Source organism: Fibrisoma montanum, assembly GCF_003583365.1.
In the GTDB taxonomy this organism is placed as follows: Bacteria; Bacteroidota; Bacteroidia; order Cytophagales; family Spirosomataceae; genus Fibrisoma; species Fibrisoma montanum.
Window position 1 is genome coordinate 286,479 of the sequence record NZ_QXED01000002.1, and the last position, 713,606, is coordinate 1,000,084.

The following is a 713,606-nucleotide window of genomic DNA, read 5'->3' on the forward strand; positions in this document are numbered from 1 at the left end:
ATCATCGTCTGTTAAATCGCCGTAGGCTTGCTTGATTTTACCTTTCAGTTCGTTCCAGCCGCCTTTGATTGTTGTCTCATTCATAACCGTGTAGCGTTTATAGTTGAGTAATAGTCGACTCACCCTGAGTCTATACTATAAACTACGAGCGGGCCGTAATGTTTTTTGCCGCCGGTTGCTTCGGTACCTGAGCGCTGATGTGACCGGCGATTTTAGCCGAGTCAATGTTGAGGTTGTAGAGGATACCGGTGAGTGGTGTCGTGAAGCCCAGACAGTACAGCCCCCGCAGATCCGGCTGGTCGAACCACAAGGCTTTCGGATACCCCCGCTCGTTCAGAACCTGTGCCGACACGTCGTTTCCCAGCATAGCCGCCAGCCCCGGCCGGTAGCCGGTCGCCAGTATGATCGCGTCGAAGGGGAGCTCCCGGCCGTCGGTGAACGTAACGGTTTTGGCGTTGATCTGCTCAATAGCGGGCACTACCTTGATCGTCCCGGCTTTGATCTGGTCGAGCGTACCGATGTCGATGACCGGAATGACGCCCCGGCGTGTGTCGTACGAAGGCGCGTGAGTTGGTTTGCCCAGGCCGTAGGCCGACACATCGCCGACGGTCAGCCGCTGCGACAGCCGCGCCATGAAGTCGTAGAACCAGTTCGGAAACCTGCTCAGGAAGATCGCCGTCGGCTGAGCGGGTCGCCCAAACACCTCGCGCCGGACAATATTGATCGGCCGCCGGACCGAAATAAACGGCCGGGCACCGTGTTCGAGCAGGTCGAGGGCAAGTTCTGCCCCGGTGTTGCCCATGCCCACAACCAGTACGTTCTCGTCGCGGAAAGCGGCCCCGTTGCGGTAGTCGCGGCTGTGCCAGATGATGCCCCGGAAGTTGCGCTGTCCGGGCAGGTCGGGCAGGTTCGGTTCGCGGTTGTAGCCTGTGGCAATGACCACCCGCTCAGCCTCGAACACATCGGTCCGGGTCTGCACCTGCCACAAACCGGCGTCGTTCCGGCGAATCGATACGACCTGCTGGTTGAAATGGGGGCGAATGTTAAAATGCTCGGCGTACCGTTCAAGGTATTCGACTACCTGAAGTCGCGATACGTAGGTCGGGTACTCGGCCGGGTAGGGGAAGTGCGGCAGAGCCGAGTGTTCCTTAACCGTATGCAGGTGCAACCGGTCATAGTGATTCCGCCAGGCAAACCCTACGTAGTCACTGGCTTCCAGCACCGTGAAGGGCAGGTTGCGGTGGGCCAGCTGCCCGGCCATGGACAGTCCCGCCGGCCCTGCACCGATGATGAGTGTGTGCATTGTTTAGTTTGGAAGTTTGTAGTTCGTAGTTTGAGGTTGGCTAATGTCGAAGTTGTGGAAGCGTCAGCTAACTACAAACAACAAACTTTATAAACAATCATTTTACCCGGGTCCAGGTCTGGGTTTTGCCAATCAGCGAGATCCCCATGTAGCCGCGAACGTCCAGCGTATTGGGGCTGGTCAGGGTCATTTTGCAGTTGTACTCCTTGCCGTCTTCCGGATTGTAGATTTTACCGTCGCTCCAGACGTTATTGCCGTCGTACTTGAAATTGTACATGATATTGAGGTTCATGATCGGCCGATTCCGCTTGGCAGCGTCGGCGTTCTTGATATCCGTTTTAGGCTTGCCGGTCGTTGGGTCATTGGGTTCTTTCAGCCAGACCAGTTTGCCGAAGTACGTTCCCCCCTTTTTGTAGATTTCGACGTGGCCTTTTTTCGTGCCGTTCAACCACGTACCAACAACGGCATCGGATTCATCAGCCGGTCGGAAAGAGAACAAAGAAAGTATGACAATGAACGCGGGAATTGCAACACGAAATGACTTCATAAGCTTACTGAACTTGTAATTAAACGTTGATTTTTTGGTACTAACGTAAATAAGTGGATCGCGATTACATGGATTTATTGATTAGGTAGATTTTTGTGGGAAATTTTACGGTTATCGTGCCGTCCGACGGCGATGCAAAATCAATACGCTCATGTTCAAACGCGATCCCAACAGAATTTACCCGACCGAGACCGAATCGCGGGCTATTATCCGATTTCAGGACTGTGATCCACTGCAGCACCTGAACAATTCCAAGTACTTCGATTATTATTTCAACGCCCGCGAGGATCAGGTAGCTAAGTTGTATGACTTTAACCCCGGCCAGCTATTTCGGGAGTTTAAGACGAGCTGGGTGGTGTATCAGCACCAGATTGCTTACGTCCGGCCGGCGCTGGTCAGCGAGTGGGTACGTATCATGTCGCGGGTTATCTTCTACAACGACGATACGCTCGTAACGGAATTTTACATGACCGACGATGCCAAGTCGCACCTCAAGAACGTGCTCTGGATGACGTCTAAATACGTTAGTGTGGAAACCGGCAAGCGCATTTCGCACCACCCGGCCGTGATGGAACTGCTCGCAACCATCCTGGTCCCGAACGTCGATTTTGTCAGTCTGAATTTTAACGACCGCATCCGGCACATTAAACACCAGTTGCAGCCCGTAGCCTCAATCTAATTATTTTCAGTACCTTGTTCTGGTTGTCGTACCGAACAGCTCATCAGTACGACAACCAACTCCGAACCGCTGCGATACCCTAACCAATGAAACTCCTGAACAACCTGACCGTCCGTGTCCTGATTGCCATTACGCTCGGTATCCTGACGGGCTATTTCTTCCCCGAAACGGCCACAAAGCTGAAGCCCCTCGGCGACCTGTTCATCAACCTGATCAAGATGGTGATTGCGCCGATTATCTTCCTGACCATCGTGTTGGGTATCAGCAACATGGGCGACCTCAAGAAAGTCGGGCGGGTTGGCGGTAAGGCGCTCCTGTATTTCGAAATCGTTACAACGGCGGCTCTGATTATCGGGCTGGTCGTTGCCAACCTGATCCGGCCGGGTGAGGGCGTGCAGACGGGGGCCGTGCAGGGGGGCGATGTAAGCCAGTACGCCGAAAAAGGCAAGGGTATGGACTGGGGCGAGTTTTTTCTGCACATTGTGCCGAGCAATGCCGTCAAAGCCTTTGCGGAGGGTGATATTCTACAGGTGCTGGTGTTCTCTATACTGTTCGGCGTCGGTCTGACGCGGATGGGCGATAAAGGCCAGCCGCTGATCCAGACCTTCGAGCGGTTGTCGCGGGTGTTCTTCAATATCCTGAACGTGGTGATGGTGCTGGCTCCGCTGGGCGCATTCGGCGGGATGGCGTTCACGATCGGTAAGTACGGGCTGGCTACGCTGCTGCCCCTGGCGAAGCTGATGGGTACGGTGTATACCACCATGATCCTGTTCATTTTCGTGGTGCTGAACCTGATTCTGCGTTACTACAAAGTCAGCCTATGGGCAGTGCTGAAATTTATCAAAGAAGAACTGCTGATCGTGCTCGGTACGTCCTCGTCGGAGTCGGCGCTGCCGCAGGTGATGGATAAACTCGAAAGTCTCGGCTGTTCGCGCTCGGTGGTCGGACTGGTTATCCCGGCCGGTTACTCGTTCAATCTGGACGGTACCACGATTTATCTGGTGATGGCAACCGTGTTTCTGGCGCAGGTTTTTGGGGTGGACCTGACGCTGGGGCAGGAGCTGACCATCATCGGCATTCTGATGGTGACCTCCAAGGGAGCCGCGGGCGTAACGGGTAGCGGTTTCATCGTGCTGGCCAGTACGTTAACGGCCGTTCAGGTCATTCCGGTCGAGGGGCTGGCGCTGCTGCTGGGTGTCGACCGGTTCATGTCCGAAGCCCGCTCCATCACCAACATCATCGGCAACACCGTCGCCACCATCTTCATTGCCAACAACGAAGGCGAGTTCGACCGGCGGAAGTATAACCGCGTACTCGGCCGGGAAGAGGAAGAGGTGTTGACGAACTACAAGTATTAGACGAGAAGCGATGTAAGACGCCCGGCTGAATGGGCTTGTTGTCAGTCCGGCCGCGACATGAGGAACGGAAAAATCGTCTTGTTTTTATCGCCTTCCAGTATGCCTAGGCAGGTTTGACATCCGACAATTGATAAGGTTGAAAAATTTTAGAAAAATTCGGAGAGGTATTTAAACCATTTCAAGGGCGGCTGTTCAAAGGGACAAATACAACCTGAAAACAATTCCGATCCCATGAAACGAGTCATGATGATGGCGGTGGCAGCAATTGGGCTGCTCACCGCCGGGGCAGCCACTGCTCAACGCTACGACTATCCCAGCCCACAGCGCCCGACTTATAATAACCCCTATCCTCAACAACCGGGTTATGGCCGTCAGGAATACAATTACGATTTCAGTGACGAACACTTTGAAGAGCACCTCGACTGGTGGGACCGCAACCTGAATTTATCCCGTCGGCAGGAGCGTCAATTGCGCCGAATCCACGAAAGCTACGACAATCAGCGGTTCAATCTCCGCGACCCGCGCCAGCGCGACGCGTTTCGGGATATGCAGCGCCGTCGATTCTACGACATGATGGCGGTCCTAACGCCGAACCAGCGGGCCGTCGTAGTCGAGCGGCTACGTCCCTACGAACGCCGGGGCCGGGGCTACGACCGCGGACCCTACTACGGCCGGCGGTACTAAGGCAGCGCATAAAGACCAATGGGATCAGGGTTCTCTCTGGTCCCATTGGTCTTTACGTATATAGGTCAACGTTTAATTGTAAGCTCTTTTTCTATTTCCTCCAACGACTTACCTTTTGTTTCGGGGATACGCACCCTACGAAGAATAGGTCAGTGAAAGCAATTAAGCTTAAGTCGGTTTAAACTTATAGTCAATTGAGGAAGTGAACGCGCGTCATGAATTCACTGGCTGTCCACAGGCGTTTTGCCAGCTCCCGGTTTTTAGAGTATTCGTCGGAGTCGACTACAACCGGATAACCTCGCATCTGCTGAAATCCGTCGGGACCAACAAACTCACCGCCGTTGATGGCGGTATCCAATGCAGCATATAGCACCGACAACGCGCCCTGCTGGGCCGGCTGTAAAAAAAGATTGCCCAGCGGCCGAATGAGCGCCGGGAAATACTGATCCAGATTCGTTTTGGAAAGACCCGGATGGGCGGCTACTGAGCGGGTGTCGTAGCCAGCATCCGACAACCGGTGTTGTAGTTCGAAGGCAAACATCAGGCAGGCCCGCTTGCTTTGCCCATACGCTTTAGTGCGGCTGTAGCCCTTCTCCGCATGAAAATCGCCAAACTGAATCTCTGCCCATTTGTACGACAAACTGCTTAGTGTGACAATCCGGGAGCCAGGGATGCGGGTCATCAGCGGCAGCAATCGACCCGTAAGGGCAAAATGGCCCAGATAATTCGTTGCCAGTTGATTCTCGAAGCCATCTTCAGTAACCTCGTAGGGCGACATCATGATTCCGGCATTGTTGATGAGCAGGTCCAGCGTTTGATGCTTAGTACTAAACTGAGCAGCAAAATCTTCGACGCTGCGGAGGCTGCTTGTGTCGAGCAGCAGGCAATTAACTCTGGCTTTGGCATATTCGTCGATGATTTTAGCCCGGGCTTCATCCGCTTTCTGCCCATTGCGGCAGGCCAAAATGACTTCTATATCCTTTTTAGCCAATCCCAGAGCGACTTCGTAGCCTATACCGCTGTTGGCACCGGTAACAATGGCAACCCGCCCGGGCTTCGGCTTTACCTGTTGTAGGCTCCATTTAGTACTCATTTTTTTCGGATTATAGTGCTTCAAACAGGTTGATGGCCTCTGGTTTTGAGCCGGGGTTATACCGAATCACCGAAGACTCGAACTTAGGTTTTCCGAAGGGTCGATAATTGTTGCCAAATCCGATTGGTTCTTTCGGGATATTCAGAAAGTTCTGGTCTAACGTTCCGTTTTCGTTTTTGTCCTGATAAATAGAAACAGCATACTGTCCGGGCGGAACAGTGAAAGAAGCGGTTTTTGTAGATTTGTCAGCAGGTAGCGTAAGTTTACGAAACGGCGTTTTGAGCCAGTCTGCCTTGTCCTTATAAAGTTCAACCACAATTTTTCCACGGTTGGGCTGAACATTGGTAATCTCAATCAATAACGACGGTTGCTGAAGCGTGGGGCGGGCTGCCGACAGCATCAATGCGAGAAAGCCTGAAAGAAAGATTGGCGTCATACAGCGAAGCATAAAGTTGATTGCAGGGATAAAAACCTTTGTCGGTAAATAACGCTGCAAAGGTGGAGAAGACTACTGACCCGCCGTTGTCAGAAATCATGCCTGTACCCGGACAAATCTTGCGTGAGGGTGTTTCTATACTCGGAAGGTGTCTGACCGGTCAGCTGCTTAAAAAACCGACCGAAATAGGATGGGTCCGAAAAATTAAGGGCAAAGGCAACCTGGGCAATGTCTTTTGAGCGATCCTGTAGTAGCAACTTGCTATGAATGATCACCATTTCGTTGATGTGCTGTTTTGGGGGTTTATTCGTAGCCCGGTTAACGCACCGGTTGAGATAATTCTCCGAAACGGCCAGTGAATCGGCGTAGAACGCTACGTCCCTGTTTGTCGAAAAATGTTCATACAACCGCTCTTTGAACAGCATGGTTATTTCGGATGGCCGGTCTGGTCTGGAGCGGGCTGCGGCCGATGCTTCCGCCAATTTCAGCCATATAGCCCGGAGAAGAACCACCCTGATTGCTTCAGCATGGGGGCTGGTGTTCTGTTGGTTGAGAAGCAGCTCACAGCAGTTGCCTAACCATTCCAGATCGGCGCCGGAAACCGAGTGCTTTGGATGAAATGTAAACCGGTGAAGCAAGTTGCTGTCGGCAAAAAGCTGGGGTAGTAGCCGACTTTCCATGTAAATGAAGTACCCGTCTGTGTTTGCCTCAATAGAGTGGATGGCATTCAGGTGGCCCTCCCGGATGAAGAGGATATCGTTCGGGTACAAGTCAAAAAGGGTATTGTCGATCTGTTGTTTGCCCCCGCCTTCGGTTATGAGCAGTAAAAAGTTGTACTCGGCCCTGAATAAGGGGCTTGGGGTTATTACACCCGCCGGAGCCATCGACAGCGGATAAATTTGGATGCTGTTTGCCGAAAACGCAAATTTATCCATGGTGATGGCCATGAACTGATTCACAAACCCTTTGAAGGTTACACGCTCATGATGCTTATCAGTCATACATGGGCCAAAATAAGCCATGTTCAGCCAAAAACATAACAGTCCATCAGGCCAATGAACATTGGCGTCACGGGTTCCGTACAATGCCTGATCTATACCTGTTAGTAAGTGGCCGTTTCGCTGGATGCCCGACCTTTCTGAACGGAGAAGCGGTGTGCAATGTGAACTTGTTCGATGCTCGAAAACGGCTTCTGCCGCAACATACCAGTCTGGTACCTGTTAATCAGCCCAAACGGGTCAACTCGTGCTCAATTTCCTCTAACGACTTACCTTTTGTTTCGGGGATACGCACCCGGACGAACAGGAAGTAGATGAAACACAGCACCGCATGAATGCCGAACGTAGTGGGTAGACCCAGATACTCCTTCATGACCGGAAACGAAGCTGTGGTGAAGAAGTTGGTAATCCATAACGCCAGCGTAGCCAGCGCCATGGCGTTGCCCCGGATACGATTCGGAAAAATCTCCGACAAAGCCACCCAGGTAACCGGCCCCAGCGTAGCCGAATAAATGGCGATGAAGGCCAGTACGAACAGCAGTACCCAGGCACCGGGCAGCTGCCAGTAAAAAGCGCCTGCCAGTGCCAGCGCATCCAGACAAAGCAGTGCTGAGCCGTACTGCAACAGCTTTTTGCGTCCCGTTCTGTCAATCGTACCGATGGCTACGAAGGTGAAAATGAAGTTGATAACCCCGATGATGATGGATTGCAGAAAGGCCGAATCCTGCGCCATACCGGCCTGACTGAACAGTTCCGGCGCGTAGGAAAACAGCGAATTCTGCCCGACGGCCTGCGAAAACACGGCCACCACAATGCCAATGAAAACGATTGGCCATAAATCCTTTCTGAACAAGTCACTAACCGACTCGCGGGCTTCCCGCGAAAAGCTGGTCTCGATCTGCCTCGCTTCGCTCTGCGCATAGGCCCGGCCACCAATCCGGTTCAGTACGGTTTCGGCCTCTTCGTTTCGCTGCTTGCGAATCAGCCAGCGCGGACTTTCGGCGACGAAGAACAGGCCAATAAAAAACAGCAGCGACGGCACCGACTGCGACGAAAACATCCACCGCCAGTTGTTGTCGCCGGTGTTCAGCAGCAGGTAGTTGGACAGGTAGGCCAGCAGGATGCCAATCACAATCGATAACTGGTAAAACGACACCATCCGACCGCGCATGGGAGCCGGTGAAATCTCGGCAACGTACATGGGGCAGACCAGTGCAGCGGCTCCAACCGCTACGCCACTCAGCATCCGAAACGCGATGAACGACACAAAGCTTCCGGCCCAGCCCGTACCGGCGCCCGTCAGGGCAAACAGCAGCGCGCACAGCATCAGGAGTTTCTTCCGCCCCAGCGAGTCGCTAAGTTTGCCGCCCAGTAACGCCCCGATGGCCGCGCCCAGGTTGATGCAGCCCACGGCCCAGCCCGTCTGGAACTCATCAAGGGCAAAGTGCCGGGTAAAAAACGGGACCGTACCCGAAATGATGACCAGATCAAAGCCAAACAAAACGCCACCCAATGCCGCAATCGCACTGATCAGGTAAACGTATCGTCGGTTGACGGACACCTGCGCGGTGCTGACATCGGACTGGGCCTGGATGATAACTGCCATTGGTTGAGGGGTTGGTTAGTTGTACGTATGCCTTGTCATTCGTGTCCTGTTCACCATAGGGACAATAAACGGCCAGGGAACACTTACTGGGACAGCGAATAACCACGAATTGACTGGCTTACTTCAGGGATACGTCGGCTTCTTTGCTGAGAAAGTCAGCGCCTTCTTCTACTAAACCGGCTGCGTTCCAGGTCAGCAGCGCTTCGTTGGGGACCACGTCAATGGGCGTGATGCTCGACATCGACGAAGCTGAATCGTTGTAGCCAATGTTGGCCTGGCGGTTGTAGCACGAAATCATCGACCAGCGCGGCTTGTCCGACAGGTTGGCTTCCGAGCGGTGCAGGATGTTGCTGTGGAAAAAGAGGACGTCGCCCGCCTTGAGTTCCACGAATACGTGCTCCATTGTTTTCAGAGCCAGGTCAACGTACCGCTGCGACGCGCCAACCTGTTCGCCCGCGAAGCCGTGCTCAACGCGCCCCATCTTGTGCGAGCCTTTGATGACCTGCAAACAGCCGTTTTCCTGATTAGCGTCGGTAATCGCCACCATGACGGACATCATCTGGTCGGGCAGCAAAAACTCGTTCTTGTACCAGTAGCCGTAATCCTGGTGCCATTCCCAGGCCCCGCCGACCCGCGGCTCTTTCTGCATCAGCTTGGAGTGAAAGTGGCAGACCGTAGCGACGGACGGCGTCGAATCCGGGTTGTCGAGCAGCTTGTCCACCGACTCCACGAGTTGCTGGCTGCGGGTGAGCAGACCGTACACATCATCGCCGGGTTTGTACCAGAGCGATAGTTTGCTTCGTTTGCCGGTGCTGTCGTTGACGTTGATGGCATGTTTACTGACAGCACTGTCTTCGATTGCCACCTGATACAGTTTCTCAACTTCGTCTGAACTCAGAAAATTCTTGATGATCAGATAACCATCCTGGCGATACTGCTGGATTTGTTCCGGGGTCAGTGGTTGATTGGTCATGATAATTGACGTTTAGCGTTTTATTTCGTATTTGTAGTCAGTAGCGTATCCGTAACTTCAAAGAGTTCACCGGAGTACGGAGCCGTCAGCGTTACGGGAAATCCGGTGGTCTGCAAGGCTTCGCCGGTAAGCGTGGCTACCACCTTCCCGGTCGTTGTTTTAATCTGGTACGTTCGTTTAGGCTCCAGGTAGTTGATGATCACCTGACGTGTCTTTTCGACCGCGCCGTGCCGGAAAACGCCCACCATGCCTCCGCTTTTGGCGTCGGTGTTGATGCGCTGGAAGCCATCCCACATGCCTTCCATCGGCTCCCCAAATCCGGCCAGATCCTGCCGGTAACTCATGATCTGGTGCTTGTTTTCCATCAACTGGAGCCAATCGGCGTAGGCCCGGTATTTTTTCAGATCAGCCGCCGATAACTTCCGGGGATCGCCCAGCATGATGGGCAGAGCGCCCGCCAGCGACTTGATGTGCATGTCCCAGCCGGTATCCTGCATCTCCGGATTGCCAATGACCAGCGCGGTAGCCGGAATAGCCGGGGACCGCCACCAGGCCATGTTCCTGACGCGTAGATCGACTTTGGCATCCGGACCGTTGAAGTTGGATAACCAGTTGCCTTCGGCGTGTTTCAGCATGGCGTAATCGATCAGCTGCAAGCCGCCCATCGTCTCGAACGTGCAGTCGATGAACAGGTTCGGCTTGGCAGCGTGCAACTCATCAAAAAGCGCCCAGACCTCTTCGTAGTTAGTATACAGTGACTCGTGGTGATCGTTGTGCCCTTTGTGATTAGTAGCATAGCAGCCCGTTACTTTGTTGCCGAACCGGTACGTGCTGGTGACCACCGTAAAATCGAGCTTCAGGTATTCAAGGCCGTAGTCGAGCGCCAGTTTGAGCAGTACGTCCTTAATGTACCCCCGCCAGCCGGTGCCAAAGCAGGCCGTCCGCATGTTAGCCGCATCTTCGTGCAGATTGGTAGGCTGTTGCTGTTCGTCCAGTACGAACCATTCCGGGTGCGCTTTGTACACTTTGCTGTCGGGCGAAGCGCTGCCCACGCTTACCCACATCCCCGGCTTCATGCCCAGCGATTTGATGTAATCGAAAACGGGCTTCAGCCCATTGGGAAACTTCTTCCTGTCGATGACCCAGTCGCCGTAATTGTCCGCCCAGCCATCGTCAATCACGAATTCTTTCATACCGGCATCGGCGGCCGCTTTGGCCAGTTCCATGACCAGTTTTTCGTCGATGTTCTGACGAAAAGGTACCCACGTATTATAAACGAAGGTGGGCTTTTGGTCCAGTTCCGACAGTCGTGTTCCCAGATGTTTCCGGACGAAATCCGGCACGGCGGTATTAAGAATTTCGTCTGGGTCTTTGTGGTTGTTGTAAACGATGGTGAAAACCTGCGGTGTTGTAAATGACTCGCCTTTGCCAATGTATTTCCGAAAAGGAAATCTGGCTTCTTTGTGCGTCAATCCGCTCAGAATGGCTGGTTCATTCCAGAATACAGAAGTATGTTTGACTACACCGGCGGCTTCGTTACCAATCACAATGCCCTGTTGCCAATCACTGTTGTGAACCGTCAGCAACGCATCCTGCATGTTACCATCATAAGGTCCAATGGAACGTCTCCGGCCGTAGTCGTGGCAAATCCAGCTAAACGTAGTGGCCTTATACGGGGTTACAATAAACTTCTCCACATCGACCGACTCCAGGCGTACAGGTTCGTTATCCAGATTCTTGACGGTCAGGCTTTTCCGAATAACCGGCAGGTTGGGATACAATAAGAAGTTTACGGTCAGTTCGACGGTGCCGTCTTTACTCTGCAGCGTGACAGCCGCTCCGTCGCCCTGTTTTGCATCGGTAATTTTTTGAACAGCTACCAGCTTCCAATCCCCTGAACCTGTATACGGCTTGCCGTTCAGCTCAAACTGAAAGTCAGGATTCGTTTTGATGAAATAGTTGAATTCTCCATCAACCGGTTTGTACTGAGTAGTTAAAAAGCGGCCATCGGAAGCCGGCAGTTTGATCGTGCGCTGAACGAGTCCGTTGGAAAGGACCAGTTCGGTGGTTGTCCATCTGGCAAAGGGTGGGGAAGTCGGCGCAGGAACGGCTGCCACCACATACCGGCCGAGTGCCGTCAGAAGAAGTATCGTACAGAGAAGCCGCATGATCTGTAGCGTAAACAGCTATGGTTTAAGGAGTTTTGGTATTGCATTATACACTCTCAAAATTCGGTTTTTCGAAGAATCGGCAGATGAAGTATTTTGGCATAAACATGGATTATTTTACCTTTCAGCCGAAAAGCAGGATGTAGCAGGCGATGAATAGCGTAACGCGAAAAAGCCGGGGATTTGCCGGGGAGCGAATTATTGAAATTCCCCGGGATGCGCTGGAGCGGTGCCGCACTATGCCGTTGATCAACAGTCTGTTTATTACCCGCATGGGATTCTATCCAAAAGCCCGGTACCATTATTACCAGCGCCCCACCGGTATCTCGCAGGTAATTTTGCTGTACTGTACCGACGGGCAGGGATGGATTCAGCTACCCAATCACCGGGTCTTACTGACGGCCGGAGAGGTGTTTGCTATTGCGCCGGCTACTCCGCATTCCTACGGCGCAGATGCCGACAACCCCTGGACAATCCACTGGTTTCATTTCAGCGGTACGCACTGCCAGCAGGTGATGAACACGGTCATGGACGAGCGTAGTAGTACGCCCCACGCGTTTCGGGTACCGTATTCTGAAGAACGGATCGCGTTGTTCGACCGAATGTTCGATACGTTTCTGAAAGGATACAGCACCTCGAATCTGCTGTTTGCTAACCTCACGCTGCCGTATTTCCTGGCCTCGTTCGTGCTGCCCGAAAACTTCCAGCCCGAACTTGGTACATCCGTTATGTCGCCCACCGACAAGGCTATCCTGTATATGCAGGAGCACCTGTCACAAACTATTACGCTGGATAATATTGCTCAGTCGGCCCATCTGTCGGTTTCGTTTTTCTCCCGAAAATTCAAGCAGGATACCGGCTACGCACCCATTGAATATTTTAACCACCTGCGAATTCAGCGGGCCTGCCAGCTGTTGCACTTCGGTGACCTGCGCATTAATGAGGTCGCGTCGCAGTTGGGTATCGATGATCCGTTTTATTTCTCACGGCTTTTTAAAAAACACATGGGTGTTTCGCCGGCAGATTATAAAAAGAGCGAAGGAATCCAGCGCAGAACGTAGTGGGATCCAGCGCAGAACGGCGCAGGTACCGGCGTGCTACGCGACGGGAATGAGGAGTATTCGCCTGCTGGTGCCTTATGGTGAGGTGATAGCCAGCGTGCAATTGGCTGCCATTGTGTTTACCTGATTAGCCTGCTTATGATTCGGTATTGTCTTCTTTCTCTTTTACTCTCCTTTGCGGTGGGGAGCTGGGCGCAACAGAACCAGCCAGCGCCGAAACCGCTGCCCAAACTGGCCCGACCAAGCGTGGCCCGACCGAACGCGGCCCGACCAAGCGTGGCCCGACCCCGCAACGTTATTTTTATCCTGTCGGACGATCACCGGTACGACTTCATGAGCTTCATGAAACCGGCTATTGCGCCCTGGCTGGAAACGCCGAATCTGGATCGTATCCGGCGCGAAGGAGCGCATTGCCCGAAGGCGTTCGTGACAACCGCCCTGTGTTCGCCCAGCCGGGCCAGCATTCTGACAGGTATGTTTTCGCACCAGCATACAGTGGTTGATAACGTAGCCCCCGAGCCGCCCACGCTGACGTATTTTCCGCAGTATTTGCAGCAGGCTGGTTACCAGACAGCCTTCCTGGGCAAGTGGCACATGGGCGATGAAGACGACCGGCCCCGGAAAGGGTTCAATCACTGGGTGAGTTTTCGGGGGCAGGGCGTGTACTATAACCCCGTCCTGAACGTAGATGGCAAACAGGTCGAACACCGCGACAGTGCCTACATCGCCGATGTACTAACCGACTATGCGCTGAATTTTCTGAATCGACGCGATAAAGACAAGCCCTTTTTTATGTACCTGTCGCACAAATCGGTACACCACCAGTTCCAGCCTTCGCGTACGGACCGGAACCGGTTTGCCCAGTCGCCGATACAGTACCCGGCCTCGTTTTATCAGACCGATCCGCGCAACCAGAATCCGGAAACCAAAGAAAGCGGGGTACCGCACTGGGTCAGGCGGCAGCGTTACAGCTGGCACGGCGTTGATTACCTCTACCACGGCTCCACTACGTTCGATTCGTTCGTGCGCGACTACTGTGAAACCCTGCGGAGCATGGATACCAGTATTGGCCGGGTGTTGAAATACCTCGATGATAACGGCCTGGCCGACAATACGCTGGTAATCTACATGGGCGACAACGGCTTCATGTTCGGCGAACACGGCCTGATCGATAAGCGGACCGCCTACGAAGAATCCATGCGGGTGCCGTTTCTGGTACGTTGTCCGGCGCTGATCAAAGCCGGCACCACCGTGCCGCAGATGATTCAGAACGTGGACGTAGCACCGACCATTCTGGAACTGGCCGGGCTGCAGAAAGCCCCGCAGATGGTGGGACGCTCCATCATGCCCCTGTTGCAGGGGCAGTCGGTGCCGGACTGGCGGGATAAGATTTTCTACGAGTATTACTGGGAGTATGATTTTCCGCATACGCCCACGGTCCACGCCGTCCGTACCGATCGCTACAAATACGTTCGTTACCACGGCATCTGGGATACCAACGAGTTTTTCGATCTGGAAAAGGACCCGAACGAGATGAATAATCTCATCAAAGACCCGCAGCACCAGACTACCATCAAGGAAATGGCCGGTCAGATTTACGACTGGCTCGAACGTACCGGTGGCATGGAAATCCCTCTGAAACGTACGGTCAAACCGCGTTTCGGCGATCACGAAAATAAAAATACGTACTAGACAAAGCCGGCGCTGCTTAGCCGGCTGCTGAGATAGGCCTCACGGGCGCGAACTGACCGGATGCTGCTGCAACTGCAAGGCATTCAGTGGGTTCGCGCCTGTTTTTTAGGCTCCACTTATCCCTGTCATAGGCCATTCGTGCAAATAAGGGTTGTATGATTTGTCATTGTTTCGTAATTTTCTGGGAAACTGATTTAACAAAATCGTATGTTATCATTTCGACAAATCATCTTGACAGCTTCGGCAGTGGCAGCGCTGGTTCAGGCCGCCTATGCCCAGCCTTCGCCAGATAAAGCGAAAATGAACGAGAATCCTTTTTTACAGCCGTACACGACACCTCACCAGACGGCTCCGTTCGACAAAGTAAAGAACGAATACTACCTGCCTGCCCTCAAGGAAGGACTGGTACAGGGCCGTAAGGACGTCGACGCGATCGTCAACAACACGGCCAAGCCAACCTTTGATAACACGATCGTGGCCCTCGAACGGAGTGGCGATCTGCTGGGTAAGGTAGCCTCGGTGCTGTTTAACCTGAACAGCGCTGAAACTACCCCCGATCTTCAGAAAATTGTTCGGGAAGCGTCGCCCCTGCTGACCGAATTCGGCAACGACGTAACCCTGAACGAGAAGTTGTTCAAGCGGGTGAAAGCGGTATACGACCAGCGGGCCTCCCTAAAACTGGATACAGAAAGCAAAATGTTGCTGGAAAAAACCTACAAGCGGTTTGCCCGGAACGGTGCTAATCTGGACGAAAAAGGAAAAGAACGGCTGCGGGCTATCGACAAGGAACTGGCCCAGCTCTCGCTGCAGTTCGGCGAAAACGTCCTGAACGAAACCAATGAGTTCACAATGGAAGTAACCGACGAGAAAGACCTCGCCGGGCTGCCGGAGTTTGCCCGCGAAGCGGCTAAGGCTACGGCCAAGCAGAAAGGCAAGGAAGGCTGGGTATTCACCCTTCAGGCGCCGAGCTACGGACCGTTCATGCAGTACGCCGACAACCGCGAACTGCGGAAGAAACTGTTCCTGGCCTATAACTCACGGGGCTTTCAGGGCAATAAGAACGATAACCAGGAGATCATCAAGAAGATCGTGAATCTGCGTTATGAGCGGGCTAACCTGCTGGGCTACAAAACCCACGCCGACTTCGTACTGGAGGAAAGCATGGCCGGTTCAAAGGACAAAGTGCAGAGCTTCCTGACCGAACTGGTGTCGTATGCACGCCCGGCGGCCGAAAAGCAATACGCTGAACTGACCACCTACGCCAAAGCGCACGGTTTCCAGGGCGACAAACTGGAGCAGTGGGACAACAGCTATTACGCCGAAAAGCTGAAGAAAGAGAAGTATTCGCTCGATGACGAGATGCTGAAGCCGTACTTCAAGCTGGAGAACGTACTGGATGGCGTGTTCACCGTAGCTAATAAGCTGTACGGCCTGACTTTCAAAGAAAACAAGAGTATTCCGGTATACAACCCGGAAGTGAAGGCCTACGAAGTATTTGACAAAGACGGTAAGTTCCTGGCCGTGTTCTACGGCGACTACTTCCCGCGCCCGGGCAAGCGGGCCGGTGCCTGGATGAACGACGTTCAGGGCCAGAAGGTCGAGAACGGCGTTAACATCCGTCCGCACATCGTGAATGTCTGCAACTTTACGCGGCCGACCGACACCAAGCCCTCGCTGCTGACCTTTGGCGAAGTGACCACGCTCTTCCACGAGTTCGGTCATGGCCTGCACGGTATGCTCGCCAACGGAAAATACGAGAGCCTGAGCGGGACGAGCGTAACCCGCGACTTTGTGGAGTTACCGTCGCAGGTGATGGAAAACTGGTGCTACGACCCCGAAGCCCTGAAGCTGTTTGCCAAGCACTACCAGACCGGCGAAGTGATTCCGGCCGAGCTGATCGAAAAAATCCGCGCCAGCCAGAACTTCATGGCCGGCGTAGCGAACCTGCGTCAGTTGCGTTTTGGTCTGGTCGATATGTACTGGCACAGCCAGCAGCCGACCAATGAGTCGGTGACGGAGGTAGAAAGCAAAATCGATTCGCTGGTGAATCTGTATCCGCCGGTGAAGGGGATTGCCTTCAGCCCCGCCTTCTCGCACATCTTCGCGGGTGGCTATTCGGCTGGTTACTACAGCTACAAGTGGTCGGAAGTGCTGGATGCTGATGCGTTTGAGTTCTTCAAGGAAAAAGGCGGCCTGAACAACCGTGAGGTGGCCGATAACTTCCGCAAAAACGTACTGGAAAAAGGCGGTACCGAGAAGCCGATGGAGCTCTATAAGAAATTCCGGGGACGTGAACCATCACCGAAAGCGATGCTGCGCCGAAGCGGCCTGATTCTATAAAGCGGTTGCGTTCAAAAAAACACTGAGCCACTCCCACTGGGGGTGGCTCAGTTAGTTTATAGACCTGGAATAGTCACTTAATGTTTATGAAGTCAATAGGTTTGCTATGGATAACTATATATTAAATAATTAATAGACAAAAAACTTCGATATAAATAGGTACGTATCTATATTTATTACAAAGTAATCATGCTTTTAATTATAAAAACCAGGTATGGAAAATAACTACAACGTTAGAAAAGGTCTGTTCTCTGCGAAGCTCCGCCACGCTGCTCTCTGCGTACTGAGTCAGTTATTGCTGTTATGGGTATCGACCAACCGGGCACAGGCCCAAACGTATCCAGCTAATTTTAGCCAGGTACTGGTTGCCAGTGGCATCAATCAGCCGACGGTGGTGGTGCCTGCGCCGGATGGACGCATGTTTGTTGCGGAGCAGACGGGGGCTTTGCGCGTTATCAAAAACGGGACGCTGCTGCCCACTCCCTTTCTTCAGTTAACTGTCAATTCAGAAGGTGAACGTGGTTTGCTGGGTATTGCGTTTGACCCAAATTTCGCGTCTAACCAATACCTCTATCTGTACTACACAACATCGGTCGGCACAATCCACAACCGAGTAAGCCGGTTCACCGCTCAGGCCAATGGCGATCAGGTGGTGCCTGGCAGTGAAACCGTGCTGCTGGATATGGAACGGCTGGAAGCGGCCAACCACAATGGCGGGGGGATTGCTTTTGGCGCCGACGGAAAGCTGTACATCTGCGTTGGTGAAAACTCGAAGCCCGATAGCGCACAAACCCTGACCAATCACTTGGGCAAAGTCCTTCGCATCAATTCGGACGGATCGATACCGGCCGACAATCCCTTTGCGAATGCACCGCTCGACGTGACCAGACGCATCTGGGCGTATGGCCTGCGTAACCCCTATAATATTGCCGTTCAGCCCGGTACAGGACGGATTTTCGTTAATGACGTGGGGCAGGATAGCTGGGAAGAAATCAATGACGCTACGGTCGGGGGCCGCAACTTTGGCTGGCCACTGGCCGAGGGTCCCAGTGCTAACCAGAACTTCGTTAACCCGGTGCATGCGTATCCGCACTCGAATAATGTAGAAATTGGCTGTTCAATCACGGGTGGTACGTTCTTTAATCCTGCCACAACCAATTACCCGGCCGTATACATCGGGAAGTACTTTTACCAGGATTTCTGCCGGCCCTTCATCAACCTGATTGACGTGGCAGGTGACCAATCGGCGTTTGCCAACAGTATTCCTCCATACGGGGTTAGCATGGCCACCGGCCCCGATGGTAATCTGTATTTTCTGAGCCGGGGAGATGGGGCCCTGTATAAGATTGTGTACACTGGTCCGAACGAACCTGAACCCCCAACCGATTTTGCAATCACCGGCGTTACGCTGAACAGCTGTAATGAGGTATCGCCCGGCCTGCGTGCGTTGACGTTTACGCCACAATACACCGGCCAGTCTGGCCGACCCATTACGTTCCGGGTGGTCAATGAGTCGCTGCCTACCACAAATCCTGGTCCGTATACCATAAACCTTTATACCGATAATCCATCCATCCAGCTGAGGGCGCGGCAGGATGGTGTACCGGGCGAGGTTGGTTTTACGTACAACTGGCTGGCGGCCTGTAACGGTAGTGAGCCGGGGCCGGGTAACGTTGCGCCCGTTGTGGCGACTAGCATCGGGGCGCAATCGGGCCAGGTTGGTCAGCCTTTTTCGTTCATACTACCGGCCAATACGTTCAGTGATCCCAATGGCGACGCGCTGACGCTGTCGGTGACCGGCTTACCGGCCGGGCTCAACTTTGTCTCACCGAATACAATCAGCGGAACACCGGGTGCGCCGGGTGTATCAACAGTTACGGTAACGGCCACCGATCCGGGCAGCTTGTCGGTCAGTACGCAGTTCACGCTGACGGTTAATCCGGGTTCGACCAATCCGCCATCGGGTTTTGCGATCACCGGAGTGACCCTTAACGGCTGCGAAAGTCTATCGGCTGGTGAGCGCAGGCTGACGTTTACCCCTCAGTACAGCGGACTAAATGGCCAGCCTGTCAGCTTTTCGGTTGTTAATGAGATGCTGCCCACTACCTCGCCGGGACCGTACTCCATCCGACTTTATACCGACAACCCCACGATTGTGCTGAAGGCCCAGCAGGCTGGCTCACCTGGTGAAGCCAGCTTCTCTTACAACTGGTTAAGTGGTTGTGCTGGTGGTGCACGCCGGATGGCCGAACGGGCCGAGACGCTGTCGGTACGGGTGCTGGGCAACCCTGTATCGTCAGAAACCGTCGATGTGGAGGTACGGGGTGTGGCCGGTCAGCGGGTGCAGGTCAAGGCGCTGGACAGCCGCGGTCAGGTTGTCGGGCAGGCGAGTGTACATCAGGTCGGAACGGTTGAGCGAGTTACCGTACCACTGGGCCGCCCGGCGGGTATGTATCTATTGCGGGTCAATACGTCGACGGAGCAGCGAACACTGAAGGTGTTGAAGAATTAAGTTGACAATACGGTTCAAAACGACTGGATTTCTGCCTGTTTGCGGGCGGGAATCCAGTCGTTATTTTTTATATGTAATACTCAGTATATCAGATAGTTATTCTGTAAGTAATATTAATTATTAATTGCACGTTTATGGTCTTATTTTTGTTTTCTTATTAGACAAATCAAGCAAAAAATGCCAAACTGGTTTCTCGGAAAAATTCGCTATCAGCAACCTATCGATGACTCGAACGTTGGGACGCGAAACGAAGAATTTATCAAGCAAAAGACCGTTACGGAAGCTTACCTGATCGACGCCGTGTCGTATACGGATGCCGAAACGCGACTGTATCAGAACATCGCGGCTAATACGCCCGACTTCGAAATCACCAATATCAATCGGATGAAACTGGCCGATGTGTTTCATATTGAGGACGGGGGCGAAACCTGGTACAAAGTAAAGGCGGTTTTCACAATAGAAGACCTGAAGACAGGTAAGGAAAAGAAGTCGCCGAGCGTGATGCTGGTCAATGCCGAAACCGTTAAACAGGCGTATGATCGCGTAGAAGAGGGGCTTCGCACGGCCCTCGATCCGTTCGAAATTACGGACGTTAACCTGACGAAGATTCTGGATATTTTCCCCTATACGGAAGAAGAACAGCGAAATCTTCGGCCAGTGGCCGAAGTGGCCGCTCCGGCAGAGTAACAAAAAAGCCCTTGATCAAGGGCTTTTTTGTTACTGCACACGTATGCCTGTGAGGAACTACTGCGCAGCCATTTGATGATTTCCGGCCACTACCCGTTTCCGTCCCCGCGAATCAATGATTTCGACCGACTTCACCGTGGGCCCAACCGTGAGCTGGCGGGCCGACTGCGACAGAAACGAGTTCCCATAACAGAATTCAACTTTCTGCTTTTTCTGATCGCCGTACACCAATAGGGCGGCTACGTCGGTAGGTTGCAGACGAATAACCCGGTCTGGTTGGTTCTCGCGGAAAAGGCAGAGCCGCCCCCGATTTTGTGTTGCTACCAGGAGTGTTTGTCCCTGCGCGTTGGTAAGTTGAGCCAGCCCTTTGGCATTACCCGGTACGTAGAAGCCGCTGGCCGCGATGGATTGTGGTGTAAAGCCGCCCTGCCCGTTACCTTTCAGCCACAAGCCGTTCAGGGCGTCGTAGCGGCCCATCAGGACTTCCCCGCTGTAGTCGTTACCGACCAGCACAACATCCAGGTTACCATCGTGGTCGACATCGTCGGCCACCATGCCGAAGATAGGCGCCAGCTGAGCCTGAGTAGGCAGCGGATGCAGCGCGAAGGTGCCATCGCCCCGGTTTTCGACGTAGGCCGACTGCAGGTAGTTGGCTTCCAGCACCAGGGCTTTCTCGCGCTCTTCGGGTTTCAGCAGTTTGTCAATGCTGGCCTGCGTAAAGTCTTTGTACAACGGAAAACGCGCCCGCATCGAAATCATCTGCTTGATGAGGTCGTCGCGGCCGTGGAAAGTGAACTCCCGGCGCTGCCCGTTCTCGTCGGGGATGAAGATGGTCGGTATGGCGTCGTAAAACCCGTTGTTGTCAAAGTCGCCGGCGTATAACCGGACGGGTTCGCGATCACTGGCCCGCATCCGGGCGTTAAGGCCAAGGTTGCCGGCTATGTAATCCATATCGCCGTCGCGGTCGAAATCGCCGGCTACCAGTGAGGTCCACCAGCCTTTAGCATTGGCGAATGAGGGAATGGGTGAATGAGTGAATTGGTTGCCACCATTATTTTTAAAGATAGTCAGCGGCATGAACTCTCCGGCCAGCATCAGATCGGGCCAGCCGTCGTTGTCGTAGTCGGTCCAGAGGGCATCGCAGACCAGACCAAGGTTGTCCAGGCCGGGCGCTACGGCTTTTGTCACGTCGGTGAACTTCGGCTGTCCTGGTTTGGAGTCGTTGCGGAAAATGAAACTGGATACGGGTTTCGGATAATGGTCCGGCTCCACGCGACCGCCCACAAACAGGTCCAGATCGCCATCCCGGTCAAAATCCATGGCTTTTACGCACGACTTACTGGTCGTATTGGCGGGCAACGCCGACTGGGCCAGGGTAAAGCCGCCCCGACCGTCGTTGAGGTACAGGCGATCCTGAAACGTCGGCGTGTTGGCGTTGCCTTCTACGCTGCCGCTGGCGACGTAGAGGTCCAGATCGCCATCCAGATCAGCGTCGAAGAGTACTGTACCCATGTCTTCTTCGGTTTTGCCCGGATTTGCCAGTTGTGCGTTCGGCACCGATGCGTAGGGGGAGAAAGGCGCGTTTGCCGGGCCGGGCAGCAGGTCTTTCTGCACAAATTTGCCCTGGGCGGTTTGCAGGAAAAAAGCGCCTTTGCGAAGCCGTGAACCGCCAACGAAGATATCATCCAGCCTGTCGCCGTTGACATCGCCGACTGACACGGCCGGGCCAAACTGCGACAGTTTGTGGGGCAGCAGTTTCTGGACGTTGAAGTCGATGTACTCCGGCTCTTCGTGCGTGTAGGCAATCGACAGCGAATCCGTTATTTCCGTAAAAGGGGGTGTGGCAGGCTCTGTTGACCGGGTCGGCGTTTCGCGGGCGTTACGTACGTCGACCGACAATACCTGATTGGTCTTGACATTCCGGAACGTTTGCTGGCGAGCCGGCTCAGCACCGTGGGCGGGCCATATAACGCGTACTTCATCAATGGTGGCTACGTCGCCCAGACCAAAGTGAGCCACCGGTTCAACCGTCGAGAGGTAGCCGCGGTAGGGGCTGTGCTCGTAGACCTGGCGCTGTAACTCGGTGCCTCTTTTGTACCGGATGGCAACGGTCGCGCCCAGACCCATTCGGTTCTGCGCCGGGCCGGTGAATGAAATCCGCAGATAATTTCCCGGTTTGTTCCTGTCGCCGATCAGGTTGTTGCGGTACACGAAGGCCGAGTCGTTGATGTTGTTGACCACGTAGTCCAGATCGCCGTCGTTGTCCAGGTCGCCGTATGCTGCGCCATTTGAAAACGAGGGGGTATCCATGCCCCATTCCTTCGTTACGTCTTCAAACGTCAGATCACCCTGCCTGTTCCGAAAGGCGTAGTTGCTGATTTTGATGACCGGAATCTGCTCCAGCATGAACGACTTGGTCGACACCGACGAACTCTGCGCCCGGAACGACACGAAATCACGGTCCGTAATGTCCTTTGGAAACCCGTTGGTAATGAGCAGATCGCGGTAACCGTCGTTGTCCATATCGACGAGATTGGGTGCCCAGCTCCAATCGGTCTCGGCTACGTCGGCCAGCAGGCTTATCTCGCTGAACACCGGCTGTTTGGTTTGCGGATTGATGCCCTGATTCAGTTGGAGCGTATTCCGGACGTACTGATAACCGTAGCCGTACTGCTCGTTGTTGAGGTAGTTCTGGTAGTTATTAGGCCCGATGAGCATCTTCTTTCGGTAGTTGTCGCGGGGCAGCATATCGACTGCTACGACATCGGGCAGGCCATCGTTATTGATATCGGCAATGTCGTTGCCCATGGCCGAACTGCTCGTATGTTTGAAATACCGGCCCGACTGCTCCGAAAACGTACCGTCATGGTTGTTGATGTACAGCAGGTCGTCCGTCAGGTAATCGTTCGTGACGTAAATATCCCGCCAGCCGTCGTGGTTAATATCGGTGATGTTGATGCCAAGGCCATAGCCTTCGTGCAGAATACCGGCCTGTTTCGATACGTCGGTGAAAACAGGGTGACCACGTTTCGCATCAAAGTCGTTCCGGTACAGCCGGTCGGTGGTAGGAGAGGAGCCGTCGTTAACCTTGTCGCGGTACGCGTTAGGATAGCTTTCGATGGTGTTGGTCAGAACGTACAGGTCCAGGTCGCCATCGTTGTCATAATCGAGAAAAGCCGAGTTGGTCGAATGGCTGTCGTCGGCAACACCGTACTCGCGGGCCATCTCCCTGAACACGGGTATGCCCTGCCGAACGCCCTGATTGATGTAGAGCAGGTTCTCGCGCCGGCGGGCTACTTTGCTCACCGTTGCGCTGACGTATATATCCAACCGTCCGTCGTTGTTGATATCAACGAGCGATACGCCCGCGCACCACTTCCCATCACCGCCAACGCCGGCCTGTTTGGTAACGTCGTCGAATTGAAGATCCCCTTTATTAATGAATAGTCGATTGGCCACCTGATTGCCGGTAAAGAACACATCGGCCAGCCCGTCGTTGTTAAAATCACCGATGGCCGTTCCCCCGCCGTTGTAGATATACTCAAAATCAAGAATGTTCATCGTATCATTGTCGACAATACGATTGGCGAACGTAATACCGGTTTGCTCGGCAGGAAGCTGCGTGAACAGGGTAGCGTTCAGGAACTGGCATGAGTTACTGAGCCAGCCGGTTGCGCTAATGAAGACAAGAAGGGTAAAGCGTCGGAACATCACTTTATGACATAAAAAAAAGCTAAAATACAACATATTGCCCAGATAGTCTTCAATTGAGTAAACACCCTGAAGAAATACTCAAAGAATGGCTAATCTGACTGTGGAATCGTTTGCATAGGTATAAACCATCGGTTGGCCATTTTCCCGGAAATGTTAAAAAATAATAAGTTTGTTACTTAAAATAATACTATTCACAGACAGTATGCATAAATTTATTCACATTCTGCTTTGAAATAGAATTTAACTAACATAATATTGTTGGTGATTTTCTACCCTTTTAACACTAACCTACATGAACGCAAAGTTTTACAGGTTCTTCAGAGTGACTGTTCTGAGTGCCGTTGCGCTGCTTTGGAGCATGACTGTATTTGCTCAGGATCGCCGAGTCACTGGTAAAGTAACGGGACCCGACGGCCCAGTCCCCGGTGCTAACATTGTACTGAAAGGTACCAGCACCGGTACGTCTACGGATGCCAATGGAACGTACACCATCAATGTACGTGGCAATGATCCAGTCCTTGTTATCTCGGCTATTGGTTCCAAAAGCCAGGAGGTAGCCGTGGGCAACCGCTCAACGGTAGACGTAACCCTTGCCGACGATGCAACGGCACTGGAAGAAGTCGTTGTAACGGGTTACACGACTGACACCAAACGCGAAACCACCGGTGCCGTTTCGACGGTAAAAGCTCGTGCCCTGGCCGTTACCCCTTCCGGTAACGTAGAGCAGCAGCTTCAGGGTCGCGTTGCCGGTGTGACCGTTATTACGAATGGTCAGCCGGGAACGGCCAGCCAGATTCGGGTTCGTGGTTTTGGTGCCTTTGGTGGTAACGAACCGCTATACGTAGTAGATGGGGTGCCCGTGGGTTCTACCGACTTCCTCGCGCCCGACGACATTGAAACGACAACCGTACTGAAAGACGCAGCATCGGCTTCTATTTACGGTGCCCGTGCGGCCAACGGTGTAATTGTGTACACCACGAAAAAAGGGTCACGTACGGCCCGCAAACTGTCAGTGTCTTACGATGGTCAGTACGGGATCACAGATCCGGGCAGAGGCCAGGAGATGCTGAATCCGACCGAGTTTGCGCAGTGGACCTGGCAGGCTTTCCGCAACTCTGGTTATAAGCCAGGCGACAAGGAATGGACCCACCCTCAATTTGGTAGCGGTCCTGAGCCGGTCATCCCGGACTACATTCGTGTAGGTAATCAGTCTGGTGTAGTTGGCTCGGTTGATTTGGCCGCTGAGCGTGCTAAATATAACGTGAACCCCACGGCTGGCCCTGTTTATCAGGTTGTACGTGCCAACAAAGAAGGTACGGACTGGTATGACGCCATTACCCGCGTTGCCCCCGTACAGCGCCACGGTCTGAGTTTCGCGGGCGGTTCAGATTACAGCCGGTATTACATCGGTTTCAGCGCGCAGGACCAGAAAGGTATCCTGCTGAACAACAGCTTCAAGCGGTACACGTTCCGGGCTAACACGGAATTTGATCTGTCGAAGCGCGTTCGCATCGGCGAAAACCTCCAGTTCACGTACCGCTCCGTACTTGGTCAAGGCGGTCAGGGTGGAGGCCAGGGTGTAGCGGCTGACGAAAACTCAATCCTGGGTGCTTTCCGGATGCCGACGATCATTCCCGTGTACGACGAATTCGGTGGCTACGCCGGTACGGCAGCCCGGGGCTTCAACAATCCGCGTAACCCGGTAGCTGAGCGGGATAACCTGATCAACAACCGCGACTTTAACGGGAACGGCTTCGGTAACATCTACATCGAGTACGATCCGATCGCTAACCTGACGCTGCGGAGCAGCCTTGGTGGACAGTATAACAACTTCTACGGCTTTGGCTACTCGCGTCTGCAGTACGAAAACTCGGAGAACAACTCCAGCTTTGGGTACAACGAATACGGTGGGTATGCATTCTCGTGGGTGCTGACAAATACCGCCAACTATAAGCGCCGGTTTGGTATCCACAACATCGACGTACTGGTTGGTCAGGAGGCTCTGAACACAGGCTCAGGCCGTAACATCAACGGTAACGGTCTGAACCCCTTCTCGACCGACCCGAACTACATCACGCTGAACACGGTATCGGCAACGGGCCGGGTTGTGGGCAGTAACCAGTTCAAGGGCGTAAACTTCTATTCGCTCTTTGGCCGGGTTAACTATTCATACAACGACAAGTATATTGTTACTGGTTTGCTTCGTCGTGATGGTTCAAGCCGGTTTGGTGCCAACAACCGCTACGGGGTGTTCCCGGCTGCATCGGCTGCCTGGCGGATCTCGGCAGAAGAATTCATGAAGAATGTGCCGTGGGTAACTGACCTGAAAATTCGTGGCGGCTACGGGATCATGGGTAACTCGAACAACGTAGACCCGAACAACCAGTTCACGCTGTATGCCTCGAACCTGGGCAACTCCGCTTACGACATCAACGGTACAAACAGCAGTACCCTCGAAGGTTACTACCGCTCGCGGATTGGTAACCCGAACGCCAAGTGGGAGACCAGTGTCACGACTAACTTGGGTATCGATGGGTCATTCTTCAATAACCGCCTGGAGGTAATCTTCGACATCTGGCGGAAAGATACAAAGGACCTGCTGTTCAACGTGCCTATTCCGGACGTTATTGGTACTCCCTATACATCAGCGCCTTCGGTAAACATTGCCAAAATGCGTAACCAGGGTATCGACCTGCAGGTAATTACCCGCGGCAAGATTGGATCGGAAGTTGGCTACGAGGCTAACATAACGGGTGGTGTTCTTAGCAATGAAATCGTTTCACTGGCACCCGGTCTGACCTACATTACCTACATTAACCCGGGTTTCCGCGGTATCAATCCGATCCGGAACCAGTTGGGCTACTCGATTTCGTCGTTCTACGGCTACAAAGTGACTGGTCTGTTCCAGAGCCAGGAGGAGGTTCGCTCAGCCCCTGAACAGGACGGTGCTGCCCCGGGTCGTTTCCGGTATGCTGATATTAACAACGATGGTAAGATTACTCCCGACGACCGTACCTACCTCGGTAGCCCGGTTCCGAAATTTACGGGCGGTCTGAACCTGAAGTTTACGTACAAAGGCTTTGATATTGAAACCTACGCCTATACTTCAGTAGGTAACAAGATCTTTAATGTATCGAAGTGGTTTACTGACTTCTATCCGTCGTTTGCGGGAGCTGCTATCAGCGCCCGGGTACGCGATTCCTGGACACCACAGAATCCGGATGCCAAACTGCCGATTTTCGAATCTGCTTCAAACTTCAGCACGAACTCGCAGTCGAACTCGTACTACGTTGAAGATGGTACCTTCTTCCGTCTGCAAAACCTGTCAATCGGTTATAACCTGCCTGCCGGTTTCCTGAGCCGTATTGGTCTGCAGCGGGCGCGGATTTTTGCCTCAACGAACAACCTGTTCACGATCACGAAATACCAGGGGCTGGATCCGGGCGTAGGTGGTAACGCCGACACGAACTTCGGTATCGACGTAGGTAACTATCCCATCACACGTAGCTTCCTGGGCGGTTTGAGCATTGGTTTCTAATCAACTTGTATGGGGAGTTGAACCCGACTATAAACGTCGGGTTCAACTCCTGACCTGAAAACCTACAGATCTAAAATCGTTTGAAATCAAACATGAATACGTACATCAAAAAAGGAGCGATTGGCGTAGCGACCACCGCAGCACTTACGCTCGGTGGAGTCGCCTGTCAGGATAAGTTTCTGGAAATTCCAGCCACCGGCCAGTTGAGCAATGCCCAGTTAGCGTCTAAGAATGGAATCGAAGGGTCACTCATTGCCGCCTATTCGATGCTGAACGGCCGTGGTGACCGCTTTGCCAGTGCTTCAAACTGGTTGTGGGGTAGCATTCGCGGAGGGGATGCCAACAAGGGTACTGACCCGGGTGACTTTTCGTCGATCAACCCAATTCAGCGCTTCGAAACTATCTCTACAGGCGATGTGGCCGGTTCGTGGCAACGCAAGTACGAAGCGATCAGCCGGGTCAATGCAACGTTGCGCCTACTGGCTTCGGCTGGTCCTGACGTTTCCGCGGCCGACAAAACCCGGATTACTGCTGAAGGCCGGTTTCTACGTGGCTTCAACTACTTCGAACTGAAGCGCTTGTATAACAACACGCCGTACATCGACGAAACGGTTGACTACGCTGCTGGCATTGAAAAAATTAAAAACGATGTCGATTTGTACCCTAAGATCGAAGCCGATCTGAAATTTGCGTACGACAACCTGCCCGAAACACAGGCGGCTGTTGGCCGGATCAATAAGTGGGGTGCAGGAGCCATGCTGGCCAAGGTGTATCTGTATCAGAAGAAATACGCTGAAGCTAAAGCCCTGTTTGATCTCGTTATTGCCAACGGTAAGACGTCGAACGGCAAGAAGTATGGACTGGTGCCAAGATATGCTGATGTCTTCAAGGCGTCGAATGACAACAACGAAGAGTCAGTTTTTGCCATTCAAGCTGCCGCTAACACGGGTAACGTAAATAACGCTAACCCGGAGTTTGACCTGAACTTCCCGTACAATACGGGTCCGAACGGTCCTGGTAACTGCTGCGGATTTTTTCAGCCGAGCTTTGAGTTGGTTAACTCACACAGAACGAATGCAAACGGACTACCGTTACTGGATGGCTCATATAATTCACCTGCTAATGAGGTGAAGAACGACCAAGGCATTCAGTCTAAAGATCCGTTTACACCTGACGCTGGTAATCTTGATCCTCGCCTTGACCACGCAGTTGGTCGCCGGGGTATTCCTTATCTGGACTGGCAGGATTTCCCTGGTTACGACTGGATTCGGAAGCAGGATTACGGCGGGCCGTATTCACCAAAGAAGTTCGTCTACTATAAGTCAGACGTTGGGTCGCTCCAGGATAACAGCTCATGGACGCCTGGTTATACTGCGCTTAACTTCCCAATCATGCGGTTTGCCGATGTGCTGTTGATGGCAGCCGAGGCTGAAATTGAAGTAGGAAGTCTGGAGAAGGCACGTGAATACACAAACATGGTGCGTAAGCGGGCGGCTAACCCGGCTGGGTTTGTTACGAAAGGTGGGCAACCGGCTGCTAAATACGTGATCAATGAATATCCTGCTGCCAACTTTGCTAGCAAGGAGTTAGCTCGTACAACTGTTCGATTTGAACGCAAAATCGAGTTGTCAGGCGAAGGCCATCGGTTCTTTGATCTGGTGCGGTGGGGTATTGCCGAACCAACCATCAATGCTTACCTAACCTACGAAGGTGCCAAACTGCCTGTGGCACTGGGTGGTGCTAAGTTTACGCCGAACCAGGATGAGTATCTGCCAATTCCGCAGGCCCAAATTGACCTGCAGGGTAAAGACGTATTGAAGCAGAACCCTGGTTATTAATAACCGTTAACTAATTGAAAAACGGGCTGGTACTCTGTATCAGCCCGTTTTGTATGAATACACATTAAACGCTCATTAAAAAACACTTGACTATTTGCACAACATCATCTACATTTGACGCGATATGAAACGTGCTCTGTTCCAATGGTTCAATGTCCTGATGGCCTGCGTCGTGCTGCTGAGCAGTACCGGCTTCGGCCTGATTGAACATACGTGCCAGATGCGGGGTAAAAAGCGGATGATGGTAACGGTCGTCAGCCAGCACAAGCAGAAAGGCTGTGCGGCTGAACACGCTACAACTACCGCCAGGCAGACAGGGGACAACCTGCCTGCGCTTGACAGGGCAGCCTGCTGCGACGAGGATCAACAGTACGAAAACGTTGACGTTTCGTCGTCACTGAGTCAACTGGTAGCCAAGGTGGTCAAGACGGTTACGGAAGCCGTCGCGACCGGTGTTGTGACCATGCTGGCCTGGCTGGTCGACTGGATCTTTGATCGGGAGTCGTCAACCCCAGTCGCTTCCGCATCATCTCCCCCCATTCTCTCCGGGCGCGACATCCTTGCGCTGGTACAGAGTCTGTTAATCTGATTCGCTGATTGGAATGCATAATGCCGGTGTTCGCGAGACACGGGCTTCTTGTGTTTTTCTTATCAATCAACGAACTCATGCGACTCTTATTAATTCTAATCGCCCTCCTGTACTACGGACCGGGATGGGCGCAATCCGATTCTACACAGGCCGGCAACGTATCGGTCAATCCAACCACATCCATTCGGGGAACCTCCGTTCGGGGAACCGTACGTGAAGTTAGCAACGGCAGACAAGTGCCTCTTGTTGGAGCCACGGTGCTGTGGGTCGGTACGCCAACGGGTACGGTCACGGACTCGGCCGGGCGTTTTCAACTGCCAATGGTGCCCCAGGCCCGGCGAATAGCGGTGAGTTACGTCGGCTACCGGTCGGATACTCTGACGCTGACCGACCCGGCGCAGGAAGTGGCCATTACGTTAAAAAGTGAGGCTACGCTGCAGGAGGTTACGGTATCCGGTACGTCCGGGCAGATCGACCGGATGAACCCCATCCAGACCGAACTGCTTACTCAACGAACGCTGGCCAAAGCGGCTTGCTGTAATCTCTCCGAAAGCTTCGAAACCAACGCGTCCGTCAGCGTACAGTACAGCGACGCCGTGACCGGCGCGAAGCAGATTCAGTTTCTGGGCCTGGGCGGCCAGTACGTCCAAACCAATGTCGAGAACATCCCGACGGTTCGGGGGCTGGCCACGGCTTTTGGCCTGAATTACATCCCCGGTACGTGGATCACCTCAATCGATGTCGGCAAGGGGGCCGGATCGGTTGTGAACGGCTACGAAGCCATGACGGGCCAGATGAACGTGGAGTTACAGAAGCCTGACAGCCAGCAGAAAATTTTCCTGAACGGCTACGCCAACAGCTTCGGCCGACTGGAAGGCAACGTGAACTGGTCGCAGCCGATAAGCGAAAAATGGAGCGTTGGCGTACTGGGTCACGCCAGTACGTTGCGGACAGAAATCGATCAGAACAACGACGGTTTCCGGGATTTGCCGCTGTATACGCAGGTGAATGGCATCAACCGCTACAAGTATAGCAGCGACCGGTTCATGGCCCAGTTCGGGGTAAAGGCGCTGTACGAAGACCGCGACGGTGGGCAGTTAAACCGCGTCACGAGTCCGCTTCGCTACGTGTTCGGCAACACGACCCGGCGGCTGGAGTTCTTCTCTAAAATGGCCAGGCTGTACCCCGAAAAGCCGTACAAAGGATTAGGGTTTATCCTGAACGGCGTCCATCACCAGCAGGATGCCCAGTTCGGCTTCCGGCCGTATGCCGGGCGGCAGCAGACGTTGTACGCCAATCTGATCTACCAGTCGATCATCGGCAACACCAACCACGCGGTCAAAACCGGTCTTAGCTACCTGCTCGACGATTACCGCGAGACCTTCGCCGGTGCCGGGACCACATCTACCCGGACGGAATCGGTGCCGGGGGCGTTTGTTGAGTACACGTATACGTACCCCGAGCGACTGGTGCTCGTACTGGGCGGCCGGTTCGACTACCACAACCTGTTCGGGGCGCAGTGGACACCCCGGGTTCACGCGAAGTATACGCTGAGCGACAACCTCACCCTGCGGGCATCGGCGGGCAGAGGCTTCCGCGTGCCAAATGCCCTCGCCGAAAACTTCGGGTATCTGGTGAGTTCGCGGGCCATCCTGAACGAAGCAGACCTGCGCCCCGAAATCTCCTGGAACTACGGCCTCAGCCTGGTCAATGAGTTTGAGGTGCTGAACCGGAAGGTCACGCTGTCGGCCGACTATTATCGGACCGACTTCCGGAACCAGCTGGTAGTCGACCTGGATCATCCGCGTGAGCTGCATTTTTACAACGTACAGGAGCGGTCGTTTGCCAACAGCTTTCAGGTCGAACTGAACGTACAGCCGGCCAGGCGGTTTGAGGTTAAAGCGGCCTACCGGCTGTTCGACGTGCGGCAAAGCATGGGGGGCGTTTTTGGCGAAGATCGGTTGCTGCCCCGGATGATGGTCAGCCGCGACCGGGTCTTGCTCAATGCCGGATATGCCCTGCCCTACGACAAGTGGAAGTTCGACGCTACGTTGCAGTGGAACGGCCCGAAACGGATACCGTACCTGCGCGAAGGGTACGTTCATACGTCGTACACGAACATGCCGCTGGCGTACGCACCGGGTTTCTACAACCTGAACGCGCAGGTGAGTCGGGCGTTTCGCAGCGGTTGGGAAGTGTACCTGGGGGGCGAGAACCTCACCGGTTTCCGGCAACTGAACCCGATTGTAGCGGCCAATGATCCGTTCGGGCGGAATTTTGATGCGGCTTCGCAGGTCTGGGGACCAATAACGGGCCGGATGGTGTACGTAGGATTCCGGTTTAAACCAGCCATCTGATGATACTGACTGTTCGAAATATGGTGTGCGACCGCTGCAAACGGGTGGTGCGCGAAGAACTCGAAAAGCTGGGACTGGTTGTCGGCCGGGTCGACCTGGGCGACGTGGAGGTGGACGAGCTGCCCGCGACCGTCACCCTCGACAGCGTCCGGCAGACGTTACAGGCCAATGGCTTCGATCTGGTCGATGATCGTAAACAGTCGCTGGTGGAGCATATCAAGGTGTTGCTGATCAATGAGATTCAACACCTGAAAGGTGAGCGTCTGCCGACCGAAAATTACTCTGATTTTCTGGCCCGGAAGCTCGGCTACGAGTACTCATACCTCAGTGGCCTGTTCTCCGCCGGCGAAGGGCAGACGGTGGAGAAATACATCATTGCCCTGAAAATTGAAAAGGTCAAAGAATGGTTGCGGTACGATGAACTGACGCTGAGCGAAATCGCCTGGCGGCTGGGCTACAGCAGTGTGCATCACCTTTCGAACCAGTTTCGGCAGGTGACGGGCCAGACGCCGGGACAGTACCGCAAAGCCGCCCATGCCGACCGGCGGCCGCTCGATTCGGTCTGAAAGCCACGAATCTGCACAGCAAGCGGGAAATTATGTAAAAACTACGGCGAAGCTGAGTGGTTATTTTGTCATACCACTGTTGGTAGACAACTCCAATCAAGTTCGTTATGGAAAACATGACCCAACACACCGAGCACGTCGACATCTGTTTCGACTGCGCCGAAGCCTGTGAGCGCTGCGCCACGGCCTGTCTGCAGGAAGAAAACGTACAGATGATGGCCGACTGCATCCGGCTCTGCCGCGACTGTGCCGATTTCTGTACCATGTGCGCCCGGCTGACCGCCCGCGATTCGCAGTTCATGAAGCAGTTTATGGTGCTCTGCGCCGACGTGTGCGATGCCTGCGCCGATGAGTGCAGCCGGCACGACGACGAGCATTGCAAGGCCTGCGCCGAAGCCTGCCGCCGTTGTGCCGACGACTGCCGGCGGATGTCGGCCAACGCCTGACGACATCAGACGGGATGATGCTACGCTACATGAGTATCATCCCGTTGTTCAACACATACAACAAAGCTGATGAACCAGTATGTATTTATAGGACTATTCCTGCTGACTGGCTACGTCGCTGCGCAGTCAAACTCAACGCAGCCCCAGCATCATCAGGGACACTCAATGCCCACTGAGAACCGACCGGCGGTAAAGGAGCCATCGGGTGAATTAAAACCGGATTCGGCTGCTCACGGAACCCATGATGAGCAGCCTGGTAACAGTGCTATGGGGCAAAGCATGAATAGGATGATGAGCCATCTGTACTCCCGCAACCTGCCCATGAATCGCAACGGTTCCGGTACGAGCTGGCACCCCGACAACACGCCCATGTACGCCTACATGCTGCATACCCGCACGCAAAATGGCCAGGGCTGGATGTATATGCTTCACCACAGCCTCTTCATTCGTCACACTAACCAGAACTTTAATAACCACGGTAAACGTGGACGGGACATGCAGTTTGACGCACCTAACTGGGCGATGGGCATGGCCCAGCGGTATGTAGGCCGTCGGGGTTTGTTTGCCGCTAAAGCAATGCTGTCGCTTGATCCGCTGCTGGTGGGCGCAGCTGGCTATCCACTGGTGTTTCAGTCGGGAGAGAGTTATCAGGGACGCCGGTTAATCGACCGCCAGCACCAGCACGACCTGTTTGCCGAACTGTCGGTAGGATATAGTCATGCATTTAGCCCGCATTCGGATGCATTCATATACGTTGGCTTTCCCGGCGAACCGGCCTTGGGACCACCCGCCTTTATGCACCGGATTTCGTCGTTCAATAATCCTGATTCACCCCTCGGCCACCATTGGCACGATGCTACACATATTACCTTTGGCGTTGTCACGGCGGGATATCGGCTGGGCATAGCAAAAGTTGAAGCATCGTCGTTCACCGGCCGCGAACCCGACGAAAACCGGCTGGGTTTCGATCGTCCCCGCTTCGATAGTTATTCGTTCCGGCTGTCGGTAAATCCGTCGCCCTCCCTGGCGCTACAGGTATCGCATGGCTTCCTGAAAAGCCCCGAAGTCGCCGAACCGGATGAGAATGTCAACCGTACCACGGCATCGTTGTTGCACAGCAAACCCTTAGGTAACTCCCCCGACCGGTACGTGGCCTCCGCGTTGGTGTGGGGCATGAACAGCCACGATGGGCTGCACGAGAACGCCTACCTGGCCGAAACCAGCCTGCAATTGAACCGCGTGGCTTTTTATGGCCGGTATGAAAACGTATCGAAGTCGCCCGAAGAGCTCGAGCTGGAAAGTGATGTGCCGAATCAGACGCTCCTGACGATCAATAACCTCACGCTGGGAATGAACTATCGGCTTATCCGGTACGCTATGACTGATCTGGTGGTTGGGGCGCAGTTAACGGGTAGCTTACCCGAGAAGTCGTTGCAGTCTATCTATGGCAGCATGCCGTTATCCGGGCAAATCTACCTCCGGCTGACGCCGGGCGTTCTGATGATGGGTGGTCAGTCAGGGTCTACTAATCGAATGGGTAATCACGGGCACCATATGAATTAAAATTTCGTTCTATATTTACCGTAAAGCACACAAACTATGTATCGTACATCATTGCTGGCCTTCCTGACTGCCTTTTTCCTGCTGGGAAACCTATCGTTTGCCGCCGGATCGTTGACAGACGACGATAAGGAGAAAGAGATAAAGATTAAGACCTCGGCCGTCTGCGGCATGTGCAAAGCCCGTATTGAACGTAATCTGTCGTTCGAAAAGGGCGTTAAGAACGCGGCTCTTGACGTAAAATCGAAAGTGGTTACCATTACATACAACCCGAAGAAAACGGATGTGGCCAAATTAAAGGCTAACATTGTTAAAACCGGGTACGACGCTGACGAGCTACCTGCCGATGAGGTTGGTTATAACAAACTGCCCTCCTGCTGTAAGAAGGGTGGTATGGATCATCAATAGTTGGTTTGATTGCCACCAAAAAAGCCGTTCAGCAATGCTGAACGGCTTTTTTGGTGATAGTAGTTGTGAAACTAGTTTATTTCTCGTGCGTCGCGAAGGAGTGTCGGAACCAAAGCGTGCATGAACTGGCAAAGCGAGACAATTGCGTCATAAAGCTGGGTTGAGCAGGCCGGGCTGACGATAGGTCGGACACGGTGTTGTTATCCAGCTTGAAGTATAAAATGTGGTCATCGGCAGCACGAACAATGGCCATGGCATCGCTGGGGCTAACCTGATGTTTTGTTATCAGGCTGCTCAGGTGCCGCCTGGCATCTTCCAGCGTGTTCGTATACGTAAAAGCAGGCGTCTGGCCGTTGTAATGAATTGCGATGAACTGGTTCATGGGTGGGGTTGGCTTGTTGATGCAATATTACAGGTGCCGGGAGAAGTCGTAATTAAGGTCGGATTAAATTCAGGACAAAATAAATTAATTGTTGATTAAAGTCCTTGAATAACAACGTAGTAAGTAGACTAAAGGCAGGTTGGCTAGTACGCTCACAACCGAATGCTGACTAGATAAACCGGTTGCAGGTCGATCGTTTCTTTTACGCCATTCCGGGTTTCGGCCGTTATTTTGTCAAGCTGGATCACGTACCGATCGCCGGATCGGGCCTGAGCAGCCAGTGAGGCAATGGAGCCGGTACCATTCGCCAGACTGACAAAACCAACGCGCCGGCTGTCACGTACCAGACTGACAACTACCTCACCGATTGTTACGTAAGGTGCGTAGCTTTTAGAGGCAGCATCAGTAATTTTTCCTTGCCAGGCCATCAGCGTATCCGTCTTACTCGCAAACACGTCCTGCCGGCCAAAATCGATGGTCCGATTGTTTAAGGACAGAAAAAGCTGCGGTTTTGGCGGCTTGCTTACCTGATTCGTTGTACCCTGAGCCAGTAGGTTCGTGCTCAGTAAAAGACAAAGCAGAAGGGAACCGAGTCTTTTCATGATATTTGCAGATTAGTTTAGACAACGTAGTAACGTAGCGGGAACTATATTATTAGTTAAAGCTGTGTTTTCTGCTTGAATAGCCGACCATGGTATTCCACAATACAAGATCATTTGCTCAGGAACTCGATCGTACAGATCCACTACGTCACTTCCGCGATCGTTTTTTCATTCCGGAGCGCGAGGGTAACGCCCTGATTTATTTCTGTGGCAACTCACTTGGGCTACAGCCCAAGGCTGTTCGGGAGGCCGCCGATGCTGAACTAACAACCTGGCAGCACCTTGGAGTGGAAGGGTGGTTTGACGGGGAAACGCCCTGGTTAAGTTACCACCGAACCTGCAAAGAAGCTTTGGGGCAGATTGTCGGTGCGGAGCCGGTGGAGGTTTGCCCTATGAATGCCTTGACGGTAAACCTGCATCTGCTGTTAGCGTCATTCTACCGGCCAACGCCGACTAAATACAAGATTCTGACCATTGCCGGCGATTTCCCGTCTGATCAGTATGCCCTCGAAACGCACGCTGCGTTCCGGAGCTATCCACCTGCCGATGCGATCATTGAAGTGTCGCCCCGGACCGACGGACTGATTCATACGTCTGACATCCAGCGGGCCATTGCCGAACACTGCGATTCTCTGGCGCTGATCTGGCTGAGTGGACTCAACTATTATACTGGTCAGGTGTATAACATGGCCGTTATTGCCGAAACGGCCCGGCACTATGGTATTCCGGTTGGGTTTGATCTGGCTCATGCCATCGGGAACGTACCGCTGCAACTCCACGACTGGGGCGTTGATTTTGCGACCTGGTGCTCCTACAAATACCTGAATGGTGGCCCCGGAGCGATCTCGGGCATTTTTGTGCACCAGAAACACCATGACCGTAATCTGCCCCGGCTGGCGGGCTGGTGGGGCTACCAGGAAGAAACCCGGTTCGCTATGACCAAAGGGTTTGTGCCGATGCACGGAGCCGATGGCTGGCAACTCAGTACGCCCAACATCGTGGCGCTGGCAATGCATCGCGCTGCGCTATCCATCACTGCCGAGGCAGGCATGCCCCAGCTACGTCGAAAAAGCGAACAACTGACCGGTTTTCTCGAACATGTTCTGCTGGAAGCCGGATTCGGACGATCGGATGAGGCTGGTTCGTTGCCGTATCAAATCCTGACGCCCGCTGATCCGAATCAACGCGGTTGTCAGCTGTCGTTACTGGTACGCGACAACGGGAAGGCTCTGTTTGATCGGCTGGCATCAGGCGGCCTTATCGGCGACTGGCGCGAGCCCAACTGCATTCGGCTGGCCCCCAACCCACTCTACAATACGTTTGACGAAGTATGGCAGGTTGGGGAAGCCCTAGGCCGGGTTTCCATCGGTTGACGAGAGGTCTGATTCGGTCAGGTGTGGCATCGTCGTCAGGTCCGGTAGCTGCTTTTTCATGAAAGCATACGACCCTCGGAAAATGTGTCGAATGACAGCCTCAATCTGTCCCCAGGCGGCATCATCGTCGAGGTCGAGACCAAACGGTTTCTTATGCTGCTGCTTAAAGACCGTAAGCGTAATCATGGCACTGTGCATGAACGTAGCAAAGGCAAGGCCGTAGGGAGCTTGAATGAGATCACTGATCTGTTTAATGATGGCCCCCAGGTGCTGCTCACGTTCGGCAAACACATTGGCCGGGTAGTCTTTGCTCAACAGGGCCGCCTTGAGCAGCTCCTGCGCCCTGGTATCCCGCCGAAACCGCCGGTATTCGTCGATGAAATAATCTGCACAATACTCGAAGATTTCTTCCAGCGTCGCGTTGTGCAGCCGTTCCATATCGATTGCGGAGGATGTCAGGTTAAGCTGAAGGTGCTGTAGATAGGCGTCGAGTAATCCCTGTAACCCACCAAAATAGCGATAAATCAAAATCTTGTTTACGCCGGCCCGGGCCGCAACTCGATTAATGCCAATTTTATCGTAGCCTTCTTCGGCAATCATGAGGCCTACTGCTTCAATCAGGCGCTGCTCAGTCTGTGCTCGATCTCGTTGCATTGATTCGGAGTGGATTTCAGATGTCATATATAACGCAACAAGTGGACACATTTCATCTAGATTTAGCAAACGGGACAAATCCTATGATAAGGCATTCATTGAGCAGGAAAGACGCCCGGAATTGGTGATTATGTTGTAGAAGAGTCGCCTACAAACCGAATGTTGCGCTTTAGCCCTTCCAGTTTGGTTCGTTTGACGGCCGATCGGCGAAATACCTCCCGAAACACCTCTTCGGTAATGTCTTCCCAATCGTTCCGCGAGAAAGTAGTCAGGTCGGGGTGGGGTGCGAATTCGGGCGTCTGATGCGGGCGGGCAAAGCGGTTCCAGGGGCAAACGTCCTGGCAGATGTCGCAACCAAACACCCAGTTGTTAAACTTGCCCCGAACGTCGTCGGGCAGGGCTTCCTTTAGTTCGATCGTAAAATAAGAAATGCACTTGCTGCCGTCTACTACGTAAGGCGCCACAATAGCCTCGGTAGGGCAGGCGTCGATGCAGCGGGTACACGTACCGCAGTAGTCGGCCATGGGGCTGTCGGGCTCCAGGTCAAGGTCCAGAATCAGTTCCCCAATGAAAAAATAGCTGCCAATCTCACGGTTGATCAGGTTGGTATGTTTACCGACCCAGCCCAGTCCGGCGCGTTTGGCCCAGGCTTTGTCCATCACCGGAGCCGAATCGACAAACGCCCGGCCGCCCACCTCGCCGATCTCCGTCCGGATGAACGCCATCAAGTCTTTCAGCTTGTCTTTTATGACAAAATGATAGTCGGTGCCATAGGCGTATTTCGACAGTTTATAGTCATCGTCGCCCTCGGGGAGCCGCTGCTCCGGGTAGTAATTGAGCAGTAACGTAAGTACGGATTTGGCGTCGTCGACGAGCAGCCGAGGGTCGAGCCGCTTGTCGAAATGGTTAGCCATATAATCCATCTGGCCGTGCATGCCGTTCTTCAACCAGGTTTCGAGCCGGGGCGCTTCGTCTTCCAGAAAATCAGCCCGGGCAATACCGCAGAAGTCAAAACCCAGCTCAAGGGCTTTGTGCTTAATCAGTTGAGTATGCCGGATGGTTGCTGTATTCATGCTGTGGCCTGTTCTTGAGTAAACGGAAATTTGGCCTCAATAAATTCGATACTATACAAGAATCTTATGTAAATGAACCTGTCAGCTTGTCAGTAGACGTGGTTTTGGCAACTTTATTGCGCATCTTTGCTCATGGATTTCTGGAAGAGAAAGAAGAGTTCTTTTATGGAAAATAAAGACATTTTGGACGAGCAATCGTCTGCCAATACCGAACAACCTGACAACGTTACCGAAGAAACAACTGCTGCTGAATCGAGTACGCCTACAACTGACGAAGCCGTGACAATCAACGGCGGAATGCCCGAGGAAGCGCAACCGGCTGAACCGTCGGCAACTGACACCACCGCCCGCGAACTGGCCGAACTGAAGGACAAATACGTTCGGCTCTACGCCGATTTCGAAAACTTCCGCCGGCGTACGGCCAAAGAGAAGCTGGACCTGATCAGCGATGCCAACAAAGGGCTGCTGCTCGCCCTGCTGCCGGTGGTCGACGATTTCGAACGGGCCATGCAGTCGCTGGAAACTACCTCCGACGTTGCTGCGTTGAAGGAGGGGGTATCCCTGATTTACAACAAGCTCTATAAAACGCTGGAAAGCAAAGGCCTGAAGCCGATGACGTCGAAGGGAGAGCCGTTCGATGCTGATCTGCATGAGTCGGTGACGCAGTTTCCGGCCCCAACCGACGACCTCAAAGGCAAGGTGATTGACGAGATTGAAAAAGGGTACTACCTGAACGATAAAGTAATTCGATTTGCTAAGGTTATTATTGGCAGTTAATTGAATGATTGAGTTGTCGAATGATTGAATTGCGTAGCCTGGCCACCAATTCAATCATTCGACAACTCAATCATTCAATCGTTAAGATATGGCAACGAAACGCGACTATTACGAGATACTGGGCGTTGACAAGAATGCGTCGGCGGAGGATCTGAAGAAGGCTTATCGGAAGATGGCCATCAAATACCACCCGGATAAAAATCCGGATGATCCGACCGCCGAAGAGAAATTCAAGGAGGCTGCCGAAGCGTACGACGTCTTGAGTGACCCTCAGAAAAAGGCCCGCTATGATCAGTTTGGTCATGCTGGCATGGGAGGGGCGGCTAGTGGCGGCTACGGACCCGGCGGCCCGACGATGGAGGATATTTTCAGCCAGTTTGGCGATGTGTTTGGCGATGATTCACCGTTCGGCAGCTTCTTCCGGGGAGCGGGCGGACCGGGTGGTCAGCGGCAGCGCGTCCGGCGGGGCTCAGACCTGCGCATTAAACTGAAGCTGAATTTGCAGGAAGTTGCCAACGGCGTCGAAAAGAAAATCAAAGTAAAACGCCACGTGTCCTGTACGACCTGTGGTGGAAACGGCTCCCGCAACGGCACCGCCGTGCAGACCTGCTCGACCTGTAATGGTACCGGGCAGACCCGCAAAGTGGTGAACACCATGCTGGGGCAGATGGTCTCGACCAACACCTGCCCGACCTGTAACGGCGAAGGCAAGATCGTAACCGAGCGCTGTGACGTTTGCTTTGGCGAAGGCCGCGTATTGCAGGAGGATGTAATCCCAATCAAGATCCCGGCTGGGGTGGCCGAGGGGATTCAGCTCTCGGTAGGTGGCAAAGGAAACGTACCACCGCGCGGGGGCGTTGCGGGCGACCTGCTCATCGTGATCGAAGAGGAGGAAGATGCCGACCTGAAGCGCGATGGCAATAACGTCGTGTTTGATCTGTACGTCAGCTTTGTGGATGCCGCCATCGGTACCAGCGTGGAAGTGCCAACCATCGATGGTCGCGCCCGCATTACGCTGGAGCCCGGTACGCAGAGCGGTAAAATCCTGCGCCTGAAAGGAAAAGGCATTAAAGAACTGAACGGCTACGGACGCGGTGACCAACTGGTTCATGTAAATGTCTGGACGCCCAAAACGCTGTCGTCCGACGAGCGGGCCATGCTGGAGAAACTGCGGAATTCACCAAACTTCCAGCCCAAGCCGAACAAGAACGAAAAAGGGTTCTTCGAGAAGATGAAAGATTTCTTTCACGGTTAATTACCGGCCCCAAGCTGATATATAACTAACGACTATTTAAAGCCCTTGTACGTAGCGTATGAGGGCTTTTTCGTTTATATCCTATGTGTTCTTTATAGCTTTGATATTGGTTTATTTACCTGTACTTTGTACCTTTAGTGGCTACTGATTCCGTTTTTACTTTAGGATGAGGTACAAAACTCAGGTGTAAGATACAAGCCATGAAAGTAACCCTACGTGAGAAGCCAATTAGTGATGCCCGTAAAAGTCTCTACCTGGATTTCTATCCACCTATTCCACATCCGGAAACTGGCAAGCCGACACGCCGGGAATTCTTAGGGCTGTATATCTTCGAAAAGCCACGGACCGAACTGGATCGACGGCACAACAAGGAAACAAAGCTGTTAGCTCAGAATATTTGCGCCGGTCGACAGCTGGAGGTTCAGGCTGGTAACTACGGCTTTTTGAAAAAGAAGCTGAACGTAACGACTGACTTTCTACAATGGTTCAAGGATCAGGCCGATAAGCGGTTTAAAACCAACCAGACTAAAGCGCGGGGCAACTGGCTGTGTGTTTACCATCATCTGCATATTTTTAGTAATGGTCGTTTGCCTGTCGATGCCGTTACCGAAAGCTTTTGTCGACAGTTCAAAGAGTACCTGCTAACGGCTAAGAACCTTAACACGCAGCGGCTTAATAATCAAACCATATCCTACAGCACGGCCGTCGGTTACTTCATCATCTTTAAGACGGCTATCAAGCGGGCGGTTCAGGACGGGGTACTGGCCAGCAATGTAGGAGAGAAGGTAAAGCCATATAAGCCCAAGGCTGCTGAGCGTACCTTTCTTAGCCTGGCCGAACTACAGGCCATAGCAAAGACCGATTGTGATATACCTCAGCTTAAACGAGCTGGGTTGTTTTCGGCCTTGACAGGCTTGCGTTACAGCGACATTGAAAAAATGACTTGGAGCGAGGTGTATGACGATGCGAACGGTCCATATATACGATTCATTCAGCGAAAGACCCAGGAAACCGAAACGTTACCCTTAAGCTCCCAGGCCCGGGCCCTCCTTGGTGAGCGTGGACGGGATGCTGAGCGGGTTTTTCCTCACCTGCTGTATTCCTCTCATCAGAACAATAAACTGCAGCAGTGGGCTACCAGCGCCGGCATTAACCGGCCGATCACGTTCCATGCTTTCCGGCATACGTTCGCAACGCTCCAGCTTCAGAACGGTACCGACATCTATACCGTCTCCAAACTATTAGGCCATCAGGACCTGGCTACTACGCAGATCTACGCTCGGATCGTCAATGAACAGAAGCGGGCGGCTGTTGATCGGATTAAACTAGATATGTAAAATACCGTTGCTATGTGGAGTATTTCCGTAGATGAGCACGCCTTAGACCTGCAAGAGGAAGCGTATGAAATTCGGGCAAGCTTTGTTAAACAAGTAGAAAAAGTATTGGACAATTGTCTGGATGATGATGAGCTCATATCCTGCCTGACTCGTTTCAACTGTATTTATCTTGAAGTATGGAATGAGCCTATCTGGCGGGACCACCATCTCAAAACGTTTGTCGAGTTTGCCCAATGGGAGTTGCAATTTGGCAATTGGCAAGGGTTAGATGGCTCTAAGTACGCCCGAAGCTGGGCGATGAATTGGATGGAAGATTGGACTGGCCAGCAAATTGTAGATATATGCGCCCGTCGGATAAGTCAAAAAGAAAACGAACATAATAAACAAAAAAATGACAGTGCATTAGGAGGAATAAGTTTTGCAGAATATTTAGATGCAGAAAACCGCGAGAATATTGTGAAAAGCCGTGAGGAAATAATGCAGTTTCTTATTGAAACGTATACTGGCAAAAGCCCAAAGGATTTTGCTTACATGCTGTATGCTTTGGATGGTCTCGAATTAATCAAACCCATCTTAGGACATAATCAAACCGCTTTGCATAAAGCACTAGTTACCTCTTTTGGAAATGTAGGTGGCCGATCCACATTACATACAAATATTCAACTTCTTCAAAGAGCAGAAATTAACGAAGAACTCCAGATAAAACGCCATAAACTGACAATTAACAATTTTTTGACTAATCATTGACAGTCAGAAATACAAATTAACCATACCTCAAATTTGACCCATCAACCAAACTTGATGGGTCTTATGGCAAGTGAAAAAGATCTGATTACCGAAAACCCCTTTGCGATACTGGTCCGACGAATGAACCGTATAGAATCGCAGAACGAGCAAATTTTATGTTATCTACAAGGTAAGGAATCATCTTCAGCCTCTTCAGATGAGATCTTAACCATTGACCAGGCTGCTGATTTCCTGCATCTAACAACTCAAACTATTTACGGCCTTGTCTCTGACCGTAAGATTCCGTTCTCCAAACCTACTGGATCTCGGCTATACTTCTCACGCTTAGAACTTATCGAGTGGCTGAAATCGCACAGAACAGCTACTGTTGACGAACAGGCTCAGCAGTATAATCAATCACGGTCAAGCCGCGGCAATCGCAGAGGGAAGGGGCAGGTAGCATGAAAAAGCTCCATCACGTCAAAGCTCCTGATGACCCTCAGCAGAAGCGTACGTTAATAGACCTGATTGTTGCCACTCTAAAGAGCCATGGCCGTAACGTAAGAGGGGTTTATGATCACTTAAGCTTAGAGGAACTGCAACATGGTGGTCTAAAAGGTCTATTACAACGACGGCCGTTAGATGGCGTTCGTTGTGAGATCGGCGGCAAAACCATAACCATTGAGGTTTTGTCCGGCCGTCAGGGTGAGCAGCCTGACGCCAATGGGCTACGGTTTGCCACGAATAACTACCCAAACTTCTGGAACTGGTTTCAAGTCGTTCTAACAACGTCTGGCCAGCATCCTCGTATTTCGTCACGCTCCTCAAAACTTAGTCTAAGCTTACGGGCCGACTTGCGAAGATTGCCCCACACTAAAAAAAGATAGCCGCCATGAGTGAAGTCCAACCGTTCACCCAGGCGGCTAATCAAAGTCAAGTGCCTAAACAACAGGGTGAAGTTACGAAAAATATTAAAGTTCCACCCGGCGGGTCGCTCAATAACCTGACGTCAGCTCCGGCAACAAGTAACGTTCCTACAACCGATTTGCCTGACTTTGATCGGATACGGCAGACAGCTAGGGTAAAGCCATCGGAGCAGTACGAACGGCCGGCTGTGTGTTTAACCGTTGAGGAGGGTGACAGCAAAAGCATTGTTGCCACTTTGGGCAATTTCTCCTTGCTCATCGGGAAGGCAAAGGGCGGGAAAACCTTTACAATTACCATCGCTGTCGCTGCGGCTATCAAGCAGGATCTTGTACTAGGATGCATTCGAGGTACTCTTCCCGCTGATCGTCCGATAGTACTTTACTTTGACACAGAGCAAGGGCGTTACCATGTCTGGCGGGTAGTCAAGCGGATCTGTGCGTTAAGCGATATGGCCGAGCCCCCAAACCTGCAGGTGTATGCTTTGCGGTCTTATCCCACGCAAACCCGTCGGAAGTTCATTGATTGGCTGATCAACCAAACCCCGAATATAGGCCTGGTTGTAATCGACGGCGTTCGTGATTTAGTCTACGATATCAACGACGGACAGGAGGCAACAGAAATCGCCAACGACCTCTTGCGCTGGACTGAAGAAAAGCGCATCCATATCCTAACCGTCCTTCACCAAAACAAAGGCGATACCAATGCAAGGGGACACTTAGGTACAGAGCTGGTCAATAAAGCTGAAACGGTCATCACCTTAAGTAAAGATCCGTACGATAGAGACGTCAAAATCGTCGCACCAGAGTTTTGCCGGGATAAAGAGTTTTCACCGTTCTCGTTCGCCATTGATGAGCAAGGGTTGCCCTACCGGGTTGGTGACCTTAACTCTAGCAGCCAGTTTCCCGGCCAACCAGGCCATACTGTTTATCCCCACCGTCGATTAAAGCCCGGCAAGTTAACCCCCGCTACCATGGAGACGCATGAGAGCATCTTAGCCAAAGTCTTCAATGAACAAGAACCGACCGGGTATGCTGAAACCTGGCGCCGGATCAAGGGAGCCGCCGAATACTTAGGACAGCCAATCACGGATGCCTTGGCCAAAGAAGTGCTGACTTATTATCAATCTCAGGGATGGGTAAGAGCTATCAAGCCCGCCAAAGGGTATCCGGTTTATTCTCGAATCACTACAGATTCATTATCTGACCCGACAACCGTTCTCAAACCGGTTTGAAGTTGTTCAGACTAGTTTAGACTGATTTACAAACTAGGTTAAAGTAAGTGGTTTTTTTATGCGCCTATATATAAGGCGCTTAAACCACTTTCCCAAACCACTTGTGATTATGCAAAACGTTCTAGATGTTAAGGTTAGTTGGTTTGAGCGAGATAGCGCTCCTGATAAACCACGTGGACCGGTTAAGCTTTCCTACTGGGTTACTCGTCGATCGGCTCAGTTGGAAGCCCTCGTCGACCGGATTCGTTCCACGGCCGACGAGGGTGAGCGTAAAACGTTGAAGCGATCACTGATCGGCTTTACACCCCATGGGACATTTCGACATCGCAGCGGGAAGGGCTTCGTTCAGCATAGCGGCATAATATGTCTGGATATTGACGGCAAAGACAATGCCCACCTTGGCGATTTCGACCAGCTAAAAAGCTACCTCAGTCAGATTAAAGAAGTAGCCTATTGTGGTCTGTCTGTCTCCGGGAAAGGGTACTTTGTTCTCATCCCTATCGCTTATCCTGAACAACACGAAAAGCAGTTTGATGCCCTGGTCTGGGCATTTGCTCAGATGAATATTAAGGTCGATACGTCGGGCCGTAATTTAGACCGGTTCCGTTACTACTCCTATGATCCGGATGCGTATATCAATTCACAAGCCCAACGCTTTACTGGTTTAACCAAACCACCAGTAAAAGCGGTACGGCCGGTACCGACTTACAGCATCAACACAGATAAGGGGGTGCTGCTGGAGCGGTTAGCCAATATGGTACGGAATGCGGCCGATGGCCAGAAACACCATGAGCTTTTAAAAGCGGCCAGACTAGCCGGCGGGTTGGTAGCTGGTGGTCAGCTGGCAGAAGATGAAGCGGCTGAGGTGTTAAATCAGGAGATCGCCAACCGACCTGATGTACGTGATGTGCAGGCTGCTTACAAAACGATCCGGGATGGTATTACCTATGGACTAAGCGATCCGATTTACGCAGAGGAGAGGCCAGCTCAATCTGATCAGAGTTTACCTCAACCTATCCATTACTTTCCTTCATTTGAAATACTGACCGTTCAAATGGTCGACCAATACCCGGCCGAATGGGACGAGCCTGGCCAGCCGACCTGCCAGCTCGTTAGTAGTCCACGCCGGGAAGCCTTCGCCCGGTTATTAGGAGTCCGAGTTGAGGATTTAGATCTAACCACCTTCACACAACCCGCCCTATGACCACCAAACAACTACGGCAGGCCATTGCCCGCCTATATCCCGATACATACAGCCGCTGGAGCTGGAAGCGCCTGCTGGCTGACTTTGTTGACCGTCACCTGAAGGCTTATATAGAGGAGGTAAAACGGGCCATAGTCAGCGGCCATCCAATTCCGGTTATACCCGATGACCTACGGGCCGCGGCTCCACTGCTGGCCAGACAACAACAGCTGACCTATGATGAGCTTGCCCTTAGTTGCTATATGCTGCAGCTGGAACTGGAAACAGCCAGACAGGAACGCGATCACCTGAAAAGACAAGCCGACCGGATGCACACTATAGCGATTAATTCCCAGCAGGTAGCTGAGGAAAGTGTTACCCTACTGAAAAACCTGACCAACTGGAACCCCGACAGCCGGCTAAATTAAACCCGTGCCAACCATGACCACTCTGCAAATTGAACTGGCCAGCCGGTATCCGGATGCCTTTCAGATCGACACCTGGCAGGAACTGCTGCCCCGTTTCGTCGACGATCAGCTCGTGATCCATTATGCCAGGTTAAGCCGGTTTTATGACCAGTGGAACCGCTGGCAGGCTAACCCACAACTGGAAGCCGAACCCCAACCGATTCCGCTGTCGGCTGAACTACTGGAAGCCTGTGAGCTACTGGCTCAGCAGGATCAAAAGACTTACCAGGTTCTGGCCATGCAGTACCAGGTACTACAGTACGATAAACTGCAGCTACATAAGGCCCTGGAGCACGCTCACCGGATCATTAAGCATCTGCACCGGCACTATCACGAGCTGGTACCTGATGATCTGGCAAACCGGCTGAATTAAAGCGACACCGTAACGGGTCAAATCAGTTGGGTACGTTCGGCAAATTATGGGTAACTTAGAGCTAGGTACCAGCAACCATCAAATGAGCAATTACACCGCGAACGAAATAGAACCGATGGGTCAGAAAAAGGGGGAGTGGCTGGAACCGCTGACGCCTTCGCTATCGGCCTGCGCGTTTTGTCAGCACTGGCGGGCCGATGCGTCGTGTTCGGCCTATCCGGACGGCATTCCCGACCGGTGGCTGTTTAGCGAAGCGGTGCACGATCAGGTTGAAGCCGATCAACTGTCAACCGTTGTATTCAATGCCATTGCCGGCTTTCATTAAGTAGTTCAAATTCCAAGCTATTCTCTATGGACAACAATCAGCCACCCGATAACACCGATCCCTTAAAAGGCCTAACCACCCGTGAGCGCAAGTTTGTTCTACTCTACTGCCAATATCAGAACGCAGCCCGGGCCGCTCGGGAGGCTGGCTATTCGGCTCGTTCAGCCAAGCAGATTGGCCATGAGAACTTGACCAAACCTTACCTTTTAACCGCTATTTCAGCGGTGATGGATCAGTACGGCATGCCAGTCGGTGAGTGCATTGGCCGGCTAACCAAGTGGGGTAGAGGGAGTTTACGCCCGTTCATTACCGAAACCGGCGAGATTACTCTGACCACTGAAGAGGCTCAGGACAATCTCGAACTGCTCAAGAAAGTAAAGCACCGTAAAGAAGTGCGAACTACGGAAGAAGGCGAAACCATTGAAACGACCACCATTGAGATCGAACTGCACGATCCTAAAGATGCCGTCGATAAGATGATGCAGGTTCACGGCCGCTATAAGCAGGTGCCGGGCGATGCGGGTGGTAAGCCCCGGGCGGTGTATACCCTGCCCGATGGCACGACACTGGAGTTTTAACGTAGTCCCCAATGGATAAGCAAGCTAATCGTATTTTGTCAGCACCTGCCTGTTATTTCTGCGCCCACATGCGGGCCGGAAAGGCGGGTGTATACTGTTCTGCCTATCCAGATGGCATTCCCGCCCGCATCAGAACACGCGGGTTTGTTCATGATCAGGTAGAGCCCGATCAGGTCGGCACAGATGTGTTCGAACCTATGAAGGAAGAAGTCGAGGTATAACTCTACTTCCCTCTATTAGTACGCTTACCTTGGCCTTCCCCGGCCGCAATAGGGGTAGTATCTTGGCCTCCCCGGCCGTAATGGGTTAATCTTGGCTAGCCTGGCCGCAAAAGGCGTCTCACTTCAAAACCCATTATACCATGGCACAAGAGATCACTGCCAAATACAATCTCGATCTGTCGGAATTTTTCGACGGCATGGATCAGGTCAGCGACCGCCTTGATAAGGCCGATAATCGGCTGCAAAGTTACCGGCGGCAAAATCCGTTCGCGGCCGTCAATCAATCCGCTACACAGTTCAATCAGACGCTTGGACAACAGATACAGATCTACCAGCGGGTGCAGGCGGTAGAGAACTCCCTGCTGGCCGAACGCAAGCGGATGGAGAATCAGCTCAAAGACCTCAAAAGCCGGCAGCTTGAATTCCTGGCGGCCGGCCGGTACGGTGAGCTCAAAACCCAGATTGGTCAGGTCGAAGCGGCCCTACGCCGGATGAACGCTACGCTGGGGGAATCCTCCTCCCTTTGGGACCGGATCAAGACGAAAGCCGCCGGGCGCCTGCAGGGCGTGGGTGATTTCCTGTCGGGGCGTAGCCTGGCCGGTGGGCTGGCACAAATGGCGGGCGCGGTGGGCATTACCCTCAGCGTTGCCGATGCCGCTCGAAAGGCTGTCGTCGACTGGAAAGAGTTCGGGGCCAAGCTCTCGGAAGTATCGGCCATTACCGGTGTAACGGGTAAGGCGCTGGACTACCTGGCACAGCGGGCCCTGCAACTTCAGGACGATACCGGCATTGCCGCTACCGAGATCCTGCAGGCCTTTCAGAACATCGGCTCGATTAAGCCTGAACTGCTGGAAAATCAACAGGCGCTGGCTGATACGACCCAGGAGGTTATTGCCCTCTCGCAGGCGTCGGGGCTGAGTCTGCCTGATGCTGCGAAAGCGGCCTTGGGTAGTTTAAACCAGTTCAGCGAGGGAGCCGATCAGGCCAGTCGGTTTGTGAACGTCTTGGCCGCTGGAGCGCTCAAAGGGGCCTCTGAGATCAACGAAACGGCCGACGCTTTACAGAACTCGGGAACGGCCATGAAAGCGGCCGGTCTGAGTTTTGAACAGGGCAACGCGCTGATTCAATCGCTGGCGGGGGTAATGATCAAAGGTAGCGAAGCCGGTACCGGTCTTAGGAACGTACTGGTCAAACTCGAAACGCAGACCGACAAGAACCTGCGCCCGTCGGTGGTCGGGCTGGATCAGGCCCTGGAGAACGCGGCTAAGAAGTTTGATACAACCACCAAGCTGCAAAAGGTCTTTGGTGATGAGAATATCATCGTAGCCCGGCGCGTACTGGACACCCGGGAGGAGATTACCAAGATGACCCAGGCAATTACGGGAACTGACGTTGCCTATGAACAGCAGCGAAAGCGGATTGACAACCTGGCCGGTGATCTGGAAAAAGCCAGTGCCGCCATCACGGGTTTTTTCACCGCGGCTGGCCAGAGTCAGGACGGCTTTATGCGCCGGTTTGTGCAGAACTTCACCCGGCAGGTGCAGGACCTGACCAAAGGTAGATCCGAGTTGGTCGCTTTCTTTCGGGGCCTGAATCCGCTGAACGGCGGAGGGTTTTATTCGGCCGTGCGGGATGCCAATCGCCAACGGGAGTCCAATCAGATTGCCGATGCGTTGAAGAAAGAAACCGAAACCATCGTTCGGGATGCCCGCCGGTCGGTCAGCGAACAAACCCGGGCGCTGGAGCAAACCTTGACCCAACAGGGCCTCAGCGTACCTAAAGCGCAGAAAGCCGCGGCTGAGCGCGTCAAACAGCTACGGGATGAGGAGTACGCTCAAACCCGGGCCGATCACAACCGACTGCGGGCCGAATATGAACGGGCCGCTGCTAGTGAGCGTAGTCAGTTCGACAAACGCTTTGCCGATTCTCGTAAGCGCATCCTGGCCGCTCAGACGGCCCAAAAGCAGGCGACTGGTGAACTGGCCCGACTCAACCGGCAGGAAGCCGAACGGGCCGCTACGCTGGCCAATCTGGTCAACGAAGGGCCTACCGACGAGCAGAAGCAAAAGCAGGCTAAAAACCAGCGGGATGCCGAACGGGCAAGCATCGAGCATTACAAGTTGCTTCAATCAGCTCAGGACGACTACCTGAAGGAATTCAATGAGTTGCAGGAGAAATACGGGAAGGACCGGCTGGATAGCCTGCAAAAAGATGGGGAGGCTTATATCCTGGAAAAGGCCAAACTCGATAAAGTAGAAATCGAAGCCGAGCGTAAGCATCTGGAACGGCTGCTGCAACTGGCCGCGTCGAACAAAACCCGCATCAACAGCTTGACCGGCAAGCGCGAGATCGTACCCGATCAGTCGGTGAGTCTGGAACGCAATGCGCCCGACATCGCCCGGCAGTTTCAGCAGCGTACCAACGCCGTCGACGTGGAAGCCGACCGGCAGATTCGCGTACGTCGTATCCGGGAGCAGCGCGAACTGCTCAACACCCTGCGCGGCACCAATGAGCAGGAGCTGGCCCTGTTTGATAACAAGTGGGCCGAGATTCTGGCCCTCGAAGAAAAGAACGCGGGCACGTACGCCGAGATGTACAACCAGTACCAGAATGCCCGGGTCGATTACGTCAAACGGGGCAATGCCGAGGAGCTGGCCGCCTACGATGAAAAGTGGGAGCGCCTCTTGGCCGCCGAGGAAAAGAACGCTCCCAAGTACGCAGCGTTAGTAAAACAGCAGGCCCGGGAACGGCGCGATTTGATCTACGATCAGATCATCCGCGATGCCAAGGCGATCGAATCCATTGCCCTGTCGAACATCGAACTGCGTACGAAGGGGAATGATGAAACCGGTACGAGCTTTATCAAGCGTAATCAGATCGATGCCTTACAGGCGCAGGAGTTTGCCGCTGAACAGCAACTTACGGCCCTGCAAGGGCAGGCCAATCCGGCCAATACGCCGGAGATCAAACGCCTGGAAGCTTACGTAAAAGCCCTCAAGGATAAACGCAAGGAGATTCAACTGCTGAGCCCGGCCAACCGTGACGTCTGGGACTTGCTGGGTATTAGCAAAAGCTTCAAAGATGAAACCGAACGCGAAATCTTCCTTCGTTCGGTAGATGCTGTATTTCAGGCCGTGCAGGGCGCAACGCAGGCCATGATCGAAGCCAGTGAGCAGCGCATTGCCGCCATTGACCAGCAGATTCAAGCCAAGGAAGAACAGGTCCGTATCGAAGAGGAACGCGATAAGGAAGGGGCCGCTAACAACCTGAAACTGCGTAGGGCCGAGCTAGAAGATTTAAAGCGTCAGAAGGCCGAAGAGGAGGCCATTAAACGCAAATCCCAGCAGGTGCAACAGGCGCTTGATCTGGCTACGATGATTTCCTCACAGGCCGTAGCCGCGGCTAACCTGTTTCAGGCCTCCACCGAAGCCGCCAAGCAGAACGCCAAGCTGGGTCCCATCGTGGGCGTCATTGCGGCCGTGGCTGGAGTGGCTACTATCATTGCGACGCTGGTAGCGGCCCGTCAGAAGATCAAAGCCCTGTCGGCTACCCAGCTGCGCGAAGGGGGCCGGATTCCGCTGTCGGGCCGCACCCACGAGCGGGGTGGTCACCGCATCGACGGCACCGATATCGAAGTCGAGCGGGGCGAATGGGTAACCAATGCGAAGAGTTCGGAAAAATACGATTCGGTACTGGAAGCCCTCAATCAGGACAACCCACATAGAGCGTTACAGGAGTTGGCCGCAAAGGGTTTTGGTTTGCCGGAGGTAATTATTAAGCAGATTAGCCATCCGGACTTTGGCCCGGGTACGAACGACTTTTCAGCGCTCAAACGAAGCATCGATGAGATGGGCAGGCAGGTAAGTACGGTGCTGGCTAAAATCGAAAGCAACACCAAACCCGGTAAGCAGATTGTGCCGCTGGCTAACGGCAAGATCATGATCGTCGATGGTAGCCATACCAGCTTTCAGGATCCGCCAAAGTGAAGCTGCGTAAAGGCTGGTCAGGTTGCTGCCTGGCCAGCCTTTACCGTTGGCTCACTGAGTATCAAAGCGTACGTGTAGAGCTGGTAAGTTTGTAGGTTAAAACTAATATGACTGTTAAGCGTAATTCACCAAAGTAAAACGTATATTGCCCATGGTTCAACCATCAGAGGATATGTCAGAGATTGCCAAGCAGGTAGGCCAACGAATTAGACAAGCACGGGAAATGAAGGGGTTGACACAAAAAGAGCTGGCGAGCGCTTTAGGGGTGTCAGAAGCGGCTGTGTATAGATATGAGCAAGGGCAGAATTTTACATTAGATACTTTATGTAAAATAGCGAAAGCTGTTGGAGTGACGGTAGAGGAGCTAGTAAAAGGATACTGAAATTTTTTTCTCCTTAACCCAACATATATATTGGGTTTTATTATCTTTACAGAGTCAAGCGACAACAAAAAACCCCAACGCTTTACATTCTTGGCGGAATCAGCATTGGGGCATGTGTCACACTTAAACGCATAGTTCAAATGAACACAGAGCAAAATTACAACAATCCAGCGCACAGCGCAACCACCACCGAACCGTCTAACAGGCCCGTTGACCGTTCGACCCGCCCCGTATCACGTTCCATTGCGGACCTACACGATGACATTGTAAATGATGTAGGTGGTTACCTCAACTTTGAGTCTTTGCAAAGCACGCTTGATAACGTGTTGACTGCTCAACAGTGTTATCTTGAATCCTTTACTGGTATTGCTGAGGATCACGATAAAAATAAGCAATACACCATCTCCACCAACACAGTTGAGGTTGTATTCTCTCTTGGTAGGCTGGCGGTTTTTCTGGTGGGCATCGGTGAGAAGATGATGCTGGCGCGGGAAATTGCTTTAAAGGATCAAATTCCAAATCAAAAGAAAGACAATGAATCCGGCAGCTAGTATAGCCAACCCGGAGCCGGTTGGCTGATGTGCTTTGATACGCAGTGCATATTACTAAACAACAATAGTGCTGATACACACTTACGGACGTGTGTCAGCACTATATAAAACCCCAATAGACCTTATGCCATCTACCCCTGAACACCCCACTGTCACGGCCCAACGCCGGGCTGAACTGCTTGACTGTATTCGTGACAACGCCGTCAACCTGGCCGATGCCGTCCGACAGGCTAAGGCCGAAGGCCTACGTATTCGCTTAGATCAAGGCACGGACGATAGCGGCCAGTTTTGCATTAACGTAGTTCAAACCGTCTAATCATGGATCTACTCACCGCTTTTGCTCAGTTGCCTGAACTGGTTCGCAGTTTTACCCAGCTTCAAAAGGATATGGCTGACATCAAATCCCGTATTGACCCTCATCCAGATATACTGACCGTACCGGCTATTGTTGAGCGGTCTGGTTTTTCACCCAATGTCGTCCGTAGCTGGATTAACGAAGGTCGCCGGATTCCCGGCACGAACCGTGTCGAAAAGCTCCGTATCATGGACGGCATTACGGATGGCCCTTACCGCATTCGATGGGAAGAATGGCGACGATGGTTAGCTCTCTTCCCTGACATTCAGGCTTGAGCTACTAACTGGCTGGTAACAACTTTAACGACGACTTAATACTGTGGCTCAGCTATCGCTGTAGTTCTGCAAATTCACTCGGTTCAACTCTGAGCAACCAAACTTAAGTTAATCGATACCAAAAACAGAGGTATATATTAATTTTAAAACTTCCGTGAAAACAAACCCTGAGGTTCGCATTCCGTTTTCGGCATCATGTTGTCTGGTCTGCGTACACTCGGAACCGAAAGGAAAGACGTTGACCTGCCCGGCCTACCCCGATGGCATTCCCAGGCGGATCGATAACCGCAGCTATACGCACGACCGCATTGAAGCCGATCAACAGGGCACGCTGGTCTTTGAACCCGATCCGGTTTTTACACCATAAACCAAATTATGACACAAGAGTACATCCTGCTTACACCCGCTCAACTATCTAAACTGCTTAAGCAAACAATCGTGGCTGAGTTAGACGCTTTTAAAGCAATGGCGGTTCCTCATCCGGACGTGCTGAATATTCAAGCTATCGTTGAACGGAGTGGCTTTTCGTCCGATACCGTTCGCGGCTGGATTCTTCAGGGTAAACGTGTACCGGGTACCGGCCGGGTTGAGAAGCTCAAAGTGATGGACGGCATAAGCGACGGTCCTTACCGTATTCGTTGGGAAGAATGGCGACGGTGGCTCTCGCTGTTCCCCGATATTCAAGCCTGAGATGTTGGTTTAGTAAAGTTGCACGCCATGAGGTTGCAGTCCACAGATCCTGATAGCCAAGTTATTTCTGCGTACAAACCAGCAACTGTAAATCCTAAATCATCTATCCAATGACACAAGAATATATTTTACTGACACCGGCTCAGCTAACTTAACTGCTAAAACAACCCCTTGCCACTGAACTGGAGCACTTCAAAGCAATAGCATCTCAGCAGCATCCGGATATACTGAGCGTTCAGGCTATTGTCGAACGAAGCGGCTTTTCGCAAAATGTGGTCCGGAGCTGGATAAATGAAGGTCGGCGCGTGCCGGGAACGGGACGCATTGAAAAGCTAAAATCATTGATGGTATCAGCGACGGGTCTCACCGCGTCCGCTGGCAGGAATGGCAGCGCTGGCTTAGTCTGTTCCCCGATATTCAGGCATGAGACAGTCGGCAACTTTAACCCATGCTTAATGCCCTAGTTCGGTTGGCGAGATAGCTTTGCATCAACATTCACTCATAATGAATGTACGGTGTACTTCTCAATGACCTGACGTAATACGTTGGGTCATTTTTGTTGGCTGACAGCTACTCGTTAACGCTTCCGTATACCAGTCAAGGCACTACCTCTCAGTTGATTTTAAAGCCCTTACTTCAATATAATTGTAGCTTGAAGTCGACATTCTCAAGCAGTAGGTTTATGAAAATAAAGATCGAGATTGACTTAACTGATACTAACGTCAGATACCGTCAGCAATGCACCCAGGACGTTGCTGCGGGCAGCAGCGAAAAGATTGCGACGGCGGCCCAAGTGTTGATTGCCCAGATGTATAGCATACTGAAGACCAATGAGGCCCCGGCCGTCCACGAAGGGCCCCATTCGGTAGATGCCTGAGCACTTAGGCCTTTGGTGGAAAAAGCGTAAGTTTGTCTAGTCACCACATAGCTGGTTACAGCTTGTTGGTGTGGATAGGTTTATAAAAGCCTGGCTTTGTTAAGGTCAGGCTTTTTTGTTAGTGGGCCGGTATAAGCAGATTTTCTAGTCAGCGAAGCCTGTTGCTATTTTTCGCCATTTGGCACCATTTACGCTTATCACGCTTCGTATTAACAAAACACCCCGTGTATCTCACGGGGTGTTTTGTTAATAGGGGCTAAAAACAAGCCTGGCTACCGGCTGGATTTGGCAGAAGCGCCATCAGAAAGCTGGGCAGCTAACCGAAAGCGGGTTGTCAACGTAGCTAGTTGATCTTTGTCGATCCAGACTCGTGACTTACCTACGGCAATCAAGGTCTTATTGTCATTGTCACCTGTTTTTTCTTTCATCACAAACGCATACTGAAAGTCCTTGATCCCCGTAGCGGTTAACTCACCCGATAGCACTGCCAACGTTTTATAAGGAATGCTGTTGGATACGCCTTCATCTTGTGAGAAAATGGTGAACTTATTGGCGTTGCCAGCGATGAACGCCCCTTTTCCGTTCCCCTTGTCGCTGCCGTTGTTGGTAAAGTCATATTTGATGTCACCAGCGTCAGTTTGGTCGTAAAACTGATACTTGTAGTCATTGATGATCTTGCCTTTCTGCCATGGATCTTCAGGTCCATAAGGGCTCAGCATCTCAAAGGGAGATGCCTGGTAAGCACTGTTTGTTAAAAGCTTGGGAGGAACCTTGCCTTCGTTGATGGTCATGCCTTTTGAGCGTAGATCCTCAATGACCGTTTGTGGAATGATGTTCTGAATCTTGGTCGTAAAACCCTTCGTCGGATCGTCGTCGGCTTTTTTCTTGCAGGAGGTGGCGAAGAGCACAACAAACAGAAGGGGCGCGGCCCATATAGACCGCGGACAAGCAGTAATTTTAGTAAGCATGTGGATAGATTGTTAAAATTGATAACGTCACAATGATACACAGAAGACAAATGAAAACCTCCTCTACAGCTGCCCAAACGCTCTCTAAGCCGCTATATATGAGGTTTATGGCGGTTATAGTCTTTCCATATTTACTAAGCGGCCAATTCTGTTAACGGTTCGACCAGCAAGAACCAGATCAGCATCAGACCCATAGCTAAAAACACAAGAGCCGCCAGGCCGTACTGGATGCGGTGTCGCCACCCCTGCGTAGTCGTTTTGGCTTCATGAACAAACAGTCCGCAGGCGAGCAGTTGTAAGACGGCGGATAGACTGATAAGTACAATTTTTACCATATACAAGCGGGTATAGCGAGTAGGTAATGTACTCATAAGGCCTACCTGCAACAAGCTGAAGTTGAGTAAACGCTTCTGTTTTACACAAGCGGAGGTAAGAGTATATAAAGAGACTATGAAGCCCAGCCCAATTTAATCTAAGGTTAATACGCTGGTTGCGTGAGGAAAATATCTTTGCCCAGCGACATCCGGTTCATAACGGATGTACGGTGGGATACTCAATGGCCTGGTGGTATGCATCAGGCCATTTTTGTTTCAGCTTGGTTGGTAGTGTCTAATGATAATACTTGTAAATATTCATTGCTTACTTGTAATTTTCGAAAGACAACCCTCGTTTACTATAACCATGAAAAAACAGCTTTACTTCACCTTCCTGTTATTGCTTCTGTTTGCCCAGCACAACGCTCGGGCTCAGACGAATTATGTAGCCGCTACCGGCAATGTAGAAAGCCCGGGGCTACAGAACACATTAGTAGGCGTACAGGCCAGTAACGGTGCCCCAAATGGTGACGGCAACACGCTCGTGGGTTATCAATCGGGCTATTCACAGACACAAAGTTTTTTTAACACGTTTGTTGGCCGTCAGTCTGGCTACTCCAACACGACAGGAAGTAACAATGTGTTCGTGGGCAGTTCAGCAGGTTATTCGACTGCTTCGGGTAATGGAAATACTTTTGTTGGCAGCCAGGCAGGTCAAAACAACAATGGTAATAACAATTCATTTTTTGGCAATCAGGCTGGCTTCGCAAATACGTCAGGGAATAGCAATGTGTTCTTTGGCAATCAGGCTGGCTCTTCGAATACAACCGGCGGGTCTAATGCTTTCATTGGGGGCAATGCCGGACGAAGCAACATAAATGGAATCTTTAATGTGTTTCTGGGCCAAAATGCCGGCTCAAATAACACAGCCGGCAGGCAAAATACCTTTTTAGGGGGTATAAGTGGATTTTCAAATACATCCGGAAACAATAATACACTAGTGGGTTACCAAGCCGGTGCCTCTAATACGACGGGACAGAACAATACGTTTATTGGTGTCGATGCAGGCATCAGTAATACCACCGGATATGGCAACGCCTACATAGGTATCGGAGCAGGATCGAACGGAGTAACCGGCAACCTCAATGTAGCGGTGGGTGATTCAGCAGGGTACAGTAACACAGTTTCGAGTAACGTCTTTGTTGGCTCTAAAGCTGGTTATGCAAATGTTAGCGGTAGCCAGAACACATTTATTGGCTTTCAGACAGGTTTCCGCAACACGGCAACCGCCAACCTGTTTGTCGGCTACCGGGCTGGAGAGAATAACACTACAGGTCAGTTTAATTCGTTCCTGGGCGTACAGGCCGGCTTGAACAACAACACCGGCTCCTCCAACTACTTCTTTGGCACCAACTCCGGAGCAGCCAATACCAGTGGTACGGGCAATTACTTCCTGGGCGATAACGCTGGGGGCGGCAACATCACCGGTGGTTTCAACATTTACATTGGTGCCAATGCTGGTAATGGTGTCAACGTCAATGGCTCCAACAACCTAGCCATAGGTTTTGAAGCGGGTCGGGCCAACGTAGCGGGTATCAACAACACCTTTTTAGGCTTCCGGGCCGATGCCGGAGCCAATGGGCTAAGCAATGCGACGGCCATCGGTAACAACGCCCGTGTTAACGTCAGCAATGCCGTTGTGCTGGGCAATGGGGCTAACGTGGGTATCGGCAACTCAGCCCCTACCGCTCGGCTTCATGTGACGACGGGCGCCGCTAACCAATCAGGTGTGCGACTGGAAAACCTGACCAGCGCTTCACCGGCTAGCCTGACCAACCAGACCAAGTTCCTGACCGTCGACGGCTCGGGTAACGTTATCCTGGCCAGCACCACCAGCGGAGGGCGGGAAGCGGCCACCGAAAGCCTGTGGCAGCGCAACGGGCGTTTCCTGACCAGCTCAGCGGACAACGCGGTAGTCATTGGCCAGAATGTAGGTAAAACTCCGGCCGGCTACCGTTTGTACGTGGCCGATGGGATCCTGACTGAGAAGGTCAAAGTAGCCATCAAGAACTCGGCCGACTGGTCAGATAAAGTTTTTGCCCCAACCTACTCGTTGACGCCACTAGCTGAGGTGGAGCAGTACATTAACACCCATCAACATCTGCCGGGTGTACCCTCAGCCGATGAGGTCGTTAAGAACGGGGTTGACGTGGGTAAGATGGATGCCAAGCTCCTGGAGAAGATTGAGGAACTAACGCTGTACTCGATTCAGCTGGAAAAGGGTAACCAGACTCAGCAGCGTTTAAATGATAAGCAGCAGCAGATGTTGCAGCGGCAACAAGCCGAAATTGACGAACTCAAGAAGCTGGTTCAACAACTCCTTCAGCGTAAGTAAAAGTCAGATGTGATCGAAGAAAGCCCGTTTTAATGAACGGGCTTTTGTTTTTCAGTTGGTACGTTCAGGGTTGTGCTGCCCTCAAGGTAGATAATTAACCCGCTAGTTGCTGGTAGCGGCTATGAATCTTATCACGCGTCCGCTTCAGGCGCATCTTGACGGCCGATGCTCTGATGCCTAATTGCTGGGCAATGGCTTCAATACTTAGCTCCTCTTCGTACCGGAGCCGCAGCAGCGTCCGCTCAGCCGCCGGTAAGCCATTGACAACACCCTTTAGCTGCTGTATACGTTCTTCCGTCCCAGCTTGTTCGTTCTCATCGATGCAATCGTGTTGGTCGCCCTCAAAGGCCTGCGTGCTGATGCGCTTGCCTCGCTGGTGCTGATCGGCGCAGTAGTTGTAGGTCACCGAGTAGAGCCAGGTGGAAAAACGGGAGTTTCCCTGAAACGAGCTTAGCTTGGCAAAGACTTTCAGAAAGATGTCGTGGGTAAAGTCCTGGGCCTGCTCGCCGTCTTTGGTAAAAGTCAGGCAGCGGTGGTAGACTTTGTTGACGTAGCGGCTATAGAGTTCGTCAAAACACGCCGAAGGATTAGTGGGTAAGTGCTGCTCGATGAGGGCTTCGTCGGTCAGAGGTGGTATCATGTACTGGCCAGGTAAACAGTCGATGAGTGATTAAGTGATCTATCTTTCCTTTAGCCATATTTAGGTAAAGAGTGCATTTACGGGCAATGCCAACACTTGGATGCATGATCCTTGAAGAATGTAAGAAGTTCTTTAAATGCTTACAATTGAAATACTTACCCTTTGATAGCTTGTATCTATGAGGGCGTATTAACTTGAACGGATCATCTCCGGCGGTCAGACTGGCATTGATCAGATGGCTCTGGAAGTAGCCCGGTCCTTGGGCGTACCAACCGGTGGCATGGCTCCGAAAGGTTGTCTAGTAGTTGAGATTGAGTACTAATCAACTTGATACAGTTTACATCAAAAAGGATCGTGCTCGTTCGTTAAGCACGATCCTTTTTAATAAACCGTAAAGACTTTTTATCGAGGCACGTAGTCTAAGGCATCGATTAACGTAATTGCCTCTTGATAGCACTCACCGACAACTTCGCCATAAGAATTGTATTGGCAGGCTCCGTAAATACGATCAACCAAGATTGATTGTGTACCGCCCGGGATGGTAAGGGTATTGTTATTTATACCACCATACCGATCATGTTTCCGGTATTGAATAGGTAACTGGTTTGGTAATGACAGTGGGATTGTACAGGCATCATCAGCAAAAACTTGGAAGTAAACATCGTAAGTTATTCGCTGAGTGCCTGACGGATCCGTATAGCTTTCAATGACGTTGTAAAAAGGCCGTACTCTGGGGCCAAAATACATTCGATTTATAGTTTCGATGTCTCCTCCGGATAGACCGTTGCGTTGTACGCCAAAAGTAGATCCATCCAGGCGCGTAATAACCGGTTGAGTGCCGCCGGGCTCAAAAGAGGCATACATCATAACGGAGCCAAAGTCCAGATCACCAAATTCGAAGCCAGCAAAGCCCAAATCTGGGTATCTATTGTAGTTAACAGGGGCAGCCGCTGGGTTAAGCGAGTTGTTGATGTTGACAATTACAAAGTTGTCTCGATCTGCTCGCTGATGTTCGTGAAACAGGCCCAAGGCATGCCCTATCTCATGAATGGTGTTGCCAGTAGAGCATCCGGGCGCTAACGTAATTGTCTGTTGCCCGCCCCGTCGGCCCACAGCCGAGGAACAGCCGTTACCAGGGACGAACTCAACGTAATCAGGTTGGTTTGTGCGTTGTACAAACCGAATCCCGGTCACCCCTTGCCAGTGGTTAATGGCATCTGTCACCCTGCCTTGATCAGTAAGGTTGGGGTTAATCGTATAGTATACTACACCCCCAGGCCATAACTGAGCACTATTAACTAAACCGGTTCTGGCTCCTTTCAGCTTAAGCACACTCTGCTTGTAAGCCTCCATTTGCTTGGCAGAAAAGCGCATGTCCCCAATGGTGTACTCGTCGCCTTTCTTGATAAAACTGACGTTTTCTTTCCCTAAGTTCAATTGAACGGCAACGCCAGGGTCCTCTGGATTGTAGACCTCCCAGGCGGTAGGATCATCTAGAACAGGTTTGGGAGTTGTTCGGGGACTAGCTGCCTCTCGGTCGTCATTACAGGCTGATAACCCTGCCAATAAAAGAAAGATGTAACAGTAAGACGTTTTCATTTAGTTTAAGTTGATTAAGAGTTAAATAATCCCTTAAACTTATACAGTTTATTACCTATTTAGAGTATTTTATATTATTATGTAAATGTTATGTTGTATTATATATATAATTATTATTCTAAAATTACTTATACGAAAGTAGCGATTATTACTTTGTCTATGAGCGGATTACTAACTCCAGAGGGTTACGCCTGTAGTTTTCAATCTCCAGAATTCTGAGTATAAATGATCAAATAAATATAAACCGATAAATTATTGTACGGCCTTCTAATCAGTTATCAATTTGATCAGAGAAGTGTATACAAAACTCTTCTAAACTTTAAATACAGCCAGTTAGTAACAAGTTTTGCCTCTACCGTTCACTCAATTTGTAACCTATTACACAGAGTATGTCCCAAAATTATAAGAGACTGTCCCAAAACTGTAAGCGTCTATACACTACTATTTCTCAAATTTGTACCAAGTATTAGCAGCGTAGATATGCCAATATAAATCGCTGGCCACTCACTTACCTTTTAGTACTATATCCTATAAACCTGCGTAACCAGTCCACATTATGAAAAGCAAGTTTTGCATCTTGGCTTTATTCACCCTGCTCAGTTGTGTCGGTGGTGGTGACCCGTCTCCTTCAAGCAGTAAAACCAACCGATGTGGTTGTTCGAAGTACAACAAATCTCAGTGCGGTTCGCATTTGTCTTGTTATTGGAAAGTTGGCACTGGCTGCACCTGCTAACCAATGGGATTTTCGTATCGTCGACGCGTTAGCCTGGGAGGGGGGACCAGCGTCAACTTCAGTAAGTCAGGAGTCTCGTTTAGCCAACGTACATCGTGGGGTAGCATCAGTAGCCGAGGGATTAGTTTCCGAACTGGCGTTCCAGGCTTAAGCTACCGAATGAATTTTGGTCGGGGCAAGAACGCCGGCTATGCTCTTCTGGCCTGGCTAATGGTGCTGGCCGTTATTGGGCTTATAACTGCGGCTTACTATGCGTTGCTGGCTTCGGCTTGGCTTCTGGCCAAAGGCTTTGAATGGAGCCGCTTTGCTTACTACCAGATCCGAACCAATCTCTTACGGAGAAAATTGGACGAGCATCCATTAGGATCAATTCTTCTTGGGCAGTACGACTATACAGGCGTTGATGTAGCACCCGATCAGCAGCCGTATTTCCTGCTGAAAGAGCAGCAGTTTCGAAAGTGGCTTTATAGTGAGCTGTATCCTTTCGCCCCCGACCTACAAGGCCAGATCTTGAAGTATCAGTATAGCGTACTGACTGGCGAATTTGAGATCAGCGGCTTTGATAATGAGCAGTTAGCTAACCGCATTACTAGTTATTTGTCTGACGTCCCATCCTATCAATTAACTTAAAGCCAACCTCTTTATAGGTATGAAAAAGCTGTATATGGTCCTCAGCTTCTTTTTGTTGCTGTTCCTTACCAATTGCACTCAACGCATTCAACACAGCAAAGAAAAAAGCATTGAGCAAAGTAATGACGAAGACCTTGTCCAATATAATTATGTAGTCTCGATCTCCTCGCCCTTGTTTGAAGAAGCATCCACTGACAGCCGACAATTAGATGACTTGATGCCAGGTGATACAATCAGTTGTACAGGCAAACCAATAGAACTAACTGAATGGCGGCTTGTGGAATACAAGGGGTATCGCGTATACGCTTATAACCCTTACGTTTATGCGGTGGCTTCAAAACGTTATCCCAAAGGAACCAAGATCAGCTTCAAACCTGCTACTGATTATCCGGTTCAAGTTGCTTCACAGGAAGTGAGTTCCCCTAGTTCTGGCTATACGCCCTCAACCGGAGCCACTATTCACACGGGACCGCGTGGAGGTCGGTACTACATCAACCGCAACGGCAACAAGACATACATAAGCAGTAAGCGAAGCTCGAGCAGCGGTAGCTATCGGAGCCGTAGTAGCAGTTACCGTTCAGGTGGAGGCTATCGCCGTCGTTAGGTAAGATCATGAAGCGATTAGCACTACAGATAGGTGTTGTTCTGATCTCAGTAACGTCGGTATTCAGCCAACAGCCTGGCACGTACAACCATCCGCGTAAGCAAGTTCGTAAGAAGCCAGCCGCGGCTGCCGTGCTCATCTGTAGTAGTCGTTCAGCTTATGCCTACCACAGCTACGAGTGTCACGGCTTGGCCAGGTGTCGATCCGGAGTACGTCGAGTTAGCGTGAGTGAAGCCAGGAGCATGGGGTACCGGCCGTGTAAGAATTGTTATTAATAAAGCACAAAACATAAATCAATTAAAACATGGGATCAACAGGCACCGGAAATTTTAGCGATTATCCAGGTAGCTCAAGCAGCGACGGAAAGACAGGAGGTAAAAGTGGTCAAGATTTATGCTCTCAAGCATTTTCTACAGCCTTAGAAGATATAGAACGAAGCGATTATTATTTAAGACATCAAAAGCTACCCTCCGCTGGGACAGAAGTCTATGTTCAGAAACAAAAAAGACTTGTTGTAACAACCAAGGATAATGTAGTAATAGGGCACTTGCCTACAAAATATAACTACTTAGCCGGATGTATGGAAGGGGGATTAAATTTCCAAGGATTAGTAACAAACGCTGCATCCAGCCCGATTTCAAAAATTATTGTAGATATAGCTCCCGCCTAGCATTAATGAAAGAGAATATTTGTTTAGTTGGCGAAATTATTGTCGACCTTACTTTAAAACCTGAAAAAAAGCTGAGGTTAGGTGGTATCTTACATGCTGCGAGAGCTTTATGGGCCGTTGATGCCCAATATGATTTGCTTTATTTTGCTCCCGCTTATTTACATAATCAAATAAAAAAGTTTGCTTCACTGCATGGAGCTAGTAATGTGATATGTATAGGTGAAGTCGAAGGAGCTCCAAATATTATTTTAATCGAAGAAGCAAAAGAAGTTGGAAACCAAGGATATGAGTTAATCCTTGAAGATGAGTACGATGTCAGATACAATCTCTTTGAGTTGAAAAAATACCTGCAAAGAGGACTATGCTCTGATATAGTGATATTTTCTGGACAATTTAACTTCGAAAAAATTGTAAAAGAACTGGAAGGTTATGATGCACGCTTCCATGCAGATATAGCTAATGCTTTTAAAAATATTTCACCGCTAAAAAAGTGTAATGTAAGATTTGAAACTCTATTTATTTCAACTTCATCAAATTTATTTTTAAGTTTTTTTAACTCTGACGTAGAAGCTTTAAATAATTACTTACTATCTAATCACTGTAATAATTTATTGTTCAAGCAAAATCGTGGAGGGGCTGTACTTTTCGAAGGGGATGGTCAAGAAAATTTTATAGGCGCTCAAATTCGTAAAATATCGCATTCTGTAGGCGTTGGAGACTGCTTTGATGTAATCTATGTAAACGCAAAAAGGAATCTCAACTCAACAGAGGCTCTGTCTTACGCTTCCTGGATTGCTGCTGATTATGCTACCACTTCTTTTCCCGATGACTTTAAAGCACTTACAAAAAAGACTTTATTATTAGACAAAAATTTTATTTTAGAAAATAAAGGTATATATCTTCCTTGGTCTTTACGAACGTCCATTAATATATATATTGCTGGAGCAGATTTTGACTTCAAAGACACGGCATTTATCAATGCTTTATATGAATGCCTCAAATATCATAACTTCTCGCCAAGAAGGCCAGTTCAAGAAAACGGCCAAATGGAAGCGGATGCCTCTCTATCAAGACGCCAAGAATTATATGAAAACGACCTCAAAATTCTTAAAGAATGTCAAATAGTGATTGCTGTATTAACGGATAATGACCCTGGCACGTTAGTTGAGATCGGAATTGCAAGTGCTTGGCAAATCCCAATTTTACTATTTGATCCATACAATATGGCTAAAAATTGTATGCTTACGCAGTCATGTAATTTTATAACAAATTCAATGGATGATTTAATTGACGAGGTGTTTAGACTTTCAATACGACTATAATGGCTTTAAACAATAGTATTCTTTTAGCATCTGGTGGGTTAGACTCCACAACGTTAGCCTACTGGTTAAGAAGTAATGAAATTGATTTTTTACCAGTATTTATTAATTACGGGCAACATTGTGCTTCAACAGAATTGGAGACTTTACGCCAAGTTCTTCCCGGAAAATTAGCTAAGAAAATCGAAGTAATTGACGTATCTGCTGTATATAAATACAGTCAATCTCTTTTAATAAGAGAGCCTGATTTATGGAATGATAAAGTTGATTATAAACGCCTCTATTTGCCTTACAGAAGCTTATTACTTTTAACTGTCGGAGCTTCTTTCGCTCAAAGTATTAATTGTAACAACGTCTATGCTGCTTTCATCAACAGTAATCATGCCCAAGAAATAGATTGTTCAGCTCAATTCTTTAATTCATTGGAGACTGTTTTTGAAGATTATGGTGGTGTTAGTATTATTATGCCGTTCAGATACATGAGTAAATATGAAGTAGCTCAATTGGGCATTGAGCTTAAAGCTCCAATAGGAAAAAGTTTTTCATGTCAAGCTTCAAGTGATATTCCATGTGGAGCTTGTCCTAACTGTGTTGATAGATTAGAAGCTATACAGTCGTTATAATATACAATTATGAAAGCTTTAATAAATGCTAGAATCCTTGCAGACTACATTCTTAATCTTTCAAATTTTTGTATCACTGACAGGGAGGAAAGAGTTTCTTACAATCACATAGGTGCGCTTTTGGCTGATGTTATCTTGCAATCTGGTTTGAATTATAAGCATGTGGTTTTTCCTAGAGTCCAACGAATATTAATTGAATATTCAGAGTATAATACTACAACTTCATTTCATAAACTGTTAGACGAAAACGGACCAAGATATGTAATAAATTGGACGCACCCTGAGAAAATAAATAGAATTATGTCTGTTATTAGCCTTTTAAAAAAGTATGGCATAAGAAATGAAGATGAATTTAAATTTTGGCTTACCTCAGAAGAGAACGTTGAAATATTATTAGCACTTAAAGGGATAGGTCCTAAAACGATCGACTACTTAAAAGGGTTACTCAATATTCCAGGTGTAGCAGTAGATAGACACGTAAAAGCTTTTATAGCGCAAGCTGGTCTCAGATTGAACGATTATAGTGAGATAAAGAAAACTGTCGAATTCTCAGCTGATCTATTAGGGATTTCAAGAAGTAGTATAGATTACAGCATTTGGGTTTACATGAGCGAAAAACAATATATTATTTCTAAAAACAAGTAATAAGAGTGGTATCTATAGAGGCAATAAATCAATATTGTTCTCTAATATTAGTTCTATGTCTTGTGGAACGTTCTTTAACAGGTCCAACCGAGTCCGCTTCTCCACCTCATCCACGCTAGTCCGATAAGTACCCCACGACTGTTCACCCACTGCGTTTGTGTTATCCATCCAAACGGCAATAACCCTCGTCTGAGCGTTGATCCGGTTTAAGTCGTCAGTTCCTACTGGTAGCACTACAATCACTTTCCAGAGGGCAGAGGGAACCGTAATACGATTGATACCGATAACCCGAGCCGCTCCGTTGTCGCCTGTACCTCCTATGCCTGATGTACCTGCTATGATATAAAGCTCGTTGCCTTCGCTGACTAGCTTACGGCAATACTCCTCCAGCAACCTCCAGGCTTGCCGGTTATGCTGCGGAGCCTGCGGTACGATGTTCGACAGTAAGAACGTTGACCGGTTCTCCTCGGCCGTACTATCCCGATCATCTGAGGGGCAGAGGTGGCCACGGTCAAAGCCGGTATTGGTGTAGTCGCCATGCACCGCCCGGTCCCATCCGCTGGGTAATGACGTATCGGTTATAAAGTTTCCAGCGTACCGGCTGGCACTGCCTTTCCAGGCTGCACTTAAATGCCATGAACACCAGTTAGCCAGATTGCGGTTTCTGTTGTAGGAAAGCGTGTAGGTCGGCCTGACGATTAGATAAGCAGATTCGCTGGAAGGTTCAGCCTTGGCGCCGTCAGGATTACCTAGCGCTAGGTTATCATCCCGGGTAGGGAAGTTGGCGGTAGGGGTAGGGTCAGTCCCTTTTTTGCATTCAGTAAGAAGAAAGACTAACGATAAAAGCAACCACAGACGGATGGTTGATAGACGCATGATTTGAGTTGTGAGTAAGTTGTTGTACCTGACGTTGTACCAAAGAACAAAAAAGCCGATCAACACAATAGTTAATCGGGTATATTTCAATCAGTTAAGTGACCATGGGGAGACTCGAACTCCCATACCTTGAAGGCAAACCGAGTAGTATTATTTTTTTCTTTAGTCTAAGATTGGTCATCTAAAGCCTTTTCAATACCAAGGCGGACAATAATCCTCATATCTTCAGATGCGTTTTTTATTGTAATTCTTTTAAAAAAATCTTGAGGAGTCATTGATATATATAATTGGCCAAATATTTGCTTAGAACAAAACGTAGCCATCGAAATAACATCAGTGAAATCTATGATTATAGACTCATTATCTATGAGCATAGCATTAATATCTTCAAGTATCTGGTTGCCTAACTCACTTTCACTTATAACACGGCCATATTCTGACAAAGTTATCGTTTGCATATTATTGAAAGTTTATTTCGATTAAACTATTATTTGGAACCAATTCTTGCCGTATTATGTCAGAAGGAGTTATTGGTTTAGCTAGAGGCAAATGTAGAAAAATAAATGTGCCTTGCCAAAAACCACCTCTATTTATACTTTTTCGCTTGCCATACTCGTTAATGTAATACACACCTTCTGAATATAAGTGAAAAACTCCATTAATTCTTGTAACGATTTCGTCAATAATCCAAAGCCCGTATCCCATGTGATTTGTTTTTGGCTTGGAAGTAATTCCTTTCGTCAAAGCTTTAGCTAACAGTTTTTCGGGTGTACTATTACTTGAGAATTGTTTAGAATTCATCAATGTAGATATTACACCACGTCCAGTATCAGCGCATGAAATTTCAATTTTGTCTTTATTGCCTTCTGCAACAAGGATTGAATTATTATCATCAACTGCATGTTCCCAAAAATTGCCAATAATCTCACTTATGCAGCCAAAAATCATATCTACAGCTTTTGAATTGTCATGATAGAAAGTATTAAGTTCTGGAGCAAATTTTTTTTGGAGCATTTCATTTACGTGTTTGTGCTCATTTTTTAACAATGGTTGTGGTGCAATAATTAAATTGCCTTCTGTTTTAAATTCTAGATAACCGTAAGACTTATTTGAATGATGGTTTTGAATATATGAATTTAATAATTCTAAAAATCCATAATGTTTGAAAACGCTTTCTAGAAAAAACGAATCTCCTGAAATATATGATCCTACAAAACATCTGTTTTTAAAAGCATAATCTATTAGTTTGTAAAGTACTAGAACTCCCAACATTGAAATTCTTTTCAGTTGTTTCAGATCATATTCGAAATCAGTTCTGTTTTTACCAGCAGACTTAAACATATATTCTGTTTGTAAGAGAACAGGCAATATGCTATTATGATTTACAAAATTTCGAGGAAATATAATTTTAGCCATTAGAATTTACTTTTAAAGTCTTTCATAAAAATCTTTTCTCTTGCAATATCTTTGTTGGTATTGCTGACAAGTATAGTAGAAAAATAATCACAACAATTTCTAGCAATTTGCTCCTCGTTATCTTTTAGGTAAATTGAATTTTCATTAATATACTTAGATGTTATCTGCAACTCCCTTTGAAGTGTAACATCATCATTGAAAATATTTCTTAGCAGATCCATTTTTCTATACAACTCGTGCATTATTTCTATTCTTTTAGATTCTTTAATGTTGTCAGAATGAACGCGCGTTTCGAGTCGCTTTAATTTGTACTGAACCCAAACATTTATTAAACTGACAAGAATATTTACCCCGACAAACACCAGTATTGTAATTAACAAACTATGGCTCTTTTCAAATTTCTCAACTAAATCTTTAAGGATTCCGCTATCAAGCATGTTTCTGTAACTAATTAAAAGTTATGTTAATGTAATCCTTATGGGTACGAAAATCGGCAATTATTATGAATTCCCCTTAGCTCCATCTCCAGAAAATTCAACTCACTCTTTATTAAAGCTTGCTCGCTCTTTCATTTCAACAAAAATTTCTTGTGAAGCTTGATTTACATCTTGTTTTGCATTAAAACTGTTTTGTTCGTCTGTCTGTACGAAAAGAGCCATAACTTATAAAAGCACAGAAGCGCAAGGACCAGTTCTTGAGCCTGTTGATAACTAATGAATGATGGCCGGTTATTAATAAGCCGGATCATACGGCCAAACTTGTCCTCAACCGATTTATTGAACGGACGTTCAATGGCCTCAGCATCGTTCAACTGAAGACGTGAAAGGGTCGCTGGATCCCGAATAGTATAGAAGTCCAATGAGTAGCCTACCTGCGAGCACGAAAATTCTTTAATCTTAGGAGGAGTACTGCTTGATTGGTTGCTCACTATATGTAATAAGCGTCGTGAGTTCTCTAAGCTCTTAAGATATACCTTTGGAACGAAGTGCTGATTCAAGGGTCTTGACTATAACAGTGTGTAACCGAAATATACGAAGATTTTGCGCTACATATTCAGGCAAGCTGCTGCAAAATGGCCTCTATTTGTACCTTATTAAGATATATAGGTCATAAATTATTGATTATCAATAAGTATTCAATTATTTCACGGGTAATGGAGGCAACATACAATGAATAGAAAGCCTTGGTAGTCACTATCAAGGCTTTCTATTTTTAAGCGTCTTTCGGTATTTTATCGTGCATTATGGCGGATAAACAATGATGTTGATTGCTTACCCTCTATAATGCGCGTTAGTTTAGAAGGGCTTTTGCCAGTAACCACTATTGATTAACTGGTACGCTTGTTCAACCTGACCATATATGCACGAAACCTTACTACTCTGCCTGGCGCTGCTGCTGGCAGTCTCGCTTTTCGTTATGTTGGGACAACGTCTGCGGGTTCCGACGCCGATTTTTCTGGTAATAGGAGGGCTGGCCGTCAGCTTCATTCCTGGTGTTCCCCGGATTGACGTTGATCCGGAACTGATCTTTCTGATCTTTCTGCCACCCCTGCTCTATGAAGCGGCCTGGTTTACGTCCTGGAAAGAGTTCTGGCGCTGGCGACGGATCATAATGGTGATGGCGTTCGGCCTTGTTATCGTCACGGCTTCTGCCGTAGCGTACGTATCGTCGGCGATGATTCCCGGCTTTACGCTCGCACTGGGATTCCTGCTGGGGGGAATCATCTCGCCACCTGATGCCGTGGCTGCTACGTCGGTGTTGCGCACGATCAACGTGTCCAGGCGGGCCATCAGTATTCTGGAAGGCGAAAGCCTCATCAACGACGCATCCAGCCTGATCGTGTTCCGGTTTGCCGTGGCCGCGGTGCTGTCGGGCACCTTTGTCTGGCAGGAAGCTGCCACTGATTTTGTGCTGGTTACGGTGCTGGGTGTAGCGGTTGGCCTGGGGGTCGGTGGCGTGTTCTACGTCATTCACCGGTGGCTGGTCACATCGACCCGTATTACAATCCTGCTGACGCTCATGACCCCGTACATCATGTACCTCACGGCCGAGCAACTGCACGTATCCGGCGTGATGGCGGTTGTCAGCGGGGGGCTGCTGTTATCCAATCAGAGTCACCGGATTCTGAATCATACTACCCGAATTCAGGGGATGGCCATGTGGTCAACGGTCGTCTTTACCCTCAACGGGCTGGTGTTTATTCTGATCGGGCTGGAACTGCCGGTTATCATCAACGCGCTGGGCGGCTATTCGAAAACCGAGGCTATTCTGTACGCCCTGGCTATTAGTGTGCTGGTCATTGTTGTTCGATTGGTCGTAACCTTGTTCTCATCCTGGTTCACTTGGGTTGTAGGAGGAATAATTCCGGTGGCAGACCGGAATCCGGGCTGGCGTGGACCAATTATTGTTGGCTGGGCCGGCATGCGTGGTGTCGTATCCCTGGCGTCGGCGCTGTCCATTCCGCTGCTGCTGGCCAACGGCCAGCCGTTCCCGCATCGGAATCTGATTCTGTTTATCAGTTTTGTGGTAATTCTGGTTACGCTTGTTTTTCAGGGTTTAACCTTGCCCCTGATTATTCGCTGGGTGAAATACGAAGACCCGGATCAGCGGATGCCGGAAGAAGAGCAGGAGTCGATGATCCGGCTGAAACTGCTGAACGTAGCACGCGACCGGCTGAATGAGAAATATGCCCTCGAAATACTGAACAACGAGCTGGTGAGCAACCTGAAAAACCGAATCGACAGTGATCTGTACCTGACGTCACAGCACCTGGATTCGCTCGAATGCAACGCCGAGCAGGTAAACCAGTACAATCAGATACTGACTGATGTTATTGCCGCAAAGCGCCATGAATTACGCCGATTGCGCCGGAAGCAGGAATTCGACGACGAAGTGATCCGGAAGGAAGAAGCCCGGATCGATCTGGAAGAAGAAAAGCTGGACCACCCGATTCATTGAGTAAGGATGGGCAGCTAAAAAAACGCCCCGGTCACGAAAGTGGCCGGGGCGTTTTGCTGGCAAACGTACTGATCAGCCGAACGCATTGATATGCTTCTGGAAGATAGCTTCAAACTTACTGGCCGCGGCCGTCTGCTTGGATTCGCGGCAGGCTTCGACGATGGTTTGCAGCGTATACAGATCAGCGTCGGGATTACCGAACCGGCCCTGACCCGACCGGATGTATGTCAGGTTCTGGTCGACGCGGGTAGCCATTGTGTTGGCAATGTCGAGTGCCTTTTTGGTTTCGCCTACGGCAAACAGGAACCGGACGTAGTTCGACGAAATCTGGTCGTACGGAATGCTCTTGTCCGGCATCACCTGCAGCGAGTAGTTCAGGACCTCGCGGGCTTTGCTTTCCTTGCCTTCGCGAATCAGTTGATCGGCGAGACGGAAGAACGCGATCCGGGCCGAAATGGCCGGGGGACCCTTATAGGTTTCGTCGTAATACACGTGCTCGTTATCCAGACCGCGCCAGAAGGTTTTCTTCATCATGTTGGTATACATGATGTCGGAGTTAACGTACCCATCCGTAGCACCTGGTATGGCCACCGGCATCAGGCGGTACGCATACCCTTCCAGCTGCATGTAGTTCTTCAGATTCAGGTAATTGTCGCTGGCCAGGGTGCTGGAGAAATACAGCGGACGCTGCCAGTTGTTCGTCGCGATCATATCCAGCATGATCAGGTCGGGCTTGTACAGGTCTTTCTTGCCGATGGTCCACTGCAGCGTGTCTTTGATGAACGGACGCAGGTTTGCCGGAACAAAGTTTGCCTTGTCAATCGCGGCTTTGTCGAGCGGCATGAACAGCACCGACGACGGCAGGATACTGGTCATTTCGCCGGTGGTCAGCGGCACCTGAACGGCCTGACTATTGGTCTGAATCAGGTTGATGTACTGCTTCAAGTCAATGCCGTTTTTCACGCCACCCACTTCGTAGAACGGAATGATGTCGTTCTTGCCTTTATTGAACTGGTCGAATTCGAGCGAGATGGGCAGGGCTTCCGACTCGTAGGTCTTCCGCTTCATCTGCTGGATGTACCACTCGGTTCCGAGCAGGCTGAGGTTACACACCCGCACGTCGCGCCGGAAGCCTTCTACTTCCTGCACGTACCAGAGCGGGAACGTATCGTTGTCTCCGCCGGTGAACAGAATAGCGTTCGGAGCGCAGGAATTCAGCAGGTTTTTGGCGAAGTCGACCGAATGGTAGCGGTTCGAGCGGTCGTGGTTATCCCAGCTTTTGCTGCCCATCATAACCGGCAGCAGCAGGCAAAGCCCCACAACCAGACCATTCCGCATGGTGTCGGCTTTAACGTACTGCCGTAACCCCTCGGCAATGGCCATCACGCCCAGACCGAGCCAGATGGCGAAGAAGTAAAACGAACCTACGTAGATGTAGTCCCGTTCGCGGGGTTCCGACGGGGGCGAGTTCAGAAACACCTGCAGCGCAATGCCCGTGAAGAGAAACAGCAGCCCGACAATCAGGAAATCGCGCCGACGGCGAAAGTACTGGAACACAATGCCGAACAGCCCCAGCAGGAACGGCAGCATATAGAAATTGTCGCGGGCTTTGTTCGTTTTAAGCAGATCGGGTACGTTGTCGTTCGATGACCAGGGCAGCAGGTAACCGGCCCCTTCTTCGTCGCTCTCGCGGCCGGCAAAGTTCCACATCAGGTAGCGCCACCACATGTGGCCAAGCTGGTAGCTAAACAGAAACTCAAGGTTGTCGCCCATGGTTGGCTTCTGCCCTTCGGCCAGGCCGAGCATCTGGCGGTACAACTGCGGGTGGTTCTGCTGGTTGCTGTATACGCGGGGGAACAGCATCTCATCGCCCGGCTGGTAGATGTATTCCGGCTGGTGGTCAAACACGACGTACTTGTTGCCTTCCTTTTTCCAGATGGGAGCGCCCTCTTTCTGGTCGATGGGCCGGGCGGTGAAGACCGGGCCGTAGATCAGCGAGCGGCTGCCGTACTGCTCCCGCTTCAGGTACGACAGGAAGTTCAGGGCGTCGTCGGGGTTGTTTTCGTTGATGGGTGGGTTGAAATCCGCCCGAACCAGTACCTGGATGTACGACGAGTAGCCGATCAGCACGAACGCCAGCGCCAGCAGCGAGGTGTTCAGAATCGGGCGCTTCTGACGAACTGACCAGATGATAGCGTAGGCCACCGCAGCCAGGAACAGGACGATGAAGAAGGTCATGCCCGAGTTGAACGGCAAGCCAAGCGTATTGACGAAGAACCGTTCCAGGGCGAAGGCCATACTGGGCAACCCCGGAATGATACCTGAGTTGATGATCCCCAGAATAACAAGACCAATGCCAAACGCAATGGCTCCTCCCCAGAACGACGGCTTGGCGGTTTTCTTGAAATAATAGATCAGAGCCAGCGCGGGCAGCGTTACGAGGTTCAGCAAGTGAACCCCGATGGACAGACCGGTCAGGTAGGCAATAAAAATCAACCAGCGATTGGCGGCTGCCTCGTCGGTGATGCGCTCCCAGCGGAAAGCGGCCCACACCACAATGGCCGTAAAGAACGACGACATGCCATACACTTCGGCTTCGACGGCCGAGAACCAGAACGTATCGGAGAACGTATAGGACAGCGCACCGACGGCACCGGAGCCAATGACAATGATTTTATCCGCCAGGGTATAGTCGCTTTCGACTTTGCCCAGCAGTTTCTGCGCCAGCATCGTGATGGTCCAGCACAGGAACAGGATCGTAAAGGCACTCGCCAGTACGGACGCCATGTTGACCCAGAACGCCACTTTAGCCAGATCGCCGAGGGACATCAGAGAAATGACCCGTCCGAGCAGCAGGAAGAACGGCGCTCCTGGAGGGTGCGGTACCTGAAGCTTGAACGCACACGCAATGAATTCACCGCAGTCCCAGAAACTGGCCGTCGGTTCAACGGTCATGCCGTAGGTAAACAGCGCCACCGCGAAGGTAAACCAGCCTGTGAGGGTGTTCAGGCGTTGGAATGATTGCATACAGTTAATAGTTAAACGAAGGCTACTTTAGTATAAACATTGCCCAAAAATAGCAAAAGAAAGCCCCCGCCGGGCAGCAGGGGGCTGTTAAAGTTTGTTAAGGCTTTGCTGGTCGTCAGAAGCCGGTGTATACCTCGCCCCGGGCGGCCTTTACGGTGTTCTGCATCAGCGAACAGATCGTCATCAGCCCAACTCCGCCCGGAACGGGCGTAATGTAGCTGGTCCGGGGGGCCACCTCGTCGAATTTTACGTCTCCTTTGAGCGCGAAGCCGCTTTTTTTGGTGGCATCCGGTACGCGTTCCAGACCTACGTCGATCACCACTGCGCCATCCTTCACCATATCGGCAGTAATGAATTCCGGACGACCCAGGGCGGCAATCAGGATGTCGGCCGAACGGCAGATGTCGGGCAGGTTCTGCGTGCGGCTGTGCGTGATCGTAACGGTACAGTTGCCGGGGTACGTATTGCGCTGCATCAGAATGGCCATCGGCAGCCCCACGATCTGGCTCCGGCCGACCACGACGCAGTGCTTGCCGGCGGTTTTGATGTCGTAGCGCTTCAACATTTCCAGAATCCCCTGTGGCGTAGCCGAGATATAAGCCGGAAGTCCTTTCGCCATGCGGCCAATGTTGATCGGATGGAAGCCGTCCACATCCTTGGCTGGGTGGATGGTTTCCATCACTTTATCGGCGGAGATGTGGTCGGGGAGGGGGAGTTGCACAATCAGCCCGTCCATATCGGGGTTATTGTTTACGTCACGCACCGCATTGAGCAGTTCCTCTTCCGTAACCGTATCGTCGAAGCGGATCAGCGTCGATTTCATGCCTACTTCTTCGCAGCTTTTCATCTTGCTGGCGACGTAGGTTTCACTGCGGCCGAGGGTACCGACCAGTATGGCAACGAGGTGCGGAATCTTGCCGCCCTGTTCGCGGATCTGGGCCACTTCGGCCGCGATTTCCTGTTTAATCTGTGCTGATAGAAATTTGCCGTCGAGGAGTTGCATGGGCATATCTTTGCGTTCTTAGCGAAACCTTTGCGTCGTAGCAGCTAAAAAATTACCGCAACGACGCAAAGGATGGCGCAAAGGTCGCAAAGGATTAGCAACTACCCATATTTTTCCTGCCACTCCTTTTTCAGGCGTTTGTAATCGTCGTCTTCGCGGGCCTGCAGGTATTTTCCGTAAAAGATCCGGGCGCTTTCAGCCTTGACGGGGTCTTCGTCGCGGGGGAGCTGATCGCGCCCGTGCGCCCCGGAGCGACCTTTCTGATCGGCGGGGACGGGACCGTCGTACTTCTGACCGGTTCGGTGGTTGGCGTAACGCCGGGAGCGGGTGTAGCCCATTTGCAGAAACTTTCTGGCCATGTCCATGCCCACGAAATCGCCTTTTGTCTTGTACTCCAGAAAAAGCTGGTAAATAGTTTCGGACGATTCGCGGGCGATGTCGGGCGTTTTAAATTTCCAGTACGGCAGAATCTCTGACTTGTAGGGTTCTACCAGCAGTACGCCCTGTTCACCCTTCCCGACACGGTATAGTTCAGGATGCTCGCGCAGGTTCAGGTTCCGGTAGTCGAGGTCATAGTTGAAGGCCTTGTCCAATTTTGCCATCGTCGTTGCGTATGGGTTGTACGTAGGGTAAACTAAGTTTGGTAACTTTCGCCAAAAACCAAGCGGTATGATCTGGCATAATGAACCGGCAAACTGGTCGGAAGATGGCGATATGGTACAGGTACGGGTGGAGGGTGGTACCGACTTCTGGTGCATTACCCACTATGATTTCGTCCGCCACAACGGCCATTTTTACTATAAAGAACAAGCCGGCGATTTTGTTGCCAGTGTGAAGGTGACCGGCCAGTATGCCGACCTCTACGATCAGGCCGGACTGATGCTCCGGCTCGACGAACAGCACTGGATCAAGACCGGCATCGAATACGTTGACGAACGCCAGAATGTGAGCGCGGTCGTAACCCGCGAATTCTCCGACTGGTCGGTCAGCCCGCAGGATCACAATCCGCCTACTGTTTATCTGCGCCTGACCCGGCAGGGCGATGCCGTCCGGATCGATTACTCGTTCGATGACTTTGTGTACCACATGCTTCGGATGGCCTATTTTCCGCCGGCTGTTCCGGTGCAGATCGGTCTGATGGCAGCCGCGCCCGATGGCCGGGGTTTCAACGTAACGTTCGAGCGGTTTACGGTGCTGGATATTTCGTGAAACGTAGGAAGTGACGCTACAGAGCTATTGCCTGATTATTCGAAAGGTTCGTTGTCGGTTACCGGCTTGCGCCCTGAGAATGTAGACTCCGGCCGGATAGGATGCCATCGGGATAATGCGGGTACCTCCATTTTTGATTGGCGTTTCCTGTTGGAGTATGTACTGGCCATTTATGTTTGTCAGCGTTAATGAAAGGGTATCTGCTTCGCAGGCAAACACACTCACCCGAATATTGTCGCTGGTTGGGTTTGGAAACACAATGGCTTCCAGGACGGTTTCGTCATAAGACTGCCCGAAAACCTCAACGGTCATCTTGGCTTTACCAGGAACAATGGTACCATAGCCGCAGGTTGGTGTATAAACATCTAGTAAACAGTATTGCTGAGAGGTGTCCACCTGCGGGCGTATCACATGCGTCGTGCTGGGAGCGCCGAAGCCGTCCACGACGCTGTAGTAGGCGCTGGCCAAGGCGTACCGAAACGGTGGGATTCCTGTAAAATTGATCACTATAGTTGCTGAATCGCCTTTGTTAAGCTTCTGATCAGTGCTACTGATTAAGGCCGTTACGGGTGGAGAGATCGCAATAGGGTAGGCCGTTGATGACCCCACTACCGCTGGACTGCTGGAAGTGACTCGCATGCGGTACGTACGACCGGTTGGCTGATTAGCGGGTAGCGTAAACCGGAATTCTGAACGAGCACCCGGCGGGTTGGAGACAACGGTTTGGTAATTCTGACCTGTCGAGTCAGACAATTGCAGGGCGAAAACATTATCGGCGTTGAAACTTCCAGTTGGTTTGAAGCTTACGATGGATTCCTTTGCAGCGCATAGCGTATTGAAGTTACTTGTGTAGTCAATGTCGATCGACGGGTTGGTACGGGGTATAACAACTACAGTGGCTTCGCCGGAAACGGTCCCATTACCGCACTGGTTCGAAACCATGTTCAATCGGTAGGTGGTCGTCTGTGTTGGTTTAACTTCCACTGTTCCCGTTTCAAAAAAGCCCTTGATTAACTGGCCATTCGTAAATTGAACACTTCTTTCAGAGCCGTCACCCGTTACAACTATGGGAATGTAGGCAGATTGGCCTGGGTAGATCGTGGTGGTGCTTGGAAGAAGCTGAGCCTGGGGTAATTGCGCTATGGATACATTGTCAATATCATACTGAAAAGCAGGGTTTGAAGAGATCATCGTAATCGATCCGGACACGAGTGTCGGCATTGTCGTCGGCAGGGTAAAGGTAATCGGGCCCTGCAGTTGTTTGGTCTTGGCAAGCACATAAGCGTCGCCATAGGGGAATGAACGAAAAACAAATGTAAACGCATTGTCAGCGGCAAACTCGCCAACGGTTTTGTAGTTCAGCCGCATGGTACGGTTGCGGCAAAGCGGATTGTTATCCAGCGAAAATTGCTTGATAGCGGGTTGAAAACTAACCTCCACGCGTCCCTCGACCGGCATGTACCCGCAGGCGCTCACGGCTTGCCGTACAGTAAAAACGCCGGCCTGATAGAAGGGTACGTTCACCGTACCTTCAGATTGATTGTAGGAAGTAAGGGCTGTTCCATTGTTTAGCCAGATCAAAGCAGGTCGGGCTCCCTCTGTAAGGGCTACGGTTCCATTACTGGCATCACTGTTCCGATCAATTTGCAACTTGCCATCAATACCGCCCGTAAGCCGAACGCTGCCCACTTTGTTAATAAATATTGAGTATTCAACATCTGATGTTGCCGACAAAACCGAATCGCCCAGCATCACTACCAGTTGCACACTATACTGACCAGTAGGATTAGGGACCGAATCAACCCGGATGGTGGCTGGAGACACCGGGTCCAAAACTGTAAGTTTGTGCAGGAACTTCCTCCCGGGGCCAATCAGTCGGGCTTCCAGCCGGGCCGCGGCCGGAAAATTGCCGCGTTGTAGATAAGGTAATCGCAAAATGGCACCTTCGCAGCGGATATGGCGCTGAGAGCGTGATGACAGGTCGCCAGCTGACAGGATTTCGGGTTTGACATCAGCCTGCGTTACCTTTTTGGGGATCATTACCGGCGAGTTCTGAAGAACAACGGGTACGTTGCAGCCACCGGAGGCCGACACCAGGCTGTAGGAGGCAGGGGTTTGATTTGATACGAACACATTGGTTTCGTACGTATCACTGGTACGTTCCAGTCCGTTGGAGAGCCGGAAGGAAAACGGAGGACGGCTTTCGGAAAAACGGACAACAAGTGTTATAGGTTGATCAGAGAAGCTATTTTCTGAATAGGATAAATTTACCACCGTGCGGCCGGTTATGGCCACGCGAACCGGTGAACTGGTCTGGCCTGTTGCCACTGATCGGGCCCTCAGCCAATATATTCCTGATTGTGCGGGAAGTTTCAGGCCAAGTTGCCCCGGCCGTACGGAACCGGTCAGATACGTATCCGACCAAACACCTTCCTGGGCTGAATATTCAATGCGGTAGGAGGGAGTATCGGCCAGATTTGTGACCCGGATACTTACTTGTATCGAATCGCCCGGGCAATAGTCGGCTGTCGTAGTCTGTGGATAGAAGGTGGGCAACTGCAGGGCCAGCACAGAGGCTGTTGGTTGCCTGACGCGGAGTTCAACCCCGCCCGCTATCGAGCCCAAACCGCATTCGTTGCGAACCGATGTTAAATTGTACACAGTACTTGCTTTATCTGCATACACGTATACGAATTCATCTGCATCAGCACGTGTACGTAGCCGAACAGACTGACCATCCGACAACGTAGCGACAAACTGGCTGGATGTGGTACCGGTTTCAAGGGCCAGAACACGCACGCCCGGCCTGTCATACGTGTAACTGGCTAATTGAGTCGAGTAAGGCTCACTGATTTTTAGACGGGCAACAGGTGGAGCTTTGATTGTCAGCGAAAAGGTAGAAGAACGGTCTGCCAGCCCATCTGTAACAGCGGCCAGAGAGTAAGCCCCCGGTTTAATGGAAGGAGGTATCTGAAAACGCAAACGCTGCCCGTCCAGGATGGTGGCCGTAATACTGGTTGTGCCCAGGAGCAGGGGGATCGTTGAGCCAGAAGCTATGAGAAAGTTGGCGTGGTAATAGGCCGTAACGGATGCACCTGTGCAGGCTTCGTAACTGTTCAGCGAATCAAGGATGATCCCTGGTCGCACGTTTACCGTGTAACTGACTGGTCTATCAATCGTGGCAAATCCGCAAATAGCCGATTGAACGGCGCGTATTGTGTAAACCGTGCGTTGTGTTGGATAGACCACCCGACTGATCACACCTGCTGACGTGTAAGGATCATTTTCGGCGATGTACCCATCTTCAAATACCATTCGCGCATAGAGAGCGTCATAGGTACCACTTAACATAGCCCGGCTACCAAACGGAATGGTTTGAACCGGATTACTGATGGAAAAGGTGTTTGTTCGGGTGACCTGCACAAAATCGGTGCCTGGAATATCGGCGCGTAATTTGGGGGAGTCAGATCGGATGGAGACGTGATACTGTCCAGGTTTAATCGTGCCCGGGGCCGTTATATCGAATATACCCACCGACGATGTTGGTGAAACCGAGGCCCGGTATGACTGGCCGGTCGATCCCATGGTTGGGGTTAGTATGGCATACAACGTGATCGTGGCGGGTAGGGGTTTCTCAGTGACCAGTTTGATCGAAAAAGGCTTACCGGCACAAACGTTGGTTGTGCCAAACTGAAGGATATGAATAGCAATTGGATTGACAGCAGCAGAGAGGGTTTTCGGCGATACGTTGCCGATGCCACATTGATTTGACACCTGGCTGACCTGGTAAGTAAACGACTTCTCAGCTAATCGCATAATCTCGTTTGAGAAGTCACTCATCGTATGAGTGCTGCTATCATTGAGCGTAACCCGATATGGGCTGCCTCCGCTGAGCTGCAGTTGAAACCTGAGTGCGCTCAACGGGTTCACTTGCAGGCTATCCGTGCTGATCCCGTTTGGGTACAATGGGCTTTGTTGTAGTCCTTCTGTTTTGGCACTGATCAGGCCAGCGGTTGGTAAACTGAGCACATCAACCTCGACAGTATTGGAGGTTAACATTGGGTTAGTGGTAAGGACCCGAAGGTATGCTTTGCGTTCAGCTGGTAGACTACCGGGGAGGGTTGTTTCAAGGGTGGCTGCAGCTACAAAGCGGCTACTGAGTGATTGCCAGTTCGCTCCATCAGTACTTACCTGAGCAGTGAATTGATTATCGGCGGCAAATTCATTTTTTGTTTCAAGATCCAACCGAATCGGCTGGTTACGGCAAGCCCGGCCGACGCTACTGATAGAAAGCTGTTGAGCAAAACTCAGAGAGCCGATTTGAATCAGGAGTAGTGTAAAAATAAGAAAGCGCATATGCGGTGTGAATGGATCAGGCATTGCGCGAAAATTAGATAATAAAGTTTTATAAGCATGATAAATGTCTCAACTATTGTTTGCGGTGGGTTGATAGCCTGGTAGGTATTACGGGGCCAGCCATTGCCTGCCTGTTTCGTCGCCCTGGTACGTAAACTGCGCCCGGGTCTGTCCGGCGCGGCTCAGGTGCAGGTAGTCCATCCGGAGCACCTGACAGGCAATCACCGCGAAGTTGACGCGCCCCGCTTCGCTTTCTTCCTGACTCGGAAGCTCTTCGCCCAGTCGCTCCGGAAAGCCAGGATAAGGACCGGGTTGCCCGCTGCCGGGCTGCTGCTCGGACAGGTACGTTTTGCGGCCACCGACCCAGAGTTTCTGCCACTGCTCATCGGCTACGTTATCGTTGAGGTGAATGGTGGTCCGGACCACCAGCCGGAGCTGGATTTGCCGGTCGTCGTCCCAGAATAACAGCGTAGCCTGTGGGTTGGCTTTTAACTGAGTCACTTTGCCGGCTCGCCGGTCGGTGTGAAACCAGATGCATTTCTGAACCTCATCGGCCTGCCGCAGAACAACGGTTCGGGCGTCGGCACCATCATCCAGGCGGGTGGCTATGGTACAGGTTTTAAACCCGTCTTTTTTTCGTTGCGGGGCGGAGACAAGCTGCTTCCAGGCGTCGCGTTCGAGGTCGGCGAGGGTTCGGGGAAGATTGTCGATGACGACGGTCGGTTGATTAGTGGGGTTCATAGATAAATTCAGGGAGTTCGTCGGTAATGCTATACGATCTACAACCGACGGTGTAAGTTTGTAGTTATGAATTTGGTGGAGAACGTTCGGACAGAACACGACACCACAACCCTGATGTGCTATCATATTTCGCTGGCCGTAGATCAACCTGAACTGGAAAACCGCTTCAAAGCGAAGCTGGAAGCGGGCGGCTCGTCCGCGGGCGGTTCGAAACCAACGGCCGGTTTGTTACCTGTGTATCACGCCAATGCGTATCAGTTTCCAGCCTGGCCGATTGTGACGCGGCAGGAACCTGACAAACTGCAGCTGTTTCGCTGGGGACTAATTCCTCGCTGGGCCAAAAGCATCGGAGATGCCGACGAGATCCGGACCAAAACAATCAATGCCCGCTCGGAAAGTATGTTCGAAAAGCCTTCGTACCGGTCGGCAGCGCAGGCTGGTAAGCGGTGTCTGATTCCGTCAACGGGCTTTTACGAGTGGCACACCATTGGCAGTAAGAAGTTCCCGTTTTTCATCAACCTGAAGGACCAGCCGATCTTCTCCATTGCCGGTCTGTACGACGAATGGGCTGACCCCGATACCGGTGAGATCATGCCTACCTATACGTTGCTGACGACCGACGCCAATCCGCTGCTGGCCGCCATTCACAACAGCAAACAGCGAATGCCCTGCGTACTGACGCCAGAGGCTGAACAGGCCTGGCTGCACGAGGATCTGAGCGAGAAAGACGTACTGGACCTGCTGACCAGCGTGTACCCCGCCGACCGGATGCACAGCCACAGCATAAGCAAGCGCATTACGTCGCGAACGGAGCCCAGCGACGTGCCCGAAGTTATGGCTCCCTCAACGTACGCCGAACTGGCCGATAAGCCCGAATTGTTTGCCTGACCGCTGTATCCTTCTGTACCGGTAGTTTGCCGCTTATGTAAATTTCCAAGGTAAATCGTGTTTAAATCAATTATAACGTAAATCAAATTGTCTTTTTTTAGTGTACGAGTGTATTGAGTGCCTCCGCTAAGACAAGTTTCTTCGACAAATCGCTTCTATGAAAAATTTACTACTTACACTGCTTCTGGGTACGTCGACGGTTGTGGTTCCGAATGTGGCTCAGGCGCAGTTTCCTTCGTTTCCAGGCGGTGGAGGCCAGCGCCAGACGCCACCGGCCATTCCCGGAACGGCCACCGATGACTCCCCTCGCGGCAATGCAAAGGTGACCGGCATCGTGGTGGATTCTACGACCAACAAACCCATTGAATTTGCGAGTGTTGCGCTGATCAATCCCCAGACCAAAAAGCCGATCGATGGTACGGTCTGCGACGAAAAAGGACGCTTTACGCTCAATAAACTACCCCAGGGTGAGTTTAACCTGCTCATTTCCTTTGTGGGCTACCGGAACAAAGCCGTTAACGGCCTGAAGATTGACCGGAAAGGGGCCGACCTGAACCTGGGTACCATTGTGGTTTCGCCCGACATCCGGACGCTCAAGGAAGTCGAAGTGGTTGGGCAGGCGGCCATCGTTGAAGAGAAAGTAGACCGGCTGGTGTATAATGCCGATAAGGACGTTACCAACAAAGGCGGGGACGCATCGGACGTAATGCGGAAAGTCCCGCTGCTGTCGGTTGACCTTGATGGGAACGTATCGCTGCGGGGTAGCCAGAATGTACGGGTGCTGATCAATAATAAACCCTCTACAATCGTTGCCAGCAGCGTAGCGGATGCCCTGAAGCAAATCCCGGCCGACATGATCAAATCGGTGGAGGTGATTACGTCGCCTTCGGCCAAGTATGATGCCGAAGGGTCTGCCGGTATCATTAACATCATTACGAAGAAAAATAATTTGCAGGGCTTCACCCTCAATCTGGATTCGGGTGTTGGTAACCGGGGCGCTAACCTGGGGTTGAGCGGTAACCTGCGGACGGGCAAGATGGGCTTCAGCCTGAACGGTTTTGGTCGGACCAACTACAACGTGCGGGGCGCTTTTGAAAACGAACAGCAGACCTTCGACAGCCGGGGAACCACCACGACTACGCAGATTGCGAACAGCCGGAATCAGGGCATCTTTGGTCAGTATACGCTGGGCTGGGATTACGATCTTACCAAAAACAGCGCCATTACGGCCAGCCTGCGGTATGGAACGCGAAACAACATTCAGACCCAGGACAACCTGCTGACCCGGACGCTCGGACCGAGAGATTACTTCCCGCGCATCAATGCCCGCGACGTAAGAACCAAAGACCTGTCGGGTACGGTCGACGCGAACATTGATTATACGAAAACCTACAAACCGCAGCAGGAACTGAGCGTATCGGCCCAGTTCAGCCGCAACAACCGGAACAACGATTTTACGGCCGAGATTCTGAACGGGGGTAACCTGACGTCGATCATCGCCCGCCAGCAGAACCTGAACGACAGCTACAACCAGGAAACGACCCTTCAGGCCGATTACCAGACGCCCGTTAAAAACAACCAGTTGTTTGAATTTGGGGGTAAAGGAATTTTCCGGCAGGTAGAAAGTAGTTTCCGGTATAACTACGCCAATGGCCCGAACGAACCGTTCCAGCAGGATCTGTCCCGTCAGGGCAACACCCTGAACTACGATCAGAACATCGCAGCCGGCTATCTGTCCTACACGATCACAACGAAGAACAAGTACACGATTAAAGCCGGGGTGCGTGTGGAGCATACGGTGATCAACGCCAGCTTCAATCAGCCGCAGGAGATCGAGCAGCCCAACAGCCTGTCGACCACGACCGGCAGCACGCTCGACATCCCGGATTACACGAACGTAGTACCGAGCATAAATATTTCGAAGGCGCTGAAAGGCGGCCGGACCATCAAGCTGGCTTATAACCGCCGGTTGCAGCGGCCGGGTATTCAGTTTCTGAACCCGAACGTAAACGCGGCTAACCCGCTCAACATCACGCAGGGTAACCCGACGCTGTCGCCGGAACTGACCGACAACCTGGAGTTCAGCAGCAGCGCCTACATCAAGAGCGTGTACGTAAACGGTACGTTGTTCTACCGCCGAACCAATAATTCGATTGAAAGTATTCGGGACACAATCAGTAGTGCAGACATTACAAACCCGACGCTCGCTCGCCCAATCCGCACAACCTACGCCAACATCGGCCGTCAGGAAGCATACGGTGTCAACATCTTCGGGAACGCCACGCTGTTCTCAAAATGGCAGATTGGCGGGGGCTTAGACCTGTTCTATTCGTATCTGACCAACAACAGTGCGATCCAGATCTACAACGCCACCAATTCGGGCTGGGTCGTTACAGGCCGGCTGTTCACGAGCCTGAACCTGAAAAACGGATGGGGTGTGCAGGGCTTCGGCTTCATGCGGGGCCGTGAAATTCAGTTGCAGGGCTACCGGGGCGGTTTTGGTTTCTATAGTCTGGGTGTGAAGAAAGATTTCAAGAACAAGCGGGGCAGCTTCGGTATCGCGGGCGAAAACTTCTTCAACAATCCGTTCGTGATCCGGTCCGAGTCATCGTCGCCGATATTCTCGCAGCGCAGCCTGACGAGCCTGTACAATGCTGGTGTCCGGGCCAACTTCAGCTATCGGTTTGGTAAACTCAGCTTCGACCAGCAGCAGGGCCGTCGCCGGCGCAACGGTGGCAACGACGACCTGAAAGATGAAGGTGGCAACGACAACGGTGGTGGACAGCCCCAGGGCCAGGGTGGCGCACCGGGCGGTGGTGCCCCCGGTGGTGGCGGTGGTAACCGCGGAGGTGGCGGTGGCCGGCCACGGTAACCGTAGTCAATACGATCATAAGCGGTCGGTCAGTGGTGGATACGTATCCACCACTGACCGACCGCTTGTTTTACAGCATGGCAGCTCCGAAAACGCCTGCGCTGTCGCCGAGTTTCGGTTTCAGGAAGCGGGTGTTCACGATGCCGTTGTTGAACACATATTTTTTGGCTCGTTCAACGCCCTCCGTGTACAGCAGATCGACGTTGCCGACGCCCCCGCCCAGCACAATAGCGTCGGGATCGAGAATGTTGATGATAACGGAAATCCCCCGCCCAAAATACTCCAGCAGCCGGTCGACTGTCTGCGAAGCAAAGGGATCGATGCCGGCCTTGTGTCGTTCCACGATGTCCGGCAGTTTTCGGTCTTCGCCACTGATGGCTTTATAGTACCGTTGCAGAGCCGGGCCCGACAGCACCTGCTCCACACACCCCTGCTTACCGCAGAAACACGGGTAGCCGTTTTCTTCGAGGATGTTATGGCCCCATTCGCCCCCGATGCCGTGTAGTCCATTCACAACAAAGGGCTGGTTGTCTTTACCCCGGAGCACAATCCCCCCGCCGACGCCCGTACCCATGATCACTCCAAAAACGGTGCGGTAATCGGGGACTACGTCCGGAACGATCCCCAGCGTGGCCTCGGCCAGTGCAAAACAGTTGGCATCGTTAGCCACCTCGACCGGAACCCCCAGCAGCCGGGCCAGATCCTGTTTCATGGGTTTGCCGTTGAGCGAGGTTGTGTTGCAGCCTTTCATTACCTGCAGTGATGGGTCGAAGGTGCCGGGTGTGCCAAAACCAATGTGGTCGGGCTGATAGCCCGTTTCGGCTTTTAACTGGTCGATCAGAACGCCCACGCGGGACAGGATATGGTCGTAGCCCAGGTGAGCTTCCGTATCGATACGTTTGCGAATAATGACGGCGTCGGGCGAGGGCGCCGACAAAATAGCGCCTTCGATTTTGGTGCCGCCCAGGTCAATGCCCCAGTATGTCTGCATGCGGAAAAAAGAGTTTTGGTCGGAAAGATATTACTTTTTTTACCGTTCAGCGGGATAAGTGCCCGTCTCTTAGGGAGTGCCCGGCAGGCGTTTCATTGCCTGCCGACATTTCTCTACTTTTGCGACCAGTTATCTTTATACAACCTCAACATGGCCATTCAAAACGGGCTGAAAGCCCCGGAGTTTACGCTTTTCAGCAGCGACAAAAAGGAAGTTTCACTAACCGGTTTTGCCGGCCGCAAGCTGGTAGTTCTGTTCTTTCCACTCGCTTTTTCCAGCGTGTGTACGGCCGAACTCTGCGAGATGCGGGATAACATCAGCCTGTATACCGACCTAGACGCCGACGTAGTGGCCATCTCGGTCGATTCGCCCTACGTACTGGCCCGGTTCAAGGACGACCAGCATCTGCCCTTTCAACTGCTTTCTGACTTTAACAAGGACGTATCGACTGCCTACAATGCGCTGCACGAAACGTTTTCCTACAACATGCGGGGTGTCAGCAAACGGGCCGCTTTCGTAATTGATCGCGAGGGCGTAATTCGCTACAATGAAGTGCTCGAGAACCCCGGCAAGATTCCCAATTTTCAGGCCGTACAGGACGCCCTGCAAGCAATCGAGTAACCATTCCGGGCAGCAGGCGGTCTGCTGCCCAACCCCAACAGACGATGGCCTGGTATCACCATTTTTTTTACGGTCTGCCGCAGGAGGCCTGGCGGGCCGCTCAGTCAGACGAAGCCACGCAGCTGGATCTGGAACTTCTGGTCGAAACGCTGGAATTTGGCCCGGGCGATCGGCTGCTTGACGTTTTCTGTGGCTACGGTCGTCATGCGCTGCCCCTGGCCCGGATGGGTGCCCACGTAACAGGCGTCGACATCTCCGCCGAATACATTGACGAACTTCAGGCCACAGCTACGGCCGGCCGGCTGTCCATTGAAGCGCTTTGTGCCGATTTTCAGACGGTACCGCTGGATGGCGAGTTCGATGCTGCCTACTGCCTGGGCAACAGTTTCAGTTTCTTTCCCCGGTTCGGGATGCAGGCGTTTCTGGCACGGATAGCCGCGTTGCTGCGGCCGGGCGGCCGGTTTCTGGCGCACTCGGGCATGATTGCCGAGGTGGTACTGCCCGACTACCAGGAACGTAACTGGCTGCCTGTGGGTGAGGATATTCTGTTTCTGGTCGAGAACGAATACCATCCGCTCGAAAGCCGGATTGATTCACACCTGACCTACGTTCGGAATGGCGAAACACAGACCCGAACCGCCGAGCAGTACATCTTTACGCTGGCCGAATTAATTCAGTTATTTGGGGAGGCTGGTATGACGGTGCTGGCGGCTTACGGAACCGTCGATGGTACGCCGTTCGAGCTGGGGGATGAGGCCGTGTGGCTGCTGGCGGAGAAACGGTGACGCCCGTAAGCTCTGTTTAAAATTTAGTTAAAATTTCACGTATCGGTCTATGCACAATTGTTTATAAGACAGATCGTTAGCGAAAATTTTTCGGTTGTTTGTGATGACTTTTTCCGAAAACGCCGTATAAAGGGTAGTGATTGCCGACTTAAATTACTAGTTTTCAGCGAATTTAACACCGTTAACTCATACAAATAACCGATACCGAATGGAAGCTATCGAGCGAAAGCCGCGCAGCCGGGAGCAAACCCGTTCTGGAATTGTCTTAACGGCAAAAGACATTGCCCGCCGGGAAGGCTGGCAGGCCGTTTCAATTCGTAAAATTGCTGATGCTATTGAATACAGTGCGCCCATAGTCTACGAATATTTCGATAGCAAGGACGTCCTGCTCGACGAGATCCGGAGTGAAGGATTTCGCCATCTGCGGCAGGAATATGAGCGCATTCTGAAACTGTATCGCGATCCCGAAAAACGGCTCTATGAAATTTCGCTCATCCAATGGGAATTCGCCCGTCGTCAGCCGGAGATTTACCAGGTAATGTATAATCTGGATGGGGCCTACTGTACGCTGCCCGTGTATCAGTCAAGCGAAATGCAGGCTGTCAGCGACATTGTCAGCGACATCATCTTCTCGTTCATTCCGAAATCAAAGGAAAGCATCCGCAAGCTTTATTTTGAGTGGTGGTCTATCTCGCACGGCATGATCATGCTGACGATGCTGTTGAAAGACCAGCAACCAATTGAGCAGTCGGAGCAGGTGTATCGCGACACCATGCGCCGGTTTGTTCGGGGGCTTCGGTAAGTCAAACCGACCGGGAAGCTGTTACCTACTGAGCGCACTGAACTATTTCGGTGCGCTTTGCTTTTTTCAGGCAAATAACCCGCAACGTATGACAACGCAAAAACCACGTATCATTTATATCTATGATGCGCTCTGTGGCTGGTGTTATGGCTTCAGTCCAGTTATTCGTCGGTTCTATGATACCTACGCGGATACGTTCGATTTCGACGTGCTGAGCGGTGGGATGATGACCGGTCCCCGCGTTCAGCCTATTGGGGTGTCGATGTCGTACATTGAACAGGCCTATAAAGTGGTTGAGGAGCATACCGGTGTGCAGTTCGGTGAGGCTTATCTGGACAAGATCCTCAAGCCTGGTACCTACCTGTCGGATTCGGAAAAACCGGGTATGGCGATGACGCTTTTCAAAGCGCTGCAAACCGGTCGGCAGCTTGAATTTGCCGGAACGCTGCAGAAGGCGCTATATTACGACGGTATTGATCTGAACGTTGATGCAAACTATGGCCCGCTGGTAGAACCGTTCGGCGTAGACCCTGATGAGTTTACTGCCCATATTGCTGATCAGGCCATAAAAGAACAGACCTGGGCCGAATTTAACGTAGTGGCTCAATACGGTATTAACGGGTTTCCGTCCGTTATCGTTGATGCCGGCAACAAGCTGTACCTTATTGCACGCGGCTACGTTCCCTATGAACGACTGGATGATGCAATTAAACAGATAACCACAACCTGATTAACTACTGATAATTTGAATACCGTAGTTTTGTTAATTTTGTGCAATCGATTGCAGCCTGTGCTTTTATTTAGTTAATATTGCCTTTATACAATTCGTGGACACATCCTTGTATGATTGGAAAGATTAAATCTATTGTTCCAGCGCTGGGTCTGACCCTGCTTGGAACCGTTTCTGGTTTTGGTCAGCAGCAGGCCAGAACTGCTCCTAAGCTCTTATCAAAGCCGCTGGTCAGCCACATCTACACCGCCGATCCTTCAGCGCATGTTTTTAACGGCCGAATCTACATTTATCCGTCTCACGATTACGAAGCGGGCGTACCTGAAGATGACCTGGGCAGCCACTTTGCCATGCGTGATTACCATGTGCTGTCGATGGACCGCATTGATGGCAAAGTAACGGACCACGGCGTTGCGCTGGATATCAAGAATATTCCCTGGGCAGGCAAGCAATTATGGGCTCCCGATGCTGCGTATAAGAATGGTACCTACTATCTGTATTTTCCCGTTAAGGACAAGCAGGGCGTATTTCGCATCGGCGTTGCTACCAGTAAGTCGCCGACCGGGCCGTTCAAGGCTGAACCGGCTCCTATGAAAGGAAGTCTGAGTATTGATCCGGCCGTATTTACCGATGCGAACGGCCAGGCGTATATGTACGTTGGCGGTATCTGGGGCGGGCAGCTCCAGCGCTGGCGCAGCGGGAAGTATGATCCGAACGGCAAAGAACCGGCCGCTGCCGAACCCGCTCTGGGACCTAAAGTGGCCCGGTTGACCAAGGATATGCTGGAGTTTGACGAGCCACTAAAAGAAATCAAGATTCTTGATAAAGCCGGTAAGCCGCTGCTCGCCGGCGACAACAAACGTCGGTTCTTTGAAGGGGGCTGGATGCATAAATACAAGGATAAATACTATTTCTCGTATTCAACCGGCGACACTCACTTTCTGGCCTACGCAACCGGAACCTCACCATACGGGCCCTTTACGTACCAGGGCGTTATTCTGACACCCGTGCAGGGCTGGACGACCCACCACTCCATCATTGAGTTTAAGGGAAAATGGTACCTGTTCTACCACGACACCGAATTGTCGGGGAAGACGCACCTGCGGAACGTCAAAGTGACCGAGCTGACGCGCAAACCGGATGGTTCCTTTGAAACAATCAATTATCCGGCCTCTACCAAATAGATTAATCAACCTGAATAGCATGTCTGAAATTAAGCTTACACTGGGCGATACGGCCTACTTCCCCTTTGTCGACAAGCCCATCGCCTTCGAAGGGCGTGACTCCGACAACCCCCTCGCCTTCAAGGTCTACGACCCCAACCGTCTCATCCTGGGACGGCCCATGAAGGACCTTTTCCGCTTTGCCGTCGCCTACTGGCACTCCTTCTGCGGCACCGGCAACGACCCATTCGGACCCGGCACCAAGCACTTCCCCTGGGATGCCCTGGCCACCAACGACCCCCTGGCAGCCGCCCACCACAAGATGGATGCCGCCTTCGAGTTCATCACCAAGATGGGCATCGAGTTCTACTGCTTCCACGATGTCGATGTCGCCCCCGAAGGCAAGTCCAACGCCGAGTTCGAAGCCAACTTCCGCGCCATCGTCGACTACGCCAAACAGAAGCAGGCCGCCAGTGGCGTCAAGCTGCTCTGGGGCACGGCCAACCTCTTCTCCCATGAGCGCTACATGAACGGGGCGGCCACCAACCCCGACTTCCACGTGCTGGCCCACGGGGGCTGGCAGGTCAAGAACGCCATCGATGCCACTATCGAGCTGGGCGGCTCGGGCTACACCTTCTGGGGAGGCCGTGAGGGCTACATGTCCTTGTTGAACACCAACATGAAGCGGGAGACCGAGCACCTGGGCCGCTTTTTGCAGATGGCCCGGGACTACGCCCGCCAGCAGGGCTTCAAGGGGGCCTTCTACATCGAGCCCAAGCCCATGGAGCCCTCCAAGCACCAGTACGACTTTGATGCGGCCACGGTGGTGGGCTTCCTCAACCGGCACGGGTTGGCCGATGACTTTGAGTTGAACATCGAGACCAACCACGCCACGCTGGCCAACCACACCTTTGCCCATGAGCTGCAGGTGGCGGCCGATGCGGGCATGCTGGGTTCGATCGATGCCAACCGGGGCGACTACCAGAACGGCTGGGACACGGACCAGTTTCCCATGGACCTCTATGAGCTGACCGAAGCGATGCTGGTGATCCTGGAGGCAGGCGGCTTGAAGTCAGGCGGGGTGAACTTCGACGCCAAGACGCGGAGGAACTCGACCGATCTGGAGGACTTGTTCATTGCGCACATCGGGGGCATGGACGCCTTTGCGCGGGCGGCCGTGGTGGCGGAGGCCATCCTGGAGAAGTCGCCGTACCGCAAGCTTCGTCAGGAGCGGTATGCGAGCTATGACAGTGGTGAGGGGGCACGTTTTGAGCGGGGTGAGCTGACGCTGGCGGATCTGCGGCAGTATGCACTGGAGCAGGGCGAGCCGCGGCAGATCAGCGGCAAGCAGGAGCTGTTCGAGGCCATCATCAATCAGTACATCTAAAGGATAGTGAACAAAAAGCAGCCGGGTCGTCAGAAGACGACCCGGCTGCTTTTTGTTATTTTGGATAACTCCTATTCATTCAATTGGCCGGAATAATAGAAACGTTACCCTGGCAAACCGGTAAGCGGTTGACCTGAAACTGGTGTCATTTACCGCTTTTCAGCGACGAATGGCGGACGACCAGTTCAGAATGGAGAATGATCTTGTTCGTTGTCTGAATGTCCAACAGGCCGTTCAGGTGGTTGATCAAACTTTGGGCCGCGACTTCGCCCATTTTTGCCCCGGGATAATGAATCGTAGTCAGGTCCGGCTCGACAACCTGCGACACCGGGTCGTCGTTGAAGCCCACTACGGCAATATCGTCGGGAACCGAAACGCCCAGCTTCTTTAACGTAATCAGACAGCAGACCGCGCAGAAATCGTTGGTCACAAAAACGCCGTCGGGGCGTTCGGGCATGGCCTGCATGCGTTTAGCGGCTTCTGTACCCGCTTCCTGACTGAGGTCGGTGATCATCACAAGCGATTCGTCGAACGGTAATCCATGTTGCCGCAGTGCCTGCTGATAGCCCGTTAACCGATCAGCGTATACGTTCCGCTTCAGGTTGCCCGTTACGTGTACAATCCGTCGGCATCCCTGTTCAATCAGGTGCGTTGCGGCATCATAGCCGGCTTTAACGTTGTCGATGACAATGCTGGTGCATTGCTTGTGCTCAATAACGCGGTCAAAGAACAACAAAGGAATACCCTTCTTGATAAAAGCCTCAAAGTGGTCGAATTTATCGGTATCGTAGGCAACGGACACCAGCAGCCCATCGACCCGGCTGTTAAACATGGTCTTGGCGTTGGCAATTTCTTTCTTAACCGATTCCAGTGACTGGCTGATAATCAGGTTGTAGGAGGCTTCGTTGGCTACTTTCTCCATTCCGGCCAGCACGGTCGACATGAAGTTACTGTTCAGGCGGGGTACAATGACGCCAATTGTATTAGTCCGTTGTCGACGCAGGTTGCTGGCGAACGTATTGGTGCGATAGCCCATCTGCCGCGCCATAGCCGTGATCAACGTTTTGGTATCGCTGTTAATGGCCGGATGGTCGTTCAGCGCCCGGCTAACCGTTGCGGGCGACAACTTGAGCCGTTTAGCAATGTCATATATAGTTATTTCTTTCTCCATGAATGTATACGGGCAATCGTATTCGTGGTTAGGTATAGCATTAATTATGCAATCGATTGATAGCACTTGTTAAATATTATTCCAAAGTACGTATTTATTTAAGCCGTTCCCGCGCTTCTGCCTGACTTTTGATTGCGTGATTATTGAAAGGGTACATAAATAGGGTTAAATCAGGGCATTTGTCTTCTTTTCAGCACCATAATCAGCAAAATAGTAATACAAGGATAAAATACCAGATCAACTCAGTTGATAGAAACAAGCGGTTGATTATTGACTTGAAAAAGGCTGTAGCACCGAAAAATGAAACGAAAATCAAAAATTTTTATGCAATCGGTTGCAAAAGATCAGAAATTGTAGGATTTTTAGACGCTAAATGTAGACGAATCAGCTAGGATCGTCGGCCTGTTCTAAAAATCCATACGTAGTAGCAGTAAGGACTAACCAATGATGACCCGTTAATTATGGAAGTTTTACCTCAACAAACACAACCCGCTCTGCCGGTTCGACTACCCGGATCTGCAAAGCGTATCCTGTTATTCCTATTTATATGCCTCAGCAGCGTGGCGGCATTTGCCCAGACCAGCCAGGTGAAAGGGGTGGTTCTCGACGAAACCAACCAACCGCTGCCCGGCGTCAGTATTCTTGTTAAGAACACCCAGCGAGGGACGGCGGCCGACGCCAATGGTCGGTTCACCATTGCCGCCGAACGCGGGAATATCCTGGTCCTCTCGCTGGTTGGCTACGCCAGTCAGGAGGTAACCGTTGGTAATCCGGCGGAGGAACTGCGCGTACAGCTTACACCGGCCAACAACCAGTTGAACGAAGTGGTCGTGGTTGGTTACGGTACCCAGCGCCGTTCGGACCTGACGGGGTCGGTCGTATCGGTGGATGCCAAAGCGTTGAAAGAAGTGCCCTCGGCCAACGTACTGCAGGCATTGCAGGGCCGTGCGGCCGGGGTTGACCTGGCTCGTACGGGTACGGCGCCGGGTGCCGGTGCTCAGCTCCGGATTCGGGGTAATCGCTCGCTGAGTGGGTCAAACGACGCCCTGATTGTGGTAGACGGTGTACCCTACGGTGGCAGCCTGAACGACCTCAATACCGACGACATTGCGACTATCGACATTCTGAAGGATGCGTCGGCCACGGCCATCTATGGGTCACGAGGTTCAAACGGCGTATTGATCATCACCACCAAGCGCGGTCGGGCGGGAAAACCGCAGGTCAGTTACAACGCCTACGCCGGTCAGAATACCGTGCTGGGCCAATACCCGATGCTGAACGGTGCTGAGTTCAAAGCGATGCGCGATCTGGCGCAGTACAGCGCCGGGTACTCGCCCGACGAAACGGCGGGTATCGCAGCCGGAACCTCTACCAACTGGCAGGACCTGCTCTATAAAAAAGGCTTCGTTACCAACAATGAGCTCAGTCTGTCGGGCGGAACGGACAACACGCAGTACAGTTTTTCCGGCGGTTATTACAAAGAAACGGGGGTAATCACGGGGCAGTCGTTCGAGCGGTTTTCCCTGCGTACGTCGATTGATACCAAAATCGGAAACCGCGTAAAAGTTGGGCTGACAAACCTGAGTAACCTCAACTACACCCGTGGGGAAGGGGTGAATCCGATCTACAACACACTGCGGCTAAGCCCGCTCACTTCGCCTTACCTGCCAGACGGTTCACCTAACCTGCGCCCGCTGCAGGGAACAATCGATGAACTGTCGAGCATGAACCCGATTACGCTGGAAGACGAAAATGCCATTGTGCAGCGTCGGCGTCGGATCACTACGTTCAACAGTCTCTATGGCGAAGTGCAGATCATTGACGGGCTCAAGTACCGGCTGAACGTCGGTCTGGATTTCCGGCAGGAAAACTTTGGCAGCTATACCGGGCCGAATACGATCATCAACCCCGGCTCGACCCTGCCGACGCAGAACAGTGCGGCCGTACAGAACGGTGAGTCGTACCGCTACACCATCGACAACATCGTGACCTACGACAAGGTGCTGGCTGAAAAACACCGCCTGACGTTCACGGGTTTGTACGGCGTTCAACAGGATCGCGGCTTTACCAACCGGGTCGAAGCGACGGGTCTGCCCGCCGACTACATCCAGTATTATAACCTGAATCTCGCCAGCGGTACGCCCGTAGTGCCGGCGGGTGGCAATAACAGCTTTAACCGGAGCGGTCTGGTGTCGATCATGGCCCGGGTGAACTACGTGTTCAACGACCGCTATCTGCTGACGGCTACGTTCCGGCGCGACGGCTCGTCGGTGTTTCCCGAAGGTACGTGGCTGAATTACCCCGCCTTTGCTCTGGGCTGGAACATCAGCAACGAAGATTTTATGAAGGAACTGACGTTCATTTCGAACCTGAAGCTGCGGGCCGGTTACGGGATCACGGGGAACCAGGGCATTCCGTCCGGAGCGACGCGGGGCAGTCTGTCGACGAACCGCTATAACTTCGGTACCGTCAACTCGCTGGGCTACTTTGTGAGCAGCCTGGGCAACCGCGACCTGCGCTGGGAATCGACGAGCAACACCAACCTTGGCGTTGATTTCGGCTTCTTCAACAACCGCATCACCGGCTCAATTGACCTGTACCGGCAAGTTACGGACCGCCTGCTGGTGCAGAAAAACCTGCCCCTCAGCAACGGTGCCAACAGCTACTGGACCAACGCGGCCAAAACCCAGGGACAAGGGGTTGAGGTAGTGCTCAGCACCGTAAACGTTGACAACCGGACGGCCGGCTTCAAATGGACAACCGACCTGAACTTTGCCATTAACCGGGAGAAAATCGTAGCGCTGGAAGACCCTGCCAAAACCCAGGACATCGGCAACGGCTGGTTCGTCGGACAACCGCTCAACGTCATCTACGATTATAAGAAAATCGGTATCTGGCAGACCAGTGAGGCTGAGCAGGCCAAGCAGTTCAATGCCGTGCCGGGACAGATTAAGCTCGAAGACCTCAACGGCGACGGTCGGATCACCGATGCCGACCGTACGATTGTCGGCTCGTTCCAGCCGAAGTGGATCGGTGGGATGACGAACCGGTTTACGTATAAAAACTGGGACCTGACCGCTACCATGAACGCCCGCATCGGCAACACACTGGTGGCGACGTATTTCCAGAATGACGGAACGGGCACGGGGTACGCTTTCCTGAACAACGGCCGGGTGAACCAGGTGAAATTTGATTACTGGACAGTGAACAACCCGACCAATGCGTTCCCGCAACCGGCTCCGGGCGACCGTATTAATTACTCCTCGACGCTGGGGTACCACGACGGCTCGTTTGTTCGGATGCAAAGCCTCAGCCTGGGCTATACGGTACCCAATAGTTTCCTGAATAAGATCGGCTTCGGATCGGCGCGGGTTTACCTCACGTCGCGGAACCCCTTCCTGATCTACTCGCCGTTCGTAGCCAATGGACTGGGTATCGATCCCGAGGGAACCGGTACTGGTGGGGCAGTGCCGACGCAGGGAGCCAGCAGCGGTACGGGCGTATCCACGCGGGCAATCACCGTTGGGTTGACAACTCCGCCGACCCGCCAGCTGCTGATTGGTGTAAACCTTAAATTCTAAATTACTGCTCCCAACTCGTTCAATCAGGTTGGGGTAGCCAAATGCAAATACATCATGACAATCAATAGAAAATTAAAACTAAGCAGTGTGGCTCTGACGTTGATGGCCCTGCTGTCGACAAGCTGCCAGAGTGTACTCGATCAGGAGTTTCGCTCAGAACTGGGCCCCGAGTTCTTCGCCACGGCCGGCGGACTGGAGGGCGGTATTACGGCCTCGTATTCGATCATGCGTTTCTTCTGGGGCTCAGAAGGGTTTACCTACACCGCCAACGCTGGTACGGATGAGTCGATTCTGGGAGCCAGCGACGGCGACCGGACGTACTTCGAGTATGCCAACATCCTGCCGTCGAACGGGAACATTACCGGTATCTGGAACAACGCCTATCAGGCCATTAACAACCTGAATGGAGTGCTGAAATTTGGACCGAGCGCGAACATTGACGCGGCTCGTCGGACAACCCTGCTGGCCGAAGCCAAATTCCTGCGGGCGTTCTACTACTTTGAACTCGTAAAGACGTTCGGAGACGTACCACTGAGCCTTCAGTTTATCGACGTACCGACTACATCGGCGGCCCGGGCACCCATCGCTGATGTGTATGCCGCGATCATTAAGGACCTGACCGAGGCTATTCAGGAGCTGCCCAACACGGCTACTCCCTCAAAAGGCCGGGCGGCCAAGCCGGCTGCGCTGCACCTGCTGTCGAAAGTATACCTGACTCGCGGCTGGTCGGCGGCTGCTCAGCCAACGGATTTCCAGAACGCCTACACCACGGCTAAGCAGTTGATCGACAACCAGGCTACGTATGGGGTAGGGCTGGAGCAGGATTTTGCGAACGTACACCGCGAAGGCAACGAGTATGGTAAAGAAGTGCTGTTCGTCGTAGACCGCAACACCGATCCCAGCTACGCAGAAAGCCAGTTCAATAACTCGCCCCAGATTGCAAACGGCAACAAAGAGAACCGGTCAAACTTCTTCTGGGTGTCGCTGTATACCAACGCCCTGAACGTCAACGCGGGGATCAGCGGAGCGCCAAATAACACCATCGCCGTGATGGACCGCGATTTGCGCAATGGTCGGCCGTTCCGGCGGTTCCGGCCGACCAATTACACGCTGAACACGGCTTTTGGCGATCGCGCGAACGATTCGCGGTATTTTAAAACGTTTCAGTCGGCCTGGATTTTCAACCGGACGGTGCCCGTGACGACTTCCCGCGGTACGTTGGCAGTTGGCGATACGGCTATCTGGATGCCAGGGGTAGAAGTGACCGAAGCCCAGCGCCGGGCGTTCAAGGGGGTAATCATTGCGCCGTCGCAGTACACCGCTGACCTGCACCCGACCATGACGAAATATGCCGCCGTAAACCGACTGACGGTCAATGAGTCGTCGTACCGGCCGTATATCCTGTTCCGGCTGGCGGATACGTACCTGCTGGCGGCTGAAGCATACATCAAGGATAACAAACCCGCCGAAGCAGCCACACTGATCAACGCCGTCCGGCAGCGGGCCGCGTACCGGGCGACCAACACGGCCGCGCAGAACACAGCCGCAGCCGCTGCGTTGACCATTACCCCAGCGCAGGCCACGATTGACTTCCTGCTCGATGAGCGGACGCGTGAGCTATACGGCGAATACGTGCGCTGGCAGGATCTGGTTCGGACGCAGACGCTGAAGACCCGGCTGGAACGCTATAACCCAACACCGGGCTTCCGGGATTTCCACGTGCTGCGGCCTATTCCGCAGTCGCAGATTGACCTTACGACCACCGGTCCGAAGTTTCCGCAAAACCCGGGCTACTGATCGTCACGACGACGTAGACCGGCACCGATAATTGATTAATCATAGGTTTTGTAATGCGCACACTCCCTGACATTCGGCAGGGAGTGTGTTTTCTCAAATAGGAAAGCATGCTGGCCAGCATGCAGCGTTCTGTAAACCGATTGCATAAGATAGGTAGAAGACAGGTGCAACCTGCTTATTCACATCAAATTCTAAACCCTAAATTCCAGACAAAATCTATGAAGCTGGCATGCATTACAGCAAGTTTACTCTGCCTGTTTGGTAGCCTGACGGTGTCGCTGGGACAACAGATTTCCCGCGAGGATCTGATCGCCATGACGCCGGAATGGAAAGGTGAGCGCTATCCTGACGGTCGCCCGAAAGTACCCGATTCCATTCTGAAGCGGATGAAAATGGTAACCCACGAAGAAGCCTGGGCTGTTCTCCGTAACGAAAACTACAAGTACCAGTACGCGGATGGCTGGAAAACCATCAACCCCGACAGTGTGCTGGTTGGACGGGCCGTCACGGCGACGTTTATGCCCGGTCGGCCGGACGTACACCGTTTTCTGGACAAGAAAGGCCACGAGAAAGACGGGCGCGTGAAAGCGCAGAACACCTGGCCAATTGCCCTGCTCACCAAAGGCGATGTGTACGTAGTGGATCAGTTCGGGATGCACGAAGACGGCCCGACCATCGGCGATAACCTCGGCAACGACATTTACACAAAAACCGGCAACGGCATCGTATACGAGGGGGCCATTCGCGACGTCGACGGGCTGAAGGAACTGGGCGGGTTTACGTCTTTTTTCCGGTCATACCACCCGTCGCACCACCTCAACGATCCCAATGGCGCCCTGAACACAACGCTGGTGAGTATCAATCAGCCGACGCGCATCGGCAAGGTGATGGTGATGCCCGGTGATATTGTGCTGGGTCGCGATGGGGGCGTGATTTTCATTCCGCCCCACCTGGCCGAAAAGGTGGTAAAAACCTCTGAGATCGTTCGGCTGCGCGATATGTTCAGCCACCAGCGGCTCCGCGAGCAGAAATACACGTCCGGGCAAATTGATACCCGTTGGTCGGCCGACATCGAGAAGGATTTCTCGCAATGGCTCAATACGTACATCGACAAACTGCCCGTCCCGAAAGAGCAGATTCAGGAATTTTTGAAAACCCGTACCTGGTAAGTCAGACACCTAAACCCTCATAAAACCATGAAATCAACTACTTACCAGTCGGAAAACAAGTCGCTCGGCCGGCGTTCATTTTTAACCAAAAGCGCCCTGGCCAGTGCATTTGCCGCTACGTCGATGTCGTCGTTCGGCGAGGGCCTCGAAACAGCCCTTGATCGTACCCCGCAGTCGTCGGCCCCGTCGGATCTGAAAGTTACGGACATCAAATGCGGCTACATCCGTAACGGACACAGCCTGTTTGTGAAAATACACACCAACCAGGGGATCTGGGGCTGCGGTGAAGCCGTTGACGCCACGCCTGGAACGTACCACCTGGTGAAGATGATGGGGCAGCGGATTAAAGGTAAAAGTCCCCTGAACGTCAACCGCTTGTTTGAAGATGTGCGCAAGTCGGGCTTCTTCGAAGGGGCGCAGTCGGGGATGTACATCGGGGTGCTGTCGGCGGTCGAAACGGCGCTTTGGGATCTGGTCGGGAAAGCGCTTGGCTTACCGGTCTACCAGCTGCTGGGCGGCAAATACCGCGACAGGGTGCGGGTGTACTGCGATACGGGTGCCTACCGGGAAACCGACACCAGCCCCGAATCATTTGGCAAAAGCGCCAAACGGGCCGTCGACATGGGCTTTACGGCCGTTAAGTTCGACATCGACGAACGCAATGACCCGAACAAATACGACGCGTATAACTGGACGGCAAGCCCCGGCGAACTGGAGCGGATGTATAACCAGATTTCGGGAGTTCGGAAAGCCATCGGCTCAAAAGTCGACATCTGCGTCGATATGCACGGTCGCTACGACGTAACGACCGGTCGGCGGGTGGCCAAGATGATGGAGCCGCTGAACCTGATGTTTCTGGAGGAGCCCATTCCGGCCGAAAACCCGGAAGCGTACCGGCAAATCCGCGAAGCAACCAACACGCCGATCTGCGCGGGCGAAAACCACTACCTGGCGCATGGTTTCCGGCGGATGCTCGAAATTGGCGCGGTAGACATCATCATGCCGGATTTACAGAAGGCCGGCGGACTGGGCGAAGGGCAGCGGATTGCCAACCTGGCTAACCTGTACTACGTGCCGTTTGCCCCGCACATGGTGGCTTCGTACCTGGGCGCTATGGCGTCGAGCCACGTGTGCGCGTCGGTGCCGAACTTCCTGATTCTGGAGTGGCAGATTTACTTCCACGAGGACCCGATGTTCAAGGACATTGTGACGTTCGACGGCCCGATGGTGAAAGATGGCTTCATTCCGCTGTCCGAAAAACCGGGTATCGGCGTCGAAATCAACGAAGAAGGGATGCGTAAATACGCCACCAAGGACGTACCGTTTTTTGTGTAGATAAACGCTTGCCCTAACCCCGCAGTGGGGTTAGGGCATCACTAAAAGTTAGTTCTGATGAACCGTCTGCTTTTTCTCACGCTGTTTACTTTCGGCTTAATTGCCAACGCCTTTGGTATCGACCCTGACACCTACGTTTCGAGCCGGAATGGCCAGGGACGGTTTGCGTTGTCGGAGGGCGGAAAGTCGGCACCGCTGGTCGTAAGTACCGCTGAGTATGCAGGCGTAATCCGGGCCGTCAGAAACTTACAGACCGACATCAGGCAGGTAACGAACGCCGAACCGACGTTGGCCACAAACCAGCAGACAGCCGCTAAGCAGGTTGTTCTGATTGGTACGATTGGCAAAAGCCCGCTGATCAATCAACTGATAAAAGCCCGGAAGCTCGACGTATCAGCCGTAGCGGGCAAGTGGGAAACGTTCATCATCCAGACCATCGAGAAACCGCTGCCGGGCGTTGATCGGGCGCTGGTCATTGCCGGTAGCGACAAACGCGGCACGATCTACGGGATCTACGACCTTTCGGCGCAGATTGGCGTATCGCCCTGGAACTGGTGGGCCGACGTACCGGCCGCGCAGCAAGCCAATTTGTACGTATTACCCGGTCGGCATACGCAGGGAACACCGGCGGTGAAGTACCGGGGTATTTTCATCAATGACGAAGCACCGGCCCTCTCGGGCTGGACAAAAGAGAAATTCGGTGGTTTCAACCACACGTTTTACGAACACGTATTTGAGCTGATTCTGCGCTTAAAAGGCAATTACCTCTGGCCGGCTATGTGGGGAAATGTCTTCTACGACGATGATCCGCTGAACCCGAAGCTGGCCGATGAATACGGCGTGGTGATCGGCACCTCGCACCACGAACCGCTGATGCGGGCGCACGACGAATGGCGACGCTACGGCAAAGACAAAGGCCCCTGGAATTACCAGAAAAACGATTCGACGCTGCGGGCGTTCTGGAAAAGCAGTATTCAGCGGATGGGCACCAACGAAAGCATCGTCAGCATTGGGATGCGGGGCGATGGCGACGAGCCCATGAGCCGCGAAAGTAACATTGCCCTGCTGGAACGTATCGTGGCCGACCAGCGGAAAATCCTGACGGAAGTAACCGGCAAGGATGCCTCGGCAACCCCGCAGCTCTGGGCTCTGTACAAGGAAGTGCAGGACTACTACGACAAAGGCATGCGCGTTCCCGACGACGTAACGTTGCTGCTCTGCGACGACAACTGGGGAAACATCCGAAAGCTTCCGGCACTCGGGGCACCAAAACGCAAAGGCGGCTACGGTATCTACTACCACTTCGATTATGTGGGTGGACCCCGTAACTACAAATGGCTGAACACCAATCCCATTGCCCGTACGTGGGAGCAGATGAACCTGGCCTATCGGCATGGCGTCGACCAGATCTGGATCGTGAACGTCGGGGATATCAAACCAATGGAGTTCCCGATTGAGTTCTTCCTGGATTTCGCCTGGAACCCGGACAAATGGCCGGCCGACAAGCTGAACGACTACACGCGGTTGTGGGCCGAAAAGCAGTTTGGCAGCCGGCACGCGGCCCGCATTGCCAACATCCTGACCCGATACACGCAGTACAACGCCCGCCGGAAACCGGAGTTACTGTCGCCCGATACCTACAGCCTGACCCACTACCGGGAGGCCGAAACGGTCGTGGCGGATTATAACCAGCTGCTGGCCGAAGCCGAATCGATTGCCAAAGAGCTGCCGGCTACGTATCAGGACGCTTTTTTTCAACTGGTGCTCCACCCCGTAAAAGCCTGTGCCAACCTGAACGAGTTGTACGTGACAACGGCCAAAAACCGGCTGTACGCCAAACAGGGCCGGGCATCGACCAACGTACTGGCTGAGCGCGTGAAGCAGTTGTTCGAGAAAGATGCGCAGATTACCCGTTACTACAACGATACACTGGCTGGTGGCAAATGGAGCCACATGATGGATCAGACTCACATCGGCTATACGTACTGGCAGCAGCCGGAAAAAAACGCAATGCCGAAGGTCGAAACCATCACGGTGCCTGCCGCGGCTGAGATGGGGGTGGCCGTTGAGGGGACCGAAAGCTGGTTCCCGGGCTCCGGAGATGAACTGACGCTGCCCACGTTCAGCGCCTATCAGCGTCCAACGTATTACATCGACCTGTTCAATCGCGGACAGGGTACGTTCACCTACACTGCCGAAGCCGGTGCTCCCTGGGTGAAACTAGCTGCTCCGGCCGGAACGATCGCTACCGAACAGCGACTTTGGGTAAGTGTCGACTGGGCGAAAGCACCCACGGGCACGAACCAGGCCCCCGTTACGATAACCGGTCCGAATGGGAGCCGGGTGGTAGTTCGGGTGGTGGTCAGTAACCCCGTATCGCCAAAGCCCGGCGACGTAAACGGGTTTTTGGAGAGCAACGGCTACGTTGCTATTAATGCCGAACACTACAGCCGGGCCGTCGGAACCGCAGCGATCAACTGGCAGCGCATTCCGGCTGTTGGCCGAACGGGGGATGGTGTAACGGTGTCGCCCGTTACGGCCCCTGGTCAGGACAAACTGGCTGGTGATTCGCCCCGACTGGAGTACCGCGTGTACCTGGCCGACAGCGGAACGGTTCGGGTGCAGACGTACCTGTCGCCGACGCTCAACTTCAACGACAACAAGGGGCTGCGGTACGCCATCTCGTTCGACGACGAAGCCCCCCAGATCATCAACATCCACGCCAGCGAAACCAACCGGGTCTGGGAGCAATCGGTCGCCAACAACATCCGCGTGCTGACGTCCCGGCATACGCTCAGCAAACCCGGCGAACACGTCCTGAAGTTCTGGATGGTCGATCCGGCGGTGGTTGTCCAGAAACTCGTTATCGATCGGGGTGGGGTAAAACCGAGCTACCTCGGGCCGCCCGAAAGCGTACACGCACCAGCACTGAGCGACCTGAGCAAGTCGTCCACTAACTGACCTACTCCTTGCCTATCATGCGTAAAACTCCACTCATTTACGGTTTACTGCTGGCCATGCCGATCGTGGGCCAGGCTCAGTTTGGTCCCCGAACACCCGAGCAGGACAGCCTGTTTGCCCGCCAGCAGCGCAAAACTCAGGCCGACCACCGAGCCATGATGGCCGCGCTGAATATCAAAGAACTGCGGCCGGGACCATCGGGGAATCCGCAGGCGCCAAACGCAGCCAACGTAGACGAAAGCAAGGCTACAACCTACACCGCACTGCCCGATCCGCTGACGCTGAAAAACGGCAAAAAAGTCACGACTGCCAAAGAATGGTGGCAGAAACGGCGGCCCGAAATTGTGGAGGACTTTGACCGGGAGGTGTACGGGCGTATGCCGGCCAATACCCCAAAAGTCACCTGGGAGGTGGTCAGCTCAATAGATACCGTCAACGGCGGCTACCCTATCAAACTGAAGCAACTGGTCGGCCACGTCGATAATTCGGCGTATCCGGCCATCAAGGTCGACATTGAACTTACCCTGGCAACGCCCGCCAGGGCGACCGGACCGGTGCCCGTCATGATGAGCTACGGCTTCCGGTTCCCGGCCGGGTTCCGGCCTCAGCAACCGCCCGCATCCACGACGGCCCCGGCGCCACTTACCTGGCAGCAGCAACTGCTGGCTAAAGGCTGGGGGTACGCCGTGATTTACCCCACCAGCTACCAGGCCGACAACGGTGCCGGCCTGACGGAGGGCATTATCGGCTTAGTCAACAAAGGACAGCCCCGCAAACCCGACGACTGGGGAGCGCTTCGGGCCTGGGCGTGGGGCGCCAGTCGCGCTCTGGATTATTTCGAAACCGACAAGGCCGTTGACGCCAAACAAGTTGGTATTGAGGGCCTGTCGCGCTACGGAAAAGCCGCTGCGGTCACGATGGCCTACGAACCCCGCATCGCCATTGGCTTCATCGGATCGTCGGGCGAAGGGGGTGTTAAAATTCATCGGCGCACCTTTGGCGAGCAGGTCGAGAACGTAGCATCGTCGGCCGAATACCACTGGATGGCGGGTAATTTTATCAAATATGCCGGCCCGCTGACGCCGAACGACCTGCCGGTTGATGCGCACGAACTGGTTGCTCTGTGTGCCCCACGGCCGGTATTTATCAGTTCTGGTTCGCCTAAGGTGGAAGGGCAGTGGGTCGACGCGAAGGGCATGTTTCTGGGGGGCGCCTATGCCGGGCCGGTCTACGAACTGCTCGGCAAAAAAGGACTCGGTACAATGGAGTTTCCGCCCATTGAAACGGCGCTTGTTGACGGCGACGTTGCGTTCCGGCAGCACAGTGGCGGGCATACCACCGGCCCCAACTGGCCGACCTTTCTGCAGTTTGCAGATCGATACGTGCGCGTGAAAGGTGAAACCGCCAAACGGGGTGGAAAGTGACGACGAAAAGACGACAAATCAGTTGACATGCAAACCATTGATATAGACTACAGCCTGTCGGCCAGCGGTAATTTTCTGGACGAAAACTTTGTCCTCGACAGCGAAACCGCCCGTTACCTGTATTTCGAATTCGTGCAGAATTTGCCCATCGTGGATTACCACAATCACCTGCCCCCCGATGAGGTCGCGACGGACAAACGCTACGCCGACATGACGGACTTGTGGCTCAAAGGTGACCATTACAAGTGGCGCGCCATGCGGGCAAACGGCATTCCGGAGCGGCTGATTACGGGCGATGCCGGCAACGCCGAGAAGTTTCAGGCCTGGGCGCAGACCGTCCCGTATACCATGCGTAATCCACTGTACCACTGGACGCACATGGAGCTGAAACGGCCGTTTGGTATCAGTCAGCTGTTGAACGAAACAAGCAGTCGGGCGATCTATGAGCAGTGCAATGAACAGTTGCGGCATCAGTGGTCGGCGCGTTCCCTGCTCCAGTACCACAACGTCAAGGTAGTTTGCACCACCGACGAGCCCACCGACGATCTGCGGTATCACCAACAATTTGCCGCCGAACGCGCTGCCAACGGCGAAGAAGGCTTGACAATGCTGCCTACCTTCCGGCCCGATGCGCTGTTTCCGGTTGCGGGCACAGCCTGGCGGGAGCGGATAGAGCAGTTGTCGATCAGCAGCGGCCTGGCCATCACCGACCTGGATTCGTTCGTGCAGGCGCTGGCCCGGCGGGTTCAGTTCTTCCACGAGACGGGTTGCCGGGCCGCCGATCATGGACTAGCCCAGATGCCACCCGTCGTGGACCGCACGACCGAACTGGACAAGGCCTTCAACCGACTGTTGACGGGGCAGATGGAAGCTGATCCGATCCAGCTCGAACAACTGACCGGCTACGTACTGCTCGAACTGTGCCGGATGTATCACCAGCGGGGGTGGGTGCAGCAGTTTCACCTCGGTGCTCTGCGGCAGGTCAATACGCGGATCACCCGGCAGCTCGGCATTAACGTAGGCGTCGATTCGATGGGCGATCTGCCGCAGGCCAACCGCCTGGCGTCGTTTCTCGATGCGCTGGACAAAACCGATAAGCTCGCCAGAACGGTGCTGTATAACCTGAACCCGGCCGATAACGATGTCTTTGCGACAATGGTCGGTAACTTTCAGGATGGGAGCGTAGCCGGCAAGATGCAATGGGGCTCGGCCTGGTGGTTCCTCGACCAGAAAGATGGGATGGAAAATCAACTGAACATTTTGTCGAATATGGGCTTGCTGAGCCGGTTTATTGGCATGGTAACCGATTCGCGCAGCTTCCTGTCGTTTTCCCGTCACGAGTATTTTCGACGAATTCTGTGCCGTCTCATCGGTAGGGATGTGGAAAATGGTCTTTTACCTAAAGACCTCAATTGGCTGGGGCAATTGGCAGCCAACATCGCTTACCATAACGTCACTAAGTATTTTGATTGGGAAAACTAACTCCTCGCCGAACGGAATTGCACCCCACGGCACGGTTACGGACGGAAGCCAGGCTTCCGGTATCGGCCAAACAGGCGGCAAGAGTAGCTACCGGTGGTTCATCGTAGCCCTCCTGTTCTTTGCTACAACGATCAACTACCTGGATCGACAGGTAATCAGTCTGTTGAAACCCATTCTCGAAAAAGAATTTAGCTGGACCGAATCCGACTACGCCAACATTGTGACCGTGTTCACCTTCTTCTACGGTGGCAGTACCCTGTTTGTGGGCTATCTGATCGATAAAATCGGCACCAAGATTGGCTATATCGGGGCTATTTTCGTGTGGAGTCTGGCGGCCATGGGGCATGCCCTGGCGGGCGGTACGTTTGGTTTCATGGTGGCGCGGGCGCTGCTGGGTTTTGGCGAGGCCGGTAACTTCCCGGCGTCGATCAAGACGGTTGCCGAGTGGTTCCCGAAGAAAGAGCGGGCCCTGGCCGTAGGTATCTTCAACTCGGGCGCTAACATCGGGGCCGTGGCGGCTCCTGCCGTAGTGCCCTGGCTGGCACTCATCGGCGGCTGGCAGATGGCCTTCATCGTAACGGGTGCGCTGGGTTTTATCTGGATCATTGTCTGGTGGCTTTACTACGAAGTACCGGCCCGTCATCGGCGCGTTAGTCCGTCAGAACTGGCTTATATTACGTCGGATGCCGCATCGACCGACATCATTGGCGAAGAGCAACCGGCTACCCGCTACCCTATTTTTGCGAACAAGGCCATCTGGGGATTCATGGGCGGTAAGCTCCTGACCGACCCGATCTGGTGGTTTTTCCTGTTCTGGCTGCCGTCGTACCTGGCCAATATCTACAACCTTGATCTGAAAAAGCTGGGGGCTCCCCTGATGATCATTTACCTGGCCGCTACCATCGGCAGTGTCGGCGGTGGGTGGTTATCGTCGCGGCTCATCCACATTGGCTGGAACCCGACGCGGGCCCGGCAGATGGCCATGGCGTTGTTTGCCCTGTGCGTTACCCCGGTCATGCTGATCAGTCAGATGGGCAGCATGTGGCCCGTCATCGCCATTTTGTCCCTGGCCGTAGCGGCTCACCAGGCGTGGTCGGCCAACATTTTCACCGTAGCCGCCGACCAGTTTCCGAAGCAGGTGCTGAGCCGGGTGGTTGGTCTGGGAACCATGGCCGGAACGCTCGGCGGGGTTGTTTTTCCGATTGCTGTCGGGCGGATTCTGGACCACTACAAAGCCCTCAACCAACTGTCTGAAGGGTACTACATTCTGTTCTACGTTGCCGGGCTGGCTTATCTGGTAGCCTGGGGCCTGCTGTATGCCTTTGTGTTCCGTCATGCTGCTAAACGTAACGAATCCTCGTAGCAGGAATTTTATATAACGTATCTATTCGCTTTACTTCATGAATCTTGAGTTCAGTTTCCTTGATTACGCTATCATTGGGGCTTACTTCCTGATTGTCTTTGCCATCGGCTTCTATTTTGCCCGCCAGGAACGCTCCTCTACCGAGTATTTCCTGGCCGGGCGGCATGTCGGCTGGTTTGCCGTCGGTGCTTCGTTGTTTGCCTCCAATATCTCCACCGAACACTTTATCGGCCTGTCGGGTACGGGCTACGTATCGGGCCTGGCGACCGGTAATTTCGAATGGTCGGCCAGTATCTGTCTGCTGATTCTGGGCTGGGTGTTCGTGCCGTTTTACCTGAAATCGGGCGTGTTCACCATGCCGGAGTTTCTGGAACGGCGCTACTCGTCGGCCAGCCGCTGGTACCTGAGTTCGGTGTCGATTATCGCCTACATCCTGACCAAGATATCGGTGCACCTGTTTGCGGCCGGTATTCTGCTGAAGCAGGTGATGGGCTGGGACATCTACACGTCGTCCATTCTGCTGGTGGTCGTGACAGGCATCTACACCATTGCCGGTGGTATGAGTGCCGTAATCTACACGGAACTGATTCAAACATTCATTTTGCTGGTCGGGGCTATTGCGCTGACCTGGATTGGACTGGACAAAGTCGGTGGCTGGAGCGAACTGGTTGCCAACGTACCGGCCGGCCACTTCGAGATGTTCAAACCCATGAGCGATCCGGAATTTCCGTGGACGGGGGTGATCATTGCGCCCTACATCGTAGGAATCTGGTACTGGTGTACGGACCAGAGCATCGTGCAGCGGGTGCTGGCGGCCAAGAACATCGACCATGCCAAATCCGGTACGGTGATGGCGGGTTTCCTGAAAATTCTGCCGGTGTTTATTCTGGTCTTGCCGGGCCTGATTGCCTACGCGCTGCAACAGAAGGGCATGCTCCTGCCCGGTCAGAAAATCAGCCCGAACGACGTATATCCGGTCATGGTGAAAACCCTGCTGCCGTCGGGCTTCCGGGGGCTGGTGGTGGCATCGCTGCTGGCGGCTCTGATGGCGTCGCTGGCGGCCGTGTTCAACAGTGCCTCTACACTGATGACCATTGATGTGTACCAGAAATTCCGGCCGGAAGCATCAGAAAAGAGCCTGGTGAACTTTGGCCGAATCTCGACGGTCGTGCTGGTTGCGGTGAGCCTGTTCTGGGTACCGCTGGTGTCGGTACTGTCGGACCAGTTGTACGTCTACCTGCAAAGCGTGCAGGGCTACATCAGCCCACCGATTGCCTGCGTGTTTCTGGTGGGCCTGCTGTGGCCACGGGCTAACGCCAAAGGGGCCGCCGTGGTGTTGTGGACGGGATTTGTGCTGGGACTGCTTCGGTTCGTACTGGAGATTATTCATAAATCGTCGCCGTTCACGAACCCATTTCTGCGCACGGTGATCGAGATGAACTTCATGCACTTTGCCATTCTGCTGTTCGTTATCTCGATCCTGCTGCTGATTGTTGTCAGCCTGGCAACCGAACGCCCAGCGCAGGAAAAGCTCGACGGTATGACGTTCGAGTACGCCCGCAATGTGGAATTGAACGAAGAGTACAAAATTGAACGACCCGCACACCGTCAGCAAAACCTCGTGGCTTCGGCTATTCTGGGGGTGATGCTGCTGGTCTTGTGGATTGTGTTTTTCTAATACTATGGGAATGCTACAAACGATGCGTTGGTTCGGGCCGAATGACCCGGTTTCGCTGATGGACATTCGGCAGGCGGGTTGCTCCGGCGTTGTGACGGCGCTGCATCAGATTCCGGTCGGCGCAGTCTGGTCGGTGGAGGAAATCGAAAAACGAAAGCAGCTCGTCGAAGCTGACAACGACCGCTACGCACCGCTCCACTGGGCCGTGGTCGAAAGTCTGCCCGTACACGAAGCCATCAAGAAAGGAGAGCCGGAACGGGCCGGCTATATCGAGAACTACAAGCAGTCGATTCGAAACCTGGCGGCTTGTGGTATCCAAACGGTCTGTTACAACTTCATGCCCGTGCTGGACTGGTCGCGGACGAACCTGAGCTACGAAATGCCGGACGGGTCGCGGGCGCTGCGGTTCGTTTGGGAAGACTTCGCCGTGTTTGATCTGTACATCCTGAAACGACCGGGGGCGGAAGCGGATTACGAACCGGAAATCATCGAATCGGCCCGCGAAAAATTTGCGCAGATGACCCCGGAGCGGGTGCTGGAACTGTCGGCCATTGTGTTGCTCGGTCTGCCGGGATCGGAAGAAAGCTTCACGATGGATACGTTTCAGGGCCTCCTGAACGAATACGCCCGCATCGGCGATGCTGAGCTTCGCGAGCATCTGTATTACTTCATTCAGGAGGTAGCCCCGGTGGCTCAGGAAGTCGGCGTAAACCTCTGCATCCACCCCGATGATCCCCCGCGCCCGTTGCTGGGATTACCGCGGGTTGTCAGTACGGAAGCCGATCTGGCGCAGCTCATGGCCGCCTGCGACGTAACGGCCAACGGTATTACGTTCTGTACGGGTTCGCTGGGCGTTCGGCCTGACAACGATCTGCCGGGCATGATCCGGCGCTTCGGTGAGCGCATTCACTTTATCCACCTTCGGACCACAAAGCGGGAAAAAGACTCCCGAAACTTCCACGAAGCCGACCACCTGGCCGGGGATGTCGACATGTACGCCGTCGTGAAAGCGCTGGTCCTGGAACAGCAACGGCGGGAACGGCTGGGCGTAGGCGAACCGTCGATTCCCATGCGGCCGGACCACGGCCACCAGATGCTCGACGATCTGCACAAGAAGACGTATCCCGGCTACTCGGCCATCGGTCGCCTGCGCGGACTCGCTGAGCTGCGCGGATTGGAACTGGGGATTACGCGGGCGCTGGAGGAGGCTGTCATTCTTCCATCAGCGGGCGAATTAATCGCCCGTTCGTGAAAGAGTCACATTCGAAATTGAAAGAACAAATGATTACTTGTCGTGAATTGAACAGGCTGTGGGCAACGTATTTGACGGCCTTGTTTTTACTACTCTGCCAGGGTTCTGGTTACGAAGCGCGGGCCGATGACGGCTATCGGCTGTGGCTGAAATATGACCCGATTGCCAACGCATCGCAACGGGATGCGTACGCTCGGGCGATGCAGTTCATTGCGGTCAATGCAGCTACGCCAATGGTCCGGTCGGCGACCGACGAGTTGCGGATGGGCCTGCAGGGACTGTTGGGAAAGGCGGTGCCGGTAGTGACGGGTGCCGGCAGCCGAACCGGTGGGATTGTGCTGGAGGTAACGCCCGGTGTGTCGGTAGCAAACGACGAAGGCTACCGGATTGAGAAACGGCAGAACAACATTGTGATTTCGGCTAAAACCGATGCCGGTGTGCTGTACGGAACGTTTGCGCTGCTGCGTCATCTGCAAACAGGCCAGTCCATCGATCCGCTTACGCTGGTTAGCAGCCCGAAGGTGAAGTTTCGGATGCTCAACCACTGGGATAATCCAAACGGCACCATCGAACGGGGGTATGCGGGTGGGTCGCTCTGGAAATGGTACGAATTGCCCGAAACGATTGACCCACGGTATAAAGACTACGCCCGGGCCAATGCGTCGCTGGGCATCAACGGCACCGTTGTCAACAACGTCAACGCCAGCCCTCGCTTGCTGACGGGCGAATACTTGCAAAAAGTGGCGGCTCTGGCCAACGTGTTCCGGCCGTATGGAATCAAGGTTTATTTGTCCGTGTATTTCGCGGCTCCCAAAACGCTCGGTGGCCGAACGGGCGCCGGCGTAAAAACCTCCGACCCGCTCGATCCGCAGGTTCGGAAGTGGTGGGCCGACAAGATAAAGGAAATCCACCGGTACATACCCGACTTCGGTGGGTTTCTGGTGAAAGCCAACTCAGAGGGCGAGCCCGGCCCGCAGGATTACGGCCGCACCCATGCCGACGGAGCCAATATGCTGGCCGAAGCCATGAAACCCTACAACGGGATTGTGATCTGGCGGGCCTTTGTCTACAAAGCGGATCCTAAGGCCGATCGATTTAAGGCGGCTTACGAAGAGTTTACTCCGCTCGACGGGCAGTTTGACCCAAAGGTCATAGTGCAGGTGAAAAACGGTCCCATCGACTTCCAGCCCCGCGAACCGTTTTCCCCTTTATTCGGCAATATGCCCAAAACTCCGCTGGGTATGGAGTTTCAGTTGACACAGGAATACCTCGGTTTTGCGACGCACCTGGTCTACGAAGCGCCCCTGTTTAAAGAGTGCCTGGACTCCGATACCTACGTAAAGGGCAAGGGATCAACGGTTGCCAAAGTCGTGGACGGTAGTCTGCACGGCTACACACAGACGCTCATGGCGGGGGTTGCCAATACCGGCACCGACCGCAACTGGACCGGCCACCCGCTGGCGCAGGCCAACTGGTATGCCTTCGGACGGCTGGCGTGGGACCACACCCTGTCGTCGGAAGGCCTTGCTGATGAATGGGTGAAAATGACCCTGACGCGTGAGCCATCGGCCGTGAAGCGCATTACTACTATGCTGCTGAAATCACGCGACATCTACGTCGATTACAACACACCGATGGGCTTGTCGCGCCCGTGGGCTGGCGTGCATTTCGCGCCCGAACCCTGGCAGGACAAAAGCCCCCGCCCGGACTGGACAGCCGTGTATTATCACCGGGCCGATTCAGTGGGCGTAGGCTTCGACCGGACGGCCAGTGGCAGCAACGCCCTGGCGCAGTACCAACCCGAAGTACGTCGGCAGTGGGAAAACCCGCAGACCTGTCCGCTGCCGTATCTGCTGTGGTTCCACCACGTACCGTGGGGCCAGAAGCTGTCGACAGGCCGCACGCTCTGGGATGAACTCTGCACCCGTTTTTACACCGGAGCCGACTCGGTACAGTGGATGCAGCGGGAGTGGGCGCAGGTCAAACCAGCCGTCGATCCCGTCCTTCATGCCGATGTAGCCGGGCGGCTGGCTACCCAGCACCGGGAGGCTATCTGGTGGCGCGACGCCTGGGTGCTGTACCTTCAGGAATACGCCCGCAAACCCATTCCGGCCCCGTTCAAAAAGCCGGACCGTACCCTCGAAGAGGTCAAACAATTAGTCGATATCTATCTGCTGCGGTAGTAGGTATAAACAAGCGAAAACTTTTATACAAAACCCTAACTCATAAAGCCATGAGCAAAGTAGACGAATCAGCCTTGTCGAGACGGAATTTTCTGAAGACGAGCGCTCTGACTACGGCGGTTATCAGCGGTTTCCCCACGATTGTACCGGCATCCGTATTCGGTAAAAACGCACCGAGTAATCGAATCAATGTCGGCGCTATTGGCACGGGCCGTATCTCGCGGGGGCACGACATACCTGGTGTCTGGCAGTATGATAACGCCCTGATCATGGCGGTGTGTGATGTGGATAGCAAACGGGCCGAGGATGCGAAGAAACTGGTAAATGGCTATTATACGAAGAAGACGGGTAAAGACTACGACGGTGTCAAAGTCTACACGGATTACCGCGAACTGCTGACTAACAAAGATATTGACGCGGTACTGGTCAGTACGCCCGACCACTGGCACGCACCCATCGTGATTGACGCAGTACGGGCCAAAAAGGACGTGTACATGCAGAAGCCGGCGTCGCTCACCATTTCGGAGGGCCGCATGATGGCCGATGCCGTGAAGCAGTCGGGTCGGATTGTGCAGGTAGGCAGCCAGCAGCGGTCGTCGGAGCAGTTTCGGTACGCGGCTGAACTGGTACGTAACGGACGGATCGGGCAACTCAAAACGGTGTACGTTGGCTTACCCGGCGATCCGTCGGGGGACGAAGAAGCCGAAATGCCGGTGCCCAAAAACCTGAATTATGATATGTGGCTCGGCACAACGCCGGAGGTGTATTACACCGAAAAGCGGGTGCATCCGCAGGTAGGCTACGACCGGCCGGGCTGGTTACGTTGCGAACAGTTTGGCGCGGGCATGATCACCGGCTGGGGGTCGCACCACATCGACTGTGCTCACTGGGCCATGAATACCGAATTCACCGGCCCGATTGAAATTGGGGGCAAAGCTGATTTTCCGAAGAGTGGACTGTGGGATGTTCACGGCATTTTCCGGACGGAAGCCCTATACGAAAATGGCGTTCGAATGATCGTAAGCAACGAACTGCCCAACGGCATCCGGTTCGAGGGGACCGACGGCTGGGTGTTCGTGTCGCGGGGCGATGCGTCCGTTACCGCCAGCGACCCCATTGCGAAACAGAATGCAGCCAAGAAACTGGACGCCAGCGACCCCAAACTGCTCACGTCGGTGATCGGTCCGAACGAAACCCACCTGACGGTCAGCAAAGAGCACCACGGTAACTGGCTGGAAAGCATCATCAGCCGGAAAGAACCGATTGCGCCCGCCGAAATTGGCCATCGTTCCTGTTCGGCCTGCTTGCTGCACCACGCGGCCATGAAACTCAACCGAAAGCTGTACTGGGACCCGAAGGCCGAGCAGTTCAAAAACGACCCGGAAGCCAACAAGTTGCTGTCGCGCCCGCAACGAAAGGAATACGCGATCAAAATGCTGGCGAGCAACAAAGCACGTTAGTGGGTCAGCGCAAGAGGCCGTAGTCATGACCGTAACCCGAACCGTCCGGGCAACCCCGCTTAGTTCGGGTTACGGTAAGATGCACCCATATAATTTCTCGATACACATGAAACTGTTTGCTGCCGTTTACCGCTGTTTTTTGCCTATGCTCATAGTCGCCGGGAGTTCTGCGTTGGCGCAGGATGCGCAAAAGAAAGCCGCGTTTCAACTGGTTACGTTAGACCCCGGTCACTTTCATGCCGCTCTCGTGCAGAAAAGTATGTATCCGGAGGTCAGCCCTGTGGTGCGCGTATATGCGCCGGCGGGACCTGATGTCAAACTGCATCTGGACCGAATTCAGTCGTACAACAAACGACCCGAAAACCCGACGCGCTGGGACGAGAAGGTATACACGGGCAACGATTACTTCGAGAAGATGCTGACTGAGAAGGCCGGTAACGTAGTTGTCATCGCTGGAAACAATCAAAAGAAAACCGAATACATCAAAAAAGCCGTCGACGCCGGTTTCAACGTACTGGCCGATAAGCCCATGGTGATCGACGCCCGGAACTTTGATCAGTTGAAGGACGCGTTTGCCTCGGCCGCCAAAAAGAACGTACTGCTGTACGACATCATGACCGAGCGCTTCGAGATCACGACGATGCTGCAGCGCGAGTTTTCCAGGCTGCCGGCGGTCTTTGGTACGCTCGAAAAAGGGACGCCCGACAATCCGGCCGTAACGAAGGAAAGCGTTCACCACTTCTACAAATACGTATCGGGCAGCGTGCTTCAGCGGCCGGCCTGGTTCATGGACGTAGCGCAGCAGGGAGAAGGAATCGTAGACGTAACGACCCACCTGGTCGACCTGGTGCAGTGGGAATGCTTCCCGAATCAGGTCATTGACTACAAAAAAGACATCCGTCTGAACACGGCCCGCCGGTGGACGACCGACATGACCCGCAGCCAGTTCCAGACGATTACAAACCAGTCAGGTTTCCCGGATTACCTGAAAAAAGACGTAGTAAACGACACGCTGTTGAAGGTGTACAGCAACGGGGAAATCAACTACCAGCTTCGGGGTGTACACGCGAAGGTATCCGTGACCTGGGCCTACAAAGCACCGGAGGGCGCCGGTGATACCCACTATTCCATTATGCGCGGTACGAAAGCCAATCTGGTAATTCGGCAGGGCGCTGAGCAGCAGTACAAGCCAACGCTGTACATCGAGCCCCTGGCCGAAAACCCCGCTTACGAAAGCAGCCTGACTGCCGCTGTCCGAACGCTTCAGCAAAACTATCCCGGTATTGAGGTGAAAAAGCTGAAAACCGGCTGGGAGGTCATCGTTCCGGAAAAATACAAAGAGGGCCACGAAGCCCATTTCGGCCGGGTAACGGAAAACTACCTGACGTATCTGAAAGCGGGTAAGTTGCCGGACTGGGAAGTGCCTAACATGATCGCAAAATACTATACGACAACCCAGGCACTGGAGATGGCTAAAAGCGAACGAGCGAAATAGCTAACCGATTGCTCCATAATTCAAGCATCCATTCACTCTTTCGCTCATTCACTCATTAAATCATGAACGACTTACACGCAAATCGACGGAATTTTATCAAAACGGCGGCTGGCATAGTCGTAGCGCCGGCTATTCCGAATGAGTTTTTAAACCCATCAAAGCCGGTTATTGAAAGCCCGGCCCTACTCCGCCCGAACCAACACGTAGCGCCCCGAATCCGGTTTGCCGTGATCGGGGTGAACCACGGCCATATCTACGGGCAGGTGGGTGCGGTGATTCGTGGTGGTGGCGAACTGGTATCTTTCTACGCCAAAGAGCCGGATTTAGCCGCGGAGTTCGCCAAGCGCTTCCCGCAAGCCAAAGCCGCCCGCAGTGAGCAGGAAATCCTGGACGATACCTCCATACAACTCGTGCTTAGCTCTATCATTCCGGATGAACGCGCACCGCTCGGCATCCGGGTGATGAAGGCCGGTAAGGATTACATGGTCGATAAGCCCGGCATCACGACGCTGGAGCAACTGGCCGACGTCCGGAAGGTGCAGAAGGAAACGAAGCGTATCTACTCGATCATGTACAGCGAACGTCTGGAGAATCGGGCCACGGTGAAAGCGGGCGAACTGGTGAAGTCAGGTGCCATCGGCAAGGTGATTCAGACGGTAGGCCTGGGGCCGCACCGGATGAACCCCAAGAGCCGGCCCGACTGGTTTTTTGACAAAAAGCGGTTCGGCGGTATCATCTGCGATATTGCTTCCCACCAGTTCGATCAGTTTCTGTATTTTACCGGCTCCACCAATGCCGAGGTAGTAGCCTCGCAGGTCGGGAACGTGCATTATCCGCAGTACCCAAATTTCGAAGATTTTGGCGATGTCATGCTCCGGGGCAACGGCGGTACCGGCTACATCCGGGTCGACTGGTTCACGCCCGACGGCCTGAAATCGTGGGGCGACGGCCGCCTGACCATCCTGGGTACCGACGGGTTCATTGAAATCCGGAAGAACATTGACCCGGGCGGACGCGATGGGGGTAATCACCTTTTCCTGACGGATCACAAAGAAACGCGCTATATTGATTGCAGCAAGGAACCGCTGCCCTACGGCGAGCAACTGGTGAACGACGTTGTTAACCGCACCGAAACGGCTATGTCGCAGGAGCACTGCTTTCTCGCGACGGAACTGGCGCTCAAGGCCCAGAAACAAGCCAAGCGCATTGATCTGAAAGTATAACGTCTGCTGGTCTGATGAACCGATATAACGCTCTGCTGCTGGGTTTCCTGTTCCTGTGGCTGACAACCATAACCGCTGCGTGGTCGAAAGACGACGTCAACTGGAAGAAAGTGAAGGTGCTGGTCTACACCAAGAATGGGAAAGGCTATGTCCACGACAACATTCCAAACGCCGTGGAGTGCATCCGGAAGCTTGGCCAGCAATACGGTTTCAAAGTCGACGTATCGGACCAGCCAACCGTTTTCACGGAAGATAATCTGAAACAGTACACTACGCTGATTTTTCCGAGTACCAACAACGATGTATTCGACACCGATGCGCAGCGGCTGGCGTTCCGGCGCTACATCGAAGCGGGTGGCGGGTTCGTCGGCATTCACTCCGTAATGGGGACCGAACGCAACTGGTCCTGGTTCAAACGCATGATCGGCGGCACGTTCGCCTGGCACCCGCCTTTCCAGAAGATCAGGGTCAACGTAATCGACACGAAACATCCGTCGATGGCGGGGCTGCCGAAGGTGTGGGAGAAGGAAGACGAGTTCTACTTCTCGAAGGATATGTCGCCGGGGCCAACGGTCATTATGGCCAACGACCTGACGTCGCTGAACCAGGGTGAGCCGGAAAAGATCAAAATGTTTGGCGGAACCTACACACAGCTGTACCCATCGGCCTGGTACTACCATTTCGACGGCGGCTATACGTGGTGTACCACGCTCGGGCATCACAAAAAGGACTACGAAGACCCTACGTTTGTACAGCACATTTTTCAGGGCATTCGCTACGTGGCTGGGCAGGTAAAAAAGATTGATTTTAGCAAAGCCTACGCCGATTCGCGGGATACACCCATCCAATAGTGAACCGGTCTGTGCTTTTACTTACTTGGTACAATGGAACAGATAGAAACAAAAACCAACGGACAACTGGTAGACAAGCCAACCCATGCCACCGCGTTCTCACTGGAAGGCAAGCTAGCCCTGATTACGGGCGGGGGGAGTGGTATTGGCTTCGACATTGCCCGTTGCATGGTACAATCCGGGGCCAATGTGGTGATTACGGGCCGTCGTGAACAACCGCTTCAGGAAGCCACCGAAACCCTGGGTGACCGGGCGCATTTTTTGGTCAACGACGTAACGGTCCGCGAGTCGCTCGACGGGTTGGTCGAAACCATCGAAGCGACGTACGGACCCATCGATATTCTGGTTAATAACGCCGGCATTAACATGAAAAAACCGGCGCTGGAGGTTTCCGACGAGGACTTCGACCGTGTTGTGCACACCAACCTGAACTCGGTATTCAGCCTGACCAGGGCCTGTGCGCAGCGGATGGTTGATCGGGGCAGCGGTTCGATCATCATGATTTCGTCGATGGCGGCCTACTACGGGATCGACCGGGTGGCGGCCTACGCAGCGTCCAAATCTGCCGTTGAAGGGATGGTAAAAGTCCTGGCGTCGGAGTGGTCGGGGCAGGGCGTACGCGTCAATTCCATAGCGCCCGGATTCATCGAAACGGCCATGAGCAAAACCGCCATGAGTGGCGACCCCGACCGCTTTGCCCGGGCCATGCGCCGGACGCCGATGGGCAAGTTCGGCAAGCCCGAAGACATCGGCTGGGCGGCTGTGTTCCTGGCTTCGGATGCCGCCCGCTACATCACCGGGGCATCGTTGCCCGTGGATGGCGGAAATTCCATTGGGTTCTAACCGTATCGATGCCTTATCCGGGGTTTTGGAAGCGGCCTTTACCGGGATCGTTTACCACGGATGATTGATAAAACGTACTAAAACAACAAGGCCCCTGATTTGCGTCAGGGGCCTTGCTGTATGATGGGTATTGATCGCTTTACTGTTTCAGCACCTTAATCACCTGCTGCTGCGTCGACGTAGTAGCCTTGAGGAAATAAATACCGGTCGACGGCCCCAGTTTCAACGAAGCCCGCTGGGTCGATGAGCTTCCATTGATCATGAGCTCACTCAAGGCCTGGCCCTGGCTGTTGAGCGTTTGCAGACGGACCGGCTGACCGGCGGCTCTACGTACCTCAACCTGAACCGTTTCAGAAAGGGTCGGATTGCCCAGCACCGACAGGCTCAGGGGTGACTCCAGGTCTGCCGCACCCCGACGGCTGTTGGCGCTCGGACAGGCCGCCAGCCAGTTGAATGGGTACGTAGTAGCTCCCGGCGTTCCGGCCTGCTCAGCCCGCAGCGTTACGGTCGGGTTGTCGGTGTACAACGTCAGGGTATACGGGCCTGATGCCGTGGTCGGCAACGACTCGTTTACGACCGAGAACGTAACAGCCTGCCCGTTCAGCCCCGAATACTGGGGCGTAAACGTTACGGTACGTTGGGACGGCGTCACCGTGGTGCAGCTAACGCCCGTTACGGCCGTGATGGCAAACGTACCCGAAGGCGTCGGCGTTGGGCCGGTAGCGCAGGCCTGGCGGAAATTCCAGACGGCGTACGTTGTACGGGTTGCCTGATCCTGAATGGCCAGTGTGTTCTGGTTCGCATCGAACGAATACGTATACGGCGTTCCTAACTGACCATTTGCCGTAACCCCGTTGATGAACAGCGGAGGCACACCCGGCGTGTAGGACCCGTCTTTGTTGCCGACCACAAAGTCAACCCCTGTCAGCGTTGATTCGGTGTATTTACAGGTGAAACTGGTGATGGCGAGCAGCGAGGCATTTTGCACGTAGTCTCTCAACCAGACGAGCGCAGGGCGTTCGGCGCCGTTTTCGAAGGCAATGAAGGCGCCCTGAGCCGTTCGCCAGTGGCCAGGCCGGTAACCCCAGAGCGATATACCTTTCACGGCCGGGTGCTCCCAGAAAATCGGAAAAACACGCTGGTATTCCTGCAGCTGGATTTCATCCGTCGCCCCATCGATGTCAAACTCGGTGATATAGATAGGTAAGCCAGTTGCTGCAAACAGGTTGAGGTTCGCCCGAAGGGCATCCGCCGACGCGAACCGGGTTGAAAACGCGTGGCTCTGCATACCGATAGCATCAATCAGGTTTTCGGCTTTCAGCAGGTTAACAATCGTCAGATACCGCTGGCTGTTGGCGTTGTTGGCTTCAACGTTGTAGTCGTTGAGCATCAGCTTGGTCGTCTTCGGGAAATACTCGCGGGCCAGTCGGAAGGAGGTCAGGATCCAGTCCCAGCCGGTTGTACCGCTGCCGCCCAGCGCGTTGATGTAATTACCACCACCGCTGCCCGGCTGGTTTGGCGGATCGTTGGTCGGTTCATTGACGACTTCCACAATATCAATGGCGGGGTAGCGCTGCGCCACGGCCGCGAACCACTCTTTGATTTCCTCCAACTGCTCGGCCGGCGGCAGGTTTTCGATCCACGAAGGCTGCTGGTTACCCCAGATCAGCACGTGGAAACGGAACGGATAACCGTTGTCTTTGGCCAGTTTATAAGCCGCGTCGAGTTCCGTCCAGTTCATGACATCCCGCGTCGCTTCGACCGATCCCCATTTGCCGGCGTTTTCGGGAACGACCTGGTTCCAGTAGGCCGTAAAGTTGGTGATTTGCGGAGCGCTGTAAACGCCACCCAGCGTTTTAGGCTTGCCCGTTGCAATTGGCGGGCCCGTTGGGGTAAACGGCGGGGGCGGAGGATTGGTCGTGCCCGGTTGACCGTTGTCCAGGTTGGCTACGGTATAGCGAACCCCCACCGGACCAAAAGCGAACTTGTCGAAGTCAAGCCCGTTTTCGCGACTGCCAATCTGGAACGTCTGCGTCAGGTTGCCGGCAGGAACCGTCAGGCGAACCCCGGTGAAGTCGGAGATCCGTACCCATTTCCAGGTGCTGTTGCCGGCGGTGCCATTCCCCTCGACGTAGGCTGTCAGAGCCGTGAAGCCTGCCGAGGCCAGCCCATTCGCCAGGGCCCAGTCGTTGCTGTTCGTCGCCGACTTGCTGCCGAACGAATTAGCCTGGTAGAAACTATCGTCGTTGAAACCACCGGCGCCTACCCGAACGCGGGCGTAGAGTTCATACGTACCAGCGGCAGGAAACGTGACGGTGTACGAAAGGATCCGGCTGGCTGTGCCTGGATTCTGGGTAGCGGCAAAGTCGGCCACAACACGCACAAATTGAGTCCCTGATTCGTTCAGGGTGCTAAATACCGGCGGGTCGGCCGGCGGAATGGTACCGGATTCCGCCTGGACGGTAATTGGCTCATTCTGAGCTAGTGAGACAAAAGAGAGACTGGTGATCAGCCCCAGGGTAAGTAACGTAGTTTTTCTTAACATAAGTGGTAAAGGAATAAAAGGTTGCACGTCGAGAGAACCGTTTTGAACCAACGGATCAAATTTGTAATGAGTAAAAGGCAATGCAATCGGTATCAACGAGTACCTGATTGACAGGCACCCAATTGAAAAAGTAAGAAGCGCTGATCAGCAAGAATGTGAGTGTAATTAAGGTGCCATAAATATAGGACAGATCATTGTTAACTTGCAATCGATTGCATAAGATTTTATATAAAAATTTGGTTTTTATAAAGTTGTATAGACCAGAAGCGCATAAGGAGAGCCGTTGATGTAGAGCAAGGCAGTACATTTGGCCAGGAAAACAGGAAATTTGTATCATTCACCCATCGCTATGCAACGTACCATTGCCGTAATCGGGGCAACCGGCATGCTCGGCCGACCCGTAACTGACCAGTTTATTAAAGCTGGATTTACCGTTCGTATCGTGGCCCGTGATGTGGTCAAAACCCGGCGGCAGTTTCCGCAGACGGAGGTAGTTCCCGGCGATCTGGCAAATCCGGCCAGTTTGGTCGATGCACTGCGGGACGTGGATGTGGTTTATCTGAACCTGTCGGTGAAGCAGGATGAGAAGCCTGCCGATTTTCATACCGAAACCGACGGATTAACCAACCTGATTCAGGTAGCCAGGCAGGTGGGGGTGAAACGTATCGGGTATCTGTCGTCGATCATCATGCGCTACCAGGGTACCAACGGGTTCCACTGGTGGGTGTTTGACATCAAACAGGAGGCCGTGCGGCTGATCAAAACGTCCGGGATTCCGTACAGTATTTTTTATCCGTCCTGCTTCATGGACAGCCTGTTCTACACCCAGAAACAAGGCAGCCGGATTCTGATGGCCGGGCGGTCGCCGGTGCGGCCGTGGTACGTAGCGGGGAGCGATTACGGCCGGCAGGTGGCGAAGGCGTTTCAGAAGGCCGCCGATGGTCAGAATCAGGAATACGTCATTCAGGGTCCAGAAGCCCTGACCCAGCACGAAGCCGCCGAACGGTTCGTTGCCGCCTACCCGAAGGAAAAGCTGACCGTTACGACGGCTCCGCACTGGATCATGCGCCTGGCAGGTACATTCGCAAGGCAGATGGACTACGGTGCGCACATTACCGAAGCCCTGAACAAGTACCCGGAAGAATTTGAGGCCGGCGCTACCTGGGCCGATCTGGGCGAGCCCCGAACCACAATAGAGCAATTTGCCAAATCACTTTGAGTGGAAAAAGGCACTCAACCGGCTACCACATGGCGATTATCCCGGATGACATCCAGTTGGCCGATAAGCCCATCGGTAGCCAGTTCGTAGTGAACAAGTTCGCCAATGTCCAGGCCTCTCCGGCGTTGTAGGTAATAACCAGTTTATCGATAGTAGCCTGGGGGTAGCACATCAGTACAGGCCGTCGATGGACAGATAGCGCTCGCCGGTATCGTAGCAGAATGTCAGAATGCGGCTGCCGGCCGGAAGGTCCGGGAGTTTTTTGTGCACAGCCGCCAGCGAGGCCCCCGACGAAATGCCGATGAAAATGCCTTCTTCCCGGGCCGCCCGCTGCGCCCAGGTAAACGCTTCCTCCTTACTGACCTGGATCGTGCCGTCGAGAACGTCGGTATGCAGGTTATTGGGGATGAATCCGGCTCCAATGCCCTGAATGGGATGCGGTCCGGGCGCCCCTCCACCGATAACGGGCGAGAGTTCCGGCTCCACGGCGTAGGTTTTCAGGTTCGGAAATCGCTCTTTCAGTACCTCGGCAACACCCGTGATATGTCCGCCGGTACCAACGCCGGTGATCAGGGCATCAAAACCTTCCGGAAAATCGTTCAGAATCTCCTGGGCCGTCGTACGCTTGTGAATGGCAATGTTGGCCGGGTTGTCGAACTGCTGCGGCATCCATGCATTGGGCATGGCCGATACCAGTTCGTGCGCCCGGGCGATGGCTCCTTTCATGCCCAGTTCGCGGGGAGTCAGGTCGAACTCGGCTCCGTAAGCGGCCATGATGCGTCGGCGCTCAACCGACATCGATTCAGGCATGACCAGAATTAGTTTGTAGCCCTTCACGGCCGCGACCATAGCCAGACCAATACCGGTATTGCCCGACGTCGGTTCAACGATGGTGCTGTCGGACGTAAGCACCCCCCGCTGTTCGGCGTCTTCGATCATGGCCAGTGCAATGCGGTCTTTAATGCTGGCACCCGGGTTCGCCCGTTCGAGTTTCATCCAGACCTCATGGCCCGGATATAAGCGATTGAGCCGGACATGGGGCGTCTGGCCAATGGTTTCTAGAATCGTGTTGGCTTTCATGGGAGAAGAAAACGCCGGCCACGAGTTAACGTATCGCTAACCGGTAGCCGGCATTTGTTAAATCACAAAATTAATGGGCTCGGAGTCTTCCAGGGATTTCAGTCTGACCTCAGTCTGGTGCTGATTGTACACCAAGGAGTAGGGCTCAACGCTTTCGGTCAGCCAGACGTTGCCGCCAATAACCGAATCGTGACCCACGACCGTCCGACCGCCCAGAATGGTCGCGTTGGCATAGATAACAACGTTGTTTTCAATCGTCGGGTGGCGTTTTTTCTGCGCCATTGATTTGGCTACGTGCGTGGCTCCGAGCGTAACGCCCTGGTAGATCTTCACATTGTCGCCAATCACGGTGGTCTCACCAACGACAACGCCCGTACCGTGGTCGATAAAGAACGAGCGTCCGATTGTAGCCCCGGGGTGAATGTCGATCCCGGTATGCCCATGCGCGTATTCGGTCAGCATCCGGGGAAGGAGCGGCACGTTGAGGTTCAGCAGTTCGTGGGCAATCCGGTACACGGCAATCGCGTAGAAGCCAGGGTAGACGGCAACCACTTCTTCAACACCCACAGCGGCCGGGTCATTGTCCGAAATAGCGTGCGCATCCAGCAGCAGGTGATCGTAGATCGTGGGAAGGCTGTCAAAAAACGCGTCGGCGATGGCCTCGGGGTAGTTGGGCAGATGACCCGACAGCGGCCGCAGCAGGCAAACGAACTGATCGTACAGTTTTTGGTACGTTTCGTCGACGTGTTGCGTAACGGACTGGCATTCCTGCGTAACGGGGAAAAGCAGCCGCATCAGTTCATCAATGAATCGACCGGCATCGGGCCGGGAAGGAAGTTTGTAGCGGTATTGCGCACGCTGGGTGAGCAGATGGTCCAGAAAAGACGACTTATCGGTTGTCATGAGGCTGTGTTAAAAAATCGTTGCGAAGAACGAAGAAGGTTGTACGCATCGTTTTAGGATAGTGGAACGGGTGCCCCGTTGTGAGGAGGATCAACAACATCGTCCGCTGCTCGTCGTCAGGTCTTTTCTCATACGTTGCAGGCAAATATTTCATTTTGAAACAAAAAGTAGGCCGCAAAGTTCGTACGGCAAAACTGGCGTTGAATTTGTTTACGCTTTATCAGCTCAATATATTAACTGGACATGTTAGGCAAAGCACTAATAACGCTTCTTTTTTCACTGGCTGCTACGTCGGGTTTCTCCTGGCTGGTTGCCTGGGCGTGCCGCTCAGACAATACTAAGGAAACAGCGGCAACGGCCACAGCCGCCACCAAAGCTCCGGCGGCTGTACGCGTGGTGGATGCATACCCCAAACTTAAATTTGATGCTCCGGTGGAGTTCACCCACGCCAACGACGGCACAAACCGCGTGTTTGTGGTGGAGCAACCCGGACGAATCCGGGTGTTTGACAATAACGCCAGTACGTCGTCGGCTGGTACATACCTCGATATCCGCAATAAGGTAGCGTACGGTGGCGAAATGGGGCTGCTCGGGCTGGCGTTTCACCCGAAGTTCAGCGAGAACGGCTACTTCTACGTCAACTACACGAAAGACAACCCGCGCGAAACGGTGGTGAGCCGGTTCCAGGCTCCGAAAGGCGCTGCAACCGTTGATCCGGCTACGGAGGTAGTGCTGTTCAAGTTCCGGCAGCCGTATTCCAACCACAACGGCGGCAAGGTGCTGTTCGGGCCGGATGGGTATCTGTACGTCAGCACGGGCGACGGCGGCAGCGGGGGCGACCCGCAGGATAACGGGCAGGACCGTACGAACTGGCTGGGTAAGATCATCCGCGTGGATGTGAACAGTAAGGAAAAAGGCAACTACGGTATCCCCGCCGACAATCCTTTCAAAGACAACAAAGACGGCTACCTGGAAGAAATATACGCGTATGGGCTGCGTAATCCCTGGCGCATCAGCTTCGATGAGGAAGGCCGGCTGTGGGCGGGCGATGTAGGCCAGAACGAAATCGAAGAGGTGGATATCATCACCAAAGGCGGGAATTATGGCTGGCGGGTGAAGGAAGGAAAATCGAACTTTAAGTCGACCAGTAAGAATGCACCCTCTACGTACATTGCGCCGGTCTGGCAGTACTCACACAGCAACGGCGATGTATCGGTGACGGGCGGTACGGTGTATCGCGGGCAGCAGAACCCCTCCCTGAAAGGTAAATACGTGTATGCCGATTACGCCAGCGGTCGGGTGTGGACGTTGACGCCCAAGGGTAATGAAGCTACCAACAATCAGGAGATCATCAGCCGCGCGGGTACAATTTCGGCTTTTGGCGAAGACCAGAAAAATGAACTGTATCTCTGCAATCACGGCGAAGGAAAAATCCTGAAACTGGCTTCCAACTAGTCTGTTCCGCCCTACGTTCTGACAACACCCCGGCAACAAAAACGAGCCTATACATTCACAGCCCGGCCAGATGGTCGGGCTTTTTTGCGGTAAAACCCGTAACTTGTCCAGGCTACAAGGCTCATCCTTCCGACTTATGAAATTACTCCTCATTGGCTGGCTGACCGTCTGCCTGGGCGGTCCGGCATTTTCCCAATCGGGCTCGGGCCCCAGCCGCTACTCCATCGAAGACGTACTGTCGGCTCCGTACTGCGCCGGCCTGGTGGGCGAACCGCAGGCCGGTCGGATAGCCTGGGTCAGTGCGCAGGAGGGTATACGAACGGTATTCGTACACAACGTGCGATCGGGTCAGACAACAGCACTCACCAATTACCAGACCGACGATGGGCAGGACATCAGCGACCTGCACATCTCGGCCGATGGGCGCTGGCTGGCGTTTGTGCGGGGTGGGGCCAAAAACAGCGAGGGAGTAAGCCCCAATCCAACGAGTAGTCCAGCCGGGGCCGAGCAGGCTGTTTACCTCTTACCCACCGATGGCAGCCGAGCGCCGGTGCGGGTGTCGCCCGGTAACCAGCCGGTCTTTTCGCCTACGGGCAAACGGCTGTTGTTTGTGCAGGGCGGTCAGGTGTATCTGGCGGAGATTCCCGGCCTGTCGGCCGACAAACCAGTCAATGCACCCGTGCGGCTCTTTACGGCCCGGGGGAGTCAGTCGGACGTAACCTGGTCGCCGGATGGCGGGCGGGTCTTGTTTTCGAGCGTTCGGGGCTATCACAACTTTATTGGCGTGTATGACCTCAGCCGGAAAGTCATTACGTGGCTTGCGCCGGGCGTCGACCGGGATCAATCGCCGGTATGGTCGCCGGATGGAAGTCAGGTTGCTTTTATTCGGGTGCCGGGCAAGAAACACGGCGAAATGGAGAATGTACAGGGGGGACACCGATTCGCGATCTGGGTAGCCGACGTAGCCACGGGCGAAGGCCGGACGCTTTGGCAATCGCCCGCCGACGATGGCGGATTTGCTCAGGATTACCCCGCTGAGCCGCTGCGCTGGACGGCATCCAACAAATTGCTGTTCTTTTCCGAACACGAGGGCTGGATGCACCTGTATGCCCTGTCGCCAACGGGCGGGAAGCTCACGGACATGACACCCGGCGCGGCCGAAGCCGAAGAAACGGCTGTGCCGGCCGATGGTCGCTACGTATACTACAGCACCAATCTGAACGATATTGACCGGCGGCACATCTGGCGGGTTGCGCTGACCGATGCTGGACCCGTAACGCCCGAACCGCTCACGACCGGTACCGGCATAGAAACCGATCCTGTCGTGGTGGGCGATCAGTTGTTTTACCGGTCGGCATCGTGGAATCGGTCGACAGGTATTGCGAAACGTAGGGTAGGGGACTCCAGCCAGACGCTGCTGTTTCCAGCCGAACCGGCTCCGCGTTTTCCGACGATGGCGCTGACGGAGCCGAAACAGATCGTTTTCAAAGCCGCCGATGGGGTAGAGGTTCACGCCCAGCTCTTTCTGCCCAATTCCACATCCCAGACGCCCCGTCCGGCTCTGGTGTTTATGCACGGCGGCCCCATGCGGCAGATGCTGCTGGGCTGGCATTACCGGGGCAGTTACTACGCCAACGCATACGCCATGAATCAGTATCTGGCCAGTCAGGGCTACGTCGTGCTATCGGTGAACTACCGGGCGGGCATTGGCTACGGTCGCGCGTTTCGGCGGGCCGACCGGCAGGGACCGCGCGGAGCCTCCGAATACCAGGATATTCTGGCCGCGGCCAAATACCTGCAAAGTCGCCCTGATGTGAACCCGCTTAAAATCGGTCTGTGGGGCGGGTCGTACGGCGGCTACCTGACGGCGCTGGGTTTGGCTCGCAATTCCGATCTGTTTGCCTGCGGGGTGGATATTCACGGCGTTCACGACTGGGCCTGGCGCGGCAATCACTTTTCGCCCGGTGGCGGCTGGGCTATCGGTGAGGCTGAAGCTAAAGTTGCGTTTGAATCGTCGCCGGCGTTCAACCTCGATTTCTGGCGGTCGCCGTGCCTGTTCGTCCACGCCGACGATGACCGGAACGTGACCTTTGCTGAAACTGTCGATCTGGTGCAGAAACTTCGCGACAAGGGCGTACCAACGGAAGTCCTGATCTTCCCGGACGACGTGCATAGCTTTCTGTTACACAAAAACTGGGTTCGTACGTACCAGGCGCTGGACGTTTTCTTCCGAAAGCACCTGATGAGTCAGCCGGAGAAACCTTTAACCAGTGAAAAATAAGATGCTGACCGCGTTCATGAACAGTCCGCTTGGCCCCGTCCGGATTACCGGCGACGAGCAGGGCGTAGCGGCTATCTCCTGCGTGGTTGTTACGTTGCCGGACCCCATACCCGACGTACCTGAGCCGTTGCAGGCGGCCGTTCGGCAACTAACCGAGTACTTTGCGGGAACGCGGCAGACCTTCGACTTCGCCCTCAACCCGTCGGGTACGGTGTTTCAGCAGAAAGTCTGGCAGGCCCTGCTCGACGTACCGTTCGGCACTACGCTGTCGTACCTGGCTTTGACCCGTCGAATCGGCGATGAGAAGGCCATCCGGGCGGTGGCGGCTGCCAATGGGAAGAATCCGCTGTGGATTGTCGTACCGTGCCACCGCATCATCGGCTCCAACGGCAGCCTGACGGGCTACGCGGGCGGGTTGTGGCGCAAACAGTGGCTATTGACGCATGAAGGCGTCCGACCGGGGGCAAACCAGGGGCAGTTAAGCTTGTTTTGATGCCTGTCGGCCGGCAGGTAAAGTAATTGACCATCAGCCTGAACAGGCAGTTACCCTTTGAGCAAGAGCTGGACGTGTCCGGCTGTTCAGGCGCACGGAAGGCGGTTCTGTCGTTTTCGTCGGGAAGAAGCCGAACACTGCCTGCTGCGTCAGGCTGCGATGTATCAACTGTATCAACGAGCACATGATTTCAGGAGCCATTTCTTCAGACCAGTCGATCTGGAAACGGATCGGCCAGTTCATCTACCTCATCCTTGCCATCTCCGGCATTTTACTCGATAGAATTACCCCCCTGCGGGTGTTGCTCTGGACGCTGATCGCAGCTAACATTTTGTTTCTCTGGTTTTTCAAAGATTGGGTAACGCTGGAGGCTGTCATCCTCTTTTTCGTAGCCATGTTCGTGATCCGTTACGCCATGCTGTTTGGGTCGTTCGGGCAAAAGGGGCTGGCCCCGTGGCTTATTCATCGGTTTGGAGAAAAACAGGGCTACGCGTATTACGAAAACCTGACGGCATTTTTGTTTTTTTACCGGGGCACCAGCTTCAATCTCTTGGTCGAATACACGGCCGACAGCCTGCTGATCCCGCTCTGGCTGGAACCCTGGGCTACCGGTCTGGCGCTGGTTGGTATGATCGGTGCATCCATCATCAACCTCTGGGCAACAGCCATCGTCGGGATTGATGTGTACTACTACAAAGACATGTTTCTGGGACGGGCTGTGGGTAAATTTGAAGTACGTGGCCCGTTCCGGTATTTCAGCAATCCGATGTACGGCATCGGGCAGTGCAATGCCTACGGGGCGGCTCTTTATTACGGCTCAGTGTGGGGGTTGCTCGGTACGTTGCTCAATCAGGTTCTGATGTACGTGTTCTATTTCAGGTTTGAGAAACCCCACATCAAGCGATTATTTGCCGGGTCAGATGCATCCCTTCCGGCTAATTTGTAACTTGTAAACAGATTCCACCGTATCAAAAACCGAAACAGTTAAACCCCTATTTGCTGTCTGTGAACTGGATTAAAGACCTAAAACCCATTCATTGCCTGGTTCTGCTTTGCCTGTTGCTGTCGGGATGTTTTCGGCGGTTCCAGATGACCGAGCGTGAGGTCCGGGCTCATTATGCTGGCCGTTCGGTGAAGCCCCGGTTTCATACCCTGGAAACCGATAGTACCAAACTGTTCGTCGCCAGTATCGGGGCTGATACGTTGCCGCCCCTGCTGCTGATTCACGGTGCGCCCGGAGCCTGGTATGGGTACCTTCGCATGCTGGACGACAGCCTGTTGCAGCAGCGCTACCACATCCTGTCGATTGAACGGCCGGGCTACGGAAAGTCGCGGAAAAGGCGCCGGGCCGTTACGTCCATTAATCAGCAGGCCGCGTGCATCAGCCAGGCCCTGAGCCTGAACTGCTCCCGGAAACCAGCCGTCGTGCTGGGCCGATCTTACGGCGCACCCATTGCCGCGCGGCTGGCTACCCTGCACCCCGACCGGGTTGGCCATCTGTATCTCGTTTCGGCGGCTATTGACCCGGATAAAGAAAAATTCTTCTGGTTTTCGGGCTGGGGGCGGATGCCGTTCGTAAAGCTGTTTCTGCCCCGCTCGCTGAACATCGCAACGGCCGAGAAGTATAGCCACGCGGCAGAGCTGCGCCAGCTGCTGCCCTGCTGGACGCAGCTCTGCATGCCCGTTACGGTGATGCAGGGCGGTAAGGACTGGATTATTGACCCCGGTAACTTTGATTTTGCCCGGCGCGTACTGGCCAATACGGACGCTCGGTTCATTTATCTGCCCGATGCCGGGCACGTGATTACCAGCTCGCACCACGACCTGGTCGAGGAGTTGCTGCTGAATACGGCCGATAGTCTGTACCAGCAGTCTGCACTCAGCGCGCGTCGGCCCTGATTGGCAGAATGGCCGGGCTGTAACACGCGGTCGACTGGTTCAGGGGTGTAAAAAACTGAACGTACGATTCTGGTAATACGGCAGCTTCACGTGTTTCTCAATCTCCGAAAACGACTGATAGGGTGCCGTGGCAATCAGGGAATTGATCAGCCAGACGGGAATGTCGCCCCCCGGATCAACCTCGAAAAAATAGTCGATCTGAAGCCGGTTGGTACCAATTTGCTGAATTTGCCATTGTGATCGCCATCTGGGTATACGGACTACCCCTTTCTTTTCCGGCACCAGGCCCGGTACGTTGTCGGCTTTGATGTAGACGGTGCCGGTCGTCTTATCCTGGCTCAGTACCATGTGCATCACGACGTCCCGGTCCGATGCGGGCCAGGGCAGGGCTGACCGATGGTAGTAATACAACTCCCGGTCGCTGACCCGCCGGATCACGTAGGCGTCTACGGTCCGGGCCATGATTTCCCGGTAGTGTTCGATCCCGGAAACGTACGCAACCAGCTGCGGTACCGTAGCGTTGACTTCGCAGTGAACTTTAACTGCTTTCCGGCGACTGTTGGGGAGCGGGCGCGAATAGACCTGAATGCCGTTTTTCGCTTTTTCCAGTTTCCATCCCGCCGGCTGAGGATTTGATTCCGTGCCTTGTGCCAGCAGACACGCTGAAGACCAAATCGTAAGCGAACAGGCCAGAAGCCAGAATCTCTGCCGGTAGATCAGCATAATCGATGTCGGGTAAACTGGCCGTAGCCGCGGGTGGGTAAGCCCGAAGATAGCTGAAAACGGTCAGATTGTCTGAAAAAGCGGCCATTTCCTACCGTACGTAACCCCAGGCCCGCCGAACGTAAACTCTGAATTTCGGACTGAACCCAGCCTCCTAATTTTGGGCATAACCAAACCCAAATATGTCTACACAAATGAGAACGTTCTTCCTGCTCAGTGCGGTGCTGGTCATCTTCCCGTTCATGGTAGCCACTGCCCAGTCTGCTCTCTCTGACTCCAGTTCCAGTGTCGTTCCATCGTTTTTCCGGCTTTATTTCCTGGAACTTGTCATGCATGAAGCCCGTGGGGGATTCGAAATAGGAACTGCTCCAAAACAGGCCCTCGTGATCGATGGTAGTTACTTCTGGGGCTTTCCGTCGGCGCGGGGGCTGGGTCGCCAGCCCGGATGGGCCATAAAAGCCGATTACCGGTTTTATAAAACAAAACCCAATCGGCGTACACGCTTTTTCTATGGTCCCAACTTAATGTGGAAACAGCAAACCTATGTCTAAGAATACATCAACGGGTTAGCGATCAAAGGGCACCGTTCCGTTGTTGCTCTTAATGTAAAAACGGGGATAGATTTTCCACTGGGCAAGGCTGATCAGCCGCGGCTTGAACTATTTACTGGAGCCGGCTTACGGTTTCAGTCCGTAGGCCAGGAAAGCGAATACAGTTCAAACGTATTGACCCCTTCGAAAGGAGATAAAACGACGATCCGTTTTGTTGGAGACTACACAGGCCCTGACATCATGCCGAACAGATAGTTCGGCATACTGCTGAAGTTCTGAATATACCGGCAAAATGTTTCAGTGATAAGGTCAGCGGGCCGGGCCGGTGCTGAATCGGTCCGCTGGCTCGCCGGGGCGTACCTATTAGTAAATACATTTCAACCGGCGGTTCGGCACCCGTATCTTTCGCATAATCATGCATTATTGTGCCGCTATGATACGTCCAACTATCTACTTCCTCTTTATACTGTTACTGCCCGGTCAGTTGCTGGCCCAATGGAAGCCGCTGGGTCCTTACGGCGGCCCGATTGAGATCCTCGAATCCAACGAGAAGGTGACGCTGGCCTCCGGTCCGACCGGCAGTTTTTTCCGGTCGACCGACGGGGGGAAAAACTGGCAGATCACGACCCAGGGTTTGCCTAACTCGCCCATTACGGCTGCGTTGGTAACGGATTCGCTGATTCTGGTCGGTACCGGTGGTACCGGGGTGTACCGATCAATCAACGGTGGAGTCACCTGGTCAGCGAGTGGTCGTTTTGATGCATCGCGGACCAGCGGGCAGCCCCGGGCCTACGGTTTCCTGCGCGTGGGGCCGTTCCTGTACGCTGCCACGGCGGAGGGCGTGTTCCGCTCGTCGAACAATGGTGTCAACTGGCGCGAGGTCAGCAATGGTCTCTACACCCGCGACGGTATTTTCTCGTTGGTGGCTATTCCGGGCAGCCGGGCGCTTCTGGCCGGTACGGGCCTTGGCATCTACCGTTCCATCGACGACGGTGAAACCTGGGCATTGATACGGTCGCCGATTACATCGGCCAGCCGTAACGCGCTGGAAGGAGACGTGTATGCGCTTGAGCAGGGGGATGGGGTAATTATGGCCGGTTCGTACGGGCAGGGCTTTATTCGCTCGCTCGATCAGGGTACAACCTGGACCGCGTCAAACACCGGTTTGCCGTTCGGTACGTCGGTCTACGTCATTAAAGTAAAAAATGGGGTGGTGTACATCGGAACCGATACCGGCATCTACCGCTCAACCAACAAGGGTACGACCTGGGTGCAGATGGAAAATTTTCCGTCTGATGCGCCCATATCCGGCCTTTCGTTCATTGGAAACTCATTGCTGGCGGCTACGAATAGCGAGGGGCTGTTCCGGACGGACAATGCCGGCCAAAGCTGGACCGAATCAAACGCCGGGCTGCTGGCCGATACCGAACTGCTCGTAACCAGCGGCAATAAACTCTGGTGCGTTTCGGGCGAGAACGTAGTCCGGTCGCTGGACGGAGGCAAGACCTGGAAGATTGTTCGGTACAAGATGACCGCAGATGAGCTGATTCAGGACCTCAAACGCGACGGTAATACGTTGTACCTGACCAACCGGGATCTGTACCGCTCTACCGACGACGGCGACACCTGGCAGAAAGTAAACCAGCCCCTGGCTATTCCGGATGGGGTGTTTCTGACCTCGATCTGGGTAGCTGGCAACGATATTCTGGCTGCGACGCTGAACGATGGCATCTATCGGTCGACGGATGGGGGTCGGGTCTGGCGGGCTTTGTCACGCGATGGGTTACCCACGGCTGCCAACCTTCGCCCTACGTTCATTACCAACGTAAGAAACACCCTGTACGTCGGCTTTTCCTCGGCCGGCCTGTTTCAATCGACCAACAACGGAACAACCTGGGAGCGTGTGAAAGGCATCCGCGAAAATGCCGATGTCTGGACGCTGGCGACCGTAGGCGATACACTTTACGTAGGTACAAACAGCGAGTCGCTATACCGCTCAACGGATAAAGGGCAGACCTGGACGCGGGCCGACAAAGGCATCACATCATCGACGGTTCGGTCTATCCTGCCAACGCCGACCGGTATTTTTGTCGGTACGTTCAAAGGGGTGGGTGTGACGACCACGAAAGCGGCATTCTGGCGACGGTACAACAACGGACTGCCGCTGCTGCAGGCCAGCCGCGAAAACGTAGCGGCCGAAGACCTGCGCATGTTTCCGCTGACGACGGAGAACAACCAGTTGTATGGCTCAACGCTGTATGGCGTCTGGACGCGTCCCCTGAATGAGCCGCCCTATATCACACCGGAGCCGGTCGTATCGACCACCTGTGTCAACGGGCTGATTCAGATCCGGTACCGCATCAGCGATACGTTCGAGGAGAAAAACCAGTTCACTATTCAGGTGTCGGGGCCGGATGGGGTGTACTCGACTACGCTCATTACGCCGTTGGCAGGCTGTGCTTCGCCGGGACAGGCAACGGATCAGGGGTTCTTTGGGTGCCCGATTGATTTGCGGATGCCGACTGGTACGGCCGCCGGCGACAATTACCGCATGCGCATTGTCGCGTCGAGCCCGGCAACACAAAGTACCGATATCCCTATCAAGCTGACGCCGAACCCAATCCCGTCAAAACCGGTGATAAAAGTGGACAGCTCAAAACTTACGACAGTCGATGCGGCTTTTGCGTACCAGTGGCTGCTCAACGACCGGCCCGTTCCGGGGGCTACCAGCCGTATCTTTGACCCCAGAAACTTCCCGGGAATTTATGCCGTTCGGGTGGCCAATGAATGTACCGGCACCGCCGTGTCGGATCAGCTGGCCTACCTCATTACAGCCACCGAACCGACGTTCGATGATGAGGTGAGTGTTTTCCCGAACCCCGCCGACGATGCCCTGACGGTTCAGCTGCCCCGGGCGGTGAAAGGAACCCGGCTGCGGCTGCTCCGGCCCGACGGAGCGTTGCTGAACGAACAGACGACCGCGACTACGCAGCATAAACTGTCGATCGGTGCATTACCGGCCGGTTTGTATCTGCTTCAGGTCAAACAGGGCGACCGGCAGACCGTGAAACGGGTTCTGAAAAAATAGCCTCTGACGCAATCTGTAAAGCCAGGCCCCGCCGAATACATCAGCGTATTTGGCGGGGCCTGTTGATTTGTTACCGGACTACTTACCTGGAAGCCCCCAGATTTCGCGGCAACTGCCGATGGATTTGGAAACAACAATAGGAACCGTTAGTTCGTCCAGGACCGTGCGGTCTGCCAACTGATCGGGTTGTAACGTACGGGTTGGCGAGTAGGGACTGGTCGAGGTTAGGGTATTCGTGAGGATAAACGCTACGGGCAGCACGTATTTGCCAACGTGTTCAGGTTTTAAAACCGGTAGTTTTCGCAATCCCTGTTTGACGGCCTGATCGAAGCCGTAGTCGTCGTTTTCGGGACCAAGCGATGTGATGTTAATTACGTCCCCGCGTTCGGTCAGCTCAAAGCCGATGTACACGCGACCGTAAGCACCGGCGTTCCACGCACGGCTGGGGTAATTGATGCGGTTGCGCAGCGTCTGCATGAACACCGGCTCAGTGCTCAGGGCGGGTTTATTAACGGACGTGGCGGCTGTGAGCGTGTCATAATACGCCAATGCGCTGATAACCGTTTCGGTTGTAAGAGTGGTGGGAATACGTTCGGCCAGTTTTTCGGCCTGATCGTACAACACATTCAAAAGCGAAGAGCGAGTCAGGTCAATCGGCTCTGGTTGGGCGTCTCCTTTCTGGATATAGTATATTTTCCGAGTCTGATACGAGCCATCGAACACATTGCCTTTGCCAAAGGCATCGGCAACTCTTGTTGTAACCAGGTGCCGCTGTACGTTTAGCAGCAACTTGGTCCGCCCGTTGTTCAGCACCGCCAGATAACCGCGACCGACCGAACCGGGTTGTCGTCGGGTAAACAATAATCCATTAATGCTGAAGGATTCAGGAGTTGCCACGCGATTTGTCGAGCTTCCATTCAGCCGGTAGTATACTTTCTGATCAACTAAACTGTAAGCAAGCTGGCACGTAATGGGCTGGCCTGACTGGTCTATCCAGATGGTGCCCTGCTGCCACATCGGATACGTGAAATATTCGCTGCCGAGGTAAACCGTTTGCTTGTGGTACGATTTGATTTCGTTGGGCCGTGATGTAGAGTAAACCTGACAGGTAGTGATGATTCGCCCGGCGGAGTCCTGCGAAACGTCACACTGTCCACTGGCTGAAAGACGGATCAAACATGAAAGCGAAAGCAATAGTACAGTGCGGATCATGGCATAGTGAAATGAAGGTTGACACGGGCAATCAGAACAGCTCAGGTTATCAGCAGGCCCTAGTATCGGCCGATTGCCCTTCAGGGACTAATCTCCTGGCTATTCTATACATTAGGCGAATAGTACAAATAAATCATTAAAAGAGTAAACAGAAAGTCAACTTTTTATGCCCGATACAGAGTAGCGTTTTCAGATCAGATCGGGTTTTGTACCAGACGCTTTATCGTGCTCTTTTTGCGTCTCGTTGAACCGTAATTCCGTTTCACCTGCCTTGCTGCTGGGCCTGGAGGGGCAGGCCATCATCTTTGGGTCAGTAAACAACTTAGCTGATGGCTTACTATGAAAACGGTTAAAAAAATTCTGAAACGATTCGGGCAGGGCCTGCTGGTTCTCCTGCTTCTGATTGGTGGCTTCTGTGCCTACGTTGCCCTGACACCACCGCGTACCTACGATCCACCCGTTGCGCCCGACATTAAAGTAGAGGTGACAGAGGCCCGGATTAAACGGGGCGAAACCATTGCCCAACTACAGTGCATTGCCTGCCACGGCGATAACGACAATCGGCTGACCGGCAAGCACCTGGATGATATTCCGCCCATGTTTGGCAATATCTACTCCCGTAACATCACCCAGGACAAAGAGAAAGGAATCGGCAACTGGACCGACGGCCAGATCATTTATTTTCTGCGCACCGGCATTCGTCCCAACGGTACAACGGCCTTTATGCCGCAATACGGTCTGATGGCCGACGAAGACATCAAGTCGGTGGTGGCGTGGCTGCGGTCCGACCGGTTTCCGGTACAGCCTTCAAAACAGGAAGCCCCGCCGGCCGAGTACAGCTTCGTGGCTAAAATGCTGTTGTGGACCATCATCAAGCCGGGTGAATACCCGCAGCAGACCATTGGACTACCCGACACGACCAAGTCGGCAGCGGTTGGCAAATACATTGCAACGGCCGTTGCGGATTGTTACGGCTGCCACTCGGCCGACTATCTGGATCTGGACAAGCAGAATCCGGAACGGACGAAAGGGTATTTCGGCGGAGGCAGCAAATTCAATGGGGAGGATGGTAAACCCATTCTGTCGGCCAACCTGACCTTCGACGATGAGACCGGCATTGGTAGAAAATACACGAAAGAGCAGTTCATCCGGGCCGTGAAGCACGGCGTTCGGCCCGACGGCTCGGTATTACGTTATCCCATGAGCCCGATGGTGGCGCTGTCGGAAAAGGATATTGCGGCCGTGTACGACTATCTGAAAACGGTACCTAAAGTACGCAACGACATTGCCGGGAAGTCGGCGGAACTGCAACTGGCCGAAAAGTAAGCCCGCTAACCGGGCCGTCAGATACGGGGCTGGCCGGGTGCTGGCTCAAAGGCGGGCAGGTATACAAAGAACGTAGCGCCCTGTCCCGGCTGGCTTTCCGTTGTGATTGCGCCCTGGTGGTTCTGCGTAATCTGACGGACCGTAGCCAGCCCCAGCCCCGCCCCTTCGTACTGCCGACGCCCATGAAGCTTGCGGAACGCCTGGAAAATAAGGTCGGCATCTTGTGGATGAAACCCAATGCCGTTATCGCTGACCTGAATCTGCCACCAACCCGTTGCCTGCGGAACCGTACTGGTGAGATACGTACACGGTTCCGGAAGCTCATCGGGCCGGAGTCGGGTGCTGTCGATCCGGATAATAGGCGGTACATCGGGTCGCCGGAACTTGATGGCATTAGCCAGCAGATTCTGGAAAAGCTGCTCCAGCTGAAACGCACTCCCCAGCACGGTCGGTAAGTTGCCCATCGTGATGGTGGCCTGCTGTTCACTGATCGAAACATCCAGATTCTGCAGAACCTGTAGTAATACGTTCGGCAGAGCAACCGGATTAAACACGTCCCGGGCGTTCGTTATCCGCGAAAACTCAAGCAGACTGTCAATCAACTGCATCAGGCGGGATGAGGCAGTCTGCATGCGTTTCAGCAGGTCCAGGGCTTCGGGAGGCAGGGTTCCGCCATATTGATTGGACAGCAGATCGCCGAACGCCTTGATTTTGCGCAGCGGCTCTTTCATGTCGTGCGATGCTACCGACGCAAAGCGTTCCAGATCGGCGTTGGATCGATACAGCGACTGGTTGGTTTCCCGTAGCAGGGCAGCCTGTTCGGCCAGTTCCAGCTGCTGCTGTTTGAGTCGCGTAATGTCCTGATAAGTGAACAGGACGTACTGATCAGTTTTTACCAGACTGCCCTCCACCCACACGTCGATCTGGTCGCCAAGAAAGCGCCGTTCGACCCGTTGCGACTCACCCGTCAGGCAAACCCGTACCAACTGATCAAAGAAGCCCTGCGCGTAAATGTCGGGAAACAGTTCGGACAGAAGGTGCCCGATCATGTCTTCTACGTTGCGCCCCGTCGTGTGCGCATTGGATGCATTGGTAACGACGTAGCGGAAGTCGATAATGGCACCGGCCGCATCGAGGACCGGTTCGTAAAGGACCAGTCCGGCGGGCGAATTATCCACGATCGTATGCAGTAGCTGGGCCTGTTGCAGCGACTGCTGCCGTAGTCGGCGGGAATCGGTAATATCGAGTGCCGTAATGACCAGCCCTTCGCCCTGTTTCACAACCGATACGTCGACCCATTTGACTGAGTCTCCGATGATATGCTCCCGCTCAAACCGTTGGGGTTCACCCGTCAGCCAGGCCGTTATGTACCTGGTAAACAGGCCCGTAGTCCGGAAATAGGGAAATAGCTGCAGCATGGTCGTTTGCCTGAACTGGTCAGGAGTCAGGTTAACCAGCTCGTGGGCTTTGCGATTCCCCCAGATGTATTGAAAGTCGGCCACTTCGCCGTTTACCAGGATCGGACAGCAATACAGAAAAGCCGAAAGAGTACCTTCCATCAAGGCATCAAGCACATCCAGATAGGGCTGTTGAGTTGGTAAAAGATCAGTACGAGCTTCTACTTTTCTTATGTCAGGCACGGTAGAAATTGACACGATCAATCGTTATTTATTTTAGGTAAAATTTTAACAGGTAGTTACTCAAAAGTAAATATAGGCTACTTTGAGAAAGCGTCAAAATGAATGAAACGAGTACGGGTGTGGTGGGTAACAAAGCTGTTTGGTACTGCATCAACAGGTGGGTAATAAGTAAACATAGCTAAGGTACTATTTTTTTTGTTATTGGTACTTAATGAGTTCTGCGTTGCAAATCGTCTGATCAGACTGGAGACTTCTGGTCAACGTGAGACGTACCGAAGCCGCTGAGCCTTTGTCTGATTCGCAAAAGCGATGTTTGCTTATACAGTAGGTATAGTAACATTTTAACTTGGTATTAATGAGTGAAATTACTTAAAACCCGAACTTTGATCTGTTAACAACCACTTTACCACCAACCATCACTAATCGCTATGTTCACGGCTACCCTTCCGAGTACGGACCCTTCTCAAAATCCCATTCATTCAGTCACTCCGCACTGGCCAGATCTGCTTAACGTGCCTCAAAACTAATCATTCAGCTGATCTGTCAGTCACCTACCATGAAATCCCTGAATGACGAGGAACTGGTCCGCCTGTACGTTGATACGCACCAAAGCGATTATTTTAACATTCTCTACGAACGCTACGTAAACAAAGTTTATAGCCGCTGCATGTCCTTTTTTAAGGATCATGAAACGGCTCAGGACCTTACGCAGGATATCTTCGTTCGGGTTTTTACCCGCCTTGACAACTTTCAGCAGCGGGCTGCCTTTTCGACCTGGCTATACTCAATTTCGTACAATCACTGCATGGATCACATCCGGTCCGGCAAACGGCTGAATACGCTTCCGCTGGACGGTGAGTTTGCTGATGAAGTAGCCGACGTCGACGAGTCATCGGCGCTGCACGCCCGGCTGCACCAGTTGTCGCAGTTTGTCGACGATCTGCCTCAGTTTGAACGTAATCTGCTCCAGCTGAAATACGAGCAGGGTAAGAACGTGCAGGAAATCAGCGAAGAATTAAAACTGAGTGAGAGCGCCGTAAAGATGCGTCTGAAGCGGACCCGCGACAAGGTACGTGAACTACACACCAGACGAGCCCGGGCGTAGCCTGCTCCCGGCCCGATTCGCTAACGTGTTTGCTCTAGGTCAGCAGCCCTGGATTGTCGGTTGTCCTAAAAATAGTTAAAAGGTTGGCCCAGTAGCAATTTTCCGGCTCCGGTTCTGGTTGAGCCTGTAACTCCTTTTGGTATCAGGTAGCGGGCTTACGGTAGTGGTTGTATCTTCGCGGTGGCGAGTTACAAACGGTTGAACTGACCGGCCCGAACCTGATCTGCCTGCATAGGGTTTTAAAGCAGGAGGGTAGCTACATGGCTCAATCATGATCTTAAGAACGGAGAATTTAATAAAGAAATACGGTTCGCGACTGGTGAATAACAACGTGTCGTACCAGGTCGAACAGGGTGAAATTGTAGGTTTACTTGGCCCGAACGGAGCCGGCAAAACTACGTCCTTCTATATGGCGGTTGGGCTGGTGAAACCCAACAGCGGCAAAGTATTCATCGACAACACCGACGTTACGGACCTTCCGATGTACAAGCGGGCACGACTGGGGCTGGGGTATCTGGCTCAGGAAGCATCGGTTTTTCGCGATTTGTCTGTCGAAGAAAACATCCTGGCCGTACTGGAAATGACAAACCTGCCCCGCCGGCAGCAACGCGATAAAGTTGAGGAACTGCTGGATGAGTTCAGCCTGACGCACGTCCGGAAGAGCAAAGGCAAGGTGTTGTCGGGGGGAGAGCGTCGGCGGACAGAAATCGCACGGGCGCTGGCGGTGGATCCCAAGTTTATTCTGCTCGACGAACCCTTTGCGGGTGTTGACCCGATTGCGGTGGAAGACATCCAGAGCATTGTGGCCAAACTCAAACACCGAAACATCGGCATTCTGATCACCGACCACAACGTAAACGAAACCCTGTCGATCACCGACCGGGCGTACCTGCTGTTTGAAGGAAAGATTCTGAAACAGGGTACCGCCGAAGAGTTAGCCAACGACGAACAGGTACGTCGGCTGTATCTGGGGCAACATTTTGAACTGAAGCGAAAAATCTGACGCAACGAACCTCTAAAACCTGAGTCATCCCAGAGGTAGCGTGACAAGTCAGGTTTTAGAGACTCAATCAACTCCGGCGGGTGCTTGTAAACCACAGACGAGCAAGCCTTTCGTGTCAGTCATACATGGCCATCTGCCGGAAAATCTTCAACGAGCCGCCCGGCTCCCGACGCCAGATTCGGATATCTTTCCCGGTACTCACCCCCGACCAGTCCCCATTTTTGACAAGGGCGATGTGGCTGGTATACTCAATAACAAACGGGCCCAGCTCATCGATCTGATCGTTACGACTCGCCTGCTGCTCAAAAACTGGCAGTTGGTTGACAGGCTCCTTCAGAAAGGCGTCGATCTCCGGGTTGGGTTTTATAAAGTCCGAATGCCACTCCGGAACTGCCACCTACTCAAGAACAAACCGTTGCGGCACGCTACGGCAGCCTGGCTTCGTCGGCCATACAGAACAGCCAGAGTATATGTAATGCATCGCTGATCAGAAAAAATATAGCTAGGTATTATTTCGTACGAAAAATTTCCTACCTTTGGCTGACTGAACAATTGAAGCGGGTATGGAACCTACCAAGTCAGAACTGGAAATACTACAAGTACTGTGGCAGCACGGACCGTCGACGGTCCGATTCGTCAATGATACGCTTAATGAGCAGAAACGCCAGGTTCAGTACTCCTCAACGCTGAAGCTGATGCAGATCATGGCCGAAAAGGGGCTATTGGTCCGCGACCAAAGCAGTATGAAACACATTTATAGTCCGGCAGAAGAGGAGGGGAAAGCCAAAAAGAAACTGCTGGACCGCTTCGTGGACTCAATCTACAACGGCTCGGCCACCAGCCTGGTGATGCAGCTCTTCGGCAATCGCAATACTTCCAAGGAAGAGCTGGCTGAGATCAAAGAGTTTCTTAAAAAGCTCGACCAATAAAGATTGATAAGCCCGAACGACTTTATCTGTTTTTATCATGAATCGTTTCCTCTTCGATCTCCCCCTTTCTCCTGAATTCATTCAGGCCCTGAGCTGGACATTGCTCCATTCATTATGGCAGGGACTCGTGCTGGCGATCCTGACGGGTCTGGTACTGCTTACGCTCAGAAAAGCCAGGCCAGCACTACGTTACCATGTACTGCTGGCCCTGCTGGGACTGTTTATGGCCGTCAGTGCGGTCACCTTCTGGCTGGAATACCCCCAGACTGCTGACACAATCGTTCAGTACGCGGAGCAGCCCGGTACGGAAATAAGCAGCCGGCAGGCTGGTAAAACGGACCTGTGGCCCGACAGAGAGCGTCAAATAACCCACCTGATGGACTTCGGTAGCCGGCATGCGCCCCTGATCGTAGCTGTTTGGTTCGTGGTCTTTCTGCTCAAAACCTTGAAGGCCGGTATGGGGCTTTATTCCATTCACTGGCTACGGCACCATGGGACGCGCCCGGTGAGCAGAGAGTGGGCTGAGCGGGTAACCGAACTGGCCCGTAGGCTGAAGCTCCGGCAGGCGGTGCTTTTTGCCGAATCAGAACGAGTAACCGTGCCGTTGGTAGTCGGCTTCCTGCGCCCCCTTATTTTGGTGCCCGCGGGGTTCCTGACTCAGTTGCCTTACCAGCAGGTTGAGGCCATATTGTTGCACGAACTGGCGCACATTCACCGCAAAGACTACCTGGTCAACCTGTTTCAGAGTCTGGCTGAGCACATTTTCTTCTTCAATCCGGCCGTCTTATGGCTGTCGTATCTGCTCCGTCAGGAGCGCGAACACTGCTGCGACGAGCTGGCGATCGGAGTGACGCAGAACAGAAAATCCTTTGTGGAGGCACTGGTCCAGTTTCAGGAGTATAAGCTGATGCAGCCGGTCCATACGCTGGCTTTTGCAGGCCGTCGCAACCACCTGCTGGATCGTATCAAGCGAATCATGTACAACAACAATAAACCTTTAGAAGCCGTGGAAAAAGTATTTGTAAGCACCAGTCTGCTCGCCATCACCCTCTTGTCAGTGGCCTTTTCTCCCACTTCGCCCTCAGCGGCACCCCAGCCCAAAGCCCCGAGTCTCCCTGTCCGGCAGACAGTAGTCATTTCTTCCCCTTCACCGGTCGCCCCCACAGCGGCTATCGTTACGCCCCCGGCAACGCCTATCGTTACCCCCAAAGCAGCGAAAGCAGCGTCTGTCGTTACACCACCAGCCGTTGCCGATACGATTCAGCCCGGAACAAAAAAGAAGCAGGTGGGTAAGGCCCTGTCAACCTACCACATGTCGTTCAACGGCAAGCGGTATGAGATTGTGGAACAGGACGGAAAAATAACGGGCCTGACCATAGATGGAACTGTCATTGCTGAAGACAAAATTGAATCGTACCGTTCTGAACTTGAGCCGGTGATGGCCCAGGTACGGGAGCATCAGAAGCAGGCTGAATTGCACCGGGCATACGCCGAGGAGCATCGGCGGGAAGCTGAAGAACACCGCAGGCAGGCCGAAGTGCAGCGTGCCGAGGCCCAGGCACAGCGGGTAACGGCCCGTCGTGACGCCGAAGAGATGCGGACACAGGCTGAAAAGAATCGTAAAGAGGCCCAGGCGATGAGAGCTTCGCAGGAGCAGTACCGGGCACAGGCTGATGCGGCCCGCCGTCAGGCCGACGAAGCCCGTCAGATGGCCCAGGTACGGAGGAGGGAAGCGGATGAACACCGGGCGAAAGCGGAAGCCCACCGGGCCGAATATGAGAAGATGCAGAACGGGTTGATTACCGATTTGATCCAGGAGGGGGTCATCCAGAGCAAAGAGAATATGTCGTACCGGTTGAATGAAGACGAATTAGTCGTAAACGGCCAGAAGCAATCTGATGCACTACACCAGAAGCTGAAGAACAAGTATCTGAAAGAGTCGAAAGGTGAACTGTTCCACAACTGGCAGGGGAAGAGTGGTATTATGTATAGCCGATAGTTAGTTTGCTGGTCAATGCTTTGAGATCATAATCCCCACTTGTTCGAACAAGTGGGGATTATGGCGTTAAAGCCGGGCATTCCATTGGGATATACGCTATCAATCCGGTCAGGGGAGAGGTAATCGGAACCAGAACCAGGCAACGAAATCGATCCTCTTTCGGAACCCATAAAGCTACCCGTATCCGTCGCTTTCGGTTCGGCTCGAGACCGCATCGTTCCACCATCAGCGCGTAGCGCGGGACTACCGAAACAACACCACCGAACTACTCTACCGCACCTGAGTCCAGGGTGCCTTACTGTTTTTCTACTGCTAATGGGACTTAGTTTACGAGCAGTAACGACAGCCACTGGTGCGTAAACACCTGTTTGAAACCGTTCTGTGGCTTGGGCTGGCCACTTTTTGTTTTTCTGACCAAACTCATCGACCTACAAATCATTTAATTTCTGATCAAGAGTCGGCTGAACGTAGCGCAGCTATGATTCGTCTTGTTCTGGTTCATTGTGATGGCGTCCTGTCCCGAATAGATGTTCGTTTGATTGAGTTTCCTAAAGCCGTTGACGAATTCGTATAGTGTTAGTTGTTAGTTTGCGGACTGCACCGCCCTGAAATTATCGGTTGGATTCCAGTCAATCAGTAAGTAGCGTGGATCGATACCAACTTTAGCGAGTCGGTCAGGAAGGGTCAACATGATCGTCTGCTTGCCCGATTTAATTCGGTGCTTTTGCAGATAAAGCGGTCTGCCTACCTCCTGTCCCACTTCGGCGGGTGCGAAGACGCCGATTTCCACCCAGTCCGTCATCGGTAATGTAGTCTCTCTACCAGCGCTGTCAACGACCAGCTTGCGGGCCTGCAAGGCGAGGGTTACCTGCCACTTGCCGCCTTTGATGGGTTTGGCGGTGACTGTCTCCGTCGACAGCTCCCAAAAGGTATTGGCCTTGAACAGGTCGTGCAGCAGCGGTTGTAGCGAATCCGGCGCTACCGTCTGCAACTCCCGGTAAAGGTCCAGCGACGTGGGTCGGGGAAGCGTTCCGGGGCGGTGATGTGCCAGCAGGTTCCGGAGCGCCCCGTTTACGTGGTCCCGACCCATGTATTGGCTCAGCGCGTACAGCGCCAGGGGTCCTTTGCGGTACATCTGATACCAGTCGTCCGCCTGCAGGAGCGGTAAGGCGGCCCGGGTACGCGGGGTTTCGTTCTCTTCCCGCAGAAAGCTCAGGAGCCGCCCGAGGTACTCCGGACCGTATCGATCTTCCAGTACGCCCATGGCCGAGTACCACGCCAGACTCTCGGTGATCAGGCCGGCGCCCTCTACATACGCTTGTTTGAGCTGGTTTCCCCACCACTGGTGTGCTACCTCGTGCGCCACCACGGCCGTCACCAGATCAAAGCCCCGCGGATCCGCGGTTGGATTCAGGAGAAAAAAGCCTTCCTCGGCCGTAATGTTGATGGGCGCAGCGTGGTGGCCGAAGCCGTAACCCGGATGGGTCACAAAGCGGAGTTGCCGGTGCGGGTAGGGCCCAAACTGCCTGGTGTAATAGTCCAGCGAAGCCTGCGCGCTCCGCACCATCCGCTCCGAATTCTCGGTAAGCCCCGGCGGATAGAAAATCTGGATGGAAATCTCCGGCTGCGGGCTTCCCGACGGATTTCGCCATGTTCCTTCCTGCACCGCGTAGCTGGCCGAGAAAATCGCATATTCATTCCGGATGGGAGCCTCCGTGGCATACTGGAAGTAGCGACGGCCTTCTTTGGTCCAGGTCCGGCGCAACGTTCCCGGCGCCACCACCGTCTGGTCTGCATCCGTACCCACGATGGCCTCAAAGCGGATCTGCTCGGCAAACGGGGCATACCGCCGGGCCGCTACGTCATAGAGCGAGGCCGTGGCTGGCCGGGGTTCCAGGCCATACGCTTTGCGGGCACCGGCCTCATCCAGTTCCCGATACGGCTGGTACCCAATGACCGGAAGCCACTCCATGTTCCGGAAGCTGGTGCCGTTTGCTAGTATCTGGGCGTCTGCACCGTTGTTGGTGAAGCCCTGCGGTTGGTACGTTACCCCAAAGCGCAGGCGAAGCGAATCGCCGGGGTGAAGGGGCTTCGTCAGGGCGTAGATTCGGTAGCCAAGTTCCTCGTCCACAAGTACTTCCTTTAAGGGTTGATCAGCGCTTGTCACGCTTGTTTGAACACCCGTCCCCGTAGCCAGATGCACCGAGTCGATGGGTGCCGCGCTGTTATTCGTCAGCAGGTAGGTGCCTTGTATCTGCACGGTTCGCTGCCTGGAATAGATTTCGACCTGGAGGATTACGCCGGTCAGCAGGGGCTGAGGTACGTTCTGGTACCGGCGGTAACGCTGCTCGTAGGCTGCCCGCTGCGCCATGGTGGCGGAACTGCTGGTGTAGTCATGCAGTACGTTGGTGTTGTAGAAAATAAAACCCCCGAATGCCAATATGACACCCGTTGCCGCCCCTGATACCCAGACCAGCGAAGTTGTGAAGCGCCGACGGGCCAGCCGAAGCCGTGAGGCCACACTGCCTTCCCGGCTCCGCACCCAGAAAAGCACCGCCACTACCGCCAGCAACAGCGCCCACGCGGCCCAGTAACCTTTAAACCACAGCCAGGGCACCAGCGTGGGCCCGAAGCCAGCCATGTCAGTATACGTCCAGGATGGGCTGGCGGCAAAAATGAGCAGCTTGTGCTCAATTCCCAAGGTCGGCGCAAAGGTGATGGCCCCGTAGACCACAAGGGCTACCAGATGACCCACAAACTTCTGATTCACCAATACGTGTACGCAAAGGGCCAGCAGGGCAAAAAGCAGATAATCGACCAACTGCAGCCCGAACAGGACTGGTACGAACAACCCTATGACAGGACTGCCACCGCCCAATGCCACCTGCGCCACTAGTCCGGCCGTCATCACGAAGATCAGCCACATCGGCAGCACCAGGCTCAAGGCCAGAAATTGACTCCCAAAAAGAACCCATTCCGGCACCGGTACTACGTTCGCCAGTTCACTCAGGCCGGTTTCCCGTTCCCGCCATACCAGTTCGCCGGCGTAAAAAATGGTGAGCAGGGCGATGAGTGTCCAGAAAAACTTTGGTTCCGTCAGTGGAGCCGTCAGCAGATGCAGGATAAAGTCAGTTCGGGGCAGTAAGGGCGTGCCCCGACCTTTCAGATTGCCGCGTATGGTTAATCCGAACAGCAGGGCCAGAATAGCCAGCAGGGGCAAACCGGCCTTGCTTTTAGCGAGCGACAGAAAGGCGCTCCAGGTAATCAGGCGTAACTGACGCAGCTGCGTAGCAAGGCCGTACGTTCCTCTTTCAAGCGGCTGCGTGTCTTCGGCTTTCCAGTTCAGGCTCTCCTGGTCAGCCACACTGGATGCCAGCAGTTGACGGGTTTTCTGCCGCTGGGCGGTTTCGGGTAAGATAAACTGGAAACGGAAATAGGTAAACGCCAGCATACCCAGCGAAATACCCAACCACAGCAGGCGGTTGGTGAGGAAAGAGCCTTCCAGCAGCAGCAAGCGCGTATTCTTCTCCAGCGGACTCCAGTCATTGTTCAGATGGTCCAGCACCGGGCCAAAGCTCATCGGATCAGCCAGATTGCCCCATTGTCCCACCTCCGGCAGCACCGGCCAGATCAGGTAAGCAGCCGCGAACAGGGCTGCTCCGGCCAGATAGCTCCCCAGGGCCCGGCGGCTGAGCGTCGCCAGCGAGAACTGAATGGCGGTGGCAAAAAAGGCGTTGGGCAACGCGATAAAGCAAAACGTAGTGAGGTAAGCCGCTACCCGGAATGGCCCCAGAATGTCGGCCTCCACCCCGGAACAGTGCATGGCCAGCAACAAGCCCGCCGGAATGGCGAGCAGGATAAGGACACTGAGGGTAAAGGCGGCCCCGAACCGCCCGCCCAGATAGGCGACTTTGCTGGCGGGGGTGGTGTAGGTGAGCGAATGCATGCGGGTCTGTACGTCGCGGGTTGCGGCATCGCCTGCTACGGATGCACCGATCAGAAGCCACTTTACGCTGCAGATAACCGTGACGGATGCCATGACGATGGGCGCATTGAGCAGAAAATACCCGTCCCGCGCATCGGACGCATAATTGGCGATAACAATCAGGAAAGCGATGATCAGAATAACCGCGAAGTAGAGCCAGGTCGTGGCCCGGCGGAACTGGTAGCGGAATTCCAGCGCAAAAATTTGTCTGAATTTCATAGCGCTATACCCTCCGTTTTTGGCTGCTGACTTGTTTGGCCGAAGCACCCCGTCAGGGCACTGAAATAGACATCCTCCAGGTCCGGCTCCACCGGGTCAAATCCGTTGCCGGGACTTTCCGGGCTGTACACATGCGCTACGGTGCGGCCACTCAACCGTTTGGCCGAAATGATCCGGTGCTCCCGCTCCAGCGCAGGCAGAGATTGTTTATCAGTCAGCTTGCGCCAGATCCGGCCTTTGAGGGCGGCCACAGCTTCCAGTGGTTTGGCTTCCAGCAGAATCTGTCCTTTATCGATGATGGCCATATTCGTGCATAGTTCAGCCACATCAGCCACAATGTGCGTGGAAAGAATCACTACGCTGTTTTCCCCTACTTCGCTGAGCAGATTGAGGAAACGTACCCGTTCGGCGGGGTCGAGGCCCGCTGTTGGCTCGTCGACGATCAGCAATCGGGGGTTGCCCAGCAAGGCCACCGCCACGCCAAAGCGTTGCCGCATACCACCGGAGTAGCCACCCAGCTTCTGCTTACGCTTGTCCCACAGATTGGTTTGTTTAAGTAAGGCCTCGGTGGCTTCTCTGCGCACGGCCCGGTTGGTGATGCCTTTCAGCACCGCGAAGTAGTCGAGCAGTTCTTCGGCACTGGCTTTGGGATACACACCGAACTCCTGAGGCAGGTAACCCAACGTCTGGCGCACGGCTTCCTTCTGGTTGACCACATCAATATCGCCCAAAACGATCTGCCCTTCATCGGGCTCCTGCAACGTAGCGAGCGTACGCATGAGGGTTGATTTGCCCGCGCCGTTGGGGCCGAGCAGCCCATACATACCCGGTGGAATAGTCAGGGAGACGTTGGTCAACGCCTGCACGGCATTGGAATACCGTTTGGAGACATTACGGATGGTTAGGCCTGGTGGGTGCGCTTCCATTGGATCGGCAAGTGTTACAGTTAATCGTCAGGAGTGAGGACAGTGAAGCACGTTGAGGATGCTTTCCTGCGCTGTTTTCTACGAAGCAATGGACACCGGATCGGAACGCGAAACGAGATATACGAAGGCGGTGAAGTAATCGACCAGGGCTGGCTTTGCTTCCGCCAACGTATGGCAGGCTCTATTGCATAGCTCGTAGATCAGGATTGGCATCTGGTCGAGAAGATGACCTGCGTACGGCAGGAAAAAATAACTTTGTTCTATGGAGCGGATCAAAAAAATCTTCCGGCTGATTCACCTGTCTCTCTGGGGCTTATTTACCTTTTTGGTGGGTTTGCAGTTGGGGAGCGAAGGCGACACCCACTGGCTCAGCACCACCGCGGGATTTGTTGCAACCTGTACCTATGTTTTTTACACTCATTTCTACGTACTGACCCGCTATGCCGGTAAGCGAGGGCGCAGGGGCTATTGGCTCAGCCTGGCTGGGGTTCTGTTGACCGGGCCTTTCCCTTTTTTGTTTTTCCACCACAAAGCGCTGGCTACCTGGTCCCTTTTCTTAAATTACTACGGTATGCAGCTGCTTTCAACGGTACCCGTTTTTGTCTTCCTGAGCTGGCTGGCCAGGGTCACCGAAACTCTGGTTGTTAATACCATCAGGAAAGAGCAGTTGGAGAAGCAGGCTGCCGAGACAGAATTGCATTATCTAAAATCGCAGATCAATCCGCACTTCCTGTTCAATACCCTTAATAACATTCACACGCTGGTGTATAAACAGGCACCCGCAGCCCCGGAGGCTGTTATGCAGCTGGCCTCGTTGATGCGCTATATGATTTACGAGTCCAATGCGGCCACGGTTCCGCTTTCGAGGGAGATGGGTTATTTGCGGGATTATGTGAGTTTGCAGCAGCTCCGCTACAAGAACAGTCCGGTGGTGGACCTGCAGATAGAGGGGGAGACCGACTCCTGCTACGTGGCTCCCCTGTTGTTCATCCACCTGCTCGAAAACGCTTACAAACACAGCCCCGCCCGGCTGGAACCCGGCGACCTGAAGGTACGGGTCGCGGTCAGGGAAGACAGCCTCGCCTTCAGTGTGCAGAACCCAATCGGAAAGCATGTGGCCAAAACGCTGGACGAACCGGGTGGCATCGGGCTGCCCAATGTCCGGAAAAGGCTGGCGTTGTTGTATCCTGACCAGCACTCGCTGACCATTCAGAACACCGGCGAAACCTTTACGGTCGTTCTCACCATTCGCGGTCTTCATTCACAAACTCATGAAAGAAAAGCTCACCTGCTGCATCATTGAGGACGAGCACCTGGCCCAGGAAATACTGGAAGAGTACATCAGCAAAGTCCCGTTTCTGGAGTTAAAAGGTGTCTACGACAGTCCCCTGGAGGCCGCCGGCCCGCTGGCGGAAAACAAACCCGACCTGCTGTTTCTGGACATCAGCATGCCGGATCTGGATGGGCTGAGTTTCATCCCGATGCTGAGCCCCAAACCCATGATTATCCTTACTACCGCCTACGATCAGTACGCGCTGAAGGCCTACGAACTGGAGGTGAAGGACTACCTGTTGAAACCCTTTACGTTTGAGCGGTTTTACAAAAGCGTTCTGCGTCTGTACCAGCAGCAAAGTCCCCGCCATAGCGGGGAAAAGAAGGAAGAAAGAACGGAAACGAAGAACGGGCCGGGGTATATGTTTCTCAAGGTGGGCCACCGCATCCAGAAAGTGGCTATTGGCGATATTCTTTTTGTGGAGGGTATGAAAGACTATTTACGGATTCATACCGCGGACGAGAAGATTATGACGCTGTTGAGTTTCGCCAAGCTGGAAGAGCTGTTACCCGCCGAGGCTTTTGCCCGCGTGCACCGATCCTTTCTGGTCGCAATTGACAAAATCGACCACATCGAGAAAAACCGGATCTGGATTGCTGACCAGATCATCCCCATCACTGATACGTATGCCGAGGCTTTTTATAAGCTGCTGAAGGGGTTACAATAGGGGGGCTTAGCTCGAATCAAGAATCGGTCAAAAGGGCGGCAACTTTCAACCAACAATACGTTCATCTCTGGCCCCAGGAGCGCTCTACCCTATGGCTTTCTGTGGTGCATTATCAACGCGGCTTTTTTTGCAACAAGGTTTTAATGATGCGTCCTGCCTGGTTTAAGGCTGAAGTTCAAGTCGATACGTGTTCAATTGGCTGGGGCCGAACGGCACGTTGAGGCTGCCTTTCGTCGGAGATACCGTGCGTTCGTTGGTCTCAATATGGGTTGTCTGCCAGGCCCGCCTGATGGGTCGGGCCAGTTGAAGCCCTGGCGTAACGGCCGTATTGGTTACGTTCCAGAAGCGGGTAAGCAGGCCGTTGTTGATACCTTCTTCGCTGGGTTTCAGGCTCCAGAGCAGCACATTCCGGTCGGTGACCGTTAACAGTGAATAGGTCGCGGCTGGGTAACTGCCAGCTGAGCCTGTCACGACACCGGTTACTAGTGGGTTCTGGTGTTCGAGTGAAAAACGCATGGCGGCCAGCGCATCGAAAGCCGATTGATGCGTGGTGAGCGCAAACTGGTAGCGGAAGGCAGTAGCTCCGTTTTGTTTCAGAATGCCAAGTTTTGGCCCGTCAACCTGTCCGCCCGCCAGCGCGTTCAACTGGGTCGACGTTTCCCACAGCGAATCGGTTGTGCTTTGGCCCAATTTAAAGAAACTGCAATCCATGTTGGATACCGTTACGCCATAAGCAGCCTCGCTCAGATCAGCGAAATGATTGAACGTTAGCCAGTCGTAGCGGCCCAGTGCGCTGGTGCCGTTTCGGGCAGCATAATGACCGCCACGCGTTTCTTTTTTTGCCGTGAGAATCGCACCCAGTTCTTCATGGCGAGTCGTGGGTTTGGTTAAGTTGAGTGAAAAGGCCCAGGTTTTTATCGAATCAAAATTGGCCTGGATGCTGTCTTCAATCTCGATACGCCGACTGTTTTTGTACAACGTCACCCGGACGGTATGCGCAATCGGATCGTTGGAAACTGCTTTGAGCGTTACGGATACGGCTCCCGCATTGTCGACCTCGACCGTATTGCCAGCATCCGGATTTGTTGTGCCCAAATCATTTAACAACCGTCCGTCAATTGACTGGATAACGTTTCGGTTACCAGCGCGCAGATCCACCAGTTCGCTGATAACGCCTGATTTGCGCAGGCGAAGCCGGTAATAGCCATTCTGTATGGTTTCGCCGTTCACCTGAGCAGCCAACGGTTGTCGGGTTGGAGCGCCGGTCCGAATCTCAAAGACTTTGTAACCCACCGAGGGTATGTTCTCAGCCCAGATGCGTAGATACGGCCGGCCCCCTTTACGAATCACCTGACTGGTTGCTTCGATGTTGGTCTGTACGTCAATCACCTTCACCGGATCGTTGCCAACAAAGGCAAAATCAGCTACATCGCTGCGAATCCAGCTAAGCGGGTTGAACACATAAAACCGAATTGCCGTACCGCTTACAGCCTTCACGTGGCTCCCCAGCGCAGTTACTGATCGGTTGTAAAGCGTGTCGACATAACCGGTGATGTAGTTCTTCTGCTTGGTCTGCCAGTCGGCCCGCTCCTGGCGGGTAACCGGCCCGTCGGCGGTCCAGTCATGTTCCCAATACAGCCCATACGCATCCCAGGCCTGCTTTCGGGCGGGCGTCAGGTCGCGGGCAAACGTAGAATCTTTCAGCGACACGAACGAGGCCAGGGCTTCGGCGGTGCGTAGCTTCTCGGTAGCTCGACGGACCTGGGCCGTGGTTTCATTCATCGATGCCGGGTACAGATCCCACTCGTTGCCATAGCTGACCGACTCGCCTGGTAGGTTGGGGTAGCTTCGGTCAACATCTCGAAAAAAGTCTTCTTCGTTCGACACCCGCACCCGGCGGTTGGGTGTCGTACCGGTCTGTGCCGCCCTGATGAAATCGGGTGCGACAAACGTACTGAGATCGTCCCAGCCGTAGCCAAACGCCCCGGCTACGTTGTAAGGATAGGTTGAGCTCGCCGAAACGGTGTCACAAAGAGTCGTCAGGTCATTAATCGTGCGGGCAAAATTAGCGGCTATACCCGCTGTTTTACGTTGCGGCCGGGTTTCGGCATACCCGCCGACCCCGCTATTTTCTCCGGTCAGGTTGTACCACTTCATGATGACGCTGCGCCGGTCGGGGCCCATATACCGGTACAACTGGTGGTTCCGGTGAGCCAGACTGGCATTGGCAATCCGGCTCGCACAGCCACACACGCCCCGCCAACTGTATTTGGCGCCCGCTCCCGCCCAAAGCGAACTCAGCCCCATCGGCAGCGTCTGATTTTCCATGCATACCGCCATCGAAAACCGCAGCCGGGACGCCGGACCGCTATACTGCCGTTCGAGCTGCCCGGCGTAGTACATGCCCCGCAGGACGGCTTCAGTCGGCTGCCCGCCATACGTACTAACCAGTGCATTTAACGGACTGCTGATGTGCCCTGATTTGAGGTAGCCTATCAATCGATCAAACTGGGCCGGACTGCGATACTTCTGATACGTCCGCAGCCAGTAGCTGCCGTCGCAGTTGAAGCGGGCCTGGAAGTCGTCGGGGTTGTTGCGGGTCGAATCAATCTGGCCCATGTAGTAGTCCAGCATGTGCACAAAAGCCGAGTCGTACTGCGCTTCGTTGCCCGTCCACATGTAGTCGGTATGGTCGTCGTTGGCCAGATACAGCCGTTTGACGGGCTGCGCCTGAGTAGCCAAAGCGGATGTTAATAAAAAGACGACGGGAAGAAGTGCTTTCATAGTTATTACTACACGCAGAGGAACCGAGAACTTAGTGAGTTTCAAAGACAGGAGCTGGCAGCACCCGGATTCCGCTCAAACACATTGGTTTGGGCCACCGCGATCATCGCTATAAGAGCGTGCTCTCCGAAAAACGGCACATAGTGTGTTTTCTGAAAATAAATAAAAACTGGATTTCTTAGCAAGGTATTTCGTAAGTAGTTGTAATACAAGGGTTAAGGTTATCGTAAGCTTAATATTTAGGTAATATCCGGTTTTCTAATTTTAACCGCTTATTCATCTGTTTATCTACTAACCAATCACCCTTGTATGAAGAGACTTTTCCTGTTTGCGTTGCTGGTGCTCGGCCCCTTGCTGTCGTTTGCTCAGCTGGCGCCCGGTAGTATTGCCTTTACCGGCATAAATGGCGACGGTACCGACGATCTGGCGTTGGTCGTACTTGATGCAATTCCTGCCAACACAACTATTTATCTTCGGGACTCTGAATGGACTGGCTCGTCGTTTCCGCTAAGTGACGAAGGCCGAATCACCTGGACTACCGGTGGGGCCGTAATTCCGGCTGGTACGGTCGTAACGTTCACGAATGTAAACAATGCTGCCCCAACGGTAAGTGTTGGATTGGCTTCTCAGGTTGGCAATCCCGGTATTTCCAACGATGGTGATGGCGTTTTTGCTTTCCTCGGATCTGACGATAATACCCCTACTACCTTTCTGGCGGCCGTGGCTACCAATGGGGCCGGTAGCTTCGGCACCCTCAGCGGGACGGGCCTGTCGCTCGGCAGTACGGCCGTGGCTCTCAGCGGTGAAGTCGCCATTGGAATTTACAACGGTACCCGAACCGGTATTTCGCGGAGTTGCCTGCCTTCCGTTATCAATAACTCCGCTAACTGGCAGACTCAGATAAACAGCGGTGGTAATCAGGCGGCCGACGGTACGGCACCCGACGTGCCCTTCAGCACAACGGCGTTTACCTTCGGTGCATCATGCCCGCTGCCAACCGTAGCGTTCAGCGTAGCGAGCCAGACAGTGAATGAGAATGCCGGTCAGGCCACCGTGACGCTTTCAATCACGAATCCGGGCAGCCAGAGTGCGTCTGTGCAGCTTTTTGTGTCGTCGGGATCGGCCACGAACGGCAGCGACTACAGCCTGTCGGTGCCGCAGACGGTGACCTTCCCGGCATCGTCATCCGCTAGTCAGACCGTTGTGATTCCGGTTACAGACGACGCAACGGCCGAAGCCGATGAATACATTTTGCTGCGGTTGCAGAATCCAATTGGCGCGCAGATCGGTTCCGGCAACTCGCAGGTTGTTTTTATCCGGGACAACGACAAACCGGCACCGACCAGCAGCGATCCTGGTTTTCAGCTTCAACTGCTGACCAGCTACCGCAACCCAACGGCGGGGTCGTCGGAGATTGTGACGTTTGATAAAGGCAGCAGGCGCCTGTTCATTGCGAACTCGATTGGCAATAAAATTGACATTGTCAACTTCGATAACCCGTCTGCGCCTACGCCCGTTTCGTCCATCGACGTATCGGCGCTGGGTGGAAGCATCAACAGCGTAGCCGCCCGCGACGGCATTGTGGCAGCCGCCATTGAAAGTGTGCCGAAGACCGACAACGGTAAAATTGTATTCTTCGACGTTAACGGAAACAAACTGAGCGAAGTAACGGCCGGGGCACTGCCGGATGCCGTATTCTTCTCGCCCGATGGTCGATACGTCGTAACACCCAACGAAGGCGAACCGTCGAATGATTACCAGACTGATCCGGAAGGGTCGGTAACGATCGTCGACATCAGCGGAGGGGTGGCTAATCTGACGCAGGCCAACGCTACCACGGTAAGCTTTGCCTCGCTGAACGGCATGAAAGCCATGCTGCGCAGCATGGGCGTCCGGCTGTTTGGTAAGAAAGGGGGCGTTGTCGACGGTAGCAGCGTGGCCGAAGACCTGGAGCCGGAATATATTACGTTTACGCCCGATTCGAAACTGGCGTACGTAACGCTCCAGGAAAATAACGCGATCATCGTTATTGATCTCGTTAACAAAACGATCGCGACCAAAGATGGCCAGCCGTTCATTAAGCCGCTCGGCCTGAAAGACCATAGTCAGGTGCGCAATGCCCTCGACCCGACGGATCAGGGCGGGAATCAGGTGTTGATAAACGCACCAATTTTTGGTATGTACATGCCGGATGCCATTGCAACGTTTACGGCGAATGGTCAGACGTACTTTGTGACGGCCAACGAAGGCGATGCCCGCGAGTATGATCCCGTGCTGATTGAAGAAACCCGGATTGGCTCGCTTAATCTGGACCCAACGGCCTTTCCCAATGCGGCCGATCTGAAGAATAACCTGATCTTAGGCCGCCTGAACGCGACAAACCAGACGGGCGATACGGACGGGGATGGCGATATTGACAAAATTCACGTACTGGGCAGCCGATCGTTTACGGTATGGGATGCCAACGGCAATCTGGTGTGGGACAGTGGCGATGATTTTGAGCGCTATACCCGCGATAACTTCTCGAACCTGTTCAACGTCGACAATGGTACGTCGGTGGCTACCAAGAACCGGAGTGATAACAAAGGACCTGAACCGGAAGGGATCACCACCGCTCAGATTGGCAGCAAAACGTACGCGTTCATTACTCTGGAACGTACGGGGGGCGTGATGGTCTACGACGTAACGACCCCGACGGCTCCGCAGTTTGTGACGTACACGGTGAACCGGAGCGTACCGCCCAATAACGCGACCGACGATCGCGGTCCGGAAGGCGTAATCTTTATCTCAGCCGCCGACAGCCCCAACAGTAAGCCACTTGTGTTGCTGGCGAACGAAACCAGTAACTCTATTTCGGTCTATCAGATCAACGGTGTGCAGAGTCAACAGCCGCTGGCCCTGATCGATCCTTTATACAACTGCGCTACGGGTGAAATTACGTTCCGCAGCGAAGGAGGGGATGGTTCACCCGTTGAGTACATGGCGATCGGCGTAAAACCGTACAGCACCAACCCCAACGGGGTTATCGAACAGGAGAAGCGCAACGACCCTAACAGTGGTACGGTGGTAACGCTGATGGCCCGCCAGAGCGGGGTAGTGGTCATGCGTGACTTTGATTTTGGTGCCTTCTGTAGTGGTACTAACCCCTCGCAGCCACTGGCGCTGATCGAACCGCTTTACAACTGCCAGACCGGTGCCATCACCTTCCGCACGACGGGCGGTAACGGTACGCCGATCGAGTTCCGGTCGGTGGGTATCAAGGACTGGTCGACCGACCCGAATGGTGTGATTGATGCCGCCAAGCGTAACGACCCCAACAGCGGCACGGTGGTAACGCTGATGGCTCGTCAGAGCGGGGTAGTGGTCATGCGCGACTTTGATTTTGGTGCCTTCTGCGGGGGTACTAACCCCTCGCAGCCGCTGACGCTGATCGAACCGCTCTACAACTGCCAGACCGGTGCCATCACCTTCCGCACGACGGGCGGTAACGGTACGCCGATCGAGTTCCGGTCGGTGGGCATCAAGGACTGGTCAACTAACCCGAATGGGGTCATCGAACAGGAGAAGCGCAACGATCCCAACAGTGGTACGGTGGTAACGCTGATGGCCCGCCAGAGTGGGGTAGTGGTCATGCGTGACTTTGATTTCGGTGCGTTCTGTCGGCAAAGCGCCCGCGTGGCCGCTACGGAAGCCGTTGAGTCGCTGAACGTACGGCTGCTGGGTAACCCGACCAGGGAGGACGTAGTTGCTGAAATCAAGGGGGCCGCCGGTCAGACATTGACCGTGTCGCTGACGGATCTCAACGGCCGGGCCGTCGAAACGAAAACCATTGACAAAGCCGCCCCAACCGAGTGGGCTGTGTTCGACATTCGTCGGCAGTCGACGGGGATACTGTTGCTGAAAGTAGCTACGCCCAAACAGACCAGAACGGTCCGGGTTGTGAAGCAATAACACGTAAAGGTTATCTTTTTTGCACAACGCCCCGGTCGTCTGGCCGGGGCGTTGTGTTAACCCAGCACCTCCCGCAGCACGGGCAGTGATTTAACCTCGCCCAGCGAATCGATGTGGATCTTGTAGTACGATACCAGCGCATCCAGCAGTTCATTCCGGGCCGATCGGCTTAGTTTGATCGGCGTACCCAGTGGCTGGCGTAACATAGCGTTGAGTGCGCTGGTCAATTCATCGTCGGCCAGAAAAGGTACCGAGTTTTCGTGGAGCTGCTCTTCAAACTCACGGGCGCTCTCGGGGCCAAAGCCCAGGAAAAACGACAATTTGAGCAGGAACGTCAGGTGGAAATTTTCGTAATTCGTCCGGGCATCTTCCAGAAACAAGACCGAATCGATCAGAAACCGGAACAGCACCGGGTTGCCGGCTTCTTCCTTCAACGTCTTGGTCAGCATTTCCGTTACGAAAATGGCCATGCTCGATTTGGCCACTTCAAACGGAATGCTTTGAAATGGGTAGTTTGTTTTGGCTTCCGATAGCCGGTGCAGATCGCGGTCGTCTTTGTAGTAAACAACCATTTCCAGGAGCGTCAGGGGCTGGAACAGAGCGATCTTGTTTGATTTGCTTTTCGCCGAACGGACACCGTTGACTATATAGCTCTGGAGGCCAAATTCTTCGGTATAAACGCGGGCTATGATGGAGGTTTCGCGGTAACGCAGGTAACTAAGGGCAATGCCCCGGGTCTTTTGCAGCATACGGTTCTTTAGGCACGGAACAGCTTTGACTATATCCCGTGACCGTTAATCGGATCGTTACTAATATAACAAAATTGACTGGATTTTTCGTGGGTTTACCTTATAATTGGCGAATTTCCGAACCTTCGCATGAAACTTTACAAAACCCGCCACGGCATCGTCGTCGAACATGACCGTACCGACAGACCCGCCCAATTCCACCGCGCCCCTTCCGACGACTGGGACTATCTGGTTAATCAGGACGACCTTTACCAGTTTCTGGAACAGGAAGTGCCTTCGTCCGCAGCGTCGGACGATTATCAGAACTGGATCAAGTCAGACCTCCTGGCGCCCATCGGCCAGCAGGAAGTCTGGGCGTCGGGGGTGACGTATCTCCGCAGCCGCGATGCCCGCATGGAGGAGTCCAAAAAAGCAGGTGGTGGCGACTTCTACGACCGGGTGTACGATGCCGAACGGCCTGAATTATTTTTTAAATCGACCGCCACGCGAGTGGTTGCTCCCGGCGACAAAGTACGTATCCGGCAGGATTCCACCTGGAACGTACCGGAGCCGGAACTGACCCTGTTCATTACGTCGGGCGGCAAGATTGTGGGCTATACCTGCGGCAACGACATGAGTTCCCGAAGCATCGAGGGCGAAAACCCGCTGTATCTGCCTCAGGCCAAGACATACGACGGAAGCGCGGCTCTGGGCCCCTGCCTGTACGTTCCCGGGAAGCCCATTGCCGCCGATGCGACGATCCGGCTCCAGATTATGCGGAACAACCAACCGGCTTTCGAAAACAGCATCGGTATTGATCAGATGAAACGCAAACATGATGAGCTGGTTTCGTTTCTGTTTCGGGAGTGCTCGTTCCCGAATGGCTGCTACCTCATGACGGGTACGGGGATTGTGCCGCCCGACGATTTCACGCTGGAAAAAGGCGACGTCGTCCGGATTACGATCGATGGCATCGGAACGCTGGAGAATCCGGTTGGCTAACCATCAGGACTGGCTTTTCGGAGCCTGAATAGAGATTGTTTTAGCGGAGCTGTAGCAACGGCTCCGCTTTTTTATTGGTCAGTAAAACTTCCCCGGTTTGCTGATGCATATGCCACCCTGCGCCAGTTGGTTGACAAACTGCCGGGGCGAAATGCCCATGTATTGCTGAAAATCCTTAATCAGATGGCTATGGTCGTGGTAGCCAAATTCATATACCAGCGATAGCCAATCTACGGAGGTTGTCGGTTGTTGACAAAGAAATGCCACTACCTTCTTGAACCGCAGGAACCGGGCCAGCTCTTTGGCCGAGTAGCCAAGCTGTTTCTGGAGCGTTGATTGAATCGTGCGGGCCGAAACGTTCTGTTTGGCCGCTAACATTCTGACCGGCTCAACGGCCGCATTGTTGAAATAAGGAATGCTTTCCAGCATCGAACTCGTTGTCGAATCGACCGGGGCGGCATGCGTCAGGGCGTATTCATTGAGCAATCGCAACCGATCCGCCAGAGTGGTTATCGGGGCTAGTTGAGCCCACAACTCACTAAAGCAGCTTTTATTCAGCAGTACGTCGGGATCGTGGATGTCTTCGGCTTTCAGTGTCTGCATGGGCACGTGCAGCAACCGGTAAAAGCCGTTCAGCGTGAAGTTCACGACAATCAGGTCGGCTCCGGTGGGGAGTTCATACGTCAGCGTTTTCTGCAAGGGTCCCAACACGGCCGTCTGGCTAATAACGTAGGGTGCATCGCCCAGCCAGACGGGAACAGCAGGCCCGAAATTGAACACCAGCAACATCTCGTAATTCGGGAATAATTGCTGCCGGAGCGGTGCGTCCTGTGCCTTCTGCTGAACGCAGTAGTAGTGGCTGAACACGGTCGCCAGTCGTTCGTCGGCCTCAATCAGTTGGCTGCTCATCGAATAAGAACCGTTTCGTTTTCTTACAATTTTGCCCGGCTGTGGTGGCGGACCTTTGTCCTGTCAGAACGAAAAAAATCATATTTCGGCTCACTCAGGTCAAAATAAGTTCTGGCGCTGATCCTGATGGAGCCCTAAACGTCAAAACGTATGAATGCTACCGCAATGTCACAAAACGAATCCACTGCGCCTGCCATTCTGATAACCGGGGCAACGGGCAGTGTTGGATCAGAAGTAGTTAAACTACTGGCTGAACAAGGTACTACTTTTCGGGTAATGGTTCGATCGGCCAACGATGCCGAACGGCTATCAACGCTACCGGGAGCCGAGGCTGTGTTGGGAGACTTCAACGAACCGGCTACGCTGGCCAAAGCGCTGGCGGGCATAAAGCACGCTTTTTTGCTGACTAACTCCTCAGAGCAGGCCGAAGCGCAGCAGGTATCATTCGTCGCTGAAGCCCAGCGGGCCGGGGTTCGGCACCTTGTCAAACTATCGCAGTTTGCGGCTGATCGAAACTCCCCCGTGCGGTTTCTGCGCTACCATGCGGTGGTTGAGCAGGCGATTCGGGAGTCAGGTATAGCCTTTACGTTTCTGCGCCCGAATCTGTTCATGCAGGGCCTGCTAGGCTTCCGGGAGCCGATTATGCACCAGGGTAAGTTCTTTGCTGCCGTAGGCGATGCCCGGATCACCGCCGTTGACGTTCGCGATATTGCCGCCGTTGCCGCAGCCGCTCTGACGGAGCCTGGTCATGAAGGCAAGATATACAACATTACCGGCCCGGAAGCCCTGACCCACGCGGAGATGGCCGATCAATTGTCCGATGCGCTCGGTAAGCCTGTCACCTTTGTGAATGTACCACCGGTTGCCATGCGTCAGGCCCTGATAGCGGCTGGTTTCCCAGATTGGCAGACCGATGGACTGCTCGAAGACTACGCGCATTACAGCCGCAACGAAGCGTCGGGGGTATTTCCGGATGTGGAAGAAGTTACCGGTAAAGGAGCCCGAACATTTGCGGATTTTGCCCGGGATTACGCGGTTTTTTTCTGAGTACGTCAGATAATTGCTAACGGATCAGTTAGAACGCTGATGGTCATGATCCTTATGATTAATCATGCTAAAATCATAAGGATCATGACCATCAGCGTTCTATATGTATTAGTAGAAACGATAGCGTATCTGTCTTTTCAATAACTCAAGCGTAACAAATAGTAGTACCTGATTATGCAGCGACGATCCGTATTGAAAAATCTGGCCATCGGCGTTGGCGGGCTGGTGAGCCTACCCGCCTGGGCCTCCGGCTGGACACCTGAATCGATTGGACGGGTATCGACCGTAGCGCTCAACGAAGAAGCGCTACTGGGCGAACTGGTCGAAACCTTTATTCCGCAAACCGATACGCCCGGAGCCAAAGCACTCGGGGTACACCAGTTTGCGTTGCGCATGATTCGGGATTGCTACGATCCGTCAGCGCAGACTATGTTGCAGCAGGGACTGGCGCTGATGGATTCCACCGCTCAGCAGACGCACGGCAAAGGGTTTATGAAGTGCGATGCGACCCAGCGGAAAGACGTACTGACCAGACTGGCGGCTTCGACCGATCCCGTTGGCAAACCGTTCGTCGACATGGTTAAAGGGTTGACGATCCGGGGGTACACAAACTCTGAGTTTTATCTGGTGAATGTGCAGAAGTATGTGATGGCGCCCGGTTTCTACCACGGCTGTGTGCCGGTGCAGAAAATTGCCGTGAACGGTACCCGGTAAGTTGGTTTCCCACTTTTTCCAAGATGTCAATGGCTTATCTAAACATAGATTCAGTTAAAGCGCGTACGTTCGACGCAATCGTGATTGGTTCGGGGATCAGTGGCGGCTGGGCGGCTAAAGAGTTGACCGAAGGCGGACTGCGGACGCTCGTACTGGAGCGTGGTCGCGACGTGAAACACATCACCGACTACCCGACCACGATGATGCAGCCGTGGGAATTTCCGCACGGTGGACAGCTTTCTAAAGAATACCGGGACGCCAACCCGATTGCCAGCCGTTGCTACGCGAACCGGGAGGACGCCAGTCATTTCTTCGTCAAGGACGCCGAGCATCCCTACGTGCAGGAAAAGCCGTTCGACTGGATTCGGGGCTACCACGTGGGCGGAAAATCGCTGATGTGGGCACGGGGAACGCAGCGCTGGTCGCAGTACGATTTCGACGGCCCCGCCCGCGACGGTTTCGCGGTGGAGTGGCCGATTGGCTATACCGACATCGCGCCCTGGTACAGCCACGTCGAACGGTTCGCCGGGATCTCAGGCAACAAAGACGGCCTGCCGCAACTCCCCGACGGCGAATTCCTGCCGCCCCATGAGCAATCGTGCGTGGAGAAGCACTTCACCAATGAAATGGCGAAGCACTACAACGGAACGCGGCCGGTCATCATCGGCCGGTGCGCGCACCTGACCAAGCCGCAGCCCATTCATTATCAGCAGGGCCGGGCGCAGTGCCAGAATCGGTCGTTGTGCCAGCGGGGTTGCCCATACGGCGGGTATTTCAGCAGCAACTCCTCTACGTTGCCCTGGGCGGCTAAAACCGGTAAGCTGACGCTCCGGCCGGATTCGGTTGTGCATTCGATCATCTTCGATGAAAAGAAAAACAAAGCGTCTGGCGTGCGAGTCATCGACGCGCATACGAAGCAGATGACGGAGTACTACGCCCGGATCATCTTTGTCAATGCGGCCTGCCTGAACAGCAACCTGATTCTGATGAATTCCAGATCGAACCGGTTTCCGAACGGACTGGGCAACGATAACGGTCTGCTGGGGAAATACATGGCGTTCCATAATTTCCGCACAACCATTTCGGCCGAGTACGAAGGGCTGCTGGAGTCGACCACCGAAGGCATTCGACCCAACAGCAGCTATATTCCGCGGTTCCGCAACGTATTCAAGCAGGAAACGACCGGTCCGGCGTCCCAGTTTCTGCGGGGCTACGCGGCCGGGTTTGGTTCTTCGCGTATGACAAGTGCCGATACGTCGGGCGTAGGTGAAGAACTGAAAGCCAGTCTGATGCAGCCCAAATATGGTAACTGGCGCGTCAACTCGTGGATGATGGGCGAAACGATCCCCAAAGAAAGCAGCTACGTAACGCTGGACTCAAATCTGACCGATCCGTGGGGAATTCCGCAGTTGAGGATATCGGTTGGCTACGACGATAACGACGAGAAGATGATTCGTGATTTCCACGAGCAGATGACCGAAATGTTGACCGTTGCGGGCTTCATCAACATCCAGACCCATGATGTGCCGGAAAAAGCCCCGGGCCTGGATATCCATGAGATGGGGGGCGTCCGGATGGGTAAAGACCCCAAAACGTCACTGCTCAACAAGTGGAACCAGTTCCATACCTGCAAAAACGTGTTCGTGACGGACGGGGCCTGCATGACGTCGACCTCGACCCAGAACCCGTCGCTGACGTTCATGGCCATTACGGCGCGGGCGGCCAATTACGCCGTGAAAGAGCTGCGGAAGGGAAATTTGTAGTGTAGACAGTCAAGCGCCCGCAACGTTGCGGGCGCTTGACTGTCTGATGGTTAAGGAACGCGCGATGCCTTCGGATCCGGCTTGCCATCCCGGTCGCCGGTAACAAAGCCTTTTCCGTAGATTTTACCACCGTTGGCGAGCAAAATACCCGACAGGTGGGCCGTTGCCATTGACGTTCCTTCCGAGAAAAAGGTATAGTTGCCGTTGTGCACTGTTGATTTAATGCTTACGCCCGGAGCAGCAAAATCGATCGGTGGATTTCCTGAGCAGGATACTTTAGCAAAAACGCCCTTATTGTCATGGGCCGATGCGGTAAAAATATTCGGGCCGTTCACCCGCCCCGGTGAAAACAAGTTGGCATCTGTTACATTGTAGGTATTTCCGGCTGAAATAGCAATGAAAACGTTTACCGACTGCGCTAAACGCAAAACGGCCTCATCAGCGGGGGCCGCGTTCTCCGAGCCGACACTTAAATTAACTACGTCGCCCGCTTTAGCGTTGGCAGCAACAAAATCGATACCGGCAATAAAGGTAGAAAGCGTGATATCCGTGAAGCGGTGACCCACTTTAACCGGAATTACGGTAGCGCCCGCAGCAATACCAACAACACCGTACGTGTTATTCTTGGCCGCAATAATTCCCGCCATGTGAGTGCCATGCCCATGATTGTCGTCCAGTGACGTAGACCCTTGGCCGGATGTTACAAAATTTTTACCGCGACTGGCATTTACATTCAGGTCTGGGTGGTCGAGGTCGATTCCCGTATCGACAATCCAGGCTACGTTATTGCCCGTGTAGCTGGTTGGGCCACCCACGGCCGTGATGCCCCAAGGTACCTCCTGCTTAGCCGACGACCGGGCACCGGCTTCGTCAATACGTGTTGGCTCCGTTGTCACCATAAGCCGGTCTGACTCAATTCTGGCGACGTAGGGGCTTTGCCGAAGCTGTTCAACCTGTTCAGCAGTAAGCCGGGCCGAAAAGCCTGTCATAACCGATGTGTATACCTGCTCAACAAGGGCTGGTTTAAGCTTGATCTGGCTCAGCAGGCGGGTGGCCTGTTGCCGCATGACCGAAACACGATCCTCGTAGGTCCCCGATAGCCGGGCGTTACCAAACGGAAGTTCTTTAAGTGTGACGATATACTGATCTTTAATAGCTAGGGGGGTGGTCAGATCAGTAACCGGATTAGAAGACCGGCAGCCAAAAAGTAGTATGGCACAAACAAACAGTATGGAGGCTGTTTTTGACAATAAATTAGTAAACATCGTTTCGGATATGTGTACGGTGGCTCGTTTAAATATGATGCTGAAAATTAATAAGAATCGTGCTAACAACGAATTTATACAACCGTGCTGGATAGACTTTTCACAGTAATTTAATCTGTAATCTATAGAGGTAAACTATTGATTAGTAAAGGCTTATTGCAAATAATAACTTTACCCAAAAGTTGTTACTTAAACAGATGAGTTAATTGCTGACTACGCGGATGCGTTCACGAACAATAGCCACTTTTTCGCGAAGCTGTTCCAGATCGGTGTCCATGACCGTTACGTGGCCCATCTTCCGGAACGGCTTGGTTATGGCCTTTCCGTAGAAAAACGGGAATACGCCCGGCAGGGCCAGCAGGTTTTCCAGGCCTTCGTACCGGGCGGGGCCGGTGTGGCCGTCTTCGCCCAGGAGGTTCACCATAGCGGCCGGCTGGTAGGAAGTCGTATCGCCGAGGGGATAGTTCAGGATGGCCCGCCAGTGCTGTTCAAACTGCGACGTTACGTTGGCCCGGATGGTGTGGTGGCCGCTGTTGTGGGGGCGGGGCGCGACTTCGTTGATCAGCACATTCCCTGCTTTATCCAGGAACAGTTCAACCGCCAGCAGCCCCACAATGCCAAAGGCGTCGGCAGTTCGGCGGGCGATGTTCTGCGCCTGTTCATTCACTGCAGCTGAAATATCGGCTGGTGCAAAGAGGTATTCGACCAGATTCAGTTCAGGATGAAACACCATCTCGACGGTCGGGAACGTACTGACGTCGCCCCGTTCGTTGCGGGCTACGATGACCGCCAGCTCTTTTTCGAAATCAACGGCTTTTTCCAGCACGCCCGGCGCGTCAAACGCTTTTTCGACATCAGCCACGGACGCAATACGCTGCACCCCCCGTCCGTCGTAACCGTCGCGGCCCAGTTTGTGGAAGGCAGGCAGGAAATCGGCTGATTTAGCTACGTCAGCGCGGTTTTCGGTCAGGATAAAATCAGCCGTAAGCAGGCCGTGGTCGCGGTAAAATTGTTTCTGTAACCGCTTGTCCTGAATAGTCCGGATAACCGACGGCTGGGGGAACACCCGCTTGCCTTCCCGTTCGAGGGCATCGAGGGCGTCGACATTGACCCGCTCAATCTCGATGGTCAACACATCAACGGCCTGGCCAAACCGGTATACCGTATCGTAATCAGTCAGCGAACCGTGGGTGAATTGTGAGCAAAGATGGCGGCAGGGCGCGTCTGCATCAGGATCGAGAACATGAACGCGCAGGTTCCAGTCGATAGATGCCTGCAGAAGCATCAGGCCAAGCTGGCCTCCGCCAAGAATACCAATCGTGGGTGTCAAAACAGTTTGTAGTTTGTGGTTTGTAGGTAAACGGTCAGGGTGCCGTTCACTTCATGGTGCAAACTTCTAACTACAAACCACAAACTACAAACCATAACTCACAAATTAATCCCTCCGCGTAATATCTGAGCCGCCAGATTCCTTCTTCGCTACTATCCTGGCCGGACCGTAGTAATACAGGTCGCTGCCGCCGGTAGCCAGCATGGTAAGTTCCTTGGTCGCGTTGACGTACACGTCGGAGCCGCCGGTCGAGCGGGCGTTGCAGACGTCGGCAGTCAGTTTGCGGGCGTCGAGTTCGGAACCGCCCGAACCGTCGGCATTCAGCTTGCGCACGGAGCCCTGCAGGATGACATCGGCACCGCCCGAAGCCGCTACGTTCAGCTCATCGGCTTTCAGGGTCAGTTTAACATCAGAGCCACCCGATGCATCCAGATCGAGGTTTCGAAACGAAAGACTGCCTTCGCCAAGCACGTCGGAGCCTCCACCTGCCTTCAACTCAGTTAGTTGTTTGACCGTTACGTAGGCTTTCACGTAGCGGTTGCGGCCAAAGTTGAAACCCATCGACCCTTTGCGGTCGATAGATAGGAATAAAATGCCGTTCTTTACTTCCGAACGGACCTCGTCTTCCTCGGCTCCTTTGACATCGAAAGTCAGTTTTTCGGTATTGCCCTGACGGAGATATACATCGATACCACTGCTGACGTGCAGGCCGGTGAAACCCGGAACAGGCCGGTCTTTCCGCCACGTGTCGTCGCTACGTATCAACCCCGGAAGGAGTAGAAACAGGAGAGTGATTGATTTCATGCGGTAGTTGATTGGGTAGATGTCTGGAAGATGCTAAAAAAGCCGGTCACGTTGCACGGGGAGCCGAAAAAAATGTCCGCTTTTGAACAGCGCCCTGTCCGGCAGCGGACGAGCCTATTTTTTATACTTTTGTAAATTATTGTAAGATAGTGACTTACAAGGCTGGCACGAGGGTTGTCGAAGGTTGGACAGCTCATTTGCTGTCCTCTTAACCGAAACAGTCTATACACGAACTACCTGCGCATGTCTACTTTACTCTCGCTTCGCAACGTATCAAAGTTTTACCCGGCCGGATTCGGACGGGTCTACGTCCTTCGCAACATCAACCTCGATATTGCTGAGGGGGAATTTATTTCCATCATGGGTCCGTCGGGATCGGGTAAATCAACCCTGCTGCACATCCTGGGGCTGCTTGAGGAGCCATCGGAAGGCGAATACCTGTTTCAGGATGAACCCGTGCAGAAGCTGTCGGAGAAAAAACGGACCGAACTGCACCGCACCCGAATCGGCTTCGTATTTCAGGCGTATCACCTCATCGACGAACTCACGGTCTACGAAAACATCGAGACGCCGTTGCTGTATAAGGGCCTGAGCGGGTCGGAACGGAAAAGCCGGGTGGCCGAACTCCTCGACCGGTTCAATATGGTGGCTAAGAAAGACCTCTTCCCGACGCAGCTCTCGGGAGGCCAGCAGCAGCTGGTAGGCATTGCCCGCGCGCTGGCCGCTAACCCGAAGGTCATTTTCGCCGACGAACCGACCGGCAATCTGCATTCAGACCAGGCCCGCGATATTATGGAGCTATTCCGGGAACTGAACCAGAAAGACGGCGTAACGATCGTTCAGGTAACCCACTCGGAGGTGAACGCTGGCTACGGCAACCGCATCCTGACCTTGAAAGACGGCTGGCTCGAACCGGAAAAAGCGGTGCTTAACTCGTAAAAATCCGTCGGATCTCCGCTGCTTGCGCGCTGTCAAACTGTCCGCTGAAGACCTGAATCCCGATTGCGTTAGCCGCAAAAAGAACATCCGCTGATTCGGCGAGGGAGGGGGGAAACAACCCCTCCTGGGTGTCGGGCCATGCGCGCAGCAGTTGCCGACGAGCAATGCCGTTTACGCAGCCGGTGTGCAGGGAGGGGGTAAACAACGTCCCGTTCCGGAACCAGAACAGATTCGACGCTACGCACTCCGCAACGGAACCGTCGGTGCTGAGCAGGACGACATCATCCAGCTTATGCGCCTGCCGATGCAGACCCGCCAGCACGTACGGGAGCGCGTTGAGAGTTTTAAACGCCGAAATCACTGATTCCGAAAGCCGTACGTCCTCATAGATGCCAATGCGGGGTTTAGCCGTAAGCATAAACGGTTGGCCTGGTTGGGCGGTGATGAGCCAGTCAACCTCGTTGCTGGTTGGCGTATAGAGCCCTCCGGGACGGCGCCAGACCTGGATTTTGACCCGTGCGGCTTGCATACTCAGCCCATTCCGTCTGATCAGATCAAGGGTCTGTTCAGACAACTGCTCAAGCCCGGCCGCCGGCTCAGACAACTGCAGGGCGGCCATGCCCTTCGTCAGCCGGTCGAGGTGGTCGGCCCAGAACCACAGCCTGCCCGACTCGTACCGGATGGTTTCAAATAACCCGTCGCCGTACAGAAACGCCCGGTTGTCGGGCAGAAGCTGAAACGTCTGCTGGTTAATTATATCCGAATTATAGACCAGATACATGCTTTTTTTTAACCGTTTGTCCTAAAACGGTAGATTGACCGAAGTTTACTTTGTAACATTGAAACATCAAAACACGACGTATTATGTTCGTTGCGTGGAAACGATCAGGTTGGATGACTGCCTGGCTGCTGGGTGCTGGCTTAACGGTAGCAGTAGCTCAACCTGCCCCCAATACCTCTAATCGCCTGAGCCTGGAACAGTGTGTTGACATTGCCGTGAAAAATAACATTCAGGTTCGCCTGGGGCAATTGACCATAGAAAACACTGATCTGCAACTGAGGCAATCCCGGAATAACCTGCTGCCGACGGCCAGTTTTGTCGCTAATCAGTCGCTGAGTGGTGGTGGTCGTCAGATTGACCCGTTTACCAACGCCGTTATTCCGCAGTCGACGGTTAATACCAGCAACTACGGGTTGAGCGGTGGCTTTACTATATTCAACGGCTTCTTTTTGCGGAACACCGTCAAGCAGAACGACCTGGCGCTGCAGGCCAGCCAGAAAGAATTGGCAGCAACGCAGAATACGGTGGCGCTGAACGTCGTGCAGCAGTATCTTAACGTTCTGACGGGTCAGGAGCAATTGATTGTGGCGCAGCAACAGGCGGCTGCTACCCAGGCGCAACTGGATCGTACGCAGCGGCTGGTTAACGCCGGCTCCGTGCCCGAAGCGAACCTGTTTGAAGTGCGGGCGCAGCTGGCGAATGACGAGGTGGCGATTGTGAACGCCCAGAACCAGATTGATCTGGCTAAGCTGGCGTTGCTGCAGGCCATGAACCTGCCGCTGGGACAGCCCATCGACGTGGTTTCGGTAGCCGTGCCAGATCCGTCGGTTGCTCCTTATGAAGCAACGCCCCAGCAGATTTATGAAATTGCGCTGGACAATATGCCTGACGTACAGGGGGCCGAACTGCGGGTGAAAAGTGCCGTAGCCGGCGTGCAGGCGGCCCGGGCTAACTTTTACCCGATTCTTTCTGTTAATGGCAACCTGAATACATTGTTTACCAGTACGGCGACCCGTACTACGTCTATTGATACGACCAACATCAGCCTTCAGCCCAGCGGTCAGTTTGTTATTCTGAACAACGAGCGATTGCCCGTTGTAAGCCCGATTCCGCGTTCGACCCGGGCGCAGGTTCCGTATGTCGACCAGTTGACGAATAACCTGAACCGGTCGGCTACGTTGAGTCTGCGGGTGCCGATTGTCAATGGGTTCCAGGCCAGAAACCGGGTGGGGGTTGCCAAGATTCAGCAACTGAATGCGCAGCTTCAGGCAGAAAATATCCGGTTGCAGCTGCGTCAGAATATTGAAACGGCCTATACGAACATGCGGGCGTCGGCCAACCGGTACCGGGCTACCCAGGCATCGGTTGTTTCGCTGGAACGCGCCTTCCAGGTAGCCGAAAGCCGGCTTAATGCGGGCGCTATTAACGCAACAGACTATAACGTAGCGAAATCGAACATCGATCGCGCGCGGGCCAGTCTTGTGCAGGCCAAGTATGATTATGTTTTCCGAACCAAAATTTTAGATTTTTACCAAAATAAACCGTTATCGTTTTAAGGGGTGAGCAAGGGAATTGGGAGAAACGGGACAGCCCGTTACTTTCGTGGTCTTGTTCGCCCAATTCTCTAACCTATGAAACGTAAGTCGAACCGCATCTGGTGGGTATTAGGCGGAGTGGTGGTAGTGCTCATTGTGGGACTGGTAGCGGCCAAGCAGGCTGGTATCATCGGCAAGCCTAAATCAACCGAAGTAGATTTTGCAGTAGCTAAGCTAACCGACATTACCGAGCGAGTCAGTGCTTCGGGGCGGGTGCAGCCTGAAGTAGAAGTTAAAATCAGCCCCGACGTATCGGGAGAGATTATTGGGCTGTATGTGAATGAGGGCGATCCCGTTAAAGCCGGGCAGCTGTTGTGCCGGATCCGTCCCGATAACTACGAATCGCTGATGTCGCGGGCACGGGCAACGGTCAATCAAAGCCGGGCGCAGTTTGAGCAGTCGAAAGCGTCGGTCGCTCAGTCGGAAGCCCGCTTAATCCGGGCCAAAGCCGATTACGAGCGTAACCGTAAACTGTTTGCTGATAAGGTGATCTCCTCGGCCGACTTCGAAACCGCCGAAGCGAATTACAATGTAGCCAAGCAGGAAGTTGAAGCGGCCCGGGCCAACGTACGGGCTGCGCAGTTTAACATCCAGAGTGCCGAAGCGGGTCTGCGCGACGCCAGCGAAAACCTGCGCAAAACCACCATCTACGCGCCTGTTGGCGGTACCATTTCCAAACTGAACATCGAACTTGGCGAACGCGTTGTCGGTACGTCGCAGATGGCCGGTACCGAACTGATGCGGATCGCCAACCTTCAAAACATGGAAGTGCGCGTCAACGTCAACGAAAACGACATTGTGCGGGTAAACCTGGGTGATACGGCCGACATTGAAGTGGACTCGTACACAACGGCGGGACGGAAATTCAAAGGCGTTGTGACGGAAATTGCCAACACCGCCAACGGTTTGGCCAGTTCGTCGGGTACGGCCGCAGCCTCGCTGTCGACGGACGCCGTCACTGAGTTTGAAGTCAAGGTGAAGATTCTGAATAACTCCTACAGCGATCTGCTGGCCGAAAAAGACAAGAAAGGGTACCCGTTCAAGCCGGGTATGACGGCCTCCGTCGAGATTATTACGGACCGGAAGAACGGGGTGCTGGCTGTGCCCATCGCGGCCGTGACGACCCGGGGTGCCAGTGGAGCCGATGCCGCTACGCAGGCCGGTTCCGACGAGGATGACGAGGAAGTCAAACCAGCGAATCAAACGCCAGCGTCGGCCGAAAAGAAGCAGCAGATTACGGAAATCGTATTCGTCAATCAGGGCGGAAAGGCCGTACAGCGCGTAGTGAAAACCGGCATCAGTGATTTCGACAACATTGAAATTAAATCGGGTCTGAAAGCCGGTGAACAGGTAATAGCCGGACCGTTCCTGGTGGTATCCAAACGGTTGAAAGACGGTGATCTGGTGGTTAAACGCGATCCGAACAAACAGAAAAAGAAAGAAGAGGCTGAAGAATAGCGTCTGCCTTCGTCGGAACAAACGCCCGGTTAACTCGCCGGGCGTACGCATTTAAGTGGAATCCCAAATCACTAAGATGCTCATGGTCGCCTACACGCCTACTATAGCTAGGATCGTGATGCGGGAAGGGTTTGAAGAGTTTGTGAGAGTGGGACAAGCGACCAGTTGATTATAATAGACGGTTTATTCTGCTCCCTGCAAGCCGCTCCTTAACTCGTTCAGCCTGATTTATTTTCTGACACTTTAACAACTCTTCATTACGAGTTTGATATGTTGATGACAAACGACCTTCATAAGCTAACGACTTGCAATTAAGAGTTGTCTCATCGTTACCTGACAATCGACCATTTTTAAACAAGGCAAAGCCTTTACCGGAAGCTATTCGATAATAATTAGTAAAGACATAGCGGTCATGATATGCTTCCCTAATAATTGTTAAGTTGACTGGATAAGGAAACGTAGTTTTGAAATAAGTCATTAAGTTATCGTACTGTCCTTGAATAGGGCGAAAATCATTCTTAGAATCGTATCCAATCAACGTGATATCAAATCTGAATCCCTCTGCTAACGAGCTTGGCATAAGATTAGCACAGATTGACTTGATATTTTCAAGGTTTGTGTCATTAGAAAATAAGTAGTTGTCAGTTAACACAAGTGCATTGCAAGGATGCTTAACTTTATTTAAAATAGACCAATCCCGTTGAATACGATCAATACGTAATTCTTCTGCGTAAAACAAAAAATCTGCTTTTTCCAAACAATCTGTTGAAACATAAAAACAACCAAATTGCTCGTCAATAGTTAGCGATAACCCATCGATAAAGAATAATCTTGGTTCACCTGTTTCATGGAACGCTTGGTTTTGACAGGCTGTAGAAAATGTAAAGTCTGAAGCCGTGATATTTTGCGTAATCTGTCGGAGTAAGGTCTTTACGTCGCGCTTAGCCGGATCGTTATAGGCTTCATCAATATCTACATCAACGATTACTTCAACATTTGAACGTGAACTCTTTAGCAAATTTTTAATATAGAAATGCCGGTCGGTCTGCTCTTCGTACAGAAATAGGTTCTCAAGGAAAGCTAAGTTAACATACACTTTCATATCAGTTATGGCGACTTTTATTACGCTTTAACTTAAGTAATTCTAATTCCCAATGAGCAGCTTCATCAAAGAACCCCGGCCCGAAATCATCGGACAAACTGCCATCTTCAAGTATATTTATCTTTTTCACCTGCTTCTCACCGGGTGGTATGTTGTTTGGATCGTTAAAATAGTAAATGACTGTATCTTCCGGCTTGATTGTGCCTTTTGCAGTTAAGTATTGAAGTTTACGAATAATATACTCTGAGTGGGTTTCAACGATAGAATGGACCCCGCGAGATGCTCCCTGCGCAAACAAGTCCGCTAATAAACTCTGAAGTTTAGGATGTAGATTAGCTTCTGGCTCCTCCAGAAGAAGTGTAGAATTGATCACATAATAACCTTTCTTATGTTCTTTAACGTAATCATAATTTTCCATAGCCTTGACCGCGAACAAAATGATCAGTGATACAACTTGATTGTAGCCAAATCCAAAATCTCTTAATCGATGTCCATTTAATGTGAGGAAGTATAATTCTTTATCTTTATCATGAGTTAAATTAATTGTGCCTTTAATGTCAAGTATTTCACTAAAAAAGTTAAGCATATCGTTATGTTCGTTTTGAAAGTGTTGATATTGTGTGAAATTTTTAAAAAGATATATAATTTCATCTTTATCTTCCTCGCTGTAATAACTCTTCGTCTGTTTCCTTAGAGTAGTGAAGTAGTATAATTCTTTTAATGCTATATCATCATTATTATATGCATTTAGAACTTGTGTTTCGACAAATTTCGCCATAGTAGTCTCTACAAGAGAAGCCATCTTTGCAGAATTGTCTACGTCAAATCCAACAGTTAAAAACCAATTTATTATTCCATTTAAGTCAACTTTATAAAATGACAACAAGCTTTTATATTCTTCATATAAGGCATTTTTATCTATTTCAATGTTTAATTCGATGCCAGTATACTCAATATTGTTTTGGTCAAAGTATGGTTTTAAACAATAGCTCTTTTTTACTTCCTGGTCAAATATTATTGGATTAAAATAAATATGATCAGGTGAAAATTTGATAATTAATTCTCTTTTTCCTGTGTAAAGGCTTTTACTAAAAGCTTCAAGTCGATTATTAAAAACACGAAATGAAAATCCTTCTCGAAGAGGGGGTGTTCCAATATAGGTGCTATTAGTTATTACTTCGTTGATAAATCTTGATAGTGGTTCGCTGTCATTTATAAAATTAAGTGGGCTGGTTGGTAGATAGTATGTGAATATATCATTATCGATACTACGGCTTTTTATTGAATTTGTATTGAATAAACCATGGATGTGACCATCAAGAGTAAGAAAACTGTTGCCTAAGGAGTCATTTCTTAAGGGTAATATGTTTTTTTCGTAATTGTCTTTAAGCAGTAATAACGCCTTAAGTAGCGAACTCTTCCCTGAATTATTAGGCCCTACCAACAACGTAATCGGCGCAAAATCAAACCAGGTGTACTCTTTGAATACGCGGAAATTTTCTAAACCGAAACCGGAGAGGTGTGGCATATTATTTTATTTGCTAATGAATGGATTAATGACCGTTAGGTCGGAGATGTGAGAGAAATCGTCGGCGTTGTTAGTGTATAAGTCAAAGTCGTTTAGCAGGGCGGTAGCCGCTATAATCGCATCGCCAACCGACATCTTTCTGGCTTGGCGTAACAAGATTGCTTGATCAATTACGGTGTCGTCAATTGCCAGCACGGTTGTCGTTTTGAAGACACCCTCCAGATAAGCTTTGTCATCATTGGTTAGATTACGATAGCCTAACGCTTCTAACTTTGTTATGATTGAAACACACGATGCCTTATCCAAAATCAGCGGACGAAGGAAAGAAAACTCCGTTTTTGCTGCATATATGACCAAATTAGAATCAAGTATTCTCATTCTTCGTCTCGAAATGGTAATTTACGGTCCTGGCGTGACTCATGCAGGTGTTCAAGCATAGCGTCAAGGTCCAGATTGGGACTACCCTGCATTACTCGTTTTCGAGCTTCCTCTCGTTCCTTATTACTCAATGGAGCCTGATTTGCCATCGGCGTTCGCGGTTTGATTGCAATCAATTCTAAATCAGCCAGATCTTCCAGCAGCTTTATTGCTTTTGGATTCAGAATTTCGACGGAGTAGATTGGCATAATTACATCAGGTTTACTTCTATTTGCAAAATACATAAAATCTCATTTACCCCGCCAACACCAGCCGTTCCCGCGTTCGCGTTATGCCTATGTACTGATAGTTCAACCTGGGTGCACTGGTAGGCGTCCAAGAGTTGAGCAGCGTCGTATTGAACTTGCTGCCCCGTGAAGTTGAATCGTGAACCGAAATCTCATATACTGGAGTTCGGTAAAGACGTAGTCGTTAGCCAGGCTGTTTTGCAGGGACGTATCCAGACAATCTTGCGACAGGCCACGGAGAATTACGGTAGCCAAACGCGCTAATCATTTTTCCACTTCCTGCTTTTTGGCGTAATTCACCACATGAAGCAACAAAATCCTGTCCGCCTGACCATGGTGGGCGGGGGGAGTTGGGCCACGGCGCTCATTAAAATTCTCTCCGAAAATAACATCAGCATCAAGTGGTGGCTTCGAAAGGAGTCGGATGCAGAACACATCAAAAAGTTTGGTCATAACCCCAGCTACCTTAGTGATGTGCTGATCAACACCCGGAAGGTGAAGGTCTGCACCCGGATCAAAGATGCGTTTCGGGATAGTGATTACGTTGTGCTGGCCGTCCCGGCTGCGTTTGTCAGCGATGCCTTGTCGGGCATAAAGCCTGAGCATTTTGCCGGCAAGTGCGTTATCTCGGCCATCAAGGGCATGATCCCGTCGGCCAATCAGCTCGTGACCGATTGGGTGCGGGAACAATACGACGTGCCGGCCAACCGCATTGCCGTGATTGCCGGGCCGTGCCATGCCGAAGAGGTGGCCCTCGAAAAACAATCGTACCTGACCATTGCCTCGCAGGACGTAGCCTGTGCCGACGAAGTGGCCGCTATGCTGAGCTGCCGTTTCGTGCAGACTTCAAGCGTGGATGACATCTACGGGATCGAGTACAGCGCCGTCATGAAAAATATCATCGCGCTGGCCTGCGGTATCACCCACGGACTCGGCTACGGCGACAACTTTCAGGCCGTACTGGTGTCTAACGCGATGCAGGAGATCAAGCGGTTTGTCGACGCCATTTTCCCAAAGCACCGCGACCTGAGCGGGTCGGCCTACCTCGGCGATCTGCTCGTGACGGCTTACTCACCTTTCAGCCGGAACCGTACGTTCGGGACGCTGATCGGGCGGGGGTACACCATTCAGTCGGCGCAGATGGAAATGAACATGATCGCCGAAGGTTACTACGCCGTTAAAAGCATCCACGCCATCAACCAGCAGTTTCGGGTCCACATGCCCATCACCGACGCCGTGTACAACATTTTGTACGAACGGGCTTCGCCTACTCTGGAGATGGAAGGCGTGAAGCGGCTGTTGAACTAGCCGCTTCACGTTTCGTTTACTGCTTCATTACTTTCCAGATGGCCTGCTTGCCGTCGGTGGTTTCTATCCGGAGAATGTACTGGCCGGTGGGCAACGTACTAATGTCCCATTCGGCTCGCCGAAGCCGCTGGTCAATGGCTTGTCGGCGGACTTCCCGGCCCTGGGTGTCGTTCAGGTGCAGCGATGATAGGGGGGCCGCCGAACTAGTCAGTTCAATAATCAGCCGGTTCGTCGTGGGGTTTGGAAACACCGAAAGGCCTTTGATGGTCAGGGGTTCGTTGGCCAGAGCCAGCGCACTGACAACGACCGAATTCTTAACCGTTCCGCTAGCGCAGTTGGCATCACTGAGGTTTGTAAGCGTCAGGCTGTAATTCGTCGGCTGCGTGGCCCTCAGCACCGTCGTATAAGGCGAAGTGGCCGTCTGAATGCTTTGATTATCCCAGCGGGTAAATCGCCACGGGGCTGCGCCGGTCAGGGCAACGGAAACCCGGGCGCTGTCGCCCAGTACGAACGTCGGCTTGTTGCTGCTCAGTTCGGCCGTGGGTAACGCAGATACCGTAATCTGGATGGAGTCGCGGCTAAGCAGGGCCGGCTGGGTAGCTTCCAGGTATACTACGTAGCGACCGGGAGCCAGCGTAACCGGCAGCACAGTCGCTACCGTTGCCGTGCGGGTAGCGGCCGTATACCGGGTCGTCTGCCCGCCCGATTTGACGATCACAGCATATTGGTTGCCAACCCCGGCTTTACCCAGCAAGCTGTAGGTTGCAACCAGTGAGTCGCCGGGGCAGTAGGTACTCTTGTTCAGTCGGGAAAGCGACAGCCGGGGATTGACCGTGATGCTGAGCGTAGTGTCAGTGCCGGCGCAGCTACCCGTGTAGCAGCTGCTCCGATACGTCGTGTTAGCCTCGGGCTTGACCACCAGCCGGTTCGATCCACGTACCAGCCGATTCGTGACCGTTTCGGCCTCACTGGTCCATGACCAGACAACATCCGTACACCCGGCGGCCTGTAGCGTTACGCTTTCGCCGTATTCAACAGTCTGTTTAGTCGTCGACAGCGTAGGCTTCGGTGCGTTGGCGCAGGCTGTGTACCGGAGCAACTGGAAGGGCCCGCCAAACCACACGTTGCCGTGAATATCGGCGGTCATATCGCCCAGGTTAGTGTAATACGGCATGTCGGCCAGTTTCTGCCACGTAGTGCCATTATAGCGGTATAAGGTGCGGGGTACTGAGTTATTGATCACATACAGATTTCCCTGCGGGTCGTTGGTTAGATTCAGGGCGTACGAAATCGGGATGGCCGGACTGGTCAGCGTCGTCCACGACTGGCCGTTGAAGCGGGCGAGGGCTGGAAAGGGGAACGTAGTATGCGACTGCGACACCCACAGGTTTCCTAATCCGTCGACAGCCATACCGAGCAGGTATCTGCCCAGTTGAGGGGTGTTGCTATTGCTGAACGTCTGGGTGGTTCGTGTAACGAGGTCAACCCGGATCAGTTCGTCGACACTCTGGTCCGGGTTGTTACTGATAAACCAGACAGCACCAGCCTGGACCAGCGTTCGGCTTATGCTTCGATTCGAGGGCAGCGCATACAGACTGGTTAAGCTATCGCCTTTCTGCTCCTGCAACCCGTTATAGCTAATAAACAGCTTGGGATTCGCATTAAAGCGGTTAATGCCGTATTTACCCGTTGTAAAGGTAGTCCGTTCCGTAAGGGCACCGTCCTGTTCCGATAATTTGCCCAACTGGTTGAACACCAGCGGGAAGCCGTCCTTGAAAATATTGATTGACACCCGGTTGGTTACCCATACGTTGCCCGAGCCATCGACGCTATGAGCCAGGGAACTGTTCCCGACCTTACCACTGGTGCCATTGCGGTCATACATAGTCAATTTCAGGCTGTCCTGCGTGATGCGGGTAAGGCCATTGGAACTACTGTACCAGATGTTGTTGCCAACTGAACTGACCGGCCCATAGGCTGTACCCTGCGGCCAGGTCGGCATGGTTGAGCTACCCACAAACGCCCACCGGTCCGAAACCGTCGCCGAACCCGTCCGAAACGACTGCACCAGCCGGGTCAGCAAGCCTACAGGGCGGGTGGCTAATTCAGTATTAAACTCCTCCAGCTTCAGGTAATAGGTTGTGTTGGGCGACAATTTCTCAAGCAGACCCGAATACGTATAACTGCCGGTAAACGACTTGGTATACACAGGCTTAGTGAATAACGAATCGGTAGCGAGGGTAGCAACAACCCGACTGCTTTGGCCGGTTGTGGTATAATACAGGTACGGGACCGTCAGCGGAGCCAGGTCGCTTGCATTATTGTAGAAAGGGAATATGAGGTAGTACGGCTCCGGATTCACCAGGTAACGGCCCGGCGCCGACCACGGGCCCGGTCGACCGTTGACCACCGCCCGAACCCGCCACCGAACAACGCCGAACCGGTAATTTGAGACCGAGAAAGCTGCCTGTGGACGCGTATCGGTGGATGGGTATTTGAATAGCTCATCATTGCCGTCCGTAATCTGAATTTCGTAGTTTGTTGCTCCATCGACCGGCTGCACCGAAAACTGCCGATTGCCCTGGTTGAGCGAGAACCGCTGATCGGGGGTTGGAGACAGCAGAAGCGGAGCTGCAATTGTGTTTGTTGGGGCAAGCTGCAACTGGCCGGCTGCTGACCAGGCCGACGTACCAAACGAGTTACTGGCCCGGACCCGAACGTAATACGTCTGTCCCGGCGATAATTTGCTGAGCAGATAGCCGTTGACACTGGCGGTATCGCTGACGATTTTCTGGGCGAAGTTCGCATCGGTGGCAACCTCAATGTCGTAGCGGTTGGCGGCCAGCGCACTCGCCCAGGTCAAAAAGGGCGTACCGTACAGGGTTTCCTGCGTGCGCAGAGCCGGAACGGTAGGCGCGGAGGTAACCTTCGCAAAATTCCTGACGGCATGATCGGTCATCAGCGTCTGACACAGCGGATGGAACGTCAGCAGTGAGCCGCAATAGCTCATAATCGTTCCGGGAATAGTCTGGAGCGAGCCCGTGTAACAATCGCCGGTGTTAGTAGCCTCGACCGTCGAGCAGAAATCGATTGGACCACCCGGCCACGAGCAGTTGTGGGTATGGGGTGAGCCGAACGTATGCCCAAACTCATGGGCAATGGTGTTCAGATCACCCTGGTTAGCCGAAATAATCTGAGCACCACCCAACGAACCCAGTCCGCCCGCGCCCGACGATTGCTTCGTAATGAAATAAATGCGTTTGTCGTACGGAACCTGCCGGAGTTGAGTAGTAGTGGTCCAGATGCGATCCATAATTGGCCATAAATCATACAGATTCTCTTTGCCTTTGTACGGGTCCGGTTCGGTGTCTTTCCAGATGTGGAAGAAAACGACGACCAGCTGGGTGTTGATCTCGCGTTCGTAGATACGCGACGTTTGTTCGATCTTGTCCAGAAAGAAGCTCTTGATTCGATTGGTGTCCTTGTCAAACTCTACGTACGTGTCGGAATCAATTTCAACAGCTACCCGGCAGATGTTTCGTTCGCCGGCCGCTTTACGGGCGCGCTGCTGGGCCATCAACTGAGGGAGCCGACCCATCAGCCGCACGGTGCTGTCGGGCAGGACGCGGTCGTTTACTCCGCAGGGCAGGAGGTTCTGGGCGGATGTGTTGAGCCAGAAAAAAGAGAACAGGCCCAGCAAAGCCAGTCGGTAGAAGAGAGTCATAGTATGGGTGTGGATATGGTAACGGATAGGTAACGAAAGTAAAGAAGATTTCAACGATCCGTTCACGCATTTATCGTTCGGTAGCTAGTAGGACGGAAGACCCGGTACAATGCAAAAGGACACCCAGATCTGGGTGTCCTTTTGCATTGTACCGGGTCTTTTTACGGTTATTTTACAGGAATAATCTGATTTTTTCCGCTGTTTCGGCCAACTCTTCCTGCGTCGGTTTCATCTTGTTATTAAAGTTTATATCGGCCATGCTGTTGAGCGGAATCAGGTGTACGTGGGCGTGGGGCACTTCAAGCCCGATTACGGCCACGCCGATTCGCTTGCAGGGGATGGCTTTTTCAATGGCTGGAGCGATCTTTTTGGCAAAGGCCATCAGGCCCGCGTACAAGTCATCGTCCAGAGCAAAGAGATAATCAATTTCCTGCTTCGGGATAACCAGCGTATGACCCGTCGTGGTGGGCATTACGTCCAGGAAGGCGAGGTAGTCGTCGGTTTCGGCAATCTTGTGGGCCGGAATCTCACCGGCAACGATTCGGGAGAATATTGAAGGCATTTTGTGGTTTGAGGTTTGTAGTTTGTGGTTTGAAGTTAATGCAGACACCTACAACTTCAAACTACGAACTACAAACCTCAAACTATGCGCTTACCGGCCTATATCAACTACGACAAATTCCATAACACCCGCCGGCACTTTAATTTCGGCTTTGTCGCCTACTTTTTTACCCAGCAGGCCTTTACCAATCGGTGAACCCACCGAAATCTTGCCGGTTTTCAGGTCGGCTTCTTCTTCCGATACCAGCGTGTAGGTCACTTCGGCACCGTTCTTCGTGTTTTTGATCTTCACCGTCGACAGTACGGACACCTGCGAGGCATCAATGGTCGATTCATCCAGAATACGGGCGTTGGCGACGATATCTTCCAATTTTGAAATTTTAAGTTCCAGCAGCCCCTGCGCGTCTTTGGCAGCGTCGTACTCAGCGTTTTCGCTGAGGTCACCTTTATCGCGGGCTTCGGCAATCTGGCGGGCAATATCGGCCCGGCCTTTGGTTTTCAGATCATTCAGCTCCGCTTTGAGCCGATTGAGTCCTTCTTCGGTGTAATACGAAATCTTTCCCATGAGTTTACTTACTCGTTACAAATTTTTCACATTGGTTTAGGAGCCCTCCCGTCGTCGGTTACTGCGCGTAAGCCCGTAAAAAACAAAAGAACGGCACACTGTCCGTTCTGCAACCAAAAAGGGTTTTCTTTGCAGCTACGTCAGAATCGTCGTCGGACCAGTCGGTAATATGGATCGTTCGATCTTCGCATAAACGATAGCCGGACGTTTTGAGCGCCCGGCCGTTCGTAAGTCTGCGACAAAAATAATAATACTTCCGTGCGTTGACAATACACTACCGGCCAACGACGCAAAAACATAGGAAACGGTTAACCAGACGCTGGTTGCTGGCCACTGGAGAGTATACCAAAGACGGTCGAATGATCAAAACTGGGTGTACCGCATAGTCAGCAGCCGGGTCCTGATAAGTATGGCTCTTCGTATTATTTTCATGGGTACGCCCGATTTTGCCGTTGCCAGTTTGCAGCGGCTCATCGACGCGGGCAAACACGTAGTGGCCGTCGTTACGGCTCCCGACCGACCCTCAGGCCGCGGACTGCAGGTGGTATCGTCGCCGGTTAAGAAAACCGCCGAAGCCGCTGGTATCCCGGTGCTGCAACCCGAAAAGCTGCGCGATCCGGAATTTCTGGAGCAATTACGTAGCTACGCGGCCGATCTGCAGGTGGTCGTAGCGTTTCGGATGCTGCCCGAGGTGGTGTGGGCCATGCCGACCATCGGTACGTTTAACCTCCATGCGTCTCTACTGCCGCAGTATCGAGGGGCCGCACCGATTAACTGGGCCATCATCAACGGCGAGACCGAAACCGGCGCTACAACGTTCTTTATCGAGAAGGAAATCGATACGGGGCAGATGATCTTCCAGGATCATGAGCCTATTCAGCCCGACGATACGGCCGGTACGCTCCACGACCGGCTCATGGAGCGGGGAGCCGACCTGGTACGTAAAACGGTCGACGCCATTGAGGCCGGAGAGTACCCACGGATTCCGCAGCCGACCGCTACGGACCTGAAACCGGCCCCGAAACTGAACCGCGACAATACCGAAATCAACTGGAATCAGCCGACCGACGTAGTGCGGAACTTCGTGCGGGGGCTGACGCCGTACCCGTCGGCCTGGGCGATGTTGAACGAGAAATTTTTCAAAATTTACGGGGTGTCGGAGGCTACTGAGCCAACCGGTGATGCCGCTGTTTCGGCTGAGCCGGGTCAACTCTATACCGATACCAGGAAGGTTATTTTAGTTCGGGTGGCCGATGGCTGGCTGTCCATTGATCAGTTGCAGGCCGAAGGCAAACGACGCATGACCGCCGAGGAGTTTTTGCGGGGTAATCGGCTTTAGTCATAGCTAGCTACGACTGGAATCTGCCCGCGGGTGTGCCTGTAACCGATGAAAATCTGCGTAAACACAAAACCGAACAGTTCATCACCCTGTTGAAACGGTGCCGGCCGGGTATTACGTACATTATTCTGCACGCTACGGATGCCGGCCCTTCGTTCACATCCATTTCGGGCTCGGGGCCAACCCGCCGGGGCGATATGCTGGCCATGATGGACCCGGCGCTGAAAGCCTTTGTGGAGCAGGAAGGTATTATTGTTACGACCTGGCACGAACTAAGCAACCGCCGGGCGAAAAGTCAGGCAAAGCGATAACGTATATGAAAATCAGTATGATAGCAGCCGTTGCGCAGAACGGGGTCATTGGTCGAAACAACGATCTGCCCTGGCACCTGCCCGACGACTTTGCGTTTTTCAAACGAAAAACCCGCCACCATCCGGTCATCATGGGGCGCAAATCGCTCGAAGCACTCGGCAAACCCCTGTCCAACCGAACGAATATCATCCTGACCCGCGACCAGAACTTCACGGCTGAGGGCGTTACGATTGTGCACACGCTGCAAGAAGCCGTAGACGCTGCAAAAGCAGTCAATGATCAGGAGATTTACATCATTGGGGGAGCGGAGATTTACCGGATGGCGCTGCCGATGGCTACGACCCTCTATATCACCGAAATTGAGAAGGCGTATGAGGGAGACTCCTACTTCCCGGAGTTTGACCGGGCCGACTGGCAGGAAGTAAGCCGACAGCATCACCCCGCCGATGAGCGCCATGAAGCCGCCTTTGATTTTGTGGAATACGAACGGAAACCGACCACCGTGGCATGAAAAAAGCCGGCCCCAGGGAGACCGGCTTTCTCGTTACGTTTACCGGGCTATATACCTCGTCCCTGAATCAGACGAAGCACCACGGCGATGATTGCAATAACTAATAGGATGTGAATAAGGCCTCCCAGTCCAAAGCTATTGAATCCCAGGAAACCCAGCAGCCAGATGATGATCAGAATGACTGCGATGGTGTATAGTAAATTGCCCATTGTTGTTTTGTGAAACGTTGAGTGCACAGTTTCGACTCTCTAACTATCTTGCTGGCAGTATGTTGCAAAATGGTTCAGTAACTTATTAAATGTATGGTTTTGTCTAATAGTACAAGGCATTAATGTACTTAATGACGTGGCATGATTCATAACGATCCCTGGGCATTTCTACGAACCCATACGGCCGCCCGCATTGCACAGGGCCGCACCGGGCACAGTCTGCCCACCCGGGCTCTGCTCAACTTTCAGCTCGATCATGCCTGCGCCCGTGATGCTGTGTATTCGCAGTTGGACACCGAAACGCTCTGCAATCAACTGGACCAGGTGCAGGCCGGGGCATTACGGCTCCATAGTCAGGCTGCCGACCGGCGTCAATTTCTGCAACGGCCCGACCTGGGCCGGCGGCTCGATGTCCGGTCGGCGGAACTGATCCGGGCCAGTGCCGGGCAACACTCAGACGTTTCGCTGAGCCTTGTGCTGGCCGACGGGCTCTCCGCTACGGCCGTGAACCGCCACGCGCTGCCGGTTCTGGCGGGATTAGTTGCCGAAAGCCAGCGAGTTGGATGGAGGCTTGTGCCGCTGTGTCTGGTTGAGCAGGGGCGCGTTGCCATTGGCGATGAGATTGCCCACGGTCTGGGCGCTGACCTGGTAGTTGTGCTGATCGGCGAACGGCCGGGATTATCATCGCCCGATAGCCTGGGCGCGTACCTGACGTACCGACCGCGCCCCGGCCTGACCGACGAATCGCGGAACTGCGTGTCGAACATCCGGCCCGAAGGATTACCGTACGACTTTGCCGTCCGGAAGCTGATGTATCTGCTGACCGAGATGAGCATCCGGCGCCTGTCGGGGGTGGACCTGAAAGACGAGATGCCTATGCATACACTACCTGATATTTCTTCCCGGGCAGTGAGCGCACAAACCCCCGAAACTCCAGATTGAGCAGCACCGATGCCAGTCGACCCATCGGAATCTGGCTCTTCCAGCTTAATTCATCAATATGCAGATCGGCACTTTGCCGCAGCAGCGCCACGATCTGACTTTCCTCTTCCGTGATGTCGAGCGGTAGGGCAGGGGCCTGTTGTTTGCGTGGTTCACTGACCGCAGGCTGATCCCAGTTGAGGGCTTCGATCAGATCGGGCGGGCTGGTGTAAATCTGCGCTTTGTTCTCCCGAATCAGCTTGTTGCAACCCTGCGAGAACGTCTGCGTGAGCTGACCTGGTACGGCAAATACGTCGCGATGGTAGTTGTTAGCGTACTCGGCCGTGATTAATGCCCCGCCTTTGGCCGCAGCTTCGACCACCACAATGGCGTCGCTCAGGCCCGCGATGATGCGGTTACGGGCCGGAAACAGGTGGGCGTCGGGTTTGGTGCCGGGAATGCTCTCGGTCAGTAATCCGCCCTGTTCCTGCATCTCCTGCGCCGTTTTCTGGTGCACAGCCGGGTAGATAACATCCAGTCCACTGGCCATCACGCCGATGGTAGGGAGGCCGTTGAGCAGGCTGGCGCGGTGGGCGGCAACATCGATGCCGTAGGCCAGCCCGCTGATGACGCTGACCCCGTAAGGCACCAGGCTCTGGATGATCTCGTCAGTGATGCGCCGACCATAATCAGTGGCCTGTCGCGTACCTACCAGCCCGATGGTTCGGGTTGCGTTCAGGTCGCCCTGGCCCCGATAGTACAGCAGGGCGGGCGCGTCGTAGAGCGGTTTAAGGCGCGACGGATAACCGGCATCGGTGTAGAACAGCGCTCGGGCGTTCAGTTGCTCCAGCCGGCGAAGCACCTGCTCGGCTTCGGCCTGCAGGCCGGGTTTGAGAACGGCGCGGGCCGTCACCTCGCCGATGCCTGGAATCTTCTGGAGTTTGGCCGGCGACGAGCGAAACACATCGGCCGCTGAGCCGCAGTAGCTAACAAGCTGACGGATAAGGATGCTGCCCACGCCGGGGGCGAGGGTCAGGGCAATGGGGTGTAAAGAATCAGTCACGAATCGGTGGGTAATGTGGCTCGAACGTAAGCCAATGCAAGTTTAGTGATTTTATGAATGGCGTTATTTTATGCAAGTAAACACATGTAATTTTTTTGTTATAAGCGACTCGCCAACTTTAGCAGTCATGTAACATTGGTGTAATATTCAGGTAATGGGTGCTGGGTTACTTTGTGTAAACTTTTCACATACGTATACCAGCTATGTACCGTAGCACACGTTTACTCTCAACGACTACCGCTTTATCGCTGATGGCGATGGCGGCCTGCACGGATCACCGCGATCCAAATAGTCCACCGATCACCCTCCAGAACACGTCCGTGACGCCGGCGCTGGTTCGGCCAATTGCCGGAGCGGGCGGCCGGTTAAACGCCGACGCCATCAAGATTTATTCACTCATCAGCAGTGACGACAGACTCGAACAGTCGCCTAACTTCGTTTTTGGTGGCTCGGCCGACGGAGCCGGTATGTTCCAGAACCCGGATGGTACCTACTCCATCATGGTCAACCATGAGGATAACTTCTCTGTATCGCGCATCACGCTCGACAAATCGTTCAAGCCAGTTAAGGGCGAATACGTACTGAACTCCGACGGTGGGCAGTGGCGCCTGTGTTCGGCAACGCTCGTGACACCGGTCGAACACGGATTCGGGCCGTATTTCATGACCTGTGGCGAAAGCGGTGAAGAGTCGCGTACGCACGCGCTACGCGTCGATGCCGATCCGCAGCAGGCAGCCATCACGCGCGAAGTTGAAGCGCTGGGCCGCTGGAGCGCCGAAAATGCGGTGCCGCTACCTAAGACGGCTTATCCGGGCAAAACGGTGATCATCATCGGCGACGACGATTCGGCTACCAACGGTGGTCAGGTGGCGCTGTACGTATCCGACCGCCCCGGCGACCTGGAAAACGGCTCCCTCTACATGCTGAAGCGCAAGGATAACAACCAGCGTGAGATGGACATGAAGACCGGCGATGTACACGATGTTGAATTCGTTAAGATCGAAAATCATAAAACCCTGTCGGGAGCGCAGATCAACGCCAAAGTAAACGAACTGAAAGCCATGAAGTTCGGCCGCGTTGAAGACCTCGACTACCGCAAAGACAACGTAGGCCGTGAGCTTTATTTCAACGTAACGGGTCAGGCGACTACCGGTGCCAATGCCGACTATTCACGTACGAAATACGGGCGCGTGTACAAACTGGTGCTGGACTCGAACGACCCCCTCAAGGGTAAACTTCAGGTGGTGCTGGACGGCGACGACCGGAACGGTATTGCGAAGGAGTTTCAGAACGTCGACAACATCTGCGTAACCAAGAACTATCTCTACACGCAGGAAGATCCGAACGGATACGGGGATGAAAAGCACGATTCGTACGTATATCAGTACAACCTCGCCACGGGTGCGATGACCAAAATTCTGGAACTGGATCACCGCCGGACGGCTCCGGATGCGGCCAAATACAACGTAGGAGGGACGTCGAAATTCGGCGACTGGGAATACGGTGCCATGGTTGACATCTCCGACGTAACGGGTCGCCCGAACACCTTCATGCTGTGCATTCAGCCCCACACCTGGACGGATGCAAAATACGCCGGTGTCGATGGCGGCACAAAGCGTAGAACCGAGCGCCAGGCCAGCCAGATCGTTATTGTCGAAGGACTGCCCCGGTAAATCAACTGACGTATACTAATAATGCCTGACTGGTTTCCGCGCCGGTCAGGCTTTTTATATCCGGTTCATCAACGCTATGATTTCAATACCCAAAGACACCAGAACCAATTCTCGATCTCGGCTCCGGCCGCTTGCCTGGCTGGCCCTGGGCGCGGCTGCACTGATTGCCCTGTATGGCTGGCTGCGGCCCCAACCCGCTCCGGCCGAGGCCGTGAAGGCGCAGTTTATGCAGGACATTACTGAGCTCGACAGCGCCGTTAGTCAGCTTCAGCGGGTCATCGGGCAGCGCCGGCCGGCAGCGGTTGTGCAGTCGGCGTTTCGGCAGGCGCGGCTGGCCTACAAACGGGTTGAATTCATATCGGCGTACTACAGCCCCGAAACGACCCGGGCGCTCAACGGGCCGAACATCCCGGAGGTGGACGACGACCTGCGGGTCAACGCACCGGAAGGCTTTCAGGTGCTGGAGGAACTGGTATTTCCCACCGTTGACCCTGCCAGCTACGACGAAGCGCTTCAGCAGGCGAATCTGCTCCGTTCGAACGTAGGACGGCTCCGGAAAATCTCGCAGACCAACGAACTCACCGACAGTCACGTATTTGACGCCATGCGGCTGGAGGTATTTCGAATCATTACCCTCGGCATTACCGGCTTCGACTCGCCGGTGGCGTTTCACTCCCTGCCCGAAGCCGTCAGTGCGCTGGAAAGTTTGCGGGAGCAACTGGATCATTATCAACTGGCCGATCAGCAGCCAGACCTCGCCCGGCGGTTGGATAAAACCTTTGCCGGTGCCGTGCAGGCGCTCCAATCGGCCCGGAGTTTCGACGACTTCGATCGGCTTACGTTCATTAAACAGGAAGCGAACGTACTGAGCGGGCTCATTGTCGACGCTCAGAAATCCCTGCACATCCCGGCTTTCAACGAATCACGCCTGCTGTCGACTACGGCTCGTACGCTTAACGATACGAACGCATTCGACCCGAGCTACTTCGTGAATTTCAGCGAGCAGCGGGCTACCCCCGGCCGGGTGGCGCTTGGTAAAATGCTGTTCTACGACCCGATTCTGTCCGGTCAGCCGGGACGTACCTGCGCGACCTGCCACCAGCCCGACAAGGCGTTTACGGACGGTGAACCCAAAAGCCTGGCGGTGGGCGTTGGCGGTCGACGTATCGCCCGCAACGCCCCGACTTTGCTCAATGCAGCTTTGCAGGCTGCGCAGTTTGCCGATTCACGGGTGGTGTATCTGGAAGATCAGGCCAGCGACGTAATCCAGAACGTGGACGAAATGCACGGATCACTGCCCAGGGCCGTCCAGGCGTTGCAGAAAAATCCGACGTACAAGGCGCTCTTTGCCACAACCTACAAGGAGGGCGTAACGGAGCAGACGCTGAAAAATGCCGTGGCCAGCTACGTCCGGTCGCTCGTCAGCCTCGACTCGCGGGTGGACCGCTATCTGCGCAATCAGCCGGCGGCCTTGACGAATGAAGAGAAGCTTGGCTTCAACCTGTTCATGGGCAAGGCCAAGTGCGCGACCTGTCACTTTTTTCCCTTGTTCAACGGTACGGTGCCGCCGGGGTATCAGGAAACGGAAAGTGAGGTACTTGGTACGCCGGCCACTCCCGATGGCAAACACGTTGATCCGGACGTTGGAAAATTCGTGCTGACCAAACGCGAGCCGCATCGCTACGCCTTCAAGACGCCGACCGTCCGGCACGTAGCGAAAACCGCGCCTTACATGCACAACGGCGTGTACCGGACACTGAACGAGGTAGTTGAGTTCTACAACAAGGGCGGAGGGAACGGTTTAGGGTTTAATCTTGAGAACCAGACATTACCGTTTGATAAACTGAATCTGACGGACGGCGAGCAACAGGCACTGACAGCGTTCATGAAGGCACTCTGATCGCAATGTTAATATTGCCTTCATATTGAAGTAATATGCGGTTGGTAGATTTGTATAAAAGTTTTTATACTTTTTTTAACAAATTATGCGCTACAGCAATCGTTTACTTACTACCACTACTGCTTTATCACTGCTGGCAATGGCAGCCTGCACCAGCGAGGAAAACCCGAACGTTGGAAGTACCGGCGTCGTGTTCAAAGACTATTCCGTAAACCCGTCGCTGGTGAAAACCATGCCGGGTTTTGAAAACCTGCAGGTTAACACGCTCATCAGCTCAGACGACAAACTGGAACAGTCGCCGAATTTCGTGTACGGCGGCCAGCCCGACGGTGCTGGTCTTATGAAAGACCCCAGCGGCAACGGCTACATCTTCGTGACCAACCACGAGTACCTGCGCTCAGCGTCACGGGTATTCCTCGATAATACCTTCAAGCCGGTAAAAGGCGAGTACATCGTTGACTATGAAGGTGGTACATGGCGGCTTTGTTCAGCCACCCTGGCCACTCCCGAAGAGCACGGCTTTGGCCCGGTGTTCCTGACGGCCGGTGAAAGCGGTGCTGAGTCGCTCGTACACGCGATCAGCCCGACCGGTGCGGCCGATAAGAAGAACAAAGATCGCGTGCTGCCCGCTTTAGGGAAAGCGTCGATGGAAAACGCCGTACCGCTGCCGAAGGATGCATTCGCCGGTAAGACGGTGATCATCATTGGCGAAGACGACGCGAGTGGGCAGGTACTGGCCTACGTATCAAACACGGTAGGTGATCTGCAGAACGGCAAACTGTACTTCCTGCGGGCGAAAAACCAGGACCCGGTTGAAACCAGCATGAAAGTTGGCCAGACCTACGACGTGGAGTTTGTCGAGGTGGACAACGCCAAAACGTCAACGGGGGCTCAGATTGCCACCCAGTCGGTTGAGAAAAAAGCCATCCAGTTTGCTCGCGTGGAAGATGTTGACTACCGCAAAGGTGGTGGCGCTGCCAGCCGCGAGATCTACTTCACGGCAACGGGGGTTGCTCAGAACGGCGGTACGCAGCCCGTAGCCGGCAAAACCATGTGGGGTCGGGTGTATAAATTAGTGCTGGATGCAGCCAATCCGCTGGTTGGTAAGCTGACACCGGTCATTGATGGTGAGGTTGATCCGGGCAACAGCATCGTGAACCCTGACAACCTGTGCGTAACGGAAAACTACGTATACATCCAGGAAGATGGTGACTCATTCTATCCGGCCAACAAGCATGATGGTCGCATCTGGCAGTTTGCCATTGCAACGGGTCAGAACAAGCCGGTGATCGAAATGAATCACCGCCGGACAGAATCGACATTCAACACCAAGTACAACTCGGTTAATTCACAATTGCTGAGTTCGTGGGAATACGGTGCCATGCTGGATATTTCAAACATCGTTGGTACACCGAATACGTTCCTGGTTAACCTGCACCCGCATACCTGGCGTGACATGAAATACAGCAACGCCGATGGTAGCTCGGTGACGAAGGCTACCAGCCTTACTGACGGCGCAACTGGGGCTTATGCCGAAGGTGGTCAGACAATCATTGTTCGCGGCCTGGCCCGTTAATTCTTCAACTTCAGTACGTATAACCCTTCGACCACGCGGTCGAAGGGTTATTTGCTTCATTCGACTATGCAGAATAATCCGATTCGGCTCCTGCTGACGTTACTGGGCGTTACGGCCGTTTTGGTCATTTTACTGGGCATGATTGCCCACTTTAATCGCCCTGTGCTGTCGCCGGTTGAGCAGACAAAGCAACAGGTTAGCCGTGACTTACAGCAACTAGCCGACCTGACAAAGCGTCAACTGCTCCCCCTGGCCGAGCACAGCCAGTCGGTTGATTCGCTCCGGCGGGCGTTTCTGGCCTGTCGTTCAGCCTACAAGCGCGTAGAGCCCTTTACCGAATACTTCTTCCCCGCTACGTCGCGGTTGGTCAACGGTCCACCCTTGCCGGAGGTCGAAGCCGAGGAAAACAAGCTGTTTGAGCCGGAGGGTTTGCAGGTCATTGAAGAACACCTGTATCCGGCCTTCGATCCGGCCGGCCGGGCTGACCTGGTGCGGGAGGTGAAAAAACTATCCAGCGAACTGGCGCGCTACCAGACGCTCTGGGAAGCTACCGACTTTACAGACGCCCACATTTTCGACCTCCTGCGGCTCGAAGTATTCCGTATTGTTTCGCTCGGCATGGCCGGGTTCGATACGCCGATGTGCCAGACCGCTATGCCCGAAGCGGCCGTCGCGCTGACGTCCATGCGGACGTACCTGAGTCTGTTCGAGACAGATTCGCCGGGCTACGCGGCCCTGGACAGGCAGCTACAACAGGCAGCCGACTATCTGAATCAGCACCCTGATTTTGACAGCTTCGACCGGGCGCATTTCATCACGACCTACGCCAATCCGTTGTCAAAACAACTGCTGACGTATCAGCGGGCGCTGGGCATCGAGCCGTTCAAAGATCGTCGCCCACTTCGTCCCGACGCCGAAACGTTGTTCGCGGCCAACGCTTTTGATCCGGATGCTTATGCCGCTACGGTCGACGCCCGCATGAATCCGGCCAAGATCGAACTGGGTCGGCGGTTGTTCGCTGACCCGGTGCTGTCGGCGAATAACCAGCGGGCGTGCGTAAGCTGCCACCAGCCCGACAAAGCCTTTACGGACGGATTAACGAAAAACAAAACCCTGACGGGGCAGGGGCTCATTGGTCGCAATACGCCCACGCTGCTCAATGCGGCCCTGCAAGCCGGGCAGTTTTACGACCTGCGGGCATCGTCGCTGGAAAACCAGTCGTTCGACGTAGTGCACAATGTTACCGAGATGAACGGCTCGCTGGAACAGGTAGCCAAAAAGCTACGGGTCGACCCATCGTACGTGGCCCAGTTCAGGAAAGCGTTTCCGGAAAAAAACGGGGCGATTGAACCGTTCCAGATTCAGAATGCGCTGGCCAGCTATGAGCGAACGCTGGTGTCGTTCGATTCACGCTTCGACCGGTACATGCGGGGACAGAAAACGGCGTTGTCGGCCGAAGAAATTCACGGCCTGAACCTGTTTATGGGCAAGGCCAAATGCGGAATCTGCCATTTCATGCCCTTGTTCAACGGGACGGTGCCGCCCGGCTACACAGACAGCGAATCAGAGGTGATCGGCGTTCCGGCCACCACCGCAGAAACGGAAATAGACCCCGATCTGGGACGGTATGCCCACACCAAACTGGATGTACTGAAGTATTCTTTCAAAACCCCGACCCTTCGGCACGTAGCGAAAACCGCGCCCTACATGCACAACGGCGTGTACCGGACGCTCGACGAGGTAGTTGAGTTCTACAACAAAGGGGGCGGCAACGGCCTGGGCTTCAACCTGGCGTATCAGACCTTGCCGGAAGACAAGCTAAACCTGACCGCCACCGAAAAGAAGGCCTTGGTGGCGTTTATGAAGGCGTTGTAAGGAAACGTAGCGATGGCCCGTGTGGGGTCAGGTTTTGAGCCCGGCACCACACGGCCGTTTCAATTTCGCAGGGGCTTCCGGGCGAAGCTGACCATCTGCCGGGCGTAGGCTACCGGTCCGACGTACGTAACGATGTCGGCGTACATCTGGGCGTCCTTCAGAAACCCTTTTACCGGCCCACTTTTGTCCATTTTGTAGGTGTTTGTCGCCGACCACGGAAACCACCGCACTACTTTGTGGTGCTGCTGCATATACTCGTTGATGGCCACTTCCAGTTGAAACCCCTCCACCGGCTGCTGAAAGATTGCGTCGAGGTCCCGCTTGCGGATGATCCGTTCGCCCGATAACAGGATGTCGCCCCGGTTGAACTTAACGAACCAGTCGGCATGGACCCGGCGGAGAATCACCATATCGACTTCATCGTGGTTCCGGATGGCCCGGATCGCCTGCTCCAGTTCGGCGGGGCTGATGGCCTGCAAATCGGCGTCCATGAGCAGCACCAGTTCTTCGCTTACGGCGGCTAATCCAGCCTTGATGGCCCCCGCTTTTCCGTGGTTTTCGGTTAGTCGGATCACGTCAATATGGGGCCAGCGGGCCTCAATCTCCGGACAACAGTCCTCGTCTGACCCGTCGTCGATGCAAATGATCTGCGTAATCGAACGAACCTGCGTAACTACGTTCAGGACGTCGAAAAGCCGGTTCCCTTCGTTGTAAAAGGGAATCAGACACGCGACGTTTCGTGTCGTTTTCATGGGCGTTGAGTGTTTGCCACAAAACTATCCGGAATGGCCGTTAGTTTTGCGGCACCTGTAAAGTGCAGGTTAACGGTCCCGTCTATGTTACCCTACCAACCTCCGATTATCTTCTCCGAAGAACAAGTACTGAGCCGCAGCCGAGCGTTCTACGAGTATGTGAACCGTCGCCGGACGGTGCGTGACTTCTCGGACCGGCCCGTGCCGCGCGAGGTGATCGAGCAACTGATCATGGCCGCGTCGACGGCACCATCGGGGGCGAACAAGCAACCGTGGACGTTCTGCGCAGTGGGCAATCCGGCCCTGAAGCAGCAGATTCGGGAAGCGGCCGAAGCCGAAGAATACCGGAGCTACAACGGGCGGATGTCGCCGGAGTGGCTGGCCGACCTGGCCCCGCTCGGGACGGACTGGCGAAAGCCTTTTCTGGAAACGGCCCCCTGGCTGATTGTGGTGTTTCGGCGGATTTATGAACCCGTCGGTGAGCAGAAGCGCAACAACTACTACGTGATGGAGTCGGTAGGGCTGGCCTGCGGATTTCTGCTGGCGGCCATTCACGACGCGGGGCTGGCAGCCCTCACGCATACGCCCAGCCCGATGGATTTCCTGACAAAGCTGCTGGAGCGTCCGGCCAACGAAAAGCCGTTTCTGCTTATTCCGGTGGGGTACCCGGCTCCGGATGCGCTGGTTCCGGATATTCATCGGAAGCCGGCTGATCAGGTGATTGTATGGTATTGACGGCTTCCGGATCGGCCGGGTCGAGACTGTCGCGAACCTGCTGCAGAAACCCCTTGATTTCGGTCAGCCGGGCAATGATCCGGGCGTTTTCGCGCTGGCGGGCGGTGCGGGTTTTGAGGTAGTCGCGGGCACCGGCCAGTGTAAAGCCTTTACCGTCAATCAGCTCAAAAATCTCCTTCAGGTGTTCAATGTCGGCCTGCGTGTAGACGCGGTCGCCGGCGCGGTTTTTCTTCGGCTTGAGCGATGGAAACTCAGTTTCGTAGAAGCGTAGTTTGGACGTGTTCGTACTGAACATGTCGGCTACTTCCCGTATGCCGTAGTATCGTTTGCCCGGATGCTCCATACGACAAACTTCCTGACCTTCCTGAAAAAACGCAAGTTTTGGCGTAAATTTGCGGCCTGATTGTTTGTAGTTTGTGGTTTGTGGTCCGTAGTTCGTTTCACCAGGGATTGCCTGCGTCCGATTAGTACGAACCACAAACTGCTTAACAGTTTACTGAAAACATGACTTCCCACGAAATACGCCGGCATTTTCTCGACTTTTTCCGTTCCAAAGACCACCTGATTGTTCCCTCGGCTCCGCTGGTTGCTAAAAACGACCCGACGCTGATGTTCAACAACTCGGGCATGGCGCAGTTTAAGGACTTCTTTCTGGGCAACGGAACGCCCCCGTCGAAGCGCGTCGCGGATACGCAGAAATGCCTGCGGGTGTCGGGAAAGCACAACGACCTGGAGGATGTGGGCTTCGATACGTACCACCACACCATGTTCGAGATGCTCGGCAACTGGTCGTTCGGCGATTACTTCAAAAAGGAAGCCATCGAGTGGGCGTGGGAACTGCTGACCGAGGTGTACAAACTGCCGAAAGACCGGCTCTACGTATCGGTCTTTCAGGGCGATGAGCGCGATGGCGTACCGTTCGACCAGGAAGCGTTCGACCTCTGGAAGCCCATCGTCGGCGAAGACCGGATCATCTACGGCAACAAAAAGGACAACTTCTGGGAGATGGGCGATACGGGGCCGTGCGGTCCCTGCTCCGAAATTCACGTTGATCTGCGCCCGCAGGCCGATGTCGACCAACAGCCCGGCAAAGAACTCGTCAACGCTGACCACCCGCAGGTTGTCGAAATCTGGAACCTGGTGTTCATGCAGTTCAACCGCAAAGCTGACGGGTCGCTGGAGCCGCTGCCCGCCCGCCACGTCGACACGGGCATGGGCTTCGAGCGGTTGTGCATGGCCATTCAGAGCAAGCTGTCGAACTACGACACCGACGTATTTACGGGTACGATCCGCGTCATTGAAGAACTCAGCGGCCGCTCGTACGACGCCAAAATGAAAGCGTCTGACGGAACGTCTGACGAGGAACAGCGCATGACGGCCGTAGCCATGCGTGTGATCGCCGACCACATTCGGGCCGTATCATTCGCCATTGCCGACGGTCTGGTGCCGTCGAACGCCAAGGCGGGGTATGTAATTCGCCGGATTCTGCGCCGGGCCATTCGCTACGGGTACTCGTACCTGAATTTGACCGAGCCGTTTATGACCAAGCTCGTGCCGACGCTGGCGATGCAGTTTGCCGACGTATTCCCCGAACTGAACGCCCAGCGCGATTTCGTCGCTACGGTGATTCGGGAAGAGGAGATTGCCTTCCTGCGGACGCTGGGAACGGGTTTAGGTCGGCTGGATCAGATCATCGGCCAGTTGACGAGCGAAGGCAAAGCTACCATCCCCGGCGACACAGTCTTTGAACTGAACGATACGTTCGGCTTCCCGGCTGACCTTACCGCGCTGATTGCCCGCGAAAAAGGCCTGACCATCGATGAAGAAGGCTTCCAGAAAGCGCTGGCCGAACAAAAAGCCCGTTCGCGGAAAGATGCTGCCTCGTCGGCCGGGGATTGGATCGGTGTTAATGATGAAGGACAGGCGTCTGTATTTGTCGGTTACGATCAGACCGAAACAACAACCCGTATTGTAAAATATCGCAAGGTTCAGAATAAACAGGGAACGCAGTACCAGATCGTACTGGCCGAAACGCCGTTTTATGCAGAATCTGGTGGGCAGATTGGGGATGTGGGGACGTTAACGTTGAGATTAGGCAGCCAGGACTTGGTGACATTGGATGTAGTGGATACAAAAAAGGAAAATGACCTTGCCATACATCTAGTCAGTCCTAAACCAATTCCAACCCTCGCTTATTATGCGGCTGGAGATAACTCGTTCTCGCGATCTGAAACGCTCGGTGATGATGAAGAACAGCTGGAACAACTGCTCAAGCTTTCTGATACAGTTGTTGCTAAGATAGATTCCGAACGGCGGATGTTGACCTGCAGCAACCACTCCGCTACGCACCTGCTGCACGCGGCTCTGCGTGAGGTGCTGGGGACGCACGTAGCGCAGAAAGGCTCCTACGTTGGGCCGGATGCCCTGCGGTTTGACTTCTCGCACTTCCAGAAGGTGACCGACGAGCAACTGGCCGAAGTTGAACGCATCGTCAACGAAAAAATCCGCGAAGACATTAAGCTCGACGAAAAACGGAACGTACCGATCGAAGACGCCAAAAATATGGGCGCTACGGCCCTGTTCGGCGAGAAATACGGCGACTTTGTCCGCGTCATTACGTTCGACCCCAATTACTCCGTCGAACTTTGTGGCGGTACGCACGTACCCTCCACGGGCCACATCGGTCTGTTTAAGTTCACGTCGGAAGGGTCGGTATCGACCGGTGTCCGGCGGGTGGAAGCCAAAACCGCCCTTGGAGCCGAAGCGCTGGTAAACGAGCAGTTTGCTACCGTCAACGAACTGAAGGAGTTACTGAAAGCACCGAAAGACCTGGTGAAAGCCGTACAGTCGCTGCTGGAAGAACGTAGCGCCCTGCAAAAACAGGTCGAAGCACTCCAGAACGAGAAGGTGCAACAATTGAAGAACCAGTTACTCGACAAGATCGAAGCCGTAAATGGGCACAGTGTTCTGGTGGAGAAGGTCGACGTACCGTCGGCTGATGCGCTCAAGCAACTGGCCTACGATCTGAAAGCCAAGGTGGATAACCTTGCGCTGGTGCTGGGTGCCGACATCAACGGCAAGCCACAACTGGCCGTAATGCTGCCCGACGAACTGATCAAAGGCAAAGGGCTGAATGCCGGGCAGGTCGTGAAAGAACTGGCCAGGAACATCAAAGGTGGTGGGGGCGGTCAGCCGTTCTTTGCTACGGCCGGCGGCTCCGATGCCTCCGGGCTGGATGCGGCCCTGGCGCAGGGAAAACAACTGCTGGCGCAGTAACGGTCAGGTATATAAGTCGGCCGGTTGGGCACTCGCCCAACCGGCTTTTTTTAAGAAAAGCGCCTGGTATCAGCTGAAGTGCTGATTGACAATTGCCTGAAGCATGGCCTTCGTCAAAGGTTTCGACAGATACCCTTTCACTTCGTTGAACTGGCTGGCCCGGGTGGTATCGGCCGGGAAGAGCGAGGTAGTCAGCATAAGCAGAACCACGCGGCTTTGCAGGCTAGGGTCGATCTGCCGGTAGTGTTCGAGGAACTCAAAACCGTTCATACCGGGCATATTGATATCCAGCAGAATGATATCCGGCCGGATGTAGTCCGGGTGGTCGGTATCAGTCAAATACGCCAGGCCCAACTGTCCATTTTCGGCTACGCGAACGGTTTCGCAGAGTCCGGTTTCTTCGATGATCAGCTGATGGAGGTAATTATCGTCGGGGTCGTCGTCAATTAAGAGAATGCACCGAATCGGCCTGGGCATACTGATGGAGGTGTTTTATGACTTTGGGAATGGTAAAGTAAACGGTAGTGCCGCTGCCGACGACGCTATCGAGCCAGATCTGACCGCCGTAAATATCAATAACCTTTTTACAGGTAGCAAGTCCGATGCCGGTTCCGGAGTATTCGTTTCGGCCGTGCAGCCGTTGAAAAATCTGAAATACCCGCTCGAAATACTGCTGTTCGATGCCGATGCCATTGTCGCTGATAGCGAACCGGTATTGTTGAATCTCGTCCATAACCTGGATTTTGACGTAAGGAGCTACGCCGGGACGCCGGTATTTAAGAGCGTTGGTAATCAGATTCTGAAAGAGTTGTTTCAGATCGGTTCCGTGTCCCATGATAGTCGGCAAAACGGATTTGTCGATCGTGGCACCGGTCGCCTGGATTTCGGCCTGCAGCTCTTCAGTAATCTCATTAACCAATCGGTTCAGATCGACGGGTATGTAGGCCATGTCGCTGCCCACCCGCGAAAATTCCAGTAAATCCCTGATCAGATGCCGCATCCGTTCGGCAGCCGCCGACGATACCGTAATGAGTCGCCGGGCATCGTTGTCGAGCTGGTTACCGTGTTTGGCTTCGAACAGCGTCAGGTAGCTGGTGATGGTTTTCAACGGCGACTGCAGATCGTGGGAGGCAACGTAGGCAAACTGCTGGAGTTCCTGATTGGAGCGGGTCAGCTCCTGCATGGCCAGTTGCCGGTACGACAGTTCGCGGTCGTATTCGCGGGACGTGCGCAGCCCAACGGCCTCCTTGAAATAGCGAACCAGCGCAATCACCGTCGCCACGGACACGACACCCGTGAAAAAGCGGATCAGGGCGTTGATCCGGTAGGCCGGTAGCCAGAACATCATGGCGTCGATAAGGTGCGTAAGGCCGCAAAGAAGAATAAACGCACCAAACAGCCAGAATACACCCGGAAGCGGTACGCCCTTTTTTATGATGACAAACCGGATCAGAATCAGCGGAATTGCCATGTAGGCCAGCCAGATGGTCAGGTCCGAGAGAATGTATAACCAGCCGTGAAAGTCGGACCAGGTTCCGCAAAGCCATCGGGGAGGCCAGTCGCCCATATCCGTCAGGCGACGAAAGAAATCAAAAACTTGCTCCATGAGTGAGTTACAAACGAGTACAGGGCGTGTATAACTTGCCTGACGTCGACTGACTGTGCGTACGGGTCGCGGGGACTACAGGCAGTTTGCACGTATAAAACTACCAAATAATACCATAAACAGCAGGTCCGCCGAAAGAGATGTGATGAAAGTTTTAGTATGTTTGCCTACTACGTTTTTTATACACTCGCTACATGAAAAAACAACTACTAATGCCAGCTTTTCACTCCAGCCCTCCGTTCTCATTCAGCCTGCAACAGGCTGTTACCCTACAGACTGCCTCTCAGGCTGTTTGTCTATCTTCCTGACCGACTTCGTATACATTATCCCGTTCGATCAGGAGTCGGCGGCCGAAGGGCAATACGGTCAAATTGTGTCGGTTGTTAAGACGAAGTAATCGGTAGTTCGCCAATTTTCGTATGTATACAAATAGGCTCCGTTGGTATTCGGGGTACTTGACCACCTACTACGCTATTTGAGTTACGAGAAAGGAAAATAAACCACGGGTTGGTTGCCCGTGCAGACACACTTTTCCGGTAATGTCATAGCCACTGCCAGTGCAACGCTGATCCGTTCCCACCGATCTGTTACGGCACCATACCTGTCGTTACATTAGATGCAGATACGTAGAATCAGGATCTGCAAACCCAAAGAACAGTGTCGCCGTTGTAAACAGAGGTACGGCACTCGAAACGTACAGTTCTATCCAACTAATGTGCAAAATCGGAGTTCGCCGGATGGTGACTTCTGGTTGTACTTTACACTCTATGGACCCGATCAATATATTAATTGTTGAGGATGAAGCTATTTTGAGAATGGACTTGTCGCAACGGCTGTCGCAGATGGGGTATCAGGTTGTTGCCGTGGCCGATAACGGCCCCCGGGCCCTTGCATTGTATCAGGAACACTCTATTGACCTGGCGCTGCTCGACATACATATTCTGGGCGAGTGGGATGGTATTGAAACGGCCCGTCGGATGCGGCAGATCAGGCCGATACCCGTAATTTTTCTGACGGGGCTGACCGATAACGATACGTTTGCGCGTGCGCGGACGGTGTCGCCGGCTGCCTATATCTCCAAACCCTTCAATGATTTCAGCCTGCGGAGTGCCATTGATCTGGCCGTCCAGAATTTTGCTCTGCCGCCCGCTACCGATGAATCGGCTACGGAGTCGACTGCTGATCATACCCTTCCGGAAGGAGCCGAACCGATTGGGAAAGGGGAATTGATTCTGCATACCAGGGAATACGTGTTTATCAAGCAGAATTACCGGTTTACGAAGTTCCGGATCGACGACGTACTGTATCTGCATTCCGAAGGCAACTACACGGACATCATCACGAAAGAATCCAAATACACGCTTCGGCTGGTGCTCGGTAAAGTACTGGAAAAGCTACAGACCCCCGACATCGTGCGTACGCATCGTTCGTACGCCGTGAACCTGCGGCACGTTGATTCGTTCAGTGAACACGAAATTTACATCCGATCGCACTGCATACCCGTCGGGCGGAGCTACCGCGGGGAGTTTATGAAAGGATTCGAGTTTAAGTAAGGCGCTTACTGGTCAGGTCCGGCCTTCGGGCGCGAACTGACCTAAAATACGCAGCCGGTCCCGACAATGGCGTAAATTTTCGTACCTTTGCGGTTAAAATTCAAGGGAGAACGACTCAATGATTACGGTACAAAACGTCTCACTCCGCTATGGGAAGCGGGTGTTGTTCGACGATGTCAATATTAAATTCAATCCCGGCAACTGTTACGGTGTCATCGGTGCCAACGGAGCCGGGAAGTCTACATTTCTAAAAATCCTGTCGGGCGAAATTGAGCCGCAAACGGGTTCGGTAAGCATCTCGCCCGGCGAACGGATGTCGGTCCTGAAGCAGAACCAGTCGGCCTACGACGAGTATCCGGTGCTGCAAACGGTGATTATGGGTAACCAGCGCCTGTATGACATCATGCAGGAAAAGGAAGTGCTCTACGCCAAGACCGACTTTACGGATGCCGACGGCGAACGGGCGGCTGAACTCGAAGCGGAGTTTGCCGAAATGAACGGCTGGGATGCCGAGTCGGATGCGGCTGCGTTACTGAGCGGTCTGGGTATCAAAGAAGATATGCACTACGCGCAGATGTCGGACCTGAACGGTTCGGAGAAGGTGCGCGTCCTGTTGGCGCAGGCCCTGTTTGGTAACCCCGACATCCTGCTGCTCGACGAGCCGACCAACAACCTCGACGTAGAATCGAGCATCTGGCTGGAGAACTTCCTCGCCAACTTCAGCAACACGGTGATTGTGGTTTCCCACGACCGTCACTTCCTCGACCAGGTCTGTACGCAGATTGTCGACATTGACTTCAGCAAGGTGAAGCTTTTCGCCGGAAACTATTCGTTCTGGTACGAGTCGAGCCAGTTGGCCCTGAAACAACGGCAGGATCAGAATAAGAAGGTAGAAGATAAGCGCAAGGAACTGGAAGAATTTATCCGGCGCTTCTCGGCCAACGCATCGAAGTCGAAGCAGGCCACCAGCCGGGCCAAGCTGCTCGAAAAACTGACGATTGACGACATCCAGCCGTCGTCGCGGAAGTACCCGTACATCAATTTCAAGCCCGAGCGCGAAGTGGGCGACCAGATCCTGACGGTCGAAAACCTGAGCTACACGGCTGAAGATGGTACTAAGCTGTTCGAAAACCTATCGTTCCGGGTGAACCGCGAGGATAAGATTTTCTTCTACAGCCGCGACGGACTGGCCGTTACGGCCCTGTTCGATATTCTGGCGGGTGAGCGCAAAGCCAACTCCGGTAGTTTCAAGTGGGGAATTACGATTACCCATGCCTATTTCCCTAACGATGCAGGCCGCGAGCATTTTTTTGATGTCGATCTGAACCTGGTTGACTGGCTGCGGCAGTACTCGGCGGAGAAAGACGAGAGCTTCATCCGTGGTTTTCTGGGCCGGATGCTGTTCTCGGGTGAGGAATCGCTGAAAAAAGCAACGGTGCTGTCGGGAGGTGAAAAAGTCCGGTGTATGCTGTCGCGGATGATGCTGTCGGGCGCGAACGTCGTGATGCTCGACGAGCCGACCAACCACCTTGATCTCGAATCGATCGAAGCCGAAAACCGGGGTCTGATCGACTTCAAAGGACCGGTGCTGTTCACGAGCCATGACCACCAGTTTGTACAGACGATCGCCAACCGGATCATCGAAATCACTCCGAACGGCATCATCGACAAGCTGATGACCTACGACGACTACCTCTCCGACGCCCGCGTGAAGCAGCAGCGCGAGGAGTTGTACGGAGCGGTGGTGTAAGTTTAAAGCACATACTATTGTTTGAAAAGCCGCGCCAGCAGAAGCTGAGCGCGGCTTTTTGCTGCCTGAAGCCAGGCCGGCGGAGTGGTGGCTGGTTGTTTTTCCGCAATAGAAATTGAAAATCGTTTGAAGGTAATTGGTTTAGGTTAAGTATATTAAGCCATCTTTTGTAGTTGCCTTATCCCTGCCTTAGCGTTTGATTTCCCCGCTCATGAAGTTACTGTCACTCGTCGTGCTCCTGTTCCTGATCGGGGAGCAGGTACTGGGTCAGGCCGTGGTTCGTATTGACAGCTTACCCGCACAGGGCGTAGTGCTCAATCAGGGCTGGCGGTGGCAGGCGGGCGATAATCCCAATTGGGCGAAGGCAGACGTGGATGATCGGCACTGGCCGACTATCGATCCGACCCAAAACATCACTGAGCTGGCCCAAATCCAGCAAACGTCCATCGGCTGGCTGCGGCTGCATCTTCGGTTCGATTCTACCTTAACCAGCCAGGTGATCAGCCTGCTTGTTGATCAGCAGGTCGCTTCGCAGATTTACCTGAACGGACGGCTCATTGGTCAGTTTGGTCGGGTAAGCGCCAATCCGGACCAGGTAGAAGCTTACAATCCATCCGGAGCGGATCAGGCTCTGTGGCAGGCCACCCATTTTCAGGTAGATACTCAGCCTCACCAGGTGCTGGCGGTACGTTTCGCGCGGCAACCGAAAATTCCTTACTTTAAATTTTGGGGTCAGCCGATTCCCTTTCTGCTCATCAAGCTCCACCAGGCGGACCAGCGCAACCAGTATCGCATGGATAGCGTCGGTAATTTTGATGCTACGTTTCTGGACTACTTCAAGGGGGGACTGTTTCTGATCCTGTCCCTGCTGCATCTTCTGTTTTATAAATGGTATCCGGCCCAGAAAGTTAATGCCTGGTTTGGGCTTTATTGCTTCCTGGCTGCCTGGGCTTATCTGAACCAACCCCTTATTTATCAATACGTTCATAGTGTGCCTCTACGGATGTACGGGGCCGTTGGGCAGTTGGTACTTTACTTTGGGGGGCATCTGGCTTTTCTGGGAGCCGTTTATATCATTTTTGATAAACGCATCGGGGTGCTGTTCTACACCGCCCTTCTGGTCTTTACCGTTTATGTTATCCTGTTCGCCTTACAGGTAAATATGCCCGATGGGCTGAGCATTTTACTGGCCCTGCTGCTGACAGATGTTCAGGCAACCCGACTGCTGTTGCTGGCCGCCCGTAAACGGGGGCCGGAATACTGGATTCTTACCATGGGGGGGATCGGTTTCATCGTCTTTCTGATTGCCTACATAGCCGTTCCGTTCTTACCCGTAACGGTCTTCACTAAACACATCCTACTGCATGTGTTTTATAATTTCAGTACGCTCAGTTCCCCGGTCAGTGTGACCCTGTTTCTGGCTACACGGTTTGCGCAAACCAACCACTCACTGGCCGAAAAACTGTTGGAGGTCGAAGCCCTATCGGCTCAGACGCTGGCGCAGGAACAGGAGAAACAACATCTGCTGACCACCCAGAACGAAACCCTTGAAGAGCAGGTAAGCATCCGCACTGCCCAGTTGAGTCAGTCCCTGAACGAGTTGAAAGAAACGCAGGCACAACTGATTCAGAAGGAAAAACTGGCCAGTTTAGGGGAACTCACCGCCGGCATCGCGCACGAGATTCAAAACCCATTGAACTTCGTCAATAACTTTTCGGAAGTGAGCACTGAGCTCATTGAGGAACTGAAAGAAGGGCCGTTTCAACAGCTGCCTGAATCCGACAAAGAACATGCCGGGGAAATTCTGAGTGATCTGGAACAGAACCTGCAAAAGATCACCCAGCACGGCAATCGGGCCAGTCGGATTGTCAAGGGCATGTTAGAACACTCCCGCAGCAGCCCCGGGGAGCGTCAAGCCACCGACCTGAACGCGTTGGCAGATGAATACCTACGACTGGCTTATCAAGGACAGCGGGCCAGAGACAAGGCGTTTCAGTGTCGGGTAGTGACCAACTTTGATTCCGCGTTAGGCCGGGTAGACGTAGTACCGGCGGAGATAGGCCGGGTACTGCTAAATTTGTTGACCAATGCATTTTATGCGGTCAATGAGCAGCGCAAAGCGGCTTCCGCAGACTATACGCCCACCGTTTGGGTCAGTACCTTGCAAAAAGCAGAACCAGGTGGACAGCGGGCGGTCGAAATCCGCATAGCCGACAACGGAACGGGCATAGCGGAATCCGTGAAGGCCAAGATTTTTCAACCTTTCTTCACGACTAAACCCACCGGCGAGGGGACGGGCCTGGGGCTGTCACTAAGCTACGATATCATCACCCAGGGCCATCAGGGTTCCTTACAAGTTAGCAGTGAAGAAGGGCAGGGGACTGAGTTTATGATTCAGCTTCCTCAACTGGAAAAAGTTTGATGGTCACCTGTAGGGTGGAAGGTAAGAAACCAATCAGCACATCAACTGTTGGAATACGGTACCACGGCTATCACCGTCAGCGGTCAACCCAATAGCCTCAGTGATAACTTGATAACCAATAGTGAGCTGGGTCAGGGCCTGCATGAAGCCGCAGCGCGGGGAGCGGTGGAGCGGTAGTGTAAGTCCGCCATCTTGCCAGATGAACTTTGTGGCAAACCATGGGCTTCAACTGATTGCTCCCGGTTTTGGTGTTTTTTATCCTGGTGAAGTTTATAACTTAGCTGAAAAAGCCTGCTATGCCGATGCCCTTTTCGCACTTTGTTGAATCAGTGGCTACCGAATTCAAACAGGAGCTTCAAACTATGTACGGCGACCAATTCATTGGCTTGGTTCTGTTTGGTTCCTACGCTCGTGGTGACTATCAGCCGGAATCAGACATGGATTTTGCTGTCGTGCTGAAAGATCCTGCTACTCGACCGGCGGCCGAAATCGTCCGACTAGCTCCCCTCAGTGCTGAACTTAGTCTCAAGCATGGCGTCTTGGTTTCAATCTTGCCCGTATCTGAGCAGAAACTCAATACGTCCGGGCAGAGTGTATACGAAGCCATTCGGCAGGAAGGGATTCAGTTATGAGCAAATTGTATGAAGCTCAGCGGGCCTTAGAACGAGCTGAGGATACGCTACATGAATCGGCTCATGACTTAACGGGTGGTTTTACAATTGCAGCGGCAAACCGTGCCTATTACGCTATTTTCTATTGCCTCACTGCTTTGCTATACACCGAGGGTTTACATACAAAGCGTCATTCCGGAGCCCAGGGGAAGTTTCATGAATTGTTTATTCGAACCGGTCGATTTCCCCGAGAAACAATCGTATGGGTACAATTAACGTTTCAGCTTCGTCAATCGGGCGATTATGATTTAGAAGCGGACATTACTGTTGAAGAAGCTCGCCAATCGCTTGACTACGCCCATGAGTTTTACGCGCTCACAAAGGAGTATGTGGATGACCACATAAAAAGCCGACAAACACCGTAGAGGTTTACAAGAACCATGCTGTGGCATAAGTGATGTCGGGACGCGATAGCACGGTAATCATTGGCAGCAGCCAATCTAATGGCCTCATTTATAACTTAATAACCAATAGTGAGCTGGGCCGGAGTGCCAAAAAAAGACTGAACGACTACGTTCCGGCCTAGTTGTAACTCGCCCTGATCCTTAATTAATCGGCTCTTCATTCAGAATGTCCCGGTGAATCTGTCCGGGCAGCAACCGATACACAGGAATCTTTACGCGAAACTGCTTGCAAAATCGTCGGATGGCTTCGTCGATTTCTGCGTGCGAATACCGCGACGAAAAATGGCCCAGAATCAGGATGTCGATGCGCAGGTCGGCTACGATTTGCAGCACGGACTCCAGCGTACTGTGTCGGTTGCGGTTCATGTCTAGCCCCGCAAACTCGTCATTAGTTAGAAACGTGGCCTCGTGAATCAGGATGCCGGTAGTATCCCACTGCTCAAAATTTTCTATGGGTGTATCGCCGGAGTAGGCTAGTAGGTTCGTGCGGACTTCATACGTCATGTTTTCCCTGCCAATGTCGCTGGCCAACTGACGGAGGGTTTCGCCGGGCAGGGATAACAGATCCGGTTTCAGCTTGTGCCTGACCTGATAGACCTGATAGCCCAGGCTTTTTACCTCGTGCGGCTGCGCCCGGATGACGTGGTTATTACGTACTGATTTTACAAACGTATCGTTCTGAATCTCGACGTGTTCGTCGGCGCGGACGGGCGTCCAGCGGGTTTGCTTCACCCGTTCGTCCAGTTGCTTACTGAAGGTTTCCAGGGCCGGAAACGACCCTGAATCGGCGGGGAAGAACAATTGCGGAAAGCCTTCCCGCGCGTTGAGTTCATTTAGTCGCAGCAGGCCCGTTACGTGGTCGCGGTCGGCGTGGGAAATGAAAATGTGGTCGATCTTGCGGGATTTTTGGAGTAAGGAAGCTGATACGCCATCTCCGGCGTCGAAGAGCAGGCGAAGTTCTTCAATGAAATACCAGGTCGAGAACAGGGCCGTTGAGTAGCCGGTTATGGTCAGAGTCATTTGCTCGGGGAAACAATTGGTAATGTATGTCAGCAACCCGATGCCCGGCCGGATGTTTACTAGCTGACGGTGAGCAAGACCCTGCGGGGTTAGTAGCCGCCGATATTCCGCCGAAAAAATACGTAGCGGCATCACCAGCGCTTTGACCGGTCAAACGTTGGTGAAAAGCAACCGCCCGATGTCTGTACTTTTTGTGAACTGGTCCGCAATACGGCTTCCAGAACTGTATAGCCAGATTATATGAAACAGCCGATAACCGGTTGATAACTACAACTTTGTTTTTATGAAGCCTTCGGCTAAATAGAAACATGGCATAGTCCTTGTCCGGTCTAATGTCAAAGGACTGGCGTATAAGTAATTTACAATCAGTAATTTATAGAAGGGTTATTCTATGCGTGGCCGGTTCTCACCAACTTGTAACAAACGGTTGTATGCACGTTGACGCAGTAAAAGCACAGAGTAGTACCACCGAACCGCTTCGCCAGAATCATACCTGGATTACTACGTTGGATCGGTATCCGCTGGGGGTTTGCCTTACGCTTTTCGGTATTGCCACCGCCGTTAACCTCTACAAACCGTTTCACATTGATGATACCTACCATCTTGAAGCCGCGCAGTGGATTCAACAACAGCCGCTCAGGCCAATGTCGGGTCAGATAAACTGGTATCAGCATAAAGAGCCAATGTACCAGGCTAATCAGCCTCCCCTGTATTTCTACCTGATAGCCGCCGTCGGTAGTCTGTTTGGCTACGCTGAGGTAAGCCTTCACCTGATGCAGGCTTTCTTTACGTTTCTGGCTATCTACTTTTTTCAGCAGATTGCCCGGCTTCTGCGTGTTGAGAACGGCGGATTGCTGACCGCTTTCTTTACGCTTTCGCCGGCTTTTCTGGTCAGTCAGAACCTGATGGTCGATGTGCCGCTGGTGGCCCTCATGCTTGCCTTTTTCTATGTGCTATTAACACCCCGTATGCCTACCGACCGGATGCGGTATCTGCTTGCTGGTGCTACGTTGAGTGTCTCGCTGCTGATCAAATACTCAAGCATACCATTGGTGGTTGTACTGCTGGTCATTATTCTGTTCAGAAAGCACTATGCGTACCTATGGGCTGTGTTGATACCTATTGGGGTGTTGGCGGTATGGTCGTACGCCAACCTTCAGGAATACGGCTCCATTCATCTGTTGGATCGACCGCGGGCTTCCTGGTCATTTGGTCGTTTTGCTCATACGATAAAAATGCTGCTCATTGGGCTGGGTGCTATTTCGCCATTTACCCTGCTGTTCTACCTAGGCTTGATTCGGCGGCAACGCAGCCCGCCTACGGCCTGGGTAGTCCTGCCTTTGGGTGGTATGGTGGGTTTTGTGATGGCAACTTACACGCAGGTTATTTCTGAACAGGTGGCGTACCGGCTGCTATACGGCTTATTTCTGCTCAATGGCCTGGGATTGCTTGGCTTGACGACACGGCGGGGGAAGGACGTAGTCATGGCCGTACGTACTGGCCATAAGCCAGACGAGCCACCCTTTGTCTTTCTGCTTTGGGTGGGCTCGGTAGCGACATTTATGGTGCTGTTTTCGCCGTTTATGGCCACAAGGCACATCCTGCTGATGCTGCCCCCAATGCTGTTCCTGTGTGCTCCGCTGCTTAAGCGGGTTCCATCGGCCATCGCTGCGTTTGGGGTGGGATTCGCGTTCTGTCTGGGCGTAATGCTCGCCGTATCAGATTGGTGCTACGCTGATTTTTACCGGCAGACGGCGCGTGAAATCCGTAAACAATTGCCGTCAGATCGGCGGGTGTGGGCATTGGGCCACTGGGGATGGCAGTGGTACGCTACTCAGGCTGGTATGCAACCTTACGAATCGGGGCTGTCGCCCTTGAAAACAGGCGATTACGTAGTGATACCGCTTGGCGTAGACCGTCAGACGCTGAGTGCTGATGTTCGAACCAGGGTGGTTAAACGCATCGTACCAAACGGTACGTTACTCACTTTTTTTTCGACCGGTCACGTTGCCCGGTTTTACGCAGGCACGTCGTGGCATCTGACGAGGGCGCCGATCGATACGGTCGTTATCTACGAAGTGGCGGGAAGATACCCTAAGCCCTGATCACCTTTGACCCACCGGCGGAAAACGAGGGACGTAACGCCGGGGTGTTTCCGGAACCCTCCGCGATGCTTATCTTTGTCGTACGGGCTTACTGAAGGTGCCAACGGAAAACCAGCCCCGTGTTGCCGGAACACGTAGTAGGCACCCTGTTTCAGGGACCAGCATGTCCGGTTGTACCCACCTGTTTTCGTACTCGCAGCCTGGCCTGCATCAGCGCGGTGTCGGCCAGTGCAGTTAGACAGAAGAGATACGCTGGCCGTCTGAAAGCAGGCTGCGCCGTAAGTAACCAATAGCTTTTGCATGAAAATTCTATTAGTCGAAGACGAAGATCGGTTGGCTTCGTTTATCCGCAAAGGTATGTCGGCCGAAGGGTATGAGGTTGAAGTGGGCTATGATGGACGTACGGGCCTGTCGCTGTTTCGCCGGGATATATATGACATTATCATACTGGACGTGAATCTGCCCCAAATCAATGGGTTTGAACTGTGCCGGTTGATTCGGTCGGAGAACGAGACCGTTGCCATACTGATGCTGACTGCTTTGGATAGTATGGCCGATAAGTCGGATGGCTTTAACGCCGGCGCCGACGATTACCTCACCAAACCGTTCGAGTTTCAGGAATTGCTGCTCCGGGTCAGAGCGCTGATGCGTCGGCACGGCGGTTCCAAACAAACCCAGGTTCTCCGGCTGGCCGATCTGGAACTGAACCTGGATACTAAAACCGTAACGCGAGCCGGCAAACGCATCGACCTGACCACCCGCGAATACTCGCTGATGGAATACCTGATGCTCAACAAGGGGAAAATTATTTCGCGGGTAGATATCAGCGAACGGGTCTGGAACCTGAATTTCGACAGCAATACCAACGTGATCGACGTGTATATCAGTTACCTGCGTAAGAAGATAGACAAGGATTTTTCGCCCAAATTGCTACACACTATTGTTGGCATGGGGTATGTACTTCGTGAGGAGTAAGAACTGATTGCCCAAAACGTCCTCATGCTCATCCGGAATCGCCTGACAATCATTTTTACGCTGCTGGCTACGGCTATTCAGGTCACGCTGTCGCTGCTGGTTTGGTACTTCTATTCAGTGTACCGGCAGGAAGAGTTCTACAGCCGACTGGAGTCCAAAGCCCGTGTGGCAGGTCGGTTGCTGATTTCCCGGCGGCATCTGCACGACGACTTTTTTAAAAACATGGTACGTACCGATCTGCTCACCATCGTGGAGGAGCAAATCAGTATTTATGACCACCGGCACAACCTGGTGTTTACCAACCGAACCTTAAAGGAGTCAGATTACTACAAAGAGAAAATTCCGCTGCTCGATACCGCTTCGCTGATTGAGTTCAGATCCGGCCATCTGGAATCTATTGTGATTCCATACCGCGACCGGGGACAGCTATTCTACATCTTTGCCTCGGGCTACGACCGAATCGGCTTTTCGAAACTAAGTGCGCTCCAGCAGATTCTGCTGCTGGCAAATCTGCTGGGCTTTACGCTGACCGTACTGGCCGGCTGGTACTTCTCGGGGCGGGTGCTGAAACCTATTTCCCAGATCGTGGACGAAGTAGAACAGATCAGCGCCGTCGATTTGCATAAACGGGTACACGAAGGAAACCGCCGGGACGAAATTGCCCAACTGGCCATGACCTTTAACCGGATGCTGTTCCGGCTCGAAGATGCGTTTGTTTCGCAGCGCAGTTTTGTCTCGCATGCGTCGCACGAACTCCGTACACCCCTCACCAATACGCTGGGTACACTGGAAACCTCGCTGCGGTACGACCAGAACCCGGCGGACTGGCGCGACAGCATGGAAGTTGCCGTGGATGAGCTGAAAAAAGTAATCACGCTGACTAATGGGCTGCTTGGTCTGGCCAAAGTGACCGATGGGGCCGTTGCGCTAACAGCCGTTCAGGTTGATGACTGCCTGCTCACGGCTATCGAGCAGGTACAGACTAAGTATCCGGGGCGTAGCTTACCACTCCAGTTTGTGACGACCGAGAACGAGTCGTTCACGATAAAAGGGAACGCAACTCTACTGACTACGGCTTTGCTGAACGTACTGGATAATGCCTGTAAATATTCAGGAGAAGCGGTTTCTGTTCAGCTTGAGTCCAGGAGTGAACAAGTCACGGTAACGGTAACCGACCAGGGGCGGGGCATTTCTGAAGCGGATGTAGCGTACATTCTTGACCCGCTTTACCGGGGCAGTAACGTAGAAGGTGTGCCGGGCTACGGAATCGGCCTGGCCGTAACGCAGAAGATCATTGAGTTGCACCAGGGCACCATGCAGATTACCTCCAGGGTAGACCAGGGCACCACTGTATCGATTAGTTTGCCCAACCAGGTGTAGCGGTTACGCATTGTCTGCTCTGTTGCTAAATCCAGTTGTCTTTTGGGTCAGTGTGGGCTAAAATATAAAGGAAGTAGATTACTTGGCTATCCTGCCAAATACCTAAATTTGATCAGTGTGAGCGGCTAAGGGTCTCTCATAGCGAGTAACACGCGCCTATCTTTCCTAAAAAGGAATTGGGCTACTGGCAAAGGCAGTTGATGGCTTTACCAAAAACTTGCACCTCGGCCAGAGCCTGCCCACCAATCTGTCTAAGTACTATTAGTGGCGGCAACGTTCGTGATATCTCCCTTAGTCCCCCCGACCGTCTGGCCAGGGGGAGTTAATGACCAAAGTATACGTACGAATTGCGAAGCACATAGTCACAGGGATTCCCTTGACAACATACTGCGCTAGCTATTTAAAAGTGGCAGGTGATAATACAAGTTTGCCATTACCACAGTAATTCACAGTACCAGGAGTATTCCATGCCAACACCACAGGTTTGGTCACATCCGTTACTTTAACGGTCCACATTTGTGATGGGTTATTCGTCCCTCCCGCGCCGACTGGCTTACAGGTTACGCAGGTACCATTGGTGATGGATAAGTTTTGTTGTGCAAACGTTGAACCGCCGGTCTTTCCACCCCATTTAACAAGTAGATTTAACGTACCATTCCCACTTTTTTGAGTAACTACCTGATGATCATTTTTCAGCGCAGGATTCTTGTCGCACCAAAGAATATTATGATTTTGTGCCGCTACAAAATGCCCGATGAATAAGGTCATTGACAGGGTAAAGAGTACTTTTTTCATGATGATAGATAATTAAGGATAGTTATATGCCTACTCACATCAGGGACTTTTCGGCTTTCTCCCATCCAACAGGTGCCTCCGTAAACTGTTTCCTATTGAGATGGAGCAAACCTACAGCTACCGGCATGACAAAGTCCGTCAACAATGGGGCTAAATCCGTCAAAGTACAGGAAAATACCACCAAAAAAGTCTGACCATCAGGCTTCCAGCATGGCAGATGGTACTCTACCAAACCGATTTTTAAAACTGCGGGCGAAGGAGCGGGCATCCTGGTAGCCTACCTGCGAAGCGACGATAGAAATAGGAAGGCGAGGATCAGTTTCGAGCAGCAGCCGGGCCCGGTTTAATCGCACTTCCTGTAGATATTGCACCGGCGTGAGACCTGTGAGCCGTTTCAACTGCCGGAGCAGTGTTGATTCACTCATGGCAAAGGTTTCGCTCAGAGCCGGAATTGTCAATATATCGCTGGCCAGATTAGCCTGAATGTACGCTTCGAAGGTTTCAAGCCATTTCTGGTCGGTGGCCGACAAAGTCTGGCGGGTCGTCGTTTCGAGGCTTTCGATCAGAGCCTCCTGCCTCCGTACGGTCTGGTTTCTCAACAGGTTGGCAATGCGGCCCAGCAGTTCTTCCTCATCGAAGGGTTTGGTCAGGTAATCATCCACCCCAATGCGCAGGGCCTGCAGCCGGTCGCCCGGTTCGGCCCGGGCCGTGAGCATCACTACCGGAATGTGCCGGGTAGCGTCGCCGGATTTCAGGTTTTCGAGCAGCGTGTACCCATCCATCACGGGCATCATCAGGTCACTCAGCACCAGATCAATGGATGGTTTGGCGGAGGCTATCTGCTGCAGGGCTTCTTTGCCGTTTTCGGCAGTAATGACCCGGTAGCTATCGGCCAACAGTAGCTGGATGTACGACCCTAAACCAGCGTTGTCTTCAACTACCAGAATGGTTGGTCTGGTAGTAGCGCTGGATTTAGAGCCGCCGTTTTCGAAAGGAAGCTGCGCAACGGGTATGGATACCCTGTCCAGATCGGCCCGCTCCGGAGCAGGCAGTGGCGAAACAGTCGGGTTTTCTGTATCAAGTACCCTGATTGGCCACGAAGCCGAAAAAACGCTGCCTTCACCCAGCGTACTTTCTGCGCGGACGTCCCCGTTCAGTAACTTCGTGTACTCATGGCAGATAGACAGGCCGATTCCCGTTCCGCCGGCCAGGGAACGCTTCTTCTGACTGGTCTGAAAAAAACGATCGAACACCTGCGGGAGGTCGTCGGGATGGATACCGGGGCCGGTGTCGGCTACCCGCAACGAGAGCTGCCCGTGCTGTATTGCTACTGCAACGTCCACGCTTCCAGCCACCGGCGTAAACTTAAAGGCATTGGAGAGCAGGTTGTAGAGAACCTGCCGGCATTTCTCCCGGTCGAGATCAGCCACCCGTTCGGGATCAATCTGTATCGTATACCCATACTGGATTTTCTTCCAGTGGGCCAGTGATTCAAACTGACTGAGGTGTAGCTCGAAAAATGATTTGAGCGCGGTAGGTTCCTCGTTGAGGGGCATCTTGCCTACCTCGAGCTTGCGCAGGTCGAGAATGTCTTTCACCATCAACTCCAGTTGCCGGGCACTATGGCTGACCGATTTGAGAAGCAGGGTTTGTTTGTCGGATAACTGGTTTTCTTTGAGTAGCGAGTTGACAGGGCCCACAATCAGGGAAAGCGGGGTACGCAGCTCATGGCTTATGTTAGCAAAAAAACGGGTTTTGGCCGCGTCGAGGCTTTCGAGCCGGTGGGCCTGGTGCTGGATCGTCGTGTTTTGTTTAATCAGCAGTTGTTTGGCCCGGCGCTGTTTATGGTAGCCAATGTAGAGACCACACGCCAGCAGCAGTACCAGAAAAAGAATAATGGCCGAAAAAACCAGCTGGTTGTTTTTCAGCCGCAGGGCCAGTTGTTGTTCTTCGAGTTGGGTCTGGCGGTATTTGCTCTGGTAGCGGGCATCAATCTCGATTACTTTTTCGTTGGCGTCCTTTTCCCGCAACGCAAGCTCCATCCGGTAGCCTCTCTCAATATTGGCCAAAGCCGAATCCAGCTGACCCAGCTGTTTGTAGATCCGGCCCCGAAAGCGGTAGTAGCCGGCAATGGCAGCGTGTTGTTCGTGGCCTTCGGCAATGGCCCGGCTGGCTGCGGCAATCGTTGAGTCGTTGTAGACCATCGCCCAGCGAAAATCGTTTTGCTGAAAATACAGACTGGCAACGGCACTCAGCATGTAGCTACGCCCGGTATGATCGCCCAGTTGCTGATACAGGCGGGCAGCCAGCCGGGAATGATGCATTCGTTCGTCGACCGCTGATTTGGGCAGCAGCATATTCAGTAACATACGGCTGATGGCTTCTTCAAGGAGTAACCGATGGCGCTGAGCTGTATTGAGCGCGTCGTAGGCGTAGTGCAGGGCCGCTTCTTCCGTGCCAAACAACCGTTCCCATGAAGACCGGCGAACAGCGTAGTAAGGATACACCGTAGCCAGGCCGTAGCGGTCAATGTCCGCTTTTGCCCGTTCCAGATGGTGCCGGCTGTTTTCCTGACGACCAATCTTTTCATACAACAGGGCGATAGCCAGACAGGCTCTGGCGTGAGTTTCTGCCAATCCATTTGGCCGGCTTTCCTGTTCGACGCGCAGCAGTTTTTGTAACGCCTGGTCGTTCTGTTCGTCCCGTTCGAGGGCAGAGGCTTCTACCAGCCGAACCTGAATGCCCAATGGGGAGTGAAGCCGCCCGGCTGCTTTCAATGCCTTGAGTAACGACCCGCTGACGACGATGGCGCTATCATTCCGGAAGGCCCGCAGGTGAGCCTCTGCGCGGGCTAGTTGCCGCGTCGCGACGACGTCCGAAAGTGATCCGGGCTGCGCCGGTAGATGGGTAATAGAAGCGCCCCATACAGCACAGAACACGAAAGAAACAACAAGGTATTGGTTAGCAAGGACCAACAGAGCTGTTTTGCGGATGACTTCAGCAAAAATACCGGAGTGGTTCGGTTTGGCTGACATTGTGAATTCAGGTAAGTAGCGACTTCAGCCGGCCATCAGGGTTCAGACCGAAGCAAAGAACCAATGACGCTGCCAGCCGTTGTACCCTTCGGTAATAGGGTCAGGTTCATGGCTGAGAAGCTGGATGTATGACGGCTACATTCCTCTATTGAATTAATAATTATTAAAAATGCAAGATTTAATTTTCATTAATGAAGATAAATGTTTCTTCCGGCACCGAAATTTCGTTTTCGGTAGTAATCCGTGAGATAGCCTGTACACCTTCGCATTCAGCCCGGTGCCACTGGTTTTTAAGCGACCATTACGCTGCTTGCTCAGCAGTGGGAACGGCTGAAACGCCTATGGGTTAGTTATAGTTGGCCGGTATCCGACGCGCTTTGGTGGCCTGCTCGAAGGCGTAGCCAATTTTCAGAAGCTTGTCTTCTTCAAACGGTCGTGCAATAAACGTCATGCCAATGGGTTCGCCGTTTGGTTTGTAACCCATCGGTACGGTCAGACACGGGTAATTAGCGGCAGCGGCCTGGCCTGCGCTCCGGTTATTGATCGATAAGATGACGTCCAACCGGTGTTGTTGCATGGGCTTTTCGAAGTAGCTCACGCCACTTTTGCGGATGCTGGCGCGCAGCTTCACCATGTCTTCGTCGGTCGTGGTGGTTTTAGTAACGCCCGCAATCCGGCCCTGCCCGTAAGGCATCCGCCTGGTCGAGTCCTGTTTATTATACGCCAGAATATCGGCTACCGAACGGTATGTAAGCTTAGTCGATCCGTAGTTACGGATGTAGGCCGGCAGATCGGCATTCATATCGGCGTTTAACAGCGTACCGAACCCTTCATTGGGAGCCTGTTCCAGCTCAATTTCAATCACCGTGCCTCCCCGCGACCGGATGGTTTCGACCTGCAGCGCGTAGACCGAGTCTTTCAGCAGCGGTTTAAAAGCACCGAACCGGAGACTGGTCAGGCTGCCCGATTTTACGTCCTGCCAGTACGGCCTGTCTTTTGGGTTGTTCTTTGTGGCCGGGTCAGTGGGGTCTTCGCCCGTCATAGCCGACAACAGAATAGCCGCGTCGGTTACCGTGCGCGTCATGGGGCCGGGCGTATCGAAAGTGCTCGAAATGGGCACGATGCCACCCCGGCTCAGTAAACCCGTAGTGGGCTTCAGCCCGACAAGCGAATTGGCACTCGACGGCGACAGGATAGAGCCGGATGTTTCGGTGCCGACCGCAGCAGCGGCATAGTTGGCGGCTATGGTTGAGCCACTGCCCGAACTTGAGCCGCCCGTATCGAACCGTTTGCGGCCGTAGGGGTTCAGGGTCTGCCCGCCCATAGCGCTGTAGCCGTTGGGGCAGTCGAGACACATAAAGTTAGCCCACTCGCTCAGGTTGGCCTTTGCCAGCAGGATAGCCCCTTTCTCCCGTAACCGCTCCACAATGAAAGCGTTTTTGGTGTCGACGTTCTGGCTGAACGCCTGCGCCCCGGCCGTAGTGGGCAGCCCGCTCAGGTTGATGTTGTCTTTCAAAATAATGGGCATCCCAAAGATTGGGTGGGCAGACGCCGATCTGGTTTTGTCGCGTTGGCGGGCTTCGGCCACAGCGCGGGGATTGACAGCAATGAGGTTGTTGAGATACAGGTCGCGGCTGCTCTCGTACAGAGCAATCCGGTACAAATACCACTGGGTCAGCTTTTCGTAGGTGAGCTTGCCAGCCTGAATATGCGCCTGCAGGGTCGGTATGTCCTGCTCCAGAATCAGCGGTTTCAGGCGCTGGTAGTCGGCCGCCGTGAAATGGGTCAACTGACCGGCAATCTGTTGGAGCAGGCTGTTTTTGTCAAGGTTTCTGGACTGAATCAGTTTGAAGCGCATTCGCTGCGACTCGTGGGTCGTAGTGGCGGCTACTTCGGCCGTTTCGTCGTAAGGGGTCCAGGCGGGTAAGGTATTTTTCTGCGTTTTCTGCGCAACCTGGCATGAAACGAATGTCATCAGGAGCAGAACAATGGACTTTTTCATTAGAAGTACTTTCGTTACGGCGATTAATGAACAGGGTATGCTTGGTCAAAAGCCGGAATTTAACAGAACGTACCAATTAAACCCAGCGCTTAGGGCCAAACCGTCCCATTTTTTTAAGAAATCCGGAAACCGGTTCGCCTGACTTCTTAAGAATCGCGGATCGAAGCCGGCCCTGTGCCTGTCAGGTCAGGTGAGAAACGGACCGTTTCTGGTTGAATGAGAGACTGTTTGCCGAAACAAAAATTGAATTTTGTCGCTACAAACGGCTCACTATGCCGGGCTAACTACGTCGACCTTGAACGTTTCTAATTTCTTCTAATTTCCTTCTCACGTCGTTCTAATGTCGTAAGGCTTGCTTTGTGTCAGCTAATGAAGACACAAACTATGCAGCGCCGTATTTCCCCGCTTCGGGCGTCCGACTCGATTTTGCTCTACGGCTTTGGGCTGGCACTGGCTCTTTCCCTATTGTTCAATGGATTTCTGCTGTACAAACAAAGCCATCAGCGAAGCCTGATCGACAATGAAGTAAATACCGCAGCTTATGGCGATGATGACGTGGCCTGGCAACAGCAGCTTTCTGAGTGTAAACGGGATAACCTGCAGAAAGACAGCCTGATCCGTCAGTTGGAGCAAGCCCCCAATGCTCCTCCCGGAAAAACCGTACTTGTTCACTGAAGCTCACCTGCATCGTTTTTCTAATTCATAAAACCCCATAATACAACCATGTTACTTAAGATTCTTACAAAGAGAATCCTCATGCTTTTAAGCGTATGTGCCCTGGTGGGCAACATAGGCTGCTCAACAAAAGCAGAAGAAAAGAAGGAGGAAGAGGTCAAGTTTTCCGTTACAAGCCCTTTGGTAAAAGACACAACGGCCACGAAAGACTATGTGTGCCAGGTGCATTCAATTCAGCACATTGAATTAAGAGCGTTAGAAAAAGGCTACCTGCAAAAGATTTTTGTCGACGAAGGCCAGTACGTAAAACAAGGGCAGCTTATGTTTCAGATCATGCCCGTGGTCTACAATGCCGAGCTGCAGAAATCGCAGGCCGAAGCGAACTACGTGGGTATTGAATATCAGAATACAAAACGCCTGGCCGACAGCAACATCGTTTCGAAGAACGAGCTGGCGCTGGCTAAAGCTAAGTTCGACAAGGCCAAGGCCGAAGTAGCGCTGGCCCAGACCCATTTGCAATTCACGCAGATACGGGCTCCGTTCAGCGGCATCATGGACCACTTTCAGGTGCGGCTGGGTAGCCTGGTCGACGAGGGCGATCTACTAACTACGCTGTCGGACAATAGCAAGATGTGGGTGTATTTCAACGTGCCGGAAGCCGAATACCTCGACTACAAAGCCCACCACGACGAAAATATGAAGCACGTGAAGCTGCTGATGGCGAATAACGAACTGTTCGATCACCCCGGCGAGGTTCAAACCATCGAAGCTGACTTCAACAATGAAACGGGCAACATCGCCTTCCGGGCAACCTTTCCGAACCCAAAAGGGCTTTTGAGACACGGTGAAACCGGCAACATTCGAATGACCATCCCGTTAAAAAATGCGCTGATTATCCCGCAGAAAGCCACCTTCGAAGTACTCGAAAAGAAGTATGTGTATGTGATCGATAAAGACAGCAAGATCCGCTCAAGGGAAATCACGATAGCCGCAGAGATGCCTCACATTTTCGTCGTACAGTCGGGCCTCAAAAAAGACGACAAGATTCTGCTGGAAGGTCTGCGTCAGGTGCGGGAGAACCAGAAAATACAGTACAAGTTTGAACAGCCCCAGGCTGTCGTCTCTAATTTGAGTCTGTACGCCGAATAATCTGACCCACTAAAATCGAACCGCCGAAGCGGCAGAAAACATGTTCACAAAATTCATACGCCGACCTGTATTCGCGATTGTGATATCGGTCATGATCGTCTTTGTGGGTATACTGGCGATTACTCGATTACCCATTTCTCAATTCCCTGACATTGCACCAACTACGGTCAATATATTCATTGCGTACCCTGGTTCTAGTGCCGACGTACTGGTTAAATCCACGCTGATTACGCTGGAGCAGGCCATCAACGGGGTTCAGGACATGCGGTACATCGCTACTGATGCGACCAGTGCCGGTGAAGCTACCCTCCGCATTATTTTCGAGCCCGGAACCGACCCGAACGATGCCGTTATCCGGGTCAAAACCAGGGTAGACCAGGTCATGCCGCTGCTGCCCGAACTGGTGCAGCGCGAAGGGGTAATCATCACGCCCATTCAGCCCAGTATGCTCATGTACGTCAACCTCTATTCGAAGGATAAGAGCATTGACGAAAAATTCCTGTTCAACTACGCTACCGTTAAAATGATCCCGGAAATTCAGCGGACAAGGGGTGTAGCGAGGGCGCAGATACTGGGTAGCCGACGCTACGCGATGCGCGTCTGGCTAAATCCTGAACGCATGCGGGCTTACAACATTTCTACCGAAGAGGTGATGAAGGCAATCGGTGAGCAAAGCATCATTGGTCGGCCGGGCCGGATTGGGCAAAGCTCCGGTATAGCCGCTCAGTCGCTGGAATACGTACTTACCTACAAGGGCCGCTACAACAAGCCGGAAGAGTATGAAGGCATCATTATCCGGGCCAATTCGGCCGGGGAAAGCATTCACCTGAGAGACATCGCCAAGGTAGAATTAGGCAGCGAGTTCTTCGACATTTATTCGAACCTCGACGGCCATGCATCGGCGGCTATTGTCCTGCGCCAAAACTACGGCAGTAACGCCCGTGACGTAATTGACGACGTAAAAGAGAAGCTGGAGGTTATGAAGGCTTCTTTCCCTCCGGGTGTTGATTACAAAATCAGTTACGACGTTTCTAACTTCCTGGATGCTTCTATTGAGCAGGTAATTGATACGCTACGCGACGCGTTCATCCTCGTAGCCCTGGTTGTGTTCATCTTCCTCGGCGACTGGCGGTCTACTCTGATCCCAATTCTGGCCGTTCCGGTATCATTGATTGGGGCATTCTTTGTCATCCAGTTCTTCGGCATATCCATTAACCTGATTACGCTCTTTGCGCTGGTACTTGCCATCGGTATTGTGGTCGATGATGCCATTGTGGTAGTCGAAGCCGTACACGCCAAGATGGAAGAAGAGCCGTATCTGACGCCTTTTGGCGCAGTCAAGAAAGTGCTCGGCGAAATCAGCGGTGCCATTATCGCCATTACGGCCGTTATGGTGTCGGTATTTCTCCCCATCTCGTTCATGTCGGGGCCGGTCGGTACGTTCTATCGGCAGTTCTCGATTACAATGGCCAGTTCGATTGTGATTTCGGCCATCATCGCTCTGACGCTGACGCCCGTATTGTGCGCCATGCTGCTGAAAAACCATAATGGACACGCTAGGAAGAAAAACCCGCTAACCCGGGCTATTGACAGTTTCAACCGGGGATTCGACCGAATGACCGGCTGGTACGTGGGTCTGCTTCGGCTAATTGTTAACCGTCGGTTCGTTACGTTCGCCGTGTTAATTGGCTTCTCGGCGGGAATCATATTTGTGAATAAGATCCTGCCCGCGGGCTTTATTCCGAACGAAGACCAGAGTACGATTTATGCCATCATCCAGACGCCACCGGGCTCTACCCTGGAAAAAACCAACGAGGTTTCCCGGCGCCTTCAGCGAATCTGCGAAGAAGTTCCGGGCATCGAATCCGTATCGTCCCTGGCTGGTTACGAGATCATGACCGAAGGTCGCGGTTCCAATGCCGGTACGTGTCTGATCAACCTCAAATCGTGGTCGGAGCGCGATAAAAACGTGAAGGAGATCATGGAAGAGCTGGAGGAGAAATCGAGAGGTCTCGGCGCAACTGTCGAATTCTTTGAACCACCCGCCATTCCGGGATTCGGTACATCAGGCGGCTTTTCGATGCGTCTGCTTGATAAAACTACCGACACGGACTACCGCGAGTTCGACAAAATCCAGAAGGATTTCATGGATAATCTTGCCAAGCGGAAAGAATTGACGGGCCTGTTCTCCTTCTTTGCGGCTAACTATCCGCAGTACGAACTGGAGATTGACAATAAACTGGCCATGCAGAAAGGCGTATCCATTGGCAAAGCGATGGATAACCTCAACATCATGATCGGTAGTACCTACGAACAAGGGTTTATTAAGTACAATCAGTTCTTCAAGGTATACGTACAGTCAGACCCCAGCTTCAGACGACTACCAACTGATCTGCTGAAGCTTTTCGTCAAAAATGAGGAAGGAGAGATGGTGCCTTACTCGGCCTTCATGACGCTGAAAAAAGGCCAGGGTCCCAATGAAATTACCCGATTCAATTTGTACAACTCAGCCTCAATTCAGGGGCTTCCGGGCAAAGGGTACACCACGGCCGAGGCCATTCAGGCGATTCGGGAAGTAGCCGCCAAGACGCTGCCCAAAGGCTATGACATCGCCTTCGAAGGATTGTCGTACGACGAATCAATCCGGGGGAACGAATCCCTGTACGTGTTCCTGATTGTGTTGGCCTTCGTCTACATGGTGCTGGCCGCCCAGTACGAAAGCTTCATCATTCCGCTGGCCGTAGTCTTCTCGCTGCCGGTTGGGGTATTCGGCTCATTCCTGGTGCTGAAGATGATGGGACTGGAGAACAACATCTACGCGCAGATTGGCCTCATCATGCTGGTTGGTCTGCTGGGTAAAAACGCCGTACTGATTGTGGAGTTCGCGGTTCAGAAACGTCAGCACGGCGAAACAATCCTGAACGCAGCCATCGAAGGTGCCAAAGTCCGTTTCCGCCCGATTCTGATGACCTCGTTTGCCTTCGTGGCTGGCCTGATCCCGCTGATTACGGCCACGGGCGCGGGCGCTATCGGGAACCGGACCATCGGTGCCTCGGCTCTGGGTGGTATGCTGTTCGGGACCATTTTCGGGGTCATTATCATCCCTGGATTGTACTACATTTTTGGCAACCTGGCCGATGGCCGGAAGATGATTCGCGACGAAGAGAGTGAGCCACTGAGCGAGAATCTGGTTCATCAGCTGGACGCTTTTCCCATACCCGAAGAAAACACGAACCATGTTTAAGAAACTCGTATATACCTGCCTGGGCCGCGTCGGCGTACCGATAGCCTGCATGACGTTTGCCATGACGTCGTGCAAAACCCCAGCCCTGGTCGGACGTACCGAAAACCGAACCGTTCCAACCAGCTACAACGTCATTCAGGATTCCGTTAATACGGGCAAACTGAAGTGGCGGGAATTCTTCACCGATCCGCACCTGACGGCTCTGATTGATACGGCCCTGTACAACAATCAGGAACTGAACATTACGCTGCAGGAGATTCAGATTGCCCAGAACGAGGTAAGAGCCCGAACGGGGGAATACCTGCCGTTCGTTAATCTGGCAGCCGGTGCAGGCGTTGACAAAGTAGGACGGTACACCCGGCCGGGGGCCATTGAAGAAAGCACGGAAATCAGACCCGGGCATGAATTTCCAAATCCGCTGCCCGATTTTATCCTGTCTGCCAACGTATCCTGGCAGGTGGATATCTGGAATAAACTGCACAATGCCAAACGAGCCGCGGCTGTCCGGTACCTGTCGAGCATAGAAGGGCGTAATTTCACCGTCACAAATCTGGTAGCCGAAATCGCCAACTCGTATTACGAACTGCTTGGTCTCGATACGCAACTGGATATTGTTAAGAAGAACATCGATATTCAGACTAATGCACTGGCTATTGTCCGGATCGAGAAAGAATCGGCCAAGGTGACGGAACTGGCCGTACGTCGGTTTGAAGCGCAGGTACTTCGTACGCAAAGTCTCCAGTATGATATTCAGCAGCGAATTATCGAGACCGAAAACCGGATTAATTTCCTAGTGGGTCGGTTCCCGCAGCCTGTTCAACGGAGTTCGCAGGATTTTAACACGCTCGTGCCCGAAGCCATGCATGCGGGCATTCCGTCGCAGTTGTTACAGAACCGGCCTGATGTCCGGCGGGCCGAACGGGAACTGGAAGCATCCCGGCTCGACGTGCAGGTAGCGAGAGCCAACTTCCTGCCGTCGCTGGACCTGTCGGCCGCCGTGGGTTTTAATTCGTACAATCCGGCTCTGTTGTTAACGCCCGAGTCGTTTCTGTATTCACTAATTGGTGGTTTAACCAGGCCGCTGGTGAACCGGAATGCAATAAAGGCCCTGTATTACAGCGCCAACGCCCGACAGATTCAGGCGGTGTACAATTACGAACGGACCATTCTGAACGCGTACATCGAGGTTGCCAACCAATTATCAAGCATTAACAACCTCCAGAAGAGTTACGATCTGAAGGCGCGGCAGGTGGATGCACTCATCCAATCAACCAACATTTCGAACACGCTCTTCAAATCGGCCCGGGCCGATTACATGGAAGTACTGCTCACCCAGCGCGACGCGCTCGAATCCCGGTTCGATTTGGTTGAAACCAAAGTGCAGCAACTGAACGCGATGGTGAATACCTACCGCGCATTAGGTGGCGGCTGGAATTAACGAAGAGGACAAATACATCACCAGTCCTACCAATCAATACGGCAACGACCTCACTCTATACAGGAGTGAGGTCGTTGCGTTATACGTTTATAAAGACGTGTGGCGTGTTGCTGATCAGATCGTGGATAATGGAATCAGGCTTTTCGCTGGTACGATTTAAACTTGTCGGTCAGGTTGAGCTGGATGATTCGGTCGGCCACGTACGTTGCGTGAGCCGGTCGTGTAAACCGGTTCGCGATGGCAAAGCTTTGCAGGCGTTTTTTGAAAGAGACAATCGTTTCGTTCTCTTCCTTCAGGAGTAAGTAATTGTTTAGATTCATATAGTCACTGTTTTCTATACAAATATAGTAGGTATATATTTTGACAGTAGATTTAATGAATATTAAATTATAGTAACATATAAATAGTATACAAATGCCTACTCCATCAGAAATTTACGTACCTCGGTTTTCAGGATGGTAGTGTCGCAGGAGGTAGCCAGGTGGCCGCAGTCGCTGGGGAGTTCGATGAGCGGCACCTGAAGCGACCGGGCCAGTTCGATCGCGGGGCCGGGCGTCACCATGTGGTCCTGCGTAGCCACCACGATCAGGAGCTTAGCCTTGATTCGGTTCTTCAACTCCGCTACGGTCTGCCCCCGGTAAATATCGTGGCCGATCATGGCCCGCAGCTGGGCGGCCCAGTCGTAGGGATTCCGGTTAAGATAATCCGCTTCTTTCTGTTGCAGGAAGGCCGGTTCTTCCTCGGCTTTCAGGTGGCTGAAGAAATAGCCGGGGGTTGTGAGGTTCAGTTCGTGCAGAGCGGCCACGGTTTTCATGGCGTCGGGAGCGTAGTTGCCGCGTTCCAGAATGTTTAACTGGGTGCCCCAGAACAGCTTGTCGTAACTGCTTTGCCTGGGTGTACCTACGATGGGTACGACGTGATCGACAAAATCGGGATACGTAACCAGCCATTCAAACGACTGCATGCCGCCCATCGATATGCCCGTAACCGTATGCAGGTGCGTCAGTCCGAGGTGTTTCGTCACCAGTTCGTATTCCGACCGAACCATATCGCGGATGCTGAACTGCGGAAACTGCGCGCCCGGCTGTGTTGTGCTGTTTGACGGCGAAGAGGACACCCCATTGCCCAGCGCATCGACAACGATGGTGAAATACCGGGTGCTGTCGGCAATGTTTCCCGGTTCGGCCACGAACTTCTTGTTGTCCGACGTACCGGTAAACCAGGTTGGCACCAGCACGGCGTTTGTCCGGCCGGCGTTGAGCTTACCGAACGTGCGGTAGCCGAGCCGACAGTCCCGGATGGTCTGGCCGTTTTCCAGCCGGAAATCGCCAAGGTTGACAAAGCGTTGCTGGGCAGCGCCGGTAAGGGTAATCAGTAAGCCGAGGAGAGTAAACAGGGCTTTCATAGCAGGGTAACCTGAAGGAGTATTCATCAAACACGTACGGGGCCGGTTTCTACTTTTTCGGGGCTGCCGCAAATGCCGAATCACGCCTATCTTTGCGTATCAGTTCCTGCAGCTTATGTCACAGTCTATTGCCCGTCCGGCAGCCTCCGAATACAATCCGTTCTACAACACCTACGTATCGCTGATCCCCAATGACGATGACCCGTTGGGTCAACTGCGTCGGCAACCCGACGAGTTGAAAGCTATGCTGGGCCACCTGACTGACGAGCAGGGGATGTTCCGCTACGCACCCGGCAAATGGAGCATCAAGGAATCGTTGGTACACATGATCGACACCGAACGCATTTTTGCCTACCGGGCGCTGCGCATTGGCCGGGGCGACCAGACGCCTTTGCCAGGTTTCGAGCAGAACGACTACGTGCCCATGTCCGGAGCCGATCGTCGGTCGCTGGTGAGCATCTGGCAGGAGTATGAGGCCGTACGGTCGGCAACGCTGGCGCTCTTCGACTCGTTCGATGCCGGGGCCCTGGAGCGGATCGGTACGGCCAGCGGTGGCCCGATGAGCGTTCGGGCGCTGGCCTACATCATTCCCGGTCACGAAGCCCACCACATCGGCCTGTTCCGCGAGCGCTACCTGCCGGCTATCTGACTTTGATGATCTCCCCGAAGTAGTTCATGAAGATCGTATAGTCTTGGGTTTTCCGGGTGCCCGGTTCCTGCAGCCGCATGGTCAGCGTGATGTACTTAAGCCCGTTGAACGTCGGTTTGTAAGTGACTTTCTGCAGAACGGCCCGCTCGATGGCTTCGTCGTTTTTGGTAAAATACAGCAGGTCATCTTTCAGCAGGGTTCGTTTAAACACCGGGCTGCCTGACTTCTTGGTAGCCTGCACCGTTACGGTATTGTTGAAGTAACAGCCGCCGGTGGTTTCGTGCGTGCTGGTATCCTGGTTCATGGTCAGCGCGACCTTGATCGGTTTGCCCGATTCTTGATATTCGTCCGGCTTGCCCAGTTTATCGGCTGCGATGAGCGACTGGCAATTTTTGGGTTCAGGGGGTGCCGCTGCGGTTTGCGTGGTATCGGTTGCCGTCGCGGTTTCTTTCTGGGTAGTATCTGCTCCTCCGCAGGCAGACAGCAACCCGGCCACAATGATTGATAAAAAGACGTTTCTCATGCCGCAAAGTTCGTATTTATTTGGGGCCTTGCCGCAAGTAGCTACGTTAAATGACCGTCTGATTTGACCACAACAGGACTGATGACGTAAAAAATAACCGGTCAACAGTGGAAAAAAGCAAGTACTGTTTGCTCAAAATACAACGATATAGGTTACTTAGCGTCAGATTAGCAGTATTTGTAGATCAGCTAGTCCAATTTCCCTTATGCCTATCCCCGATTATCAAACGTTGATGCTGCCGTTACTCAAACTTGTAACCGACGGCAAAGAATATAAACTGACCAGTCTTGTCGATTTGTTAGGCGTTCAGTTCAACTTAACCGACGACGAGAAAGCAGAATTACTGCCAAGCGGTCAGACATTTGTTTTCGGTAACCGGGTAAGCTGGGCCAGAACGTATTTAAAAAAAGCAGGCCTTCTGGATTCGCCTAAGCGAGGCATCGTTGCGATTACAGATCGAGGCAAAGAAGTAGTACGGCAGAATCCGCATCAGATTAACGTAGCGTTTCTTCGTCAGTATCCTGAATTTATGGAGTTTCAAAGCACAAAAAAGCAGGAGAATGGCGAGACTGAACCAGACTTAATGTCGGCACCTCAGCAAACGCCCGAAGAAACACTGGAATCTGCTTACTTAAGCATACGGAAAGCCCTCGCTCAGGACCTTATTGATCGGATTGTGAATTTATCGCCGGCTTTTTTTGAAAAACTGGTTGTCGAGTTGCTGGTTCGAATGGGATACGGCGGCTCCATCAAAGATGCTGGAAAAGCAGTTGGCAGAAGCGGGGATGAGGGAATTGACGGGACAATCAAAGAAGATAAACTGGGCCTGGATATCATTTACATCCAGGCTAAACGGTGGAAACCCGGTAACATTGTCGGACGTCCTGAAATACACAAGTTCATTGGCGCGTTGGCGGGACAAGGAGCCAAGAAAGGTATCTTCATCACTACGTCGTCGTTTACGCGGGAAGCCCTTGAATACGTGCCCCGCAATGAAACGAAAATTGTGCTGATTGATGGGGAGCAACTGGCGCAGTTGATGATTGATTACAATCTTGGCGTTACGTTACAGCAAACGTTCGAGGTAAAACGCATTGACAACGATTACTTTACAACGGATTAACAAAGTAATCAATACGTCGCCCGGCCGCCCGACAGGTCAAAAATGAAACCGGTGGTAAAACTGGACTCCTGCGAGACGATCCAGGCCGCCAAGGCCGCTACCTCCTCGATGGTTCCCAGTCGTTTCATCGGTATTTTGGCGGTCATGTAGGCCAACTGCTCGGGGGCGGTGTTTTCGTTCATCGCGGTTCGGATCACGGCCGGGGCTATGCCGTTCACCGTGATGCCCGTCTCGGCGTATTCTTTGCCGATGCCTTTCACCAAACCAATAAGCCCCGCTTTCATCGATGAATAACCCGCCATAAAAGGGTTGCCTTCTTTCCCGGCAATGGATGCCAGGTGCAGAATTCGGCCGTAGTTGTTGGGCTCCATGGCTTTGATGGCGTACTTGGTCATCAGGAAAGCCCCGCGCAGGTTGATTTGGTAAATCCGGTCGTAGTCGGCCACTGGGTAGTCTGTAATTCTGGTGCTGGTCGGCCCGACAATACCGGCGGAATTCACCATGATGTCGAGTTTGCCATTCGTATCCACAACCGCCTGGACCCCGGCTTCGACCGGACTTTCCTGCGAGATGTCGACTAGGTGGCCTGTCACAGTATGCCCCTGATTTTTGAACTCCGCAACGGTACGTTCGAGCAAATCGCCGTTTATATCAAATAAGGCGACCGCAGCCCCTTCGGCAGCGAGCCGCTTCGCAATACCCTTCCCGATGCCGTCGGCACCCCCCGTTACAATAGCAACCTGGTCCGTAAATCGATCAGTCATGCCGTGAATGTGTGATTAATAACCAGGTAAAAAAGCGAATCAAGGCCGTATTTACTGTATTCCGGCCGTTGCTGGAGCCAGATAGAAGTTGGAGCGCATCAGAAAATGCCGTAGGTCCGGCCTGGCCCCAGTCCGAAAAAGGCGCGAACGCATTGTGACGCCGTAGGTTCGACTACGCGCATCTCAGGCTGCACCCACGGCGTTACGATGGGTTGAAACCTGTGCCTTTATTGAGAACGCCCCCCATCGTGACTAACCAGGGGATACGCGAAAACATCCGTGCTCAACAACCGTTTGTTGTAAAATAAGTAGAACTCGTTGTAGTATTTAAACGACCCGGCGTACTTTATACAGAAAGAATTGACAGGACTTGAGTAGATCGCTCCACTATAAAAAAGCCTTTGTTTGGTATGGTTAAGCCTGCTTTAGGCGCTTGCTTGCTTGGCGTCGGCCTTCTGTGTCTGCTGAGTTTCAAAGCCAAATTTGGAACATGGGCGGGTGACGATCCGTCGCCCCCCAAAACGCCCGCCGAAGAACTGGCTACGTTCCAGGTCGAACCGGGGATGAAAGTCCAGTTGGTGGCCGCTGAGCCGATGGTGCAGGACCCCGTTGTCATTACATTCGACGAAGACGGACGGCTCTGGGTTGTTGAGATGCGCGGTTTTATGCCGGACATTGAGGGCAAAGGCGAGGAACTGCCGGTCGGGCGGGTGTCGGTACTGACCGATACAAACGGCGATGGCCGGATGGACGTCAGCAAGGTCTACCTCGACAGTCTGATCATGCCCCGGGCACTGGCCCTGATTCCCGGTGGGGCGCTGGTGGTCGAAGACAAGAAGCTGTGGGAAACGAAAGACCTGAATGGCGACGGTAAAGCCGACACGAAAACCCTGATCGATCCGACCTACGCCGGTGGTGGCCTGCCCGAACATTCGGGTAATGGGCTCTGGCGCAGTATGGACAACTGGTACTACAACGCCAAGTCGCGGCTGCGGTACCGGTTCGTCAACGACAAGCCGAACGCGGCCCGGCCAAACGTGGCCCGACCGAACGCGGCCCGTTGGTTACGCGATAGCACCGAAGCGCGGGGGCAGTGGGGGATCAGTCACGATGACAAAGGTCGGCTGGTGTACAACTACAACTGGTCGCAGCTCCACGCCGATCTGGTGCCGCCCAACTACCTGTCCCGCAACAAAAACCATACGCCAACTACCGGCATCGACTACGGCCTGACCCTCGATCGGCGGATTTACCCGATTCGCCCAAATCCGGCCGTCAACCGGGGCTACATTCCCGGTACGCTGGATAAAGATGGACGTTTGCTGGAGTTTACGGCTGCTTGTTCGCCCCTGGTGTATCGGGGCGCAGCGTTTCCAAAGGCGTATTACAGCAATATTTTCGTTTGCGAACCCGCCGGGAATCTGGTCAAGCGCAACGTCGTGGAGGAGCAGGGACTACTCGTTTCGGCGCGGGATCCGCACCCCGGCAAAGAATTTCTGGCGTCGACCGACGAACGGTTCCGGCCCGTACACATGGCTACCGGACCCGATGGCGCGCTGTATGTGGCCGATATGTACCGGGGGCTGATTCAGCATGGCGCGTACATAACGCCCTACCTGAAAGATCAGACGGTTGCCCGTAATCTGGTCCTGCCAATCAACCGGGGCCGTATCTGGCGCGTTGTGCCGGAAAACTGGACCCCGCAGAAACCCCGCAAATTGTCAAAGGCATCGACGGATGAACTGATTCAGCTGTTGTCGCACCCGGACGGCTGGTACCGCGACATGACCCAGCGGCTGCTGGTGGAGCGGAATGACCCACAAATCGGGCCGGCGCTGGCAACGGTGGCCCGGAACGGGGAAAATGAACTGGGCCGCTTTCACGCCCTCTGGACGCTGGACGGCCTGAGGCTGAGTAACCCTGACCTACTGCTGACCTTGCTGACGGATAGAAGTCCGCTCGTGCGGACAACGGCCGTACGGCTGCTGGAGCCATTTGCCAAAACCGACAAAACCATCCGGGCGACCTTCGGTGAGCGGTTGCTTGCGGAATGGGATAAAGCCCCTATTGAGCAGGTGCTGCAAATGGCCCTGGCCGCTGCTGTGCTGGAGCCGAACGTAGCGCAGTCGCTGCTGGCGGGCGTTGTGGAACGTCACGGCTCCATTCCGCTGATTCGCGATGCCGCGCTGAGCAGCCTTCAGGGGCAGGAGTACGCCTTTCTGCAACGCCTGATGACAGCACCGAACTGGCAGAAACCGGAGCCGTATAAAGAGATTTTCGTCGAGATGCTGGCTACGTCCATCATCCGTAAGCGCGATGCCGCCGAGCTGGGTTCGCTGCTGACCAACCTAGCGGCCAACAAACCAACGCTGGGCTGGCAGGAAAAAGCCGTGCTGACCGGCCTCTCCATTGGGGGCAGCGACAAAAAAATGAAGCCGGTTAAACTGGCTGCGGCCCCCGCCATCCTGACCCGTTCGGCCGACAAAGTCGATCCGGCCAGGCTCGCGTCGTTGTCGGCAGTTTTTGAATGGCCGGGTCACGTAGCCGCCAAAGCTAGTACGACCCAGAAGAACCCGTTGAACGACGACGAACAGAAGCTGTTTGCGTTGGGTCGGCAACACTACCTCAGCACCTGTTCGGGTTGCCACGGTACGGACGGAGCCGGGGTGAACCGCTTCGCCCCGCCACTCATCGGCTCCGACTGGGTGCTGGGCGACGAAAAACGGTTGGCGCTCATTCTGCTGCACGGTATGGAAGGCCCGGTCGACGTAGCGGGTAAGGTCTACAACGCCCCCGAGGTACTGCCGGTAATGCCCGCGCATTCAACCATGGACGACGCGACGCTGACGGCGATTTTGATGTACATCCGGAACGAATGGGGCAATAATGCCGGGCCCATCAGTCGGCGAACCGTGGGCATGACCCGCGTCACGTCGCAGGGGCGGGTCATGCCCTGGACGGCCAGCGAACTGAATAAATACATTCTTCAGGCTAAAGCCGAAGAGGCCAAATAACAGCGAGTCTGATTTCCTAAACCCATGACTAATCAACGGCATCAGCCGGAATCCACGCCGGTCGGTAACCGGATGGACCGGCGCGACTTTTTGCACAAAGCTACGGCCGGAGCCATGCTGCTCTCGTTGCCCGACATGCCCCGGTTCCTGAAAGACACCCGCATGGGCGTTGTGGTGCACTCGTACGGCAACCGCTGGAACTCCAAAGCCAACAGCCAGAAGTACCCCGGCTTCGCCAACGCCGTCGACATGCTGGCTCATTGCAGCCAGATTGGAGCCGGTGGCATACAGGTTGTCGTCAACGGATGGTCGGCCGATTTTGCCAAATCCGTTCGCGACAAGCGGGAGAAACTCGGGCTGTACCTCGAAGGGTCGATCAGTCTGCCCAAAACTGCCGGTGATGTGCCGAAGTTTGAGCAGGATGTTGTCAACGCCCGCGAAGCGGGGGCGGGGGTGCTCCGTACCGTTTGCTCGTCGGGCCGACGCTATGAAACGTACCATTCCGCCGACGCTTTCCAAGACATGCGGAAAAACGCGTTGGTGTCGCTGCGGCTGGCCGAACCGGTGCTGCGCAAACACAACGTCCGGCTCGGCATCGAGAACCACAAAGACTGGCGTGCCCCCGAACTGGTCGACGTACTGAAACAGATCAACAGCGAGTGGATCGGCGTAACGCTGGACTTCGGCAACAGCATCGCCCTGCTCGAAGACCCGATGGTGGTGGTGCAGACGCTGGCACCCTACGTAGTCAGCACGCACGTTAAAGACATGGCGGTAGACGAATACGCCGACGGTTTCCTGCTGTCGGAAGTGCCGCTTGGGCAGGGCATACTCGACCTGCCGACCATGGTTGCGCTCTGTAAAAAGCACAACCCGGCCGTTACGTTCACCCTGGAGATGATCACCCGCGACCCGCTCGAAATCCCCTGTCTGAAAGACGATTACTGGGCTACGTTCGGCGAACTGCCCGGCACGGAGCTGGCCCGAACGCTACGGATGGTGAAAGACCATCCGTACAAAGCCGGTCTGCCGAGGGTTTCGCAGCTCGATGCGGAAAGGAAGCTGGCGGCCGAGGAAGAGAACATCGTCGCCTGCCTGAATTACAGTAAAAACCGATTAGGACTAGTCTGATTATTCGGTTTGTGGTTCGTAGTTTGTAGGTAAACCGAGCGGAGCAACTACAAACCACGACCCACAAACTACCAACTCAACATGAGTAAAGAACAACTACCGGGTATTAAGCAATTTGATCTGACGGGTAAAACCGCCATCGTGACGGGTGGCTCAAAAGGACTGGGACTGGCTATGGCCGCCGGACTGGCGTCGGCAGGAGCAAACCTGATGATCGTCAACCGTACCGCCGGCGAAGGAGCCCAGGCCGCCGAGGAACTCAGTCAGACCTACGGCATCAGGGCAATCTCCGTCCCGACCGACATCACCAATCAGGAACAAACCGAAGCAATGGCCAGGATGGCGATGGATACCTTCGGCCGGATTGATGTGCTGATCAACAGCGCGGGCATCAATATCCGGGGACCCATCGATGAACTGAGTCTCGATGATTTTGACCGGGTTATGCAGGTGAACGTGAACGGTACGTGGCTGTGCAGCCGGGCTGTAACGCCGTACATGAAGCAGCAGGGGAGGGGCAGCATCATTAATCTGGCCAGTACGCTGGGGCTGGTGGGGCTGGCGAACCGAACGCCCTACACCGCCAGTAAGGGGGCTGTGGTGCAGATGACCCGGGCCCTGGCGCTGGAGCTGGCACCGTTCAACATCACCGTCAACGCGATTTGTCCGGGACCGTTCCTGACCGATATGAACGTACCGATTGCCGATACGGAAGAAGGTAAGAAATTCGTAGTGGGGGCTACGGCGCTGGGCCGCTGGGGCGAACTCCGCGAAATTCAGGGCGCGGCCATTTTCCTGGCCAGCGATGCCGCTACGTACATGGTCGGCTCCATGCTGACCGTCGACGGCGGCTGGACAGCGCGGTAAATACTCAGGTCACCGTTAGTCAATGACTTATGGTGCTCGGTTTTGTCATCTCGACGACGGTCCGGTCCTGGCGTCGGGATGACAAATAGAACATCAACCAACCGGAGTCATGGCTAACTCCGGTTGGTTGATGATTCAAGTTTGAGATGTCGGCCCTCCTTGGAAGCTTGAACTTGAAGCGTTGAACCACAAACTACAAACCACAAACCCCCTTACTCATGCAGCCGGTACCAAGCAAAACCCGACAGACCCGCGTCCGCTATGCCATGGTGGCCCTCGTGTTCGTCAATGTGGTTATCAACTACCTCGACCGCACTAATCTGGCAGTAGCCGCTACGGCGCTTAAAGACGACCTGGGCCTGTCGCCGGTTGAACTGGGCTACATTCTTTCCGCGTTTGGCTGGAGTTACGCGTTCCTTCAGATCCCGGGTGGGCTGATTGCCGATCGGTACGGGCCGCGTATCCTCTACGCCTTCTGCCTGATTACGTGGTCCATTGCTACCGTATTTCAGGGCTTTGCCCGGGGCTTTTTCTCGCTGTTTGGCCTGCGCATGGCAACCGGAGCTTTTGAAGCACCGTCGTACCCCATCAACAACCGCATCGTAACGAGCTGGTTTCCCGACCACGAGCGGGCCGGTGCCATATCACTCTACGTATCGGGCCAGTTTATCGGGCTGGCCTTCCTGACCCCGGTGCTGATCATCCTGCGCGACAGCGTAGGCTGGAAGGGGCTGTTCGTCATCACGGGACTGGTCGGGATTCTGTGGGGGCTTATCTGGTACTTCCTCTACCGCGATCCGCTCGATCACCCGGGGGTGAACGAAGCCGAGATTGACTACATCGAAAAAGGGGGCGGACTGGTCAGCGGCAAGAAGCGAAGCCATGCGCAGCTTTCCGTATGGCAGTGGAGCAATCTGAAACACGTATTTTCCAGCCGAACACTCTGGGGGGTGTACATCGGTCAGTTTGCGGTGAATGCCACGCTCTGGTTCTTTCTGACCTGGTTTCCGATCTATCTGGAAAAGTACAGGGGATTCGACCTGAAGAAGTTCGGCTACCTGTCTTCCATTCCTTACTTAGCCGCCTGCGCGGGCTTGCTGTTGTCGGGTTTTATCTCGGATGCGCTCGTCAAACGGGGAACGTCCGTCGGCGTAGCGCGCAAGACGCCCATTATCTTTGGCATGCTGTTGTCGGTTAGTATTATCGGAGCAAACTACACCAACGACACCGGCGAAATCATTTTCTTCATGGCCCTGGCGTTTTTTGGGTCCGGTCTGGCCCTGATCTCCTGGGTATTTGTGTCGCTGCTGTCGCCGAAAAACCTGATCGGCCTAACCGGCGGGGTATTTAACTTTATGGGTAACCTGGCGTCGATTGTGGTTCCGATCGTGATTGGCTACCTGGCGAAAGACGGCGATTTCAAACCGGCGCTGCTGTTCATCGGCGCGGTCAGTCTGATCGGTGCCTGCTCGTACATTTTCATCGTCGGCAAAATCGAACGGGTCGTCACCAAAGCCGAGCGCGAAGCCAATCTGGTTGCCGGTGTATCCGGTTCGGGAGTGGGAAAGTAGACAAACCACTGTTCACTGATTCTTTATCAAGTTCTGTTGATAACTAAACCAGTGGTTAGGCCCATCAAGTAGTAGAATACCTTTACGAAAGGCCCGACTGCCAATCAAGCCATCCCTGATGACCAGCCCAATGATGTTGTCATCACGAAAAATAGCTGAGTTTTTAAAAGAGCGGCTTGTTGATGTGTCACCTAATGGTTTTGACGACCCCAAACGGTAAGAGCAGACGACAAACAAGTAAAATAGTTCTCAACGCTATAGTGTCAGTAAACCAGTAAACTAGAACGTATCGGGTGGAAAATCACCAAACTCTTGGGGCGGGTATCGTGCAACAGGAAACCCGCCCCAAAAGCCGAATTACCCATTAACTATCTTTTTCGAAGAATAGATAAATATAAATCGCAGCCCCAAAACTAGTGGACGTTGTAGAAGTTAATCGGTACCCTTGAGGAGCGTATTCATCCAGTTTTGCCTGAATTTCTTCTTTAGACTTCTTCACTATGTGCTCAGAGTCGAGCGTTAATTTCGAGTAATAAATCAGGGCTTCAACTTTGTATTCTTTCATTATTTTACGAGTTAGTTTATCAATATGTTTCTTCAGTTTTCTCAATGTTGACAACGTTCGTTAGTATGCTTTTACTACCTTTCTTGGTTGTTGGTCAACTTTGTCAGCCAGTAATAGAATCACGGTGGCAAAGATGCCTAGAAACAAAGTTATCCAAAACCATGTCTCCTTTTTTCGGCCTTTTCGTTCGGCTAAAGCAACATTCAGACTAACCAGCAATAACAAAATGAAAGTAAAAATGAGCGTTTCCTGTGACATCTCTATCGGTATGTTATCGGTTCAAAGCTAATCTTGTCGACTTACCTTAATCAGCTTGGGCTTACTGTCGCCAAACATAAACATAAACAATTAGTCTACCGTCAATGAGGTGGAGGTGCAAAAAACCTGTCGTCCTACAAGCGGTCAATTCGAAGCGTAGTGTACGGTTTCATAAGACGAAGACTTCCTGGTGAGCTGGTTAGTTTTCTAGTTGGGAAGAATAGGTGCTTTTGTCAGGTGAACACCTGTCGTTTGCCGCTTTTTCCCACAAGCTCCATTCGCAAGGTTTTTTCATTCATCTCCTGATAGATACGGCTGGTTGGGCTGTATAAATCACAGGCGTTCGTCACCGCTGAAACCTCGTTGCCATTCACGCTAACAATTCGCTCCCCAAGTTTTAAGCCAGCCTGGTGAGCGGGAGATCCTTCGATGATACTACCAACTGTCCAATAGCTTTTTTGTGAAGAGGTATCCTTTTGAATAAACGGCATAAAGCCAAAGGAAACGAGCGGCTCATCGGACTGGGCGGGTTGGTTAGCTACCAGGGTTAAAGTGCGTTGATCCCAATTGAACGTGATGACGTACCGATTGAGAAACCCCCAGCCAACTAAGTCGTCGCGAAAGGTGCCAAATGCGACCCGGGCCGAGTCCATCGGGGTACCAGTCAGTTTGATGCCCTTAATGGTTGCGTTGTAGCTGGTGTCAAACCGATCACCGTAGAAGCCGTGGCCATTCCATCCGAACTGAGTGTAATACTTCGATTGCTTTTTGAGCTTAGCAAAAAGGGCTTTGTCTTTCGTCATGAAGTCGCTGTTAGACCCTATGTCCACGATAAACTTCTTCCGGGTTCCGTTGGGAAACTCGAGCGGGGTAACGGGTCTGTGTAAACCATCGACCGTAATAGGCAGCACAAGTTTAGCCGTATCGCTGACCAATGACTCATACCGGTCAGACACGGTAATACGTTGCCGTTGATTGTCAAACTGCCAGCAGTGGTGGCGCATAATGGCCGAACCAATTACGCCGTCAACACCGATGCATTGTAAAAAAGAATCTCCCCGTAAATCAAGGATAGCCGTTCCGGGCCGGTAAAAGGTGAGTCCGGCCAGCTGTACACTGTCCAACCGCACGTGCTTGTTCAACGAATTGATATTCTTGTATTTCCCTTTTTCTATGATACCTAATTCTTCGGCCGCCTGTTGCGACAGGACCATCAGGGCACCCGTATCAAGAATGAATCGATATTTTTTGGGCGAGGCATTGATGGTCACCTCGACAATGTATTTATCACCGATCTCCTTTTTGAAGGGAATGGCGGTAACAAAGTTGCGCTGTCGGACAAAGCCACTGCTAACAGCTTTTTTGGTTTTAATGTAACGGATAAAGTTGCCGCAGCCAGTCAGTAACAGAATGAAGCTACAGGTAGATAAGACTTTTAAGAGAGGGTTCATATTGCATCTTAAATTCATAAAACCGAGCTTTTTCAAACCCTTTCTGTTGGGACGTTCACTCTGCCGCAGGACTGCTGAATCACAAGCAATTTGTGGAATCGCACCCAACACAACGGCTGTTGATGGTGGATGCAACACGCAACTGAACAAACGTACCTAAACCTTTACACACCCGTTTGGATGTACTGTTAGATTGTAAGTCTTTGATAATCAAGCATTGTTCAGGGCAAAATTTAACAGTTCTTGTTGGTTCGTTCGCCCGCGAACACGGTGGCTGTTGGGCTGAAAACCGTCCTTCGGGGGCGTGCGGCCTATCGCCCACAACCCGCCTACAAGGGGCTAACCAGTTTTAGTAATAGGCTTAAACAAAATCAAAAAGAAAACCCATAACTGCATCTACCTTACTTTGGCTTTCAGCTTTTCGCTTGTCATCGTGGTAATAATTACTTTGTATAATTTTAATGAATTCGTCTTTTAAGAGTTGATTATTCGTTGTTGCCAAATAAAGCAAACAATAATTAATATCTGCTACAGGATAAAGTGCTTTTCTGTACTGGGATGTGGTCTTAATATTATTAAGGCAATTAGTATATAACTCACCATCAGTGAGTAGGTCACTAACATTATTAGCTATTGTTGAACTCATTATATTTCTTAAAATGCCTACCTTTTGCTTTAATTGCTCAAAATAATAATTGAACTCTATCCATGTGAAAATACCCCCTCCATCTTCCTTGATAAATGGAACAATATCATAAGAATTAACTGAGAAAACTTTGTGTCCAAAGGTTGAACTATACTGTAATGTTTTATTAGCCAATCTTTCATTGAGTAAGTAGGGGCTTAAATATACTTCAATATTACACCATTTTACAGCCCAGTATGAATCAATATTTGCCAATACAGTTATAAAATCATCGTTGGTCAATTTCTTGTAAAAACCCTTGCTCTTCTTATTTTGTTTGATACCTTTAAAATCAATTTTTTTACATCTCATTTCTTTCATCAATGGCTTCAACAGACCATTGATTTCATCCTCCATGTTTTTCTTAGTTAATCTATTGATTATACCATCTACATATGACTTAGATAGCTCACTATTAATATTTTTATTGAAAATCAATCTATCTAATATTGGCTCTACGGGTTCCAAGAAAAAATGACTTTGAAGGAAGTCAATTCCAATATTATAGTCATTTGACCCATACATATATTCTTTATTATCAAGCACATTGTCATGGGATAATGTGCTATAATACTTCAACTCCTCATCAAGAAATGGACCTGTATCAACTTCATGGTCATATAGACTGACATATTTCCCATCTTGAACATATTTTTTCCTAACTATTGAGCCATTTTCCATATAAACAAATCCATGAAGCATAGACACCGTTTCAGAAAAGAATAAGAAGATCTTACTATTAGGGAATAACTTTTCTAACCTATTTTTTAAAAGCCCTATTGTAGCTGAAAAATCACTAATTAGTTCAAAAGAAACAACAATTGTAAAATTCTTGTAAGTTGTTACATAAACCGAGTTCGAATCACCCGATAATGCTTCATGGTAAGTTGCATCCGAACTCCCTATTCGATGCTTATCATAATTTCTAACAGGCTTTTCAAGTTCTAATTTCTGTAAAAGCACTGCATCACTCACTCCAAGATTTTTGTCAATAACAAGTGTTGAACTATAAACTGCCATTATTCAAAATTTAATGTTTTTGATCGTCAAGTCGGAATCACTTCAGCATTTTGCTGTCAGCCGAAACCGAATTTAATATTTAAACCTGATCCTGTTTAAATCGCTTCCTTGATAACCGGAAGCTGACTTACAAGCACTTTGTGGACTCGCACCCAACGTAATAGATGCACGCGATTTTGCGGAACTAACTGCGGTTAAATCTTTAGTAATCAACTTATGATGGTTCCGTAAATTTTCACACTACATGATCATAAACCTCTTGATGTCCGGGTATTACTTGGGCTACCGATAAGCGAGGACGTACTGCTTTCACAAGTATACCGATCTGTGCTCTCGTTCGCAATCGGATCGCTAGAAAAATAGGGGTAGCGTCTTTGGAGTATGTAGGTGAGCGGATTCTACCTATTCAAGGCCTAGCAAACGTAACGCGACATGAACCAACTATTACTCATCAGCCTTACTGGCTGCTTGTTGTTGATCAACCCGCTTGCCGGGCAGGCATCAGCACCGCAGCCGCCCAAAAAGAAACTGGTCGTTATCGCTGGAACGCCCAGCCACAAGGCGGGTGAACATGAATACAATGCAGGGGCGCTCCTCATTAAACAGTGGTTTGCCAGGGCATCTGACCTGGACGTAACGGTCTGCCTCAACGGTTGGCCCAGCGACTCGACCTTAGTGCCCAATGCCGATGGAATTGTGCTGTTTATGGATGGCAAGATGACGCATCTGGTGCTTAAGCCTGCCTGCAAACGCCAGCTACTGGCAGCGGCCCGGCGAGGAGCGGGCGTGGCGGCCCTTCATTACGCCGTGACATTACCGGCCGGCAACGGCGATCCGCTGCTCAATATCCTGGGTGGTTTTAAGGAGGATACGTACTCGGCCCACGGTATCTGGATGTCTGATTTCAAGACTGTACCTGAGCACCCGATCACGCAGGGCGTGAAGCCGTTCAGCGTCTATGACGAGTGCTATTTCTTCCTGCGCTTCCGGCCGGACGTTAGACCCATCCTGACCGCAACGCCACCCGATTCGGTGCGGAACACGGCCGCGAGCCGGGCGTTTCCGGGACGGCTCGAAACCGTATCGTGGGTGTACGAGCGACCCGACGGCGGACGTAGTTTCGGCAATACGGCTATGCATTTCCACCGCAACTGGGCAAACAACGACCTCCGAAAGCTGATCCTGAACGCCTGCCGGTGGGTCTGCCACCTCGACGTACCGCCGGGCGGAGTCGAGTCCGTTGTATCAGAAGCTGATTTAGCGAAAAACCTGGACCCGAAATAGTGAAATTTGGTATCGGGACTTACTTCTAATAAACTCGTAATCGTAACTTATCCTGATAACCCTGGACAGCGTTGGGTCTGAGCTTTGTTTTTTTAGAAAATGACGTAACAATCAGTTCAGGGTGAGCGCATTAGCCAGGCATACAATTAATAGGCAATAGACACTTCCTGCGATCAATCATACCGCTCCGGACAATCGTTTATTTTCTTAGGCCGAATACGTTTAGGCTTCTTCTCAATTGTCCAGAAGTGATTATATCCGATGCCGAAATACGCGTTGCTGCGCAGATTAGGAAGTGAATACGTTGTATCGAGCAACCCCACGAAGATATCGACACTTCGCAACTGGCTAACAAAACAACTGATACCTATTGAGGCAAACGTGACGCTTTGCTGCTCCCGATCGTTTGTTACGTCACTCGTTATGGGCAACCCCACTACGCCAATGAAGCATTCGGCAAACGGTTTGAGATAACTGCTCTTGCCAAAATTGGAAGGCGTATAAAATCGAGCTCCAACGCCTATGGCCATGCCGCGGTTAACCGCAATTTCTGATCTTCCGAACAGCCAGGTCGTCAGAACACTTGACTCATACACCTTACCAATAGTCAGACTGGCAGGATTGGGTAACGCGTACCCGAGGTTTTCAGAACTGTACTTGGCCGGAAAGAAGTTGGCGAAACCGCTACGTATGCCAACGCCCACGTATTGCTGCGCACAAAGCTGGGTGCTGGTAGACAATAAGCACAAACATAGCAGGCCGACGCGGTGCATAACTTACCTCCCCAGGTATACGTTTAAAGAGCCTTGCGGGCTGAACTGTACACATTGTGCCGCAGTTAGCCAGCCGATTTTGGCTACACCCTCAAAGCTCACGCGTTCAGTTAGCCGGAGTTCAAGCCCTAGCAGCGCATTCAGTTTTACACTGCGGTAGGCCGGTGGCATCGGACCGTCGAATGTCCACCCCTTGAATTGCCCGTAGGTAACCCCTGTACCTAAAATCCCGTTGAGCATGCCCTTCCCTTTGTAATATCGAGCAAAAACACCGGCCTCATACCGGGTTCCGAAGAAGGACAGATGTTCTAATTCGCCCCCTAACCAAACGTGATCGGCTACAAAACGTCCTGCCTTTCCGGTTACCCCAATGAAAGTAAGGCCCCCACCAGCCATCCAGTGCCCTTTGGCGTTTGTTTGGTACGTTGCTCGCCCCTCCTTTAAGAACATGTCCTGTGCCTGACCTACGGTGTTAAACAGGAGAAACAATAACGCCGAATGTAATAGTTGTTTCATAAAGATTGAGTTTGGACTAACTAATAGCTAAGAGCGGTTTTAGACGGAAAACGTTGCAAGATATTTATGTTAATTCTATAGAATCAGTTACTTTATTCTTATGACGTGCAGAAGGCCGGTTGTTGGGTTCTGCTGCAGGGGAAACTAACTGACTGACTTTCTTCTAGCTGGTAATGTATATGGCCTGGTTCTTTCTTATCCTCGCCGGCCTTTTTGAGGTTGGCTTTACTACTTGCCTGAAACTCTCCGACAACTTCCGCCATCTCGGCTGGGCGGGTGGCTTTCTGGTGTGCGCCGTTCTGAGTTTCTATTTCCTCAACAAAGCCTCGGTCACGATCCCACTGGGCACGGCCTACGCCGTCTGGACGGGCATTGGCGCCGTGGGAACGGTGCTGGTCGGGATGGGTTTCTTTCGGGAGCCCACGGACTTCTGGCGGCTGTTTTTCATTGCGCTGCTCATCGGGTCGGTGATCGGCCTGAAAGCGGTGTCGGCCCATTAAACTTTTCAGGCGTCAACTGGTCGTAGATGTATGCACTACCAACAAAACTATGCGCATTCTTCTGCTCAGTGTTCTGCTGTCGACGGCAGCCTGTCAACGTACCACTAACCCGACCATGTCGTCAACCAAACCGGCCACTCAGGCCAGGCAATCGTCGGGTCAGGCCGAACGCCAATTTCCCGACTGGAGCCGTTACCTCAGGGCCGGGGATGAATTGATTGCGATGGGTAACGAACCGTTCTGGTCGCTGGCCGTCAACGCCGGCAAAGGAACCCTGCGATTCAAGTCGATGGACGGCGACTCGATCAATGCTCCTCTGCCGCAGCGAAACGTCGATTCGGATGGCGTCATTACGTTCGATGCCGAGGTGGCATCCGGGCGGCTCAAGGTTTTGTTTGCGCCGGATAGCTGCGTCGATACCATGTCCGGGCAGCGGATGGATTACCGCGTTCAGGTGAACGTAAAGGGCAAAACGTACACCGGCTGTGGGGTGTCACTCCGGCAGATGGCTCTGCTGAACGACATCTGGGTGCTGACTACGCTGCAGGGGCGAAGCGTTAAACCCAGCGGACCACGTAACGAACTACCCAGGCTGGAAATCAGTCTTACCGAAGGCCGCGTTTCGGGTACGACGGGCTGCAACCGCCTGAATGGGCGCGTACAGGCGGATTCAAGACAAGTTCAGTTCGGTCCGCTGGCAACCACGCGCATGGCCTGCATGGGAGAAGCCGGGCAACTGGAAGGTGATTTTCTGAACGCACTCAACCAACCCCTGACGTATCGGGTGGCTGAGGGAAAGCTAACCTTACTCCACAATAACCTGCCGGTGCTGGTCCTGAAGAAGGTCGACTGACGGAATGAAGTATATTCAAAAGCAAATCGCCTTTTTAACCCAAGTATCGTACTGATACATTGGGTTTTTTTCTATTTTTGTTTCTTGATAAACGCCAATCGCGCATCAAAATAAGTCAACGCTTTTCGTTTGCAACCTGTAAGCATAACCCCTCTCTCCCATGAAACAACATAAGCTTCTCACCCGTCCTCTCTTACTGGCGGGTGCGTTGGCCATGTCCACGCTGCCGGCCTGGGCACAAACGACCGCGAAGCGTTCGGCAGTGACCAAAACGAATGCCGTGGCATCCGATAAACCGATGGCGCTGAACCGGGTGCTGGTTTTCTCAAAAACAAAAGGGTTTCGGCACTCTTCCATCCCGGCGGGTCAGCGGGCGATCATGAAACTGGGCCAGGAAAATGGCTTTGCCGTCGACACCACCGAAGATGCATCGAAGTTTACGGAAGATAACCTCAAGCGGTACGGCGCGGTGATCTGGCTGAGCACCACCGGCGACGTACTGAACGATGCACAGCAGGCGGCTTTTGAGCGGTACATCCAGGCGGGTGGGGGCTACGTGGGTATCCACGCGGCTGCCGATACCGAATACGACTGGCCATGGTACAACAAGCTGGCCGGTGGTCAGTTTGCCAGTCACCCCGGTAACCCTAATGTGCAGGAAGGCGAAGCCTATGTCGTGAGTAACAAACACGCGTCGATGTTCGGCTTCCCGGACCGGTGGAAAATCAAAGACGAGTTCTACGACTTCAAGAACTTCAACAAGGACGTAAACGTACTGATCAAAATTGACGAGAAAACGTACAAGGACGGTAAGATGGGCGACAATCACCCCATGTCGTGGTACCACGATTACGACGGCGGGAAGGCGTTTTATACCAACTTCGGCCACCCCGACGAAACGTTCGTGAACCCGGTTTACCTCAAGCACCTCATGGGGGGCCTTAAATCGGTGATGGCCACGGACCTGAAGTTCAGCCAGGCCAAAACGCAGCCGTTCCCGGAAGAGAACCGCTTTACGAAGCACGTGCTGATGGATAAGCTGGATGAGCCTACGGAACTGGTGGTACTGGACAACGGCAAAATTCTGTTCACCGAGCGGAAAGGGGCCGTCAAGATGTACAACACGAAGACCAAAGCCAGTAAGCTGGTCGCCAACGTTCCTGTTCACTTCGACCGGGAGTACGGCCTGATGGGCATGAACATCGACCCGAAGTTCAACGAAAACAAATGGGTGTACCTGTATTACTCGGCCGTTAAGCCCGATTCGAACAACCGGCTGGTGCGCGTGAAGTGGGACGATGCCAAGGATGAACTGCTGCTGAACACCGAACAACTGCTGCTGACTGTAACCGAGAACCGGACGTACGATCGGGACGACTGCTGCCATACGGGAGGCTCTATCGCCTGGGATCGTCAGGGAAATCTGTACCTGTCGACGGGTGATAATACCAACCCGTTCTTTTCGCAGGGCTTCTCGCCGAGCGACGACCGTCCGGACCGCAAGAAGTTCAACGCCTTGCTGTCGTCCAGCAACACGAACGATCTGCGGGGTAAAATCCTGCGTATCAAACCACGCCCGGAAGGGGGATACGACATTCCGGAGGGTAACCTGTTTCCAAAGGGAACGGCCAACGCCCGTCCGGAAATTTACGTGATGGGTAACCGGAACCCGTACCGGATCGCCGTCGACCAGCATACAGGCTTCCTGTACTGGGGCGAAGTGGGACCGGATGCCGGCGAAAACAACGACAAGCGCGGACCCCGCGGCCACGATGAGATCAACCAGGCACGCAAGGCAGGCTACTTCGGCTGGCCTTTGTTCGTAGCCGATAACCGACCCTACCGGCAATACAACTTCGCCGATAGCACATCAGGGCCACTCAACGACCCCGAAAAGCCGATCAACTATTCGGCGTATAATACGGGGTTGAAGCAGCTGCCCCCGGCTCAGAAGGCATTCATCTATTACCCCTATGCCGACTCACCGGAGTTTGGCGAGATTGTAGGCAAAGGTGGCCGGAACGCGATGGCCGGTCAGGTGTATCACTACGACGATTACGAAGATTCGCCGGTGAAATTCCCGCGGCACTACGACGGTAAGCTGTTTGCCTACGAGTGGATGCGCGGCTGGATCAATCCCGTGACGATGAATAAGGACGGTGATTTCGTGAAAATGGAGCGCTTTATGCCGGGCACGAAGTTCGATCACCCGATGGACATGCAGTTCGCTAAAGACGGTTCGTTGTACATGCTCGAATACGGCACCAACTGGTTCGCCCAGAACGACGATGCCCGCCTGGTGCACATCACCTACAACGCCGGGAACCGCCAGCCGGTTGCCGTTGTCAGTGCCAATAAAGTGGTGGGGGCAGCTCCGCTGATGGTGAAGTTCGACAGCAAAGGAACGATAGATTACGACGGCGACGCGCTTAAATACGAGTGGACCTTTGGCCCGGGTATGCCTAAAAGCACCCAGGCGAATCCGGCCATTACGTTCAGCAAGCCGGGCGTTTATAACCCCACGCTGAAAGTAACCGATGCGAAAGGCAACGTAGCAACCAGATCCATGGAGATTAAAGTTGGTAACGACGCGCCGAAGGTAGAAGTAGCCCTGAAAGGCAACAAGACGTTCTATTTCGACAATAAGCCCGTCGAGTACGAAGTGAAGGTGGCCGACAAGGAAGACGGTTCGCTGGCCGCTGGTAAGATCAGTCCGGAAGACGTCGTCGTAACGGTCGACTACCTCGAAGGTTTCGACAAGACTATGCTGGCGCAGGGCCATCAGGTCAACACCGGTTTCTCTACGGGTAAGCGCCTGATTGAACTGAGCGACTGCAAAGCCTGCCACAGCATCGATCAGAAGTCAGTCGGACCAGCCTACGTATCGGTGGCGCAGAAATACGCCAAAGAGCGCCGGACAACCATGGTTGACCAACTGGCCAAGAAGGTGATCAAAGGCGGTGGCGGTGTCTGGGGCGAACAGGCCATGAGCGCTCACCCCCAGCTGAAAGACGATGAAGCGAAAGAAATGGTGCGCTACATCCTGTCGCTGGCTGACAAGAAGCAGATCGAGAAGCAGCCGGTGAAGGGTGCTTACGTGGCCAAGGCGAAGGATAAAGAGGGGTCGTACATTTTCTCGGCCAGCTACACCGACAAAGGCAGCTCTATAATCGGGCCGCTGACGGGCTCAACGACGGTAGCCCTGCGCAGCCCGAAACTGAAAGCCAGTGAGTACGACGGTAGCCGCGATGTGCGGAAGTTCACGATGCCGGGCAATGATAAGAACGAAATCGTGATGGGTACGGCCTCCGGTGGGTACGTGTTCTTCAACGACCTCGACCTGACCGGTATTCAGGGCGTAACGGCAAACGCCATCTGTAACGCAGAGCGTCATGCCGGTGGGAAACTGGAGGTTCGGCTGGGCGCTCCGGATGGAACCCTGCTCGGCGAAGCAGAGGTTAAGAAAGGCGCTACCGGACCGGTTACCGTTCCGTTCCGCCAGCAGCCGCAGGGTACGCAGAAACTCTATTTCATTTTTGTTAATCCCGAGGCTAAACAGAAACCTTTGTTTGCGCTGGACAAAATCCAGTTTCAGAACCAGCCTATGTAATTGATTAACACGAGTAACTAAACGGGTCGCCGGAATGATGTCAGCATCGCTTCCGGCGACCCGTTTGCATACTGGGCTCGCTGAGCCGGTAAATTCAACGGCCGGCTGCCTTTGCTGAGTAACGTGAAGTATAGATAAGCAGTTGAGTTCTAAGAACCAGTTTTTGTCATCCCGAGGAACGACCGGGCCGCCGGAGCGGGGATCTTTGGGATGACAAAACAGATTGAGTTAACTATCATTCAGAACGTTACGCTGATGCTTATCCATACTTCACGTTAAGTACGTATCCAGTTATAAATATGCTCCATACATTCGTTTGCAAACCGCTGTTTGCTCTTGTTCTGCTGGTTTCGGCCAACTGGGCCATTGCTCAACGTCCACCGGCCTATCCGCTCATAACGATTGATCCCTACACCAGCATCTGGGCCACGACCGACAAACTGACCGATGCTCCTACCCGCCACTGGACCGGTAAGCCGTATCCGCTGGACGGCTTCGTACGGGTCGATGGCCGTACGTATCGGTTTATGGGGGCACCCATGACCACGCTGAAAACTATAGTGCCCACGGCGCTGTCGGGTGGGTACCCCACTACGTTTACCTTTCAGGCACCGGCGGAGGGCTGGGAACGACCCGGTTTTACTCCTTCGGCCGACTGGCAAACCGGGCAGGCTCCCTTCGGCGACGGAGCGGGCAGCAACCCGCTGACACCCAAGACGATGTGGAAGACCAAAGATATCTGGTACCGGCGTACCGTCGCGCTGACTGCCAATCAGTTTGAAGACCTGAAATTGTACATGAGTCACGACGACGACGTAGAGGTGTATCTCAACGGCGTGAAGGCGTTTGACTGCGGCCCCTGTTTTATTTCGGGGTACAAGACCTATACCATCGAACCGGCTGCCAAAGCGGCCCTGAAAACCGGCGAAAATTTGCTGGCCGTTCACTGCAAAAATCCGCAGGGTGGGGGCTTCATCGACGTAGGTCTGGTGGATGAACAGCTCGTGAAAATCGGGGCCGACATCCCGTTAGCCGACCAGAAAGCGGTCAGCGTTCGGGCTACCCAGACCGAGTATCAGTTTGCGGCCGGCCCCGTGGCCCTGACCGTAACGTTCACGACGCCCTTGCTGATGAACGATCTGAACGTAATGACCCGGCCGGCTTCGTACATCACCTACTCGGCTCAGAGCACCGACGGCAAAGCCCACGATGTTCAGGTATGCACGACTGCTTCGGGATTGCTGGCCGTTAATACGTCGATGCAGGAGGTAGTCGGCAAACGGCTGACCGCCAATGGATTGACAGCCCTATCGCTGGGTAATCCGAAACAGCCCGTTTTAGGCCGAAAAGGCGACGATGTCCGGATCGACTGGGGGTACGCGCTGCTGGCGGCTCCGTCGTCGGCAAAGTCGGGAATCGGCGAACCGGCTGCCTTGCTGCGGGCGTTCGCAACGGGCGGAACCGTTGCGGACGGCAGTATGTCGGCCGCCGTTGCCGATAGCCGGGCGATGGCCGTCGCGCAGTCGCTGGGTTCGGTCGGGCAAACGCCCAAAACGGCCCACGCGATCATCGGCTACGACGATGTGTACGCCGTCCAGTATTTCGGCCAGAACCTGCGCGGCTGGTGGCGTCGCGATCCGAAGATGACCGCCGAACGCATGCTGTCGGAAGCTGAGCGGGACTACAGCCGCCTGATGAGCCAGTGCCGCCAGTTCGACCAGCAACTGTACAGCGATGCCCAGAAAGCCGGTGGTAAGGCCTACGCGGACCTTTGTCAGCTAGCGTACCGGCAGGCCATTGCCGCCCATAAGACCGTTGAGGGGCCGAAAGGGGAGGTGCTGTTTTTCTCGAAGGAAAACTTCAGCAACGGCTCCATCGGCACCGTCGATGTGACCTACCCATCGGCACCGCTGTTTCTGATGTACAACCCAACGCTGCTGAAGGGCATGATGGAGCCGATCTTCTACTACTCGGAAAGCGGCAAATGGACGAAGCCCTTTGCGGCCCACGACGTCGGTACGTATCCGCTGGCCAACGGACAAACCTACGGCGAGGATATGCCGGTCGAGGAGTGCGGCAACATGCTGATTCTGGCTGCGGCCATTGCCGACGTAGAAGGGAATGCCAACTACGCCAAACAGCACTGGAGCACCTTGACAACCTGGGTCGATTACCTCAAGAAAGACGGTTTTGATCCCGCCAATCAGCTCTGCACCGACGATTTCGCCGGCCACATTGCCCGGAATGCCAACCTCTCGATCAAGGCCATCATGGGCATTGCCAGCTACGGGCATCTGGCCGGGATGATGGGCGATAAAGCCAAAGAGGATGAAAACCTGAAACTGGCCCGCGACCTGGCCCGGAAGTGGATGGATCTGGCTAAGGACGGCGATCACTATACGCTGACCTTCGAAAACAAAGGTACCTGGAGCCAGAAGTATAACCTGGTGTGGGACAAGCTGCTGAACCTGAACATCTTCCCCGATGAGGTGGCTGACAAGGAAGTGAAGTACTACCTGACCCGCCAGCAAACCTACGGCCTGCCCCTCGACAGCCGGAGAACATACACCAAATCGGACTGGATTATCTGGACGGCGACCCTGGCCGATACGCAGCAGGATTTCAACGCGTTTATTCAGCCGCTGTACCGCTACGCCGATCAGACGCCCAGCCGTGTTCCCCTCAGCGACTGGCACGAAACCACCAACGGCAAACAGGTCGGTTTCCAGGCGCGGTCGGTAGTCGGTGGGTATTTTATCAAACTGCTGGAGGAAAAGATGAAGCGGTCTGAAACCAGTAAGCGATAAAGGATTCTGGGCAATAAAAAAGAGCCGTACAGGAAGGATGTACGGCTCTTTTTTTTTAGTAGACTAATCTCCCTTAGCGAATCAATTCTTCGTCCTCGATCAATTGAAAAGCGACCGAAAGAAGCTCGTTTGACCTGGTAGGCTTTGGCCACACTGCCGGCTATCAGTACCGAATAGACCAGTACGGATTGCGGTGGGCCGTGATGCTTTCCGCAATGTGCTGCTGGATCATCTTGTCGTAATCCGCATTTGTGATCTTTTTCCCTTTCAGCTTGGGCAGTTTAATCTCCGCGGCAACGGGCTTAAACTCTACTTTCGTCGCTTCAATAATGACATCTCCGCCGTTGATATCCAGCTCCAGAATCAAACCCGGCAAGCCGGAATACCGCTCAGGTCCGGCCGATACGGGAATGTCCTGCGCAAACCAGGCCGTAACTTTGTACTTTTTGATAGGGTCCTCGGTTTCGGCCTTCATGCAGATATGCCCGGCTACTTCTTTGATCTGGTCCAGAATCCGCCAGGTCGGCGTCCTGAGCGAATCGTCGACGATGTAGGTTTTGCCCAGCATTTCCTCAATTTCGGTCTTTCGCTCCTTGTCGTAATTGCGGTACAACAGCAGATCGCGGTTGCGCCAGGAGTAGTTGCCATCTTCGGTCTGGCCCTGATCATTCAGGTACGTATAAACGCTTTCGGTCGGGGTGAAAAGGAGTTTCATCTTCTCCTTGTCTTCATCCTCGTTTTTCCAGGTCTGGGCGGCCCGGTCTTTCTGCTCCTGGCTCAGGAAAGTCAGCCGGGCGATGATTTTGGTCCAGTACGACTTTCGATCGTACGACACCACCCCCTCGGTTTGTTGCGCCAGCGCCGATCCGTTGATGAGCAGGCAGAGGCAAAGAAATTTGATGCGTGATTTCATTGGAATAGGTGTAAAGGTTCGTTGCTTAAAAGTATCCGTTCTTGCGCATTTTCGCCTGGACACCCCGCATGTTGTAGGTAAAGCTCAGCATAAAATACCGCGCCAGCGTCCGTGTCCGCTCTTCCTGTACGTAGTTCTGCCCCGCATATTGTGATACAATGACGTTGCGGTTCAGCAGGTCGAAGGCCGTCAGGCGAATCTCGGCTTTTTTGGCTTTGCCCAGAATCTTGTAGGCCGATGCGTTCCAGATGGGTACCTGCTGGTTGAAGCCTAACCGTTCGTTTTTGAAGATGCGGTAGTTCAGGCTCGTATTCAGGTAAAAATCGCCGGGGAATTTCAGGTTCAGGTCACCGTTATAGTTGGTATTATAAATCCGCTGGTTCTGGGATGTATTCAGGGAATAGCGCGTGTTGATAATACCCCAGTCGGCATTGGCGTAGAACGTCAGCCAGTCTTTGGGCGTCAGTTCAAGCCGCGTCCGGAAGTTGTAGTTCCGGTTGTTGGTTTCGTTCAGTACATCATTGATCCGGGTCAGGTTACGGCCAAAGTTGAAGTTCGTGTTCAGGTTCAGGGTGGCTTTTGTTTTCTTGAGCGGGAAACCGAAGCCAATGTACGAACCAAGATTCCGGCCGCCGGATATATTTTCGGGGCGGGTCGTAGTGATCAGAGTTTGCGGGTCAATGGTCTGGCTGTACACGATCTGATTGACGTAATACGTACCGTACAGGTTCAAAAACAGATTCGTGAAACTGCCGGGGTTAAAGTAGCTGAAGCCGCCGTTCAGATTATGGCCCAGCTGGGGCAGCAGGTCCGGGTTCCCTTCCCGAATGTACAGGGGATTGCTGTTGTCGATAAGCGGTTGCAGGTCCCGCGACGACGGTAGCTGAACCCCAACATCGTAGCCGGCGAAGAGGTATCGGTTGTTCTTCATGTCGTAGTTCAGCGATACGTTCGGCACTATGTTCGTAAACGATCGGTTAATCCGGTTAAACGTTGCCGCCGTCTGATCAGCTGCAAACCGTCCGTCGAGGGTAAACTGCTGGCCGGCCAGACCCGCCGAAATGTTCATCCCCTTGAATGAGTACCGAACGCTGCTGCCAACCCGATTGAACAGGTAGTTGTTCTTGTAGTACCGGCTCAGCGAGTCGTTTCGGGTCCGCGACGCATCGCCCACGTTGAACACGTCGTAGTCGACCTCATCGTAGCGGAGGTTGAAATTGTAGAAGGTCTCCCAGAAGTATTTCTTGGCGAAAGGCTCAACAAACAGCAAACTGGCTTTGTACTGACTGCGCTGGCTAACGGTACCCTGTTCCTGATTGATGATCCGCAGTACGTCGTTGGCGCTCGTTGCCTGCGCAAACTCATTGCGGGCGTTCAGGAGTCGGTCGGCATCGTTGGTGTTGATCTGGTACGTACCACTGGCGGCAAAGCTGCGGCCCTTTTTCTTGAACTTGTGCCGATAAATCAGCGACGTAGCGGAGCCGAACTGCTGGAGGGTGTTGCCGGTGTTGGTTGTGTTCCGGGTTGAGAAGTCGACGCTGTTCCGGAACAGGTCCTGCCGCGTAAACAGGTTGGCGTTGCCGTTGTTCAGGCGGCTGTTGTTCAGGACCACCAGCGTATTGGTCGAATCGAGCTGTTTTTCAAAACGGAGACTAACGCGGTGGTTGCCACTAAAATTGAATTGATTGCTGGCTTCTTCGGTCCGGAACTGCCCGCCGTTTTCGAGGAGCGTCCGGCGGTTTCGCTGCGAGCTTAACGACAACTGGGTCTGGCTGTAGTAGTAGCTCGTACTGAGCTTGGTTTTCTTGGTATCGTAATTGTAATTCAATCCGCCCGCTGCGTTGTTGGTAAAACCGCGCCCCTGGCTGCCACCGATCGGAATCCCCAGGGTTTCGTCATCGTCGTTTCCAAAGTAAATAAACCGGTTGCTGCCGCTGAACCCAAAGTCGGCGTTGTCGTTCCAGTTGAACGAGTTGCTGCCCCGAAAATCTTGGTAATCGTCCCAGGAGAGGCCCGCCTGGTTCGTATTGTTCCCCAGCCCGATAACCGAAAACTGCCGTTTGGCGTCGAACTTGTTGTAGTTCCCCTTGATCTCGGTGCGCATCGGGATGTCGCTGCCATCCACCCGGCTGGCAGGTCCGGCACCGGCGGTCACTTTCCCGAACCCGCCTTTCTTGTATTCTTCCTTCAGTTCGAGGTTCAGCGTTTTTTCTTTCTTGCCGTCCTCCACGCCGGTCAGTTTAGCCTGCTCGGTTTTGTCATTGAAGACCTGCACTTTGGTGATTGCCTGTGCCTGCAGGTTTTTGGTGGCCATTTTCGGATCGTTGCCGAAGAACGCTTTGCCGTCGACCAGGACCTTTTTTACCTCCTGCCCCTGGGCACGGATACTGCCGTCCTGATCAACCTGCACGCCGGGCAGCTTCCGCAGCAGGTCCTCTACCGTAGACCCCGGCGGGACTTTGAACGAACTGGCGTTGTATTCAACCGTATCGCCCCGAATGGTCAAGGGTGCCTTGGCTGTTTTGACAACGACCTCAATAAGCTCTTTCGTGATTGGCTTCAGCTTGATTGTACCGAGGTCTTCAACGGGTTTGTCGCCGGTTTTAAGCACCTGATTGTGGTCAAAGAAGCCGACGGACGAGATTTTGAAGAGGTAGGTACCCTGCTTCACGTTCCTGATGGTGAATGTGCCATTTTCACTGGCCCGGCCAAAACTGACCATCGACGAATCCCTGGGATTTAACAGGAATATGGTTGAGAAGGGAATAGGAGCCGATGCCGTATCGACTACCCGGCCTTGTACGGTAACCCGTGTGGCTGGAGTTTGTGCCCACGTAATTGTGGCCATTGCCCACAGGAGAGCAATGCAGAAAATGTTTTTCATACAGGAAAGGAAGTGGTGTTGAATTACTCAAAAGTAACAATCAGAACGAAACGAGTTACGTGGATAACTAAATTTATAGTAATTTAACAGATAGCTGTCGCTGACGAAGTAAATATATAAGAAAATTTAATATAAAAGAGAGTGAGTCGCCGTATTATTTTGAGCTGATTGCCCTTTTCTGTTGCGACACAAAAAAGCACCCCCATTCATTCAGGAATGATATGGGGGCGATGCTTCATTGAAAGAAATAGGGAGAAAAGAATAACGTTTTCTCATAGAGTGACTTTCAATAAGCTAAGGACCCTCATCCCCATGCGAACGTTGCATATCGGCAGGCTTTTTTTCAGTTATTTTAAGAAAAGAAGGGTAGTGAAGGATGGTTAACAGCGAATCGGCCGGAAAAAGGGTGATTCACTTGGCGGTTGGGTAGTTTATGCAGTATTTTCCGGCGTAAACCTTCCATGCACATGCGTTACGTCATTTTCATTGGTCTGTTAAGCCTGCTGACGGTCAGCTACGGGCAGGAATTGCCGAAGAAAACCCTGTGGCAGGGGCAACTGGGACCTATCCGACTACTGCTTCGGATCAACATTGATTCACTAACCAACCGCCCGACGGCCCGCTTTGAAAGCCCGGATCAGGGGGCGAATAATATTCCCGTCAGCGACCTGCGTATTACGGCCGATAGTGTGGTGGCTACGTCGGCCATGATAGCCGGTACGTTTCGCGGGAAGTTTTCGGCCGGCCGCCAGGCCCTTGACGGCGTGTGGCTGCAACGGGGTGTGCTGCCCCAGCCCATTACGCTGAAGCGGGTAGAGCAGGTTATGGCCATGAGTCGTCCGCAACTGCCCAAGCCCCCGTTACCGTACCGAAGTGACAGCCTTACGTTCCAGAACGCCGACCAGTCGATCCGCTACGGGGCCACCCTGACACGCCCGGCAACGGGACAGACCTTTCCCGCCGTGGTGCTGATTACCGGCTCCGGGCCGCAGGATCGCGACGAAACGTTAATGGGCCACAAACCGTTTCTGGTTATCGCCGATAACCTGACCCGAAATGGATTTGCCGTGCTGCGGGTCGACGACCGGGGCTTTGGCCAGACAACGGGCAACTTTGCCACGGCCACTTCTACGGACTTTGCCAATGACGTACTAGCGGCCATTGCCTACCTGAAAACCCGACCGGATGTTGACAAAAAACGCATCGGCCTGATCGGGCACAGCGAAGGGGGAATGATTGCCCCGATGGTGGCCGTTCAGTCGCCGGATGTGGCGTATATCGTGTCGCTGGCCGGGGTGAGCGTCAAAGGGGCAGATCTGCTGAAAAAACAGCTGTCGGCCGGTGCCCGGCTGGCCGGCGTCAGTGGGGAGGCACTGGCCGCTTCCGACCAGTTCTTTTCTACGCTGATCGACCGGATTGTGGCGCAGCCGATTGATCAGGTTATTCCCATTGATACGCTGCGACAGGTATACCGAACCTGGCGCAAACAGCAGCCCGACGACCGGGCAAGGGGCCTCGGTATGGATAACGAACCGGCCCTGACACCCATGCTGATGCAGTTCAGTACGCCCTGGTTCCGGAATTTTCTCCGCTATGACCCGGTACCAACCCTGTCGAAGCTGACTATTCCGGTTCTGGCCATGAACGGCGAAAAGGATTATCAGGTGGATGCGACCGACAACCTCAACAGCTTTGACACAAACCTGAAGCGAGCCGGTAATAAACGGTATAAGATCGTGATGATGCCGGGGCTGAATCACCTGTTTCAGACGGCGAAAACCGGTGCCGGCGTGGAATACGGCCAGATTGAAGAAACCTTTTCGCCCAAAGCGCTGGACATCATGACCGCCTGGCTGAAGGAGGTGGTGAAGTGATGTGTGTTTCCCTCACCCCCGACCCCTCTCCCAAACTGGGAGAAGGGAGAGCCGCGTCAAAAAAAGCTTTCTCATTCAAAAGGAGAGGGGAGACACCACAAAGAAAAACCCCTCTCCCAAGCTGGGAGAGGGGTTTATATGATCCCTATTTCGATGCCAGATAAGCCGCTACTTCGGCAAGGCGAGTGGCATAGCCCCATTCGTTGTCGTACCAGGCGGCTACCGACAGCAGATCGCCCTGCTTGGCGGTCAGCGGCAGGTCAACGATCGACGTGTGCGGATCGGCCACGATCCGGCACGAGGCCCATTCGTCTTCCAGTACGCCCATCACCCCTTTGAGCGGTTCTTCAGCCGCGGCTTTGCGGAAGGCGTCGTTCACTTCCTCAACCGTGCAGGGTTTTTCCGTCAGCAGATTCAACTCCGCAATGCTGCCCGTTCGAACGGGAACGCGGTAGGCCTTGCCCGTAATTTGCAGGTCTTTCCAGATGAACCGCAGCGCTTTAGCCGCTCCCGACGACGACGGAATGATGTTTTCGGCCGCGGCCCAGGAGTCGCGCCGGTCTTTCATGGGCTGGTCGGTGAGCGACTGCGAGTTCGTGTAGGCGTGCACCGTTGAGAACAGCCCGAACCGAATCCCGAAGTTTTCGATAATCACTTTCACCACGGCTGCCAGGGCGTTGGTTGTGCAGCTGGCCATGCTGATGATCTTGTGGTTGTCCGGATCGAACGTATCGAGGTTTATCCCTTTAAGGAGTACGGCGTCGCAGTCGTCGAGGGTTTTGCTCGGCGCACTGACCAGCACCCGCCTGGCACCCCGGTCGATGTGAAGCTGGGCGCCGGCGCGGGTCGTGGCCCGGCCCGTGCAGTCGATGACCAGGTCGACGTTCATGGCGCCCCAGTCCGGAATCTCCTTGGCTGAGTTAAAATACGGAATGTCGCGGTCGCCGATGGTCAGGTGGCCGGCGGTACCCGTTGCCGGTTCCGGAAAGCGACCATAGTTGGTGTCGACCTGGAACAGAGCCGCGAGGTTGGCTTCGTCCTTAATGTCGGCAATAGCAACAGGAGTAAAGAGGTTGTCCTGCAGGGCTACGCGCAGGCAGGTCCGGCCAATACGGCCGAAACCAAAGAGGGCAATGTTGCTCATGGGCAGATGAGTTAGCTTGGAAACAGGAGGTTAATCGTTCAGCCATAGTGCCGTTTTCCGGCATCGAATGGACATCCTGTTATAAACCAGAATGAGCCGAGAGGGTTTGTAAACAAATTATGTTGTTGACTATTCGGTTTATGCCGTGAAAACGAACGGGAAGTATGGCCCGTATCCTGACGCGTACTCCTGACAGATAATGACCGGGTAGCCCTGCCGCAGACGTCCTGAACTCGAACTACCTGAACCGGGTCGTAGTCTCTAGTAAGTAATTTTAAGTAAACTTAATGGGTTATAGAGCGTTATCCCGTTTGGAGTAAAAAAATAAACGTCTCAACTATGAAAAAAGCAATTGTAACGCTGTCGGTTGTTTGGCTGCTTGCGGGTTCAGTGGTCGCGCAGCAAGGCGGTACTAACAAAAACGCAGGTCGTTCGGGTAGCGGCTCGGCAACGGGGTCTGGCACCGTTTCTGGCTCAGGCGCAACCAAAGTGAAGAGCACAACGACCACCCGTACGTCCACAAAGCAAGTGAAAAAGTCGGGTAGTCAGCGTTCCGGCAACAGCGGCAGTTCGGGCGGTACGGGCACGGCCTCGGGCAGCGGCCGGTCAGGGCGCAACAATCAGTGATCGTCCATCGGGTGTAAACCAAAAGCGGGGCTGGTGTTGATACCAGCCCCGCTTTTGGTTGGGTAGTACGTTGCTATTTCACGGCGACCGCTGCTTCGACCGACTGATATTTATACCAGTACTCGATCAGGTCGGCCACCAGGCCTGTCCAGCCGGTCTGGTGGTTCGCACCGAGGCCGCTGCCATTGTCGCCGTGGAAGTATTCGTGGAACAGATACAGATCCTGGAAGTGCGGGTCGTTCTGCATTTTCCGGACCGTACCGTAGGCTGGAATCTGGCCTTTGGCGTTGCGCCGGAAGATGTTGATCAGGCGCTCGGCCACCAGGATCGTGGCTTCCTTGATGCTCATGACCTGACCCGAGTGCGTCGGGTACTCGATCTCGAAATCGTCGCCGTAATATTGGTAAAACTTCAGCAGCGAGTCGATGAGCAAAAAGTTTACCGGAAACCAGATCGGTCCGCGCCAGTTGGAATTGCCGCCGAACATACTCATCTCCGATTCGGCCGCTACGTAGCGCACCTGGAAGATTTCGCCGTTCAGTTCAAACTGATATGGGGTCTTTTCGTGATACTTCGACAGCGCCCGGATGCCATAGTCCGACAGGAACTCCGTTTCATCGAACATCCTCTTCAGGATCATCTTCATCCGGTGGCCGCGCAGCAGCGACAGCAGGTGCGTTTCGCCCTTACCCGGCTCATGCCAGCGCGAAATCAGCGACGCCAGATCGGGCCGGTTGGTCAGCACCCACTCCACGCGCCGTTTGAAATCAGGCAGCTTCGACAGCAGGTCTTCATCCAGAATCTCGACCGCAAACAAAGGAATCAGGCCTACCATCGACCGGATCTTGAGCAGCCGGGCGTTATTGTCGGGCGTGTGCAGTACGTCGTAGTAGAACTGGTCAATTTCGTCCCACAGGCTGATGCCCTGCTTGCCAAGGTTGTTCATGGCGGCCGCGATGTGCAGGAAGTGCTCGAAAAACTTGCTCGCCATGTCCTGATACACCGGCCGGGTCAGGGAAATCTCGCAGGCAATCCGGAGCATGTTCAGCGTATACATGGCCATCCAGCCCGTACCGTCGGCCTGTTCGATCCGGCCCCCCATCGGCAGGGGCTGACTCCGGTCAAAAACCCCGATGTTATCGAGCCCGAGGAAGCCGCCACCGAAGATGTTGTTGCCCGCTACGTCCTTGCGGTTAACCCACCACGTAAAGTTCAGCAGCAGTTTATGAAACGCGCGTTCCAGGAAGCCGACATCGCCGACCCCGTTCATTTCGCGATCGATCTCGTAGACTTTCCACGTAGCCCAGGCGTGTACGGGCGGGTTCACGTCGGAGAAGTTCCACTCGTAGGCCGGTATCTGGCCATTGGGGTGCATATAGTACTCTCGCAGGATAACGGCCAGCTGCCGTTTGGCAAAGTGAGGGTCCAGCCGGGCCAGCGTCAGCGTATGGAAAGCGAGGTCCCAGGCCGCAAACCACGGGTATTCCCACTTGTCGGGCATGGAAAGGATATTGGCCGTGTACATGTGCCGCCACCCTTCATTACGGGCGTAGACGCGGCCCTGAAACGGTACCGGCATCTTCGGGTCGCCCTTGAGCCACTCGTTGACGTTGTAATAATAAAACTGCTTGTTCCAGAGCATACCGGCGTAGGCCTGCCGCTGGATAGTTCGCAGTTCGGGGCTTTGGACGTTTTTCTGCAGGTCGGCGTAAAAGGCATCGGCTTCGGCAAGCCGCTTATCGAATATCTCGTCGAAATCGACAAAGGGAAGCGCCAGCTGCGTATGGTCGCTGAACCGCAGCCGAATCGTTACGCTCTCGCCGGGGGGGACGGTCCGGGCATACTGCGCCGAGGCCTTGGTACCGATCTGGTTGGGGTTTACAAACCCTTTCCGGCCGGTGGTGATGTAGTTGTTGATGCCGTCTTTGGGGTAGGGCGACTGGTTCGGACGACCATACAGACGCTCGGTATTGGTTTCGTTTTCGCAGAATAGCAGCGCATCGGCGTTTTCGCAGTACAGCTTGTACTTACCCAGTTGTTTATGGTTGATTTCAACCTGGGTATTGGCGATGCCGTTCAGCATGGGCCGGGCACTATACTGCTCATACCCCCACGACCACGTATTCCGGAACCAGATCGTCGGCAGGAGCGTCAGGGGGGCGGCCTCCTTCGACCGGTTATGGGCCGTCACTTTCACGAGCCAGTCGTTCTGGTCGGCTTTGGCGTATTCAACGAAGATGTCGAAGTACTCGTCCTGGTCAAAAATACCTGTATCCAGCAACTCAAATTCAGGGTCCTGCCGCGACCGGCGCATGGTTTCAATGACCAGGCGATTGTAGGGGTATTCCTGCTGCGGGTATTTGTACAGCATTTTCATGTACGAGTGCGTCGGGGTGCTGTCCAGGTAATAGTACAGCTCCTTCACATCTTCGCCGTGGTTACCTTCGGGGCCTGCGAGGCCAAAAAGCCGTTCCTTAAGGATATTATCCTTGTGATTCCAGAACGCTAAGGCAAAGCAAATGTGGCCTTTGTTGTCGGAAATACCGCCGATTCCCTCCTCACCCCAGCGATAGGCCCTCGACCGGGCCATGTCGTGGTTCACGTAGTTCCAGGCATCGCCATACGGACTGTAATCTTCACGCACCGTTCCCCAGGCACGCTCCGAGAGGTAAGGGCCCCATTTCTTCCAGCCTTTGTTATCAGCCCGTTCGTAAATACGACCCCGTTCGGCTATTGTATTCATCTTTATCTATTAAAACGGCAGGTTAACTATGTGTAAATCAGCAAGTATACCCCAAAGGTACTTTGAATCCGCCTGTTATACCTAATAATCCTCTTGACCGGTTTCGCTTGTCTACTAACGAGTGGCTATTCGCACTTGTTCGTCTGCAGGCCAGCTCATCGTGCACTGCGCCCGATTCAAATCTATTTTTATGTTACTGATTCTGCAAAAATGATAAAAAAATAGGTTTCATGCTTATGTTTTACACTAAAAACGTGCCATAAGCAGCTATGTGTGTAGATCATAAATACAAAACCTGGTTATATCCAAAATTTGTCGGCATGAGGCTTTCCGCCGACCACTTTCAAGCCCATAAACCCGGCTATACTGTGATAGGGAGCAGCCGACGGATAATACAAAAAATTGCCACGGATCAGGCAGCGTAGTTCGGCGCTACCTGATCCGTGGCAATTTTTTGCCTGTTGACTACCCTCTTTGGGGCGCGTTATCAACTCCCTCTACGTTGTCGAACAGGGGCGCGTAATCGTCGGAGAGCGTCAGCATCAGCTTGTTGATTTCGCCAGCCGTAACCATCTGTCCCAGTACGTCCATAAACTGGTGGGTGTAACGCTTGCCGGTTTCATCGTCAACACCGGCTTTGTCGGCTACCCGCTCGTAGAACTCGGTAAGTTTGAATCGCTCACCCTGATCGCGCTCTTCGGGATTAATCTCCCGGATGATGTCCAGCAGGGGAGCCGGTAACTGGGCACCCAGGTTGTCGGCGGCATTACCGGCCAGGTGCTCCGTCAGTGTGTGCAGAAACGCCCGGGCGACGTTCAGCACCTCCTGTTCCGTCTGAACACCTAATTTCTCTTTGGCTGCGTGCAAAAATTCGGGATACTGCATAGTTGTCTGCGGATTGATCTGTACGTAAGCAACTCGGAGTTCAGCGAGATGTTCCCAAAAATTTTTTTACGACGTCCGGCAACCATTCTAAGCCAATGGGTATCCAGTAGTTGTTTATTAATTATATTTGAAAAATGGCAAGTACAAGATTCTAAATAGCATTTATTAGAATACTTAATTAATAAATAAGTTAAACTAATTTGTTGATTATCACTATTTGGTCAGTTGAGTAGCCATCACACACGCACGGGTCATGGGGGCATTCTGGTTGAAAGTCTACATTGTGCTTGGGATTTTGTTGTATTCCCCGGCCCTGCGGGCCACACACATGTATGGCGGTGATCTGAGCATGACGGCCGTTGGCCGGCAACCGGGGGTGTACCGGCTAACGGTTACTTTCTTTACCCGGGATGGGATGAGTCCGGACCAGGCCCGAGCCGATGCTAAGCTCGAAGTATACAGCAAGCGGACTAATAAATTGATGGAGGTCATCCCAATTCCGCAGCGTGAACGTATCGTTTTGCCGTACACGAATCCAACCTGTAGCGATGTCTGGAAGAAGGGGCTGGCCATGTTTCTGTACTACGATACGCACCGCTTCGACGTCAGCCGCTACACGGATTCGGAGGGATATTATATCATCCTGGGGTGGGGCGCCCGTGTGTATTCAATCACGAACCTGGCTAATTCAATTGGGCTGACAGACGTTCTCTACCTGGAGTTTCCGCCCCTTGATCAGACCAGTACGTTCTATGGCAATTCGTCGCCGGTGTTTGGAAGCCCGAAAGGGGATTTTGCCTGCGTCGGTAAGCCGTATACAGCGTCGTTTGGCGCGGTCGATGCCGATGGGGATAAACTTCTGTACTCGTTTGTTACCCCGGCAAAGCATTATCGCATCCGACCCACAGGTGATCCGCTGATCCCCGTTGATTGGGCACCCGGTTATTCACTAACGAATCTGATGCCCGGACGACCGACGCTCCGCATCAACCCGGCGACGGGTGAGGTTAGCGTAACCCCAACGGCCCAGGGGATGTACCTGTTTACCGTGCAGTGCGAGGAATACCGCAACGGCCGACGTATCGGTCTGACCCGCCGGGATTTTCTGCTGCCGGTGGTCGACTGCCGACGCTCGACCGTACCGATGCCGGTCGTAACCTATCGGGGGCAACCCGCCACCCGCGTGCACTTATGCGACGGACAGTCGGACACCCTACGTACCGACCCTGGAGCCGGCTGGCGGTATCAGTGGCTGCGAAACAATCGGTTGATCAGTGGAGCAACGAAGCCATTTTTGTTGGTTCGTGACCCCGGCGACTACAGCGTTGTGCGAAGCAGTACGCGGGAATGTGCCAGTGATTCGACTTCGGCAATCGTACAGGTTCAGGTTGGACAGTCTCCCGGCATTGATCTTGTTCCAGATGCCAATCCGGTGCAGTGCAAGGGCCGGGCCGTTACGTTGCAGGCGACGCCTACGCCATCTGGCCGGTACGAATGGCAGAAGGATGGTCAGCCGCTGGCGAACGCTACCTCTCAACAGTTAACGGTTCGGGAAAGTGGGCACTACGCGGTTTTCGTTCGGGCGTCCGGCTCAGCCTGCGTCGGGAAAGACACCCTGACGGTGCGGTTCAACCCCACGCCAGCCGCGACGCTGACGGCCAATCGAAACGATTACTGTGAAGCCGATACAGCCTATCTGCGCCTGACCGACAGTGTCAACACACAGACGCAGCAATGGTTCAAGGATAACCAGCTACAGCCCGGCCTGACCGGAACCGAGGTGGCCGTACCAGCTGGAGGAACGTATCAGGTGAACGTGACCAACCGGTATGGGTGCAGTACGTTGTCTAATCCCATAACGCTGAGGGTCTGGCCCCGTCCGGTCGTTCAGTTTGATTCGGTGCCACCGGTCTGCGATGTAACTGCCGGGCCGGTTCGTTTGCACGCCGAGCCCGCTGGGGGAGTCTTCAGCGGGCCGGGAGTTGATGCCGCACGGTTCTTTCCTGACCGGGCAGGAACCGGCATTCACCCGGTGACATACACGGTTGTGAGCGACCAGGGTTGTGAAGCCAGACAGACCCGCTTCATTCCGGTAAGCCGCCGGATTGAACTACAGATAGCGCCGGTTGTGCGGATCGATCGGTACGACAGCATAGCGCTGCCGCTGGAAAGCGCCGTTGATTCACTAACGTATCAATGGACACCGGCAAGTGGCCTGAACCGGCCTGATGTACGCTCGCCTATAGCCAGTCCGGATTCAACGACTACCTACCGGGTAACGGCCTCCGATGAGGTAGGCTGCCAGGCAACGGCAACCATACGGGTTGAGGTGATGATGCGCCTGCATATTCCCACGGCGTTCAGCCCCAATGCCGACGGGGTCAACGACGTATGGGTGATTCGTAACCTGGATCAGTTTCCACAACTGGAGGTCAGCGTCTTTGATCGCTGGGGCCACGTTATCTTCTCGTCAGGCGGCTACGCGACACCGTGGGATGGCTCCTATCGGGGCGAAGTTGTTCCCCCGGGCTTGTATCCCTACGTAATCAGAGCGGGTAAGGCGGGAACGTTCCAGGGTCAGGTAACCGTCTTACACTAATGCCACTTCGGTCAGCATCTGCTGAAACCAGCGACCGGATGCTTTGACGATACGTTGCTGATTGCGATAGTTAACGTACACCAGCCCGAATCGGGGGCGGTAGCCTTCGGCCCACTCAAAATTATCCAGGAAGGTCCAGACGAAATAGCCCTCCACCGGTGCGCCTTCCTGTTTGGCCCGGAGTACGTTGGCGAGGTACTCCTGATGGTATTTGATGCGTTGGGCATCGTACACTTCGCCGTTGTAAAGCGAGTCGTAAAAGGCCGCCCCGCTTTCGGATATGATGATCTTCTTGACGCCGTCGTACTGGGCAAACTGCCTGATGATGCGGTACATGCTTTCCGGATACACTTCCCAGCCCATTTCGGTAATGAGCGGTACCTGTCGGCGGTTGGGCGTAACTTCGGCGGCCCAGATGTAGGGCGCGAAAAATGACCCCTCGACGACAGCCCGGAAATAATGCTGCAACCCGATGAAATCAAAATCGAACGCCAGCTTTTCCCGGTCGCCGGATTGGGTGTATTTCTTGATTTTTTCCAGAAACGGCAGGGTTTCCATGGGGTAGCCCAGCCCCAGGGCGGGTTCGACAAACAGCCGGTTCATCAACGCATCCACCCGCATCGCAGCCCCCTGGTCGCGGGCCGAAGATGTAAAAGCGTCGACGGGGGAGCAGGAGAACGTCGTGCCAATCTGCGCGTCGGGAACGTTTTGCCGGACCATACGCCCACCTTCGGCCTGGGCCAGGGCAGTATGATGCACAGCAGGCAGGAAGTTCCAGAAACCCCGGCGACCCGGAGCATGCCAGCCCGCGAAATACCCAAGGGCAGTGTAGACCAGTGGTTCGTTCAGCACGATCCAGTGCTTGACTTTGTGGCCAAAAGCCTTGGTGCAGATGTCGACGAACTCCGTGAACCAGCCAATCACCAGCCGATTTGTCCAGCCGCCTTTGGCTTCGAGCGCCTGGGGTAGATCCCAGTGGTAAAGCGTCACCCAGGGCGTCATGCCCAGCGCCAGGCATTTGTCAATGACCCGATCGTAGAAGGCCAGCCCGGCTTCGTTGATCGTTCCGCCCTGGCTGGGACCAGTTCCGTCGGGCAGTATGCGCGACCACGACAGCGAAAACCGAAACGCATTGAAGCCCAGCTCCTTGTTCAGCAGGAGGTCGGTTTCGTAGCGGTTATAAAAATCGCAGGCGACATCGCCGGTCTCGCCGGTTTTGATTTTGCCTTTCTGTCGGCAGAAAGTATCCCAGATTGAAGGACCGCGTCCATCGATGTCGACGGCTCCTTCGATCTGGTAAGCGGCTGAAGCGGTTCCCCAGACAAAATCGGGGCCGAATTCTTGTTTCATGCAGGCGTGATCAGATTATCTTCTGCAACGTAGATAAAGCCTCTGGTGTTTTCTGTCATTACATATTCCGCCGATATTGCCCACCAACGGCGTACAGCGCCCGGGACAATTGCCCCAGCGAGCAGACCTTGGTTGCTTCCATCAGGCTTTCAAAAAGGTTGCCGTGGGCCAACGCGGTATTTTGCAGATTTTGCAGGGCCACCTCCGCTTCGGTGCGGTGCCGCTCCTGAAACGCCCGGCACGATTCGACGGCGTAGCGTTTCTCGTCGTCGGTTGAGCGAATTACCTCCGCCGGAACGACCGTTGGCGAGCCTTTCGGATCGAGGAACGTATTGACGCCGATGATGGGCAACTGGCCGTTGTGCTTCAGCGTCTCGTAATACATCGACTCTTCCTGGATCTTACTCCGCTGGTACATCCGTTCCATCGCACCCAGAACACCCCCGCGTTCGTTGATGGCCAGGAACTCCTGGTACACGGCTTCTTCGACCAGCCCGGTCAGTTCGTCCACGATGAACGCGCCCTGTAGCGGGTTCTCGTTTTTGGTCAGGCCGAACTCGCGGTTGATGATGAGCTGAATGGCCATTGCCCGCCGTACCGATTCTTCTGTGGGGGTGGTGATGGCTTCGTCGTAGGCGTTGGTATGCAGCGAGTTGCAGTTATCGTAGATCGCCAGCAGCGCCTGGAGCGTGGTGCGGATGTCGTTGAAGGCGATTTCCTGCGCGTGCAGGCTCCGGCCCGACGTCTGGATGTGGTACTTCAGCTTCTGCGACCGGTCGTTGGCGCGGTACTTGTACTTCATCGCTTTCGCCCAGATCCGACGCGCGACGCGGCCCAGTACGGTGTACTCGGGGTCCATGCCGTTCGAGAAAAAGAACGACAGGTTCGGCGCAAAATCATCGACGTTCAGGCCGCGGCTGAGGTAGTATTCCACGAACGTAAAGCCGTTGGCCAGCGTGAAAGCCAGCTGCGAAATCGGGTTAGCGCCCGCTTCGGCAATGTGGTAACCCGAAATGGACACCGAATAAAAGTTCTGCACCCGGTTCTCGGTGAAATACGCCTGGATGTCGCCCATCATCTTCAGCGCAAACTCCGTCGAGAAAATGCAGGTGTTCTGCGCCTGATCTTCCTTTAAAATGTCGGCCTGTACCGTACCACGCACTTTTCGCAGTGTATCGGCTTTTATTTTCTCGTAGACATCGCGGGGCAGCACCTTGTCGCCGGTCGTACCGATCAGCAGGAGTCCCAGGCCGTCGTTGCCTTCGGGGAGTGGGCCTTGATAGCGTGGCGCGGGGGTGGCAGGGATGGCGGGGGTAGCAGGGTGCGAATCTCCCTGCGCGTCAGCACCCGGCAATCCCTGCGCGAAGCTTCCCTGCTCCCTTAGCCACAACTCACACTGCTGATCAATGGCTGCGTTCAGGAAGAAACCCAGCAGCATCGGCGCGGGGCCGTTGATGGTCATCGATACCGACGTGGCCGGATCGCAGAGATTGAAGCCGGAATACAGTTTCTTGGCGTCATCGAGGGTACAGATGCTCACGCCGGAGTTGCCCACTTTGCCGTAAATGTCCGGGCGGTAGTCGGGGTCTTCGCCGTAGAGGGTCACCGAGTCGAACGCCGTCGACAGCCGTTTGGCGGGCATATTTTTCGAGACGTAATGGAACCGGCGGTTGGTCCGTTCGGGGCCGCCCTCGCCCGCAAACATCCGCGTTGGGTCTTCACCGTCGCGCTTCAAGGGAAACACGCCGGCCGCGTACGGGAATTCGCCCGGTACGTTCTCGGTCAGGAGCCACCGCAGGATGTCGCCCCAGTCATTGTACTTCGGCAGACTCACTTTCGGCACTTTCAGGTGCGACAGCGTTTCGGTGTACAACGGCTGCCGGATCACTTTATCGCGCACTTTATACTCATAAAACTCGGCCGTGTAGCGCGTCTGCATCTCCGGCCACGCTTTCAGCAATGCCCGGCAGTCGGAGTGTAGGCGTGATTCGAGGTCGGTGTAAAGTTGCTGCAACTCAGCACTCAGCGGGGAGGTCTGTTTATCCGCAGAGGTTAACACCTTCAGCGTCCCGTCGATTTGGTACAACTGCCGGGCGAGGGCTGTCTGTTCATTGACAAATTCATCGTACCGGCGGCTTTCTTCCACGATCTCGGCCAGATACCGGACCCGGTCGGCGGGAATGATGGCCTGGGGCGAGGGGCGTAGGGCCTGGGGTGCGGAGTCTTGCAAATCTCCCTCGTTTCCTGCCCCCTGCTCCGTGCTTGTGAACCCGACGCGCTGCATCAGCATATCGAACAGCCTGTTCATGCCGGCGTCGTTGAACTGCGACGCGATGGTGCCTACAATAGGCAGATCGTCGTCGGCCGTATCCCACAGGTTATGGTTCCGGCGGTACTGTTTCCGGACGTCCCTGAGCGCATCCAGCGACCCCCGCTTGTCGAACTTATTGATAGCAATTACGTCGGCAAAGTCGAGCATATCGATCTTTTCCAGCTGCGTAGCGGCACCGTACTCGGCCGTCATGACGTACAGGCTCACATTGGAGTGCTCAGTAATCTCCGTGTCTGATTGCCCGATACCCGACGTTTCGACGATAATCAGATCAAAATGAGCTGCTTTACACACGTCAATGGCATCCTGCACGTGCTTGCTCAGTGCCAGGTTTGACTGCCGGGTAGCCAGCGACCGCATATACACCCGGCTATCGTTGATGGCGTTCATCCGGATGCGGTCGCCGAGCAGGGCACCGCCTGTTTTGCGCTTCGACGGATCGACGGATATAATAGCCAGCGTCTTGTCGGGAAACTGCCGCAGATACCGTAGTACGAGTTCATCCACCAGCGACGACTTGCCCGCCCCGCCGGTACCGGTGATGCCTAAGACAGGAACGCTATTCGGGATTTGAAATCTCGGATCAGTCTGGCCCAGATTTGACATCCGGACCAGCGGCCTATACTGCTCAGGCTCGTTCTCGGCGGTGGTAATCAGCCGGGCAATCAGGTTTATATCCTTGGTTTCGGGCAGTTTTTTAAGCTGGCCGTTCAGGTCCCACAGCTTGGTGGGGAAGTCGCATTGCCGGAGCAGGTCGTTGATCATGCCCTGCAAGCCCAGAGCCCGGCCATCGTCGGGGGAGTAGATGCGCGTGATGCCGTAGGCGTGCAGTTCCTCGATTTCAGTCGGCAGGATAGTGCCGCCACCACCGCCAAAAATTCTGATGTGTCCGGCCCCCCGCTCCTGGAGCAGATCGTACATGTACTTGAAAAACTCGACGTGCCCACCCTGGTAGCTGGTCACGGCAATGCCCTGTACGTCTTCCTGAATGGCGCAGTCGACGATCTCGGCCACCGACCGGTTATGGCCCAGGTGAATCACCTCCGCCCCGGACGACTGCATGATCCGACGCATGAGGTTGATGGCCGCATCGTGGCCGTCGAACAGCGAAGCGGCCGTAACAAGGCGGATTTTATGAACGGGTTGGTACGGTTTGGTTTCCTGAATGGTCATTGGTATTGAGTCAGTATTTTCCTGTTGATGAAGCAGACAAAGTCGTACCAAAGTTACGAAGCAAAACCGAAAGGCTTTCATCCCATTTATGCTGGCTTTCGTCCCATAGTCCCGGCGGTTGTCCCCATTTTTTTGCGGGCAGGGTAGGGCACCTATAGTTTTGATGCCGTAACCACGACGACAAACGACTGACCATGAAAAAGCTATTGACCACTGCCTTATTCTTCGCCGGATCACTGATCTCGGCCGTACAGGCTCAGGATAAAGCGCTCCTGTATGAAGTGACCGGGCCGGGCCTGGCCAAACCCTCGTATCTCTACGGTACGTTCCATCTGGTTTGCCCGGCTGATCTCAAAATCACCGACGCTATGCAGACGGCATACGGCAACGCGCAGCAGGTTTATCTCGAACTGGACTTCGACGATCCGGCGCTGATGGGACAGATGCAGAAAGTAATGACGCTGAGCGACGGCAAAACCATCAAAGATTTTCTTAAACCGGAGGAGTATACCGTGCTGGACAACTACCTGAAACAGCGGATGAACATGAACCTGTCGCAGGTTGGAACGCTGAAGCCCTTTGGGCTGATGTCGCTCATGTACATGACCCTGCTCAAGTGCCAGCCGCAATCCTACGATTTGACGTTTGCGCAGATGGCCGCCAAGGATAAAAAAGAAGTTCTGGGACTGGAAACGCTTGACGCGCAGATGGCGGCTATTGAAAAGATGCCGATGGAAACCCAGATCAAAGCGCTGGTCGACATGGCCCGGAAACCCGACGAAGCCTCGCAGGAGTTCACCAGCTTTATGGCGGCTTACAAGGCGCAGGACGTAGCAAAGCTCATGGAATCCATCAAAAACAGCCAGTTTGGCGGGGGCATGGCCGAGTTCGAGGATGACCTGCTGAATCGGCGGAACGAAAACTGGATTCCCGTCATTGAAAAAGCCGCCCGCGAAAAACCAACCCTGTTCGCCTTCGGAGCCGGCCACCTGGGCAACGAAAAAGGCGTTATCAACCTGCTGCGGAAGAAAGGATACACCGTGAAGCCGGTGCAGTAGAGTTTGTGGTTTTGAGGTTGGTGGTTTGAGGAGGTTTGTGGTTGGTAGTTGGTGGTTTGTAGTTGGCTGACGCAGGAGTGTTGACGCGCCAGCGAACTACAAACCACTAACTACAAACCACCAACCACCAACCACAAACCTCAAACTACTTCTTAAACGTCAGCGCCTTGACCGGCTGGATGCGGTTGATAATCAGGGTTGGAATCCAGAGCACCAGGGCAATCAGCACCACCGTGCCGAGGTTGAGCAGCAGAATGGTCGGCCAGTTCCAGGCAATGGGAACGTAGGTGACAAAGTAGTTCTTGGGGTCGAGAGGCACCAGCCGGAATTGCCACTGCAACCAGCACAGCCCCAGACCAATGAGGTTACCTAAGAGAAGGCCCCAGCCCACCATGCTCAGCCCGATGTAAAGGAACATGCGCCGGATGAGTGCATTAACGCTGCCCAGGGCTTTAAGCATACCAATCATGGGTGTGCGCTCCATCATCAGCACCAGCAGTACCGATACCATGTTGAAGCTGGCCACGAAAGCAATCAGTGTCAGCAGGATGGCCGTATTGCGGTCGAGCATCACCATCCAGTCGAACAGCGGGCGGTACTGATCCGTGACGCGGGTCAGGCGCATATCGGGCGACATCGCATTGAATACGTTGTCGGCCGCTGGTTCCAGTTGGGTAAAATCGTTGACGAAAATTTCATAGCTGCCTACTGAATCGGCACCCCACCGGTTCAGGCGCTGGATCAGCCGGATATCACCGAGGGCAATCGTCTTGTCTACCTCTTCCAGTCCCGTCTCGTAAATGCCCACGATGGTCATCTTCCGGGCGCGGGGCGGATTGCCCAGAAAATACATCGGAATGCTCTGCCCAACGTTGGCCCGCAGTTGATTGGCCATGTACTGGCTGATGAGCAGCTGCGTTGAATAGCCGGTTTCGCGGGCGGCCGTGTCGGTGCGGAAATCGGGGACGCTGCCCGCTACCAGCGATTCGCGTAGCAAGTCCCAGTCGTAATCCTGTCCGACGCCCTTCAGCACAACGCCCGACAGTTCGTCGCGGGTTTTCAGGATGCCGGCTTTCAGCGCGACGCCCTGAATATGCCGAACGCCCGGAATCTGATTGCCGGTCCGGAACAGCGCCGTGTTGGTCGACAGGGGGGATTCCTCGAAGGAGAGGTTGTTTGAAAACTTCGTGATCTGAATGTGCGCGCCGAAGACGAAAATCTTTTGCTGGATGGATTGTTTGTAGCCATACAAAATCCCAAAAGCCGCGATCAGAACCGCCAGACCAACCGTAATGCTGATGATACCGACGCGCGTTACGGTGGACGAAAAACTACCCTCGGGCGCATGACGAACCCGCCGGGCCAGAAAAACAGGAACGTTCAAGGAAACTGTTGATTAGCGTTGGACAAATCTAACGGATACAACATAGAAGTAACGCAGAAACAAAGCCCCCCGCTTAAAAAGACAGTTTTTTTATCGTTGCTCCGGGGCGTATTTCCCCGCAGAAAGGCCGGATCAGCCTGAATCCGGGTATGAATTGACGGGGCACCTGCTTATTTTTAGCGGTTTAAAACTGCTTGTACTGAATGAGAATCCGATTCCATCTCGTTCTGATGCTGATTGGCCTGGCGGCCTGGTCTGGCACTGTGCGCGCTCAGAAAACCAGTCAGGTCGATAGTCTGACCGCCAACGGACTGCTTCTGCGCACGGGCTGGCGGTGGCATCTGGGCGATAACCCGGCCTGGGCGAGTCCCGCCTTTGACGATAGCCGCTGGAATACCTCCGGGCCTAACTTCAGCATTATAAGCCTCCCGGCGTTCAGGCAATCTCCGCTGGGCTGGTTTCGGCTGACCTTTGTGCTGGATTCGGCGGTGGCGCAGCAATCGCTTTCGCTGCACCTGAACCAGACAGGGGCTTCGGAGATCTACCTGGATGGTACGTTGTTCCGGCGGTTGGGAAAGGTAGGGACCAGCTATACCCAACAGCAGACCTATACCCCCATATCGTGGGAGCGCTATCTGTTGCCAGCCCTAACCGCGGGGCCACACGTACTGGCCGTACGGCTGTCGCAGCACCGGCCCCCCTGGTACGTGCCGAAGCGGTATTACCTGACCGGTCCCCTGTTTTCGGCCCGTCTGGTACCCACCAGCGGCCTGGTTGAACAGGTGGCGAACCGGCTGTATGTCAACACGGTTGCCAACTACATCGTGGTGGGCGTTTTTCTGTTGCTGAGTGTCATTCACTTTCTGTACTACGCGTACCGGCGACAGCGGACTAACCTAATCTTCGCCGTTGCCATGCTGCTTGGGGCATACAGCCTCACCCTGACGGACGTACTGGCGGTGGAAACGGATACTGAACTGGCCGATTGGGTATCGTTGCTGAGTGGCCTTGCGGTGATGCTGTTCTTTTCACTGTTGCTGGCGTTCTATTACATATACCTGAAGCAGCCGTTCGGCTGGTGGTTCTGGGGGCTGACATCGGGGCTGGTTGTATCGCGCGTCTGTCTCCACTATTGGGGACCGCAGCAAGGGCTTAATGTGTTCAATACGCTGCTGCTCATCCTGATCATTCTGGAGGGGATACGCGTCAGTCGGCTGGCCGTACGCAGCCGTCGGGCCAATGCCCGGCTGCTGTTGTCTACCATACTGATTATGATCGGGATCCTCCTGGTGGGTTCTCTGATCAGCGTCTGGTTGTTCAGAACTTCTCCCGACTACAGTCCCTACATAAGCAATGTGATTAACCTCCTGTTTTTCATGACGCTGCCCATCGGATTTGCCATTCTGCTGGCCCGGGATTACGCGCAGACGAACCAGAAGCTGGAGGAGCGGCTGGCTGACATTCAGCAGCTGTCGGCCGAGAAAGAATTGATTCTGACCGAACAGAACGAACGGCTCGAACAGCAGGTAGCCGAACGTACGGCCGAGCTGACCAAGTCACTGGCCGAGTTGCGCGATACGCAGGAGCAACTGATTCAGCGGGAGAAGATGGCATCGCTGGGCGAGCTGACGGCCGGCATTGCTCATGAGATTCAGAACCCGCTGAACTTCGTCAATAACTTCGCCGACGTATCGGTTGAACTGGTGGCCGAGCTGACAGAAGAAGCCCGGAAAGGCCCGGAACGCGACACTGACCTCGAAGCCGATCTGCTGGGGGATCTGGGGCAGAATCTGGCCAAAATCAGTCACCACGGCACGCGGGCTGCGGGCATTGTACGCAGCATGCTCGACCATACCCGCACCAGCGTGGGTCAGCCGGAACCGGTCGATCTGAATGCGCTGGCCGACGAATTCCTGCGGCTGGCCTACCACGGGCTACGGGCCAAGGATAAACAGTTCAATGCACGGCTCGTCACAAACTTTGCTCCGGACCTGGGCGCCCTGACGGTTGTACCGCAGGACCTCGGCCGGGTACTCCTGAATCTGTTCAACAATGCGTTTTATGCTGTTCAGGAACGGGCCAGCAAAGAGGGGGCTGAGTATTCACCTACGGTTGCCGTCGGTACGCACCGATCAGCCGATGCCGTCGTTATTGATATACAGGATAATGGATTTGGTGTGCCCGAAGGCATTAGAGAAAAGATCTTTCAGCCTTTTTTCACTACCAAACCAACCGGACAGGGTACGGGGCTGGGGTTGTCGTTGAGTTACGATATCATTACCAAGGGGCATAGAGGTACGTTGTCGCTGGAATCTACCGGCTCAACCGGAACCACCTTTCGTATTCGACTGCCCGTCAACTGACGATACCACCGCTTTGACTACCAAATTCTTGTATGAAACACTTCATTATCACACTGTGCCTGCTTAGTCAACTCGCCGTTGCTCAATCAAAACCGGCTCTCCAGACCGGAGCCGAACAAACCAATCTTTACCTGCCCTCGCTGCGGGGTAAACGCGTGGGCATGGTGGTCAACCAAACCTCAGTCATCGGCCGACGTCACCTTGTCGATAGTCTGAAATCGCTCGGGATGACGATTAAAACGATATTTGCGCCCGAACATGGTTTCCGCGGGCAGGCCAGCGCCGGCGATAAGATCGCCGATAGCCGCGACCCCCGCACCGGTATTTCAATCATTTCGCTGTACGGAAAGAACGTAAGGCCGACGCCCCAGCAGCTCGATTCACTCGATGTCGTACTGTTTGACATTCAGGACGTAGGAGTTCGCTTTTATACGTACATCAGCACCCTCCACTACGTGATGGAGGCCTGCGCCGGGGTGAACAAACCGCTGATTGTGCTCGATCGCCCGAATCCGAATGGCCACTACGTTGATGGACCCGTGCTTGATCCGAAATTCAAGTCGTTTGTCGGGATGCACCCCATTCCCATCGTCCACGGGCTAACCGTCGGCGAACTGGCCCGGATGATCAACGGCGAGGGCTGGCTGGCGGGGTCGAAAAACTGCCCCCTGACCGTAATTCCGGTGAAAGGCTACACGCACCAGACAGCCTACGACCTGCCCGTTTCGCCATCGCCCAATCTACCGAACCGGCAGGCTATCCTGCTGTATCCGTCGTTGTGTCTGTTCGAAGGAACGGTCGTCAGCGTTGGGCGGGGCACGGACAAACAGTTTCAGGTGATTGGGTCGCCTAACCCGAAGAACGGGTCGTTTCAGTTCACGCCCGTCGACAAGCCGGGAGCCGTGAATCCACCCAACGAAGGCCAGGTCTGCTACGGGCTCGATCTGACAAAAACCGACGCCCGGAAGCAGGGCTTTACGTTGAAATACGTAATTGACTTTTACAACAAAGCCGCCGACAAGGATAAATTCATTCTGGGGACTAATTTTATTGACAAGTTGTACGGCAGTGATCAGCTCCGGCTCCAGCTCAAAGCCGGGGTGTCGGAAGCCGACATCCGGAAGAGCTGGCAGCCGGCGCTGGATGCCTACAAAACGATCCGGAAAAAATACCTGCTTTATCCATGAGGCAAACAGGCGGGGTGTCGCCGGCTTTCGCCAACAATTTACCTGAACGGACCGTTACGTCGATTCAGGCTGTAGAAAACCACCTGTCAACACCGCTTTACCGGACCATGTAGCTATGCCTGCTCGTTTTGTTGCCCATACCTACGTGCGACTCTTTATCCTAACGCTGGCCGCCATTCTTGGCCGTGCCGTGCCGGGCTCGGCCCAGGTTACCCTCAGCCAGTGGCCGGCTCCGTTGCAGTTGTACCCCCGCGATCAGAACAGCCAGTGTACGGTCAGCATCTCCGGCCGCGCATCGTCTGCCGCCGTTAGGGCCGTTTCGCTGGTCGTACTGCGCAACCAGCAGCGCTATCGCTACGAACGCGTACCGGTTGAGCCGACTACGGGACGTTTTGGTTTTAAGCCGGTGATCAGAGCCGAACTGGCCGAATACAGTTTTCTCTTGTTTACCCACCACGCTCCGGCTAATCCGGCAGTTGATGGACTGTCGGTAGGGGATTCGGTACGGGTGGCCGTTCGGGACAGCATTGTTTGCGGGGACGTCTTTCTGATCATGGGGCAGTCGAACGCGGTGGGCGGGTCTGATCCGAATCCGTACCGAAATGAATTTTGCCGCTCCTTCGGGGTAAATCGTCCTGGTACGCCCTACAACCCAGCCGATACCGCCTGGTGCCTGACCAATACGGGCGAAGGCCTGAACAGCCTGTGGGGTGTTGAACTGCAGCGGCTCATCGGCCAGCAGCACGGTATTCCAACGGCGGTCATCAACGGGGCGGCTCCTTCAACCACCATCGGCGAACACACAACCCGGACCGAAGGCCGACCCGACAACCTGGCTACGCTGCACGGGCGACTGCTCTACCGGGCGCGAAAAGCCGGGGTGGCCGATCACGTACGGGCCATGATCTGGCGGCAGGGCGAGGCCGAAGCGCAGGGCAATCCAGGGGCGTATGAGCAGTGGTATCCGCAGCTCTACAACCACTGGAAGCTGGATTATCCGAACCTCCGGAAAGTCTATCATTCGCAGTTGAACCTGCTGACCGATCCGGTGCTGGGGGCCGGGGCGTTGCGCGATTACCAGCGCCGGTCAAAACAGAGTTTTCCCGATAATCAGCCGATCGCGACGGTCGGGCTGGCGGCTTATAACGGTGTCCATTTTGGCAATGAGGGGTACCGGCAGTTTGGGCAGGAACTGTTTCGGCTGGTGGCCCGCGACTTTTACGGGGCCACGGACACGAGCAATATCGAATCGCCGGACATCCAGCGGATTTTCTTCCGCACGCCCGCCCGCGACGAACTGGTCCTGGAGTTTAATGCAGGGCAGGTAATGCGCTGGCCGGCCGATACGACGCTGGTAAACCCTGGCAACGGAAACCGGTCTCAACTGGCACTGCCCCTGTTCATGTACACCGATTACCCTAGCGGAGAGGCCAGTTTTATTCAATCGGCAACCGAGCAGGGCAACCGCATTATCCTGAAATTGAAGAAACCAATGTACGCCCAGACGCTGACGTACCTGCCTTCTTACTACCAGGATGGGCCGCTCGGCTACTTTGCCGGTCCGTTTATCCGGAACCGCCGGGGCATGCGGGCGCTGACGTTCTTCCGCGTGCCGATTGCGGCTCCGCTGCCGGTAGCGACGGATTTGCAGGCAGTAGCCGTCGATACCAGCCACGTCCGGCTGAGCTGGAACCAGCCCGTCGATGAGGTAGAGGAGTGGCTGGTCGAACGCGCCGACAGTACGGGTCAGTTCAGGCAGCTGGCCCGCCTGCCCGGCTCCGTACTGACCTACAACGATTTCCGACGTTTGCCCGGTCAGGCTACCGAAAGTCTGCGGCTCGATGCCTTGTACCAGTACCGCGTCCGGGCACTGAGCCGACGCGCCGAAGCCGATTATTCGCCCGTAGTGACGGCCTCGCTGCGGCTGGTGCTGGCCCTGGACGAAAGCGAAGGCGTGGCGCGGGTGTATCCCAACCCGGCCAGCGATGAAGTGCGGGTTGACGTGCCGGCCGGCTGGGCGGGGGCTACCGTCCGGCTTACGCTGACCGACATGGGGGGGCGGGTGGTCTGGCGTCGCTCCGAACAGGTAGCCGGCGGTGAACTGCTGGTCCGGACGTCGGTGAAGGCGTTGCCGGCCGGGTCGTACCTGCTGGCGGTAGAGCACCGGCAGGCGGTTCTGCGCTGCCGCCTGGTGGTTGGACGTTGAGAATGTTGAGCCACGTATCGAAAAATGCCCTAACTTTGCATTTTGGATACCTATCATGGCCACCGAACAAATTCTGATTTTAGATTTTGGTTCGCAATACACCCAATTGATCGCTCGCCGGGTCCGCGAACTGAACGTTTACTGCGAGATTCATCCGTACAATCATCTCCCCCAACTCATTGCATCGACGAACCGCTCTTCCATCAAGGGTGTAATTCTGTCCGGAAGTCCAGCTTCTGTGCGCGATGCTGATGCCCCAACCATCGACCTGAACGCGCTGCGGCACGAAACGCCGGTGCTGGGTGTCTGCTATGGCGCGCAGCTCATGGCGCAGACGAGCGGGGGCGAAGTGAAACCCTCGTCGATTCGGGAGTACGGCCGGGCGAAACTGGGTACGGTCAACGATCAGAACCCACTGCTGCACGGTATCGATCAGCACTCGCAGGTCTGGATGTCGCACGCAGACACCATCATGAGCGTTCCCGAGAATTTCAGGATCATTGCCTCAACCGATACGGTTCGCGTGGCTGCGTTCCAGATCGACGGCGAGCCGACCTACGGAATTCAGTTCCACCCGGAGGTGACACACTCGCTGCAGGGGAAAGCGCTGCTTAAAAACTTCGTCGTTGACATTTGCGGCTGCTCACAGAACTGGACCGCCGAATCGTTTGTCGAATCGACCGTTGCGCAGTTGAAAGAGAAACTGGGTACCGATAAAGTTGTGATGGGCTTGTCGGGGGGCGTCGATTCGTCGGTGGCGGCTACGCTCATTCACCGGGCCATCGGCACGAATCTTTACTGCATTTTTGTTGACAACGGCGTTCTGCGCAAAGATGAGTTCGGCGACGTACTGGAAAGTTATAAAGAGCTGGGGCTGAATGTGAAAGGTGTCGATGCCAGGGAGCAGTTCTACGGTGCCCTGGTCGGCCTGACCGATCCCGAAGCCAAGCGCAAAGCCATCGGCAAAACCTTCATTGACGTATTCGACCACGAAGCGCACCTGATCGAGGACGTATCGTGGCTGGGGCAGGGAACAATCTACCCCGACGTAATCGAATCGGTTTCGGTAAAAGGGCCGTCGGCGACCATCAAATCGCACCATAACGTAGGTGGCCTGCCCGATTTCATGAAGCTGAAAGTCGTGGAGCCGCTCAATACGTTGTTTAAAGATGAGGTTCGGGCGGTGGGCAGAACGCTGGGCTTACCCGACACGATTCTGGGTCGTCATCCGTTCCCCGGACCGGGTTTAGCCATCCGGATTCTGGGCGACATCACGGCCGAAAAAGTGCAGATTCTACAGGAAGTCGACGCGCTGTTCATCAACGGGCTGAAGCGCGAGGGGCTGTACGATAAGGTCTGGCAGGCCGGTGCCATTCTGTTGCCGGTGCAGTCGGTGGGCGTCATGGGCGACGAGCGGACGTATGAGCGGGTCGTGGCGCTACGTGCTGTAACGAGCGTGGACGGCATGACTGCCGACTGGGCGCATTTGCCCTACGAGTTTTTGGCCGATATCTCCAATGAGATCATTAACAAGGTCAAAGGCGTCAACCGCGTAGTGTACGATATTTCGTCAAAGCCACCCGCTACAATTGAGTGGGAATAAATAAGTTGTACGTATAGCTGTTTTACTTAAGAACAGGCCTGTTCTTAAGTAAAACAGCTATACGTACCAAAGAAAGTGATCTGAACCGGTTTAGTCCGTTTTGAGATTTTTTACCGGATTGGAGCGGGCCGCTCTCAGGGTCTGCGAACCAATCAGGAGAACCGCCAGCAAAATAACGATCAGGCTGCCGGCCAGCAGTTCAGCCAAACCGATGGGTGGGTGATACGCAATGTCGGGCAGAACTACTTTGTCGAAGAACAGGTACGTAGCGGGCAGCGAGATCAGGGCGGCTACGGCCAGTAAGCTCAGGAGTCCCTTGCTCAGGGCCAGCACCAGCGACGAATCGCTGGCACCCAACACTTTTCGGATGCTGATTTCCTTGAGTTTGGTTTCGGTGGTGAACACAACCATGCCAAACAGCCCCAGCGAGGCAATGCAAATCGCAAGGAAAGCGATAAAGCCGATTACTTTCAGCATCCCCGAAAACATCCGGTAAGCCTCTTCAATCTGGTCGTCGTAAAACTTGGCTTCGAGCGGATGCACCTTATCAATCGTTTGCCAGGCGGCTTCGATCTGTTCCATCGTGGCCGCAATATTCGGAGACGCTACTTTCACGTTGAGGTAGCCGCCGGGTTCGGCCGAATAGCGGAACATCACCGGTTTGATGGGATGGAGAACCGTTTCGTAATGAAAATCCTTGAGCACACCCACAATCGTCATTTTTTTTCCATCGACCGTTACCAGCTGACCAAGTGCTTTACGGGGATTTCTCTGGGCAATGTTAAACCGCTTCAGGACCTGCTCATTGACGATTATTTCGCTTTCTTCACCGTTTCTGGGGCGAAGACTGAAATTTTTCCCAGCCACTAACTTGTGTTTATGCATGGGCAGATAATGCTCGTCGACTAAATTAAGCCAGACCAGGGCCGAATCAGCCGGATTGTTGTATTTCATCATGGTGCCGCCTACACTGCCCAGGCTGGTTACCATTGATGACTGAGCGATGGCACTGACGCCGGGGATCGCAGCCAGTTCCTTCGCCAGGACATTGCCTTTGTTGCCCCGAAGGGGGATGTTCAGAATGTTCTCCGTCTGAAAGCCCAGATTAAAGGAAAGAAAGCTGCGGTACTGTACGTACCCAACCACCGTAGCGGTAATGAAGATGAGCGAAAGGGTATACTGCACCACAATCAGCACCTTTCGCATCGTAACGCGCCGGAACACCTTGAGGGCGGAAACGTCTTTGATAACCAGTATCGGGTTGACTCTGGAGAAAAACAGCGCCGGTAATAAGCCGGCAAGCAGCCCTACACCAACGGCCATGGCTATGAAATAAACAACGGTCTGAACCGACAGGTCGAGGGAAACCAGATTACGTAGGTCAGCATCAAGGGCCAGAAACTGCGTTCGCAGGAGTAAAAACAACCCAAACGAAAACACCAGTGCCAGCAGGGCAATCAGGACCGACTCGGTCATAAACTGCCCCATAACGTGACCTCTGAGGGCGCCGATTACCTTGCGGATACCCGCCTCCCGCGAGCGACGTAACGACCGGGCAATGGACAGATTGGTGTAATTGAAGCAAGCGGATAAAATAACGACGAAGGCCAGTCCGCCCAGTATCCAGACAACCAGGGGGGACATTGTTGGCCCAATGGCGTTGGAAAGCCTCCGTCCTAAAGCCGCTTCCTTGAGTGGTTGAAGCGCTACGGTAAACGTTCTGTTTTTAATGGCCGCATTTTCTGCGGTATTGATTCTGGCCAGCGTTGCCTGCAGCGATTGGACATCACGTCCCTCCGGCAGCAGAACATACACGTAATTCTGCCAGATGTCCTCCCAGCTCTGCAAATTTGGGTCTATCTTCGCTTGTAACGCTTCAGCGGTCGCAAACGAAACGAGGGCTTCGAACCGGAGGTGCGAAAATTTAGGTACGTCCTTCGCCACGCCGGTCACCGTATAGTTCAGGGTGTCGAACCGGACTACCTTGCCCAGCGGATCGGCTTCGCCAAACAGTTTTTCCGCTGTTTTCTCGGTCAGTACCACCGAATACGGCTCTTTTAAAGCCGTGGCCGGATTGCCTTTCAGCAGCGGAAACGTAAACACCCTGAAAAAGGCGTCATCGGCCCAGTAGGCAGTAAGCGGCACCACCGTTTCGCCCACGTGTGCATCGCCCCCGAAACCACTCCGCATGATAACCACGTCTTCTACCCCGGCAACCAATTCGCGTATTCGTTTGCCCGCCTTCACCGACGTAGACGCCAGGTCCATCGGGGGTTGTTCCGGAGTCTGGTACGTCGTAATCACCCGGTAGATCCGGTCCTTTTTCTCCTGAAAATCGTCGTACGAGCGCAAATCGACGGTGAAAGCAATGATCAACAGACCCACCGACATGCTGACGGACAGCCCTAAGATGTTGATGGACGAAAACAGTTTGTTGCGCAACAGGCTGCGCCGGGAGGTTTTAAGGTAACTGCCAAGCATGATCCAGTGAATGAAAAGGGTTAGCCAATCGGGTTTACGAATGGTGTAGAGTCGGAAAAACTTCAGCACATCGAGGCAGTAAATCTGTCGGGCGCGTCGCGGTCCTTTCTCGTGCAGATGTCGGTCGAAGAACTCATTCAGGTCCCCCTGCAAATCTTCGAGTAAGTCGGGATCGCAATACCAGCGCAGCAGCCGTTGCGCCCAGCGGGGCGGCTCGGCAGTCTCCCGGTCGGGGGCTTTTCGTCGGTCATTGTGGCGGGCCGGTGCTTTCATAGTGAACCTTCCAGATTAAAGCCGGGAATCACCCGCCAGATCGCTTCGCGGACTTCCTTCGATCGGGTCAGCGCCACTTTGCCGGCGTGGGTTACCTCATAATAGCGTTTGCGTTTACCGCCCCGGGCGCTGGTGGCTTCGCCCATCCGACTTTTTACCAGTTCTTTCTTTTCCAGCCGATTCAATACGGCGTGGACTACCCCAAGCTTAGCCGAGCGACCGGTATACTTTTCCAGTTCGTCACAAATGGCTACGCTATAGGCTTCGCTGACCAGGGCCGCAATGGTTAGCAGAACCAGTTCTTCAAATTCTCCCAGATTAGTCCCTTTCATGGTGTCTGTGGCCTGCGTCTTTCTCCAATTTACTTTGTAAATGTATGTAAAATAGACTTATAAAATCACTATATGTATGTAAAATATTTAATTGAGCAGGTCATTGTAGCAGCAGAGAACCCGTTTGGAATGATGCGGTTTAGCGCGGATAGGCAACTGACTCTCTATCTGGTCGAGATTATGCGCTGGGCTTTAATCCGCTTGCTAAACCGTAGCCTGACTTAAAAAACCTTTCATAATCTGCTTTCCAGCTTCGCGGAGTAGGTTTCAGGAACCAAGCCATTACGTGCGGCTTTACCCGGAACCGTTTACTCAAAACTAAATATATGATATTGCATATTATGATATAACATATTTATTTTGTGCTGTCATGTTGAACGAGGTTATCTTCTACACGCTGGAAAAAGCGATAAAGCGCTATCGGCAGTTTGCTCAGGCGGGCATTGACCGGCAGGGCATCGACATTACCATTGACCAGTGGCTGGTGCTGAACGTGATCCGCGACATGCCCGATGTAGGCCAGGTCGATATTGCCGAACGCGTATTCAAAGACCAGGCGTCGATTGCCCGGATCATCGAACTGCTTGAGAAAAAAGGACTGCTGGCCCGGACCATCAGTTCAACCGATCGCCGTCGACTGGATATGAAGCTGACCGACGCAGGCTGTGTGCTGATCGCGGACGTAGCATCAACCATCGAGCAGAACCGTACGCAGGCGCTCACCGGACTGGATGAAACTGCCGTTGAGCAGCTTAAACGCTGGCTGGAAATCATCTTTCTCAATTGTTCCATACATTCCTCTCAACCAACACAACAACTATACGATGAACACGAGTAAACTAGGACCAGTCTGGTTTCTGTTGGTGCTGGCCCGGGTCGGTTTCGGCCAGGACCAACTCACGCAAAAGCTGGATTCATTGATGAACAGCTACGTAGAACAGCGCTTCTTTAGTGGCGCTGTTCTGCTGGCTAAAGGCGACAACATTCTGTATCAGAAGGGGGTTGGGCTGGCCGACCGCGAAAAGAACGTACCCGTTCAACCCACTACTACCTTCAGTATCGCGTCGGTAGGCAAGATTTTCACGGCCACCCTGATGATGCAATTGGTGAACGAAGGTAAAGTTGACTTGCAGAAAACCGTCCATTCGTATCTGCCGGAGTGGAACGTACCCAACGGAGACCGCATTCGGGTGCATCATCTGCTTACGCATACCGGCTATACCGGCAACTACATGGTACACCCGAGCTACGATCAGATCCGTTCCGGCGCCCGGTCCATCGACGACATTATGCCGCTGGTGGTGGCGCGGGTGTCGGTGCGCGATACGGTAGGCCGGGAATTCAGGTATTCCAACTCGGGGTATATCCTGCTCGGAAAAATTGCCGAAAAGGTGACGGGGCAATCCTACGAAACACTGCTGCAGGAGCGTATTTTCAACCCGGCGGGTATGACCAATACGCACATGCAGCCCAGGGGCTTCGTAGCGCCCGCCGAAGCGACGCCGTATGAATTATTTACCAATACGTCGTTCATTTCGGTAAAAGCTGGTAATGATCCCGCATTTCCGGACGGGGGAGCCATGACGAACGTGTCGGATCTCTGGCGATTCAGTCGGTGGTTTCTGAAAACCGTTCCGGCCCAGACCCGCCAGACGATGTGGACGCCGTTTGTGCAGCCGAAGAAAAACAGCTACTACGGGTATGGGTTTGTCATAACCGAAGAACATGGCCGCAAACAGGTATCGCACGATGGGGGAATAGGTGGCTGGTCGGCCGATTTTCGGATGGTGCCGGACGATGAGTACGTGGCCATCGTCCTGATCAACCAGCACCTGAATCCAAAAGAAGTTACCCGCAAAATGCTCGATATCGCGTACACCGGCAAAACCGTGATGCCTACCCGTGAGTTCGTACGGTCGGTTATCGACGAAATTGACCGGAAAGGTTTCTCTGATGTGCGGGGGCGCTTCCGGGAAATCCTGAATGCCGGGTACCACTACAAACCCGGCCCCGGCGACTACATTGACTTGTTCAACGGGCTGAATGAGTTGAAACGACACGAGCAGGCGCTGGAACTGGCGCGCATCGCCGAGACCGCCTTCCCGAATCAGGCCTGGGTCTATGAATGCATCGGTGATGCCTACTACGGCCTGAAGAAACAGGACGAAGCTAAAGTGGCTTTTGAACAGGCGCTAAAGGTCGATCCGGATAATTTCTGGGCAAAGATGATGCTTCAGAAAATGGGTAAGTAATGAGGGAGTGGCCCCTGGCCGAACGTACCCACTGATACCAGCATTACAGGGTCAGCAGCAGCCCCACGGCCAGCGCTTGGCTGTATTGAATCTGTGTATCCTGATCCTGATCGTAGAGGAGTACTCCGCTCAGATTGGCGTTGAACAGTTTATTGATCTTGCCCGTGAGGGTAAGGTCGAGCCGGTGGTCGGGAGCCGCCAGATCCCGGTAATCGGCGAAGAACTGGTACCGAAGCCTCATGTTCAGGTTTTGGGCAAAATCGCGGTCGTAGTTAGCCACAAGCTGGAACGCTATTTCAGTACGATTGGTCTGATCGAGCGGTACGCCGTAATTCTGCGGTACGTTCTGCCGCACTGTCGTATCGGTCACGAACGTTTGCCGGAGAGTAAGCACCCCCAGCCGCAGATCGAAACTGTCGTCTGGTTCGTAGGTCAGGCCGAACGATTCGGTCAGGTAAGCCGGAGCGAAGAAGTTGGAGATCTGGTTGGCCGCTTCGATCCCCGACGGCAATGTAACGTAGTCGAAACCGGGCGCAAACTGCGATAGCAGTGTCAACGATCCAAACCACTGCCAGCGGGTGCTGATGCGGTAGCCTGCTTTGCCGTCGAAGAACAGCCGGTCGGTATTTTTACGCAGGGCCTGCTGGGCGTTCTTAACGATACCGTACTGCAACTGGGTCTGAAGGCCCCAGTTAAACCGATTGTGCCGGTAAGATAACCGCCCGTTTATGAGCAGACCAAGTGCAATCGAATTGACACCACCCCCCGTCCAGTTGCCGCTAAATGACCCTTGGTTCAGGTTGATACCGGCTTCGAGGGTATGTCGCCAGTAAATCGAGTCGGGCCGGGCCACGACACTATCGACCGTATTACCCCGGTTGAGGAGCACTCGGAGGGAAGGCAACGTATCGGTCTGGCTCCAGGCGGAGGCCGTACTAAGCAGCAACAAAATGAGTGTTTGTAGCAGTCGCAGCATAGACGTACAGAAAATGGCTGCCCGGCTTACTCGTCCAGTCGTTCTTTCAGCTTCCGCAGGCGTAAGGACAGGATAATACGGAAAATGCCGGCCAGGATGAGTGAGAGGCCCGTCCAGACGACGATGTTCAACGCACCAAAAGACGGGTTATTGACGATCAGGAAGGCAAAAACGATGATGCCAATGCCCAGCGCCAAACTTAATCCCCAGTTAGGAGCCCCGTAGGCCCGGAGGTTCATGGACGTGCCGATGGCCAGCACACCCCGGAACAGCAGCCAGATACCCAGCAAAATGGGCAGAACGGTCATGGTGACGTCGAGGTTAGCGAGAAAGTACAGACCGAGCGCCAGGTCGATTAAGCCACCCGCCAGCGTCCAGCCCCAACCATCGATGGACTGACGGTGTGAGACGGCCGCTGCGACTTCGGTCAGGCCGGTAATGGTCAGACTAACGCTGAACAGGATGCTGAGCGAACGGTACGAGTCTTCGGGCGAGGCTATGATCCAGATGCCGAGCGCCAGCAGCAGCAGCCCCGTCAGCAGCAGCAGCCACCAGTTCCGAATGACCCTGCGCACTGATTTACGAACGGAATTTTCCATAATAAAGGGTTAACCCGCCAGCGTAGGTTATGTTTCCTGAGGCAGTTATGGGTTTCGGGAACGCGTATGTACCACGTTAATTCGCCGATGCGTTCGATCGTCGACCGAGCGGTCGGATGGTAGTAACAGAGTGTGTGGTAAGCCGGACAGCCGGAAGCCTTCCTCTCTAAAACTACGGTTTGATGAAACGGAACCGACGGTATTGATCCGGTACTGCGCTTGGCGCCAGTTTTATAACCGGAAGGCAGCTAGAGCTTTTTCATCTGCACCGCTACGTTTGATTCCACCCGAATCAGGGTTTGAACGCCGTCGGGCCGGACCGCCAGTTGCTGGGGCACGAACCGGAAGGAATGAATCAATAACTGCGCTCTCTGGCCAGTACCGCCGGAGGCAAACGCCTTGCTGATTTTGTCGGGAAACTGCCGGATGTCGTCGGCCAGCCGGATGGTCAGCAGGTCATCCAGTACGTTTACCAACCCTTTATGAATCATTGACCGGAGGGGTGCGGGCAGTGCGGCTTCCGTCTCGGTGTCGAAATCCAGGTTCTGGACCGTCAGCGTATTGGTCAGCGTGTCGAACACGGGGCGGCCCCGCAGATACACCGTGCCATCCAGCAGGCCGTCAAGTTCGGTTTTGACAATCAATGACCGTTGCCCCCCATACACCGATACGTGTTTTACGGTAAGGGTTCCCAAGGCCAGTTTCGGCGGATCGCTGGTGATCCGGCTGTTCAGCACCTGGTTTACGTCAGCATACGGGACGGAACTCATCAGCCGTACAATCGCCGTTCGGGGTAGGTGCTCCTGCTTCTGCAAGTCCGGGAGCGGGCTGGGCGAGTGGGTCGGTTTATTGAGTTGCAGGGCTGTTTTTGTGTCGAACGTAATGCGCAGGTGAGCAATGATTTTTTCTTTGTCGCCGGTTATCGGACTGGCTTCAACTGCGAGGGGTTTGGGCAGGAGCCACAACCCGTACTGCTTACTGATCTGCAACGGTTGCTGCATATCTTTCCAGATCGGTCCGACGATCTGATCCAGCCGGAGCTGCTTGTAGATTGCGCCGTCGATGGCCGCTTCAATCCCCGGTTCAAACGTCTGGAGTAGCTTCTTCACCAGATTGGCCAGCGATATTTCCCTGCCCAGCAGACGAAGCTGCGGTTTAATTACCCAATCATAGTCCGTGAACCGGACGTTACTCGCCAGTCGCCAGTCGGGCGTTACGTTCAGCGGGCTCTGGAAATTGATCTGCAGCGAGCAAAAGGGCTTGTCGGGTGGGGTGGTGTCGGAACTAAACGGTTTCGTCATCCAGAGTTGCAGCGGGGTCGATAAACGGACCTGCTGTCCCGTATACTGAATATGAACCCGCCCCGCCCGCGCTACCCGAAACGGGAACAGGGTGCCCGGAATGCCGCGACCTACCAGCACCGTGTCCAGTTCCTGATTGATTTTATCTTCCAGCAGCCGAAGCGGAAAAATAACGGAACCCGCTACGTGCGATTTCGTGGGCGACAACGGTTTGTCAAATCCTTCGGCCTTTGGCGGCTGAGGCTCTACGTCCCGACACTGGGTCAGAAGCAGCAGCAGAGCCAGTGCGCAGACGTACTGGATGGGTAGTGGAAGCAAGGGTTTCATTCAGTGTGCGTGAATTGGCTAACTATCTTTTAATAACCGGCCTGATACCAGATAGTTCTAATTGCCCCCTCTGCCTCGTTACTCAGCCTCTTCCCGGGGAATGGCCCCAGCCTCTACCCGTTGCCCGAATCTGGTGCCAATCCACCACCTATCGGGTAAACCAAGCAAAAGAGTGTCTTAAAGGATTAGGGTTCAGCAACCTGTCTTTGTTGCGGCTGAACAGGCTTCGGCCTGACGGAAGCATCCCCGTATTTCTGATACGTCGGGCGATAGCCGGCGGCATAGGCAAAGGGCGTCAGCAGGCCGAAAACCAGTGTCTGAACCAGTTGAGGGGGCTTAGCCAGGCGGAACACGTGGGCGAATCGACGGGCCAGCAAGGCGGTTTGCAAAAGCGGTGGCGTGCCTTTGGGTGTCACCTTACCATCGTTGACCAGGCCCGTTACGGTCTCGAAAAACTCGGCGGTGTCCAGCGCCGGGCGAACCTGCCAGTTCACGACCGTTTCGGCATCGGAATTATTCCACATCGAGTGCACCTTGTTTTTCGGAATGTGCAGCGTATGGCCGGGTTTCAGCGTTAGCTGCTTTCCGTCGATTCGTATCGTCAGCTCACCCGACAGCACGGTGAAATCTTCGGCCTGGTGGGGATGGAAGTGGGCCGTCGGCTCGACGCTGTGCGCCCGGAACGTCGATTCCATTTCGAGGAGCTGACCGCCGGTTTCCTGTCCCGTTCGCACAAAGCGAATCGTTTGCCCGGTCAGCGGGTTATGCAGAATCTGGTTTGCGTGTGCCATATACTGGTACGTTTGGCTTTCTACGGCTGTTTGCCGACCTGAAAGTAGCATGACCTGACTGGTCGGGGAGGCCCGAATACCCTGAAACGGAAAAAGCCACTCATGAAGCGGCTTTTATCGAATATGTTGACAGTTAACCAGATAGCATCACCCGGCTATCAGCGGCAGCTTAACCACAAACTCTTCGTCTGTTTCCTGCACGGTCGGGGCAGGCTGGCCCAGCATTTCGTACTTGGCCATGATGTTGCTCAGCCCGACCCCATTGCTCAGCACCCGCGTTTGTTTCTTCTGGAGGGTATTACGCACCTCAACCATGGCCTGGCCGTTGGTCTGAATCTGGATATGCAGCGGCTGGTCGGGCAGCACGATGTTATGCTTCACGGCGTTTTCGACCAGCAGTTGCAGCGTCAGCGGGGGCAGTTGGTATGACTCCAGGCGTTCGTCGACGGCTATTACCAGATCAAGACCGCAGCCGTGACGGGTTTTCAGCAGATGATAATACGACTGGATGAATGCAAGCTCACTGGCCAGGGTAGTCAGGTTTTGTTCCGGGCCGTCGCTGCGATTGGTCCGCAGGACGTAGCGATAGACCGAGCTGAGTTCTTCAGCAAAGGTTTCGGCCTGGCGCGGGTCTTCGCCAATCAGCGAAATCAACGAGTTCAGGCTATTGAACAGAAAATGCGGGTTAACCTCCTGCTTCAGCACATCCAGTTGCCGCTGCATGTGCAGTTGCTTCAGTTCATATTCACGCGATACGCTCTGTTTCCACTTCTGGTACGTGTAAAAAGATTCTGTAACGCCGACCGAAACCATAACCGAAACCACCCCAATCACCAGAATCCATTGAAACGTTCGGGCGTCAAACTGATAGCCGGGTACATTGAGCAGGTCATACAGTCCGAAAATAAGGCACACCAGCAGGACCATAAATGCCAGATAAACCAGCAGGCAGTACACAACCCGACGTATGGCCTGATTCAGGTCGCCGTAGCGGTAGCGCATGTATTTCATCCAGGCGTCCTGACACCAGGCACAAAGCACATACAGAACCGTTGAGACAGTAGTCACCGACACGAATACGCCCATACTCTGAAAGTAGGATGACCCCAGAATCAGGTAGTTGGCCACAAACAGCGCCGGATAGCTTAGCAGCATGACAAGCACGTCGTAACGGTCAAGGGCAAACCACTGTCTCATAGTTCGGGGAAATTTCTGCTGTGAAATTAGTCGTCGGCCACAATCCCTGCAACGTCAACCAAACGGAAATACCAGCCAGACCCGCGTATTGGCACGGGCCTGGCTGGTATACAGCTACATAGCTCATTCGGGTTGCCGACCCGCCCGTTACCAGGACGTGGGCAGAAAGGTGCTGGTATTTCCCGAACCGGACTCAAAACGAACGACCAAGTTGGTCTGGCGGTTGCTGCCCGTCTTCAGTTCGTAGTAATACGTTTTGGGTTTCAATTCCGAGCGCTCCATCGATCGATTGACGTTCTTACTGGGAATGCACGAATAAAAGCCCCGGTACTTGCCTTCCGTCGGCGTGGTGGTGAACGACCTATCGGCTTCGTTGAAGTCAACCCGGCCTTTTTCGTAGGTGAAGGCTTCGGTGCGGCAACCGGCGTAATCGCGGTTTGAGGCCACGAAATACTGCTCATACGTACCGTTGGCTTTGAAGTCGAAAACTACGGCCAGTTCAAACGGCTTGCCCAGGTTCCGGCCGTCGTACGACCAGAAATCGCTCATCGAAAACGACCCGTACATCCATTTGCCAACGGCCTGCGCATCAACGTGACCGCCGGGAATTACGTCGGTGTCTTTCTTACAGCTTGCGCTTAGGGCTGCTACGGAGAGCAGCAGGAAGAATAACTTTTTCATGGTTTAAAAGAGGATTGTTGTTTACGTTGGTGTGACTATAATGTCCGCATCAGCCTGAGCCGGAAGAACCCTTCGACGTTGGCAACGCCATCGAAGCCCTGGTCGGTACCACCCGAATACTCATAGATACCGGCCTTCTTCATGGTAAATGAACCGATGTAGTAATCATTGCCGGTTCGCTGGTCTATTTTACGTATGAAACGCAGTTCACCGGGGCTCGGATAGGCTGTCTTATTTTCTATGTAATGAAACGTATAAATTGGCTGACCCGACGGGTTTGTAGTAATAGTCAGCACAGGAATCTGTAAATCGTTTTCAGACGTTTTCAGCTTCCAGGGTAAGCTGTGTTCTTCATATCCTTCCTGGCGGCTGGTGACGGGCCAGCTTAGTAAAACCGATGAAACAATTCCGGGTGTGACAGAGCCGGTCTGAACCGTCATATAATACCCCGACCCTCTTTCAACCTTACTTAATCCCAATGCGGAGGTGGTGGGTATCCAGGGGCCGCCATTAATCCGGTATACCAGCCCTTCGCCCAGCACGTAGATCTTAGCTCTCAGCCGAATCTCTTTCTGCACATTGTTGACTTTCATGCTCAGAATCACCGTCACCACAGCGGGGTTGGTAGCGGGAATTCGTTCAGGGGCTACGTAAGTCGCTACAGTCGTACTGTTTTCAATTAGTTTCCCGCTACCGTGTTCGAGCATCCAGTCTTTTACGTACTTATCATTAACCGTACCGGGCCGTGGAATAGGGTCAAATTCACCCTCTTCCTGCAAGGCTAAACTATTATAGCGGACCCTCAGGTCGACAGAAGCGCCCGGGTCGATGGCTTCCATCACGGGGTCCAGTGAAGCACTTTTCAATATGGCCCAGTCACTGAAGTGGGTTGTACGCACAGCCATTAGTTTAGCCGTGGTGTCCAGACTGGCGGTTACCGGTGACTGCCATTTCTTCTCACCGTTCTGATAAGCAATCCGTAACAGTTCGGGCGCGGTGCCTTCGAGGTCCTGTTCCTCATAGTGCATGGTAATGGTAGCGGGTTTGGCGAACGTCAGCCCGTGGGGCAGCAGCTGGAAGGCCGTTCCGGTTCCGCCGGGGCAGTGGTTTTTGTCGAGAGCCTGCACCGATATAGTCTGGTTAGCGGTGAGCGCTCCGGCGGGAATGTCGACCCGAATCCGTTCGTCGGCCGACCGGATAGTACCACCGGCCGGGCCAATCGTGGCCGTAACGAGTTCACCGGCTGGTGTGCCAACGGGCGTAACGGCTCCGGTTGCAGGCGTGTTGGGCTGGCTGGGTGGGGTCGTGACACCCGAGTCATCCGGCTTAACAATCTCGGACTCTTTCTTACAGGAAAGCGCCGAAACGGCGAGCACAAGGCTCAGCATACAGGTGAATAGCTTGTTCATGGGGTTTGCTGTTGTTTACGGCTCAAAATTGGCCGCCTGCCGGCTTCGGCTCAATGAGAAAGCCCCTGAAACGGAAAAAGCCGCCTATGAAGCAGCTTTTGAATAAGGGCAGGAAACAAATAGCGTCCTGGCCGTTAATAAATTACGGCCAGGACGATTCAGTGGTCATTTTATCAGCTTCCAGGCCAACTGCGTTCAGCTTGACAGACACTATATCGGTACCGTGCTTGCAGGCTGCCGCCATTAGCATAAGCAGTAGGAGATAGAAGGCCTTCCTGACAAAAAACCGGCGCCAGGCTAATACTTGGCGGGCGTGCTACCCCAAACCACTTTAACGCTGGGTGTCCAGGCCGGGTCGGCACCGTTGGTGTGCAGGTTCATCGAGCCGATGCCGAGTTTATACGTCTGAGATTCACCACTTTTAAGACTGGTACCGTCGAACAGCAACTGGTACCGCTCACGGTCCATCTCGGACGGGAAATAAACCGATGCGGGACGGTTGGTGCTGGTCTCATACCCAGTACAGGTTGTTGCCACAAAACTGGACGGTATGACTCCGGCAGCCAGATACTCCATCGTAAGCTCAAAGCCTTTACCGGGTATCTGGTACACCTCAACGTTGAAATACTTCTCCCGCGTGGGCGGATTAGCCCCGGTACTTAGATAAATGGTGCCTGTCGTTTTGGTCCAGACCTCCTTTTCGGTGCCGCACCACTCCTCATTGTTCAGTACGGAAGTGCCTTCTCCGCGTGCTTCCCAATCCACCCGCGATGTGAAGTTTGCTGCCCCGCCGGCTGTCTTATCCAGCACCAGCTTCAGACCAGCCGGGGCAGGGAGGGCATCCCCCCGAAGTCGCACATAGGTAGCCGTCGAAAAGCTCAGCGTCTGATCATTGCGGGCGCAGGGGCGGTTGAAGTACATAATTACCGTCCACTCATTTAACACGCGGGCCGGGCTAACCCCACCCTCGCCATTGGTAACGGTGACTTGTCCCGACGAATTGTCACCACTTGCCGGTATGCGGCAAACGATGATGTTGTTGCCCCAAAGTGCAATGTACTCAGCGCCCAGCACCTGATTATTTATCCGGACCTTCGATGTAGCCTTATTCTGAGCGCCAAAGTTGGAGCCGTAAATGATCAACTCGCTGTTGCCACCACCCGGCCCTGTTTCTTCAGCCACTTGCAAATAGCTAATAGCGGGTTGGGGGACCGCCGGTTCCTGGGGGTGAACCTCGTCGGATTCTTTTTTGCAGCCAGCGAGGCTTAGGGTCATTGCCGCAAGCAGCAAAGAAAGGTAAGATTTCATGAGTAGTTGTTGTTATTAGGAATCGTTTACTCAAAGTAGGAGGATCGGATACGAACCGCCCAGAATGCTCTGGTTGAAACGTCAAAAGCCGCCTATGAAGCAGCTTTTGACCACAGTAATACAGGTCAATCCGTAGGGAGTTTATCCAACATCGACCAGCTCAGGCGCATCCCTGATCGGCTCGGGTGCGTTTTTAAAGTGTTCATACTTGTTCAGGAGCTTGCCAACCCGATAGACGATAGGCATGACCACTTTCTTGACGAATGGGGGAATCTCGGCCATGTCGTATTCGCTGGCGTAACGAGTTATCAGGTAGGCTCCGTCAAAGAGTTCAGGTTGGGCCTTACCGGACTTGTTCTGGGCGGCATAAATGCTGCTCAGGAAAAATACGATGGTATTGGCGGGTTTCAGCCAGCCGTCGCAGTGCAGGATGTCCGTGCCTGCGTTCCAGAACCGGTGCGCAACGCCCCGTTTGAACACAATCGACTCGCCTGCGTTCGCGTACTGCACCGGCTGCCCGGCTATCTGATACGCAATTCGGCCTTCCAGCACGGTGAAGCCTTCGTCCTGCAGCCAGTGCGTGTGCATCGGTGGACCGCTGTTGGGCTGCACAAAATTTTCGCAGAGTAGCACGTCGCCGTCCGGCTCGTGGCGGATGCTTTTGAAGATCAACGTTTCGCCGAGGTGACTCTCGATGGTATGCGGCAATGAATAGTTCATGATTGTGCGTGATTTGTTGTTTATGGTTTGCTGGGAATCTACTTGGTTCGTTTGACTCGGAAATAGCCTTCGATACGAAAGAAGCCGGCCGAACCTACCTGGTTGAAGGCTTCGCTTTTTTGTAAGTCGAACTTACCGATGACGTAATCGCCCACTTTGCTGAAGCTGTAAAAGGTGAGGGCTCCGGGGCTAGGATAACCGACTTTACCCACGTGATAGAAGTGTTGGTAAATCGTTTTAGCGCTGGCATCCGAGAGGCTGAACCTAGGCCCGGCCCCTTCGAGTACCCAGGGCATGACGACCGCTGTCGACGGATTAAGCAGGGTTGGATCTGATGTCTCGGGTGGAACCTGTAACGATTGAATGGACACACCTATATTGTTCTCATCAGCGGTTGTGATACCGCTGTTTATGTTTAGTAGCTTACCAGCGGGCGTATTCAGAATCTGAGCGCCCTGCGGAGAAAGAGTGTGGACCCACTTGCCACCGTTGATGCGAAAGGTCAATCCTTCCGGTATTACGTAGATGTTCGACACCAGTCGCAGGTCTTTGAATACCTGCCCGTCGATGGTGGTCGACTGGTTCAGAAACACCGTTACCGTTTCTGGATTAACGGCCGAAATCGTCTTGGGTGCATAGTAAGCCCCCTGATTGCCGGAACTGACCAGGAGGCCTTCTCCACGCAACGTCCACTCCTTAATTAAGCTTGCGGGAGCCCGGTATGGGATAGGAACCAGCAGGTCGTCGCCATAGTCCTTAACCGGGATTACCAATACGTTCAGCTCTACTTCCTCTCCGGGGCTGATAAAGGCGTGATCAGGTGTGACTTCCATGGTCTGGAAAAGGCCCCAGTCGCTGAAGTGGGTGGTCTGCACCGTCACCGTGTGGGCTGTGGTGTCGATGGCTTTCGTCGCGGGCGACTGCCAGCTGCCTTTGTCATTCTGGTAGGCGATACGTAACAGTTGGGGTGCCGACCCGTTCACATCCTGTTCGGTGTAGTGGAACGTAATGGTAGCGGGTTTGGCAAAGATTTGCCCGTGGGGCAGCAGCCGGAAGGCCTGCCCCTTACCCAGCGGGCAGTGGTTCTGGTTCAAAGGCTGCACCGAAATGGTCTGGTTGGTGGTCAGGGCACCGGCCGGGATGCTCACCCGAATCCGCTTGTCGGCCGATTCAAGGGTGCCGCCGGCCGGACCGATGGTGGCGGTAACGATGACCCCTTCGGGTGCGGCCACCGACGTGACGGCGCCGGCCGGATTAGTAGGCGTTGGGATTGGCTGCTCCGTACCTGTTTTGTCGGGGGTAATGACATCTACTTCTTTCTTACAGGAAGCCAGCGACAGCACGAAGCAGATAACTAACGTAAGGGAAAAACGCGTGAAATCAGGTCGCGGGCGTGTTTGGTTTTGTGTTGTTTTCATGACCGTTTGTTAGCATTTGTTGTGCTACAAAGGTCCGACGGCCCACCTGCCCAACCTTGTATTTAACGGACATTCTCGAACAGGTGCCCCACAAGCTGGCTCTTGCGGTCACGGTACGTACCGGGTGTAAGGCTGGTGAACGTTTTAAACGTTTTGTTGAAATGCGCCTGGTCGGTAAACTGGCAGGTGTACGCAATCTGCGTCATCGATAGGGATGTATAATGAATCAGGTTAAGCGCGTGCAGGTACTTCTTATAAAGCAGGGTCTGCTCGGTGTTCAGGCCCGTTAAGGCCAGCAGTTTGCGCGAGAGCTGCCGGGGTGAGTAACATAGCATGTCGGCCACTTGAGCCACCGACAGCGTACTGTTGGCGTAGCCATTGATAAAGCGGTTGAACGCCTGCTCACGCGGATCCTGACTCGTCAGCCGTTGGGTCAGGACAGTCGAGAAAAGCGCTACCCGCTCGGCAAACGTGTGGTGCTCGCCAAGCTGATGCCAGAGTGAGTCAATCGAAGACTCAACCAGCGTCATGTCCGTACAACAGTCGGCAAAGTCGTCGGGCGTTATGTTGAACAGGCGTTTAAGAGCCGTTGCGTTCAGCACTACCCCAAAGAACGTCTGTTCCTGCGGAGGAAGCTGCTGCGCAATGGGCTGGGTATTGTAGCCGTTCACGAAGCAGCGCGGCAGCCTATACAGAGTACCGCCTACCTGCGAACGGATGGGCGCATTATGGAGATTGAAAATGATTTCGACACACCCCATTGGGATGATGGTTTCGACAACCGGAGCCGGATTGTTGCGCTCGACTTGCCAGAAAGCCTGAACCGTATGGCTGAGGGCCGCTGGCGGTAAGGTAACGTTTGACTGTTCCATGAGTAAGGGCGATGCATGAATCGTGTGGTGAAAATGCCCTTACCGCAAAGCATAGCCAACACCTAACTCGTTGAAACGGAAGAAGCGGCTGATGAAATGGCCTTTACTTCATACTGAATGGTAGGCATTAAATCGACAAAATCCGGTAATAGTACCTGGGCGATTCACCCCATCTTTAGACAATGCGTTCGGGCATCGGGCGATTACATTGAAACCGATTGCTGGATTCGACTAAATTTGTCAGGCTTTTCTGATAGGTCTGACCGATAAACCCTGGCAACAGACCAGCAGAATACCCGATTGCGAACGCTGTACCCCTGAATTTACGTTACTACAGAACTTGGTTAAATCAACATGCAACACGACAAATTACACAAGACTGGCAGCGTACTGCTGTTCATGGCAGGCATTTCTCTGGCCGTAGGTGCCTGCGGACAGAACGTAGCCGACAACTCAAAAACCCCGTCGAAGGCCGGCGGAAGCCTTGCCCCGGTCGAAACGAAAGCGCCGAACTCGAACTACACGCCGGCTTTTTCGGGCCAGACCCGGGTTGCCGGCGTAAAAACGGCAACCCCTTTTGAGGGTAAAGTGCTGACTGAAGCACTGAAAAGTCCGTGGGGCATCACCAGCCTGCCGGATGGACGGCTGCTCGTCACCGAAAAAGAAGGTACGATGCGGATTGTAACGTCGGCGGGTCAGGTTAGCGAACCAATCACGGGCCTGCCGAAGGTCAACCCGGCTGGTCAGGGTGGACTGCTGGGCGTTCGGGTCGATCCTGAGTTTGCCTCCAACCGGATGGTGTACTGGGTGTTTTCCGAGCCGCTCCCCGACGGTAACCTGACGGCGGTGGCCAAGGGTAAACTGTCGGCCGACGAAAAGACAATCGAGGGAGCCACGGTCATCTACCGCGCTACGCCTGCCTACAAAGGAACGCTGCACTACGGCGGTCGTATCCTGATTGACAAGGCCGGAAACCTGATTATCAGCACCGGCGAGCGCTCGGACCTGGTAACCCGGCCACAGGCGCAATCGACTAATTCGGGACTGGGAAAAGTGATCCGCATCACGAAAGAGGGTAAGCCGGCTTCCGGTAACCCGTTTGCCGGTCAAGCCGATGCGCGCCCTGAGCTGTATTCCTACGGGCACCGGAACGTACAGAGCCTGGCGTTTCACCCGGTAACGGGCGATCTGTGGGAAGGAGAATTTGGTCCGAGAGGGGGCGACGAGATAAACCGCGTGGAGCCCGGCAAAAACTATGGCTGGCCGGTCATCACGTATGGCATCGAGTACAGTGGGAAGAAAGTAGGGGAGGCTATCCAGCAGAAAGAAGGGCTGCAACAGCCGGTTTATTACTGGGATCCATCCGTTTCGCCCAGTGGTATGACGTTCTACAGCAGCGATGCCATGCCCGAATGGAAAAACAATCTGTTTGTCGGGACGCTGAGCGGAATGCACATTGCCCGGCTGGTCATCGAGAACAATAAGGTGGTGGGCGAAGAGCGTCTGCTGGCCGACGAGTACCAGCGTTTCCGGGATGTCACCCAGGGCAACGACGGAGCCCTATACGCCGTGACCGACCAGGGACGACTGTACCGCATCGCCAAAAAGTAAGGTTCGACACCTACGTTGAAAAGGCCGGAGATACCCATTTCCGGCCTTTTCGTGGTTAAGAGGGTCACGCGGGGCGTAGCGTGTTCAGGAACAACTTCCTACAATTCATCACGAGTTTTTACGGGCTTACTACGTAATTGTTTGACGCAGAGCCGCTCCTCTCTACTTTTACGGCCGAACGTCTGCTCACGCCAGTCCATGAAATTGCCCGTTTATTCAAAATATGACCAGATACTGCAACTGATTTTCATTCCGATCAACAGTTGTATGTTAAGCTGGATCATGATCGGCAATATCTACTGGACAAACTGGGTTACGTTCGGTGGAGCAACCGGGCTGACGGCGGGGTTTACGTTTTCCGTCTGGATGGTCGGCAACTACATGGGGCTGAAGATCAACGCCAGGCACCCACATCCGCGGCAGTACGTAATGCGGGCCTTGCTGCGTTTTATGGCGTCGGCGGCCAACGCGAGCCTGCACGCGCTGGTACTGTTCAATCTTTTCGTTCAGATTCGGCTGCCGGGTTTTACCGCCGACCCGCTCCGGTTGCTTTTCAGCGTGCTGTTTGTCGTGGTGTCGGTGGCTATCGTTATGATTGTTTATGAGACAGTGGATAGCTACGACAACTGGCAGGAAGCGCAGCAGCAGATCGAGTCCCTGACCAAAACCCAGATGCAGGTGCAGCTGGATGCGCTCCGCCAGCAGGTCAATCCCCACTTCCTGTTCAACAGCCTCAATTCACTCACGGCCCTGATTGCTGAGGACCCCAAAAAAGCCGAAACCTTCAGTGAAGAACTCAGCACCGTGTACCGCTATCTGCTCCGAAGTAATGAAACCCCACTGGTCCCGCTGGCCAACGAGCTGGATTTTGCCAATTCATACTACCATCTGCTGAAAACGCGGCATGGCGAAGCCATATCGCTTATAACCCGGATTCAGCCCGGCACCGAATCGCGCCAACTGCCTCCGCTCACCTTGCAACTACTGATCGAGAACGCGGTTAAACACAACATCATCCTGCCTCAGCAGCCATTGACGATCGCGTTGTCGACGGATGAGCAGCACCGCCTGGTGGTGAGCAACAATCTGCAGCGAAAACCCAGCCGGGGGCTGAGCAATGGGGTAGGGCTAAGTAACATTCTCACCAAATACCAGATGCTGGGCCAGCCTGCCCCCACCATCGAAGACGACGGACGCGAGTTTCGGGTGACCTTGCCGCTGGTGTAAGCCGGAGGGCGGACCGGATTGAGCCAATTGCCGTATTCCTTATTTCAAACGAGGATCAAAAGGATGAGGCTCAATGCTGATGAGTTGTAGATTTTTGTGTTCGGGATGTACCGGATTGAGCAGGTAATTATATTCAGTGGGCGATTGGGCGGAAGGTACCCGCATAATCTAGTGCTTACCTTCTCGAATCCACTGCTCAGCTATGTCGGCCAGTTCGTCCACATAAGGCCAGTTCTGCCAGCCGTCGGGCAACTCCGCTGACTCCTTGATTAATATGGATGAATCATCTGGCAGGCTTACCGTCACCAATGCTCTTCCCCGGGGCAACGCCGGCGAGTGAGCCAGTACCTCCAGCTTGGCTAGTGACACATGCTCGGTTAGATAAACAAGCGGTGTTCCGCGTCGGTGCCAGCGTCCCGGAGCAAACAATCCACCCGTACCGTTCAGGTCAGTAGCGTAGCGGTCATCAGCAATTCGATAAAGAATCATGCGGTAAAACTAATCGCGCCCAGCACGCAGTTTGCCAGTCTCTGTTTTTCGAGGGGACTGACTTTGAAATCTTATGAGAATATACCGTGAAGAATGCGATTCAACTCATCCATGACGTATTGGCGGCCAAGCATCGAGGTAAGCATATCAATCGGGCGTTGATTCCCCATGGCAGGAATTTTTGTTTGGAGCCACGCATCAAAATCGGCCTGGTTTCGGAATACATCGATGCCTTTAGCGTACAGTTCCGATAAAGAAATAGCCTTCTCCGTCTCGTCCTGTGTTAACCTTGACTTAGCGCGTATACGGCGTTGGTAGGTACTCTCAGAAATTGCCAGAATGTGGCTCATTTCTTTGTTCGTGAAGCCGAAATTAGTCTGCAGGTAAGCAACCGATTCCATTGGTAAGCCTTCTTTGGCCACTTCCATAAGATCAAACTCATGGCGGACCGGCCTGCTGATAAAGCGATCACCGCCTAAGCCTTCAATTATTTTACGAATGGAAACCTGCATAGCCAATTGATAGTTTTATTTCTGTCATTTGATAACGGCTCGTCAAAGGTAATAATTCAATCGTGTAGTCAAAATACGGCGCTGTTAATACCTTTGCCCTCAATTCAATTAGTCCATAACTCATCCAGTCAATTCATGGAGTATAGAATCGAGAAAGACACGATGGGCCAGGTGCAGGTGCCGGCCAATGTGTACTGGGGTGCCCAGACCCAGCGTTCCATCGAAAATTTTAAGATTGCCCAGGACATCAATACAATGCCCCGCGAGATCATCCGGGCGTTTGCGTACCTCAAAAAAGCGGCCGCGCTGACTAACCTCGACGCGGGTGTGCTGCCGCAGGACAAAGCCGAGCTGATCGGCCGTGTGTGCGACGAAATTCTGGAAGGTAAGCTCGACGATCAGTTTCCGCTCGTGGTGTGGCAGACCGGATCGGGCACGCAGTCGAACATGAACGTCAACGAGGTGGTGGCGTATCGTGGACACGTACTGCAAGGGGGGCAGCTGACCGACGAGAAAAAGTTTCTGCACCCGAACGACGACGTCAACAAATCGCAGTCGTCGAACGATACGTTCCCGACGGCCATGCACATTGCCGCCTACAAAATTCTGCTGGACGTAACGATTCCAGGCATTACCAAGCTGCGGAATACGCTCGATGCCAAGGCGAAGGCCTTCATGCACGTAGTGAAGATCGGTCGTACGCACTTCATGGATGCCACCCCCCTGACCGTAGGGCAGGAGTTTTCGGGCTACGTATCGCAGCTCGACCACGGTCTGCGGGCCATCAACAACTCGCTGGCGCACCTGTCGGAGCTGGCGCTGGGTGGTACGGCCGTGGGAACGGGTATCAATACGCCCCCGAATTACGCCGAGAACGTAGCCAGACACATTGCCGACCTGACGGGGCTGCCGTTCGTCACGGCCGAGAACAAGTTTGAGGCCCTGGCCGCTCATGATGCCATTGTCGAAGCGCATGGCGCGCTGAAAACCGTAGCAGCCAGTCTGATGAAGATCGGTAACGACATCCGGATGCTGTCGAGCGGTCCGCGGGCGGGCATTGGCGAACTCTTCATTCCCGACAATGAGCCGGGTAGCAGCATCATGCCGGGTAAGGTGAACCCAACCCAATGCGAAGCCATGACAATGGTAGCCGCGCAGGTCATGGGCAACGACGTAGCGATCAACATCGGGGGTATGACCGGCCACTTCGAGCTGAACGTATTCAAACCGGTGATGATCTACAACTTCCTGCACTCGGCCCGGCTCATCGGTGACGTCTGCGTGTCGTTCAACGACAAATGCGCCGAAGGGATACGCCCAATAGAGGAAAACATCACGAAGCACGTTAACAACTCGCTGATGCTCGTAACGGCGCTGAACACCAAGATTGGCTACTACAAAGCCGCCGAAATTGCGCAGACGGCCCATAAAAACGGCTCGACGCTCAAGGAAACGGCCGTTCAGCTCGGCTACGTGACCCCCGAAGAATTCGATCAGTGGGTTGTGCCGGGCGATATGGTGGGTGAGATTAAGTAAGTTGAGACTTATGTTGGCTGATGAGATGTCAGGCCCGGTGCCTGACATCTCATCATTTAGATTTCTCGGGAGGTATCAATGCTTCGTTTACCGCTGTTTGTCGTCGTACTGATAGTAAGTGGATGTTTCAGTAAGACGCAGTTACTGGCTCAGGATACTACGGCCAGCAAGACGACACTACTGTCTATGGACCTGGACAGACGATTGCAGACGTATCGTTCCGTTTACGATTTTAAAAAAGGTGAAGTTATAGCCAGTATCGGCGCTGGTTCAGGTTACAATGAGATTGTTTACTCCCTGATGGCCGATAGCCTGTCGTTCTACCTGCAGGATATCGATGTGGCTGGACTTGATATTCACGTACTGGAATCCAATGTGCAGCAGATCTATCAACGCGCAGGCCGCACCTACTGCAACACTACGTTTCTGACTATCAGAGGAAGCGAAACCAACACAAACCTGCCGGCGCAACTGTTCGACAAAATCATCGCTGAGCACAGTCTGCATGAGTTTACCCGACCTTCGGAGATGCTGCAAAGTATCCGGGCCAACCTAAAGCCCGGCGGTAGTTTTTTCGTTGAGGAACTGATTGCCAAACGACCGAACCGTACACATCCGGTTTGTCACAAAACATTTTTTACCGAGAAAACCCTCCACGCTTTACTTGATGCAAACGGCTTTCGGCTTGTCAATAAAACAGCCATCAGCCAGAAGATGGGCGGGGGAGTGGTATTTCAGTATCAGCTGCGGTAATGCGACCGACACGTTTTATTTAATTGAGCTTTAAGGCATCCTTAAGTTCGCTTTAACATCGGCTTGTCATATTTACTCTACAAAACTACAGTAGAAAAGCAGATGGAACGACCGCATACGATTTCAAGCAACTATTCCTGTTTCGACAGCCTGATGAGCGCTCTGCGTTTCACAAGTTCCCTGCCAGACGACCGGCCAACGGGTGTGTGCATCACCTATGGTCCCGACAAGCGCTACTACGTTGTTGAACCGGGCAATTTTCAGCAGCTCAGCGCCCTCGGTCACGAAGTGATCTCGCTTTTCTGAGGGTAGTGTGAAGTTCTCGAGGAGCCGGAAAAAAAGTTAGTACATCAGTTTGCCTAATCAAATAGCTAAAAAGCCGGGAGATTTTGCTCCTGGCTTTTTGTTTGTTCGGGATTTAAGTAAACTTGAGTGAACAGAGATTAATTCGTTCCTAAAACTCAGCTTCCCAGCCCCTTCTCTAATGAACACGTCATTCCCTGTGCCGTTTCAGGTGCCGTATCCGGTTAGCCCCCGCTTCTCGAAACCCGTTGTTTATTTCTCCATGGAAATCGCCGTCGATCAGGCGCTCAAAACCTATTCGGGTGGCCTGGGCTTTCTGGCGGGATCGCACATGAAAAGCGCTTATGAACTGGGTCAGAACCTGATCGGTGTCAGCGTGTTGTGGAAGTACGGCTACTACGATCAGATCCGAAAGACCGATAACGCCATGGACGTGCAGTTTCGGGAGAAGATTTACTCGTTTCTCGAAAACACCGGCATTGAATTTACGATCGAAGTGTTCCGGAGGCCGGTGCGGGTGCGGGCCTACTATCTGAAACCGGATACGTTTCAGACGGTGCCGTTGTTTTTTCTGACGACCGACATTGACGGCAATGACCAGGCTACCCGATTGATTTCGTACCGGCTCTACGACAATGACGTGCGGCTCAAAATCGCCCAGTGCATGCTGCTCGGGTTGGGGGGCGCAAAACTGGTCGATGCGCTCGGCTTTGCGCCAGACGTATTTCACTTCAACGAAGCCCACGCGTTACCGGCGGCTTTTCATCTGTTTCAGCAGGTCGGCGAGGTGGAGAAGGTCCGCGAAAAACTGGTGTTCACGACCCATACGCCCGAGGAGGCCGGCAACGAAAAACACGATATCAACCTGCTGAACGACATGGGCTTCTTCGGAGCACTGCCGCTGCCGATGGTGCGGGAGATCAGCGGCATCCACGACGATGTGTTCAACCACTCGCTCGTGGCGCTGCGGCTAAGCCGACTGGCCAATGGCGTTTCCAGCCTCCACGGCGAGGTGTCGCGGCAGATGTGGGGTCGTTACGACGGGATTTGCCCCATCATTCACGTGACCAACGCCCAGAACCAGCGGTACTGGACCGATCCGGCCATCGAAGCCGCCCGACTCGCGGGGGATGCCGACGCCATAGCTGAGCGTAAGAAAGAATTGAAAGCTCCCCTGTTTCAGGTAGTGGCTGACCAGGTCGGTAAGCTGTTCGACCCCAACGTACTGACGCTGGTCTGGGCGCGCCGGTTTGCCGCGTACAAACGCCCTGATTTGCTGACCGAAGATGCCGATCGATTCGCACGGCTGCTGAACCAAACGAAGTATCCGATTCAACTGATCTGGGCGGGTAAGCCCTATCCGATGGATGGAGGAGCTACCGAAATCTTTAACCGACTCTATTTCTTGAGTCACCTGTTCCCGAACATGGCCGTACTGACCGGCTACGAACTGGCGCTGTCAAAATTGCTGAAAGATGGAGCCGACGGCTGGCTCAACACGCCCATCGTGACCCGCGAGGCATCGGGCACCAGCGGTATGACGGCCGCCATGAACGGGGCCGTAAACATCTCGACAAACGATGGCTGGATCCGGGAGTTTGCAAAACCCGGCGAAAACAGTTTTCTGGTACCCACAGCCGATCCTGAGCTGCCCTACTACGCCCGCGATGCCCATGACCGCGATCACCTGTTTTCTCTGCTGGAAGACGAAATCTTGCCGATGTACTACGAGCGTCCGGCCGACTGGCAGGCTCTGGTGCTGCGCAGCATGAACGACGTGAACGCCTTTTTTGGGGCCAATCGGATGGCGGAGGAGTATTATGAACAGGTCTACCGGTGAGCCGAGTTAACGCGCCGTAGCTGAACGGAAAAGCATAGCTACTCCATTCATGCAGTAGCGGAGGCCGGTGGGTTCAGGACCATCCTCAAATACGTGGCCCAGGTGCGCGTCGCAAACGGAACAGCGTACCTCGGTCCGATTTCCATCGGGCTCGGTATAGATCGCATTCGGAACGAGAGGTTTATAGAAGCTCGGCCAGCCCGTACCCGATTCAAACTTCGTTTGTGATGCAAATAACGGGTTGCGACAGCCCGCGCAGACATACGTCCCTGCTTGGTGTTCGTGCGTGAGCGGACTGCTGTTAGGCCATTCCGTTCCCCGGTTCCGCATCACGCGGTATTGCGACCAGGTCAGCAGCTTCCGCCATTCCGCATCCGTTTTTTCAACCCGTCGGTTGCCCGGCGACGTAGCGTCGGCCGGTCGGCGGTGGGGTAGACGGGGGAGGGCAAAAAACGTTCCGTAGGCCCACAAGCCTCCCGCCAGCAGTAGGGCAATCAGCAGGAATAAGCGGTTCTGTTTCATAGCTCTACCTACCAAACAGAACCACCGGGCCGTCAGGTTCAACTACCGATCGCTACCTTTCGCAGAATGGAATCAATGACCTGCAAGGTCGACACACCGTCGGCTTCTGCTTCGTAGTTGAGCATGATACGGTGGTTAAATACGTCGGGGGCCACCTCCTTGATGTCCTCCGGCAATACGTAGTCGCGCCGGTCGAAATAAGCGAGGGCTTTGGCGGCCAGGTTCAGGTTGATACTGGCCCGGGGCGATACGCCGAACTGAATGTAGCGGGCTTCGTCGCGGAGGTTATACTCCATCGGTCGGCGCGTCGCGAACACCAGTTCGATGATGTAGCGTTCGAGGGTTTCGGAGATATTGATGCCGTTTATCTCATCCCGGATGGCTACCAGATCCTCTTTGTCGAGCACGGGCCGGACCTCATAGTCGAAGTTCATGTTCGACATCCGGCGCATCACCTCCAGTTCATCTTCCTTGCTTAGGTAATCGACGAACACTTTCATCATGAACCGGTCGACCTGGGCTTCGGGCAGCGGATACGTACCTTCCTGCTCTACGGGGTTCTGCGTAGCGAGCACCAGAAACGGCCGGTCGAGTACAAACGTTTCCTCGCCGATGGTCACCTGTTTTTCCTGCATCGCTTCGAGCAGGGCGGCCTGCACTTTTGCCGGCGACCGGTTTACCTCATCGGCCAGAATCAGATTGGCAAAGATGGGTCCCTGCTTCACCTCAAACTCGGCGGTTTTCTGGTTGAAAATCATGGTGCCGATCAGATCGGCAGGCAGCAGGTCCGGTGTAAACTGGATCCGTTGAAAGTCAAGGTCCAACACCTTCGCCAGCGTATTGATGGTCAGTGTTTTGGCCAAGCCGGGCACCCCTTCCAGCAGGATATGACCGCCGGTGAACAGGCCGATCAGCAGCCGGTTGAGCAGGCGATCCTGCCCCACCACAATCTGGCTCATCTCGTTGAACACCTCGCGGATTTTTGTATGGTATGTAAATGTCGTCGCTTGCATTGGTTGTAGTTTGTAGTTTGCAGTGAGTAGTTTGCCATTGATTAACACCGCCACTACGACACGCCGGTCAATGACGAACCACTCACTACAAATCAATTAAACAGGAACTAAAACGTGGCCCGAATGCTGCGGTCTTTCCCGTGGATGTCTTTGTACACCTGAATCTGCCGGAAGCCGCGTTCCTCAAAAACCTGACGGGTTGCCTCGCCGAAACGTTCGTTGATTTCAACGTAACAGGCCCCGTCTTTCGTCAGGTGACGGGTGCAAAAATCAGCGACGGCTTTGTAGAATACCAGTGGGTCGTTGTCGTCGACAAACAAAGCCAGTCCGGGTTCATAATCCAGTACGTTGCGATCCATAGCGGCCGCTTCCGACCGCGTGACATAGGGCGGGTTACTCACCACGCAGTCAAATTTGCGCAGTTCGGCGTCTGTTACGTTCAGAATGTCCTGTTTTTCGAACGTAACGTCGGCGTTGAGCTGATCGGCATTGCGCCGGGCCATAGCCAGGGCTTCGTCGGATACGTCCCAGCCCATCACATCGGCCTGCGGGATGAACCGGGCCAGCGTGACGGCAATGCAGCCGCTGCCGGTACCGATGTCCAGAATCTTGACGGAATCCGTGCGTTCGGTAAAGTCGTGCATAATCAGCCGGACCAGGTCTTCGGTCTCGGGGCGCGGAATGAGCACATCGGGCGAAACTTCAAACTCCAGCCCGCAGAAAATCGTCGTGCCGATAACGTGCTGAATGGGTTCCTGGCGGTTGAGCCGGTTCACGATCTGCGACCAGTCCGGCTCGGTCCGGTTAGGTGGTAAAGGTTTATCCGTCAGTACGTCGGTCTTGCGCAGGCCGAAGTAATGATCCAGTAACATAAAGGCCATCTCCCGGGCTTCTTCGGGCGGATACCCCTTTATTTGTTGCGTGAGTTGTTGATATAGTGGTTTGGCCGTCGCCATTCGATTCAGTCTGGTAATATTAATTTTGTGTAAAACTAAAGAAGTTTTCGGTTTACGGTTTACCGTGACCGGTTTTGGGCGCTGTGTATTTCCCAAAAAATTGACGACTAAAACCTTACAAAAAGATTCCCCTGCCTATGAATGAACGCTTCATGCTCCGCGCCCTCGAACTGGCTACCTTGGGACGCGGTTCGGTCAGCCCAAATCCAATGGTTGGCTGCGTGATCGAACACGAGGGCCGGATCATCGGCGAGGGCTGGCACCAGCGATACGGCGAAGCCCATGCCGAACGAAATGCAGTCCGATCGCTCAGCCCGGAGGGGGAACTCCTGTTGCCCGACAGCACGCTCTACGTAACGCTGGAGCCCTGTTCACACTTCGGCAAGCAGCCGCCCTGCGCCGATCTGCTGATTGAGAAGCGGGTGAAGCGGGTGATCTGCTGCAACGACGACCCAAATCCGCTGGTGGCCGGGCAGGGGTTTTCGAAGCTTCGGGCGGCTGGTATTGAAGTGGAAACCGGACTGCTGGCCGACCAGGGCCGGTTGCTGAATGCTCGTTTCTTTACGTTCATGGAAAAACAACGGCCGTATATCGTCCTTAAATGGGCCGAAACGGCTGATGGGTTTGTTGCCGGGGCGGGCGGACAACCCGTACAGATCAGCGGGCCGTTGAGTCAGCGGCTCGTTCACCGCTGGCGGGCCGAAGAAGACGCCATCATGGTGGGTACCAACACCGCCCGTACCGACAACCCCCGTTTGAACGTGCGGCTCGTCCCGGGGCGTAACCCGACGCGCATCGTAATTGATAAGCAGCTCGCCCTGTCCGCTGACCTGAATCTGTTTGACAACACCCAGCCGACACTCGGCTACAATTTCATCAAACATGAAACGGTCGGTCAGACGAGCTACATCCAGCTCAGTCCTGACAAACCGTTTCTGCCGCAGCTACTGACCGATCTCTTCGAACGCCGGATTCAGTCTGTACTGGTCGAAGGCGGGACGGCCCTGCTGCAATCGTTCATTAACGCCGGCCTGTGGGATGAGATGCGGGTGTTCAGGAGCCCAATGCTGCTCAATGGTGGCGTTAAGGCGCCGGTCGTAACGGGTAAGCTGGCAAACCGGGAGCAGATTGGTGATGATGAGCTGAGTATTTACCGGCCTTAGCTAAGCTGGCGACTGACTTTGTAGAATAGACGTCATCGTTTGCATATTGGCGTCTTCGTTGAAAGCTGCCTGAATGGGTATTACAAAGCCCAGCAGTACAAAACTACGAATATGGCCCTCGGTAGCCTTCAGGATTAACTCATAAGCTCCGTTTACGAGGTGGTATTGTTCAATAGACTGCTGATCGGGGTCGACAATCCAGTATTCTTCAACACCATGAGCTTGGTAATCATCAAATTTGATGCCCCGGTCGCGTTTGGCTGTGCTGTCTGAGAGAACCTCAACAACAAGGTCGGGAGCCGGAAACAAGGTTTGAGTAGACGTAAAGGATGCGGCTTTTTGATTGCCAAAAAAGCAGATGTCCGGCTCGTAATCATTACGGGTTAGGGCCGTCATGATTTTTTCTATACCAACAAAGCCTAACTTATTTCTTAGAACAAATACATTGACAAGCTGAAATAATAACCCAGTCGCTTCATTATGAAACTTCTTCACTGGCGAGTGCATAACGATTTCACCGTTGATAAACTCAACTTTGTATTCATCGGTGATGTCATTGTAAAAAGCTTCCCGCTTTTTACGTTCTTCGGCCAGCGCAGCTTGGATTTCCTGCATAATCAGATAAGCGTCGGGGTACTCCAGAATTTGTTCAATTATAGGGTGATGCATAGTACGGTGGTAAAAACTCTAATATACAAAACGATTCACTCAGAGTAAAGGTTTGCCTTCAACCCACACGCCCATGGCCGTCAACGTTTGATCCAGCCGGACCAGATTGGCTACGTAGCCGGGCTGAATCCTCCCCAGCGTATCGCCTAAGCTAATGATCTCGGCCGGGATGGCGGTGGCTTTTCGCAGGGCATCGGTCAGCGATAAGCCGACGCGTTCGACACACACCCGTACGCAGTCGAGGAGCGTAATGGCCGAGCCGGCCAGCTTTCCTTCAAAGTTGACGTAGCGACCCGGACCGTTGGGATCGGTTTCGTAATGCACTACGAATTCGCCCAGCGAAAACTCCGGGCGGGGGCCGTCGAGCCCGGGAACGTTGGCGAACAGCGCATCCGAAATCAGGAACAGCCGGTCGCCGAGCAACCGGTGGGCAATGCGGATGGTAGCCGGATCGCAGTGGTACCCGTCGGCGATGAGGCTGACCCGCACCGTCGGGTGGTCAAACACGGCCCCGACAACCCCCGGCTCGCGGCTTTCGTAACCCCGCATGGCATTGTAGAGGTGCGTAGCGAGGGGAATGCCGTTGTTCAGTGCGCTGGTAGCCTGCCGATACGTAGCGTTGGAGTGCCCCAGCGACAGCAGCGTGTTCGGGTGTTTGAGCCGCTGGATAGTGGTAAGTTCTTCGGTTGTCAGCACTTCGGGAGCCAGCGTCAGCATCCGGATCGCGTCGGCATCAGTACTGAACAGGGCTTCGAGTTCCCCTTCAGCGGGCGTTCGCACATAAACGGAACTGTGGGCCCCGCGCTTGATCGGGTTGAAATACGGCCCTTCGATGTGGATACCGGGCACGCCAAACGGGTTTTCCTGACGCACCACCTGCACTGCCGACGTAGCCTGCTGCATAATGTCCAGCGAGGTGGAGTTGATCGTAGGCAGCAGCGTCGTGGTGCCGTTGCGGAGGTGCGTTTCGTAAATGTGCCGGACCGTATCGGGGGTGGGTTGTTCGTTCAGAAACCGGTGCGAACCGCCGTAGAGCTGGAGATCAACCAACCCCGGCACCAGATAATCCCCCTGGAAATCGATGGTGTCCTGCCCGGAAAGCGGGCTGGTCGTAACCTCCTGAATCCGGCCGCTGGCGATCCGGACAAAGGCGTTTGGGATGAATTCGAAACCGGTAAATACGGTAGCGTTGGCAACAATGAGGTCGGAGGAGGTCATAAAAAAGCAACCGGTTGCAGGGCAAAAACCGGTTGCCAAGTTTACGAAACCGCGGCCAGATAACCGCCGGAATTCGATGGAGTGTCGTAGAAACTACTACGTTTCCTGCTTGATCAGTTCGACCGGAGCTGCCAGCCAGGGCCGGGCCGCTTCGCCGAATTCTTGCATGTGCGGCATCTGGTTGTGGGCCTGCAGCCCGGCTTCGTCGGTCCAGATTTCATACATGATGAAGCGCTCGGGGTGTTCGGCGCTCTCGTAGAGTTCGTAAAGGATACACGCGTCTTCTTCGCGTACTTTCGGAATCAGGTTATACAGTCCGTTGCGGAGGTCGGCTTCGGCACCCGGCCGGGCGATGATCACGGCAAAAACGGTTAGGGCCATAAAAATTGTCGGGGTTGTCTGTACAGGGCAAAGTAAGTTGTCGGCCGGTCTCTACTCACGCTGCCAGATAGCCCAGGCTTTTTCGGCCTGAAGTTCCAGCATCCGCAAACCGTTGAGCGCAGCGGCCCCGCGCTCACGACCGTAGTGCATGAAACGGGTTTCGGCGGGATTGTACACCAGGTCGTACAGCAAATGCTGGTCTGTGAGTTGATGATAGGGGATAGCCGGCGCTTCGCTGGCGTGTGGGTACGTACCTACCGGCGAGCAGTTGATGATTAGCTGGTGGCTGGCGATCAGGTCCGGTACGTCGTTATAGGAAATGGTCGTATCGGTTTTAGAGCGGGACACCATCACGAACGGTAGTTGCAGATCCGCCAGGGCGGCCGTAACGGCTTTGGATGCACCGCCCGTGCCCAGTACCAGCGCCTTGAGTCCGCTGGTCATGCGCCCAAGCCCCTGAAGCCAGTCGTCGAGCGACTGCCGGAAACCGTAATAATCCGAATTAAAACCGGTGCGTGTACCATCGGGTTCGAGCCGGATTACGTTCACCGCGCCTACTTTTTCGGCCGAAGCATCCAGGCGGTCAAGGTAGGGCAGCACCGCCTGTTTGTGGGGGATGGTGACGTTCAGGCCGCGCAGACCGGGCATTTGCAGGATGTCTGGCAACGCGGTAATGTCGGGGAGTTCGAACAGATCGTAGCGGCAGTCGGAGATGCCTTCGCGGGCAAATTTTTCGGTGAAGTACCGCTGGGAGAAGGAGTGGGTGAGGGGGTAGCCAATGAGTCCGTAACGCTTCATAGCCGCGAATTACACAGATTTGCGTGGATAAAGAAAACCCCGCCGATCATAAGATGGCGGGGCTGAACAGGCCACTAAGGCGAAACCGTAAGTTATGCTGGCGTCCGGCGCAGCCGTTTTTTCAGCACCTCGACCAGAATCGGCATCACCGACAGGCCAACGATACCGAACACCACCAGCTCAAAGTTTTTCTGAACAAACGGAAAGTTGCCGAAGAAATAACCCACCAGCGTGATGCTCGTTACCCACAGCACCGCGCCCATGATGCAGAATTTAATGTACGTACCGTAGTTCATGCTCCCGGCTCCGGCCACAAAAGGCGCAATGGTCCGTACGATCGGGATAAACCGGGCGATGATCACCGTGCGCCCGCCGTATTTGGCGTAAAACTTTTCGGTTTCGGCGATGTATTCCCGTTTAAAAAACAGGATTCGTTCGCGCATCTTGATCTGATTTCCCAGAAACTTTCCGACCACGTAGTTGACGTTGTCGCCCGATAGAGCCGCGATGATCAGCAGGGGAATGATCACCTCCACCCGCAGTTCATTGGTATCGCGGGCGGCCAGTGCGCCGGCTGCAAACAAGAGCGAATCGCCCGGGAGCAGCGGCATGACAATCAGCCCGGTCTCGGTAAAGACGATCAGGAACAGGATCGCGTAGAGCAAGATCCCGTAGTTATTGGCCCACGCGTCGAGGTACCGATCGAGGTGCAGCAGAAAATCCAGAAGCGATTTTAATAGTTCCATCGTGTTTTGTTGCGAATCATGACGCCTGAAAGGCGCACGCCCGGCAACGATTAGTGTTGACCATTACCATTTAGAAAGTGCATAAACGTATCTCCGCGCAGGCCGAGCCGGATGGTTTCCAGCGGGATCGATTCATGCGGAGCAATGTTGCCCAGGTTCACGTTTGCCCCCAGAAGCTTAACGAACCAAACCTGCTGTTCTTTCTGCGGAGCCTCCCAGATGATGCTTTCGAACGGCACCTGCGTCAGAATTTCCTCTACCAGCCCCTGACGAACTTCGCCACTCGACCGGAACAGACCGACGGTACCTCCTTCGCGGGCTTCGCCGATTACTTTCCAGGCCCCGGCTTCCAGTTCGGCCTTCATGAGCTGAATCCATTTGTAGGGCGGAATGATTTTGGCTTCATCTTTCGAGCCAACCTCCGACAGTACCGTTACCTGCGTAGCCAGTTTCTGAATATAGGCAAGCTTGTCGTCCTGCTTCATATCGATGGAGCCATCCGACACCTCAGCGTATTCGAGATCGTACTTGTCGAGCAGTTTCCGGTAATCGTCGAATTGATTCCGGATGACAAAGGCTTCAAAGAGCGTACCACCAAAGTAGACGGGAACACCGGCTTCCTTGTAGATCTGGATTTTTTCGGCCAGATTCGGGGTCACAAACGACGTAGCCCAGCCCAGTTTAACAATATCAACGTAAGCCGCCGAGGTCGACATGAAGTCTTCAGCTTCCCGAAGGCTCAGGCCCTTGTCCATGGCCATGGTTAATCCGAATTGACGAGGCTTGGCGGTGCGATCGGGTATCTGAGTTAGCGTATAATTCATTCAGTATACGTAGTAGCAAGTTAAAAATCGCCCAAAAGTAGTATAACTGCTGAAAACCTCGCAAGAAAGTCCATAAATAATAGCATGTGGAGACCATTTAGCTTAGTTAAATACTATTTTTGGCGCCTATGGAATCTACAGCATCGAATCCGCGCCTGGACGCCTTCCGCTTACTCATCGGGCAGTCGACCGAACACAGTCCGTCTCCGTTTGGTCGTTGGCTGCACGGCACCCTGCAGGCCGTTGAGCCCGACCGGATGGTCGCTACGTATGCGGTTCGGGAAGAAATGACCAACCCGACCGGCGTGCTGCACGGGGGAGCAGCCGCGGCCATTATGGACGAACTGGTCGGCATGACGGTATACGCCCTGGGTCGCGAGTACGCCTATACGTCGGTTAACCTGAACGTTGATTTCCTGCGTGCAGCCCGGCTGGGCGACATCCTGACGGCAACGGCCCGGATCGTGCGGGCGGGCCGAACCGTCATCCACTGCGAAGCCACGATCACGGCCGCCGACGGAACGCTCGTTGCCAAATGCGCCACGAATCTGCTCCAGACATCGGTAAAGCTGCCGGTTTAACGGATTATTGACGTCTCGATGCAAGTAATATCCTTAGATTGTAGGATACAAAATCGTTGGAATATGGGATGGTATGGAAGGGACGAAGTTTAGACCTTTACAGTGTTCGTTTCTCCACACCATAGACCTGCGCTTGCTCGGCAAAGCCGGTTTCTTCCGGCTTTGCTGTTGTGGCGCCCGTTAAACAGTAGTTTATAAACAACCAGTATGTAATCGCTGAAGGAATAGTAAAAAGTTGATTTTTAGGTTATTGTTTTTGCTTTTTTTATTTATCAGATTGCAACCGATTCGTCGTTAAGACACCACACCATGCGTATTCTTGTTGTTGAAGACCACCGGATCCTATTAGACAGCTTGGCTATGCTACTAGCGAGTATCGAGGACGTTGAGGTTGTCTCGAAGCATACGAATGGGCGGCAGGTTCTGACAGCGCTTGAACTGGATTCAAATATTAACCTGGTGGTGTCCGATCTGCAGATGCCGATTATGAACGGCATTGAATTAACACTTCAACTTCGCGACCAATTTCCCAGTGTAAAAATCTGTTTGCTGACCGTGGCTGACCAGCCTGATGCCATCAAAGAAGCCATTCGCGCCGGAGCCGACGGGTACGTTCTAAAAAGCGCCGACCGGAGCGAACTGGAAAAAGCCTTAGTCATGATTAACAAAGGGCATAAATTTTACAGCGATCAAGTGCTGATGCAACTGGCCGGTGAAACCAGTATTGAACTGGTACCGGACTCAGGCAAACCGGATAAAATAACGATTACTAAACGGGAGTTGGACGTACTAAAACTGATTGCTCAGGAGTATTCAGGGTCTGAAATTGCCGAAAAACTATTCATTGCTCCAACTACGGTTGAAACCCACCGGAAGCACCTGATGCAGAAGCTGGGTGTACAGTCGACGATCGGGTTAGTAAAGTATGCTATTAAATATCAACTTGTTTAATCAAATTGTCCTACTTTTAAAACAACTTAAAACTATGGCTGCTGAGTATTCTTATTTTGAACTCGATTTTCCAGTATTAATTGAATTAACCACAGATGGAAAACTAACAATTAAACGCCATCAAGGAACGTTTGAGTCGATCACAGATGTATTGACAATTGACAGTGTATCAATTAGGATAATGAGTACAAATGCTTTTATACAGACTGATGATAAGGATGATGCAACAGCTCGGGATAAAGTATTAGCGAGCGGGATATCTACTGTTATTCAGCCAGGGGATAATAAGCTGATTCCTTTTGACCCGTTCATGCACTCACCTGGCGAACCAGGTGGGACCAGTAGTACTGTAAGTAATCCGGAGGAAGATATTAGTCGTTAAATAGTGTTGTCAATTTATTCTTACATTCCCATCGATTCGAACAGTTTCGATGGGAATTTTTATGTGTATATGTGTGCCTTTCATAGCAGATAGTAGAACATCAAATGTGCCTCCGAGAGAATCAAGTCGTGTTTGAATATTTTGCAGACCAATTCCATATTTTGGTTGGGAGTTTCCCAGGCCAATTCCATCATCCATAACTGTTAATTCTATACCAATTTGAGTTCTAACCAAACCAATCGTAACCGAAGTAGGTTGGGCGTGTTTAATTGCATTGTTAAGTAGCTCCAGGACGATACTGTACACATTAAATTCAATCTCTACCGGTAATCGATCGTTTAAATTTACTATGTCAAGTGAAAATCGGATTAATAAACTATGGTTTAAGCGACTTACTAAGGAGTTGAGTGTTGCGACAAGCCCCTCTCGTTCAAGTTCGGCAGGAAGAATATTATGCGAAATGTTTCGCACTTCAGAATAAGCACTTTGAACAAGTTGTTTTATATTTTGATAAACGTCTTGTTCAGAGCCAGAAAGACTTTGTGGATTTATCGTCTGAATGCTCATATTGACAGCGCTGAGTAGACTACTCAGGTTGTCGTGTAGTTCAATTGCCACGCGTTTTCGCTCAAGCGTTTGCCCCTTGTAAAGAGCTGCTCTTATTTCTTCGTTTTTTCGGACTAATTCCTGATTAGCTTGAATGAGTTCTGCTGTACGCTCTTCCACGCGGAACTCCAGTGTTTTATTAACATGAGCTAGTTCTTCCTTTGCAGCTTCCAGCAATGCCCGCTGGTTATTTATTTCTTGGTTTTTGGATTGCAGGTTACGATTATTCCATAAAAGCAAGGCCGCAATGAGCAGAGTAGTAAAGGTTCCAAGCACAAGTACATTACGAATTTGGATTAATCGCTGACTTCTATTTATTTGCTTCAATTTCTCCACCCTTTCCTGTTGAAGTGCATTTGTCTTTTGCACGTTATCGTATTGAGCCTGCAACATTTCGATTCTTTGCTTCGTCTTCTCTTTCGATAAACTATCTCGCAGTAAAACAAAATCTTCGTGGGCTTTCAGTGCTTTAAAAGCCTGACCTGTTTGCTTGAAAATTTTATAAAGGATTTCATCAGCTTCTGCAACAATACTACTGTTCTTCGTACGTAGTGCTATACGTCTCGCATTGTAGCAGTTTCTAAGTGCTTTTGACCAGTCTTTTTGAACAAAGTTTATATCAGCTACGTGCAATAATATAGAAGTTTCTAAATCAACGTTACCTAGTTGGCGGGATATTATCAAGGCGTTTTCATAATATGTAACAGCTTTAGTTATGTTACCCATGTCTTTATAGATCCAGCCAATAATATGAAGAGCTTGAGCTTCATACCATATATGCTTTTCAGCTTTGGCCAGTTTATATAATTGCTGGTTAATACTGAGAGCTTCGTTTAATCTATTTTGCTCACGATATACGGCACCTAACGTGTTCAGAACAGAAGCTTGAACGTATGAATCGGGGTGTTGCCGGAGTATATTTAGTCCTTTCCGGCATAGCTCAATGGCTCTTGTATAATCTTTTAAACTAGTATAGGCATGAGCCAATCCCTGTAGTGAAGTTGCTGCCCGTTCGTGCTGCTTTAGCTTTTCAGCTAATACTAAGGCTTTGTAATTTAGCTGGATAGATGAATAATGATCCCCTTTTAGCTGATGAATATAGCCAGCATACTGATAGGCATAAATAAGCTCTTTTTGTAGCCCAGGCTTGTGACACAATGTGATCAATATATCATTAAAGTATAGGGAGGAATCCATATTTGTGTTCATATAAGCTCGCATCAGCGCTTTTATGGCCTGAAAGCGCAATGTGTCGAACCTATATACCTGCGGCTGATGCTGCAAGTTGTTCCATACCCGCTTCAGGCTGTCAATCCGGTGCGTCTGGCAAAGACCTGCGTTGGCAAGCAGGCACAATGCGAATAACAGTCTTTTCATAAGAGTGTGGTATTTCGAACAAACTTACGTAGTCTGGCCGCATTTCAAAGTATGTATATCCTCAAATTTAAGGATATAAAATAATAGCAATCAGGGATTTATAGTAAGCGGTGGTTAGCTAATCTTTGTGCTTATCAAACAACCCGACGTATCGTCCGGGCGTTTGTCTAGTTCGTTAACCACACCAACCGAATTTTGCTATGAATAAGCCCGGTATGCCTTTTCTAACCGTATGGTTGCCTGTCCTTTCACTCCTGTTTGTTGCAGGGCAGTGTACAAAAGACCCTGAACCGACTCCGGTGCCCGAAGCGTATTTTACCTTTTCCCCTTCGGTTAATTTAGTTGCGCCCGTGACGGTAACGTTTACTAATGAATCGGAAAACGCAACTGAGTACGTCTGGACGTTTGGCAACAATCAAACGTCAACAAATAAAAACCTTGTTCTCACATTCAATTCTGAAGGTACGTACACGATCACACTGAAAGCTACCGGTCCCGGAGGTGCGGATACATACAGCCAGACAGTCACTATAAATAAGCCCTCAACTGGTACCACCCCGCCCCCTAACCCAAAACCTGTGGCCGATTTCTCATATTCTCCATCATCGAATCTGATCGCACCCGTGAATATGAATTTCACCAACTTATCGACTAACGCCAGCAGTTACAGATGGGACTTCGGTGATGGTACAACCTCGACGGTAGCTAATCCAACTAAGCAATTTGCCAAAGAAGGTACTTACACTGTCAAATTAACTGCAACCAATGCAAACGGCTCCTCTGAAGTGTCAAAAAATGTGGTTGTTGAAAAAGCGGCATCGACAACCGGACAATTCGTATTCTGGACCGACAAATCAAGTGGCTGGAGTAGCATTGATGTTGCCATTGACGGGTCGGCTGCAGGCAAGATAACCAGTTATTTCACATTAGCACCTGCCTGTGGCAACAGCGTGACCGTGACGCGGCCGCCGGGTACCTATGCTTATACGGCTCAAAGTAACACGGGAGTTAAGTGGTCGGGAAACATAACTATCACGGCCAGTCAATGTAAATCATTACGCCTGGATTTTCCGACTACCGCGCCCAGCACCTGCGACTGGAACTCCGCTACCAAGTGTATTACCGTCACGAAGGCTGTAAAAGGTACCCGATGTGGCACCAGCAACAGTGTCGAGGTTGAATGGAAAAATACGTGTACCTCTAATGTGAAAGTAGTTGTGTGCATCCAACGCTCCGATGGAACCTGGTCATGTAATCCGGACGGCACATTTGATACGGGAATGAGGCCAAATCAGGTGCTGAACAACTACGTATGCGCCGGCACCGGTAAATACAAAATCTATGCGATGCCCATCGCGGACTTTATTAAAAACAAATGCGCTTATCCAAAAGAATAATCAACATATTGTGCTTGATTTAGAGATAATTGCGCCGACCAGATCAGTGTATTATGTCCATTGATCTGGTCGGCAAACGAGTGTCCACATCAATTAACATTCTCATGGCAACCGTTACACATTACCTGATTACGAACCGTCAGATTGATCTCATCGACGGCAGAGAAGTGATCAACCCTGGTGGTCGGGAACGGGCCGTTGATGACGCCCGTATCTCGTTTCGCTTCGCTCGGTACACCTTTGATCCCGATAACGTAGAGGATCAGGGTACGGTTGAACTGGTCCCTGATCTGATCACGCCACCGGTGATCGAAATGTTTAGCGGAACGATCTTGTCTGCTTCCGACAAATCGCCTGAGCAGCTCGAGGGCAAAGGTAAGGCCAGAGCAGCAGAAGACTTATCGGGGTCAAATCAGGTATTTATGGAGGTATTTCGAACTCTGAAAGATGACAACGCCGGGAACGTACTGTTCTTTATCCACGGATTTCGGAGTAACCTGGCTGTGACCCTGACAACAATCCGGCTGTTACATACCCGGTACGTTAAGCCTGGCTCCAACGTTCAGACGATCATAACATTTACCTGGCCGGCCCGCCGAAGCCTGCTGCGGTACCTCGACGATCAGCACGATGCCCGGGTGTCCGGCTACGCCCTGGCCCGTGTGTATCAGCGGCTTCATGATTTCCTGGCCGAGCTTTTTAATACAACTACCGCAAAGCCCTGCCACCGGTCCATTCATTTGCTTTGCCACTCGATGGGTAATCAGGTGCTGTACTACATGCTTGAGCGGCTTAAAGAACAAAGACTCAGCCGTCGGGAAACGTTTAGGCAGGCCATTTTGATGGGGGCTGATGTTCCATACGATGCCTTTGAAGTAGATCACCCCATGAATCTTCTGATTGACCTGTGCGAGCGGGTGCATGTGTACTACCACCGACGTGATCTGGCCTTGGTCGCGTCGTCGGCTAAGTTTCTACAGAACCGGCTGGGCCGGGTAGGCTTCAAACGTAATACGTCGCCACCACTGGCCGCCGACGTTCACGAGATCGATATCACCGACGTACCGTCGCAGGATACTGATACTTTTTTGACGAATCTTCTGGAATTTGATCAGAATGAACTGATTCAGCACTGGTCCTATCTATCGAATGAAACGATAATTAACGACATCGAGCAGGTCTTTAGGACTGGTCGAAGCGGTCTGCGCCTGATTAGTCCGCCATACGTCGGTCCGGCGGATGGCGAATAAACGATTGGCGGATCAACCCTTTCTGTATGAATCATGATGTCACACCAATAAACCTTCTACAATCATGGAGAATGAATCTGTGCTTATCAATCTGCTTCTTGCCGGTATACTTGGCCTTATTGGACAGGGTATCCGGGTGATCATTGGATTAAAAAAATTAAAGGAAGAGGCTGCAACGGTAGCTCAGGAGGAAGCTGCAGCTCCCCCAGCTCCTGCTGCGAAAACCGTTTACGACGATCTGTTTGACAGCCGAAAGCTTTGGCTATCACTCTTTATTGGATTCATTGCCGGTTGTCTAGCAAACCTGAGCCGCACGGATGCCGAGTTCAGCAAGGACGTACAACTGGCTATCGTAGCCGCCGGTTATGCCGGTACTGATTTTATCGAAGGTATTTTCAAGAAGCTTTTACCTAACCATTAAACCGTTTCTTCCATGACAAAGCTGCTCAATCAATTCGATCCATCTGACGAGAATCAGAAATTGTTTGAAGGAATCCAAGGTAATATCCTCAAAGCGCACGGGCGTCATCATACGGCCAACGTGTTTATCCGCTGCGATGACGGCCGGCAAGGCCGGGCTAAAGATTGGCTGAACAGCCTGGTAGAGGGCGACGGAGCTATCGTCCGCTCCGCCTACGCTCAGTTGCGGAACAATGCGGTATTCAAGGAGAGCGGTGGAAAAGCGGATACGGGTCTCTTTGCCTGTATCCATATCAGCGCGGCTGGTTACGCCTACTTATTTGACGAGACTGTTAAGTCTAGCTTCACCGACGAGTCATTTCGTAATGGAATGAAGAAGGCTGAGCTTAACGACCCGGACTCAGGAACTTGGGATACTGGATTAGCAGAAGAGAATCACTTCATGCTATTGCTGGCTCATGCTGATGCCGAAGAACTAGTCAAAGCAGTTACAGACGTTCAGCAGGAAGTTGGGGCTTTTGCCAATATCTCCACTATTGAGTATGGAAAGGCTCTTTTCAACGAAGAAGGAGCAGGCATTGAGCATTTTGGCTACGTGGATGGCGTATCGCAACCTCTATTTTTTGAGGACGAATGGGAGACGTATAAAGCCAATAACAATATTAAGAGCGATAATGGACCTGATATTAAGTTTGATCCCCGCGCAAAAAAAGAACTCGTGCTGATACAGGATCCTCTTGCGCCTGATGCCAATGCACTGGGCAGTTACTTTGTATTCCGGAAATTACAGCAGGATGTGAAAGGCTTCAAACGAGCCGAAGAAAAGCTTGCTCACCAGTTAAGGCTAACGGGCGAAGACGAAGAACGAGCCGGTGCCTTGCTGGTGGGGCGCTTTGAAGATGGTACGCCCATTCAACTTCGTGGGGAAGAAGGATTAATTCACAGCGCCTTGTGGAATAATTTCGATTATAAAGACGACAAGGGAAATATAGCCGATTTTTCCAGGTGCCCGTTCCACGCCCATATCCGTAAATCAAACCCACGATCTGGCCTGAATGGTGGCGGTATGGATGAAGCCAAAAAACACATCATGGCCCGGCGCGGCATTCCCTACGGCACCCGATCTGAGGACCTTTACGATGGATCGGTTCCTGCCAAACCTGAGGATGGTGTAGGGTTGCTGTTCATGAGCTACCAGGCCAGTATTGTTAAGCAGTTTGAGTTTATTCAAAAAAGTTGGGTAAACAACCCCAGTTTCCCAAACTTCGACAATGATGAACTGGATGGAATTGACCCCATCATCGGCCAGGGACAGGGAACCCGAACCGGCCGCTTCGCAACCGATTGGGGAGAGTCAGGCAGCTCTGAATCGGCCTCATTCGAGCAGTTTGTCCACATGAAAGGGGGCGAGTACTTCTTCGCGCCGAGTATGAGTTTTTTGAAAAATATTCACACCATAAAAATTAATAAGCAAAATGAAAAACCTCCTCACCTTGCTGCTAATGCTGAGTTCGTTAGCTGAACTTAGGGCGCAAACAGTCACGTATGATTATCATACAAGAGCATACAGTCCACAAATCAATTTTGTTCGGCATGGTGCTATGGTAAGTTACCGGATCATCAACATCAATCCCTTTGCGCAGAAAGTGATTATCAATGGTCAGGCCATCAGCATGACCTCCGAAATACCGGCACAGTTAGCTACCTTGTTCAACGTCAAGATTGATACTGAAAAGGAATTAACGAATACCAAAGACCAAGTTAAGGAGATGGCTGACGTCCAGAAAAACACAGCCCAGGCCGGACTAAAAGCAGCCTTGAACACGTTAGTCGATTCATGCAGCACCTATTACGAAGAAGCCGAAAAAATTGAGGAAGCGTTGTTGCTCAAAGAACACCTCGCAAAAACGATGGCCGACAAAAGTTTTTACAATGATTCGGTCATGCGCTCAGCTTTAAATGATCGGAGCATTAACACCACCACAATCAGTGATCTGAAGGCTGATTACGAGGAGTTTGAAGAAGCTTATCATCAAGTCTACAACCAGTATCAGGCGGCAATTCAGGCTGCTCGTACTGCCGGTGACAAAGACAAAGAAGCCCGGATTATGAACGCCTTCGATCAGGTGAAAAAAGATTACAGGTTGCTGGAAAAACAATATCAGGAAACTTTGTTTGACATAAAAGATCTATATGCAAAAGCGACAGATCCCCGTAGTTATGAAGTTATATCCCTGCCGTTAAAACTGACTGGCAGGGCAGGCGATGCTGATGAGGTTGAATTCGAAATTCTAATTGACGACAAAAAATTTCCAACTCCTGATGCTTTCAATGTGGATAGTGGGCTGAAGGTAGATTTCAGCGCAGGGCCTGTTTTTAACTTTACCGCTGATAATCGATACTTCTTTGATGCTACAAATAAACTCCAGCAACAAACTAAACCTGGATTATTCAACGTTGTTACACCAACCGTGTCGGCTATGATGCACGTTTATCCAAGGCGATACAAGGGCGTAGCGTGGGGCGGGACGTTTGGCGTTAATGCAAATGTTAAGGAGTTGACTGATATTAATCTAGGATTTCTGGCGGGTATCTCCGCTATAATGGGTAGGTCGCAGAAGGTCATCGTATCTACAGGAGCAAGTTATTTAAGAGTAGATCGGCTAAAAGAAGGCCAGTTTACGGTGGGTACTGTCTACAATGATACGAAGATTGAAGATGTGACCGAATCTGTTCTCCGACCGTCGTGGTTCGTTGCCGTATCGCTCAGCCTGGGCAAACGTAAAATCCTGACTCCGTAATTCACTCAATTAAGAGTCAACCTTGTTAACTATTTTGCCCGGCATCATGCTTTGAAAATGCCGGGCTTTTCTTTATCTTTGCACCCTCATTTCCAAAATTATACATCAACCATGTACGCAATCGTAGAGATCGCAGGGCAGCAATTTAAAATTGAGAAGGGCCGCACCGTCTATACCCACCGGTTACAGGGCGACGCGGACGCTGCACTTGCCTCCGACCAGGTAAAAGTCCTGCTGGTCGATAACGACGGGAGCATCAGCGTAGGCGCTCCGACAGTCGATGGCGCGACGGTAACAGCCAAAATCGTCGAACACCTTAAAGGTGAAAAAGTGATTGTCTTCAAAAAGAAGCGTCGTAAAGGCTACAAAAAGAAAAACGGTCACCGTCAGTACCTGACCAAGGTGTTAATCGAAGATATTACTGTTTAATGGTTAGAGGTTTGTAGTTTGTAGTCTGAGAGTTGCTGTAACCTCAAACTACAAACCACAAACTACAAACTTTCTCAAAGAAAATGGCACACAAGAAAGGTGTAGGTAGTTCCAAAAACGGCCGTGACTCGATCAGCAAACGTTTGGGCGTGAAGCTCTTCGGCGGCCAGAAAGCCATTGCCGGCAACATCATTATCCGCCAGCGGGGCACAAAACATCATCCCGGCCGTAACGTCGGCCTGGGTAAAGACCACACGCTGTTCGCGCTGGTAGACGGTACCGTTGAGTTCCGCCAGGGCCGCGACCGTCGTTCGTACGTACACATCGTTCCGGCGGGCCCGTCGGCGATTGAAGTCGCTCCGGTTGCAACGGCTCCGGCCGCTGAAGCTGCTCCGGCTGAGTAAGCGATTCTCCGGCAGGCCAGCCAAACTGGCCCGTACCAACGAAGTTTTATGGAAAACGCCCGGCCTTTGTGTCGGGCGTTTTTGTTGAGTTGAAAACTAAAAAACCATCGGTGCTGTTAACCGGGGGAACGGTTGCGGAGTACCCGCGATACTGAAAAAAAGTTGTACTATGGATTCTTTGCTGAGCCGACCCATATCCATTTTCACGGAAGGTAGCCCCAATCCGAACTCAATGAAGTTCGTCGTCAATTTTGAACTGGTACCTGCCGGTCTTTCATTTGACTACGCCGAACCGGGCGATGCCCTGCTGGATGGGAAAGCATCACCGCTAGCTGTTTCGCTATTTGGGTTCGAGTTTGTACGCCGGGTATTCATCGCCGGGAATTTCATTACCGTCACGAAAGACGACGCCACCGATTGGGACGACGTACTGTTCGAAGTAAAGTTCTTTCTGAAGCAGTATTTCGAAGAAAAGAAACCGGTGTTTGCGCAGCGGACGATGGACGCCAACACAACCCGCCTGGACGTGGATTCTGAAACGGTGCAGAAGATCAAAGCGGTGCTGGATCAGTACGTCCGGCCGGCTGTGGAATCCGACGGGGGAGCTATCAATTTCCATTCATTCGACGAACCGAGTGGTACGGTGAAGGTGCTTCTGCAAGGTTCCTGCAGCGGTTGCCCTTCCTCAACACTGACGCTGAAAGCCGGCATCGAAAACCTGCTTACCCGCCTGGTGCCGGCCGTAAAGCAGGTCGAGGCCGAGGGTGTCTGATGAGATAGAACGATATTAAACGAATAGGGAATTGCGGAGGTAGGGGATAACGCCTTCGTTATTCCCTATTTGTTGTTAGTCCGTTTACATGTTTCGTCCGCTTACTCAGATATGTCGGCTTTCTGCCAACGTAGACGGCGAATTGACGTTTACTTTGGGAACGCTTTCCCAGACAACCTGCACATTCATGAAATATACACTGCTGGTAGGACTATGCTGCTTGGTGAGTACGGCCTCTACGGCGCAAAACTTGTTAGGCATAGCAACCAGCCCGAACGGAGGAACCAATCGACTGTACCTGAATCCGGCTTTTGCGGCCGACTCACCATACCGGCTCTATCTGAACGTACTGTCGGGCAATGCCCACGCCAATAATAACTACGTTCGCTACCAGGCTCCCTTTTCGCTGGTTCGGCTTCTGAGTGGAAGTGTGCCAAGCCAATATAAACGGCCGGATGGAACGCTGGAGTTTGCCGTTGACTACACGGATGAAATTCTGGATGGTAAACCCAAGAATGGTACCGTTTGGGGCGAAGTGCGGGGGCCATCGGTGCTGATGAAAGTGGGTAACCGGGGCGGGTTAGGCATAACTACCCGTTTGCGAGCCGCGGCTCAGGTAGTTGGCGCGTCGGAATCGTTGTTGTCGGCCGTCAGGGTTGGACTGAGTGACGGGGCTTTGTACGGTATCCCTGCAAATGATAACCAGTTTGGGGCCAACACCAATACGTACGGTGAACTGGGCCTGACCTATGCCGGAACGATCTGGGAGAACGACGGCGAACGGCTTTTTCTGGGCGCAACGGCGAAGGTATTGCTCGGTTATAATGCTCAGCATTTTATCAACCGTGGGCTGGATTATCAACTGGTTGCCGATCAGACGGCACCTAACGGCGTGGCCCTCGAAGTGAACCGCCTGGATGCTACGCTGGCCTATACCAGTATTCAGCGGAATCGGAACGTAAGCCCCCGAACGCTCTTCAGCCCATCATCGCCGGGGCAGGGCGTTGGGTTGGACATCGGCCTGAACTACGTGTCGCAGTCCGATCCGGACAGCCCGACCTGGCGGATGGGCGCGGCCGTGACGGACATTGGCAGTGTGCGCTACAACGGTACACAGTACAACTACGGCGATGCCGAAGGTGAGTTGCAGGGCGTTCGGTTCCGGAGTAGTGATTTCAACAACATTCAGAACCGAAGCCAGATTCTGGAGACCATTCAGCAGCGGTTCAATACGGGACGAAGTCCGGATCAGAATCGGTTCCGGGCCGGGCTGCCGACCTCCCTGAACCTGACCGCCGATTACCAGTCGCCAGATGGAGTGGGAATAGCCGTTACGTATCTGCAGGACCTGCGGGCCGAAGCGGCCATGGGCGTGCATCAGCCCTCGCTGGTGGCCATCACGCCCCGTTTTGACGTGTACGCCGTCGGTATTGCGGTGCCGGTTGTCTACCTGAATCGGGGCGTAACGGCCGGGCTGTCGGTCCGCGTCGGCCCGGCGTTTCTGGGAACGGATAACCTGCTGGGCCTCATCGGGAACGAGCGCAACGGCATTCGACCGCGCGGGCTGGATGTATACGGCGGGCTGGCGTTCGGGTTTGGCCGGGTCGATGGTGATTAACCGCTGGCTTTTGGCCGGAAAAGCCGTCAGAACCGCTTCTGAAGGTATTACAAACCGAGTTTTTCTGTATATTTGACCTATTCGCGCCCGAACGTAGGTGTCAAACGGGCCGATGCCCGGGTCGCCTATGACCGAACGAACCACCTTCTTCAATACCCCGCTTTCGTACTTAAAAGGCTTAGGGCCTCAGCGGACCGAACTGCTTAACAAGGAACTGAATCTGTTTACCTACGGCGATCTGATTCAGTACTACCCCTTTCGGTACGACGATCGTACGCGTTTCTACACCATCAGCGAGTTGATGGAGTCAATGCCTTCGGCGCAGGTTCGCGGTCGGCTCCGCGACTGGTACTTCGAGGGCGAAGGGCCCAAACGCCGGTTAGTGGCTACGTTCACCGACGGTACCGGCACGATGCACCTGGTCTGGTTCCAGGGCATTAGCGCCATCGAAAAGTTTCTCCGGCGGGAAGGCGAATACGTAGCGTATGGAAAACCGCAGTCCTTCAATGGCCAGTACAGCATTGTTCACCCCGAGCTTCAGAACGTAACGCCCGATGCGGAGATTGAGCAGGGTTTCTTCCCGGTGTATAACCTGACGGAGAAACTCCGCCGTCGCCACCTCGACAGCAAAATGATCGGCAAGATCATGCGCATCCTGCTGGAATTGTCGTGGAACCACATCCGCGAAACCCTGCCCGAAGCGCTTATCCAGCAGTACCGGCTCATCGGCAAACGGGAAGCCCTCTGGAACATCCACCTGCCTCAAAACCAGGCCTGGCTCCGGCAGGCTGAACGGCGGCTGAAGTTTGAGGAGCTATTCTATAATCAACTGCGGCTGATTATGAACAAGCTGATGCAGAAGGAAGAGTATCCAGGACAGATTTTCAGGAAAACGGCCCTGATGACGCACTTCTACAAAGAATTGCTGCCGTTTGAACTGACCGGGGCGCAGCAGCGGGTTATCAAAGAAATCTACGTTGATTTTTGCAGTGGAAAACAGATGAACCGGCTGCTGCAGGGCGACGTGGGCAGCGGCAAAACCATCGTTGCGTTCATTACCATGCTGATGGCTATCGGCAACGGCGCGCAGGCCTGCCTGATGGCCCCGACCGAAATTCTGGCTGATCAGCACTACAATGGCCTGAAGCCGTTTGCGGATGCGCTGGGCCTGAACCTGGGCATCCTGACCGGCTCTACGAATCAGAAACGCCGTCGGGTGCTGCATGAGGAGCTGCAAAGTGGCCAGATGCACATCATCGTCGGGACGCACGCGCTGCTCGAAGATGTGGTACAGTTCAAAAACCTGGGTCTGTGTATCATTGATGAGCAGCACCGGTTCGGCGTAGCGCAGCGGGCCAAAATGTGGGCTAAAAACCCGACCGTGCCCCCCCACGTTCTGGTCATGACGGCCACCCCCATTCCCCGTACGCTGGCCATGACGCTCTACGGCAATCTTGACGTATCGGTGATCGATGAATTGCCCAAAGGCCGGAAACCCATCAAAACGGTTCATAAATACGACAAGCACCGCTCGGAGGTGTTCGGTTTCATGCGCCAGCAGATTGAGCTGGGCCGGCAGGTGTACGTAGTGTATCCGCTGATTGAAGAATCAGAAAAGCTGGATTACAAAGACCTCATGGATGGGTATGAGAGCATACAGCGGGCGTTTCCGCGGCCGAAGTACGAGGTAGGTATCCTGCACGGCCGGATGCTGGCCTACGAGAAAGATGATGAGATGAAGCGGTTTGTGAAAGGCGAGACGCAGATCATGGTCGCTACGACGGTAATCGAGGTGGGCGTGAACGTACCAAATGCCAGCGTGATGGTGATCGAAAGCGCCGAGCGATTTGGCCTGGCGCAGTTGCACCAGCTTCGGGGGCGCGTCGGTCGGGGGGCTGAGCAGTCGTACTGTATTCTGATGACCGGCTATAAGCTCAGCAGCGATACGCGGACCCGGCTCGAAACGATGGTACGTACCAACAACGGCTTTGAAATTGCGGACGTGGATTTGCAGCTTCGCGGCCCCGGCGACCTGACCGGTACGCAGCAAAGTGGTATCATGGACCTGATGATCGCTGATCTGGCCAAAGACGGACCGATTCTGACGGCGGCTCGCGAGTCGGCGCAGCGCATTCTGGAAGAGGACCCGAATCTTGTTCTGCCCCAACACGCGCCCATCCGTAACCACCTGGACAGCATCAAGCAGACTGAAAGCAACTGGAGCCGGATTAGCTAAAATGTCTTAATTTTAGGAAAACGTCACCCTCGTAAGGTATGGAGTCGGTCGTAGCCATTCAAAAATTAACGGTAGCGGAGTTTCGGGAGCTGGAGTTCGATGACAACGATACGTCGTGGTATGAACTCATTCATGGGGAAATAGTGAAAAAATCTGCCCCCTCACCGCTACACCAACGTATTTCACGTCGGATTGAATTTATTCTGGAGTTATTTGTAACTCAAAAAAAAGTAGGAGAAGTGTTTCATGCGCCTATTGATGTGTTTTTAGACGGGTATAACAGTATTCAGCCTGCCATCTTGTTTGTGCCGGCTACTAACGCTGCCATAATCACGGATGACGGTATCGAAGGCGTACCGGCTTTGGTGGTCGAAATCGTATCGCCTACGTCGGGGTATCGGGACCGCGTTACCAAAAAGCTTCTTTACCAGCAGCATGGCGTTCAGGAGTACTGGCTGGTTGACCCGCTCGAAGAACTGATCGAAGTGTATAAGCTCGACAATAACCTTTATACCTTGCTCAGCGCGGCTACAATCGACGAAGGTAAAATTGAGTCGGCGGTGCTGCCCGGCCTCGTAGTCGACGTGAAAACGTTGTTCGCCGTTTGATTCCCGTTCCTGCTGAGCCGTTTTCGCAACCCGGTGTTGAAACGCCATTCTCTCTGTACCGACTGGCTGGTACTCAAACGCTTGTTCACCAGATTGACTTCGCGGACTACGTCCGTTTCTTTCACGATCGCGACCCACGGCTCTTCTTCCAGCAACTATCTGCGCGGTTATCAGCAGAAGGCTGGCTGATTATTCACCTGTGGGAAGATGTCTGGCGGCAACGGCCCGAAGTTGTGCAGTCACGGCTGCGGGCCCTGGTCGGCGAATCGGAGCGAATCCCGGCCCGGCTGACGCAGGTTCGGCGAATCGATCGGCCGACGGCGGTTGACTTTCTGGCACGAAACCACCTGCAGGTGCCCTTAGCCGGTCGCTATAAGTATGGGTTGTTTCTGCCCGCCCGCTACTTCCGGGTGCTGTCGGACGTATTCAGGGAAAGAAACGCGCCGGCGGGGGATGCCGATTGGCTGGTGGCCGTTGCTACGTTTGCGGCCGCCCGGACGTTTGCTGATACGTATCGTTCGGTGGAGTTGATTCGCTTTGCCAACCGGCTCAACTGTACCGTAGTGGGCGGGTTGGATAAGCTGCTGAAAGCCTTCATCAATGATCACCAGCCCAACGATTTGATGACCTATGCTGATCACGACTGGTCGGATGGCCGCAGCTACGAACGGCTGGGCTTTGAGCGGCAAACCCTGACCGAGCCGCAGCAATTCTGGGTAAAACCCGGCGAATGGATCCGGTATTATCCGCACCGCCTGCCCAACGGCCTGACCGAAAGCCGACTGCCTGAACTGGGTTACGTACCCGTTTACAATGCGGGCAGTATTAAATTTGTCAAACTTCCCGAACCACAGAGACGTTCAGCATGACGCTGGTGCGCTCCGGGTTTCACTCTGTTTCTACGTGTCAACGACTAAACTCCTCGTGATTCTGGGTCCTACGGCCAGTGGCAAAACCCGGCTGGCGGTTCACGTGGCTCACCGGCTGAACGGCGAAATCATCAGCGCGGATTCGCGGCAGGTGTACCGCAGCATGGACATCGGTACGGGCAAGGACCTGGCCGACTACGTAGTGGATGAACAGACGGTGCCGTATCATCTGATCGACATCATCGATGCGGGCCAGAGTTACAATGTATACCAGTTCCAGCAGGATTTTACCCGGGCGACAACCGACATACAACAGCGGAACCGACTGCCGGTGGTTTGTGGAGGAACGGGACTATACCTCGATGCTGTGCTAAGCAGTCACGCGTTCACGGCTATCCCCCGCGACGATGCCTTTCGGGCGGAACTGGAGACCCGCTCGGACGACGAACTACAGCAGCTATTTCGTCAAAACCCCTCAACCTATTCGTCGCTGGCCGACACCTCGACCCGCAAGCGGCTGATCCGGGCGATTGAGATTGGTCGGTACCTTAGCCGCCATCCGGATACACCCCTTACGCAAGCTGTAGCGCCCCCGCCCGCCGTCGTGTTTGGGATTAACATTCCCGTGGAGTTGCGTCGACAACGAATCACCGAACGGCTGCAGGCTCGGCTGCAAAGCGGGATGGTAGACGAAGTAGAACGATTGTTGCAACAGGGTATACCGGCCGAAAAACTGATTTTCTACGGGCTGGAGTATAAATTTATCACCCAGTATCTGCAAGGCGAACTGGTGTACACGACGATGGTAGCCCGGCTCGAAACGGCTATTCACCAGTTTGCCCGGCGGCAGATGACGTTCTTCCGGAAGATGGAGCGCGACGGACTTACTATTCACTGGCTCGATGGTCAGAAACCAACGGCCGAGCTGGTGGAAGACGTTGTGACCCGGTTCAATCAGGAGAAAGATAGCTGACCAGTTGACCAATAACCCGATGCGAGATTTAGTAGTCGTTAGTGAATATGCGCTTGTCCGCAACGCCCGCGATTTTCCTGACGCGGTTAGTTCGCTGACGGAAGCGTATATACCGGACGGGACATTTCAGGCGTTGAAACAGCTGGCTACCGAGACCGCCGACGCAGATGCCATTCTGACGTTTTCTGTGCAGAAAGGCCGCGAGGTGATACGGGTGAAAAACTATGTAGGACTGGTCGGGCTGCCCAATGGAACACAGGTCGAAATCCTGCCCAAGGTGACCGACCAGCCTGCCGTTGCCCGAACGGCCCTGCTAAACATGCTTCGTCATCTGCGGCACAGTCCGTTTCGGACCCTGGCAACTCAAACGGGGGCAACATTTTTGCCGTTGTGGGATGTGTTCAGCAACGCGTTTCTGGACGCATTGAGCCAGTTGGTCAGTCAGGGTGTTCAGCGTACGTACGTACCGGTCGAGGGTAATGAACGCTACTGGAAAGGTAAATTTCAGGTAGCGCGGCACCTGCGCGATAACGCCCGCCATGCCGAACGGCTGGCCGTAAGCTACGAGGCCCTGACGGTTGACAGTGCCCCCAACCGGGTGCTTAAAACGACGTTATTCTACCTTCAGCGCCACGCTTTAGGCCTGGACAGCCAGCGACGGAAACAGCAGCTGCTGTGGGCGCTCGACGACGTACCGGCGTCGGAATCCCTGGCTGATGATCTGCGGCAGATTCGGGCCCTTATAACCGCCCGTGGTACGTCGCACCGGCAGTTTGCCCGCTACAAACCCGCTTTGCAATGGGCCGACGTACTGCTTCAGAGTCAGGCCTTTGGGTTAAAAACAGGGCGTGTGGACGGCTTCTCGCTGCTGTTCCCCATGCAGCGCATATTCGAGGACTACGTAGCGCATGGCCTGCGGCACTATTACCATCCGGGTCAGATTACCGTACAGGAGTCGTCGGCGCATCTGGTCGATGAGCATATCGGTGCGCCCAGATTCAGGCTGCAACCCGATGTGTTGATACGGCAGCCCGGCCGGACACTGGTGCTGGACACCAAGTGGAAACGCATCGATGGAGCCGATCGGGTAGGTAACTATGGCATCGAACAGGCCGATTTATACCAACTGTATGCATACGGCAAGAAGTACGAAGCCGACCAGCTCTTCCTGGTTTATCCAGCTAATGAGACCTTCGGCCGCCCGCTCGATGTGTTCGGCTACGATGAATCAACTCACCTGCACGTGGTCCCTTTTGACGTTACCCGGCCGCTGCATGAGGAGATTGAGCGACTGACCCGCTTTTTGTCCTAACGTTCACCCACCTGAACCCTACGTATGCCCATCCTGCTCACCGCCCTGGGAATTCTCGGCCTGATTCTTCTGATTGCAGTTGTTAAGTTAGACACATTTATTTCCTTTATTCTGGTTGCGCTCGCGATCGGTCTGGCCTCCGGTATGGATGTTTCCACGATTGGTAAATCCATTCAGACCGGTATTGGCGGTACCTTGGGCGATCTCGTACTGATCATCGGTTTCGGCGCTATGCTCGGCCGGATCGTAGCCGAAAGCGGAGCGGCCCGTCGCATCACAAACGTACTGATCGGCTGGTTTGGCCTGAAAAACATCCGCTGGGGACTGGCGCTGGCCGGTTTCATTATCGGTATTCCGCTGTTCTACAATGCCGGATTCATTATCGTTGTCCCCCTGATTTTTACCATCGCGGCTTCATCGGGGTTGCCCCTGCTTACGGTGGCCGTACCGATGCTGTCGGCCTTGTCGGTGGCGCACGGGTATCTGCCTCCGCATCCGTCGCCCGCGGCCATTGCCGGGCAGCTGAACGCCGATATCGGCCGGACACTGACCTACGGAATCCTGGTGGCTACACCCGCTATTATTATTGCCGGTCCCATTTTTGGCAAAACCCTCGGCCGGTTTAAGCCGAAGCCGGACCGGGATTTATTCAACATCAAGGACGTACCGACTACGGACCTGCCGGGTACGGGCATCAGTTTCTTTGTCGCGCTTCTGCCCGTGGTGCTGCTAACGGTGTTCGGGCCACTCAAGACGTACGTTGCGACGGGAACGGTCGCGCACAGCCTCGTTACGCTGATGGCGGAGCCGTATATCGGCATGTTGCTGTCGGTGCTGGTAGCGGTGTACGCGCTGGGCATCCGGCGTGGGCAAACCATGAAAGCCGTAACAAAAGACCTGGAAGAAGCCATCAAGGCAGCCGCTCCCATTCTGCTGGTTATTGCCGGGGCCGGTGCGCTGAAGCAGGTTTTCAACGATTCCGGTACCAGCAAGTACATTGGTGAACTGCTGCTTGGCGTCGACATGTCGCCGTTGCTGCTGGGGTGGGGCATGGCCGCCGTAATTCGGGTCTGTGTGGGGTCCGCCACCATTGCCGGCCTGACCACCGTCGGTATTATCATGCCCCTGATTCAGTCGCAGACCGTAAACCCCGAACTTATGGTGCTGGCCATCGGGTCGGGGAGCCTGATGCTGTCGCACATCAACGACGCCGGATTCTGGTTGTTCAAAGAGTACTTCAACCTGAGTATCAACGATACGCTCCGCACCTGGACGCTGATGGAAAGTATCGTATCGATTGTTGGGCTACTCGGTGTGCTGGCGCTGAGTTTAGTTGTTTAATGGTTCAGGTTTGACGTGAGGGAACAACATTGACCCGCCAACTTGAACAGACCTTGACTTATTTTTTGACTATGAACCGTTTATTTCTGCTTCTCAGCGTATTTGTTGCCGCGGCATTACTGGCTATGACAACTGCCAAACCCATTCGCGTTGTTTTCTTCGGAGATTCCATTACGCAGGCCGGCATCAAGCCTGGCGGCTATATTGATCGGCTGAAACAGCGGCTTCCGGCCGATCAGTACGAGTTAATCGGGGCCGGTATCGGTGGCAATAAAGTATATGATCTCTACCTGCGACTGGAGGACGACGTGCTGGCCCAGAAACCTGACGTGGTTGTGGTCTACATTGGGGTGAATGACGTCTGGCATAAAAGCACGCACGGTACCGGCACCGATCCCGATAAATTCGTGAAGTTTTACGAAGCCCTCATTAAAAAGCTCAGGGCAGCCAATACGCGAATCATACTGTGTACGCCGGCGGTCATTGGCGAAAAAACCGACTTTACCAACCCGCAGGACGGCGATCTGAACGCCTACAGTCAGCTCATTCGTGATCTGGCCGCCCGGCAGAATCTGCCCCTCTGCGATCTGCGAAAAGCGTTCCTTGAGCATAACCTCAAAAACAACCTGGCCAATAAAGATCAGGGCATTCTGACCACCGATCGGGTTCATCTTAACGATACTGGTAATCAGTTTGTTGCTGACCAGATGCAACCTCTGCTGACGGCTGCCAAATAAGCTAATCGCTGATTTCGATAGAGTTTAACGGCCTTTTAATTAGCCCTAAATCTCAAATTAATCCGGCGGGGTGATGTTTGTATCGTCAACGCACCCAAACAAGTCGTCTTATGAAACCCACTCTGAATACATTGCATAACCTAACCGTTCTTTTTGTTTTTGTTGGCGTGGTTTATTCGGTCCTGCACGGGTTACTCGGTCAGCCCTGGCATCGCGGAGTAGTTAGCCAAATGGCATTCACTTACCTGGCTTTTGTCGCTGCTGTTGCAGTAGCCAGCGTTGTGGCTCATTTGCTGCTGTCGTTACTGCGCGGAACGAATGCAAAAGATGATTTGATTGGCTATGAAGTTGACGACTGTGTGATTGTTTGATTGATTCACCGTAACTTAACTTAAACGATGCCCGGCCCGAAACGGCCGGGTTTTATTGTTTTATGAATTTCACCACAACATCTCCCTGGTGGGTGGGACCCGTAAGCTGCCTGCTGGTACCCGTGTGCGTGATGGTTTCCGTGCGGATCGGCTGCCCCGTCGTTACGCTGGTCCATTCGGCCCGGTAGGTTCCCCGGGGCAGATTCATGGTCAGTACGTAAATGCCGCGGGTGACCGGTTCGGCGTAGACGATCCAGTGGGTGGTGGTGTTGGTCAGGGCCCAGGTCAGCGCTCCCGGCGAAGCGACCAGGTTCGTTGGCTTGAGAGTGCTGATCGGCAGGGCGTCGAAGTAGCGTTTCAACACACCGAATTGTTTCCGCAGGGCCGAACTGCCTCCACCCGGTGCCTGATACGCAGTATCCCGGCCGTTCTCCGACCCTACCGAAAACGAGTAATCCAGGTGATTGAACAAGGCCCCGCCCGCCATCAGAAACCGCCAGGCCTGCCGGCGATACGTGACGTCGGAGCGGCCCGCGAACCCCGTTTCATTGAAACCAATGGGTTTATTCAGCGCGTAATTGTCGGTAACGGCTTCGGGCAGGGCATAGTGGAAGTTGAAGATGGATACGTGGGGGTTGGGGCTAACGATGGGGTAGCGGAAGTTGCTGATGTTCTGCGAAATCAGGTGCTTTTTAGGGAGCGGCTTCTCTTCCGCTACGATCCACGCAGCTACGCGCCGTTGCCAGTCGAGAGCCGGCTCCGACACCACTTCGAGCGTTGCCCGCCAGTCGGTTTTGCCGGTTTCGCTGGTATGGTACTCGTTGCGGGTCAGCACGGTGTCTTTCAGGTCGGCCCAGGGTTCATTCTGAATTTCAAAATACAGGTTATCAAAAGAGTTCAGTTCACGAACGATCTTCCGGACGTAGCGCTCCTGATAGTCCAGCAGGTTGTCGTTCAGGGGCGTGTTGACATCTTTAGGCAGTACGTCGCTGGTGCTGTTAACGTTATTGGCGCGGTTTAAAGCGCTGTAAGGCCAGCCCGTGCCGTAGTACGACGAAAACAGGTTGATCTCCACAACGACCCCCTGTCGCTGAGCCTCGGTCATGAAGTCGCGCAGCCGGGCGAAGTAGGCGTCGTCCCATTTGCTCAGGTCAAACTTGTTGCCGCCCAGAGCGTAGCCGGGCTCATTGCTTCGCGCCCAGGGTAAAATCAGGCGCCCTGCCTTAGGAGCCAGTGTATTGTTCTGAATACCGAAATCGCCCAGTTTTTCGATGTACGCCCCTGTGAAAAGTCTTGTGGTATTCAGGCCATCGACGGCCAGAGTGCGGAGGTACGTTTTGTAATCAAAATCGAGGTTGATGACGGCGCCGTAGTGTTCGCCTGAGCCGACCAATACCGTTGGCTGGTTTTGATACATAAAGTAGTGCGGGTTGTCGGGATGCAGGCGGAACGTAGCAACGGGCGACTGGGCCAAGGCGGATGTGCAGAGCAGTAGAGCCAGAGCGATATGCTTCATAAACGACGGGTAGTAGGGTATGCAAAAAAAGCGATTTAGATGGCATTCTACCGCGTAGACCCAAAAAACCGCCCGGCCAGTTCAGTGAACTGGCCGGGCGGTTTTTTGAAAGGGTCTGGTTAATAGGCTGAGCTTGTATTTTTTAAGACGGCTGGCATGCCGTCCCGTAGCCAAGGTGGCATGGGCGCCCCTTTCAGGTAATGGTCGAAATACGTTTGGAATCGGCGCGACAGATCCCGGCGGTTGCTGAGGTTGCGCATGACATGATCTTCGCCTTCGTATTGCAGCAGCCAGACGGGTTTCTGTAGCCGGCGCAGAGCCATATATAATTCGATACTTTGCTCCACGGGTACCTGTCCATCGCCGTCGTTGTGGACCAGCAACAACGGAGTTTGAATTTTATCAGCTCTGAAAATTGGTGAATTGGCAATGTACAGCTCCGGCTTTTCCCATAACGTAGCCCCTAGCCGACTCTGCGACCGCTCATAAATCCACTGACGACTGCCGCCAGACCGCCGACGCAAACTACCGTAGGCGCTTACCATGTTGCTGACCACAGCCCCGGCCGACGCGGCCTTAAACCGGTTGGTCCGACTGATGAGGTAGCTAACCTGATACCCACCCCAGCTGTGCGACTGTACGCCCATTCGGCTGGTATCAACCCAACTATATTGCGCCAGGTGGTCGAGGCCGGACAAGACGGAGCGGCAGGCACTTTCGCCGGGTTCACCGTTCGTATATTGAATGTTCGGAATGAAAAGCAGGTAGCCGTTGCTGACGAACATCGGCATGTCCAGAATGGCCCCACTGGGCGATGGCGTCCGGTAGGCATAAAGCCCATCCGAGTCTTTCTCGTAGAACCAAACCAGCACCGGGTATTTTTTCTGCGGATCAAAGTTTTCCGGCTTCAGCAGCAGGCCTTCGTTGGGCATACCGTCCGGCTGTTTCCACTGTACCAATTCGGTGGTAAGCCAGTTGTAGTCTTTTTGCTGGGGATTTAGGTCCGAGACTTTCCGAAACTGCCGGATGTCGGTGGTCGTGTAAAGGTTGTATTCGTTTACGTTACCCCGTGATACAACGTACCGGTTTGCGTTTTTGGCTTTCGACATGCCCGGAAAGCTGTAGGAATACGGCCCCATGGTCAACTCGGCAGGCGGTTCTGCACGACCAAATCGTAGCCGGTAAAAGCCAGCGTACTTGGTGGTGCGGTTAAACGCCGATAAAATCAGTTCATCGCCGGACCGGATGTAGTTGTCCGTACTGTTGATGTCGGCGTAGTGAAGTATCGTCTGCGAAGTCCGTCCCCGCCCACGCGTCAGGTTAGCCGGGGGGACCTTGCCAAGCGGATCCAGTTGCCAGATGTCAAACTCCGTATGCACCAGCACCGAGCGGTCGTTCTCTTCCCAGATGGCCACCCCGAACGGCTGAGGATCGCCCGGTGCCTGGTAGCTGGTATCAAACAAGGGCTCGGATACGGCTGCGGAGATGTTACGAACCAGGCCGGTTGCTAACTGGCAGGCGACGTAGTGACGCAGGTTGGAGTCGTACCACAGGGCGTATTGACCTTTGGGCGAGATACTGAACGGAGCCGTGAGCTTCTCCCGAATTAGCGTCCGGGAACCGTCGTTTACGGCAACGCGGTAGGCGGTTCGGCCCGGTTGTTCCAGCCAGTCGGCTTCCACCCGGCCCCCTTTCGTGGTAACGCCCAAGACGTAGTCACTGTCACCGTCGTTGGGGAGGATAATATCTTCCAGATCTATATCGCCGAGCTGAACCACCCGCCGGTCTGTCAGGTGCAGTATCGCCAGATACGTCCGTTTGGCTTCCTGATCGAGTTGCTTGAGCTGTTGCGGCTGAAGGTAATCGTCCTGGTAGTGCCAGAGCGTCAGTTTGGGCTGATCAGCACCCATCGGTTTGGCTGCGGGGCGGGGCCTGCTAACCCCAAAGTAGAGCCGGTTACCACTGGTACTGAATCGTAGGCCGCCCGCTTCGCCAACTACGTAGCCGGGTTGTATGCCGGTTGTCTGCGGAGTTGTCACGATCTGAGCTGTTTCAGCTCCGGCTTTATAATACCACAACGCGAGTGTTTTGGCCGGGTCATTAGCCTGGGCCAGGAACGCCAGTTGAGTGGCCCAGGCATCCAGGGTCAGTTGCTGTAATTGGCTAAGGTTCCGGGCTACGGTATCGATCGCATTACGGTTCAGATTCATCCAGATAACATCCGCCAGGGCGGGGTTTTGCCCGGACGCTACGTTCATCACAAGGGCTTCACCCTGTTTACTGAAGACGAAATCAGTAACGCCCTCGAAGGTGCGGCTCTGACCAGTTTGGGTGTCAAGCAGCACCAGGCTGGAACTGTTGGTTGTGGGCTGAGCCGCCGACGTAGCGGTAGGTTGGGCCGAGGCCAGCAGAGTGGGCGGGGTTTGGGTGTAGGCCAGCCACCTGCCCGACAACTCCGGGTGCCTGATCGCCTTGACGCCGGGAATCAGCGTTAGCTGCTGGGTACCGAGCGCCAGTAAGCCGACCGTATCGGGCCGGGCCGATGATCCCGCGGCTGGTGCTGCGTAAGGCGCTTTCAGGTAGAACAGGAGGTGGCGGCTGTCGGGCATAAACGTAGCGCGGTGGCCCCGCCGGATGAGCTGCTTCTGACGACCATCAAACGATTGAACGACCAGTTCAGGATCGCCCTCGCTGGGCGCGACGCCGTACAAAAACCAGTTACCATCCGCGCTGATTTTGCGTTCGGTGAAGCCTTGCCAGCACTGGTACGCCGACCCGTCGAGCGGTTTCTTCTGCGCCCAGCCGATACCTGGCTGGCAAAGGAGGAACAAGATGGTGAGCAGGCAGCCACCGCCCGCGTTACGTTGCATCCACATACGGTTCATCTGTTGTTGTTTACGGCAGCAAATGAAACGCGTAGGGAAAGCATTCCTGTAAAAACTGATCAAACTTTACACGTTTTTGGCCAATTCAGCGCGCTGCAGCCGGTATTCGGACGGGGTTTGACCCGTAAACTTTTTGAAAGCAGTGTTGAACGTAACCCGGTTGTTGAAGCCGCAGTCGAGGGCAATGGCCGTAATTTTTTCGTCGCCTTTCAGTAATCGCTTGGCTTCGTCAATGCGCCGGGCATTGATAAAATCCGGGAACGACTGGCCGAACTGCTCGTTAATCACCTGCGATACGTACTGAGCCGGTAGTTCGAGCGTAGCGGCCAGTTGGTCCAATCCAAAATCCGGAAGCAGATACGGCTTTTGGTCGGTAACGTACTGATTGATTTTATCGGCTAAGGACTGACTGGCCGATTCGCTGAGCGGTGATTTGCGGTACTTCTGTGGCTTCGTTTTAGGGCTGAGTCCGTCCGGGTATTGAAAGGCTGTATAGGCCAGTGCATACACGGCGAGCGTAAACAGGACCCGCGTCGTATGGCCAAAAAGATTATAATACCCCATGCCCAGCGTTACACCAACGCGGTAGATGATCGTACTCACGGCAAAGACGGTGAAGAAGATCAGAATACGGTTCAGAACGGCTGCCTGATCCCGTGTAGTATGCCGGGCAAATTGCCGCATCCGGTAGCCGTAGTACATTAGCAGGCCCGTCATGAGTACGTCCGAAATCAGGAAGTAGGGATTGGCCGGCAAAAGGCCGTGCTGTTGGCTTTCGGTCAGAATCATCTGCTGCTTAACGGCCGCCGACTGGACCAGGATTGGCAGGACAACCGCCATGAGGCCCAGCCACGGAAGAAAATGCACGAGGTGTTTCCACTGAAAAGACGTTTGACTCTGCAGGGCATACCACACATACAAATACACCAGCGGGCCAAACAGCAGGAACACACCCGACGAAGTCTTATACAGATGCGGATAATGCTGAAGAAGCTGATGATACGACAGAAAATAGTACAGCGTATTGTAGCTAAACAGAAAGACGAGCAGCGCCAACAGACGGTTGGCTACCCGGTTGCTATTTTTCTTTAAGCCAATCAACACGGCTAGACAGAATCCCTGCAATGCGCCGGCCAGATAGAGATAAGTGATTGCCTGAATAAGAGGAAGCATGCCTGTAAAATAGATTCGAGATGGTAATCTAAACAAGGGCTGGCTACAGGACAAGGCTTTTCATACCCGGCTGAGGTTATCGGCTTATGGCAAGGCAAAAGCTACGTATTGATTGCCTTTCTTCGCGCCGAGTTTGGCGCCCCCGCAGGCGATAACGACGTACTGCCTGCCGCCGATCTGATACGTAGCGGGCGTAGCAAAACCAGCCGCCGGAAGCTGCGTTTCCCAAAGCAGCTTCCCCGTTTTTTTATCGAACGCCCGGAATTTTTCGTCCTTGGTAGCCGCAATGAAGATTACCCCACCGGCCGTCACGACCGGACCGCCGTAGTTTTCGGAGCCGGTGTTCCGAATGCCTTTCTTCGCCAGTTCGGGTTCTTCGCCGAGCGTAACTTTCCAGACGTATTCGCCGGTATTGAGGTCAATGGCGTTCAGCGTGCCCCAGGGGGGCGCAATGGCCGACAGGCCCTTGCTGTCCAGGAATTTATTATAGCCGGATATCTTATACGGCACAAAGGGGGCCTTGTTCGTTTTGCTGTTCGATGCCGCTACTTCCTGCTTCTCGTCGCCGAACAGAAAACCGATCAATGCCCGTTTGTCGTCGGCCGACAGCTGCGTGAAGCCGGGCATCATGCCTTTGCCGTTGCTGATCAGTTGGTGAACGTAGGGCCGGTCGCGTCGCTGACCGATGTTGACCAGCGATGGATACCCACTGGCCGTATTGCCTTTGCGTTCTGTTCCGTGGCAACTGGCGCAGTTCTGGGTATAGAGCCGTTCGCCGGTACTCAGGTGGGCCAGTTGATCCTGCTTGGGCGCTTCGTTCAGTGATATGAGCCAGGCAGCCTCGTTGCCATTGACGTACATGATGCCGTCCGGGTCGGTAGCCGCTCCGCCCCATTCACCACCACCATCGAGACCGGGGTAAATGATCGTGCCCTGCCGGCTGAGTGGCTGGAACATACCCGTCCGGCTCCTCTTGAACCGGGCCAGCAGCGAGTCACGGTCATCCGAATACGGATTCAGGTCGCGTTCGGTCAGGTTCTGCCGGGTAAACGGCGCTGGTTTGAGCGGCAGGGGCTGCGTCGGCCAGGTTTCCTCGCCCGGAATATCAGACTTTGGCATGGGCGTTTCTTTGATCGGGAACAGGGGCTTACCCGTTACGCGGTCGAAAACGAACACATGGCCCGACTTGGTAATCTGCGCAACGGCGTCGATGCGCCGGGGTTTGCCATCGGGCCCTTTCTGGGTGACGGTCAGCAGGTTGGGCGGGGCCGGGAAGTCGCGGTCCCACACATCGTGGTGAACGGCCTGGAAGTGCCACAGCCGCTTGCCCGTGCGGGCGTCGAGGGCGAGCAGGCAGTTGGCAAACAGATTCTGCCCTTTGCGGTTGCCGCCGTAGAAATCAAACGCGGCCGAGCCGGTCGGAACGTAGAGAATGCCGCGCGGCCGGTCGACGGCCATGCCCGCCCAGTTGTTGGCTCCACCCACGTCGGTGTTCTGGTAGGTTTGTTTGGGCCAGGTGTCGTAGCCGAATTCGCCGGGTTGCGGGATGGTATGGAATGTCCAGGCCAGTTTACCCGTGCGGACGTTGAACGCCTGTATGTAGCCCGGTGCAGCATCGGCCCCCTCCGACAACCGCATGGGCATAATGATTAGATCGTCGAAAACGGTGCCGGGCGTATTGGAGATCACAAACTTGTCTGTCGCCTGTTCGCCCAGACCCGCGTGCAGGTCGGTGCTGCCATTGTCGCCGAAGCTCGGAATGGGCTTACCCGTGCGGGCATCGAGCGCGTAGAGTTTCGGGCCGACCGTGTACAGAATCCGCTTGTCCGGTTCGCCGTTGCGATCAGCTGATTGCCAGTACGTAACGCCCCGGCTGGTGCTGTGCCAGACCTTGAGGGGGTCGCCAAATTTCCAGAGTTCCTTACCCGTAGCGGCATCGAGTGCAAAGGCCTGTACGGTAGGCGTTACGCCATACAGCACCCCATCGACGATGATCGGATTGGTCTGGATCTGACCACTGTCGGGGGTGGTGTAGGTCCAGGCCATTTTGAGCTGGCCAACGTTTGCAGGCGTAATCTGCGTCAGAGCGGAGAAGTGACTACGGTCGGGGCCACCGAGGTACTCCGACCAATTGGTGTAATCGTTGGGTTTTGTATCGGTTGGATTCTGGCGGAGCTGCGACCAGCCAAGCGCCAGCAAAACCAATGCACTGAAGGGGAGGAACAGTCGTTTCATAGCTAGCACGAAAAATACAAAAAAAATACTTGTTTCGTGCAATGGCATCCAGAAGCTGAACAACGTATCGGTGTGAAATACGCTCAGTAAATTGAGGATGAGTACGCTGACTGCCAATTGCTCAGCGATAGCGCTGCTCTAGCCACTGTACTGCAAAAGACACTACAGCCGGAGCCGACAACAGGACTGAAGACGCTGACCCAATCATACCCTGCTGGCCACCTTTTGTGAGCAGAAACTCCTCAACGATAGTGCCGAAGTAGTCGTCCGCCAATTCGTTTACCACCGGATCAACTGTATCAAACTCCTCGATCATACGCCACTCAACATGGTTACCAAACCGAAGCGGCACCTCCATTCGGCGAATCCGTTTGTTTGGTAGCTGTGCCAGATGCTCGGAATGATGTAGCAGACTGATGGTATCAAGCGGAGCACCAACCATCAACACTTTTCCGTTTGCTACAACAAGCTTGTCGAAAGGAGAGCCGGGTCCATACCCGTAGTCCAATGGGTGATCGGCAGTGAACCACGCGGCCCGGGCACCGATGGCGGCCACCGAAGCTCCTGGGTTCCGGCTTCGATAGGCGCCGGGCGTTGTGCGGACAAACTCGGCAAAAGCGCCGTGGTCCCGGCTGGCTCTGGATGCGGCTGGGTCGAAGGGGGGGATATCGGCTTTCAGGGTCTCAGGTAGGCGTCCGGTTTCATCAATGGCATCCTCGTATTGTTGTTCCCAGTTTACGTAGCAAAGAAGCGTACCCTCAGGACCTAAAACGTCTAAAAGGGCTCCAATAAGAGTATCTGGCCCGCCTAATATCGGACCTGCCGACCGCAATGCCGCGTGGACCATAACGGCGTCGCCAGGTTGCAGACCCAGTACCTGGAGGTGTTTGGAGAGCAGACGGCGCGTCCAGTATGGACTATCTCCTACGATCAGCATTGTCTGTTTAGTTAGTTTGTAGCCATCCGTAAAGATACAATGCTTTGGTACTGCTTGTCTTGCTTGTCAGCAACTCCCCGAGCCCGGTCAGAAATGGCTATGGCGTGGCAGGGCTGTGAAGGGGCATATTATTTGGATAAATTGATATATTCACTGGAATGAAACCAAGGCCGTAGTTTATTGCTAACCAGACCTGATTGATATGGATGGACTAATCACGTTTTTAGGCGAAAATGGTTTCACGGTAGAGCAGCAGGAAACCATCGCTACCCAGTTTCATCGGCATGAGCTGAAGAAAGGAAGCCAGTTTTTGCAGGAAGGACAAATCAGTCAGCAGCTGGGCTTTGTCGAAAAGGGGTTGTTTCAGTATTTCTGCAATCGGAACGGCGATGAGATCACCAGCTACACGGCCGGCCCCGGCGATTTTCTGATCTCGCTGACCAGTTTTCTTAAGCAGCAACCCGCCCGCGAAACCATTCGTGCCCTCACCGACAGCGTTGTGTGGGCCATCCATAAACGCAATTTTGATCAGTTACGCCAGACTATTCCGCCGTTTGAAGTCTTTTACGTGGGTGTGCTGGAAGACCAGATTGCCTGTATCGAAGACAGTCGCTTCAACCTGCTGACCCTTACCGCCGAACAACGTTACCAGAAGTTACTGGAAGAAGAACCCAATTTGCTGCAGGAGGTACCATTGCAATACCTGGCGTCGATTCTGGGCGTGACGCCCCGCCATTTGAGCCGCATCCGTGGACAAATCCGGTAGGTACACGAATTGGACATTTGTCCAGTAGATTGGCTGACCGGTCGGCCACCTTTGTATCGTCAACCAAAACAAAAAGTCGATATGAAGACGATCCTACTAGCCGGCCTGCTGCTCCTGTCAGGCGCCACTTTCGCCCAGCGCTTTCCCCGTAATGAAGTAAGTATCAATGCGTTTCGTAATCCTTCCATCGGTCTGGAATACCGCCGGAACCACGTCTCCGTACACGGCGGCTACTACCCAACGATTGTCTCCCAAGATGCTGAAGGGAAAGGCCTGACGACCTCGTTCGTTCGGGCGGGCCTGACGTACTGGTTTCTGCCCGTCGGCCAAAAGCCCAATCCCTCTTCGTTTTATGTATCGGCTTCCTACGTGCGGGGCCTCGACCGTGAGTATGAAAACAAGAACGGTGTCATGGGCGAAGTCGGTTTTCGCTGGATGGTCTGGAAAGGCCTGAACCTGCGCATCGGGGCGGCCGTACTGGCAGCGCCCGGACAAGACATAAAGCTCAATCCGACTCCGGGCATCAGTTATTCATTTACGTGGTAGGGCGGTAATCGGTACGTAGGTTTCGGTGGTACCCGCCAAGGCCTGACACTGCCGTATACCGTAAACCGAAAGCTGAAAATCAGTCATGAAAACTTCACAAATGCCTTCCAACCGCCAGATCGGTACCCTGCTCATTCTGGGCGCCGTGTTAGTCTTTATTCCGTACACAATTCTGACCGTCATATTTGACTATCCTACCATCCTGCGGGAGCCGCCGGGCGTTGTCCTGACCCGGTTTCACGAAGGCGGCCCACTGCTCATTGCCGTCTGGTGGGCCTTCGCCATTACGGGGCTACCTCTGCTTCAGGCCTACGTAGCAATCGGCCAGCGCCTGGACCATACGCTGCCATTCATCCGGTGGGCTACCACACTGGGCGTGGTGTCGGGGCTGGTGCAGATCATTGGCTTGCTGCGCTGGACGTTCGTTGTGCCGGTACTGGCCGATACCTACGTCCATGCAACCGATCCGGCCATCCGGGCGGCCAGTGTGGTCGCGTTTCAGGCAATTCACCAGTACGGCGGGGTGGTGCTGGGTGAGCACCTGGGCCAGCTCCTCACCATTGCCTGGACGGTCATGATGGCGTCGGCGTTCGTAAAACTGGGGCTGTTTCCTGCGTGGATAAGCCGGTTTGGCTACGTAGCGTCGGGAATCTATCTGCTGGCTCAGGGAGACCTGTTCGCGACGGTTATACCGACCTTTCCGGTCTGGGAGCTGGCCGGACTGCTGGGAAGTACCTTGTGGCTGGTCTGGCTTCTTATTGTAGGGACCCGGTTTTTACGGCTCCGGGTGAGCGAAGACGTGCCGGTGCCTGCCTAAATCTGCCTACCTTTGCGCTCAGTTTAGGAATCACAAACAACCTGATATGAGCGTAATAAAAGCCTTCCTGTTTGATCTTGACGGCGTTATTGTCGATACGGCTATATACCATTACCGGGCCTGGAAACGGCTGGCTAACGAACTAGGTTTCGACATCTCGGAAGCGTTCAATGAGCGGCTGAAGGGCGTGAGCCGCATGGAATCGCTGGACCTGATTCTGGAACACGGTGGCCTGACCCTGCCGGAGGAAACCCGAACCGAACTGGCGGCAAAAAAGAATGACTGGTATCTGGAGCTGGTCAGCCGGATGACACCCGATGACATCCTGCCGGGCGTACCGCAGTTTTTTTCGCAGGTGCGGAAAGCCGGACTGCTGGCGGCCCTCGGGTCGGTTAGTAAGAACGCTCCTCTCATCATTGAACGTATCGGTATGCAGGATGCGTTCGACGCCATCATCGACGGGAATAAAATCACGCGGGGCAAACCCGATCCGGAGGTATTTTTGAAAGGAGCCGATGAACTGGAAGTAAGTCCGGCCGAATGTGTCGTGTTCGAAGACGCCGTCGCGGGGGTTGAAGCCGGGAAGCGGGGCGGTATGTTTGTGGTCGGCATTGGTTCGCCCGACGTACTGACTCAGGCCGATATGGTGGCGCCATCGCTCCAGGAGCTGACCGTAGAACAGGTACTGCAAAAGGCGCAGTAGGGTTGTGGGTTCCGTTCCCAAAACCAGTCCGCCAGACCACCCTGAAAGGACTCAGTTCCGCCACGTCAGGATTTTGGCATCAGTGGAGCTAAGTTCCGGGGGGGGACCGCGCTGGCTTAAAAGCTCAGCCAGCCCGACACCTTGATTGAGAAAGGCGTGACGGGTAATCCTGAGATAGTAGTGTTATCGCGGTACGTCAGTCGGTGAATGGCGTCGATACGTAATACCTTTAAAATGTTGTCGATGCCATAGCCCACTTCCACGTAGGGCGTATTGCCCAGCGCCCGGAATCCCTGAACCGGGCGGCCCTCCGCGTCGGCTGGAGGGATGGTGTTGAGGTTAGCCTGCGACACACTCCCCGCCAGGACCTTCGCCGTAACGAGTTCGCGCCACTTCAGCCGACGGAGCAGCGGAATCCGGTTGAACAGCAGTCCGCTGAAATTATGCTCGAACTGCAGCTCCGCGTACCGGTCAGCCACAAACTCAAAATAATTCATGAGATTGAACGCATTACCGACGTAGAACAGCGACTCGTTCCCGAGCGGTGTGTACAGCAGGGGGTAGGGGAGTGTAGCCGGAATGATGCCGGCACCTATCGTGTAGTACGTACGTCCCAGCACGCCCATCCGGAACGAGTGCCTCATCGACATGGCAACGCGGTGATACGTGAAATCGCCCCCCAGCAGGTCGCGGATGCCAGCCGTGTAACGTAGCGTCAGAATCGGTTTACGGGTAGCCCCCGCGCTGACACGCACGTTGTCGTTCTGAAGCATCACCTCGTCGGGGGCGAAGCGGGTTTCCCAGATAAATTCGGTAGTCCGGTAGCTGTTCCGGATGCGCTGGTCATCGTCGCCGGCCTGCGGGCGGAACGCGAAGGCAAACAGCGGGTCGAATGTCCGGTTGCGGAGCGCAAACGTCTGCGTAAAGCCCCGACCAACCTCGCGCCGGAAATAGGCCAGGTTGTCTTCCTGAAAATACGGTCGGCGAATAGCTCCGAAGCGGGAATACGCATAAAAGAGCGAGTTACCGCCGAGGTTGTCGGCCGAAACGCCCACGCGCTCCATATCGTAGCTCCGGCGAACGCCCAGTACCGTCCACGGCTTGCGGTTGAGAATGTATTCAATGGAGCCGCTGTATTTCCAGGTCTGATCGGTGGTGCCGTAGGCGACGTAGCCGCTCAGCAGCCACTTGCGACTGAAACCGGTATTGGTGCGCAGGCCCAGCCGAATGCGGTGGCCTTCGATGGTGTTGTTGGCGTAGGTGTACAGCAGTGGTCCCACGTCGACGTTCAGTTTACCGAGCGGCTGGTAGCCCACCACCCCCAGCCGAATGGCGTCGCCGGCTACTTTTACCAGGGGTACATTGCGGACGGAGTCAACAACCCGCATGGCCCGCCACTCCTCCGGCGACAGTGAATCCGGGCGGGCGCTGCTCCAGAACGAAGGATCTTTTACCTTGTAATCGTCTGATAATTCGAGCGAAGGATCGTAGAACGGCACCTCGCGGGGCTGGCCTTCCACAATGTTGCGGGCGGCTGAGAAGAACCGAACCAGGCCGCCCGGTGAACGGGGCGTTGGCTGGTCGGTATCGATCATGACGTGAGTCTGCGTTGGTAAGCGGGCCCCCGACGGCAGCATCGTCCATTCCTGCTCAATGCGGATCTCGTCCACAAAGTTGATGTTGGCCCGCTTGCCTACACTGACTTCAAGCTGAGCCAGGGCGAACTGGGTCGTATCGATCCAGACCGATCCGGAAAAGGCGAGGTCGCTGGCGCGTTTGGGCTCAAACTCCACTTCGTAGCAAACGGCGTTGTCGATGGTGACGGTATCCTTGAGCCGGAAGGTATACATGGTTTCCCACTGAGCCCCTACCGGCGACGGAATGTCTTTGCGAAGTACGTTCAGGTAATTGCGGTAGAAATTATACTGCTGGAACGAAGCTCCCGTCAACTGAGCTACGAGGCTGCCGTCGGTTACGCCCACGCCCCGCACCTGCGACTTCAGCACCCGTTCCTTGAACTTCTCAGGATTACTGCGGGCGTACAGTTCGGAAAATGTTTCGGAGATGAACACCGGCACGGCCGGATCGCCATTGTCGTCGGTTACGGCCGGGAGTTTACCCAGCAGCCGCCCTACTGGGCCGGGGCCTTTGCCGTTTTTGCGTTTGCGGCTGAAATTGTTGACGTAGGCTTCAATTTTGGTGTAGTTCTCGTACTGGTACCCGCTGAGCTTAGCCGGGTCAAAACGGTCGCGCCGACGAACAACTTCCCGAATAACGCGGTAGGCCGGATCGCCCCCTTTGGCGTACACTCTGACTTCCTGCAACTTGGTGGCCGCTGCCGCGAGCTGCACGTCGATCGTTTGGGATTCGATCGGCAGGATGCGATACGCCCGGTTCTGAAAACCCAGGCTGGAAACCAGCAGCGAATCACCGGTCTGCGATGTGCGGAGAACGTACTTGCCCTCGGCGTCCGAAACGGTACCTTTTGATAGGCCTTTGATGGCTACGTTGGCAAACGGAATGCCCTCGCCGGTGGCCGCATCCGTAATGCGTCCCGAGATGACAAACGTCGACTGAGCCATGGCGGACTGTACTAAACAAGCCCCGCAAAGCAGCGCAGCCGTCAGAGCCGTCCAGATACGTATATACATGTCATAGGTTGTATTCAGTTGACGAACGTTACAGTAACCGTAAAGTAGTCAACAAAGTTTACCAAACCAACCGCATGGCGAAGAAAGCAGGGTTTGTAGCTGGCAGACCCGCCTTGCACTGGTTAAAATTGATTATTCGGGCTGAATCCGTAAAGCTCCCCGGGGGTCAAGCGTTGATACCAGCCGGTGAAGCATTGGTTTAAAAGGGGTTAGGCGTCAGCGGCAGGTGTCGCGCTACCGGACTTAAGAAACTAGACCGATTCTGGTATCAAACGGTTGCACGGTGTCTGAAACAGCAGCGCCCGACTGAAAAACTCAGCCGGGCGCGGTTCAGGTTGTATGGAAAGCTCGATTTAGCTCAGCAAAAAATTAGTGGCCTGTTTGAGCGTACGTTCATTTCCGGTTTCGGGATCGTTGTAGCTGCGCTCACCAACCTCAATGTCGAAGGTTTTATGAAGCAGCTGTTTGGTATCCAGTTCGTCGCCTTCCTTCACGTCGAGGCCCGCGGTTTTGAACAGGTTGACGATAGCGGGCATCCCGGCCGGCGACTGATAAAATCGCTGGGATACGTATCCCTCCTCGTTTTCGAAGCGGCACGTAAAGAACGGAATGCCTTTGTATTCGCTTGTCCCCTCGTCGATGCGGGTAATTTCGACCGTGTGGTGTCCATCGGCCAGCAACGGTTTATCCTGGTCTTTTTCTACGGCAATTTTCATAATCGTTGAGTTGTTTCTCCCAGATTGGTTTATAGAAACAACCCATTGTCATCCGGTAATGTTTAACCGAACGTATCCAACCTGCAACCGGCGAAAAACGGAGGACAGGCCTTCTTTACAACGAACTGCGGCGGATTAGCTGAAACGGATTTTTAACCTTACCCGACTGTCGGTTCAGCATCATGCGGGCGGCCGTTTGGCCCATGTGTTCGTGATCGGTGGATACGACCGTGATGCCATCGGCGAGGACTTCTTTCAGGGGTGTTTCGTTGAACGACAGAATCCCGACGTCGCAGCCCAGCTGCAGGCTATGGTGGCGGGCCTGCCGCACCAGTTCGGCCAGATCCGAATCTTCGAGCACGATGTAGGCCGTACCGGGTTCGATGGTATGGCCCTGCGTTGTACTCAGGATCGTAAATTCTTTCCGGTAATGAACGCCGTAATTCCGAAAGCCCTGGATCAACTCCCGGGGGTACTGCACGTCTTTCGGGAAGATCAGCGTCAGTTTCCGGTATTTTTCGAGCAGATCAGCGCCCGACTCCAGCGCTGCGTACAGATCGGAGCTAAACTGCTGAAACACGGCAATATGGTTCCCCTTAAGCTCGGGCAGGTCTTTGTCCAGCAGCACCAGTTCATTGGAAGGAATTTCGGCAAGTAAATTCAGTACGTCGACTTCCCGGGCGGAGGCTGTATGGCCGGTGGTCTGGTCGTAGAAATGCGGCATGACCACGTAATAGTGATACTGGCCGAGGTTCTCGCGCAGGAGTTGAGCAAACCGGGCGGCATCGTGATGATGCAGCCGCAGATCGATGATGGCCTTGTCGCCGAAGGTATTCAGCAGGGAGTAGTAGATAATCTTCTTGTACGCGCTGAGTTTGTTCATCAGCAGCAGGACCCGGAGTTGCCCGGGCCCCTCCCGGCGAATAAAATAACCTTTTCCGCGAACGGATTGAATTACACCGTCTTTTTTCAGAACATTGTAGGCTTTCTCTACGGTATCGCGAGCCAGGTAATATTCTTCGCTTAGTTCGTTGATGGAAGGAAGCTGTTCATCGCGGTGCAGCGCACCAATTTCAATGCCGTGAAGAATCGAGTCGACGATCTGGCGGTATTTCGGCGTACTCGAGTTTTCGTTGATGCTGAAGTTCATGGAGCCGATCGAAGTTTAGGCCTTGTAATTTACAAGTTTATAACCGAATAACTCTACTCATACCACTGCTTGATAACGTTGAATTAACCCAAATCAGGTAAGCGCAGGATACGACTGCTGTTTATCGTAACGAGTTTTGATCTTTAACCACGTAGGTAAACTACTTACAACTCTTTATGCAAACCCTCAACCGTCTAAGTGCCGATCCGGCCTCTTTTCAACACGTCAGCTACCTGTGGGACGAAGCTCAGGCAGCGTCAATGGCCCACGATGAGATAGCCCTGCTTATCTATCGTTCCAACCTGCTTGGCCGCGATTTGCGGATCACAAACTACGGGGGCGGAAACACCAGCGTTAAAACTACGGAAATTGACCCCTTAACGGGTGAGTCGGTCGAGGTGATGTGGGTCAAAGGGTCCGGGGGCGATATCGGGACGCTGACCCGCAAGGGACTCGCGGGCCTGTATATGAACCGTCTGCACGCGATGAAGAACCGCTACCGGGGACTGGCTTTTGAAGATGAGATTGTGGGTTTGTACGGTTACTGCCTTTACGATCTGGCATCGGCAGCCCCGTCGATCGATACCCCCCTCCACGCGTTTGTACCGTACCGTCACGTCGATCACCTACACCCCGATGCGATCATCGCCATTGCGGCCAGCAAGGAAGGCGAACGACTGACCGAGGAGATCTTCGAGGGGAAATTTGCCTGGGTACCCTGGCAGCGGCCAGGCTTTGACCTTGGATTGAAGATCGAACAGGCCATCGTCAATAATCCCGGTATTGAGGGAATCATGCTGGGGGGACACGGTTTCTTTACCTGGGGCGATACGGCCTATGAATCGTATCTTAACAGCCTGACATTCATTGAAAAAGCGGCCGTTTATCTGGAAGAAAATTACGGCAAACGGCGACCGGTGTTCGGCGGGGTCCGGGTTGAGCCGGCTACCAATCCGCAGGAACAGGCCACCACGCTGATGCCCTACCTGCGCGGACGGGCGTCGCAGTTCCGGCCGATGATCGGTCACTTCACCAATAGCCCGGCGGTGCTGGAGTTCGTCAACGCCAATGATCTGTCGAAACTGGCTCCGATGGGAACAAGCTGCCCCGACCACTTCCTGCGCACAAAAATCCGGCCGCTGGTGCTGGACGAAACCGTCGTATCGGGCCGGTCGGCCGAGGAGTTGAAAACGTACCTCGACGAGCAGTTTGAGCAGTACCGGGCCGATTATGCCGCTTATTACGAGCGCTGCAAACACGAGAATAGCCCGGCCATGCGCGACCCGAACCCGGTGATTGTGCTGCTACCCGGCGTTGGGATGTTCTCGTTTGCCAAAGACAAGTCGACGGCCCGGATCGCGGCTGAGTTTTACGAGAATGCGATCAACGTCATGAAGGGAGCCGAAGCCGTTTCAGACTACGTATCGCTGCCGGAGCAGGAAGCGTTCAATATTGAATACTGGCTACTCGAAGAAGCCAAGCTGCAACGAATGCCGAAGCCAAAGTCGCTGAGCGGCAAGGTGGCCTACGTAACGGGCGGTACGGGCGGTATCGGCAGGGCCATCGCCGAAGTGCTGCTCCAGAACGGGGCCTGTGTGATGCTGGCCGACCGTGATCTGCTCGAAGAAACCCAGACGGAGTTTGGTAAAGCCTACGGCAAAGACAACGTGCGCTCGGTCAGACTCGACGTAACCGATGCCAGCGCCATTGCCCGTTCGCTGGACGAAACCGTTCTCGCCTTTGGCGGGGTCGATATCATTGTGAACTGCGCCGGTATCTCAATCTCCAAGCCGCTGGCCGAAACGACGATCGAAGATTACGATCGCTTGCAGGACATCCTGGTGAAAGGCCAGTTCCTGGTCTCGCAGCGGGCCGTTGAGGTACTACGCAAGCAGGAACGCGGTGGCGACATCGTCAATATCGTGTCGAAGAATGCGTTGTTTGCCGGGCCGAATAACGTGGGGTATGGTACGGCTAAAGCGGCTCAACTGCACATGTCGCGGCTGATGGCGGCTGAGCTGGGTGGCGAAAAGATTCGGGTCAACGTGGTGAATCCGGATGCGGTGCTGCGGAACAGTAAAATCTGGGCGGGCGACTGGGCACAGGGCCGCGCCAAAGCCTACGGTATTTCCGTCGAAGAACTGCCCGCTCATTACGCCAAGCGGACGATCCTGAACGAAGAAATTTTACCCGATGATATTGCCAAGGCCGTGCTCGTATTCGTGGATGGCTCGCTGGCCAAGAGTACCGGCAATGTCCTGAATGTTGATGGGGGCGTAGCGGCAGCGTTTGTCCGATAATGACAAAATTCCTGAACCCATGACCTTTTCTGATCAACTGAACGAATACAATCAGACCCTTGCCGGTGATCATAACTTTCGCTGGGGATACCTGGGCGAGCAGCTTAGCCGGTCTGGCCACGACGTAGAAGCACTGCTGCAGCAACTGGCCGCTTTTCAGGTGGCCATTCCAAGCTGGGCGCTCGGTACGGGCGGCACCCGGTTCGGGCGTTTTCCGGCCGGTGGTGAGCCGCGTTCGCTGGAAGAAAAAATTGAGGATGTTGGCATTATCCACGCCCTGAACCGATCGTCGGGGGCCATTTCTCTGCACATTCCCTGGGATATTCCCCGGGATTACGAGGCTATCCGGCAACTACTGCAAGCCAACGATCTGATCATTGATTCGGTCAATTCCAATACGTTTCAGGACCAGTCGGGTCAGCCGCTGTCGTACAAATTCGGGTCGCTGTGCCATACCGACACGGCCGTCCGCCAGCAGGCCGTCGAGCATAACATTCAGGTGGCTGAGTACGGCCAAAAGCTGGGCGACGAGTGCAAAACCCTGACGGTGTGGCTGTCCGACGGTTCCGATTTTCCGGGTCAGCACCATTTCCGCCGGGCGTACCAGCGGACGCTCGACTCGCTTCAGACGATCTACAACGCTTTGCCGTCGGACTGGACGATGCTGATCGAGTACAAGCCGTACGAACCGCATTTTTACTCGATGCTGATTCCGGACTGGGGAACGTCGCTGCGGTTGTCGGAGGCCTGTGGCCCCAAAGCGCAGGTGCTGGTCGACCTGGGTCATCACCTGCCGAACACCAACATTGAGCAGATCGTGGCGCGGCTGCTCCACTTCGGGCGGCTCGGCGGCTTCCATTTTAACGGCTCTATGTACGGCGACGACGACCTGACGACGGGCAGTATCAAGCCGTTCCAGCTATTCCTGATTTTCTGCGAACTGGTGCAGGCGGCTCAGGATTCGGTGGTCCGCAATCCGCCCGTTGCCTACATGATCGACGCGAGCCATAACCTCAAAGACCCGATCGAAGACCTGCTTCAGTCGGTGCAGAACATCCTGACGGCCTACGCCAAAGCCTTGCTGGTGGACACGGAAGCGTTGTTCGATGCCCAGGATGCCAACGACGCTGTTCGGGCCGAGGAGGTATTGCGCGATGCCTTCATGACGGACGTTCGGGCGTTGGTCGCGGAAGCCATTCACCGGCAGGGGGGCGCCCTCGATCCCATCGGTCTGTACCGTAACCTGAGCATTCGCCAGCAACGCATCGACACCCGCGGCAAGCTGGCCGTCGCTACGGGGTTGTAAGTAGTTTACATACAGCGTGCGCAGATATTATGCAAAGAGAAATCTGTGCACGCTGCCTATCTTTGTTCTTCTGCGTCTATGCAACTCACTGCCGTTTTCGACATTGGCCGTACCAACAAAAAATTGCTGCTCTTTGACAACCAGTATCGCGTTGTCGAGGAAATCAGCGAAACCTTACCCGAAACGACCGACGAAGACGGGTTCCCCTGCGACGATCTGCCGCTGCTCACCCGCTGGGTACGGGAGCACTGGCATCAACTCCGCAGTCGGGTCGAACAAAACCACGATTCGGTTCAGTTGCGGGCGGTGAATGTGGCAGCTTATGGAGCAACCCTGGTGCATATCGATGAAGCAGGCGAGCCGGTAGCACCCGTATACTCGTATCTGAAGCCATACCCACCCGAGCTAACTGAGCAGTTCTACACAACCTACGGTGATGCCATGGCGGTGGCCCGGCAAACGGCTTCTCCCCCCATGGGCATGCTCAACTCGGGGTTGCATCTGTACTGGCTCAAGCACGCCCGGCCGGAGGTATGGGCACGGGTACGGTGGTCGTTGCACTTGCCCCAGTACATTTCCTTCCTGCTCACCGGCCAGCCGACCAGCGATTATACGTCCATCGGCTGCCATACGGCCCTGTGGGATTTTGAGCAGCACCGCTACCACGACTGGGTCCTGCGCGAAGGGCTTCATACGAAGCTGGCCCCGATTGTTGGGCAACCGATTGTCCAGTACACAGATGGCGTACCTCTCGGCGGGGGGCTGCACGATAGCTCATCGGTGATTATGGCGTACCTGAGCCGTTGCCAGGGCGAGTTCATGGTGCTCTCGACTGGGACGTGGTGCATCACGCTCAACCCGTTCAATACCCAGCCGCTGACCGACGAGCAACTGCACCGCGACTGTTTGTCGTACCTGACTGTTGGCGGAGCTTTCATTAAAGCGTCGCGGCTGTTTATGGGTCGGGAACATGACCATCAGGTAGCCCGCATTGCGGAACACTTCAACCTGACACCGGATTTTTCGCGGCAGGTATCGTACCAGGCCGAATTAGTCGACCGGCTCCGGCAATCCGACCAAAACCGGCTTCAACCCGCCTGTATGGCTGGAACGGGCCCTTTCCCCAACCAGCCGCCCGGCGACTGGAACGTATCGGCGTTTGCCTCGGCGGAGGAAGCCTATACGCGGCTGATGATCGATCTGGTTGAACTTCTGACTATATCAATCAAGTTGATTGACCAGAACACGCCCACCATTTACGTGGACGGCGGTTTCGCCCGCAGCCAGCTTTTCATGCAGTTGCTGGCCAATCGGTTCCCCGAAAAAGCGGTGTACACCTCTTTACTCCCGCAGGCCACCGCCATTGGGGCAGCCCTGTACATCCGGCAGGACGACGAGCCCGTAGCGGGCTGGACCTTCGAGCGGGTGCTGCCTGCCGTAAGCTCAGCTATGCCTACTTCAGATCGGCGTTTGTAATCGTGAGGGTGTAACTTACCGCGTAGCAGCCAAAATCCGGATCGGTAGCATTCTTTTTCTGCTTTACCCAGGTGGTATTGCTTACGGGATTCTGACTGTAGGCTACGGCCTGCCCACCGGTACGCTGACCAGATAAGGTAAGCGATGCGAACGTATCGGTCGGTTTGGGGATGTAGCCAAACATGGCGTCTTCCGCAATCTTAACTGTTTCCTGGCTTTGAATACGGAAGGTCGAGTCGGTTTTGCTGCCCAGCTGACGTGTGGTCACGAATCGAACGGACAGTGGGGAGTCGCTCTGATTAGCAACGTAATACGTGCTGTGGCCTACGCACTCTGATATAGGTTGCTTCTTAAATAAATCCAGATCGCCCTGGCAGCTTAAAAGAAAAATCAAAAGGCACGGGTAGGTGAACAGCCTTTTCATAACTTGTCTGGTCAATTGCGTATAAGCTTACTGACCCCGCCGGTCGTGATTTCGTTGCAAGTAACCGTAAAAATATGCCGTCCCGCCGATCGTTTCTACAAGCTGCCGCGCTGGCCCCCTTCCTGTCGTTTACCCGTGCTGAACCGGCTGCCCTGAAGCCACCCCGGCTCAGGCCCGGAGACACTATCGGGCTGGTGTGCCCGGCGGCCCCCGCCTACAGCCGCGAATCGGTGCAGATCACCATTGAGTCCTTGCAGGCGCTGGGCTTCAGAACCAAACTCAGTCCGCATTTCTACGACCGCTACGGCTACCTCGCCGGACGCGATGCCGACCGGGCCGCCGACATCAACACCATGTTTGCCGATACGTCGGTCAGTATGATCATGGCCATGCACGGCGGCTGGGGTTGTGCCCGGCTGCTGCCCCTGCTCAACTACGACCTCATACGCCGGAACCCAAAAATCCTGATCGGTTACAGCGACATTACGGCCCTGTTGCTGGGTATCAACGCCAGAACGGGACTGATCACCATGCATGGTCCGGAAGGGGCCGCCACCTGGAATGCCTACACTGTAGACTGGTTCAAACGCGTGCTGATGGCGGGCGAAGCCGTTACGTTCAGCAATCCCGTTAAAAAGGAAGACACCCTGAGCCAGACGAAAGACCGCGTAACAACCCTGAAATCCGGAAAGGCCCGCGGGCGGCTTGTCGGCGGTAACCTGACCGTGCTGAGTCACCTCATTGGGTCGCCCTATCTGCCCGACTGGACCGGTAAAATCCTGTTTGTGGAGGACGTGGGCGAAGACGTGTACCGCATGGATCGGATGCTGACGCAGCTCCGGCTGGCCGGTATACTGGATCAGGTCGCTGGGTTTGTGTTCGGGAAATGTACCAAATGCGAACCCGGTAGTGGCGGCTACGGCTCACTCACGCTCGAAGACGTACTGACCGAACAGTTTGGTTCGTTGTCGGTTCCTGCGTATGCGGGAGCGATGATCGGGCACCTGGCCGATAAGTTTACGGTGCCGGTGGGCGTCGACGCGGAGATCGACGCCGATGCCGGAACGATTCGGTTGCTGGAAAGTGCCGTTCGCTGATGGTCAGAAAATAGATTTTTGGCGACTACGCTTCCCGGTGATCCCTCTAGTAGTTTTATACTATTGATTTTGTACACTCAACCGTCATAAACACATGCTACCCGACATTTCTCATCCGCATTATCATAAATTCTCGCACTCCCTGTTGTCGCTGGCGCTTATTGCAACGGGCATTTATCTAGGCCAGGATATTCTGGTACCGCTGGCCATGGCCGGGTTGATTGCGGTACTGCTGCGGCCGGTCGAACAGCGGCTCACCCGGCTCGGTATGCACAAGGTGATCGCAATTAGCCTGGCATTGCTGCTGGCCGTTATCTTGCTGGCCGGCCTGACGGTGGTGCTTTCGATGCAGTTTTCGGACTTTACCGACGACCTGCCCAAACTTCGCGAGAACCTGAATGATGTCTACAACCAGGCCCGTCGCTGGGTTCGGAGTGAGTACAACGTGAGTTACCGGGATCAGGAGAAGTACCTGAAACAGGCCCAAAGTGAAACACTTGGCAACCTGCAGGCGTCGGATACCATCGGTGTGGTGGCCGGTCCGCTGGGAACATTGACCCTGTTGCCGATCTACGTGTTTCTGCTCATGTATTACCGGCCCATGCTGCTGTTGTTCGTTGTGACGCTTTTTCCGGATAAACACATGGTACGGGTCCGGGAGGTACTTTTTGAAATCAAAACCGTCGTTCAGAGCTACATGGTCGGCTTGCTGATCGAAACGGTGCTGGTCGCGGTACTGAATTCCGTAGGATTACTGCTGCTCGGCGTACAGTATGCCATACTGCTGGGGGTGATCGGAGCAATCCTGAACCTGATTCCCTACATTGGCGGACTGGTGGCGATGGTCCTGACGGTGCTGGTATCGTTTGGCAATGAGCCCGAACTGACCGTTTCGGTGGGGATCGTGGGCGTTTACCTACTGGTGCAGTTCATCGATAACAACGTACTGGTTCCCTTGATCGTAGCCTCAAAAGTTCGTGTCAATGCCCTCGTTTCAATCGTTGGCGTGCTGATCGGAGGGGCGTTGGCGGGGGTGTCCGGCATGTTTCTGTCCATTCCGGCCATTGCCATCCTGAAGGTCATTTTCGACCGGGTCGAAAGCCTGCAGCCGTGGGGTATCCTGCTCGGCGATCAAACCCCCGAGGAAGCTGGCCGTAATCTGTTCCGGTTGCCGCCCCGCCGACGAAAGACGATTATCCTGGATAGCAGCGGGTACCCGGAGGAGCAGGTACCCTGATTACCCCGGGCTTAACTGTACAGCTTTTTGATCACTTCCTGTTGCGTTCGCACGAAATGCTGGCGCTCGGCCGGCTGGCTCAGGAGCGTACTGGGTGGGTAAACGCTGGTTTTGGTGTAACTTTCCGCGTATAGCTCAAACCGCTGGCGGGCCATCAGGTTGCCCAGGGCCGGACGCTGGCGGAAATCGCGCAGGGCCGCCAGGTCGATGTCGGCGTTGGCAGCCAGGCTCTCGCCATAGCCGGCTTCGGCCAGTACCATGCCCTTCGGGTCAACAACTTTGGAGCCACTGTCGGCAGAATTTACCGGGAGTGAGATACCGGTAATGCCAGCCGTATTGGCCGACACCACGTACGTCATCGTTTCGAGGGCCCGCGCCTGTTTGGCAATGTTCTTCTGCGTCAGTAGCGGACTCCCTGTTTCCGAGGTCGAATGTAGCAGAACCTCGGCTCCGCGGATAGCCAGGCAACGGGCGAGTTCGGGAAACAGAATGTCTTCGGAAGCAATACAGGCCAGATTGCCAATGTTCGTTCTCGCCACCGGAAAAAGCGAGTCATACCCGTACGCATCCAGGTATAATTCCCAGACATCATGCGGGGTAGGGGAGTACATGGAGTTGAGTCGGCGGTAGCGCAGCAGTATATCGCCGTTAGGGCCAACAATAAAGCTGGTCTGGAAGTAAAGCTCCGGGAAATAGGGGTCTATTTCGTAGGCATTGCCGGCAAAGTAAATCTGCTGCCGCTGAACCATAGCACTGATGGCTTCATACACACGCCCGTCTATTTCAAGGGCTGCTTTTTCGCGCCAGACGTCCACACTTTCATCCACCGGAAAGCCGGTTAGAAAGTGTTCGGGAACGACCACCAGCAAAGTGTCGCGACCGATGTAGCCGATGGATGCGGCAATCTGCTGCTCAATCCGCTCCACGCCGGACAACATCAGCGCTTCGGCTTCGTCGCGGGTTTGACAATGATTTACAGACTGGCAGGTGAGCTGAAGGGCTAGGGCTTTGTAAGACATTCGGGTTTGATAAGTGAACGTGGGTTTCTTGGTCAAGTTGAGCCGCCAAATGTAACAACAGATGAAGGGGGTTACAAACGTTCAGACGGGGAAGGTGCGGTTTGGTATCATTAAGAAATTTTTACGCCCCGCTGTAACGGATGTTGACATCAGCGGGTTTTTGTTCTAACGACCGTTTGTTTGGTTGTAAGTTTGTCCCGTAAACACTCAGACTATTTTTACGCATGAAAGTTGACGTACTGGCTATTGGTGCCCACCCCGACGATATTGAAATGACCTGTTCCGGAACGATTCTGTCGTTGGTGGCTCAGGGTAAAACGGTAGCCGGAGTTGATCTGACCCGTGGTGAACTGGGTACCCGGGGCACCCCCGAAATTCGTTTGCAGGAGTCGGCCGAAGGAAGCCGGCTGATGAAGCTGGTAGCCCGCGAGAATATGGGGTTCCGCGATGGGTTCTTTCGCAACGATGAAGAGCATCAGATGGCACTCATTGCCGTGATCCGGCATTTTCAGCCCGCCATTGTCCTGACAAATACGCCCGATGATCGCCACCCCGACCACGGGCGGGCGGCTCAGTTGGTGAACGATTCCTGCTTTTACGCGGGGCTTCGACAGATCAAAACGGTAGGTAAGGATGGACAGGCTCAGGACGCGTGGCGGCCTGGTTACGTGTATCACTACATTCAGGATCGATTCCTGCAGCCGGATTTTGTGGTCGACATCACGCCCTACTGGGAAGGTAAACTGGCCGCAATCAGGGCCTATAAGAGCCAGTTCTTTAACCCCGATAGTACCGAGCCGGAGAGCTACATCTCCAGCAAAGTGTTTTTTGATTTTCTGCGCGCCCGTGCCGAAGACCACGGACACATGATTGGCGTTCAGTACGGCGAGGGCTTTATCAGCAAGCGAATGCTTGGCGTAACGGACCTGTTCGCCCTGTGCTGAACCGGCTGCCTTTTGGCTGCTGACTGAAAAAAGAACGGGTTGGTCCATGGACCAACCCGCGTTTTATAATCTTAGAATGAGTCGTAGTCGTAGGCTCCCAGATCCGGTGGAGCGGTCGTAATGGCCTGGTTGGCCAGGTCGACCGCCGGGCAGCGGGTCGCATCGGCAGCATTCCGGCCGGGTGAGCCGGCGGTGAGCATGTAGGTCGGCCGGCCCGGGTCAGCGCTGCCGATGAACAGCGGCTGGGCCTGAATACCATTGCGGTCGAGTCCTTTGCTCTGAAGCTGGGCCAACGTAGCACCGGTCAGATCTTTGCTACCATTGGCGCCCTTAATCAGGCTACGGTTGTTGCCAGCGGGCTTGTAGTACAGGTTGTTGTTGCTGACGAAGCTTTGCGCATTGACCTGATAGAGGTTAATAATCGGGTTCGTATTGTTCTTGCCCGCGTAGATATTGTTAACCAGTTCGATGTTGCCCGAGCTGGCTTCCAGCGAAATCAGTGGCCGGTTCGTGCCGCCTTCCACAAACGTATTGTTGTTAATTGTAAGATCAGCACCCCGCAGGTAAATGGCCGTTCCCATGGGGTTGTCGAACAGGTTGTTTTCAATCACTACGTTCCGGCAGGTACTGCCACTGGCCGGCAGCAATTGAATGCCGATGCCGTAGAGGTTATTGCGACCGGAACGAATAAATTTATTCCGCCGGATCGTAATGTTCGACATCTCGTACAAATCCACGATGGTCTTGGTCGCCCCGTCGAATTCGCAGTCTTCGATCAGCAGGGATTTGAAACCTTTCAGCTGGCAGACATTGTCGGCACCGGCCAGGTTCTGCGGGCTTTGATCGAGTGATGTTTTCAGTCGGCGGAACACTACGTTCCCTACGTCGTTGGGAGCCTGGCCCAGACGAGGACCACCAAAGCGGATGCCCTCCATCTGCACGTCTTCGAAGGTAATATCCTCGCACTGAACCGTGGCGCGCATTGCTACGTAGCCGCCCGTGAACCGAACGTTTTTCAGCAGACTCTGCCCTTTAACCGTAAAGAACCGGACACCGGCCGTATTGCCGGACGTCAGGCTGTAGTTCGTGATAACCAGGTTTTCAAGGATAATATTCCGGATGTTGGCTGGGCTGGTTCCGTTGAACACCACGGCCGATTCGGATTGACCCGCGTCAAGTATGGCCTGCCCGTCAACGCCCCGGAGCGCCAGCGAAAAGCTGCCCATGTTTTTGTTACGCAACGTAGCTGATTTGGTCAGGATCGTACCACTGAGCTGCAGTTCATAGGTCTGCGTGAAGGTTGCCGGCAGCTCATTGAAGGCTGTCTGTAGGTCCGTGTACCTTTTGCCGGTCTGTACGTTCAGGATAGTACCCGTATTGGCGGTGCGCAGATTGGCAACACGTTCGGGCTGAATCTCAGAGAGTTGTTGAATGGTTGACTGCGAACAGCCATACAGAAAACCCGACGCGACCGCAAGCCACGTCAGTTGACGAAAGGAGTAATGCATGAATACGTAAAGTGTAGTGGGCAAACAAACTTAATTGAGCGCCTAAACTAACATAAGTATGCATGATAATAAAGAAATATATTTGAATAAAACAAAGAAACTGTTTAATTATTTAAATATAATTAAACTTATGTGGCACTAATAGATTTGAAATATAGAGTATGGTTACAAAAATAGACAGGTCAGATGCCTATTTTCTGGCGTACCTGATTGAGCCACAAAGCTCGTCCGGTACAGTTCCAGTGAGAATCGCCGATGAGATAAACCGGCTGTTTCGCCTGCCTGTATACGCTGTACGTATCAATGACGCCAACCCGTAGTGCCGGGTGCTGCTGAATCCGCTCGATCAGGCGGTTGTATTGCCCCCGCTCGGGGTCAAGAATGGTCGTTTTATTTGGGATGATGGATAAATACACCTCATCGAAGCCCAGCCGCTTGTACCGCTCAGCTACCGAATTAACGCTGTCGACTAACGTAGCAACCTCCTGGTCGGTGAGAGAAGAAAACGACGAATTGAGCCGTTTGGTCGTATCGGTATCCATGTTGAGCAGAACGTGCTCATGATCTGTGGACAGACTTACTGCCGGCGAGGCCCGGTCGAACAGCCGGTACGTCAGGGAGGCTTTCAGTTCTTTAAACCAGAAAAACAGATCATGACTGAACAGGGCGGATTCGAGCCGTTCCTCAATGTCGCTGAGATGGATGTCATCGCCGATCTGCCGACGCCACGATAGTTTCGGTTTTGCGGCCTGATTGGTGTCCTGCTGCACCACCAGTTCGTTTACCGGTCGGGCAAAATGTTCCCGGAAGTGCCGTTCAACGGACTCAAGTACCAACACGTTCCGCCGGGTCGGGTCGAGCTGCGCGGCTTGCAGATGGTCCCACTGAACGCGCTGGAAATGACTGATCCGAAAATCCTGCTGATTCACGCGCTGCGGCTCCGAGAAGCTATCGCCAATAATGTAGAGGTGCGTGCGGGCGGTATCGCTGTCGCGGTCCGACGGCGGGCATTCGGGTTGCTTATCCTTAAATTGGGGCAGGTTCGACAGCCGGTATAAATCACCGTACCGGTAATCGTCGACAATAACGCCGGTCTCGTAGAGCCAGTGGGATACGGTGGATGACAACCCGCCCAGCCACAGCACTACGGCGAATACAATAAGGGTATAACGGATAAAACGTGACATACGTAAGTTCGCGAAATTCGGTGAACGTTTTACGGTTTACAGTTCCCGGTATTCGGTTTTCAGCGTTTAGGCTCTTCTGTGCCGGCTTACTGAGAACCGACCTGTAAACCCTAAGCTGCCTCACCGCAGCCGGATACTGAACAACTCGACTGCGTTCCGGACTGCGCTTAAAATATATAATTCGTTGGTGGTCTCATCGAACTGCAGCGACACCGGGAAATCCGACGGGATCGGCCGGTCGCCGATGGGGCGGCCGTTCAGATCGTACAGCGTGGTAAAGTTACCTGATTTCACCGTGATCAATTCCACCCCCGCGCCTAATCGGTGGTAGCGGACGTTGTTGCGCCCCGACTGCAGGGCCCGCACCTGAAAGCGTTCGTTCCCCTGCTGGTCCAGCACGGCCACTTCTGTATCGGTAGTACGGAGCAGCAGCCAGTTGGTGAGCGCTTCGTCCGGGAAAAGCCGGAACGATCCGCTCCGCAACGGACGGTACAGTTGCGTGCGGGCCGTGAGCAGCCCCGATGCATTGAGCCGCAGCAGCTGTCCGTTTTCCGTAATGGTTTGAATGTCGGAGCGGGTAGGGGGAAGCAGGGCCGGGCCTATAAACGTAAACTCCGTCTCTGAACTGCCCAGCCTGGCCGGGTATTGGGGTAACTGAGTGCCATTGTCCCGCCAGCGGTTCAGCGTGCCATCGCCTTGCAGCGCCAGAATTTCCATACCCGTCGGGGCCGTAATTACCTGGAAAGGCAGTTGAATCGGGCCTTTGCGGGGAGCCGTCAGCAACCGCACAAACGTTCGGCTCCGTCGGTCGAGGGCGTAGATGTGCCCATCCTGATGCGCAGCCAGGGCCACCAGATTACGCTGCTGCGTACCACGCGGCCGGGCCAGATACGTTGCATTCAGCCCCTCGGGCAACCGGATGGCCAGGGGTTTGTCGGGCTTGCGGGCCAGACCCGGTTTGACCTGCCCCGGGTCCGTGACGTACAAGGTCCGGTCGGTCATGAACAGGTATTGAAGCCGGCCGTTGTCCAGAAAATCGACTGCCAGCGTATTGCTGCGGATAGGGCCATCCAGGCCGGAATGAATGAACGTTTCGTCGGCCAGAACCTGTACCAGTTGGTCGCTCAGCGGGGCGTAGTACTGCAGCATATCGTCGCTCAAGCTACCGATTGCTACGGGACCGGACGTTAGCGGGGTTTCCAGCTGCCTGCGTTTCTGCAACAGCACCCGGTTCCGGACGCCCTGGCTGGCCCGGCGGGTGGTACGACCAAGGACCAGGGTCGACAGGATTTTCTTGTTGCCGTAGCTGGCCTGGTAGGCAATGTTTTCAAGATCAGTCATGGCCGGGTCATGTTCGGTCGGCTCCAGCAGGGTCTGCCAGGACGCCGGCCAGCTGCTGGTCAGCGATGTCTGCGTTCGCTGTAACCGGACAAAGGCCGTGAAGTTGGCCGGACGTAACGTCTGCCCGAGCAGTTCGGCCTGCCGTTTATCAGCCGACCACACGGTGCCCCGGGTCAGTTGTTGCAGATAGTCCTGCATAACATCTTCGCTGTTAGCCACGATCAGGTTCGAGCCATGTTGCGTAATCCAGCTCTGGCGGAACCCCGTAAACAGGCTGCTGAACAGCGATGCGGGCAGTTCGGGAATATTCAGCAGCAGCACTTTATGCCCCAGGTACGTTTTGAGGGGGGCTGACCCCGACGCACCGGCCAGGTAAGCGGCCTGCTGGTAGGCGTTGGACAGCTGCTTCACGTCCCGGCTTTTCAGAATGAGAAGCTGCCGGTAAATATTGTTGGAAGATTCGAGCCGGCAGAGCAATAGATCCGTACCGATGGATTTGTACAGCGCTTCGGTGGCAGGCTTAAGCCGATTGAATCGGTCGCGCAGGAAATCACTGGAAGCCGCACCCAGCAGACTGCTCAGGTTGCGGCCAAACCGGGCCGGATCGCTGATGCCGATGTGGTACAGGGTCGCGGTGGTTTGCGGAATCAGGGCTGCGCTTTGGATGCGCATGGGCGTTTGGCCTTCGAACAAATTGGCTACGTCGCGCCGGTTGCCGATCTCGTCGGAAGCGTAGCCGATCAGGTGCGACCGCGACGCGGCCGGCCGGAACTGCAAGGTTAGCTCTTCGGGCAAAAAGACCCGAACCACCGAGCCCGCTTTGCCGAACAGGGATTGCAGGACGTCGGGCCGCATCGTTAATCGTCCTAACTGGTCGACATCAACGTCGAAAGCCGCATCGGTATACGGGAGCGTAGTCCGATGCCCAATACCCCGGGCTACGTTCTCGATCAGCACCCCGGACGTACTGCCCACCAGATACTCATCCGTAAGCAGAAACGATCCAACCGATTCGTTCGTCAGCGATTGCAGGTCATAGATTCGTTCGCCCGCGAAGGTGTGGCTCAACACACGGTATTGCCGGGGGTTCGGATTGGTCAGTTGCTTCAGGAATGCCTGATCGCTGGCTTCGGTTGGGATATAGAAGATATAATCGAGGGCGTTCTTGGAAGCCGGATGCAGGGAGTACCGGATGTTTTTACCCGTAACGAACCGCCGGACCGAGGCCGTATCGCCGGCTGCGTACAGAAACCGTTCGAGCCGGACCAGAGCCTCATCGAACACGGGCATCTGGCGGAGTGAAACCTGAGTACGCAAGGCCTGTTCAGAAACCGAATCCTGCAGGCGGTCGCTCGCCAGGATCAGCAACGCATCCGGTGGGACCAGCGCCCTGAGCGAACGCCCGGACGAGTCGGCCAGTCGGTAGCCCAGCCACCCGAGCACTGCCACAAGGCCAACACCAATCCAGATACGTTTATTCATAAACAACGAAGAAGTCGGTAAGGTAGTAAGGCGGATGCCCTGTGGCGCACCCGGCAGCGTAACGCAAAGGTAACACAGGCGTTGGCTACTTACTAACTTACCGACTTTTGGCAGACCAGCTTATTTACCCCACATCGCGTTGGCTGTGTCGGGGAAGAAAAGCGTTAGTTCGGGAACGTTGGCGGCCACGCGGTTGGCCCATTCCACCCCCTGCATCAGCGAGTGATCCTGATTACTGACCTCGTATTTCCAGGCTCCAAAACGACCCCGCGAATAGATGCCGAAGGGCTCCAGTTTCGGTAGTACGGCTTTCAGAATACCGTCGCGCTCCACGGATGGGGTCGGATAACCATAGTCGAAGGCCATGTGCCAGGTCGACACGACGTCGTCTTCCGACTCAATCAACTGGTCTTCCTTCAGCGCCCGGATCGTATCCTGAATCAGCGTTTCGCGGTTGACCGGTTTGGCCGGCGACTCACTCGTTTCGGTCATCAGCGACCAGTACTGGTTGATATCCGGTACGTTGTTGGGGCTGTAGTTCGAGAATACCGTGACGCGGTAGTACGGGCTGTTGTACTCCGGAAAGTACATCCAGCACATCGTTTTCAGGCTTTCTTTCGGTTTGCCCTTCAGGCCGATTCCGACTACGTTGGTCGATGAATGCTTGAGTCCCTGTGCTGTTTCGACCGTTTGCGAGTCCAGCCCTTCCACCTTCCGGGTAAAAATATCGAGCGGCATGGTACTCATCAGGTGCTCGTACTGGATCGTTTCGCCGTTGGCCAGCACGATCGTCTTGTCGGCACCGATCACCTTCTCAACCGTACAGTTCAGCTTGATGTAGTCGCGCCCGATCAGGTTGCCGACCGATTCCCAGATACCGCCGGTACCGCCGTGTTTAGGGAATTTGAACGTGCTGTTCGGGCCCCACGAGAAATCATCCTGATTGAAAATGATGTTTTTCGTTACCCGCTGCAGATCCGTTACGGCTACGCGTTCTCCTACCCAGACGGCGTTCATTTCTTCCGGCGGGAAGGCCCATACTTTGTAGTTGTACGGAAACATAAACGTTTCGGCCAGGCCCGGCCCGAACGTTGCCAGAATCCACTCGCGGAAGTTCGCCGGCTTTATGTTCGTGGGAAACTTGTAGTTGTGGATGATCCCTTCCAGGCATTTCCACATCGTTTCGGGTTTGAGGTACTTAATGTTGTTCTGGAACGGATACGGCACAAACCGCCCCTCGATCCACACCCACGATTCGCGCTGGTGGCTGAGCCAGCCATCTTCGCCCAGCGCTTTAACCATCAGGTCGTCGAAGTATTTGTAGTGGGAAAACTGAACGTGGCCACCCACGTCCCAGGTAAATCCCTTTTCATCAACGAAGCTTTTGGAAAGACCACCGATGCGGTTTTCTTTTTCGAGAACGATGAAATCGGTGATGCCCAGTTCTTTCAGGCGATAAGCGGCTCCCAGGCCTGTTGGGCCGGAGCCGATGATTACGTACTTATAGTGCATTGTTGAGTTTACTGGGTATAGGTTAGGGTTTGCTGTTCCCAGTTGTCAGAGAGGCTGGAAACGGCAAACCCTAAACCGCAGACTGTTTACACGGTTACTGGCTCGGGTTTTTTCAGAGCCTTTACTTTACCACCCAGTTCAAAGCGGAACTGGGCTAATTCCTTGAAGCTTTGCATGCACACTTTCAGCAGTTTCCACTTGAGAATGGATACCGTACCGGTCTGCCGTTCTTTGTGCGTAATGGGTATATCGAAGGTCGTATAACCGGCTTTCTTCGACATGACCGCCAGAAAAATATTCGGGGCAAAGGGGGTTGGCTCAGGCAGCTGAGCCAGCAGACGACGCAGGAAACTGCCCCGGATCAGCCGGAACGGAATGTTGCTGTCTTTGATGTACGTCCCGTAAATGGTTGCGATGCTTAACCGCAGAATCCGCGTGATCACCAGGCGGGCGGGCGCATCGTACCGCTCTTCACGGTAACCCAGAATGAACGGCGACTCATTCCGCTTAGCCCAGAGTTTCTGGAAATCGTCGGTGACGAACTGATCGTCACTGTCGGTCTGAAAAACGTATTCAGAATCAAGGGCAACAGCCTGCCGGTAGCCGTTCACGACGGCATTGCCATGACCGCCGTTGGGCTGGTGAACGACAACCAGTTTTGGATACCGTTCTTTGATCTGGTCCAGGATTTCGCCGGTGCGGTCGCGGGAGCCGTCGTTAACCACGATCAGGCGGGTATTCTCGGTCGGAAACTGACGGGTCAGCAGGTCGGTCCATTGCTTCACAACGTGTTCAATTACTTCTTCTTCGTTGTAAGCCGGCATTACAATTGACAGCAGGAGGCTCATGCAGCGTGTTTGTCGGTTGGAAACAGACCCGTGACCTGGCACAGTGCCGGATTGCTGGTCTGAAAAGCTGTTGTAAAAGCAGCCATGTTTGTTAGTACTATACTAATAAACGCTGCAAATATAGGGAATTGTTAAGCTCTGTGATGGTAATGGGATTGTACATTATTTAGCGGGAAGATGAAGGTACGTATGGCATTCATCAGCGCCGGATGTTCAGGGCGATGAATGGTCCGGCTAATCAACGAATTGCCTGAGTACGTTTCATCATCAGTACGAATACCGGTCTTTTAAATCATTGATAGGTTTTTCTACCAGATACCATGATACCGTTGCCAGCGCAATCGTCAGCGCCAGGAAAAACGAAAATTGAAACACGTAGGCGCTGTTCAGAAAGGGCAGCACATCCGTGATCCGTCGCCACGCCCGCACGGTGACATGCGTGGGCTGCGTGTGGTAAAAATTGAAAACAAAGTTGTGGTAGAGATACAGCCCGTAACTGATTCGGCCGAGGTACTGACTCACGGAATTTTCCAGCACCCATTTCATAGGCCCGCCGTAGCCCAGTACCGCCTTGCCGATCAGGAAAAAACCGAAGAGCGAAGCCGCCAGCCGCTCCCATACGTCGGCCCAGACGTTGTGGTACCCGTAGGGCGACCGGTCGATCATGTAATTGGTCATCAGCACCACGGCTACGAATCCCAGCAGACTCAGCCACACCCAGGCCGTCGACTGAAACACACGCGTGAACCACTCCCGGCGGTAAAGCCAGCCAAAGGCCATCAGTGCCCCGAGTCCAAACGAATCCAGGCAGGTAGGCATCGATACGTACCCGATGAACCACGGCAGCCGGGCGCGGTGCAGCGCATACCGTAGCCCAACGCTGACGACGATCATCAGCAGGGCCGTTATCGGTACGTGCCGGCGCGGAACGAAAAACAGCAGCAGTGGGAAAAACAGGTACACCTGTTCCTCAACGGCCAGCGACCAGAGGTGATCGACCGTACCCATCCAGGTGTGGTTGATGGCGATGTAGATGTTGGTCGCGTAGAGAGCCAGCCACGCAAATTTTTCGCGGACGGGTGGTTCGTTTACCAGAGCCAGGACGAACAGCGTCAGGTAATAGACCGGAAATATGCGCAGTGTCCGGCGGATGTAAAACGTTTTCAGGTACTTCGACAGCCCTCCGCCCGGCTGGTTGCTGAGTTTATCCTTGCTCGACAGCAGGATGCGGGTAATCAGAAACCCGCTCAGTACGAAGAAAATGGTAACGCCCAACGCCCCAAGCGCCACGCCTTCAATGCGGCCTACCATCCAGTGATCGAGCAGCACCAGTCCCACAGCCAGGAACCGAATGCCGTCCAGTTGCTGGAGGTGATTCAATACCGGGCGGGCCGTTGAGGGTAGGGTTGTATCGTTTATCATGCGAATCGTTGTTGAGCCAGGCCGCCGGTTTACCAGTTCTTCTTGAACCCGTCGGCCGCCTTCGTTGTCAATTGTACCGTTTGATCGGTCGGATGCAGCGCCCACCGGCCCTGCGCATCGATTGTCAGAATCAGTATCTGATACGTTCCGACGGCCAGGTCGCCCTGATACAGCGTAGCGGTAAAGCCGTTCGTGAACACGCGCGACGGCAACAGCCGGGCCATCAGACCGGAATTCAGGTTCTGCGTAACCGGGAACAGATACACCCGCTGCGGTGACCGGAACATGACGTAAGGGCGGCCGTCGCGGAGGTCAGACGCGGGCAGCGTCGGTTCCGAAACCATATAAACGGGCACGCCTTTAACGTCCTCTTTCACCGTAACCGACAGTTTCCGCTGGTCTGGTTGGCCATACAGCATGGAAAGGTGGTCGTCATAAAAGGCGGGCGCGGTATCCTGATAGCGCTTTGTGATCGGGTCAAGTTGCGGTACCGGTCGATTCGAGCTGTAGGTCGCGTTGAACTGCTGCGTAGTGAGCAGCCAGTGCCGCCACCAGATCGTTTCGTCCAGAAACGCGACGTACGACAGCCAGGCCAGCCCCAGACCCGTAGCCAGACCGGCTACACCCAACGGCTGTCTGAACCGGTTGCCCAGCGTAATGACTCCGTACACGTATACTAACGCCAGTAACGTCAGCGAATACATCTTGTACCGGCTTGTAATCAGCATCTCCATACCGAAGCCCACCCGCGACCAGGCCACAATAGCCCCGGTGCCAATCAGAAAGCCGACGGATCCAAGGACGAACAGATCGCTGGCTGCGTAAGGCGATGAGGTAACCGGGGCAGTCCGGCGGTCTGTTGGGTTCGTGAACTGAGACAATAGCCGACGCCCGATAAACGCGACGATACCCAGGGTCGTGACGGTCAGCAAACCGCCCGCTACCAGGCTGCTGACGAAGCCCGAGCCCAGCGGAAAGACTTCGGCTGCGGCTCCGTTGAAAGCAAACCAGCCTTTCAGCAGATCGGTCACGGAGCCCCGGTCGGGTGGGTTACCCGCGGGCTTTTCGTAGCCGAGGAAATACAGACCAATTACCACTACGGCCCCCAGCGCCCAGATGGCTGCCGGACGAACTTTACGCTGTACCAACAGCAGAACTATGGCTACCGGCCAGATCAACAATCCGTTACCGCTCGTGATGGTGGCAATTACGGCCAATGGCAGGGCGGCCAGCCAGCGGTCGGTGTAGGTCAGCAGATAAACCGCCCAGAGCACCCAGAACACAACCGTGAAGTTTTGCAGCGCGGCCATGCCCCAATACATATTTTCCCACTGCGACAGGTTGAACAGGAAAAAGGCAACCGGAGCCAGCAGCCAGACCGCCTGCCCGCTTCGTCGCAGCACGACCGCAAATAGTCCCAGCAGGCCAAGCAGACTGAGGTTGCCGATCGTCATCAGGTGCAGGTAGCTGAGCGTACCGAAGAGCTGATAATCGAGGTAGGTAACGATCCGGTCGTACACAATCCGGTGTTCGTTGTGCTGCCGGAACAACTGGTAGATCTTACCGGTCAGGGTCGTTTCCTGGTCGAGGTAGTACAGAAACGCCCGGAGGGCATGGTCGTCCCATTTCGGTACGTTGACGGCGTAATAGCGCCAGAGACCGAAAAAGAAAAGAACAGGCAAGCCGACCAGCAGCCATCCCCATACCGATCCGGACCAGCCGGTAGTACCCGACGGACCAGCCGTCCGGACAGAATTCGGGCGGGTTGGCGTGGTTGGTTCTGTTGAATCGCGTGGAATCATCCGGCGATGAGCAAACTGGATAGCTGTCGAACAATAGTCGCTGCGTCGAGACCCGACTGCTGCTGGTGGTACTTCTGGTCGCCGTAGAGCCCATTCGGGTAACCCTGCGCCGACAGACTCACAAAGTGGCTCGGCGCGGCTCCGTCGGCCAGCAGCTTAACCGAAAGCTGCTGCGCAAGCCCGCCGGTCGATACGTGTTCTTCCACCACCAGCAAGGGTTTCCGGGCCCAGCGGTGAGCCAGTTCGGTAGGCAGGTTGAGCGGGAGATTCGTAGCCGTGTACACATCGAACTGACCGCTTAGTTGTTCATCCTGCAGGGCCGTGAGCACGTTACCTACCACCGGACCAAGCGCTACCACCGTCCCGAGCGAATCGGTGCTCCGAACCACGTGTTTGAACGTACCGAGAGTTTCCGAATCGTCGGGGGTTTTGCCGCCGGCCCCCAGCCGAAGGTAGGCCGGGCGGGCCTCCGCGATGATCTGATCCAGCATCGGGTCAACCTCGTCGGCGAAAGCCGGGATGTACGTATTGACGTTTTGTAACCCACTCAGGCAGGCCAGGTCTTCGATAGCGTGGTGCGTAGAGCCCATGATTCCGTACCCGTAGCCACCGCCGTTGCCGACCAGAAAAACAGGCATGTTGTGTAGGCAAACGTCGTTGCGGAACTGCTCCAGACAGCGATATACCGCAAACGGCGCAATGCTGTAGCAGAACACTTTATAGCCCCGATAAGCCATACCGGCCGCAACGCCTACCATGTTCTGTTCGGCGACACCCGCGTTGATGAAGCGGGGCCCCATCAGATCAACGAGGTTTTCGAGGGCGTTATAACCCAGGTCGCCGGTGATGAACACGACCTTATCATCGGCAGCGGCAATGCGTTCAATACCGGCTGAAAATTCTTTGCGCATAACTGTAGGTCAGTGACGACCGCTTTTGAGTGGTCCTATTACTTTATTTTAAGTATAGTTACCAGTCCTTAAACCATCATGAGGTTTGGAGTTTATCTAGAAACTCCTGAATCGTAAGGGTGACGACCTTAGGAAAAGAGATGTTCTTCAACACATCAAAATGTCCGTCATTCGTAACGATATAATCAGCACCACAAGCAATAGCACAATCAACAAACTTGTCATCATCGTGATCGGCTTCAATTAAATTCCACCTGTAGTACCTCGTAACAAATTCTACATTGGGTGCACTTTCAATAGCCTCCAGGGTATTTTGAGCAATGTTTTTGTTCGCACGCTCGCCTATAATTTCGGCATATTCGTCAAGGATATCTGTCGTGATGCAAAGCATAAACTCTTCTTCAAGAAAAGCCCTAAAAACGGGATTGTAAAGAGAACGATTTGGAATAGCTACCAATAATACATTACTATCAAGGACTATTTTCATACCGACTCCCCTGGCTTTTGACGGTTTGGCGTGCGCTTGTGACTATTTAACCAATCATCCATAGTTTGATCATTCCAGCCTCGTTCGTCCCAGAGCTGGTCAGCTTCACGCATTGCTTTTTGAGCAAAGTAGTTTCTGATCAGCCTTTTAATTTCAAGCCAGTCCTGTTCGGCTATATCCCGGTTAAACAAAGCAAGTAAATCCAGCTGAGCTTTATTTAATGATGTCTGTGATTCATGAGCCATACGCTGCTTTTCGATATAGTGGCGCTGTACGTTATTGCCTCACAAAATTACTTGCTTCTCCGCTGTTCTACTAGCGTGTTGATCTCCGCAGCGGTTTTATACACCTGCGGGCCTTTGCGTACCATTGTTCGGATGAACTTCGGCCGCTTCTTCGTTTCTTCAAATATCTTACTGATGTACTCGCCCAGGAACGAGATACCCAGCAGGTTGATTCCGCCGAAGAACATGATTAATACCAGAACGGTCGAAATGCCGTAGGGCGTATTCGGATCGAAGTTCAGCAGACGGGCCACGATCTGCCAGACAATTCCCAGCATAGATAAGCCGGTCAGCACAAAGCCGGCGTACGTCATTAACTCCAACGGGGCAAAGCTGAACGAGAAAATAGCCTTCTTGGCCCACCAGATGTTCTTTGTCCAGTTGTTGGTCGAAACGCCGAACATCCGCTCCGGCCGAACGTAGTCGACGCCTGTTTGCCTGAAACCTACCCACGCCCGAAGACCCCGCAGAAACTGTTCTGTTTCGGGCAGATTGACCAGTTCACGTACTACTTTCCGGTCAATGATCGAGAAATCACCGGCGTCGACCGGGATATTGATGTACGCCGTTCGACGGAACAGGCGGTAGAACTGCTTATAGAAAAAGTGGACATGGGTCGGCATTTCGCGCTGTACGCGTACGCCATACACTACGTCGTAGCCCTGCTGCCATTTTTCGTAAAACTGCGGTATAACTTCGGGCGGGTCCTGCAAATCGCCGTCCATCAGCACCACAGCGTCGCCGGTCGAAATCTCCATCCCGCTCAGAAAGGCCGACTGTGAGCCGAAGTTACGCGAGTGCTTGATGGCAATTACGTTCGGGTCTTTGGCGCAGATCTCGGCGAGTACCTCGTCTGTGTTGTCGGGGGAGTTATCGTTCACGAATATGATCTCGTACCGCACCTTCATCTCGTTGAAGGTCTTGACCAGCCGCTCATACATGTACGGAATGGCCTGCGCGTCTTTGTAGCAGGCAATAATTGGCGATATGACCGGGTTGAGGGTCGGCGTCTGAAAGGCGGGCAACACCCGGTCTTCGTACTGGTGCGACACCTGCCATTCGGCCGTTTGGCGCAACCCGTCGCTGAGCGATGTCCGGGCTTTCCAGCCCAGATCCGTTTCGGCAGCTTCGGGGTTGCCGTACCAGTCGGCCAGGTCCCAGTTCCGGTTGTTCATACTGCCCCAAACCGGCTCCAGGCTAACCGAGAACGTTTGCCGGGCTACGTCGACTAGCTCCCGCATGGTGGTTTTCTGCCCGGTAGCGATGTTGTACGACCGGCCCCGAATCGCTTCGTTGACCCGCAGGGCGGCCAGCACAAACGCTTCTACGCAATCGTCGACGTATACAAAGTCACGGCTGATATCAGGCGAAACCAGGGGGGGTAATTTTTGGCTGCGACACTCCTCAACCAGCCGGGGAATAAGCCGGTCGGGTTCTTCCCAGCCTCCGTAGATCGAGTAGAGCCGTAGGTTGAGGGTGTTCAGGCCATGCAGCCGGGCGTAGTATTCCAGCGTATACGCTCCTGAAACCTTCGATACGGCGTAGTGGCTGTTCGGTTCAACACGGTCGGTTTCTTTCGGGGCCGTGCAGTTGAAGCCGTACTCAGAACTGCTGCCGGCGTGAATGTACACCATCTCGGGCGAGCAGTTCTCCAGAATATTGACCGTCCCGATTACGTTCGTTTCGTAGGTCAGACTAACGTTTTTCTGCTTGCTGTAAGCACCGTAGGCGGCCAGGTTAAAAATGGTACGGGGTTTATACCGCTCGAACACATCCTTTACCGACGCATTGGAAAGAATGTCGCAGTGAACAATGTTTTCGGCCGGAACGTCGAGGAGCTTCAGTCGCCAGGCCTTGGTTGCGTCGTGAGTCAGGGCGTATACGTCCTTTCTGACGCGGTATAGCTGTTCAAACAGATTGGCTCCGATGAAGCCGCTGGCCCCAAACACGACAATGGGACCCTTGAGTTGCTGAATGGTATTAGTAAACGGTTGTTCGTTCGGCGACATTCGGAATGGTTGTTAGGTAGCGTTCGGTGACGTCGGCGCAGGCCTGTTCGTATTGGGCCGGACTCATGGGCAGGTAGTGCCATTCGAGCCGGTTCTCCATGTACGATACGCCTTTGCCTTTCACCGTATGGGCAATGATGACCTTGGGGCGGCCATTGGGAGCTGCGTTTACCTGATCAATGACTCCAAGCAGTCCGTCCACATCGTGTCCATCCACTTCGACGGTGTCAAAGCCAATGGCTTCCCATTTGCGGACATCGGCGGTGTCGCCCAGCACATCGGCGGTGTTGCCAAATCCCTGCAGGCCATTTTTATCAATCAGCACCACCAGATTGTCCAGGCCGTTCTGAAGCGCGTAGTGAGCAGCTTCCCAGGTCGTGCCTTCATTGGTTTCGCCGTCGGACATCAGAACGTACACCCGGGCGTCGTCGCCGAGCAGTTTGCTGGCGTGGGCGATGCCGGAGCCGATCGGCAGGCCGTGCCCCAGCGAGCCCGTTGCGAAGGGGATGCCCCGGTGTTTGTTGGGAGCCGGGTGAGCCGGTAGTGTGGTCCCGTTGAGGTAATACGTAGCCAGGACCTCATCCGAAATGTCGCCGAGCTGGTTCAGGCAGGCGTAAAGCGAAGCAGCCGCATGCCCTTTCGACAGCAGAAACGTATCCTGTTCGCGCTTCCGCAGAATCAACGTAGCAATCATCAGATCGATGCAACTGAGCGAACAGCCAATATGACCGGCGTGGGCCTGATTGTATAAACCCAGGATTTTCAGCCGGAGCCGGCCCTGGAGGGCTTGAGTATCGGTGAATGTGGTTTGCACAGGTTTGTTGGTTTCAGGTTGGTAGTTCGCAGCCCACTATTTTTCGGGCCGGCCTGACCCATTTAATGCCGGACGTCAACCTTTAAACGTGGAACTTAGTACCTAAACTTCGTGCCTTCGAAGTCAAAAATAGTAATTTTCTGGCCAGTCTTCCCTTTCACCAGGACTATCCGATTGGGTTCAGCAGGATCAACCCGTTGAATAAACTGCGCATTTTCAGGTAAATACACGTTTACTAACTGCGCATCGAGCAGGCCGACCGGTGAATAGGTTTTATCAATTTTCTCCGAATAGATCGGGCGTTTCAGGTTCGGGTACAGGATCGTGTCGCCCGGCGCATAGAGCGTTTTCAACTGCTGCGCCGAGGCCCAGTACGGGTTTGCGATGCGTGGCCGGTCAAAATACGTGTACTTCGGCTGGGCGTCCGCGTAAATTTCGATCAGCAACTGCACAATGAAGCCAAGCTGAAGCAGCAGCGTAGCCGCCAGTGGGGCGCTGAACCACCACGGCAGCGTACTTAACTGCCGCAGCCCCATTGCCACCAGTATACAAACGTACGGAAACGAAAAACCGGAATACCGTTGCGTAATGCCAAACGTATGCCCCGATCGCCAGGCCATGAACAACAGGAAAAACGTGGGTACAAACGTCAGCAGCGCGAGCATGACGACCAGCCGCTTCTCACGGTTGTCGGTCTGGTCAACCACGTACCGGCCGATCAGGTAGACGAACGGTACAGCCGCCGACAGCACCAGAAACCGGAACGGAACCACCGTGTAGTACAGCAGACCTGCCGCCATCAGCACGGCGACGGCTACCCGAACCCAGACAGACGGGTGCTTCACGGCCCCGTACTGATGGATGATCAGCGTTGCCAGGGCACCTGCTCCCAGGGCAACCAGCGAGTTCCGGATGCCCAGTAACGCTTTGCCCAGGCCGTTGGTGAAGATGAACAGATCGGCAAAAATTGGGATGGCCCGGACCGTAATGTTAGGGATTGTGGCGGGTAGAATCAGTCCAAACGGCGTACCAGTTGGGTTCGTCAGGGCAATGTTGCGGTAAAACTGAGCTTGGTAATTGAGCGTAAAGAAGGTGTATTTGCCTCCGCCGAAGATAAACCAGAGCGATACCAGCCCCAGCCCGAGGGCCCCCGTGATGCCGAGCGTAACCCAGGCGCGAACATTCCGAAGATAAAGGAGCGCATACAGCCCGTGGCACAGGAAAACCGTTACGGTCAGATAATGCGACAACACCGACGTAACGAACGTCAGGCCATAGGCGATATACAGCCCGGTGGGTTGCTTTCGATTATCTAGGTTCTCAATGATGAGCAGAAAAATGTGCGTGGCCAGCAACGTCAGGAAAAACGTCATGGAGTAGTTGCGGGCCATGTGGCTGTAGGCCACAAAGAAGGGTTCAATAGCCGCAATGAAGGCACTCAGCAGGGCCAGACGCTCCGATCTGAAATGCCGTCTGACAAAAATAAAGAGGAGCAGAACGGTCAGGGTGCTGAAAAGCACGGAGGGCATCCGGATTGCCCAGTCGCTCATGCCAAACAGCTTGATCCAGACGTAGAGGACGCCGTAGTAGGCCGGGCTGTTGCCGATGTCGCCCCGGATGTTGGCGTCAATGAAATCGGCAAACGTCTTGGGCTTCCAGAATTCAGCGGGGGTGAAGTACGGTTTGCTGAAAACGTCTTTCTGATTGGCTCCTTCCAGCACAACACCCTGGCTGATGAGCAGGGTGGATTTCTCGTCGAAATAAATGCCGTACGTACCGGCGCGATACAGGCGAAGCGCAAAGGCAATCAGGACAACAGCGCCCAGCAAAAGCAGTGCGTTTCGGTTAGATAAGCGAAACATGGCCGCAAAAGTAGTGGTATTCGCCGTATCTCACATTTTCAGGATGGTAAATTCTACCCGCCGGTTCAGCTTCCGCTTTTCTTCGGTTTCGTTGCTGGCAATGGGTTTGCTGGGGCCCCAGGCTTTGGTCTGAATGCGGGTTTGTGGAATCCCTTTACCGGTAATGTACTCTTTCACAACCCGTACGCGATCTTCCGAAAGCTTCAGGTTCGGCTCCCAGGCGCCCTGATTATCCGTATGCCCTTCGATCAGGATCTCCATTGCAGGGTATTTGGTAAGCATGTCCACCACCCGATCGAGTTCAGTGTTGGCCCCCGGCAGCAGGTCAAACTTGCTCTGCTCAAACAGAACCTCCCGCATTACAATCTTCTGCCCGGCCTGAATGGGAATCAGGTACAGATTGCGCCGGATGTCGCGGAACCGTTTATCTTTCGACAGATCGAGGGTTTCGGTGGTTGAGAAGTAGCCTTCTTTGCTCGCTGTCAGGTTATACGTTTTCTGCGTCGGCAGAATGATTTTGTATTCACCCGTATCGGGGTCATACTCAACCCGCGACACTTCCTTGTTCTCATCCACCAGGCCCGAAACGATCTCGGACGCTACGGGCTTTTTGCTTTGTGCATCCAGCACCTGCCCCGAAATGATGGCTACCGGATCGGGTTTGATGGCCGGGAAAAGTTTCAGCCGAAAAATATCGTCTTCGCCCATCGAGTTGGCGCGTGAACTCAGGTAGGCGTATTCGCCTGAGGCCGGAATGGTGAAATAGCCGTCCCATTCGGCGGTGTTGATCGACGGCCCAAGGTTTTCGGGTTCGCTCCAGTTCGTCCACGTATCGTCGAGCCGGCGCGTCACGAAAATATCGCCGTTGCCGTAGCCGGCATGGCCGCCCGAAGTAAAGTACAGCGTACGGCCGTCGGCGGCCAGAAACGGGGAGCTTTCAAAATCGGCCGAGTTGATAACCGGGCCCATCCATTGCGGCTCCGACCAGGTCCGGTCCGGCTTGAGCTGCGATACGTACAGATCCCGGTCGCCTTCGCTGTCCTTCCGCTGAACCGCCAGAATCATGATCCGCTCGTCAGCCGACACGCAGAATTCCAGCTGGTTTTTCTCGTGAAGGTTGTAGTTGTTGGTAATCTTGCACTCGACCGGCTGCGACCAGCCCTGCTTGGTTCTTGTTGCTTTCGAAATCCCGAACGACAGGCCGCCGTCGGGCTTGTAGACGTTGATCAGATAGGCCGAGCGACCGTCGGGAGCCATGCCGCTGATGGCATTATCGCCGGCGTTGTTAATGGGGGCGCCAATGTTAACCGCTTCATTCCACCGATCGGGTTCACTGCCCGTACCCGGATCAAGCGTTGCATACCAGACGTCCTGCCGGTCGGCTTTTCCAATGTTGGCTTTGTTGAAATTTCGGGTAAAATACAGCGTTTTACCGTCGGGGGCAATAACCGGTGCCACTTCCTGGCCGGGCGAGTTGACCGTCTTGCCCAGGTTTTCTTTCTGAATATCCTTTGGCGGGTCTTTGGAGATGTTGATGCCGATGGCAACGGGTTTGGTGTCCTCCGAAATACCGATGGCGTCGATCTGGTTCGGACCTTTCAGCACAGCCCCGTTGATAACCACCTTCACCTGACTACCGGTTACGGCCGAGTCTTTCAGCATCACGTGCATCAGGGGATTCTGGCGGGGCAACGTATTGACGATCTGGTAGACCGGATGCTCGCGTCCCTTGTCGTCAATGACAATCACCCGGACCACTGCGCCCGGATTGACATTCTCGGCCACAACGATCTGCCGAATGCGCATTGGCCGCTCAAACGCCACCTGGATCCATTCTTCGGGGGCGTCGGGGTTCAGCGGTGACCACGCACACGGACTTGCACCCAGTTGAGGGAGTTTATTCGGCCGACCCAGCGCCTGCGTTGCTTTATACTGCCTGCCGTTTGCGTCGCCTTTTCCCTCTGATGAAAAACCAATAACCCGCGAAGCCCACTGCACGGATTGGGCAGGGCTAACCAGGCTTAGGCCAACAAAGCCGATGCTCAACAAAAAACGCTGCACTCGCATAAAAAACGCGGAAAATTGGCTCAAGATAGAAAAGTCAGCGGCTTTGAGCAAGGGCGACCGTGGAATTCTATATGGTTGGTTGTTTGTTGGTTTGGCCGGTATCGGAGTCGTCGCTAGTTTGTCAGCACCCGATACTCCCACGGCCGGAGCGTAAAGGACATATCGGGTTTTATCTCCATTGACTGGCGGCTGAACACCTCCGTATAGATGCCCTCGTACCCGTCGCCGTCCAGCCGGAACGTCTGGGGCTGGTTGCTGAAATTAATCAGAACCGCAATGCGGTCACTGTCCTTCTGGCGGTGGAACGCGTAGATCTTATCGTCGTGATCCGTTGGGATCTTCACCGCCTGACCACCCGCCGTTCCGTTCCACAGCGCCCGGTTACGGTGTTTGAGTGTCAGCAGCGTTTTGAAAAAATCACTTTTGGCGTAACTACCCCACGCAATCGGGTCTTTCTCGAAGAAAGCCAGCCGTTTATTGAGGTTGGCCTCCATGCCGTTGTACACCAGTGGCATGCCCTCCAGCGTACTGGTCAGCACCACAAAGGCATCAGCCCCCGGCCCGAATGACTCGGTCAGGGTACCATTCCAGGTGTTCTCATCGTGATTCTGGGTGAACAGCATCTGATAATACCAGTGGGGGAACCGCTTCTGGTTTTTCTCCCGCACCGAATCGATACCCGTTGCCGGTCGTGCGCCTTTGGCAATGGCTTTCATCATGTTATGCATGGTCCAGCCGTAGTTCATGTTGAAGCAGCTTTTGAACTGCTCGGGCTGATCCTCCCACTCCGACAACATAAATACGGTCTTGACCTTGTCGAGTGCCGGCCGGGCTTCGGCCCAGAAATCGTTCGGAACAAACCCCGCTACGTCGCAGCGGAAGCCATCCACATCGCATTCCCGCAGCCAGAACTGCATGGCTTTGATCATGGCCTGGCGCATGTTGGGGTTGTCGTAGTTCAGATCCACAACGTCGGTCCAGTCGGTGGGCTTGCCGGTCGTCGGATCGATAGGGGCCGTCATGTTGCCGTTAACCTGGGTATACCAGTCGGGGTGTTCCTTCATCCAGACATGGTCCCAGCCCGTATGGTTCGGTACCCAGTCGAGAATAACCCGCAGCCCGAGTTCGTGCGCCCGGCGAACCAGCGCTTTGAAATCGGCCAGGCTGCCATAAGCCGGGTTAACGGCCGTGTAGTCGGAAATGGCGTATGGACTGCCCAGCGACCCTTTCTTGTTTTTCTGACTGATGGGGTAGATCGGCATCATCCAGATGATATCGACTCCCATTTCCTTCAGGCGCGGCAGTTGTTCTTCAACGCCCCGGAAGTTGCCCTCCGGCGAAAACTGGCGGGTATTAACTTCGTAGATGGTGGCATTGCGCGACCAGTCCGGAGCGGGTGGGGGAGTGCCGGTCGTGTCGGTTGTTGCAACGGCAGCGTCGGCCTGAGCCTTTTGGGTATCGCGGCAGGCTGTTGTCAGCAGGGCAGCACCGAGTGCAACAGCCAGGTACGTTTTTCTCATAAAGAAGTGTTTACTCAAATCAGTACAACACGGATGGATATCAGATAAACAGAATTGGTCAGGCCACCAGCGGCAGGCGACCTTCTTTGAGTTCCCGGATGGCAACGGCCGGATCGGGCGCTTTGAATACCGAACTGCCCGCAACGAGAATGTCGGCCCCGGCTTCGGTGAGCCGGGCTGCGTTGTCGACGCTGACGCCACCGTCTATTTCAATCATCGCCGATGAGCCGCCGGTAGCCAGCATGTTTTTCAGCCGGGCCGTTTTTCGGTAGGTATGCTCAATGAACGACTGGCCCCCGAATCCGGGATTAACCGACATAATCAACACAACGTCGATGACTTCCATCACATCTTCCAGCCCACTGATCGGCGTATGCGGATTCAGGACGACCCCGGCCCGGCACCCCAGTTCCCGGATGCGGGTCAGGGTACGATGGAGATGGGTACAGGCTTCATAATGGACGTGGATGACGGCCGCTCCGGCTTCGGCAAAGGCCTCAAGGTAGCGTTCGGGCTGGACAATCATCAGATGTACGTCCAGTGGTTTGCGGCAGTAGCGACGCACAGCCTCAAGTACCGGAAAACCAAAGGAAATGTTGGGAACGAAGACCCCGTCCATTATGTCGATGTGCAGGTAATCTGCTTCGCTTTCGTTAACCATCTCCACGTCGCGCTGCAGGTTGGCAAAGTCGGCTGCGAGCAAAGAAGGAGCGATCAGGGGTTGGTTCATAAGGCTAAGAAACTAACTCGTTACGCGGATTTTCAACGTAGCACTGGATACTGTTCACCGCGTAGATAACGAGAAACTCTAAACAAAAAATTGTGGACCTTTGTAAAAGTGGCAGTAAATCTAAGTTTTTTTACCTGATAGTTGAAACAATTATTAACACATCGGTCCCTGGCGCTGCGGCCCCGGCCACCTTCAGCAATACGTTTCAATAGTCCTGGTAACGTGGCCCGCGGCAACAAGAGAACCGCTGCCTGAATGTAGTGCAAACACCTTGCTAATCAATGACTCCTCAGGATCAAATTAATGACTTAACGGATCGGTTAAACTATTATAACCATCAGTATTATCAGAACAGCGTATCGGAGGTCGACGACTTTACCTTCGACCGTTTATTACAGCAACTCGCTGAGCTGGAGCGCCAGTATCCCGAATTCCGCCGGCCCGACACGCCGACGCAGCGGGTGGGCGGTACCATCAGCAAAGAGTTCCCGACGGTCTACCACCGCTTTCCGATGCTGTCGCTGGGAAACACCTATTCCGAAGCCGAGCTGACCGAATTTGACAACCGCGTTCGTAAAGGGTTGAACGGCCAGCCCTACGAATACGTCTGCGAACTCAAGTTCGACGGCGTAGCGCTGAGCATGACCTACGAGAATGGCGTTCTGGTGCAGGGCGCTACCCGGGGCGACGGCGTTCGGGGCGACGACATTACCAACAACATCCGGACCATTCGCACATTGCCGTTGCGCATTGGGCGTGGGGCCGGGGGTCAGGGGCATGGTACCGATTCGCCTAACTCCGTGCCCCCGGCGCTTTTCGAGGTTCGGGGGGAAGGGTTTCTGCCGTTGGCTGAGTTTGAACGGATCAATAAAGAACGCGAGGACATCGGTGAGCCGCTGCTGGCTAATCCACGCAATGCCGCGTCCGGTACGTTTAAACAGCAGGATTCGGCCATGGTGGCCAAACGCCGGCTCGATTGCTATCTGTACTCGTTCCTGTCGGAGCCGGAGGTGTTCCAGACCCACGAAGAGAGCCTGATTGCGATGAAGCAGTGGGGGTTCAACGTATCGCCCTCCTGGCGGAAATGTGCCGATATTCAGGCCGTGATGGCGTACATCAACGAATGGGAAACCAAACGGTTCGATCTGCCGCTCGGTACCGACGGGATCGTTATCAAGGTAAACCGCTACGACCAGCAGCGCGAGCTGGGGTATACGGCCAAAAGCCCACGCTGGGCCATTGCGTTTAAATACAAGGCCATGGCTGCCAGTACGACGCTCAACAGCGTCAGCTACCAGGTCGGCCGGACGGGGGCCGTAACGCCCGTGGCCCACCTGAAACCGGTGCTGCTTGCCGGAACGGTCGTCAAGCGGGCGTCGCTGCACAACGCCAACGAAATTCAGCGGCTGGGGGTGATGATCAACGATACGGTGTTTGTTGAAAAAGGAGGGGAAATCATCCCCAAAATCACCGGCGTTGACCTCAGCAAACGTACCGAAGCGAGTCAGCCGATCAACTACCCGGCCGAGTGCCCGGCCTGCAATACGCCCCTGATCCGCAAGGAAGGGGAAGCTCATTTTTACTGCCCTAATGAGAAGGGATGTCCACCGCAGCGGCAGGCCCGGTTCGAGCACTTCATTCAGCGTCGGGCTATGAACATTGAGAGCCTGGGCGAAGGAAAGATTCAACTGCTGATCGACCGCGGACTGGTGCAGTCCCCGGCGGATCTCTACGACCTGACCAACGCGAATCTGCTTGGCCTGGAAAAAGCCTACCCAGAACGCGAAGGCGGACCGGACGAAACCGGAAAAGTTCGCGTCGTGAAGTTTGGGCAGAAGACCGTCGACAACATTCTCAATGCCATCGAAGCCTCAAAAGGGCAGCCGTTCGTGAACGTACTGTTCGCCCTCGGAATACGGTACGTCGGCAACACCACGGCCGAGCGACTGGCGGATTATTTTGGCTCCATGGACGAACTGCTGAATGCTCCACTGGACGTACTGGCCAATGTCCCGGACGTTGGCCCGCGTATCGCTCAGAGTGCATTCGAGTGGTTCCGCGACCCGGAGAACCGCGAGTACGTCGAGCGGCTGCGCGCGGCCGGCCTGCAGTTTGCGTCGGAGCGGAAGGTGGTGGCTCAGGAAAGCGATACACTGGCGGGCAAAACGTTTCTGTATACCGGCACCTTCGCCAATTTTACCCGGGAGGAACTGGAAGAACGCATCGCGGCCAACGGGGGGAAACTGCTCAGTGGCGTATCCAAAAAGCTGAATTACCTGATCATCGGAGAAAACCCCGGACCGTCAAAAGTTGATAAAGCGCAGAAACTGAACGTACCGATGATCGGAGAGGATGAGTTCACGGCAATGCTGGGCGGGTAAATACAAACTATTAGTTGCTGTAAAAAAGCCGTAACTTTGTCATTCCAAGCAACAGTTTCGTTCATGAATACTCGTTTTCACGGCGTTGGCGTCGCCATTGTGACACCTTTTAACGCCGACCACTCGATTGATTTCGACGGTTTCGGCCGCCTGATTCAACACGTCTCCGAGGGGGGCGTCAAGTACATCGTCCTGCAGGGCACCACCGGCGAATCGCCCACGGTGACCAAGTCCGAGAAGAAACAGTTGCTGCAATTTCTAAAGGAAAATAACCCGAAAAACCTGCCCATCGTCTACGGTGTCGGCGGGAACGTAACGGCCGATGTGGTGGCCGCCATGAACGATACGGATTTTGAGGGTGTCAGCGCCATTCTGTCGGTTTGCCCGTACTACAATAAACCCGGCAAACGCGGGGTGATTGAGCACTTTACGCGGGTTGCCGATGCGTGCCCCGTGCCGGTGATCATGTACAACATTCCGCCCCGGACGGGTATCAATATGACGGCCGATACGATCTGCACGCTGGCCGAGCACCCGAATATTATTGGTGTGAAAGAAGCGTCGTGCATCATTGAGCAGTGCATGGAAATTGTCCGCGACAAGCCCGATGATTTTCTGGTCATCTCCGGCGACGATGTGCAGGCTGTCCCCATCATCAGCATTGGTGGCGTAGGCGTGATGTCGGTAATCGCCAACGCGTTTCCGGCCCGGTTCAGCACCATGATCGACGCGGCCCTGCGCGGTGACTTTGCGTTTGCTCAGCGCGAACTGGGTCATTTCCTGCGCATTGATCCACTGCTGTATGAAGAGGGAAACCCGGTCGGGGTAAAGAAAATCCTCGAAATTCTGGGCTTTATCAGTTCCGAAGTACGTCTGCCTCTGGCAAAAGCGTCCGACGACCTGGGCGAGCGCTTCAAAACAGTCATGCAAAAGGACGGGCTGCTTGAACTGGTGGCGTAATACGTTTGATCAATTCAGAGGGCCGCAGGTTGCGGTGGTATAGTATCAGGTTCCAAACTTGACATCACACCACCGCAACCTGCGGCCCTCAATTAGTAGGATAGTATGTCAACGACGCCCTCTGCCAAAAAGCCGGGCCAGCAACCAGAGGATGCCGACAATGACCACAATAACCAGGATGCCGCCTGTCCAGGCTCCTGCTTCGAAGATGTCTCCTATCAATTCGCAGCTGGTGAGCGAAAGCGTCAGGACGAGTGCCATGAAGGCCTTCATTAAAAACCGAAACCAATCGTTCATAATCGTTGAGTGTTTGACGTAGTGAATCCGACTGCTCTTCGCAATCGGATTACTTAACAACTTCACCTTAGGTAGAATGTTTGAACGGACTGACCATCAAACGTTCCACCAATACGTCCATTTCAGCACCAGTGCCCGGTTCCGGACTGAAAAGAACCCCGGAACGTCCTGGCCAATCTGCGCACCGTTGGGTAAGTAGTTATCCGTATAAACCAGAAAAAAGTCCGATGCAGGTTTGTAACGCCATTGAATGCGGGCGTTCACGTTCATGTTCTTCTGCTGCTCGTTGTATTGCACAAACGTAGTCAGGTAGAGTGTGTTGGTCATTGTTACGTCGAAGCGCGGCCCGACCAGCCAGAACGTGGTTCGACCCCACGGCTGCGGCAGCTGGATGTCGTTGTAGCTTGCGCTGGCGGCCAGACTGATGTACGGCTGGAACCGGTAGCCCCCGTCGATGGTCAGGTTGAGTCGGGAGCCGTTGGCGTAGTAGCCCCCGTAGCGCGTCGAAAAGCCGTAGGTAAACAGACTCTGCGGCTTGGATGTAAACTGCGTTCCCCACGCTTTCCACCCATGTTCGGTGCCGATAGCCAGGGTTTCGCGACCGGTGTTGGTCGGGTCGAAGGGACTCAGCAGCCGCACGTAGTCGGTCGCTACCCAGCCTGTGAGGGTAGCCCGGCTACGGAACGTAATGAGGTAGCTCAGGTAACTCTCGTTGTCGCTCTGCCGCCCGGCCGGATCGAAGAAATACGTCGACTGTACCTGCGGGCCGTGGCTGAGCACCTGCCCACCCGTCGGGAAGAAGGTATGCCCAAGCAACGCCACCAGGCGCTGATAACCCCGGCGTGGTACGTAGCCGGCTTCGGCAGTGTAGTTCTGGCCCACCGCTTCAAACTGACCGCCGATGAGCCACTGGCGGCTGTTGTACTGCAGGTTGGCGGCATACACGTTGTCGTTCGTGGATTCGCCCGGCGTATCCACGCGGGGCTGAAACGATTTCAGATAGAGGGCTTTGCCCGTCCAGAGATTATTCGACGAGGCCAGGTTGTACTCGAATCCCAGGTTGCGGTTGTACTGGCTGTACCGCGGAGATTCGGTGGAGGGCGTGTAGTTCAGCGACTGTTTATTCACGAACAGGACTCCTACGTTGGAGCGGGCAAACACGCGCCGTTGCAGAGCCAGCACCGCGAAGTTCTGAGCGGGAAGCTCAAGATCGTCTACACGGCCGGTCTGCATGTCCATTACGCCAAGCCGCCAGTCTTTGTTAAGCTTGCCACTGAGCCGGGCACCAAAGCGAATCGGTACGCCACCCAGCCCAATCCGGCGACTGAAGAACGGTCGGATGTTGGCGTAACCGAAGTTGGTGAACTGATCGCCGTTCTCCAGAAAAAACTGCCGGCGCTCCGGAAAAAACAGCTCGAATCGGTCGAGGTTGGTCACCTGCTGATCGACGTCCACCTGCGAAAAGTCAGGGTTTACGGTCAGGTCGAGGTTCAGCGACGACGTAATGGCAACTTTGGCATCCAGGCCCGCCGTGAATCGTCCTTTGGTAGGGATGCTGTTCTGGTAGTCGCGCGTGAGGCCGGTCAGCGCATAGGGAATAAGTGAAATGTTCGGCCCCGGCGTAGGTGGCGGTACGTCCCAGACCAGCACCCCCGTGTAGGCCAGCGACGCCGTCGGAAATTGCCGGGGAACCGGTGCCCAGGCCGACTTTTCGGTGGTTTTCAGATCCTGGCGGCTGAAGTTGATGCCCCAGCGGGTGATCCCCTGTTTGTACCGGATGGTCTTGAACGGAATGGCTAATTCCAGCACGTAGCGGTCGGCATAGTTGCGCACCACCGATGTCCACTTGTTGTCCCAGCTCAGGTTCGCTTTACTGCCTTCGTAGACCAGACCGTCCCACTGCGCCCCGGCCGCGTTGGTACCGAACGTAAAGCCGTTCGTCTGATCATCGAACGTATCCATGAAGAAAATAAAATTGTCGTTCCGGCCGAAATTCCAGTCGCGCCGGAGCGACTCAACGATGTAGGGCCCCGCTACGTTGCCATGGAAACAGACGGCGCTCAGGTACAGATTGTGATCGTCGTAGGTCATCCGGACATCGGTCCGAACGGCGGCCCGGCTGGTGTCCATGGGCAGCACCATCCAGAAATCACCGGCTACGTCGGCGGTTTGCCAGGCGGGTTCATCAACGGAGCCGTCTAAAGTGATCGGTGACCCGGCTCGCTGAATGCGGAGTTGATACGCATCATTTTTCTTCTGCGCCCTCGCGAAAGGCGTAATCAGCAACCAGCCAATCAATAAAAGTAAGTATGTCCGCACGGAGTAGATGTAATCAATACGTTAGCAAGCAAAGGAATAGACGAACGGGATTTACCGTATAGCAAAACGCAGCGACCACCGGCCACTGCGTTTTGCTGTTGAGAGGTAATCATCTAATTACCAACCATAAATACAGCATTGCCGAACAGCAGCTTGCCGTTGTACCAGAAACCCCGGAACAACGGGTCGTCGGCGAGGTAGATGACCGTGCCACGGCCGAGGCTCTGCACGCCCATCGTCAGCGTATTTTTCAGTTTTTCTTTCGCGTTCTTGCCCGAGAAACCGGCTACGTAGTTATTCGCTTTCAGGTAGCCGACGTTCCAGCCGTCTTTCAGGAAATCGAAATTGTAGGCGTTCTGCACCAGCGAATAGTAGCCGTCTGCCAGGCCGAAGGCGAGCGGATGCGTGGTATCCAGATTGATCCGGTAAATACTGCCCGGTGTTTCGTCGGAGATCGCCGTTCGCTCCCGGTCGCCGTAAATTTTCAGCGAGTCGGCGGGATTGCCTTTGTCCTTGCTGCCTTTTTCTTTACCGTCCTTATCGTCTTTCTCTTTCAGATCGAAACCGTCTTTACCGGCCAGGAACGATGCGGCCCGTTCCATCGCGATCAGCTTACCGCCCGCCCGAACCCATTCGCGAATAGCCGCGAGGTTCTTTTCGTTCAGGAACCGGCTGTAATTGTAGTTAGTCGGCAGCACAAGGACATCCAGTTTGCTCCACTCGACGCTGCCCAGCGCGTTTCCATCAATCAGCGTTAGGGGGTATTCCAGTTCCTGATCGAAATAATGCCAGACCTCGCCCGCGGCCGGGGGGAGGGTGCCGTCGCCGAGAACCAACCCGACGCGGGGTGCTTTCAGACCCGTTACGAAGTCCGAGCCAAAATCGGAGCCTTTAGTAACAAAACCGGTCTGCACGGGCGTAAGCGCAACGCCGGCTTTGGCCGCTGTTTGCGAAACAACCGCATCAAATCGGTCGCCGAGCCGTTCATTGCCCGCCCGGGTAATAAGCAGAGTGCCCGACTGGTACGTCTTGCCGTCCAATTCAAACGGTTTCTCAGCCGCCCGCACCCGAATTTTCTGCTTCAGCAGAGCCGCCAGTAACTGCACCGACGGCAGCGACTGCCAGCGGGCCACGTAGGCATAGGGCTTACCGGCCTGTTGGGCCGGACGCTGAGCGTTGGCATCAGCCGCAGCCGCAACCGGATTGATACGGTTCGTCAGGCCATAGGTTTGCAGTCCGAACGCATAGGGCAGCGACCAGGCCGTGATGTCATACGTTGCCGAATCTTCCAGTGTCGAGTTGGGTTCGAACAGAATCTTCAGCAGCGTGGATTTCGGCTGGTAGGCGCTGATTACCATATCCTCAGCCGCTACCGATACATTCTTTTCATTCTTTTGCGACGTATAATTGAAGCCGGTAACGGTCTGGGCTTTACCGGCGTAGCCGAACCGGATCTGGTTGCGTGTCAGCAGTTGCTGCAAGGCTTTCAGGCGGCCCGGATCGCCGTTGGCTTTAATTACGTACGATTTGTAGGTCCCTACCGGCGTGTTGCGGGCTTTATCGAAGAAGCTACCAAATTCTTTCACTACGTCTGCCGAGCGATCGGCAATGGATTCGAGCGTAGCAATACTGGACGCTACGTGGTGATCAATCCGTTGCCGGAGCGTGAGGGTATCGCCGTCGGCTTTTTCAATGGCCAGACCAGCCCGACCGCTGCCGCCCTGTTCGTAAGTCATACCGATGGCACCGTTGTAGGTCGGGTAGGTGTCGCCGTAGCTGGGATAGAACAGGTCGAATCGCTCCCGGGTGTAATAGAGCCATCCGTTCCGGTCGAAGTACCGACTGCAATATTGCCCGATTACCTGCTGGAATTGACGCTGAAAGGGGGTAATATCCTCATGATACGGCTTGGCCGACGGCGCAAAGTAATACGGACTTTCGACGCCCATTTCGTGAAAATCGCCGTGAACGTGGGGCATCCACTGGTGATACAGCGCCATCCGCTGCTGTGTAATTTCCTGCGTTTGCCAGGCCCAGTCGCGGTTTGGGTCGAACAGATAGTGCGAATACCGACCTCCCGGCCAGGGCTCATTGTGCTCCCTGGCAAAAGCCGTTGGATCAGCATTTCGCCCGGCCATCTGGTTGTACCAGTTCACGTAGCGATCATGACCATCGGGGTTCAGACCCGGATCGAGAATCACCACGGTCGTGTTCAGGACTTTTTTCGACACGGCATCGTTCGGGTCGAGGAGCCGGTACAGTACGTCCATGAACGCTTCGGAACTGACCGCTTCGTTACCATGAACGTTGTAGCTCAGCCAGGCGATAGCGGGTTGGGCCGTGGCTGAAGGCTTTGCATCCGTAGCGGGATCATCCAGCAAACCGGTACGTTTGAGGTTAGTAGTCCGAATCTCTTCCAGGCGGCTCAGGTTCGCTTCTGAGGCCACAACAACGACCATCAGCTGACGACCTTCGTGCGTGGTGCCGTATGGCAGCAATTTAACGCGGTTAGGAGCCTGGCGGGCGACCTGCTCGGCGTAGGTCAGTACGCGTTGGTGGGGTGTGAAGCGTTCGCCAATTTTATATCCCAGGAATTGCGCCGGTGCGACGATACCGGCCGAATTTTGTACAGTGGGTGAAGTTTGCGCCGGGGCTGAAAAGGACAAGACCGTCAGACCCGCCAGCAGCAACAGTTGTTTCATGAATTGGGGTTACTACAGCTAAATTGATTTCATCAAAAATAGTAGTAATTCGGACAGAAAGGCGATTTATGACAAAATTTCAATTGGAGATATTGGATTATAAAATCATATCCGTACTTTTGCACCACGTTTCGCCAACGTCCGGTACAAACCGCCATCAGGCCCATTCGTCTAGCGGTTAGGACACGTCCCTTTCACGGATGAAACAGGGGTTCGATTCCCCTATGGGTCACTACCAGGTTGGCGCAAACGGCCCATTCGTCTAGCGGTTAGGACACGTCCCTTTCACGGATGAAACAGGGGTTCGATTCCCCTATGGGTCACCAAGCCCGACCAGCACTGGTCGGGCTTTTTTTGTTCCCAACACAGTACTCTCCAGCTTAGATCGTATTCGCCTGGAATGGGGCTGAAGGATGAATTATTCAAAAGCGACCTGGTCACGCCAGACCAAATCCGGCCAGACCAGGGTGCTGTGTTCAGGTTAGAGGTGGCTATATCTAGAATCGTAATTGCTCGTCATGGATACGGGATAAAGCACATCAGCCTGCAAATCAGACTCGATAGTGCCTCGTTACTAAGCTTTTGGTTAAATCTATCCAGTGCCGCCTACTCTATGGCACGTGGGAATGGGATTGTAGTCTACTATTTTTGTGGAAAAAGATAAACACAATAAATTATTACAAAAGTGTAACGTTCACAGTATCAGCGCTTGGCACGGTTGTTGGCCATTGAGGGGAGTCAATCAACTTACTAACTATAAAACTACACGAGCTATGGCATCCCTAATGGACCGAGTATCGAATTTTTTCGGAGGCAATGACGCTGAAACGGGTGAAGGCCTCCGCAGCCTCTTTATCAATGAACTGAAAGGTATTTATTACGCCGAAAGGCAGGCCGTTGACGCATTGGGCGAACAAGCCGATGCGGCTTCGACGGATGAGGTACGGAACGCGTTCCTGATGCACCAGGAAGAAACCCGTAATCAAATTATGCGGTTGGAGCGCGTATTTGACAGCATCGGTATTGAAGCCGACAGCATGACCTGCGAAGCCATCGACGGTTTAGCCGAAGATGCTCAGAAAGTGGTAGCTATGACTGAGTCAGGATCGCTGACGCGGGATGCCGGTCTAATCATTGCCGGACAGAAAGTAGAACACCACGAGATTGCTGCGTATGGATCGGCCGTAACGCTGGCTAAAGTACTGGGTTACCAGGAAGCCGCACAGCTGCTTCAGCAGACGTTGCAGGAAGAGAAAAACACGGACCAGAAGCTGACCCAACTGGCTGAGTCATTCATAAACCAGCGGGCTGCTTCGGAGTCTGATATGAACAATACGTACGGCGATCGGGACACTGACACGGTACGTCCGGATGGCACCCGTTATGATGATCGGGGCAGCATGGGACAAACGTATCAGTCGGGCTCAAGCTACAGCAGCGGTTCACAGATGGGCGGTACTACAACTTACGGCTCTGGTACGACAGGTTCCAGCCCAAGCAGCACCGGTACCAGCAACGACGCTACGCTAGGTGGAATGACAGGCGTGTAGAACCGTATCTGACCACTTATATACAATGAAAAAGGTTCCCGAAGGGAGCCTTTTTCATTGACAGGTTATAGTACCGGAATAGTCATTTGGTTAAAGGACTGTTTCCATCGTTATACTCAGGATCAGGTTCTGTTCCGTCGTTATTGCCTACGCTTATCCCATCGCCGGGGGCTGTGCTGTCGATGGGCGTACTGGCCGGGGCATTGACATCGCCGACCAGATCCGACGGATTGTATTCTTCATTGCCCATTTCACCCTGATCCGGAATCTGCATCGGGCCTCCCGTGTCGGGTCGGTACGTTTGCGACTGCTCGTTCAGCATTGCATCCTGATTTGTGTTTTCCATATGTACGTTGAGTTTAATGTATACGGGGTAGCCACGAAGCAAGTGCTTCTATAATTTTCTAAAACCCGCTACGTGATAAAACTAACCGCGGATAAAAACTTCCCACAATCGATTATATAACGTGCGGGCGTATGACGTGATATCATGCTGCGATCCGTGGATGGTAAACGGCATAAACCGGCGCTCTGAAGTCGGCAGTGGTTCAACCTGAATGGTTCGGCCGGCTGTCCAGCGCCCTCCAATCCGGCGGGTTGAACCGATCAACCGAATGCCGGCATCCGGCAGGTCAATCGTGCACGTTTCGGCCTGGCGGATTTTAGCCAGGTCCAGCGAAAAGCGCTGTAGCTGACTGGCATCGAACCACGACAGGGGGGGCATACTTAGGTGATCGGCTTCCCGGTTTTTCCGATACAGAAAGCGCAGCGACAACAGCGAGTGCCCGGCCGTAGCCCGAAGCGTTACCTGCGTGTCGAGCACCTCCACGGGAGCGGTCTCGGTTGATGTAGAAAATTCTATATCCATAGCTGATGAAGCAGTTTCAATTTAGGTACTAAACTAAGTAAACGAATGAGTGTTTTATATGTAGTTACACGTAAATCATCTTCCGGGTCATGCCACCATCAACTACAAAATTCTGGCCGGTAATGAAACTGTTTTCCGGACTAATCAGAAACAGAATCATGCGCGCGATATCATCGGCCTGGCCTACGCGCCCGGCCGGATGCTGAGCGTGATCTTCGGGCCGCAGCTCGTCGGGCTTCGCTTTCGCTTTCTTTTTCAGAGCCGATACATCGATCCAGCCGGGGCTGATGCAGTTCACCCGAACATCGGGACCCAGGCTTACTGCCAGGGCGTGCGTCAGGGCCAGAATACCTCCTTTAGATGCGGTATAGGCAAAGGTATCGGGTTCTGACTGAAAAGCACGCGTAGACCCAATATTTACAATGCACCCCTTCTGAGCAGCCAGGTAAGGAGCCGTATGTTTGGCACACAGAAATGACCCGGTCAGGTTGGTGCCAATCACGCGGTTCCATTCGTCAAGGGTCAGCTTATCAAGCGGTTTCTCAATCTGAATGGCTGCGTTGTTGATAAGGGCGTCTACCTGCCCAAAATGACTGATTGTCTGTTCGGTGGCTTTCCGAACATTCAGTTCACTCGCTACGTCGCAGGATACGAACAGTATCTGTGCGGTAGATGCCTTAAAAGCTTCGCGAAGTTCGGCAAGGGCGTCGGAGTCAGCCTCCCAGATGGCTACGCGGTAGCCATGCGTGAGCAGGTACTGTGTGGTGACACGTCCGATCCCTTGTCCGCCACCCGTTACAATAGCGGTTCTCATAGTGTCTGATAAAGCGTAAGAACGGGGAAGATAGGTCGTTTTTTAACACAATCGGCCGAAGAGTAGTTAAGTGGACTGTATCCTTATTAAACGGGACATCGCCCCGTGTGGCTGTCCGGCGTTTCTGTTCCTTTCATGCTGCAGATTGCTTTTGCGCCTGTTTACAGGCACCCGTTACCGGAAGGCCACCGCTTTCCGATGGTTAAATACGAACTCATTCACGAGCAACTGCTGTACGAAGGCACCTGTACGGATGCTAACTTCTTTCGCCCGCAGCCCGTCGACGACCGCTGGGTACTGGGTGTGCATACGGCCGCTTACGTCCGGCAGCTCCAGACGCTGAGCGTCGACCCGAAAATGGTGCGTCGAATTGGCTTTCCGCTGTCGGCGGGGCTGATTGAACGCGAGTGGGTAATCACACAGGGCACCATCGACTGCACCCACAAAGCCCGGCGCGACGGCGTGGCAATGAACGTAGCGGGGGGGACCCACCACGCATTTCCGGATAAAGGCGAAGGCTTTTGTCTGCTGAACGACGTCGGCGTAGCCGCTCATTACCTGCTTGTCACCGAACAGGCCCGGCAAATCCTCGTGATTGACCTCGACGTGCATCAGGGCAACGGAACGGCCGTCATGTTTCAGCACGAGCCCCGGGTGTTTACCTTCAGTATGCACGGTAAAGACAATTACCCGTTGCACAAGGAGCGATCGGATCTGGATGTTGAATTACCGACTGGTATGGACGATGAAGCCTACCTGAACGTACTATATGATACGTTGCCCAAACTGATTCAGCGGGTGCAGCCGGATTTCCTGTTTTTTATTTCGGGCGTCGATATTCTGGCCTCCGATCGGCTGGGGAAACTCAAGGTCAGTCGCGAGGGGTGTCGGCTGCGGGACCAGTTTGTTTTTGGAGAAGCGCTTCGGCATCAGCTGCCGATTGCCGTATCGATGGGAGGGGGGTACTCACCCCGTATTGCCGACATCGTCGAAGCACACTGCAATACGTTCCGGATGGCGAATGAGTTGTATTTTTAAAAGGGAGAAAAGGAGGAAGGGGAGGAAAGGAGAAAGGAAACAGTGAAGTTAAATCCCTTTTCTCCTTTCCTCCCCTTCCTCCTTTTCTCCTCCCATCATGCCTTCGTTGCCTGCTGGTTAACTTTGCCGGTAGCAATGCGGGTCAGTTTCTCGTCCGTCGATTTTTCTTCCTGAAGGGTTTGCTCCAGCAGGTCGGCGATTTCCTGCTGACCCGCCTGCTGGGCCATAGTGCGGGCCGTTCCGTAGCCGGCAATCTCGTAGTGCTCCATTTTCTGAGCAGCACCGATGATGGCTGCGTCGGCCAGTTGATCATCTTCCAGCTGGTCAAGCAGATCTTGGGCTTCTTCGATCAATCCCTGCATGCCCATGCAGGTTTCACCTTCTGTGCTGATGCCCATTTTCTGAGCGATCTGCTCCAGACGCTTTACCTGTTGTTCCGTTTCGCGCTGGTGCGTATCAAACGCCTGACGTAGTTCGGCATTCTGAACCCGCGAAGCCAGTTGTGGCATGGCTTCCAGAGCCTGTGTTTCGGCGGAGTACAAGTCCTGGATCATGTGCTCCATCAATTCATTAACGGTTTTCATAAAGGAAGTTTATTAGAACGTTTGATTGATTGTCTACAAGTATATAGACATCATAGAGTCAACACGGGTAAAAAATGGGTTGTTTAAAAAAGAAGGGAAAATCGACAAAGCGGACAACAAAACGGCCAGCCTTCCGAGGTCTTCAGAAGGCTGGCCGCTAAAAAAGGAAGGGCTGAATAGTTAGTACTGTTAAAATATAGTGTGGATAGAAAGCATAACAAAGTTACTTTACGGTCTACCCCTCCACAATACCCGAATCCGGGTATATTTACGTATCAATAGGTTTTTATAAACCTACCTCCAGCGCAAACCGAACCAGCTCGGCGACTGTACTGATGCCCAGTTTAGCGTAGATATTTTTCCGATGCGTTTCAATGGTATACGGACTGAGGTGCACTTTGTCGGCGATCTGTGGCGTACTTAGGCCGGCTTTGATGTGCCGGATAATTTCAACCTCTCTGGGTGAGAGCTTGTATTTTTTCAGAAACGTGTCGTCGGCGTGATTGCTGAACTGTTTCTGATCGGCCAGCTTTGGGTCAAAATACGTATGGCCCATAGCTACCTCCCGAATGGCCGTCAGCAGTTCGTCCTTGGTGGAGGTTTTGAGCATATAACCCAGTGCGCCCGCCTTCCGGAAATCGTTGATATACCGACTTTCGCCGTACATGCTCAGAATCAGAATGTACAACTGCGGGTACTGCGCCAGCAGGAGCCGTGTGAGTTCAAGCCCATCCATCTCGGGCATGTTGAAATCGATGATGAGCACATGAGGGCGGAGCAGCCGAACCTGATGCAGCGCTTCCCGGCTGTGGTAAATCTGGCCGATAATGGTTATATCCGGGGCATCGGCCAGCATGGCCCTGAGCCCTTCACTGAACAGGCGATGATCATCAATGATGAGGATGTTGATGACTGGTGTGGTTTCCGATTGCATCATAGGGCACGTCGAGCATGACAATGTAGCTTTGTTCGTTGCGATCTATGGCTAACGATGCATGCAGATATTCTGCCCTGTAAGATATATTATTTTGGCCTATACCCGGTGACAAATTCGTAGAAAACGATTGACGTGTAGGCGTTTGTGGCAAAGGAGTTTCAACAAGGATGCTTAAGTGACGCGGATGATAACCTAGCTGAACAATGGCTAGCCCCTGTCCACTGTGTTTTAGCCCGTTCTGGATCAATTCGGTGATAATCCGGTACGTAACAAGTTCGCGCTCGGGTTCAAGCCGGCGGATTGTTCCGAACAGAATGAATTCGAACTGCATGCGGGCCGACCGGTTGACCCGATCAATCAGCTGCTGCACAACGTCGGGGAGGGCGTATCGTTCAAATTCAACCGGCATCAGGTCGTGCGTAATGACCCGCAGGTCGTCACTGGCTTTATCGATCAGCTCATACGCCTTGCTGATCTCCGGAATGGCCGTCGGAGCCGGTTCTCGCTCGCGTGCCCGTTCCAGCATGCCTTTGATGGTGGCCAGCGTATTACCAACGTCGTCGTGCAGGTCCTGGGCAATCCGCCGGCGTTCACTTTCCTGCGTGGCCAGGGTATTCTGCATCAGCCGCTGCTGGCGGTCAAACCGCTGCCGGTTAAACGCACTGACGCCCCAGGCTACCAGACCGACCAGCCCCGCCAGACTCAGCAGGATGAACCACCAGGTTTGCCAGAAAGGCGGCTGAATGCGAATCCGGACTTGCGTAATGGGCGTGAGCTGGCCCCGGGCGTCTAGGGCACGTACCTGAAACGTGTACGTACCCGACGACACATCCGCGTACCGGACGGTATTGGTTTTTGTGAGGGACACCCAGTTATTGTCAACACCGTTGAGCCGGTAAAAAAACGAGTTGTTTCCGTCGCTGAAGTAATCGAGGGCTGCGAAGCTGATCGCAAAAGTACGCTGCTGCGACGTAAGCGTTACCTTGCCGGTTTCGCCAATGAAGCCCCCGGTTCGGTACGGTTTGTCGTTGACCTGAAAATCGGTGATACGTACCGGAACCGTAGCGTCGTAGTCGAGCTGGTTTGGCACAAAACGGTCGAGGCCGTGTACCCCGCCGAAATAGAACGTACCGTCGGAGCTGATCAGGGCGGTGAAGCTGTTGTATTCACGACCCCGGGTCATAGGAACGGGGGTTATCGTTTCCTTAGCTGGCAAAAATTTGGCCAGTCCATTATTGGTGCTCAGCCAGAACCGCCCTTTCTGATCGGGGAGCAGTGCATACACTACGTTGTTGGGGAGCCCCTGGCGGGTGGTATAAACGCGGGTAACCCGTCGCGAAGCCGGATCAAAGCGGACCAGCCCGCGGTCGGTGCAGATCCAGATGCATTGCCGGGCCGGATCCGGATACAGGTCAAGGATGTTGAAGCCCGGCAGGGTGGTGTAGAGCCAGGTAAGCTTGCCCTGTTCGTACCGGTATACCATCAAGTCCTGATCCCGGCGGCCGGCATAGAGCAGCTGGGTGGCAGCGTCGAAGTACAGCGACCCGTAATAGTTGCTCCCGGCATCTACCTGGCCCAGCGGCCGAAGCTGAGCGTCGTGAATGAACAGACCGGCGTAGGTAGCCACAATAAAATTGCCGTCGGGTAGTTCCAGCATACCCCGGATGTACTGGCAGTCCTGATCGTCGCGGCAGAGCGGATTAGGGATGGTCATAAACCGGTCGCCGGCCGGATCATACTGCTGAATGCCCCGCTGATTGGCAATGAGCAGCCGACCGTTCCGGGTTTCGACGATATGCCGGATATTGCCCTTGGTCGTTACGCCCATCTCAACCGTATAGGCGCGCATGGTTCCCGTAGCCGGGTCCAGCCGGCGAATTCCACCATCGACGGTGCCGATCCAGATCTGGTGCCGCCGGTCTTCGCAGAGGCCCCGGATTGCGTGATTATTCAGGTCGCTGGCGTCGGCGGGATTATCGGAAAATGTTTCGATACGGTACTTACTGGGATAAATAATATCAATGCCAAAGGGGTCGCTGTTTACCCAGACCAAGCCCAGATCGTCGACGTAGATTTCTGGTATCTGGTTAGTCAACAACGAATAGGATTTATTCAGGCCCGGCCCCACTTCCCGAACAATCCGCATCCGGACGGGGTCGTACAGCCACGCGCCGGCTCCCTCGACAGCCAGCCACCAACGTCCCTGCTGGTCTTCCATCATGCTCTGGAATCGGAACAGGCCAATGCCGGGCCGGAGGGGATGCTGGTGCCGGAGACTCGTTAAGGTGGCGTCAAATTCATAAATACCTACCGAACTACCTAAGCAATACTGTCCGGTTCGGGTTCTGTAGAGCGATTGAAATACCTGCCGGCCAGGAATACCGTCGGTCGGCTGTCCCGTATAATACGTCGTTAACCGACGGGTCGGGATGTGGTAGCGGGCAAACCCCACGGGAAGCAGAAACACCAGCGACTGATCGGCCGGACGGTAATTAATCCATTCGGTGATGATGGTCGATTTAGGTCGTATCTGCGGGTTAATCAGGGTTTTGCGCTGAGTCTGAACATTGAGCCGGACCACCCCCTCGATGGCATTACTATACCAGACCGTCGAATCGTCGGCGTAGAAAGGTGTGTGCAGACTGAAGCGTTTCCGGCCCCGGTTGTCGGTTACGTAGTAGCGCCGGAACGAGTTGGTTTGGCGGACGTACTGGCTGAGACAATCTTCGGTTCCCGCCCACAGATCTCCCGACGGCGCTTCGATCAACCCCTGAATTTCACCTTTGCCGATAGTCGTTGAGTCGAGTTCGTCAAACTGATACCGCGTAAACCGGGTGCCATCGAAGCGGTTAAGACCGTCCTGGCTGCCCGCCCAGATAAACCCCCGGGAGTCTTTGATAATATGGTAGCAGGTGCCCTGCGAAAGCCCGTCGGTGGTGGTCAGGTGACGTACCGGAAACGGATACTGGGCATGAACAAGCCTGACAGACCAGATCAGTATAAATACTAGGCAGCGCATAGCAAAATGGTGTAGGAATAGCGCTATAAACATACGGGTTGGTTAATCGGTATAAAATACCGGGATACTGGTATTTGTTGGATCGATGAACTTCTTTGCGTTCTTTGCGAAAACGGTAAACCTTTTCAGCGTAGATGAAGGAGAATCTGGTTAAGCAAAAGCTGATCAATAAACAGCCCGTGCTGGGCGTACTGTCGAATAGTGCCGATCCGACCATTGCCGAACTATGCGGCTTTTCGGATCTTGATTTTTACATGATCGACGGCGAACACAGCCCCGTCACGACCTCGCAGGTGCAGGAGATTGTCCGGGCCTGCGAAACCAGTGGCATCACAGCCCTGGCTCGGGTTCGCAGCGGTGATCCCAAGCTGATTCTGCAATTCCTGGATGCTGGCGTTATGGGGGTTATGATCCCGGGCGTCACGTCCGTCGCCGAAGTGGAAGCGCTGGTCCAGGCGGTAAAATACCCCCCAATGGGAAACCGGGGGCTGGGACCGGTACGGGCCGCCGATTACCTGCTGGGGACTATGGGGCAGGGCGAATACGTCCAGTTTGCCAACGAGCAGACGCTGCTGCTGCCCCAGATCGAGACCGTTGAAGCCGTCAATAATCTCGAGGCTTTGTGCCAGGTACCGGGCATCGACGGGTTTGTTGTCGGGCCGCGTGATCTGGCCATGTCGATGGGCTACTACGATGGGCCGGCCAACAGCGAAGTTCGGAAAGCAATTGCGGGTATTGTTGAAACCGTACTGAAGGCCGGACTGGTGATCGGAACAACGGCCGCTACGGGCGATCAGGCCCGGGCGTTGATCGACCGCGGAGTATTGTTCTGCCTGAATTCGGTAGCCGGTTTGCTGCGGTCGGCTGCCGGCGAGTATTTAAAAGGAAAAGAGCCGGCCGGACAACCCTCCTGATAAGATCCATTGTCCAGACTAAATCGAAAGCCTGCCGAAAAAACATTCTTGCCTTTCCAACGATTTAGTAGGGGAGTGAATCGGGAGAGGGAGAAGCGAAAAAAAAACTTAACGATTTTTGATGAGTTTAGCGCAGCCCGACCGAATCATAAGCGGTAAACTATAGGCCGTCCGTTCCCGGCGGGCCATGAACACAAAAGTGTGTTTATTGTTTATTCGATAATTTGCAGACACCAGGTTACGTAATGAGCTAACATACAGCAACGATAAAGGCATAATTCGCCGTCAGCGAAGAATACCATGTCAACGTTGCCAGTAGCTCAGGAGAATGGGAGCAGCCCATTCCTTGTGGTTAAAGTCAGGTTCAGACCATAAAAAAAATAATAATCAGATGGTGCAAAGTTTACATCCTAGTGCTTACGTTTGCCGCATAAATAATCTATCAGCGGTTTTGAAAAAGCACTGTCTTCCACGAAATCCCGGGTAAGAGGTTACAAAAATTGGCTATTGTCAGCTTTAGTGTGCACTTTTTTATGAAATAGTAAGCGGAGTATGTTCATCGTCTTGAAAAAAAATTACTTTCGCTCATCAGCGATGAACAGCTTTACAGAAAATTTCAGCATGCTAACACATAGGCAATTGGCTCGTTGGGCGATAAAATCCACTGTTCTGATAGGATGACCGTTCCCTAATTTTCTTTAAGGGCTTTTGTGAAATTAACAGTTTAGTTAGAAACATTGCGTCAAAATTAAATCCGTCTCTATGCGAACATTTATCCAACAACACCCCCTGCGGATGCTGGCTGGACTCGTGTGGCTGAGTTGTGCTATGCCTTCCATCAGCCTTGCTCAACAAGTTGATACTGTCCGGCGAGATGCGGTTCAGCAATCTACAGTTGCTACCCCATCCGCGGCAACTGATACGGTCCGGCCACGCGACCGTGAACTTTACCGGGATAATATTTACAGGCTGGGTAAGCGGCCCTTCGCCGACACGCTGAACCGCCAGGATTTCAAATCCGTGGCCAGCGACGTCGCCGAACTGGACGACTGCGATACCACCTTTCAGACGTTTATTCTCGTACGTCGACAGTCTCCCTGGCGGGTTGGGCTTTTTGCAGGGCCAAACTTCGCCTATTGCGGTACCTGGGAGAATACCTTTGGACCTAACCGGCGCGACAATTCGCTGTACAACGGAGCCGGTATTAACGTAACGGCCAACGTTGATTACTTCCTGACCCGCCCTGAGCGCCGGCTTCGTTTCGGTGTAGGTGGGGTGCTGGGGTATCAAAACTACGTAACGCGCCGGGTCTATCGGGACTTCCTGTTCTCACTGGCCAACGCTCGTGGCATTTCGAGCGATCAGGTGCTGTTCAAGCAGCGCGCATCCGACGACTTCTACATTGCTCTCGGGCCGGTCGTAACGTTTAACTTCTCACGGAACCGTACGGGTCTGCGGACGGGTACGTTCCTGGAACTGGGTCTGCGGGGTGGTTTGTTCCGGACGGAAGCCGCTACCATCACAGCGTCAGTACCGAGCCAGGCCGATCTGCTGATCCGGTCAGTTAACCCGAGCACGAAGATTCTGCGTCCGGGTGGTATCCTGTCGCTGGGGGTCTTTTTCCCGCTGCGTAACAACTGGCACATCGGTGTGCAGGCACAGGGCTTCTACACGCGTCTGAACTACCTGATCGTAAACGGTATCGACGACCAGTTGCTGGAGTTCAGCCGGAAACACGGTGGTTTCAGTGCCGGTATCGGCGTACGCAAAGGCTTCATCGAGCGGAAGCTGATTCCGAAGGCTCCGATTGTTTGCCCGGTCTGCGACTCAATCCCGCAACTGTCTGTACGTTTTGCTAACAACAACCCGCTGGCTGGCCTGTCATACGCATCCGACAGCCTGCCGTCTAACTCTACGCCGGTGATCAGCTGGCGCAGCACCACGGTGAACCCGCGGAACGAAACGTTCACGGCTCGTCTGCACTATAAAGCCGATACGCTGGGCGCTGCCCGCGATACGATCATCGCACAGGTTGAAAACACGACTGATACAACGCTGACGTTCCCGCAAACGTACCTGGATTCGGCTGGCCGCCCGGCCCGTGGTTTCTACTACGTAACGGTACACAACCGTCAGGAAGCGAAGTGCGGTACGTGTATGAGTGAGGTTGCAACCGCCAGCTTTACCATTCTCGGACCACGTGGTGCTGAAGAATGCGAGTTCCGCCACCGTCTGGAGCGCCTGGAGGTCTACTACCGCACGCCATACACACGTGAAATTGCCAATGTCTGCTACTGTAATGGTCAGATCACGTCCGTGGGCGACACGGTTCTGCGTCTGAGATACCGCACGCTGAACCGCCGTCTGGCTGAAGGTGTCGTTGAGTTCGACACGAACACGGTGCTGCTGAACATTAACCAACTGCCGGGTACGCTGGCTCAGACGCTGCAAACCGAGAAGTCTCGGATCGAAAGCGGCAACGCCATCCGCTACAGAGGCCGTCGGGTACGTCCGCAGGTGCTGTACTTCCGCGCTGTGTTCACGGTTACGAAACTGCCGTGCAACGGTCAGCCTGAGCAGCCGGTGGGTAGCTTCAACACGACGATCAGCGATGATACGTTCTCGATCACTGATCTGAAGCCGCTGACCGATGACCAGAAGGCTCGTCTGCTGGCACCGCCGGCACCAGCCCGTAAGGCTCCGGCTCGTCGCCGGGCCGGCAACAGCGGTCGCCGTTCGGATGTAAGCTTTGATCTGAACTAAGCAATAAGCTATAGAGTGCAAAAACCGGGGGCTCAGGCTCCCGGTTTTTTTATGTTTGTGCCAACTTGTACGATCTATGATCAAGCTCTTTTTTACCGCCCTGATGTTTTACACGCGCCTGCCCGTTCCGAAAGGCATTGATCATTCGGCGGATGCGCTCAATCGGGCTACTATTTTCTTTCCCCTGATTGGCTGGATCGTGGGCATAACCGGCGTTGGCGTCTACTGGCTCGGTACGGTGCTGTTTCCGCCGACCTACCTGCCTGTCCTGTTCAGTATGATCGCGACAATCTGGATTACGGGTGCCTTTCACGAGGATGGTTTCGCCGACGTGTGCGATGGATTCGGAGGAGGCTGGACCAAAGCGCAGATCCTGACCATCATGAAAGACAGCCGACTGGGAACCTACGGTACCATTGGCCTGGGCTTGCTGCTGGCCGTCAAATTTTTTGCGCTGCAATCGCTCCTGTCGGCAGAAGCGTTTGGCTGGGCCGTAGCCCTGAAGTACGTATCGGCCCATAGTGTCAGCCGATTCATAGCCGCGACGATTATTCCGGCTTTACCTTATGCGCGGGAAGACGACGAAGCCGCTAAAGCCAAGCCCGTGGCGGAAGGGATCAGTACCAGGCAGGTAGCCATAGCGGGCGTGTTCGGCATCGGGCCGCTGGTAGCGCTCTGGGCGCTCACCGGACTCTGGATCTACCTGACGTTTCTGATTCCGCTGTTGCTGCTTCGCTGGCGGCTCATGTCATTTTTCCGGCGGTGGATTGGCGGTTATACCGGCGATTGCCTGGGGGCCACGCAGCAACTCGCCGAAGTAATCATGTACCTGTCGTACGTTTCCTTGTTATGGATATCTATCTAGTTCGACATACTGAAGTTGCCGTGGGACGTAGCGTAGCCTATGGGCAGGCCGATGTGGACCTGGCCGACAATTACCTCGAACAACGGGATCGGTTGCGCTCATTTCTGCCCACAGAATCATCGGCCGTTACGTTTGCGAGCCCGCTGAGCCGGTGCCGGAAGCTGGCCCTGGATCTGACGGAAGCCGACGAGCCGGTTGTTTTTGACGACCGGCTGAAAGAAATTCATTTTGGCGATTGGGAGCTGATTCCCTGGACCGACATTGGCCGGGAAGTGCTGGATCCCTGGATGGCTGATTTTGTGAACGTACGAACCCCAAACGGCGAAAATTTTCAGGATGTATTCGACCGGGTTGGCGCGTTCTGGCGGGAGCAGATTGTGCCCCTCGCGGAAAGCGGTACCGGGCAGCCGGTTTTCGTTATTACCCACGGCGGAGTGATCCGCGCTTTGCTGTGTCTGTTTCTGGGGTTATCTTTGCAGAATGCCTACCGGCTACATCTTGACTATGGCTCGGTAACTAAAGTAACCATGAACGGGTTATACTATACGATACAATACATTAATCGCTGATTTGACCGCATGAAACCATTGACAATTCGGTTAGCCACGCTGACGGCCATCGTACTGACAACTGCCTTGTTTCGCCTGCTGCCGCACTGGCCGAATATGACACCTGTGGCTGCCCTGGCCCTGTTTGGCGCGGCAACGTTCGAACGCAAGTGGCTGGGTCTGATCGCTCCGCTGACGGCTATGGTGATAAGCGATGCCCTGATTGGTTTTCACAGCAGCATGGGAGCCGTTTATGTCAGCTTTGCTCTGACGTGGCTGCTGGGATTGTGGCTGCTCCGGAAACCAACGGCAGGGCGCATTGCAACGGCCTCCGTTACGTCGTCGGTGTTGTTCTTCCTGATTACCAACTTCGCGGTCTGGTACGGTAGCTCGTTCTATCCGCAGACAACTGCTGGGTTGATGAGCTGCTACGTTGCCGGTCTGGCGTTTTACGACGGAACGTCGTTTGCACTGAACGGCCTGATGGGTGACCTGCTGTTCAATGGGCTGCTGTTTGGTAGTTATTACCTGCTGCAGCAACGCTTTACCGTGCTGCGCCCGGCTCGTGCCTAAAGAACGTGACTTCTGCAAAGCGAACGAGTCCCGGCTACCTGGCCGGGACTCGTTCGCTTTATTAGTTGCGGTATTTCCGGGCAATCAGATTCGCTACCAGACCTGTCCAGCCCGTCTGGTGGGATGCGCCTATTCCCCGGCCATTGTCGCCGTGGAAGTATTCGTAGAACAAAATGTAGTCCCGGAAATGCGGATCGCGCCATTTCGGATGGGCCCCGAACGTCGGCCTCTGGCCGGCCTTGTCGGGGGTAAACAGGCTTATCAGCCGGTTGCTTAGTTCAAGCGCCACCTCGTTGAGAGTCAGCATCTGGCCCGAGCCCACGGGGTACTCGACCGTGAAACTGTCGCCAAAGTAGTGATAAAACCGCTGGAGGCTGATAATAAGCAGGTAATTGACCGGCATCCAGATAGGCCCACGCCAGTTTGAATTACCGCCGAACATACCGCTGTCGCTCTCGGCCGGGGTGTAGGCCAGCCGAAACGTAGTACCGTCAAGCCGGAATTCGTAGGGATGCTTCTCGTAGACTTTTGATACGGCCCGGATGCCGTGCGGACTCAGAAACTCTTGTTCATCGAGAATGCGGGTCAGCAGCGACTTGATGCGGAAGCCACGCAGCAGACTTAATAGTCGTTTTTCGCCGACACCCGGCTCAAAATACCGCGATACCTGCTGGTACAGCTCGGGGCGGTGTTGCTGAAACCAGCGCATTCGGTTGGTGAACGATTGACACTCGTGCAGGAGATCGTCGCTGAGGACCTCGACGGCAAACAGGGGAATCAGCCCGACCATGGTTCGAACCCGCATCTTTTCGATACGGCCGTCGGAAAGCCGAAGCTGATCGTAGAAAAACCCATCGGCTTCATCCCACAGGCCGCTGCTGCCTTCGCCAATCTGAGTCATGGCACCGGCGATGTAGAGAAAGTGGTCGAAATACTTCGTTGCCAGATCCACGTACACCGCGTCATGGCGGGCCAGTTCCAGCGCAATACGCATCATGTTGAGGGCGTACATGGCCATCCAGCTTGTGCCGTCGGCCTGCTCCAGGTGACTGCCGTCGGGCAGGACGGTGTTTCGGTCAAATACGCCAATGTTATCCAGCCCCAGAAAACCACCTTCAAAAATGTTGTTGCCCAGTTCATCCTTGCGGTTCACCCACCACGTAAAGTTCAGCATGAGCTTATGGAAGATGGAGCGCAGAAACGTCAGGTCGGGATCGCGCTCGGGATGTTGCTTTTTTTCGTCGTGGTAAATGCGCCACGCTGCCCAGGCCTGCACCGGCGGATTCACGTCGTCGAACGACCATTCGTAGGCCGGTAGCTGGCCATTCGGATGCATGTACCACTCGTTGGTGAGCAGCAGCAACTGCTGTTTGGCCAGCGAGGGGTCGACCATGGCTAGTGTAACGCAGTGAAATGCCCAGTCCCAGGCGGCATACCAGGGATATTCCCACTTATCGGGCATGGAAATGATATCCTCGTTGATCAGATGCGCCCAGGTATGGTTGCGCCCCTGTAGTCGCTGTCGGGGTGGGGGAGGCCCCGCCGGGTCGCCGTTGAGCCACTGCGTTACGTCGTAGTGGTAGTACTGTTTGTTCCAGAGCATCCCGCCCAGGGCCTGCCGCTGAACGAGTTTTTCGGCCTCGGTGGCTTGTTGCGGGTGAATTGCCCTGTAAAACAGGTCTGCCTCGGCTTTGCGCTGGGTAACGAGGGCGTCAAAGTCAGCAAAGGGTTGGTTTGAAACCGTCTGGCTGAGCCGCAGCCGAAGGGTAGCCGATCCGCCGGCCGCAATCGACAGGGCATAATGGGCGGCCGCTTTGGTTCCGGTTCGGGCGGGGTTGATGGTGTAAGCCCCGTGGAGCAGGTACTCGTTGATGCCGTCTTTGTAATACAGGCCGTCGCGGCTGGTTTGCCCCCAGAGCCGCTCCGTATTGGTTTCGTTATCGCAGAACAGCCAGTTGGGGGTGCCATCGGCATACACGACGTACTGCCCCAGATCGGGATGGGTGGCTATGACCGATCCGTCAGGGTGCCAGACCAGCGAGGGTTTATGAGCTGCCTGCTCCGGGTCCCAGGCCCAGGTATTTCTAAACCAGATGGTTGGCAGCAGGTGAAGATCGGCCGATTCCGGTCCCCGGTTATGGACTGTTATTGTGAGCAGAATGTCGTGCGGGTTGGCTTTGGCATAGTCGACAAATACATCGAAGTAGCGGTCCTGATCAAAAATACCCGTGTCGAGCACTTCGAACTCCGGGTCCAGTCGGGACCGACGGCCATTTTCGCTAACCAGCCAGTCGTATGGATACGCCTGCTGCGGGTATTTGTACAGCATCCGCTGGTACGAATGCGCAGGCGTTGCGTCGAGGTAGAAGTACAGCTCCTTGACGTCTTCACCGTGGTTCCCCTCGCTATTGGCCAGTCCGAAGAATCGTTCTTTCAGAATGGGGTCACGCCCGTTCCAGAGCGCTACGGCCAGGCAAAGGCGCTGCCGATGATCGCAGAAACCCGCGATGCCTTCTTCGCCCCAGCGGTAGGCGTAGCTGCGGGCTTTATCGTGCGTGATGTATTGCCAGGCATCGCCGTTGGTGCTGTAGTCTTCGCGGACGGTGCCCCACTGGCGGTCGGAGACGTACGGCCCCCACTGTCGCCAGGCCGGATCGTGCAGGCGTTGATGTTCGATGGTCATGTCGGTGGTTTATGGTTTGTCGTTCGTAGGTTGAAGTCAAGCCCGGACGAGCAACTACAAACTACGAACGACAAACTATAAACCAAATCTATCCATTATCCGCGAAGTCTTCGTATAGTGTCATGCCGCCGTCGACAAAGAGGGTGGTGCCGATCACGTAATCGCTGGCATCGCTGGCCAACCAGACGGCCGCATTGCCGATGTCGTCGACCACCCCGACGCGGTCGTACGGAATCAGGGTAAGCAGTTTGGCTTCGGCTTCGGGGGTATCCCAGGCTTCTTTGTTGATGGGTGTTTTGATGGCGCCCGGGGCAATGCTGTTCACCCGGATTTTGTCTTTGGCGAATTCCTGGGCGATGCTCTGCATCAGGAGTTTGATACCGCCTTTGCTGGCTGCGTAGTTGGCATGACCCGCCCAGGGGATTAGTTCGTGGACGCTGCTCATGCAGATGATTTTGCCCAGGGCTTTCGACTTTTCGGGTTGTGGACCCCGGCGCAGAAATTCTTTGATAGCTTCGCGGGCGCACAGAAACTGACCCGTCAGGTTGATGCTGATGACCTCGTTCCACTGGGCGAGCGTCATTTCCGTAAAGGGAGCATCGCGCTGCAGACCGGCGTTGTTGACCAGAATATCGACCGTACCGTAGCGCGCAATTACGTCCGCGAACATCTGGATGACCTGATCTTCCTGGCTAACGTCGCACTGGTAAATCATGCCGGTCCCGCCCTGCGCTTCAATGTCCGCGAGCACTTTCTCGGCCGACTCTTTTGACGATGGCCGGGAGTGATTAACGACGACCGTAGCGCCCGCGGCTCCTAACGCCCGCGAAACGCCGGTGCCAATGCCGCTGCTGCCACCTGTAACGATTGCAATCTGCCCTTGTAGTACCTTTTCCATAACTTCCTGTTTATTTTGAAAGTAAGCGGTTTTGTATAGATTTGGTTTAAATGTTAGTCCAATCAACCTTATGTTCACTACCAAACGCGTTCCTTTTGCTATCGTTTTTCCATTTGCCTGGCGGTCTGTGCTCAGTTTTATCGTTTACTCTTCCGTTATCTGTACGCTGTATTCCTTCGCTGGCTTGAAAAATCTGGCCATTCCGTTTGTGCCGGTAGCTACTATCGGTACGGCCGTGGCGTTTTACGTCGGTTTTAAGAACAATTCATCTTATGACCGGCTTTGGGAGGCCCGGCGCATCTGGGGCAGCATCACCAACGCCAGTCGGTCGTGGGGCATTATGGTGCTGGACTATATTACGAACCTCGATGCTGCCGATCCATTGCCCGCCGAGGGTTTGCAGCAAATTCACAAAAAATTAATTTACCAGCATCTGGCCTACATCACGGCGGTTCGGGTTCAGCTTCGGCAGAAACCCGTCTGGGAGCTGCATCATGATCCGGCGCACGAGGCCATTGAGCGCATCAAAGAATTCCGCCAGTGTAGTCTGGATAAAGAGTTGAGCCGATTCCTGTCGGTCGAAGAGGTGGAGGAGGCCATCAGGCATCCGAACCCGGCCACCATGTTGCTGCGTAAACAGTCGGCCAGTCTGCGTGAACTGCGCCAGAATGGCTACCTGTCGGACTTCTACCACGTGGATCTGGAGCGGATGCTGGTTGAGTTTTATAACCAGCAGGGGGCCTGCGAGCGCATCAAATCGTTCCCGTTTCCGCGACAGTACGCGTTCTTCAGTTACCTGTTTGTGTGGCTGTTCATCTTTGTGCTGCCCTACGGACTGCTGAGTGAGATGGCGAAGGTCAGCGGCTGGCACGTGTGGCTGACGGTCCCGTTTTATACCATCATTGCCTGGGTGTTTAACACCATGGAAATCGTGGGCGATACCAGCGAGAACCCCTTCGAAAACAGCATCAACGACGTACCGATGACGGCCATCTGCCGGAACATTGAGATCGACCTGCGCGACATGCTGGGCGAGGCCGAACTGCCCAAACGCGTGCAGGCCATCAACAACATTCTGATGTAGGCTTACAACGGCTCGGTCCGCACGGCCGACCGGCTGCTGCGCTTTTTATCCACCGACAGCAGGAAAGCAGGCAGTAAAATCAGGTTGGAGGCCATGCCCATCAGCAGCGTAATGGACACCAGAATACCCAGCGCGATTGTTCCCTGGAACGTAGACGCCGTGAAGATGGCGAAACCCGCAAACAGGATGATGGCTGTGTAGAACATGCTGACACCGGTGTACTGGATGGTTTGGGAAACGGCCTGGGCCAGACTCAGGCGGCTGTTCCGCAGCTCGTCGCGGTATTTGGTGATGAAGTAGATGGTGCCGTCAGACGACAGGCCGAACGCAATGCTGAAGATCAGGATGGTTGAGGGCTTAAGGTGGATATCCGCAAAGCCCATAATACCCGCCGTGACAACCAGCGGCAACGCACTCGGCAGAATGGCGATCAAACTCAGCCGGATGTCGCGCAGCAGAATCACCAGAATGACCGATACCAGCACGATGGCCAGCACCGTACTTTCGGCGAGGTTTTTCAGCAGGTAATCGTTGCCCCGGGTAAACACGACGCTGTTGCCCGTGATGCGCACGTCAAACTGCTCGTCTGATGCGACGCGCTGCCCGGTGGCCCGGTCAATGTTGAAAATTGAATCGGCTTTTGGCTGGAGTTCGCTTAGCAGCTGGTTGACACGTACCGTCCCGACATCGGCCATCTGGTAGCTGATGCGGGTGAACTGCCGGGTACTGTCGAGGTAGCCTTTGAATTTGTTTTCACTGCCTTTCAGCCTGGGCAGGTAGGCCGACAGTTTTTGCAGTTCGAGGGCGGGCGGCAGCAGGTAGTAGCGCGGGTCGCCCCCCCGATACGACTGGTAGAAGAATTTCACGGCTTCGACCAGTGAGATCGGGCGCGTAAACTCCGGATACTTCGAAAATTCCCGGTCCAGCAGCCGCATCTTCGTCAGCGTTTGGGGCGTCAGTACGCGGCCAGGGCGTTTCGTATCGATGCTCACTTCAAACGGCATTACGCCCCGGAACCGGCTTTCGAAGAACTTGAGGTCGGTGTAGATCGGGTCGTTTTTGGGCAGATCGTCTACCACGAAGCCGATGGCGTTGATGCGTAGCGCACCGACGACGGCCACCGCGGTTACCACAGCGATGAAGGTGTAGATAGCGGCCCGGCGCTGACTAACCAAATGGTTTACCCAGTTCAGGAACGATGCAACGTACTGGCGATCCATGTGGCTCCGTTTCTTCGGCGAGGGCACCGGCAGATAGCTGAAAACCGCCGGAATCAGGATAAGCGACATGACATAAGTCGTCATGATGCCCAGGGCCGCTACCAGTCCGAATTCCAGCAGCAGCGGGCTGTTGGTGAAGTAAAACACAAAGAAACCGATGCTGGTCGTGACGTTGGCAAAGAACGTCGTTTCGCCTACTTTCTCGGCGGCAATGGCCAGCGCCTGCTGCTGATCGCGGCCTTTGTTCAGTTCTTCGTGGTAGCGGTTGAGCAGGAAAATGCAGTTTGGTATCCCGATCACAATGATCAGCGGAGGAATCAGGCCGGTCAGGATGGTAATTTCAAACCCCAGAAGCGAAATATAGGCCGACGACCACACGACGCCCACACCGACCACCAGCGCAGCAGCCACCATGACCGTAACGGACCGGAAAAAGAACAGCAGAATCAGGGCCGTAACCACGAAGGCCAGCACCATGAACAGGGTCAGTTCGTTGCTGACCTTGGCCGTAAATTCGGTACGGATGTAGGGCATGCCCGACAGGTGCACCTCCAGCCCATGCTGAACCCCGAACGAATCGACTACGGCCTCGATCCGGCGCACTACGTCGATCCGGTTGCGGGTATTGACCTGGGTCGGGTCGAACGTAACGGCCATCAGGTGCGCCCGGCCCGAACTATCAGAAACGAAGCCCTCGTAGAACGGCAGCCGGGCGATCTGGCTGCGGATGCTGTCGACCTCGGCCTGGCTTGTAACGGGGCGTGGCACCAGCGGCACAAAGCGGAACGTGCGGGAACTGTCGTCGCGGACGATGTTGTACAGGTTCGCGTTGGACACGACATCCCGGATGCTGCTGATTTTACGTATTTTCTGGCTGAGGGCGTACCAGTCGTTGAAGAAGTTGAGCCGGTACATGCTGTCGGTTTCGACGCCGATGGCCAGTACGTTGCCATCCTGCCCGAACCGGGCCTTGAAGCTATCGTACAATTTGAAATCGGGATCGGATTTAGGCAGGATCTTGGCGATTTCGTAGGACAGCCGGACGCGGGAGGCCTGATAGCCCATGAACGCCGTTCCGGCCAGAATCAGGCCAATAAGAGCGACTCTATTCTTGAGGATAAAAGCAGAAACGCGGTGCCAGAACATAAGCGAGTGGGATATGGGCCGCCGGAATGATGAACACATACCTAACGCTTGAACAACGGCCCTCAGCGCATTTGAGCCCGCAAGTTAGTCAAAAATTGGGGGGCGGGCTGGAAACTGGCGTATTTGTTGTTGAAGTCAGTTGGGTTTAGTAGGTTGCTTTCTGTTCATATCTCACCTTTTCACACACAATTTTATGCAGATTTTCTACCGTTTCTTGTTCATCGCTGGCCTGGTGCTGGCGGGGGGTACTACGTCATCAGCGCAGGACAATTTGATTATTACAGGGCCTACTTCTGCAACGCCTGGTGTTAGAAATACCGTTTTTGGCTACCGGGCGGGGATAAGTATCACAGATGGGTTTAATAATGCCTTTTTTGGAAATAATGTCGGTTCGGTTAATACAACTGGTATTCAAAATGCTTTTTTTGGAAGTAATGCAGGTTCTGCAAACACTATCGGTTTTCGAAACGCCTTCTTTGGAAATAACGTAGGTTCTGCTAATGTAAGCGGGTACCAAAATGCCTATTTTGGAAGTGATGCGGGGATGTCAATTAGGGATGGTTACCAAAACACATTTATAGGTTCATCCGCAGGTGCACTTAGTATTACTGGATTTCAAAACGTATATGTCGGGTCAACCGCTGGTTATTTTAACAGAGGTTCTGAGAACGTGTATGTTGGGTCAAATACAGGCGCATTGGGTACACTGGCAACAGGGAACGTTTTAATGGGAACTGGTGCAGGCTCCTCTGTTAATGCCTCTCACAATGTGATGATAGGATATTCATCTGGCCGAGGCAATGTAATGGGCACAAATAATGTCTATATGGGAGCATTTGCTGCACAAAGCGCTAATGGTAATAGCTCTGTTATGATAGGAGACAGTACAGGTTTTAAAACCGGAGTTGGGATGTTCAACGGGGTCTCTGGGAACGTTTTTATCGGTAGCCGATCAGGGTTAAACAACGTTTCCGGAATACAAAATACATTCTTAGGAACACAATCCGGCTACAACACCAACGCTAATGCCAACACCTTCCTGGGCTATATGGCTGGGCGTACCAACACCACCGGCCAGTTTAATACGTTCATCGGCGTACAAACCGGACTTAGCAACACGACCGGTTCCTCCAACTACATGATGGGTACCAACGCCGGGTTAAGCAACACCACCGGCTCAGGCAACTACTTCCTAGGGGATAACGCCGGGGGCGGCAACACGACCGGCGGCTTCAACGTGTACCTGGGTTCAAATGCCGGCAATGGCACGAACGTCAACGGCGACAACAACGTAGCGATTGGCTTTGAGAGCGGTCGAAGCAACACGAATGGTACTACGAATCTGTTTTTGGGCTTCCGGGCGGATGCCAACGCGGCCGGACTGACCAACGCGACGGCCATCGGCCCGAACGCCAAAGTGGGCGTCAGTAATGCGGTGGTGCTGGGCAATAGTGCCAACGTGGGTATCGGTACCAGTATGCCCACGGCTCGCTTACACATTGCCAGTGGAGTGCCCAATCAATCGGGACTGCGGCTGGAAGAGTTGAATGATGATGACCCGGCAGTCAAAAGCACCAACAAGTTCCTAACCGTCGACAGCAACGGAAACGTCATTCTGGCTACTTACGCCAGTAGTGGGCGCGAAGCCGCCGTAGAGAGTCTTTGGCAGCGCAACGGGACGTTTCTGCAAAGTACGAAGGGCGAAGCGGTTATCATCGGCTCCAATGTGAGCCGGACGCCGGCCGGTTACCGCCTGTACGTGCAGGAAGGCATTCTAACGGAGAAGGTCAAGGTGGCCGTCAGGAACACCGCGGAGTGGAGCGACCATGTGTTTGCGCCCACCTATAAGCTGGCCCCGTTAGTCGAGGTCGAACAGCATATCCAGCGGCATGGCCAGCTGCCGGGTGTGCCCTCGGCGAAGCAGATGGTCGAGCAGGGCAATGATCTGCACCGGACCGATGCCAAGCTGCTCGAAAAGATTGAAGAATTGACTTTGTATATGATTGACCAGCAAAAGCAGTTAGACCAACTCAAGGCTGAGAATCAGCAGATTAAACAGCGGTTGGCCAGTCGGCGGTAAAAGGATAGGTAAAAAGATTGTGAATGTAGTGACAACCGTTTGGCCGTAGCCGGGCGGTTGTCTATTTTGCCGACAAAATCACATCTTTTCACATATTCACTTACACAAGTACATGCATCTTTTTTACCGTAACTTATTAGCCGCTGGTCTGGTGCTGGCGGGCACAGGCGCGTCATGGGCGCAGAATAATTTAGTAATTACTGGCCCTGTATCAGCCACTCCGAGTAAAAATAATACCTTAATTGGATTACAGGCTGGGGTTAATATTCTAACAGGGCCTGTCAATTCCGTAATTGGTAGCGAAAACACATTTATTGGCAATCAGGCAGGCCGAGATAACGGACAGGGTTACCATAATACATTTGTCGGCAGTTTGGCGGGAGAGAGTAACACAAGTGGTAATTACAATACGTTTGTAGGCAAGGATGCTGGCAGCAATACTACCACAGGTGGGGCAAATACATTCATGGGTACTACCTCTGGCTCGATAAACACTACCGGAAACGGCAATTCATTTTTTGGGTATCAATCAGGTGGTACCAACCTTACGGGTGTTTTTAACACATTTATGGGGAGTAGTGCCGGTCTATATAATTATTTAGGTAATTACAACACATTTCAGGGAAGCTCTGCAGGGCAGTATACTCACTCGTACGGGATCTAAAAATACATTTATAGGTTATTATTCTGGATTTAATAACGATTTTGGCAATAGCAACGTTGCCATAGGTGCTTTTGCAGGATATGGTGTGTTTGGGCCAACATCGAATGGATTCTGGGGACAATCATTAGGTAATAATAATGTAATGATTGGCGACTCAGCGGGTTTTAAACAGCTAAATATTAATGGTAATGTGTTAATTGGTAGCAAATCAGGTGCAGCTAATCAAACCGGTATTCAAAACACATTTTTAGGTTTCCAGACTGGTTTCAGCAACACAGCCAGTGCCAACACCTTCCTAGGCTATATGGCTGGGCGTACCAACACCACCGGCCAGTTCAATACGTTCATCGGCGTACAAACCGGACTGAACAACACGACCGGTTCCTCTAACTATATGCTGGGCACCAACGCTGGTTTAAGCAATACGACGGGCACGGGCAACTACTTCCTGGGCGATAATGCGGGCGGTGGCAATACCGGCGGTAGCTTCAACATCTACATCGGGGCCAACGCCGGTAACGGCACGAACGTCAACGGTGATAACAACCTGGCCATCGGCTTTGAAGCAGGCCGGGCCAACGTAGCCGGCATCAATAACACATTCCTGGGTTTCCGGGCTGATGCCGGAGCCAATGGGCTGAGTAATGCCACGGCCATCGGCAACGACGCCAAAGTTAACGTATCCAACGCAGTGGTGCTGGGCAACGGTGCCAATGTGGGCATCGGCACCTCCTCGCCCACAGTACGTTTGCAGATCAACACGGGTGTAGCCAACCAGTCGGGCGTGCGCTTAGAAAACCTCACCAGCGCATCGCCGGCCAGTGCCTTGAACCAGACTAAGTTCTTAACCGTCGATGGCTCAGGCAACGTCATCCTGGCCAGTACCACCAGTGGAGGGCGGGTAGCGGCTGAAGCCGAGAGTCTGTGGCAGCGCAATGGCCGCTACCTGACCAGCCAGGAAAACGATGCGGTCATCATTGGTAGCGGGGTGAGCAAGACACCTTCAGATTATAACCTCTTTGTGAGCAAAGGTATCCTGACCGAGAAGGTCAAGGTAGCCGTGAAGAACACCTCAGAGTGGAGCGACTACGTCTTCGAGAAAGGCTATGCGCTCAAGCCCTTAGCCGAGGTGGAACACTATGTTGAACAGCACAAGCACCTGCCGGGTGTACCCTCGGCTGAGCAGGTGGTCAGCGAAGGCATGGACGTAGCGAAGATGAATGCCAAGCTGCTCGAAAAGATTGAAGAGCTGACCTTGTATATGATTGACCAGCAAAAGCAGTTAGATCAACTCAAGGCTGAGAATCAGCAGATCAAGCAGCGGCTGGCCGATCGGCGGTAAGCGGAATACGTAAAAATATGGTGAATCTAGTGACAACCGTTTGGCCGTAGCCGGGCGGTTGTCTATTTTACCGACAAAATCACATCTTTTCACCTATTCACTTCTACAATTACATGCACCTTTTTTACGGTAACTTATTAGCCGCTGGTCTGGTGCTGGCGGGCTCAGGCGCTTCGTGGGCGCAGACAAATCTGGTCATCACCAGCCCTGCTTCGGCTACGCCAGGTAATACAAACACGCTGATTGGCCTAAAGGCAGGAAATTCAGGTATGACTGCAGCGTCCAACACTTTTCTGGGTTGGGAGACTGGTAGGGACAATGGCACTGGAAGTTACAACACCTTTTTAGGGGCTTCTAGTGGTCAGGAAAATACGACCGGCAGCGAGAACGTGTTTTTGGGGGCATCAAGTGGGCCGGACAACACCACTGGCAGCCGCAACACGTTTTTAGGCTATCAGGCTGGCTATTTGAATAAGTCAGGCAGCGATAATGTGTTCATTGGACCGCAGGCTGGCGGATTCATTGGCTCGGGTAACCAGAATACGATTATAGGTTCAGGAGCTGGCGCTGTATCATCAGGTAGTGCCAGTGCAAATACCCTGGTGGGGTATCGGGCAGGTTTAAATACCACCGGCCAGTTTAATACGTTCATCGGCGTACAAACCGGACTCAACAACACGACCGGTTCCTCCAACTACATGATGGGTACCAACGCCGGGCTGGCCAACAGCACCGGCTCGGGCAACTACTTCTTGGGTGATAACGCTGGCGGAGGAAACACGGGTGGTTCATTCAATATCTATATCGGCGCCAACGCCGGCAACGGCACCAACGTTAACGGCGATAACAACCTGGCCATTGGCTTCGAGGCCGGTCGGGCCAACGTAGCGGGCCTCAATAACACTTTCATCGGCTTCCGCGCCGACGCCGGAGCCAACGGCTTGAGCAATGCCACGGCCATTGGCAACAATGCCCGGGTGAACGTCAGCAACGCCGTAGTGCTGGGCAATGGAGCCAATGTAGGCATCGGCACCTCATCACCTACCGTGCGCTTGCAGATCAACACAGGCGTAGCCAACCAGTCGGGGGTGCGGCTGGAGAACCTCACCAGCGCATCGCCGGCGACAGCTCTAAACCAGACCAAGTTCCTGACCGTCGATGGTTCTGGAAATGTAATCTTAGCCAGCACCACCAGTGGAGGGCGGATAGCCGCTGAAGCCGAGAGTCTGTGGCAGCGCAAGGGCCGGTATCTGACTAGTCAGGCCGACAACGCCGTTATCATCGGCTCCAACGTGAGCCGGACGCCGGCCGGTTACCGCTTGTACGTGCAGGAGGGCATCCTGACCGAGAAGGTCAAGGTGGCTGTGAAGAACACCGGGGAGTGGAGCGACCATGTGTTTGCGCCTACGTATAAGCTGGTTCCGTTAGCCGAGGTCGAGCAGCACATCCAGCGGCATGGCCACTTGCCAGGGGTGCCCTCGGCGAAGCAGATGGTCGAGCAGGGCAATGATCTGCACCGGACCGATGCCAAGCTGCTCGAAAAGATTGAGGAGCTGACCTTGTATGTACTAAAGCAGCAGAAAGAACTGGAGTCGATTAAACAGCAGAATCAACAAATGAAGCAAGAGGTTTCGGATCTAAGAGCTCGTTTGGGTCATTAACAGAACAACTGCCATATCTGACTACGAAGGCTACCACTGGTAGCCTTCGTGCGTTTAAGGAAGGCTCTAATCTCCTACCTACAAACCGTTTACTAAAAATACTAGGTATAAATACTTATAAAATAGTGAGATGATCGAATTAGAAAAAATAAAGTTTTAAATTAATTGTATAATTCAAATAATTAATATAAACATATCAATCATGAAGAAGTTACTACTTTTTCCCTTACTGCTAGTGATTGGATGGTCTAAGGGTATAGCACAGCCTACCAGTCAGACAGTGGTTGCCGTCGGGGCAAACTGGAAGTTCCTGAACGAAAACGGCGACCAGGGAACTGCCTGGCGAAACGAAACCTTCAACGACGCAAGCTGGTCGTCGGGTCCGTCGCCCCTGGGTTATTCGCCTAACAATGAGGATGCGGCCAGTACGACAATCTGCAATGGCTGTACCGGATGTAGCTGTTCAAATTGCGCGCCTGATTGCAATACCAAGCGGATTACGACGTATTTCAGGCATCAGTTTACGCTCAGCGATCCGTCTGGTACGTTCTTGATGCGGTATCAGCGCGACGATGGTATTGTAATCTACGTGAACGGCGTTGAGGTGCACCGCGAAAATTTGCCTGCTCCTCCCGCTACGATTACGTATTCAACTACAGCTACGGCCATCCCCAGCAATGCCGAGGAACTGGCCTGGGTATCCGTGCCTCAGGCGGCCCTGAATGGACGATTTAAAGCGGGTAATAACCTCATTGCCGTCGAAATTCACCAGGCAGGCTCCGGAAGTTCGGATATTCGCTTCAGCATGGAGGTTGCACGGTCTGGCCCCCTGGTTCGAGGGCCTTACCTGCAAATGGGAACCCCCACGGACATGACGCTGCGCTGGCGAACGTCAACGGCGTCTACAGGACGGATTCGCTACTGGACATCAGAACCCGGCAGCTTGACGAGCAATGCCGACGAATCGGCGGCTACCACTGAACATGAGAAACGTCTGACGGGGTTGTCGCCTTCAACCCGGTACAATTATTCAATCGGGACTACAGATGGGGGAGTCCTGCAGGCTTCCGCTGATAATTACTTCATAACCCCTCCTCAGCCGGGAACAGCCCGCAAAACCCGAATCTGGTCGTTGGGCGATTTTGGAACCGGAAACGCCCGGCAAGTTAACGTCAAAAACGGCTTTAAGACGTTTGCTGGTACTGATTACATCGACATGTGGCTTTGGTTGGGCGATAACGCTTATAGTATCACTGGCACCAAAGACGGGCAGGATTCGGTGTATCAGCTCAACGTGTTCAATATATACGGTCCGGATCGCTTCATGAAACAAACCCCTTTTTATGCAACGCCCGGCAACCATGACTACTACAGTACCGAAGCCCGGCGGGTAGATCATGATATTGACTACTTTGATATTGTCAGTAATTTCAGGGGTGGTTCGGCTAACGACAAGGAAGAGTATTATTCCTTCAATCACGGCAACATTCACATCGTTAGTCTGGATAGTTATGGGTATGAAAGTGGGCAGGGAACGGCTATATTTTCGCCAAATGGACCTCAGATGACCTGGCTGAAAACTGATCTGGCAGCCGCGAAGTCAAATCCCAGTATCGCGTGGGTGATTGTTTTTTTTCACCATCCGCCCTACACAAAAGGAACACACGACTCCGATACGGAAGCTGATCTGATCAATATTCGCCAGCAGGTGGTGCCCATACTCGACCAGTATAACGTCGACCTCGTTTTGGCAGGACACAGCCATGTGTATGAACGGACTAAGCTGATGAAAGGCCATACCGGATTATCAAATACGTTTAACCCCAGCGTTCATAACGCCCCGCCAGCCAATAACGAGCCAACCCCTAATATGTATTATAAAAGCCGAACGGCTTCGACTAACGAAGGGATTATGTATATCGTAAATGGTACAGGAGGGGCGGCCGGAAAAGGATCCATTCCACAACACCCGGCCATGGATATTTCACTTGATGAAGGCGGCTCTCTGTATCTGGAAATAGATGGAAACCAGCTTACCGGAAAATTTATTGCAATTGACGGCACAACAAAAGACCAGTTTGCGATCGTCAAAACCGGAGCTGTGGCTAACTCTACCAACACACTGCTGGGTGAAGCAGCCGGGAGCGCTTTGGCAACTAGCAGTCAGCAGAATACGATGGTCGGCTTCCAGGCTGGTTTAAATACGACTTCATCCGCTAATCTGATGCTGGGCTACCGGGCTGGTTTAAGCAACACGTCCGGCCAATTCAACAGCTTCATCGGGGTACAGGCGGGGCTGAACAACACGACCGGCTCATCGAACTACTTCTTCGGTACCAACTCGGGGCTGGCTAATATCACCGGCACGGGCAACTACTTCCTGGGCGACAACGCTGGGGGGGGCAACACCGGCGGTTCATTCAATATCTATATCGGCGCTAATTCGGGCAATGGGGCCAACGTCAATGGCGACAACAACCTGGCCGTGGGCTTTGAGGCTGGCCGGGCCAACGTAGCCGGCATTAACAACACCTTCATCGGCTTCCGCGCCGACGCCGGAGCCAACGGCTTGAGCAATGCCACGGCCATTGGCAACAACGCCAAGGTCAACGTATCAAACGCCGTGGTGCTGGGCAATGGGGCCAACGTGGGTATTGGCAACTCAGCCCCCACGGCCAGACTGCACGTAACAACGGGCGTAGCCAACCAATCGGGTGTGCGCTTAGAAAACCTGACTAGTGCATCGCCGGCCAGTGCGCTGAACCAGACCAAGTTCCTCACTGTAGATGGATCGGGCAACCTCATCCTGGCCAGCACCACCAGCGGAGGGCGGATAGCCGCTGAAGCCGAGAGTCTGTGGCAGCGCAAGGGCCGGTATCTGACTAGTCAGGCCGACAACGCCGTTATCATCGGCTCCAACGTGAGCCGGACGCCGGCCGGTTACCGCTTGTACGTGCAGGAGGGCATCCTGACCGAGAAGGTCAAGGTGGCCGTGAAGAACACTGCGGAGTGGAGCGACCATGTGTTTGCGCCTACGTATAAGCTGGTTCCGTTAGCCGAGGTCGAGCAGCACATCCAGCGGCATGGCCACTTGCCGGGCGTGCCCTCGGCGAAGCAGATGGTCGAGCAGGGCAATGATCTGCACCGGACCGATGCCAAGCTGCTCGAAAAGATCGAGGAACTGACCCTGTACGTAATCGAACTCAGCCGAAAAAACCAGGAACTGGAACGTAAAGTGGAGCAATTGCAGCAGGCTAAAGCGCCTACACAACACTAACTTACCGAATAATTACTTTCGAAGAAAACCGCCTGGGACTGACAGGCGGTTTTTTACTTTTAGGTCAGTACTTAACCATTCATACTACCACTTATTTATGCGTAAAACTTTCTACTCCTTCCCGACTGCATTAGTCGGACTAACCTTGCTGTTGGTAGGCTCAGATGCGCTGGCTCAGGACAACATCGTAATGACTTCGCCAACCTCGGCGACTCCCGGAAACAATAACGTAATTCTTGGCAACGACGCCGGCAACGGGTCCATGACGGCCGGATATACGGTTTTGATCGGGCGCTCGGCGGGCAAGAACATGACCGTTGGTAGTTATTCAACGTTTATTGGCGGACAAGCTGGACTGTCCAATACCATCGGTACATACAATACGTTTCTGGGGTATTTTGCCGGGGTATCCAACTCGGCGGGTAATTACAATACCTTTTTGGGGACTCAGGCTGGTCGATTTACAACCGTTGGGCGGGAAAACGTGTTCGATGGAGCCCTGGCCGGCTTCAACAACCGGACCGGTAACGATAATACGTTTGTAGGCTATCAGGCAGGCTACGGGGGCAACAACGCTAGCGGTTCCAGCAACGTGGCGGTTGGAATGCGGGCTGCATTCAGCCTCGTAACAGGTCGCAACAACGTGATCATTGGCGATAGCGCCGGCGCAAACACGCTGGCCAGCAACAACGTAATGATTGGTAGCAAGGCTGGCTACGTTGGAACGACGGGTGTGCAGAACACCCTGGTTGGCTATAATGCCGGCTACAACAACAACGGCTCGGCCAACCTGTTCGTAGGCTACCGGGCGGGCTTTAACAACACGTCCGGTCAGTTCAACTCCTTCCTGGGTGTGCAGGCCGGTCTGAACAACACCACCGGCTCGTCGAACTACTTCTTCGGCACCAACTCGGGTCTGGCTAACACGTCCGGGTCGGGTAACTACTTCCTGGGCGATAACGCCGGGGGCGGCAACACCGGCGGTTCGTTCAACATCTATATCGGTGCCAATTCCGGCAATGGAACGGATGTCAACGGCGACAACAACCTGGCCATCGGTTTTGAGGCCGGTCGGGCCAACGTAGCCGGCATCAACAACACCTTTGTGGGTTTCCGGGCTGATGCCGGAGCTAATGGCCTTACCAACGCCACGGCCATTGGCAACAACGCCAAAGTGAACGTATCCAATGCACTGGTACTGGGCAATGGGGCCAATGTGGGTATCGGCAGCTCAGCGCCCACAGCGCGGCTGCACGTAACGACAGGTGTCGCTAACGAGTCGGGATTGCGGCTGGAGAACCTGACCAGCGTATCACCGGCCGGAACGAGTACCAACAAATTTCTCACTGTCGATGCCTCCGGTAACGTCGTCCTGGCCAGCTACGCCAGCGGAGGGCGGGAAGCGGCTGTTGAAAGCCTGTGGCAGCGGAATGGCCGGTATCTGACTAGTCAGGCCGACAACGCCGTTATCATTGGCAGCGGAGTCAGCCGCACCCCATCTGACTACAATCTGTTTGTCTCAAAGGGCATCCTGACCGAGAAGGTCAAGGTGGCCGTGAAAAACACTGCGGAGTGGAGTGATCACGTGTTTGCGCCTACGTATAAGCTGGCTCCGTTAGCCGAGGTCGAGCAGCACATCCAGCGGCATGGCCACCTGCCGGGCGTGCCTTCAGCGCAGGATGTGGTGAAAGAAGGCATAGATATGGCTAAGATGGATGCCAAGCTGCTCGAAAAGATTGAAGAAACAACACTGTATCTGCTGCAATTGAAAAAGGAGGTAGACCTGTTACGCGACGAAAATCGTCAGCTACGGCAGGAGATCAATCAGTTGAAGAAGTAAAGCAAGATAAGTCACTTTCTGCATGCGAACGTCCGCTTTGGCTTTGATCAGAGCGGACGTTTTTATGTCTATTCAATTAGCGGGTGCCTCAAACGTTTATATTGTAAAATACACATAAAATTGGATAAAATTTTGTATCTACAGATGATAGGGACCATATCCTAGAAATTCGTTCTGATTCTGCAAACAAAACGCTACTAATGTAGCTTATATCCATCAGGTAATTAGATATATACGTAAATTTACCTGAGTGCACCAATACTTAACGGCTATGATGAGTATGAAAGAGTTAATAACCAGGGCGCATAACCCTAAAAATGTCGCGTTCATCGGGGATTATCTCCCCCGGCAATGCGGTATCGCTACATTCACTGCTGATTTATACCAATCCTACAATCAATTTATCCCGGATTCACGGGCCATGGTCGTGTCGGTTAATGATACTGTCGAAGGCTACGATTATCCCAGTGAGGTCCGCTACGAGTTATACCAGCATGACCAGGAGTCGTATCGGAAAGCGGCCGAATTCCTGAATTCAAAAAACGTGGAGGTTGTGTGCCTCCAGCACGAATACGGCATCTACGGCGGACCGGCAGGCAGCTACATCCTGACGCTGCTGCGGAACCTGACCATGCCCATCGTTACCACGTTTCATACTATTCTCAAGAATCCCAGTGAAGAACAACTACTCGTTCTGAAAAGCATTGCCGACCTGTCGTCGCGGGTAATCTGCATGTCGGAGAAGGGTCGGAATTTCCTCATCAACATCTACGACGTACCCGCCGAGAAAATCGATCTGGTACCCCACGGTATACCCGATATGCCGTTTGTAGACCCGCATTTTTACAAAGACCGGTTCGGCATGGAGGGCAAGCAGACGCTGCTGACCTTCGGGCTGCTGTCGCCTAACAAAGGCATTGAGAACGTAATCCGGGCGCTGCCGCGCATTGTTGAGCAGTTCCCGAACGTGGTCTATATGGTCCTCGGTGCCACCCACCCGAACCTGATTCGGGAACAGGGCGAGGTGTACCGCGAAAGCCTGAAACAACTCGCGGCCGATTGCGGGGTTCGCCAGCATGTGCAGTTCTATAACCAGTTCGTCGAACTCGACGACCTGCTCGAATACCTCGGCGCGGCCGACATCTACATTACGCCGTATCTCAATCCGGCGCAGATTACGTCCGGTACGTTGTCCTACGCCTTTGGCTGCGGTAAAGCAGTAGTATCGACGCCCTACTGGCATGCTGAAGAACTTCTGGCCGATGGCCGGGGTGTTCTGGTGCCTTTTGGCGATTCGGAGGCTGTTGCTGATGAGATCATCAAGTTGCTGAGCGATGAGCCGACCCGCCACGCGATGCGAAAAAAAGGCTACATGATGGGCCGCGAGATGATCTGGAGCCACGTGATTCAGCAGTACGCCGATGCGTTTGCCAAGGCGCGCAACGAACGTATGAGTACCATAAGCTCACAGACGACCTTTACGATGGGGGGCAACGGGGCATTCAAACTGCCGGCCCTGCGGCTCGATCATCTCTATCGCCTGACCGACTCGACCGGGATCGTGCAGCACGCCCGGTATCACCTGCCGTTCTACGACGAAGGTTATTGCACCGACGATAACGCCCGGGCGCTGATTCTGACCCAGATGCTGCAGGAAGCCGGATTCGCTGACCGGAAGCTGGCGCAGGCCGCGGATACGTACGAGGCTTTTCTGAATCACGCGTATTCGCAGGAACACCGACAGTTCCGTAATTTCATGAGCTATGACCGGCACTGGCTCGAAGAGGTCGGGTCCGACGACAGCACGGGCCGGACCGTCTGGGCGCTGGGCACCTGCATCGGCCGCTCGACCGAACGGAATACCGTCACCTGGGCGATGAGCCTGCTTGAGAACGTGCTGCCCCGCGTGGCGGAAATGACTTCGCCCCGCGCCTGGGCATTTGCCCTGCTGGGTATTCACGAATACCAGAAGAAATTTAACAACGACCGGCTGGCCAAGACCATTCAGCAGCAGTTGCTCGACAAGCTGATCGCTCTCTACGACCAGACGGCTACTGAAGACTGGCCGTGGTTTGAGAACGTACTGTCGTATGATAACGCCGTGCTGGCTCATGCGCTCCTTCGCTCCGACGACCAGCGGCTGATCAACATTGGTCTGAACACCCTGCAGTGGCTGATGCACCTGCAAACCGCTGAGCGGGGCCATTTCCAGCCCATCGGCTCCAACGGCTTCTACGTGAAAGGACAGCCGCGGGCGTACTTTGATCAGCAGCCCCTGGAAGCCCAGAGTTCAGTATCAGCCTGCCTGGCTGCCTACGAGGTGACCGGTGATGAGGACTGGTACCGCAGGGCCATCAACGTATTCAAATGGTTTACGGGGCTGAACGATCTGAATTTGCCACTCTACGATCAGCAGACAGGCGGTTGCCGCGATGGGCTGCACATCGACCGGGTAAACCAGAACCAGGGGGCCGAATCGACGCTGTCGTATCTGCTGGCGCTGGCCGAACTGTACACTAAGCAAAAGCAACGTACAGAAACCCAGTCCGTTCGGGCTGCCATTACGTCGCTGATCAATGAATAAGTTTTAGTTGAAAGTTCGATGTCCAGGGTCTGCCCAGTTTAACAGAGTTGATTAGCAGACGTATACGCACGAACTTACTAGTGAGACAGACGCCGATAGCAAGATTGCCCGCGGGTAAACATCTTGTTGTCTGCGTCTGTTTCGTTCTAAATGCAACAACGTAAGACTGTACGTAGCAAATGAGTCTAAAAGCGACCCGGACCGGAATTGTGCTCCGGCCTGATCCAACCCGTGTACTGTTCCGCCCGTTCGAGCTGGGCAGCACGACCCGAATTTTGAAAATTATTGCGCGCGTAAACGCCCTCACGGAGCCCGAGGTAGAGCAGAAACTGGCGGAGGTTATCCGTGAGTTCGGCAGCCGGCACTACAAACTGGAGCGCTTTTTTCTGAAGCGTTTCGACCAGCTGAAACCCCATCTGCTGACCGACGAGCCGCAGAGCCTGGAGCGAAAACTGTTGTTGGGGGCTTACTTTACGATGGAGTATTCGCTCGAATCGGCCGCGCTGTTCAACCCGTCGATGGTGTGGCACCCCGATCAGACCAACGTACCGCCCGGCTATAAGCGGTTCGTGCTGAGTCTGCGGGCCACTGGCGAAGGACATATTTCGTCGATTTCGTTCCGGATGGGTTACATCGACGAAGAAGGAAAAATCATCCTGCGCAAGCCGTCGCGCTACGTCACCTCGCCCGAGATCGTGCCGAACCACCAGTTTAACCGGGCGCAGTTTGAACGTAAACTCTACGAACTGCACCTGTCGAACAGCATCTCCGAAAAAATGCTGGCCGGGCTGGGGGACGAATTCTCCCTGCCTGAGCTGGAAACGCAGGTAAAGCGCATTACGTCGCAGTTCCGCTACAATGCCGAATACGAAACCATCGCGAGTGGACTGCTGGGGCTGGCCCGGGCTAATTACGAGGTGCATTTTGACGAAGACCAGAGCCTCGACGAAAAATGCATCTTCCCTACCTCGCCGAACGAAACCAATGGGATCGAAGATGCGCGCTTTGTTCAGTTCACCGACGATAACGGCGAAGTGACCTACTACGCGACCTATACGGCCTACAACGGCCGCGTTACGTTTCCGCAACTGCTCGAAACCAAAGATTTTACGCACTTCAACATCAATACGCTGAACGGCGCTGAAGTGTCGAACAAGGGTATGGCGCTCTTTCCCCGGAAGGTCAACGGCAAGTACGCTATGATTTCGCGGCAGGACGGCGAAAACATCTACCTGATGTACTCCGACGATCTGTACTTCTGGCAGACCAAAGAACTGATCTTGAAACCCACCTACAACTGGGAATTCGTACAATTAGGCAACTGTGGTTCTCCGATCGAAACCGAAGCCGGCTGGCTGGTCCTCAGTCACGGCGTGGGACCGATGCGGAAATACGCCATCGGCGCGTTCCTGCTGGATCTGAACGACCCCAGTAAGGTGATCGGGCGAACGAAGGAACCAATTCTCAGCCCCGACGAAAACGAACGGGAAGGCTACGTACCGAACGTGGTGTACAGTTGTGGTGGGCTGATCAGCGGCCGGGAGCTGATTATCCCGTATGCTATGTCGGACTACGCCAGTAGTTTCGCTACCGTAAACGTGGATGAGCTGCTACATGAACTAACGGCCGATCAGCCCCGAGCGGTGTCGGCAACGTCGCAGGAAGTAGCCTGACAGAAGCGTAAACTGGTGTGACCAGGCGGCTATTCAGCCGCCTGGTTTTTTTGTGCCCATCATTGAAGGTATATACGTAATAATACTTAGTAAATATAACTATACTTTGTCTTTTAAATTAGTAGACAAGACTGATAAAGGGTCTGTAAACCAAGCCGAGAGAGCGTTTGTTTGGCCATTTTCTAACATTTTGGCGAGTATAATTAAAATGAAATTAATGTTAAATTGTTGATTATCAGTCAATATTAGCAAGTTCAGAATAAAATTCTACTAAGAAGGATCGATAAAGTTAAATATTTGGTAAAACAGGTAGAGAATGAAATTTTGTTGAAACCGTTTTTTTGCACATTTTTGATATAGTTTTCTTAATCTAACTCTAACTTAATGCTCTTCATCTGTATGAAAAGACTTTTAGTCGTACAGTTCTTACTGTGTCTACTAAGTGTTCCGCTCCTTGCCCAGGACATCTCCGTTTCGGGTAAAGTCACGTCGGTTTCGGATGGTTCTTCACTCCCCGGCGTAAACATTGCCGTAAAAGGAACGTCGCGTGGTACGACCACAAACAGCGACGGTACGTACCGGCTCAACGTCCCTGCTAACTCTACGTTAGTGTTTAGTTTCATTGGTTTTGCCACCCAGGAAGTAGCCGTTGGTAACCGCACGACCGTTGATGTTCGCCTGACCGACGATGCCGCCCAGCTTCAGGAGGTTGTTGTGACGGCCTTAGGTATTTCCCGGGAAAAGAAGGCCCTGAACTATGCCGTGCAGGACATCAAGCAGGAAAAGCTGAACATCGCCCGCGAACAGAACGTAGCCAACGCCCTGGCCGGTAAGATTGCCGGGGTGCAGGTGCTGGGGCAGTCGGGGGCCAAATTTGGTTCGCCTTCGATCCGGATTCGGGGGGTCAACTCACTGACCGGCAGCGATCCGCTCTACGTTGTTGACGGTACGCCGACCGACATCAGCCAGGTGAACATGGACGACGTCGATAACCTGACGGTACTGAAAGGGCCATCAGCAACGGCGCTTTACGGTAACCGGGCCTCGGCAGGCGTTATCGTGATCACGACCAAGCGCGCCAAGGCCGGCGAAACCCGGCTGGATATCAACCACAGCACGACGCTCGACATGGTGGCGCTGCTGCCGAAGTACCAGAACGAATACGGTGGTGGCTATTCGCAGGCATTCGAAACGTTTGAGTTCAATCCGGCGATTCACCCGGCATCGTGGCAGGCTTTTAACGGCCAGAACCTGATCGACTACTCAGCCGACGAAAGCTGGGGGCCGCGGCTGGATGGTACGTTGTATCGCTCGGCGGCTTCGTGGCTGCCGGGGCCGCAGTTTGGGCAGTTGACCCCATTCGTAGCGCAGCCGAACAACGTCCGCGATTTCTTCGAGAAGCCGTTCAGTCACAATACGAACATTGCCTTCTCACGGGGCACGGAAGCGTTCCAGAGCCGGATTTCGTACACGCACATTGCCAACAACGGGATCATTCCGAACTCGTGGCAGAATCGCGACTACATCAGCGCCAAGAACTCGATCCTGTTCGGCAAGAACCTGACGGCCAATCTGAACATCAACTACACGGCCACGCATACGTTCAACCAGCCGGCCGACCGTTACGGCTCGACGGGTGGGACGGGGACGAGCAACAACCTGTTCGGCGTGAGCAACGCGATTCTGAACGGCTATAACCAGACGATCGGTTCGTTCAACCAGTGGTTTCAGCGTCAGGTGAGCATCGAAGACCTGCGCAACTACAAAAACCCGGACGGTACGTTCCGGAGCTGGAACATCGGTGGTCCGCTCGATCCGCGCCCGAAATACTGGGACAGCCCCTACACGCAGGTGTATGAAAACACCAACGAGAGCCGCAACAACCGACTGTTCGGGGATTTCGGCCTGACGTATCAGATCCTGCCGAACCTGAAAGCATCGGGTACGGTACGGCGCGATCAAAGCAATTTCTTCCAGGAAGGTCGCATTGCCGCCGGTACGCTGAACGAAGCCGGCCGCGGTGGGTATTCAAACGTTGCCGCCAACACCCGCGAGAACAACTACGAATTGCTGGTGAGCTACAACCAGGATTTCGGGGATAACCTGTCGGTCGTTGCCAACGCCGGGGGTAACATCCGCTACAACCGTACGGAGGGTGTTTTCCAGACAACGGTAGGCGGTCTGTCGGTGCCGGGCTTCTACAACATTGCCGCATCGCGCGACCGGCCCACGGCCCGCAACTATTTGTATGAGCGGCAGGTAAACAGCCTGTTTGCCAACGTGAGCCTGGGCTTCCGCGACTTCGTGTTCGTTGAAGGATCGGTGCGGAACGACTGGTCAAGTACGCTGCCGGCCGGTAATAATTCGTACCTGTATCCCTCAATCTCGGCTGGTTTGATTTTCACCGAACTGATTCCGAAGAACAGCATACTGAGCTACGGTAAAATCCGGGGTGGTTATGCGCAGGTAGGTACCGACGTTGACCCGTATCAGACGGCACTGGCCTACTCCGTGGGTAACCCGTACCTGAACAACCCGACGCAGTTTCTGCCCGTTGCCCTGCCGAATGCGAATCTGCTGCCCGGCCGCTCGGCGTCTGTAGAAGCCGGGGTTGACCTGCGCTTCCTGAACAACCGGTTTGGTCTGGAGTTCACGGCGTATCAGAACAAGAACCGCGACCAGATTATCCCGCTGCCGGTGGCTCCCACGAGCGGCTACTCAAACGCTTACGTGAACGCCGGTCTGATCGAAACGTCGGGTCTGGAACTGCATATCTACGCAAATCCGGTTCGGTCATCGTCGGGCTTCAACTGGGAGTTTGATATCAACGCCGACCGCAACCGCTCGAGGGTAGTCGAACTGCTGCCGGGCCTGACCAACTACCAGCTGGATGGTCCACAGTGGCGTACACTGACGCTGAATGCCCGCGAGGGTAAGGAGTGGGGAACGCTGGTTGGCCAGGGTATCCGGAAAGACCCTGCTACGGGTAAGCCGGTGGTGTATGGCAGCGGCCCGAACGCCGGTCTGTACATCAAAGAAGACAACGTCGAACTGGGTTCTGTACTGCCGAAGTTCAAAGGAGGGATGATCAACACGCTGTCTTACAAGGACCTCGTTCTGCGGATCAGCACCGACTTTGTGGCCGGAGGCAAGTTCTTCTCAACGACCAAAATGTTCAACGCCTACTCGGGTCTGGGGGCCGAAACGGCCGGTTTGAACGAACTGGGTAATCCGAAGCGTGATCCGGTGGCCGACGGGGGTGGTATTCTGCTCGATGCCGTAACGGAAGAAGGCCAGCCGAATACAACCCGCGTTGATGCGCAGACCTTGTACGAAAACTGGCTGTTTGCCCTGAACGAACGCTGGATTTACGACAAAACATACGTTAAGCTGCGTGAGGTCTCGCTTGGCTATAATCTGCCCAAGCGTTTGCTGGGTAACCGCGTCAAGTCGGCCAACGTGTCGTTCATTGCCCGGAACCCGCTGCTGATCTACAGCGCTATCGGTGGCGGTATCGACATCTCTGAATCAGAAACGCTGTGGTATGAAGGTGGTCAGCTGCCGCCGGTTCGCTCATTTGGTGTTAACGTTCGTCTTGGTTTCTAATCATAACAAACAGCCGTATTGAGTTGGGGAAGATACGATCGGTACCTCCGATCTCGTTCACCGATTCAATACCGGCTATTCAAAACGACAAGTTTACTTTTATGAAAAAATATTGGTTCAAATCCACTGTTTTTGCGGCCGTACTGTCAACCCTGACGGCTTGTAGCGACTTTGGGGATATAAATGTCAACCCTAACAACCCGTCGACGCCCAGCACACCGGCGCTGCTGACCGGGGCGATCCGGAACGTAGGGGCTATCAATGGGCAGGTAGGACCGGGGTCATTCAACATGACGCCCGCGCTGTATGTTCAGCAATTCGGCGACGTGACCTACATCGAGGACTCTCGATATAAGACGATCAACTTCAGCTACAATGGGCTCTACACGGGGCCATTGCTCAGCCTGCAGGAGGTTATCGACCTGAACACGAATGAAGCAACCAAAACGGCGGCAGCTGCGACCGGTTCAAACGCGAACCAGATCGCTATTGCCCGCATCCTGAAGGCGTACTTCTTCCAGTTCATCACCGATCGCTGGGGCGATGTGCCGTATTCACAGGCCTTGAAAGCCAACCAGAATTTCACGCCGGCTTTTGACAAGCAGCAGGACATCTACAACGATCTGTTTAAGGAGTGGAAAGAAGCAGCGGCTCAGTTTGATGGGGGCGCAACGGCCCAGGGCGACATTCTGCTCAATGGCAACGCAGCCCGTTGGAAGAAATTCGCCAACTCGCTGCGCCTGATCGCGGCCCTGCGGTTGTCGAAGGTTGATCCGGCGAAAGGAAAAGCTGAATTTGCTGCGGCTCTGGCCGATGGGGTCTTTACGTCAAACGCCGATAACGTACAGTATAACTACCTGTCGGAGGCCAACAACGAGAACCCGTTGTACAACAACTACATCACGACGAACCGAAAGGATTTTGCCCTGAGCAACACCTTCGTTGATTACCTCAAGAAGGTGAACGATCCACGACTGCCGTTCCTGGCCGATAAGAACATCAACGGCGAATACCGCGGTGTGCCGTACGGTGCGTTCCCGGCTCAGGGAAAGGCGCAGGATTTCTCACTGGCTGCTACGGCCATCCGGCAGCAGAACTCCCCGGTGAACGTCCTGACCTACGGCCAGGTGCTGCTGGCCCAGGCCGAAGCGGCTAAACTGGGCTGGACCAGCGGCAATGCCAAATCGCTCTACGAATCAGCCGTTAAAGCATCGATGCAGCAATGGATGGGGGCGGGCTATACCGAAGCCGCCTATACGGCCTACATCGCTCAGCCGGACGTAGCGTATTCGGAGACCAATGCGATTGAGCGGATTGCGACCCAGCGTTGGATTCACCTGTTCTTTCAGGGCACCGAAGCCTGGAACGAGTGGCGCCGGACGGGCTACCCACAATTGAAGCCGACTGCGTCAACGCTGAATGGCGGTACCGAGATCCCGCGCCGACTGGCCTACCCGGTAACGGAAGTAACGCTGAACAAGGCGAACTACGACGCGGTCATCTCCCGCCAGGGGAAAGACGATCAGTACACCCGCGTATGGTGGGATAAGTAAGTCTTATCCTGAAGCAACAGGTTATAAATAAGATCTATAAATAATACAAAAAGCGCGGATTGTCAACCGATAATCCGCGCTTTTTGTATTAAGGATGCATTAGTAAATCAGTAGAACCGGATTTTCTACCTAGTAATAAATAATTACTTAAAATAAATTTAGTTGCTCCTGAATCTCAATACTTAAAGCGTAGATTCCTAACAATATTAGGTATCGTAGGTACAAAACAATATCTTATTACACTAAAATATCGAAAAACCATATATTGTTAAAGACTTTATTTTGTCCTAGTTTTGAAAATTCAGTGCCAATTAGCAACATCTCTAACCTAAATTAACTTTATGCGTAAATTTCTACTGACGCAGTTATTACTGTGTTTGTTTGCTATTCCCCGACTGGCATCAGCCCAGGATCGGTCCATCACCGGAAAGGTCGTATCGGCCGAAGATAACACCCCGCTTCCGGGTGTAAGCGTCCTCATCAAAGGAACAACGCAGGGAACAACCACCGATGCGGATGGTACCTACCGAATTACGGCTGCTCAGGGCAGCGAACTACAGGCCAGCTTCATCGGTTTCGCCACGCAGGGTATTAAAGTGAATGGGCAGTCGACCATCAACTTTTCGCTCAAACCCGATGCCGCCAACCTCCAGGAGATCGTCGTAACGGCGCAGGGTATCCGGAAAAACCAGCGCGAACTGGGGTATGCCACCTCAAAAGTGGAAACCGGCGACGTAACGGTGGGTCGTTCTCCGCAGTTGGCGCAGGCTCTCTCGGGCAAGGTAACCGGTCTGGCCGTTTATAACGTCAACAACAGCGTTGACCCTTCGGTGAAGGTCGTCCTGCGGGGCTACCGTTCGCTGACCGGTAACAACGAAGCGCTGGTCGTGCTGGACGGTATGCAGACGACCTCAACGATTCTGGCCACGATCAACCCCAACGACATTGAGAGTGTAACGATCCTGAAAGGTGGTCAGGCCGCTACGTTGTACGGCTCAGCGGGTATTAACGGGGCCATTCTCATTACGACCAAACGAGGCACGAAAGGCAAACTGCGGGTTAGCTATTCAAACAGCACCAACATCGAGCAGATCAGCTTTCTGCCTCAGTTTCAGGAAAAATTTGGTTCCGGCTCTCACTATTACCCCGCCTTTGGAAGTGCCGGGTACAGTAATGACCCGCTGGTACGGATGCAGGGCAACTGGCGCTCGTACGAAAACCAGCAATTCGGCGATCCCTTCGATGGCTCGCTGCGCATCCTGGGCCGCACGGCCGAAGATGGCAGCCAGTTGATTGTACCGTACTCGGCTATTAAAAATGGTCGGCGGAAAGCGTTCGATACGGGTGTGTCGATGAACAACCAGGTGAGCTTCCAGGGGGGCGACGAAACCAGTTCGTTCTATCTGTCGCTGGAGAATCAGAAGATTGCGGGTACCGTTCCTAACGACAAAAGTGAACGGACGGGCGCGCGCTTGTCGGGTACCAAAGAATACGGTAAGCTGACTGCCGGCTTCAACGCGGCCTACGTGCAGGCTGCCTACGACCGGACCACGTCTGATTTTTACTTCAACGTCATCAACCAGCCTGCCAACCTGCCTCTCAGCGACCTGCGCGACTGGCAGACTAATCCGCTGGCTAATCCCAACGGCTTCTACAACGACTACTACAACAACCCGTACTTTGAAGCCGACAACAACCGCGCGAAGTACAAGGACGCGAACCTGAACGGAAACATCAACCTGAACCTGCGCGCAACGCCCTGGCTGACGTTCACCGAACGGCTGGGCGTGATGAACAACTCGCGGACGGGGAAGAACACGACCGGTAAGTTTACGTATTCGGACTGGGCCAAAACGAAATCCTTCATTCCCGAGCCCTTCTTCCGCGAGGGTGATGGTACGGGGATCTACCGGGCTATTTCTGACGTTCTCGGAGCCGTTTCTGACTACTCCTCTACCGAAAACGTGATCAACAACGAATTCCTGATTCAGGTCGACAAAACGATTGGTCCGTTCCAGAACAAGCTGATTCTCGGTAACAGCGTGTATCAGCGCACGACCAAAGCAATCAGCGTCGGTTCAAGCTCAATCGTGGTGCCCGATGTCTACAACGTAGCGAACCGCCAGGGCGAACTGACCGGTGGTGAGAGCAACACGCAGGAGCGCCGGGTGGGGTATTACGCTGACCTGACGGCCAACTACAGAAACTGGCTGATTCTGAACGGTACGTTCCGTTACGACCAGACGTCTCGTTTCTACAAGCCTACGCGCCCGACCAATACGTGGTCATACCCGTACTATGGCGCTGCCGTTTCGTTCATCGCCACCGACGCGTTCCCGGCCATCAAGTCGTCGTTCCTGAACTACGCCAAAATCCGGGCGAACTATAACAAGAACGCCAACGATAACATACCGCTCTACGGACTGGACCTGGTCTATGGCAACGGGGGCGGCTTCCCCTACGGCAACACGGTTGGTCTGACGGTCGGCAACCGCCTGCCTGATGCGAATCTGCGTCCTGAAGTCGTCTATTCTACCGAAATCGGCGGTGAGTTCCAGTTGCTGAACGACCGGATCAACCTCGACGTATCGGCTTACTCACAGCGTTCGGAAGGCCAGGTCATCACGGTTCGGGTACCGAACACAACAGGTTTCAGCACCTTGCTTATCAACGTTGGTGAAACCAAAAACTGGGGTTACGAAGCCGAACTGAAATACCTCATCGCCCGGGGTGGTAAGTTTTCCTGGGATGCCAGTCTGCGGTACTCTTACAACGACAACAAGGTAGTTGACCTGTATCCGGGCATCAATGAGTTCCAGTACGGTGGGTATTCATACGCCAACACGAACGTTATCAAAGGCGAGCGGTTCCCCATCCTGAAAACGGATGGCTATCAATACGCTCCGGACGGTTCCGGCTACGTACTGGTTAGCCCAACAACGGGGTATCCGCTGCGTCAGACAACGCTATCTCCGCGCGGGGGTACGCTGCCCCGCCACATTGCCGGTCTTGGTTCGAAAGTTGAATACGGCAGCTTCGGGTTTACGTTCAACTTCGAATACCGGGGTGGTAACGTAATGTACAGCGATCTGGGCCGTCAGATGACGTTTACCGGAGCGGGTAAGTGGACGGAAAACCGCTATCCGCACGTCTTCCCGAACTCGGCGATCCTGGGCAGCGACGGCAAAACGGTCACTCCCAATACCACGGTTCAGGTACGTGAGGCCGAATACGGTCTGTGGGTAGACAGCTACCGACTGATTGCCGAAAACTTCGTGACGCCGGCCTGGTTCATCAAACTCCGCGACATCAACCTGTCGTATAGCTTCCCCCAGAGCCTGCTGTCTAAAACGCGGCTTTTCACCGGCGGGAGCATTGCCCTCTACGGTCGTAACGTATTCACGTTCGTTGACAAGAAGAACTACTATACCGATCCGGAGTTCAGCTACACAACCGACAACGGGCAAGGGATCAACAATACCCTGCAGACACCCCCGGTACGTCAGTACGGTGTCAATCTTAACCTGACATTCTAACCATCCGTCATTCTGACCGACATGAAACTAAAAGTTGCTTTTTTATTGACCGCTCTGACGCTGGCCGGTAGTGCCTGTAAGGAGGATTTTTTCGATATAAACACCAACCCGAACACGCTGCCGACGGCCACGCCGAACTACGTGTTCACCAACGCCCAGAACACCACGACGCAGAACCTGATCGGCATCAACGAACTGGGTTCTTACTGGTCGGGGCAGTGGACGCAGTCGAACGGGTACATTATCAGCACGACCCAGTTTGCCTATAACTTCACCAATGGTGATTTTAACTACTGGGATGGATACTTTGATAACCTGTACGATTATCAGTTTGTGATTGATAACGCAGACGCGAATGGACAGAAGTTTCTGAAGGGACCAGCCAAGGTGATGAAAGCCCTGATTTATCAGCAGTTGGTGGATTTGTACGGCAACCTGCCCTACACCGACGCCCTGAAAGGAAACGCTATTCTGGCACCTAAGTTTGATGATCAGAAAGCCGTCTACGAATCGCTGATCACCCTGCTGGACGAAGCGGTTGCGGATATCAAGGCCAATCCGTTTACGGGTACGTTCGGTTCGGCCGATATCATGTTTGGCGGAAATACGACCAAATGGGCGCAGTTTGCCAACTCTGTGAAGATGCGGATTCTGATGCGTCAGGCCCGCGTAGCCGGTCGTGAGGCTTACATCAGAACGGAAATTAACAAGATTGTGACCGGTGGTTCCGGCTTCATTACGGGCGAAGACGTTGCCGTTGGCGGACCGAATTTCTACGTGGCCACTGCCGGTAAGATTAACCCGATTTATGACCGTTGGGGCTACAGCGAAACGGGGGCTCGTCGGGCGCTGAACAACTACCCGCGTATCACGCAGTATCTGGTCAACAGCCTGAAAGCGTCGGGCGATACACTCCGCCTGAAGCGCATTGCCTACGCCGTTGGCAATGAAAACCAGTCTACGCCGGGTGTCAGCACGGCCCGGGAGGTCGCGGCAAACTATACCGGTACGCCGTTTGGTGCGTCGTCTGGATTTCTGCCCGGCAACACCAGCGCCGTTGGGCCAAGCCTGCTGATTCGTGGTCAATTTAACCGTCCGTTTGTTATTATGACGGCGGCTGAGGTGCAACTGAACCTGGCCGAAGCCAAACAACGCTTCCCGGACGTTACCCTGCCTGGAACAGCCAAATCGTACTTTGAGGAAGGCATTAAGCAGTCGTTCCGGGCGCTCGGTGCCAACACCGCCGGTGCTGATGCCTACAAGGGCAGCAAGGTCAACAACTACGACTGGGACGCGTCGACCGATAAGCTGGTGGCAATCGCCACGCAGAAATGGCTGGCCCACGCTAACCTGAATGGTTTTGAGGCCTGGGCAGAATACCGGAAGACCGGTCAGCCCGCTACGCCCCAGAGCGTCCAGGTAACCGACGCGCGCCGGCCGGTGCGGTTGTTCTATCCAAACACCGAATCCGGTTCAAATACGGCCAACGTAACCAGCCAGGGCACAATCGACGTATTTACCAGCCGCCTGTTCTGGGATGTCGATTAAGCACATTACGAGTAAGTAAACCTTCATACTGGGCAGCCACCGAATCACGTGGCTACCGTAACAGCGAAACCCTTCTGGTTCTGAACCGGAAGGGTTTTCTGTTGTCTACATGGCTGAAACGCTGGTTATCGTTTTGGGATCATCGGCAGAAACGACCAGGTGCCGGGTGAGTAAAATTGATACGGCCTTGTTAGTAACGATACGCGTTCTACTTCAGAATAGCTTGTGCGAATCATCATTGCCAACCAGTCCAGCGCACCGGTTTGGGTTAAAGACGCAACACCTGACTAAAACGAACAGAACCACAGGCGGGCTGATCGTTGGCGGGGTGGGTTTGTAAGCGGCCAAACTGAGAGATTACGGCTGGTAGAATCGGTACAGTAGAAACACAAAAAAGCGGGCCGACATTGTCAGCCCGCTTTTCACATTACGCTTTATCCAACTATTAAATTAATTCTGAGCTTTAAGTACTTTGACTGTTTCAACGCCACCTTTCGTAATCACTTTCAGTAAGTACAGGCCTTGCGGCTGCTTCTGGATGTTAATTTGCTCACGGTGCATCACATCCGTTGTTGTTACTGAATTGGAATACACAGAGCGACCCTGCAGATCAGATAGCTGCACGGTAACCGGCTGACGCAGACCCGCGTTAACTTCTACGCTGATGTAGTCGGTGGTCGGGTTCGGGTAAAGCCGAACCTTAGCGCTCGTGTTTTCGCTTACACCAACCCGGGCGGATACTGGATCCTGAATGGTGAAGTTTACGGTTTTGCCACCAACTGCGTTACCGGCCGGAGCCCGGTCTTTTGGCAGGGCGCCAGATGACGTACCATCCTGATCGCGGGGGGTAATTGTCAGCGTGTAATTGCCGGTCGGCCAGCCGTTGTTGAAAGCAGGTCCGATACCCCGATCCGGATCATTAATCGTGTAGAAAACATCGGCTCCCTGGTTGAAAAACAGCGCAAAAGGAGCGAAGTTCTCGACGGTAGCGAAGTTGATACCAGGGCCAGTCAGTTGCATTTGAACCGACTCAACGTTGCTGGCGCCCGGGCAGGCATTAATCAGCGCCGTCCACATCCGGGGTGCCGGATACGTCAGTATGTCGCCGTTCGACAGATTCAGTTTGATATCGCCGGCCCGCGGACCAGCGGTCGGTGACTGGGGCGTAACGCCAACCGCAAACATGTCGATCGTGATCGCGCTAACGGTTACTGTCAGCGGATCCGACGTCTGTGAACTGGCGCACTGGCCCGTCGTGGTGCACTTAGCGGTATAATTTGTAGTGCCGCTCGGCATTACCATAATGCTTGAACCACTACCAATGTCAGAGGTACCATTGTTCCACGTAACTGTACCCTCGCAGCTGTTGGTCAGCGACAGGGTCGTTTTACCACCTTCGCAGATGGTTGCATTAGCAGCCTGAATCTGCGGCTTGCTGGCCCCACCGCTTACGTTGATGGCGATGTTGGAACCGCTCACGCTGCAACCACGGGCGGCCGGGAATGAAGGCGTTACCGTAGCGGTGTACATACCCGCTGTCTGTGCAGTGGTCTGCACTCGTTCACCGTTCGGCGTTACGTTCACCAGCGGAGCAAAACCCGTTTCCAACCCTGTCCAGGTGTAGTTCAGACCGGACTCCGACGGCAGGGCAACCAGGCGGAACTCCTGACCGGGGCAGATATTCAGCGGACCGGTTCTGGGGTTAGCGTTGTAGGGAGGTAACTGATACGTTGCCATAACGCTGTTGCCCGTCCGCACGCGGAGGTTAACGGTGTTACTTGTCGCACGCAGCGGGTCGTTTGAACAGCCCGACGGACGAGTACTGTACACTCTGACCTGATACAGGGATTCGTTTGGTGCGTCGTTGGGCATAGTTACCGAAACCACATTTGACGCCTGCGGGTTAGCGACCGTTTGCGTACTAATCACGACTGGGCCGTTGCCGCCTGGTCTGGCCAACTCGACAGTAAACGTAGTGCCTGCGCACCTGAAATTTTTCAGATTGAATGAAAGATCAAAGGTACCCCCGGGACAAACGACGGCGATCTTGGTGGTAGCGCCGACAACTGTTGCGTTTTCGATAGTTTGTGCTGAAGCCGATAGAATCGAAACAAAGAAGAGTAAGAGGGGAAATAGAAGTTTTTTCATTTGGCGAAAAGTGATAATTGTTTGAAAAAAGAAGCTGCCATGTAACGTGAGTGTTATCCCAACTGACCGGTTTCCCAGCGGTAAAAAGCGGCTCTACGGGTACAGGAGGCTTGTTGGAGGTCAAATGTAGAATGAAGACTCAGCCTAATGGGACTTTTTGGAGATATGATTTACTATAAGGAAGGGTATTTATTAAACGGTGTTGTCCGCTATTTGAATCCTTACCTCTAAAGGCTAAAAAGACCCGTTTATGGTGATTAAGTATGGTTACATTGACAATTATTTATATAAAATATGCCCCCAAAACTGACCGGGCAATAAGGCAAAAAGGAAATCCAATCGATGAGTCAGTACGGCTGTTTTTACGAGCAACGCTGTAGTACGAACGTAAACGAATCGTGATTAGAAATGTAATTTTTCGAAGTTATTCATTAAGTAAAAGCGTATTGACGCGTTGTCGTCCCTTAGGTAACCTCCCTTCGAAGCGTACCTGCTGTATCATCCGGGAGGCTAATGATCTGCTTAAAAAGTATTCATAAATAGGAACGTAGTTGACTCTTTTCTGGAAAGTGTAAAAAATGTAGAATATCGGCAAACTACATTGCATGTTAAACCGTATATGGCTTAATTGCATGTACGTACATGAATTAACCACCGCTTGTAACTTAACATTCTCTCTAAATGAAATCTTTACGTGACGAAGAGGTAATTGAGACCTATTACCCGAGCGATCCGAATGTTTGTTTCGAAACATTGTATACTCGGTACGTAAATAAGGTGTATCGTCGCTGTTTGTCCCTGACTCAGGATTCGGCTAAAGCCGAAGATTTTACCCACGACATCTTTCTGAAGGTTTTCGCAAAGCTCGACCGGTTTCAACAACGGTCAAGTTTCTCAACCTGGCTGTATTCAGTCTCCCACAACTACTGCATGGATCAGATCCGGTTGTCGAAGCGGCTCGATACCGTAGCGATGGAGTCGGGTCAGAATGAGGAGTATGATCTGACCGATACGGAAGAAGCGCAGGAGTTCGACGACCGGCATCAGCAGCTTAAGCGCGTTATGGACGTAATGGCACCGGAAGAAAAAACGATGCTGCAGCTTAAATACGAGGAAGGGCTCAGTATTGATGCGATCGCTGAACGCTACCAGGCTACGCCCAGCGCCGTGAAGATGCGTCTGAAACGAAGCCGTGATAAAGCCCACCGACTGTACCAACAGCAGTATGCGGAATAGCTCATAGCGGCTCTGGTGCTGCGTCTGCAAACTCTGAATCGTTCAACAAAGACCTGCCTGTATGGTGGGTCTTTGCGTTTTAGTCCGGTCTCAATTCGCCCGGGAACAGCGCCCTGACTGACGGATGGAGTAGCGGGAACTACCTGCTGACACCTAAACTTTTTAGGCATTTAACGGTTAATCATAGTAATAAACCGGCTTAACGTTATGAAAGAAGACGAAGAAGGTGTCGACCGCGACGAAGCACAGATCAGCGGTCGGACACAGGGACCATATGGCACTGATGACTCCGACGCAGAACGGGCCATCATCGATAATAAACACCGGCCGGAGATGGAAAACACCTCCAACGGCATGGATAGTGTTCAGGTCCGGGGTGGTCAGGATGGGCGCAACAACCGGGCCATGGGCGGTATGGATATGGACAGTCACAACGGTGTTATCCGCATGGGCGACATGGACAACAGCACCATGGAAGTAACCGAGGAAGGCAAAGAAAATGCCATTTCCAATCAGGATAAAACGAATACCAGTACGGTGGATGTGACGACGCACGGACCGGATGACTACGCATCGGCCGATGAGGTAGGTGTTCCGGAAGCCCAGCGGGAAGCGAAGGAAAGCGCTCAGGATGACGACGCGGACGATGATAACAGCGACGCGGAACAGTTGGCGCAGACTGGTACTGATACCGAGCATAAGCCTACGTATTAAGAACCAGCGTTATTCGAGCATCATACATTCCAATTAAACCAACAACGTTATGAGCTTAAGCAGCAAACTCCGCAAAGAGAGCGATGAATCGTATGCGGCTAAACAAATGCACAGCACTCAGGGACTGGGTCCGGAGCAGGGGCTGGCGCAATTAAACGACAGGCAGTTGGACAACGAGCTACCCTCGCGGGTGGCGTCTGGCAGCGATACTGATTTCACCGACGATTATGAGGACATCAAGCGTACGGTGGCCGAATCAGAAAATGACGATGCGCCTTCGGATGCTGAGGTAGAAGAAGCCAAACGCGCTTCGTGGGGACAACCACCCCTGCCGGCTAACGCAGAAGATGCCACAACGGATCAGAGTGAGCCGATGACGGCCTATCAGCAGCCTACGGATGAATCCGATAATACGGTAGCCGATGCCGACTGGAACCGGACAACGAGCGAAGGGGGAATGGCCCCCGACAATGCCCGCGACCCGGACCGGACATACGGCAATTCATAATCGAACCATCGACGTTCAGAACAGAGGGCGGACAACTTGTTCGCCCTCTGTTGTGTCAGAACCAATCCACGACCGTAACCAGTCAGTAGGTTTCGGAGTATTTCTGAAAAATTTAATATTAAAGGTATATACATTTAAAGTAGATACATTTAATTTGCGGCTCAACCGATAATCTGTTTTGTATCATGGCTAAAATTGCGATTATCTACTACAGTGCCACTGGAACTACTTACCAACTGGCGCGTGCCGTAGAAGAAGGAGCTAAGCAGGCTGGTGCCGAAGTACGGGTGCTTAAAGTACGGGAACTGGCCCCCGATGAAGCGATTGCATCCAATGCGGGCTGGTCGAGTCACCGGCTCGAAACGCAGGACGTACCCGAAGCAACGCTGGCTGATCTGGAATGGGCAGACGGCATCATTCTCGGTGCTCCGACCCGCTACGGAATGCCGGCCGCTCAGTTAAAGCAGTTCATCGACACGACGGGGCCGCTCTGGGGACAGGGCAAACTCGTGAACAAGATTGCATCGGCGTTCACGAGCTGCGCGACTACGCACGGTGGACACGAATCAACGATTCTGGCTCTGAGCAATACGTTCTACCACTGGGGGAGTATCATCGTATCGCCGGGTTATGCCGATCCGATTCAGTTTCAGTCGGGTACGCCCTACGGTACGTCATTTGTCAGCCAGAACGGTTCTTTGTCGCCGGACGAAACGGCCCTCAGTGCGGCTCGTTTTCAGGGTAAGCGCGTTGCCGAGGTAACAGATATGTTCCTGGGCGGGAAGAAATAGGACCACTTTCTGTGTTGGTCTGCGTATCACCCTGACCGCCTTCAGGGGGTTGGGGTGATACGCAAACGCTCCTTTAAAGAAGAGTACGTTTATTGTTTACCGTTTCACAGTATGGCTTAGCGGCCATTTTTTTGTGTCGTTTCAAGCCGGCTCGCTTCTGTTGTTAACCGGTTGAGTGTGTAGCAGATCAGCCGGTTTGCCAGTTGCTTACGGCCACCTTCGGCCTGTACGTTGCCCAGGGTTAGTTCATGAATGTAGCCAGGTTTGAGTTCACGGAGCGTAATCGACACCGTTTTCCGATCGGCCGACAGACGAACACCCGTGACAGGAACCTCGCTGATGTCGGTTTCCGGCGAGCCGTAGGTCTGGTGGTACTTGTAATAGTAGCGCCTGAACCGGTAGTTGGTGAGCTGCTGGGCACTTGCTTCGTCGAGCGGCAGCGAAAACGTCAGGTCAAAGCCGGTGGGTGTCAGGTGCATGGCCATAATATCGAGCGGTACACCACCCTTGTAGCGAATCCGCTGCAAGCCCCGCGTACCGAGCCAGCCGTGGTCGGTCTGGCCGAGCCACAGGCTGCCGTCGGGGGCAAACGCCAGCCGGTTGTTGCCGATACGCAGACGAGTTGTGCCCGAGCCGGCATTGGCAAAGAAGGGAATGCAGGCCCCCTGCATCTGCCCATCTACCTCTTCGAGCAGCACCCGAATCAAGTGCGCGTAGTCCATGTCGCCCATGAACGTTTGCCCGGCAAACGGCCCGAACTTACCGTTGGAATTATCCACTACGATTTGTGTCGGCGAATGGGCAATCCGGCCGTGTGGCAGCGCCACGGCTTCAACCGTCCGCATGCTGTCGAGGGCTTTGACCGGGAGTGTCAGTGGATTAATGTCGGGAAAGCCGTCTTTCCAGACCAGGCTGGCCGGGTGACCATAGAATTTGCCTTTTTCAACGTGGTAGATCTTGCTGGTACCGAGCCAGTCGCCCTGATTATCGGGCACCAGCAAACGGCCCTGCGCGTCGAATCCCAGCCCATTCGGCGACCGGAAACCGCTGGCGTAGGGATGAATTTTACCGTCGGGTGTAATCTGCATCACCCAGCCCCGATACGGCACGCACGAATACATACGGCCCGGCCGACCCAGCGAATCGTACTGACCGCGTAGTTCGGCGCGGATACCGGCACCGTTGGAGGCTGTGTTCAGGCCGATATACAGGTTGCCTTTGGTATCGCGAACGGGGCCGAACGCAAACTCGTGGTAGTTGCCCGACATGCCGAACTGATCCGTAACGGTTTCGTATTGATCCGCTACGCCATCGCCATCCGTATCGCGCAGGCGGGTCAGTTCCGGGCGCTGCATAACCAGGATCTCGCGGTTGTTGATGACCAGAATGCCCAGCGGGTCGTGTAATCCCTCGGCAAAGAGCTTCCAGGTTTTGGTCTTGGGGTTATAAAGCATCACTTCGCCCCGGTGGAAACAAGCCGCCAGCCGGCCGTCGGGCAGGAAGGCGATACCACCCGTTTCGACCGTCAGGCCGGGTGGGGTCGGAATGGTTTCGACCTCGTAATAATCGGAAATGGTATCAGAAGGGGCCGCGCAGGCAAGTATGGCCGAAAGGAGCAGGGTTGTCAGCATGATTACAGGGTCGACATGGTTACGGTGAACTGGCGCGTACCGGCCGGAATCCGGACCGAACCTTTTGTGACCGGCCCCAGCGATGTCTGGTAGCGCATCCCGTCGTCGGGCGCAACGGCGAACATAAGCGGTTCCGTTAGTTTGTCAAAGGTAAACGTCCGGATCAGTCCGCGCCCTTTTGCTACGGGTTTGATCAGCTCCCGAACCGTTACGGCCCCGATTGCATAGTGGAATTCTGGATAGCGATTGACCAGGCGATACCCCTGGAAACGTACGGCCGGGGTTGGCTTCCCGGTCGCCGTCCGGAATGGAAACTCGGTTCGTTCCTGGTAGTAAATGTCGCCGACAATCTTGGTCAGGCGCTGGCCCTTGCCCTCCCATTGTTCGCCGTTATCGACGAAGCCACCCGCCCAGGCGTAGCGAAGCCGACACGTACCGGCATCCCAGCAGTACGACTGTTCCGGGCCGGTACCGACCGCCGGTAGGCCAACGGCAATGGCCGCCGGGCTGCAATCCGGCATAAACGTCCGATACACGGCGGGCAGCTTAACGGTGTAGGGATGGTCCGGTGCTTTCTGCGCGTGGTGGGCATGATCCCCGCTGCCCGACCGATTCGGTACGTTCGGGTCAGCATCCAGGGGCGGCAGGCGTCTAGCATTGTCGACTACGTACAGCACACCGTACATGATGGAGCCGTGGCCCGGATACGTACAGACGTACGGGTAAGCGCCTTCGGTCAGGATCACGGTCAGTGTGTCGGCATTACCCGGATCGACGGTTCGGGTGTGGGCCAGCACCTCAGGCATGGGTGGTACGTGATCCAGCTTCGGACCGCGTTCGCCGAGGGCCAGCGCAAATTCAACCACCCGGAGCCGGGAGTTGGGTTTGGTCAGCACGAGGTTATGGGCCATATCGTCGGTGTTTTGCAGCACCAGGCGCAGGCGGGTATTGGGTTTAAGCACCAGCCGGGGCTGGTCAAACTGAAGGCCAGTGATGGCTTTCAGCACAATGGTTGTGTCCCGGCGGGCCTGCGCCATCGCCGATGAACCGAGAAGACTAGTCAGTATGAAAAGCCAGCAAATAAAGTGTTTAGGCATTGGATGAGCGTAATGAATAAGTTCATGCATTTGACTGCATAACTAATCATCAAATTTACCACTATTTCTAAATGTTTCGTAGCAGGTTTTCTACTGCCTGCACGGGCAGCAACGTACCGGCTTTGATCTGTGCTTCAACTGCTTTTAGCTGCTCAGCAACGCCAGTTTGTTGAAAAAAACGGCTTTCGAGCCGATTGCGGAGGTGGCTCCGAAACCAGGCCAGTTGCTGCTCCTGACGCCGACGATCGCGGTGCCCATGTCGGGTCATTAGTTCCTGATGGTTCTGGATCAGTTGCCAGATGTCGGTAATGCCCTCGCCGGTGGTGGCGGAGCAGGTCAGCACGGGCGGACTCCAGCCGGTACCCGTTGGCGGAAATAGATGCAGGGCGTTCTGGTATTCAACGCGGGCGCGGTCGGTGGCGGGGCGGTTATCGCCATCGGCTTTGGTAATGGCCAGCGCATCGGCCAGTTCCATAATGCCCCGTTTCATGCCCTGAAGCTCGTCGCCGGCCCCCGCCAGCATCAGCAGCAGAAAGAAATCAACCATGCCGTGTACCAGCGTTTCGGACTGCCCGACGCCCACCGTTTCGATCAGGATCACATCGAAGCCGGCCGCTTCGCACAGCAGCATGGTCTCGCGGGTGCGGTGCGCGACGCCCCCCAGCGAGTCGCCCGCGGGCGAAGGGCGGATGTAGGCGTTCGGATCGACGGAAAGCTGCTCCATGCGGGTTTTGTCACCCAGCAGACTGCCGCCCGATCGTTGGCTGGTGGGGTCGACGGCCAGCACGGCCAGTTTATGACCCTGATCCGTCAGGTATTTGCCGAAGGTTTCAATGAATGTGCTTTTGCCTACGCCCGGTACGCCCGTTATTCCCACGCGTACGGAATGGCCGGTCCGGTTCAGAACGCCAGTCAACACCTCCTGCGCCAGCGCCTGATCGTCCGGCCGCCGACTTTCGATGAGCGTAATGGCCCGGCTTAGCACCAGCCGGTCGCCGGCCAGGATGCCGCTAATGTATTGATCGGGTGGGAGTCGGTTACGCATGCGTATCAAGGAGTCGGTCAATCAGATTCAGAAACGGCTTCAGCTCATCGGTACGTTCCGTCAGCCAGAGCATCCGCATTTCGGCTTTCTGCGGCACGTCGGTCAGTTCGATGGTTTTAATGCGTAAATTCTGACCACGCAGGGTGGACGCCGGTTCGATGGAAATGCCCATACCCGCTTCGACTAGCCGCAGCACCGTACTGGAATAGGCCGATTCGTAGGCAATATGGGGCAGAAATCCGTACGTCTGACACAGCGACTGTAGGCTTTCAACGTAGCCCATGCCTTCCCGTAGCGGTGGCAGGATAAAATCGTCGGGGGCGAATACCGACAGGTCTGTGAAGGTTTCGGCAGTAACCGGGTGGCTTTCAGGCAGGATTACGACGAAGTTTTCCGCGTAGACAATCCGGCTGCTGATGTCGGCGGGTGTAATGACGTTGGGCGAAAAACCGACATCAATCTCTCGGTTTTGCAGAGCCGCCATCTGAAACCGGTTGGTTGTTTCCATCAGCAACGCCCGCAGATCCGGGGTTTGGTCGCGGATCGTGGCCAGCAGGCGGGGCAGAATGGACTGCATTGCCGAACTGGCGTGGCCAATGCGGATTTCGCCCGCTTCGCCCCGGTGAATCTGAGCCGTTTTTCGAAACGCCTGCTCCAGTTGCTCAATCAGCCGCCGGGCTTCCTGTTGCAGGTACGCTCCGGCCGGGGTGAGTGTTACGGTACGTTTGTCGCGCCGGAATAACTGCGCGCCAACGTCGCGTTCCAGTTGCTGAATCTGGCGGGTCAGGGCCGGTTGTGCAATGAACACGGCTTCGGCCGTTCGGCGGTAATTCAGCGTTTCGGCAAGCGCCAGAAAATGTTTGAGCTGGTAGAGGTCCACTGATGCGTTTCTGGTATCAATTTATCAAAAATAAGCATTTCCGGTTATCACAACGATTCGTTTGCTTTGACCCATGAACGAACGACTGCACACCGCCTATTCGCCCGAGACGTTCCGCGCCCAGGCCCATGCGCTGGTCGATGTACTGGCCGATCACCTGGCGCAGGCCGAAACCGGTCAGCAACCCACTCTGAACTACGCCGATCCCGACGATCAACTGGCGTATTGGCAGGCCGATTTTGAAAAGCCGGTCAATGCGGACCCGCTGCCGTTGCTGCGCGATATGATCGGACGATCCATTCACCTGCACAACCCGAAGTTCATGGGCCATCAGGTGACACCCCCGCTGCCGCTGGCGGCCCTGACGGGTTTGCTGACGGGACTGCTCAATCAGGGCATGGCCGTGTACGAAATGGGCATGACGGCCAACGCACTCGAACGGATTGTGACACAGTGGCTGGCCGGTCGGCTGAACCTCGGCCCAGAAGCGGGTGGCCTGCTGACGTCGGGCGGAACGCTGGCCAACCTGACGGCCTTGCTGACCGCCCGGGCCGTGGCGGCTCCGACCGATGTATGGGCGCATGGTACGTCGGACCGACTGGCCATCATGGTGTCCGACGAGGCCCACTACTGCGTAGACCGGGCGGCCCGGATCATGGGCCTGGGAACGGAGGGGATCATCAAAATCCCCACAAACGACAGGTTCCAGATGCAGACGGAACTGCTTGAGCCGTATCTGGCGCAGGCAAAAGCACGGGGCCTGACCGTGTTTGCGGTGGTGGGCAGCGCCTGCTCTACGTCCACCGGCTCCTACGACAACCTGACAGCCATCGCTGATTTTTGCGAAACTCATGGACTGTGGTTTCACGCTGATGGCGCACACGGGGGCGTAGCGGCCTTGTCGGATACGTATCGGCTGCTGGTGCGCGGTATCGAGCGGGCAGATTCGGTGGTCGTTGATTTCCACAAAATGATGATGATACCCGCCCTGGTTACGACGGTGCTTTACAAGCGGGATGCCGATTCGTACCGTACGTTCCAGCAGAAGGCGCAGTACCTCTGGGCTGATGCAAACACGAAGGACTGGTTCAACTCGGGCAAGCGGGCATTCGAGTGTACCAAGCTGATGATGAGCGCGAAGGTATACACCGTATTGCGGACGTACGGGGAGGAGCTATTCACCGAAAACGTGGATACGCTCTACGGCCTGGCCCGGCGGTTCGCGGGGCAGATCCAACAACGAGCGGAGGTTGAACTGGCGGTTGAGCCGGAGTCCAACATCGTGTGTTTCCGCTACGTCGGCGACCTGACCGATCCGGGCCGGCTCGATGACCTGAACAGCCAGATTCGCCGGCAATTGCTCAGGGACGGGCAGTTTTATATTGTGCAGACAACGCTGCGTGGCCGGGTGTACCTGCGCGTTTCGCTCATGAATCCGCTCACGACCGACGACCATCTGGCTACGTTGCTGAATGATGTAGAACGGCTGGGTCGTGCCTTTAGTAAGACAGACGCTATCGTGTTATAAATACAGGAAGCAAATCGGCAATTGGTTTCATCGCCCTTTTAGGTGCCCTTCAACTAGTTCACGCCTATACGACGTACGTTCAGCCTGGACGCATTGACTGGCTCAAAATACTGGCTGCGCTGTTATGTTTCGTCTTGTCGGCTAGTGGGTATTTCTGGATAAAACGCAACTCGCACCGGAGTGAATGAGCCCGATTGAGCAGGGGAGTATGAACGTAGTGTCGGACACTACGTTCAGTCAGTTTAAAATTTGTAGCCAATATTGAATCCAATGATTGGAATAACACTTATTCCTGTAAACTTGGTTAAGGCAACCTGCCCTGACGCAACCAAACGCCTTGTTACCGTATGTGAATAGGTTGCTTTTGCATGAAACCCAGCATCAAGTGTTTTTACGTTATTGACATCAGCTATGATATTTGTTACTTCGCCATTGGGAGTTAGCGTGTAGTCAATTCTTTGATATGTTTTGTCAGTTCTGTGCCACAGGGAGGGCCCCAGACCAATTGTTACGAGGTTATTATTTGTACGAATTGGTGTAAATGCCAGAGTTAAATCGCCAGTAATACGCCTTCTAAATTCACCGTTTATGTAGTAATCATTTAAAATATTGATATGACTGTTGCTCTCAAAATAACCGGACGTTACAGACAGGGCCAGTCTATAATCTTTAATGAACCGAGTGTATGTAAGCTGATAATGGGGGCCAGTTGCATCAGGAGCATCTAATTTCAAATAATTCACTCCAAGCGATACCAAATTGTTAGGCGCATCGGTTAATGTTGACTGCGCTTTTGCACATACAGAAAGTGTCAATAACAAGAACAAAAATTTTTTCATAAGTTGAGGAAATAGAACAAGTTGCTGTTAATGAGTAACGATTGATTGATTATCTATGTGGTGTTAGACTTACTGACCTTATAAAAGAGCAATAAAATAACGAATAACTCGAAACGATAAGCTGGTCTCTATCAAGAACTGCTGCTCTGGACGTTGCCCGAGGCATTCACAAGGGCCAAAGAAAGGTGAAAAGTACAAAAAAAGCATTGTCTAAAATCTTGGCAAAAGTTGTGTTTTGTGACTATTTTTATGTTAAGAGAATAAATATAGAATGCCTATAATTATCACGTCGGATAGGTCTTTAAAATTTACTATTATACTACTGGATGATTTCTCAAAGTTCTAGTCATTAGGGATATGTTTAAAGCACTGTAACCGATTAACATAACTGGCAACAGGTATTTGAAATAGAGGGCTAACGAATAGCTATCTATTATGTATTTGTGCCAATAGCTATTGAACGAATAGATAGGAAACTCGACTAGCAAGTATCGGATAGATTGGGTGAAAGGAATGAAAATTAAAAAGGCAGTTAGTAGTGCAGGCAAGAAACTAAGTTGATAAAGAAGCAATGACTTCCAAGTTAGGCTATCGAATGCAGGATCGACCCAACGATGGATTCGGTTTATTAATAACGCTAGGACGAAGATTGTTACAAGTTCGGGCAGTATAGTGTTCCTAACTAATAGACCCAAGTAAGGTAGAACACCACCACTGTCCTTGACAAAATTCCACTTAACCTCGCTAGCAACCCCCCAAGTTACAGCCTCGACTAACACTAGAAAGATCAGTAGAACAATAACACCATTGACGAAAAGGATACGAATATCTCGAAAAGTAGTCATGATATAGGTTGTTATATAAGTGGCGTGGCTGTTGCAAAAGTCTGGAAAGTCCCAATAGCAAGAACAAAAATTTTTTCATAAGTTGAGAAGACAGAACAAGTTGCTGTCAATGAGTAACGATTGGTTAATTGTCAATGTAGTGTTCTTTTTGTGGTGTTAGACTTACTGACCTTACAAAAGAGTAATGAAATAACGAATAACTCAAAACGATAAGCTGGTCTCTATCAAGAACTGCTGCTCTGGACGTTGCGTAGCATTCACAAGGGCTAAGTAAAGGTATAAAGTATAAAAAACAGTGTTTAAAAAAGTAGTGTTTTGTAACTCAGATTATGTTATGAAATAAATGTCGGAAACTGAAAAGTTACGTTTATCTAGTCAGCATAATAAAGTACAATTAAGACCTCTATATATAAGCTACATAGTTCGTTAACTTTTTCGTCCTTTGTATTTAGATAAATATCCTTCATTGCCTTCATGCTCTAAATTTTCCCTATACTTTTTTTCAAAGACTTCAACCGGAATGTCCTTAATGTTCAAAACGTTAACTGCTAATTCGAGATAAGTTAGTCCAATTTTTGTTAACACTTGATAGGATACTAATACCATCATTCTGTGCCATTCGTTATACTGTTCCCTTCTTTCAACCTCTACTATGTATTCAATCTCTCTAAAATCATCACGCAATGAAATGATGAAAGATTTTTTACTGTTTCCATATTCTAAATAGTATTGTTCCTTCCAGAGAGTCTTAATTGGGTGAAAAATATCTTCAAAATACATATCTAAGACCTTCAGTTCTATATTGATCCCTTTTGTTGTACAAGTGGCAATATGTTAATCAACCTCAGTTTGAAAACTTTCAGGATCTACCTCGAATATATACTCAAGACCGTCAATATCATCCAGTTGTTCGCCTTTGTGTACAAATCCAAAAGGGCGAATTGTCGCTAATGAAGCCACATTATCAGGACGAATCGTTGCTCGAACAACCCTAATTTCGGGCTCTGAACTAGCTTGCTTGAGCAAATCGCGTAGCATTGACTTTGCATAGCCTTGGCCTCGGTGAGCGGGTACTACTGAGTAAGCAACCTCAACCATACCCACTTGGTCGGGCGGACCATGAAATCCAGCATGACCTACCACCTCACCGTTCGCCATAACGATCCGTGCTATCCAATCCAAGGTGCGAGAGTCCTGACGGAATTGGTTAAGTCTGTTGTTCCATCGTCGAACAGCGTCATCAGTAATAAAATAAGGGCCAAGTTTAGCACCTACTAATGTACTTGCCCTCTGTAGATCTCGATTGATCAGGGCCTGTAAAGCTTCTTCAGTGAACTTGATCCAAGATAGCTGGTGAGTCATTAAAACTGTTGTGTAATCTCATATGTCAACCATTACCCAATACATAACAAAAAAAGGGTTTTGTTATGTATGTTCTGTAATCAATGGTATCAGCGCAAAGACACCCAATTTCTTGCAGCGACTTTGCGCTGAACCGCATTATTCTACTCGCAAATATTCTCGTAGTTCCTTGGCGTCCTGGGCATTCATGCGGCCAGCCAGGACCAGACGTAGCTGCCGCCGACGTAACGCGCTCTCGTAACGGGCTTTCTCCTCGTCGGTTTCCGGGATAACGGCGGGCACTTCAATGGGTCGGCCGGTCTGATCAACGGCCACGAAGGTGTAAAACGCGCTGTTGGTACTCACCCGAACACCCGCCGGAATGTCTTCCGCCCAGACTTCGATGAATACTTCCATCGATGAACTGAACGCCCGGGTAACCTGCGCTTTCATCGTGACGATGTTGCCGAGCTTGATCGGTTCGGCAAAGGATACGTTGTCGACCGAGGCCGTAACGACGATGCGGTTTGAGTGTTTCTGGGCGGCAATGGCAGCCGCGATGTCCATGAAGTGCAGCAGGCGCCCGCCCATCAGGTTATTGAGCGTGTTGGTATCGTTGGGCAGAACCATTTCGGTCATGACCGTTATCGACTCGCGGGCGTGTTTTGGTTGAGGCATGTAAAAACAGATTGTAAATTAACCGCAAAGGTACGACTCTGATCCGTAGGAAGTGTTTGAGAACTGATAGGAGCTGTTGTAATAGTTACATATCACCCTCGGTCCCTCCCGCATCGGCGGACCACCCATTACAGGGAGAGGGGTTGGGGACAGTCGGCCGCTGCCGTGAGGGTGACATGTACAACCCCACAAAAAAGCCCCGCTGCGGACAACGGGGCTTTCATCCGGGAAATGTTTACGTACTACGGCAGTACCTCAAACGCCAGGAACTGCGTGATCTGCGCGGCTCCAAAGTTGTCGTCGGATACCATAACCAGCGAGTAGTTGCCGTTCGGCAGCTTCGGTCCGAGGGTCATACCCTCCAGGTTGTCGATGCGTGACACCCCGCTCGTCGCTACGTCGTACAGCAGCGTTTTGGTAGCGGGCGTATAGTTGGCACCCTGCAACCCGTTTACATTGGCAATGTTGGTCGCGTTGGTCAGGTCGATCCTGTAGATCTTCACCGAATAATCCGGCGTGGCACCCACCGCAAACGACCGTTCCATCACCAGCAGCTGCGTTTCCGACAGCGCAATCATGTCAACCACACCGTTCAACTGGAACTGGTTCGATGGCTGCGGAGCGGCATGCACCGCGTCCAGCCGATACGCATACTGCGCCACAGGCTGGCCCGTCTGGCGGTCGTATTTGATGATCCGGATGGGCGAACCCGCTACGTTGAACGCGGCCCGGGGACCATCTTCGTACAGCGGTTCTTCGCTGGCCGCGAACAGATACCGGCCATCGACCGTCAGGGCTAGACCTTCAAATGAACCATTCGAGCGCGTACCGTTTTCGGTCGGCTGGATGTTGAACAGGCTCGGAACCGGGTAATCGGCTACGTAGCTGCCGTCCAGATTAGCCTCTCGGATAAACGGCTGGATGAAGATCGGGGCCGGAGTGGCTGTTGGGTTCCGAAGCCCTTCGCTCGACCAGATAATGCGCCGGTTCACCGCGTCGAACTGCAACCCTTCCGGATCGACCCGCGCCGGGGTGAAGTTCGAACCGTCGGTGTTTTTCAACGTAGTTACGCCGGTAAAATTGACGCTGTTGAACGCATTGGCCGTGTAGTTCAGCGAGGCCGTGTAGTACCGAACCGGGTTAGTCGTGCCCTGATCGTCGGCCATGATGTAGAACTGGTTGGTTTCGGCCCGGTAATCGATGCTCGACAGGCCACCGATGGATGTGCCGCCGAACTGCGACTGAAACGGAACGATGCGCTCGCCGATGAAGCGGAGGCCGCTCACAGTCTGGGGGGAACCGGGGTTAGTCCGGTGGTCTTCGCAGGCAACGATACCCGCCAGCAGACCGAGAGCAATGGTTGATGATAGAATTAATTTCATACCCGTGGTTGTGATGGAAGGCGCAAAGAAACAGCAGGGTTTCGTTGCATCGCATTATCTCAATATTAAGTCTATTAAATGGAAGCCCAGCCCGGCTTACTGCTTGTACACCTTGCCGTCTTTCATGACGAACCGGACGGCCTGCAGCGTTTTGATGTTCTGCACCGGATTTTCGTCCACGGCAATAATATCGGCCAGCTTGCCGGTTTCGATCGAACCGATCTGCGCATCCATGCCCAGCAGTTTGGCGTTGTTCAGCAGGGCCGATTTGATGGCTTCGACCGGCGGCATACCGGCCTCAACCATGTATTCAAACTCCTTGGCGTTGTAGCCGTGGATGTAGACGCCGGCATCGGTACCGAACGCGATCTTCACGCCGGCTTTGTAGGCTTTCCCGAACGTAGCCTGAATTTTCGGACCGATCGCCAGCGCTTTGGGCGTTACCAGGGCCGGGTAGTAACCGAACATCCGGGCTGAGTCGGCTACGGTCTTGCCCGCAATGATGGTCGGTACGTAGTAGGTGCCGTATTTTTTGAACAGCTCGATGGCTTCATCGTCCATGTACGTACCGTGCTCGATGGTCTGCACACCGGCGCGGATGGCCCGTTTCATGCCCTCGGCACCGTGGGCGTGGGCCGCTACGGCAAACCCGTAGTCTTTGGCGGCATCGACAACAGCTTTCACTTCCTCCGGCGTAAACTGTGGACCGGAGCCGTCTTTCGCATTACTCAGCACCCCGCCGGTGGCCGTAATTTTAATCAGGTCGGCTCCCTCCTTATAGCGTTGCCGAACGGCTTTGCGGGCATCGTCGGGGCTGTTGATAACGCCCTCGGCCGGACCGGGGTCGCCCATCAGGTCGCGCCGGTAGCCGTTGGTCGGGTCGGCGTGTCCGCCCGTTGTGGCAATGGACTTCCCGACGGTGAAAATGCGCGGCCCCTCGACCAGTCCGCGGTTGACGGCATTGCGCAGGGCGATGTTGATGCCTGAGCCGCCGAGGTCCCGAACGGTCGTAAAGCCGGCCAGCAGGGTTGTTTTGGCGTAGCTGGCGGCCTGAAACGCTACGTCCGGTACGTTCTGCGTAAAGGCGTCGATCTGACCACCCCGCCGGGTCTGCGATTCCAGGTGGACGTGCATATCGATCAGGCCGGGCAACACGGTCTTGCTTTTCAGGTCAACGACCCGATCCTGACCACTTGGCGACTGGTAGCCTTTCTGGACGGCTACAATCTTGTTGCCCTCCACCACGACCGTCATCTGCGGCTGGAGGTCGTTGCCGGTGCCGGTGAAGAGGTTACCGCAGTGAAGCAGGGTGCGCTGGGCAAGCAGGGGAGACGTAGTGAGCAGCAGGCCCGTCATGGCCAGCAGATTCAGGTACTGTTTTTTCATAGATGATTCAGTGGGTTGGGCACGAAAAAAGCCGCAACAGTTGGTCGCGGCCTTGAATATAGCTAATTGATGAGTGATGCCACAGATTCCGCAGATTAACCTGAATTTTATTTCTATAATCTGTTGGTCCGCCGATGCGGCAATCTGTGGTTATCAAACCCTCATTTATTTCTTCACAATAACCCCATCGGCGACGAACGTCAGCGCTTTTTCGGGTTCCGTGATTTTCTCAATTTCTTCTTTGGGCTTGCCGGCGTCGTGGGCGTAGTGCCGCAGTTCGTCAACGGGTGTTACGGTGGTCTGGGCGGTTCCTTCTACCACAACCTTCTTACCGACAATGTCTTTCGGTACAAAGAAGCCGTAATCCTTGAACGTAACGCGCATGGACTGACCATCGCCGGTTTTCACTTTCATCCAGCAGCCTTTCATCTTGCAGACGTCTTCAACTACGCCTTCAACTTTAGCGGGCATTTCGGCTTTGGTACCCATCTTTTCCACGAGTTGCGCGGCCGGAATGGCTCCTTTTTCCGAGATCTTTTTGCCATGGTAGCTTACTTCGCTCTGCGCCGAAACCGTGAACGATGCGCCGACGAGCAGCCCAATGATCAGTATGTTTTTCATAATGAGATAGTATATGACTGATTGACAGGTAAAGATACGAAGAATGCGGCTTGCCACTTGTACTTTGTTCGGAACGACTATCAAAAATCTCAAGAAAATTCGTCAAAAATTCATAAGCTTGCTTATTTAGCAGGTACCTCATTACATGAATCAGCTCCGTACTATGACGATGAGTAAACAACTTCTGGCGGCCGGGCTTTTTGCCCTGTCCGTAACGGCCTGCCAGCAGAAAGATCAGGACACCCCCCAGCGTACTACGTTCTTCGACAAATCGGGGATGGATACCACCGTGCTGCCCGGCAACGATTTTTTCAGCTTTGCCAACGGCAACTGGGTGAAAACGACTAAAATTCCCGATGACCAGACGGGCTGGGGGTCGTTTTATTCGCTCTACGACGAAAACCAGTTGAAAACCAAAGCGATTCTGGAAGAAGCCGCCAAAGCCGATGCGAAAAAAGGAAGCGTTGAGCAGAAAGTAGGCGATTTCTACGCCAGCGGTATGGATACAGCCACGATTGACAAACTGGGCTACGAGCCGCTCAAGTCGGAACTAGCCAAAATCGACGCGCTGACTGATTACAAGCAGGTGCTGGCGTATCTCGCGGCCGACGAATCGAATCGGGGCGGTGAACTGTTCGGTTTTTATATCGGGGCCGACGACCGGCAGAGTTCGATCAACCGGATCAACTTCGGTCAGGCGGGGTTATCCCTGCCGGAAAAAGACTATTACACCAAGACCGACGAACCGACCCAAAAAATCCGGTCTGCGTTCGTGGCTTACATCGCTAAGCTGTTTACGCTGATCGGGGTTGATTCGACCACGGCGAAAACCAAGGCGCAGGGCATCCTGGAGTTTGAAACGGCCCTGGCCAAATCGCACAAAGCTCCGGCCGATCTGCGCGACCCCGTGGCCAACTACAACAAACTGGCGGTAGCCGACCTGACCCGGCAGATGCCGAATCTGAACTGGCGGCAGTTTATGGATAACATGGGCCTGAAGCGAATCGATACGGTGCTGGTTGGGCAGCCGGGCTATTACCAGGCACTCGATAAGCAACTGCCGGCCACGCCCGTCAGCGTACTGAAAGACCGACTCGTGTTCGATCTGCTCGACCGCAACGCAGGTCTGCTGAGCAAACCGTTCGAACAGGCCAGCTTTGAGTTCAACGGCAAAACGCTGTACGGCCAGCCCCAGCAACCCGAGCGCTGGAAGCGCATTGCCAATCAGGTAGACGGTTCGCTGGGCGAGGCCCTGGGTGAACTCTGGGTGAAAAAGTATTTCCCTCCTGACGCCAAAGAACGGATGCTGACGCTGGTGAACAACCTCCAGAAAGTGTATCGCGAGCGGATTGAAAAGCTCGACTGGATGTCGCCGGAAACGAAGAAAGTGGCGCTGATCAAACTGGATCGGTTTACCAAGAAGATCGGTTACCCCGACAAGTGGAAAGATTACTCGGACGTGGAGGTGAACCGTACCGATTATTTCGGCAACGTACAGAGCGCCCGTAAGCACCACTACAAGGAAGAGTTTGACAAAATTAACCAGCCCGTCGACCGGTCGGAGTGGGGGATGACGCCCCCGACGGTGAACGCCTACGCCAACCCGACCAACAACGAAATCGTGTTTCCGGCCGGAATCCTGCAATTCCCCTTCTTCGACAAAGACGCCGACGACGCCATCAACTACGGGGGCATCGGTATGGTGATTGGCCACGAGATGACCCACCTGTTCGACGATCAGGGTCGCCAGTACGATCCCAACGGCAACCTCCGCGACTGGTGGACGAAGCAGGACGCTGAGCGATTCAAGGCCAAAGTAAAACCGGTGGTGGATCAGTACGGTAACTACACGGTACTGAACAACCTGCGGCTGAACGGTCAGTTGACCCTCGGCGAAAACCTGGCCGACCTCGGTGGATTGACGCTGGCTTACCAGGCGTTTAAGCTAACCGAACAGGGTAAAAGCGACGAAACGATTGATGGGTTTACGCCCGATCAGCGGTTCTTCCTGGGCTTTGCGCAGGTCTGGCGCGTTAAGATTCGCGACGAGACCCAGCGCGTGCTGGTATCGGTCGATCCGCACTCACCGGCCAAGTTCCGCGTGAACGGTCCGCTGACCAATTTCGAGCCATTCTACAAGGCGTTTGATGTAAAACCCGGCCAGAAACTGTACAAACCGGAAGTCGCCCAGGCGAAGGTGTGGTAGTTGCCCTCACGGCAGCGGTCCCGCCGGGACCGCTGCCGTGAGGTTACCGCTACGTCCAGTACAGAATCGGCGCGTCGGGGAACCGCTTCTGCCACTCACTATAAAAAAATGCTTTCAGTTCCTTCATGTCGTCCGGCTTGTAGACGTACTTCGTGCCGCCAAACTTGTTGCGCTTCTCGGCACGGGTGGCTTCATCCATATCGAGCGTCGTGTTGGGGTACCACTGCGTAAGTACGTCCTTCGAACCGGGGGTAAAGCGGTGGCTGATCAACTCGACGTTCATGTCCAGCGGTCCGGCGGTTCGGCTAAAATCAACAACCTCGGCAATGCGGTCGAGCAGGGCGGTGTAATGCGCCCGCCAGTCCGGAATCGGCATGATCGGCGCAATAACCAGACCAATCGGGTAGCCGCCACCCCCTAGTTCCTTCGGTAACGCCAGCTTGCGGATGGCCTGGAGCCGGGCTTCGACCGAGGCTGTGCCGCCTTCCAGCCGCCGGGCAATTGCATCTGCATTGAGACTGACGCGAGCACGGGTCTGGCCATTGTGGGGCAGATCGAGCAGACTATCCACCTGATCGTATTTCGTCACAAAACGCAGTTGGCCATTCGCCCGCGTACCATAGTACCGGATGCACTCGGCCAGGCTGCCGGTCAGGTGCTCAATGCCCAGTACGTCGGTGTAGCAGCTCACCTCAAACGTAGTCGGGCGACCAGCGTCCGTGCCCTGCCAGCTGCGGTTCGGTGGATACGTACCTTCGTACGCAGCGGTGCTCTCCAGCATTTTGGGCAGGTTGGCATAGACACGCACAACCGGCGGACCAGCCAGGCTGCCGGCCAGGTAACAATACTGACAGTGGGCGGGACACCCTTCGGCCAGGTTCATCTGCCAGTCGGCCGAGGGGGGGATGGGTTGCAGCCGGAACGCGCTCTTCGGGGCATTGACCACCGCCAGCGTATTCTTGGCAATGCGGTACGTTTCGCGCTCATCGGCCCCGCGCAGGCCGGTGATGCGGTTGTTCTTCATCACCTCGATCGGCAGATTCAGGGCCGTAACCCGCTCGTAAATCTGCTGACCAAACGGCTCATCGAGTGCATCGGGGGTAAACACGACCCGCTTCGGCATCCAGATACGGGCCTGACGGGTGTCCGCAGTACGTGTTTGTTGGGAAGAAACGGGCGTAGACGCCGGGGAGGTATGTTCCAGAATCATGTCGAACGTTGAGGGGCAGACCGCCAAACCATCACGAACCATTCGCTGTAGGCTGCCAGATAAATAACATAGATCGCGGCCGTATAAATCCCGATACTTGGTTTAATTTTTGATACTATTATACTGATTAACAGATAGTTAAAAACTATTTTTGATCGTGTCTATTCATGAAAATGAGGTCCCGTGCGGGTCAGACGCCCGGTGGTTGGATGTATGTATCCAGCCGTGCAATCCCGACGTGCCAGCAGGAACAGGTACGAGCGTTTACCGAATATCATCATACCACCGTTTCAGCTTTTCCGGTGGGTAGCCGATGCCCCAGAGAAACCCGATGGCCAGAAAAATACCGTTCGCTTTCCAGAAGCCCCATTTGGCCACGCGCCGGTCCGACGATTCTACGACGCGGTTTACCTGCCGAATGCGGCCGAACTGTACCAGCCTCAGCAGCAGGTCAGCTTCTTCCATAATCGGCATATCGTCGGTGTAGCCTCCCACGGCCCAAAACTGCTCCCGTCGGCAGAAAATCACCTGATCGCCAAACAAAAGCCGGGCCCCTTTGGCAAAGAACAGATAGGGCCGGAACAGCAGCGGGGCGTAGTAGGTCTTGATGTAGTTGTGAAACGACGTCAGCCAGCGGGTTTTGGCGGGCCCGCGCATAATCGAGATAAACCCACCGGCGGCTGTTCTGGGGTCACGGAGCGTCCGTTCGATCACGGAAAGCGCATCGTCGGGCAGGGCTGTGTCGGCGTGTAGAAAACACAGAATATCGCCCTTCGCCTGTCTGGCGGCATGGTTCATCTGACGCGACCGGCCCACCCGCGGGCAGGCTACGACCCGCAGCCGGGGATAATCCTGCTGAACAGCCTTGGCCAGCCGAACGGTCTGGTCGGTACTCCCGGCATCGGCCACGAGTACCTCGACCGGTTCGGGACACAGGCGCCGGAGCTGGCGGAGGGTTCGCGGGAGGTCGCGCTCTTCATTCAGCGTAGGAATAATGATGGAGACGTTGAGCATACAGAGTCTAAACCAATTCGGGGCGGTGCGGTTTACGTATCGATAGATGGTACCGGCAGCCGGTCGCTAGTTTACCCATTCTTTTCGTACAATCTCCGATATACATTGTTTCGATTCATTCCGAATGTGCTGCTGAAGCAGCTCTACACGCGTAAGAGCCTGCGTAACACAAGCGAAGGCTTTACCTTCTCGCTCAAAAACCGCCTGGCCGATGCCCGGTTCACGGGCCTGCAACGGGCTCTGATTGACGGGCAGATTTACCCCGCCGAGAGCTTCACGATCGAACCCGATGGGGCAGACCCTGTTGCCGTCGGTGCCATTTCTGCTACGCAGCCACTCAGCTTCCCGCTTCGGCGATCGGTGCAGGTGCGGGCAAAAGCCGGCCAACTGGCACCCGGACCACATACGCTCGAAATTACGCTGCATACGCAACCATTCGGCACGATTACGCTGCGGGTTGAGGACGACCTGCAAACGGACGAAGCAGCCGCCAATCGGCCCGCGGGTATTCCCCGCAACCCGGTCAATGACTATAGTCCGGAAGTTATCGACCAGCGCCGGCAGTTCGTTCGTCAATGTACGGATACGGCCCTTCACCACGTAGCCAGACCGTCGTTCGACCCCGCTGTAGTGCAGGGCAATTGCGAACAGTTTATCGGCGTGGCCCAGGTACCGATCGGGGTAGCCGGACCGCTGCGCGTCAACGGGGAACATGCGCAGGGGGAGTTCCTGATTCCCATGGCTACCACCGAGGGAACGCTGGTGGCCAGCTACAATCGGGGCATCAAGCTGATTAACCTCAGCGGTGGCGTTACGTGTACCGTGCAGGACGACGGTATGCAGCGGGCACCGGTGTTTCAGTTTGCCGACGCCCGGCAGGCCCGGCAGTTTGTGCAGTGGGTCAACGAACACCAGACTGAGCTGGCGGCCGAGGCCGAATCGACTTCGCGGTTTGCAAAACTACGCTACGTCGATAGTTACCTGAACGGTCGGCTGGCTTTTCTGCGCTTCGGCTATTCGACCGGCGACGCGGCCGGGCAGAACATGGTCAGCAAGGCGACGCTGGCGGCCTGCAACTACATCCTGCAGCAGGTTGAAGGGATTGAGCACTTTTTTCTGGAATCGAACCTGGCAACGGACAAGAAGCCGTCGCAGGTAAACGTACTGCGGAGTCGGGGCAAACGCGTAACGGCGGAGGTGCGCATCCCCCGCGATCTGCTGATTCGGGAGCTTCAGGTCGAGCCGGAGCAGCTTCACCGACACGCCCGAATCGGCGACGTCGGGGCTCGTCTGGCAGGAACCAACAATAATGGCCTGCACTCCGTCAACGGTCTGGCGGCCCTGTTTATCGCAACGGGGCAGGACGTGGCCTGTCTGGCCGAATCCTCGGCCGCCATTACGTATTCGGAGATTACGCCGGAGGGTGATTTATACGGCTCCGTTACGTTACCGTCGCTGGTGATCGGCACGGTGGGGGGCGGTACCGGGCTTCCCACCCAGCGGGAGTGTCTGGAACTGATGGGGTGTTTTGGTACCGGCCAGGTCAACAAACTCGCCGAAATCATGGCCGGGGTCGTAGCCGCCGGAGAACTGTCGCTGGCGGCAGCTATCTCGTCGCTGGACTGGGTGTCGAGCCACGAAAGCAGCCGATTTGCGGGGAAGTGACAGGGCGATATGAACCGATGCGTAAGCTTTTTCTGTCATCCCGACGCCAGAATCGGGCCGTCGGGATGACAAAGATTTGAAAATCAGCGGTTATCAGAACCAGCCCGCGCCCGGAATGCGGAACGGCCAGGGAATCAGAGCCAGGATGAGCAATAACCCCAGACCATACCAAATGGCGATAAAACGCTGCTTGGTGTCCGGATCGGTGGCGCGTTTTGACCGCGAATAACCGATCGTGATGAGGGCAATGGCCACCAGCATACCCGTAATGTGCTCAACCGTGTAGAAGCGGTACACCTTATCGCTCAGCAACGCACCGTCGAACTGCACTTTAGGGCTGATGAAGTACAGAATCAGCCCCAGCACCAGTTGAATATGCACGGAAATCAGGGTAAACAGGTATAGTTTTCGGTTACCGTCCGTGTAGCCAGCGCGGCCCTGCCAGCGTTGAAACGCAACCACAACGGCAACGAGTAATAAAATAAGCGCTATCCAGCGAAGGCCCGAGTGGGCGTGAACAAGTCCAGGATACATAGTCTGAAGGAGTAGGTAAACGTTTACCGGGCAAAGAAAAAGACAAAATGTCAACTTTCGGTTGAAAAGAGTTGTTCGACCTCTATGATTCTTTATAATGTTACCGTCAACATTGACGCAGCACTGGAGCAGGACTGGCTCCGGTGGATGAAAGCTGAACACATTCCGGCCGTAATGGCAACGGGCCTGCCCGTCAGCAGTAAGGTGCTGCGCCTGCTTACTGAACTTGACAACGGCGGGGTGACATACACCGTTCAGTACTTCTTCAATACACTGGAGGATTACGAAATCTACCAGAACGAATTTTCTCCGGCCTTGCAGAAAGAACACCACGACCGCTACCGCGACCGCTACGTATCGTTCCGGACGTTGCTGGAAGATGCCTGATTGTCCGGCATAAGCGATCCGTACTGATTATTTTTAATGTTTGCCATTATTTGAGGAAAATGTTGAATAATAATCAGAAATTGCCTGAGTGAAAGGCGCTTCGGAACAACTGCAGAACTGGCTTGACCGCATTGCCCGGCACGACGACCGCCGGGCATTCCGGATGCTGTTCGATGTGTTCTATCCTCAACTGCTCCGATTGGCGCTGTACTACCTCAACGTGCGCGAAACGGCTGAGGAAATCGTTCAGGACGTGTTCGTCAAGATCTGGCAGATTCGGCAAACGTTGCCTACGGTGGTAAATTTCCGGGCCTACATCTTTTCAACAACCCGAAACCACTGCCTGAATCAGTTGCAGAAAAAAGGCAGTCCGGTTCTGATGAGTTTTGACGACGTACCGGCCGACGGCCTGATTGGTCCCGATGAATCCCCGGACGAAGCCATCGAATTTCAGGAAACCCAGTCGAGGGTTCAGACGGCGATCAACAACCTGCCCCCCCAGTGCCGTCTTATTTTTCAACTGGTAAAGGAACAGGGCCTGTCGTACAAGGAAACGGCCGAGCTGCTGCAAATCTCCCCCCGAACCGTAGAAACCCAGATCGGTATTGCCCTCAAAAAACTTGCTGCTGCCTTAGGGTGACCGAAAAAGCGGCCATCCATGCCTGACCGCCTGATCAAACAAAACGCATGCGTGTGGGCTTTATCAGAACTTCCCTAAAAAATTTCAAATTTTTTCTTAGATCGTTTACGGGTTGCCGGGCACAAACACTGTCTTAGCAGATGAAACCATGTGAACGATGAACGAATCGATTGATTGGGAACTACTGGGCCGGATTTTTGCGAATGAAGCGACCGAAGAGGAACGGAGTGCGTTCAGCGAGTGGCTGAAGGCTAACCCCGAATCGCAGCCGCTGGTTGACAAGCTGCGGCAACAGTGGCAGGCATCGGCCCCCTCGGCCTCTTCGCTGACTACGTCGGTGGCGTTCAACCAGGTCTGGAGCCGCATTGAGGCCGAAGACGAAAGCGGTGCGCCGATCCGCCGGATTGGTCAGCGATGGCTGGGTTGGGTCGCGGCTGCTTCTGTCGTGCTGATTGGCGTGTTTATTGGCTGGAATCTCTACCCGGGCCAAACCGTGTCGCCGACGCTGGTGCAGCAGACAAACCCGAAAGGTACCCGCTCAAAAATTCAACTGGCCGACGGCAGTACCGTATGGCTCAACGCCGACAGCCGGCTGGACTACCCAAAAACGTTTACCGGTGCGCTTCGTGAGGTTTCGCTGGAAGGGGAAGCCTTTTTCCAGGTGGCGCATAATCCGCAGCAACCGTTCGTGGTGCGGCTGAAAACCGGGTCGGTGCGGGTGCTCGGTACGTCGTTCAACATCCGGGCGTATCCGGGCGACAGTACGGTAGAAACGGCTGTCGTGACGGGTAAGGTGGCGTTCATTCCGAAGCAGCCGGCCCGGAAACGAGCGGGCCTGCCAACTAAACAAACCCTTCAGCCGGCGTCGGATACGTTGTTCCTCACCCCGAACCTAAAGGCGGTTCAGTCGCTGACAACGCGGCAGATCGTTACGCAGCCGACCGTAGCGGCCAACCAGATAGCCTGGACGGAATCGAAGCTGGTATTCCGCAACACACCGCTTGGTGAGGTGGCCAAAACGCTTGAGCGGTGGTACGGCACCCCCGTTGCCCTCGAACGGGAATCGCTCCGCCAGTGCCCGCTGACGGGCACGTTTCAGAACCAGAGTTTGAAAGAGGTTATGAATCTGATTGCGATGACCAGGCGGTTCGACTATGAGCTGACGGAATCCCGGCTTACCATCAAAGGGCCGGGCTGCGAATAAGCCAGGCTGCGAATACACTGAATCTCAACCGAGTTTAACCCTACTACCTATGAAGCGAATTACTACTGGTTGGCTGTTGATCGGCATGCTGAGTAGCAGCCCCTTTCTGGGGGCCCAGGACGTAGCCAGTACCGTTAAAGGACTCCCGGCCGGGCGGCTGGGCGATAATACTTTCGTTACGTTGTCGGCCGAGGGCCGAACGCTGGATTCGATCCTGCGAGATATTGAGCAGCAAACCGCCCATACGTTCGTTTACAGCGACGACCGGTTCCGGCAGGTGAAGCCGTCGGTGCAGGTTGTGCGTCAGCCGCTGACACAGGTGTTGACCGAGTTGTTTACGCCCCTTCTGGTTACGTACCGCATTGTTGGTAAACAGATTATCCTGTCAAACCAGGAGCGGGTGCTGAGCGGTCAGGTGGTCGACAGCGAGAGTGGCGAAACGCTGCCGGGCGTGAACATCACCATCAAAGGCACCAACCGCGGAGTATCGTCCGATGCGCGGGGAAACTACCGCATTACGTTGCCCAATGGCAACACTACGTTGGTGTTCAGCTACGTGGGGTACGCACCGCAGGAAGTGACCGTCGGGAGCCAGAGCACCCTCACCGTCAAACTGGTGGCCGATGTCCGGGGGCTGGACGAAGTGCAGATCGTGGCCTTTGGCGAACAGCGGAAGCGCGACCTGACCGGTTCCATCTCATCCATCAAATCCGACGTGATCCGGACCAATACGGCCGCGAGTCCGGATGTGGCCCTGCAGGGGCGGGCAGCGGGCGTGCAGATCACCCAGGCCGGAGGAACGCCGGGCGGTGCCGTGCGGATCAACGTGCGGGGTGTCGCGTCGATCAACTCCAACTCCCAGCCGTTGATTGTCATTGACGGCGTGCCGGTGCTGACGTCGGCGTATGGCGCGGGTGGCATTGCCATGAACCCACTGGCCGAAATCAACCCGAACGATATCGAGAGCATGGAGGTGCTGAAAGATGCGTCGGCGTCGGTACTGTACGGGTCTCGGGCGGCCAACGGCGTTATTCTGATTACGACCAAGAAGGGGAAAACGGGGAAGCCCAATTTCGAGGTGAGCTATGAAGAAGGGGTGACCAGCGCCACCAATCGGGTGAAGTTTCTGGATAACCCCTCCGATTACTTCTCCGTGCTGAAGCGGGCCGCAGCGCAGAATCGTCAGTCAGGTCTGCTTCCGGTGGCGCCCAATCTGGTGAATCTACTGCCCTCAGGTATCTTACGGGGCTCGGATGCCAGCATCGACAGCCGACTCCTCGCCGATTCGGCAACGCTTTACAACACGTCTACGGACTGGCTGTCACAAACTCTTCGGCAGGGATCGTACCGGGTTGCCAATCTGAGCGTCAGTGCGGGCACCAACAAGCTGTCTGTTTATGGCAGTGGGTCGTACCGGCGGGATAACGGCATCGTTACCGGGCAGTCGCTCGAACGGCTGAGCGGTCGCATCAACCTGACGTACCGGCCAATCCGGCAGGTGCAGATCGGCGTCAATGGATCGATCAACGGCCTGGAAACGGAAACCATTCCGCTGGGTAACTCGTTCCGATACGCTCTGACGACCGCCCTGCCGGTTTATCCGGTGCAACTGGCCGACGGTACGTATTTCAACGGCATCAACTACGGCAATAACCAGATCAACATCGGATCGAATCCCGTCTTTTACCGGAATAACTACAGCAACGTTGTCAACACAACCCGGAGCATCAATACGGCTTTCCTGCAGGTGGAGCCGCTGCCGGGGCTGGTGCTACGTACCGAATGGGGGTACGACTTCCAGAAAAGTACCAACGATGTTCTGCAAACGCCCGCTTTGTTCCTGGCTGGCATCAATGGGCAGGAGCGAAACGGAAACGGCAGGGCCGAAAACCGGGATGCTACCAACAATACCTGGAACACGAACAATACGCTGACCTACACCCGAAAGCTGTTCCGGGATCATAGCCTGAAAATTCTCGTCGGCAACAGCGTTCAGAGTCAAACCAGCCAGTCCAATACGTTCATCACCGAAAACGTACCCGAAGGTGCACGGGGTGGGCAGGATACGGCGCGGGTCGTGCAGACCGACGACAGCCCGGCGTTTCGGTTCGTGTCGTTCTTCGGCCGCTTAAACTACGCCATCAAAGACCGATACCTGTTCGAAGCCAGCTTCCGGACCGACGGCTCATCGCGATTCGGGCCGGGGCGACGGTTTGCGTCGTTTCCGGGCGTATCGGTCGGCTGGGTGCTGAGCGACGAACCATTTCTGAGCGACCGGCTGAGAGCCCTGTCGCTGCTGAAACTGCGGGCGTCGTACGGCTCCACCGGTAATGCCGAAATCGGTAACTTCTCCTGGCAGAAGACCTTCACCTACGTAGGCTACAACGCAGCCATTTACGGCGGCATCCAGGGCGGGCAGTTTACGAACCCCGGCAACCAGGACCTGAGCTGGGAAACCACCCGCCAGTTCAACGCGGGCCTGGACTTTGGCCTGCTGAACGGACGCATCCAGGGTACGTTCGATTTTTACAACAAGATATCCGACGGCCTGCTGCTGGAATACAGCCTTGGCCCACTCTATGGGACCATTAACAACACGATGACCCTGAACCTCGGCTCGGTACGTAACCGGGGGCTGGAGTTCAGCATCAGTTCGCAGAACATCATCCGGCCCCGCTTCCGCTGGACGACCGACTTTAATATTGCCCGCAACAAAAACGAGGTGCTGAGTACGTACACAGCCTCGTTCCTGAATTATCCGTACCAGTTCATCAGCGGACCGAGCATTGCGGCCGTGGGGTATCCACTCGGAACGTACTACATGCCCACGTTCGCGGGTTTCGATCCGGTGACGGGCAACGAACTGTTCTACGAGCGCGACCGGACGGCCTTTACCGTCACCGGACAAACAGTCCGGACGGGTAACCTGTGGGACGGGACGGTCAATAACCAGTCGGCTAACAACCAGTTTATTCAAACCGGCAAGACACCCTATCCGACCTTCTTCGGCGGGCTGACCAATACGTTCACCTTCGGCCAGATCGACCTGAGCTTCCTCCTGTACTACCAATACGGTAACTGGATCTACGACCAGGGCGAGCGATCGCAGAGCTACCCGACGGTTGGGCAGGTGCTGCGGGCCACGGTTCCGGGAGTTGGTAACCTGGGCGATGAAGTTCGTCGGGCCGAAGCGGGTGGGGTTTACCGGCTGCAATGGCAGTCGAACGCCCGGGGCTTTGAGTCAACCCGGTTCCTGCACGACGGCTCGTTTATCCGGCTGAAAAACATTCAGATTGGCTATTCGCTTTCGCGCGAAACAGCGAAACGCCTTCGGCTGCGTACGGCCCGCATCTACGTAACGGGGCAAAATCTGCTGACGATCACCCGGTTCAACGGGTGGGATCCGGAAATTTTTCGAAACGCGGGAGTGGGTAACTCGCCGGTCGAACAGGGAACGGCCAACCTGCAACCGGGCGTGACCAGCAACGACCTGCCGCAGATCCGGACGGTGAGTATTGGCCTGAATGTGGGATTTTGACTGATTTGATCATGAAAAAGATACACCTTTTACTACTTTCCCTTAGCCTTTTCGGCGGGTTGACGGCCTGCGAAAAATTTATTGCGGAGCCGGAGTCGTCAACACTGATTTCCCGCGAAAACCTGCGCACGGTAGGGGACCTGGATATCCTGATGACGGGGGCTTACTCGGGCATTGCGCGGGAGGTTGCCTTTTCGGGGAACGCCATCCTGATCGGTGATCTGTTTGGAGACCTGGTGACGGTGAATAACACCAACTTCCGGAATAGCCCCGGTCGGCTGTCACGGGTGTATTTTTGGACCCACCGGGAGGAGGACTACGGTGCTCAGGCCGAGTTTCTGCAATGGTCGACGTTTGGGCTGAACAACGCCAACAACGTACTGGAGGTGCTGCAACAGAACCAGATACAGACCCCCGGTGAGACGGACCCCCGCAGGGACATTGCCCGGCAGCGGGGACGAATTGAGGGCGAGGCCCGGTTCGTGCGGGCGTTGTGCGTATTTGAGCAAACGCGGCTGCTGGGGTATCCGTGGGGGTTCCAGCCGGACAATGGACAGCCCGGGCCGATCAGCAATTTTAAATCGTTGTCTACGTTCGGTGATCTGGCGTATCCGCGGCTGAGTGTTAAAGCGGCCTACGACAGTGTATTGTATGACTTGCGCCGGGCCGAACAACTGCTGCCCGAAGCGTATGACCCTGCCCTGCATCCGGTCGATTTTCAGCCGCGGGGTAACAAATACGCGGCCCTGGCCCTGATGGCACGGGTCTATTGGCAGCAGGACAATATGGACAGTGTGCTGGCCGTGACGAACCGCCTGCTGGGCGCGGGCAGCGCCAACCGGTTTCCGCTGGAGCCGGGCGCTACGCTCTTAAGGAACGTGTATCAACGAACGGGTATTCAGCCAACGACCAATGCGACAAACCGCAGTGAAGTGATCTTTGAACAGGTGCACGTGGTCGGCCGAAACCCACGTACGACGAATGGGGCACCGATTCGAGTCAGTTACGTGTTGCAGACCAACTACACACCCGCTCAACTGGCGAACGTAAACAATCTTAACTCCGGCCCGAACCTGAGGCTGAGTCAGCGCTTCAAAACCCTGGCCAACTTCGACCGGCAGCGGGATTTACGGTACCGAAACCTGATCGATACCGCGCAGGCTACCAATGCCAGTGCGGCCTGGGACAGTCCCAACCGGTTGTGGTTCACTAAAAAGTGGGGCCACCTTGGTACTACAAACCTGGGTCCGGCGCAGGGCGTGAACATGAACATACCCCTGTTTCGGTCGGCGGAGTTTGTGCTGATGCGGGCCGAAGCCAACGCCCGGAAAGGGAATGCGGCTGCGGCACTGGCCGACCTCAATGCCGTTCGGACCCGGGCTGGCTTATCCGCCTTACCCGCAGCGCCGACTGACCTCCTCGATCAGATCCGGACGGAATACGTGCGGGAAATGTACGCTGAAGGAACGCGGGTGCACGATCTCAAACGACGCCGGGAAAGTGTCAGCCCCGGCGACCGGACCCTGTCGCCGAACCGGGTCGACTGCGCGGCCGGCGGTTGTAATGAAGTGCCCTGGAACAGCCGTTTGCTGGTGTTTCTGATACCGCAGACCTTCCTGGATCGGAACCCGCTCGCTTCACAGAACGACTAACCCAGACCGCCATGAAACGAATCAATAGCCTCCTGATATGCTGCCTGCTTGGTATGGCCATCCTGGCGTGCCAGGACGAATCGTTACCTACTATCGCGTCCGACGAAGCCCTGAGAACTCAGCTCCGGGGCACGTGGCTGCCTACTGAACTCACCATGAAGTATCAAATTGGTATTACGCCAAACCAGCGCGATACCACCATTCGGCTGACACCCACAACCCCACCGTTGCTGGTGGCCGGGCGCCCCAATCCGGTCACGGCGTTTACCGATACGCTGACGTTGGGTAATGCCGCTACGGCCGGGCTTGATACGTTCTATCTGGCCAATCGGGGCATCCGCCAGCGTGGCTACTTCTTCGTGACGGGCGCGTCGGAAGGCGCTGCGCTGCTCCGCACTGGCGTTGCTACGCGTTCGGCCGGGCAAATTACCCGCTGGAATTACGACATTGTCTCCCACGGCAACGTATCGGTCGGGGCTAACAACTCGGCCAGTTTCGCCCCGGCTACGTACCAGAACTATGCGTACACCATTCGGGAAGCCAGTGCGTCGCGGCTGGTGCTGTCATTCCAGACGCCGGTCAACGTGAACAACTTACCCCAGGTCCCCATCACGGCCGCCAATCAGAGCAATACGTCGGTCTGGGCCGGTCGGCCGGTGTTGTTTACGGCTACGTTCACGAAGCGATGAGGATGTGGTACTGTAATCAATGGAACGCTGATTTTTATGATCATTATGATTTAACCTGCGTTTTACAGGCAAAACCATGAACATCATAACGATCATAAAAATCAGCGTTCTATCAACGTTTGTTTTAAAAACCACGGTTTTCGCCCAGCCGAACGACCCGTTCTTACACAAACTTTACGACCGGCTGCACGACTCACCCGCTCAGGCGAAATACCGTAAAATTGCCCCCATACCAGTCGGGGCGGTGTACGTGCAGCGGCCGGGCGAGGGTGAGAAGGCCATTCGCGAACACTTCCGGACCATGAAGCGCCTGGGCTTCAACGCCCTCAAGCAGATCATGACCGTACCCGGCTGGACAATCGAACAGGTACAACTGATCGCGCTGGAAGAAGGCATTATCCCCTGGTGGTACGGCGAAGGCGGCTGGGAAGGCATTACGGATAATCTGCTCAAAAAACTGAATATTCCGCTTCAGACACCCATCGCCGATGTTCGAAAACATCCCCGTATGGTGGCTTATCAAACGGAGGTGCTGCGTCGCCGGATTCAGCATACACAGGCGTACATAAAAACGAATGGAAAGCCGCTCAAGGACCGCAGCGTGGCTTACGAGCCTGAACTGGGCGGTCGCGGCTTTGACCTGACCGAGCGCGGTAAGCAACAGTTCAGGCAGTGGGTCCGGCAGCAATATGGCACCATCGAGCAGGTAAACAAAGCCTGGAACCAGCACCACGCGGGTTTGCAGCCCGGCGAAGCGGACCCTTTTCAATCCTGGGACGATTTTGAGCAGCGGTACGACAAACTCGGCGGCAAAGAATACCGGCACCTGCACGACATTCTGAACTTTAAAGCTGAACACGGCATCAGCAGCATCCGGCAGACCTGCGAGCAATTCCGGGCGTTCGATTCCAGTGCGGTGTTTCGGGGTGGGGGTGAGATTGGGCTGTTTCACCCGCTGGCCTGGTACGGTGTCGACCTCGAACGCATCGCTGACCTGATGACGGACTATGGCTCGTTCTACCCATCAGTTCATTTTGCCTGGCATTACGGTGAAGTGAATTACGAACTGGTACGTCCGTTTTACATGCAGGCATCGCTGGCCAACGACTTCTTCAAAGGGGGATGGGCGGCTACCTGGGAGTCGACCGGCGGACCGCAGCAGTTCAGTGGGGGTCGCGGTGGAGGAGCCGACTTCACAGTCGACGAAGGCACGATCACACAGTTTCTGCTCAGCCAGATCGCGGCCGGTTTTCGCGGCTGGGGTGCCTGGGCCTACAACGCCCGCACGGCCGGTTGGGAAGCCGGTGAATACGCCCTGCTCGACCGCCATAATCAGGTGACGCCCCGCGCCATCCGAATGGGTCAGATTGGGCAGGCCGCCAACCGCTACCGCGACGAGTTGTGGGCCGCGCATAAGGAACCGGTGGTGGGTGTACTGTACGACTGGCACAACGAAGCCATGTGGGCGGCCATGACCGAATCGGGTCGCGAGGAGTTCAAATATCGACCGATGCAGGCCCGCGTGGGGGTTAGCCGGGCGCTGATCAACGCCAACGTACCCTTTGAGTACGTAACGGTGCCGGATTTGAAAAAGTGGCTGGGCCCCCGGTATAAAGTCATTTACTTACCTGCTCAGCTGAGTCTGAGTGATGAACTGATGAAACTACTATCGGCCTACGTTGAACAGGGCGGTCGGTTGGTGATGGATGTACCATCGGGGTACTATGACGAATATGCTGCCCTGTTCCCAACCAACGCCGGGACGCCCTTTGAACAATTGACCGGCGTAACGATTCGTGAGTACCAGGGCTCCGGGGCTAACCGAACCTACAAGCTGGGAGAGACGGCCGTTACAGGCATGATTGCTGCCATGCTGCCTACGAAAGCGAAGGTGATAAGCCGGTACGACGATGGTCAGCCCGCCGTGACAGAACACCCGTTTGGCAAAGGAACGGCCGTCGTGATTGGCTACGAAGCGGCCCGGATGTGCTTCAAACCGAACAACGCGGCTTCCGAAAAGCAACTACTCACTGACGCACTTGGTACGTACAAGGCATCCTTCACCTGCGACGGAGCCCTTGCGTACCGCCTGGCAAGCCCACAGGCTGATCATTATTTCCTGGTTAACGATGGGCCCGCAAAAAGCGTGACGCTGACGACGGGCACGATGCGCTACAGAAACGTAACGGACGCCGTAACGGGGGAGTTGATTAACCTCAGCCAGCCCATCCGCATTGATGCCAACAGCGGACGGTGGGTCAGGGCAGAGCGCTGATCGTAACAGGAACCCCCCAGGGTGCTAGGATACCGTCGATCCTCTCACAATTAGCTCCGTTGGAAGCACAACGGTTTCCGGTTCAACATCCAGTTCGCTGGTCAGTTGCCGGAGCAGTAACCGCGCTGACTCCTGACCAATTTCGTTTACAGGTTGCGCCACTGTTGTCAATCCCGGTTCCACCAAAGCCGAAATAGGGTCGTTGCTGAAACCGACAATGGCAATGTCATCGGGGATACGTAACCCCCGGCTTTTAATTACTTTCAGAGCCTCAATTGCGGTTGGGTCGTTGATGGTGAACAGAGCATCGGGTGGCTGCGGAAGGTTGAGCAGGTGATTCACGTAGATGTTCGCTTTTTCGAGCGTCAGGTCGTAGGAGATGACCAGTTCGGGTTCCTCCGCAATCCCATAGTGTCGCAGCGCGTCACGGTAGCCGTTCAGGCGGTTGCGGCTATTGGTCAGGCTATCAGGTCCGGCCAGGTGGGCAATGCGTCGGCGACCGGTCTGAATCAGGTGTTCGACGGCTTTGAAAGCGCCGGCCTGGTCATCGACCGTTACTTTCGATACGTCCATGTCTTCGCAGAACCGGTTGAAAAACACCACCGGAATGCCGCGACGCTGAAACGCCCGGAAGTGGTCGAAATTACGGGTTTCTTTGGTGTGTGACACCAGCAGCCCGTCAACCCGGCTGGCCAGCAGTGCCCTGGCATTGGCTACTTCCGTTTCGTAGGATTCGTTGGAATGGCAAATCACTACGTTGTAGCCGGCTTCGGCCAAGACGTTCTGGGCACCAATAATCACTTTTGGAAAAAAGAAGCTGACAAACTCAGGCACCATGATGCCTACGGTGTTGCTACGGCTCTTGACCAGACTGTGTGCCAGTAGGTTAGGCTGGTAGTCGAACTGTTTTACCGCATCAAGAACCGCCTGCCGGGTACCGGGGTGAATATCCGACTGCCCACGCAACGCCCTGGACACCGTTGACTTCGAGATGCCCAGTTCCTGCGCAATGTCAACAATCGTAACCTGATGCCGACGCGATGACCGGGTGGGTTCGGCGGTTGGGAAGCTGAAATGAACCTCGCAGGATTTGCAGAAGTAGCGTTGTTTGCCTCGCACAATCCCCGTTTTATTGATTGAATCAACCTGCTGACAATGCGGACATTTTATCATGAAAATTGACTTTTTCCGTGATGGGCGTTTTTGACGATAAACATCTGCTTCATCCGTCGTACGGCTGAAGCATTGAGTGATACAAGCAATAATCTCTTAATCGTTACCTATCGGTTTCGTTACCGGGAACGTTCCCGGTATTTTCTGTTGGATAAATCTATCATTTTCACTTGAAAAGTCAATTCAGGCGAATAGCTTCCGTCTCAAAGTTTTCTCGTCGCGTCTGTTGATTAACGCAGTGTAGCGGTTCGTTCTTTGCTTTTTCCAAGAAGCTTACTTGATACTAACCTTAATCTTACTTCACTTATGAGGCACCTCTTCTGCCTGTTCTGGTTCGTCCTGTCTACGTGCGGGATAGCCATTGCGCAAACACCGGATCGCACCGTGGCGGGGCGTATCACCAGCCAAACCGGCGAGGGATTACCCGGTGTTAACGTCGTTATAAAAGGTACGCAGAAAGGCACCACAACCGATGCCAATGGGCGGTTTTCCCTGACAGGCGTTCCGGCCGGTGCCACGCTCACGTTTTCGTCCATCGGCTTTGTTTCGCAGGATGTAACAGTAGGTAATCGCTCCACTATCGACCTGAGCCTCTCTTCCGATGACCGCTCCCTGAGCGAAGTGGTTGTGGTTGGGTACGGAACGCAGCGTAAAGTTGAAACGACCGGCTCGATTGCTTCGGTAAAAGCTGCTGACATTGTGCAGACGCCCGTAGCCAACGTAGCGCAGGGTTTGCAGGCGCGGGTGTCGGGTATTCAGATTAACCAGAACTCCGGCGCACCGGGAGGCAACATCAGTGTCCGGATTCGGGGAACGAACTCCATCAACGGTACATCCGAGCCGCTGTACATTGTCGATGGTATCCAGATTTCCAACGGTGGTGGCATCAACGACGTAAGTCCATTATCGACCATCAACCCGAACGATATTGAGTCGGTTGAGGTCCTGAAAGACGCATCGGCAACGGCAATTTACGGGTCGCGGGCGGCCAATGGCGTCATTCTGATTACCACCAAGCGCGGCAAGGCGGGCGTAACGCGCGTCACCTACGACGGCTACTACGGCACCCAACAGGTAAACAAAAAACTTCCGGTGCTGAATGCTTCGGAGTTCGCCCAGTTAGAGAATGAGGTGTTCCGGAATAGTTTTTATCCCAATCCGTCGAGTCTGGGAGAGGGCATTAACTGGCAGGACTTTATTTTTCAGGAAGCACCCATTCAGAATCACCAGCTAAGCATCAATGGTGGGTCGGAGAAAACGCAACTGGCCGTTTCGGGCAACTACTTCAACCAGCAGGGTATTGTCATTAATTCGGGGTTCAAGCGCTACTCGGTACGGGTCAACCTGGATCACCGCATCAGCGAACGCGTTAAAATCGGGACCAGCATCCTGGGCAGCTATTCGGTCAGCAAGAACGTGCCCTACGGTACCCGGAACCTCGGTGACGCGGATGTCGTGACGAGCAGTATTCTGGGCGCAGCCATCGGTGCTCCGCCGACCTTACTGCCGTACAGACCGGATGGCAGCATATTTCCCTTTGGCGAGCAGGCGAATGGGCAATACCGCGAAGTAGCCAATCCGCTCGGTCTGGCCGCTATCTCGAACCAGATTGCCATCCGCCGAACGCTGGCAAATTTTTACGGCGAAGCAGCGCTGCTGAAAGGATTAACGTACCGGGCATCGTTCAACATTGATCTCGATAGCCGACTGCGCGATGTGTATTCGCCCCGCTCGATTGTTTCGCGCAATGACCTGAACGATAACTCTGGCTCGGGCTCGAAAACGAACGAAAACAACACCGTTTTGCTGCACGAAAGTATCATGACCTATGCGGCCACGCTGGCGGCTCAGCACTCGCTGAAGTTTACGGGGGTGTTTGCTACCCAAAGCAATCTGTACGACCAGAACGTAATCAACGCCAACGGTTTTCCGAACGATGCAACGGCTAATGAGGCTTTGCAACTGGCGCTCAACCGGACTGTAAGCAGCTTTCGCTCCAAAGAGCGGTTGGACTCCTACCTCGGCCGGATTAATTACGGCTTCAAAGACCGCTACTTCCTGGACCTGACCGCTCGGGTGGATGGGTCGAGTAAGTTTGGGGCCAACAACAAATACGGCTTCTTCCCGGCGGTTTCGGCAGCGTGGCGAATCATCGAAGAGCCGTTTCTGAAACAGGCGGGCTGGTTGTCGGACCTGAAACTCCGGGCTAGCTGGGGCGTCACGGGAAATGCGGGTGGCATCAGCCCGTACAGATCACTGGCTACGGTATCGGCATCGGGCAGCGACTACCAGTTTAATCATGTCTATCAGACCGGTATCAATCCGTCGGGTATTGCCAATCCTGACCTGCGGTGGGAGCGGTCCATTCAGACAAACATCGGTCTGGACCTTAGCTTGTTTAACAACCGCCTGAGCCTGGTTATGGACGTATATGACAAAGATACCCGTGACCTGCTCTATGTCAGAACCTTGCCGCTTTCGTCGGGCTACGGCAGTATCGTAGGCAACTTCGCCCGCTTACAGAATCAGGGTATTGAACTGGCGACGAATGCCCGAATCCTACAGGGGGATCTTCGGTGGGACGTATCGGCCAATGCCACCATCAACCGAAACAAGATTGTTGACCTCGACGGCGGTACAACGCAGGAGCGCTTTGTGACAACCTACAGTGTTCTGAGCGTTGGTCAACCGTTGGGTATGTTCAAGACCTACGTGTTTGATGGCATCAACCAGACCGGCGAAACGATTCTGCCGGGATACGATGGTCGGCTGGGTGGTCATAAGATTAAGGACCTGAACGGCGACGGCACCATCAACTCCGCCGATCAAATCTTCACTGGCAATCCGAACCCTACGTTCATATTCGGTTTCTCAACGAACCTGGCTTACAAGAACTTCGATTTCGGGGCATTTCTGTCCGGAACGCAGGGGAACGCCATCTTCAACCAGGCGCGGTTCGCGTTTGAGACTCCCCTGGGTCAGCGTAACCTGCTGAAAGGCGTAGCAAACCGCTGGTCGCCGACGAACCCCAACAACGAGTACGCCAGTGCCGCCCAGGGAAGCCGCCTGCCCGTCAGCGACCGCTTCGTGGAGGACGGTTCGTACCTCCGCTGCAAGAATGTTACGCTGGGCTACACCCTGCCCAAGTTCAAGGGCATCGAGCGGATTCGGGTGTATGCCAGCGCCAATAACCTGTTCACAATCACGAAGTATAGCGGCTTTGATCCGGAAGTAAACACGTTTGCGGGCGATAACACCGTGATTGGCGTCGATAACTTAGTATATCCACCCGCCCGGTCGTTTCTGGGTGGTTTGCAGGTCACTTTCTAAAAATGATTGAATTGCTGAATGATTGAATAATCGAATTAGGACTACAGACTTTTATTCAATCATTCAGCGATTCAATCATGCAATCATTAGCTGAACCCATGAAAAAGATACTCATTCCTATACTCGCTGCTGTGTGTCTGGCTGGTTGCCAGTTAGATGAGACGGTGTATTCATCCATCTACACTGAAGCGTTCTACAAAACGGCGGCTGATGCCGAAAAAGGGCTGATTGCCGTTTATGACCCGCTGGCCGACATGTGCGCCGGCCCGGCCCTGACGCTGGCATCGGATTTTAGTGCGGACCAGTGTTACCCCCGGGCGGTTGTTGGGCGTAACACGTTGACGCTGTTTACCTACGACCCCAACTACACCACCCAGCGAACGGCAGGTCGGCAGAACGAATCGCCCCAGCAAATCTGGATTTCGTGCTACGATGGCATCGAGAAAGCGAACTGGATCATCGAGCGGGTACCGAATGCAAACATGGATGCCGCCCGGCGGAATCAGATTGTTGGCGAAGCGTACTTCATGCGCGCATTTTACCACTGGACACTAAGCAGAAACTTTGGCGACGTACCCGTGAAAACAAAAGCCAGCGTGTCGCAGGCCGAAGCCATTGTTGGTAAGAGTTCAAAAGCAGACGTATACAAGCAGATTTACAGCGACCTGGACAAGGCACTGGCCGCTGGCTTAGTATCCGGCCCAACGGTTGAAAAAGGTCGCCCGTCGAAGGAGGCTGCTAACGCATTATACGCCAAAGCTGCTCTGTACAACGAAGATTGGGCGAAAGCTCTGGAGCAGGCGCAGTTGGTTATGAACTCCGGCAAATACTCGCTCATGCCCGACGTTCGGGATGTGTATCGGTACGATAGAGAAGATGCCGCCCGGGTCGAAAACATGTGGGCGTTTGAGTCGGAGGGAGGGTTTAGCCCCAGCCGAGGCCACCAACTGACGGGTTTGTGCGGACCAACGGGCAACGCCGGAGCCGAATACGCCCGGACATCGTTCGGCTCGATGTTCGCGTACCAGTCGTTTTTCAACTCGTTCGACCCGAAAGACAAACGGCGGCAACTGCTGGATACGACGTACGTGGACCGGAGCGGCAGGATAGTGCCCCAGCGTAGCATCACACCAATTACAACCCAGGGCGTTTTAATCAAGAAATATCAGGACCCGGTTTCGACGATTGGTAATCTGTCAAACATTCCTATTCTTCGGTTGCCGGATGTGTATCTGATTGCGGCCGAAGCCGAAGCCCGGCAAAACGGCCCAACGGCTCTGGCTTATGGATTCATCAACACGGTTCGTAAACGGGCGGGGCTCGATGACCTGCGAGCCGGTTTGAGCAGGGAGGCTTTCATCGACGCGGTGATCCAGGAGCGTTCGTGGGAGTTTTTCGCCGAGGGCGACCGCTGGTATGACCTGACGCGGACGGGTAAGTTTTTGACCGAAGTACCAAAAGCCGTTAATAACGTCTACCCAACCCGGACGCTACAGGCCCGCAACAAGTATTTCCCGATTCCGCTGGATGAGTTGAACGCCAATCCGCAATTACAGCAAAACCCCGATTGGAAGTAGATTGACCCAATCCACCACTCTCTTTATTATGACAACATCGCGTCTCTTTTGCGCCCTGCTAACCTTATGGACCAGCGGAGCAATCGCCCAAACGGCCTCGAAACCGACGTTGGAGAACGACCGGCTTCGGCTACGTTGGGAACAAACGGCCAATGGCTGGCGTCTGCGCGAAGCGGCTGTTCGGCAGGGCGGCAAATGGACTCAGGTGGCCAACCCATCCGGCGAAAACACGCTGCTGTATGCCGCCCAGAAGCCGCCGACCGAACCGGAGCGCACGTTCAAATCCAATACAGGCGAAGAGTTTCCCGGGCCGAAATACCATTACCAGCAGGACCAGTGGCGACAAACGACCAGTCCCGTAGGCTTGAACACGGCCGGAACGGCGTATCATTTCTTCCCGAAAGCAGCGCAGCAAACGGGTAAGAATGGCGTGCGGTTTCAGCACGAGACCGACGTAGCAACCGTGGTTTCGGACTGGTCCCTCGATCCGAAATTTTCGACGGATGTAATAATCAGGCAAACCATCACGGTTAAGCAGCCGGGGTATTATTCTTCGACCAGCCCGACGGTGGTTACCGTTCCGGAAAACGAGCTGGAATGGGCCACAGTGCCGGGGTATTTTCAGGGCAATGCTATCCAGAAGGATTTCGTACGGGCGTATGCTTACGGTCAGGGCGTGCCCGAGTTGCCGGTTGTTTACCGCGAGCGCTGCGCCAGTACGCTCTGCCCAATGGTGACAACCAAAGCTGGCCAGACAATTGCCGTAATACCCGATCCGTCACTGGGCCGCGACCCGTGGGCGGTCGACAAGATTACGCAGGAGAACTGGAACATTGGGTTGTCGCACATGAACCGCAAGTCACAGCTTAGTCCAACGCTCTACTATCCGGTGCTGGGCGAACCCAAGTCGCAACTCAAGGCGGGCGATGTGCTGACGTATTCGTTTCGCATCAGTCTGAACAATGGCGACTGGTTCAGTACCCTGAAGCATGCCGTGTACGATGTGTATCAGTTCAGGGAGTCACTGGCGTTGCGGCAGAACAAGCAGTCGCTGACCGACCGGATCCAGAAAATGCACCAGTATCTGACCGACCCGGTTACGTCGCTGTGGAACGTGGAGGAGTACCAGAATCTGAAAATTGGTGGACAGTCGTACCTCGGCGGGGTGGTCGGCTCCAATAAAGACGCCATGAAAAACTCCGACTACGGCGCCATGTGGATGCTGGCTAACGCAACGGGCGACCCGAAGCTAACGCGTGAAGTTTTGCCGTATGCGCTGAACTTCAAGCTGACGCAGCAGCAGACGCAGGACGGATTCTTTAAAGGTGCGGCCCTGGGGCAATACTATCTGGCCAAATCGAAGAAGTTCGTGGAGGAGTGGGGTGAGGTAGTCGAACCCATCGGCCTGACGTACTACACCATGCTCGATATGGGTAACATCCTGCTGTTTGAGCCGGATAACCAGGCGCTAAAGGAGCGCTTGCGGCTCGGGGCCGACCGGCTGTTGCAGTGGCAGAAACCCGACGGTAGCTGGGCCGTTGCTTATGACAAACCCACCGAAAAAGAAGCCTTTCAGGATATTCCTGACACCCGCCCAACGTTCTACGGCCTGATTGTCGCGCACCGGATACTGAAAGATGACAAGTACCTGCAGGCCGCCCGCAAAGGAGCCGACTGGTTTTTGGAAAACGCCGTCAAAAAAGGGCACTTTCTGGGCGTGTGTGGCGATGCGCGGTACGCCCCCGATTTTGCTACCGGACAGTCGGCGCAGGCTTTGCTGGATTTATATGATCTGACCAAAGATAGCCGCTATAGGGATGCCGCAATCACGGCTGCCAAAATTTACACAACGTCTATTTATACGCACCCGATTCCGAACAGGACGGTGAAAGATGTGAAAGGCATTAAACGCGAAGACTGGGAGATTACCCAATCTGGTTTAAGCTTTGAACATGGCGGGATTTTTGGTTCGGCCAATCGTCACGGTCCCATTCAATTAGCCAGCCACGCGGGCCTGTTCATCCGAATGTATGAACTGACAAAAGAGCCTTTGTTTGCCGATATGGCGAGGGCCGCAGCCGTGGGTCGACACGCGTTTGTGGATGACAAAACCAGCGTTGCCTCCTACTACTGGCAAGCCATGAATCGGGGTTCGGGGCCATATCCGCACCACGCCTGGTGGCAGATTGGCTGGATTACCGATTACCTCATGGCCGAAGCCGAACTTCGGTCGGGCGGCAACGTGGCGTTCCCGCGCGGGTTTGTAACGCCCAAAGTCGGCCCGCACCAGACATACGGGTTTGCGCCTGGCACCATCTATGGAAAACCTGCCAGCCTGATTATCCGCGAAGGACTCGTGACGCCGGAAACCCCGAATGTCGACTACGTAACGGCCCTGTCGCCGGACAAGAAAAAGCTGTTCATCGTCTTGTTGAACAACCGCGCTGAGGCTACGCAAACAGTAGTGAAGCTACAACCGACTGTGGTTAAACCCGGTAACGGACGGTTGACAAGTTTGATGAACAACAAAGCAATCGACGCACAACAGACAACGGTCAACTTAGCGCCATTCGGCATCGATGTCTGGCAGTTTGAGTGGCCCTGACCAGAGCAAATACTTCGCTCGTTCACTCCGGTCCGGCGCTCCGGTTCGCACTTTCACCTTTTGAGATGAATACAACTATTGATACCGCTGTCATCGTCATCTTCTCGGCCTTCGTGCTGGGAATCGGGATGCTGTTCGCCCGGACGGGACGGAACCTGAAGTCGTTTTTTGCCGGTGGTGAAGCTGTACCGTGGTTCATCGGTGGATTGTCCTTGTTCATGAGCTTTTTCTCGGCCGGAACGTTCGTGGCCTGGGGTTCTATCGCCTATAAATACGGTTGGGTCGCGATAACGATTCAGTGGACCATGTGCATCGGCGCATTGATTACGGGCTTGTATCTGGCTCCGCGCTGGAAAAAAGCCGGAGCCCTAACGGCCGCCGAGTTCATCCGCGAACGGCTCGGCCTGACGGTTCAGAAGGTGTACATTTTCATTTTTACTCTGGTCTCGGTGTTTATCAAAGGCTCGGTGCTGTATCCGGTTGCCAGGCTGGTTAGCTCGTCGCTGAATCTGCCGCTGGTGCCGTGTACGATTGGGCTGGGCATTTTTATGATTGCCTACACAGCGGTGGGTGGACTCTGGGCTGTGATGGTGACGGATATTCTGCAATTCGTGGTGCTGTCGGCGGCTGTGTTCATCTTACTGCCGTTATCGCTGGATCGGGTAGGGGGCTTTACAGGGTTTACGCAAAACGTGCCGGACGATTTTTTCGGTCTGCTCAACGGCGAATACACCATCGGTTTCATTCTGGCTTTCGTATTCTACCACATCGCTTACATCGGCGGTAACTGGACGTTCGTGCAGCGCTACACCAGTGTTGACAGCCCAAAGTCAGCCCGAAAAGTGGCGTTTCTGTTCGCGAGCTTGTACCTGATTAGCCCGGTAATCTGGATGTTGCCGCCCATGATTTACAAGGTAATCAATCCTTCACTGGCCGGGCTGGATACCGAAAACGCATACCTGAAAATTTGCCAGCTCGTGCTGCCGCCCGGTCTGCTGGGTCTGATGCTGACGGGTATGTACTTCTCCACTTCGGCCAGCGCGAATACGGCCCTGAACGTCGTTTCGGCCGTGTTTACTAATGATATTTATAAAGGACTGATTAACCCGAATGCGTCTGATAAGCAACTAATTCGGGTGGCTCGTGGCTCGTCGTGGCTATTTGGGCTGGGTATGATTGGCATTGCGCTGCTGGTTCCGGCGGCTGGTGGTATCGTGGAGGTGGTGCTGAGTATTTCGGCTATTTCGGGCGGGCCGTTGCTGGCGCCACCGCTCTGGGCCTTGTTCTCTAAACGCCTGACCAGCCGCGCTACGCTCTGGATTACGGGCATCGGTTTATTTGTCAATCTGTTCTTCAAAGTGCTGTCGCCGTGGTTGCTGGGTTACAAACTGTCGCGGGCCTGGGAAACGGCCATTGGCGTGGGGTTACCGTTGTTGCTATTGCTGGGTTATGAATTGTATCAACGGTCACGGAATAGAACCGCCGACGATTACTTGAAGTACCAGGCAACCCGTGAACAGAAACGGGAAGACGCCTTACTTCAAGCCGAGCAACCCGAAGAAGCCGCGGCTATCCGTCAGCAGAACCGCTTCGGCCTGCAGGTCATAGCCGGGTCGCTGGTATTTACGGCGGTGATGCTGTTTGGACTGAGTTTGCTGGCTACGTCCGGTGCCGGGCCAACAGCAGGCATTGCCGTGGTGATTCTGTTGGCTGCGCTGATTCCCTGGCGGGCGGCACGAAAAGTCAAGCTTTACTCAGACTTGCAACAAGCTCAAAAATTCGTCAACGCGGATAACAGATAAGGCAGGAAAGGCTATGTCGCGAAGAATAATAAAATGCCGGTCTTCTGAGACTAAGTGGTCCGAGTTGGCAACCAGGGCACAATCAACATATTTGTTGTCGTCAGGGTCACTTTGCATAAGCCCCCAACTGGAAAATATGGGCTGTAGAAAAACATTATCGAGTGACAAAAGCAACTTGATGACATTGTCGGCTACCGTTGGCGATGTCTTCTCGGATAGCTTTTCGTGGTATTCAAGCAGGATGTCGGTACTGACAGCTATCTCGTACTTACCTTCCTTGAGTGCGTCGAACAAAGGTCGGTATGGAGAGCGAACGGGCAGCGAAATTAGCAGTACATTGATGTCCAGGACTACCCGCATTAAGCGTTGTGCCGACGTAGGTGTTCGTTCTTCCAAGTCTCGATGGTTTGTTCATTCCATTCTTTTTCTTCCCAAAGCTGGCTCATTTCTTCGTCAACTTTCCGCGCAAAGTAATCGGCCAGGAGTTTACGAATATCCTGCAGTTCTGAGTCGGAAACATTGTACGGATATAGCTTCAGCAACTCCATCTGGAGATTGCTTAAACGAGAAGAAACAATTGAAGAAGCCATATTGGAAAATCGTTTTGACAAAATTACTCATAATAACGTGGATTGTGTGCGGGTTAGTTTCTGGTGCGAGTGCGCAAAATACCACATCCCTCAATGGTACCTGGTCCTTTCGCACTGATCCGAATGGGCGGGGTGAGTCGGCGGGCTGGTTCAGACCCGACTATACTGCGGCTGAGTGGGATTCGCTGCCTGTGCCCGGCAACTGGGATTTGCGGAACGAGTACGCGCATTATGCTGGCAAAGGCTGGTATCGGAAAACGCTGTCGATTCCCGCTAATCTGAAAGGTAAAACCATGCGGCTGTGTTTCGAGGCTGTTTACCACGACAGCAAAGTCTGGCTCAACGGTCAACTGCTTGGAACGAATAACAGCGGGTATCTGCCCTTCGAGTTTGACGTTACGTCGCTGCTGAACTACGGCGGGCCAAATACCATTGTGGTCTGCGCTGATAACACCTTCCGGCGCGGAGCCATCTGGAACTGGGGCGGTATCCGTCGACCTGTAACGCTGGAGGCTACTGAAGCTGTCCGCATTGTCCGACAGCACATTACACCAATCGTTGATCTGGCCAAACGCACGGCTGTAGTGGGCGTGAAGGTGCTGCTGCAAAATCACGGAACAACGCCCGAAACGGTACAGGGTGAAGTGTCGCTGTCGGCCCCGAATGGGTACCAGAAGAAGCTGCCGTTTACCGCAACGGTGCCGCCGAAGCAGACGCAGGAAGTTGTGATTTCCACAAATCTGACCAGCAAGCAGGTTCACCTCTGGCATTTCGACGACCCGTTTCTGTACACATCAGCCGTGACGATACGTACCGATAAGCCGGTAATTGACCGCTTTGGTGTGCGTAAAGTAGAGGTTGATAACAGAAACTACGCGTTCAGACTCAACGGCGAACCTATCCGACCAATGGGTTTTAATCTCGTGCCCGACGATCGGACAACTGGTAACACGCTCCCCCTCTGGCGTATCAAGGAAGATATTGATAAGTTAAAGGAACTGGGTGCAAACATGGCCCGGTTGACGCACCTGCCCCTGCCCAAAGAAGCGCTGGACTACCTCGATGAACGCGGCATTATGACCTTCGCCGAGATACCCCTCTGGGGTTTCGACGTACTGGCCGACAAAGACAAACCAACCACAACCGAGTGGCTGGAGCGCATGATTGCGCGGGATTTCAACCATCCCGCTATTATCGGCTGGAGCGTGGGTAATGAGATTGGTGACTATCCCGGAACAATGAACTATGTCGAATTGGCGACTCAACTGGCCCGAAAGCTTGACCCAAATCGGCTCGCCGTCATGGTAAGCCATACGGCGCAGCGCAAGCCCGATGCAATTCAGTTTTCGGACGTGGGTCTGATCAACAAGTATGGAAAAAATCTGGGTCAGCTTGCCGACCAGATTCACACGCAGCACCCCGACAAAGTGCTTTTTTACACCGAATACGGCTACGGTCAGTTGCAGGAAAATCTGGATGCCGACGTAGACGCCAAAGCGATGGTCGATTCCATCCGCAACCGTCCGTACCTGATTGGCGGGTCGCTCTGGACCTTCAATGATTATCGGAGCAGTTACGTGGGTACCAAAGAGTCTACCGAAAACCGGCCGTGGGGTGTTGTCGATGTGTTCCGCCAGCCCAAAAAAGCGTGGTATTCGTTCCGTCGGGAAACGGCTCCGGTTCGGTCAATGGCCGTGACCAACGTAACCAGCAACGGCGCTACGGTTGTGTTTTCGCCCCGGCGCGTGCTGGACCTACCGGCGTACACGCTGAACGGGTACCGGCTAGTTTGGAAAGTACTCGACCGCAACGGTCGGTTTGCGCAGGGCGGTTTCACAAATCTGCCTGCTATCAGGCCCGGTGACAACCCTGTTCAGCAAACTGTGCAATGGTCGAATGGGGCCGCTACATCGGATGCCGTGCAGATTGCGCTGGTGTCGCCCCTGAACTACGCTGTTTACGATACGACGCTGTATTTCAGTAAGCCCAAGTCGCCAGCCGTTCTGGCGGCTACCAGCGGACGGACTGAGCAGAACGATATCCGACCCAACAGTGCGGTAATTCGGGTGACGTTCGCGCCAGTGCCCACGGCAACGGGATACAAACTTCGCTATGGAACTGATAATCTATCGAACGAAACCGCACCCACCGCGAACCCCTATATCGACATTCCTAAGCTAACCTTTGACAAGACGTATCAGGTTGCTCTGGTAGCCGTAAACCCGGCAGGGGAGAGCGAGCCCACGGCTGTTCGGTCGGTTAAAACAGAGCAGGATTCGTACGTGCCGCCCGCCATTCAGTACGTAGAACCAGCCGATAGGGGGTTCTTTGTGGGGTACGCTACGCAGGTAGACGATTACCTGTTTCAGATTCAATACACGACAAAATCCGGCGACTACGCAAACGCGCCCATTCTGCAATCCGACACCAAAGGCGTATTGTTTATCTCCAATCTGACCAACGGCCAGCCGTATTTTTTCCGGCTACGGCGACTGAAACACAACAACTATCAAACCGCCTGGTCGGAGGAGCGAACCGTAACGCCGGATGGTGGTCAGTTGCCGACAGCGCCCCAGGTGCAAGGCGTTATTCGCCAGCCAACGGAAGCCATTGTTTGTTTCGAACCGGTCAAAAAAGCCACTGGCTATGTTCTGGAATACAGACCAGTTAGTAGCGCAGGAACGACCACCGACGCCTGGACGAAGGTCAGCATTAATGTCGCGCAGAGCGGGTACTATCACCTGTCCGGCCTGGCCAAAAATACACCTTATCAATTCCGGATGGCAGCACTGAACGCCAACGGCCAATCCGATTTTTCACCTGTTATTGACGCTCACTATTATGCTGAAGTCCGACGCAACTGATAAGCGGTCACTCAAAGCCATCCGTCACGAAGCCGACCTGATTGTTGTGGGTGGTGGGTTATCCGGCACCTGCTGCGCCATTACAGCGGCTCGGGCGGGCATCCGCGTCGTACTCGTTCAGGACCGTCCGGTGCTGGGTGGCAACGCGTCCAGCGAAGTACGGCTGTGGGTGTTGGGAGCTACGTCGCACATGGGCAACAACAACCGCTGGGCGCGCGAAGGGGGCGTTATCGACGAAATTCTGATTGAAAACTGGTATCGGAACCCCGAAGGCAATCCGCTGATTTTTGATACGATTCTGCTGGAGAAAGTCATCAGTGAGCCAAACATTACGCTGCTGCTGAACACGGCGGTTTATGAGGTTAAGAAGTCGAGCGAAGATACCATCAGCAGCCTGAGCGCTTTCTGCAGCCAGAACAGCACGTTGTACGAGTTGGTAGCCCCTTTGTTTTGCGACGCATCGGGCGACGGCATCGTAGGCTTTCAGGCGGGAGCGGCTTTCCGGATGGGGGCCGAATCGCGGGAGGAGTTTGGCGAGAAGTTCGCGCCCACGGCCGAGTATGGCGAGCTGCTGGGTCATTCGTTGTATTTCTACACGAAAGACACGGGCCGACCGGTTCGCTTCGTGCCGCCGTCGTACGCGCTGGACGACATCACGAAGATCCCGCGCTACCGTCGGTTCAATGCTCAGGAATACGGCTGCCAGCTTTGGTGGATTGAATACGGCGGGCGACTGGATACCGTCCACGACACCGAAACCATCAAGTGGGAATTGTGGAAAGTGGTGTACGGCGTCTGGAATTACATCAAGAACTCCAACGAGTTTCCCGAAGCCGAAACTATGACCCTCGAATGGGTCGGCCACATTCCCGGCAAGCGCGAAAGCCGCCGGTTTGAAGGGGATTACATGCTGACGCAGCAGGACGTGGTTGAACAGCGAACCCACCCCGACGCCGTCGCTTTCGGCGGCTGGTCGATTGACCTTCACCCGGCCGACGGTGTGTTTTCCGAAAAGCCCGGCTGCAATCAGTGGCACAGCAAGGGTCTTTACCAGATTCCGTATCGATGCCTGTACAGCCGGAACATCTCGAATCTGTTTATTGCCGGTCGAATCATCAGCGCCAGCCACGTAGCGTTCGGCTCTTCACGGGTTATGGGAACCAGCGCGCACGTTGGTCAGGCAGTAGGTATGGCCGCAGCCTTGTGTACACGCGATGGGTTGATGCCGCGAAACCTCGTAGAGACGCAGGGAATAGCGTCTCTACAGCAAGCCCTGCTCAAGACAGGTCACCACATCCCGGGTTTACGCCTGCGGGACGAGCAGGATTTAATCCAGCAGGCTACTTTAACCGCATCCAGCGAATTTGCCTTGACCGAATTGCCCGCCGACGGTCCGCTGGTGACGCTGGCTCAATCAGCCGCGCAGATGCTGCCGCTACCGACCGGGCCGGTTCCCCGTCTGACTGCCTGGGCTGTGGCTGAGCAGGACACAACCCTGACCGTCGAGTTGCGCCGGAGCAGCCAGGCCAGTAATCACACGCCCGACGTTACGTTGGCGACGCTGACAATAGCACTACGGAAAGGAAAACAGGAGTTTGAGCTGAACTTCGACGCAAGCGTTGACGAGCCGTGCTACGTGTTCGTGATGTTCATGAAAAACGAGCACGTTAAACTGCAATACAGTAATCTGCGCGTAACGGGCGTGTTGTCGGTATTCAACAGGATTAACGCAGCCGTGTCGAACTTTGGCAAGCAGGAACCAGCCGACGATATTGGGGTCGATACGTTTGAATTCTGGTGCCCCGAACGCCGTCCGAAGGGCCACAACATTGCCCTTAAATTGTCCAAACCGGGTATTCGACTGTTCGGTCCCGAAAATATCCGAAACGGCATTCAGCGGCCGACGAGTCAGCCCAACGCCTACGTTGCCGACCTGGCCGATCCGAATCCAACGCTAACGGCAAACTGGCCGACCAGGCAGCGAATCAGCCGCGTTGACCTGTTCTTCGATACCGACTATGACCATCCACTGGAGTCGGTCATTATGGTACATCCCGAAACGGCTTCACCCTTCTGTGTTCGGGAATATATCCTATGCAACGACCGGCAGGAGCGTATCTACCACAAAACGGATAATCACCAGACGCGTAACACGATTCGCTTCGAGCAGCCGGTTGAAACCCGCAGCCTGACGATTCACCTGAAAGCGACGAACGGTAGCGCCCCAGCGGCCCTGCTGGAAATGCGGTGTTATGAGGAGTAAACTGCATATATTGGGCAGCGAAACTTTAAACTCCACATACCGTGAATCATCCTAACCGCTTTGCGACTGATGCACTACACATGAATGAGCTACTGGCTTTAGAATACGATCGCCATCTGCAGACATTATACAAGTTAATTGATACAAACAAGGAGGTTAATGAGCAGCCTTCTTGGCCTTTCTTTATGTGTGTCAGCAACGAGTACATCCGAGCTCCAAAGAAATTGTTAGTTGTTGGGCAGGAAACTTATGGTTGGAACAACAATGAACCTCGCCCTTGCGTGAAGGAAGCAATGGACTTGTATAGAGGATTTGTGAGTAGTAATAACTTTCATAATTCTCCATTCTGGTGGTTCAGACAGATGTTAGCTGAGCGTATTGGAATAAGTGTATCAGTACCATATGCAGAAGCTTCGCTATGGACTAATCTGTCTAAGATTGATGTAAATAAGAAACGCCCATCAGACCAGCTATTCGATCACACTATGCAGTTTTTCATTCAGTTGTTAGTGCACGAGATTGATATTGTCAAACCAGATATTGTACTAATTACAACTGCTAACGGTAAGTATAATTGGCATATGAATCATTACTTCTCTCAGTACAAGAATTGGGCTAAGAAACATCTAGAATCGTCAGTTTATCAACTCCATTCTGAAAAGTTACCTTTGAACACGTTTCAGATTGCTCATCCTAATAGTCTTCGTTTTAAGAAGGGAAAATTTACGGACAAGGCCAATAGTATACTTGACGTGATAGAGCGAAACCTGACTATGTAGCAACGGTGCAATGACAAAAAAAATTTTATCTCCAGTGACTTTCTGGGGCGTAGAAGAGGTCAAACAAGCACTCCTGAAGTAGATACTTTCATTTTGCTGCGCTATCGTTGATCTCACTCCTGATCAGTTCAGATATACACGGCAACAGTCAAACCCGCTACCCTGGGACGCCTGACGTTCGCCATTTCATACTCAACTTCTTACCAAAATCTTTCTAAAAATCTCGCTCACTTTACATTCTTACCGACGCAGTTTGTTCTATTTTTACCGGAAGAACTAAATCGTGTTAATCAGAAAAATCTGGTAAAATCCGATTCAGACAATTCCGACGTATGCAATTCTCTCACCTCCACTGCCACACGCAATACTCCCTGCTCGACGGGCAGGCTGATATTAAGAAGCTGATTAAGAAGGCCAAGGCCGACAATATGCCCGCCGTAGCCATCACCGATCACGGCAATATGTTCGGGGTGTTTGAGTTTGTGGCCGAAGCCAGCAAGCAGGGCATCAAGCCCATCGTCGGCTGTGAGTTCTACGTGGTGGAAGACCATACCCGAAAGCAGTTTACCAAAGACGTTAAGGACGTTCGGTATCACCAACTGCTGCTGGCCAAGAACCCGCAGGGCTATAAAAACCTGGCGAAACTCTGCTCGCTGGGCTACATGGAGGGGCTGTACGGTAAGTACCCGCGCATTACCAAAGACCTGATTGACAAACACAAAGAAGGTCTGATTGCAACTACGTGCTGCATTGGAGCCATCGTGCCGAAAACCATCCTTAAAAAGGGGGAAGCCGAAGCCGAAAATGAATTCAAATGGTGGCTCGACCGCTTTGGTGAGGATTACTACGTCGAACTCCAGCGCCACGACATTCCCGACCAGATCAAGGCCAACGAGGTGCTGGTCAAGTTTGCGCATAAATACAACGTCAAAATCATCGCGTCGAACGATTCGCACTATGTGGACCGCGACGACTGGGTTGCCCACGACATTCTGTTGTGTGTGAACACGGGCGAAAAACTGGCGACGCCGTCCGAAAAAGAATTTAACGACGAGGAAGGCCCCAAAAAAGGAACCCGGTTTGCCTTCTTCTCCGACCAGTTCTATTTTAAGAACACGCAGGAGATGAGCACGCTGTTTCACGACCTGCCCGAAGCCATCGACAATACCAATGAGATTGTCGACAAGGTGGAGGTGCTGAAGCTTAAGCGGGATATTCTGCTGCCCAACTTCCCCATTCCTAAGGAGTTCCAGCTCCACGACGACGACGTAGCGAACCAGTGGGAATATCTGAAACACCTCACGTTCGAAGGCGCGAAGAAACGCTGGGGCGAAATCGATCAGAAAGCGCAGGAGCGCCTTGATTTCGAATTGTTTACGATCAAAACAATGGGGTTTGCCGGTTACTTCCTCATCGTGGCCGACTTCATCAAGGCCGGGCGCGACCTCGGCGTAATGGTGGGCCCCGGCCGGGGTTCGGCGGCCGGTAGTGCGGTGGCCTACTGCATCGGTATCACCAACATCGACCCCATTAAATACGATCTGCTGTTCGAGCGGTTTCTCAACCCCGACCGGAAATCAATGCCCGATATCGATACTGACTTCGACGATGAAGGCCGGCAGCGGGTCATTGATTACGTGGTTGACAAATACGGCAAGCAGCAGGTAGCGGCCATCGTTACGTACGGTACCATGGCCGCTAAATCGGCTATCAAGGACGTAGGGCGGGTGATGGACTTGCCCCTGCCGGATGCCAATGCCCTGGCGAAACTCGTGCCGGATAAGCCGACGTATAACATGACGCTCAAACGGATTTTTGAAGATCCGATTGACGGCCCCGGTGGTCTGGCGAACGTGATTCAGCCCGAAGAGGTGGAGAACGTGAAGCGGATGCGGGCACTCGAAGCCGGCGATCAGAGCGTCGGGCGGGCCATGAAGCTGATCGACACGGAGAAAGTCCAGAACGTACTGCAACAGGCGCGTCGGCTCGAAGGAACGGTGCGCAACACGGGCGTTCACGCGGCCGGGATCATCATCGCGCCCGATGACCTGTCGAATATTGTACCGGTCTCAACCTCGAAAGATACCAACCTCATCATCACCCAGTACGAGGGTAAGGTGATTGAGGATGCGGGGGTAATCAAGATGGACTTCCTGGGGCTGCGCAACCTGACGATCATCAAGGAATGTCTGCGGCTCATCAGGCAAAACTACGGAGGCTTTTTTGTCAACGGCGTCGAAACGGACATTGACGATATTCCGCTGGACGATCCGAAGGCGTATGAACTGTTTCAGCGGGGCGAAACCAACGCGATTTTTCAGTTCGAATCCGACGGGATGAAAAAGCACATGAAGGACCTCAAGCCCGACCGCTTCGAGGACCTTATCGCCATGAACGCCCTGTATCGTCCGGGACCGATTCAGTACATCCCGAATTATATCAACCGGAAGCACGGCCGCGAGGAAGTCAAGTACGACCTGCCCGAAATGGAGGAGTTTCTGGCCGATACGTACGGCATTACCGTCTACCAGGAACAGTTGATGCTGTTGTCGCAGAAGCTGGGCAACTTCACCAAGGGCGACGCCGACGTGCTGCGGAAGGCGATGGGTAAAAAGCAGAAGGACGTGCTCGACAAGATGAAGGGCAAGTTCATGGACGGATGTGCCGCCAACGGCCTGAATCTGAAAATCTGCGAGAAAGTCTGGAGCGACTGGGAGGCCTTTGCGTCCTACGCATTCAATAAGTCGCACTCCACCTGTTACGCCTTTGTCGCTTATCAGACGGCGTACCTCAAAACGTACTATCCGTCGGAGTACATGGCGGCCGTCTTGACAAGCTGTCTGGGTAACATCGAAAAGATTACGTTCTTCCTCGAAGAGTGTAAGAACCTGGGTATTCCGGTGCTGGGCCCCGATGTGAATGAATCGGAGCGGGTGTTTGGCGTAAACCAGAAAGGCGAAATTCGCTTTGGTCTGGGCGGCATCAAAGGCGCGGGCGACGCAGCCGTAGAAGCGATCATTGAGGAACGTAAGGCGGGTGGCCCCTATAAAGATATCTTCGACTTTGCGATCCGGGTTAACCTCCGGACGGTGAACAAGAAAACCTGGGAATCGCTGGCCTACGCCGGCGCTTTCGATAGTATCGATGAGTACCACCGGGCCCAGTATTTTGAAATGGCCGATGGCGACTCATCACCTTTCCTGGACAAAATCATTCGGTACGGCAACAATTACCACGCCGAGAAAGCGGCTGCGCAACAGTCGCTGTTTGGAGCGCTGACGGGCGGAGAACCTATGCTGCCGCGGCCAAAAGCGCCGACCGTGCCGGAATGGAACCAGATTGAGAAACTGAAGTTCGAAAAGGAGGTCGTTGGGTTTTACATCACCGGCCACCCGCTCGATGAGTTCAAGCTGGAACTGGACGGGTTCTGCAACTGCACGCTGGACAAGATCTACGAAACGCGCCAGCCCGAAATCAAGGTGGGGGGCATTGTATCGGCGGTGCAGACGAAAATCGCCCGGAACGGTAATCCGTTCATGATCTTCAAATTTGAGGACTACAGTACGTCCGTCGAGATGACCCTGTTTGGCGACGACTACGTGCGGATGGCCCAGTATGTGGAGGTCGGCCGCTTCCTGCACATAACGGGTAAGACGCAGAACCGCTGGAACTCCGATCAGTTGGAATTCAAGCCAACGGCGATGCGGCTGCTGAGCGAAATGCGCGACAAGTTCTGCAAGGAGTTACGGGTCTCGCTGTCGCTGGATTCGGTAAACGCCCAGCTCATCGCCCGGATTACGGAACTGATCAGTGCCCACCCCGGTACCTGTACCTTATTGCTCAACGTCGCTGACCCCCACGAGCGAATTGAAGTCAGTTTGCTGTCGCGGACGGTGAAGGTAGCCCCAACTAATACATTGCTGCGGGCGCTGGATAGCCTGGACGGCGTGACGTGTAAGGTGGCGTAGGATGGGGATCCAAGCAATAAGTTTTGATCAAAACGGCTATATCACTCCTTACGAGATCAACCAGGTTGATTATTCCGTCTTTAAGGATACGTTTGGCTGGAACAGTCATCGTAAAGATTTACTGCTCCAGTATGAGCAGTTCTTAAATCAGCTACAGATGGTGCTGCCCATTGCTCATAGAGAGTGGATTGATGGTAGTTTCGTCAGTAGACAAGCAGAGCCAGGGGACATTGATATTGTGATCTTCGTACCTTTTTCCTATTTTGACAATATCTCGAATGAGTTGCGTCAGTTGAAGAAAGATGTATCTACTGCATTGGACTGTTACTTTGTCGAGCAGTACCCCGCCGATCATCCTAAGTATTTAATTAGTCGAGCGGATGAATTGGATTGGTACTACTTCTTGAAAACTGATCGGCGAAAACGTCCAAAAGGATTGATAGAATTGTCGATAACGTATGGAAATTAACGACGAGTTAGAGATACGGCTATTTCACACGATCGAACAGGTTAGGCGTATGAACGAGGCCATTAGGAGGCATCAACAAGCAGATGAACCGAATGCATTTATGATTGAGCAGTTCCAGGAAGTTAAAACACGGTTGACAAAGGAGTTGCAAGATCTCATGTCGCGGGCCACTGAAATGCAGTGGCAGGTTGCTGCTGCCCAATAAACCCGTGGATTGTCCAGATGACCTAAGCCGCTACGTAGCCTAACCGGAACTTATCCGTATCAAAACGGTTTATGGTGTAGAATCTTATTTACACACATAAAACTCGTTTAGTCATGGCAGCAGGATCACGCGCCTTTGAAGCAACTGACGCGAACTTTAACGATTTAATTAATTCCGATAAACCGGTTTTGGTAGACTTCTGGGCCGAATGGTGTGGTCCCTGTAAGATGATCGGTCCGGTTGTTGAACAACTAGCCGACGAATACGAAGGCAAAGCTGTTATCGCCAAAATGGACGTTGATCAAAACGCCCGTGTACCGCAGCAATTCGGTATCCGCAGCATTCCGACACTGATGGTTTTCAAAAACGGTCAGCTGGTCGACAAAGTGATCGGTGCCGTACCGAAAAACATCCTGGAGCAGAAATTACAAGCCGCTCTGTAATCGGCCGAACACATAGATGAAGTGGGCCCGAAACGTAGCTACGTTTCGGGCCCACTTTTTTTGTCGTTCATCGAAGCCGATGCGGCTCAAATGCTTTTCGTACCTTTGCGCTCCGGCTGTAAAAGCCAGTATGTTGCTAGTATGGAGGAAATTCTGAAGAGCGAACGGCTCACGAACTTAAAATACGACATCCGGGGACCGGTGTACGAAAAAGCCCTCGAACTGGAAAGTCAGGGGTACAAAATCATCAGCCTGAACATCGGCAATCCCGCGCCCTTCGGTTTTGATACGCCCGACGAAATTGTCCACGACATCATCCTGAATATCCGCAACGCGCAGGGGTACTCCGACTCCCGCGGCTTATTCGCGGCCCGAAAGGCGGTGATGCACCATACCCAGAACATCGGCCTGCCGGGGATTACCATCAACGATATTTTTATTGGCAACGGTGTCAGCGAACTGATTCTGCTGTCTATGCAGGCGCTCATCAACGAGGGTGATGAGGTGCTGGTGCCGTCGCCGGATTATCCGCTCTGGACCACGTCCGTAGCCCTTTGTGGTGGCCGGCCGGTTCATTACATCTGCGACGAAGCCGCCGACTGGAACCCCGACCTGGCCGACATTGAGCGCAAGATTACGCCCCGGACCCGGGCCGTTGTGGTTATCAACCCAAACAATCCGACCGGCGCTGTTTACGATAAGGCCGTGCTGGAAGGCATTGCCCGGATTGCCGAAAAGCACAAAATCATCGTATTCTCCGACGAAATCTACGACAAGATTCTGTACGACGGAGCCATGCATCACCCCATCGCCAAAAGCGTGCACGATACGTTGTGCATCACTATGGGCGGCCTGTCAAAGAACTACCGCGCGGCCGGGTTTCGCGGGGGCTGGCTGATTCTGAGCGGGGCGAAGCAGAAAGCAAAATCATACATCGAAGGCCTCACGCTGCTGGCCAGCATGCGGCTCTGCGCCAACGTGCCGACGCAGTACGCGATCCAGACCGCGCTGGGAGGGTACCAGAGTATCAACGACCTGGTGGCCCCGAGTGGCCGGCTGCACAAGCAGATCATGCTGGCCTACGACCGGATGGTGGCCATTCCGGGCGTATCGTGTGTGAAGCCGAAAGGCGCTTTATACGTCTTTCCCAGGCTCGACCTCGATCGGTTCCGACTGGCCGACGATAATCAGTTTGTGTACGATCTGCTAACTGAGCAGAAAGTGCTCGTGGTGGCCGGCACGGGCTTTAACTACGTTCACAACGACCACTTCCGGATTGTATGCTTACCCACTGTTGATGAACTGACTGTAGCGCTCGACCGCATAGAAACGTTTCTCGAAAGTCGTCGAATTGCCTGAGCCTACAGCTAGCCGATTAATCCCAGCCGTCGGGTCGATTGGCAGGTGTGGACCGCAATAATTACATAATACGCTGCGGGAAACTTTCGCCTAAAATATTCGTTATTCTATTCCGCCTTGATGCAGATTACCGACGTGTATGGCTGACGTCAGTACGCAGACGCGGGCGGTTAACTAGTTTATCAAACAGTGTGTACGTTTAGGACTCACCGTTTTTGCAGAAAGTATGGAAGAAACAAAAGAAAATGCAGCCGTTTCGGTGTCATCTACATCGACGATGCAACGCTCAGAAACCCAGAGCCCAACCCAGATAGCCAAAGATTTACCAAAGCGTGACGAGCTACTCTTAACGCCCGACGAACAAAGAATCAAGGAAGCCTTTCAGGACCGGAACTGGAACGAAGTAAAAACCGCTGATTCCTGGGTCATTTTTAAGGTAATGGCCGAGTTCGTCGAAGGCTTTGACAAACTGGCACAAATTGGCCCTTGTGTATCCATTTTCGGATCAGCCCGGACCAAGCCCGATAATCCGTATTACAAAATAACCGAGGAAATTGCCGCTAAGCTGGTGCGACACGGCTACGGAGTAATTACGGGCGGTGGTCCCGGTATCATGGAAGCCGGCAATAAAGGTGCTTTCGAACAAGGCGGTAAATCCGTTGGTCTGAACATCAAACTCCCGTTTGAACAGCATAGCAACATCTACATTGATCCGGATAAGAGCATCAACTTTGACTTCTTCTTTGTCCGGAAGGTCATGTTTGTCAAATATGCCCAGGGCTTCATTGTCATGCCGGGTGGCATGGGCACGCTCGACGAGCTGTTTGAAGCAATTACCTTGATCCAGACCAAGAAAATTGCCCGGTTTCCGATTGTGCTCGTTGGCCGGTCGTACTGGAAGGGGCTGATTGACTGGATCACGGAGGTGATGCTGGGGCAGGAGCATAACATCAACCCGGAGGATATGAAGCTGATCAGCCTGGTCGATACGCCTACCGAAGCCGTTGAAGTCATTGACGCCTTCTACGCCAAGTACCTGCTGAAGCCTAATTTTTAGAAGGAGAAAAGGAGGAGGGAGGAAAGGAGAATGGAATAGCCACTGAGCCGTTCCTTTCTCCATTCCTCCCTCCTCCTTTTCTTCTCAGAATTCCAGATACGGCGCTATCTTCTCAATCGTCCTGGCGTCCAGAATCCGGATAGGCCTGAGCGACTCGGCGGAGGTGTAGGCTCCGTGCTGTTCGCGGTACTTGACGATGATTTCGGCTTGTCGGCGCGTCAGGAACGGATGGCGATCCAAGGCTTCGGCGGTGGCGGTGTTGACCGGTATTTTTCGGGGAGCCGACTGGATCCTGCCAAACTTCTGCAATTCCTCCACGGCCAGCGAATCCAGACCGTAGATGTCGCGAAACTGATCCGTAGAAACAAATCCGCCCAGAGCATCGCGGAATTTAACGATACGTCCGGCGAGGGTTGACCCAATGCCCTTCAACGCAATCAGTTGCGACGTATCGGCCGAATTAATGTCAAACGGCTGGAGGGCCGGTTTAGCTTTCTCCGAAAAGGAAGGCCTTTCCGCAGGTCGGCCAGATTCGTTTGCATACGGTTTATCATTGAAGGCAGCGAAGCTCTTTTCGCCCTCCTCCTTTCTTCCCTTTCCTCCTTTCAGAACAATATACGGCTCCAGTTGATCGTACAAATCAGGGGGAAAGTCATAGATTTTCAGCAGGTCTTCTTTACGGCGGAACTGCCCGCCCTTGCTACGGTATTTGTCGATACGCTCGGCCATCCAGCGCGGCAGGCCCAGTTGCTGCCACTGCGCAACACTTACCGTATTCGGATCAAAGGGAAACAGGTTTGGTTCGCTGAAATGCTCAGCGGTGGTACGGGCGCGGTCGTTGGCGTAGCGGCTCTGGCGCTCGGCATCCTGCTTTATTGTCTCCGTCTGCATCAGGGCTACGAGGCTATCGAGTTTTCGCTGATCAGCGGCCGACGTATCAACAACGGTGTCGGGAACCAGGTAGCGGTATAGAAAGGGAATAAGCAGGCAAAGCAGCGTAAGAAAAATCACGACGACGAAGCCGCGACTTTCCTTGTGCGACATGCCAAAATAGTCGCGGATGAGCGACTGGAAGCGAGTAAACATGAAATTGATTGTTACGGTTGGGGGCTAAACTTAGCCATTTATGAGCAAAAAAGAACGATTTATGTAGCCCGTCGTCAATGGCAATTTGCGAAGTATGAGACTTACACTTTATTACAAATCTTAAGAAAGGGATTAGGCCATTAAGTAGTTCTGATAAAATTGATATACGGTAAAACTTTGGATGCCGTTCAGTGATTACTATGTTAAAACACTATTTTTGGAACGACTATTCCTTTATAATTCGTCGTTCGGCTAAGCTAATTCCACTTGACTGAAGTTGAATTATATATAACCCAACCGGCAAACTACTTGTATTGACGATTTCAGATTGTAAAGCACCCGTTCCTATTCGGTCAGTTTGCAATAGAATACGTCCTGTTGCTGAAACAATTCGTAATGTGATTGCTTTCCGTAATGGTGCTAACCAATTGATTAAGATAGAGCCACTGATTGGATTTGGAGAAACCAACACATTAACTTTCTCAATTGCTGGATCAATGGACGTAACAGGATTGATTCTTAATTGGTAAGGTGTCGGAAGTACGCCGGGTCCACAGTCATTGGAAAGTGAGTTAATCGAAAAACTCAGGGGGCGGCTTACTCCAATTTGCGTTGACAATGATGCGGGAAGTCTGACCCAAACTACCAATGGATTCTCCAGCGTCCGGTTGAAAGTCCGAAATTTCTCGCCGTCCCAACATGTCAGTGTCCAGGGGCCCTCTCCTCCAAAGTGAATACGTACAGCAGAACTGTCGGTGCTAAACATTTCGCCGTCACCCACTAATCGAGCTGTTGCCTGAGAAAGAACGCGTGCCAGAACAGGTACGTACGGGCTTTCACAGCCGCTACCATCAGATTGGGTGACATACCAAGTTTGAGAAGAGGCCCCATTGGTTGGAATTGTTGCCTGTGATCGTGAATTAAGTTTGTTTTCAGCGTCGGACTGCGACGAATACCACTTAAGGGCATTACCCGTAGCAGAGAGCGAGAAAGGCGTACCAATACAAGCATTTTGTGTGGATTGAGCAACCGGAGCTGCAGGCAATGAGCGGACCGTAAACGTAATAAAACTTGGTTCGCTAACGCAGCTGCCAAGGCGATCGGTAACAGTATAGGAATAGGTCGCTGCGGTAGTGGTGGGGGGGGTTGGCGGAGTCGTTGGCGAAGTCAGACCACCACCACTCGATGCTGTCCATAACAAATCGTTGCCTTTGGCAGTCAACGCTTTTGCGGGTGTGCCCAGACAGGCAAATTGAGAAGCTACTACTTCCGGTGCGTTTGGCTTGTTGGCCACCACTACTGTTAATGATTGCCGAGGGCTTTCGCAGGATGTAGCTTCGTTTGTCTGACTGACATAATACAGCAAATTTTTTGAAGCTTCGGTTGTAATGACGGGAGCGGCTATCGAAGCTGACCCACCAGTTGCATTTTGCCCATACCAATTGAGTCGGTGACCTGATAAAGCCGTAGCAGATAGTGCTTTAGATGCCTCATTCAAACAAAGTAGCAATGGACTAACTATAGGTCTGACTGGAGCCAAATTAAACGTTTGAATAACAGTTGCTTTTTCACTGGTGCAACCATTACGTGTTTGAGTTACCTGATAGGTTAAAGGCGTGGTTCCATTAGTAGGTGGCTGTGGGGCTCCATTAATAGCATTATTATTCGAGTCATACCATTGTAAATTCTCACCAATGGCTGTAAGTGCTTTAGAAGGCCCTCCCTGGCAAAGAGCATCGGGATTAGGGACAGTTGGTTTTACTGGTATGTCTTTTATCGTTACATTAATAGTTGCCTGATCGCTACGACAATTAGACCCTTCCTGTTGTGATACTTTATATACCTGTGTACCAATAACATCGGTTGAAGGAGCAGGAGGTCCTGTAAGCTGGTTGCCGTTTGAAGAGTACCAAATTAGGTTCTGACCGTTAGCACTTAACTGCCGTGGCGATTCACCCTTGCACTGATCAACATTCGATACGCTGGGCATAGCTGATTTTCCAGTAACCACTAGGGTAAATGTGTTATAACCACTTTGACAGTCGTTGTTATCTATTTGCGCAACTTCATAGCTATATGTTCCCGGAACTTTTGGTATCGGTGGAGCTTCTCGACGGTCCCAGCCTTCTCGGTTACCATTTGTATAAACGCCAAACCACATCAAATTGCTAGCACCAACTTCAAACGAGCTAATGGGATTATCTTGGCAATAAGTTTGATTCTTAACAGAAGGGGGATCAGGACGAATTAGGGTTACGCCTATTGAAGAACCATCATCCTGAACATTGCCATTATTTGAAATAACTTTTATTTTATAATTGCCTTTTGGATAGGTGTCTATTGGGCGTGTTTTACTACAGGTAATTGGAGAAGTCGTGCCTGTCCCAAGTATATTTCCATCCCTTTCCCGGCTAGGATTTGGGCTTTGAAAAACGCCATTCTGATCTGAAATCAAAACGGTGTAGACAGTGCCACTTGGAGGAGTACCATTAACAGTGAAACCAACAATAAATTGGTCTCGACCTGGGCAGTAGTTATTTGTTATATTAACGGAAGTTGTCTTTATCGTTAATTGACTAGATCTAACTACGAACGTCGAACTTACCGTTCCAAGAACTTGCTGTGTCAAACCGTTGGTTACTACCCTGGCCCGGTAAGTTCCAGGAGGCACATCAGCTGGTAGCGTTGCTTTTATTTCACGTGGGTTACCTCGACTGTAGCCAAAGTCTTCAGCTGGAGGATTATACAGATTTTCCGAATTAAGCATGTCTCGTATAAAAACTCCACTAGAGGTCAATAGTTGAACTTTGAACTTACCGATAGCTAAGTCGATCGGATATGTCCCAGTTCCTGTAACGTATGTAAATAGCAATTCAGAACCGGCCGTTGTTTCGGTTACATTAGGACCGTTGGTCGTAATGGTTAGTTGTTTAGCTGTTATTGTAACTGAACCAAAAATGTTTGCTGTAGAACCGGAAAAGTTTAAAACTTTACTTTTGTCTACAACCATATTACCTGTCGGACGGATGTTGAAAAACCTATTTTCAGTTACTGGATCAATGTTTTTGTTCTCTCCTGGCGAAAACATTGTAAATGACTTAGTACCGCTGCCGCCAAACTTCGCGTAAATTGAAGCATCACCGTACTGATTACCTGAATAGAATACAAAACCAGTAAATACATTACCGGAGTCGTCTCGGTCGGTTAGTGTAAGTGAGACAGGTTGAGCCCACAGTTTTGTTAAGCTTACTAGGGACACAATTATCCCAATTGCCAATCGATAAAGGTTATTTCTCATGGTGTGTAAGTATCATATTTGAGTACTTATTTCTTTATTAATGGCTTAATTTTCCCCGCTTTGCCGAACGACCGTATGCTGTTTACAACTAAAGCCAGGCTAACTGCACACCCTGCATAAGCACCATACATTCCCGGTTTGCCGTAGCTACTGATAGACATGGGTTCAAGAGAACTACCGGTTGGGTTGCGGGTCAGGTCGCGCCAGGTGTTGTAATTATTGTTCAATTGGTCAACGCGGGCTTTATAGTTATCGTAGTCTTTCTTGATGGCTGAGTAAGACAGATATCCCCCTACCAAACCTGCAATACCCCCAACAATCTGTAGCCACCCCGCCCGGCGGTAGCGTGCCTTCCGGGCTTTAGCCTCTGCCGTTAATGATTGCGTTAGAGTTGGTGTCGAAGTTTCTTGTTTGTCCGGAACCTTCACAATAGGCGTTGAGGGTCTGGTTTTCTCCTGAGCCACCGCCGCATCTGTTGTTATTGATGCAGGCTGGTTAGGTATTGGCGTATCAGACTTCAGCTCTGCCTTACTGATCTGAGTTGTTGTGGGAGCGGGTTGTGTTTCGCTGGGATTGCTGCCACTCAACACGGCTGGTTTAGGTTCGGTGGCGGGCGGTCGGCTGGCGATTGCTGTAGTTTGGGAGGAGGGTAGCGTTAGGCTGGATGTTGGTATTGATGATGCCGTAGTACCAACCGGTTGGGTTGTGGCTGCTACTGGTTTTTGAATTACTCGATCAAATCCGTTGTAAGTCAATCCTTTGTAAAAAATAAAGCGATTGTTATTTTTTTGAAACTCGATTTTGGTTTGTTCATCTAACTGATCGCCTTTCACCCACACATATATTGGCAGTTTTCCCTGCCGTTTATACCAGCCAATCGGAATATCAACTGAACCCGCTTGGACTACCTGCGTCCAATCTCTGTTAAATTTGAGTTTAACTTCAACTCCATCATCAGTTCGCTGGTAGGCAACGTCGGCTCCATTGATCGACAGGTTTTCTGGAATCATCACTTTAGTAATCTCGGCAGTGGTTGTATTGCCAGGTTTGGGTGATGCAGGATTCTGGGGAATTGATTCCATACTTTCGCCGGGCTGGAAAAAGCCAAAGCGGATAATACGTACCTGCCATTTATTATTAATTCGTTCGGCCCGCATCTCAACCACCCGATTCGTAGGCAGATACGCTTTGTCTGTTTTGGTATTTTTTCCACGAAACGTTGAAGTGAAGTAGACCTTTTTCAGTATAAAATCCTTTTCTTGTCGGGCGGGAGGAAACCTGTAGTTAGAAAAGATAATAGTGTTAGGCTGATCGGGTTTGGCGTAAAATAACGATAAATCGGTTAGGTATTTTTCAATCGTTACGTCTTCTGTTTTATCTGTCGATGTATGATCGGGGTTAATATCGTCTTCAATAGTAACCAGGTCATTATAGAACACCTGATTTTCCCCTGGCTGATAGCTGTTCGATATAAGATAGTTCACATCTCGACCTTCCAGTTCCTTGTCAGTTAACTGATTCATCAGCTGATTCAACAACGTTAATCTCTCCCGCGCGTAATACGTGATATTATCGTCATCGCGCTTGGTTAACGGTGACGGCGATTGTCCAAATACAGGTGCTTCAACTACTTGTAGGGCGGTAAGTAAAGCTATGTAGAACGTAAAAAGTTTTTTCATGCGTTTTAAATTTTAGTAGCCTTACATTATGCGTTTGAGAAGCAAATGTTTTTTTGTTGATTACTCGCAATTAGAATAAGTATAGCGGACTCGTTGTCCGTCACTTCGGGCGTACCCGAGCGAATAGCGATTTTGATAATAGGCATGTTTGTAACGTAAGGTTCGATTGAACAGTGGATCTCCCCAGCCTGTACCAACTTTCCGATAATACGTTTCAGTCAAAGTGAGTATATTATTGGTGGCAACGGCTCGGCCTGGCGAGTTCATATAAGGACCTGGTTGATGTACGCTCTTGCCTTGTCCTAGTTTAGGGAAACCTTTAAAAAACAAGCCAGTATTAGAATATGAAATCTTGCTATCGTCGTCATACGTGTACGTATATACCCTACGTTCCATACCATTCGGAAATATGTACTCTTGACTGACTAATTGATCAAGGTTGTTGTATATGTCGTTCAAAATAGCCCCATTGGTGTACTTCTCTTGACTAATTTTGCCATTTTGGACTTTAAAAATATCAGTAGGTGTAGTTCTTATATCACTCAACTGCCCAGCCGAATAGGTATAGGTTATTACGGCTGTACCATTCTGTATACTGTATGTTTTTAAGTTATCGCCCTCGTACGCGTACGAATACTTAAGTGTTCCCCCAGAAATTTCCTTGATTCGTTTAGGATTACTTTCGTATTGATACGTTAGAACAGTACCACCATCCTCCGTCTTAGTCAGATATCCTTCGCTGTCGTAAGTGTACGTCCGTGTACCTGAAGGAAAAACAATTTTGGTCAGATTTCCCGACTTATCGTACTCATAAGCAGTCGTGCTACGATAGGTAGTATCAATTATTTCGACCTGTGCTATCCGGCACTGATAAGGTACGATCGAGTCGGGCAAAGCCGGCTCTTCATGGCAGCTGACCAGTACCATTAGGAGACCAAATAAAAAACAGCCTATTCCCGTACGCAGCCAATGAGTTTGCATCATCTTCAAGGAGTTTAATTTGACATGAACTTTAGTTGAACACGCCGATTCTTGGCTTTATTAGCTTCTGTATCGCTCGGAGCTGCGGGGTAGCGACTACCAAAACCAACTATTTCGAGTCGGTGGTCATCTATGCCCTGTATCGTTAAAAAACTTAATACAACCCGGGCCCGGTTCTCAGCCAGGGCTCGGTTTAGACGCTCATCCCCTTCGGCGTCAGTATGCCCGATAATTCTAAGTTTCAATTCGGGACGCTGAATGAGATAGGCTGCTATTTGTAGCAAAACCTGTTTCGCAGAAAGCTGAATCGCGTAACTACTTCGTTCAAAGTAGATGAGAGGTAGCGAATCGGTCCTGGTCAAGGGCGGTATGGACGTATGTTCTGTAACCGTAGAAGCACCAGAGGTCGAAGCTGCTACTAGAGGTTTTGCTACCTTTTCCACATTTAGGCCTCGGCGAAGACTAATCGGTCGTTGTTCTCGAACGTTTCCACGACGGTCAAGAACGACTAGAGTGTAAACTTGTGACAGGACATTCATGGCTACCAGAACGTCCGGATGCGCTGGGACAGGCACCAGAGCAATTCCTTTACTGCTACCCGGCGTTCGAAGTTCGCAGCTACCCACTCCGCCGTCGATCTGTACTGACAACAGGACCAGCTCCCGCGTCAGCCGGATCACATGCTGTAACCGACGTCCATTTAATTCTTCAACGTTGATATTTCCCTTGTATGTCTGGTAGCCGGGAGCCGCTATTTCGACGGCAATAATATCTTTTCGATCGAACTCCATTATTAATTGCCCTGCTGCGTTGGCGTTGAAACACCTTTTCTGGCCGCTGTTGGTGAAAACGAAACAAGCTTTGGCTGGGAGCGCTTTATTAGTAAAGGCGTCCGTTATCACAAATACGTTTTGTTGAGGACGGGGGCTGGTCAACCCACTACCCTGTTGCTCTGTATGCGTTTGTTCGCTTTGTAGATAAGGCCGGTCGGTTCCCTCCGGGTCCACTGCAATCAATGGAATAATAACAGGGATTGACACTTCTCCCGCTTTGGTTGTGATCTCGTTTAAAGGGAGTTGTTGAGGCCGGTAGCCCTTGCGCTCGATCAATAACATAGTAGCTTGACAACTTATGTCGATCTGAAACCGGCCTGTTTCGGTCGAACTGCCGAGGTTGGTGCGACCAGTAGAGGTTTTTAGGAAAAACTGGGCAGCTAAGGGCTGGCGAGTAGCATAGTCTTGTACCACTCCGGTCAATCGCATACAGGGTGCCGCCAACAATGGCCAGCATAGTCCACTGAACAGACCTGTCGTTAGTAGGACAAACCGATGTGCCAGCCCCGTCATAAACTATTTAGTTCTGTTCGGTCTCTACACTTACGTTACCCAGCAACACCCGCCACTTGTCGAGTTCCTGACCGTCAATCACCTTTTGGTATGATTCTAATTTCACCCGAACATTTTTGGCTGTACTGTCGCTGTAGACGGGTTTACCATTGCTATCATAACCAATAAAGGTTTGCTGGCCGGCAATCGTCCCGTAGTAGTTTCCATCGGCTTCCTGACTTAAATCTTTCACGAACTTAGTCTGTACCCATTCAATTCTAGTAGACTTATAGGGAAGTAATTTCAAACGGGTCAGATATTGACCTATGGACAGCGTTCGCGAACCAGGACGACTGACCGATGTAACTTCAACTGTGGCGCCTGCCATAAAAAGCTTCGTAGCCTGTGCGATAGCCCGGTCTTTATCATCATTACTGATATTTTTGTCAGTGATTATATTGATATAAGCCACGAAATCCTCCACCCGAGCCAGTGATTTCTGCCGATATCCTTCTTTTTCTTCTTCGGTCAACGTCAGTCGTGGCCTAGCAAACATTGCATGGGGGGGGGGAGTAACGACGGGTTTTGAGGGAGTTAAGTCGGTTGGCTGAGCAGCGACTGGTTCAACAACCACTGGTTTTGATGGAGTTGTTGCTGTTAAGTCTGCTTGCGCGGTCGTTACATTCGTTACCGAGAACGGAGGAGCAGGTGTTGTACTGGTAACCGGTTTTCCGCCATTGAACACCGTTGGCCGGATTTCGGCCAGTATTGGGGCTACATCACTTGCAAGGGCAATAATTGAATGTCTTCCGTCTTTATAAAGTATTGCTAACAATTCATCTTTATTTATTGAAGCAGAATTACCGGACACAGCTTTGTAATTAACTAATTCATCGCTGTCATAGGTGATTTCGCCAGGAATTACTGTAATTGGGATCGCTTTGATTAAATAGTCTTTGCTGTCGTTGCGTAAAGGGGCTTCCAGAAATGTCCGTAATTGCTGTTTGGCCTGCTCCAGATCAGTTGCTAACTCCGACATGAGCAGGAAGTGTCCAGTTTTAGTGAAAGCCATCAAGATTCTGCTCCGACTGAAGCTATGCTCTTTTGGGTTTCCTTCTACACTGAATGTAACTTTATCCCCAGTAAGGTTAGTAATTCGAGCGTTGAGTAATTGGTCACCGTTCGAAAAGTAAATTGCATCCTGCGCCGAAGCTGTATTAAAATAAACAGTTTGGCTGCCTATGCACACAAACCAAAAAAAAGCTAGGTATACTTTCATGGTGTTGATAGTAAAATGAATTAGCGCATCGCGCGAACTAGTTGCTTAGTTGCATCAGTCATAAATAACTCCAATTCGTCTTGCTCAACAGCTTCGTAAGGGCCAATTTTGGTTCGTGGCACCGACGGGTGAAGTCGACCTCCCTTATAGATGTAAGCACAACCATCCGTACAGGGGGTATAGTGTAGTTTATAGGTACCGACTACCTCGTTGGTTTTGACGTATATTAGCTTGAACTCCACAGAGGCTCCTAACCGCCGGAAGTTATTCGGTAGTTGAATCTCCCGCTCTTTTCCTTTCCGCGTAGCCTCGTAACACCGGTTGGTATTGTAATGAACTTCTCGGTCAATGTTGATCCATTCTAGAATCAGATCTGTGTTTGTAAGACCATTTACTTTTGTATAGTCAACGCTAGCTGCTTTATCTAATACTTCATTAAATAGACCTCGATCGCGTACACTGAACCCTTCTCGGAAGAGTTGTTTTTCAATAGCGTTGTAAAGCAGGTTATCATCCTGCTTATTGGCTGCTTTGTTCAGTTCTCGGGGGCGCTTCTTGTTCTGACTATCCGTACTCTGGTCATTGGTAACTCCTTTACGAGTCTCAGGAACACGTAATACGATTTTAGGCGACCTATTTACCAGCATCATTTGGGTCAACGATTCGGAAGAGTGCATTTCGGTCGGCAATTGTTTATAGCGAACCAGCACTTTCTTAGTACAGTTGGTCAGCAACAGTCCTAAAAACAGGTAAATAATTGGACGCATAGTTAGTTATGGGTGATATAGTGTATACAGGATTTTGACTTCAATTAATATTGCTTATCGTTAGTCAGTCTAATTGACTTACTTTTATCTTTCGATCGTGTTCCTTCTTTTGATGTGCTAGGAATACTACTCGTTATAGTCTTTGGTGGGGGCGGGGCCAGCGTTGGTTTGGGCCTGACGGACGAGCGATTAGGTGAAGTTGGAGAGGGTATCGGGCGGTTTACAACCCCCTCGCTATTAGCAATGTTTGTTTCAACCTGCTTTAATGCTTTTACCTTTCGCAATAGTGCCTTATAATCGGTCACATTTGCATCCTCGCGTTGCTGTAAAGAAATTAATTCATTTTGAATACGGTCCCGATTGGGCTTGCTGACGATGGTCGTCAGTACATGACGAATCTCCTTCGAATGTGATTCAATCACCAGCATCTGCTGCTGGATTAATTCATCCACATGATTTATGGCCTGTTGAACCGTAGTACGGTTGGTAGCTGATGCATAGGACAGGGCTTTACCATAGGCGTCGAAAGCTTTGCGGTAATTACCTTGTTGTTCATACCGCTGTCCCTGGTCAAAGTAAGTATGGAATGTCTGTTCCGTTTGTCCATAGACCGGCAAAGCAGATAGAATCAAACAGCCAAGTAGCCATTTCGTTCGTGAAAACGTAGGCATAGAAGTAATTCAAAATGGGTGGATAAGAATATGTTTACTAAATTCCAATTTAAAAATAGGAAACAGTAACCTGTTTTGATCCACAATCTCTTCTGAATTAATTTAACGGTAGATATCTCTGTAAATCTTTACTTTAGAAACGTATTCAGCAATAGGCTTACAGTAATACATCAAACGGTTCATTGTTTAATAGTATGGACTAATGGTAATACTCTCTGAAATGATTTCTATACAAGATTTGTTAGTAAGGACAAAGTTGGTTACAAGGATAGTAGTAAACAGGCTGCAGGCTTATTCTTTACAACGCCTGAGCAAATTCTGAACTCTTGCGACTGTGTCTCCTAAGTTGTCTATTGGGATAGCTAATTTACTGGAAGCAATGTTTCTAAATTGAGGATCATTGATGTAATCATTAGTTTCATCGAGCAATTCGGCTGTTTCACCACAGGTTTTGGTAAACCATGCTACGTCTTCAGGTCCAAGGTTAATTACATTTAGTTTCTGGGTAGCCAGACGAAAAAATTCCTGCCGATCAGTTGAATAATATTTACGAAATTCTTCAGCAGCCGCATCAGGCTCCATTGTGGACACTCGTCCACGAAAATTTTTTAAATAGCTCAAATGGCTTTGCAAGGCTTTGAAAGCCACCCGGTTGATAGCGCAAATGCCTGTTAAGTCTCCTGTAGATTCAGGGCTGGACACGGGTTCTGTGACAACAGGGCTAACAGATGGTTCGAGTACGGACGCGCTAGGGGAATCAACACGCGACAAACCAGTACTTACAGGTGAGGCAGTGGCTACAGCAGCTCCAGTTGATCCGGCAACAGTTTCAGTCGCAAAGATTTGAAAGACAGGCTCCTGTACTGCTCCTTGTTCACGGGCATATTCGATGGTTGATTGAGTTGAAGCGCTTAGCAAAGCCCTCCATTCAGCTGGTTGTTGACGAAATGATTTAGAAGTAAACTGCTTGAACTGATCGTAAAACGATGTAAAGAACCATCCCCCATCTTCACTACTATTCGACTTTTGCCCTCGCTTACAGGTATGCAACAAAATGGAGGCTCGGCTCTGTAAGAATAAGTTCTTCAGTTGCTCAGCCTGTATTGCTGATACATTCATGATACGTGTATTGTGCCCTTTTGCCTTCGAACGGTCATTAATTGCGCTATTGCAGGATTCACCGAAGGCCAGTGTCAAGCGGTTGCCTTTACGTCTTAATTGTTCAAATACAGCTTTTAGGTTGCGAGAATTAGTTGGGCCAGGACTCTGGCCCTGGGTTTTAAACAGGAGCATAGGCTCCTCCGTCTCCGAATTGTTCCAACCATGACCCATAAAATAGAAAAAAACAACATCGTTGGCCTCAGGCTTAAAATTGCTGAGGACCTGATCGCACCGGCTGGCCAAAAAATCTTTACCTTTAAAAACCATCATCTGATTTTTTAAACCAGTGGCCTGACACACATCGTTAGCCATTTCGGTTAGAAATGAAATATTCATGAGATTAGGAGCCGACAAGCCTGGGTCATCTGTATCTGCAAAAATTAACAGATGAAAGGTTTGGGCCGATGTTTTCTGTATCAATCCAAATACACTAAGATGTAGTCCTAGCATTACACTGAAAAATGTAATCAAAGAGGGCCTAATTGGTTGATTCGGTTTCACAACAGGTGATGGTTTGACGGCTGATTAAAGGCGTTTGGCGATTTTTTGTCTTTGATTGCGTTATCTGAACTATGTTTTCTTGAACATACTTCCAGGGCGATTGACCGTAAGACTGCGATTTAATCAAATTTGAAACGGCGTGGGTAAAGGCCATTAACCAAACTGAACCTTGCTTTAGTGAACTGTAGGCGCGTTGTCCCCGGTTGGCAGATGTCATAATAATAATTTGCCGTAGATCTTTTGCTTTAAATAAACTCTCATAAGTAGCTACGATGGTCATGTCGGGCAAATCGGTCAACGCTGGATTAGTTACGGTCGGTCTGACAATCGTTGATACAAATTGTTGAGTGCTAACTGTTCGCTCATCATTCTCAAAAAGGGATGAAGAATGACTAGGTTTATTATTACAATCAGCAGTTACCAGCAAGGTCCGAACGGGTTTTGCCCGAAACCGAGCCAATAAGTCCCGAACCGGTAAGTCTCCTCCATTTAGTTGAAGCGTTGGCCAAGCCTTTGGACCATCACAATACCCCTTGCCAGCATAATAAAACCAAATCATATCAATCTCTGATGACCGGGGTGAGAAGGTTTCAATCGTTTTGCGTATTACTTGGGGCGTAAAATTCGCGCTGTCGCCAAAGTCGTACCAGTGAAGTGTATAGTTTCCGTATTTTGCTATTTCTGTAGTAAACGCGCGCAGTCGTTCAGCATCTAATATCTTGTTGGGACGTTTTGCTGCGTTCGTCTCTATAACTGAAAAGACATAAAGATTCTGGCCATGCGCCATTTCCATCTGGAACCATAAGAAAAAGATTAATATACCTATTTTAGCCAGCATACAGAGATTAATTTTGAGAGGTATCAGAAGCTACGTCTCCTTCGTCGTCATCAACGTCAGCAGGGCAGTCTACAGCAAATCGAGGCTTTTGCATACCGTTCGATTGGGTTATGACTTTATCGATTAAACTACTTTTAACAGTGTTTGCTAAACGATTTAGCCCCCATCTGGGATCAGGTTCGGCCATCTGCTCTTTCATTGCAGCTAAAAAAGCTCCTAAAAAAACCGAGTTGCCGTTTTTATCACGCATAGCTCGCTGTCCAACTGAAGCAGAAGCAATCTTGATGAACATTTTTTTACATTCAGCATTTCCAAGAAAAAATTTCTGGCTGCTTTCACGTAGAGCCGGGGGGTGCGGACGAGGTATCAGCCGCGCCACATAGACCGGTTCGGGCTGATTATCGCAATCAGCGATTACTAAGGTTAGGTGTGCTTTGCGGGGACGTACTATTTCCATCACATCACGGCTAGGCGTTTCGTCACCGCTTTTTAATTTCATAATAGGCCACACCCGATCGCTGGCAGCCTCCCCTCGGCCTGAAAAGTAGAAAACCACTATATCCTTTCCAGCAAGAATAGGCGTTGCTCGTAACTTTGCTAAAAGTTCTCGACGACTGTAAGCCGTTTGAGTTGTAACAGGGTAGTCTAAATATGGGCCCACATAACGCCAAAAATTTTCCATCTCTGTTCGATCTTTGACCCCACGGCTGTCTTCAGGGTCAGCCAGGAAAAACAAGTGAATTTTCTGGGAATAACCATGAAGTGAAATCAGTAGAAATAAGCAAGTTAATAGTCGTTTCATATACTTATAAAAGGTAATAGGGCTACTTTTTCTTCTTTGCAGGAGTACCTGTCGGTTTCAGTTTACGAGCTTCGGGCTTCTTCGTGGCTGCTGGCTTAAGCCCCTCTCCAGGTTGTTCGGCCACTTCACTATCGTCTGTGGCTGGTAACCCCTTAACCAATCGCCTTAAACGCTTTTGAATGGATTTATATTCAGTTTCGCCCTTAGTAAGTTTATCTAAATCTGCATCCTGATAATTTTTAATAATTAAAGCATTGAGCGATTTAAACCGCTTGCCAGCGGATGGATGAGACGCGTAAATTGAGGAAATGGCATTGTTGCTTAAGGCAGCGGCAGCCAATGCTGTCACTTGCTGAGTTGTAGGGTTTACACCTTGTTCGGATAAAGTGGCAATTGTTGCTGCTTGACTTAGCATTCGCTCACCGAATGTTTTGGTTGGCACATCCGGAGTACGGTGGAACAGCTTTTCCCACAGTTTCGGTGCCTCCCGTGGATCATATCCAGCTTCATAAATGTAATTTAAACCAATACGATCAGCCTGATTCTCCAATCCTCGGCTGTAACTGCTTGATAAGGCCGCTCCACCAAAAGCTGATACCAGATTAGCCAGGTCTGCTGATTCCATGCCATAAGCCGCTACCATAGCCGTTGAGAAAACGGCTTTTCCAATGGCAATTCCCTGGCTTTTTTCATACTCTTGGCGGCTATGTCGATACGTTACATGAGCAATTTCATGTCCCAAAACGGCAGCTAATTGAGCTTCATTATCAATTTCATTCAATAATTGAGTATGAACGAAGACAGAACCATCAGGGTAAGCACACGCATTAAACGTAGTGTCAATAACAACGAAGAAATTAAAGTTTACATAAGCAGGATGATCTTTAGGCAATTTCTTAATATGATCAGGGACTAGCTTTCGTCCCACGCGAGATACGTATGCGTTAATCGTTTCGTCCTTCAATAAATTGAATTTAGCGTTGCCAAACGACACCTCTGTTCCATCCAGCGACAGCTTCTTGGTATTCCGCAACGTAGTCAACAGCTTCCGATCGGTCTCAGTGAATTCATCGGGAACAACGGTTCCTGATTCAACCAGAAGTATTCCATCGGTTTGGCGTTGGCCTCGGAGTTTAAGTTCCATGCCTTTCTCCATGTCCTTAAAGCTGCTGAAAAAACGACCTTTGTAGCCTTTTTCGCCAACTAATTTAACTCCTGACTTGAGACGTACTGCCTCTCCGTCGACGGTCGCAATCTCTCCATCCAATTGTTCATAGGTGCCACTAACCGAACCTGATCCTTTCAAGTCCGTCAGGATGGTAATATCCTGCATGACAAATTTTTTGCTGTACCGATACTCGTAAAAAGCAATTTCAATTTCCAGACCTGCTTTGAGTAAGTGCTTTAATTGCTGATAATGAGCTTTATCAATTGGAGCAGGGACCTGATCCTTAAAGGGCTTGTTACTAGAAAGAGCCTTCTGTTTGCGCTCTTCATACTTCTCGCGATCACGTTCAAACTTTTGGCGTTTACTTTCGTACTGCCGCCGGTCAGCCTTATCCATAAATACCAGAACACTATCCGGGTAATCGATAAACGAGTAGTAATCCCGATAGTCGTCCTCAATGTTTACTCTGATTTTTGCGTAGGGTGGTTTGAAGTCAACCACGTAACCCATCTTGTTTGAGTGAAGAATGGGGACTTCTGTTTGGGCTGATGCAGTCATCAATGAGCCTAATACGGCTAAGACTGCCAGAAGATAGCAGGATAGGTATCTCATAAGTTTGGATGGATAGATAGACTTTATAACCTTCCGCAAAGAAAGTCTCTGTAAATTAAAGTGATAAAAGTTGGGAATGCTACTCAACTTCTTATAAATTTCCCAAAAATCTTGTATTTTTTACCGGGTTATATTTACAACTATCCACTCATGCAACTACTGTTTACTACATTCACCGCACAGGTGCGATGGCTACTTGCCATTTACTCGGTCTATAGCTCATTCTCATGCTTCCATGAGCTATGAACTACACCGATTTTCGGAAGCGCTACCAGTGGAACGCTAAAATCGATAAGTTAGGAGAAGGCGGATTTGGCAAAGTCTATCGTGCGCTCGATACTGTACGCAACCGTCAGGTTGTGCTGAAAATCGCTGATGTGCCGACTGATCACAAGTTCTCCCTACAGCGCGAGGTCGAACTGAACCGTGACCTAACGCCCCACCCTAACATTGCCCAATACCGCAACTGCTACCGGCTGGAAGACGACCACGGCGACGAGCGCGACTACGCCACGATGGACTATTTCCCCGATGGAAGCCTGACAAACGTTATGGCCTGCCCTATCGATCCAGACGATTTACACGACATTGTGGAAGGGATGCTTCGGGGACTTGTACATCTTGAGCGGGAACAGGTCATTCACCGTGATTTCAAGCCGGGAAATGTCTTGATGGCTCGTGATGACCGGGGCCGTTGGCAACCCAAGATTGCTGACTTTGGGCTGAGCCGATTTACAGATATGGATACAACAGTCTCCAATTCGTCAATCGGTATTTCGTATGATTATGCCGCACCTGAGCAATTTCAGCCGGGCTCAGTGAATCGGCAGGCCGACCTGTGGGCATTAGGCGTGATAGTGTATCGGCTTTGTGCAGGTAAACTACCTTTTGCCGTGTCAGCGGACCTTACCGGCGAAAGCCGCCGATTGGAACTGATTCGGTTGATTAATAAAGCAGAGCTGCCTGCAGACACTAGTCTAATTGCCGAGCCTTATCAGACGATTATTCGTCGATGTTTGGTAAAGGAGTTAGGTGGACGGGTGAAGTCGTCGGAGGACTTATTAATCTTGATGCACAACATTCCCATTGTAGATAAAGATGAAGAAGTTTTTTCTCAAGTACATACGATATCAAATGGATTAGAATTACATGTTACCAATGATAAAGGCATTACTTACAAAAAAGAGATTAATACTATTAAATTTAAAGAGATTGATACTAATTCTAAACACTTGGAAGAGAATCCAAAAATTATAAATAGTAAATTTCCTACATCCTTAGTTGCTATTATAGTTCCTATGATATTTATAGTTTTGTTAATTTTTATTCTTATCGATCAAGCTTACAAACCTAATCGTAAGAAGAATGTAATTGCTAGAACAGATGATACTAATTCGACCTTTGTAGTTTGGAGGGACAACCCTAGATATAGCAAAGCTAGATTTATATATTATTATAATGAATCTCTGTCTGTCGACTACGATGATGTAACACTCTTATTGGGTTTGAAAGATTCAAATGGTAAGTGGTTGACCCCCAGAATATATAAAAAAATAGGAGAATTTAATGAATTTGGTATAGCCGAAGTTGATACTGACAAGGGGATTGAAAATTACGTAAGTATTCATGGGGCTCGCTTATTAAATGTAGAACGTGATAAGCCAATAGGATTATGCACAGGTATAGATATTAATGGTAGCAAGAAATACTTTATAAGGGGTTTTGCTGAAAGCAGGCTAATTGACGAAATTAAACCTGTTGACTCTGAAGGTCTTAGGCCAGTTAGAGCAGGGAAGCTCTGGGGGTACGTTGATCTGAGTGGGTATCTAGTGTTGCCCATCGTATTTGATTTAGCTGGACCATTAGATGGTAATGGATATGCGTTCGTAAAATATAAGGGCAATAACTACCACATAGACCGACGGGGGCATGATAAAAAAGGAAATACCATTGTAGATGTAGAGAACCTTTAAACATACACAACACCATGACCCTATCCGAAACCTCCAAACGTGCTATTCAAATTGCGCAGGCCGTAGCTAAAGAGTACCAACACGCGCAGTTTGCACCTGCCCACCTTACGTTGGGCTTACTCCATAACGATGTAACGCTGGCCTCCTGGTTGATGGCTATTGGCAAAGACGTGTATTACCTGCGCGACTGGGCCGAAATCCGGCTTGAAGATGTGCCGCGTTCCGGACGTGTTCCCGAAAACCCGCCCGCCGACGCGAAGGCACAGGCTGCCGTGCAGATGGCCGAACTCATCGCTCTGCAACTCTCATCTACTGCCGTCGAACCTATTCACCTGCTGGCGGCCCTGCTTAAACCCGGTATTGGGTTCACCGCCGATCAGTTGAAGTCGCTACCGCTGACCCAGAAGGAACTCCTTGATTCAGCGGTCAACGAGCAGTCGGTGATGGATGCTGTGATGCCTGGCAAACAAGACGGTAACGGCGCAGCCAATGGGCAGGCACCAACAGGTGGGCCCGGCGATGGGCAAAAAGCCGCGCTTTATAAATTCTGCACTGACAAAACGGCTGCCGCCCGAGAAGGTAAACTTGATCCAATTATCGGTCGTGACCGCGAACTGCGACTCATGCTCGAAATCCTGGGTCGACGTACCAAGCCTAACGTTATGCTGGTGGGCGAACCAGGCGTAGGCAAAACGGCGCTGATTGAAGGTTTTGCGCAAGCCATTATAGCTGGAAAAGTGCCTGCCAACCTTCAGGACGCTAACTTGTTCGAATTGGATTTGGGGGCATTGGTGGCTGGAGCCGCCTACAAAGGCGAGGTTGAAGACCGCATAAAGAGTATCATCCGCGAAATAAAGGCATTTGAGAAAGCGATTCTTTTTATTGACGAAGTACACGTCCTGCTCAACCCAAACGGTTCGGTCGGAACGGGCGTGTCGCAATTGCTTAAACCTGAGTTAGCACGAGGTGAGTTGACCGTGATTGGAGCAACGACCAATGACGAGTTTCGGCAATACATTGAAAAAGACGAAGCTTTCAGCCGGCGATTCGAGCGACTTATCATTCCTGAGCCCGATGTCGTAACCGCGACGCGCATGGTGGCAAATTTGCTTCCTTTGTTTGAAAAACATCATGGCCTTAAAACTGAGCCGGGTGTGGCAGAAGAAGCGGTTCGACTGGCAAGTCGCTACGTGAAAGATCGCCGATTGCCCGATGCGGCCGTTGACCTGCTCGACCGCACGATGGCCGCTATCCGCACAACCGGAGAAACAGCCCCCGCTGAGTTGGATAACCTTGCAACTCAACTCAACATGTTGCCTGAACAACTGGCTGAACAGGATACAACCGGGAAACTGGCTGAATACCGCTGGATGCTCCGGCAGTTTCAAGACCGGATCAGCCCTATTCTTCGGCAGCAAATAGAAGACAAGACACCACCGGAAACCATTGAAGAGCCAACAGAACTTCATACTTATTTGACGGATCGAATTGAGCAGCTTCGCCCGTTAGCCGATGCCAAGCAAGAGGAAGTGACCCGGCAGGACGTAGCGGCCATGATCTCAGCCAAAACAGGAATTCCACTTGGCAAACTGCAATCGAGCGAACGGGAAAAGTTGACTAAAATGGCCGATGTACTGCGGAAGCGGGTGGTTGGTCAGGAGCAAGCTATCACGGCTTTAGCTGCATCGGTACAAAGTACGCGGGCCGGTTTATCGGATGGTCGCAAACCAGCAGGTGCATTCTTTCTGCTCGGTCCGACCGGTACTGGTAAAACTGAACTGGCAAAAGCCCTGGCTGATTTTCTGTTTAATGACGAATCGTTCTTAATTAGGTTCGATATGTCAGAATTCAAGGAGGAACATTCAGCATCGTTGCTACTAGGAGCTCCTCCGGGTTACGTCGGTCATGAACAAGGTGGGGTACTAGTCAATAAAATTAGGGAGAAGCCTTACTCGGTGGTGCTATTCGACGAGATCGAAAAAGCGCATCCATCCGTGTTTGATATTTTCCTGCAGATTCTGGACGAAGCCAAACTCCGCGATAAACTCGACAAAGAAGGTGATTTTTCAAATGCAATCGTACTGTTTACCTCCAATATTGGAGCGCAACATATCATTCGCTCGTTTGGAGAGGGCAAGGTGCCGTCGTCAAACGATCTAACAGAGATTATGGCCCGGCATTTCCGGCCCGAATTTCTGGCTCGTATCAATGAACAGGGCGGCATCATCCCTTTCGCACCCATTACTACGCCCAACGCCGTTCAGATTTTTGGCATTCACCTTCGAGGTCTGGAAGAGCAATTAGCCAAGCAGGGTATTACACTCGTACTGTCCGAAGCAGCCCGCGAGCATCTGGCCCTGAGTGGTTTCACGCCCGAATACGGTGCCCGGCCCCTCAAAGGAGTGATTCGTAGTCAACTTCGGTTGCCCATTTCCCGCATGATCATAGCCGGTGAATTAACTAAAGGCAGCACCCTGACCGTCGATGCCAGCACTGAGAACATCTTAATCTGGAACATAAATGACGAAGCCCCGACAGGAGCTTTTGTGGCAACATCAACTGAATTTAAACCACCCGCAAACGCAGCACCCGTGTCGGAAGCCGATCCAATACAAACTTCTTAAACCAGTATAGGCTGCGTAGGTAACGGTGTCATTACAAAGTTTTTTACCGCATATTTTCACTGATCTGGGAGTTAGTACCCGTACCAAATCACATGATAGGCTATGTCATATCCAAGCTATAAAAAAACTAATCTGTCTGCTGGCCCTTACAAACCCTTTGCTACATCAAACTCGGGTGTATATAGCTGCTCATCGGACGATGCCCGCCTACGGCTGTTAGAATCGCGGCTGAACGCTAAGGTACCGGGTGTGACGCGACCCGGTACCGAGCTGGGCAAATCGCCCGAATCGGCTAAGCGATCTACCATAGATCAGGCAAGTAACGTACAGAAGATACTCTCTATTGGCTACGATTACAACAAGCTGATCCGTGACTCAACCGCTGTTTCAGAGAATATTCAGCTGCTTACCGAAAAAAGTAGCCGTTTGGTTACGGTAACCCATACGGTTAGAATCCGTGAGCTAACGCAGCTGGCCGTATTTGTCGATGAAACAACCATTATGCTAATAACCCGACTGCGCGTTTTTCAGCAAACGGTGCGGTTTTCAAACATTGACGAGGTAACAAGGAGTCTGAGTGAGCTGAGCGGGTTGCTGGATAGCCGCCTGAAGCGATTTGGGGCGTTGTTAGCGCAAGTACTTGAAGCCGTGGGCCGTGCGTCGGCAGCAGTAACAGGCTCCTCCAAAATAAAGGCGGTGCAAACACAATTAGCCCTGTACGTGAGCAAGATACCTCGACTTCAGACTGCTTTACTGCGCGGTATGTCTATGATTGGCAAGGCGCTGGCGGCTCTGGGTATTGCCATCAGCGCCATCCAGACCTACGACAAATGGAAAGATTATTCGGAAGATCGTTCGCCCGAAAAACTAAAGAAAGCCATTATTGAAAGCATTGCCTTTGTGGTGGGTATTGTAGTGATAATTGTCGGTGCTGTATTTGGGGGTACCGTTGCTATTGTTATTGGTGCTGTGCTTCTGATATATGGCATTGTAGAAGCATATCTGAGCTACCGGGATCCTAATCATCAAGATTCACTTTCGCGGGGAATATACGCTGTAGGGGAGGTACTGTATGCAAAAATGAACACGGCCATGGAAATGCTTTCAAGACTAGGCGAAGCCTTTGACAATGGTATACAACGGCTTGGGCATTACTTATACGACCTATATCAGAAGTTAATGCAAGCGGTAGACAGACTCACCGATTCAGTGGAAAAAAAAGCTACCGAATTGATCGACGATCTGCTACTACAAATGCGCGACACCCTGCCTCACCTGCCATATCCATAAGTTCGGCTTGCCTGTAAATGGCCTGAATGGCAACGGCTAACCGCTTACACAACTCACGACCTAAATTTTCAAAAAAATTTGCATCAACCTGTTGAACTACTTACATTAGCTCTTGAAAACCAAATACATGTCAATCTGCTTGTATTTGTCAAATCCACCCATTTTTAGTTGCTATGAACCCTACTCTCAATATGCCTGGTGCATGGGCTGCCGTTCGCGACGTCCCGCCCAGCCTTTCGCCCGTTAGTCTCAATAAGACGCTTTACGTAGCCAAGCTTTCCGACGAATTCAGCATGACACCCGAAGCCATTCCCGGTCTCGAATCGGTGGAGGATGTTATGGAACATTTTAAGCCAGAGGTGGGCGTTACGCTTGAAGATGAGCAGGGGGGAAGCAGCTACGAAACGTTCCAGTTTCGACAAATGGGTGATTTCTCACGCGAAGGATTGGTGGAGCAAAGCAAACTCATGCGCGATCTGAACCGTAAGATCCTCGATTTGCAGAAAATAGACATGCAGCTTCGCTCAAACAAACTGCTGCAAAATGCCCTTCTGAACGCGGAGGCTAGGCTGGCTATGCTGGAAATGATTCAGCAGATGCTCGATGAAATTGAGCAGGCTAGCTAGGTTAAACACCAATATTAACACATCATTTACTCTTAACCGAGTTTGTTCCGCACAATGGCTGAAACGCAGCAAAGCGTCGGGGGAGGTAGTCCTACCGCCGAACGCACCATTACGCCCACCCGGTCTTTCGACCAAAATATTCAGCAGCTCCAGCAGCTCCGCTTCGGTGGATTCAAGCTATTGGAAACCACCATTGATGGTGCTGACAACCTGAACCCTGAGCGCCGGGCTAAGAAGAATATCTTTCTGAAAGAAGAAAGTCGTCAGGAGGACCGGGAAGCGCTTAAACAGCGGCTCGAACTTTGGAAAGAACTACTCTTGAAAGAGGGAACTTCGATAACGGACATGGCCGATGAGGTAACCGAAAAGCAGAAAGTAGCCGAAGAGTTGTTTCGAAAAAATTTGGCTGACATTGTTGGTGAAACCCGGGAGTACGAAAGTACATATCGTGGCATCACGCTCTTTTTCGAAAATGCGAAGACAAGTGGTCTCAAGCTACGGAATGCGGTGTTTATGAACGCTACGTCCGAACAGCTTGATTCAACTAAGATTACAAACAAGCAGACGATTGATCACATCGAGAACGAGATTCACCAAGTATATAATCGGTTTGACTTAGGTGAAAGTTACTCGTTGCTAGTTGTACCTGGGTATCTTCACAACCGGCAAACCGTAGATAAATGGGCTAAAATCGCTAGTGACCATAAACTGATGCTGATTACAGATTATCGGAACGTGGATTCGCTAAAAGACATGCTCGATTTATTCCACAAGGAAAAAATTGCTTCTGATACGCCCCGTAATGCTAATGTTCTGATGGCTTGTAACCATCTTGTGGGTCGAGGTCGGTACGATGACTTAGACGAGGATGATGATCTGTACATTGAACCGTCAAGTGCATTGGCTGGCAAAATCTACTCCAACCTAATTTCTCAGGTATCGGCTGGCTACCAGTATGGTACGCTCGAACAGGTTGATGGTGTTCGGCTAGATCTGCTTAAAACAGAAGTAGGTGAGTTGGAAGGGCTTGGCTTAATTCCCATGACAAAAGAATGGGGGCGTGTTGTGCCGTTCTCAGGTAAAACGCTATATACCGGTAATAATCTGGGTTTAAAAACCTACTCGGTCGTTCGAGTTTTCGACTGGATTATGAAGGTACTGATGCAGTTTCTGAACAAGCGGGCTATGGAAAACTGGAACACGACCGTGCAACAAGAAATTCAGCGAGAAATTGTCCAGTTTCTGGATAAGATTAAAGGTCCTGGCAAAATCATTGAGCGATTTGAAGCTCCTCAGTTCCGTCGTGATCCTACTCAGAAAGATCGAATTTATCTGGATATTCACATTACCCCTTTCTTTCCGGCCAAAACATTTGTAATTGGGCTTACGGGAGAAGATGGGCGTGATCCTGAAACGGGTCGTCGGAAGGATTTCAGCGGAGAGGTAACTCAAAAATAGTAGGAAGAGCATATGCCTTCGTTTCGTGCGAAATTTTCGTTGTCGTCAGGCGGATTTGAGACTGCGGTCAATTACGTTTATCTTGATATCAATCAGGCAGTTGATTCGTTAGGCCGCCCCGCGTCTCTGACTCGGGGCGGCAAAATAACGCTTGAGTTCAATGCGACCGACGACAACTTAGTAGCAGAATGGATGGCGAATCCTGCAAAACGTCTGGATGGAAAGATTAGATTTATCAAGATGGATAACATCGAATCGACTGAAAAAGAGATCAATTTCATTAACGCGTACTGCGTTGAATTGATGGAGCGATTTGATGGAACTACAACCACTGCCCAAATGGTAACGGTCATTACGATTTCGCCCGAAGTGATTTATGTTGGGTCTACCAAATTAGATAATCGATGGCCAGCAACGGCCTGAAGTTGGCATTACGCCCCGCATAATTTCGGTTCATTCACTATCCACCCATGGCTGCCTCTTTTTCTGCCGACTTTGTCGTCTCGAATAAGACGTTTACAGTGCTGACCTGTGAATACACTCTCTCTCAGCCTACCGACCCACGTGGCCGTGCTTCAGCCGGAGTACGGAGTGGACTGATTCGTATTTCAATCGTAGGTACAGATTACGCCGTTCTGACTGAGTGGGCTATTGATCCAAAAAAATATTTGGACGGTGTTGTTTACTTCCGTGATTTAATTGGTGGTACTCTTAAGACAATTAAGTTCGAGAAGGGCTACTGTGTCTCCTATCGTGAAATATTTACTCCGCATGAAGGCGTAACAGCTGCCTACACCTTTGATATTGGAATTACTGCGGCCAAGGTTTATCTAAACGGTACTCTTCACGATAATCAGTGGCTCGATTGGCAGGCGGATTAATTTCTATTACTGGCTATGGCACAACAAGTTAATGTAACTGTTTCAATCGGAGGTACCAAACTCACCCATTTTACCAGCCTTCGGGTTGACCAGTCGCTGTTCACGCATCACACGTTTGAAATTGTTGTCCCATACGAATATTTAGATGACAAGAATGAGCTGTTTTTCAAAACAGCTCATCAGAAGCTCGTGGGACAAGGAACTGAAATAGACATCACACCCTTCTACAAAAAAATACCTGGCAAGTTTGTTTTCAAAGGAATTGTCACCGAACTCCTTCTTAGAAATAATAGCGAACTTGTTAATTCTTACGTGATTCGAGGGCATAGCCCAACGTTTTTAGCGGAAGATGGTGTTCAACGGCGGTCATTTATTCAGCAAACCCTTGGACAGATTTTTGATGCTGTACTTAAGCCATATCCGTTTAATAAAACTGTTGGCCCTAAATACACTGCCAGAATTGACTACAAAGCTCAATATGATGAAAGTAATTTTGATTTTCTAAACCGACTGGCGGCTGAATATGGTGAGTGGTTTTACTACGACGGCCAACAATTAATTGTGGGAAAGCCTGGTACTCAAGCGCAACCATTTGTAATTGACGGCGTACAACATTTTGACATGGCGGTAAGTCTAAAGCCAAATCGATTTGCCATGCGTCATTACAATTACGTTAAGCATGAAGCCTATGCTGGTGCAGGTACAGCCGTTGGGGGGCTAGGTAACTTAGGCACATTTGCTTACGGACAGTCGCAGGGATTATTCACGCAAGCCGCTCAGTTATGGCCACTACGCGACATTCAGTTTCAGGGGGAATTGGATAATGCCATTCAAGCTGTAAATGCTACAAATGCCACTGATTTGGTACGGTTTCACGGGGCTGGTGAAAATCCCAACTTAAGCGTTGGGACTATTGTTAACGTTACTGGGCAAAAGTTAACAGCACCCGGCCAATATAAACAAGATAACGCAGGCAGCTACCGAATTACCGGTATCAGCCATACTGTGGATCAGATTGGTAATTACGAAAATTTTTTCGAGGCTGTTCCTGATACGGCTGAGTTCCCACCCCGAAATCCGACGGTCCGAATGCCAGTTGCCCTCCCAGAAATTGCTACGGTAATTAAAAACACAGATCCTTTAAAACTAGGCCGCATACAAGTACAGTTCCACTGGCCTAATCAGCTGGAAGGCAAATCATCCTGGATTCGGGTAGCATTCCCGTACACCGGTTCGTCGAGGGGTATGTTGTTTATTCCTGAAAAGGATGATCAAGTTGTCATCAGCTATGAAGCTAACCATGTTGATTTTCCGATTGTGGTAGGAAGCATTTACCATAAATCGCCCGCGAATGATTACTGGTTCGATAACAACTACCAGAAAATTATTCGCACGAAAGGCGGTAACAAACTTGTCTTTAAAGACAAACCAGGGGAACAGGAAATCTTTATTACCAACGCCAATAAGAAAGGAACCAACTTTCACATTTCTTTTAAGGATGATGGAGTGATTACCCTTCAAACTGATGGCTTAATCCAGTTAAAAGCCAAAGACATTCAGATGACGGCGAAGAATAACATTGAGATGAAGGCGCAGAACAATATCGAAATGACCGCTGTGAATGAAGTGATCGTTAAAACAAAACAGTTAAAAACTACCGCCAGTCAAAAAGCCAACCATGAAGCTGGACAGGAGATAAAGCAACAGGCCGGGATGAAGGTGAGTATCCAAGCCGCAACCATCGATGTAAAAGGCGGAGGACTAGTTGATATTAAAGCTCCACTTGTAAAAATCAATTCATAGATAACCATACAGTGCACGTAAAACCAGTTTAATCAAATTTTCAAACTCCAAATTAACTACTACCATGCCAGCAACAGCTATTCATGCGTTCTTGAGCGGTCCGGCCGGCCTTGCCGATACCGAAGTACAAAAATGTTTCTATGAACTCCGCCGGTCAGTAGACCAAAAGGGACGTCCTTCGTCAATTACACAGGGGGGCATTATCACCGTTGAGATTGTGTCGAGCGACCAGGATAGTGGACTTGCTGGTTGGATGGTCAACTCATTTCAAGAAGAAGACGGGAAGATTGAGTTTCAGGATATTAATGAATCGACGCTTAAGACAGTTGAGTTTAAGAAAGCTCGCTGTATTGGCTATTCAGAGCGCTTTGACAAAACGCCCGATCCCTCAAACCCGGATAAGCCAGCTATGACGCTAACGTTGACGATGTCGGCAGAGGATATCACAATCAGCGGTGCTACCCACAAGAATAACTGGGACGATAAGCGATAACGAGTGTACGAGCGAAAGAACGAAAGAGCGTCATCAATCTATTGAGCCTCTTTCATTCTTTCGCTCCTTTATTCTCTACCCTATACGCCGGGTAGTAATACGGTCGCCGTTTTGAAGAAAATTTTCGCGGCAATCGCGCGTAGGGTCAATGTAAATGTTAGGCCGATACCAAGGCTTCTGAACGTAGAAGTGCCACTTGTAGAGGTTAGTTTGCGAGTTAGGATTCTTCGGATCGCGCACCTCAATTTTACGATGGGGTTCGTCTTCGTTGTGTTCGTCTAACGAGAATTGGAAACCGTCGCCGACGCTCATTTTGTCGGGTATAAACGAGCGGATGTCGTAGATGTTCTGTTCTCCATGACGGATATCCACTACAAATATAACGTTGGTAGTTCGTCTGAATTCTGCATCTGTAAGATTGGGCATTTGGAGCAACGGATTGTACTGCCAGAATTTGTAAATCTTAGGTGGAATTCGATCGTAAGCAGCATGGGCCCAGCTAATAAAAAAAGGCAGGGGGAAAATCAACATCGTAGTAATCAGGGGACGCACGTTAGCTTTTAACTCCGTTACGTCGGGAATCCCTAAAACTTTGGGACCAAACGATAAAACGAAAATGGAAATACCTCCCACGATACCAATAAGCAGCGTGATCAGCGTGCCGACCAGATAATTGTCGGGACTGACCGACGGCATTGCTGAACGCATGATGGAGATGTTAAGAAATCCCAAAAGTAGAACTACGATCATTACGGTAAGGTACCCCCAGAAGCCAGGGGCATCGCCAGGCAGATTTCTAACGATCAAATGACCGAGGTAACCGACCAAGCCAAATATAAGAACAGTGCCAAGCAGGTAAAGAATGGTGTTACGGATGGTGCGGTTGCGGACGACGCTGCTCCGAGCCTGGCTGACGGAGCTGCTAACCATTGAATTTAGCTCGGATTGTGGATTGATATTAAATAAGGCCATATGGCAAAGTGTGGTTTGGATATATGCTCAAAAATAGCCGCTTACCCATTGAAACCAAGCAGAATGCAAAAATTTATCTAATCTTATTTCTATAATATGGATACCGACTACAACGAACTTCGAAGCATGATCTTCAATCATGGAGTACACTTGGTAGACGCCAAAAAAGCTATCAATAACTGCGTGAAATCAATAGCTAAAGGGGTCGTTAAACCTACTTCGCTGCTGGGATCGCTATGTACTTTATGCATACTAATCCAGCGTCTGCCGTTGTGTACGGCACATTAGCTGTCGGTGTTGGAGCCGGCCGGGCTTTTCTGAATAGCGACAAATGCGCCCGAGTACGCCAGGCGCTTGATTTCTGGAACAACGTAACTAAATAAGTTATGGGACAACCCGCTGCCCGCGTGGGCGACATGCACATTTGCCCAATGTTTGACGGCCCAAAGCCACATGTTGGAGGACCGATTCTCCCTGCCGGTGTACCAAATGTATTGATAGGCGGAATGCCGGCTGCAACGGTCGGAACGCTTTGCACCTGTGCCAGTGCTCCCGATGTGATTATAAGAGGCTCGTTTACCGTATTAATCGGTGGACGACCAGCCGCTCGGATGTTCGACAATACAGCTCACGGAGGTATGATCGTAATGGGTTGTCCAACTGTGCTGATTGGAGATTTTGGGATGAGTTTATTTACCCCACCTTTTATTGTTGCAGCTAATGTTGCGATTGTCCCTCAAACCTTCAATCCTACGTTCGATGTAGATCGAAAGCTACCACCAACTCCTGTAGTAAAGGCTGCTGCTGCTCAAATACGAACAGCGATCGCGGCTGCCCAATCTGGGAGTCCATTTATGGAAAAGTGCTAGTTAATAAGTATTCATATTCCCACCATGTTTGTCGTCAAAAATGATCAGATTGAGGCTTTTCGGGCTCCCATGCGGGAGGTGGCTCGCGATAAGCTTATTGCGAATCTGGCAGACGACAATGTTCAAGTATCTCCCGACAAAAAAACGCTCACCCAAACTGACGAAGCAGGCAACAAGACTACTTTAGCCTATTCAGAAGACATTCTGCCAACGACTATTATCAAGCCATCGGGCGCTCGCTACCAGATGGGCTATGATAACGATGGTCGGCTTTCTCAATTTACATATCCCGATGGGGCGGGGTTACGCTTCAAATTCAACGAAGGGCAGTTACAACAGGTAGCTGCTTCTCCTGAGAAATTGTACCGTTTCGACTATCAGCAAGGCCGATTAACCCAAGTTGTATTTCCCGGTCAGAAAAGCCAGCAGTTTATTTATAATGAGCTGGGAGAGCTGTCGGCTCAAATTGATCGTAATGGACAAATACATCGATTTAGCCGGACGCCAAATGGTCAGTTACGGGCCATTAAAGACCCGCTTGGCCGATCCGTTCAATTCCTGTACGATGAACAGGGCTTACTCACAGATCTGGTATTCCCCGATCAGACACGCCAATCATACCTGTACGACGAAGATGCTGATACACTTCACCTTCAATTACGTGATGGTAAACAGTTTAGTCAGCATTATGATGGTGATCTGATTAGCCAGCTTAACTGGGAACAGGGGCCATCTGTTCAGTTTAGTTATAATGAACAAAATCAGCCAACGCTGATTGATACCGGCTCTAATGCAGTTAGGTATGCTTACGACGAGCAAAATCGGCTACTGAGCGAAGCGAACTCCTTCGGAAATACTTCATTTGCCTACGATAAAGCCTCACGCGTAACGCAACTGACCCTGCCGACAGGCTTGGTTGTTGGCTATCTATATGATTCTGACAGCCGGGTTGTTGGCTTACAGGTAGCTGGACAAACGGTTCAATTTATATACTCGGAACAGGATTTGCTGGCTGAGATCCGGTATCCTAACGGAGTTACAGAACACCACCAACGTAGCCACACGGAAGGCTTGCAACATGTTCGCGTTGAGAACGCACAGGGTCGATTATTATCTGAGCAATACTATGCTTATGACAGTTGGGATCGACTAAGCCGTTATCAGGACGTAGCAAGCCGACAGAACGTAAAGCTTACCTATGATGACGAATCCCGACTAACGGGCGTCATTGATACACAGACCCGGCAATCTACTGAACGCTTCTCCTACGACGTAAAAGGCAACCTGAACACGATTAACGGTTATCCGGTTGTAGTCGGTCTTATGGACGAGGTGCAGCAGATAGGCCGTATGAGCGTTCGTTATGACGCGCTCGGGAACGTAGTACGTCTTAACGGCCCGAAAGGGAAATTATACCTCTCATTTGCACGTAACAGTACCCTTACCTCCGTTGAAACCCAGATGGGCACCTGGCGCTATGAATATGACGGCATTGGCCGCCGGATTAGCAAAACCAACGGAACCGAAAAATGGCTCTTTTCATGGGCAGGCTCCCAACTGGTAACTGAAACGTATCAATACGAACCAGGCGCACCAGCCATCGTCCGCGATTACGTTTACTTACCAGATAGCCAGGTCCCAGTAGCTTTCCGCGAAGGAAATCAACTGTATTGGATGCAGGCCGATGTGCGAGGAGCCATTACTCGCGTCTTTAACCAGGAAGGGCAAATCGTTTGGCATGGGAGCTACTCCGCTTTTGGCGAACTGACGATCCATCAAACACAAATTCGTCAGCCTTGGCGGCTGATGGGGCAGTATGAGGATACTGAAACGGGTTTATATTATAACCTCGCTCGTTACTACTGTCCTTGGCTAACGACATATCTGAGTCTGGACCCAGAGTGGCTCAATCCTGAAACTTACTACTATGGGTACGCACGTAACGACCCGTATAACCGGGCTGATCCATTAGGTAATATAGCGCCATTGCTTGGGGTTGCCCTTATCGGAGCAGTAGTTGGGGGAGTTATTAGTGGAGTCGTTAAAGCCGCTGAGGGAGGGAGCTTCCGTGAAGTTGTTGGCGCTGCTGCTCATGGAGCTCTATCTGGTGCTGGAGCAGCGGTTGGTGGCGTAATAGGATTTGCGGTTGGCGGACCTTGGGGCGCCTACGCCGGTATGGTGGCTGGTACAGGGGCAGGTGGATTTCTTGGTAGCTTAGCAGAACAAGCTATCAATGGTGAGATTGTGCTTACAAAGTGTGGTATACAGAACGCAATTCAGAAGGCAGCAGGAGAAGCACTGGAAGAAATGGCCTATGCTGCCGCGCTTGGATTACTTGGTAAAGTACTCGGTCCAGCGTTAAGGCCATTAGGACGTTGGGTTGCAGGCACGGGCGCCGGAAAAGCAGCAGTGAACATGTTCAGAGGAGCTGTTGCAAGAGTAGTAAAAAGTTTACCTAAAAAATTACGACCAACAGATGTAAGACGCTATCTCCCAGATAAATATATTAAAGAACACCTAGCCAAATTTGAAAAGGAAGGGGGAGCCGCAATCTTTATTAAAACTGACATTGAGCCTCCTGTTGGCAAAATCCTGAAATACAAAAGTCTCGCGCCTAGAAAATATGTAATGTTAAAGTCGGAAATGGATGATGCTATAGCGAAGTATAAAAAAAGTGGAAGAATTGAAGATTTGGAAGATGCTTTGGGGTATTCAAGAGGAGATTTAGCAGATAAAGAAAAGGACATATTTATAGGCCGTACTAAGGAAGGGAAGTTTAAATTTGATATGCCTAATGGTAAGGAAGCTGGTGCGAATAAACACTGGGAGCCAGGAGGGAAAACCTCTGGGGGAAAAAGTGAAGCCGTTTTAGTAGGAAACGATGGTAATCCAGTAAATATTGAGCACGGTGGAAAATTCGAAAATTTGAAAAATTTCTTTGATCTTGAGCCATTAAATTGATATGGATCGAATTATTTATATATTAAATACTCATCAAATGGTATCTTTTCTGATGGGAATTGAGCCATTCAATGTTGAATCTAGTGGGGATGTTGAGGAGCCTACAAATTATGAAAAAATATGGCGCCTATTTATAAAACCATTTCTAAATGAAGCTAGCAAGGATCAGAAGTCTGAGTTTTGGCGACAATTTTATGAGGCATTAACTCAACTTTGTCTGTTAGATAAAGATCCTGGATTAGAATATTATACTATCTTTTCACATTTGGTTGAGTATTATTATCTATTATATCAAGAACCTCATTATCAAGAGTCTATCGACCTGAATACATTAAGTCATAAAATAGCTCAAGGTATAACTCGTAATAAAAAAATATTTGCTACTGACTATAGGTGGGCCGGAGCTAAATGGAATAAATCATTTAATAAAGGATTGGGGCTACTTGGTGTCTTTATTGAAATCTCAAAACAAATTCAGGAAATGTATAAAGGCCCATCATTTGTACCTGATGAACTTTTTTAGGATAACAACTGAACTATGCTTTACCACCTCCTCGACGCAGCAAAAATGTCCTTTGCAATCGACCATGCAAAGGAATTAAACCCTGTACACAATTCGCTGTATCGGGGGCAGAGTCAGGAATTGTTAGCCAGCATTGCACCTTACTTATTTCAATATGAGCTAGGGGATGAGTTTGACCGATGGCTGCGGGAAAATTATGGAGAGTCTTGGGGAGTGGGAATCATTGCAGATGTACCAATGGACATACTGCATAAACACTTTCGGAAATTCCTGCTCGTCAAGGCGGAAGATGGTCGTGAGCTCTATTTCCGCTTTTATGATCCGCGGGTTCTGCGTGTTTTCCTGCCTACCTGCGATGCGGTTCAACTTCAGGAATTCTTTGGTCCAGTGCGGTCCTTTTTTATGGAAGACGAAAACCCAGAGTTTTGGCTTCATTTCTGGCTTGATCGGGAGCAACTAATGAGCAAGCGAGTCAGCCGAGATTATATTGAGCAAGAGTTGGCCGAAGGCTTGACTTAAGCCCAACCCAGTATTATGAGTTTATTCAACCTTATGCAATTAACTAAATCAAAAAAATTATGGCAGAGTGGAACAAAGATACAGCCGTACAACACATACAGACCAATGCTTTAGAAGGCTTTGGTGATGGACAATGTGCCAAATTTACCCGTCAAGCAATAGAAGCGGGAGGGTTACGACTTGAACGACCCGCTACAGGGTCTGCTAAAGATTATGGTCCAAGTCTGATAAAAGCTGGGTTCTCATCATTAGGCCAATACACAGGAGTTTATCGCAAAGGCGATATAGTAATAATTGATGGTTTTTCAGGAAAGAAGGGAAAATATAGAGGTAGCCCAGACGGTCATGCAGCAATTTATGATGGACGTCAGTGGGTCTCTGACCACAAACAAAGCGATCTATATCCTGGCCCTGGCTATAGAGCCGCTAAGCCAACATTTACAATTTATCGATTAGGTAATTAAGCCTTTATAATTTTTGATTGTTATTGGATCAGAAAGCTAATGCCAACAGCTCGCTTTCCAATGCCCTTGCAAAGCGAGTCACTTCCTACAACTGGATCTTTAAGGCCAAACTTGCCAACAGCATCTTCAACATGAGCAACGACACCGCCATTACCCTAGAATTCACACCTTATGCCTGAAGACTACTACGCCCTCCCACTTCGTTGCGACTTGCTCATCCAAGGGCCTGCCGCTCATCAACCCGTTAATGCACGTGAGCTGTATGGCTCGCTCGACGATTCGATTCACGCCCACATTTACTTACTTGTAACTACGCCGTTTCGGGGTGTTCGCTTTGATACGGAATATGGTTGTGAGATATGGGAAGGCGATTTTTCATCAACTAACGAGTCAAACGATACCCGCTGGACCGATCAAATTCAGTCGTCAGTGCTGCGGGCCATTAAAACGTATGAACCTCGACTCGAACGAATCGAGGTTATAGCGGAATTCGACCGGGATGGCTCCAGCGATGCCCACAAACGGCTCGTTGTCAGCGTGACTGCTGAGATAAAAAAATCAAATCATCGGGTATTTCGCTTTCAGCGGAATATTCTGATTGCCCCATATGCATCAAGGAATTAAGGAAAAGAGTAAGTGAAAAATAAAAGCTAATACTCTACCATTGCTCTTTTATTTACTTGTCTCTTATCTCCTTTTCCCTTTCATACCCTTCTATGACCGATCTAACTGCCCTTGACTTTACCCGCGAGGAAGTTCGCAAACGAATGAAGGAGCATGCGGCTGCCATCTGGCAATTGCGTGTCCGTGATGTGGAAGCCGCTGACCCTCTGGTCGGATTACTGATGGACGCCTGCGCGTTCGAGTTTGAAAACACGGCCCGCGCCATTGAAGCCACCCGAACCCGAATTCTTGACCGGCTCGCCAGCACACTCTGCCCCGACGTGATTGATCTGCCGCGTCCGGCCCACGCGATCTTTCACGCCCGGCCCGACGATGCGTTGCTCGATCTTCCACAAACTGCACAATTTTTTTACAGACAACTGGGCCGGGCAGGCGACGAACGAAGTACCGATCTATTTTTTTCGCCGGTGGTGCAGGCCCGACTCGTTAATGCTGATGTGCGATACATGATCAGCGAACAGGGGCTTTTTGCTATGCGAGGTAGGGATCGTGTTCGACTCGAACACGGTATCCAACCGTTATATCCGACAGATTATCAATCTATATGGTTAGGTATTGAAGCTAATGCAGGTCTTAAATCGCTGGCCTATCTACCTCTGTATATTAATTGGGATAATGAATCAGAACAGTCGAAATCAGGCTATTATCGTAAAATTCAAGACACCACTCGTGCGCGTTGGTTTTTGAACAACAAAGAATTGCCCGTTCATGCTGGATTCCGGGCTGCCTGGCCTACCGATGATCCATTAGCCCGAGAGCTAGATGGGTTACATCAGTTGGAACAGTCAATATTGAACGAGTATGTCCATTGCTTTATAACCCTTGGCAGTATACCTGATCGCGATTCTTGGGACTACGATTTAAGACCCTACCCCGACACGTACGCCTTTTCGGAGCCTCAGCGGCAACGCTACTTCACCGATGACTTACTTTGGCTTGAACTCCGATTGGGGCGCGAACTACCAACATCAGCCATTGAGAATATGGAGATTCGGCTTAATTGCTTTCCGGTCATGAATCGCCACCTTAACGAAATGGTGCAACGGCTCCAGCAGAACCTGAACGTGTACGCTCTTCGTTCAATTGAAGAGTTTTTATTTATTCGCCAAGTATATGATGCCGAAGGCAATACGCCTTACAAACAATCGCCCTTACGTAACCCGGACGAATTAGCCGATAATTCGTTTATGTGGCGTCCACACGGTGTGGGCCGTTTTGACAGGCGTAATGCACGTGAGATCATCCATTACGTACAACAGATGCTTCGCGACGAAAGTAAAGCTTTTTCAGCACTTGGTTCTGGAGTGTTTTCACAGATCATAGACAGCTTAGATAAAAACGTCGAGGAATTAAGTCAGCGTATGGCCGATAATCCTGATGATGGCTTTAAAGTCGGATTCCCCTATATTTTCATTAAACCACGTCGAAAAGACATTAACTTGTTCATTGAGTTTTGGAGTACCAATGGCCGCATGGCAAATGGCATTCCGGCGGGAACACGACTGGGGCAATACGAAGGACGTGGACGCTACTTCATGCGTGACGAAAAAGAAGATCTTTATTTGCTGACAACCACAGTAGGTGGTAGCGATAAACCCACTGCACCCGAGAAAGAACGTCAGCTTCGGCGCGATTTATTGACCCGTAGTCGCTTAGTAACTACCGAAGATATCAAGGTGGAATGCCGTGAATATTTCCCGTCTCGTCTGGGTTGCGAGGTAGACGTTGAGGTAAAAAAAGGGTTTGCAGAAGGATTAATCGAAGGAGCTGGATACGTACGTTGCCTGAACGTGACTGTTTGGCCGTTGGGTCGTCCTACGCTCGAAACGACTGAGTGGGAAGCAGAATCAGAACGATGTAACCGACATTTAGCGTCTAAATCAGCTATGAACTTGCCTTACCGAGTTCGCTTACTTGCAAAACGATGAATGACGAATTACTTCCTGAAAGCCTTTCCAACTTTGAGAAAGAGATTAATAATCTTGGCCGAAACGTTGGCGTTGACGTTCGGCTCGAAGTATTGCTTGCTGAGTTGCTGCGAGGAGGCTTGGATCCCAGGCGTGAAGTCATGATTTATCCACGAGGCTTATTTGCCCGCGAGTATCGGTCGGATGTAGGAATAGGCCGTATTCTTCCTGTTGAACCAGACAAACCTGGCATGCCGCTATCCGCCAAAGACGTTGTTTTTGACAAATCGGGTGTCTGGGCAGGTTCTATTCATGCATATGAAAATGAGAACCCTAATATTAACTTGCCTGATCATCAAGAGTTTTTAAACATTCCCGTATACCGAGACGGGCTATATGATTACCTACCAGAGGGGCTATTTCACCAACGTACTGAGACTGATGAACGGGAATATGCGAAGGAGATAGCTGAACAGGATCGGCGCGAACAGGCAGCCCGGCGTTTTTTTCGGCCTATTGAGCAAGAATTTTATTTGCAGGGTTTACTACTGGAGTTGGAAGAACGGAAATACCTCATCACTGAGGACAACCTCCAACAAAAAGAACACGGAGACATCCTACGAGGTATTTGGGGCTTGCCTGCCGATCGGCTTGTTAGAATCCCTCGCCCCAATGGCTCTGGTTGGACAACAACCCGCGATATACTGCTTGATTTTCGCCAATTAAATAACCTGTTGCATTTGCTGCCGGTTGCGCATCGACTTATAAATAATCGGAACTTGGTTGAGCGGTTATTGGCCTTAGTGTTAGGGGTACCGGTACAACTTCGGACAATTCCACCGTTACTAATACTCATTGAAACCGAGCCAGAAGATCAAATCGGTCCCTTCGAATTGGGTCAAATTGAGTTGGGTAACTTTTCACTTGCGGGGATTTATCAAGATACTATGCCCGCCGTTGAAATTCGGTTAGGGCCATTGAACACCGCTCAACTGACAGACTTTCTACCGGAAGGCCGTAGCCGGGCGGTGTTGGACATGTTAATTAGCTACTTTTTACCAGCTGAAACAGAAAATGTAATACACTTACTCGTTGACGAAGCGAATCAATTCTTGCAACTTGTTGAAAAAGAGAGCAGCCCCACTAGCGTATTAGGTTGGGCCTCTTATATTTAATTCTTATAACTGGCTCAGTGTTTGATCAATTTCGCGCACTTTAGCAGTGGCTTGCCGCTGAATTGAAAAGCTTGTTCGAGCCATTTGTGCAATCTGCTGAAAATTTGTTTTTGCCGTTGAATACAGCTTTTTACGAGTCGCGTCCGCTTTATAAGCAGCCAGTAGATCCGCCTGGCTTTTTTTACAATCGGCGTCCTCAAACCGCAGTTGCCACTTCAAGTCGGTTAGGACTTGATTATCCTGCCCCCCCCCTCCACCGCTTCCGCCAGCTGGTTTCTGCGCCAGCAAAGCATTTTGTGTGTTGATCGTATTTTGTAGGCTAGCGTTCTGGGCTTGTAACTGTTGCTTTTCATTCTGTAACTGTTGCACCGTCAGGTTTTGGTTACTAATTCCCCGTTGCCGTTCCATGTACTGAAGGTGAATAGCCCGCTCGGTATGCAGTCCGTCCAAGTATGTACAGACACTAGTCTGCATTTTTGAACGGGCATCTTTAAACTTCATACCTCGAAATTTCTCAATAGCATCTTCAAATTTTTTGTTTTCTCGCTTGGCTTCATCTAACCAACTCTGCCATTGAGCTGGTGATGCATTGTTCATATTAGCAAGTTTATCATCATGCTCACGCATGCGGGCTGTGTAAGCTTGTAGTTCGGTCATTTGCTTTTCCAGCGTTTCATACTCCTTGGCCGACGACGAGGTCATAGCTCCCGCGTTTTTACGGTTACCGGCAAAAAAAGCCATTACCACTGGCAGGGCAATAATAATTAAATAGACAGCAGTGAAATTAATAAGAGATGTGTTGCGCTCAGCGCGATTGATAGCTTCCATTGATAGGAGTGGATTGATGATAGATTATGAAAGATTTTCAATACTAACTTACCGGTCACCCGTAAAGCGCCGACGCATAGTGCCAGTGCTGGTATCGTCTAAGATAGCCGATGGAGGGCGGTTGGGTAGGTTTTCTGGACTGGTGACAACAGAATCGTAACGAATTCGCTTATCCTGCCGCTCTTGACCAATGTAATCGAGTTTAGATAGCTCGTTCAGAATTTTAGCAATGTCTGACCAGCACTGCGTAATAGTCTGCAGGTGCGGCTGAATGTTCCCATGGTCGTAAGCGTAATTGACAACCCGTTCCAATCCCTGTTTGGTCAGACGCTCGGGCGATATGTCAGTCCAATCTTGAAAGTATTTCAAAACCAACTGATCTCCCATACGGACTGCGCCCGATGTTGCCGGGTTGTTTAAATTCATTAATGAAGTACGCAGCCGACGGGTGGTTAATGTAATTGCTTCAATCAGATAGATAGGTGGTTGTTCGTAAGCTGTGAGCCCAAAACGATTCAAGGGGTCGTCTAAACCAATAGCAAGTTGCTCGCATAAGTCGCGTATCAGCTCGGCTAAAACACCAGCTTTTCGGGCGTCCTCACTACCCCGTTTCTCACAAACTTTTCGAACAATAATGAAAGCATCACGTTGTGCTTCTGATAAAAGTCGATTTGTTTGATCGGCCCAGGCCTGTAGTCGTGTATGACTCTCAATCGATGAACAGGCTGGAATATATTGCTCATCATTACGTAGTTGACCGTGTTGACAAGATAGTTGCCCTATAATCAAGTGATATGATTCAAAGTCGGCCGAGCGGTAAGATGGACGATTATTGATAGGGGAATAGTATTGATGGCTTGGCACAACACTGATTGAATACGTTGGACGCGAAAAGGGTGGGCGAGGAAACCCTTCAGTCGCTGAGGGTATACCAGTAGGCTGGCGGTTAAATAAATCCACTGTAAGTACGATCAGAAAGTGAAGTTCATCAGCCGCCGGCATTCCAAATTTCGTCAATACCTGATTTAAACTTGTAGATAGTTCCACAGATGCATTGACTAACTCAATACGACATCCAGAACCCGTAACGGCCCGACAATTCGTCAGCTGAATACGGATGTTTTGATTTGGATCTGTAATCACCTGAACACTGAAATCAGGCGAATCTGAAGGCAGTAATCCATAATTATACCGACTCAAATTCACTGCATAAGCATCGCGTATATGATCAGAAACAAACTGCTCGAATTCCGTAAAGTGCTGACGGGCAATTTTCATACCGTCTACCCAGTTTACTGGGTAATGACTCAGTTCAGGTAACATAGGCTGATTGGTGGATTTAGTCGAATAGTATATATGTAAAGTTCAGAATTAGTTGCAACGACCCGATGCTTGTAGCGTTTTGTAATTTTGAATAGCTCCTTCAATGTTTTTGTTAGCAGCTTGCTTTAAATAATCGAGAACCCGGCAAGCATCTATGTTAGAGAGATATTGGTTTCGCAATAGAAATAACTGACCTACTGCAGCTTGGGCATAAGAGTCACCTAGATTAGCTGCTTCTTGATATAGATTGACTGCTTCCGTGTTTCTTCCTCGTACTACAGATCTGGATGGCGTTGAAAAATCAACTCCATCTTTAAACAAACCCAGGAAGTAGTAGGCTTTTGGATTACGCTTTTGAACCCCTTTCTCAAGCCATTTTTCTGCTAAAACCAAATTCTGAGGAATACCTTGATCAAGAGCTCCGTAAAAATGAATAGCCCCTAGGTCTGTCAAAGCTACAGCGTTATCAAGCATAACCGGGCTATTTTGATACTGGTTGAAGATAGCGAGTGCCGAGTCATACCGTTGCTTATCGTAAAACGAAATAGCTCTGCTTAAATCTTTATTAGTTCTGCTTAGGCTTGTCGCCGACGCAGCTTCATATTTTACTACACCAGGATCGTTAGTCGGGATAATCGAAGACTGATGGGTTGTCGTTTGTCGTGACCAAATGAACCAACTGCCAATCCCTAATACAAGTAGCCCAATTACGCTACCCACAATCAGTGGAATATGCTTTCTGGAGCGGTTGGCATTAGAACTTTCAATATCAGCAATTACATCACTTGGAGCAGGTGAAGGTGTTGAAGGGAGGGGAGTGTCAGGGCGGAAGGCGGCTGCTTTGATCGTTTTAGGGCGTACAATCGTTGCATCGTCTGTTGGCTGAAGCGACGATTGTTTAGAATGGCTTGGTCGTAGTACTGTTGCATCGTCAGAGAGGGGCCTCGACTTAGAAGTGGATAATGGTTTAAGAAGGGTAGCATCATCAGTTGAATCCTGCTTAGCGTCCAGGGCCCGGGCAAACTCAATGCATGAAGCAAAGCGATCGGCTGCTTTTTTTTGTGTAGCTCGTTGAATGGCATTGTTAACCGCTTCTGAAACGTTTGTCAGCTTAGGTAGTGGTTCATGAACAATAGCTGTTTGAATGTGAAACATCGACGTTTCAGCATCATCATAAGGCTTTCTACCGGCTAAAAGAGCGTAAAGTGTTACACCAAGTGAATAAATATCCGTACGGAAATCCACTGACTTAGGTGATGTGATTTGTTCCGGACTCATGTAAAGAGGGGATCCCATGAGCATGTCGGTTTGGGTCAGACTCAAGTCTGCTCCTACAATTTTAGCAATGCCAAAATCCATGACCTTAACAATTCCAGAGTCTGTCAGAAACAAATTGGAAGGTTTGACATCGCGGTGAAAATATCCCTTCTGATGAACATAGTCAAATGCATTAAGCACACGAACAAACCAGTCGATGACTTGAGCTTCAGCAATTGCTCCACGCTGGCGTACATGTTCGTTAAGATCATGACCAGCTAAGTATTCCATGATAATGGCCAAGGTAGTACCATCTTCATAAAAATCTTCCACCCGTAGAATAGCGGGGTGTTCGAGCCTCACCATGATTTGAGCCTCATTTCGAAACCGTTCGGCAACCGACGACTCTTCAGCAACTAATTCCGGCTTAAGAATCTTTATTGCAAATTTTCGTCCGACGGAGTTTTCGGCATACCAGACAGTAGCCATACCTCCACGCCCAATTTCGCGAAGCAGGGTGTAATTAAGCAAACGGCGTGACGATTGCGACATAATTAAGAGGTGTGGATTGAAATATTGCCGCTAAACAAGAAAAAAAAATCGTAAACAAAAATACTTTCAAATTATTTGCTAATCTTCTTATAAAGAACATCTTTGCAAAAGATTTTTATCCACAACCATAGATTTCACATCATTAGTCGTCATGAATCCTCCCCAGGTAATTACCATTGGGCGGTCTACTGATAATGTACTTGTTGTCAATCAACCAAGTGTCAGTAAGTATCATGCCAAGGTTACCTTCATCACCGATCACGTTGCCTTACTGGAGGACAACGATTCCACTTTTGGGACCAATGTAGATGGTCGGCGAATTCAACAGACAATTATTGGACCTGATAGCCGTGTTTTATTGGGCGAGGTTGAAGTACTCGATTACCGGACGATTCTGGCATTACGAGTATCAGACGCCCCCATTACCCCTCCTATAACTCCTCAAGCTCAGAAACGGGATCCGCTTGACTTTCGTGAAGATTTCAAAAAATTAAAGGAAATACAGGAGTTATATCAGGAAGCACGTAAAAAGATTCAAACGAAAGATCCGTTACGACAGACATACATCCGGGCGGCCTTCAGCCTTGTTCCTTTTTTCGGGGCAGCTATTGGTCAGATTGCCGCTGCTCACTTTATAAATATTCCTCAAAAACTAGCCGCTTTGGACGAAGAGTTCAAGCGGAACTATGTTTGCCCAAATCAGCAATGCAAAAAACCGTTTGGTACTACCCCCTTCATTGAGCTAGCTAACCGGAAGCAATGCCCCACCTGTAAAGCGAAATGGGCTGATTAAGTTTCACCTTAACGAACTACATACATATGAATCCCTACGAAGACGATGCTCCCACTAACGTGCAGGGGACACCTCCTAGTCAATCAGGAAATCAAGATCAAAAATCGGCCATCACAGCCGCCGTTGTTGGCACGGCGGCTCTTGGAGGAGCTGCTTACGGCATGTCACGATTCTTGGATGATGAAGCTTTACCGGAAGAACACTCTACGCTACCAAACGAACTATCCGACACACTTCCCGAATCAGAAACCACTACCCAACAAACGACTGTTGATTCACAGACAACCACAGAAACAACTACCAATACGGGAACGGGTCAAGGAACTGGACAGGGTGATGGCGAACCGCATAAGCAGACGTTTGACGAAGCTTTTGCGGAGGCTCGTGCAGGCCATGGCGGTGGGGGCGGTTACTTTGAGTTCGATAGGGACGGTGATGGAAAAACGGAATATTATAGTACATATCTCGATTCCGAGTGGAATCATTTAAGCCACCAAGAGAAGCAGGAATTTTATGCGACCGTTCCCGATTATCATGCACCCAGCGGCTCAGGAACCACTAGCGACTTACCCCAGCCTACTACTGCCGTAGCGCATAACGATGTTCCTCCACCAGTTGATGAAACTTATATTGACGATGGAGGTGAGATTACCGTCGAGCAGGAACCTGAAAACTCACACGTTGCCCCGGTTTCAGCAACAGATGTTGAACAAAAGGTGGATGTTGCCCGAGCTGATTTAGACGGTCAGGAAATTTTGGTGATTGATATTGATCATGACGACCACCCCGACGCAATCATGAACCCTGATACCCATGTAGCACTGATTGATACTGATCAGGATCACATACTGGATACTCGTGCGGAATACGACGAAGATGGTAATGTCATGCATGTAGAACACATTGAGGAGAACATCACTATTACGGGTAGCATGGAGGTTCTGCACGAAAGCGAACAACAGATGGTCCAAATGGAGGAAGACAATTCATATTTGGCAGATGATTCGGATTTCGGTTCAGATTTTGACAATAATGCCGATACATCTGACTTCGATCATGCTGTTTAAGAGTCATCCTGTTGGCTGATTCATATCTTTTTTGTGTTGCTAAATCTATTTTAGGTTCCTTATTAATTACCTCAGCCAATATGAAGCTTCTATGTCTGCTGATCCGATAAAAATTATTTGTGGCAATTCTAATTGCCGGGCTGGACTGCTCATCAAGAATGCTGATAAGCTGAAGGATGCAAAATGCCCTCGTTGTGGGTATATTAACCCTATTCCCCGCTCAGTTCCCCCCGCTCAGCCGAAACCGGCGTCACCGGCTGGTTTCGGCGACGAGACAGTCTATAATGGGCAGCGACGGAATATTGCCCCAGTTGTTCCTCCAACTATAGGATGGCTTATCGTAAAGGACGAATTAACAGAAACGCAGACATTTACTATGCAGACGGGGACAAACACAGTGGGTCGGTTTTCGAAAACTCGTCCTTCTACCCATATGGTTGTCACAAGGGATGAGTATATGAGTCGCCCTCACTGTACAATCGAGGTGCGTATGGGGCGATTAGGTGAACCTGAATACATTCTTCGTGATGGAGGTTTAATTAATGGAGAATGGAGAAAAAGCACCAATGGAACGTATCTGAACGGGAAAGAGCCGGGTTTAAGTGAATATGATCGTATTTATCTAGAGGATGGCGACACGATCCAGATTGGTGAAACCAAACTAGTGCTTAAAACTGGAAACTCTGTTAAATCAGAGCAACAGGCCGCCCGAGCTGTTGATGAGATGGATTACGAACGTACTGTCGTCAGTTTTAAGCCGAAAAACTCAATCTCTTAAACACTTACCCCAATCATCATGGAGGTTCGTATTGCCCAACCACTCGGTTATTCTGAACTTGGAAGTCGAAGCAACAACGAAGATAGTTTGTATCCCGATCCACGATACGTATCGATTGGACAGAAATGGTTTATCGTCTGCGATGGTGTAGGTGGTGTGGAACGGGGTGAAGTGGCTAGTTTACTAGCTGTCACCTCACTTGATGCGTTTCTTCGCCAGCAACCGGCTACTATTATCACCAGTGATTATATTCAACAGGCGGTAGCTTTTATCGAAACCCAATTTAACCGGTATTTTATCGATCATGAAGAGGCAGTGGGCATGGCAACAACACTCACCTTGGTATATTTCCATGAAGCGGGTGCTACCGTTGCTCATATTGGAGATAGTCGGGTCTATCATATTCGTAATGGGCGTGTCATCTGGCGTACCGATGACCATTCATACGTAAATGAATTACTTAAAGCGGGGGTAGTGTCATTGAGCGAAGCCCGTCGTCACCCACAACGAAATATTATTACCCGAGCTCTACAGGGAGGAGACAAGCCCACCGAAGCATCTGTTCAAATTATCAACGACTTACGCCCTGGCGACTATTTTTTCCTTTGCACCGACGGTGTTCTGGAAAGAATTAGCGATGAATTACTGGAAAGTACTTTGTATCCAGTCAATCAATCGAATGCACAAAAGCTTGAGACGCTCAGGCAATACAGTTTAGGAAACACTCGGGATAATTTTACAGCTTACCTAATCCAGATTGAACAAGTTGTTGGCGAAGTGGATATAGCTTATCGTGTAGAGCCACCAATCTATGAGCGACAGTATGAGGAAATCGATGCAGATGAAAGCGTTACTTTAATTAATGTTCCTATTCCTGAGGCTATTCGAACGAACTTACCTCAATCTAACAGCCAGTCTGTAGAAGGTCATGAAATAGGCTCATCGGATCAGACACAGATTTTCCGCTCTGTTGCTCATTCGGAGGCAACTAATTTTACCCATCCTCAGCCACAAGTCTCCAGATCTGCTTCATCACATTCATCCAGCAGCAACTATTCTAAGGAAGCAATCCTCGCCAAAGAAAGCGCCCCTGCTAAACAAAATAAAAGCCGTTTGTGGCATCGCACTTCTCGATTAAAATTAGTACCCGTGTTAGTGCTGACAGGTGTGCTGGTCGGAGCTGGTGTATTTTTTCTTTGGCAAATCAATGACTACAGGTTTAGTGAGCCTAATAAACCAGTTAAGGTGATTACACAAGGCATACCAACTACCCAACCGTCCACTACTGAAGCCTCTCAATCGATAGCTATTCCAAATAAAAATGAACCGAGTGACTTAAATGAGTCAGCCATTTCGGTGGTAGAAGTTAGTGATGAAACCAGATTATCAGAGAAGGTTGGAAACCAAGAAAATATTGAAGCAGGATCCATTAACCACGGCCAAAGTGGGCAAACTCTTCAGATAGAACAAAGATATAAACAGATCTCTGTGGTGCGTGATCCTAAGACAAAATTGATGGGTTTACAAAACTCGGGTGGTAAACTCATTGGCGAGTTAGTTTACAATAAGATCGGAGTTTTTAAAAAGGGGGTTGCACCGGCAAACCATGATGGAAAGAGTGGATATCTGAATCGCGACGGTGCATGGTTTGATGAGATCACAGATTTCAAAAATGGCAGAGTGGCAGTTCGAAAGGGAAATCGATGGGGCTTTTTAGATATGGAAGGAAGGGTATCTGTTGAGTTACTTTACGAACAGGTTGAGTCATTTCAGACTGATGGTACTGCCGAAGTAGTTCAAAACGGCAAAACTATTCGGATTGACAAACAGGGTATGGCTGTCAAGAAATTGGTGCAAAACAAATAAAATTCTTATTTAATAATACAAATGTTATCATTTATGATAAAAGCTTTACTGCCAATTTGTGTCTTTATCTTCGGTATTTTTACATCATCTTGCTACGTTTTGGCTCAAACAACCTACGCAGTTGTAGTCGGTATATCAGATTATGCAAACTTTGGTCCTCAAAACGGTGACCTACATTTTGCTGATGACGATGCTAGATTGTTCGCCGAATTATTAATGAGTCGCGAGGGGGGAAGCATATCTCCAAATAATATTATTTTACTTACTGAACGAAACGCTACTCGTGCCAATATTCTTCGTGCATTAAGTTTGTTTCAACAAGCAACAAGCCGAGACCGTGTCATTTTTTATTTTTCAGGCCATGGTGACCAAAGCTATCTACTGCCGTATGATGCACGACCAGGGGTAGTATTATTCCATAATGAGGTAAAAAAAGCGTTTCGTCAGTCTGCAGCACAAACTAAAGTTCTATTAGCCGATGCCTGTAAATCGGGTAATATTCGTCGTCGTACCTATACTCAAGCACCTTCTACTACCTCATCAGATGTTAATAAGAATGTTATTGTGATCATGTCATCCAGAGCTAACCAACTTTCTCAGGAGTTAGGGCGTCTACGACATGGCGTATTTACTTATTTTTTGGTCCGTGGGGCAGCCAAGGAAGCTGATGAAAACCGGGACCGAATCGTCACGATGCAGGAACTCTACAAGTATATGCGTCAAATGATTATGAGAATGACTCAAAATCAGCAAACACCTGTTGTGTTTGGCCGTTTTCCGGCATCTCTTCCTTTTACTCGTCTTAGCCAATAAAACAAAGTTTTCTTATGCGGGCTGGTGATAAAATCCTGAATTATACAGTCACCCGACGAATAAAAGCAGGAGGCATGGGGGTTGTCTTCGAAGGTGAGCAAAACTGGGGAAGCCGTCGGAAAGTTGCTATAAAACAACTGCTTGAAAATCTTCGCGATGACGACATAGTCCGGCGCCGATTTACTCGGGAAGCCGAGATTTTAGAAATGCTCGATAACCAACACATCGTTCGTATCCTAGGTTTTGACCATGAACAAGACGCATTTGTAATGGAGTTTGTGGAAGGAAGAACTGTGGCTGACGTGTTACGAGAAAACCCAGACACATTTCGGAAACCTGACATACTTTTTCAATTCTTTATAAGTTTACTTGATGCATTTGACTATGCCCACAATGTTGTTATAACTCTGAACGGGCGAACCGAACAAGGAATAGTTCACCGTGATATAAAACCAAGTAATATTATTGTTCAGCCAGATGGTAACCCTAAAATTTTAGATTTTGGCATATCAAGAGTCGCTAGCTTTCAGAGTACCCTTACTGATCCCAAGTTACAAATGGGTTCAGTACCATATATGAGCCCCGAACAAATTGCGACCCCAATAGATGTCGACTGGCGGAGTGATATTTATTCTCTTGGAGTAACGCTTTGGGAGTTGTTGGTTGGCCGTTCACCTTACCCTAGAGTAACAACGCATGAAGTTGTAGTTGAAGTTCAGAGACAGATTCGCTTCGAGCCTTTACCATCGCTCCTACAAACGGTAATTAATGTTAATCCGGAAGAAGAATTCTTTTTGCGTCGACTAGACCAGGTTATCGAACGGGCTACTGCAAAAGACAGAGTATTTCGCTATCAGCACTGCGAAGAAATGAAGGCAGCTTTACAAAAAGCCTTTGAAGATTGGCAGAATCAATCATCCGAAACAGAAGAAACCCAGGTTATAGCCGCTGCTCCACAAATCAAGCAAGCGGAATGGAATTCTGTAACATTCAATAAGACAGATGACACTATTTCATCTTCTCTTAATGAGAATGTCCCAATTACGCATACTCGGTCAAACAGATCGTCAAATCATTCTTGGAAGGTCTTTATAGCCTTAGCTCCATTGATGGTGATTGGTGGTTATCTGTGGTGGCAACAACAGAAGCCGTCCACTTCGGATAATCTTAATGAGCAAATAAGAGATACTTTTCCAGCAAAAAAACCAACACTCACTTTGGCTGACTCCTGTTATGAGGCTGGGAACAGTTTCTACAATAACAAAAATTTTAAGCAAGCAACTTACTGGTATAAACGGGCCGCTGAACTAGGTAATACAGATAGTCAGAGCATGTTAGGTTTGATGTATCAGTACGGGCAAGGTGTCACCAAAGATATTAACGCGGCTGTCAAATGGTTTCAGGCATCAGCTAAGCAAGGTAATGCTGATGGACAAAAGAACTTAGGTTATATGTATCTTGAAGGATTGGGTGTTGAGAAAGATTATACAAAAGCCTTAAAATGGTATAAAGCTTCTGCTGAGCAGGGAAATGCTGAAGGACAAGCCAATCTAGGTATAATGTATGAGCAGGCTATAGGAGTAGAAGCAAACAATTTTGAAGCACTGAAATGGTATATGCGGGCTGCAAATCAACAATTACCTCGTGCACAGTATTACGTTGGTACCATGTATGCAACTGGCAAAGGAGTAAAACAAAGTGAGTCGAAGGCCATCCAATGGTACCAATTAGCCGCACGGCTAGGCGAGATAAATGCACAACAGGAACTCCGTCGGCTAGGCCGTTCATGGTAGTTGATTTCCTGCCGAAAACTGCGTCTAGCGCACATTCTTTGGTTCAGCATTTATAAAGAATCACTTATTATAGTTGACCCGAGCCCCAATTTTGGACGATGGTTATTTTGACCTTGTCCCAAATCTTGGACAGTCAAATTTGGAGAATCGGGCCTATATTCTTTTTCATCCGCATTCCGACCTCATTGGGAGTTAAGTTGCTAAGTGAGCTATGTGGCCGAAAGCTATTGTATTCTTGCCGCCAAGTCTCGACTTTTTCCTGTGCATCTTTAATAGACAAGAACCAGTGAGCGTTTAAACATTCATCACGGAAACTGCCATTAAATGATTCAATAAAAGGGTTATCAGTCGGTTTGCCAGGACGGGAAAAATCTAGTGTTACCTGATTATCATAGCACCATTTATCTAATGCCTTTGAAATAAATTCGCTCCCATTGTCCACTTGAATCCGGTTCGGCACTGCTAAATTTACTGCTTTTAAGTGATCCATCACAGATACAATGTCTTCGCCTTTTAATGACTGACCGACGTAGATTGCCAAGCACTGTCGGCTAAAGTTATCGACCGCCGGGCGGCCCCGAACAGTTAAGGCCCGAATTCTCTACTTCCACGCTGTCCAGTTTTTAGGGACAAGGTCACCTTCAATGAGAAGGTGGGTGCCTCATCAGCCAAGCTAATAGAGCAAGGGGTAATCAAGAGGAGGTATGGGTTCATCAACGAATGGCTGATAGGCTGGACTGTTTTAGCGTGAAAGAAGTTTTCAGTCATAGGTATAGGTCCAGTTTCAGATAACGCTCGTTATCATGTGGAGCAGGCTTTTTTATGGGCAAACTTTGTAATTTTGCCGCCACTATGACGACGAATACCCCAACGGCCGGCGCTCCGGCCACTTCGCTTCAGGACATTATTGGCCACGCCAAAGAATACGGCTTTGTATTTCCTTCTTCCGAAATCTACGACGGCCTGCAGGCTGTATACGATTACGGGCAGAACGGAGTGGAGCTGAAAAATAACCTTAAAACGCTGTGGTGGAAGGCCATGACGCAGCTCAACGATAATGTTGTTGGGATAGACGCGGCCATTTTCATGCACCCGCTGACCTGGAAGGCGTCGGGGCACGTAGATTCGTTCAACGACCCGATGATCGACAACCGCGACTCCAAAAAACGGTACCGGGCCGACCAGTTGCTGGAAGGCAAGGCCGAGGAGTATACGGCCAATGGCCAGCCCGAGAAAGGACAGGAACTGCTTCATGAGATGGGTCGATTGCTCGACGCGGGCGATCTGAACGGTGTTCGTGAGCTAATCATCAGCGAAGGGATTAAGGACCCGATTTCCGGTACGGATAACTGGACGGAAGTACGGCAGTTCAACCTGATGTTCTCGACGCAGGTGGGTTCCGTGGCTGAAGACGCCAGCCTGATTTACCTCCGTCCTGAAACAGCACAGGGTATTTTCGTTAACTTCCTGAACGTACAGAAAACCGGCCGGATGAAAGTGCCGTTCGGTATCGCGCAGATCGGTAAGGCGTTTCGCAATGAGATCGTCGCCCGGCAGTTTACCTTCCGGATGCGGGAGTTCGAGCAGATGGAGATGCAGTTCTTCGTCCGGCCCGGCACCGAAATGGAGTGGTACGAGCGCTGGCGCGATACCCGGATGCGGTTCCACCAGGCGGTAGGGTTGCCGACGGAAAAACTAAAGTTTCACATTCACGAAAAACTGGCACACTACGCCAATGCAGCCGTCGATATCGAGTATCAGTTTCCGTTCGGCTTCCGAGAAATCGAGGGTATTCACTCGCGCACGGATTTTGACCTGAAAAGTCACCAGGAACTGTCGCGGAAGAAACAGCAATACTTCGATAACGACGTTGACCCGGCAACGGGCAAACCCTATGGCAACTACATCCCGTACGTGGTCGAAACCTCAGTGGGGGCGGATCGGCTCTTTCTGGCGGTGTTCTGCAATGCGTATACGGAAGAAGTAGTTGGCGAAGGCGAAGACCAGAAAACGCGCACGTACCTGAAACTGCATCCGGCGCTGGCTCCCATCAAGGCGGCCGTGTTCCCCCTGGTGCGTAAAGACGGCTTGCCCGACAAGGCGGAGCAGATTGTTAAATCACTCCGTAGCGAATTCCGGGTTGTCTACGAAGAGCGTGACGCCATTGGGAAGCGCTACACCCGCCAGGATCTGATTGGAACGCCATTCTGCATCGCCGTCGATTACCAGACACTCGAAGACGATACGGTAACGATTCGCCACCGCGACACGACCCAGCAGGAGCGTGTTCATATCAACGAACTGAAAGCTCGCATCGGCCACGACGTGTCAATGGAGCGGATTCTGGAGAAGTTGTAATGGATATGAATTGCAACCGTCAACAGGCTAACTAGTTTACTTCGGAATAGCTTTTGCGTAGGTTACCCCAAGCCCCTTCAGGGCGTTCCGGCGTACCGGTTTGGGGTATACCGCAGTACTAATATGAAATTTGTATAAACTCCGCTGTTTAGTTAGCCTTTTGCTTATTTCTGAGATTGTGTCTGCCTTATAACGCCCGGTAGGTTCGGACGTACTGCGAAGGCGTCTGGCCGGTGATTTCCTTGAACTGCCGGTTGAAATTTGACAGGGTACGAAAGCCGCTGTCGAAGCTGATCTGCGTTACGTTCAGCCTGCCGTCGATCAGTAGTTTACAGGCGTGACCAATCCGGACCTCGGAGACAAAATCGAAAAAGGTTTTGTTGGCGCGGGCTTTAAAATACCGGCAGAAAGCTGAGGGGGTCATCCCGGCGAGATCAGCAACCGTATCGAGACAGATCGCGTCGTGGAAGTGGCTCAGCACATAATCGTGAACCTGCTGCATCCGATCCGTTTCTGATGGCTTCACCGTATTGGTATACCCAAGGCTGGTAATAAATCGATGGTCGGTAGCGCACGACAGGTCGTTCAGCAGGGTCAGTAACGTTAGCAGCCGACCGAAACCGGCGGGCTGACGAACCAGCTCTTTCAACGCCGTTTCGGCCCGGCTGCGGGTAGAGCCGGGCTGATTGCCGCGCCATTCGAGCCCCTGTTTGGCGTAATCCATCAACTGCCGCAGGCGGGTCATTTCCTGCTTCTGAAAAAAGTCGGTGCCCAGAAAATCCTGCGTAAAATACACCACAATGCCGCGGGTTGTCAGACCCGATTGTTTGCAGAAATACGCCTTGTCACTCCGCCACAGGTGCGGCAGGTTAGGACCGATCATCACGAGGTCGCCTTCCCCAAAAGGCGTAATCGAATCGCCGATAAACCGCGTGCCGGTACCTTCTTCAACCAGAAAAAGCTGATAATGGGGATGAAAATGCCAGTTCGGATCGAAGTGCGGCTCGACCAGTTCTTTCACGGTGAACGAGGCCGCGACGGGCTCTAACTCTTTACGAAGGGCCGTTTTCATAAATCTTCCTGCTTTTTGACAGACGAAAGTATAGTTTTAGGTTAAGCGAGGTAAAATAGAGTCAGTATTGGCTAAGAAAAGCCGAGATACTGGTACACCTACTCATTATGTTTGTAGTAATTAACGTAGCCAAAGTATGAATAAAGTAGGTGTCAATCTGTTTTTATGGACAACAAGCATGGACGAGGACCTGTCTGACACCTTGCTGTTTCTGAAAAATACGGGATTTGATTTCGTCGAAGTACCCATCAGCACGACGGACATTGCCAAGTGGGAACGTATTGGCGAGCAACTGGATGAGCTCGGTCTGGAGCGGGTAGCGTGCTCGATCTGCGGACCGGAGTACAGCCTGATCAGCCCGGACGCGGCCGTTCGCCGGGCGGCTGTTGAACGACTCAAGGCCGTAATCGACTGCACCGTTGCTATGGGCGCTACGCTGCTGACGGGGCCGTATCACTCCGGCTTCAAAACGTTCGCCGGTCGTCCGGCTACGAAGCAGGAGTGGACCTGGTCCGTAGATGGTATGCGCGAAGTCGCCGATTATGCCGCCAACCAGGGTATAACGCTCGCGATCGAATACCTGAACCGCTTTGAAACGTACCTGCTGACCTGCACCGACGACCTGATCCGGTACGTTGAGGCTGTTGATCACCCGAACTGCCGGTTGATGTTCGATACATTCCACGCCAATATTGAAGAGAAAGACGTGGCTGAAGCCCTCCGGCAGTCGGCGCCGTATCTGGTGCATGTTCAGATCTCTGAGAACGATCGCTCAACCCCCGGTCAGGGCAATGTGGACTTCAGTAGTGTGTTTGAGGCACTGCGGGACATTGACTACGACGGCACCATTTCCATTGAAGCGTTCGGCCAGACGCCGACCGACCTGGCCGCAGCCGCACACATTGTCCGGCCTATGTTCGAATCACCGGAGCAACTGGTCACCGACGGGCTGGCATTCATTCAGAAAAAATTAGGCGTAGGCGTTGCTACGTCCGTTCAAGTCAATCTATAAACCCAACGAGTGCTGGTGCACTCCATTTAACCAGTCAAATGCAGAAAGTTAACATTGCTATTGTTGGTCTTGGTTTCGGCGCAGAATTTATTCCGATCTATCAGCGTCACCCGCACACGACTATGTACGCGATCTGTCAGCGTAACGTCGAGAACCTGAACAAGGTCGGCGACGCGTTCGGCATTGAAAAGCGCTACAGTAATTACGACGAACTGCTTCTGGACGAGGCCGTTGATGCCGTACATATCAATTCACCAATTCCGAACCATGCCGAACAAAGCATCAAAGCGCTGCGGGCCGGCAAGCACGTGGCCTGCACTGTACCGATGGCTACGACCGTCGACGAGTGCATGGAAATTGTAAAGGCGTGTAAAGAGTCGGGTAAGAAGTACATGATGATGGAGACCGTGGTGTACAGCCGCGAGTTTCTGTTCGTTAAGGAACTGTATGAGAAAGGCGAACTCGGCAAAGTGCAGTTTCTGAAAGCGAGTCACCAGCAGGATATGGACGGCTGGCCGGATTACTGGCCGGGTCTGCCGCCGATGCACTACGCTACGCACTGCGTTGGTCCGGTGGCCGGGCTGCTGAAGCTCGAAGCTGACTACGTTTCGTGCTTTGGTTCAGGGACCATCCGGGAGGAGCTGGCCAAAATTCACAACTCGCCGTTTGCTATTGAGTCGGCGCATATCAAATTCAAGGACAGCGACCTGTCGGCGTATGTGTACCGGTCGCTGTTCGACGTAGCCCGTCAGTATCGGGAGAGCTTCGAGGTGTATGGCTCACAGAAGTCGTTCGAATGGCCGCTGATCGAAGGCGAAGAAGCGGTCGTTCACACGGCCAAAAAAGCCGAGCATGAGATCCCGGAGCGCGTAACGGTACCTGACTACGCCCACCTGCTGCCCGAAGAAATCCGGCAGTTTACGACCAAGGGCGTTTACGACATGGACGAGCAACAGCACCTGTCGTTTGTACAGGGCAGCGGCCACGGCGGCTCACACCCGCACCTGGTACATGAGTTTGTGATGGCTATCGTGGAAGACCGCGAGCCGTTCCCGAACGCGGCTCAGTCGGCCAACTGGACGAGCGTAGGTATTCTGGCGCACGAGTCGGCCATGAACGGCGGCAAGCTGATGAATATCCCGGATTTTGTGAACGTATAATGTCTAAACACAGGGGTGACGGAGATGCAGGTTGCAGCTTGGCTCCGTGATACCTCTGTTTTCTCTGTGTTGACAATGAAAAAACTAATTCTTCTTTCGCTCCTTGCCGCAGGCGGTCTGCTGACCCAGTGCGCCCGCCAGTCGGGCAGCAACACGTCGGTCGGGTCGAAGACCCCGACGGCAAGTCAGGCTAGCAACGAGCGACCGCGCCGGACAGAAATTCTGTTTCTGGGCGATAACGGCCACCATAAGCCCGCCGAACGGGTGCCGCAGCTGATGGCTGCGCTGGGCAGCAAAGGCATCAACATTACGTATACGGACCGGCTCGAAGACCTCAACCCCGACAACCTGAATAAGTACGATGGGCTGCTGATCTTCGCCAACTGGGACAGCATTCCGAAGCCGCAGGAAAAGGCGCTGCTCGACTACGTTTCGGCCGGCCACGGACTGATTCCGGTGCACTGTGCGTCGTTCTGCTTCCGCAACTCCGCCGAGTACGTCGACAAAGTGGTTGGCGGGCAGTTCTGGCGGCACCGGATGGATACCATCCAGACCCGCTTCACCCAACCCGATCATCCGGCCGTGATGGGGGTACAGTCGTTCAAAGCCTTCGACGAAACGTATCTGCACAGCCATTTGCAGGCCGACAACAACGTACTGGCCGTACGCGAGATCAAAGCTGATCAGGCCAAGGACAAGCCCAACGTAAAGGAAGAACCATACACCTGGACCCGGACATACGGCAAAGGCCGCGTGTTCTACACCGCCTATGGTCACGATGAGCGTACCTGGAGCCAGCCGGGCTTTCAGCAGTTGCTGGAGAAAGGCATTCTCTGGGCGGTTGGCGATCAGGTGAAGAAGCTGCACGACGACCTCAAGCCTCAGCCCTTTGCCTACCAGGAAGCCCAACTGCCCAACTACGAAAAGCGGCCGGGAGCCCAGTTGCAGCAGAAACCGCTGTCGCCGGAGGAGTCGATGAAGCACATTCAGGTGCCGGTTGATTTCACACTCAATCTGTTTGCGCAGGAGCCGAACGTGATGCACCCCATCGCCATGTCCTGGGACGAACGTGGCCGCTTGTTTGTGCTGATCACCAAAGACTACCCGAACGAGCGTAAGCCGGGCGGTGGCTCTGACTACATCGTTATCTGCGAGGATACCGACAAAGACGGCAAGGCCGACAAGTTTACCAACTTCGCCGAGGGCCTGAGCATCCCGACCGGGATGGTCTTCGCCAACGGCGGGCTGATCGTATCGCAGGCTCCGCACATGCTGTTCCTGAAAGATACGAACGGCGACGACAAGGCCGACGAGAAAAAGATTCTGTTTACGGGCTTCGGTACGTTCGATACGCATGCCGGACCGAGCAACCTGCACTACGGCTTCGACAACTGGATCTGGGGCAGTGTCGGGTATTCGGGCTTCAACGGGAAGGTTGGCGATGCCGACAGCCTGCGGTTCGGGCAGGGTTTCTTCCGCTTCAAACCGGATGGTTCGAAACTGGAATACGTAACTAATACGTCGAACAATACCTGGGGACTGGCTTTCAACGAAACCGGCGATGTGTTCGGCTCAACGGCCAACAACTCGCACGGCTGGTACATGGCCATCCCGAACCGGTACTTTAAAGGAGCACCCAACGGTAGCCGTGGTACGGATACCCACAAGGACATGAAACCGATCACGGAGAAGGTCCGGCAGGTCGACGTATTTGGCGGCTTTACGGCCGCTGCGGGTCATAACTTCTACACGGCCCGGTCGTTCCCGAAAAAATACTGGAACAAAATTGCGTTCGTGAGCGAGCCAACCGGTCATATCGTGCACCAGAACATCATGGAAAAGCACGGTACGGACTTCGAAGATGTCGATGGGTTCAACCTCATGGCCGGAGCCGACGAGTGGTTTGCGCCGGTATTTGCCGAAGTGGGCCCCGATGGCGCGGTCTGGGTGGTTGACTGGTACAGCTTCATCATCCAGCACAACCCCACGCCGAAAGGGTTCCAGAATGGGTCGGGTAATGCCTACGAAACCAATCTGCGCGACTTTACCCACGGCCGGATCTACCGCGTAGGTTACAAAAACGCACCGGCCTACACGCCCATGACGCTGAGCAAGGATCGCCCGCAGGAGCTGGTCGCTGCCCTGAAAAACAAGAATATGTTCTGGCGGATGCACGCCCAGCGGATGCTGGTTGAACGCGGTCAGAAAGATGTTGTTCCGCAACTGATCGAACTGGTTAAAGACCAGTCGGTCGATGAGATTGGCATCAACCCGGCGGCAATCCACGCGCTGTGGACGCTGAAAGGTCTGGACGCCGATATGACGGCCCTGGATGCTGGCCTGGTCGCGTCGACGCTCAAGCACCCGTGCCCGGGCGTTCGTAAAACCATGGTGCAGGTACTGCCGCGCACGGAAGCCGGTGCTGCCATGCTGCTGCAGGCCAACGCCCTCAATGACAAGGAGCCGCTGGTGGTTCTGAATACCCTGCTGGCTATGTCGGAAATGCCGCTGTCGGCCAACGCGGAAACGGCGATCCTGACCCGGCTCAACCAGGCTACCGAAACCGACGACCGCTGGCTTCCCGATGCCTTTGCGTGTGTGATGACCAGCCACGGCGGCAAGCTGATGCAGGCCTACATGAAACAGGTATCGACCGGAGCCGTCACGAAACCTGCCATGCATGACCACTCGTCGATGAACCACGGGGCTGCAACTACCGCGTCGGCACCAACCGACATGGTGGCCAGTACGTCGAACGCGCCGATGGTGACTAAGAAGACCGAAGGCAACCAGCCGGACCTGGTCGTTACGAAGATTACGGCCGATCCAAAGTCGCCGTTTGTCCGGGAAACGTCCCGCATTGCCATCGACGTTACGAACCAGGGCGGAGGTGCGTTGCCGAAAGGCACAGTTACGCCCCTGAGCATCCGGATCGAAGGGCCGGGCCGCAAGATTGACATGGTGAGTCTGGTTCACAACGCGGGCATTGCGCCGGGCGAAACGGTGACCATCACCAAAAACACGAACGGACCGTGGACGGGCGACATTACGTTCCAGGCCGAGCAGGCGGGTGATTTTGCCGTTACCGTTACAGTCGATAAGGACAATCAGATTGCCGAGGGCAACGAAGCCAACAACACCATGCGGCAGAAACTGGTGTACCGCCAGCCGCAGAAATTGGCTACGTTTGCCCTGGAGCGGGCCGCCCGCAGCTATGCAGCAGCTTCCTCCGCCGATTCGGTGGTCGCCATGCTTCGTCAGGCGCAGAAACTGAACCCGGACGACGGACAGGCGCTCATCAAAGGCCTGTCAGAAGGCTGGAACCCGCGTCGCAAAGGCACGGTTTCCGACGAGTCCAAAACGTTCCTGGTCAGCCTGAACAACTCGCTGCCCGAAGATGGGCGCAACCGCCTGGGCCGACTGATGCAGGCCTGGGGCCTACGCTCGGCCGACGACGATATTGATCCGAATGCCGAAATAATCCGGATCAAGTCAATTCGCGAAGCCATGAAGTTCGATAAGAAAGAGTTTACGGTAACGGCGGGCAAAACGGTCGTGGTGGTGTTTGAAAACCCGGATGCGATGCAGCATAACATCGTGATTGGCAAACCCAAATCGCTGGAGACAATTGGAGCAGCTGCCGACAAGCTGATCACGGCCAAAGACGGAGCCGAGAAAAGCTACGTACCGTCGATTCCGCAGGTAGTAGCCGCATCGCCCCTGGTCAATCCCGATCAGACGTACCGGCTGACGTTTAAAGCCCCCGAGCAGGTAGGCGACTATCCGTTCGTCTGCACCTTCCCCGGCCATTGGCGGCTGATGAACGGCGTGATGCGGGTCGTGAAAGCCGGACAGGCGATTAACGCGAAGTAAGGAGTCAGAAATCAATACAAGGTGCCGGCACTGAACAGGGTCCGGCGCCTTTTTTGTTCAAGCGCTTTGGCGAGTAGCCGACGGGGCCTGAGAAAGCGGAGCCAGCAGCGAAGCGGTGGGAACCTGAATCATAAATTCACTGCCTTCGCCTACCGTGCTGCGAACGTTTATTTTCCACTGGTGCGACTGGATGATCCGCTGCACGTAGCTCAGACCCAGCCCGAATCCTTTTACACTCGGCTGGTTATCGGCATGAACCCGGAAAAAAGGCTGAAAAATCCGCATCTGTAAATGCGCCGGGATGCCCACACCCCGGTCGCTGATGGCAATCAATAATCCGCCTGAGTTGATCTCCGTATGAATGGTGATTTCCGGCTGGCCCGTGCTGTATTTGACAGCGTTGTCCAGCAGGTTATGCAGAACATTGGTTAAATGAAGCCGGTCGGCCAGCAGCCGCATATCGGGGGCCATCAAACACAGGCGAACGTAGTTTTCGTACCGCTCCGACACCGACCGCAGCAGGAGATGGATGGAAACAGGCTCCGGATTCAGGATTAACGTATTGCGGTCGGCGCGGGCCAGGGTCAGCATGGTTTCGACCTGGTGTTGCAGCCGCTCGGTCTCTTCGCGGATGATCCGCATGTATTTTTCGCTGCGTTCCGGCTGGTTACGGGCAATGGGTGAATCCAGAATGTCGGAAGCCATCCGGATGGCGGCAATGGGAGTCTGAAATTCATGCACAATGGCGTGCAGTACCTCCGTCTGAACGGCCGAACGCTGCCGCCACCGGAGCAGACACCACAGGGCGTAGGCCAGCAGAACCTGCGAAACGACGGCGAGCAGGAACACCGCCATCCAACGCGACGAAACGGTCATTGCTGCTTCCGTTGGTACTGAGGAAGGCCAGTTGACGTAAATCAACCCCGCCGTCAGAGCCGACAACAGCAAAGCAAAGATCAGTAAAGAACGTACAGTAGAGCGTTGGACCATAGATTCGGTAACTTAATATGCCGTATGTACTCTGACCCATAGAGTGAAAGTACGTCTATTTACGGTTAGTGCAAGTTCGGTTACGTAAATGTCCAAAGAAAATAGGCATAAAAGCAAGAGACCCGGGATAAAAAAAGCCCGCCGAAGGCGGGCTGCTAAACCGGTAAATGATTAACTTTTTGTTAAGCCTTATCGTTCGCTGGTTCAGTCGTGTCGGTTGGTGCCTGGCTGGTAGTATCGAGAGTAACCGGCGTTGATACCGACGGTTTCCGATTGGCTGGTGTCGGCTTGGGGGCTGGAGTAGCCGTGCGATTCCGGGCCGGAGGGGTAGGGCGGGGAGTCGGCTGGGCGGCTTTAGGCGTTTCGGTCGACTGGCCGTTGGTGTCGGCAACGGGCGTCTGTTCGTCTTTAGCTTTTTTGTTGGCCGTCCGCTGAGCGTTCTTTTCGGCCTTCTCCGCGTTTTTCTTCGCCTTTTTCTCGTCCTTCTTTGCCTTTACCTCTGGTTTTGTTTTCTTGCCGGTAGCGGTGGTCGCTTTCTTCTCGTCTTTCGAGAGCAGTTTCGTCAATTTCTTCGCCAGCTTTTCGGCTGATTTTTCAATTGACTTCTTGATCTTTTTACTGGACTCGCCAGCTTCACTGAGTTTGGATTCAATCGAGTTGATGATGTCGGATGCCAGCGCCTGTTGTTTTGTTTTTGTTTCTTTCTTTGCCATGATTGGAAATGGAAAAATTTACAAATAACTACGCTTAATTCCGGACAATCAAAAGTTCTATGTTAAGTTTTTGTTACTTTTTGAATAAAATCCCAGCAGACTATCCCGGCGCTGACAGCTACGTTGAGCGAGTGTTTGGTGCCGAATTGTGGAATTTCCAGCACAACGTCGGCGGTATTGATAACTGCATCGCTCACGCCCGTAACCTCATTGCCTAACACAAACGCGTACTTTTTGTTGCTGTCTGGTTTGAAATCCAGCAGTGAAACACTGCCTTCTGCCTGTTCGACAGCCGCAATCAGCCAGCCTTCTGCCTGGAGTTGTTTTGTCAGGGACGAAACGTCGGGGCTGTAGGTCCAGGCGACCGATTCCGTAGCGCCCAGTGCTGTTTTGGTAATGTCGCGGTGGGGTGGCACCCCCGTGATCCCGCATAGATAGATTTTGTCAGCCCGGAAGGCATCGGCCGTCCGGAAAACGGATCCTACGTTGTTGAGGCTGCGGATGTCGTCCAGAATCAGGCAAAACGGAGACTTGGACGCTTCCTTAAATTCATCAACCGACAACCGGTTCAACTCATCGACGTTTACTTTTCGGGGCATGTTGTGTAACACTGATCAAACGGCAAAAATACAAGGCGCCTGTCAGTAGATAACCATAAAAAACATATGCTTTGAAATCGGTAGATGTGATGCAACGTTTTCTTATTAAATCATCTCTATGCATTTGTATACACCATCTCCTTTAGCCTAAACAATTTCTATTCATGCGCCTGCTGCTGTTCGCTCTGCTTGGTTTGGTCTTGGTACACGTAGCAGCGGGGCAAGTCCCATCGTCGGCCAGGCAGGGACCCGGTTCTGTTGTCGGAACGGTACTGGACTCGCTGACCCGCCAGCCTTTGTCAGAAGCCTCCGTATCGGTGCTGGCTGCCCGGGACTCGGCGCTCGTTTCTTTTGCCATTACGGATGCGGCCGGCAAGTTCGCGTTCCGGGGGCTGGCCGAAGGCCGCTACCGGATTGTGGTTACGTTTGTGGGGTACCGTAGCAGCCTGAAGCGGGCCGCCATTACAACCGCCAGCCCGACTGCCGATGTCGGTACGTTCGAACTGGTACCGCAGTCGCAGACGCTCGGCGAGGTATCCATACAGGGCGAACGCGCCCCCGTGGCCGTTAAGGGCGATACGGTCGAATTCAATGCCGGTTCGTTCAAAACCCAGCCCAACGCGCCGGTTGAGGATCTGCTCAAAAAACTTCCCGGGGTGGAGGTAGACGGCGACGGCACTGTCAAAGCCAAGGGAAAAGATGTCAAAAAGATACTGGTGGATGGAAAACCGTTTTTTGGGGATGATCCGAAAATGGCGACCCGGAACCTGCCCGCCGAGATTATTGATAAGATTCAGGTATACGATCAGCGCTCCGAACAGTCGCAGTTTTCGGGGGTTGACGACGGCGAACGTGAGGTAACCATTAACATTACGACCCGGCGCGACCGGCGCAAAGGAACGTTTGGGCAGCAGGCCGTAGGGATCGGGCCGCGCCCCGGCGACGGCCTGAGCGGTGATGATCCGCGATATTCTGCCCGCCTGAACGTGAACCGGTTCAACAACGGTCGTCAGTTTTCGGTGATGGGGATGGCCAACAACATCAACCAGCAGGGCTTTTCGGCGCAGGACCTGGGCCTGGGCGGTGGAGTGGGCTCGGGGCCGGGTGCCTTGTCGGCCCGGGGGGGCGGTGGCGCAATCGGTCGGGGCGGGGGCGGATCGCCCGGCTTCGGGGGCAACAACAACGCCATCACCCGGTCATTGGCCGGTGGACTAAACTACCGGGATGCGTGGGGGAAAAAGATCGAAGTGGCCGGAAGTTATTTCGTGACCAACACCAATACGCTGACAGACCAGCGCAGCCGCCGGGAGAACGTACTGCCGAGCGAAACAATGCCTGGTTCGACCACAGCCAGCCGGGTCGATTCGGCCTTCGTAACGAACCGGCAGAACGGCTCCGAAATCAGCAACACCAACCACCGGTTTAATCTGCGCTTTGAGTATAAAATTGATTCGCTGACCACACTGCGCATTTTACCCAGCTTCTCGTGGCTGAATTCCAGTTACGAAAGCCAGAGCGAGTCCCGGACGGTGGATGCGACCGGGGCGCTAGTGAATACGAGTACTGCCAACAATTCGTCTACCGGCAACGGCCTGAACGGCAGCAACAATGTCCTGCTGCTGCACCGCTTTCGCAAGCGGGGACGTACCGTATCGCTGAACTGGAACATGAACATAAGCAACCAGAGCAACGAAGGGTTTAACCGGTCGATTAACTCCTTTGCGACACCCAACACGCCTTTGCCGGGTTCGGAAGGGCCGGGCAGCACCACCTCCGCAACGGGTTTGTTTTCGCGGGAGATCAACCAGCGCAATGAGCAGCAGACCCGCTCGATGACCAACGGCATAAACCTTACCTACACGGAGCCGCTGACGCTGAAACAGACGCTGGAATTGCACTACACCCTGTCGAACAACCGCAATACGTCGAACCGAACCGTGGCCGACTATAACGAAACCACCGATCAGTACGACCGGCCAAATGCGCTGCTGAGCAACCGCTTCGTCAATACGTTCATGACCAACCGGGCGGGCCTGACGTGGCAGACCCGGCAGACGAAGTTCTTTTACGCGCTGGGGGTGGATGTGCAGCAGGCCGGACTCAGCTCCGATAACCGGACGCGCGATACGAGCTTTACCCGAACGTTCACGAACGTACTGCCGAATGCCTTGTTCACCTACACATTCGACAAGAATCGGAGCCTGAACATCAACTACCGCACCCGCATCAATGCGCCGAGCGTGAATCAGCTGCAACCGGTACCCGACAACACGAATCCGCTGAACATCCGGCTGGGAAATGCCAGCCTGCAACCCGAATACAGCCATAGCATCTCGCTGAACTACAACCGGTTCCAGCCGGCTACGTTTCGCAGCATGTTCGTGTCGGTGAACGCCAGCCGGACGGACAACAAGATCGTTAATGCCACGACGTTCACCCGCGCCGGGGCACAGACAACCCAGCCCATTAACACCGATGGTTATTACAGCCTGAGCGGTTTTCTGTCTTTCGGTCGGCCGTTGAGGCTGAAGGAACAGCGCGTGAACCTGAACCTGGGCACAAACCTGAATTACAATCAGGGAATAAGCTTTATCAACGCTCAGCAAAACCGGTCGCAGAACTGGTCGGTAGGGCAGCGCGTCGGACTGAATACCAACATCAACGAAAAGCTGGACGTGAACCTGTCGGGATCAATTAACTTCCAGACGGCGCGATACTCCGTCCAGACGCAGCAAAACCGGACCGCCGGACCGACCTCGTTTCTCAATCAGACCGCTACGCTCGATCTGTTTTATCAGCTGCCGTTCCGGTTTACGGTCAATTCCAACGTGACTTACAATAACTACGGTGGTGGGACGGGGAGCTTTAATCAATCGTTTGTGCTGTGGAACGCGGCTTTGTCGCGGCAGTTCTTCAAGCAGAAGCAGGGTGAGCTGCGGCTACAGGTGTTCGACCTGCTGAACCAGAACCGAAGCATCGTCCGGAACGTAACCGAAACCTACGTCGAGGAGGTACAGAGCCGGGTATTGAACCGGTACTTTACCATTAGTTTCATCTACACCCTGCGTCGGTTTGGCGGAGCCGGTCAGCCCAATCAACCGCAGGACGGTCAGGAGCGGCAGTTTCGCCGGATGAACCGGGAGTTTTCGCCGAATGGTCCCGGCAACCGGCCCGGTGGGGGCGAACGCGGTGGTCGCCGTCAGTTCTAAGCGGGGTTATTGATCCGGAGGCCGGTTGTTGAGTAGGTACGGGGCGGTCTGGTCTTGTAACAGAAACTACCTCTGTCATGAAAACAACTTTACTCATCACGGCTCTGTCGGCCGCCAGTGTAGCCGCCCTGGCGCAGGGAGCATCGGCGCAGCCGTCTCCCGAGACCCAGATCAAAACGGCAGTACTGGCCGCGCCGGCCGACAAACGCGACGGGGCCATGGTCTACGGCTACGATACCAAAGGCGCCTTTGTCGTGCTCCGGAAAGGAACCAACGACATGATCTGCCTTGCCGACGATCCCGCCAAAAAAGGGTTCAGTGCTTCGTGTTACCACCGGGATCTGGAACCGTTTATGAAGCGGGGCCGGGAGTTGCAGCAGGAAGGCAAAAAACCGGGCGAAGTGCTCACCATCCGGGAGCAGGAAGTGAAAGCAGGGAAGTGGAAAATGCCTAAACAACCCACAACGCTCTACGTACTGTCGGCCAAGGACGAAAACTACGATCTGGCCACCGGCGACGTAAAAGACACCTATCTGCGCTACGTCGTTTACATTCCCTACGCAACGGCCGAGAGCACCGGGCTACCCCTCAAACCTGATGCGCCCGGCATGCCCTGGATCATGGACCCCGGTACGCACCGGGCTCATATCATGATTAATCCGCCCCAATCGACTACGTCAGCGACGGCCAAGCAGTAAGCCTATGTCGGGCGTATTCATGACTTTAGCATCGACGCCAGGCCCGATGCACGGGTAGGGTAAGCAAACAAGGTGGTACGCAGGCTCTCGACGGGAATCCTGTGGTTGATGGCCAGCGTCAGTACGTTGATCAGCTCATCGCTGCCGACACCGAGCAGATGAGCGCCCATCAGCAGGCCGTTGTCGTCGTCGATCAGGAGTTTATAGCCCGACACCGGTTCGTTGATTCGTCGGGATTCGTACCAGTCGGTCGTGTCGCTGAACGACACCCGGATGTTTTTGCCGGACTGCCGGGCCGATTCCTCGCTCATGCCTACGGTTGCCAGATTCGGCCAGGTAAACACCACCGATGGAACGGCCGTTTCGGTATAGCGCTGCTGGTTGCCGTTCAGGATGTTGGCCCCTACGATGCCGGCTTCCCACGAGGCCACCGGGGTCAGAGGAAGCCCTTTTTCGGCCACATCCCCGCAGGCATACACGGCCGGGTTGGATGGGCTTTGCAGAAACTCATTAACCGCTACGCCTTTGTCGCTGTACTCCACGCCCGCCTTGTCGAGGTCCAGATCCTGCAAGTCGGCCGGCCGGCCGGCCGCATGGACGACCAGGCTGGCGTTCAGCGAGCGTTCCTGCCCCTGTTGGTTTATACCAACGCGAAGAGTACCGGGCTCGCCCTCGACCGAAACGACCTCGGCGTTCAGGAGCAGGGTAATGCCCATCGCTTCGGTGGCGCTCACCAGCAGGTCGACCAGATCCGGGTCAAATGGTTCCAGCGGTCGTTCGCCCTGGTGCACGATGGTTACTTTGGCTCCGGCCCGGCTGGCTACGTGCGCAAACTCAAAAGCGATGTAGCCACCCCCGACCATCACGATATCGTTGGGCAGCTGCTCCAGTTCCATAAACGCTGTGCTGTCGGTCAGAAGGTCCTCGCCGGGAATGCCGAGCGGAGCCGGACGGGCACCGGCGGCAATCACGATGTGATCGGCCTGCAACTGTGTATCGCCCACCTGCACCGCGTCGGGGGCAATAAAGCGGGCTGTTCCGTGGAAAGCCGTAATGCCGGTTTCTTTAAATTGCTGCTCGGTCTTTTCGGGAATGGGATCCGTGAAGGTGCGCTTGAACCGGATCAGTTCGGGCCAGTCGATGCGGGCTTCGGCTGCTAGGCCATTGTCGCGCATGCGTTCGGACCGGGCAACCAGCTCGGCGGCTCCGGCGAGAATTTTTTTAGGGTCGCAGCCGCGCTGAGAGCACGTACCGCCGAAGGGTAGTTTGTCAATGATGGCTACGGACTTACCGGCCTGATGAAGCTGTTCGGCCGTACTTTTACCGGCAACCCCGGTACCGATCACAATCGCATCGAATTGTTGCATAGGTGGGCCTGACGGGCAGGCAGTCTGGTGACGAGTCAGGACTCTGAATGGATGTCCCCACCTGATTAACCACAATCCCGGGCAAAGGTTGGCCGTACGGGTGTCCTTACCGGACTTAAGCGTGTTTACGCCATGGCCCGAGTGTTGCCATTTATTCCATCAATTATTTGAAATAACTGTTTGGTTTTGTCAGCAAAAAGTCCTGAAACGCCGGTGTCGTTAAAATCGGTGAACTGAGGAGTGTAGAGGACCTTCTTCTCAATGGTGCCATTCTCGGCTAAATAGCCAATCAGCATGTTGATGAACTCAATCTGAACCGACGATAGTTGGCCGTTGCTGAGGAAGGTAGAGAAAGCCGCCTTAGCGGCAGCGAAATCCAGGCCCACAATCTGACGAACGAATTCACCTAACGGTCGCTGCCCAAGAGCCTCGACAAACTGCTCGCGGGATTCCATGCCTACTCCTTCAAACAGCATTCGATCCAGTTCATCTAACTCGTGTTCGGTGATGGGCTGATTGTTGCGTAGTTTTCGAATCGTTAGGTGATTTTCATTCTGACGAATCAATTGTTCCATTCGATCCCGGTAAGCTTCGCTACTCACGTAACCGACAATATGTTCATGCACGCGCTCTAGACCGTCAAACTCGTCTGCGAAGTCGGTGTAAACAACTGGCCGGGTGTCTTTGTCCAAATAACGGACGAGGCCACGTAAAGCTAAGCGCACAGGCTCAAGGGCTGGAACACGAACTGCCTTCCAGTACTCAGTACCCGCTACGTCGTCGATTAAGGGCATTTGCTGTTGTACTTGTGGCACGCTACCTTTCTTTTGTAAACCACGACCGATTCGGCGGACTTTATTGACCAGCGTTGTCAACTGGTCGGTTTTGCCGGTTACGCGGTTCAATTGCGTTTGCAGGAGCAGCAGGTCAAAACGACGGGCCGTTTCGTCAGACTTCTCATCGGCGATCAGTGGGGCGATGTGCTTCTCTAATTCCAAGACATCAACCGTATCCAACGCTCGCCAACGAGCTTCATCTTTGAATTTTAACACACGCTCCCATTCCCGACGTACCAGGAAACTGTCTTCATCTAACAATTGTACTTGAGCATGAAGGGTACGAAAAAGTGTTTCTTTTAACTCCTGCGTTTCAGCGTCGGCGTCCTCAGGTAAGGCCAGTGCCAGCCGCAAGCGTGTAATAAACACTTGCTCACTTAAACTGGGCGGAATACTGACATCGGCTTCCTTAGGATCCTGAGCGAAGAACTCAAAGTTGCCGCAGTAATCGAAAATATTGAATAACTTCTTATCCTGACCTGGCCCGAACAGATGCGGGCGAAGCCGGGTACCGCGCCCGATCATCTGCCAGAACTTAGCCTTCGACAGAACCCGCTTAAAGAAGACCAGGTTGACCACTTCGGGGATGTCGACGCCCGTGTCGAGCATATCCACAGATACGGCAATCTGGAAGTCGTTGTTATTGGGGTCGGTGAACTGGCCGATTAGCCGATCCACTTCGTTGCCGAGCGAATAGTCAATTAACTGGCAGAAATGTCCGGCATACTGCGGAAACAGTTTCTCAAAGCGCTCCACGATAAAAACAGCGTGGGCATGGTTCTTTGCGAAGATGATGGATTTACCCAGCCGATCACCGCCTTCAATCGTCAGCCCGTTTGTCATCAGGTGAACCAGGACTTTATCGACCGTATCTTTGTTAAATAACCACGTGTTGAGTTCTTCCGGATCAAACCCTTCCGGTACGTTGCCTTCCTCATCGGTAAACGTTTCTTCGTATAATTCCTGCTCTTCCTTAGTAAGATTGTCATATCGAATGCCCTGTTGCATGAATTTGAGGGGTACCGATACGCCCCGGTAGGGCACCAGGTTTCGATCATCAACCGCCTTATCGAGTGGATAGTCGTAGGTCGGCTGTTGGTTGGGCAAGTCAAAGAAACCAAACGTATCGCGGTCGGTCTCGTCTTTAGGAGTGGCCGTTAAGCCTACCAACAGCGCATCAAAGTAGTCGAAGATGGCTTTGTACTTCTTGTAGATACTGCGGTGCGCTTCGTCGATGATGACCAAATCAAAGTAGCCAACACCAAACGTCCGTTCCGGTGCACCAGACGGCCCGTTTTTCCATTCGCTGTCGATGCGGTTTAGGATGGTCTGGTACGTGGAAAACACAATGCGGGCTTCAGCGTAGTCATCGGACTGAAGCAGGTTGACGCCCGTCAGGTGAGGTACGTACCGGCCGAAGTTTTCACAGGCTTGCCGAACCAACGTTTTCCGGTCCGCCAGAAACAGCGTGCGCTTGACCCATCCGGCTTTCACCATCACATCGACTAAGGCCGCTGCCGTACGCGTCTTACCGCTACCTGTCGCCATAACCAGCAGGGCTTTTCGATACCTGTTGGCAAAGTGGTCGCCGATAGCCGCAATGGCCTGAATCTGGTAGTAACGGTCGGCAATGGCTTTGTTAACTTTGGGTTCCCTAAATAGCTTTCGTTCGGTTCGGCGGGCAATCAGTCGCTGTAGCTCATCCGGCTTATGAAAGCCCTGTACTTCGCGAGGATTGTAGAATGTATCATCCCAAAAGCCGGTTCGGAAACCATTGGTGAAGTAAATAAGTGGCCGACGACCGTACCGCTGTTCCAGCGCGTCGGCATACCGAACGGCCTGCTGCTTGCCTTTGTCCCACTCGGCGGTCGCTCGTTTGGCTTCGACCACGGCCAGTGGTAACCCATCGGCTCCCCACAGCACGTAGTCGGAGCGGTCGGTAAGCGTAATGGCTTCTTCAATGGACGCGTTTTCGTCTTTGGTTCGTTTGCCGGGCTGACTGGCAATGATCCAGCCCGCTTCGCGCAGCAGCTTGTCAATGAACAACTGCCGGGTTTCGGCTTCGGTGTAGGCACCAGTATAAGTCTGCAGCGACTCGGTGCGCTGATCAAGCTGGGCTTTTAAGGCCGCAATTTCGGCTTCTTTAGCCTTTAGCTGCTCGGCGTGAATATCCGTCAGCAGGGTTTGCTCGGCCAGTTTCGCCTTTAGTTCGGCCTGCTCGTCGGCTGTCTGGTAAAAGTTGGTGGTGGGCAACAGCGTTTCGTCGAAAGGACGAATCGGCACTGAAGGACCGAAATACGTTTTTACAGCCAGAGCGCAGATACCGTACAATGCTTTCAGCGCCACCAGCGATTCAGCCGACGATAACTTAACGTCGCTGGCGTGAACGGCCTGGTTGCCGTAATCTTTCAGTAACTTAAGCTGATCCTTCAATACGTAAGGAATCACCTTTTTGAACTCATAATGGCCGATTAGTTTGGCTAAGGTACGGTCGTAGGGGTCGGGTGGGAAGTAGGGCGTCAGGCGCGGGTCGTTGGCGTACATGTACATGACCAGTTCCTCCAGTCCTTTGCGACATAAGGCTGCACCTACAACCGGCTTAATTATGGTAAACTGCTCGGCCAACGTGGCCGTTTCCGCTACATCGGGAAGGGTTCCGGTTAAAAAAGAGAAGTTGGAGTTCATAAAGTCAAGCAGTCAGCAGTACGTAAACATAAGGCTATACGGTCATTGGCCTTTAAGTAGTATTTGACAAAAATATAGTTTACATAGTATTTCTAAAATAGCCAAACTCTGAATCAACAAGTAGCTGTCGGTCCAATAAGGTGTTAAACTCTTCGCATGATGTTTCTGGTAGTATTGCGCATGAGTAACAGGCAGCCAGGTTCAGGTTGCCTGCTCCCTGTCCGTCGGATGTCCAGCAAATGGGATCAGAAGCACAATGCTGAGCCCGCCACAAAGCCGATTGGAGCAGCTTGATGAACTTATCGGATCGACATAGTGACGTGAGTCCGCCAAAACTACCTTCAGCACCCGCTACTGTATAAATTAAAAGTCCCGTCATGCGCCCTTTTTTGACATACAGTCGCTCCTGCAAGGATGCAGCAGGGTAGCCGCAGCTAAACTCCAATTCTTTAATGATTAGATGAGACAGGGTGTGAATTAGCACAAATTCCGGCGTGGCACTCTTCCCCTTGATAATAGCGCTTGGCGCTTGTCGCAAATTTTGCTGAAGCGTCGTTAATCGGGTTATCAAACCAGGGTGCTGAGCAAGCCATTCCTGAATGGCTTGGGTACTTAATTCGATAAAGATACCTTCTCCATACCCTTCAACTCCGGGCAGATAATATGTCCGATCCCGGTAGCTACTGATGTATTTCTTTTGAACTTTCGGCCGGTCGTCAAGCTCATCATCGGTTACCAGATACGTATCGCGATCGATAGGCTCCTGGCGCGTGTAGGAGGTCAGTACGCTTGTCAGACGTAGTTTGTCAATCCGACAGATCTTACTAATCAAAGCAGAGTAATCGCCTAAATCAGTGAGCGTTTGAAAGGATAGATCGGCATCATTGTTTTCTTGATTCTCAACAAAGAATCGATATTCCTGGAAGCGGTAATCCGATTCGCTCAGATTCGACTGCGCTTCTGCCAATTTGAACTGATTAGCCCGCAGCCAGCGTATTTGCTCAATACTGACCGTATATCCATCCTCGGCTATCAATGCGGCAATCTCCTCATCCGTACGAGTTACTATTTTAGCCCGTCTACTAATCTCATTCACTACCCCTTCCGTCAGAGTTGTATCAGCCGGAATGTACAGGCTGGTTAAGATATTGGGGTAATAAACGCTGTTACTGCTTCGTAATACGGGCTTGAACAAGGCTTGAGATTTTGATACCGCTTCAAACTCTGGCAGGTCACATTTGGCAACGCGAAGGCTGAACAATCCTCGTAATGACCGGCTGTGGGTTTTATTATTAGGAAATCGCGCTGTAATAGTTATGCCCCGTAGGTCAGTGAATCGCTCAGACGTACTGATGGTGAATGTTGTGCCAGGTGGAATTACAACATTTGGGTCAAGAAATGTTGTTTTACTGTCATCGTCGTCCGAGGCTTGTACTGCTGGCGGTATATCTGCATCTGGTTCCTGGTTAGATAGCGTCCATTTATCCCAGGGGACATCGGCCACATCACCATTGGCAGAAGTCATCATAAACCGAATCTGCTCTAGTTTATGCTTACGTCGCTTGCGGTCAGCATCAATATGGCAATGCCCGCATGTTGGTTCGCCGGTCATTTCCTGGCCTACTAATTTATGCCAGGCCTCGCGCCAGTTGTCTAAGCGGTCGAAGCGCGAACAGGATGGGCAATGGAACCAGCGGGGAAAATACTCGGCTGACAATAGCTTATATTCACTGACCGGTTTATCCCAGCGAAACTCATTTTCAGGAATTTCAACGATATGTTTTAGCTGCGTGAAATAACGCCGTAGCCGACTAACGAACCGTTCGTCCTGAATACGGAAGTCGGCAAACTGACTGCCTGAGTAGCGTTGATAAAAGGGCCACTGTTCAAAGTCCTGAATGAGTAAGGCTCCATGCCGGGTTTCAATTAAAGAGCCAATGCCGCCGTAGGCGCTAATGGCTTTTCTGGTTTGGATTGGTTCGTAGAGGTTCATAGTGCAGTGGATTGAATGGGTTCAGGTTGTTCTTCGCCTGGCTCAGAAGCCACAGGTGACGGCTGATTTGTAATGCGTATTCCGCTGGTCGTATCTACCTCACGCATGGATTGCATCAGACTCCACTCATTAAATCGACCGGCAGGTTGGATCAAACCGGATTTTGGGCTTTTGTTATCTTTGTATACCAGGTCGGGTTGACTCTGCCGTTTAGCTGACCATGATTCAACCAGTTTGTCGAGTTTATCGAGTGCGTAAGCCCGGTCGTCGGCTTCAGGAATCCGCTCGGTCAGCATGGCTCTGAACCGATCGACGTCTCCTATGAACTGACTAGCTCCGTTATTTGGGTATTTATTGTCCAGATGCCTGACAAACGTAACGAGCAGGCTATTCATCGCTTTGTCTACGGCGATGCGGGTGTATGGAGTTACACTCAGGGGCTCCACAAATTTGTAATAAGCACTGTTGAAGTCCTGGTAGTGCTCAAAGAATGACTTTTCGCGCGAGCGGTTTGGGTCCAGCAGGTTAACAACCAGCCCTTTATGCTCCCGGCCTACACGACTGGAAGCCTGTATGTATTCGGCAACGTTGCGGGGCAAACCATTCATCAGCATCAGGTTTAGCCGACTCACGTCGATACCTACAGAGAGCATATTTGAGGCCAGTACTAAATCAACCGTATCTATAACGTAGTTACGATCTTCTTCGGCCTGAAGTTGAAACGGTGTTTCGAGTTTACTCAGCAGTGGCTTGATTTCCTGACTAGGCACCCGGCTGGTTAGTTCTTTTGTCCGCTGGCTTAAGCCATAGAAATTAAAGCGGTAATAGGGATGTAATCCATACCGGAAATGCAACTGACGCAGTGCATCATGAATTTCTGAGCCGACCTGATTGTACGCTTTTCCTACATCCTTCAGGCTGTTATAGTAGGAAACAACAGTCCAGTACGGATCAATCAACCGTTGCGCTTCTGGGTCGGGATGCTCTCGTTTGAGGTCCATCAACAGTTCGGCACGGGCTAGCAAGAGATGTGCCAGTAGTTTGACTTGGGTGTTCAGTCCGGTTTTGCCGGTCGGCATGAAACCAATATGCCGCCGGAGACTAGTTTTTTGTACGTATGAGAAGAAATTATCATCGTAAGTAATGCCTGGCGCAGGGAAAATATTGACCTCCCGGTCATACAACATCCTGATCTGCTGAGCTGTATTACGGGTGGTAGCCGTTGAGGCCACAATTTTGGGCACACGTCCGTTTTTGCTACACAGCATATCGACCACCGATTCGAACAGACCGACCAGCGAACCCAGCGGACCACTCAGGAGGTGTAACTCATCCTGAATGATTAAATCGGGCGGTAGTGACGGACCCGTTTCGGCGTTGAATAATTTATACCCGTCTTTTACGTGCGGCAGTTGAGCGAACTTGTCAACAGTTGCAAAGAGGAGTGTTGGCCGTTTTTCGTAAACCTGCTCATCGACAAAGTAGACGGGGATCTCCTGACGGAATGCACAACGCGAGTTGCGACAAAAGGTTTGAAACAGGTTATTGAGTGCTTTGTAGCCGGCGGCCCATTGCTGATTAGAGGGCGTCTTTGTTACAGTATCGCAACCACACCACGGGCAGCTTTGTACAGGAAACGGATTCCTTTGAGTAGGGTCAACGGCCTGTTTAGATTGGTTTGCTTTAGCAATTGCTTCTGTTAAGTCGCTGAACCCTTTTTGCGCATCGGTGTATTTGTTGGGCGTGGATGCCGCCCCAACCCACATGCCAATTGAAATAGGAAGTTCGCCTAATGATTTATCGCCTTCTTTTACCAGATGTCGACGCATAAATTCCAACGCGACAATTAACCGCGAAGCCCGTTCAAACTGCTGGGCGGTCAGCAGGCGAAGGGTGTAGCGCATCAGAACGCTGACGCCTTCATAAGCTTTGGGATCAGGATGCTGAACCCGGCGGGCAACAATGGTAAAGGCAGTTAAGGCCAGATAAGCCTCTGTTTTACCCCCACCGGTGGGAAACCAGATCAGGTCAACCAGATTACGCCAGTTGTCAGGAGAAGGCGTCGATTCGAGGGTGTCGATGATGTTTAACAGCAGAAACGCTAACTGGAAAGGCCGGTAAGCGGGGGCTTTGTGTTTGTCGTCGAAACGGTCGTAGTCACGAAAGAATTGTAGCGAGTCATATTCTGTATCGATCAACTCTGCGAATTTGGCAAGTGGCTTGGGAGTGGCTCCAAATGCTTTGTCCCGATCGCGCGAAATAATCATCTGGATGTACATGGCGGTGTTGGCCAGTTGGAAACAACGGTACACTTCGTCGTCTTTCAGTCGCTCCAGGTTCCTTTTTAGTCGCTCAACTGTTTCCCGCTGACCTTTTAGCAGTGGTTCGTAGCAACTGCTGTGTTGAGGCTCCTGCCGGGCTTCGGCGTCCTGTTCTGTTTTGTGCCATTGTTCATAACAGTCAATAAATTCGCCCAGCCGATTAAGAACGTCCTCTTTATCATATTCCGTCCAGATAGACAGGTTACGAACCTGAATCACAGATTGAACCGTTTCGGGAATGTTGTCGCGAAGCTGGTTGCTATAGTGCTTAATATCGGCCTGGGGCAGATAGGTTGTTTGCAGCGTAGTGGGTTGCTGTTCGCTTCCCCAATCGACCGCACAGCCGTGTCCCTGCCCGAACGCACGCTCTTTGCGGTATTGGTAATTAATCAGGTTTTCTTCCTCATCAAATGGGTTGATTGACTGAAATGTCTGGAAAGGTTGCAGCGGCACATCAACAACCCGAATAACCGGCTGGAATATGCTGATTCGGTTCAGCACTTCGTTTCCGTTTGAGAACCGGGTAGCGGGGTGAGGGGTAGAGCGGTTTGCCAGCAGCAATTTAACGTACCGAACCTTACCCTGCTGGTAACTCTGCACAAAGAGCACCAGTGAGCACGTCTTTTTCCCAAACGTTTCTCTATGTAACGGATGCTCTTCGTAAGAACCCGGCTTCGGTATAGTAATCGGAAGTTGTTTCGAAAAGCCTTCCCGCTGCCAGATAGCCCGGCCCAATAAGAGAAGGAGTTTCTCGTAACCCTCTGATTGGTGAATACCGGGGTATTCTCGGAAATATGACCATAAGTCACCGGCTTTTAACGACTTACCAGCTCCGACCAACTCCATGAACCCATCCTGATAAGCCAGCATCGTGTCGAGCGGATAAACCGAATTATAGGCCAAGGCCTCGAACGCGTCGGCGCTGATGGCAATGCGAGCGGTTTGGGTTTTTAGAGGTCGGTACAGCGCAAAACTGACCTCAACAGACAGACCGGTTACGGCAGGGTCGAGACAGCACGTAAGCCCCATGTTATTGGGGAAAAAGTGGTTGGCAGCCAGCGTTTCATCCGGGCGTACTTCCGGCTCTTCGGCGTTTGGTTGTCCTGCGTGGGCGGCTGCCTCTTCATCCGTGACTGGCTGGTTGGTCGGGCTGAAAAAAGTGTCCCCAAGTCCGTCGTCGGTGAGGTCGCTCAGGGCTGCGCTGTCATCTTCATCGCCAATGGTTTGTGTTTGCTTCTCCGGAAACAGAACAGCCGAGTAATAGCGGTTTAACGGAAAGTCGGCAATGATTTCCTGCTTGTCGGGCAGGCCGAAGCGGTCGGAGCCGGGGCCAATCAGCGACCGTTGCAGACGGCTGACAAACGTTGACCGGGCCGGATCGAGGAGGTCGTTAGGCGTTTCCATTGGTAGTTAAAGTTATTGAGGCAATTGTTTTTTCCTGAATTGACTGGAGGAGCGTATAAACGACTTCATCGGTGAGTTTGTCGAATAGTTCGCCTTTCTGGCCCGTTTGGGTGAAAAGCATTAGCTCGTCGCTGATCTGGCGTCCGGTACTGTGTCGCAGATTACGGTCCCATCGGCGAGAAGCCATAATTGCTTTGAAATTAATAATGAACGCATGGTCAGTTAAGCCAATAGCGGTTCCAAGTTTAAAAAGAGCTTTCAGGGTTCTTATATGAGGAAAGCGGATTGTTGACGTGGCATGCAAATAATCGCGCAAACGATTGATCTGGCTGGTCATGCCATTGGTGCGTAAGTTGCCGTAAAATTGCTCCAGGTCATTGTTATAGTGGTTGAGCAACTGTCGGCAGTAGTCGCGCCAGTATTGACTGTGCTCATCAATCCGCCGGCTTTGGTCAGGACCCGCTAATTGCCGGATAAGTTGATGAAACGTTGTCGGGCTGGCATTCTGGTAATACTGAATGCTGGCTTCGGCATATAATTCACCAACCGTTACGGGTAATTTCTGCCCACTTTTGAGCAGCCAGACCGATTTATAGCTGTAGAACTCCTCAACGGTTCCGTCCGTAAAGGTTAGTCGGTATTTGGGCGCTTTATCGGCCAGAGCACTGTACAAACGTTCAGAATCGGTCAGGTCTAAATCCGGCATGTCGTCGGAAAGATTGCCGGGTACGTCAGGACGGGGCTGGTGGTCAGAGCCGGGCTGCGGTTCTGGTCTGGCGGGTTGGGCTGTAAACCAATATCGACGATCAGGGTGCTGCTGCCAGCGTTGCTCATACTGTTTCATGCGCGCCCAGTCCTGCGTAAAGTCGTCGGTTTCGACGCCGTCGAACAAATAAAAGATCACGCACCCGGTCATGTGCCTTAACTGTAGCAAACCGTTAGTGCCTAACCAGCCCGGTACGTAGTACAGGCGGTCGTGCCGGTTGTTGGCGGATGAACGCGCCCAGGCAGACAGGTGGGTGTACGGCCCTTTTTTCGCAAACGTGAGTAAGGTTTCCCGCTCCCGAATCTCCACAGCATCGGCATAGCGGCCAGAGGCCAATACGACCACTTTCAGCCGTGGCGCAATGCCGGAGCCAGCAGCCAGGTAGGCAGCGTATTTGGGGTTGTTGGTGAGGAAATAATCCCGAATCTCAATCAGACTTTCCCAGATAGGATTTAGCCGGATGGCTACCTTGTCACTATCGTACTCCCCAGACACCGCAAACTTGGCCAGTAGTTCGTCGCTGCGCAGGTATAGCTGCAACCAGTTATGAAAATCGTTGACAATGGCGTCGCGCCGGGGACCATCAGGCAGAAACAGCCGGTAATAAAACCGCAGAAAGGTGAGCAGTTCAAACGCATCGATCTTGTGCTGTTCGCGCAGGTCGGTTAGCTGCTGCTGTAAGGTGCTCACTAATACTTGTAAGTCCGGTGTAGACAGTTTCTGGAGTTCGTGAACCGGTTTTGGCTTCTTCTCAAGTCGCTTGAGTTCACTGGCAACCCATCGCCACCGTTTTAGCGGTTGATTGCCCAGATTGGGCTGCTCGTCGCCGATCAGAATCAGTTTACCGTAGCGGCCCAGGTTCTTCTCGTTACGGAGGTTATCGAGCAGGCCGGACTTTTTGTAGCGTTCGCTGCCGACAACAATGACCTCATCGAAATACGTATCACCGGTGAGTATATACGTGAGGGCGGTTTCGATGGTGCCGCAGGCGTCGATCATCGTATCGATGGGCAGGCCGTGCGCCCGTATAGAGCCGTTGCGACTGCGATACCGAACCGGATAGGCCGGCTGATCAACTAGCAGATCGTAGTCAGCAATGAGCAGGGTCTTGTGCGAAAACTGCGACAGTACGTCTAGTTTAGGCTCGTTGAGTACCTGCCGAAAATAGTCGCGGTAGCTGATAAGCTGCTCGGCAGTTTTGCGCGACTGGTATGCGTATTCATCCTTCCGAAGCAGCACAATGGCCTTTTTGATGGGAGAACTGTAGGCAGCCGCGTTTTTCTTAAACGCTTCTCGCACGGTCCATTTTCCTTCGCCCAACACCTCGGCGCAGCAGAGTAGCGTGTCTTTATGGAACAGCATATCGCCCGCCCGAACCCGAACGGCGGTTTGGACCTGACTGTCGATCCAGTTCTGATGAAACTTGGCTAGTACGATGGTATTGAGTAGCCACGCCAGAAACGCGGGTTCAGCACTGCTGCCGTGTAGAGCCAGGTGCGCATCGTGCCCGTCGGCGTTGGTGAGGCAGTGGTGCAGCAGATGAAACTCAATGGTTTCGACGGAGGTGGGTTGCTTCTCGCCGAACTGATAATAGGCCAGCGACCGGGCCGACTCCTGCCGGAGCGCCAGCAGGTAGTCGTCTTGTAATGAATTCATGAAAGGAGGGGTTTAGTGTGGATACTATTGGCAACGTGGAGAGTTCGCTACCCGAAACTCTCCTGCAACAGCCGCCCGAACAGGGCCTCGCTGGCGGCCATCTGCTGACGAACCACCGCTTTCTGCTTCTCAATATGCTCAATCAATCCAGCAAAGTTGGTTTGGAGAGAGAGGGGTGGGAGTATCATTTCATAACTTGCAAGCTCCTCACGATTAATTTTAGGAATATTAGCCCTTCTGGATACATTAGAGGCAAATGAAACAAAATCAGCAGAGTTGAGAATACTCCAAATAAAATCTCGATTTGCCTTATGAGGCAACGGAGTTAAAGGATACATGTCAGCACTACATATTCCGCTAAAATTGGGCTTGGCAACTTTGTTAAGATAGGGGCGTATTTTGTTGTAAAGAACACAAGTCGCATCAAAAACAAATTTTCCGCTTTGTAAGCCTAAGTCTTTGGCTGTTTTCATCCCAGACAACTCTCCAGAGTTGCTCTCAATATTATCTCCTCCCACGTGTAACATTGAGCTATATGGCTCTTTAGTAGGATCAATTAATTTTCCTATAACTTCAACCACATCGCCCAGCAAAACTTGTTCCCATCCCTTCTCATTCCTGACCGGGTCGCCGAAGAGGTCGAGGAAGATGCTTTGGGCGAGTTGGTCGTAGTGGGCGAGGAGTTGGCGGTCTTTCTGGCGCAGGGCGTCGGCGCGGTCCAGCAGGGCCGCAATCCGGCGTTGCTCATCGAGAGAGGGAAGGGGAATGGGAAAGCTTTTGATTATCTGTCCTGAAATGTTAGGCTGCGCTCCACCTACACCGCTGTTAATCAACTCTTTTTTTGACTTTATCAGGTAGTAGTAAAGAAAGTCAGGTACAATTTTATCATTTGGTAATATTGCTGCACAAGCTTGGTTTGTGGTAGCGGGTATTTTTAAAATTGAGCAAGCTCCAATTGTAGCTCCATACATTGCAAGCAACACAGTGTCTTTAGGGAATAACTTCGCAGAAGAGTTTTTAACACCTAGTTCTGTAACGTATTCATCGACTGCATATAAATTTTTGCTCTTGAGGTCTCCTGTCTTTACCCAAGGAATATTTCCTCCGTCAAAGTATTCTCTATTCTTTGTGTTGGGTGTGCCACCAGAAGTAATCTTACAAATCTCGCCGAGGGTTACGGTTTTGGTCATGGTTGGTGTTGGATGTTGATTTTGTTGCAAAGTCTGGTTACTCATTCGTTGTTTGATTATCAAGGTTGTCCAGCAGATCCGCCAACAAGGGTAAGGCTTGTTCATCTATCTCCAGGTGTTGAACGAAACTGAACAGATCAAGTGCGGCCAGAAAATCGGCGCGTTTATTGGAGTCGATTCGCAGCAGTACGTATTCATCAGGATTATACGGGTTATCCTCATTGTCGTCTTCATAAGACGGGTCCAGGTAAGCATCAACCCGGGGGTTAGTGTCGTTGAGGGCTAATTGCAGGACTTTCCTAGAAAGAAACTGCTTGATCTCAGCTACGTAAAGACATTCATAACTCGGGTCGTCGATGTATGTTGCTACCTGTAGGGCCGCGAAATTAATATACAACTGATCCTGATGGCTGAGCGCATCGAAGCAACCCTCAATGACGCCTTTAATGGTCATTTCATAGGGTTCCCAAATAAGAAACCTCTGACTCTGCTCTTGTGCACATATCTCGTCCCAGCAGTTTTCCAGCGGACTATCGTCGCCAGAAAGAGTATATTTAATCCCTTCCAGGTCTGCTTTGACTTGATTTACCAGTGCGTCGACATGCTGATTAGCCAGCGCAGCAACTTCACCATACGAAAGATTAAACGGTTGAATGAGTGAGTAATCCGCCATCGGTAGTTTTAGGTTCACGTAAACGGGATCTCTAAAGCCTGTCCATTAATTATGTATATTTATACGAAACGAGCTGCGTAACATGAACACACCTCATCACCTGATTCAGCTACCTAAAGCGGCAGACGTGGTTCTGATCGCTGGCAAAGCCGCATGTATCGCTTTTCGGGAAGCCCTCGATGCCAAACTACCTGTTGTTGTTGCCGAGGGCAACGAACTAGTCGAGGTTGATCCCAACGGTAGCCGAACGGTTCTAAAGCAATTACCATCGTTACGAAAACCGGCCCGGCGGATGCTGATTATCCCGTAATATCCTATGCCTACCTTAGCCCTGTTTGCCGAGAGCCTGACGGTTCAGGCTGGTATATTGAGTACGTCGAAAAAAAATCCTAAACTGAGTGCTATTAACAGGGACGTTTAAAAGCGTATTTTGATGATACTGCCTTGGCTATGAAAATCTAGTGTCGGCAGTATCATTCACTTTTGAGTTAATTCTCAGCAACCTGAGCCAGCATCTCTTCTAGGGCCAGCAGATCGGTTTGCCGCTCGGCGTCGAGTGCTTTAATGCGATTGATAATCACCTCCGGTGTATCGTATTCCTTCTGTTCATACACCACCTCTTTGTAGCGGTTGATGCTCAGATCATAGGCATTGGCCCGGATGTCGGCCACCGGTACCAGAAAGCTCTGGTCGGTGCGTTTGCGGTCTACCTCGCCCGCCAGATTACGCCACCGGTTTACGATATCCGGAATGTCGGTCGCATGAATTGGCGTTTCTTTATGCTGGCTGATCAGCGCTTCCAGATCGGCAAACCGCTCGAAGCTCGGGCCGGTTGGCGTCCGTTTATCGTCAAGGCTATAGCCATCGGCCCGCATGTCGTAGAACCAGACGTTATCCGTGCCGCCTGAACCGGTTTTCGTAAATACCAGCACCGCCGTGCTCACTCCCGCATAGGGTTTAAATACTCCGCTGGGCATCGAGATAACCGCCTGCAGGCGGTGTTTCTCCACTAACTCACGCCGGAGTTGCTGGTGAGCTTTGCTGCTGCCGAACAGGACGCCATCGGGCACGATCACGGCCGCCCGGCCACCGGTCCGCAATCCGCGTATAATTAAGGCCAGAAACAGCAGTTCTGTTTTCTTGGTCGCAACGGTACGTACCAGATCAGGCATGACGTGGTCCACATCGAGCGAGCCTTTGAAAGGGGGATTGGCCAGGACAACAGTGGCTTCGTCTTCAAAACCGGCGTTGGCCTTGCTAAGCGCATCAACATCGGCGAGCCGCTCCGGTTCAATGCCGTGCAGCAGCAGGTTCATCGCTCCGATGCGGATCATGGTTGGATCAAACTCCATACCCATCAGCAACCGGTACCGGTAGTGTTGCTGCACAGCCGACTTATACAGGGCTTGTCGGTGATACTCGGCTACGTATTCGCCCGTTGACACCAGGAAACCAGCGGACCCAGCCGATGGATCACAGACCACATCGTCGGTACCAGGTGCCATCATCGCTACCATCATCTTGACAATGTGGCGTGGTGTCCGGAACTGTCCGTTCTGTCCGGACGTAGCGATTTTCGACAACAGGTATTCGTATACGTCGCCTTTGGTATCCCGGTCGTTCATCTGAACGTTATCAAGCAGACTCACTACCTGATCGAGTAGTCGGGGCGTCTGAATCATAAACGTAGCCCCACGCATGTACCGGCTGAATGAGCTGCCTTGCCCTAAGTTGCGGATAAAATCGAAGACACCGTTTGATTGGCGGAAGAGCTCGAAGCGGGCTTCGGGATCAATGTCTTTAAAACGACTCCACCGGAGCGGGTACTGGTCCGGTGGATAAACCGGGTTTTCAATGGGTTCCTGCAAGTCGTTTGCCTGCTGCTCCTTGGCCGTCTGAATCTCGTCTAGTCGACGAAGGAACAGCAGGTACGTGATTTGTTCGATAACGGTAAGGGGGTTCGAAATGCCGCCTGTCCAGAAGGCTTCCCAAACCTTGTCAATATTAGAGCGAAGTTCGCCGGTAAGCATATTTTGTAAATAAGATAGGTTGTCAAAAATAGGCATTTTGTAGAGATACGACACCTCGCGTCTTCTTTGCGTCAGCAATAAAATCTTGTCTTTACAGAAACCTGAAGGAGACGCGAGGTATCGCCGGTTTGCCGGTGCGGTTTCTACTGCTCGAAATAACCACTTTCGGCATCCCGAGTGGATTGCCCCTTGCTCCGCTTCTCGTAGAAGGTAGTACGCCCCTTGCGCTCTTTGTCAAACAAGTCCTTCATATCAGCTTCGTTCGTTTGGAACGTAATAGACTGGTGGATGGACAGTGACATGGCTGTTTGCTGAACGGCGTGGTTGGCGCCCATGTATGTAAATGACCAATTCTGCTGCTTGAGCCGTTCTACCAAAGCTTGTATCTGCGGTCCCGAAAACTCGCGTGACGCATTCTCGTAGCCATCCGTCAGGATGCTGACTAGTACCGTATAATCCGTCTCTTTCTCGGTCAGCCACTCCATCCGCATCAGGCTGCGGCCCATGGCGTCGTAGAGTGGAGTGCTGGCACTGGGTCTGAACAACTCGTCTGTTAGCTGTGTCAGTTGGGGGGCCGGTTGATTATCCAGTCGGGTGCTGATGCCCAGTCCGTTGAAGGTAACCAGCGTGACCGTATGCTGCTGCTCGGGAAACTGCTGACTGGCGCCCTTGATCGTCTGCACTACTTCGTTGAAGCCGCTGAGCGTAGCCGCTTTGATAGACTCCATGGAGCCACTTTCATCGAGAAGAATCAGGTTGAAAATTTTGTGAATAGAAGCATTCATTGCGTTAATAAATTTATGATTTACAAGATAATTTTCAATTGTTTGTCGTTGAAACGTGATACGTCGCGTTTCAGGTGCGTCAGCCTTTAATCTGCCAAGACCATCCGGTCAGTAGACGCAAGGTATTGCCGGTCCACCGTGGTCCGGCATTTCGGTGCGGTCTCTACGTCGTCTGCTAACAGTTCCAGCTCGGGCATGTCAAGCACTACGCCTTCGGCTATGCCGCCAATGGCACCGACCATACTAGTTGTGCTGTCGATAACCGCTTCAATCTGTTTCTCACGCTGGCTCCAGATTTTTTTCATGGCCCGTTTTTCCTGATCAAGGCCGGCCTGCATGGCTTGAAACGCCCGCACGATGGAGCGAACACACTGCTGAAATTCGTTACCCGTCAGATAATCGTAGAGCCGTTGCATTTTATCTCCTTTATTCTCGCTGGCGGTCTGCACTTCGGACACTTTCAGAACGCCCATACGCAGCACACTCACCAGGGCTTTAACTTCCGCGAATGTACAAATCCAAACACCATCCATCAGGCCAAAGTGGCGCATATCAGCAGGCATGGCTTCGGTCACCAGCACCGCCAGGTCGCCGTTGTGGCGCTGCTGATCGGCCTTGAGCTTATCAATCCAGTTGCCACCGAAGGCCTTCGTGCGCTTACTTTCATAGATGATACGTCCGCAGAGTCGACCGAACTCATTCCGCACATCCTGAATAAGATCGGCCCCATTGACGCCTTTGCTTACCTCCGTAATCTGGTCGAACGGAAACGTATCGGATAATAGCTTTTCGAGGGCTACCTCTAGTGCCTCGCCCTGCGTCTGCTGTGACCCCTGTTCGATTTTGCGCTTCATGGCGTGGAGCTGCTCGGTCAACGAGCGTATCAGGCCCTGTTGCTCTTCCTCTTTCAGGTAGCTTTCGTCGCGAGCTTTTTGCAGGGCCTTTGCTTCAATGTCGGCCCGTTCGGTTCGTAATTGCTTCTCGACGTCGAGTGCCAGGGCCGCCTGCTTTTCCTCTAGTTCCCGTTGTTGCCTGAGCAGGTTGAGTTCCTGCTGCTGCAGCGATTTGACCGTCGCCGACTTGTCGCGCAATTCAGCTTGTAGGGTGCCAATCATCGCTTCCTGTTCTGTGCGGGCTTTGTGGAGTGCCTCCGCCTGAATTGCTTTTACCTGGGCGTTTATGGCTTGCTGAATTTCCAGTTGCTGCTCTTGCTCTTTGCGTTGTAAGGTCAGCTTCTGCTGACGCAGTTCGGCCTGCTGCTGCTGTAGCGCAGCCTTCTGATCGGCATAATGCTGGTTGTATTTACGGGCAAGTGCTTGCTCAACATGATGAACGAAGGAAGTTTCCAGGTTAATAGGCTGCTGGCAATGTGGGCACGAAAAAGCCGATTGGTTCATAAAGGTCGTAACAGTTTAGTGAGTGATAGATGTTTCCTCTATGGCTAATTCTGTGCCAACGTAAAAACTGCTATATTGAGCCATTTTAAAGGGGTGTGCTTTTCATAAGTTGATTATACTAGTCAAAAAATGATATGAAAATCCTGGTGTCTTGGTATGCGCTTAGTAATGATTTTGATGGTAATGAAGTTCAGCTGGGCGGACCAACCTGTCAGTTTCATAAGCATTTTTATCAACACGACTTACATCTGATCTTATCAACAGCGGCACCGGATGAAGACCCTAAACTTGATCGGTTAGTGAACCGGTTGCTGCTGGATTATCCAAAACGCCGAATTGAAGGTCGGGGCATGGGCGTTAAGGATCCAATCAATATGCCCGACATCAAAGCAAAAGTAGAAGCACTCCTGTTACGTATATCTGAAGCTGATCAGATTGATCTGTTTATATCGCCGGGAACGCCCGCTATGCAGGTTGCCTGGTATCTGTGCCACATGAATTTATCGCTGCCGACCCGACTGTTGCAGACCCGAGCCTCGAAATACACGACAACCGGATTGCCTGAGTTGATAGAAATTCGCACCGAGCAGTCGTCCATACCGGTGTCGATGGTTTTACTCGAGCAATTGCAGCGCGAAGAGGATAAACAGACTAGTAGTTTTCTAATCACTGAAACGTTAAAACCGGTCTATGAACGGGCCACGCGAGTGGCAGGGACAGATCGGGTTACGTGTTTGATACAAGGAGCCAGTGGAACCGGAAAAGAAAACCTGGCTAAATTCATACATAATCAATCAAATCGGGCAAACCGGCCATTTGTAGCCATTAACTGCGCTGCTATTGGCGACACATTGCTGGAATCCCGATTGTTTGGTTATGAAAAAGGGGCGTTCACCGGGGCCGACAAAAAAACAGTCGGCTTCTTTGATACGGCCAAAGGAGGCACGTTGTTTTTAGACGAGATAGGCGACATTTCAGCCAGTATGCAACAAACGTTGTTACGGGTGCTGCAAGAGCAGGAGTTTACTCCTGTCGGTGCAACTACAGTGCGGAAGGCCGACGTTCGTATCATAGCCGCCACCCACAAAGACTTGCGGCACGAGTGTCAGCAGGGGCACTTCCGGTGGGATTTGTTTTACCGATTGTCAGTAGCTGAATTACGCCTTCCTACGTTGGCGGAGTGGTCACTTACCGAAAAACGATTGCTCATCGATCATTTTGTGGTAATAAAACAAAAGGCTTTACGAAGAACTAAACAAATCAGTTTTTCGTCGGCCTCCCGCAACGTATTAGATGCGTATCTGTTCCCTGGTAACGTCCGTGAATTAGAAAACCTGATTGAGTCTTTATATGTATTCGCCGACGAACTGGTCAATGTTGCTGATTTACCTTCCTGGATTTGTCAACCAGACAATGCTGCCAGCACATTTGACTGGCAGATGCACGAAAAAGACTTGATAAGACGCGCTCTTACGTATTTTAAAGGAAACAAAACCCGTACGCTGGAAGCGTTAGGGTATGGTTCAATAAATACGTTGACAAAAAAGATTGAACAGTATAATCTGGCTAGTATAGTTTACTAGCAGCCGCGCTGGGAGCACGTACCGCCGAAGGGTAGTTTGTCAATGATGGCTACGGACTTACCGGCCTGATGAAGCTGTTCGGCCGTCTTTTTACCGGCAACCCCGGTACCGATCACAATCGCATCGAATTGTTGCATAGGTGGGCCTGTCGGGCAGGCAGTCTGGTGACGAGTCAGGACTCTGAATGGATGTCCCCACCTGATTAACCACAATCCCGGGCAAAGGTTGGCCGTACGGGTGTCCTTACCGGACGGACCAGACAAATAAACCCCTCCCGCTTTTGGCAGGAGGGGCTAAGGTGAACACGCACTACTTTCGGCGCTCGGCCAGCAGACTGTCTATCGGCAGCGGTGATTTAAGGAGTACGATGCGGCCATCGACCGGTGGTTCAATCCGGAACGTCTGCGCGAAATGATCCTGATGATTACGAAGCTCAACCGTGTACTCGCCGTACGGTAACGCCGATACGTTGAGCCGTGCGGCATAGTTTCGGACGGGAATCGGGGCGCTGTACACCTCTTTCTGATTTTTATCCCGGATAGTCAGTTGGGTGTAGGACCGACTCTCGCAGAATACGTTGAAGCATCCCGACCGATGTCTGTCCGGCCGGACAATCGCACGGAGGGTAGTGGAAGATGCCGCCGACGAACCTGGCGTCGAAACAGTCTGAGCGTAGAGCGAAGGCAGGGCGGAACCGACCAGCAGCAGGCAGCTGATCAGTGTGCGCAGTTGTGAGGAGGTGTGGTAGACGTTCATGGTACTGTCTGTTTACTTAGTTGGAAAAAGCTGACAATCAGCCGCTCGGCGTTTTATTCCGATCGGTATGGTAGTAGTCGCTCATCGCCACAGCCAGGCAAACACACCTCCAAAAAAATCCCCATTTATGGGGATAAGGTAAAAACACCGCGGGCGCTACCTCAATCACTGAGGTAGCGCCCGCGGTAGTAGGCAGTTCCTGAAACAGGTAGCCTGAATTACCGGATATACCGGAAATCTTCTCCGCCTTTCAGGGCCAGCAACGTTTCGTACATAAGCCGGATTACGTTCTGCACGTCGTCCTTGTGTACGGTTTCGACGGTGGTGTGCATGTATTTCAGCGGCAGTGAGATCAGCGCCGAGGCAACCCCCTCACTGGCGTAGGCAAACGCGTCGGTATCCGTACCGGTCGAGCGGCTTACGGCCTGGCGCTGGAACGGAATCTGCTGCTGCTCGGCTACGTTGATGATGAAATCCAGGACGTTGTTCTGCACGGCCGGGCCGTAGCACAGCACCGGACCATCGCCACATTTGAGGTCGCCCTGCTCTTTCTTGTCGTACTTCGGCGACTGCGTGTCGTGCGTTACGTCGGTACAGATGGCCAGGTTCGGTTTGAGCCGGTGGGCGATCATTTCGGCGCCCCGCAACCCAATTTCTTCCTGCACCGAGTTGACCACATACAGCGTGTAAGGCAACGTGATGTTGTTCTCTTTCAATTGCCGGGCCACCTCCGCAATCATGAAGCCACCCATGCGGTTGTCGAGCGCCCGACCCACGTAGTAGCGGTTGTTCATCTCCGTCAGGCCGTCGGAGAACGTGCAGACCGTTCCGACGTGGATACCCATGTCGAGGACTTCCTGCTTCGTAGCCGCGCCCACGTCGATAAACAGATCGGTCACTTTCGGGGCGGTATCTTTGGCCAGGTCGCGGACGTGGATAGCCGGCCAGCCGAAAACACCCGTAACGACGCCCTTTTTCGTGTGCAGATTCACCCGCATCGAGGGAGCAATCACCGCGTCGGAGCCGCCGTTGCGCCGGACAAACAGGTAGCCGTTGTCGTCGATGTAGTTGACGAACCACGAAATCTCGTCGGAGTGGGCTTCGATTACGACACTATACGCCTTGCCGGCGCCAATGACGCCCACGGCCGTGCCGTAGGTGTCGACAATGTACTCATCAATGTACGGTTTGAGGTAGTCCAGCCAGAGCTGCTGCCCCGATGATTCAAAGCCTGTGGGTGAGGCATTGTTGAGGTACTGATACAGGAACGCTTTACTTTGTTCAGTCATTAGTTTTCAGGGAAATGAGAAAGGGTAGATCAAACGTCAGGCCAGCGCGTTGGGCGGCCCGCCGGGTTAGTCTCGCAAAGGAAGCGACCTTTTTGGTTTGAACAAAACCAGATGGTCGGCTTGTCGGACAGCCACAAAAGCGGGCTTCAGAACCCGATCCGCTGGCGGCTCTGCTCCAGATTCTGCCCAAGACCCAGGGCGCGGGCCAGTTCAAAGGCAATCCGGTCTTCGTATTTACGCTTGTAGTTGTCGACTTCCAGCCGGAGTTTTTCAATTTCCAGCTGCTGCTTCTCGATCGTCAGCCGGAGCGTTTCGAGTTCGTGTTCGGCAATGGGTTCGGCCGGGGCCACTTCAACGGCCGGGGTGGGAATGGCTTCGTCGGTCAGTAAAACCAGGGGCGATACGTTCAGCACCTGCGCAATCTGGGTCAGGCGCGAGAGCGTCAGGTCGGTTTTTCCCCGTTCAATATCGCCGTAGGCCGTAGTCGATAAGCTTAGTAAATCGGCCATGTTTTCCTGCGAATAGCCGCGCTGGAGCCGTTGCAGGCGGATTCGTTCGCTAATTGATGTCTTCATATCAAGTATGTACGATAAAATCTAAACCGAAACCGATAGTACTTTTTACGGGGATAACGCATTTTTGCAGCGAAAGAATTCTCGAACTTACATCAACCTTTATTCGTTTCAAACCAAAGGAGTAACCACAATATGAATCAAGACCAGGAATTCCGCAAGTTTGCGGTGCATCATATGGGCCTCAACGGCCTGACCGTGGATGGGTACATGAACCACACCATCAACAACATGACCCGCGCCGTTATTGAAGAGCGTCCGATGAATTTCCGCGAGGTTGACGTGTTCTCACGCCTGATGGCCGACCGGATCATTTTCATGGGATTGCCCGTCGACGACAACATCGCCAACATCATCGTTGCGCAGCTGCTCTTCCTCGAATCGGCCGATCCGAAGAAAGACATTCTGATGTATATCAACAGCCCCGGTGGTTCGGTGTATGCCGGTCTGGGGATCTACGACACCATGCAGTACGTTCGTCCGGACGTAGCCACGGTCTGCACGAGCCTGGCCGCGTCGATGGGGGCGGTCCTGCTGGCCGGCGGTGCTGCCGGGAAGCGTTCGGCGCTGCCGCACGCCCGGATTATGATTCACCAGCCGTCGGGTGGTGCACAGGGGCAGTCGGTCGACATCGAAATTACGGCCCGCGAGATTGTGAAACTGCGGGAGGAACTGTACACCATTCTCGCTAATCACTCCGGCAAGTCGGTTGAACAGATTGAAAAAGATTCAGACCGCGACAAGTGGATGCGGTCCGAAGAAGCCAAAGAATACGGCCTGATCGACGAAGTACTGCGCCGGGATCGCGCGTAAGCCGCCGATGGGAAAACCATAAGCCAAAGCGAAGGGATTTAGACGTCCCTTCGCTTTTTTGTTTTGCCGACAACCCCGAATTTTGCCGGGCGGCTCACCAGCGCGACACCAACCATCCGTATGATTTCTTCGTCTCTTCATTCGTTGCCCTCGAAACTACCGAACGTCGGTACGACCATTTTTACGGTCATGTCGCGACTGGCGCAGGAAACCGGTGCTATTAACCTGTCGCAGGGATTTCCCGGCTTCGACTGCTCACCCGAGCTGGTAGCGCTGGTCGAGACGTACCTGCGCCGGGGAGCCAATCAATACGCACCGATGGCGGGGGTGCCGGTGCTGCGGGACGCTCTGGCTCATAAGACCCTCGCTACGTATGGCGTGAACTATGATTCCGAAACAGAGATTACCGTTACGTCCGGTGCAACTGAGGCTCTGTACGCTGCCGTAGCCGCCGTGGTCCGGCCGGGCGATGAGGTGCTGGTGTTTGAACCCGCCTACGACAGCTACGTACCGGCCATCGAACTGAACGGCGGGATTCCGGTTTTCGTGACGCTGACGCCACCCGATTTCCGGATCGACTGGGAGGAGGTACGTAGCAAAGTAACCAACAAAACGCGGCTGATCATGGTCAATACGCCCCATAACCCAACGGGCCGCGTCTGGACAACCGACGATTTGAATCAACTGGCGGGGCTTGTTCAGGAAAAACCCATCTGGGTAGTAAGCGACGAAGTGTACGAACACATCCTCTTCGATGGGCGGACCCACCACTCGCTCATGACCCACCCGGTGCTGCGGGAGCGGACGTTTGTCTGCGGTTCGTTCGGCAAGACGTTTCACATCACGGGCTGGAAGATCGGCTATTGCCTGGCCCCCGCTGGACTGACGACCGAGTTTCGGAAGGTGCACCAGTTTCTGACGTTCAGTACCGTTACGCCCATGCAGTACGCCCTGGCCGATTACCTGGGCGATCCGGAACGCTACGAATCGCTGCCGGCCTTCTACGAACGCAAACGCAACCTGTTCCTCGACAGCATCAGCGGATCGCGGTTTCGGTTCAAACCTGCCGAGGGTAGTTTTTTTCAAACGGTTTCATACGCGGAGATCACCGACGAACCTGACTATGACCTGGCCGTCCGGCTGACGAAGGAAATTGGTATTGCGTCCATTCCGGTGTCGGTATTCTATCAACAACGGAATGATTATCAGTTGTTGCGCTTCTGCTTTGCCAAAGATGACGAAATGCTGATGCGGGCCGGCGAACGGCTAAGCCGTTTATAAATAACCGGTTAATAAAGGTTCAGTGAGTTTATGGTCCGTATTGGTTGGTTACTAACCTACCGATGGATAAATTTGCTAGTAGGAGGTCGTTCTGTCTTACCAAATCACGCTGTTTTTAGCCGGACTCTACCAACAAAGACTTTAAACGAATAGTTGAACAATTCCCAGCAAATTAGCATTTTCACAGGCTGAGTAGTTGGGTATAACCAGAATATTTACACTGCAAACGTACATGCCACAAATCAGTTGCTCGTTCTGCGGACGGCGCAAAAACGAGGTGATGCTGCTGCTGTCGGGGATAGACGCGCACATCTGTAATTACTGCATTGAGCAGGGGCACCAGGTGGTGCTGGAAGAGATGCGTCCCCGGCGAAGCGAACCCAGTGAGGTTCATTTCAACCTGATCAAGCCCGTAGAAATGAAGCGTCACCTCGACCAGTACGTTATTGGTCAGGATGAGGCCAAGAAAGCGATCACCGTCGCCGTCTATAATCACTACAAGCGGCTTATGCAGCCCAAAACCCACGATGAGGTGACGATTGAGAAATCGAACATCATCATGGTGGGCGAAACGGGAACCGGCAAAACGTACCTGGCCCGCTCGATCGCCAAAATTCTTGAAGTACCGTTCTGTATTGCCGATGCTACGGTGATTACCGAAGCAGGCTACGTGGGCGAAGACGTAGAAACAATTCTGACGCGCCTGCTGCAGGCCGCCGACTACAACGTAGAAGCCGCCGAACGGGGTATTGTGTACATTGACGAAATCGATAAGATCGCCCGGAAGTCGGATAATCCCAGCATCACCCGCGACGTCAGCGGTGAGGGAGTTCAGCAGGCGCTTCTGAAGCTGCTCGAAGGATCGGTCGTGAACGTACCGCCCCAGGGTGGCCGTAAGCACCCCGACCAGCGGATGATCGCACTCAACACGGAGAACATCCTGTTTATCTGCGGGGGAGCTTTCGACGGCATCGACCGGCACATCACCAAGCGGATCAATACCCGCCCCATCGGTTTCTCCGGCGACCGTCGCCTGAATGATACGTTCGAAAAAGGCCATCTGATGCGCTACATCTCGGCCCTCGATCTGAAATCATACGGGCTGATCCCCGAATTGATCGGCCGGTTGCCGGTACTGACGTATCTGGAACCGCTGGATCGGGAAGCGCTGATGCGTATCCTGACCGAACCCCGGAACGCCATTACGAAGCAGTATGACAAGCTGTTCCAGATGGAAGGCATCAAACTCCACTGGGATGACAGCGCTCTGAATTATATTGTTGATCAGGCCTTGCAATACAACCTCGGTGCCCGTGGCCTGCGCTCGATCTGCGAATCGATCATCACCGACGCGATGTTTGAACTACCGTCGCAGACGGGGGTGAACGAGCTGACGATCAGTCTGGAATACGCCCGTGAGAAGTTTGGTAAATCCAGCAACTACTCATTACGTTCCGTGGCCTAAACAGGGCTCCGATCACGACCATACAACGCCCGGTTTCCGCAAGGAGGCCGGGCGGTGTCGTTTCCATTCGATCATATATCCGGGGCAATCATAACAAACCACAGACGTGTCAGTTGTGTAGGGAGTCCCAAGTTAACTAACACAACGTTAAACACTCAGACTATGAAAATTACTACACAACGCTACCTGCTGGTGCTGATGGGTGCCAGCTTTTTTATGGCTTGCAGTCGCCCCTACGCTACGTTTCAGCGTTCGCAGCGGGAGCAGTTTACGACGGTTCAGCCAGTTTCAACGCCAGTCAGCGTGGCCACTCCGGAAGCACCGGTCCAGCCCGCCATGCAGTCAACCCCAGTGCAGCCCGCGTCGGCGCCGGCTATCCAGGCCGTGCAGCAGCAACTGAACGACGCCGTTGCTAAAAATGACAATAAACTGGTTGAAAGTCGCAAAGTGCAGAAACGCCTGGCGAAGGTACAACAGCTGCTGACGGCCGCCGGGCAAAATCAGTCGGCCGCAGCCACCACAAAGGCCACCGATACCCGCAAACTAACTCTCGTTGAGCGGGTGATGACTAAAAAGTTAGACAAACAGATTCATAAGAAACTGTACCCCAAAAAAGCTACGGCCAATACGACCATTCTGGCAACGGGCGCGGTGGTGGTCATCATCGGTTTGCTGCTGATCCTGCTCACGGCCGGAACGGCCAACACCATCGGCGTTATTGCGCTGCTGGCCGGCGCCATCATTTTGCTGGTCGGCTTATTATAATTTAGCTTATGTCTGTCGGCAAAATAGGCTAAAGACCATTGTTTAGCCTATTTTTAAACATTCACTCGGTTTTTCGGGCTAAACCCAACAAAGTAATGTAAGGACTGTTGTTGTGGTGAATCTTAGTTTTTCTCACGTTAAATTCTACAGTTAATGAGCACTTCTTTCACTAAACATCTCTGTGCAGCCCTGCTGGGCGTTGCGGTTTTCTCTTCCTGCAGCCGTCCGGTTGCTTATTTTCAGCCGAGCCAGCGCGAACAATTTCGTACGCCGACAACGGAGACTGTGGCCGTAACGCCAGCATCTCCGCAGGAAAGCGTAGCGGCTCCGGTTGAAACAGCACCGGCAACCGTTGCAGTTACTGAAACGGCTGCACCGGCGGCTCAGGTTGCCCAGGCTCGCGTGGCGCTGGATCAGGTGGAAGCGTATGTTCGTAATGACAACCAACTGGCTACGAACAAAAAGCTGGAGAAGCGGATGTCTCGGGTGAAGAACCTGATGAACACCGTCAGCCAGAAAGAAGCGACTACCCTCAATACAACGACCTCTGCCAAGAAGCTGAACCTGTTCGAACGGGCCATGGTGAAGCGGATCGACAAGCAGATCAAAAACAAAATGGCGCCGAACAAAACCAAGAAAACCATGGCAACCACGCTGCTGAAAGCGGGTATTATCATCGGTATCATTGGTTTGATTCTGCTGCTGGTTGGTAACGGCGTCGGGGCCACCATCGGTCTGATCGCGTTGATCGCGGGTCTTGTTCTGATCATCCTGGATCTGGTTAACACCTGATAATGAGCGATTCAACCGCTTTGGTGTTACTCCACGGTCACGGCGTAGATGCGTCCATCTGGGACGGCATCTACGCCGGTTTGTCTACGGATGTCCGGGTGCTGCGACCGGATTTTTCGCGGCTTACAAACCACAGCACCATCGAAGCCTACGCCGAAGAGCTGTACGCCCGGTTGCAGAGCGGCCAGGTCGATAGCTGCGTTGTTATCGGTCATTCGATGGGTGGCTACATTGCCCTGGCCTTCGCCGAAAAATACCCGGACATGATTCAAGGACTTGGCCTGTTTCACTCCACTGCCTTCGCCGATGACGAACCGAAGAAAGAACAACGGCGACAAGTGATTCGAAAACTGGACGAGGAGGGAACACGACCGTTTCTGGAAACGGCGATACCGAACATGTTTGCGCCGGACAACCGGGACGCCATGAGCGAAAAAGTCCACGCGCTGATCGAACTCAACAGTGTTCTTCCGCCCCAGGCTTTGCAGGCCGGCATTCGGGCCATGTTATCGCGGCCGGACCGGACCCCAGTCCTGAAACAGGCCGCTTACCCGGTGCTGATCGTTGCCGGTCAGCATGATCAGATTGTGCCGCCCGAGAAAAGCCGTCAGTTGGCCGACATGGCTGCCGATACGGAGCTGGTTGTGCTCAACGCGTCCGGTCACCTGGGTATGATCGAAGAACCCGAGCAGGCACAGGCGGCCATCCGGCAGTTTGTCGATCGTTTATAATTCATCACGTTTTCAAAATGGCAACAAAGGAGGCAGATCGCTTCCTTTTTGTTTTTTAAGGGGGTTTTCCCTTGATAATCCGTAAACTTGCACCCAGTTTAATGAATTCCGTTTGTTAGCCTCAGTACTGTGGGGATGGCAACGTAGCGTAGCAGTAATCAACTCCTCTCATGGCAGAGCTTTTTAACGTTTATCCCCTGTACGATATCGAACCCGTTCGGGCGCAGGGCAGCTATTTGTGGGACACCAAAGGCGACCGATACCTCGACCTTTACGGCGGCCATGCGGTGATTTCGGTGGGACATACGCACCCGCGCTACGTCCAAGCGCTGACCGACCAGCTTAACCGTATTTCGTTCTATTCCAATTCTGTCCGGATTCCGCAGCAGCAGGAACTGGCTGATAAATTAGGGGCCATGTGTGGTCATCCGGATTTTGCGCTGTTTCTGTGTAACTCCGGGGCTGAGGCCAATGAAAATGCCCTGAAACTGGCATCATTTCACAATGGCCGTACGCAGGTTGTTGCATTTCGGAAGTCGTTTCATGGCCGAACCGCCGGAGCCGTGGCCGCGACCGACAGCCCGGCTATTGTCGCTCCGGTCAATTATAACCAGCATGTTACGTTCCTGCCCTACAACGACTCCGCTGCGGCTCTGGCCGGCATTACAGATCAGACCTGCGCCGTAATCGTCGAAGGAATCCAGGGGGTAGGAGGGATTCACGTCGCTACCGACGAGTTCCTGCAAACGCTGCGTCGGCGCTGCGACGAAACCGGGGCAGTACTGATTCTCGATGGGGTGCAGTGTGGGTACGGTCGTTCGGGGCGCTTCTTTTCGCACCAGTTCAGCGGCATTGAGCCGGACCTGATCACTACGGCGAAGGGCATGGGCAATGGCTTCCCGATCGGGGGCGTGCTGATTTCGCCGAAGTTCAAGGCGTCGTTTGGGCTGCTGGGCACTACGTTCGGCGGAAATCACCTGGCCTGTACGGCGGCTATCGCGGTGCTGGACATCATGAAGGATGAGGGCCTGATCGACAACGCCGTCCGCATGGGTGAGTACCTGATGAACGGCATTCGGCAGATTGGTGGTTTCAACGAGTTGCGGGGCCGGGGCCTGATGATTGGCATTGAGTACGAGTTTCCGGTCGAGCCGCTGCGGAAGACCCTGCTGGTCGATCACCGGATGTTTACGGGCGTAGCGGGTAAGCACACCATCCGGCTCTTGCCTTCGTTGGCGATCGGTGTCGACGAAGCGGATTTGTTCCTGGAGGCACTGGAGAGATGCTTAAACGCAGAGCGCGCTGAGTTATAACGCAGAGTTCGCGGAGGAATGAGAGAAAATGAGATCACAGAAGAATTTATCGGCTGTGCAATGCGCGTCCATCGTAAGCTTGGACCGGGACTACTTGAATCTGTTTACGAAGAGTGTGTTGCTTATGAACTGACAAAATCCGGACTATTTTTCGAGCGGCAAAAGGCTTTGCCTGTTGTTTACAAAACCATAAAGCTTGAAGCCGGATACCGGGTTGATTTCATGCTTGAGCGAAAAGTAATTATAGAATTGAAAGCTGTTGAAATTTTGAACGATGTGCATTTAGCTCAATTAATGACGTATTTGAGGTTGGCAGACTGTCGACTTGGTTTACTCATCAATTTTAACGTTACACTGCTTCGGCAAGGAATTCGACGCGTTGCTAATAATCTTTAACTCTGTGAACTCTGCGCAGCCCTCTGCTCCTCTGCGTTTAAGAAACAATGACTAACTTTATCTCCCTCGCTGACGTCGCTGACATCGACGCCCTCATCCAGTCCGGCCGCGAGGCCAAAGCCAACCCCTTCGCTGATCAGCACCTCGGCCACAACAAAACCATTGGTCTGATCTTTTTCAACTCCAGCCTCCGAACCCGGCTCAGTACCCAGAAAGCCGCCCAGAACCTCGGCCTGAACGTAATGGTCATGAACGTCGGTCAGGACAGCTGGGGACTCGAAATGGAAGACGGCACCATCATGAACGGCGATAAGGCGGAGCACGTCAAAGAAGCGGCCGCCGTGATGGGACGGTATTGCAACATCCTGGGTATCCGGGCGTTTGCGGGCCTGCTGGATCGCGACAAAGACTACAGCGAGCAGGTAATGAACCAGTTCAGGAAATACGCGGCCGTACCCATCATCAACCTCGAATCCGCGACGCGGCACCCCCTCCAGTCGCTGGCCGATTGCATAACCATCGAAGAGTTCAAGCCGGTGCCCCGCCCCAAAGTGGTCTTGACCTGGCTCCCCCATTTCAAGCCGCTGCCCCAGGCCGTGGCCAACTCGTTCAGCGAATGGATGAACCGGCGTGACGTCGACTTCGTGGTGACCCACCCGGCGGGCTACGATCTGGCACCGGAGTTTGTCGGCAACGCCCGGGTGACGCACAACCAGGATGAAGCCTTTGAAGGGGCGGATTTTATCTACGGCAAAAACTGGTCATCGTATGTCCGCTACGGCAACGTGCTGACCCAGGACTCATCATGGATGGTAACGGGCGAGAAGATGAAGCTGACCAACAACGGTAAATTCATGCACTGCCTGCCCGTTCGCCGGAACGTAAAGGTGGCCGACGAAGTGCTGGATAGTCCGCAGTCGATTGTGATTGAACAGGCTGCCAACCGCGAGTGGTCCGCCCAGGCCGTATTGAAAGAAATTCTGAAAAATTTAGAAACGCAGAGGTAGCAGAGAGTTACGCAGAGGACGCTGAGGTTTCTCTGTTTTCTCTGCGTAACTCTCTGCTACCTCTGCGTTTAAGCCCATGAATAACCTCACAGTCATTAAAATAGGGGGGAACGTCATCGACAACCCCGACGCCTTAACCCGTTTCCTGACCGCCTTTGCCAGTCTGCCCGGCGATACCATTCTGATCCACGGGGGCGGAAAAATTGCCACCCAGGTTGCTGAGAAGCTGGGCGTTCAGACCACTATGGTCGATGGACGCCGGATCACAGATCAGGCTATGCTGGATGTCGTAACGATGGTATACGGTGGGTTAGTCAACAAACAGATCGTGGCGAAACTCCAGGCCCTGGACAGTAACGCCATTGGCTTGACGGGCGCCGACGCCAACATCATCCTGGCGGAGAAACGACCGGTGAAGGAGGTCGATTATGGCTTCGTGGGAGATATCGTAGCGGTGGATTCAGGGCGGCTGCAGTCCTTTATGCGACAGGAACTGACGCCCGTAATCGCGCCCCTGACTCATGATGAAATGGGTAATATGCTGAACACCAACGCCGACACAATGGCATCGGCCATTGCCGTCGACCTGAGTCATCATAATGCCGTAACGCTCGTGTACTGCTTTGAGAAGAAAGGCGTACTGTCGGACCCAGCCGATGATGACAGTGCAATCCGGGAACTGACACCAGCATTGTATGCGGAGTATAAAGCGGCCGGTGTGATCAGCAAAGGCATGATTCCGAAACTGGACAATGCCTTCAACGCCCTGCAAAACGGGGTTGAGCGGGTAATCATCTGTCACGCCGATGAACTGGCTATGGCTGTTCAGGAGGGAGCCGGAACCACGCTTCGACTAGCGACAAATCAGCAGGAAAGCTGACGAATACGGGTTTACTTTTCGGCCAGCAGGTTCACAACGCGCCGAATCCCCATGAACCGATGCTGGTAGTAACTGGCGTGCAGGTAATCGTAGCGAACGCCCCCATTCCAGGCGGAGTGAATGAATTTGATACGGTTACCGATGACTTCCGTAATCAGACCAACATGACCGATGCGGCTGCCGCCTGCACTGTGGCCTTTAAAGAAAATCAGATCGCCGGGTTGGGCTGCATCTTTATCAACCTCGACGCCCACGTTTCCCTGCGCTGCGCTGGAATGGGGAAGAGTAATACCAAACCGGTTGAAACAGAAGCGGGTGAAACCTGAGCAGTCGAACCCGTTGCGGGGGGAGGTTCCGCCGGAGCGATACCGCGCCGACAGGTGTTGCTTGGCAAAGTGAATCAGATTACTGACAATTGGAATCTGATCGTAGAAGGAGGTGGTAGAGAGGGTAGGATCGGCTTGAGTTACGGCGGATACGGTTTGGGCTTGAATCATGCCAAACGAGACCGTACAAAATACGGTCAGGAGCACTTTTCTCATCAGAAACGTAGGTTAAGTACAAGTCCTTTTGGGTAAAAATAGGCCGGTAGGTCTAAAGTGCAAAATTTTTGTGTACTTTTTTCCACAATTAAATGGCCGATGGGCGTGCCAAAAAACGCTACCGGTTGATAATTAAGCCGCTAGAGAATTTAATTTATAGACTAGTTGGAGAAAATTTAATGTTATGTAATCAGTATTGTTGCGGTTGGAGACAAAGAATAGTAAAGATAGGGTTATGAAGCGGCTACCAGGCCGATTTGCTGTGAGTGACGGATGGCTTCGTCGCTGTGCGTAAAATAGCAGCAGGACACGCCAGCGGATTCAATCTGATCGATAAACGTCTGGGTCTGAGCCTGGTGAGCTGCATAAACCCGGCGTAGGTACACGCAAATAATCTGATCGGGGAAATGGCCTACCAGGGACGCATAGATAGCGGGGTCTTCCTGGGTATCGTCGCCCAGCAGGATGAACTTAAGTTCGGGGTAAACTTCCAGCAGACGGGCAATGCGGGTAAATTTTGTAGCGTGCTTATTCTGGCCGCTTTTCATGACCTGGTGCAGCCGTTTCAGCTGGTTGAGGAGGTAGATACCGCTCGGTAGCCCATTTTCGCGGGAGAAAGTCATAATGTATTCATACAGATTCCATTCACTGCTCGACACGTAAAAGAAGGCGTTGGGGGCGTGTTGTTCCGTGCCTGCGTAGGCCAGCAGCTGGTAGTGCTTGACTACATCCCTGAACGGTTTACGACTGTAGGCGTTCTGCGTCAGCAACACCCCTAACCGCTTCAGTACGGTGGCCGAATGCGAAATCAGGAACGTATCATCAATATCGGAAACGCAGGCATACTGAGTCATGTGCGGAACGCAGACCAGACCGCTGCCCGTGGCCATTACGGTGTCGTTCGGAGTGGGGCCGGTCATGAGTGCCACGTCCACCTGGTGCCATCCAGGAGGAAAAGGGTGAACGGGCGTGTATTGCAACCGAAAAAAGCCATCTTTGTCCGTACGAACCTGAACAGGGGTGTCAGAAAGCTGTCCCTGCAGCTGAACCGTCGCATGGCTATACGGCCGGGTTACGAACAGCCGCAGCAGCGCGAAGGTGTTGGCCAGTACGTTACGTCGGGTCGTTGTATGTTTAAGGGGACTCAGTTGCAGTACATGGCCCTGAATAATAAGCAGATCGGGACGGCCGTATCCGTGATACACCTTCACAGTTGGTTCGTTGGTGATACCGAGCCACCTGTACAATGTGCGCTTCCAGTTGCTGGTTCGTTGCATCGTCTGAAAAGTACTGTTGTGACTCGGTACGGAGTCGATTAACACTCACTTAACCGTTGATCTGAAAATAAGTTGAAATTTCTATTTGCAATCAATCCGGTATCGGGCGGTGTAGCCAAGGCCGACTGGGAGGACGGAATCAGGGCTTATTTCAGCGAATTGACGCACGAAGTCGATCTGATGCAGCTTACTGGCGAAAACGATGATGCCCGGCTCCGGAAACGAATGGACCAGTGGCAGCCCGACTGTGTGGTTGCGGTTGGGGGCGACGGCACCGTTAAGCTGGTTGCCGAACAACTGCTGAAAACCACGACACCCCTGGGTATACTCCCGGCCGGTTCGGCGAATGGTATGGCCCGGGAGTTAAACCTGCCGTCGCGCCTGGAAGAGTGCCTCGACGTGATCGTCAATGGGGAGGCCCGTCCGATCGACGTCATCGCCATTAACGGTAATAACATCTGCCTGCACCTGAGCGACATCGGTCTGAACGCGCGGCTGGTGCGCTACTACCAGCGTAACAACTGGCGCGGTCAGCTGGGCTACGCCCGGGGCGTTGTTCGGGTACTGCTGCGGAAACGACTGCTCACGGTGCAGATCCGGACTCAGGAGCAGGTACTCAACCGAAACGCCTTCATGGTTGTGCTGGCCAACGCCCGCATGTACGGAACCGGTGCCATCATCAACCCCGACGGAAACGTGGCCGATGGGCGGTTTGAAGTGGTGGTGCTGCGTCGGATTTCGTTCTGGGAGTTCCTGAAAATGTTCTGGCGGTACCGGCCCTTCGACTCGTCAAAAACCGAGATTTTCTCCGCTACGTCGGTTTGTATTGAAACGCATCAAAAGGCTTATTTCCAGGTCGATGGTGAGTATATGGGCCGGGTTGCCCGAGTTGATGCGGAGATCCAGCCCGGCCAGCTGCGGGTCATGCTGCCCCAGACCGTAGATGGTGAAACGGTGCTTTGACTACCCGGTCATGTGACAAAGGTTTCATGATAAACTGTTACTTTGCCGGTGCGAAAGGTGCCTTCAGGGCAGTGGGGTTTATGTTCAGTTCAATTCATTGTGGTATGCTCAGGTATACATATTGGCTGTGTTGTCTGCTTTGTGGGTTGGTATCAGGGCCGGTAAGCTGGGCACAGGGATTAATTACAACGGAATCAATCAGTACTACGGCGGTATGCCCAAACGGCACCTTTGACGTACCGTTTGTAACCACCGGCGCCTTTAACAGCAGCAATACGTTTATGGTGCAGGTAGCAGCCGAGGGCGGTTCGTTTGCGACTATTCCGACGGGTACACCCACGCTGATTCAGACCAACCGCGTCGTGACATCCTGGCGCGTTACGGCCACGGTGCCCGCTTCTACTACGGCGGGGGCGTACCGGGTCCGGGTGACATCCAGCAATCCGGCATCGATTGGGTCCGCCAGCCCGTCTACGTTAGCTGTCGGAGCTGTTTCGGCCCCGCCCACGGTGGAAAGAACCCGGGTCGACTTCTGCCAAAATGGTCCTTCCCAGCCGCTTCAGGCAACGGGTGTTGGCCTGAAATGGTATGAACCGTCGGGAGTTGTGTCAACGACGGCGCCATCGCCACCAACCCAGAACGCGACGCAGAAACCGGAGGGCGATACGTACTACGTTTCCCAAACGGAACCAAACGGCTGCGAAAGCCAGCGGGTCGCCATACAGGTGTTCGTACAGGCTGTTCCGACGTTGTCCATCAGCGGCAGTACGGCCGTAAACCTGGGCGTTGAGGTGCCTTTGGCCCTATCGTTCACCGGCAACGGGCCGTACCAGTTCCGGCTCTCCAATGGGCTTTCCGGCACGGCTACCAAAGACACGACCATCGTGGTGCTGCCCGAACAGACAACCACGTACCAGGTCGTTGAGGTCAGCAATCGGTGCGGAGCCGGGTCGCCGGGAAGCAACGCATCGGCAACGGTAACGGTCAACGTACCAACCATTACCACGCTGGCCCTTACATCGACTTCGCTTTGTGCCGGCACCAACCTGTCGGCCCGATTTTTAAGCAACGGCTCCTTTACGCAGGGCAGTTCGTTCCGGCTGCAGGTAGCCGGTGTAGTAGCCGATTCGGCCCGGGCTGTTTTCGTCGAGCTGCCATCAACGTACGATGGTGACGGACTAGTGACGGGACGATTGCCTGATACGTTGCGCAGCGGACCGTACTGGGTGCGGGTGGTTGCGACGAACCCGAAAGTGCCCGTCAGGGGTAGCCTGAGCCCAACGACCGTAACGATCCGGGCCTTACCAACGGCGACGCTGACGGGCAATCAGCAGATTTTCGAGGGGCAGCCGGCCAGTTTTTCCATCACCTTTACGGGGGAGGGCCCCTGGACGTTCACCTACCGGGATACGGCCGCAACAAGACCTCCGGTAACGGTAACGACCGGCACGAATCCCTACGTGGTTAATGTAGCCCCGATCCGGACAGCGGTGTTCCGGCTCGATTCGGTCAGCAATGGCTGTGGCAAAGGGCCGCAGCGGTCCGCCAACATCCTTACGATCACGGTACAACCCGTACTGAGCCTGGAAGAGCGACCGCTGCTGGAATCGGTAGACGTGTTCCCAATACCAGCCACTACGTCGCTGACGGTTCGGATTAATGGACAGACGCTGGCTCAGCCGGCCGTTATCGACCTGCTTGATCTGAACGGCCGACCGGTGTTACAGCGCAAAATCAGTCAGGCAACCGCTGTGCTGGACCTGGGTGGGAATCCGCCCGGCCTGTACATCCTTCGCGTTCGGGTGGGGGAGCGGACGGCCGCCCGCCGGATTGTGACGCAGTAAGTCATCGTTTGCGCCTGGCCCGTTCCAGCCTACGGTATTCCTCATAGAAAGGGTCTCCATTCTCAACGGCCTGGATTAAGGCAGGCACACCCCGGAGGCCCACTACCGCCAGCCAGCGCGACACCTCGGCCGCGGCCGTCTGATAAGCCAGCATCACGTGCTGGTAGTCTCCACCGAAAAAATCGCGGGTTGATTCAAGCTCCGACAGCTTGATCATGGGGCCGTAGTGGGAGGGGAGATCGGCGTACGCATCGTCAAATTCGGTTCGCAGGGAGTCAGGACGTTCCCAGGTGTCGGGATCTGTAAACCGGTAATCAACCATCAGAGCCAGGCCTTCGTTGAACCACTGCGGAATCTGCCGTTTGACCGTCCACCAGCCCAGCCGCGCAAACAGTTCGTCGTGGCACAGTTCGTGGGCGATTACGTCCGTATTGTTGCCTTCCGGTCCCAGTACCAGATACGACGCGCCCCAGGGGGTTCCCAGGCTGCACCCGGCACCCTCGCCACCAGCGCAGTAGCGTTCGTAGTCGGCCTGATCGGGACAGTAGATGAGCGTAGCCCGGCCCCGGCGTTCCCCGCTCCAGAACCGTCGGATGCGGTTGCGGGCGGCCGAAACGTGCTGTCGCAGCTGGGCCTGCTGACCGGGCGTTGCGGATTGGCTGACATAGACAGGGCCGCTGCTGCTGGGTGCGTCCGGCTGCACCCCCGCCAGGAGTGCAAACTCATCCGAGCGACTTACCCACATACACCGTAGTACGTGCGGATACAGAAGCAGGAAACCAATAGGCAGGGCAATCAGAAACGATAGACCATAGCGCAGCAGCACGTTTTCACGCATGAAGATGTCAACAATTCGGCGGAATGATTGTTGACCTAAACATACGAATACTCCCCTGATTTATGCCCACCTCATTAATTATTGGCGCGGGAATGGCCGGTCTGACGGCCGCTCGCGAACTAGCCCGAATCGGCTGGACCGTCACCGTACTTGATAAAGGGCGGGGCGTTGGCGGCCGGATGGCAACCCGACGCATTGAGCAGGCCCGGGCCGACCACGGCGCCCAGTATTTCTCGGCAAAAACACCGGAATTTCAAGCCTACGTTCAGCAGTTTCTAACAAACGGTATAGTCAGCGAGTGGCCGCTTCCCGACACCGACCATCCCCGCTACGTTGGCCGCGACGGTATGAGCGCTGTGGCCAAGCAACTGGCGCTGGACCTCGACATCCGGACGGGTGAGCGGGCGATAAAGATTGAGACAACCGATACCGGCTGCCGGGTGCTGACGGATACCGGCGGGCGTTATGAAGCCGGTTCGCTGCTGGTTACCATTCCTGTTCCGCAGGCACAGACCCTGTTCAACGACAGTGGTTTTGTCTTGTCCGAACCCGAGCAGGCTGCGCTGGCGGCTGTTGCGTACAAACCTTGTCTGGCCGTTATCGTGGCCTTGAACCAGCCCAGTCGAATTCCGACACCGGGCGTACTGCGTTTCGAGGAGGGACCCATTGCGTGGGTGGCTGATAACCAGCAGAAAGGTATTTCGCCCAACCAGCCATCCGTAACGATTCACGCGAGTCAGGCCTTCAGCCAGGCTCATCTGGACGATGACCTGAACGCCGTTGGGCAGGGGTTGATCGATCGGCTGCCGGAATTCCTGCCGGCCGATGCGGTAGCTACGTACCAGGTACACCGCTGGCGGTACAGCCAGGCCGATCAGCGCCACAACGAGCCGTTTCTCCGGATCAACGCCCCCATTCCGCTGCTCATCGGGGGCGACGGCTTCGGGATGGGCAACGTAGAGGGCGCTTTCCTGTCGGGCTACCAGATGGCACACTGGCTTGCGCAGAGTGCCTAACCTGCAAGGCCGTTACACGCTCTGGTTTTCGCTGATCATCTCGGCCACTTCCCGGCCGGTCTGCATGGCTGCGTTCAGGGACGGGTAGGCCGTTCGGTCGCCACACTGATACAGGTGCGCGTCGAGTTTCAGCGTCGCATGGACGTCGGTCAGGGCGGAGCCTGCGTTGTAGGCGGGTAGCGCGTGCGGAATGTGGTACGTTTTTAAGTGCTGCCAGCTCTTCACCGTTTCGCCGAACCAGCCCGTTAATTCCGTCCTGATCCGCTCGGCCAGCACATCTTCCCGTACCGTTTCCAGTCCCTGGGTGCTGACGGAGATCAGACTCCTGCCGTTGGCGGCATATCCCGGTGCTACGTCGGTCATCACGGCGATGTTGTGCACCGCCGACGCCCGGTTCGGGTTCAGCATCAGCAGTTTCTGTTGATTGGGAGACGCCGGGGCTGTAAAATACGTGCAGGTAGTATGGTTGAAAGCCTGTTCCGGGGGAACCGTGCGGTTGAGAAGCTGAGCGATCTGGGCCGCATCAACCGCCAGCACAATCGTTTTTGCCGTAATCGTATCGCCGGTTGCCAGCCGGATCTGATGCCCCTCGATGTGGCTGACCGGACAGTTCAGCCGAATCTGGTCGGGAGTGAGCCGGTTCGCCAGTTGTCTGGGGATTTCGCCAATGCCCAGGGCGGGCACAGCCACATCGCCACTGTAGAACATCCGGAAGCAGAACTCAAAGAAATTGCTGGAGGTCACGAGCGCATCTTCCAGAAACACCCCGCCGAAGAAGGGACGGAAAAAGAGTTGAATCATCCGCTCCGAAAAGCCCATCTCGCGCAGATAAGCCAGGGTCGTGGTTGGCGTTTGCCGGAACAGATCCGATACGGTCAGGCGTTTCGTTCGCTGGAGCAGCTCAACAATACGTAGTTTATCGGCGAACGTACCGACCGGCGAAACCAGGGTCTGGAACACGGACTGGGGTTCCTGAAAGGGATTGAGCAACGTAGCCCAGTGGGATGCCCGGTCGCCCTCATATCGGATCAGTGCCCCCGATCGGAATGCCCGCAGGTCGAGGGCGGTGTAGTTAAGCAGTCGTTGGGTTTCGGGGTAGGCCGTCAGCAGAATCTGAAAACCCCGATCGAGCCGGAACCCATCCACCTCGTCGGTCCGGACGCGCCCGCCCACATCATCAGAGGCTTCGAGGAGGAGGGCGTTGATGCCGGCTTGTTTGAGATAAACAGCGCAGGTTAATCCGGCCATACCGGCACCTATAATCACAACGGGCGATTCAGTGGACATGCAGCAATCGGATCAGGAATGATAAATGATGGCCAAAGTTACTCCATCCATCGACCTGTCCATACGAAGTAGCTGGCAAGGTTGGTACTTTTTTTATAAAAATTGAATAATAGCAAGTTGTGTATTTCGTAAACAATTGATAGTCAGTCTCCGTACAATGTGAATTAGTAATTTTTTTAGGAAATGTAAATTTTGTCAACAACCTTTGTGTTATAACGGTATGAACGTATTGGTGGTAGACAATTTCGATTCGTTTACGTATATGCTGGTCGATTACCTGCAACAGGCCGGAGCCGACTGCCGTATACGGCGTAACAATGAATCGCTGCACCACCTGACAGCGGAGCCGGTTGATGGGGTAGTTTTGTCGCCCGGACCAGGTACTCCCCGGCGGGCTGGTCAGTTGATGAACGTGATTGACCACTACCACCAGCGGGTGCCCATGCTCGGGGTTTGTCTGGGCCATCAGGCGCTGGGCGACTACTTCGGAGCCAGGTTAACAGCGGCACTCAGGCCAAGGCACGGGAAAGTGGATACCCTCTACGTAACAACCCGTGATGTGTTGTTTGACGGACTGCCCGACCGGTTTGGCGTAACGCGGTATCATTCGCTGCTCTTGCGCGACCTGCCGGCTGACCTTGAGGCAACCGCCAGGACGGATTCCGACGAAATAATGGCAATGCGGCACAACCATTTGCCGATTTGGGGGGTTCAGTTTCATCCGGAAGCGGCCCAGACTGAGCACGGATTAGGAATTGTAAAGAATTGGATTAATTTTGTAAAAAATAGGACCGTTAGTGCGGAGAAGATGATGCCAGCCCTGTCTGCATCCTAAACTGCTCAAAAGGTATGAATTATCAGATTCGGGAAGAAGCGGGATTCCGCTACGTAGATGAAGGTCAGGGTGAAGTACTGTTGCTGCTGCACGGGTTGTTCGGTGCACTCAGCAACTGGGACGGGGTCATCAACGGGTTTAAAGGACAGTATCGTGTGGTTATTCCCATGATGCCAATCTATGAAATGCCCGTCCGGGAGGCTAGTCTGGAAGGACTGGTTGCGTTTATCGAACGCTTTGTGGCGCAGAAACAGCTGACTGATCTGACCCTGCTGGGTAATTCGCTGGGCGGTCACGTTGGGCTGTTATACACCTTCAAACACCCGGATATGGTGCAGCGGCTGGTTTTGACGGGTAGTTCTGGCCTGTTCGAAAACTCAATGGGTGGCTCATTCCCCAAACGCGGCAGCTACGATTACATTGCCGAACGCGTAGCCTATACCTTCTACGACCCGAAAGTGGCGTCCAAGGAACTGATCGATGAGGTGTTTGACATCACCAGCAGCATTCCCAAGTGCATGAGCATTGTGGCTATTGCGAAATCGGCCCAGCGTAATAACGTCGCCAAGGATCTGTATCGGATCCAGGTGCCGACGCTGCTGGTGTGGGGGCTGAATGATACGATCACCCCCGCCGAAGTGGCGCACGAATTTAACCGGCTCATCGACAACGCTGAGCTGCACTTTATCGATAAATGCTGCCACGCTCCGATGATGGAGCATCCCGAGCGGTTCAACCAGTTGCTGAGCGACTGGCTAACCCGCCACCCGCTGGCTGTCAATTCGTTAGCCGGCGAAGAGGTCGTGTAGCCAATCCATTGCTTTTCAGGGCCAGTTGCTTAGTGGAACGTTCTGCCGGCGAAATCCGCCGAACGAACCGTTTATCCATTTTTCGCTAAGTATTGGAAACTATGGTGTAATTTCCGTAGTTTTCTGCCATACAGTTTCTACTTATCGCCAATTACTATGCTTGCTGCTGAACTAATAGACCCGATGCTCCCGGCGTTGAAGCCCACCGACTCGGTTGGGCAGGCGCTCGACTGGATGCAGGAGCACCGCATCGGGCAACTGGCGCTGATTGATCAGAGCGAATACCGGGGCGTGGTCAGTGAAGAATTGCTGATGGACGTGCCGGACGACGAGCAGCTGCTTAGCGAGGTGATGCGTTTGTTTGAGCAGGTGTACGTCTACGAAACGCAGCATCTGCTGGAGGTGTTGAACTTGCTGATCGAAAACCGGCTGGAAGTGGTCGCGGTGCTGAACGAAGGCCGCGAATTTATGGGAACCATCTCGGCCAGCGAGCTCCTCAAGCAGTTTGCGCAGGAGTTGGGCGTGCAGGAGACCGGTGCCATCCTGATTCTGTCGATCAATGAGCGCGATTACTCCATGGCGGAGATCAGTCGCCTGATTGAATCCAACAACGTCAAAATCATTAGCAGCTACTATTCCAGCGCGGCCTACGGCATGCCGGATAAGTCGCGGCTGACGCTCAAGCTGAACCGTCGGGACATTACGCCGGTGGTGTCGACGCTCGAACGGTTCGGCTATCAGATTGAAGCCGCTTTTGCCAATGTACCGGTGGAGAGTATTGATCAGGAACGTCTTGATCTGCTGCTGCGCTACCTCAATACGTAGTTTTTGGTTTTCGGTTTACGGTATATGGTTGTTCCTCCGTCGGCCCAGGCTGGCGGGGCCAGCCATATACTGAAAACGATGAACCGAAAACCGTAAGCCGAAAACCGTCTTACATGAAAATCGCCATTCACGGGCGCAACTTCCCCGAATCTGCCAGGTCGTATATCCAGTCTATGTTTGATGAGCTGGCCCAGCGACAGGCCACCATCCTGATTTCGCATGCCTACCGCGGCTTTCTCGACATGGCCGGGATTGTCCACTACAGTGAAGAAACGTACCAGCCCGACGAAGGGGTCTCCGAAGCTGATTTTATCTTCAGCCTCGGGGGCGATGGAACGCTGCTCGATGCCGTCACGCACGTAGGGGCCCGGGAGATTCCGATTGTTGGGATCAATATCGGTCGGCTGGGCTTTCTGGCTACGGTTTCTCCGGCCACGATTCGCTTCATGATCGATGCCCTGTACAACCAGCAGTTCAGCATTGATGACCGGTCGCTGGTCAGCGTTCAGTCCAACATCGACATCTTCAATGGGTTGCCGTTCGGGCTCAACGACTTCACCATCACCCGCACCCAGACTTCGTCGATGATTACGGTACATACGTACCTGGATGGCGAGTTCCTGAACTCCTACTGGGCCGATGGGCTGATTATCTCGACGCCATCGGGTTCGACCGGCTATTCGCTCAGTTGCGGGGGACCGGTGCTGTTGCCGCAAACCAATAATTTCATCATTACGCCCATCAGCCCGCATAACCTCAACGTACGGCCGATGATCGTGATGGATTCCTGCCGGCTCTCGTTTGAGGTGGAAAGCCGAAGCGGCAACTTCCTGGCCGCGCTGGACTCCCGTTCGTATACCGTCGACGTATCGACCCGCATCAGCGTGCAGAAAGAGCAGTTTAAGGCGCGACTCGTAAAACTCAGCGACGACAACTTTCTGAACACGCTGCGCAGCAAATTAAACTGGGGGTGGGATATTCGGAATTGAAAGGAGGAAAGGAGAAGGGTAGGAGAGGGAAAGAAGTTGAAATCAAGAAGACCTCAATTACTCTCCTTCCGGTATTTCCCTTTCCTCCCCTTCCTCCTTTCCTCCCTTTCTTCCTTTTTTTCAACCTTTTTTCCAGCGTGGCATAATTTTAGTGGGAGTTTTCCAATAAAAGCGACACGTTGGCCGTTTCCGAGATGAACCGGCCAACCAATGCCGGATCAGGTTGATTCACGTAAATAGAAGTTATGAAGATATACCATTATGTGACAGCAAGCCTGCTGACAGCTCTTTTCGTGGTCGGTACCGCAGCCGAAAGTTCAGCGCAGCGGCTTTACAACGGTTTTGCTCCTTATTCCTCCGTTTCGTTTGGCGTTGGTTCTTCACACTACTACGGCGACCTGGCCGGTTATCGCCGGGCCTTTCGGGCCACGTACATCATGCCCCGATGGAACGTAGGACTTGGCTACACCCGCCAGTTTACGCCTAAATTTGCCGCTCGGGCTATGTTTACCTGGGCACGTATTTCGGGGGATGATTACACGTTCAACAAGGTTAATCCGGAAAAGTATTTAGTACAATACGCCCGGAACCTGCACTTTCGTAATGACCTGAAGGAGTTTTCGATTACGGGTATTTACAACTTCATTCCGGACGGCCGCAACTCCAACGCCCGGGCTAAAATAACGCCTTACGTGTTTGGGGGACTGGCCCTGCTGGCTCATAGTCCGGAGGCCCGCACGCCCTACAACGAAAGTTCGCCGGATTCGTCGCGCCGGTGGGTGAAACTCCAGCCGCTGCGGACGGAAGGGCAGGGGCAGCCGGGCCGGGACAAGCCGTATTCGCTGGTGACGCTCGCCATTCCGGTGGGGATCGGCGTTCGGTACACCTTCAACGAGTCGTTCAACATCGGGTTTGAGATCGGCTACCGCTACACCTTTACCGACTACCTCGATGATGTAGGTGGTAACCCCTACCCTGAAGCAAGCGCTCTACAGGGCTTGGCATTGCGCATGAGCGATCGACGGCAGGAGCAGTATGCATCGCGCAAGAAAAATATTCCGGATCGCTATGCCGTGCTCAGAGATCTGTTCAATAGCAGAACGGATCTACAAGGCCCGATCAGCGATGCTTTACAGGGAAACTTGCCCCGTGGTGGCGATGGTTTACTGAACGATGGCTATATCCTGACAAACCTGTCGATTCATTACATTATTCCGGGCAAAATCAAGTGTCCGCCGATCAAATAGGCAACCGTACCTATCAGAAAGTTGTCTTTCAGTCTGATGAGCTATTTCCGAGTCACGATAGCCCGGCTCCTTGCAGTCGGGCTTTTTATCAGTTTTGGCGCACAGGCGCAGAAGATCGAGATTGGCGGAGGGGTTGGCGGTATGCTCTATAAGGGCGACGTAGCACCGGCGCTCAATCCGCAGTTTTACCGACCGGCAACCAGCGTGTTTTTTCGTTACAACGCCACCCGGTCTTTTTCAGTCCGGGGTGGTCTGGCCATCGGCGGTATCCGGGGTGATGACCAGGCCAGCCGCGATCCGCTGCAGCAGGCGCGTAACTACTCGTTCCGCACCCGGGTCAGCGAGGCTACCATCGATCTGGAGTATAATTTTCTGAATTATGTACCGCAACGGAACGTACTGAACTGGACGCCCTACGTTTTTGCCGGATTTGGTTTGTCGAGCTATCGGAACACCGTGTTCAGGGGCCGGTCGCTACCCAGTTTTCCAATCGGCATTGGCGTTAAGTACGAAATAAAACGACCCTGGAGCGTTGGTTTTGAGTTCGGTACCCGTTTTTCAAACAACGATTATGTCGACGGCCTGGGCGAGCGGACCTTCGGCGCCAATAACTTCAACAAACTGGCTCAGGGTAATCCGGCGTTGAAAGACAGTTACACCTACACGGTCCTGACCGTCAGCTATACCTTCTACAAGATCGTTTGTCCGTAAGGTCCCGGTAGGCAATTTCCGGCGGTCCATTCCCTAAATCAGCCATCTTTGCGTAATTTTGGCGACTTAATCCATCGTAGCAAGGGTGAAAATTGACGTATATTCGTTCATGCGAATTGTCGGAATGGTGGTGGCTGTGTTAGTGGGCGGGGTCAACGTGGCTTCATCACAGGTTGTTCTGACCAGTTCAAACGAGCCAACCGTGTATGGGTACTGCCAACAGTTTCAGACACTTTATGTACAGATTCGGGAGCAGACCATAGAGCCTGACTCGGCCCGGGCGGTGTTCAGCAGCATCATGAAGGGGCTGCAGGAGCGGTTCCGTAGTCAGGAAGCAACCGTCTACGATAGTGTGCGCATTGATAGCCTGATGCGCAAAGGGGCGTATTTTAATTTTCCTTTACGGGGCTATTCGCCCCGTTCCATCGGCGGTACGCACGGCGAAGGTTATCACGCCCGGGGCTTCGATCTGTTTGATTACAAAGTACGGGGCAGTCATCCGGCGCAGGATATCTTCATTTACGACCGCAATCAGGATAACCTGGATGATAACACGAAAGCTCCGGTAGATGTGCTGGCCATGACGAGTGGCGTGGTGATCGGCATCGAAACAGGCTGGCTGCCGGGCAGTGAATACCGGGGCGGCAACTGGATCTGGATGTACGATCCGGCGCTGCACGGGCTGTTCTATTACGCCCACAACAACGCGGTGACCGTAGCGCCCGGTCAATGGGTGCAGGCCGGCGAAAAAATCGGTGAAATCGGTCGATCAGGCTTCAACGCCTACAAGGCCCGCTCCGGTACGCACCTGCACCTGATGTACCTGCAAATTGGTGCGAACGGTCTCCCTCAGCCCCGCAATACCTACGAGTGGCTGCTGGCGGCCCGGCTGACGAAATAAGCAGCGGTGCCGGAAACAGAGCTGTCAGACGTACCGTACAGACAGCTCTGTTTCCGGCACCGTTTTCGGTCGACCGGCTGACGAAATAAATAGCGGAGCATTTGCCGGGGCTGTCTGTACGGTACGTCTGACAGCCCCGGCAAATGCTCCGCTTCGCGTCTAAGGTCGTTACAGGTCCCGAACCAGATTCACACCCGTGATCAGGAAGATCATTCCGACGAAGAACGGAGCGGCCGCTTCGCCTTTACTAATGCTCATGCCCAGAACGGGTTTATTGTCAGAGAGGAAGGCAATGAGCGCAAACAGGACAACCGCTACGCCCAGAATGGTTAGCGAAGCCCCGAAAAAGCGTCGAAAATTCGTGTTGTTCTCCATTATCAGTTATTCATTACTACTGGTTAACTCTTTAACGGGTGTCAGCCCCTGTTTTCGGCCTTCTGCGATCAGATACGGATAAGCCGCGTCGAGCGTATTGGCCACAATGCCGTCCAGAATAGCTTCCCGCACAATTGATTTCAGGTTACCAACCTCCTTGGAAGGCGGCAAACCAAACGTTTCCATAATCAGCTCTCCCGTAATGACCGGCTGGAAGTTTCGAAGCTTGTCACGCTCTTCGAGGTCATGAAGCTTCTGTTCGACCCTGGCGAAGTTACGCAGGTGCTTCTGTACCTTCTCGTAGTTCTTCGACGTGATGTCGGCGCGGCACAGACTCATGAGACCCTCCAGATCGTCGCCCGCTTCGACCAGCAGCCGGCGTAGCGCCGAATCGGTGATCTGTTCCTTCACCAGGGCAATGGGGCGGAGGTGTAGCCGAACGAGTTTCTGCACATACCGCATGTGTTCGTTCAGGGGCAGCTTCATGGTACGGAAAATACCCGGTACCCAGCGGGCACCGAGGTCTTCGTGACCGTGAAAGGTCCAGCCGACCTTAGCATCAAAGCGTTTGGTCGCTGGTTTGGCAATGTCGTGGAGCAGGGCCGCCCAGCGCAGCCAGAGTTCCTGCTCGGGATTCGTGTCGTTGGCCGACCGTTTGCGGTTAGCTACGTTGTCGAGTACCTGCAGGGTATGATAAAAATTATCCTTGTGGCCTTTCCCCTCAATGGTTTCCACACCTTTCAGAGCTACCAGTTCGGGGAAGATGCGCTCCAGCAGCCCGGCGTGGTACAGCAGCTTGAACCCGTAGGAAGGCGTCGGCGACAGAACGATTTTGTTCAGCTCGTCGGTGATACGCTCCCGCGATACAATCAGAATGCGTTCGTTCATCCGCACGATAGCGTCGAACGTATCGGGTTCAATGTCAAAACCGAGCTGCGAGGCAAACCGGATGGCCCGCATCATCCGGAGCGGATCGTCGGAGAACGTAATGTCCGGGTTAAGCGGTGTCCGAATAAGTTTGCGTTTGATATCGCGCAGGCCATCGAACGGGTCGATCAGTTCACCAAAGCCGGGATTGCCGGTATGGTTCAGGCTGATACCCATGGCGTTGATGGTGAAATCGCGCCGGTTCTGGTCGTCTTCGAGGGTACCGTCCTCAACAATCGGCTTGCGCGAATCAGACCGGTACGATTCTTTGCGGGCGCCCACAAACTCCACTTCCCAGTCAACCCCATCCTGGCTGGTGCGCAGCATGGCGGTGCCGAAATTGGCAAACACGGCCACGTTTGTATGCAGCGCCTTCCCGACGGCTTCGGCGAGGGCAATGCCGCTGCCCAGGCACACTACATCGATGTCGCTGGAGGGGCGCTTCAACACCAGGTCACGCACGAATCCGCCGATTACGTAAGCCTGAACACCGAGTGCATCGGCCTGGCGGGCGATAACGTCGAAGACCAAATTTTTATCTAAAGTGTCGCTAAAGTTCATAAGTTATTCTGCGCTTTCGGTCCGGCTGTCGGCTGAATCCGGCGCTGATTGGAACGGTTGGCAAGTCAACCGGTCTTATTTTCGTAAAAATTCAAGTTCTCCGCCCACACCCAGCCGCATAATACGGGGTCTGCTCAAGGTGGCCGGTGGGGTACCAAATCGGCTGACCACAAGGCCCTCGGCCACCAGCGGCAGCGCCTGCGCTTCGAACGGAATAATCAGGAGCCCGCGGCCCAGGCTCCCCAGGAGCCGCTGCACATCGGCATTCAGGGACCGGCGAACGGCGACCTCCGGTTGCTGATCGAGCAGGACCGGCGACAGGTTTTTGCCTTGCTGGTACACGACCGTGAGCGGATTCTCCGCAAACTCGACCAGATCGAACGCGATGTCGGGTACTCTGGCTACGTACAGCCCCAGCATATCCGTATTCGGAATCAGTACGGTGGGTCGTGAGCCGGCCGGGGCGGTTGCCGCGACCGTCAGCAACTGCCGCACAGCGCCGTCGTTAACCGGGTCGGCCGCTATCGACCAGCCGGTTTCGTCGGCCAGAGCAACGAGTTGTCCCTGCCGGAGTTGATAAGCGGTATCGCGGGTGTTTGCAGCCATGGTTTAATAACCCGCAAAGATACGTCAGGTTTGGGCGCGGCCAATAAGTTCGTGTGGGTTCCCATGAGATTTTAGGGTAAGGTGCTCGTTCGATACGTTGACGATCAGCCGGCAAGCGGGGCCTTTCATTCATAATTTGATAACCTGATTCGCCACTTTCGACTGCGATCGACTCCGTATTTTTACTGAAAAGAGACACCCCTTATGCTGTTTCTCGTTACTACCTTTGCGTTCGTACAGACGTGTGTTGTGCTGTATGTGTTGCCGCTGCGCAACACGCAGACCCGCAACTACCCGTACATAAAGGCGCTCCTGCTGCTGATCATCATTCATCTGGGCATCAAGCTGTTCCTGCTGGGCGTACTCAAAAACGGCTATCTGTTCAGCCGGCTGACGAGTTTCACTACGTTCAGTTACGGGCCGCTGCTGTATTTTCAGTACCGTCAGCTGGTGGGGCGCTCGCTGAACTGGAAAATCCAGCTGCTCCACCTCATCCCGTTTCTGGCGGCTTTTGGGCTGTACACCTTCTGCGTGATTACCCAGCTGCCGATTCAAAAACCGGTAGTATTCGAGTCTATGTTTGCCTGGTACGCCAATGGGGTGCTGGTGTCGCTGATCGGGTACAGTAGCTACATGATCTGGCTACTCCGTCGTCCGGCGGCCGTTCCGAAAGACGATCAGCGATTCCTGCTTCAGATCAGCGGGTTGCTGATTGCGGTGGTTCTGAGCGGCATGATCATCAAGGAGGTAAGTGGGACCCTGGGTTACGACTACGATCCGCATTTCATGGCGTATATCATGCTGGGTCTGGTGTCGTACCGGTGCCTGCGTTTCTTCTTTATCCAGTCGGCTGCGACTCCTGCCGGGCAACCCGATGACGCCGTAAGCCAGGACGTTACAGAGAATCAGGTCAACAAGGACGGTATTACGTACGAAAAATCGGGCTTGTCGACTCAGCAGGTCGACGCTTTATTCGACACCATGGAGCAGTTCATGCAACGGGACAAGCCGTATCTGGAGCCGGAACTGTCCCTCGACGAGCTGGCCGCTCGCTTGAAGTCGACCCGGCAGCACGTATCGCAGGTCCTGAATCAGAAAGCCCGAAAAAATTTTTACGCGTACGTGAACGAGTACCGGGTTTATGAAATGATTCAACTGATGAAGCAGCGCCCCGACGGTCGGATTCTGGAGCTGGCGTTTCAGGCCGGCTTCCAGTCGAAGACAACCCTGAACTCGTATTTCAAAAAAGTGACTGGATTCAATCCCACCGAGTACCAGCAGGCCCTGAGCGGCAACACGGCGCTGGCAAGACTTAACAATAACGTAACATTGGCAAAAGGCTGATAATCAGCAATCGATTGTCGTTTAGACGACCCAGCCGAACGGCGCGAACCTCGCCGTTCGGCTGGGTCGATCTGTTTTTGGCCGCGCTCTACCTTCGCCCCGAAGTATTAACCAATCACAATCATGTCTTTTGCAAAACGAATGCTGGTACTCTGTTGCTGGTTGCTGACCCTGGGGTTGCCGCAGTGGGTTGCGTTCGGTCAGGCTGTTGAACGGGCTACGTTGACCGGTCGTATCGAAGATGCCAACGGGGTTCTGCCCAGCGCTACCGTTCTCGTTAAAAACACAACGCTGGGTGCTGCTGCCGACCTGAACGGGGCTTTTCAACTGCCGAACGTACCGGTTGGCCCCCAAACGCTGCTGGTCCGCTTTATCGGGTATAAAACCCTGGAAGTTCCCGTGGAGGTGAAGCCGGGCGTTAATCCGCTGCCGACTATCAAACTATCGGCGGAGGGTACGCAGCTCGCCGATGTTATCGTGAAAGGAACCATGGCCGCGTCGCAGATCAAGGCCATGAACATCAAGCGGAATTCGCTGGCAATCATCGACGTACTGGCTTCAGATGCCATCGGTAAACTGCCGGACCGCAACGCGGCCGAGGCCGTGCAGCGGATGCCGGGCGTGGCGGTGGCCCGCTACCACGGCGAGGCCGATCAGGCTACGGTTCGGGGATTGCCTTTCGCCTGGACATCGACGCTGTTCAACGGTACCCGGATGCCGAGCGCCAACGTTGGCGGGTCGCGCAACGCGGTGCTGGATGCGGTGCCGTCGGAAATCATTGAGTACGTTCAGGTAGCCAAGGCGCTGACGCCCGATATGGAAGGCGACGCCATCGGGGGCTCGATCAACTTCGTGACCCGCACGGCCCCCGAGTTCCGGAAGTTGAGTGTCAGCGCGGCCGGTGGGTACAACAACTTCTCGAAGGATGGTACCTACAACGGCTCGATCGTGTACGGCGGCCGCTTTTTCGATGGCAAGCTGGGCGTGATGCTGTCGGCGGCCGTCTGGGATCGGCGCTGGGGAACGGATCAGTACACAATAGCCTACAATACCGGTGCCACGAACCCGCAGCAGCAGGTGGCCATCAACAGCCTGCTCCTGAAGCGGTACATGGGGAAGCGGCAAACCTACGGCCTCAACGCCGGGCTGGAGTATCGGTTCAATGCCGGTAACCGAATCTACGGACGGGCGCTGCATGATAAGTTCAACGACATCCGGCCGGTGTACGAAACCTACTTTCTGTTCAGTTCGAACGAATACCAGCTCAATTTCCGGGATTCGTTCTACGAGACAACCATCGACGGCTACGAGATTGGTGGCGAACACCAGCTATCGAAGCGCCTGAAAATCGACTGGCTGGCGTCGGATTACCTGACGGAGTATGTAATCGACAATACGCCCTCGACAACGGACCCCAATAAACGGGGTCTGCCCATTGCCACTTTCCGGCAGAGGCTGTCGAAAGGATTCGGCGGGTTGTCGTCGGACGGCAAAAAGTACCTGAAATTCGACGCGCCGGACGGTATCGGCGACGACCCACTGGCCATTATGCCGCGCCTGAACGATCCGGTAGCCGATGCCATCGACCCGACAAAGCTAACCCTGCGGCAACTGGTGATTCTGCAACTGGGCGTGAAAGAGCAGGATCAGGTTGGGCAGGTAAACCTTAAATTCGACGTATCGCCGAAGTTCTCGCTGAAAGTAGGGGGTAAGTACCGCCATAAAGACCGGAGCGGACGTAGCACGAGTGGCGCTCTGGTGTATCTGCCGAGCGCGGCTCTGGGCATCCCGAATTCACCCCCGCTGGTGCCGCTGAGTCAGTTGCAGCGCGAATCGTTTCCGCTGCGGGGTGGTTTCTTTCAGGAAATCGGTAGTCCGTACAATGGATACGCCGTCGACAACATTACCCAGGATCAGCTGGCGCAGTTGTTTTCCCCCTCGTTTCAAACCGCCAACGGTTTCCGCGATGTAACGCCGGCTTCATTCCCGACCACGTATTCGGAGGGGGTTGAAAACGTTATGGCGGGCTACGTAATGGGCGAGTGGAACGCAACGAGCAAACTGAAAGTCTTCGGGGGCGTTCGCGACGAATACACATCGCTGCGGGTGAGCGGTTCGTCGTACCGGCGCGAAAACCGGACCGTCGAAGGAAGACCGACCGCCGTCGATGTGATTACGCCCGTCACGGTTTCGAACGACTACCACGCCATCCTGCCAATGGTTCACGTCAAGTACGCCCTGAACCCAAAGGCCAATCTGCGGGCGGCTTATACCCGGACGTTTATCCGGCCCCTGTTCACGGATCTGGTGCCCACCGAAAGCGTGAACCTGACGAGCAATCCCGTGACGATCACGCGGGGGAATCCGGACCTGCGGCCGACGTTTGCGAGCAACTACGACCTGATGGGAGAATATTATTTCGACAACATCGGTCTGCTGTCGGGTGGATTGTTTTACAAGAACATTACCGACGTAGTGTTTCAGGATCGTTCCGTGGCGCTCGAAGGTGGCATCACCACAATCACCTCGCAGCCCCGCAACATGCGCTCGGCTAAACTGATGGGGCTGGAAGTCGCCCTGACGCGTCGGTTTACGTTCCTGCCCGGCTTCCTGGGTGGTTTTGGGGTTGAGCTGAACTACACCCATACCGACTCGGAGGTGGAGGTACCGCGGCCCGTCGGCAGCGACGTAATGATGGATAAAACCTCACTGCCGCAGCAGTCGAAGCACCTGTTCAATACCATCCTGTTCTACGAACGCAATGGCCTGACGGCCCGACTGGCGGGTAATTTCCGGGGACGGTCGGTAGAGGCCATCAGCCAGCAGCTCGGTCCGCGGCTCTACACCTGGACCGACGACAACTTTACGGTCGATTTTTCAGCCGCGTACACCATCAGTAAGCAGATCCGGGTCTTCCTGGAAATCAACAACCTGACCAACGAACCGATTCGCCAGTACCTCGGCGACCGGCGCCGGCTGGTCGACTCGGAGTGGTATTCGCAGCGGGGACAGGCCGGTATTCGCTGGGATATTTTCTAAGTAGCTAATCAGGAACAGCATTCATTGAAACTCATAGTTAAAGACATACGAACGCATGAAATTTATCATCTTCTTTCTGTTACCAACGCTGACATTTGCTCAGGATACACTGGTCTACAACACTAAACGGGCCGTAAAACTGGAAGGCACCAGCAACTTCCGCGATCTGGGTGGCTACCCGACTCAAAATGGCAAGACGGTCAAATGGGGGCATATCTACCGCTCGGCCGACATCAGCCGCCTGACCGACAGCGATCTGAAAACGCTTGAAACTCTTCATTTAGGCGTCGACTGCGATCTGCGCGGTCCCGATGAGGTGAAAAACGGGCCCGACCGGCTTCCGGCGGGGGTTCAATACGTGAATTTGCCAGCAGGAAGCGAAAACATCCGCATGAGCGAGATGGGTAAGATGATGCGCAACCCGGCCCTGCGCGATTCGCTGATGGGGGCTTCCTACGGCCAGACAACCCACCTGAAAGCCAAGTATAAGCCCATGTTCGACCAGTTGCTCAGCCTCGATAATAACAAAGCGCTGCTGTTTCACTGCACGGCCGGGAAAGACCGGACCGGCGTAGGCGCTGCGCTGATCTTATCGGCGCTGGGCGTTCCGCGGGACATTATTCTGAAGGATTACGAAGCTACCAACGAGTACTGGAAAGCCGATCGCGAACGGATGATGAAGATGATGGCCCAACAGGGTATGCCCGAAGACCAGCTACGTCCCATGATGGCCGCCAATCCGGTCTATCTGGAACAAACCTTCAAAGCAATTGACCAGACGTACGGTTCCATGGACAAGTTTCTGGCGCAGGAAATGGAACTGACTACCGAAAAACTGGCCACCCTCCGGACGAAGTATTTGAATTAACGTAAGGCCCGTGGAGTAAACGTGTACCGTAATGAATGCCAGGTATGCGGGATAAATTCATCCTGCCTGGGACTACATCACCCGGCTGACACGTTGACCATACCGTACGTAACGCCTTCTGTTCCTGGACGTAGCCGGGCAGAAGGCGTTTTGGTTTGATTCGGCTGCTGATATTTTCAACAGGTCCGGAATGAAAACTGGCCAGAAAAGACGAATTACCAGGGAGATTCAGCAAAGCGGTATAATCCGCTTCTATCTACACCAAGCCATCAGACTCATGCGTTCTACGTTATTCATCGCCCTGGCGACGGTCGGTTTTTTATGGAACTGCCGTCCGACTGCCCAACAACCCACTCCCGAAACATCCGCTCCCGACTCCTGGCGTCAACTGGCCGACGTTCCGGCCGGGAAACCGCTGCTGATGGCAGCACTGAACGGCAAAATCTACATTGGAACGAGTGCCAATACGGAGGTATCAAAGCAGGATATACTTGCAAAACTCTGGGAGTTTGATCCTGCCGACCGGCGGCTAACTGCCAGACAGGACTTTACGGGCCAGCCCGTCCGTGACTTTACTTACTTCACGCAGGGCGGCAAACTGTTCGTAGGTCTGGGGCAGGGCGATGGTACGTCAGGGTTGATCTATGGCTATTCCCCGGATTTCTTTGCGTACGATCCGCAGCAGAACGCGTGGCAAAATATAGCTTCGGTGCAGAAAAGTGGCGTCCCGAACGTGCTGATTGGCGCCAGGGCCAACGGCCTGAATTTCCGCGACCGGGGGCTGGTACTGCACGGTACGTATAAAGCGAATACGCCTACTACGTTCGAAAACAGCGGTGGAGCCACTTACAGGCCGGCCGACGGCTGGAAGCCGGTTACCGAAAAACTGTTCGGAACAACGCCCTACCCAACTGAACCGGCGAGCCTGGTTCAGTATAACCAGGCATACGTAGAAACAACCCACTGGGGTGGTTTTGCCTGTACGCTTAACGACCGGATTTATATTGGTGGCGGTAGTCTGCCGTCGCCCTCTCGTTGGGGTGGCTATCAACCCAGTCAGGATTATACAACGTACCTGGGCAGCCGGATCATGTGGGAGTATACCGTACCGGAACCTGACGCGCCGACCGGCCTGACGATGGTGCTGAACGCCAGACTTGAAACCCCTTCCGGCGATTATAACCTGTCGGGCAGCCGCGAAAGCTTTGCGTTGAAGAATAAGCTCTACATCATAACCCTGGCGGGCGACGTACTGACGTTCGACGGGGCTACCAAACGCTGGGATAAGCTGACCAACCTGCCGGGACCTGTGCTGGCCGGCGTGGCGCTGGGCGAAAAAGCGTATTTTCTGACGGCCAACGCTATAGTTGACTATACCCCAAAGTGACCATTGGGTCAGGTAACGGATCGGTGACGCTCCGTTTGCTTTTACCGCCAGAATCGCCCTGGCCCTGATTAATCGGCCGGAAGGTATACCGTCATGGTTGTGCCTTCACCTACCTGACTGTGAACGGCGATTGTTCCGCCATGATTCTCCGCCACCTTCTTACAGATCGCCAGTCCCATACCCGTCCCTTCGTACTGCCTTCGGTTGTGGAGCCGCTGAAAGAGCTGAAAGATTCGTTCGCTGTATTTTTCGTCCAGTCCGATGCCGTTGTCCGCCACGACCAGTGCGTAGTAGGGCCGATGGTTGTGCAACGAAACGGTGGTGGGTAGCTGACCGGCCGAAACCATCGTTGACAGTACCTTGATGGCGGGTAACCGGTCGGTATGGGCAAATTTAAGGGCGTTCGACAGCAGGTTCTGGAACAACTGCCGGAGTTGAAGCGGATCGCCGGGCAAGGTTGGCAGCGGCTCTATACTGATGCTGGCCTGTTTATCGGAGATAGTAACTTCCAGGTCGCTCAGGACATCGGTCAGGATCTGGTTCAGATCAAGAGGGCGCAGGCTCTGGGGGCGGGTAGTCAGGCGGGAAAACGTCAGCAGATCTTTGACCAGATGCTGCATTCGGTTCGCCGAATTCTGCATCCGGTGCAGCACGTCGGCGCCCGATGCGTCGAGCTGGGTACTGTACTGAGCCAGCAGCACATCGCCGAATGCCTGGATTTTCCGCAGAGGCTCCTGCAGATCGTGCGACGCAATGTAAGCAAACTGGCTTAATTCCGTATTACTGCGGTTCAGTTCGCGGATACTCGATTCCAGTTCGCGCTGGTACTTCTCCAGTTGCTGTTTGGCATATTTCAGCTCTTTGTTGTCGGATAGGGTTTGCTCGATGAGTTTTTGGGCGTGGATGTTTACGATAATGCCCGTCCATTGGGGTTCGTGCGTTGCCGTATCCGTTGTTACCCAGACCATGTGCCACAGGTAGTCGTCGGTAGTGGCTTCCTTCAGCCGCAGTTCATACTGAAACGGCCGGCCGGCCGGTGTGGCCGCTGCCCAGACCGCCCGAACCCGGTCAAAATCGTCTTCATGGGTGATGGACTGCCACTTCGTCTGGTTCAGGGTTTTGATGGACTGACCGGTATAATGGATCAACCGCTCATTGGCATACGTCAGTCTGCCGTCGACATCCGCGGTGAAAATCATCACCGGCAACGAATCCGTGAGCGACCGGTAATGTTGCTCACTTTCGCGAAGCCGTTCCGATAACTCCAGGAGCTGCGCATTTTTCCGCTTGATCTCGTCGTAGGGAGACACGGGCGGCTCGCTCACAAACTGTTTACTCCATTGCTCGGCCCGTGCCGAACTGATCTTGCGGTTGTTGTGCAGATGGCAGCGCAGCGTGATCTGCGACCCTTTGGCGGTGTCCGTAATGAGCAAATCGTTAACGAGCCGACGCGCGTATTCAAAGGCTTCGTCGTCGTGATTGCTGATGAAAAAGCGGCCCCTGGCAATCTGGGCCACCAGGCTCTGAACCGATTCGTTACTATCGGTAATGTATAGCGTCAGGCAGGCGTCCAGACCGCGCTCAATGGCGTAGCGGGATACTTCAGAAACTGCGGTAGCAAACGTAGTCTGGGCCGCCAGCGACAATCCGGCCAGTTCGGCCAGTCTCATACTGCGTTTATTCGCCAGAATGAGGTCCATTTCATTGTGAAGCGTGACGCTGGCTATTTCGTGCATATCAGGGGGTGAGCCGACCGACCACTATCGATACATCATCGGTCTGTCGGGCGTTATCTTTATAAATGGCTGCTGCCAGTATGGTCAAATCGTACTTGAAAATATACGGATATTTGGTGGCATCCCACCGCGACTGAATACCGTCGGAGCACATAACTATCGTCTGACCCCATTCGGCCGGAATGGTCTCATCGTGCAACGTAGGCATCACCGTTCCGATGATGCCACTGTAGGGCAGATGGCTTTTCTGGACCACGGTGGCTTGTAGCAATCGGGTCATGATGTTGCCAACCCCGCACCAGAGCCATTGCTGCTGTCGGTGGTCGTATACGACCACCGACCCCACCAGGCCCCGCGTTTTACGAACGCCTTCGTGAATCAGCTCAATCAACCGGGCCGGGCTGCGCAACCGCGTATTGGGCAGCGTACCGATGGCTTGCGTCACAGCCTCATGAGCCGCCGGACCATGACCTAATCCATCGCCCAGAAACAGGGTACCATAATCCGGTGTGATGCTTACCCGGCAACCGTCGCCACAAACCGTTTCGCCGGGCTTAGCGACCAGGACTGAACGGACCGTCAGCGGAAAAGCCGGATTATCACTTCTGGAATGAGTCACTGGATTGTCATAGAGTCGGGCGAGTAAAATGGTCCCCCAGTCGAGTAGTGAATACAGTTGAAAAAAATCGGCTAACCGCTGAATCGCTCCCAGGCCATGACCCAGGGTTTTGGTGGTTGAAACGCCGTCTTTCTGCATGTTTTCAGGATCGGCAATGCCAGGTCCGTTGTCAATACTAATCAACTCAATCCCGCGGGTATTGTTCTCCTGAAACAGCCGGACCAGGACTTCGCCCGTTTTGGCGTGCTTGAGCAAATTCGACGTCATCTCTAACACAATGATGTCTAACTCGCTCAGCCGGCGCGCACTGAATCCGGCTTCCTTGGCCAGATAATGCACTTCCCGTTTGACAAAAGCCTGGTAGCTACGATCCGACACCGTAAAGCGAAAATGGGGCGCATTAGTCATAATTTCCAGGTGATTACCGTAACGGTCGTGCCTTTGCCCACCGTACTGATTATCGCAAACTCGTTGACGAGTCGCCGGGCACCCGGCAATCCAAGACCGAGGCTTTGGGGGTTAGTCGTGTAGCCGTCCTGCATGGCCAGGTCAACATCGGGAATGCCTGGTCCGTGATCGATGAACGTTAGTCGAATCCCGACTTTTGTTCCCTGGCTGATCTGTTCAAGATAGGAAACGCCCTCATTTGCGTAGAAGAGCATATTACGGGCCAGTTCGCTGGCGGCCGTCATCAATTTTGTCTGGCTAACGGTGCCTAATCCAGTGTCTGCCGCAACCGCTTTGATGCGGTGCAGGAGCCGGGCTACATCCTGTTCGGTACGAATGCTGGCTGTTTCACTACTGGAAATAATAATCATCGTCTGTCTCCTCGTCGTCAGGGGGGATGGTTGCTCGTAGCTTTTCAATCCCCTTTTCAACGTTGAGGGCAGTATGAATACCTTTTAACGGTAAACCCAGTTCAATCAGCGTAATAGCAACGGCCGGTTGCATACCGACCACCACCGTTTGGGCATCCAGAATCCGCGACATCCCCGCGATGTTGCCCAGGATCCGGCCCATGAACGAATCGACGATGGAAACCGCCGAAATATCAATCAGCACACCTCTGGCACCGGTTTTATGCACCGTTTCGATCAGATCGGCTTCCAGGTTTAAGGCCAGCCGGTCGTAGAGGTCGACCTGAATGGTTACCAGCAGGAAGGGGCCCATCCGTAGAATAGGAATTTTTTCCATGGAGCCGTTAATTACGCTGACCGGAGGTCTCTGTCCTGTTTACGCACGACGAGCCGAAGCATACCGAAGGCATGCTGGAGTGCTTTGGCCAGCGACGCTTTCGTGACAATATTCGAGAGGTCGATCCCGAGGTGAATAACAATCTGAGCGATTTCGGGCCGGATGCCACTGATAATGCATTCGGCGCCCATCAGCCGCGTGGCGCTGACGGTCTTGATCAGGTGCTGAGCTACCCGCGTATCAACCGTCGGAACGCCGGATATATCCAGAATGGCGATGCTGCTGCCCGTTTCGACAATGGCCTGCAGGAGGTTCTCCATCACCACCTGCGTTCGGGCGCTATCGAGGGTACCGATCAGGGGCATGGCCACAATGCCGTCCCAAACCTGAATGACGGGCGTCGAAATGTCGGTGATCTCGCTGGTCTGGCGACTGATTATATCCTCACGACCTTTAATGTAGGTCTCAAACGTAGATACGGAAAAGTTGTCGATTAGCTTACTGATTTTCATCGTGAGGTCGTGTAGCCGCACCGGGTCATCGGCTAACTCGCTCTGCAAAACGTCGAGCAGGGTGTCCTTCAGACTCAGTACGAACATGCCCGTTTCGCGGGGGGTAAATCCCTGCCGGGCGCGGGAGATGGAAATGCCCGCTAAAAGATCACTCAGGTTTTGAAAATCAGTTGATTGTGGATTGGTTATGTTTTTTTCGCTGAGTACATCCGTAAGTGCGTCTATTACTTCTTCCGACTGCGCCCGTAGTTCGTCGCTGCTCATGAGGTCGTCGCGCAGATCGCTGCTGGCCAGTTGGTTTTGTATCCATTGTTCAAGCAGGCGCTTTTTCTGGCGTCGCAGCAAATCTGAAAGGTAGTGTTCCATGAAGTTCCTTACTGAGCAAAAAATGTGAATGCAGCGTTAATTACGCAATTTCGACGGTAGACGGCTGGTATCGTTTACGAAGTTATTCCGAAAGATAAGGGTTTTGCCGTAAAGCCATTACTATAGATAGATGATATACTATAAAAACAGCATAAGTTAATCTACCAACCCCGGCTGGCTTTATCAGGCCGGCCAGCCTGCCGTAATCCGGAGCGTCCGGTATCGCGCCAAGGCACCGGGCTTTTTAATTCAGCCCTGCCGTGTAATCACAGCCGCCGTAGTGCATCGGTCGGGTTGATCGGCGGAGAACAATCCTTCTCGGCACTACGTTATCAAGCCGTACGTAGTAGTAGATACACATGACGCCAACTGTCGGCAAAGTTATCATCCTGATTGGGGCCGCTATTCTGCTTGTCGGGGTGGTGGTGTACGTCTTCGGAGACAAGTTAAACTGGCTGGGCCGCTTGCCGGGCGACATCCGGATTGTCGGCAAAAACGGCGGAGGATTTTATTTCCCTATCGTAACCTGCATCGTCGTGAGCATCGTCTTGAACCTGCTCATTGTCCTGATCCGGAAGTTTTTTGGTTAGCCGATTCGCCTGAGTTGGCGGGTGCCGACTGCGGGTTGTAGGTCAGCTTGTTGATGTAAAACACTTCGCGCTGACTGGTGAGGTTTCGTTCGGCCGCGATCTTCTGAAAGCCGCACGCCAGAAAATGCCGGTCGTACCAGGCCGAGAGGTTGTCCTGGGCCGAAAACGTTACTTTTTCCTGTTCGGAGTTGGTTTGCAGCTTGTAGTTCTCGACCTCCTTCAGCACCTTGCTGCCCTGGATGACTTCCGTATTGATTTCGCCTTCGTTGGGGTAAGCCAGTACCATGTGATCGCCCTGCAGCGATACCTGCACCATTTCGGCCAGGTCGGGGCTTGTCAGTTCCTTGATGGGCAGGCAGTTGTCCCACAGCAGTTTACCGCGCTTGTCGAAGCCGCAGATAAAGGCGTGGGTGTATCGAAACCCTTCAACGTACCGGCTGTTCGGTCGCAAGACCCCGCCGTTCAGGCTGGCACCGCTGTATTGTGGGTAGTACACCTCGGCCACGAGTGTCAACCCCTCGGGGGTCGGTTTCAGGTCGTGAACGAGCAGCCGGTAGCGAAATTTAAAATCTTTGCCTTCTTCTTTTTTCTTGAGCACCCGCGCCAGCATTTTCTGCTGCCGCCGGGGTTTGAGGTAATTGAAGAAGTTTTTCAACTGCGAAAACTCGATGTACTGGATGTCCTCTCCCGCCGACTCCGATACGTCGGTGCGACCGGGATCGTTGTGGCGGATGCGGGTAACGTAGATACCCTGGGAATAGGGGGTGCAGTCGGTAGAATAATTGCCGACCAGCAGGGATTCGTGCTCGTCGACCGGTAGTAACTTACCCGAGATCAGGCTGTTTTTAGCGTCGTCAAACTTCAGCGTCCGCAACAGCTTGCCGTCGTAGGAGAAGGTCCGGACCGAGAACTGGCACCCGCGCCGGAGTGTATGAACCAGTACGTGCACTTCATGCCGGCTCTCGTCGACCTCCAGGCTGTTGATCTCCATGTGGTTGACGTACAGGCTGGGCAGCACTTTCGTTGAGCGGTCGAAGAACGAGAACGACATGACCAGCGGGCGGTTGTGGTGGTAGCCGCCGACGTAAGCCTGATTGCCCAGGACTCTGAAATGCCGAATGTCAAAGGGTTCGATCAGATTGCCTTCGAAGGTTTCGGTCGTACCGTCGTCGAGGTTCAGCCGCATGAATTGAAAATGATCTGAATCCGGCTCCCGAAACAGATGATACTGGTATTGGTCGTTGTGGAACGACTGGATAGGGCGATACCGGCTGTCCTGCTTAAACTCCGTTTGCCAGACGGGCTTGAGGTTCGTGTCGTATTTCTGAAAGCGGAAATGCGCCGGAGTATTGTCGTAGAAGGCACCCGTACGGATCGTAACCAGCACCCCTCGTTCGGCCAGGGGCGTTACGTCGAAGGCTTCTTCTTCGTTCGGATCGGAGGCCAGTTCCAGCCGGAGGGAATGAGCCAGTTGCGCCTGAACCGGATTGACGACCCCCAGCCACAGCACCAACAACCAGCCAATATGACGACAACCTGTTATCATTAGTCAAAAATAATAAAAAAACCGTAGGGTGAGGGAAAAGGGCGGTGGGCAGGGGGCAAGGGGCGCGGAGCAGGGGGTAAAGGTGATAGACGTGTGTAAACCCTACGCTTCGCCCCAAGCCCCCTGCTCCTTGCCCTACGCCCACCGTTTCTTTAGAAAATCTTTCATAAATACGTTTACATCCCACTGACTCGTAACGGGCTGCTGGGTATACGGTAGGGTGGGCAAATACCCTGCCGGACCAAATTCGCACGTAACGGTTACCGCAGCGGCCCCGGCTTTTTGCTGCCGGTCGCGGATCTGGTCCCACCAGCGGGCGTGGGTTTCAAGGGCGTTTTTCCACTCGGGAGCGCGGGGGTCGTTGACCTGCGGACCTTCCGGATGCCCGACGCGGCAGTGGATGTGGTCGCTGCGGTCGATAGCGCGGGTAACGTTATCGGCCTGGTCGTCGAGGTACGATTCCGCAACGTTGACCCAGTGCGAGTAGTCGGCTGTAAGTCGTAAATCCGGGAATTTGAGCAGGTAATGCTGAATGCCCGGGGCGCTGTAGGTAAACCGACCCCGGTGGGTTTCGTGCAAAATCCGGACGCCGGTCTGTTTCTGAACCTCCAGCGCCACCTGGATCAGTTCGCCGTTCTGCTCGAAGGTAAAGTAGTCGCGGCCGGTATGCGAATTGATAAACAACGGCTTAAACGATGCGATGTGGAGCAGGTCGTCGCGAAAGGTTTGTTTATGTTCCGCAAAGGTTTTGCCGCTTCCGAAAGCCATCAGAATAACGCTGAGCCCGTTGTCGCGCATCACGTTGACGGCTTCCTGGCGTTTGTCGCGGCCGGCGGCAATTTCCATGCCGTCGTAACCGGCGGCTTTGACTCGTTTGGCAGCTTCAGGGTAGGAGTGGCTTTCCATGCCCCACATCGGGCAGAAGAATTTGGTCGTCACGGTATCATAAGGGTTTGTATGGCGGCAAAGTAACCGGAAATTACCCTACTGGTCAACCTGCAATGTGAGAAGCCGTCGACGATGATTGTCCAGGCCATGCTCCTGCTTGGCCCGTTAGTAATTGATTAGTTGTTCTACATGGACCAAAGGGGAGCCTGGCCTGGACAAATGCACCGGGCATTTACGAAAGCCAAAGCGAGATTCGTGTTCTTATGGTCCAGGTTCCGTTTTGCTTTTCAAGCAGGAAACAACTGCCCGAGCCGCCGTCGGACGTACTGATTTCAGTGTAGAAACACATGGCTTTTGATTGATCGGGCGAGTAAATCACTTGGGAGAGGTAAATGAGTTTTTCCAGGTTTTTGTAGGTCGCCTGAAGGTCAACGAAGTTTTGTTGATCAGATCGCCGGGGCAAAAAAGCAGCTTGTCGACATTGCAGTTTTGGAACCTTGGAGAGAGTACGTTCCGTGAACTTTTTCCGGTTGATACCCTCCAGGAACGTTCGCCAATCTGCATCAAGCATGTAGTCCGTTGCCAGTCGCCTGAACGTAGTTAACTCATCAAATTCATCGAGTGAGTCGGCTGTCGGTGTACTTGTAGTCGGGTTGATTAATACCAGTCGCTTTTGGCGTGTCTGGTCCGTTTCATGATTGCATTGACTATCAGCATTAATCAACAGAGCATAGATAGCGTAATCAGTGGTCGCAACCGGCGGGGGTGATTTTTCATCGCCGGAGCGTCCCCAGCTTATAAGCAGTAGCGCGCACAGTAGGAATGAATGCCAGTTTGGAATCATCGGTTTGCAGGAACATAGCACCAGGCTATAGTAGCATTTTATCGGCAATATAACGTACTTTACCGGCTCGAAATAGAAAAATTTGTCTGCTTAGTTTCAGTCAATATTTTCTGGGATGAGTTACTAATCAAACCTTTTTTTCCTCTGACTTATGAGCGAAATCGCCACCCGATTTGCCCCGGGCGTTGTCACCGGCGACGGCGTCACCGAAATTTTCCGTCACGCCAATGAGAATGACTACGCCCTGCCGGCCGTTAACGTTGTTGGTACGGACTCTGTCAACGCCGTTCTGGAAACGGCCAAAGCGGTTAATTCGCCCGTAATCGTTCAGTTCTCGAACGGTGGCGGTATTTTCTACGCCGGCAAAAGTCTGCCGAACGATAAGCAGCAGGCAGCCATTGCGGGGTCGATTTCGGGCGCACTGCATATTCATAATGTGGCCGAACTATACGGCGTGCCCGTAATCCTGCACACCGACCACTGCGCTAAAAAACTGCTGCCGTGGATCGACGGTCTGCTCGAAGCCGGTGAGCGCCACTTCGACCAGTATGGTAAGCCGCTGTTCTCGTCGCACATGCTCGACCTCTCGGAGGAGCCGCTGGAAGAGAACATCGAGATTTCGTGCAAGTACTTCGAGCGGATGGCCAAAATCGGCATGACGCTGGAAATTGAACTGGGCGTAACCGGTGGTGAAGAAGACGGCGTCGATAACTCCGACGTGGACGATTCAAAACTGTACACCCAGCCGGCCGAAGTGGCTCATGCGTACGAAGAGCTGAGCAAGATTTCGCCGAACTTCACCATTGCGGCTGCTTTCGGTAACGTCCACGGCGTTTACAAGCCCGGTAACGTGAAGCTTCAGCCGATCATTCTGAAGAATTCGCAGGACTACATCCAGCAGCATTTCGGTACGGGACCGCTGCCGGTGAACTTCGTGTTCCACGGCGGGTCAGGATCGAGCCGCGAGGAAATCCGCGAAGCCATCAAGTACGGTGCCGTGAAGATGAACATCGACACCGATATGCAGTGGGCGATGTGGGAAGGCGTGCTGAACTACTACAAGGCGAAAGAAGCGTATCTGCAGGCGCAGCTCGGCAACCCCGAAGGGCCGGATTCGCCGAACAAGAAATATTACGACCCGCGCGTATGGTTGCGCAAAGGGGAAGAAAGCATGGTGAAGCGCCTGACGGTTGCGTTCGAAGATCTGAACTGCATCAACCGCCTGGCCTAATCAAGGCTAACCTACAAAGAAGCCGACGTACTGCGCAGTACGTCGGCTTTCTGTTTTTACAATGACGGACGGACCATCGACAGACGTGACGTCTCTGGGCAGGGATCATCTTGCCACAAACCACCGTCTGACGGCACGTCTGACGATGATCCGATGAGCCAGATAGCGTAGAAGTTCTGGTCGGTGGTCCGTCACACGGTGATTCGCCGTTTCCGGGCCGTTACCTGCCAGGTTTCCCGAACTTCGTGCTGGTCTGCTACGTATACTTCCTCGTAGAGGTTGACCGTTGGGCAGATGTGATACGGTACGCCGTAGAGCAGATCTCCTACCTGAATCGCGTGCCAATTGTCTACGGTCAGTACGCCATGTTCTTCGCTCTGGCTGAGTAGCTCGTAGCCGGTCAGGTTCAGAAAGCGCACCCGTTTGTCGATGGGGTTCTCGGCCGCCACGCCCTTGTGGCCCAGATCAATGGCTACTATACCCGGCTTCGGTTTGGAAATAACCCGGGTCAGCAGCAGAGCCGCGTAATCGAACGGCTGCTCGGTGAGCTGGTCGCCGTAGCCCCAGTCCCAGAACACGCAGGTCCCCGGACTGCAATACGTATCGGCCCGCAGGGCGTGGGTCGTGAGCGTGGGGGTTCCGCCAGCAATGACCATCGGCCTGGGCAAACCGGTTGCTTCGAGTGTTTCCAGAAAGTGGGCTACATCCACAAATCCCTGGTCAATACGCTGTTGCCGCTCGGTGAAGCTGGCGTCGCGGAGGTGGCCGTCGTAAACGTGCAGGCCGTGGCAACGTACGTTGGGTAAGGTCTGCAGGAGCTGGTAGAAAGGCAGCAGGTCGGCATCGAGCCGATGGCCGGAGCGATCCATGCCGTTATTAATGTCCACGAACACATCGGCCACCAGTCCATGGGCTGCGAACAGCTGATTATGCTGCCTCGCGTTGTCTGCGTCGTCGAGCAGTGACGCCATAAACACATCCGGATACTGACGGCGCAGCTTGATGAGCCGTTCGATTTTTGGGCCGACCAACTGATGGGCAATGATCAGGTGCTTGCCACCCGCCTGCGCCACCATTTCGGCTTCGGCAATGGTGGCGCATTTAAACTTTGTGATGTCGGCGGCCAGCAGCATCTGCACGACCTCGGGCGTTTTAGTGGTCTTAATGTGAACGAACAGGCGGTCGGGATTGCCGGCAATCTGAATCATCTTCCGGATGTTGTCCGCAACCCGGTCTTTGTAGACCACCAGCGAGGGCGTGTCCAGGTCATAGCTGTTGTTGAGGGTGTACCAAGCGGTTTCGTTGGTCATGTCGTAGCGGATTATTGGTACGCAATGGCTTCGAGTTCAATCAATACGTCGAAATGCAGTTTCGGAACCGGTACGATGGACCGGGCGGGTTTGTGCGCACCGAAAAAGCTGGCATACACCGCGTTGACCCGTTGCCACAGGTCAATATCGGCTACGTACACCGTTGTTTTCAGGACTTTATCTTTGGACGAACCGGCCGCGTCGAGTATCGCTGCCAGGTTCTGGAGTACAACCCGGGCCTGTTCCTCAATGGGAAGCTGGCTGTAGGTTTCGCCCGTCTGGAGATTTTTGGGTAAGATGCCCGAGACGAACACCAGGCCGTTGTGGACAACGGCGGGGGCGTAGTGGCCGGCCGGGGGCATTGCATTGGGTACCTGAACGTCGTGCATGTTGCAGAGAGGATGCGCTTGGACTGGCAAAGAAAAACGAAAGAAAGCCGGGGGCCAAGCTTTTTTTGTCGATCCATGGGTGAGGGCGTTCATTACGAATTTTTAACAAACTTTCGGGGCAACTATTCAGCCCGGCTCTGCATCTTCAACCCGGTATACAACGCCGGATTGTGCACGAAATCAACCGTCTGTCACGTACAATGCGCCGTCTGTTCGTTATCTTACTATACTTGTTTGCAGACCAACCCGCCTAACTATGAAAAATGGCTTGCTTTTCCTGCTTACGTTTCTGTACTCGGTAGCCCTTTTCGCGCAATCCCGTCCGACTACCGGTCTGCGCGGTACGGTTAAAAGCGCGAAAGGCGAAGCCCTGCCCTACGCAGCTGTGGTGGTACGTGGTACGTCAAACGGTACCATAACCAATGCTGAAGGGCGCTACGAAATCGGGCTGGCGCCGGGTCGCTACGAGATCGTTTTTCAGTTTCTGGGTTTTCAGTCGGTACAGAGGTCCGTTGAGGTAGGTGCTGAGTTTGTCACGCTGGACGTCACGCTGGCCGAGCAGGCGATCCGGCTGGCTGAAGTGCAGACCAAAGGAGGACAGGAAGACCCGGCCTACAGCATCATGCGCCGGGCCATTGCCAAAAGCCGCTTCCACCAGCTACAGGTGGATCGGTTTAAAGCGCGGGTCTATACCAAATCATCATTTACGGTGCTGGACTTACCCAACACGGCCGAGTGGATGTTCAAGAAGCAACTGAAGGAAGCCGAAAAGGAAGCCAATTTTAAAGTTGGACGGCCCATCCTGAACGAACAGATCGCCGAAGTGTCTTTCCAGCAGCCAAATACGTACCGGCAGCGCATTGTGGCCAACCGCAACTCAACCGGCGATTTTGCTACGCCCAGCCAATACTACAACGTCAGTTTCTACAGCCCGACGGTAGCTAACGTCGTATCCCCCCTGTCGCCGAAAGCGTTTGCGTACTACCGGTTCGAATACGAGGGTACGTACAGCGAACAGGGCGTGGAAATCAATAAAATTCGGGTCATACCCCGGCAGTACGGCGAGGGGGTGTTCCGGGGGGTTATCTACATCATCGAAAATACCTGGGCCATCCACAGCCTCCAGCTCGAAACGGTCAGCGCACAGGGGTTCACGGTCAACACGCGGTTTCTGTACAGTCCCGTCAAGAGCGTCTGGGTGCCGGTCAACCAGCGGTTCGATGTGAATGGTACGTTCTTCGGGGTGAAGTTCACCGGCCAGTTTGTCCGGACGCAGACCTTCAATGAATTTGTGGTGAACCCGGCGTTTGTAGAAGACGTACGGGTTGTGGATGAGAAAAAAGACCAGCCCGCCGTTACGTTGTCGAACCGCGACATCAAAGGCCGTCAGTTCGACGAGATGGTGAAGAAGCAGAAGGAGTTTTCGACCAAAAACCTGAAGCAGCTTATCAAAGAGTACGAAAAACAGGAAAAAGAGGAGCGCAAAAAAAAGAAAGAGGACGTAGCCGTAATGCGCGACGACTCGCTGGTGATCGATTCGCTGGCCACCAAACGGTCCGGTACGTTCTGGGATTCGCTGCGGTCGGTACCGCTGACATCGGCCGAGTCGATCAGCTATAAAAAATCGGACAGCCTTAAGATTGTCCGCGAAATCGGAAAGATCAAAACCGATAGCACCGGGCGCCGGGATACGACCAAACGCCGATCGCCCAACAAGTTTTCGCCGGAGCAACTGCTGGGCGGCTACACCTGGAATCTAAACAAAAAAACGGCTCTGGTCTACACCAGCCCCCTGATGCAGGTTGAATACAACACCGTCGAGGGCTACGCCGTGGAGGGTGGTCTGCAACTGCGGTACCGACCCCGGCTTGATTCGGCCCTTCGGCGTTTGGGGTCAATTCCGCAGCGGCAGTGGACGATCGGCGGAACGGGGCGCTACCAGTTCGGGCCAAACAAACTGGTGGGCTACGGCACGGCGCAGTACCAGCACCGATTCAGCCGCATCGGGCTGACGGGCGGACGGTACGTATCGCAGTTCAATCCCGATAATCCGATCAGTCCGGCCCTGAACACCCTCACGACCACTTTTTTTGAGCAGAATTTTCTGAAGATCTACCAGAAAGACTACGTTAATCTGACCGCCAGCGTATCGCCATTCGACCAGCGCATTACGTTGTCGGGCAGCCTCGAATACGCGGAGCGAACCGAGCTTTTCAACTTCAGGGAAGACCCCCGGCCGTTTCTGCGTGTCGACGTCAGGGGCCGGTCGTATACGCCTAACCGCCCGACGAACATCGAGCTGTCCAACACGGGCTTTCCGGTGCACCAGGCCGTGGTGCTGAACCTGACGGCATCGGGGCGACTGGGTGCCACGCAGTATTACATCCGCAACGGCCGGCGCTTTGCCCGCCGGAACAACGACAGCCCGTTGCTGACCCTGAACTACCGCAAAGGCCTATCGGGCCTGGCGGGCAGCGATGTGGATTATGACTTTGTGCGGGCAACGCTCAGCCACTCCGTCGAAACCGGCATCCGCAGCCGCCTGAGCTACCAGCTCAGCGCCGGTGCGTTCCTGAACGACAGAAGCCTCTATTTCCCTGATTTCAACCATTTCGCCGGGAATGAGTTTTTCTTTCAGCAGGGCGATGTAGTCTCGACCTTCCGGATGCTCCCGTATTATCAGTTCAGTACCGGACGGCGGTATCTGGAGGGACACGTACTGGCTGAGTTTCGTAAATTCCTGATTACGCAGATCACTCTGGTGCGGCTGACGGGCCTGAAAGAAAACCTGTTCGTGCATTATCTGCGAACGCCGGCCCTGAAGAACTACACCGAGATTGGTTATGGTCTCGATGGCCTGATTCCGCAGGTGTTGCCGGTGTTCCGGGTCGAGGTGATCTCGCAGTTTCAGGACCTGAAGTACCAGCGGCTAGGTTTCCGGATCGGCACCACCCTGAAGTTCGGCCGGTAATTGTCCGGCTGCCCACGTCCGGCTAAGAAAATAGTCCGTTTATATTCGTCCGGCTGCTAACATCCGGGTTAGTCTCTATGCGTCGTCGTCAGTTCATCCAGACATCAATGACCGCAGCGGCCGGAATCGGTCAGTTGCCGGCTGCTTCTGCCATGCTAAAACCAAAGCCAGCGTTGCCTGATCCGCAGCCCGGTAACCTGCCCCGCTGGCGGGGCTTTAACCTGCTCGAAAAATTCGTTGCCGGTACATCGGGGCCGGTGCCGGAGGGGCCGTATCATGAACGCGATTTCGAGTGGATCGCCCGATGGGGGTTCAATTTCGTTCGACTGCCGATGTCGTATCAGTGCTGGGCGCCCGGCGATCCGGCCCGCTGGACCGAACTGAACGAGCGCGTGTTGAAAGAAGTCGACCGGGCGGTTAAATACGGTCGGCGGTACGGGATTCACACCAACCTGAACCTGCACCGCATCCCGGGCTACTGTGTGAATCCGCCCGCCGAACCGCTCAACCTCTGGACCGACGAGCGGGCGCTGGCAGCGGCCATTTTTCACTGGAAACACCTGGCCGAACGCTACAAAGGCCGCCCGAACCGCGAAGTGAGCTTCGATCTGATCAACGAGCCAGCCAATATCGATGAAGCCAGCTACGTCCGGGTAATCAAGGCGCTGGTTGATGCCATTCGTTCCGTTGATCCCGACCGGCTCATCATCGCCGATGGATTACAGTACGGTACGCAGCCGGTCTACGGATTAACCGGTATGAACCTGGGTCAGAGTACGCGGGGGTATATGCCCATGAACGTGAGCCATTACCAGGCTTCGTGGGTGCCGATGAGCAGCGAATGGCCCGCGCCCTCCTGGCCAACCAACTGGATGAACGTAACGTGGAGCGCCGATACACTCCGGGCCTTCGCCATCGAACCCTGGCGAAAACTGCAGGAAAAGGGCGTTGGGGTTCACGTCGGCGAATGGGGCTGCTTCAACCGTACTCCGCACGATGTGGCCCTGCGCTGGATGGAAGACCAGCTCAAGCTCTGGAAAGGAGCCGGCTGGGGCTGGTCTCTGTGGAATTTCAGGGGCGAATTTGGTGTGCTCAACAGCGGCCGCAAGGACGTAGCCTACAAGGACTACAAAGGCCAGCAACTGGATGAGAAAATGCTGGCTCTATTACAGACGTACTGACGAACCCATTTCTTCCGTGCAAAACATCAGGAACTTATTTGAGGTGTTTCCGCGGGCCGGTCGCATTGAATGGGTCGGGATTCGGCCCGAACGGCGCGGGGCTGTTACGGCTGTCGACGAAGTTACCGTATCGGACAATGACGGGCTGGCCGGCGATCATTACAGCGGCCGCAGCGGGAATAGGCACGTAACGCTCATTCAGGCCGAACACCTGCCGGCCATCGCGGCTTACGTAGGGCGCACCCAGGTCGATCCGGCCGAACTACGTCGGAACCTGGTCGTGTCGGGGCTCAATCTGCTCGCCTTGAAAGACCATTACCTCCAAATCGGCGACGACGTAGTGCTGCAGGTAACGGGCCAGTGCCATCCGTGTTCGCGGATGGAAGAGAACCTGGGGCCGGGCGGCTACAATGCCGTACGGGGGCACGGAGGACTGACGGCCCGGGTCATCCACGGCGGAACCATTCGGGTGGGGGATGCGGTGCGGGTGGAACCGGGTGGCGCTGCTACTCCTGCCGACCGTCCGGATCGGCCGTGATCCGGCTGGGACGGTTGAAGCCATTCCGGTAGCGGTTGCGAAGTTGCTGAATCGTGTTGATCAGCTCGTAGTCGGAGGAGCGGAGCAGGAACTCGTCGCTGAGGTCGCAGTAGTCGAAAAAGCGGTCGACATCCTCGCCTTTCAGGTCGGTAGCCTGATCGACCAGCAGCCGGAACCGTTCGAGGGCCAGTTTGTGGCGCCGGTCTTCCTGCATGATGACGTAGGCTTTCCGGTCTGTTTTCGGGCGTTTGGCAAACAGTTCGTAAAGCAGCGTTACGCCCGCTCCGTCGGCAATCCGGTTGAATGCCTGTTCGCCCGTTACCTTCTCAGAGGCTGTCGGTTCATCCAGCACCTGCTGAATCTCCCGCTTGACTTCTTCGTAGCGTTTAGCCGTTACGGTCACTTCCTGCAAATCCACTACGCGGTATGGCATCGGCGGTAACGCTCTGGCCACAATCTGCGGGTTTTCGGAGCCGTCGAAGCGGATACCTACCCGGTTGTAGGCCTGGCTCGTCATGATAAGCGAATCGCCGGGGTTGGCCGTGATGAAGAAACGCCCGGCCGTATTGGTGCGGGCACGCTGGCGGGTACGTTTGTTGACGACCGTGGCCCGGTCAACGCCCTGCTTCGTGGTCTGGTCGATTACCGTGCCGACAACGTATCGGCCACCCTGCGCCCACGCGCTGCCCGTAGCTCCGAAAAGCCCGGCAAGCAGGATCAGACTGTATAAACCGTGCGGGCGCATGCTCAGATCGTTGTGTGCAGGAATCTACAAAGGTAGAGACTTTTGCGCGCCCAAAAGGTTTAACCGCCGTTAAAATACCTTAACGAGCTGCCGGAGCCGCGTAAGGGTCATCTCGGTAAAATCGGCAATGACATCGTCGACAACCGGACGCAGCTCGTCGGGCGTTTGGGTGGTAGCTACCCCAACGACGTAAGCCCCGGCGCTTTTTCCGGCCTTAATACCCGTAAAGGAATCTTCAAACACGATGCTCTCCGACGGCGCTACGTTCAGTAACGCCATGGCTTTCTGATAAATTTCCGGGTCGGGTTTCGGACGGCTAACGAGACTCTCGTTCAGCAGTACATCGAAGTACGGCCGGAGGCCAAGCGCATCGACCACAAAATCGAGGTTTTCGACCGGAGCCGAGGTCGCTACGGCCGTACGGATGCCGGCGGCTTTCAATGCTTTGAGGAAGTCGACAAGGCCGGGTACGGGTTTGATGTGTGGCCGGTAGACGTCGCGGAACAGAGCTTCCTTCTCGGAGCCGATCAGGGCTGTGTCGGCGGCAGTCAGTGGCCGGTCGGCAAACAGGTGCGCAACGATGTCGTTGTTGTGCTTACCGGATACGTGCGTAACGAAATCCGCGTCGGTAAGGGTTTTGCCGTGGCGTTCGTAATAGGCCCGCCAGGTTTCACGGTGGTACGGATTGGTGTCGACAATAACGCCATCCATGTCAAAAATTACTGCTTTCATGAGGAAGAGATTTAAACGCAAAGGACGCAGAGGATACGCAAAGGGCGCAAAGAGATAACTTTTTTACATTCCTCTGCGAACTCTGCGTTACACGTTGCGCTCTCTGCGTTTGGAGACTTTTAGAATAAATTTACCAGTCTCGCCAGCAGGGCGGAGATCAACAGCACCCCGGCCACAAACGCCAGGCCGAGGGCAAGCCCAAACGCTTCGGCTACGAAACCGATGATGGGCGGCCCCGCCAGAAAGCCGACAAAACTGAACGTGGCAAACGTAGCCAGGCCGGCCGCGGGCGGAATTCCCGGAATCCGCAGCGAGGCACTGTAGAGGATCGGTGCGCCGAGCGAACAGCCCACCCCCAGCAGCGCAAAGCCCAGCAGGGCCGTGGGCGGGTGCGGAATCAGAATAGCGACCAGCAGACCAACCGTGCCGATGGTAGCCCCCACCTGAAGCCACCGCTTTGCGCCGATCTTTGGAATAATGGCGTCGCCCAGAAAACGGCCGGCTGTCATAGTCAGCGAAAAGCAGGCAAAACCGAGGGGCGCAATCTGGCTGCTGGCTCCCAGTGTTTCGCGCAGGTAAACGGCGCTCCAGTCGAAAGCCGCTCCCTCGCCGAGCGCAATAGCCAGGCCGATCAGAATCATCAGCATCAGGTCGCGGTTGGGTCGCACAAAAGACGAGACCGCTTTATCGCCTTCCGAAGCCAGATTACTCGATGGAATGCCGGACAGAATCGGCTGCACGAGGAACGTCATCAGCAGAACGAGCGCGGCCACGGTCGCGATGTGCACGAACGGAGGAATGTGCTGCGCAATGGCTATACCAGCCAGCCCGGCGCTCACCATACCCCCCAGGCTCCACATACCGTGGCAGGACGACATGATAACAATCCCTTCGGTCCGTTCAATGTTAGTTGCGCAGGTGTTCATGGCTACGTTGATCAGCGCGGCTCCTAAACCCAGCAGAAATAAGCCGAAACAAAGCACCAGCGGGTGCGTGGCGCTGATAGGAATCAGGATGCTCAGGCAAAGCAGAACCGCCGACCACAGACAGGCGCGGGCCTCGCCGAGTTTGGCAACGAGCCAGCCCGTCAGCGGATTCATCATCAGCAGACCCACCGGGAGCGCAAAGAGCGTCATGCCCAGCTGGGCGTCTGACAGATGGAGTTGCTGCTTAACGTAGGGGATGTGAGCCCCCCAACTGGCCATCAAAATACTCTCCGACGAAAATACCAGACCAACGGCCCGGGCCTGTGGATGGGTAAAAAAAGTCAGCAGGTTTCTCACGAAGAGATTGCCCCGCAAGTTCTGTGTTGAGATGGTTGAATTCATGATGCAAATATACAGGGGCAATCAGGCTGCCTCTGACACCAAATTTACCGGTAATGATGCTACATTTGCTTTCCATGATCGAAAAGCGCGTATATTTGGTTAATGAGGTGTAGTACAACCACAAAGAATTATGCGCCTGCAGTTTGAAAAAGTTGAGCCCGAAGCCGGCAGTTCATTCAAGATTGTGCACCTGACGGCCCCCGAAACGTGTAAGTTTTACTGGCATTATCATCCCGAACACGAAATTGTTTACATACCGTTCGGAAATGGCCGCCGACGCATCGGTACTCATCTGTCGCAGTACGAAGACGGCGAACTGGTATTTATCGGCCCTAACCTGCCGCACCTGAACTTCAGCTACAGCAAGCACGAACAGCACGACGAGATTGTGGTGCAGCTGCGCGAGGATTTTATGGGGGAAACCTTCCTGCAAACGCCCGAACTGGCGAGTGTTCGGCGGCTGTTCGAGCGGTCGCATAGTGGTTTGTCGTTCGGGACGGTAACCAGACAGGCCGTGGGGCCCTTGCTGAAGCAGCTTCCGGACCTGCCGCCGTTCGACCGCCTGATGACGTTGTTGCAGGTGTTGCAGCGGTTGGCAGCCGCCACCGATGTGCAGTCACTCCAGGCCGACGGCGTTCGGTTTGAGCTGAACATTCGGGAGCAGGAGCGCATCAACCGGGTGTATCAGTACGTTGAGCGGCACTACGCCGGGCCGCTGGACATCCGGGCCGTGGCTGATCTGGTGAGTCTGACCGTACCGGCGTTCTGCCGGTATTTCAAACGGATGACGCAGATGACCTTTACCGACTTCGTGAATGAGTACCGGGTAAATCAGGCCCGTCGGCTGCTCCATTCGTCGCGGACGGTGGCCGATGTGGGGTTCGCGGTGGGATTCAACAACCTGTCTCATTTCAACAAGACGTTCCGGAGCGTAGCGGGGCAGACGCCGAGCGCGTACCGAAAAGAGCTGGTCGGATAGCCGTTAGTTGGCCTTGTCTGCATCAACGCTACGGAGCAGGGTAGTTTTTACCGCGTGGCGTTTGGTCAACAGGTTTTTCATAATCGTCAGCGGAACGTTGCAGGTGCGGACATACAGCTCGCTGTCGTTGATGGTGAGCACCAGAAAGTTTGTACCGAAGTTGCCCAGTTGTTTCCGATCAACGGAAAGAATATGCTTGCCCGCCGTCAGTCGTCGGGTCAGCAGCGCCTGGCGGCTCGACTTGAAAAACGAATTGAGGTGATAGATGGTGAGCGTTACGGAGCAGTTGTGCCGAACATCGACCAGTACCCGGAGCGCATACGTGAGGGTGTAATCAAATTTGCTCAGCAGCGGCACCTGGTTTGGCTGCTGGGCCAGACTAATCCGGATCTGGTCTTTCAGCAGCGGGATGATGGGAGCGATCCCCTCGACGAACCGGATGCGCGGATTCTGGGCCGTAAACGCAGACCGGATCGTAGCCTGCTGCTGGCTGGAAACGCCCCGGCCAAAGGCTACTAGTGCATAATCGCTGCCGTTAAAATCAAGATGAACCGTCGTGATGGCGGTGGTGTACGTGGCCTGTAGATTGTCCTCTGCCAGGGCGTCGGCCAGAGCGCTTAGTACACTGCGTCGCTGACCGATGAGCAAGATGTCGTTTTTCATCTGGCGTACCAGTAGGATATAGCAAATAGGTATACATAAAGTCGCAGAGAGGCCGGCTGGTATTGTGCGTTACTGCCAGTTTTTACGGAGAACGACTTGGGCCGATTTACCTTGCGGGCTGAACTGATCGCGTTCGCGGACTTTGTGGGCGTCGGTCATGAACCATTTCCAGACAAACCCACCCGCAAACCACGGTTGAGACCAGACGGTTTCCAGCAGGGCTGCGTAGGCATTGGCCTGAGCCGTTTCGCTGGCTGTACAGTCGGTTTCAGATTCCCAGGGGCGTTGAGCAGAAAACGTGCAACTTCGGTAACCAAACTCAGTAAACAAAATGCTTTTTTGTAAACGGTAGCTAATTGCTTTCAATCGACGCAGATGCGGCTTCCAGTTGGCTATCAGGGTATTGACGGATGGCGTTTGCTCGTCGGAAAGCGGGAAATAAGCGTCCACACCCACGTAGTCCAGTTCGTTCCAGAACGGAATCTGGTCGTAGCGGTCCCAGTTGGCTGCGTAGGTAAGTTTGCCTTTGTAGATGGTTTTTACCTCGCTTATGAGCCGGCTCCAGAATGCCGGCCGGGCCACCGCAAACCGATCCAGTTCGGTCGTGATGCAGTAGAGGTCGACCCCCAGCGAATCGGCCAGGTGAGCATAGTGCAGCACGTACTGCCGGTAGTCGGCTTCAAACGTCTGCCAGTCGGCTTCGCGATCGAACATCAGGTCGAGGTGAGAGCCACCCTGCATCCAGACGTGTGGCTTGAGCATCACCTTCAGCTCCTGCTGCCGGGCCATCCGGATGGTTTCGGCCACACCATCCGGCGTTTCGCCCCACCACTGCCACTTGCCCCGGTCGCCCATGTTGCCGCTGAAGTAAAAATGCGGTTCATTTTTCCGGCAGAAACCATAGGGTACGACCGCCACCCAGTCGCCACCCATTTCGCGCACGGCTGCCAGCGATTCAGACCCGGGCTGTTGCCGGGGCGCTACCAGGTTAACGCCTTTGAGCCTGGGCCCATCGTATACAAACGGGGGTGTGGTCTGGCAACCCAGCAAGACAAGAAAGAGTACAATAGCCCGACTGATCATGCGGGTAAGTTAACAAAAACTTAATTGGAATAGGTGTAGGCCCGGCGGATCAGTTCAGTATTGCCGTCGCGCCAGAACGTACGTTCGGTGGTTTCGGTAGGCAGGCCGAACTCGTTCAGCTGGTGGTCGTAATACGTTCGGGAGCGATTGCCGTATATGTCCGAAAAAGACGACCGCCGAAAGAGGCCGTAGCTGTTGATCCAGCGGTTTTCGATGTTCGACGGAAAATACGGAAGTACAGGATGGCCTTTGAACGGCGCTTTGGCAACTTCGGCCGAGCGACCAACCGACTGGTGACGGAACTGCATACGGTACGTATCCCCGCTGATCCGGATCAGGCGATTGCTGGCATCGTAGCGGCAGCGTCGGGAAAACGATCGCTGGGTAAAGTCGCGAAGGTCCGTGACCAGCGAGCGTTCGGAAACGAGACCCGGCGCACCTAAGGTGTACACCCGGTCGATCTGAAAATGGGACTGTTCGTGCAGGGAGTACGTGATCTGACTCAGTTGCCCGTTGGCGTCGTACACGTAGTCGGTGATATCCTGATACGGTACCTCATTAGCCGGACGGTGATTTTCGGTTTCGCGGATGAGCCTGCCGTTGTGGTAATCATACGTAAACCTGCTTTCGGTGGTCTGAAATTCCTGAATGTCACTCTGAAGCTGTTCGCTTTCCTTCAGCGACGTGAGATACTGATCGGCGTTATAGATGTACTGTGTTTCAGAGGAGTAGGGGACGGGGCCATAGCGTAAAATCCGGCGGGTAGTGAGCAGGCCGTCTGCATCATAGCTATAGTGGATTTCGATGGCTTCGACGTGCTCATAACTCCGCTGGTAAATAGCACGTTCACTCAACAGGCGGTACGTTTTGGCAATGGGCGGGAAAGGATCATTGCGGAAGTAGCCGCCGGGTATAAGTCGTTGAAGCCGCGACCTGAGCGAGTGCCAAAATGTGTTCATTTCAATTTTGGTGGGATGTATAACAATTTCAATGAAATGTATACGTATAACGGCTCACTCTGGATTGGTAGCATACTATGTATTCGCTTCGTGAATGAATTGTTTTGGTTTTACTTAAAAAACGCGAAAGACCTTTCGTAAGGTGTTTTATGAAGCTGGCTACCTGTGCCTGTACCTGGTTTCGTGCAAAAAGTAAGCCTTTTCCTGTTCTACGTACCTCCGCTGGCGGAACGGTCGTTGCTCGACCCGCTTTTCCCGCTACATCGGGACAGTTCTCCCGGCCCGTTTTTACCGATGAACCAGCCGGGGACGGCAAGGGCACCGGACTTTGCTTCGCCGAAGCGGGTCGGCGAAAAACCGGTCGGCAGGCTATTGTCATCGTAGGAGATGATCCGGCCAATCCTATTCTATTCCAGGAAAACGCAGTTAAATAATTCTGTAAAGTCGATGTGAGTAATTGGTTTTTGGCTTAATTTTATAGTTTCACCGATTGTACAAAACAATATACCCTCTGTAACATTTATGCAACGAGCCCAATTGAAGGAGTTCTATGGCTACGCTCTCATCATCGCTGTACTGACCATCGCGCAATTGTATTCGGTTTACGTCGCTTCAACTACCGACCTGGTGCTTACCTGGAAACACTACGCTGGCTTTGCGGCCACGGGGATTTCGGCGATTCTGCTCCTGTACCGGCAATCAAGCTACCTGTTTTTCGTCCTCGGCCTGACGCTTGTCCTGGGCTACGAAAATATGGTTGGGTTTACGCCGGAGCTAGTTTATACCTCAACCCGGTACTACTTCAACAACATGGCCCTGCCGGTATCCTACCAGGATTTTTCGATGTATCTGCTGCTGATCTGGGCGTACGTTGCGCACAATCGGCTGCGGACGATGGCGCAGGCGCTGTTCGTCCGGTCCTGATCAGCATAACGTCGGGGCCAGGTCGCGACCTGGCCCCGACCTGTTACCTGGCCTTCCGCACGAAAAACTTGAATCCATTTTCTTCCTTCACCTTCTGGATACCCGGCAGCGAATCCAGCGCGGTTTGTTCCGTCACCTTCTGGCTGAACCAGACGTCTTTGTCAATTTTACCGCGTACCAGCCAGTCGGGATTGTAGTAATTCGGGTTGGTGACCGCTGGTTTCTGGGTGTAGAAGAACGGCCCGTAACTGCGGTAACCAAACGCTTTTACGTACACGTCTTTTCCCTGGGCGCTTTCAAAAAAACGCATGGCAGCCGCCTGCGAAATGGCTTCGATCCGGCCGATAAAAAACCACAACGTAAGGGTGATGAACACGGCCATCCCGCCAAACAGCGTTACGATGGCCCGTGATGTTTCGCGCTGGTTGAACCACCGCAGACTCACGATCAGCACGATGAGCAGCCACAGGCCCGGTAAGACTTCCCAGCCCGTCCAGTTTACCTGGGCGTTCAGATTGCCCTGCGTAAACGCATCCTGATCGGCCACCGCCCGGACGTAGTCCATGCCAAAGAGGGCCAGCAGGGGCAGAGCCAGGGTAGCCAGTACGTAGATACCGCCCACAACGATCAGCCCGGCCCGCATCCAGTTGTTCATCCGGATTTTGTTGTCTTCGAGCTGCAACAGAGCCAGCGTGGCGAGGTACGTGAGCGGGAAGTAACACATGGATGAGTAGTGCACAATTTTGGAGCGCACGATGGTGAACAGAATCAGCACGACCCAGAACAGAATCAGCATCCACCGCTTAAACTCCCGCTGATACGGCCGCTCGATAAACAGCGGTCCCTGTCCGCGAATGGCAAAGATGGACGCCGGGAAGCAGCCGACCAGCAGCAGCACAAAGTGGTAGCCCGGGAAACCGGCGTGGCCGGCGTCGGGCTGTTTGAACAGGCGGAAGTTGTAGGTCAGAAATTCCTGGATGAACGTCGGGCCGTGCAGATACGTCTCCAGCCCGTACCAAGCCAGGGAAATGAGTGTGGCGGCTACGGAATAAAAAATAAACTGAAGCGGAGTGATGAACCACCGAAACCGACTCAAAATCCAGTAAACGCCCAGCGTCAGGCAAACGATCAGGTACGCCACCGGCCCCTTGGTGTTAATGCCCATCCCGAGTACAAACCCACCAATGAACAAATAGGCCCAGACGCTACGTGGCAGCTTGATGCCCGACAGGCTTTCGCGTTTCCACGAGGCAAAGATCAGGTTGACCAGGCCAATAAAAATGAACAGGTTGAAGAACGGATCGATAATGCCCGAGCGAAAATACAGGTGGGGCGTAACGGAGCCCAGATACGCCAGCGACCAGAGCAGGCCGAAGCGGTGGCCGTGCAGCTTATAACCCAGGTTATACAGGTAAATAAGTGTGATGATGCCGCAGACGGCGTTCGGAAAACGAGCCGCAAATTCGTTGGTGCCGAACAGGTGCATGGCCAGCGACTGGCACCAGAAAAAGAACGGTGGTTTTTCGTAAAACGGCTGAAAATCGACATGAACACGGAGGTAATCACCCAGCACAACCATTTCCCGCGAACACTCCGCAAAATTGATTTCATCCCAGTCGAACAGACGAACGCCACCCAGAAACGGGATGAATAACAGGGCGCCCAGCACGCCAAAGAGGATGGAAAAGAAAAGTTTTTGGTTCATTAACGACACTGTTGACTACGAAAAAGCCCCACCTGCCGAAGCAGCGGGGCCGTAAAATTAGGCAAAAATGGTCTGGAAACGGTATTACTTCTTACCCCCCAGGAAACGCAGCACCCGGCTGACGAACTCATCGTCGATGCCCAGCGCCCGTTTAATGGTCGTGTACGTAGCCACCGCTTTCTTGTCCAACCAGATCAGAATGGCTTTGGCACCATCGTTCGGGCGGGCTTTGTAGTTAGTCGCCCGCAGCGTAGGCGTAACGGCTTCTTCGGTGAAATAATACAGCGCAATGGACTTGCGGGTCATATCTTCCGGGCATAGAATCGGGTCGGGCAGACCGTGGTACGAATCTTCGTCGGTGTTGAAAATGACGCAGCGGTTAAAGATCGGCGCAATTTTCTGCACCACACCGGTCATCTGCCGGTCCCAGAGTTCGAGATCGCCCCGGTATTCGGGTTTCCAGTCGGGGTTGAGGTAAATGAGGAGGTTCACGCGCCGGCGCCAGTTGCGCTTGTGCGGGTGAACCGTGAAATCAGCATGAACGTTCAGGAAGCCGTTGCGCCTGGACTGGTGCAGACCACCCCCTTCGAGCGACTCGTCGGGCAGCAGATTCGGGATACCCGTCAACTGGCTGACGTACGCAACGAACCGGGGCGAGTTCAGCTCCCGAATCACCGTCTGGATAAACGGCGGCAGCAGATCCATTTTGTTCAGACCATGCTTTTTCTCGTTAACGTGTACGTAATGAATCCAGCCCGCATCGCCTACCGCCGGAAACTCGGACAACGCCTTTTCGGCGGCCCATTCCTCCAGGAAATTCTCCAGCGCAATGTGCGGGTAGGGCTGATTTTGCTGATAGACGCGGGCATCGGTTGCTAAAGAGGCTTGCCAGCGGTCATAGTCGAAAAGCGTATCGGCAGCAGTCGTATTCATTGAACAAAGGTAACGAGAAACAAGGCTGTTGCCAACGAAACCGTATTCTGAGCAAAAAGATTGCAGTCGATGGAAGAATTAGCCGATATTCGCGCCGACGAAATCAGTCTGTAGTTTGTAGTTCGTGGTTTGTAGGTAAGTGCAGTCGCCGATAATTACAAACCACGAACCACAAACTACAAACCCCAAACTCAATCCCCATGCTTGCCAGTCACCGTTTCACCAGCCTTCCGGCTTACGCCCAGCTCCAGAGCCACTACGAAACCGTTAAAGAACGCCACCTGCGCGACCTCTTTGCCGAAGACCCCGAGCGGTTTACGAAATTTTCGCGCCGGTTTGAGGATATTCTGCTCGACTTCTCCAAAAACCGGATTACCGACGAGACCGTCGGACTGTTGCTGCAACTGGCCGAACAGGCGGAACTGAAAGACGCGATCGGCAGGATGTTCTCGGGCGACCGGATCAATCAGACCGAAGACCGCGCCGTGCTGCACGTAGCCCTTCGCAACCGGTCGAATACGCCGATCAACGTTGAGGGCCGGGATGTAATGCCGGAAGTAAATGAGGTGCTGAACCGCATGAAGTCGTTCTGCGGGCGCGTTCGGTCGGGCGAGTGGAAAGGGTATACCGGCAAAGCCATCACCGATGTCGTGAATATTGGCATCGGCGGCTCCGACCTCGGCCCCGTTATGGTGACGGAAGCGCTGAAGCCCTACGCCAGCGAGAACCTGCGGGTGCACTTCGTGTCAAACGTGGATGGCGTACACATCTACGAAACACTCCAGGTCGTGAACCCCGAAACGACCCTGTTTCTGATCGCTTCTAAAACGTTCACGACGCAGGAAACGATGACCAACGCCCAGACCGCCCGCCAGTGGTTTCTGGATGCGGCCAACGATGAAGCGGCCATCGCCAAGCACTTCGCGGCTCTGTCGACGAACAGCAAGGAAGTGGCGAAGTTCGGGATCGATACCGAAAACATGTTCGGATTCTGGGACTGGGTCGGGGGGCGGTACTCGCTCTGGTCGGCCATTGGGCTCTCCATTGCACTGTACATCGGGTTTGAGAATTTTGAAGAACTGCTGGCCGGTGGTCACGACATGGACCAGCACTTCCGCGATACGCCGTTTGAGCAGAATTTGCCGGTGATCCTGGCGCTGGTCGGCATCTGGTACAACAACTTCTTCGGGGCGCAAACGGAGGCTATTCTGCCGTATGACCAGTACCTGCACCGGTTCGCGGCTTATTTCCAGCAGGGCGATATGGAAAGTAACGGCAAGTCGGTGGACCGCGACGGTAACCCGGTCGATTACCAGACCGGCCCGATCATCTGGGGCGAACCCGGTACCAACGGCCAGCACGCGTTCTACCAGCTCATTCATCAGGGCACGAAGCTGATTCCGTGCGATTTTCTGGCCCCGGCCATTAGCCAGCGGCCCATCGGCGATCATCATAAAATTCTGATGGCCAATTTCTTCGCCCAGACCGAAGCGCTCATGAACGGCAAGACCGAAGAAGAAGCCGCCGAGGAACTGCGTAAGGCTGGTAAAAGCGAAGACGAGATTGCCAAACTGGCCCCGTTCAAGATGTTTTCGGGTAACCGGCCGACAAATTCAATCCTGTTTCAGAAGCTGACACCCCGTACGCTGGGTCGCCTGATCGCGCTGTACGAACACAAGATTTTTACCCAGGGTGTACTCTGGAATATCTTTAGTTTCGACCAGTGGGGTGTGGAACTAGGTAAACAACTGGCGAGCCGGATTTTACCGGAACTTCAGAACGATGAGCCGGTAGAAAATCACGACAGCTCTACTAACGGTCTGATTAATAGTTTTAAGCAGTTGCGTAAAATCTAAAAACATCATACGACATAACGAGTTATATGGGGTGTATCCGAGTGGATACACCCTTTTTTGTTCACTATATAACGTTATGACAACTATGAAAATCAAACACACTTTACTGGCTTTAGGCCTGTCTTCGGTTGGTCTTGTGTATGGTCAGACCACCTCAACTATGTCCTCAACAACGAGTACATCTACTTACAGTTCCGGGGCAGCCAACACAGGGGTAACAACGACAGACACGGCGCGGGTAGGTACGACGGATACGCAGATGACATCGCCGATGAATACCAACTCATCGACTGGCTCAATGAGTACGCCGACCACGAACAGCAATTACAATAACGCCACAACCACGACGACCACAACCACGACGTCAACGGATATGGGCAGCATGAACACCAGCTCTAACCGCGACGCCAATGGTCGCCGGGCGGATGGTAAGCAGGGCCGTTTTGGTATCTACGCCGGGGTGAACGCATCGCAGTTTATCGGTGAGCCGATTGCCGGCGACGAAACAACGGGCCGGGTTGGCTATCAGTTGGGTCTGTACGGTCGTACTGGTGGTACCGTCTTCGGTCAGATTGGCGCTGAATTCCGGGCTTCATCAACAGAGTTGTTCCGGCGGGGTGGCGGTCAGACAGTAGGCGATTTGCGCGACCGTATCGACCAGTACTTCATTGCCGTGCCTATCTTCATCGGTGTTCGGGCGGGTGGTCCGCTGGGTTTCCGCGCTCAGATCGGTCCTGAACTGGCTACGCTGTTCGCTATTGGCGACAACAATTTTAACTTCGGTAATGACGATGTGAACCGCCTGATCCTGAATGGAGTGGCTGATATTGGTATCAACCTTGGCCCCCTGACGCTGGACGCGTTCTACAACCGGGGCTTCGTGAACGTATTTGATCAGGGTGCTGATACCAAGCGCCAGATCGTTGGTCTGAACCTGGGCCTGCGTTTTTAAACCGATCAGACCGCCAGTGAGCGGTTATGTGGCCTGACCACGAATAATGCAAAAAAGCCATCCTGATCAGGATGGCTTTTTTGCATTATTCGTGGATCATATCTTGTCTAAACCGTATATGAACAATTAGTAGTTGTAATTTAATAAACATAATTGTCATATAGATGTTGTAGGGTTGTGGTTCGGGTGATCGAATCACATGTACACATAAACTAATTGAATTATGCAAAAGGCACTCACTTGTTTACTGCTTTTAGCGGTTGGCGTTGCGAATGCGCAGAATACTACGGGATCAACTTCGTACACGCCTTCAACGCCCCCAAATCCATCGCCCATAACGACCGACAGTACCCGGGTGATCAATTCAACGTCCAACACGGTTACGCCATCGAGCCCAACCTCCGGCAACCAGACGTATTCAACGGCGCCCCAGGGAAGCTTCAACACGGGTACGTCGGTAAATTCGGCGCCTGCTACGAACAGTTACGGTACAACCACGACAACGACCACGGATACGTACAGCACGACTACCGACACCCGGATGCGCGACAAGCGGGCGAAGGATTATAAAAACTTTGTGTTCGGTATTTACGCCGGGTTGAACTCCACCCGTTTCAGCGGAGAGGATGTTGACGGCGATAATCTGAGAGGGCGTCTGGGTTATCAGGCAGGTTTCTTCGTGCGGGGTGGTGGCCGGCTCTACGGTCAACTGGGCGCTGAATATTTTGCGTCGAGTTCGAATTTCTACCGTCCGGGCGATGGCTCATCAGTTAGTGAAATCGAAGATAACATCAACATTCAGTACGTACAGATTCCGGTATACATCGGTTATAAACTGGTCGAGTCAGACCGGGGTATCTCGGCGGTGCGGTTGCAGGTCGGTGCTGAATACGCGAACCGGATCAATTCCAACAGTGGCGATTTCAACCTGAGCAACTCGGAAATCAAGAGCGGTACGTTCAACGCCCTGGGGCAACTGGGCTTCGATATCGGTCCGCTGCTGATCGACCTGACGTATCACCACGGGCTGAGCGATGCGCTGGAAGGTACGGGCTTTCCCGGATCGCAACGGCGAATCGTGAGTGCCAGCGTTGGCTTCAAGTTCTAAGACCAGCAGACTACCGTTTGAAAACCGCCCAGAATGGCGGTTTTTTTAGTTTCAGTCGGATTTTACTCTAGTAATTTAGTAAACATTCCTTTCCGGCTGGAGTTTCATAGGTGAGAGTAAAGTGGTATCAGTTAACTCAATACGTTATGAAAAATCATGTAACAGCAGCCCTGCTGGCCGTAGGGGTATTTGGAACAGGTATGGTGTTCGGCCAACGGAACTCGTACAACGATCGGTATGATCGTTACCAGGATTACGACAACCGGTCCAACCGTCGGGATGAGTATCGGATGAATGACCGGCGTAGCGACGTCCGACGTGATGACGACCGTCGCTATCAGGACGATCGCCGGATGTACAACTCCCGCGACCGGTATGAGATGGACGAACGGCTCCGTGAGCGGCAGGATGATCGCCGGAATCAAAGTGTGGATGATATTCTGGATGAACGGCGCGACTACGTTCGTCGGCGCGAACAGAGCGACAATTACGACAATCGGTACCGCGAAGAACGGATGGATCAACGGCGGTTCGATCGCTTCGATCTGGGAAAGGCCTATGATGAAGGCTACGACGACGGGCGGGCTGACGCCGAAAAAACGCAGAAAAAACAGAAGCGCGAAGACTACAAAAACTTTACGGTGGGTGTGTACGCCGGAGCCAACTCAACCCGGTTTGAAGGTGAAGACGTAGAAGGCAATCAGCTGAGTGGCCGGCTGGGGTACCAGCTGGGTCTGTTTGTCAGGGGCGGTGGCCGACTCTATGGCCAGATCGGAGCCGAATATCTGACCTCCAGCAATGATTTCTATCAGCCCGGCGATGGTACGTCGGCCGAAGGGATCATCAATAACATCGATCAGAAATACCTGCACATCCCGGCTTACATCGGTTTCAAGCTGGCCGAGTCGGATCGCGGCATTTCGGCGGTGCGGTTGCAGGTCGGTGCTGAATACGCTACGCCCCTGGGTGTCAATAATAACGCTTTTAATTTTGAACGGTCTAATTTTAACAACTCGACAATCAATGGTCTGGCGAGCCTGGGCTTTGATGCCGGTCCGCTGATGGTCGGTTTCGTGTATCATTACGGTTTTGCCGATGTGCTGAAAAACACGACGAACTCGAAGCGCCGGATTCTGGGCGTCAACGTCGGATTTAAGTTTTAAAAAAACAAAGTCGTAAGTCTGCGAGTCGTAGGTTGTAAGTTTGTGCAGGAGACGAGTGTGCTGGAAAGACACTTGCAACCTGCCGGCTTGCGACTTACGACTTTGTTTATGAATACACTCTTCCCGATATTCGTTAAGATTGATTACCTGCAGACGCTGGTCGTCGGCGGTGGCTACGTAGGGCTCGAAAAGCTAACGGCCCTGCTCTCGAACGCCCCCGACGCCCCCGTTACGCTCGTAGCGCCGGAGATTCGCGACGAAATCCGCGAACTGGCGCAGCAGCACCCCAACCTCACCCTGATTCAGGACCGTTACCAGGCCGACCATCTGCAGGGTCGGGACCTGGTCATTGTCGGCACCAACGATAAGGCCGTGAACCGGCAGGTGCAGCAGGACTGTAAAACCCGGAAAATTCTGGTCAACGTAGCCGATACCCCCGATCTGTGCGATTTCTACCTGAGTTCGGTGGTGAAGAAAGGCGACCTGAAAATTGCCATCTCGACCAACGGCAAATCGCCTACCTTTGCCAAACGGTTCCGTGAGGTGCTGGAAGAGATTCTGCCCGACAGCCTGCAGGAAACCCTCGACAACCTGACGGCCATCCGGAATCAGCTCAAAGGCGACTTCGTCCAGAAGATGGAGAAGCTGAATGAAATCACCAAGGTACTGCGATAACCCATTGTTCATTCTGTTGTTATGCCCACACGTCCTTTATTCCTGAAACCAGTGTTCGTAGCCGGTTTGCTGCTGGGGGCTTTTGTTAGCCAGGCCCAGCCGGACCAATCCCTGATCGACGGGAAAGCGTTTACCCGCCACGTTCAGGCCTTATCGTCTGATGCGTTTGAAGGGCGGAAACCGTTCACGGCCGGCGAAACCAAAACCATAAACTATCTCAAAACGGCCTTCGAAACGCTGGGGCTGCAGCCCGGCAACAGCACCAGTTACTTTCAGGATGTACCGATGGTCGATATCACGTCCGTACCGGCGGGCCCTCTGGTGCTGCAGGGAAAAACGGAAACGGTGTCGCTCAGGCCGCTGGACCATTTCGTGGCAACAACCCCCCGCGTGCAGAAACAGGTGTCGCTGGCCAACTCAGAGCTGGTGTTTGTCGGCTACGGCATTGTAGCACCGGAGTTTGGCTGGAACGACTACGCCGGGCTGGACGTGAAGGGAAAGACCGTAGTGGTGCTGGTAAACGACCCCGGCTCGGTCGACAGTACGTTGTTCAAAGGCAACACCATGACGTACTACGGCCGCTGGATTTACAAGTACGAAGAAGCCGCCCGTCAGGGAGCCGCCGGGGTGCTGATCGTGCACGAATCAAAAGCCGCCAGCTACGGCTGGTCGGTGGTTCGCAATAGCTTTTCCGGGTCGAAACTGTACCTGAAAGCCAGTGACAATAACCAGTCGCGGGCGCTGGTAGAAGGCTGGCTGACGCTCGATGCCGCCCGGAAGCTGTTCAGTCTGGCCGGGCTGTCGACGGAGTTGTTCCGGCAGGCCGGTCAGAAAGGATTCAAAGCGGTGCCGATGGGCGTTCGGGCGTCGGTTACGCTGAACAGCACCCTCAAGGAGTCCGTTTCCCGGAACGTACTGGCGGTGCTGCCGGGCACGACCCGCCGGGACGAATGCATCATTTACTCGGCTCACTGGGATCACCTCGGCAAGGGCGTGCCGGTCAAAGGGGATTCGATTTTCAACGGAGCCGTCGATAACGCGACCGGTACGGCCGCCGTGCTGGAAATTGCCGAAGCCTTCACCCGATTAAAAACAAAACCGGCTCGTTCGGTGGTGTTTCTGCTCGTTACGGCCGAAGAGCAGGGGCTGCTGGGGTCGGAATACTACGCGCAGCACCCTGTGTTTCCGCTCAACAAAACCGTGGCCAACCTGAACATCGACGCCCTGCAGCCCATCGGCCGCACGAAAGACATCATCATTGTCGGCAAAGGGCAGTCAGAACTGGACGATTACGTAGTGGCGGCTGCGGCCCGGCAAAACCGCACAATCCGGGGCGAGTTCAATCCGTCGGCGGGCAGCTACTTCCGGTCTGATCACTTCAACTTTGCCAAAGTAGGCGTACCGTCGCTGTATCTGAAAGCCGGTGTCAATTCGGTGACTCAGGGCGCGGCCTGGGGCAATGCGCAGTTTGAGGAGTATAACCTGACCCGCTATCACACAACCGCCGACAATTATTCGCCAGACTGGGATATTTCGGGCGCGATCGAAGACATGCAGATTCTGTTCAGCGTAGGGTACCGGCTGGCTACGCAAACGAATTTCCCGAACTGGAAGCCCGGCTCCGAATTCAAGGCCGTTCGGGATAAAATGATGGGGCGGAAGTTTTAAGATTACTGATTTACGGCAGCGGCTGGAAAACTCATGGGTCTGGCCATCGAACAGGTTTTGATGGCAACGCAGGGGTTACAGAAAAACAGGCGTTCCGCTCCGGAGGCCCGGAAGTATTGTTCTAAGTTGATTCATTGCATACCGGAATGGGTCGGGTCATTAGAACCGACTGAACAATGAGTTAGACCCGAAGACGCCCTGGAACGTTACCGGCTGATCGCGCAGAATGAGGAAGTAGATTAAGCCGGCCAGTACCAGATACCCGACGGCGAGCCACTTTTTCTTCTGCTCAAACTCGGCGGGGTGATGATGGTAGTCGTAAATCATGGACGCCGACAGACCCAGCACCATCAGAAAGAACGAGAAGATACCAAAATCTGTTCGGTACATGCGGAGGGCATGCAGAAAGTGCGCACCCGACAGGATGTAGAGCAGCCAGCAGCCAAAACCCGCCCGATATAAGTACACACTCAGCCGACGGTCGTTTTTTAGGTCGAATAGATCTTCAGTGAATTTCTCGGACATGGGAGTGCTCGGTTTGGGTTGGTGAATATACGAACGTACCTTTATAAACGCAACAATACAATGCTTGATTCTCAAACGGTTGAATCAGCTCAACAATTTAATACCATGCACGTTGAGCTGGTGCGCGTCGACGACGCTTTTCATTTTCAGGCTACTGGCACGGCCGGTGTTGCCCTCGACATTGATGGGTCGACGGACATCGGTGGCCATAACGCCGGAGCCCGGCCGATGGAAATGCTGCTGATGGGCCTCGCCAGTTGTTCGGCCATTGACGTGATCCTGATCCTGAAAAAGCAGAAGCAGGTGATCGACGATTTTCGCCTGCGCGTCGACGGCCTGCGGGAGAAAGACGCCACCCCCGCGCCGTTTCAGAAGATCCACATCACGTACCTGCTGAAAGGCCAGCTGGATGCCAACAAGGTGCAGCGGGCCATCGACCTGTCGATGGACAAATACTGTTCGGCAACGGCTCAGCTTCGCCCAACGGCTGAGATTACCTATTCGTTTGAAATAGCGTAACTACAGAGTAAAGGTATTTGCGGAGGGCCTGCCGTACGTTGTGCACTCCCCGGATACCTTTATTGTTCTGTTAACGATCGTTTATCTGCGAAAGGGGGTAAAACAAAAGCCATATATTCGTTATTTTTGGCAAACCCCTTTTCGACATGATCTCGGTTAACTCTACCAAGCAATCGCATCATCATCATGACCACCTGACCAGTGAGGTGGTAGCCTGCCAGAACTGCGACCATGAGTACACGGGCCGCTATTGCAGTCAATGCGGCCAGCGCGCCGATACCCACCGCATCAACTGGCATTACATCTGGCACGAGATTCCGCACAGTGTCTGGCACGTTGACCACGGTATTGCCTACACCCTGCGCCAGTTAATTGTCCGCCCTGGTCATACCATCCGCGAGTTTCTGGAAGGTAAACGGGTTAATCACTACCGGCCGCTGGCCCTGCTGCTGATGCTCGGCGCAGTTCTGCTGTTCGTACAGCACGGTCTTGGGGTGAGCTACATGAAGGCCAGTCAGGCAATGTTTGATACAAAACAAGGCTCTGCTGGTGCACAAGCGTTCCAGGCCCAGATGTTTGAGTGGATAGATCGGAATCAGACGCTGGTTTATATTATAATGATTCCGTTCTTCGCGTTCGGCAACTGGCTGATGTTCCGTCGGCAGCGTTACAACTACCCCGAAATGATGGTCATCCAGACGTTTGTCACCAACTTTACAATGTTGATATCGCTGGCGATTGTCGTCCTGTTCTGGGCGCTGGGCGGATCAGTTGAAGCGTATAAGACCGTTATGGGGGTATCGTTAGTGGTGATGTTTGGCTATTACGCCCTGACGTACTATCAGTTATTCCAGCGCCGGGTAGGGTTCTTTTCTGTTTTGTGGCGTTCAATCGTTGCCTATGCAATCAGCTACCTGCTGTTTATCATGCTTGGCATGATAGGAGGTCTTGGTTACGGCATTTATTCAGCTGTCAACAATCCATCGGCCTTTAAATCTGAAAAACCTGCTGCTACCGTTCAGCAACCGCATAAATGAAACAATACCACGACCTACTCCGTCATATACTCGCCAACGGCACCCGTAAGACCGACCGTACCGGCACCGGCACCATTAGCGTATTTGGCTACCAGATGCGCTTTAATCTCCAGGATGGTTTCCCGCTGCTGACGACCAAGAAAGTACACACAAAGTCGATTATCCACGAACTGCTGTGGTTTATCAAAGGGGACACGAACATCAGGTACCTGAAGGATAACGGCGTCAGCATCTGGGATGAATGGGCCGACGAAAACGGCGACCTCGGTCCGGTGTATGGGAAGCAGTGGCGGAGCTGGGCCGCGCCCGATGGACGAGTCATTGACCAGTTGCAGGACGTACTGAATCAGTTAAAGACGACCCCGGATTCGCGTCGGATGATTATTTCGGCCTGGAATCCGGCCGACGTACCGAGTATGGCCCTGCCGCCCTGCCACCTGCTGATGCAGTTCTACGTGGCCCCCCCTGACCCCCTGAAGGGGGAGGAGGTTCCCAGATTGTCGTGCCAGTTGTACCAGCGCAGCGCCGACGTATTCCTGGGTGTTCCGTTCAACATTGCCTCGTACGCCCTGCTGACGATGATGATCGCGCAGGAGTGTGGCTACGAAGCCAACGAGTTCATCTGGACCGGGGGCGACACGCACCTGTACCTGAATCACCTGGAGCAGGTCGAGACGCAGCTCGCCCGCGAGCCGCGCCCGCTGCCGACCATGCGGCTGAACCCGGACGTGACGTCAATCTTCGACTTTACCTTCGACGATTTTACGCTCGACAACTATAATCCCTGGCCGGCCATCAAAGCCCCCGTCGCCGTTTAAGCCCCAGCCGTATGGAGTTCTATGACCAGATCATCGGTCCGGCAGACGAGGTTGTTGCCACGTGGCAGGATCAGTCGTTCGAGCAGTGTACGTTCAAAAAGCTGGACCTGGCGCGGGTGTCTCTGGCCGGGTCCAGCTTTGTGGATTGTCGGTTCGAAGACTGCAACCTAACCGGCGTTGTCGTCAAAAATACCAGGCTGTACGACGTCAGCTTTATTAACTGCAAGCTGCCCCACGTGGATTTTGGGGTATGTGACCCGTTCGGGTTTCACATTACGTGTCAGGATTGCCGGCTTGACTATGTGGTGTTTCTGAACCGTAAGCTCAAAAAAGCGCTGTTTGCCGACTGTTCCATTAAAGAAGCCTTTTTCCTGCAATGTGACCTGACCGGAACCGCTTTCCGAAACTGCAATCTGGAACTGACCCGGTTTGAAGGCAACAACCTGACGCAGGCCGATTTCGCTACGTCGTATAACCTGGTGCTGAACCCAGACGACAATACGCTGAAAAAAGCCCGGTTCTCCCTGTACAGCTTGCCGGGGCTGCTGACAAAATACGATCTCGTCGTCGTCTCCTGACCACCGGTTCTAATGAAGCCGCTGGGGTTTGAAGCCGCGCAGCAACGTCCGTGAGGGCATCGGGCGCGGGTCGGGAGGGAAGGGCCAGTGACGATACAGTAAAACGGCTCCCACGATAAATACTGCGTTGGCGCACCCCATCGTGACGTACCAGAACCACTCGGGCGGGAAAAACCGGTACGTACTCTCCACCAGAAAAGCCGCATAGAGGCCCGTAATGGACGTACCCATGCCGATGTAGTGCCAGCGGAGCCAGGTTGGCAATACCGACCGGAGCGCTACCGGCACCAGGCCGATCAGCAGGGCCGCAACACTGCCCACCGCTCCCCAGTGAATAATGCCGAACCGGCCGAACAGGTAGTAGATCTGAAAGGCTGTCAGCAGCACCACCACCATGCTCAGCACGTAAATACGGCCGATGAGCCGGTGTGGGCGTGTTCCCTTGGTTGATACAATAACCTTTGTTCCCGAAACCATCGCCGTCAGCGCAGCCGCTACATGCACGACGCTGACGGGCGAGTGCAGAATCATTTGCATACGTTGAGTAAAGCCGGGCTTTTCGCTGCTTCATCCGTTCTTCACGGCCCGGCTTACAAACGGTACTTTCTGTTTCGGGAAAGTGTTGCATGAAAAGAGTCAACGGACCAATTTATGATTGACTTCTCATGTCAGGGCCGTATTAGCGGCCCTGGTTCTGCAAACGCTGGTATTCCCGCTCGACGGCATCATGGCCATCGTTGGTGCGATACACCCGGACGTAGTGGGCAATCAGGCCGAAACCCCAACCGATGGTCATAAACAGCGGCCACGGGAAGATACCAATCCGGCGATCAACGCCGAAGGTCAGCACCAGGTAAACGGCCCACACGAGGATGTTCACTGCTACGTAGGAGCGCAGGTGTTGCTTGAAGCCAACCCGGGCCTGGGCTTGTTTCCACAGGTGGGGGTCGCGGTCAGAAGGGGGTTGAGATTCGGGTTCCATGGGGTTGATTGGGGTGATGGTAAAACGGTTACACTGGGTGCGACGCGCGCTTCATTCGGGTCGGTTTGGCCGGCTGGATGAAGCGGTTTCTGTGTTTGCGGATAAGCCAGCCGCCAGCCGCCGTGGTGGCCAGCGTAGCCAGCACCACCACCGGCCAGAAGGCCTGCATCGGTACGGTCCTGGTCAGCGTTTCGGACCAGAAGGCCGCGTACAGCCCCACGACCGACCAGCTCATGAAATGGTAGTGGTAGCTCAGCCAGTTGTCGATCCGGTTCCGGAACAGTACCGGCACCATCCCGACCAGAATCGACCCGCTGCTGACCAGGGCTGCACCATGAAACGGACCGAAGTGGCCAAAGAGGTCATAAATCAGGAAGGCGGTTAGGTTCAGCACGCCCATGGCCCCTACATACCCGTAGCCGATGCGTTTGTGGGTGATGGTGCCTTTTTTGCCCAGCAGGACAACGGCGCCGAATAGCATGGCCAGCAGCGCCGAACAAATATGTACGAGTCCCGTTGTTGAGTGAATCATGAACTGGATTGGGTTAGGTTGATGGAATAAAGGTAGAGCCGGGGGCTGCTGGAGGCCGGGCAAATCTGACCAATTGCCTAACTTGCGGAGTAAATTACTCAATTCGTATGACGAATACCGAAATCGTTGACCGGCTTGAACTGACCGGCCGGTTAATGGAACTCCATGACCACGACGCTTTCAAAATACGGGCCTTCAGTTCAGCCGCGTTCAGTCTCGATAAATCGACTGCCGACCTGGCCAGTCTGCCCGTCGAGGAGCTGGTAAAACTGCCGGGCGTGGGGAAGTCCGTGGCGCAAAAGATCCGGGAACTGGTTGAAACCGGCCACCTGACCGAGTTGGATAACCTGCTGGCCGAGACCCCGGAGGGTGTGCTGGAGATGTTCCGGATCAAGGGGCTGGGGGCAAAGAAAATCCGGACGCTGTGGCGCGAACTTGGCATCGATAACCTGCGGGATCTGCAACTGGCGGGCGAAAACGGACAGATCGCCAAAATCAAGGGCTTTGGCGCCAGTACGCAGGAAAAAATTCTGAATTCGCTCACGTTCCTCCAGGAGCAGAAAGGCAAGATACGGATGGACCGGGCCGCCATGCTCGCCAACGTCCTGCACGACGAACTGACCAGGGCGTTCAATCGCGTTGACATCAGCGGACAGGTACGTCGGAAAGCGCAGGAAGTCGACACCATCCAGCTCCTGCTCGAAACCAGCGATCCGGTGGGGGCGCAGCGGTACCTGAACAGCCTCCCGATGCTGACCCAGAACGAGCGGGAGTCCTCGCCGTTTGCGTGGCGCGGGCACATGGAAGGCAGCGACGTAGGCATCGAACTGCTGATGTTTCCGGCCGACCAGATCGACCGCCAGTTGTTCATCCAAACGGCCGCTGAGCCGCATCTGCAACAGGTTGGTTCGGCCAGCGTATCGCTGCTTCAGGCTGCGCTGACCCTGTCGAACGTATCGGAAGAACGTATTTACGAACGGGCCGGCCTGCCGTACATCGTACCCGAAATGCGCGAGGATGAATTCGCTTTCCGCTGGGCCGGTCGCCATCAAAACGACGAACTGGTTACCTGGGACGACCTGCGCGGTACGCTTCATAATCACAGCACGTGGTCGGACGGCAAGCAGTCCATCGCCGACATGGCCGCTTATTGCCGTGAACTGGGCCTGACGTATTTCGGCATTGCTGACCACTCCAAAACGGCTAGCTACGCCAACGGACTTGACATCGACCGGGTACAGGCGCAGCACCGCGAAATCGATCGGCTGAACGCGCAGTTCGGCGACAACTTCCTTATTTTCAAAGGCATTGAGTCCGATATTCTGGGCGATGGGTCGCTGGACTACGACGACGCTACGCTCGCTACCTTCGACTACGTAGTGGCGTCCGTTCACCAGACCCTGACCATGACGCTCGAAAAGGCTACGACGCGGCTCCTGCGGGCGATCGAGAATCCGTACACGACCATTCTGGGCCACCCGACCGGGCGGTTGCTGCTGGCCCGCGCCGGCTACCCCATCGATCACCGGGCCGTTATCGACGCCTGCGCTGAACATAACGTAGTGATTGAAATCAATGCCAGTCCCTACCGGCTCGACATCGACTGGCGCTGGATCGATTACGCCATGGAGCGGGGCGTTATGCTGAGCATCAACCCCGATGCGCACGATCTGGCGGGCCTGCTGGATATGCACTATGGGGTGGCTGTAGGACGGAAAGGTGGCCTGACCAAAGCCATGACGTTTAACGCCCTGACGCTGACAGAGATGAAGGCGTATCTGCAAAACCGAAAAAATCAGTTACTTGCCGGGTAGAATGGTCTTTGTATCCGGCTTTTCCATACCATCACGACTATTCCTACCTTCCTGAAAATGCGCTTTCGTTTACTCCTGCTGTTCCAGCTTGGCTGGCTGCTCCCTTTTACTCTCCCGGCCCAGAAAACGTCGGTTCACTCCCTGACCGGGTATGTGCGCGAGGCCGTTACGGGTAAGCCCATCGCGGGCGCAACGGTTTTTGTGCAGAACAACCGCAAAGGCACCCGCACGGGCAGCGACGGGTACTTTGTGATACCCCTCCCTGAAGGCAGGTACACCGTTCGGTTTTCGCACGTGGGCTACGTCGTAAAAACCGAAGCGGTTACGCTCAACAAGCTGCTCCTGCTCAACGTCGAGCTGGCCGAAGATTCGCAGTATCTGCAGGAAGTGGTGGTGCAGACCGAAGCGCCCGACCGCAACGTTCGCAAGGTCGAAATGGGCGTTACGCAGCTGAGTATAAAGAATATCAAGCGGATTCCGGCGTTCATGGGCGAGGTCGATATCGTGCGGAGCCTGCTGCTGCTGCCCGGCGTCACAACGGTCGGGGAGGGGGCTACGGGCTTCAATGTGCGCGGGGGTAGCGTCGACCAGAACCTCGTGCTGCTGGATGAAGTGCCCCTGTTCAATACCAGTCACCTGTTCGGGTTTTTCTCGGTGTTCAACCCCGACGTAGTGCGCGATGCGACCTTGCACCGGGGCGGTATCGCAGCCGGGTACGGTGGCCGGGCCTCGTCGGTGCTGGACATCAAGATCAAGGAGCCGGAAGCCGAAAAATGGACCCTCAACGGCGGCATCGGGCTGGTATCGAGCCGGTTGGGGGTAGAGGGGCCCGTCATTCCCCGCAAATTGTCGGTGCTGGCGGCTACGCGGGTGTCGGTCAATGATTTTCTGTTTCAGCTCGGACCGCCCTCGCTGCGGGGAACCAAGGCTAACTTCTACGACCTCACCACGAAGGTCAAGTTTCAGCCGAATGAACAGCATACCGTTACGTTCACGGGCTACGTCAGCCGGGACGTATTCAAGCTGCCGTCCGATTCGCTGGCGAGTCTGGAAGTCAATGCCTCTTCGACCCGTTTCGATTACGAGACCATGGCTGGTGCGGTGCGGTGGAACTACTTTATCAGCAAGCGGTTCAACCTCGCTACTACGGCCATCTGGAGCCGCTACCAGACCGAAACATCAGTACCCGACTCGTCCAACGCGTTTCGGCTGCAGGCCGAAGTGCTGCACCGACAAGTCCGTTCGGATTTGAGCATCAATGTGAACGAGAAACATCAGGTGCAGACCGGAGCCAGCCTGATCGACTACAGCATCCAGCCGAACCGACTGGTGCCGGGGCCGTTCTCGAACGTATTGCCGGTGGTATTGCCCATTGAGCGGGCTTATGAAGTGGCGGCCTACGTGCAGGACGACTGGAACCTGACCTCTACGGTGGCATTACAGCTTGGCCTGCGGTATTCGGCACTGCTCAACCGTGGCCCGGCCGACGTCCGGACGTATTCGCCCGAACAGCCCCGCGAACCGGGAACGGCCGCGGCCGAACAGGAATACGGCGCCGGAAAAATTTACCATAGTTCCGGTGGGATTGAACCCCGGCTGGCGGTTCGCTGGAATCTGGCACCGGGGCAGTCTGTCAAAGCAGGCTACCACCGGCTGCGGCAGTATATTAACCTGATCACGAACACAACGGCCGCCCTGCCTACCTCACGCTGGAAACTGGCCGACCAGAACGTCAGTCCCGTTATTGCCGATCAGTGGTCGCTGGGGTACTTCCGGAACATAAACAACGACGCCATCGAGTTGTCGGCCGAAGTCTACTACAAGACCCTACAAAATGCCCTCGACTACAAAGACGGGGCTGACCTGACGCTGAATGCCCTCCCCGAAACGGATCTGCTGCAGGGACGCGGACAGGCCTACGGGCTGGAAACACAACTGCGGAAGAACAAAGGGGCCTGGACGGGCTGGGTCAGCTATACCTACTCCCGGACATTCCTGACCATCGACAGTCCCTTCGTGGAAGAGCGCATCAACGGCGGACGGGCGTATCCGGCCAACTTCGATAAGCCGCACACACTCAACGCTACGGCCACCTACCGGCCGAGCCTTCGGTTTAGCCTGTCGTTGAATTTTACGTACAGCACCGGGCGACCCATCACGCAACCCTACGGCCGGGCGGTGATCAACGGGGTGCGGGTGCCAATTTTCATCAACCGGAATCAGGAGCGGATACCCGACTACCACCGGCTCGATTTTTCGATGCTGTTTGAGCAGGATCCCGCCCGGCAGCGACGTGTTCAGCAAAGCTGGGTATTCGCGATCTACAACGTCTACGCGCACAAGAACGCGTATTCGGTCTTCTACCGCTTTGACCCCCGGCAGGATAAGGATGCGTTCAAGCTGGCCATCTTTGGATCGGTGTTTCCGTCGCTTACCTGGAATTTCAAGTTTTAACCCGTTGCCTATCCGATGCTGACCCCTCACATGACGTTCTATAAAGTTCTTTTCGTCCTGCTGCTATCTTCCTGCCTGCTTACCTGCGTGACGCCGTACCAGCCGGAGGTAAAAAGCATTCCGCGGGCGGTGGTGGTCGAAGGACTCATAACCGATCAGCCGGGACCGTATTCCGTTAACCTGACCTACACGAGCGATTACACCAATGTTGCCCTCAACCTGCGGGTGAGCGGGGCGCAGGTTGCCATTGTGGATGATCAGGGACGACGGCAGTCGCTGCGTGAACTGGGCACCGGAAGCGGTATCTACCAGACACCCGCCGACTACCGGGGGCAGACCGGTCGGACGTACCGGCTGGAGTTTACCACTGCCGACGGCAAACGGTACCAGTCGAAGCCCGAACTGCTCAAAGCGGCCCCAAAAATCGACAGCATCTACGCGGAGTATTCGGAGTCGCCGATTCCCGGGACACTGGCGTTCGACAAAGGGTTTAACATCTACGTCGACACCCGCGATCCGGCCACAACGGGCGACTACTACCGCTGGCGCTGGACCCACTACGAGCCGATCAGCATCTGTTCCATCCGGCAGGTGCCCAACTCCAATCCGGGCGTCGAATACAGCTATCCCTGCTGTTCGGAGTGCTGGGATATTGTCCGGTGCTACGGCAACGCCTGCATCAACGTAGCCACCGACGCGCTCATCAACGGTCGGGCCATCAGCCGCCAGCTCATTCTGCGCGCGCCCTACGAATCGACCAGCAAGTACTACGTGGAAATTGAGCAGCAGACCCTGAGCCGCGAGGCCTACAACTTCTGGAGCCGCGTGGATAAACTGACCAACAGCAACGGCGGTATCTTCGACGCAGCCCCGGCCGGTATCCAGGGGAATGTGGTCTGTGTGAGCAATCCCGACGAACCGGTCTACGGTTTTTTTGGGGCCTCGGGAGCGTCGCTGGTGCCGTATACGCTGAACCGCGGAGGCATCTCATCGACCCCCAACATCCGCCCGACTCCGCCACCGTTTCCCCCGGGGCCGCCACCGCCCTGTACGGTATGCGAGGAAAGCCAGTACCGGACGCCCACCAAACCCCGGTGGTGGGTATACTGAGCCGTTTTGAACCCGGCAGCGACCCCATTTTTTACTAAATCGAGCCATTCAGTAACCCAGTAAGCAACCGTTTGATATACCGCGTAAAAAACAATATTTTCGCGTAAATTCTCAGTTATGGCCACCCCGGTTAAGTTTCTGATTATACGCTTCTCGTCTATCGGTGACATTGTCCTGACGACGCCTGTCATTCGTTGCCTGAAACAGCAGGTACCGGGCGCCGAAGTACATTTTTGTACGAAAAAAGGCTATCAGTCGCTGGTAGAACATAATCCGTATATTGATAAGCGGTTCTATCTGGAAACGAGCCTGTACGACCTGCTGAAAGAACTCCGCGCCGAACGCTATGACTACGTGATCGACCTGCACAACAACCTGCGGACCAGCGTGCTTAAGGCGGGGCTCGGCGTCAAGTCGTACAGCTTCGACAAGCTTAACATCCGCAAATGGTTCTACGTCCGCTGGAAGGTGAACGTCATGCCGAATCAGCACATCGTGGACCGGTACATGGCTACGGTACGTCCGTTCGGGGTGGAGAACGACGAGCAGGGTCTCGATTATTTTATACCCTACAAAGACCATGTCGAAACGGACTGGCTGCCGGCTACGCACCAGGAAGACTTCGTGGCTTATGCCATCGGTGGGCAGCACGCAACCAAGAAGCTGCCCGTGCCCCGGATGATCGAGCTATGCCGGAAAATTAACTACCCGATCGTGCTGCTGGGCGGCAAGGAAGACCGCGAGGCCGGGGAGGAAATCGTGCGGGCGGTGGGCAAGCGGCTTATCTACAATGCCTGCGGGCAGTACAACCTCAACCAGTCGGCGTCGCTGCTGGCGCGGGCGCGGGTGGTGTTCAGCCACGATACCGGTCTGATGCACATCGCGGCCGCCCTGAAAAAGAAAATCTACTCCATCTGGGGCAACACGACCCCTCATTTAGGCATGTATCCCTACAAAACCAACTTCGTCGTGCTGGAAAAGACGGGGCTGGAATGCCGACCCTGTTCCAAAATCGGTTTTGACCAGTGCCCCATGCGGCATTTCAACTGCATGAACCAGCTCTCGTTCGATTTCGAGGTAAAAGAACTGCGGCAGAAAAAGCGGATCGAATAACCCCAAAAAAAGCGGCCCCGCCAACGTTGGTCAGCCGGGCCGGTTATCGACTCATCTATGAGCTAACTACCGGGATACGCCATCCCCATAGGCAGGCTGTGTCCGTCGGGTAGTTTCGCCGTCGTAAGCAGGTTCAATAGTTTTGTAGGCAGCACTCGTTGTGGCTGCCAGACCGGGTTGGTAGCCTTCAATGGCGCTCAGCTTCGTAGCCAGCTGGCTAAGCATCACGCCGTAAATAACCTTTGACGTAATGTCGGCAACCGTGAAGCAGATTTGCCGGATCACCATACCGTCTGCCGTTGGCGAAAGCCAGGGCATGGCGTAGGCAATCGGGTAAAGTGTCCAGGACAGGATCAGCAGCCAGAAAATAGCCCGGGCGTGGCTACCCGTGTCGCCGGGCATGGTCTGGGCCGCCCGGAAAATGCTTGTTCCGACGAGGTAGCAGATGTAGATCATAAACACGGTGCTGACAGCCCCCCAGATGTGCATAGTGGCAATGTCGGTCGTTTCGTAGAACTGACCCACGTAGCCGGTGTAGATCATCAGCAGCCCGGCCACCACGAACCCGATAAAGGTCCGGCGAAACTGCCGGCCGGTGATGCCCAGCACAACCAGCAGCTGGGTGAGCAGCATCGGTACGTCGATGGACCAGTTCACGTAGCGGTAGCCGTTCGAAAACGTAGTGGTTGAGGGGTTCCAGCGTTCGCCGTCCCACGTAAAGGCCTGCGACCAGTTGATCTGCTGATTGAGCAGAATGAGGGCGGCCGACACCATCACGACGGCCGACAGCGTGGACGAAAGCCGGTAGCGGGGGGAGCTTTCATTCGCGGTAGTCAGAAAGTACACCAGACCGGCCACCTGCGCCCCTACGCCCAGCGTTAAAATGTGGCGTACAACGTCGAATTGCACGGACGTGTAGCTGAATAGATTCTCCATGTTTTCCATAACGTCACCGTTTAAAGTATGCCGGGATACTGTGGTTAAGAAACTGAAAAAGAAACCCCCTGTTCAGTGAGGGGGTTTTGTACGGAGATCAATTCTAACAGTTTTCTAAGCTGATAATCAGCTGGCGGAGGTCTTTTCAGCCATAGGTACCGAGTTAAGCGGTTTTCAGCAGTTCCGGCAGTACCGATTCGCCAAACGCATCAATGAACCGTTGCTGATCCCGGTTCACGTTGTGCAGCGTGAGCAGTTCAAACCCCAGATCGAGGTAGTCGGTCAGCCACGCCAGGTGCCGTGCCGGATCAGACGATACGTTGATCATCGATACGATCTCATCTTCGCTCACAAACTGACTGGCAGCATCAAACTGATCGGGCATACGCAGTTCGGTCAGTACGTTATTGGGGAGGATGTTGACCCGCCACTGCTCATGGGCACCGTGCAGCGCGGCTTCATCGGTTTCGGCGTACGATAACTGCACTTTCAGATGCATCGGCTTGCCTTCGCCACCCCCGCGCCGGAAGGCCTCTACAACCTCCTGGAGCTTCTCAATGGGCTGCGAAATGGTCAGCAGCCCATCGGCCCACGAGCCGACCCACTCCGCCGTTTTAGCCGTAACGGCCGCGCCGAAAATCAGGGGTTTCACTGCCGGACGGGAATAGAGGATAGCCTCCTCGACCGTAACCAGCCCTTTGTGGGTGACACATTCGCCGTTCCACAACGCCCGGATGATGTCGACGCATTCTTTCAGACGGGTGTTGCGGTCGGCTTTGGACGGCCACTTTTCGCCCGTTATGTGTTCGTTCAGGGTCTGCCCCGACCCGACGGCCAGCCAGAACCGCTCGGGAAACATGTCGGCCAGTGTGGCGGCCGCCTGGGCAATGATGGCAGGATGGTAGCGCTGCCCCGGTGCATTGACGACGCCAAACGTGAGCGACGTAGCCTGCATAGCGGCTCCCAGCCACGACCAGGCAAATCCGCTTTCGCCCTGCTGGTTGGTCCATGGGTGAAAGTGGTCCGACGAAGAGCCGGCCGTAAAACCGGCCTGTTCAGCGAGTTGCACATTAGCCAGCAGGGTGCTGGGCTTGAACTGTTCGTGCGATGCGTGGTATCCGATCTTGATCATAAGTCGTTCGTAATGAAGTAACGTGAGCGGGTATCAGGGCAGCAGATGGCTCAAATCCCCGGTGCGGAACCAGCGGTAGCCGTAGGCATCCAGCGTAATGCGATGCGTGCCCTTTTCGTCGGCTTCCTGTTCATAGTTGGCAATCAGATCGATCAGTTTATTTTCGCCGGGGGCCTTCAGGTTCAGCAGGACTTCGCGCGGCTTTTCGTCGAAGTTGTGCAGGATCAGCAGCGACTGACCCATTCGGTTGTAGTGCATGACCAGGACCGGCGATACGTCGGTTTTCAGGATCTGCCAGTCGCCCCAGCCAATCTCCGGACATTCTTTCCGCAGGCGCATCAGGGCGGTCATCCAGTTGAGCAGCGAGTCGGGGTCACGGCGCTGGGCCTCCACGTTGACATGCTGATACGCGTACGGGCCTTCGTCGATCACGGGATGTACGAGCTTGTCGGCGGCCGAAAAACCGGCCTGTGGGCTGTCGGTCCATTGCATGGGTGTCCGCACGGCTTCCCGTTCCGGCAGGCTGAGGTCGTCGCCCATGCCGATTTCGTCGCCGTAGCGGATCACGGGCGTACCGGGCAGCGAAAACATCAGGCTGTAGGCCAGTTCGGTCAGCTGCCGGCTGCCCAGCATCGGCGACAGCCGCCGACGGATGCCGCGGTGGTAGAGCTGCATGTTTTCGTCGGGGCCGAAGCGGTCGAACACCCGCTGGCGCTGCTCATCGGTCAGGCGGCCCAGATCGAGTTCGTCGTGGTTGCGCAGAAACTGCGCCCACTGCGCCATCTGGAAATCGATGCGGGTATCTTCCAGGGCCTTGACCAGTGGCTCAATGTCGGCCGTAGCCAGGGCATAGAACAGGTGCTGGTTAACGAAGAAGTTGAACATCAGATGGATGCCATTGCCTTCCTGGCCAAAGTACTGCGCGGTTTCTTTGGGTAGAACGTTGGCTTCGCCGAGCAGGATCGCGTCGCCTTTCCGCCATTGCAGAAACCGGCGCATCTCCCGCAGGTAGTCAAACTTCATGGTCGATTCGGCCTTGCCGGGAGCCGGCGTTTCGAGGATGAACGGTACGGCATCCACCCGGAACCCGGCTACGCCCAGTTGCAGCCAGTAGCCCATAATCCGGCGGATTTCGGCCCGCACGGCGTCGTTGTCCATGTTCAGGTCGGGCTGGTAATCGTAAAACCGGTGGAAATAATACGCTTTGGCTTTTTTGTCGTACGTCCAGGTGGATTTCTGAACGCCGGGAAACACCATACCTTCGTCCCAGTCGGAGGGTTTTTTCTTAGACCAGATGTACCAGTCGTGGTGCATGGCATCGTCCGAGTTGCGGGCATCCTGAAACCACGGGTGCTGATCGGACGTGTGATTGACAACCAAGTCGATGATGACTTTAATGCCCCGCTTGTTGGCCTGGTGCATAAACTCAACGAAGTCGCCACTGGAGCCGTGCCGGGGATCAACACCGTAGTAGTCGCGGATGTCGTAGCCGTTGTCCTTGTTCGGCGTGGGCTGAAACGGAGCCAGCCAGACCGTATCGACGCCCAGGGCGTGGAGGTAATCGAGCCGACGGCAGAGGCCCTCAAAATCGCCGATTCCGTCGCCGTTGCCATCCATAAACGTTTCCAGGTCAAGGCTGTAGATGATGGCGTTCTTGTACCAGAGGTCTTCAATCATGGAAAATCGTTCGGTTTTGTAGTGAGTGCATTATCGTCTGAACTAATTCCGGCCGGCAGGGTAGGAGATTATTACGGAACGGCCGTTTTTTTGAGTCGCTACGCGTATAGAATGTCCATTACAAGGCGGATTGCTTTCCTGAAGTAAAAATGAACGGCTCATCATGAGCTGTTAAAAATCAACCATTTACTAAAGTGATTCGGCTGCATCAGGGATAAATGGATACCTTCCTCCATCTATTCATCCCTATGCCCATGAACCGTTCATACCTGACCACCCTGACACCGTTGCGGGGTGTTGCGGCCCTGCTGGTCGTTACGTTTCACTTCAACCTGCTGGTGATGCCGCTAATCGACCCCGCCATTACGCAGTTGCATCGGCGCTGGTACCTGCTGGTCGACTTTTTCTTCATCCTGAGCGGCTTCATCATCACCTATGTGTACGGCGACTGGTTCGAGAACCGGGTGTCTACCGCATCATTCCGACGCTATATGGCGGCCCGATTTGCCCGTATTTACCCGCTTCATGTGATCACGCTCCTGTGGGTGGTTGGCATCTATATGCTGGTCGTACAGGTCTACCAGGTCAAACTGGGCCGCGTTGAACAGGGCGTGTTCGACGTATCGGCTATTCCGCTGCACGTGTTCATGCTGCATGGGTTTATGGCGGTGGGATCGGGAACCTGGAACACCCCAACCTGGTCGATCGGCTGTGAGTGGCTGTTGTACCTGCTGTTCCCCCTGCTGATACTCGGCTTCCGTCGACTGTCGGGCGCAGGCAGGTATGGGTTGCTGGGGGTTGTGCTGGCCTTATACGTGTACCTGACCCAGCCGGTCGAAAACCATGCCATGTACAAACCCTGGCTGTCCACGCTCACCAATACCATCGACGACCTGAGGTTTCCGGGTAGCTTTCTGCGGTGTTTTGCGGGCTTTTTGCTGGGTATGATTTGTCTGGAAGCATACAGTCGCCAGTGGGGGCAGAACGTTTTAAGGCGAAGCGGGGTGTTTCTGGCGCTGGTGCTTGGCCTGGCGGTTGCCTTCCACTGGCAAGTACCCGATACGTTTACCATCTGGGCCTTCCCGTTGCTCATTCTGGGGGCCTGCTATAATGCCGGACGCGTGTCAAAACTCCTGAAAACCCGGCCGCTGCAACGACTGGGCGACTGGTCTTATTCCATATACATGGTTCACATGCCCATTCTGTTCTCGTTTCTGGCGGTGCAGCTTATTACGGCCCCGGCCGACCAGAAACCCGCCGGGCCGGTAACTTACGGGCCGGCCGGACCGATTGCCTGCCTGGTTTACCTGCTGCTGGTCGTGCTTGTCGCGGCCCTTACGTATCGCTTTGTGGAAGTGCCAAGCCGACGCGTTCTTAACCGGGTACTGAAGGCGAAGCGAGCCGCCGAGCCGGAAATCAGTTTTTCCTGAGAGGTGCGTCTCTGTTAAAAAATGTCAAAATGAACCTGACGTTACAACCCGTCTAAACCGAAAACACTCAGGAAGTCTGTACGAAACGTCGACGCGTAGCAGGACGGCTTCCGGTCTGAACTTGTCTGTAATAAACTTTAAACCTTTTTTTCGATGAAACGCAACCATTATTCCCGGCGGGATTTTGCCTTTACAATCGGCGCGGGCAGCCTCGCGGCCGGGGCTCTACTGCTGCCGCAACAGGCTCTGGCCAACCCGATCGTTGACGACGCTAACATCAACCACATTGGTCCCAAGTCGGGCTTTACCCCGCAGATCGGTACGCTGATGTCCATGCTGGACTGGGTGAGCGACTCGGTCATCAAGTATCATTCGAAGCTAAGCGTAGAGCAACTGGACTACGTGCACGATAAAGACTCGAACTCTATTGGCTCATTAATCCTGCACGTAGCGGCTACCGAAGTGATTTATCAGGACATTACGTTTCATAACCTCAACGGGTTTTCAGAAGCCAATAAACCCAGATGGAACGTAGCCATGGAACTGGGCGACGACGCCAGGAAGCAGATCAAAGGAAATCCGCTGAGCTACTACAAGGATGCCATCGACGACGCCAGAGCCGTTACCAGGCGCGAGATGAAACAGCGGGACGATGCCTGGCTGCTCTCCGGCGAAACCAAAGAATGGAACTGGAATAACTATTGCAAGTGGTTTCACGTGACCGAGCACTACGCCAACCACCGGGGGCAGATGACCTGGTACGCGAAACGTATACCGAAATAACCGAACCCATGACCAATACCCATCAACTTCTTCAGCAGGTTGCCGTTGCCCGCCGGAATTACCTGACCAGTCTGGCTGGTATGGACGAATCGCAGGCCCAATGGAAACCCGCGCCCGATGCCTGGAATGCGGTCGAGATTACCGAACATTTGTTCTGGGCCGAGCAGGGCGGTATTCTGGGCATGTGGAAGACGCTGCTCAGTATCCGGGCCGGAACGGTTAGCTTCGAAGGCGCCAGCCCGAACGGCGGACTACCGGTCGAAGACATTATCCGGCGCACGTGGCAGGAGAAAGAAATTGTGCCGCCCGTAGCCGCCCCGCGTATGGGCGGACCGCTGGGGTTCTGGGCCTCGGCGCTGGCCGGCCTGCAATCCACTCTGGAAGCGTTTGGCGAGTTGCTAACCGACGAAGACCTGTTGATCCAGGCTCACCCGCACCCCATTTCGGGACCGATGACCTTTGGGCAACGCCTGGAATTCCTGCGGTTTCATATTGACCGCCACCGGGGTCAGGTCGAGCGGCTAAACGATTCGTTTGCTGAATCAATAAGCGTATTGCGTTGAGTGTCTGTATCTTTATGGATGGATGCCAAAGCAGGGTTGATCAGAGGTAACCAGCGGTTCAGCAACAACTTTTTAGGCAATATGGAAAGCTTTACACCCAGGGAGCAGATCACAGACGTAGTAAACCGGCTGTTCGTGTACACAGACTATCAGGAGTGGCAAAAGATTCAGGACGACGTATTTTCGGAAAGCCTGTTTTTCGACATGTCGTCGCTGGGTGGTGAGTCGAAACAGATGACATCCAAGGCCGTATGCGACACCTGGCAACAGGGTTTTGTAGGGATCGATGCCATTAATCACCTGGCCGGTAACTACCTCGTGCAGATCAATGGAACGGAAGCTGACGTATTCGCCTATGCTACCGCCACGCACTACAAAGAAGCCGCCACGGCGGGCAAAACCCGGGAGTTTGTCGGAAGTTATGATCTGCACCTGATTCAGACCGAAAACGGCTGGCGGATTGATCGATTCAGGTATACCCTCAAATACGCCAGCGGTAATCTTGACTTAAAATAAAGCTTTCCTACGTAGCAAACCGCCGTGGCTTGAGCAATACAAGCCACGGCGGTTTGCTACGTGTACGTTGTCAGGCCGTTTGAACAGAGGGATAAGCGCCCACAGGAGGGGGTGTCGGCTGGCTGGCGGCTGCCGCTGCTTTCAGCCGTTTGTGGTAAAACACGTAGGAACCGACACCAAGCAGTATGAAGATCAGCATGGGTGCCCACATGGCGAAGGGAATCCCGCTTTTGTAGATGGAATACGTAGCGCCAACCAGGTCAATGAACAAACCGGCGTAGGCCCACTCCTTCAGCCGGGGGAAACCCGGCACCAGAATGGCCAGCACACCAAACAGTTTGGCCCAGCCCAGAAACGGAATCAGATAAGCCGGATAGCCCATGTCCTTAAAACCCTGTACGGCTTCGGGCGACACGAGAATGTCGGGAATAGCCGAGCCAAGCATGATGAACGAAAAGAGACCGGTGAAGATCCAGTAGGCGATGGCTGTCGTTTTCGCGGATTTTGAAACGGGGTTTGCGGGTTGGTTTGGCGTTGTCATGTCGTATTGTTGTTTGGTGATCTACATGACAAATATACCCTGCGTTCCCGGCCTCGACGGGGGGTGAAAACGGCAATAATCGGGGCAATTGCGACAGGGTTTACCGCGTTGGCCAGACGCGGAATCCTTCGCCCGCCCGAAACTCTGACCGGTCGGCGGGTAGCTCCATAAACGCGTCTGCATCAAGCAGGTTGGCGAAGTCGGCCGAGCCGGAACCGGGCAGCGGATGCGCCATCATACGCCCGTCGGGTTCGGAGACCAGCCGGACCGGCAGAAAGTACGTCAGTGCCGGATCGAACAGAATCGTGCGGGTCAGTTGGGCGTAGTGCGGACGGTCGGCCGGCAGACCCAGCGACGCCCGCAGAAACGGCAGCACGTAGCGGCAGGCGCAGAGCACGGTCGAAACGGGATTGCCGGGCAGGGCAAACACGGCCTGTCCGGCAGTGGTGGAGCCGAACCAGAGGGGTTTGCCCGGTCGCTGATCAACTTTGTGAAACTGTTTCTGAATGCCCAGCCGGGTCAGTACGTCCGGTACAAAGTCGGCTTTCCCGGCCGATACGCCCCCGCTGAGCAGCAGCAGGTCGTGGTTCGCCAGCAGATCGGTCAGCATATCTTCCAGCGCCAGCTCGTCGTCGGCGATGTGATGCAGCGTAGCCGTGATGCCCAGCGACAGCAGGGCTGCCCGGAGCATGTACGTATTCGACCGCCGGATCTGGTAGGGCAGTGGGGTTTCGGTCAGACCCACCAGTTCGTCGCCGGTCGAGATCAGGGCAACGCGCGGCAGGGCCGACACAACAACCGACGCCCGGCCTACGGAAGCAGCTACGGCAATTTCGGAGGGACTAAGCAGCATGCCGGCCGAGATCAGTTCGTCGCCCGCCCGGCGGTCGGTAGCGCGGTGATGCACGTTCTGGCCCGGTTGCAGATCATCAATGGTGATGGTAGCCTGGCCGTCGGCGATCGTCACATCTTCATAACGTACCACCGTATCGGTCTGAGCGGGCAGCATCGCCCCGGTCATCGCTTCCAGGCAGGCGGTCTGGTCGGTCAGGGTCTGCTGCGGTTGTCCGGCAAACTGCGCCCCGGCAATCCGGAACAGGCGGGCACCACCGGCGTATTGCTCGTACCGGATGGCGATGCCGTCCATCGACACCCGATCAAAGGGGGGGAAGTCACGGTCGGCCAGGACCGGTTCCTGCAGCACACGACCGGTTGCCGCGGCCAGGGAGACCGATTCAGTAGGTAATTGGAGCAGATGCTGCTGGGTGATAGCGAACGCTTCGGCGACGGAGAGCATATCGGTATTGATTGTTGCGTGGGATTATTGAACTTTGAACGACTTTGCGGGCTGGATGTTCAAGATTCGGCCGCCATCTCCATGATTTAAAACGGAAATGAAGGATTTTTCACACCTCGACGCACAAGGCAATCCGGCGATGGTCGACGTTGGAGCCAAAGCAGTTACGCACCGAACGGCCCGTGCCCGCAGCATTGTTATGCTGAACGAGGAAATTATGCAGCACCTGACCGGCACGGATATTCAGACGAAAAAAGGGCCGGTGTTTCAGACCGCGATCGTGGCCGGTACGATGGCGGCCAAACGTACCGACGAACTGATTCCGCTTTGTCACTCGCTGGGGCTGGAAAACTGCCGGATCACCATCACAACCGAGGGCCACGACGCGATCGTTGACTGTCTGGTTTCGACGGAAGGGAAAACGGGCGTCGAGATGGAAGCGCTGGTGGGGGCCTCGGTGGCAGCCCTGACAATCTACGATATGTGCAAGGCGTTTTCGCACGACATCGTAATCCGGGAAACCAAACTGCTCGAAAAAACCGGTGGCAAACGCGACTTCCGGCGCGACTAGCGCCACCGTCCCTCCGCTATATGGCCTGGTGCTGGCCGGTGGCCGGAGTACCCGCATGGGGCAGGATAAGTCGCTGCTGGCCTACCACGGCAAACCCCAGCGCGAACACCTGACCGATCTGCTTCGGCCCTACTGCGCTGAGGTGTGGTGGTCCGTAAACGCCGATCAGGTTGATGGCTTGCCCGATTCCGCACCGCCGTTTGTTGTGGATGCCTTTGCGGTGAACAGTCCGCTGAACGGCATTCTGTCGGCGTTTCAGCAGAATCCTGCTGTCGCCTGGCTGGTCGTTGCCTGCGATATGCCCCGCTTGACGGGCCGGACACTGGACGCGCTGGTCGCGGCACGTAATCCGGCCAAAGCCGCCACCACGGTCTACGATTCGGATGGCCAGGCCCCGGAACCGCTGCTGACCATCTACGAGCCGGCAATCGGTCCGATACTGCTGCGCCGGCTGGCCGAAGGCGTTCGTTCCCCCCGCAATATGCTGCTGGAAAGTGACATTCACGTGGTGACGGCTCCGGACATTGGGGAGCTGCTGAACGTCAATGATCCGGATACCCGCGCCCGGTGGCAGTCGTAAACCATCGGGCCGGAATCTCGGTTAGTTTCAGAAAACAACCACCATGACTCCATTCCGACGTTTTCTGCTGGCAGCCGGCTCGGTGTTGCTCGGTACCAGCACGCAGGCGCAGCCAACCAATCCGACCCTGCGCGATTTTACGGAGCAGCGGATGCAGCACCAGAAGGTAATCGGCTACACACTGGGCGGTTATGCCCTGGCCAATATCGCCGTGGGGGCGGTTGGGGCCAGCCAGACAACCGGCGAAACCCGATACTTCCACCGAATGAATGTGTACTGGAACCTGGTGAACCTCGGAATTGCCGGGGCCGGGCTGCTGGGTGCCCGCCGGAAAGCCGGTTCCGAAACGCTGGGGCAGGCCATCCGGCAGCACGAAAACATGAAGCAGATTCTGCTGCTGAACAGTGGTCTGGACGTAGCGTATATCGTTGGTGGCGCGTACCTGCTCGAACGGGCTAAAAACCGCCCCGAAAACCGGGATCAGCTACGAGGGTTCGGTAAGTCAGTCATCGCGCAGGGAAGCTTTCTGCTGGCGTTCGATCTGGTCAATTATTTCATTTTTAAGAAACGTGGCGACCGGCAGCAGATGCAGTTAGTGGGTGCCGCTCCCCTGGGTGTGGGCGTGGTGATGCCCATCCGATAGGGCGAGCGGAGGGTTGCCCATGCCGTAACGACGCAACGGGTTTTTAGTAGTTAACAGTTTTTTGGGTGGTGGTCAACCGGATTGACGGACCGCCCGCCAGGCTATACGATTGAGGAATGACAGACGAAGATTTCTTGCGCGAAGCCATTCGCCTGGCCCGCGAAGGCATGCACACCGGCCAGGGTGGACCGTTTGGATCGGTCGTGGTGAAAGACGGTCAGATTGTGGGCCGGGGCAGCAACCAGGTTACGTCCACCAACGACCCCACTGCCCACGCCGAAGTGGTTGCTATCCGGGACGCCTGCCGGAATCTGGGTACGTTCCAGCTGGAAGGCTGTACCCTTTACGCGTCCTGCGAGCCCTGCCCGATGTGCCTGGGGGCGATCTACTGGGCGCGGCCGGGCCGGATTGTGTACGGGGCCTTCCATTCGGATGCGGCCAGCGCCGGCTTCGACGATCAGTTTATCTACGAAGAACTTGAAAAACCACGCGAGCAGCGGCACATTCCCATGACGCAGTTGCTCCGCGATGAAGCCGATGCCGTGTTTCGGGAGTGGCAGGCCAAAGAGGGCAGGACATTGTACTGAGCCGGTGAACGTTTTAGCGGAATCTTGTATTTTTGCGGGACAACATACCGGCCATTGTCCAGTACTATGGAGCTTTTAAAACGAATTACCGCTGATCCTGCAATTCTGGCCGGTAAGCCAGCCATTAAAGGGACTCGTTTGTCCGTACAATTCATCGTTGGACTACTGGCCAAAGGCGCTACACACGAAGAAATTTTGGCGGAGTACCCGTACATCGAAGAAGATGATATTCGGGCATGTTTGTTGTTCGCATCCCGGCTGCTGGAGGATAGCACACTAATTCCCTTAGCTGCCTGATGAAGGTGCTTGTTGATGAATGTACCGGACCATCAGTGGCCCGTTGGTTACGTGATGAAGGCCACGATGTTTACTCAGTATCGGAACAATCGCGGGGATGGTCAGATCATCAGGTATTAGCTCATGCCGTAGCTGAACAGCGAGTCATTGTATCGAACGATAAAGATTTTGGTGAACTTGTTTTTAAAAACCGACTTCATCATTGTGGCATTGTCTTACTGCGGTTAGACGATGAACGGGTTAATAATAAGATTGGTGTGCTGCGTCGGTTTTTTGCCAATTTTTCGGATCAAATTACATCAAGTCATTTTATCGTATTGACGGAAAAAGCAATACGTATTAATTTAATTAAGTAAGGTTATGTCTCAGAAAATTGTTCGCGTAGGCGATATCGACTGTGGTTCAGACGATCTGTTCCTGATCTCCGGTCCCTGCGTCATTGAAGACGAAAAAATTATGATGACGGTCGCCGAGCAGCTCCGCGAAATTGCCGAGCGGCTTGGCATCAAGGTCATCTATAAATCCTCGTTCCAGAAAGACAATCGATCCAGTCTGGACTATTACACCGGGCCGGGGCTGGAAAAAGGAATCGCGATTCTGGCGAAGGTGAAAGAGCAGTTCGGTTTCCCACTCCTGACCGATATTCACTACCCCGACCAGGCCGCGCCCGTGGCTGAGGTGGTAGACGTCTTGCAGATTCCGGCGTACCTCTGCATGCAGTCGCAGTTGATCGTGGCCGCGGCCCAGACGGGTCGGGTCATCAACGTGAAGCACGGCCAGTTTCTGGCGCCGGAGAACATGAAGCATCCAGTCAAAAAGATTGAAGATTCGGGCAACGAGCAGATCATCCTGACCGAGCGCGGCTATACGTTCGGCTACAACGACCTCGTGGTTGATCCGCGCAGTTTTTACCACATGGGCCGCACCAACTACCCGGTGGTGTTCGACGTAACGCACGCCATCCGGAAGTACGGCATCCCGTCGAAAGACGCGAAAGGCGGTGCGCGGGAGTACCTGCCGGTACTGGCCCGGGCGGGTGTTGCGGCCGGCGTGGATGGGCTGTTCATCGAAGCGCACACGTGTCCGTCGGAGGCTCTCTGCGATGCCGCCAGCCAGCTCGACATCCGGTACCTGGAGGAATTCATGAAACCCCTGCTGGAGCTGCACGCCATTGAGGTAAAATACCGTAATACCCTGCCTGAACTGGCGTAAATGATGTATGATGCAGGATGATTGATTTGGTGACGAAGCCAACCAGTCATCCTGCATTATACATGGCCCACTATGATTGATGTAGAACAGATTTTCACCGCCCTGGGCGGGCAATTCATCACGCCGGCCGCCGAACTGGCCGAGAAGCTTCGGTCGATCAGGGCCGTCGTCTTCGACTGGGATGGCGTTTTCAACGACGGTATCAAAACCGGCTCGGGCAGCAGTCCGTTCAGCGAGGTCGATTCGATGGGGACCAACCTGCTTCGGTTCGGATTCTGGCTGCATCACGGTCAGACACTGCCCGCCGTGGCGATTGTGACCGGAGTCACCAATGAGATGGCCGATCGGCTGGCGGCTCGCGAACACTTCCACGCCTGTTATTCGCAGGCAAAACACAAGATCGAGGTACTGGCCCACTTTCTGGATCAACACGGGCTGCAACCGCAGGAGGTCGCGTTCTTCTTCGACGATGCCCTGGACCTGTCGGTAGCTGAGGTGGCCGGGGTGCGGATTATGATTCGGCGGACCGCCAACCCGCTGTTTACCCGGTACGTTATTCAGAACAAGTACGCCGACTACGTGACCGCGCACATGAGCGGCCAGTTTGCCGTGCGCGAAGGGTGTGAGTTAATGCTGGGACTGCTGGGGCAGTTTGAGCCCGTGATGGCCGAACGGCTTCGGTACCGGCCCGTTTATGATCAGTACTATACCCAGCGGCAGGCCGTTGTGCCCATGTTCTGGACCGTCGGTCCAAACGGTCCCGAACGTAAATAAAGTGGGCCATGGCGGAGGATAAACAATGGGATTGACTGCTTACCATCCACAACTCTCGTCCAATAAAGTATATCAATGGTCAGACGTACCGTCAGACCAGTACCAACGGCTTTCATCCATTCGATTCGGTCTGACGGTACGTCTGACCGGACCAACGGCCGGATTCGCCAATTTTGTAAACGTATTATGATTATCGGAATTATTCCGTCCCGTTATGCGTCGACCCGTTTTCCGGGTAAACCACTGGCCGACATCGACGGTAAACCCATGATCCAGCGGGTGCTGGAACAGGCGCAGCAGGTGAAGGCGTTTGCGCACGTACTCGTTGCCACCGACGATGAGCGCATTGCCGGGGTCGTGCGCCAGGCCGGGGGCGTGGCCGTTATGACCCGGTCGGATCATCCCACCGGCACCGACCGCTGCTGGGAAGCCTACAGCCAGCTGGTGGCCGATGGAACCGTCTCGGCCGCCCGGACCAACTACGTGATTAATATTCAGGGTGACGAACCCTTCATCAACCCGGCCCAGATCGGCGAACTGGCGGCTGTGCTGGATGGAACGGTCGAACTGGCCACGCAGATGTCGCCGGTCGATTCGGCGGAGGTGCTGCACAGCCCGAGCGAGGCTAAAATCATCGTCAATGCCCAGGGTGAGGCCTTGTATTTCAGCCGCCAGCCGATTCCGTATCTGCGGGGCGTTGACCCGGCGGTCTGGCACGAACACCATACCTTCCACCGCCACATCGGGCTATACGCGTACCGGGCCGATATTCTGGAGCAGATTACGCAGCTGTCGCCCTCGTCGCTCGAACGAGCCGAATCGCTGGAGCAGCTTCGGTGGCTCGAAGCCGGCTACCGGATCAAACTCGTTCCGACGCGCTACCAGAGCCAGAGCGTGGATGATCCGGCGGATGTGGAGAAGGCGTTATTGAGCCGGAGACCATAAGCTAAGGCGATTGCAAACAGGTTTGTTGTTTGTAGGTAGTATCCGAGTAACCACAAACTATAAACCACAAACTACAAAAGCATGTCCTCACACCATATCGTTCGCGACGAGCAGGAACCGGCCCTGTTGATTGCCAACGGCGAAGCCTGCCAGCCGGAGCTTATCGGGCAACTGCTGGAATGGAGTCCGCGGGTGGTCGTTCTCGACTCGGCCATCTGGCGGGTACTGGAGCTGGGCATCAAAGTCGATGTGCTGCTGGGCGATTTCGACCGGAACCTCGACCTCGACACCATTCGGTCGCAGCAGTACCCACTGGAAATCATCCACACACCTGATCAGAATAAGACCGATCTCGACAAGGGCATCGAATACCTGATCGACAGCGGTTTCCCGGCCGTGAACATCATCTGGGCAACGGGCCGGCGGGCAGACCACAGCCTGACCAATATGACCAATATTGTCCGGTACAAGAACCGAATCCGGATCGTGATGCTGGACGACCACTCGAAACTATTCCCGCTCGTGGGCCGCTACGAAAAGTGGTACGAAAAGGGGACGCCCATTTCGCTGATTCCGGTCGGAACGGTGGAAGGAGTGGTGACGGAAGGTCTGCTCTACAACCTGAACGACGAAACCCTGACGCTCGGCTACCGCACCAGCAGCAGCAACGAAGCCGCCGACGATGGGTTTGTGCGGGTGTCGGCCCGCTCGGGCGACCTTCTGGTGATGGAGTGCTGGGATTGACGGACGAACCAGCCGCAGACCAGGGTTGCTGATTTGATCTGCGGCCAGTTCATCGCCTGATCAGTCGGGGATTCCAAACGCCCGCTGAACGGCCCTGTAGTCACTGTAATCGATAGCGCTCTGCCGACCGGTAGGCGTACCGCCCGGAATAATCACATAGCGCATCTCCTGAGCACCAAGCGAATAGGAAGCTACCAGTTCAATCCGACCAACGTAGAAGCGCTGGTGAACACTGTAACTGGTGCTACCAAGCGTTTGGGCGTAGGGTAGGGATAACACACGACCCCCTTCTTTCCAGTATACCCGAATGTCGGCCCGATCGAGAACCTGCTGGGTGATGGCTGAGGCTGTCAGATTTCCTGTATAGGTACTGCCGCTGCCCGAAAACGAAACGGATGTCCAGGGCGAATAGATTACGTTGGCCGTGCCGGGATCGCCTTTAGGCCCCTGTGGTCCCCCCGGGCCTTGCGGACCAGCCGGACCAACTTCACCTTGTGGACCTGGTTCGCCATCTTCCGGTTGGCAACCCTGAAAACTAAGCGCACCAACGAATAAAGTGGCTATCAGCAGCCAACTTGTCTGTAAACGTTTCATTTGGGTAGAAGTTGAATTGGTTTGACATAGTATTTAGACGTAATCGGCTAAATGAATGGAAACAACAACTTCCGAATACAGGTGGAACTCCCTATGCGTATGAGTAGAAACACGTAGAAATAGTCGCAAATTATAAATATCTGATAAACAATAGGTTACTAATAAAAAAAAGCCCCGCGCCTGAAGTGACGCGGGGCAACTTTTAGGTTAAGCGTACTGATGTTTAATACGGCTGGGCCGGATGAGCCATCTCTTCGGCCTGCTGAGCGGCTTCCCGATTGGCTTCGTCGGTTGCCTGGCCGTGTTTCTGGCGGTCGCCGGCCTGCTGAAGCCCTTCGCGTACCCGCCGACCGTAGTCTTCGTCGCACTGGCTGAACAGCTCCACCATTTTATCCTGAATGTGTTTTTCGGCCCCCGACAGCGCATCGACCAGGTTGTTGATCAGATCGTCGCGTTCCCAGTCTTCAAACAGCCGATACCGTTCGCCGGCCTGCTTGAAGTTATTGGTGCGGTCAATGGGTTGACGTACCAGGTTGCCTGCTACGTAGGGCGTATGGTCGGGACCCGGTGACGGCGCCTGCTTCAAGCCGTTCAGGGACGATGGCTCGTAGTTGACGTGCGGATTCTGGCCCGGTGCCGTGTCGACCCGGTACTGCATCTGGCCGTCGCGCTGGTTGGTCGCTACGTGCTTCTTGGGTGCGTTGATCGGGAGTTGCAGGTAGTTCGTGCCCACCCGGTAGCGTTGGGTGTCGGAATACGAGAACGTCCGGCCCTGCAGCATCTTATCGTCGGAGAAGTCCAGGCCGTCGACCAGTACGCCCGTACCGAAGGCAACCTGCTCTACCTCGTGGAAATAGTTTTCCGGGTTTTTGTTCAGGGTCATCTTACCCACCGGCAGCCAGGGGAACTGATCGGTCGGCCAGAGTTTCGTATCATCAAGCGGGTCGAAATCCAGTTCCGGGTGTTCGTCATCGCTCATGATCTGCACCAGCAGCTCCCACTGTGGATAGTTACCGGCTTCAATGGCGTCGTACAGGTCCTGGGTCGCGTGGTTGAAATTCTTGGCCTGAATCTGCTCGGCCTCGGGCTGCGTCAGGTTCTTAATGCCCTGCACTGGCTCCCAGTGGTACTTTACCAGCACCCCTTCGCCCTTGTCGTTGTACCATTTGTAGGTGTTCACGCCCGAGCCCTGCATTTGCCGGTAGTTGGCCGGAATGCCCCAGGGCGAGAACAGGAACGTAATCATGTGCATGGCTTCGGGCGTATTGCTGATGAAATCAAAAATACGACCACCGTCCTGCCGGTTTGTCAGCGGGTCGGGTTTGAAGGCGTGAACCAGATCCGGAAACTTCATGGCGTCGCGGATAAAGAACACCTTCAGGTTGTTGCCAACCAGATCCCAGTTACCATCTTCGGTATAGAATTTTACGGCAAAACCGCGGGGGTCACGCAACGTTTCGGGCGAGTGGCCACCGTGAATAACCGTCGAGAAACGGACGAAAACCGGCGTCTGTTTGCCTTTTTCCTGAAACAGTTTGGCGCGGGTGTATTTCGCAATGGGCTCGTCGCCCACCGTGCCATACGCTTCAAAAACGCCGTGGGCTCCGGCTCCGCGGGCATGCACAACGCGCTCGGGTATCCGCTCCCGATCAAAATGGCTGATTTTTTCGAGGAAAGGGTAGTTCTCCAGGGTGGTTGGCCCGCGACTGCCGACCGTACGTACGTTCTGGTTGTTGTAAAGCGGGTGGCCCTGGCGGGTGGTCAGCGTCTGGTCGGTTGGCTGATCCTGCGGTTGCAGACCGGTTGCGCCGAAGTCAGGTCCGGGGGTAGGTTGATTCCCGTTCTGGTTGCCGGACGGGTTACCATTTTTGTTGTTTTCCATAATCTCGATGTTTTTTGTCGAGTAATTGGGTTGAACCTGATTAACCCAATAGACCAAAAATGGTTTTCATCTGCTACGGCCTTTTCCTGAACCCGTTGCCGGATCGGTTGATTATCAGGTATCAGCCACGCTTCGTTCTGATAAACCAACTCTGGCCGTTTCTGCTTTCAGCGAAGCGGGCGGAAAAAGGCCCTTAGTTCGTCGGCAAGCCGTTCGGGTTCTTCCAGGGCGGCAAAGTGGCCACCTTTGGGCGGTTCCGACCAGTATTGCAGGTTATAAAACCGTTCGGCAAACTGGCGGGGAGCCGGAACAATATCTTTCGGGAAAATCGATAGTCCGGTCGGAACGTCTATTCTGGGCAACTCGATCTCATTCGCTTGCGGTTCTTCCTCATCCCAGTACGGAATAAACGAGGACTGAATGGTGCCGGTGGTCCAGTAGATGAGAATATTCGACAGCAGGTCGTCTTTCGTAAAGCTGTTTTCAAGATTCCCGTTGCAGTCGCTCCAGGCATAGAATTTTTCGATGATCCAGCTGGCCAGCCCAACGGGGGAGTCAGTCAGGCCGTAGGCGAGAGTTTGTGGTTTTGTGGCCTGAAGCATTGCATAAGCCCCTTCCTGCATCTGCCACTGCTGACCGTCCCGAAGGTAATTCCTTTCCGGCTCCGACAGCGTATCGGGGTTTGTGGCAAAGAGCCGCCAATAGGGTACGTCGGTCATGTGGATACCGATCAGCGACTCAGGATGGAGCATACCCAGCGCTTCCGTGACTCCACTCCCGACGTCGCCCCCATGGGCCGCATAACGCTCATAGCCCAGTGTTCGGGTCATGAGCGTATGCAGTACGTTTGCGGTCCATTGGTTGTACGCGCCGGTCTTCTGAATTTTTTCCGAAAAGCCATAGCCGGGTAAACTGGGCAAAATCACGTCGAAGGTGTCCTCCGCCTTGCCCCCGTGGGAGACCGGGTCGGTCAGCAACGGGATGAGTTTGACGAAGCGGTAGAACGAATCGGGCCAGCCGTGGCTCAGCAGCAACGGCATCGGCTTGCCTCCCTTGCCGCGTTCATGAATGACGTGCAGGCCATAACCGTCTAGGTTCGTTCGGTAGTGGGCGAACTGGTTCAGCACCTGTTCCTGTTTCCGCCAGTCGAAACGGGTTTGCCAGTACGTAACAAGTTGCCGCAGGTAGGCCGGATCGGTGCCGGATTGCCAGCCAGCGTCGGTGGTTTCGTCGGGCCAGCGGGTGTTAGCCAGCCGGGTTTGCAAGTCGTCGAGTACCGCCTGAGCAACGTTGATTTGATAGGGCTCCATAACGTAATGCGGTTATCGGATGGTCTGAACGCCCTCTGAGGTCATCACGACCCGTTTCAGCGTACCGTCGGGGAAATAATACAGGTAATCAATGCAGATCGAGCGACGATGGCTGCCGCCGTTTGGCAACCCGCCGTTGTGGTAGAAAAAATACGACTGGCCTTTGTACTCAACAATGGCCGGGCGGTTGGTTTCGCAGTTGCCCGCCAGTTCGTTCAGGATACCCTTGAATGTCCAGGGACCATCGATGTGGCGGCTCATGGCGTAGGCAACCTTTTCCGGCATCTGATAGCCGTAGCACAGGTAGTACCAGTCGTCCCGTTTGTGGATGTGTGCCCCTTCCGAGAAGTCGGGGAGATCAATCGTCCGGATCGGGCCGGCCAGGCTGGTCATGGAGTCGGCCAGCCTGGCGTAATAGCATCGGGCGTTGCCCCAGATCAGATACGCCTGCCCATCGTCGTCAACCAGCACGGTGGGGTCGAGGTTGTCTTTTTCGCCGACCGGATTGGTAAGCCTATCGGGCGCAATCAGGGCTTTCCCCAAAGCATCCCGAAACGGGCCCGTTGGCGTATCGGCTACGGCCACGCCGATTGCTTTACCCGGCATACCAGCGTGCGTAACGGCGGCATACCAGTAGAAAATACCGTTTCGCTCGATGACCTTCGATGCGTAGGCGTCGCCACTCGCCCAGGCAAAGTCGCGGGCCCGCAGCGGTACCGGATGTTCCGTCCAGGTGGCCAGGTCTGTGGAGGAAAAACATCGCCAGTCGTTCATAACGTAATCGTCCACGTCGGCGGGCGGTTCATCGTGGCCGGTGTAGAGATAAACCGTGTCGTTATGCACCAGAACGGTTGGATCGCTCGTGTACAGATGGCGAATAATGGGATTGCCGGTTGTCAGAGCTGTCTGTTGATGGGTCATGTGTTGTCAGGTTGTACGTGTTCACTGACTCGAACCGTGGTAAAGCTAAACGGGTAGGCTACTGAAACGCCACCAGGTTCTGTGTGCGCCGTTTCGCAGGGCTTATTTTTCCGTCTGCTTTTCAGCATAACGGTCCTGTCTCATAAGGGTTATGTTAATTTTAGGGCGCGGGATTGGAAGCTCGACTTGCCGGGTAACAGACGTAGCCTCACTCAGCAACTGGTCCGTGTTTGTTATAAACCGGTCGTAACAACCAATCGCAGTATATCATTATCCAGCTACCTTTGGTGTAGTTAATTTCCTAACCCTATAATTCAGCATGAACGGTTTATCTTCATTTATCACTGGTCTGGTACTGGTTTGCGTCCTTGTAACGACATCACTGGCGCAGAAACCGGCCGACCGGCGCGATTGGATTCAACTCTTCAACGGCAAAGACCTGACCGGCTGGGACATCAAAATTACCGGGCAGCCCCTCAACGATAATTATAAAAACACCTTCCGGGTCGAAGACGGGATCCTCCGCATTGCGTACGACCAGTACCAAACTTTCGATGGGAAGTACGGTCATCTGTATTATAACAAGCCCTTTTCGCACTACATCGTGCGGTTCACGTACCGGTTCGTGGGGAATCAGACGCCCGGCGGAGCCGCCTGGAACGTCCGCAACAGCGGGGTTATGGTTCACTCGCAGTCGGCAAAGAGCCTGTCGATGAAGCAGGACTTTCCGGTGTCGCTGGAGATTCAACTACTGGGCGGGCTGAACAAAGGCGAGCGGCACACGGCCAATCTCTGCACCCCCGGTACGCAGGTATACATGAACGGCAAACTGAACCCCGCACACTGCATCGATTCGAGATCGAAAACCTACGACGGCGATCAGTGGGTAACGGCCGAAGCCATCGTGCTGGGCGATTCAGTCATTCATCACCTGGTCGAGGGCGATACCGTGCTGACTTACCAGCGCCCGGAAGTCAGCAGCTACTTTGTCAGCAATGACTACAACTGGCAGGCCGCGGGCGTCGACAATGCGAATGAGTGGATCAGCCGCGCCAACAAACCACTTGTGGAAGGGTACATTGCCCTGCAGGCCGAGAGCCACCCGATCGACTTTCGCAACGTAGAGGTGCTGAACCTGAAAGGGTGCATGGACCCGAAAGCGCTGAACTACAAATCCTATTACGTAAAAGCAGATAACACCCAGTGCCGGTATGGAACGAAGTGAGCCGGTCGCTATCAGGCCGGGAGCCGTAGCAAACCGAATAACCGCCATTGACGTAACGCGGGGTCTCGTTATGGTCATCATGGCGCTGGACCACGTACGCGATTTACTCCACACGGCTGCGCTGACGCAGAGCCCTACGGATCTGGCAACGACCACGCCGGCCATTTTTCTAACCCGCTGGATCACGCACCTGTGCGCCCCTACGTTCGTGTTTCTGTCGGGTATGTCGGCCTATCTGTCATTGCAGAAACAGCGCACAGCCGGTCCGCCGGCCTGGTCGGCCCGCCGGTTTCTGCTGCAGCGGGGACTGGTGCTGATTCTGCTGGAGCTGACCATTATCAATTTCGCTTTCTGGTTCGATCTGCAATTCCGGACCATCATGCTGCAGGTGATTTATGCCATCGGTGGTGGATTCGTCCTACTGGCGTTCCTGTCCCGGTGGCCCGCCCGCTGGCTGGGGATCATCGGGCTGGTTATCATCTTCGGCTATGATCTGCTGCTGCTGATACCACCTTTCAGCGACCAGACCGCCCGTTTGATCTGGTCGCTGTTCTTCAGGACGGAGTTGTTCAACATCAGCCCACAGTTCATTTTGCTGGTGGGGTATCCGCTGATTCCGTGGCTGGGGATTCTGCTGGTGGGGTATGCCTGCGGGCCGTTGATGGTACGACCGGCCGGTTTCCGCAAACAGACGATGCTGCGGATCGGGCTGGGGGCAGTGGCCTTTTTCGTGGTGCTCCGGCTGATCAACGTCTACGGCGATGCGGCTCCCTGGGCGGTTCAGAAAGACGGCCTGTTTACGGTGCTTTCGTTTCTCAACGTCAGCAAATACCCGCCCTCACTGCAATACACCCTGCTCCTGGTTGGCCTTGGTCTGCTCATTCTGGCCGTGGCGGAGGGTGCTGACAACGGATTGACGCGGGTGCTGACGGTCTACGGCAAAGTGCCGATGTTTTACTACATCCTGCACTGGTACCTTGTTCACCTGTCGATGATTGCGATGTCACTGCTCCAGGGGTATTCGTTCGCCGACATCCCCGCCGGGCCGTTGAACTTCGGTCGGCCCGACGGAGCCGGCGTATCACTGCCGGTAGTCTATCTGGTGTGGATTACGTTGGTGGCCGCGTTGTATCCGCTCTGCCGCTGGTATGGTCGCTACAAAGCCGCCCACCCCGAAAACGGATGGCTGCGGTACATTTGATGACTACTCTTTAAAACACACGTACGTTTCAACGACCTGATCGCCGTTGAAGTCCTGATACTTCAGCAGAAATGTCTGGGTATCGATAAATTCTAGTGATTGCGATAATACTCCAGGTGGCGGACCAAAACCTGAATTATAGCGACTCTGAAAAACCGTTACGGTACCGTTTTCACAGCGGTGCGAGCCGCCTAGTGGCCCTCCGGGACAGGACGTACTCGTGGTAACCTGACCACCTAACCGACCGGTCTGGAACAGAAATCGGTTGTCTTTTTCGCAGGGTAGAATCGCTTCCTGGTTGTTGCGAAGTTTACTGACGAGCCGCCAGGTAAGGCAGCGGCTGACGCGGGCGTGGTACTCATCGCAGGTGATCTGTTGGGCAGGACGATGGTCTTCGCAGGCGAGCAGCATCGTCCACAGCACGACGGTGCCGACGGAGGTAAATAAACGTTTCATGATGTGGTTTTGATGTCGTTTGACTTTGCACTATAATTCGGACTGGTACCGGAATCTAATCGGCCGTTTAATAAATGTAAATAGCTGATTATCTGCACATATATAATTTGTATTAAACGTGACTGGCGATTGTAGAAAGGAATGGGAAACCGCGATAGTCTAAGCAACGGACAGCGGTTGGTAACCGCTGGGTTGGGGGGCGTACTGGCGGGTCTGGGCGTTGCGTACGTCGTTGCGCCGGAATTGATTGAACAGTTGTACGGCGTCGATGTGGCGGAGCAGGGAAACTACAGTTTGCATTATGCTATTGGCGTGCGGGATGTATGCTACGGTCTGGTATTGCTGGCGCTAACGGGTACGCAGCAACGTCGGGCACTCGTTCTGGTCGTTGGTCTTGGCCTGCTCCTGCCGCTGGGCGACGCGTGCATTGTCGTGTTCGGGCAGGGAGCCGCCCTGGTCAGGGCACTGCCGCATCTGGCCGGAGTTGTCACGCTGGGGGGCGTAGCTGCGTATTTGAAGAAATAACCTGGGTCAATAGAATAGTGCCTAAATCAATAGATCCTACCATTTTTTCAACCATCCACGTATGAGCAAAAAACTAGGTGTTTTCATTATTCACGGCATGGGCGATCCGGACCCGAATTATGCCGATGGGCTTATTAAACAGGTAAGCAAACGACTGGGAACGGCGGAGCAGGAGGTCGAATTTGAAGTGTGCTACTGGGCACCTATCCTGCAGGATCAACAGAACGTGACCTGGCGGAGATTACTGCAAAGCAACACCATGCAGGCCAAATCGTTTCGCAAGTGGATCGTGAGCGCCCTCGGCGATCCGGCCAGCTACCTGTCCGGTTACTTCAAGGCCAATAAACCCGTGTACGGGGAAATTCACGAGTGCGTTCGGGTCAGTCTGGAACGACTCGCTACGCGGTTAGGTAAAGCCGAGGCCGATACCAAGCCGCTTATGATCCTGGCTCATTCGCTGGGGAGCGTCATCATCAGCAATTACATCTGGGACCAGCACTACAACAAAAAGGAGAAGAACGTAGGGTATGGCAAGACCCCGTTTGAACGGACCGAAACGCTGACGGCCTTCATTACGTTTGGGTCGAACATCCCCCTTTTTCTGCCGCCTGCGCCACCTATCAAGTGCATTCCATTCCCGCACGAGAAGCTGCCCGAATACCTTAAGCCCGAAGCCCGGTGGCAGAACGTATTTGATCCCGACGATGTGTTAGGCTATCCGCTGCAGCACATCTGGGACGAACCGCAGGGCACCACGATTGAAGACATCACCATCAACGCCGGAATGTGGCCGGCTTCCGAAACGCCCTTTTCGCATACGGCGTATATCCGTGACGACGATTTCCTCGACATTGTGGAGGAACGTATGAAGGCCATCCTGGCCGTCACCGCGCCGGTAGTAGCAGGCCGGTAAACAGCAAAAGCCGGAGATACCACCTCCGGCTTTTGCTGTTTGATCCGTCTTACGCCTTTGCTTCTACCAGCGCCCCGGCTTTGATCTCGTCCACGACGCCCGGGTCGAGCAGGGTGGTGGTGTCGCCCAGGTTGGCCGTATCGCCCTCGGCAATCTTGCGCAGAATCCGGCGCATGATCTTACCCGAGCGTGTTTTGGGCAGGCCCGTTACGAACTGAATCTTGTCCGGCTTGGCAATCGGCCCGATCACCCGGCTGACCGTCGCCAGAATGTCGCGTTTGGTCAGTTCGGCGTCGTGGTCTTCGGGCATCTGCTCGGCAATCACGTAGGCATAAATGCCCTGGCCCTTGATGTCGTGCGGATAGCCTACAACGGCGCTCTCGACCACCCCGGTGTGCATATTGATCGCGTTTTCGACCTCAGCGGTGCCAATCCGGTGCCCCGATACGTTCAGCACATCATCGACGCGGCCGGTGATGCGGTAGTAGCCGTCTTCGTCGCGGAGGCAGCCGTCGCCGGTAAAGTAAAGCCCTTTGTACGTACTGAAATACGTCTGGCGGCAGCGCTCATGGTCGCCGTAGGTTGTGCGGATAATCGCCGGCCACGGGAACTTGATGCACAGGTTACCGCTGACGCCGTTGCCTTCGATCTCCTGGCCGTTTTCATCCACCAGAATCGGCTGAACGCCGGGCAGCGGGAGCGTGGCATACGTCGGCTTGGTTTTGGTGACGCCCGCGATCGGCGAAATCATGATCCCCCCCGTTTCAGTCTGCCACCACGTATCGACAATCGGGCAGCGGTTCTTGCCGATGTGGTCGTCGTACCAGTGCCAGGCTTCTTCGTTGATCGGCTCGCCTACCGAACCGAGCACTTTCAGACTGCTCAGGTCGTGGTTTTCGACTTTTTCCAGCCCAAAACTCATCAGCGACCGGATGGCCGTCGGGGCGGTGTAAAGAATGTCAATCTTGTATTTATCCACGATGTCCCAGAAACGCCCGTTGTCCGGCCAGGTCGGTATACCTTCAAACAGTAGGGTGGTGGCACCGCAGGCCAGCGGCCCGTACACGATGTAGGAGTGGCCGGTAATCCAGCCGATGTCGGCCGTGCAGAAATGCACCTGAGGGGATGCGCCCCCGGCCGTGTCGTACTGGAACACGTTCTGGAAAGTGTAGGCGGTGTAGACCATGTAGCCGCCACAGGTGTGCACTACGCCCTTCGGTTTGCCGGTCGAGCCGGACGTATACAGAATGAACAGTATATCTTCGGCGTCCATTTCCTCGGCCGGGCAGTCGGCGGTGACCAGCTTCAGTTCCTGCTCCATCCAGACGTCGCGGCCTTTGATCATCGACACCGGCGTGCGGGTACGGGTCAGCACAATTACCTTCTGAACGCTCGGGCAGGCGATAAGAGCATCGTCGACGGTTTCTTTCAGGGCGATTTCCTTATTACCCCGGTAGGCACCATCGGCCGTGATCACCACCTTGCACTGGGCGTCGTTGATGCGGTCGGCGATACTCTGGGCCGAAAAGCCGCCGAATACGACCGAGTGAACCGCGCCGATGCGGGCGCAGGCCAGCACTGAAATGGCCAGTTCGGGCACCATCGGCATGTAGATACAGACGCGGTCGCCTTTCGCAACACCGTTCCGTTTCAGGACGTTGGCCATGCGGCAGACCTGATCGTGCAGCATCCGGTACGTCAGCGTGACGCCGGTTTCGTGCGGATCGTTGGGCTCCCAGATAATGGCCGGCTGATCGCCCCGCTCGGCCAGATGGCGGTCCAGGCAGTTTTCGGTGATGTTCAGCTTACCTCCAATGAACCACTGTACGCTGGGTTCGTCGAAATTCCATTGCAGGGTTTTCTTCCAGGGCTTGCGCCAGACAAATTCCTGAGCAATCTCGGCCCAGAACCCTTCCGGGTCCTCAATGCTGTGTTGGTAAGCGGCCTGGTATTGATCAAAGGTTCGGATTAGCATACAATAAAACCAAAAGGGTTAAAGTCGTAAAATTAACGTTGATGCCCGCATCAGCAATTGAACAATGCTATCAGAAAAGATAAGCAGGCTATCGTACTTGCTGGTGTCGGTACGTTGGCCGGCCTTACAATAAAGTCGGCTACGTTGTCGCAAACGTAACACCGGGCGGGCGAATCGTCAACAGAAGCCGATTACGCTTCGTCGGTATACTCCCCCTCGAGGGCGTATTTCCCAAACAGGATCAGTCCGCCAACCACAATCGGGACCAGTACCAGCAGCACGACGTATCCAAACACACGGTCTTCCAGTTTATCGCTGCCGATCTTGGTCAGGCTGTCGGTGATGCGGTCGTAGCCGACATACAGACCCAGCAGAATCCAGATGACGCCAAGGTATTTTTTAAATGCATTCATAGGGTGAAGGGGCGAAAGAGCGAATGAGTGAAAGAGCGAACGGGTGAATGGGTAAATGGGTTGGGTGACCGACAGGCGGGCCGGAGCGGTCGCTCGTTCACTCATTCACCCGTTCGCTTTTTGAAACATATAAGAGTCCGATAACGAAGCAGACACCGGCGACCAGAATCGGGTACCAGAGCCCTTCGAGATACGGTTTGTCGACCGTACCGGCGGCTGTTTCGTTGGCTTTAGTGGCCGTAGCCACCAGGGCCGTCGCAATGAAAGGCGTCAGTCCGCCGAACACCCCGTTGCCGATGTGATACGGCAGCGACATCGATGTGTACCGGATGCGGGTCGGAAACAGCTCGACCAGAAAAGCGGCAATCGGGCCGTACACCATCGTTACGTACAGCACCTGAATCAAAATCAGGAGCATCATCAGCGTGGCGTTGCCGGTCGACAACGTAACGGTTTTTCTGACCTCAGGTTTCGAGGAAGCTCCGGCGGCCGATGCCTGGGTTTGCCGGGTCGTTTCAGTAGCCGTCGTACCATCGGCGAAAACCTTCGTGAAGGTAGTCGTCGTAACAAAATCAGCGCTACCGGCGGGCCGTTCGCGGGTTGTGCGGATCTGCGTCTGCTCACCCAGCTCCTGCTTCTGCGTCAGGTCGGCCAGTTCGTACATCTTCTGGTAAATGGGCCGGTAGGTGAGAACCCCGAGAATCATCCCCGCCAGCATGATGCTCTTCCGCCCGATCCGGTCCGACAGCCCGCCAAAAATGACGAAAAAGGGCGTAGCGATCAGCAGCGCAATGGCCACGATGGTGTTGGCTTGTACAAACTCGATGTTGCAGGCATTCTGGATAAACGACAGGGCGTAGAACTGCCCCGTGTACCAGATAACCCCCTGACCGGCCGTCGCGCCGAAGAGCGCCAGCAACACCATTTTCAGGTTCTGTTTTTTGCCGAAACTTTCGGCCAGCGGGTTTTTCGATACCTTACCTTCGCTTTTCAGTTTGGCAAAGAGGGGCGATTCGGCCATGCGCAGGCGAATCACGATCGAAACCCCTACCAATAAAATAGACAGCAGAAACGGCACCCGCCAGCCCCAGTTCGCGAACGTTTCCAGTCCCAGGGTTTCGCGGGTGATCAGGATGACCCCCAGCGAGACGAACAGCCCGAGCGTTGCGGTGGTCTGAATAAAACTGGTGTAGTAGCCCCGGCGACCAACCGGTGCGTGTTCGGCCACGTAGGTAGCCGCCCCGCCATACTCACCACCCAGCGCCAGTCCCTGCACGAGCCGAAGAATCAGCACCAGCAGCGGTGCCCAGAACCCGATGGTTTCGTAGCCGGGAATCAGGCCGATCAGGAACGTGGAGCCGCCCATCAGCACGAGCGTGACGAGGAAGGTGTATTTGCGGCCGACCAGATCGCCGAGCCGACCGAACACCAGCGCCCCGAACGGCCGAACCACAAACCCGGCCGCAAACGTGGCCAGCGTCGACAGCAAAGCCGCCGTGGGATTGTCTTTAGGAAAAAACTGCGAGGAAAGAATGGCCGCCAGACTACCGAAAATGTAGAAGTCGTACCACTCGATGAGGGTCCCAACCGACGAGGCCGAAATGACGCTCATCAACGTACGGGAGTTGGTGGTCTGGCTGGGCGTGCGCGCTGCAAGCATGAGAAAAGCGGTTTAGGGAGTAAGGAGTCAGCGAGTCAGATTTACTTAGCCTGCTTTTAAGAAGTCGCCGGTGGGGCGTCTGCTGATGACGTACCGGATCAACCCGGAAATGCGCTGCATGCCGGTGGGTTCGGCTCAGGGCGAGAGCCGCTCAATGATCCAGTTGTCGCCCTCCCGACGGTATTGAATGCGGTCGTGCAGGCGGCTTGGGCGACCCTGCCAGAACTCGATCTGGTCGGGCACCACCCGGAATCCACCCCAGTGAGGAGGGCGCGGAATGGGCTGGCCCTCAAACTGGGTTTCCAGCTCCTGCTGCCGCTGCGCCAGTACGTCGCGGCTGGCGATGACCGTGCTCTGATTCGACACCCACGCACCAATCTGGCTGCCCCGGGGGCGACTCGCGAAGTACGCATCCGACTCGTCCGGGCTTACTTTTTCAACGCGGCCCTGCACCCGGATCTGGCGTTCAAGCTCGGCATAGAAGAAGGTAAGCGAGGCAAACGGGTGATTGATCAGGTTGTGCCCTTTCCGGCTGTCGTAGTTGGTGTAGAAAACGAAGCCGGCATCGCCGACGTCCTTGAGGAGTACAATCCGTCCGTCCGGGTGGCCCTGGGCGTTAACCGTGCTGACGTACATGGCGTTTGGCTCCGGTAGTCCGGCGGTCAGGGCCGAATCGAACCACAGCCGGAACTGAGCAATCGGATCCGATAAAACATCTGCTGTGTCTAAACCGTTTAACGTGTATTCCTTGCGTAAATCACTAATCTTAGCGGGCATCATTCGGACTTGTTTTAACGGCTTTCAATGGCTGAACTACAAGAAAATCCGCATTTTGTCGTAATTTTGCAAAAGTAATCGGTACGCTTTCAACATGGCAAACGAAGAACAGGAAATTAACCAGCAGCCGGAACCCTCTAATCAGGCGACCGAAACGCTGGCTATACATAACCCGGACGAATCTGCAACGCAACCTCAGGATGCCGCTGAAACAGGAGAATCTACGCCTGTAGCGGAAACTGAGGCCGCTACCGATGCCCCGTCGTCGACGGAGGCCGCGGGCGTAGCCGCGTCAGATGCTGAAGGGGTAGAGGCCACTGAACCGGCCACTGTAGAACCTGCGGGCGAAACGGCAGCGGAGCCGCAAAGTGAAACGCCGGCGGAGGAGCAATCGGTTGCAGAAACGCCCGATGCGGAACCGACGCCGGAAGAAACGGCTCCGGTTACGGCCGAAGCCGAGCCGCAGTCGGCCGCAGAAACCACAGACGAAGAAACCCCGCTGGTCGTAACCGGTAGTGAATCGAGTGAATCGGCGGAACAGCCAGCCGGGGATGCCCCCACGGCCGCTGCCGACACAGAGGAGCCTACTTCTACCCCCGCTGCCGATGCAGACGAGCCTGCTCTGAGCGAAGAGATCACCGCTCAGTATGCCGACCTGCCCGAAGGCGACGATCATGAAGATGAAACAGCCGCCCAGCCCGCGGCCGACTACAGCCAGTTTTCCAAGCAGGATTTCGTGAATCTGCTGCAACAGCAGCTAACTACGGCCAGCGCCGAAAACGTAACCCCCGGGGACTTCAAGAAAGCCGATCAGCTCCTGAAAGAAGTAAAGCCGCTGTTCGATCAGATGAAGCGGGCCGAGCGCGAAGCCGCTCTGCAGGCCTACATCCAGGAGAACGGCTCCGAAGAAGGCTTTGAGTATAAATTTGACGAGTCGGTTCAACGGTTCGATGATCTGTACAAGCAGATCAAAAGCCTGAAAAATACATACTTCCAGAACCTGGACAAGGCGAAGGATTCCAACTTTGCCACTAAAACCGAGTTGCTGCGTCGCCTGCGCGAACTGGTCGAGAACGACGAGAACAACGCCGGTGATCCCAAGTCGAGCTGGAACGAGTTCAAGCAGATTCAGGACGAATGGAAAGCGGCCGGGAATATGAACTCCCCGCACAACGCGACCCTGTGGGCCACGTACCATGCGCTGGTTGACCGGTACTACAGCAACCGCAACATCTACTTCGAACTGAAAGAACTCGACCGTAAGCGCAACGCAACGCTGAAGGCCGAGGTGATCGACAAGGTTGAAGCACTCGCCCGGGCCTCGGAAGAAACGCCCGTGACGCGGCAGACCATCGACGAGGCCAACGCCATGTTCGAGGAGTACAAGCACATCGGACCGGCTCCGAAGGCCGATCAGGAAGTGCTGTGGCAGCGGATGAAAGCCGCTCTCGATACGCTGTATGAAAAACGGCGCGGGCAAACCAACGAGCAGCGGAAAGAGTCGGCTCAGCTGTACGAAGAGAAATCAAAGATTTACGAAGAACTGGTGCCGTTTACCTCGTTTACGTCCAACAGCATTAACGACTGGAACGACAAAACGAAAGACGTAATGGCCCTGCAGGACCGCTGGAATGCGCTGAAAGGCCCAATGCCCCGCGAGGAAGGCAAGGAACTGAGCAAGAAGTTCTGGGCGGCCCTGAAAACGTTCTTCCACAACAAAGGCGAGTTCTTCAAGCAGCTGGAAAGCAAGCGCGAGGAAAACCTGCGGCTGAAAACCGATCTGTGCGAACAGGTAGAAGCCATTCTGGCCTCGGGCGACGAGTCGGCGGATGCGACGCAGCGGGTAATTGATCTGCAGCGGCAATGGAAAACCGTTGGTCAGGTGCCCGAAAAGCAGAAGAATTCGATTTTCGACCGGTTCAAGGCTGCCTGCGACGCGTTCTTCAACAAGAAGCGGTCGAAAAATCAGGAAACGGAGCGCGAGTTTGAAGGAAACCTGGCCCGTAAGATCGCCCTGATCGAGCGGATCGAGGCAGCTGCCACCGAGAACGCGGACCTGTCGCAGCTGAACGAGTTCAAGAAGGAGTGGAACAGCATCGGGTTCGTGCCGAAGAAAGACATGCAGTCGACCCAGAAGCGGTACATCAACGCCATCAACGCGTTGGTAGGCGCCACGGGCAAACTGTCGGCTAAGGACAAAGAGCGCGTAATGCTGCAAAATGAAGCCGAAGTAACGCGGAGCGGTGGCCGGGACGGCGGTCGCGATGGGGGCGGTGGCAAGCGCGAAGGCGACATTCGTCGTCGGATCTCAGCGCTCGAAAACGATATTGCTACGTACAACAACAATATCGAGTTTTTCGCCCGCTCGAAAAATGCCGACAAGCTCCGGGCCGACATTGAGAAGAAAATTGCTGACGCTCAGAAACAACTGGATGAGTTACGCCACCAGTTGCGGGTAGCGCAAGCCTGATGAATAGGGGAGAAGCGGGCATACGTCAAAAATATGTCCGCTCTTTTTTGGGCCATTAGTTGCGTTGTATAGCCGAAAACGCTACTTTTGCACCACGTTTTGAATGAAACAGGCCTCCATAGCTCAGCTGGTAGAGCAACTGACTTGTAATCAGTAGGTCGTTGGTTCGATCCCGACTGGGGGCTCTTCAAAATCAAGCACTTAGCAGACATGCTAAGTGCTTTTTTGTTTTGGTGTAAACTGAACATTTCATTTTTCGCTTTCGTATAAATTTTTTTTGTAACCTAACCGTCAGATTCTGAGCCAAGAAGGCTGCTGCATATAAGTAATTGTACTTTTACTACAACTATGGCTTGATAAAGTATTTACTGAGCGGTGTTTGAGTTACTTGCATGCTACAGATAACAATGTGTTATTTGTAGCCCACACTTTACTTCATTGCCTTGCTCTCAGTGAAACGTATCCGATACTTAACCGTGCGCTTTGACACGGATATCGAACAGATTGAAATTCCTGCCTTTCGAGGGGCTGTAATTGAAAAGGTTGGACGAGAATACGATCTTTTTCACAACCATGCCGACGGTACCGGCTTTGTGTACAGATATCCATTCATACAGTACAAGCGGATTGGCCGGAATCCCGCCATTATATGCGTCGATGAAGGAGTCGATGCTATTCATCATTTCTTTCAGAACCAGACCTGGCATATCCGTTTAGGAAATAGACCGCTTGAGTTGCGGATCCGGGATCTACGCTTGAATCAATACACCCTGCAAGCCTGGGAGCACACCTTCCGCTTTCAGATTCGTGACTGGCTTGCTCTTAACGAAGCGAATTATGCACGCTTCCAGCACACGTCGGATGAGATTGATCGAATCGAACTACTCGAACGTGTGCTGACTGGTAATATTCTTAGTATGGCCAAAGGTCTCGACTGGCACATAGACCGTAAAGTCCGCGTACGGATAAGCGCCGTTTCTCCCCCGCGTCTGCAACGATTCAAGGACCAGCTACTAACCAGTTTTGATGTTGAATTCGCCACCAACGTTTTCCTGCCCGACTGGATTGGGCTGGGTAAAGGTGTCAGTGTGGGGTTCGGGGTGGTGAAACAAAAGAGTAAAGGAGAAGGGAGGATGGAAAAAAGGGACGAAAGAGAGACACCCACTACACAACACGATGATGAGTACTGAACAAGCCACACCCACCGATAAAACCCGCGAGCTGGTATACCTGGCTGGATTACTGCATGATATTGGGAAGTTCTACCAACGGGCTGACCCCGATGGTGCACCTAAATCGAAATGGCTGGAAGACCGGGAAGGGCTGGAAAAAGCACTCTGCCCAACCGATAAAAACGGAAGGTACACGCACAAGCATGTCCTCTGGACGTATCAATTCTTTACAACATTTAAGGATCTGTTCGCAGATGCGCTGACAAGCCAACAGACAGCGAAGTTAGCTCGATTGGCCGCAGCTCATCACCACCCTGACGCTACCCGGATTGACGAGAAGATTATTCAACTGGCCGATCATTATTCGTCGGGAATTGACCGAACCACCGAATCCGGCCTTGTGGATGAATACGCAGAACAGAATAAAGAAGGGTCGGGGAATTGGGATGACTTCAAGAAAATGCGGATGGTTAGCGTGTTTGAGACGCTTTTTGATGCAAAAGTAGTACGTCATCGATTACCAATTGCTTCGGTATCACTAACCCAATCATTTTTTCCGCAGTTGTCGGCTGATGATTTTGATCAGTCTGCCCCCCAGCAGTATTATACGCTTTGGAACAAATTTGCTGATGAACTAACTACGCTTAGTAAAGTTCAGAATCGTCCACGAACCGTGTCGGCTTTAACGGACACGCTGTTCTTTCTGCTCGAAAAATACGTGATTACGGTTCCAAGCAGTACTCAGCATTTGCCAGATGTTTCGCTATACGATCATTTGAAAAGTACTGCTGCCCTTTCTCTGTGCCTTTACGACTACCTCGACGAAAAAAATCAACTATCTCGTCTCGCCATCGAACCAGACGAAGCGCCCCTGCTGATGATTGGCGGAGACTTGTCGGGCATACAGGCGTTTATCTATGATATTATCGGACGAAGCGCAGCCAAGAACCTGAAAGGTCGGTCGTTTTACCTGCAGTTAATGTTAGATAGTATTGTACAGTATCTGCTCGACGGGTTGAAGCTTAAACGGGCAAACATTGTGTATAGCTCTGGCGGTGGGTTTTACCTGCTGGCTCCTAATACCAGATTTACCCGCGATACATTATTGCAACTACAGCAGGAAATTGCTGCTAAGCTGCGCGATGAGCAGGGCGTAAAGTTATTTCTCGCAATCGACTGCCAGCCGGTAACGCAGAACCAGTTATATGGCAAAGACAAAACGATTGGCGACGTCTGGAGCGGACTTACGGAGAAGTTAGCGGCTCAGAAAAAACGGCGGTTTGCGTTAACGCTTGCCACTTCCGACTACGCGTATTTTTTCGAACCCAGTGAGGTAGGGGGCGAAAGCCGAAATAGCCGCGATGCCATCACAGGTGAAGAGTTTCGTCCTGATGAAAAAACCGGCAAGCGCGAAAAAGATTACCCTATCGGACCGGCGGATGATGAGAGAGAAGCAAATCAGCGGGTACGGAAGCCAACGTTTGAGCAAATTCGTCTGGGCCGTACCCTTCGGGAGAATGTTAAATACGTAGTCAAAGTTCACCAGCCTATCTCATACTGGGAGCCCGATGAGCCAACATTTGGCGAACGCACTGATCGGCATTTTAACCCGCTTAGCTTAAACCAGTATTATTACTTTATTGGTGAAAAGCAACTCGATAAGTTTAAGAGTCTGGCCAAGGGAAGTGTAGACAGTGTCTTGATTCAAAGTGTGAATACTGCCGAAACAACAGGTTTTCAACTCTCAGGCACTAACCAAACGTACGGATTTACCCTGTACGGAGGCAATACTATTCCGAGGGATAGCAAAGGCGAACCTAAATATTTTGAAGAACTGACTGGAGCGGATACGTTAAATTTCAAGCGGCTGGGCGTTCTGCGGATGGACGTCGATAATCTTGGTTTCCTGTTTAAAAATGGCTTTTCTGACGGAAAACGGACCTTCTCTCGGTACAGTACCCTGAGCCGTTCCCTCGACTACTTCTTTAAAGGTTATCTAAACCAAATTCGGGAACAGGACGATGACTTTCGAGAGTACACCTTTATTCTATATGCTGGGGGCGACGACCTGTTCATTGTTGGTAAGTGGGACGTCACCTTACGATTTGCCGAGCGTATTCAGGCTGAGTTTGCCGCCTGGACCTGCCATAGTAACCGGATGGGTATTTCGGGTGGAATAGCAGTAGTGCCCCCAAAGTTTCCTATTGCAAAAGCGGCCGATCAGTCAGCAGATGAAGAAAAGCGGGCGAAAAACCATGATCTGAAAGATTCGGCAGGAAAAGTAATACAGGAAAAAAACTCGATGAGTTTGTTTGGGACGCCTTTAGGTTGGGGAGCAAACTGGAAGGTGAATAATGGGCTCTCAGAATGGCAAATTGTCACGGAACTGAAGGAAAACCTGAAGCAGCATATCGGGGGTGAAAAAAGCATTCCAAAATCCCTGATCTCTAAAATCGGTACACTTTATTCCATGCAACAGGAACAAGCCAAAAATCAGCAGAACCCCAGTTGGCGATGGCTGTCGGCCTATGACCTGGGCCGGGCCAGAGAGCGGGCCAAATCGAAAGAAGCCAAAGACTTTTTCGATCAGTTAAAAACAGACCTGTTCACCAACCGCACCTATCGGGGCCAGCCCCTGACCGGTACGAACTACGACTTTTTGACGCTACTCAACGTAGCTGCCCGCTGGGCTGAACTGGAAATGAGAAGTGAAGACAAATCAAATAACGACTAAACATTATGCCCGCTTACAATAGAATTGAATTTTCAAAGGGCTGGATTGAATCTGGCATTACTGATGACTGCATCATCTTTGCAGAGGGTTTCGGCTCCCATCTAGAACGAAACCGGTTTACGACTTCCCAAATTCGAAATGTGTTTGGCGAGATAAAGCGTATACAGATGAGCGGTTTTGACAAGCAGGAAGCTAAAACCGACTTTCTGCTCCTGCGGCCCAAAATGGCCTATGCAGCCAAACGCGCTCAGGATAAAGACCGTCAGGCAACGGGCGCTGCCGATTTTGAGCAGGTGATGAAGCTGGCTCACGAAGCGGTAAAAGCACGGACTCCTAATGATACTGTACGCTTTAAGAACTTCTGCGATTTTATCGAAGCAATATTAGCCTATCATAAAGCTGCCGGTGGCCGCGATTAACGTAAACCAATTGCACAACACATGAAACTCCTGAAAAAAATTCTGATTACAGGTGAAATTGAAGCCCTGACAGGTCTGATGATTGGCGGTTCGAATACGGCTATGGGTATTGGTGGCCCCGATAAAATGGTGATTCGAAACCCTGTCACGAAACAGCCTTACGTTCCCGGTAGCTCGGTGAAGGGTAAAATGCGTTCATTACTCGAAGTATCTTTCGGGTATATTGGGGAAAAAGCTATGGGTAAAGTCAAAAATGGCCCCGGAGATAATCCTGATCATCAAACAACTGTTTTGTTTGGCTCCGCCAGGGGGGACGATCGGCAACGCCCTTCTCGTATTATTTGCCGGGATGGTTTCCTGCTCAACCCCGACGATCTGAAAGGAACCGAATTGCCATTCACAGAAGCAAAGACAGAGGTAGTTATTGATCGGATTACGTCCGCGGCTATGCCGCGTACTTTCGAACGCGTTCCGGCCGGAGCCCGGTTCGGCTTAAACATCGTCGTTAACGTATTCGATGATGACAAATTTAAGGACGACCTGCGCTCGCTAACCTACAAAGCACTTCAATTACTACAGGATGATTACCTGGGTGGGTCAGGCTCTCGCGGTAACGGGCAGGTCAAGATTAGAATTCAGTCGGTGGTGGAGCGTACCAGCGAGTTTTATCAGGGTACTGACAAGGATCAGAAAATTCTGACGCTTGACGAAGCTAAAGTTCCCCAAGATTTGCGCTGACCAATGGCTAAACGCACTTATCAAATACTAAAACTGCATTTTCGATCACCGTTACACCTCTCAAAGGGTAAAACGGATGACTACGGCGAAAGTGAAGAAGTCCTGCATGCCGATACGCTCAAATCAGCACTGTACGTTTGCGCCCGGCAGGTCTTTGGCGCGGAGGCCATAGGTGATACTGACTCTTTCTTTCGGAAGTTTCGCATTTCATCCGCTTTCCCTTTTGTGGGCAATGAGCTGTTTTTTCCAAAACCGCAGGCCCGCATTCAGGGCTTTTCAACTGCTGAAGTTGCCGAAGAACGGCAGGCCAAAAAACATAAGAAACTGGCTTTTTTAGGGCAGTCGTATTTTGAAGACCTCATTAATGAGCGTCAGCGGGAGTTGCGAAAAAATGACTTTACGACAGATGGTCGCTTTGTAAGCGATCATGCCGACGTTCGGGCACTGGGCGATATACCTGTATTTGCTACCGACGTGCAGCAGCGCGTAACCATTCCAGCCAACTACGAGGATGATCCGCTGCCGTACTACGTCGACCGGCTCTTTTTCAGTGATACAGCTGGCTTGTGGTTTGCCTACGAAAATGTAGAGGGTGATGACGATACGTACACCAAAATGCTGGCCGCTCTGCGCTTTCTGGGTGATAGTGGTGTCGGCACCGACCGTAGCGTTGGAAACGGACAATTTGACGTAAGTGAAACAACGCTCACCCTGCGCGTGCCGGACGAGCCAACCCATGAACTGCTGCTTTCGCTCTACTGTCCGGAACAGACTGAACTCGACGCCGGACTCTTACAGGACAGTGCCTACGGCCTGATTAAGCGCGGAGGTTACCTGGCTAGTCCCGACCGACCCGAACACCTGACTTATCGTAAAAAATCAATTTACATGTTTACGGAAGGATCTGTTTTTCCGCACCGTGCTGACAAACCCTTACGCGGAAAGATTGCTGACCTAAAACCCGATGCGCCCGAGGTGACCCAGCATGTCTGGCGCGATGGACTGGCCCTTACGATTCCAATTACTCTTTTCCCCGCCGACGCATGAATACGCAACACGTACTGATTGAAACGCTGACTCCATTGCATATCGGCTCCGGTAGATTGTTGCAGGGTAATACGGAGTATCTGTACTTCGCAAATCATAGCACCGTAAGTGTGGTCGATGAGCGTAAAGTGTTATCAATTATCGGGGAAGAAAACCTGGACAAATGGATTGACATTATTGGCCGGGGCGACGACTTGTTGGACTATCTGGTGAAGCGGAAACCGAACATAACTCCAGCTGATACCAGTAAGCGAATCGTGCGTGTGGAAGGGAAGCGGTCGCCGGGTGGTAACCAAACTATTCGGGAGCAAATTTTCTCCGGTAATGGCCAGCCCATGTTACCTGGTTCATCCCTCAAAGGCGCAATTCGCACAGCAATCTTTAACGCACTGGTTCGTCAAAATCCGGGGGCTGCTCAGCGGATCAATGACTTTAAAGAGATTAAAGAGTTTCAAGACTTTAAATCTGGGCAGAGCAAACGCACGGTAAAGTATAGAGGAGGTACACTTGAAAAGAAGTATACAGGGCCAGACCCCAATCACGATGTCTTTCGGCTGCTCCGTATCGGGGATGCGCATTTTAATGAGACCGTCTGTCTGTTATCAGAAACCCTGAATGAGAAGGGCGATGGGACTTTTGAGATGAAGAACGATCCTCATGATAAAGTTGAGCAATTCATCGAATGTATTCCGGCAGGAGCCGAAACTTTGTTTCGGGTACAGATACCGAGTGAGTTGAAGGCACGTTTGAACGAGATAAAATACCGCGATACAGCAAGTAAAATCCCACATCGGGAGCGCATGGAATGGACCAATATTCTGGCTGATATTAATATAAATACGAAACGTTTAATTCAAAACGAATTAAACAGGTATCAGTCACAACACCTCCCCGACGGAGCTCTTGAGTACCTTGACTCGTTAAAAGGAATGATGACTGGCTTGCATAATAATCAGTGTGTCATCCGGGTTGGTTTTGGTACAGGTTACCTGAATATGACCGGTGGCTGGGCGGAACAGTTGTGGCGAGATGTGGCGAATATCGACTTTAAAAAGGAAATGGCTGATTTGGCCGAGGGGGTACGCCGGAACGCACGGTATAATTCGTTTGCTTTACCCAAATCTCGTAAAATGGCATTGGGGGGCATACCACTGGGCTTCCTCAAACTAACCGTTTTTTCTGAAAGTGAGTTTGCAGCCTGGCAAGCACAAGCCGCGGAACGGGAAGCTGCCAAATTGAGACAAGCTGAAGCAAAACGCATTGCTGATGCCGAAAAGGCCCGCCTTGCCGCTGAAGCTGAAGCGAAACGGCTGGAAGAAGAGCGGATAAAGGCAGAAGAAGCCAAAAAGCCAAAACTGTTTGAAGGCACGTTGAAACAGGGGCAGGAACTGGATGCAGAAATTGCAAAATCAGGTAAGCCTAATAAAGTGAAAGTTTACGCTGCTGGTTACGAAAGCAAAGAGTTCGACCTAATTGGTTATGCATCACCGGAGCCGGTTGGCAAAGTGGTCATTGTTAAAGTAGATCAACTGGATAAGAAGAAGAATCTGACACAGATTCGTTATTCAAGATTTAAATAGTTTCTATGACATTCAGGAATTCAATTTCTTAACTTTCATAGAGTAAGAAACTCACAGCCATGCAACTCGAACTTGACGATGCCATTATCCAGAGCACGGGTTTAACGGCCGATGAACTCCGGCTCGAACTGGCGCTACGCCTGTACCAGGAAGAAAAGATTTCAATGGGTCAGGGGGGGCGTTTGTCCGGGCTGGGGGCCATTCGGTTTCAGCAGGAATTGGGCAAACGGAACATTCCGGTCAATTTTTCGGAGGGTGACCTGCTGCATGACGTCGAAACGCTTCGTAAAGCCGGGCGTCTATGATTGTTGTCAGCGACACAACCATTATCAGTAATCTTTATCAGGTAGATCTACTACCGCTACTAACCAGTTTGTACGGGGAGGTTATCATTCCTCAGGCCGTGGCAGATGAGTTACATCGTCTGGGGCCCAACCTGGTACATGCCTTTGGCTGGTTGACGGTAAGACAGGTTTCAACAACTGAACAGCTGACACAGCTACTCCGCGAACTGGATATCGGCGAATCCGAAGCCCTGGTGCTGGCGCAGGAGTTACAGGCCGACTGGCTGCTGATCGATGAACGCAAAGGCCGCTATTACGCTGAACTGTTACACCTTGCCTACATTGGTACGCTGGGCGTATTGCTGGAAGCAAAAAAGGCAGGGCTGATACCTGCAGTAAGACCAGTACTTGACGAGCTGCAACACAAAGCCGGAGCGTGGTATCATACGTCGCTCATTCGGGAAGTACTACGACAGGCGAACGAGTCCGACTCATGAATGTCAGAATCCGCACATCAGTTGCCAGTCGTCAACGCTATGATAAGCCAAGTGAACTCAGAGAATTTTGTGAAGGACTCCTTATTCAAAATGATTAAATGAAAACTACTTGTTATGCAGCTTGACCTCGACGAAGCCGTTATTCAGAGCACCGGTTTGACCGCCAATGAACTTCGGCTCGAACTGGCTGTGCAGCTTTATGCAAGTAGTAAGCTGACAAAAGCTCAGGCTCGTCGACTTACTGACCTTGACCGGCTTGCCTTTACCAGTGAGCTTACCCGGCGCGGTTTGGGTGAGGAGTACACTGAGAAAATGTTTACAGAGGATTTGAAAGCCCTGGGTATACGGTGATTGCTGTGAATGATAGGTCTCCGCTATTTTCAAGGAAATTGCCATTATTCAGGTGCTATAGCCAACCCGAAGAAGCTATAATTTGTGTACGTGGGCGACACACCCCAGCGTCGGACGGGTGTGGATGTATTGACGGTTAGTTAATTAGGGCAATTAAATTGAGAAAACGGGATGGGAAAGAAAAAAATTATTCTTGCTAATATTGGAAACCGTAACCTGACGTACAAGGGTAAGACACTAATACCAGACACTCGACCAACTGAGCCACCAAGTTCGTTTCGGGAACAGACCAAAGCCCTTCTTGATGAATACGATACTGTTCGGGAAGATTTGAATGAACAGATTCTGACCGTATTACTAAACGACATCGGTGTCGAACAAATTGACTATGTAGTATTGTTCGCCAGTGATAACCAGATCGCTGGGGACCGCAACGATCAGGATACTATCCACGAAGCTGCAATTTTGAAACGGCTGCTGGCGGACCGTATGAACCTCGTAGCCGAGGTAGTCCCTTACACAGGAAATGTGACACACAACGACGACTTGCTGCGCTTTTACCGAGATGCTTTACGACCCTACCAGCAAACTGAACATGATTTGGTGGTGTGCGACGCGGGTGGAACAGCCCAGCAGAAATCAGCGTTAAAAATTGGTGCTGAGTACCTGTTGCCACCTGACAGATATACTGTGCGGTACGTACTGCCGTCAGGTCGTGTTACACCTGTTGAACAGGTTGAATACCGTCGGATTATTGATGAGGAACAGGTTGCCGCATTGGTAGAACATGGGCAATATGCCGGTGCAATGGCTATCTATTCTGCCATAAATAGACGTGACGAGATTGTCGAACGACTAATTAGGTTTGCCGATTTGCGGGTAAAGTCGTTATGGGCTGATGCCCGGAAAGAACTCTCTGCCTCAGTAATGGCGCTACTCCCTTTTCTTAAACAGTTTGGCAGTGGCAAACCTTCAGGCAACTATGCACAGTTTGCTCCGTTCTTCAAAGAACAAGCTTTCTTTTTACTATGTGAGCGTTTTGAAATTGCTCAAAACGCCTGGCGATTGCGCGATTATTCGGGGGCAGTTCTAAACTTTCAGATTTTTCAGGAAACGTTCCTAAATACATTTATTACTAGTTTTGGGGCATATGATTTGGTCGGAAACTACTATAATGCTTGTACGAAACTGATTGAAGATTTGACGAATGACCAATCGCCCATTGTCGGTCTGTTTGGAGGAAGTCTAAAACAAGGTGTGCCGCTTACTATTCGCTATGCGCAAAGTTTAGCCCATAATGCAGCAGCCATACAGAGGTTGTTCAACTGGTTTGAACAGTCGAACGCAGTGCTTAACGGCACACGTAAGGGCACGGATTCCTTACGAAATAACATAGCTCATAATGGTAAGGGAGTAGATGAAAAGTTGCTGTTGAGCGTTTTTCCGGCTTTCGACCAAATGCTTATTGATATTCAATATACGCTGGGTATACCCTCGGCAAGTTCTTTTGTGATCGTAGATAAATTGATTACCAACAGATTGCGGCAATAAACAGATCAGATCGACTTCAAATGCCCCCCGCTCTCACCCCTTCCCAGCAACTTGTCTTTGACCAGATTCTTCAGTTTCTCCAATCCGATGCACACCGGGCGTTTGTGCTGAAAGGATATGCCGGTACGGGCAAAACCTTCCTGATGCAGCAACTGGCCAGCCACTTGTCTAAGCCGACGAGTGAACAGCCGTTTCAGCTGCTGGCCACAACGGGCCGGGCGGCTGCCGTACTGCGGGGAAAAACCGGCTTTGAGTCGAAAACGGTGCATAGTGCTCTGTACACGTTCAGCAAGGTGGAGGGCGACTCGGAGGACATCGCCGATGAGGCCAATATCGATCAGTTTGGCCAGATGGCGCTCCGGTTCGACATCCGGGTGAAGGGCGACGAGTCGGTTATTTACATCATCGACGAGGCTTCGATGCTCAGTAGTGAGGTGAGCGATAAACCGTCGTTTGCTCAGTTCGGGTCGGGGCGGTTGCTCATTGATCTGCTGGAAGCAATTCCGAAAGGCAAGTTTATTTTCGTGGGCGACCCCTGCCAGTTGCCACCCGTAGGGCAGGATTTTAGCCCGGCGCTTACCAGCGATTGGCTCGAACAGCAAGGCGTGGCGACGCAGGAGGCCGAATTGTCCGAAATTCTGCGGACCGACAAGGACAACGATATCCTGGTTGTGGCCGGACACGTTCGCCGAATGCTGGAGAACCGGGACGAAATCATCCCAAAATGGCCGAAGATACCGGCGCTCCGACGACACAACGTAACGGTTTGCCCGACTGAAGAGCAACTCTTCGAGACGTATTGGCAGGGTGTACAACAAGGAACGAACAGCATTGCCATTGCCATGTCCAATGCCCAGTGTTACAAGATTAATGAACGGATCCGGGCGCTTAAATTCGGAGTGGACCACGCCCCGCTGCAGGTAGGTGATCGGCTGCTGGTGACGCAGAACAACTACATTGTGCCCCTGACGAATGGCGATTTTGTGAAAGTAACGGCCATCGGTGAACGCCGGCATCACTGTAATCTGATGTTTACCAGTATTCGGGTCAGAAACGAACTGACCGACACCGTGCATGAGGTTCTCTTTATTGAAGATTTGCTGCATCGACGGGCGACGAACATTACGCCCGAAAACCACCGCGAACTGATGATTGCCTACAGCCGGGAATGCCGGCAGAAAGGCATCAAGCCCAACTCGCAGGCCTACAAAGACGGCATGATGAAGGACCCGTACCTTAATGCCCTTCGCGCTACGTTCGGCTACGCCGTAACCTGCCACAAAGCCCAGGGTGGCGAGTGGGATCATGTCTTTCTGTTTCTGCAAAAGAGCATGTACGGCATGTTACGGCCTGATCTGTTCCGGTGGTGGTATACGGCTATCACGCGGGCGCGGCAGCATGTTTGTCTGCATTACGACTGGTGGCTGGCGTAGCAAACAGGATTGCCCTGTTTCCAGCGGGCATACCCTGTCTGTTGGTATCATTTTACTCATCGAATTAGCCTACGTATAGGCATTACCGTGAGCAAACCGTCGTATGGCACCCTGCTGAACCTACGACGAACCTTCTTAATCCTTATTCTTCTGGAAGTGGTACTCTGACAATTGAACAAAGAACTGGCAGGACGTTACCTGACGACTGTCTTAATCCTTATTCTTCTGGAAGTGGTACTCTGACTGTACAAAAAATTGCCATAGCTTTATTCTTTGCTGGTCTTAATCCTTATTCTTCTGGAAGTGGTACTCTGACATTCTTATCGTCATGTCCGTTCTGGAATGCATCCTGGTGTCTTAATCCTTATTCTTCTGGAAGTGGTACTCTGACTCGACGACGAAGAAAAGCCTGTGAGTTTTAAAGGCTCAGAGTCTTAATCCTTATTCTTCTGGAAGTGGTACTCTGACAGTTTGATGATCTGCTCGAAATGAAAGAGCGGGTCATGTCTTAATCCTTATTCTTCTGGAAGTGGTACTCTGACAATTAACTTCATTAAAACTAATGGTCAAATGACAGAACGTCTTAATCCTTATTCTTCTGGAAGTGGTGCTCTGACAGCTAATGTGGTGACATTACTGAAAGCCAATAAGTTAAAGAACGTAAAATAGGAAAAATTATATTGAATCACGGTAATTTTATGTCAAAAAAGTACATAAAGTTGGATTCATGAGCAATTTACAAAAGAGAACGGATCCTCCGGTACGAAGCTACGATGAATGGGCAAATATGGCTTGCAACAAAGATTACACATCATACCGCCTGGCCAGTTGCTGAACTTTTTGAGCCAGCGCCATCCGACGATTTTCAGGGCTTACCAGTTCAGCATCAGGACCAAACCCCAAAATCTGCGCCATCAACTCGTTGTTCCAGCGAAGCTGATACGTAAAATCAAGATAAGTGTCCGTGCGGGCAATCACCTGCTGGGAGGAGTGCAGCGGTTTGGTTTCAACGTACCGGGCGCGGGGAAGCAGTACGCGCAGTACCAGTGTTTCAACGGGGTTTTCGGCAATGCGCGTAACCCCCACTACGTCGGCAAATTCGGCACTCCAGTCCGTCTTGTCGGGGCGGCACCGGAGGTTGGGCAATGCCTTGACATCATTGATCCGGTCGAGCGGAAACGGACGCCCAACAAACCAGTTCTCTGCCCAGCCCAGCAAAAACCAGCGGTTGTTGTATTCCCGCAGCAGATATGGGCTGACCTCATACCGCGTGGGCAGGTCGGCCGTAAAGTCCTGGTAATCGATCAGCACGCAACAACCGGCCCGAATGGCGTCGTATAACGGCTTTAACCATTTCAGACCTACGTACTCAACGTTCTGCTCATACTGCACCACCAGCTTTTCGGCTTTGCCTACTTCCCCCGCCCGCTGTTCAAACTTCAGAAAAACGTCTTCCATCCCGGCAAACTGCGGCAGGTGGCTTACCTGCTTAAGCAAGGCAACTGCTTCGTTGGCCAGGGCTGCGTCTTCTTTATTCAGCACATTGTACAGTGAAAAATCCGCTGTGTACCAATACGGTTTAGGGTTGCGGTTTTTACGAGCCAGGGGAGCGCCGAATTCATGCCGCAGCCGCTCCAGATCACCGTATAAAGTACGCGTTGACGGCCGGTTTTCGGGTCCCAGCTTGTACTCGCAGGCCCTGGCAAAATCGTCCAGGCTGTAGGCCAGCCGCTTGCTGAGCATTTCATGAATCGTGATGAGCCGTTCGAGTTGATTACGGGTGCTCAGCGTCTTCTTTTTCATCGTACGGATTTTTGGGGGCAATCTACTTCTTTTTTGCTGACTGCGATTCGATTGCAGTCAGCAGTGGTTGTTTTGTGACATCAAAATTAAGAACGGCCGCGCAACTTACCTTTTGCCCGCTCTGCCGATACACTGTCGAACCACAAAACAACCGCCCTCATAACTATGACTACGTTCGCGACTCCTATCACCCCGGCCGACCGCCCCACAATGCCCATCAACGGTCGTGACTACCTGCCAGTAGTTGACCCGGCTCTGCCCGGGCCGATCGACAACGACGTACCCCTGCCGCCTGTTAATCTCTACGCCGTCGGCTACGAAAAAGCCGAGCAGCACCGGGGCAATGCCCTTGCGCTCGAAAACCTGCTGAACCGCGTGCTGCGGGGCTACCTGGTCGACGAGCGTAACGACGACGCCCGCCGGCAGCAGCACCACCGCGAGATTGATCAGCAGGTGCTGACCCTGGAAAAACAGGCCGAAGAGGTACGGACGGAGGTGCGTAAGATCAACCAAACGCAACTACCGGCTCTGGAGGCCAGTCTGGAGCAACTCGACAAAGAAATTCTTCAGATCAGGAAGGATCAGGCGGCCGGGCTGCGCAATCCCAGCCACCTCGACCGGGTGAAGCTACGTTTCTACGGGGGGCTGACCCTCCTGGCTACGCTGTTTGTGTACCTGTTCTACGTGTCGGCGTTCTACTCGGCCTTTTACCGGGATCTGGCCGGCGAACTGCAGGCCGCCGGTACCAGCGGGCAAGCGGGGATTCTGGCGGCTATTTTCGCCCGGACCGCCTTCGTGAGCCTTGATTTCCACTGGGCGGGACCGCTGCTGCTGTTTGCCTTTGGGGGTATGCTCCACGTACTGATCGAACATAAGACGTGGGTCGGGCGAGTGCTGCTGGGCTTGCTGCTGCTGGTCCTTGCCGGAACGGACGGGCTGATTGCCTACTTCGTGGAGAGTAAGAATCATGACGTAAAAGTCCTGATGGGGCTGGCCGATGTCAATCAGCACCAGTGGTGGGCTTCGCCGGTGTTCTGGCTGGTGATTGCGATGGGTTACGTAGCGGCCCTGGTCTGGAGTGGTCTGCTGCATGCCTGGATGCACGAATATGGCAAGAAGGACGTAGCCAAACTGGTGGCACTCGATATTCAGCATCGGCTCGACCGGCAGCGGCTTATCCGCGAACAGATTACGACCCTGAAAGCCAGCCTGACCGACCTCGACGGCCACATCGCCCGGCTTGAGCTGGATATCAAGGCGTTGCAGGCCAGACGGCAATCCGTAATGTTCAGCCCGTCGGAGCTGGAAAAATACGTAACGGATTTCTACGACGGCTGGCTGACTTACGTCAACAACCGGATGGGAAACGACGCCCTCCTGCGCGCTGCCTGCGATGAGGTGGTAAAGGCGTTCTACGCCCAACACCTCAACCGCGACTGATTAAACCGACTGTCCACACCAACCTTTTTTCGCCATGACAACTGTATTCTTTCCACTGATCGTACTGGCCCTGCTGTTCGGGCCGCTCTGCGCCGGGGCTGTACCACCCGGTACAACCACCCGGCCGGTCAACTACGTCGTGCTGCTCGATCTGTCGGACCGGCTGCTGACGCCCGATCAGGCCCGGCGTGACGTAGCGCTGATCCAGGCGGTGTTCAACCGGTTTGAGCAGGGCGTCCGGACGCAGTTTATCATCAACTCCCGCGACCGGTTCCGGGTGGTGATAGCCCCGCAGCAGGGCATACGGTACCGAACGGAACCGTTTATGGATGCGCTGTACCTCGACCTGAGTGCGACGGGTATGGCCCATAAACGCCGGCGGCTGGATTCGTTGCGGACTGAGCTGCCGAAGCAGCTTACGAGGCTCTATGCGCAGGCAACGGCCGGTAAGCGAACCCCCCGCGACTTTGCCGGCTGTGATCTGTGGCAGTACGTCAACGAGCAGCTGCCCACCGACCTTGATCCGGCCTACGACAACCGTCTGGTGGTTCTGACCGATGGGTATTTTGATTTTGAACACAACACCCACGGCGTCACGGCGGGCAACCGGGCTACCGATTCGCGGGTGCTCGACCGGCTCCGGCGCGATCCGAACTGGCGGACCACCCTGGCGCAGCCGAACGAAGGGCTGATCCCGGTCCGTAAGCCGCTACCGAACCTGACCGTGTGCGTGGCCGAAGTGCGTCCGAAATACGATACCCTGCAGGAAATCGACCTGCTGACGGCCCTGTGGGACAAGTGGCTTCGCGACATGCACGTTCGCCGGTGGCATGTGCTGCCGTGGGCAAGCCAGAGCAAATCGCTCGCCATGCTGAATCAGATATTGACCAGGTTATAACCATACTCTATCCACACCATGACAACACAACTCGTTCTCAACCAGTGCGTTACCACGAACTGACGGACCTGCTGCGCCAGATTCAGCAGTTGTACGACAATACGGACAGCATCATTCTGCTGCCGGTGGGCGAAGATATGCTCAATAGTCTGCAGTGCATCGGGCAGTCGTTCGACATTGAACAGCTTACGGCCCCGAAGCACACCATTTTCGTGTAAGTAATCAACCGTTTCAACCGCATCCGTTATGACCTTCGCTACGCCTACAACCTCTATTCGTGATACGTACCAACAGGCGAAGGCCCGCTATGAAGCCGAGCCGGGTAACCCCATGGCGATCCGGGCTATGGGCTGGGCGTTGGCCAACCTGCTGAAAGAGGTGTCGGGGCATGCCGAACCCTCGCCCGCCCGCGTGGTGCGGGGGCTCACCACCCTATCGGCGTTTCCGATGGTACCCGATGTCCGCTGGCAGGAGTCGGTCCTGTGGTCCGTAAACCGGTTTCTGCTGCGCCTGAAACCCGACCAGCTGTCGCTGGCTGAACTGGCTGCCATCGTCTGCCAGGCCCGGGGGTTTGTGCCGGCTGAGCCCTGCCTGGTTCGGTCGGTCTGGTGGAAAGCCCTGCTGCGGCATTCGGCAGCGGGTATCGACTGGCAGGGCCTGTTCGATGCGCTGGGCTGGGAGGGCGGGTTCCGGCCCGAAGATGAACAGCCCGAAACCTTTGGCGACAACCAGACGGCCCGCCCGCTGGTGGAGGGGCTGATCCAGGCCGTGGCGAAGCAGCTGCTGGCCAATGTGCTGGTGCCCGAGGGGCTGGTGCAGCCCTGGCTGGAGCGGCTTATGGACCTGACGGCCCGGCATCCGGACTGGCATTTTTTGCCGTACTACCACGCCCGGCTGTTGCAGCGGCTGGACCGCACAGGCGAGGCCATGGCCGTATACCTGCCTTTTGCCCGCGCCAAACAGCGCGAGTTCTGGGTATGGAGCCTGCTGGCCGAACTGGTGGAACCGGTTCATGCCGGGGCCTGCTACGCCCGGGCGTTGTCGTGCCGGACCCCCGATACGTTTCTGGTAAAAGTACGGCAGCGGGCGGCCGCCTGGCTGATCGATCAACAGCGGTGGAGCGACGCCCGCGCCGAGATCGACTGGCTGCTGGAAACCCGGCAGGCTCAGGGCTGGCCCGTACCCGCTGAGGTGGCTGACTGGACTAACGCCGATGCCTATACGCAGGCTGTGCCATCGGAGCGCGGAAGCTGGTACGCGGCTCTCCTGCCCGGGGCCGACGCCCTGCTCTGGGCCGATCAGCCCGAAACCGTTGCGCTTGTAACGGGTCTCGACCCGACGGGGAGTTACTGTAACGTAGCGATCGATGCCCATACAGTGGGCAGCTTTCCGTGCCGACGGTTCGGTTTGTCGCCGGCGGTTGGTGACCGGGTAGCGTTGCGCTATGAAATGCGGTTGAAAAACGACCGGCCGCACCTGCATGTGCTGACGGCAATCGCTACTACGGCCCCGTGCTCGCACCTGATAACCCGGACGGTTTCGGGGCCGCTACGGCTGGCATCGACGCAGAAAATGGGTTTTGTCGGTGAGGTGTACGTACCGGCGGATGTGCTGTTGGGAGTGGCGTCGCTGGCCGATCAGCTCGTGACGGTCGATGCGGTTGCGTCGTGGGATCGGGTTAAGAAAAAGATGGGCTGGCGAGCGTACAGGCTCACCGGAAATTCGTAAACTTGCTGTATAACAACGGGAACATGTTCCTTTTTTGATAGAAAATTTCCGTGTTTCATTTATATTTTTCCTATTTTACGTTCTTTAACTTATTGGCTTTCAGCAATGTCACCACATTAGCTGTCAGAGTACCACTTCCAGAAGAATAAGGATTAAGACTTTTAGAGTAAGGTTTATATACTGGCTATGTATTGTTAAGGTCAGAGTACCACTTCCAGAAGAATAAGGATTAAGACTTTCCGTTACTGTCGCGTTGTCAAAATATTGCGTTGTCAGAGTACCACTTCCAGAAGAATAAGGATTAAGACACCAAAACTGGTTGCACCTAAGTTCATTGCATATGCTAGGTCAGAGTACCACTTCCAGAAGAATAAGGATTAAGACATTTAGTATTTATGTTCGTATTCCTCATAGGAAACAGTCAGAGTACCACTTCCAGAAGAATAAGGATTAAGACTTGTCGCCTTTTCGGCGAAACGCAATTCAAACTGTGCTGTCAGAGTACCACTTCCAGAAGAATAAGGATTAAGACACATGTCGTCGAAGTCATCGTCGGCAATGCCGACAAACGTCAGAGTACCACTTCCAGAAGAATAAGGATTAAGACATACTGTATACAAACCGCACGATCTTATCTTGCTGTGTCAGAGTACCACTTCCAGAAGAATAAGGATTAAGACTCTGGCCGGTTGGCCTGCCGCTTGATCCCCTCAAGCGTCAGAGTACCACTTCCAGAAGAATAAGGATTAAGACATAGCCACGAGAATAGATGTTGTGCGGTTCATGTTGTCAGAGTACCACTTCCAGAAGAATAAGGATTAAGACTGCGATTCCGAAAACTGGTACGCCGTTATCCCAAGCCCGTCAGAGTACCACTTCCAGAAGAATAAGGATTAAGACCCCGGTATATGAAAACGTATAGACAAGTCGTATGCTTAGTCAGAGTACCACTTCCAGAAGAATAAGGATTAAGACCCGTGCTTTGACGTTCTTTCCGCAAACTTTAATAGGTCAGAGTACCACTTCCAGAAGAATAAGGATTAAGACACAGACGAGCGAACGACAGTGAGCGAAGTTGGCCTGGGTCAGAGTACCACTTCCAGAAGAATAAGGATTAAGACCCCGGTATATGAAAACGTATAGACAAGTCGTATGCTTAGTCAGAGTACCACTTCCAGAAGAATAAGGATTAAGACCCGTGCTTTGACGTTCTTTCCGCAAACTTTAATAGGTCAGAGTACCACTTCCAGAAGAATAAGGATTAAGACACAGACGAGCGAACGACAGTGAGCGAAGTTGGCCTGGGTCAGAGTACCACTTCCAGAAGAATAAGGATTAAGACTTCTTTCTGTACTTACGAACGTACGTTAATTTCAACATGTCAGAGTACCACTTCCAGAAGAATAAGGATTAAGACCTTTGCGAAACACTCTTTTGAAATACCCCAGCCGTTGTCAGAGTACCACTTCCAGAAGAATAAGGATTAAGACTCAGGATCGACAGAATGATGAATTCAACTTTGTTGTGTCAGAGTACCACTTCCAGAAGAATAAGGATTAAGACCACGCTTGAACTTCACCTCAATGAGTTCGACTAATTGTCAGAGTACCACTTCCAGAAGAATAAGGATTAAGACCTTTGCGAAACACTCTTTTGAAATACCCCAGCCGTTGTCAGAGTACCACTTCCAGAAGAATAAGGATTAAGACTCAGGATCGACAGAATGATGAATTCAACTTTGTTGTGTCAGAGTACCACTTCCAGAAGAATAAGGATTAAGACTAACGAGCCATGAAAATATACATAGTTGAAAAAGTCAGAGTACCACTTCCAGAAGAATATGTCTTAGCCCCCTGAAGAGTTGGACAAAATTGTAAAAACAATTAAGTCCTTTTAACTTCAGAAATGATGAGCAAAACCAGACGAACGTTCACCCCCGAGGACCGCTATTCCATCGTCCAGGAGTCA

573 protein-coding genes, 3 tRNA genes, 2 pseudogenes and 2 CRISPR repeat arrays (1 of these 580 only partly in view) are annotated in these 713,606 nt (G+C 53.4%); of the genes and pseudogenes, 338 read left to right on the forward strand and 240 right to left on the reverse strand.

Features of this window, described 5'->3' with window-relative positions; all coding sequences use genetic code 11:
- The 3 genes from DYU11_RS07020 to DYU11_RS07030 all read right to left on the reverse strand — a co-directional run.
- On the reverse strand, positions 1-84 hold the 5' end (the start) of the coding sequence (locus tag DYU11_RS07020; protein WP_119666949.1) for a CsbD family protein. The gene continues 102 nt to the left of window position 1, outside the view; the window shows 84 of its 186 coding nt (coding positions 1-84); its start codon is at positions 82-84; the stop codon falls past the left edge of the window.
- Positions 85-142: 58 nt separating this feature from the next.
- Complete coding sequence (locus DYU11_RS07025) at positions 143-1,303, reverse strand: flavin-containing monooxygenase (protein WP_119666950.1); 1,161 nt, start codon at positions 1,301-1,303, stop codon at positions 143-145.
- 97 nt (positions 1,304-1,400) lie between these two features.
- On the reverse strand, positions 1,401-1,850 hold the full coding sequence (locus tag DYU11_RS07030) for a DUF2147 domain-containing protein (protein WP_119666951.1): 450 nt from the start codon (positions 1,848-1,850) through the stop codon (positions 1,401-1,403).
- A gap of 151 nt (positions 1,851-2,001) precedes the next feature.
- Here DYU11_RS07030 and DYU11_RS07035 point away from each other — a divergent pair, with 151 nt between their 5' ends.
- The 3 genes from DYU11_RS07035 (at position 2,002) to DYU11_RS07045 (ending at position 4,571) form a co-directional block, all read left to right on the forward strand.
- Positions 2,002-2,529 carry an acyl-CoA thioesterase gene (locus DYU11_RS07035; protein WP_119666952.1) on the forward strand — a complete coding sequence of 176 codons (528 nt, stop codon included), beginning with the start codon at positions 2,002-2,004 and terminating at the stop codon, positions 2,527-2,529.
- Between the two features lie 86 nt (positions 2,530-2,615).
- Positions 2,616-3,887 carry a dicarboxylate/amino acid:cation symporter gene (locus tag DYU11_RS07040; RefSeq protein WP_119666953.1) on the forward strand — a complete coding sequence of 424 codons (1,272 nt, stop codon included), beginning with the start codon at positions 2,616-2,618 and terminating at the stop codon, positions 3,885-3,887.
- 231 nt (positions 3,888-4,118) lie between these two features.
- On the forward strand, positions 4,119-4,571 hold the full coding sequence (locus tag DYU11_RS07045; RefSeq protein ID WP_119666954.1) for a hypothetical protein: 453 nt from the start codon (positions 4,119-4,121) through the stop codon (positions 4,569-4,571).
- A gap of 190 nt (positions 4,572-4,761) precedes the next feature.
- Here DYU11_RS07045 and DYU11_RS07050 read toward each other — a convergent pair whose 3' ends face one another.
- From DYU11_RS07050 to DYU11_RS07075, 6 genes are all read right to left on the reverse strand, one after another.
- Positions 4,762-5,664, reverse strand: coding sequence for an oxidoreductase (locus tag DYU11_RS07050; protein WP_119666955.1), 903 nt, complete (start codon positions 5,662-5,664; stop codon positions 4,762-4,764).
- 10 nt (positions 5,665-5,674) lie between these two features.
- The gene (locus tag DYU11_RS07055; protein ID WP_158600229.1) at positions 5,675-6,100 is read right to left on the reverse strand and encodes a DUF2141 domain-containing protein; all 426 of its coding nucleotides are present in this window, start codon (positions 6,098-6,100) and stop codon (positions 5,675-5,677) included.
- Between the two features lie 89 nt (positions 6,101-6,189).
- Positions 6,190-7,101 (reverse strand): AraC family transcriptional regulator, encoded by a 912-nt coding sequence (locus tag DYU11_RS07060; protein ID WP_119666957.1) that lies wholly within the window; start codon positions 7,099-7,101, stop codon positions 6,190-6,192.
- 223 nt (positions 7,102-7,324) lie between these two features.
- On the reverse strand, positions 7,325-8,704 hold the full coding sequence (locus DYU11_RS07065) for a sugar porter family MFS transporter (RefSeq protein WP_119666958.1): 1,380 nt from the start codon (positions 8,702-8,704) through the stop codon (positions 7,325-7,327).
- Positions 8,705-8,822: 118 nt separating this feature from the next.
- Positions 8,823-9,677 (reverse strand): phytanoyl-CoA dioxygenase family protein, encoded by an 855-nt coding sequence (locus tag DYU11_RS07070; protein WP_119666959.1) that lies wholly within the window; start codon positions 9,675-9,677, stop codon positions 8,823-8,825.
- A 20-nt stretch (positions 9,678-9,697) separates the two neighbouring features.
- Positions 9,698-11,845, reverse strand: coding sequence for a glycoside hydrolase family 36 protein (locus DYU11_RS07075; RefSeq protein WP_119666960.1), 2,148 nt, complete (start codon positions 11,843-11,845; stop codon positions 9,698-9,700).
- A 152-nt stretch (positions 11,846-11,997) separates the two neighbouring features.
- Here DYU11_RS07075 and DYU11_RS07080 point away from each other — a divergent pair, with 152 nt between their 5' ends.
- The 5 genes from DYU11_RS07080 (at position 11,998) to DYU11_RS07100 (ending at position 20,137) form a co-directional block, all read left to right on the forward strand.
- On the forward strand, positions 11,998-12,906 hold the full coding sequence (locus DYU11_RS07080) for an AraC family transcriptional regulator (protein ID WP_119666961.1): 909 nt from the start codon (positions 11,998-12,000) through the stop codon (positions 12,904-12,906).
- Between the two features lie 138 nt (positions 12,907-13,044).
- Positions 13,045-14,598, forward strand: coding sequence for a sulfatase family protein (locus DYU11_RS07085; protein ID WP_119666962.1), 1,554 nt, complete (start codon positions 13,045-13,047; stop codon positions 14,596-14,598).
- 300 nt (positions 14,599-14,898) lie between these two features.
- The gene (locus tag DYU11_RS07090; RefSeq protein WP_119667489.1) at positions 14,899-16,938 is read left to right on the forward strand and encodes a M3 family metallopeptidase; all 2,040 of its coding nucleotides are present in this window, start codon (positions 14,899-14,901) and stop codon (positions 16,936-16,938) included.
- A 214-nt stretch (positions 16,939-17,152) separates the two neighbouring features.
- Positions 17,153-19,450 (forward strand): PQQ-dependent sugar dehydrogenase, encoded by a 2,298-nt coding sequence (locus DYU11_RS07095; RefSeq protein ID WP_119666963.1) that lies wholly within the window; start codon positions 17,153-17,155, stop codon positions 19,448-19,450.
- 177 nt (positions 19,451-19,627) lie between these two features.
- The gene (locus tag DYU11_RS07100; protein WP_119666964.1) at positions 19,628-20,137 is read left to right on the forward strand and encodes a DUF4494 domain-containing protein; all 510 of its coding nucleotides are present in this window, start codon (positions 19,628-19,630) and stop codon (positions 20,135-20,137) included.
- A 57-nt stretch (positions 20,138-20,194) separates the two neighbouring features.
- On the opposite strand, the gene DYU11_RS07105 is transcribed toward DYU11_RS07100, so the two are convergent.
- Entirely contained in the window at positions 20,195-23,848 is a 3,654-nt protein-coding gene (locus DYU11_RS07105; RefSeq protein WP_119666965.1) for a VCBS repeat-containing protein, read from the reverse strand.
- A gap of 295 nt (positions 23,849-24,143) precedes the next feature.
- Here DYU11_RS07105 and DYU11_RS07110 point away from each other — a divergent pair, with 295 nt between their 5' ends.
- From DYU11_RS07110 to DYU11_RS07145, 8 genes are all read left to right on the forward strand, one after another.
- Positions 24,144-27,389, forward strand: coding sequence for a SusC/RagA family TonB-linked outer membrane protein (locus tag DYU11_RS07110; protein ID WP_119666966.1), 3,246 nt, complete (start codon positions 24,144-24,146; stop codon positions 27,387-27,389).
- Between the two features lie 92 nt (positions 27,390-27,481).
- Positions 27,482-29,227, forward strand: coding sequence for a RagB/SusD family nutrient uptake outer membrane protein (locus tag DYU11_RS07115; protein ID WP_119666967.1), 1,746 nt, complete (start codon positions 27,482-27,484; stop codon positions 29,225-29,227).
- A 124-nt stretch (positions 29,228-29,351) separates the two neighbouring features.
- Positions 29,352-29,816, forward strand: coding sequence for a hypothetical protein (locus tag DYU11_RS07120; protein ID WP_119666968.1), 465 nt, complete (start codon positions 29,352-29,354; stop codon positions 29,814-29,816).
- Positions 29,817-29,893: 77 nt separating this feature from the next.
- Complete coding sequence (locus DYU11_RS07125; RefSeq protein WP_119666969.1) at positions 29,894-32,173, forward strand: TonB-dependent receptor; 2,280 nt, start codon at positions 29,894-29,896, stop codon at positions 32,171-32,173.
- On the forward strand, positions 32,173-32,739 hold the full coding sequence (locus tag DYU11_RS07130) for an AraC family transcriptional regulator (protein ID WP_119666970.1): 567 nt from the start codon (positions 32,173-32,175) through the stop codon (positions 32,737-32,739). The genes DYU11_RS07125 and DYU11_RS07130 overlap by 1 nt, the downstream gene beginning before the upstream one ends.
- Positions 32,740-32,846: 107 nt before the next feature.
- Positions 32,847-33,185, forward strand: coding sequence for a four-helix bundle copper-binding protein (locus tag DYU11_RS07135; RefSeq protein WP_119666971.1), 339 nt, complete (start codon positions 32,847-32,849; stop codon positions 33,183-33,185).
- 69 nt (positions 33,186-33,254) lie between these two features.
- Positions 33,255-34,748, forward strand: coding sequence for a hypothetical protein (locus DYU11_RS07140; protein WP_119666972.1), 1,494 nt, complete (start codon positions 33,255-33,257; stop codon positions 34,746-34,748).
- A gap of 36 nt (positions 34,749-34,784) precedes the next feature.
- On the forward strand, positions 34,785-35,153 hold the full coding sequence (locus tag DYU11_RS07145) for a heavy-metal-associated domain-containing protein (protein WP_119666973.1): 369 nt from the start codon (positions 34,785-34,787) through the stop codon (positions 35,151-35,153).
- A gap of 76 nt (positions 35,154-35,229) precedes the next feature.
- On the opposite strand, the gene DYU11_RS07150 is transcribed toward DYU11_RS07145, so the two are convergent.
- On the reverse strand, positions 35,230-35,535 hold the full coding sequence (locus DYU11_RS07150) for a hypothetical protein (protein ID WP_119666974.1): 306 nt from the start codon (positions 35,533-35,535) through the stop codon (positions 35,230-35,232).
- 152 nt (positions 35,536-35,687) lie between these two features.
- On the reverse strand, positions 35,688-36,137 hold the full coding sequence (locus DYU11_RS07155) for a hypothetical protein (RefSeq protein WP_119666975.1): 450 nt from the start codon (positions 36,135-36,137) through the stop codon (positions 35,688-35,690).
- Positions 36,138-36,226: 89 nt separating this feature from the next.
- Here DYU11_RS07155 and kynU point away from each other — a divergent pair, with 89 nt between their 5' ends.
- On the forward strand, positions 36,227-37,510 hold the full coding sequence (gene kynU / locus DYU11_RS07160) for a kynureninase (RefSeq protein ID WP_119666976.1): 1,284 nt from the start codon (positions 36,227-36,229) through the stop codon (positions 37,508-37,510).
- On the opposite strand, the gene DYU11_RS07165 is transcribed toward kynU, so the two are convergent.
- Together DYU11_RS07165 and queG are read right to left on the reverse strand one after the other, a co-directional pair.
- Entirely contained in the window at positions 37,487-38,164 is a 678-nt protein-coding gene (locus tag DYU11_RS07165) for a TetR/AcrR family transcriptional regulator (protein ID WP_158600230.1), read from the reverse strand. The genes kynU and DYU11_RS07165 overlap by 24 nt on opposite strands.
- A gap of 128 nt (positions 38,165-38,292) precedes the next feature.
- On the reverse strand, positions 38,293-39,237 hold the full coding sequence (queG, locus tag DYU11_RS07170; RefSeq protein ID WP_119666978.1) for a tRNA epoxyqueuosine(34) reductase QueG: 945 nt from the start codon (positions 39,235-39,237) through the stop codon (positions 38,293-38,295).
- Positions 39,238-39,402: 165 nt separating this feature from the next.
- Between queG and DYU11_RS07175 the strand changes: the two genes are divergently transcribed.
- The 19 genes from DYU11_RS07175 (at position 39,403) to DYU11_RS07260 (ending at position 54,876) form a co-directional block, all read left to right on the forward strand.
- Positions 39,403-40,014 carry a nucleotide exchange factor GrpE gene (locus tag DYU11_RS07175; RefSeq protein WP_119666979.1) on the forward strand — a complete coding sequence of 204 codons (612 nt, stop codon included), beginning with the start codon at positions 39,403-39,405 and terminating at the stop codon, positions 40,012-40,014.
- 88 nt (positions 40,015-40,102) lie between these two features.
- Positions 40,103-41,269 carry a molecular chaperone DnaJ gene (gene dnaJ / locus DYU11_RS07180; RefSeq protein ID WP_119666980.1) on the forward strand — a complete coding sequence of 389 codons (1,167 nt, stop codon included), beginning with the start codon at positions 40,103-40,105 and terminating at the stop codon, positions 41,267-41,269.
- A gap of 200 nt (positions 41,270-41,469) precedes the next feature.
- On the forward strand, positions 41,470-42,606 hold the full coding sequence (locus DYU11_RS07185) for a tyrosine-type recombinase/integrase (RefSeq protein ID WP_119666981.1): 1,137 nt from the start codon (positions 41,470-41,472) through the stop codon (positions 42,604-42,606).
- A gap of 12 nt (positions 42,607-42,618) precedes the next feature.
- Positions 42,619-43,353 (forward strand): hypothetical protein, encoded by a 735-nt coding sequence (locus tag DYU11_RS07190; RefSeq protein ID WP_119666982.1) that lies wholly within the window; start codon positions 42,619-42,621, stop codon positions 43,351-43,353.
- A gap of 63 nt (positions 43,354-43,416) precedes the next feature.
- Positions 43,417-43,797 carry a helix-turn-helix domain-containing protein gene (locus DYU11_RS07195; RefSeq protein ID WP_158600231.1) on the forward strand — a complete coding sequence of 127 codons (381 nt, stop codon included), beginning with the start codon at positions 43,417-43,419 and terminating at the stop codon, positions 43,795-43,797.
- A 427-nt stretch (positions 43,798-44,224) separates the two neighbouring features.
- Positions 44,225-45,490: an AAA family ATPase gene (locus DYU11_RS07200; RefSeq protein ID WP_119666984.1), complete on the forward strand. Its 1,266-nt coding sequence runs from the start codon at positions 44,225-44,227 to the stop codon at positions 45,488-45,490.
- 109 nt (positions 45,491-45,599) lie between these two features.
- Positions 45,600-46,694 carry a BT4734/BF3469 family protein gene (locus tag DYU11_RS07205; protein ID WP_158600232.1) on the forward strand — a complete coding sequence of 365 codons (1,095 nt, stop codon included), beginning with the start codon at positions 45,600-45,602 and terminating at the stop codon, positions 46,692-46,694.
- Positions 46,691-47,101, forward strand: coding sequence for a hypothetical protein (locus DYU11_RS07210; protein ID WP_119666986.1), 411 nt, complete (start codon positions 46,691-46,693; stop codon positions 47,099-47,101). The genes DYU11_RS07205 and DYU11_RS07210 overlap by 4 nt, the downstream gene beginning before the upstream one ends.
- Before the next feature lie 13 nt (positions 47,102-47,114).
- Positions 47,115-47,513 (forward strand): hypothetical protein, encoded by a 399-nt coding sequence (locus DYU11_RS07215; RefSeq protein ID WP_119666987.1) that lies wholly within the window; start codon positions 47,115-47,117, stop codon positions 47,511-47,513.
- An 82-nt stretch (positions 47,514-47,595) separates the two neighbouring features.
- Positions 47,596-47,838 carry a hypothetical protein gene (locus DYU11_RS07220; RefSeq protein WP_119666988.1) on the forward strand — a complete coding sequence of 81 codons (243 nt, stop codon included), beginning with the start codon at positions 47,596-47,598 and terminating at the stop codon, positions 47,836-47,838.
- Positions 47,839-47,864: 26 nt separating this feature from the next.
- Positions 47,865-48,416 (forward strand): terminase small subunit, encoded by a 552-nt coding sequence (locus DYU11_RS07225; protein ID WP_119666989.1) that lies wholly within the window; start codon positions 47,865-47,867, stop codon positions 48,414-48,416.
- A gap of 11 nt (positions 48,417-48,427) precedes the next feature.
- Positions 48,428-48,637, forward strand: coding sequence for a hypothetical protein (locus tag DYU11_RS07230; protein WP_119666990.1), 210 nt, complete (start codon positions 48,428-48,430; stop codon positions 48,635-48,637).
- A 140-nt stretch (positions 48,638-48,777) separates the two neighbouring features.
- Entirely contained in the window at positions 48,778-52,623 is a 3,846-nt protein-coding gene (locus DYU11_RS07235; RefSeq protein ID WP_119666991.1) for a phage tail tape measure protein, read from the forward strand.
- Between the two features lie 151 nt (positions 52,624-52,774).
- On the forward strand, positions 52,775-53,005 hold the full coding sequence (locus DYU11_RS07240; protein WP_229365724.1) for a helix-turn-helix domain-containing protein: 231 nt from the start codon (positions 52,775-52,777) through the stop codon (positions 53,003-53,005).
- A gap of 140 nt (positions 53,006-53,145) precedes the next feature.
- The gene (locus tag DYU11_RS07245; RefSeq protein ID WP_119666993.1) at positions 53,146-53,556 is read left to right on the forward strand and encodes a hypothetical protein; all 411 of its coding nucleotides are present in this window, start codon (positions 53,146-53,148) and stop codon (positions 53,554-53,556) included.
- Between the two features lie 124 nt (positions 53,557-53,680).
- A complete protein-coding gene (locus tag DYU11_RS07250; protein WP_119666994.1) occupies positions 53,681-53,872 on the forward strand; it encodes a hypothetical protein in 192 nt (63 codons plus the stop codon).
- A gap of 2 nt (positions 53,873-53,874) precedes the next feature.
- A complete protein-coding gene (locus DYU11_RS07255; protein WP_119666995.1) occupies positions 53,875-54,186 on the forward strand; it encodes a hypothetical protein in 312 nt (103 codons plus the stop codon).
- A 154-nt stretch (positions 54,187-54,340) separates the two neighbouring features.
- Positions 54,341-54,553, forward strand: coding sequence for a hypothetical protein (locus tag DYU11_RS32950; RefSeq protein WP_147367898.1), 213 nt, complete (start codon positions 54,341-54,343; stop codon positions 54,551-54,553).
- A gap of 8 nt (positions 54,554-54,561) precedes the next feature.
- Complete coding sequence (locus DYU11_RS07260) at positions 54,562-54,876, forward strand: hypothetical protein (RefSeq protein WP_119666996.1); 315 nt, start codon at positions 54,562-54,564, stop codon at positions 54,874-54,876.
- Between the two features lie 1,149 nt (positions 54,877-56,025).
- Here the strand turns inward: DYU11_RS07260 and DYU11_RS33600 are convergent.
- A complete protein-coding gene (locus tag DYU11_RS33600) occupies positions 56,026-56,721 on the reverse strand; it encodes a hypothetical protein (protein ID WP_119666998.1) in 696 nt (231 codons plus the stop codon).
- Positions 56,722-56,855: 134 nt separating this feature from the next.
- The gene (locus DYU11_RS07275) at positions 56,856-57,056 is read right to left on the reverse strand and encodes a hypothetical protein (RefSeq protein WP_119666999.1); all 201 of its coding nucleotides are present in this window, start codon (positions 57,054-57,056) and stop codon (positions 56,856-56,858) included.
- Between the two features lie 346 nt (positions 57,057-57,402).
- Between DYU11_RS07275 and DYU11_RS07280 the strand changes: the two genes are divergently transcribed.
- Complete coding sequence (locus DYU11_RS07280; protein ID WP_229365725.1) at positions 57,403-59,430, forward strand: autotransporter outer membrane beta-barrel domain-containing protein; 2,028 nt, start codon at positions 57,403-57,405, stop codon at positions 59,428-59,430.
- A 94-nt stretch (positions 59,431-59,524) separates the two neighbouring features.
- On the opposite strand, the gene DYU11_RS07285 is transcribed toward DYU11_RS07280, so the two are convergent.
- Positions 59,525-60,070 (reverse strand): RNA polymerase sigma factor, encoded by a 546-nt coding sequence (locus DYU11_RS07285; protein ID WP_119667000.1) that lies wholly within the window; start codon positions 60,068-60,070, stop codon positions 59,525-59,527.
- Between the two features lie 205 nt (positions 60,071-60,275).
- Between DYU11_RS07285 and DYU11_RS33935 the strand changes: the two genes are divergently transcribed.
- A complete protein-coding gene (locus DYU11_RS33935) occupies positions 60,276-60,392 on the forward strand; it encodes a YpsA SLOG family protein (protein WP_374755987.1) in 117 nt (38 codons plus the stop codon).
- An 80-nt stretch (positions 60,393-60,472) separates the two neighbouring features.
- Here the strand turns inward: DYU11_RS33935 and DYU11_RS07295 are convergent, their stop codons facing one another.
- Positions 60,473-61,669: a M12 family metallopeptidase gene (locus DYU11_RS07295; RefSeq protein ID WP_199736686.1), complete on the reverse strand. Its 1,197-nt coding sequence runs from the start codon at positions 61,667-61,669 to the stop codon at positions 60,473-60,475.
- An 892-nt stretch (positions 61,670-62,561) separates the two neighbouring features.
- On the opposite strand from DYU11_RS07295, the gene DYU11_RS07300 reads away from it, so the two are divergent.
- The 6 genes from DYU11_RS07300 (at position 62,562) to DYU11_RS07320 (ending at position 66,893) form a co-directional block, all read left to right on the forward strand.
- Positions 62,562-63,032: a hypothetical protein gene (locus DYU11_RS07300; RefSeq protein ID WP_119667002.1), complete on the forward strand. Its 471-nt coding sequence runs from the start codon at positions 62,562-62,564 to the stop codon at positions 63,030-63,032.
- 19 nt (positions 63,033-63,051) lie between these two features.
- Entirely contained in the window at positions 63,052-63,636 is a 585-nt protein-coding gene (locus DYU11_RS07305) for a hypothetical protein (protein WP_119667003.1), read from the forward strand.
- A gap of 304 nt (positions 63,637-63,940) precedes the next feature.
- Positions 63,941-64,306 (forward strand): hypothetical protein, encoded by a 366-nt coding sequence (locus DYU11_RS32955; RefSeq protein ID WP_147367899.1) that lies wholly within the window; start codon positions 63,941-63,943, stop codon positions 64,304-64,306.
- 5 nt (positions 64,307-64,311) lie between these two features.
- Entirely contained in the window at positions 64,312-65,628 is a 1,317-nt protein-coding gene (locus DYU11_RS07310) for a nucleoside 2-deoxyribosyltransferase (RefSeq protein ID WP_158600233.1), read from the forward strand.
- Positions 65,628-66,248 (forward strand): 7-cyano-7-deazaguanine synthase, encoded by a 621-nt coding sequence (locus tag DYU11_RS07315; protein ID WP_119667005.1) that lies wholly within the window; start codon positions 65,628-65,630, stop codon positions 66,246-66,248. The genes DYU11_RS07310 and DYU11_RS07315 overlap by 1 nt, the downstream gene beginning before the upstream one ends.
- Positions 66,249-66,257: 9 nt before the next feature.
- On the forward strand, positions 66,258-66,893 hold the full coding sequence (locus DYU11_RS07320; RefSeq protein WP_119667006.1) for an HhH-GDP family DNA glycosylase: 636 nt from the start codon (positions 66,258-66,260) through the stop codon (positions 66,891-66,893).
- Positions 66,894-66,905: 12 nt separating this feature from the next.
- Here the strand turns inward: DYU11_RS07320 and DYU11_RS07325 are convergent, their stop codons facing one another.
- The 5 genes and pseudogenes from DYU11_RS07325 to DYU11_RS33940 form a co-directional block, all read right to left on the reverse strand.
- A complete protein-coding gene (locus tag DYU11_RS07325; protein WP_229365726.1) occupies positions 66,906-67,859 on the reverse strand; it encodes a DNA/RNA non-specific endonuclease in 954 nt (317 codons plus the stop codon).
- A 77-nt stretch (positions 67,860-67,936) separates the two neighbouring features.
- Positions 67,937-68,227: an STAS-like domain-containing protein gene (locus DYU11_RS07330; RefSeq protein WP_119667007.1), complete on the reverse strand. Its 291-nt coding sequence runs from the start codon at positions 68,225-68,227 to the stop codon at positions 67,937-67,939.
- A 1-nt stretch (position 68,228) separates the two neighbouring features.
- The gene (locus tag DYU11_RS07335) at positions 68,229-69,185 is read right to left on the reverse strand and encodes a GHKL domain-containing protein (RefSeq protein ID WP_119667008.1); all 957 of its coding nucleotides are present in this window, start codon (positions 69,183-69,185) and stop codon (positions 68,229-68,231) included.
- On the reverse strand, positions 69,185-69,622 hold the full coding sequence (locus DYU11_RS07340; RefSeq protein WP_119667009.1) for a hypothetical protein: 438 nt from the start codon (positions 69,620-69,622) through the stop codon (positions 69,185-69,187). The genes DYU11_RS07335 and DYU11_RS07340 overlap by 1 nt, the downstream gene beginning before the upstream one ends.
- A 263-nt stretch (positions 69,623-69,885) precedes the next feature.
- Positions 69,886-70,182, reverse strand: a pseudogene (locus DYU11_RS33940) (DUF4238 domain-containing protein); the annotation flags it as partial.
- A 362-nt stretch (positions 70,183-70,544) separates the two neighbouring features.
- Between DYU11_RS33940 and DYU11_RS07350 the strand changes: the two are divergent.
- Entirely contained in the window at positions 70,545-72,143 is a 1,599-nt protein-coding gene (locus DYU11_RS07350) for a Na+/H+ antiporter (protein WP_119667011.1), read from the forward strand.
- Between the two features lie 72 nt (positions 72,144-72,215).
- Here the strand turns inward: DYU11_RS07350 and DYU11_RS07355 are convergent, their stop codons facing one another.
- The 3 genes from DYU11_RS07355 to DYU11_RS07365 form a co-directional block, all read right to left on the reverse strand.
- Positions 72,216-75,170: a glycosyltransferase family 117 protein gene (locus tag DYU11_RS07355; protein WP_119667012.1), complete on the reverse strand. Its 2,955-nt coding sequence runs from the start codon at positions 75,168-75,170 to the stop codon at positions 72,216-72,218.
- A gap of 115 nt (positions 75,171-75,285) precedes the next feature.
- On the reverse strand, positions 75,286-76,173 hold the full coding sequence (locus DYU11_RS07360; RefSeq protein WP_119667493.1) for a bifunctional 5,10-methylenetetrahydrofolate dehydrogenase/5,10-methenyltetrahydrofolate cyclohydrolase: 888 nt from the start codon (positions 76,171-76,173) through the stop codon (positions 75,286-75,288).
- 101 nt (positions 76,174-76,274) lie between these two features.
- A complete protein-coding gene (locus tag DYU11_RS07365) occupies positions 76,275-76,775 on the reverse strand; it encodes a DUF4385 domain-containing protein (protein ID WP_119667013.1) in 501 nt (166 codons plus the stop codon).
- A gap of 67 nt (positions 76,776-76,842) precedes the next feature.
- Here DYU11_RS07365 and DYU11_RS07370 point away from each other — a divergent pair, with 67 nt between their 5' ends.
- Entirely contained in the window at positions 76,843-77,382 is a 540-nt protein-coding gene (locus tag DYU11_RS07370) for a DUF1349 domain-containing protein (RefSeq protein WP_119667014.1), read from the forward strand.
- A gap of 24 nt (positions 77,383-77,406) precedes the next feature.
- On the opposite strand, the gene DYU11_RS07375 is transcribed toward DYU11_RS07370, so the two are convergent.
- Both DYU11_RS07375 and DYU11_RS07380 read right to left on the reverse strand, forming a co-directional pair.
- Positions 77,407-81,441 carry a T9SS type A sorting domain-containing protein gene (locus tag DYU11_RS07375; protein WP_158600234.1) on the reverse strand — a complete coding sequence of 1,345 codons (4,035 nt, stop codon included), beginning with the start codon at positions 81,439-81,441 and terminating at the stop codon, positions 77,407-77,409.
- A gap of 405 nt (positions 81,442-81,846) precedes the next feature.
- Positions 81,847-82,479 carry a pyridoxamine 5'-phosphate oxidase family protein gene (locus tag DYU11_RS07380; RefSeq protein WP_119667016.1) on the reverse strand — a complete coding sequence of 211 codons (633 nt, stop codon included), beginning with the start codon at positions 82,477-82,479 and terminating at the stop codon, positions 81,847-81,849.
- A gap of 114 nt (positions 82,480-82,593) precedes the next feature.
- On the opposite strand from DYU11_RS07380, the gene DYU11_RS07385 reads away from it, so the two are divergent.
- Together DYU11_RS07385 and DYU11_RS07390 are read left to right on the forward strand one after the other, a co-directional pair.
- Positions 82,594-83,367 carry an SOS response-associated peptidase gene (locus DYU11_RS07385; protein ID WP_119667494.1) on the forward strand — a complete coding sequence of 258 codons (774 nt, stop codon included), beginning with the start codon at positions 82,594-82,596 and terminating at the stop codon, positions 83,365-83,367.
- A gap of 157 nt (positions 83,368-83,524) precedes the next feature.
- Positions 83,525-86,239 carry a TonB-dependent receptor gene (locus DYU11_RS07390; RefSeq protein ID WP_119667017.1) on the forward strand — a complete coding sequence of 905 codons (2,715 nt, stop codon included), beginning with the start codon at positions 83,525-83,527 and terminating at the stop codon, positions 86,237-86,239.
- 70 nt (positions 86,240-86,309) lie between these two features.
- On the opposite strand, the gene DYU11_RS07395 is transcribed toward DYU11_RS07390, so the two are convergent.
- The gene (locus DYU11_RS07395; protein WP_119667018.1) at positions 86,310-87,230 is read right to left on the reverse strand and encodes an ROK family protein; all 921 of its coding nucleotides are present in this window, start codon (positions 87,228-87,230) and stop codon (positions 86,310-86,312) included.
- A 150-nt stretch (positions 87,231-87,380) separates the two neighbouring features.
- Here DYU11_RS07395 and DYU11_RS07400 point away from each other — a divergent pair, with 150 nt between their 5' ends.
- The 6 genes from DYU11_RS07400 (at position 87,381) to xylA (ending at position 92,718) form a co-directional block, all read left to right on the forward strand.
- Entirely contained in the window at positions 87,381-87,851 is a 471-nt protein-coding gene (locus DYU11_RS07400) for a redoxin domain-containing protein (protein WP_119667019.1), read from the forward strand.
- A 44-nt stretch (positions 87,852-87,895) separates the two neighbouring features.
- Entirely contained in the window at positions 87,896-88,636 is a 741-nt protein-coding gene (locus DYU11_RS07405) for an SAM-dependent methyltransferase (RefSeq protein WP_119667020.1), read from the forward strand.
- A gap of 208 nt (positions 88,637-88,844) precedes the next feature.
- Complete coding sequence (locus DYU11_RS07410) at positions 88,845-89,438, forward strand: TetR/AcrR family transcriptional regulator (RefSeq protein ID WP_119667021.1); 594 nt, start codon at positions 88,845-88,847, stop codon at positions 89,436-89,438.
- Between the two features lie 88 nt (positions 89,439-89,526).
- The gene (locus DYU11_RS07415) at positions 89,527-90,168 is read left to right on the forward strand and encodes a DsbA family protein (protein WP_119667022.1); all 642 of its coding nucleotides are present in this window, start codon (positions 89,527-89,529) and stop codon (positions 90,166-90,168) included.
- Positions 90,169-90,281: 113 nt separating this feature from the next.
- Positions 90,282-91,352 (forward strand): glycoside hydrolase family 43 protein, encoded by a 1,071-nt coding sequence (locus DYU11_RS07420; RefSeq protein ID WP_119667023.1) that lies wholly within the window; start codon positions 90,282-90,284, stop codon positions 91,350-91,352.
- Between the two features lie 19 nt (positions 91,353-91,371).
- On the forward strand, positions 91,372-92,718 hold the full coding sequence (gene xylA / locus DYU11_RS07425; protein WP_119667024.1) for a xylose isomerase: 1,347 nt from the start codon (positions 91,372-91,374) through the stop codon (positions 92,716-92,718).
- A gap of 145 nt (positions 92,719-92,863) precedes the next feature.
- On the opposite strand, the gene DYU11_RS07430 is transcribed toward xylA, so the two are convergent.
- On the reverse strand, positions 92,864-93,889 hold the full coding sequence (locus DYU11_RS07430) for a LacI family DNA-binding transcriptional regulator (protein ID WP_119667025.1): 1,026 nt from the start codon (positions 93,887-93,889) through the stop codon (positions 92,864-92,866).
- Positions 93,890-94,449: 560 nt separating this feature from the next.
- Between DYU11_RS07430 and DYU11_RS07435 the strand changes: the two genes are divergently transcribed.
- The 16 genes from DYU11_RS07435 (at position 94,450) to DYU11_RS07510 (ending at position 119,986) form a co-directional block, all read left to right on the forward strand.
- On the forward strand, positions 94,450-97,470 hold the full coding sequence (locus DYU11_RS07435; protein WP_158600235.1) for a SusC/RagA family TonB-linked outer membrane protein: 3,021 nt from the start codon (positions 94,450-94,452) through the stop codon (positions 97,468-97,470).
- Positions 97,471-97,524: 54 nt separating this feature from the next.
- On the forward strand, positions 97,525-99,267 hold the full coding sequence (locus DYU11_RS07440) for a RagB/SusD family nutrient uptake outer membrane protein (protein ID WP_119667027.1): 1,743 nt from the start codon (positions 97,525-97,527) through the stop codon (positions 99,265-99,267).
- A gap of 218 nt (positions 99,268-99,485) precedes the next feature.
- Positions 99,486-100,436, forward strand: a complete 951-nt coding sequence (locus DYU11_RS07445) for an RraA family protein (RefSeq protein WP_119667028.1) — start codon at positions 99,486-99,488, stop codon at positions 100,434-100,436.
- A 27-nt stretch (positions 100,437-100,463) separates the two neighbouring features.
- Positions 100,464-101,771 (forward strand): mandelate racemase/muconate lactonizing enzyme family protein, encoded by a 1,308-nt coding sequence (locus DYU11_RS07450; protein WP_119667029.1) that lies wholly within the window; start codon positions 100,464-100,466, stop codon positions 101,769-101,771.
- 57 nt (positions 101,772-101,828) lie between these two features.
- Entirely contained in the window at positions 101,829-104,732 is a 2,904-nt protein-coding gene (locus DYU11_RS07455; RefSeq protein ID WP_119667030.1) for a glycosyl hydrolase 115 family protein, read from the forward strand.
- A 17-nt stretch (positions 104,733-104,749) separates the two neighbouring features.
- Positions 104,750-106,156 carry a glucuronyl esterase domain-containing protein gene (locus DYU11_RS07460; protein ID WP_199736687.1) on the forward strand — a complete coding sequence of 469 codons (1,407 nt, stop codon included), beginning with the start codon at positions 104,750-104,752 and terminating at the stop codon, positions 106,154-106,156.
- Between the two features lie 27 nt (positions 106,157-106,183).
- The gene (uxaC, locus tag DYU11_RS07465; RefSeq protein WP_119667032.1) at positions 106,184-107,638 is read left to right on the forward strand and encodes a glucuronate isomerase; all 1,455 of its coding nucleotides are present in this window, start codon (positions 106,184-106,186) and stop codon (positions 107,636-107,638) included.
- A gap of 61 nt (positions 107,639-107,699) precedes the next feature.
- The gene (locus DYU11_RS07470; protein ID WP_119667495.1) at positions 107,700-109,001 is read left to right on the forward strand and encodes an MFS transporter; all 1,302 of its coding nucleotides are present in this window, start codon (positions 107,700-107,702) and stop codon (positions 108,999-109,001) included.
- 37 nt (positions 109,002-109,038) lie between these two features.
- On the forward strand, positions 109,039-110,679 hold the full coding sequence (locus tag DYU11_RS07475; protein ID WP_119667033.1) for a sodium:solute symporter: 1,641 nt from the start codon (positions 109,039-109,041) through the stop codon (positions 110,677-110,679).
- Positions 110,680-110,683: 4 nt separating this feature from the next.
- Positions 110,684-111,931, forward strand: a complete 1,248-nt coding sequence (gene uxuA, locus DYU11_RS07480) for a mannonate dehydratase (RefSeq protein ID WP_119667034.1) — start codon at positions 110,684-110,686, stop codon at positions 111,929-111,931.
- Between the two features lie 29 nt (positions 111,932-111,960).
- A complete protein-coding gene (locus DYU11_RS07485) occupies positions 111,961-114,114 on the forward strand; it encodes an alpha-glucuronidase family glycosyl hydrolase (RefSeq protein WP_119667035.1) in 2,154 nt (717 codons plus the stop codon).
- 50 nt (positions 114,115-114,164) lie between these two features.
- Positions 114,165-115,574, forward strand: coding sequence for a Gfo/Idh/MocA family protein (locus DYU11_RS07490; protein ID WP_119667036.1), 1,410 nt, complete (start codon positions 114,165-114,167; stop codon positions 115,572-115,574).
- 145 nt (positions 115,575-115,719) lie between these two features.
- A complete protein-coding gene (locus DYU11_RS07495; protein ID WP_229365727.1) occupies positions 115,720-117,069 on the forward strand; it encodes a putative oxidoreductase C-terminal domain-containing protein in 1,350 nt (449 codons plus the stop codon).
- 62 nt (positions 117,070-117,131) lie between these two features.
- Positions 117,132-118,292 (forward strand): Gfo/Idh/MocA family protein, encoded by a 1,161-nt coding sequence (locus DYU11_RS07500; RefSeq protein ID WP_119667037.1) that lies wholly within the window; start codon positions 117,132-117,134, stop codon positions 118,290-118,292.
- 14 nt (positions 118,293-118,306) lie between these two features.
- Entirely contained in the window at positions 118,307-119,143 is an 837-nt protein-coding gene (locus tag DYU11_RS07505) for a ThuA domain-containing protein (RefSeq protein ID WP_199736688.1), read from the forward strand.
- A gap of 33 nt (positions 119,144-119,176) precedes the next feature.
- Positions 119,177-119,986, forward strand: coding sequence for an SDR family NAD(P)-dependent oxidoreductase (locus tag DYU11_RS07510; RefSeq protein ID WP_229365728.1), 810 nt, complete (start codon positions 119,177-119,179; stop codon positions 119,984-119,986).
- Between the two features lie 139 nt (positions 119,987-120,125).
- Here DYU11_RS07510 and DYU11_RS07515 read toward each other — a convergent pair whose 3' ends face one another.
- On the reverse strand, positions 120,126-122,531 hold the full coding sequence (locus DYU11_RS07515) for an endo-1,4-beta-xylanase (protein WP_119667039.1): 2,406 nt from the start codon (positions 122,529-122,531) through the stop codon (positions 120,126-120,128).
- Between the two features lie 349 nt (positions 122,532-122,880).
- On the opposite strand from DYU11_RS07515, the gene DYU11_RS07520 reads away from it, so the two are divergent.
- Positions 122,881-123,750 carry an SDR family oxidoreductase gene (locus DYU11_RS07520; RefSeq protein WP_119667040.1) on the forward strand — a complete coding sequence of 290 codons (870 nt, stop codon included), beginning with the start codon at positions 122,881-122,883 and terminating at the stop codon, positions 123,748-123,750.
- Between the two features lie 171 nt (positions 123,751-123,921).
- Here the strand turns inward: DYU11_RS07520 and cysK are convergent, their stop codons facing one another.
- Together cysK and epsC are read right to left on the reverse strand one after the other, a co-directional pair.
- Positions 123,922-124,830 (reverse strand): cysteine synthase A, encoded by a 909-nt coding sequence (gene cysK, locus DYU11_RS07525; RefSeq protein ID WP_119667041.1) that lies wholly within the window; start codon positions 124,828-124,830, stop codon positions 123,922-123,924.
- Positions 124,831-124,887: 57 nt separating this feature from the next.
- The gene (epsC, locus tag DYU11_RS07530; RefSeq protein WP_119667042.1) at positions 124,888-125,733 is read right to left on the reverse strand and encodes a serine O-acetyltransferase EpsC; all 846 of its coding nucleotides are present in this window, start codon (positions 125,731-125,733) and stop codon (positions 124,888-124,890) included.
- 243 nt (positions 125,734-125,976) lie between these two features.
- On the opposite strand from epsC, the gene DYU11_RS07535 reads away from it, so the two are divergent.
- The 5 genes from DYU11_RS07535 to DYU11_RS07555 all read left to right on the forward strand — a co-directional run bounded on the left by DYU11_RS07535 (position 125,977) and on the right by DYU11_RS07555 (position 131,861).
- Positions 125,977-127,188, forward strand: a complete 1,212-nt coding sequence (locus DYU11_RS07535) for a PQQ-dependent sugar dehydrogenase (protein ID WP_119667043.1) — start codon at positions 125,977-125,979, stop codon at positions 127,186-127,188.
- A gap of 136 nt (positions 127,189-127,324) precedes the next feature.
- Positions 127,325-129,469 carry a S9 family peptidase gene (locus tag DYU11_RS07540; protein ID WP_158600236.1) on the forward strand — a complete coding sequence of 715 codons (2,145 nt, stop codon included), beginning with the start codon at positions 127,325-127,327 and terminating at the stop codon, positions 129,467-129,469.
- Between the two features lies 1 nt (position 129,470).
- Entirely contained in the window at positions 129,471-129,962 is a 492-nt protein-coding gene (locus DYU11_RS07545; protein WP_119667045.1) for a methylated-DNA--[protein]-cysteine S-methyltransferase, read from the forward strand.
- A 184-nt stretch (positions 129,963-130,146) separates the two neighbouring features.
- On the forward strand, positions 130,147-130,908 hold the full coding sequence (locus DYU11_RS07550) for a PEMT/PEM2 family methyltransferase (RefSeq protein ID WP_119667046.1): 762 nt from the start codon (positions 130,147-130,149) through the stop codon (positions 130,906-130,908).
- 59 nt (positions 130,909-130,967) lie between these two features.
- Positions 130,968-131,861 (forward strand): alpha/beta fold hydrolase, encoded by an 894-nt coding sequence (locus tag DYU11_RS07555; RefSeq protein ID WP_229365729.1) that lies wholly within the window; start codon positions 130,968-130,970, stop codon positions 131,859-131,861.
- A gap of 39 nt (positions 131,862-131,900) precedes the next feature.
- Here the strand turns inward: DYU11_RS07555 and DYU11_RS07560 are convergent, their stop codons facing one another.
- Positions 131,901-132,584 (reverse strand): START domain-containing protein, encoded by a 684-nt coding sequence (locus DYU11_RS07560; protein WP_119667047.1) that lies wholly within the window; start codon positions 132,582-132,584, stop codon positions 131,901-131,903.
- A 194-nt stretch (positions 132,585-132,778) separates the two neighbouring features.
- On the opposite strand from DYU11_RS07560, the gene DYU11_RS07565 reads away from it, so the two are divergent.
- Both DYU11_RS07565 and DYU11_RS07570 read left to right on the forward strand, forming a co-directional pair.
- The gene (locus tag DYU11_RS07565; RefSeq protein ID WP_119667048.1) at positions 132,779-133,135 is read left to right on the forward strand and encodes a hypothetical protein; all 357 of its coding nucleotides are present in this window, start codon (positions 132,779-132,781) and stop codon (positions 133,133-133,135) included.
- Positions 133,136-133,568: 433 nt separating this feature from the next.
- The gene (locus DYU11_RS07570) at positions 133,569-136,223 is read left to right on the forward strand and encodes a DUF6242 domain-containing protein (RefSeq protein ID WP_158600237.1); all 2,655 of its coding nucleotides are present in this window, start codon (positions 133,569-133,571) and stop codon (positions 136,221-136,223) included.
- Between the two features lie 78 nt (positions 136,224-136,301).
- Here the strand turns inward: DYU11_RS07570 and DYU11_RS07575 are convergent, their stop codons facing one another.
- A complete protein-coding gene (locus DYU11_RS07575) occupies positions 136,302-137,399 on the reverse strand; it encodes a TonB family protein (protein ID WP_158600238.1) in 1,098 nt (365 codons plus the stop codon).
- A 375-nt stretch (positions 137,400-137,774) separates the two neighbouring features.
- On the opposite strand from DYU11_RS07575, the gene DYU11_RS07580 reads away from it, so the two are divergent.
- Entirely contained in the window at positions 137,775-138,761 is a 987-nt protein-coding gene (locus DYU11_RS07580) for a c-type cytochrome (RefSeq protein WP_119667051.1), read from the forward strand.
- Positions 138,762-138,778: 17 nt separating this feature from the next.
- On the opposite strand, the gene DYU11_RS07585 is transcribed toward DYU11_RS07580, so the two are convergent.
- The gene (locus DYU11_RS07585; RefSeq protein ID WP_147367901.1) at positions 138,779-140,401 is read right to left on the reverse strand and encodes a sensor histidine kinase; all 1,623 of its coding nucleotides are present in this window, start codon (positions 140,399-140,401) and stop codon (positions 138,779-138,781) included.
- 556 nt (positions 140,402-140,957) lie between these two features.
- Between DYU11_RS07585 and DYU11_RS07590 the strand changes: the two genes are divergently transcribed.
- Complete coding sequence (locus DYU11_RS07590; protein ID WP_119667053.1) at positions 140,958-141,506, forward strand: RNA polymerase sigma factor; 549 nt, start codon at positions 140,958-140,960, stop codon at positions 141,504-141,506.
- A gap of 271 nt (positions 141,507-141,777) precedes the next feature.
- Positions 141,778-142,509, forward strand: a complete 732-nt coding sequence (lptB, locus tag DYU11_RS07595) for an LPS export ABC transporter ATP-binding protein (protein ID WP_119667054.1) — start codon at positions 141,778-141,780, stop codon at positions 142,507-142,509.
- A 115-nt stretch (positions 142,510-142,624) separates the two neighbouring features.
- On the opposite strand, the gene DYU11_RS07600 is transcribed toward lptB, so the two are convergent.
- A complete protein-coding gene (locus tag DYU11_RS07600; protein ID WP_119667055.1) occupies positions 142,625-142,906 on the reverse strand; it encodes a hypothetical protein in 282 nt (93 codons plus the stop codon).
- Between the two features lie 166 nt (positions 142,907-143,072).
- On the opposite strand from DYU11_RS07600, the gene DYU11_RS07605 reads away from it, so the two are divergent.
- Both DYU11_RS07605 and DYU11_RS07610 read left to right on the forward strand, forming a co-directional pair.
- Complete coding sequence (locus DYU11_RS07605) at positions 143,073-143,438, forward strand: BlaI/MecI/CopY family transcriptional regulator (protein WP_119667056.1); 366 nt, start codon at positions 143,073-143,075, stop codon at positions 143,436-143,438.
- Between the two features lie 37 nt (positions 143,439-143,475).
- On the forward strand, positions 143,476-145,437 hold the full coding sequence (locus DYU11_RS07610) for a M56 family metallopeptidase (protein WP_119667057.1): 1,962 nt from the start codon (positions 143,476-143,478) through the stop codon (positions 145,435-145,437).
- Positions 145,438-146,020: 583 nt separating this feature from the next.
- Here DYU11_RS07610 and DYU11_RS07615 read toward each other — a convergent pair.
- Both DYU11_RS07615 and DYU11_RS07620 read right to left on the reverse strand, forming a co-directional pair.
- Complete coding sequence (locus tag DYU11_RS07615) at positions 146,021-149,641, reverse strand: ABC transporter permease/M1 family aminopeptidase (RefSeq protein ID WP_119667058.1); 3,621 nt, start codon at positions 149,639-149,641, stop codon at positions 146,021-146,023.
- Positions 149,638-150,567: an ABC transporter ATP-binding protein gene (locus tag DYU11_RS07620; RefSeq protein WP_119667059.1), complete on the reverse strand. Its 930-nt coding sequence runs from the start codon at positions 150,565-150,567 to the stop codon at positions 149,638-149,640. Before DYU11_RS07620 ends, DYU11_RS07615 begins: the two co-directional genes overlap by 4 nt.
- Positions 150,568-150,829: 262 nt before the next feature.
- On the opposite strand from DYU11_RS07620, the gene DYU11_RS07625 reads away from it, so the two are divergent.
- Positions 150,830-151,870, forward strand: coding sequence for a sensor histidine kinase (locus DYU11_RS07625; RefSeq protein WP_119667060.1), 1,041 nt, complete (start codon positions 150,830-150,832; stop codon positions 151,868-151,870).
- Entirely contained in the window at positions 151,839-152,567 is a 729-nt protein-coding gene (locus DYU11_RS07630; RefSeq protein ID WP_119667061.1) for a LytR/AlgR family response regulator transcription factor, read from the forward strand. Before DYU11_RS07625 ends, DYU11_RS07630 begins: the two co-directional genes overlap by 32 nt.
- 162 nt (positions 152,568-152,729) lie before the next feature.
- Here DYU11_RS07630 and DYU11_RS07635 read toward each other — a convergent pair whose 3' ends face one another.
- Positions 152,730-155,351 (reverse strand): glycosyl hydrolase-related protein, encoded by a 2,622-nt coding sequence (locus DYU11_RS07635; RefSeq protein WP_119667062.1) that lies wholly within the window; start codon positions 155,349-155,351, stop codon positions 152,730-152,732.
- A gap of 309 nt (positions 155,352-155,660) precedes the next feature.
- On the opposite strand from DYU11_RS07635, the gene DYU11_RS07640 reads away from it, so the two are divergent.
- Positions 155,661-159,302: a choice-of-anchor I family protein gene (locus tag DYU11_RS07640; protein ID WP_119667063.1), complete on the forward strand. Its 3,642-nt coding sequence runs from the start codon at positions 155,661-155,663 to the stop codon at positions 159,300-159,302.
- A 56-nt stretch (positions 159,303-159,358) separates the two neighbouring features.
- Here the strand turns inward: DYU11_RS07640 and recO are convergent, their stop codons facing one another.
- Positions 159,359-160,051, reverse strand: a complete 693-nt coding sequence (gene recO, locus DYU11_RS07645) for a DNA repair protein RecO (protein ID WP_119667064.1) — start codon at positions 160,049-160,051, stop codon at positions 159,359-159,361.
- A 129-nt stretch (positions 160,052-160,180) separates the two neighbouring features.
- Between recO and DYU11_RS07650 the strand changes: the two genes are divergently transcribed.
- Positions 160,181-161,032: a fumarylacetoacetate hydrolase family protein gene (locus DYU11_RS07650; protein WP_119667065.1), complete on the forward strand. Its 852-nt coding sequence runs from the start codon at positions 160,181-160,183 to the stop codon at positions 161,030-161,032.
- Between the two features lie 78 nt (positions 161,033-161,110).
- Here DYU11_RS07650 and DYU11_RS07655 read toward each other — a convergent pair whose 3' ends face one another.
- Positions 161,111-161,941 carry a helix-turn-helix domain-containing protein gene (locus tag DYU11_RS07655; RefSeq protein ID WP_119667066.1) on the reverse strand — a complete coding sequence of 277 codons (831 nt, stop codon included), beginning with the start codon at positions 161,939-161,941 and terminating at the stop codon, positions 161,111-161,113.
- Between the two features lie 150 nt (positions 161,942-162,091).
- Here DYU11_RS07655 and DYU11_RS07660 point away from each other — a divergent pair, with 150 nt between their 5' ends.
- From DYU11_RS07660 to DYU11_RS07670, 3 genes are all read left to right on the forward strand, one after another.
- On the forward strand, positions 162,092-162,988 hold the full coding sequence (locus DYU11_RS07660) for an SDR family oxidoreductase (RefSeq protein WP_119667067.1): 897 nt from the start codon (positions 162,092-162,094) through the stop codon (positions 162,986-162,988).
- 174 nt (positions 162,989-163,162) lie between these two features.
- A complete protein-coding gene (locus tag DYU11_RS07665; protein WP_119667068.1) occupies positions 163,163-163,702 on the forward strand; it encodes a gluconate 2-dehydrogenase subunit 3 family protein in 540 nt (179 codons plus the stop codon).
- A 29-nt stretch (positions 163,703-163,731) separates the two neighbouring features.
- On the forward strand, positions 163,732-165,465 hold the full coding sequence (locus DYU11_RS07670; RefSeq protein ID WP_119667499.1) for a GMC oxidoreductase: 1,734 nt from the start codon (positions 163,732-163,734) through the stop codon (positions 165,463-165,465).
- A 50-nt stretch (positions 165,466-165,515) separates the two neighbouring features.
- Here DYU11_RS07670 and DYU11_RS07675 read toward each other — a convergent pair whose 3' ends face one another.
- The 3 genes from DYU11_RS07675 to DYU11_RS07685 form a co-directional block, all read right to left on the reverse strand.
- Positions 165,516-166,730 (reverse strand): S8 family peptidase, encoded by a 1,215-nt coding sequence (locus tag DYU11_RS07675; protein ID WP_119667069.1) that lies wholly within the window; start codon positions 166,728-166,730, stop codon positions 165,516-165,518.
- 202 nt (positions 166,731-166,932) lie between these two features.
- Positions 166,933-168,060, reverse strand: coding sequence for a 5-(carboxyamino)imidazole ribonucleotide synthase (locus DYU11_RS07680; RefSeq protein WP_119667070.1), 1,128 nt, complete (start codon positions 168,058-168,060; stop codon positions 166,933-166,935).
- A 105-nt stretch (positions 168,061-168,165) separates the two neighbouring features.
- Complete coding sequence (locus DYU11_RS07685) at positions 168,166-168,864, reverse strand: head GIN domain-containing protein (RefSeq protein WP_119667071.1); 699 nt, start codon at positions 168,862-168,864, stop codon at positions 168,166-168,168.
- A gap of 243 nt (positions 168,865-169,107) precedes the next feature.
- On the opposite strand from DYU11_RS07685, the gene DYU11_RS07690 reads away from it, so the two are divergent.
- Entirely contained in the window at positions 169,108-169,803 is a 696-nt protein-coding gene (locus DYU11_RS07690) for an ABC transporter ATP-binding protein (RefSeq protein ID WP_119667072.1), read from the forward strand.
- On the opposite strand, the gene DYU11_RS07695 is transcribed toward DYU11_RS07690, so the two are convergent.
- Positions 169,793-170,584: an aminotransferase class IV gene (locus DYU11_RS07695; RefSeq protein WP_119667073.1), complete on the reverse strand. Its 792-nt coding sequence runs from the start codon at positions 170,582-170,584 to the stop codon at positions 169,793-169,795. The genes DYU11_RS07690 and DYU11_RS07695 overlap by 11 nt on opposite strands.
- A gap of 83 nt (positions 170,585-170,667) precedes the next feature.
- Here DYU11_RS07695 and DYU11_RS07700 point away from each other — a divergent pair, with 83 nt between their 5' ends.
- Positions 170,668-172,140 (forward strand): TolC family protein, encoded by a 1,473-nt coding sequence (locus tag DYU11_RS07700; protein ID WP_229365730.1) that lies wholly within the window; start codon positions 170,668-170,670, stop codon positions 172,138-172,140.
- A gap of 75 nt (positions 172,141-172,215) precedes the next feature.
- Positions 172,216-173,637, forward strand: a complete 1,422-nt coding sequence (locus DYU11_RS07705) for an efflux RND transporter periplasmic adaptor subunit (RefSeq protein WP_119667075.1) — start codon at positions 172,216-172,218, stop codon at positions 173,635-173,637.
- 169 nt (positions 173,638-173,806) lie between these two features.
- On the opposite strand, the gene DYU11_RS07710 is transcribed toward DYU11_RS07705, so the two are convergent.
- Genes DYU11_RS07710 through DYU11_RS07725 form a run of 4 tightly spaced genes read right to left on the reverse strand, consistent with a single transcriptional unit; the run spans position 173,807 to position 176,893 of the window.
- Positions 173,807-174,739: a hypothetical protein gene (locus DYU11_RS07710; protein WP_119667076.1), complete on the reverse strand. Its 933-nt coding sequence runs from the start codon at positions 174,737-174,739 to the stop codon at positions 173,807-173,809.
- A gap of 1 nt (position 174,740) precedes the next feature.
- Positions 174,741-176,267, reverse strand: coding sequence for a DUF3696 domain-containing protein (locus tag DYU11_RS07715; protein ID WP_119667077.1), 1,527 nt, complete (start codon positions 176,265-176,267; stop codon positions 174,741-174,743).
- A gap of 6 nt (positions 176,268-176,273) precedes the next feature.
- Positions 176,274-176,645, reverse strand: a complete 372-nt coding sequence (locus DYU11_RS07720; RefSeq protein ID WP_119667078.1) for a type II toxin-antitoxin system VapC family toxin — start codon at positions 176,643-176,645, stop codon at positions 176,274-176,276.
- Positions 176,642-176,893, reverse strand: a complete 252-nt coding sequence (locus DYU11_RS07725; protein WP_119667079.1) for a hypothetical protein — start codon at positions 176,891-176,893, stop codon at positions 176,642-176,644. Before DYU11_RS07725 ends, DYU11_RS07720 begins: the two co-directional genes overlap by 4 nt.
- Before the next feature lie 342 nt (positions 176,894-177,235).
- Between DYU11_RS07725 and DYU11_RS07730 the strand changes: the two genes are divergently transcribed.
- Entirely contained in the window at positions 177,236-178,240 is a 1,005-nt protein-coding gene (locus DYU11_RS07730; protein ID WP_119667080.1) for an NAD(P)H-dependent glycerol-3-phosphate dehydrogenase, read from the forward strand.
- Between the two features lie 16 nt (positions 178,241-178,256).
- Here the strand turns inward: DYU11_RS07730 and DYU11_RS07735 are convergent, their stop codons facing one another.
- The 3 genes from DYU11_RS07735 to greA form a co-directional block, all read right to left on the reverse strand.
- Positions 178,257-181,964, reverse strand: a complete 3,708-nt coding sequence (locus DYU11_RS07735; protein WP_119667081.1) for a M12 family metallo-peptidase — start codon at positions 181,962-181,964, stop codon at positions 178,257-178,259.
- Positions 181,965-182,136: 172 nt separating this feature from the next.
- Positions 182,137-182,526, reverse strand: coding sequence for an HIT family protein (locus tag DYU11_RS07740; protein WP_119667082.1), 390 nt, complete (start codon positions 182,524-182,526; stop codon positions 182,137-182,139).
- A gap of 90 nt (positions 182,527-182,616) precedes the next feature.
- Positions 182,617-183,090 (reverse strand): transcription elongation factor GreA, encoded by a 474-nt coding sequence (gene greA, locus DYU11_RS07745; RefSeq protein ID WP_119667083.1) that lies wholly within the window; start codon positions 183,088-183,090, stop codon positions 182,617-182,619.
- A gap of 403 nt (positions 183,091-183,493) precedes the next feature.
- Between greA and fmt the strand changes: the two genes are divergently transcribed.
- Genes fmt through DYU11_RS07760 form a run of 3 tightly spaced genes read left to right on the forward strand, consistent with a single transcriptional unit; the run spans position 183,494 to position 185,252 of the window.
- On the forward strand, positions 183,494-184,429 hold the full coding sequence (gene fmt, locus DYU11_RS07750) for a methionyl-tRNA formyltransferase (RefSeq protein ID WP_510186201.1): 936 nt from the start codon (positions 183,494-183,496) through the stop codon (positions 184,427-184,429).
- Between the two features lie 35 nt (positions 184,430-184,464).
- Positions 184,465-184,740 carry a polysaccharide deacetylase family protein gene (locus tag DYU11_RS07755; protein ID WP_199736689.1) on the forward strand — a complete coding sequence of 92 codons (276 nt, stop codon included), beginning with the start codon at positions 184,465-184,467 and terminating at the stop codon, positions 184,738-184,740.
- A 5-nt stretch (positions 184,741-184,745) separates the two neighbouring features.
- Positions 184,746-185,252, forward strand: coding sequence for a dihydrofolate reductase (locus DYU11_RS07760; protein WP_119667084.1), 507 nt, complete (start codon positions 184,746-184,748; stop codon positions 185,250-185,252).
- A 47-nt stretch (positions 185,253-185,299) separates the two neighbouring features.
- Here the strand turns inward: DYU11_RS07760 and DYU11_RS07765 are convergent, their stop codons facing one another.
- The gene (locus DYU11_RS07765; protein ID WP_119667085.1) at positions 185,300-185,461 is read right to left on the reverse strand and encodes a lmo0937 family membrane protein; all 162 of its coding nucleotides are present in this window, start codon (positions 185,459-185,461) and stop codon (positions 185,300-185,302) included.
- A gap of 141 nt (positions 185,462-185,602) precedes the next feature.
- On the opposite strand from DYU11_RS07765, the gene eutC reads away from it, so the two are divergent.
- Positions 185,603-186,403 carry an ethanolamine ammonia-lyase subunit EutC gene (gene eutC, locus DYU11_RS07770; protein WP_119667086.1) on the forward strand — a complete coding sequence of 267 codons (801 nt, stop codon included), beginning with the start codon at positions 185,603-185,605 and terminating at the stop codon, positions 186,401-186,403.
- Here the strand turns inward: eutC and dprA are convergent.
- On the reverse strand, positions 186,336-187,445 hold the full coding sequence (gene dprA / locus DYU11_RS07775; protein ID WP_119667087.1) for a DNA-processing protein DprA: 1,110 nt from the start codon (positions 187,443-187,445) through the stop codon (positions 186,336-186,338). The two genes, eutC and dprA, sit on opposite strands and share 68 nt — an antisense overlap.
- 203 nt (positions 187,446-187,648) lie before the next feature.
- Here dprA and DYU11_RS07780 point away from each other — a divergent pair, with 203 nt between their 5' ends.
- The 4 genes from DYU11_RS07780 to DYU11_RS07795 all read left to right on the forward strand — a co-directional run bounded on the left by DYU11_RS07780 (position 187,649) and on the right by DYU11_RS07795 (position 194,469).
- Complete coding sequence (locus DYU11_RS07780; RefSeq protein ID WP_119667088.1) at positions 187,649-189,118, forward strand: hypothetical protein; 1,470 nt, start codon at positions 187,649-187,651, stop codon at positions 189,116-189,118.
- A 76-nt stretch (positions 189,119-189,194) separates the two neighbouring features.
- Complete coding sequence (locus DYU11_RS07785) at positions 189,195-191,018, forward strand: cytochrome c peroxidase (protein ID WP_119667089.1); 1,824 nt, start codon at positions 189,195-189,197, stop codon at positions 191,016-191,018.
- 85 nt (positions 191,019-191,103) lie between these two features.
- Positions 191,104-192,594: a PhoX family protein gene (locus DYU11_RS07790; protein ID WP_119667090.1), complete on the forward strand. Its 1,491-nt coding sequence runs from the start codon at positions 191,104-191,106 to the stop codon at positions 192,592-192,594.
- 66 nt (positions 192,595-192,660) lie between these two features.
- Positions 192,661-194,469 carry a cytochrome-c peroxidase gene (locus tag DYU11_RS07795; RefSeq protein WP_119667091.1) on the forward strand — a complete coding sequence of 603 codons (1,809 nt, stop codon included), beginning with the start codon at positions 192,661-192,663 and terminating at the stop codon, positions 194,467-194,469.
- A gap of 59 nt (positions 194,470-194,528) precedes the next feature.
- Here DYU11_RS07795 and DYU11_RS07800 read toward each other — a convergent pair whose 3' ends face one another.
- The gene (locus DYU11_RS07800; protein WP_119667092.1) at positions 194,529-195,221 is read right to left on the reverse strand and encodes a glycosyltransferase family 2 protein; all 693 of its coding nucleotides are present in this window, start codon (positions 195,219-195,221) and stop codon (positions 194,529-194,531) included.
- Between the two features lie 84 nt (positions 195,222-195,305).
- Between DYU11_RS07800 and DYU11_RS07805 the strand changes: the two genes are divergently transcribed.
- Positions 195,306-195,956: a nitroreductase family protein gene (locus DYU11_RS07805; RefSeq protein ID WP_119667093.1), complete on the forward strand. Its 651-nt coding sequence runs from the start codon at positions 195,306-195,308 to the stop codon at positions 195,954-195,956.
- Here DYU11_RS07805 and DYU11_RS07810 read toward each other — a convergent pair.
- A complete protein-coding gene (locus tag DYU11_RS07810; protein WP_229365731.1) occupies positions 195,871-196,434 on the reverse strand; it encodes a MerR family transcriptional regulator in 564 nt (187 codons plus the stop codon). The two genes, DYU11_RS07805 and DYU11_RS07810, sit on opposite strands and share 86 nt — an antisense overlap.
- 26 nt (positions 196,435-196,460) lie before the next feature.
- Here DYU11_RS07810 and alaS point away from each other — a divergent pair, with 26 nt between their 5' ends.
- Positions 196,461-199,232: an alanine--tRNA ligase gene (alaS, locus tag DYU11_RS07815; RefSeq protein ID WP_119667094.1), complete on the forward strand. Its 2,772-nt coding sequence runs from the start codon at positions 196,461-196,463 to the stop codon at positions 199,230-199,232.
- A gap of 69 nt (positions 199,233-199,301) precedes the next feature.
- Here alaS and DYU11_RS07820 read toward each other — a convergent pair whose 3' ends face one another.
- Together DYU11_RS07820 and DYU11_RS07825 are read right to left on the reverse strand one after the other, a co-directional pair.
- A complete protein-coding gene (locus DYU11_RS07820) occupies positions 199,302-199,709 on the reverse strand; it encodes a response regulator (protein WP_119667095.1) in 408 nt (135 codons plus the stop codon).
- On the reverse strand, positions 199,675-200,838 hold the full coding sequence (locus DYU11_RS07825) for a sensor histidine kinase (protein ID WP_119667096.1): 1,164 nt from the start codon (positions 200,836-200,838) through the stop codon (positions 199,675-199,677). Before DYU11_RS07825 ends, DYU11_RS07820 begins: the two co-directional genes overlap by 35 nt.
- A 767-nt stretch (positions 200,839-201,605) precedes the next feature.
- Here DYU11_RS07825 and DYU11_RS07830 point away from each other — a divergent pair.
- From DYU11_RS07830 to DYU11_RS07850, 6 genes are all read left to right on the forward strand, one after another.
- Positions 201,606-202,391: a LytR/AlgR family response regulator transcription factor gene (locus DYU11_RS07830; protein ID WP_119667097.1), complete on the forward strand. Its 786-nt coding sequence runs from the start codon at positions 201,606-201,608 to the stop codon at positions 202,389-202,391.
- A 118-nt stretch (positions 202,392-202,509) separates the two neighbouring features.
- Positions 202,510-204,141, forward strand: coding sequence for an ABC-F family ATP-binding cassette domain-containing protein (locus tag DYU11_RS07835; RefSeq protein ID WP_119667098.1), 1,632 nt, complete (start codon positions 202,510-202,512; stop codon positions 204,139-204,141).
- A 211-nt stretch (positions 204,142-204,352) separates the two neighbouring features.
- Positions 204,353-206,563: a sensor histidine kinase gene (locus tag DYU11_RS07840; protein ID WP_229365732.1), complete on the forward strand. Its 2,211-nt coding sequence runs from the start codon at positions 204,353-204,355 to the stop codon at positions 206,561-206,563.
- Between the two features lie 48 nt (positions 206,564-206,611).
- The gene (locus DYU11_RS33790; protein ID WP_262697100.1) at positions 206,612-206,740 is read left to right on the forward strand and encodes a hypothetical protein; all 129 of its coding nucleotides are present in this window, start codon (positions 206,612-206,614) and stop codon (positions 206,738-206,740) included.
- A gap of 125 nt (positions 206,741-206,865) precedes the next feature.
- Positions 206,866-207,195 carry a nucleotidyltransferase domain-containing protein gene (locus DYU11_RS07845; RefSeq protein WP_158600239.1) on the forward strand — a complete coding sequence of 110 codons (330 nt, stop codon included), beginning with the start codon at positions 206,866-206,868 and terminating at the stop codon, positions 207,193-207,195.
- The gene (locus DYU11_RS07850; RefSeq protein ID WP_119667100.1) at positions 207,192-207,599 is read left to right on the forward strand and encodes a HEPN domain-containing protein; all 408 of its coding nucleotides are present in this window, start codon (positions 207,192-207,194) and stop codon (positions 207,597-207,599) included. The genes DYU11_RS07845 and DYU11_RS07850 overlap by 4 nt, the downstream gene beginning before the upstream one ends.
- A 180-nt stretch (positions 207,600-207,779) precedes the next feature.
- Here the strand turns inward: DYU11_RS07850 and DYU11_RS07855 are convergent, their stop codons facing one another.
- Positions 207,780-208,658 (reverse strand): MBL fold metallo-hydrolase, encoded by an 879-nt coding sequence (locus tag DYU11_RS07855; protein ID WP_119667503.1) that lies wholly within the window; start codon positions 208,656-208,658, stop codon positions 207,780-207,782.
- Positions 208,659-209,089: 431 nt separating this feature from the next.
- On the opposite strand from DYU11_RS07855, the gene DYU11_RS07860 reads away from it, so the two are divergent.
- The 3 genes from DYU11_RS07860 (at position 209,090) to DYU11_RS07870 (ending at position 213,118) form a co-directional block, all read left to right on the forward strand.
- The gene (locus DYU11_RS07860) at positions 209,090-210,763 is read left to right on the forward strand and encodes an ArnT family glycosyltransferase (RefSeq protein WP_158600240.1); all 1,674 of its coding nucleotides are present in this window, start codon (positions 209,090-209,092) and stop codon (positions 210,761-210,763) included.
- A 300-nt stretch (positions 210,764-211,063) separates the two neighbouring features.
- Entirely contained in the window at positions 211,064-211,738 is a 675-nt protein-coding gene (locus DYU11_RS07865) for a response regulator transcription factor (RefSeq protein ID WP_119667102.1), read from the forward strand.
- A gap of 24 nt (positions 211,739-211,762) precedes the next feature.
- Entirely contained in the window at positions 211,763-213,118 is a 1,356-nt protein-coding gene (locus tag DYU11_RS07870; RefSeq protein ID WP_119667103.1) for a sensor histidine kinase, read from the forward strand.
- 396 nt (positions 213,119-213,514) lie between these two features.
- On the opposite strand, the gene DYU11_RS32960 is transcribed toward DYU11_RS07870, so the two are convergent.
- The 3 genes from DYU11_RS32960 to DYU11_RS07880 all read right to left on the reverse strand — a co-directional run bounded on the left by DYU11_RS32960 (position 213,515) and on the right by DYU11_RS07880 (position 218,950).
- Complete coding sequence (locus DYU11_RS32960) at positions 213,515-213,913, reverse strand: hypothetical protein (RefSeq protein ID WP_147367902.1); 399 nt, start codon at positions 213,911-213,913, stop codon at positions 213,515-213,517.
- Between the two features lie 197 nt (positions 213,914-214,110).
- Positions 214,111-216,948 carry an ATP-binding protein gene (locus DYU11_RS07875; protein WP_119667104.1) on the reverse strand — a complete coding sequence of 946 codons (2,838 nt, stop codon included), beginning with the start codon at positions 216,946-216,948 and terminating at the stop codon, positions 214,111-214,113.
- Between the two features lie 346 nt (positions 216,949-217,294).
- On the reverse strand, positions 217,295-218,950 hold the full coding sequence (locus DYU11_RS07880; protein ID WP_119667105.1) for an amidase family protein: 1,656 nt from the start codon (positions 218,948-218,950) through the stop codon (positions 217,295-217,297).
- A gap of 384 nt (positions 218,951-219,334) precedes the next feature.
- Here DYU11_RS07880 and DYU11_RS07885 point away from each other — a divergent pair, with 384 nt between their 5' ends.
- The 4 genes from DYU11_RS07885 (at position 219,335) to DYU11_RS07900 (ending at position 225,456) form a co-directional block, all read left to right on the forward strand.
- The gene (locus tag DYU11_RS07885) at positions 219,335-219,625 is read left to right on the forward strand and encodes a hypothetical protein (RefSeq protein WP_229365733.1); all 291 of its coding nucleotides are present in this window, start codon (positions 219,335-219,337) and stop codon (positions 219,623-219,625) included.
- An 81-nt stretch (positions 219,626-219,706) separates the two neighbouring features.
- A complete protein-coding gene (locus tag DYU11_RS07890) occupies positions 219,707-220,774 on the forward strand; it encodes an efflux RND transporter periplasmic adaptor subunit (RefSeq protein ID WP_229365734.1) in 1,068 nt (355 codons plus the stop codon).
- Between the two features lie 40 nt (positions 220,775-220,814).
- Complete coding sequence (locus tag DYU11_RS07895; RefSeq protein ID WP_119667108.1) at positions 220,815-224,018, forward strand: efflux RND transporter permease subunit; 3,204 nt, start codon at positions 220,815-220,817, stop codon at positions 224,016-224,018.
- Entirely contained in the window at positions 224,011-225,456 is a 1,446-nt protein-coding gene (locus DYU11_RS07900) for a TolC family protein (RefSeq protein WP_119667109.1), read from the forward strand. The genes DYU11_RS07895 and DYU11_RS07900 overlap by 8 nt, the downstream gene beginning before the upstream one ends.
- Before the next feature lie 134 nt (positions 225,457-225,590).
- Here the strand turns inward: DYU11_RS07900 and DYU11_RS07905 are convergent, their stop codons facing one another.
- Together DYU11_RS07905 and DYU11_RS07910 are read right to left on the reverse strand one after the other, a co-directional pair.
- Positions 225,591-225,776 carry a hypothetical protein gene (locus DYU11_RS07905; protein WP_119667110.1) on the reverse strand — a complete coding sequence of 62 codons (186 nt, stop codon included), beginning with the start codon at positions 225,774-225,776 and terminating at the stop codon, positions 225,591-225,593.
- A gap of 98 nt (positions 225,777-225,874) precedes the next feature.
- Positions 225,875-226,861 carry an alpha/beta fold hydrolase gene (locus tag DYU11_RS07910; RefSeq protein WP_158600241.1) on the reverse strand — a complete coding sequence of 329 codons (987 nt, stop codon included), beginning with the start codon at positions 226,859-226,861 and terminating at the stop codon, positions 225,875-225,877.
- A gap of 115 nt (positions 226,862-226,976) precedes the next feature.
- On the opposite strand from DYU11_RS07910, the gene DYU11_RS07915 reads away from it, so the two are divergent.
- A complete protein-coding gene (locus DYU11_RS07915; protein ID WP_119667112.1) occupies positions 226,977-227,510 on the forward strand; it encodes a DinB family protein in 534 nt (177 codons plus the stop codon).
- Here DYU11_RS07915 and DYU11_RS07920 read toward each other — a convergent pair.
- On the reverse strand, positions 227,503-228,033 hold the full coding sequence (locus DYU11_RS07920; RefSeq protein WP_199736690.1) for a hypothetical protein: 531 nt from the start codon (positions 228,031-228,033) through the stop codon (positions 227,503-227,505). The two genes, DYU11_RS07915 and DYU11_RS07920, sit on opposite strands and share 8 nt — an antisense overlap.
- 205 nt (positions 228,034-228,238) lie before the next feature.
- Between DYU11_RS07920 and DYU11_RS07925 the strand changes: the two genes are divergently transcribed.
- Positions 228,239-229,156, forward strand: a complete 918-nt coding sequence (locus DYU11_RS07925) for a restriction endonuclease (protein WP_119667113.1) — start codon at positions 228,239-228,241, stop codon at positions 229,154-229,156.
- 8 nt (positions 229,157-229,164) lie between these two features.
- Here DYU11_RS07925 and DYU11_RS07930 read toward each other — a convergent pair whose 3' ends face one another.
- Positions 229,165-229,920, reverse strand: a complete 756-nt coding sequence (locus DYU11_RS07930) for an SDR family NAD(P)-dependent oxidoreductase (RefSeq protein ID WP_119667114.1) — start codon at positions 229,918-229,920, stop codon at positions 229,165-229,167.
- A gap of 410 nt (positions 229,921-230,330) precedes the next feature.
- Here DYU11_RS07930 and DYU11_RS07935 point away from each other — a divergent pair, with 410 nt between their 5' ends.
- From DYU11_RS07935 to DYU11_RS07950, 4 genes are all read left to right on the forward strand, one after another.
- The gene (locus DYU11_RS07935) at positions 230,331-232,934 is read left to right on the forward strand and encodes a PVC-type heme-binding CxxCH protein (RefSeq protein ID WP_119667115.1); all 2,604 of its coding nucleotides are present in this window, start codon (positions 230,331-230,333) and stop codon (positions 232,932-232,934) included.
- Between the two features lie 72 nt (positions 232,935-233,006).
- A complete protein-coding gene (locus DYU11_RS07940; protein ID WP_119667505.1) occupies positions 233,007-234,065 on the forward strand; it encodes a sugar phosphate isomerase/epimerase family protein in 1,059 nt (352 codons plus the stop codon).
- An 81-nt stretch (positions 234,066-234,146) separates the two neighbouring features.
- Positions 234,147-234,932, forward strand: a complete 786-nt coding sequence (locus DYU11_RS07945) for an SDR family NAD(P)-dependent oxidoreductase (RefSeq protein ID WP_119667116.1) — start codon at positions 234,147-234,149, stop codon at positions 234,930-234,932.
- Between the two features lie 218 nt (positions 234,933-235,150).
- Positions 235,151-236,503: an MFS transporter gene (locus DYU11_RS07950; RefSeq protein ID WP_119667117.1), complete on the forward strand. Its 1,353-nt coding sequence runs from the start codon at positions 235,151-235,153 to the stop codon at positions 236,501-236,503.
- 364 nt (positions 236,504-236,867) lie between these two features.
- On the opposite strand, the gene DYU11_RS07955 is transcribed toward DYU11_RS07950, so the two are convergent.
- The 3 genes from DYU11_RS07955 to DYU11_RS07970 all read right to left on the reverse strand — a co-directional run bounded on the left by DYU11_RS07955 (position 236,868) and on the right by DYU11_RS07970 (position 240,482).
- Complete coding sequence (locus tag DYU11_RS07955) at positions 236,868-237,068, reverse strand: DUF4177 domain-containing protein (RefSeq protein ID WP_119667506.1); 201 nt, start codon at positions 237,066-237,068, stop codon at positions 236,868-236,870.
- A 491-nt stretch (positions 237,069-237,559) separates the two neighbouring features.
- The gene (locus DYU11_RS07965; RefSeq protein WP_147367904.1) at positions 237,560-238,813 is read right to left on the reverse strand and encodes an aspartyl protease family protein; all 1,254 of its coding nucleotides are present in this window, start codon (positions 238,811-238,813) and stop codon (positions 237,560-237,562) included.
- Positions 238,814-239,138: 325 nt separating this feature from the next.
- A complete protein-coding gene (locus tag DYU11_RS07970; protein WP_119667120.1) occupies positions 239,139-240,482 on the reverse strand; it encodes a hypothetical protein in 1,344 nt (447 codons plus the stop codon).
- A 432-nt stretch (positions 240,483-240,914) separates the two neighbouring features.
- Here DYU11_RS07970 and DYU11_RS07975 point away from each other — a divergent pair, with 432 nt between their 5' ends.
- Positions 240,915-241,766 carry a ThuA domain-containing protein gene (locus DYU11_RS07975; RefSeq protein ID WP_119667121.1) on the forward strand — a complete coding sequence of 284 codons (852 nt, stop codon included), beginning with the start codon at positions 240,915-240,917 and terminating at the stop codon, positions 241,764-241,766.
- Between the two features lie 173 nt (positions 241,767-241,939).
- Here DYU11_RS07975 and DYU11_RS07980 read toward each other — a convergent pair whose 3' ends face one another.
- Both DYU11_RS07980 and DYU11_RS07985 read right to left on the reverse strand, forming a co-directional pair.
- The gene (locus DYU11_RS07980) at positions 241,940-242,539 is read right to left on the reverse strand and encodes a hypothetical protein (protein ID WP_119667122.1); all 600 of its coding nucleotides are present in this window, start codon (positions 242,537-242,539) and stop codon (positions 241,940-241,942) included.
- A gap of 3 nt (positions 242,540-242,542) precedes the next feature.
- The gene (locus DYU11_RS07985; protein ID WP_119667123.1) at positions 242,543-243,055 is read right to left on the reverse strand and encodes a hypothetical protein; all 513 of its coding nucleotides are present in this window, start codon (positions 243,053-243,055) and stop codon (positions 242,543-242,545) included.
- Positions 243,056-243,234: 179 nt separating this feature from the next.
- Between DYU11_RS07985 and DYU11_RS07990 the strand changes: the two genes are divergently transcribed.
- From DYU11_RS07990 to DYU11_RS08005, 4 genes are all read left to right on the forward strand, one after another.
- Positions 243,235-243,555 (forward strand): DMT family transporter, encoded by a 321-nt coding sequence (locus DYU11_RS07990; RefSeq protein ID WP_119667507.1) that lies wholly within the window; start codon positions 243,235-243,237, stop codon positions 243,553-243,555.
- A 49-nt stretch (positions 243,556-243,604) separates the two neighbouring features.
- Positions 243,605-244,408: an META domain-containing protein gene (locus DYU11_RS07995; protein WP_119667124.1), complete on the forward strand. Its 804-nt coding sequence runs from the start codon at positions 243,605-243,607 to the stop codon at positions 244,406-244,408.
- A 160-nt stretch (positions 244,409-244,568) separates the two neighbouring features.
- Positions 244,569-248,018, forward strand: a complete 3,450-nt coding sequence (locus DYU11_RS08000) for a ThuA domain-containing protein (RefSeq protein ID WP_199736691.1) — start codon at positions 244,569-244,571, stop codon at positions 248,016-248,018.
- 299 nt (positions 248,019-248,317) lie between these two features.
- Positions 248,318-250,825, forward strand: a complete 2,508-nt coding sequence (locus DYU11_RS08005; RefSeq protein ID WP_119667125.1) for a glutaminase family protein — start codon at positions 248,318-248,320, stop codon at positions 250,823-250,825.
- Between the two features lie 163 nt (positions 250,826-250,988).
- Here the strand turns inward: DYU11_RS08005 and DYU11_RS08010 are convergent, their stop codons facing one another.
- Both DYU11_RS08010 and DYU11_RS08015 read right to left on the reverse strand, forming a co-directional pair.
- Complete coding sequence (locus DYU11_RS08010) at positions 250,989-251,738, reverse strand: GLPGLI family protein (protein ID WP_119667126.1); 750 nt, start codon at positions 251,736-251,738, stop codon at positions 250,989-250,991.
- Positions 251,739-251,763: 25 nt separating this feature from the next.
- Positions 251,764-254,622, reverse strand: a complete 2,859-nt coding sequence (locus DYU11_RS08015) for an outer membrane beta-barrel family protein (protein WP_119667127.1) — start codon at positions 254,620-254,622, stop codon at positions 251,764-251,766.
- 467 nt (positions 254,623-255,089) lie between these two features.
- Between DYU11_RS08015 and DYU11_RS08020 the strand changes: the two genes are divergently transcribed.
- Positions 255,090-256,496 (forward strand): alpha/beta hydrolase family protein, encoded by a 1,407-nt coding sequence (locus DYU11_RS08020; protein WP_158600242.1) that lies wholly within the window; start codon positions 255,090-255,092, stop codon positions 256,494-256,496.
- Between the two features lie 145 nt (positions 256,497-256,641).
- On the opposite strand, the gene DYU11_RS08025 is transcribed toward DYU11_RS08020, so the two are convergent.
- The gene (locus DYU11_RS08025) at positions 256,642-257,640 is read right to left on the reverse strand and encodes a type I glyceraldehyde-3-phosphate dehydrogenase (protein WP_119667129.1); all 999 of its coding nucleotides are present in this window, start codon (positions 257,638-257,640) and stop codon (positions 256,642-256,644) included.
- Between the two features lie 339 nt (positions 257,641-257,979).
- Between DYU11_RS08025 and DYU11_RS08030 the strand changes: the two genes are divergently transcribed.
- The gene (locus DYU11_RS08030; RefSeq protein WP_119667130.1) at positions 257,980-258,267 is read left to right on the forward strand and encodes a hypothetical protein; all 288 of its coding nucleotides are present in this window, start codon (positions 257,980-257,982) and stop codon (positions 258,265-258,267) included.
- A gap of 73 nt (positions 258,268-258,340) precedes the next feature.
- Here DYU11_RS08030 and DYU11_RS08035 read toward each other — a convergent pair whose 3' ends face one another.
- Positions 258,341-261,010 carry an MGH1-like glycoside hydrolase domain-containing protein gene (locus DYU11_RS08035; RefSeq protein WP_119667131.1) on the reverse strand — a complete coding sequence of 890 codons (2,670 nt, stop codon included), beginning with the start codon at positions 261,008-261,010 and terminating at the stop codon, positions 258,341-258,343.
- Positions 261,011-261,475: 465 nt separating this feature from the next.
- Positions 261,476-261,895, reverse strand: a complete 420-nt coding sequence (locus tag DYU11_RS08040) for a DUF2267 domain-containing protein (RefSeq protein ID WP_119667132.1) — start codon at positions 261,893-261,895, stop codon at positions 261,476-261,478.
- A gap of 253 nt (positions 261,896-262,148) precedes the next feature.
- Here DYU11_RS08040 and DYU11_RS08045 point away from each other — a divergent pair, with 253 nt between their 5' ends.
- Complete coding sequence (locus DYU11_RS08045) at positions 262,149-264,494, forward strand: T9SS type B sorting domain-containing protein (protein ID WP_119667133.1); 2,346 nt, start codon at positions 262,149-262,151, stop codon at positions 264,492-264,494.
- On the opposite strand, the gene DYU11_RS08050 is transcribed toward DYU11_RS08045, so the two are convergent.
- Both DYU11_RS08050 and DYU11_RS08055 read right to left on the reverse strand, forming a co-directional pair.
- Entirely contained in the window at positions 264,486-265,844 is a 1,359-nt protein-coding gene (locus tag DYU11_RS08050; protein ID WP_119667134.1) for a GH1 family beta-glucosidase, read from the reverse strand. The genes DYU11_RS08045 and DYU11_RS08050 overlap by 9 nt on opposite strands.
- A gap of 58 nt (positions 265,845-265,902) precedes the next feature.
- Positions 265,903-269,349 carry a methylmalonyl-CoA mutase family protein gene (locus DYU11_RS08055; RefSeq protein ID WP_119667135.1) on the reverse strand — a complete coding sequence of 1,149 codons (3,447 nt, stop codon included), beginning with the start codon at positions 269,347-269,349 and terminating at the stop codon, positions 265,903-265,905.
- 194 nt (positions 269,350-269,543) lie between these two features.
- Between DYU11_RS08055 and DYU11_RS08060 the strand changes: the two genes are divergently transcribed.
- Positions 269,544-270,407, forward strand: coding sequence for a TraB/GumN family protein (locus DYU11_RS08060; protein ID WP_119667136.1), 864 nt, complete (start codon positions 269,544-269,546; stop codon positions 270,405-270,407).
- A gap of 145 nt (positions 270,408-270,552) precedes the next feature.
- Here the strand turns inward: DYU11_RS08060 and DYU11_RS08065 are convergent, their stop codons facing one another.
- Positions 270,553-271,791, reverse strand: a complete 1,239-nt coding sequence (locus DYU11_RS08065; protein WP_119667137.1) for an ABC transporter permease — start codon at positions 271,789-271,791, stop codon at positions 270,553-270,555.
- Positions 271,792-271,994: 203 nt separating this feature from the next.
- On the opposite strand from DYU11_RS08065, the gene DYU11_RS08070 reads away from it, so the two are divergent.
- The 4 genes from DYU11_RS08070 to guaA all read left to right on the forward strand — a co-directional run bounded on the left by DYU11_RS08070 (position 271,995) and on the right by guaA (position 279,150).
- Positions 271,995-274,154, forward strand: a complete 2,160-nt coding sequence (locus tag DYU11_RS08070) for an ATP-binding protein (RefSeq protein WP_119667138.1) — start codon at positions 271,995-271,997, stop codon at positions 274,152-274,154.
- Positions 274,155-274,186: 32 nt separating this feature from the next.
- A complete protein-coding gene (locus tag DYU11_RS08075) occupies positions 274,187-275,341 on the forward strand; it encodes an exo-beta-N-acetylmuramidase NamZ family protein (RefSeq protein ID WP_119667139.1) in 1,155 nt (384 codons plus the stop codon).
- A gap of 115 nt (positions 275,342-275,456) precedes the next feature.
- Positions 275,457-277,547 carry a sialate O-acetylesterase gene (locus DYU11_RS08080; protein ID WP_119667140.1) on the forward strand — a complete coding sequence of 697 codons (2,091 nt, stop codon included), beginning with the start codon at positions 275,457-275,459 and terminating at the stop codon, positions 277,545-277,547.
- Between the two features lie 55 nt (positions 277,548-277,602).
- On the forward strand, positions 277,603-279,150 hold the full coding sequence (gene guaA / locus DYU11_RS08085) for a glutamine-hydrolyzing GMP synthase (protein WP_119667141.1): 1,548 nt from the start codon (positions 277,603-277,605) through the stop codon (positions 279,148-279,150).
- 90 nt (positions 279,151-279,240) lie between these two features.
- Here guaA and DYU11_RS08090 read toward each other — a convergent pair whose 3' ends face one another.
- Together DYU11_RS08090 and DYU11_RS08095 are read right to left on the reverse strand one after the other, a co-directional pair.
- Positions 279,241-281,904, reverse strand: coding sequence for an ABC transporter permease (locus DYU11_RS08090; protein ID WP_119667142.1), 2,664 nt, complete (start codon positions 281,902-281,904; stop codon positions 279,241-279,243).
- Positions 281,901-282,236, reverse strand: a complete 336-nt coding sequence (locus DYU11_RS08095; RefSeq protein ID WP_119667143.1) for a PadR family transcriptional regulator — start codon at positions 282,234-282,236, stop codon at positions 281,901-281,903. Before DYU11_RS08095 ends, DYU11_RS08090 begins: the two co-directional genes overlap by 4 nt.
- A 370-nt stretch (positions 282,237-282,606) precedes the next feature.
- Here DYU11_RS08095 and DYU11_RS08100 point away from each other — a divergent pair, with 370 nt between their 5' ends.
- Entirely contained in the window at positions 282,607-283,074 is a 468-nt protein-coding gene (locus DYU11_RS08100; RefSeq protein WP_119667144.1) for a MarR family winged helix-turn-helix transcriptional regulator, read from the forward strand.
- Positions 283,061-284,488 (forward strand): serine hydrolase domain-containing protein, encoded by a 1,428-nt coding sequence (locus tag DYU11_RS08105; protein WP_158600243.1) that lies wholly within the window; start codon positions 283,061-283,063, stop codon positions 284,486-284,488. Before DYU11_RS08100 ends, DYU11_RS08105 begins: the two co-directional genes overlap by 14 nt.
- A gap of 43 nt (positions 284,489-284,531) precedes the next feature.
- On the opposite strand, the gene DYU11_RS08110 is transcribed toward DYU11_RS08105, so the two are convergent.
- The 11 genes from DYU11_RS08110 to DYU11_RS08160 form a co-directional block, all read right to left on the reverse strand.
- On the reverse strand, positions 284,532-285,464 hold the full coding sequence (locus tag DYU11_RS08110) for a DUF3078 domain-containing protein (RefSeq protein ID WP_119667146.1): 933 nt from the start codon (positions 285,462-285,464) through the stop codon (positions 284,532-284,534).
- Between the two features lie 26 nt (positions 285,465-285,490).
- Positions 285,491-286,063 (reverse strand): HdeD family acid-resistance protein, encoded by a 573-nt coding sequence (locus tag DYU11_RS08115; RefSeq protein WP_119667147.1) that lies wholly within the window; start codon positions 286,061-286,063, stop codon positions 285,491-285,493.
- A 248-nt stretch (positions 286,064-286,311) separates the two neighbouring features.
- On the reverse strand, positions 286,312-287,691 hold the full coding sequence (locus DYU11_RS08120) for a DUF4403 family protein (protein ID WP_119667148.1): 1,380 nt from the start codon (positions 287,689-287,691) through the stop codon (positions 286,312-286,314).
- A gap of 185 nt (positions 287,692-287,876) precedes the next feature.
- On the reverse strand, positions 287,877-288,482 hold the full coding sequence (locus DYU11_RS08125) for a cupin domain-containing protein (protein ID WP_119667149.1): 606 nt from the start codon (positions 288,480-288,482) through the stop codon (positions 287,877-287,879).
- A gap of 147 nt (positions 288,483-288,629) precedes the next feature.
- A complete protein-coding gene (locus DYU11_RS08130; protein ID WP_119667150.1) occupies positions 288,630-289,679 on the reverse strand; it encodes a sensor histidine kinase in 1,050 nt (349 codons plus the stop codon).
- A 147-nt stretch (positions 289,680-289,826) separates the two neighbouring features.
- Positions 289,827-290,360, reverse strand: a complete 534-nt coding sequence (locus DYU11_RS08135) for a hypothetical protein (protein ID WP_119667151.1) — start codon at positions 290,358-290,360, stop codon at positions 289,827-289,829.
- A 35-nt stretch (positions 290,361-290,395) separates the two neighbouring features.
- Entirely contained in the window at positions 290,396-291,769 is a 1,374-nt protein-coding gene (locus DYU11_RS08140; RefSeq protein WP_119667152.1) for a hypothetical protein, read from the reverse strand.
- Positions 291,770-292,066: 297 nt separating this feature from the next.
- Positions 292,067-293,077 (reverse strand): IPT/TIG domain-containing protein, encoded by a 1,011-nt coding sequence (locus DYU11_RS08145; protein WP_119667153.1) that lies wholly within the window; start codon positions 293,075-293,077, stop codon positions 292,067-292,069.
- Between the two features lie 141 nt (positions 293,078-293,218).
- Positions 293,219-293,797 carry a cupin domain-containing protein gene (locus tag DYU11_RS08150; protein WP_119667154.1) on the reverse strand — a complete coding sequence of 193 codons (579 nt, stop codon included), beginning with the start codon at positions 293,795-293,797 and terminating at the stop codon, positions 293,219-293,221.
- Positions 293,798-293,835: 38 nt separating this feature from the next.
- Entirely contained in the window at positions 293,836-295,215 is a 1,380-nt protein-coding gene (locus DYU11_RS08155) for a hypothetical protein (RefSeq protein WP_119667155.1), read from the reverse strand.
- 62 nt (positions 295,216-295,277) lie between these two features.
- Positions 295,278-296,087, reverse strand: a complete 810-nt coding sequence (locus DYU11_RS08160; protein WP_119667156.1) for a helix-turn-helix domain-containing protein — start codon at positions 296,085-296,087, stop codon at positions 295,278-295,280.
- A 354-nt stretch (positions 296,088-296,441) separates the two neighbouring features.
- On the opposite strand from DYU11_RS08160, the gene DYU11_RS08165 reads away from it, so the two are divergent.
- Together DYU11_RS08165 and DYU11_RS08170 are read left to right on the forward strand one after the other, a co-directional pair.
- Positions 296,442-297,698, forward strand: coding sequence for a PQQ-dependent sugar dehydrogenase (locus DYU11_RS08165; RefSeq protein ID WP_119667157.1), 1,257 nt, complete (start codon positions 296,442-296,444; stop codon positions 297,696-297,698).
- Positions 297,699-297,896: 198 nt separating this feature from the next.
- Positions 297,897-298,925, forward strand: a complete 1,029-nt coding sequence (locus DYU11_RS08170) for a sensor histidine kinase (protein WP_119667158.1) — start codon at positions 297,897-297,899, stop codon at positions 298,923-298,925.
- A 168-nt stretch (positions 298,926-299,093) separates the two neighbouring features.
- Here DYU11_RS08170 and DYU11_RS08175 read toward each other — a convergent pair whose 3' ends face one another.
- Both DYU11_RS08175 and DYU11_RS08180 read right to left on the reverse strand, forming a co-directional pair.
- Positions 299,094-299,414, reverse strand: a complete 321-nt coding sequence (locus tag DYU11_RS08175; protein WP_229365735.1) for an RES family NAD+ phosphorylase — start codon at positions 299,412-299,414, stop codon at positions 299,094-299,096.
- Positions 299,415-299,485: 71 nt separating this feature from the next.
- The gene (locus DYU11_RS08180; protein ID WP_119667159.1) at positions 299,486-299,926 is read right to left on the reverse strand and encodes an Xre family toxin-antitoxin system antitoxin; all 441 of its coding nucleotides are present in this window, start codon (positions 299,924-299,926) and stop codon (positions 299,486-299,488) included.
- A gap of 135 nt (positions 299,927-300,061) precedes the next feature.
- On the opposite strand from DYU11_RS08180, the gene fumC reads away from it, so the two are divergent.
- The 4 genes from fumC (at position 300,062) to glgP (ending at position 304,358) form a co-directional block, all read left to right on the forward strand.
- Positions 300,062-301,462 (forward strand): class II fumarate hydratase, encoded by a 1,401-nt coding sequence (gene fumC / locus DYU11_RS08185; protein ID WP_119667160.1) that lies wholly within the window; start codon positions 300,062-300,064, stop codon positions 301,460-301,462.
- Between the two features lie 186 nt (positions 301,463-301,648).
- Entirely contained in the window at positions 301,649-302,215 is a 567-nt protein-coding gene (locus DYU11_RS08190) for a class I SAM-dependent methyltransferase (RefSeq protein WP_158600244.1), read from the forward strand.
- 153 nt (positions 302,216-302,368) lie between these two features.
- The gene (locus DYU11_RS08195; RefSeq protein WP_158600245.1) at positions 302,369-302,521 is read left to right on the forward strand and encodes a hypothetical protein; all 153 of its coding nucleotides are present in this window, start codon (positions 302,369-302,371) and stop codon (positions 302,519-302,521) included.
- Positions 302,522-302,699: 178 nt separating this feature from the next.
- Positions 302,700-304,358 carry an alpha-glucan family phosphorylase gene (gene glgP, locus DYU11_RS08200; protein WP_119667163.1) on the forward strand — a complete coding sequence of 553 codons (1,659 nt, stop codon included), beginning with the start codon at positions 302,700-302,702 and terminating at the stop codon, positions 304,356-304,358.
- Positions 304,359-304,364: 6 nt separating this feature from the next.
- Here glgP and msrB read toward each other — a convergent pair whose 3' ends face one another.
- The 3 genes from msrB to prmC all read right to left on the reverse strand — a co-directional run bounded on the left by msrB (position 304,365) and on the right by prmC (position 306,849).
- The gene (gene msrB, locus DYU11_RS08205) at positions 304,365-304,880 is read right to left on the reverse strand and encodes a peptide-methionine (R)-S-oxide reductase MsrB (protein ID WP_119667164.1); all 516 of its coding nucleotides are present in this window, start codon (positions 304,878-304,880) and stop codon (positions 304,365-304,367) included.
- Between the two features lie 38 nt (positions 304,881-304,918).
- On the reverse strand, positions 304,919-305,893 hold the full coding sequence (locus DYU11_RS08210; protein ID WP_119667165.1) for an AAA family ATPase: 975 nt from the start codon (positions 305,891-305,893) through the stop codon (positions 304,919-304,921).
- A 107-nt stretch (positions 305,894-306,000) separates the two neighbouring features.
- Positions 306,001-306,849: a peptide chain release factor N(5)-glutamine methyltransferase gene (gene prmC, locus DYU11_RS08215; RefSeq protein ID WP_119667166.1), complete on the reverse strand. Its 849-nt coding sequence runs from the start codon at positions 306,847-306,849 to the stop codon at positions 306,001-306,003.
- Between the two features lie 137 nt (positions 306,850-306,986).
- Here prmC and ribD point away from each other — a divergent pair, with 137 nt between their 5' ends.
- Positions 306,987-308,012: a bifunctional diaminohydroxyphosphoribosylaminopyrimidine deaminase/5-amino-6-(5-phosphoribosylamino)uracil reductase RibD gene (ribD, locus tag DYU11_RS08220; RefSeq protein ID WP_119667167.1), complete on the forward strand. Its 1,026-nt coding sequence runs from the start codon at positions 306,987-306,989 to the stop codon at positions 308,010-308,012.
- On the opposite strand, the gene DYU11_RS08225 is transcribed toward ribD, so the two are convergent.
- The 6 genes from DYU11_RS08225 to DYU11_RS08250 form a co-directional block, all read right to left on the reverse strand.
- Positions 308,013-308,681 carry a Uma2 family endonuclease gene (locus DYU11_RS08225; protein ID WP_119667168.1) on the reverse strand — a complete coding sequence of 223 codons (669 nt, stop codon included), beginning with the start codon at positions 308,679-308,681 and terminating at the stop codon, positions 308,013-308,015. It lies immediately after the preceding gene.
- 39 nt (positions 308,682-308,720) lie between these two features.
- Positions 308,721-309,899 carry an N-acetylglucosamine-6-phosphate deacetylase gene (gene nagA / locus DYU11_RS08230; RefSeq protein ID WP_119667169.1) on the reverse strand — a complete coding sequence of 393 codons (1,179 nt, stop codon included), beginning with the start codon at positions 309,897-309,899 and terminating at the stop codon, positions 308,721-308,723.
- Between the two features lie 96 nt (positions 309,900-309,995).
- Positions 309,996-310,280: a putative quinol monooxygenase gene (locus DYU11_RS08235; protein ID WP_119667170.1), complete on the reverse strand. Its 285-nt coding sequence runs from the start codon at positions 310,278-310,280 to the stop codon at positions 309,996-309,998.
- 51 nt (positions 310,281-310,331) lie between these two features.
- Positions 310,332-311,078 (reverse strand): shikimate dehydrogenase family protein, encoded by a 747-nt coding sequence (locus DYU11_RS08240; protein ID WP_119667171.1) that lies wholly within the window; start codon positions 311,076-311,078, stop codon positions 310,332-310,334.
- A 92-nt stretch (positions 311,079-311,170) separates the two neighbouring features.
- Positions 311,171-311,824, reverse strand: a complete 654-nt coding sequence (locus DYU11_RS08245; RefSeq protein ID WP_119667172.1) for a DedA family protein — start codon at positions 311,822-311,824, stop codon at positions 311,171-311,173.
- A 50-nt stretch (positions 311,825-311,874) separates the two neighbouring features.
- Entirely contained in the window at positions 311,875-312,648 is a 774-nt protein-coding gene (locus tag DYU11_RS08250; RefSeq protein ID WP_119667173.1) for a phosphosulfolactate synthase, read from the reverse strand.
- Positions 312,649-312,776: 128 nt separating this feature from the next.
- Here DYU11_RS08250 and DYU11_RS08255 point away from each other — a divergent pair, with 128 nt between their 5' ends.
- The 3 genes from DYU11_RS08255 to DYU11_RS08265 all read left to right on the forward strand — a co-directional run bounded on the left by DYU11_RS08255 (position 312,777) and on the right by DYU11_RS08265 (position 314,562).
- Positions 312,777-313,229 (forward strand): PaaI family thioesterase, encoded by a 453-nt coding sequence (locus DYU11_RS08255; protein ID WP_119667174.1) that lies wholly within the window; start codon positions 312,777-312,779, stop codon positions 313,227-313,229.
- A gap of 309 nt (positions 313,230-313,538) precedes the next feature.
- Complete coding sequence (locus DYU11_RS08260; protein ID WP_119667175.1) at positions 313,539-314,180, forward strand: response regulator; 642 nt, start codon at positions 313,539-313,541, stop codon at positions 314,178-314,180.
- Positions 314,181-314,214: 34 nt separating this feature from the next.
- A complete protein-coding gene (locus DYU11_RS08265) occupies positions 314,215-314,562 on the forward strand; it encodes a hypothetical protein (RefSeq protein ID WP_119667176.1) in 348 nt (115 codons plus the stop codon).
- A 9-nt stretch (positions 314,563-314,571) separates the two neighbouring features.
- On the opposite strand, the gene DYU11_RS08270 is transcribed toward DYU11_RS08265, so the two are convergent.
- A complete protein-coding gene (locus DYU11_RS08270; protein WP_119667177.1) occupies positions 314,572-316,545 on the reverse strand; it encodes a tetratricopeptide repeat protein in 1,974 nt (657 codons plus the stop codon).
- 200 nt (positions 316,546-316,745) lie between these two features.
- Here DYU11_RS08270 and DYU11_RS33795 point away from each other — a divergent pair, with 200 nt between their 5' ends.
- From DYU11_RS33795 to DYU11_RS08355, 17 genes are all read left to right on the forward strand, one after another.
- The gene (locus DYU11_RS33795) at positions 316,746-317,942 is read left to right on the forward strand and encodes a PKD domain-containing protein (RefSeq protein WP_119667178.1); all 1,197 of its coding nucleotides are present in this window, start codon (positions 316,746-316,748) and stop codon (positions 317,940-317,942) included.
- Positions 317,943-318,046: 104 nt separating this feature from the next.
- Positions 318,047-319,192: an alpha/beta hydrolase gene (locus tag DYU11_RS08280; protein WP_158600246.1), complete on the forward strand. Its 1,146-nt coding sequence runs from the start codon at positions 318,047-318,049 to the stop codon at positions 319,190-319,192.
- A 79-nt stretch (positions 319,193-319,271) separates the two neighbouring features.
- Positions 319,272-319,613 (forward strand): hypothetical protein, encoded by a 342-nt coding sequence (locus tag DYU11_RS08285; RefSeq protein ID WP_147367905.1) that lies wholly within the window; start codon positions 319,272-319,274, stop codon positions 319,611-319,613.
- 12 nt (positions 319,614-319,625) lie between these two features.
- A complete protein-coding gene (locus DYU11_RS08290; protein WP_119667181.1) occupies positions 319,626-321,134 on the forward strand; it encodes a Dyp-type peroxidase in 1,509 nt (502 codons plus the stop codon).
- Positions 321,088-322,413, forward strand: a complete 1,326-nt coding sequence (locus DYU11_RS08295) for a hypothetical protein (RefSeq protein WP_147367906.1) — start codon at positions 321,088-321,090, stop codon at positions 322,411-322,413. Before DYU11_RS08290 ends, DYU11_RS08295 begins: the two co-directional genes overlap by 47 nt.
- Before the next feature lie 111 nt (positions 322,414-322,524).
- The gene (gene rplU / locus DYU11_RS08300; RefSeq protein ID WP_119667183.1) at positions 322,525-322,842 is read left to right on the forward strand and encodes a 50S ribosomal protein L21; all 318 of its coding nucleotides are present in this window, start codon (positions 322,525-322,527) and stop codon (positions 322,840-322,842) included.
- An 83-nt stretch (positions 322,843-322,925) separates the two neighbouring features.
- Complete coding sequence (gene rpmA / locus DYU11_RS08305; protein WP_009283277.1) at positions 322,926-323,246, forward strand: 50S ribosomal protein L27; 321 nt, start codon at positions 322,926-322,928, stop codon at positions 323,244-323,246.
- Between the two features lie 169 nt (positions 323,247-323,415).
- Positions 323,416-324,018, forward strand: a complete 603-nt coding sequence (locus DYU11_RS08310; RefSeq protein WP_119667184.1) for a NifU family protein — start codon at positions 323,416-323,418, stop codon at positions 324,016-324,018.
- Between the two features lie 187 nt (positions 324,019-324,205).
- The gene (locus DYU11_RS08315) at positions 324,206-325,636 is read left to right on the forward strand and encodes a DUF5723 family protein (RefSeq protein WP_119667185.1); all 1,431 of its coding nucleotides are present in this window, start codon (positions 324,206-324,208) and stop codon (positions 325,634-325,636) included.
- A gap of 127 nt (positions 325,637-325,763) precedes the next feature.
- Entirely contained in the window at positions 325,764-327,872 is a 2,109-nt protein-coding gene (gene recG, locus DYU11_RS08320; protein WP_119667186.1) for an ATP-dependent DNA helicase RecG, read from the forward strand.
- Between the two features lie 38 nt (positions 327,873-327,910).
- The gene (locus DYU11_RS08325; protein ID WP_119667187.1) at positions 327,911-328,480 is read left to right on the forward strand and encodes a Uma2 family endonuclease; all 570 of its coding nucleotides are present in this window, start codon (positions 327,911-327,913) and stop codon (positions 328,478-328,480) included.
- Positions 328,477-329,349 carry a hypothetical protein gene (locus tag DYU11_RS08330; RefSeq protein ID WP_119667188.1) on the forward strand — a complete coding sequence of 291 codons (873 nt, stop codon included), beginning with the start codon at positions 328,477-328,479 and terminating at the stop codon, positions 329,347-329,349. The genes DYU11_RS08325 and DYU11_RS08330 overlap by 4 nt, the downstream gene beginning before the upstream one ends.
- A 34-nt stretch (positions 329,350-329,383) precedes the next feature.
- Complete coding sequence (gene miaA, locus DYU11_RS08335; protein WP_229365736.1) at positions 329,384-330,322, forward strand: tRNA (adenosine(37)-N6)-dimethylallyltransferase MiaA; 939 nt, start codon at positions 329,384-329,386, stop codon at positions 330,320-330,322.
- Positions 330,323-330,341: 19 nt separating this feature from the next.
- Complete coding sequence (locus DYU11_RS08340; RefSeq protein WP_119667190.1) at positions 330,342-331,634, forward strand: McrC family protein; 1,293 nt, start codon at positions 330,342-330,344, stop codon at positions 331,632-331,634.
- A gap of 24 nt (positions 331,635-331,658) precedes the next feature.
- Complete coding sequence (locus DYU11_RS08345) at positions 331,659-332,975, forward strand: gluconate:H+ symporter (RefSeq protein ID WP_119667191.1); 1,317 nt, start codon at positions 331,659-331,661, stop codon at positions 332,973-332,975.
- A 71-nt stretch (positions 332,976-333,046) separates the two neighbouring features.
- A complete protein-coding gene (locus tag DYU11_RS08350; protein ID WP_119667192.1) occupies positions 333,047-333,712 on the forward strand; it encodes an SGNH/GDSL hydrolase family protein in 666 nt (221 codons plus the stop codon).
- 110 nt (positions 333,713-333,822) lie between these two features.
- Entirely contained in the window at positions 333,823-334,083 is a 261-nt protein-coding gene (locus tag DYU11_RS08355) for a hypothetical protein (RefSeq protein ID WP_119667193.1), read from the forward strand.
- Positions 334,084-334,135: 52 nt separating this feature from the next.
- Here DYU11_RS08355 and DYU11_RS08360 read toward each other — a convergent pair whose 3' ends face one another.
- The 5 genes from DYU11_RS08360 to aac(3) all read right to left on the reverse strand — a co-directional run bounded on the left by DYU11_RS08360 (position 334,136) and on the right by aac(3) (position 342,829).
- Positions 334,136-335,599, reverse strand: coding sequence for a cellulase family glycosylhydrolase (locus DYU11_RS08360; protein ID WP_119667194.1), 1,464 nt, complete (start codon positions 335,597-335,599; stop codon positions 334,136-334,138).
- A gap of 119 nt (positions 335,600-335,718) precedes the next feature.
- On the reverse strand, positions 335,719-338,475 hold the full coding sequence (locus DYU11_RS08365) for an alpha/beta hydrolase family protein (protein WP_158600247.1): 2,757 nt from the start codon (positions 338,473-338,475) through the stop codon (positions 335,719-335,721).
- A gap of 75 nt (positions 338,476-338,550) precedes the next feature.
- Positions 338,551-339,657 (reverse strand): helix-turn-helix domain-containing protein, encoded by a 1,107-nt coding sequence (locus tag DYU11_RS08370; protein ID WP_119667196.1) that lies wholly within the window; start codon positions 339,655-339,657, stop codon positions 338,551-338,553.
- A gap of 84 nt (positions 339,658-339,741) precedes the next feature.
- Positions 339,742-341,892: an outer membrane protein assembly factor BamB family protein gene (locus DYU11_RS08375; protein ID WP_119667509.1), complete on the reverse strand. Its 2,151-nt coding sequence runs from the start codon at positions 341,890-341,892 to the stop codon at positions 339,742-339,744.
- Between the two features lie 121 nt (positions 341,893-342,013).
- Positions 342,014-342,829: an aminoglycoside 3-N-acetyltransferase gene (gene aac(3) / locus DYU11_RS08380; protein ID WP_119667197.1), complete on the reverse strand. Its 816-nt coding sequence runs from the start codon at positions 342,827-342,829 to the stop codon at positions 342,014-342,016.
- A gap of 202 nt (positions 342,830-343,031) precedes the next feature.
- On the opposite strand from aac(3), the gene DYU11_RS08385 reads away from it, so the two are divergent.
- From DYU11_RS08385 to pgmB, 4 genes are all read left to right on the forward strand, one after another.
- Positions 343,032-343,595 (forward strand): Crp/Fnr family transcriptional regulator, encoded by a 564-nt coding sequence (locus DYU11_RS08385; RefSeq protein ID WP_119667198.1) that lies wholly within the window; start codon positions 343,032-343,034, stop codon positions 343,593-343,595.
- An 81-nt stretch (positions 343,596-343,676) separates the two neighbouring features.
- Entirely contained in the window at positions 343,677-344,141 is a 465-nt protein-coding gene (locus DYU11_RS08390) for a hypothetical protein (protein WP_119667199.1), read from the forward strand.
- An 85-nt stretch (positions 344,142-344,226) separates the two neighbouring features.
- Positions 344,227-344,958, forward strand: coding sequence for a DUF4386 domain-containing protein (locus DYU11_RS08395; protein ID WP_119667200.1), 732 nt, complete (start codon positions 344,227-344,229; stop codon positions 344,956-344,958).
- 46 nt (positions 344,959-345,004) lie between these two features.
- Positions 345,005-345,661, forward strand: a complete 657-nt coding sequence (gene pgmB / locus DYU11_RS08400) for a beta-phosphoglucomutase (protein WP_119667201.1) — start codon at positions 345,005-345,007, stop codon at positions 345,659-345,661.
- Positions 345,662-345,777: 116 nt separating this feature from the next.
- On the opposite strand, the gene DYU11_RS08405 is transcribed toward pgmB, so the two are convergent.
- From DYU11_RS08405 to DYU11_RS08415, 3 genes are all read right to left on the reverse strand, one after another.
- Positions 345,778-348,312, reverse strand: coding sequence for a DUF5686 and carboxypeptidase-like regulatory domain-containing protein (locus tag DYU11_RS08405; protein WP_119667202.1), 2,535 nt, complete (start codon positions 348,310-348,312; stop codon positions 345,778-345,780).
- A 353-nt stretch (positions 348,313-348,665) separates the two neighbouring features.
- Positions 348,666-349,028: a hypothetical protein gene (locus tag DYU11_RS08410; protein WP_119667203.1), complete on the reverse strand. Its 363-nt coding sequence runs from the start codon at positions 349,026-349,028 to the stop codon at positions 348,666-348,668.
- 115 nt (positions 349,029-349,143) lie between these two features.
- Entirely contained in the window at positions 349,144-350,178 is a 1,035-nt protein-coding gene (locus DYU11_RS08415; RefSeq protein WP_119667204.1) for a GntR family transcriptional regulator, read from the reverse strand.
- A gap of 176 nt (positions 350,179-350,354) precedes the next feature.
- On the opposite strand from DYU11_RS08415, the gene DYU11_RS08420 reads away from it, so the two are divergent.
- From DYU11_RS08420 to DYU11_RS08430, 3 genes are all read left to right on the forward strand, one after another.
- Positions 350,355-352,478 (forward strand): bifunctional rhamnulose-1-phosphate aldolase/short-chain dehydrogenase, encoded by a 2,124-nt coding sequence (locus DYU11_RS08420; RefSeq protein WP_119667205.1) that lies wholly within the window; start codon positions 350,355-350,357, stop codon positions 352,476-352,478.
- Between the two features lie 19 nt (positions 352,479-352,497).
- Complete coding sequence (locus DYU11_RS08425) at positions 352,498-353,784, forward strand: sugar isomerase (protein WP_119667206.1); 1,287 nt, start codon at positions 352,498-352,500, stop codon at positions 353,782-353,784.
- A 78-nt stretch (positions 353,785-353,862) separates the two neighbouring features.
- Complete coding sequence (locus DYU11_RS08430; protein WP_119667207.1) at positions 353,863-355,260, forward strand: FGGY-family carbohydrate kinase; 1,398 nt, start codon at positions 353,863-353,865, stop codon at positions 355,258-355,260.
- On the opposite strand, the gene DYU11_RS08435 is transcribed toward DYU11_RS08430, so the two are convergent.
- Positions 355,238-355,528 (reverse strand): hypothetical protein, encoded by a 291-nt coding sequence (locus tag DYU11_RS08435; RefSeq protein WP_158600248.1) that lies wholly within the window; start codon positions 355,526-355,528, stop codon positions 355,238-355,240. The genes DYU11_RS08430 and DYU11_RS08435 overlap by 23 nt on opposite strands.
- Before the next feature lie 230 nt (positions 355,529-355,758).
- Between DYU11_RS08435 and DYU11_RS08440 the strand changes: the two genes are divergently transcribed.
- Together DYU11_RS08440 and DYU11_RS08445 are read left to right on the forward strand one after the other, a co-directional pair.
- Positions 355,759-356,781: a S66 peptidase family protein gene (locus DYU11_RS08440; RefSeq protein WP_119667209.1), complete on the forward strand. Its 1,023-nt coding sequence runs from the start codon at positions 355,759-355,761 to the stop codon at positions 356,779-356,781.
- A gap of 94 nt (positions 356,782-356,875) precedes the next feature.
- Entirely contained in the window at positions 356,876-358,018 is a 1,143-nt protein-coding gene (locus DYU11_RS08445) for an AI-2E family transporter (RefSeq protein ID WP_119667210.1), read from the forward strand.
- Positions 358,019-358,029: 11 nt separating this feature from the next.
- Here DYU11_RS08445 and DYU11_RS08450 read toward each other — a convergent pair whose 3' ends face one another.
- Entirely contained in the window at positions 358,030-359,037 is a 1,008-nt protein-coding gene (locus tag DYU11_RS08450; protein WP_119667211.1) for a nitrilase-related carbon-nitrogen hydrolase, read from the reverse strand.
- A gap of 224 nt (positions 359,038-359,261) precedes the next feature.
- Between DYU11_RS08450 and bshB1 the strand changes: the two genes are divergently transcribed.
- Positions 359,262-359,981, forward strand: a complete 720-nt coding sequence (bshB1, locus tag DYU11_RS08455; RefSeq protein ID WP_119667212.1) for a bacillithiol biosynthesis deacetylase BshB1 — start codon at positions 359,262-359,264, stop codon at positions 359,979-359,981.
- A 71-nt stretch (positions 359,982-360,052) separates the two neighbouring features.
- Here bshB1 and DYU11_RS08460 read toward each other — a convergent pair whose 3' ends face one another.
- The 16 genes from DYU11_RS08460 to rpe all read right to left on the reverse strand — a co-directional run bounded on the left by DYU11_RS08460 (position 360,053) and on the right by rpe (position 381,767).
- Positions 360,053-361,489 (reverse strand): right-handed parallel beta-helix repeat-containing protein, encoded by a 1,437-nt coding sequence (locus DYU11_RS08460; RefSeq protein ID WP_119667213.1) that lies wholly within the window; start codon positions 361,487-361,489, stop codon positions 360,053-360,055.
- A 182-nt stretch (positions 361,490-361,671) separates the two neighbouring features.
- Positions 361,672-362,676, reverse strand: a complete 1,005-nt coding sequence (locus tag DYU11_RS08465; protein ID WP_119667214.1) for an alginate O-acetyltransferase AlgX-related protein — start codon at positions 362,674-362,676, stop codon at positions 361,672-361,674.
- A gap of 120 nt (positions 362,677-362,796) precedes the next feature.
- Complete coding sequence (locus tag DYU11_RS08470) at positions 362,797-365,499, reverse strand: hypothetical protein (RefSeq protein WP_119667215.1); 2,703 nt, start codon at positions 365,497-365,499, stop codon at positions 362,797-362,799.
- Positions 365,500-365,619: 120 nt separating this feature from the next.
- Entirely contained in the window at positions 365,620-367,011 is a 1,392-nt protein-coding gene (locus DYU11_RS08475; protein WP_119667216.1) for a protoporphyrinogen/coproporphyrinogen oxidase, read from the reverse strand.
- A gap of 86 nt (positions 367,012-367,097) precedes the next feature.
- On the reverse strand, positions 367,098-367,859 hold the full coding sequence (locus DYU11_RS08480; RefSeq protein ID WP_119667217.1) for a glycosyltransferase family 2 protein: 762 nt from the start codon (positions 367,857-367,859) through the stop codon (positions 367,098-367,100).
- A 267-nt stretch (positions 367,860-368,126) separates the two neighbouring features.
- Entirely contained in the window at positions 368,127-369,281 is a 1,155-nt protein-coding gene (locus DYU11_RS08485) for an acyltransferase family protein (RefSeq protein WP_119667218.1), read from the reverse strand.
- Between the two features lie 29 nt (positions 369,282-369,310).
- On the reverse strand, positions 369,311-371,083 hold the full coding sequence (locus DYU11_RS08490) for a hypothetical protein (RefSeq protein WP_199736692.1): 1,773 nt from the start codon (positions 371,081-371,083) through the stop codon (positions 369,311-369,313).
- On the reverse strand, positions 371,080-371,994 hold the full coding sequence (locus DYU11_RS08495) for a transketolase family protein (protein ID WP_119667219.1): 915 nt from the start codon (positions 371,992-371,994) through the stop codon (positions 371,080-371,082). The genes DYU11_RS08490 and DYU11_RS08495 overlap by 4 nt, the downstream gene beginning before the upstream one ends.
- A 76-nt stretch (positions 371,995-372,070) precedes the next feature.
- Positions 372,071-372,481 (reverse strand): putative toxin-antitoxin system toxin component, PIN family, encoded by a 411-nt coding sequence (locus DYU11_RS08500; protein ID WP_119667220.1) that lies wholly within the window; start codon positions 372,479-372,481, stop codon positions 372,071-372,073.
- Positions 372,478-372,726 carry a DUF8507 family protein gene (locus tag DYU11_RS08505; protein ID WP_119667221.1) on the reverse strand — a complete coding sequence of 83 codons (249 nt, stop codon included), beginning with the start codon at positions 372,724-372,726 and terminating at the stop codon, positions 372,478-372,480. Before DYU11_RS08505 ends, DYU11_RS08500 begins: the two co-directional genes overlap by 4 nt.
- A gap of 47 nt (positions 372,727-372,773) precedes the next feature.
- Positions 372,774-374,774, reverse strand: coding sequence for an NAD-dependent epimerase/dehydratase family protein (locus tag DYU11_RS08510; RefSeq protein ID WP_119667222.1), 2,001 nt, complete (start codon positions 374,772-374,774; stop codon positions 372,774-372,776).
- Positions 374,746-375,588, reverse strand: a complete 843-nt coding sequence (locus DYU11_RS08515; protein ID WP_119667223.1) for a transketolase — start codon at positions 375,586-375,588, stop codon at positions 374,746-374,748. Before DYU11_RS08515 ends, DYU11_RS08510 begins: the two co-directional genes overlap by 29 nt.
- A gap of 95 nt (positions 375,589-375,683) precedes the next feature.
- Positions 375,684-377,450 carry a glycosyltransferase family 39 protein gene (locus tag DYU11_RS08520; RefSeq protein WP_119667224.1) on the reverse strand — a complete coding sequence of 589 codons (1,767 nt, stop codon included), beginning with the start codon at positions 377,448-377,450 and terminating at the stop codon, positions 375,684-375,686.
- 30 nt (positions 377,451-377,480) lie between these two features.
- On the reverse strand, positions 377,481-379,517 hold the full coding sequence (locus tag DYU11_RS08525) for an OmpA family protein (RefSeq protein ID WP_119667510.1): 2,037 nt from the start codon (positions 379,515-379,517) through the stop codon (positions 377,481-377,483).
- 113 nt (positions 379,518-379,630) lie between these two features.
- Positions 379,631-381,037: an alpha-amylase family glycosyl hydrolase gene (locus DYU11_RS08530; RefSeq protein ID WP_119667225.1), complete on the reverse strand. Its 1,407-nt coding sequence runs from the start codon at positions 381,035-381,037 to the stop codon at positions 379,631-379,633.
- A gap of 58 nt (positions 381,038-381,095) precedes the next feature.
- Positions 381,096-381,767: a ribulose-phosphate 3-epimerase gene (rpe, locus tag DYU11_RS08535; RefSeq protein WP_119667226.1), complete on the reverse strand. Its 672-nt coding sequence runs from the start codon at positions 381,765-381,767 to the stop codon at positions 381,096-381,098.
- 281 nt (positions 381,768-382,048) lie between these two features.
- Between rpe and ligA the strand changes: the two genes are divergently transcribed.
- Both ligA and dapA read left to right on the forward strand, forming a co-directional pair.
- On the forward strand, positions 382,049-384,148 hold the full coding sequence (gene ligA / locus DYU11_RS08540) for an NAD-dependent DNA ligase LigA (protein ID WP_119667227.1): 2,100 nt from the start codon (positions 382,049-382,051) through the stop codon (positions 384,146-384,148).
- 63 nt (positions 384,149-384,211) lie between these two features.
- Positions 384,212-385,108: a 4-hydroxy-tetrahydrodipicolinate synthase gene (gene dapA, locus DYU11_RS08545; RefSeq protein ID WP_119667228.1), complete on the forward strand. Its 897-nt coding sequence runs from the start codon at positions 384,212-384,214 to the stop codon at positions 385,106-385,108.
- A 108-nt stretch (positions 385,109-385,216) separates the two neighbouring features.
- Here the strand turns inward: dapA and DYU11_RS08550 are convergent, their stop codons facing one another.
- The 3 genes from DYU11_RS08550 to DYU11_RS08560 all read right to left on the reverse strand — a co-directional run bounded on the left by DYU11_RS08550 (position 385,217) and on the right by DYU11_RS08560 (position 390,426).
- Entirely contained in the window at positions 385,217-385,369 is a 153-nt protein-coding gene (locus DYU11_RS08550) for a hypothetical protein (protein WP_310589467.1), read from the reverse strand.
- 132 nt (positions 385,370-385,501) lie between these two features.
- Positions 385,502-387,724, reverse strand: coding sequence for a carbohydrate binding family 9 domain-containing protein (locus DYU11_RS08555; RefSeq protein ID WP_119667230.1), 2,223 nt, complete (start codon positions 387,722-387,724; stop codon positions 385,502-385,504).
- Between the two features lie 113 nt (positions 387,725-387,837).
- Positions 387,838-390,426 carry a M14 metallopeptidase family protein gene (locus tag DYU11_RS08560; RefSeq protein WP_119667231.1) on the reverse strand — a complete coding sequence of 863 codons (2,589 nt, stop codon included), beginning with the start codon at positions 390,424-390,426 and terminating at the stop codon, positions 387,838-387,840.
- Positions 390,427-390,586: 160 nt separating this feature from the next.
- Here DYU11_RS08560 and DYU11_RS08565 point away from each other — a divergent pair.
- The 3 genes from DYU11_RS08565 to DYU11_RS08580 all read left to right on the forward strand — a co-directional run bounded on the left by DYU11_RS08565 (position 390,587) and on the right by DYU11_RS08580 (position 391,976).
- Positions 390,587-390,658, forward strand: a tRNA-Glu gene (locus DYU11_RS08565).
- A gap of 19 nt (positions 390,659-390,677) precedes the next feature.
- Positions 390,678-390,752 (forward strand) — tRNA-Glu (locus DYU11_RS08570).
- A 447-nt stretch (positions 390,753-391,199) separates the two neighbouring features.
- A complete protein-coding gene (locus DYU11_RS08580) occupies positions 391,200-391,976 on the forward strand; it encodes a YciE/YciF ferroxidase family protein (protein WP_119667233.1) in 777 nt (258 codons plus the stop codon).
- Between the two features lie 82 nt (positions 391,977-392,058).
- Here the strand turns inward: DYU11_RS08580 and DYU11_RS08585 are convergent, their stop codons facing one another.
- The 3 genes from DYU11_RS08585 to DYU11_RS08595 all read right to left on the reverse strand — a co-directional run bounded on the left by DYU11_RS08585 (position 392,059) and on the right by DYU11_RS08595 (position 393,658).
- The gene (locus DYU11_RS08585; protein ID WP_119667234.1) at positions 392,059-392,322 is read right to left on the reverse strand and encodes a hypothetical protein; all 264 of its coding nucleotides are present in this window, start codon (positions 392,320-392,322) and stop codon (positions 392,059-392,061) included.
- An 81-nt stretch (positions 392,323-392,403) separates the two neighbouring features.
- On the reverse strand, positions 392,404-392,844 hold the full coding sequence (locus DYU11_RS08590) for a hypothetical protein (protein ID WP_119667235.1): 441 nt from the start codon (positions 392,842-392,844) through the stop codon (positions 392,404-392,406).
- A gap of 64 nt (positions 392,845-392,908) precedes the next feature.
- Positions 392,909-393,658 carry an SDR family oxidoreductase gene (locus DYU11_RS08595; RefSeq protein WP_119667236.1) on the reverse strand — a complete coding sequence of 250 codons (750 nt, stop codon included), beginning with the start codon at positions 393,656-393,658 and terminating at the stop codon, positions 392,909-392,911.
- Positions 393,659-393,793: 135 nt separating this feature from the next.
- Between DYU11_RS08595 and DYU11_RS08600 the strand changes: the two genes are divergently transcribed.
- On the forward strand, positions 393,794-394,696 hold the full coding sequence (locus DYU11_RS08600) for a histone deacetylase family protein (RefSeq protein WP_119667511.1): 903 nt from the start codon (positions 393,794-393,796) through the stop codon (positions 394,694-394,696).
- Between the two features lie 95 nt (positions 394,697-394,791).
- Here DYU11_RS08600 and DYU11_RS08605 read toward each other — a convergent pair whose 3' ends face one another.
- The 3 genes from DYU11_RS08605 to DYU11_RS08615 all read right to left on the reverse strand — a co-directional run bounded on the left by DYU11_RS08605 (position 394,792) and on the right by DYU11_RS08615 (position 399,236).
- On the reverse strand, positions 394,792-395,280 hold the full coding sequence (locus tag DYU11_RS08605; RefSeq protein WP_119667237.1) for a YciE/YciF ferroxidase family protein: 489 nt from the start codon (positions 395,278-395,280) through the stop codon (positions 394,792-394,794).
- Positions 395,281-395,566: 286 nt separating this feature from the next.
- The gene (locus DYU11_RS08610; protein ID WP_119667238.1) at positions 395,567-396,217 is read right to left on the reverse strand and encodes a response regulator; all 651 of its coding nucleotides are present in this window, start codon (positions 396,215-396,217) and stop codon (positions 395,567-395,569) included.
- Entirely contained in the window at positions 396,171-399,236 is a 3,066-nt protein-coding gene (locus tag DYU11_RS08615) for a sensor histidine kinase (RefSeq protein ID WP_158600249.1), read from the reverse strand. The genes DYU11_RS08610 and DYU11_RS08615 overlap by 47 nt, the downstream gene beginning before the upstream one ends.
- Positions 399,237-399,370: 134 nt before the next feature.
- On the opposite strand from DYU11_RS08615, the gene DYU11_RS08620 reads away from it, so the two are divergent.
- From DYU11_RS08620 to DYU11_RS08640, 5 genes are all read left to right on the forward strand, one after another.
- Complete coding sequence (locus DYU11_RS08620; protein WP_119667240.1) at positions 399,371-400,150, forward strand: HpcH/HpaI aldolase family protein; 780 nt, start codon at positions 399,371-399,373, stop codon at positions 400,148-400,150.
- A gap of 762 nt (positions 400,151-400,912) precedes the next feature.
- Positions 400,913-402,913, forward strand: a complete 2,001-nt coding sequence (locus DYU11_RS08625; RefSeq protein ID WP_119667241.1) for a porin family protein — start codon at positions 400,913-400,915, stop codon at positions 402,911-402,913.
- 76 nt (positions 402,914-402,989) lie between these two features.
- Positions 402,990-403,778, forward strand: coding sequence for an adenosylcobinamide-GDP ribazoletransferase (locus tag DYU11_RS08630; protein WP_119667242.1), 789 nt, complete (start codon positions 402,990-402,992; stop codon positions 403,776-403,778).
- A complete protein-coding gene (locus DYU11_RS08635; protein WP_119667243.1) occupies positions 403,763-404,347 on the forward strand; it encodes a histidine phosphatase family protein in 585 nt (194 codons plus the stop codon). Before DYU11_RS08630 ends, DYU11_RS08635 begins: the two co-directional genes overlap by 16 nt.
- Positions 404,348-404,356: 9 nt before the next feature.
- Entirely contained in the window at positions 404,357-404,899 is a 543-nt protein-coding gene (locus DYU11_RS08640) for a DUF6580 family putative transport protein (RefSeq protein ID WP_119667244.1), read from the forward strand.
- Between the two features lie 61 nt (positions 404,900-404,960).
- Here the strand turns inward: DYU11_RS08640 and DYU11_RS08645 are convergent, their stop codons facing one another.
- Together DYU11_RS08645 and DYU11_RS08650 are read right to left on the reverse strand one after the other, a co-directional pair.
- Complete coding sequence (locus DYU11_RS08645) at positions 404,961-407,582, reverse strand: MGH1-like glycoside hydrolase domain-containing protein (protein ID WP_119667245.1); 2,622 nt, start codon at positions 407,580-407,582, stop codon at positions 404,961-404,963.
- Between the two features lie 88 nt (positions 407,583-407,670).
- The gene (locus tag DYU11_RS08650; RefSeq protein WP_119667246.1) at positions 407,671-408,480 is read right to left on the reverse strand and encodes a glucose 1-dehydrogenase; all 810 of its coding nucleotides are present in this window, start codon (positions 408,478-408,480) and stop codon (positions 407,671-407,673) included.
- Positions 408,481-408,550: 70 nt separating this feature from the next.
- Between DYU11_RS08650 and DYU11_RS08655 the strand changes: the two genes are divergently transcribed.
- Positions 408,551-409,564, forward strand: a complete 1,014-nt coding sequence (locus tag DYU11_RS08655) for a bestrophin family protein (protein ID WP_119667247.1) — start codon at positions 408,551-408,553, stop codon at positions 409,562-409,564.
- Between the two features lie 2 nt (positions 409,565-409,566).
- Here the strand turns inward: DYU11_RS08655 and DYU11_RS08660 are convergent, their stop codons facing one another.
- Complete coding sequence (locus DYU11_RS08660) at positions 409,567-411,930, reverse strand: efflux RND transporter permease subunit (RefSeq protein ID WP_119667248.1); 2,364 nt, start codon at positions 411,928-411,930, stop codon at positions 409,567-409,569.
- 1,048 nt (positions 411,931-412,978) lie between these two features.
- Here DYU11_RS08660 and DYU11_RS08665 point away from each other — a divergent pair.
- From DYU11_RS08665 to DYU11_RS08720, 12 genes are all read left to right on the forward strand, one after another.
- On the forward strand, positions 412,979-414,010 hold the full coding sequence (locus tag DYU11_RS08665; RefSeq protein ID WP_147367908.1) for a bZIP transcription factor: 1,032 nt from the start codon (positions 412,979-412,981) through the stop codon (positions 414,008-414,010).
- Positions 414,011-414,122: 112 nt separating this feature from the next.
- Complete coding sequence (locus DYU11_RS32965; protein WP_147367909.1) at positions 414,123-414,674, forward strand: hypothetical protein; 552 nt, start codon at positions 414,123-414,125, stop codon at positions 414,672-414,674.
- 304 nt (positions 414,675-414,978) lie between these two features.
- Complete coding sequence (locus tag DYU11_RS08670; protein WP_229365737.1) at positions 414,979-416,016, forward strand: bZIP transcription factor; 1,038 nt, start codon at positions 414,979-414,981, stop codon at positions 416,014-416,016.
- A 113-nt stretch (positions 416,017-416,129) separates the two neighbouring features.
- The gene (locus DYU11_RS08675) at positions 416,130-417,677 is read left to right on the forward strand and encodes a TMF family protein (RefSeq protein WP_229365738.1); all 1,548 of its coding nucleotides are present in this window, start codon (positions 416,130-416,132) and stop codon (positions 417,675-417,677) included.
- A gap of 202 nt (positions 417,678-417,879) precedes the next feature.
- Complete coding sequence (locus DYU11_RS08680) at positions 417,880-420,954, forward strand: metallophosphoesterase (protein WP_119667251.1); 3,075 nt, start codon at positions 417,880-417,882, stop codon at positions 420,952-420,954.
- A gap of 97 nt (positions 420,955-421,051) precedes the next feature.
- Complete coding sequence (locus tag DYU11_RS08685; RefSeq protein WP_229365739.1) at positions 421,052-422,794, forward strand: bZIP transcription factor; 1,743 nt, start codon at positions 421,052-421,054, stop codon at positions 422,792-422,794.
- Between the two features lie 271 nt (positions 422,795-423,065).
- Positions 423,066-425,378 carry a glycosyltransferase family 4 protein gene (locus tag DYU11_RS08695; protein WP_119667252.1) on the forward strand — a complete coding sequence of 771 codons (2,313 nt, stop codon included), beginning with the start codon at positions 423,066-423,068 and terminating at the stop codon, positions 425,376-425,378.
- A gap of 179 nt (positions 425,379-425,557) precedes the next feature.
- The gene (locus DYU11_RS08700) at positions 425,558-427,051 is read left to right on the forward strand and encodes a glycoside hydrolase family 130 protein (RefSeq protein WP_119667253.1); all 1,494 of its coding nucleotides are present in this window, start codon (positions 425,558-425,560) and stop codon (positions 427,049-427,051) included.
- A 399-nt stretch (positions 427,052-427,450) separates the two neighbouring features.
- The gene (locus tag DYU11_RS08705) at positions 427,451-430,657 is read left to right on the forward strand and encodes a SusC/RagA family TonB-linked outer membrane protein (protein ID WP_119667515.1); all 3,207 of its coding nucleotides are present in this window, start codon (positions 427,451-427,453) and stop codon (positions 430,655-430,657) included.
- Positions 430,658-430,758: 101 nt separating this feature from the next.
- Positions 430,759-432,210, forward strand: a complete 1,452-nt coding sequence (locus DYU11_RS08710) for a SusD/RagB family nutrient-binding outer membrane lipoprotein (RefSeq protein WP_119667254.1) — start codon at positions 430,759-430,761, stop codon at positions 432,208-432,210.
- Between the two features lie 341 nt (positions 432,211-432,551).
- Positions 432,552-435,746 carry a SusC/RagA family TonB-linked outer membrane protein gene (locus tag DYU11_RS08715; RefSeq protein ID WP_119667255.1) on the forward strand — a complete coding sequence of 1,065 codons (3,195 nt, stop codon included), beginning with the start codon at positions 432,552-432,554 and terminating at the stop codon, positions 435,744-435,746.
- A 21-nt stretch (positions 435,747-435,767) separates the two neighbouring features.
- A complete protein-coding gene (locus DYU11_RS08720) occupies positions 435,768-437,294 on the forward strand; it encodes a SusD/RagB family nutrient-binding outer membrane lipoprotein (protein ID WP_119667256.1) in 1,527 nt (508 codons plus the stop codon).
- A gap of 450 nt (positions 437,295-437,744) precedes the next feature.
- Here DYU11_RS08720 and DYU11_RS08725 read toward each other — a convergent pair whose 3' ends face one another.
- Positions 437,745-439,442, reverse strand: coding sequence for a T9SS type A sorting domain-containing protein (locus tag DYU11_RS08725; protein WP_119667257.1), 1,698 nt, complete (start codon positions 439,440-439,442; stop codon positions 437,745-437,747).
- Positions 439,443-440,123: 681 nt separating this feature from the next.
- On the opposite strand from DYU11_RS08725, the gene DYU11_RS08730 reads away from it, so the two are divergent.
- The 4 genes from DYU11_RS08730 to wrbA all read left to right on the forward strand — a co-directional run bounded on the left by DYU11_RS08730 (position 440,124) and on the right by wrbA (position 442,691).
- Entirely contained in the window at positions 440,124-440,678 is a 555-nt protein-coding gene (locus DYU11_RS08730) for an RNA polymerase sigma factor (protein WP_119667258.1), read from the forward strand.
- 207 nt (positions 440,679-440,885) lie between these two features.
- Entirely contained in the window at positions 440,886-441,392 is a 507-nt protein-coding gene (locus tag DYU11_RS08735) for a hypothetical protein (protein ID WP_119667259.1), read from the forward strand.
- A 49-nt stretch (positions 441,393-441,441) separates the two neighbouring features.
- Entirely contained in the window at positions 441,442-441,900 is a 459-nt protein-coding gene (locus tag DYU11_RS08740; protein WP_119667260.1) for a hypothetical protein, read from the forward strand.
- A 185-nt stretch (positions 441,901-442,085) separates the two neighbouring features.
- The gene (wrbA, locus tag DYU11_RS08745) at positions 442,086-442,691 is read left to right on the forward strand and encodes an NAD(P)H:quinone oxidoreductase (protein ID WP_119667261.1); all 606 of its coding nucleotides are present in this window, start codon (positions 442,086-442,088) and stop codon (positions 442,689-442,691) included.
- A gap of 116 nt (positions 442,692-442,807) precedes the next feature.
- Here wrbA and DYU11_RS08750 read toward each other — a convergent pair whose 3' ends face one another.
- From DYU11_RS08750 to DYU11_RS08765, 4 genes are all read right to left on the reverse strand, one after another.
- Positions 442,808-444,322 (reverse strand): PQQ-dependent sugar dehydrogenase, encoded by a 1,515-nt coding sequence (locus DYU11_RS08750; RefSeq protein ID WP_119667262.1) that lies wholly within the window; start codon positions 444,320-444,322, stop codon positions 442,808-442,810.
- A gap of 2 nt (positions 444,323-444,324) precedes the next feature.
- The gene (locus DYU11_RS08755; protein WP_199736693.1) at positions 444,325-445,419 is read right to left on the reverse strand and encodes a plastocyanin/azurin family copper-binding protein; all 1,095 of its coding nucleotides are present in this window, start codon (positions 445,417-445,419) and stop codon (positions 444,325-444,327) included.
- A gap of 67 nt (positions 445,420-445,486) precedes the next feature.
- Positions 445,487-446,464 carry a methylmalonyl Co-A mutase-associated GTPase MeaB gene (gene meaB, locus DYU11_RS08760; protein ID WP_119667264.1) on the reverse strand — a complete coding sequence of 326 codons (978 nt, stop codon included), beginning with the start codon at positions 446,462-446,464 and terminating at the stop codon, positions 445,487-445,489.
- Positions 446,457-447,344: a LysR substrate-binding domain-containing protein gene (locus DYU11_RS08765; RefSeq protein WP_119667265.1), complete on the reverse strand. Its 888-nt coding sequence runs from the start codon at positions 447,342-447,344 to the stop codon at positions 446,457-446,459. Before DYU11_RS08765 ends, meaB begins: the two co-directional genes overlap by 8 nt.
- A 73-nt stretch (positions 447,345-447,417) precedes the next feature.
- Between DYU11_RS08765 and DYU11_RS08770 the strand changes: the two genes are divergently transcribed.
- Positions 447,418-448,872, forward strand: a complete 1,455-nt coding sequence (locus DYU11_RS08770) for a pyridoxal phosphate-dependent decarboxylase family protein (RefSeq protein ID WP_119667266.1) — start codon at positions 447,418-447,420, stop codon at positions 448,870-448,872.
- Positions 448,873-449,114: 242 nt separating this feature from the next.
- Here the strand turns inward: DYU11_RS08770 and DYU11_RS08775 are convergent, their stop codons facing one another.
- The 7 genes from DYU11_RS08775 to DYU11_RS08810 form a co-directional block, all read right to left on the reverse strand.
- Positions 449,115-449,711 carry a hypothetical protein gene (locus DYU11_RS08775; RefSeq protein WP_119667267.1) on the reverse strand — a complete coding sequence of 199 codons (597 nt, stop codon included), beginning with the start codon at positions 449,709-449,711 and terminating at the stop codon, positions 449,115-449,117.
- 1,271 nt (positions 449,712-450,982) lie between these two features.
- Positions 450,983-451,336, reverse strand: coding sequence for a hypothetical protein (locus tag DYU11_RS08785; protein ID WP_119667269.1), 354 nt, complete (start codon positions 451,334-451,336; stop codon positions 450,983-450,985).
- 54 nt (positions 451,337-451,390) lie between these two features.
- On the reverse strand, positions 451,391-451,918 hold the full coding sequence (locus DYU11_RS08790) for a GNAT family N-acetyltransferase (protein WP_119667270.1): 528 nt from the start codon (positions 451,916-451,918) through the stop codon (positions 451,391-451,393).
- 138 nt (positions 451,919-452,056) lie between these two features.
- Entirely contained in the window at positions 452,057-452,575 is a 519-nt protein-coding gene (locus DYU11_RS08795; protein WP_119667271.1) for an acyl-CoA thioesterase, read from the reverse strand.
- 242 nt (positions 452,576-452,817) lie between these two features.
- Positions 452,818-453,957, reverse strand: a complete 1,140-nt coding sequence (locus tag DYU11_RS08800) for an esterase-like activity of phytase family protein (protein ID WP_119667272.1) — start codon at positions 453,955-453,957, stop codon at positions 452,818-452,820.
- Between the two features lie 96 nt (positions 453,958-454,053).
- A complete protein-coding gene (locus tag DYU11_RS08805; RefSeq protein ID WP_119667273.1) occupies positions 454,054-455,343 on the reverse strand; it encodes an amidohydrolase family protein in 1,290 nt (429 codons plus the stop codon).
- Between the two features lie 165 nt (positions 455,344-455,508).
- On the reverse strand, positions 455,509-455,964 hold the full coding sequence (locus tag DYU11_RS08810; RefSeq protein WP_119667274.1) for a DUF4920 domain-containing protein: 456 nt from the start codon (positions 455,962-455,964) through the stop codon (positions 455,509-455,511).
- Positions 455,965-456,127: 163 nt separating this feature from the next.
- Between DYU11_RS08810 and DYU11_RS08815 the strand changes: the two genes are divergently transcribed.
- Entirely contained in the window at positions 456,128-458,170 is a 2,043-nt protein-coding gene (locus DYU11_RS08815; protein WP_119667516.1) for a M13 family metallopeptidase, read from the forward strand.
- A gap of 49 nt (positions 458,171-458,219) precedes the next feature.
- Here DYU11_RS08815 and DYU11_RS08820 read toward each other — a convergent pair whose 3' ends face one another.
- Both DYU11_RS08820 and DYU11_RS08825 read right to left on the reverse strand, forming a co-directional pair.
- Positions 458,220-459,380, reverse strand: coding sequence for a spore photoproduct lyase family protein (locus DYU11_RS08820; RefSeq protein WP_119667275.1), 1,161 nt, complete (start codon positions 459,378-459,380; stop codon positions 458,220-458,222).
- 264 nt (positions 459,381-459,644) lie between these two features.
- Complete coding sequence (locus DYU11_RS08825; protein ID WP_119667276.1) at positions 459,645-460,394, reverse strand: TIGR04283 family arsenosugar biosynthesis glycosyltransferase; 750 nt, start codon at positions 460,392-460,394, stop codon at positions 459,645-459,647.
- Positions 460,395-460,499: 105 nt separating this feature from the next.
- Here DYU11_RS08825 and DYU11_RS08830 point away from each other — a divergent pair, with 105 nt between their 5' ends.
- The gene (locus DYU11_RS08830) at positions 460,500-462,059 is read left to right on the forward strand and encodes a hydroxymethylglutaryl-CoA reductase (protein ID WP_119667277.1); all 1,560 of its coding nucleotides are present in this window, start codon (positions 460,500-460,502) and stop codon (positions 462,057-462,059) included.
- Positions 462,060-462,152: 93 nt separating this feature from the next.
- Here DYU11_RS08830 and DYU11_RS08835 read toward each other — a convergent pair whose 3' ends face one another.
- Positions 462,153-462,593, reverse strand: coding sequence for a cytochrome B (locus tag DYU11_RS08835; protein ID WP_119667278.1), 441 nt, complete (start codon positions 462,591-462,593; stop codon positions 462,153-462,155).
- An 84-nt stretch (positions 462,594-462,677) separates the two neighbouring features.
- Here DYU11_RS08835 and DYU11_RS08840 point away from each other — a divergent pair, with 84 nt between their 5' ends.
- The 7 genes from DYU11_RS08840 to DYU11_RS08870 all read left to right on the forward strand — a co-directional run bounded on the left by DYU11_RS08840 (position 462,678) and on the right by DYU11_RS08870 (position 472,978).
- A complete protein-coding gene (locus DYU11_RS08840; RefSeq protein ID WP_119667279.1) occupies positions 462,678-462,980 on the forward strand; it encodes a DUF4286 family protein in 303 nt (100 codons plus the stop codon).
- Between the two features lie 88 nt (positions 462,981-463,068).
- A complete protein-coding gene (locus DYU11_RS08845; RefSeq protein ID WP_119667280.1) occupies positions 463,069-463,620 on the forward strand; it encodes an RNA polymerase sigma-70 factor in 552 nt (183 codons plus the stop codon).
- Positions 463,621-463,777: 157 nt separating this feature from the next.
- Positions 463,778-464,824 carry a FecR domain-containing protein gene (locus tag DYU11_RS08850; protein ID WP_119667281.1) on the forward strand — a complete coding sequence of 349 codons (1,047 nt, stop codon included), beginning with the start codon at positions 463,778-463,780 and terminating at the stop codon, positions 464,822-464,824.
- A 49-nt stretch (positions 464,825-464,873) separates the two neighbouring features.
- Complete coding sequence (locus DYU11_RS08855; RefSeq protein ID WP_119667282.1) at positions 464,874-468,362, forward strand: SusC/RagA family TonB-linked outer membrane protein; 3,489 nt, start codon at positions 464,874-464,876, stop codon at positions 468,360-468,362.
- A gap of 11 nt (positions 468,363-468,373) precedes the next feature.
- A complete protein-coding gene (locus DYU11_RS08860) occupies positions 468,374-470,014 on the forward strand; it encodes a RagB/SusD family nutrient uptake outer membrane protein (protein ID WP_119667283.1) in 1,641 nt (546 codons plus the stop codon).
- An 11-nt stretch (positions 470,015-470,025) separates the two neighbouring features.
- On the forward strand, positions 470,026-470,703 hold the full coding sequence (locus tag DYU11_RS08865) for a hypothetical protein (RefSeq protein ID WP_119667284.1): 678 nt from the start codon (positions 470,026-470,028) through the stop codon (positions 470,701-470,703).
- A gap of 76 nt (positions 470,704-470,779) precedes the next feature.
- The gene (locus DYU11_RS08870; RefSeq protein WP_119667285.1) at positions 470,780-472,978 is read left to right on the forward strand and encodes a beta-galactosidase trimerization domain-containing protein; all 2,199 of its coding nucleotides are present in this window, start codon (positions 470,780-470,782) and stop codon (positions 472,976-472,978) included.
- Positions 472,979-473,002: 24 nt separating this feature from the next.
- Here DYU11_RS08870 and DYU11_RS08875 read toward each other — a convergent pair whose 3' ends face one another.
- Entirely contained in the window at positions 473,003-474,151 is a 1,149-nt protein-coding gene (locus DYU11_RS08875) for a LacI family DNA-binding transcriptional regulator (RefSeq protein WP_119667286.1), read from the reverse strand.
- Between the two features lie 306 nt (positions 474,152-474,457).
- Here DYU11_RS08875 and DYU11_RS08880 point away from each other — a divergent pair, with 306 nt between their 5' ends.
- The 4 genes from DYU11_RS08880 (at position 474,458) to DYU11_RS08895 (ending at position 483,465) form a co-directional block, all read left to right on the forward strand.
- On the forward strand, positions 474,458-477,481 hold the full coding sequence (locus tag DYU11_RS08880; protein WP_119667287.1) for a SusC/RagA family TonB-linked outer membrane protein: 3,024 nt from the start codon (positions 474,458-474,460) through the stop codon (positions 477,479-477,481).
- A 98-nt stretch (positions 477,482-477,579) separates the two neighbouring features.
- Complete coding sequence (locus tag DYU11_RS08885) at positions 477,580-479,058, forward strand: RagB/SusD family nutrient uptake outer membrane protein (protein WP_119667288.1); 1,479 nt, start codon at positions 477,580-477,582, stop codon at positions 479,056-479,058.
- Positions 479,059-479,086: 28 nt separating this feature from the next.
- Positions 479,087-481,663: a glycerophosphoryl diester phosphodiesterase gene (locus DYU11_RS08890; RefSeq protein ID WP_119667517.1), complete on the forward strand. Its 2,577-nt coding sequence runs from the start codon at positions 479,087-479,089 to the stop codon at positions 481,661-481,663.
- Between the two features lie 65 nt (positions 481,664-481,728).
- A complete protein-coding gene (locus DYU11_RS08895; RefSeq protein ID WP_119667518.1) occupies positions 481,729-483,465 on the forward strand; it encodes a sodium:solute symporter family protein in 1,737 nt (578 codons plus the stop codon).
- Here the strand turns inward: DYU11_RS08895 and DYU11_RS08900 are convergent.
- Together DYU11_RS08900 and DYU11_RS33180 are read right to left on the reverse strand one after the other, a co-directional pair.
- The gene (locus DYU11_RS08900; protein WP_119667289.1) at positions 483,418-483,825 is read right to left on the reverse strand and encodes a putative toxin-antitoxin system toxin component, PIN family; all 408 of its coding nucleotides are present in this window, start codon (positions 483,823-483,825) and stop codon (positions 483,418-483,420) included. The two genes, DYU11_RS08895 and DYU11_RS08900, sit on opposite strands and share 48 nt — an antisense overlap.
- Positions 483,825-484,055, reverse strand: coding sequence for a DUF8507 family protein (locus tag DYU11_RS33180; RefSeq protein ID WP_158600250.1), 231 nt, complete (start codon positions 484,053-484,055; stop codon positions 483,825-483,827). The genes DYU11_RS08900 and DYU11_RS33180 overlap by 1 nt, the downstream gene beginning before the upstream one ends.
- 14 nt (positions 484,056-484,069) lie before the next feature.
- Here DYU11_RS33180 and DYU11_RS08905 point away from each other — a divergent pair, with 14 nt between their 5' ends.
- The 9 genes from DYU11_RS08905 (at position 484,070) to DYU11_RS08945 (ending at position 497,462) form a co-directional block, all read left to right on the forward strand.
- Positions 484,070-486,919 (forward strand): glycoside hydrolase family 2 TIM barrel-domain containing protein, encoded by a 2,850-nt coding sequence (locus tag DYU11_RS08905; protein ID WP_158600251.1) that lies wholly within the window; start codon positions 484,070-484,072, stop codon positions 486,917-486,919.
- Positions 486,897-489,182 (forward strand): FAD-dependent oxidoreductase, encoded by a 2,286-nt coding sequence (locus DYU11_RS08910; RefSeq protein WP_119667291.1) that lies wholly within the window; start codon positions 486,897-486,899, stop codon positions 489,180-489,182. The genes DYU11_RS08905 and DYU11_RS08910 overlap by 23 nt, the downstream gene beginning before the upstream one ends.
- A 41-nt stretch (positions 489,183-489,223) precedes the next feature.
- Positions 489,224-489,961, forward strand: a complete 738-nt coding sequence (locus DYU11_RS08915) for a hypothetical protein (RefSeq protein WP_147367910.1) — start codon at positions 489,224-489,226, stop codon at positions 489,959-489,961.
- A 332-nt stretch (positions 489,962-490,293) separates the two neighbouring features.
- Complete coding sequence (gene dnaE, locus DYU11_RS08920; protein ID WP_119667293.1) at positions 490,294-493,929, forward strand: DNA polymerase III subunit alpha; 3,636 nt, start codon at positions 490,294-490,296, stop codon at positions 493,927-493,929.
- 1 nt (position 493,930) lies between these two features.
- The gene (locus DYU11_RS08925) at positions 493,931-494,398 is read left to right on the forward strand and encodes a DUF6932 family protein (protein WP_119667294.1); all 468 of its coding nucleotides are present in this window, start codon (positions 493,931-493,933) and stop codon (positions 494,396-494,398) included.
- On the forward strand, positions 494,388-494,603 hold the full coding sequence (locus tag DYU11_RS08930; protein ID WP_119667295.1) for a hypothetical protein: 216 nt from the start codon (positions 494,388-494,390) through the stop codon (positions 494,601-494,603). The genes DYU11_RS08925 and DYU11_RS08930 overlap by 11 nt, the downstream gene beginning before the upstream one ends.
- A gap of 113 nt (positions 494,604-494,716) precedes the next feature.
- Positions 494,717-495,046, forward strand: a complete 330-nt coding sequence (trxA, locus tag DYU11_RS08935) for a thioredoxin (RefSeq protein ID WP_009280807.1) — start codon at positions 494,717-494,719, stop codon at positions 495,044-495,046.
- Positions 495,047-495,187: 141 nt separating this feature from the next.
- A complete protein-coding gene (locus tag DYU11_RS08940; RefSeq protein WP_119667519.1) occupies positions 495,188-496,405 on the forward strand; it encodes a pyridoxal phosphate-dependent aminotransferase in 1,218 nt (405 codons plus the stop codon).
- 226 nt (positions 496,406-496,631) lie between these two features.
- Positions 496,632-497,462, forward strand: a complete 831-nt coding sequence (locus tag DYU11_RS08945) for an LOG family protein (protein ID WP_119667296.1) — start codon at positions 496,632-496,634, stop codon at positions 497,460-497,462.
- A gap of 84 nt (positions 497,463-497,546) precedes the next feature.
- On the opposite strand, the gene DYU11_RS08950 is transcribed toward DYU11_RS08945, so the two are convergent.
- The 12 genes from DYU11_RS08950 to DYU11_RS09005 all read right to left on the reverse strand — a co-directional run bounded on the left by DYU11_RS08950 (position 497,547) and on the right by DYU11_RS09005 (position 513,630).
- Positions 497,547-498,548: a ComEA family DNA-binding protein gene (locus DYU11_RS08950; RefSeq protein WP_119667297.1), complete on the reverse strand. Its 1,002-nt coding sequence runs from the start codon at positions 498,546-498,548 to the stop codon at positions 497,547-497,549.
- Positions 498,549-498,774: 226 nt separating this feature from the next.
- A complete protein-coding gene (locus tag DYU11_RS08955; protein ID WP_119667298.1) occupies positions 498,775-501,846 on the reverse strand; it encodes an Ig-like domain-containing protein in 3,072 nt (1,023 codons plus the stop codon).
- A gap of 26 nt (positions 501,847-501,872) precedes the next feature.
- Entirely contained in the window at positions 501,873-503,525 is a 1,653-nt protein-coding gene (locus tag DYU11_RS08960; protein ID WP_119667299.1) for a hypothetical protein, read from the reverse strand.
- Positions 503,526-503,585: 60 nt separating this feature from the next.
- Entirely contained in the window at positions 503,586-504,509 is a 924-nt protein-coding gene (locus DYU11_RS08965; protein WP_119667300.1) for an RHS repeat domain-containing protein, read from the reverse strand.
- An 11-nt stretch (positions 504,510-504,520) separates the two neighbouring features.
- Entirely contained in the window at positions 504,521-505,768 is a 1,248-nt protein-coding gene (locus tag DYU11_RS08970) for an OmpA family protein (RefSeq protein WP_158600252.1), read from the reverse strand.
- Between the two features lie 91 nt (positions 505,769-505,859).
- Entirely contained in the window at positions 505,860-507,110 is a 1,251-nt protein-coding gene (locus DYU11_RS08975; RefSeq protein ID WP_119667302.1) for a hypothetical protein, read from the reverse strand.
- A gap of 20 nt (positions 507,111-507,130) precedes the next feature.
- A complete protein-coding gene (locus DYU11_RS08980) occupies positions 507,131-507,877 on the reverse strand; it encodes a hypothetical protein (protein WP_119667303.1) in 747 nt (248 codons plus the stop codon).
- Between the two features lie 44 nt (positions 507,878-507,921).
- Positions 507,922-508,548: a tetratricopeptide repeat protein gene (locus DYU11_RS08985; RefSeq protein ID WP_119667304.1), complete on the reverse strand. Its 627-nt coding sequence runs from the start codon at positions 508,546-508,548 to the stop codon at positions 507,922-507,924.
- Positions 508,549-508,839: 291 nt separating this feature from the next.
- On the reverse strand, positions 508,840-510,210 hold the full coding sequence (locus DYU11_RS08990) for a caspase family protein (RefSeq protein WP_147367911.1): 1,371 nt from the start codon (positions 510,208-510,210) through the stop codon (positions 508,840-508,842).
- Positions 510,188-511,048 carry a caspase family protein gene (locus DYU11_RS08995; RefSeq protein WP_119667306.1) on the reverse strand — a complete coding sequence of 287 codons (861 nt, stop codon included), beginning with the start codon at positions 511,046-511,048 and terminating at the stop codon, positions 510,188-510,190. The genes DYU11_RS08990 and DYU11_RS08995 overlap by 23 nt, the downstream gene beginning before the upstream one ends.
- A 7-nt stretch (positions 511,049-511,055) precedes the next feature.
- Positions 511,056-511,850, reverse strand: coding sequence for a caspase family protein (locus tag DYU11_RS09000; RefSeq protein ID WP_119667307.1), 795 nt, complete (start codon positions 511,848-511,850; stop codon positions 511,056-511,058).
- A 22-nt stretch (positions 511,851-511,872) separates the two neighbouring features.
- Positions 511,873-513,630, reverse strand: coding sequence for a M48 family metallopeptidase (locus DYU11_RS09005; RefSeq protein WP_119667308.1), 1,758 nt, complete (start codon positions 513,628-513,630; stop codon positions 511,873-511,875).
- 242 nt (positions 513,631-513,872) lie between these two features.
- Between DYU11_RS09005 and DYU11_RS09010 the strand changes: the two genes are divergently transcribed.
- From DYU11_RS09010 to tssD (DYU11_RS09050), 9 genes are all read left to right on the forward strand, one after another.
- Positions 513,873-515,603 carry a protein kinase domain-containing protein gene (locus DYU11_RS09010; RefSeq protein ID WP_119667309.1) on the forward strand — a complete coding sequence of 577 codons (1,731 nt, stop codon included), beginning with the start codon at positions 513,873-513,875 and terminating at the stop codon, positions 515,601-515,603.
- Between the two features lie 14 nt (positions 515,604-515,617).
- Positions 515,618-518,227, forward strand: coding sequence for an ATP-dependent Clp protease ATP-binding subunit (locus DYU11_RS09015; RefSeq protein ID WP_119667310.1), 2,610 nt, complete (start codon positions 515,618-515,620; stop codon positions 518,225-518,227).
- 102 nt (positions 518,228-518,329) lie between these two features.
- Positions 518,330-519,517, forward strand: a complete 1,188-nt coding sequence (locus DYU11_RS09020) for a hypothetical protein (RefSeq protein ID WP_119667311.1) — start codon at positions 518,330-518,332, stop codon at positions 519,515-519,517.
- Between the two features lie 173 nt (positions 519,518-519,690).
- A complete protein-coding gene (locus DYU11_RS09025; protein ID WP_119667312.1) occupies positions 519,691-520,143 on the forward strand; it encodes a hypothetical protein in 453 nt (150 codons plus the stop codon).
- A gap of 54 nt (positions 520,144-520,197) precedes the next feature.
- Positions 520,198-521,601, forward strand: coding sequence for a type VI secretion system contractile sheath protein TssC (locus tag DYU11_RS09030; protein ID WP_119667313.1), 1,404 nt, complete (start codon positions 520,198-520,200; stop codon positions 521,599-521,601).
- Between the two features lie 12 nt (positions 521,602-521,613).
- The gene (gene tssD / locus DYU11_RS09035) at positions 521,614-522,024 is read left to right on the forward strand and encodes a type VI secretion system tube protein TssD (RefSeq protein ID WP_119667314.1); all 411 of its coding nucleotides are present in this window, start codon (positions 521,614-521,616) and stop codon (positions 522,022-522,024) included.
- A 47-nt stretch (positions 522,025-522,071) separates the two neighbouring features.
- Positions 522,072-522,482 carry a type VI secretion system tube protein TssD gene (gene tssD, locus DYU11_RS09040; protein ID WP_119667315.1) on the forward strand — a complete coding sequence of 137 codons (411 nt, stop codon included), beginning with the start codon at positions 522,072-522,074 and terminating at the stop codon, positions 522,480-522,482.
- A gap of 15 nt (positions 522,483-522,497) precedes the next feature.
- Entirely contained in the window at positions 522,498-524,285 is a 1,788-nt protein-coding gene (locus DYU11_RS09045; protein WP_119667316.1) for a type VI secretion system Vgr family protein, read from the forward strand.
- 64 nt (positions 524,286-524,349) lie between these two features.
- A complete protein-coding gene (gene tssD, locus DYU11_RS09050) occupies positions 524,350-524,778 on the forward strand; it encodes a type VI secretion system tube protein TssD (protein WP_119667317.1) in 429 nt (142 codons plus the stop codon).
- A 75-nt stretch (positions 524,779-524,853) separates the two neighbouring features.
- On the opposite strand, the gene DYU11_RS09055 is transcribed toward tssD (DYU11_RS09050), so the two are convergent.
- On the reverse strand, positions 524,854-525,750 hold the full coding sequence (locus DYU11_RS09055) for a TssN family type VI secretion system protein (RefSeq protein ID WP_119667318.1): 897 nt from the start codon (positions 525,748-525,750) through the stop codon (positions 524,854-524,856).
- 386 nt (positions 525,751-526,136) lie between these two features.
- Here DYU11_RS09055 and DYU11_RS33905 point away from each other — a divergent pair, with 386 nt between their 5' ends.
- The 8 genes from DYU11_RS33905 to DYU11_RS09095 all read left to right on the forward strand — a co-directional run bounded on the left by DYU11_RS33905 (position 526,137) and on the right by DYU11_RS09095 (position 534,852).
- The gene (locus DYU11_RS33905; protein ID WP_119667319.1) at positions 526,137-526,619 is read left to right on the forward strand and encodes a PAAR domain-containing contractile injection system baseplate protein; all 483 of its coding nucleotides are present in this window, start codon (positions 526,137-526,139) and stop codon (positions 526,617-526,619) included.
- A 24-nt stretch (positions 526,620-526,643) separates the two neighbouring features.
- The gene (locus tag DYU11_RS09065; protein WP_119667320.1) at positions 526,644-529,580 is read left to right on the forward strand and encodes an RHS repeat-associated core domain-containing protein; all 2,937 of its coding nucleotides are present in this window, start codon (positions 526,644-526,646) and stop codon (positions 529,578-529,580) included.
- A 1-nt stretch (position 529,581) separates the two neighbouring features.
- Entirely contained in the window at positions 529,582-530,103 is a 522-nt protein-coding gene (locus tag DYU11_RS09070) for a hypothetical protein (RefSeq protein ID WP_119667321.1), read from the forward strand.
- Positions 530,104-530,118: 15 nt separating this feature from the next.
- Positions 530,119-530,622, forward strand: a complete 504-nt coding sequence (locus DYU11_RS09075; protein ID WP_119667322.1) for a DUF4123 domain-containing protein — start codon at positions 530,119-530,121, stop codon at positions 530,620-530,622.
- 59 nt (positions 530,623-530,681) lie between these two features.
- Positions 530,682-531,086: a hypothetical protein gene (locus tag DYU11_RS09080; protein WP_119667323.1), complete on the forward strand. Its 405-nt coding sequence runs from the start codon at positions 530,682-530,684 to the stop codon at positions 531,084-531,086.
- A 171-nt stretch (positions 531,087-531,257) separates the two neighbouring features.
- Positions 531,258-531,710, forward strand: a complete 453-nt coding sequence (locus tag DYU11_RS09085) for a GPW/gp25 family protein (RefSeq protein ID WP_119667324.1) — start codon at positions 531,258-531,260, stop codon at positions 531,708-531,710.
- A gap of 92 nt (positions 531,711-531,802) precedes the next feature.
- Positions 531,803-533,698 (forward strand): type VI secretion system baseplate subunit TssF, encoded by a 1,896-nt coding sequence (locus DYU11_RS09090; RefSeq protein ID WP_119667325.1) that lies wholly within the window; start codon positions 531,803-531,805, stop codon positions 533,696-533,698.
- On the forward strand, positions 533,695-534,852 hold the full coding sequence (locus DYU11_RS09095) for a type VI secretion system baseplate subunit TssG (protein ID WP_119667326.1): 1,158 nt from the start codon (positions 533,695-533,697) through the stop codon (positions 534,850-534,852). The genes DYU11_RS09090 and DYU11_RS09095 overlap by 4 nt, the downstream gene beginning before the upstream one ends.
- Positions 534,853-534,855: 3 nt before the next feature.
- Here the strand turns inward: DYU11_RS09095 and DYU11_RS09100 are convergent, their stop codons facing one another.
- From DYU11_RS09100 to DYU11_RS09110, 3 genes are all read right to left on the reverse strand, one after another.
- Positions 534,856-535,680, reverse strand: a complete 825-nt coding sequence (locus DYU11_RS09100) for a hypothetical protein (RefSeq protein ID WP_119667327.1) — start codon at positions 535,678-535,680, stop codon at positions 534,856-534,858.
- 48 nt (positions 535,681-535,728) lie between these two features.
- Positions 535,729-536,958, reverse strand: a complete 1,230-nt coding sequence (locus DYU11_RS09105; protein WP_199736694.1) for a hypothetical protein — start codon at positions 536,956-536,958, stop codon at positions 535,729-535,731.
- 93 nt (positions 536,959-537,051) lie between these two features.
- Entirely contained in the window at positions 537,052-538,812 is a 1,761-nt protein-coding gene (locus DYU11_RS09110; RefSeq protein WP_119667328.1) for a protein kinase domain-containing protein, read from the reverse strand.
- A gap of 151 nt (positions 538,813-538,963) precedes the next feature.
- On the opposite strand from DYU11_RS09110, the gene DYU11_RS09115 reads away from it, so the two are divergent.
- From DYU11_RS09115 to DYU11_RS09140, 6 genes are all read left to right on the forward strand, one after another.
- Positions 538,964-539,605: an FHA domain-containing protein gene (locus DYU11_RS09115; RefSeq protein WP_119667329.1), complete on the forward strand. Its 642-nt coding sequence runs from the start codon at positions 538,964-538,966 to the stop codon at positions 539,603-539,605.
- A gap of 26 nt (positions 539,606-539,631) precedes the next feature.
- A complete protein-coding gene (locus DYU11_RS09120) occupies positions 539,632-540,672 on the forward strand; it encodes a hypothetical protein (RefSeq protein WP_119667330.1) in 1,041 nt (346 codons plus the stop codon).
- Positions 540,673-540,763: 91 nt separating this feature from the next.
- A complete protein-coding gene (locus DYU11_RS09125) occupies positions 540,764-541,450 on the forward strand; it encodes an FHA domain-containing protein (protein WP_119667331.1) in 687 nt (228 codons plus the stop codon).
- 18 nt (positions 541,451-541,468) lie between these two features.
- On the forward strand, positions 541,469-543,316 hold the full coding sequence (locus tag DYU11_RS09130) for a WG repeat-containing protein (protein WP_119667332.1): 1,848 nt from the start codon (positions 541,469-541,471) through the stop codon (positions 543,314-543,316).
- 33 nt (positions 543,317-543,349) lie between these two features.
- Positions 543,350-544,129 carry a caspase family protein gene (locus DYU11_RS09135; RefSeq protein WP_158600253.1) on the forward strand — a complete coding sequence of 260 codons (780 nt, stop codon included), beginning with the start codon at positions 543,350-543,352 and terminating at the stop codon, positions 544,127-544,129.
- Between the two features lie 14 nt (positions 544,130-544,143).
- Positions 544,144-545,922, forward strand: a complete 1,779-nt coding sequence (locus tag DYU11_RS09140; RefSeq protein WP_119667334.1) for a serine/threonine-protein kinase — start codon at positions 544,144-544,146, stop codon at positions 545,920-545,922.
- A gap of 133 nt (positions 545,923-546,055) precedes the next feature.
- On the opposite strand, the pseudogene DYU11_RS09145 reads toward DYU11_RS09140, so the two are convergent.
- Positions 546,056-546,523: pseudogene (locus DYU11_RS09145) on the reverse strand (integrase core domain-containing protein); the annotation flags it as partial.
- Between the two features lie 251 nt (positions 546,524-546,774).
- On the opposite strand from DYU11_RS09145, the gene DYU11_RS09150 reads away from it, so the two are divergent.
- Positions 546,775-548,280: a glycine--tRNA ligase gene (locus tag DYU11_RS09150; RefSeq protein ID WP_119667335.1), complete on the forward strand. Its 1,506-nt coding sequence runs from the start codon at positions 546,775-546,777 to the stop codon at positions 548,278-548,280.
- 187 nt (positions 548,281-548,467) lie between these two features.
- Here DYU11_RS09150 and DYU11_RS09155 read toward each other — a convergent pair whose 3' ends face one another.
- Entirely contained in the window at positions 548,468-549,352 is an 885-nt protein-coding gene (locus DYU11_RS09155) for an AraC family transcriptional regulator (RefSeq protein WP_119667336.1), read from the reverse strand.
- Between the two features lie 136 nt (positions 549,353-549,488).
- Between DYU11_RS09155 and DYU11_RS09160 the strand changes: the two genes are divergently transcribed.
- The 3 genes from DYU11_RS09160 to DYU11_RS09170 all read left to right on the forward strand — a co-directional run bounded on the left by DYU11_RS09160 (position 549,489) and on the right by DYU11_RS09170 (position 555,397).
- Positions 549,489-550,364 (forward strand): sugar phosphate isomerase/epimerase family protein, encoded by an 876-nt coding sequence (locus DYU11_RS09160; RefSeq protein WP_119667337.1) that lies wholly within the window; start codon positions 549,489-549,491, stop codon positions 550,362-550,364.
- Positions 550,365-550,402: 38 nt separating this feature from the next.
- Positions 550,403-551,524 (forward strand): Gfo/Idh/MocA family protein, encoded by a 1,122-nt coding sequence (locus DYU11_RS09165; RefSeq protein WP_119667338.1) that lies wholly within the window; start codon positions 550,403-550,405, stop codon positions 551,522-551,524.
- 75 nt (positions 551,525-551,599) lie between these two features.
- Positions 551,600-555,397, forward strand: a complete 3,798-nt coding sequence (locus DYU11_RS09170; RefSeq protein WP_119667339.1) for a PVC-type heme-binding CxxCH protein — start codon at positions 551,600-551,602, stop codon at positions 555,395-555,397.
- Between the two features lie 57 nt (positions 555,398-555,454).
- On the opposite strand, the gene DYU11_RS09175 is transcribed toward DYU11_RS09170, so the two are convergent.
- The 3 genes from DYU11_RS09175 to DYU11_RS09185 form a co-directional block, all read right to left on the reverse strand.
- Positions 555,455-556,387 (reverse strand): sensor histidine kinase, encoded by a 933-nt coding sequence (locus DYU11_RS09175; RefSeq protein ID WP_119667340.1) that lies wholly within the window; start codon positions 556,385-556,387, stop codon positions 555,455-555,457.
- A 182-nt stretch (positions 556,388-556,569) separates the two neighbouring features.
- Positions 556,570-557,100, reverse strand: a complete 531-nt coding sequence (locus DYU11_RS09180; protein WP_119667341.1) for a hypothetical protein — start codon at positions 557,098-557,100, stop codon at positions 556,570-556,572.
- Between the two features lie 62 nt (positions 557,101-557,162).
- Complete coding sequence (locus tag DYU11_RS09185; RefSeq protein WP_119667342.1) at positions 557,163-557,699, reverse strand: RNA methyltransferase; 537 nt, start codon at positions 557,697-557,699, stop codon at positions 557,163-557,165.
- A gap of 164 nt (positions 557,700-557,863) precedes the next feature.
- Between DYU11_RS09185 and DYU11_RS09190 the strand changes: the two genes are divergently transcribed.
- Complete coding sequence (locus tag DYU11_RS09190; protein ID WP_119667343.1) at positions 557,864-560,908, forward strand: outer membrane beta-barrel family protein; 3,045 nt, start codon at positions 557,864-557,866, stop codon at positions 560,906-560,908.
- Between the two features lie 77 nt (positions 560,909-560,985).
- A complete protein-coding gene (locus DYU11_RS09195) occupies positions 560,986-561,606 on the forward strand; it encodes a hypothetical protein (protein WP_119667344.1) in 621 nt (206 codons plus the stop codon).
- A gap of 17 nt (positions 561,607-561,623) precedes the next feature.
- Here the strand turns inward: DYU11_RS09195 and DYU11_RS09200 are convergent, their stop codons facing one another.
- From DYU11_RS09200 to DYU11_RS09230, 7 genes are all read right to left on the reverse strand, one after another.
- Positions 561,624-562,973: a dihydrolipoyl dehydrogenase family protein gene (locus DYU11_RS09200; RefSeq protein WP_119667345.1), complete on the reverse strand. Its 1,350-nt coding sequence runs from the start codon at positions 562,971-562,973 to the stop codon at positions 561,624-561,626.
- A gap of 125 nt (positions 562,974-563,098) precedes the next feature.
- On the reverse strand, positions 563,099-566,494 hold the full coding sequence (locus tag DYU11_RS09205) for a DEAD/DEAH box helicase family protein (protein WP_119667346.1): 3,396 nt from the start codon (positions 566,492-566,494) through the stop codon (positions 563,099-563,101).
- Between the two features lie 79 nt (positions 566,495-566,573).
- Positions 566,574-568,487: an MrfA Zn-binding domain-containing protein gene (drmB, locus tag DYU11_RS09210; protein ID WP_119667347.1), complete on the reverse strand. Its 1,914-nt coding sequence runs from the start codon at positions 568,485-568,487 to the stop codon at positions 566,574-566,576.
- A complete protein-coding gene (locus DYU11_RS09215; protein WP_119667348.1) occupies positions 568,484-572,212 on the reverse strand; it encodes a helicase-related protein in 3,729 nt (1,242 codons plus the stop codon). Before DYU11_RS09215 ends, drmB begins: the two co-directional genes overlap by 4 nt.
- Complete coding sequence (locus DYU11_RS09220; RefSeq protein WP_119667349.1) at positions 572,199-574,634, reverse strand: hypothetical protein; 2,436 nt, start codon at positions 574,632-574,634, stop codon at positions 572,199-572,201. Before DYU11_RS09220 ends, DYU11_RS09215 begins: the two co-directional genes overlap by 14 nt.
- Before the next feature lie 47 nt (positions 574,635-574,681).
- Positions 574,682-575,869, reverse strand: a complete 1,188-nt coding sequence (locus DYU11_RS09225) for a restriction endonuclease subunit S (protein ID WP_158600254.1) — start codon at positions 575,867-575,869, stop codon at positions 574,682-574,684.
- Complete coding sequence (locus DYU11_RS09230) at positions 575,862-576,515, reverse strand: hypothetical protein (protein ID WP_158600255.1); 654 nt, start codon at positions 576,513-576,515, stop codon at positions 575,862-575,864. The genes DYU11_RS09225 and DYU11_RS09230 overlap by 8 nt, the downstream gene beginning before the upstream one ends.
- A gap of 64 nt (positions 576,516-576,579) precedes the next feature.
- Between DYU11_RS09230 and DYU11_RS09235 the strand changes: the two genes are divergently transcribed.
- Positions 576,580-576,807 (forward strand): hypothetical protein, encoded by a 228-nt coding sequence (locus DYU11_RS09235; RefSeq protein WP_119667352.1) that lies wholly within the window; start codon positions 576,580-576,582, stop codon positions 576,805-576,807.
- 178 nt (positions 576,808-576,985) lie between these two features.
- Here DYU11_RS09235 and DYU11_RS09240 read toward each other — a convergent pair whose 3' ends face one another.
- From DYU11_RS09240 to DYU11_RS09250, 3 genes are all read right to left on the reverse strand, one after another.
- Entirely contained in the window at positions 576,986-578,527 is a 1,542-nt protein-coding gene (locus DYU11_RS09240) for a type I restriction-modification system subunit M (protein ID WP_119667353.1), read from the reverse strand.
- A 143-nt stretch (positions 578,528-578,670) separates the two neighbouring features.
- Positions 578,671-579,312 (reverse strand): VWA domain-containing protein, encoded by a 642-nt coding sequence (locus DYU11_RS09245; protein WP_119667354.1) that lies wholly within the window; start codon positions 579,310-579,312, stop codon positions 578,671-578,673.
- Between the two features lie 86 nt (positions 579,313-579,398).
- Entirely contained in the window at positions 579,399-580,709 is a 1,311-nt protein-coding gene (locus DYU11_RS09250; protein WP_119667355.1) for a DUF2130 domain-containing protein, read from the reverse strand.
- Between the two features lie 134 nt (positions 580,710-580,843).
- Between DYU11_RS09250 and DYU11_RS09255 the strand changes: the two genes are divergently transcribed.
- Complete coding sequence (locus DYU11_RS09255; RefSeq protein ID WP_119667356.1) at positions 580,844-582,292, forward strand: sigma 54-interacting transcriptional regulator; 1,449 nt, start codon at positions 580,844-580,846, stop codon at positions 582,290-582,292.
- On the opposite strand, the gene DYU11_RS09260 is transcribed toward DYU11_RS09255, so the two are convergent.
- From DYU11_RS09260 to DYU11_RS09275, 4 genes are all read right to left on the reverse strand, one after another.
- Positions 582,289-582,429, reverse strand: coding sequence for an FAD-dependent oxidoreductase (locus tag DYU11_RS09260; protein WP_229365741.1), 141 nt, complete (start codon positions 582,427-582,429; stop codon positions 582,289-582,291). The two genes, DYU11_RS09255 and DYU11_RS09260, sit on opposite strands and share 4 nt — an antisense overlap.
- Positions 582,430-582,601: 172 nt before the next feature.
- Positions 582,602-583,048, reverse strand: a complete 447-nt coding sequence (locus tag DYU11_RS09265) for a hypothetical protein (RefSeq protein WP_119667357.1) — start codon at positions 583,046-583,048, stop codon at positions 582,602-582,604.
- Between the two features lie 218 nt (positions 583,049-583,266).
- A complete protein-coding gene (locus DYU11_RS09270) occupies positions 583,267-584,337 on the reverse strand; it encodes a M42 family metallopeptidase (RefSeq protein ID WP_119667358.1) in 1,071 nt (356 codons plus the stop codon).
- 146 nt (positions 584,338-584,483) lie between these two features.
- The gene (locus DYU11_RS09275; RefSeq protein WP_119667359.1) at positions 584,484-584,912 is read right to left on the reverse strand and encodes a helix-turn-helix domain-containing protein; all 429 of its coding nucleotides are present in this window, start codon (positions 584,910-584,912) and stop codon (positions 584,484-584,486) included.
- 132 nt (positions 584,913-585,044) lie between these two features.
- On the opposite strand from DYU11_RS09275, the gene DYU11_RS09280 reads away from it, so the two are divergent.
- From DYU11_RS09280 to argB, 10 genes are all read left to right on the forward strand, one after another.
- A complete protein-coding gene (locus tag DYU11_RS09280) occupies positions 585,045-585,722 on the forward strand; it encodes a ClpP family protease (RefSeq protein WP_119667360.1) in 678 nt (225 codons plus the stop codon).
- A 120-nt stretch (positions 585,723-585,842) separates the two neighbouring features.
- On the forward strand, positions 585,843-587,003 hold the full coding sequence (locus tag DYU11_RS09285) for a methionine aminotransferase (RefSeq protein ID WP_119667361.1): 1,161 nt from the start codon (positions 585,843-585,845) through the stop codon (positions 587,001-587,003).
- A gap of 232 nt (positions 587,004-587,235) precedes the next feature.
- Positions 587,236-588,468 carry an ATP-dependent Clp protease ATP-binding subunit ClpX gene (gene clpX / locus DYU11_RS09290; protein ID WP_119667362.1) on the forward strand — a complete coding sequence of 411 codons (1,233 nt, stop codon included), beginning with the start codon at positions 587,236-587,238 and terminating at the stop codon, positions 588,466-588,468.
- Between the two features lie 162 nt (positions 588,469-588,630).
- Positions 588,631-589,233, forward strand: coding sequence for a DUF1676 domain-containing protein (locus DYU11_RS09295; protein ID WP_119667363.1), 603 nt, complete (start codon positions 588,631-588,633; stop codon positions 589,231-589,233).
- Between the two features lie 153 nt (positions 589,234-589,386).
- Entirely contained in the window at positions 589,387-590,025 is a 639-nt protein-coding gene (locus DYU11_RS09300) for a hypothetical protein (RefSeq protein ID WP_119667364.1), read from the forward strand.
- Positions 590,026-590,027: 2 nt separating this feature from the next.
- Positions 590,028-590,756, forward strand: a complete 729-nt coding sequence (locus DYU11_RS09305; protein ID WP_229365742.1) for an alpha/beta fold hydrolase — start codon at positions 590,028-590,030, stop codon at positions 590,754-590,756.
- 170 nt (positions 590,757-590,926) lie between these two features.
- Positions 590,927-592,069, forward strand: coding sequence for an aspartate aminotransferase family protein (locus DYU11_RS09310; protein ID WP_119667366.1), 1,143 nt, complete (start codon positions 590,927-590,929; stop codon positions 592,067-592,069).
- Between the two features lie 18 nt (positions 592,070-592,087).
- Positions 592,088-592,465 carry a GxxExxY protein gene (locus DYU11_RS09315; protein ID WP_119667367.1) on the forward strand — a complete coding sequence of 126 codons (378 nt, stop codon included), beginning with the start codon at positions 592,088-592,090 and terminating at the stop codon, positions 592,463-592,465.
- Positions 592,466-592,512: 47 nt separating this feature from the next.
- Entirely contained in the window at positions 592,513-593,472 is a 960-nt protein-coding gene (locus DYU11_RS09320; protein ID WP_119667368.1) for an N-acetylornithine carbamoyltransferase, read from the forward strand.
- Between the two features lie 76 nt (positions 593,473-593,548).
- Positions 593,549-594,352, forward strand: coding sequence for an acetylglutamate kinase (argB, locus tag DYU11_RS09325; protein WP_119667369.1), 804 nt, complete (start codon positions 593,549-593,551; stop codon positions 594,350-594,352).
- Between the two features lie 11 nt (positions 594,353-594,363).
- Here the strand turns inward: argB and DYU11_RS09330 are convergent, their stop codons facing one another.
- On the reverse strand, positions 594,364-594,894 hold the full coding sequence (locus DYU11_RS09330; RefSeq protein WP_119667370.1) for a C40 family peptidase: 531 nt from the start codon (positions 594,892-594,894) through the stop codon (positions 594,364-594,366).
- Positions 594,895-595,127: 233 nt separating this feature from the next.
- Complete coding sequence (locus DYU11_RS09335; protein WP_119667371.1) at positions 595,128-596,171, reverse strand: App1 family protein phosphatidate phosphatase; 1,044 nt, start codon at positions 596,169-596,171, stop codon at positions 595,128-595,130.
- 72 nt (positions 596,172-596,243) lie between these two features.
- On the opposite strand from DYU11_RS09335, the gene DYU11_RS09340 reads away from it, so the two are divergent.
- Positions 596,244-597,134: a diacylglycerol/lipid kinase family protein gene (locus tag DYU11_RS09340; RefSeq protein WP_119667372.1), complete on the forward strand. Its 891-nt coding sequence runs from the start codon at positions 596,244-596,246 to the stop codon at positions 597,132-597,134.
- Positions 597,135-597,238: 104 nt separating this feature from the next.
- A complete protein-coding gene (locus tag DYU11_RS09345) occupies positions 597,239-598,978 on the forward strand; it encodes a T9SS type A sorting domain-containing protein (RefSeq protein WP_158600256.1) in 1,740 nt (579 codons plus the stop codon).
- A gap of 1 nt (position 598,979) precedes the next feature.
- Here the strand turns inward: DYU11_RS09345 and DYU11_RS09350 are convergent, their stop codons facing one another.
- Positions 598,980-599,816: a gluzincin family metallopeptidase gene (locus DYU11_RS09350; RefSeq protein WP_119667374.1), complete on the reverse strand. Its 837-nt coding sequence runs from the start codon at positions 599,814-599,816 to the stop codon at positions 598,980-598,982.
- 62 nt (positions 599,817-599,878) lie between these two features.
- Here DYU11_RS09350 and DYU11_RS09355 point away from each other — a divergent pair, with 62 nt between their 5' ends.
- Positions 599,879-600,832, forward strand: a complete 954-nt coding sequence (locus tag DYU11_RS09355) for an NAD(P)/FAD-dependent oxidoreductase (protein ID WP_119667375.1) — start codon at positions 599,879-599,881, stop codon at positions 600,830-600,832.
- 12 nt (positions 600,833-600,844) lie between these two features.
- Here the strand turns inward: DYU11_RS09355 and DYU11_RS09360 are convergent, their stop codons facing one another.
- Positions 600,845-602,119: an NAD(P)/FAD-dependent oxidoreductase gene (locus DYU11_RS09360; protein WP_119667376.1), complete on the reverse strand. Its 1,275-nt coding sequence runs from the start codon at positions 602,117-602,119 to the stop codon at positions 600,845-600,847.
- A gap of 220 nt (positions 602,120-602,339) precedes the next feature.
- Between DYU11_RS09360 and DYU11_RS09365 the strand changes: the two genes are divergently transcribed.
- The 7 genes from DYU11_RS09365 to DYU11_RS09395 all read left to right on the forward strand — a co-directional run bounded on the left by DYU11_RS09365 (position 602,340) and on the right by DYU11_RS09395 (position 608,436).
- Positions 602,340-602,954, forward strand: coding sequence for an anthranilate synthase component II (locus tag DYU11_RS09365; RefSeq protein ID WP_119667377.1), 615 nt, complete (start codon positions 602,340-602,342; stop codon positions 602,952-602,954).
- A 14-nt stretch (positions 602,955-602,968) separates the two neighbouring features.
- Entirely contained in the window at positions 602,969-603,763 is a 795-nt protein-coding gene (locus tag DYU11_RS09370) for an alpha/beta fold hydrolase (protein ID WP_119667378.1), read from the forward strand.
- 156 nt (positions 603,764-603,919) lie between these two features.
- Positions 603,920-604,588 (forward strand): CBS domain-containing protein, encoded by a 669-nt coding sequence (locus DYU11_RS09375; protein WP_119667379.1) that lies wholly within the window; start codon positions 603,920-603,922, stop codon positions 604,586-604,588.
- Positions 604,589-604,701: 113 nt separating this feature from the next.
- Positions 604,702-605,577 carry an NAD kinase gene (locus DYU11_RS09380; RefSeq protein WP_119667380.1) on the forward strand — a complete coding sequence of 292 codons (876 nt, stop codon included), beginning with the start codon at positions 604,702-604,704 and terminating at the stop codon, positions 605,575-605,577.
- 245 nt (positions 605,578-605,822) lie between these two features.
- A complete protein-coding gene (locus tag DYU11_RS09385) occupies positions 605,823-606,824 on the forward strand; it encodes a DUF6089 family protein (RefSeq protein ID WP_119667381.1) in 1,002 nt (333 codons plus the stop codon).
- A 36-nt stretch (positions 606,825-606,860) separates the two neighbouring features.
- Positions 606,861-607,535, forward strand: a complete 675-nt coding sequence (gene porG, locus DYU11_RS09390; protein ID WP_119667382.1) for a type IX secretion system protein PorG — start codon at positions 606,861-606,863, stop codon at positions 607,533-607,535.
- 109 nt (positions 607,536-607,644) lie between these two features.
- Positions 607,645-608,436: a M23 family metallopeptidase gene (locus tag DYU11_RS09395; RefSeq protein ID WP_199736695.1), complete on the forward strand. Its 792-nt coding sequence runs from the start codon at positions 607,645-607,647 to the stop codon at positions 608,434-608,436.
- A 168-nt stretch (positions 608,437-608,604) separates the two neighbouring features.
- On the opposite strand, the gene DYU11_RS09400 is transcribed toward DYU11_RS09395, so the two are convergent.
- The 3 genes from DYU11_RS09400 to DYU11_RS09410 all read right to left on the reverse strand — a co-directional run bounded on the left by DYU11_RS09400 (position 608,605) and on the right by DYU11_RS09410 (position 610,905).
- Entirely contained in the window at positions 608,605-608,811 is a 207-nt protein-coding gene (locus tag DYU11_RS09400; RefSeq protein WP_009280847.1) for a hypothetical protein, read from the reverse strand.
- Between the two features lie 6 nt (positions 608,812-608,817).
- Positions 608,818-610,299, reverse strand: coding sequence for a CCA tRNA nucleotidyltransferase (locus tag DYU11_RS09405; RefSeq protein ID WP_119667384.1), 1,482 nt, complete (start codon positions 610,297-610,299; stop codon positions 608,818-608,820).
- Between the two features lie 75 nt (positions 610,300-610,374).
- Positions 610,375-610,905, reverse strand: a complete 531-nt coding sequence (locus tag DYU11_RS09410) for an L-threonylcarbamoyladenylate synthase (protein WP_119667385.1) — start codon at positions 610,903-610,905, stop codon at positions 610,375-610,377.
- Between the two features lie 204 nt (positions 610,906-611,109).
- Between DYU11_RS09410 and DYU11_RS09415 the strand changes: the two genes are divergently transcribed.
- The 4 genes from DYU11_RS09415 (at position 611,110) to DYU11_RS09430 (ending at position 617,543) form a co-directional block, all read left to right on the forward strand.
- Positions 611,110-612,249 (forward strand): helix-turn-helix domain-containing protein, encoded by a 1,140-nt coding sequence (locus DYU11_RS09415; RefSeq protein ID WP_119667386.1) that lies wholly within the window; start codon positions 611,110-611,112, stop codon positions 612,247-612,249.
- Between the two features lie 123 nt (positions 612,250-612,372).
- On the forward strand, positions 612,373-615,288 hold the full coding sequence (locus tag DYU11_RS09420; protein WP_119667387.1) for a TonB-dependent receptor: 2,916 nt from the start codon (positions 612,373-612,375) through the stop codon (positions 615,286-615,288).
- A gap of 55 nt (positions 615,289-615,343) precedes the next feature.
- Complete coding sequence (locus DYU11_RS09425; protein WP_119667388.1) at positions 615,344-616,156, forward strand: tyrosine-protein phosphatase; 813 nt, start codon at positions 615,344-615,346, stop codon at positions 616,154-616,156.
- 277 nt (positions 616,157-616,433) lie between these two features.
- On the forward strand, positions 616,434-617,543 hold the full coding sequence (locus tag DYU11_RS09430; RefSeq protein WP_119667389.1) for a Kelch repeat-containing protein: 1,110 nt from the start codon (positions 616,434-616,436) through the stop codon (positions 617,541-617,543).
- Between the two features lie 68 nt (positions 617,544-617,611).
- On the opposite strand, the gene DYU11_RS09435 is transcribed toward DYU11_RS09430, so the two are convergent.
- From DYU11_RS09435 to DYU11_RS09455, 5 genes are read right to left on the reverse strand one after another with little or no spacing between them, the layout of a single operon-like run.
- Positions 617,612-619,279, reverse strand: coding sequence for a sensor histidine kinase (locus DYU11_RS09435; protein ID WP_119667390.1), 1,668 nt, complete (start codon positions 619,277-619,279; stop codon positions 617,612-617,614).
- Position 619,280: 1 nt separating this feature from the next.
- Positions 619,281-620,306, reverse strand: a complete 1,026-nt coding sequence (locus tag DYU11_RS09440; protein ID WP_119667391.1) for an ATP-binding SpoIIE family protein phosphatase — start codon at positions 620,304-620,306, stop codon at positions 619,281-619,283.
- Positions 620,303-620,716 (reverse strand): anti-sigma regulatory factor, encoded by a 414-nt coding sequence (locus DYU11_RS09445; protein WP_119667392.1) that lies wholly within the window; start codon positions 620,714-620,716, stop codon positions 620,303-620,305. Before DYU11_RS09445 ends, DYU11_RS09440 begins: the two co-directional genes overlap by 4 nt.
- Positions 620,697-621,092, reverse strand: a complete 396-nt coding sequence (locus DYU11_RS09450; protein ID WP_119667393.1) for an STAS domain-containing protein — start codon at positions 621,090-621,092, stop codon at positions 620,697-620,699. The genes DYU11_RS09445 and DYU11_RS09450 overlap by 20 nt, the downstream gene beginning before the upstream one ends.
- 11 nt (positions 621,093-621,103) lie before the next feature.
- Positions 621,104-621,970, reverse strand: coding sequence for an STAS domain-containing protein (locus DYU11_RS09455; RefSeq protein ID WP_119667394.1), 867 nt, complete (start codon positions 621,968-621,970; stop codon positions 621,104-621,106).
- A gap of 359 nt (positions 621,971-622,329) precedes the next feature.
- Between DYU11_RS09455 and DYU11_RS09460 the strand changes: the two genes are divergently transcribed.
- Complete coding sequence (locus tag DYU11_RS09460) at positions 622,330-622,560, forward strand: DUF2905 domain-containing protein (protein WP_119667395.1); 231 nt, start codon at positions 622,330-622,332, stop codon at positions 622,558-622,560.
- On the opposite strand, the gene DYU11_RS09465 is transcribed toward DYU11_RS09460, so the two are convergent.
- The 3 genes from DYU11_RS09465 to DYU11_RS09475 form a co-directional block, all read right to left on the reverse strand.
- Positions 622,529-624,106: a hypothetical protein gene (locus tag DYU11_RS09465; protein ID WP_119667396.1), complete on the reverse strand. Its 1,578-nt coding sequence runs from the start codon at positions 624,104-624,106 to the stop codon at positions 622,529-622,531. The genes DYU11_RS09460 and DYU11_RS09465 overlap by 32 nt on opposite strands.
- A 135-nt stretch (positions 624,107-624,241) precedes the next feature.
- On the reverse strand, positions 624,242-625,045 hold the full coding sequence (locus tag DYU11_RS09470) for a sugar phosphate isomerase/epimerase family protein (protein ID WP_229365743.1): 804 nt from the start codon (positions 625,043-625,045) through the stop codon (positions 624,242-624,244).
- Between the two features lie 181 nt (positions 625,046-625,226).
- Positions 625,227-625,838 carry a hypothetical protein gene (locus DYU11_RS09475; protein WP_119667398.1) on the reverse strand — a complete coding sequence of 204 codons (612 nt, stop codon included), beginning with the start codon at positions 625,836-625,838 and terminating at the stop codon, positions 625,227-625,229.
- A 151-nt stretch (positions 625,839-625,989) separates the two neighbouring features.
- Here DYU11_RS09475 and fbaA point away from each other — a divergent pair, with 151 nt between their 5' ends.
- Positions 625,990-627,069 (forward strand): class II fructose-bisphosphate aldolase, encoded by a 1,080-nt coding sequence (gene fbaA, locus DYU11_RS09480; protein ID WP_119667399.1) that lies wholly within the window; start codon positions 625,990-625,992, stop codon positions 627,067-627,069.
- A 191-nt stretch (positions 627,070-627,260) separates the two neighbouring features.
- Here fbaA and DYU11_RS09485 read toward each other — a convergent pair whose 3' ends face one another.
- Together DYU11_RS09485 and DYU11_RS09490 are read right to left on the reverse strand one after the other, a co-directional pair.
- Positions 627,261-628,379 carry a D-TA family PLP-dependent enzyme gene (locus DYU11_RS09485; RefSeq protein WP_119667400.1) on the reverse strand — a complete coding sequence of 373 codons (1,119 nt, stop codon included), beginning with the start codon at positions 628,377-628,379 and terminating at the stop codon, positions 627,261-627,263.
- A gap of 11 nt (positions 628,380-628,390) precedes the next feature.
- A complete protein-coding gene (locus tag DYU11_RS09490) occupies positions 628,391-628,768 on the reverse strand; it encodes a RidA family protein (RefSeq protein ID WP_119667401.1) in 378 nt (125 codons plus the stop codon).
- Positions 628,769-629,024: 256 nt separating this feature from the next.
- Here DYU11_RS09490 and DYU11_RS09495 point away from each other — a divergent pair, with 256 nt between their 5' ends.
- The 3 genes from DYU11_RS09495 to DYU11_RS09505 all read left to right on the forward strand — a co-directional run bounded on the left by DYU11_RS09495 (position 629,025) and on the right by DYU11_RS09505 (position 633,458).
- The gene (locus DYU11_RS09495; protein ID WP_119667402.1) at positions 629,025-631,739 is read left to right on the forward strand and encodes a DUF5686 and carboxypeptidase regulatory-like domain-containing protein; all 2,715 of its coding nucleotides are present in this window, start codon (positions 629,025-629,027) and stop codon (positions 631,737-631,739) included.
- A 77-nt stretch (positions 631,740-631,816) separates the two neighbouring features.
- Positions 631,817-632,920, forward strand: a complete 1,104-nt coding sequence (locus DYU11_RS09500) for a glycoside hydrolase family 5 protein (RefSeq protein ID WP_229365744.1) — start codon at positions 631,817-631,819, stop codon at positions 632,918-632,920.
- Positions 632,921-632,936: 16 nt separating this feature from the next.
- Positions 632,937-633,458, forward strand: a complete 522-nt coding sequence (locus DYU11_RS09505) for an MOSC domain-containing protein (protein ID WP_119667403.1) — start codon at positions 632,937-632,939, stop codon at positions 633,456-633,458.
- Here the strand turns inward: DYU11_RS09505 and DYU11_RS09510 are convergent.
- The 3 genes from DYU11_RS09510 to DYU11_RS09520 all read right to left on the reverse strand — a co-directional run bounded on the left by DYU11_RS09510 (position 633,427) and on the right by DYU11_RS09520 (position 636,263).
- On the reverse strand, positions 633,427-634,203 hold the full coding sequence (locus DYU11_RS09510; protein ID WP_119667404.1) for a peptidase associated/transthyretin-like domain-containing protein: 777 nt from the start codon (positions 634,201-634,203) through the stop codon (positions 633,427-633,429). The genes DYU11_RS09505 and DYU11_RS09510 overlap by 32 nt on opposite strands.
- A 69-nt stretch (positions 634,204-634,272) precedes the next feature.
- Positions 634,273-634,935 (reverse strand): HAD family hydrolase, encoded by a 663-nt coding sequence (locus tag DYU11_RS09515; RefSeq protein WP_119667405.1) that lies wholly within the window; start codon positions 634,933-634,935, stop codon positions 634,273-634,275.
- Between the two features lie 119 nt (positions 634,936-635,054).
- A complete protein-coding gene (locus tag DYU11_RS09520; RefSeq protein ID WP_119667406.1) occupies positions 635,055-636,263 on the reverse strand; it encodes an MFS transporter in 1,209 nt (402 codons plus the stop codon).
- 130 nt (positions 636,264-636,393) lie between these two features.
- On the opposite strand from DYU11_RS09520, the gene DYU11_RS09525 reads away from it, so the two are divergent.
- Positions 636,394-637,242 carry an AraC family transcriptional regulator gene (locus DYU11_RS09525; protein WP_119667407.1) on the forward strand — a complete coding sequence of 283 codons (849 nt, stop codon included), beginning with the start codon at positions 636,394-636,396 and terminating at the stop codon, positions 637,240-637,242.
- Between the two features lie 3 nt (positions 637,243-637,245).
- Here DYU11_RS09525 and DYU11_RS09530 read toward each other — a convergent pair whose 3' ends face one another.
- The 3 genes from DYU11_RS09530 to DYU11_RS09540 all read right to left on the reverse strand — a co-directional run bounded on the left by DYU11_RS09530 (position 637,246) and on the right by DYU11_RS09540 (position 639,947).
- Entirely contained in the window at positions 637,246-637,905 is a 660-nt protein-coding gene (locus DYU11_RS09530) for a hypothetical protein (protein WP_119667408.1), read from the reverse strand.
- A 69-nt stretch (positions 637,906-637,974) separates the two neighbouring features.
- A complete protein-coding gene (locus DYU11_RS09535; protein WP_119667409.1) occupies positions 637,975-638,988 on the reverse strand; it encodes a glycoside hydrolase family 113 in 1,014 nt (337 codons plus the stop codon).
- Between the two features lie 20 nt (positions 638,989-639,008).
- A complete protein-coding gene (locus DYU11_RS09540) occupies positions 639,009-639,947 on the reverse strand; it encodes a hypothetical protein (protein WP_119667410.1) in 939 nt (312 codons plus the stop codon).
- A gap of 149 nt (positions 639,948-640,096) precedes the next feature.
- Between DYU11_RS09540 and DYU11_RS33185 the strand changes: the two genes are divergently transcribed.
- Both DYU11_RS33185 and DYU11_RS09550 read left to right on the forward strand, forming a co-directional pair.
- Positions 640,097-640,381, forward strand: coding sequence for a hypothetical protein (locus tag DYU11_RS33185; RefSeq protein ID WP_119667411.1), 285 nt, complete (start codon positions 640,097-640,099; stop codon positions 640,379-640,381).
- A gap of 88 nt (positions 640,382-640,469) precedes the next feature.
- Positions 640,470-640,871 (forward strand): hypothetical protein, encoded by a 402-nt coding sequence (locus DYU11_RS09550; RefSeq protein ID WP_119667412.1) that lies wholly within the window; start codon positions 640,470-640,472, stop codon positions 640,869-640,871.
- Between the two features lie 43 nt (positions 640,872-640,914).
- Here DYU11_RS09550 and DYU11_RS09555 read toward each other — a convergent pair whose 3' ends face one another.
- Complete coding sequence (locus DYU11_RS09555) at positions 640,915-642,576, reverse strand: ArnT family glycosyltransferase (protein WP_119667413.1); 1,662 nt, start codon at positions 642,574-642,576, stop codon at positions 640,915-640,917.
- A gap of 84 nt (positions 642,577-642,660) precedes the next feature.
- Complete coding sequence (locus tag DYU11_RS09560; RefSeq protein ID WP_119667414.1) at positions 642,661-643,509, reverse strand: 2OG-Fe(II) oxygenase; 849 nt, start codon at positions 643,507-643,509, stop codon at positions 642,661-642,663.
- Between the two features lie 200 nt (positions 643,510-643,709).
- Here DYU11_RS09560 and pgi point away from each other — a divergent pair, with 200 nt between their 5' ends.
- The 6 genes from pgi (at position 643,710) to DYU11_RS09590 (ending at position 650,931) form a co-directional block, all read left to right on the forward strand.
- Positions 643,710-645,365, forward strand: a complete 1,656-nt coding sequence (pgi, locus tag DYU11_RS09565) for a glucose-6-phosphate isomerase (RefSeq protein ID WP_119667415.1) — start codon at positions 643,710-643,712, stop codon at positions 645,363-645,365.
- A gap of 85 nt (positions 645,366-645,450) precedes the next feature.
- Positions 645,451-646,317 (forward strand): porin family protein, encoded by an 867-nt coding sequence (locus tag DYU11_RS09570; protein WP_229365745.1) that lies wholly within the window; start codon positions 645,451-645,453, stop codon positions 646,315-646,317.
- Positions 646,318-646,540: 223 nt separating this feature from the next.
- Positions 646,541-647,425, forward strand: coding sequence for a porin family protein (locus tag DYU11_RS09575; protein WP_119667416.1), 885 nt, complete (start codon positions 646,541-646,543; stop codon positions 647,423-647,425).
- Positions 647,426-647,571: 146 nt separating this feature from the next.
- Positions 647,572-648,588: a hypothetical protein gene (locus DYU11_RS09580; protein WP_119667417.1), complete on the forward strand. Its 1,017-nt coding sequence runs from the start codon at positions 647,572-647,574 to the stop codon at positions 648,586-648,588.
- A 108-nt stretch (positions 648,589-648,696) separates the two neighbouring features.
- Positions 648,697-649,263 carry a precorrin-2 dehydrogenase/sirohydrochlorin ferrochelatase family protein gene (locus DYU11_RS09585; protein WP_119667418.1) on the forward strand — a complete coding sequence of 189 codons (567 nt, stop codon included), beginning with the start codon at positions 648,697-648,699 and terminating at the stop codon, positions 649,261-649,263.
- A 21-nt stretch (positions 649,264-649,284) separates the two neighbouring features.
- Positions 649,285-650,931, forward strand: coding sequence for a M28 family metallopeptidase (locus DYU11_RS09590; protein ID WP_119667419.1), 1,647 nt, complete (start codon positions 649,285-649,287; stop codon positions 650,929-650,931).
- A 159-nt stretch (positions 650,932-651,090) separates the two neighbouring features.
- Here DYU11_RS09590 and DYU11_RS09595 read toward each other — a convergent pair whose 3' ends face one another.
- The gene (locus tag DYU11_RS09595; protein ID WP_119667420.1) at positions 651,091-651,456 is read right to left on the reverse strand and encodes a hypothetical protein; all 366 of its coding nucleotides are present in this window, start codon (positions 651,454-651,456) and stop codon (positions 651,091-651,093) included.
- Positions 651,457-651,516: 60 nt separating this feature from the next.
- Here DYU11_RS09595 and DYU11_RS09600 point away from each other — a divergent pair, with 60 nt between their 5' ends.
- From DYU11_RS09600 to DYU11_RS09615, 4 genes are all read left to right on the forward strand, one after another.
- A complete protein-coding gene (locus tag DYU11_RS09600; protein ID WP_009280878.1) occupies positions 651,517-651,975 on the forward strand; it encodes an OsmC family protein in 459 nt (152 codons plus the stop codon).
- 146 nt (positions 651,976-652,121) lie between these two features.
- On the forward strand, positions 652,122-653,012 hold the full coding sequence (locus tag DYU11_RS09605; RefSeq protein WP_119667421.1) for a DUF3667 domain-containing protein: 891 nt from the start codon (positions 652,122-652,124) through the stop codon (positions 653,010-653,012).
- On the forward strand, positions 653,009-653,830 hold the full coding sequence (locus DYU11_RS09610) for a thymidylate synthase (RefSeq protein ID WP_119667422.1): 822 nt from the start codon (positions 653,009-653,011) through the stop codon (positions 653,828-653,830). Before DYU11_RS09605 ends, DYU11_RS09610 begins: the two co-directional genes overlap by 4 nt.
- Before the next feature lie 11 nt (positions 653,831-653,841).
- The gene (locus tag DYU11_RS09615) at positions 653,842-654,408 is read left to right on the forward strand and encodes a pentapeptide repeat-containing protein (RefSeq protein WP_119667423.1); all 567 of its coding nucleotides are present in this window, start codon (positions 653,842-653,844) and stop codon (positions 654,406-654,408) included.
- A gap of 9 nt (positions 654,409-654,417) precedes the next feature.
- Here DYU11_RS09615 and DYU11_RS09620 read toward each other — a convergent pair whose 3' ends face one another.
- From DYU11_RS09620 to DYU11_RS09630, 3 genes are all read right to left on the reverse strand, one after another.
- The gene (locus tag DYU11_RS09620; protein WP_147367912.1) at positions 654,418-654,945 is read right to left on the reverse strand and encodes a DUF2306 domain-containing protein; all 528 of its coding nucleotides are present in this window, start codon (positions 654,943-654,945) and stop codon (positions 654,418-654,420) included.
- Positions 654,946-655,087: 142 nt separating this feature from the next.
- On the reverse strand, positions 655,088-655,390 hold the full coding sequence (locus tag DYU11_RS09625) for a 2TM domain-containing protein (RefSeq protein WP_119667425.1): 303 nt from the start codon (positions 655,388-655,390) through the stop codon (positions 655,088-655,090).
- 28 nt (positions 655,391-655,418) lie between these two features.
- Positions 655,419-655,922, reverse strand: a complete 504-nt coding sequence (locus DYU11_RS09630; protein ID WP_119667426.1) for a DUF2306 domain-containing protein — start codon at positions 655,920-655,922, stop codon at positions 655,419-655,421.
- A gap of 107 nt (positions 655,923-656,029) precedes the next feature.
- Between DYU11_RS09630 and DYU11_RS09635 the strand changes: the two genes are divergently transcribed.
- From DYU11_RS09635 to DYU11_RS09650, 4 genes are all read left to right on the forward strand, one after another.
- The gene (locus DYU11_RS09635) at positions 656,030-657,736 is read left to right on the forward strand and encodes a helix-hairpin-helix domain-containing protein (RefSeq protein WP_119667427.1); all 1,707 of its coding nucleotides are present in this window, start codon (positions 656,030-656,032) and stop codon (positions 657,734-657,736) included.
- Between the two features lie 57 nt (positions 657,737-657,793).
- Positions 657,794-660,190: a TonB-dependent receptor gene (locus DYU11_RS09640; protein WP_119667428.1), complete on the forward strand. Its 2,397-nt coding sequence runs from the start codon at positions 657,794-657,796 to the stop codon at positions 660,188-660,190.
- A gap of 15 nt (positions 660,191-660,205) precedes the next feature.
- Positions 660,206-661,300, forward strand: a complete 1,095-nt coding sequence (locus DYU11_RS09645; RefSeq protein ID WP_229365746.1) for a DUF4249 domain-containing protein — start codon at positions 660,206-660,208, stop codon at positions 661,298-661,300.
- 117 nt (positions 661,301-661,417) lie between these two features.
- Positions 661,418-662,413: a glycosyltransferase family 9 protein gene (locus DYU11_RS09650; protein WP_119667430.1), complete on the forward strand. Its 996-nt coding sequence runs from the start codon at positions 661,418-661,420 to the stop codon at positions 662,411-662,413.
- Between the two features lie 66 nt (positions 662,414-662,479).
- Here DYU11_RS09650 and DYU11_RS09655 read toward each other — a convergent pair whose 3' ends face one another.
- The 3 genes from DYU11_RS09655 to DYU11_RS09665 form a co-directional block, all read right to left on the reverse strand.
- Positions 662,480-663,358, reverse strand: a complete 879-nt coding sequence (locus DYU11_RS09655; RefSeq protein ID WP_119667431.1) for a bacteriorhodopsin — start codon at positions 663,356-663,358, stop codon at positions 662,480-662,482.
- Positions 663,359-663,512: 154 nt separating this feature from the next.
- The gene (locus DYU11_RS09660) at positions 663,513-664,481 is read right to left on the reverse strand and encodes a TIGR03885 family FMN-dependent LLM class oxidoreductase (RefSeq protein WP_119667432.1); all 969 of its coding nucleotides are present in this window, start codon (positions 664,479-664,481) and stop codon (positions 663,513-663,515) included.
- A gap of 33 nt (positions 664,482-664,514) precedes the next feature.
- Positions 664,515-666,158, reverse strand: a complete 1,644-nt coding sequence (locus DYU11_RS09665) for an alpha-amylase family protein (protein ID WP_119667433.1) — start codon at positions 666,156-666,158, stop codon at positions 664,515-664,517.
- A 254-nt stretch (positions 666,159-666,412) separates the two neighbouring features.
- Here DYU11_RS09665 and DYU11_RS09670 point away from each other — a divergent pair, with 254 nt between their 5' ends.
- The 4 genes from DYU11_RS09670 (at position 666,413) to DYU11_RS09685 (ending at position 669,450) form a co-directional block, all read left to right on the forward strand.
- The gene (locus DYU11_RS09670; RefSeq protein WP_119667523.1) at positions 666,413-667,588 is read left to right on the forward strand and encodes an acyltransferase family protein; all 1,176 of its coding nucleotides are present in this window, start codon (positions 666,413-666,415) and stop codon (positions 667,586-667,588) included.
- Positions 667,589-667,741: 153 nt separating this feature from the next.
- Complete coding sequence (locus DYU11_RS09675; RefSeq protein WP_119667434.1) at positions 667,742-668,371, forward strand: mycothiol transferase; 630 nt, start codon at positions 667,742-667,744, stop codon at positions 668,369-668,371.
- An 8-nt stretch (positions 668,372-668,379) separates the two neighbouring features.
- Positions 668,380-668,934, forward strand: a complete 555-nt coding sequence (locus DYU11_RS09680; protein WP_119667435.1) for a DinB family protein — start codon at positions 668,380-668,382, stop codon at positions 668,932-668,934.
- Complete coding sequence (locus DYU11_RS09685; RefSeq protein WP_229365747.1) at positions 668,935-669,450, forward strand: nuclear transport factor 2 family protein; 516 nt, start codon at positions 668,935-668,937, stop codon at positions 669,448-669,450.
- 70 nt (positions 669,451-669,520) lie between these two features.
- On the opposite strand, the gene DYU11_RS09690 is transcribed toward DYU11_RS09685, so the two are convergent.
- Both DYU11_RS09690 and DYU11_RS09695 read right to left on the reverse strand, forming a co-directional pair.
- Positions 669,521-669,991, reverse strand: a complete 471-nt coding sequence (locus tag DYU11_RS09690; protein ID WP_119667436.1) for a DoxX family protein — start codon at positions 669,989-669,991, stop codon at positions 669,521-669,523.
- 100 nt (positions 669,992-670,091) lie between these two features.
- A complete protein-coding gene (locus DYU11_RS09695) occupies positions 670,092-671,288 on the reverse strand; it encodes a molybdopterin molybdotransferase MoeA (RefSeq protein ID WP_119667437.1) in 1,197 nt (398 codons plus the stop codon).
- A 97-nt stretch (positions 671,289-671,385) separates the two neighbouring features.
- On the opposite strand from DYU11_RS09695, the gene moaC reads away from it, so the two are divergent.
- The 10 genes from moaC to DYU11_RS09745 all read left to right on the forward strand — a co-directional run bounded on the left by moaC (position 671,386) and on the right by DYU11_RS09745 (position 677,641).
- Positions 671,386-671,859 carry a cyclic pyranopterin monophosphate synthase MoaC gene (gene moaC, locus DYU11_RS09700; RefSeq protein WP_119667438.1) on the forward strand — a complete coding sequence of 158 codons (474 nt, stop codon included), beginning with the start codon at positions 671,386-671,388 and terminating at the stop codon, positions 671,857-671,859.
- Positions 671,831-672,439 (forward strand): NTP transferase domain-containing protein, encoded by a 609-nt coding sequence (locus DYU11_RS09705; RefSeq protein ID WP_229365748.1) that lies wholly within the window; start codon positions 671,831-671,833, stop codon positions 672,437-672,439. The genes moaC and DYU11_RS09705 overlap by 29 nt, the downstream gene beginning before the upstream one ends.
- Positions 672,440-672,482: 43 nt before the next feature.
- Positions 672,483-673,082, forward strand: a complete 600-nt coding sequence (locus tag DYU11_RS09710) for a DUF6992 family protein (protein WP_119667440.1) — start codon at positions 672,483-672,485, stop codon at positions 673,080-673,082.
- Between the two features lie 116 nt (positions 673,083-673,198).
- The gene (locus tag DYU11_RS09715; protein ID WP_119667441.1) at positions 673,199-673,669 is read left to right on the forward strand and encodes a nucleoside deaminase; all 471 of its coding nucleotides are present in this window, start codon (positions 673,199-673,201) and stop codon (positions 673,667-673,669) included.
- 66 nt (positions 673,670-673,735) lie between these two features.
- On the forward strand, positions 673,736-673,966 hold the full coding sequence (locus DYU11_RS09720) for a DUF433 domain-containing protein (RefSeq protein WP_119667442.1): 231 nt from the start codon (positions 673,736-673,738) through the stop codon (positions 673,964-673,966).
- Positions 673,966-674,322 (forward strand): DUF5615 family PIN-like protein, encoded by a 357-nt coding sequence (locus tag DYU11_RS09725; RefSeq protein WP_119667443.1) that lies wholly within the window; start codon positions 673,966-673,968, stop codon positions 674,320-674,322. Before DYU11_RS09720 ends, DYU11_RS09725 begins: the two co-directional genes overlap by 1 nt.
- A gap of 4 nt (positions 674,323-674,326) precedes the next feature.
- Complete coding sequence (gene kdsA, locus DYU11_RS09730) at positions 674,327-675,178, forward strand: 3-deoxy-8-phosphooctulonate synthase (RefSeq protein ID WP_119667444.1); 852 nt, start codon at positions 674,327-674,329, stop codon at positions 675,176-675,178.
- Between the two features lie 72 nt (positions 675,179-675,250).
- Positions 675,251-675,952 carry a phosphatase gene (locus DYU11_RS09735; protein ID WP_119667445.1) on the forward strand — a complete coding sequence of 234 codons (702 nt, stop codon included), beginning with the start codon at positions 675,251-675,253 and terminating at the stop codon, positions 675,950-675,952.
- A 186-nt stretch (positions 675,953-676,138) separates the two neighbouring features.
- The gene (gene kdsB / locus DYU11_RS09740; RefSeq protein WP_119667446.1) at positions 676,139-676,897 is read left to right on the forward strand and encodes a 3-deoxy-manno-octulosonate cytidylyltransferase; all 759 of its coding nucleotides are present in this window, start codon (positions 676,139-676,141) and stop codon (positions 676,895-676,897) included.
- Between the two features lie 81 nt (positions 676,898-676,978).
- On the forward strand, positions 676,979-677,641 hold the full coding sequence (locus DYU11_RS09745; protein WP_119667447.1) for a thiamine diphosphokinase: 663 nt from the start codon (positions 676,979-676,981) through the stop codon (positions 677,639-677,641).
- Between the two features lie 60 nt (positions 677,642-677,701).
- Here DYU11_RS09745 and DYU11_RS09750 read toward each other — a convergent pair whose 3' ends face one another.
- From DYU11_RS09750 to DYU11_RS09765, 4 genes are all read right to left on the reverse strand, one after another.
- Positions 677,702-678,235, reverse strand: coding sequence for a collagen-like protein (locus DYU11_RS09750; RefSeq protein ID WP_229365749.1), 534 nt, complete (start codon positions 678,233-678,235; stop codon positions 677,702-677,704).
- Between the two features lie 223 nt (positions 678,236-678,458).
- Positions 678,459-680,117, reverse strand: coding sequence for a catalase (locus tag DYU11_RS09755; RefSeq protein WP_229365750.1), 1,659 nt, complete (start codon positions 680,115-680,117; stop codon positions 678,459-678,461).
- A gap of 167 nt (positions 680,118-680,284) precedes the next feature.
- The gene (locus DYU11_RS09760) at positions 680,285-681,427 is read right to left on the reverse strand and encodes an epoxide hydrolase family protein (protein ID WP_119667449.1); all 1,143 of its coding nucleotides are present in this window, start codon (positions 681,425-681,427) and stop codon (positions 680,285-680,287) included.
- 12 nt (positions 681,428-681,439) lie between these two features.
- A complete protein-coding gene (locus DYU11_RS09765; protein WP_119667450.1) occupies positions 681,440-682,348 on the reverse strand; it encodes a glycoside hydrolase family 43 protein in 909 nt (302 codons plus the stop codon).
- A 319-nt stretch (positions 682,349-682,667) separates the two neighbouring features.
- Here DYU11_RS09765 and DYU11_RS09770 point away from each other — a divergent pair, with 319 nt between their 5' ends.
- Complete coding sequence (locus DYU11_RS09770; RefSeq protein WP_119667451.1) at positions 682,668-683,573, forward strand: 3-keto-disaccharide hydrolase; 906 nt, start codon at positions 682,668-682,670, stop codon at positions 683,571-683,573.
- The gene (locus DYU11_RS09775) at positions 683,560-684,774 is read left to right on the forward strand and encodes an acetyltransferase domain-containing protein (protein WP_119667452.1); all 1,215 of its coding nucleotides are present in this window, start codon (positions 683,560-683,562) and stop codon (positions 684,772-684,774) included. Before DYU11_RS09770 ends, DYU11_RS09775 begins: the two co-directional genes overlap by 14 nt.
- A 3-nt stretch (positions 684,775-684,777) precedes the next feature.
- Here DYU11_RS09775 and DYU11_RS09780 read toward each other — a convergent pair whose 3' ends face one another.
- Complete coding sequence (locus DYU11_RS09780; protein WP_119667453.1) at positions 684,778-685,230, reverse strand: hypothetical protein; 453 nt, start codon at positions 685,228-685,230, stop codon at positions 684,778-684,780.
- A 141-nt stretch (positions 685,231-685,371) separates the two neighbouring features.
- Here DYU11_RS09780 and DYU11_RS09785 point away from each other — a divergent pair, with 141 nt between their 5' ends.
- Complete coding sequence (locus DYU11_RS09785) at positions 685,372-685,755, forward strand: DUF4267 domain-containing protein (protein WP_119667454.1); 384 nt, start codon at positions 685,372-685,374, stop codon at positions 685,753-685,755.
- Positions 685,756-685,816: 61 nt separating this feature from the next.
- The gene (locus DYU11_RS09790) at positions 685,817-686,668 is read left to right on the forward strand and encodes a hypothetical protein (protein WP_119667455.1); all 852 of its coding nucleotides are present in this window, start codon (positions 685,817-685,819) and stop codon (positions 686,666-686,668) included.
- A gap of 49 nt (positions 686,669-686,717) precedes the next feature.
- On the opposite strand, the gene acs is transcribed toward DYU11_RS09790, so the two are convergent.
- From acs to pdxH, 4 genes are all read right to left on the reverse strand, one after another.
- Positions 686,718-688,643: an acetate--CoA ligase gene (acs, locus tag DYU11_RS09795; protein ID WP_119667456.1), complete on the reverse strand. Its 1,926-nt coding sequence runs from the start codon at positions 688,641-688,643 to the stop codon at positions 686,718-686,720.
- A gap of 191 nt (positions 688,644-688,834) precedes the next feature.
- Positions 688,835-689,056 carry a DUF6814 family protein gene (locus tag DYU11_RS09800; RefSeq protein ID WP_119667457.1) on the reverse strand — a complete coding sequence of 74 codons (222 nt, stop codon included), beginning with the start codon at positions 689,054-689,056 and terminating at the stop codon, positions 688,835-688,837.
- A 97-nt stretch (positions 689,057-689,153) separates the two neighbouring features.
- Positions 689,154-690,716 (reverse strand): MFS transporter, encoded by a 1,563-nt coding sequence (locus DYU11_RS09805; RefSeq protein WP_119667458.1) that lies wholly within the window; start codon positions 690,714-690,716, stop codon positions 689,154-689,156.
- Positions 690,717-690,851: 135 nt separating this feature from the next.
- Positions 690,852-691,493, reverse strand: a complete 642-nt coding sequence (gene pdxH / locus DYU11_RS09810) for a pyridoxamine 5'-phosphate oxidase (protein ID WP_119667526.1) — start codon at positions 691,491-691,493, stop codon at positions 690,852-690,854.
- A gap of 94 nt (positions 691,494-691,587) precedes the next feature.
- Between pdxH and DYU11_RS09815 the strand changes: the two genes are divergently transcribed.
- From DYU11_RS09815 to DYU11_RS09875, 13 genes are all read left to right on the forward strand, one after another.
- Positions 691,588-693,963 carry a DUF349 domain-containing protein gene (locus DYU11_RS09815; protein ID WP_119667459.1) on the forward strand — a complete coding sequence of 792 codons (2,376 nt, stop codon included), beginning with the start codon at positions 691,588-691,590 and terminating at the stop codon, positions 693,961-693,963.
- A 112-nt stretch (positions 693,964-694,075) separates the two neighbouring features.
- Positions 694,076-694,148, forward strand: a tRNA-Thr gene (locus DYU11_RS09820).
- Positions 694,149-694,415: 267 nt separating this feature from the next.
- Positions 694,416-695,153, forward strand: coding sequence for a CRISPR-associated endonuclease Cas6 (locus DYU11_RS09825; protein ID WP_119667527.1), 738 nt, complete (start codon positions 694,416-694,418; stop codon positions 695,151-695,153).
- Positions 695,140-697,869, forward strand: a complete 2,730-nt coding sequence (cas10, locus tag DYU11_RS09830; protein ID WP_119667460.1) for a type III-A CRISPR-associated protein Cas10/Csm1 — start codon at positions 695,140-695,142, stop codon at positions 697,867-697,869. Before DYU11_RS09825 ends, cas10 begins: the two co-directional genes overlap by 14 nt.
- A gap of 5 nt (positions 697,870-697,874) precedes the next feature.
- Positions 697,875-698,288: a type III-A CRISPR-associated protein Csm2 gene (gene csm2 / locus DYU11_RS09835; RefSeq protein ID WP_119667461.1), complete on the forward strand. Its 414-nt coding sequence runs from the start codon at positions 697,875-697,877 to the stop codon at positions 698,286-698,288.
- A gap of 21 nt (positions 698,289-698,309) precedes the next feature.
- Positions 698,310-699,026, forward strand: coding sequence for a type III-A CRISPR-associated RAMP protein Csm3 (csm3, locus tag DYU11_RS09840; protein ID WP_119667462.1), 717 nt, complete (start codon positions 698,310-698,312; stop codon positions 699,024-699,026).
- Between the two features lie 3 nt (positions 699,027-699,029).
- On the forward strand, positions 699,030-700,073 hold the full coding sequence (gene csm4, locus DYU11_RS09845) for a type III-A CRISPR-associated RAMP protein Csm4 (RefSeq protein ID WP_119667463.1): 1,044 nt from the start codon (positions 699,030-699,032) through the stop codon (positions 700,071-700,073).
- Positions 700,070-701,653 carry a type III-A CRISPR-associated RAMP protein Csm5 gene (gene csm5, locus DYU11_RS09850; protein ID WP_119667464.1) on the forward strand — a complete coding sequence of 528 codons (1,584 nt, stop codon included), beginning with the start codon at positions 700,070-700,072 and terminating at the stop codon, positions 701,651-701,653. The genes csm4 and csm5 overlap by 4 nt, the downstream gene beginning before the upstream one ends.
- Before the next feature lie 59 nt (positions 701,654-701,712).
- Entirely contained in the window at positions 701,713-701,958 is a 246-nt protein-coding gene (locus tag DYU11_RS09855; protein WP_119667465.1) for a UPF0175 family protein, read from the forward strand.
- On the forward strand, positions 701,955-702,434 hold the full coding sequence (locus DYU11_RS09860; protein ID WP_119667466.1) for a PIN domain-containing protein: 480 nt from the start codon (positions 701,955-701,957) through the stop codon (positions 702,432-702,434). Before DYU11_RS09855 ends, DYU11_RS09860 begins: the two co-directional genes overlap by 4 nt.
- A gap of 114 nt (positions 702,435-702,548) precedes the next feature.
- A complete protein-coding gene (locus DYU11_RS09865) occupies positions 702,549-702,785 on the forward strand; it encodes a UPF0175 family protein (RefSeq protein WP_119667467.1) in 237 nt (78 codons plus the stop codon).
- A gap of 171 nt (positions 702,786-702,956) precedes the next feature.
- A complete protein-coding gene (locus tag DYU11_RS09870; RefSeq protein ID WP_119667468.1) occupies positions 702,957-704,336 on the forward strand; it encodes a hypothetical protein in 1,380 nt (459 codons plus the stop codon).
- Between the two features lie 20 nt (positions 704,337-704,356).
- Positions 704,357-705,769, forward strand: a complete 1,413-nt coding sequence (locus tag DYU11_RS09875) for an ATP-dependent DNA helicase (RefSeq protein ID WP_119667469.1) — start codon at positions 704,357-704,359, stop codon at positions 705,767-705,769.
- Between the two features lie 132 nt (positions 705,770-705,901).
- A CRISPR array of direct repeats spans positions 705,902-706,386; the repeat unit is 37 nt; unit sequence GTCTTAATCCTTATTCTTCTGGAAGTGGTACTCTGAC.
- 187 nt (positions 706,387-706,573) lie between these two features.
- Here DYU11_RS09875 and DYU11_RS09880 read toward each other — a convergent pair.
- Complete coding sequence (locus DYU11_RS09880) at positions 706,574-707,572, reverse strand: helix-turn-helix transcriptional regulator (RefSeq protein ID WP_119667470.1); 999 nt, start codon at positions 707,570-707,572, stop codon at positions 706,574-706,576.
- Between the two features lie 165 nt (positions 707,573-707,737).
- Here DYU11_RS09880 and DYU11_RS09885 point away from each other — a divergent pair, with 165 nt between their 5' ends.
- The 4 genes from DYU11_RS09885 to DYU11_RS09895 are packed head-to-tail and all read left to right on the forward strand — an operon-like array spanning position 707,738 to position 711,638.
- On the forward strand, positions 707,738-709,012 hold the full coding sequence (locus DYU11_RS09885) for a hypothetical protein (RefSeq protein ID WP_119667471.1): 1,275 nt from the start codon (positions 707,738-707,740) through the stop codon (positions 709,010-709,012).
- 34 nt (positions 709,013-709,046) lie between these two features.
- Positions 709,047-709,910 (forward strand): hypothetical protein, encoded by an 864-nt coding sequence (locus DYU11_RS09890; RefSeq protein WP_119667472.1) that lies wholly within the window; start codon positions 709,047-709,049, stop codon positions 709,908-709,910.
- Between the two features lie 44 nt (positions 709,911-709,954).
- Positions 709,955-710,128 (forward strand): hypothetical protein, encoded by a 174-nt coding sequence (locus DYU11_RS33190; RefSeq protein WP_158600257.1) that lies wholly within the window; start codon positions 709,955-709,957, stop codon positions 710,126-710,128.
- Between the two features lie 28 nt (positions 710,129-710,156).
- Positions 710,157-711,638, forward strand: coding sequence for a DUF7017 domain-containing protein (locus DYU11_RS09895; RefSeq protein WP_119667473.1), 1,482 nt, complete (start codon positions 710,157-710,159; stop codon positions 711,636-711,638).
- Between the two features lie 122 nt (positions 711,639-711,760).
- Positions 711,761-713,490: direct repeats of the CRISPR family, unit length 37 nt; unit sequence GTCAGAGTACCACTTCCAGAAGAATAAGGATTAAGAC.
- Positions 713,491-713,606 lie beyond the last annotated feature (116 nt).

Coding starts and splice junctions, on each gene's coding strand:
- DYU11_RS09365 (WP_119667377.1), top strand. CDS start 602,340: ATGAACGTATTGGTGGTAGACAATTTCGATTCGTTTACGTATATGCTG.
- DYU11_RS07720 (WP_119667078.1), bottom strand. CDS start 176,645: ATGAGAATACTTGATTCTAATTTGGTCATATATGCAGCAAAAACGGAG.
- fbaA (WP_119667399.1), top strand. CDS start 625,990: ATGAGCGAAATCGCCACCCGATTTGCCCCGGGCGTTGTCACCGGCGAC.
- DYU11_RS09575 (WP_119667416.1), top strand. CDS start 646,541: ATGCAAAAGGCACTCACTTGTTTACTGCTTTTAGCGGTTGGCGTTGCG.
- DYU11_RS07110 (WP_119666966.1), top strand. CDS start 24,144: ATGAACGCAAAGTTTTACAGGTTCTTCAGAGTGACTGTTCTGAGTGCC.
- DYU11_RS33180 (WP_158600250.1), bottom strand. CDS start 484,055: ATGGCTTCTTCAATTGTTTCTTCTCGTTTAAGCAATCTCCAGATGGAG.
- kynU (WP_119666976.1), top strand. CDS start 36,227: ATGGTATTCCACAATACAAGATCATTTGCTCAGGAACTCGATCGTACA.
- DYU11_RS08675 (WP_229365738.1), top strand. CDS start 416,130: ATGCACCTTTTTTACGGTAACTTATTAGCCGCTGGTCTGGTGCTGGCG.
- DYU11_RS08610 (WP_119667238.1), bottom strand. CDS start 396,217: ATGATGCAATCGGAAACCACACCAGTCATCAACATCCTCATCATTGAT.
- DYU11_RS09640 (WP_119667428.1), top strand. CDS start 657,794: ATGCGCTTTCGTTTACTCCTGCTGTTCCAGCTTGGCTGGCTGCTCCCT.
- DYU11_RS09665 (WP_119667433.1), bottom strand. CDS start 666,158: ATGATTGAAGACCTCTGGTACAAGAACGCCATCATCTACAGCCTTGAC.
- DYU11_RS07310 (WP_158600233.1), top strand. CDS start 64,312: ATGAAAGAGAATATTTGTTTAGTTGGCGAAATTATTGTCGACCTTACT.
- DYU11_RS07455 (WP_119667030.1), top strand. CDS start 101,829: ATGAACCGTCTGCTTTTTCTCACGCTGTTTACTTTCGGCTTAATTGCC.
- DYU11_RS07875 (WP_119667104.1), bottom strand. CDS start 216,948: ATGTCAGCCAAACCGAACCACTCCGGTATTTTTGCTGAAGTCATCCGC.
- DYU11_RS08190 (WP_158600244.1), top strand. CDS start 301,649: ATGGACCTGGACAGACGATTGCAGACGTATCGTTCCGTTTACGATTTT.
- DYU11_RS08620 (WP_119667240.1), top strand. CDS start 399,371: ATGAAGGAGAATCTGGTTAAGCAAAAGCTGATCAATAAACAGCCCGTG.
- tssD (WP_119667317.1), top strand. CDS start 524,350: ATGCCAGCAACAGCTATTCATGCGTTCTTGAGCGGTCCGGCCGGCCTT.
- nagA (WP_119667169.1), bottom strand. CDS start 309,899: ATGACCTCCTCCGACCTCATTGTTGCCAACGCTACCGTATTTACCGGT.
- DYU11_RS08310 (WP_119667184.1), top strand. CDS start 323,416: ATGGATTCTTTGCTGAGCCGACCCATATCCATTTTCACGGAAGGTAGC.
- DYU11_RS07365 (WP_119667013.1), bottom strand. CDS start 76,775: ATGGCAAAATTGGACAAGGCCTTCAACTATGACCTCGACTACCGGAAC.
- DYU11_RS09595 (WP_119667420.1), bottom strand. CDS start 651,456: ATGTCCGAGAAATTCACTGAAGATCTATTCGACCTAAAAAACGACCGT.
- DYU11_RS09380 (WP_119667380.1), top strand. CDS start 604,702: ATGAAAATCGCCATTCACGGGCGCAACTTCCCCGAATCTGCCAGGTCG.
- DYU11_RS09445 (WP_119667392.1), bottom strand. CDS start 620,716: ATGATTATTATTTCCAGTAGTGAAACAGCCAGCATTCGTACCGAACAG.
- DYU11_RS08665 (WP_147367908.1), top strand. CDS start 412,979: ATGGCTGGGCGTACCAACACCACCGGCCAGTTTAATACGTTCATCGGC.
- DYU11_RS33905 (WP_119667319.1), top strand. CDS start 526,137: ATGGGACAACCCGCTGCCCGCGTGGGCGACATGCACATTTGCCCAATG.
- DYU11_RS07360 (WP_119667493.1), bottom strand. CDS start 76,173: ATGCAACTCCTCGACGGCAAATTTCTATCAGCACAGATTAAACAGGAA.
- DYU11_RS09115 (WP_119667329.1), top strand. CDS start 538,964: ATGAATCCTCCCCAGGTAATTACCATTGGGCGGTCTACTGATAATGTA.
- DYU11_RS07145 (WP_119666973.1), top strand. CDS start 34,785: ATGTATCGTACATCATTGCTGGCCTTCCTGACTGCCTTTTTCCTGCTG.
- DYU11_RS09080 (WP_119667323.1), top strand. CDS start 530,682: ATGGCAGAGTGGAACAAAGATACAGCCGTACAACACATACAGACCAAT.
- DYU11_RS07485 (WP_119667035.1), top strand. CDS start 111,961: ATGATTACTTGTCGTGAATTGAACAGGCTGTGGGCAACGTATTTGACG.
- DYU11_RS08115 (WP_119667147.1), bottom strand. CDS start 286,063: ATGGAAAATTCCGTTCGTAAATCAGTGCGCAGGGTCATTCGGAACTGG.
- DYU11_RS09180 (WP_119667341.1), bottom strand. CDS start 557,100: ATGGCAAAGAAAGAAACAAAAACAAAACAACAGGCGCTGGCATCCGAC.
- DYU11_RS09320 (WP_119667368.1), top strand. CDS start 592,513: ATGACTAACTTTATCTCCCTCGCTGACGTCGCTGACATCGACGCCCTC.
- DYU11_RS07735 (WP_119667081.1), bottom strand. CDS start 181,964: ATGACTCTCTTCTACCGACTGGCTTTGCTGGGCCTGTTCTCTTTTTTC.
- DYU11_RS08725 (WP_119667257.1), bottom strand. CDS start 439,442: ATGAAAAAACTTCTATTTCCCCTCTTACTCTTCTTTGTTTCGATTCTA.
- DYU11_RS07385 (WP_119667494.1), top strand. CDS start 82,594: ATGTGCTATCATATTTCGCTGGCCGTAGATCAACCTGAACTGGAAAAC.
- DYU11_RS07520 (WP_119667040.1), top strand. CDS start 122,881: ATGCAACGTACCATTGCCGTAATCGGGGCAACCGGCATGCTCGGCCGA.
- DYU11_RS09170 (WP_119667339.1), top strand. CDS start 551,600: ATGAAAAAACTAATTCTTCTTTCGCTCCTTGCCGCAGGCGGTCTGCTG.
- DYU11_RS08625 (WP_119667241.1), top strand. CDS start 400,913: ATGCGAACATTTATCCAACAACACCCCCTGCGGATGCTGGCTGGACTC.
- DYU11_RS07915 (WP_119667112.1), top strand. CDS start 226,977: ATGTCACAGTCTATTGCCCGTCCGGCAGCCTCCGAATACAATCCGTTC.
- DYU11_RS07025 (WP_119666950.1), bottom strand. CDS start 1,303: ATGCACACACTCATCATCGGTGCAGGGCCGGCGGGACTGTCCATGGCC.
- DYU11_RS08000 (WP_199736691.1), top strand. CDS start 244,569: ATGAAACAACATAAGCTTCTCACCCGTCCTCTCTTACTGGCGGGTGCG.
- DYU11_RS08360 (WP_119667194.1), bottom strand. CDS start 335,599: ATGAAGCATATCGCTCTGGCTCTACTGCTCTGCACATCCGCCTTGGCC.
- DYU11_RS08010 (WP_119667126.1), bottom strand. CDS start 251,738: ATGAAATCACGCATCAAATTTCTTTGCCTCTGCCTGCTCATCAACGGA.
- DYU11_RS08405 (WP_119667202.1), bottom strand. CDS start 348,312: ATGTATATACGTATCTGGACGGCTCTGACGGCTGCGCTGCTTTGCGGG.
- DYU11_RS09710 (WP_119667440.1), top strand. CDS start 672,483: ATGACTCCATTCCGACGTTTTCTGCTGGCAGCCGGCTCGGTGTTGCTC.
- DYU11_RS09600 (WP_009280878.1), top strand. CDS start 651,517: ATGCTTGATTCTCAAACGGTTGAATCAGCTCAACAATTTAATACCATG.
- DYU11_RS07895 (WP_119667108.1), top strand. CDS start 220,815: ATGTTCACAAAATTCATACGCCGACCTGTATTCGCGATTGTGATATCG.
- DYU11_RS08550 (WP_310589467.1), bottom strand. CDS start 385,369: ATGGCACTCGTCCTGACGCTTTCGCTCACCAGCTGCGAATTGATAGGA.
- DYU11_RS07105 (WP_119666965.1), bottom strand. CDS start 23,848: ATGTTCCGACGCTTTACCCTTCTTGTCTTCATTAGCGCAACCGGCTGG.
- DYU11_RS32955 (WP_147367899.1), top strand. CDS start 63,941: ATGGGATCAACAGGCACCGGAAATTTTAGCGATTATCCAGGTAGCTCA.
- uxaC (WP_119667032.1), top strand. CDS start 106,184: ATGCAAACCATTGATATAGACTACAGCCTGTCGGCCAGCGGTAATTTT.
- DYU11_RS07210 (WP_119666986.1), top strand. CDS start 46,691: ATGACCACCAAACAACTACGGCAGGCCATTGCCCGCCTATATCCCGAT.
- DYU11_RS07625 (WP_119667060.1), top strand. CDS start 150,830: ATGGAGCGGATCAAAAAAATCTTCCGGCTGATTCACCTGTCTCTCTGG.
- DYU11_RS08475 (WP_119667216.1), bottom strand. CDS start 367,011: ATGCACTATAAGTACGTAATCATCGGCTCCGGCCCAACAGGCCTGGGA.
- DYU11_RS08015 (WP_119667127.1), bottom strand. CDS start 254,622: ATGAAAAACATTTTCTGCATTGCTCTCCTGTGGGCAATGGCCACAATT.
- DYU11_RS08750 (WP_119667262.1), bottom strand. CDS start 444,322: ATGCTGACAACCCTGCTCCTTTCGGCCATACTTGCCTGCGCGGCCCCT.
- DYU11_RS08365 (WP_158600247.1), bottom strand. CDS start 338,475: ATGTGGATGCAACGTAACGCGGGCGGTGGCTGCCTGCTCACCATCTTG.
- DYU11_RS08050 (WP_119667134.1), bottom strand. CDS start 265,844: ATGAAACAAGAATTCGGCCCCGATTTTGTCTGGGGAACCGCTTCAGCC.
- DYU11_RS07640 (WP_119667063.1), top strand. CDS start 155,661: ATGAAGAGACTTTTCCTGTTTGCGTTGCTGGTGCTCGGCCCCTTGCTG.
- greA (WP_119667083.1), bottom strand. CDS start 183,090: ATGGGAAAGATTTCGTATTACACCGAAGAAGGACTCAATCGGCTCAAA.
- DYU11_RS07920 (WP_199736690.1), bottom strand. CDS start 228,033: ATGAGAAACGTCTTTTTATCAATCATTGTGGCCGGGTTGCTGTCTGCC.
- DYU11_RS07740 (WP_119667082.1), bottom strand. CDS start 182,526: ATGCCTTCAATATTCTCCCGAATCGTTGCCGGTGAGATTCCGGCCCAC.
- DYU11_RS07275 (WP_119666999.1), bottom strand. CDS start 57,056: ATGGTAAAAATTGTACTTATCAGTCTATCCGCCGTCTTACAACTGCTC.
- DYU11_RS07375 (WP_158600234.1), bottom strand. CDS start 81,441: ATGTTAACCTCCAATACTGTCGAGGTTGATGTGCTCAGTTTACCAACC.
- DYU11_RS08340 (WP_119667190.1), top strand. CDS start 330,342: ATGCGAGATTTAGTAGTCGTTAGTGAATATGCGCTTGTCCGCAACGCC.
- DYU11_RS07535 (WP_119667043.1), top strand. CDS start 125,977: ATGTTAGGCAAAGCACTAATAACGCTTCTTTTTTCACTGGCTGCTACG.
- meaB (WP_119667264.1), bottom strand. CDS start 446,464: ATGCGTAACCGACTCCCACCCGATCAATACATTAGCGGCATCCTGGCC.
- DYU11_RS08730 (WP_119667258.1), top strand. CDS start 440,124: ATGAAATCTTTACGTGACGAAGAGGTAATTGAGACCTATTACCCGAGC.
- DYU11_RS08270 (WP_119667177.1), bottom strand. CDS start 316,545: ATGAAAAGACTGTTATTCGCATTGTGCCTGCTTGCCAACGCAGGTCTT.
- guaA (WP_119667141.1), top strand. CDS start 277,603: ATGGCCACCGAACAAATTCTGATTTTAGATTTTGGTTCGCAATACACC.
- DYU11_RS08030 (WP_119667130.1), top strand. CDS start 257,980: ATGAAAAAAGCAATTGTAACGCTGTCGGTTGTTTGGCTGCTTGCGGGT.
- DYU11_RS09895 (WP_119667473.1), top strand. CDS start 710,157: ATGACCTTCGCTACGCCTACAACCTCTATTCGTGATACGTACCAACAG.
- DYU11_RS08170 (WP_119667158.1), top strand. CDS start 297,897: ATGAAATTGCCCGTTTATTCAAAATATGACCAGATACTGCAACTGATT.
- DYU11_RS09255 (WP_119667356.1), top strand. CDS start 580,844: ATGAAAATCCTGGTGTCTTGGTATGCGCTTAGTAATGATTTTGATGGT.
- DYU11_RS09750 (WP_229365749.1), bottom strand. CDS start 678,235: ATGAAACGTTTACAGACAAGTTGGCTGCTGATAGCCACTTTATTCGTT.
- acs (WP_119667456.1), bottom strand. CDS start 688,643: ATGCTAATCCGAACCTTTGATCAATACCAGGCCGCTTACCAACACAGC.
- DYU11_RS08075 (WP_119667139.1), top strand. CDS start 274,187: ATGAAACACTTCATTATCACACTGTGCCTGCTTAGTCAACTCGCCGTT.
- DYU11_RS09245 (WP_119667354.1), bottom strand. CDS start 579,312: ATGAATGCTTCTATTCACAAAATTTTCAACCTGATTCTTCTCGATGAA.
- DYU11_RS07675 (WP_119667069.1), bottom strand. CDS start 166,730: ATGTTTACTAATTTATTGTCAAAAACAGCCTCCATACTGTTTGTTTGT.
- DYU11_RS08835 (WP_119667278.1), bottom strand. CDS start 462,593: ATGTATCCTGGACTTGTTCACGCCCACTCGGGCCTTCGCTGGATAGCG.
- DYU11_RS09720 (WP_119667442.1), top strand. CDS start 673,736: ATGGAGCTTTTAAAACGAATTACCGCTGATCCTGCAATTCTGGCCGGT.
- DYU11_RS07620 (WP_119667059.1), bottom strand. CDS start 150,567: ATGGAAGCGCACCCACCAGGCCTAACCATCCGTAATGTCTCCAAACGG.
- DYU11_RS09460 (WP_119667395.1), top strand. CDS start 622,330: ATGACGCCAACTGTCGGCAAAGTTATCATCCTGATTGGGGCCGCTATT.
- DYU11_RS09490 (WP_119667401.1), bottom strand. CDS start 628,768: ATGCACGACGTTCAGGTACCCAATGCAATGCCCCCGGCCGGCCACTAC.
- DYU11_RS09195 (WP_119667344.1), top strand. CDS start 560,986: ATGAAAACAACTTTACTCATCACGGCTCTGTCGGCCGCCAGTGTAGCC.
- DYU11_RS07540 (WP_158600236.1), top strand. CDS start 127,325: ATGAAATTACTCCTCATTGGCTGGCTGACCGTCTGCCTGGGCGGTCCG.
- DYU11_RS09515 (WP_119667405.1), bottom strand. CDS start 634,935: ATGAAAGCAGTAATTTTTGACATGGATGGCGTTATTGTCGACACCAAT.
- DYU11_RS08180 (WP_119667159.1), bottom strand. CDS start 299,926: ATGCAGGTTTCCATTCGTAAAATAATTGAAGGCTTAGGCGGTGATCGC.
- DYU11_RS09020 (WP_119667311.1), top strand. CDS start 518,330: ATGTCATATCCAAGCTATAAAAAAACTAATCTGTCTGCTGGCCCTTAC.
- dnaE (WP_119667293.1), top strand. CDS start 490,294: ATGCAATTCTCTCACCTCCACTGCCACACGCAATACTCCCTGCTCGAC.
- DYU11_RS08645 (WP_119667245.1), bottom strand. CDS start 407,582: ATGACCATCGAACATCAACGCCTGCACGATCCGGCCTGGCGACAGTGG.
- DYU11_RS09695 (WP_119667437.1), bottom strand. CDS start 671,288: ATGCTCTCCGTCGCCGAAGCGTTCGCTATCACCCAGCAGCATCTGCTC.
- DYU11_RS08045 (WP_119667133.1), top strand. CDS start 262,149: ATGGGGGCATTCTGGTTGAAAGTCTACATTGTGCTTGGGATTTTGTTG.
- DYU11_RS07030 (WP_119666951.1), bottom strand. CDS start 1,850: ATGAAGTCATTTCGTGTTGCAATTCCCGCGTTCATTGTCATACTTTCT.
- DYU11_RS08055 (WP_119667135.1), bottom strand. CDS start 269,349: ATGACCATTCAGGAAACCAAACCGTACCAACCCGTTCATAAAATCCGC.
- DYU11_RS09540 (WP_119667410.1), bottom strand. CDS start 639,947: ATGAACACATTTTGGCACTCGCTCAGGTCGCGGCTTCAACGACTTATA.
- DYU11_RS08700 (WP_119667253.1), top strand. CDS start 425,558: ATGAGTCTAAAAGCGACCCGGACCGGAATTGTGCTCCGGCCTGATCCA.
- DYU11_RS08860 (WP_119667283.1), top strand. CDS start 468,374: ATGAAAAAGATACACCTTTTACTACTTTCCCTTAGCCTTTTCGGCGGG.
- DYU11_RS08650 (WP_119667246.1), bottom strand. CDS start 408,480: ATGGAAAAGGTACTACAAGGGCAGATTGCAATCGTTACAGGTGGCAGC.
- DYU11_RS07215 (WP_119666987.1), top strand. CDS start 47,115: ATGACCACTCTGCAAATTGAACTGGCCAGCCGGTATCCGGATGCCTTT.
- DYU11_RS09855 (WP_119667465.1), top strand. CDS start 701,713: ATGCAACTCGAACTTGACGATGCCATTATCCAGAGCACGGGTTTAACG.
- DYU11_RS07695 (WP_119667073.1), bottom strand. CDS start 170,584: ATGTATCTGGTCTATAATTCGGATATAATTAACCAGCAGACGTTTCAG.
- DYU11_RS07140 (WP_119666972.1), top strand. CDS start 33,255: ATGAACCAGTATGTATTTATAGGACTATTCCTGCTGACTGGCTACGTC.
- DYU11_RS08070 (WP_119667138.1), top strand. CDS start 271,995: ATGAGAATCCGATTCCATCTCGTTCTGATGCTGATTGGCCTGGCGGCC.
- DYU11_RS08970 (WP_158600252.1), bottom strand. CDS start 505,768: ATGCGATTGACCGGAGTGGTACAAGACTATGCTACTCGCCAGCCCTTA.
- DYU11_RS08660 (WP_119667248.1), bottom strand. CDS start 411,930: ATGTTCTGGCACCGCGTTTCTGCTTTTATCCTCAAGAATAGAGTCGCT.
- DYU11_RS08250 (WP_119667173.1), bottom strand. CDS start 312,648: ATGAATTATACGCTAACTCAGATACCCGATCGCACCGCCAAGCCTCGT.
- DYU11_RS08795 (WP_119667271.1), bottom strand. CDS start 452,575: ATGCCTCAACCAAAACACGCCCGCGAGTCGATAACGGTCATGACCGAA.
- pdxH (WP_119667526.1), bottom strand. CDS start 691,493: ATGCCCGCTAAGATTAGTGATTTACGCAAGGAATACACGTTAAACGGT.
- DYU11_RS07560 (WP_119667047.1), bottom strand. CDS start 132,584: ATGCTGATCTACCGGCAGAGATTCTGGCTTCTGGCCTGTTCGCTTACG.
- DYU11_RS08175 (WP_229365735.1), bottom strand. CDS start 299,414: ATGATTCTTTATCGAATTGCTGATGACCGCTACGCTACTGACCTGAAC.
- cas10 (WP_119667460.1), top strand. CDS start 695,140: ATGATGAGTACTGAACAAGCCACACCCACCGATAAAACCCGCGAGCTG.
- DYU11_RS09475 (WP_119667398.1), bottom strand. CDS start 625,838: ATGATTCCAAACTGGCATTCATTCCTACTGTGCGCGCTACTGCTTATA.
- DYU11_RS09715 (WP_119667441.1), top strand. CDS start 673,199: ATGACAGACGAAGATTTCTTGCGCGAAGCCATTCGCCTGGCCCGCGAA.
- DYU11_RS09485 (WP_119667400.1), bottom strand. CDS start 628,379: ATGACCAACGAAACCGCTTGGTACACCCTCAACAACAGCTATGACCTG.
- dnaJ (WP_119666980.1), top strand. CDS start 40,103: ATGGCAACGAAACGCGACTATTACGAGATACTGGGCGTTGACAAGAAT.
- DYU11_RS07980 (WP_119667122.1), bottom strand. CDS start 242,539: ATGCACCGCGTCGGCCTGCTATGTTTGTGCTTATTGTCTACCAGCACC.
- trxA (WP_009280807.1), top strand. CDS start 494,717: ATGGCAGCAGGATCACGCGCCTTTGAAGCAACTGACGCGAACTTTAAC.
- DYU11_RS08375 (WP_119667509.1), bottom strand. CDS start 341,892: ATGAAACGACTGTTCCTCCCCTTCAGTGCATTGGTTTTGCTGGCGCTT.
- DYU11_RS08240 (WP_119667171.1), bottom strand. CDS start 311,078: ATGAAGCGTTACGGACTCATTGGCTACCCCCTCACCCACTCCTTCTCC.
- DYU11_RS07355 (WP_119667012.1), bottom strand. CDS start 75,170: ATGCAATCATTCCAACGCCTGAACACCCTCACAGGCTGGTTTACCTTC.
- DYU11_RS07505 (WP_199736688.1), top strand. CDS start 118,307: ATGAACCGATATAACGCTCTGCTGCTGGGTTTCCTGTTCCTGTGGCTG.
- DYU11_RS09405 (WP_119667384.1), bottom strand. CDS start 610,299: ATGAACTTTAGCGACACTTTAGATAAAAATTTGGTCTTCGACGTTATC.
- DYU11_RS09510 (WP_119667404.1), bottom strand. CDS start 634,203: ATGCGCCCGCACGGTTTATACAGTCTGATCCTGCTTGCCGGGCTTTTC.
- DYU11_RS09140 (WP_119667334.1), top strand. CDS start 544,144: ATGCGGGCTGGTGATAAAATCCTGAATTATACAGTCACCCGACGAATA.
- DYU11_RS07610 (WP_119667057.1), top strand. CDS start 143,476: ATGAATCGTTTCCTCTTCGATCTCCCCCTTTCTCCTGAATTCATTCAG.
- DYU11_RS07165 (WP_158600230.1), bottom strand. CDS start 38,164: ATGCAACGAGATCGAGCACAGACTGAGCAGCGCCTGATTGAAGCAGTA.
- DYU11_RS09660 (WP_119667432.1), bottom strand. CDS start 664,481: ATGATCAAGATCGGATACCACGCATCGCACGAACAGTTCAAGCCCAGC.
- DYU11_RS07905 (WP_119667110.1), bottom strand. CDS start 225,776: ATGAATCTAAACAATTACTTACTCCTGAAGGAAGAGAACGAAACGATT.
- DYU11_RS07615 (WP_119667058.1), bottom strand. CDS start 149,641: ATGAAATTCAGACAAATTTTTGCGCTGGAATTCCGCTACCAGTTCCGC.
- DYU11_RS08295 (WP_147367906.1), top strand. CDS start 321,088: ATGAAAAACCTCCTCACCTTGCTGCTAATGCTGAGTTCGTTAGCTGAA.
- DYU11_RS09110 (WP_119667328.1), bottom strand. CDS start 538,812: ATGTCGCAATCGTCACGCCGTTTGCTTAATTACACCCTGCTTCGCGAA.
- DYU11_RS08950 (WP_119667297.1), bottom strand. CDS start 498,548: ATGTTTACTCGCTTCCAGTCGCTCATCCGCGACTATTTTGGCATGTCG.
- DYU11_RS07930 (WP_119667114.1), bottom strand. CDS start 229,920: ATGACTGATCGATTTACGGACCAGGTTGCTATTGTAACGGGGGGTGCC.
- DYU11_RS08755 (WP_199736693.1), bottom strand. CDS start 445,419: ATGCCTAAACACTTTATTTGCTGGCTTTTCATACTGACTAGTCTTCTC.
- DYU11_RS08080 (WP_119667140.1), top strand. CDS start 275,457: ATGCCTGCTCGTTTTGTTGCCCATACCTACGTGCGACTCTTTATCCTA.
- DYU11_RS09085 (WP_119667324.1), top strand. CDS start 531,258: ATGCCTGAAGACTACTACGCCCTCCCACTTCGTTGCGACTTGCTCATC.
- DYU11_RS07035 (WP_119666952.1), top strand. CDS start 2,002: ATGTTCAAACGCGATCCCAACAGAATTTACCCGACCGAGACCGAATCG.
- DYU11_RS07330 (WP_119667007.1), bottom strand. CDS start 68,227: ATGCAAACGATAACTTTGTCAGAATATGGCCGTGTTATAAGTGAAAGT.
- DYU11_RS09200 (WP_119667345.1), bottom strand. CDS start 562,973: ATGCAACAATTCGATGCGATTGTGATCGGTACCGGGGTTGCCGGTAAA.
- DYU11_RS07945 (WP_119667116.1), top strand. CDS start 234,147: ATGAGTAAAGAACAACTACCGGGTATTAAGCAATTTGATCTGACGGGT.
- DYU11_RS08855 (WP_119667282.1), top strand. CDS start 464,874: ATGAAGCGAATTACTACTGGTTGGCTGTTGATCGGCATGCTGAGTAGC.
- DYU11_RS09550 (WP_119667412.1), top strand. CDS start 640,470: ATGCAACGAGCCCAATTGAAGGAGTTCTATGGCTACGCTCTCATCATC.
- DYU11_RS08445 (WP_119667210.1), top strand. CDS start 356,876: ATGCTACCCGACATTTCTCATCCGCATTATCATAAATTCTCGCACTCC.
- DYU11_RS07070 (WP_119666959.1), bottom strand. CDS start 9,677: ATGACCAATCAACCACTGACCCCGGAACAAATCCAGCAGTATCGCCAG.
- DYU11_RS07910 (WP_158600241.1), bottom strand. CDS start 226,861: ATGAAAGCCCTGTTTACTCTCCTCGGCTTACTGATTACCCTTACCGGC.
- DYU11_RS08680 (WP_119667251.1), top strand. CDS start 417,880: ATGAAGAAGTTACTACTTTTTCCCTTACTGCTAGTGATTGGATGGTCT.
- DYU11_RS08415 (WP_119667204.1), bottom strand. CDS start 350,178: ATGAACTTCAGCATCAACGAAAACTCGAGTACGCCGAAATACCGCCAG.
- DYU11_RS08655 (WP_119667247.1), top strand. CDS start 408,551: ATGTTCACTACCAAACGCGTTCCTTTTGCTATCGTTTTTCCATTTGCC.
- DYU11_RS09580 (WP_119667417.1), top strand. CDS start 647,572: ATGAAAAATCATGTAACAGCAGCCCTGCTGGCCGTAGGGGTATTTGGA.
- DYU11_RS09645 (WP_229365746.1), top strand. CDS start 660,206: ATGCTGACCCCTCACATGACGTTCTATAAAGTTCTTTTCGTCCTGCTG.
- DYU11_RS09260 (WP_229365741.1), bottom strand. CDS start 582,429: ATGCAACAATTCGATGCGATTGTGATCGGTACCGGGGTTGCCGGTAAA.
- DYU11_RS09135 (WP_158600253.1), top strand. CDS start 543,350: ATGATAAAAGCTTTACTGCCAATTTGTGTCTTTATCTTCGGTATTTTT.
- DYU11_RS08100 (WP_119667144.1), top strand. CDS start 282,607: ATGTTGAACGAGGTTATCTTCTACACGCTGGAAAAAGCGATAAAGCGC.
- DYU11_RS07800 (WP_119667092.1), bottom strand. CDS start 195,221: ATGAAAACGACACGAAACGTCGCGTGTCTGATTCCCTTTTACAACGAA.
- DYU11_RS08280 (WP_158600246.1), top strand. CDS start 318,047: ATGGCAACCGTTACACATTACCTGATTACGAACCGTCAGATTGATCTC.
- DYU11_RS07780 (WP_119667088.1), top strand. CDS start 187,649: ATGTACCGTAGCACACGTTTACTCTCAACGACTACCGCTTTATCGCTG.
- DYU11_RS08465 (WP_119667214.1), bottom strand. CDS start 362,676: ATGTCACGTTTTATCCGTTATACCCTTATTGTATTCGCCGTAGTGCTG.
- DYU11_RS08595 (WP_119667236.1), bottom strand. CDS start 393,658: ATGAGAACCGCTATTGTAACGGGTGGCGGACAAGGGATCGGACGTGTC.
- DYU11_RS09270 (WP_119667358.1), bottom strand. CDS start 584,337: ATGACTGAACAAAGTAAAGCGTTCCTGTATCAGTACCTCAACAATGCC.
- DYU11_RS07490 (WP_119667036.1), top strand. CDS start 114,165: ATGAGCAAAGTAGACGAATCAGCCTTGTCGAGACGGAATTTTCTGAAG.
- DYU11_RS07550 (WP_119667046.1), top strand. CDS start 130,147: ATGATTTCAGGAGCCATTTCTTCAGACCAGTCGATCTGGAAACGGATC.
- DYU11_RS07245 (WP_119666993.1), top strand. CDS start 53,146: ATGAACACAGAGCAAAATTACAACAATCCAGCGCACAGCGCAACCACC.
- DYU11_RS07975 (WP_119667121.1), top strand. CDS start 240,915: ATGAACCAACTATTACTCATCAGCCTTACTGGCTGCTTGTTGTTGATC.
- DYU11_RS07785 (WP_119667089.1), top strand. CDS start 189,195: ATGATTTCAATACCCAAAGACACCAGAACCAATTCTCGATCTCGGCTC.
- DYU11_RS07155 (WP_119666975.1), bottom strand. CDS start 36,137: ATGAAAAGACTCGGTTCCCTTCTGCTTTGTCTTTTACTGAGCACGAAC.
- DYU11_RS07970 (WP_119667120.1), bottom strand. CDS start 240,482: ATGGCAGTTTATAGTTCAACACTTGTTATTGACAAAAATCTTGGAGTG.
- DYU11_RS08125 (WP_119667149.1), bottom strand. CDS start 288,482: ATGGCACACGCAAACCAGATTCTGCATAACCCGCTGACCGGGCAAACG.
- DYU11_RS07805 (WP_119667093.1), top strand. CDS start 195,306: ATGTTACCCTACCAACCTCCGATTATCTTCTCCGAAGAACAAGTACTG.
- DYU11_RS08110 (WP_119667146.1), bottom strand. CDS start 285,464: ATGCTGCGACTGCTACAAACACTCATTTTGTTGCTGCTTAGTACGGCC.
- lptB (WP_119667054.1), top strand. CDS start 141,778: ATGATCTTAAGAACGGAGAATTTAATAAAGAAATACGGTTCGCGACTG.
- clpX (WP_119667362.1), top strand. CDS start 587,236: ATGCCACAAATCAGTTGCTCGTTCTGCGGACGGCGCAAAAACGAGGTG.
- DYU11_RS08150 (WP_119667154.1), bottom strand. CDS start 293,797: ATGAACTATTCATTGCCGCATACCATCGAGAGTCACCTCGGCGAAACG.
- DYU11_RS07195 (WP_158600231.1), top strand. CDS start 43,417: ATGGCAAGTGAAAAAGATCTGATTACCGAAAACCCCTTTGCGATACTG.
- DYU11_RS07095 (WP_119666963.1), top strand. CDS start 17,153: ATGGAAAATAACTACAACGTTAGAAAAGGTCTGTTCTCTGCGAAGCTC.
- DYU11_RS09650 (WP_119667430.1), top strand. CDS start 661,418: ATGGCCACCCCGGTTAAGTTTCTGATTATACGCTTCTCGTCTATCGGT.
- DYU11_RS08350 (WP_119667192.1), top strand. CDS start 333,047: ATGAACCGTTTATTTCTGCTTCTCAGCGTATTTGTTGCCGCGGCATTA.
- DYU11_RS09555 (WP_119667413.1), bottom strand. CDS start 642,576: ATGAACCAAAAACTTTTCTTTTCCATCCTCTTTGGCGTGCTGGGCGCC.
- csm3 (WP_119667462.1), top strand. CDS start 698,310: ATGAAACTCCTGAAAAAAATTCTGATTACAGGTGAAATTGAAGCCCTG.
- DYU11_RS09465 (WP_119667396.1), bottom strand. CDS start 624,106: ATGATAACAGGTTGTCGTCATATTGGCTGGTTGTTGGTGCTGTGGCTG.
- DYU11_RS09175 (WP_119667340.1), bottom strand. CDS start 556,387: ATGGTCCAACGCTCTACTGTACGTTCTTTACTGATCTTTGCTTTGCTG.
- DYU11_RS07075 (WP_119666960.1), bottom strand. CDS start 11,845: ATGCGGCTTCTCTGTACGATACTTCTTCTGACGGCACTCGGCCGGTAT.
- DYU11_RS09300 (WP_119667364.1), top strand. CDS start 589,387: ATGAGCACTTCTTTCACTAAACATCTCTGTGCAGCCCTGCTGGGCGTT.
- DYU11_RS07845 (WP_158600239.1), top strand. CDS start 206,866: ATGCCCTTTTCGCACTTTGTTGAATCAGTGGCTACCGAATTCAAACAG.
- DYU11_RS09635 (WP_119667427.1), top strand. CDS start 656,030: ATGACGAATACCGAAATCGTTGACCGGCTTGAACTGACCGGCCGGTTA.
- DYU11_RS07285 (WP_119667000.1), bottom strand. CDS start 60,070: ATGATACCACCTCTGACCGACGAAGCCCTCATCGAGCAGCACTTACCC.
- DYU11_RS07135 (WP_119666971.1), top strand. CDS start 32,847: ATGGAAAACATGACCCAACACACCGAGCACGTCGACATCTGTTTCGAC.
- DYU11_RS07300 (WP_119667002.1), top strand. CDS start 62,562: ATGAATTTTGGTCGGGGCAAGAACGCCGGCTATGCTCTTCTGGCCTGG.
- DYU11_RS09315 (WP_119667367.1), top strand. CDS start 592,088: ATGAGAGAAAATGAGATCACAGAAGAATTTATCGGCTGTGCAATGCGC.
- DYU11_RS07685 (WP_119667071.1), bottom strand. CDS start 168,864: ATGAAATCAATCACTCTCCTGTTTCTACTCCTTCCGGGGTTGATACGT.
- DYU11_RS07125 (WP_119666969.1), top strand. CDS start 29,894: ATGCGACTCTTATTAATTCTAATCGCCCTCCTGTACTACGGACCGGGA.
- DYU11_RS08560 (WP_119667231.1), bottom strand. CDS start 390,426: ATGAAACAACTGTTGCTGCTGGCGGGTCTGACGGTCTTGTCCTTTTCA.
- DYU11_RS08165 (WP_119667157.1), top strand. CDS start 296,442: ATGCAACACGACAAATTACACAAGACTGGCAGCGTACTGCTGTTCATG.
- DYU11_RS09385 (WP_119667381.1), top strand. CDS start 605,823: ATGAAGATATACCATTATGTGACAGCAAGCCTGCTGACAGCTCTTTTC.
- DYU11_RS07865 (WP_119667102.1), top strand. CDS start 211,064: ATGAAAATTCTATTAGTCGAAGACGAAGATCGGTTGGCTTCGTTTATC.
- DYU11_RS09865 (WP_119667467.1), top strand. CDS start 702,549: ATGCAGCTTGACCTCGACGAAGCCGTTATTCAGAGCACCGGTTTGACC.
- DYU11_RS07670 (WP_119667499.1), top strand. CDS start 163,732: ATGGCTTATCTAAACATAGATTCAGTTAAAGCGCGTACGTTCGACGCA.
- epsC (WP_119667042.1), bottom strand. CDS start 125,733: ATGACAACCGATAAGTCGTCTTTTCTGGACCATCTGCTCACCCAGCGT.
- DYU11_RS07630 (WP_119667061.1), top strand. CDS start 151,839: ATGAAAGAAAAGCTCACCTGCTGCATCATTGAGGACGAGCACCTGGCC.
- DYU11_RS07725 (WP_119667079.1), bottom strand. CDS start 176,893: ATGCCAATCTACTCCGTCGAAATTCTGAATCCAAAAGCAATAAAGCTG.
- DYU11_RS07045 (WP_119666954.1), top strand. CDS start 4,119: ATGAAACGAGTCATGATGATGGCGGTGGCAGCAATTGGGCTGCTCACC.
- DYU11_RS09680 (WP_119667435.1), top strand. CDS start 668,380: ATGACCAATACCCATCAACTTCTTCAGCAGGTTGCCGTTGCCCGCCGG.
- DYU11_RS09670 (WP_119667523.1), top strand. CDS start 666,413: ATGAACCGTTCATACCTGACCACCCTGACACCGTTGCGGGGTGTTGCG.
- DYU11_RS09025 (WP_119667312.1), top strand. CDS start 519,691: ATGAACCCTACTCTCAATATGCCTGGTGCATGGGCTGCCGTTCGCGAC.
- DYU11_RS07635 (WP_119667062.1), bottom strand. CDS start 155,351: ATGAAAGCACTTCTTCCCGTCGTCTTTTTATTAACATCCGCTTTGGCT.
- DYU11_RS09875 (WP_119667469.1), top strand. CDS start 704,357: ATGCCCCCCGCTCTCACCCCTTCCCAGCAACTTGTCTTTGACCAGATT.
- DYU11_RS08520 (WP_119667224.1), bottom strand. CDS start 377,450: ATGTTTCGCTTATCTAACCGAAACGCACTGCTTTTGCTGGGCGCTGTT.
- DYU11_RS07065 (WP_119666958.1), bottom strand. CDS start 8,704: ATGGCAGTTATCATCCAGGCCCAGTCCGATGTCAGCACCGCGCAGGTG.
- DYU11_RS08460 (WP_119667213.1), bottom strand. CDS start 361,489: ATGCATTACTCCTTTCGTCAACTGACGTGGCTTGCGGTCGCGTCGGGT.
- DYU11_RS08925 (WP_119667294.1), top strand. CDS start 493,931: ATGGGGATCCAAGCAATAAGTTTTGATCAAAACGGCTATATCACTCCT.
- rpmA (WP_009283277.1), top strand. CDS start 322,926: ATGGCACACAAGAAAGGTGTAGGTAGTTCCAAAAACGGCCGTGACTCG.
- DYU11_RS08490 (WP_199736692.1), bottom strand. CDS start 371,083: ATGATTCCACGCGATTCAACAGAACCAACCACGCCAACCCGCCCGAAT.
- DYU11_RS09235 (WP_119667352.1), top strand. CDS start 576,580: ATGAACACACCTCATCACCTGATTCAGCTACCTAAAGCGGCAGACGTG.
- queG (WP_119666978.1), bottom strand. CDS start 39,237: ATGAATACAGCAACCATCCGGCATACTCAACTGATTAAGCACAAAGCC.
- DYU11_RS07255 (WP_119666995.1), top strand. CDS start 53,875: ATGGATCTACTCACCGCTTTTGCTCAGTTGCCTGAACTGGTTCGCAGT.
- DYU11_RS07235 (WP_119666991.1), top strand. CDS start 48,778: ATGGCACAAGAGATCACTGCCAAATACAATCTCGATCTGTCGGAATTT.
- DYU11_RS09265 (WP_119667357.1), bottom strand. CDS start 583,048: ATGAACGTCTACCACACCTCCTCACAACTGCGCACACTGATCAGCTGC.
- DYU11_RS08225 (WP_119667168.1), bottom strand. CDS start 308,681: ATGCATCACCCTATAATTGAACAAATTCTGGAGTACCCCGACGCTTAT.
- DYU11_RS09070 (WP_119667321.1), top strand. CDS start 529,582: ATGGATCGAATTATTTATATATTAAATACTCATCAAATGGTATCTTTT.
- DYU11_RS07405 (WP_119667020.1), top strand. CDS start 87,896: ATGGCCTGGTATCACCATTTTTTTTACGGTCTGCCGCAGGAGGCCTGG.
- DYU11_RS07190 (WP_119666982.1), top strand. CDS start 42,619: ATGTGGAGTATTTCCGTAGATGAGCACGCCTTAGACCTGCAAGAGGAA.
- DYU11_RS08370 (WP_119667196.1), bottom strand. CDS start 339,657: ATGCTTCCTCTTATTCAGGCAATCACTTATCTCTATCTGGCCGGCGCA.
- pgmB (WP_119667201.1), top strand. CDS start 345,005: ATGAGCGTAATAAAAGCCTTCCTGTTTGATCTTGACGGCGTTATTGTC.
- DYU11_RS08245 (WP_119667172.1), bottom strand. CDS start 311,824: ATGGAACTATTAAAATCGCTTCTGGATTTTCTGCTGCACCTCGATCGG.
- DYU11_RS08865 (WP_119667284.1), top strand. CDS start 470,026: ATGAAACGAATCAATAGCCTCCTGATATGCTGCCTGCTTGGTATGGCC.
- DYU11_RS09280 (WP_119667360.1), top strand. CDS start 585,045: ATGAATCAAGACCAGGAATTCCGCAAGTTTGCGGTGCATCATATGGGC.
- DYU11_RS08395 (WP_119667200.1), top strand. CDS start 344,227: ATGAAAACTTCACAAATGCCTTCCAACCGCCAGATCGGTACCCTGCTC.
- DYU11_RS08060 (WP_119667136.1), top strand. CDS start 269,544: ATGAAAAAGCTATTGACCACTGCCTTATTCTTCGCCGGATCACTGATC.
- DYU11_RS08510 (WP_119667222.1), bottom strand. CDS start 374,774: ATGTCGCCGAACGAACAACCGTTTACTAATACCATTCAGCAACTCAAG.
- DYU11_RS09625 (WP_119667425.1), bottom strand. CDS start 655,390: ATGGAACCCGAATCTCAACCCCCTTCTGACCGCGACCCCCACCTGTGG.
- DYU11_RS09885 (WP_119667471.1), top strand. CDS start 707,738: ATGACTACGTTCGCGACTCCTATCACCCCGGCCGACCGCCCCACAATG.
- DYU11_RS08470 (WP_119667215.1), bottom strand. CDS start 365,499: ATGAATAAACGTATCTGGATTGGTGTTGGCCTTGTGGCAGTGCTCGGG.
- DYU11_RS07340 (WP_119667009.1), bottom strand. CDS start 69,622: ATGCTTGATAGCGGAATCCTTAAAGATTTAGTTGAGAAATTTGAAAAG.
- DYU11_RS09605 (WP_119667421.1), top strand. CDS start 652,122: ATGATCTCGGTTAACTCTACCAAGCAATCGCATCATCATCATGACCAC.
- DYU11_RS09560 (WP_119667414.1), bottom strand. CDS start 643,509: ATGAATACGACTGCTGCCGATACGCTTTTCGACTATGACCGCTGGCAA.
- DYU11_RS08325 (WP_119667187.1), top strand. CDS start 327,911: ATGGAGTCGGTCGTAGCCATTCAAAAATTAACGGTAGCGGAGTTTCGG.
- DYU11_RS07085 (WP_119666962.1), top strand. CDS start 13,045: ATGATTCGGTATTGTCTTCTTTCTCTTTTACTCTCCTTTGCGGTGGGG.
- DYU11_RS08450 (WP_119667211.1), bottom strand. CDS start 359,037: ATGTCTTACAAAGCCCTAGCCCTTCAGCTCACCTGCCAGTCTGTAAAT.
- DYU11_RS08790 (WP_119667270.1), bottom strand. CDS start 451,918: ATGACTCACCAGCTATCTTGGATCAAGTTCACTGAAGAAGCTTTACAG.
- DYU11_RS07955 (WP_119667506.1), bottom strand. CDS start 237,068: ATGAAAGAATACAAAGTTGAAGCCCTGATTTATTACTCGAAATTAACG.
- DYU11_RS08600 (WP_119667511.1), top strand. CDS start 393,794: ATGCTGCAGATTGCTTTTGCGCCTGTTTACAGGCACCCGTTACCGGAA.
- DYU11_RS09305 (WP_229365742.1), top strand. CDS start 590,028: ATGAGCGATTCAACCGCTTTGGTGTTACTCCACGGTCACGGCGTAGAT.
- DYU11_RS08315 (WP_119667185.1), top strand. CDS start 324,206: ATGAAATATACACTGCTGGTAGGACTATGCTGCTTGGTGAGTACGGCC.
- DYU11_RS07985 (WP_119667123.1), bottom strand. CDS start 243,055: ATGAAACAACTATTACATTCGGCGTTATTGTTTCTCCTGTTTAACACC.
- ribD (WP_119667167.1), top strand. CDS start 306,987: ATGAATGAACGCTTCATGCTCCGCGCCCTCGAACTGGCTACCTTGGGA.
- DYU11_RS07060 (WP_119666957.1), bottom strand. CDS start 7,101: ATGACTGATAAGCATCATGAGCGTGTAACCTTCAAAGGGTTTGTGAAT.
- DYU11_RS08355 (WP_119667193.1), top strand. CDS start 333,823: ATGAAACCCACTCTGAATACATTGCATAACCTAACCGTTCTTTTTGTT.
- DYU11_RS08120 (WP_119667148.1), bottom strand. CDS start 287,691: ATGAAACCCTTGCTTCCACTACCCATCCAGTACGTCTGCGCACTGGCT.
- DYU11_RS09440 (WP_119667391.1), bottom strand. CDS start 620,306: ATGACTAATGCGCCCCATTTTCGCTTTACGGTGTCGGATCGTAGCTAC.
- DYU11_RS09015 (WP_119667310.1), top strand. CDS start 515,618: ATGACCCTATCCGAAACCTCCAAACGTGCTATTCAAATTGCGCAGGCC.
- DYU11_RS07510 (WP_229365728.1), top strand. CDS start 119,177: ATGGAACAGATAGAAACAAAAACCAACGGACAACTGGTAGACAAGCCA.
- DYU11_RS08605 (WP_119667237.1), bottom strand. CDS start 395,280: ATGAAAACCGTTAATGAATTGATGGAGCACATGATCCAGGACTTGTAC.
- DYU11_RS07790 (WP_119667090.1), top strand. CDS start 191,104: ATGCGCTACAGCAATCGTTTACTTACTACCACTACTGCTTTATCACTG.
- DYU11_RS09775 (WP_119667452.1), top strand. CDS start 683,560: ATGGAACGAAGTGAGCCGGTCGCTATCAGGCCGGGAGCCGTAGCAAAC.
- DYU11_RS09155 (WP_119667336.1), bottom strand. CDS start 549,352: ATGAAAACGGCCCTTCGTAAAGAGTTAGAGCCCGTCGCGGCCTCGTTC.
- DYU11_RS08720 (WP_119667256.1), top strand. CDS start 435,768: ATGAAACTAAAAGTTGCTTTTTTATTGACCGCTCTGACGCTGGCCGGT.
- DYU11_RS08195 (WP_158600245.1), top strand. CDS start 302,369: ATGAGCGCTCTGCGTTTCACAAGTTCCCTGCCAGACGACCGGCCAACG.
- tssD (WP_119667314.1), top strand. CDS start 521,614: ATGCCTTCGTTTCGTGCGAAATTTTCGTTGTCGTCAGGCGGATTTGAG.
- DYU11_RS09220 (WP_119667349.1), bottom strand. CDS start 574,634: ATGAATTCATTACAAGACGACTACCTGCTGGCGCTCCGGCAGGAGTCG.
- DYU11_RS09330 (WP_119667370.1), bottom strand. CDS start 594,894: ATGAGAAAAGTGCTCCTGACCGTATTTTGTACGGTCTCGTTTGGCATG.
- alaS (WP_119667094.1), top strand. CDS start 196,461: ATGACTTCCCACGAAATACGCCGGCATTTTCTCGACTTTTTCCGTTCC.
- DYU11_RS09375 (WP_119667379.1), top strand. CDS start 603,920: ATGCTTGCTGCTGAACTAATAGACCCGATGCTCCCGGCGTTGAAGCCC.
- DYU11_RS09585 (WP_119667418.1), top strand. CDS start 648,697: ATGAATACACTCTTCCCGATATTCGTTAAGATTGATTACCTGCAGACG.
- DYU11_RS08585 (WP_119667234.1), bottom strand. CDS start 392,322: ATGGAAAACACAAATCAGGATGCAATGCTGAACGAGCAGTCGCAAACG.
- DYU11_RS08040 (WP_119667132.1), bottom strand. CDS start 261,895: ATGCAGTATCCCGAATTTTTGCACGCAGCCAAAGAGAAATTAGGTGTT.
- DYU11_RS07305 (WP_119667003.1), top strand. CDS start 63,052: ATGAAAAAGCTGTATATGGTCCTCAGCTTCTTTTTGTTGCTGTTCCTT.
- DYU11_RS09345 (WP_158600256.1), top strand. CDS start 597,239: ATGCTCAGGTATACATATTGGCTGTGTTGTCTGCTTTGTGGGTTGGTA.
- DYU11_RS08260 (WP_119667175.1), top strand. CDS start 313,539: ATGCGTATTCTTGTTGTTGAAGACCACCGGATCCTATTAGACAGCTTG.
- rpe (WP_119667226.1), bottom strand. CDS start 381,767: ATGAACCAACCCCTGATCGCTCCTTCTTTGCTCGCAGCCGACTTTGCC.
- DYU11_RS09400 (WP_009280847.1), bottom strand. CDS start 608,811: ATGGAGAACAACACGAATTTTCGACGCTTTTTCGGGGCTTCGCTAACC.
- DYU11_RS09805 (WP_119667458.1), bottom strand. CDS start 690,716: ATGCTTGCAGCGCGCACGCCCAGCCAGACCACCAACTCCCGTACGTTG.
- bshB1 (WP_119667212.1), top strand. CDS start 359,262: ATGAAAGTTGACGTACTGGCTATTGGTGCCCACCCCGACGATATTGAA.
- DYU11_RS07380 (WP_119667016.1), bottom strand. CDS start 82,479: ATGAACCCCACTAATCAACCGACCGTCGTCATCGACAATCTTCCCCGA.
- DYU11_RS09205 (WP_119667346.1), bottom strand. CDS start 566,494: ATGAACTCCAACTTCTCTTTTTTAACCGGAACCCTTCCCGATGTAGCG.
- DYU11_RS07320 (WP_119667006.1), top strand. CDS start 66,258: ATGAAAGCTTTAATAAATGCTAGAATCCTTGCAGACTACATTCTTAAT.
- DYU11_RS07850 (WP_119667100.1), top strand. CDS start 207,192: ATGAGCAAATTGTATGAAGCTCAGCGGGCCTTAGAACGAGCTGAGGAT.
- DYU11_RS07795 (WP_119667091.1), top strand. CDS start 192,661: ATGCAGAATAATCCGATTCGGCTCCTGCTGACGTTACTGGGCGTTACG.
- DYU11_RS07935 (WP_119667115.1), top strand. CDS start 230,331: ATGGTTAAGCCTGCTTTAGGCGCTTGCTTGCTTGGCGTCGGCCTTCTG.
- DYU11_RS09010 (WP_119667309.1), top strand. CDS start 513,873: ATGAACTACACCGATTTTCGGAAGCGCTACCAGTGGAACGCTAAAATC.
- DYU11_RS09430 (WP_119667389.1), top strand. CDS start 616,434: ATGCGTTCTACGTTATTCATCGCCCTGGCGACGGTCGGTTTTTTATGG.
- DYU11_RS08955 (WP_119667298.1), bottom strand. CDS start 501,846: ATGAGAAATAACCTTTATCGATTGGCAATTGGGATAATTGTGTCCCTA.
- DYU11_RS09880 (WP_119667470.1), bottom strand. CDS start 707,572: ATGAAAAAGAAGACGCTGAGCACCCGTAATCAACTCGAACGGCTCATC.
- DYU11_RS07220 (WP_119666988.1), top strand. CDS start 47,596: ATGAGCAATTACACCGCGAACGAAATAGAACCGATGGGTCAGAAAAAG.
- DYU11_RS09420 (WP_119667387.1), top strand. CDS start 612,373: ATGTCTTTTGCAAAACGAATGCTGGTACTCTGTTGCTGGTTGCTGACC.
- DYU11_RS07055 (WP_158600229.1), bottom strand. CDS start 6,100: ATGACGCCAATCTTTCTTTCAGGCTTTCTCGCATTGATGCTGTCGGCA.
- DYU11_RS07260 (WP_119666996.1), top strand. CDS start 54,562: ATGACACAAGAGTACATCCTGCTTACACCCGCTCAACTATCTAAACTG.
- DYU11_RS08580 (WP_119667233.1), top strand. CDS start 391,200: ATGGCATCCCTAATGGACCGAGTATCGAATTTTTTCGGAGGCAATGAC.
- DYU11_RS08785 (WP_119667269.1), bottom strand. CDS start 451,336: ATGTATTTTGAAGATATTTTTCACCCAATTAAGACTCTCTGGAAGGAA.
- DYU11_RS09150 (WP_119667335.1), top strand. CDS start 546,775: ATGACGACGAATACCCCAACGGCCGGCGCTCCGGCCACTTCGCTTCAG.
- DYU11_RS09435 (WP_119667390.1), bottom strand. CDS start 619,279: ATGCACGAAATAGCCAGCGTCACGCTTCACAATGAAATGGACCTCATT.
- DYU11_RS07890 (WP_229365734.1), top strand. CDS start 219,707: ATGCTTTTAAGCGTATGTGCCCTGGTGGGCAACATAGGCTGCTCAACA.
- DYU11_RS08685 (WP_229365739.1), top strand. CDS start 421,052: ATGCGTAAAACTTTCTACTCCTTCCCGACTGCATTAGTCGGACTAACC.
- DYU11_RS07990 (WP_119667507.1), top strand. CDS start 243,235: ATGGCCTGGTTCTTTCTTATCCTCGCCGGCCTTTTTGAGGTTGGCTTT.
- DYU11_RS08945 (WP_119667296.1), top strand. CDS start 496,632: ATGGAAGAAACAAAAGAAAATGCAGCCGTTTCGGTGTCATCTACATCG.
- DYU11_RS07350 (WP_119667011.1), top strand. CDS start 70,545: ATGCACGAAACCTTACTACTCTGCCTGGCGCTGCTGCTGGCAGTCTCG.
- DYU11_RS08345 (WP_119667191.1), top strand. CDS start 331,659: ATGCCCATCCTGCTCACCGCCCTGGGAATTCTCGGCCTGATTCTTCTG.
- DYU11_RS09800 (WP_119667457.1), bottom strand. CDS start 689,056: ATGAATGCATTTAAAAAATACCTTGGCGTCATCTGGATTCTGCTGGGT.
- DYU11_RS07665 (WP_119667068.1), top strand. CDS start 163,163: ATGCAGCGACGATCCGTATTGAAAAATCTGGCCATCGGCGTTGGCGGG.
- DYU11_RS07335 (WP_119667008.1), bottom strand. CDS start 69,185: ATGGCTAAAATTATATTTCCTCGAAATTTTGTAAATCATAATAGCATA.
- DYU11_RS08975 (WP_119667302.1), bottom strand. CDS start 507,110: ATGAAAGTATACCTAGCTTTTTTTTGGTTTGTGTGCATAGGCAGCCAA.
- DYU11_RS07995 (WP_119667124.1), top strand. CDS start 243,605: ATGCGCATTCTTCTGCTCAGTGTTCTGCTGTCGACGGCAGCCTGTCAA.
- DYU11_RS07090 (WP_119667489.1), top strand. CDS start 14,899: ATGAACGAGAATCCTTTTTTACAGCCGTACACGACACCTCACCAGACG.
- DYU11_RS07705 (WP_119667075.1), top strand. CDS start 172,216: ATGAAACGTAAGTCGAACCGCATCTGGTGGGTATTAGGCGGAGTGGTG.
- DYU11_RS08715 (WP_119667255.1), top strand. CDS start 432,552: ATGCGTAAATTTCTACTGACGCAGTTATTACTGTGTTTGTTTGCTATT.
- DYU11_RS07450 (WP_119667029.1), top strand. CDS start 100,464: ATGAAATCAACTACTTACCAGTCGGAAAACAAGTCGCTCGGCCGGCGT.
- DYU11_RS07820 (WP_119667095.1), bottom strand. CDS start 199,709: ATGCCCAGGCCGATTCGGTGCATTCTCTTAATTGACGACGACCCCGAC.
- glgP (WP_119667163.1), top strand. CDS start 302,700: ATGAACACGTCATTCCCTGTGCCGTTTCAGGTGCCGTATCCGGTTAGC.
- DYU11_RS08870 (WP_119667285.1), top strand. CDS start 470,780: ATGAACATCATAACGATCATAAAAATCAGCGTTCTATCAACGTTTGTT.
- DYU11_RS08530 (WP_119667225.1), bottom strand. CDS start 381,037: ATGAGAAAAACGTACCTGGCTGTTGCACTCGGTGCTGCCCTGCTGACA.
- DYU11_RS09870 (WP_119667468.1), top strand. CDS start 702,957: ATGGGAAAGAAAAAAATTATTCTTGCTAATATTGGAAACCGTAACCTG.
- DYU11_RS08805 (WP_119667273.1), bottom strand. CDS start 455,343: ATGAAAAAACAGTACCTGAATCTGCTGGCCATGACGGGCCTGCTGCTC.
- DYU11_RS07415 (WP_119667022.1), top strand. CDS start 89,527: ATGACAACGCAAAAACCACGTATCATTTATATCTATGATGCGCTCTGT.
- DYU11_RS09370 (WP_119667378.1), top strand. CDS start 602,969: ATGAATTATCAGATTCGGGAAGAAGCGGGATTCCGCTACGTAGATGAA.
- DYU11_RS08130 (WP_119667150.1), bottom strand. CDS start 289,679: ATGAGACAGTGGTTTGCCCTTGACCGTTACGACGTGCTTGTCATGCTG.
- DYU11_RS08630 (WP_119667242.1), top strand. CDS start 402,990: ATGATCAAGCTCTTTTTTACCGCCCTGATGTTTTACACGCGCCTGCCC.
- DYU11_RS08090 (WP_119667142.1), bottom strand. CDS start 281,904: ATGAAAGCACCGGCCCGCCACAATGACCGACGAAAAGCCCCCGACCGG.
- DYU11_RS08815 (WP_119667516.1), top strand. CDS start 456,128: ATGACGATGAGTAAACAACTTCTGGCGGCCGGGCTTTTTGCCCTGTCC.
- argB (WP_119667369.1), top strand. CDS start 593,549: ATGAATAACCTCACAGTCATTAAAATAGGGGGGAACGTCATCGACAAC.
- DYU11_RS08825 (WP_119667276.1), bottom strand. CDS start 460,394: ATGCTCAACGTCTCCATCATTATTCCTACGCTGAATGAAGAGCGCGAC.
- DYU11_RS09760 (WP_119667449.1), bottom strand. CDS start 681,427: ATGGAGCCCTATCAAATCAACGTTGCTCAGGCGGTACTCGACGACTTG.
- DYU11_RS07590 (WP_119667053.1), top strand. CDS start 140,958: ATGAAATCCCTGAATGACGAGGAACTGGTCCGCCTGTACGTTGATACG.
- DYU11_RS09450 (WP_119667393.1), bottom strand. CDS start 621,092: ATGGAAAAAATTCCTATTCTACGGATGGGCCCCTTCCTGCTGGTAACC.
- dapA (WP_119667228.1), top strand. CDS start 384,212: ATGAATACTCGTTTTCACGGCGTTGGCGTCGCCATTGTGACACCTTTT.
- DYU11_RS07840 (WP_229365732.1), top strand. CDS start 204,353: ATGAAGTTACTGTCACTCGTCGTGCTCCTGTTCCTGATCGGGGAGCAG.
- pgi (WP_119667415.1), top strand. CDS start 643,710: ATGCTTGCCAGTCACCGTTTCACCAGCCTTCCGGCTTACGCCCAGCTC.
- DYU11_RS08390 (WP_119667199.1), top strand. CDS start 343,677: ATGAAGACGATCCTACTAGCCGGCCTGCTGCTCCTGTCAGGCGCCACT.
- DYU11_RS09690 (WP_119667436.1), bottom strand. CDS start 669,991: ATGACAACGCCAAACCAACCCGCAAACCCCGTTTCAAAATCCGCGAAA.
- DYU11_RS33600 (WP_119666998.1), bottom strand. CDS start 56,721: ATGCTTACTAAAATTACTGCTTGTCCGCGGTCTATATGGGCCGCGCCC.
- DYU11_RS32965 (WP_147367909.1), top strand. CDS start 414,123: ATGCATCTTTTTTACCGTAACTTATTAGCCGCTGGTCTGGTGCTGGCG.
- DYU11_RS09000 (WP_119667307.1), bottom strand. CDS start 511,850: ATGAAACGACTATTAACTTGCTTATTTCTACTGATTTCACTTCATGGT.
- DYU11_RS09395 (WP_199736695.1), top strand. CDS start 607,645: ATGCGAATTGTCGGAATGGTGGTGGCTGTGTTAGTGGGCGGGGTCAAC.
- DYU11_RS08480 (WP_119667217.1), bottom strand. CDS start 367,859: ATGAGCCTCCTGCTGTCAATTGTAATGCCGGCTTACAACGAAGAAGAA.
- DYU11_RS08420 (WP_119667205.1), top strand. CDS start 350,355: ATGCAAACCCTCAACCGTCTAAGTGCCGATCCGGCCTCTTTTCAACAC.
- DYU11_RS09185 (WP_119667342.1), bottom strand. CDS start 557,699: ATGCCCCGAAAAGTAAACGTCGATGAGTTGAACCGGTTGTCGGTTGAT.
- DYU11_RS07940 (WP_119667505.1), top strand. CDS start 233,007: ATGGACCGGCGCGACTTTTTGCACAAAGCTACGGCCGGAGCCATGCTG.
- DYU11_RS08980 (WP_119667303.1), bottom strand. CDS start 507,877: ATGCGTCCAATTATTTACCTGTTTTTAGGACTGTTGCTGACCAACTGT.
- DYU11_RS08820 (WP_119667275.1), bottom strand. CDS start 459,380: ATGATTCTGGAACATACCTCCCCGGCGTCTACGCCCGTTTCTTCCCAA.
- DYU11_RS09350 (WP_119667374.1), bottom strand. CDS start 599,816: ATGCGTGAAAACGTGCTGCTGCGCTATGGTCTATCGTTTCTGATTGCC.
- DYU11_RS07570 (WP_158600237.1), top strand. CDS start 133,569: ATGATACGTCCAACTATCTACTTCCTCTTTATACTGTTACTGCCCGGT.
- DYU11_RS09065 (WP_119667320.1), top strand. CDS start 526,644: ATGTTTGTCGTCAAAAATGATCAGATTGAGGCTTTTCGGGCTCCCATG.
- DYU11_RS09055 (WP_119667318.1), bottom strand. CDS start 525,750: ATGGCCTTATTTAATATCAATCCACAATCCGAGCTAAATTCAATGGTT.
- DYU11_RS07730 (WP_119667080.1), top strand. CDS start 177,236: ATGAAGCAACAAAATCCTGTCCGCCTGACCATGGTGGGCGGGGGGAGT.
- DYU11_RS09005 (WP_119667308.1), bottom strand. CDS start 513,630: ATGAGATACCTATCCTGCTATCTTCTGGCAGTCTTAGCCGTATTAGGC.
- DYU11_RS07495 (WP_229365727.1), top strand. CDS start 115,720: ATGCTCATAGTCGCCGGGAGTTCTGCGTTGGCGCAGGATGCGCAAAAG.
- DYU11_RS09790 (WP_119667455.1), top strand. CDS start 685,817: ATGAGCAAAAAACTAGGTGTTTTCATTATTCACGGCATGGGCGATCCG.
- DYU11_RS09355 (WP_119667375.1), top strand. CDS start 599,879: ATGCCCACCTCATTAATTATTGGCGCGGGAATGGCCGGTCTGACGGCC.
- DYU11_RS08875 (WP_119667286.1), bottom strand. CDS start 474,151: ATGATAAAATGTCCGCATTGTCAGCAGGTTGATTCAATCAATAAAACG.
- DYU11_RS08105 (WP_158600243.1), top strand. CDS start 283,061: ATGAACACGAGTAAACTAGGACCAGTCTGGTTTCTGTTGGTGCTGGCC.
- DYU11_RS08910 (WP_119667291.1), top strand. CDS start 486,897: ATGCTGAAGTCCGACGCAACTGATAAGCGGTCACTCAAAGCCATCCGT.
- DYU11_RS08440 (WP_119667209.1), top strand. CDS start 355,759: ATGCCGTCCCGCCGATCGTTTCTACAAGCTGCCGCGCTGGCCCCCTTC.
- DYU11_RS09590 (WP_119667419.1), top strand. CDS start 649,285: ATGCCCACACGTCCTTTATTCCTGAAACCAGTGTTCGTAGCCGGTTTG.
- DYU11_RS07830 (WP_119667097.1), top strand. CDS start 201,606: ATGGACCCGATCAATATATTAATTGTTGAGGATGAAGCTATTTTGAGA.
- csm2 (WP_119667461.1), top strand. CDS start 697,875: ATGCCCGCTTACAATAGAATTGAATTTTCAAAGGGCTGGATTGAATCT.
- drmB (WP_119667347.1), bottom strand. CDS start 568,487: ATGAACCTCTACGAACCAATCCAAACCAGAAAAGCCATTAGCGCCTAC.
- DYU11_RS07200 (WP_119666984.1), top strand. CDS start 44,225: ATGAGTGAAGTCCAACCGTTCACCCAGGCGGCTAATCAAAGTCAAGTG.
- DYU11_RS09770 (WP_119667451.1), top strand. CDS start 682,668: ATGAACGGTTTATCTTCATTTATCACTGGTCTGGTACTGGTTTGCGTC.
- DYU11_RS09030 (WP_119667313.1), top strand. CDS start 520,198: ATGGCTGAAACGCAGCAAAGCGTCGGGGGAGGTAGTCCTACCGCCGAA.
- DYU11_RS07240 (WP_229365724.1), top strand. CDS start 52,775: ATGGTTCAACCATCAGAGGATATGTCAGAGATTGCCAAGCAGGTAGGC.
- DYU11_RS07765 (WP_119667085.1), bottom strand. CDS start 185,461: ATGGGCAATTTACTATACACCATCGCAGTCATTCTGATCATCATCTGG.
- DYU11_RS08500 (WP_119667220.1), bottom strand. CDS start 372,481: ATGAAAATAGTCCTTGATAGTAATGTATTATTGGTAGCTATTCCAAAT.
- DYU11_RS07900 (WP_119667109.1), top strand. CDS start 224,011: ATGTTTAAGAAACTCGTATATACCTGCCTGGGCCGCGTCGGCGTACCG.
- DYU11_RS09120 (WP_119667330.1), top strand. CDS start 539,632: ATGAATCCCTACGAAGACGATGCTCCCACTAACGTGCAGGGGACACCT.
- DYU11_RS09240 (WP_119667353.1), bottom strand. CDS start 578,527: ATGCTTACCGGCGAACTTCGCTCTAATATTGACAAGGTTTGGGAAGCC.
- DYU11_RS09295 (WP_119667363.1), top strand. CDS start 588,631: ATGAAAATTACTACACAACGCTACCTGCTGGTGCTGATGGGTGCCAGC.
- DYU11_RS07115 (WP_119666967.1), top strand. CDS start 27,482: ATGAATACGTACATCAAAAAAGGAGCGATTGGCGTAGCGACCACCGCA.
- DYU11_RS09860 (WP_119667466.1), top strand. CDS start 701,955: ATGATTGTTGTCAGCGACACAACCATTATCAGTAATCTTTATCAGGTA.
- DYU11_RS09495 (WP_119667402.1), top strand. CDS start 629,025: ATGAAAAATGGCTTGCTTTTCCTGCTTACGTTTCTGTACTCGGTAGCC.
- DYU11_RS07040 (WP_119666953.1), top strand. CDS start 2,616: ATGAAACTCCTGAACAACCTGACCGTCCGTGTCCTGATTGCCATTACG.
- DYU11_RS08160 (WP_119667156.1), bottom strand. CDS start 296,087: ATGGAACAGTCAAACGTTACCTTACCGCCAGCGGCCCTCAGCCATACG.
- DYU11_RS08880 (WP_119667287.1), top strand. CDS start 474,458: ATGAGGCACCTCTTCTGCCTGTTCTGGTTCGTCCTGTCTACGTGCGGG.
- DYU11_RS07660 (WP_119667067.1), top strand. CDS start 162,092: ATGAATGCTACCGCAATGTCACAAAACGAATCCACTGCGCCTGCCATT.
- DYU11_RS09095 (WP_119667326.1), top strand. CDS start 533,695: ATGAATGACGAATTACTTCCTGAAAGCCTTTCCAACTTTGAGAAAGAG.
- DYU11_RS09765 (WP_119667450.1), bottom strand. CDS start 682,348: ATGACCCATCAACAGACAGCTCTGACAACCGGCAATCCCATTATTCGC.
- DYU11_RS08965 (WP_119667300.1), bottom strand. CDS start 504,509: ATGATGCAAACTCATTGGCTGCGTACGGGAATAGGCTGTTTTTTATTT.
- kdsA (WP_119667444.1), top strand. CDS start 674,327: ATGTCTCAGAAAATTGTTCGCGTAGGCGATATCGACTGTGGTTCAGAC.
- recO (WP_119667064.1), bottom strand. CDS start 160,051: ATGCTGCAAAAGACCCGGGGCATTGCCCTTAGTTACCTGCGTTACCGC.
- DYU11_RS08900 (WP_119667289.1), bottom strand. CDS start 483,825: ATGCGGGTAGTCCTGGACATCAATGTACTGCTAATTTCGCTGCCCGTT.
- DYU11_RS08695 (WP_119667252.1), top strand. CDS start 423,066: ATGATGAGTATGAAAGAGTTAATAACCAGGGCGCATAACCCTAAAAAT.
- DYU11_RS07050 (WP_119666955.1), bottom strand. CDS start 5,664: ATGAGTACTAAATGGAGCCTACAACAGGTAAAGCCGAAGCCCGGGCGG.
- DYU11_RS08135 (WP_119667151.1), bottom strand. CDS start 290,360: ATGAAAAAGTTATTCTTCCTGCTGCTCTCCGTAGCAGCCCTAAGCGCA.
- DYU11_RS08640 (WP_119667244.1), top strand. CDS start 404,357: ATGAAACCATTGACAATTCGGTTAGCCACGCTGACGGCCATCGTACTG.
- DYU11_RS07500 (WP_119667037.1), top strand. CDS start 117,132: ATGAACGACTTACACGCAAATCGACGGAATTTTATCAAAACGGCGGCT.
- DYU11_RS08035 (WP_119667131.1), bottom strand. CDS start 261,010: ATGAATACAATAGCCGAACGGGGTCGTATTTACGAACGGGCTGATAAC.
- DYU11_RS09335 (WP_119667371.1), bottom strand. CDS start 596,171: ATGCAACGAACCAGCAACTGGAAGCGCACATTGTACAGGTGGCTCGGT.
- DYU11_RS08485 (WP_119667218.1), bottom strand. CDS start 369,281: ATGATAAACGATACAACCCTACCCTCAACGGCCCGCCCGGTATTGAAT.
- DYU11_RS08840 (WP_119667279.1), top strand. CDS start 462,678: ATGATTCTTTATAATGTTACCGTCAACATTGACGCAGCACTGGAGCAG.
- DYU11_RS09735 (WP_119667445.1), top strand. CDS start 675,251: ATGATTGATGTAGAACAGATTTTCACCGCCCTGGGCGGGCAATTCATC.
- DYU11_RS07250 (WP_119666994.1), top strand. CDS start 53,681: ATGCCATCTACCCCTGAACACCCCACTGTCACGGCCCAACGCCGGGCT.
- DYU11_RS07880 (WP_119667105.1), bottom strand. CDS start 218,950: ATGAAAAAGTCCATTGTTCTGCTCCTGATGACATTCGTTTCATGCCAG.
- DYU11_RS08930 (WP_119667295.1), top strand. CDS start 494,388: ATGGAAATTAACGACGAGTTAGAGATACGGCTATTTCACACGATCGAA.
- DYU11_RS07150 (WP_119666974.1), bottom strand. CDS start 35,535: ATGAACCAGTTCATCGCAATTCATTACAACGGCCAGACGCCTGCTTTT.
- DYU11_RS07370 (WP_119667014.1), top strand. CDS start 76,843: ATGATCTGGCATAATGAACCGGCAAACTGGTCGGAAGATGGCGATATG.
- DYU11_RS09360 (WP_119667376.1), bottom strand. CDS start 602,119: ATGTCCACTGAATCGCCCGTTGTGATTATAGGTGCCGGTATGGCCGGA.
- DYU11_RS09225 (WP_158600254.1), bottom strand. CDS start 575,869: ATGAGTAACCAGACTTTGCAACAAAATCAACATCCAACACCAACCATG.
- DYU11_RS08810 (WP_119667274.1), bottom strand. CDS start 455,964: ATGAAAAACATACTGATCATTGGGCTGCTCGTCGGCGCATCGTTCACG.
- DYU11_RS08020 (WP_158600242.1), top strand. CDS start 255,090: ATGCGTTACGTCATTTTCATTGGTCTGTTAAGCCTGCTGACGGTCAGC.
- csm5 (WP_119667464.1), top strand. CDS start 700,070: ATGAATACGCAACACGTACTGATTGAAACGCTGACTCCATTGCATATC.
- DYU11_RS33795 (WP_119667178.1), top strand. CDS start 316,746: ATGAATAAGCCCGGTATGCCTTTTCTAACCGTATGGTTGCCTGTCCTT.
- DYU11_RS09125 (WP_119667331.1), top strand. CDS start 540,764: ATGTCTGCTGATCCGATAAAAATTATTTGTGGCAATTCTAATTGCCGG.
- DYU11_RS08025 (WP_119667129.1), bottom strand. CDS start 257,640: ATGAGCAACATTGCCCTCTTTGGTTTCGGCCGTATTGGCCGGACCTGC.
- DYU11_RS07395 (WP_119667018.1), bottom strand. CDS start 87,230: ATGCAGACATACTGGGGCATTGACCTGGGCGGCACCAAAATCGAAGGC.
- DYU11_RS07185 (WP_119666981.1), top strand. CDS start 41,470: ATGAAAGTAACCCTACGTGAGAAGCCAATTAGTGATGCCCGTAAAAGT.
- DYU11_RS09410 (WP_119667385.1), bottom strand. CDS start 610,905: ATGGCTGCAAACACCCGCGATACCGCTTATCAACTCCGGCAGGGACAA.
- DYU11_RS32960 (WP_147367902.1), bottom strand. CDS start 213,913: ATGAAAAAAGTACTCTTTACCCTGTCAATGACCTTATTCATCGGGCAT.
- DYU11_RS07655 (WP_119667066.1), bottom strand. CDS start 161,941: ATGAGCAGCCAACTGATTGAGGCCGACGAACGACTGGCGACCGTGTTC.
- DYU11_RS07760 (WP_119667084.1), top strand. CDS start 184,746: ATGAAAATCAGTATGATAGCAGCCGTTGCGCAGAACGGGGTCATTGGT.
- DYU11_RS07230 (WP_119666990.1), top strand. CDS start 48,428: ATGGATAAGCAAGCTAATCGTATTTTGTCAGCACCTGCCTGTTATTTC.
- DYU11_RS07885 (WP_229365733.1), top strand. CDS start 219,335: ATGCAGCGCCGTATTTCCCCGCTTCGGGCGTCCGACTCGATTTTGCTC.
- DYU11_RS09455 (WP_119667394.1), bottom strand. CDS start 621,970: ATGGAACACTACCTTTCAGATTTGCTGCGACGCCAGAAAAAGCGCCTG.
- eutC (WP_119667086.1), top strand. CDS start 185,603: ATGATTCATAACGATCCCTGGGCATTTCTACGAACCCATACGGCCGCC.
- DYU11_RS09620 (WP_147367912.1), bottom strand. CDS start 654,945: ATGCAAATGATTCTGCACTCGCCCGTCAGCGTCGTGCATGTAGCGGCT.
- DYU11_RS08235 (WP_119667170.1), bottom strand. CDS start 310,280: ATGGCCCTAACCGTTTTTGCCGTGATCATCGCCCGGCCGGGTGCCGAA.
- DYU11_RS09310 (WP_119667366.1), top strand. CDS start 590,927: ATGGCAGAGCTTTTTAACGTTTATCCCCTGTACGATATCGAACCCGTT.
- msrB (WP_119667164.1), bottom strand. CDS start 304,880: ATGAAACAGAACCGCTTATTCCTGCTGATTGCCCTACTGCTGGCGGGA.
- DYU11_RS08425 (WP_119667206.1), top strand. CDS start 352,498: ATGACCTTTTCTGATCAACTGAACGAATACAATCAGACCCTTGCCGGT.
- DYU11_RS07460 (WP_199736687.1), top strand. CDS start 104,750: ATGCGTAAAACTCCACTCATTTACGGTTTACTGCTGGCCATGCCGATC.
- DYU11_RS09100 (WP_119667327.1), bottom strand. CDS start 535,680: ATGGAAGCTATCAATCGCGCTGAGCGCAACACATCTCTTATTAATTTC.
- DYU11_RS08740 (WP_119667260.1), top strand. CDS start 441,442: ATGAGCTTAAGCAGCAAACTCCGCAAAGAGAGCGATGAATCGTATGCG.
- ligA (WP_119667227.1), top strand. CDS start 382,049: ATGACTCCTCAGGATCAAATTAATGACTTAACGGATCGGTTAAACTAT.
- DYU11_RS08140 (WP_119667152.1), bottom strand. CDS start 291,769: ATGAACAAGCTATTCACCTGTATGCTGAGCCTTGTGCTCGCCGTTTCG.
- DYU11_RS07400 (WP_119667019.1), top strand. CDS start 87,381: ATGGCCATTCAAAACGGGCTGAAAGCCCCGGAGTTTACGCTTTTCAGC.
- DYU11_RS07430 (WP_119667025.1), bottom strand. CDS start 93,889: ATGGAGAAAGAAATAACTATATATGACATTGCTAAACGGCTCAAGTTG.
- kdsB (WP_119667446.1), top strand. CDS start 676,139: ATGATTATCGGAATTATTCCGTCCCGTTATGCGTCGACCCGTTTTCCG.
- recG (WP_119667186.1), top strand. CDS start 325,764: ATGACCGAACGAACCACCTTCTTCAATACCCCGCTTTCGTACTTAAAA.
- DYU11_RS09745 (WP_119667447.1), top strand. CDS start 676,979: ATGTCCTCACACCATATCGTTCGCGACGAGCAGGAACCGGCCCTGTTG.
- DYU11_RS09725 (WP_119667443.1), top strand. CDS start 673,966: ATGAAGGTGCTTGTTGATGAATGTACCGGACCATCAGTGGCCCGTTGG.
- tssD (WP_119667315.1), top strand. CDS start 522,072: ATGGCTGCCTCTTTTTCTGCCGACTTTGTCGTCTCGAATAAGACGTTT.
- DYU11_RS09785 (WP_119667454.1), top strand. CDS start 685,372: ATGGGAAACCGCGATAGTCTAAGCAACGGACAGCGGTTGGTAACCGCT.
- DYU11_RS08890 (WP_119667517.1), top strand. CDS start 479,087: ATGACAACATCGCGTCTCTTTTGCGCCCTGCTAACCTTATGGACCAGC.
- DYU11_RS09415 (WP_119667386.1), top strand. CDS start 611,110: ATGCTGTTTCTCGTTACTACCTTTGCGTTCGTACAGACGTGTGTTGTG.
- DYU11_RS09570 (WP_229365745.1), top strand. CDS start 645,451: ATGAAAATCAAACACACTTTACTGGCTTTAGGCCTGTCTTCGGTTGGT.
- DYU11_RS09535 (WP_119667409.1), bottom strand. CDS start 638,988: ATGATCAGTCGGGCTATTGTACTCTTTCTTGTCTTGCTGGGTTGCCAG.
- DYU11_RS07440 (WP_119667027.1), top strand. CDS start 97,525: ATGACAATCAATAGAAAATTAAAACTAAGCAGTGTGGCTCTGACGTTG.
- DYU11_RS07690 (WP_119667072.1), top strand. CDS start 169,108: ATGTCTACTTTACTCTCGCTTCGCAACGTATCAAAGTTTTACCCGGCC.
- DYU11_RS09425 (WP_119667388.1), top strand. CDS start 615,344: ATGAAATTTATCATCTTCTTTCTGTTACCAACGCTGACATTTGCTCAG.
- fumC (WP_119667160.1), top strand. CDS start 300,062: ATGGAGTATAGAATCGAGAAAGACACGATGGGCCAGGTGCAGGTGCCG.
- DYU11_RS09530 (WP_119667408.1), bottom strand. CDS start 637,905: ATGAAAAACGACATCTTGCTCATCGGTCAGCGACGCAGTGTACTAAGC.
- DYU11_RS07225 (WP_119666989.1), top strand. CDS start 47,865: ATGGACAACAATCAGCCACCCGATAACACCGATCCCTTAAAAGGCCTA.
- DYU11_RS07390 (WP_119667017.1), top strand. CDS start 83,525: ATGAAAAATTTACTACTTACACTGCTTCTGGGTACGTCGACGGTTGTG.
- DYU11_RS07715 (WP_119667077.1), bottom strand. CDS start 176,267: ATGCCACACCTCTCCGGTTTCGGTTTAGAAAATTTCCGCGTATTCAAA.
- DYU11_RS08145 (WP_119667153.1), bottom strand. CDS start 293,077: ATGAAATCTTACCTTTCTTTGCTGCTTGCGGCAATGACCCTAAGCCTC.
- DYU11_RS09045 (WP_119667316.1), top strand. CDS start 522,498: ATGGCACAACAAGTTAATGTAACTGTTTCAATCGGAGGTACCAAACTC.
- DYU11_RS08095 (WP_119667143.1), bottom strand. CDS start 282,236: ATGAAAGGGACTAATCTGGGAGAATTTGAAGAACTGGTTCTGCTAACC.
- uxuA (WP_119667034.1), top strand. CDS start 110,684: ATGGGAATGCTACAAACGATGCGTTGGTTCGGGCCGAATGACCCGGTT.
- DYU11_RS33185 (WP_119667411.1), top strand. CDS start 640,097: ATGAAGCTGGCTACCTGTGCCTGTACCTGGTTTCGTGCAAAAAGTAAG.
- DYU11_RS09755 (WP_229365750.1), bottom strand. CDS start 680,117: ATGGAAAACAACAAAAATGGTAACCCGTCCGGCAACCAGAACGGGAAT.
- DYU11_RS08615 (WP_158600249.1), bottom strand. CDS start 399,236: ATGCGCTGCCTAGTATTTATACTGATCTGGTCTGTCAGGCTTGTTCAT.
- DYU11_RS09160 (WP_119667337.1), top strand. CDS start 549,489: ATGAATAAAGTAGGTGTCAATCTGTTTTTATGGACAACAAGCATGGAC.
- DYU11_RS09890 (WP_119667472.1), top strand. CDS start 709,047: ATGACAACTGTATTCTTTCCACTGATCGTACTGGCCCTGCTGTTCGGG.
- DYU11_RS08525 (WP_119667510.1), bottom strand. CDS start 379,517: ATGCGAGTGCAGCGTTTTTTGTTGAGCATCGGCTTTGTTGGCCTAAGC.
- DYU11_RS07870 (WP_119667103.1), top strand. CDS start 211,763: ATGCTCATCCGGAATCGCCTGACAATCATTTTTACGCTGCTGGCTACG.
- DYU11_RS07835 (WP_119667098.1), top strand. CDS start 202,510: ATGATTACGGTACAAAACGTCTCACTCCGCTATGGGAAGCGGGTGTTG.
- DYU11_RS07860 (WP_158600240.1), top strand. CDS start 209,090: ATGCACGTTGACGCAGTAAAAGCACAGAGTAGTACCACCGAACCGCTT.
- DYU11_RS08410 (WP_119667203.1), bottom strand. CDS start 349,028: ATGAAAATTGCCGTAGAAAAAGACCAGGATAAACCGTTGCTGGCCGAT.
- DYU11_RS09105 (WP_199736694.1), bottom strand. CDS start 536,958: ATGAAAATTGCCCGTCAGCACTTTACGGAATTCGAGCAGTTTGTTTCT.
- DYU11_RS08770 (WP_119667266.1), top strand. CDS start 447,418: ATGAACGAACGACTGCACACCGCCTATTCGCCCGAGACGTTCCGCGCC.
- DYU11_RS07130 (WP_119666970.1), top strand. CDS start 32,173: ATGATACTGACTGTTCGAAATATGGTGTGCGACCGCTGCAAACGGGTG.
- DYU11_RS07410 (WP_119667021.1), top strand. CDS start 88,845: ATGGAAGCTATCGAGCGAAAGCCGCGCAGCCGGGAGCAAACCCGTTCT.
- DYU11_RS09500 (WP_229365744.1), top strand. CDS start 631,817: ATGCGTCGTCGTCAGTTCATCCAGACATCAATGACCGCAGCGGCCGGA.
- DYU11_RS07080 (WP_119666961.1), top strand. CDS start 11,998: ATGAATAGCGTAACGCGAAAAAGCCGGGGATTTGCCGGGGAGCGAATT.
- DYU11_RS08505 (WP_119667221.1), bottom strand. CDS start 372,726: ATGGCTCATGAATCACAGACATCATTAAATAAAGCTCAGCTGGATTTA.
- DYU11_RS09285 (WP_119667361.1), top strand. CDS start 585,843: ATGATTTCTTCGTCTCTTCATTCGTTGCCCTCGAAACTACCGAACGTC.
- DYU11_RS08710 (WP_119667254.1), top strand. CDS start 430,759: ATGAAAAAATATTGGTTCAAATCCACTGTTTTTGCGGCCGTACTGTCA.
- DYU11_RS07175 (WP_119666979.1), top strand. CDS start 39,403: ATGGAAAATAAAGACATTTTGGACGAGCAATCGTCTGCCAATACCGAA.
- DYU11_RS08960 (WP_119667299.1), bottom strand. CDS start 503,525: ATGAAAAAACTTTTTACGTTCTACATAGCTTTACTTACCGCCCTACAA.
- DYU11_RS08885 (WP_119667288.1), top strand. CDS start 477,580: ATGAAAAAGATACTCATTCCTATACTCGCTGCTGTGTGTCTGGCTGGT.
- DYU11_RS08430 (WP_119667207.1), top strand. CDS start 353,863: ATGCAACTCACTGCCGTTTTCGACATTGGCCGTACCAACAAAAAATTG.
- DYU11_RS09165 (WP_119667338.1), top strand. CDS start 550,403: ATGCAGAAAGTTAACATTGCTATTGTTGGTCTTGGTTTCGGCGCAGAA.
- DYU11_RS08635 (WP_119667243.1), top strand. CDS start 403,763: ATGGATATCTATCTAGTTCGACATACTGAAGTTGCCGTGGGACGTAGC.
- cysK (WP_119667041.1), bottom strand. CDS start 124,830: ATGAAAGCCAACACGATTCTAGAAACCATTGGCCAGACGCCCCATGTC.
- DYU11_RS07925 (WP_119667113.1), top strand. CDS start 228,239: ATGCCTATCCCCGATTATCAAACGTTGATGCTGCCGTTACTCAAACTT.
- DYU11_RS07420 (WP_119667023.1), top strand. CDS start 90,282: ATGATTGGAAAGATTAAATCTATTGTTCCAGCGCTGGGTCTGACCCTG.
- DYU11_RS08735 (WP_119667259.1), top strand. CDS start 440,886: ATGAAAGAAGACGAAGAAGGTGTCGACCGCGACGAAGCACAGATCAGC.
- DYU11_RS08985 (WP_119667304.1), bottom strand. CDS start 508,548: ATGCCTACGTTTTCACGAACGAAATGGCTACTTGGCTGTTTGATTCTA.
- DYU11_RS08800 (WP_119667272.1), bottom strand. CDS start 453,957: ATGAAATTAATTCTATCATCAACCATTGCTCTCGGTCTGCTGGCGGGT.
- DYU11_RS08705 (WP_119667515.1), top strand. CDS start 427,451: ATGAAAAGACTTTTAGTCGTACAGTTCTTACTGTGTCTACTAAGTGTT.
- DYU11_RS07515 (WP_119667039.1), bottom strand. CDS start 122,531: ATGTTAAGAAAAACTACGTTACTTACCCTGGGGCTGATCACCAGTCTC.
- DYU11_RS08895 (WP_119667518.1), top strand. CDS start 481,729: ATGAATACAACTATTGATACCGCTGTCATCGTCATCTTCTCGGCCTTC.
- DYU11_RS09525 (WP_119667407.1), top strand. CDS start 636,394: ATGCGCCTGCAGTTTGAAAAAGTTGAGCCCGAAGCCGGCAGTTCATTC.
- DYU11_RS07205 (WP_158600232.1), top strand. CDS start 45,600: ATGCAAAACGTTCTAGATGTTAAGGTTAGTTGGTTTGAGCGAGATAGC.
- DYU11_RS07950 (WP_119667117.1), top strand. CDS start 235,151: ATGCAGCCGGTACCAAGCAAAACCCGACAGACCCGCGTCCGCTATGCC.
- DYU11_RS08255 (WP_119667174.1), top strand. CDS start 312,777: ATGGAATCTACAGCATCGAATCCGCGCCTGGACGCCTTCCGCTTACTC.
- DYU11_RS07700 (WP_229365730.1), top strand. CDS start 170,668: ATGTTCGTTGCGTGGAAACGATCAGGTTGGATGACTGCCTGGCTGCTG.
- DYU11_RS09275 (WP_119667359.1), bottom strand. CDS start 584,912: ATGAAGACATCAATTAGCGAACGAATCCGCCTGCAACGGCTCCAGCGC.
- DYU11_RS09780 (WP_119667453.1), bottom strand. CDS start 685,230: ATGAAACGTTTATTTACCTCCGTCGGCACCGTCGTGCTGTGGACGATG.
- DYU11_RS08995 (WP_119667306.1), bottom strand. CDS start 511,048: ATGCTGGCTAAAATAGGTATATTAATCTTTTTCTTATGGTTCCAGATG.
- porG (WP_119667382.1), top strand. CDS start 606,861: ATGAGCTATTTCCGAGTCACGATAGCCCGGCTCCTTGCAGTCGGGCTT.
- DYU11_RS08210 (WP_119667165.1), bottom strand. CDS start 305,893: ATGCAAGCGACGACATTTACATACCATACAAAAATCCGCGAGGTGTTC.
- DYU11_RS07280 (WP_229365725.1), top strand. CDS start 57,403: ATGAAAAAACAGCTTTACTTCACCTTCCTGTTATTGCTTCTGTTTGCC.
- DYU11_RS09655 (WP_119667431.1), bottom strand. CDS start 663,358: ATGGAAAACATGGAGAATCTATTCAGCTACACGTCCGTGCAATTCGAC.
- DYU11_RS07565 (WP_119667048.1), top strand. CDS start 132,779: ATGAGAACGTTCTTCCTGCTCAGTGCGGTGCTGGTCATCTTCCCGTTC.
- DYU11_RS09075 (WP_119667322.1), top strand. CDS start 530,119: ATGCTTTACCACCTCCTCGACGCAGCAAAAATGTCCTTTGCAATCGAC.
- DYU11_RS09215 (WP_119667348.1), bottom strand. CDS start 572,212: ATGGAAACGCCTAACGACCTCCTCGATCCGGCCCGGTCAACGTTTGTC.
- DYU11_RS08850 (WP_119667281.1), top strand. CDS start 463,778: ATGAACGAATCGATTGATTGGGAACTACTGGGCCGGATTTTTGCGAAT.
- DYU11_RS07475 (WP_119667033.1), top strand. CDS start 109,039: ATGAATCTTGAGTTCAGTTTCCTTGATTACGCTATCATTGGGGCTTAC.
- DYU11_RS07825 (WP_119667096.1), bottom strand. CDS start 200,838: ATGGAGCAAGTTTTTGATTTCTTTCGTCGCCTGACGGATATGGGCGAC.
- DYU11_RS09130 (WP_119667332.1), top strand. CDS start 541,469: ATGGAGGTTCGTATTGCCCAACCACTCGGTTATTCTGAACTTGGAAGT.
- DYU11_RS07605 (WP_119667056.1), top strand. CDS start 143,073: ATGGAACCTACCAAGTCAGAACTGGAAATACTACAAGTACTGTGGCAG.
- DYU11_RS07710 (WP_119667076.1), bottom strand. CDS start 174,739: ATGAAAGTGTATGTTAACTTAGCTTTCCTTGAGAACCTATTTCTGTAC.
- DYU11_RS08290 (WP_119667181.1), top strand. CDS start 319,626: ATGACAAAGCTGCTCAATCAATTCGATCCATCTGACGAGAATCAGAAA.
- DYU11_RS07650 (WP_119667065.1), top strand. CDS start 160,181: ATGAAACTTTACAAAACCCGCCACGGCATCGTCGTCGAACATGACCGT.
- DYU11_RS08385 (WP_119667198.1), top strand. CDS start 343,032: ATGGATGGACTAATCACGTTTTTAGGCGAAAATGGTTTCACGGTAGAG.
- DYU11_RS08775 (WP_119667267.1), bottom strand. CDS start 449,711: ATGAAAAAATTTTTGTTCTTGTTATTGACACTTTCTGTATGTGCAAAA.
- DYU11_RS07100 (WP_119666964.1), top strand. CDS start 19,628: ATGCCAAACTGGTTTCTCGGAAAAATTCGCTATCAGCAACCTATCGAT.
- DYU11_RS08155 (WP_119667155.1), bottom strand. CDS start 295,215: ATGAAAACAACACAAAACCAAACACGCCCGCGACCTGATTTCACGCGT.
- moaC (WP_119667438.1), top strand. CDS start 671,386: ATGAAGGATTTTTCACACCTCGACGCACAAGGCAATCCGGCGATGGTC.
- csm4 (WP_119667463.1), top strand. CDS start 699,030: ATGGCTAAACGCACTTATCAAATACTAAAACTGCATTTTCGATCACCG.
- DYU11_RS09090 (WP_119667325.1), top strand. CDS start 531,803: ATGACCGATCTAACTGCCCTTGACTTTACCCGCGAGGAAGTTCGCAAA.
- DYU11_RS07315 (WP_119667005.1), top strand. CDS start 65,628: ATGGCTTTAAACAATAGTATTCTTTTAGCATCTGGTGGGTTAGACTCC.
- DYU11_RS07120 (WP_119666968.1), top strand. CDS start 29,352: ATGAAACGTGCTCTGTTCCAATGGTTCAATGTCCTGATGGCCTGCGTC.
- DYU11_RS08670 (WP_229365737.1), top strand. CDS start 414,979: ATGGCTGGGCGTACCAACACCACCGGCCAGTTCAATACGTTCATCGGC.
- DYU11_RS09610 (WP_119667422.1), top strand. CDS start 653,009: ATGAAACAATACCACGACCTACTCCGTCATATACTCGCCAACGGCACC.
- xylA (WP_119667024.1), top strand. CDS start 91,372: ATGTCTGAAATTAAGCTTACACTGGGCGATACGGCCTACTTCCCCTTT.
- wrbA (WP_119667261.1), top strand. CDS start 442,086: ATGGCTAAAATTGCGATTATCTACTACAGTGCCACTGGAACTACTTAC.
- DYU11_RS09520 (WP_119667406.1), bottom strand. CDS start 636,263: ATGAATTCAACCATCTCAACACAGAACTTGCGGGGCAATCTCTTCGTG.
- DYU11_RS08265 (WP_119667176.1), top strand. CDS start 314,215: ATGGCTGCTGAGTATTCTTATTTTGAACTCGATTTTCCAGTATTAATT.
- DYU11_RS09615 (WP_119667423.1), top strand. CDS start 653,842: ATGGAGTTCTATGACCAGATCATCGGTCCGGCAGACGAGGTTGTTGCC.
- DYU11_RS08495 (WP_119667219.1), bottom strand. CDS start 371,994: ATGCGCAAAGAATTTTCAGCCGGTATTGAACGCATTGCCGCTGCCGAT.
- rplU (WP_119667183.1), top strand. CDS start 322,525: ATGTACGCAATCGTAGAGATCGCAGGGCAGCAATTTAAAATTGAGAAG.
- DYU11_RS07580 (WP_119667051.1), top strand. CDS start 137,775: ATGAAAACGGTTAAAAAAATTCTGAAACGATTCGGGCAGGGCCTGCTG.
- DYU11_RS07445 (WP_119667028.1), top strand. CDS start 99,486: ATGAAGCTGGCATGCATTACAGCAAGTTTACTCTGCCTGTTTGGTAGC.
- DYU11_RS09250 (WP_119667355.1), bottom strand. CDS start 580,709: ATGAACCAATCGGCTTTTTCGTGCCCACATTGCCAGCAGCCTATTAAC.
- DYU11_RS09630 (WP_119667426.1), bottom strand. CDS start 655,922: ATGATTCACTCAACAACGGGACTCGTACATATTTGTTCGGCGCTGCTG.
- prmC (WP_119667166.1), bottom strand. CDS start 306,849: ATGGCGACGGCCAAACCACTATATCAACAACTCACGCAACAAATAAAG.
- DYU11_RS08005 (WP_119667125.1), top strand. CDS start 248,318: ATGCTCCATACATTCGTTTGCAAACCGCTGTTTGCTCTTGTTCTGCTG.
- DYU11_RS09675 (WP_119667434.1), top strand. CDS start 667,742: ATGAAACGCAACCATTATTCCCGGCGGGATTTTGCCTTTACAATCGGC.
- DYU11_RS09815 (WP_119667459.1), top strand. CDS start 691,588: ATGGCAAACGAAGAACAGGAAATTAACCAGCAGCCGGAACCCTCTAAT.
- DYU11_RS08590 (WP_119667235.1), bottom strand. CDS start 392,844: ATGGATATAGAATTTTCTACATCAACCGAGACCGCTCCCGTGGAGGTG.
- DYU11_RS07855 (WP_119667503.1), bottom strand. CDS start 208,658: ATGACTCTGACCATAACCGGCTACTCAACGGCCCTGTTCTCGACCTGG.
- DYU11_RS07295 (WP_199736686.1), bottom strand. CDS start 61,669: ATGAAAACGTCTTACTGTTACATCTTTCTTTTATTGGCAGGGTTATCA.
- DYU11_RS07545 (WP_119667045.1), top strand. CDS start 129,471: ATGCTGACCGCGTTCATGAACAGTCCGCTTGGCCCCGTCCGGATTACC.
- DYU11_RS09190 (WP_119667343.1), top strand. CDS start 557,864: ATGCGCCTGCTGCTGTTCGCTCTGCTTGGTTTGGTCTTGGTACACGTA.
- DYU11_RS08940 (WP_119667519.1), top strand. CDS start 495,188: ATGGAGGAAATTCTGAAGAGCGAACGGCTCACGAACTTAAAATACGAC.